Below are 914,487 nucleotides of genomic sequence, written 5' to 3'. Positions count from 1 at the left end.
CCTGTTGATCTGGTCGAGCGCGAGCGAGAACTGCTGGCCCGAGCCGATGCCGTATTTACTGGCGGCTACAGTCTTTACGAAGCCAAGCGTGATCTGCATCCCAATGTCCATCCCTTTCCTAGCAGCGTCGACATCGCCCACTTTGCTCAGGCCCGGCGCGACCTGCCCGAGCCGCAAGACCAGGCCAACATACCTCATCCACGCCTTGGGTTTTACGGTGTGCTGGATGAGCGGCTGGACATCGTGCTGCTTGAGCAACTGGCCGATTTGCGGCCAGACTGGCACCTGGTGCTGGTGGGGCCGGTTGTCAAGATCGACCCCGAAGCTTTGCCGCGCAGGCCCAATATTCATTACCTCGGCGCGAAGCAATACGACGAGTTGCCGGCCTACCTGGCTGGCTGGGATGTGGCCCTGATGCCGTTCGCCTTGAACGAATCAACGCGCTTCATCAGCCCCACCAAGACACCCGAGTACCTGGCGGGCGGACGCGCAGTGGTGTCGTCAGCCATCACCGATGTGCTGCGACGCTATGGCGAATGCGGCATGGTATCCATTTGCGAAACGCCACAGCAGTTCGTGCAAGCCATTGCCGCCGAGCTCGAACGAATTCACGATAGACCCGCTCTTTATGAGCGCGCGGATGAAATCCTGGCGGGCATGTCGTGGGACGGGACCAGTGACCGCATGATGGCCATCATGGCCGACGGACGGCGGCGGCCGGCGCCCAAGCTTGTATCGGCCTTGACCTTTGGGCATGACAGGCCCGTGCCTATCGCCAACGGCGGCGCCCACTACGACTATCTGGTCGTGGGTGCGGGTTTTGCGGGCAGCGTATTGGCAGAGCGTTTGGCCTCGGAATTGGACAAGAAGGTGCTGGTGATCGATCGTCGTCCGCATATTGCCGGCAACGCCTATGACTACTATGACGCAGCCGGTATTCTTGTCCATAAATACGGTCCGCACATCTTCCATACCAATTCCCAGAAAGTGGTGGATTACCTGTCCCGATTTACCGCATGGCGGCCTTACGAGCACCGCGTGCTGGCGCAGGTGGATGGCAAGCTGGTGCCAATGCCGATCAACCTCACTACACTTGCCAAGCTGTATGGGCGGGCCTTTACGTCCGAGCAGGCGAGCGAGTTCCTTGCCGCCCGCGCCGAGCCGGTCAACCCGGTCAGGACATCTGAAGATGTGGTGGTCAGCAAGGTGGGACGCGAGCTGTACGAGAAATTCTTTCGGGGCTATACCCGCAAGCAATGGGGGCTTGATCCCAGCGAACTGGATAAAGCCGTGGCGGCGCGCATACCCGTACGGACCTCGACCGACGACCGCTACTTCACCGATACCTTCCAGTGCATGCCGCTACATGGCTACACCCGCATGTTCGAGAAAATGCTGGATCATCCCAACATTACGGTCAAGACGGGGACATCGTACGACGACGTTCGCGATGCCATCCATTACGATCACTTGATCTACTGCGGCCCTATCGACGAATTTTTCGATCATCGTTACGGCAGGCTGCCTTATCGCTCTTTGCAATTTCGGCAGGCTACGCTGGACCAGACCACCTTCCAGCCGGCTGCAGTGGTCAACTATCCCGCCGAAGACATCCCCTACACACGCATTACCGAATACAAGTATTTGACCGGGCAAGAGCATGAGAAGACGAGCATTACCTACGAAATACCCAGCGCGGTAGGCGAACCGTATTATCCGGTGCCCCGTCCGGAGAATGACAGGCTGTTCCGCAAGTATCAGGATCTTGCCGACCGGACGCCGGGCGTTACTTTCGTTGGGCGTCTCGCTACGTATCGGTACTACAACATGGATCAAGTCATCGCCCAGGCACTTAGCGTCTTCGAGCGGCTTGCCGAGCCCGAACCCACGCAGCAGGGCAGCCCGGCGGCGCAGTCTGTGGCCTAGATCCAGGAAAGCCATGTCGGCCTTGTTTCAGAGCTACTTCATGGGCGGCTTCGAGTGTTCGACTCAACGCCGCCCCGATGGTGTCCGGCTGGATTTGCTGCGCGCGACCGGACACGATTGCTATGCCGAGGAGGACTATCGCGCTTTGCTGGCGCAAGACATCGCCACCGCACGTGATGGATTGCGTTGGCACCTGATCGAGCAGCATCCGGGGCAATATGACTGGAGCAGCTTTCTTCCCATGCTGCATGCGGCAAGCCGGACCGGCGTTCAAGTCTTATGGGACTTGTGCCACTACGGCTGGCCCGAACACATAGACATCTGGTCCAGCGACTTCCCGGATCGCTATAGCCGATACGCCGCAGCCGTTGCCAGGTTGGTACGCGACGAAACAGCCGATGTTCCGTTTTACTGTCCCATCAACGAGATCTCGTTCTGGGCGTGGGCGGCGGGAGACATGCGCTTATTTGCGCCGCGCGCGACGCGCCGGGGCATGGAGCTGAAGTGTCAGTTGTTGCGGGCGGCGATAGCGGGCACCCGCGCCATACTCGAGGTCGATCCACGCGCCCGTTTCGTCGCTGTCGACCCGGTCATCCATGTAGTGCCCCGCACGCCAGCCATGCGGCGCGCAGCAGCGCATGCCCGTGCGGCACAGTTTGAAGCCTGGGACATACTGGCAGGCAAGCTGCATCCCGAGTTGGGCGGAGGACCGGATTGTCTCGATATTATCGGCGTCAACTATTACTCGAATAATCAGTGGTTCTTGCGTGGCCGCACCATCGAGGTCGGCGATCCGCTGTATCGCCCGTTTCGGGAGATTCTGGCCGAGACCCATCAGCGCTATGGCCGTCCTCTGTTCGTTGCGGAGACCGGTGCCGAGGGCGACTTGCGCCAGCCGTGGTTGCGCTACGTTTGCGATGAGGTTCTGGCGGCCATCGAACTCGGTGTGCCGGTCGACGGCATCTGCCTGTATCCGGTTACCAACTACCCCGGCTGGGCCGATGAACGACATTGCGACTGCGGCCTGCTGGGTCCGCCGCAGCAAGACGGAAGCAGGGCGCTACATGAGCCACTTGCAGCCGAGCTGGCCCGCCAGCAGGAGCGGTTCCGTTATGTCCGCGAGGAGGACCGCGGCATTGCAGTAGAGGCAATGGCAACTGCCAGAGGGGGGTGGCCGTGAGCTCCCGCAGCGTGCCTAACCGGCCGTGGCCATTTCTTCTGAAGTACCTCAAATTGCGGCGCTGGCAATTTGGCACGCTGGCTGTGCTGGTGGTGTCAGCGGGTACTTGCGCCGTGGCGGTTCAGTACGGCATGAAGCTGGTCGTCGATGCCATGGTTACGACAGACCGGGTGGCGGCGCAAGTCTGGCCGCCCTTGCTGATGTTTCTTGGATTGATTGCCCTGGAGAACATACTATGGCGCTGCAGCGGCTGGCTGGGTTGCCGTGCCATCGTTGCCACGGGCGCCGACGTCCGGGTGGACCTGTTCCAGCACATGATCGGCCACCCCATGCGCTACTTTGCCAAGCACTTGTCCGGATCGCTAAGCAGTCGCATCACGGCGACCGCCGGCTCGACCGGGGCGATACTTAGCCGGTTGATTTGGAACATTACGCCCCCCGCCGTCGACTTTATTGGCGCGGTCGTGGTGCTGACGCTGGTGGATTACCGGATGTCGCTGGCACTGGTTGCGTTTGTGGCGATCGTTGCTTCCATCATCATCGCTTTCGGCATACGGGGACGGGCGTTGCACCGCGCCTACGGCCAGGAGGCAGCAGTCGTGGGCGGCGAACTGGTGGACACCGTCACCAACGTATGGGCGGTGAAGGCGTTTTCGGCCAGGGAGCGCGAGCGTCAACGCCTGGCCAGTGCTATAGGCATAGAAGCCCGCGCGCAGCGCAAAAGCTGGATGTACCTGGAGAAAGCTCGGGTCATACACGACGTCTGCCTATGGATCATGGCCGGCACGATGCTGATCTGGGCGTTACGTGCCTGGCAGTCCGGCTCGGTCAGCGCCGGCGATGTCGTCCTGGTCAGCGCCTTGACGTTTCGCATCTTGCATGGCTCGCGCGATCTGGCGCTGGCCTTGGTAGAGATGTCGCAGGAATTCGGCATAGTGGCCGAGATGCTGGAGGTCATAGGCGAACGCCATGCCATATCTGACGCGCCGGGTGCTCTGCCAGTACAACCCACGCAGGGCCGTATTGAGTTTCGCAACGTCACGTTTCGCTATCCCGACAGCAAGAAACCTGTATTCCAGCACCTTGATCTCGTGATACCACCGGGGCAGAAGCTGGGTTTGGCGGGCCCTTCGGGCGGCGGCAAGTCCACGCTATTGGCACTGATCCAGCGTCTGGACGATGTGCAGCATGGAGAGATACTGATCGACGGCGTGCCCGTAAGCGCCATGAGCCAGGACTCATTACGGGCGGGTATTGCCGTGGTGCCGCAGGATATCAGCCTTTTCCGCCGTTCCGTGATGGAGAACATACGCTACAGCCGTCCCGATGCCAGTGACGAAGACGTTTATGCCGCGGCGCGCCATGCTCAGTGCGACGCCTTTATCCGTCGGCTGCGCCATGGCTACGACACTATCATAGGCGAGCGCGGCGCCACGCTGTCTGGCGGGCAGCGCCAGCGTTTGGGCATAGCACGCGCCTTCTTGAAGGACGCGCCGGTTCTGATATTGGACGAGGCCACTGCCGCTTTGGATACAAAGTCCGAGCGGGCGGTGCAGCGGGCGCTGCAAAACCTGATCAGTGGCCGTACCGTGATTGCCGTTGCGCACAGGTTGTCTACGCTAAGCCAATTCGACCGCATCGTCATGTTGAGCGAAGGCAAGATCATGGAGGACGGCAGCCCTGAAGAGCTGCTGGCGCGTGACGGCTTGTTCAGCTCGCTGTGGAACGCGCAGTCGGGTATGGGGCGCGTCAGCGCATGAACGGTGATGGCTCCGCCTGTGACCTTGCTACGCAACGCGGCTGAGATGTTCAGCGGGTATCCTGGCGCTGCGCCCCGCCAGCCATTCGAATTCCACGATATCGTGGCCGCAGAATACCTCGACCGAGGCGGCATGTGCTTGCTTGAGCTCGCGCAGCCGTTCCTGGTTATGACGTCGCTGGGGCCGATCCTTATCCATCATCCATTGATAGAACCGCAGGCCGGGTGTGCAATGTGGGGATGTCGCGTCCAGCTCGTGCCGATAAAAGTAGGCGTCACCTGCCTGCAGCAGCCATTTATCCCCCCGGTTGACGGCGACGCCTGCGTGCCCGTAGGTATGCCCGATCAAGGGAATCATGGCGATGTCGTCATCCAGGCCTTCCAGGCTGCGGACGCTGTCAAAGCCAAACCAGGCATCACCTTTGTGCATGGAATACATCTTCCACTTATCCCGGGTGGACCATTGCTGTGGTCGGAAACGCTGCCTGTCCAGCCAGGTCTTTTGCAGCAGTGCGTAGTCCGACTCCGCAGCCAGCATGTGAACGACGGCATGAGGGAAGTCGTCCAGACCGCCCGCGTGGTCGAAATCCAGATGAGTCAGGACAATGTGACGGACATCCTCCGGTCTGAACCCCAGATGCCGCAATTGGCCGACGGCAGTCATTTCCTCACGCCATTCGGGGCGCAGCATGGCAAGGAAGAAGCCGCTCAGGCGGCCCCTGGGGTCTGCGACATCGCGCATCCCCAGGCCGGTGTCGATCAACACCAGTCCCGACCGGCTTTCGACCAGCAGGCAGTGGCAGGCCAGATGGCCGCGCTGAACAATGGATGGCGTCCTGCCATCCATCAGCTTACCGCCCAAGGGACAGGTCGAGATGCAGTTCAGATGATGAATTCGCACACTGCTATTTTTCCTGCTTCTCGTTCAAGGCCCGTGCCATTTCCAGGTGTTCCTTCAGTTTTGGCAAGGCCTTGGTGGCCAGGGCCTTCACGTCGGGATCCTGCGCGCCCTTGCTGGCCTTGTCGAACATGTTCACTGTGGCCTCATGCGATGCCACGCCGATCCGATTGACATACATGGCGTCGAACGCACCGCCCGAAAGCGCTTTCAAGGCCGTAATTTCGGTGACCTGCATAGCCGAGGGTCCGTCGGGCGGGGTCATGCCTTTTTCCTGTGCCAGGCTGGATGCTTCCTTAGCCATCATTTGATGGTCCTTGATCATCATCTGGGCGAAATCCTTGACGTCCTGGCTGGATGTTTTCTCCAAAGCCAGTTGGCTGCCTTCAACTTCGGCATGGCTGCCCTGTATGGCATTTTCGAGAAAGTTGGCGTCCTCCTGGGTCAGTTGCGACTGCCCTTGAGGATTTGCCGCGGGCTGTGCCGCTTGCGTGCTCGTTCCCGGCTGAGTCGCCTGTGTGCCTGCGGCCGGTTGCGCGCCTTGAGTGGTCTGAGCCTGGACGGAAAGGCCCCCCAATGCCGTACTGAATGCAAAGGCCATGGCGGTTAGTCGCGTGTTCATAAGCGCTCCTTGTAGGGTTGGTAAGTTGCTTGATCCCGTAGCTCTGCAAGGCGCATACCTAACCGACTTCCACGCCTGAGAAAGATAAAAGTATTTAAGGCACGGCCCTAAACTATCGGCCATATCTGCCGTTGACAAAGCTTCCGCAAATCGCGGACCTCAGCTTCCGTAGGCACTTAACAACTGGCTTTTATGAACAATTTAAAGATAGGCACACGCCTGGCCGTGGGCTTCACATTCATGCTGCTGCTCGTAGCGATTCTGGCAGGCATCGGGCTTTGGCGCATGCAGGCGTCAGACGCGATGACCGATGAGATTCTGGAAATCAGACTCAAGAACGAACGGTTGATTACCGAATGGCGGACGCAGATCTCGCTGAACGCGGTACGGACGGTTGCGGTGGCTCGAACCACCAACCCGGGAGCAATCAGGTACTTTGAAGAGCAGATGGCTGAAGCCTCGGCGCGCGTCGATACCCTGCGTGAAGCACTGCGGGCCAATCTCACTGACGCGGAAGCGATCGAAAAGTACAACGCGGTGGCCCAGAAGCGCGCCGTATACAGGGATGCCCGTGAGGCCGCCTTGGGTTCAGGTGACTTTCTGACAAGACAAATGTTCGTAGAGAATGAACTGGATGGATTGTTGGCTGGCTATACGGGCAGTATTGATGAGCTGTTGCAGCATCAACAAGCACTGATTGACTCCAGCGCCAGCAGTTTAAGTGATAGTAATCACTTCGGAGTCGCCCTCTTGCTGGGCTTTGCGGCACTTGCTCTCGTGGCCGGGCTGGCGTTTGCGGTGTCAATCACCCGCTCCATTACGCGGCCCCTACGCCGGTCAGTCCAGCTTGCCCAGACCGTATCCAGCAGAGATCTGCGCAGCGTCATAGAGGTAGAGGGCACAGACGAAACCAGCACGCTGCTTCGCGCCCTGCAGCAAATGAATGAGAATCTCACCGACGTGGTGCTCGATGTGCGCAATGGCGCCAATGCCATCGCTACGGCCTCCATGCAGATCTCGGCGGGCAACGTGGATCTGTCATCACGGACCGAAGAGCAGGCCAGCTCGCTTGCTGAGACCGCGGCCACCATGGAGCAACTGACCACCACCGTCAAGCAAAATGCCGATAATGCCGCCCAGGCTGGCGTGCTGGCTCAGGCCGCCGCACAGGTCGCTGCCAAAAGTGGCCAAGTCGTGTCCCAGGTTGTTACGACGATGGGCCAGATCAACGATTCATCCAGGAAGGTAGCCGAGATCATCAGCGTCATCGACACGATCGCCTTCCAGACCAATATCCTTGCCCTGAATGCTGCGGTGGAAGCGGCGAGGGCAGGGGAGCAAGGGCGGGGCTTTGCTGTCGTGGCAACCGAGGTTCGCGCACTGGCGCAGCGCAGCGCTACAGCCGCCAAAGAGATCAAGGAGTTGATCGATTCATCTGTCGAAACCACGGCAACAGGTAATAGGCTGGTGGCTGAAGCCGGAGCCACCATGGACGAAACCGTGACCAGCATCAAGCGCCTTACTGACATCATGGGCGAGATCACTTCGGCCAGCCAGGAGCAGAGCGTTGGCATTGAGCAGGTGAACCAGGCTGTTTCGCAAATGGACCAAGTCACTCAGCAAAACGCGGCGCTGGTGGAAGAGGCCGCAGCCGCATCGGGCAGCCTGCGCGAGCAGGCCTCCGGGCTCGCCAGGTTGGTGGCCACGTTCAAGCTGGCTGAGCAGAGCACTGTGTTGCCAGTGACGACGGAACGACCGCTTGCACTGACGTAAGAATCTCTGTAGAACTGGGTCAAGGGCACGCTGCGCTTGCGTGCCCGACTCCTTCGTTCAATCTTTATACGGCGCAGTGCATGCCCATACCGTACCGTCGTAATCAAGATGTGGTGATTGTGGGTGGCGGCCAGTCTGCTCTGTCGGTCGCCTACTTTTTAAGGCGCACGTCTTTAAGCGTCGTAATACTGGACAGCGGCCACGAGCCGGGCGGGGCATGGGTTCATGGTTGGGATTCATTGCGCCTGTTTTCACCCGGCCAGTGGAGTTCCCTACCCGGTTGGGGTATGCCGCCTGTAGAAGGCTACCCAACCCGTGATGATATTGTCAGCTACCTCGCCCAGTACGAAAATCGATACGGATTTTCGATAGAGCGGCCGGTGTCCGTGGCGAAGCTTACCCGTAGCGACGATGGCTTTGTCGTGCATACGGATGGCGGCATATGGCATGCACGCGCGGTCGTCAGTGCGACCGGTACCTGGAGCCAGCCCTATATTCCAGCCTATCCCAACCATTCGGTTTATGCCGGGGTGCAAGTACATTCTGCTCACTACCGCAACGCAGCGCCATTTGCCGGCAAGAGGGTACTTGTCGTGGGCGGCGGAAATTCGGGCGCTCAGATCCTGGCAGAGGTCTCGCGCGTAGCTGACACGACCTGGGTAACGCCGACGGATCCGGTGTTCCTGCCCGACGATGTGGATGGCCGTGTGCTGTTCGAGCGGGCAACCGCCAAATGGAAGGCGCAGCAGGAAGGCCGCATATTGCCAGACCCGCCTGGTGGCTTGGGCGACGTGGTCATGGTGGAGTCAGTCAAAGCTGCGCGCGACCGTGGTGCTCTCAACGCCGTACGCCCGTTCCGTCAGTTCACGGACCGGGGTGTCATCTGGCAAGATGGGTCGCACACTGATTTCGACGCGGTCATTTGGTGCACCGGGTTTCGGCCAGCGTTGGGCCACCTGAAACCGTTGGGTATTCTTGACGTTGATGGAAGGGTTGCTCTTTCGGGGACGCAGTCGGTCGACGTTCCCGGCTTATGGCTGGTGGGCTATGGCGAATGGACGGGTTTTGCTTCGGCAACACTGGTGGGTGGCATGCGCTATGCCAGGGCCACGGCTCTTGAAGTAGCCCAGGCGCTAGAAGGTCAGCAACCACCCCGCAGTACCGGTGCCGACCACCACCAGCCACGCAGGCAGCCTCCAGAACATTAAGGCGACCAATGCCACAAGCGCCAGGCCAAAGTCTTGGGGTGCATGAATCGCGCTCGTCCATACAGGCCGATAAAGAGCGGCCAGAAGCAGGCCAACTACGGCGGCGTTGACGCCTGAGAGCGCAGCTTGCGTACGGCTATTACGGCGCAATGACTCCCAGAATGGCAATACCCCAACAACCAGCAGGAAGGACGGTGCGAAGATCGCCAGCAGGCAAAGCAGGCCGCCTAGCCAGCCCGAAGGCGCACCGCCCATTGATGCGCCCAGGAAGGCTGCGAAGGTAAATAGCGGGCCAGGAACGGCCTGCGCAGCACCGTAGCCGGCCAGAAACGATTCATTGCTGACCCAGCCCGTGGGCACGACCTCGGCTTGCAGCAGAGGCAGCACCACGTGCCCCCCACCAAACACCAGGGATCCGGCACGGTAGAAAGCATCCACCATGGACAGCGCTTGATTCGGGAATAGCACCGACAGTAAGGGCAAACCGATCAGCAAGCCAAAGAATAGAGCCAGGCAAAACAGGCCAGCCGACCGCGTGATCACAATCGGCAAAGGGTCGTGTGCTGTGCCTGTTTGCGGTCTGAACCATAGCAGTCCGATGGCGGCCGCAATGACGATGGCTATCACCTGGCCCCAGGCAGACGGCACGACAAGAACCATGCAAGTGGTTGCCGCCATAATGACGATGCGCGGCGCATCCGTACAAAGATTGCGAGCCATTCCCCATACTGCTTGCGCCACCACGGCAACGGCCACGACCTTCAAGCCGTGCAGCACACCGGATGGCATCGCATCGCCGTAACTCGAGATGCCCAGGGCAAACAAGATGAGGGCAATCGCGGACGGCAAAGTGAAACCCGTCCATGCAGCCAACGCTCCGGCATAGCCGGACCGGGACAGCCCCAATGCGATCCCAACCTGACTGCTGGCTGGACCAGGCAGGAACTGGCAGAGCGCGACCAGGTCAGCGTAGCTGCGCTCGCTTAACCATCGTCGCCGCGTAACGAACTCGTCCCGGAAGTAGCCCAAATGGGCGATCGGGCCGCCAAAAGAGGTAAGGCCCAGCCGAAGAAAAATCAGGAAGACAGCCCAAGGGCTGCGGTCGGTTTTACAGGCCACCCAAGCGCACGGCAAGCGCCGCCAAAGTAATCAGCAATACCGGCAAAGTCAGCACAATACCCACTTTAAAGTAGTACCCCCAAGTGATGGTCATGCCCTTGCGCGCCAACACGTGCAGCCATAATAGCGTGGCCAGGCTGCCAATAGGCGTGATTTTGGGGCCCAGGTCGCTACCAATGACGTTCGCATAAATCATGGCTTCCTTCACAACGCCAGTTGCCTGGCTGGCGTCGATCGACAGTGCGCCAATCAGCACGGTGGGCAAATTGTTCATCATGGATGAGAGCAGGGCGGTCAGTACCCCGGTGCCTATAGTCGCCATCCACAGACCGTGGCCGGCGAAGTAATCCAGCAAGCCGGCGATCATCTCGGTCAGCCCGGCGTTGCGCAGGCCGTAAACGACCAGGTACATTCCCAACGAAAAAATAACGATGGCCCAGGGCGCTTCCCTGACGACCTTGCGTGTACTGATTTTATGTCCGCGTCCGGCAACGACAAGCAGGGCCAGAGCGCCCAGCGCCGCAATGGCGCTGACGGGAATGCCAAAGCCCTCCAGGGTAAAGAAACTGATCAGCAGCAGCCCCAACACAATCCAGCCGGCCCGGAAAGTCGCCAGGTCGCGTATCGCCGTTTTCGGTTCTTTAAGTTGGCTGGCATCGTAGCGCAGGGGGATGCTGCGGCGAAAATACAGCAGTAAAACCAGAAGGGTAGCGGCGACGGAAACGAAGTTGACGGGCACCATGACGGCTGCGTAGCGCGCAAAGCTGATATCGAAAAAATCGGCTGAAACGATATTGACCAGGTTGGACACAATAAAAGGCAAGCTGGCCGTGTCGGAAATAAAGCCGGCGGCCATGACAAAAGCCAGGGTAGCCGCCGGGCTGAACCCCAACGCCAGCAACATCGCCATAACAATAGGCGTAAGTATCAAGGCAGCGCCATCGTTGGCAAAGAATGCCGACACCGCAGCGCCCAGCAGCACAATCAACGCGAATAACAGGCGGCCCCGCCCGCGACCCCATCTGGCAACGTGCAGCGACGTCCATTCAAAGAAGCCGGCCTCATCCAGCACAAGGCTGATGATAATGATGGCCACGAACGCACCGGTCGCATTCCAGACTATCTGCCAGACAACGGGTATGTCGCTTGGGCTGACAACGCCAAAGGCCAACGCCAGCGCCGCGCCGATAGCCGCGCTCCAACCAATGTTCAAGCCGCGCGGCTGCCAGATAACCAAGACGATGGTAACAATGAAAATCAAGAGTGCAGCAATCACATCAGGCTGCCGATGCGGTCGAGTTCCGCCTTTAAGCGAGTTGGGTTGCCTTTAAGCTCTGTGAGTGGCAACGCCAGGAACGCTTTGATACGAGCACGCAAAATGCGATAGGCATGCTCGAACGCCGCGTCAATCTCTTCATCGGTGCCTGTGGCATGGGCTGGATCTTCAACCCCCCAATGGGTACGAATCACCGGGCCGAGGTAGGCAGGGCAGGTTTCACCTGCAGCACTGGCGCAAACGGTGACGACCATGTCGGGCGTCAGCGGCAAGTTATCCCACGATTTGCTGGAATAGCCGGTCGTTGAAATACCTTCTCGTGCGAGGAGTGCCAAAGAGCGCGGGTGCACCTGTCCGGTTGGATGGCTTCCGGCGCTCATCGCCGTCCACCCTGCTGGCGCAACATGATTAAACGTGGCTTCAGCGAGAATCGACCGGCAAGAGTTGCCGGTGCAGAGAAAAAGAATATTCATATAAGGGGTAGAAACAAGACGAGTTTATTTTTCGGTGACGAGGCTGGGCTGAGCTGTTTGATCTGCCAATGCATGGAATTCACATTTGATCGCCACGCGGTCCAAAGTCGCCAATGGCAAGCTACTTAAAATCTTTATCCGGTTCGCGATTTGGCGAAAAACTTTATCGAAGTGCTGTCGCTGTTCTTCAGAGTTCCCCGTACAAGCTGCCGGGTCTTCGAAGCCCCAGTGAGCCGTAATGGGTTGGCCAGGCCACACAGGACATTCTTCCCCGGCTGCGCTATCGCAAAGGGTAATCACAAAATCCATTTGCGGGGCGTCTGGACGCGCAAACTCGTCCCAGCTCTTGCTGCGCAAACCGTCGACCGGTAGACGACTTGAATTCAGAATTTGAAGCGTAAGCGGATTGACGTGAGGCCCCGGCCGGCTGCCAGCACTAAATGCCCTAAACCGGCCATGACCAAAAGAATTCAGCAGCACCTCTGCCATGATGCTGCGCGCTGAGTTCTCCGTACAGAGAAACAGAGTGTTATAGACTTTATCCGACATGGGGACCCCGCAGTTTAATGTCGCCGGCTCAGCGGCCAGCACACGAGTTAGTGTGATTAGCTGTGATTCTTTGGAACAGCGACACAGGCATCGACCTTTACAGGCGAGCAGGGGTTTCCGCCGCAGCAATTGTCTGTGAGGTAGGCCAGAAGGGAATTCATGACTGCATATTCGGCCGAATAAAAAACGAAGCGCCCTTCTTGACGGGATGACAAAAGTCCTGCGTTTACCAGTTCCTTCAGATGGAAGGAAAGCGAGGAGGGCGCAATCCCCAGCATCTCTGATAGCTGCCCGGCTGGCAACCCGGCAGGGCCCGCCTGCACCAGGTAGCGGTAGGCCTCCAGGCGGGACTCATGGGCAATGGCGGCGAGCGCACGGACTATACTTTTCGTTTCCATTATTCGATAATACTCGAAATAACGAAATTTAGTAATCTCTCTTGGTCTAGTCTTTTAACTCGCTGAATACATCCCGTTTTTGTTTGAGGTATTGATGCCCACCGGTTTGCCCCTCCATGATCTCTCGCTGCCATTGATTGACCAGTCGCTGTTGGAACAGCCAACGCTAGCCCAGCTTTCGTTGTGCAGCGGCGCGGCCCATCCGCCTCGTATTCTTTTGCTTTACGGCTCGCTGCGAGAGCGTTCGTACAGCCGGTTGCTGGTAGAGGAGGCCGCGCGCATTTTGACCGGCCTGGGTGCAGAAGCCAGAATCTTCGATCCGCATGGCTTGCCCATGCCCGACAGTGTTGCCGCTGACCATCCCAAAGTCGCCGAACTACGGGACTTATCGCTTTGGTCGGAGGGCCAAGTGTGGTGCAGCCCTGAACGTCATGGCAACTTAACGGGGGTGTTCAAGAGCCAAATCGATTGGCTGCCTCTAGAAACAGGAAGCGTGCGCCCGACGCAAGGACGCACACTGGCCGTCATGCAAGTCAGTGGCGGCTCTCAATCGTTTAACGCAGTCAATGCGCTGCGAGTGCTTGGCCGTTGGATGCGCATGGTGACCATCCCGAATCAATCATCGGTGGCCAAGGCTTACCAAGAGTTCGCCGAGAACGGACGGATGAAGCCGTCGGCCTACTACGATCGAGTAGTCGACGTGATGGAGGAACTAGTTAAATTCACCTTGCTGGTCCGGGATCGAAGCGATTACCTCACAGACCGCTATAGTGAGCGTAAGGGTGTGGCCGCCGAGGCCGCCCGCTTGGCGGAGCGCGCCATGGAACAAGAAGCCCAAACCACCGAGAGCTGATCGGAAGCAGTCCTGCCAGATACGATCGTTCGATGTCGGTCGAGGTGATGCCTGTACGGCATCGAAGTTGCTGCGCAAGGGGGCGGTGCGCCCCTCAACCCCCTTGGAGACCGATATGCCTCACCAAAAATTTCAATCGTGCATAGATGCTTGTTATGCATGCGCTGCCGAGTGCGACCACTGCGCCGTCTCATGCCTGGCGGAACAGGACGTTAAAAGCATGGCCCGTTGCATAAAGATGGACATGGATTGCGCCCAAATTTGCCGCTCGGCGGCCAGTTATATGGCCAGAGGAAGTGAGTTTTCCCAGGCGCTTTGCCGCCTGTGTGCGGAGGTTTGCCAAGCTTGCGCAGATGAATGCGCCAAACACCAAATGGATCACTGTCAGCGCTGTGCGGAGGCGTGCCGCACTTGTGCTGAAGAGTGCAGACGGATGGCCCAGATGGCCTGAATGGCCAATAGCAGCGTCATGCCATGACGAGTCACTGCAGGGCAAGCGAATTGGCGCGAACGCATGAGTACGGCCGACTTTTCCAGTTAGCCATTTCGCGCTCCTAAAGCTATAGAGTTAATACGCATAATGTGTATTATGTAAAGTCTATAATATGAGTGTACAGGCATTGGCCGCCACCTTACTGCTCTTGGTGGCGGCCTTTTCAACGCTTATTCCGTGGTGGTGCCGTCGAAGTGCTCTTCTTTCTCGTCGGCCTTGGTCGGGTGCAGCGTTCCTTCCCGGTGCTCGGGCGGCCCGTACAAGGTATACAGGCGCAACGGCTCGGTTCCTGTGTTGACTACGTTATGGCGGGCGCCAGCCGGCACGATGATGGCGTCGTCATCCTGTATGTCGTAAGTATTGTCGTCGATGGTGACGCGCCCCTTGCCTGCTTCGATGCGGAAGAACTGGTCATGGCCTTCGTGCACCTCGGCACCGATTTCCTCGCCAGCCTGCAAGGTCATCAAAACCAGCTGCATGTGCTTGCCGGTATACAGCACCTTGCGGAAGTTGTCGTTCTCGACGGTGACCTTCTCGATGTTATCTACATAGCCTTTCATGCCATCACTCCTCTAAAAAAGCATACTGTCGATCTTAACATTGGCAGGTTATTGCGATTGGGTATGGCGCCTCAGCCGTCCTTATGGCCAATATACAAACCGCGAGACCCACTCTAGCGTTGAACCCGTCCCCCTTCCTTTCACAGGAGAACACCATGCTTGTACGCATCGCGGTGCATATGGATAGCGACCTGCGCTGTGCCAGCCGCCTGGAGATCGCGGCGCAGTTGGCGGCCCAGCACAAGGCTGAACTCGTTGGCGTATACGTACGCTACCTCCCTTTTCGCTTTTACAAGCAAACTGGGCAGTCCGACGAGATCTACTCTCCAATACGTACAAAACTATCCCAAGAGGAAGAGAAGGCGCGTACGCTTTTCGAAGAGGCTGCGGCGGCAAATGGCGTGCTTGCGCGCTGGAAGTCGCCCCAAGGAGAGCTCGGCCCGGCCTTGGCGCTGCAGGCGCGCTATTGCGATCTCATCGTCATGAGCCAATTCAATCCCAACGAAACCAGCGCGCCGCAGTATGCGAATCTTGCCGAGGAAGTCATCATGGGGGCCGGCCGTCCCGTTCTGGTGCTTCCCTATGCGGGAAAAATCGCTACACCGATCGGGCATAGCGTGCTGTTCTGTTGGGATCTTGGACGCGAAGCCGCCCGGGCCTTTGCCGACGCACGCCCTATCCTGCACGAAGCCGCAGAACTGATCGTCTTGACCGTTGATGAAGAGGCAGAACGCATGCGGCCCAACGATCTTGATCCTCAAGATATTTCTATTTACAGCAAGTTGCGGAAATACCCTGAACCGAGAATTGTCAGTCGGCCCAGCCGCGATATTGGTGTCGGTTGCACGATTTTGAACGCCGCCACCGATTACGGCAGCGACCTGATCGTGATGGGCGCCTACGGGCATAGCCGCTTGAGAGAATGGGTGCTGGGCGGAGCCTCCCGCACGCTGATCCAGACCATGACCGTGCCCGTTCTGTTTTCTCATTAAGGCGCTACTGTTGCGGCGTGTGCCGCGAGGCCGCCGGCGCAGGTGAATCGGCATCGTTCAATGGGTACGCGTCTGCGACATAGGCCGGCCCCTTCATCACCAGGACAATGAACGCCCCTATTGTCACGGCAACCACAAGATTGCAATACAAGAGGAATCCGGCTGTCGCATAGATGTCCACTTTGGATATGAGGTCGTCCAGCCGCAGTGCATGCATGTCCCAGTTGCCTTGCCGCAGGAGCAGCGAGGGCATCATCAGCAGGGTCGCGCCGATGCAAAATATCATCGGCATCCGGGCCAACACGACCCGCTCCAGCCCTGGTTCGCTAGAGACGTAGCCCGGCAGTCTATTGAACAAGTTCATGGGTGGCTCCTTTGAAGTGCAGGAGAGCCCAAGTCCAGCACCTCACGTGCCTATAAGTGGGGTGACATGCTTCGTTACTCGCGTCGATTGTCATCTGCGAGCCATGCTTTCACAATGGAAACATGACTACAGGTGCACCTACGCGATTGCCGCGACATGTGGGATTCATCCCGGATGGCAATCGCCGCTGGGCGGTCCAGAATGGAATGCAGAAACAGGAAGGCTATGCGCATGGCATAGAACCGGGGCTCGCCTTGATGGATACTTGCCGTAAGTTGGGCATTGAAGAAGTGTCGATTTACGGCTTCACTCAAGACAATGTTCATCGACCCGCGGTGCAGAAAGAGAGCAAGCGGCGCGCTACGCTCGCATGATGTCAGTCGCATCGACCTTATTGTGCGCTGGGGAGGCGGCAGGCGCCTTAGCGGCTTTTTGCCCGTGCAATCGGTTTATGCCGATATGTATTTCGTTGACGACTATTGGCCAGACTTTCATCCCGACCATATGCAGCAGGCGCTGGCATGGTATGCATGCCAGGACCGGACGCTTGGCGGATAGTCCCGTCGAGCCGGGTATGGAATTTGGCAGGACACTCTCATGAACCCACACACTCCCGAAGCCTGGCAAGGCAGCCTTTTCGATGAGCCCGCCGAGACGCGGCCGCAGGGCTTGCGTTACGAGAACGGTTTCCTGTCTGTCGATGAAGAGGCCAGTCTCATATCAGCGATCACCGCCCTGCCGCTGCGCGAGATGCGTTACAAGGCCTATACCGCGCGGCGGCGGGTTGTTAGTTACGGGGCCAGCTACGACTTTGATGAAGGCATGCTGCGCCCTTCCGGCCCGCCGCCCGCCTTCCTTAAGGCGCTGGGCGCCAAGGCCGCCGCGTGGGCTGGCCTGCCGGCCGAAGACTTCACTCAGATACTGGTGGCCGAATACCAGCCGGGCACCCCGCTGGGCTGGCACCGCGACGTACCGGATTTTGAAGACATCGTTGGCGTGTCGCTTGCCAGCGCCGCCCTGCTGCGCTTTCGTCCATACCCGCCAGTCCAGCCGTCGCGCGCCGATCTGATCAAACTACGGGCCGAGCCGCGGTCCATCTATCTGCTGCGCGGCCCTGCCAGATGGGAATGGCAGCACAGTGTTGCGCCTACCACTGCCCTGCGCTACTCGATTACCTTTCGCACGCCTGCTCGCCGTAAGCCAGTTCGCTAGTGAAAGTCTGTGACTTTATTACGCAAGCGCTTGACCTCGCCATGCAAGGTCTTGCGCTGGACGCGGCGCCGTTGCGATGCCCGTGTGGGCCGCGTCGGCTTGCGTTCGGCGCGTTCCTGCAGTGCCATTCGTATTAGTTCCAGCAATCGCTCGATGGCGTCCGCCCGGTTCTTGTCCTGGCTGCGAAAAGACTGCGCCTTGATCACAATGACGCCCTCTTTCGATATACGACGGTCATTCAGGCTGCGCAGCGCCTCCTGGCTTTCAGGCGGCAGGCCGGATTTGCCGATGTCAAAGCGCAAGTGCACGGCACTGGACACCTTGTTGACGTTCTGGCCGCCCGCCCCTTGGGCTCGTATCATGCTGAACTCGATGTCACGTTCGTCCAGCCAAACGTTGTCGGAAATATGAAACAAGGCCATCAGGGGTGGGTCTGCGAATGATTGATAGTGTCCAGCGCTAATGTCGAGTGCGCATACGCGCCACCCGCTCGCATTTCGGCCGCGACCCAGATAGCCTCCATGATCTCTGCCTGCGTTGCGCCCTGTTTAAGCGCGGCTTCGGTGTGGCCCTTGATGCAGTACGGGCACTGCGTCACGTGAGCGACCGCTACAGCAATAAGCTGTTTGGTTTTCTTGGGCAGCGCGCCTTCAGCGAATACAGCCGCACTGAACGCCTTGAAGGCAGCCAGGGCCTCGGGCGCCGCTTCAGCACGTTGTTGGGCGATGGCCTTGGTCACGGGTGGGTACATCGTTGGTTCCATTGTTATTCTCCAATTAGATGACGGGATGGCTTCCAGCCTTTCATCATAGTCTTGGCCGTTGGGATGCGCACGCGCTCATCCCGGCATGCCGTTTGCTGCTCCATCAGAAAACCCGACTTTTCTGGAGCGACGCACCGGCTTATGGTCTCCTTCGACTGGCAGCGCCTATGGCTGGATGAATTGCCCCTGAGTTTTCTGGCAGAGGTCGCCTTTCGTGCCCTCTTCGCTTACGTCGTTGTCTTTCTCTTCCTGAAGGTTTCCGGGCGTCGCGGCATACGACAACTGTCGGTCTTCGAACTGGTTGTCATCCTGACGCTGGGCTCGGCGGCGGGCGACGTGATCTTCTATGAAGACGTGCCCATACTACCCGTGCTCATGACCTTCGTGGTATTGCTGTTGCTGTATCGGGCCACTACCTTCCTGATGGGCCGATCACCCCGGTTCGCCAGTTGGATGGAAGGCGATCCGGTTACCTTGATCGTGGACGGACAATATGAACTGGATAGTCTTGCACGCCTGAATATTTCTGAAGATGAATTCTTCATGGAGTTGCGTCAGCAAGGTATCGAGCATCTTGGTCAGCTGCGACTGGGCATACTGGAGGTTGACGGCGACGTAAGCTTATATTTTTACGATAACGACGCCGTACGGCCCGGCCTGTCCGTCTTGCCCCCAGAGCATCGCAAGGTCTACACTGAAGTACCGGACAGCGGTCTCTACGCCTGCGCGTGCTGCGGCGCGACGCAGACCATAGACAGCCAGCAAGGTCTAAGCTGCCCACGCTGCGAGCACACATCCTGGTCACCGGCCCTGCGCACTTTGCGCCCGCGCTGACCCGTATCAGTCCGTACCTACAGGAGAGAAAACATGAGCCAATACCAGATCGCCGTGGTGATAGGTAGCCTAAGGCAAGAGTCTTTCAATCGACAACTGGCCAAGGCGTTGATCAAGCTTGGGCCGCCCGAGTTCACCTTCAAGAAACTGGAGATCGGCGATCTACCCCTGTATAACCAGGACGACGATGCCAACCAGGCAGACAGCGTCAAACGTCTGAAAGCGGAAATCTCCGCTTCACAGGGCTTGCTGTTCGTTACGCCCGAGTACAACCGATCAATGCCCGGCGTGCTTAAAAACGCTATCGATCACGCCTCGCGTCCTTACGGACAGAACGCCTGGGCCGGCAAGCCCGCTGGCGTACTTGGCATATCAATTGGTGCGATTGGAACTGCGCTGGCCCAACAGCATCTGCGCAATGTGTTGGCCTACCTGGACGTGCCCACCTTGGGCCAGCCGGAAGCCTTTATTCAGACCAAGGACGGATTGTTTGACGAGGCCGGTAATATCGGGGCGGGGAGCCGCGAGTTCCTGCAGACCTGGATGGACAGCTACGTGGCCTGGGTGCGCAAGCACGCCTAAATTTGTTCGTATCGGTCGAAGTCGCGGTCGGTAAGCTCTTCACGGTGAGTCACCTCGGCCACTCGCGCAGCGGGCGGGCCGTGGTGCAGCCATGACAGCATGCGATCAACCTGGTCATGTGGACCCTGGATCAGGGTCTCGACCGACCCGTCATCCAGGTTTCTTACCCAGCCCGTCACTTTCAGCATATGAGCGTGGCGGACCGCTGCCGCGCGAAAGCCCACACCCTGGACACGTCCAGTGATGCGGGCAATGATGGTTTCCACATTGGCGGCCGGATGCAGTTTCTTCATGCGTAAAAATAAACAGCGATTACTGCGGCGCTCCGGCAAGTATCCACTCGACCACGAGCTTGATGTCGGCATCCGAAATATTTGGATTTGGCGGCATGGGTATTGGGCCCCACACACCACTGCTGCCTTCTTTTATGTGCTTGGCAAGCAGCTGAGCGGCATTGGCATCGTCCTTGTGCTTGGCCGCAACGTCTTTGTAGGCCGGACCGACAAGCTTCTTGTCGATCGCATGACAGGCCAGACAGGCGTTCTTGCTTAGTATGTCTTGTACTTTGGCGGCATCCGGGGCGGCTTGCGCCATGCTGCCCATGGCCAACAAGGCCACGCCCAACGCTACATTACGAACTTTCATTTCAACACCTCCTGTGAACATGCCGCAATTATGTCACGAACCGCAGGCGCCGGACAGCAAGGCCCTGCGCCATTGTCAGGCATGAGCCCGCTCTTGGGCGGGGGTCTGTACCCGATGCAGATTCAATGCCGTATTGATGATGCCCACATGACTGAAAGCCTGCGGAAAATTGCCCAGCATGCGTCGAAGATGCGGGTCGTATTGCTCTGCCAGCAGACCCACGTCGTTGCATAGCCCTGCCAGGCGTTCGAACAGTTCGCGCGCGTCGTCGTCGCGCCCCTGCAGGACATAGACATCGGCGAGCCAGAACGAGCAGACCAGGAAAGTGCCCTCGCCCGGTGGCAGGCCGTCCACGCCATGTTCGGTTTCGTAGCGCAACAGCAGCCCGTCGCGCATCAGGCGGTCTTCGATAGCGGCAACCGTACCCAGCACGCGGGGGTCGTCCGGCGGCAGGAAGCCCGTGAGCGCAATTTGCAGCAGGCTGGCATCCAGCAGCTTGGAGCCGTAAAACTGCACAAAACTATTCAGTTCCGGGTCATAGCCCTCGCGGCAGACTTCAGCGTGTATCTCATCGGCTATCTTGCGGCAATTGTCGGCGAACTCTTGCCCATTCTTCATGTCGCCGGCAACCATCGCGATGCGATCAAAGGCCACCCAGGCCATGACTTTCGAGTGCGTGAAGTGTTGCCGCTCGGCTCGTATCTCCCAGATGCCCTCGTCGGGTTCGCGCCAGGCCTGTTCCAGAAAAGGCACGATGACTTCGGCAATGGCTTCAATGCGCGGGTGCGCAGGCAGCCTGCCCTTGATGGCTTGCTCCATGGCGTCGGCGACTTCGCCATAGACGTCCAACTGCCTTTGGGTAGCGGCGGCGTTGCCCACGCGCACCGGCTGTGAATCTTCATAGCCAGTCAGCCAGGGCAGCTCGTATTCGGGCAGATGGCGCTCACCACCCAAGCCATACATGATCTGCATTTGACCCGGATTGCCGGCGATCGATCGCGCCAGCCAGTCGCGCCAGGCGCGGGCTTCCTCGAAGTAACCCAGGCTCATGAATGCCAATAGGGTCATGGTGGCATCGCGCAGCCAGCAATAGCGGTAGTCCCAGTTGCGCTTGCCGCCGAGCTGCTCGGGCAAGGACGTGGTGGGCGCGGCCACGATGCCCCCGTCGGAAGGTAGGTAAGGGCCTTGAGCGTAATCAGCGAACGCTTCACCAGGGCCGACCATGGACCAACATCGGGGCAACGGCTGGAGAATTCATGCCAGAAGTATTCGGTTTTGGCCAAAGCCGCTTCGGCATCAAAAGCGTCGGCTACCGGCTCGTGGGATGGCTGGTGCGACAGGGTAAATACTTTGCGCTCACCCTGCGCAACAGTGAAGCGCGCGTTGGTGTGCTTGGCGCGCGCCTTGAGGGGAACGTCTGTGCGCAGCACCAGCATGTCGGGCCCGGCGACTGCGGTCAGCGTACGCGGATCGTGTTTTTCCACCCAGGGTACGGTACGGCCGTAGTCGAAGCGGATGACCAGGTCCATGTCGAAAGTGACCCTGCCCTGGACACCCACGACAATGCGTGCAACGCTTGAATGCGTAAAGGTGGACGGCATGAAATCAATCAGGGTGGCCACGCCCTCGTCGGTGACAAAGGTGGTTTCCAGGATCATGGTTCCATCGTGGTAATGGCGCTTGATGTTGCGTATGGGGCTGGTGGGCGAGATCTGCCATCGGCCGTTCTCTGGCGTGCCCAGCATGGCGGCGAAACACGCCGCAGCGTCAAACCGTGGAAAGCAGAGCCAGTCGATGGACCCCAATTTGGACACAAGTGCCGCTGTACGGCAGTTTCCGAGCAAGGCGTAATCTTCTATTCGGGGTGCCATAAACCTCCATAGTGAATTTGCAGTCCGCGCAGGAAAAAAAAATAGGACGGCTTACGACGCTAGTTGATTTAAATCATGACGCGGGCCATCCTGTCTCTTAATATAAAGCACCCATACTGCTTATGCCAGCCGCAACGATGTCCAGTTGTACGGCTAATTTTTCTAAAAGAGGACTTATGACCACCATACTTATACCTGTGGACGGATCCGATGCATCGCTACGCGCCGTAAAAGCGGCAATCAAGGCTAGCGGCAAACTGGGCAACACCACCTTGCATCTGTTAACCGTGCAGGCGCCCATTGTGTCAGGAAACGTTACTCGCTTCTTTTCGGCGGAAGCAATCAACGACTACTACCAAGACGAAGGCAAGAACGCCCTCAGTCCAGCCAAGGCGCTGCTTGATGAAACCGGTGTTGCGTACAAGGAGAAAACCGCTGTTGGACCTGTGGCTCAAACCATTGCCAAGTATGCAAGCGAGCAAGATTGCGATTTGATCATGATGGGCACACGTGGGCTGGGAGCCGTGGGCGGCTTCGTTCTGGGTTCGGTGGCCACCAAAGTGCTTAACCTGACCGATGTGCCGGTTACGCTGATCAAGTAGCCCTTCTAGCGCAGCCCCAGTCTTAACAATTTGCCGTCCGCCTCGTCCGTCAAGACGTAGACCTCGCCGTCGGGGCCGACGCGCACATCCCGTATTCGTTCATTGCGTTCGCCCAGCAGCCGCTCTTCGGCAGTGATCGTGTTGCCGTCCAGCGTCAGGCGGATCAGGCTCTGATCTTTCAGGGCGCCGATAAACAAAGAGCGATCCCAGGCCGGATAGCGGGCAGCGTCATAGAAGGCCATGCCCGAGATGGCAGGCGAGACCTCCCAATAATAGAGCGGCGGCTCAGTGCCCTGGGCAGTGGTGCCCAGCGCTTCGGGTATTGCTCCGCCCGAATAGTTGATGCCGTGGGTCGCCAGGGGCCAGCCGTAATTCTTGCCTGCCTTCGGGATATTGATTTCGTCGCCGCCGCGCGGGCCATGCTCATGGGTCCACACATCGCCCGTCCAGGGGTTCAGCGCCCCTCCCTGCTGATTCCGGTGGCCGTAAGACCAGATTTCCGGGCGCGCGCCCTGTATTCCGACAAAGGGGTTGTCGTCGGGCACGCGCCCGTCCGGATGCAGCCTCACCAGCTTGCCTTGCAGCTTGTCCAGGTCTTGTGAGGTCGCGCGTTGGTTGTTTTCGCCCAGGGCGATGAACAGATAGCCTTGCCTATCGAATATCAGGCGTGAGCCGAAGTGGACGCCCGTCGAGAGTTTGGGCATTTGGCGAAATATCACCTTGAAGTCGTCCAACCGACTCTGGTCGGGCGACAGCATGCCGTAACCGACCGTGGTGCCCGCCCGACCGTTGTCGCCCGCTTCGGCATACGACAAATAGACCCGGCGGCTCTTGGCGAAGTCCGGCGCCAGCGCAATGTCCAGCAAGCCGCCCTGCGAGCGGGTATACACCTCAGGCACCCCCGTTATGGGAGGCGACAGCCCCGCATCTTCCTGCCACAGCCGCAGCGTGCCGGGTTTCTCGGTGATCAGTATGCCCTTGTCATCCGGCAAGAAAGCCATCGCCCAGGGGCGCTCCAGGCCGGTGGCAAGCTCGGTGACGACTACCTTGCCCTTCTCGCTGGCGTACTCATGCATGGTTGCCGCCCGCTCAGTGCTTGCAGCAAAACTGGCCGGCGCCCATGCCAGCAGTGCCAGTGCGCAGCGGCGCAGCAAGGCAAGCTGCGGCCGTCTGAGGTGGTGTCCGATCTGCATGGTTTCCTCCGTTGGATCGCATAGTGGCTACAGTGTGTCGGTTGGCCCGATCGGTGCATGCTTGGTGGGCGATGGATTGTGCCATCCGCCGTAGTCGGCCACCAGCGCGTCAGCCTGCCGAGGCCCCCAGCTGCCCGGCGCATAGGGCACCACCTTGTGATGATGTTCAAGCACGGGCGCGAGCGCCGCCCATGAGGCCTCGATGGCTTTCTCGCTGGTAAACAAGGCCCTGTCGCCGGCCAAGGCATCGGCCAGCAAACGTTCGTATGGCGCCTCTTCCAGCGGGTCGACATCCAGCAGGAACAGCTCACGCTGATCGCCAACAAACTGCTTGCCCGAGCGTTTCACGCGGGCCGCCAAGGCGACAGCCGAGCGCGGGGCGATGCGAAAGCGCAAATAGTTGGCTCGTCCTTCGCGCGGATGCGAGTCGTCGAACAAGGCTTGCGGCGGCGGCTTCAGTTGCACCAGCACCTCGGCAACGTCTTCGGCCAGGCACTTGCCGGAACGCAAGAACCAGGGCACACCGGCCCACCGCCACGAGTCGATGAACAACCGTACGGCGCAATAGGTTTCGACGTCGGATCGCTTGTCGACATGCGGCTCGCGTCTATACCCTTTGTACTGGCCGCGCACGAGATCGTCGGGCTGGACTGGGCGCAAGGCCTGGAACACTTTGGCTTTCTCGGTGTGTACGGCGGCATAGCCCTGGTAGGCAGGCGGCTCCATCGCCAGCAATGCCATGATCTGGAAAAGATGGTTTTGGATGACGTCGCGCAGGCAACCCGCGCTTTCATAGAAACCGCCACGATCCTCCACGCCAAAGGTCTCGGATAAGGTGATCTGCACACTCTGGATGTGGTCGCGGTTCCAGATGGGTTCAGTGAAGCTGTTGGCAAAGCGAAAGTACAGGATATTCATGATCGCTTCCTTACCCAGGAAGTGATCAATGCGGAAGATGGCGTTTTCGGGGAACACCGACATGGCCAGCCGGTTAAGTTCGCGTGCCGACGCCAGATCCCGGCCAAAGGGCTTCTCGACAATAACCCGTCCGCCCTGCGCAAGACCGGAGGCGTCCAGGCCCTGGATGACAGTGGCAAACAGCGATGGGGGGATGGCAAGATAGTGAACGGGGTGCGCGGCTCCGTCCAGCGCGGCCTTCAGGCGATCGAAGGTGTCCGGGCTGTTGTAGTCGCCGCTAACATATTGCACAAGCGACACCAGGCGTTCAAATGCAGGCTTGTCGTCGATCTTGCCTTGAGCGCGCAGGCTGCGGCTAATGCGAGTGCGCAGCGCCGCCTTGGTCAGCCGGGAAGATGCCACGCCCACCACCGGCACTTTCAGCGTACCGCGCTTGCACATGGCATATAGCGCGGGGAAGATCTTCTTGTTCGCCAGATCGCCTGTCATGCCGAACAGCACCAGTGCATCGCCTACTGGCAAGGCATGGTCGGTGGGCGTCATCCGGCCTCTCCTTTGGGTTTCTCGACATGCCCTCCAAATTGCTTGCGCATGGCCGACAGCACACGGTTCGCGTAGTCGGCATGGCCGCGCGATTCGAAGCGCGAGAACAAGGCAGCGCTTAACACCGGCACCGGCACGCCTTCATCAATAGCGGCAGACAGCGCCCAGCGGCCCTCGCCAGAATCGGAGACGTGGCCGGTGTAGCCGGCAAGTTCGGGGTCGCTTTGCAGCGCCTGCGCGGTAAGGTCCAGCAACCACGACGTAACCACACTGCCCCGCCGCCACAGCTCAGTGATCTCGGGTATGTTCATGTCGTACTGATAATGCTCGGGGTGACGCAAAGGCGTTGTTTCGGCGTCCACGTCATGCGACTGTTTGCCGATATTCGCGGCTTGCAGAATATTCAGGCCTTCTGCGTAGGCGGCCATCATGCCGTACTCGATACCGTTGTGCACCATCTTGACGAAGTGTCCGGCGCCATACGGACCGCAGTGCAAATAGCCCTTGTCCGCGGTACCTTGTGTGCGGCGTCCGGGCGTCGCGGCTACGCTGTCCTGACCAGGTGCCAGCGCGGCGAATACGGGCTCCAGGCGTGCGAAAGCGGCGGGCTCTCCGCCCACCATCAGGCAATAGCCCCGCTCGAGGCCAGCCACCCCGCCGCTGGTGCCCACGTCCATGTAATGGATGCCGGTCGCAGCCAGCGTCTGCCCGCGTCGGATGTCATCGTGATAAGCCGAGTTGCCGCCATCGATGACCACATCGTCTTCGTCCAGCATAGGCACCAGGGTGTCCAGCACGGTGTCGACCACGGCCGCCGGTACCATCAGCCAGATGGCGCGCGGTCGGGCCAGTGCAGACACGAGCTCTTGCAGCGTGGCGCAATTGACGGCGCCTTGGCCGGCCAAGTGCTGTCCGGCCTCGGGGTGGCTGTCGTATACCGCGCAGTCGTGGCCCTTTTGCAGCAGACGCTGCACCATGTTGCTGCCCATGCGCCCAAGGCCAACCATCCCAATCTGCATGCTGTTCTCTCCAAAAAAGGTGCAACCCTAGCATAGAAGGGTCTAGACTACCCTTGAATGGCGGGTGCTGTGAAGCAAACCCCATGCCCCAGCAACCATCGCCCGCCCCTACTTTGTGAGGAATCCGTATGAATGCCCCGGCATACGAGCGTGCGCCTGACTGGACACTGGACCAGTGGGTCAATACAAAAGACGATATCACGCTGGACAGCCTGCGCGGCAAGGTCGTCGTGCTGCATGCCTTCCAGATGCTGTGCCCCGGTTGCGTCTCGCATGGCATACCGCAAGCCAAGGCCATTCATAACGCCTTTCCGCCCGACAAACTCAGAGTCATTGGCCTGCATACCGTCTTCGAGCACCACGAAGCCATGGCGCTGGTGTCCTTGAAGGCCTTCATCCACGAATATCGCATCCACTTCCCGGTGGCGATCGACCAGCCTGCCGCCGATGGGCCGATACCCGTCACCATGCAAGCCTACCGCCTGCAAGGCACGCCCAGCCTGATCCTGATCGACAAGGTGGGCAACATCAGGCTGCATCATTTCGGGCAACTGGACGACTTGCGGGCGGGCGCCGCCATCGGCCAGTTGTTATCCGAAGATGTCGGCTAACCGGGTTTCTTGGTACCCATCAGGGACGACAGCAGGTCCACCGGAATTGGAAACACCAAGGTCGAGCTTTTATCGCCCGCTACCTGGGTAAGCGTCTGCAAGTAGCGCAACTGCATGGCCGAGGGCTGCGTGGCCAGGATCTCGGCCGCTTCCATCAGCGCCTGCGCGGCCTGTTTCTCGCCTTCGGCATGGATGACTTTGGCACGCCGTTCGCGTTCGGCCTCGGCTTGCCGGGCGATGGCGCGCACCATGTTTTCGTTAAGGTCGATGTGCTTGATCTCGACGTTGGTAACCTTGATACCCCACGAGTCCGTCTGGGCATCGAGTATCTTCTGCACGTCAATATTCAGCTTCTCGCGCTCGGATAACATGTCGTCCAGCTCGTGCTTGCCCAGCACCGCGCGCAAGGTGGTCTGCGCCAGTTGGCTGGTTGCCTCGAGATAGCGCTCAACCTGAATAATCGCCTTCTCTGGCGCCATCACGCGAAAATAAAGCACGGCGTTGACCTTGACCGATACGTTATCGCGAGAGATGACATCCTGGCTGGGGACGTCCATGGTGACGACGCGCAAATCGACCTTGACCACTTGCTGCAATATGGGAATGACAAAGATCAGCCCGGGGCCTTTTACGCCCGTAAACCGGCCCAGTGTGAAGATCACGCCGCGCTGGTATTCGCGCAAGATCTTGATGGCATTGAAAACAAGCAACAGCAAGAAGACAACGACGACGGTAAGGCCAATATTGAACGTGTTGATAAACATGGTTCCCCCTTGGTTTAATGAGCGTCAGCCGAATTGGGCCGGTCGCGCACGACATCCAGCGTCAACCCGTGCATGGCAACAACCCGAATAGCATCCCCCGCCACCAGGGCGTCGTTGCTCTGCACTTTCCAGCTTTCGCCGCGAACTTCGGCATATACCGTGCCGCCCGAAACCGATGTGACAACGCCCGGCAGCCCGGGCATATCTTCACGGCCGCTGACCACCGCATGCTTGTAGGCGCGTGCGGCCAGCGTGGCCGTCAAGAACATGATCAGGGCTGCCACAATACCGAACCCAACCAGGAACGGCACGGACAGGTCGTAGCCCGGAATGCCGGTGTCCGACAAGAACAGGCCACCGAGCACGAAGGCGATTACCCCGCCTATGCCCAATACCCCGAAGCTGGGTAAGAAGGCTTCGGCTATCATCATCGCCGCCCCGGCGGCGGCCAGGGCCACCCCTGCCCAGTTGACCGGCAACATATGGAAGGCGTACAGGCCCAGTACCAGGCAGATAAGCCCCGCCACGCCCGGCAACGCGATGCCCGGGCTGGTCAGTTCGAAAAACAGTCCGTAGATGCCTATCATCATGAGGATCAAGGCGACTTGCGGGTTAGCGATCAAGCCCAGCAGTTGTGTGCGCCAGTCCGGCTCCACCGTCTCCACGACGGCTTGCGAAGTCGACAACGTCAGCGTCTGGCCGTTGTCCAGTTTCACCTCGCGGCCATCCAGCTTGCTGACCAGATCGGGCGTGCTGGCGGCAAGCAAGTCAATGACGCCAGCCTTCAGTGCTTCCGGCGCCGACATGCTGCGCGCTTCCAATACCGCTTGCTCGGCGAAGTCGGCATTGCGTCCGCGCAACTGGGCAAGGCTGCGGATATAGGCAGCGGCATCATTGGTGGCCTTGCGACTGCTGGTGTCCTGCGTGGGCTTACCGGAAGCTGATCCGGAGTCATCCTTGCCGGGCTGGGGCGCCGCCCCTATGGAGATTGGCGACGCTGCCCCCAGATTGCTCGCCGGTGTCATCGCGGCGATATGGCTGGCGTAAAGAATGAAGGTGCCTGCGCTTGCGGCGCGTGCGCCGCTGGGGCCGACGAAGGTCGCAACCGGTATGGGCGATGCCAGGATATGGCGGATGATGGTTCGCATCGAGGTATCCAGCCCACCCGGCGTGTCCAGTTCAATCACCACCAAAGACGCCTTGGCCTCTGCAGCTTCTTTCAGGCCTCGCGTTATGAAGTCAGAGGTGGCCGGGCTGATGATGCCATCAACCTGCAAGACCCGTACCGTTGCAGTATCGGGAGTATCGGCAGCCACAACCTGGGCGAGACCAACCGTCATCATGGAACAGATCAAGCTTGCCGTTGCCAGCCACCGCCATCGCATCGTGTCCATCCGGCCCTCCTGTCGTCGGTCCTCGCGGCCGTCCTTGCTGTTTGGCCGCAGTCTCAGTATAGGCGCTTCAATTCCGCAGCCAGTATCAAGGCGTGATTGTGCTCGGTGTCTTTGGCGCCATACACCAGCGTTATCTTGCCGCCCTGCGCGGCCTGTATGAGCTCGCGCAGGCGCGCCTGCTGGTCGGCCTCGCGCAGTTCGGCCTGGTAGCTTTCCTGGAATTGATCCCAGTGCTCGACCTTGTGGTCAAACCATTTGCGCAGCGCCGGGCTGGGCGCGAGATCTTTGTTCCAGTCATCGATGGCCAGGTCTTGCTTGGCAATGCCACGCGGCCACAGCCTGTCGATCAATACGCGATAGCCGTCACCCGCCGATGCGGGTTCGTACGCGCGTTTGATTTTTACAGGATGCTTCATGACGGCCGCGTCATCTCGATGGGTTTGATCCAGGCGTCGTACTGCTCGTCCGAAACAAAGCCGGATGCCACGGCGGCTGTCCGCAGACTGGTCTTTTCCTTGTGCGCCCGTTTGGCGATAGCGGCCGCCTTGTCGTAGCCGATATGGCGATTCAGGGCCGTGACCAGCATAAGGTTTTTGTCCAGGTTCTCGGCTATGCGCTCGTGATTCGGCTCGATGCCTATAGCGCAGTGGTCGTTGAAGGCCACGCAGGCGTCGGCCAGCAGCTCTATGCTTTCCAGCACGTTATGAACCATGACCGGCTTGTACACATTCAGTTGGAAATTACCCTGGCTACCCGCGAAAGCCGTGGCGGCGTCATTGCCGAATACCTGTACACAAACCATGGTCAAGGCCTCGCACTGCGTCGGGTTGACCTTGCCCGGCATGATGGACGATCCCGGCTCGTTGTCCGGGATGGTAAGTTCGCCTATGCCGCAGCGCGGCCCGCTGGCCAGCCAGCGCACGTCGTTCGCCATCTTCATCAGTCCGCCTGCCAGCGTGCGCAGTGCTGCTGATAAATTGACCAGGGCATCGTGCGCAGATAGCGCAAAGAACTTGTTGTCGGCGCTGCGAAACGGCAAGCCGGTAATGTCGGCAATGCGCGCTGCCGCGAGCTCGCCAAAGCGGCGATGCGCATTCAGGCCGGTGCCCACAGCCGTGCCGCCGATCGCAAGGTCATAGATGCCTGGCAGCGCGGACTGTACCGCATCCAGCGCGAAGTCTATCTGCGCCACCCAGCCGCCGATCTCCTGGCCCAATGTTATAGGCGTGGCATCCTGCAAATGGGTGCGGCCTGTCTTGACGATGTCTTGATAGGCGTCGGCTTTCTGTGCCAGGGTGTCGCGCAACTTACCTACAGAAGGAAACAGCCGGCGGGCGAGTTCTTGCGCCACGGCAATATGCATGGCGGTCGGAAAGGTGTCGTTGGACGACTGGCCGCGATTGACGTGATCGTTGGGGTGTACCGGTGTCTTGCTGCCTCGTGTGCCACCTGCCATTTCGATGGCCCGATTAGAGATGACCTCGTTGGCGTTCATGTTCGACTGCGTGCCCGAGCCGGTTTGAAACACCACCAAGGGGAATTCGTCGTCCAGCGTGCCGGCAATAACTTCGTCGGCGGCCCGCACGATCAGGGCGGCGATATCGGCGGGCAGTTCGCCCAGTTCGGCATTGGCCTGGGCGGCGGCTTTTTTCAGGATGCCCAAGGCGGAGATCATGGACGGCTGCCAAGTAAAGCGGTCCACACCTATCGGAAAGTTCAGTATGGATCGCTGCGTCTGCGCGCCCCAATAGCGGTCGGCTGGTACCGCGATGTCTCCCATGGAGTCCGATTCGATGCGCGTTGCTGCCATGATGCCTCCTGTTGTGTCTCGTCGTTAACTATACGCCCTTGATGCGGCTTGGTCAGGCATCTCCACCTCGCGAAAGCGGTCGGCCCAGGCCTGGGCGACATCCAGCATGCGGTTGGCGAAACCCCACTCGTTATCGAACCAGACGAACAGATTGGCAAAGCCATCGCCATTGGTGCGCGTTTGGCTGCCATCTATGATGGCCGAGTGCGGATTGTGGTTGAAATCGACCGACGCATGAGGATGATTGGAATAGGCCAGCAAGCCCTGATAGCGAGTCGTGGCTTCCATCATCAAGGCATTCAATTGCTGCTCGGTGACATCGCGCCGCAAGGTAAGCATCAGGTCGATGGCCGACACGTTTAGGATGGGAACCCTTATGGCCTTGGCCTGCACCTTGCCGGCCAACTGGGGCAACAGGCGCTCTACCCCTTGAGCCAGTCCGGTGGATACCGGGATAATGGACTGCATGGCCGAGCGCGTGCGGCGCAGGTCGGCATGATGGTAGCCGTCGATCATGGGCTGGTCGTTCATCACCGAGTGCAGGGTTGTAAGGAAGGCGTGCTCGACGCCAAACGCGGCGTCCAACTCCGACAGCACCGGAATAATGGCATTGGTTGTGCACGAGGCGTTGGACACCAGGCGCTCGTGTCCGGTCAGGCCGTCCTGATTGATGCCGTGGACGACGGTGTAGTCGACATCCTGGGCGCTGTTGCCCGGCTGCGATAGCAGCACGCGCGGGCAGCCGGCATCCAGGAAAGGCTGCAATTGTTCGCGCGACCCGTAACGGCCGGAACACTCCAGCAAAATGTCGATATCCAGGGTCCGCCAGTCTACGGCGTCGGGTTCATGCTCGTGGCTGACCTGTACGAGCCTGCCATTGACCAGCAGGCCGTCGCCCGCCTGCTCTATGGTCCCAGGAAACACGCCGTGGGTAGAGTCGAACTGCGACAAATAGGCCATGGTTGCCAGGTCGGCCGGTTCGTTGATGGCGACGATCTGACACCCGCTATTGTGCGGCGACTCGTAAAGGGCGCGCAGGACACAGCGGCCGATGCGGCCATAACCATTGATTGCCAGGCGTAAGGGGCGGCTCATTCATTTCTCGGTGACGATGGGGAATGTCCTTACTGTACTACGTTGGTGGCGGCAATCGCTGCCAGCGATCGCCGCCGCGCGAGGCGTGTGAGGCCTCGCAGAACTGAAGGTTTACATCGTTGGCATCACGAACTCGTTGCCCTTGGTGATGTTTTCCGGCCAGCGCTGCATGATGGACTTCTGCTTGGTGTAGAAACGGACGCCTTCTTCACCATATGAATGCTGGTCGCCAAACAGGCTGCGCTTCCAGCCGCCAAAACCATGCCAGGCCATGGGCACGGGGATGGGTACGTTGACCCCCACCATGCCGACCTGAATACGCCGCGCGAACTCGCGGGCGCTATGGCCGTCGCTGGTAAAGCATGACACGCCATTGCCGAATTCGTGGCGGTTGACCAGGTCGACCGCTGCACCGAGATCCGGCACATGCACGCAAGCCAGTACGGGGCCGAAGATTTCTTCCTTGTAGATGCGCATCTCGGGCGTTACCTTGTCGAACAGCGTACCGCCAACGTAGAAGCCCTGATCGTGGCCCGGCACTTTGTGGCCGCGGCCATCCACCAGCAGTTCGGCGCCCTCTTCCACACCGATGGCGATGTAGTTCTCGATGCGTTCCAGTGCTTCCTTGGTAATGACCGGGCCCATTTCGGCATCCAGATGCATGCCGTCCTTGATCTTCAGCGTGCGGGCACGCTCTTGCAAGGCGGGCAGTATTTTCTTGCCTACATCGCCCACCAGCACGGCAACCGAGATGGCCATGCAGCGCTCGCCGGCTGAGCCGTAGGCGGCTCCGGTCAGTGCATCCACGGTGCGTTCGATGTCGGCGTCCGGCATGATGATCATGTGGTTCTTGGCGCCGCCCAGCGCCTGCACGCGCTTGCCGAAATGGGCGCCGCGCTCGTATATGTACTGAGCAATCGGCGTGGAACCCACAAAGCTGATGGCGGACACATCTTCATGTTCGAGCAAGGCATCGACCACGACCTTGTCGCCCTGCACCACGTTGAACACGCCGTCGGGCAGTCCGGCTTGCTTGAACAATTGCGCCATGAATATCGAAACGCTGGGATCGCGCTCGCTGGGCTTCAGTATGAAAGTATTGCCGGTGGCGATGGCCATGGGAAACATCCAGCACGGCACCATGCATGGGAAGTTGAACGGCGTGATGCCGGCAACGACGCCCAGCGGCTGGCGCATGGTCCAGTTATCGATGCCGTTGGCAACCTGCTCGGTGTAATCGCCCTTCAGCAACTGCGGGATGCCGCAGGCGAATTCAATAACATCAATGCCACGGGCGACTTCACCTTGCGCATCGGTGAAGACCTTGCCGTGTTCGGCCGTAATCATGGCTGCCATGGTGTCGATGTTGTCGTTCATCAAACCAAGGAATCGATTGATGATGCGCGCGCGGCGTACTGGCGGCGTGTCGGCCCACGCGGGCGCAGCAGCTTTGGCTGCGGCCACAGCGGTCTGGACGTCTTCTACCGTCGACAACACCACCTGGCGCGCGACGCTGCCCGTGGACGGGTTGTATACCGCCTGCTTGCGATCGCCCGTGCTGGCCACGACGGAGCCATTAATGAAATTAGCGACATCGGCGTTGTCGGTATAGGCCGACGGCGTGGCGACGGACGAGTGTTGATCCTTCATGGCATATCCTTGATGATCGGTTGGAATGAGACGAGTATAGGTAGCATACCGGCACGCAACAAGCCTCTATTGCTGGATTCATTGTTTAATATATTAGACAATGGCCGCTTGCGAGGAGCATGGAATGAAACAGGACAAACCCGAGCTATTGTGGTCCCACATCTACTGGCTCGCCATACTGGGCACGACGGGCAGTTATACCGCCGCGGCCCGTCGGCTGGGTGTCAGCAAAGGGGCGGTCAGTCAGCGCATTGCCGAGCTCGAACGGGTTTCCGGGGTGGCGCTGGTGCAGCGCAGTACCCGCAGCGTCCGCCTTACCGAAGCTGGCCGCGCGCTGACCGAAGGCACGCGCCTGGCCTTTGCCACCATAGAACAAGGCTTTGACAGTATTCGCGACCTGGCCGAAACGCCGCGAGGCGTGGTGCGCGTGACGATGCCCGTAGCGCTGGGCCGCCAGATCATCATGCCTTTGATCGGTCCGTTTCTGCAAAGCTGCCCCGACGTGCGCCTGGAGGTCGAACTGATTGACCACCTTAGTTCCCTGGCCAAAGAAGGCTTCGACCTGGCTATCCGCCACACCAGCAACGTACCGGAGACGCATGTCGCCTGGCTTTTGCGGCCGTCGACCACTTTACTGGTCGCAGCCCCAGGCTATCTGGAGAAGCATGGTCACCCGCGCGCGCCCAGCGACCTGGCCCAGCATAACTGCCTGTACTATCTGCGCTCTGCCGCGGCCCCCGCCTGGAGTTTCGTCCACACGCGTCGTCCCGACGAACGGCACAGCGTCGCCATCAGCGGCAGCTTCTGCGCCAACAACAGCGAGGCACTCAGGGAACTGGTGCTGGCCGGGCAAGGCCTGGCTTTACTGCCGGACTTCAGCGCGCAGCAAGACGTGAATGAAGGCCGCCTGGTGCACTTGCTGCCGGCCTGGAAACCGGCAGGTGTCTTTGGCGACGCCATTTATGCAATAAGGCCGTACAGCGCGTACGTGCCCCGGGCAGTACGCGCTTTCGTGGAGCATCTCAGGCAGACTTTGCAGCCTGCCGGCCCGCCAGCCAAACCCGCAGACAGTCCCCGGCGCGCTGTCGCAGATAGCCCGCGGCGTCGTCACACGCCTGCGCCAAAGTAAGCGGCCCGGGCGTCAGGCTGAATGCCGCCGTTATGCCAGCCTCGTACAAGGCTTCGTAGCCCTCCCCCAAGGAACCGACGATGGCTATAACCGGTATGCCCTGGGCACGCGCGTAGCGGGCGACCCCGGCCGGGGTCTTGCCCAGCAAGGTCTGGGCGTCCATGCGCCCTTCCCCGGTAAAAACCAAATCGGCCCCCTGCAATGCCGCCGGCAGGCCGGAAAGTTCGGCAAGCAGTTCCACGCCGGGCCTGAAAGAGGCGTTGAAACAGGTCTTTACCGCAAAGCCCAGTCCGCCCGCGGCACCCATGCCGGGAAGATTGCGCTCGTCCTTATTGAAGTGCGCAGCGCAAATATCGGCGAAATGCGCCAGGGCGGCATCCAGCTCGGCCACGTCTTGCGGGCTGGCGCCTTTTTGCGGGCCGAATATCGCTGAGGCGCCGCGCGGGCCGCATAAGGGATTGTCGACGTCGACAGCGATTTCGAAATTGACCTCATGCAAGGCGGGATCCACGCTTTCCATTGACAGCCGCGCCAGCCGCGATAAGGCTGCGCCGCCAGCCGGCAACTCCTGACCCTGCTCGTCCAGCAGCTTTACGCCCAGCGCCTGCAGCAAGCCGGCGCCGGCATCGTTGCTGGCGCTGCCGCCCAGGCCCAGCACGATATGGCGGGCGCCGGCGGCCACGGCCTCGGCGATCAACTGGCCGACGCCATAGCTGGTGGCCTGCAAGGGCTGGCGTGCCTGAGGTGGTATCTGCTCGAGCCCGGCCGCCGCGGCCATTTCGATGAAAGCCTTGCCCTCCCCCAGCCAGCCCCAGTCGGCTGTTGTGGGCTGGCTATTGGCATTCATTACCTGTGCGCTGCGCCGCTTGCCATCCGTAGCGGCCAGAACCGCGTCCAGCGAGCCTTCGCCACCATCTGCCATGGGCACGCAGACAACGAAGGCTGTGGGCAGCGCATCTTTGATGCCCAGTGCAATGGCACTGGCGACGTCCGCAGCAGACAGGCATTCCTTGAACGAATCGGGTGCAATCACGACACGCATGATCATGCCACCACGTTACGCGGCTGGCCGCGCTGGAATGCTTCGATGTTGTCTATCAGTTGATCGGCCAAGCCTTGTATGGCCTCGGCGCTGGCCCAGGCGACGTGCGGCGTCAGGATGAAATTAGGCAGTTCCAGCAACTGGACCAGCGGATGGTTGTTCTCTGGCGGCTCGGGCACCGCCACGTCGAAACCGGCGCCGCCTATCTTGCCGGCGCGCAAGGCTTCAGCCAGGGCAAGCTCGTTGACCAAGCCACCGCGCGCGGTGTTGATCAGCAAGGCATCGCGCTTCATCAGCTCGAGCTCGGGCGCGGCGATAAGGTCGCGCGTCTGATCGTTTAGCGGGCAATGCAGTGTGATGACATCGCTTTGGGCCAGCATGGTCTCGAAGGGCGTGTACAGGCTGCCCTGGCCAGAGCCGCCTTTACGCGCCGCGAACAGCACATTCATACCCAATGCCCGTCCAATGGCCGCAACCGACTGGCCCAATGCGCCCTCGCCGATGATGCCCAAGGTCGACCCGGACAGATCCTTGATGGGATAGTCGAAATAACAGAATTGCTGCGCATCGTACCAACGGCCGGCCTTGACGGAATCGCGATAGGCCACGATGCTGCGCCGCAGGGCAAACATAAGCGCGAAAGTATGTTCGGGCACGCTATGCACCGCGTAGCCCCGAATGTTCGACACCACAATGCCCCTGGCCTTGCAGGCCTGCAAGTCCACGTTGTCGGTGCCGGTTGCCGCCAGCGCGATCATCTTCAAATTGGGCGCCTGTTCGATCGCCTCTTGGCGGACCGGCACCTTGTTGGTGATGACGATATCGGCATCGGCAATGCGCTCTGCGACCTGGTCGCGAGTGGTTCTGCCGTGGATAATCAGTTCGTGATCGAAGCCGGCTGCACGCAGCCTTGTATCGGGCGAAATCGTGTCGCGGTCCAGAAACACTAGCCGCAAGGGTCGGTCAAGCATGAAATATCCTTCTCGTTCAAGTGCACAGCACGCACATGGTAATCCGATATAGTAAGCATATCTATGACTGCCCTACAGGATGCCTGCTACATGCTCCCAGAACAATATGCTGTACAAGACTTCTTCCGCAATCCCGAGCGGGGCTTCTTTCGCCTATCGGAAGACGGTGCGACCCTGGCCTTCATGCAGCCGCACAGCGTCGATGGCGCGCCTGCCCGCATGAACATCTTTGTGCAGGACTTGCGCGGCAGCACGCCCGTGGGGCCAGTGCGCCGCCTGACCTCGGAAACCGAAAGAGACATCGCACAATACTTCTGGAAGGGATCGCATACCATCATCTTCGAAAAAGACTTCAATGGCGATGAGAACTTCCATGTTCTGGCCGTCGACATACGCAGCGGCCAGCTTGCCGACTTGACGCCTTTTACCGGCGTACGCGCCAGCATTGAGGACGACCTGCAAGACGATCCGGACCATATCCTGATCAGCCATAACGGCAGCAACCCCGAAGTCTTCGACGTGTATCGCGCCCATATACGCGACGGCGCCCTGGCCATGGTTGCACAGAACCCGGGAAACATCGTCGGCTGGCAAACCGATCATCAGGGCCGAGTACGCGTTGCCATGGCCAGTGACGGCCTGGATACCACCTTGCTGTATCGCGATTCGGAAGACCTGCCCTTCAGCCCCTTGTTGACCACGGATTTTCGTACTGTCGTCAGCCCCGAGTTTTTCGATTTCGATAATCGCCGCCTATATGCGCTAAGCAATCGCGGCCGCGATTGTCTTGCCCTGGTCAAGATAGATCCGGCCGAGCCAGACACGGAGCAACTTGTGTTCAGCGCCGATGGCTACGATCTGGACGCCGCCGGCTACTCGCGGCTGCGCAAGGTACTGACCGTAGCGGCTTACCAGACACACAAGCCGGTGTATCACTTTTTCGATGAAATCAGTGCCGCTCGTCAGGCGCGCCTGGAAGCGAAGCTGCCCGGTTATGAAGTGGCGCTGCAAAGTGGCACAAAGGACGAAACCAAATTCATTGTGGCCGCCTACAACGACCGCACGCCCGGCGCCCGCTACCTTTACGACGCGGTCAACGACACCCTGGACAAGCTGGCCGACATCAACCCCGCCCTGCCTGAAGCCAACATGGCGCCGGTGCATCCCATACAGTACCAATCGCGCGATGGCCTGATTATTAACGGTTACCTGACTCTGCCCGTAGGTCGCGACCCCCGCAAGCTGCCCTGCATCGTGAACCCGCATGGTGGGCCCTGGGTGCGTGACGGCTGGGGTTTCAATCCCGAGGCCCAATTTTTGGCCAACCGCGGCTATTGCGTGCTGCAGATGAACTATCGCGGATCGACCGGCTACGGACGGGAATTCTGGGAAGCCAGTTTCGGCCAGTGGGGCTTGCGCATGCAGGACGACATCACCGACGGCGTCCAATGGCTGATTGATCAAGGCATAGCCGATCCTGCCCGCATCGCCATTTATGGAGGCAGCTACGGCGGTTACGCCACGCTGGCCGGCATCACCTACACGCCAGACCTCTATGCGGCCGCTGTAGACTATGTGGGCGTCTCCAACCTGCTGACCTTCATGAACACCATACCGCCTTACTGGAAGCCCATGCTGACCAAAATGCATGCCATGGTAGGCAACCCCGATACAGATCGCGAGCGGCTCGAGGCCACCTCGCCGGCGTTAAATGCAGACCGTATCCGTACGCCGCTATTCATTGCGCAAGGCGCACACGATCCGCGCGTCAACAAGGCCGAAAGCGACCAGATGGTTGCGGCGCTACGGGCGCGTGGCGTGGAGGTCGAATACATGGTCAAAGACAACGAAGGCCACGGCTTTCACAATGACGAAAACAAGTTCGAATTTTACGAGCGCATGGAAGCTTTCCTGGCGCAGCACTTGCAACCTGAGGAACATCAATAATGAAGCTTTACTACCTGCCCGGCGCCTGCCCGCTGGCCGCACATATTGCCTTGGAATGGATAGGCCAGCCCTACCAGATTGAAGAAGTCCCTCGCGACCAGCTCAAGCAGCCCGCCTTCCTGGCCAAGAACCCGCTGGGCTCGGTTCCTGTATTAGAGGACGGCGACCTTACGCTGACCCAAAGCAGCGCCATACTGGAGTATCTGGCAGAACGCCACCCCGAAGCCGGCTTGATGCCTGACACGATAGCCGGCCGCGCCGAAGTCAGGCGTTGGCTGGGCATCTGCAACGCCGACATCCATCGCAGCTTCGGCAATATCTTTGCCGCGCCATCATTTGTCAGCGCCCCTGAAACGCAGCAGGAACTCATCAGCAAGACCAGCGACAAGCTGAAGGCTTATTTCGGCGCCATAGACCGCCACATGCAAGGTCGGCAATGGCTGGCGGCAACGCGATCCATCGCTGACCCTTACCTGTATACCGTGATGCGCTGGGCCAAGCTCAAACAAGTCGATCTTTCCAACATGAAGAACTTGCAGGCCTTTTTTGGACGCATGGAAGCCGAGCCGGCCGTACAGGCCGCGCTGAAGGCTCAGGGGCTTTCGTAGCTAGGTGTGGCGGGCGCCCGCCCGGGCGCACCGCCGTCAGCCTGGGCTAGGCACCCAGGTAAGCTTTGCGGACCTCGTCGTTTGCCAGCAAATTCATGCCGGTGTCCGCCAGTACGACCTTGCCGGTTTCGAGCACATAGCCGCGGTCGGCAACTTGCAGCGCCTTGTTGGCGTTTTGCTCGACCAGAAATACCGTCACGCCCTCTTCCCGTATGGTGCGGATGATGTCAAAGATTTGGGCGATGATCAGCGGAGCCAGGCCCAGCGTCGGCTCATCCAGCAATAGCAAGGTAGGTTTGGTCATTAATGCCCGGCCGATGGCCAGCATTTGTTGTTCGCCGCCCGACATGGTGCCGGCGCGCTGGTTGGCGCGCTCTTTCAGACGTGGAAACAGCTCGTAGACGTGGTCCAGGCCTTCGTCGATCTCGCGCGCCTTCAGGAAGAAGCCGCCCATCTTCAGGTTCTCGGCCACGGTCAGGTCGGGAAAGACCCGGCGCCCTTCCGGAGAGATGGCGATGCCGCGCCGCATGATGGTGTGCGTATCGCACTGGGTAATGTCCTCGTCCAGGAAGGTCACGCTGCCGCTGGCGGCACGCGGAGATCCGCAGACCGTCATCAGCAGCGTGGTCTTGCCGGCGCCATTGGCGCCGATCAAGGTGACGATCTCGCCTTTATTGACCTCGACGGAAACTCCATTAAGCGCCTGAATTGCACCATAGTATGTGTGGACGTCTTGCAGCTTCAGCACTTATTCTTCCCCCAGATAGGCTTTGATGACACGGGGGTCGACGCGGACATCGGCGGGCAATCCCGTGGTAATGGGCTTGCCATGTTCCATGACCAGAATGCGGTCCGACACGCCCATGACCAGGCTCATGTCGTGTTCGATCAGCAATACGGCGACGCCGAACTCGCGACGCAGTTGGTCGATCAGTTGCTGCAGATCGCGCTTCTCTTGTGGGTTCAGGCCTGCAGCCGGTTCGTCCAGCATCAGCAGACGCGGCTTGGTGATCATGCAGCGCGCGATCTCGAGGCGGCGCTGGTGCCCATAGGCCAGGTTGCCGGCCTCGCGATTGGCAAACTGCCGGATGCCCATGAAGTCCAGCCAGTCGGCGGCGTTCTGCAATGCCTCGCGCTCGGACTTGCGAAACGACGGCGTCTTGAACAGGCCTGGCAGCAGGCGCGACTCGATATGCGTATGCTGGGCCACCATCAGGTTTTCCAGTACCGTCAGGTTCTTGAATAGGCGCACGTTCTGGAAGGTGCGCACCAACCCTTGCTGGGCTACCTTGTGGCTGGGCAGGCCGTTGATCTTCTTGCCATCCATGGTGATGTCGCCGGCGCTGGGCTTGTAGAAACCCCCGACGCAATTGAAGACCGTCGTTTTGCCCGCCCCGTTGGGGCCGATGATGGCGAAGACTTCGTCTCGCTTGACCTCGAAAGCAACCTGATCCACCGCCAACAAGCCGCCGAACCGCATGGTCAGGCCTGAGACCTCCAACAAAACGTCGCTCATGCCTTCAACTCCACTTGCGGACGTTTGACCGGCAGCAAGCCCTGCGGACGCCACATCATCATCAACACCATTACCAAACCAAAAATCAACATCCGGTACTCGGCGAACTCGCGCGCGATCTCGGGAACGACCGTCAGCACGATGGCGGCCAGTATGACCCCCACCTGGGAGCCCATCCCGCCCAGCACCACGATGGCCAGAATCAAGGCTGATTCCATGAAAGTGAAGGACTCGGGGTTGACCAGGCCCTGGCGGGCAGCAAAGAAAGCGCCGCCAAAGCCGGCAAACATGGCGCCCATCGTGAAGGCCGACAGCTTGATGCGGGTGGGATTCAAGCCCAACGACCGGCAGGCGATCTCGTCTTCGCGCAGTGCCTCCCAGGCCCGGCCGATAGGCATGCGTATGACCCGGTTGGATACGAAAAGCGTGATTAGCGCCAGGCACAGCGCCATCAGATACAGATAAATAATCACGTCCTGGTTATCGAAGTTCCATCCGACCAGCTCGTGGAAGGTTGTTACGCCCTCGGGCGGCCGGCGCATCATGGGATAGCCAAAGACCGTGGGCTTGGGTATGCCGGATATGCCGTCCGGCCCGCCGGTCAGCGAATACAGGTTGATCAGCAACAGGCGGATGATCTCGCCAAAGCCCAGCGTGACGATGGCCAGGTAGTCGCCTCGTAATCGCAACACCGGAAACCCCAGCAGAAAGCCAAACAGGGCCGCCATGCCGCCGGCAAAAGGCAGCGCTTCCCAGAAGCCCCACCCCGCCCAGTGATACAGCAAGGCGTAGGTATACGCGCCCACTGCGTAAAAGCCCACGAAGCCCAGATCGAGCAGGCCGGCGAAACCGACCACGATGTTCAGGCCCAGGCCCAGCATGATGTAGATCAGCACCAGCGTGGCGATGTCTACCTGGGCGCGTCCTGTAAAGAAGGGCCAGACCAGCGCGATGGCCACCAGCAGGAAAATCAGCCCGCGGCGCGCCGGATCGGTCAGCACGGGCAAGGACCGCTTTTTACCGCCCAGCTTTAACAGCCGCGCCAAAAAGGGCCGCAACATCTGGAACACAAACACGATGGCCATGCCCCACAAGACCATGTCCCATTCTGGTTGCAGGTGGGTCTGCATGCCCGTGCGTACGATTTGCAGACCGAAGATAGGCGCGATGATTACCCCGGCCATAAAGGCCGCGATCAGCGAATTCTTGATGTTGCCCATTACACTTTTTCCACTTCGGGTTTGCCAAGAAGGCCTGTAGGCCTGAATAGCAGAATGAAGACCAGCAGCCCGAAGGCGACGATATCCTTGTATTGAGACGAGATATAGGCGGCAGCGAAGGTTTCGGCCAGCCCAAGCAGCACCCCGCCCAGCATCGCGCCGGGTATGCTGCCGATGCCGCCCAGCACGGCGGCCGTGAACGCCTTGATGCCGGCGATGAAGCCTATGAAGGGGTTCAGCTTGCCGATAGCCAGTGCAATCAGTACCCCGCCCACCGCAGCCAGCATGGCGCCAATGATGAAGGTAAACGAGATGATGCGGTTGGTGTCTATGCCCAGCAGGTTGGCCATGCGCAAGTCTTGCGAACATGCCCTGGACGCGCGCCCGATGCGCGAATACTTGATGAACAGCGACAGCGCGATCATGAGGACTACCGTGACGACAATGATCATGATGCGCGAATAAGGCGCGGTGATCACGAAATCAGAGCCCAACTGGAACTGCACCGAACCGGTGATGAGGGCCGGGACGGCCATGTCGCGCGCCCCTTGGCCAATAGCCACCCAGTTCTGAAGAAAAATCGACATGCCGATGGCCGAAATCAGCGGCACCAGTCGTGGCCCGCCACGCAAAGGTGCATACGCGACTTTTTCGATTGCGTAGCCGTACACGCCGGTAATCACGACGGCCACCATCAGCATGATAAGAATAATGACAGGCAGAGGCAGGCCGCTATTGACCCCTATGGCCGATAAGGTAACCAGACCCACATAGGCACCGATCATGTAGATCTCGCCATGTGCGAAGTTGATCATGCCGATAATGCCGTACACCATGGTGTACCCAATGGCGATGAGCGCGTAAATGGCGCCGAGCGACAAGCCGTTAAACAGCTGTTGCGTCAGTTGGGGAATAAGCTCAGACATAAAACCGGAGATCCAACAGAGTCGGCCTGGCTGTACTACGCCTGGACCGACCGGGAAGAAAAGAAAATGCTCCAGCCCTGTCGGGCTGGAGCAGCAACATGCAGATTACAGCTTCAGTTGTTCGAGTTCGCCTGCTTTGTCCCACTTGAAGACTGCAAATTCAAACTCTTTCAGGTCGCCCTTGGCGTCGTACTCGACCTTGCCGATAGCGGTGTTGAAGGTATTGGTGTGCATGTAGTCGGCCACCTTGGCGGGGTCTTCACCGACGGCATTGATGCTGTCCACAAGAATTTGGACGGCGGCATAGGCGGTAAGCGTGAAGGCACCGTCTGGGCTGCGTTTGTATTTCTTGAAGTTTTCCAGCACTTTCTCGTTGCCTGGCAGCTTGGTGAAGTCGGCTGGCAGCGTAACCAGCAGGCCTTCCACGGCTGGGCCGGCGATGGCGACGAGATCTTTGTTGGCAACGCCCTCTGGGCCCATGAACTGGGTAGCCAGGCCTTGCTCGCGCGCCTGGCGCAGCAGCAGGCCCAGCTCGGCGTGATAGCCACCGAAGTAGATCAGGTCGGGGTTGAGGGATTTAAGCTTGGTGATGACCGCCGAGTAGTCGCTGTCGCCAACGTTGATGCCTTCGAACAAGGCGACTTCAGCACCGCCCTTGGTGAGGTTGTCGCGAACTTGCGTGGCGACGCCCGAGCCATAGGTTTGCTTGTCGTGCAAAATGGCGACGGTCTTGGGCTTGAGGTGCTGGATGATGTAGTTGGCGGCAAACGGACCTTGCTGATCGTCGCGGCCTATGGTGCGGAAGAAGTAATGCGGCTTGATGGTGTCGGTTACCAGCGGCGACGTGGCCCCCGGGGTAATGGCGACGATGCCTTCTTGCTCGTACACGTTCACGGCGGGCACCGTGGTGCCGGAGCAGGCGTGGGCAACGGCGAACTTGGCGCCGGAATTGATGACGCGGTTGGCGGCAGGTACGGCCTGCTTGGGTTCGCAGCCGTCATCAATAAGCAGTGGCTCGAGCTTCTTGCCCTTGACGCCGCCCGCATCGTTGATGGCTTCGATGGCTGTCAGCGCACCGGCCTGGATCTGGTCACCGTATTGGGTGGCCGGGCCCGTCATGGGCTGCGGGATGCCGATTTTGATGGTGTCTGCAGCGTACGCGCTGCTTGCGATGGCCAGGGCGCCGATCGCCAGGGCTAATGGCGAAACTCGTTTAAAAAACTTCATGCCTGCGTATCTCCGGGTATGAGCTTGTCGCAAATGTGGTTTCATGTTACGAAATCACGAACCTTTTTTACGGCAAGCCATGTTATTAGCTTCCGCCTGAATGGCTACGGTATTCTGACGATTCGTATCCGGCCTGTCACTACGGATAAGCCCTTACCTGATTTGCGCCGGTCGGGCCAGATTCCACATCAGCGCCCGGAAAGGCGCCAACATAAATGCGTTGACCACAAGCTTGACGATCAGGTCACCCACAAGCAAGGCAACCCAGTTGATCCCGGTGCCGGCAAATGCCAGGCTGAAGAAAACAAAGGTGTCCAGCGTGGCGCCAACTACCCCGCCCAACAAGGGCGCGCGCCACCAGCGTTGTTCGCGCAGGCGATGAAAGACCTGGATATCGGCCAACTGGGCGCACAGGAAGGCCAACCCGGAGGCCAGCGCGATACGGGGCGTCGCCACCCACATGGATACGACCAATGCCAGCATGAAGCCGATATAGGCCACCTTGCGAGCCGCCTGGGGCCCGAAGCGGCGGTTAAGCAGGTCGGCGACCAGGAAGGCGACCGGATACGAGATGGCTCCCCAGGTAAGCCACTGGTTGATGGGGTACTGAACCAGGACGTTGGACCCGACCACCACCACGCCCATGGCCAGCACGGCCAGAACGAACTGCGTACGCGTCATGGAAACAAAGTTAGGCGTGGACTTCAATTTGCGGACTCTTCAGATAGTTGCGCCGCCCGCTCACGAGCCGCCTGCATGGCCTGGCGCACAATGGCCGGAAACCCTTCGCGCTGCAATACATCCAGCGCCGCGGCGGTAGTGCCGCCCGGTGAGGTCACACGCTCGCGCAGCGTGGCCAGGCTTTCGTGAGACAGCGCCGCCAATTGGGTCGCACCCGTTAGCGTAGCCAAAGCCAGCGTCTTGGCCTGCTCTTCGGTCAGCCCCTGCTGAACCCCAGCGGCGATCATGGATTCCAGGAACAGAAAAACATAGGCCGGGCCGCTGCCCGATAGCGCCGTGACAGCGTCGATACCGGCGTCGTCCTGCACCCATACAACCTCGCCCACCGCGCGCAACAACTGCTGGGCAATCGCCTTGTCGTCTTCCGTTGCGCCGTCCAGCGCCATCAGGCCACTGGCACCCGCTGCGATCAATGCCGGCGTATTGGGCATGCAGCGTATCACCCGTGTGAACGGCTGGGCTGGGCTACCCAGCCAGTCCGCAATTGTGCCGGCCGACACGCCGGCGGCAATGCTGATGACCAGCGTATCTTCCTGAAGGAAAGGTCGGCAATCCTGGACGACCTGGCGCATGGCTTGCGGCTTGACCGCAAAGATCCAGACGCGACGACACGCAAGGGTTTCGTCGGGTCCGGTCGCAACCGACACGCCCTGCTTCACCCAGCGATCCAGCACAGGTTGGTTGGGGTCAATGATATGGACATCATGGGCGCCGCAACGCTTGCCAATGAGTCCGGCTGCAAGCGCGCTGGCCATATTGCCGCCGCCGATAAATGCAATGGTGAGTTCTTTATTCATAAGCGCGTTATTGTACGATTTTCGAGCAGCCGGGATCGGGCGCATCCGAATTGACCGCCCACCCTGAATGTCGTTACAGTCACGCTCATGTCATAAACCCGTCATACACTGCGGACCGCACAACCTATCAATGAGTCCGTCAAACGTCCTGTTTGACAGCGCTACAGGAGAACACCCGATGCGAGCCAAATTACTAGCCCTTACCCTAGCCAGCGCGTTCGCCGGCATGGGCGCCGCCCATGCAGCCACCGACATTAATTTCTGGCATTCGATGCAGGGCGCGCTCGGCGAGCGTGTCAACGCGCTGGTGGAGGATTTCAACAAAAGCCAGTCCGACTATGTCGTGCACGCGGTCTACAAAGGCACCTACGGCGAGTCCATGAACGCCGGCATTGCGGCTTTCCGCGGCGGCAATGCGCCCGACATCCTGCAGGTCTTCGAGGTCGGTACGGCCACCATGATGTATGCCAAAGGCGCCGTCCAGCCCGTACAGGAAATGTCCGAGCAGGTAGGCGACCCCATCAATCCCGACGATTTCCTGGGTGCGGTGGCCAGCTACTACTCTTCGCCGGAAGGCAAACTGGTGTCCATGCCGTTCAATAGCTCGACTCCGGTGTTCTATTACAACAAGGACGCCTTCAAGAAAGCCGGCCTGGATGCCGACAACCCACCCAAGACCTGGGAAGAAGTCGCCGAGGCAGGCAAGAAGCTGCGCGCGGCAGGCCTGGAATGCGGTTACACCACATCGTGGCCCTCGTGGATTCAGCTGGAAACCTTCGGCGCCTGGCATAACACCCCCTACGCCTCGCAAGACAACGGCTTTGGCGGCCTGGATGCGCGTCTGCAAATCGACAAACCCTTGTTTGTGCGCCACCTGACCTTCCTGTCCGACATGGCCAAGGAAGGCACATTTACCTATGGCGGTCGCGGCGACGCGTCCAACGCCTTGTTCACCGGCGGCAAATGCGGCATGTTTACCGGCTCCAGCGGTAATCGCGCCAACATCATCAAGACCGGCGACTTCGAGTTCGGCACATCCAGCCTGCCCTATCATGCAGACGTTGCCGGAGCTCCACAGAACTCCATTATCGGCGGCGCATCGCTGTGGGTGTTTGCCAAGAAAACGCCCGAAGTCTACAAGGGCGTAACGCGTTTCTTCAAGTTCATATCCAGCCCCGAGCAAGCGGCCTCATGGCACCAGGCCACCGGTTACGTGCCGGTGACCAAGGCCGGATTCGAAGTCACCCAAAAATCGGGCTTCTATGACAAGAACCCCGGCTCTGACGTTGCCGTCAAGCAGCTGGACGCCACGACCACCGAGAACTCCCGCGGCATACGCCTGGGATACCTGCCCCAGATTCGCGATATTGAAGACGGCGAAATGGAGCAGATATTCGCCGGCAAGGTCACACCCGAGGAAGGTCTGAACAACATGGTCAAGCGTGGCAACGAGTTGCTTGTGCGCTTCGAGCGTAGCGTAAAGTAAGACGTAACACTGCCACATGGAAAAACGCGTCGTATTCAGCCATAAAGCCTTGCCGTATCTGCTGTTGGCACCGCAGTTGGCGATTACGGTGATCTTTTTCTTCCTGCCCGCCGGGCAGGCTCTGTGGCAGTCCTTCAGGCTGGAAGATCCTTTCGGCCTGTCTTCCCAGTTTGTTGGATTGGCGAACTTTGCCGAACTGTTCGCCAACTCCGACTACATCAATTCCTTCAAGGTCACGGCGGTTTTCTCCATATTGGTAGCTGTCCTGGGCCTGGGCATTTCTTTATTGCTGGCCGTCATGGCCGACCGCGTCGTCAAGGCGGCTGCGGTGTACAAGACACTACTTATCTGGCCCTACGCCGTTGCAACTGCCGTTGCCGGCGTGCTGTGGCTGTTTCTGTTTTCGCCTTCCGTAGGCATCCTGGCTGTGGCGCTGATCGAGCTGGGCATAGCCTGGAACCCCCGCCTGGACGCCGACGACGCCATGACGCTGGTCGTGATCGCCTCGGTCTGGAAACAGATTTCGTACAACTTCTTGTTCTTCCTGGCCGGCTTGCAGTCCATACCGCGCTCGCTGATCGAGGCAGCCGCCATCGACGGCGCCAGCCCCGCCAGGCGCTTCTGGACGATTACCTTTCCCTTGCTGTCGCCCACCACCTTCTTTTTGCTGGTGATCAACGTCATCTATGCGTTCTTTGATACCTTCGCGATCATCGACATCATGACGCAAGGCGGGCCGGGAACCAGCACGTCCATCCTGGTCTACAAGGTGTATAACGCCGGCTTCAAGGGCCTGGACCTGGGTTCATCTGCCGCGCAGTCCGTCATCCTGATGTTCATCGTCATCATGCTTACTGTTGTGCAGTTCCGCTATATCGATCGCAAGGTCAACTACTGATGCAAAACTGCGAGCCATGATAGAGCGCCGTCCCATACTGGATATCATCACCCACCTTGTGCTGCTTGCCGGGGTGGCCGTCATCGCCTTTCCGTTGTACGTGACCTTTGTGGCGTCCACGCAGACCGCACAGGAAGTCGCCCAGGCACCCATGTCGCTGCTGCCGGGCAGCCACTTCCTGGAGAACTACTACACGGTGTTGGTAGGCGGCGCGGCCAACACGCCGCCGGTCGCTCGCATGATGTGGATCAGCACCGTCATGGCGCTGGTGATTGCCGTGGGCAAGATAACGATCTCCATGCTGTCCGCGTTTGCCGTGGTGTATTTCCGCTTCCGCTTCCGGATGTTCTTCTTCTGGATGATATTTGTGACGCTGATGCTGCCTGTAGAAGTGCGCATTGCGCCTACCTACCAGGTCGTGGCCGACCTGGGCATGCTCAACAGCTATGCCGGCCTGACCTTGCCCTTGATCGCTTCGGCAACAGCCACCTTTCTATTCCGCCAGTTTTTCCTGACAGTGCCCGACGAATTGATCGAGGCCGCACGCATAGACGGTGCCGGCCCCATGCGCTTCTTCAAGGATGTGCTGTTGCCACTGTCGCGCACCAGCATCGCCGCCCTCTTCGTCATTCAGTTCATCTACGGCTGGAACCAATACCTGTGGCCATTGATCATCACCACGCAGGAAGACATGTACCCGGTGGTCATCGGCATCAAGCGCATGATTGCCGGTGGCGACGCCGTAACCGAATGGAACCTGGTCATGGCCACCGCCCTGCTTGCCATGATCCCGCCCGTGGCGGTGGTGGTCTTCATGCAGAAATGGTTCGTCAAGGGCCTGGTAGACGCAGAGAAATAATGAAGATAGCCGCGGCTAGCGCGCAGCATATCGGCTATCGAAACTGGAACAACACATGGCAACCCTGAGCTTTGAAGGCGTAAGCAAAGTCTACCCCGGCGACATCGCCGTCATACACGGCATCGACATGGTGGTGGAAGATGGCGAATTCATCGTCATCGTCGGCCCATCGGGTTGCGGCAAATCGACCTTGATGCGCATGGTGGCCGGGCTGGAAAGCATCACCAGCGGCCAAATCAGCATCGACGGCAAAGTCGTCAACAAGCTGGAGCCCGCCGAGCGCGATATTGCGATGGTGTTTCAGAACTACGCGCTCTACCCTCACATGTCGGTCTTCGAGAACATGGCCTACGGCCTGAAGATCCGCAAGCTCAGCAAGGCCGACATCCAGAAGCGCGTAGAAAACGCCGCGCAAATCCTGGAGCTTTCTCTGCTGCTGGATCGCCGACCCCGCCAACTATCCGGAGGTCAACGACAACGCGTAGCCATGGGCCGAGCCATCGTGCGCGACCCGAAGGTGTTTCTGTTTGACGAACCCTTGTCCAACCTGGACGCCAAGCTGCGCGTGCAGATGCGGTTGGAAATCCAGAAACTGCATCGTCGTTTGCGCACCACCAGCCTGTATGTGACGCACGATCAGGTTGAGGCCATGACACTGGCCGAACGCATGGTGGTAATGAATGCCGGGATTGCCGAGCAGATAGGTACGCCGATCGAAGTCTTCGAAAAGCCGGCATCTATCTTTGTGGCCAGCTTTATCGGATCGCCACCGATGAATTTGATTCCGGTGATGATCGATGAGTTGGGCCAGGTGTTGGACGAAGACGGCGCTTTACTGGACTTTGATACGGCGTCGGTACCAGCCTCCGTGCGCAACCGTAAAGTGATTATGGGAATGCGGCCGGAGCACATGAGGCTACATGCCAGCGGGATAGAGATGGAAGTAGAGATGGTGGAGATTTTGGGGTCAGAGCAACTGATCCATGGCCGCCACGGCATTACACCTATTGTGCTGCGTTGCCCGGTGGGGCTGACGAAGGATTTTCCGCTGCAGATCGGCGAGGCAGTACAAGTGGGCGCGGATGGCGTGCATCCGCTGCATTGGTTTGAAGTGGAGAGTGGGAAACGGATTGAGGGTTGATGGCTTTCGAACTATCGGCTTTTTAGTTCGCACCGGTCATTGCTGCTCAAGCGCGAGCGGCAAAAGCGGGGGGCCTCGAAACCTGACTTCTAACGATTTTTCATAACAGTCTGTTACTCTCATGCGCTGCCCAGCTTGTAGATTAGCCCAGGCATAGGCTCGGATATTCTGATGCATGTGGCCCAGTCGGCCCGCTGGCTGCGGCCTAGCTCCAACAGTACAGAGATTCTGCTTCCCCCTTCGACGTTCATATTATGGTCGCATCCACTCTTGTCGGCATGCTGTGCGCACACTTGTTGTGCTTTTCGGGCATGTTTTTACTTATCAGTCGACGCCTGCCTGGCAACAGGATGGGTATGGATTTTTTTGCCGCTGGTAACCTTCTGCTGGCGTCGGCTTATATCCTTCAACTGATTGAAGGTGGTCCGGCCTGGAGCCTGATGAGCGTAGCCAACCATATCCTCACGCTTGCTGCACCAATCGCCTATTGCCTTGGCGCCATGCGTTTCTTTGGGCGTCCGGTTCGGCTGTGGCGTTGGTTGATTTTATTTGCCATCGTCTATGGCATTGCACAGTGCTTGGTGCAGTGGGGCGCTGGGCCCGCCGCACGTTATGCAATGCTTGCTGCCACGGCCACCATGCTTTTCTTTGCAATGGTAATCGCCGTCATCTATGGTGTGCGCACTTTTGCAAAAGACCTGCGTGGAGAGATGATTTTCTTCGCGTTTTTGATTGGAGGCATTTGCGTTCTGAACGCGTTGAAGTTCTTGAAAATTGTAGATGGCGGCCTGGACGCGCTGCACATGGACAACCGCTTTCAAATGAGTTTCTACATCTACATGTCTACCCTGGCCACCATCGTGCCGCCCTCTATCGTCTGGCTGGTACTGCGGCGTCTGACAGACAACCTGCGCAACATGGCCGCACGCGACCCCCTGACAGACCTGCTCAATCGCAGAGGGATTCAAGAGGCGGTGGAACGCTACTTCGATGCCCGGAATGCCGCGCCTGCTTACCTAATGCTGGTGGATGTCGACCACTTTAAAGGAATCAACGATACGCATGGTCACCAAGCCGGCGACGAAGTCATATGCCACATTGCAACTTTACTTCGCGCCACAGTACGTCGGGGCGACCTGACAGCCCGCATTGGTGGAGAAGAGTTCGTGGTCATCTGCCTGGAAACCGACGCCGAGGGTGGCATGCTTCTGGCTGAGCGTCTGCGGGCCAACGTTGAAAGCCAAGCGGCCAGAATTGCTGGTTCGGGTCATCTGGTGTCCTGCACCGTCACCATTGGGATCTCACCTCATTTCTATGGCGCACAAGGCATGGGGGACGCGCTTCGACAAGCCGATGCGGCTCTCTATAGAGGAAAAGCGGCAGGGCGCAATCGGATCGAATGGGCCAATATTGCCGACAATAATTCAGCAGGGTGTAGTTCAGCTGGAAATACTACGGTGGCTACTGCTAAAGGCCACCCCGCTTAAACGGGCGCGTTCGCTGGACAGTGCTTTGACACGAGCCAGCAAAATCACAATTTCTATTCCGTGTTGTACAAGATAGACGCGATAGCTCGGCCCATGGTGAATCCGCATTTCTGACACGCCTTTGCCAACATGTTCAGAGCAAGCCCCCCACTCATCATCGACCCGCGTCGCGCGCCATACCTGGAGCCGCTCATAAGAACGCAAAACCAAAAAGCCCACCGAATCACTCCAGTGGGCTTCTACCATCTAGCAGAATAACGACCGTTTACTGATAAACAGTCTTGCTGCCATCCTTGTGCCAAGTGAACACGTCAAACTTGAAATCATTCAGGTCGCCCTGCTTGTTCCAGGAGATCTTGCCTATCGGCGTGGCAATCGTATTGGCATGCAAATACTTGGCTACCTTGACTGGATCATCCTCGCCCACACCCTTGATCGCCTCAGCAATCGCCGTCGTAGCCGAATAAGCCGTCAACTGAAACGCACCGCTAGGATCGCGCTTCTTGTCAGTAAACGCCTTAACAATCGCCGCGTTCGAAGGATCCTTAGTGAAGTCTGCCGGCAAAGTCACCAGCATCCCTTCCACTGAACCACCTGCAATCGCATTAATGTCCGGATTGCCTACGCCCTCAGGCCCCATGAACTTCGCCTGCACGCCCTGCTCTGCACCCTGGCGCAGCAACAGACCCATTTCGGGATGGTAGCCACCGTAGTAAACGAAGTCTGCTCCCGAGCTCTTCAGCTTCGTGATCACGGCAGAGTAATCGCTGTCGCCGGCGTTGATGCCTTCAAACATCGCAACCTTGACGCCTGCCTTTTCCAGTTCGCTCTTGACCGAGCTGGCAATGCCTTGGCCATACGACTGCTTGTCGTGCAGCACGGCGACTAACTGAGGCTTGATCTTCTCGATAATGAACTTGGCGGCCGCTGGGCCTTGCTGATCGTCGCGCCCGATGGTGCGGAAGATCATGTCGTAGTTCTTGCCATCGGTGACCGCTGGCGAGGTGGCCGACGGGGTGACCATGACGACGCCTTCGTTGTTATAGACGTTGGTGGCGGCGATGGTGGCGCCCGAGCACACGTGCCCGACTACATAGTTGATCTCGTCATTGACGACGCGGTTGGCAACGACTGGGCCTTGCTTGGGTTCGCAGCCATCGTCGATGGTGACGGCTTCAAGTTGCTTGCCCAGCACGCCGCCGGCGGCGTTGATCTGTTCGATGGCGGTGTCGACGCCCTCTTTCACCATGGTGCCGTATTGCGTCAGTGCCCCGGTGAAGGGCCCTGCGATGGCGATCTTGATGGTGTCGGCGGCCAGCGCGCCTGTGGAAAACAGCATGCCGGCAGCCAGGCCGATGGCGGCTGCAACGGGAGTAAATCGAATCTTCATATAGCCTCCTGAAAGTACGCAGCCAAGCATAACACCGAAAGAATGGGCCATGACACCGGCCGTTTTCAGGGTTTTCGCTAGGCGTCTTCAGGAGGCTGGGGGCTTATTGCAGCAGGCTGCGCAACATCCAGGCGTTCTTCTCGTGGATGTCCAGGCGTTGCGTCAATAGATCGACTGTGGGCTCGTCGCTGACCGAGTCGGCTTTCTTCAGCGCGGCGCGTGCCGTCCTGCACACTGCCTCGTTGCCCTTGACCAGCATCTCTATCATTTCCTCGGCGGTGGGCACTGAAGTTGGCTCGGCGATGGAGGAAAGACGCGCGTACTCGGCATAGGTGCCGGGCGCATAATTGCCCAGCGCGCGTATGCGCTCGGCGATGCTGTCCAGTGCCTGCCACGACTCTGTGTACTGGTCCATGAACATCTGGTGCAAGGTATTGAATAGCGGGCCAGTGACGTTCCAATGGAAGTTGTGCGTCATCAGGTACAAGGTGTACGAATCGGCCAGCATCTTCGATAGTTCAGCAGTGACCGTGGCGCGCTCTTTTTCTGAAAGTCCTATGTCGATAGGCAACCCTTTTGCGACTGACTTCAGGGTTTTGTCCAGCTTGCTTGCTTTTGCCATGTAGACCTCCGAGGTAATGTAGGAATCCGTTTATCCAGAATACCATGCGTCGGCGCTGCAACGCCGCGAGTTCAGGCCGGCGCCGCGACGCTTTCGGGGCTGTAGTCCAGGTAATTGACGCCAGGCAAGGCGCAGGCCCGTATCGCTTCGATCAGTGCCTCGATGGCGGTCGGTCGCGGAAAGCTTTTGCGCCATACCAACACGACGCGGCGGTCGGGCACCGGCTTATTGAAGGGGATGTAGCTCAGCAGGTTGTTTTCCAGGCCGGGCATGGACAAGGCGCTGGTCGGCAGTACGGTAACCCCGATACCCGCGGCCACCATATGCCTGATGGTTTCCAGCGACGAGCCCTCGAAGGTGCGCTGTATGCCCTCGCTGGAGGCCGAGAATCGCGATAGCTCGGGGCATACTTCCAGCACCTGATCACGGAAACAATGGCCACTGCCCAGCAGCAGCATGGTCTCGTCCTTAAGCTGCGAGGCATTGATTTCTTTCTTGCCGGCCCAGGCATGATGCGTGGGCACCGCCACGAGGAAGGGCTCGTCGTATAGCTCTTGCATCATCAGGCCCGACTCGGGCAGTGGCAGCGCCACGATGGCGCAGTCGATCTCGCCCTGCCGCAACAGCTCCAGCAATCGGGCCGTAAAGTTCTCCTGCAGCAACAAAGGCATCTGCGGTGTGTGCTCGATCTGCGTGGGTACCAGGCGCGGCAGCAGATACGGGCCTATGGTGTGAATCACGCCCACGCGCAGCGGCCCCGCCAGGGGATCATGGCCTTGCCGCGCGATCTCGCGCAAGTTGGCGCTTTCCTCCAGCACGCGCTGTGCTTGCGCGACCACACGCAAGCCGATGGGTGTAATGCCGACTTCCGTGCCGCCGCGTTCGAACAGCACCACGCCCAGCTCTTCTTCCAGCTTGCGTATGGCCACGGACAAGGTCGGCTGGCTGACGAAGCAGGCTTCCGCCGCCCGGCCAAAATGCCGTTCGCGGGCAACGGCTACGATGTACTTGAGTTCTGTGAGGGTCATTTCGGTATCTCGGCTATGGTCTTGCGCGGGCTTAGCTGCGCAGGTAGTCCTGTCGGTTGCGCATCCAGCGTTGCAAATGCGCTTTGGCATGATCGGGATAGCGCTTGCGCAATTCCTGCAAGGCTTCTTGCGCCTGTTCCACAATCAAGGCATCGGTTTCCAGGTCCGCGAAGCGCAAAAGCGCCTGGCCGGACTGCCGCACGCCCAGGAACTCACCTGGCCCGCGCAAGGCCAGGTCGCGCCTGGCAATATCGAAACCGTCGGATGTTTCGTACATGGCCCGCAACCGCTGGCGTGCAATGGCCGATAGCGGCGCCTGGTACATCAGCACGCAGATGGATTGCTGGCTGCCCCGCCCTACCCGACCGCGCAATTGGTGCAATTGCGCCAGCCCGAAACGTTCGGCGTGCTCGATGATCATGAGCGAGGCGTTGGGCACGTCCACCCCGACTTCAATCACCGTGGTGGCTACCAGCAAATCTGTCTGGCCATCTCGAAAGGCCTGCATGACCTCTTGCTTCTGGGCCGGAGCCAGCTTGCCATGTATCAGCCCCACCCGCAGATCCGGTAAGGCGGCAGCCAGGCGCGCATGCGTGTCCACTGCGGTTTGCAGTTGCAAGGCTTCGCTTTCCTCTACCAAGGGGCACACCCAATATGCCTGGCGGCCCAACCGCACTTCCGTGACCACGCTGCCCAGCACATCGTCGCGCCGCGTATCGGAGATCAGTTTGGTCAGTACCGGGCTGCGTCCCGGTGGCAGCTCGTCGATGACCGATACATCCAGATCCGCGAAAAACGTCATGGCCAGCGTGCGGGGGATGGGTGTGGCACTCATGTTCAGCTGGTGGGGAATAAGCCCGCCTGTATTCGCTTCGTGCTCGCCCTTTCGGCTTAGCTGCAGGCGCTGTCCCACACCGAAGCGATGCTGCTCGTCCAGAATGGCCAGGCCCAGATCGGCAAACTGCACCTTGTCTTGTATTAGCGCCTGCGTGCCAACGACCAGTTGCGCATGGCCCGATGCTATGGCTTCGGCCGCCAGCCGCCGCGCCTTGGGCGTCAGGCTGCCGGTAAGCCATGCTACCTGCACCCCCAGGGGCTCCAGCCAGCCGACCAGTTTCTGGAAATGCTGCTCGGCAAGGATCTCGGTCGGCGCCATGATGGCCACCTGGCAACCGCTGGATATCGCCTGGGCGGCTGCGAAAGCCGCAACAATGGTCTTGCCGCTGCCCACATCCCCCTGTAGCAAGCGATGCATGGGAAAGCTGCGCCCCAGGTCGCTGGCAATTTCGTCGATGCAGCGCTGCTGCGCAGCGGTCAGCGCAAACGGCAAGCTGTTACGCAGCCCCTGTACCAGATCGCCCTGTGCAACGGCAAGCGGCTTGGCGCGCTGCCGCCGCCGGGCCGCGCGGGCAGCAGCCAGGGACAACTGCTGGGCCAGCAGTTCGTCGAACTTGATGCGCGACCATGCCGGATGCCCTCTTTCTATGAGGTCCGCATAAGAGACGGTGGCAGGTGGATGGTGCAACATGCGTATGGCCTGGCCGAACGGCATCAAGCCATAACGGCTGCATATGTCGTCGGGCAGCGTATCCGAAAGATCAGCCGTCTGCAGCGCCTGATCGATGGCCTTGCGCAAGGAGGCCTGCGTCAAGCCATCGGTGGTGGGATACACCGGCGTCAGCGCTTCTGGCAGCGGCAAGCCAGCGACCGAAACGCGCGGGTGCACCATCTCGGCCCCATGAAAGCCATGGCGGACCTCGCCTCGCACCCGCAGGCGTCGACCAGGCTCCATCTGCTTTTGCTGGCTGGGATAGAAGTTAAGCCAGCGCAAGGCAAGCTCGCCGCTGTCGTCCCGCAGGGTCGCATGCAGTTGCCGGCGCGGACGAAACTGCACCTCGCTATGCATGACCTCGCCTTCGACCTGAGCGTGCACGCCGGCATACAACGAGGCGATCGGCACAATCCGCGTCTCGTCCTCGTACCGCAAGGGCAGATGCACCACGAAATCGCCCGGCTCGCGCAAACCCAAAGCCTGCAGCTTGCGCTCGACAAGCGAGGTCGCTTTATCGCCCGTAGCGGCCGGGTGGCGCACTTTCCTGGCAGTCGCCATGCAATTTACCTGTGCTGCCCCGGCTAGATTACGATGATGGCTTCCACCTCGAACTGCGCACCCTTGGGCAAGCTCGAAACGCCGATGGTCGAGCGTGCCGGAAAGGGCTGGGGGATGATGTCGGCCATGATGGCGTTTGCGCTGGCGAACTTGGAAAGGTCGGTCAGGAACAGTGTGAGCTTCACGATACTTTCCAAGGTGCCGCCTGCGGCTTCAATAACGGCCTGCATATTGGCGAACGACTGGCGGACCTGTCCTTCGAAGTTCTCGGACACGAGTTCTCCGGTGGCTGGCTCCAGCCCAATCTGACCAGACAGATAAACGGTTTTGCCGGCGCCGGCCGCTACAGCCTGCGAATACGGGCCTACTGCGGCGGGTGCTGCGTCGGTATGAATGATTTGCTTGGACATGATGCTCTCTGTTTAGTCATAAAAACAACTATCAGAGTGTAATCATCTATAGCCATAATTAAAAGGGGTGCCGCGATGGACGGCGCCCCGGTCGGCTATTTACTTGTCGACGAAGGCCCGCTCGATGACGTAGTCGCCCGGCTGGCCTACGCCCGCCGATACGACAAAGCCCCTGCTTTCCAGCATGGCGCTGGTGTCGGCCAACATGTGGGGGCTGCCGCAAAGCATGGCACGGTCGACAGCAGGATCCAGCGGCGGCAGGCCGATATCCTTGAACAATTGTCCAGATTCGACCACATGGGTGATGCGGCCCTGGTGCTTGAACGGTTCGCGCGTGACGGTGGGATAGTAAATGAGCTTCTCGCGCACGACCTCGCCGAAATACTCATTGTTGGGCAATTCGTTCTGGATGAAGTCGGCATAAGCCAGCTCGCTCTTGAAGCGCACGCCGTGCACCAGGACGACTTTTTCGAACCGTTCGTAGACGTCGGGGTCTTTGATGATGCTCATGAATGGCGCCAACCCGGTGCCTGTAGCGAACAGGTAAAGATGCTTGCCCGGCTTCAGGTCATCGGCCACCAGCGTACCCACCGGCTTCTTGCTGATCAGCACCGTGTCGCCTTCCTGCAGATGCTGCAGGCGCGAAGTCAGGGGACCGTCCTGCACCTTGATGCTGAGAAACTCCAGGTTTTCCTCGTAATTGGCGCTGGCGATGCTGTAGGCGCGCATCAAGGGCTTGCCGTTGACCTCCAGGCCCAGCATCACGAAGTGCCCATTATGGAACCGCAGCGCCGGGTCGCGCGTGGTCTTGAATGAAAAGAGGGAATCGTTCCAGTGATGAACGCTAAGGACTTGTTCGGTATTGAAAGCTGCCATGAGTCTCTAAAGTTGAGCGTAAGCCGTTAAGTGATTCTAAACGAGCCGTCGAAGTGTCGATTCGTGTTGAATAGTTGTCCGGAGTCTGCTATCTTTCGGTTATCGAGATGATAATCATTTCCATTCAGGCATTTTACATGCCTGGCTCTATTTTAGCCCTTCCCTGGAGATACCAGATGCGCGCACAACAGTTGCGGCCTTTGCTTCGTTCAATGCTGTTCGTCGGCTTCGCTGCCGTCTCTACCCTTTCGTCTGCTGCATGGTCAGCGGACGTCAGTCTGTACACCACGCGCGAGCCCAAGCTTATCCAGCCATTGCTGGAAGAATTCACGAAAGACACCGGTGTTAACGTCAACACGGTGTTCGTCAAGGACGGTCTTATCGAGCGCGTCAAGGCCGAGGGCGATAAATCTCCCGCCGACGTCCTCATGACGGTCGATATCGGCAACCTGCTCGACCTGGTCGAAGCCGGCATCACGCAACCGGTAGACTCAAAAGTACTCAAAGAGACCATTCCCGCCAACTTGCGCGGCCAGGACGATCAATGGTTCACCTTGTCGCTGCGCGACCGCGTGGCCTATGTGGCCAAGGATCTGGACGTCAGCGCCATTACCTACGAAGCCTTTGCCGATCCCAAATGGAAAGGCAAGGTTTGCATACGCTCTGGTCAGCACCCCTACAATACCGCGCTGATCGCGGCCATGATCGCGCATAACGGCGTCGAGGCAACCGAAGACTGGCTGCGCAACGTCAAGAACAATCTGGGCCGTAAGGCAGCAGGCGGCGACCGCGATGTGGCGCGCGACATTCTGGGCGGCATTTGCGATATTGGCATTGCCAACGCCTATTATGTGGGCCGCATGAAGAACGCCGAGCCCGGCACCGACGCGCGCAAATGGGGTGACGCCATCAAGGTCGTACGCCCTACTTTCGCTGCCGAGAAAAGCCGCGGCACGCACGTGAACATCTCCGGCGCTGCAGTGGCCAAGCACGCGCCTAACAAAGACAATGCGGTCAAACTGCTCGAGTACCTGGTGTCGGACAAGGCGCAAGCCATGTATGCCAACGCCAACTACGAGTATCCGATCAAAGAAGGCATACAGTTGGATCCCGTCGTGGCAAGCTTCGGTCCTCTGGTGGTAGATCCCTTGCCGCTTACGGAAATCGCCCGGCATCGCAAGCAGGCCAGCGAACTGGTCGATAAAGTTGGATTCAACAACTAGTAATCCTGGCTGGCGGGTTGCTGCATTTCTGATTGCCTTGTGCGTGATGGCTCCGGTCATCACGCTTTCTTGGCTTGCAATGCAAGGCTCGCTGGACCATTGGTCGCATCTGCTGGACTACGTCCTTCCGACGGCATTTCGCAACACGGCATTGCTGTTGTTAGGCGTAGGTGTTTTGGTGACGTGTCTGGGGGTGGGTGCCGCCTGGCTGATCACGGCGTTCGACTTCCCGACACGTAATACCTTGTCGTGGGCCTTACTGTTGCCGCTAGCCGTGCCTACCTATATCGTCGCCTTCGCTTATCTGGACATCCTGCACCCCATCGGGCCGGTGCAGGGTCTTATCCGCGACCTGCTTGGCTACGATAGCCCTCGCGACTTCCGGCTGCCCGACCTGCGCTCCTTGCCCGGCGCCATATTTTTGCTGGGCTTCGTCTTATACCCCTATGTTTATCTCAGCACCCGGGTCATGTTCGGCACCCAGGCCGCCAGTCTGCTGGAAGCTGCCCGCGTGCTGGGCGAATCGCCGCGTAGCGTGTTTTTCCGGGTCGCGCTTCCGCTGGCGCGTCCGGCCATTGCGGTCGGGGTCAGCCTGGCTTTGCTGGAAACCCTGAACGACATAGGCGCGTCCGAGTTCCTCGGTGTGCAGACGCTAACGGTTTCGGTCTACACCACCTGGATAACGCGTAACGATTTGGCCGCGGCGTCGCAAATTGCGCTGGCCATGCTGGCGCTGGTTGTCGCACTGATCATGCTGGAACGATATGGCCGACGTCGCCAACGCTACGCAAGCACGCAGCGGGTCCGTTCCATGCGAGCCCAACGCTTGACGGGACGCCACGCCCTGGTGGCGATGGGTCTGGGCTGGGCCCCGATTATTATCGGCTTCGTTGCGCCCGGCCTGTATCTGCTGAACGAAACCTTCAAGCATTTCCATACCGTGGGCGGCGTATCGGACAGTCTGCTCATGAGCGGCTACAACACAGTGCGTGTCGCACTGATTGCCACGGTGGTCACCCTGGCCTGCGGCCTGTTAGTCGCCTGGACCGCCCGTAGTGTGCGCAACGGTGCTTCCATGACCTTGTCGCGCGTGTATGCCAGGATAGCCACCTCGGGCTACGCCATTCCGGGCACGGTGCTGGCCATAGGGCTGCTGATGCCCATCATGCTGGTCGATCGCTTCGCGTCTGCTGTCTGGCAAGCGCTGGGCAATCCCGACCCGGGCCTGCTGCTGATGGGAACGACAACGGCGCTGGTGTGTGCCTACGTGATCCGGTTTCTTGCCATCTCCATAGGCGGCATCGAGGCTGGCCTGGCCCGCATTCCGCCGTCCATAGAACAGGCTTCCCGCCTCCTGGGAGAAACCCACTCCGGCACCTTGCGGCGCATACACCTGCCCTTGTTAAGGCCTGCACTGGGGGCTGCCGCCTTGCTGGTCTTCGTCGACACGATGAAAGAGCTGCCCGCCACGCTGATGCTGCGGCCAGTCAACTTCGACACCTTGGCCACCTGGCTATATGCCGAGGCCGCACGCGGCACTTACGAGGAAGGCGCTGTGGCTGCGCTGGCCATTGTCCTGGCCGGCCTGCTGCCCGTTATTCTCCTGGCTCGTACCCAATTCAAGACCAACTATTGATATGTCCGATCAACTGACTCTCGACAATATTTCCCTGGCTTATGACACGCCGGACGGCGTGGTGCCGGTCATCCAGCAACTGTCGCTATGCCTGGAGCAAGGCAGCATAGGATGCCTGCTTGGCGCGTCTGGATGCGGCAAAACGACGGTACTGCGAGCGATCGCGGGCTTCGAGCCCTTGCGCGCTGGCACCATTTGCCTGGGTGACACAGTGCTGTCCACGGTGGGGCAACAAGTGCGGCCCGAACACCGCCATGTCGGAATGATGTTCCAGGACTACGCGTTGTTCCCGCACCTGAACGTCGAGAAGAACATCGCCTTTGGACTGCGACGCTGGGACAAACCCCGGCGTAGCCGGCGCGTACAAGAGCTGCTTGCTCTAACCGGGCTGGAAGGCTCAGAGCGCCGCTATCCCCACGAATTGTCGGGCGGGCAGCAGCAACGGGTCGCGCTGGCACGCGCCCTCGCCCCCGAGCCGGAATTGCTATTGCTGGACGAGCCCTTTTCCAACCTGGATGTCGATACGCGCGAGCGCCTGGCGTTCGAGGTACGCGACATTCTTAAAAAGACCGGCCACACCGCCGTACTGGTTACGCACAATCAGGCCGAAGCCTTCGCCATCGCAGACCGTATCGGCGTGATGCAGAAAGGCGAGATCGTACAGTGGGATACGCCTTACGGCTTGCATACCCGGCCGGCCACCACTTTCGTGTCCGACTTCATCAAACGCGAAGCCTTGATGGCGCAGCGCGCCCAGGCTTACTTGCGCGGCGAAGCCCACCCGACCGCGATAGCGGTCGGCGCATAAGCGGTTCGCCTAGAACTGATAGGTATAAGTCAGCTGCAATACATCCAGGCCATCGTTGGGCTTTTTGATGCCGGCATTGGAAAAATGCGAGTACCGCAAGCCGATACGGTGGGCATCTGCGATTAGCGCGCCTACGCCAATATGGTTGCCGAACTGGAATGCAGAACCCAGTCCTTTGTCGGCAAAGCTGGTGCGACTAAAGGCGTTGACGCCCACGCCGATTTCGGTATAGAAAAATTCATTAGGCCACCAGCGCAACATCGGTGTAGCGCTCACTTGCCACAGGGAATCGGGATGCCCGTGCTGCGCATCCCAATAAGCGACGCCCAGTTCGGCCGTCAGCGTGACACGACCCCATTCACCACTGGACTGATGGCTCCACAACGGAGCGGTCTCATAGACCAGGCCCAGTCGACGGTAGTCGTCGTGATAGCCCAGTCTTGCACCCCAGCCTTCGCCCTGCCCCGCCTGCCAAAAGTTTGGCTCGCCGGAACCAGTGCTCGTCTGGGCGACCGCCATGCTTCCGGTGCCAAGGGCCAATGCAAGTATGCCAACATGAACCCACTGAGCGGGCTTGATGGAACGGGGCGTAGTCATGATGCTTCCTCTGCTTGATGAGACAACGCCTAGAAGCAAGCTTTATGCCCGTAAGGATTCAGGATCGATCAACGCCGTCTATGCCCAGGTCGGCGCATTTGCGCGTCAGGGTATTGCGCCCCATGCCCAGGCGCTGTGCCGCTTCCACACGTCGGCCGCGGCTGTAGCTCAACGCGGTCTCAAGCAACACCCGCTCAAAGTCGCGCGTCAGCGTGGCCATGATGGCCGGCTCATTGCGCGACAGCCTGCCTTGCGTTTCGTGGGCCAGGGCTTGCATCCAGTTGGCCGGCGCTGTGGCAGACCTGCGTTGCGGCTCACCGTCATCGACGACATCATCCTCGGCGCGCAGCTCGGGCGGCAAGTCCTTGATGTCGATGGTCTGGCTGGGTGACATCACCGTCAGCCATTGGCAGAAGTTTTCGAGCTGGCGGATATTACCCGGGTAATCGAAGGCGCAAAGCACCTCCAGGGCTGCGGCCGAGACGCGGCGTACCGGCACCCCCAGTGCGGCGGCGCTATCGTGCATAAAACGTTCCACCAGCCCGGCGATGTCCTGGCGCCGCTCGCGCAAGGGGGTAGTCGCAAGCGGATGACGTTTAAACGATGGAACAGATCTTCGCGGAATCGGCCCTCGGCCACGCGCTGCTCCAAAGGCTGGTGCGTGGCGGCCACGATGCGGGCATCGGCCTGAATGGCTTGTGATCCACCCACACGATAGAAGCTGCCTTCGGCCAGCACCCGGAGCAGGCGGGTTTGCAGGTCGAAAGGCATGTCGCCGATCTCATCAAGAAACAGGGTGCCGCCGCGTGCTTCTTCGAAGCGGCCCCGCCTTTGTTGCGTTGCCCCGGTAAAGGCACCGCGCTCGTGGCCAAACAGCTCGGCCTCCAGCAGGTCCTTCGGTATGGCCGCCGCGTTGAGGGCCACAAAAGGACCTTTGGCCCGTTCACTGTGTTCGTGCAGGGCCCGGGCAACCAGCTCTTTGCCAGTGCCTGATTCGCCCGTGATCAATACCGTGACAGAGGACGCCGCCAACCTGCCGATGGCGCGAAACACCTCTTGCATGGCGGGCGACGAAGACTGGATCATTGTGCGACCCGGGTTTGTCGCGCCGGTCGCTGTCGTGCCGGCATCCTGGTCAGCATCATGGCTTGCGGTCATGGCCGCCGCACGCTCGACCAGCGCTACCGCATCATTCACGTCAAAGGGCTTGGGCAGGTACTCGAAAGCCCCTTTCTGAAACGCGGCTACGGTGCTGTTCAGGTCGGTAAAGGCCGTCATGACGATGACAGCCATGTGGGGGTGCGCCTGCTTGACCTGGTGCAACAGTGCCAGGCCATCTTGCCCGGGCATGCGCACATCCGTCATCAGCACGCTGGGCGTTTCCGAATTCAGGGCATCGATGACATCGGCCGCGTTCGAAAAGCTGCGCACCGGTAAATTGGCCCTGTCCAGTGCTTTCTCGAGTACCCATCGTATGCTTTGGTCGTCATCGACTATCCATACCGGCTTCATAATTGCTCCAATGGCAGCACCATGCGGAATTCCGTGCGGCCCATTTGCGTATCGAACTCGACCACGCCGCCGTGCTGTTGCACGAGTTCCTGCGCCAGGCTCAGCCCCAGCCCCGTGCCGTTGGCCCGGCCCGTGACCAGCGGATGAAACAGCTTGTCCTGCAAGACGCCGGGTACGCCCGGACCGTTATCGATCACGGAAATCACCACGCCCAACTTGATCTGCTGCGTGGCCACCAGCAGCTGGCGACCAATCCGGGTGCGCAGGCATAGCTGTGGGACTTCCTGCATGGCAGACTCGGTAAGCGCCTGCGCTGCGTTGCGGGTCAGGTTCAACAAGGCCTGAAACAATCGGTCGAAGTCGGCGTCCAGCTCGGGCACCGACGCGTCGTAATCCCGCTCGATCGCTACGCTGGGAAACTCGGCGCCCACCAGCTTGCGGACTCGCTCGCATACCTCGTGTATGTTCAGACGAGTCCGTTCCAGGCTGCCGCCCTGTGGCGTGATCAGCCTGTCGATCAAGCCCGCCAGGCGATCCACCTCGGCAACAATGACGCGGGTGTATTCCTGTAGCGACTCAGACCCCAGTTCGGCCTGCAGCAATTGCGCCGCGCCACGTATGCCGCCCAGGGGGTTCTTGATCTCATGCGCCAGATTGCGCAGCGACTCGCGTTGCGCCGCAAGTTCTTTACTTAACTGCTGATGCTTGTCCAGCAGGACGTGATGTTCGATCTGCCTGACTTCCAGCAAGCCCGCCCAGGGCAGGCCCTGCAGCGGAACAATCACCAGGCTTACCGACAGCCGTCCACCTGGGTGCTCAATGATGCAGTCCTGACGCAGTATGCCGAACCGGCCCGCCAACGCTTCAGGCAGCCGGTCCGCCAATCCGGCCTCCGGATCGAACAGCCTGTCTGCCGCCTGCCCCACAAGCCGGCGGCGCGACATGCTGAACAACTCTTCTGCGGCCGTGTTGGCCCGCAGCACGAGACCGGACTCATCCAGCAGCAGGACAGCCGTGGAGAGCAGGTCGTAACTGGCGACGTCCATGTCGAATCCAAAAGGCCATGGGCGCCGGCCTGGCCGCCCGACCTGGCTAGAGGCTGTAGTACATGTCGAACTCGACGGGGTGTGGCGTCATGCGCAAGCGCGTGATCTCGGCTTGCTTCAGTTCGATGTAGGCATCGATCATGTCGTTGCTGAATACCCCGCCGCGCGTCAGGAACTCGCGGTCGGCATCCAGGGCCTCGATGGCCTCTTCGAGCGTCACGCACACCGTTGGGATCTTTGCGTCTTCTTCCGGCGGCAAATCGTACAGATTCTTGTCGGCGGGATCGCCCGGATGGATCTTGTTCTGGACGCCGTCCAGACCGGCCATCATCAGCGCCGAAAACGCCAGATAGGGGTTGGCCAGCGGATCGGGGAAACGCGCCTCCACGCGGCGGCCCTTGGGGCTGCCCACATAGGGAATACGGATCGAGGCCGACCGGTTACGCGCCGAGTAGGCCAGCTTCACGGGTGCTTCGTAATGGGGCACCAGCCGCTTGTACGAGTTGGTTCCCGGATTGGTCAGGGCATTCAGGGCCCTGGCGTGGCGGATGATGCCGCCTATGTAGAACAGGGCGAACTCGGACAGACCCGCATAGCCGTTACCGGCGAACAGGTTTTGTCCGTCTTTCCAGATGGACTGGTGCACGTGCATGCCCGAGCCGTTGTCGCCAACGATGGGCTTGGGCATGAAGGTAGCCGTTTTGCCGTAGACGTGCGCAACATTGTGTACGGTGTACTTCAGGATTTGGTTCCAGTCGGCGCGCTCGACCAGCGTGCTGAATTGTGTGCCGATTTCCAACTGCCCCGCTCCGGCCACTTCGTGGTGATGCACCTCGACCGGGACACCTTGCTGTTCCAGCAGCAAGCACATTTCAGAACGCATGTCGTGGAAGGAGTCTACCGGGGGCACCGGCACATAGCCGCCCTTGACGCGTGGGCGGTGCCCCTGGTTGCCGCCTTCCATATCCATAGAGCGCGACCACGGTGCCTCTTCGGATTTGATCTTGACGAAACTGCCCGACATGTCGTCGTTCCAGGTAATGCCGTCAAACACGAAAAACTCGGGCTCCGGGCCGAAGTAAGCCGTGTCGCCCAGGCCGCTGGACTTCAGATAGGCTTCCGCACGTTTTGCAAGGGAGCGCGGATCGCGATCGTAGCCTTTCAGGTCGGAAGGCTCGACCACATCGCAAGTCAGGTTTAGCGTGGGCTCTTCGCGGAAAGGATCCATGCGTGCAGAGCCGGCATCCGGTATCAACACCATGTCCGATGCTTCAATACCCTTCCATCCTGCAATGGAGGAGCCATCGAACGCTACGCCAACTTCCAGGCGCTCTTCATCGACCAGACCGGCCGGTACCGTCAAGTGGTGCTCCTTGCCCAGCGTGTCGGTGAATCGGAAATCCACAAAGGCAACTTCTTTATCGGCGATCAACTTGATGACTTCTTCGGGCGTGGGCATATAGGCTCCTGAACCTGGATTGAATGGTGACACACTGCTTTACGCAAAGTCCGTGCCAGCTTTTTCGGCGTCGACGTGAGCCTGGGAAGTGCGTAGAGTAGACAGAAAGCCCCAAACTGGGGCTCGATGCACCGATATGGTGCAGATTGTAGTGCGCCAGCCGTTTACTGCGCAACGTTAATCGAGAAATTCTGCCTGCAAGTCGTTCAAGAACCGCCAACCCAATTCGGTGGCACGCAATCGTTCTTTGTCCGGTTCCAGCAAGCCCTTGCTTATCGCGCTGTCTATCGCCGGCGCAATCGCCAATATGGACTGACCGGTGCGCTCGATGAAACTGCTGCGCGGTACGCCCTCCTTCAGGCGCAAGGCATTAAGCATGAACTCGAAACCCAGTTCCTTCCACTGCACGGCACGATCTTCGGCAAGGTGGCTGCCGTCCCGCCGTACCGCCTTCTGCATCCAGGAAGTCGGGTTCTTGATCTTGGCCTGCCTGATGATGCGATCGTGAAAGGAAAGCTTGCCATGGGCGCCAGGGCCTATACCCAGATAGTCGCCGAACTCCCAATAATTGAGGTTATGGCGACTGCGTTGGCCCGGCTGGGCATAGGCCGACACCTCGTAGCGTTCCCAACCGCGCGCCGCCGTGGTGTCGGTAATGAAGTCTTGCATGGCGGCGCTTAGATCGTCGTCCGGCACCACCGGCGGATACTTCGCAAACACGGTGTTCGGCTCGAGCGTCAGGTGATACAGAGACAGATGGCCCGTCTGATAGTCCATGGCCTGCAGCAAATCGCTGCGACAGCCCTCCAGCGTCTGACCGGGCAAGGCGTACATGATGTCCAAGTTGACGCGGTCGACCGCCGCCTGCGCCGCCTCGATGGCCGAGCGTGCCTGGGCACCGTCGTGTATGCGTCCCAGTGCCTTCAGCGCCCGGTCATCGAAGCTCTGTATGCCCAGCGATATCCGATTGACACCGCTGGCGGCGTAATCCAGAAAGCGTCCGGCCTCGACTGTCCCCGGGTTGGCTTCCATGGTGATTTCCGCATCCGGCAAAAGGTTCAGGCAGGCGCGCAGCATTGCCAGCATATCGTCCACAGCGCGGGCCGAAAGCAGGCTGGGGGTGCCGCCGCCGATGAACACCGAAATCACCTGCCGTCCCCAGATCAGCGGCAAGGCTTGCTCGAGATCGGCCTGGAGCGCCGCCAGATACTCTTGCTCGGGCACCTCGGTGTTGAGCTCATGAGAATTGAAATCGCAGTAAGGGCACTTGCGTACGCACCATGGCACATGCACATACAAGGACAGCGGGGGCAAGCTGGAAAGAATACTGCGGCCGCCGGGGCCGGGGACGACCGTGGGCTTCTTCATGAAAGGCGCCCTCGCAAGGCCTGTAGCAGCGTCTGCAGTGCCTGCGCGCGATGGCTTAGTCGGTTCTTTTCCTCCGGCACAAGCTCGGCAACCGTCTTGCCCAGCGCGGGAAGAAAGAAGTGGGGGTCATAGCCAAAGCCATGGCTGCCCCGGGGGGTGTCCACGATTTCTCCTTCCCAGGTGCCTTCCACGACGATGGGCCGCGGATCGTCGGCTGACTGCAGCCATACCAATACCGCTACATAAGAGGCGCTACGGTCGGTGGATGAAGCAAGCTCCTGCACCAGCCGCCTGTTGTTGGCGGCATCCGACTTGGCGCCGCCCTCGTGCATGGCCGCATAGCGCGCCGAATGCACCCCCGGCGCACCGCTCAGGGCCTTGACGCAAAGGCCCGAGTCATCAGCCAGCGCGGGCATACCGGTAAGCCGGCTGGCGTGGCGGGCCTTGGCCAGGGCATTTTCCAGGAAGGTCGAGTAAGGCTCATCTGCTTCAGGGACTTGCAAGTCGCCTTGAGGACGCATAAGTATGCCGGCCTTGCCAAGAATGGCGGAGAACTCTATTACCTTGCCGGCATTGTTCGATGCCAGTACGACTTCAATCATGTTGACGACCTTCCGCGGCATCCTTGACCAGCAAAGACACCAACTCTTTAGCGAATACGGGGAGTTTATCGAACTGCTTCACGCAGATATGCAGACGCCGCAGTGCCCAGGCATCCGCCAGCTGAATGATTTTAAGCGGCAAATCCTTCACGTAGCGGCCGGCTGCGGATTCCGGAATGACGCCTATGCCGACATGGGCGGCGATCATCCTGCAAGCGGCTTCGAAATTGCTGACCTCTACCCGAAAGCGCAACATGCGTCCCAGGTCGTCGGCCGCCTGCAGCAGGAAGGCGTGGATCGCACTGGTTTCCGAAAGGCCAACGTAGTCATAGGCCAATGTTTCATCGAAGTTGACAACGGCGCTACCCGCCAGGGGGTGATCCACGTGCGTGACCAGCACCAGTCTGTCGGTACGGTAGGGAAGAAACTCGATGTTTTCCCCGCCGCCAACCTGGGCCGTGATCCCGATGTCTGCCGAACCGTCCACGACTGCCTTGATGACCTGAAAGCTCAGGCGCTCGCGCAGTTCGACCGTGACGTCGCGGTGCTCGCCAAGGTAGTTTGCCAGGATGGCAGGCATGAATTCGTTCATAGCGGTCGTATTGGCGTACACCCGCACGCGGCCTTTCACGCCACTGGCGTACTCCTGGATATCGCCCCGCAAGTGCTCCAGTTGACGCAAAACCACACGAGCGTGCTTGACGAAGGCCTCGCCGGACGGCGTAAGGGTTACGCCCTGGCTGCTGCGGTACAGCAAAGCGGTGCCCAGATGACTTTCGAGGTTTTTAACGCGGTTGCTGGCCGCCGGCAGCGAAAGAAAGGATCTTTCCGCCCCTTTTGTCATGCTGTGAGCGCTCGCGACGTTCACCATAAGCTGCATGTCAGTCAGGTCGAAGTGCATGGCCATGTGGCGTTCTCTTCAAAATTGGTAAACCTATGCTTAAGCAAGCGCAAATTGGCAAGCTGTACGCATTCAGGCAAAGTGATAGACATTGTAATTAAACCCGGGTATTGACTTCATGACGCAAGACAACGCTTTTCAGGACATACGCGACGCAATCCGCGACCTTTGTGCGCAATTCCCACCGGAGTATTTCCGCAAGATCGATGAAGAGCGCGGTTACCCGGACGAGTTCGTCAAAACCTTGACCGAGGCCGGATGGCTGGCTGCCCTGATACCCGAGGAATACGGCGGCTCGGGGCTGAGCCTGACGGCGGCATCGGTGATCATGGAAGAGATCAACCGCAATGGCGGCAATTCTGGCGTCTGCCACGGGCAAATGTATAACATGGGCACTTTACTGCGCCATGGCTCGGACGAGCAAAAGCAGCGATACCTGCCCCGCATCGCCAGTGGCGAACTGCGTTTGCAGTCCATGGGCGTTACCGAACCCACCACAGGCACCGATACGACCAAGATCAAGACCACGGCCGTGCGCAAGGGCGATCGCTACGTCATCAACGGCCAGAAGGTCTGGATTTCGCGCATACAGCACTCGGACCTGATGATACTGCTGGCACGCACGACACCACTGGATCAGGTAAAGAAAAAATCCGAAGGCATGTCGATCTTCCTGGTCGATCTGCATGATGCCGTCAAGCACGGGATGACGGTGCGCCCCATCCCCAATATGGTCAATCACGAGACCAATGAACTGTTCTTTGACAATCTTGAGATCCCTGCCGAGAACCTCATCGGCGAGGAAGGCAAAGGTTTCAGGTACATCCTGGACGGCCTCAATGCCGAGCGCGCCCTGATCGCCGCCGAGTGCATAGGCGACGGGCACTGGTTTATCGACAAGGTGTCGGCATACGTCAAGGAGCGCATTGTATTCAACCGCCCCATCGGACAGAATCAAGGCGTGCAGTTTCCCATCGCGCGCGCTCATATCAATATAGAGGCTGCCAGCTTGATGCGCTTTGAGGCTTGCCGACTGTACGACGCCCACCAGCCTTGTGGCGCGCAAGCCAATATGGCTAAGCTGCTGGCGGCCGATGCCTCCTGGGAAGCCGCCAACGCCTGCCTGCAGTTCCATGGGGGCTTTGGTTTCGCTAACGAATACGACATAGAACGCAAATTCCGCGAAACGCGGCTCTACCAGGTTGCTCCCATTTCGACCAACCTGATCCTGTCTTACGTCGCCGAGCATGTCCTCGGACTGCCCCGCTCCTTTTAACTGCAGCTTCACTTCAAGATTGCCATGCCCGACACGACCAGCCACCCAAGCGCCGAGCTCGCCGAGTTCACCGCGCAACTTGCCTACGAAGACATCCCGCCCGAAGTTCTGCGCCGCACTGAAGACCTGATGCTCGATTGCGTGGCATCGATACTGGCCGGGTCCAGCGCCCGCTCGGTACAGGCAATAGCGCATCTGGCCGACATCATGGGCCCGACCAGCGGTCCGTCCGAAAACATGGTCACACGCAAGACGACCAGCCCCTTGTTCGCCGCCATGGTCAATGCGGCCTCGGCACACATGGTCGAACAGGACGACGTCCATAATGGCTCGGTGTTCCATCCGGCAGCCGTGGTTTTTCCGCCGGCCATAGCAGTGGCCCAGGCGCTGGGCCGCTCTGGGCCTGACTTGTTGACGGCCTGCGTGGCCGGCTACGAAGCCGGCATACGCATCGGCGAATTCCTGGGCCGCTCGCATTACAAGGTGTTCCATACCACCGGCACGGCGGGCGCACTGGCCTCGGCCGTGGCCGTAGGGCGCCTGCTGGGTTTGGACAAGAAGCAGATGCTGAACGCGCTGGGCTCGGCCGGAACGCAAGCGGCCGGCTTGTGGGAGTTCTTGCGCGATGGCGCTGATTCCAAGCAATTGCATACCGCCAAGGCAGCCAGCAACGGGGTCAGTGCTGCCTACCTGGCTCTGGATGGATTCACGGGCGCACAACGCATACTTGAAGGCTCGCAAGGGATGGCTGCCGGCATGTCCACCGACGCCGACCCGTCCCGCCTTACCGACGGGCTGGGCAGCCGCTGGACCGTACTTGAAACCTCCTTCAAGTTTCATGCCTCGTGCCGCCATACACACCCGGCCGCCGATGCCTTGCAAGCGCTGATGCACACGCACGGCCTGGGCGCCGACCAGATCGCTTCAGTGGTTGCACAGGTGCATCAGGGCGCTATCGACGTGCTTGGCCCGGTAACGCATCCGGTCACGGTGCATCAATCCAAATTCTCGATGGGCACGGTGCTGGGCCTGATCGCCACGCATGGCCGTGCCGGCTTGCCCGAGTTTGACGCCGCCCTCCACGACGCCGGCATCGCGGATTTTCGTTCGCGGGTCACGATGGAGCTGGATCCTGAAGTCGATGCGGCTTACCCGCGCCAGTGGCTGGGCAAGGTAAGAGTGCAAACCACGGACGGCCGCAGCCTGGCAGCACGTGTCGACGAACCCAAGGGCGATCCGGGCAATACGCTGTCGCGCCCCGAACTGGAAGACAAGGCCTTGAGGCTGGGAACCTACCGCAATGCCGCTACGCCAGCGGAAGTCCAGGCACTGATCGGCCGTATCTGGGGCCTGGCCGACACCAGCATGGTGGGCCGGCTACTGGCCTAGCGCCTGCTTCTGCAGAGCCAGCAACTGTGTAATGCCGCCCTCGGCCAGTTGCAGCAGCGTGTTCAGTTGGGCGCGGTCGAAGGTCTGCCCTTCGGCCGTGCCCTGCACTTCTACGAATTGACCCGCGCCTGTCATGACAATGTTCATGTCGGCGCCGCAACCGGCGTCTTCTTCGTAGTCCAGGTCCAGCACCGCAGTACCGTTGACCAAGCCTACCGATACGGCGGCGACCTGATCCAGAATGGGATTGCTGCTTAATACCCCGCGTTCCATCAGACCCTGCACCGCAATGGCTGCCGCCACCCAGGCGCCAGTGATGCTCGCGCAACGCGTGCCGCCATCAGCCTGCAATACATCGCAATCCAGTTGCAGGCTGCGTTCGCCCAAGGCGGATAGATCGAATACCGCACGCAAGCTGCGCCCGATCAAGCGCTGTATTTCCTGGGTGCGGCCGCTTTGCTTGCCGCGCGCGGCTTCCCGGTCAGAACGGGTATGGGTAGAGCGCGGCAGCATTCCGTACTCGGCGGTCACCCAGCCTTGCCCCTTGCCCTTCAGAAATGGCGGCACTTTTTCCAGAATGCTGGCGTTGCACAATACATGGGTGTCGCCGGCACGTATCAGGACAGACCCTTCGGCATGGCGCGTGTAGCCGACCTCCATGGTCAGCGGGCGTAGTGCATGGACTGCTCGTCCCGCTGGACGCATGGCGGTGGACGATAGTGGCAGTTGGCTGTCGGACAAACGAAACTCCTGATTAAGATGATAAGGGTCGGCGAATGATTGTCGCATGAGACCGGCTTACAATAAGCGGCAACAATAGCGCAAAGGTAAACCCGATGATACGCAGCATGACCGCTTTTGGCAGCGGACGAACCGAATCCCCGCAAGGCACAGTCAGTGTAGAGTGCCGAACCGTCAACAGCCGTTATCTGGATATCAATTTTCGCCTGCCCGACGACCTGCGCATGGCCGAAGGCGCGTTGCGCGACGAGCTGGGCAAGGTACTGAAGCGTGGCAAGATAGACCTGCGCGTCAACTATACCCGAGCCGACACAGGCGGTCGGCCGGTACTTGATGTCGATTATGCGCGCGAGATGGCAGCGCAACTTGCGCAAGCCCGCAAGATAATCCCCGACCTTCCGGCACCGCGTTTGGCGGAACTGATGGTGTCGGGCACCGAATCCGAAGGCTTTGATCCCGACATCTGGACGGCCATGTGCCGCGAGGCAGCCGCCCAGGCCATCGGCCAGTTGCAGGAGGCACGCGAACGCGAAGGCCAACGGCTGGCCGACATGATGCTTGACTGTGCCGCGCAGGTAAGCGCCATCGTTGACGAAGTCGAGAAAGATCTGCCCGCCATGCTGGCCGAGCATCAGGCCAAGCTGGGCAACAAGCTGCGAGACGCGCTGACCTCTGCCAGCCCCGAGGGGTATATGCACATCACGGGGCCGGAGCTCTCGGCCCGAATCGCACAGGAAGCGTCCTTGTTCTCTTTGCGTATTGACGTCGCCGAAGAATTGTCCAGAATGCGTTCCCACATCGCCGAATTGCAGCATCTGCTCGGCAGTGATACCCAGGTCAAAACTGCAGCATCGGCCAAAAGCGGCGGTAGCGCCGGCAAGCGCCTTGATTTCCTGTTCCAGGAAATGAACCGCGAAGCCAATACCTTGGGCTCGAAAGCCAGCGCCCTGAGCGTCACCCGCGCCGCCATCAACCTGAAACTACTGATCGAACAAATGCGCGAACAAGCGCAAAATATCGAATAAGCGGCAGTCCTATTCGGGCGGCGTAACGGGAACCCGCAAGCCTGCAGCGGTGCCAGCCGGCGTATGGGGTGGCACCAGCGCCTCGGGCGGCAATACAATCGGCTCCAGCGTGTGATCGTCCTCGTGTATCCACTCGCGCCAGATTGCCACCAGCAATGCCATCAGCACCGGCCCGATAAACAGCCCGACCAGACCCATGGTCTTGACCCCACCGACCAAGCCAAAAAACGTAGGCAAAAATGGCAGCTTGACCGGTCCGCCGACCAGATGCGGACGCAGTGTCTTGTCCACAATGAACAGTTCTATAGCGCCCCAGGCGAACAAACCCAGGCCGGCCATGGCATTGCCCGAACCCACCAAATAAAGCGAAACCAGCGAAAAAGCCAGCGGCGCACCGCCGGGGATCAATGCCATGAAACCGGTGATCACGCCCAGTAGTACGGGCGAAGGCACACCGGCAACCCAGTAAGCCGTACCCAGCACCACGCCCTCTCCGAGTGCGATCAAGCCCATGCCGGTGACGGTGGAATTGATGGTGGCGGGAACCACGCGGGAAAAGCGCTGCCAGCGCCCGGGCAGGATGCGTTCTCCGACGATATCGAGCTGACCGAGAATACGCATGCCATCCTTGTAGATGAAAAACAGCGTAATCAGCATGAACACCACAGTCAGCAGCAAACGGAAGATGTCGCCGGTGGCCGACAGCAGCATCCGGTAGATGTTGCCCAGATGCTCGCCGCTGACCAGCTCGACCACTTCGCCCAACGCATGCGGCTCGCCCAGATAGGTGGCCCAGTACTCGGCCAGTCGCTCGCCGACCAGCGGCAGGGCTGGTATCCAGGCGGGCGTCGGCATGCCGTGCCGGTTGGCTGCCAGCGTCCAGCCAATAAAGCTGTTGGCTTCCTGTATGGCATAGCTCAAGGCCAGCGACAGCGGAATAATCAACACCAGAATGACGATGATGAGCGCCAGGCTGGCGGCCACCGCGTTGCGTCCGTTGCATGCCTGCTCCAGCCGACGATACAGGCGCCAACTGGCAAGGCTGATGATCAGCGCGGCCAGGACCGGAACCAGGAAGCCGCTGAGGAAGTACAGCCCCACCAGTACGACCAGCACAAGTAGCCAGCGAGCGATCAGATAAGCGGGCAAGACAGGTTGCATGTTGACGTAAGTAATGACGACGGAAGGTTTCGACAATATCACGAATCGGCTTGCCGCTGCCTCGCGTGGATCGCGGGGCCACGATACGCAAGCCTAGCCGCGCAATTTGGCGATGCCCTGGACAATGCCAAGCGCGACGGCCCCCGCGGCGATGCCTATCACCGCATTGAATAGCATGGGGCCGATCGCCGCCGTGATTGCCTCGCCCCAGCCCTGGATGTCGTTGTCGATATGCAGAATGTGGTGGATGGTGATCTCGGCCCCGGGTATGCCATGCACCAGGATGCCACCACCCACAAGAAACATGGCGGCGGTTCCGGCGATGGACAAGCCCTTCATAAGATAAGGCGCGAAAGCCAGTATGCCTGTACCCAGCCTGCGCAATGCGCCATCGTAAGCGCCCTGCCCTTGTCGCTGTTGAAGGTGGAGGCCTGCGTCGTCCAGCTTCACAACGCCCGCCACGAAGCCATAGACGCCTACGGTCATCGCAATCGCGACGATGCTCACCACCGTGGCCTGGACGGAAAACGAAGCCTGCGCCACCGTACCCAGGGTAATGGCGACGATCTCAGCCGAAAGGATGAAATCCGTGCGGATGGCGCCTTTGATTTTTGTCTCTTCCGGGGTGGGTCCGTCGTCGGGCGGGTTCAGGTTCAGCGCGCTGGCGGTACGGTCCGCAGGTCCGTGGGAGGAGTCGATGATTTCCGGGTGATCCTCTTGCTTGGGATGGAAAAGCGAATGGAGCACCTTCTCGACGCCTTCATAGCAAAGGTAGACACCGCCTATCATCAGCAAGGGGACAATGGCAATCGGCAGGAACACGCTGATGGCGAGCGCCAAGGGTACGAGTATGAGCTTATTGAGGAACGAACCCTTGGCCACCGCCCATACCACCGGCAACTCGCGATGGGCGACGCTGCCAGAGACCTGCTGCGCATTCAGGGCAATGTCATCGCCCAGGACGCCGGCGGTTTTTTTGCCCGCCATCTTGGTTAGCAAGGCAACGTCGTCCAGGACCGTCGTAATATCGTCCAGCAAAGCCAACAAGCTGCCTGCAGCCATCGCCACCCCCGTCATGATTATCGTTAAAGGGATGGTACAGGTTGCTTGAACTTGCGACGAGTGCCGTTACAAGCAGAAAAGCTAGTTCCAGGCCCGCAGGAAAGCCAGCACAACCCTGGCGGAGTTGTCGGCGGCGATATTCATGAAAGTGTGCATCTCATTGGCGCCCTTGCCACCGCCAGCCAAGTCGCTTAGCGACCGGAACGCAATGAAGGGAACATCATTGCTGTAAGCAACCAAGGCGCAGGCGGCGCTTTCCATGTCCAGCACGTTTGCCTGGAAAGTGTCGAACACATATTCGCGCAGGGCCGCGTTATCGACAAAAGCCGGTCCCGATACGCCATTCCCGCCCACGACGACTTGCGGCGGACGATCCAGACAGCGGTCTTGGGCGTCGCAGGCAAGCAGGCCGGCATCGCCCATGTTGCGTGCAACGGCCAGCATCTGCGGGTCGACATCAAACCAAAACTTGCGATGCACCTGCGGCAGCTTAGCCGAGCGGGCCTTGATGGTACGGGGATGCATCATGCCGAAGTTCTGGAACGGCATGGCCTCGCCGTCTCGTGGCGTGTACACGCCCTGCCCGGTTTCGCGCGCCATCAGCACTTCCAGGTATTGTCCCCAGCGCTCGACAACGGTGACGTCGCCGATGTGCAGGTCGGGATTCACGCCGCCGGCAATCCCGCTGAACACGATATGCGACACACGGAAGCGATCCAGTGCCAGTTGGGTGTTCATGGCGGCGTTCACCATGCTGATACCACTCAGGAACATGACCACCGGCTTGCCTTCAAGCGTACCCGTCGTGAAGGTAAGGCCATTGGCCTCATAGCTGGCAGGTTCTGTGAGCTCGTCAAGCAGCAGCGCCAGCTCGGGCTCGAATGCCGAAATCACTGCAATGCGCGGGGTGGCATCGAACCATTGCTGGGCCCAGACGCGCGGCGGGCCAAGAACAACAACAAACAAAAACAAAGTGCTAAAGCAAAAACGGAAGAAACGAGCCATGTCCTTAACCGGATGATTGTGACAAAGCGTTAAGTGTAGTCGGCTTTTCCCAACCGCCGCCTATGGCGCGGACCAGATTGACGGCTTCGCGCGCCCGCAAGCCGTCCAGTTGCACAGACGTCCGTTTCTGTTGCAGCACCACGCGATCTGCATCGATCACATCCAGATAACTGACCGAGCCCTCGCGATACTGGATCTGCGACAGCTCGGCGGCACGGCCGGCCGCCTGCACCGCCTTGTCTTGCACGGCCGTCTGTTCGCCCAGGATACGCAGCGCGGACAAACCATCCTCTACTTCGCGGAAAGCCTGCAACACGGTTTGGCGATAGCGCGCCACGTCTTCTTCGTAGGCGGCGCGGGCCCTATCTACGTCGGCTTGCCGGCGCCCACCATCGAATATAGGCAAGGACAACACCGTCCCCACGAGCGGCCCGAGCAGGAATGTGCGGCTGGACCACTCGAACAGATCGCCCAGATCGGTCGACTCGTAACCATAGGCCCCCGTCAGGTTCAGCCGAGGGAAGAATGCGGCACGGGCAGCGCCCACCCGCGCGTTGGCAGCCGCCATGCGGCGTTCTGCGGCGGCGATGTCGGGTCGGCGCTCCAGTAATGACGATGGCAAGCCCGCCGGTATGCTGACCTGGACTCTTTGCAGCTCACCCGGCGCGATGTCGAAATAGGCTGGCGGCTTGCCCAGCAGGATGGACAAAGCATGCTCGGCGGCCGCACGTTGTCGGGTAACCGCCAAGGCTTCGGACCTGGCCGCAGCCAGTTCGGTTTCCGAACGCGCCAGGTCCAGCTCGCTGATATCGCCCTCTGTGTACCGGCGTTGCACCAATCCATATGTCTTCTCGCGCAGATCAACGGTTTGGCGATACAAGGCTTGCTCTGCATCCAGTTGCCGGATCAGAAAATAGGTTTGCGCAACATCGGCTTGCAAGGCCAGTTGAACCGAGTGATACAGGGCGGCCGCCTGCTGAGCGTCAGCATCGGCGGCATCGACGGTCGCCGCAACGCGGCCAAACAGATCGACTTCATAGGCCAGACCCACCTCTGCCCGCCACAAGGTCGCCGCGCCGTTCGGCGCATCCGCCCCCAGGCCCTGCGAGGCGTTGGAGGCGCGTTGACGCATGGGCCCGACGCCGGCATCCATTTGCGGATAGCGCTCCGCGCCCGCGCGTTCATGCACGGCACGCGCCGCCTTGACTCTAGCGGCCGCCGCCTTCAGGTCCTGGTTAGCCGCCAACGCCTGCGCTTGCAAGGAATCAAGTACCGGGTCAGCAAATATCGCCCACCAGCGGCCGCGCGCAAGGTCATCGGCGGGTTGTGCCGCTTTCCAACGGCCGGCCTCTGCGGGGCTGAGTGATGCTTCCTTGAACTTAGCCGGCATATCCACCGTCGGGCGCTCGTAGGTGGGAGTTGCCGTGCAGCCTGCCAGCACGAGGGCCAGGGTCAGGACCAGCAACTTGCTTCGTGAAATGCTCTTCAAAATGCTCTCCGTTATTGATCAGGATTCGTGGGCGACGGTGGCAGGCGCATGGCTGGTGCCTGCCGTACGCAAGCGCTTCGAGCCCATCGAACGCAACAGGACATAGAAGACCGGGGTCAGGAACAGGCCAAAAAGCGTGACACCCAACATCCCGAAGAACACGGCAATGCCCATGGCGTGGCGCATCTCGGCACCGGCTCCGCTGGACAGAACCAGTGGCACGACACCCATGATGAAAGCGATCGACGTCATCAATATGGGTCGCAAGCGCAAGCGACTGGCTTCGATGGCCGCCTTGCGGGTCGGCATGCCTTGCAGCTCGAGCTCGCGCGCGAACTCCACGATCAATATGGCGTTCTTGCAAGCCAAGCCCACCAACACCATCAGGCCGATCTGCGTAAAGATGTTGTTGTCGCCGCCGGTAAGCCAGACGCCGGTTAATGCAGCCAGGATGCTCATGGGCACGATCAGGATGACCGCCAGCGGCAGGGTCAGGCTTTCGTACAGGGCCGCCAACACCAGGAACACCAGCAATACGCTGATCGGAAACACCCAGACACCGGCATTGCCTGCCAAAATCTGTTGGTAAGTCAGATCGGTCCATTCGAACCGGATGCCGCGCGGCAGGGTTTCCGCCGCGATCCGCTCAGCCGCCGCCTGGGCTTCGTCCGACGAATAGCCCGGTGCCGGACCGCCATTGATGTCGGCGGCGGTATAGCCGTTGTAGCGGACCACCATTTCGGGTCCGTATGATGGCGTGACGGACACCAGCGACGACAAGGGCACCATGTCGCCTTGCGCATTGCGCGTCTTCAACTGCATGATGTCTTCCGGCCGCGAGCGAAACGGCGCATCGGCCTGCGCCCTGACCTGATAAACACGACCGAAACGATTGAAGTCGTTTACATAGAGCGATCCCAGATAGATCTGCATGGTCTCGAAGACGTCCGTCACGGGCACGCCCAACTGCTTGGCCTTGACGCGATCAAGCTGGACATCCAATTGAGGCACGTTGATCTGATAGTTGGTGAATGCGCCGCCCAGCTCCGGCGCTTCGCGAGCAGCCGCGAGAAACCGCTGCGCGGCGGCGTCCAGCTCGGCATAGCCCAGTGAACCCCGGTCTTCCAGTTGCAGTTTGAAGCCACCCATGGTCCCCAACCCCATCACCGGGGGCGGGGGAAAGACAGCGATGAATGCTTCCGGCACGCCCGCGAACTGCTGGTTCAGGGACGCGGCGATGGCATCGGCGGACAAATCGTCGGTGCTGCGCTTGTCGAAAGCGTCCAGCATGACGAACACAATGCCCGCACTGGAGCTGTTGGTAAATCCATTGATGGACAAGCCCGGAAACGCAATCGCGCCTTCCACACCTGCATGCTTCAAGGAGATATCGGTCATTTCTTTAATGACGGCTTCGGTACGGTCCAGGGAGGCACCGCTGGGCAGCTGCGCGAAGCCGATCAAATACTGCTTGTCTTGCGCCGGGACAAAACCGCCAGGCACCGTATACGAAATACCGACCGTCAAGGCAAGCAGCACGCCGTACACCAGCATGCTTGCGCCCTTGTGACGGATGACGCCGCCTACCCCGCCGGCATAGCGGTCCGAGCCACGCTGAAATACCCTATTGAATCGACTGAAGAACCCGCCCAGCAGACGGTTCATCACACGAGTCAGTCTGTCGGGCTTTTCATCGTGTCCCTTCAGCAGCAGGGCCGCCAGGGCGGGCGACAAGGTCAAGGAGTTGAACGCCGAGATGACCGTCGAGATCGCGATGGTCATCGCAAACTGCTTGAAGAATTCACCCGTAAGGCCGGTCATGAAGGCCAGCGGCACGAACACGGCAACCAGGGTAAGCGCAATGGCGATGATGGGTCCGCTGACTTCCCGCATGGCCTGGTAGGTGGCATCGCGCGCCGACAAGCCCTGGCTGATATTGCGCTCCACGTTTTCGACCACCACAATGGCGTCGTCCACAACAATGCCGATGGCCAACACCAGCCCAAACAAGGACAGGGCATTGATGGTGTAGCCAAATGCCAGCATCAACGAGAAGGTGCCCACAATAGAGACGGGCACCGCCAGCAAGGGGATGATGGACGCACGCCAGGTCTGCAGGAACACAATAACCACCAATACGACCAGCGCTATCGCTTCCAGCAAGGTGATGATGACGGCGTTGATGCTTGAGCGCACGAACTGCGTGGGATCGTAGGCGATTTGGCTTTCCACTGATGGCGGAAAGTCCACAGACAATTCCTGCATGACCGCCCTGACCTCGTCAGAAACAGCCAAGGCATTGGCTCCCGGTGATTGCATTATGCCTATGCCCACCGCAGGCTTGTTATCGAGCAGCGCCCGCAAGCCGTATTCAGCCGCGCCCAGTTCAATGCGGGCCACATCGTCCAGGCGGGTCACGCCGCCATCAGCAGACGTCTTGACTATGATGTCGCCGAATTCCTCCACCGTGTGCAGGCGCCCTTGCGCGTTGACCGACAACTGCATGGGTACTTCGGCCGAGGTCGGCGAAGCGCCGATCACGCCGGCTGCCACCTGCACATTCTGTTCCCTGATGGCCGCCACCACATCATTGGCAGTCAGCCCGCGCTGAGCGACCTTGCCGGGATCCAGCCAGACACGCATGGAGTAATTGCCGGCGCCCCATACCTGCACTTCGCCCACGCCGGGAACACGCGCCAGGCGGTCCTTGATATTAAGGATGGCGTAGTTGCGCAGGTAAGTGACGTCGTAGCGCTGGTCCGGCGATACCAGGTGCACCACCATAGTCAGCGTCGGCGAAGTCTTGACGGTGGTCACGCCTAGCCGCTGCACGTCTTCCGGCAAGCGCGGCAAGGCCTGCGACACCCTGTTTTGCACCAGTTGCTGGGCGTTGTCGGCATCCATGCCCAGGTTGAAGTGCACCGTGACCGTCAAGTTGCCGTCGCTGTTTGCCTGCGACTGCATGTAGAGCATGTTTTCCACGCCGTTGATCGCTTCTTCCAAGGGTGCAGCAACGGTCTCCGCGATGACCTTGGGATTCGCGCCAGGAAACTGCGCGCGAACCACGACCGAAGGCGGAACAACTTCCGGGTACTCGGCAATGGGCAGTTGAAAGACAGCCAGGCTCCCCGCCAGCAGGATCAGGATCGAGAGCACGCCGGCAAAGATCGGCCGGTCGATGAAGAATTTCGAAATGTTCATGGGATTTCCGCGGCACTACGCCGTCTATGAGTTCTCGTCTGCCGAAGCCTGGCGCGCCGCGACGTTGGTTGCGTCGCTACCCGCGCTTGCAAGTGCTGGCAGCGGCCGGACCGGATCGCCGGGGCGTATGCGTTGCAGGCCATTGACGACGATGCGCTCGCCAGCCCGCAAGCCGGCTTCGACTACGCGCTGACCTTCTTGGGTGGCCCCCAGATGGACTTCCCGATATGCCGTCTTGTTGTGCTCATCGACCACAACGACGAAACGCTTGTTCTGATCGGTGCCTATGGCTTTCTCGTCGATCAGGATGGCGGGGCGGGCCGCGCTCGAGCCCAACTTTATTCGCGCAAACAAGCCGGGCACCAGGCTGCCGTCCGGATTATCGAAGACGGCGCGTACCCTTATGGTGCCGGAGGCCGGATCCAGTACGTTGTCGACCGAAGCCAATTCGCCCGAGCGTGGGTAGCCCGCCTCGCCGGTCAGCCCCAGCAACACGGGCACCCTCGCCTGACCCATTCTTGCCTGGCTGACTGAAGCCAGAAAGGTGGGTTCATCGAGCTCGAAAGAGGCATACATGCGCGCCACGGAAACCAGCGTCGCAAGCGGCGCCGCAGCCGGCCCGGCGGCAACCACGTTGCCCTCTGTCACTTCAGCGCGCGACATCCTGCCCGAGATGGGGGCGGTTATCCGTGTGTGCTCCAGATCCAGTTGCGCGGATTCCAGGCGTGCCTGAGCGGCCTGCAAGTCGGCAGCGGCGACGCGAGCGGCATTGCGCTTTTCGTCGACATCGCGTTTTGCCGTGGCATTATTGGCGAGCAGTCGTTTGGCGCGTGCAACATCGGACGCCGTATAAGCCACAAGCGCCTGGGCGGCGGTCAGCGCGGCCTTGGCCTGATCGACAGCGGCCTCATAAGGCCTCGGATCGATGGTGAACAACAAATCGCCCGCCTCTACCAAAGCGCCATCGGCAAAGTGCACCCCCACCAAAGTTCCCGACACCAGGGGCCGCAAGGCAACCCGGTCCACCGCTTCAAGCCGTCCGGCGTACTCGCGCCAGTCGACCATGTCGCGTGCGGCAACGGTAGCGACCTCCACCGCCGCGACTGGCGAGGAGGAAGGCAAAGAAGACGGCTCGGCGTCGGCATAAACTTTAAAGGCAGTGGCCGCGCCCGCCAGCAGCGCCACCGCCACACCCACGGCGACGTATCGCTTATGTACTGATGACATGCTTTATCCTTGCAGTGCGTGTTCGGCGCAATCGGGATGGCGCTAGGCGTTGTCCAGGATCGGGACGAACACGATATGAATTTCGATGAAGTGGATGTATTATTGATTCTTCTCGAATTCCGATAAATAGCCATATTTCGGAAACACTATTCTCTTTTATCGAACAATCAATCTGGAGCTGCGATGGATCGCTTCCAAGCCATGCAGGTGTTCACACGGGTGGTAGACGCCAATAGCTTTACGATGGCAGCCGAAACCCTGGGTCTGCCACGCGCTACCGTCACTACCACTATTCAGAATCTGGAACGCTTCCTCAAAACGCGATTGCTGAACCGCACGACGCGCCGGCTGAGCCTGACACCGGATGGGGCCGCCTATTACGAGCGTTGCGTCCAGATATTGGGAGAAGTCGAAGAGGCGGAGGCAGCCTTTCACGACGTCGCACGTGGCCCGCGCGGCCGCTTGCGCATCGATACGCCGCCGTCCTTGGGCCGCCTTATCCTGATCCCGGCACTATGCGATTTTCATCAACGCTATCCCGACATCGAACTGGCTATCGGGCTTAGCGACAGACCGGTCGACATGGTGCAAGAAGCGGTGGACTGCGTCATACGAGTGGGTGAACTGCAAGACTCCACCATGGTGGCCAAGCGTATCGGCAACTTCGAAGGCATCACCTGCGTCTCGCCGGCTTACGTCGAACGCCACGGCATGCCGACAAGTCTGGAAGACCTGCACAAGCACCACGCGGTGCAGTATTTTTCCGCGCGCACCGGACGCAACGTCAACTGGACCTTCACGGTGGACGGCAAGCCCACCGAGGTCGTCATGAAAGGCTCCGTATCGGTCAACGACGCAGAGGCTTATGTCATGTGCGGTCTGAAGGGCTTTGGCATGATCCAACCGCCCCGGTATATGGTCGCGTCCTTGCTGGCTTCGGGTCAGTTAAAAGAAGTGCTTACGCCCTGGACTCCTCCGCCCATGCCGATATCCGTGGTCTATCTGCAAAACCGTCATCTGTCGGCAAAGGTGCGTGTTTTTGTGGATTGGATCAGCGAACTCTTCCAGTCTTGCCCGCTCATGGACCACTCCAAGGTTTGTCAGCCGTATACCCGCGACTGCGTGTTCGGCGCCAAGCCTCCCGCGGGCAATACCTTGCGCGACCTCATCGAAGAAAGCAACCGCGAAGAAAGCATGGCATAAGCTGCTGTTTGCTGACTGCTGACTGCTGACGCGGCACGGGCATGGGGTTTGCTCGCTCCAGGCAGGCAGGGCCGTCCGACGCTTTTTCCGACTCTGCTCGCATGAGGAGAGTCCATAATGAAGTTGGCAATAGTCGGTACAGGCTATGTGGGCCTGGTAACTGCGGCTTGCCTGGCCAAGGCCGGCAATGAGGTCACTTGCATTGATAACAACGTGTCCAAACTGGCACGCATCGCTGCGGGTCAGTTGCCTTTTCACGAACCGCAGTTACCGTGCCTGGTCAATGAGGGTCGCGCGGCGGGCCGCCTGCGCTTTACCGGCAGCCTGCGCGATGGTGTGCAAGACGCCTCGATAATATTCCTGTCTATCGGTACGCCATCGGCAGCTGACGGCTGTGCCGATACCAGCAGCTTGCTGGCTTGCGTCTCGAGCCTTGCCGAAATGCTCGACCATGATTGCCTGGTGGTCGTGAAATCGACCGCGCCAGTGGGCACTTGCGATACATTGCAGGAGATTTTCCGATCAAAGCTGCGGGCGCGTGGGACCGGCTTGCACATCGAGGTGGCATGCAACCCCGAGTTTCTTGCCGAGGGCAGCGCCGTGCACGACTTCCTGGAGCCTGCACGCATTGTGATAGGCACCGCCAGCGCGCAGGCCCGTGCGATGTTGCGGCAACTTTATACTCCATTCGACGCAGACGGCAAACGCACGCTTGCCATGGAGTTGCGCAGCGCCGAGTTCGCCAAGTACGCCTGCAACGCCATGCTGGCAGCGCGCGTTTCCATGGTCAATGAGCTGGCCGCCATCGCCGCGCAGATGGGCGCTGACATGGATGCCGTGTCCAGCGTCTTGCGCACGGATCCGCGCATAGGCGGACGATATCTACAGCCAGGCGTTGGCTATGGCGGATCTTGCCTGCCCAAGGATTTGCGGGCCTTGATCCGTATGGCGCAAGATAGACAAGAGCCAGCCACCCTTTTGCGCAGTGTCGAGCTGGTGAATCAGCGTCAGGTGCGCTTGTTGTTCGATGCCATTCGCCAGTACGTCGGTGACGATCTTGGGCATTGCCGCATCGCCGTGTGGGGGCTCGCCTTCAAACCCGACACCGACGACATACGCGAAGCACCGTCCCTGATACTGATCCGCATGCTGCTTGATGCCGGTGCGCAGGTCAGCGCCTACGATCCGGTTGCCAACAAGCCGGTCCGCCGTGTGATTCATGATGCGGCGCTCAACTTGAGTGACGATGCGTATGCGGCCTGCGATGGCAGCGACGCGCTGGTCGTCATCACCGAATGGGATGAGTTCCGCTCGCCCGACTTTTCGCGCTTGACCAGGTGCCTGGCCTCGCCCGCCGTTTTCGATGCGCGCAACCTGTATCGGCGCGAACAGCTGGCGGCGTTTGGCTTACGGCATTACCGCATCGGGCAGGCCGGCAAGGCGCCTAGGCAAGCCGTTCCAACACCATACGCCGCGTCGCCCGAGCCTAGCGAATTACGACATAACGGAGGCTACTGATGGAAGTGGACTGGTTGGGCCTATTTCAATTTCAGATGTCCCCTCTGGAGCTGTTCGTCCGCGGCACCCTGATATTCTGGTTCATCTTCGTGCTGCTGCGCATCGCCGGACGGCGTGAATTCGGTTCTGTCGGAACCGCCAACGTCCTGTTGCTGGTGATGATCGCAGATGGTGCACAGAATGGCATGGCCGGACAGTACGAGACCGTGGCTGAAGGCATGGTGCTGATCGCCACGCTGATCTTCTGGAGTGTCTTCATCGACCGGCTATGTTTTTTTGTACCGGCGGTGCGCGTTGTGCTCGAGCCCAACCGCATCTGCCTGATCAAGGACGGAGAGATGCAGCGGCGCGGCATGCGCAAGGAATACATCACGGAAGAAGAGTTGATGGCCCAGCTACGGGCCCATGGCATCGACGATGTGGCGCGCGTACGACGCGCCTACATTGAGGAAGCGGGCCAGGTTACTGTTTTGCCTTATCGCGATTAAGACGGGGGCCGGCAACGGCAAGGATCGTGGCGACCAGTTCGCGTGGATCCACGGGCTTGCCGACGTGCACCTGGAACCCAGCCAACAGGGCCCGCAAGCGGTCTTCGCTGCCCGAATATCCCGATAAGGCAATGGCGGGCAGGCGTTGGGCCAGAGAAGAGCTGCGTTCCGCTTCCATCTGTCGTATGGCCGCAATGACTTCATAGCCATCGGGCTCGCCCAGCGAAATATCGCAAATCAGCACATCCGGCCACTCGGATGCCGGCGTGGTCCGCAGGGCAAGTAACAGAGAGTCCCCGCTTTCGTAGGTTGCCGTTCTAGCGCCGCGGTCGTCCAGCACAGCGGCCAACAGCTCACGTGCCTCGGCCTGATCGTCTGCGACGGCGGCCCGCAGCCCTTCCAGCAGTTTGTCCGCTTTGGTTTCGTCCTGCGCGCTCGGCGCGGCCAGGCTGGCCACTGCGCGCAAGGGCATGCGTAGCGTAAACGTCATGCCGGTCTCGTCCCTGGAGGGCCGCGCTTCGAAACGACCTCCCATCTGCTGCATGATGGCATCCATGCTGACCGGATCCAGTAAGCGCTGCTCCGGCGCGATGACCGTCATGTCATCCTCGTCGTGTTGCTCAGGAACCATCAAACGGCTGTCGGTGATCGACACCGTTGCGTCCCCGCCATCGCGCTCCAGGCGCAGTTCAATCCGGCCCGAGACGGGTGTGAACGCAATAGCGCTTTCGCATACATCAAAGATCAGTTGCTGAAGAGCGCTGGGATCGCCGGTTACCCGTGTCGTCTCTTGACCAATCAAGGTATAAAAGGCGATGCCCTTGTCGTCGATGGCGGGCCTTAGCGCATCCAGCACACCGGCAATCAATACCACCAGGTTGACCGGTTGGGCGCTAAGCTTGGTTCCCGACGCATCGAGCTCGATCTGTTGCCGCTGCAGATCCCACATCTGTGCGTACAGGCCTTGCGACTTGAGCAACTGCGCATGCGTGCCTCGTTCTACGATGCGCCCGTGATCCATTACCAGGATAAGGTCGGCGTCCACTACAGTCGATAAACGATGCGCAATGATGAGCGTGCTGCGCCCTTGAGCCAGTTGATCCAGCTCTGCCTGTATCGCCTTTTCGGTGCGCGTATCCAGCGCCGAAGTGGCTTCGTCAAAAATCAGCAAGGGCGGATTCTTGAGCACGGCCCTCGCGATCGCGATCCGTTGACGCTCGCCGCCCGACAGCTTGACTCCGCGTTCGCCCACCATCGTTTCGTACTTTGCCGGCAAGCTTTCTATAAGCTCATGGATGCGCGCTGCCTTTGCCGCCTCGCTGACTTCGGCCGCAGTTGCGCCATGCTTTCCGTACGCAATGTTGAATCCGATCGTGTTGTTGAACAACAGCGCATCCTGAGGAACCACACCGATGGCCGCACGCAGACTGGCCTGGGTAACGCTGCGTACGTCCTGCCCATCCACCACGATGCTGCCCGAGTCGGCATCATAGAACCTCAATAGCAGCCTTGCCAGAGTCGACTTGCCCGACCCGCTGCCGCCCACCACCGCCACCGTGCCGCCTGGCGGTATGGCGAAATCAATGTCGTGCAAGATCTGCCTTCCGGGTTCGTACGAGAAATCCACACCTCTGAACTCGACGGCTCCGCCTTGCAGGACCAGTTCCGCAGCGGGCTGGCCGGCCACTTCGGGTTCGTAGCGCAACAACTCGGACATTCGCTCTGCGTTGATCAGCGCTTCGCGCGACTGGCGGAAGATCATGCCCAGCGCGCTTAAGGGCAGGCATATCTGAATGACGTAGGCATTGACCAGAATCAAATCACCTACTGCCATGCGTCCGCTTACGACCTCTTGTCCGGCAAGCAGCATGACTGCGGCTACCCCCACGCCAATAATCCCGCTTTGACCCAAGTTCAATACGGACAAGGCCCTTTGATTCGCCAGGCCGACGTCTATCCAACGATCCATGATGCTTTGCAGACGCTGCGATTCGAAACGCTGGCTGGTGTAAAACTTGACGGTTTCGTAGTTCAGCAGGCTGTCGACCAGATGCCCGCCTGCGGCTGAATCAAGCTCGTTGACCTGCCGCTGAAAGATCGTACGACGCTCGGTGAAAATAACGGTATAAACAGCATAGGCAGCGAAGGTCAGCGCCACGATCCCGGCAAACCCTGGCCGGTAAGCGGCCAGCAATATGCCCAGGACAGTCACTATCTCGACCAGCGTGGGCAGAATCGTAAATAGCGCTGTACCCAACAGGAACCCCACGCCTGCCGTGCCGCGCTGCACGTCGCGCGAGAACACGCCTGTTTGCTGGCTGCCATGAAAACGCACGCCCTGGCTATGCAGATGGTCGAACATCCTTACGGTAAAGTCAGCCACCGCCGTCTGCGTAACCCGCACGAAAACAAGATCCCGCAGCTCGGTGAACAGGCCGGCGAGGAAGCGCAACAGCGCATAGCCCAGGAGCAGGAAGACAGGCAAGGTCAACGCAACCGACGTGGGTTCCAGGCTGTCGACAATACCTTTCAGGGCAACCGGCACCAGGATGGCGAACAGTTTGGCGATCAGCAGCAGCCCCAGGGCGGCCGCTGACCGCTTGCGAAATCGCCATAGCACCTGACCTACTGTCCGGAATATTTCCCGGCGGGCAAACGCCGAGTTCGATAGGCCTGCGTGGGCGGCCGGCCGACTGGCCGCATTTGCCTTGCCTGGCATCGCTACACCTTTTGTTCGGGTACGGTCGGATCGGGCGGCAACTCGCATGCCCGCAAGAATTGCAAGAAGCGCCATTCGTCGGCGCGCAGTCCCGCCGGCGACTTCACCGCTAGACGCTGCGGCAGCTTACCTTCCAGATAAGTGCTGATGACCGCGGGATGTACATAACAGTCTCGACATACCTTCGGCGTATTGCCCAGGCGTGCTGCAGTTTCCTTCAAGACCTCGTTGACGGTCTTGTTCAGCGGGCGCTCTTGCGCGGCACTGCGCCGTTGAAGCTGGCTGAACGCGTACACGCTGGCGGCCCAGGTCCGATAGTGCTTGGCCGTGAAGTCGCCACCGCCCGCCTCTTTCAAATAGGCATTGACCAGGCCGGACTCCACCCGGCGGACGGTGCCCGTTTCATCGATGTACTGGAACAGTTCCTGGCCGGGAATTTCCATACAGCGCTTTACCAGCCGGGCGATGCGTCTATCCCTGACTGTCACATCGTGCTCGATGCCGCTTTTGCCGCGGAACTTGAAACGCACCGTCGATCCCGCAACCCGGGCGTGACGCCTGCGCATAGTCGTCAGGCCAAACGACTTGTTGGCAACCGCGTAGCGTGGTGTTCCGACGCGAATCAAAGTCAGTTCGAGCAAGCGCACGACAATGGCAATCACGCGCTCGGGCGTCATTGCCGGGCCTGCAAGGTCGCGCGCCACCTTGCGGCGGATACGTGCCAGGGCAGTGCCGAATGCCTCAAGCTGCTGGTACTTGTCGGCATCCCGTATACGTTTCCATACCTCGTGATACCGGTATTGCTTGCGTCCCCTGGCATCGCGTCCGGTGGCCTGTATATGACCGCGGGGGTCCGCACAGATCCAGACCTGTTCGTATGCCGGGGGAATGGCCAAGGCGCGGATACGGGCGAGCGTTTGGGCATCGGTGATGCGCCGTCCGGCCGCATCCACATACCGAAAACCTTTGCCTACCCTGTGGCGCGTGATACCGGGGGCGTCTTCCCCAATGTAGACCAGCTCGTCGGTCATTGATCCGGAGCAGACTTGGAGCGCGAACCATGCTCGTTCGCATAAATCCAGGTGAACTCGGCACCCAACAGAAAAATCTGCGCCGCGTAATACACCCACACCAGCACAACGACCAGTGAGCCGGCAGCCGTGAGCGAGGAGATCATCGCGCTCTTGCCCACGTACAGGCCGATAAGAAACTTGCCGACCTCAAATAGGACGGCGGTAACCAGGGCGCCTACCCAGACATCCCGCCACGCAATGTGTACTTGCGGCATGAACTTGTAGATGGCGGCAAAGAGCACGGTCGCGATGCCAACGGACACGACCGTATTGAGTGCCTGCATCAGCAGCTCCCATCCGGGAAGCAAGCCGCCTGTCCACTGGCCCATGACTGCAAGCAGGGTACTGATGATCATCGACACCAGAAGCAGAAATGCCAGGCCCAGCACCAACCCGAACGAAAGCAGTCGGGCACGGAGCAAGCTCCAGATCCCCGAAATTGTCTCGCGGGCGGGCGCCTTCCATATCTTGTCCAGGGCATTCTGCAGTTCCGCGAACACCGTGGTGGCGCCGACTATCAGGATGCCCACGCTGATGATGGTGGCCGTCAGGCCCTGCGCTGGCTTGTCGGCGCTGCGCAACAAGCTTTGCACGCCGGAGGCGCCTTCCTGGCCGACCAACCCGCCCAGTTGGCGGATGATCTCGCCGCGAACCGCGTCTTCTCCCCAAACAAAGCCGGCTATGGCGATCACAATGATCAGCAGAGGCGCGATGGAAAAAGCCGTATAGAAAGCGATGGACGCGCCGAGGCTGGACGCATCATCATCCTTCCAGGCAATGATCGATTTCTTTGCTAAGTTAAAGAACCCCTTCAGGTGCATGGCGACCTCGCGCGAGTATGGCTTTAGGGGATGGCGCGATCGGCAGCAAGAACAGGGGTTTCTGGTGTCGCAAGCGCCCTTTCCTTGGCCAGCGCCTTCAGGCAGCAGGCGATGCTGCCTGCAAAGGCTTCGTCATACCAGGGGTTCGCGCCGGCGACGCCAACGACGATGCCATCTAGGCAAACACCGCCCCATATCCCAGGGTCGGCACGGCCCAGCAGATGCGGAGAAACGTGGCGCACGTGATGACCGTCGCGCCCCGTCAGCCAGCAGACCCGGGCCTTGTCGCGCGCGAAGGCGGCATAGTCGGCATCCCAGGCCGAACGATCGCCCACGGCTTGTTCGTAAAGTATGGCGTGCTGGAAGTCACACTGTTGCGGACCCAGCGCAGGATCCATCACGACGATATATAGGAAGCCGCTTTCACCGACCTGGCCGCTGCGCATGCCGTGCTCTATCATAGGCATCGCTAAATTCACGGCTTCGCGGGCTGCGCGCTGATCGGCGAAATAGCTTCCTTCGGCGAGGATCTCTTCCTGCATCGTGAACGTCCTGTGTGGCTTGCGACGCCCTGCCTCAGCAAGCTGCGTGCCGCTGGGATGAAAACCCCTCAGCGGTGCCGCGAGACCAGTCGGCGGATGAGATCGCCGTGCTGCGGATACTGCGCGTGCATGGCGTCTTCGACACCCAGTTCGAACTCGGCAAACTCGAATCCCGGCGCCACCGTACAGCCCACAAAAGCGTAATGCTGCGGATCGACAAGTTCGGCGGAAAACCAGGCGTGGGCCGGCACCAGCACCTGAAACTGGGCATCATCAGACAGTAAAGGGTTGCCTAGGCGGTGGGTTGTAAGCTCGCCGTCCGCCGCAATAACATGCACCAGCAAGGGATGGCCGCAATAGAAGTGCCACATCTCGTCAGAAGCTATACGGTGCCATGCGGAGTAGGCGCCGGCGTTAAGCAAGTAGTAAATTGCCGTGGAAGCGCTGCGCTCAAGCCCCCGCGGATGGCGGATAATATTCTCGGCGCTGCGGTATGTTTCGACGTAATGACCGCCTTCAGGATGGGGGATCAAATCGAATTGGCGTATCAAACGCTGGACATCGTCGGGCGTGCTCATGCCGTAGTCTAAACCACCTGCACAAGCTTGCCGATATGGTGTTCAATAGCGCTCATGAAAACCGATACACCCGTCGCAGAAAACTCCGAATCGCCCTATGCATGGCTTAGGCTGGTCGTCTCTTTAATGTTGATGACGATAGGCGGTTCGGGCATGTACGCCATTACCGTCGTGCTGCCGCAAATCCAGGCAGAGTTCGACGTCAGCCGCTCTGATGCCTCCCTACCCTACACCTTGACGATGATAGGTTTTGGGCTGGGCGGCATCCTGATGGGTCGGCTATCGGACCGCTTTGGTATCGTCACACCCATCGTGCTCGGCACGCTGGGCATCAGCTCGGGCTTTATCTGGGCCGGGGTCAGCGGCGACCTGTGGCAATTCAATCTTGCGCAAGGCCTGCTGATCGGCTTGTTTGGCACGGCGGCCACCTTTGCGCCGCTGGTGGCGGACACCTCGCAATGGTTTACCCGACATCGCGGCATTGCGCTGGCGATATGCATGAGCGGCAACTATCTGGCCGGAGCCGTGTGGCCGCCCATCATGCAGCACTTCATCGACACCGAAGGCTGGCGAACCACCTATATCGGACTGGGCGTCTTTTGCCTGGTGTCCATGCTGCCGCTGGCTTTGGTGTACCGACGCCGTCCGCCGTCCGTGTCCGTGACAGCTACCGTTACCCACGCACGGCCTACGGCCCGCTTTGCGCTGGAAGCGGCCCGTTCGAATCCCGCCAGGCCCCTGGGCTTTTCGCCGGCCACCTTGCAGTTGCTGCTGTGCGTAGCCGGCGTAGCCTGTTGCGTTGCGATGGCCATGCCGCAGGTCCACATAGTTGCCTATTGCGGCGACCTGGGTTTCGGGGCGGCGCGCGGTGCCGAGATGTTGTCGCTGATGCTGGGCCTGGGCATCGTCAGCCGGCTTCTGTCGGGCTGGATATCCGATCACATTGGCGGCCTGCGCACCTTGATGTTGGGTTCCATCTTGCAAGGCCTGGCCCTGCTGATGTTCCTGTCCAGCAATGGCTTGGTGTCGCTCTACTTGATATCAGGCATGTTCGGCCTGTTCCAGGGTGGCATCGTGCCGGCCTATGCCCTGATCGTGCGTGAGTATTTTTCGCCGCAAGAGGCTGGAACGCGCGTGGGCACTGTCTTGATGGCCACGCTGTTCGGCATGGCACTGGGAGGATGGATGTCGGGCGCCATTTTTGACCTGTCTGGCTCCTATCATGCGGCCTTCCTGAACGGCATTGCCTGGAACCTTCTGAACATCAGCATCATCGGTTTCTTGATCTACCGGGCCCGCGGAGGCTTCGGGCCTAGGGGTATACCCGCAGCGACTTAAACCAATGTATAAGAAAATGTTGTAACTGCCTAATATCAAGGCGTTTCTTCTGATACCATACACCGAATCTAGTTCAGCTCAAGACTCGGCCATGCCTTCCTGGAATCAAGCTCTGCGTCGTTTTTCCCTTTCGGCCCTTGCTCCGGCCTGCCTGTTGCTTACGTCGGGCACTGTGTTCTACACGCAGACCCAGGCACGCAGCCACACGCCAGTGGCCGAAGCCGCGCATACAACGCGTGTAGTCGAGCGCCAGAACCTGAGGCCGGTTAATCGACAGCAATCACAGCTACGTGTCGGTCTGCGCAAGGCATCTTTGTCTGGGGCCGATGACATCGTAGTGCAACGCCAGGCTGCCCCGACTCGCCTCGAGCAAGCCGGCCCGAAAGCCGCACTCCATTCAGAAGCCGCCCTGGTGCTGGATCTGGACAGCGCCAACGTACTTTACGACAAGAATAGCGATGAGGTTCGACCCATCGCATCGATCTCCAAACTCATGACTGCATTGGTGGTTGCCGAAGCGGGACAATCGATGGACGAGATGCTGCAGATCTCCGATGCCGATGTCGACCGGCTACGCCATTCGCGCTCGCGGCTGGCGGTCGGTACCGAGCTTAGCCGCGCCCACATGTTACACCTGGCCTTGATGTCTTCCGAGAACCGCGCCGCCAACGCCCTGGGCCGCCATTACCCTGGCGGCTTGCCTGCCTTTGTACGCGCCATGAACGACAAGGCCCGTGCACTGGGCATGCGCCATACCAATTTTGTCGAGCCCACCGGACTGTCCAGCGACAATGTGTCCTCACCGCGCGACCTTGTCAAATTGCTTGCAGCGGTCAACAAGCATCCGGTGATCCATCGCTATTCCACCGACGACAAAGAAGAAGTAACCATAGGCCGCGGCCGCCAACTGGTGTTCAGCAATACCAATCGACTCGTGCGCAACCCGGGCTGGGACATCCAGATATCCAAGACTGGCTTCATCAATGAAGCCGGTAAATGCCTGGTCATGCTGACCCGCATCGACGACCGCGATGTCGCCATCGTCTTGCTTAACTCCAGCGGCAGCTCGCGCATAGGCGATGCCGTTCGCCTACGGCAATGGGTCGAAAGCGAAAGCCATCTGGCGATGCTTTAGTCGCGCGGACTACACCATGTGCATTGCCTATCTTGCTATCGGGGCGCATAAGGACTGGCCGGTATTCATCGCGGCCAATCGTGATGAGTTCCATCAGCGTCCCTGCCAGCCTGCGGCGCCCTGGCCCAACCGACCCGACATCATCGCCGGCATCGATGTGCAAGGCGGAGGCACGTGGCTGGGCGTGACCACGGCGGGCCGTTATGCCCTGATCACCAACTACCGTGACCCCGGCAAGGTGCTTGCGGATGCCCCGACGCGAGGAGATCTTGTCCGCCGCTTTCTTGAAGGCGACACGCCGCCCAGCGAGTATGCCAGGTCCTTGAGCGCAACCGCCGGCGACTACAACGGCTTCAATCTTATTGTGGGCGATTTGTCGGAAGCCGTTTACCTGGGCAACCGCAGCCCTGACTCAGCAGTTGTCAGCCTGGAGCCAGGCACTTATATTTTGTCGAACCACCTGCTCGATACGCCCTGGCCCAAAGCCGAGCGGCTCAAGCAAGCGCTCGATGCCTACCCCATCGAGCATCTGTCGGAAAGCTTGACGGATGTGTTCCACATCCTGAAGGACGGCACCGTGGCGGACGATGCGGCCCTGCCCAGTACCGGCCTGACACTGGAGCGCGAGCGTCTGCTTAGTAGTCCATTCATAGTCAGCCCCGACTACGGTACCCGCTGCTCGACGATCGTCGCCCTGCGTGCTGACGGGCATTCGATATTTAGCGAAGTAAGCTTTGACACGCTGGGCAAGGCCATCGAACGCCACGATTGGCCCTTTTGCCTATCGGCCGGTATCGCGATGGACGCGTGAATGGGCGCACCGTCAATGCATCAATGCAGGGTCGGCCCACCCTGCCCAGCTTGCTTCTCACGCAGCTGATCTTCCTGTAGCGTAGACATGGCGTCCTCCCAACTGCGTAGCGGTACACAAGTCTGCAGCCGCACAATGGCTTGACGAATCAATGCCTCATGCAGTTCATGGCCTATGCGCGAGGCGACGTCCAGGGTGGCATCACCCTGAAGGCTCGCCAGTTGCGATAAGGTCGATTCCACTTCCTGTACCGACACTTGCTGATCGTTGGCACCATGAAAGAAATGCAGCAAAGTAGCAGGCGGCACCACGGCGGGCATGGTGGCGTACAGCCCCGAGAAAGCCAATACGCGGCCTGCCAAGCCATGATCAGCGTGGCTGGCCTCCAGCGCCATTGAGGCCCCTTGGGAAAACCCGGCCAGTGCAGTTTGCTGGCCTGACAAGCCGAACTTTTCCTGTAGGGTCCGGATCAGCTCGATCAGCGGGTTCACCGAAGCCGCTACGCGAGCACGGTAATTCTCATCCTCTGGATTGCCCGGGTCTATCCAGTGGTAACCGCCAGGTTGTTCGTCTTGCCACGACGGCTGGTGGAAGCCATAAGGCAACACGACAATGGCCATAGGAAAGGCAAGCTTGATGGCGTCGGCCAATGGCGCTACTTGCTGCGGATCGGCGGATTCGCCGTGCAGCAGAACGAAAAGCAGTTGGGGCTTGCCTTGACGAGGCACGAAGATCAGGGGGTCCGGAACAGGCGGCTGTTTGGCCATAACCATAAAACACTCCTGGGCGCAGCCCAGTCCATTCAGTCAGTATGAAAATTGTACGCCACCGGGCGGAAGCGTTCAGCGCGCTGACAGAAGTCTATTAAAATGTGTGACTTTGGCCAGGACATCGACATGAACAATACGCTGCGAGAACAACTAAGCGAAGCCGTCAAAACAGCCATGCGCGCGAAGGACGCTGCGCGCCTGGGTACGCTGCGCTTCCTTCAGGCCGCGATCAAGCAAAAGGAAGTCGACGAGCGCCGCGAACTGGACGACGCCGCCATCACCGCCATTATCGAAAAGCAAGTCAAGCAGCGCCGCGAATCCATCGCCGCCTTTGAACAGGCCGGCCGAACTGAAACAGCCGAAAAAGAAAAGGCCGAAATCACTGTCCTTCAAGAGTTTTTGCCGCAAGCCGCCACAGCACAAGAGGTAGAAGCCGCCATCGATGCCGCCGTGGCGCAAGTATCTGCCGATGGCGTGACCGGCGGACCCGCCATGGGCAAAATCATGGCGCTGGTCAAGATCAGCCTGGCGGGTCGCGCCGACATGTCGGAGGTCTCGGCGCTGGTCAAGAAACGTCTGGCTTAGAGCGGCACTGCGGCGCGGGGCGTCTTACTTGTAGACCACGCAAACGGACATATCCATCAAGACCGAATGCCGCATGGCCGCCAAGGCGCGCTCGTCCCAAGGGCTGGGACCCCACACAGTATGGGTGACACGCGTGTGCTTCGAGTCGATGGCTTCGATGTCGCTGCGGGCGACTTCAACACCACCTATGGGTGCGCGCACCGCCACTGTACCGGTCTGCATGGCCGGATCTACCGTGGCATGGACGTCGTATTGTTTTTTGCCACGCAGACACTCGTCCGCCTGGTTCTGAACGCGCAGGTAAACCGTTTGGTAGCTACGCGGAACGGTGTAGGAAACCGTGGGAAAATCGCCGCCGGGCTGTATGCCCATCGTGCAGGCTGACAACAGCACCGCAGTGCCCATACCGATAAGTAGCGCCTTCACCTTGCTCTCCTGTTACGCCGTTCGACCGCATCGTAGAGCTAAAGTTAGCACGCCGGGCATTCAACTGCATACTTCGGTGGCAGTTGGCGCAAGCAGTGCCGGATAATCCACGTAACCCTGCGGGCCGTCCGTATAGAAGGTGGAGGGGTCCCAGTCGTTCAATGCGGCACCGCTTTGCAGGCGGGCCACCAGGTCGGGGTTGGCAATGTAGGCCTTGCCAAATGCAACCGCATCAGCATGGCCATTGGCCACGGCTTTGGTAGCGCTGTCCGGATCGTATTTCTCATTGACGATGATGGGCCCGCCAAACAACTGTCGCATGCGCCCGGTAAGGCTATCGTCGCCCAGCGCTTCCCGCGTAAAGATAAAGCCCACTTTCCGTCGGCCCAGCGCTTCAGCCACATAAGAGAACAAGGCGCCGGGATCGGAATCCGACATCGAATGGGCACCGCCACGTGGCGAGAGGTGTACGCCGACACGACCCGCGCCCCAGACCCCTGTGCAAGCATCCACAATTTCCAGCAGCAAGCGGGCACGATTTTCTATCGGTCCGCCGTACTCGTCGCCCCGGTGGTTCGAACCGTCCTGAAGAAATTGGTCGATCAGGTACCCGTTGGCGGCATGAACTTCGACGCCATCGAAACCCGCCTCGCGGGCGTTACGCGCCGCCACGGCGAAATCCTGCACTATGGCGGGGAGTTCTTCAGTATGCAGGGCGCGCGGCACGACATAGGGGCGCTTGGGCCGCAACAGGCTGACAGTGCCCTCACATGCGATGGCGCTGGGCGCTACCGGGATCTCGCCGTTCAGGAATTCAGGATCTGAAACCCGCCCGACATGCCACAGTTGCATGAAGATCTTGCCACCCTTGCCGTGTACCGCCTGGGTAACGCGCCGCCAGCCTTCCACTTGCGCAGTGCTCCAGATGCCCGGCGTATGGGGGTAGCCCACACCTTGCGGGGAAACGGAGGTGGCTTCCGACAGAATCAGGCCCGCCGTCGCACGCTGGCAATAATAGCGGCGCATCATATCGTTGGGCACGCGCCCTTCCGATGCTCGGTTGCGGGTCAACGGCGCCATCACGACGCGGTTCTTCAAGGTTACGGCGCCAAGCTGAAGTGGCTCGAACAAGCTGGTCATAATCAAGCTGTTGTCCTACTTAATACGGTAAAAAAGTCCATAAGGGTTTTTACCAGAATTTTACAGTCTTCACCAATGCACTAAGGTAGTACCACTGCAACCTCGAGGACTATGAAGATCACCATGGGACAATTCGCCGTCATCGGCCTGGGTCGATTTGGTTCGGCAGCCGCGCTTGAACTGATGAAAATGGGCCACTCGGTACTGGCTGTAGATACCGATGGCAAAGTCGTAGACGCCTTGGCTGACCAGGTTACCCACGCTGTCATCGCTGATGTTACCGACCGCAGCGCCCTGGAGGAATTGGGCCTGGAGAACTACGACGTAGTACTGGTAGCCATCGGCGAAGGAATACAGGCCAGCCTGGTATGCGTGGTGCATCTGAAGTCCTTGGGTATAGGCCCGATCTGGGTCAAGGCCAGTTCGCACGCGCAGCACCTCATACTGAACAAACTGGGTGTAGACCGCATTGTTCATCCCGAAGAAGAAATGGGCATGCGCGTGGCCCAGACACTGAGCTACCCCATGGTCAACGACTACATTTCGTTGGGCAATGGCGAGTTCGTGGTCGAGATCGGCGTCAGCGAGCGCCTGAAGGGCGTATCTTTAAGCGAGGTATTTGACGGCATGCCTGAAACTCTTCATGTATTGCTGGTCAAACGAAAAACCCAGGTCACCGTACATCCGCCTGACGACTTCGCCCTGCAGCCCAACGATGTGCTGGTCATGCTCGGACAGTTGTCGGCCCTCAAGCACATCGCACCCAAACTGGTCTAGCATGCGCAACTGGCTGCCGGCATACGGCTACGGATCCTACACGCGCTTCCGGCGCACGGGGCTGTTGCGAGCAAGCCCGCCTATTGTGTTGGCAGCGGGGTTTGTCGTGCTGATCCTGATAGGCACGCTGTTGCTTGCCCTACCAGTCTCCGGTACCCGGCCTATAGGCTTGATGGCCGCATTTTTCATGGCCACCTCGGCGGTCACGGTAACGGGCCTGGCCGTAATCGACCCCGCCGTCTCCTTGAGCCCTTTCGGTCAGATTGTCCTTATTTCGCTGGTACAACTGGGCGGCCTGGGCTTTGTGACCTTTGCGGTAATCGCGGCTATTACACTCGGAAAAAAGCTGAGTCTGGGACAACAGGCCCTGGCTTTAGAGGCGTTCAACCAGACCAGCGTGTCGCGCATACGTCGTACGGCGATATCGGTCTTGCGGATCTCGCTTACGGTCGAGGCCCTTGCCGCCCTGGTATTGGCGCTGTGGTGGTGGCGCGATTATCCCTTCTTGACAGCCGTGTATCGGGCCACCTTCCATGCCATAGGCGCCTTCAACAACGCCGGTTTTTCATTATTTCCCGGCAGCATTGCGCAGTTCGTGGGCGACCCGGTAACCATACTGGTGCTGTCCACCTGCATTATTTTGGGCGGCATCGGGTTTTCCGTGCTTAGCGACGTAGGCCAGAAGAAACGTTGGGCGCCATTACTGACCTATACCAAGGTTATTCTGGCCGGCACCATTATCTTGAACTTGGGCGGCTTTGCAGCGATATGGGCGCTGGAATACCGCAATCCCGATACCCTGGGCGAGCTTCCTGTCCATGCTCAGGCACTGGCCGCCTGGATGCAAAGCGTAACCAGCCGCACGGCCGGCTATGTCAGCATCGACGTCAGCGAGCTGCGCGACAGCTCCACCCTGGTGACGATGTTGCTGATGTTCATAGGCGGCGGCTCCTTGAGCACGGCCAGCGGCATCAAGGTCGGGACTTTCATCATCCTCGTGGCAGCCGTCTATTCCTATCTTTTCCATCGTAAAGAGGTCGTGCTGTTCAAACGTTCGGTGTCGCCCGACACCGTGCAAAAGGCCTTGGCACTGCTACTGGTGACCGCGGCACTGGTGTTTGCCGGCACCCTGATACTGACTGTGCTGGAGGACGCCCCGCTAGTCGACATCGCATTTGAGGTGGTCTCGGCCGTCAGCACCACCGGCATGTCGCGCGGACTGACGCCCCAGTTGTCCACTCCCAGCCAATTGCTGGTGATCGTACTGATGTTCGTGGGGAGGCTCGGGCCGCTTACCCTGGCCTACAGCCTGGCTACCCAGAAACGCAGCCGCGTACGCTATCCGGAAACAGAATTTCAGGTGGGTTGATGGGCTCTGGGCCTGCCCTTGCCCATCGGCATCCGGGCGGCGATTGTTTGTGCTAGAATCTCGTCTTTCGCTGATCTTGATTTGGTCGATCAGCGAAGTGACTAAAGGCTGAAAAGGCCGATAGTTTCGGGGCGTAGCGCAGCCTGGTAGCGCACTTGCATGGGGTGCAAGGGGTCGCGAGTTCGAATCCCGCCGTCCCGACCAACATAAGATAGCGGCTTGGCATGATTGCCAAGCCGCTTTTCTTTTTGCCCTTCCTTCCCTCCTCCAAACATCCCCCTGGCGTACAGCTGACGTAAGCCGTATGTCGCATTCTGCTGCGCACGATTCCTCTCTAAGATTTCCTCCATAAGTCTGTATCCAGAAATAAAAAAACGTAGCTGGCAGGCGAAGCACAAAGCTTCGCAACAGTAGCCCGCTATGCCAAGGATAAAAATAGAGGGAGCTTGAATCATGTGCCTGTCCAGTCAAATAAGAACGCCGACAACGACGCGAACTGGACAACCATGAACAAGCGCTCTTCATACAAGGGCGTGCTGCTTGTAGCCCTGGGCATGCTGTGCGGCCCCGGCGTGGCCGCAGTCCCCGGACCTGCCTATGACGCCTTGATCCTTCAGGCCCGCGAGGGCAATCATGAGCCGGCTTTGGTTATGCTCCGGCAGCATGCGCTTGAGCATCCCATGGACCTGCGCGCCGCCTACGACCATATCCTGATTGCGTCATGGGCGGGCAAGCCCGACGAAGCGATCGCCGCGTATGAGGCGCTGGACCCGGCACCCAACCACCCTCCAGCGGATGTGCTTGACGCCCTGGCGCGCGCCTATCGCGACACCCAGGCATGGGACCAGGCCCTGCTTCACTTCCGGCAGGGTCGCCAGCTATACCCCAATCGTGACAGCTTTGCCGCTGGCGAGGTCATGACGCTGGCTGACGCGGGACGATCCCGGGAGAGCATCGCCTTGGGCAAGGCCCTGGTACAGGAAGAGCCCGATAGCGCCGATCGGCGTCTGGCGCTGGGTTACGCATATAAGGGGATAGAGTCGCCCTATCCCGTACTGGAAGAAGCTGACCGCGCGCATCGGCTTGCCCCGGAAACCGGCTACGTCACACGCGAGTACATCGCTGCTCTGCATGACTCTGAACTGGCACATGCCGCCCTGGAGGCGGCTCGTGCCAAGCTGGGATTGGTCTCGCCCGAGAAAATGCGCGACCTGGAAGCCGATTACATCGCCGAACTGGTGCGTCTGGCCGCGATGCCAGCTCGCCAGGAACATGAACGCTACGCCATCGCAGACCGGGCGTTGGCAGAGTATGACCGCTTGATCCCCGAGTGGTCGGCACTTGGGCCGGAAGCCCAGGCCGATGTGCTGCGTCTGCGTACGGACAGGATTCAGGGCCTGCACGCCAGAAACCGGATGCGCGATGTGGTTATGGCGTATGAAGCTCTGGTCGCTGAGGGCCATGAAGTGCCGCGTTACGTGTTGAATGATGTGGCATCCGCCTACCTGACGCTCAGGCAACCCGAAATGGCCCAAACGCTGTTCAGCCGGGCTCTCCAGGAGGAGCGCGTTGGTCAGGTCAGCGCGGGCGAACGTCTGAACAACCAAACGGGCTTGTACTACGCCCTGATTGAAGGGGAGGATTTTGAGGCGGCACAGAGTCTGATAGAGCAATCCCGTGCAGACTATCCCACCTGGCGCCGCATCAGGGGAGTGAAGCAAAAGATCCCCAACGACTTGCACCTCTATGCCGAGCAGACCGCAGCATTGGGGCTGTTTTATGTAGACGACACCGTGGCCGCGCAGGAACGCCTGGAAGGCCTGGTTGCGCGGGCGCCTCGTAATGTCGGACTAAAAGTCGCCCTCGCCAATGTCTATCGCGGCCGAGGTTGGCCGCGCCGCGCCGAGAAGGAGCTGAAGATGGCCGAGGCGCTGGAACCCTTGTCCGTGGAAGTCGAGGCGGGTCAAGGCCTGACCGCCCTGGATCTGCGCGAGTATGAGCAAGCAAGAGTTCTGACAGAGGACCTGGATGCGCGGTTTCCCGAGCACCTTTCCAGCGCAAATCTGCGGCGCGAATGGCGGGTCCACAATATGGCCGAATTGCGCGTGCAAGGAGACTACGGCATCGCCTCAGACAGCCCTGTGACCGGCAGCAATGACTTGAGGCTGGAAACAGTCCTGTACTCCGCACCACTGAATGACCACTGGCGAGCCTTCGCCGGCGCAGGTTATGCGAGCGGCGACTTCGAGGAAGGCAGCGGCACTTACCGCTGGGCGCGAGCGGGCGCGGAGTGGCGCGCACGAGGCCTGACTGCAGAAATTGAAGCCTCCAGTCATAACTATGGGCATGGCACGAAGCCGGGTGCACGGGTGTCTGTTGACTACGACATCGACGACCAATGGACGGTAGGCGGGTCGGCGGCGCTACGTTCGCAGGAAACCCCTTTGCGCGCCTTACGCAGCGACATCACTTCCAACGCCGCTGCGGCATATATCCAGTGGCAGCACAGCGATCAACGAGAGTGGCGCTTCTCGTTTTCACCCAGTCGATTCAGCGACGGCAATACGCGTTTGTTCGCCCTGCTTTCGGGGCGCGAACGGGTCTATACCGCCCCACACTTGAAGGCCGACTTGAACCTGGCCGTGGCGGCATCGCGTAATTCTCTGGAAGACGTCCCGTATTTCAACCCCAAGTCCGACCTTGAAATCCTGCCTTCGGTAACGCTTACCCATTTGTTGTACCGCCACTATGAAACCGAATGGGAGCAAAGATTCATCCTCGGTGCCGGTACGTACACGCAGGAGGGCTACGGCACCGGCGCCATCGCCGCGGTGGGCTATGGGATGAACTATCGCTACAACAAAGTCTTTGACATAGGCGCGACCGTAACCGGGGTTAGCCGGCCCTACGACGGCGTACGCGAACGCGAGTTGCGCGTTGTTTTCGAAATGATATTCCGCTTCTAAAGAGACGCCATGATCGTCACCGCAACGCTAGCACCACGAGCTTTCAGCACCATGCTTCTTGCCTTCGCCTTGTTGGCCGGATGCGCCAGAGACATCCCGGCATTCGTGCCGCCCGACGAACGTTCGCGGCATAGTTTTCAGGAGCCCTGGCCTGCCAACCAATTCCTGGCTTTGGCCTATCACGATGTGGAAGACACCGAGCCGGATCAGACCTTTGTCAGTGTCAGCACGGACCATCTTATCGAACAGCTAAGTTGGCTGCGCGCGAGCGGCTACCAGCCGATCACGGTGGATCAGATACTGGCCGCCAATCAGGGCGGTCCACCATTGCCCGAGAAGGCGTTGTTGCTGACCTTTGACGACGGATATCGCAGCTTCTATACCCGGGTTTTTCCTATATTGAAGGCGTACAACTGGCCGGCAGTGTTGGCTCCGGTAGGAAAATGGGTTGACACTCCGCCTAACCAAAAAGTGGACTTTGGCGGGACACTGATTGAGCGCGAACGCTTCCTGACCTGGGATCAGATCACCGAGATGTCACGCTCGGGCCTGGTGGAGGTGGCTTCCCATACAGACAATTTGCACTACGGTGCGCTTGCGAACCCGCAAGGCAATCTGGAACCCGCAGCGGCGGTACGCCTCTATGACCCCGAGTCGGGCACCTACGAATCGGACGAAGCCTATCACAAGCGAATCTCGACCGATGTCGACCGCATTACCGCCAAGATAATCAAGGCAACCGGCAAGCGGCCCCGCGTCTGGGTGTGGCCTTACGGCGCGGCAAACGGCGAAGCGATGGAGATCGTCAAGGACAAGGGCTACTCATTGGTCCTCACGCTGGACAACGGCCTGGGCAAGGTCGACGACCTGACCAACATCCCTCGCGTCCTGGTGTCGAATGACCCGCAACTGACGAACTTCGCCTCGACCACCATGGTCATGGAGAACTACACCGTGATGCGGGTAGCCCATGTGGATCTGGACTATGTGTACGACCCTGATCCTGTCCAGATGGAAGCCAACCTGGGCGACCTGGTGCAGCGTATTGCGGACATGCAGATTACCACCGTATTCCTGCAAGCCTTCGCCGATCCCACGGGGGATGGACTGGCTCGCGAGGTTTACTTCCCAAATCGCCACTTGCCAGTGCGCGCCGACCTGTTCAATCGGGCATCCTGGCAACTGAAGAGCCGTGCCTTCGTCGACGTCTATGCCTGGATGCCGGTACTGAGCTTCGACCTGGACTCGTCCATACCTCGTGTGGCGGCCCGCGATATCGAGACGCAGACGACGGCAGTCAACCCGAACAACTACCAACGCCTGTCGCCTTTCGACCCGCAGGCGCGTCAGAAGATCATCGAGCTGTACGAAGACTTGTCCAAGCACGCCATGTTCAACGGCATTCTGTTCCATGACGACGCCTTGCTGACGGACTTCGAAGACGCCAGTCCGGCAGCACTGCAGGCTTACCAAGCAGCGGGCCTGCCTGGAACCATCGAAGCATTACGCGCCGATCCGGCAATCATGGAACGCTGGACCCGCTACAAAAGCCGCTACCTGATTGATTTCACCAAGACCCTGGCCCAGCACGTAAGCGCCATACGAGGGCCGCAGATCAAGACCGCGCGCAATATCTTCGCCGAACCCATCCTGAACCCCGAAAGTGAAGCCTGGTACGCGCAAAACCTGGACGATTTCCTGGAGACCTACGACTGGACGGCACCCATGGCGATGCCATGGATGGAGCAGGTTCCCGAAGGGGAAGCCGACGCCTGGCTGGATAGGCTGGTGGAAGCGGTGGCCTCGCGTCCCGGCGCCCTGAACAAGACGGTGTTCGAGATACAGGGCCGCGATTGGCGGACCACCAACGGCGAGGGCGAAAAAGGCCCCATTGATTCCGAACTGATGGCGCACTGGCTTCAACGGCTGCAACTGAGCGGTGCGCGAAGCTTCGGCTACTACCCCGACGACTTTACGAAGAACCACCCTCGGCTGGATGTCATACGGCCGGCCATCTCCAACGCCTGGTATCCATTCTGATGATAGACCGACTGATTGCCTTCCTCGTCCTGTGCATCGTACTTGGTGCGCCTTTTGGCCTGACCCTGGTCCTGACCAGCGACGTTCTATTGAATTTCGTGTTCTTTTACCCCTTGTTCATGTCGGGTATCTGGATGGCCGGCGGGCTGTACTTCTGGCTGCACTGGGAACGGAAGTGGAACTGGCGGCCTTACCGCCCGCCCCAACTGGAAGGCAATCCGCTCATCACCATACTGGTGCCCTGCTTCAATGAGGCAGCCCATGGCGAAGACACCCTGCTTGCCGCGCTGAACCAGGAATATCCCAATATCGAAGTCATAGCCATCAACGACGGCTCTACCGATAACACGGCGACCATGTTCGACCGACTGACCGCCGAGTATCCGCAATTGCGGGTCATTCATCTGGCCCGCAACCAGGGCAAGGCGATGGCGCTGCGTATGGGCGCGATGGCCGCGCGCAGCGAGTATCTGGTGTGCATCGATGGCGATGCCTTGCTTGCACCCGACGCTGTCAGCTATTTGGTGGCGCCGCTGATCAATCATTCGCATGTCGCGGCGGTAACGGGCAACCCCAGGGTGCGCACCCGTTCTACCCTGATCGGCCGTATCCAGGTGGGCGAGTTCTCCTCCATCATCGGGCTGATCAAGCGTACGCAGCGCGTTTACGGCCGGGTGTTCACGGTATCGGGGGTATGCACTGCATTCCGGCGCAAGGCCTTGGATGACGTGGGCTACTGGAGCCTGGACATGGTGACCGAAGACATCGACATCACCTGGAAGCTGCAGCGCGCCCACTGGACCATCTTCTATGAGCCGCGTGCGCTGTGCTGGATACTCATGCCCGAGACTTTGCGTGGCCTGTGGAAGCAGCGCATGCGCTGGGCGCAGGGTGGCGCCGAAGTCTTCATCAAGAACCTGACGACGATCTGGTCCTGGGAGCATCGCAGGCTTTGGGTACTGATGCTGGAGTTCTGCCTGTCCACCGGCTGGGCCTTCGCCTTCGGACTGTCGGTCGCGCTATGGCTGTTGGGACGAGTCACGATCTTGCCGGCTGATATCGCGGTCACCATGCTGATGCCACCTGCCTTTACCGGCATGGTGCTGGCCATGGTGTGCCTGTTGCAGTTCCTGGTCAGCGTACTGATAGATCGACGTTACGAGCCCACACTGGCGCGGTCCTTGTATTGGATCGTCTGGTACCCCTTCGCCTACTGGCTGATCAATCTTTTAACAACACTTTGCAGTTTTCCGAAAGTCATGCTTCGGATCCGGCGGCAGCGAGCGCGCTGGGTCAGCCCGGATCGTGGCATCAAGGAGCTCACATGATCATACAGACACAACGCACGCCCGGCGTGTTCGCGCTTGATGTGGTACTGACAGCGTTTGGGTGGGCCGGCTTTTTCTACCTGTTTACTCGCGGCGTTCTTTCTCTACTTCACACCCTGCCCTTTCGACCGCAGGTTCCTTTGCTGGAGGTGTTCCTGCCCACACTGAGCACGCTGGCGCTCTATCTGCTGGTCGCCGCATTCAATGCCCTGCTTGTGGTGCTGTGGGCGCGATACAACCGCATTGCCTCCACCAGCGACCGCGCCCAAGCCCTGCCGCACACTGAGGCCGACGACGACGTCCTGGCTGCGCATTTCCATGTGTCATGCAACCAGCTGCATGAAATCCAGGATAGCCGGGTGACTGTCATCTATCACTCGGAAGACGGTGACATCGCGCATCTGGAAACCGATCAATTGCGGATGCAACCGGCAGGAAACAGCCCGGTTTTCGAGACGGCGCGCGTGGCTTGACGCCACGGCGCGGTTTACGCCGTTCGGCCCCCACCGCCCAACATCGCATCCGCCATCAGAACTAAGAGACGTAAGCCATCTTCCGCATGTTTAGTGCGTTGACGATCTCTATCATTAATTCCAGGCCGTTTCGAAACGTTAAAAAAAGCAGCAAACATTCCGTTCGAATGAGGGGCAAGTAAGTGAATCAGCCAAATAACTACAAAAAACGCATCGCCGCTCAAGTGGTGCTATGGCTTACGGCTGTTATCTGCAGTTGCTCCTTTGCCCAGAGTCTCCCGGCCACAACCGACCCTTTACCTAAAACCAAGATCGATGAAGCCGCTGCGGCCGCCCCGAAGAGCGCAAGTGTCCTGGACGATCCCTTAACCGGCATCGTGGTCAATCGCACCGTGACCGTGTTGGGTCACGACTTCTATCGGGAATTCAGCGGCTTTTGGCGGCAGAAAGACATCAGCAGCCGGTTCACCATCTCGATACACGAACGGCCGTCTGCCCGCTTCGGCAGCGAAGTGTGGGTCGAGTATCGGCAGAACCGCGTTTTCCATGCCTTCCTGCCGCCCGCTCGGGCGCAGACCGAGAGGATCAGCGCGGCGGCGGTAGAGATCGTTTACCAAAACATCGCAGACAGTGAAGTGGCACGCGCCATGTTCCGTAGTCCAGACCTGGCTCCGGAAGAACTCTAGAACAACACCAAGGAGGAATCATGCATAAGCAAAACAAGGCACTCATCGGCGGCGCGTTGCTCGCCATGGCGTGCGCCACATCAACGCCGGCCGCCGCGACTGAGCTGGTCTACTACCCCTTCAATCCATCGTTCGGCGGTAACCCGCTGAACGGCTCGGTGCTGCTTAATTCGGCTTTGGCCACCAACCGCCACAAGGATCCGGATATTGGCAACGACGACTTCGGCATCGAGCAGAAGACGCCCTTGCAGCAATTCAACGAAACGCTGGAACGATCGATCTTAAGCCGCCTTGCTTCCGCGGCAAGCTCGCAGATCGTCGGTCCGGACGGCAGGTTCGTGCCCGGCACACTGGAAACCGACAGCTTCACCATCAACGTCGTTGATGTTGGAAACGGCGTCCTGACCATCACCACGATCGACAAGTTCACGGGTGCCACGACAACCTTCCAGGTGAGCCAATAAAAATGAATAACAACAATCCAGCACACAGCACAATGCGGCCGGCCGCAAAATTCGTGATGATGGCCGCGCTGTGCGGCTCCCTTGCAGCCTGCGCCGTCCCGCACAAGCCCGCGGAGGTGGCCACACCGGCGCATCTCACGCCCGCCACCCCATCCACACGCGACCTATTGAAGCTGCCCGAACCCAAGGGCAAGGTGGTTGTCGCGGTCTACGGTTTTCGTGATCAGACAGGCCAATACAAGCCCGCGCCGGACAGCTCATTCTCGACCTCTGTGACTCAAGGGGCCGCGTCCATGCTGGTCAAAGCCTTGCAGGATTCGGGCTGGTTTACGCCGGTAGAGCGCGAAAGCCTGCAAGAACTGTTGACCGAGAGACGCATCGTGCGCGCGCTGGACGGATCGCAGGGCGAGAACGCTCCAGCCATCCACATCCCTGCACTCGTGCCCGCGTCGATACTGATAGACGGCGGCATCGTGGCCTACGAAAGCAATGTGCGCACCGGGGGCCTGGGTGCGCGCTTCCTGGGTGTGGGTTTATCCACCCAATATCGGATGGACCAGGTAACCGTGGGACTGCGCAGCGTCGACATCCGTACCGGACGGGTATTGCAGACAGTATCGACCACCAAGACCATCTTCTCGTACGAGGTGCGACCCAGCGTCTACAAGTTTGTGAACTTCAAGGACTTGCTCGAGATCGAGGCCGGGGTAACTAGCAACGAGCCCACCCAGTTATGCGTCAAGGAAGCCATTGAGGCCGCTGTCATACATCTGACGGTGGAAGGACTGAAGGATGGTAACTGGCGGCTGAAGAACGAAGAGGATTGGTACTCGCCCCTCGTCCAAACCTACCTGAAAGAAAGCAACAGCTGGGCCGTCACCACCTTGGACGCGCAAGCACTGGACCAGGCAACAGTTGCCGCACCGAGCGGCCAGGATACCGGTGCGGGCACCATCGTGCCGACGCCGACGGTCGACGGTGTACAGGGCGGGCCGGCCAATAGCAATCCATAACATCGCGTTTTTGTCGGGCCGGTATGAAGACCGCCGGCGCGGCAGATGTACTCAGGTCTTTATTTAGAGGAGAACTGCAATGAGCATCAAACTTTCCGCACTCGCGTTGGGCCTCACCCTGGCCTACGGTGCAACAGCAGCCCTGGCTGCCGACGTTGCCACCGTTGACCAGAACGGCAACTTCAACAACGCAGTCATTGAGCAATGGTCCAACAATACGGCGCATGCAACGATTACGTCGTACGGCGACTTCAATGAAGGCTACATCGAGCAAAATGACAACACGTCGGCCGTGGCCACCATCACTACGTTCGGTGATTTCAATGACGCGGTAATCACACAAGAAGATGTCCGGACTTCCAATGCCACGATCTATCAAGCGGCAAACGCCGGTAGTGCAACCATAGATCAAAGCGGCGGGGGCTGGGGCGGCTGGTGGGGCAGCAGTGACGGCAACAACCAGAATGCGGTCATCAACCAGACTGCCGGCTGGGGTAATAACGCATGGGTCACGCAGACGGGCGACAATCTTGATGCCATCATCAACCAGGCTGGCTATCGCAACCAGGCCGGCATCGTGCAGGACGGCGATGGCGGACAGTACAACATGGCACGCATCAATCAGTCTGGCTCCTTCAACGATGGCTACATTTCGCAAAATGGCAAAAATCTTGTAGCTACCGTCAGCCAGTACGGCTCGCACAACGATGCAGTAGTACTGCAACAGGGTGCCAACTACACCGCAACCGTCACGCAGGTGGGCTACGGCAACGACGCTTATGTAAATCAGCGTTAAACCAGGCCTGGTTTCTGCGCGGGCAGTTAAATTCCTGTCCGCGCAGGCCCGCTGGCTGCTAGCGCAAACATGGAAGCCGCAGGAATCAATGGACGCAATATGATGAATGCAGATAGTGATATTCAAGTCTGGCTGGAGCGTTTGGGCCAAGCCCAACCCGCCGTCATCGTGCCCTACGTGCGTAGCGCGTCGGCACACCAGTTGCGATACAAGCTCAAGGCCACAAAAGCAGGCCCAAACGGGCGTTCCGTCATAGGACAAGGTGGCAATTTGCAAGTCGTAGCCGGCCAGTCCGCCCCGCTGGGGAAAATGACGATCACCTACGGCCCTGAAGATGATTGTCAGGTAGATGTAATTTTGTACGAAACTGGACAAGAGTATGCGCGGTTCGAGTTCGAATGCCCGCCAAATGGATCCTGATGAAGAAGAGTTTACGTTACGTAGCAATAACTTACTAGGGATTACTCAAGTAAACATATACTTGCACGCAGAACTGTGAGCAAATACCATAGTAATAAAAAGTGATCAATACCGATCACGATATGTTTCGCCACACGCGAATAATTCAGTGGAAAAATCTGCGATCTGATCGAAAGTGTAGTCTGTTGCATCGCTTCTCAGGCTTGGGCTCGATTTATACGCAGTACTTCTCCACAGAATGCGGTTCGCGTACAAGGCGAACGCCAACATGGGAAGAACGAGCATGGCTATCATTACCGTCATCGAGCCGCACCCCTTACTACGGCTCGGTATCCTTCAGTTGTTGACCGACGTTTCACCAGTAACTGAAACCCGCGGGAAAGATTACAGTTGTCTTGAACAAGACACTCCCGAACCCGGCAACTGCGATCTGGTCATGCTTTCCGTGTCATCGTTCGAACAATTGCATCATTTGGCATCCCAGGCCGAAAGGGTGTTTGGCCCCAAAGCCATGCTGCTGCTGTCCGAAGCAGACGACATGCCCCACACCGCGCAGGGCTTGCCGCCCAGTGTGCGAGGCTATGTGGCCAAGGATGCAAGCCCGGAAGTTCTGCAAGCCTCTGTCCGGCTGGTGCTGGCGGGCGGAACCTGCTTTCCGATGCGATCCGGGACACCAGCCAACCAGCCATTGCTGTCCCGGTTCCAGCCCGTGAAATGGCCGCCCGTTCCCGAAAAACCCAAGGTCGCAGCAAACTCCGCCAGCACCGAGTACGAGATGCTGGGCATCACGCCACGACAATACGAGGTCCTGGTGCTGCTGGCGCGCGGCTACCCCATGAAGACGGTGGGCCGTTGCTTGAATATTTCGGTGGCCACCGCCAAGGCACATACTGAAACGCTATACCAGCGCCTGGATGTGCACAATCGAAACGCGGCTGTCTACGAGGCGGTGTCTCGCGGGGCCACGCTGGGCTGGCCAACCATTACAGGCGTGGGCGACGATCAGAAGGCGGAGGCCTAGGGGGATGGGCCGGCAGTGTGCCGGCCGCAAGGATTAAAGCAGGCCCATCTGCAGCCGAGCCGGCTCGCTGATCATTTCGCGGCTCCAGGGTGGATCCCAGACCAGGTCGACAGTGACCTCATCTACGCCGTGTATGGACAGCAGTTTGTTGCGCGCTTCGTCGGCGATCATGGTTCCCATGCCGCAACCCGGTGCAGTCAAGGTCATTTGCACCTCGATGCGGAACTGCCCTTCGGCAGCCGGGCTGACCTTGCATGAATAAACCAGACCCAGGTTGACGATGTCCACAGGAATTTCGGGATCAAAGCAAGTTGCCAGCAGGCTCCAGGCAGCGTCCTCGACGGCTTGCGCGGTGACGGGACCATCGTGCATATGCAAGGTGGCCTCGTCAACCTCAAACCCCAGAGCGTCGCCGTCGGCGCCTTCGATCCGATACAGGTTGCCTTCGACCATGACGGTGTAGCTGCCGCCCAATTGCTGGGTAATCGTAGCTTCGCAGCCCTTCTCGATGGTGACTGGCGACCCATACGGCACCGCCACTGCCGGGCAGTCGCGCAGGACGATGACATCGTTTCGTGTGTAGCTCATAATGTGCCTCTTATTCGGTACGCGCCGTATCCCTGGCCTGCGTAATAGCGTTGTGCAAGGTGTGCCAGGCCAGTGTGGCGCACTTCACCCGCGCGGGGAACTCACGCACCCCGGACAACACTTCCAACTTGCCAAAGTCGCGGCTCTCGGGCTGCGATTCGGTCAGCATGGCGTGCATGTCGCGAAACAGTGCCTCGACTTCTTCTATGGGTTTACCTTGCACGGCTTCGGTCATCAACGACGCTGAGGCCGTGGAAATGGCGCAGCCATGTCCTACGAAACTTGCCTGGCGGACGATACCGTCTTCAACAATGGCGTAAACCGTTAATTGGTCGCCGCACAAAGGGTTATGGCCGACCGCCGTATGGCTGGCGTCGGACATGGCATGAAAATTACGGGGGTGGCGGTTGTGATCGAAGATCACTTCCTGGTAGAGCTCTCGTAAATCGCTGTGCTGCTCGTTCATCCGCGAGGTCCTGTTCCAAACATTTTCTGGGCTATCTTCAAAGCCGCCACCAAGGCAGTAACGTCGTCCGCGGTGTTGTAAAGGGCGAACGCTGCGCGTGCCGTGCCAGGTATGCCAAAGCGTGTCATGAGCGGCATCGCGCAATGGTGCCCCGCCCGTATGGCAACACCTTCGGTATCAAGGATGGTGCCCAGATCGTGCGGATGTATGCCTTCGACCACGAATGACAAAATGGCGGCCTTGTGTGCCGACGTGCCAATAAGACGCATGCCCGGCAGCTCGGCAAGCTGCGCCGTTGCCAGATCCAGCAGGAACTGCTCGTGGGCCGCGATGCGCTCCAGGCCTAGCTGCTGCACGTATTGAATGGCGGCGTCCATACCGACCACGCCCGCAATATTTGGCGTACCGGCTTCAAAGCGCTGGGGTACATCCGCATACGTGCTGCCTTCGAAACTGACGGTATAGATCATGTCGCCACCGCCTTGCCAGGGTGGCATGTCTTTCAGTATGTCGTAGCGCGCATACAAGGCGCCTATGCCGGTAGGCCCATATAGCTTATGGGCGCTAAAAGCGTAGAAGTCGCAATCAATTGCTTGCACATCGACTACCTGATGCGCGACAGCCTGGGCCCCATCGATCAGAACCTTGGCGCCCACGGCATGCGCCAGTTGTGTGATCTCTGCTACCGGATTGACCGTGCCCAGCGCATTGGAGACATGGGCCACCGCTACCAGCCTGGTGCGCTCGTTGAGCATGCTGCGAAACTGATCGAGCTCGACTTCGCCGCTATCGGTAACGGGCACAACCTTCAGCAGTGCGCCGGTCTGCTCGCACAACATTTGCCACGGCACGATGTTGGAATGGTGCTCCATGCCGGTGATCAGGATTTCGTCTCCGGTCTTCAAGGCGGAACGGCCCCAACTGCTGGCCACCAGATTGATGGCTTCTGTGGTGCCGCGGGTAAAGACGATTTCTTCGCTGCGTGCGGCGTTAAGCAATTGACGCACACGTTCGCGGCCCTGCTCGTAGAGATCGGTGGCGTGCTGCGACAACCAGTGCACGCCCCGATGAATGTTGGCGTTGGACTGCTCGTAGTAGCGGGTTTCTGCCTCGATGACGGACGATGGCTTTTGCGTCGTGGCACCGTTATCCAGATACACCAGGCGCTTGCCCTTGACTGGCCGCGCAAGGATGGGGAAATCGGCAACGCAATCCAACGTTGCTACGGCACTCGCAGCAAAGGCTGGCGCATTCATGCGTATTCTCCGAGTTCGGCCCCGCCCGGCACCAGCGACCGTATGGCGTCGATGACGCGCCGGCGCAGGATATCGGGCTGAATACGCCCCACGGCCTCGGCAGCAAAGGCATAGGTCAACACATGGCGGGCATGGGCTTCGTCCAGCCCGCGCGAACGCAAATAGAACAGGCTGTTATCGTCCAACTGCCCTACCGTGGCACCATGCGCGCACTTGACGTCGTCGGCATAGATTTCGAGCTCGGGGCGTGCGTCGGCCTTGGCCATGCGTGACAGCAGCAGGCTGTCGGACCGTTGCACCGCATCGGTCTTGTCGGCACCAACGCCAACAAGAATACGGCCGCTGAACACACCGCGCGCGGTGTCGTTCAAGATGCCGCGATAAAATTCGCGACTGCTGCCATGCGGCTGTGCGTGATCGATCAAGGTGTGATGATCGACGTGGCGCTTGCCATCGACGTAGTACAGCCCGTTAAGCAGGGTTTCGCAATGGTCGCCGTCAAAGCGGGTGGAAATATCGTGACGGGCCAGGCGCGCTCCGAAAGACATCGAGTGCGAGTTGAATGCCGAACCCTTTTGCTGCAGCACATCGGTAACGCCCAGATGAAATGCCTGGTGATCTTCCTGCTGCAACTTAAGCTGCGTAATGTTGGCGTCTTGTGCCAGGCTAAGCCGCGTGACCGTATTGGTTAAGCTGGCGCCACTGTCGTGCCCCACATAATGCTCGACAATAGTGGCCACAGCGCCGGCCTCGGCCGCTATCAGGTTGCGCGGGAAGTTTGCGATCCCCGGGGTGGCGGCTACGAACACCAAATGCACCGGCGCTTCCAGGGCCACGCCCCGCGCCAGATTGATATAGGCACCATCGTGCGCAAAGGCGACATTCAGCGTAGCAGTGGAAGAGCCATCGGTCTCGATGCCGAACAACTCCTGCACCCGGTCGGGCGCGTCGTCAAAGGCCTGGGCCAGCGTCGTGATGGTTGCGCCCGCAGGTAGGCTGCCCACGTCAGACAGGCCCGCTGCATAACGGCCATCGATAAACACCAGCCAGTGACCGGGCTCGTCGCGCCGCAGTTGCTGGACGAGGTCGGCAACGCCTTGCTCGGCTGCCGTCGAGTCGGAAGCAAATTGTTGGCTACCCAGCGCGGCCAGCGAGGTATGGCGCCACGCTTCTTGTCGCGTGGTGGGCCAGCCTTCGTCGGCGAAACGCTGTATGGCGCGCTTGCGCATGGCAGCCAACCACGGCATGCCGGCACCGGCAAGTGCCTGTTCGCGGGCCGAGAAATCGTTGACCCAGGATTGCAAAACGGTCATGCCGCAGCCCCTGTCTGTTGCGTGGCAAGCTCGTCTATCCAGCCGTAGCCACGCTCTTCGAGTTCGAGTGCCAGCTCGCGACCGCCCGAGCGGACGATGCGCCCGTGCGACAGCACATGGACGAAGTCGGGGACGATGTAATCGAGCAGCCGCTGATAGTGGGTGATGACGATCAGGGCGCGGTCCGGGGCGCGCAGGCGGTTGACCCCATCAGCCACGACCTTCATGGCGTCGATGTCCAGCCCCGAGTCGGTCTCGTCAAGAATCGCAAGCTTGGGCTCGAGCAAGGCCATCTGCAGCACTTCGTTGCGCTTTTTCTCGCCGCCCGAAAAACCTTCGTTGACGGAGCGATAAAGGAACTCTTCGCGCATGCCGACGGCTTTCATTTCGGCCTTCACGCGTTTGAGGAAGTCCATGGCGTCCAGTTCTGGCAAGCCGCGATGGCGGCGGCCGGCATTGACCGCCGCACGCAGAAAGTAAGCGTTGGATACGCCAGGTATTTCGATGGGGTACTGAAACGCCAAGAACAGGCCCGAACGGGCGCGGTCTTCGATGGACATGGCAAGCAGATCTTGCCCGAGATACTCGACTGTGCCCTTCTCGACGGTGTAGTCCTCGCGACCAGCCAACACTTGTGACAAGGTGCTCTTGCCCGACCCGTTGGGACCCATGATGGCGTGCACTTCGCCGTCCTTTACGTCCAGGCTCAGGCCCCGTAGTATCGACTTGTTCTCTACCGATGCGTGTAAATCTTTGATGCTCAACATTTGCTGCTTCTCCTTAGCCTACGCTGCCTTCAAGACTTACGCCGAGCAGGTTTTGAGCCTCGACTGCAAATTCCATGGGCAATTCCTTGAAAACTTCTTTACAGAATCCGTTCACGATCATGGACACGGCGTCTTCGGCCGACAGGCCCCGCTGCATCGCATAAAACAGTTGATCTTCCCCTATGCGCGAGGCAGTGGCCTCGTGCTCGACGCTGGCGCTGGGGTTTTGCACCTCCATCGTCGGAAAGGTATGTGCCGCGCAGCGCTTGCCGATCAGCAGCGAATCGCACTGCGTGTAGTTGCGCGCGTTCTCGGCCTTGGGCGTGATACGCACCAGGCCACGATATGTGTTGCTGCCATAACCCGCCGAAATGCCCTTGGAAATAATGGTGCTGCGGGTATTGCGGCCGATATGGATCATTTTGGTGCCCGTGTCGGCCTGCTGGCGATGGTTGCTGAGCGCAACGGAATAGAATTCGCCGACAGAGTCGTCGCCACGCAGGATGACGCTGGGGTACTTCCAGGTGATGGACGAGCCGGTTTCCACCTGCGTCCAGGATATGCGCGAGCGCGCACCCCGGCAGTCTCCGCGCTTGGTCACAAAGTTGTAGATACCGCCCTTGCCGTCCTTGTCGCCGGGATACCAGTTCTGTACCGTGGAATACTTGATCTTGGCATCGTCCAGCGCCACGAGCTCGACCACGGCGGCGTGCAACTGGTTCTCGTCCCGCATGGGGGCCGTACAGCCTTCGAGGTAACTGACTGAGGCGCCCTCTTCGGCAATGATGAGTGTGCGCTCGAACTGACCGGTATCCCGGGCATTGATGCGGAAATACGTGGAAAGCTCCATCGGACAGCGCACGCCCTTCGGAATAAACACGAAAGAACCATCCGAGAACACGGCGGAATTCAGGGCCGCATAGTAGTTGTCGCCGGGAGGCACGACAGTACCCAGATACTTACGTACCAGGTCGGGATACTCTTTCACGGCCTCGGAGAACGAACAGAAGATCACGCCGACTTCAGACAGCTGCTTGCGAAATGTGGTGGCAACCGAGACGGAGTCGAACACGGCGTCGACGGCAACGCCGGCCAGGCGGGCACGTTCGTGCAGCGGTACGCCAAGTTTCTCGTAGGTGCGCAGAAGCTCGGGGTCGACTTCGTCCAGGCTTTTTGGGCCGTCCGCCTTGCTTTTCGGGGCCGAGTAATAGCTGATGTCCTGGAAGTCGATCCGCGGAAAACTGACCTTGGCCCATTCAGGCAGGTCCATGGTAAGCCAGTGGCGATAAGCAGCCAGCCGCCACTCGAGCATGAACTCGGGCTCGCCCTTTTTCTTGGAGAGCAGGCGTATGGTGTCTTCGGATAGGCCTTTAGGGATGGTGACCGACTCGATGTCGGTGACGAATCCCGCCGAATATTCGCGATCGAGAAAAGACTCGATGGGGTCGTCGGCTGCGATCACTGCAGGTTCTGTCAGGGAATTCATTTACGAACACTCCAAGTCGTGGGGCTTACTGCCGTGCTGCCCGCGCTGGGCAGGAGTGGCTGTGCATTCAAAGGATATTCAATAGGGGTGGGACGCAGCATATCGGCTACGCTCACGTCTTCGAGCGTGCGCCGGACGATGGCGTTGATGCGTTGCCAGTTTGTACGAATATGGCAACCGGCCTCGACCGTGCAAGCGCCGGGCAGCGCCGTGCATTCGGTAATACCGAAGGGTTGATCGTCCAGGGCATCAATGATTTGCGCTATACTTATTGACTTTGCCGGGCGGCCCAACATGTAGCCGCCACGCGCGCCGCGACTGCTTTTTACGAGCTCGTGCTGGCCCAGCAGCTTAAGTATTTTGCTGACCGTGGGCTGGCCCAAACCCAGCGTATTGGCAAGGTCAGACGCGCTGAACACCCGCTCCGGGTGTCCTGCCATATGGGTCAGCACCAGCGTGCCGTAGTCGATAATTTTGCTGATCCGCAACAACCGCGTCTCCAACGTTCTGACGGTTTAAAGAGTCCATATAGTACTACTTTGGTACTATATGCGTCAAGCGAAAATGCTGTCGCCCGCCATCCCTACACCGCCTCTTGTCGCGCTTGCTGCATGGCCCACATTTGCGCATAGCGTCCCTGCCGGGCCAGTAGATCCCGATGGGTGCCGCGCTCTTGCACGCGGCCCTGATCCAAGACCATGATTTCATCCGCATCCACGATGGTGGACAGCCTATGAGCAATGATCAAGGTTGTGCGGTTGCGGGCGATTTGGCTCAGTTCTTCCTGGATGGCCCTTTCTGTCTTGGTATCCAGGGCGCTCGTCGCCTCGTCCAGGATCAATACGGGCGGATTCTTCAAAAGCGTGCGGGCGATCGCCACGCGCTGTTTCTCGCCGCCCGACAGCTTCAGCCCGCGCTCGCCAACCTGGGTTTGATAGCCATCAGGCAAACCCATCACAAAATCGTGGATGCTGGAAGACTTCGCTGCCTGTACGATTTCTTCCTGGGTCGCCAGCGGATTGCCGTAAGCGATGTTATAGAGGATGGTGTCGTTGAACAGCACAGTGTCTTGCGGGACGATGCCGATATGGTGGCGCAAGCTGGCTTGCGTCAGGTCGCGGATATCGATGTCGTTGATTTTGATAGCACCGGCATTCACGTCGTAGAACCGGAATAGCAGGCGCGACAAGGTCGATTTGCCGGCGCCCGAGGCACCAACGACGGCAAGCGTATGACCGGCCGGTATCGTAAAGTCGACGCCGAACAGTATCTGGCGGTTGGCCTCGTAGCCGAAGTCCACATTTTCGAAAGTCACCGACGCCTGGCTGGTACGCAGTTTTTTGGCGCCGGGCCGGTCAGCCACCTCTTCCCCCAGTTCCATCAAGCCGAACATGCGTTCCATATCGGCCAATGCATGCTTGATCTCGCGATAGACGAAGCCCAGGAAATTCAACGGGGCGTACAGTTGCGTCAGGTAGGCCGACACCAGGACAACATCGCCCACCGTCATGGTCTGGTTGACGACCCCGCTGGCAGACAGCCACAGCAGCAAAGTGACGCCAACGGTAATGATTGCGGCCTGCCCCATATTGAGAAAATTCAGCGACACCTGGTTCTTGACCGCGGAATCGACCCACTTGCCCAGATTGCGGTCATAGCGATCCAGCTCGTAGCCTTCGTTGCCGAAGTACTTCACGGTTTCGTAGTTGATCAGCGCATCGATGGCTTTGGTATTGGCCTTGCTGTCCAGATCGTTCATGCTGCGTCGATAGACCATGCGCTTTTCGGTCACGAACAAGGTAAACGCTATATAAGACCCTATGGTCCCCAGCGTTGCCACGGCGAAGGGCCATTCGTAGCGCCACAGCAATATGGCAGCCACCATGCTGATCTCGAGCAAAGTAGGCAAGATATTGAACACCATGAAGTTCAATAAGAAACCTATGCCTTTGGTGCCGCGCTCGATATCGCGGCTCAGGCCACCGGTCTGTCGCTGCATATGAAAACGTAGCGACAGGGCGAACAGATGCTGGAACAACTGAGCGGCAATACGCCGTATGGAACCTTGTGTAACGCGGGCAAACAAGGCATCGCGCAGTTCACCAAAGACGCTGCTGGCCAGCCTGGCGAAACCGTAACCCACCAGCGCGGCGACCGGCAATGCAAGCAAGGTTGCCGGCACGCTCAGCTTGTCGACGATGTCCTTGAGGAATAATGGCAGTATGACGCTGGCCACCTTCGCTGCCACCAGGCAAATGATCGCGGCAATCACCCGCCACTTGAATTGCCATACATAGGGCAAAAGCGATTTTATGGTTTGGATGTCGTTGCGGCGTTGAGGGGCGGGCCCTCGGCTGGTGAATCTCATGCAGGCGAATAAAAGTAGGCAGCGCTGTATTGTACTTGCTGCCCTTCGGTGGCCCGACGGGTCAGCGTACCGCCAGCCACAACCACTACAATATCGAACCCGAGAGCTTTAAACCGGAGTACCCATGGCTGTATCCCTGCGCGACAGCAAGACCGACCTGATGGCCTGCGCAAAAGGCGAGCAAAAAGCTTTTCAGAACTTGTATCTGCGCGAAGCGCCCCATATGCTGGCCCTCTGCCTGAAACTGCTTCCGCAACGGGCGCAAGCCGAGGACCTGCTGCGCGAGACCTTTGTGCTGATCTGGAAGAATGCCGACAGTTTTGATCCGGCCCTGAGCAGCGCGCGCGCCTGGATGTACAGCATCTTGCGCTATCGGGCACTGGCCCGCCTTCGTCAGCCGGGACGCAACCGCCCCAGCGATGAGCCGTCCTGGCCCGAGGCCATACCCGATCAGGCAGATCCTACAATGCTGGCACTGGCGCAACTGGATGAAACGCCGCGCAAAGCCCTTTTCATGGCCTATTACGGCGGCTACAACTATGAGCAGATCGCCGCGGAGCTGAAGCAGCCTGCAGGCACCATCAAACGAGCCGTCTGCGAAGGCTTGCAACGTATCTCGGAGCACTCACCGGCATGAGTTCCGCAACACAGAACGCGCAGCACATTTTCATGGGTGAGTACACGCTGGGCCTGTTGGGCCCCCAGGAAATCGCTCGCGCCCACGCCCTTTTGGGTGAGGACGAGAGCGCTGTAATAAGCGCCTTGCTCTGGGAAGATCGTTTCCTTGTGCTGACCGACATCCTGCCTCCCATCGATCCGTCGCCGCAATTGCTGCACGATATCCAGACCGCGCTGGGGCATGACACAACGCCGGCCTTGTCCAGCCTTTATCGGCAGCCGGCGGCGCGCAAACCAGCCGGCACTGCGGTGGCAGCGCCGGCGCCTGTCGTCCCAGCAGCGACACCCACTCCGCCACCGCCGTCCACAGAGCGCAAGCATCCCGCCGCCGACACACAGGTCGCCAAACCGCCGCTCAACCAGCCGCCGGCCACTACCACGCAAGTGGCCAACGCCAGCTCTCCCGAAGAACATGCTCCCAAGGGGCGCAGCGCGAAGGCGCAAGGCAATATCTGGTTATGGCGCGTTACCAGCATCCTGCTTGCCGTTATCGCGTTGTTCCTGGGATTAATGCCTACCCAGCCCATTGCCCCGCCCGTCACCATAGTGGAAGTGGCCCCTACCCTGGCCGCGATCTTGCAAGCGCCAGGACAAAGCTCCACGCCAGGCTGGATAGTGACCGTCGATCCTCAAGGCAATGTGCTGATGAATCCGCAAGTGCGCAGCGACACGCCGGCCGATACCTCGGTACAACTGTGGACGCACGGCCCAACCATGCCGCAACCGCGGTCTCTGGGTTTGGTCGATCCGAACCAACCCATCACTGTCCCGGCCAATATCATGGGCGACATCAGCGCGGGACAGATTGTAGAGATGACCCTCGAACCCAAGGGTGGCTCGCCGGTGGCCAGCCCCAGCGGCCCGGTATTGTTCATAGGGCGGCTGGTGAAATTTGGCGAGACGCCGGCGCCCCGCTAGCAAACGACGACGTTTACCGCCAGGCCGCCACGAGAGGTCTCTTTGTACTTGCTGCGCATGTCGGCACCGGTCTGGCGCATCGTCTCGATGACGGCGTCCAGCGAGACATGGTGTTGGCCGTCTCCGAGCAAGGCCAGCCGGGCAGCGTTGATAGCCTTGACGGCACCCATGGCGTTGCGCTCGATGCAGGGTATCTGCACCAGGCCGCCAATGGGGTCGCAAGTAAGCCCCAGGTTGTGTTCCATGCCGATTTCGGCGGCGTTCTCGACCTGGGCGGGCGTACCGCCCAGTACAGCGGCCAGTCCGGCCGCAGCCATCGAACACGCTACCCCGACTTCTCCTTGGCAGCCTACCTCGGCGCCTGAAATCGACGCGTTCTTCTTGTACAGGAAGCCCACCGCCGCAGCCGTCAATAGAAAGTCGACCACGCCCTCTTCGCTGTATTCCGGAATGAACGTCTGGTAGTAACGCAGCACGGCTGGCAGAAGACCAGCGGCGCCGTTTGTCGGCGCCGTGACCACCTGACCGCTGGCCGCATTTTCTTCGTTGACCGCCATGGCAAACAAATTGACCCAGTCCATGGCAAACAGCACATCATGATTGCCGGCACTGCGCTGCAACTCGCGGTATAGCGCTGGGGCGCGGCGCCTGACGCGCAAGCCGCCAGGCAGTAACTGGTCGGCCTGCTGATTGTTCAGGCCACAGCCGTGGTCTATGCAGGCATTCATGATGGCAGCGATACGGGCCAATCCTTGCCGTACTTCGGCGGCAGGTCTGATGATGGACTCATTGGCCATCATCAGTTGCGCCACGGACAAACCTGTTTGCTCGCAAAGCGCCAGCAGTTCGTTGCCGGTGGAGAAAGGATAAGGCACCGGCTCGTGCAGGGGTACGGATTCGTCCGAATCGGGAGAGTCCAGCGCGCGTATGAAGCCGCCGCCTATGGACACATAGCGTCCGGTGCTGACGATGCCCTGGACGGCATCAAGGGCCTCGAAGCGCATGCCGTTGGGATGCTCCACCATGGGCCGGATACGATAGGAAAATGCCTGTTCCGAATCAAACGATATCGCGTGTTCGCCCCATAAGCGCAAGGTGCCGTTGCGGGCTACTTCATCCAACAGCCGGGGAATATCGGACGGCACGACGGTATCGGGCGCCAGGCCCATAAGGCCCAGCATAATGCCCATGTCGGTGCCGTGCCCGCGACCGGTTTCGGCCAGAGAGCCAAACAGCTCTATCTTGATCCCCGATACCGCGTTCAGGGAGCCGCGCTGGTGTAGATCACGCGCGAAATGACGCGCGGCACGCATCGGGCCAACGGTATGCGAGCTGGAAGGACCTATGCCGATCTTGAAGATGTCAAATACGGAAAGTGCCACGGCGCCGCCTCGCAAGCTATCAGTGCCCTATTCTAGCGCGCCGGATCCTCGCTTGTTAAACGCCGTCGCGCTCCGGCGCCCATTGCAAGGCGCCTTCTATCGAAGTCAGGGCTTCCAGAGGTGACTGCTTGCGGAAGGCCGAAGGCGGCATGCCAACTTGCTGGCGAAACGCATGAGAAAAGTTGGCGACGCTGGAAAACCCGACCTCCCGCGCGATCACCGCCACGGGCAGAGATGTCTGTGTCAGCAAACGCTGGGCGCGTCGCATGCGCTCTTCGCGCAGGTACTGGGGTAGTGTCATGCCTGTGCCCAGACGAAGCGCGCGAGATAGGCGCTTCTTGCTGGTTTGCAACTTGTCGGCAAGCTCGCCCAGTTGGGGCGGGTTGGAAAGGTCGGTCACCAGCATCTGTTTCATCATACGAACCAGATACTGATCTACGGGTTCCCCGGGCTGGGGCTGAGCGGACACGGATTGCAACATAAGGCGGCAACAGGCGGGAACCTGATGGCCCCTTATATAACGTCAACTTACAACGTTAAAGGGCCGGCCGATATTTGTCCACGCAAGGCGTCGAAAATTGACGAAGCTTGACGATGTGCCCAAAGGTTCAAGACAGACGGAAGTCGCCACCTGACTCGGGGCCGGTCGCCGTCTGCGCCAGCGCTTCCGCGAGCATGTTGCGCACATTGTCCAGATCGTTGCGCAGGGCCTGGAGCTCGGCGCCGGAAAGGCGCACAGCGGCGTCCTGGTCGTGCGGCACGTCGTTCAGGTCGCCCAGGCGATTGCGGGCACCCGCAATGGTGAAGCCTTGCTCGTAAAGAAGATCGCGTATGCGGCGTATCAGCAAGACCTCGTGATGCTGATAGTAGCGGCGGTTGCCGCGACGCTTGACCGGCTTGAGCTGGGTGAACTCTTGCTCCCAGTAGCGCAGCACATGCGGCTTCACCCCGCAAAGGTCGCTGACTTCGCCGATGGTGAAATAACGCTTGGCGGGAATGGGGGGCAGATTGACGGGGGTTTCGGTAGTGCTCATGTGCATGCTTACTTCGTTTCAGCTGCGGGCTTGCCCGCGAGTTCGACGACGCTTTTTAGCTTTTGACTGGCGTGGAAAGTAACCACCCGACGAGCGGCGATGGGAATAACTTCACCCGTTTTGGGGTTGCGGCCCGGACGCGGCGGTTTGTTGCGAACCTGAAAATTGCCGAAACCCGAAAGCTTGACCTCTACGCCACGCGCCAGCGAATCGCGGATCTCTTCGAAAAACGTGTCGACGATATCTTTGGCTTCGCGCTTGTTCAGCCCTACGCGCTCGAACAGCATCTCGGCAAGCTCGGCCTTGGTAAGGGTACGGTCGGCATTCATCAGTAGTTTGCTCCTTAAGCTCTCTGGCGCACACGGTGGGCACTGACCAACGCTTCGAGTAGCCGCGCAAGGCACTGCTCGACCGTGGCATCATCCAGTGTCGCGTCGCGGTCTTGCAGCCAGAATCGGAAAGCCATGCTGGTCTCGGCGGCGCTGGACGACTTGTCGCGCCATACATCGAACAGTTTAATGTCTCTGACGATGCCAAGGGTAGCATTAGAACGAACCGTTTGCGTAAGTGTATCCAACAAATCCTGATACGAAACGTCCCGATCCGCCAATACAGCGAGGTCGCGTATGACGATGGGTTGCCTTGATACCTCTGCCGGTGTCGGCAGGGGCACTGTGGAAATCGCGTCCACATCGACTTCGAACACCACCGGGGCTTGCGCCAGGTCGGCCTGCTGCGCCCAGCGCGGATGGATTTCGCCGAGCCAACCTATGGGTTGTCCGTCTAGCAGCAGGCGCGCCGAGCGTCCGGGGTGCAGCGCCGGATGGGTATCGGGCACGCACACCAAGCCTTGGGCACGCACGCCCAGCAGCGCTTCCACGTCTTTCTTCATGTCATAGAAGTCGACCGGACGGGCTGGTACGGCCCACTGCTCTTCCAGCGCCGGCCCCCAGGCAGCGCCAGCCAGGCGCTGCGGCTGGCTTACACCTGCCACCGAGAGGTCGCCATCGGCGCTTTGCGCATCGCGCATGAAGACTCGCCCCAGTTCAAACACCCGCACCCGGCTTTGCTTGCGATTGGCATTATGAACAATATTGGCTAGCAAGCCGCCAATCAAACTGGAGCGCATCACAGCCAGTTGACTGGCGATGGGGTTGAGCAAGCCGATAGGGTGGGCGTTGCCAGCCAGATCACGTTCCCAGGCTTCCTCGACGAACGAAAAATTGATGACTTCCTGATAGTCCAGGCCGGCCATGCGAGCGCGCAACAGGTGGGGCCCGCGCTGCACCTCGGGCACGGCCAGCATCCGGGCCGGCGCCACTGGCGGCAGATCGGGGATGCGTTCGAAGCCATAGATGCGGGCAACTTCTTCGATGAGGTCTTCTTCAATGAAAAGATCAAAGCGGTATGTGGGCGGCGTCACCACAAAAACGTCGCCCTCCTCCACCTCGTGGACCAAGCCCAGGCTGGAGAAAATGCGTTCGACTTCGGCGCGATCCACCGGCACGCCCAGCACGCGGCGACATCTTTCCAGGCGCATGCGTACCGGCTCGCGGGCGGGCAGCTTGATGACCTGGTCGTCCAGCGGACCGACCTGCCCGCCGCAAATGTCCACCAGCAAGCGCGTCATGCGCTCGAGATGCTCGGTGACGGATGCGAAGTCGACCCCGCGCTCGAAGCGATGACTGGCTTCAGAGCTGAACTTGTAGCGACGCGCCTTGCCCATGATGGCCTCGGGCCACCAGAACGCCCCTTCCAGATAAATATCGGTGGTGTCCAGCGTGACAGCAGTAGCTTCGCCGCCCATGATGCCAGCCATGCTTTCCACGACGTCGCCGGCCGCAATAATGCCCACGTCGGGTGTGAGGTTCACCGTCTGGCCATTGAGCAGCTCCAGCGTCTCGCCTTCACGCGCCCAGCGCACCGTCAAACCGCCCTGGATGCGGCTCAGGTCGAACACATGGGTGGGTCGGCCCAGCTCCAGCATGATGTAGTTGGAGATGTCGACCAGCGCCGATATAGAGCGCTGACCCGCGCGCTCCAGGCGCGCCTTCATCCAGTCGGGCGTGGCTGCCCGCGCGTTGACACCGCGGATGACGCGACCGGCAAAGCGGCCGCAAAGGTCGGGCGCTTGCACCGTAACCGGCAAGCGATCATCCAGCGTTACGGGGACGGGCTCGAACCGGGGTACGCTGAGCGGCGCGCCGGTAAGCGCCGCCACTTCGCGGGCCACACCCAGCATGGACAGGCAATCCGCCCGGTTAGGTGTCAGCTTGAGCGTAAAAACGGTTTCGTCCAGATCGAGCGCATCGCGCAGCGACTGGCCAACCTTGGCGTTCTCGTCCAGTACCAGCAAGCCCGCATGATCTTGCGACAAACCCAGCTCGCGGGCCGAGCACAGCATGCCGGCGGAGGCCACGCCCCGCATCTTTGCCGTCCCGATCTTCATGCCACCGGGGAGCTCGGCGCCCACGCGTGCCAGGGGCACTTTGATGCCGGCGGCCGCGTTAGGCGCGCCGCATACGATCTGCAAAGGTTCGCCCGAGCCGTCGTCGACCTGGCAAACCCGCAGCTTGTCGGCATCGGGATGCGCGGCGATTTCGGTGATTTGTGCCACCACCACCCCGGAAAACGGCGGCGCTGCCGTGGCGGTCTCTTCGACCTCCAGCCCGGCCATGGTGAGCCGGTGCGACAAGGCATCGGTATCCAGGTCGGGATTTACAAAAGCGCGTAGCCAGGACTCAGGTAATTGCATAGTGATCTCGTCAGATGAAGGCGTTAACTGGTTTCAGCGATTGAACTGGCGCAGAAAGCGCAAGTCGCCTTCAAAGAACTGTCTTAAGTCGTTGACGCCGTAGCGCAGCATGGTAAGGCGCTCGAGGCCCGAACCGAACGCAAAGCCAATGTAGCGCTCGGGATCGAGGCCGAAGTTGCGAACCACTTGCGGATGAACCTGGCCCGAACCGGAGATCTCCAGCCAGCGCCCCTGATTGGGGCCGGAGGTGAACATCATGTCGATCTCGGCGGAGGGTTCGGTGAACGGAAAGAACGACGGGCGGAAACGCACCGACAGATTGTCCGTCTCGAAGAAGGCGCGCAGAAAATCTGTGTAGACGCCCTTCAGGTCAGCAAACGAGATGTCTTCGGCGATCCACAAGCCTTCGACCTGGTGAAACATGGGTGAATGGGTAGCGTCGCTGTCCACCCGATAGGTGCGCCCCGGCGCGATCACCTTGATCGGCGGCTTGTGCATGCGGGCATAGCGCACCTGCATCGGACTGGTGTGAGTGCGCAGCAACAGGGGCAGGCCCTGGCTGTCTTGCATGTCGACGTAGAACGTATCCTGCATGGAACGGGCCGGATGGTTCTCCGGGTTGTTCAGCGCCGTGAAGTTGGTCCAGTCGTTCTCGATCTCGGGGCCGTCGGCCACGTCGAAACCTATGGAGCGGAAAATCGCCTCGACCCGTTGCCAGGACTGAATGACAGGATGGATGCCGCCCATGGCCCTGCCCCGTCCCGGCAGCGTGACATCAATGGTCTCTGCGGCAAGCCGCTTGTCCAGTTCGGCCTGCGCAAGCTCGGCGCGGCGGGCAGTCAATGCGCCTTCGATTTGCTGCTTGAGCTGATTGATGCGCGCGCCCTCGGCTTTCTTCTGCTCAGGGTCCAGAGCAGCCAGGCCCTTGAGCAGCGTGGTCAGAGCCCCCTGCTTGCCAAGAAACTTGGCTTTGGCGTTTTCGAGCGCAGCGGCGTCGGGCGCCTGCGCAAATTGTTCTTGAGCCTGGACGAGCAGGTTATCGGCCGTAAGAGTCATGATGTCGCTTTTCCAAATGCAAACGGAGCCCCACAGAGCCCCGTTTGCAGCAAAACAGAATCGAAATCGATCAAGCAGCCAATGCGGACTTGGCTTGAGCTACCACGGCTGCGAAGCCGGCTTTATCGTTAACGGCCATGTCGGCCAGTACTTTGCGATCCAGTTCAATCGAGGCCTTTTTGGTGCCGGCGATAAACACGCTGTACGACACACCCAATTCGCGGCAGGCCGCATTGATACGGGTGATCCACAGGGCGCGGAAAGTACGCTTCTTGTTGCGACGATCGCGGTAGGCATATTGCCCCGCTTTCATGACCGCCTGTTTGGCGATCCGGAATACATTACCGCGGCGACCGCGATAACCTTTAGCTGCTTTAATTACTTTTTTGTGACGGGCACGGGCAGTAACGCCGCGTTTTACGCGAGGCATAGTAGTTCTCCGTTAATCAAGCGAAAGGCAGCATTGCCTTGACCGAGGCGACGTCTGCGTCGTGCACCGCGGTTGAACCGCGCAGTTGGCGCTTGTTCTTGGTTGTCTTCTTGGTGAGGATGTGGCGTTTGAACGCGTGACCTCGCTTGATGGAACCACTACCACGAACCTTAAAGCGCTTGGCAGCGCCTTTTTTGGTTTTCATCTTAGGCATGAGTAACTCTGTAATTTATGAACGCAGGTGGCCCCCAAACAAACTGGCAGCGCTTGCATAACCCGACTATTCACTTATTGGTTTCGCGGATTTAAGCCGGTTTAACTGTTCCGCCCCTTTAAACCGCGAAGGCTAGTCTCTTTGGCGTAGCGCCAACGAGAAAGCCATTGATTATACGACGATAGTTAAAGCCTTGTCTAACGACTTTTGCATGGGCGGTCAGCCCCAAGGCTGGCGGTATTGTATCGCTTCGGCAATATGCACGCCGCGTATCTGGCGCTGGGCGCATAAATCTGCCAGGGTGCGTGCCACCCGCAAAACCCGGTGCCCCACCCGTGCCGACCAGTGCCAGCGCAGCATTGCCTGACGCAGCAAGGCAGCGGCGTCCCGATCCAGCACGCAGTGCCGTTCGATGTCATCTATGCGCAACATGGCATTGCAACAGCCCTGACGGCGTAATTGTCGTTCACGACACTGGGCCACCCGGCTGCGCACCACCCCCGAGCTCTCTCCAGCTGCCTCGTCCATCCAATCCACTTGCGTGGTTGGCAGCGCAATCTGCAGATCGATGCGATCCAGCAAGGGGCCGGAAAGCCTGTTGCGGTATTTATCTACCTGGTCCGGCAAACAGCGGCAGCGCATGCTGGCATGGCCGAGCCAGCCGCAAGCGCAGGGATTCATCGCGGCAACCAGTTGGAAGCGTGCAGGAAAAGTCAGCGTGCGCGACGCCCGGGCGATGGACACGCTGCCGGTCTCTAGCGGCTCGCGCAGCGATTCCAGAACGTTGCGTTGAAAATGAGGCAGTTCATCCAGGAAAAGCACACCACGGTGCGCCAGGCTTATTTCGCCAGGCCGGGGACGGGCGCCACCCCCCACCAGCGCCGGCAGCGAAGCCGAATGGTGCGGCGCGCGAAAAGGGGGCAGGTCGCTATAGCCTTGATCCGTGCCGTTCAAACTGGCAAGAGCAGCCACCTCGAGCGCATGGTCGACGGTAAGCCTGGGAAGTAAGCCCGGCAGCCGATGCGCCAGCATGCTTTTGCCGGTACCCGGCGAGCCCGACATCAGCAGGCTATGGGCACCGGCAGCTGCGATCTCCAGAGCACGCCGCGCCAGCGGCTGACCCCGCACATCGGCCAGACACAACAAGGGGGTGGGACTGGGCCCGGCACAGTGCCGCCCCTGCGCTTGCTGCAAGACCGAACTGCCACAGAAGTGCTCTACGGTTTCAACCAGGGTGGCAGCCGCCAGTACAGTCAGCCCAGGCACATTTGCCGCCGTATCCGCACAGCCCGGCGGCAGAACCAGGATGGCGTCCGGATCGCTGCGCGCCACGGCCAGCGCAATGGCCAGCGGCGCGCCCACGGCGACGATGGCTCCGGTAAGAGAGAGTTCGCCGGCAAACACATAGCGGCGTAGGTCGGGCGCAGCACCAGCGGAGTCGGCGGCAGGCACCTGGCCCGAGGCCAGCAGTACGCCTAAGGCTATCGGTAGATCGAATCGACCGGACTCTTTGGGCAGGTCTGCCGGCGCCAGATTGACCGTGATGCGCCCCGCCGGGAAGTCAAAACCACTGCTGATGATCGCGGAGCGCACGCGTTCGCGGCTTTCGCGCACGCCGGTATCGGGCAAGCCGACCACATGGAAGGCCGGCAGGCCCGGTCCCACGTGGACTTCCACCCGAACAGCGAAAGCCTGTAGGCCGCAGAGCGCCCGGCTGGCCAATACGGCTAACGACATCACATACTCCCGGCATATGCTGGTTGCAGCGGAACCAGACCAGAACGAGTATGCGTGGAAGCGATCCTTGCCGGACCGCTTATGCCGTATTTTGTCGCTGCGCAGTACTACTTAAGGAACCGGGTCGATGGATGGGCCGGCTTCCAACGGCGTATCGGGCCGCCCTTCCAGGGCCTGCACTCGAGATTCAAGGGCCGTGATGCGGGCTAGCGCGCGCTCCAGCAATTGCGCCTGTACATCGAACTCTTCCCGCGTGACCAGATCAAGCCGTGAAAACGTTTGAGCCATCATGGCCTTGACGTTGCGTTCTATGTCGGCGGCCGGCGTCTTGGCTATAAGCTCCGACATATTTCTTTGAAAGTCTTCGAACCAATCGTTTCGGGTGACCATCGCACTCTCCGTGTAAGCAAGGCCTTAGTGTAAAGAAAAAACGGGGCCCGCAGGCCCCGTTCTGTGTGGCGTCGTCACGACGCTGCCATGATCGGGCGATCAGGACTTGACTGTCGTGCTCGGTGGCGTGGTGCCTTCAGTACGGCCCTCTGCCAGCGAATCCTGGATCGCCTTGTCGGCCTTGGCGGCCCCTTCCTTGATCGAGTCGCCCATCTCGCCAGCCTTCTGCGCCGCGCTGTCCTTCAAGGCGACGGCTTTCTCGGAGATGGTGTTGGCGGCCTGCTTGGCAGACTCGCTGAACTCCGAGCTGCTCGACGACGATGGCGCGGGCGTTGTGTCGGGTGCGGGCGTTCCGTCAGGCGCCGCATCAGGCGTCATGGACGAGTCTGGCGTAGGCGACGTGTCGGGTGCAGCACCAGGCGTAGGCGCCGATTCAGGTGCCGTGTCCGGAGACGGCGACGGTGCCGGCATCGGCGCGGGTGTGGTGGCTGGAGCATCAGCCCCCGGCGCTGTGGTGGGCGGGGCGTTGGTGTCTTCGCTGTCGGAGCATGCAGCCAGCAGGCCCATAGAGGCCACCATAGCAATAACGGCTAAATGTGTACGAGTCTTTTTCATGGAATTCCTCTCTTGTCCAAAGTCGCGAGATGTTGCTTGCTGACCCCGATGCGACTAGCGGTTCAGCAGCGAGCCGGTTACAACTTGCCTGGTAACAATTCTAGCCAGCGCGCCAGCCTTCTCCCCTGCCCTCGTGTAAATCCTGATTTCAGCGATTCCTGGTTTTTGCTCCGCATTTGGCCGGACGACGTGCAGGCGTAAGGGTTTACGCCGAAACGCCCAATTGACAGCAGCAAACACAAGGATACAAAAGCGGCGCCACACGGTCGTCTTGTTACAGTTTTGTGCACGTCAGGCGCGAGATGCGGGCATGTGGTGCACACTTGCGAGCGATGCACCAACAATGTGCACGACCCTCCCCTCTCCGTCAGAGCGCTCCCACGCAGTGGGCGCCGCCGCAACTTGGCATAGCTATTGCGTAAACCAGGGCATCACTGTCAAGAGGAGTCGCAATGAAGCTGATCACAGCCATCATCAAGCCGTTCAAGCTGGACGAGGTACGCGAGGCGCTGTCTGCAATGGGCATACAGGGCATGACCGTTACCGAGGTCAAGGGATTTGGACGTCAAAAGGGCCACACGGAGCTATATCGGGGGGCTGAATATACCGTGGACTTTCTGCCCAAGCTCCGGGTGGAAATGGCCGTGGCCGAAGACCAAGTGGACCTTGCCATCGAGAACCTGTGTGCGGCCGCCCACACCGGAAAGATCGGGGACGGGAAGGTGTTTGTCACGCCAATAGAGCGGGCGATCCGGATTCGCACTGGAGAACAAGGGGCAAGCGCCCTGTAAGGCTGCGCCACGCCGCAGCCCAATCGATCAACCGTCGCGCCGCACCGAACCGTTCTGAAGCGTAGGGGCCGGATGCGATCACAGGAGTAAAAATAATGGATAAAGCCGATCTGGCATGGGTCAGTGTCTCGACCTTGTTGGTCTTACTGATGGTCCTACCGGGCCTCGCCCTATTCTATGGCGGCCTGGTCCGTTCCAAAAACGTGTTGTCAGTTCTTATGCAGGTCGCATCGACCTTCGCCCTGGCCGTGGTTATATGGTTTTTATATGGCTACTCGCTGGCGTTCACCGAAGGCAATGCCCTGGTGGGCGGCTTCTCACGGGTGTTGTTCAGTGGCATGCTGGACGCAGGCGCCGGAAAATTTGAACTGTCCGGAACCATCCCCGAGCTGAGTTTCGCGGCATTCCAGGCCACGTTCGCCGGCATCACCTGCGCACTGATTGTTGGCGGCTTTGCCGAGCGCGCGAGGTTTTCAGCTGTACTGGTCTTTACCGTGATCTGGCTAAGCTTCGCCTATATACCCATTGCACACATGGTTTGGGCGCCGGGGGGCTGGCTGTTCGAGAGAGGCGCGCTGGACTTCGCCGGCGGCACCGTCGTGCACATCAACTCGGGTGTGGCCGCCTTGGTTGGCGCCTACGTAATAGGCAAACGCATTGGTTATGGCAAGGAGTCCATGCAGCCTCACAATCTACCCATGGCAATGATAGGCGCTTCCCTGCTGTGGGTGGGCTGGTTCGGGTTTAACGCCGGCTCGGCGCTCAGTGCCAATGAAACTGCCGCCCTGGCCTTCTTCAACACGCTGATTGCCACCGCCGGCGGCATCCTGGCCTGGCTCTTTGCAGAATGGCGCCACAAGGGCAAGCCATCTTTGCTGGGGGCTATCTCCGGCGCGGTGGCCGGGCTCGTGGGCATCACCCCGGGCGCCGGGCTGGTTGGCCCGGGTGGCGCACTGATCATAGGCATATTGACCGGACTGGTATGCCTTTGGGGAGTAAACGGCCTGAAGCGCATGCTGCGCGCCGACGACACGCTGGACGTATTCGGCATTCACGCCGTGGGCGGCATGATGGGGGCTTTGCTGACTGGCGTCTTCAATGCGCAGGCTTTGGGCGGACCAGGGCTGGCCGCCATGTCGGACATACCGGGACAACTCTGGCTGCAACTGGAAGGCATACTGATAACGCTGGCCTGGTCGGGCGTGGTTGCGTGGATCGCCTACTTCGTTGTTGACCGCCTATGCGGGCTGCGAGTCAGCCCCGAGGCGGAGCGCGAGGGCCTGGATGTCACCACCCACGGCGAGAGCGCCTACAACCGTTAGGCAGACAAGGAGGCAAGGTCTATGCGCTCGGCCCGGTTCAGGGCCGACGCAACCTTGACCCGCAGGGCATTGGAGTGCGCTTGGCGCACTTCTTTTTTTACGTCCAGCAATTGCGCCGGATGCATGGAGAATTCAGTTAGTCCCAAGCCCAGCAGCATGCGAGTCACCCGCGCATCGCCGGCCATCTCGCCGCAAACGGCTACGGGCTTGCCGGCGCGTTCACCGGCATTGATGGTGTGGGAGATAAGCCGCAATACCGCAGGGTGCATGGGATCGTAAAGATCGGCGACATCGCTGTCGCCCCTGTCGATAGCCAGTGTGTACTGTATGAGGTCGTTGGTGCCGATGGACAGGAAGTCCAGGCTCTCGACGAAGGGTTCGATCGCAATGGCGATCGCCGGTATTTCGACCATGGCGCCCAACGATATATTGCGGGCGTAAGGTACACCCCGTGCTTCCAGCTCGGTGCAGGCGGCATCGATGGCCTGGCGCGTGGCATGCACCTCGTGCATGTGCGAGATCATGGGGATCAGGATACGTACATGGCCGTGCAGGGAAGCACGCAACAAGGCTCGCAATTGCGTGGCGAAAATCTCGGGGTTGGCCAGGCAATATCGTATGGCCCGCAAGCCCAAGGCCGGATTGGACGCCACGGTAACATCGCCATCCAGATTTTTGTCCGCGCCCAGGTCGAGTGTTCGTATGGTTACCGGCCGGCCGGCCATCGTTTTCACGACCGAGGCGTATGCCTGGTATTGCTCTTGTTCCGTGGGTAAATCGCGCCGTCCCATGAAGAGGAACTCGCTGCGGAACAAGCCGATGCCGTCGGCACCGGCCAGCATGGCTGCCTGGGCCTCTTCGGGCAATTCGATATTGGCTTCCAGCTTGATGGCGATGCCATCGAGCGTGACGGCGGGTGCATCGCGCAGCAGCGCTAACTGTGCGCGCTCGCGCGCGTAATCGGCCTGGCGTTGGCGATATTCCTGCAGCACCTGAGCGGACGGATTAACCAGCACCACGCCGGTAAAGCCGTCGGCGATAAGCGTGTCGCCATCGCGTACCAGGGCTCGCAGATGGCCCAGGCCGACCACTGCAGGCACGTTCATGCTGCGCGCCACGATAGCCGTGTGCGAAGTAGGCCCTCCCAAGTCAGTCAAAAAGGCCGCGAACCGACCGCCACGCAGCCGCAGCATGTCGGCAGGAGAGATGTCGCGGGCCACCACAATAAGAGGCTCGGGTGAGTCCGCAGCTTCGAGCTCGGCCAGCAAGGACGAAGACCCGGACAATACTCGTAGCACCCGCTCGATGACTTGGCGGATGTCCGCCCCGCGCTCACGCAGGTAGTCGTCTTCCATCAGCGCGAATTGCTCGGCAAGCGTCTGGCCCTGACTGGTGAGGGCCCATTCGGCGTTGTAATGGCGTTCGGTGATCAGCGCGCAGGTTTGCTGGAACAACATGGGGTCGTCCAGCAGCATGCTGTGGACAGTAAGCAGCGGGCCCAGTTCGCGCGGTGCGTCTTCGGGTAGCGTGCCGGCCATGGCCTGGAGCTCGTCGCGCGCCTGCGCCAGGGCCCGTCTAAGCCTTTCGCATTCACTCTCGACTTCGTGCGAGGCAACGCGATAGTGGACGACTTCCAGCGCAGCGGCGCTCATGACGGCCGCACGTCCGATGGCGTATCCCTTGACCACCCCCTGCCCCTGCATGCAGACCATGGCACAAAGGCCAGGTAGCTCGTAGGCAGAAAGGGTAGTCATGGTGGTATTGGATCTAGTTGGGCGGCTATTCGTGCTCGCCGAACTTGCTCTCGAACAACGCCCGAATTTCCGTCAGCGCCTGCTCGGCATCGTCGCCGACGGCATCTACCTTGACGGTTACGCCCAGCCCGGCGGCCAGCATCATAACGCCCATGATGCTTTTGGCGTTGACACGTTGTGGTCCGCGGGCGATGAAGATCTCGCTGCTGAACTTGCCGGCCAACTGCGTGAGCTTGGCGGCCGCGCGGGCATGCAGGCCCAGCTTGTTTTGAATGACAATGTCGATGGAAGGCATAGGATTCTTAAGTTCAACAGGACTGGTCGGCATTGACAATACCCCTTAGCGCACCGATACGGACGCTCTCGCTGAGTTGCTCCGGATTCTCTTGTTGATCGGTCAGGGCCTTGAGCACCATGCACAGGTTGGTCCCGGTGATCAAGTGGGCGGTCAGGCCGCGATCGGCGGCCAGCCGGATCGCCCGTTTGGCAATATTGAATGGTGTGGCCCCAAAGATATCACACAGGACCAGCGTGGCCTCAGTAGGCGTTTGCAGGAGGCGGCCTGCCAGGCGCGTGACTTCGGCCTCGGGGTCGGCGTCAGGCGCGACATCGAAGACGATCAATTCGGGTTTGTTCCCGAGCACGTGCGCCGCACAATCGGCAAATGCAGCAGCCAGGGGTTGGTGCATGACCAGGACTATGCGGGCCATTTAGTGTCCTGCTGCCTTCTCGAGTGCCACAGCGAAATGCTCGGCGACGTCGAAGTCGGTCTGTTCGGTGATTTCAACAAAACATGTAGGGCTGGTTACGTTGACTTCGGTGATGTAGTCGCCGATGACGTCCAAGCCCACCAGCAACAGGCCGCGCGCAGCCAGGGTAGGCGCAATGGCCTCGGCGATCTGGATATCGCGGGGTGTCAGGGGCTGCGCGACGCCACGCCCGCCAGCCGCCAGGTTCCCGCGGGTTTCGCCGGCCAGGGGGATACGCGCCAAGGCGTAAGGCACGGCCTGCCCACCTATCAATAAAATGCGCTTGTCGCCTTTCGTGATTTCGGGAATATAGCGCTGAGCCATGATGGTGCGCTTGCCGTTGTCGGTAAGCGTCTCGAGGATGACCCCCAGGTTGGGGTCGGCCGGCTGCAAGCGGAAAATGCCTGTGCCGCCCATGCCGTCCAGCGGCTTGACGATGACATCGTTGTACTGCGCATGGAAAGCGCGCAGGCGCGCCATGTCGCTGGTGACCAAGGTAGGCGTCGTGAATGCCGAAAACTCGGTGATGGCCAGTTTTTCGGGGTGATTGCGTATTGCTGCACCCGAGTTGAACACCTTGGCGCCCTGGTTCTCGGCATATTCGAGCAGATGCGTGGCGTAGACGTACTCCATATCGAAGGGAGGATCCTTGCGCATCAACACCGCATCGAAAGCGGACAAGGGCGTATCGGCCCAGGCCTTGCGTTCGGTCCACCAGTCGTGCCCGTGCAGATCCGCCTGCTGCGCAAGCTCGATGCCCAGGGCTGCAGCCTTGACGACGCCCTCGTCTATATACAAACCGCCCTGGTAGGCAACGCTAAGCTGGTGCCCGCGTGCTGCCAAGGCTTGCATCATCGCCACGGATGAGTCTTTGTAGGCCTTCAGGGTGGGCAGAGGATCGATAACGAACAATACGTGCATAAGGCACCTGCGAACGACCCCGCTGCCGGCGCAAACCAGCTAGCGGGGATTTTGAGTGTGTTGGCTTAGGCGGATTCGCCCGTCTTGCCAGGAGTCGCTTTTTTGCGTGGCGCCAGCACCATGACCATTTGCCGGCCTTCGAGCTTGGGCATGGCTTCCACCTGGCAAAGCTCGGTGAGATCGTCGCGCACGCGTTCGAGTACCCGCATGCCCAGTTCCTGGTGAGCCATCTCGCGACCGCGAAACCGCAGTGTAACCTTGGCCTTGTCGCCTTCTTCGATGAAGCGGCGCAGATTGCGCAGCTTTACCTGGTAATCGCCCTCGTCGGTGCCGGGCCGGAATTTGACTTCCTTTACCTGGATGATCTTTTGTTTGGCGCGAGCTTCCTGTTGACGCTTTTGCTCTTGGTATTTGAACTTGCCATAATCCATCAGGCGGCAGACGGGAGGCACTGCATTGGGTGCGATCTCGACCAGGTCTACTTCGTTTTGTTCTGCCAGAAGCAAGGCGTCAGAGGTTTTCACGACCCCTAGCTGGTCGCCCTCTACTCCAATAAGGCGCACCTCAGGGACGCGGATCTCACCATTGATGCGATGTGGTTTTTCGGTTGCGATGTCTAAAACTCCTAGAATGATAAAAAAATCAGCTTTGCGCGGCTGCACCGCCGTCCTGGCGGGTGTCGATCTCTTTTTGCAGGCGTGCAATGAAGTCGTTTAGCGGCATGGCGCCAAGCTCCAGGCCGCCACGACCGCGCACCGCCACCTGGCCGGTTTCGCGTTCTTTTTCGCCCACCACCAGAATGTACGGTATTTTCTGCATGCTGTGTTCACGGATTTTACGGGTGATTTTTTCACCACGCAAATCGGCGCTGACCCTAAACCCTTGTTTTTTCAGGCTTAGGGCGACTTCGTTGGCATAAGCGGCAGAAGATTCCGAAATACAGCACACCACAGCATGCTCGGGCGCAAGCCAGGCCGGCATCGCGCCCGCGTGGTTTTCGATAAGCATGCCGATAAAGCGCTCGAAGGACCCGAGTATGGCCCTATGCAGCATGACCGGCGTTTTGCGTTGATCGGCTGCGTCGACGTACTCGGCGCCCAGGCGCTCGGGCATCGAAAAATCGACCTGTATTGTGCCGCACTGCCAATGCCGTCCGATGGCATCCTTGAGCGTGTATTCGATCTTGGGGCCATAGAAGGCGCCTTCGCCAGGCGAGACTTCGTACTGGCAGCCGGTATGGTCCAGGCTGTCCATAAGCGCCTGCTCTGCTTTGTCCCAGACCTCGTCCGCACCAATGCGCTTGTCGGGCCGCGTGGCAACTTTGTACAAAATCTCGTTAAAGCCGAAATCGGCATAGACCTTTTGCAGCAGCGCCGTAAATGCCGCGCATTCTTCCTGCAACTGGTCCTCGGTACAAAAGATATGGCCGTCGTCCTGCGTAAAGCCGCGCACGCGCATCATGCCGTGCAACGAGCCAGAAGGCTCATTGCGATGACACTGTCCGAACTCGCCATAGCGAATGGGAAGCTCGCGGTAGGAATGCAGCCCCGCATTAAAGATCTGTACGTGACCAGGACAGTTCATGGGTTTGAGCCCGTAAGTACGACTTTCGGATTCAGTCGTGAACATGTTTTCGGCGTAGTTGTCCCAATGGCCGGTCTTTTTCCAAAGGGATAAGTCCAGAATCTGCGGCGCCTTGACTTCCTGGTAGCCATTGTCGCGATACACCGCGCGCATGTACTGCTCTACCTGCTGCCAAAGCACCCAGCCCTTGGGATGCCAGAAAATCAGGCCTGGGGCCTCGTCCTGGAAATGAAAGAGGTCCAGCTCGCGGCCCAGCTTGCGGTGGTCGCGTTTCTCGGCTTCCTCGAGCATGGTCAGATACGCGCTTTGCTCTTCTTTGGAGGCCCAGGCCGTTCCGTAGATACGTTGCAGCATCTCGTTGTTGCTGTCGCCGCGCCAATAGGCACCGGCGACCTTCATCAGCTTGAAGACCTTCAGCTTGCCGGTCGAGGGCACGTGAGGTCCACGGCACAAGTCGATGAAGTCGCCCTCGCGATACAGGCTGATGGGCTCGTTGGACGGGATGGAGGCGATGATTTCCGCCTTGTAGGTCTCGCCGATACTGTTGAAATAAGCCACCGCATCATCGCGCAGCCATTCTTCGCGGGTAACTGGTTCGTCCTTGCGGGCGAGTTCTGCCATCTTTTTCTCGATGGCTTCCAGGTCTTCCGGCGTAAAGGGACGCTTATACGAGAAGTCGTAATAAAAGCCGTTGTCGATGACCGGCCCGATGGTTACCTGGGCTTCGGGAAACAGCGACTTGACAGCGTAGGCCAGCAAGTGCGCGGTCGAGTGACGTATAACGTCAACGCCATCGGCGTCCTTGGCGGTGATGATGGCCAGGTGGCTGTCTTGCTCGATAACGTGGCTGGTGTCGACCAGGCGCGGCTCCGCGCCTGCCACTGTTACCCGACCGGCAAGTGCTGCGCGTCCCAGCCCCGTGCCTATGGAGTGGGCAACGTCGCTGACACTGACTGGTCCGGGGAACTCGCGCTGCGAGCCGTCGGGTAAAGTGATCTGAACCATAAAAGGTGTCCTGAAAATGCAAAAACGCGGCACTAGCCGCGTTGGGGGTATGTTGATTTTGCTGGTAAGCGAATGAACAACACGCGGCGACTACGATAAAAGCCAGGTTGTAGTTCGCGTAGCGTTCATGCTGATAGAGTCGTCGGTAATGGGCTAAAGTATTGTGCCCTAGTGTAACACCTGCTGCGCGTTTTGACACGGCGCAACATGGTAGGCAAACCAGCTTTTGACAAGCCTCTTTCGGTACGCTAGAATCTCGTTCTTTCTAGGCGGTTAGCTCAGTTGGTTAGAGCGCTACGTTGACATCGTAGAGGTCGCTGGTTCGAATCCAGTACTGCCTACCATTTCTCTGTCTTAAAACGCCTCGCGCGTTCCCTCATCGGCTTACTTCACGGCCAAACTCTCTGAATAAACTATAGCCCGCTGGCTCAGTACGGCCTACGCTTTGGCGCTCTTGAGTGACCAGGACGAACAGGCTACCATGCGCCTTGTAACGATTGTTAACCGGAAATTCTGGAGGACGGGCGCGTGGGAAAGACATCAAGCCTTCTATTGGTGCTGACTTCCTTTTTGGCGGCAGAAACTGGGTTCGCGGCAGACGCATCCAGTGAGCAAGGCGCGTACATCGGTTTGTTCGGCGGCTTCGGCTCGGCCTCTTCGGCAAGCCTGCAACAGAGAGGTGCCGTCCACCTCCCTGCCGAATTCAGGTATCTACCGATCAATGCCCGGGGATACACAGGTAGCGGTACCCGCGTTACGGTGGGTGGAGCCCATGTGGGTTATGAATGGAATCGCTGGAATCTCGGAACATCCAAATGGAGCTTGAAGCCAGGTGCCGAGCTTGAGGGCATCTATCTTGGAAAGCATACGCCAATTGGCGAGATGCCGGTTACCCCTAGATTCTTGGGCACCCAGTATGTGACCATCCCCATGACGGCCACCGTTTTGCTTGCGAACGCGACCCTTACGCTTCAAACGCCGTACTCGGGGAAGATTCTGCCGTACATTGGACTGGGAGCGGGAGCGGCCTTTACGTCGATCAAAAGGTCAGACTCGGCGAACCCTTCTGAGCCCGGTATCAATCACTTCAACTCAGATCCGGACGCGTCGGACTCTGCGTTTGCCTTGCAATTTAAAGCAGGGATCAAAGGGGAGATATACGAAAACCTATCTCTGTTTGCCGAATATCGGCATCTTTCCATCGACGCAACGAGCTATACCTTCGGATCGACCAATTACCCCGGGGAGCACTTCCCAACTACGACATGGCACGTGAACCAGGGGCGCCAGAAATACAATTTATTCGTCGCGGGCCTTCAGTATAAATTCTGAGTCGACCCTCAGGCCGCACTGCCTACCAGACTGTCTACCACAGTGCCGACATCACTGGCACTGTCTTCCCAAAACTTAAGCTCGTCGTTTTGTATACCCAGCACCAGCCGGGATGTACTGCCCAACCCTTCGCGTATCTTGGCTCGCAACAAGGCGATGGCATCAGAGCGATGATGATCGATAACGGTCGCTTGGACGAAGATGCGTTCCCCGGATTTTTTCAAATAGATGATGCAGCCATCATGCATGGGTTTGCTGTCGTAAGCGGTGATTTGCCCTTCGATGCCTTTTTTCAGTTCACCAATAAACGTGCCGTAGCTCATGGAACATGCCTCGCGAACAGAGATGCAAATACTCCAATCTTATTACAAAAGCATGAAAGCGGTGCACTGCCTTATACGGCGACGGCAGGTCTACGGAAGGCAAGTCAGGTGACTGCCTCGGGTTGCACCTGGGCGTCATAGGCGGACTCGTCCAGGATGCGCTTCAGGGCCAGGACGGCATCCCATACATCAACGTAGCGCAGATACAACGGCGTAAACCCGAAGCGCATGATGCCAGGATCGCGATAGTCGCCGATAACGCCCTGCTCTATCAGTGCTCGCATGACGGCGTAACCATGAGGGTGGCTGAAGCTGACCTGGCTGCCCCGCTGCTCATGACAGCGCGGGGTAACCAACTGCAGTCCATGGCCCACGCACATGGTTTCAACCAGCGAGATAAACAAATCGGTCAGGGCCAGCGACTTGCGGCGCAGTGCTGCCATATCGGTTTGTGCGAAGATATCCAGCCCGCATTCCACCAGCGCCATCGACACCATGGGTTGGGTACCGCAAAGCGCGGCGCGGATGCCCGAATGGCGCTGATATTCGGGCAGCATGGCGAAAGGCTGCGCATGGCTCCACCAGCCCGACAAGGGATGGCGGAAGGCAGGCAAGTGCCGCGGAGCCACCCAGATAAATGCGGGCGCCCCGGGGCCGCCATTCAGGTATTTATAGGTGCAGCCCACGGCGTAATCGGCGTTGGCCGCCGTTAAATCGACCGGGACGGCACCCGCCGAATGGGCCAGGTCCCAGACCACCAGGGCCTGGTTCGCGTGAGCCAGCTCGGTCAGCCCAGCCATATCCAACATGTGCCCCGTGCGATAGTTCACGTGAGTCAACATCACCACCGCCACGTCATCATCGATGGCTGCCGCCAACTCGTCAGGTGTATTCACCAGGCGCAACTGATAGCCTCGGTCCAGCCAGGTGCTCAAGCCCTGCGCAATATAGACATCAGTCGGGAAATTGCTGGCTTCGGTCACGATGATGCGACGTGGGCTCGTCGCCTGGCGGGTGGCTTGGCTATGCACTGCGGCGGCCAATGCCTTGAATAGATTGATGGAGGTGGAGTCGCTGATCACGACCTCGCCCGCTCCGGCCCCAATCAGCGGAGCAAGTTTGTCGCCCAGGCGTAGCGGCAGGTCGAACCAACCCGCCGTATTCCAGCTACGTATCAGGCCCTCGCCCCACTCTTGCGCCACCACCTCTTGTGCGCGCGTGGCCGCTGTGCGGGGCTGGGCACCCAAGGAATTGCCGTCCAGATAGATGAGACCGGAGGGAATCGAAAATTCGTTGCGCAAGGTCGCCAGAGGGTCGTTCTGGTCCAACTGCAAACAATCGTCACGGTTGAGCGTGCCCACGCTGTCTCCCTATGCCGCCGCTACGCTTTGAAGGAAGGCAGCAATTTTTTCGGATGACTTGATGCCAGGCGCGCTTTCAACACCGCTGCTTACGTCCACTGCATAAGGCCTTACGGCGCGGATGGAGTCCGCTACGGTCGCTACAGTCAAGCCACCGGCAAGTATGACCGGCCTGCTGTCGGTCGCGCTGGACACCTTGGACAGCAGCTGCGCATCGAAGGCATGGCCGCTACCGCCGTAACCCGCGCTATAGCTGTCGAACAACCAAGCGGTAGCCGACGCATAACGCCGGCACTCGTCCAGCAAGGATGCCGGGGTGTCCAGGCCGGGCGCACCCACGCGGAAGGCACGGATATAACGCTTGCCGAAGCCCTCGCAGTAGTCAGGTTGTTCGTCGCCGTGAAATTGAAGTACATCGGGAGCGACCTGGTCGATGACGGCCTGCACCTGGTCGACTGCGGCGTTGACGAACAGCGCCGTGACGCTGACAAAGGGGGGCACGGCGTTGCGCAACCGGCTGGCCTGCGACAGACTTACCGCACGCTTGCTGGAAGGATAAAAAACCAGGCCGATCGCATCCACCCCCGCCTGCACGGCGGCTTCCACGTCTTCAGGCCGGGTCAGGCCGCAGACCTTGACGCGGGTTCGTTGTGCAGTTGTCATCGCTGCCATGTCCTACTGAAAAGCGGAGCCAGGATCTTCAGCCCCGCCACCACCATATTGTCCCGCACCGTACATGCCTTCATTCCCGAACGTAATTGTGGACGGATCTACCACCACCGCGTCGCTCTTATAGTGGGTAACCATACCCGGGAAAATCATGACGGCGGCTACCATCGCGACCTGTATGCAGATAAATGGTACCGAGCCCCAATAAATCTGCCCAGTGGTGACCTTGGGTATCACCTTGCCGGTGATCCGGTCGTGATAGTCGTCCTTGGGCGCCACCGATCGCAAATAAAACAAGGCGAAGCCAAACGGCGGATGCATGAACGAGGTTTGCATATTGACTGCCAGCAAGATCCCAAACCAGATCAGGTCTATGCCCATCTTGTCGGCGACGGGTCCGAGTAGCGGAATAATAATGAATGCGAGTTCGAAAAAATCCAGAAAGAACGCCAGGAAGAAGGTCAGCAGGCTGACCACGATCAGGAAGCCCCACTCTCCTCCCGGCAGACCGATCAGCAGGTGTTCGACCCACATATCCCCATTGATGCCTCGGAAGCTCAGGCTGAATACCGTGGAGCCCACCAAAATGAACACGACAAAGCAGGACAGCTTGGTGGTGGTGTCCATGGCTTGCTTGAGCAATGCCCAGGAGAAACGGCCTCGGGATACCGCCATGGCCAAGGCACCGACGGCACCCATGGCCCCGCCTTCGGTAGGCGTCGCAACGCCAATGAAGATAGTACCCAGCACCAGGAAAATAAGGAACAACGGCGGGATCATCACGAACGTGACCCGTTCAGCAATGGGGGACAGCAGACCCAGCCTTAGCACCTTGTTGGCCAGGGCGATGATCAGCGCCGTAATGCCCCAGGCCACCAGACTGATCACGACGCGCTCATCGACCGGCACCTGCGTGTGCTCGCTGAAGTAATGCTGCGTGGCGAAGTAAGAGACGGTCGAGGCAATGACCGTAAGCACGACTAATGAGCGCAGCCCGCGCGTGCCATCGGGCCTGTCGTAGATGCGTGCCTCTTGCGGTAGGGCGGGCGCACTGGTCGGCTTGAGAAAAGACATGAGCACGACGTAGGCAATATAGCTACCCGCCAGGAGCAGGCCCGGTACCATAGCGCCCCGGTACATATCGCCGATGGAGCGACCCAGCTGGTCGGCCAGGATGATCAGCACCAGCGAAGGTGGAATGATCTGCGACAAGGTGCCGGAGGCCGCTATGACGCCGGTTGCCAACCGCCTGTCGTAACCATAGCGCAACATGATGGGTAAAGAAATAAGCCCCATCGAGATCACCGACGCCGACACCACGCCGGTCGTGGCGGCCAGCATGGCCCCGACCACCACCACTGCAATCGCCAGCCCGCCCCGCACGGGGCCAAACAATTGCCCGACGGTTTCGAGCAAATCTTCAGCCATGCCGGAGCGTTCCAGTATGAGCCCCATGAGGGTGAAGAAGGGAACCGCCAGCAGTGTGTCGTTGGCCACAATACCGAATACCCGCTGCGGCAAGGCCTGGAACAGCGCCGGCTGCATCAGGCCCAGGTCGATAGCCACCAAGCCATATAAGATACCGTTGGCGGCCAGCGAAAAAGCCACCGGGAAGCCCAGCAACAAGAAGACGATCAGGTTGATGAACATGATCGGAGCCAGATTATCGATGAAGAACTCCATGATCAGAGGCCCCTGCCAGTAGTGGTGTGTGTAGTGGCATCAGCCGCGTCTTGTTCTGCCTGGCGGCGGATTTCATCCGCCAGTGCCTCTTCGGCGCTTTTACCATCCGGCAGAGCCATCGGATCAGGGCAGACGCCCTTCAGGAAGCCCACACACTTGATCAATTGCGATACGCCAGCAAGGATAAGCAGGAAAAAGCCTACCGGGATCAGCAACTTGACCGGCCAGCGTATCAGCCCGCCGGTATTGGATGAGAGCTCATGAAGAACCAGCGACTCGTAGAAGAACGGCAAGGAAAGCCAGAAAATCAACGCGCACGCGGGGAACAGAAAAAATACGATGCCGAATATCTCGATGTAGATTTGCGTACGGCGAGAAAGCCGTTGAGACAGCACATCCACGCGCACGTGCTCGTTGCGCAGGAAGGTGTAGCCGGCCGCAAGCAGGAAGATCGCGCCAAACAAATACCATTGCAGCTCAAGCCAGGCATTGGAGCTGACATTGAAGACCTTGCGGACGACGGCATTGGTGGCGCTGACCAGCACGACGACAAGCGTCAACCAGATAACGGCCTGGCCGATGCGCGTGTTGATCGCGTCAATGGCTCTGGAGATAGACAGGAAGAAATTCATGGGGACCACTTAGGGGTAGGAAGAGTCCGGTTGTTCGTGCACGCCGATAAGCGTGAGCTTGGTAAAACCTGACGAGTATAGACGAGTGTGTCAGATCGAAACGGATGGATTCTATCCGATCTGCTCTGCTTTGCCTGTTGGTGTATGCCCCAGCCTACCCCGATGGCATCTGTATGCCCAGATGCGAGAGTACAGCTGCGCTGGCGGGCGTATCGGGCAATGAAAACTCTGCCGGATAGGCGGCATGAGCCAGATATAGCCCGGCTGCTGAAAACGTTGGCGCGGAGCGCTTGCGATCGCGCTGGCTCAATAAGTCAAGGATCCATTCCGGCTCTTGCTTGGCTTGTCCGATGTAGATGATGGCGCCCATCAGGTTGCGTATCATGTGGTGCAGGAACGCATTGGCCTTGAAGGTGAACATGAAGTAATCGCCGAACTGCCGTACGTCGGCCTGCAACAGATCGCGCACCGGACTGGCCGCCTGACACTGCGACGAGCGAAAGCTGCTGAAGTCATGGCGGCCCAGCAAGTGCACCATGGCCTGCTGCATGCGCAGCAGATCCAGAGGGTGGTATACCCAGCCAGCGCGCCCATGCATCAGCGGTGATCGCAGCCGCGTATTGCGTACCAGATACACGTAACTGCGCGATGTCGCCGAATAGCGGGCATGGAAAGTTTCTGGCACTTCGCATGCCCACTGGACGGCTATGCTGGAAGGCAGCAAGGCATTCAAGCCGCGCACCCAGGATTCCATGCGCCGCGTTGCGGTGGTGTCCAGATGAACCACCTGCCCCAGGGCGTGGACGCCCGTATCGGTACGCCCCGCGCAGAAGGTATTTACCGGCAGTGCCAGGAACCTGGCCAAGGCACCCTCGAGGGTATCCTGCACGGTGCCGCCGCCCTTCTGGGTTTGCCAGCCCAGCCAGTCAGAACCATCATAAGCAATACCCAGTGCCACTCGTGGCATGGCGGCTTACTCTTTTCGGCGAGCGGCGTCGTCTGAAGACTGCTGCTCAAAGTCCAGATTGATCTGGTCGAGCTTCTCGCGAACCATGGCTTCAGTAATCAGGCCGCCGTTGCCTTCGTCGCGGGCGGCGTTCGCCCGGCGCAACAGCCAGGCAATGATCAATACGATGAACGCCAACACGCCGGTAATGACGCCCAGCATATGCTCTTGTAACCACGACACGGTGCTTCCTGCCTCTGTTGCATTGTTTGAATCGGCGGCGCCGCTGGAGCCGGCGGCCGCGCCATTTGAACTGCCTGGAGCGCTGCCTGAGCCGGTAGCGGAACTGCCTGCACCTGCGGCGGCACTGCCGGTGCCGGTAGCGGCATTGTTGGAACCCGAGGCGGCATTGCCTGAGCCGGAAGCGCCATTACTGGAACCCGAGGCAGTATTGCTTGAGCCCGCGTCGGCGTTGCTTGAACCGGCTGCCGCGTTGCCGCTATTGCCGGCGGCGCCTGCAGCGGCACTCGAGCCGGCTGCCGCATCACCAGTGCCCGGCGCCGCGCCACCCGTTGCGGCCGCGCCGCCCGTTGCAGCCGCGCCGCCCATGCTACCCGCTGTAGCGGCGTCGTTCGCCGCCTGCCCGTTGCCGGCAGTTGCGCCCGCATTTCCCTGGCTGGCATCCCCGGACGACTGATCCGGGGCGCCGCCTGCAGCCGCGCCCGTGGACCCGGCCGGACTCACGGACGTACCCGCGGCCGTACCGTTGGCGCTGCCAGCAGCCTGGCCGGAAGCATCCGCGCCGTTCGTAGCGCTGCGGTCGCCACCCGCCACTGGCGATGCAGTCGACGACCCGCCACCAGGCTGACCCGCTGCGCCGGCCGTATTGCCTGCCGCGCCGGGCGAACCGGCACGATCGGCTGATGACGGTGCGGCACCACCGGCTGCTTGCTGGCCATTCGAGGCGGCCTTATCGTCGGAGAATGTCTGCGTCAGGCTCTTTGCGCCTTCGACAACCAGACCGGATGCCGCTGCACCTTGCGCTTGCAAGGCCTGGTTAAGATGCTTAACGTTATCTTCAAGCGTCGACACACGGTCTTGGGCCTCTTGCAGATTCTTGCGCGCAGCGACGCTGTCATCGGCCTGGACATCGGCGCCTTGCGCCCCACCGGCACCCGTAGCGCCCTGCTGGCCGCCCGCTGCAGTGGTATCTGTGCCGGCTGTCTGTCGGCCGCTGGCGGAGCCTGCATTACTGGCCGCACCGGACAGTCGCAATTGATCGCGCGGCGTGCCGGCGGGCTCTTGGGCCGTCGCCGCGCCTTGTGTGGACACCACGCCCGAAGCGGCCGCATCCTGGCTTACTGTGGCGGCACCACCCGCTGCACGTTGGCGATACAACGCGAACTCGTGGGCCTGCTTCATGAACAGGCGCCGCGCTTCGCGATCGGAGATTGCCGTCAATGCGGCCATGTCGGGCATCTGCAGCGTGGCGCCGGCTTTGACCAGATTGATGTTTTCGTGAATGAAGGCCTGCGGATTGGCCTTTTGCAGAGCAATCATCATTTGATAGACGGTAACGCCCTGAACGGCGTGACGTCGTGCGATGGCGAACATGGTGTCGCCCCGCTTGACGCTTATGGCGCGCTGCGCAGCCAATGCACTGGCTGAGGCCGCGCTACCGGCACCGCGCAGTTCGGCGCTACGCTGGGCCGCTGCCACACCTGTGCCGCCTTGCGTCAACAGGCTGACCTGATAGCGCTGCTGGCCCGAGGCAGTACGTACGTCCAGCAAGACATCAGCCACAGCCTTGTCGAAGGGCTGGCTGGACCGAAGCTCTACAACTTTTGTACCCGGCGCGTAACCGTCGGCCAGTCGCAGTTGCAGTGTGTTCAGATCGACCGGAGGGGTCAGCCCCGCCTGCGCCCATGCCGGTGCCGGTGCTGGCGACACCGCCAGCGTGCGCAGGTCGCCAGCACTCAGTTCGATAATGGGAACATTGATATGTAGCGGCTGGCCCAGTGCCGAAACAACGCGCGAATGGCCCAGGCTTGCGGCCTGGGCGGTCGAGCACATGAACAATGCCGCCGCTAGTGCCCCGATCAAAGGTTTAGTATCTGAAACTAACGCTAAAGACGAAGACACACAGCGGGACAAATTCATTTTTATAGTTCACCCAAAGTTATACGCAACATGCGGCGTAGCGGCTCGGCAGCGCCCCATAATAGCTGATCTCCTACCGTGAAGGCGCTGAGGTACTCGTCGCCCATCGACATCTTGCGCAAGCGGCCTACGGGAATATCCATCGTACCGGTAACGGCAACTGGCGTCAGTTGCTGCATGGTGGCTTCGCGCTCGTTAGGCACGACCTTGGCCCAGTCCGAGCCTTGAGCCAGGATGTCGGCGACTTCATCCAGGGGAACATTGCGCTTGAGCTTGATCGTGAGGGCCTGGCTATGGCAACGCATGGCGCCAATACGCACGCACAAGCCGTCGATCGGCGTGGCGGGCGTACCGAAAGCTGGTCCGCGCCCAAGAATTTTGTTGGTCTCGGCTTCGGCCTTCCATTCTTCGCGCGACACGCCATTGCCCAGATCCTTGTCTATCCAGGGGATCAGGCTGCCACCCAGCGGTACGCCAAAATGCTCGCGGGCCAGGTCTGCATCCTGCTGGGCCGTCAGCACGCCCCGATCGATCTCGAGTATTGCAGCCGCGGGGTCGTCCAACAGCGGCCTGACCGCGGCATTCAGGGTGCCAAACTGCGTGAGCAGTTCGCGCATGTGTTGAGCACCACCGCCAGAAGCGGCCTGGTAAGTCATGCTGCTCATCCAATCGATGAGGTCTTCATTGAACAAGCCGGCCATGCCCATCAGCATGCAACTGACGGTACAGTTGCCACCAATGAAGTTCTTGACGCCGCGCTTCAAGGCGGCATCGATGACGGGCCGGTTGACGGGATCCAGCACGATGATGGCATCGTCGGCCATGCGCAGCGAGCTGGCCGCGTCGATCCAGACCCCATCCCACCCTGCAGCGCGCAGCTTGGGATAGACCGCATTGGTATAGTCGCCGCCCTGAGCGGTAAGAATGACGGGAAGTTTTTTCAGTGTGTCGATGTCGTAAGCATCTTGCAGCGCACCTGCGCCATCCGCCCACGAAGGTGCCGCTCCGCCAGCATTGCTGGTCGAGAAAAACACCGGTTGAAACAAGGAAAAATCATTCTCGTCGCGCATGCGCTGCATCAGGACCGAGCCCACCATGCCGCGCCAACCGACTAAACCTACTGCTTGGCTCATGTTGCTGTCACTTTAAAAAAGAATAAAAAATACGTCTGTAGCATTATTTTAATGCTTTCAGCACGGCATCACCCATTTGGCTGGTTGTAACCTTGTCTGTGCCGGCCTCGTAGATGTCAGCCGTGCGCAACCCTTGCTCCAGAACAGCCTGCACGGCGGCTTCGATACGGTCTGCCTGCGCGCCTTGGTTCAAGGAGTAGCGCAGCAGCATCGCTGCCGACAGGATGGTCGCCAGGGGATTGGCCATGTTCTGGCCGGCGATATCAGGCGCGGAGCCATGGCTGGGTTCGTAAAGGCCTTGGTTGGAGGCGTTCAGGGACGCAGACGGCAGCATGCCGATAGACCCGGTCAGCATGGCGGCTTCGTCAGAGAGAATGTCGCCAAACAAATTGCCGGTAACCACGACGTCGAACGCCTTGGGCTCGCGCACCAGCTGCATGGCCGCGTTGTCGACGTACATGTGCGAGAGAGTGACGTCGGGATATTCGGGCGCGACCGCTATCATGATGTCGCGCCAAAACTGGGAAGTCTCGAGCACGTTGGCCTTGTCCACGCTGCACAGGCGTTTGTTGCGCTTTTGCGCGGCGCGAAACGCCACATGGGCAATGCGTCGCACTTCGGATTCGGCGTAATGCATGGTGTCGTAGCCCTGGCGCTCGCCCTTGAAGGGGCCATCGGCAACTTCGCGCACACCGCGAGGCTGGCCAAAATAGATGTCGCCAGTCAGTTCGCGCACGATCAGGATGTCCAGGCCGGCCACGATCTCGGGCTTAAGCGACGAAGCATTGGCCAGTTGCGGGTACAGGATGGCGGGTCGCAGGTTGGCAAACAGACCCAGCGCCTTGCGCAAGCCCAAAATGGCCTGCTCGGGGCGTAACTCGCGGGCCAACTGGTCGTACTTCCAGTCGCCCACGGCACCGAACAGAATCGCTGCGGAATCAAGCGCGAGATTCAGCGTAGCGGCGGGCAAGGGGTGCCCCTCGGCCTCATAAGCGGCGCCACCCACGGGAGCGGTCTGCAGGTCAAGGTCCAGACCCAGCGCCGTCAATACCCTGACGGCCTGTTCGGTAATTTCGGGGCCGATACCATCGCCCGGCAGCACGGCTATTTTATGTGTCATGGTGTTCCTGAAGTTGAATGCGGAAAAAGGGCGGCGTTGCCGCAGCCCTTCGTTTACGTAGTTGGTTGGCCGACCTTGGCCAAGGGGGCTCAGGCTATTGGTCGCGACTCGAGCCAAGGATGCTTGGCCAGCCTTTCGGCTTCGAAGCTGCGTATCAGGTCGGACTTTTGCAGAGTCAGGCCGATTTCATCAAGACCGTTAATCAGGCAATGCTTGCGGAATGGCTCGACATCGAATGCCAGTTCGCGATCGTCAGGTGTAATGACCACCTGGCGTTCGAGGTCGATACGCAATTTGTAGCCAACAAAGGCCTTCGCTTCATCGAACAGCCGCGCCACCTGCAACTCGGGCAGGACGATAGGCAGCAAACCATTCTTATAGCTGTTGTTGAAGAAAATGTCGGCGTAGCTGGGCGCAATGATGGCGCGAAAGCCATATTGCGTCAGTGCCCAGGGTGCGTGCTCGCGGCTGGAACCGCAACCGAAGTTCTTGCGCGCCAACAAGATGGATGCCCCCTGATAGCGCGGCTGGTTCAGCACAAAGTCTGGGTTCAGCGGCCGCTTGGAATTGTCCATGCCCGGCTCGCCGTGGTCCAGATAACGCAATTCATCGAACAAGTTGGGGCCAAAACCCGTACGCTTGATGGACTTCAGAAACTGCTTGGGAATGATCAGGTCGGTATCGACGTTCTCGCGATCCAGCGGCGCCACCAATCCGTGATGTGTAGTAAATGCTTGCATGATGGCTTCCTATCGTTGCGTCCGTACATCAACAAAATGACCGGCGATGGCCGCTGCCGCTGCCATTGCGGGGCTGACCAGATGGGTGCGCCCGCCCTGCCCTTGCCGACCTTCGAAGTTCCGGTTGGACGTGGAGGCACAGCGCTCGCCAGGCTCGAGGCGATCGGCATTCATGGCCAGGCACATCGAGCAGCCCGGCTCGCGCCATTCAAACCCGGCGTCCAGGAAGACCTTGTCCAGCCCTTCCTTTTCGGCTTGCAGCTTGACCAGGCCGGAACCTGGAACCACCATGGCCTGCTTGATGGAGCTTGCCACCCGCTTGCCGCGCGCCACACTGGCCGCCGCACGCAGGTCTTCGATACGGGCATTCGTGCACGAGCCGATGAAGATGCGGTCCAGCTTGATATCGACCAGCGGCGTGTTGGGCTTCAGGCCCATATACTGCAGCGCCCTTTCCATGCCGCTGCGCTTGACGTCGTCTTTTTCCTTGTCGGGATCCGGCACACGGGCATCTACGGGCAACACCATTTCGGGCGATGTGCCCCATGACACCTGCGGTGTTATCTGACGTGCATCGATCTCGACCACACGATCGAAGCTTGCGCCTTCGTCCGTGTGCAGGGTGCGCCAGTACTCGACCGCCTGATCCCACAGCGCACCGGTAGGTGCGTAAGGCCGGCCGCGGAAGTAGTCTATGGTTTTCTGGTCGACCGCCACCATGCCGGATCGGGCGCCGGCTTCGATGGCCATATTACAGACCGTCATGCGTCCTTCCACTGACAAGGCGCGCATGGTGCTGCCACCGAACTCGATGGCGTAGCCAGTGCCGCCGGCCGTGCCGATCTTGCCGATGACATACAGGACCAGGTCCTTGGCGGTGCAGCCAAAGGGCAGCTCGCCCTCGATGCGCACCAGCATGTTCTTGTTCTTTTTCATTAACAAGGTTTGGGTGGCCAGCACGTGCTCGACTTCCGAGGTGCCTATGCCGAAGGCCAGGGCGCCCACGGCACCATGTGTACTGGTATGGGAATCGCCACAGACGATGGTCATGCCAGGCAAGGTGGCGCCCTGCTCGGGGCCGATGATGTGGACTATGCCCTGGCGCACGTCGTTCATGCGGAACTGAGTGATGCCGTACTTCTCGCAGTTGTCGTCCAGGGTGTCTACCTGCAGGCGCGAAATCGGGTCAGAAATACCTTGAGCGCGGCCGCTGGTCGGCACGTTATGGTCGGCCACAGCCAGGTTGGCGCCCAGGCGCCACGGCTTGCGCCCAGCGATGCTCAGGCCTTCGAAAGCTTGCGGGCTGGTGACTTCATGCACCAGGTGTCGGTCGATGTACAGCAGACAGGTGCCGTCCGACTCTTGGTGCACGACATGCGCGTCCCAGAGTTTGTCGTATAGGGTCAGGGCCATGGATATGCTCTTGAAATGGATAGGGAAAAAGGCGGATAGGCTTATTATGCCATTGCCTCAACCTGGTACAAGGCAAGTGCTTATACTGGTACTAGCAGTGCTACGCTGACTCGGATACAGGCGTCGCTGCGGAGGACCACCAGCATGATGGCCTCCGCCGCAAGCTAGCGCTATTTGCCGCCTACTTGCCGCCGGCCTGCTGATATAGCGGCATGACTTTGTTGGCCGCCTCGGTAAGGTCGGTGCTACGGCTGGCCGCCGATGGGTGGGTAGACAGGAATTCAGGTGGCGCATTGCCGGCGCTCAGCGCCCCCATCTTTTGCCACAGCGTCACGGCAGCGCGCGGATCATAGCCGGCACGCGCCGCAAGCTCGACACCGATGCGATCGGCTTCTGCCTCGGCGGTACGGCTATTGGGCAAGGTGAACATCACTTCGCTCAGCGCCCCGCCCAGGTCGGCAGTGGCACCCATGCCGGTCACTGCCGATAGGACCGACAAGCCCATATTGGTGACCATCTGCTGCGATACCTGTTCGCGAGCGTGTTCGCGCAGCGCATGCGCCATCTCGTGGCCAATGACGGCTGCCAGCTCGGCATCGGTGGGCTTGATCTTGTTGATCAGGCCGGTATAGACGGCGATCTTGCCACCCGGCATGCACCAGGCGTTGACTTCGTCCAGGCTAAGCACATGGACATCCCATTTCCAGTTGGCGGCGTCAGGGCGAAAAACACTGACCTGGGCAATCAGCTTGCGCGCTATGGCCTGGACCCGTTGCGTCTGGGCTGCATCGCGATCCAGCGCTCCCTTGGCCTTCGCCTCGGACAGCAGGCTGCTGTACTGTTGCGCCGCTTCCTGCTGCAACGCCTGCTCGGATACCATGCCCGACATGTATTGCTTGCGATCCACGCCCACCGTGCCGGAATCTGTGGTCTGCACGGCCGCACATCCGCCCAGGGCAGTGGCGGCTGCCAACACAGCGCCCGAAACGAAGCGTCGGCTCAAGAGATAAGTAGTATTCATATAGCGGGTACTCCTAGGGATTTGTGGTTTCGGTGCCGCACTGAGCACGATGACGCAGTGCGTGATCCATCAACACAATGGCAAGCAGGGCTTCAACAATAGGGGTGGCGCGGATGCCGACGCAAGGATCATGGCGGCCCAAGGTCTGCACCTGTACAGGCTCTCCGGCGCGATTGATGGACTGCCGCTCGATGCGGATACTGGAAGTCGGCTTGATGGCAAGCGATACGGTAATGGGCTGACCGGATGAAATCCCGCCCAGCACACCGCCCGCATGATTGCTGAGGAATCCATCGGGGGTGAGTTCGTCGCCGTGCTCTGACCCGCGTTGCGACACGCAATCGAAACCGGCCCCGATGGACACCCCCTTGACGGCATTCAGCCCCATCATTGCATGCGCAATATCGGCATCCAGGCGGTCGTATAGCGGCTCGCCCCATCCAGGCGGCGGGTTCTCGGCGACCACTTCGATGCGCGCGCCCACCGAATCGCCATCGCGCCGCAGTTGATCCATATATTGTTCCAGCTCGGGGACAATCTGCGCATTGGGTGCGTAAAACGGGTTGTTAGCCACATGCTCCCAGGATTCGAACGGAATCGGGATCGGCCCTAATTGGCTCATGTAGCCGCGCACGGTCACGCCATAGGTCTGTGTCAGCCATTTTTTGGCAATGGCGCCTGCGGCCACCGTCGGTGCCGTCAAGCGGGCCGAGGAGCGCCCGCCACCGCGCGGATCGCGCTCGCCGTACTTACGCCAATAGGTGTAGTCGGCGTGCCCGGGACGGAAGGTGTCGGTGATGTTGCTGTAGTCTTTGCTGCGCGCATCCACATTACGTATCAGCAGCCCTATTGGCGTGCCTGTGGTCATCCCCTGATAAACACCGGACAGAATCTCTACCTGATCGGCCTCCTGACGCTGGGTGACATGACGTGAGGTACCGGGACGGCGGCGATCAAGCTCGAACTGGATGTCAGCCTCGTCCAGAGGCAAGCCTGGGGGGCAGCCATCGACTACTGCGCCGATGGCCGGGCCATGAGATTCCCCGAAATTCGAGACACAGAATAATTTACCTAGGGTATTGCCGGACATAGTTCTTTTTTTATGGTTGAAGAGAAAGAATACGCACTTGGCGCGCTTACGAGGAACAACTGACTTCGAGCTGGCTGGCCCATTCGGGCGGCGCGGCTGCGTACGCCTCGAAGCCTGGCCTTTCAGTATAGGGGTCGCGCAATAAATCGAGCAGTGTGTCGATCTCGCCGGCATCACCCTTTGCGGCTGCGCGGATGGCGTTCTCGGCCAAGTGATTGCGAAGCACATATAGCGGATTGGCACGATCCATCTGCGCGACGCGCTCGGCCTCGGGCCGATCTTCGCTTGCCAGCCGCTGCTTGTAGCGCTCCAGCCATGCAAGGGCCGCGGCGCGATCTTCGAAATGTGCAAGAAAGGCATCCTGGTTACTGCCCACCCTGGCCAGCGTGCGAAAGCTCAATGTGAAATCCGCCCGCTGATTGTGCAGCAGGCGCCACCAGTCATCCAGCAATTCGTCATCGTTCGCGCCCCATTGCAGCAGGCCGAGCTTGCGTGTCAGGTTGCCACGGTAAGCCTCTAAAAATACGGCTTCGTACTGTTGCAGCACTTCTTTCAGTGCATCCGCTTCGACGCCCAGGCCCAGCAGTGCACTGGCCAGGCGATAGAGATTCCAGTTGGCCACCGATGGCTGGGCGTTCCAGGCATAACGACCCTGCGTATCGCTGTGGTTGCAGATATGGTCGACGCGAAACGCGTCCATGAAACCATAGGGGCCGTAATCGATCGTCAACCCCAGGATGGACATATTGTCGGTGTTCATTACGCCATGGCAAAAGCCGGCTGTCTGCCAGTCTGCAACCATGCGGGCGGTGCGAACCAGGACGGCCTCCAGGAAGCGCAGCACCGTCGCAGCCTCGTCTTCTTTGTTGCCCGCTTGCCCTACGCGGCATTCCGGGTAGTAGCGAGCTACGACGTAATCAAGCAAGGCCCGCAAATTATCGGGGTTGCCGGACCAGTGCTCGAACGAACCGAAGCGCACGAAGCTGGGCGCCACACGGGTCACGATAGCTGTAGTTTCGACCGTCTCGCGATAGACGGGGTCGTCGGACACGACCAGCGCCAGAGCGCGCGTGGTCGGTATGCCCAACCCCACCATGGCTTCGCCAGCCAGGTACTCGCGCACAGATGAGCGCAACACCGCCCTGCCGTCGCCCATGCGCGAATACGGGGTCCGGCCCGAACCCTTCAGTTGCAGCTCCCAGTTGCCGTTGGGCGTCACGACCTCGCCCAGCAGGTGTGCACGGCCATCGCCCAATTGCCCGGCCCAGATGCCGAACTGATGCCCGCTATATGCGGCAGCCAGCGTGTCGCCGCCAGGCAAAGCTTGTTGACCGGAAAATACTTCCAGGAACTCGGGTTCACGCAAGGCATCGGGCGACAAGCCCAGCAGCGCGGCAACATCCGGGTTGGCATGCAACAACCGCGGCGCATTGGGCGGTTGCGGCTTAAGCCGGGTGTAAAAGGCGGACGGCAATCCGGCGTATGAGTTGACGACTTCCAATTGCTTTACAGAATGGATCATGCGCTTGCCTTAATAAACTGCCCCGCCGCTTACGAGCGTGCCGGCTTCTGCCGCGCGGACCGCTTGGCAGGGCGTAAATAAAAAATGGCGCACAGATAGAACACCAGCGAAAAGGCGATTTCCAGCCCAGCCATCATGGCCGACATGCCGGACGGGTCGGACCACGCCCGAACAACCCCTTCCATAAAGTAAAGCAGAACCAGCATGGCTGCCCATTGCAAAGTGTAAAGATGCCCTTTAAGCACGCCGCGCAAAGGCAGCAGCAAGGGCACTACCTTCAGTGCCAGCAGCGAGCCACCAGGCTTGAGCGGCGCGATAAGCAGTTCCCACAACAGGCAGAGGATAATCAGCGCAATCAGCGATATGGACGCGCCGTAGCGCAAAACAGGGTTAAGTTGCGTAGTCATGCTGGTATTATCACTCGAAAGAGGCGGGCCTGGCCCAGGCCCAACCTCCCGATGAACGCTTTTCGCAAGACATCATGGCAACAAGCACCTCGAATGCAAAGATCAGGGAGCAAGCCGCCGGCGATCCGGACACCGACGAGCCGGCCGTGATCGAAGAGCCGCGCCTGGAACCGGCAGCCAGCCCGGTCACCGGCCTGGCCAACGCCCTGAAGATCGCGCGCTTCGCCTTGCAGCGCGCCGGCGAGAAGAAGTTGATGCAGGTGGCTGCCAGCCTGACATTCACCACCGTACTGGCCATCGTGCCCCTGCTTGCGGTGGTGTTGGCGCTGTTCACCGCCTTTCCGCTGTTCGCGGACTTTCGCATGGCGCTGGAAGGCTTCCTGACCAGCAATCTGATGCCGCCGGCGGTTTCCGACAATGTCATGCTGTATCTGAACCAGTTCGCCGCCAAGGCTTCAGGGCTGACGGCCATAGGCAGCTTGTTCCTGATCGTCACGTCCATCATGCTGTTCATGACCATAGACGAGGCGTTCAACGATATCTGGCAGGTAGAGCGCCAGCGACCCTTGCGTCAGCGCATGCTGGTTTATTGGGCAATTATTTCGCTGGGCCCGATCTTGACTGGCGCCAGCCTGTGGGCGACGTCAGTGTTGGCCAGCGAGTCTATTGGCCGCGTCTCGGAACTGCCGGCGGCGCTTTCCTTTGCGCTGTCTTTCGTCCCGCTGGTCATTACTGCCCTGGCCTTTACCGCCTTGTTCGTGGGCGTGCCCAATCGACGCGTCCTGTGGAAGGACGCCCTGGCCGGCGGTGTAGGCACGGCCGTGGTGATCGAGGTCATGCGTATAGGCTTTGCTTATTACCTGACCCGCTTCCCTTCCTATACCGTCATCTACGGCGCCTTCGCGACCCTGCCCATCTTCCTGTTGTGGATTTATCTGTCATGGCTGGCGATCTTGCTGGGTGCCACCGTGGCGGCCATTTTGCCCGCCCTGCGTCAGCGGCGCTGGGCCTGGGTGCACTATACCGGTGGCAGCTTCGTCGACGCGATCAGGGTGTTGCGCATGTTGTGGGACGCGCAGTCGGGGCAAACGCCTGGCCGCAGCCTGCGCTTCCTGTGCGCGCACCTGCAACTGCACCAGGATGAACTTGAGCACGTATTGGCCTCACTGAAGCGCCTGGGCTATGTCGTCAATACAGACAGTGGCGAAGCCGACCAATGGGTGCTATGTGTGGACCAGCGCGAAGCCACGCTCGGGCCCCTTATTGATGAATTATTGCTCGATCGCCGGCAACCCGGCTTGCAAGAACCGGAAAACCGGCAGTTGCTGCAAGCCATACAGGCTACGCTGCAACAACCCGATGTGCGGCTGGCCGACTTGTTCGACCCGCCGAACGCACTACCCGAAAGCCGGTAGTTGGGGCAAAATAGCCTTACTGTGTCGCATGAAGGCACCCAGGAGAACCACGATGTTGAAAGTCAGTGAAATCTTACGCGTGAAAGGCCACACGCTGTACACGGCCTCGCCCGATATGCCCATCTTGCGGGCGCTCGAAACCATGAGCGAGCAAGACATCGGTTCACTGGTCGTCATGGAGCACGGCGAACTGGTCGGCATGCTGACATTTCGTGAAATCATCCGGCATTTGCACGATAACCACGGCATCACCGGCACCAACACGGTGCGCAGCATCATGGACGACGCGCCGGTCAGCGTATCGCCCAATACCGACGCCGACGAAGTGCAGCGCCTTATGCTGGACAAGCACGCCCGATACATGCCGGTCATGGACGGCCCCACCCTGATGGGCGTCATCTCTTTTTACGATATGGCGCAAGCTATCGTGGCGGCGCAGCAGTTCGAGAACAACATGCTGAAAGCTTATATTCGCGACTGGCCGTCCGACTCGGAAGCCGCCAGTTCGTAAGCATCCTCTTGGTTGTTACTGCGCAGCATCAGGTCGGACCAGGCCTGCGCAATCAGCTGCGCATCGTTGCGGTCGAGCAAGGCAGGGTCGGACAAGGTTCGGCGCCACTGGCGGGCTCCTGCCCGGCCGTTCATCCAGCCCAGCAGTGGGCGCACAATAATGCGCAAGGGCACGCCATCTTTTACCTGGCCCGCGGCGTAGCGCTGCATGGCTTGCACGACCTGGTCGGGCTCAAGATGCACTAGATGCGGATGCTGCCTGCGCGAGATGTCGTTAAGGATGCCAGGGTTATGCCAGGCGGCACGGCCCAGCATCACGCCATCAAACTGATTCATTAAATCGATGGACTGCTCGACTTCGGCGATGCCTCCGTTAAGCACAAAGCGGCAATCCGGAAAGTCCGCCTTCAGCCGCGCCGCCGCATCGTAACGCAGCGGCGGCTTTTCGCGGTTCTGCTTGGGCGACAAGCCTTTTAGCACCGCGTTGCGCGCATGCACAATAAAAACGCGGCAGCCGGTATCGCGTATGGCGCCGACAAAATCGCGCACGAAAGCATAGCTGTCGTCGTAATCCAGACCCAGGCGGTGCTTGACGGTTACCGGAACGGATACCGCGTCCTGCATGGCTTTCATGCAATCGGCCACCAGCTGTGGCTCAGCCATCAGGCAGGCGCCAAAGGCGCCACGTTGCACGCGCTCTGACGGGCACCCGCAGTTGAGGTTGATTTCGTCGTAGCCCCATTGCTCGCCCAGGCGTGCTGCGGCGGCCAGGGCGGCGGGCTCGCTGCCGCCCAGTTGCAGCGCCACGGGCTGCTCGGCCGGCGAGAATGCAAGGTGGCGTGCAACGTTGCCATGCACCAACGCGCCTGTGGTGATCATTTCGGTATAAAGCCTGGCACGGGGCGCCAACAGCCGATGAAAATACCGGCAATGCCGGTCGGTAACATCGATCATGGGGGCAACGCTAAGGCGCCAGTCATCGGGGCCGTTGGGCAGGTGCTTGTGGGTGTCCGCTATACTCATCTCGCCGGTCTCTCTGGGCAGCCTGCCATTGTAGCCCGGCTTAAACCATTTCCTTCAGTTTGCCTACCCCAGAGTTCTTCTCCTATGGCCGTCTTTACCCCCGTCAGCGATGCTGACGCGCGCGAGCTTTTAAAACGTTACACGCTGGGCGAGCTGGTCACCCTGCGCGGCATCACGGCCGGTATCGAGAACACCAACTATTTCCTGACGACGACGCAGGGCGAGTTCGTCCTGACGCTGTTCGAAGTACTTACCTTTGAGCAGCTCCCGTTCTATATTGAGCTGATGCATCACCTGGCCCAGCGCGGCATTCCGGTACCGCAGCCGCAAACGCTGCTTGACGGCACCCGCCTGACCATGCTGCACGACAAGCCGACGGCCATCGTGTCGCGGCTTTCGGGCGGCTACGAACCGGCACCCAGCCCGGCTCACTGCGCGCTTGCAGGCAAAACGCTGGCCCGTGCACATCTGGCCGCCCAGGATTTCACCATACAGCAGCCCAATCTGCGGGGTCTGGCCTGGTGGCAGGCTACGGTGCCCAAGGTGCTGCCGTTTCTGGACGACGATCAGCGCGCACTGATCGAGGACACACTGAACGAGCAAACCGCCTTTGCCGCCACCGACACTTATGGCGCCTTGCCATCGGGGCCGGCGCACTGCGACCTGTTCCGCGATAACGTGTTGTTCGACGGCACCTTCGAGATGCCGCGCATGGGCGGGTTCATCGACTTCTATTTTGCCGGCTGCGACACCTGGCTGTTCGATGTGGCGGTAAGCGTCAACGATTGGTGCATCGAGCGCCATACCGGCGTGCTCGATCCCGAACGCCTGCGAGCCTGGCTGGACGCCTATGCGCAAGTTCGCCCCTTCACGCTCGAAGAGCACGCCGCATGGCCCGTGCTGCTGCAGGCGGCCGCCTTGCGCTTCTGGGTCTCGCGTCTTTATGATTTCCATTTACCCAGGCCGGCGCAAACGCTGAAGCCCCACGACCCTCGCCACTTCGAGCGCATACTGCGCCAACGCCGCGGGCCCGCCACACCTACACTCCAGGATTACTGAATCGCATGCAAGCAGCCATATTGCCCATCACAGCCGGATGGAACTGGATATTGGATGGATTCAGGCTCTTCAAGCGCCAACCCATGGCGATGTTCTTCTGGAGCCTGCTTACCGGCTTCCTGATTACCGTCAGCTATCTGGTGCCCCTGTTTGGCCAGATCGCATTGATCATCAGTACGCCTCTGCTGACTTTCGTCACGCTTAGCGCCTGTCGCCACATTGCGGCGGGCCGACCCATGCTGTTGTCGATGTGGGCCGAGCCTTTGCGTGATCGACAAACGCGTCGGCGCCTGTTGGGCCTGGGGCTGGCCTACATGGGCTTTTGCCTGGCCGCCGGCTTTATTGCCACGCTGCCTTTCATGGATACGCTGATGACGGCCATCGACGCGGACGGCGAGATCAATCCGAACGCACTGTTTTCAGCCATGCAGGGCCCGCTTATTACCTTCGGGCTGCTGTACGTGCTGATATCAGCGCTGTTCTGGCATGCGCCCGCCTTGATCGGGTGGCACGGCATCAAGATGTCGCAAGCCTTGTTCTTTTCGATGGTGGCTTGCTGGCGCAACAAATGGGCCTTCCTGGCCTACGGCACAAGCTGGGCTGCCATCTTCTTTGCCGTCCAGATGATAGGCACCTTCATCGCCGGACTGGGCGTGTCGCCCAGCTTCGTACAAATTATGCTGACACCGGTCAACATCATTGTGGCCGCCGTGTTGTATTGCAGTTTTTATCCTGCGTACATCAGCGTTTTTGGTGCCAACTACCCATCGCCGGAAGTGCCGCCTGCAACATCTGGTCGATAAACGCTTCCGCGCCTAGCCGGCCGTCGGGCCGGTACCAGCGGACGGTGGCATTCATGCCGCCCAGCAGGTGCTTGCGTATGATGGCCGCGTCGCCCTGCAGCAAGCCACTGGCCACAGCCAGGTCTATGGCCTCGTGCCACAACTGCTCGTAAGCCTTGCTTAGCTGCTCGATGGGCTCGCGCGCCTCGCGCGACAGGCTGCGCCAATCGTAGATCATGGCGTGCATGGCATCGCCCCCCACCCCGCTGATGATGCTATGCATATGCAGGCGAAACAAACCCTCCAGCCGTCCGGCCGGATCGGCATGCTGCTGCACCAGTTGGCGGCCTTCGTCAATGACTGACTGTATGCCGTTGGCCATGACGGCCACGAGTATCTCTTCCTTGCTCTTGAAATGGTGAAACAGGCTGCCTGAACGCAGGCCCACCGCCTCGGCCAGTTCGCGCACGGTGGTGCGCTCGTAGCCGTTCTCGCGAAACAACCGGGCCGCAGTCAGTATCACGACGGTACGGCGGTCTTCTTCGCCCTGTACCGGCGGGCGGGTAGCGAGATGGTTCACGAATACAAGGCCTCGATCTGCTGGGCATAGGCAGTGTAGATGCTGCCGCGCTTGACCTTCATGGTGGCGGTGACCTCGCCGTCGTCGTGGTCCAGCTCTTTGGTCAGCAGGTGAAACCGCTTGATCTGCGACACGGCTGCCAACTGCTTGTTGGCCTGGTCTATCTGTTGCTGCATCAGCTCGCGCACGGCCGGGTTCTCGGCCAACGAACGGAAGTGCGTAAAGGCAATGCCTTGCGATTCGGCCCACTTGGACACGGTATCGAACTCAATCTGCACCAGCGCCGACACATACTTGCGGCCATCCGCGATGACGATGCACTCCTTCACATAGGGGCTGGCCTTGACTGTGTTTTCGATTTCGGAAGGCGTCAGGTTCTTGCCGCCGGCGGTGATCATGATGTCTTTCAGCCTGTCGACAATACGCAGCATGCCGCCCTCTTCGGCGATCACATCGCCGGTTTTCAGCCAGCCATCCTGGATGACGCTCTCGGTTTGCTCGCGGCTTTTGTAGTAGCCGGCGAACACCATCTCGCCACGCACAAGCAGCTCGTCGTCTTCGCCTTTGCGGTAGTCCAGCCCGAGGATGGGCTCGCCCACCGTACCCAGCGCAATGCGATCCGGGTGCTGGCCCAAAATCATGCCGGTGCTTTCTGTCAGGCCGTATACCTCGACCAAAGGCAGACCGAGGGTACGAAAATAGCGCACGATGGCCGGCGGTATGGGCGCAGCGCCTGTCAGCGCCACGTGCGCGCGCCGCAAGCCAATAAAGTTCAACAAAGCCCGCAGCACCAGCCAATACCAGAACGCATAAGTCAGGCGCTGCGCAATCGTGCGCTGGCTGGCGGATTTGGCGGCGAACGGTTCGCAGGCATGCATGGCGCGCTCGTATAGAGCACGCGTCCAGGGCCGGGCCTCCTGCATCTTGATGGTGATGGCCGCGTGCAATTTCTCCCAGATACGCGGCACACCCAAAAACAGCGTGGGGGCGACCTCGCGCAGATCCTGCTGCACCGTGCGTATGGACTCGCCGAAGTTGACTTGCGCGCCGGAGTATATCGGCACGAAAGTTGTCAGCATCTGCTCAGCAACATGGCAAAGCGGCAGGTAGGAAAGATGGCTGTCGTCCGGCCCCAGGCCCAGCCGGTCGATGATGCCGGGCGCGACGCCACGCATGTTGCGATAGGAAATCATCGCGCCCTTGGGCTTGCCTGTAGAGCCGGAGGTATAAATCATCAGGCCAATGTCATCCAGTTGCTGTCCGCTTAGGGCCTGTTCAATCAGTTCGGGTTCGGCGGCGTCGCGCTCGGCGCCCATGGCTTCCAGTTCGGCGAACGTGCAAACCAGCTCGCGCTCTTCGTCGGTATAGCTGCGCAGTCCCTTGGTTTCTATGACCACGATGCGACGCAGTCGAGGCAAGGCGGCGCGCGATTGCAGCACCTTTTCGGTTTGCTCCTGGTCTTCGCACACGACCAGCTCGATATCGGCGTGGGCCAGCACATAGCTGATTTCAGCAGCGGGGCTGGTGGGGTATAAGCCCACGGTTACGGCCCGCACTGCCCCGGCACCCAGTTGGGTCAGCACCCACTCGATGCGGTTTTCGGACAGTACGCCTATGTGGCCGCCCTCTGGCACGCCCAAGCTGCGCAAGCCCAGGCCCACGTGCCGCGCCCGCCGCCAGTAATCGGCCCAGGTGCATGGCTTCCAGATGCCGAAGTCCTTTTGGCGGATGGCGATGCGCCGGGGCATGCGCTGCGCCTGCTCGCGCAGCATCTGCGGCAGTGTCAGGGGCGGCAGATCCATCAGTGAGGGCATGGTGGGCTCTCCTTAAGACAACCAGCGCTTGCGGCGCTTGTAATGCTTGATGCTTTTGAAGCTGCGCGCCTCGCCGGCGCCGCCCACGCCCAGGTAGAACTCGCGCACATCGGGGTCGTTGGCCAGTTTCTCGGCGCTGCCGTCTATCATGATCTTGCCGGTTTCCATGATGTAGCCGTAATGCGCAATGGCCAGCGCCACCGACGCATTTTGCTCGACCAGCAGCATGGCGGTGCCTTGCTCGGCATTGATGCGCGCAATAATGGTGAAAATGCTTTCTACCAGCATGGGCGACAGGCCCAGCGACGGCTCGTCCAGCAACATCAGGCGCGGGCGCGCCAGCAGTGCTCGCCCGATGGCCAGCATTTGCTGCTCGCCGCCCGACAGATAGCCGGCCAGGCCGCGGCGCCGCTCGTGCAGCCGTGGAAAATACTCGTAGACCAGATCGAAGTCCGCACGATTGGCCCGCCGACCGGCCAGTGCATAGGTAGCCGCCACCAGGTTCTCCTCGACGGTCAGGTCTTCAAAGACGCGCCGACCTTCCATGACGTGGCTCATACCGCTGTGTACCAGGTGCTGCGGCGCTACGCGGGCGATGTCCTGCCCGTTGAAGTGGATTTGACCCTTGACGAGTTCGCCATCTTCCAGCTCCAACAGCCTGGAAATGGCCTTAAGCGTGGTGGACTTGCCAGCGCCATTGCTGCCCAGCAAAGCCACCACCTGACCCACCGGCACGGACAGGGACAGGCCGCGCAATACCTGCACGACCTTGTTGTAGACCACCTCGATATTGGCGATCTCCAGCACCGGCAAGCCGGCCGGGTCCTGTACGGGCGGGTTCAGCCTGGCCATCCGCCTAGTCCAGAATGATCCAGTCGGATGCCGGCACCATCTTCTTCTGGCTGTAGTCGGCCCGATAAATGCGGCCTACCGGCAAAGAGTTGCCCTTGACGCTGACCGGTACGCCTATGATGCCGCCCGTGTCGAAATCCTTGATGGACTGCAAGGACGACTTCATGTTGGCGGCTGTCAGGTCCTTGCCATCGGCCAGCGTGCGCTTGACGGATTCCGTCATCAACATGGCGGCCAGGAAGCCCTGCATATAGGCAGTGCTTTGGTATTCCGGACGCATCTCGCGTATCTTTTTCATCATGGGCGAATTGCCTTCCTCGTCGTAGTAGTAACGGAAAGGCATCACGCCCATGAAGCCATCGGCGTTCTCGCCCATCTGCATGATGGTGGAGTTGTCCATCGTCCAGAATGTGCCCATATAGCGCGTTTTCAGGCCCATCTGCTTACCCTGGGATACGAACTCGGGTATGGGCGCCAGCACATAGCCATGGAAAATGGTGTAGTCGGGATTGGCGCGGCGCAGCTTCAGCACCTCGGTTGAAACATCCACACTGCCCGGTGGGGTCATGATCTCGGCCGCCACCGTCAGGCCCAGTTGCTCGGCCACGGCATGCGACGACTTGATCGGGTCGCGACCGAACTCGGTGTCGGAATACACAAACGCCACTTTTGCGCCCGGCTTTTCCTTGGCGATGTAGCGCAGCAAGATGCCGAACATTTCGGTGTAGTCGGGGCCTACAAGAAACTGTGCCGGAAACTTGGCCGGATCGTTGATTTCAGTCGCAAACGAGGCGCCCGTCATCATGATGGTGCCCATGCGGTCGAGCTCGGGGTTGATGGTCTTGGAAAAGCCGGTAGAGTCGCCGTAGTACAAGTTGACCTTGTTCTGGCTGGTGATCTTCTTGAAGGCCGCCACCGACACGTCTACCTTGTAGCCCGTGTCTTCCGGCACATAGCGAACCATGCGCCCGTCTATGCCGCCCGACTCGTTCAGCATCTTGACGTAATCGCCGATGCCGGCATGGATGCCCACGCCCGCAAAAGCGAACACGCCGCTCATGGGAATAGAACCGCCAATAACGATGTCTTCCTTGTCTTGCGCGATGGCGCCGCCTGTCAGGCCCAGGCCAGCGGCAAGCGTAAGCGGTAAAAGCAAGCGCCGGACCAGGCCGGCCAGGTGGAGTTTAGGGGTCATGCTTGTCTCCTGGTGTGGTAATGGCCGCCACACTGCTCAGGTGCGGAAGGGCCACAAGTGAAAGAAACGCCGCACTCGCCGCCACATTTCTGCCAGCCCTTGCGGTTCGAAAATCAAAAACACGACGATCAACACGCCAAACACGATAGTGCGTACCGGCGATACATACTGCAGCGTATCGCCCTCTATGGGCAGCCAGGCCACCGCTATGCGCAACACTTCGGGCACCATGGTCATGAAGACCGCACCAAGAATCGCCCCAAGTATGGAACCCATGCCGCCCACGATAATGGCGGCAAGGAAAAAAATGGAATAGATCAGCGGAAAGCTTTCCGGCGTGACCACACGAAAAAAGTAAGCCCACAGGCCGCCTGCCACGCCCGCATAAAAGGACGACAGCCCGAAGGACAGCAACTTGTAGCGCAACAGCGGTATGCCCAGCACCTCAGCCGAAATATCGCGATCGCGTATGGCGATAAAGGCGCGTCCTACCCGTGTGCGAAACAGGTTGGCAGCACCCAGCACCATCAATACGGTTACGGGCACGATCAACCAATAGATGCGAAAGGAGGTGTCCAGCGCCGCGCCCAGCATGGTGGGCGGCGGCACCGTCATGCCGCCCGACCCGCCGGTAAACGACAAATTGCCGAACACGAAATGAACAATAAACGAGGCGGCTATTGTTACGATGGCCAGGTACAGGCCCTTGACCCGCAACGACGGTATACCCACCAGAATGCCGCCCAGCATCGCCACCACACCGGCCATTACCAGGTTGAACAGAAAGGGCGTGCTGTAGCGCTGCTCGAGCACAGCCACCGTGTAGGCGCCCAGGCCCATGAAAGCCGCCTGCCCCAGGCTGACAAGGCCGGTATAGCCGGTAAGTATGTTCAAGCCAGTGGCGCTGGCAGCATGAATGGCCACCAGGCAGGCCAGGTAAAGCCAATAGTCGTTGGCGAAAAACGGATACAGCACCAGCGCCAGCAGAAACAAGCCCATCCACACACGCTGGGTGGAAGTGTCGAACAAGGCTTCGTCTGCCATGTAGTCTTGCCGGGCGGTTCCTATGCGCATTCGTCAGAGCCTTTCTATTTCGCGGGTGCCGAACAAGCCATAAGGCCGGGCCATCAACACCACCACCAACACCATGAAGGTGACCAGCAGCTTGTATTCGCCGCCCAGGTAGGCGCCCGCCCAAGCTTCCAGTATGCCTATCAGCAAGCCGGCCAGCATGGCACCTATGACGCTGTCCAGCCCGCCAACGATCACCACCACCAGCACCGACAAGCCAAAGATGCCCATGGAGGACGACAAGCCGCCTATCGCACCCACGGCGATGCCGGCCACCGCCGCCAGCGCCGCGCTGGCCACCCACGCCAAAGAAAACACCCGGGGCACGTTGATGCCCATGGCGTAGGCCGCCCCCTGATCCGAAGCCGTGGCACGCAAGGCCACCCCGCCCCGCCAATAGCGGAACACCGCCACCACCATGGCGACCAGGGCCAGGGCCACCAGGAAGCTATAAAACACCTTGGACGACACAAAGGCTTCGCCAATGAAGATGGGCTCTGAGGGGATGAACTCGGGCAGGCGCCGCTGGTCGGCCGACCAGATAAGCTCGACCAGGCCCACCATGATGGAGCCCAGGCCCACCGTAACCATGAACACCGAAATGGGCGATTCGCCCAGCATGGGGCGGATGGCCAGGCGCTCTATAACGCCGCCCATGACACCGCCGGCAACAATGGCAAGCAAGGCGGCCAGCCACAGCGGCCACTGCAATTGCGCGGCAAAGCCAAAGAAAAAATAAGCGCCCATCATCAGCATCTCGCCGATTGCGAGATTAACGACGCGCGTGGCCTTGTAGACGATGACGAAAGCCAGCCCCGCCAGCGCATACAGCCCGCCGCTACCGATGCCGGCCAGTGTTACCTCGAAGAGGAATAGCCAGTCGATCATAGGCTGGCCCCGGCTGCTGCCCCGCGCAGGCGTTGGCGGAGGTCGCTGACGTCGCCCGCGCCCAGATACGCGCGCACCACTTCCGGGTCGGCCTGCACCTGGGCCGGCGTACCATCGGCAATGACATGGCCAAAGTTAAGCACCACCACATGGTCGGACAAGTCCATAACCAGGCCCATGTCGTGCTCCACCATCAGCACCGTAACGCCCCACTCTGCCCTTACGTCCAGGATGAAGCGCGCCATGTCTTCGGTTTCTTCGCGATTCATGCCCGCCACCGGCTCGTCCAGCATCAAGACCTGCGGCTGCATGGCCAGTGCACGCGCCATTTCGACACGCTTCTGCAAGCCATAGGGCAAGGCCGACACGGGCGCATGGCGTATGTGATCGATCTCCAGGAAGTCGATAATGCGCTCTTCGATATCGGCGCGCAGCGCGGTTTCCTCGCGCCGGGCGGCACCCAGGTAGAACAGGCCCTGGAAGATATTGGTCTTCAGGTGACAGTGCCGACCCAGCTTGATGTTGTCCAGCACAGACATGCCGCGAAACAAGGCAATGTTCTGAAAGCTGCGGGCCAGGCCCAAACGGGCCCGTTGCGGAGACGGCAAGCGCGTGATGTCTTGCCCACGAAACTGCACCGTACCCTGGCTGGGCCGATAAAAGCCCGAGATAGTATTGAACAGAGACGTCTTGCCCGCGCCGTTCGGGCCGATAACCGTAGTGATCGTGCCGGGTGCCACATCGAAGCTGACTGCGTCCAGTGCCTTGACGCCACCGAACGCCAGTGTCAGCCCCTGGATCCGCAGAACAGGGTCGACAGCCGCCACAACCGGTCTCCGTTATGTGCTTTTGTAGCTTGCCCGATTGGTGATGCTGAACCGAGCAAGCGCTTGGTTGAACAATGCATCAGGCGGGGCGGGAAGGCAATATCGGGCTTTCCCCTAGGGGCGAAGCGCCAGGCGAATGCGTACTGCAAAGTCGGGGTGGGCCTGACAGTAACCGGCCGGCAGTTCAACGACAGAGCGAGCGCGGGCGCAAATCGCAATACGCCAAGGCGGCAAGCTGCACACCACCCGTACCGGCAAGCAGTGTCTGTCCAGAAACACGAGATCTATCGCATCGGGCAGCCCGAAGGTGTGAACCGCGCGGCAAGGATCCAGATGCAAGCCGCCGTTTTCCCCATCCAGCCTTCGTGCATGCAAGCCCAGCAAGCGCGCCATGAAGGTTTGGGCCGAATGGATATATAGACTCATAAGGATGCCAGTAATTTGATCGCAATCGGAAAGCCAATGATGAGGAAAGTGCAGGGAAAAATACAGAAAACCATGGGAAAGAGCATCTTGACAGGCGCCTGAAGCGCCAGCTTTTCAGCGCGCAGGAAGCGCTCACTGCGCCGCTGTTCCGATTGCGCACGCAGCAAGGGTCCAAGACTCATGCCTAGTTGGTCTGCCTGGGCCAGCGTCAATACAAGACTGCGGATGGACGCCAGATCGGTACGCCTGGCCAGCTCTTCCAGCGCTTGCGGGCGCGGCATGCCCGCCCGGATGTCCATCAGGGTACGCCGAAGCTCCATGCGCAGCGGACCCGGCGGGCCATGCTGTGCCGCTTGCTGCAAAGCGCCTTGCAGGTTCAGCCCGGCCTCGACGCATAGTGTTGTCATGTCGAGCAAGAACGGAAGTTCGCGCAGCATGCGGGTTTGACGGCTGCGCCTCAGGCTGCGCAGCCAGTAAGGCGGCCATGCTGCGGCGATTGCCCCAAGCACAAGACCGGCCAGCACGGCCTTCGCAATGGCGACCTCACTCGACATGGTCATCATCCATCCACTGAAACAGCCAACAATGCATAGCAACATCAGTTGCATTGCGACAATATGCTCGGGCAGCCACTGTCTATCCAGGCCAGCCACTTGTAGGCGATTGTGCAGCCGGTGTCGTATGGACCAGGTGATAAAGGGCCGGCATACATTGGAGAACGCCACGATCCATGGCCAGAGCAACCTGAACATGCCGTGATCAGACGCCGCAGGCGCGCCCGCGTGCGATACGGCTGGACGCGTGATCACCCATACGAGCAGGCACAGCGACAAGCCGGCCGCCAGGCAACTAAGCCAGAAGAACATTGGTAGCTCCTAGACCTGGATGTTGACGATACGCAGTATGAGTACGATGCCCACGGTTTCCAGCAACGCAATCAGCGCAATGACGGCCCAGCCTGCCGGGGTGCTCCATAAGCTCTGCATCGATTCAGGGTCCAGACGCTGAAGCACCACGGCCAGCAACAACGGCAAGCAAGCCATCACCCACGCCTGTAGGCGCCCCTGTGATGTCAAGGCGTGGACACGTCCCAGCAGGTGTAGCCGCGCGCGCAGCGTTGCGGCGATTCGTTCCAGCGCTTCAGCCAAGCCCCCGCCACTATGAGCCGCGATAGTCAGCGACGACACCACCAGGCTGGTGCCTTCGCTGGGCATGCGTCCATACAGGTCGGCCAGCGCCTGATCGAATGCAACACCCATCCGTTGCTGGCGCAGCATGAAACCGAACTCTTGTGCCAAAGGCGCCGGCGACTGGGCAACAATATGACGCAGCGCAGATTGCAAACCGGAACCGGCCCGCAGGGCACTGGCCAGAGCCATCAGCAAGTCGGGAAGTTGCTCATCGAAACGCTGGCCTCTTCGGCGACGCACGCTGCGCAATACGTACTGTGGCGCCAACAACGCTGCGATCGCTGTTGCGGCCGTCAACAGAATGGCTTCAGTCAGCACGTAGCTGGCAAGTGCAAGCACCATGCATGCCACCAGATTGGCCACCCACAACTGTGCCGGATCCAGAAAAACAAAAAAGTCATTCAGGCGATCAACTGCCTGCGATGTGAGGACCTGCCGATAATGTCGATACCCCTGTCCCGCGTGGCGCAGGACAAACCAGACGATAATCGTTCCAGTCACGGCGGCGAAGGATAAGGCGATCAGGTCCATGGGTGCTTGCGGGCCCGCTGGCTAAGTCTCATTCCGGGTCAATGCCGGATCACAGACCTGGCTTTGCCACTGCCCCTGACCGGGCACGATCTCAGTGCGTTGATCGAACATCGCCAACGGCAGTGTCGCCTGGCCGGTTTCATCCACAAAGCAATCCGGTATGACACCGCAGCCTTCGAAAGCAGTCGTGGGTTTGGCCACATAACGGAAGATCTGCTGGGTCTGAATGCGCCCGCTTTCCATCCCGCTGACCTCCACAATTGACGTAATGACACGACGCCCGCCCTGCAGCCTGGCTTGCTGCACGATGATGTCGATGCTGGCGGCAATATGTTCGCGAACAGCGCTTAATGGAAGATCCATGCCCGCCATCAGTATCATCGTTTCCAGGCGCGATAGCGCATCCCGCGGACTGTTGGCGTGCAGGGTGGTAAGCGAACCTTCGTGGCCGGTGTTCATGGCGGCCAGCATATCGAAAGCCTCGCTCCCGCGGCACTCGCCGATGACAATCCGGTCGGGCCGCATGCGCAGCGCGTTACGCACCAGATCGCGTATCTCGATACGACCCCGCCCCTCCAGATTGGCGGGTCTGGATTCCAGTGCCACCAAATGTTGATGGTCCAGGCGCAGCTCTGCCGCGTCTTCTATGGTGATGATGCGTTCGCCCTCCGGAATACAATTCGAGAGGATATTGAGCAAACTGGTTTTGCCGGACCCGGTGCCGCCTGAAATAATCATGTTCTTGCGATCGCCCACACAAGCAGCAAGAAAATCGCGCATCGCGGTATCCAGTGTACAGACACGCAGCAGATCGTCCATACCGGGACGCCGGCTCGGGAACTTCCGGATGGTAAGGCTTGCGCCGCGCAGCGCCACGGGCGCGATCACCGCGTTCACCCGCGAGCCATCACGCAGGCGGGCATCGACCATCGGAGAGCTTTCATCAATGCGACGTCCCAGGGGAGAAACAATGCGTTCAATTACCCCCACGACCGCCTGATCGCTGCTGAACACGGTCGGATGCCGTCGCAGCAAGCCTTGGGTTTCGACGAAGATTTCGTCGTGCCGGTTGACCATGATCTCGGTCACGGCTTCGTCAGCGAGCAGAGGCTCCAAGGGCCCCAGGCCTACCGCCTCATTCACGACTTCAAGCAGAAGGGACTGGCGGTCTGCAGTTGGGGGCAATTCGTTATCGGCTTCGATGATCAGACCGAGAGCGCGAATGGCCTCCGCTCGCAACGCTTCGTCGCTCATGTTGGCGACATCGCGCCGACGCAAGTCCAACGCCTGCAACAATTCGGCGTGTAGCCGCCGGCGATGCCGCAGCAAGGTGTCGCTTGCGAGCGCATGAGACAACTGCGCATCGGGCTGGCTCTGGATAGTCTCGATGTCGACGAGCGGCATAGGCAGGGGTTGATGTGGTTTTGCATTAGCTGCCGGTGGTGCCGGCACAGCGGCCTCTTCGACCACAGGCTCGGCAGACGGCAAACGCTCCACCAACAGCAGACACGGACCTATGACGATCTGGTCCCCCGTTCGCAAAGGTCCATACTGCGCGATTCGGTGCCCATTGATAAGCGTTCCAGCCAGGCCACCATAGTCTTCGACAAATACACCTCCCGGCCGTTGTTCAATGCGAGCGTGGCGCCGAGCAACCCGCCATGATTTAAGGCAGAGTCCATTCTCGGCGCCGCGACCGATGTCCAGCGGCAAGGCAAAGCAACGGGCGTGGGTCATACCATTCTCGTGGCGAAGTTCGATCTCTAGCATCGCTCAGTCCGTATAGTCATGTTGATTAGTCCCGACGCGAATGTCCGGGAAGGTGGAAGCCTGTGTCGTGTCTGCCTGTACTTGCCACTGAGAGCCGGGACCGTCCCATGGATCCCAGGACTGCCCGGCCACCGGCAGTGCCATGGGCAAGTCGGTATCAGGACGCACCGGCACATTTATGGCCGATTGCCCGGGAAACTGGCGGTTCACGATGCTATCGCCACGCCGTACACGCTCTTGCAGATCAGGATGGTCGGCCGACACCAAAACCGGCGTAACGAAGATGGCAAGTTCGGTTTCGTTGCGCTGAAAGCGACTGGAGCGAAATAGCTGGCCGAGTATCGGGATGTCTCCCAGCCCCGGGACTTTCTCGACATTACGAGTGTCTTCGCGCGACAAGAACCCCGCCAGCACCAGAGTCTGTCCGGAATGCACGTTGAACTCGGTGGCGGCGCGTCGCGTCTTCAATGAGGGCCCGTTGGGTACCGACAAGGAGCTGTCGACCGAACTGACCTCGACCTCGATACGCGAACGTACCGCGCCATTGCGTTCGACCTGCGGAGTAATACGTAAGGAAACGCCATAGGGCTTAAACGCAGTATTGGTGTTTCCATTGGCGTCGACCGTCGAGTATGGGACTTCGCCTCCCGCAAGGAACTCTGCTGTGGCTCCGCTACGCGCCAACAATTGGGGTTGCGCCAGGACGACTGCCGTTCCGCTCTGGGCCATGGCATTAATGCGGGCCGACAGCAAGGCGTTCACACCGAAATACCCGGCAGCCACGGTCGCAGGAAAAGGCAGAGGCACAACCGTCTCGCCGGGTCGATCAGACCAGCGCTTGCTACCGCCATCCCAGCCAATACCCGCGTTGATGCCGCCGCTGGTGCTGGTGCCCCACCGTAAGCCGAGCTCTTGCAACTGCGCGCGAGGCACTTCGATCACCTGGACGTCCAGCAGGACCATTCGGTCCCAACCCACTTGCCCGGTGAAATCGAGCAACTGCGGATATCGCTTGGCCAACTCGGATATCCGTTCCCGATCGCCGTCGGACAGCTCGTCGCCTTCTATGACCAGCTTGTCGCCCGCGATAGATACCCTGGCGTGTGGGATGCGCTCGAGCACGCTACGCAGTTCTTGTTGCGTTTGCCTGGCGCCCTCGGGTGCCACCTGAATCTGGTAATGGCGCCTGCGTCCGTTCTCGGACCATATCTGCAAGGTGGTGGAGCCTTCGTTGCGGGCAAAGACAATGACCTCCTTGTCTTCGGTGGTAACCGCATTCACTACGTGACCATCACCGACTGCCACACGCGCTACATTGGGCACTGCAAGTACCTTGACTTCACCAACCTGCAGATCCAACAGACTATCTGGGCGGGCGACCAGGGAACCGGGCACTGCCAGAGCCGCCAGAAGCAGGAGTCCATGAACTGTGCGCGGCGTCATCATCGTTCTAATGAGAGGAGTGCCCGTCGGTCGGCTCAGGCAACAGAGTGTTGTCACCGGCCAAGGCCTCGGCCTGCGCGCCCGCATATAGCCAGGCGCTGACCAACTCCTGGACATTGGGGAGATCGAAAACACCACTGCGTTGCGATGTTCCAGGAGCTTGCGCGCCGATACGTGCTACCCGCCGCACTGTCTTGTTACCGTAAAGAACCTGCGCACTATCATTGCGAGGCGGCGGCGGCCGGTTAACGCCCAGCAGACTGGCCAGGTCGCCCCGCACAGCTTTCTGTGTCGCCGCGCCGTCATGAGGGGGACGCAGCACAGCGGTGATTGTTCCGCCTTGGCGCGCCGCAACCAGCTTGACGGCATCCTCCGGCGCCGCGTCGAGCGTGACGGCGGCATACGAATGTCGCTCGCCCTCCGCAAGCGAGCCCGCGAACTGAGTATTGGCGCCTGTGGCAAGCACCAGTACACCTTGCAGCAATGGCGCGGTGATGCGCCGACGCTGATATTCGAACGACACGTAAAGATCGATAAGGTCGCCCGGCTGGAGCAAGCCGGATACTGAGTTGATGGCGTCCACCGGCATCGTAATCGCCCTGCGCCCGGACGCCAGATGGCTGGAAAAGGCGGCTTGCTTCTGCGTGGCCATATGCACCGGAAGAACAACATCGCCAGCGCGCAAAGGGGCTCGAAGCACGGCGCCGGTAAGCTCGGTGTATCGCTCGGGCGGCAAACTGTCGCTGGAGACGACGGTACTGGGGAAGGAACGAAGCATGAGATGCTCGTCAGTCAGCCTGGTACCTGCGGGCAGGTCGTGAGCAGCGACAATGCGCTGGCTGGTGGGCACACGAGCCTGGGCCTCCAATAATTGAACCTTGCCATTGATGTGCTGGCGCGCCGCCCAAGCCGCCAGCAGACCGGCAACTATGGCAAGCAGCAACATCACTATCGATCTATTCGGTACGGCAACTCGCATGGCAGGCCCTATTGCTGTTGATAAACATAAAGCATGCTGGCCTCGCCATGGGTCGCCGCCCCAAGTACCAGTTGCTTTCCGCGCCGATGCCAGGCGTTGTGGCCTGAGGCACTGGCCAGCAATGGATCGATAACCCAGCCGTCCGTTCGCAAGCGCTCGCTTACGTACGCGCTGACTGCGTCGGCCGGCATAGGTATGCTGAAGATATGCTGCAACACATTGCCGGCCACATCGGCGTCGTGGTAGCTGAAACGGGTGGCAGCGCCAGATGGCAACCATTCATAGGGCACGGTAGGGGCGTGGCCATGGGCCGACTTTGCATCCCGGCCCAGCGGTAAGGCGGATACCCGTCCTGTGGTGCCCGCAGCATGGGCGTGAATCTCGGCCAGCCAATGCTGCCCTGCTCCCAGGCCTGAGAGAATAATCGCGCCGCGCGTAGTCAACACACGCTGAAAAACTGTCGCATGATCGCTTAATGCACGCACCACCGTCAGAGGCGACTCGGACGAGCTGAACTGTGCATACTGCAGGCGCACGCCTGAAAGCCGGATAGTCTGCACCGCCTGCCACGATGCGCCCGGAACAGCAAAGCGGCCTATCTGTTGTTGCAGGCTTTCCTGAAGGGCCGCATTAGCCGGGGTAGGCCACAGAGCCCACATCAGGAAAATTTGTGCAGTTGCGTATATCGCCTGACGCCTGCGCAACCATCCGGGATTTCTAATCATCACTTCCCCCCGCTCTTGACAGATGACGTCCGGGAACCCGGCCCGCCCAAGGCAGCAGCCAGTCGAAATCGGGCGTGGGCCGATCCCAGCCATCGTCCACGTCATTCATGATGCCGGCCACCATGCGTCCGGCTGATTTCGAAGCATTAGCCGCACCACTCCAAGCCAACCCAGACTGGCGCAAGATGCGCTGGACGCTAGTGTCGGCAGGGGCGTGACCGGCTCCGATCAATATGCTGGTATGGCGCGCCAGAACGGGAAGGCTTATGTCGAGGATGCGCAGCCCCAGAATGCCGTCGGGACGATTGTGGCTAAGGGCCGATGTTGGCCGGCTAACGACGCGCGCTGTGATCAGGCCGGTGTCGTGCAACGCCCAGTCGCTGCGCAACTGTGTTGCGACCGATCCGGACCCGCCAGGTTGCGCCAGCAAGGATAGGACTGGGCCACGATCGAGACTGATCAGGACATCGTCCGGCGTGGCGGCAAGCAAGCGGCTACCCGCGCGATCAGCCCATTGATGAGCCGGACGATCAAAGAAGCCCTCCCGGAGTCGGTCTGGAAGGCCCGCAGTATCCTGGCGAGCTGCCGCAAATGCAGCCCGGCCACTGGCATGCTGCGTGGTGAGGGCGATGTCTTGCAGTCGGCCCAACCAGGCGACGCCTGCCCATATAGAACCAAGCACCAGCAACGCCACCATGCCTTCAAGCAGGGACTGTCCGTCCTGCGTGCGCACATATGATGGGCGCCTCATGGCCGCACCTGAGCATCGATAGCCTGGCTGGCGTGCGTCGCAAGGCGCGATTGCCAGTAGGGATGAAACAGATTTGGCGCTTCATGGAGGTGGTCATCGCGCTTCGTCGGACGGGAAAAGAAGGTTTCCGCGGCGCTTTGTGTGGTGACAGTAAGTCCTTGCGGACCCGGATGGCGCAAAGTGAGGCCGAAGCCGACAGCAGCAGCTGCGTTGCTGGCAACGTCGAAGTAGGCGGGCAACCCACCGCCCTGCCAGCGCTGTCGCGATGCGGACGCGCGGGAGTTTGCCAAGGGGTTGGCGTCGCCCGTGGCAATGTCCCAGTCCGTTGCCTCTTGTACCCAGCGCCAGAAATCCTGTGCAGAGAAATCGTCGGGCGGATCATCAACATGGGGTGCGCCTATGGTTTGTGATGTTGCGCTTGGGATCCACCCCCAACCCATGGCGTATTCACGGTAATAGCACCCTATCCAGCGATTGGATCGCAGCGCATGAAACGACAGGGTGTCGGTGGATTGCCAGCGCCCTTGCCCATCCAGTTGCGTGTCGCCACGGCGGCGCAACTGGTGCCGCAGACCGGGGCAACGGGCATCGACCACCCAGGGGTTGCGTTCTGTAGCGTTGCGCTCCGCCAGGAAGCCATACAAACCGGCGACCTCTTGAACCACGCCTCGCAAGTGGCCATGCCCGGAATAAGACCGCAGGTAGCCAGGCCACGAATCGTAATCGACAGCCAGGTCAAACCCTGCCGGGCCGGTAGTGCTTTGGAAATTAGCGGATAGTACGGCGTGGATGGCTGCCTGTCGCGCGGCCGGCACGCTGTTAACGATATCGTTCTGGACCACGCTTAGCACATCGCGCAACACGCTATCGTGCGCGGCGTAGGCCTGCGCGAGTTGGCCGTGGGAGGCGGCCGACATTGTCTCCAGGCCCGCTGCCCTGCTGGCTGCCAGATACGCTGCGCCGTGCTCCGGGCCGAAGAACATGCCAATGAGGTGCGCCGGCGGATTGGCCGAGCCCAATTGGCGCGCCTGCGTGCCGCCCAATGCTGCCCACGAACCGAGAGTGACCAGATGAGCCATGGCCAACTGGTGGCCCACATGGGCACGGTTGACGTACGCCAGCATGTTAAGCGCACGGGCCTGGATCAATGCACCGCTGTAGGCCGCCGCGTCCAATGCGTGCAAGTGCTTCGCCTTGGCACCAACCACCTGACCGACCCCAAAGTAGCGTAAGAAGACGATCAGCGCTGCACCCGCCAGCACCATGCCCAGCACAAGTGCCTGGCCTTGCTGACCAGCGTGGCCACCGGCTGGAAGTGCCAAGCCAGTCATTGCCCGCCGCCCGCGTTGCCGGTAAAGGACTTCAGGGTCTTGGCGGCAGTCTGGGCGGCAGCGGCCTCAGCCGCAGTTTGCGCCATGCGCGATTCTTCAGAGCCATCTTCTCCGGCCAGTTCCTTGGCCATGGCGGCCGTTTGCGAGCGCACCACCTGCCCGAACATTTGGTACACGGCGATGGCCGATACCGCCACCAGGGCCACGACAATGATGTACTCGGTCATGCCCTGGCCGCGTTGCGTGGGGCGTCGCTTTTGCACGGTGCTCTCCTGGCTGGTGATCAGGAGTCCAGTGTGCCGGCGCACGGCGTGACTGCCAATCCGAATATACCGACTTGGGCAAAGACAGCTATCCCCCACGCGGCTCGCCGAATCCGGCATGACGCATGCTGACAACGCCAAACCACATTCCCCCCACTACATCGCGATCAAGGAGGCGTTATGGACACCGCGGCGCACGGCTTGGCCAAGGAAGACGTAAGAAAATACCTGCAACGTATCTGCGAAGAAGCAGGCGACATGATGCGCGCCTACGATCCGCAATTGCTATTGGAATGGACGGATACCAATCTGGCTGCCGGGGCGGCCTTTCAAGTGGACTTGCGCATCCAGAAGGACGGCGTGCATACCGGCAGTGTAGCCATGACGCTGGAGAAGGAAGACATCCTGCAACTGGGCGGCATATTCGGCACGCTAGCCGGCAAGGGCACCATTGCGGATTACTCGTTGGATGTAACGATCAAGGACGTCGTCTCGCATGGCAGCGAGGCGACGACGGTGAAGGTGACTTGGCACGAGCACATTGTGTATCAGGCACCTAGCGCGCCCGAAGACGATGCAGCGAACCACATCGTCGCCGACATCGAGGCCGATTGCTGCCACTTGCTGTTGCGCGAAGATGGCCGCCTGGCCATCGGCCTGACGCTATGTTCAGGTGATGCGCGGCTGTCGATGGCCGGTTAAGCCATCAGCCGCCGCGCATCCTGCGCCTTTAGGCCTCGCCCATGCCGGCGGCAGGTTCGACCGCCTGACCAGCGCGTACCTTTTCTTCGATGCGGCGGCCGACATCCGCATCGATGCTCTTCCAGTAATCGAAGGCACGTTCCAGCACCGGGCTGCGCACACCGCCCAGCAAGCTGCCAGCCACCTGCTCGATCAGGGCGTCTCTTTGGCTGTCGTTGAAAACCTCCCGCACCAGGGTGCCGGGCTGGCTGAAGTCGTCGTCGTCCGCACGGAGGGTGTAGGCATCGCGCACCATGTCGCCGTCCATTTCCCAGCCGTCCTCGGCCTTGCCAGTGGTGTCTGCCCACGACCTTCCAGCGCTGTTGGGCGCATAAACCGGCGCATTCCCACTATGTTGATACGCCATCTGACCATCGAACATATAGGTGTTGACAGGCACCTTGGGCTGATTGACCGGCAGTTGATGGAAGTTGGTGCCAATGCGATTGCGCTGCGCATCGTTGTAGGCGAAGGCACGGCCCAGCAGCATTTTGTCTGGTGACAACCCGATGCCCGGCACGGTGTTGCCCGGCGAGAACGCCGCCTGCTCGATCTGGGCAAAGAAGTTCTCGGGGTTGCGGTTCAGCGTCATCGTGCCGACCTGAATCAGTGGGTAGTCCTTGTGGGGCCAGACTTTAGTGAGGTCGAAAGGATTGATGCGGTAATTGGCCGCCTCGGCATAGGGCATGACCTGTACGGACAGTATCCAGCGCGGGTGTTCGCCGCGTGCAATCGCATTGAACAGGTCGCGGCGATGGAAATCGGCGTCGGCCCCGGCCATGCCGGCCGCTTCCTGGTTGGTGAAGAACTCCATGCCCTGCTGGGTATGGAAGTGATACTTGACCCAGAACTTCTCGCCCGCGGCATTCGCCCACATATAGGTGTGTGATCCATAGCCGTTCATGTGGCGCCAGGTGCGTGGCAGGCCGCGCTCCCCCATCAGGTAAGCGACCTGGTGGGCGGATTCGGGGTTGTTGGTCCAGAAATCCCATTGCATGTGGTTGTCGCGCAGGCCCGAGTCCGGCAGGCGCTTCTGGCTGCGGATGAAATGGGGGAACTTCATGGGGTCGCGCACAAAGAAAATGGGCGTGTTGTTGCCGACCAGGTCGTAGTTGCCTTCGTCGGTATAAAACTTCAGTGAGAAACCGCGCACGTCGCGCCAGGTGTCCGGGCTGCCGGCTTCGCCAGCCACGGTAGAAAACCGCGCCAGCATCTCGGTTTGCGCACCCTTCTGAAACAGCGCGGCCTTGGTATAGGCGGACACATCTTCGGTGGTTTCAAAAACGCCAAAGGCGCCAGCCCCCTTGGCATGCGGTTGACGCTCGGGGACTTTTTCGCGGTTGAAGTGCGCCATCTGCTCCAGAAAGTGCACATCGTGAAGAAGAATCGGGCCATTGGCGCCTATGGTTAGCGAGTTGCGGTCGCTCGGAGCGGGAGCGCCGGCGCCGGTGGTGGAATCTGTGGTCGGCTTCTTGCCTGTGTCATTCATAAATTAGCTCCTGTGTTGTGCCTTGACCCTCCCACTATAAGCCAAATGGATGACTCTTAAGGTATCGTTGAAAACATGCTTTACTTGGCGCTCGCTCACCTGGTGTTGTTGATACACGCCGCTTTTGTGACCTTTGTCGCCTTTGGGGGCTTGCTGGCCCTGTGGCGGCCACGAATGGCGTACTTGCACCTGCCCGCCCTGGCCTGGGGTGCGACTGTGGTCGCAATGGGCTGGATATGCCCTCTTACTCCGTTGGAAAACTGGCTGCGGATGATGGCCGGCAAGGAACAGTACGAGGGAGGCTTTATCGAGCACTATTTAACAATGCTTGTGTATCCGCCCGGCCTGACCCGAGATACCCAAATACTCTTGGCGATACTGCTGGTCGTGGCCAATGTCGCCATCTACGCAGTCTGGTATGGCCGTCGGCGGCGCGCCAAAGGCCAAACTTCATGAAGGCGCGCCCACTGCTGCAACACGATACTGAAGTCAAAGCGACTGTATATGCTGCGCCATGCGTTCGCGCATGGCGGCATCGGGCAATTCGCCAAAGGCTGCGCCCATGTTGTCGATCACATTCTTGACACGACTGGTGGCAGGGGTTGCACAGGTGACGGCCGGGTGGGACACCACAAACTTCAGAAAGAATTGCCCCCACGAACGGATGCCCAGCTCCGTCGCCCAGGCTGGGACTTCATGCCCTTTAACCAGCGACCATAAGCGGGTGCGGCCAAATGGCACGTAGGCCAGCACAGCGATCCCGCGGTCGATTGCCAAGGGGAATATGCGCTCTTCCATGACACGGTTATCAATGGCGTAGTCCACGCCGATGAAATCCAGCCGCTCTGTGCGCATGACTTGTTCGAGTTGCTCGTACTGGCGCGGAAAGGTCGTCGTAACGCCCATATAACGAATGCGCTTCTCGTCGCGCAAGGCTTTCAGTAGCGGTAGCTGGGTGGGGAGGTCGCCCAGGTTGTGTACCTGGATCAGGTCAATAACGGGCTTATCAACGGCCTTGAACGACGCCTCGATCTGGGCCCGGGCCTGCTCGACGTCGGCTTTACCGCCACCGTAGCCGGCAACGTTCAGCTTAGTCGCCCAGAACACCTTGTCGCTGATGCCCAATTCGCGCACGATTCTTCCGGCAACCACTTCCGAGGCGCCATAACTGGGCGCCGTGTCGAAGACGGCTCCGCCCTCTTGCACAAAAGCCTGAAGCACCTGCTTCAAGGCGTCGACGTCATGCGCGCTGGCGGCGCTGGAGAACGTGGCGGCGCTGCCCAGGCCTATGACGGGAAGCCGCTCACCGGAAGATGGGATGGGACGGGTGATGAGACCCTGCTTCTTCTCATTTGCCCACAGATGGTTGGGGGCAAGTACGGAACCGGCACCGACTGCCATGCAAAGCGCCAAGTAGTCTCGACGGGAGATCATGGGCGACGTCCTTTATCGAAGTGTGCAGACTTCCAGACTACCGTAACTCGCTCGTCCTGAAAAGAAGCAAAAAAATCCCGGAGGCGGTGGAACCGCCCCCGGGGATGGTGTGGGTCGTTGCTTATGAACGCAGTGGAATGCGCTTGACCCGGGACTGCGCAGACGGGTCCTTGGGCAGAACGATGTCCAGCACGCCGTTCTTGAAGTCGGCTTCGACCTTGTCCTGGTCGATGTCGTAACCCAAGCGAATACGACGCTCGAACCGGCCGTAGAAACGCTCTGAAAACTGCTTGGCCGTGTCTTGTTTCTCGGCACGCTTCTCGCCGCGCAGGGTCAGGACATCGTCCTCCAGCAAGAGTTCGATGTCGTTCTCTTGCAGGCCCGGAAGCTCAGCCGTAACGCGTACCGCATGCTCTTCGTCGGATACTTCCACGCTAGGCCAGCCGCTACTGAAGGCGCTGCTCGTGGCTCCGTTGGAAAAGCCCATATCGAAGCCCTTGAACATGTCGTCAAATAGCCGGTCTACGTCGCGCCGCAACGAGAAAAACGGATGCTCGATGCCGCTTGACGAAGCGGGGGCCGCACTGCGTCGACCCATGGGGATGAGATCACGAATACTCATGAAAACCTCCTAGTCAACAGATTTGAACAATATGCGCCAGCGCTGAAGCCTTGCCGGCGCCTATTGTTCATCTGGGGTCGATATCCTGAGATTTCAAGGGCTTAGCGGCCAGCGCTTGACCTTCCGCTACCGTAGCGCCGACAGCGCCACGGGTGTCACGTGCGAAACGGCCAAACACTTGGCACGACAGTTGGGAGTCGACGAAACCCAGGCAATCCACATGGCGCTACACGCTCTCGCTGTCAAAGTTCTTCCCCAATACGAGGCCAACAACGGCCCGCTAACTGATACCCAATTAAGGCAGATCAAAGAACGTGTGCCACAAGGACGCAAGCGCTCAGTACAGTCCAGCCTGCTAGGCGCAAACCCCGCATGATGTCGGCGCAAACCAAGCTTCAACGGTCAGCCGCCGAGTTGCGCTTCCTTGTGGCGACCTAAGGCCGTTAGTATCTTAAACGCCGCCGCCACGCGCTCCGCTACCGGGTAATTCTTGTTGGCAAGAATGACGACGCCTATCTGTTCCGCTGGCACAAACGCCACATACCCACCGAAGCCGTTGGTCGAGCCACTTTTGTTGATCAGAACATTCGTCCGTGGCGGCGCCGGCGGGGTCAGCTTCCTTGCCTTGTTGGGCTCGAGGACAACTTTGGCGGAATTACCTTCCAGCACCGACCCTAGATCGGTTGGATAAGCATAGGTTTCCCATCCAAGCGCCTGCACCATGTCCCCGACTTGATAGTAGCCAGTGTGCGTGGCGCTGATGGCACGGCTTAAGGTTGGATCCAGCCCCGAGCCGTCCATGTTCAATTCAACAAACCTCAGCAAATCGGCGGCCGACGTTTTTACGCCATAAGCTTCGGCATCCCAGACGCCCGGATTCACCCGCAGGGGCTGCCCATCCTCGGCATAACCGTAGGCGTAGTCGTTCATCCGCTCCGACGGCACGTGAATATAAGTATTGCGCAGCCCCATCATGGGAAGCAGCTTCTTCTCCATCAACACATCGAAGCTTGCGTGCATGCTTAGTGCTGCCAGATGGCCAAACAGCCCTATGCTGGGATTTGAGTACTGTCGGTGGGTGCCGGGGGCATACTGGGGACGCCAACCCTTGTAATAGTCCAGTACAGTGTCTGCGGTGATCTCATCGGGAACCTGCAAGGGCAAGCCGCCCGCGGTATAGGTGCCCAGATCCAGCAGGCTGATGCGATCGAAGCTGCTGCCTTCAAGGGCAGGCAGGTATTTGCTGGCATTGTCGGCCAGGGTGAGCGCACCGATCTCCTGCGCATACGAAGCCAATGTGGCGGTAAAGGTCTTGCTGATCGACCCGATCTCGAAAAGAGTGCGCTCGGTAAGCTCGCGATTATCTTCGCGGGACGCAAGCCCATAGTTGAAGAAGTACTGGTCCCCACGAACCGTCACTGCGATGGCCATGCCGAGGATGCCGTGTGCAGCCATCATGGGGCGGACCGTCTCGTCGACCACCTGATGCAAGCTGGCAGGTGCATCCGTGGGTCCGGATTGAGCCCCGGCCTGGGCTACGCACAAGGCGGCTGCCAACGCCGCACATTTACAGATAAGCGTGCTTTTCATTCTTACTGAACCAGTTGGTTGATCTCAATGATAGGCATCATGACCGCCAGCACAATCACCAGCACAATGCCGCCCATGATCAAGGTCATCAAGGGCTCGAGTATGGCGGTCATGGTCATGGCACGCCTTTCCAGCTCCATCGAGAGCACCTTGGCGGCGCGGTCCAGCATGGCGGGCAACTCGCCAGTGCGCTCACCGCTATCCACCAAATGGGTCAATAGCGGTGGGAAAACCTTCTGCGCTTGCAGGGCCTGGGCCAAGGGGCTGCCCTCTCGTACACGACCGGTGGCCTCGTCCACAGCTGCTTGCAGCTTGTGGTTCTTCAGTGTGCGCCGCGCAGCATGCAGTGCAGTCAGCAAGGGCACATTGCTACCCGTCAAAATGGCCAGTGTGGCAGAAAAGCGCGCCACATCCACACCCATCGCGTAACGGCCCAGCACGGGCAGGCGCAACACACGGGCATGCCAGGCCAGACGGGCCGATGGATTACGCAAGTACAAGCGCCACAATCCGAACAGTACTGCCAGGCCGGTGACCGAGACCAGACCCCAGTTGCGGGCGAAGTGGCTGGCTGACAGCATCATGCGCGTCAGCAAGGGCAAGGTTTGCTGCGCCTGAGAAAATGCGCCGACCACCTGAGGCACCACGTAAGTAAGCAGAAAGATGACGATGGCGATGGAAACCACGGTGACAATAGCGGGGTAGATAAAGGCGGTCAGCACCTTGTTGCGCAGCGCTCCGCGCGTCTCGATGTAGTCGGCCAGCCGCTCCAGTACTTGGGCGAGGTTGCCCGACTGCTCTCCGGCATCGACCAGCGCCTGATAAATCGCGGGGAAGTCCTTGGGATGGGCTGCCAGTGCATCGCCGAGCCGATGGCCGGCCCGCACGTCATCACGGACTGCGGCCAAGGTTCGAGCAACGTGCCGCCGTTCGGCTTGTTCCAGCGTGGCGCGCAGGGCCGCCTCGAGCGGCAGCCTGGCAGCCAACAAGCTGGCCAACTGGCGGGTCAGCCACCCCAGGTCGGCATCGCTGATCTTCGCCGCAGCCGACCAGCCCTTCCCTGCCCGCTTGCGCGTCTCGCGCAGCGCCAATGGCAGCAGCCCGCGGGCGCGCAGTGTGTGGCGGGCACTGCGTTCGCTATCGGCATCTATCGTGCCCCGGTCGGTTCTACCTGAGGCATCAACGGCTTCGTACTGGTATGAGGGCATGGTGTCGCTCCGTAGGCCTTAGACGTCGCGGGTGACGCGCGCGATTTCTTCGCGCGAGGTAACGCCCTGCTGGATCCAGCGTTCAGCGTCCTGTCGCAGGCTGCGCATGCCGCCCTGCTGGGCCGCAAGACGCAAGGCGTGCTCGGCTTGGTCGGCGTGGATCATGGCGCGCAGGGTGTCATCCAGCACGAATAGTTCATGCACACCCGTGCGTCCGCTATAGCCCGTATGGCTACAGGCCTGGCACCCATTTCGGTTCCAGCCCGCAGTGCCGTCGGACTGAGGCAGCTTGCACTGGGCGCACAGCTTGCGCACCAGGCGCTGTGCCAGTACACCTTGCAAGGTCGAAGCCAACAGGAAGGGCTCCACACCCATATCGACCAGGCGAGCCACAGCCGATACGGCATCATTGGTGTGCAGCGTGGCCAGCACCAGGTGGCCGGTCAACGACGCCTGGACGGCGATCTGCGCCGTTTCCAGGTCGCGGATCTCGCCTATCATGATGATGTCTGGATCCTGCCGCAAGATCGCGCGCAAGGCCGAGGCAAACGTCAGGTTGATGCGGGCGTTGACCTGAGTCTGGCCGATGCCCGGCAGGTCGTATTCGATCGGATCTTCCACTGTAAGGATGTTGGTGGTGGCCGAATCGAGTCGACCCAGGGCCGCATAAAGGGTGGTGCTCTTGCCACTGCCGGTCGGGCCGGTTACCAGGAAGATGCCGTGTGGCCGACGGATCAGCGCGTCCAGGCCGTCCAGTACATCAGCGGCCATACCCAAACGCTCCAGCTCCAGGCGCCCGGCCTCTTTGTCCAGCAGGCGTAGAACGGCGCGTTCTCCGTGGCCCGTAGGCAAGGTCGAAACCCGCACGTCAATGGCGCGGCCACCCACCCGCAAGGCAATGCGGCCGTCCTGGGGCAAGCGCTTCTCGGCGATGTCCAGGCTGGCCATGATCTTGATTCTTGATACCAGGGCGTTATGCAGCGCGCGACGCGGGCTGACAATGTCGCGCAGGGTTCCATCCACCCGGTAGCGCACCACGGAGTGCGTCTCGAAAGGTTCGATGTGTATGTCGCTGGCACCGTCGCGCGCTGCCTGGGTGAACAGCGCATTGATCATGCGTATGATGGGCGCATCGTCGCGGTTCTCAAGCAGATCTTCGACTTCGGGGATGTCCTGCATCAGCCGATCAAGATCGATCTCGTTGGCGGCGGCATCCACGATTTCCGCAGCATCGCCCGTTTGCGCATAGGCCGCAGCCAACAGCGTATCTAGCTCTTCGTCACTGACTTCCTTGACCGGCAAGGGGCCGTGCTGGCGTCGTATTTCGGCCAGGGCCCACGCGGGTGTGCTTGCCGAAACAGTCAGCGTGACGCCGCTGGCACCGGTATGCATCAGCGCGCGATGGGCTCGCGCCCAGGTATACGGTAAGCGGCCTGTCATAGATTGTCGGGCGGCACGGGCTGAGCCGGAATGGGCATAAGCTGCACAGGACTTCCCGGAAGATCGGTTGCAGGATCATTGGCTTGCATGCCGCGTAAATCCAGCAGGCCCGTATCGGCATCACGCTGAATGGCGGGCAAGGTATTCGTGTTGGCATCGGGCACCAACCACGACGCTGCCCGCACCGGCAGGCCTGCCTGCGCAGCGCGCATGTAGTTGTAGCGGTCCAGCGTCAGCCCCGCACTGTCTTGCGCGTTGCGCACAATGTGTGGCCTCAGGAATACCATCAGGTTGGTCTTGCTGCGACCGCGCTTCTGGTACTTGAACAGGTTGCCCAACACCGGGATGTCTCCCAATAGGGGCACTGAGGTGATGCTGTCATCGACCACCTCTTCCAGCAGTCCGCCCAGCACGATGATTTGCCCGTCATCGACCAGCACATTGGTCTCCAACGCCCGCTTGCGCGTAATGATCGACCCGCCCGAGGTCGCGCTCGGAAGGGTCGATGATGGGTCTATGCTGCTGACCTCCTGGTACAAGGACAGCTTGACTGTGCCCCCTTCGGATATCTGCGGTCGGATACGCAGTGTCAGCCCTACGTCTTCACGCTGCACCGTCTGGAAGGGATTGCTGGCACCGTCGCCTGTGGTCGTATAGGTGCCAGTGACGAACGGTACGGTCCTGCCCACCACAATACTGGCCTGCTCGTTGTCCAGCGTCATGAGGTTGGGCGTGGAAAGAATGTTGACGCCGCCCTGCTTTTGCATGGCACGCGCCAGCACGTTCAGGTTAAGCAATTGGGTTCCCAGCACGTCCACGGTGCCTCTGACCAGGCCCAGACTCATGCCCGACCCAAGTGCATCTATGGTGGTGGCGCCGCTGGACAGATTGCCGCTCAGGCCGCTGCCGCCCAAGTTGGCCCCGCCAAAGAATGAGCTGCCGCCATTGTTGGCGTTATTGGCGCCGGCGGCCCATTGGATGCCGAACTCTGCGGCGTCTTCCGCGTTGACTTCGACGATCAGGCTTTCGATCAGTACCTGCGCACGCCGCTGGTCCAGCAAATCGATGATCTCGCGCAGGCTGCGATACAGCGGCTCCGGTGCCGAGATAATCAGGGTATTGGTCGTGGGATCAGCCTGCACGGTTGCACCGCCGGCGGAGAATGCAACCATCGGCCGACCGGCCGTCGCCATATCGAACAGAGAGGATCCGGAACTTGAGGCGTCCATCGCCGCGCTGCTGACGTGGGTCCCAAACCCGCCGCCTGTCGTTGCCGGCGAGTCACTCTCGCCCTCGAAAGCGCCACCCGACAGGGGCGCATCGGGTTCCGTCGTCTGGCCAGAGCCGCCCTGCCCCGCCAGTACACCCTGAAGCACTTCGGCCAGATGGGTGGCCTGTGCATTACGCAGGTAAACCACGTGCAGATTGCCCGCACGTGACTCCGGGCTGTCGATACGCAGGATCAGGTCGCGCGCCTGCTTCAGGCGCTCTGGCGTGCCGGCGCGCACCAGCACCGAATTGCTGCGCGAATCAGCAACGATGTTCACTTGCCTGCTTTGGTCGGCACCACTGCTATGCAAAAGCTGCTGCGCCAATGCTGCCACGTCCAGCGCAACCCCATACTCGATGGGGATTACGTCCGTGCTGATGGATGTGGGTGTGTCGATGCGGGCAATGACATCCGCCACCCGATCCAGGTTGTCGGCGTAGTCGGTAATGAGCAGGGTATTGTTACCGGCGTGCGCGGCAATGGTGTTGTTGGGCGCTACCATGGGCCGCAAGATGGGTACCAGCGCGGTGGCGCTTTCATAACGCAGCGGAAACACGCGGGTGACCAGTTCACCGCCGCGCGCACGCTGGTTGCTGGAAACGACAGGGCCGCCCTGCAGCTTGGCGTCAGCTTCAGGCACCACGCGGCTGACCCCGTCCACGTCAACGACGGCAAAGCCCTGCATGCGCAGGGCACTCAAGAGCATGGAGTACGCCGTATCAGCATCGACAGGGGTTTCGGATATCAGCGTCAACTGTCCCCTTACGCGCGGATCGACGACGAAATTGCGCCCTGTGAACTGGGCCAGCGCGCGCAGCACGCCGTGTAGTTCTGCACCATTGAAGTTCAGTGTGGTCTGCTGTCCGGCCTGCTGGGCGCTTGGCCGGTCTTGCACAGCTTCGTCCCGGAGACTGGGGCGTTCACGTATGGGAGACAAGTTTCGCGACCTGGTCTGCGAAGAGTCGACTGGGGCCGTATAAGGCTGCGCCCGATGGGGTTGGCCGGAACCCACTGTCGTGTAGGCTACCAGCGGTGGTGGCATCGCTTTCTGGTCAGGCTCCTGGACGGCGCAGCCGCTCAGTGCGACGGTAAACGCCAGCATGGGCATACGCAAGCGCCATTGGGTAGGTTGCATGAAGAGGCATTCCGGTAGAAGTTTTGAGGTAATCATGGCGGGCGCATTAGCGTAGTTTCAATAAGGTGTGGCCGTCCGGGCCTGACCGGGGAGCCATGGCGTCCAGAACGCCCTGTAGGGCATCGCGGGTGTCGGCACCGGCCGATTCGTCAACCCATGTGTTTCCGTCGAATTGCAAGCGGCCCGACAGCGTTAGCGTGCCAGTACCTTCCATCATCCATGGTCCCTGTTTGGTAGCAAGCGCCAACGCAAGCTTATCGTCGCCACCCTCGGTGACCAGCAAGGTGTATTCACCCATGGGGCGTATACGAGTCAGCGAAGAGGCAGCGTTGCGCCATTGCGCAGACAGCAGCCCCTTACTACCGTTGGAGGAAATGCTGCGGCTACCCAGAGTAAGTTCAGGCCAGCTTAGAAGGACCTCGCCCTCCGGATCCAGAGTGTTGAAGATGCCGTGCAGGGTGGTCAGCACGGACGCAGGCATATGCAGCGATTGAGCCGACATGCGCAACCCTCGCCACGAAGGCCTCAGCTTCAAGGACCCGCGCAGCCAGGGGTGGGTCACCACCAACTGCGGCCCCCCATCGAAGGCCAGGCGCCACGCCACTGGATCGGGCAAGCTGCGGCGCAAGCCATCCACACCGACTGCCATCGTGGCCTTGGCATGCCATAGGGTGCCAGTGGCGTCCGTGATGATGACCGGAGAAGATGCCGGTATCCAGGCCATCGCCCAGCGGGCCGGCAGCACCCATAGTGCTGCTGTGAGCCCGACTGCGAGCAGCAACACCAGCCATGCCGCGCGGCGTGCGCGGCTCATGAAGCCTTTGCCTGCTGGATGGCCAGCACGACAACCCCACTAAGCTGCCCCGGCCGATCCCGGCCGTCCACATTGCTACGCGCAAGGTCAACGAGCTGTGTTTGCGTTTGCACCATAAACGGCAAATTGGCCAACCACTCCATGACCCGCCCTGCCGGCGCATTGGCGAGTTCTACCCGCCATTGCATTTGCGCCGGGTCCACATTGGTCGGCCTGCCCAATACGCTAACGGTATCCAACCCGGCAGTACGCAGACTGTTTAGCAGTGCTTGCTCGGTATCGCCGGCCGGCATAACGCCCCTGCGGCTGTCGCCCAGCGCCTTTGCCTCGAAGATTACGGCGGCCAGTTGCGCTGCTTGTGCCTGCAGAACCGGTAAGCGCTGCTGCGCGCTCTGTATGGTTTGCACTGCAGGGCGCAACGCTAGCACCCAAAGCAGCACCGCAATCAGCAGCAGGGCTCCAGCCAGCAGAAAACCTCGCTCCCGAGGGCTTCTTAGTTTCCAGAAAGCAAGGGCCTGTCCTGCAATGGGCGTCAAGCGCGCCTGCCATGCGTAAGCCGATTCTTTCAGTTTGGCAGTAAACATCATGGCCGCCCCGCGTGGTTCTGAACCGGTGCGGGCCGACGCACATGCCAGACATGGGGCTGCGTCTGATCTTTTTGCAGCAGCAGTTGCTGCGCCGATGCGGACTGTGCCAGGGCCGCTTCATTGGCAGGCGGAACATAGCCTTCAGCCAACGTCAAACTCAGCAGGCCCTTTTCGTAACGCATGCTGTGCACGTGGCTCTGTGCAAAGACCAGCACCTGCGCTGCGGCCAGCGCCAAGGGCATGAAGTCGTCGTCCGCCGCCGCGCCGCCCGCCAGCCGCAAGGCATCCCGCTGGGTCTGCGCTTGCCTTAAGGGATCAATGACAACAGGTATTTTCGGGAAGGCCGTTAACACCGAGGCTTGCATGTCTTGCTGCAAGGTCTCGACCTGGTTGGCCAGCTGTGCCGCATGCCAGCTCAGGCCTATTACCCAAACTGCCGCAGCGGCGGCGGACCAGTATATTGCCCGGCGCCAACGTCCGCTTGCCGACGCCGGACGCAAATCGTCGCGCGCCAGCGACCATCCCGGCAAAGGCGCCAGCCAGCGAGGACCCGCAGGCAGCGCCAGCGGCTCGCTGGGCCGTGAGTCGCCGGATGGCAAAGTTAAAGCCTGAGGAATAAACGCCGCAATATTCAAGCCGGCCTGGGCCAGCAAGGCCCAGGCTGCTTCCAGTGGCTTGCGTGCCGTCCATGCGACAGTTACGGCGCCGTCGGCAGCACGGGAGCTGTGGGCAATGCACAGCTCATTGATTTCGGACAGGCTCATGGGCTCGATGCTGGCGGCGACCGCCGCGTCAAGTCGTTGTTTGGACACGGGTGGGACCTTGATGCCGGCGACGATGGCATCATCGGGATGCAAAATGGCGTAGACGCTGACAGAGCCTGCTTGTGCTCCGAATTCAGCCACGGACATTTGACCCGCGCGCGCGGCAGACCCTTCCCGGTCCACCTGGACGAAGGTAATGCTCGTATCGAGCGTTAAGGCAGAGAGGGGCGGCAGCGCCAGTCGCAGATGTTGTCTCATATTATTAGTAGGTGACCCAGCGGACCGAAGATAGTCCGTGGTCGTTTCGATGCAGCAACACCCGTAGGCCAGCCATCGTATCACCAACTGTCACTTCACCGGTCACACGAAACCAGTTACTGCTGACGCTGATGAGTTTGCCGGCGTCCGGTTGCCGGCCCCGCAGGCGGCTGACGAAGTCCGCTTGATTGACAAACCATAGTCCCTGGTCTCGGTCAATAACCAGTTGCCGAGCGCCCGCCAGGCCCAGTTCTTCGACGACGGCGCCAAGAACCTCGGCGGAAGCAGTATTCGCGTTGACGGGAGTGGCTGCTGGCAACACAGTGACATAAGGCTGCAGGGCGTTGACGACTTGCGGGGTAAAGCCTGGCAGCGCACTAAGGTCCTCGATGCTGCGTAGGCCGACGGCCAAAGGACCGCCCTCTTGGCCAGGCTGTGCGTCGGCTACCCTCTGCGCCATGGTTGCGCCCAATGTCGGCGCCATGCCCAGCCATTCCAGCAAGCGCTCCAGAACAAGGACCTGCCGCGGATTGATTATCCCGTGCTCAGCCAGATTGCGCAGATTGTATTTACCTTGTTCATCTTCAATACCGCCAGACAACAAGGCGCTTTCGGGATCTCCGGCCGGGCCGACCGGCAACTCGATGATGGACCGCGCCCAAATGCCGTCCAGCCGGGTGGTGGGGCCGTTGCCAGCATCCATTTGCAGCACTACGCGCGACAAGTCCAGACCGCCCTGCAGCGCCCAGGCGGCTTGGCTGCGATCGCTCTCGGTAATGAGAATATTGGCCAGGATGCCTTGTCGCTCGATGATGGATGTGGTCAGTGCCGCTGCAGCGACCACGACCAGCAAGGCCGCAATAACGGCCATGCCGCGTTGGCGAAGCGCGATCTGGGCGCTCATGGCAGCAGCACCACTTTGCGGTAGGGTTGGTCGCTGGCCGGCCCTGCGCGATAGACGGCGACCTCCAGGCCGGTAAGGTCTGGCGCGCCCGGCCGCAGCAGCGGTCGTGCCGATACCTTCTGCGACGGGTCAGCCCACCCTTGCGTCGAATGCCACACTTTGACGCTCAGTGCGCGAACGCCCTCCAGTACCACCACAGTGGTATCCGGCGGCGGCAAAGGCAATAGATAAGAAGGTGATCCCGTTGCGCGGAGCAGCCGGCCATCATTCAGGTACCAGCGCAGTTGCTGCCAGCGGCCGTCGCCCGCCGACCGCACCAGGCTCAAGCCTGTATCGGCGCTCCAGATGATGCCAGGTGGCATCTGGACCCCTGTCTGTGTGGAGCGCGGCGCCGGCGTCGGCGCAGCCAGGCCTGGCAGAATATCCGGCCCGGCATGCAGCAGGATGTCACGCTCGATCTGGCTTAGCGCGCGTAGTAGCGACAGGGTCTCTTCGGCGCGCTCGTCCAGGCGTTCGCCTGTGTGCTGCACGGTTTCCAGGCCGCGCCAGGATATCAGGCTGATCAGAGCCATCAGCGTAAGCGCAACCAGTACTTCGATCAGGGTGAAGCCCTGCTGTGCGTCAGTGGCATTCATCATCGCACCCCCGACATCAGGCCATCCAACTGAGCCAGTACCGGTCCCTTGCTCAGGCTGACACGCACCGTAACGCGCCGGAAAGCGGGGTTCGGTGTGGCCAGGACGACCTGTTCGCAACGCAGGGCCAGCGTACCCTGGGGACAAGCCTGAGTACGACGGCCCAGGGCAGGCAACATGGCCTGGAGGCGCATTTCAGCCAAAAAGTTCTGTGCCGCTTGTTGCGCGAGGCTGCGTTCCTGCATGTTGCGCACGCCGTGGGTGCCCACCCCTAAGGCCCGCACGCAGGCGGCCAGCGCAACGCCAACGATCGCGAGGGCGACCAGCACCTCGATCAGCGTGAACCCTCGCTGATGCTTGCTGATCGTCATGGGCTCACCACGTAACGGCCGTTGCCCAGACGCGATAGCCGGACGACATTGCCATCTGCCTCGAGTTCCATCTGGAGCGGACCGGGTATCCAGTCGGCGCCAAATACGAGGCGTGCATCAGGCTTCATACGCACCGACACCGTGCCGGAAGACATCCACTCGCGCGGTCGCAAGGGCGTTGCGCCAGTGATGGCAGTGTCGGTGACCGGGCGCGTTCGCGCCGCCATCCGTGCCGGCAGCACCAGGCGGTTGGGCAGGCGAGAAAACCGATACCCATCCCCATCGTGTGCCCAGACAATAGGCTGGCCACTGGTTCGCGCCTCGGCTTGCGCGGCGGTAAACAAATGCGCCAACCTTAAGGCATCCTGGCGCAGCGCGCGGGCGCTGTTGTCCCCAAAGGCCGAGACGCTGGCCAGGGTTGTCGCGATGCCGATGATGAGCAAAACAACCATCATCTCCAGCAGCGTAAAGCCGGCTTGGCGGCTAGCGGGCCCAGGAACCGATGTCGGCATCATTGCCTTCGCCCCCGGGTTTTCCGTCAGCGCCCAACGAAAACACGTCGATCTCGTCGTGCACACCGGGATTAAGGTATTGATAGGGGGTATTCCAGGGGTCCGTGGGAACGCGATCCATATATCGCGAGCCCTTGTCTGGCCCCGGTACAAGGACCTCGAGACCCGCGTCGGACGACGGATAGCGGCCATGGTCCAGCCTGTAGAGCTTCAGCGCCTGCATGATGGCACCGATGTCCTGCTTGGCGGCGATCACACGCGCCTGATCTGGACGATCCATAACATTGGGCACCACCAGCGCCGCCAGTACGCCCATAATGACGACGACCACCATGATCTCTATAAGAGAAAAGCCTCGTTGAGGCTCGGTCGAGTGGCGGCGGCGAAATTTCAATACGGAGATATAGCCTGTCATTGTTATCTAGTGGCCGCGGTATAGAATAACGTCGCGAATCGACGTAGTTGCACTCAAATGGATACAGTCCGCAGGCCAACGGATGGTACCCGGCCTGAAACAAGGGCGTCAATGGCCCGTTACAAAGCTATGTGCGTTCGATAAATTTCAGGCATGATGCAATCCTTGAGCATTTTTTGGCACGGATTATGTTTTTGCGCCCTACTCGACTGGTGGCACGACGAAACCGCGCTCCGCTTATTGCCCAGGCGGTAGCAATGCTGGCCATGGCAGCAGGCATAGGCTTGTGGGGCGCGCTACTGCTTGCTCCGCAGCCAAGGGCGGCTCCCGCGCTGGCCCTTGGCCCGGCGTCGAGCCAAAATATCTCGCCCGTAATCAATTGGTTCGGCGGCGATAGCGCGCGTCTGCGCGTAGCTGTGCTCGGCTTGATATCTTCCGGACAACATGGAACCGCCCTGCTTTCGATAAATGGCGGGCCTGTCCAAGCCTATAGCGCCGGTCAGAACCTGGCCAACGGGGTTACGCTAGCAGCGGTTTTGCCGCACGGTGTTTCGATAGAGCAGGACGGCATCACCGAAGACATCGAAGTGACGGGACGCACTTTGCCGCCAAATGGCTTCGTGCCAACCACCCCGACTATTGGTACGTCACAGCCGTAACAGTGTAGCCATGCCAGCCAGGGCCAGATACGGGCCAAAGCTGAATGACGCGCCCGCCTCCATCCGGCCCGCCAGGCGTCGCAATAAAGCTACAGTCAATGCCAGTAATGACGAGACCAGCAATATCGACGGCAGTGGCGCCCAGCCCAACCATGCGCCCAACGCAGCCAGCAGCTTGAAGTCTCCGTTGCCCATGCCCCGCCGACCGGTAGCCAGCTGGAAGCAGCCGCAGATCAGCCACAGCGACAGGTAACCCGCTGCGGCGCCCATGACAGCGTCGGGCAACAGGGAAAAAGTGCTGCCTACATTCACCAGCAGGCCCATCCATAATAAGGGGATGGTCAGCACATCGGGTAGAAAGCCCGTTTCGGCATCAATCCACGCCAAGGTAAGCAGCATGAGCACGAAGACAGTGGCCGCGACCGTGGCCGGTGTCGCGCCGAAACGCCACGTACACAACAATGCCAGCATAGGCGCAGCCATCCAAAACACGGCGCGATAGCGCCTGTGTGATCGTGAAGCTTGCGCCGGAATTTGAGCGTTAAGGACGCGAGGCAGTTGGTAGGCGGCATGGCTAAGGGGTACTGACAGGATCAAGGCGATAGCCGCCACGGCAACTGCGGCGACTCCCGGCTCGACATGCCATGCGGTCCACATCCACATCGTCCTGTCCTTCGGCAAAGCCGTTAGGGGATATCGGTAGCGCGTGTGACTACCTTGACCGCAGGCGCAGGCGCATCCTTCACCAGGCGGAACCCCACATGCGACATCGGACTGTACGGGTCGGAGCCACGCCGTGCGCTGGGGCGGTACGAGAGGCAATAGCTTTCGTTGCACAAGAACGAACCACCTCGTATGACCCGCTTGGGCGCATCGACAGGCACGCCGGGCTCCCATGGGTCGTAGGCCTGGGCAGGGCCTTGCGGGTCGGCTATGGGCGTTTTGGCAGCGGCCTGCTTGCCGAAGTAATCGGCTCCATACCAATCGGCCACCCATTGCCAGGCATTGCCCGTCATATCGTAAAGACCGTAGCCGTTGGGCGGAAAGGTTCTGGCTGGCAATGTACCCTCGGCCCCTCCCGCCTTCGGGCTCACTACGGGAAACGTACCTTGCTTGCTGTCCCAGTAGTTGGCCATGGGCTTGCCGTCGGGCATAAGCTCGTCGCCCCAGACATAGGTGGCCTGCTCCAATCCTCCGCGAGCGGCGTACTCCCACTCCGCCTCGGTAGGCAGGCGCTTGCCCCGCCATGCCGCGTAAGCCATCGCATCTTCATAGCTGACCTGTACGACCGGGTGGTCGCCCTTCCCTTCAATGGAACTGCCCGGCCCTTGCGGGTGCCGCCAATTTGCACCGGGTACATAGCGCCACCACTGCGAATAATCATTCAAATCCACCGGCCCGTTGGTGCCGACAAAGACCATGGCGCCAGGTACCAGTACATCGTCGGGCGGTGCTGGAATGCCAGGCGGCAGCTGTACGCGTATGGTTTCCCAGTCGGGCTTCTTCTCGGCGGTGGTGACATAGCCCGTCTGCTCGACAAATTGCGTGAATTCATCGTTGGTGACATGGGCGACGTCTATCCAGAAGCCATTAAGCTTTACCGCGTGAGCCGGGCGCTCGTTAGCCTGTGCGAGCTTGCTGTCGCTGCCCATCTGGAAAATGCCGGGCGGCACCCATGCCATGTCATCCGGTGTGGAAACCCCATCTCCGATGATAAGCACCGGTTCAGCAGGCGCTTCTGACGAGGGGCTGTACCAAGTTAGGGCAAGGCCCGCCGCCAGGAGAGCACACAGTGCCACCCCAGCAGTCCACAGCAGTTGGCGCCTCCGCTTAATAGACGCCATACGTGCTCGCGCAAGTCCTTCCTAAATTAGCCTGGATGATGGCCTCGTCGGCGTTGTTTGTGAAGCCATCCCGAAACTGTCCAGTGACAAAATCATAGACGCTTGATAGGCCCCAGTCATTTGCGATTCTTGACCAATTGCTCAGGTCCTGGCCGTTGACGACGCCGTCCATGTTGCCGTCGCCCGGGCAGTCCGGGTTGGAGGCCAGGATGCGCTCGAGCTTGGCGGTGAGCTCGTTATAAATCGCAACCGTTTCGGGATCGGCGCTTGGCCATAGATTGCGGACTGCAGTATCCAAGAGTGGCGTAGGCACGGACTGATCGATCTCGAACAATTCGTTTACGGTCTCTCGCTTGATGCTGTCCGAGATCGGATCGTAGTCTTCGCTTGAATTGCGTACCAGCTTATATCGGACATTACGGATTGCCACTGAAGATTCCGGCACGAGGTTCAGCATATCTGCCGGGTCGTTATTCTGCTTGTACAGTGCCTCATTTATTGCGGCGCATGTCAGGTAGCCACCAGTTGGATCAGGATTGCTGGGATTGGGCAACACCCCCGCTTGGGTATGCGTGTGTCCTGGCCCCCACCAATCCCCCTTGTTATCCTCGCAAACGCTTTTTGATGTCGGGATAACAGTGCAAGAACCACTGATCACGCAGGGTCCGTTCCGGGCACCGTTGGCTTGCTCGTTCATGCCGCCCATGGTGAAGTTGATGGTTCGCAAGCTACCTTGGGCGGGGTCGGTCAAATACGGGAGGATACCTACTGAGTCGACCGTGCGCGGCACTTCCTTATGCACATCAAGGCCGGCCAGCTCGCCAAAAAACTGAAACAGATCAACGGTGTTGACCATATGGTCGACTTCTCGGCCTGGCTGCGTGACTTGTGGTCCAGCGATGATTAGGGGGTCCCATACTCCAGTCTGGAAAGCAGTGCCCTTGGCCCGACTAAAATCAAAGGGGTCTTTCACGGCAGCCGCCAAGGATCCGTTGTCGCCCACAATCGCGATGACCGTGTTCGAAGCCTTGGGATCATATTTCAGGCTGCCATCGGGATTACGTTTCGCTAGACCTGTCTCGACTAAAAGTCGGCCGAATTCAGTATCCAGGGCTTCCGTCATACGGTCCTGGATAACGCGTGCATCAAGTGGATCGGTGCAGGTCAGGCCGTCCAACGGGCCGACCAGTCCGTTCAGAAGTTCCTTGGGGGGCTGTTGCCAGGGCGTATGTGCTGCGCTATAGCTTACTGTAGCCATCCAGGCTTTATTCGTTGGACGTGACTTGATCCACTCGATGGCGGCATCGGTTTCGATACGTGTGCGATAGCCCCTGGCCCGCGGGTCCGTCACTGGCACTTCTTCCACATTGCCATTATTGATGATCACGAGCGGTGACACGTAATAGCCGTTCAGTCCCGTGAAATTAAGAGTTGCCGGAGGCACGCCGCAGGTGGCAGCCGGCACCAGGATGCCGCCCGAATCCAGGCACTGTAGACCCGGAGCATCTTCGAGGAGGGGCCTAGTGCGCGTAATCACCGAGCAAGTGTTGTCGGGTTGATAGCAGGCGCCGGTTTCAGCGCCGCCCCTGGCTACGCCGGGAACGAAGCCGCACATATATGTACCGGCGGTCGTAACTGTGTCTCCCGCCGAAGTATCAATCGAACCAGGCAGTCCCCCTACCCAGCCGTAGAAATAGTCCCATCCCAGGGTGGCAGGTGTGCCGTTTTTCGCCTCATTGTTCTCGGGTCCTGCAAGGTGGAACTTGCCGAACATGGCGCTTTCGTAGTTGGCTCGCTTGAGCAACTTTGGCGTGGTGATGTCATAAGGCGATAGATGCGAGGTGGCCAGATCTTGGGGACCTATAGCCTGATTAATGCCCGTGCGTAGTGGATAGCGACCCACAAAGAACGCGGCACGGCCCGGGGAGCACTCGGGCATGGACCAAGTATTGCGAAAGCGAATGCCCGCGTGGGCGACGGCATCTATATTCGGTAGATCAGGCCCAACGGCCCCGCCGTAGCCGAAAACTTTCATCTGGTCGATGCCGACGTCATCCATAATGACGAAAAGAATATTTGGACCCTGCACGGCGCTGGTCTCAGTGCCACCATTGTGGCACCCACTAACAGTAAGCGCGGCCAGGCCGGCCGCCAGTAGGGCTGGAAATGTCTTCTTCATGTTTTTGTCTCCACTGCAGTAGCAGCCTTGCGGCACACCCCCGCGATTTTTCATTCGCATGGCGACAGAGCGTAACAGATTATTTTTTTTCCGCAACACCTTTTAGGCGTCGAATTACCCAATTACCGCCATCAACCGAGCATGCGCGCGGTTCAAATGCCGATACATCGCGGCCTGTGCCTGCAGCGGATCGCGATCGGCAACGGCATCATAAATGTCTTGATGCTCCTGAATGGCTTCCCCCCAGACCAGGTGGTTGTCGAACAGGCGATGCATGGATCCGCCGATGGGGGTGTAACGCTGGTCGAATAGCTCTTCTAGGGTTTGCGTGAGCAGGCGATTGCCGCAAACGGATGACAACACGACGTGAAATTGGCGATCGGCATCGGCCAGCGGTTGGTCGCTACTGCGATCCTTCGCGTCCAGCGCCTTGCGCATTGCAGAGATAGTGGCGCCCAGTTCCTTGAGCTGCTCACGACTGATGAAGCGCGCCGCATGCGCCGCAACACCGCCTTCCAGGAAATACCGCAACTGGCTGACGTCCTTGGGGCTATGTCCCATCACGCTGGCATCCAGGCCAGCGTCCAGCGCACCCGGTGCACTTTGAGCGGTATCGTCCAGCGCGGCAGCGCGCTTTAAATAAATGCCGGAACCTACGCGGATTTCTATCTCGCCCTGCAGTTCCAATACGATCAGCGCCTCCCGCAGGCTGGGCCGGGAGACCTTCAGGATCTGCGTCAGCTCGCGCTCGGACGGCAGCCGGCCTCCGATAGGCACGTTCATCTTGTGAATTTCCTCGCGGAGCGCTTCTGCGATATGCATGTACCCGCGGGCGCGGTCCGGTGCGCGAATCAAAGAGGCGTTTTCCATCGATACGGTCCCGTGGACATAGAAGGGGTTAATTCTATATTGGCCAGACCGGTAACGCAAAACTCTAGGGATATCCATAACTGGTATTACCGGTAAGTCCATTTAGACTATCTGACTGCGAAGGTCACACCGAGCCCAAACATGCTCGCGAGAACGGGAAACATGAATTACGAATTTGATTTCGGCGCGGTATTGCAATACTGGCCCATGCTGCTGGAAGGCGCCACAACGACTTTAGTGATGTCGTTTTGGTCGACCCTGGCCGGGCTCGTCATGGGCGTGGCTTGCGCTATTGCGCGCAGTTCAGGCGGCCCTATGCTTAAGCGGGTAGTCGGCGCCTATGTCGAGTTCATACGCAATACCCCGCTGATCATCCAAAGTTATTTCCTGATATTTGGCTTGTCCAGCATAGGCTTCACGATGTCCATCATTGCCGGCGCCATACTGGCGCTGGTCATCAACATTACTGCTTACACCTGCGAGATCGTGCGCGCCGGTATCGAAGCCGTTCCCCGCAGTCAGAAGGAAGCCGGCGAGTGCCTGGGTCTTTCTCCTTTGCAGGTGTACTGGCACATCATCCTGGTGCCGGCCCTGGAGCGCGTCTATCCGGCCTTGACCAGCCAGTTCGTACTGCTGATGCTGGTGACCAGTGTGCTTTCAGCAGTGGGCACCGAAGAGCTATTCGGCATTTCCGGAAACATCCAGGCTTTGACCTTCCGCAATTTTGAAGTGTTCATCGTGTTGTGGGTGGTTTACCTGATCATGTCTGTCCTGGTGCGAGCTGCATTCACCTTGGCCAGCAAGTTCATGTTTGTGCGCAAGCGCAAGCTGGGCACCTTGCTCTAGGAGGCGGCATGAATTACGAGCAAGTGCTTTATTTGTTGGCCGGTGCCTGGGGCACTGTGCTGCTTTCCGCCCTGACCTTTGTGTTCTCGGCGATGCTGGGCCTGGCTATCGCCCTGCTGCGGGTTTCCGACAACCGCATCGTGCGCGGCGGCGCCTTTGGCTACATCAACATCATCCAGGGCACGCCCTTGCTGGTGATCATGGGCGTCTGCTTCTACGGACCGTCGGTGCTGGGTTTCACCGCCACTACCCCGCTCTTTGCCGCCGTGCTTGCGCTGACTGTGCACGCAGCCGCCTTCCTGGGCGAGATCTGGCGCGGCTGTATCGAGTCGGTACCCAAGAACCAATGGGAAGCCGCCGAGTGCCTGGGCCTGAATCGCATCCAGCGCATGTTCAAGGTGATCCTGCCTCAGGCACTGCGCATTGCAACTCCGCCCACTGTCGGCTTCATGGTGCAGATCGTCAAGAACACGTCTTTTGCCTCGCTGGTCATCGGCTTTGCCGAGCTGTCTTACAACGCGAAGATCTTGAACAACTCTACGTTCAAGCCCTTTCTGTACTTCGGCGTCGCGGCCGTGCTCTATTTCATCATCTGCTACCCGCTGTCATGGATCAGTCTCAAGCTAGAGCGCAAACTGACCCTGGCGCGTACTTAGGGTCCGCAAGCCGGACTGAGGACCACTTCATGGAAGAAATCGTACGCCTTTGCAACGTGCACAAATGGTTTGGAGACAATCACGTCCTCAAAGGGGTCGACCTGAGCGTCCATAAGGGCGAGATCGTGGCCATCATCGGTCAAAGCGGCTCGGGGAAAAGCACGGCATTGCGCTGTATGGACCACTTGGAAATTATCCAGGAAGGCCAGATCACCGTATGTGGCCATACCTTCGGCGCGGGGATCTCGGGCAAGAACCTCAAAAGCCTGCGCATGGACGTCGGCATTGTCTTTCAAAGCTATAACCTGTTTCCTCATTTGACCGTCGAGCAAAACATCACGCTGGCGCCACGCTCGGTCCGCAAAGTGAAAAGCGCCGATGCAAAAGAAATCGCAGCCAAGGTGCTCGCTGAAGTGGGCCTCAGCGACAAGATCCATTTTTATCCGGAACAGCTATCTGGGGGGCAGCAACAGCGTGTCGCCATCGCGCGTTCCCTGGCGATGGGTCCCAAGCTCATGCTGTTTGACGAGATCACTTCGGCGCTCGATCCGCAACTGACGGGCGAGGTGCTGAGGGTTATTGAGAAATTGGCGGCGGCCGGCATGACCATGGTGCTGGTCACCCACGAAATGGCTTTTGCCATGAAGCTGGCTCACCGCATCATCTTCATGCACGAAGGCAAGATCCATGAACAAGGCGGGCCTGAGATCCTGCGCAACCCGAGCACCCCAGAACTGCAGCAATTCGTCAGCAACGGGCTTTGACCCACCATCCACCAAGGAGACAACAATGACTTCATCATTTCTGACCCGCAGCACGGCCATCCTGGCCGTCACCGCCACTACGCTTTTTGCCGCCATCGCACCCACACACGCAAGTTCGCTCGAAGACGTCATGAAGCAGCAGACCTTGCGGGTCGCGATCGACCTGAACGCGCCGCCCTATGGCATGAAAGACGCCGGCCTGAAAGAAGTTGGCTCTGACGTCGAAACAGCCAAACTGCTGGCCGAGAGCCTGGGTGTAAAGCTTGAAATCGTACCGACGACGCAAGCCAACCGCATTCCGTTCCTGTTGACCAACAAGGCGGATGTCGTCATCTCGAGCCTGACCATTACCCCGAACGCCAGAAGGTTGTGGATTTCACCATTCCCTATGCTGCCATCCAGTCTGTCATTGCAGCACCAGAGGATGAAAACATCAAAACCATAGAGGATCTGGCCGGCAAGACCGTGGTTACCGCAAGAGGCACGACCAACGATGCCAACGTGACCAAGCTGGCGCCATCGGGTACAGACATTGTGCGCTTCGAGAATGACGCGACCGCCATGACTGCTGTCACCAGCGGCCGCGCGCATATTTACTCGGGCGCCCCGGCAATTATCGCCTCCCTTAACAAGCAGTTGGAGGAAGCCGGCAAGAAGCCTTTGGTCACCAAAGTCGTGATGGCCACCTCCATGTTGGGTATTGGCGTCGCCAAGAACAATCCCGAGTTGCTCGAAAAGATGAACGAACTCATCCGCAAGCACCTGAAGGATGGCGGACTGAACACAGCCTACCGCAACTATCATGGCGCCGACCTACCGGAAACCGTTCTGGCCGAAGGCAAGTAACGCGACAAAATCGCGAGTGTTGTGCGTGTGCCGGATATTCTCGGCCACGCACAACGCATAGGTAAAACCAAACAGGCTCAAAAGATGACCATCATCCAATCCATCGAGGTGTTCGACCTGCGTTTTCCCACGTCCACGAATCTGGACGGCTCGGACGCCATGAATCCGGACCCGGACTACTCAGCCGCTTATGCCGTTTTGCACACAGATAGCCCCGGGCTGCAAGGCCACGGGCTTACCTTTACCATCGGGCGCGGCAACGAGATCTGCTGCGCCGCCATTCGTGCCATGGAGCATCTGCTGATAGGCAAGGACTTGGCCTGGATCACCGAAGACATGGGCCGGTTCTGGCGCCATATGACATCGGACAGCCAGCTACGCTGGATCGGTCCGGACAAGGGCGCCATCCACCTGGCAAGCGCCGCACTGATCAATGCAGTGTGGGACCTGTGGGCCAAGGCGGAAGGCAAACCGGTCTGGCGCCTGGTTGCCGACATGACGCCCGAAGAAATCGTCAAGCTCATCGACTTTCGCTATATCACCGACTGCATTACCCCGGACGAGGCATTGCAGCTGTTGACTGAACGCGCCGTCGGAAAAAAGGATCGTCTGGCCGAGTTGGAACGCAATGGCTACCCTTGCTACACCACGTCTGCCGGGTGGCTGGGGTACGGCGACGAGAAACTGCGCCGCCTGACCGCCGAGGCCGTCGAGGCCGGTTTTTCGCATGTCAAGCTGAAGGTCGGGCGAGATCTGCAAGACGACATCCGCCGCCTACGCATCGCACGCGAAGTGCTGGGACCGGACCGGCATCTGATGATAGACGCCAACCAGGTCTGGGAGGTCGATCAGGCGGTGGCGTGGCTCGATCAACTGGCCTTCGCCCGGCCCTGGTTTATTGAAGAGCCCACCAGCCCGGACGATATCGCAGGGCACCGAAAAATTCGGGAAGCCATGCAGGGCCGCATGCAGGTGGCCACCGGCGAGATGTGCCAAAATCGCATTATGTTCAAGCAGTTAATTATGGAATCTGCCATCGACATCGTTCAAATCGATGCTTGCCGCCTTGGTGGCGTCAATGAAGTCTTGGCAGTGATGCTGATGGCTGCCAAGTACAAGCTGAAGGTGTGTCCCCATGCCGGCGGCGTCGGCCTATGCGAATACGTACAGCACTTGTCCATGATCGACTACCTGTGCTTTGCCGCCACCAAGGAAGGCCGCGTCATCGAATATGTTGACCATCTGCATGAGCATTTCGTGGACCCCTGCGAGATTCGGGACGCGGCCTATATGCCGCCCACGCAGCCGGGTTACTCCATCGAAATGAAACGCGACTCCCTGGAGCGCTATCAGTTCCGGGGCCTCTAGCACAAGCATGGAGAACTGCCATGGGCAAGAAAGGCGGGGGCATCATTCGGATAGGCATCGGCGGCTGGAACTACGAACCCTGGCAAGACAGCTTCTACCCTGAAGGCCATCCCAAAACCCGTCAGCTCGAATACGCCAGCCGGCAGCTTACGTCGATCGAGATCAACAGCACTTACTACGGCGCCCAGAAGCCGGCGACATTTGCCAAGTGGTACGAGCAAACGCCTGACGACTTCGTGTTCTCGGTCAAGGCGCCGCGCTATGCCACCCAGCGCAAAATCTTGGCCGACGCCGGCGCAACGATAGAGCGCTTTCTTGCTGGCGGCCTGACCGAACTGAAACACAAACTCGGCCCGATCAATTGGCAGTTCTTGCCCAGCAAGAAGTTCGATGCCGCTGATTTCGAGGCATTCCTCAAGTTGCTTCCGAACGAAGCGAACGGCCTCGCCCTGCGGCACGCGATCGAAGTGCGTCATGACAGCTTCCAGACGCCCGAGTTCGTCGCCCTCGCCCGCAAGTATGCCGTTGCTATCGTCATGGGGGCCGATTCGGAATATCCCTTGATCGCAGACATCACCGCAGCTTTTGTCTATGTACGCTTGATGGGGACACAAGCGGGCGAAGTGCTTGGTTATCCTGAAGCTGATCTCGACCTTTGGACGCAGCGGGCACAAACCTGGGCCGAAGGCGGCACACCTGACGGCTTATCCAAGCTTGGTTCAGCGGCGGCTAGAACCAAGAAGCGCGACGTCTATATGTACGTGATCAGCGGACACAAGGTTGTCAACCCCGCCGCGGCGATGTCATTGATCGAGCGCGCCGGTTAGAAGCCAAGGTAAGACCTTAATTTTCTGTTGGTTTACCCGACCATTTCGTGATTGGCTTGTCGGCCGGTTCCCCCATCCGATCAGCGAACACCTTGATCGCCTCAATAATAGGTGTCAGCGAGGCCCAAAGCTTGTCGTCCCTCAGCATTTTGTACGCACCGGTGACGCCCGGCGCATCGCCGCTGTCTTTCGGCGGAGTGTGCCGGTCCAGTTCGACAAAGGCATCCTTTAATCCGAACACCAATTTATAGAAGTCCTCTGGCGGAATGCGGGCGAGTGCCATGCCGAGGATCGACAAGTTCTGGATGGCGTTCAGCGTACTTTCCTTGCCAAGTCCGTCAACGAGCACTTGGGCAAGCTCAGTTTGTGAACGTACGAGATCGTTGGCAAAGCGCAGGACTCCCTGCTCGTGCAGGCCCTGCAACAAGCGCTCAAGTTCTTGGTGAGCGTCCGGACCGATCGGCGTAGGCTTGACCTCGTAGTCGATGCGTTCTGCCATTACAATTTCTCCGGATTAAGTTGCTCGGCGGGCGGAAGGACATATTCTGGTTGCGCCCATTTAACCTCCACTGACACGCCTTCGTTGGGCGTACGGCGCCCGTAGCGAAAGTTGTGTTGCGGCAAGGGAGATCCTTCGCCCGGCCTGGCCAGCACTTCCAGCTTGACCGCAGTCTCTTTGAACGCCGGCGTGTTGACGATGGGATCGTGATGCTCGCCGGTCAGCAGGTTCAGTCCTGGCTTGCCTTGGTGAATAGGCATGAACAAGACCTTGCCGTGTACGCGATCCGTGACCAGCGCGGGCACCTCGACCGAGCCGCGGCGCGAAGTTATCCGTACCCAGGTACCGTCCCCAATGGCATGTTCTCTCGCCAGTTCGGGGCTGATCTCAACAAACCAATTTGGCAGTTGCTCGTCAATACCCGGCGAGCGCCCAGTCTGGTTGGTTCCCTGGAAATGTTCGAGCATTCGACCGTTATCCAGCATCAGGTCGTACTCATCGTCGGCCGCTTCATCCGGCTCGGTCCACGCCACCGGGTAAAGAATCGCCTTGCCATCGTCCGTCTTGAAGCCATCGGTGTATAGCAAGGGGGTGTCGGTGCCGTCTTCGTGTACCGGCCAGCATTGCGACTTCCAGCCTTCCAATCGCGCGTAGCTGACGCCTTTAAAGATCTCTGCAATGCCCGCTACTTCGTCCATGATCTGCGACGGATGCTCGTAGCCCCAGTCGTAGCCCATGCGCTTGGCCAACTCCGTCAGTATCCGCCAGTCCGGCCGGCTATTGCCTAAAGGCGGCATCACTTCGTAGAAGCGCTGGATACGCCTTTCGGTATTGACAAACGTGCCCTCCTTCTCGACACTCGGACAACCTGGCAGCACGACATCCGCGAACTGCGCGGTGCGGCTGAGAAAGAGGTCTTGCACAACCAGGAACTCGAGCTTCTCAAAGCCAGTGTGTACGTCCTGGCTATGTGAGTCGGAGAACGCCGTTTCTTCACCGATGATATACATGGCGCGGATCTTCTCGGTATCGGCATCCTGCACCATGGTGAAGTTGCCGGAACCTATTTCGGCGGACAGGCTTTCCTTGTCGACACCCCAGGCCTTGGCCCACTTCTCGCGAGCCGCCTCGTCTGTTACCTTCTCATATCCTGGATACATGTTCTTCAAGCACCCAAAGTCACTGGCACCTTGCACGTTATTGTGGCCGCGCATCGGGTAGCCCCCGGTGCCCGGGCGCCCATAGTTGCCGGTCACCAGCAAAAGATTTGATAATGCCGTACTGGTATCCGCGCCATGGCTGTGCTGTGTAATACCCATGGCCCACAGCAAGCACACAGATTCTGCTTGACCGATCATCTCGGCGGCATCCGTAAGCACATGCAAAGGGATGTCTGTCATCCGCGAGGCGTGCTCCATAGTGAACGGCTCGAGCGACCGACGGAACTCGTCAACTTGATTGACCTTGTCACCAAGAAAATCCAGGTCGGCGTAGCCGTGTTCAAACATGTAGCGAGAGAAAGCCGACGCCCAGATGGTGTCAGTGCTGACTTTGGGGCGCATGAAGATGTCAGCACGCTCGGCCATCTCGTGCTTGCGCGGATCGACGACGATCAATTTCTGTCCGCGCAACTTCTTCGCGGCCTTGATCCTCGAAGCAAACACCGGATGATTCTCGGCCAGGTTGCTGCCCACAAGCACCACGAGGTCGGCTTTCTCGATATCCGCCAGCGTGCCGGCGTCCCCGCCATAGCCTACTGTTCTGAACAATCCTTTGGTGGCAGGGTTCTGGCAATAGCGCGACGAGTTGTCGACGTTGTTCGTGCCGATGATCAGCCGAGCTATCTTCTGCGTCAAGTAAGCCTCTTCGTTACTGGCTTTGCTTGACCCGATGAAGCCGATGGCGTTTGGCCCATAGCGGGCCCGGTCTTTCATTAGTCGGCTGGCAACCAAGTCCAGTGCCTCATCCCAACTGGCTTCCCGGAATTTGCCGCCTTCGCGAATCAGGGGCGTCGTCAGACGCTTGTCGCTGTTGACGAAATCCCAGGCAAACTTTCCTTTGATGCATGTGGAGATGCCGTTCACCGGCGCCTCAACCACTGGTTGTACCTTGAGAATATGGCGATCCCGCGTCCACATCTCGAAGGAGCACCCCACGCCGCAGTAGGTACAGACCGTCTTGGTTCGCTTGATTTCCGGTTGCCGCCACGCCATATCCATGTTCGAAACGGCAGTGATCGGCTGCGCACCGATTGTGTTCTCCAGCTTCTTGACAATATCTATCATGGGCCGCTTGAGGGACTGCGGCAAGGCGGTGAAGGGGCCAGCATCGGGCTGCATGCTCTTCTCGAGCAAAGCGTTACAAGGACAGACGGTGACGCAATGACCACAGCTTACGCAACTGGAGCCTGCTATGGTGTGGCCTCCGTCCCAAAGCACCCTGGGGTTCTCCATCGAATAGTCAATACTTAAGGTCTCGTTCACCTCAACATTCTGGCAAGCCTCTACGCAGCGTCCACATAAGATGCATTGGTCGGCATCATAGGTATAGAAGGGGTTGCTCTCGTCCTTCTCATACGGCTTGCGGATGAACTCGTAGCGCTGTATGGGAATGCTCATGTCCGCCACGGTGTTGTGCAGTGTGCAATCGCCGGTGTTGTTCTCACAGACAGTGCAGTACAACTCGTGTTTGCCCAGAAGCCGGTCCATCCCCTCGTGCCTGGCGGCAGCCGCGCCTTCAGCCTTGCTTGAAACGCTCAAACCATCATGGGAGCGAATCGCACAGCCGCGCTGCAGTTCGCCATCCACTTCAACCCAGCAGACATCGCAAGTTTGCAGCGGGCCCAACGCGCGGTGGTAACAGACGTGGGGCAGGTCAATGTCGTGCTCAGCCAAAAAGTCCACCAGCGGCTCATCGCTCTTGCCCCTTAGCGCTTCGCCATCAAAGAATATTGTGCACTCTGCCACATTTTCCATCGGAGCTCCTTATTTTGAGGGGTCCCTGTCAGCGGCGACTCCGACGAGCGACCCTTGCCTTGCGTGCGAACCCGGCGCGCAGCAAAAAGCATTCCCTCAAGCTGGAGCTTTACAGTTTGATGGCAGGCCTGCTTCGCCTTTCCGATCGATGCCGCGCAAAGGTATGCGCCGCCGTCACGCATAAGGCAAGCCACGCTATGCCTTCCGCAAAGCCGCCAAGCACGTCAGTCAGAAAATGCGCACCCAGGTAAAGCCGGCTGAAGGCCACCAACGCGATGAGACCCAGGGCGCACCAGCACACCAGCGCACGCCATTGCCACGAAGGCATGCGTGGCACGAGAAAGGCGGCCAACACCCCGTAGAACAGCGTGCTCGCACACGTATGGCCGCTAGGAAAACTATAGTCGGTCACTGTCATGAACGACGAGGCGAACGACGGTCGCGCGCGTTCGAAAACGGTTTTCATCAAAGCATTCAACGCGGCACCGGAGGGCACGGTAAACAGCAGGATCACCATCCAGGTCCAGTACCGTTTCCATGCCAGGAGCAAAGCTGCGATCAGGACAAGCGCAGTCATCCCTTGCATGCCATGCAAAGAACTGACCTTGAGCATGATGTCGGTAAGCCAGGGCGTCTGCAGACTGTTTAACCAGTACGACAGCTGCATGTCTACAGCCACGAGCTCTTCCCGCTCGAGCACTTCTTCGGCAATGCTTCCAAATGCCCAACTGGCACCGATCAGGAGTAGCGCGCCCAGGCTCAGTTGCAGTCCGAGGTAGCTGGCCGGATCCAAACGTGCACGGATAAATCTCAGCAAACGTCCTCCCCGGGTCATTTATTCACGCGTCTCATTGTAGTGGCGGCAGGCAAAAAAAATGCCTGGCGGATCGTCGCCATATGGTAATCTGCGCGACAAGCGCCGCATCCAACAGGTGCAATAACTACGGGGCAACGCAACATGAAGATCAATCGTAGAGATTTCGTCAAGAGCTGTGCAGCGGCCGGAGTGCTATTGGTTCCAGGCATCGTCAGCGTTGCGGCGGCCCAAGACAAGATGGTAAGTTCAGATACCGCCCTTGGAATCGAAAAATCAATCAAAGCGAGCTTTGGCGGTGGCTTTTCGCTACGGACTCATGTCCAGGCCCACGGACTGACCTACGCTGATATAGCACATTGTGGCAACCGTTACACGGTTTCCTCTGCCGACCTGCTCGACTGGGACATCTTGGGTCAGCACTAAGTCCATCCCGGCTACGCATCCTTTCTGCAGCATCGTCGATTTCTATGGAATGCATGGAAATTCCGGGCTACTGCATCCGTCCAAAATTGAATCAAGAACCACCAACTGTATAGGAATGAGCCGTGTCCAATAACATCAAGAGCATACGCATCCATCCGGGCATCGGCATCGCGCGCCTGGGAGACAGTGATGAGTTCTTCATCGGACCCGAAGCACCCGGAGTGGTCGTAGATCCTGGCGGCAGCGGCGGTCCGGGACCCAACGGGGGAAGCTACCGCGACAGCGGTGCCCGACTCAAGCGTCAGGCGCAACGGTACCGTGTGTATGCCTACGACGCCAACGACAAGGTGATTGCAGAGCTGACCTCGGACTCCGGCTTGGTCGAATCCCTGCACTGGAGAGTCCATGTCCGGAACATGAAGGCCGCCAATTATGCCTTCCAGGGTCCTTATCTGTTCGATCCGGACGCACTGCGCAACCCATCCATCCAGCCTGGCAAGAAGCCGATCGAACGCGATCAATTGATTATCGATCCGGGTGTGCATACGATCACCTCCGGACAAGCCGGAGCCGTCGTTATGAAGGGCGACGTGTTCACTGGCATCGAAAAAGGCACCTTGCCCGGCGAGCTGCGTTTTGAAGGCTACACACCGAAGGACCCGTCCAAGGAAGTCGAGGTCACTTATCAGGCCGCCAAAGATATCGAACTAGGCCAGCTTCGCCTTGATGACCAGGATCGCTTGCTGTTCGTACCGGCGCCTGGCGGTGGTGAATGTGTCACTACACCGAAGGTGGCCTTGTCGAACCCCAGCGAAACAGTCAACCCGCCGAATGGTCCCGAGAACGGCAAGAACCCGCTGACGAATCAGTTTGCTTATTTCAACGTTCCAGGCTGGTGGGACGATACCTGTGGCGGCGAGATCGACGTCACGGTCACGCTTAAAGACGGCACCGTCTTGAGCACACGCGACAATGTGAAATCGGCCAAGGACGAAGGAACCAGAAACCCGCGCGCGGGCGCCTGGATTGTTACCGCGCCACCGAAGTTCGCGCCTCACATGTACCACGTGGTGTCCATTCTGGATCGTGTCTACGAGGCATTTCCAGAGGCTTATCCCTACGCCAAGCAAAAAACCAATTTCTACCGCGATATCTATCCGCTGTTCATCAAAGCGGTGAATTACGGTTGGGTAAGCGCCGAAGCCGCCGGCGTCACGCCCGAGACTAAAGGCGCGGCCCATGGCCCAAGCCAGCCGGGCAACCTGCTAAGCGCACCTTACATGGCGGCTTTCACCGACCCATCGGACAAAGGCAAGCCGGTTAGGCAAATGATCTATGGTCTGATGCGGCATGCACCGGGGCAACACGGACGGCTGGTCGATTCGATGTTGCCCGCCCCGCCCCAGCGGCCAACCAGTTGGAAGAACCCGGAATTCCAACGCGCCGAGCAGGACTTCAAGATGCCCAAGCTATGGGGATCAGGAGGCAAGCCGGCACAGAACAAACAATTGGGCATCAACCTTCCCGAACAGTTCTTAAGCTTGACTACCTTGCAGTTGCAACACCTGAAGGAATGGGCAGACGGAGACTTTGAAGTCGGCACCTTGCAAGAGCCTCCTACCCTGGAACAACTACCATTGGCGGAGCAGCCGCATGCCCTGGACGCCTCGGCGCTGGAGCCCACCATTGGCGGGGGCTTCCACCCGGGTATCGAATTCCCCTACCTGGTTCTTTATCGGGAAAACTTCGCAGATGCCTTCCGCGTAAATAAAGACATCGAAGCCGGCGCGCTTGCCGCATACATGTCCAGCCCGTGGCAAGGCGACTTCTGGTCGTGTAACGTTGCATGGTGGCCCACGCAACGGCCAGACATTGTCTTCGAGTACGACAAGGCCACCCAGACTCGAACCTATAAAGAGTGGTTCCGTGGCTACGACGCTGACGGCGAACCACTATCAGCCACCGACGGGTACGATCAGATGCTTTATGCCTGGCCCAAGTTGGGCATGGTGTTGCCGGTCAAGAACGAAGATGGCAGTTTCCTGAAGGACAACGGTGCGGTCGTCTATGTCGAACACGAGCGCGACCCTGCCCTGAACCGGCCACCCACCAAAGCCAGCTAACGCGTGTCGTCCATCCGCGCAGACCCGGCCGACCCGACATGGGACGTTATCGTCGTCGGCGCCGGGCCGGCCGGCGCCGCAACGGCCCTCACACTGGCCAAATTGGGCCAGCGGGTGCTGTTGGCGGAGGAGCGCGTATCCACCAGTTTCAAGCTGGGCGAGTCGCTGCCGCCCAGCGCCATTGGCCTGGTCAAACACTTCCTGGACGACTCTGAACAGCCCGGACGAGACCTTCCAGGCGTCTTCAGGACGGCCGGAAACATTTCGCTATGGGCAACCGAGCAAGCTGATGTCGCGGACTTCTTCTTCACTTCGACCGGCTTCGGCCTGTGTGTGGAAAGATTGGCTTTCGACGAAGCGCTGCGCTTGAAAGCTGTGGAAGCTGGCACAAGCTTGCTCAAGGGCGTCCGCTTCCAATCGTGCGAGCGTATTGCAGACGGCGCCTTCAACTGGCACGTCAGCCTGACAGGCGAAGCGCAAATGCTGAAGCACCGCGCCCGTTATCTGGTGGACTGCTCGGGACGCCGCGCAGTCGTGGCCAGGGCGCTAGGCGTACCGACGGTCGACACTGACGACCAGCTGTTCGCCTACGCACAATGGTTCTCCGTGGCTGGCGACGATGATGATCGCTATACCCGGATCGAGGCCGGGCCACACGGGTGGTGGTATAGCAACCGCCTGCCTGGCACTGACGGAGATGAAACCCGAAGGCTGGTGGTTTTCCATTCGGACAAGGACCTGCCTGCGGCAAAAATGGCCGCGCGCCCACAAGGCTACGACCAGTTGTTGGACGAGTCGTCGCACCTGGCCCCTTTGCTCAAAACCGGCGGCTACCAGCCTTGTGGGACCATCCGCGGTGCACCGGCCCACAGCCAGCGTCTGCAAGACTTTTGCGGTGATGCCTGGATGGCGGTGGGCGATGCCGCGCAAGCCTATGATCCGCTATCGTCCCAAGGCATAGATAAGGCACTGCGAACGGCCAGCCATGCCGGGCACATGATTCATTACGCGTTGGCGGACTGTTCGCAGGGGCGGGAAGGACTAAGCAGCAGCAATACCTACATCGGCCAATATAACGAGCAACAGCGCAAGCTGTGGCAAACCTATTTGTCGCAACGCGACTACTACTATGGGATCCAGAGGCGTTGGTCTGATCGACCGTTCTGGCAGCGTCGTCGTAACAATGCCTGAATGGGTAGTTGTTAAGATAGCCATACTACTACGGCCCGTTGATGGCCTTTCCTTTATGTGGTGAGTATCTATATGTCGCTTAAGCTTCAAGTCATTATCTGCAGTACCCGTCCGGGACGAGTCGGACCGTCGGTTGCCAAATGGTTTGCCGACTTTTCGGCCAAACACGAAGGGTTCGATACGACTTTGGTCGACCTGGCCGATTTCAACCTTCCCGTCTACGACGAGCCCCAGCACCCCAGGCTGCAGAACTATCAGCACGAACACACTAAACGCTGGAGCGCCAGCGTGGCGGCCGCCGATGCTTATGTGTTTGTCACGCCCGAATACAACTACTGCCCTCCTCCGTCGCTGATCAACGCACTGAACTACGTCTACAGCGAATGGAACTACAAGCCTTGCAGTTTCGTCAGCTACGGCGGCGTGTCGGGCGGCATGCGTTCCGTCCAGATCGCCAAGCAGCTCGTGACCACACTGAAGATGATGCCCATGGTCGAGGGCGTTGCTGTGCCGATGGTTGCAACGCTACTGGATGACGCCAAAGTGTTTACCTCGAACCCGCTCATCGACGACTCTGCCAACACCATGTTGGCTGAGCTACATAAATGGGCGGTCGCACTCAAGCCGTTGCGGTAAACCCATCGTGACAGACCTCATTTGAGGTAATTACGCCGGTACACCTCTTCGCCCATCGCGTCGATCTGCTGCTCAATCAGCACACTGAACGGCTTTAGAAGAGCTTGAAAATCCTGGTGAGGTTCCAGTATGGTGAGCGCACGCGCAATGGCCTCTATGGTGGAAACCGCGCCGGGATGAGGCGCCTTGCGCACGCGGTAGGCAGAAGGTTCGCCTAGCGCAAGACTGAGGCGCGGCAATGCAATCAAGGCCGGATTCATTCGAACGATCTTGCGCGCCTTACGCCAGGTACCATCAGGCACTACCAGAAGCGATGAAACTGCCTCGGCCCGGGCGAGCAATGGAGTACAAGCCTCTGGGTTCTCGGCGGGAAAGAGCAACAATGCCTGCTCCACCGATTCAATGCGGACGTCCAATTGCGGAAAATATTCGCCGATCCACAGGTCGGCGTTCTTCAGCCCCAACGCCGCCAAGCCTGCAGTATTCAGGGGATGTTTTGCTTCGTCCGGATGCTGTAGTATCAGTACGGATGTGGCATTGGCCAGCGCCGGGATATGGGCGCAGAGACAATAAGACATGACACGCAGGCAGCGTTCGCAGCGCGATCGGCGCGGCTTGTTCGGTTTCAGCATAGGTACAGTTTACGAAATTCAGAAACACGGACCTCACTCGCGGTTCAAGCACGATTAAATCCCAGATAATGGCGCACCGCTGGTGCTTGTTGTCCTTGGTGGAAGCGCAGTACCTCTTGTTGAATATCCGCATCTGCCTTCGATACGCGTTTGTGCTGGCGCAGGTGCTCAGCCCAGGACTCAACCTGGAACCACTCGAGCATCACAGCGGGATCTGCAGAATCTTCGGCAACACCCCAAACATAGGCGCCATCCCTTCGGCGTTCGGATGACAGCCGGGCTAGCACCTTCAAAAATTCGGCGCGATTTTCCGCAGCAACGCGGTATTCGATCTGAATAAGCACAGGCCCGCGATCGATCTGCACGGGTGCAGCTGTTAGTGGCTCGGGCCAATGATTGGACGGGACCAGATCATCATCACCGGTGGGCAGCTTGACTCGATGCGCGATAAGCCCGATTAGCACGAGGCCACCCGCACTGCTCAGCAAGGTCAGCGGTACGCCGATGCCAGCAGCAATGGCGCCCCAGCTTAAGCTGCCCGCCGTCATGGCACCGTTGAATACGGTTAAGTAAACGGCCAGGGAACGTCCCCGCACCCAATTCGGCAAAATGGCTTGCGCGACGCCATTGAGCGTGGTCAAGGCGGTTATCCAGGCCGCGCCCAATACCAGCAAGGCACTCACTGCCGCCCACTTTGGTGGCGCGAAAGCCAGGAAGCCCATGACCGCTGCTGTCACTAACGCAGCCATCAGCAACAGGCCGTCGGGGCTTAAGTGATTGCGTAACCTGGGCATGATGACTGCCCCGCCTATTGCCCCCAGGCCCACCGCACCCAACAAGATGCCATAGAAGCCGGCGTCTCCGTTTAGCAGTTCGCGGGCCACCAGCGGCAATAGCGCCCAGACGGCACTGGCCATTGCAAAAAACAGGAAGGCGCGCAGCAGCACAACGTGCAGTTCGCGGCTGGCACGGGCATACCGCAAGCCGGCACGAAAGGCCCCTGGGAAGCGTTCGGTCAATGCATCAGGCTGCGCCTTGGGCCGGCGCCACCATAGCAGTGCGGCAATGACGAACATATAGCTGATGACGTCTACGCCATAGGTGAGCGCTGCGCCCAGGCTGGCCAACAGCAAGCCGCCCAGGGCAGGGCCTACTGCACGGGCGATATTGACGCCTAGCGAGTTCAGCGCCACAGCGTCCTTCAGCTCTTTTCTTTCGACAAGCTCGGGCACAATAGCTTGCCATGTTGGCCCCATCAATGCCGCCCCGATCCCACCAACAAAGGTCAGCGCCACCAGGGACGCCACCGTGTGCATGTCGGCCAGCGATAGCAACACCAGGCAGGCACTGACGCTTGCCAACAGCAATTGGATGCCGATCAGCAGCTTGCGCCGGTCCAGGATGTCGGCCAGCACTCCTGCGGGAATAGCCAGCAGGAAAACCGGTAGCGTGGCGGCGGCCTGCACCATAGCGACCGCCACGGGCGATGAGGACAAGTCCGTCATCAGCCAGGCACTGGCCACATCGCGAATGAAGCTTCCCGTATTGCCGACAATGGTGGCGACCCAGATTACTGCGAACAAGGTCTGCCGCAGCGGGGCAAAAGCGCTACGCTGGTCATTCATGCTCGTTTCTCCTTAAGATCAAGCCAGGCAACGAGCAGGAAGCCTCCGACCAGTCCCAGATGCTCAAAGAACGCGTTGGTAGCCATAAAGCGTTCCTGCCCTGCTGGAAGCTCCCAATAACGCAGGGCAATCGCTGTTGCGAGCAAGGTAAAAGCCGCCAGCCCCAGCGCTCCAAGCCAACGCATCCGACCGGTCAGAATCATCAGGGACGCGCCCAGCTCCAATGCAATGACCAGCACGGCAAACATGGGCGCTGGCGAGAGCCCAAAGTGATTCATCTCTGCGATGACTCCGGGAAAATCCATCAACTTCGTCAAGCCGCCCTGCAGATAGGCCGCGCATAGCCCAAGATACGCGACGAATCGGACAGCGCGACTACCAAAGACCGGTGACATGGCGGCTGCTAGCCTGGTACCAATGGTGTTATAGGTTGACATGCGACGGTATCCTTTAAACAGCCCAACATGAGCAACCCAAGGCGCCGAAGAAGCCTTGCAGGTCAGAAGTGGGCGCCTTGGAAGCCCACGCGCGCGCATGATCGTGACCATGCAAACCGCAAGCACTGGCGCAGCCGCAGGAAGCAATCGCCTGATATCGATAGGCTTGCAAGGAGTTCTTGCCCGCCGCTTCCGGTTCGCCCCACGCGCCATAACCTTTGAACAGCCGCGTCGGCGACCAATCCGGCATCGCCGGCGGCAGGGGGTTGTTATCCAGGGGTGCGAACTGATCGTCAGCGTAGACAACACGACCACCCACTACGGTCAGGTGCGAGGTAAGAAACGAAATATCATCTTCAGGGACAGCAAAGAAATCTTTGCTGGGAACGATAAAGTCAGCGTAGTGGCCTTCCTGGATACGGCCGCGCTTGCCTTCCTCGTTGGAGAACCAGGCGACATTCTCGGTCCACATGCGTAGCGCGGTTTCGCGGTCCAGCAAATTATGCTGGGGATATAGGCGTAGGCCCCCTACTGTCTTGCCTGTGATCATCCACGAAAGCGATACCCAGGGGTTATAGGAGGCAACACGGGTGGCATCGGTTCCGGCAGAAACCTTGACGCCTCTGTCCAGTATCTTGGCAATCGGTGGGGTCGCTTCTGCTGCCTTCGCTCCGTAACGCTCGACAAAGTACTCGCCTTGATAAGCCATGCGATGCTGCACAGCGATGCCGCCGCCCAGCTCGGCGATGCGATCGATGGACTTGTCGGAGATGGTCTCGGCGTGATCAAAGAACCAGTTAATGCCTCGCAGCGGGATGTCTTCATTGACCTTTTCAAACGCATCCAGCGCACGGGATATCGTTTCGTCATAGGTGGCGTGCAGGCGCCAGGGCCAATCGTTTTGCGCCAGAACGCGCACGACCTCTTCCAGTTCGCCTTCCATCTCCGGAGCGAGCTCCGGGCGAGGCTGACGAAAATCCTCGAAGTCGGCGGCTGAGAACACCAACATTTCTCCGGCGCCATTGTGACGAAAGTAGTCATTGCCCTGCTTGTATTTCACACTGCCGGTCCACTTCAGGAAGTCTTCCTTTTCTTCCTTGGGTTTCTGGGTGAACAGGTTGTAGGCCAGACGGATGGTCATCTGGTTTTCGTCGGCCAATTTCTGAACAACCGCGTAATCATCTGGGTAGTTCTGGAAGCCGCCGCCAGCGTCTATGACACCCGTGATGCCGAGGCGATTAAGTTCGCGCATGAAGTGTCGGGTGGAGTTGACCTGGTAGTCCAATGGCAGCTTGGGCCCCTTGGCTAGCGTGGCATAGAGAATCATGGCGTTGGGCCTGGCCACCAGCAGACCGGTGGGGTTGCCCTTGGCATCGCGGATGATCTCACCGCCCGGGGGCGCAGGGGTCTCTTTGTTGTAGCCCACGGCGCGTAGCGCGGCCCCATTCAGTAATGCACGGTCGTACAGGTGCAGCAGAAAGACTGGGGTATCGGGCGCCACCGCGTTGATCTCCGCTATGGTCGGCAAACGCTTTTCAACAAATTGGTGCTCAGTGAAGCCGCCGATCACGCGCACCCACTGCGGCGCCGGCGTAATCGCCACTTGCCGACGCAGCATGTCCATCGCATCGGCCAGCGATCTCACCCCATCCCAGCGTAGCTCCAGGTTGTAGTTCAGCCCGCCTCGAACCACATGGGTATGATTGTCGAATAGACCCGGCAACACTTGCCTGCCGTGCAGGTCAACCACCTGGGTTGTGGCGTCGGCCAACGGCAGGACCTCGCTGTCCGAGCCAACTGCCACAAACCTTCCGTCTTTAACAGCGACCGCTGAAGCCAGTGGTTTGCCGCGATCGAGCGTCGTGATTCGGCCATTGTGATAAACGATGTCTGGAGTGGAATGAGCCACGCGGGTCTCTCCTTTAACAATGGTCTGTGCGACGCCTTTGCGTCCTAAAAGACCGTTGAATGCGACGGTTGACGCAAGCGTCGTTGCCGCCCCGAGAACGCTTCGACGGTTAGTCATACGGTGTCCTTCATTTGATTTCTTCCGGGCAGCTGTCCAAGCACATGTTCGGTGGCCTGCGTTGTAGCGCAAGCTGAAGTGAAGGCAGTACCGTCCAACAATTGCTTGCCTACCGGTATCACCTGCTCACCGATCAGCATGCCCAGCAGGCCTAATAACGCGACTAGCGGCGGCGCCGGCGAACGTACGCTAAGCATGCAATAGATAACGCCCACCAGCACGCCGGCACCCAGCGAGAAGATATAAAGCTTCATGGTTTCCCTCCATACGAAATCCGGCGTGCGCCGCCTGCCGCTATACGGACGCCGCTACGGGTGCGAGAGTTGGTCCGTGTGCCGCCCGCTGAGGCGCCTTGTGGACCATGGTGTAGGCATAATCGACCCCCATGCCATAGGCACCAGAGTGCTCCTTCACCAGTTCCATGACGGCGTCGTAAGTTGCCTTGTTCTTCCAGTCGCGTTGCCATTCAAGCAGGACCTGCTGCCAGGTCACCGGCACGACGCCCGCCTGTATCATGCGCTGCATGGAGTAGTCGTGAGCCTCCTTGCTGGTTCCGCCAGACGCGTCGGCCACCATGTAGATCTCGTAGTCGCCCTCCAGCATGGCCGACAGGGCGAAGGTGTTGTTGCAAACTTCCGTCCACAAACCCGACACGACTACCTTCTTGCGGTCATTTTTCTTAAGCGCGTCGCGCACTTTCTGGTCGTCCCAGGAGTTCATCGAAGTACGCTCTAGAAGAGGCGCCTCCGGAAATACAGACAAGAGTTCTGGGTAGCTAAACCCAGAGAAGCTTTCGCTCTCGACGGTGGTGATGATGGTAGGAATGGAGAAGATCTTCGCAGCCTTGGCCAGGCCGACTGTATTGTTCTTCAGAACCTGTCGGTCGATGCTTTGAACGCCAAACGCCATCTGCGGCTGCTGGTCGATGAAGATTACCTGGCAGTTTGTCGGCGTCAGTAGTTCGAGTTTCGGATTGGTCATGTTAAGTCACCTATAGAGCATTCATGTGTCGGTAACGATGGGCGCCCTGGCCTTCATCGCGCTAGTGCCATAATGGCGCTACCACTATCTCGCGAACGGCCCGCCACTAATTGGACTAGCTTGCAGTAATGGAAGATTTCTGCGAAAACAGTTTCCGTATGCCGGGAAAGCGCAAGCGCTGGTCTCTGGCGAAGGGCGCGTGCCTGCTGGCCGCAGCTCTGCTGTGCATCAGCACGGCACCACTGGCATCAGAGCACCGGCTCGACAGGCTTGAGCATCGGCGCTGGACCGGCGCGGATGCTGCGCCCAGCCAGATCGGTGCATTGGCACAGACGAACGACGGATATCTCTGGCTGAGCACCAACGAAACGCTTTACCGCTTTGACGGCCAGCGATTCATACCTTATGCCGCGCCCAAGGGCGACCCCATCGGTATCGTTTCTGCCCTCAAAGCCGAAGACGAAGGTCTATGGATCGGCTTGCGCACGGGGGGCGTGAGTCTCATTACGGAAACAGGCATAACGCGTTATCCGGTTGGCGCGGGCTTGCCCCGTGGCGTGGTCTACAGCATCACGAAGGATCGCAGTGGCGCCGTCTGGCTAGCCGTCAACGATGGCTTGGCGCGTTTCGATGGTGAAGCCTGGCAGCGTATAGGCACTGAATGGAACTTTCCTGGGCAACACGCGCATGCCGTGTTCGTCGATAGCACCGGCACCCTATGGGCTGCAAATGAAGAAAGACTGTTCTATCTACCGTCTGGCGCCCGCAGGTTCATCGACACGGGCGTATCGGTCGATCGGGTTAGCCAGATCACGCAGGCGCCCGACGGCGCGATCTGGTTGGCCGAACGATATGGCGGGACGCTACGCCGCATCATTCAGCAAGACGATATGGTGGCCACTTCAGTGACCGCAATCGATGGCGCCAACGGGCTACTGTTCGATAGCAGGGGCGCGTTGTGGGTGGGCTCAGGCGGCACAGGCTTGCACTATGTATCGCCTTTGGCGAACGATTCGCTGCCAGTACAACAAGCGCTGGGCATGGGCGAGTCGTTCACCGCCAAGGACGGGCTAAGCGCCGACGTTGTCCGTGCCATGCTCGAGGACGCCGACGGAAATGTTTGGATAGGCACCACTGCTGGGCTTGATCGTTTCCGGCCCCGGGCCATGGTCCTGGCCGATTTCCCCAAGCAAGCACTGAACTTTGCCCTGGCCGCCGGGGCCAAAGGCAGCGTGTTGGCGGGGACGAGTAATTTGCCCGCAATGCGCCTGAGCCGAACAGGACTCACCCACCTGGACGTGCCGGCGCCCATCCACAGCGCCGTCAGTGATCAGCGAGGCAATGTCTGGCTGGCCGGCAGTAACGGAATTTGGAAGGTACGGGATGACAAGGTCGATCGCTTGGCCGCCTTACCTACCGCAAATGACCCCGACTCGGCCGTCCGTGCGATGACCCTGGACCAAGCTGGCAACTTATGGGTGTCGATCAATCGAGCCGGTCTCTTCGTGCTTCGTGATGGAAGTTGGTCAGAAATTGCCTCGCCCAATGCCGACCCGAGCCAACGGATGCCCGTCGTAGCCAGCACGGCACCCCACGGCCGGCTCTGGTTCGGCTACCGGAATAATCTGATTGTCACTTACGACAATGAGCAGGAAAGACACTGGGGAGCAAGCGACGGCCTGGAAGTCGGCCATGTCACGGCGCTGATGCATCAAGACGATCACACATGGGTTGGCGGCCAGCGTGGCGTGGCCCTTTTTGATGGAAAGCGCTTCCATAGCCTGCAACTGCCCGACAACGGCCTGTTCGACAATATCTATGCCATTCTCGCTACGCCCAGCAACGCGCACGCGGACGATGGCAGCTATGACCTTTGGCTACATAGCAAAGGCGGTATCTTCCAGGTTACCCAGAACGAGCTGAAACAAGCCATGGCCGATCCGGGTCACTACATCAGTTATCGCAGCTATGAGGTGATGGGTGGACTGGCCAACGATCCGCATCAGGTACTGCCATTACCCACCGCCGTGCGTAGCACTGACGGACGCTTGTGGTTCAGCACCAGCAATGGTGTGATGTGGATGGATCCCGCCAGGCAGGTTCAAGAACATGCGGCTCCCGAGCCGGTCATCGACTCATTCACAGTGGACGGCAGGGAGCTCCCGACTAAACAAGCGCCCTCACTTGAACCGCAACCCAGGCGTATTGAAATCACTTACTCTGCCCTTAACCTCTCGGGTCATTCAGGCCTGCACTTCCGGCATCGCTTGGAGGGATACGACACGGACTGGCAGCAGGTAGGCGCCACCCGCAAAGCTGTCTATGCCGGACTGGGCCCCGGAAACTATCAATTTCATCTCCAGGCGACCAATCCGGACGGCATGCTAAGCGCCGAGGAGACCTCGCTGCGCTTCAGCATTCGACCCGTTTTCTATCGCAACCCCCTGTTTATTCTGTTCTGCGGCATGACCCTGGCTGGCATCCTATGGCTGCTGCATCGATTCAGGATGCGACGCACCGCCGAGCAGTTGCGCGCCCGTCTCGAAGAGCGACACGCAGAGCGCGAACGAATCGCCCGCGAGCTGCATGACACCCTCTTGCAAGGTGTACACGGACTGATGTTGAGCTTCCAGGCCGCCACGGAGTCGCTTCCCGACACCCACCCCGCGCGAGACAAAATGCTGGATGCGCTAGATCGGGCAGATCTAGTATTGGTGGAAGCACGTGATCGGGTAAGTGAATTACGCGATGCGAACGATCCTTCCTTGAACCTGATTACCGCGCTCACCGCCCTCATCAACGAGTTGCAACCCAGAAGCACCACGACCTTCACATTAAGCAGTCAGGGCACACCGCGGACGCTCCACCCTATCGCCGGCGAAGAGAGCTATCGCATCGGCAGCGAAGCCATCCTGAACGCTTGCCGACACGCGAACGCCAGGAATGTAAAGATCTCGATCATCTATACACGGCAGGCCTTGCAACTAATCGTCGCCGACGATGGTATGGGCATCGACGACAAGTACTTGCCTCCTAATGTACGCCCCGGACACTGGGGGCTATCCGGAATGCTTGAGCGCGCCAGGAAAGCTGGCGGAACATTGTCGATACGGCGTGGCGACCCCAGCGGCACCAGCATTGACCTGACAGTACCGGCGTCAGCCGCCTATCGAGACGGTCAGCACCGCCGGAGCCCTTGGTTGCGGACACTATTCCGTTTAGGACACTGACCATGCAGTCGCCAAAAGAAGCAATTCGAGTCCTGGTCGTCGATGATCATCCGCTACTGCGGGACGGGATTGCAGCCACGCTCGCTGCGCAACCGGATATCACGATCGTCGGAGAAGCTGCTGATGGCCGGGAAGCGGTGCAGCTGTTCCGCTCGCTGCAGCCGGATGTCACCCTGATGGACCTGCAAATGCCCAAAGTCGACGGGGTCGAGGCGATCGTGGCCATACGTGAAGAGTTTCCGTCAGCGCGCATCGCCATCCTGACAACCTATCGACGAGACATCCGCGCCCTGCATGCCATCAAAGCAGGCGCCTACGGCTATCTGCTGAAAAGCACCCTACGCAAGGAACTGCTGGATGCGATCCGCGCCATTGCCGCAGGCAGACGCTATATTCCTGCGGAAATCGCTGCCGAACTGGCTGACAGATTGAGTCAGGAGTCGCTGACTCCTCGCGAAGTCCAGGTCTTGCAGTGTGTGGCCATGGGCAAACCCAACAAACAGATCGCCGCGGAACTGATGATTTCCGAAGACACCATCAAGGGGCACCTGCGCAGCATCATGGAAAAAATGGGTGCCAGCAATCGCACGCATGCAGTCACCATGGGCATTCAACGCGGCATCATCACGGTGTGACCCCCACTTATGGGGGGGCCATGCCCCACCCATTGTTGTCTTATCCACAACGGGCCGTGCGCCTTAGCATTCAGGCATGCAACGATGAATCGCGTCATTGGTCCCAATGGCGCAGTGGAGAAAAGCCATGCATGCCGTTATTTCAACACGCGTCCACGGCGGTCGCGACCAGTACTGTGTTCCTAACGATGCCTACCACAGCGTCGGCCTGTTGCTGAGCCATGCCCAGACCTCTTTGAGCGGGGATCCGGACTCCACTCGTTTACTTCTGAGTCGCGCACTGACTATCCTGCAGCAAGACGAAGCTTCGTCGAAGGGTAAGCGGGCCTCTCTGGCCAAGTGGCAGATCCAGCGTTTGGACAACTATATCGACACTCACCTAGGCAGCCGGATTCGTACGGAGCACTTGGCTGCTGTACTGAAACTTAGCGCCAGGCATTTTTCGCATAGCTTCAAGGAGACTCTTGGCTTAACGCCGCTGCACTATGTGGCGAATCGCCGCATAGAGTCCGCTTGCCGGACCATGCTTACGACGGATTTCTCGCTCACCGACATCGCCTACAGCTACGGCTTCTGCGATCAGTCTCATTTCATCCGTATCTTCCGACGCCAGATCGGCATAACCCCTCACGCCTGGAGACGTCTAGGCTCATTAAATCCGCAACACTCAACCACCACGGAGCATTTATCATGCAAAACAATCTGAACAAGAAGCTGGGATATCTCGGTACCCCCTGGGAGGAAGCCTATGGCTACGCACAGGCCGTGCAGGTAGGCAATATGCTGTACGTTTCTGGCCAACTAAGCCACGACAGTTCCGGAAATTTAGTCGGACCAGCTCCTCTTGATGCGGCGGGCAAGGTAACCGACACCAGTAACATGGATGTGCAAATGCGTACCACCTATGCAAACGCCGCCAAGCTCCTCGCCCAGTTCGGAGCCACTTTGGACCAAGTTGTCGAAGAGGTGGTCTACGTTACTGATATGGATGCAGCCTTTGCCGTTGCAGGTACAGTACGAAAAGTCGCCTACGGGACAGCCAAGCCCGCATGTGCAAGCAGCATACTGGAAACGCCTCGACTGGCTTTTCGTGAGCAACTGGTTGAAATCAGCTTTACTGTGGTTCTGCAGGAATAACACTCATCCAAGCCTGGCATGGGTTGAAAGTCCTGTCCGTCGCACCTACCAGTATTGCATGGCACCCCTCGAGTAATTGCGCCGGTAAACCTCTTCACCCATGGCCTGCATTTGCTGCTCGACAAGCAACTGATGAAAGGCAAGCATTTTTGGTGGGAAACAGCAGCGATGCCTGCTCCACCGAATCAATTACGCTGTCCAGTTCGGGAAAATACTCACCTATCCATAGCTCGGCGTTCTGCAATCCCAATGCCGCCTAGTGCGCTCTACCCGCTCCACCGCCAGCTTTCACCCCGCGTGCGCGTGTTCATAGACTGGGCTGCCGACTTGTATGCTGAACGATTCCCCCGCCGCGTGTAGTGACGGTCGAAAGAAAACCAGCGGCTTTTCTCTTCGATGTCACTCTCGATTGCGCGCAGACGCAGGATGGCAAGATCGCTTTTCGCCAGGATGCTGTTATCTACGCGTAGTGCGTCCACATTCGCAGAACACGTACAACACGTTCCTGAATGAACACCTCATAGACCAATCGATGCTGGATGTTGATGCGGCGGGAATAGGCCCCCGAAAGATCGCCGACCAATTTTTCGTAAGGCGGTGGATTCTGGAACGGGTCAAGCTCCAGGATCTTAATCAACGCCTGGACTTTGGATTTGAAGCCAGCCGCAGCTACGTTTTTCGCATCCTTGAGCGCGGCATTGGCGAAGACCATCTGCCAAGTCACCAATCGAGCTCCTTGGCACTTTTTTCCAGCGGTTCTTTCATGCCCTCTTTGATCGATTCGCGCATGCCGGGCACAGAGGTCAGATACAGAGTCTCTTGGATCGCGTCCCAATCGGCTTCCGAGATCAGCACGGCACTTGCCCGCTTACCGGCAATCCGGATGGGTTGATGAGACTCGGCGGCTTGGTCAATGAGACGGTAAAGGTTCGCTCGTGCCTCGGACGCAGTCATGGATGTAGACATGGTATATCTCCAAATAACATCCGAATCGTACGGCTTCACGTACGTCAGGTCAAGGCGCCGCTTACTCCACCCCCACCGAGAAGGAGGGTTTGGCTTTAGTCGTCTTCACAGTCCACGAGCCGGACTGCCGGAACGAGCTGGAAGAGGCATAGGTATCTTCCATGAACTGGAAATAAGTCATCTTTCCATCACGGACCTTGGCAAGGATGGCAAATGGTGATGTGAAGACATCGCCCACTGCTACGGACCGGTAAGTAAACTTGCCAAAAATGGCGACGTCTTCGCCGGCGGCGATTTTATCGGTGATGGTGAAGTCTTCGATTTTCCAGTAACTTCCCACCTGCATGAATACGCTGCTGTAGGCCTTGGGACCCTTGTTCGTGCCGGTCCAGGGAAGGATTTTCTTCAGTTCCGGATTGTCGAAGTTAAGCGAAACGTAGGTTGCGTCCGGCGCGACCAATCTTTCCGCGGCAGCTTCAACTTTGTCTGGCCCGGTATTCGACAGGAATTCCATGACAACCGATAGTGAAGCAGCAGCCTGCGCTTCGCTAGTCGACTGTGCTTGGGCGGGGGTAACAGTTGAAATTGAGGCAAGGGACATACCGGCGGCGAGCGCTACAGCTGCGCCGAACGATCTAGTTTGAGCAATCATCATCATGAATTTTCTCCGTTTAGGGACCCGCGGCCCCGGAGATGAAACAGTAATAGCAGGCACAGAACGGGAATAGGACGATACTGCTCTCCTCGCACAATACTGCTATCCTCGCAGAAAACCGAAGCCCCACTACCGAAGACTTGCGGGGGGCATTACGGAGCCCGTAGCGTGGAAAACACTCATTTGCACCCCAGACCCGGCATAGCCGCGGGTGACGAGATTGTCGAGTTTGGCCCGTTTCGTCTACACATGGCGGGCCGGCTGCTGCAACGAAACGGGGTGGCGGTCAAAGTGGGCAGCCGCTCGCTCGATATACTGATTGCGTTGGTCGAGCGGGCTGGGGACGTCCTTTCGCGGCGGGAGTTGATCGCGCGCGCTTGGGCAGGGTTGGTAGTCGACGAGACGAACCTGCGCGTCAATATCGCCAGCCTGCGCAAGTGTCTGGGTGATGGCGAAGGCGGCGCGCGCTACGTCGTCAACCTTCCAGGCCGCGGGTATTGCTTCGTCGCTCCCGTAACCCGAGTGCCTTCCCAGTCTCCGTCCCGGGAACTGGGGGCCACGCGACCGCCGGTTTCCGCCGCAGAGCACTCCTTGCCCGAGCGACTCGGACGGCTCATTGGACGCGACGTTTCGGTGCAGGTGCTCGTCGAGTTGCTCGCAAAGCATCGATTCGTGAGCATCATTGGTCCAGGTGGAATGGGGAAAACGACTGTCGCGATCTCCGTGGCGCATACCTTGATCGATGCCTTTGGTGGCGCGGTGTATTACGTCGATCTGGCCTCGGTCACTGACGCGTCGGTCGTTCCAACCGCGATTGCTTCCGTGCTTGGCCTGAAGGTGCAAGTGCAAGATCCTAAACCGAGTATCCTGGCATTTCTTGGTGCCCGCAGGGCGTTGCTTGTCCTGGACAATTGCGAGCACCTCATCGACGAGACTGCGGCCCTGGGGGAATGGCTTTACAAATCCACGCCTCAAACCCACTTGCTTGCGACCAGCCGTGAGTTGCTGCGTGTCGAGGGCGAGCACGTCCACATCCTTCCACCGCTCGATGTTCCGCCTATCGGGGATGGGATGACAGCGTCGGCTGCGTTGCAGTTTCCCGCCGTCCAGCTTTTCATGGATCGTGTGACGGCAAGCGGCGTGCAGGAGCTACTGACGGACGAGACTGCCCCGCTGGCCGTCGAGATCTGCCGAAAGATGGATGGCATTGCCTTGGCTATCGAATGGGCAGCCGGTCGGGTGCGCTCGCATGGCTTGCTCGGAACCGCAGAGCTGATCGACAGCCGCTTCAATCTCCTGTGGCAGGGAAGACGTAGCGCACCACCCCGGCATCAGACGCTACAGGCGATGCTTGATTGGAGTTATAACCTGCTGTCCGAGCGCGAACGCAGCGTGCTATATCGGTCGTCAGTGTTCGTCGGTCCGTTTCCCCTGGCTGCGGCACAAAGAATCGCAGCGGACGCGGCCCTCACGGAAGTCGAAGCGGCAACGGCAATCACAAGCCTCATCGACAAGTCGCTGCTGTCGCCATCAACGTTCAACGGCTCGAGCTATCTGCGCCTCCTGGATACGACCCGTACGTACGCGTCGGTAAAACTCGCGGACTCAGGAGAGCTCGACACCGTCTCTCGGAAACTTGCCAATTACCTCATTGAGCAACTCGATCAAAGCAGTGGTCGCGAGATCGACCGTCGGGCCGCGGACCGTGATGTGATGCTGGTGGGCAACATCCGCACTGCACTTGTATGGGCATTCTCCGACGCAGGTGACGGCGAGCTGGGGGTTCGTCTGGCGGTACTCGCTGCTCCGCTTTTTCTGGACTTGTCGCTGCTGGATGAGTGCCATCGCTGGTGCCAGGCCGCGCTATTCCAACTGGACCCAAACGACAGTTCCGAGGCACACCTCATCTTGCAGGAAGCGCTGGCGATCTCCGCACTATTGACTAGGGGCAGCAGAGATGAAGTCCGCAATTCTATTGAGCGCGCGCTATGCCTCGCGCGGACCTTGAACGATCACGAACGCGAACTCGGCCTGCTCGCCGGCATGCATATCTTTATGATCGAAGTCAGTAACTCTCGTGCGGCGGTAGAGGTGAGCTTGCGCAGTATCGAGCTGGCCCGCAAGGTGGATTCTCCCGCAGGCATCGTCATGTCCGAGTGGATGCTGGGGTGTGCTTATCTTCTGGCCGGAGATCAACCGGGCGCCATACGCCACATCGAAGAAGGCTTCAAGCATGCCGCAGCGCGTGGCGTGACGAAAATCGATATGTATGGTTATGGGCACCGAACCCGTGCACTCATCGTCCTGGCACGCGCGCTGTGGTTGAGCGGTGCCAGCGACCGCGCCGCTCAAGTTGCACATCAGGCGGTCAAGGAGGCTGGGCAGAACGAGCAGCCGGTTAACGTGTCGGTAGCCGAACTGCTATACGCTTCGACGGTTTTTCTTTGGCGGGGAGACGTAAAGGAATCGGAGACACTGCTGAACCGTCTTATCCAATACGTCAGTCGCTACTCCTTCGGTCCATACGTGGCATGGGGTATGACGCTCGCCGGCGAAGTGGCCCTCATCCGCAGAGAGTTCCAGACGGCGGTAAACAAGTTTCGTGAAGCGCTGGGTATCTTGCATGGGGAGGGACGTATCTTGCTGACGGCGATGCTCAGCCGATCCATGTCCGAGGCACTGCTCGAATGCGGTGAGATCCTGGAGGCTGAAGCGATGATCTCGGCGGCGCTGGAACGAGCCGAGGCGGGACATGAATCCTACGACAGGCCTGAGCTGTTGCGTACGCGCGCGCAAATCGGGCTCGCCTCCGGTCGGTTGGATGCACGCGCGGCGCAGGCGATGTTGCGGCATTCGATTGCGCTTGCAAACAATCAAGGCGCGCTCAGTCTGGAGTTGCGCTCGGCCATGGCTTTAGGTGCGATGCTTACAAGCGAAGGGAAGACTGACGAAGCCTACGCGATCGTGTCGCAGGTATACGACCGCTTTACGGAAGGATACGAAACCCGCGATCTCAAGAACGCCAGGCAGTTGATCGAAGCCTGGCGCCCGGCCGCAAGGGCTGATCATGCCTCGGATTGATCTCGCGGTTTGCACGGCTTTACACCACTTCACGAGCGCTCCAGCCAAGTTTCATACACCGGATAATCTGTATAGCCCACATGATCTCCGCCGTAGAAGGTGCTGGGATCGGGAATGGTCACTGGCCAATCATTTTTTAGCCGTTCGACCAGGTCAGGATTAGAAATAAAGGGGCGACCGAACGCGACCAGATCCGTGAGGCCTTCACGGACGTCCCTCTGAGCCGCTTCCTTCGTGTACAAACCAGCCAAGATCAACGTCCCGGCATACGCTACTCTGAATCGCCTCAAAAATACGCTCCCCTCTTGGTTTGCAGTCAGCGCATCGCGATTGCTTATATGTACGTATGCCAGACTCCGCTTGGATAGTTCATGCGCAAGTGCGATCCATGTCTCTCCCTCACCTTCGAAAGCAGGCATGTCGAAAGTACGATTGAACGGTGAAATGCGAAGCCCCACCCTCCCAGCACCTACCTGAGCAACCACCGCCTCTACTACTTCCAGAGCAAAACGCAGCCGCCCTCCAATCGTGCCTCCTCCGTATTGGTCATCCCGGTCGTTGATACCTGCATTGATAAACTGCTCAATCAAATAGCCATTGGCACCGTGGACTTCGACCCCATCAAAACCAGCCTCCATGGCTTTCTCCGCCGCATTAGCAAAGTCCTGGACAGTACTTTTTATCTCGCTGGTCAATAGCGGTCGCGGTCGGCTGACTTGCACAGAGCCAGGGTTACCGTTTTCATCATAAGCGAATGACGTCGTATTCTCTGCCATCTTGGACGTAGGGCCGACAGGTGATACTCCGTTTTCATGCAAGGAAGCATGAGAGATGCGGCCAACGTGCCAAAGCTGGCTAAAAATCTTCCCGCCTTGCTCATGCACAGCACGCGTCACCTTTTTCCAGCCTGCTGCCTGCTCCTTCATGTAGATGCCTGGAGTAAACAAATAGCCAACACCTTGGCGAGAAACCTGAGCGCCTTCGGTGACGATCAGACCAGCGCCCGCGCGTTGTGCGTAGTACCGCGCCGTTTCCTCATCAGGAACAGTGTCTGCAGTCCGTGATCGGGTCATGGGAGCCATGACTATACGATTCGTTAGCTGCAGCCCCGAAAGGTCATAGTCGGTAAAGAGAGTTTTCATAAATCAATACAGCCCCTTAAGGCGTCACTTCAAGAAGCAATTTGCCGAAATTCCGCCCCGAATAGAGATCTTGCAGCGATGACAGTGCGTTCGCGAGCCCCTGCCGTATGTCTTGCCGTGTCGTGAGATCGCCGCTCTGCATCCAGGCCGCCATGTTTTCCATTGCTTCTGGGAAACGGGTCCGATAATCATCGAATATAAATCCACGGACAGTCAGGCGTCGCATCATGATGGTCCACCAAAAACTGGGCTGTGTATCGGCGTCTGTCGCGTTGTATTCGGAAATAATTCCGCAAAGCGACACGCGACCGAACATCTTCATGCGTTCCATGACGGCGTTTCGGATCGGGCCACCCACCTGCTCGAAATAGATATCTACGCCTTCAGGTGCCAGCTGATCCAGCGCTTCGCCGACATCCACAGATTTGTAATCGATGCAGGCATCGAAACCCAGTTGCTCGGTGACGAACGCACATTTTTCCGGCCCCCCCGCAATGCCGATCACCCGGCAGCCTTTCAGTTTGCCGATCTGCCCGACGATCTGGCCCACGCCACCGGCTGCCGCTGAAACGACCAAGGTTTCCCCTGACTGGGGATTGGCGATATCGAGAAGACCGAAGTAAGCGGTGGGCCCTACGAGACTGAATGTCCCGAACGTCTCCGCCAGACTCAGTCCCGGGAAAGCGGCGAGCTCTGTAAGACCGGTGCCGTCGCTGACTATATAGTCAGCCCATTCGCCGACACCGCTTAGTATTGTGCCTTCCGCAATACCTTCCTTTTTACTTCTTTCCACGATCCCGACCACCAGGCCGCGCATCGGAGCCCCAAGCTCGACAGGTGGCAAGAACTGCTCCTGATCGCTGATGAAAACTCGCTGTGCCGGATCTAATGACAAGTAGCGGACGCGAAGCAGGAACTGCCCGTCGCTCAGTTCAGGGATAGACTCGGATCCGAATCGAAAATCGTCTGCAACGATTGAACCAGCTGGACGGCGTGCCAGGCGCCAGGCATGACGTGTCGACATGATGAATACCTCGGTAACTTGACGTAATGATTTCTTTGTTGGGGTTGAAGATCGTTGTGATCTTTCTACGGCAGCTTGGCGATTATCTTGATTTCAAAATCAAATCCAGACAGCCAGGTGGCCCCCACTGCGGTCAAGGTCGGATATGGTGCTTCGCCCCAGTACTCGGGCACCACCTGCCAAATTTCCTCAAACGTCGATTGCGGGTCGATCATAAAAACCGTGACATCGACCACGTCGTCGAAGCTGCATCCGGCGGCCACCAGAATGGCGTTCAGGTTTTCAAAAGCCACTCGTACCTGCTCTTTCAATCCTTGTTGGGGCGAGCCGTCTTCGAGGCTGCCAACCTGGCCAGAAACGAACACAAACCCATTAGCCTGAATTGCAGGCGAGTAGCGATGCCGTTCATAAAGGGCCTGGCGTCCAGGTGGAAAAATAACGTTGCGTGCTGTCATGGAACTGATTCCTTCTTTTATTGGGCCAATGCCCGCCGTGTGTGTGTGTGAATGTGAGAATGTTAATGACAGGAACTGAACTGATAAACTGGCAAACACACATAACACTGTTTGTGAATCCCAAACAATGCCAGAGTGGGGGAGCATAGATGGACCGTTTCGATGCCATGCAGGCCTTTGCCCGGGTCGTGGAAACAGGCAGTTTCACCAAGGCGGCGGAAACTCTGCACCTGAGCAAGACGACCGTGACGCAGCTGGTGCAGCAACTGGAGGCGCGCCTGCGCGTCACGTTACTGAATCGCACGACACGCAAAGTCAACGTAACCCCTGACGGCGCGGCTTATTACGAACGTGTGTTACGCCTGTTGGCCGACATGGACGATGCGGAAACCAGTCTATCCGGCGCCCTGGCGTCGCCCCGTGGCAGACTGCGGGTCGACGTCCCTAGTCCCTTTGCCAGCATGATTCTGGTGCCGGCATTGCCAGCCTTTCACGCCAAGCATCCTGACATTCACCTGCATCTTGGTGTCACTGATCGTGTGGTGGACTTAATTGACGAGAACGTGGATTGCGTCGTACGCGGGGGGAGATTACCAATCTGTCCCTGGTCGCGCGACACGCGGCGGACTTACCGCTGGCGGTGTATGCTGCGCCGTGTTATCTCGCCCGCGAGGGCCACCCCGATCACCCCAGAGAGTTGGAACTGCCGCAGCACCGTATCGTGGGCTTGTCATGGTCGGGCACCCGGCGCGTGTTCCCGAGCACCATACGTCGTGACGGCGAAAGCATTGACGTGCAGGCGCGACCCGCTCTGGTGGTTAACGATGGCAATGCCTATCTAGCGGCAGGCCTGGCGGGGCTCGGCGCCCTCTGGCTGCCGTCCTACATGTCCCAGGCGCACGTGGCGCGGGGAGAGCTGATCCCGTTGTTTACGGATTGGCAGATTGATCCGATGCCAATGTACGTCGCCTTTCCCCAGAACCGACACGTCAGTGCAAAACTACGTGTGTTTATCGACTGGCTCGTCGAGTTGATGGCCCAGCACGCGCCTGTCGTATCCAGACCTCCATTACGCGTCGGTGCAGACTCCTAGAGTCAGCACCGCTCAGGCCACAGTATGGTCTCGGCATCCTTAACCAATCCATCAGCAGCCCGAAGATCGGGGCGCCTGCGGTCTGACCGATAGAACTAGTGTCCCGAGCCGTGGCGTCGTCCCTGGAGAGAGCCATGGATGGATGTGTCAAGTAGCTCCATCACATAACGTATACCTCTGCCCCAGCTCATCTCACGACCCTTCTATAACAGCAGGCCAGTCCAATAAACGAATGGCGGCTTGCGAGATAGTGACCACGACGTAATCGCGCCCGACATACGAGCTCGGAGAGACAACGTAGCCGGCGGTGTCGACACAAACAGAGGATAAAGAAATGACTCAAGAACTTGATACCGAATTGACGAGAACACGCTACGGATTTCGAGATGTTGGTGGCGTCGAAGTTTTCTACCGTGAAGCAGGGCCCAGGAATGCGCCGGTGATCCTGCTCTTGCACGGTTTTCCCAGTGCCAGCCATATGTTCCGCGACTTGATTCCTCTGCTGGCTGACCGATTCCGGCTCATCGCACCTGATTTACCGGGATTCGGACAAACCAAGGCGCCCCCGCGCGGAACGTTTGACTACACCTTCGACAGCATGACCGATGTTATCGAAGGTTTTACCGCTGCCATGTTGCTCGACCGATACGCGATTTATATTTTCGACTATGGTGCCCCGGTAGGGCTGCGCCTTGCGATGCGCAATCCCGAGCGAGTGTTGGCCATCATTTCACAGAACGGCAACGCCTACGTCGAGGGTTTCAGTGACGAATGGGGGCCATGGGAAGCCTATTGGCGCGACCCAACCGCGAGCAACCGGGAAGCCTGCCGACCGTCGCTCGCACCGGACACGATCCGCAACTGGCAGTATGGCACCGGAGCGGATCAGCAGCACTTGTCGCCCGATGGCTACGAACTTGACATCGCCTACATGGCGCGCCCAGGCGCGGAGGACATCCAGCTTGATCTGATCCTCGACTACCGCAACAACGTTGCGCTGTATCCGGCTTTCCAGGCTTACTTTCGCGAGCACCTCCCGCCGCTCCTGGCCGTTTGGGGTCGTCATGATCCCGCATTCCTGCCTGCAGGCGCTGACGCTTACAGGCGGGATCTGCCGAATGCGCAAATTCACCTCCTCGACGCAGGACATTTTGCTTTAGAGACGCATGCGCAAGAAGTGGCTACCTTGATGCGCGAATTTCTCGAGCCGATAGTCCGTCCATCAATACGGCCCTAATCTTCAAATTTCGGACGATCGTCCAATAATAAGCGCCGTGGTCTTGAGCGGCCTCCGCCTACTCACACAGTGCTTAGCCCGACTTTGCTTGCGCTTCGAAAATATCACTCGAACGAGGATAGAAATGATGATTAAAAGATTATTGATCGCATTAATGGCAGTTCTTTGCGCTTCTGCCATCCAGGCACAGTCCGGGCAGGAGCCTCCGGGCGCAGACTTGATCGTGTTCAATGCAAGGATTTTCACAGGCAATCCCGCCCAGCCCGAAGCGTCTGCCTTGGCAGTGAAGCATGGCCGCATTTACTCAGTCGGCGCCGACGCCGAAATTCTTGATCTGCAAAGCTCCAGCACCAAGATCATCGACGCTGGCGGTCGCAGAATGATCCCGGGTATCAGCGATGCCCACACCCACGTGCTCAATGAGAGCAGCTTCACTTACAACGTACGTTGGGACGGCGTGCCCACGCTTCGGCGGGCATTGACCATGCTAAGCGAGCAGGCAAGGCGAACGCCGGCGGGTCACTGGGTCAAGGTGATCGGAGGCTGGTCGCCCTACCAGTTCGAGGAGAATCGATTCCCCACTATGAAAGAACTGCGTAAGGCGGTGCCGAACCGCCCTCTTATCGTGCAGTACGCCTATAACCGCGCCTTCTTGAACGAGCAAGCGATGGAGGCATTCGGCGTGGGCACTGATCGTTTTCCTGAATTGCCCGGCACTGAGTTCGAGAAGGACGACCAGGGAAACTACACGGGTGTAGTCCATGGCTACACCTTCACGTTTATCGCCATGGAGACTATGGTCCCGCAACCTTCTTTCGATGAACAGGTGAGCGCGCTGATCCATGCCATCCACGGTCTCAATCGTTTCGGGGTTACCTCGGTCATTGATGCTGGCAACAGGGGCTACCCTAACGCCCAGGCCACCGTAGATGTGCTTGCCCGCGACGACCGCCTTAACGTGCGCATGCCCTTCGTGGACATGCAGTTCGGTGACGGCACCCCAATGAACATGGTTGACGCACAAATTGAAGCGATCACCAAAACTGCGCCCGTCAGCCCCGGGCATAATCTGCACCCAACATTGGCGCATGGCCAGGTGTATCGAGGTGCAGGAGAAGTGCTGGCTTTACACGTGCACGATCACGAGAATTTCGACCGCCCGGCGGTCATCATTGATCCCAAAGTCATGCGGCAACACGTCGAACAGGACGTGAGAAAGCTGGTTCAGCGGCGAATTCCTTTTCGGATGCACATCAGCTACGACGAAAACATTTCTCCCTTCCTTGATGCAGTGGAGGAGATGAACGAAACGTCTCCCCTAGCCGCCCTGAAGTGGAGCATTGAGCACGCTGAAACTATTAGCCCGGAGAACATCGCCAGGGTCAAAGCGCTCGGCGGCGGAATTGCCTTGGATACCAAGATGGCGCTGCACGGAGATGGTTTTATCGAAACCCACGGCCGCGAAATGGCTTTGAAAACTCCGCGCCTGCGCCAGCTCGTCGACAGTGGCGTCCCTCTGGCCATGAGCACCGATGCTTATCGGGCCTCCACCTTTAACCCGTGGGTCGGCATCAGCTGGATGGTGTCCGGGCGGTCGGTTTCCGGATCCGAAGTGCTTGCCGCGAACAACCGCCTCTCTCGCGCCGAGGCGCTGAAACTATTCACCAGTGGTCCAGCGTGGTTCATGAACGCAGAAGCCGAAATGGGCATGATTGCACCGGGCAATCTGGCAGATTTCGCTCTCTTGGACAGAGACTACTTCACAGTGCCCGAGGATCAGATCAAGTATGTATCGTCGGTTTTGACCGTCATGGATGGCAGGGTGGTGTTCGGTGCGCAAGACTACAGCACCCTTACACCGTCCCTGCCGGACATACTTCCCGCCTGGTCGCCCATTAAATATCTTGGGAACCACTACGAGCCCAGATGAGCCGGCCCAGTGATTGCGCTTTCAAACAATCAAGGCGCGCCCTCGCGGTTTACACGGCTTTACACCACTTCACGAGCGCTCCGGTCTGCGACCTCGGAGAATAAAAGGACGTCATTCAGGGGCCGTACGCCCTGCGAGGGGTGTTTGCATGGCTCGTCAGTCTAGCGGTTTGATTCTTCCCAAAATAGTCGCACAGTTCATAGAGGCAACCAATGCGGGGGACCTATCCCGTGTCCTTGACGTCTTCGCGGCGGATTCCATCGTCAACGATCAGTTACAGCAATGGCGCGGGTTGGCCGAACTGTGCAGCTGGGCCCAGCGTGACGTTATCGGGGAGCAACTGACGCTACACCCCATTCATTGCCTTCAACATTACGGTCACTGCGTTGTTGCCGCTCATGCCGACGGAACATTCGATAAGCGTGGGCTGCCGGATCCGCTGGAAGTCCTGCTCTACTTCACTCTGGCCGACGACAAGATCGTGCAGTTGATCGTTCTGCGCGATCTCTCCGGCACCTCCCCTTTTGATGGATCGTTACGCAGTTCAGCGTAGAACGACGAAGTCCGCGAGACACCTGCTTTACGGGATTTCTCAACACTTTACTTAGCATTTGGGCAGTTCTGCCCGATCATCTTCCTTACGTGGATCGAGATCCCTAAACGATCACAAGCGGAGAAAATGCCATGACAAATTATGCAGAGTTAGCCACCGGGGCTCATGAACAGAGCAGCCACGGTGGGGTTATTCTGACAGCGACTTTGCTCGAGTTGCTCACCGCAGCCCAATCCAAAGTTGAGCTCGATCGAGATGCTGCACAAGCCTGCTTGTCCCGCGCGACGGCCTTGCTTAGTGCCAGCCTGGAGCGCGAACGCGGACCCAAGAGCGAAAGCGCATTCCGCGGCGGACTGCCGGCCTGGCAGGCCAAACGCTTGACAGCTTTCATCGAGGAGAATTTGGAACAGCCTATCAGGAGTCCTGATCTGGTTGCGCTCACCGGATTAAGTCCCGGGCACTTCTTTCGAACTTTCAAGGAAACGTTCGGCCAGACCCCATTCGCCTATATCGCAAGATTGCGCATCGAGCGCGCTCAGCAAATGATGCTGACGAGCAGCCATTCCCTTTGTGAGATTGCCCTGGATTGCGGGATGTGCGATCAGTCCCATCTCACGCGCATGTTTAGGCAACGGGTGGGGATGACGCCGGGTGAATGGCGGCGCGTACATTGTCTTCGGACGAATTAATGTGCAGCACATTCCCCGGGCGTTAGGCCATGACGTGGCAATTCGCCAAGTCTGCCAAGGTACCCACGCTTGCGACACCATCACGCCGGGCTTACGTTTTTTTGTGATCTTCCCAAGGGTCGATTACTTTCACGCCGGCCGCTTCATAGGGCGAAGTGTCACGCGATGCCACGATGAAGCCCCGGGAGGCCGCAACGGCTGCGATGTAGCCGTCTGGCGTGGGCAAACCACGCCCACCGCTCCGGGCCGTAAAGGCCAGGTCGGCGTAGTGGCGCGCTGCATCCGTATCAAACGGCAGGACACGATCCTTAAACACCTACCCGGGCATGAAGGGTTTTTCGCGCACCAGTCTTTTCGCCATGCGTCAGTTATATGCTTTTTTCAGCCCACAGTTTGAATTTGTCCCACAGCCTGTGGGACAAATGCCATGGGGGCATGTGCGCACCCTGCTGGCCAAAATCAAGTCGGTGAACACCGCCATTTTGTATGCGCAAGCCTATGTCGAGAATGGCTGGAGCCGCACAGTACTTCGGGTACGCCGCTAGGATGGTTGTGCGACATGATGATTGCAGCAGCATCCAGGCGTAGCGCGGTTTTAACGATTTCGCGCGGGTATACGCTGGCCTGCGTCAGCGTTCCATGGCTCATTTCCATGTAACGAATCACCTTAAACTGGCTGTTCAGATACAGCACAGCGGCGACTTCGTGCCCCATTCCCGACAGTTTCGATTGAAAATACCGTTTGACGGTGTCCGGGTTTCCCATTGCTGCCCGATCACTAATTAGGCTTTCAGCGGCGATCCTCGCGGCGGCCAGTACGTGCGAATCGGTCGCGGCATGATACCGGCCCGATGGGCTGCGCACATAGAGCGTCTGCCCTGCGTTCATGTTGTCATAGCCCAAAGCTGCATTGTGGTTAACGTGTTCCATAGTTCTATCCTTCAAAAGCCGGTTGGTTTTCCTGCTGACCGGGGCCGAAGATTCCGAGCCTGGTCGTAGGTTTTCGGCGTTCGCAGTAATACGGTTCCTGCGGGGTTGCCGCCGTTGCCGTGAGTTCGTCGCCTTGCCGTGCTGAATCACGTAGCGACGAACGGAAAGGGACCGTGGAATAAATGGAAGGGACCCGCGCTGCGGGGAGACGGCCGTTTATGCCGCGAAAGCGCTTGAAGTGTGGGAGTGCAGTGATACAGTTGGCGTTCTAGGCGGCGAGCTCATTGCAGCGGGGATCACGACCATGTATTGGTTCACTGTAGATACCGGCCGCGCGGCGAGCGCCACCATCGCCCGATGGGCGATCTAACTACACGCGGGTTTATGTCTAGCGTCGGCTAGCACGCAGCACGAAAGCTAAATTCGCATTCCTGAGCGAAGGCCCAAAGTTACTGGTGTACGCTTTTAAAAATCTACCTCCAGGTCGGGCGGATTCATGCGGTCAGTGCAAGGCGTCGTCAAATACTTGCATACTTGCGTCGGGCTTTAAATCCTAATGTTTGCCGTGGCCTTCTATTTAGTTTTGCGGCACCTTCATCTAGTTGATTTTGGGTGTACATTGCATGCCAGTTCATTACCTGCCTGGACCAGCGCGATCCCAGCTCAACCGCGTCAGGGTTCTTAAGCCGCTAAGTAAGCCTATAGGGGTTCTGTCGCGGTGGAGTCTCATGAATAAATATGGGAAGAGATACCGAAAGATTCACAGTATGCAAAGTATTTGACTTCGGCAAGTTGACTGTTATGCCAAGAGCCGAAATCGGTGGCGCGCGATCGTTTGTTGCTCTGTAGGAAATTCCATGACAGAAATGTAATGCGCTAAACCCTCGATGAGCGACTGAACGCACGTGGGTATCTGGCATCATGTAACCTACCCCCTTAATCGTCCCTGTACGCTCAGAGTTCTTGCCGTACATGGACTGGACTTGCACCTACTGTTGGAAGGGCTTTTATCGTCATGACGCAGAACAAATCTGAACAACTTCACCAGCACAAGGTGACACAATTAGACTCTGGTTCCCAACTCACCGATCCGGTGTGCGGTATGCGTGTAACGGAAGGCTCGCCACACCATGTTGAGCGCGGCGGTCGGCCCTTTTATTTTTGCAGCGCGAAATGCCTGGACACGTTCAACAGCGACCCGGAGAAGTTCCTCACACAAAAAAACAAAGGGGAAATCGCGCTCGAGCAAGTCCCTTCGGGCACCATCTATACCTGCCCGATGCATCCCGAAATCCGACAGGATCACCCGGGGAGCTGTCCGAAGTGCGGTATGGCGCTCGAGCCGCTTATGCCCAGCCTCGATGACGATAATCCTGAGCTGAAAGACTTCTCGCGCAGATTCTGGTGGACGCTGCCCTTTACCGTTGTCGTCACTGTGCTGGCCATGTTCGGTCCTCGGCTCGGCTGGTTTAACATAACGACGCAAACGTGGATCGAGCTCGTGCTCTCGATTCCTGTGGTGTTATGGTCGGGGCAGCCATTTTTCGTGCGTGGCTGGCAATCGATTATCAACCGCAGCCCTAACATGTGGACGCTCATTGGGCTGGGCACAGGTGCGGCATTTGTCTACAGCACCGTTGCGACGGTCGCCCCGGGCGTATTTCCTGAAACGTTCATGTCGATGGGGCGCGTTGACGTTTACTTTGAAGCCGCAGTGGTCATTATTTCCTTGACACTATTCGGCCAGGTTCTCGAGCTGCGGGCGCGATCGCAAACTTCGGCCGCCATCAAGTCTTTACTTGGCCTGGCCCCCAAGACGGCCCGCCGCATCAACGCGGACGGAACCGAAGAGGACGTACCGCTTTCGAACGTCCATGAAGGCGATCGTTTGCGTGTGCGCCCAGGCGAAAAGGTACCGGTGGATGGCCTTGTCGAAGACGGCACGAGTTCCTTGGATGAGTCGATGCTAACCGGAGAATCTCTGCCGGTGAGCAAGCGGCCAGGCGACAGGGTCATCGGGGCAACCATGAATACGTCTGGTGCGCTGGTGATCCGTGCCGAGAAGGTCGGCTCGGCCACGGTGCTCTCGCAAATCGTCCAGCTCGTCGCCCAGGCGCAGCGCTCCCGCGCACCGATGCAACGCATGGCTGACCTTGTGGCCGGTTATTTCGTCATGGCCGTGGTCGCCATCGCCATCGCCACGCTGTTTGTCTGGGGCATTTTCGGTCCACAGCCAAGCTGGGTTTATGGCTTGATCAACGCCGTAGCGGTGTTGATCATTGCCTGCCCTTGTGCATTGGGGCTCGCCACACCCATGTCCGTCATGGTGGCGACGGGCCGAGGCGCCACGCAAGGCGTGCTCTTTCGCGATGCAGCCGCGATCGAAAACCTGCGCAAAGTCGATACGCTCATTGTCGATAAAACCGGCACCTTGACCGAAGGCCGGCCTGCGTTCGAGCAAGCCATCCCCGCCGGCGACATGGAAGCCGACGAGGTGCTGCGCCTTGCAGCAAGCCTGGATCAAGGCAGCGAACATCCCTTGGCAGACGCCATCGTCGACGCCGCTCGCGAACGAGGCTTAAGCTTGAGTCCTGTTAACGATTTTGAATCAGGCAGCGGCATTGGCGTTCGCGGCCAGGTCGACGGCAAAATGCTGGCATTGGGAAATACCGCGCTCATGCAGCAAGAAAGCGTGAATGTCCAGGAGTTGACGACCACCGCTGAATCCTTCCGGACCACGGGCGCCAGCGTCATGTATCTGGCAGTTGATGGCCGGTTGGCGGGCTTGCTGGCCGTCTCCGACCCTATAAAGGGCAGTACGCCTGAAGCGATGCGCACGCTGAAGGCGGCGGGAATCCGCGTCATCATGGCCACCGGCGACGGCGTCTCGACCGCGAAAGCCGTTGCGCAACGCCTGGGCATCGAAGAGGTCCATGGCGAGGTTAAACCCGCCGACAAGCTGGACTTAGTTAACAAGCTCCAATCGGAGGGGCGCATTGTCGCCATGGCGGGCGACGGCATTAACGATGCGCCGGCTCTTGCCAAAGCAAACGTCGGCATTGCTATGGGAACGGGCACCGACGTGGCCATGAATAGTGCGCAAATTACGCTGGTCAAAGGGGATCTGCGCGGTATCTCCACGGCTCAACACCTATCGAACATGACGGTGGCCAATATGAAGCAAAACCTCGGCTTCGCATTCATTTACAACGCACTGGGCGTGCCGCTGGCAGCGGGTGTCTTATATCCGTTTACTGGACTCTTGCTCTCGCCGTTGATCGCTGCATTGGCCATGAGCTTAAGCTCGGCGTCAGTCGTATTTAACGCACTACGACTGCGAAAATCCGTCTAAGGCCGAGTTTTCCTTGCGTACGCGCGACATCCAATAATAGTAGACATAGACCACGGTCATTACAGCTTTGTAATGACCGCGACATCTCTGTGACAGATCATGGCAAGTATAGTCAAGACAGTAGCCAACCTCTTGACTACAAATTGCCTGCCAGGAGCTCACCATGAAAAAAGTTCGTTTAGTTGTTTCTTCTATTATTTTAGGTTCGGCTAGCGCCCTAGCCGCAGCTCAGACCACAGCCGAGCACAACGTCCACCATCCTGAGGTAACTGCGACGGGTGGGCCGTCGGCATCTGCTCAAACAGATGTGAATCCCGCTTTGTTAGAAAAGCAAATGGATACGCACATGCAGACGATGCTCGCATTTCATGAAAAATTTCAGAAAGCTAGCCCGGCTGAACGGCAAGCACTGATGTCCGAGCACCATGAGCTAATGCAGAAAGGCATGAAAATGATGGGAATGGCTTCTGCCAGAATGCAAGGTATGGGAATGAAGGACAGTATGTCTCCCCAAACAGCCGGAAATACTTCCACGGAATCATCAGCGGCAGACCACACAATGATGCTAAAGCGCATGGACATGATGCAGTCGATGATGCAAATGATGATGGATCGCATGCCTGCGCCTACTACTCCAGCCCAATAGTTTAGCTACTTAAGGGCCATGAGTTGCCAACCGATGGGTAAACCGACATGACCACCGAAAAATCGTATAGACCGCAGAAAACAGTCCGCCCTGATGCAGCAGAAGAAGGCAGTACAGCTGGCCCATCAGGAAATACTCTGGGGCTTTTTTCAGCTGCTGGACTGCCGTCGGTCGACGCGATGAGGGAGTACACAGTCGATACCTGGCAACGAAGCATTCTCTATGCGGACGTGATGCGCCAGCGCGGCAACCAGTACCAGGCCCACCTTAGCGAAGAAGTTCCGAATGTTCTGGACTTCCCTTCTGAAGTGGTTCTGTCCGGCCGGGACTTGCCTCGTCCCGTGAACTATTGGCTGGTACGGATCATACCGCCTGAGGATAAGCCCACGGACCACATGAAGCGGCCTTTCGTGGTGATCGATCCACGCGCGGGCCACGGCCCCGGCATTGGCGGCTTTAAAGTCGACAGCGAGATCGGTGTGGTGATCGGCGCCGGCCATCCATGCTATTTCATTGGCTTCTTGCCCGACCCAGTACCGGGGCAGACGATCGAGGACGTGATGCACGCCGAAGCGGCTTTTCTGGAAAAAGTGATTGCATCGCACCCATGCCGCGAGGGCAAACCGGCCGTCATCGGCAATTGCCAAGCGGGCTGGCAGATCCTGATGACCGCAGCGATGCGCCCCGAATTGTTCGGCCCAATCATTGTCGCCGGCGCACCGCTGTCGTATTGGGCTGGCTGGCGCGGGCGTAACCCCATGCGCTATGCCGCAGGCCTGCTTGGTGGCAGTTGGCTCACTGCAATGACCAGCGACCTTGGCGCTGGACGCTTTGATGGCGCCTGGTTGGTGCAAAACTTCGAAAACCTGAATCCAGCCAACACGCTATGGAGCAAACAACACCACCTATACACCAACATCGACACCGAGGCCTCACGCTACTTGGGCTTTGAAAAATATTGGGGAGGATACGTCTACCTCAACGATGTGGAGATGCAGTACATCGTTGATGATCTGTTCATTGGCAACCGTCTTGCCACGGCCGAACTGCTCACCTCGGACGGCGTGCGTATCGACTTGCGCAACATTCGCTCGCCGATCGTGGTGTTCTGCTCCTATGGCGACAACATTACACCGCCACCGCAGGCGCTAGGCTGGATCACGGACCTGTACGACGATGACAAGGATGTGCTCACGCACGATCAAACCATTATCTACGCCACTCACGAAAGCGTCGGCCATTTGGGCATCTTCGTTTCCGGGGCGGTAAGTCGCAAAGAGCATCATAAGTTCGCCACCAACATTGACTTGATCGACGTCTTGCCCGCCGGCATTTACCGTGCAACGATTGCGGAAAATTCACAAAAAGATGCAGCGCTTTCCACCGAGCGCTATGAGCTGTCGATCGAACGTGAAGGCATCGCCAGCGTGCGTGAAATCGTTCAGCCAGACCCGGAGAGCGACCGGCGTTTCGCCGCTGTGGCGCAAGTATCGAAGATCAACCTCGGTTTGTACCGTCAGTTTGTCCAGCCCTGGGTGCGCCAGGCAGTGACGCCGCAGACGGCGCACTGGGTACAGACCATGCACCCGTTGCGGCTTTCTTACGAATGGTGGTCTGATCGCAATCCATTAGCACCGGTCATAGCTGATACGGCAAAAAAAGTCCGCGAGCAACGCACACCCATTGCCGGCGACAATCCTTTTCTGCAAATCCAGGGAGCTTGGTCGGACGCTATCGTAAAGACGTTGAATCTCTGGCGAGACGTTCGCGACGACGCCTACGAAAAGGCTTTTGAATGGATATACAGCTCATCTTGGGTACAAGCACTCGCCGGACAAGCGGCCGATGACGATCCCTCGCGCAAGCGACCCAGCGTTTCGCCCGAACACCGGGCCTTTATGGCGCAAGAAATCGCTGGGCTTCGCAACTCGGTAGCTGAAGGCGGCGCCGTCGAGGCAGGTATTCGAGCCGTATTCTATATTCACCGCTTCTGCAGTTCAATCGACGAACGACGTGCCAACCTGACGCTTGAGCTGCATCAACCCGACTGCGATCGTGGCTTTGACATGGACTCTTTCCGAGAGATCGTACGTCGACAAGCCAACATCATCCGTATTGATGCCGACGCAGCAATCGCCGCGTTGCCCCAATTACTCGCGCGTGAGGAACCGGCACGAATTCGCGAAGTCGCGCGAACATTGGGGCGTCTACGCAGCCTTGGGCCGCTATCGACGATTGAAGAATCGAGCTTGACGCACATGCTAGATGTCTTCAATGTTGCAGCGGCAAGTCAGGAGGCTGTACTGTCCTAAAGGCGACGAAGACCTATCTACCGAACGTGTGTATGTCAAAAGACAAAATAACCGCATTATCTGAAACCGTGCCAATCGTTCTAACGGTGCGGGTAATGCGGCGCCGTTCTGAGGCCTAGAACCGACGAGTGCTCAGTTGCGACGAAAGCGACACCCTTGCTTATAGCGCGCGGGCTCGGGCGCAATGATGCAGGTCACTTCGCGCCCTCCCCATCTCTGTTTGGCGCCTAATCTCGAGAAAACGCCTTGCCCGTGAAGTCCACAGTAAGCAGATTGCCGTCAAGCTGGCCCATGCCAGGCGCGTTTAAAGGCATGCCAGGCGCCGATACCCCCTTTACTGACGCGTCGGCGATCAACTTTTTGACGGCGTTAGCCGGCACATGCCCCTCGATAACTTGGCCGGTGGCCTCGATCACACCCGTGTGACATGAGCCAAGCTGCGACGGCACCCCGAGTTTTTGCTTCACCGAAGCCATGTCGGTCGTCTTAATCGCCGTAACGTCAAAGCCGGACTCGCGCATGTGCTCGACCCAGCCCGAGCAGCAGCCACAATTGGGGTCTTGGTATACGGTAACGGCCGTACCGGCAGCATGTGCAAAGGATGATGCGGTAGCTAAGGCAGCCGCTGCTAGCCATAATTTCATAAAAACTTGCTCCAGGGAAAACGTAAAACTTAAACTTCTGACAATACAAATAAGACTGCACTCAGTTGCATCAGTTCTGTCGTTGCAAAGTAACTTCCTTTTGCGCCGCTAAAACTTTGGGCGGCCAGCTGCTTTTGATATAAGACAGTACCGCACTGATCTCTTGGTCGCTAAGGACGTGGCGGTACGCCGGCATGTCGCTCACATACCCCGGAGGCGCCGTCCGCCCTGGTACCAAACCGTTCTTGACCATATCCACCAGCATTGCATCGGGATGGTGCCAAGTGTGCCCGGTCTTGTCGTGGGGCGGTGCAGGAAGCCTGCCATTAGGCATGCGCTCACGCCAGTTCGGCTGACCTTGTAGTGATTCACCGTGGCACGCCGCGCAATTATTGGCGTAAATCGCCTTGCCCTGCATCACCAGCGCCTGGTCCGCAGGATCGATGAACGTCGGGCCAGATTGCCGCGTCGTGCTGTAAAGCATGGCGGCGGCAGCAATGATGGCGACGCCGACCCACCCAAAGACCAATTTTTTGCGTGACATATCTTTGTAATAACTCAGCTGACCTTTACCTTGCCAACCATCCCGGCCTCCATATGGCCCGGAATCAGGCAGGCGAAATCGACGGTGCCAGCCTGGTCGAACTGCCACACCAAGCCGCCAATCTTGCCTGGTGCCAAGGTGATCATATTCGGTTCCGCATGCTGCATCCCTGGCATTTTTTGCATTTCTGCAGCATGGGCCTTCAAATCGGCAATCGATCCGATCACCATTTCGTGAGGGATTTTCCCCTTATTCTTGATAAAGAAGCGCACGGTCTCGCCGGCACGAACCTGGATCTCGCTCGGCGTAAATCGCATGATGTCGTCCATCGTGAGTTCTATCGTGCGTGTCACTTTAGCGGGGTCGCCAGGCGTACCAGTTGGCAGCGACGCGCTAGACATCGTCGACATGTCATGGCCCGCCATACCATGCGCCGAGCCATGGCCACCCGCATGGTTTCCTGCAGCCAATGCGAGAGCCGGCAACACGGCCAAAGCCAGAACAGAAAGGGTCTTTTTCACGTGAGTAATCTCTTAAAAATTGTTCAGGTAGACAGTCGTTTCACGCTGCCATTAGAAAAAGGGAAAAGGCACAACAGAACCGAAAACTCAAACTGGCCATAAAACGGTTTTTCTGCTTGAATTCACTCGCTACCTGTTCGTAATCTGCGATTCTTCCAACTTTAGCGGACCACTGGATTCCTATGTAAGCAATAACTGATGTGCGACTTTCTAGAGCCAGACCAGCGCCGATTCGGCCAGTTCGCGCTCCTCGTCAACGGCTACGCTCCATATGCCCGGCCCTGTACGAGCGTCGATGCGGGTCGCCCCGGCATTGTTCAGGTCAGTATCCAGGGCGAGACCCAACCACTCTAGACGCGCGACGATCTGCGCCCGCACAAGCGCCGCGCGATGGCCTATGCCGCCGGAAAACACGAGATGGTTGAGTCCGTTAATCCCGGTCGCCATGGCGGCAATCGACTGCGCGATGCGTACTGTGAACAACTCCACAGCAAGCTGTGCTGACGGTTCGGAGTCGGGAAGTAGCACGCGCATGTCCCCATGTCCTGCAATCCCCGCCAAGCCTCCAGCGTGGAACAGCCGCCGCTCTGTTGCGTTTACATCCCCTCCATTCTGGCGGAGCATATACAGTAAGACGCCGGGATCGAGATCTCCCGAGCGCGTTGGACCTGGCACACCGCCCAATGGCGTAAGGGACATCGTGGTGTCACGACTTACGCCGTCCTTTACGGCACAGACGCTGCACCCGCCACCCAGGTGTGCGAATACAGCAGGACCGTGCAGGATGGTAGCATCCTGGGCGACCACCTCCCGTAAGGCGGACGCGAAGGCAAGACCGTGGAAGCCGTAGCGGCGCACACCGAGCGCGTCCCAATCTGTGGGAATCGGCAGACGTCGGCTCCACGGGGCAAGTGAAGCGTGGAAGCTTGTATCAAACGCCACGCCATGCCGAGACTGCGGCCAGCGCCGGCCCGCGGCACGAGCAACGGTAAGCGCTGCGGGCTGGTGCAACGGCGCCAGTGGCGCCAACGCCTCGAGCTCGGCCGAGATAGCTGCGTCCAGTTCGTGGCCGCCACATAGGTTACCTCCATGTACGATTCGGTGCACCACCACGTCTGGGCGTTGAGCTGGCTCGGGCAACGCCTCGAGGAGCAATGTTAGAAGTTCCTGTGGCTCGGCACCAGCTTGGATTTCAGCACGGGAGCACTCAAGTAGTCGTGGCTGTGCGTTCAAGTCAGAGTATTCAAGCGCATACGTTGCGCCTTTCAACGTGGTGGAGCCCACATTTAAAGCGAGTAAATTAAGGCCAGTCACAGAACCCTCGATTGATCGGTGAGTGTGAGTGCTGTGGGCGCACGGGCCCGCGAAAGCACGCGATCAAAGCGCTGACACTGGTATGGGTTGCAGGAGTGTTGCAGGCTCGCCCGTGCCACTAACGGCCGCAAGCTCGTCTTCAGTCAGTAGACTCGCTCGCTCCATGCCCAACACACGCGCGGCCGCCTCCACGACGTGCGCCCAGGTGCTTCGATTCGCAAAGAGGAGCCCCGGCACGTCCAACGTTCCGCCACGGTTGATAAAGCCTAGCGCCACAGTGGTCGCCGGGCCCGTGTCCACCCTTCGTAACGCGCCCAAAAACGGCTCCGGACGCGTATGGGTCAGGAACACTCGCGGCCGTTCTGTCGGAAAGAGGGTTCGCACCTGCGTCTCGGCGTGCGTGTATCGCGCCTCGTCTGAATCTCGGGGCTCTCGGAAGCGACCCGGCTCGGCTAAATAGACGACAGCTGCTGACAAATCCCGCTCGGTCAGGCGGGCGTGCGCACGGAGGACTTCCTGTAGCTGGTAGGCACCTGTAGCGACAAGTAAGATGGCCGCCGTCGTTGGATCGCCCGTTAGGCACACGGCACCGATCCCCGCAAGCTCTTGCGCTTGGTCCGGCGTCAGCATATGGGGTACTGGGCGCTTAGGCACGACGAGTGCAGTGATAGTGCCGCGCTGCATATAGGCGCGGGCCAAGGCAGCTGCAGCTCCGTTGGCGTCCGGAGGGAACACCACCCGCGCAGTGTCGACCATTTCACCAAGCATCGCCTCGACCATGGTCGGATCCTGATGTGATTGCTCGTTCTTGGCATTCTCCCAGGTGTGAGAGGTCAGGACCAGAGGGATGCCCAGCCACCCGGGCGGGCGTCCGGCGTGCGCTTGGTGCCGCGCAAAGATCAGCTCTTGGCGCACCGCGCCGAGCATCTTCGGCGCAAAGGCCTCGTAGGTGACTACCAAGTTCAAGCCGCCCTTGTTACCGAGCGCCGCACATACGACGGCCTCCTCATTGAGCGCGGTGATGACCGCGCCGGTTGTGGATTCTGCAACGCCGGGCTCAGGAATCTGCACCCGATGCTTTAGCACATCCAGCGTGCGGTCAAGCTTATTGCTGCGCAACTCATCGGGATTGCCGACTCGCACGCGTAAATCGGGATTCGCTTGAGTGATCGCCACAAACAGCTCGTCCAGAGCAGCCATCGGCGAACTCGTTCCCCCAACTGCGCGATCTGCTATCACCGGCACACGGGGCCGCTCCACCTGCCGATCCGCGAGCGCGTGATCCCGCTCACGTGACCGCTGATGGGTGTGGTGATTGTTTAGTGCCGAGATCGCTCGGTCCAATTCCGGTGCTGAAACGAACAGTGCAGCGACGCCTTCGTTGAATAGCGCGCGCGCCCCGCCATCGTGAGCCGGATTGCCGGCCAGCGGCAGATTGTGCGAGGCGTTGGTCCCTGCCCCTGGAAATCCGTAGCCCTTGATGGTTTCCGCGATGCCATAGGGCAGGCGCACCTCACCGCTGGACGAATCACCGTGAGCTTGCAGCCTTGCCTCCATGATATGGATGCCCCACGCGATACTGGCCGGATCGCGCCCATCGAGAGCAACCGGATCGAACCCATTCAGGCGTAAGTAATGGTTGAGCCAGCGCTCACCACCTTGTTGAACGATCTGGGTGCGTTGTTCGATCCGCCTTCCATTGAGGATGATGATTGGACTGACTAAGCCGCTGTCCTCAGCGCGCCACCAGCGCGGCGCCCAGTCACTTCCCCGTTGCTCTTCAAAGGCCCCATCGCTAAGAAACGCGACCAGACGTTCGCCTTTGAGTGGTGCATGCACGTATTGCAGCTCGGCGAAACCGAGATAGCCACCTTCCATCACACCCCCCGCAGTGTGCGCATTGACATGCGAACCGAGCGGCGAGGCGGGCGTCCCATCGGGGTTAAGCGTGTAGGCGTAGAAGTCGCTGACGAAGCGACTCAAGCCCGCGTCGGAACGGTCGTAGCGTGCCGCATGGGCTTCAGTCATGTTGCCGACCAGCACGTTGAGTGCATCGATCGCGGCAACGCAGTGCCCTTGTCCCATCATCCAGGCGCGGGTCACCCCGTCCAGCGCGTCCATCAGGAGGTACCCCGTGTACGCGGGCACCATGTTGAGTGAGCCGCCGGTATGACCTTCTGGTGTGGGTTTGAATTCGGCCGCGTCGAGCGCCGCGCCGTCGGTACGCACGCGGCGACCGTACGTCATGTGCGCGACCAGCCACATGCCGGCGCTCGTAAGACGGTCGGCCGCGGCGAGCTGCCGCCAGGCAGTGGCTGCATCCGGCGTGCGGCTACGGGCGACAAGCTCGTCCACCATCTGGCGCACCCGTATCTGAGTAAGCGGATCGTGGCGAATTACGCCATAGCCGGCAGCCCAGTGCGCAAACTCGGGGTCGGCCCGTCTATGAGCAGCTGCCAGTTCTACGATGCGCTGGCGTTCGGAGGCTGCCAGTTGATCGGAGGTACAACAGGTGAGATGCTGGTTCATGTATCCTCCCAGGAAACCGATGAAGAAGTCATTAGCGCCGAGGCGGCCGCCGCAAGGTCGGATCCAACCGAGATCGCGTTGGATGGATGGGCGATAGTGTCGGTGCTGGCAGTGTGTTTAAGTCCGGCGTCCTGCAGACGTTCATAGGCGTTGCCGGCAAAGACGGGATGGATAGTGACTAGCACCGCTTCGCGTAACGCAAGGCGCTGTAAGTGCGTCACCGTCTCCAGAATCGTGTGACCCGATGAGACGATATCGTCAACCAGTACGGGGATGCGCCCTGCTACTGCTGAAGGATCCGGCAGGCTGACGCGAACGTCGTAATCACCATGCCGCTCCTTGTTTAGCACTTGATAGGGCAACTGCGCCTCTTGGGCAATGCGTGATACCCATTGCTCACTTTCACTATCAGGACCAATCAGTATAGCCTCGGGGATCGCCTGAGCGATCCAGCGCGACACGGCTGGCGTCGCCGAAACGTGAGCGACGGGAATACGATACAACGACTGCAGTTGCCGGATCCGGTGCAGGTGAGGATCCACGGTCACCAACCAATCAAAGGCCTCTTCCAGAAATCGAGCAAAGAGCGGCACACTGACCGCTTCGCCGCCGTGAAAGCGGGTGTCCTGGCGCATATAGGCCAGGTACGGCGCAATCAATCCGACCGAGCGTGCGCCAAACTCACGGGCAGTGTGGGCCGCAAACAGCAACGGCAAAGCCAGTGGATCTGGGTTGCGCAGCGTGGCCAAAATCGCCACATCCGCCCCTTCGAGGTCATCGTCTAACGTGACGAGCGACTCACCGTCGGGAAAGTGCCGCCAAGCTATTGGCGCCACGCGCGCTTGGAGATGTGTAGCGATGGTAGCAGCCAAGGTAGCGTCAGCGGGAAAAGGCATCAAAACTCGGGTCATGCGCCCTCCGTAGAAATTGAGAATGGCTGATTGATCCTAGCGTACTCCAGAGCATAGGCAAGCTCACCGCGCGATTGCGCGTGCACGGTAAAAAGGGGCTGGCCGTGCTGCACCGTATTGCCGACCCGCAACGCCGTTTCCAAACCGGCGGCGGGCGAAGTCGGCGCCCCGGCCAGCTTCGCAATACGTGCAAGGCGTCGATTGTCGATCGCTGTAATGCGCCCCTCCAAGGGGGCGGCGACATCGGCGGTTAATGCCGCCTGTGGAGGCTCTCGAAATCCACCTTGAGCCTCGCAGATGGCAAGGAACTTTGCCAGCGCTTGCCGGGAGTGCAATACCGCGCGCGCACGTTGGATCCCGGTGCCTGAGGCGCTTCCAGGGGCCAACTCGAGTAAGGCACCCGCCAAGGCAATCGCTCGCTCTTTGAGGTCGGCCGGCGCGTCGGCGTCATTGTTTAGGACTTTGAGAACATCCCGTGCCTCAAGAGCTGGCCCGATTCCCACACCCACCGGCTGTGTACCATCGGAGCGATAGATGCCCAACTGCAGGCCGACCGCCTCAGCCGTGTGGCGCAGGCGTGCAGCTAGGCTGTCCGCTGAACTGTCGCTGCGGACCTTGGCGGTGGGCCCGACCGGCATGTCGATCAGCACATGCGTGGATCCGGCGGCGACCTTCTTGGACAGCACACTGGCGACCAATTGCCCGTCACTGTCGAAATCCAGCGGCCGTTGAATACGAATGAGAACATCGTCCGCAGGACTTAGGCGAACGTTCCCGCCCCAGACGATGCAACCTCCCTCGCGCTCGACCACGCGGCGCATCGCCGGTATGTCCAGCGAGACCGGCGCCATGACTTCCATCGTATCGGCCGTACCCGCCGGGGAGGTGATCGCCCGAGAGGACGTTTTAGGGATGAGATAGCCCAGCGCTGCAATAATAGCCACCACAATCGGTGTCGTGCGATTGCCGGGCAGCCCACCGACGCAGTGCTTGTCCAACACAGTGCCCTCCCCCCAGTCTAATCGCTGCCCGACGGAGATCATTGCGCGGGTTAGCCCGGTGGTTTCTCCATGGTCGAGGCGTTCACCGGCACTAGCTGAGACGAAGGCCGCCAACTCTAGATCAGAGAGACGACTTTCTACCACATCCTCTACCAGCGTGAGGTATTGTGCATCGTCCAGACGCGCCCCGAAGACCTTGGCACGCAACGCTCCAGCCGAAGCGGCAGGCGCAGGGTGTCGAACGGTTGCCCGCGCGTCGACGTCCGGCTCTAGGATGTTCCAAGCAGCCTCAGACAATGCCACTTCATCAAGGGCAATCTGCTCGTTCACCACCACATTTAATGTTGCGGTCAAGAACCGGTCGCCCACCTGTATCCGAACTCGGGTCATGGCAACAAAGCCTTCAGAGCGGCACACTTCGCAATCGCGGTGCATATACGCGATCGGCTGTTGATAGGTATCAATACCGGCACGGGTAACTCGCAAGGATGTATGGCTTGACGCAGATACAGTCATCGCGCTGCCTCCAGCTCCACGCGTTCCAGGTGTTCCGGCACACGCGCTTGCCAGCCTAGTTCTCGCTGAATGCTGATCCGCAGCGTGTCGGCAGCATCCGGTTCGCCATGGGTGACGTACACCATGTGCGGTGCCGAAGGCGCAGTCCGCATCCAGTCCAGCAGTTCGGTGGCGTCGGCATGGCCAGAAAATCCCTGCAGCTGCACCACTTCGGCGCGAATAGGAACGTCGCGACCGAACATACGCAGTGTGCGGACGCCCGCGGCAAGTGCGGCGCCTCGCGTGCCGCCTGCCTGATAACCCGACAGCAGGATCGCGTTTCGGTAATCAGATCCGAAGGCCTCGATATGGTGCAGCACGCGACCACCGGTGGCCATGCCGCTGGCCGAGATAATAATCATCGGCACACGGCGTCGGTCAAGCGCTTTCGATTCGTCGACGCTGTTGACGAAAGTCGCCAGCTCGTACATGCGCTGGCAGTCCTCGTCGGATACGTGGTGTTCGGCGTGATGCGCGTGGTAGTGTCGGGTCGCATTCACTGCCATTGGGCTGTCAAGGTAGACCGGCAACGATGGGATCTCGCCCCGCTGCCGCAGCCGCGCCAAGTGAAGCATCAGCGCCTGCGCGCGACCCACAGCAAAGGCAGGTATGACAATTACCCCCCGCGGGCAGCCACTCGACGCACGATAGGCCCAAGCTCCGCTTCCTGATCCACGTTTACATGTGCTCGATTGCCATACGTGGATTCGCAGACCAATACGTCACAGCCGGGAAGCGGTGAGGGGGGATTCATGAGCGATTCGTGTTGCCGCCCTAAGTCACCGCTAAAGTGCAGGCGTCGGCCTTGCACATCCAGGCTGATATGGGCGGCGCCCAGAATGTGGCCAGCTGGGTGGAATCGGGCCTGGATGCCGGGTGCGACCTCGATATCGAGCTCGTAGGCGTGTCCTTGCAGCTGGCGCAGGCTTTGCCTCGCGTCGCGCTCGGTATAGAGCGGGAGGGGCTCCTTGTGCTTGGAAAAGCCTTTGCGCGCCGCGTATTGCGCCGCCTCTTCGAGCAAGTGCCCGCTGTCCGGGAGTAATAGACCGCACAGGGCTACAGTCGCATTGGTGCAGTGGATACGGCCACGAAAACCTTGTTTAACCAGTGCAGGCACGTATCCCGAATGGTCCAAGTGAGCATGGGTAAGTACTAGGGCGTCGATTGATGTGGGGTCGACGGGAAACGGTGCCCAGTTGCGATCACGCAACTGCTTGTAGCCTTGGAACAGACCACAGTCCACGAGCACGCGGCGCCCATTGGCTTCCACAAGATACCGGGAACCAGTCACAGTACCTGCTGCGCCTAGAAACTGCAGAGTAGGTCCAATATTGTTATTCATGAGTGCTCCGATCAGGGGCGAGCGGCGAGCCCGCAGCGTTGAGAGATGAGGAAGAGGATGTTGCGGCGGCACTACGCGGAGCCAGCCGGACCCGCCGTAGCAGCAGCGCGTTGAGAGCCACGATGACTGAACTACCCGACATCGAAAGAGCAGCAACCTCGGGTGACAGCGTAAAGGGGTACAGCACGCCGGCTGCCAACGGAAAGGCGAACACGTTGTAGCCGACCGCCCAGGCCAGGTTCTGGTGCATCTTACGCAGCGTCGCTCGGGCTACGGTAATCGCTCGGACAACGTCGTGCGGATCGCTGCGCATCAGGACGATGTCCGCGCTGTCGATAGCCACGTCCGTACCGGCGCCGATTGCAAAGCCGACGTCGGCCTGCGTAAGTGCCGGGGCGTCGTTGATGCCGTCGCCGACCATGCCGACCTTGAGACCCTGCGCTTGCAGCTTTTTGACTTCGTCGGCCTTGCCCCCAGGCAACACATCAGCCAGCACGATATCGATCCCGAGATCTCGAGCCACGCGCTCGGCGGTCGGCCGGTTGTCGCCAGTGATCATGGCGACCTTTATGCTGCGCCGGTGCAGCTCATCGATTGCCGCGCGCGAGGTCTCACGGATCGCGTCAGCAATTGCAATAAGGCCTACGAGCTGACCACCGACAGCGGTAAAGATTACCGTGCGACCTGCGCCGGTTAGACGCTGCGCGTCGACTTCCAAGACGCGAAGGTCGATACCATGTTCCACCATGAGCAGGCGGTTGCCAAGCAACACCTGCACCTCGTCGACCATGCCCATGGCGCCTTGCCCATCGATGTTGGTGAAGGCCACAGCACGTTCTGATATCGGACCGGCACGCTTGAGGATGGCCTGTGCCAGGGGATGCTCGGAGTGCGCTTCCACAGCAGCGGCGACCGCAAGCAGCCGTTCCTGCGTCCAATCCGCCGCGATGGCCATCTCGACGACTTCCGGCGCGCCCACGGTCAAAGTGCCGGTCTTGTCGAAAATCACGACGTCCAGCCGGGCGCTCTTTTCGATGGATTCCGCATGCTTAAAAAGGATGCCGTGGCGGGCACCTAACCCCGTCCCAATCATAATCGCCATGGGTGTCGCCAATCCAAGAGCGTCCGGACAAGCAATTACAAAAACCGTAATCGTGAGCGTGAGAGCAAAGAGCAACGGCTGGCCCAACCACCAGAACCACACGGCGAACGTCCCCAAGCCGATCACGATGGCTGCAAGCACGAGCCATTGCGAGGCGCGGTCGGCGAGCAACTGGGCGGGCGCCTTGGAATTCTGTGCGTCCTGCACAAGTTTGATGATCTGTGCGAGCGCGGTGTCACTGCCGATTTTGGTGGCGCTGTAGGTAAACGCGCCACTCTTGTTGATCGACCCAGCGACCACGAGTGCGCCTGGATCCTTGCGCACAGGCATGGATTCTCCGGTCAGCATCGACTCATCGACCTGGGAGCTGCCTTCCGTCACAACCCCGTCAACAGGGACTTTTGCACCCGGGCGCACGACCACTAGGTCACCGATCAACACCTCCGCGGTCGCCATCTCAATCTCTTGACCGCTGCGTCGCACGACGGCGCGCGGCGGTGAGAGCTTCAGCAGGGCCTTCATCGCATCCGAAGCACCGGCGCGGGCCCGCATCTCGAGCCAGTGACCTAGCAGGACAAAAGTGAGCAGGACGGCGGACGCCTCGAAAAAGTTGGGACCGTCGAAGAGAAACGTTGAAGCTATACTAAACCCGTAGCCGGTGCCGACGCTCAGTAGCACCAGCACCGCCATATCGAGAACGCCGCGCCGCAGCGAGCGAACCGCGGCGGCGAAGAATGGCCACCCGGGATACAGCACCGCGCCGGTCGCCAGCAGGAATAGCCAGACATTCTCTCGCAGACCGAAAGGAACGGGCGGCGGTTCCGTCATGCCCATCGGCGACCATAGGAATACCGGGATCGCAAAGGCGAGCGCGACCAGAAAGCGGCGGCGCATATCGCGGGCTGCGGCATGCAAATCGTTTCCATGGTGCATGCCGGCGTGCGCGTCATGGGCCTCCGCATGCGCGCTGTGCGGCTGCTTACGCCCAACTTCTGGCGTCGGCTCGGCATCTTGCCCCACCGCCTCACAATCGAATCCGCATTTCCTGATCGCGGCGGCGACCGCCCCGGTCGAGAGACTAGTAGGATCGAAGGACACTTGCAGGCTCGCATTGGCGTAGTTGGCGGATACTGCGGTGACGCCTGGTACGGCCGCGATTACTTTCTCTAGGGTGCGCGCGCATCCGGCGCTCACCATGCCGCCAATAGGCCAAGTGCGCGTCCTCGCAGCTGTTTTATGGACAGGCATCAAAGTTCCCCTTCGTGTGAATCATGAGCTCGCCGGCGTCGAGGCAGGAATGCGGGCACCTCGCGCATGTAGCGGGCGTAATCGTCGCCAAAACGAGCCAAACTGTCGCGCTCCTCACGCCGAGCCAACCGCGCATAGGCCCACAGCAGCACGGGGTAGAAGATAATCGTGATCAACGTCGGCCACTGTAGTAAGAATCCAGTCAGCACTAGGGCAAATGCCACGTATTGCGGATGGCGGATGCGTGCGTAGATGCCCTCCCGCGCGACCCGACCCTCGCGCTGTGCCTGGTACAAGATCGGCCAGGCAGACGCCAGCAGCCAGAACCCACCGCCCATCAGCACGAAACTCGCCAAATGAAACGGCCCAAAATGCGGGTTGGCGCGCCATCCGAACCACATTTCAAGCAAGTGCCCTGCGTCATGGCTGAGCCAGTCTACTTGTGGATAGGTCGCGCTCAGCCAGCCGGACAGCAGGTAAAGCGTGAGCGGAAACCCGTACATCTCAGCAAACAACGCCACGACAAACGCCGAGAACATCCCAAACCCCCGCCAATCCCATCGGGTCAACGGCTTATAAAAGCTCCAAGCGAAGAAGATAAAGAATGCTGCGTTAATGGCGGCAAGGAGCCATAGGCCATATTCGCCTTGAGATTCATGCATGTCAGTGCCTTCCTGAAGATGTATCGGAGCTGTCCTTCGATGAAGCGCTATCGCGCATACTGGCATGTCCGCCATCGGGCGGGCGATCCGCTTTGTTCTCGTCATCATCACGACCGTGGTCACCATGACCGCCGTGCATGAACTTATGCATTAAGGGACACAGCAGTAGAAGGCCCAACGGCAACCAGCGCAGCGATCCCGCGAGATGAGCACGGTGCTCCGCAATTAGGTAAAACGCTGCCAGCGCTAGGAAGACCCAGAGAGTCCAGCGCCGGCGCTTAGGCGAGGTGTGGTTGATAGACATGGAAGTGCCCTCTGCGAATGGCGCCGGGATGGCGAGCAGTTTTGGAAGGAGTCGATATCGACGTAAGGCTTACATTTGTAGCAATTTCATTGCGTTTAGCCCGGATGCGCCTCGGGTCTTCATCGCCTAGACTGGCGGTTCGTGCGCGCACACTGGGTTCGCACGGTCGAAACCGGCTTGAGCCATGTGGGTCATACTTCCCCGCTCCCTCGTGCGATCCGAAGTAACGGCGGCTCAAGTACGTACCGCTTTTCTTAATCTTTCTCGAGATGCCCGACGTTGAAACGACCCACTCGGTTAGTCGTTTCATGCGCACATCTCCTAATTAGTTCGAAGTTGAAATCCGGTAAGCCCGGCGCGGTATGGACTGAATTGCACTGAACAACGGTTTCAATATATCTAAGCGCCCCTTTCAATCCGATGACTCCACAATTACATTTTTGTAATCACAGCAAACAGAACCACTCGTTTGGGGTGGACTTCCACGAACAGCTCAAGCATCAAAGCGCTTATTCACGGCTTGGTGAAGCCCGTTTGTCCTCGTTTTAACCGTGCTGAATCGGCCTACGGGCTATAGTCACTGGTGATTCTCTACTCTGCGACCTCCGCTTTCGGTTTTTTCAAACCGACCACCGGGCGAGACTGGCGAACATTCAAGGCGTTTACGGCATTCGTTGTAGCTTTGTTCGTGGAAATGTATGGCTTCCCACTGACGCTTTACCTGTTCTCAGGATGGCTTCAGAAGCGCCTCCCAACCGACGAGCCACTGTCGCACGACGGTTGGCCACTCGTGGTCGACGCTGTTCGAGTCGAAAGTAGATCTGCACTTCGGTGAGTTGCACACGACTAGCTAGTTTTTCCTGGAATATGGTTTCTATCTGCTGTCCGGCTTGGAGCGCGCCGAAATCGATCGCTATCCGGAACCGGGATAGAATCGGTAGCGATATTGCTTGACCTTGTCACGATGGGAAGGTTTATCTTGTTATTGGCAGAACGCAATGTGGGACTGCCGGGTAGAGGAAACCGAGGCGACCTACCGGCTCACCCTACCCTTCGGATCGAATTGACACCTAAGGAGTAACGTATGGAACAAATCGAATTTAAGGTAGCAGGAATGACTTGCGGCGCCTGCGTCGCCCGAGTGACCCGGACACTTCTCAGCATACCTGGGGTGCGTAACGCGGAGGTGGACCTTGCGCGGGGCATGGCGCGCGCCCAAGTGGACGACATCGCTGCGGTACAACCTGCCTTGCTACAGGCTCTCGCGGCGGCGGGCTACCCTTCTGAGCCGCTGACCGGCAGCGCAGTCAGTGTGGAAGGCACTCAAGGAGCCGCCCCGGGGGGCTCTAGCAGCGACCCTCGAGCAAACCGCGGGGGATGCTGCTGCGGGCACTGAGCCTGGCGAAGTAGTTGGTCGATATTTCGCCGAACACGCTGATGGCCTCCCGTATCCTAGAAAGACTAGACTCAGCCATCCCAATTGGAGATCCTACACATGAACCATCATCCGTCCGACCCCGAGCACCTGCGGCCATCTACCTCGTTTTGGGCGCGTCCGGGGGCCAAGGCTTGGATTTCCCTCGTCCTAGTGACGGGTTTTTACCTACTGCGGGAGCATTGGGGGCATATCGCCGGTTGGTGGCCTTATTTACTCCTTGCAGCCTGTCCGCTGATACATCTGATGCATGGGCACGGCGGACACCAACATGGCAATTCGAGCGAACCAGATTTGACGCAGCGCGACGAAACAACCGAAGGTAAATAAGATCGCTGCTGCTGGCAACGGTGACTATCCGCCCGAGGAGGCGGCGATAACGTCGCCGCTAAAGCGCCCAGTGCGTAGTTACCTTTCAGAACCGCCAGTCGATCTACTTACTTAATAGTTAACTGTTGTAAGTCGCGCGATCTCGATCCCGAGGAAGTTTGATCTCAAAAACTATTTGCCCATCCTCATTTTTTGCAGTAATGGTGCCGCCATGTGTGTCAATAATCGATTTGACAATGGCTAGGCCTAAACCGGCTCCGTCGCCCTTACGTTGGCGTGAAGGATCCGCGCGGTAAAATCGGTCAAACAATCTGGGAAGATGTTCGGAATTAATCATTAGTCCCGGGTTTTTTACACAAATAATCACCATATCGTTGCTGTTCACTGCTAATGAAACTGTGACTGCGCGCCCCTCAGGGGTATAGCGTATGGCATTAGATAAAAGATTGGTCAGGGCGCGGCGTATCATCAAGCTATCGCCCTGAATACGTAAGACTGGTCCTTCGCGTATCAATGAAACAGAGCGTTCTTCAGCCCATGCCTCGAAGTAATCAAATAGACCTTGCACTTCCGCAGCCAGATTCACACTGACCAGCTCAGGTTTGAGCTGGTTATTATCGGCTTGCGCCAAAAACAGCATATCTGCGACCATTTTGGCCATACGTTCGTACTCTTCCAGATTCGAATACAGAATTTCGCGATACTGCTCAATGCTACGTGCTTGGGATAGGGCAACTTCCGTTTGTGTCTTCAAATTGGTGATCGGGGTACGCAGTTCATGGGCGATATCAGCCGAAAAATTGGAGAGCCGTCGAAAGACCCCTTCAATTCGCTCGAGCATGTCGTTAAACGACATCGCTAACTCGGTCAATTCGACTGGTACTGTCTCAGGGGCGAGTCGGATATGCAATTGATCTGATCTAATGCGTCCGATTTCCTGGCTAATGCGTCGAATTGGCGCATGGCCTTGATAAACAGCAAACCATGTCGCCAAAATCGCAACCAAGCACGCCGCCACCGTAATAATTCTCAAGTAGCTACGGAAGCTTTCAAGATAGTGCAAATGGAAATTGATCTCGGTGGCAACCGCTATGGTTAAGGGCTTTCCGTCTGGAAAGCCCTTTTGCATGAGCTGCACAACAGCACCTCTGTAGGTTTGTCGCTTATCTCGCCAGATTTTTACCGAGTCAAGATCTATCGTGTCCGTAATGGGAGCCAATCGTGCAAAACCATCAAGATTCGAATTAGGCGTAGCGTAAATCACATTTCCGGTAAGGTCCGAAATGCGAAACTGCGCATTATGGTGACCTGATATCGCCGCGGCCAACTGTTGCCTCAGCGCATTTGGTTCTTGACTGGCTGGCGGTCCGGAAAGTGACTTCGCCAGAGATTGAACAACAGCATTAAGTTCATCAACATCCTGCTGAACAAAGTGGCTATTAATGGATCGTTCGACCATCCATCCAAACGTAAGAAGCACCACCGTTATGACTGCTCCGATGGATATCGTCAGGCGCAGGGCCAGGGACACGGGACGACGTGCCATCATTCAGCTCGGGCTGCTGACATCAAGCATGTAACCCATGCCGCGAACGGTATGGATTAGCTTGGGTTCAAAGGCGTCGTCGATTTTAGCGCGCAGGCGCCGAATCGCCACGTCAATGACATTGGTATCACTGTCAAAATTCATGTCCCACACTTGGGAGGCTATCAGGGACCGTGGCAATACCTCGCCTTGGCGGCGCACCAATAGTTCGAGCAACGCGAACTCTTTGTTGGTTAGATTAATGCGTACCTCTTGCCGCGTTGCCCGCCGACGAGGGATGTCCAGCACGAGGTCGGCCACTTGCAATTGATCATGAAAGATTGACGTGGTTCCTCGGCGCAGTAAGGTACGCACTCGCGCGAGCAGTTCCGAGAAAGCAAAAGGCTTAATCAAATAATCGTCGGCACCCAGCTCCAGGCCCTTGACCCGGTCTTCCACGCTATCGCGCGCCGTCAAGAACAATACTGGTGTAGTCGATTTCGCTTCGCGCAAGGCTTGAAGAATACGCCAACCGTCAACATCCGGCAGCATGACATCCAGGATGATCAAATCATAGTCTTCAGTCAGCGCAAGGTGATGCCCGTCCAGGCCCGTACGAGCCAGATCGACCACAAATCCAGACTCCATCAAGCCTTGGCGCACATACTCGCCGGTTTTTATCTCATCTTCAACGACGAGTAGTTTCATGGGTCACTCCTGCAAATTCCTTCTGTTTTGCGCCTGAATCAAAGGCGGCGCTCTGACCTGGCATCGTCAGAATTCATAGCAAGACTCTACCCGCGCGAAGCTGACAGCACGATGACTGGAGAATTACAAAATTGTAATCTGCCGATTGCAGACAAGTTTCTCTTGAACAGCGGAGCGGCGGTGAATTTGCTCAAACGTTGTGCAGGAATGTGCGAGCATCTGCGAAGCATGCGTTCAAGAATGTAGTCAGCATCAGATGAAGCATTATCAGCATCGCGCCGAAGCGTGTCGAAAATGCGTAGAAGTGTTTGAGTAAATGGCTCACTGAGCGCTGATTGAAGACGACCTACCCCCTAACCGAAAAGGTCGAAGTGAACTGGGAAAATCAGGGCCAGCCCGTTTAATGTATCTGACCCATTAAGCCTTGAGCACCGGCGTATACCCAACTTCTCGAATGGCGCGTTCGATGACATCCAGATTGGATGACCCCTCCACACGGACCAAATGTTGGGAAAGATCAATGTGAACGGATGCCGTCGGGACGGTTTCCTTAACGGCACGAGCGATCGTATCCACGCAATGGCCACACGTCATATCCTTCACTTCAAACTCAATCATTGCACTCTCCTAAAGTAAAAGACACCTTAAACCTTCCTACGGTAGCAATGTCAAGCCAGCCCTTAGCTATATTTACCCGTATTACTAAATTATTGTCCGAGTTTCCCCAGGCAATCAAGAGGACACCATCTCTACTTCTGTGACAGTAACGAAAAATTTCATCATCACGATCACGCAGTGAGCAAACATGACAAATATGTAATGAGAGCGTAATCGGACTGACAGCCTGGGTTCGCTACAGTGCATTGGGTACTACCCCTTTATCACTGTCGGGTAGATCTGAAGCAACCTGCCTATTTGAAGGAAACGATGATGAAATGTGATGTAAAAACCATGCTGAAGGCGGCTCTTGGCCTAGCTGTCGCCATTGCCGTGGCGTACGCGACTTTTCCCGCCGCCCGTGAATGGCTTACCGCCAGCGCCCCATTTTTGTTCTTTCTAATTTGTCCCTTGATGATGTTTTTCATGATGAAAGGTATGCACTCCTGCGACAAGGACCAAAGGGCGGGAAAAACCCAAGCCGACCAAGCTCCCTCCACACCATCGGTCGGACACTCGCCGCTCAAAGACTAGCCGGCTCGCAGCCGTCCTACCCTACCCATAGCGGACTCCTGATGGGGTAGCACTTAGATTTACGGATATCACGTGATGAGTTCTAAAACGATTTTTACCAGCCTGGCGGCAACAAGCGTTGGCACGCTATTGATGTTCGGCGGAATCGGCGTAGCAACCGCAAGTACCGATCCATCCGTAGCCGATGTACAAGCCATAATGACTTTGGCACAGGCTGCGCCGATTGAACTCACGCACGTGCACGGGCTTGCCTATAGCACAGACGGTAAACAGTTGCTGATCCCGAGCCATCATGGCATCGCGGCGTATTCGAATGGTCAATGGACAAAGATGGCCGGCCCCGAGCATGATTACATGGGATTCGCCACCACCCGCGGGGCGTTTTACAGCAGCGGGCATCCCGCAACAGGCTCGAAGCTAATTAATCCGTTCGGCCTCATCAAGAGTACGGATGCGGGAAAAACTTGGCGACAGTTGGGGCTGGAAGGAGAGTCCGATTTTCATACCTTGGCCACAAGCTATGAAACCGATGCGGTGTACGTCCTGAATTATGGGCCTAATACCCGGATGCCCCAAGCTGGGCTGTATATGACTCAAACAGACGGCCTGGCATGGACGCGGGCAGCCGCTAACGGCCTAAGGGCCAAAATTAATAGCTTGGCGGTGCACCCGCGCGATGTCAACGTCGTTGCCGTGGGCGCTGCCGACGGGTTGTACTTGTCTCGTGACGCGGGCAACCATTTTGAGCCATTGGTCCAGAGCGCGCAGGTACTTGCGCAGTGGTTCGATCTGGATGGCGAGCACCTCTGGGTTAGCAGTTATGCAAATGTCCCCGTGCTAAGTCGCATGGACCTGAAGGACGGCGGAGTTATAGAAAAAATCGAGCTTCCCGCACTAGATGAAGACGCGGTGGCCTTTATTGCTCAAAACCCTACCCGCCACGAAGAACTTGCGATCGCGACCTTCAAGCGTAGCGTCTATATCAGTCAAGATCGTGGTGCGACCTGGCTACAGATTGCTAAAGGTGGCACGACGCTCGATAAGTAATCTCCTGACATCGTATCGTTTGGCATTCACATAGCGTAAAGCAATTTGAGTAGTTTCATGAGTAATAAACTGATAAAAATCATTGTGATCGCACTGGCGGCGATTGGACTCATAGCCGTTTTTGCTTTTGTCGGCATGGGAGCCATGATGTTTTGGATGATGGGCACTTAACGCGAGCGTTACACGCTTAAGTGCCTCCCTGCTGCCAGTATCGAAAATGCAACCACACAGCCCAACCTGAAGAATACCTATGCATTACAAAAATGTAATGCCGGCGTCATTGGGCCGACATGCACATTTCGTTAAAGTGCTAGTCATCAATTTAATTTGAGGCTTTGATCATCGAAGGATGATTGATGTCTGCCTCTTTCGACTTTGGGATACGCTCACGTGAAACACCTGCTACCGTCCTCGCTTGCACTACCTATACTGCCCCGTCGCCGATTCGTTCAGGGCCTAGCGGCCGGCGGCGTATTGTTGGGTTTATCGCCCTTTGCCCGAGCTGCTGGGAGTCCGTCCGCCAAGACGAGCACCGGCTCAGCCGCTGTGCTGACGGGGACCGAGTTCAACTTGGAGATCGGTGAATCGCCCGTCAACTTCACCGGCAATCCACGCATGGCGACAACAGTCAATGGCTCGCTTCCTGCGCCTACCTTACGCTGGCGCGAAGGCGATACGATCACTATTCGCGTCAAGAACCGCCTCAAGGAAGCCACCTCCATTCATTGGCACGGTATCATCCTGCCCTTCCAAATGGATGGCGTGCCAGGTATCAGTTTTGCGGGCATCGCCCCAGGGGAAACGTTTACCTACCGATTTAAAGTCGAACAAAGCGGCACGTACTGGTATCACTCGCACTCAGGGATGCAGGAGGCGACCGGCGTTTATGGGGCGATCATTATCGACCCGGCACAAACCGACCCCATACGCGCGGATCGGGAGTACGTCGTTCAGCTCTCTGACTGGACCGACGAGGACCCGATGCGAGTCCTGTCCAAACTCAAGATGCAAGGCGACTACTACAACTACAACCAACCCACCGCCATTGATTTCTTCCAGGATGCCTCGCGAGATGGCCTAAAAGCGGCTATCGATAAGCGCAAGATGTGGAACGAGATGCGCATGAGTCCGACCGATTTGGCTGACCTGTCCGCGAACGTGCTGACCTACCTGATGAACGGTACAACACCAGCGGGCAACTGGACGGGGCTGTTTCGTGCCGGAGAACGGGTCCGCCTGCGCTTTATCAACGGTGCGGCCAATACCTTTTACGATATACGCATTCCCGGCCTTCAGTTGACCGTGGTCCAGGCTGACGGCGTGAACGTAGAGCCTGTAACGGTCGATGAGTTCCGGTTTGGGCCTGGGGAGACCTATGACGTGCTGGTACAGCCTAAAGACGACGTTTACACCGTATATGCGCAAGCCATGGACCGCACCGGATATGCCCGCGGCACGCTGGCTACGCGTGCCGGTCTCGAAGCGCCAGTGCCGGCGCTTGACCCTGCAGAATGGCTCACCATGGCGGACATGATGGGTGCTATGGGTGGGGGCATGGCGGGAATGAACCATGGCGCGCCTGGCCAATCGTCCATGGGCGGTATGGACCACGGCAATATGGCAGGGATGAACCATGGCAGCATGCAGGGAATGAATCACGCAGGCATGGCTGGCATGGATCATGGCGCAATGGCAGCGGCTGGCGCGAGCACCCAAGTGCGCCACGCCAAGACCGAGTATGGCCCAAGTATCGATATGCGGGTCGACATGCCGCGCACCAACCTGGACGATCCCGGCATTGGGCTGCGCAACAACGGCCGCCGAGTATTGACGCTATCGGACTTGCACACCGTGGGTGGCGCGATGGATCCGCGCGGTGCAGAGCGTGAAATCGAGCTGCACCTCACCGGCAATATGGAGCGCTATACCTGGTCGTTCGACGGCGTTGAATATGGAAAATCGACGCCAGTCCATTTCCGCTACGGCGAGCGGGTCAGAGTCATATTGCACAACGACACCATGATGACGCACCCGATGCACTTGCACGGTATGTGGAGTGAGCTGGAGGCCCCCGACGGCAGCTTCCAAGCTCGCCGTCACACAATTCCCGTGCAGCCGGCGCAACGCATCAGCTTTCTCGTAACCGCCGATGCACTGGGTCGCTGGGCTTGGCACTGCCATCTGATGCTGCATATGGATGCGGGGATGTTTCGCGAAGTGGTGGTGGCATGAGCTCAATAAACGAGAAGAAGGGAATCTTGACCGTGAATACCCATATAAGAAAACGCATTCTTGGAGTCGCCATCGCAACGCTCGGTGCAACTCCGCTTTTTGCCTACGCCCAAGCGCATGATCCCCATAGCGGCCATACCGCCATGCCGGCCAGCTCGGCGCCTGCCGATGCAGCAAGCATGCCTGGCATGGATCACAGCAAGATGAATATGCCTGGCATGGACCATGGCACGATGAAAATGAAGCCGACCACCGCGCCTAAGCCAGCAGAGTCCATGCCGGGTATGAACCATGGCCAAGCCAACACAGGTGCGACGGCCCCTGCTCACGATATGGGAGCAATGGATATGGGCGGTGGCGAAATGGACCACGGCGATATGCAGATGCAAGGCGGATCGGCGCCACCCGATGCCCGCGATCCGGATGCCTACTCCGATGGCTACGTGCGTAACGCGGGCAAGTATGCGTTGCCACCCTCAGATGCGCTGATCATGTCGGACATGCACAACTTCGGTTCCGTGAACTTCGACCGATTGGAGTACGTCAGGGCGCGTGGCGAGGAGTGGGCGGCCTACGAAGGGGAGGCCTGGTACGGCAGCACCTATAACCGCGCCGTCATCAAAGCGGAAGGCGAAGTAGCGAGCGGAAAATTACAGGAATCCGAGACGCAGTTGCTGTGGCGTCATGCGGTTTCAACGTTCTGGGATACGGAACTGGGCGTGCGATTCGACCATGCTCAGGGCGCGCCCAACCGGGAATGGCTGGCATTCGGCTTTAAAGGACTTGCGCCTTACTGGTTCGAGGTGGATGCCACCGCCTATGTCGGCTCCAGCGGACGAACCGCTCTGGGGCTGAAGGCGGAGTATGACATTTTGCTTACCCAGAAGCTCTACCTTCAACCAAGCGTGGAAGTAAATTTCCACGGCAAGGACGATGAACGCTGGGGCATTGGCAGCGGCCTGACAGACGGTACTGCGGGCTTGCGTCTCAAATACGAAGTCACGCGTCAGTTTGTTCCTTACGTTGGCGTGGAATGGTCCAGCAAATTCGGAAAAACGGCGGATTACGCGCGCGCGGCGGGCGACTCCAAGCAGGAAACCCGTTTCGTGGCCGGTTTGAGTTTTCGCTTTTAACTGTTGTACCAGGGAACATCAAGCCTGATGCTCTTATTTTTCCCTTATCCAAAAGTGATTTTGATGAAAAAGACACTATCTATACTGATATTAAGCACATTACCCGCCCTGGCATTAGCCGCCGGAAGCCATGGTGGAGGTCATGAGATGAAAGACGGCACCATGATGCAAGGTCATGATATGTCCAGCATGAACAAAGGTGACTCGGCTGTGGGACAACCTGGCGACCCAGCCAAGGTAACACGTACGATCGAGCTTGTCATGGACGATACCATGCGTTTTTCTCCAAGCGAGTTCAACGTGGAGCCCGGCGAGACGGTCCGTTTTTTCATGAAGAACAACGGCAAGATTCCTCATGAAATGGTGATCGGCTCCGTTGCAGAACTCAAAGAGCATGCCGCCATGATGCAAAAAATGCCGGGAATGAAACATGCCGAGCCCAACATGATCACGGTCAATCCTGGCCAAAAAGGTGGTCTCGTCTGGCAGTTTCCTCAGGCCGGAACCGTTGACTTTGCCTGCCTTCTTCCTGGGCACATGGAAGCGGGCATGATCGGTAAGGTAAAGGTCGGATAAGACGACCTAAAGGCAGCGCTTAATGGCCTGATTACTCATCCACTTCGTGATGGATTTCCAGGTAGGGCAGCTATGATGCGTTCCTCAGAGCGGCAGCACTGCGTATGCAGTGCTGCCGATGCTTATTTCTCCCACACGAATCACAGTCGATCCAGCCACAAAAGGCGAACCGCGCTCTAGCATTATCCAAATATTTTCTATATGACATGCATACGATATTAAAAAGCCTGCTTCTCGTCTTCGGCTACCTTATGAATACCGCCGTGGCATCGGAGGTCAGACAGACTTCTATCATCGAAGGCCCCGTTCACACGCTCGGCAAACACGCACATAAAGCAACTCCTCGGCTCGAGAACTTGCGCAAGATGTTTCTTAACACGCCACTGAGCGAACGCGCGCGTATCAATTCAGCCTTTGGCTACCGACTGCATCCCGTATCGGGCAAGTGGGCAGGCCATCAAGGTCTTGACTACCCTGCCCCAAAAGGAACCCCCATCCGCGCAACGGCTCAGGGAAAAATCTCTTTCATTGGCGTCCAAAATGGATATGGCAAAGTGATTTTCATAGAGCATGATGATGAGTATTCCACTGTCTATGCGCATCAAAGCCGTTTTAAGAAAGGCCTAAGAAAAGGTGTCAGCATAGAAAAGGGACAAATCATTGGCTATGTCGGTTCAACCGGAACATCCAGTGGCCCTCATTTGCATTATGAGCTGCGCGTCAACAATCAACCGGTAGACCCCATCCAAGAAAAACGGCAACTTGCCTCCTATGTCCAAAGATGAAGTTACCTTGTGCGGCCGGCGTAGCCTTGATCGTGCAACAAAGTGAGTGGGATAGTTCCAATGGCAATAACTGTGAAAAAAGCGGGCGTGATTACCGGAGTGCTTGGTTTACTGGCCCTCGGTGCCGGCTTGTTCATGAATGAACCCTTGATGAGCTCAAGATCGGCATTTATTGACCCTTCCGATCGAGAGCACGTGGCCATCGGCAAAAAAATCTACGCCAATAATTGCGCATCGTGCCATGGCGCAAAGTTGGAGGGCCAGCCTGACTGGCGTATCCGTCAAGCCAATGGTCGTTTGCCTGCGCCGCCGCATGATGAGACCGGGCACACTTGGCATCATCCCGATGCCGTTTTAATTGACATTACTAAAAATGGCCTGGTCCCTGGCGTGACAGCCCCATCCGAGTATGTGAGCGATATGCCCGCCTATGGCAAGTTGCTGACCGATCACGACATCCGGGCTGTGCTCGCTTATATCAAAAGCTCCTGGCCAAAGCAGGCGTTAGCGGCCCAAAAAGAAATCACGCAACAACGGCCACAGTAACTCATTGGGCGCGCTAGCCGTTTATTTTGCTTTACGCAACCGCAAGGCGTTCGTAGCCGCTGCGGCCATTGGCTTGGCGTCGTTCGTAATGGTGACGCTCGGTGTCATGGTCGGCCGGTTGATCGGCAATGTGGCCGGCAAGTGGGCGGAGATTCTTGGCGGGTTGGCATTAATGGGCGTTGGTACGGTCATTCTGTATGAACACCTCACCATGTAAGAAGCAAATGAACTTGGGCGACGCTAAAGAGGGATACCCCAGCAGATTGCAGCGATCCGCGGCACGATACATGGCCTAATGATTAAGGTGCTGGAAGGCCAAATTCGGGAGCACATCGCTGCGGCGGGTTTGTCAGCGGCAGAACGCGAACAGGGGGTCAACCAGCTGGCTAAGGTGCTGCGATCCTACCTAAAGTAAAGCTCCAGGGTGACTTAACTGAGCGTCTGGCCCTCGACCTCACTGACCCGGCATGACCGAGTCTAAAGAGCGCAAGAACTTCTGGGGCGCCTGAAACCCGATAACCTGAAAGTCGATCTCCGCCCCTTGTCTGTCGAAAAAGATAATGCCTGGCGGGCCAAAGAGTCCAAAACGTTTGAGCAGTGCCTGATCGTCGGCATTGTTCGCGGTCACATCGGCTTTAAGCAACACGACGTCTTTGAGGCGTTTTCTTACCTGGGCATCTGTAAACGTGAAACGCTCCATCTCCTTGCAGGATATGCACCAGTCAGCCCAGAAATCGAGCATGACGTAGCGACCTTCGGCTGCCTGCAATTGGGACTCAAGGTTGGCTAGGCTCGTGGTTTTCTTAAACTGCAGCTCAGGCGAGCTGATATTCTGTGCGGCCCCAGCATCTGCACCTCTTAAACCGCTCAGGGGCTGCAGCACATCGCGGCCTCCTGACAGCACGCCGATGAGCAGTGCCAAACCCGAAATTAGTGCAATGACCCCAACCCCTTTGCCAAAGCGCACGAAACCAGGCGAGCCGTCGGGCAACGGGTCCAACGCCTTCAGGTACATCGCAGAAATAATGAGCAAGACGGCCCATAAGCTCATATGGACGACGGAAGGTACGACCGGGGAAATTAGGTAGATGGCCACCGCCAGCATCGTGACGCCAAAAAAATGCTGCACGGATTTCATCCATCGGCCAGCCTTAGGCAAAAGTGCGCCTGCTGTGGTGCCAAAAATCAGAAGCGGGACACCCATCCCTATGGCGAGTGAGAAAAGCGCCAAGCCACCCAGCACGACATCTCCTGTCTGACCAATGTAAAGCAGAGCTCCGGCCAGAGGTGCCGCTACGCACGGCCCGACAATGACGGCGGACAACACGCCCATGACGAACACGCTCAAGACCTTGCCACCAGCCGACCGGTTTGCGGCGCCCGCTAGGCGACTTTGTATGGAAGCGGGTATCTGAAGCTGATAAAAGCCGAACATAGAAAGTGCAAGCAGTACAAATACGATCGCAAAACTGCCCAACACCCACGGGTTTTGCAGGTATGCCGAGAGCATTGTGCCTGCCAACCCCGCGGCCACACCGGCGAGCGCGTAAGTTACGGCCATGGCCATCACATAAACAAAAGAAAGGCCAAAGGCATGGCGGCGGCTTAACGATCGCCCTTGTCCAATAATCATTCCCGACAGAATCGGAATCATGGGCAACATGCAGGGCGTAAACGCCAGAACCAAGCCAAAACCAAAGAAGGCGGCAATAAGCGCCCACGCTTTGTCCTGGGCGAACAGATCTCGTACAAGGCTTGTTTCCGAGACTCGGACCTTGGCAGTGCTTCGCAGGATGCCGCTACTCGCTTGAGCTTGCGCGACGTTAGCACCCGCTGCGGCGGCGCTGGTCTGAGCTGCCTCGACAAGAACCACGGACAGCGTTGTATTTATTGGTGGATAGCAGACACCGGTCGGGTCGTTACAACCCTGATAGGAGGCTTGTAGAATCAGCGGCTCGGAAATAGATCCAGACAGCCGATTTATCGTAATTGGGATCTGGACAGATCCGTAATACACCTCGACATGCCCAAAAGTGGGGTCATCCTTAAGCTTACCTTGGGGTAGCGCGACGTTCTTGATCGCCGCGTTGGATGACTGCTGAAGATCAAATGCAATCCTATCGCGATAAAGATAATAGCCGTCTGCTGCAGTGAGCGTAGCGACTAGCGTATCGGCGTCGCGTGCCCTCACCGAGATTTTGAACGCTTCGTTTAGTGGCAACAGCTCTTGATCAGAATTCTCGCCGCCAAACCAACTTCGCATGGAGCCCAGAATCCCACTGTTCGAGGAAGCAGAAGCCAACACTGTAGTACCGGTGGACTCGGCTGGCATTTCAGAAAATTGCGCGGAGCTAATACCAGGTAACCACGCCAGTGCCAACACCAGCATGGCTATCAGAAAACGCATAGAGTTCACTTCAATTACTCATCATCCAGAACATCATGATGCCCATGAAAACGAAGGCGAAAAATAGCGATCAACCCAATTACAGCTAGCATTAGGAGAGCTATTCGTGTGAGTTTGGTTCCCATGACCTGCTCAGGTATCAAGGTGCTCTATTGTGGTTTAGTGAACGTCGGCGGTCCCCAGCATTAGCCCCTTCCGTCATTGGCACTTGTGTGGGTTCACCCTTCTTTGATTCGTTATCGCTGTGGCCCGATTGCATGCATTTCGTCATGAAAAACATCATCAACGGACAGATTAAGAAGAATAAGAAAGGACCGACCGCAGTAATCCACTCACGAACGGCCGGTAACGCTGCATAGGCCACAGCAATCAACACGGCTAGCCCAAGACCGCCTTTCATCACCGTCTTCATATCGCAGTTCATTGTTGGCTCCTTACTTGCGTCGCGGATACCTTATGCGGAAATCTAGCGACGAGCCTACTGTAATGCTCCGTTGCTGTCAGGCAGATTGCGCGGACATTACATCTTTGTCATCTTTGAGAAGTAGTTCGAGGAAGCAAAAGATTTGTTGCTATATGTACAAAGCGCTCGCGTTGCTTCAATGGCACTGGTGAACAGGGGGCAAAGCGTTCCATATTTACAACGGGCGGCAAATACTGCCGGTTGACATTATCACTGTGGGAACGTTTACGCTGCTGATAAACGTGATGAAGACCAAGTGAGGCAGACAGCGCTCCCCGGAACACTGCAATCCTACCTGAGGAACTAGTAATGCTATGGAGAAATACTACACAAGTTTGGGCGATGACATCCTGGCTGTTTTCAAGCGCGCGTGTAACGAAGGAGATCTTCACGTAGCCGAGCATTTATTGCGTGCGCTCGAGACAATGGCTGATCGGGCAGGAGGCGATGAACGAATGGAACGCGCTTACCTTCAGGTGGCTCGTTCGCTGGTAGACACTAAACATCGCCGATAGCCGTCTAACGTCAATGGACGCAATGGTTTGCTCGCGAGGAGATTGCCCCTTGTTATTGCTCCTTCGCTGATCGGAATTTTAGAAAAGGCTGTAGCAAAAGGCCGGCTTTCCTGCAGCCATTGAAGAATAAACTGGAATTGAATGTGACACCGTCTACAGACAAAGCATTGCAGAATAAGCCGACAGTGAAATGGCTGGCCTGGTTGCTTGGCAGCTATACGATGCCGGACCCGTTTTCCATTTCGACGTACCTGCCTTTTTTTTCCGATGCTGATGGTGAGCCTCGGAGAAACGCAGCTCGAACTTCAACAGACGCTTAGCGCTTACCTCGCTGCCTTTGAGGTCATGATGCTTCTGCACGGACCACTCAGACGCATTCGAACGCCGTCCGGTCATCCTGGCCGGACTAGCCGTTTACTTCGCAGCGTCCATTGGCGGGGCATTGGCCAGTTCTCTTGGTCTGTTAATCTTTTTCCGTACATTCCAGGGGTTCTCAGTGGGTCCGGGCAGCGTCGTAGGGCGTGTAGTCATTCGAGATCGACTCGAGGGACCTGCAGCTCAAAAACTGCTCGCGCAGGTGACCTCGAACGCGTACACCCGTCCTTATCAAAAATGCCGCCATAGCACGTAACCTAGTTGTGCACCTCGCTTCGCCAATCGATTGTTGGACACTTGAATTAATAGCCGAGCGTGCAGGCCTGGCCGTACGCCAGGCGCTGACCAATAAGCACATCGTATCCGCAACATGCATCATGCAGCAGTTGTACTATGCGGGCACTAGCCGTCTATGCCATCCGCCTGCACTCTTCGGCACACTTACGGCAAGCCTCGGCGCAGCGCTGGCAGTGATCCATTTGATGCTTGGCACATTCATCTGCGCACGCTTGGCAAACATCTGCGCACAGGCGACAAAGGGCTTGGGCAAACTCACTGTCCCTGGCCATATAACTGGCCGCTAGGCGGCAAATTTGCGCGCAGTCCATGTCTAGCTTTATGCAGCGTGCCATCGCTTTGACGTCTTGTTCCCCCAGGCATGAAACAGCGCAGTGGTCGCATTCGGTAGCGCAAGCATAACAAGCGTCGATGCATGATTGAAACTTTTCATGAGGCATATTAATCTCCAAAGAATTTAAGCTGTGATTAGGAAGCGGCTTCGCTACGCGATGCCACTTGCCTTATCCAGCAAGTTGAATGCCTTGAGCGCCGTACTTTGTTCTAAAATCTCGTTATCTTCACGCGATCTGTGCTCTACATGCGCCTCGTATTACAATTTTTTAATGCTTGCGTTATGTTGGCGTCAGCGCCATAACACTGCAGTTCAATAAGATAATCAATACTCTCTTGTTGGAGCACGTGGAAGCATTGCGCGCGCCGAATTATCGTCACGCCTTTCTTGAGCACGATTATGTGCACACACTGCTGATGAGAAATATGGAATGAGTGCTGTTGTCCTAAAGTCCACGCTAACCTGCCCCCGATGTGGGAATGTCAAAACGGAAACCATGCCGACCGATGCCTGCCTATGGTTCTACGAGTGCAAGCAATGCCGGGCTATTCTGAAACCACAACCCGGCGACTGCTGTGTTTATTGTTCATACGGGTCCGAGCCATGCCCACCAGTTCAAGAAAACGGCAAACAGCACGGCTGTTGTGGCTGACCGGATATCAAGAAGCAAAACACGGAAGACCACGCAACTACCCAATCGCCCCAAGCGCCGGAAACGTCCTCAGTAACCAAATAGCAAAACGCACCAACTGTCCACTTGCCACCGCAATGCCCATCAGTACCAGAATCGCACCGGTGATTATCTGAAGATAACGACCCGTTCGGCGCAATGAACCTATTCGACGCATAAACGGCGTCATGAAGTACGCGGAAAGCAAGAACGGCACACCTAAACCCAGTGCGTAAATACCCAAAAGCAATACTCCCTGCCCAAGGCTCTCAGACGTGGCCCCGAGTATCAAAATACCGCCAAGTACGGGGCCAATACACGGCGTCCAACCGAAACCGAACGCCATGCCAAGCACGGTCGCCGACCAAGGCTTACCGCTACCGCTACGCGGCTCGAAGCGGTAGTAACGCTGCATCCATAGCGGGGCACGTATGACGCCCATAATCATCAGGCCGGCGATGACAATAACGCCTCCCGCGGCAATATTCAGTTCATAGCGATACGATAGAAACAAACGCCCAATTGCGGTGATGCTGGCCCCTAAAATCAGAAACACCATGGAGAAGCCAGCAACGAAACACGCACTAAGGCCCAATGCTCGCCAGCGAGCCACACGTGCTTCAGTATGAGAGGTACTGGACTGAACCGAATCGCCCGCAATATAGGAGAGGTAACCTGGCACGAGCGGTAAAACACAGGGCGATAGGAAGGAAGCAATACCGGCGAAAAACGCCGTTAATAGCCCAATGACAGTTAATTCAAGCATCGCATCATCCCCAGTTGGTAGTCTGCTTTATTCTTATCTCGCATCACTTTGAGTCCCGAATAGAGGCGTGCAGCAGTGCGCCATCAATTAATGCTTCAACTTGCGGGCCATCCCAGGCAGCGGGCCCCATCGCCCTGCCGATTTCGCGCCCTTCTCGATCAATCAATAGCGTTGTTGGCACGCCCGGCGCACGCAGCGTGTCTGAAACCCTTGTCGTCGGGTCAACGTAATGCTTTAACGTTCGAATACCAAAATCCTGATAGAACGGTTTGATCAAATCAGGATCCCGATCAATCGACAGGGCAACGACTTCAAAGTCTGGACCGCCACGCTTGGCATTTAACCGGTCCAACGATGGCATCTCCTCCCGACACGGGGGGCACCAGGTCGCCCAGACATTAAGCAATATGACACGGCCTTCAAAATCGGCCAAAGTCACGGTCTTGCCCGTCGGATCCTGGAAGGAGAGCAAAGGCAGTTCACGTGGCGTATGCCAGCGCATGAATCGCTGCCCCCCTATGTCCACCGCAACATTAAGTACTCCACCTAGGAGATTTTTCGAGGCATTGTTACGTTGGTACAAAAACAAAACGGTCGCGATGGCGATCACGCTGATTAACGCCACTGCTGCCCAAGCAATTATCTTAAAAGAGTTCTTCATTGTTAACGTTCAGCATCCATCAGTTCTTGGGGGTTACCGTTTCGGCTTGTGCTCGACGAGCTCGCTCTATGCTGTCTGCGACAGCCCGCGCGGCGTCCGAGTCAGGCGGAAGCAGGTCGAATAACTGTTGCCAATAGTCAATCGCTGCCGGATAGTCTTGGCGCTCAAGCGCTGCGGCGCCCGCCAAAGTCAGGGCGAATGGTTCCCGGGGATTGAGCGATAGTGCGCGCTCCAGCAATTGCGTCGGCTCCCCTTTAAAGCCAGCTTGATTGCTTCTGGCGAGTGTTTCGGCAAATTCGGACAACGCCAAAGGATCCGACTGGATGACGGTCGCCGCTTTGGCAAAGGCGGCAGCCGCGTCTTCATATTTTTCAAAATAGCGATATGAGCGCGCCAGCATGAGCCAACCAGGCGCGTCATCAGGATTGCGCGCCAGCCTCGCAGCGAGCGAGTCCACCATCGCCTGCACATCGGCTTGTGTCATAGCGGGAGCACTTTGCGCCGGCGGTGGCGTAATCGCAGCGGGGTTCCCTATCGCCAGATAGGTAAGCGTTGCTGCCACGGGTAAGACGATGGCCAGCGCTATCGCGGCTGACTTGCTGCTCTGGCGCCGTTGCCCGGTATCCTGAGCGGGTGTTGCCTCATCAAGCACACGTCGTTGCAGTTCTTGTTGGGCCGCAGCGTGATCGGGCACAGACAATATACCGTTGGCGCGATCCTGCTCCAGTTCAACCAGTTGGTCGCGCAGTACCGCCGCATTGACGGCGTGATGCTCGACACTGCTGTCCAGCTTGGGGCCACGCCACAGAACAAACACCAGCCACCAGGTGACGCCAGCAGCAAGTAAAGCGGCAATTAGGGTAAAAATCAAATTCATGGTGATGTTCCGGTGTCCGTGGTTTGCGCGAGCAGCGCCTGCGCTCTTTTACACTCATCGTCGCTTAACAAGGCGTCAGCCACACTGCTTTTGCGGCGTCGCAATGTTGTCGCTAGAACGAGCAGTCCAAAGACCAGCAGCAACATGGGGCCAAACCATAGCAATAGCGTGGTGGCTTTTAATGGCGTGCGATAGAGTACGAAATCACCATAACGATCAACCATATAGGTTCTAATCTCGGCATCGCTTTTGCCCGCTTGTATCTGCTCGCGTATCTGCTGACGCAAATCCACGGCCAAGTCAGCGCGCGAGGCCGCGATTGATTCGTTCTGGCACACCAGGCAGCGCAGCTCGCCAGCAATATCCAACATGCGCTTTTCCGCCGCGCCGTTATCCGCCCACGATGGCAAGGCGATGACCAAGCACAATAATGTCAGCCACCAACGTTTCATTGCTCAAGCTCCCGTATCAGCGGTAGTATCGTGTCGCGTACCGCACTATCGGTTACAGCTCCGATGTGCTTGTAACGAATGAAGCCGTCCTTATCGATAACAAAGGTCTCGGGCACGCCATAAACGCCATAGTCGATGCCCACGCGCCCTTGCGTATCGGATACGGACAACACATATCCATTGCCATGGCGTTCCAACCACGAAATGGCTTCCTTACGGACGTCCTTATAATTGAGACCAACAATGGGCACGCCATGCGTTTTAGCTAAATCCGTTATCACAGGGTGCTCTTCAAGGCAGGCATAACACCAAGAGGCCCACACATTAAGCAGCCACACTTTGCCTTTCATGGCTTCCGGCGAAAACGTCTCGTCGGGTGACGCCAACTGGGGCAAGGTGAAGCTTGGTGCCTGTTTGTTAATAAAAGGCGAAGGGACTTCGCTGGGCTTAAGCGTCAAACCAAAAGCCAGGAAGCCCACCAGCACGACAAAACCGACCAACGGCCATACAAAGCGACTCATGATGTGGCCCCTCCTGCAACCAAGGCAGCCTTTCGTTCGCGACGCTTAAGTCGATAACGGCGATCACTGATGGCTAATAGCCCACCCAGCGCCATCAAGATGCAACCAATCCAGATCCAGTCCACGAAGGGTTTGTAGTAAACCCGTACGCTCCAGGCACCGTCGGTGAGCGGCTCACCCAGGGCGACGTACACGTGACGCAACCCGTTGGCGTCAATGGCCGCTTCGGTCATGGGCATTTCCGAGGAGATGTAGCTGCGTTTTTCAGGGTGAAGCAGACGTAAGATTCGACCATCGCGTGACAGCTCGATATCACCGATTTCTGCGACATAGTTAGGTCCCTGTGCTTTATTGACGCCTAGAAACTTCAAGTCATAGCCCCCTGCGCTTACCGTGCTGCCAGGCGTCATACGCACGTCCTGTTCAGTTTCATAGCCCATGACGAGCGTCACGCCCGCTACGAACACGGCAATGCCTAAATGGGCCAGATGCATGCCTAGCCAGCTAAGCGGTTGGGCTCGCAGCCCAGTGCGCGTAGCACGCATACGGTCAACGATGCCCTTAACCACCGCCGTGGCAATCCACGTGGCCAGCGCGAGGCCTAAAGCCACCAGCGCCGACCAACGCCCCAGCATGAACGGTGCGCCAACACCGACCATAAGCGCCACCACAGCCGGAACATGCAGGTGTTTCATCAGAGCGCTTATCTTGGCCGACTTCCAGTTAGCAACCGGGCCTACCGCCATAAGAAGCAGCGCGGGCACCATCAGCGGTATGAAAACGGCATTAAAGTATGGCGGCCCCACGGAAAGTTTGCCTAACCCGAGCGCATCAATGAAAAGCGGATATAACGTTCCGAGGATTACGGCACCCGCTGCTACGGCCAACAATACGTTGTTCACCAGCAAGAGAGATTCACGCGATATCAGTTCAAACCGTCCGCCCATGCCCACCTTGGGCGCACGCAGCGCAAATAAAAACAAGGACGAGCCCACCACCACGGCGAATAGCATCAAAATGAACACGCCTCGGCGGGGATCGGTGGCGAAGGTGTGTACTGACGTTAATACGCCTGACCGTACGAGAAAGGCCCCCAGCAATGAAAGAGAGAACGTACTGATGGCAAGCAGCACCGTCCAGTTTTTAAAACTGGCACGCTTTTCGGTTACCGCCAGGGAGTGGATCAATGCCGTACCTACCAGCCACGGAATAAACGAAGAGTTCTCTACCGGGTCCCAGAACCACCAACCGCCCCAACCCAGTTCGTAATAGGCCCACCAACTTCCCAAGGCGATACCCAAGGTCAGGAACAGCCACGCTGCCGTCGCCCAGGGCCGGGACCAACGGGCCCACGTCGAGTCGAGCTGCCCCGCCAGCAGTGCGGCAATGGCAAATGCGAACGCTACCGAAAATCCGACATACCCCATGTACAGCAGTGGCGGATGAAATATCAGTCCAATATCTTGCAGTAGCGGATTCAGGTCCATACCCTCTATGGGTGCGGGTACCAGACGCTCGAACGGGTTAGAGGTAAGCAGCACAAAGAGCAGGAATCCAGCGGTGACCAGGCCCAGCACCCCCAATACGCGTGCAACCATGACATCGGGCAGTTGTTTTGAGAACACACTTACGGCGTACGCCCAGCCTGTTTGCATCAGCAGCCACAGCAAGAGCGATCCTTCGTGGCCGCCCCAGACGGCGGCGATACGGTAAAGCAAGGGCAATTGCGAGTTGGAGTTCTGGGCGACGTAAGCCACCGAAAAATCCTTAACGATAAAGGACCAACCAAGCGTCGCGAAGCTAACAATAATTAAAAGAAACTGTGCGCGCGCGGCAGGTCGAGCAAAGGCGATCCAGACAGCATTGCCACGCGCCGCACCCGCGAGGGCTAAACAGCCCTGGGCTAACGCTACGAATAGCGTCAGAATCAGTGAGAAATGGCCGATTTCAGGAATCATGAGCGTTATGGCCTCGTAGCAATCGTGTTCTTGGCGGCCTCATCCAACGCATGCTGCGCTTCAGAGGGCATATAGTTCTCATCGTGTTTGGCAAGCACCTCTTCTGCCCGGAACAACCCATCGGCCCCGAGCTTGCCTTGAGCCACCACGCCTTTGCCTTCACTAAACAGGTCCGGCAATATTCCCGTATAACTGACCGGTATCATTTTGGCGGTATCGGTCACAACGAATTTCACCGTGAGCCCATCACTTTGGCGTTGCACACTGCCGGTTTGCACCATGCCTCCGACGCGAAACGTCCGCTCCTGAGGAGCTTCACCGGCACTCACCTGCGTAGGCGTGAAGAAAAACACAAGGTTGCTCTGAAAAGCATTGAGCACTAACGCTGTGGCAATGCCGAACGCGGCCACGCCACCAGCAATGAGCGCGAGGCGCTTATGGCGATTTTTCATCGAGATTCCTCTTCCCTTAGGATTGACTGGCGCTTTACTTGCGATAAAGCCGCTAGTCGGCGCTGGCGCAGCAGAAGCCATTCGGCGCACAAAACGACAATGGCGACACCGAATGAACCCCATACGTATTGTCCATAACCGCCCATGGCAAAAAACTCAGCAGAACTCGACCAATTCATTGCTTTACCTCCTTCAGTTCGTCTAACCATCCAGCATGCTGTTCGCGTTCTAAAATGATGCAGCGCACGCGCATCAGCGCGATCGCCACCGTATACATCCATGACGCCAACGCCATAAGCAGCATGCCAATAAGCATGAGCGCCGCCATGGAAGGGGCTTGTGTCAGCGAAACAGATGCGCCTTGGTGCAAGGTGTTCCACCATTGCACCGAGAAATAAATAATTGGGATATTGACCACGCCGACAAGGGCAAGGACGGCACCCGCCTTATCCGCGCGCCGTGGCTCATCCACCGCTGACTGAAGCGCTATAAAACCGATGTACAAAAAGAGAAGAATCAGTTCGGAGGTCAGGCGCGCATCCCAGACCCACCAGGTTCCCCACATGGGTTTGCCCCACAAGGCGCCCGTCCAAAGTGAAAGAAACGTGAACATGGCGCCGGTGGGGGCCAAGGCCGAGGCCATCATGGCTGCTAAACGATTGTTAAATGCCAGCCCTATTGCGGCCCAGAACGCCATGACCAAATATATGAACATCGACATCCAGGAGACCGGCACATGCAGGAAGATGATGCGATAGCCCTCACCTTGCTGGGCGTCGGTGGGCGCCATGAAGAAACCCACGTACATCCCTATTATCGTCAGAATCGCGGCGGCGGCTGCAAACCATGGAATCAGCTTGCCGGCAAGGGGGTAAAACATTTTGGGCGATGAATACTTAAACCAATTAATCATTCACTTACTCATTATTCCAACGCAATCCGTAATGCCACGGTTGTGGCCCACGGTGCAAAAAAAACAGTTAAAACCAGCACGGCGCCCAGCAACGATAGATGCGCCGTAGCACCCAAGCCGGCTGCGGCGGCGTCTACGGAACCCGCGCCAAAGATCAGCACCGGCACATAAAGTGGAAGCACAAGCAAGGCGACCAGGACACTGCCGCCTCGCAGGCCGAGGGTCAAACTCGCTCCGATCGCGCCAATAAAGCTCAGTACAGGCGTACCAATGGCCAGCGATGCGGCCAGTACCAGTAACGAAGGGGTTGGTAAATCGAATTGCAATGCCAGCAGCGGAGCCAGCAACGTCAAGGGGAGACCCGTCAACAGCCAATACGCGACCACCTTGCCGAGCACCAGGATTCCCAACGGGGCGGGTGAAAGGGCCATTTGCTCCAGGGTGCCGTCGGCGTAATCTTGTTCAAACAGCCGATTAAGCGACAACATAGTCGCCAGCAGTGCCGCCACCCAAAGAATGCCTGGGGCGATCTGCCGCAAGGTGTCGCGTTCAGCACCTATGCCTAAAGGAAACAGACTGACCACGATGACAAAGAAAAAAAGCGGTGTCAGCGCATCGGACTTGCGCCGCATGGCAAGCCTTAAGTCTCGTTGAATAACGCCGCGAAGCATGGTCAGGCCAAATGTGTCGCTCATGCGCCTACTCGTATAAGCTGTGTTTTGCCTGCTAACACTATGTCTTGATGGGTCGTCAATACAGCGATCCCGCCATGGCTAAGATGTCTGTCGATTTCACCCATTACCCACTGACTTGCCTGGGTATCCAATGCCGTCAGGGGTTCATCCAGCACCCACAAGGCACGTTTTTGCAGCAGGATCTTGGCCAGATTTACACGACGCTTTTGCCCCTGCGACAAGGCTCGCACCGATAGATGCTCCCTACCCTGCAATCCAGCCTGACGTAAGGCCTCGCGCACAGCGTCCTGGGTAACGGACTCCTCAGCCAGCGCCATGCCGGAAATTAGGTTTTCTGCGGCGGTTAGATCGTCCTTCAGGCCCAACGGGTGACCGCAATACAGTAGCTCGCGGCGGTACTCATCACCCAGTTTCTTAATCGGACTACCCTGCCAATGAACGGCGCCGTCTGCCGGCGCCGTTAGCCCTACCAGCATGCGCAAAAGACTGGTTTTGCCGCTACCGTTCTCGCCGCGCACCAACAGGCACTCGCCTGTCTTTAGGCGAAAGCATAAATTATGAAATAGGCGGCGCTCACCGCGCACGCAGTCCAGATTGATGGCTTCAAGCACCGTCGACCTTTGCTCGCAAAAACGTTAATCACCAGGTGATATCGGTATTCTGGCTATGCGCCGATAGGCAACGGACCATCCGTTACATGCGGCACTAAGCGCTACCGTCGCAAGTAGCTGGACGCACGTCCAAAGTCAATTGAACGCGACGACGCTGAGGACGTAGGTGTGGAGCAGGAAGGAAGTCGAATCAGCGGCGTGCCAGCTTAGGCAACGAAAAGCCACTGGGGCCGCTCGGGCCGCTCGGAATAGGTCGGCAAGCTTAGCGGCGCCTCTTGAAACTGAAGGGCCAAGCTAGAAGATAAAGAAGGAATGGTTTGATTTGAAGATGAAATAATCGACGCCGCTGGTGCTTGGCACGAATGTTCGTATTGGCTCAGAAATCCCGAGGGTGAAGCAGTTTGCTCGGACTCGTCGCTCAAATAGACATGCGCCTCTTGAGCTTCGCTATAACAAAGCTCGATACAAATCTCCCTTTCTGGCTGGCAATACATACTCACGACGCCCCAGGAGGCCTGGAGCGGCAGCATGACCAGCATAAAAATAAGGAGAAATTTCTTCATCGCGCTGACGATTGTAGCAAGTGAAAAGCGTGTCTTACAAATGAGGGGATGAAAGTAGAGGCCGAGGTCGGCTATTTTGCAAGCGCGATGTTGGTTCCCATAGAAAACGCAAGAAAATCCCCATCCCGAAAGCCTTGCACGATGGCGTGCGTCTCCGCCGTTACTTTGTCGACAAGAGCGAGGCGCTCTGCGGCATCTATAGATGCAAACGCTGGCACTGACGTGGCTGCACCCAGTATCGAAAGCTGAACAAACCTTTCCGGCTCAGGCAGGCGAATAGACAGCGACCGTGGAGTGATTTCGATAGATTGAAAGCCTGCTTCGCTGAGCAATGTGTATAGCTCGTCGGGGTTTGATAATGAAAAGGCAACATCGACGTCCGTGATGGGCACATCAAGAAGGCGTGCGGTTGCCGTAAACAACGCCTCATACACGGGATGTTGGCTCAGGGACTGCCACACACTGATGACTGCGCTACCGCCAACGCGTAGCACGCGACGCATTTCGCGACCTGAAAGCACTCGGTCGGGAAAGAACTGAAGTCCTTGTTGACACAACACAAGATCAAACGAGTCACCGGGAAGTTCGAGGCGAGTTGCATTACCCTCTTGCCAGAGTATCGAAGCACCAGCCGGTGCCGGTTGTGCACGACCTACTTCCAGCATTTCCGCATTGATATCCAAAGCAAGGACCTGACCGCTTACCCCAACCATGGGAGCGACCTGCCGTGCGACACTGCCCGTACCGCAGGCAAGATCCAGAACTCGCTCGCCGGGTTGGGGTGACGCCAATTCAAGCAGCACACGCGTCCAAGGATCTGCAATCGCACGGCTAAGGTAGCGCTCATATACTTCTGCCGGGCTAAGGTTTGGTTGTTGGCTCACTGGGTTCTCCTGATCACAATTACGCGCCTTCTAATGTCGCGACAAGCCCAATTCAGATCACGAATCGAGCTTGTCATCGAATGACACCAGCATACCGGAGCCACACCGAAGGGGGTTGGCCTTAGGGAATGCTGCGATATGTGATCCCATTGGGATTGGGGCCAACTGAATAGGTAGCGACCACATCTTGAGTGCTCGTGTCGATGGCACTGACGGTGTTGTCTTTGGTGTTGGTGATGAATACGAAACCGCCATCGCTGCTCGCGACCACGCCATGTGCACCTTTGCCGGTGACCACTGTGTCTATTACAGTTTGAGTTTTGGTGTCGATTACGGAGACTGTGTTATCTGGATTATTATCGCTTCCCTGGTTAGCTACGTACATTTTGCTGCCGCCGGCTGCGGCATAGAGTTGAATGGGGTTACGTCCGACGCTCAAGTTCTTTACGGCTTTCCTGCTGGAAGTGTCGATGATTGCCACGCTATCTTCATCTCGTAGCGACACATAGACGTGTTTGCCGTCGGGAGTAAACGCCACTTGTACGGGTGCCTTGCCCAAGGAAATCCTCGCTGCCTCCTTGAGGCTTTCGGTGTCGATGACGGACACAGAGTTATCACTGACGTTTGCTACGTAAAGCTCCCGTCCGTCCGGGCTTAACCGCAAGCCGTGCGGATAACCTCCAGTAGCAACTTCAGCGATGATTTTCTTCCCTTGGATGTCGACTACCGACACGCGATCTGTATCGGCGTTCGTGATATAGGCGTAGCGCCCGTCCGAACTGGTGACAATGTGCGAAGGGTGGCTCCCTGCAGGCAGGGTTTCGGGTACCTGATCAAGCTGGCCGGCATTCAGAATTAGTAACCCGGCGTCAATGCCAGAGTGAGAATCGGCGGTGCCATTATCCGAAGTCTTGCCTTCGCCGCCATGCGTCCCATGACCACCCGCCTTTACGACTGATGTACCGACAGCAAGCAGTGTCTTGCCATCAGGGGAAATTTGAACATTATGGGGTAGGACAGCTATTTGAGCTGTACGCACATCACCTGTAGTTAGATTAATTTCGCTAATAGAGCCATCTCCCTCATTGGCGCTATACACGACGCCATTTGGCAAGCCTGCAGCGTGGACTGCGCTTGCGGACAGAGCAAAGGCAACGGCAACAAGTACGGGACGCATTCTAAACATCGTGACATCTCCAATATAGTAAGGTGAGTTGACTTCAAAAGAGGCGAGGGCCGCTTGATGACCAACTATATCGGCCGCCCGCTGACCGGACGATGACGGCACCATTACTCTTTCGTAATTCGGCAACACTTGCCCCACTAAGCTTGCAGCCTTGCACTCACAATGGCGATCGGTGAGCGTGACAATATGAGGCAATGGCGCACTTCGCATAATTACCGCAGGACATGGTTTTTTACGCTTGACCTTCCAACGATAGGAACCTATATCTTTCTCTTAATCTATTTGAACTGAACGAGAAGGAGGTGGGATTTGAATACCCTGACCATACAGGAAAGCGCCTTGACAACCGCGATCAGTCTGCCGATCGAAGGCATGACCTGTGCATCGTGCGTTGGCCGCGTGGAAAAAGCCCTCAGCAAGGTCGAAGGCGTTGATTCGGTCACCGTCAACCTGGCGACCGAGCGGGCCAACATCAAGGCGAGCGGTCCCGTTGACCGCCAGGTGCTGATCAACACCGTCGAGGCCGCCGGTTACAGCGTACCCGCCGCGACCATCGACCTTGCGGTCGAGGGCATGACCTGCGCATCCTGTGTGGGCCGGGTCGAGCGCGCGCTCAAAGCCATCCCCGGTGTTGTCGAGGCCACAGTGAACCTGGCCACCGAACGCGCCCAGGTACGCGGCAGCACCGATCCCAACACCCTGGTTGCGGCGATCGCGGCGGCAGGCTATGCCGCGCGAGCCATCGACGCGGGCGCATCCGCCGACGATGAGGCCGCCAACGAGCGTAAAGACGCTGAACGCGCGGCGCTCAAGCGCGACCTGACCCTCGCCGCCGTCCTCACACTGCCGGTCTTCGTACTAGAAATGGGTTCACATCTTATTCCCGGCGTGCATGAACTGATCCTGCGCACCATCGGCACGCAATGGAACTGGACCATCCAGTTCGCGCTGACGACGCTGGTGCTGGCCATGCCGGGCATTCGCTTTTTCCGTCAGGGTATTCCAGCACTTTTGCGTCTGGCGCCCGATATGAACTCGCTGGTCGCGGTGGGTACGTTTGCGGCCTACGCCTATTCCCTGGTCGCCACTTTCGCGCCATCATTGCTGCCAGCAGGCACCGTCAACGTCTATTACGAAGCGGCGGCTGTCATTGTCACGCTCATCCTGCTTGGCCGTTTTCTGGAGGCTCGCGCTAAGGGCCGCACGTCCGAGGCGATCAAGCGGCTGGTCGGTTTGCAGGCAAAAACCGCACGCGTCCAGCGTGACGGCACCGTACTGGAAATCCCAATCGCCGATGTGGTGGCCGGTGACATCATCGAGGTGCGCCCTGGAGAACGTATTCCCGTCGACGGTGAGGTCACGCAGGGACTAAGCTATGTCGATGAATCCATGATCACCGGCGAACCCATCCCGGTTAAAAAAACGATCGACAGCAAGCTGGTCGGAGGCACCGTCAATCAAAAAGGCGCGCTGTCCTTCCGCGCGACGGCCGTCGGTGGTGCAACCGTGCTCTCGCAGATCATTCGCATGGTGGAGCAGGCGCAAGGATCGAAGCTGCCCATCCAAGCGCTGGTGGACAAGGTAACCATGTGGTTTGTGCCAGCTGTCATGGCAGCCGCCGCCTTAACCTTCCTGGTCTGGCTGGTCTTCGGACCGGAGCCGGCGTTGACCTTTGCGCTGGTCAATGCCGTGGCCGTGCTGATCATCGCCTGCCCTTGCGCCATGGGCTTGGCGACGCCAACCTCGATCATGGTGGGCACCGGGCGCGGTGCGGAGCTGGGAGTGCTTTTCCGTAAAGGCGAGGCGCTGCAATTGCTCAAAGACGCTAAGGTCGTCGCCGTGGACAAGACCGGCACGCTGACCGAGGGCCGCCCGACACTGACCGATCTGGACATCGCCGCAGGCTTCGAGCGCCTGGATGTGCTGGGCAAAATCGCTGCTGTCGAAGCAAAGTCCGAGCACCCCATCGCCCGCGCCATCGTCGAGGCTGCCGGCAACGAAGGGATCGCCATTCCTCACATAACGGACTTTGAGTCAATCACCGGCTTCGGCGTAAAAGCACATGTCAACGGGGAATGGGTTGAAGTCGGGGCGGACCGCTACATGCGCCAACTGGGGCTGGATGTGGACGTGTTCGCGGCTAGCGCCGAGCGCCTGGGCAATGATGGCAAGACGCCGCTCTATGCGGCCATCGGTGGCCGCTTGGCTGCGATCGTCGCGGTCGCCGACCCCATCAAAGCAACAACACCGGCTGCCATCGCCGCGCTGCACGCGCTGGGCCTGAAGGTCGCGATGATCACGGGGGATAACCGCCGCACTGCCGATGCCATTGCGCGTCAGCTTGGCATCGACGAAGTGATCGCCGAAGTCCTTCCGGAAGGCAAGGTCGACGCGGTACGCGCGCTAAAGGCCGAACACGGACAGCTTGCATTCATCGGAGACGGTATCAACGACGCACCGGCGCTAGCCGAAGCGGATGTGGGCCTGGCCGTGGGTACCGGCACGGACATCGCCATCGAGGCGGCCGACGTGGTGTTGATGTCAGGGAACCTGATGGGTGTACCCACTGCCATCGCGCTGTCGCGCGCAACCATCGGCAACATCCGTCAGAACCTGTTCTGGGCCTTCGCCTACAATGCCGCCCTAATTCCGGTGGCAGCGGGTGTGCTTTATCCTGCCTGGAGCATCCTCTTGTCGCCGATCTTAGCGGCGGGAGCAATGGCGCTTTCGAGTATCTTCGTCCTAGGTAACGCGCTGCGTTTGCGTGGGTTTCGCCCACCGATAGAAGCCACCGAGTCCTCTCAACAGCCAACGGCCGCGTAATCGGAAAGGAGATATTGAAATGAATATTGGGGAAGCAGCGAAAGCCTCGGGCGTCTCAGCCAAGATGATCCGATACTATGAGCAGATCGGACTGATTCCCCCGGCAAATCGCAGAGAGTCGGGTTATCGCAGTTATTCCACGTCTGATGTCCATATGCTGCGGTTTATCCGTCGGGGGCGTGATCTTGGCTTCCCGGTGGCAGAGATTAATGAGCTTTTGGGCCTCTGGCGCGATAAATCGCGTCAGAGCGCTGAGGTGAAATGTATCGCTACGGCTCACATGTCTGAGCTGCGCAAGAAGATCGACAGCCTGGAACAAATTGCCAGCACGCTTGAGTCGCTAATCGAGTGTTGTTCTGGCGATCAACGTCCCGACTGTCCGATTTTAGAGGACCTCGAGAATAGAGCCGGTAGACAAGGAGCTTAGAAAAATTGCAGCACCTTTCTTTTTTCCTTTGGCGTCTTCTATGCCAGATCCGCTCAATCACTTCCCCGAAGCTCCGGCCATATCTGATGCCAATCATCCGGTCGCAACTGCTTCCGGGTGACAGCGCCACCCGTCAACTCTTCAATTTCCACGCAGCGAATTACAGGCACTGGGCGTTTACCAGCTGCCCAGTTATGGATGACTTGGGGCGGGAGGCCGAGACGCTTGGCAAGCGCCGTAACTCCTCCGGCGAAATCACAGGCGTCACGTACGGGCTGAAAATCTGACATAAATCGAATACCTGTTTATACAAAAATATTATAAGGACATTCAATAACACGGTGTTGTCGCCAGAGTTCGGTGCGCTCGTGCCTCCACATGCAACCGCCACATGAAAATCAATCCTAAACGCGTAAATAATAATTACAATACGTATCTAATTATAGCTGTAAATACCCCGTAGACCGTATTTCGTTACCTGTCTCGTACTAAGACAGGTCGAGCCAGCATAAGTGCAATCCCTGACATAAGAAAATACAAATTAATTTGGCAGTAGATGCGACCGCATAGTGATATGGGATAGGCTCTATAACGACTCAAAATTCAGAATTTTTCCATGAGCCAAAAGGGTGTTGACAGGCATCACCAAACTGATGATAATTAATTGGACCGCTGCCAACACAGTGAGGCTCTTTAACAAAACACGAACGATAAACACTGCGCCCTGCCCCACACACGGGTCACGCGATTGCGCAGCAACCTGTAACGCATTGGGGTTGGAGTAAAACCGATGAAAACCGTAGTGTGCCGTCAGCCCTCTGAGCGGGGCGCCGGATGATAGCACACGGCGGTGACTTCCCTTTCGGAAGCGCCTGGTGTACCTGCAAAGGTGCCCGAAATCGAGGATGGCGACGTAATCCAAGACGACAAGCGGAAAAGACCGCAACCCAGCCTACGCACCACAACGATCACACACGAAGAATAGTGTCTCCTGAAGTAGGCTGTATCAGAATACCCGACCTACCGGCGCGATGTGCCCGTGGGTCGGTTCCGTATTCGGGCATGCACATCGGCATGCTCTTAGAAAAAAGGTAATTTAATGAATGAGCAAAGCCGGTCGAGCAACGACCCTGTAATGAATCCACACTCCACAGCTAATGTAATAGCCATCAACCGGAAAGAGCTACTTAGCAAGATCCCTCTTTCCGATCGCACTATTTTCGATATGGAAAAACGCGGAGAATTCCCGCAGCGATTTTGCTTATCCAACCGAGTAGTAGCGTGGGACCTTGCCGAGGTGGATGCCTGGATCGAGGCGCGAAAGAACGCCCGTGAAAGTGAGCAGATGCGTGGACCCCAAGTTGGCGATCGACGCTACGCCAGGCAATAGTCGCAGCGCAGGCAATGTGACCAACCGCTTATGCGCTTGGTCTATCCTTTGTCCACCCATCTATCATGTTTGCCCAATCCTGCAGCATGTCTCGTCGCCCTTCCGCGTACTCAGCCCGGTTGTAGATGCCACGCACGCCCTTTTGTTCATGGGCAAGGCATTTTTCGACCCAATCCGAGTTGTAGCCTGCTTCATGCAACAGCGTACTGGCGGTCCGTCGGAAATCATGCGGTGAAAATTGCGGCAGGTGTTTCTTGTCAGCCTGCGCTGCAGTCCATATAAGCTTGGTCACTTGATTGAACGTCGCCTTGCTCATGCAGATTTCCGTGTCGTAGCGCCCTGGTAGAACCCACCGCGATCCCCCCGCACATACCTGTAATGCGGTGAAGATATCCAGAGCTTGGGTGCTTAAATACACGTTATGCGGATTGCGCCGTTTCATTCGTGCTGCGGGAATGCTCCACACCGCATCCGTGAAATTCACTTCATCCCAGGTCGCTTCGATCAGCTCGGACTTGCGTACCATCGTAAGCAGCAACAACCGCAGACCCAAGCGAATCACCGGGCTGGTGCCAATGCGATCCAAATAGGTGTAAAGCAATCCGATTTCGTCCGGACCCAGCGATCGATCACGTGCTTTGAATCGAGCAATCGAAGTGGGCGGTATGCCTTCTGCGGGATTTTCACCCTTGTAGCCGCGCGCCCCTGCCCACCGGTAGATCATCATCACGATTTCTCTGGCCATCACAGCGGTGGCTGGTGCCCCACGTTCAACGATGGTATCGGCACGCCCACGCACATCTTCTTCGGTAATCTCGTGCAGAAGCCGGTTATCGAAAAAAGGCTTGAGGTCTCGCATATACACGGATCGGCGCATATCGCGGGTAGACTCGGCCATCTCGTGGCCACGTAGATACTCTTGTGCCCAGACGCCGAATCTTTTTTCAGCCCGTAACTTGCCTTTGCTACGGGCTTTGTCCTGCGCGGGCGACTGTCCTGCAGCAATCTTTTTCTTGGCTTCCTGGAGCATGCTCCGCGCTTCGGCAAGCGTAATGCCATCAGCCCCATATCGCCCGAAGGTTAGTGTTTCACTGCGGTTGTTTAATCGGTAGTTATAGCGAAATGAAATCGTGCCCGTTACGCTGACAGCAACGTACAAACCCTCACGGTCGGCAAGCTTGTACTGTTTATCTCGCGGCTTGATGTTGCGAAGCATGGTATCGGTTAGCACGGCGTTCCTTTGTAAAATCAATAGCTTGCCGGTTTTAAAAACCACCTTGGATGGTATTGCGTTACGCCTTCAATACCATCTTTTCGTTTAGCTATTTATTTTCAAATATCTAATTAATATCAATAAGATAGGGTATTCCAATACCATCCGACACAAGATTATCAACGGATGGTATTGGGCTCGCCGCCATCATAGCGCACAGCCAATGCCATCATTAATACCATCCCGAATACCTGCTTGGCGCTGCTTAGTACTGCCCGACAACGCCAGAAGAAAAAACGGAGAACCGCATAAATGCTGGCTCTCCGTCGTTTTAATGCCTGTTACCGCCTTATGCTGCCAAGCAGCAAATCATTCCCACTCTATCGTTGCAGGCGGCTTGCTCGATACATCATACGTAACCCGGTTGATACCGCGCACTTCATTAATAATGCGCGACGACACCTTCTTGAGTAGCGCGTAAGGCAGCTCGGCCCAATCGGCGGTCATGAAGTCGGAGGTCTGCACAGCTCGCAAGGCCACCACATAGTCATACGTGCGGCCATCGCCCATCACACCCACCGACTTCACCGGCAAGAATACGGCGAACGCCTGGGAGGTCAGCTCGTACCAGCTTTTATTGCTGATGGGATCTATGGTCTTGCGCAGCTCTTCAATGAAGATTGCATCGGCACGGCGCAGCAGGTCGGCGTACTCTTTGCGGACTTCGCCCAGGATACGCACGCCCAGGCCGGGGCCCGGGAAAGGATGGCGGTACACCATGGCGGGCGGCAGGCCCAGCGCCACGCCCAGCTTGCGAACTTCGTCCTTGAACAGTTCGCGCAACGGCTCCAGCAGCTTAAGGTTAAGCGTATCGGGCAAGCCGCCGACGTTGTGGTGCGACTTGATGGCGACAGCCTTGCCGGTTTTAGAGCCGGCCGATTCAATGACGTCCGGGTAGATGGTGCCTTGCGCCAACCATCGCGCGTTTGGCAGCTTGCCGGCTTCGGCCTGGAATACTTCCACGAATTCGCGGCCTATGATCTTGCGCTTGGCCTCAGGGTCGGACACCCCTTCGAGCTCGCCCATGAAGACATCGGTGGCGTTTACGTGTATGACCTTGATGCCAAAGTGATCAGCAAAGGTGGCCATGACTTGTTCGGCTTCGTTAAGGCGCAGCAGACCATGATCGACGAACACGCAAGTAAGCTGATCGCCTATGGCCTTGTGCAGCAAGGCTGCGGCAACGGAAGAGTCTACACCGCCGGACAAGCCCAGAATGACTTCATCGGTGCCCACCTGTGCGCGTATGTTGGCTACGGCCTCTTCCACATAATCGGGCATGCTCCAGTCGCGATTGCAGCCGCAGATCTCCGTAACGAATCGGGCCAGTATGGCTTCGCCCTGCGTCGTATGCGTGACTTCCGGATGGAACTGCAGCGCGTAGAAGCTGCGATCTTCGTCGGCCATGCCGGCAATGGGACACGAAGGTGTGGAGGCCATGAGCTTGAAGCCAGGAGGCAAGGCAGTGACCTTGTCACCATGGCTCATCCATGCCTTGAGCATGCCGTGGCCTTCGGTGGTGATGAAATCCTGCAGGCCGTCCAGCAAGCGCGTGTGGCCATGAGCCCTGACTTCGGCGTAGCCAAATTCGCGATGGTCCGACCACTCTACCTTACCGCCCAGTTGCGAGGCCATGGACTGCATGCCGTAGCAGATGCCCAGTACCGGTACGCCCACGGTAAAGACGGCGGACGGCACTTTCATGGACTCTTCGGCGTAAGCGGAAGCATGGCTGCCTGACAGAATGATGCCTTTGAGGCCTTGCTGCGCCTGGATGAACGCATCATCGACATCGCCCGGATGGATCTCGCAGTAAACACCCGCATCGCGTACGCGCCGCGCAATCAATTGGGTGACTTGTGAGCCATAGTCGAGGATGAGAATACGCTGGTGCATGGTGGACGGGTCAGAAAAAGAAAATCAAGGCGTTAATGTACCGTATCGGACCCGGTTACGCTGGCGCAACACCACAACTGCCGCTACAGTTTGGGGTGAACAGGAGCATCCATGCAACAGAAGTCGTCGGCCACGCTATTGGCTTTTTCCGGATTTATCGCGCTTGCCGTCGCGATGGGTATAGGCCGCTTTGCCTTCACACCCTTGCTGCCCATGATGCAGCAGGACGTCGGGCTGGGCCTGGCGGAAGGCGGATGGCTAGCCAGCGCAAATTATCTGGGCTACCTGGTCGGGGCCTTGATCGCCATCGTCCTGCCCTCCTCGCCCGCTACCTTGCTGCGCACGGGCTTGATCCTGGTCGTGGCGACGACAGCCCTGATGGGTATCACCGACAACTGGCTGGGCTGGCTGACATGGCGCTTCATCGCCGGGGCCGCAAGCGCTTGGGTGCTGGTCAGTACCACTTCGCTATGCTTGACGCGGCTGGCCGCGCTGGGCCAACCGCAGAAGGCAGGGGTAGTCTTCGCGGGTGTGGGCAGCGGTATTGCACTGGCCGGACTGCTGTGCATGGGGATGGGGCTGGGCGACCTTAGTTCGTCGGCGGCATGGCTTGTTCTGGCCCTGTTTGCGCTCGCCGGGGCATGGAGCACGCGCAGCTTATGGGCCGACGCCGTACCGGCACCCACGGCGGCGGCTACGCCCCAAACCTCTGCGCCAGCTCCTGCCCGAAATGGCCACTGGCGCCTGATCCTGTGCTATGGAATTTTTGGGTTCGGCTACATCCTGCCAGGCACCTTTCTGCCGGCCCAGGCCCGCCTTCTGGTTGCCGACCCGGCAATATTCGGGCTGGCATGGCCGGCCTTCGGTCTGTCGGCGGCTATATCCACGTTGATGACAGGCCGCCTGGTGGCGCGCTACCCTCGCCGCCGCATCTGGGCGGCATGTCAGCTAATCATGGCCGCAGGTGTCTTGCTGCCCGTGTTGTGGCACACGCTTTCGGCTATTGTCATCGCGGCGCTGTGCGTGGGCGGCGCCTTCATGGTGATAACCATGGTGGGCCTGCAAGAAGCGCAAGCGGTGGGCAGCGGCAATGGCCGAAAACTGATTGCCGCCCTGACTGCGTCGTTTGCCGCAGGCCAATTGATAGGCCCCTTGTTTTTCAGCCTTACGCATAGCTGGTTCGGTGCGCAACTGGAGCACGCCTTGATTCTCGCTGCCGTGTTGCTGGTGTTGGGCAGCATCTGGCTGATCAGCCCCGAAGGCAAGGCCCATGGCGCACACGAACCGACGCTTCCCGGCCGGCCGCCCACGAATTAGCATGCAAGCTCACAGGACTTCCACCCATGACCGACTCAAAGACTGACTCGCACACTTTCGTACTGGTTCACGGCGCCTGGCACGGTGGCTGGTGCTGGTCCAGGGTGGCGGCCCGCCTGCGTAACAAGGGCCACGAGGTTTACACCCCAACCTTGACCGGGCTGGGCGAGCGCAGCCACCTGTTAGGCCCCGACATCACGCTGAACACCTTCGTGCAGGACATCACCAATGTGTTGCTGTGGGAAGATCTGCACAATGTGATTCTGGTGGGCCACAGCTTTGGTGGCCTGGTGATTGCCGGGGTGGCCGATCAACACGCCGGGCGCGTGCAGCAACTGGTCTTTCTGGACGCCTTCCTGCTGGAGAACGGCATGGCAACTTTCGATACGCTGCCCGCCGATGTAGTGCAAAAATTGCGCGACGCCGCGAGACAGCCAGATGGTTCCACGCCCACCCTGCGTCCGCCACGGCCCGCCAGCCTGGCCTTGACCGAGCCCGCCGACGCCCTGTTTGTGCAAGGGCGGTTGACGCCTCACCCGCTCAGCACCTACGAATCACCGCTTATGCTAAGTCATCCGCTGGGCAATGGCCTGCCCGCCACTTATCTCAGTTGCGTCAACCCAGCATTCCCGGCGGTCGACGATGCAAAAAAATGGGTGCGTGCCAATACGAGCTTCAGCTGGATGGAACTGGACGCGGGCCACGATGCGATGGTGTCTGCCGCCGGTGTGGTGGCAGACACCTTGCTACAGTTAGCGTCCAGTTAAGCGTCGTTTAGTCGGCGCGGTAGTTCGGCGCTTCTTTGGTGATCTGCACATCATGGACGTGCGACTCGCGCACGCCGGCCGCCGTGATCTCGACGAATTCGGCCTTGGTGCGCATTTCCTCGATGGACGCGCAACCGCAGTAGCCCATGGAAGCTCGTATACCGCCAACCAGCTGATAAATAATGGCGATGACGCTGCCCTTGTAGGGCACGCGGCCTTCGATGCCTTCAGGCACCAGCTTGTCGACATTGTTGGCGGGATCCTGGAAGTAGCGGTCGGCAGAACCTTCTGCCATCGCACCCAGGCTGCCCATGCCGCGATACGACTTGTACGAGCGGCCCTGAAACAACACGACCTCGCCCGGCGCTTCTTCCGTGCCGGCAAACATGCCGCCCATCATGCAGGCCGACGCGCCTGCCGCCAAGGCCTTGGACACATCGCCGGAATAGCGGATGCCGCCATCGGCAATCAGCGGTACCCCGGTGCCTTCCAGTGCCTTGGCAACGTCGGCAATCGCCGTGATCTGCGGAACGCCCACGCCGGCAACGATACGGGTGGTGCAAATAGAACCCGGCCCGATACCGACCTTGACGCAATCTGCGCCCGCTTCGACCAGCGCGCGCGCTGCGCCAGCAGTGGCGATGTTCCCGCCGATGACTTGAATCTTGGGATAATTCTTCTTGACCCAGCGCACGCGCTCGATCACGCCCGCCGAATGTCCGTGAGCCGTATCGACCACGATGACGTCGACACCCGCAGCGGCCAATCGTTCGACCCGCTCTTCCGTGCCCTCGCCCACCCCAACGGCGGCACCGACACGCAACTGGCCCTGGCTGTCCTTGGACGCGCTGGGATGCTCGGTGTTTTTGACGATGTCCTTGACCGTGGCCAGGCCGCGCAGCTCGAACTTGTCGTTGACGATCAGCACACGCTCCAGGCGGTGCTTGTGCATCAGGGACTGGGCCTCGTCAAGCGTGGCGCCTTCATTCATGGTGACCAGTCGGTCTTGCGGCGTCATGATGTCGCGCAGCGGGACATCCAGCCTATCTTCGAACCGCAAGTCGCGGTTGGTGACGATGCCTACCAGCTTGCCCGCTTCGATTACCGGCAGCCCCGAAAAACCGTGCTGGCGCTGTAAGGCGATGGCATCGCGCACCTTCATGGTCGGGGTCACGGTGACCGGGTCAATGACAATACCGAACTCGTGCCGTTTTACCCGCGCAACTTCGCGCGCCTGCTCTTGAGCAGTGAGATTTTTGTGGATGATGCCAATGCCGCCTTCCTGAGCCATGGCGATGGCCAGCCGCGATTCAGTCACGGTGTCCATGGCCGCTGATACCAGCGGAATGTTCAGCGTAATGTCGCGCGTGAAGCGAGTGGAAAGAGAGGTATCGCGAGGAAGGACTTCGGAATACGCCGGGACCAACAACACATCGTCAAAGGTCAGCGCTTTTTTAATCAGACGCATAAAGCAAGCTCCGTGCAAAGCAGGATTATAAGCGGAAGCTGGGGTTTTTACCTATCCGGCTACAGGATGTGTAGCCGGATAGGCGGGTATCCACCTAGCCAAGCCACACCCGGGCATTGCGAAACATGCGCAACCAGGGGCTGTAGCCGCCATGCGGGCTTTGTTCTCCGCCGGTGTCCAGGTCGCCCCAACGCTTAGGTGCCCATGACATCATTACATTGCGCGTGACCCGTTCAGGATGCGGCATCATGATGGTGTAGCGGCCGTCGGCGGTTGTGACACCAGTAAGTCCCTGCGGGCTGCCGTTGGGATTGTTGGGGTATTGTTCGGTGCGTGCGCCGCGGTTATCTACGTAATGCAATGCCGCCTGCACCTGGTCCAGGTCACCCTGCATGGAAAAGTCGGCATAACCTTCGCCATGCGCCACCGCCACGGGAACGCGCGTACCCGCCATGCCTTGCAGGAACAGCGAAGGCGAATCAGGAATCTCGACCAGGGACAAACGCGCTTCGTATTTTTCGGATTGATTGCGGGTGAACCTGGGCCAGTGTTCCGCGCCCGGTATCATGCTGGCCAAGGCAGCCATCATCTGGCAACCATTGCATACGCCCAAGGCGAAACTATCGGGCCGCGAAAAATATTGCGCGAATTGATCGGCCAATCGCTGATTGAACCGTATGGTGCGCGCCCAACCTTCGCCTGCCCCCAGCACGTCGCCATAACTGAAGCCGCCCACGGCCACCAGGCCCTGGACATCCGCCAGGCTTATGTGGCCCGCCAGCAGGTCCGTCATGTGCACGTCCACGGACTCGAAACCGGCCTTGTCAAAAGCCCAGGCCATTTCCACCTGGCTGTTGCAGCCTTGCTCACGCAGCACTGCCACGCGAGGCCGCTTGCAGCTGACAATATAGGGCGCCGCCACGTCTTCCTGGGGGTCAAAGCTGACCTGCGGTGTAAGGCCGGGATCACCTTGATCTTGCCAGCTGTCGAATTCTGCCTGCGCGCACGCCGGATTGTCACGCAACGCCATGATGCGGCGCGTGACCTCGGCCCACTGCTGTCCCAATACAGCCCGCGGCTTCTGATAGATACACTGGCCGTCGCGATAGATCTGTATCTCGTCCTTGGTGTTCAAGCTGCCCATGACGTGCGAATGAGCGGAGAGCCCCGTCCCCCTGAGCTGCTGCAAGACCTCATCGCGGCGCGCCAGCGGCACCTGTATGACCGCACCCGCTTCTTCGGCAAACAATGCCTTGAGCGTGAGCTCGTCACGCTGAATCGAAACTTGCTCGGACCGTATCTTGTAATCGCCCCAGTCGGCGGCATGCGGGTCGATGGTGAGCATGTCCAGATTGATGGACACACCCACATGGCCGGCAAAGGCCATTTCGCATACGGTAGCCAGCAGGCCGCCATCGGAGCGGTCGTGATAAGCCAACACCAGGCCCTGTGCCGCAAGATGACGCACAGTCTTGAAGAACGCACCCAGAGATACGGCGTCATCGATGTCGGGAACCGTATGGCCAACCTGCCCATAGGCCTGCGCCAGGACAGAGCCGCCCAAGCGCTGCTGGCCCATGCCCAGATCGATCAGGATGAGCGCGGTATCGCCAGCGTCGGTACGCAATTGCGGCGTGAGCGTTGCGCGCACATCGGCCACCGGCGCAAACGCTGTCACGACCAGCGAAACCGGTGCGATCACATCACGCTGCTCGCCTTCATGTTCCCACGACGTGCGCATGGACAAGGAATCTTTGCCGACGGGGATGGACAACCCCAGTTGCTGGCACCACTCACTGACCGCCGACACGGTGTCGTACAGCGCGGCATCCTGGCCTTCCACCCCGCAAGCCGCCATCCAATTGGCCGAAAGCTTGACGTCTTTAAGCGACTGCACATCGCTGGCCGCAAGGTTGGTAAGCGCTTCAGCCACCGCCATCCGGCCCGACGCCGGGGCATCGATCATGGCCAGCGGTGTGCGCTCGCCCATGGCCATGGCTTCACCGCGTACGCCTTCATAATCCGCAAGCGTGACTGCGCAGTCGGCCACCGGCACCTGCCAGGGACCCACCATCTGGTCGCGGCTGCTTAGGCCGCCCACCGTGCGGTCTCCGATGGTGATCAGGAAATTCTTGCTTGCCACCGTCGGATGACGCAGCACTCGATCTATGGCTTCGTCCAGCGCGATACCCACGACGTCCACGGCTTCGTGGGTAGTCGTAACCCGGCCGACGTCGCGCGTCATGCGCGGCGGCTTGCCCAGAATGACGTCGATGGGTACGTCCACTGGGCGAGGTTGATTGGCGCCGACTTGTTGATTGCGCTCGCTTTCAGCAATACCTGGCAAGCCTTCGCCGCAAGTCACACGCAATTGCCGCTCTTCGGTTGCTACACCGACCACGGCATAAGGGCAACGCTCGCGCCGCGCGATGACGTCGAACCGTGACAGGTCCGCCGGCAAAATCGCCAGTACATAACGTTCTTGCGACTCATTGCTCCAGATCTCTGCCGGCGACAAGCCGGATTCTTCCAGGTGGACCTGCGTCAATTCGAAGATGGCGCCGCGCCCGGCGTCGTTGACCAACTCTGGAAACGCGTTGGAAAGGCCGCCCGCACCGACGTCGTGTATGGCAATGATGGGGTTGGCGTCGCCTTGCTGCCAGCATCGGTCTATGACTTCTTGCGCCCGGCGCTCCATCTCGGGGTTGTCGCGCTGTACGGAATCGAAATCCAACTCGGCGCTATTGGCGCCGGCGCTAAGGCTGGAAGCCGCCCCGCCTCCCATGCCGATGCGCATGCCCGGTCCGCCCAACTGAATAAGCAAGGCGCCGGGTGGGATGGGGTCTTTATGAGTCAGCCTGTCGTCAATGGAGCCCAGCCCCCCGGCGATCATGATGGGCTTGTGATAGCCCCAACGTGTGCCCCCGGCGCTTTGCTCAAAGCTGCGGAAATAGCCCAGCAGGTTGGGCCTGCCAAACTCGTTGTTGAATGCAGCGCCACCGACGGGGCCTTCGATAATGATGTCCAGCGGGCTGGCAATGCGATCCGGCAGGCCGTGCTCGTCGGCCTCCCAGGGCTCAGGCGCATCCTTGAAGCGCAAGCTGGACACCGTAAAACCGGTCAGGCCGGCTTTGGGCTTGGAGCCGCGGCCTGTCGCGCCTTCATCCCGTATCTCGCCGCCCGCTCCGGTGGCTGCACCGGGAAACGGTGCAATCGCTGTCGGGTGGTTATGGGTTTCGACCTTCATCAAGGTGTGGACGGTGGCCGGATGATGACCATACACCTTATCGGTGTCGGAGGCCCCCGCATGAAACAGGGTGGCTGGCCCGCCCGCCATGATGGCCGCGTTATCCGAGTAAGCCACAACCGTGCCTTCCGGCTGGGCTGCGTGCGTGGCTCGTATCATGCCGAACAAGGTATTGGCTTGCTCCTGGCCATCGATAACCCACTGCGCGTTAAATATCTTGTGCCGGCAATGCTCGCTGTTGGCTTGAGCGAACATCATCAGTTCGACGTCAGTGGGGTTGCGCCCAAGCTGCTTGAAAGCGTCGACAAGGTATTCGATTTCGTCCTCGGACAAGGCCAGGCCCAGGCTGCGGTTTGCCTCTTCCAGCGCTTGCTGCCCGTGACCGATGATATCGATGGTCTCCAGCGGCTTGCCAGGCAACGAAGCAAACAAGGCCGCGCCGTCAAAGGAGGCATCCACCACCGTTTGCGTCATGCGATCATGCAGGCAGGCGGCGATACGCGCCAACTGGCTCTCGTCGATGGACTTCGATCCCAGCAATCCGCGCGCGGGCACGATCACATACCGTATGCCGCGTTCAATACGCCCCACTTCAGACAAGCCACAATTATGCGCAATGTCCGTCGCCTTGCTGGCCCAGGGCGATACCGTCCCAAAACGGGGAACGACGCGCAAAATCAATGCGTTCTTGTTCTCTTTGCTCGCCGGTTCGCCGTGGTTGCCATAATCGAGCAACTGCTCCAGCCGGCCCTGCGCTTCCGGACTTAAGGCGGCGTCGGTACGAACATAGTGCTCGTAATGGCCGCTGATATCGCCAACCGGCAGATCCAGTTCAGCAAATCGCTTCAAGAGACGTTCACGACGAAAAGCGGAAAGAACCAGGGAGCCAGAGAAGTACAAGATATTGGTCACAGATGGGGCGCGGGGGGCAGAGTGAGGGAAAGGGGCATTTTACCTTGTTGGAGGGAAGTGTTTCGAGAGGTCTTAGCCGTGGAGATCCAGGTTTGCGGGATTGGTGATGTATGGGGCTGCGTTTTGTTGACGTGGGCCGTGGGCTGGCCTGCTGTGCCGGGCCACGGTGCCGGTTCGGCGCCCTGCGCGCCGAACATCGCATCGCCTCGCTCGTTCGCCCGTTCGGGCTGCCTTCGCGTCCGGCTCGCTCGGCCCCAAAGGCCCGGCACAGCAGGCCAGCCCACAGCCCACTGCAGCATGTAAAGGCCACCATCGCTGGGACGGTCAATGTGCTTGGCATGCTTACGCCCCACCGTTCGCGTGAGAAGGAGGTTACACGCCGCCAAAATCGCGCCCCCTGCGGGCCCAATTTTGGCATTCGGGCTGATCTGTCGGGAGGTCGGTAAGGGCTGGCGGCTGGCATCTAGAACGGTAATCGGCGCCGTTTGCGAAAGCCAATCCACGTCACTACGCCGTCATCGGGTCGGGACAGCCTTTTAATCGCAATCCAGGTCAGATGCGACTTGGCCATCAAGGCAGTGTCTGTGACCCCACCAGCAAACCCCGCGCAATATCAGCTTCGATGCCCGCAGTGGCCCGGCAGGCGGGCCGCGTAGGGCGAGCGCAATACGCCTTCTCTACTCAAATGGACGGTGAGCAAGCATGCCAAGCACCCCACCAAGCCGTACGCGTCTATAGAAAATGAATCAACACCACAGCAACCCTTACGAGGCTGCCTCTGGATAAATCACCTCCAAAACATCCAACTCATTCTTCCCCGCCGGCGTCTTCAAAGTCACTGTGTCGCCTTCCCGAGCCTTCAATAAAGCCCGGGCCACCGGTGAAATCCAGCTGATACGCCCTTCCAGCGGTTCGGCCTCGTCCACGCCCACAATCGTCACGCGGAATTCCTCACCGGCCTGGTCGGAATACACCACGGTCGCGCCAAAGAAGACTTGATCGCGGTTCGGCTGCGTGGCCGGGTCGACGACTTCGGCCAATTCCAGCCGCTTCGTCAGGAAGCGCATGCGCCGGTCGATTTCCCGCAGGCGCTTCTTGCCGTATAGGTAGTCGCCGTTCTCGGAGCGGTCGCCGTTCGACGCCGCCCACGACACGACCTGCACTACTGACGGACGCTCTTCAGTCATCAGGTGTGCAAGCTCGGCCCGCAGCCGTTTATAGCCGTCGACGGTTATATAGTTCTTGGTGCCGGCGGGCAGTGATACCGCTTCCGGTGCCAGGTCGTCGTCATCGTCGTTGTCCGACTCTTTGACAAATGCCTTGTTCATAATGATAAAAACCAGAAATATCGGCCAGGCAGCCAATAGCGCCTAAGCTTCAAACCCAATCATGCCAGATCGGCGTCAGGTCGGCAGGCAGTGGAGGGATCTCGCCCAGATCCAGCTTGCCTTCGCGCGGACTGTGGAAGTCCGACCCGGCAGACGCCATGAAGCCGTACTGGCGGGCAACATTGGCATACTCGGCATATTGATCGGGATGATGGCTGCCGGTAACGACCTCGATCGCAGCGCCGCCCAAGCGCTTGAACTCGTCGAACAACGCACCGAACTGCACCGGCGTGTAGCTGTAGCGCCCAGGATGGGCAATGGAAGCCCGACCGCCCGCACCGTTGATCCAGCCCACGGCCTGTTCCAGCGTCGTCCAGTGCACCGGCACGTTGCCCGGCTTGCCGTCGCCCAGGTATTTGTCGAAGACGGCCTGCATGGTCTTGCAGTAGCCGCGCTCGACCAGAAAGCGCGCGAAATGCGTGCGGCTGACCAGGGCCGGATTGGCGGCAAACGACAAGGCGCCTTCGTAGCTGCCGGGTATGCCCAGAACGTCCAGTCGATCGGCCATTTCGCGAGCGCGGATCGAGCGCCCGTTACGAATGCCCAATAGACCGGCGTTTAGCGCTGCGTCGGTTTCGTCAACACCCAAGCCCAGCACATGCACCGTATGGCCGGCCCAGGTAACCGAGATCTCGACGCCAGTAATGTATGACATGCCCAAGGCCTGCGCGGTGGCGCGCGCCTCGGCCACCCCCGAAAGTTCGTCGTGATCGGTCAAGGCCCATAGGTTCACGCCGTTGGCATGCGCGCGCGTTGCCACCTCTGATGGCGTCAGAACGCCGTCAGAAATAATGGAATGGCAATGCAGATCAACTTTCACGTGGTTCCGTCAACATCATGGCTGCCGGTGTTCCGGCCCGCCGGTATAAAAAAATAGTTTACGCCTACCCGCGCAGCAAAAACGCTTCTACCGGATCGATTTGATCATCGCTGCGGAAAGTGGGCGCATGCCCAACACCGGGTACGTCCAGCAAGCTTGCGTGCGGATTGCGGCGCAGCATTTCTTGCGCCGCCTCGGCGGTCAACAAGTCGGATAGCTCGCCGCGCACCAGCAATATGGGGCTGGCGACGCTTTCGTATGCCGCCCACAATAGTGCCTCGGACTTGCGCACGGTCTGTTCGGACTGATCGGCAAAGGGCTCGGCGATGCGCAGGTCGTAATGCTTGACCCACTGATCGCCTTCCTGCGTGAACACATGACGGGTCAGCGCTTCCCAGCCTTCCTGGTCGTGCAGGCCAAAGCCGGCCGATATCGTACGAACGTAATCTACCGCCAGTTCGAAAGAGCCAAACCGCATGGGCTCGGCGACATACTGCGCAATACGCGACAGACCCGAAAAATTCAGCCTGGGCCCGATGTCGTTCAACACCATCTTACCTAATTTCAGCGTCTGCTCGGGCGCCAGGCCGGAAGCCCCGCGCGGCGGACGCATCATTGCCGACATGGCCAGCGTGCCCGCCAAGGCCAGGCCGATCAGTCCACCCATGGAGGTGCCTACCCAATCGAGCCGGCCGGGCTGCAGCCTGGCGATCAAGGTCAGCATGTCGGCGGCGTACTGCGGCACGACGTAGCCGGCGCCGTTCAGCAGCCAGTCGGACTTGCCGCGGCCCACGACATCGGGACAGACGACGCGGTAGTGGCGTGACAGCCGTGCCGCCATGCGATCGAAATCGCGGCCGGTGCGCGTGAGTCCGTGCACACACAATAGAACCTGATCGTTGTCAGGATCGCCCCACTCCCAGTAAGCCATCCGGTGGGTGCCGGCAGGGCTGGCGCACATGACGTAGTCAAGTCGGGGCTGGTCGGCAGTAAGTGTCGGCGCTTGAGCGGTCATGGCGGGGCTTTGCAAGAGATTGGGAGCCTTCGATTGTAGCGTCACGCACATTCAGCCTACTCAAACATGCAATGCATGTCCCAAGGCACGTAACGCCGCCTCTTGCACGGCTTCGCCCAGGGATGGGTGGGCGTGTATGGTACCGGCCACATCTTCCAGCGTGGCGCCCATCTCGAGCGACTGCGAGAATGCGGCGGCCAGTTCCGACACGCCACGCCCTACCGCCTGCCAGCCAACAATAAGGTGGTTATCCCGTCGCGCCACCACACGCACAAAGCCATCGGCGGACTCCAGCGTCATGGCGCGGCCATTGGCAGCGAAGGGAAACATGGCGTCCAGGCAATCCAGGCCGGCGGCTTGCGCTTCCTGTGGTGCCAAGCCGGCGGTGGCGATCTCGGGGTCAGTGAAGCAAACGGCAGGTACGGCGGCGGGCGCGTAGCGGCGGCGATGGCCGGCGATGATCTCTGCAACCATCTCGCCTTGCGCCATGGCGCGGTGAGCCAGCATGGGCTCGCCGGTCAGATCGCCAATCGCCCACACATTGCGCATGGAGGTCGCGCATTGATCGTCAATGCGCAACGCCGAGCCATTCATGTCAAGCATCAGGGACTCCAGGCCATAACCCACGGTGCGTGGCCGCCGACCTACCGCGACCAGAACCTGGTCGGCCGGCAGGTCGGTGACCTTGTCTTGCTTGTCCCGCACACGCAGCGCCTTGCCATCGTCCGACATGCCCTGCACCGCGGTCGATAAATACAGCCCCACACCCAAGCGCTTCAAGGAAGCCAGCACCGGGCGCGACAAGGCCGCATCGTAGGCGGGAAGTATGCGGTCTTGTGCTTCGATGATGTCGACCTCGACACCCAGCTTGCGATACGCCATGCCCAATTCAAGACCGATGTAGCCGGCACCCACTACAGCCAGCCGCCCGGGCAGCTTGCTGGGGGACAAGGCCTCGGTGGAAGAAATGACAGGACCGCCGAAGGGCATGAAGGGCAAGGCCACTGGCTCTGAACCGGTCGCAAGCAAGAGGTGTTCGCAGACAATACGCTGCGTCTTGCCGCCGGCCAGGGCAACATCCACCGTCTTGCCATCGACAATATGCGCCTGCCCCTGGACCAGTTGCACGCCATTCTTCTTGAGCAAAGCGGCCACGCCTCCGGTAAGTTTCTTGACGATGTCGTCCTTCCACCCCACCGTGGTGGCCAGGTTGATGGCTGGCGACTGCGCGCTGATGCCCAGCGGCGAACCAGCGGCATACTGCGCAAGCTTATGGAACTCGTCTGCCGCATGGATCAGGGCCTTGGACGGTATGCAGCCTATGTTCAGGCAGGTACCGCCCACATCGGCGGCCTCCACCAGCACCGTAGGTACCCCCAATTGCCCTGCCCGGATAGCTGCCACGTATCCGCCGGGACCGGCGCCAACAATAAGTAGTTTTGTTGTTTCCATGCCTACCCTATTCAACGAACAGCATGGCGGGGCATTCGAGCAAACCACGCACTTGCTGGATGAATTGCGCCGCGTGCATGCCGTCCACCACCCTGTGGTCAAACGACGAGGACAGGTTCATTACCTTGCGAGCCACGATTGCCCCGCCCACGATCATGGGACGTTCGACGATGCGATTCACGCCGACTATGGCGACCTCGGGGTGGTTGATCACGGGTGTCGAGACGATGCCACCCAGCGCGCCGAGGCTGGTCAAGGTAATGGTGGAACCCGTGAGCTCGTCGCGCGAGGCGCGACCGCTGCGAGCTGCAGTAGCCAGGCGGGTGATTTCGCTGGCGCATGCCCAAAGGTCGAGCGCCTCGGCATGGCGGATGACCGGCACCATCAGGCCGGACTCCGTCTGCGCCGCCATGCCCAGATGCACGGCGCCATAACGCGTGACGGCGCCGGCCTCATCGTCGTAACGGGCGTTGATCTGCGGAAAATCGCGCAGGGCCAGCACCATGGCGCGCGCCAGCAGGGGCAGGATGGTGAGCTTGCCGCGTTCGCCGCCCCAGCGCTCATTAAGGCGCAGGCGCAAGGCTTCAAGTTCGGTCACATCGATTTCCTCGACGTAGGTGAAGTGCGGAATGCGACGCTTGGACTCCTGCATCTTCTCGGCGATCTTGCGACGCAGGCCGATTACCGGGATTTCCTGTACGTCGTCCCGCGGCGCCAACCCGCCAGCCGGTCGCAACGATGTCGGCCCAGCGGGGCCGCGAGCCAGGTGCTCGTCCAGATCGGCATGGGTGATCCGCCCGGCCGCTCCGCTGCCCGCAACATACTGCAGCTCTATGCCCAGGTCCCACGCCCGTTTGCGCACCGCCGGAGAGGCCAGCGGTTTCTCGCCCGGCTTGCGCGCCGGCGCGCTTACAGCAGATACCGCCTGGGCAGCAGGCATGAAAATAACCCGCCCCGCGCCGCTGTCGCTTGATCCGGCGCTGGGCCCGCCGCCGGAGTCGGATCTCGCCTCCGAAGACGCTGTTGCCCTTGGCGTGGGCGCCGGTTCAGGCGCGCGTGTTCTCGAATCGCCGCCCTGCGTCTGTTCGCTCGACGATGCTGCATCAACCGCCTTGGCTGCGGGCGCATTGCCCTTGCCCTCCACCTGCAACCGTATCAGTTCGGCGCCGACAGCCATCACCTCGCCAACCTTGCCACCCAGCGCCAGCACTTTGCCATGCACGGGCGATGGCACTTGCACCGTGGCCTTGTCGGTCATGACGTCTGCCAAAATCTGGTCTTCGACGACCTCGTCGCCCGCTTGTACGTGCCACTCCACCAGTTCGACTTCGGCAATGCCTTCGCCGATATCGGGCATCTTGATTACATGCTGTCCCATGCTCAAGCCCCCCGCTTCACGGCTGCGGCTTCCCATGTGGCGCTATCGCCGGCACTCGCTTCCATACAGCCGCGAAATGCCGCGCCGACGCGTGCCGGCCCCGGAAAGTAAGCCCACTCGTGGGCATGCGGGTAAGGGGTGTCCCACCCGGCCACGCGCACTATCGGCGCCTCCAGATGATAGAAGCAATGCTCTTGCACCAAAGTCGCCAGCTCGGCCCCGAAGCCGCTGGTCTGGGTGGCTTCGTGTACCACCACGCAGCGCCCCGTCTTCTTGACCGAGGCCACGATGGTGTCTATATCCACTGGCCACAGGCTGCGCAAGTCGATGATCTCGGCATCAACACCCGATTCGCGAGCCGCGACTTCGGACACGAAGACCATGGTGCCATAGGTCAGTACGGTAAGATCCGACCCCTCGCGGAACACCGAGGCCGAATCCAGCGGAATGGAATAGTAATCGTCGGGCACCAGGCCGAGCGGATGCTTGGACCAGGGCGTTACGGGCTGGTCGTGGTGGCCATCAAAAGGCCCGTTGTACAGGCGTTTGGGCTCGAGGAAAATAACCGGATCGTCGCATTCGATGGCCGCGATCAACAACCCTTTGGCGTCATAGGGATTGGACGGCATGACGGTGCGCAAGCCGCTGACATGCGTGAACAATGCTTCGGGGCTTTGGCTATGCGTCTGGCCGCCGTAGATGCCGCCGCCGCTGGGCATGCGTATGGTCAGGGGTGCAATGAATTCGCCCGCCGACCGATAGCGCAGGCGGGCTGCCTCGGAAACAATCTGGTCCGTTGCCGGATAAAAGTAATCGGCAAACTGGATCTCTACCACCGGGCGCAGGCCATAGGCGCCCATGCCGACGGCGGCGCCCACAATACCGCCCTCGGATATCGGCGCGTCAAAAACCCGGCTGCGGCCATACTTGGCCTGCAGCCCCTCAGTACAGCGGAACACGCCGCCGAAATAGCCGACGTCCTGACCAAAAATCACCACGTTCTCGTCGCGGGCCAGCATGACGTCCATGGCCGAACGCAAGGCCTGGATCATGGTCATGGGGCGGGCGTTATCTGCATTCGTCTTTTTTTCCATGATCACACCCCCATTTGTTGACGCTGCCGGCGCAGGTGCCAAGGCATGTCTTTGTAAACGTCCTCGAACATGGTTGCGACGCTGGATGTTTCGCCGGTCGCCAGCGTGCCGTGGCTTTCGGCCTCTTTTTGCGCCTTAATGACTTCGCGCTCGTATTCTTTTTGGGTACTGGCGTGTTCCGCTTCGCTCCAGGCCCCTACACCAATCAGATGCTGCTTCAGGCGCTCGATAGGGTCGCCCAAGGGAAACCGCGCCCAGTCATCGGCCGGTCGGTATTTGGAAGGATCGTCCGAGGTGGAATGCGGGCCGGCACGGTAAGTGACCCATTCGATCAACGTGGGGCCCAAATTGCTGCGCGCCCGCTCTACCGCCCATCGCGACACCGCGTAAACCGCCAGGAAGTCATTGCCATCAACGCGCAAGGAGGCGATGCCCGTGCCTATGCCGCGCGCAGCAAAAGTGGTGCTCTCACCCCCCGCCAGAGCCTGGAAGGTGGAGATCGCCCATTGGTTATTGATCACGTTAAGGATGACCGGCGCCTGGTAGACATGCGCGAAAGTCAGGGCCGTCTGGAAGTCCGCAGCGGCCGTGGCGCCATCGCCTATCCATGCCGAAGCGATCTTGGTGTCGCCCTTGATGGCCGACGCCATGGCCCAACCCACGGCCTGCACGAACTGGGTTGCAAGATTGCCGGAAATCGAGAAAAAGCCCCGTTCGCGCATGGAATACATGACCGGCAGTTGCCGCCCTTTCAGGCGGTCTTTATCGTTGGAGAAAAGCTGGCACATCATCTCGACCAGGGGCACATCTTGCGCAATCAGCAGATTTTGCTGCCGGTACGAGGGAAAGCACATGTCGCCTGGTGACAGCGCCAGCATCTGGGCCGCCCCTACGGCTTCTTCGCCCAGGCTCTGCATGTAGAACGACATTTTCTTCTGGCGCTGGGCGATCAGCATGCGCGCGTCGTAGATGCGCGTCTTGATCATGGTCTGCAGGCCCTTGCGCAGCAACTGGACGTCGATGTCTTCGGCCCAGGGTCCTACCGCCTTGCCGTCGTCGTCCAGCACGCGCACCAGCGTATAAGCCAGATCGGCGGTGTCGGCAGCGGAAGTGTCTATGGCTGGCTTGCGTACGGCGCCGGCAGGGGCCAGCCGCAGATAGGAGAAATCAGTGGCGTGTCCGGGTCGGCCCGAGGGCTCGGGTACGTGCAGCCGTAGTGGAGTGCTAGTTGTCATGGTCGCTTTTGAAAATGTCTTGTGGAATTTTCGGGACTTCAGTGTGCTTGGCCGCCTTGTGGGCAGCTGAATCTATGATCGCCGATCAGGGTCGAATCTGCAAGTTGGGGCCTGCCCTGACTGCGGGCGCAAAGCTTGCATCAAGGCGTCTGCCAATAGCGCGGCGATGACTGCCGTGTCGCCTTGACCTTCAATGCGACAGCGTTTGAGGTGACCTGGACGGCGCCATCCAGGTCAGTACGCCACACCGTGGCACCGCTGTCGCGCCAGCGCTGTTCAATAAGGGGGCTAGGATGGCCGTAGCGATTCCAGCGGCCAGCCTGGACAATCACATGTTGCGCCCGCATGCTGTCGACGAAGCTTGGGGCGGAAGAGGTTTTGGAACCATGGTGGGCGGCCAAAACGATATCCACATCGGCCAAGCCCCGCTCCACCAATGCCGCTTCCTGGCGTGCGCCGATGTCGCCGGGCAACAAAGCTGCGTGGTAGCGGCCCTGTATATGCAGCACACAACCGCTGTCATTGCGCCGCGCGCGCTTGCGGCTGCGCGTAGCGGGCGCATCGTCCAATGGCCACAGAAACGCAAAAGAAACGCCATCTATGTTCCAGCGCATGCCGTATTGGCACCCGGACTGGGCCAGCGGCATAGGTGGCATTGATGCCTCGGCCAGCATGGCGGCTTCGCGCACCAGATAGGCGTGCAGGCCGAAGGCGCTATAAGACTGCGCCACCGGCACGGCTTCCAGCACACTACGCACACCGCCGGCGTGATCGATATCGGCGTGCGAGACCACCAGAGCATCCAGGCGGTGCACCCCCTGGGTACGCAGAAACGGCGCAATCACGCGTGCGCCGGTGTCAGAGGCGGGGCCGCTGCGCAAACCGGTGTCGAACAGAAAGGCATGACGCATCGTCTGGATGACGATGGCGCTGCCCTGCCCCACATCCAGCGCATGCAGCGTCCATTCGCCTTCACTTGGGCGTTTGGGCATCCAGAACAATGCCGGCGCCATCAATAGCCAGGCGATTCGTCTTCCCGGCAAGCCATAGGGCAAAGCGGCCGCGACAATGCCTGCCACTGCCAGTACGCCGAGAACCAACGGCGTTGCGGCCACCTTGAGCGTGGCCACCGGCAATTGCGCCAGCCATAGCGTAGGAACCATGATGGCAGCCAGCGCAGCGTGGCCCACCCAGGCTGCCAGCTCTGCCAGCGGCGCCAAACCCGGCACCATGGCCGCGGCAGCACTTAACAGGGCCAGCGGCGTCACAATCAGGCTGATGACCGGAATCGCATAGGCGTTGACCAAAGGCGATACCAGCGACACCTCGTGGAAAATAAACGCCAGGAAAGGCATCAGTGCCAGGCTGATGGCCAGTTGCAAGCCACTTGCCATCGCCGCGATAGCCAGCCAGCGCTGACGCCGGCTTTTCGGTAAGCCACCAGCCGCCTGGCCCCACCAAGTGCTGCTTGCCATCAATATATAGACCGCGCCGAAGGACAGCCAGAAACCGCTGGCCAGCAAGGCCCACGGATCGAGCAATACGACAGCAAAGGCCACTACAGACAGCAAGCGCGAGGCGCTGACCGGCAAGCGGACAACATAGGCGGCAGCGATCACCGCGAGCATCAGGAAGGTGCGACGGGCGGGCACGCCCCAGCCCGCCAGCAAGCAGTACAGCCATGCGACCACCAGGGCAGCCAAGGCGGCAGCCAATTGCGCCGGCATCTGCTCGGCCAGCGCCCGGCCGCCCATTCGGGCCCGCCGCCACAACCATAAAGTCAGCGCACCGCCCATGGCGGCAATCATGGTGATGTGCGAGCCGCTGATCGAAACCAGGTGGGTGATGCCTGTACGGTTGAAGACATCCCAGTCTTCCGGCAACACGCTGGCCTGGTCACCGATGGCCAGAGCCAGCAGCACGGCACCATAGCGCTTGCCATCAAGAAACCTGTGCATGGCGGCGCGCACCTCGTGCCGAGCGCGTTGCGCTACAACAGGCAGGCTGGCCCAGGGCTCATCATGCAGCAAGCGGGGCACGCCTCGTACGCTGCCGCTGGCCCGGATGCCATGCGCGAAGGCGTAGGCCTCGTAATCGAAAGCGTGGGGGTTACGCAGCCCGTAAGGCGGCTTCAGGGTCAACGCCATACGCCACACCTGACCGGGAACGATGTCCGGAAAGGCGTAGGGCTGCGTGTTAACCCTTCCATATGGGCCGGCCCATTGCGGCGCGCTCCACGAGACCATAATGCGGCTGGGCACGCCGTCCGGCAGGGACGACAACACCTGGGCCTCGAACTGCCGGGTATCCGGCCCCAGGCGCGGCAGCGCAGCCACGCGCAGCACCACCCGGGAAACTTGATTGATATTGCCGTCCTCAAGACGGTCAGCCAGCCGCAGATCGACGCGCGCAACCGTCGAGAAAAACCCAGCGGCGGCGCAGGTCATAACGACTGCAATGCGCCATCGCCAGCGCGCCGGAGACAAAAATCCAAGCACGGCAGCCACCAACGATCCGCCCAGCGCTATTGCCGCCATCGCAGGGTGGCCGGGCATGGCCGCCAGGCAATGCACCGCCCCGCTGGCGGTGACGAAAGCCAGCAAACTCATACGCCCGGTCATGGCGCCGCGCTCCGAAATCAGTCAGCGTAAGGTGGCAGCGCTTCGGGTGCGGCTGGCTGGGGCCAAATCCGCCCCATCGGAATCTACGGAGCTATCCCAGCAAATCGAGCAATCGGCGCAGTTCCTTCTTCTCGTCTTCCGACAAGCGAGTGCTGATGCGCTCGTCGTGTTGCTTGATGGCGCGACGGATGCTGCGCAGTGCCGCCGTGCCCGAAGCTGTCAAGGCCAGTGAATGCGCACGGCGATCCACGGCAGAATCCGTACGCTTCACATGGCCCAGCTTCTCCAGGGCGTGCACGACCTGCACGGCGCCGGATCGGGCGATGCCCATGGCGTTGGCCAGCTCGGTCAGCTTCATGCCGGCGTTGGCATCCAGCAATGTCATGGCGGAGAAGCGCGGAGGCGTGATCGACCACGCTGCCATGGTTTCCAGGAAGTCTTGATAAATTCGGATCTGCGCGCGGCGCAGCGCATAGCCGACCAACTCGTCCAGCACGCCGTAATCAACGCCGGCCACCTGGGCGTTAAGCCGCTGACTGGGCCCCGGCACTGTCGGGTCGCCCTCGCCCGTATTCATTCGCTTGCTCACAACCGTATTCACTTGGGAGAAAAACGAACGTTAACCGAGTTGCCGTCGGCCTCATAGGCTGGGGTAAATCCCGATAGGCGGGGGGATAGACCATATTGTTATGATGCATAACAAATAATCGACGCAGGGAGATGGCTGGTGAAAGTAACGATCGTGGGCGCCGGAATCGGTGGACTGACGCTAGCGCTGATGCTGCATCAGCGCGGCATCGACTGCGAGGTATTCGAAAGCGTGCGCGAGCTCAAGCCGCTGGGCGTCGGCATCAATCTGTTGCCGCATGCGGTGGCCGAGATGACAGCGATCGGCATGCTGGACACCCTGACCGCACACGCCATACACACCAGCGCCCTGCACTATTACAACGTGCATGGCCAGCCCATCTGGCAAGAGCCCCGCGGGCTGGCGGCCGGATACCCCGTGCCGCAGCTTTCGATACATCGCGGCGAACTGCAGTTGGCCCTGGCCGACGAGGTCGTTCGGCGCCTGGGCGCACAGTGTTTGCATACTGGCATGGCCTTCGAGTCGCTCCAGCAAGATGGCCAGGGCGTGACAGCACGCTTCCGTAATCGCCATAGCAGCAGCGTTGACGAGGTCAGGTCCGACCTGTTGATAGGCGCCGATGGCATCCATTCCGCCGTGCGACATTTCTTCTATCCCACCGCTGACGAATTGCGCTTCTCCGGACGCATGCTTTGGCGTGCCATCACCGACGCGGAGCCTTATCTGGATGGCAAGACCATGTTCATGGCTGGCCATCAAGACCAGAAATTCGTTTGCTACCCCATCTCTGAGCCGCTGCGCCGGGACGGCCGTTCGCGCATCAACTGGATAGCCGAGCTGCGTATTGACCAGTCCGATCGCCCGCCCATGGACTGGAACCGCCAGGTCAGCGCGTCGGTATTCGAAGACCGGTTCGCCACCTGGAAGTGGGACTGGATCGACATCCCGGCCATCATCCGGGGCGCCGAGGCCATTTACGAGTTCCCGCTGGTCGATAAAGACCCCTTGCCCCGATGGACGCATGAGCGGGTCAGCTTGCTGGGCGACGCCGCACACCCGATGTATCCCATAGGTTCCAACGGCTCGGCACAGGCCATCCTGGACGCCCGTTGTGTAGCTGACCGGCTAGTGGCGCTGGATGCCAGGCGCGGCGGCAGCACCGAATTGGCACTGAAAGAGTACGAGGCCGAACGTCTGCCCGTAACGGCAGGCATCGTACTGAAAAACCGTCTTAACGGACCCGAGCAAGTCATGCAAATCGCGCACGAGCGGGCTCCTGCCGGCTTTGCGCACATCCATGATGTCGTGCCGCAGCAAGAGCTGGAAGAGATCTCGCTGCAATACAAGCGGCTGGCAGGATTCGACCCCGCAGCCCTTAAGGCATCGCAGTCATCTGGCGGCAAGGCCGCGCCCGCAACCACCAACCAGGAAAAACAGTCATGACGGCTATCCATACACCACCTGCGGTGGAGCATCTGGCAACGCTTACCGTCGAGGTCGCGGCGCCACAGGAAGTGGGTGCGACCCCATTTGGAAACCGACGTGTCATACCGATTACCGGCGGCACGGTTTCGGGGCCGGTATTCAACGGACGTATTCTGCCGGGCGGCGCCGATTTCCAGTTGATCAGTTCGCCGACCTATACGGATATCCATGCACGCTATGTCATCGAAACCGATCAAGGCGAACAGATATATGTCGAGAACACCGGCATCCGGACCGGGTCGCAGGAAGACATCCGCTTGTTGGCCCAGGGCCTGCCCGTGGACCCGGCGCGCATCTACTTCAGAAGCATCCCGCGATTCGAGACGGCGGCACCCAGGCTCGCTTGGTTGAACACCCACTTATTTCTTGGAACCGGTGCGCGCTATCCCGATCGCGTTGAACTTAACTTTTTTGTCGTCCGCTAGTACTACCCACAATAAACCTGGAGACTTCCCACATGAAACTCAAGTCCATCAGCCGCGTGCTATTCGCCGCCGCCCTATCCTTCGCGGCCAGCACGGCCTTCGCCGCCTTTCCTGAACAGCCCATACGCCTGACTGTAGGGTTCCCGGCAGGTACTGGCCCGGACATCGTCGCCAGGACGGTGGGCGATCAGATGTCGCAGGAACTGGGTCAACCCGTAGTCGTGGAAAACAAGGCGGGGGCCGGTGGGCAGATCGCTGCGTATTCCGTTGCCCGCGGCACACCCAACGGCTACAACATACTTCTTGGCGAAGTCGGCTCCATCAGCATTTCGCCTGAAACTACGGCCAACCTTTCGTACAAACCGATAGAAGAATTTGAGCCCATCACCGAAGCGGTACGCACGAACTTCGTTCTGGTGACGCCGGCCGACTCTCCCTATAAAACCCTGGCCGAATTCGTAAAGGCTGCAAAAGAAAGCACGGACGAATTCAACATCGCCACCTTTGGCGCCGGCACGCCCGGCCACTTTGGGGCGGAGATGCTGGCCGAGGCTGGCGGCTTCAAGATCGTACCCATCCACTATCGCTCCACCGGCGATGCCGTCACCGCCATCATGAGCGGTCAGGTACAAGGGGCCTTCGTCACGACGTCCATGGCTGCACCGCAGTTGGCGGGCGGAAAAATGGGCGCGCTGGCAATCACGGGCGCAGAGCGGGCCAAGATGCTGTCCCAGGTTCCTACATTCAAAGAGCTGGGGATGCCCGACGTTGATTTCGGCGCCTGGTTCGCATTCTTTGCTCCCAAAGGAACTCCCGACGCGGCGCTAAACGTACTTAACGAAAAAACGATTGCAGCGTTGCAGGCCGAAAAAGTCCGGAAAGTGCTGGAGGACAGCGGCTTCGTGATCGTGGGATCTTCGCGCGAAGATCTGTCATCCCTGCTGGTGTCCGAACAACGCCGCTGGTCCGAAGTCGTAAAAAAGACGGGCTTCAAGATCAACTAAGCAGTTATAGCAGCAGCCAGGCGCGGCAGTACCCGCCTGGCGTTGGCAGCCGTTGCGCGGTCCACCTCTTGCCGAGAGATGCCGCGCAATTCGCCCAAGGCATCGGCAATGCGCGCCACCTCGCCAGGCTCGTTGCGCGGTACCGGTCCGCCAGGCCGGCCCAGCCAGGACGGGGGTATGTCCGGGGCATCGGTCTCTAGCACTATATGCGCCAGCTCTACCTGACTGGCCAGGCGCCGTATCTGCAGCGCCCGCGTATAAGTCATGGCGCCACCAAAGCCCAATGCGAAGCCCTGGTCGATGAATTGCTCGGCCTGCTGGAAGCTGCCATTGAAGGCGTGCGCTATCCCGCCTATGGGTGCCCGGCGGCGCAAATGCTTCAACAAAATATCTTGCGAGCGCCGCACATGCAGCAATAGCGGCAGTTGGTAGCGCAGGGCCAGATCAAGCTGGGCAGCATAAAAGACTTCCTGCTTCTCGCGCATGGCCGGCTCTTTGAGCGCCGGGATGAAATAATCCAAGCCGATCTCGCCGATGGCAACAAAGCGCGGATCGTCCAGCGCCTGCTCTATGCGAGCTTGCAGCGCGTCCAAGTCGGACAGCTGGGCTTGCGGTACGCAGATGGGATGGATGCCCAAGGCATAGGCGCCGCCCGGGAAGGAATGCGCCAAGTCGCAGACCGCATCGAAATTACTGCGCGCCACGGCCGGTATGATGATGGCCCCCACGCCCTGGTTCGCCGCCCGCCCAATCACAGCTGGCCTGTCGGCATCAAACTCGGCAGCGTCCAGATGGCAATGGGTGTCTATCAGCATAAGTCCTCGTGCTAGCGCCCCGTACAAGCGCAGCTTAAGTCTGCGGCAAAGGAGGTGTTTCCGCGTCGACCAGCAGGCCCTTGTCCATGTACAGGCGGCGATGCGCCAGCGCGGCCAGGGCCGGATCATGGGTGACGATAGCAAAAGCCGTACCGAAGTCGCGATTCACCTGCACCAGCAGGTCAAACATGCTCTCTGCGGTATAGCGGTCCAGATTTCCGGTGGGCTCGTCAGCCAGCACGCATGTGGGCCGGGTAACCAGGGCACGGGCCAGCGCCACACGCTGACGCTCGCCGCCCGACAACTGGCCGGGATAATGATCCATGCGCTGTGCCAACCCCACTTGCTCCAGCACTTCCTGGGCCCGTTCGCGAGCCCGATTGCGGTTCTCGCGCCGAACAATCAAAGGCATGGCGACGTTATCAAGCGCCGAAAACTCCGCCAGCAAATGATGGAACTGGTAGACGAAGCCCAGGCTGCGATTGCGCAACTGGCTGCGCTTGGATTCGGACAGGCCTTCGGAAGATACGCCGTCGACAAATACCGTCCCGGAGGTGGGCTGATCGAGCAAGCCCAGGGTGTGCAGCAAGGTACTCTTGCCCGACCCCGAAGCGCCAACAATGGCGACCATCTCGCCCTGGTCCACATGCAGGCTGACATCGCGCAGCACGCGGATTTCCTGCCCGCCTTCCTGATAGGTCTTGACCAGGTTACGCGCCGACAGCGCATGCTTTACTTGGGTATCAATCATGGCGCAGTACCTGTGCCGGTTGCAGACTGGACGCGCGCCAGCTGGGATACAAAGTCGCCAACAGCGACAGGATCAACGACGTGGCGGCAATGATGATGATGTCGTCCATCTGGGGGTTGGATGGCAGCTCGCTGATGAAATAAATTTGCTGGGGCAGGAACTGCACACCCATCAGCCGTTCAATGAAAGGAACAATGACATCAATGTTATAGGCGACCAGCATGCCCAGGCCCACGCCCACCAGGGTTCCCACGACGCCTATCAAGGAGCCCTGCACCAGGAAAATACGGGCGACTTCACGCGGGGTGGCACCCAGGGTGCGCAGTATGGCGATATCCGACCGCTTGTCCTTCACGGCCATCACCAGCGACGACAGCAAATTGAAAGCAGCCACAGCCACGATAAGCGCCAGAATCAGGAACATCATGCGTTTCTCGGTCTGGACGGCGGCAAACCAGGTGCGGTTATTCTCGGTCCAGTCGCGAGCCTGCACGACGGACGGTAAATCCTGCCGCAGTTCATGGGCGACCCGGGGCGCCTGCTGCATGTCCTGGATGCGCAGTCTGACGCCGCTGCTGCCGCTATCGCGGAACACCTTGGCGGCATCTTCAAAGTTGATGAAAGCCAGCGAGGCGTCGAACTCGTAGTAGCCAGAAGAAAAGATGCCGCTGACGGTGAACTGGCGCATGCGCGGCGCAAAACCGGCCGGTGAGATCGACCCCTGCGGCGCCAACACCATAACGGTGTCCCCGGTAGTCACGCCCAGCATGCCAGCCACCTGGTTGCCCAAAACGATGTCATAGCTGCCAGGCTTCAGCGCGTCGAGCTGCCCCGCTATCATCTGGCCGCTTACGTCGGACACGGCGTCCTCGCGACCTGGGTCGACACCGCGCACCTGCACACCGGTCAGCGCATCGCCCCGAACAATCATGCCTTGTGCTGCCACGAAAGGCGCGGCACCGCTAACCTGGGAATTCTCCTTGGCGATCGCGGCAATCTGCTCCCATTCGGCCAGCACCTGCTCTGGCGCCATGCCTTGCACATAAAGCTCGACATGCGGCAATACCGACAACATGCGGTCGCGCACCTGGGTCTGGAAACCATTCATCACGGACAGCACGATAATCAGCGCCGCCACACCCAGGGCGATGCCCGCCATGGAGCTGGCTGCAATGAAGGAAACGAAGCGGTCGCCCCCGCCCGTACGTCGCCGGGATCGCGCCAGGCCGGCGTATCGGGCCCCTATCCACAATTCATAAGACATCGTTCAAGCCACCGTTATCCGTTAACACTACAATTCGGAAATGCGAATCGTACTACCTGGCGCCTTGCCTGACCCGCGCGAGGCTGGCGAACTGACCTCTTATCTGCACGAGAACGCGCCTACCCTGGCGCGCTGGCTGGAACTGGGCCGCGCCCGCAGCACACCCGCCGACCCGGCGCAAACAGGCTGCACACCCTACGAAACCTGGCAACTGCGCGAGCAGGGCTTTCAGCCCGAACCTGGCCAGAATTTTGCCACAGGCCTGGGCCCTTTACGCTTGCACGATACCGCAGAGCGCGCCAACGTGCCGCCGGAACAAGCCGTGTGGATGGTCGAACTGGTGCATGTATCGCCATCGCGCGACGGCGCCGCACTGTTGCCGGCGGCCGACCTGGCCATCACGCCTGAGCAGAGTGTAGCCTTGTTCGAATCCGCCGAACCGCTGTTTGCGGAGGTGGGCTTCGGCTTGCATCGCAGCAGTTTGCAGCACTGGCGCATCGATCTTCCCGATGGTTACAGCCCCGTGGTGGCCAGCCCCGTCCTCGTCAGCCTGACATCGGTCAACGATTGGTGGCCTCAAGGCCTGGAAGACCGCCCCTGGCGCCGCCTGGTCAACGAGGTACAGATGCTATGGTTCGATCACCCGGCAAATCAGGCGCGATACGAACTGGGGCAGATGCCCGTGAATAGTCTCTGGCTGTTTGGCGGCGCACGTCCCGATCAGTTGACCCCCGCAGCCCCCGACCCTGATACGCAAGTGCATGCTCAACTGCTGGCTTACAGCACGACGCACGACTGGGGCGGATGGCTGGCTGCGCTAAAGGATCTGGAAGCACGCGTTTTCCGGCCGCTGTCCGGCCAGCCGATGCCGGAACTGATACTGACGGGAAGCGACCGCATCGTGCAATTGAGCAAGCCGGCACGATGGAGACAATGGCTGCCTGTCAGCCGCAACGCATGGAGCAACTGGTGGTCATCCCCAAACTAAGCACACGGCCGGCAAACTTCGAAGCCGCCCGTATTCTTGAGGCGGCCGGCATACACCCCTTGCTATCCCGCCTTTGGGCCGCGCGCGGGGTGTGCCACCCCAGCGAAACGAAATTGGTGTGGTCAGCCATGATCCCACCGGGCCAGCTAACCCACGTACAAGTCGCCGCCGCGCTGCTCGCCGACGCGATCCAGGCCGGCAAGCGCCTGTTGATCGTGGCCGATTACGACTGCGATGGCGCCACCGCCTGCGCGGTGGGTCTGCGCGCGCTGCGCAGCATGGGTGCGATCGTCGACTTTCTGGTGCCCAACCGCTTCGAGACCGGCTACGGCCTCTCGCCTGCGGTGGTCGATCTGGCCGTGCAGCACCATGCGGGCCGGCCCGACTTACTGATTACGGTGGACAACGGCATTGCCAGCGTGGATGGCGTAGAGGCCGCAAACGCGGCCGGCATCGACGTATTGATTACCGACCACCACTTGCCGGGCGAGGTGTTGCCCCGCGCCCTGGCCATCGTCAACCCCAACCAGGCAGGCTGTGGGTTTCCCTCCAAGAACCTGGCCGGCGTGGGCGTTATTTTTTACCTGATGCTGGCACTGCGGGCAGAGTTTCGCCAACGCGGCGTCTACCCCGCGGACGGCGGGCCGCGGCTGGATCAACTTGCCGATCTGGTCGCATTGGGCACCGTCGCCGATGTCGTCAAGCTGGACGCCAATAACCGTCTGCTGGTGACGCAAGGCTTGCAAAAGATGCGCAGCGGACGGATGCAGGCCGGGCTGCGCGCCCTCTTTGCCGTCGCCGGGCGCGAACCGCGACTGGCCAGTGGATTCGACCTGGGTTTTGCGCTGGGCCCCCGCATCAACGCTGCGGGGCGCTTGGCCGACATGAGCATAGGCATCAACTGCCTTACCACCGACGACGAGGCACTAGCTCTGCAATTGGCCCGCGAGCTGGACTCGATGAACCAACAACGCCGTGGGATCGAGGCCACCATGCGCGAGGAAGCGCTGGCGGCCATGGAGGCGGCCAGCCCCACTATCGGCGCAACCGTCTGCGTTTACCATCCCGAATGGCACCAGGGCGTGGTCGGTTTGGTGGCATCAAGGCTGAAGGAAACCTATTGGCGTCCCACGCTGGCCTTTGCCCGCTCGGATGCCGGCGAACTGCGGGGGTCGGGACGCTCGATTCCGGACGTACATCTGCGCGATGTGCTCGACCTGGTCTCCAAACGCCACCCCGGCATTATCCTGAAGTTTGGCGGGCACGCGATGGCGGCCGGGCTGACGCTGCGCGAAGACGCCTATGAGGTTTTCCTGGAAGGTTTCGACGCTGCGGTAAAAGAGTTATGCGGACGGGCCAGTTTCGATCCCATCATCGAGACCGACGGTTCGTTGGAAAGCGGTTATGCCAATGCCGACGTGGCCGGACTGCTGCAACAGCAAGTCTGGGGCGCTGGCTTCCCAGCCCCTATTTTCAGGGATACTTTCCGTGTTCGTCAGCAACGACTGCTGAAAGAAAAACACCTGAAGCTGAATCTGGAGCGCGGACACCAACGCTTCGACGCCATCTGGTTCAACCACGCGGACGCCCTGCCCGAGTACATCGATGCGGCTTATCGGCTGGACCAGAACGTCTGGAATGGCATGGTGACCGCGCAACTGATCATCGAGTACGCCTGCGCGCCCGAATAGCGTCTGACGTTTCGCCGCGCCGCCCGGCCGGAAGCGTGGCCAGCAGTAGCCCGGCCAGGGCGATGGCAAAAGCGACCAGTTGGGTGCCGGTCAACGACTCACCGAGCACCAGCACCCCCACCAGCGCAGCGCTGATGGGCAGCATCACGGTAAAGACGCCGGCACGCGACGCCGGTACCGACTTCAATCCCGTCATCCACAGCCACACGGTCCAGACGCTGGCCGCCAAGGCATAGAAGACCAGCAGCAGCCACATATCGGCCCCAACGCTCGAAAAATCGAAATCCAGGGCAATATACAAGCCAAACGGAGTCATCAACACAAAGCCCCAGAGATTGATGATGGCGCTGATGCGCTTGGGGCTAAGCACCCGTGTCAGCTTCTTGCCAATGACGGCATAGGCTCCCTCGCAAATAACCGCCCCGAACAGCAACAGATTACCCAGCCATGCGCGGGCTGATCCCCCTCGGTCGCCTCAAGGGCCGCCTGGCTGGCGCTGGGGTCCACCTGCGCCAGCGACAGCAAGCCTATGCCCAGTGCCCCGCAAGCCACGGCGGCCCAGACTCGCGGTCCTATCTCTTCCTTCAGGAAGATCCAGCTCATCAAGGCCACCATCGCGGGGATGAAAGACATGATCACCCCGGCCGACACGGCACTGGTCATGCTCACGCCGGTGATCATGCACAGCGTAAAGAGAAAGTTGCCTAAAAACGATTCCAGGAAAATCAGCACGCGGCTGCGCGCCGACAAGGGTTGTTCGCTTGCCGGCTTGCGCAGCCAACGCAGCATGGCGACGCCGCCTATGCCAAAACGCAGCCAGCCCAGCAGGAATACAGGCAGCACCACGGCCAGAGGTTTGGTCAGCGCCACATAGGCGCCGACCAGGGACATGCTGAGCGCCAGGCAGCCATAGGCGGCAAGGCGTTGAGAAGTACGAGTCATGCGCCATTATCGCTTAGCCGCAACCTACGGGCAGCCGCCCGGCTTTACTGTGCTTTCTGCTGATCCGTGCACCCGGGCTGATCCTGCATCATTTGCATGGCGCCTTCCTTGATTTGCTCCGGCGTCAGGTCGCGCACGTGCGTGGCGACCGACCAACGGTGGCCGTAAGGATCTTCCAGCACCCCATAGCGATCGCCCCAGAACATTTCCTGCACGGCCATGATCTCCCTCGCTCCGGCTTCTACGGCCTTCTTCATGGCCGCATCGGCATCCTGCACATACAAATGAACGGTAACCGGCGTGCCCTTGAGCGTTTTTGGGCTGAATGAACCCCACTGCGGAAACTCGTCCACCAGCATGATGGCCGCCCCGCCTATCCGTATGCTGGCGTGCGCCAGCTTGCCGTCAGGCATGTCCATCCTGCCCTCTTCCTGGGCACCGAAAGCCTTCTGGTAGAACGCGATGGCATCGCTTGCGCCGTCGCAAACCAGATGGGGCGTCACGGCACTCATGCCCAAAGGAATAGCGCGCGTCTTCTGCTGATTGTCGGGTGCTATGTCGAACAAGGCCTTGCCGGTCTGCATATCGAACGGCGCCGAGAAGTGTTCGTGCACGATCAGCCACTCGCCGCCGATCTGCCGATAAGTGGTGGTCATGCGCATCCAGGCGCCCTGGGTTTGGCCTGCATCGTCGGTACCGCCGCAATAGACCAAGGCGTGCACGACAGCTAAGTCCTGCACCGCATGCGTGGCGGCCTCCTTGACCTCGAACATGCCTGGCCCCTGGCACATCTGCATGCAGGCCTCCCAATGCTTGCGGTAGGCTTCCTTGCCCTTGAATTGCAGTTGCTGTATGGCGTCGTAGGCTACGACATCCGTTGCGTAGTGCGCCATGATGGCATCGGTATCCTTGGCCAGAAATGCGGCTATCCAGCTGTCGAGCCGCTGCCGTACAGCGGCCTCTTCGGTCTTGCTTGCTGCGTCCATAAGTGTCTCCTCGATGGTGGGTTGGAGAGTGGACTTTACCACCTCTTAGTCCTACAAAACAACCAACAAATATGGTTCTAGGACTAATATGTTAGACTGTAACCTATGGCAATAAAACGAAGCTACGAAGACGGCTGCGCGGCCGCCCATGCACTGGACCTGGTGGGCGAACGCTGGGCGCTGCTGATCGTTCGCGAACTCTTGCTGGGTCCCAAGCGCTTTACCGACATACGGGCGGGGCTGCCCACCATCAGCCCCAACGTGCTTTCGCAGCGACTTACCGAACTGGAAGCCAGCGGCATCCTGCAGCAGCGCAAACTGCCGCCACCCGCTTCCATCCAGGTCTACGAGCTGACGCCTTGGGGCGCAGAGTTGGAACCGCTGGTGTTGAATTTGGCCAGATGGGGGGTGCGGTCACCGACATTCCGACGCGGCGCGGCGTTGGGCACCGACGCGCTCATCCTGTCTTTCAAGGCGATGTTTGCGCCGGCCGCCGCCCTTAAGCAGCGTGTCACGATCGAACTGCGGGTGGCCGAAGCACCGTTTTTTGCCATTGTCGACCGCGGCAAGCTGGAAGTGGGCCGCGGCCCGGCAAGCGCGCCCGACGCTGTCCTTAGCGCCGACCCAGCCACGGTATTGTCACTGGCCTATGGCAAGGCCGATCTGGATCTCATGGCCGCGAGCGGCCAGGCCGAATACTTGGGCGACAAGACTGCCTTGCTGCGATTCTTCTCATGCTTCGCGTTGCCGGCACCGGCCGGCAGCGACTAAAGTCGCGAAGACAGCACGATTCCGCTTACGATTAGGGCAAAGGCCACGGCATGGTAAATATGCGGCGACTCACCCAGAAACGCGGCAGACATCAGTGCGGCAAACAGCGGCGTCAAGTTATTGAAGAAGCCTGCCGTTGTGGGCCCTACCCTTTGCACACCCATCCCCCAGCAGCGAAACGCCACGATGGCAGGCCCCACCGCCACATAAAGCAGTGCCGCGGCCAGCGGCCAGCCCCATTGGATGCTGGCATCAGTCCAGGCCCACTCGCCGGCGGCAAAGCCGCCGGACCAGACCACACCGAAAGAAACCTGGGCCAAAAGAAAGGCGGCCCAGTTGGCACGCAGATGGTCGCTGCGGCTGGGCTGAATCAAGAGCCAGCTATAAAAGGCCCAAATGATGGTGGCGACAATCATGAAAATATCGCCGGCCACAAAATGCAGCTGCAACAACTGGCGCCAATCGCCCTGGCCCAGCACCACCAGCACACCCGTGATCGACAGCCCGGCGCCCACGATTTGCAGCATGGCGATACGGACACGGAAGAACAACAGCCCCACCAGCAGCATCCATACCGGCATGCTGGCGCCCACCAGGGTCACATTGATGGGTGTGGATGTGTGCAGCGCCATGTACTGCAAGGTGTTGAACAGACCAACGCCCAATAGTCCCAGCAAGGCATAGCGCTTGCGATCGGCCCACAGGCCGCTGCCGCGGCGAAATACCGAATAGCCCAGCGGCAGCAGCAATAGCAGCGCGATGCCCCAGCGAAAAAAGTTGAGCGTGATGGGCGGAATCAGATCATTCACGACCCGGCCCACTACGGCGTTGCCCGCCCATAACAAAGGCGGAACCAGCAGCAGCAAGGCAGTCGAAGGAGTTATTTTTTGCGTCATGGTGGGGCAGAAATCGGACAGCGCAACGCGCGCCTGCCGCGGCCCGTATCGTAACGCATGGCACTCAGCCGGAGGTTTGATCTCCCGCGAAAGGCTCGAGCAACTGATGAGCCAGGTCTACATCAGCCTCGTCGACCATCAGCATCTGAGCATTCAGGCTATTGGTGATCGGCCCCGGGTACATCGAGCTGAAAGCGCCGCCGCGCATCAGGAAGCGAACCCCATAGGCCTGCATCAAGGACACGATCACGGCCGCTTCGGACTCTGATTTTGGAGCATAGATTGGTATCATGGCTAATTGTCCAATAATTGCGCTACAAGACCATATTAGCGGTAAGCCCGCCACTTGCGTCCGGCAGCGCCCCGATCCGGCTCGGAGCAGACCATCCCATGGCAGTGTTCGAAATCAATTCCATCGTCGATTCCCTGAAATCCGCACGCCAAGACTGGCGTGCCTCGCAACACCGCTCGCGTGAGCCAGGTGGCCGCGAGTTTCCTTCACCACAAGCCATCGCCGGCATTCTGGAGGACCTCAAAGGCGTGCTTTTCCCCATGCGCCTGGGGCCTCTGTGCCTGCGCCAGGAAAGCGAAGACTTCTATATCGGCCATACCTTGGATTCCGCCCTGCACGCCCTGTTGGGCCAGGTTCGGCTCGAGCTTCAGTACGAGCTACGAGAGCACAAGCTAAGCAGCAACGACATCGAACAAAAGGCCGTTGCCTGTGTGCAATCGTTCGCCAATGCCTTGCCCGAAATACGACGCATGCTGGACGCCGATGTGTTGGCGGCGTACCAAGGCGACCCTGCTGCGCGCAGCGTCGATGAAGTGCTGCTTTGCTATCCGGGTGTACTGGCAATGATCCATCATCGCATCGCCCATCAGTTCTACAACCAAGACCTGCATTTGCTGGCGCGCATGTCGTCCGAACTGGCGCACTCGCAAACGGGCATCGACATTCATCCGGGTGCACAGATCGGCCCCAGCTTCTTCATCGACCATGGCACCGGCGTCGTTATCGGCGAAACCGCCATCATCGGCAAGGGCGTGCGTATTTATCAGGCGGTCACGCTGGGGGCCAAGCGCTTTCCCACCGACGCCAACGGCAAGATCGAAAAAGGCCTGCCCCGCCACCCCATCGTTGAAGACGACGTGGTCATATACGCGGGTGCAACCATACTGGGTCGCGTCACGCTGGGGCGCGGCTGCACCATAGGCGGCAACGTATGGCTTATTAACGATGTGCCGGCCGGCGGCCATGTTACCCAGGCAGACTCGCAAGGCATGGGTACCTGCGACCCGGCCGCGGCAGTGGCAGGCGCCTGACCCAGTTTAAATAAGGTCCAGCCCCTGTAGCATGACCAGCAGAATAAGCACCGGCGAAACATAGCGCAGCAGCAGGAATAGCAGCGCTGAAAGCCTGCGGTTGGCCAAGCCGCCGCGGTTCGAAAGCTCGTCCTGCAGCTTGTCCCGGCCCCAGCTCCAGCCGACGAACAAAGCAATCATGATGCCGCCCACCGGCAGCAGCACCATGGACGAGACCCGGTCAAACAGGTCAAACATAGTCAAGCCCAATATACGGAAGTCAACCAGCACACTGCCCGACAATGCGCAGCTTGCACCGGCAATCAACAACAAAATCAGAGTGATGGCGGTCGCGCGGCGCCGCGACCACCCCAGGCGTTCGTGCAGGATGGCCACCGGCACCTCCATCAAGGACAGCATGGCCCCAATGGCGGCGATCGATGTCAGGATAAAGAAGACCACCATCAGGGCATGGCCCATGGGGATCTGCGAAAACACCGCTGGAATGGTAATGAATACCAGGGACGGCCCGACGGACGGCTCGAACCCGAAGGTGAACACGGCAGGAAAAATCGCAATACCGGCCAGCAAGGACACGGACAGGTCTGCCACCATGACGCGCAAGGCCGTTGCAGGGATGTTCTGATCGTCGCGGAAATAGCTGCCGTAGGTCATCATGGTACCCATGCCGATGGAAAGCTTGAAGAACGCCAAGCCCATGGCCGTCAGGATCACCGCCGCATCAATACGCGTAAAGTCGGGTTTGAATAAAAACGCCAGGCCCTCGGCCGCTTTATCCAACGACAAGCTGAAGCCGCACACCAGCAACAGCAGCAAAAATAGCAGCGGCATCAGCTTCTTGGTGATGGCCTCGATACCGCGCGTCACACCCAGCGTAAGAATGCCGCCGATCAGGACCAGGACTATCCACTGCCAGATCAGGGACTGCCACGGATCGCTGACCAGTGCGGCGAATGCCGCCTCGGTCACTCGCGGATCGCTACTAAGCAAACCACCCCTGCGGCTTTGACGACATACGCGAACACCCAAGCAACCACTTGGGAATAAAACGCCAGGATCAAAAACGCCGCCAGCATGCCCGATACGCCTATCAACCACCACGGCAAGCCTGGACGCGGGGCCAATTGCTGTAAAGCGGTAATGGGATTGGCCTTGGCGCGTCGGCCCAGCGTGATCTCAGCGATCATCACGGGCAAACCGACTAACAACGTGGCCAGCAAGTAGATCAGCAGGAAGCCGGCGCCGCCGTTCTCACCGGTCAGCGAAGGGAACTTCCAGATGTTGCCCAGGCCCACAGCCGAGCCCAGGGTGGCGGCAAGCACACCAAAACGCGAAGAGAAGCCTTCACGTGACGCGGGCGCTGCCTTGGTCATAATCGAGCCCCGCCACTGTCACTGTATAAGCTAGTGGCAGTCAGGCACGTTTTGGTCCAGATAGACTTCGAAGGCAATATCGCGCACCCTTTGCTGATTCAGCTTGGCCAGATAGCTATCGGCTTTCCAAGCGGCGGCCAAACGCTTCGTTGCTGCAACCGTAGCAGCATCGTCGGCCGGCACAGCGAACACCAACGGGCTGACCGATGAGGGTCGCAACTGAGCGGAAAACTTCTTCCATTCCGGAAAGGTCAGCAACTGCTCCAGCATCACATTATCGTGCACCGCTGCGTCACAACTGCCTATGCGCAGTGCCAGCAAGGAATCCGCCGGCGCGCGCTTGACCATTTCAATAGCCCCATACTGAGACGCCATCTTGCCAACATAGCGGCTGCCTTCCGACAGACATACTGTACGCCCTTTCAGTTGCTCCCACGAGGTGATGTCGGTGTCGGTGCGCATGATGGCCATCGCACCAGCCTTGTAGCCTGTAGGAATGGTCACCAGCGTAGCAGGCAGCGACTGCTGCGGCTCCAGGGCTATCAAGCTGGCCCTGGGCGCTGCCGGGTCAGCAGCTGTAGCGGCGACCTGCGTGGTCGAAACAGCCACCAGCCGGGCCCGCATGCCCTCAGCCAGTGCTTCAGCCAGCGCCGTATCGACGGCCTCGGGCGTACGCACCTTGGTGCCACCCACGAAAGGCGGCACCACATAATGCATGCCCACTATCATGGCTTGCTTGCCGGCAAGGGCATCCTGCGCCAACACCGCCCCGCCGCCAGCAAGCGCGAGCACTGTGGCGGCCAGCAAGCTCATGCATCCAAATGGCAGTTTCGCAGCCATGTTCACCACCTTCACACGTATTGGTAACGCAACAGGCGACGCTTGAGGTTCTCCAGGATTACCTGGTCGATCAGCGTAGCCAGAATGGCGATGGTAAGAATATTGGCCATCACCCCCACCATGTCGGCGGTCTCGCCCGCATAGGCCAGCGAGCGCCCCAGGCCTTGTCCGAAACCGATCAGCATCTCGGCCGAGATCAAGGCACGCCAGGCATTGCCGAAGGCCAGCTGCGCGCCTGTAATAAGCTCGGGCATGACAGCGGGAAGATACACCCGCTTGAGCATGTCCCAGCGGCTGGCACCCATGACTCGCGCCGCCGACACATGCACATTAAGCACGCTTTCGGTCGCGTTCATGACCGACAATGCCGCCGGAAAAAACGCCGCCAGCGCAATGACGACGATGATGGGCATATTGCCAAAGCCCATCAATATCAGGAACAAGGGCACCCAGGCAATCGATGGAATCGACTGCAGGATAATGATGGCGGACTTGAGCACTTCGCGAAAGAAGAACAGCACGCCGCCGATCAGGCCAAAGCCAACGCCAAAGGCCAGTGCAGCGCCATAGCCCAGGCCCAGCCGGAACAAACTGCCATAGAGCGCATCGCGGAACTCTCCGCTTTGAACGTCGTGCCACAAGCGAACCATGACGGTCCATACATCGGGCATCAGGAAGTCGGGCAAAGACCATGCTGCCGCCTGCCAGAACAGCAGGATGGACAGTACGGCAACAAGCATGGCTATTTTTTTTCTGAAGCCGGAAATTCGAATCTGGGTGCTCATGAGGGCTTGAAAATGCAAGATGGCCGGTATGTGCCGGCCATCTTAGTAAGAAGAAATACCGTCTGACGACAGGTACGCCGCGCTGCGGATTACCCGCAAGCGCGTCATTTTATAGCTTGCGCGCTTCCTGCCATTCCAGATCGATAATCGTGCTGACATCAAAAGGCTGGCCATCGCGAGTTTTCAAGGCGCCCTGCTCTTGCATGATGTCGGCGATTTCCTGCATACGGGCGCGCTCTTCCGGCGTCAGGATCGGGCTGAAGGTCTGGCTCTTGATCGCGTCGGTAATGACCTGTTCGCGAGGCAGTTCGCCGTGCTTCAGTGTCTTGAGCGTCGGCTCGGCGATGAAGTAGCTGGCGATCAGCTTGGCGGCCTCTTCAGGCTGGTTCTGCAACAGGTCGATGGCTTCGCGCTGGGCATCCAGCGATTTCCACACGTCTTCCTTGCGGTTCTTCAGCGTGTCGCCCGAGGTAATGACGACCATGCACGGGAAGGGCCAGACCTCGCCGATCTCATAAATCTGGGTGACGGGCGCGATCAATTGTGCAATCCGTGCCTGGGGTTCGAACAGGAAGGCAGCATCAACACGCTTGCCCACCAACGACTGCACCGCCACTTGCGGGCTTACACCCATGATGGACAAATCCTTGGGCGTCAGGCCGGCATCTTTCAATACGACGCCTCGCAGCACCGTGTCGGCCGTGCTGCCTTCCTTCTGCGATGCCAGCGTGTGACCCTTCAGGCCGGCCACATCGGTGATGCCGCTGTCGTCACGCACGACGATGGCGTGGAACCCGTGCTGCGCGCCGCCGACCACCTTAAGGTCGGCACCCTTGGACGACCACGATGCCGCGTTGGTGAATCCCAACACACCGGTATCCAACTGGCCGCCCACGATTGCCTTGATCAGGTCGGTACCCGATTTGAACTCAACCAGTTCGACGTCCAGGCCATGCTTCTTGTAGTAGTCGCCCTCGTAGGCCGCAATGACTTGCGCGTCGTCCATGACGCGCAAATAACCGACCTTGAATTTTTCGGCCGCAATGGCCGGGCTGGCAATGGCGAACGCCGCCAATACCGGCAACAACAAACGTGATAACTTCATGCTTCGACTTCCTCTAATATTGCTGCGGCTTCATCTTGTTCGGCGTGTATGCCTAGCAGACCTAAAATTTCGCGCCGCATCGGGGCAAACTCCGACAAATCGTGGGTTTTTTCGTGATGGGCAAGATTGAATTCTTTCAGCACGGTGGCTGGACGCTGGCTGAAGACCAGGATGCGGTCCGCCAGGAACAGCGCTTCGTCCACGTCGTGCGTGACCAGCAAGACGGTGGGGCTGGCCTCGCGGATAAGCTCGCGCAGGGCATCCTGCAGGGTCATGCGGGTCAAGGCGTCCAGCGCCCCGAAAGGCTCGTCCAGCAATAGCGCCTTGGGATGCGAGATAAACGCCCGGGCCAGGGCTGCGCGCTGGCGCATGCCGCCCGACACCTGATGCGGATAATAATTCTCAAAGCTTTGCAGGTTGACCTTGGCCAACCATTGATGCGCCTGTTTCAGCGCGTCTTGCTTGTCGACTTTCTGGAACTCCAGCGCCAGGGCCACGTTCTGTGCCAGCGTCAGCCAAGGGTACAGGGCGTTTTCCTGAAACATCAGCGTGCGTTCGGGGTGCGGGCCGTCCAGCGGCTTACCGTCGGCCAGCATCGCCCCCGTGGTGGGCTTTTCCAGGCCCGCAGCAATATGCAACAGCGTGGACTTGCCGCAGCCCGACGGCCCGACCAGGGCGACGAGCTCGCCGTCCTGGATCTCACGACTGAAGTTCTCGATGACTTTCAGGTCCGAGAACTTCTTTTCTATATTCTGGAATGACAGCTTCATTTGCGTTCGATTTACGAATTGGTTATATCGAACTTTACTTTTCGCAGTACGTCGCCACAAGAATTTTTATGATCTTTGTTTATACGATGAAGCTATATAGCCCTTTACTTGCGTGGCGGTGGCACGAAAGGTTCGGGGCGGGTGATAGCGTGGTATTCCGGGTTGGGAATCATGTCTATCCCTATGGCCATCCGATTGGACATATTAAAGAAGCCGACCGTATCGGCCAGATCGAAGATGTCGTCAGTGCTCAGGCCTGCAGCCCGCAACTGTTCGCGGTCGGACTCCACGACTTGTTCGGGGGTCTTGGTTAGCTTCCATGCGAAGTCCAGCATGGCCCGTTGCCGCGCGTCCAGCGGCGCGACCCGGTAATTCATGACCATCATTTCGCCTAACTGTGGGTCGCCCGATAAGCTGCGCACAGCCTGCCCGTGCGCCACCAGGCAGTAATAGCAATGATTGGCACTGGAAACAACCACCGCCACCATCTCGCGTTCAAGCTTGCTCAGCCCCGAAGGCGCCAGCATAAGCTCGTTATACATCGCCATAAAGTTGCGCAGCTTGTTGGGACGCAAGCTATAGGCCGCCAGAACATTGGGGATGAAGCCCAGCTTCTCGACGCACTTCTGGAAGACTTGCTGCAGATCATCATCGAGGGTCGCCGCATCAGACACGCCTAGCGCGGATATATAGTCGGGTTGCGGCATGGTGCCTCCTTTGTGGAATAATAAACCTGCGGCGACAGGCGCCGCAACGCCATACTACGGAGGCAGCGATGACCACCAGCTTTCCAGGGTTTTCCAGTCCCGGCGCCAGCACCGAGGCGCCGCTGGAGATGCTGGCCGCTTGCCATCAGCGCATCGTAAGCCAATGCTCTACCCTTAAGCGGCTGGCCGAACACTTGCCGGTACACGGCAGCGACGCCGATGCCCGCCGCGCAGCTACCAGCCTGAAACGCTACTTCAACACCGCTGCCATCCAGCATCATGCCGACGAAGAACAAGACCTCTTTCCGGCCCTGATAGAATCCATGGCCGGATCCGATGCCGTCTGCATACGCGGCCTGACCACAGCGCTGTCCGACGAACACCGGATGCTGGAGCGGCAGTGGCGCCGTCTGGAGGTCGTGCTTGATGCGGTCGAGCGCGGCGAGGCAGCCGCCCTGCCCGCCGATGCGGTGTCGGGCTTTATAAGCTTGTACCAACGCCATATCCAGCGAGAAGAAGACGAGCTGCTGCCCATGGCGGCGCGCTTGCTTGGTGACCACGATATCGAAAACATAGGCCGCGCCATGCGTCAGCGCCGAGGCATCGCCGACATCGACTAGCAGGCGATAGCCTCGTCACAAGGCTACGACGTTAAGCGTATCGCCAAACACCTCTTGCGCCAGATCGGTCAGGCGATCGTGGTGGCTCAGGAAGATCACCTGCATCTGGCCCGACAGTGCCTTAAGCGCCCGCAGTCCGGCCAGGGCCCGCGCGTCGTCAAAGTTGACGAAGAGATCATCCGCAATGAAGGGCAACACCTGCCCTTGGTCAGCATGCAGCTCCAGCGCCGCCAGCCTCAAGGCCAGGAACAATTGATCGCGCGTGCCGTCGCTCAGGCCGGTCACGCCGACGCAGTGACCGTCGGGCCGCTGCCCTTCCAGCACCATGGGCTGCGCATCGTAGTCCACCCGCAAGCGCTCGAACGAGCCCAGGGTCAAGTCGGAAAAAATGGTGCTGGCGCGCCCCAAGAGCGGCCCTTGCTTCTCTTCGCGATATCGGTCTATGGCCCATCGCAGCAAGCGTTCGGCGCTGCGCACCTTGATATAACGTTCGGCCGCCTCGGCCATGCTGGCCAAGGCCTCTTGACGGGCGGCCTCAGCGCGCGCGGCATCGTCAGAGCCGGCTATGGCGTGCAGCTCGCGCCGCGCCTGATCCAATTGCACCGCCAACTGACTTTGCTGATCCTCCCCCGCTTCGATATCGGCTTGCAAGGCATCAAGCTGAACCAGGGTGGCAGACGGATCGGTCGCATCCATTTCGGCCTGCACCTGCTCGCGACCATAACCATCGGCCGATTGCAGTACCTGAGTCAGGATGCCGGCGGCCTTGCCGGAAAGTTCGCGATAGCGGTCGGACCTGGCAATGGCGGTCGACAACTCGCCGACCTCGGATGCACCGCCCGCTTCCATCAAGGGTCGCAGCACCGCCTGGGACTCGGCAATGGCCTGTTCGGCCGCACGAGCCTCAGTTGTCTCTCGCAACAGCGCTTCGTTCAAGCGCTGCTTTTCTTGTTGCGCCTGGCGGGCCGCAGCCAGGCGACGGGCGAGATCCTGCGCCAATTCAAAAGCAGCCTCCACCGTCAAGGCTGGCGCGTTCTGGCTCAGCAGGCCGGTCGCCACACCGACATGGTGGGCCTGGCGGATATAGTCTTGCAACTGTGCCTGCATCGCGGCTATACGATCATGGCGCAACTGCCTTAACGCTTCCAGTTTCTCGGCCAGCTCAGCGGCCACCGACAAGGCGCCTTGCACAGCAGCCGGAGCCAGCCCAGGTTCCAGACCCGCTTGCTGCAAGGCTGACTGCCAGGCCTCTTGCCATGCTTCCCATCGGGCCTGCGCCGCCTCAAGCGCCTGCCGGGCTGCGCGCCGCAAAGGCTCGGCCTCGGCAGCCTGAGCCAACCACGTCTCGCGCCTGGCATGGGCGACGTCGGCTTGCGCCATGATGGTCTGCGCCTGCACGCGTAGCGCCGCCAAGGCGCGCGGCGCATCGTGGGCCCCGTCCACAGCTGGCGTGTGTCCCAGCGCCGAAAGAGCTTGCTCCAACGCGCCTCGGGCTTGTTCTTGTTTGAGGTGCAGCGCCTGCTGCTCCTGGCGGGCTCGCTGCCGTAACGAGGCGGCATCCAGCGCCTTGTCTTTCTGTACCAACCAGTCGGCAAGCTGGTCCAGAGCCATGCCGTCCAGCCCTAAAGCCTGGCAACGCTGCTGCCAGTGCTCGTCGAAAACTTCCAGTGCCCGCCGGCAATCACGTGCACGCTGTTGCGACTCCACCAATTTTTGCGCCTCTTGTCGCTGACGATGTTGCAACCCATGCAGTTCGGCCTCATTGCTGGCCGTGTCGTGGCGTTCGTCAGCCAGCCGATCCGCCCTTGCCACCCGATCTTCGTAATCGGCTGCGGCGTCCGCCAAGCTTGTATCGCCCGCCTTGATGGCCCCCCATGAAGCATTGCGCACGCCTCGGGCTTCTACAACATCTTCCAGCGTAATGGGATGATGGCGTTGGCTGAACTGCGCGACATCGGCCTCGCAGCGCGCCAGCGCCGCCGCCTGGTCCGTGCACATACGATCAGCAGCTCTGGCTTCCGCAAGCAGGGATAGACGCTCTGTCAGCGCCGCCGAGACGGTCTGCACCGAGGGATAAGAATGGGAACCCAGGGAATCAGGCGCCTGCCGCCATTTACCCAGGCGCCCCAGGGCCGACTCCAGGGTGGCTTCCGCCGCATCGAGCGCGTCTTGCGCTTTGCGGGCGACACCCGCCGGGTCGCCCAGGTCGGCCAGCCCTTGCATCAAAGCGCGTAGGATCGGGCTGATCTGCGGCACCGTTGACGCTCCCAGCTTGGCCTCCAAGGCCTGGGCTTCGGTGTCGCGGGTGCTCGAAGCGGCGCGGGTTGAGGCGAGATTCTGCTGGGCGGCGGCATGCTCTTGCAACAACTGCTCAAGATGCTTGCGAGCCGGCAAGCCAGGCAAACGTGCGCGCAAGGCGTTGACGGTGTCCTCGGTGGGGTGGTCTGTCCCCGCTTGACTGGCAGCCCGCCAGCCCAACTCCTGGCTTAGTCGCAGGATCTCGCGCCATAGCAGGGCCACCTCGGCCTGACAGCGCAGGATGGCAGCGGGCTGCGCACTGCACTGATGACGCAAAGCGTCCAGCGATTCAATTGCCTGGCCCTGACTCAGCAAACGCTCATCGACTTGAATCGCGGCATGCAGGCCGGTCAACCTGTGCATCTCGCGTCCACGCATATGCAGCATTTGCTCGGCCAGCGCCTGTGCGCGCTCGGCCTCGTGCAGAACCGCCGCGGCGTCCGCAGGCAAGTGTCGCACCTCGCCCAGGGCTGCCAGCTCGCGCTCAGCTTCAAGCAGCTCGAGCATGAAGGGCCGTAGCCGCCGTATGCGCTCCAGGCGGTTCTTCTCGGCATGACGGTGCAATTGGGCATCGCGCAAAGCCAGCAGCTCGGCTTCCAGCGTTGCGACGCGCTCCTGAAGCTGGGCCCACTGCTTGGTATGCACGGTGGTGGCCTTCAAGGCTGCACTGGCCTCGTCAAGCTTGTCCCGGGCCACGTAATAAGCGCGCTTGCTGGATCGCGTGGGCGCCCACAAGGCATCGGCCTCTTGCTGGAGGGCCAACCGTACCCGCCCCAGGCTGGCCAGCCCGGCCGCCGCCTGGAACAACATCTGGCCCACGTCGTCCTGTGCACTCAGGATGCTGTTGCCGCCTTCCACCAGCCGCGGCTGATCAAGGCCGAACATCTTGTCGAAGAAGGCTTGCGTGGCGGACCCCAGAAAAGGATCCAGCGCGTGGTCGGGCAAAGGCGTGCCATCAGGCGAGCGCAAGGTGTTCTTATTGCCCTTCAGGCGGATGAATTCGAGCTTTGCCTCATCGTTCTCGATAAGCGCGCCCACCCGTAGTTCGTTCTTGGCATGCAGGAAGTCCAACGGTGTACGCGGATGAAAGCCGTAAAGCAGATCGCCCACCGCCTTGCGCAAGGTCGACTTGCCGGCCTCGTTGGCGCCGACGATCAGGTGGAAGTCGCTGGCCGACCGGGGAAACTCCAATATGCGATCAGTAAACTTGCCATAGCGCAGTAAATCGAAACGTTGAAAGCGCATGCCCTTAATCCGCCTTGTCCAACTGTGCCATCAAGGCGGGCCGGACCTCCTGCAGCAATGCATCCAGCTCGCCCGTCCGGATGTCGGAAAACCAGGGTATGGAGTCATGCAGGGCCGCAGGCGCCTTGCCCACCAAGGCAAGAAGGTCGGCTTGCAGACCGGCCCGAAAATCCGGATCGGTCTGCGCAGCCTTCAAGTATTCAGCCAGGTCGTCCAAAGCTTCGACATGTTCCGAGCGGGACGATGCCTGCGCGGGTGGCTGCGTTGCCAACTGTACTTTTTCCAGCCATAGTCGTTCGTTGCCGATCGCGGCAACCTGGGCCAGCACCTCGGCACGCAACTGATGCTCTAGCCCGAAAAGCTCTCCGTGCACAACGCTGGTTCCGCACACCACAACCCGCAACGCCAGGGGCCTGTCCGCACCCTTGTCGAGCGCCACGGCGTCCAGCGCCGCGCCGATAGCGCGTACGGCGTCATTGAATGTAAGGCACGCCGAAACGTCGACCTGCACGGTTTCCCAACGCAGTACATCAACAAATATGCGGTGCACGTCAACGTGCCCAAGAGCATCGCAAGACACCATGACGGCGCCCCGGGGCCCCGACTCGCGAATATGCCGGCCCTGTAAATTGCCGGGAAAGACCACGACGGCGTCGCCACGCCAGATCGCGTACTCGTGCACATGGCCCAGCGCCCAATACTGGTACCCGCGCGCTTGCAGCTCGTCCAGCGAACAGGGTGCATAAGTGGCGTGCTGCGCATTGCCTTCGAGCGCCGTATGCAGCACGCCGATATTGAACATGCCGTCTATGGGAGCGGGGTACTGCACCGCCAGGTTGTCCGTGGTGGCAGCTACTTTGAAGCTGTGTCCGTGCAGCGCCACCTTCAGTTCGTCCAGCACAAAGGTGGAGGCGCGTTCGGTGCCAAATACAAAGACGTTCTCGGGCATGAGCAGGCCGCGCGTCATGTCGTTGGCTGCATCATGATTGCCGTGAAGCAGGTAAACCGGAATGCGGGCACGATTAAGCCTGCCCATCTGCGCCACAAAATACAGGCCGGTGTTGTGGTCCTTCCAGTTGCCGTCGTACAGGTCGCCGGCAATGATCATGAAGTCGACTTGCTCGTTGATGGCCAGGTCGACCAGCGCCGTGAACGCATCCCGCGTGGCCGTCCGCAAGGCCTGCGCCGGCGCATCGGCATAAGCGCCCAACCCGGTTAGCGGGCTGTCCAGATGTATGTCGGCCGCATGGATGAATCTCACGAGTGCTGTCCTATAAACGGGGGAAACCCTTGGTCTCAATCTTAGCGTCTAATGCTATTCTAAATTTGCTTCGCGCAGGCCAGCGGCATGGCAACAGCCTGGCCGGCCACACACAAGAATCAACAGGACCGTCGATGGAAGCACCGCAACAGGACCGATTTCTCCAATTCAGCAACGTCAAGAAAACCTACGATCAGAAGACCCTGGTCGTCAAAGATTTCAACCTTGATGTCAAGCAAGGCGAATTCGTCACCCTGCTGGGGCCTTCCGGCTCGGGCAAGACCACCGTCCTGATGATGCTGGCCGGGTTCGAAAACGTCACCAGCGGCAGCATTACGGTCAACGGCCACCCCATCACAAAAACCGCTCCGTACAAACGCAACATCGGCATGGTGTTCCAGAACTACGCCTTATTTCCGCACATGACGGTCGCCGAGAACCTGGCCTACCCGCTTACCGTGCGCAAAATGCCCAAGGCGCAAATCAAGGAGCGCGTCGATCAATACCTGAAGCTTATCGAGCTAAGCGATTTCGGCAGCCGGCACCCGGGCCAATTGTCTGGCGGCCAACGTCAGCGCGTCGCCTTGGCGCGCGCCCTGATCTTCGAGCCCACGCTGGTTCTTATGGACGAACCCCTGGGCGCCCTGGACAAGAAACTGCGCGAGCAAATGCAGTTTGAGATCACGCGTCTGCACAAGAAGCTGGGGTTCACCGTCATTTATGTCACGCACGACCAGGTCGAGGCACTGACCATGTCCAGCCGTATCGCGGTATTCAATGAAGGCGTGGTGCAGCAATATGCATCGCCCGACGACCTCTACGAGCGACCCGCCAACGCCTTTGTGGCCAACTTTATTGGCGAGAACAACCTGATCCCGGCCCAGGCCATTACCTTGACTGGCGGCAGCATGGCGGCTCGCATGGCTTGCGGCACAGAGGTCATGGCCAATAATGGCAACTGCGAGGCAGACGACCAGCACTGCATCGTGTCCATACGCCCCGAGAAGCTCAGCATCATCACGGATGGGCAGCCCGATGGCAACCGGGTGGCGGCGCATTTCGTGGCGCGTCATTACGTGGGCGACTTCATTCGTTACTACTTCAAGCTTTCCGATGGCAGCCATGTCACCATCAAAACGCTGAACGACACCAAAGCCCCCGAGTTCACAGAGGGGCAATCCGCAACCCTGGGCTGGACCGCCGGGGACTGCTACGCATTCAAAAGTCACACACACCCAGTCCGAGGAGAATAGCAATGAAAACATTCACGAAGCTGTTGGGCCCATCATTAGTGCTGGGCCTGGCCTTGGGCGCCCCTGCCCAGGCGCAGCAAACGCTTACCGTCGTGTCGTTTGGCGGTGCTTACGGCGCCGCTCAGCAGGTGCACCAGATCGATCCCTACATGGCTGAAACCGGCACCAAGATACTGTTCGAAAACTATACCGGCGGCGTGGCCGAAATCAAGGCCCAGGTCGAGGCCGGACAGATTCAATGGGATGTCGTCGATATCGAGACCATCGATCTGGAGCGCGCCTGCGCCGAAGGGCTGCTTGAAGTCATACCGCGCGACATCCTGTTGGACGGCGCCGATGGCACACCGGCTGAAGAAGATTTCATTCCGGCCGCGCTGCAAAATGAATGCGGTGTGGGCGAAATCGTCTGGAGCACGGTCTACGCCTATAACAACAAAACCATAGGCGACAAGGCACCCTCCACCATCGAAGACCTCTTCGATCTGAAGAAGTTTCCGGGCAAGCGTGCCCTGCGCAAACGTGCTCAAGTGAACCTGGAATGGGCGCTACTGGCTGACGGCGTACCCGAGGCTGACGTCTACAAAGTGCTGGCAACACCAGAAGGCCAGGCGCGCGCTTTCGCCAAACTGGACACCATCAAGAACGATATCGTCTGGTTCGACAGCTGGTCGCAAGCACCACAACTGCTCAATGACGGCGGCGCCATCATGGTGCAATCGGCCAATGGGCGCTTCTTTGACGCCATCAAGCGCGAGGGCAAGCCATTTACCATCGTCTGGGACGGCAACTTGTTCGACCTGGATGCCTGGGGCATCGTCAAGGGCACACCCAAGCTTGAAGAAGCCCTGAAGTTCGTCGCCTACACCACCAGCACCAAGGCGCTGGCCGGATTCCAGGATGTGGCCTACGGCCCTCCGCGCAAGTCTTCCATGGCTTTGGTCGACAAGGCGGTCATCGACCATCTGCCCAGCACACACGTGGACAAGGGCATCAAGGCCGATGGCATCTTCTGGGCCGATTACGGTGAAACCCTGGGCGAGAAGTTCAACGAGTGGCTCCTTAAGTAAAGATGACGGCCGGCCAGGACTCGCTCCACCACAGCAGCGCACTGCACGCCGACAACGCCCCGTCGGCGGGCGAGGTGCAGGCGGAACGGCGCGAACTGCGTCGCCGCCGGCGCATCAGCCTGCTGCTGGTGGTGCCCTTGCTGGCCTTCATTTTCTTTGCTTTTGTGGCACCTATCGCCACCATGCTTTACCGCAGCGTCTACAACCCGACCGTCGTCGAGCTCATACCCAAGACGGTCGAGGCGCTGTCCGACTGGACAACCACCGAGCTACCGGACCCGGAGGCGTTCAGCGCCATGGCCGGTGAGCTCAAGCAGCTTGCGACCAACCGGCAGGCCGGGGTTTTGGCGGCAGCGGTCAACCGCGCCCATCCCGGCGCTTCCAGCCTGATCAACTCCACCGCGCGCAAGATGCGCAACGCACAGGGCGAGCAACTGGCGTCCGGCAGCGTGCAGCTATTGCGCGATGCCGATCCGCGCTGGGGTCAGCCGCAAATATGGCACGCCATCAAGACAGTAGGCCGCGCCTACACCGACACGCACTACCTGACGGCGCTCGATCTGGACCGCAGCCCCCAGGGCGAGATCCACGTTCGGGAATCCGCCCGCATCTATCTGCAGCTTTACAGCAAGACACTGGGCATTGCGCTGGCCATTACGGTGCTATGCATCTTGCTGGGCTATCCCCTGGCGTATTACCTGGCGCATGCGCCACGCCGCGTGGCGGGCATGCTGATGGTACTGGTGCTGCTGCCCTTCTGGACGTCTTTGCTGGTGCGCACGACAGCGTGGATCGCCCTGCTGCAGACCAACGGCGTAGTCAATTCCGTATTCCAGGCCGTAGGCCTGACCAGCGCTCCACTGGAAATCCTGTATACCCGCGACGCCACCATCATCTCCATGACGCACATCTTGCTGCCCTTCATGATCCTGCCGCTGTACAGCGTCATGCGCGGCATCGACCCCACCTATGTGCGCGCAGCGTTGTCGCTGGGTAGTCGCCCCTGGTCGGCTTTCCTGCGCGTCTTCATGCCGCTGACGCTGCCCGGCCTGAGCGCCGGCTCGCTGCTGGTGTTCATTATTTCGGTGGGCTACTACATCACCCCGGCATTGGTAGGCGGGACGGACGGGCAGATGATTTCCAACATCATCGCCTTCCACATGCAGCGGTCCAACAACTGGGGCCTGGCGGCGGCGCTGGGCACACTGCTGCTGGTGCTTATCTTGATCCTGTACTGGATTTACGACCGCCTGATCGGCGCGCGCAACATCAAATTGGGATGACAGGCATGGAGGCATATCCGGCGTACTACACCTGGCGGCATAAGCTGGGCGCCTATGGGCTCAAACTGACCGCCTGGGCGGTGTTGTTCTTCCTGATATTGCCCATACTGGTGATTATTCCGCTGTCTTTCAACGCCGAACCGTTTTTCAGCTTCACCGAGGGCATGCTGCGTCTGGACCCTGACGCCTATTCGCTCAAGTGGTATGCCGCCATTTTCCACAGCCAGAACTGGCTCATGGCGATACGCAACAGCTTTTTCATCGGCATTTTCGCCACCCTGATCGCCACCACGCTCGGTACGCTTGCGGCGGTCGGCCTGGCCAGCGAACACATGCCTTACAGGCGTTTGATCACTGCCCTGCTGCTCTCGCCCATGATCGTCCCGCTCATCATCGTGGCCGCGGGCATGTTCTTCTTTTACACCCGCTTCAATCTGGTCGGCAGCTTCGCCGGCATCATCATCGCCCACGCGGCGCTCGGTGTGCCGTTTGTCATCATCACCGTCACCGCTACGCTGGCGGGCTTTGACCGAACGCTGTATCAAGCGGGGCTCAGCATGGGCGCCTCGCCCCTGAAGGTGTTTCGCGACGTGGTGATTCCCCTGATACGGCCAGGCGTGATTTCGGGCGCGCTGTTCGCCTTCGTGACATCTTTCGATGAAATCGTGCTGGTGCTGTTCCTGGCAGGCCCGGAGCAAGGCACGATACCCCGCCAAATGTTTGCCGGGCTGCGCGAACAGATCAACCCCACCATCCTGGCCGTCGCCACCCTGCTTATCGTCGTCTCCATATTGTTCCTGGCCACCCTCGAGTTCCTACGCCGCCGCTCTGAAAGAATAAGGGCAGGAGCCCTGTCATAAGCACGTAATGTTGCGTTGCAATAATCCCGCCGGTAGTCCCTGCCGCCGGGCCAGATCACAGACCCGGACACAACAAACAATAACGGGCAATGTCTGGCATGAAACACTGGTTTACCTTGAAGAACAGCTTTGTCTTGTTCCTGGCTGTACTGGCCATGCTTTGCGCGCTGGTCATCGGCGCCCTGTATGGCTTGACCGCCAGCACCGAGCGACTGAAAGCCACGGAACAACAGCGATCAGCCGCCACAGCGCTCGCCACCGGCTATAAGAATATGGTGCAGGCCATGAGCCGCGATGTCATGGCTTTTGTCGCGAGCGAGCAGCCGGAGTTCCAAGAAAGCTACGAGCACTTGCGCGCGGTCCTGGAAGGACGCGCGCCGGATGAGCACGGTGTTCAGCAAGCAATATTGGAACGGCTCAGAATGGCAGGCTACACCCAGGCCGAGATGGACGTGCTGGAAGCAGCGCATGCCGGCATTCTCGAGCTAGCCGCCACACAGCGCGAGGCTATCAGTACGGCCAGCGGACAATTCGATGACGGAAAAGGCGGCATCAAGGTGGCCTTGCCCAATGCGCTCATGGCCAAGGTCATGATCTTTGGTCAACAGTACGCTGATGCCTTTGCCGCCATCATGAGGGACATCGACCGGTTCAACGCCATGCAAACCGCCCGCCACGATGCCGATGTGCAGATGGCCAGTGCGGCCAGTCGCAGCGCGCTCTGGACCGCGGTCTGCGCAATGGCCATTTTGCTGGTTGGCAGCGCCGTGGCGCTGTGGGCGCTGTACCGGTCCGTCAAGCGACCGCTGGACGTAGGCGTGAGCCTGGCCGAGCGGCTGGCCGACGGGCAACTGACCGCCCGGATAGCCGTGCGGCGCCGCGACGAACTGGGCAAACTGTTAAGCGCGCTGAACGGCATCGGTGCCGGCCTGCACCTGGCCGTCCACGACGTACGAGACAGCGCCCAGCAGATCGCGACCACATCCGAGCACATCAGTCGTGGCAATGAAGATCTGTCGCAACGCAGCACCGAGCAGGCGGCCAACTTGCAGCAAACTGCGGGCGCGATGGAAGAACTGGCCGTGACGGTGCGACAGAACGCCGACCACGCGGAGCGTTCCAGCGAACTGGTCGCCCACACCGATGCCCTGGCGGAGCAGTGCAGCCAAGACATCCATGAAGCCGCAGCGACCATGCAGGCGGTACGGACCGATGCCCGCAAGGTTGCGGATATCTCGGGACTGATCAGCGGCATCGCCTTCCAGAGCAATATCCTGGCGCTTAATGCGGCAGTAGAGGCGGCGCGTGCGGGTCAGCACGGGCGAGGCTTTGCCGTGGTTGCCACCGAAGTGCGCGCCCTGGCGCGCCGATCAGACGAAGCGGCGCGAGACATCGAGCGCATCCTGACCCATTCGGTTCAGCAACTGGATGGCGGCACCGCGCTGGTGGAAGCTGCCGAGCGCAGTGTGGAGCAGATGGCGGCGTCGATGGCGCAGGTGCGGGGCATGACGCTGGAGATCGCCCAGGCCTCGCGCGAACAAGCCAATGGTATCGAGGAGGTCAATGTCGCGCTGGGCCATCTGGAGACCATCACCCAACACAACGTCGCCATGGTGCAAAAAGCCAGCGGCGCGACACGCCACCAGCACGGTCAGGCAAATAGCCTGATGCAGGCGCTTTCCCACTTTGCCCTGGGTGAAGATCACGCTTTAACAGCATCGTCCACCCTATGAAAAACCCTAAACGATAAGCTTTGACATGGATGTTTCAGATCAGTACAGTGTACGGGCATCGTTCACACTTAAAAGATTGGAGACACCATATGAAGCTCACACCATCACGGATGCTCACTGTCCTGGGCGCCAGTATTGCGCTGTCGTTCTCGGCATCCGCATTGGCACAAAACCCTATCGTCATCAAATTCAGCCACGTCGTGGCCGACGCCACGCCCAAGGGTCAGGGCGCCATGAAATTCAAAGAGGTCGCCGAGAAGCTGCTGCCGGGCAAAGTAACGGTACAGGTGTTCCCGAACTCGCAATTGTTTGGTGATGCCAAGGAAATGGAGGCGGTGCTGTTGGGCGACGTTCAGTTCATCGCGCCATCGCTGTCCAAGTTTGACCGCTATACCAAGCAAGTGCAGTTGTTCGACCTGCCTTTCCTGTTTGACGACATGGAAGCCGTCGACCGCTTCCAGGGCAGCGCCGAAGGCAAGGCCTTGCTTAACTCCATGACCAATCGCGGCCTGAAGGGCATGGCCTACTGGCACAATGGCATGAAGCAGCTGTCCACCAACAAAGACAAGCTTACCCGCCCCGAAGATATCAAAGGCCTGAAGTTCCGCATCCAGGCCTCGGACGTACTCGAAGCCCAGTTCCGCCAGCTTGGCGCCAACCCGCAGAAGCTGGCTTTCGCCGAGGTCTACCAAGCCCTGCAAACCGGCGTGGTCGATGGTCAGGAAAACACCTGGTCCAACATTTACTCGCAAAAATTCCACGAGGTACAAAAAACCATCGCCAACACCAACCATGGTGTGATCGACTACATGGTCGTCACCAATGCCAAGTGGTGGGATGGCCTGCCTGAAGATATACGCGCCGGTCTGGAAAAGGCCATGGAAGAGGCCACCGTCTTTGCCAATAACAAGGCGGCTGAGCTTAACGAACGCGACCGCAAGCGCATCCTCGAGGCCAATCAGGCCAAGGTACAAGAGCTTAGCAAGGAAGACGTTGCCGCTTGGCGCAAAGCCATGGAGCCCGTCTGGAAGAAGTTCGAAGCCGATATCGGCGCCGACCTGATCCAGTCCGCACTGAAGTCCAACCAGTAATCGTTAACGCGCGCCGCGTCCTGCGGCGCGCACAGTACATCCCCGCATCTGGAGCACCACCATGAAATTCGTCTGGCTTGAACGGCTGGAGGAAGGCCTCATTGCCCTGCTGTTGGCAGCCATGACCCTCGTCACCTTCGGTCAGGTCGTCGCCCGCTATATATTCAATTACAGCTTTGTATGGGCACTTGAACTTAGCACCTTCCTGTTTGGCGGCCTGATCTTTCTCGGAATTTCTTATGGTGTGCGGGTCGGCGCGCATATTGGAGTCGACGCGCTCGTCAAGATTCTTCCGCGTAATGTCGCGCACAAGGTTGGCATCGTGGCCACCTTGCTTTGCGTCATCTACGCGATCATCGTTTTTATAGGCGGCTGGGTGTATGTCAGCAAAATGTATGACATCGGCATCCTCGCACAAGACATCCCCATCTATCAGTGGATACCACGGCTTGTCATGCCGGTTGGCTTCGCGCTGCTTTTTTTCCGCTTCACCAAAATACTGATCGACATGCTACGCGGCAAAGACACACATCTTCTGGGTGATGAAGTCGAAGACGCCCTCAAGTACCGCAGTGACGACACCGCCACACCCGGCCAGGAGCAACCATGACCACCGGCGCGCTATTCATCATGCTGTTCCTCTTCATGTTCATGGGCGTACCCGTGGCCGTGTCGCTGGGCCTGTCTTCAATACTGACCATACTGCTGTTCGGCCACGACTCACTGGCCTCCTTATCCTTGAAGATGTTCGAAACCTCCGAACACTTCACGCTCATGGCTATCCCCTTCTTCGTGCTGGCAGGTGCCTTCATGACCACCGGCGGCGTGGCAAAACGCATGATCCGCTTTGCGATTGCAACGGTCGGTCATCTGCATGGCGGCCTGGCCATCGCGTCCGTACTGGCGTGTTGCCTGTTCGCTGCCGTGTCGGGCTCTTCACCCGCCACCGTGGTGGCGGTTGGGTCCATCGTGATCGCCGGGATGGTGCGCGCCGGATATCCCAAGCCCTTCGCCGCAGGCGTGGTCTGCAACGCAGGCACTCTGGGTATTCTTATTCCGCCTTCCATCGTCCTGGTGGTCTACGGCGCAGCCACCGAAACCTCAGTCGGCAAGCTTTTCATGGCAGGGGTCGTACCGGGTTTGCTGCTGGGCTTGCTGCTGATGGTGGCAATTTATATCGTGGCCCGCATCAAGAACTACCCGCGCCAGCCACGAGCATCAATGAAGGAAGTAGTGACCGCGGGTCGCGATTCCTTCTGGGGTTTGATGCTGATCTTTATCATCCTTGGCGGTATTTATGGCGGCATCTTCACGCCGACCGAGGCGGCTGCGGTTGCGGCAGTCTATGCCTTCTTCGTGGCCGTATTCATCTACCGCGACATAGGCATGCGGCAAGTTCCGGAAGTATTGATGGACGCCTCCAAGGTGACCATCATGCTGATGTTCATCGTCGTGAACGCCCTGCTTTTCGCCCATGTGCTTACCACCGAGCGCATTCCCCAAGCTATTGCGGAGCAGATCGTGGCATGGGACATGGCGGCCTGGCAATTCCTGATCGTGGTCAACGTCTTGCTATTGATCGCCGGCATGTTCATGGAGCCGACAGGCATTATCCTTATCCTGGCGCCCATCCTGTTCCCGATTGCGATGGAGCTGGGCATAGACCCCGTGCACCTGGGTATTATCATCGTGGTCAACCTGGAAATCGGCATGGTTACGCCACCCATAGGCTTGAACCTGTTCGTAACAGCCGGAATCACCAGGATGTCTATCGGACAGGTGGTTCGGGCGGCTTCGCCCTGGCTGCTGATACTGCTTAGTTTCCTGGTGCTAATCACCTACGTGCCGGCAATTTCGTTGTGGCTGCCTAACATCGGTAATTTCTAAACCGCAGTACACCTTGAAGTTTTCAAAACGCCGTCGCTATATCGACGGCGTTTTGGTTTTCAGCAGCCCCCTTGCAACGCGCGCCACCAGGCCCGCGAAGGTCAGGCTCCAGGCCGCCAAGGCCAAATAGAAGAAAACAATAGGCAGCCATGCCAGCACGGTAAACTGCATGACGGCATCAAGCTGGTAGGTACAGGCCGCATACATGCCCAAAGGAAACACAGCGCCCCAATAGAGGGGGTCGTACCGTAGCGGAAACCGCATATAGACGTAGCGCCATAGCCCGAGCAGCAGCAACATGGGTATCCACCACGTACCCGCTGCCCAGTAAAACACCGTGAAACCCTTCAGGAAAGGCAACATCGAGGCCAGGAAAGGCACTTGCGCCGCGTTGGCGATCAGCAAGGAGCCGGCCAGCGTCGAGATCGCCATCGCGCCCATATTGATCCAGTAAGGCGGCGTCAGATCGTCCGGCGACAAGCGAAAGAATGTGTACCTGTAAAAGATCAGAGCCATCAGCCAGATGTACAGCATGCCGCCCCACAGCCACATCGACAGGGCAAGGAAGTTCAGTTCCAGCTGATAGGCGGGCTGACTGACCGCAAGCAAGGCGCTGGACACCGAAATCGATTGGGTTGCCACTACCGCAAGCAACCAGCCGCCATTGATTCCTTTATCGAGCGTGGGCTTGACGCGCTTGACGGTGAAGATGGCAAAGATGGCGTATGTCAGCACCAGCCACAGCAGCAATGCCAGCAACCACAAAACGGCGCCCGAGCCGGCGTCAGCGGCAAGCAGCATATACTGCGAGCCCAATACGCCCGTGGCGGCCACCGTGGTGAAAAAACCAGGCCCGCGCAGATGGTCCGCCATATCGCCAAAGAATCGGCGCGGGTAGCGGCTGACACGCAACACCGTCAAGATCCACAGCACCCCATACAGCAGAATGTTCAGCGTGAACAAGCCGCGAGCCACAGACGGGTGCCCCAGTAAATGAGCTGCGATCGACACAATCCCGGTCGCCATGACCATCCCGAAATTGGCCGGCGACATCGCCGCCAACCCTTGGGAGTACGGTTGCGGCACCGCGGCTACGGGGATGTCGGCCAGGGGAGCATTCTGTGATTCGGGCGGGAGCATCATGGAGGCCAGGCCAGTACAGGTTAAAATGCGAGATTAGCAGATACCAATATCACGCAGATAATCAGGAATACACATGGAAGCCGAACGCCAAAACCAACTTGCCGCCCGCCTGGAAGACTACGCGGAGCGCGAGCAGGCACTTCGGAGGTACCTTTGACTACGATGCCAAAGCCGAACGCCTGCACGTAGTAAACGCCGAACTGGAAAGCGCTGAAGTCTGGAACGACCCCAAGCACGCCCAGGAGCTGGGCCGAGAAAAAAAGAGCCTGGAAAAAGTTGTCCAGACTTTATCCACGATAAGCAACGGCCTGCACGATGCCCAAGAGCTGTTCGAGCTGGCCGCCGACGATGACGATGACGCCACGCTGGCGGCCATCGAGCACGACACCGACGCCATAGGCCTGCTGCTGGAAGACCTGGAGTTCCGCCGGATGTTCAACAACCCGGCCGACCCGCTCAACTGCTTCATGGACATCCAGGCCGGGGCCGGCGGCACTGAAGCTCAAGACTGGGCATCCATCCTGTTGCGGCAGTACCTGCGCTATTGCGAGCGCAAGGATTTCAAGGCCGAAGTTCTGGAAGAATCCGACGGCGATGTTGCCGGCATCAAATCGGCCACCATCAAGATCGAAGGCGATTACGCGTTCGGCTTCCTGCGCACCGAAACCGGCGTGCATCGCCTGGTACGCAAAAGCCCATTCGACTCCGCCAACGGACGGCACACCTCATTTGCCAGCGTATTCGTCTACCCTGAGGTCGACGATTCGATCGAAATCGAGATCAACCCTGCCGATCTGCGTGTTGACACCTACCGTGCCAGCGGTGCGGGCGGGCAGCACATCAACAAGACTGACTCAGCCGTGCGCATTACGCACGAGCCCACCGGCATCGTCGTGCAGTGCCAGAACGACCGCTCCCAACACCGCAACCGCGCCGAAGCCATGCAAATGCTCCGGTCGCGCCTGTACGAGCTCGAAATACGCACCCGCATGGCGCAGCAGCAAAAGATGGAAGACGCCAAGACCGATGTCGGTTGGGGGCACCAGATTCGTTCTTATGTTTTGGACCAAAGCCGCATCAAGGATCTACGCACCAACGTCGAGATATCCAACACCCAGAAAGTGCTGGACGGCGACCTGGATCCCTTCATACAAGCCAGCCTGAAGCAAGGAGTCTAAATGCAAGCAAGCACTGTCGCCATCGTTACCGGGGCGTCCCGAGGGTTGGGCGAAGCACTGGCGCTGGGCCTGATGCAGCAGGGCTCGCTGGTGCTTACCATTGCCCGTCGCCAGAACGACGCGCTTGCCGCGCGGGCTGCCGCCACCGGTTGCGCGCTAAAGCAGATTCAAGCCGACCTGGCAGACCCGGCCGCCGCCGAACGTGTGGCGCAGGACTTGGCGGCGGCCCTGCCGCCCGATGCCCAACGTTATATCCTGATCAACAATGCCGGCACCGTCGAGCCCATAGGCCAGGCCAGCAACTTGACCAATGCCGCTGCCATCACGGCAGCCTTCAGCCTTAACGTCAGCAGCGTCATGCTGTTGACCGCGGCATTCCTTAAAGCCGTCCAGCCCTTGCAAGCCGACAGCCGCATCCTGAACATTTCCTCCGGCGCGGGCCGCAACCCCATGCCGGGCTGGGGCGTTTATTGCGCCACCAAAGCAGCGCTGGATCACTACACCAGCGTGCTGCACGCCGAGAACCATGGCGTGCGCGTCGCATCGCTTGCACCGGGCGTGATCGACACCGGCATGCAAGAACAAATACGCGGCAGCGCAGCCGCCGATTTTCCCAATGTGCAGCGCTTTGCCGACATGCACGCGCAAGGACAGCTATCTGCGCCCGCAGACGTAGCCGCCCGCATCCTGCGCTACCTGGACCACAACGACTTCGGCACAACCGTGCTCGACGACATTAGAAATCACGCCTAAGCACGAAAAACATCTCCCAACATGACAGAAACCACGCCCACCAGCCCTGCCATTGACGAAAACCACCTGATCGCCGAACGCCGTGGCAAGCTGGCTAAATTGCGCGCCGAAGGCGTGGCCTACCCCAACGATTTCCGGCCCGACGCACGAGCGGCCGACTTGCACGCCTCCTACGGCGAACAAGACAAGGAAGCCTTGGCCGAACTTGCCACCCCTGTAAAAATTGCCGGTCGCATGATGCTTAAGCGCGTCATGGGCAAGGCCAGCTTCGCCACCTTGCAGGACAGCACGGGTCGCATCCAGGTTTTTCTGGACAAGGCCAAGCTGGGCGAAGACCTTTACGCACAGTTCAAGACCTGGGACAGCGGCGACATCCTGGGCGTGGAAGGCACGGTATTCAAGACCAACAAAGGCGAGCTATCGGTACACGCCAGCACCATCAAGCTGCTGACCAAGTCGCTGCGCCCGCTGCCCGACAAATTCCACGGCGTTGCTGATCAAGAACTACGCTATCGCCAGCGCTATGTCGACCTCATCATGACGGAAGACACCCGCCGCACCTTCATCGCGCGCAGCAAGGCTATCGGCAGCCTCAGGCAGTTCATGCTGAACGCCGGCTTCCTGGAAGTCGAAACGCCCATGCTGCATCCCATCCCTGGCGGTGCGGCAGCCAAGCCTTTCGTTACCCATCACAATGCGCTCGATATGGAGATGTTCTTGCGCATTGCGCCCGAGCTCTACCTGAAACGCCTGGTGGTGGGCGGCTTTGATCGTGTTTTCGAGGTTAACCGCAACTTTCGCAACGAAGGTGTCAGCCCGCGGCACAACCCCGAATTCACCATGATGGAGTTCTATGCCGCCTATACCGATTATCGGTGGCTGATGGACTTTACCGAGTCGCTTATCCGCGAAGCGGCCATAGCAGCTACCGGAAGCGCCGTGCTGACCTACCAGGAGCAGCCGCTGGACCTCAGCCAGCCCTTCGATCGCCTGACCATCGCACAAGCCATCCTGAAGTACGCGCCCTCTTACACTGCCACGCAGTTGGAGGACGAAGACTATCTGCGCACCGAGCTCAAGCGCCTGGGTGCGGACGTCAATGGCCCTGTGCTGGCGCGAGCCGGGCTGGGCGCATTGCAACTGGCTCTGTTCGAAGAAACCGCCGAAGCAAAATTGTGGAAGCCTACCTACATCATCGACTACCCGGTCGAGGTATCGCCACTGGCCCGCGCTTCCGACACCCAAGCCGGCATTACCGAGCGCTTCGAGTTGTTTATTACGGGTCGTGAAATCGCCAATGGCTTCTCGGAGCTTAACGATCCGGAAGACCAGGCCGCTCGCTTCAAGGCCCAGGTAGAGGCCAAGGACGCCGGCGACGAAGAAGCCATGTTCTATGACGCGGACTACATACGTGCGCTAGAGTATGGCTTGCCCCCCACAGGTGGTTGCGGCATAGGCATAGACCGACTGATCATGCTTTTGACCGACAGCCCCAGTATCCGCGACGTCATCCTCTTTCCGCACTTGCGGCCGGAAGACTGAAGCAAGACGGCGGCCTGCGGGCCGCCTTTTTTATCGCCGCTTTACGGCCTCTGCCCACTTGTCGGCAACAGCAGGCGAGGCGATGCAGCAAGCCTTGTCGGTAACCACCCGTACCGCCCGTTCCAACAATTGGATATCGGCCTCGTGCTGACGCGCAACATGAGGGTCTTCAAAAAAGATCACGCGCTGGCAGCGCTCTTCCAGCACCAGCTCGGCAATCTGGGCGTCACCACCCAGCGGTCCGCTTAAGTAAGGGCGCACCCAGGGCTGATCTTTCGGCCATCCGCGCGACCAGGCCAGCTCATTAAGGCGCCCGCTGGTTGTTCCCGTTCCGACCCTGGCCTCAAAGCGCGACAGCAGGTCGAAATGCTTGGCCGCGTAAGCCACCATTTGGTCTTTCAGGGCGTCGTGGGCGATCAGGGCAAGGGTCTGGCTGCTGAAATCAAATATGGGATCCAGGGCGCGATCGGTTGCCAAACCCTGGCTTAGGCGTTCGACCTCTACCCATTCGATGGCACCCATCAAGGTCGACACAAACGGCCGCCCGTGTGTGATGCACTGGCGCTTCAAGGCCAACGCTTCCGGGAAGATCGACGAAGGGTCTACTGGATCGATCAGGTAAATCGCGCCATCGAAGGGCCGAACACCGTCGCGACCCTCGGTAACACGCGCCACCAGCTTCATCAAGCCGCCGGCCCGCCCGAAGGGGTAGCGGATCAGACCGGCGTGGCCGGCCAGCAGACCCGAACGGTCGATCGCATCGTAGGTGCGACCCACGGTGTACAGCTCGATGCCCAGCTCGCGTATACCGGCCGCCGACTGCTCCAGCCATTTGAACAAAGCTGCACCATAGGTCTCATGGTGCAGCCGGTTGGCCGCCAGGCCGAAACGTAAGGTGGGAGAGGCATCTTTCATAGCGTTCAACAATAGCATGCCAACACTGCTTTGTTGTGACTACCCACTATACGCAAGAAGGCCGGCGTAAGCCGGCCTTCTTTCAAGTGCTGCCCAAGTCGCGTGCAACTAAACGGCTTAGAACTTGACCTTCAAGTACAAGGAACCCGTGCTGTCGGTATTACCATTACCGAATTGACCCGAATAGCCCAGCCCCATGGCGGCGTTCTTGCCCACCGCCATCTCGGCGCCCAGGTCCACAACAGCGGCGTTCTTGGCGATCGGCGCACCGGCCACCTTGAAGCCCACGCTATTGCCTTGAACGAAGTTCATGCGACGCTCGGCTTCCACATCACCCGATGCATGGCGCCAACCCAAACCGGCATACAAGGACGCCTGGTTGGCACCGACATCAACCGCCGTCTTGCCACGCAGGCCCAGCGTAAAGGTAGTGACGTCGTCCTTCTGGCTGTCGCCATGGAGAGCGGCCGAACCACCGGTCTCTGTGAAGCTCTTGGCCTTCTGGCTTAACCATGCAACGCCCAAATAGGGCTCCACTTCGCTGGCCTGCCCCACCGGTATGGCATAACCCAACTCTGTGAACAACTGCGTGGTATTGACGTCGTAGTCGGCCTTCAGCGTTTGATTGCCACCCACTGTAACGCTGCGGCGGCTGTCGACCTCGTGACGGGTGTACGCGGCGCCGGCCAGGAAGTTAACCTTGCCGCTCTCGGCTGCCCAGCTGTTGCCGCCGTAAAGCGCTGCGGTATAGCTGGTGACATCCGACTTGGAAGAGCGATCATTAACCTCGATCTTGCCATCGGTAAAGCCCAGCGCACCGCCCACACGCCAACCGTTACCAACCGCCGTATCGCCACCGATGAAGAGGCCGGCCACGTTGGACTTGACCTCGGCTGCGTTGCCATTGTCATCCAACGTACTCCAGCTGCCCACCACCTCAGCCCAGAGCGGATGTGCCGTGGAAGTCGGCATGGAGCCAGCCACTGCGCCTGTCGACTGCGCTGTCGGCGCACCGGCCTGCATGCCGGCACCCAGATTGCCCCGCATGCGGTTGGTCAGCGTGCGAGTGATGAGGCTGCTGTTGTTAAGCAGTGCGGACTGCGTGCTGGCGTGGACTTCGCCGGAAAGCTGATTTAATGCGTCTTTGCGCACGTCGGGCTGCATGGTAGCAACAGTGTAGTCCAGAGGATTGCCCCCAAGTCCACTCATTACAGCGCTTTGGTTGCGGGACCAGGTTGCACGTTCAGCAGCAAGCGCGTCGGCATTCTTGGAGAGGCTGATCCTGACATAGTTGGCACCGTAGTTGACAGGGTTCAGCTCGACCAGAGTGCCAACAAAACTACCGTCCAACGCAGCACTTTGGAACTTGTTGTCTAAAACGTTGCTGATGCCATCGGCCTTGACCGTTTCAAGAATGGTGTACTCATGACCGAACATATAGCCACCATTGCCATTCTCTTGGCGTACTTCGAGCGCTATACCTTTGAGATCGGCGTCCCCGCCAGAGATGCGAACAAAATCAGACTGACCTGCCGCATTGATTTCCGCAACGTACCGGCCCCCAAATCCTGCTACCGAACCATACGTTTGAGACCCAATGGAATTACCCGGGGCAAGTGTTCCGCCAGAACCGGAAAGCGCGCCGCCTACATTAAGGTTGCCCCCCAGCACAGACCCTTCAGAGACATCAACGTCGCCGCCGATCTCAATGGGTGCATCCACCGTGCCCCCGCCTAACGTCGAGCCTCCGCCTAGTGCCACACTTCCGCCTATCTGCGTGGGACCGTTAAACTGGAAATTGCTGCCTACCCCAGTGACACCGCCCGTAATCGTGGCGGGACCACTGAAGGACATAGTGGACCCGGACTGGCCCAACGCATTGCCTCCAATGGTCGTGGCTCCGTTGAACGAAATATTGGAATTGGCTCCCGATGCGACCGTCGAGTTGAACGTGTTGCCGTTAAAGGCAACATTCGATCCAGAAGACACCGCTACATCTCCGGTGATGGTCTCACCATCGTTGACGTTGGACTCATCCTTGGTATTTGCGTCTAACACCAAGCCAGCCCAGTGGGCACCCGTTCTCACCTCAAAGAAAGTTCGATCCGTACCAACCGTAACGCGCTCGCCTGCAGCATTGAGGTTCTCAATATTGCCCGATGCGTATGCACCCGCCTCGAGGATGAGGGAGACCTTGCCTGCATCACCCGCAGTTTCCCGTTTGACGAGCAGCAGAGTTCCATTGTTTTTACTTAGTGTAGAACCCGATCCCACTGTAATAGTCTGCGTGCCAGCAGTACTGAACTGAGACCTTAGGCTTTCTTTCTTGGCCTCGACCGCGGTTCCGTCGAGCGTCAACTTGGCATTGTTCACAAGAGCTATGCCCTCGTCCTGCTCTGAAGACAGGTGACTATTGGTAGCGATGAGATGGCTGTTGTTTTCAATGAGTGCAATGCGACGCTGCGATCCTGAAGCGATCACTTCGCTATTGGTCAGCGACATCTCGGCCTGCGAGTTGAGTGCGGTACCGAAATCAGCGCCAACTCTTAACGCAGAGCTGGTGTAGGTGGGGGGAGCATTAAGAAGAGCCGCCGAGTTTATGAGTGTGACGTTCTGGGCGGTAAGTTTAGAATTCGCTGCGCTTCCACCTACAACAAACCCTGCTGCCGTATCCCAACCTACAGTTGCGGTGGTGCCTACCACATCAAAAACCCCCCTGGTCAGAACGACCTCGGCACCATTGAACGCACCAGCAGCATAGCCGGTCGTTTTCACATCGACGTCTGTCGCGGTTATTACTGATCCCGTCTGGAATGCGTCCATGGCGTGTGAGTTCATACCGCCGCTGGTTTCGATCGTGCCACCCACGATCGAGGCCGTGCCACCATTTTCCGCCACTACGCCTTTGGCTCGCGACGATCCTGTGCTGCGTATCGTAAGGTTGGTGGCGTTGAGGGCTGATCCTGGCCCATCTACGAATACTCCCGTCGCATCGCCCGACGCTGTGCTGGACATGAACGTTGCGTTGTCAATCGTCAGCACACCGCCGGCAAGTGCTCGCGCGGCGATGGCGTTCGTTCCACTGACGCTGACATCAGCATTCCTGAAGACGATGTCGCCTGTGCTTGCGGGTGCGGTGCCGTCTTTATCTCCCGCCATCAAGCCAATGGCTGCTGCCCCGGTAACGCTAACACCAGTGCCAACAAGTTTGATAAGTCCTTTGTCACTTTTGCCGTTACCGGTATAGGCCCGTGCTCCACCAGCGTTTTTGCCTTTCACCTCAATGGAGCCGCCTTCGAGGTCGACGCTGCCGCCGTTATTCGCCTCGACCCCGAAGGTATGGGAGTTTCCGCCATCAGCGGTAATGGTGACGCCACGACCCATAACGAATCCGCCAGCACCTGCCTGTATGCCATTGCTGTACTCGCCCGTTGTACTGATTGAGCCGCCGTTCATGTTAAGCGTGCTGCCGGCTTCATCTGCCTGGACGCCATGGCTGCCCCAGTTCGTACCGCCACCTGTGAGTGTAGTAACCGTCACGCCGTCCAGTATGACCTTGGACCCGGCCGTTGAACCAACACCGCGGGTTTTATGCCCGGTGCCTTTGACCGAACCACCGGTTAACGTTAAGTCGGAGTTCTCGGCCTTGACGATCCAGTCGTAGTACGTAGGCGTAGTGGACACACCTTCGAAAGCGGTGCCGGGAGCAGGCGCACAAATGCTGTTTTTGCAAAGCAAGGTACTGGATACAGGATCTGCCGCCGCTACTCCATAAACCCCTAAAAGTGCCACCGCCATCGCGCTGATTCGAAACCCTGAGTGAGCCGTTTTGTATGCCATCCCTAATCCCTTTGTACTAGTTCTGCCGTTACATTCCACTACCTTCGGTAGCGCCGTTAACAGATTAGAGCATATTGGAATCGTTCGAATAGGCCTTGAAACACGCTTTACACTCAGGGTTTACGATAAATATGCGTTTAATATCAATAGCATCGTCCTTCCAGTACAAATCTGCATATAGCCGGCGATGTAACAGGTCCCCGTCGCTGCGGGGCTGTCTCCCACAAAAAAACGCGCCTCATATGAGGCGCGTCGGGGTGATCCGGCCTAGACCGTTCGGCGGGTCATGCGTACAGCAAACTACACGGTAAACGACTCTCCGCAACCGCAGCTTGCTTTCTCGTTGGGGTTGGAAAATTTGAAACCCTCGTTTAAGCCGTCACGCGAGTAATCAACGCGGGTCCCGTCCAGGAACGGCAAGCTCTTCGGGTCAATAAACACCTTGACGCCCAGTTGTTCGTAAACCTGATCGTCAGAATTGGGTTGATCGACATACTCCAGCTTATAAGCCATGCCCGAGCAGCCTGTAAGGCGCACGCCCAGGCGTAACCCCAGGCCGGAGCCTCGTTTTTCGATATGGCGGTTGATATGGTCAGCCGCTTGTGGTGTCAGCGTAATTCCCATGATTTAATCCTGTTGCTTTGCCTGGTAATCCTGAATGGCCGCCCGGATGGCGTCTTCGACCAGGATGGAACAATGAATCTTTACTGGCGGTAGGGCCAGTTCGTGTGCGATCTGCGTATGGCGGATCTGCAAGGCCTGATCCAGCGTCTTGCCCTTCACCCACTCTGTAGCCAACGAGGTGGAAGCAATTGCCGAGCCGCAGCCATAGGTCTTGAAGCGCACATCTTCGATGATACCCGATCGGTCAACCCGTATCTGCAGTTTGATGACATCGCCTTCGTGGGGGGCGCCCACCATACCGGTGCCCACTTGCCTGTCCGTCGCGTCAAGCGCGCCGACATTTCGTGGATTACGGAAGTGATCCAGTACCTGATCGCTGTAAGCCATCGTGTTCGCGTCCTTTACTTCTGTATCTAATGTGCGGCCCATTGCACCGAATTCAAGTCCACGCCTTGTTGCGCCATCTCCCATAGCGGCGACAAGTCGCGCAGCTTGGCAAGGCGCTGGGTCAATAATTGCACCGCAAAATCGATATCCTGCAGCGTTGTATAGCGGCCCAATGACAACCTTAAGGAGCTATGGGCAACTTCGTCGCTGCGCCCTATGGCCTTCAGGACGTAGGAAGGCTCTAGACTGGCGGACGTGCAGGCAGACCCGCTGGAAACGGCAAGCTCGGGCAAGGACATCATCAGGGATTCGCCTTCGATATAGTCGAAGCTGACATTAAGATTATGCGGAACCCGCTGCTCAAGATCGCCGTTAAGATAGATGCCCGGCAGGTGCCGCAAGCCATCCCATAGTCGATCTCGCAAAGTCTTGAGGCGTTCGTTCTCGGCCGCCATCTCGAGCCCGGCAAGGCGAAAGGCCTCGCCCATCCCGACGATTTGGTGCGTGGGCAAGGTACCGGACCGGAAGCCGCGCTCGTGCCCGCCGCCGTGTATTTGCGCCTGCAATCGGATACGCGGTTTGCGGCGCACATAGAGCGCACCGACGCCCTTGGGTCCGTAAGTTTTATGAGCGCACAATGACATCAGATCGACGTTCCATGCCTGCAGATCGATCACGACCTTGCCAGTTGCCTGGGCTGCATCCACATGAAAAATTATGCCCTGCTCGCCACATGCTGCACCCATGGCGGGTATGTCTTGTATGACGCCGATTTCATTATTGACCAGCATGACTGACGCCAGGATGGTATCGGGCCGCAGCGCTGCCTTGAAGGTCGCCACGTCGAGCAAGCCGCTTTCCGGTACGTCCAGATAGGTGACTTCGAAGCCCTCGCGTTCGAGCTCGCGGCAAACATCCAGTACCGCCTTGTGCTCGGTCTTGACGGTAACAATGTGCCGCCCCTTGGTGGCATAGGCGTGTGCCGCGCCTTTAAGTGCCAGGTTGTTGGACTCTGTTGCACCTGAGGTCCAGACAATTTCCCGTGCATCGGCGTTGATCAACTGTGCCACCTGGGTTCTTGCCTGCTCGACTGCCTCTTCAGCGTCCCAACCATAGGCATGGCTGCGCGACGCAGGATTGCCAAACTGCTCGGCAAGCCACGGCAGCATGGCGTCCACCACCCGGGTATCGACCGGCGTGGTGGAAGAGTAATCAAGATAAACAGGGCGGGATTGCATATAGGTGGGATTCCGTAGCGGCGCTTATGCGGTTACTGGCCGACTGGTGGCTATCAAGACATCGGGTGAACGGTTTTGGCGAACGGCGATCTGGGCCTGGGTCGCCTCATGCAACTGGCGCATACGCTCTTGGTCGACCAGATCTTGCAGGGAAACCGAATCCAGGTAATCCACCATTTTTCGATTAAGCGTAGACCACAGCTCGTGGGTCATGCATTTACCCATACTGCCATTGCGCCCAATATTGCAGTTTTCCTTGCCGCCGCAGCTGGTCGCGTCCAATGGCTCGTCCACGGCAAAGATGATGTCGGCGACCGTAATATTACGCGCAAGTCTGGCCAAGGTATAGCCGCCACCCGGCCCGCGTATGCTATCCACCAGTTCATGACGTCGCAGCTTGCCGAATAACTGCTCAAGATAAGACAACGAAATATTTTGGCGCTCGCTGATGGTGGCCAACGTTACAGGCCCGCTTTGTTGCCGCAACGCCAGATCGATCATGGCGGTCACGGCAAAACGTCCCTTGGTGGTTAATCGCATGGTGAAAGTCCTTGCCAATGTCTGATGCACGAAGGTTTGCAAGCCGGTCTCTATTCCCGACTAACGTAGTCAAGTATAGCAAATCTCCGACAGTTTTTCTCAAGTATTAGCCAAAAAAAACCGCGCTGAAGTAGCGCGGTATGTCGGTGAGGCGTTGTGATGGATCGAGCTAGGCAGCCTGATACTGAAGCGCACGTTTGCGCACCATTTCCATAACGCCCTGACAGGCGTCTTCCAGATAGTCGAGCACTTTGCCGAAGCCTTCGGGGCCGCCGTAATAGGGGTCAGGCACCGTTGCCTCTTCGAATTCGTTGGCGAAGCGCATAAGCAGCATGAGCTTGTGCTGATATACTTTGGGACATTGCTGCTGCAGGGCCGAGAGGTTTTCCCAGTCCATCGCCAAAATAAGATCAAACTCGCGGAAGTCGTCGGGGGTGATCTGGCGAGCCACACAATGCGCCAGTTCGTAGCCGCGTTTACGCGCAGCTGCCTGGGCCCGTGCGTCGGGGGCCTCGCCAATATGAAAGCTGTGGGTGCCAGCCGAATCTACGCCGACCACGTCAGAAAGCCCTGCTTCGTCGACGATGCGGCGAAACACGCCCTCTGCGCTGGGTGAGCGGCAGATATTACCCATGCAAACGAAAAGTACCTTAGTCATCATAGCCAGCAGTGTGAGGGAAAACCCGTTATAAGGCAAGGCTTTTTGCAAGCCCACATTTACTTCGCAGCAACTATTGACAAGCCTAAAAACTTAAGCACATTAAGGTGTTACAAGCCGTCTGCGATGTAATTCGATGTTGGAAATGCCTTGGATTAATAGCGAGATAGCTAATAATCGTGCAGCGCAACAATTCAGGCCGCGAGCGCTCCCAACACGAAAGTATAATGGTAAACCCTAGGTACTCTGAAAGCAATACCCGGCTGCAGTTAAACGCAGACAGGTGTGTCCGCATCATGAAAATGTAAGACGTTGTTGGTCTTTACCAACGTTTTTCCGTCAAGACATCAAGGCCTTGTGTTTCAGCCGATTCAGCGCATCGCGGGCGTTGGCCGCCTGTTCGAATTCCAGATTCTTCGCATGGTCCATCATCAGTTTTTCAAGACGCCGGATTTCCTTGGCCAACGCCTTATCGTCGCGCAGCACCTCCGGAGAGATATCGTCCAGCACCGACGGCTCCGCAGGCACCATGACACCATCAATCATCTCGCGCACGGCCTTGCTGACGCCGCGCGCTGTAATGCCGTGGACTTCGTTGAACTCCAGTTGCTTCAGACGGCGCCTCTCGGTTTCACCCATGGCGCGTCGCATCGAGTCGGTAATGCGGTCGGCATAAAGAATGGCGCGTCCATTGATGTTGCGTGCGGCCCGCCCCATGGTTTGAATCAGGCTGCGCTCCGAACGCAGAAAACCTTCCTTGTCGGCATCAAGAATCGCCACCAGTGACACCTCCGGGATGTCCAGGCCTTCGCGCAGCAGGTTGATGCCCACCAGCACATCAAACACCCCCAAGCGCAAATCGCGGATGATCTCCACGCGCTCTACGGTGTCGATGTCGGAATGCAGATAACGCACCTTGGTGCCGTGCTCGGCCAGATAATCGGTAAGGTCTTCCGACATGCGCTTGGTCAGCGTAGTAACCAGCACCCTCTCCTGTACCGCTACACGCTTCTTGATCTCGCCAAGCAGATCGTCGACCTGGGTCAGCGCCGGACGCACTTCCACCAAGGGGTCGACCAGGCCGGTGGGCCGCACCACTTGCTCGACCACGTTGTCGGTATGCTCGTTCTCGTAGTTGGCCGGCGTGGCCGAAACAAATACGCATTGCCGCATGCGCTGCTCGAACTCTTCCAGCTGCAAGGGCCGATTGTCCATCGCGGACGGCAAACGAAACCCAAATTGCACCAGCGTCGACTTGCGCGAACGATCGCCCCGATACATGGCACTTAGCTGCCCCATGGTCACGTGGCTTTCGTCGATGAACATCAAGGCGTCACGCGGCAGGTAGTCGATGAGCGTGGGTGGCGGATCGCCCGGCGCGGCGCCGGACAGGTGCCGGGAATAGTTCTCGATGCCCTTGCAAAAGCCGAGTTCCTGCAGCATTTCCAGGTCGAAACGCGTGCGCTGCTCCAGTCGCTGTGCCTCGACCAGCTTGCCGTCTGCAATCAGCACCGCCAGCCGTTCGCGCAGTTCCACCTTGATGGTTTCGATAGCGCGCAGTACGGTCTCGCGCGGGGTGACGTAATGCGAGCTGGGGAAGACGGTAAAACGGGGAATGCTGCGGTTGATCTTCCCGGTAAGCGGATCGAACATTTGCAAGGACTCGATCTCGTCATCAAACAGGGTAATGCGCAAGGCGAGTTCAGCGTGCTCCGCCGGGAAGACATCGATGATCTCGCCGCGGGCCCGAAACACGCCTCGCACGAACTCCACATCGTTGCGCTCGTACTGCATCGCCACTAACCGGCCCAGGAGCTCTTGACGCGCGATGCGGTCGCCGGTGCGCAGGGTAAGCACCATGGCGTGGTAGTCGCCCGGATTGCCTATGCCATAGATGCAAGACACTGTGCCGACAATGATGGTGTCGCGGCGCTCCAGCAAGCTTTTAGTGGCCGACAAGCGCATCTGCTCGATGTGCTCGTTAATGGACGAGTCCTTCTCGATGAACAGATCGCGCGCCGCAACATAGGCTTCGGGCTGGTAATAGTCGTAGTACGACACGAAGTACTCGACGGCGTTGTTCGGAAAGAATTCACGCATCTCGGCATACAGCTGCGCCGCCAGTGTCTTGTTGGGCGCCAGCACAATGGCCGGGCGGCCGGTGCGCGCAATGACGTTGGCCATGGTGTAGGTCTTGCCGGAGCCGGTCACGCCCAATAGCGTTTGGTACATCAGACCGTCATTGATGCCTTCGACCAGCGCATCGATGGCCGTGGGCTGGTCGCCGGCCGGCGGATAAGGCCTGTACAACTGAAAGGGGCTGTTCGGATAATTGATGAAACCTGGTGCTGGGGCGTTCATACTGGACACTTTCAGGGTAAACCCCTTATTATCACACTATTGTCTTCCGTTTCACTACCCATCTAAATTCCCTTACATGACATCTCTTTTCGAAAGCGTCGAACTGGCTCCGCGCGACCCCATCCTTGGCCTGAACGAACAATATAACGCCGATGCCCGCACAGGCAAGGTCAACCTTGGTGTAGGCGTGTATTACGACGACCAAGGTCGTCTGCCGCTGCTCGAGTCCGTCAGCAAGGCGGAGACCGCAAGAATCGAGGCTCATGCCGCGCGCGGCTATTTGCCCATGGAAGGCATCGCTGGCTACAACAAGGGCGCGCAAACCCTCTTGTTCGGCGCAGACTCCCCCATTATTAGTTCGGGCCGCGCCCTGACCGCGCAGGCCCTGGGCGGCACCGGCGCCCTGAAGATCGGCGCCGACTTCCTGAAGGCCTTGCTGCCCAATGCCAAGGTTGTCATCAGCAACCCCAGTTGGGAAAATCACCGCGCGCTATTCGAGCGCGCCGGCTTCCCGGTAGAAACCTACGCCTACTACGACGCAGCCACTCACGGCCTGGATTTCCCCGGCATGCTGGCCTCTTTGCGTGCCCTGCCCGCCCAGACCATTGTCATCCTGCATGCTTGCTGTCACAACCCCACCGGCGTCGACCCCACATTTGAACAGTGGCAGGAAATCGTCCAGATCGTCAAAGAGAATAAGCTGGTCCCGTTCCTGGACATCGCTTATCAAGGTTTCGGGGACGGCCTGGAAGAAGACGCCTCGGTAGTACGATTGTTCGCGCAGCAAGATCTCACCATGCTGGTCAGCTCGTCTTTCTCGAAGTCTTTCTCGCTGTACGGCGAACGCGTCGGCGCCCTCACCCTGGTTACGTCCAGCAAGGACGAATCCGTACGCGTGCTTAGCCAGCTAAAGCGCATTATCCGCACCAACTACTCCAACCCGCCCACACATGGCGGGACAGTCGTGTCCACCGTGCTGAACACACCCGAGCTTTACACGCTATGGACCACCGAACTGGCCGGCATGCGCGAACGCATACGTACCATGCGCGTCCAACTGGTAGAAAAGCTTAAAGCCCACGGCGTTACGCAAAACTTCGACTTCGTTCTGGACCAACGCGGCATGTTCTCGTACTCGGGCCTGACGTCCCAGCAAGTCGACCGCCTGCGCGACGAACACGCCATTTACGCTGTCAGCAGCGGACGCATCTGCGTGGCTGCCCTTAACAGCCGCAACATCGACTACGTTGCCAAGGCTATCGCCAGCGTCCTGACTGCTTGATCTTTATGTGAAAATGCTGCAAAATCCATAACTGTATAAAAACACAGTCTGGATTGCAATGGCCGTTAAGCTAACAGAGCGTCAGCAGCAAATTCTTGAACTCATACGCAGCGAGATCGCGCGCAGCGGCTTTCCGCCGACGCGCGCCGAAATCGCGCGCGCCTTGGGTTTCAAATCGGCCAACGCCGCCGAAGACCACTTGAAGGCACTGGCCAAAAAAGGCGCCATCGAACTGACGGCGGGTGCCTCTCGCGGCATTCGCCTCACCGATACACAAGCCGGCAACGGCGCGCTGCACCATGCCAACAGCGCGCTGGCACAACTGCTGGTTCCCCTGGTGGGGCGTGTGGCTGCCGGCAATCCTATTTTGGCGGCCGAGCATGTCGAACGAGAAATCGGCATCGAGCCTTCTCTTTTTAGCCAAACGCCCGACTACCTGCTGCGGGTGCGCGGCCTTAGCATGCGCGATGCCGGCATCCTGGATGGCGACCTGCTGGCGGTAAAAAAGTCCCCCGAAGCCCGTAACGGGCAAATCGTCGTTGCTCGCTTGGGCGACGAGGTCACCGTCAAGCGCTTCTCCAAAACCGGCCGCCAAATAGAGCTGTTGCCGGAAAACCCCGACTTCTCCCCCATCGTGGTCTCCGCCGACGACGACTTCTCGCTTGAAGGCATCGCCGTGGGCCTCATCCGCAACACGCCGCTACACTGATCCTATTTGTTCTGGCCCTGTTACCTAGACGATGCCCAAAAGGTCCTTCAGCTGTGCGACCTTCGCGCGACTAACCGGAATCAGCGATTGTTCATGGCCTGTCATTCTCAAGCTGACGGAATCTTTGTTGCGCACCAGCTCGATAATGTCCCGGATACTGACAATATGGCTGCGGTGCACCCTTACATAAACTTCCGGATCCAGCCTTTTCTCCAGGTCCGTCAGCGAAAGATTGGATAGATAGCGATCATCTCTGGTTGCAATAGTGGTGTAGTGGCCATCGCCCTCAAAGCGCAGGACTTCGCTTAGCTCGATAAGAACAACGCGATTCTTGCGATACACCGGGATCTTATACAGGCGCCTGGGCGGCAGAACCTGCGCTGTAGCAGGCGCCGCCGGCATGGTCGTGGCATCAGTCAGGTCGTAAAACACCATGCAGGTGCCGACTATACCGCCAGCCCCGATCATTTTCGAGACCTTTACCATCAACACCTTGTCGGGAATGTTGATCATCATGGCGACCGGAGGGGGCGACTGGATGGGACAGCCCACAGGCGCCTGAGAATCAAGGATGAAGCTAAGTTTGCTGCGGCTGCGTTCGGGGTGCAACTGCAATACGTTCAGCCCCAGCAAGCCGCTTTTCTCGACTCCCAATGACTGCTCTGCCGCGGGACCAAGAATCTGCATGGCCACGTCGTTCAAGGCCGTCACCCGATTGGACGGGTCCAGCCACACCATGCCCGGATTGAACTGTTCGAGCCGATGCTGAAAGGTTTCAGATTGTTGGGTTTTCCGCAACGTACTCCCCCAGTTTGTGTTTGACTCCACCGATGCCGATGCCACCTTGGTGACAAGACATTCGCCGGCTTTTCAAGACACTTGGTGTAGATAAAACCGCCATTGGTGCAATCGCATTGAAGGGCGTTGGCGGTTGATGTCATGCTCTTGGCAGATAAAAGCAAATATACCAGACATCCTGTCACAAAAGGAGACAACTGTGATACCTCGTCCATTCGAGTACCACGCGCCGCAAAGCCTGCCCGAAGCAATAAACCTGCTGACAGAGTACGGCGACGAAGCCAAGCTGCTGGCTGGCGGCCACAGCTTGCTGCCCATGATGAAATTACGTTTCGCACAGCCGGGCCACCTGATCGACCTGGGCAAGATCCCCGGCCTCAAGGGCATAACAGAGGTCGGCAATGAGATCCGCATCGGTTCAATGACGACCGAGAACGAACTGATCTGGTCGGAGGTGCTGCAGCGCAAATGCCCGTTGCTCGTCGAAGGCGCGCGCCTGATCTCCGATCCCCAGGTACGCTATATGGGCACCATAGGCGGAGACATCGCCCATGGCGACCCCGGCAATGATCACCCTGCCCTCATGCTGGCTCTGGACGCAAGCTTCGTCCTTCAAGGCCCCTCGGGCGAACGCGTCGTAGCGGCCGCCGACTTCTTCCTCGGCACTTACTACACGGCACTGGTACCGAACGAGATCCTTACCGAGATCCGCATCCCCACACCCGATGCGCGCACCGGGCAGTGCTACAGCAAGCTCAAGCGGAAAGTTGGCGACTTCGCCACAGCCGCCAGCGCCGTGTTGCTGCGCATGGACGGAACCTCGGTAGATTATGTTTCCATTGCGCTGACCAATCTCGGTCCTGTGGCATTCAAAGCCTCCGAGGCGGAATCCTTCCTGCTGGGAAAAGAACTCAACGAGCAAACCATTCAGCAAGCCTGCCAGTTGACCATGTCGGCCTGCGATCCCGTGGCCGACCTGCGCGGCGACATCAAATACAAGATAGCCATGGCCGGTGTCATGACGGATCGCGCCTTGCGTACCGCCCACTCGCGCGCCACACGCTGAACGGAGAACAACATGAGCAAGAAAACCCTGGTGTCATTTGTGTTGAACGGCAAGCCTGCGGACGTAGCCGTCGAACCACGAGAACTACTCATACACACCCTGCGCGAGAAGTGTCAGCACACCGGCCCTCACATCGGTTGTGAAACCTCGCACTGCGGAGCCTGTACCGTCGATATCGATGGCCTGTCGGTGAAGTCGTGCACGATGCTCACCGTACAGGCCGAAGGGCGCGAGATCCTGACGGTCGAGGGGCTCGCTCAAGATGGCGAGCTGCACGCCATACAGGAAGCCTTCATGCAAGAGCACGGCCTCCAGTGCGGGTTCTGTACGCCCGGCATGATCGTGCGCACCTACCGGCTGCTGCACGAAATACCCGATCCGAGCGAAGAGGAAATCCGCTACTGGATCGCTGGCAACCTTTGCCGCTGTACGGGCTATCAAAATATCGTCAAGGCGGTCCAGCATGCAGCCAAGAAACTACGCGGCATAGCCGTCGAATCCTCGCATCCCCTAATGACGGATGTTGCCAACTAAGATTGCCGGAGACCCAAATGGACACTCTCAACATCGATCGACTGAGCAAGCTTGAAGGCATTGGCTGCTCGCGCAAACGTCGCGAAGACCCCCGCTTCATTCAGGGCAAGGGAAACTATGTAGACGACATCAAGATGCCCGGCATGCTGTTTGGCGCCATGGTGCGCAGCCCCTATGCCCACGCACGCATCCTGAAAATAGACAAGTCGCGCGCCCTGGCATTGCCAGGCGTACACGCGGTGCTCACAGCCGAAGACCTCAAGCCACTTAACCTGCACTGGATGCCCACCTTGGCCGGGGATGTCCAGGCCGTCCTGGCCGACGAAAAAGTGTCATTTCAGAATCAGGAAGTTGCCTTCGTCGTTGCCGATGATCGCTACATAGCAGCGGATGCCGCCGAACTGGTGGAAGTCGAATATGAAGAACTGCCGGCCGTGGTCGATCCTTTCAAGGCCCTCGAACCTGACGCACCGGTCGTACGTGACGACCTGCATGGCAAGGACAGCGGAGCGCACGGCGCACGCCGCCATCATAATCACATTTTTACCTGGGAGGCCGGCGACAAGGACCGCACTGCCCGTGTCTTCGACACCGCGCAGGTCACGGTAAAGGAATCGATGCTGTATCCGCGCGTTCATCCCTGTCCGTTGGAAACCTGCGGCTGCGTCGCATCGTTCGATAAGGTACGCGGCGACTTGACGGTGTACATCACGTCGCAGGCGCCACACGTGGTGCGTACGGTAGTCGGCCTGCTGTCATCGATTCCAGAGTCAAAGATACGCATTGTTTCTCCGGACATCGGCGGCGGATTTGGCAACAAGGTCGGAGTGTATCCGGGCTATGTAACCTCTATCGTGGCGTCCATCGTGCTCGGCAAGCCTGTAAAGTGGATAGAATCGCGCACCGAGAACCTCAGCGCCACCGCCTTTGCCCGCGACTACCACATGACCGGCGAACTGGCTGCTGACACGGACGGCCGCATCAAGGCCTTGCGCGTCCACGTTACTGCCGATCACGGTGCCTTCGACGCCTGTGCCGACCCGACCAAGTTTCCGGCGGGCATGTTCCATGTCTGTACCGGCTCGTACGATATTCCCAACGCCTTCGTCTCGGTTGACGGCGTCTACACCAATAAATTTCCGGGCGGGGTCGCATATCGCTGCTCGTTCCGGGTTACCGAAGCCGTCTACATCATCGAGCGCATGGTCGACATCCTGGCCCAGAAGCTGGGCATGGACAAGGCCGAGATACGCCTCAAGAACTTCATTCCAAAAGAAAAATTTCCCTACCATAGCGCTATGGGGCTGGAGTACGACTCGGGCGACTACGAGACGGCACTGCGCAAGGCAATGGACGCTGTGGACTATCGGGCGCTGCGTGCCGAGCAGGCCCAACGGCGTAATGATCCGGCTGCCGAGTGGCTGATGGGCATAGGTATTTGTACCTTTACGGAGGTGGTGGGCGCGGGGCCTTCCAAGATGTGCGACATCCTGGGCATGGGCATGTTCGATTCCTGCGAAATTCGGGTGCATCCTGATGGCTCCGCAATTGCCCGCATGGGCACCATTACGCAGGGGCAAGGGCACCAGACCACCTACGCCCAAATCATAGCCACTGAAGCGGGCATTCCCGCATCGGTCATCGAGGTTGAAGAGGGCGACACCTCCACGGCGCCTTACGGCCTGGGCACTTACGGCTCGCGCTCCACTCCGGTCGCGGGCGCAGCGATTGCCAGAGCGGCACGCAAGATTCGTGAGAAGGCAAGACTGATTGCGGCGCATCTGCTGGAAGTCAGTCCCGACGATGTCGAGTTCGATCTGGATCGCTTTGTCGTGAAAGGCTCGCCCGACCAAACCAAAACCCTGAAGGAAGTCGCCCTGGCGGCCTACAGCAATGTGCCCGAAGGCATGGAAATGGGGCTGGAAGCGGTCGACTACTACGATCCGCCCAACTTCACTTTTCCGTTTGGTGCTTACCTGTGTGTCCTGGACATCAACAGATACTCCGGCGAAACCAAAGTCAGGCAATTCTATGCCCTGGATGATTGCGGCACACGCATCAACCCCATGATTATCGAGGGACAAGTGCATGGAGGACTGACGGAAGGCTTTGCCGTAGCCATGGCGCAAGAAATGCCTTACGACGAAGCTGGCAACCTGCTGGGCGCAACCTTAATGGATTACTTCGTGCCAACGGCTGTCGAGACGCCAAAGTGGCAAACCGACTTCACTGTTACGCCGTCGCCGCACCATCCGCTGGGTGCCAAAGGTGTGGCCGAATCGCCCCACGTCGGTTCCATTCCCTGCTTCACATCCGCCGTCGTAGACGCCTTTTCGCACCTGGGTGTGACTCACATGAACATGCCGCACAACGCCTACCGGGTATGGCAACAAAGCCATGCCCTCGGCCTGGATAAACGCTGAATCGAGACACTATGCAAGTCACACTAGACAAGACCTACCCCATGCCCTGCTCTGCCAGCACCGCATGGGAGTTCCTGCAAGATATAAAAGGCGTTGCACAATGCATGCCAGGCGCAAGCATCACTGAACGCATCGACGACAAAAACTACAAGGGCACAGTGTCGGTACGTGTCGGCCCGGCCACGATGTCCTTCAGGGGCCACATCGCCGTGTTGGACATCGATGCCGACACGCAAACGCTGCACCTGTCCGGAAAAGGCACCGACACGACGGGAACATCTGGCGCGTCGATGGACCTGGTCGCCACTGTGCAATCGACCGGCGATACCTGCGAACTGATCGGGCGGAGCACTATCACCATGAACGGCAAGGCGGCGACCTTTGGCGGACGCATGATGGACACCGTGTCCGAACACATACTCAAGCAGTTCATCGCCAACTTCTCCGACCGCGTGCAGGCCCTGCAAGAGGCGCGGGCCGATGGCAGCCCTAACGCAAGCAGCGCATCCGTCCAGAATGCACCACCCACGCAGAAAGCAAGTGAACTAAACGGCCTGTCGCTGCTGTGGGCAGTAATTGCCGACTGGTTCCGCCGCGTATTTTCAAGAAACTCAGCGTAAGTGTCAGGAGCCGCCTATGCCTTCCGAACAGCCAAGCCGCATCTCTGACCTGAAGAATCAGCTTGGGCAGCACGGGTATGTCGCCGACTCGAGCCTCACGGCGACCCTGGTGCTGGGAAAAGCCTTGCAGCGCCCTGTCTTGCTGGAAGGCGAAGCGGGTGTGGGCAAGACCGATGTCGCCAAGTCGCTGGCTTTGGCACGAAACACGCGTCTGATACGCCTGCAATGCTATGAAGGGCTGGACGCCCATTCGACGCTGTACGAATGGAACTACCAGCGCCAGTTGCTGGCAATCAAGCTGCTGGAGCATGACGATCGCAGCACTGCCGAAAAGGAAAAAGACATTTTTTCCGAGCAATACCTGCTCAAGCGCCCGCTACTGGAAGCCATCACGACGTCGCCGCCACCAGTGCTGCTGATCGACGAAATCGACCGGGCGGACGAAGCCTTCGAGGCATACCTGCTTGAGGTCCTGTCCGATTACCAGGTCTCCATACCAGAATTCGGCACGATACGCGCAAGCAGCCGACCTGATGTCATACTGACCTCCAACGGCACGCGCGAGCTTTCCGATGCGCTGCGCCGTCGCTGCCTTTATCACTATGTCGACTATCCCGACTTCAATAAGGAAGTGAAGATCATCCAGGCTCGCGTACCCGATGCGCCCCTGGCACTGGCACGGCAGGTGGTAGAGTTCGTGCAGTCACTACGCGGACTGGATCTCAAGAAGAAACCTGGCATCGCCGAAACGCTGGACTGGATCAGCGCGCTGCTGCAACTGGACCTGCGCACACTGGATGAAAATGGCACCGAGCGCATCCTGGATTCGCTGTCCGCCCTCGTGAAAACCCACGAAGACCGGGCACGGCTGACTCGTCCCGTCATACAGAAGATGGTTGCGGCATGCTGACAGCCATCCAGCAAGACACGCTGCGCATCACGCCGCTAGCCAGCCAACTCCAGGGCCGCTACCTCGGTTTCGCGGGATTCTTGCGCGCCAATGGCTATAAACATGCAGATGCTCCGGCAGCAGTACAGGCGCTAGCCTACGCTGGCCAGTTGGACCGCAACATCGCACGTTGGACGCTACGCAGCATACTGTGCAAGTGCCAGCAAGAGTGGCGGCAGTTCGACGACCTGTTCGACATCTGGTTCTTGCCGGATCCTCCACCCCGGCGCACCGAAATCCGAACCTCTGGCGGCCCCAGCGTGGATACCAGCCTAGCAAGCGCTCTGCCGGATCATACTGAGGGCGTGCCTCTGGACGACGGTTCCGGTTCCGGATACGGGGAAGACGCCCCCGGCGGGGCAAGATCAGAAGGCGCCAGTTCACAAGAAGCGCTTAAACGTACTGATTTTCGTCATATGCAGGATCCCGACTCCGTACGCGCCCTCGATGCCTTGCTGCAGAGCTTCGCGAAACGGTTAAGGCAGATCGAGCTGAGACGAGACCAGGCATCTGCACGCGGCCGCCGCCTTGATCTGGCCCGCTGCCTGCGGCGCAGCGTCTCGCACGGGGGCCTGCCCCTGGAGCTGGCTTGGCGCAAGCGCCAGAAACAACGTCCCCGGCTGATACTCCTGCTGGATGTCAGCCGCTCCATGAGTTTGTACAGCTTCTTCTATTTACGACTGGCGCGTATCCTCACATCCCTGCTCACCGACGTACATTGCTTCATTTTCCACACCCAATTGGTCGGCATAGCGCAAGCGCTACGCGACCCCGATCCCGTCCGAGCCCAGGAAAGCCTACATTTACTATCCAGTGGCTGGGCGGGCGGCACGCGTATTGGGGCCTCCCTCGAACAGTTCAACCGCGACCACGCCCGCAGACTGTTGCACGCTCGAAGCTGTGTACTGATCGCAAGCGACGGCTACGACACCGACCCGGCCGATTCGATAACCACCGCGCTGACCGCCATTCGCCGACAGACACGTCGGATTCTGTGGTTGAACCCCCTGGCAAGCCGTCCCGGTTACACGCCGACATCCGCATGCATGCAAGCGGCACTGCCGTTTATCGACGGGCTGCTCCCGGCCGGCAATCTGGCAAGCCTGGAAAAGGCCTTGCCCGACATCTTGAGGATCTGCAGATGAATCCGCCTTCCTTCGATACTGGCCTCCTGTCTGAGGCGCTCGATCTCTCTGGACAGAACCTGCCCTACGCCTGGGCGACAGTCGTGCGCGCCATATCGCCCACCTCCGCGTATGTCGGGGCCCAGGCCATCATCACGGCCGACGGACGCATGCGCGGATGGGTAGGAGGGGGCTGTGCACAGGAAGTCGTGGTGCAGGTAGCCCTTGATGCGCTACAAAGCGGAAGATCCAGGTTGATCCGCATCAGCAACGACGGCGGTATCAGCGATCCAGACACCGAGCATCACGCCATGCCATGCGCCAGCAATGGCGCGCTTGATCTATTCATACAAGCCGTCAACCCGCCGCCCACCCTCTACATCGCCGGGTCGACGCCCGCCGGGACAGCAGCCGCTAAACTGGCCGCCATCCTGGGCTGGCATATATCCTTGGATAACTTGCAAACCGCGACACCGGGCCCTGATTACGTTCTGGTCGCCACGCAAGGCAATGACGACGCAAGAAATCTGGAAGACGCACTCCGAAGCGCCGCCAGAAAAGTGCTGCTTATTGCAAGCAGCCGCAAAGCCCAAGCCCTGATAGCTGCCATGCGATCCGTGGGCATTAGCGAGCAACGGCTGGCTGACCTGGAAAGCCCTGCCGGGCCGGATATTCTGGCTCGCACGCCAGCCGAAATCGCGCTGGCTGCCGTAGCTGGACTGGTGCGCGAACATCGCAAGGCAGCCGGCGCTGTACAGAGCGCCGCCGCCCCTATGGACCCGCAGCCAGTTGGATCGTATGTGAATCCGGTATGTCTGCGCGCCATCGACCCGGCGACCGCCCTGCACACGGTTACTGTGGCCGGCGGCACGCATTACTTCTGCTGCAATGGCTGCAAGACGAAGTTCGATCATGACCCCGAAAAATATCTGGAAATTGCCCAACGAATGTCCAGTTCATCGCCAGCATGAAGTTCTCTGCCATCATCCTTGCCGCAGGAGAGTCCCTCCGGATGCAGGGCCGCCACAAAATGCTGCTGCCAGCCCCTGTTGAGCCTGTTGTGCGCAGAAGCACCCAAGCCATCGCGGCATCTGGGGCGCATGAAGTCCTTGTCGTTACCGGCCACAACCACGGTCCGGTTACCGACGCCCTGAAGGGGCTAAGTGTACGCATCATCCATAACCCCAATTACGCACAGGGCCAAATGACTTCAGTCAACGCGGGCCTGGCCGCATTGACGCCAGGCTGCGATGCCGTCATGGTGTGTCTCGCCGACCAAATCCTGCTCTCGTCCGACGACTACGCTGAACTTGCACTCGCCTATCAACACAGACCTTACGGCTCGATACTCGTGCCCTCTTTCCAGGGACAACGCGGCAATCCCGTGATGTTCCACAGCCAGCACATTCCGGAGATCCTCCAGGGCTTGCGCAAGCTCGGTTGCCGCAAGCTCATACAAGACAATCCGGACGCCGTCTATCTGCATGAAGTCACGCACGACGGATACGTATCGGACCTGGACACTCCCCAAGACTATGCCCGGATTCTGAAGTGTCTGGCTGAACCGGGGGGGTTCACACCATGAGGCGCAACACCTTCAGATCCCTTGCCAACCGTGGCATGCTGCTGGCCTGCCTGGGTATGCTCGGCGGCATGGCTGTGGATGCCAGCCAGGGTGGCATCTCGCTGCTTACCAGCCTGTGCGCAGGCTCCGACACATTGAGCCTGGGCCAGATAACCCGCTTGCATTGGATCTGCCTCCCCTTCATGCATCTGGGCACGCTTGCCGGCAGCCTTGCGCCCGCGCTCGTCACGAGACGACCGAGCAATTTGCTGTCCGGCCTGGCGTGCGCCGCCTGGATGGTCATGGGCATGAACTTGGGCAGCTACCTCTTGCCACACGCTGTCCTCGCCGCCGAAGGAATCTACAACACCACCGCCCTGCTTGCCGGCATGATGGGCGGCATGGGCGGCTCCATGATGTCCTGGGCTTTCCTGGACCGCCGGGCCGCTACTAGTGCAAGGCAAGCGCGTGCACCGCAACAGTCACATAAGAAGGCATTCTCCGTTACATGAATAGCACCGATTTATCCGTACTGACGCGTTCCATTGAATGGCTGGAGGCCGGCCGGCGCGTAGCATTGGTCACCGTAGTGCAAACCTGGGGCTCGGCGCCCCGGCCTGAAGGCGCATGGCTGGCAATACGCGATGACGGCCAGATCTATGGTTCGGTGTCGGGCGGTTGCATTGAGGACGATCTCATCCGGCAGGTGCGACATGGCGGTCTGCTCGACTATGCCACGCCACAGATCACAGTCTACGGCGTCGCTCAAGGCGACGCGAACCGATTCGGGCTTCCCTGCGGCGGCACCTTGAAGCTCGTCATCGAACCCCGTCCCGATTTGGCGATGCTCCAAGAGTTGCTGCGCCGGATCCGGGCAAAACAGATCACTGTGCGCGACCTGGATATTCCCAGTGGGGCCTGTGAACTGCACAATGCAGATCGAACTGCAACGCTGTCATTCGATGGCAGGCGGATGCGTTCGGTCTATGGCCCTCGATGGCGGCTGGTGTTGATTGGTGCCGGGGAGCTATCGCAATGTGTGGCACAGATCGCCATGGGCGCCGACTACGATGTGGTCATCATCGACCCTCGCGAAGAATTCCTGGACGGGCTGTCGCTTGCCGGTGTTGATCTTAGGCGAGGCATGCCCGATGACACCATACTTGAGCTTGACATCGATCCGCACACCGCAATCGTCGCCCTTACCCATGATCCCAAGCTGGATGATATGGCGCTATTCGAAGCACTAAAGTCAGCGGCGTTCTATGTAGGAGCACTAGGTAGCCGGCGCAATACCAGGATCCGCAAGGAACGCCTGCTGGAATTCGACCTGACCCCGACCGACATAGCACGTCTGCACGGCCCTACCGGACTATACCTGGGCGCCCGCACGCCGGCGGAGATCGCGGTGGCCATACTTGCTGAACTGACCTGCGCCAAATATCACGTGCCCATTGTGCAAAAGCGCGACCCATAAAAAAGGTCCGGCCCTGCAATCATGCATGATTGCAGGGCCGGACCCCTGGCACCCAAGCAAACCAGCTTAGTGCTTCATCACTCCGCCTGCCGATTCGCCGGCCGGCTTTGCCGCAGCGACCGCTTCAGCCGCCAGCTTGGCGACTTCTTCGTCCGACAATGGCGTAGGCATATTCTGCAAGGCCACCTCAAGAACGCGGTCTATCCAACGCACCGGTATGATTTCCAGGTGATTTTTCACGTTGTCTGGAATCTCGGCCAAGTCCTTGACGTTCTCTTCCGGGATCATCACGGTCTTGATGCCGCCACGATGAGCAGCCAGCAGTTTTTCCTTCAGGCCGCCAATACCCAAGACCTCGCCTCGCAGCGTGATCTCGCCCGTCATGGCGACGTCTGCGCGCACCGGAATACCGGTAAGCGCCGACACCATCGCGGTCGTAATGGCAATGCCTGCCGAAGGCCCGTCCTTGGGGGTTGCGCCTTCCGGGAAGTGCACGTGTAGGTCGCGCTTCTCGAAAGCCGTATTGGGGATGCCCCATTTCTGGGCGCGCGCCCGAACCACCGTGCGCGCCGCTTCAACGGATTCCTTCATGACATCGCCCAGCGAGCCGGTACGCAGCACGACACCCTTGCCTGGCATGTCGGCGACCTCGATGGTGAGCAAGTCGCCGCCCACTTCGGTCCATGCCAGACCGGTTGCCTGACCGACCTTGTTTTCTGTTTCGGCCATGCCGAAATTGAAACGTCGTACACCCAGGAAATCGCTGAGATTCTCGGATGTGACCGTAACGCGCTCGAGCTCGGGTGCCGGTCGTGCCTTGCCGCCGCGAACCTTCGTCGTGGGGTTCTTGGCCAACAGCGTTTTGACGACTTTGCGACAGATCTTGGAGATCTCGCGTTCGAGCGCCCGCACCCCGGCTTCGCGGGTGTAGTAACGCACGATGTCGCGTATGGCGCCTTCCTCGATCGTAAGCTCGCCCTCTTGTACGCCGTTGTTCTTCATGAGCTTGGGCAGCAGGTGATCGAAGGCAATATGCACCTTCTCGTCTTCGGTATAACCCGACAGACGTATGACCTCCATGCGGTCCAGCAATGCCGGCGGAATGTTAAGCGTATTGCTTGTCGCAACAAACATCACATCCGACAAGTCGAAGTCGACCTCGATATAGTGGTCCTGGAAAGTATGGTTCTGTTCGGGATCAAGAACCTCCAGCAGGGCTGACGAAGGATCGCCGCGGAAATCCGCGCCCATCTTGTCGATCTCGTCGAGCAGGAACAAGGGATTGCGTACGCCGACCTTATTCATGTTCTGGAGAATCTTGCCGGGCATCGAACCGATGTAAGTGCGACGGTGGCCGCGGATCTCGGCCTCATCGCGCACACCGCCCAGTGCCATACGCACGAACTTGCGATTCGTGGCTCGGGCAATGGATTGCCCCAGCGAGGTCTTGCCGACCCCGGGAGGTCCAACCAGGCAAAGTATGGGGGCTTTCAGCTTGTCGACGCGCTGCTGGACCGCAAGGTATTCCACGATGCGTTCCTTGACCTTCTCGAGACCGTAGTGGTCGGCATCAAGGACGTTTTCGGCGTTCGAGATGGAGCTGTTGATGCGGCTTTTCTTTTTCCAGGGCAAGCCAATAAGCGTGTCGATGTAGTTGCGCACCACCGTGGCTTCAGCAGACATCGGCGACATCAACTTGAGCTTTTTAAGCTCGGAATCAGCCTTCTTCTGCGCTTCCTTCGGCAACTGAGCCGCAGCGATTTTCTTTTCGAGCTCTTCGATATCGGCGCCGTCTTCGCCTTCGCCCAGTTCCTTCTGGATGGCCTTGACCTGCTCATTCAGATAGTAATCGCGCTGGCTCTTTTCCATCTGCTTCTTCACGCGGCCACGTATGCGCTTTTCCACCTGCAGAATGTCGATCTCGGATTCGAGTTGCGACAGCAGGCTTTCCAGGCGCCCGGACGTGCCGGTGATCTCCAGCATTTTTTGCTTCTGCTCGAGCTTCAAGGGCAAATGGGCCGAAATGGTGTCCGCCAGGCGACCGGCGTCATCGATTCCGGCCAGCGAGGTCAGGATCTCTTGGGGTATTTTTTTGTTGAGCTTGACGTATTGCTCGAATTGGGCCACGACGGCGCGGCGCAAGGCTTCGGATTCAGCGCCCTCGCCTTCTTCGGGCGCAATCGGTACGACCACGGCCATGAAATGCGTTTCGGCGTCGCTGACTTCCTGGATGCGGGCGCGTTGCAGGCCTTCTACCAATACTTTGACGGTGCCATCGGGCAGCTTGAGCATCTGCAAGATGCTGGCGGCGCAGCCGATTTCGTATAAATCGTCGGGGGTGGGATCGTCTTTGCCGGCGGACTTCTGTGCCACCAGCATAATGTTGTTGCCCGCTTCCATGGCCAGTTCAAGAGCCTTGATGGAGCGCGGCCGACCAACAAACAGAGGAATCACCATGTGCGGAAATACCACCACGTCGCGCAATGGCAACAGCGGCAAGTCCGTGGGTTCTGAAGAAAGAATCTGGCTCGCAGACATAGTAATTTCCTTAAAAAGGTCCTCTAGATGCAAAAGGGAAGCCAGGGCCTCCCTTTTTAGTACTACCTATAGTGTATGTAGTGACGATAGCCAGGTTTTCAAGTCAAAAAAAGCTCACTGCGCTTCAGGCGGCCGCATCCTTCAGTTTTTTGGCCGGCTCGCGACGGCCTTCGGGTTCGCCCTTGAGCTCGTCAGCGTAAATCAATAGCGGTGTGCCAGTGCCCAGAACGGCGTTTTCGTCCAGTACCACACGTTTGACGTCCTTCTGGGAAGGAAGTTCATACATGGTACCCAGCAACGCCTGTTCGACAATAGAGCGCAAGCCGCGTGCACCGGTACGGCGCTTGATGGCCCGCTTGGCGATCGCAGCAAGCGCGTCGGGCTGAACCTCGAGCTCGACTTCTTCCATTTCGAACAACTTCTGGAACTGCTTGATCAGGGAGTTGCGCGGCTCGGTAAGAATGCGGATGAGCGTGTCTTCCTGAAGCTCTTCCAGCGTGGCGACCACAGGCAAGCGGCCCACCAGCTCGGGGATAAGGCCGAATTTGATCAGGTCTTCGGGTTCGACCTCGGCGAAAAGTTCGCCGACGCCGCGTTCCGTCTTGGCCCTTACGCTGGCCGAGAAACCAATGCCGGAGCGTTCGCTGCGGTCGCGGATGATTTTGTCCAGACCATCGAAAGCACCGCCCACAATGAACAGGATGCTGGTGGTGTCCACCTGCACGAAGTCCTGATTGGGGTGCTTGCGCCCGCCTTGCGGCGGCACAGAGGCCACGGTGCCTTCAATAAGCTTAAGCAGGGCTTGCTGCACCCCTTCACCCGACACATCGCGGGTGATCGAGGGGTTGTCCGCCTTGCGGGAGATCTTGTCGATCTCGTCGATGTAGATAATGGCACGCTGCGCCTTATCGACATCGTAGTTGCAGTTCTGGAGCAACTTCTGGATGATGTTCTCGACGTCTTCACCCACGTAACCGGCTTCGGTCAGGGTGGTGGCATCGGCCATTACAAAAGGCACGTCCAGCATGCGCGCAAGGGTCTGCGCCAATAGCGTCTTGCCCGACCCAGTGGGTCCGATCAGCAAGATATTGCTTTTGGACAGCTCGACGTCGTCGCCCTTGACTTCACCATAGCGTATGCGCTTGTAGTGGTTATAAACCGCCACAGCCAGATTGCGCTTAGGTATATCTTGCCCGATGACGTAGCCATCGAGAAAGCTTTTGATTTCGTGCGGCGTGGGAAGCTCGTTGCGAATGGCATCGCGCGCCGCTTCCTGGCTTTCTTCGACAATGATGTCGTTGCAAAGATCGATGCATTCGTCGCAAATGAACACCGATGGTCCGGCGATTAGCTTGCGGACTTCGTGCTGGCTCTTATTACAAAACGAGCAATGCAGCACCTTATCGTCCGCCGATCCTTTTTTTTCGGGCATAAAACTCTTCGTTCAGTTCAATCGACAGGGCAAGATGCCGGCCTGTCGAGCAATAACCGGCAGGAGCCGTGTGGCGCCTGCCGACCGGCTGGCCTTAAGCCTCGTCTGTACGAGAGACCAGTACTTTGTCTACTAAGCCATACGATACCGCATCTTCCGCCGACATGAAATTATCACGCTCGGTGTCTTCCGCAATGCGTTCTACGGACTGCCCGGTGTTGCGGGCCAGGATTTCGTTCAGGCGCTCGCGCAAGCTGAGGATTTCCTTGGCCTGGATCTGGATATCGGACGCCTGACCCTGCGCACCGCCAGAAGGCTGATGGATCATGATGCGCGAATTGGGCAAGGTGTAACGCTTGCCCTTGGCGCCTGCCGCAAGCAGGAAAGCACCCATGCTGGCGGCAATGCCGGTGCACAGGGTGGATACCTCGGGCTTGACGAACTGCATGGTGTCGTAAATTGCCATGCCCGCATACACCGAGCCACCGGGCGAATTGATATACAGAGAAATGTCTTTGTCGGGATTCTCGGATTCGAGAAACAGCAATTGCGCCACGACCAGATTGGCCGAATGGTCGTTGACCGGACCGACAAAGAAAATAACCCGTTCGCGCAACAAGCGCGAGTAAATATCGTAGGACCGCTCGCCGCGGCCGGACTGCTCTATCACGATGGGCACGTAGCCCAGCCCCGTTGGGGTCACCGAGTCACCACCATACATTGAGGCGTAAAAATCGGTAAAACGTGACATTAGTTGGTCCCCATGAGTTCGTCGAATGCTACATCTTCGTCGGTTACTTGTGCCTTGGCCAATACGTGATCGACGACATTGTCTTCGAGCACAATGGCTTCGATCTCGGCACGGCGCTGGCGATCGGAAAGGTAATACGCCACGACCTGTGCGGGCTGCTCGTAGTTCTGAGCGAACTCTTCGATGCGCGTGCGCACCTGTTCGGGCTTGGCTTGAAGATCGGCAGTTTGCACCAGTTCGGATACCAGCAGGCCCAGGCGTACGCGGCGCTCTGCTTCCTCGGTGAAGGCTTCAGCCGGAATAGGCATGGCCTCGGCGTTGGGAACGCCACGCTGCTTGAGTTCTTCGCGGGCAGCCGTTACACGGGCTTGCGCTTCGTTCTCGACCAGCGCCTTGGGCACGTCGAAAGTGCATGCTGCAGTCAGCGCATCCATGATGCTGCTTTTGGTGCGAGCCTGGGCACGCGCCTTGACCTCGCGCTCGATGTTGCTGCGAACATCGGCCAATAGTTTGTCGACATCGCCCTCGGCCTGGCCCAGCGACTTGGCGAACTCGGCGTCCACGACCGGCAGTACAGGCTCGGCCACTTCTGTCACGGTGATCTTGAACTCGGCGGTTTTGCCAGCGACTTCCTTGCTGCCATAGTCTTCAGGGAAGCTAAGCGGGAAGGTTTTGGATTCGCCGGCCTTCATGCCGCGCACCGCTGTCTCGAACTCGGGCAGCATGCGGCCCTGACCCAAAACGAAGGGGAATTTCTCGGCCGTGCCACCATCGAAAGCGACACCGTCTATCGTGCCGACAAAATCCAGCGTGACGCGATCGTCGTCCTGGGCTTCGCGGCCTTCGCGCGCTTCGTACTCGGCCCGTTGCTTGCGCAAAATGTCGATGGTGCGCTGAACTTCAGCGTCGCCGACCTGGACATTGGCACGGGTGACTTTAAGGCTGGCCAGATCAGGGACCTGAACCTCTGGATAGACCTCGAATGTGGCGGTAAAGGCCAGGAAGCCTTCCTCAACCCCTTCGACCTTGGGCTCGAGCGTGGGCGTACCAGCAACGCGCAGCTTGGTCTCACCAATGGCTTCGTCCAGTGACCGCCCCACTTCGGAATTTATGACGTCATAACGGATACCTTGGCCGTGGCTACGCTCGATCAGGGAAAGCGGCGCTTTACCCGGGCGAAAACCCTGAACCTTGGCAGTGCGAGCAACGCGTTTGAGTTGCGCCTGGACTTCTTTTTCTACGTCGGCGATCGAAACGACCAGATCAACTCGGCGCTCCAGGCCGGACAAAATTTCAACCTCGGGCTGCATTAGGTACCTATATATAAATGGGATTGAACAAATGAACAGGGCATTTTACCGGAAAGTCGGCAAGCCCATGCCACGCCGGTAATACGGTGGCAAAGCAATCCTTGAGCGAGGCGCCGCCTCGAAGACAGGAAAAAGCAAAAGTCACGGAATGTAACGTGCTAGCATAGTTGATTGACTTGTCCCCGACGGGGTGCTCTTTGGGCACCCTCACTCATGAAAAACCGCACACAAACTACTTTAACATCAGGCCTGCTACGCGCGCTTGCTGCCTTGCCTTATGGCCTGGTCGCGCGCCTGGGCGAGCAATTGGGATCACTGCTTTATCTTATACCGGGCAAACGCAAACACATCCTGCAAACCAACCTTAGGCTGTGCTTTCCGGAACAGTCTGACGCCGAACGCGAAAAACTGGCGCGCTCGACCTTCCGTCACGTAATACGCAGCTACCTGGAACGCGGCACCCAATGGTATGGCAGCGCCAAGACCTTGCAGGGCCTGATGCAAATAGATAGTGCCATCCCCCTGCAAGACAGCTACGAACAACCGACCATCTTCCTGGGCTTTCATTTTGCCGCCATCGAAGCCACTTGTATGGTGTATTCGATTTTACATCCGGTGGCGTCGCTTTATACACCCATGTCGGACGACGTGACCGAAACCATTTCCAAAGAACAGCGCTCACGTTTCGGCACGGTGATGATTCCTCGTAACGGCAGTGCGCGGGATATCCTGCGGGTGCTGAAATCAGGCAAGCCCATCATGCTGGCAGCCGATATGGACTTTGGGCTGCGCGATTCGGTGTTCGTGCCCTTCTTCGGCATACAGGCATGCACGCTGACAGCGGTGTCGCGCCTGGCGCAAATAAGTGGTGCGCGTGTCGTTCCCTTTGTCTCGGAAGTCCTGCCTGACTATCAAGGTTATAAGCTTCATATCTTGCCGGCGATGGAAAATTTTCCTAGCGGCGACGTCCGCGCCGACGCGCTGGCCATGAATCAGTTTCTTGAGGCCCGCATTCGCGAAAGGCCTGATCAGTATTACTGGGTACACAGAAGGTTCAAGAGACGCCCTGAGGGCGAAGCGTCCGTTTACTGACTGACGGCGTGACCGGCCTGTGCGAACGCCTAAAAAATGACGTAGATCAGCTTCGCCGTAAGGGCTGAAGCATCGGGAAAAGGGGCCGACAGTATTTCTTTTCGGGATAGCCGGAGCGTGGAAGTATCCAGCTCTCCATCAACCAGCAAGTCGCCGTCTGCCCCGAGGGCTTCCCAACGATCATCGCCCATGTTGATGAGATGCGACTGGTACGGAGTAGCGCCAGGCTGGCAGGTAACCGTGGCCGCGCCCCTGGCCCGCGGCCCGAACAAGGGTTGCTGGGCACTACATTGAGACCGTATGGAAATACGGACATCGAACAAGGCCTGCGCATTGGCCGACGCTGCAAGCACGAGGCCACTTAAGAATGAAGCGACGAGCGACGTCACGCGAAACAATAACATTGAAGGGTCCTGCTAATAGCTAAGGGTAATGATGATCGTATCCGAATAGCGGGCGGCGCCCGGCGGCGACTGCGGTGGCACGCGTCCGTAGACGGTCAACGATTGAGGAAGACCAGTCCCGACTCCCGTCACCGCGTCGTTCCAGTCGGTTCCCCACCGACTACTGCGTTGTGGATCACGATAAAGCTCGTAACGAATGAAACCGGGCGTGCCTCGCATGCGGCGTTGGTTCCCCGTAGCATAGAGGCCGTTACCAAGGTACACCCGGTAGCCATTGCCAGACTGACCACCATTGCAAGTAATAGTTATAGTGGCGACGCTGTCGACATTTGCGTTCAGTTCCATGAACACTGTGCCGAAGTCCATCGTTGTTGTCGAGTCGATTCGACAATCGCTTCGCACGATCGCCTCGATGTAGAAGCTGGATTCTTTCGGTCGCTTTATGGTCGCCGTGGAGCAATCGGCAGTTTCGTTCGTCGCTAGTGTCTTATAGCTGATGGAAAGCGGGCCACCCCCGAAAGTATTGGTGTTGTAATAGCCCGCGGGCAGACCCGCTTGGCCCGCCGAATTTATCCGACCGTATAGCGCGGTGGACCCTGTTTGATGGTACTCGCCTGCACCAAAGCTCATGATTATCGGTACGGGCTCGTAGCCGCCGCCTGCCATCAAGCTGCCCCATATAATTGATCGAGCGGCGTCCGAGTACACATTGAACTCCATATGAACATCGGGTCTATTGGTTTGCGTTATGGTGCGAGGGCTGAACACGCCGGAGCGCGGGTCTTGCTCCATGCCAATACATAGCAATACACGCGTTCCCGGGTCGGCGTTGCACCAATAATTTATGGTTGAGCTACTGTCAGTGACACCGCCAGCCAGCAGATTAATGGTGCCAAAGATCAAATTGTCGGCGTGAGCACCGCAATTCTTCACTGCCGCAGAAGCAGGCCCCGCGGCCGCCAATAGCAGGAAAGCGAACAGGCCTGCACGCAAGAAGAAAGCTGGGGTTTTTTTCATTAGACGCACACCAGTGGGCCGATTTCCGGCAAGGTATCGAGCTCGGCCCGATACGAGAATTGAACCGTACACTTCGTGTCGGCGTCATGCACGGCGAGACGATTCTCGATATCGAGATCCTCTAAATAAACGCGGCCGTCGTAGCCGACCCAGCCCGCCGGTTCAGTACTGTCGTTTAAATAGACCTGGGCTCCCATGGGGACGGCCTGGTCGTCCGACGTGCGCAATATTAGTGAGGCCGCACGCACGCGGTCGATCGCGAACTTGACGCTGACGCCCGAGGCATTACGCGGCACCACATCCAAATTAACGGCTTTTATGCGCATGTCCACGGGCAGGCTGGTCGGATCGATTGAAATTTTGTTGTGTTGATATGGTTGCAAGGACGGTACGAGCAACTGCCCACGGCTATTGGTATTGCCTATCAACTGGTTCTGGCTCTTGACCGGCACTGCAGGAATACCGCTGGTCGAAACGACGGCAAAGCCATCGTAGACTTTTCGAGACGCAAATACGCCACCGTCCATCGCCACAATAGACCCTGAAGCCCCGGCGTAAACGTTCTGATCTGTCCCGGCGCTATTGGCGCCAGCATTGAAGTCCAGGTACTGAAACCGCCTGCTGGCTTGCCCGCTGGCGCTGGCGGGTTGAGCTTCCGAACTTTGTGCCTGGACGTTCCAGTTCCATTCATCTTGATTGCGAGCGGAGCGATTGGCACCAGCCGAATAGGTCCGTGAACCTTTGGATTGCACGGCTGAGCTATAAGCCGATACACCCTTGTCCCAATTGAAAACCAGATTCAGGTAGACGGAGCGATCACTACGTTCATCCAGATTTTGATTTGCGCTGATATTCAAAGTGAGTCCTCGGTCAAAACTGCGCGACCACGATACGCCGCCAAAGCGATAACGCGGCTGATCGGCCTGCTGAAGATGGGCGTAATTTACGCTAATGCTGCCAAAACCACCGGTGTCCAAGCCCAGATAAGCACTATCGCTGCGTACCACAGGCACACCGCCATACCCGCTTGCTACATCTCGATACTGGCGACTGCCTCGCTGAACATTGGCGCCCAGGCCAAAGGGACCGCGCTGTAGCTCATACCCGACTGTAAACTGCTTACCCTTCTGCCCTTGTGCGAGGCTTTGCGCCCATGAACCCGAAACAGTCCCTATAGTTCCAATATTGAAGATAGCACCGACCCCGCCCGCGACCACGCCTTTTATGCCCTCCACATGGCTCTCTGCCGTGAAGTAATTACTAAAGCCGTGGCGGATAGTGGCCGAAGCCATAGGGTCGTGGCTATAGTCAAACGACTGATACCCGTAATTGGCGCGAACGTAGCCAGTCTCGAACGACCAATCCGTTAAGCCTTCACGCAGCAACCTGTTGGAGCTGTAGAAGGGGAAGTCGACCGAGGTTCGTCGCCCCAGCGCATCAGTTAGCACCACTTGAGCTTGCCCGGCGCCATTGATGGTGGGTAAGGCACTCAACTGGAAAGGGCCAGCGGGAACCTGCCCTGTGTATTGCTGGATACCATCGATGTAAAGCTCGACGGCCGAGGGGAGTGCCGCCGTACCAAAATAGGCGGGCAGCGGCGCGGTCGTTTGATAGGGCTGCAAGGCAAAGTTGCGCGAGACTTGAAATCCGCCAATGCGGGTCCTGCGGCTCCAGGGCAAACCGTTGGTCAGCGTGTCGCCCAGTCGAAACGTAAGCTGCTCGTCTTGTAACGAATGCTCAAGCACGGTGTCCATGCGCACCGTCGTACGTTCCCATCGGCGCGCATTACCTGCGCGTGTGCCCTGAAACAGATGCGAGCTGCTAACTAAGCCGAAGTTGTTGAAAGCCCTTAATTCGGTGAAGCCGCTGAGGCCGATATCGTCTTGGCTGGTGTAAGAGGAGTACAAATCGTAGTTGAGCAGCAAGCCCGGCGAGGCCGATGCGACCGCGCGTACGCTACTGCGTCCTCCGACCGCTGTTGTGCTTAAACTCAAAATGGAAAATGGTGCGCTAATACTGATCCTTTGCAAGCTGCGATCATAGTCGTAGCCTACCTCGGGATAGTCGCTTAGCGGTGTGGCTTCGGACAGCCCTTGTAGATACTCGCGGCTGAATTGCAGTTGCAAGGCGCTTTCCCGTGGCAGGTATAACTGCCCATCACGCTCGACGAACAGAATCAAGTCTTCATCAACGTTGCCATTAACACTGGTGGATAGAAACACCGGGGCGTTTGAGCCCTCACTTGGCAGCGCCGAACTGCCGCCGATGTCAGCAGATGAAGAGTGGGCTGGTTGGGTAGAACTCATTAGCGTACCACCTGTGAGCAACCCAAGGATAACGCCGTGACTAAGGAGACTTGATAATTGGCGCAACGCGCGTTTCGGCTTGGACGGCATTAATAAGACTGGAGAAAACGCCGCCTTTTGTAAACAGGCTGGCCGGCAAGCCAAGTGGAAGACTGCGGTATTGACCTGCAAGCACGTAGCCAGCCAGCCCATTCATGGCCATTACCGTCTGCCCGCCATGCGGCGTATATTCGATATTGGCTAACTGTGCGCGGCTGGTTCCGGAGTTCGCCACGCGTAGCCAAGCCTGCCCGTCTGCTTCTTGAACGGACCAATCCAGTTGCGGCTGGGCCGGCGCCGTCCCGGCAATGAAAACCGGCACCGAATAGCGGAAGACAAAGTCCAACCCTGCCTTGGCAGCGGTTCGCTGGATGGGCAATTCGTCGATAAGGACTCGGTAGGTGCGCTCGTTGACGGCCGGTCCGCTTAAGGGTCCTACGCGCACCAGCCGAACAAGTTGCTGCTGCCCGGGCTGAAGCTGCACCATCGGAGGGCTTGCAACCATATGCTGATCGGGAACGAGAACATCTTCGCCCTCGGCTTGCGACCAGTGATACACGCGCACTTGAGCATGAACCACTTCAGTACTGGTGTTGCGCAGCCAAACCTCGTCGGCCCGTTTGTCGGTCGGTATGGTGATGCTGATCGGCGATATTTGCAAACCGGCGGCCAGGGCAACGCCCTGGACCGTGGTTAGCATCGCTAGAACAATACCCGCTGCCCATTTGGAAACGTTTGCTGTCAGCATGATACTGTCCTTAACAATCGGAGGCCTAATAGTAAACGTTAATGGCTACTGTGTCTGTGTAAGTGGCGGCTGGCACGTTCAGTGTCGTGGTGGTCTTACCGTAGACCGCAAAAGCCTGGGTAGCGCCTGTTCCAGTTGAAGATACGACATTCAGTGTGCCGCTTGTAGCATTGCCCCAAGCCATTGTATGCGCGGTATCTTGATAAAGCTGGTAGCCAATGGTCTGTGAGACACCAGGCGCCGTACTGCTCATGACGCCCGTGCCGCCAGTGCCGGCGCCGGAAGAGTTTGACTGGAGGCCTATTTTGTATGGAGTGAGGTTGGTACATGTAACAGAGAAACCGCCGGTATTCGACGCATCGGCTGTCGTGGATGCCTGGCTACCGAAATCCAGGGTAGTGCTCGTGCCTGTGACGGCACAATTGGCAGTAATGGCAATCTTCACTTCCATAGAGCCAGTCGCTGTGCTCTGCGCCAGAACGGGAACAGTCACCGACAGGCCGGCAATAGCCGCGCAGCACATCGCTAAGCATTTGATTTTCATGATTTTGCATCTCCAGATTTAACGCTTGCGTTAAAAAACGACGACGAAGCTAGAACAGGCACGCGTGTCCGTCTGGGCAGGACGCGCCGGCTACGACTTCAGTTAGGAGGTGATATCAACATGGCAGGTTGAATGTGCTGGCCAACGAAGACGCTGACACCGACGTTCAAACATTAAGCTCGACGCTCCGACGAACTTAAAGGCGCCCTTTGCAGGCGACGACCACATCTGGCTGGGCGATAAAAAACCCAAGGCTGTAAGTTAACACAACGAAGCAGATTTACAACAAAATACTTCATTTGTTAGCGTTACTGAGCCTAAGGGTGTTGCAAACTGGATACATCTGGTCCGTACACGAGGCCGATTGCGTCCGATCCGAAAAAAGATATAATAGCCGGCTTGCTTACGCGCGAACGTGGCGGAATTGGTAGACGCACCAGATTTAGGTTCTGGCGCCGAGAGGTGTGAGAGTTCGAGTCTCTCCGTTCGCACCAGCATTATATTTTGTGCAAATCTTGCACAAATACCGGCCCCTGCCCAAAAATGAATCCCCGACCTGATGCCACGCGCCCTTGTCCTTCCATAATGGTTGGGGTGCGGCGCAGCCGTGCGGGCACACTATCCTGCCTATGACAACAACACTGCAAGCCACCATAGAAAGCGCATGGGAGATGCGCGCCGACCTGACACCTGAATCGGCTCACGACGACATACGTGAGGCCGTTGCCGGCACGCTACGCGCGCTGGATCGCGGCAAGATCCGCGTGGCAGAGAAGGTTGACGGCGCCTGGGTGGTGCATCAGTGGATCAAGAAGGCGGTTTTGCTGTCGTTCCGGCTGCAGGACAACCGCGTGTCGGGACAGGCCCCGCTCCAGTTCTACGACAAGGTCGACACCAAGTTTTCCGACTACGATGCCGACGCGTTCTCCGAAGGCGGGTTTCGCGTGGTGCCACCCGCCGTCGCGCGTAAGGGTGCATTTATCGGCCGCAATGTTGTGCTGATGCCTTCTTATGTGAACGTGGGCGCCTATGTCGACGAGAACAGCATGATAGACACCTGGGCCACCGTAGGGTCCTGCGCACAAATCGGCAAGAACGTGCATCTGTCGGGCGGTGTAGGCATAGGCGGCGTACTGGAGCCCTTACAGGCCAATCCCACCATTATCGAAGACAACTGCTTTATCGGCGCGCGCTCGGAGGTCGTCGAGGGCGTCATCGTGGAAGAAAATTCGGTACTCGCCATGGGTGTGTTCCTGTCGCAAAGCACAAAGATCTACGACCGCGCCAGCGGCCAGATCAGCTATGGCCGTGTGCCGTCGGGCTCCGTTGTGGTGCCCGGCTCCTTGCCGTCGGCCGACGGCACGCACAGCCTGGCTTGCGCCGTGATTGTGAAGCGCGTCGATGCACAAACCCGGGCTAAAACCAGCATCAACGAGCTGTTGAGGGCCTGATGGCAGCGGGCGACGTACTGCAACTGACGCGTGACCTGATCGCGCGACCGTCCGTTACGCCCCTCGATGAGGGCTGCCAGCAGTTGCTGGCCCAGCGACTCGAGGCGGCAGGATTCATCTGCGAAACGCTGGTCTACGGCGATGTCACTAATCTTTGGGCGCGGCGCGGCACCGCTACGCCGCTACTTGTGTTTGCCGGCCATACCGATGTGGTGCCGACTGGCCCGCTGGAGCGCTGGGGCAGCGACCCCTTCATTCCAACGGAGCGGGACGGCAAGCTTTATGGACGCGGCGCCGCCGACATGAAGACGTCGATCGCGGCCTTTGTAGTCGCTGCCGAGGAATTCATCGCCAACCGGCCCAACCATGATGGGTCTATCGGACTGCTTATTACCTCGGACGAGGAAGGGCCATCAGTCAACGGTACCGTCAAGGTATGCCAGGAACTGCAGCAACGCGATGTGGCAATGGACTACTGCATCGTGGGCGAGCCGACGTCTGTGGAACACCTGGGTGACACCTTGAAGAACGGCCGACGCGGATCCTTGTCTGGCCGCCTGACGGTAAAGGGCAAGCAAGGCCATGTGGCCTACCCTCAGTTGGCACGCAACCCCATCCATTTGCTGGCGCCCGCCCTGGTCGAGTTGACCACGCAGCATTGGGATGATGGCAACGAGTACTTCCCGCCCACCACCTTCCAGGTGTCCAATTTGCATGCAGGCACCGGGGCCAGCAATGTGGTCCCTGGCACCGCGGTGCTGGACTTCAACTTCCGATTCTCCACCGCCAGCACGCCCGGCAACTTGCAAGAACGCGTCGACACCATCCTGAACACGCACGGGCTGGACTATGATGTCGAGTGGATTCTGGGCGGAGAACCCTTCCTGACACCCAAGGGCGAACTGAGCACGGCGATGACCGCAGCGATCGCTGCCGAAACCGGCGTTGCGGCGCAGTTGTCTACCACCGGAGGCACCTCCGATGGGCGATTCATCGCCAGGATTTGCCCGCAGGTGGTCGAGTTCGGCCCCATTAACGCCAGTATCCACCAGATCAACGAACACGTACGGCTCGACACCCTCGAGCCCCTCAAGAACATTTATCGCCGTACGCTGGAGCTATTGCTGCCGCTGCGGACCTGACCGGAGCCACTATGCAAGACAGCGCTTACCACGAGCTACATACATTGCGCGATTTATTGCGTTATGCGGTAAGCCAGTTCCATGCGTCGCGCCTGTCCTTTGGTCACGGTAGCGACAATGCCTGGGACGAGGCCGTCTACCTGTTACTGCATACGCTGGATCTGCCGCTGGACACCCTGGAGCCCTTTCTTGATGCACGGGTGTTGCCCGAAGAGAGCGCGCGCTTCCTGAAACTGCTGGACCGCCGCGTCAGCGAAAGAGTACCTGTGGCCTACCTGACAGGCGAAGCCTGGCTACAGGGCCACCGCTTTGTGGTGGACCAGCGCGTCATCGTGCCCCGCTCGCCGATCTCAGAGTTGCTGGCCGACGGCCTGAGCCCCTGGGTCAGCGATGCCGACGACGTCGACCTCGTCCTGGACTTGTGCACGGGTTCGGGGTGCCTCGCAGTATTGGCCGCTCTGGCCTTTCCGTCCGCCCAGGTCGATGCAGTCGATCTATCCGAAGAAGCGCTTGAGGTCGCCGACCAGAACATCGAGCTATCGGGGCTGGACGGACGCATCACCACCCACCGCAGCGACCTATTTGATCAGTTACCGCGCTGCGAGTATCAGGTCATATTGTGCAACCCACCGTATGTGAACAGCGATTCCATGGACCGGTTGCCGCCAGAGTATCGGCATGAGCCGGCGCTGGCCCTGGCTGGCGGCAGCGATGGCATGGATCTGGTGCGCAGGCTGATGCGCGACGCCCCAGCCTACATGGCGCCGGACGGCATACTGGTGCTCGAGATCGGTAATGAGTACGACAACTTCATTGCCGCCTTCCCCCACCTGGAACCCGTCTGGTTGACCACTGCCAACGCGGAAGACCAGATCCTGATGCTCACACGCGAGCAACTGGCCTCGTGATACGCGCTACTGGTTTAACGCTGCGTCGCGGCACCAAAGTGCTGCTTGAAGATACCGACTTCGTCATCAACCCCGGCGAACGGGTCGGCGTCGTGGGCAAGAATGGCGCGGGCAAGTCCACCCTGTTCTCCTTGCTGCAAGGCAAGCTGGATGCGGACGCCGGTACGGTGCAATGGCCGTCAAGCTGGAGAATCGCCAGCGTCGAGCAGGAAATCAGCCACAATGAGATGCCGGCACGCGAGTTTGTCATCGACGGCGACACCCACCTGCGAGCACTACAAGCCGAACGCGCAGGCACGCCCGATAGCGACGGCCAGCGCATCGCTGAGCTTGAGTCTGCGCTGGTCGAGGCGGATGCCTGGAGTGCGGCCTCGCGCGCCGAGCAACTGTTGGCCGGCCTGGGTTTCGCACCCGACCAGTGGATGAGCCCCGTCACGAGTTTTTCAGGCGGCTGGCAGATGCGTCTGGCCCTGGCGCGCGCCCTGATGGCGCCTTCCGAACTCTTGTTGCTGGACGAGCCGACCAACCATCTGGACCTGGACGCCATGCTATGGCTGGAACGCTGGCTTGGGGCCTATGAAGGTACCGTCCTGCTGATTTCCCACGACACCGAGTTCCTGGACGCTGTTGCGAAAATTATTTTGCACTTTGACCAGACCAAGCTGGTCAGATACCGCGGCGGCTACGAAGATTTCCTGACTCAGCGCGCTGAGCGCCTGCGGCAGACGCAAATCGCATGGGATCGCCAGACCCGCGAAGCGGCGCGCCTGCAAGGCTTCATCGACCGGTTCAAGGCCAAGGCCACCAAAGCCAAGCAGGCGCAAAGCCGTGTGAAAGCCTTGGCTCGTATGGAAACCTTGGCGCCGCTACAGGCCGAATCGGGTATCGACATCCGCATTCCCGAACCGACCAGCATGCCTGACCCATTGCTGGTGCTGGACAAGGTCAGCACCGGCTACCCGCGAGAAGATGGCGAAGCACGCACTGTGTTGCGCGATGTGACGCTCATGGTGCGCGGCGGCGGCCGTATAGGCGTACTGGGCGTCAACGGCGCCGGCAAGAGCACGTTGATCAAGACCTTGGCCGACGAACTGCCTGTGCTGGCGGGCGAGCGGCGCGCGTCCAAGGGCCTGGAGATCGGCTACTTCGCACAGCACCAGCTGGACATGCTGGATCCCGAATCCACGCCGCTACAACACCTGCAGCGACTCTCTCCGCAGACGCGCGAGCAGGAGTTGCGCAACTATCTGGGCGGCTTCGGGTTCAGCGGAGACACCGTGAATAGCCGTATCGCACCCATGTCGGGCGGCGAAAAAGCAAGGTTGGCCTTATCTTTGATCGTATGGCAGAAGCCCAATTTGCTGCTGCTTGATGAACCCAGCAATCACCTGGACGTTGACACGCGCGAGGCGCTTGCGACCGCCCTTGCCGAGTTCTCTGGCAGCGTGCTGCTGGTGTCCCACGATCGCCACTTGTTGCGAACCACCGTGGACAGCTTCTGGATTGTTGCGGACGGGCACGTACATGAGTTTGACGGCGACCTGGAAGACTACCGCGACTGGCTCAACGCACGCAGCGCCCAGGCCCGTTCAGAAGCCCGCAGCGATGCCCAGGCCACCAGCCCGGAGGTGGTGGATCGCAAGGCACAGCGCCGCCAGGAAGCTGAAGCGAGACAACGCATGGCGACCCTGCGCAAGCCGCTGGAAACGCGACTGGCCAACGTAGAGACCAAAATGGAACAGGCAGGCGAGCGCCTGAAGGCGCTGGACGCGCTGATAGCCGACCCTGATTTCTATTCCGACAGCCGCCGCGATGAGCGCCTGAAAGTGCTGGAGGAACACGGCTTTCTGACCAAGCAGCACGGCGAGCTTGAAGAACAGTGGTTGGCGCTACAAGAGGAACTGGAAGCCCTCATCGCGGATTGAATCCCAGCTTAAACGGTGCGCCCGCCATCCACCGGTAGTTCAATACCGGTAATGAACCGGGCTGCATCGCTGGCCAGGTACAAGGCCGCGCCCGCCACGTCCTCGGGGGTGGAGAATCGCCCCAGCGGTATCGTGGACACGAACTTGGCCCGGTTCTCGGGGGTATCCGGCAGACCCATGAACAATTCGAACATGCCGGTCACACCCATGACCGGGCAAATGGCGTTGACGCGGATGTTCTCCGGCCCGAGTTCGACCGCCATGGATTTGGACAGTATATTGACGGCCCCCTTGGTGGCGTTGTACCAGGACAGCCCGGGCCGCGGCCGCATTCCGGCGGTCGACCCGATATTGATGATGACGCCCTGCCCCTGCTCGCGCATGATGGGTATCACGGCTTGCGCCATGTGATAAATGGACTTCACATTGACCTGAAAGAGGCGGTCGAACATGTCTTCGTCCACATCCAGCATAGGTTGATTTTTATGCGTAATGGCGGCGTTGTTGACAACGATATCGACGGCGCCATAGCTGTCCTTGCACGCTTGCACCAGGGCCCGGACATCCTGAGCATTGCCCACATCGGCTTTCATGGCAGTGGCACCCGGGCCGATGTCGGCGGCCACCCGCTTGCCGGCTGCTTCGTTGATATCAGCGATCAGGACGCGGGCCCCTTCTTTCACATACAGCCTGGCTATGCCTTCGCCAAAGCCGCTGCCGGCTCCGGTCACGATCGCGGTCTTGCCTTGTAATTGCCCCATCGCGAGCTCCTAACCTTGGTAGCTGATGATGACGACGTCAGCAGCCTGCTTGCGTAGCGGCACGATGGCCTGGTAGGCAGCGGACTGATGCCAGGCGTCTACGGCCGCGCTATCGGGAAACCGTATGACTACCGTGTCGGTGTAATGGTGATCGCCGTCCAGCACCTTGGCGTGCTCGCCCCTGAAGACCAGGCTGGCGCCCCAGGGCGCAACGGTGTCGGGTACGCGCCGGCAGTACTCGGCCCATTTGTCAGGATCCTTGACCGAAATATGTCCAATCAGATAAGCGGCTGGTGTTTGCATGATGTCTGTCTCGTTCTGGTCGTGCCGGCTGTGGCCGCCGGTCTGGACATCATCGTAACGCCACTGGGCGCATTGCGGTAGTCTGGCGTCAGCCTGCGGTAATTTCCAGCTTGGCTATGCCCAGTGCCAAGGTCTTGGTGCCCGCCTCGCGAAACTGTATCTGCGCCTGAGCATCCAGCCCCAGCCCACTTAAGCCAATAATGGTGCCTTCCCCGAATTTGGCATGGCGCACGCCAGTGCCTATGCGAAATTGCTGGTCGCCCACCGTGACCCCGGAGCTCAGGCTGCGTGGCGCCATCGGGGCAAGACTGGCATTGCCACCGCCAAAGCCACGACCGCGACGAAACGCGCCGCTCCAGCTGTCTTCGCGCACGGCCACCCGCCCTTCTTTGGGCGTCAGCCACTTCAGGTGTTGTTCGGGGATTTCATCGAGGAAACGCGAACGCATGGCATAGCGCGTCTGGCCATGCAGCATGCGGCTCTGCGCCAGTGTCAGGTACAGCCGCTCGCGTGCACGCGTGATTGCCACATACATCAGACGGCGCTCTTCCTCCAGGCCTGCCGCTTCCAGCAGGCTGTTTTCATGCGGAAAAAGCCCTTCTTCGACGCCTGTGATGAATACGGAATCGAACTCCAGCCCTTTGGCCGCGTGTACGGTCATCAGTTGCACGGCGTCCTGCCCTGCCTGTGCCTGATTGTCGCCGGCCTCCAGAGAGGCGTGCGTCAAAAAGGCCCCCAGTGGCGACATGGGTGCAACAGGCGCCACAGCATCGTCGCCCGTCGACGGCGCAGCGGCAGGGCTGCCGCCGTCAGGCAAGCGGCCGGCGGGCAAGCCGTCAAAGTTCTCTTCCGCCACAAAGGCGGCGGCTGCGTTGACCAGCTCTTGCAAGTTCTCGAGGCGATCGGCGCCCTCGCGATCGTTCTGGTAGTGCGCCAGCAAGCCGCTGTGATGCACGACATGCTCGACCAACTCGGGCAGCGTCAATATCTGGGCCTCGTGTGCCATTTGCTGGATCAGCTCGGCAAAGCGCGTGAGATTGTTGCCGCCTTTGCCTGACATCAGCGGCACGGCGCGAAACAGGCTGGTGTTCTGCTCGCGCGCCGTATCGGCCAACTGCTCCAGCGTGCGCGCACCGATGCCGCGCGTTGGAAAATTAACGACACGCAGCCACGAGGTATCGTCGTGAGGGTTGTCCATGAGGCGCAGATAGGCCAAGGCATGCTTGACTTCCTGGCGCTCGAAAAACCGCAGGCCGCCATACACCTTGTAGGGAATGGCGGCTGAAAACAAAGCATGTTCGATAATGCGCGACTGAGCATTGCTGCGGTATAAAACGGCGATCTCGCTGCGCATGCGCCCGTCATTGATCAGGGCCTTGATCTCGTCGACAATCCACTGCGCTTCCAGCAGATCTGATGCTTGCTCGACCACCCGCACCGGTTCGCCTTCGCCCTGTTCGGTCCACAGGTTCTTGCCCAGGCGTTGTGCATTATGAGCAATCAAGGCATTGGCTGAATCCAGAATGTGGCCGTAAGAGCGGTAGTTCTGCTCCAGGCGAATTACATTGCCATGCGCATAGTCGCGCTCGAACTCGGCCATGTTGCCCACGTTGGCGCCGCGAAAGGCATAGATGGACTGGTCGTCGTCTCCGACCGCGAAAATCGACGCGCCCTCGCCTGCCAGCAGCTTCAGCCAGCGATATTGCAGTGTATTGGTGTCCTGGAACTCGTCGACCAGAATATGCTTGAAGCGGCGCTGGTAATGCTCGCGCACCGGCGCATTGCGCTGCAGTAGCTCGTAGGCGCGCAGCAGCAGTTCGGCAAAATCAACCACGCCCTCGCGCTCGCACTGATCCTGATACAACTGATAGATTTCTGCCAGCCTGCGCCGGTAGGCATCCCAGACCTCGACATCGGCGGGCCGCTGCCCTTCTTCCTTGGCGCCGTTGATAAAGCGCTGGACATCCCGGGGGGGAATTTCTCGTCGTCAATGCCGGCACCCTTGATCAGGCGCTTGATGGCGGCCAGCTGATCGGCGCTGTCGAGTATCTGAAAGGTCTGAATCAGCCCGGCATCGCGGTGATGCGCGCGCAACAGCCGGTTGCACAAGCCATGAAAAGTGCCCACCCACATGCCGCGCGTGTTGATCGGCAACAAGGCCGTCAGCCGTGTAAGCATTTCACGCGCGGATTTATTTGTGAAGGTAACCGCCAGCAGCCCAAAAGGGCTGGCCTGACTGGTTTGAATCAGCCAGGCCATGCGGGTAGTCAGGACTCTGGTTTTCCCGCTACCCGCGCCGGCCAGGACCAGCGCGTGTGAGGGGGGTAAGGTAACAGCGGCTTGTTGTTGTGGATTAAGGGTTTCGATCATGCCGCGTAGCGGCGCAACCGGTAAGCAAACTGCTCTAGACCATCAATACCGCTTTGTTGAGCGCGCTGGCACCATGCCTGCAAATCGGCCAGTAGCTGTTCGCTGCTGGCGCTGGAGCTTTCCCACAGACGTGCGAGATCGCGGCGCATGTGTACCAAGGTGGACAAGGATTGGTTCTGGGCCAGGATAGTGTCCACCTGAGCGCGCTGGGCGGGTTCGAGTGTGTCGTCGCTGCGCGTGATCCAGTCCTTGCAGCGGCTAAGCACCGTCCAGTTGCAATCAGGGTTGTCCGTCTGACGCGTGGCCTTAAGCTTGGCGATCTCTTCGGTGGCCGCTTTTTTGACCAGCTCGGAGTAACGGGCAAGGATCTCGTAGCGGTGGGTAATAACACCTTGCAAGGTGCGAGCATCGACGGAGGCCGTCGCGGGCTCGAGCTTGAGCTTGGGCGCCAGCTTCTTGACCTTGGCCAAGCCAAAGAAGCGCAATACCTGGATGTAGCACCAGCCCAGATCGAACTCGTACCACTTGGTGGAAAACTTGGCCGAGGTACCGTAGGCGTGGTGGTTGTTGTGCAGCTCTTCGCCGCCGATGATGATGCCCCAGGGCGACACGTTGGTGCTGGTGTCGGGACTGGCGTAGTTGCGATAACCCCAAGCATGACCCACGCCGTTGACGACGCCGGCTGCCCAGAAGGGTATCCATGCCATCTGGATGGCCCAGACGGTAAGGCCAAGCACGCCAAACAACGACAGGTTGATGGCCAGCATGATGAGGATGCCCATGAGGCTGTGGCGCGTATACACGTTGCGCTCCATCCAGTCGTCGGGCGTGCCGTGCCCAAAGCGCTTGAGCGTTTCGGGGTTGCCCGCTTCTTCGCGATAGAGTTCAGCACCACGGAAGAACACCTTGCCCAGGCCAAAGACCACGGGAGAGTGGGGATCGCCTTCGCGTTCGACCTTGGCGTGGTGCTTGCGGTGAATGGCTACCCATTCTTTGGTGACCATGCCGGTGGTCAGCCACAACCAGAAGCGGAAGAAGTGCATGACGGCGGGGTGTAGATCCAGCCCTCGGTGCGCTTGGCTACGGTGCAGGAAGACCGTAACGCCGACAATTGTGATGTGGGTGAGCACCAGGGTAACCAGCACTACCTGCCACCATGAAAACTGTAGCAAGCCGCCAGATAAGAATTTCAGTATGTAGTCCATAAACCTGTTTAAGGCCTCGTGTGATAACAAAGAAAAGTGTAGCGCAGTTGCCACGCTTAGGACAGGATAATTTCAAATTAGCTTTTGAGGTAAATCAAGGACAGCAAAGGCAAATTTCCGGTTACGCTGGGTTTCACAGGGGCTTATCCCGCTGTAAAACAGCTGCAAAGAAGCCGTCGGTGCCATGTCGGTCAGGGCGCATACTTAAATAAGGCCCTTCCAGTGTTAGATTTTCACAACGATCCTGCACGATTTTGCTGGCATCAAGAAGCGTAAAGTCGGGATTTTCCGCTAAAAACGCTTCAACTTGCTGCTCGTTCTCTTCCGGAAGGATGCTGCAAGTGGCATAAACCAGGCGCCCGCCCGGCGCAACACAACGCGAGGCTTGCCGCAAGATTTGTGCCTGCGTTTCGCACAACGACTGCAAGGACTCGGGGTGTTGGCGCCATTTGAGGTCGGGATTGCGCCGCAGGGTACCCAAGCCGCTACATGGTGCGTCAACCAGCACCCGGTGGGCCTTGCCCCGCAGGCGCTTCACACGCTGGTCGTTATCGGCCGCAATCACGACGGGCACGATGTTGGACAGGCCGCTGCGCGCGAAGCGCGGCTTGGCCCGCGCCAGACGCGCTGCCGATACGTCGAAGGCATAGAGCCGTCCGGTTGAACGCATCAAGGCGCCCAGCAACAGCGTCTTGCCGCCCGCGCCGGCGCAGTAGTCGATTATCATTTCCCCACGGCGAGGCGCCATCAGCGCCACCAGTATCTGGCTGCCCTCATCCTGAACTTCAAGCTCGCCTTTCTCGAACATCGGCCAGCGATTGACGGGTGGACGTCCCTGCAGGCGTATACCCCAAGGCGAATACGGTGTGGGCTGCGGATCGTAGCGCAAGGCCGGCCCGCTGCGCAGCAAGGCCAGCATGGGCTCGCGTTCGGTTTTCAGTGGATTGACGCGCAAATCCAGGGGCGCACTGCTATTCAAGGCCCGGACCAGCGCGTCTGCGTCATCCAGTACGGCAATACGTTCGTCCAGCCAGTCGGGCAAGCTGTCGCGCACGGCTCGCGAGAGGCTGTTGATGTCTATTTTCTTGACGTGGTCCAGCCACTGCTGCTCGGGCTCACCTAGGCCGGCGTCCAGGACTGATCGATCGAAGACCGACGCCAGCCCCAGTATTGCCAGCCGCCGTGCAGCAGGGCCAAAGCCGCTCTCGGCAAATTGCCGGTAACGGCGCAAATGGCGCAGCACGTCGAACACGGCTTCGGCGACCTCGCTGCGGTCGCGCATGCCCAACTTGGGATGCAAACGCATCCAGCGCGACAGCACGGCATCTGCGGGGTACTCCCACTGGAGCACCTCTCCCAGCACGTCGCGTACTTGCTCAATGCGCACGGCGGCCATGACATACGGCCGGCCGGCGGGCGCTGAGGGAGCGGCCCGCCTTGAAGGCACGGCATCGCGTCGGCGCGGCGACCGCTCGTTATCTGCGTCCCGGGGACGGCGGGCGTCCGACGGACGACGCGCTGGCGATGCGGCGGACCGCCCTGGCGCGCTGCGACGGGGCTTGTCTGTGGTGTTCATGAAGACCTTTCTGATAGTGCGGAGGTGGCGACGCCCTGCGACGTCAGCACGAAGGCGCGGCTATCCACGCCGCGCACGAGTACGCGTTGCATGGAATCGAGCGTAACGCGGCCCTCGGCAAGCCAGCGTACCACGTCCGCATAAATGCGGTGCTCGACCTGCAGCAGCCTGGCCGCCAGATCGTCCGGTGTATCGCCCGCCAGCACCGGCACCATGCCTTGGGCAATGATGGGTCCGTGATCGAGGACGGGCGTCACGAAATGGACCGTGCAGCCGTGCCATTGCACGCCTGTGGCCAGCGCCTGTTGGTGCGTATGCAGACCCGGGAAGGCCGGCAAGAGCGATGGATGGATGTTGATCAGGCGCCCATTGAAGCGTTCCACGAAACCGGGCGTCAGTACCCGCATGAAGCCAGCCAGCAGTACATACTGCGGTGCATGAGCTTCCACGGCCTCGGCCAGCGCCGCGTCGAAGTCGTCACGCGTCGCGTAATCGCGGTGCGCGACGACTTGCGTCGCTATGCCGTTGTTGTGCGCCCACTGCAGCCCGGCGGCGTCGGCTTTGTTGGCGATGACAGCGCATACCCGTGCAGACAACCCCGCCTCACGTACTGTGTTGACGATAGTTTGCATGTTGGAACCCCGGCCCGAGATCAGTACCACGATACGGCAGGGAGAGGCGTTTGTAGGGTCCAAGACGAAAATTCCGGAGTTAAGCGATGCAAAATTGTAAACTCTGCTCTGTGAAATCCGCTCCTACCCTATATCGCAGTCTTCCCCGTTACGACAATCAACGGCCCAGCGCCGTCACGATCGGCAACTTCGACGGCGTGCATCGCGGCCATCAGGCCATTCTTTCTCGTGTGCATCAGCTTGCCCAAGAGCGAGCACTGGCGGGCACCGTCATGACTTTCGAACCCCACCCGCGTACCTATTTTGCACGCCGTGGCCAACGTCCCGAACTGATACCGACCCAGATCAGCAGTTTGCGCGACAAGGTCACCGCCCTGGCGGATCAGCGCATGGACCAAGTGGTGCTGCAGCGCTTCGATCAGAGCCTGGCGGACATGTCGGCCGACGCCTTTATCGAACAACTATTGGTGCAAGGCCTGAACACCCGCTGGCTGCTGGTCGGCGAAGATTTTCGCTATGGGCACAAGCGCAGCGGCGACATCGAACTACTGCGTCGCGCTGGACTCCGGTTCGGGTTTGATGTTGAAACCATTGCCGATGTAGTCGATGAGCATGGGCACCGGATCTCCAGTTCAGAATTGCGCACGGCACTGGCTGTGGGCAATTTATCGCGCGCAGAGCACCTGCTGGGCCGGCGCTATCGGCTTAGCGGGCATGTGGTGCACGGGCAGAAGCTGGGCCGGACCATAGGCTACCCCACGCTTAACATTTGCGTGCCGGCCCAGTGCGCGCTGCGCTCGGGCGTCTATGTCGTTCGGGTGGCGGGCCTGGCAGCGAACCCGATCAGCGGCGTAGCCAGCCTGGGGGTGCGTCCCACCATTTCGCACGGCGGGCGGCTGATGCTGGAAGTCCATCTGCTGGAAGGGCCGGTAGACGCTTACGGTAAACTCGCATGTGTTGATTTCCTTGAATACCTGCGGGACGAAGAAAAATTTCCCGACCTTCCCACTATGATCGCTGCCATCGACAACGATGCGCAAAGCGCTCGCGACTATTTCGCCACCCATGGACTATAGAAACACCTTAAATCTGCCCGACACACCATTTCCCATGCGCGGCGACCTTGCACGGCGTGAGCCGGGCTGGGTAGCCGAGTGGGAAGAGAACAAGGTCTACGCGGCCATCCGGGCGGCGAGCAAGGGGCGGCCGAAGTTCATTCTGCATGACGGGCCTCCTTATGCCAACGGCGATATTCATATCGGTCACGCCGTCAACAAGGTACTGAAGGACATCATCGTCAAGAGCCGCGCCATGGCGGGCTACGACGCGGTGTACGTGCCAGGCTGGGACTGCCACGGCATGCCCATCGAGATCCAGATCGAGAAAAAGTACGGCAAGCACTTGCCCGTGGCGGAGGTGCAGTCCAAAGCGCGAGCCTACGCACTGGAACAAATCGACCGGCAGCGCGAAGACTTCAAGCGACTGGGCGTGCTGGGCGACTGGGATCGCCCCTACCTGACCATGAACTTCAGTAATGAAGCCGACGAGTTGCGCGCACTGGGCCGCATCCTGGAAAAGGGTTATGTCTTTCGGGGCCTGAAGCCGGTGAACTGGTGCTTTGACTGCGGCTCGGCCCTGGCTGAAGCCGAGGTCGAGTACGCCGATCGCAAGGATCCATCCATACACGTGGCCTTTCCCTTTGCCGACAAGGACAAGGTCGCGCATGCCTTCGGGCTGCCCTCGGTCGATGATGGCGCCATCGTGATCTGGACCACTACGCCGTGGACCATACCGGCCAACCAGGCGCTCAATGTGCATCCCGAGTTCGACTACGCCCTGGTCCGCTTGCACGAGCCGCGCGCGACGGGATCCATCTTGTTGCTGGCCCAGGATCGTGTCCAGGCATGCCTCGAAGAATGGCAGCTAAGCGGTGAGATCATCGCGACGGCCAAGGGCGACGCCCTGACCAACCTGGAATTCAAACATCCCCTATACGACGCCCATGAGGGCTATCAGCGCGTGGCCCCGGTGTACCTGGGCGATTACGTGACGCTCGATAGCGGCACGGGCGTGGTGCATTCGGCCCCCGCCTACGGTATCGAAGACTTCGTATCGTGCAAGGCTCACGGCTTGCCCGATGACCAGATCATCAACCCCGTCATGGGCGACGGCCATTACGCCGAGAGCCTGCCCCTGTTCGGCGGGCAAATGATCTGGAAGGCCAATCCCCTTATCGTCGAGGCTCTTAAACTGGCGGGCACCTTGCTTTACACGGCGCCGCTGGAGCATAGCTACATGCATTGCTGGCGGCACAAGACGCCCGTGATCTACCGCGCTACCAGCCAATGGTTTGCCGGTATGGATCGCCAGCCGAAGGAAGGCCGCACGCTGCGCGAGACAGCGCTCGAAGGCATCGAGAACACACAGTTCTTTCCGGCATGGGGTCGCGCGCGGCTGCACGCCATGATCGCCAATCGGCCCGACTGGACGCTGTCCCGGCAACGCCAATGGGGTGTGCCGATGGCCTTCTTCGTACATAAAGAAACCGGCGAGCTGCATCCACGCACGGTTGAGCTTATCGAGCTGGTCGCACAGCGCATCGAACAACACGGCATCGAAGCCTGGCAAACGCTAGAGCCCGCCGATTTGCTGGGCGATGAGGCCGGCCAATATGAAAAGAACCGCGACACGCTGGATGTCTGGTTTGACTCCGGCACCACACACGCCACTGTGCTTGGCGGGCGGGACAACAACGTCAAAGGGTCCCACGCGGAAGACCTGGCATGGCCGGCCGACCTTTATCTTGAAGGTTCTGACCAGCATCGCGGCTGGTTCCACTCGTCTTTGCTGACTGGCTGCATGCTCTATGGCCGGCCGCCGTACAAAGCCCTGCTGACGCACGGTTTCGTGGTCGATGGCAAGGGTCGCAAGATGAGTAAATCTGTGGGCAATGTGATTGCACCGCAGAAGGTGTCCGATACCCTGGGCGCGGAGATTCTACGTCTCTGGACTGCCTCGACCGACTATTCCGGCGAACTGTCCATTTCGGACGAGATCCTGAAGCGCGTGGTGGAAGGCTATCGACGCATCCGCAACACGCTGAAGTTCCTGCTGGGCAACCTGCAGGACTTCGACGCAGCCGTCGACGCGGTGCCGCTGGAACAGATGTTCGAGATCGATCGCTACGCACTTGCCATGACGGCATCCATGCAGGCGGAAGTGATCGCCTCGTTTCAGCAATACGAGTTTCACCCCGCCGTGTCCCGCCTGCAGATCTTCTGTTCGGAAGACCTGGGCGCCTTCTATCTGGACGTGCTGAAAGACCGCCTGTATACAGCCGGTAAAACCAGTGTGGCCCGGCGCTCGGCGCAAACCGCCATCCATCACATCACGCATGCGCTGCTAAAGCTGATGGCCCCGATCCTGTCCTTCACGGCCGAGGAAGCCTGGCGCGCCTTGCATACGGACGGCAAGCAGCCGGCCACCATCTTTACCGAATTGTTCCATGCCCTGCCCGACCAGGTCGACGCGCCACTGCTGAATGACAAATGGACCCGGCTGCGCGAGATTCGGGCCGAAGCCATGCGCCGCATTGAAGACGTACGCACGCGCGGCGAGATCGGATCATCGCTGGCAGCCGAGCTGGACATCCAGGCGGCGGGCGCCGATTACGAACTGCTGAGCAGCCTGGAGGACGACCTTCGCTTTGTCTTGATCGTGTCGCGCGCTTCGGTGCATGCCACGGACGGCGAGCTCGACATCAAAGTGAGCCCAACCGCCCATGCCAAGTGTGATCGATGCTGGCACCATCGGGCCGATGTCGGCAAGGACCCCGAACACCCCGCCATTTGCGGCCGGTGCGCGGAAAACCTGTTTGGCCTGGGCGAGTTGCGCAAGCATGCCTGACGTGCAAGCTACCGCGGGCCGGCGTAGCAAGGCAGGCCGCTTCTGGCTCTGGATGTCGGCCGCGCTGCTGATTGTGCTGGTGGACCAACTGACCAAGATTTATTTCGACGGCAATCTGCAGTATGGCGAGCGCTGGCCGATACTGCCTTTCTTTGACTTCACGCTGCTGTACAACCCCGGCGCGGCCTTCAGCTTCCTGGCGGGCGGCGCAGGCTGGCAGCGCTGGCTGTTTACCGCCATTGCCTTGGGTGCGGCGGGCTTGATCATCCATCTGCTGCGCCGCTACCCGGGTCAGCGCCTGTTCTGTTCGTCATTGACCTGTATTCTTGGCGGAGCCGTCGGCAACCTGATAGACCGTCTGCAACATGGTCACGTCATTGATTTCTTGCTGTTTTATTGGAATAGTTGGTATTTTCCGGCGTTCAACGTGGCGGACATTGCCATTACGGTGGGCGCCATATTGCTGCTGCTTGATGAGATCCTGCGCATGCGCCGCGAAAAGCGCAAGCGCAGCCCATCGGCCTGACTCTGTCGAGAACCTGTCCTATGCCCGATCTTGCCAACAAACGTATTGTCCTGGGCCTAACCGGCGGCATCGCCTGCTACAAAATGGCGGAATTCGTGCGGCGCGCGCAGGACCTGGGCGCGGTGATCGATGTAGTCATGACCGAAGCCGCCACGCGCTTCATCACACCGGTCACCATGCAGGCGCTGTCGGGGCGGCCGGTGTTTCTGGACACCTGGGATGCTCGCGTCGCCAACAACATGGCGCACATCAATCTCACCCGCGGCGCCGACGCCATCCTTATCGCCCCGGCAAGCACAGACTTCATGGCCAAGCTGGCGCATGGCCTGGCGGACGACCTGCTCTCCACCTTGTGCGTGGCGCGCGGCAATTGCCCGCTGTTGGTCGCACCCGCCATGAATCGCGAGATGTGGCTGCATCCCGCCACCCAGCGCAACGCCGCTCAGCTGCAAGCTGACGGCGCCTTGTTGCTGGGGCCGGCCGAGGGCGACCAGGCCTGTGGCGAGGTTGGCAGCGGCCGCATGCTCGAGCCCAACGAACTGTTAAGCGAGCTGGTGGGCTTCTTCCAGCCCAAAGGTCTTAAGGGCCGGCGTGTTGTGATTACGGCGGGTCCGACGTCCGAGCCCATAGACCCCGTACGCGTCCTGACGAACCGGTCCTCCGGAAAGATGGGCTATGCACTGGCACAGGCTGCGCACGAAGCAGGGGCGCAAGTGGTGCTGGTGTCGGGGCCGACCGCATTGCCCTGCCCTTATGGGGTCTTGCGCATACCAGTCGAAAGCGCTGCCCAGATGCACGCGGCTGTCATGGCGGAGACGCCTGCGGCCGATGTCTTCATCGCGGTGGCAGCGGTGGCGGACTGGCATGTGGTCAACGCCAGCAGCAGCAAAATCAAAAAGACCCCCGAGGGCACGCCCCCTGCCCTTCAGTTCGCGACCAACCCCGACATCCTGGCCGAGGTGGCCCGTTTGCCCGACGGCCCCTATTGCGTGGGCTTTGCCGCCGAAACCGAAAACCTGCTTGGCCACGCCGAAGACAAGCGGCAACGCAAGGGCGTGCCCTTGCTGGTCGGCAACCTGGCCCAGCGCGCCATGAATGCCGACGACACCGAACTGATACTGTTTGACGACCAGGGCCACAGGGCCTTGCCGGCCATGCCCAAACTGCAGGCAGCTCGCAAACTGATACTTGAAATTTCTGGCCGCCTGGGCCGATAAGGACGTCATGCAAAAGATTGCCCTGAAAATCCTGGACCCCCGGATGAACGACTTCCTGCCTGCTTACGCAACCCGAGGTTCGGCCGGCCTGGACTTGCGAGCTTGCATAGACGCTACGATCACCTTGCGGCCCGGCCAGACAGAACTTATCCCCACGGGTCTGGCCATCCATATTGCAGATCCGGCCTACGCAGCGATGATACTTCCGCGTTCAGGCCTGGGTCACAAGCATGGCATTGTCCTGGGCAACCTGGTCGGCTTGATCGATTCCGACTATCAGGGTCCGCTGATGGTGTCCGTGTGGAACCGCGGCCAACAAGATTTTGAGCTCAACCCCATGGAGCGCCTGGCCCAACTGGTGGTGGTACCCGTGCAGCAAATCGAGTTCGACATCGTCGACGAGTTCGCAGACAGCGCTCGCGGCGCCGGCGGTTTCGGCAGCACCGGCCGCGCGTAGTTCACCGGCGCCCCTTCAAGTCACCAGCCAGCCGGGTACCTACGCGGCATCTTCCTCTTCGCCCAGATAGGCAGCGCGCACCTTGGGATCGTCCAGCAACTGGCCGGATAAGCCCTCCAGTATGATCTGACCGGACTCCATGACATAGCCGCGACGGCTGGTCTCCAGCGCCAGCTTGGCGTTCTGTTCGATCAGCAAAATCGTGACGCCTTCGGCCGCGATGGTGCGCACCATCTCGAAGATCTTCTCGACCATCAGCGGGGCCAGCCCCATGGACGGCTCGTCCAGCAACAGCAGGCGCGGGCGCGAGATCATGGCGCGACCCATGGCCAGCATTTGCTGTTCACCGCCCGACAAGGTGCCCGCCGACTGTCGACGACGCTCTGCCAATCGCGGGAACAGTTCAAAAACATGTTCGGTGTCTTTGCGTACACCTTCCGCATCGTTGCGGCTGTAGCCACCCATGGCCAGGTTCTCTTCTATCGTCAGTTGCCCGAATATGCCGCGCCCCTCGGGCACCATGACCAGGCCCTGGCGCACCAGCATATAAGAGGGCGCACCCGCGATGGATTTGCCGTCGTACAGGATGTCGCCCCCGGACAGCGGCACCAGCCCGCATACGGCACGCAGCGTGGTGCTCTTGCCGGCTCCGTTGGCGCCTATCAGACTGACCAGCTCACCGCGCCCGACATGCAGGTCGATTCCGCGTACCGCCCGGATGCCGCCGTAGGCGACTTCCAGTTGACGAATTTCCAGAAGATGGTCAGCAGTACTCATGAGATGTCCTTGCTGACATCGCCAGCGGAAAGATCCTGGGCGGGAACACTGACGGGCGTGTGGTCGGCCGCCCCTGCGCCCAGATAGGCTTCGATGACTTTGGGGTTGCGCTGCACTTCGGCCGGCTTGCCTTCGGCCAGCACCTTGCCGTATTCCAGCACCAAGACGCGGTTGCACAGACCCATGACCAGCTTCATGTCATGTTCGATCAGCAACACGGTAATGCCATCGTCGCGTATCTTTTCGATCAGGCGGCGCAGCACCATGGTTTCCGACGCGTTCATGCCCGCGGCTGGTTCGTCCAGCGCCAGCAACGATGGGTCGGTCGCCAGTGCCCGCGCGATCTCCAGGCGTCGTTGGTCGCCATAAGGCAAGGAGCTGGCCACGTCGTTGGCGCGATGGTCTATGCCCACGTACTCGAGCAGCTCGTGCGCGCGTTGCTCGATGGCAGCTTCTTCGGCGCGTGTCGCCTTGTTACGCGTAATCGCACCATACACACCGGCTCGGGTACGTATATGGCGACCTATCATCACGTTCTCGATTGCACTGAGCGCGCCGAACAGGCGGATATTCTGAAAGGTGCGGGCCAGGCCGACAATGGCGATCTCGTGAGGCTTCAACCGGGTAAGCTGGTGACCCATGAAATTACACGTACCGGACTCGGGCACATAAAGACTGGTCAGCACATTGAACAGCGTGGTCTTGCCCGCGCCATTGGGGCCTATCAGCCCATAGATGTCGCCTTTGCAGATCGAAAAGCTGACATCGGACAAGGCCTGCAGGCCGCCGAAGCGTTTACTGAGCTTGTTGGCCACCAGCAGCAGCTCGGGCATGGAACGGGAATCGGGATTGATGGCTGCAGATCTCATGCCTGCTGCTCCTTGCCACGCGTAAGCTCGCGGCGTCTGACGGCCGAGGGCCACAGCCCTGCCGGGCGGAAGATCATGACCAGGACCAGGGCAAAGCCAAAGAGCAGCATCCGTATGCCTTCAGGATCAAGAATGACTTCGCCGAACAGTGTTTGCTGCAAGGGAATGACGGCCGAGCGCAATAGCTCGGGAAACACCGACAGGATCAAGGCACCCAGGATCACTCCAGGTATATGACCCATGCCTCCCAGAACCACCATGCATAAGACCATGATGGATTCGGTCAGGCTGAAGCTCTCGGGGCTGACAAAGCCCTGCATGGACGCAAACATGGCGCCTGCCACACCGCCAAAGCTGGCGCCCATGGAAAAGGCCAGCAGCTTGATGTTGCGCGTGTTGATGCCCATGGCCTTGGCGGCGACCTCGTCTTCACGCACCGCCTCCCAGGCGCGGCCTATGCGCGAGTTCTGCAGGCGCACGCACATGATCACGATGATGATGGTCAGGAACAGCAGCAGGTAATAGTATTTCTCGGGTCCGGTGACGCGAAAGCCGAACATCTCCTGAGATCGACCGAAGGCGAACTCGCCTATGCTGAAGCTGTCGATGCGATTGATACCCTGCGGTCCGTTGGTGATATTGATGGGCGCATCCAGGTTGTTCATGAAGATGCGCACGATCTCGCCAAAGCCCAGCGTAACGATGGCCAGATAGTCTCCGCGCAGTTTCAAGGTGGGAGCCCCGAGCAGCGCACCGAACACCGCCGCCATCAAGACGCCAAACGGCAGCACCACCCAGAACGGCAAGTGCAAGCCAAAATGCGGCGAGGCCAGCAATGCCCAGACATAGGCGCCCACGGCATAGAAAGCGATATAGCCCAGGTCCAGCAAGCCGGCAAAGCCCACCACAATATTCAGACCGAGCGCCAACATCACATACAGCAAGGCGAAGTTCAGGGTGCGCACCCAGCTTTGGCCCACCGTTCCGAGCACAAAGGGCAACACGGCAAGCACCAGGCCAAACAGCGCTATGCCCAGCCATACCTTCAGCGACACGGTTGCGCCGCGCGACGTAGCGGGCGCGTTCATGCTCGGTCTCCTACCCGCTCACCCAGCAGGCCGGATGGTCGGAAAACCAACACAAGTATGAGCACGATAAAAGAGAAGACATCCTGGTAATTGCTGCCGAAGACGCCGTTGGTCAGGTCGCCGATATAGCCGGCGCCCAGCGACTCGATGATGCCCAGCAGCAAGCCGCCCAGCATGGCACCGCCCAGGTTGCCGATGCCGCCCAGCACGGCTGCCGTAAATGCCTTCAGGCCTAACAGGAAGCCCATGGTGTATTGCGCTACACCGTAGTAGGTGGCCACCATGACACCGGCCACCGCAGCCAGCGCGGAGCCAATCAGGAAGGCTGCCGAGATCACGGTATTGATATTGACGCCCATCAGCCCGGCCACTTCGCGATTCTGCGCCGTGGCTCGCATGGCTGTGCCCAGCCGGGTGCGATGCACCACCAGCAGCAAGCCGGCCATGATGGCGGTCGCCGAGACGATAATGATGATTTGCAGCAGGCTGATGCGTGCCTCGCCCACGTGATAGATGGACGGTTCAATAATGTGGGGAAAACTAAGGTAGTTGCGGCCCCAGACCATCATGGCCACGTTCTGGATGATGATGGATACGCCAATGGCGGTGATCAGGGCTGCCAACCGCGGCGCTCGACGCAAGGGCCGGTAAGCGTAACGCTCGGCGATGCCGCCCAGGGCCATGCAGACCGGTATGGCCAGCAGCAAGGCGCTGCCCACGGCAAACCATGCCGAGGTGCCGCCAGGATCGCCGCCGATTATCGTCACGACCAGTGTGGTCGCCACCATGGCGCCTATCATCACCACATCGCCATGGGCGAAATTGATCAGGCCTATGATGCCATAAACCATGGTGTAGCCAAGGGCAACCAGGGCATACACGCTGCCCACGGTGATGCCGTTGATCAGTTGTTGTATCAGGATATCCATGCCTAGGAACTCGCAGGTTAGGCCGGCCGAAGCCGGCCTGGGTGCAGCAATGAAAAATTAGTTGGCTTTGCTGACCATGGTCTTGACCATTTCCCACTTGCCATCCTTGACTTCATAGATGGTGACCGAAATTTCTTTCAGGTCGCCCTTCTCGTCATAGGCGATGTCACTGCTGGTGGCACCGGTGCGCTGCAGCTTGGCCAGCTTGGGCAGGTAGGCCTTGGGCTCAGCCGAACCGGCTTCCTTCATGGCGGTGATCATGTTCCAGGCGCCGTCGTAGGCGTATGGGGCGTAAACGCCGGGTTCGGTTTTAAAGCGCGCCTGGTAGTCGGCGTGGAATTTCTCGCCAGCCGCCATTTGCTTGAGCGGCACGCCTGCCAGCGACGCGTAAGTACCGTTGGCGGCGTCCCCGGCCAGCTTCAGGAAAGTTTCGCTACGGGTCATCTCGCCGGAAACCAGTGGTGCCTTGATGCCCAGGGTGACCATCTGCCGGCGCATGGGGCCAGACTGCGCATCCAGGCCACCAAAGAAGATGGCGTCGGGCTGGTCGTCTTTGATGTTGGTCAGGATGGCAGTGAAGTCGTTGGCCTTGTCGGTGGTGTACTCGCGTGCTATCACCTTGCCACCGTTGGCTTCAACGGCCTTGGCGACCTGATCGGCCAGGCCTTGTCCGTAAGCCGTGCGATCGTCAATCAGGGCCACCTTCTTGGCATCCAGGTCTTTCACGATGAATTCACCTGCGGCTGCGCCTTGCTGGGTATCGCTGGTCATCATGCGAAAGGTGGTGTCGTAATTCTGCTGCGTGTATTCGGGCGAGGTCGCCATGGCAATCTGCGGCAGGCCGGCGTCATTGTAGACACTGGAGGCCGGTATGGTGGTTCCCGAATTGAAGTGTCCCAGTATGCCCTTCACGTCTTCATCGACGATCTGCTGTGCAACCTGCACGGCCGTGCGCGGGTCGGCCTGGTCATCGCGGGCAACAAGCTCGAACTTGGCCGGCTTGCCGTCCAGCTGGATGTTCTGCTGATTGGCTTCTTCCAGGGCCAGTGTCAGACCGTTTTTCATGTCTTCACCGTAATGCGATTGCGGGCCGGTAAGCGGCGCGGCGAAACCAAGCTTGACGACGGTGTTGTCAGCAGCCTGGGCCGATGCGAAAGCAAAGCCGGCCATGATGGCAGCGGTCGCTGCAAGGCGGGTAAATCCTTTGGTGGACTGCATGTTTTATCTCCGATAGATTTAAAGATACGGCTTGTTCCGGCCTGGGGGTGGTGCCGGCATCAAACCAAAAGGTACAACTTGCGGTTTCTACAACCTTGGTCCGCCAGCCTTCAGCCGACCATCATCAAACTTGCATTGCCGCCCGCGGCAGCCGTGTTTACGCTGACCGCCACCTCGCGCAGCAGGCGCTCGAGTCGGTACGAGGCGCCACTTGCGATTTCGTCGCTGCGCAAGCCTTGCACCGAAATAATGGGTCCAGCCCGGGCCGCCACGCTGCGGTTCAGCTCGCGCAGGGCATCGCTGTCGCCTTCAAACAGCACCGCATCGTAGAGCCCTTGTTGCATATGGCCCGGTGCGAGCACCTGCAGCTGTTCTGGCCTGCCGCCCCCGCCCTCTGCCATAAAAGTCTTTGCGGCATCGGTATCAAGCAGCAGCATGGTGTTGCCGGTACGCCGGCACGCCTCCCATTGCGCTTGCGCACCCTGAACGGTGGCCGCCACGCACAACACCGTCCCGCAGGGCTTGAGCTCATAGGTGTTGCTCTCGCCCGTGGGGCCAGGCAAGGCTTTGCTTGCACGACCCGAGAAGTCGGTCGGGCACCACGCCGGCAGGCCGCCGGGATGCTGTGCCAGCAAGCGCAGCAAATAAAGCGGGCCTCCTGCTTTCGGTCCGGTACCCGACAGGCCCTCGCCGCCGAATGGCTGTACGCCTACGACTGCGCCAACGATGTTGCGGTTGACATAGATATTGCCGGCCCTGATACGGCCGGACACCCGCGCCACGGTTTCGTCTATGCGTGTGTGCACACCGAAAGTCAGGCCGTAACCGGTGGCATTGATATCGTCGATCAAGGCGTCCAGATCTTGCCGCCGATAACGCAATACATGCAGTACAGGACCAAACACTTCTTTCGTCAGCCTTGCCACCTTGTCCACTTCGATGATGGTGGGCGGCACGAAGCAACCATTGCCGCACTCAGGCCCCAGCGCGAGCTGATCCACCCGGTGTCCGGCATCGCGCATCGCCGTAACGTAGGCCTGGATCTGGGCTTGCGCTGTAAGGTCGATGACAGGTCCGACATCGACATCCAACGTGTCCGGATTGCCTATGCTCAACTGGTGCATGGCACCGCGCAACATGGTCAGGATGCGATCCGCGCAGTCTTCCTGGACGCACAGCAGGCGCAAGGCGGAACAACGCTGGCCGGCCGAATCGAAGGCTGAAGCCAGCACGTCGAAAACAACCTGTTCGGCCAGCGCCGAAGAGTCGACCACCATGGCGTTTTGGCCACCGGTCTCGGCAATGAGCGGCACAGGATGGCCTTCGTCATCAAGGCGATCGGCCAGCACACGGGAGATCAGCATGGCGACCTCTGTGGACCCGGTAAACATGACGCCACGTACGGCGGGGCTGGCGACCAGGGCCGCGCCCACGCTCTCGCCACGCCCCGGCAGCAGTTGCACCGCGCCCGCGGGTACACCAGCGCGATGCAAGATGGACACCGCCGCCGCCGCGATCAAGCTGGTTTGCTCGGCGGGCTTGGCCAGCACCGTATTGCCGGCGGCCAATGCCGCGGCCAATTGCCCGACGAAAATCGCCAGTGGGAAATTCCAGGGGCTGATACACACCACTGGACCGAGCGGCCGGTGAGTGTCATTGGAAAACCCGGCTTCGATCTGCCCCGCGTAATAGCGTAAAAAGTCGACAGCCTCGCGTACTTCCGACACGGCGCTCGGCAGCGACTTACCGGCTTCGCGCACGATCAAGCCCATCAGTGGCTGCATCTCGTCTTCCAACATGCGGGCTGCGCGTATCAGGCATTGGGCTCGCTCTTGCACCGGCGTCGCCGCCCAGATCGGCGCGGTATGTTGGGCACCCAGCAAGGCCTGTTGCACCTGGGCTTCGGCCGCCTCGATGACATGGCCGACGATGTCCCGGTGATCGGCCGGATTGCGCACCCGTAGCGAGCGCGCAGCGTCCCAATCGGGCTTGCCTTCTGCAAGCAAGGGCGCGGCACGCCATTCCTGGTCGACGCTATTGAGCAGTGCCGCTGAAAGCGATGCCAGCCTTTGTTCGTTGGACAGGTCGATACCACTGGCATTAAGCCTGCCGTCCACGTGGCGATACAGTTCGCGCGGCAGAGGAATCTTCTCGTGGGGTGCACCCAGGGGGTGTATGCGCTGAGCCGCCTGCACCGGATCTTCCATCAGCACGTCTATCGGCACGGCTTCATCACCGATCTGGTTCACGAACGAGGTATTGGCGCCGTTCTCAAGCAGGCGACGCACAAGATAAGCCAGCAAGGTCTCGTGCGTGCCAACCGGTGCATAGATGCGGCACGGCCGATCAAGCTTGCCTTGCGCAACGGCACCGGTGACCAGTTCGTACAGCGGTTCGCCCATGCCATGCAGGCACTGGAACTCGTACTGGCCCGAATAATAGTTTTGCCCCGCCATGTAATAAATGGCCGCCAATGTTTGGGCGTTATGGGTGGCAAATTGCGGATACACCGCTTGCGGCGCTGCCAGCAGCTTGCGGGCGCACGCCAGGTAGGAAATATCGGTATGCAGCTTGCGGGTATAGACTGGGTAACCTTCCAGGCCATCGACCTGGGCACGCTTGATTTCGGTGTCCCAATAAGCCCCCTTGACCAGCCTCACCATCAGTCGGTGCTCGCTGCGTTGCGCCAGATCGATGAGGTAATCAATGACCAGTGGCGCGCGCTTCTGGTAAGACTGAATCACAAAACCTATGCCATCCCACCCGGCCAGCGACTCGTCAAAACATAAGGCCTCCAGCACATCCAGCGAAACATCCAACCGATCCGCCTCTTCCGCGTCGATGTTCAGGCCAATATCGTAGCGATGGGCAAGGCGGGCCAGCTCCAGCGTGCGGGGCAGCAGCTCGTTCATGATCCGGTCACGCTGTGAGCGTGAATAGCGCGGATGCAAGGCAGACAGCTTGATGGAGATACCCGGACCCTCGTAAATCCCCCTGCCCTGTGCAGACTTGCCTATGGCATGAATCGCCTGGACATACGCTGTGTAGTAGCTATCGGCGTCGGCGGCAGTAGTGGCCGCCTCGCCCAGCATGTCGTACGAATAGCGAAAGCCTTTGTCTTCCATCGCTCGACCGTTGGCGATCGCGGCCGATATGCTCTGGCCCGCCACGAATTGCTCGCCCATCATGCGCATGGCCATATTGACGCCCTTGCGTATCAGCGGCTCGCCGCCCTTGCCTATCAGGCGGGTGAGCGCCTTGGACAGGCTTTGTTCGCTGTTGACGCTAACCAGCTTGCCGGTAAGCATCAGGCCCCAGGTGGCCGCATTGACGAACAGGGACGGAGATTCGCCCATGTGGGAGCGCCAGTCGCCATGGCTGATCTTGTCGCGTATCAGTGCATCGCGAGTGGCTCGATCGGGAATGCGCAGCAGGGCTTCGGCCAGGCACATCAGGGCAATGCCTTCCTGGCTGGACAGCGAGAACTCGTGAATCAGGTTCTCGACGCCGCCCCCACGGCGTTTGCTGCGCAAGGACTCCACCAACCGCCGGGCCAAGGCATGAACTTCTGTCGGGCGCTGGGAGCGCGCCAGATCCATCAACACCGGGATGCATTCGGTTTCAGGGCGGCGGTAGGCGGCGGTGATGGCGGCACGCAATACGGACTGCGGCTGCACGTCCTGGGCGAACTCGTAAAACGGCGTCAGGCGGTCAGAGGCTGGAAAGTCGACGTCATCCGGGTCGGACTCGGCCGTGCCGAACTGAGAGACTTCGGCGGGAAGGCGACCACGTTCGATGGCATCCACATACGAGGTCAGCGCCTGCTTATGCAGCCAGTGGGGTGTGCAACCGAGTCGGGCAGCAACAAGCTTCAAGCGCTCGCGCAGCGCTTCGTCTACCTTGACGCCCAATGTCGTAGTTGCCATGCCGGGTTCCTGTCTGGCGATCTGCTAGGCCGCCCGGCACGGGGTAACGCCGCCGTTCGACTCTAGATGAATGAGTCGAATACTAAAGAGGTTGTACCTTTTTGTGTACTGCGGTTAACCCTGAAGCATTTAGGTACAACCTTGCAGTGTCATGCCTGCAAGGCGCGCGTTTACCGTTCCGCTGCGGATCTGCTCCGCAATGGCTTCAGACAGCCTATGCAGGGCAAGCTGATGGCCGGCCACCAGGGCCGACATCCCCTGCTCCACAGGCACCTGGAAAGCCGCGCGGCAAATCGCAGCGCGCTTGCCGGGCATATTGGACGGTACAAGTTGCCAGACGACATCAAGCAAGGCGCGATCGTCGTAGAACGACTGGAACCGCTGTACCAGCAATGAAACCGTCCACACTGGCAGCCCATCCGCCACCGCGACCTGGGAAACATCGAGTACGCCCAAGCGGCGCGACAAATCATCGGACAGGGCTCGCCTGATTTCGTCGGCCAAAGGGGATGCCCAAAGAAAGCCATTCAGCGGCGTAACCTGTGTTGAGGCCGCGTCTGTAATGACTATTTGCTGCTTATCGACTTGCGCCGGCAACTGCACCGTCTGCACGCTGATCGCATAGGCCGGGCTGGCTGGCCCGGAGGCGTCCGATGCGGCGGCGACCTGCGGGGCAGCTGGCATTAGCGAGTAATAATGGCTATCCGATACCGAGGCGCAGGCGCCAAGCAGCATGGTGGCCAGGACGACAAATGGACGTACGAACGAACTCATGAGCACTCCTAAGGAAGGATCTGCGCAGGATCGGCGCTACGACCCCGAATCGCCGCTGAGGGATGGGCCTGCAAATAATCCGCCAACGCTCGCAGCGACCGTGCTGCGTTGCTGATCTCTTGCATGCTGCGTTCCAGGTTACCGGTCAGGGGCGAACCTTTGGCCAGCAGTTGATCCACGCTCTTGAGCGATTTGCTGGCGGCACGCAACATCGCGGTGGCCTGGGGCGCGACCTCGCCCTCCAATTGATCCAGCAGCTTGGTTACGGACTGCAAGGTGGCGCGCAAGTCGCTGCTGATTTCCTCATACGGAATGGCATCCAGCTTGGTGACGATGCTGCCCACCTGTTGCTGCAGTCTGTCGAAGCTGCCGGCAATGGTGGGTACCACAACGGGTTCCTTGCGCGCATCGAAAGCAACGGGTTCGGCGTCCGTGAAAAAATCCAGCGCCACGTACTGCTGTCCAGTCAGAAGATTGGACGGTCGAATTTGGCCTCGTAGCCCGTGCTTGATCAAGGGAGCCAGAAGCAGCGATCCCGGATTGCTGGCCTCCTGATCTACACGCATCAACCTTTCATAGACGGCGCCAAAACGCAGCGGATAAAGCTCGGCTTTTACAAGCGCGAAAAAACGTTGCCGTTCGCTATCGAACTCCAGGTCGATATCGACCACGTTGCCAAGCTCCAGACCACGAAAATCGATGGGCGCGCCGACTTTCAGGCCACGTACGGACTGCTGGAAATGGAACTCGACCGCGAAGGGAAGTCCATCCGGATCGGCCATTGCATCCAGGCGTGTGCCCGCCAATTCGAAGGAGTGATCGGCCTTGGCAGGCTCGGTAATGAACTGGTTGGGCGATGCAAAGGCGATACCGCCGGCCACCAGCGAAACCAGCGACTCGGTCTGCACATTGAACCCGTCGGCATCCAGCGAGAGGTTGATGCCACTGGCATTCCAGAATCGGGTGTCGGTCGTAACAAACTTGTCGTTCGGGGCATCGATAAAAATCTGAATGTCGACCGACTTGCCGCTTTCGGCCAGGTCGTAGCCAATAACCCGTCCGACCTGTATGCGCCGATAGTACACCGGTGACCCGATATCCAGCGAACCCAGATCGGGCGCCCTGAGGGCATAGCGCGTTCCTGGCCTGCCGCTGGTTATCTCGGGCGGTTTTTCCAGCCCGGTAAATTCGTATACGGGATCATCGCCATTCTGTGCCTCGGCCGCATCCACACTGATATAAGCGCCAGATACCAAAGTGCCCAGGCCCGATACGCCGCCGATACCCAGGCGCGGACGAACCACCCAGAAGCGGCTTCCCTCCTGGGTGATGTACTCGGATCCCTCGCGGTTCAGCTCGGCGCTGACCAGCACCTTGCTGCGATCAGCCGACACTTTCAGGTCGGTCACCACGCCGATGACTACATCCTTGTAGCGCACCTTGGTCTGTCCGACTTCCAGCCCTTCTGCAGATTCAAAGCTGATGGTGATTGTGGGGCCGGTGCGCAGCCAGCCCTGCACCAGCAGGGATGCGCCAACCAACATTGCAATCAGCGGCACCAGCCAGATCCATGACCAGCGACGGTCGCTGGCGGCCCGGACATTCGGACGATGCACACGCGGTGTACCGCCTTCAGAGGGGGATCCAGATGTGGGCTCTGTCATACCTGCCTTTTATAGGATGCTTCAGAATAGGTGTCTATCGCAGCCGCAGCCGTAGCGTCGGATTGTATCGTGTTGCTACGAGCGCCTGGTCGTCGATCCCAGCCGCGACGCGGGTCATAGCTCATGGTAGCCAGCATGGTCAGGATAACCACCATGCCGAAACTGGCCGCGCCGGGCCCCGCGATGACCTGCGAAATGCCCGGGAAATTCGCTATGGCAGTCAGCAATATGACAACGAAGACGTCCAGCATCGACCACTGGCCGATGAATTCGATCAGTTCGTACAGACGCGTGCGCTGGCGCTGTACGAGAGCCCCGCGCCAGCGCCCCCCCAGCATCAAGATAGCCAGGGCCAGCAGCTTGGTCAGCGGCACCACCACGCTGGCAACAAACACAATGACCGCCAGATCCCAGGAACCCAGCCGCCAAAGCTCGATAACGCCGCCCAATATGGTGTGCATGGTGTCGCTCGTAAGGGTACGAACCCGCATGACGGGCAACAGATTGGCGGGCACATACAGTATGCTGGCCGCGATCACCAGCGCCCAGACGCGTGAAGTGGGGTTGGGCTTGCGCAGATGCAGCCGAGCACCGCAGCGATAGCACGATTGCGCGATCCCGTCCTGCGACACGCCTTGCACCAGCGAGCAGGCCTCGCACGAGGCCACGAACGTGCCTTCGTGCGCGATGGTTTCCGGTGTAGCGGTCGCCACCAACCCGGCATCTTCGGCATATTGCCATAAGCGATGAGCGGTCAGGCGGCTTAGCCCCGTCAGCAAGAAAGTCAGTACGGCGAAGGCCCACATAGCCGGTTCCAGACTGACCCTGGCCAAGCCCGCGAACTTCACCATGGCAACCATGATGGCAAGCATCAGCACAGGCACCATGCTCCAGGGCAAGGTGTGATGCAGCAGCCTCATGCCATAACGAAAGTCAGCCGGCAGGCGTCTCGAGCGGATGGCCAGCAAGGCCCACAACGTTACCAGTAGTTGAGTAAGCGGTAGCCAAAAGGCGAACATACCCGTCATGATGGACAGCAGCCTGTGGTCCTGTTGCCAGGTAAGCCACAGGGCATTTGGCAGTGACGCCCTGACCGTCATGCCGGCAATGTCGAGCTCGATAATGGGAAAGATGTTGGCGATGGCAAAGACCGCCAGCGCCGTCAGAACCAGAGCGATCCATCCGTCCAGCGGCAGCGTGCTTTGCCTATATAGCGGGTAGCCACAGCGCCGGCACGTAGCCATGGCGCCGGGCTCGAGGGGCGTTCGCGCATGCAGCGTGGCGCAGTGCTGACACGCGACTAGCCACCCGCCTGCCATCTAGTCGACGAGCTCGGGTTCCGGATGCGATGGCGACGACTGACTGGAATTACCGGCCTTGTCGGTAAACGCCAACTGCACCTTCCCGTTAGCGTCGAGATCGACTTCCACATGACCGCCATCAACCAGCCGCCCGAAGAGCAGCTCGTCCGCCAGCGCACGCCGTATGGTGTCCTGGATAAGACGCTGCATGGGCCGTGCACCCATGGTGGGATCGAAGCCTTCCTTGGCCAGATGCTCGCGCAGCGCCGTCGAAAACACGACATCGACACGCTTCTCGTGCAACTGGTCTTCCAGCTGCATCAGGAACTTGTCGACCACGCGCATGATGACTTCGCGAGACAGCGGTGTGAAGCCAATGATGGCGTCCAGACGATTGCGGAACTCGGGCGTGAACATGCGCTTGATGTCGGCCATCTCGTCGCCCACCGTGGAGGACGACGCAAAGCCGATCGTGCTGCGGTTAAGCGCAGCCGCACCCGCGTTGGTGGTCATGACGATGATGACATTGCGGAAGTCTGCCTTGCGTCCGTTGTTGTCGGTAAGCGTGCCGTGGTCCATGACCTGCAGCAGGATATTAAACACATCGGGATGCGCTTTCTCGATTTCGTCGAGCAAGAGCACGCAATGCGGCTGTTTGCTGATGGCCTCGGTAAGGAGGCCGCCCTGGTCAAAACCCACATACCCCGGAGGCGCGCCGATAAGGCGCGACACGGTATGGCGTTCCATGTACTCGGACATATCGAACCGCAATAGCTCGATGCCAAGCACAAATGCCAGCTGGCGCGCCACTTCGGTCTTGCCCACGCCGGTAGGCCCGGAGAACAGGAAGGATCCTATGGGCTTGTCGGGCCGGCCCAGACCAGACCTTGCCATCTTGATGGCAGCCGCCAAAGCTTCGATGGCCGGATCTTGTCCGAAAACGACGGTCTTCAGATCGCGGTCCAGCGTGGCGAGTTTGTTGCGGTCGTCGTTGGACACGCTTTGTGGCGGGATGCGGGCGATCTTGGCCACCGTGGCTTGGACCTCGGCCTTGCCGATGATTTTCTTTTGGCGTGACCGCGGCAACAGGCGTTGGGCCGCACCGGCTTCGTCGATGACGTCGATGGCCTTGTCGGGCAGGAAGCGGTCATTGATATGACGTGCGGCCAGCTCGGCGGCAGCCGTAATGGCCGCTGCGGAGTAGCGTACGCCATGATGCGCTTCGAAATGGCCCTTCAGGCCACGCAGAATCTGGATGGTTTGCGCAACGGTGGGCTCGGCCACGTCGATCTTCTGGAAGCGGCGCGACAGGGCGTGGTCTTTCTCGAAAATGCCCCGGTACTCGTTATAAGTGGTTGCGCCCAGGCATTTAAGCTGGCCGGACGACAGCGCCGGCTTGAGCAGATTGGAAGCGTCCAGCGTACCGCCCGACGCCGAGCCAGCCCCGATAAGGGTGTGGATTTCGTCGATGAACAGGATGGCGTTGCGGTTGTCTTTCAGCGCCTTCAGGACACCCTTGAGGCGTTGTTCGAAGTCGCCACGATACTTGGTGCCGGCCAGCAAGGCGCCCATATCGAGCGCATAGACTTCGGCATCAGCTAGGATTTCGGGCACTTCAGCCTTGGTGATGCGCCATGCCAGACCTTCGGCGATGGCCGTCTTGCCCACGCCGGCTTCACCGACCAGCAAGGGATTGTTCTTGCGGCGCCGGCACAATACTTGAATGACGCGTTCGACTTCGTGCTCGCGGCCGATCAGGGGATCGATACGGCCTTGACGGGCTTCGGCATTGAGGTCGGTGGCGTAGAGCTCGAGCGGTGACTTCTGCTGATCGGACTTGGGCTCGGACTCGGGGGCGGCAGCCTTGGTGGGCTCGACCGGCGGCTCGTCGTGGGCCTTGGTGATGCCGTGCGACAAATAGTTGACCACGTCCAGCCGGGTGATGCCTTGCTGCTGCAAAAAATACACCGCGTGGGAATCTTTCTCGCCATACATCGCCACCAGCACATTGGCGCCAGTGACGGAGTTGCGATTGGAATTGCCTGACGACACATGCATGATGGCACGTTGAATCACACGCTGGAAGCCCAGCGTGGGTTGTGTGTCGACCTCTTCCTCGCCGGGGAAGACAGGGGTGTTTTCGTTGATGAATTTGCGCAGTTCCTGGCGCAGTGCTTCGATGTTGGCCGAGCAGGCGCGCAAGACCTCAGCGGCCGCCGCGTTGTCTAGCAGCGACAGCAACAAATGTTCTACGGTAATAAATTCGTGTCGGGCACTGCGGGCCTCGACAAAGGCCATGTGCAGGCTGACTTCAAGTTCTTCGGAGATCACGCTTCCTCCATTACATATCGGAGCGGACAAACAATTCGATAAAACCTATTCTATGACTAAATCGACCTTGCGTATCAACATTAACAAAAGAGTCATCCTGGTGTTACCAGATCGCATCAAAGCGTTGACAACCCTACTATACCCGTACTTTTTTCATGCTGCCCCAACGTTGGTAAACAGCCACTTGCAGGCCCTTGGACATCAGGCATCGGGCGCCGGTTCCATCAGGCATTGCAGCGGATGTTGCCTGGCCTGCGCCATCTGCCGCACCATCTCGACCCGAGTGGCAGCGATATCGCGCGGATAGACCCCACAAACAGCTCGACCCTCGTGGTGCACTTTCAGCATGATGCGTGCCGCTTCGTCTTCGCTTTTACCGAATATGCGCTGCAACACTACGACGACGAACTCCATGGGGGTGTAATCGTCATTTAGCAAAATGACCTGGTACATCGGCGGAGGGGCGAGTTTGGCGGGTTGACGATCAAGAACCGTGTCACGCTGGTTGTCGATTTGGGTAGCCATGGCAAATACTAGTGGTTTCCATAGTTGACTATGTAAGGGTAAATTAAGCATTATCCAGGTATTCTGAGGTGCTTGGTTGTACTTGCATGCCAGAATCCGAAGGCTAAAGGTCACCCTTGTAGTCCAGTTTCAATCTAACACTATAGTCGAGAGGCAGTCCGCATGTCTGATTCAACCGCAAGCTCCGAGCCTGGGGATACCCAAAAACTAACAGGTACCGTGAAGTGGTTCAACGATGCCAAGGGTTTCGGGTTTATTACTCCCGACAACGGGGGCGAAGACCTTTTCGCGCACTTTTCGTCCATCCAGATGAACGGCTTCAAAACCCTCAAGGAAGGACAAAAGGTTGCCTTCGAGATCGCTCAGGGCCCCAAAGGCAAGCAAGCACTCAACATTACGGCCGCCTGATCAACCGCATCAGGTGGTGTTTTTCAGTCTTAATAACAATGCATAAATTTTACCGCGCTGCAGGGCTTTCAAGCCCTGCTTTTTTTTGGGCCGGCCTGTTGTTAGTGGCGGCCACTGGCTGGGCGCGGCCGGTCCTGGCGCAAGCGATGTTGTTGCCCACTACACAACTGACCATCGGCCCGCACAAGGTTTGGGTGGAAATCGCGGCCACGGAAGCCAGCCGCTCATATGGACTGATGAATCGGGCTTCCCTGCCGCCCAACCACGGGATGCTGTTTGTGTTCGACACCGATCAGGACAGTTGCTTCTGGATGAAGAACACGCCCCTGCCCCTGACTATCGCCTTCATCAACGCGCAAGGCGACATCCTGAACATGGCTGACATGCAGCCTCACACCACCGATACGCACTGCCCCGCCGCGCCGGTGCGCTATGCGCTCGAGATGGCCCAAGGATGGTTCGCCACCCACGGCATCCGGCCCCGAACGACTGTCTACGGCCTGCCAGGTGCACAATAAAAAAGTCCCGGGTTGACCGGGACTTTTGTTCTTGGAGTCGCTTGGTACTTACACGCGTTCGAGAATCACCGCAATGCCCTGGCCTACCCCTATGCACATGGTGCACAGCGCGTAGCGCCCACCAGTGCGATGCAGTTGATTGACCGCAGTAAGCGCCAGCCGCGCCCCGCTGGCGCCCAAAGGATGACCCAGGGAGATGGCGCCGCCGTAAGGATTTACACGCGGATCGTTATCATCAACCCCCAACATGCGCAGCACGGCAAGGCCCTGCGCAGCAAATGCTTCATTCAGCTCGATAACGTCCATCTGGTCGATAGTAAGACCAGCCAGCGCCAGCGCCTTCTGCGAAGCCGGCGCGGGACCCACGCCCATAATGCGCGGCTCAACACCCGCCGAAGCCATCGCCACCACGCGAGCGCGCGGCGTCAGCCCTTGCTCGCGCGCCATCGCTTCTGAGGCAACCAGCAAGGCGCAGGCGCCATCGTTCACGCCCGATGCATTACCCGCTGTAATGGTGCCATCGGGACGCACAATAGGCTTGAGCTTGGTAAGCGCCTCAAGGGTGGTCTGACGTGGATGTTCGTCGGTGTCGACGACGACCGGATCGCCCTTGCGCTGAGGAATGGACACCGGCGTGATCTCGGACTGCAGATGCCCCGCTTGCTGGGCCGCCGCGGTCTTGGTCTGGCTGGCCAGGGCGAACGCGTCTTGATCGGCGCGGCTGACCTTGAACTGGTCGGCCACGTTCTCGGCGGTTTCAGGCATGGAATCTATGCCGTACTGGGCCTTGAGCTGCTTGTTGACGAAGCGCCAACCTATGGTTGTGTCGTAGATGGCCGCATTACGCGAAAAAGCGGTCTCGGCTTTGCCCATGACAAACGGAGCGCGGCTCATGCTTTCAACGCCGCCCGCCAGCATCAAGGCAGCGTCGCCTGCACGGATGGCCCGTGCAGCGGAACCGACGGCATCCAGACCAGAGCCGCACAGCCGATTGATGGTCGAGGCGGGAATGTCAACCGGCAGCCCTGCCAGCAAGACCGCCATGCGCCCCACGTTGCGATTGTCTTCACCGGCCTGATTCGCACAACCAAACAAGGCATCGTCAACCCGCGACCAATCCACATCAGGATTACGCTGCATCAGCGCCCGTAGTGGAATAGCCGCCAGATCGTCGGCGCGAACAGGCGCCAGTGCGCCGCCATAGCGGCCGAAAGGGGTGCGAATGGCATCGCAAATAAATGCTTGAGTCGTCATGGTGAAGGACCGTAGAACAGAGAGAATGAACTGACAAAAAGCCCCCGGAATCCGAGGGCTTCGAGGCAAAGAAACGATGCCGGCGGGTGACCCCTGAACAGCTTAGCCCAGGTTGGCGGCCGCGAATTCCCAGTTGGCAAGCTTCCAGAAGCTTTCCAGATACTTGGGACGGGCATTGCGGTAGTCAATATAGTAGGCGTGTTCCCAGACATCACAGGTCAGCAGCGGTACGTCGGAAGTCGTAAGCGGCGTGGCGGCATTGCTGGTATTGACGATATCCAGACTGCCGTCGGACTTCTTGACCAGCCAGGTCCAACCCGAACCAAAGTTGCCGGCAGCCGATTTGTTGAAGGCTTCCTTGAAGGCGTCAACGCTGCCCCATTTGGCATTGATGCCTTCGAGCAGCTTGCCGGTGGGCTCGCCGCCGCCGTTGGGCGACAGGCTGCTCCAGTAGAAGGTGTGATTCCAGACCTGCGCCGCGTTGTTGAATACGCCGCCCGAAGACTTCTTGATAATGTCTTCCAGGGCAGCGGATTCGAACTCGGTGCCGGCGATGAGGTTATTCAGGTTAGTGACGTAAGCCTGGTGGTGCTTGCCGTAATGGAACTCCAGCGTCTCTTTGGAGATCGTGGGAGCCAGAGCGTCCATTGCATAAGGTAGCGGGGGGAGTGTAAAAGCCATATTCGGATTCCTTCATAAACAAGTAGTCAAAGCAAGCCGTGTACTTGCAAAACACCAACCTGCAGCCTGCCGCGAGCCAGTTCAATACTTAGCTGTTCGCCAACGCTTAAGTCTAACGCATTTTCGATAACGTCCCCCTGCTCGTTACGTACGATAGCGTAACCGCGGTCCAGAATATGGCGGGGACTGAGCGCCTGCAGGGTCTGCATTGCGGCGGCCAGCCTTTGCGCTCGCCTGTGCAGGTCGCGCTGTGCGGCAGACACCAAATACTGCGCCTGCCGCGCCGTTTCTGTGCGCCTTGCCGTGGTGGCAGGCGCGGCATAGGCCAGGCGGGACTTCAGCATGGCGTAGCGTCCAGCCTGGCGCTCGTGGACGCGGCTTCCGGCTCGCGCCATCCGGTCGGTCAGGGCCAGCAGGCGCTCGCGCTGCTGAGCCAGGCGCTGCTCGGGCGACACCAGCATGGCAACAGTACGGTCCAGACGCAATGCCGCAAGTTCCAGTCGGCGCAGCTGAGCGGCAGCCAGCGCTGCCGTGGCGGCCTGGAGCAAGCCCAGGCAAGTGGCACGGCTACGGCAGGATAGCTCGGCAGCCGCGGTAGGGGTCGGCGCGCGCAGATCGGCAACAAAGTCGGCGATCGTGAAATCTGTTTCGTGGCCCACACCGCTAATGACGGGTATGGGGCTGGCAGCGATGCATCGGGCCAGGGTTTCGTCGTTGAAGCTCCAAAGATCCTCCAGGCTGCCCCCGCCTCTTACGAGCAGCAGGGTGTCGACCTCTTTACGGCTGATGGCCTGGCCCAGCGCATGCACCAGCCGCCCGGCGGCGTCCAGCCCCTGCACCGGCGCCGGGTAGACGATGACCCGGACGTGCGGCGCCCGGCGCGCGAGCGCCGTCAATACATCGTGTAGCGCTGCCGCCCCAAGGGATGTGACCACACCGACCGCTCGCGGCATCTGCGCAATGGGGCGCTTGCGCGCCGGGTCGAACAAGCCCTCGGCCTCGAGCTTGTCCTTCAACGCCAGAAAGGCCGCATGCAAGTCGCCACGCCCTGCCCGGCGCATGCTCTCGACCTGCAACTGGTAATCGCCCCGAGGCTCGTAGAGCGTGACATTGACACGAAACTCGAACTTCTCACCCGGCTTGGGCACAAACCCGACCGCCTGAGCCCGGCCACGAAACATTACTGCCTTGACCGCCGCGCTTTCGTCCTTGACGGAGAAATACCAGTGTCCGGAGGCCGCCTGTGTGAAGTTGGAGACTTCGCCGCGCACCCAGATCCGCGAAAAACTGCCTTGCAGCAACTCAGCCACGCGGCGATTGAGTTGTGCCACCGTCCAAACCGTATCGGTGGCGGATTGGGAGGTCGGCCAGCCTTCATTCATGGTGTTTTTTCACTTCTTTCCACAGAGGAAATCAAATTGTCAAATCAATGAAATATCAAGCCAATCAGAGGGCATGATCAATAAGCGCTTTAAATTGAACGCCTAAGCGTTTGATATTTAACAAGATTAAAATAAGTTCCGAATTGAGCGCTAATTGCCCACTGAACCTCAAGAGCCGGTAAATAGCGCCTGTCCGGCAAGTTGTACACAGAATTATCCACAGTTTCTGTGGATACCCTCCGCTAAGCGCCATTCCACGCCACTTCCGGCATCTAATCCGCCATTTGGCGGGTGGTTTGAGCGGCCAGGCGTTCAGAAGCCGCGTCATATCGTTCGATGGATTGTAGAATGCATCCTGGTTGAAATACATTCCCTTGTGGGAGAGAACTTTGCTCGACATGATACAGGCGGCCGGCTGGCCGATATGGTTGCTTATTGCAACGTCCGTTCTGGGGCTGGCCCTGGTCATCGAACGCTTCATGACCTTGCGCTCTGGTCGGGTACTGCCAGACCGCCTGCCAGGCCAGATCCTGGAGCTGCTAAGGCAAAGAAACGCCGAACCCGACACCATCATCCGGGTTGCCGGGCACTCGCCGTTGGGACGCATATTGGGCGAAGTGCTGCTCAACCGTGACGAATCCAACGCCTACCGGGTAGCGGCCATTGAAGACGTCGGCAAAGACGTGGCGCATCGGCTGAACCGGTATTTGCCCGCCTTGGCGACCATAGCGGTGGTCTCCCCCTTGATGGGCCTGTTTGGCACCGTGGTCGGCATGATAGAAATCTTTGCGTCGTATACCCCGGCGGGCGGCGATCCTGCACAATTGGCCCGGGGCATTTCCATTGCGCTCTACAACACGGGCTTCGGGATCATCATCGCCATCCCGGCGCTCATCTTTCACCGCTACTTTCGCGCCCGCGTCGATCACTTCCTGCATCAAATGGAACGTGAAGCCAACGCGCTGAACCGCATTATCAATCGCGGGGCGGCGCAATGAACTTCCGGCGCCGGCAAGCGGACGACGAGCTCGAGATCAATCTCATCCCCTTGATTGATGTGCTGCTGGTCATCCTCATTTTCCTGGCGGCCACCACGTCGTTCACCCGCCTGAACCAAATGAAGCTGTCGCTCCCGCAGGCCCAGGCCGATGCGCTCGACACCAACGCCCTGGACATCGCGGTAAGCCAGGAAGGCATCTACGCGCTGAACGGACAACTGCTATCAGGCAACACGGCGGCCGATATCGCGCAGGCGCTGCGGCGGGCGGCGTCCGACCGTCCTGAAGCGGTTCTAGTCATTAATGCTGATGCGCAGGCTACCCATGCCTCTGTGCTGCGGGTCATGGAGGCCGCGCGGCTGGCAGGTGTAGAGCGGGTCAACTTCGCCACCCAGGATCCCAATTGAAGATCCCGGTCTCCTTCCAGAGCGCCATGCACCGTGCCTGGCGCCGCAAGGGCTTGGTCAGCACACTGCTATGGCCGGTCTCCTGGCTGGTACGCCTTGCGATTGCCCGCAAGCACCAGCGTTTTCAGAAGCAGCCCGGTCTCATCCAGCATAGTCCGCTACCGGTGGTGGTCGTCGGCAACATATATGTGGGCGGCACCGGCAAGACGCCTGTCGTGATCGCCTTGGCAAACGCATTGCGCGCACGCGGCTGGTCGCCGGGCGTGATCAGCCGCGGCTATGGCGTCGACGTTGGCGAACGCGCCCGTAGCGGCCGCGGCGATCTCGATGCCGCCCAGTTCGGCGACGAACCTGCCTTGATCGCGCGTGCCACCGGCTTGCCTGTTGCCGTCCATCGGTCAAGGCCGCTGGCCATGAAAGCGCTGCGCCGGCATTATCCCGACGTCGATCTGGTGATCAGCGACGATGGACTGCAGCATCTTGCCCTGGGCCGGGACATCGAAATTATCGTGCAGGACGGCAGAGGCACGGGCAATGGCCGCGTATTGCCGGCAGGCCCGCTGCGCGAGCCGGCCAGCCGACTGCAGTATGTGGACTTCGTGATAAGCAACCTGGCACAGAATGAGACTGCCCCCGAGCCCGTTGTAACGCCGGCGCGCCAGGTCAGCATGCGGCTGGGGCCCGTCTCGGTCACGCAGTTGTCTAGCGGAACTTGCCTGGACTGGACTGTGTGGTTGGCCCAATATGGCGGCGTCCAGGTCGCTGCCGTTGCCGCGATTGGGCAGCCCGAACGTTTCTTCTCGATGCTGCAGGCCAGCGGCGTGCAGCTTGCCCAGCGCATTGCCTTGCCCGATCACGACGACTACGCCCAGCCGCCCTTTGCGCAACTTGCTGCGCCCGTCATACTGATTACGGCCAAAGACGCCGTCAAGTGCCGGCACATCAACGACGAACGACTCTGGGTCGTCCATGTCGAGCCTAAATTTTCCGATCCGCAGTGGCTGGACCATGCCAACGACATGCTGCGCATCATCGCCCGGCAAAAACAGGCATTAAACTCCGTACATTGACAACTTGAACGCTATTGGAGCCGCGCATGGAATCCCGCCTGCTTGAAATCCTGGTCTGTCCATTATGCAAGGGGCCCCTGCACCACGACCGTGACCGGCAAGAGCTCATCTGCCGCCCCGATCACTTGGCCTACCCCATCCGTGACGGTATTCCCGTAATGCTGGAAGACGAGGCTCGCGACCTTAGCGCCACCGACACCGGCGCCCAATGAGCTTTATCGTCATTATTCCGGCACGCGCTGCTTCCACCCGGCTACCGGGCAAGCCGCTGCTGGATATTGCCGGCCTTCCCATGGTGGTTCGGACGGCAGCCAGCGCGGCCAGGTCCGCAGCTGCGCGGGTCATTGTCGCCACCGACGACGAAGGCATACGCACCGCCGTCAGCCAGCATGGTTACGAAGCCATGCTGACGCGCGCCGATCACGCCACCGGCACCGATAGGCTGGCCGAAGTCGCTGCCAATCTGCACTTGCCCGCCGATGCCATTGTCGTCAACGTACAGGGCGACGAACCCTTGATCGATCCCGCCCAGATCGATCAGGTCGCCGCTCTGCTCATCAACGACCCGGGTGCGGCGATTGCCACCTGCGCCAGCCGCATCCAGAACCACGAAGTCCTGTTCAATCCCAATGCCGTCAAAGTGGTTTGCAATGCCCAACAGCGCGCCCTTTATTTCTCGCGGGCGCCCATACCGTGGGCCCGGGACGCCCTGGCCGATGGCCAGCAGCGCCTGGCGCACGGCCTGCCAGCCCTGCACCACATAGGCCTGTACGCTTATCGCGCGAGCTTCCTGGCAAGCTTTGCCAGCCTGCCTGTGGGGCCCCTGGAAACCTATGAGTCCTTGGAACAACTGCGCGCTCTCGAAAACGGTTATGCCATCGCGGTCCATGTTACGGAGGGGCACCCGGCTCCTGGCGTGGACACTGCCCAAGACCTGGATCGTGTACGTGAATTGTTCGCAAATGGGTTATAAAACGGCCTAACTATCCAATTCTGCCGTCGCGCGTGCACTGATTGCTGCATTGCGGCATAATCGCAAAAGCTAAAAAAAGACAAACTTCAGGAGGAATTCATGCGACTCATTCTGCTCGGACCACCCGGCGCCGGAAAGGGAACTCAAGCGGCTTTCATTACCGAGAAATTCGGCATACCCCAGATTTCCACGGGCGATATGCTCCGAGCGGCCGTCAAGGCACAGACCCCGCTGGGCCTGGAAGCCAAGAAGATCATGGACACGGGCGGGCTGGTGTCGGACGACATCATCATCGGCCTGGTGCGAGATCGCCTGCAGCAGCCCGACTGCAAGAACGGCTACTTGTTCGACGGTTTCCCGCGCACCATCCCGCAAGCGGACGCCTTGAAGAACGCGCGGGTCGCCCTGGACTACGTTGTTGAGATCGTCGTGCCCGAAGAAAACATCATCGAGCGCATGAGCGGCCGGCGTGTACACCCGGCCAGTGGCCGCAGCTATCATGTCACGTTCAATCCGCCCAAGACGGCCGATACGGATGACGTCACGGGCGAAGCCCTGGTCCAGCGGGACGACGACCGCGAAGAAACCGTCAGACACCGCCTGTCGGTGTATCGCGAACAAACTCGTCCCCTGGTTGATTATTACTCCAGCTGGGCAGACACCGGATCCACCGATGCGCCGGCGTATCGCCAGATTTCCGGCCTGGGTTCGGTAGACGAGATCAGGCAGCGGGTTTTCGAGGCGCTGGGCGCCTGAGCACTACACTGGGCAATACCTATCGGCGGGCGCATCGCCCGCCGAGTTTTTTCAAGAGACACCTATGGACATCAAAAATAAGGTTTTCATTGTTACTGGCGGCGCATCGGGGTTGGGCGCCGGCACCGCCCGCATGCTGGTCGCTGAAGGCGCCTCGGTCATCATTGCCGACGTGCAGGACGAAGCCGGCCGCCAGTTGGCGACTGAACTCGGTCAAACTTATGTGCATTGCGATGTCACGCAAGAGGCTGACGGCCAGGCCGCCGTCGACGCTGCCACGCAGGCCGGCACCCTGTTCGGTCTGATCAATTGCGCCGGAGTCGCCCCGGCATCGCGCATCGTCGGCAGAAACGGCCCGCACGCCCTGGATCTATTCCAGAAAGTGGTCATGATCAACCTGGTCGGCACCTTCAATATGTCGCGTCTGGCGGCCGCCGCCATGAGCAACAACACGCCCGAGCCTACGGGCGAACGCGGCGTGTTGATCAACACCGCCTCGGTAGCGGCTTACGATGGCCAGATAGGCCAGGCTGCCTACGCGGCATCGAAAGCCGGCGTCGTGGGCATGACCCTGCCTGTGGCCCGCGACCTGTCCAAGGTCGGCATCCGTTGTGTAACGATTGCCCCCGGCATATTCGGCACGCCCATGATCTTCGGCATGCCCCAGGAAGTACAGGATTCGCTCGCGGCCAGCATCCCCTTCCCTGCCCGCCTGGGTCGGCCGGAAGACTATGCCAAGTTGGTAAATAGCATTATCACCAACGAAATGATCAATGGCGAAACCATCCGACTGGACGGCGCAATACGCATGGGCATGAAGTAAACACGCCCATGGGCCTGCTCCGATCAGCCGCCACAGTCAGCAGCTTCACGCTGTTTTCCCGGATAACCGGGCTGATACGCGATATTTTCATCGCCAGCGCATTCGGGGCGGGCCCCCTGACAGACGCCTTCTGGGTTGCCTTCCGCATCCCCAACTTATTGCGACGCCTGTTCGCAGAAGGCGCTTTCTCGCAGGCATTCGTGCCCATACTCGGGCAGGTGCGCAGCACCGAACCGCCCGAGGCCGTACGCGTATTACTGGATCGCGTCGCCCTGCTGCTGACCGTAGCGCTGGTGCTGGTTACCGTAGCCGGCATCATCGCAGCGCCCTGGGTGGTCAGCGCGATGGCCAGCGGCATGCGCACTGCTGCCCGGCAAACCGAGTTCCATGCCGCCGTCTGGATGACACGGCTGATGTTCCCCTACATTGTCTGCATGTCCCTGGTGGCTTTCGCCTCGGGCATACTCAACACCTGGAGTCGCTACGCGGTCCCGGCCTTCACGCCGGTCCTGCTTAACCTGTCCATGATAGGGGCCAGCGTGTTCCTGGTCGCCCGGTTCGACACGCCGATTTACGCCCTGGCCGCCGGGGTCATGATAGGAGGTGTCTTGCAATTGGCGGTGCAGTGGGCCGCCATTGCAAGGCTGGGTTTGCTGCCCCGATACTCCATGCGCGTGCGCGAAGCCTGGGCTGACCCCACCGTGAAGCGCATCTCGCGCCAAATGCTGCCGGCCATACTGGGCGTATCGGTGGCGCAGTTGTCGCTGCTGATCAACACCAATATCGCCACCTGGTTGCAGGCCGGCAGCGTGACCTGGCTGTCATTTGCCGATCGGCTCATGGAGTTTCCCACCGCCCTGCTGGGCGTGGCCCTGGGCACTGTCCTGCTGCCTAGCCTGTCCAAGGCGCACGCCAAACACGACCACGCAGGCTACAGCGCTCTGCTGGACTGGGGCCTGCGCCTGGTGCTCTTGCTGGGCCTGCCGGCCGCAGTGGGGCTGGCAATGCTGTCCGACGGGCTGGTTGCCACGCTATTCAACTATGGCGCCTTCAGCGGCCAGGACGTGGGGCAAACCCAGTTGGCCGTCATGGCCTACTCGGTGGGCCTGATCGGCCTGCTGGCCATCAAAATCCTGGCGCCGGGCTTCTATGCCAAGCAAGACATCCGAACCCCCGTCAAGATCGCGCTTTTCGTGTTGGTGCTTACCCAGGCATTTAACCTTGTCTTCGTGCCGCTGTTCGCGCACGCGGGCCTGGCTCTGTCGATTGCCCTTGGCGCGACGGTAAACGCCTTGTTCCTGGTGGTTCTGCTGAGACGCCACAAGCTATACCAGCCGAGCCCCGGTTGGCGCAGCTTTATATTGCGCCTGCTGCCGGCGCTTGTGGCCCTGGCCGCCGTATTGTGGCTGGCCAGTCAGCGGCTGGATTGGATTGCCCTGGGCGCTCAACCGGGCATGCGGGTACTATGGCTGATCGGCGTGCTGGCAGCCAGCGTGGCAAGCTACTTTGGGATGCTATTGCTGTGCGGCTTTAGGCCCGCAGACTTTACACGTAGGGGCAAGTAATATAGAATAGCTGTCTTTGCCAAATAACCTTACAGATACACGGATACGCAACAATGGCCAATTCCGCCCAAGCCCGCAAACGCGCTCGCCAATCGGTTACGCGCAACAAACATAATTCCAGCCTGCGCTCCATGCTGCGCACGGCCATCAAACGCGTTCGCCAGGCCATCGATGCCGGCGATAAAGCCGCTGCTGCTGAAGTGTTCCAAAAAACCACCAGCATCATCGATCGCGTTGCCGACAAGAACATCATTCACAAAAACAAGGCTGCTCGTCATAAAAGCCGTCTTGCTGCTGCGGTAAAGTCTTTAGCCTGATAGCTGTAACGGTTTAACGGCAAAAATAGAAAGGGACGCGTAAGCGTCCCTTTTTGTGTTTGCGCTGACCGTCATGATGTTTACGGTATAGTTTCGAGGTTTGACATTGCACCTACACCGAGACATTCATGACAACAACAAGACCCGCAGTGCTGCAGTTGCTCCCCTTCCCTTTTCCTGATGCCGCCGAGCGGTTGGCAAAACACTACGAGCTGATCGAACTGTGGAAGGCGGCCGATGCCGATGCCACGATCGCCGCACGCCAGGACGATATCGCGGTACTGGTAACCAGCGCGACAACGCCTACGCCGGCCCAGCTTATCGACAGGCTGCCCAAACTACAAGCCATTTGCAGCATGGGCGTGGGCTACGACGCCATCGACGTCCGGCATGCACAACAGCGCGGCATACAGGTCAGCAACACGCCCGATGTACTGAACGACTGCGTGGCCGACCTGGCCTTTGGACTGCTATTGGCCACCGCACGCAAGCTGGGCCATGCCGAACGCTATGTGCGGGCCAACCAGTGGGGCTCCGAGGCGGTTTTCCCCCTGGGCGTCAAGGTAAGCCACAAGAAAATGGGCATCGTTGGATTGGGCCGCATCGGCATGGCCATTGCGCGACGCGCCAGCGGTTTCGATATGGAAGTCCGCTATCACAACAGGCGCGCCCGCACAGACGTAGACCTGGGCTATGAAGCATCGCTGACCGACCTGGCCTCGTGGGCGGACTTTCTGGTGGTGGCAACGGTAGGCGGCGACTCGACGCGCAACCTGGTCAACCGCGAAGTGCTGCAGGCCTTGGGCGCCAAGGGCATCATTATCAATATCGCCCGCGGGTCGGTCATCGATGAAGAAGCTTTGGTCAGTACGCTGGTGTCCGGCGAACTGGGCGGCGCGGGGCTGGATGTCTATGTGGACGAACCGAACGTCCCTGACGCCCTTAAAACACTGGACAACGTGGTTATCCTTCCCCATATAGCCAGCGCCACCACCGAAACACGCAAGGCCATGGCCGACCTCGTGTTCGATAACGTGGATGCCTACGCCACGACGGGCAAGGTCATCACGCCCATACCCGCTATTGCATAAAAAAGCCGCCTTTATGGGCGGCGGCGATTAACGATCTGGACCTCTTTCTCGGAGGTCTGCAGCTTATTGTCTGTTGCAAAGTCGCAGATGAACTTCCATGCCAGCGGCTCGAGTTCACGCAGACGCTGGTCGACCACCACGCAGCGCACTCCATCCAGCACAACCGGAACCACATAAGGCGAATAGGTAAGATGCCCGCCAACAGAACCTGACGGTCGAAACTGCGACATTACACCGGCGAGGCGCTCGGCCCAATCACTGGGACGAAACCGCTGACCTTCGAGTGTAAGGCCATGAATAACCAATTGCTGCACAAGATGTGTCATAGACTTCCGCGGACAAATCGTCGCCATTTCAGGCCGACCAAACTTTCCCTGCGCCGCGAATTGTATCTGATCGCCACCATCCCGGCTTTTCTGCGTCCGACGCGGCGCAACACCAGGACGACAACTTCGACGCCTGCGCGTCGGGTTTGAGCTTTTGCCGATGGCCCTTTTGCAAGGTAAGATGGCTCTTTTACAGAAGGCGTATTTATGTCTGCTACACCCCAAACCGGCCCGCTACGGCACTTCCTGCAGTTTCGTGATCTTTCGAAAAATGAGATCGACTACGTGCTGGATCGCGCCCGAATAATCAAGAACAAATTCAAGCGCTACGAGCCGCACCACACCTTGCACGATCGCAACCTTGCGATGGTCTTCGAGAAGGCCAGTACACGTACGCGGGTGTCGTTTGAAGCAGGCATGTATCAGCTGGGCGGATCAGTCATCCATCTTACCACTGGCGACTCGCAACTTGGGCGCTCCGAGCCCATCGAAGACACCGCGCGCGTGATCTCGCGCATGGTCGATCTGATCATGATCCGAACCTTCGAACAAACCCGCATAGAGCGCTTTGCGGCGCACTCGCGCGTACCCGTCATCAATGGGTTGACCAACGAATTCCACCCCTGCCAGATCCTGGCCGATATCTTCACCTTCATCGAGCACCTCGGGCCCATCAAAGGCAAGACCGTGGCCTGGATAGGCGACGGCAACAACATGGCCTATACCTGGCTGCAAGCCGCCGAAATCCTCGAATTCAAGTTGCATGTATCCGCCCCCCAGGGCTACCAGCTCGAGCCGCAACGTATCGGCAAACCGGCAAGCAACATCCTGCAGGAGTTCTCCGATCCCCTGGACGCCTGCCGGGGCGCGCATCTGGTCACCACCGATGTCTGGACCAGCATGGGCTATGAAGCCGAGAACGAAGAGCGCCGCAAGGCTTTCGCCGACTGGTGCGTCGATGCCGAAATGATGGCCGTCGCCGACCCTGCGGCAGTGTTCATGCACTGCCTGCCAGCGCATCGCGGCGAGGAAGTCACAGGCGAAGTCATGGACGGACCACAAAGCGTCGTGTGGGACGAAGCCGAGAACCGCTTGCATGTGCAGAAGGCCTTGATGGAGTTCTTGCTCTTGGGCCGCCAGGAAGGCTGAGACGCCGGCTGCGGGCAAAAGTAGACAGGCCCGACCATCGATGGCCAAAACAAAACCGGGCGCACTCAGGCGCCCGGTTTCATTACATGAGGGTACTGTTTACTTGTCGGATGCATCCTTCAACTGCGGCAAGGCGGAGCCGCCGGCGGGCGCCAGCAAGCCAGCCTGTACGTAGGTAAACAATTTTTCGCGCGTGTCGACGATATCAAGATTGCGCATCGTCAGTTGACCAATACGATCACGCGGCGAGAACGAAGACTCGCCCCGCTCCATCGTGAGACGCTCGGGTTTGTAAGTTAGATTGGCCGACTCGGTATTCAGAATCGAATAATCGTTGCCCCGGCGCAATTCCAGCGCGACTTCGCCGGTTATGGCGCGCGCTACCCAACGCTGTGCCGTCTCGCGCAACATGATGGATTGCGGATCGAACCAGCGTCCCTGATACAGCAGCCGGCCCAGCTTCAGGCCGTTCATGCGGTATTGCTCGATGGTGTCTTCGTTATGGATGCCGGTAAGCAGGCGCTCGTAGGCGATGTGCAATAAAGCCAGCCCAGGCGCCTCGTAGATGCCGCGGCTTTTCGCCTCGATAATGCGGTTTTCGATCTGATCGCTCATGCCCAGGCCGTGGCGGCCGCCTATACGATTGGCTTCCATCAGCAGCTCGACCGGGTCGGCGAACTCTACGCCGTTCAGGGCAACCGGCTGGCCTTCCTCGAAGCGCACACGCACCTCTTCGGCCTTGACGGAGACATCGTCGCGCCAAAAGGCCACGCCCATAATGGGTTGAACAATCTTGATGCCGGAATTGAGGTGCTCGAGATCTTTGGCTTCGTGTGTGGCCCCCAGCATGTTCGAGTCGGTGGAATAAGCCTTCTCGGCCGACATCTTGTAGTCGAAACCGGCTGCCTGCATGTATTGCGACATCTCCGAGCGACCACCCAGCTCGTCAATAAACACCTGGTCCAGCCAGGGCTTGTAGATTTTGAGATCGGGGTTGGTCAGCAAGCCGTAGCGATAGAAGCGCTCGATGTCGTTGCCCTTGTAGGTACTGCCATCGCCCCAAATGTTGACGTCGTCTTCCTTCATGGCGGCAACCAGCATGGTGCCGGTGACAGCGCGCCCAATAGGCGTCGTATTGAAGTACGTGACCCCTGCAGTGGAAATATGGAAGGCGCCACATTGCAAGGCCGCGATCCCTTCGGCAACCAACTGCGGCCGGCAATCGATCAGACGTGCTTCCTGTGCGCCGTACTGTTTGGCCGCCCGCGGGATGGCCTCGTAATCGGTCTCATCCGGCTGGCCCAGGTTGGCGGTATACGCGTAAGGGATGGCCCCCTTGTTGCGCATCCACAGCAAAGCGGCGCTGGTATCCAGCCCCCCGGAAAAAGCAATGCCGACCTTCTGGCCAACAGGTACGTCTTCAAGAATGGTTGTCATGGGGAATCTAAGGCCTTGGAGATTAAAACAGGTAACCGGCCATTATATCGCGGGGGCCGGATGCGTTTCTTGAACGGGAAAGCAAGCCATTCTGGAGCTGTTTTGATAAAATATTGGCTTGTGGGGGAGTAGCTCAGCTGGGAGAGCGCTGCGTTCGCAATGCAGAGGTCGGGAGTTCGATCCTCCTCTTCTCCACCAAAATTCAAATCCTGACCGATTTCGGTTGGGATTTTTTTTGGCTCGAGCGCCTGTGCGGGCACCGTCACCGGGACCGCCTGGTTCAATGCTTATTGGCCAGTGGCAATCGCCGTTTCTTTGCGAAATACATGGCTTTGTCGGCGTGATTCAGAAGCTGCTGTTCGCCGTCGCCGTGCTCTGGATAGAGTGCGATCCCAATGCTCGGTATGATGCTCACACTGTGGCCGTCTATGGCGAACGGATGGCTCAGGATGTTGTGGATTTTTTCTGCCACCAACTCTGCTTGCTCAGGCAATGAAATACATTGGAGCAGCACCACAAACTCATCGCCGCCGATGCGAGCGACTGTGTCCGAGTCACGTACACATTGCTTCAAGCGCTCGGCAACATCTTGCAGCAACCGGTCTCCGACGCTATGGCCCAGGCCATCGTTAACCTGTTTGAATCTGTCCAGGTCTATGTAAAGCACGGACAATCGCCCTCGCTCCAGCCGTGCTGTTGACAACGCGACCTTCAGGCGATCGTACAGAAGCCCGCGGTTCGGCAGAACGGTCAGCTGATCATACTGCGCCATGTGCTGCAATCGAACTTGCATTTGTTGACGCTCGATGGCGGTAGTGATCTGCGTCGAGACGAACTGCAGCAGTTCCTGGTCTTTTTGGGTATAGCACACCCCGCCCGGGTAGCTTTTGACTACCAGCACACCGATCGTGCTGTTGTGCGATTTAAGCGGAACCCCCAGCCAGCAGAGCGGTTTTGTATCGACGGAGGCTCCCAGCTCTTTTAAGCGAGCAGTCATCGTCTCGGGAGTCAGCATTAGCGGCTGCCTGCTGCGGATAATCTCTGCGCAAAGCGTTCCGGCGGCCGGTCTGGATGGTTTGGACGTTGGCTCGTGCTCGTCCACGTGATATGGAAAGCTTAGTTGATCTGTTTTCTCGTCGTATAGCGTCACGGAAAAATTATCTGCTTGCAGTAGCGTACCGACGATTTGATGAAGGCGTTTAAACAGCGCGAGCATATCCCCAACGGCGTGCGCGGCTTCGGAAATGGAATAGAGCGCAGCCTGCATCGACTCGGCTCGTTTGCGTTCGGTGATGTCACGCGCAACCCCGATCCGCAATTGCTCGGCCGGCGACCAGCGCGCCGACCACATGATGTGGACGACTTGACCATCCTTGCGGATATAACGATTCTCAAAAGACAGTTGAGGGTTGCCGGACATGACTTCCCCCACCGATTCCCGGGTTAGTTCGCGATCTTCTGGCGCCATCATGTCGAACATGTTCTTGCCGATCATTTCTTGTGGCGTGTACCCGAAAATGCGCTCACACGAAGCACTGGCGAAAACGACATATGCGTCGGCATCAACCGCGAAGACAGCATCAATCAAGAGGTCGATGAAGCTGGCCGGCGGCGTGTAGGTTTTCGTTTCCATGAACAGTTTATAAAGGGGTGGGTCAGCCGAGTTGAGAAATATACTCGCTTTTTTATTAAACCGATTCGAATGTGTAGTCGCGACTTGGTCTGACGATCTTGCCAAAGTTTGCCAAACATACTAGCCTAGGCGTTATGAGCACAATGAACATATCCCTACCCGATACGCTAAAGTCCTTCGTCGATGAGCAGGTCGCTCAAGGCAGCTATAGTACGAGCAGCGAGTATGTGCGTGAGTTGATCCGCAAGGACCAGGATCGCCTACAACTGCGCGGACTCTTGCTCGCGGGTGCGGCATCTGCACCGGCAGCCCCAGCCGATCCAGCCTACTTCAAGGGACTGCGTGATCGGGTGCGCAAGGTGGCCAAAGTGGGCGCTCGCGGGTGACGGCCAAGCCCGTCGTTCCCCGCGAACTGGCCAACCGGGACATCGACAACGCGATTGCCTACTATCTCAGTGAAGGTACTGAACAAGCTGCGCTCGGCTTCATTGACGCCTTGGAGCAGGCTTATACGCACATCGCTCACCATCCGGCTACTGGGTCTCCCCGCTACGCCCATGAGTTGAACCTGCCCGGCTTGCGTTTCTGGCCGCTTGTGCGCTATCCCCATCTCGTGTTCTACGTCGAGTGTCCGCAGCACATTGATATCTGGCGCGTGCTGCACGGCCAACGCGATGTCCCGGCGCGGATGCTGGAGCCAGAGATCATCTGAGTCAGCCTCAGTACCCCACTCCACCACAAATATGTTGGCGGCGCTCGGAGATTTTTTCTCGCGAGCGCGGCTACGGCCTTAGACTGGGCTCAAGGCGCAGCTGCGCCCCAGATTTGCCTCGATCAAGGCGCGGTCGATCCCATCAGTCTTTCCATCGTGGTTAAGATCGTACCAACTGGACTGCGCCACGCCGTTGTTCAGATTCAGTTGACTGAGTTCCGCCCAGAGATCCAAGTCTTGCTGATCCACCGCACCGTCCCGGTTACCGTCGCCCGGGCAGTGGACCTTGTCGTACTGGTTATTAAACGCAGCGACTTGATCGCGCCAGTCCATTTCGGCCTTCAGCGTGCCATAGGGCTGCTGAGCCTCGGGTGGCAACGGGTCGGTGATAGTGGGCGAACCGACGGCGATCGCCGTATTAAGTTTGTCCAGCTTGGGGTTCGGCACGGCCATGTCGATCTCGTATAGTTCATCCGTGTTTTGGTTCTGGATATATTGCGAGTCCATCGGATTCGGGGTAATGGTGTACGTCTTGCGGTTCAGACGCACTAGTTTGTAGTCGCCGTCGCTGACTGCCTTCTGTGAGTCGGGTAGAACGTCGACCTTATCAGCCGGGTCCAGGGTCTTCCGATAAGACATCACCTGTCCGCATTGGCTGAATCCTTCGACAGGCACGCCCGCCAGCCCGGAACCGGCACCGTACCAGATACCGCCCTGGTCGTTGCACAGCGCCTTCTGGGGAAAGATGGTGAAACACACACTCGCCGCCTCCACCACGCAGGGCTGCGGCGTGACGGCCATGGACGGATTGGAGAAGTTGGTTCCCATTTCGGAAAAGTTCAGACTGCGAATGGCCGCCTGATCAGGAGAGGTCAGGTAGGCCAGCATCGGCTGGGCATCCAAGGGGCGGTTGGCAGGAACATTGGCATTCACATCAGCGCCTGCGATTTCAGCGAACAGGCGGTACATGTCGGGCGAGCTGACCTGGTGGGTGATTTCACGCCCGGGCTCCTGGACCATGGGGCCAGCTATCAATAGCGGCACGGCCACCCCGGTCTGATAAGGGAATGCTTTGGCACGTGTGGGGTCGAATTGACCGGGGGCCGTGAATTTCACACTGTTGACATAGGTTCCGTTGTCGGCCATGACGACCACCATCGTGTTGGTCTTTTCTGGCTGGTAATTCAGCGTACCATTCTGGTTCCAGGTGGCCAGCCCGAGTTCGACCAGCAGGCGACCGATTTCGGTATCCATGGCCTCGACCATCAAGTTGGTGACGAGGTGATCATTGACCACGGTTTTGAGCGATTTGATCGCGCTGGGCACGTCTCCCCGATCGCTGGCCGGCGAGCAGACCAGATTATCATTCCGGCCTACTGTGGTGTCGGAGACCAGGGCCACAGGCGGCATCTGTAGCGGTGTGTGAATGGCGGAATAGCCCACGGACATCATCCAGGGAGTTCCTTTGCTCTGCTGGCGTACCCAGGCTACGGCGCGGTCGGTTTCCATGGTGCTGCGGTAGCCGCGCGCTGCCGGGTCCTCAGCCCCAACTTTCCGTGTAGTACCGTCGGGCCAGCTCTGGACGAATTCGCCAGTGTAGTAGCCATTCTGCGCGGTGAAGTCCAGGTAGGCAGGCGGACTGACTTGGCAGGACTGGTCTGGATCGAAGATGCCACCGCGTTCCATGCAACTGCGGCCCGGCGTGCTGATACCGAGACCGCGCACAATAGATTCGCAGCCACCGGCCACATAGTAGCAAGCACCGGCATCCGCGCCATTGGCGGGATCGATGGTTTTATTTGCGATGAAACCGCACTGATGGGTCTCTTCGGCCACGTTGGTACGCCCGGCCCGCGTATCAATCGGAAAGGGAGCGCCATCCAGGTAACCGTCGAAGTAGTCCCAGCCCAGCTTCCACATGGTCTGATGACCATAGGGCAGGTTCGGTGCCGTGCCTAAGTCGGTGCCGGTCAAATGCATCTTGCCGATCAGTGCACTGATATACCCTTGTGTACGCAACAGTTTGGGAAGCGTGACCTCGTAGGGCGAGATCTCGGAGTTCGCCAGGTCGGTCGACACCACGGCGTTTAGAACATTCGTGGCAGAGGGGTAACGCCCGGTAAAGAAAGTGGCGCGCGTGGGCGTGCAGGTCGGCATAGCCCATGCGGAGCGGAACTGCAGCCCTGCCTGAGCTATCGCCGTCAGGTTAGGTGTCTTGGGCGGGACCGCACCGCCGTAGCCGTAGGATGTCATCTGATCCACCCCGAAGTCGTCGATGACGACGAAAAGGATGTTGGGTTTTTGCGCGTCCGACTGGGCCGTTGCCACGCTGTCATCGCCACTGCAGCCGGCCAGAATTAGCATCGAAACCATCAATAAGACAAGGCTGCCTCGTCTGCCTAGCCGCAAAGCTTTCATTATTATTCTCCTCGGACTTAAGTCTGAGCTTTACGCTCCTCCGGAGGCAGTATTACACCAACTACCCCCCGGCGCCAGAGAGGGACATGCCCCCCTGCATGCCGGCCGTCTGGACGACAGTCAGGCCCGCGCTGCCTTCCAGGCCGACGCGGACCCCAAGCAAAACTAGCCCGGCAAGGTATCTGCAGTGTTGTAATTCACGACCGAGGGAACGGCCAACCTGGCACCGGCACGTTCTACCACCTCCATGATGCGTAGGTAAATGTCTTCTCGAATCGCCACAAACTCGGATTCGTTGTCCGACATGATGTATGCCAAAACATCGACATCAAGAGAGTGTGCGCCGAAACCGGCGAACCGCACCCGCAGCGGGTCGTCCGCGACTTTGGGATGATCGATCAACAATTGGCGAAACTCCTCCAGAAGTTTGCGTAACTGGTCGGGGGACGTTTCATATCGCAATTTCAACGTAGGGTTTAAAAGCATACGATCGCGCTGGGCGTAGTTCTCGATCTGCAAGTTTGAAAACTCGCTGTTTGGTACTGTCAGCAAGGTGCGCGCAGCAGTACGGATACGTGTCGAGCGCATGCCGATAAACTCTACCGTGCCCGACTTGTCACCGAACTTGCAGTAGTCGCCAACCGCAATGGGCTTGTCGAAGTACAAGGTAATGCCAGAGATGAAATTCTGCAGTGTCGACTGGGCTGCCAGTGCGACGGCCAGGCCCCCCAAGCCCAGACCGGCAAGCACGCTTTGATACGGAACTTGCAGCACATCTGCCAACAACAAAATAGCGAACACCACAACGACCACGCGCACAATGCCTGCGACGAACGACACAGGCGTCATGTGATTGCTATGGATGGCATTAGTTTCTTTGATGTGACCGACCACCACTCCCACGCCCAGCAGAATCAACATCATGGAAGAAAGAATAGTGCAGGTCCAACTTACGGCAACAACGACGACTTGCACCAGATCAGGAAAGCTCAATACGCGATCGGCAACCCGCAGCGCAACGCCGACGACCAGAAAACGGAAGGACCAAAGAAACAACCAACGGACAAGGCCTTGCTGCTCTGAAGCAGGCACAAAGCGCCTAAGCACCAGGGCGTAGAAGATTGCATTTACCACCCTGCCCAAAGCATAAGCGCCACCAAGAACCAGCAACAAGCCCAGCCATTGCCAAAGCTCCATGGGTCCAAGCTGCCTGACAAAGCCCATAGATATGTTGCTGACTACGCCGCGGACCTGAAAGTACAGGCTTTCTGTTTGACGTTGTGAATAAAAGATTTCGTTGGCAGGGAAGTTGTCCAGCGCGGCATAAACAGCGCGTATCGTCTGTAATGTTTCCGGCGTGAACTGCCATATCACGCCCTCGTCGGTCACCACCCGCCCGAGCGCAATGCTTCCCATGGGGTGCTCAAAGTGCACGTAGTCGGTAGAGCGGTCCGGATCGTCAGGTACTTCCTGCCATGTCAAAGAGCCTATGCGCTGCAAAGACCGGTTAATGTAACGAGCCAGTTTCGGCGCCTCATACTCTTTTGCCAGGGCCGACAGCTCTGACATGTCCAAGGTTGCCATGGCTGCCTCCAACGCCCCCCCGGCGTCCGAGAACGAATGGATCAAGGTGCGCAAGGTGTCTCGTGGAGACTGCAAGCCTTGAAGGCCCGCATCGACACGCTGCGGGCGCGCCGTTTCCAGCGCATGCAGCGCAGACTTCAATACCTGCATGGGCGGGGGCGATATAAACCACTCATCCCCTCGTTTGACAAAATGCAGGTTGAACGAGACGTCAGTTCCTGCCTGCCCCAATGTTACCGAAACCTCAGAATCGTCCGGCTGGGGGTGGGCGGTCCATACACGGAAAGTCAGCCGATCCAGTACGGCAAACAAAGTTTGCGTGTAATCCAGCTCACTGACGGGCGTCTGCGCGAAATCGATGAATTGCGAGGCCTCGCTTTGCAACTCCATCCTGCCAGGCCCGACGGCATTCATGATGGACAAGAAGTGATACAAGGTCATGGCGGGGACGGACCGGTCCACTTGATGCCCCAGGAACTCGTTATCGTCGACCACCCGAATGCCGGTCATCCAATCGCCAGAACCAAAACGAGCGGTAAAGGTCCTTTCGTCTGCAGACATGATCGCGACAAAATTGCCTTCACGGCCTGCTTCTTTCCAGACTCCTCGAAACTCGCGGCCATCGGCGGTGCCTTCGACCGTGCCGCCATAAAGTTTGTAGCTTCCTTTTATATGATCACCGGTCTGTACGAGCGATACTCGAGCGCCTCGATGATGCCAGGTGCTGTCCCACTCGCCCGTCCAGTCGAACTGGGTCGCTTGGGCCAAAGGCAACAGGAACCAAATAAAGACGGCCAGGATAGAAAGACGGAATAGCCTGCGGAAATTAGTGTTTGACATCGTTCTGTCGCTCAAGCCCGGCAAGCATCGCGGCCATCAGCAACTCTGGCCCATGAGCGTGACCGTTGGCTCCCCGCTCTTCATTACTGTGCTGCCAATGGGTCAACATACGTCCGAAGACGTCACCGACAGCAGCGGCGGAAGCTCGCGCCGCCGTGCCGCCTTCGTCGCTTTGGCGATAAATAGTCTTGCCGTTTTTGACGGTCTCGGTCACTTGCACTTGGTGTAAGGTTTCTGGATCTATTGCCGTGGGATCCTTGGAAAGAATAACGAAATCAGCCAGCTTGCCCGGTTCCAGCGAGCCTTTACGGTTTTCTTCGAAATGCTGATAGGCCGGCCAGATGGTCATCGCCTTTAGCGCGGTCATTACATCAACCCGCTGATCAGGCCCTAGAACATCACCGGAACGAGTGCGGCGCGTGACGGTCGCTGAAAGCACCCGCATGGAGTCGGGAAACGCAACAGGGGCATCGTGATGAGTGGAGAACATCATGCCGCGCTCGCGGACCCATCCCGTTGGCGAAATATTGTCGGCGTTGACCGGGCCAACGGTACGGTCACGATGCCAATCGCCCCAATAAAAGGTATGCATGGGGAACAGCGAAGGAAATATATCGAGCTTATCCAGGCTGGCCACTTGATCTTTGCGCAAAAATTGACCATGAATAAGCACAGCACGGCGGTCTTTGGCCGGATGCTTCGCTTTCGCTGTGCTAACCGCAGCCAGCAGGATATCGGAAGCGGCTTCGCCATTTGCATGCGTAATAATCTGCACATCATTGGCAAACGCCCAGTCGATGGCATCGAAGGTTTGATCTGACGTCACGGCCGAATACCCGCGATAATCGGCACGATAGTCCTCAGGCGGCTTGTAGTACGGGCGATCCCGAAAAGCAGTGAATCCCTGAGGAGAACCGTCGATGGTCAACTTCGCTCCACCAACCCTGAAGCCATTGGTATAGGTTTGGCTAACGTTCTTGGCAATAAAGTCCCGGTTCTCCATTACGTCCACGTACGCGACTACGTCAATAGCGATACGCCCCGATGCGGCGGCGCTCTGCATGAAAGGCACAATCGTGGAGGTTGCTCGCCCCTCTTGTCCGGTGGTGTATCCATACTGACTAAGCAATGTTGTGCCCTGCTCAAACAAGGTCTGAGCCTGATCGGCGGTCATCTTGCTGAACTGTTTTCCCAGAGCGCCAAAGAAAGCCGCCTCTTCCAGTATGCCGCTGGGTTCCTGCGTGGCGGCGTCGCGGCGAATGACTCCGCCTTCCGGGTTTGCCGTGTCGGCAGTGATCCCCGCCAGTTCCAAGGCTTTGCTGTTCATGACACCAATGTGACCGGACTGGTGAATGATCAGCACGGGGACGTCTACGGATACGGCGTCCAAATCCTTGCGGGTGGGATGTTTTTGCTCAGCCAGTTGAGCATCGTCGTAACCGAAGCCTAGAACCATGCCAATACTATTTTGAACCTCGGCGTGTTCGCTGGACCACTTGGTCAAGGTGTTCTGCAAGCTCTTGATGTCTGTGACCTTACCGTCGGGTGCAGCCAACAGGTTGGCTGAAATTGCCTGAAGACCGATCATGAAGGCATGGCCATGCGCATCGACAAAGCCCGGTAGCAGGGTTCGCCCTGCCAGGTCCTGCATCCGCGTTTCTGTTCCCTGGAATTGAGCGACCTCTTTGAGGGATCCCAAAGCAATGATCTTTCCGGCCTTGACGGCAATGGCGTCGGCGTGCGGCTGACTATCGTTCATGGTCAAGATAGGACCGCCAGACCATATTTCATCAGCAACCGTCTTTCCAAAAGCCGGTTGCATCATTAGCAGGCCGCCCAGCAAAGGCAGTATTCGAAATGCTGAACTAATAGTCGTCATCAGCGTCCCCCTTTTCTTTCTCTCATTTTGGACGCAAATAGTAACAGCTGGGAAACCGTTCGCTATACGGTGATTTCAGGATTAATAATGAAGAGCGCAGCCGACGAGAGACGCGGCAGTATCCGTCACCACATCAAATCATCCGGAACCTGGAAAGCCGCATACGGATCATCCTCGTCGATCTCCGTGCTGGTCTTATTCACCCGAACAACAATCGAAGGATCACGCTCGGCGATTTTATCTGCGACTATCCTTGGCACCAGCTCCGTCGCATCGCCCAAGCGGATGATCACAAGACGCCCAGCTATTAGGTGCCCCTGGACTTCCGCCGACACGTACAGCCGTTCGATCGTCTTGCCGTGCGTGAAGTTATAGGCGATGTCGCCACGCCCCTTGCTCTGGCGACTCTGCTGCACCATCTGCGAAATTTGCGCCGCAATCGCCTTCTGTTTGGCGGCTTCTACGCGTTGCGCATTGAGCTCGCGCGTTCGCTCCAGATTCTTCTGTTGGGTTTCCAGCGCTGCCACCTTCGCCTCGTCCACGCTTTGCGTGCCGGTTCGGCGCTCGACCTTCTTCTGCTTGCTCTTATCCTGGTTGGCCCGTTTGGCTTTGTTTTTATCGACCAGGCCCGCTTTCAAAAGCTGCTCTTGCAGCGTAACCATATATGTTGCTCCTGTTTAGCACTAGAAGATAAGTGGCGATGATGATGCCCGCTCAGATTGTATAGGGGGCAGCACCAGTGGACCATTACCATTTTGAAGCATATGCTTACTGCCTACCACCCGCGATGTTGATCCAGTCCACGTGCCAGCAAGGAGCCAGAACATGTGCAATTTATGTGCAAGAAGGGCTGAACCAAGCAACTCGCCAAGCTCGCCGTCCAGGCGCGCTGCCATCAGCATGGTGGGAGCGATCTCTTTACTGGGCATGTCTGCCACTGCCCGGGCTGCTCAATCGCGGCCACCGCCCAAACCGGATAACGCGCTAACACCTGATCAAGCCGTAGAGCGCTTGATGGAAGGAAACGGGCGATACACCTCTGGAACCACCTACGATCGAGACTTTTCCTCCGAGCGCGCGGCGTTGGCCGGAGGGCAAAACCCCTACGCGTGCATCTTAAGCTGCGCCGATTCCCGCGTTAGCCCGGAGCTATGTTTTGACGAAGAAAGAGGCGATCTTTTCGTAACCCGCGTGGCGGGCAACTATGTAACCAACGATCTTCTGGCCAGCCTGGAGTACGGCGTTGCAGTGCTACACGCACCCCTCATTATGGTGCTGGGGCACACCCGATGCGGCGCCTTGAGTGCAACGGTCAGTGCACTGGAAAAGCAAACCGAATTTCCGGGCCATATACAGACGCTGGTTACGGCGCTGATGCCGGCCGTGCGCGCAGTCCAGGCGCAGGCCCATGCCGACACTTTGGTTCAGGCGGCGACCATTGAAAACATCAAACAGAACGTGCAGCGCCTGAAACAAGCCACACCCATACTTAGCAATGCTTTCCAGAACAGCAGGATCCGGGTTATCGGCGGCCTCTACGATCTGGAGACCGGAAAAGTCGACCTCGTCGCATAAGCACCAGGACATCACCACTATGAGACCTCACTTTGATTTTTATGCACTTACGCTCGCGATAACGCTAGCTCTGATGGCGCCTGCCCATGCGTACGAACCGACGGTGAAAGCGGGTGCCGAGCCCGCGTTGGACGCTATTGCACTGGCCGATCACGGCTTGACCACGGCGCTTGCGGCTCTGCCGGAATTGGTCAACAACACTCTCGAACGCAGTGGAGTGCCCGGCGCGGCGGTAGCGGTTGTACACGAAGGCAAGACCATTTTTGCTCAAGGATTTGGTGTGCGACAGATGGGCCGGCACGAACCGGTTGATCCTTCCACCGTGTTTCAAATCGCATCGATATCCAAATCGCTGACCGCTACAGTGATTGCCATGGCGGTGACCAAGGATGTAGTGTCCTGGGACGACCCGGTGCTGCGCTATCTTCCGAAGTTCAAGCTAAGCGATCCCTACGTCACCGCGCACGCGACTATTGGGGACTTCATGGCACACCGCAGCGGCCTGCCATTGGCCGCGGGTGACGAGCTGGAAGACTTGGGCTATGGTCGCGAGCAAGTGATCGAGCGCTTGAGTCAGCTGCCCCTTGATGCGTTTCGCAACTCATACCATTACGCCAATTTTGGTACGACCATTGCCGCTGTAGCGGTGGCCGCGGCCGCCAACAAGCCGTGGGAAAAGTTGGCGGCAGAGACGCTATTCGAGCCGTTGGGGATGCAGTCCACCAGCACACTGCATGCTGATTACGTGGCCCGCGAAAATCGGGCGGTACTACATGCCTATGAAGGAGGCACGTTTCAGCCGCTATACGATCGCGATCCTGATGCTCAGGCGCCGGCTGGCGGCGTGTCGTCAAATGTACTGGACCTCGCCAAGTGGATGAAGTTCCTACTTGCTGACGGAAAACATCAGGGCAAGCCCTTGGCTACGCCCGCGTCTCTTCTGGCCGCGTTAAGCCCGCGCTCGCTCAGTGGCCCGCCCCGCACGCCGCTCGCGCGTTCCCAGTTTTATGGCTACGGCTTCAATGTTGGGACCACTGCCGGTGGACACACCACCTTTGGCCACTCTGGCGCTTTCCTGCTTGGCGCCGGCACGGCATTCCAGATTCTTCCGGCGGCGGGCGTGGGCATTGTCGTCTTGACGAACGGCTCACCAGTGGGCGTGCCCGAGAGCATTAACGCGAGTTTCATGGATATGGTTCAGTTCGGCAAACCGCTACGCGATTGGTATGGCGCCTACCATGCCAACATGATGGATTTCTATGATCCAGAAGGCGACTTGGCCGGCAAGACGAGGCCTGAAGACCCGCTACCTGCACAACCCCTGCAGGCCTACACCGGCTATTACGAGAATGCATACTTTGGCACCGCCCGTATCGTCCTTGAAGACGATACTCTGGCATTGATTATCGGCCCCGGCAAGCAACGCTTGACCATGAGTCATTGGAACGCCGACACTTTCGCGGTGACGCCCCAGACCGAAAACGCACCGCCTGGCTCGCAATCGTCAGTAAGTTTCTTAATGGACGACAACAAGATCAATGCGTTCGCCGTCAATTACCTGGACCAGAACGGGCTGGCGACCTGGCATAGAAGATCCACACCATAAACCCGCCCCCGGCAAGCCATCCCGACACGCGCAAAGCGTGAACCGGATCGCTGACGCGCTTGCCCATATGGGCTTGTGGTTGGCCGGCGGCCTGGTCATGCTGATAGGTGCCATGTGCTACGCGGAACTTGGCAGCACCTATCCCGATTCGGGGGGCGAATCTAACTTTCTGGTCAGGGCTTGGGGTGCACCGGTCGGCCTGACGGTCTCGGGCTCCACCGCTGCGGTGTCCCCTGTAGCGGCATGGCAGGGTCGGTGCTGGTGACGGTGGTGTATCTGCTGGTCAACTATGTTTACTTGCGCATCTTCGGACTGCAAGGGCTCAGGGCCACCCACGCGGTGGGCGCCGACTTGATGCACTGGTGGTGCTGCGGCGGCGGGACAAGAACCGTCCAAGACCGTTTCGTGTGCCGCTATATCCGCTGACGCCCATTTTGTTTGCGCTAAGCTGCCTGGCCTTATGCTGGTCCAGCATTCTGTATGCTGGTACCGGGGCATTATTGGGCTTGGTCGTATTGCTTGCGGGCCTGCCTTTACTGTGGCTGGAAAGACGGGCCACGGCCACCTGAACCTGAATCGCCCCTTCAGGCCTGGTCGTTCTGCAGCAGTTCAATATAACGCCTTGCCGAACGCTGAACCACTTGGTTGCCGTCCTGTAGAGTCTCCCTGCCTGGGAAAGCGCCGTAGATGCGCTCAAACTTCCATGATTCCAAAGTTAGCGCAATGCGAGCTACGGTGTTGCCCGACAAGGGCATCATGTTGGGATAGCTCCAAAGAAATGACACGCGTGCAGTGTCTGCCGCAACACCGACGATATCTCCGCTAAGTAAGGCTCCGCCGTGATTTGCGCCACTGGGCCAATGAAGCACGGTACCGCCCGGAAAGTGCCCGCCCAGCCGGATCAAGGTCAGGCCGCCGGCCAACCCGTGGGTCTCGCCTTCCCAAAAGCGGATGTGCGGGTCGGGCCGCATGACCCACTCTTGGTCGGCCGCATGCAGATAGATGGGGCAATCGAACGCCTGGGCCCAGTCCTGCATGCAGGTGTAGTAATGCGGATGTGAAATCGCAATGGCGCTCAGCCCACCCAGCGCCTCGATGATGGCGGTGGTGGCCTCGTCCAGCAGCGTCAGGCAATCCCACAGCACGTTACCTGCGGGTGTACGCACAAGCAGCGCGCGCTGGCCGATGGCAAAGCCCGGCTGGGTATGAATGGAAAACAGGCCGGGCTCGAGCAGGCGCCAAGAGTTGGCGTGTCCACTTGCCAGGGCATCGGGCTCGGTCCAGGATTGCCCGCTGGCGGGTACGTACTGACGTTCTTCTTCGCAAATAACACAATGCTTGGGCGGCTGCGGGGTATCGGGGTAGGAAGTTCCGCAAGTACTGCAAATAGCGATCGGCATCGGCGTCTCCGTCTTAACCCGCCCGGCTTGATTTTCCAGCACCAATGAACTGTCGTGCCTCGGGCGTTTGGGGGCTGGCAAAGAATGCTTCTGAAGGTGCTGCCTCCCATATTTTACCTTCGTGCATGAACACCGTGATGTCGGCCATGTTGCGCGCGAATTCCATCTCGTGAGTGACCAGCAGCATGGTCATGCCGGCTCGCGCGAGCTCTTCCATGACAACCAGCACTTCCTGCGTCAGCTCGGGATCCAGGGCGGAGGTGACTTCGTCAAACAGCATGACCTGTGGCTCCATGGCGAGCGATCTGGCAATAGCCACGCGCTGCTGCTGGCCCCCCGACAGCTGTTCGGGATAAGCGTCTCGTCGGTGATCCAGGCCCACCTGGGTCAGCACCTTGATGGCGGTTTCGCGGGCCTTTTCAGTGGGAACCTTCTTGACGATGCGCGGCGAAAGCATGACGTTTTCTTCAACCGTCAAGTGAGGAAACAGGTTATAGCTTTGGAACACCATGCCGACGTCCTTGCGCAGTTCTATCAGACCAGAACCGTTGGCCGTAAGCGTATGGCCGGCCACCTTGATGCTGCCGCTATTGATCATCTCCAGGCCATTGATACAACGCAACATGGTGCTCTTGCCAGAGCCGCTGCGCCCTATGATGGCAATGACCTGTCCGCGTTCCACCGACAAGGAAATCCCGTTCAGCACCTGGACGTCGCCAAATTTCTTGGTGATGTTATCTATCTCAACGATGGGCATGCAGTTTCCTTTCCAAGAAAAAACCAAAACGCGACAACGGGTAGCACATCACAAAATAAAGTGCCGCAACAACCGGGAAAACAATGAAGGGCTGGAAAGTCGCATTGCTGACCAGCTTGCCTGCCAGGGTCAGTTCCACCAGGCCAATAATGGAGGCTATGGAGGTGTTCTTGATAAGCTGCACCAGGAAGCCCACGGTGGGGGGCAGCGAAATGCGGACGGCTTGGGGCAGGATCACGTAGCGCAATTGCTGCCAGCGGTTCATTGCCAGCGCTGTCGAGGCCTCCCATTGCGGCACGGCCACGGCTTCAATCGAGCCCCGCCAGATGTCGCCCAAATAGGCTGCCGAATAAATCGTCATCGCGACAGTTGCCGCCACCATCGGTGGCATCTCGTAGCCGAAAATTGCCAGCCCATAGAACGCCAGGAACAAGATGATCAGTACTGGGGTGCCCTGGATGATTTGAATATAGATTGCCGCCACGAAGCGCAGCGCCCGCGTATTGGAGGTGCGCAAAAGTGCCACGACAAAACCGGCCAGCCCACCAAACACAAATGCCAGCGCCGATAGCAGCAAGGTCCAGCGACCTGCCTCTACAATAAACTGAAACTGGTCCCAGGAAAATTCTGCGATCATGCCGTACCCCCTGCCCTTGCCACGCCCAAGCGACGCCGGCGTTTGAACACAAGCAGGCCTATGCCCCAGAAGCTGAAGCGGAACAACAGCGCCAACCCGATATACAAGCCCATCACGACCAAATAGATCTCGAAACTGCGAAAGGTCTGGGCGTCCAGCAAGCTGGCAGCCGACGTAAGATCTTCCGCGGAAATGGTCGACACCAGGCTGGACGCGAGCATCATGAGGGTGAATTGACTTGCCAGAGCCGGATACACTTTCTCTACGGCAGGCGTCAACACAACATGGCGGATCACCTGCCACTTCGTCATCGCCAAAGCTTGTGCAGCTTCGATCTGCGAAGGATGGATGGCCATCATGCCGGCGCGCACGATCTCGGTGGAGTATGCGCCCAGATTAAGCGTCATCGCCAGCAGCGCAGCCCAGTTCGCATTGATCTGGACGCCGGCCGCGGGCAAGCCAAAAAATATGATGAATAGCTGAACCAGAAACGGTGTACTTCTTACGGTTTCCACATACGAGGTGACCGCAAGGCGTGCCAGGCGCGAGCCATGGATGCTGATGATGGCACCCATAATGCCGACCGCCAGGCCGCAGACCATGGACAAGGCACTTAGCCGTATGGTGAGCAGGGCTCCCCACAGCAGCTTGTCCATGTGCTCGAAAATAAACGCGAATTGAAATTCGTAAGGCATCTACTGCTCCTTGCACGGCCGCCTACACAGGCGGCCGCATGACCGGAACGTAACGACCGTAAACGGGCATCAGAGCGCAAGGGTAAGGAAGCGCTATTTAGAACACGGGCAAATTGGGCAAGGGCGTGCCGGCCCACTTTTGCGAAATCGCGTCCAGCTCGCCGTTCAGCTTCACGTAGTAGATGAAGTTGTTAAGCCAGCGCTGAAGATCGAAAGCCCCTTTGCGCACCGTCATGGAGTTCGGTTGCACAGAGAATGGGAACTTCATCTCTATTTTGCCTTCACCGCGCGTCTTGGCAATTTCGATGGCCAAAACGCTGGGAATGGCGATCGCGTCGATCTGGTTGCTTAACAAGGCTTGCGTTACGGTAGCGTCGTCTTCGAAGCGAACCAGTTCGGTCGACTTGGATGCCACGCGACTCAAGGCGCTGTCTTGCGTTGTACCGCGCGCGACGCCCACCCGCTTGTTGTCCAGATCAGCCAGCGTCTTGTATTCGGAACCTGTGGGTCCGACGATAGCCAGCTCGAAGCCGTTATAAGGCATGGTGAACATGACAGCCTTGGCTCGTTCGGGCGTCGGCGCCAGCGTAGCAACCAGGAAGTCAACCTTGCCTGACTCCAGTGCCGGGATACGGGCTGGCGGCGTCAAGGGTACGATTTCGACCGGCAAGCCCATGTACTTGCCAACCAGGTTGGCAACGTCGATGTCATAGCCTACCGGCGCTCCTTTGGCGTCGATACTGCCAAACGGAGGCAGGCCGCTGATCACTCCGATTTTTATCTTGCCCTTGTCGATCAGCTCGTTGACCGTTTGAGCCTGAACCGTGACGGAGCTTGCCATAAGCGCACAGGCGGCAACGAAGCCCAAAGGAATAATCTTGCGGCTAATAAATCTTTTAATGCTCATTTTCATTGTCTCCAGAGTGTTATTGCATGCCGCTAATGGTTATGTCGCGGTAGCGTTTTTGCGATTTGCTTGAACTCGATGGCATCCTCCAATACCGCACCGTCGGATAACTGTCCGACTGTTGCCCGATAAATCTTTTGCCAGGGAGTGGCATCAGGTCGGACAACGGGAACATACTTGGCCCGGCGTGCAGCCAGCTCTTCATCAGACAGCATGACATTGCATGTGCCCTTGCCGATATCGACACGGATACGGTCACCGGTGTGCAACAGCCCCAGGCCGCCGCCCACCGCGCTTTCGGGTGAGGCATGCAAGATGGAAGGGCTGTCGGCAGTGCCCGATTGTCGGCCGTCGCCTATGGTGGGCAAACTGTTGATGCCCCGTTTTAGCAAGGCATCGGGCGGCTGCATATTGACGACCTCGGCCGACCCTGGCCAGCCCACGGGGCCTGCCCCGCGGATGACCAGTATTGAGTCCTCGTCGATTTCGAGTTCCGGATCGTTAATGCGGGCGTGGTAGTCTTCCGAGCCTTCGAACACCACTGCTCTGCCCTCGAAGGCATTCTCGTCGCCCAGGCGCGACAAATAACGGGCCTTGAACGCGTCCGAGATAACGCTGGTTTTCATGATGGCAAAGTCAAACAAATTACCGCTAAGCACCATGAAGCCCGCTTCTGTCTTCATCGGCTGGGCGAAAGGCTTGATGACCTCGCGATCATGGCTTTCTCGGCCTGCCAGGTTTTCCGCCATGGTTCGACCGGTTACCGTCAGGCAATCGCCGTCCAGCTTGCCGGCCTGCAAAAGCTCCCACATGATTGCCGGCACGCCCCCGGCGCGATGAAAGCGCTCGCTCAGGTAGGCCCCGGCCGGCTGTACGTTGGCCAGCAACGGAATGTCGTGTCCATGATCCTGCCAATCGTTCGACAGCAACTCGACGCCTACGTGTCGGGCAATGGCGGTCAAATGCGGCTGCACGTTGGTCGATCCACCCAGCGCCGCATTGACCTTAATGGCATTCAGGAAGGCGCTGCGCGTCATGATCTTGGAGGGCCGCAAATCTTCATAGGCCATCACGACAATGCGCTTGCCCGTCTGGAAGGCAGATTGAGGACGTTCGCGATAAGGCGCGGGTATCATGGCGCTGCCTGTCAGCGACATGCCGAGGGCCTCGGCCATGGAATTCATGGACGATGCCGTTCCCATGGTGTTGCAGTGCCCTACCGATGGTGCCGACGCCAGCGCTGCTTCCAGGAACTCTTCCTCGTCGATCTCGCCGGCAGCAAGCTTGCGCCGCGATTGCCAGATAACCGTGCCCGATCCGACCAGCTTGCCATCGTGCCAGCCGTCCAGCATGGGCCCCCCAGACAACACGATGGCCGGGATGTCGACCGTGGCGGCAGCCATCAGGGCAGCGGGCGTGGTTTTATCGCAGCCGGTGGTCAGGACCACGGCATCTATGGGATAGCCATACAGCACTTCGACCAGACTCAGGTAAGTGAGGTTGCGATCGAGGGCTGCCGTGGGGCGCTTGCAATTCTCAAAAATGGGATGGGTAGGAAACTCCATCGGGATGCCGCCAGCGTCGCGGATGCCGTCACGCACTCGTCTGACCAGATCCAGATGAACACGATTGCAGGGGGAGAGATCGCTGCCGGTTTGGGCGATGCCGATAATAGGCTTGCCAGAGCGCAGTTCTTCTGGGGTGGTGCCGTAGTTCATGAAGCGCTCAAGATAAAGCGCGGTCATGTCGAGGTGATCTGGGTTGTCGAACCAGTCGCGGGACCGAAAGCGCATGGGCTTTGATGTGTTGCTGTCCATAGTGTCCTCAAGCACGGTTTACTCTTATGCCCAGGGAATTCATGGGTAAAAAGTAATTTCATTGATTCAGTAAATACTATAGGTTGCCACTCGGCTGCGTCAATCAATAAACCGATGACCTAGTACATTCCCTTAACGAAGTCCTCGTTGCGATCGTTGTAGCGCCTCCTTCCGCCCGTTATTCTTTTGCAGGTAAAAAAAGGATTCTTATATGAAAATAGCTCGCTAACCTAAAGATGCCCCTGGCGCACCGGGGGCGACAGGGGCATCAGGCGGCCAGTAATTCGCGCCCCGCATGACTATCTGGTTGGGCGCAGCAAATCCAGTGCTATGTCATAGCTCGGGTCGGGCTTCTTGAACAAGTACTCGCCGTTGCGTATGGACGCCAGCACATCGGCTCGCTGGCGCACCGCCTCGAACGGGCTGTCCGCGTCCAGCACCAGGAAGTTGGCTGGCTTGCCCACTTCCAGGCCGTATTGCTCTTCGATGTTCAAGGTTTTGGCGCCGTTGTAGGTGATTAAATCGATGCAAGTGTCCAGTTGCTGGAACGACATGGTCTGAGCCAGATGGATGCCGTTATCGAGAATATTCATAAGGTTGCCATTGCCCGCCGGGTACCAGGGATCGTTAATCGAATCCTGGCCGAAGCATACGTTCACACCGCTCTCCCACAGTTCCTTTACGCGAGTCAGACCGCGGCGCTTCGGATAGCTGTCCTGTCGGCCTTGCAGGTAAGCGTTCTCGGTGGGCAATGAAATGAAGTTCAGGCCCGATTTTTGAAACAAGCCCATCATGCGGAAAGCATAGGCATTATCGGCTGAGCCGAAGGAGCAAGTATGGCTGGCAGCGGTGCGGGAGCCTATCCCTTCAGACATGGCCAGCGCGTTCAGCAGCTCGACAAAACGGCTCATGACATCATCGGTTTCGTCGCAATGCACATCAATGAGCTTGTCGTACTTGATGGCCAGCTCCACAGTTTTGTGGATGGATTTTTCGCCGATCTCGCGAGCCCACTCGAAATGCGGGATACTGCCCACGCAGTCGGCACCCATCTTCAATGCCTCTTCCACCATCTCGTCACCGCCCTTATAGGCGTACATGCCTTCCTGTGGGAAAGCAACGATCTGGATGGTGACCTTGTCCTTCAGCTGCTCGCGCAACTCCAGCATGGCCTTCAGACCTGTAAGCTTCGGATCGTCCACGTCGATGTGGGTGCGTATGAATTGGACCCCCTTGGAAACCTCTTCTTCGATCCCCTTTAACGCGCGCGCTTTGGCATCTTCGAAAGTTTGGTGCTTCTTCACATCGTGCCAACGGGCGATCCCCTCGAACAAGGTGCCGGTGTCGTTCTCCGCCCCTTCATTACGACCGGTGTAGACATAGTCCAGATGAAGGTGGGCATCCACATAGGGCGGCACTACCAGGCGTCCCTTCAAGTCGATTTCCTCGTCCGCCTTGGGCAGGCCTCGACCTATTGCACGAATGGCCCCGTTCTCAACAAGGATCTCACTTGCCTCGGTATTCCGATAGATGTTCGCATTGATAAATTTTTTCATATTCATATCCTTGTAAAGTGGCCCGTCACGAGGCCAGGGTGCGCCTTGCCAGGAAGGCGATAATCATGGCGGGCACGAAGCAGATAATGGACAGATAGACGATCCCGCTGACGCCAACTTGCGGCAGGTGAACCAGGATCAAGCCACCTATCCAGGTCGCCATCATGATGGACAGGTTAAAGACACTGGATTGCACGGAAGTTGCCACGGCTTTGGCATGCGCAACCTGTTTGCTCACGGCGGTTTGATACATCGTGACGAGCGGACCAAAGGCCAGGCCCCACAAGAAAAACGCCAGATGAGAGACGCCGTTGGCTCCGCCGAAAAAGACAAACAGCAGCATGGCGACGGCACCGCAGGTCAGCATGCTGACGATCAAGCCGCGCAAATACGTATCGATGATTCTGGCGGACAACAATACTGAAATGACAGAACCAATACCGAAGATGAGTAGTGCCACACTGATGCCGCCGAAAAAGTCGAGGCTTTGGACCAGCAAGGTGATGTAGGTATAGGTCCCGTAGTGTGCCATCACGGAAAGAAAAGTCAGCAGCAAGACGATCAGGACCGCCGGGATCTTCAGCACCGCAAAGGGCGAATTGCTTCCAGTGAGTTTTTCTCCCTTTACTGAGGGGAGATACTTGGCCGACAGTAGAGCAATGACCGCAACGATGACGCCAAGGGAAACGAATTCCGTCCGCCATCCAAGCTCCGTCCCGATGAAGGTCATGAACGGCAAACCCAGGCTGATCCCGAAAGTATTACCGGCCATGATGATGGTGATCGCTTTGCCTTGCATGTCCTCGGGAACCAGCGCCGTGCCGTAGGCGGCGATCATGGGCCACATGATGCCGGCGCAAATGCCACCAACAATGCGCATAGCGACGATGACGGAATAAGAAGAGGCCAGGCCCACAACGATGTTGGAAATTGCAAAGCCAATCAGCAAAACCAGCAATAGCGTTTTCCGGTTGACTGCCAGGGTCAGGCTGATTAGCGGAATAGCGCAAACCGCCGAGGCCAGTGCATAGACGCCCACCAAAAATCCCACTTGGCTTTCTTCGATGCCAAGGCCGGTGGCCATTTGCGGCAGGACTCCGGAAGGGACTAGTTCAGACAGGATGCCAACGAAGGTCACACTGGCCATAAGACCAAAGATGAACCAGGATGTGTATTCGCGCCCCACGGGGCTAATTTTGGAAAGACTGGACACGACGCCCCCAATTGATGTCAGCAATACACTCTATCAGGGTATTCCCTGGTAATTATTAATTTGAACGCTTCCTTGATCTAGATCAACAATGACTAAGGCCCGGCTGAGCCGGGCCTTTACATGGCTTTAAGCTAGAACTGCCAACACGCTGCCTGTTACCCCACCGCGCACAAGGGCGACTCGCTTTCGCCGCGAATCAGGAAGTCACGATTCATGCGTGCGCCTGGCTTCAGGGCGCAGCGCTCATAAGCCAGGGCCCGTGCGAAGTACCGGTCGCCACCTCGCAACGCGGCCTCGATCAGAGTCAGGTCTATGATGTCGCGCTGGGCATGACTGCCGCCAAATGCGTTGGCAATCAAGCGGGCGCCGCGCAGCCGCTGCACCGCGGTCGCGTAATCCTTGCGCCAGAATGCAACAAAGCCTTCAGACAGCGGCAGGCCATAGCGCCGCGTCCATTCCTGAGGCTCGCCGCTACCACCCGCGCCGGCCTGACGCAACAAATGCAAGATTCGATCGACCTCGTCTCCGCGCCCGGCGCCCAGATTCGCCATGATCGCGTGCCAGTCATTGAAAGGGTAAGAGCGGCCATCCGCATGCGCTTGCCACCGATCTGCCACCGAGGCCCACCGATCCTGAACGTCGATACCGGCCAGCGTAAGCCGCCAAAGCATGGCTGATGCATCGACCAGATCCAGCGCGACCATGCTGTTGTTCGCGGCGATACGCTCATCGTAAAGCCGCAGGGCCTGGGCACCGTCTTCCATCTCTATCAAGTACACGGCGTAATGCCACCAGTTGTGCCCCTGAAAGAAATTGTCGCTGCCGGACCAGTTGGCCTCGTTCTGCTGCATCCACGCTATGCCTTCCTGCGCACGCCCTTGCATCTCCAGCACGTGGGCAACAGCATGATGAGCCCAGCAATCCAGGGGCTGCAGCGCCACGGCATGGCGGCCGATATCTTCGGCGCGCGCATAGTCGCCCGCCTCTTCGAGGCCAAACGCGTACATGCCCAGTACGATCGAATACCCCGGTACGTCGGTTGACCACTGTGGCAGCACCCGCGCCGGGCGGTCGCGCAAGTCGCGCGCGCTGGCGCGATAGAAATCAATGATGTGGCCCGACTGCAAGGCCAGGATATCCAACGGATATCGACTGTTATGCAGGTCCAGCGCTTGAGCCGCAGCGGTCCATTGCCCTGCCAGCAACAGATCCAGCGCATGGGCATGCGATGCCTCGCGCTCGGAAAGGCGCAGGGCTTTTACCTGGCGCAGGATACCCGCAGCGGCCGCCGTCAGGTCGGGCTCGGTGGCCAAAGCGAACAGATGCGCTTTCAGCATATGCGCCATCGGGAAATCAGGCGCGGCATGAATGGCCTTGTCTATCTCGGCAACCGGGTCGCCACGATAAATATTGAACGATGCAACAGCGTTATCGAAGTAATCAGCCGCCTCTCTCGTCGCACCGGAAAGGGTATTGCCCTGCTTGTCATGAATCATGGATCTTCATCCTTAAAAACATACATTGGAGGTGTGATGCCGCTTGCGCACCAAGCTGCCGTAAGCTATGCAGTGGTGCGAAATGAGTGTAAAACTGGAGGATGGCGTGGCCTATGCGCAAGACGCCGGAACTCTTGATCGAAGCGCCGTCAATATCGCGAGTGTTTCCCCATGGATACAATTTCCGATGTCTTGCAGAGCATGCGCCTGACGGGCGCAGTCTTTCTTGAGGCCCACTTCACAGCCCCCTGGTCTATCAAAGCCCATGTCTCGCCTGACGATTGCACGCCTTTCATGCCCATGCCCAGGCAAATCATTGCCTATCACCTGATCACAGCCGGACGCTGCATGCTCCTGCTGGACAGTGGCACGAGCACCGATTTGAAGCACGGCGATCTGGTCATCCTGCCGCGCAATAACCCCCATATACTGGCCAGCGCCGCTACCATCCCGCCTGTTTCGGCAGAAGGCCTTATCCGTCAGGATGGCGACAGCAGCATGGCACATATCACCTATGGTGGTGGCGGAGCAAGCACTCAAATGATTTGCGGTTTCCTGGGCAGCGCCACGGAAAACCTGGCCCTGACTGGCATGCTGCCGGAGATCCTCAAGCTGGGCGCAGACGACTGGACTGCAGCCAGTTGGGTGGAAAGCACATTCCGGTTTGCCATACAAGAGTCGAACAACCGCCACGCCGACTCAAGCGCGGCGCTGAGCAGGATGGCCGAACTGCTGTTCTTTGAGGCCGTGCGCCGCTATTTCGCCTTGCACCCGGAGTCGCGCACGGCCGCCGTGGCCGGCATGCATGACCTGCTGATTGGGCGGGCGCTGGTGCTGATGCATAAGCGCATGTACGAGCACTGGACGACGGAATCGCTGGCGCGACAAATAGGCCTGTGCCGATCTTCATTTGCCGAGCGGTTTACGCGTGCGCTGGGCGAGCCGCCCATGCGCTATCTTGCGCACCGGCGGCTGGAACAGGCGTCTTTACGATTGCTGCAGTCGTCCGTCGCGATTGCGCGTGTTGCCTACGAGTCTGGCTATGAATCCGAGGCGGCGTTCAATCGGGCGTTCAGGCGTATGTACGGCGCCCCGCCTGCGGCATGGCGCCGCAGCAAGGCCAGCGGCGATCAACATTGAGACCTAATGAAGCAAGACCATGCCGGCATGCCGAGCCGCACTAACGTCGAAAGTCATGGTTTGTGCACAACCCGCCGCCGCTGCGGATCTTTCGATCAGGCAATCTGCGAAATCAACTTTTCCCGCTTCGAATATGCGCAAAGCCCGGAACACTTGATCGGCCTGCTCGACGACTAACTGCCTGCTGCGAAGAAGAACCTCGAGTGCCTGCGCTGCCTGCTTGGCCGAGAGATCAAAGCACGCAGTCAACACCCAATACACCTCGACGACAGACACCAAGGCAACAAACCCGGGGCTGTCAGTATCCAGGGATTCAATCAAGACGCTTGCCTTGCTGGACTGCTTGGGGTCGTCCTGCATGATGTAGCGAACCAGAACATTGGTATCGAGGCCTATCATCGGGCAGCAGCGCCCCGTTGCGCAATAGCTTTGTTCATGTCTTCAATCGTTACAGACTTCCCGGGTTTGCCGAACATGCCTTTAAGCTCCGTGACACTACGTGTGAGCGCAACGAATTCGTAGCGCCCAGGCGCTATCTGAAGGAATTCGACGCGGTCGCCGGCACCGACCTTAAGGTCATGCCGAACTTGCGCCGGGACAGTGATTTGCCCTTTTGATGTAAGTGTTGCTGTAGTCATAAGCCCTCCATTCCTTACCTTAAGGTAAGGCGCGGAGGCATGTCAAGTTCCGACTGCTACGATGCACGGTTCTCAGTTGGCGGTATCATCGCCGTTTCTAGAAAGCCGTTGACTACATGAATCGCAAACTTTTCCTGCTGGCGCTCTGCCAGGGTCTGTTCCTGACCAACAACGTCACCTTCATTGCCATCAATGGTCTGGTGGGGCTGGCGCTTGCGCCGCTAAGCTGGCTCGCGACGCTGCCGGTAACGGCCTATGTAGTCGGTGCCGCCCTATCCACCGGCCCAGTGGCCCGGTCGCAACGACAACTGGGGCGCAAGCGCTCTTTCCAGATCGGATTGGTGGTGGCAGCCGTATCGGCGGGGATCTGCGCCTGGGCGGCGGCGACTGGCCAGTTCTGGCTGCTCGTGACGGCGACATTCATCGCCGGCTACTACAGCGCCAACGCCTCGCTGTATCGCTTCGCCGCACCGGAACTGGCTGCGCCTAGCTACAAGGAAAAGGCGATTTCCCTGGTGCTGGCAGGCGGCATCGTGGGCGCTGTGGTCGGACCCAATTTGGCCAACATCACGCGCAGTCTGTTGCCCACACCTTTTGTGGGCGCCTACCTGGCCCTGATAGTAGTGGCCTTGCTGTCATTGTTGATCATGACGTGTATTGATTTTCCGCGCCACATCGCTCCAGCGCCGGGCACATCGACGGGGCGGTCCCTGCGGAACATCGCCCGGCAACCGGTGTTTCTGGTGGCTGTAGCGGGGGCATCGCTGGGCTACGCTGTGATGAACCTGCTGATGGCAGCCACGCCGCTGGCCATGCAAATGCACGCCCACCCCTTCGGCAATATTGCCATCGTGCTCGAGCTGCATGTGCTGGGCATGTTTCTTCCCAGTTTCTTTACTGGGCATCTGATCAAGCGGTTCGGTGTGCTGCCCATCATGGGCACCGGTGTTGCCCTGATGTTTATTTGCGTGGCCATCGCCTTGTCCGGGATCAGCCTGATGCAGTTCACCATCGCGCTGCTGACCCTGGGCGTGGGCTGGAACTTCCTATATATAGGTGGCAGCACCCTGCTGACGGAGGCCTATCATCCCGATGAAAAGAACAAGGCTCAGGGCGCCATGGACTTCTGCGTATTCACTTGCGTTGCCGTCAGCTCGTTCGCGTCAGGCGTACTGATTACCACCCAAGGCTGGATGTGGATCAATCTGGGCTCCCTGGTACCTTTGCTCGTCATCTCGATGGCGCTATGGTGGATGGCGCGGCAACGCCTGACCGCTGTGGCACAACGATAGACGTCGGCCCAGGGTGATCCTGGGCCGCCACAATACTTAGAGCAGTGCTGGCCACTATCACCTGGCTTGTTCTTGTATCTTCTCTCCTCCGCGCTCGATGTCTTCTCCTGCGCCTTGCATCGTGTTGCAACCCGCCAAGCCTGCGGCAAGGGCCAATACAAACGCGAACCATGCACTCGTCTTCATTTTCGTCTCCTAGATAAAAGTAGCCTTGAGGCAGTAGCAAGTTCCAGACCCGCATCGAGCGCTACTCCCGCGGCGCACCGATACAAGGCAAAGCCCTTCAATAACTGAGAACCGTGCACCATCGTGACGCACGGGCGCGTCGTCGCGCCGTGCGGGCGCTGGGCGTGGGCCTCGCCTTGCCGTATCAAAACCGCTCCTTAAAAGTTGGCACAGCTATTGCGTAAACCTTCGTGTGCTGTCCCTCTCTTCTCTTCTACGGAGCAATACATGAAACGCAGACTGGTTCTCAAGCAGTTGACCGCCGCAAGCTTATTTGCCATGACGGGCTGGATCCCCGCGACGCAGGCGGCCGATACCATCAAGGTTGGCATCCTGCATTCCTTGTCCGGAACCATGGCCATTTCGGAAACGTCCTTGAAGGACGTTGCCTTGATGACTATCCAGGAGATCAACGCCAATGGCGGCGTGATGGGCAAGCAACTGGAAGCCGTGGTGGTTGACCCCGCGTCGAACTGGCCGCTGTTTGCCGAGAAGGCTCGCCAACTGCTGGCCCAGGATCAGGTGTCGGTCGTGTTTGGGGCCTGGACCTCGGTGTCGCGCAAATCGGTGCTGCCGGTCTTCAAGGAGCTTAACGGCCTGCTCTTCTATCCCGTGCAGTACGAGGGCGAAGAGCTGGAACGCAACGTCTTCTACACCGGCGCGGCGCCCAACCAGCAAGCCATACCGGCTGTCGAGTACCTCATGAGCGAGGATGGCGGCGGCGCCAAGCGTTTCGTGCTGTTGGGAACAGACTACGTCTATCCGCGCACCACCAATAAGATATTGCGCAGCTTCCTGCACTCGAAGGGCGTCAAGGACAGCGACATCGATGAGGTCTACACGCCCTTCGGCCATGCCGACTATCAGACCATCGTTGCCAACATCAAGAAGTTTTCCACCGGTGGGAAAACGGCAGTCATCTCGACCATCAACGGCGACTCGAATGTGCCCTTCTACAAGGAGCTGGGCAATGCCGGCCTGAAGGCGACCGATGTGCCTGTAATTGCCTTCTCGGTGGGAGAGGAAGAGCTGCGGGGCGTGGACGCCACGCCATTGGTCGGGCATCTGGCCGCCTGGAACTACTTTCAATCCATCAAGAACCCGGTCAACAGCGACTTCATCCAGAAGTGGCAGGCATACGCCGCCGCCAACAACTTGCCCAACGCCTCGACGGCCGTCACCAATGACCCCATGGAGGCGACCTACATCGGCATCAATATGTGGAAGCAGGCCGTCGAGCAGGCGCAGTCCACAGATGTGGACAAGGTCATAGCCGCCATGGGGGGCCAGAGCTTCACGGCGCCCAACGGATTCACCATCCAGATGGACAAAACCAATCACCATTTGCACAAGCCCGTTTACATCGGCGAGATCCGGGCAGACGGTCAGTTCGATGTGGTTTGGAAAACGGATGGCCCCCTACGCGCCCAACCCTGGAGCCCTTACATCGCGGGCAATGAAAGCAAGCAGGGTCTTTGATTCTTGAATGGGTACGCGATGAGTTATCAAGCCTGCCAGGCCTTCTGGCGCCAACTCGCTCTGTCACTGCTGTTGCTTATGCCTGGGCATGTCGCCTGGGCAGACGGGCCTGCAAGACTGGATGCAGCAATGCTGGCTCCGTTGGTGCAAGGAGACACCAGCGCCAAGCTGCAAGTCATTGCGCAGCTTGGGCAGATGTCCGATGCTGCCTCGATACGGATCTTGAAAGCGTTGGGCAGCGCAAGGCTCTTCGCGACACCCCAGGGGAGCATCCTGGTCCAGACCGAGAACGATCGAAGCTGGGATCCCTTGACCGGTAAGGAGTCTGCGCTGCCAGATGATGTTGACGCCATCATCATCAACAACCGCTTGCGTGGCGCCATCAACGGCGCACTGGCCGCCTCGGATCTGTTTTCGGACGATCCGCAGGCGCGCCTGGCGGCGGCGCGACGCCTGCAGCGAGGCGCTGACCCGTTGACCGTCCCACTACTGAACAAGGCAAGTGCGCAAGAGACCCATGGCGATGTCAGGCGCGCCCTCGGTATTGCCTTGGCAACCCTGGCGCTTAAAAGCAGTGATGCCGACACACGCCGTATGGCGGTCCAGGTGCTGGGCAAATCGGGTGATGGCGCTTTCCGTAGCGCGCTGGCAGACCTGGCCGAGGCCGATACCGATCCGCAAGTACGTGTGGCGGCTGCCGGCGCCTTGAAGCAAATCGACAGTCATCTGTGGAAGATCGAATGGGCCGGCAATCTATTTTACGGCATCAGCCTGGGTAGCGTCCTGCTGCTGGCGGCGCTGGGCCTGGCCATCACCTTCGGCCTGATGGGCGTCATCAACATGGCGCATGGCGAACTGCTGATGATAGGCGCTTACGCCAGCTATTTGATGCAACTGCTGTTCAAGAACTACATGCCTGCCTGGATCGACTGGTATGTGATCGCAGCGTTGCCGGTCGCCTTCCTGGTCACTGCGGCCGTGGGCATGGTCATGGAGCGCACGGTAATCCGCTGGCTGTACGCTCGCCCGCTGGAGTCCCTGCTTGCCACGTGGGGGATCAGCCTGATCCTGATGCAGGCCGTACGTACCTTGTTCGGCGCGCAGAATGTTGAAGTAGGCAACCCCTCGTGGATGTCCGGTGGCGTGACGCTGCTGGGCGGGCTTGTGCTTAGCTACAACCGCCTGGCCATTATTGTCTTCTCGCTGCTGGTCGTCTTCTTTGTCTGGCTGCTGCTCAATCACACTCGGCTGGGCTTGTTCGTACGCGCCATCACGCAGAATCGCCGCATGGCGGACTGCGTCGGCGTGCCAACCGGACGGATCGACATGCTGGCATTCGGCCTGGGCTCGGGCATCGCCGGGCTGGGCGGTGTGGCGTTGTCACAGTTGGGCAACGTGGGGCCGGACCTGGGCCGCGCCTATCTGGTGGACTCCTTCATGGTGGTGGTGCTGGGCGGGGTTGGGCAACTGGCCGGAACCGTGGTCGCCGCGCTGGGCCTGGGCACCATCAACAAGTTTCTGGAACCCTGGGCAGGCGCTGTCATGGCAAAGATCACCATACTGGTGCTTATCGTGTTGTTCGTTCAAAAGCGTCCGCAAGGGCTGTTCGCGCCGCGCGGCAGGAGCGTGGAATGACGCAGGCGTACACGCATAATCTGGCCAGCCAGTTCGTGTCGGACAAGCGGCTGTTCTCGTTGACGGCATGGGCTAGCCTGGTGGCCGCAGTGGCATTGCTGGCTACGCTGCCGCTGCTCAATCTGGTCGTATCACCGGACCATCCGCTATACGTCACACCCTATGCGGTGGCGCTATTGGGCAAGTTCATGTGCTATGCGCTGGCGGCACTCGCGCTGGACCTGGTGTGGGGGTATGCAGGCATCTTGTCCTTGGGGCATGGCTTGTTCTTTGCCCTGGGCGGCTATGCCCACGGCATGTATCTGATGCGCTCCATTGCCCCGATGCTGCGGGTACAGCCGCCCTGCCTGATTTCATGGTGTTCCTGGATTGGCAGGCCTACCCCTGGTTCTGGGCGTTCACCGACCATTTCGCCTATGCAATGTTGCTCGTCGTGCTGGTGCCCGGGGCGCTGGCTTTTCTCTTCGGCTACTTTGCGTTCCGCTCGCGCATCAAGGGCGTGTACTTCTCCATCATCACACAAGCCATGACCTTCGCCGCCATGCTGCTTTTCTTTCGCAATGAAACAGGCTTTGGCGGCAACAATGGCTTTACGGGGTTCCAGCGAATTCTGGGATACGACATCACTGCTTCCAGCACCCGGGCGACGCTTTACTGGATCACCCTGAGCATGTTGGTCGGCGCCTTGGTCCTCGCACGCGCCATCACGCAATCCAAGCTCGGGCGGGTTCTGACGGCGGTGCGGGACTCGGAGAGCCGCCTGCGATTCATCGGTTACGACCCGCTGGGATTCAAGTTGTTTGTCTGGTGTACGTCGGCGGTCATGTGCGGCATCGCGGGCGCCCTCTACGTGCCCCAAGTGGGCATCATCAACCCCAGCGAGATGTCTACCGAGAACTCCATAGAGATGGTGATCTGGGTGGCCACCGGCGGACGTGGAACCCTCATCGGTCCCATCATCGGCGCCGGCGCGGTCAATGGTTTGAAAACCTGGTTCACCAGTGTGCTGCCTGAGTTCTGGCTATATGCCCTGGGCCTCATATTTGTGCTGACCACTTTGTTCCTGCCGCAGGGCATAGTGGGACTGGCGCGCAAACTGGCGGTCCGCCACCAAAGAAAGGAAGCAACATGAAGCGCGCGCACGCCAGGCAACTGGAGGTCATGAGAGCGGCCATCGAACGCGACGCCGGCAATGATGCCTCATATGGGCATGTCGCCAGCCGCGACGTCGACACCCGCCATGGCGTCATACTGTATCTGGACGGGATCACGGTAAGTTTCGACGGATTCAAGGCACTGAATAATCTGACTCTGGATATCGGCGTTGGCGAACTGCGCTGCATCATCGGGCCCAACGGAGCAGGCAAGACCACCATGATGGACGTCATCACGGGCAAGACGGCTCCGAGTTCCGGCACCGCCTACTTTGGTCAAAACATTGACCTCACGACGCTGTCCGAAACCCAGATCGCGCATGCCGGCATAGGCCGCAAGTTTCAGCGTCCCACCGTTTTCGAAAACCACAGCGTTATCGAGAATCTGGAGCTGGCCATGAAGACCGACAAGCGAGTGCGGCCTACCTTGTTCTCTCGCCTTACCGGTGCCCAAGCCGATGCCATAGGCCAGACCCTGGCCCTGATACGACTCACACCGGAAGCGTGGCGGCCGGCCGGTCTGCTGTCGCATGGACAAAAGCAATGGCTGGAGATCGGGATGCTGCTGATGCAGGAGCCCAAACTGCTGCTGCTGGACGAGCCCGTAGCCGGGATGACCGACGCCGAAACAGAGCGCACCGGCGAACTGCTTAACGAATTAAAGGGCCGTCACTCGCTGATGGTGGTGGAACACGACATGGACTTCGTGGCCAGCATTGCGGGCCAGGGCAAGGTGACGGTGCTGCATGAGGGCGCGGTACTGGCCGAGGGCACCATGGCAGCCGTGCAGGCCGACCAACGCGTAATCGAAGTGTATTTGGGGCGCTGATATGCTGGATGTGCAGGCTATCGATCAATACTACGGCGGCAGCCATACGCTGCGTGGCGTCTCACTAGCTGTGGAACAAGGCAAGTGCCTTGCGCTCCTGGGCCGCAACGGTGTAGGCAAGACGACCTTATTGAAGTGCCTGATGGGCGTGTTGCCTGTGGCGTCGGGCAGCGTACAGTTCAATGGCAAGGACATCACCCGCTTGTCACCGCATCAGCACGCCGCGCTGGGCATCGCCTATGTTCCCCAGGGGCGGGAGATCTTCGCGCGACTGACTGTCCAAGAGAACATACTGATGGGCATGGCTACCAAGCCGGCGTCGGCGGCCCGGCGCATCAAGGGCGAAATATTCGAGCTTTTTCCTGTCTTGAACAGCATGCGGGCACGCCGCGGCGGCGATCTCTCGGGTGGTCAGCAGCAGCAATTAGCGATTGCCAGGGCCTTGGTGGCTGAGCCCTCGCTGATCATTCTGGACGAGCCCACTGAAGGCATACAACCCTCCATCATCAAGGATATTGCCAAGGTCATCGAGCTGCTGCGGGCTCGCGGAGACATCGGCATTTTGCTTTGCGAACAGTACTTCGACTTTGCACGGCAACTGGCGGATGATTTCCTGGTCCTGTCTCGCGGCCAGGTCGTCGCGGCGGGCGATCGATCGCAGATCGACGGCGACGATGTCCGTCGCCATTTATCGGTATAGCGCATCATGACCATGCCACATGGAGCCCCAGCATGAGCGCCCTGCCCGATACCTGGCCGGCGCATCTGGCCCTGTCGTTCGCTGGCCAGGGAGCAGGCAGGTCGGTGCTCTCCAGCCGTCGCCATGCCGGGCCACTACTCGTGCAAAAGGCCTTGTATCCGGAAGGGCCGGCAGTATGCCATGTGACGATATTGCATCCGCCCTCCGGCATCGCCGGCGGCGATGAGCTGACGATAGACGTGCGCGTAGAGGGCGGCGCCCATGCGTTGCTAACAACCCCCGGCGCGACCCGTTGGTACAAGGCCAACGGCAGGAAGGCAGTCCAGCACACCCATCTGCGTGTGATGGCCGGAGCTCGGCTGGACTGGCTGCCACAAGAGAATATTTTCTTTGAGCAGACCGATGCCTCGTTGCAGAACCATATTGATCTGCATAGCGGCAGTGCGGCCATCGGCTGGGAGATCAATCAGTTGGGCCGCATACAAGCCGCCACCCATTGGGATGAGGGCCGCGTCCACCTTGCTTCCACCCTTTATCTGGACGATGCCCCGGTATGGCTGGAATGCGGCGAGCTTACCGCAGCTGGCCCGGCACGCCATTGCGACCCGGGGCTGGCGGGCTATCCCGTCGTCGCCACGCTGTGGGCATTCGGAACCGAACTGAGCGGCGAATATACGGACGAACTGGCGCAGCAGCTGCCCTGGACCGCCACGCTGCGGGCCGGACTGACTCATATCCGGCAACCAGATCAGCAGGGGCTGACCCTGGTGCGCGTGCTGGGCCGGCATACCCAGGACGTAAGAGGGTTGTTGACCGACCTATGGATGCAATTGCGGCCACGCTTACTGGAAACGCCAGGCGCGCTGCCTCGGCTATGGAATACCTGAAACCTGAACGGACCACCATGGAACTGACACCTCGGGAAAAAGACAAGCTGTTGATTTTTACCGCAGCACTGCTCGCTGAACGCCGCAAGGCGCGGGGGCTGAAGTTGAACTACCCGGAATCGATTGCGCTTATCACGGCGGCCTTGATGGAAGGCGCGCGGGACGGTCGCAGCGTAGCCGACTTGATGCATCACGGCACCACCATATTGGCCCGCGACGACGTCATGGAAGGGGTTCCGGAAATGATCGCCGATATACAGGTCGAGGCTACGTTCCCGGACGGCACCAAGCTGGTCACCGTCCATCACCCCATTATCTGAACCTGCAGCTGCAATGCCAGCACCGCATACTTAGGGATGTAATTATGAAGCTCTTACCCCGCTCTACCGCCATGATCGCCTTGACGCTTATAGGCGAGGTCGCCCTTGCACATCCTGGGCACACGGCCGCCGACTCCGGCGATATGCTGGCAGCCGGTCTGCTGCATCCCTTGACCGGTACTGATCACTTGCTGGCCATGCTGGCCGTAGGCTTATGGGCGGCCACCAGTCGGGCCAATCACAACGCCATAACGATCTTGGTCAGTTTCCTCGCGCTGCTCCTGGTGGGCGCCGTGGCAGGAATGGCCGTAGCCGGCGTTGCTGCGATCGAACCCATGATCATCGCATCGCTGCTGGTGCTGGGCCTGTTGCTGGCCAGTCGCGTCAGCGTCCCGCTCTGGGCCGGGCCTGCATTGGCAGGCGCTTTCGCCTTGTTTCATGGCATGGCGCATGGCGCAGAGATGCTGGCCGGCGGCAGTGTCGCTGCTTACATTGTCGGCTTCATGTTCAGCACGCTGGCCCTGCTTTTGACCGGACTTGCAGCAGGATGGATGGTATCGGGCCGGGCATTGTGGTTGAGCCGCTTGGCGGGTGCCGGCATCGCCGCCTACGGCCTGGCGCTGTGGTCCGGGGCCGCATGATGATACCCGGCGAAATCCTTGCCGAATCAGGCAGCATGGAACTTAACGCGGGGCGTGCCACCTGGACGATAGACGTTGTCAACCACGGCGATCGACCGGTGCAGGTTGGCTCGCACTACCACTTCGCCGAAGTCAACAGCGCCTTGTCATTCGACCGCGGCCTCGCCCGGGGTTGCCGGCTGAACATCGCGGCCGGAACCGCCGTGCGTTTCGAGCCGGGTCAAAAGCGTACCGTAGAAATCATAGCGCTGGCAGGAGACCGCCGGGTGTTCGGCTTTCGGGGCGACATCATGGGAGCGCTGTAATGGTGATGATTTCCAGGCAGGCCTACACCGAAATGTTTGGCCCTACCGTAGTCCATGGCGTGGGCGACCGCATACGTCTTGCCGATACCAGCTTGCTCGCCGAAGTCGAAGAAGACCGGTGCATATTCGGGGAAGAGGTCAAGTTCGGCGGAGGAAAAGTCATCCGCGACGGCATGGGACAAAGCCAGCGCTCCAGCGCAGATTGTGCCGACACGGTCATCACCAATGCGCTAATCGTCGATGCCATCACGGGCATCATCAAGGCCGATATCGGCATCAAGAACGGCCTGATCTCCGGCCTGGGCAAGGCTGGCAATCCGGATATACAACCCGGGGTCACCATCGTCATTGGCCCGGCCACCGAAATCATCGCTGGTGAGGGCATGATTGTTACGGCGGGCGCCATCGACTCGCACATACACTTTATTTGCCCCCAGCAAATCGACGAAGCGCTGGCCAGCGGCGTAAGCACCATGATAGGGGGCGGCACGGGTCCGGCCACCGGAACCCTTGCCACCACTTGCACGCCGGGGCCCTGGCATATCCAACACATGCTGATGGCACTGGATGCCTTTCCCATGAATATCGGCCTGCTGGGCAAAGGCAATGCCAGCCAGCAGGAACCGCTGTTGGAACAAGTCCGCGCCGGCGCCATCGGGCTTAAGCTGCACGAGGACTGGGGCACCACGCCAGCCGCCATCGATACCTGCCTCACCGTTGCCGACGCTACCGATGTGCAAGTGGCCATCCACAGCGACACCTTGAATGAATCGGGCTTTGTGGAAGATACCTTCAAGGCGTTCAAGGGCCGCTGCATTCATTCTTTTCATACCGAGGGTGCGGGCGGCGGCCACGCTCCGGACATCATCCGGGCGGCCGGCATGCCCAATGTGTTGCCGGCGTCGACCAATCCGACCATGCCCTTCACCACCAACACCATCGACGAACACCTGGACATGTTGATGGTTTGCCACCATCTGGATGCGTCCATCGCCGAAGACGTCGCTTTCGCCGAAAGCCGCATACGGCGTGAGACCATCGCAGCGGAAGACATTCTGCACGATCTGGGCGCCTTCTCGATCATGAGTTCCGACTCGCAAGCCATGGGGCGCGTCGGCGAGGTTGTACTGCGCACCTGGCAAACTGCCGACAAGATGAAGGCGCAGCGCGGCGCGCTGGAGGGCGACAGCGCCCGCGCCGACAATCATCGCATCAAGCGCTACATCGCCAAGTACACCATCAACCCGGCCATCGCACACGGAATTGCGCATAAAGTCGGCTCTATCGAAACGGGCAAGCTGGCCGATATCGTGCTTTGGCGCCCCGCCTTCTTCGGCGTAAAGGCAAGCATGGTGATCAAAGGCGGCATGATCGCCGCGGCCAGCATGGGCGATCCGGGTGCTTCCATCGCCACACCGCAGCCTGTGTGCTTTCGGCCCATGTTCGGCAGCTTCGGCAAAGCCATCAAGACCTCCATCAGCTTTGTGTCGCAAGCCGGGCTCGACAACCCAGAGCTGCATGCCCTGGGGCTGACCAAGGCGCTAGAGGCCGTGCATGGCTGCCGCAGCATCGGCAAGGCTGACATGGTCCATAACAACTGGCTGCCTGACATCACCGTCGACCCTCAAACCTACCAGGTCATGGCCGACGGCCAGCTTCTGGTTTGCCAGCCCGCCGGCAAGTTGCCCATGACGCAACGCTACTTCTTGTTTTGATCATGCGAACCATCAATAAACGCCTGGCGGGAACCGCCATCGCCCCCACCCTGATTCGCCACGCGCCCAAAGTGGTACTGACTTTTGAGTACCGCCGCCGCAGCCGGCAAAAACTACGTCTGGACAACCGCGAAGAGCTAGCCATGGTTTTGAATCGAGGAACCGTCTTGCAGCATGGCGATGTGTTGGTTGCTGACGACGGGAAGCTCATCGTCGTCCATGCGGCCATCGAGCCAGTCTTGCGCGTAACGGCGGACACGCCAATGGCCCTGACGCGCGCTGCCTACCACCTGGGCAATCGGCACGTGCTGGTAGAGGTGGGGGCAGACTACCTCAAACTGGAATATGACCCCGTGCTGGCCGACATGCTGGGTCGTCTGGGCGGACTAGTGGTTCATCGGGCGTACCAGCAATTTCAACCTGGCGCCGGGGCTTATGGCGGCGGACACCGCCATGGGCACGATGAAACCTTCGCCGAAGACCAGGCGCTGGCTCATGCGGCCTATGCCGCACATACTCATCCGCATCCGTAGGCGGCAATCATGCAGGACAGTCAGATCGTCGCCTTGTTGCAGCTTTCATCGCCCGCCTTACCCATAGGCGGCTATAGCTATTCGCAGGGCCTCGAAGCGGCGATCGATACGCAGTTGATTACCGATGAAGCCAGCGCTCATCGCTGGATTGCACAACAACTGGAATGGGTGCTCACCCCCTGCGAAGCCCCCGTATGGCTATTGCTATTTGATAGCTGGAACACCTGCAACTGGGAACGCCTGGCCCACTGGAACGCCTGGTTCCTGGCATCGCGCGAAACCCGCGAGCTGCGCCAGGAAACCGAGCAGATGGCATGGTCCTTGGTGAAACTGGCCGACGAGCTGGCGTGGGGCAGTGCCGAGGCACGCGATCGTTTGCTTGGTCTGCAGGCCGTCGTGCTGCCCACCGCCCATGCCTACGCCTGTTGGGCGCTGGGCATACCCCGGCGCGCCGGCCTGGCCGCCTATTTGTTTTCGTGGCTCGAGAATCAGACGATGGCAGCGCTAAAAACCGTGCCCCTGGGCCAGGTCGCCGGCCAGCGCATCCTGGATCAACTGCGTCTGTGCATACCGCAGGCATGCACGGACGCCAGCCGAAGAGCTGCAAGCGATCCGCCCTGCCTGCACACCTTGGCTCCGCAGCTTGCCATCTTGTCGTCCCGTCACGAAACACAGTACTCCCGTTTATTCCGATCCTGAGGGCCTACCCTATGACGACCGATCTACAAACCAACAAGCCTTTGCCGGGACGCCGACAATCATTGCCCGTGCTGCGCGTGGGCGTCGGCGGTCCGGTGGGCTCAGGAAAAACGACTTTGCTGGAAATGCTGTGCAAGGAAATGTCCAAGCGATACGACTTGATCGCCATCACCAATGACATCTACACCAAGGAAGACCAGCGGCTATTGACCGTGTCCGGAGCACTGCCGGCGGAACGCATCATGGGAGTGGAAACGGGAGGATGCCCGCATACCGCCATCCGCGAGGACGCCTCCATCAACCTGGAAGCCATAGATCGCATGATGAACAAGTTTCCGGATGCCGATATCGTCTTTGTAGAGTCGGGCGGCGACAACCTTGCGGCCACCTTCAGCCCCGAACTTTCAGATCTGACTCTATATGTGATTGACGTTGCAGGCGGCGAAAAAATACCACGCAAGGGTGGGCCGGGCATCACCAAGTCGGACCTGCTCATCATCAACAAAACTGACCTGGCCCCTTATGTGGGTGCTTCGCTTCAGGTGATGGAGGAAGACACCAAACGCATGCGCGGCAATCGGCCATTTATCATGGGTTCGATCAAGACGGGCGACGGCATTGACGCCATCATCGCTTTCATAGAACGCGAAGGCCTGTTGGCCGGGGTCGGGGTATAGCAATACCGCCCGGAGGCACGATAAGACATCTGGGCGGTATGTAGTCAACGATTGACGGCGGGCTAAGACTACGCCCCGCTTTCCGGGGCGACCGGGTTGCCGGCCAGCACCTTCTCGGCGCATAAATCTGCTGCGCCCTCTACAGGGTGCTCCATATTGGCAAAGGTTACCCAGCCACCTTCTTCGATAAAGCTGTCTTGCTTCCAGGAATCGACTTCCTGAAGCTGGGTTAGCTGATACTGCGCGTCAGGTGCTGCGAGAAAACGATTGGCGCAGATGCTTGCAGCAAGCTGCGCTACGGCTGCTTCGGTGGAGGTTTCGGCCTGCTGTGCCGCGGTGCCGCCAGTCACCCAGCCGCCGGCGGTAAAACCCACGACCATCGTCAAGGCCGCCGCCCCTGCGCAGGACCAGAGCCAGATGGTTTTTGTGGGTCGGTATTGATCACTTGTTCATTGTTTCGTTGGACATGTTTGTTCTCCTCGTGGTGGTAGACACCCTTAGGGCTGAACTTAAAAGGGGCAAAATTTATTTTACAGACCTGGTCACCAATGAGAAGGCTTACTTACAAATTCGCATCCCTAGGATTTCCCTAGGTGCCCGTGAAGCTTGACCGATGCGCCGGTGGCGCGCAAACTCGCGCGCATGGCAACTGACTCCAAAAGTATAAATACTCGCTGTTGCATCGTCGGCGGCGGCCCGGCAGGCATGATGCTCGGACTCTTGCTGGCGCGTGCCGGCATCGCCACCGTCGTCCTGGAAAAGCATGGCGATTTTCTGCGGGACTTTCGTGGCGACACGGTTCATCCGTCCACACTCGAGATACTGGCCGAGCTGGGCCTGAAGGATAAGTTCGACGCCCTGCCGCAAACCCGAGTCCAGCAACTGGATGCCATGTTCGCCGATGGCATTCATGCCGTGGGCGACTTCCGCAGCTTGCGGCCGTTCCCTTACATGGCTTTGGTTCCGCAATGGGATCTTCTTGATCTGCTTGCCACCGAGGCGCAGGGCCACGATGACTTCAAGCTGTGCATGCGGCACGAAGCGACGGCACTGCTTCACGATGCCAATGGGGTAGTCATTGGCGTCTTGGCCAAGTCACCCGACGGAGAGATACAGGTCAATGCCGACCTGGTCGTGGGGTGCGACGGCCGGCACTCTTTGCTGCGGGCGGCGGCCGGATTGCAGCCCACAGATTTGGGCGCGCCCATGGACGTGCTGTGGTTCCGGCTTGCGCGACTTCCGAGCGACCCCGACGGCACCTACGGTGTACCGGGTTATGGCAACTTTTTTGTCATGCTTAATCGAGGCGAGTATTGGCAGATCGCCAGCGTGATCGCCAAAGGCGAAGTCGAGCAATGGCGCCGGCAACCAATAGAAGACTTCCGCTCTCGTATTGTCCGGAAAGTTGCCTTCCTGGCTGATCGGGTCGATGGCATAGGTTCATGGGACGACGTGAAGTTGCTGCAAGTGCGGGTGGACCGCTTGCAACAATGGCATCAGCCCGGACTGCTCCTGATCGGCGACGCGGCGCACGCCATGTCGCCCATAGGCGGTGTCGGCATCAACCTGGCCATACAAGACGCGGTGGCGGCAGGCAATATCCTGGCGCAAGCCATGCGGGCCCCGGGCCGGCCGGGCGAATCAGTGCTGGCGTCCATACAACAACGGCGTCTCTTGCCCACAAGGATCATCCAGGCCTTGCAGGTGTTTATCCAGCGCCGGGTGATCGCTCCCGCGCTGGCAAGCCAGGTCAGCGACAAGCCGGTGGCGCTGCCTCGTGTCGCGCGATTGCTGCTAGGGTTTTCATTTATACGCTCGCTTCCAGCTCGTATCATCGGGCAAGGGTTTCGGCGTGAACATGTACGGTCGCCACACCGTTGAACGGAGAAAAACTTATGGATGCATTCATGCAAGCGGCGCTAGAAGAAGCGCGACTGGGCAGTCAGGAAGGCGGCATTCCCATCGGTTCGGTAATTGTGCACCAGGGACGCATACTGGGCCGCGGCCATAACCGGCGCGTACAGCAAGGCAGCGCGATACTGCACGGCGAGATGGATGCCTTCGAGAATGCTGGTCGGCTAAGCGCGCAGATCTATCGTGAATGCGTCCTGTACACCACGCTGTCGCCCTGCTCCATGTGCAGCGGCGCCATACTGCTGTATGGCATTCCGCGCATCATCGTGGGCGAAAACCAGACATTCATGGGTGAGGAAGACTGGCTGCGCTCGCGCGGCGTTCATGTCGAAGTTCTGCAAGACCCGGATTGCATCGCGCTGATGCACGACTTCATCGCAAGCAAGCCCAGCCTCTGGAACGAAGATATCGGCGAGCCGGATGCCTGAAGTCGCTTAAGGCTGCCGCGGCGGTCGCTGCAGCCCCAGGTGACCCCGCAAGGTAGTTGCTTCATACGCTTTACGAAACAGGCCGAGGTCTTGCAATTCAGGGATCACATATTCGATGAAGTCTTCTATCCCGCCGGGTAAGGAAGGCGGCATCAGATTAAAGCCGTCGGCACCCTCATTGCGGAACCAGCGCTCCATCTCATCCGCTATGGTCCTGGGCGTGCCCACCATGGTGCAATGCCCGCCCCCCGCAGCCAAACGGCCCAACAAGCCACGCAAGGTGGGCTGCTCGGTTTCGATAATGCGCAGTACGGTCGCGTAACGCCCCTTGGGGCCTGTGAACGCTTCAAGTGGCGGCAGCGGCGGCACCGGTGCGTCCAGCTCCCAATCCTGGCAATCCTGCCCTATATACATGCCCAGTTGCCGCAGCGCATCCTGCGAGGGCAACAGTTCGTCCAGCTCGCGCTGCTTGGCGCGCGCTTCAGACTCTGTCGAGGCCACATAGGTGACCAGGCCGGGCATGATGGGCACCGGCTCGCTGCGCCCGGCCTCGCGGACCCGACGCTTGATGTCGCGGTAATACGCTTGCGCGGCACCCAAGTCGTAGGCCACGGCATAGATGGCTTCGGCACGCCTGGCGGCCAAATCCCTGCCCTGGTCCGACGCGCCCGCCTGAAACAGCACCGGATGGCCCTGCGGCGGACGCGGCACCGTCAGAGGCCCATCCACCAGGAAGTGCTCGCCCTGATGCTTGATGGAGCGCACGGCCTCCGGCGCAACATAGACGCCTTGGCGATCGCAGCGCAGCGCGTCGTCGCCCCAGGAGTCCCACAGCGCCAACACCGTGGTGATGAATTCCTCGGCGCGCGCGTAGCGCCAGTCATGGTCGGGCATCGAGGGATAGCCATGATTGCGCGCTTCAGAGTCAAACATCGACGTGACCACATTCCATCCCATGCGGCCGCCTGAAATATGGTCCAGTGACGCAACCATGCGCGCGGCATGAAAAGGCGTGTAGAAAGTACTGGAGACGGTGCTGATCAGGCCGATGTGCTGGGTAGCACGGCTCATGGCCGCCAGTGCGGTCAGCGGCTCCAGAAACCAGCGCGGCCCATCGGAAAGATTTTCGGCGGAATGCCCGTCGGCGAAGAATACGGCGTCCAATTTGCCCTGCTCTGCGATCTGCGCCAGCGATTCAAAATAGCTAATGTCGCCCATGCGCTCCACGGCCGATGCAGGATGTCGCCAGGCCGCCCGATGGTGGCCGCAGCCGAATATGAACAAGTTGATATGCATCACGGGGCTGTCCTTAGTTCTTGACCAAACCGCCATCCACCACCAGGTTCTGCCCGGTCACCGAGCGCGACCAGGGCGAGGCGAAGAACAGCGCCGCGTCCGCAAACTCGGCCGGGGTCGTTACCTTGCGCAAGGGCGTGCTGGCAGCGATCAGATCGAACACCGCCTCAGGCGTGGCCGAGGATGCATCCGTCGTGCGCAATAGACCGCCCGACACCATGTTCACCGTGATGCCCTGCGGACCGAGATCTTGCGACAAGGTGCGCGTCAGGGACAGCAGCGCAGCCTTGGCCGCCGTGTAGTCATGGTAGGGAACGACGGGATTCTGAAACAGATTGGTGCCCACATTGATGATCCGTCCAAAACCTATTTCGCGCATGCCGGGCAGCGCGGCCTGAGTCGTATTCAGCGCGCCGCGAACAATGCCTTCCATTTGCTGATGGATGTCTTCCCACGATAGCGTGTCGGCTTGGGGCCTGGCATCACCATTGAAGGAAAATGACGGTAGCGCATTATTGACGACAGTGGTAATCGGCAGCCCGAAGTAATCGCGAGCGGCGCTTACCGCTTCCGCAACGGCGTGCGCATGACAGACATCGGCCTGAAGTGCGATGGTCCGTTGCGGTGCCAGGGCGGCCAGTTGTTCCGCCGCCTGAGCGCTATGCAGATAATTGATCACGACGCGTGCACCCTCGCCCAGGAAGGCGCGCACCAGATGTTCGCCCAGGCCCCTGGCGCCGCCGGAAATGAAAACGACTTGCTGATCAAGAGGAAGTGACGCTGCGCTGTTGTTCATGGCATACCTTTGCGTAGGTGGCGAAGGTATGCGGACGGCGCGATGGCCGCTAGCCCGTATATGGCTGACATCCCTTCGCCAGTATTAACTGGGGCAGGTTCGACGGGTGTGGATCTCAGCCGGCCCAAACCCCGGCACCCCGTGTCGTAATGCAACACCATAGCATGGGGATGACGCATTGACACCCCGAGCACGCTGACATATGCTTCGGACTTGTTCCTGGGGGAGCCCGATGTGGGCTGAGACTCTGCATAGCATTGCAGTAACCCTTAGAACCTGATCCGGATCATGCCGGCGAAGGGAAGGAAACGCATCATTCCAGTTGGCTTCCCCCTTTGTGACTTCGCGCCGCGTCATCCAAGCGGCGCTTTCGCTTATGCGCCGGCATCGACCGGCAGAAGGGACGCCATGTTTGCAAGCTCTACAACGATATTCTGGCTGCTGCTTTTTTCCACCGCATTCACTGTTAGCGGGATGCTGTACGCCAGGCGAGATCGCGGCAGCCTTGAAGACTATGTCGTTGCGCGCAACAGTCAGACCGCAACAGCCACCATGCTGACTCTGGTGGCAAGCAGTCTGGGCGCCTGGATACTGTTTTCACCGGCCCAGGCTGCGACCTGGGGCGGCATGGGCGCGGTCATCGGCTACGCCATCGGCGCCATGTCGCCCCGACTATTGATGATCCCGCTAGGCAAGCGGATGCGCGACTTAATTCCGCAAGGACACAGCTTGACCGAGTTTGTGATCTTGCGCTATGGCAAAACCATGCATGCGCTGGCCTTGCTGATCATGTTGTTCTACATGTTCATTACCCTAGCGGCCGAACTCACAGCAATCGCCAAACTGGTCACGCTGCTGGCGCCCGTCCCGCTGTGGGTCACTGCCGTGATCGTGATGGTTTCTACCTTGCTTTACACCTCCTACGGCGGCTTGCGGGCATCCATACTCACCGACAAGATACAGATGGCGGTCATCGTGCCCCTGCTGTTGATCCTGGTGATCGTAGGCTGGCGCGCCGTTGGCGGCGTCGAGCCTGTGCTGACTGGTCTGCAGGCCCACGCACCCAGCCTGATTGATCTGACGGACCCCATAGGCGTCAAGGCCGGCCTTACTTTCTTCGTGGCCATCCTGCTTACCGGACTCTTTCATCAGGGGAACTGGCAACGCGTCTATGCAGCGCGCGACACGCCCACCATGCGGCGCGGATTTCTGCTCGGCGGCCTGGTGGCGGCACCCGTGATCTTCGTGATGGGGCTATTTGGCTTGGCCTTCGTTGGCCTGGGCCACACCGGTGACGGCTCGGTGGCCCTGTTCAGCGTCATCATGCCCCGTATACCGGCTTGGCTGGCAATCGCTTTGATACCGCTGGGCCTGGCGCTGGTCATGAGCACGGCCGACACCACCATCAGTGCGCTGTCCAGTCTTATCGCCGTAGATGGTCGTCGGCTGGCGCCTGGCATGACTAGAGCTACCTTGATGAAGCTGTCGCGCTGGTTGATATTTCTACTGGCCATCCCGGTGATACTTGTTGCTGCCCAAGGCTATAGCGTTCTCTATCTGTTCTTGTTGGCCGACTTGTTCTGCGCAGCTGCCGCCTTCCCGGTATTTTTCGGCTTGTTCAGCCGGCGGCATGGGGGAGGTAGCGCCGTGGCCAGCACTGTTTGCGGCCTGCTAGCCGGCTTGATGTTGTTTCCTGCTCCCGGCGAGAAGCCCGTCTACCTGCTGGAATCGTTTCTGGTCGCCGCTCTGCTACCCGTGCTGATCACGGCGCTTATACTTAAATTGCGGCCATCCCTGCCCAACTACGACTTTGCCGACTTGAAGCTCGGGGTTCACAACCTGGACGATTGAAGAGCCACGCTGTGTCTGCGCGTTGCGGTAAGAAGCTGCATGTAGGGGTGCTATTGTTCTATACTTAGCGGCTTTTACCATGCCACACCCGTGCTTGCGCGCGGTCGCTTGTGGCCATTCAGTTGGCTGTGCCTTGGCGCAGAAGCTTATTCCAAGGAGCATACTCCCATGCAAGGACTGCATCTGACGGCAGATCTTTACAACTGCGCTTGCGACTCGAAGTTATTGATCGACGCCACCCAATTGGCTGACCTTTGCCGTAGCCGCACCGTAGACGCCGGTCTCACGCTGGTCGCCGAGAAATGGCATACCTTTCCTGATTACGAAGGCCAGCCCGGCGGCGTAACCGGCATGCTTTTGCTGGCAGAATCGCATCTGGCCATCCACACCTGGCCCGAACGCGCGGGTGTGACGCTGGATGTCTATGTATGTAATTTCATGGACGACAATTCCGCAAAGGCCGAGCGCCTGATGCGCGAACTGCTGGGCAGCTTCCAGGCGAAAAACGAACAGATCGAACGCCTGCAACGTGGCGATGAAACCGGCCCGGGAGCCCAGGGCGAACTGCTGCTCGAGTCCCTGGACGCCACCAGCGTGTATGGCTTTCGGTTCAACCGACGTATCCTGGAGCGCCAAACCCCTTACCAGCGCCTGGAGCTGCTTGAGTCGCCCGAACTAGGACGCAGTTTGCGGCTGGATGGCCACTTCATGACTTCCGAGGCAGACGAGTTCTTCTATCACGAGGCACTGGTCCATCCCGCCGCCATCGCCCACCCGGATCCCAAGCGCGCACTGATCGTGGGCGGCGGAGACGGTGGCGCCGCCGAAGAGTTGCTCAAGCATCCCAGCATCGAAGCCCTTACGTTGGTGGAGCTGGACGAGCAGGTGGTTGAGGTGGCGCGCTCCCACTTGCAAGCCATCAACAAAGGCGCTCTGGACGACCCCAGGGTTACGATGCGCATCCAGGACGGCGCCGAGTTTCTCGCTGCTGCAGAACCTGGTTTTGACCTCATCCTGCTGGACCTGACCGACCCCGAAACCCCTGCCGGCCCCTTGTACACGGAAGACTTCTTCCGCCAATGCCAGCGCGTATTGGCCCCGGGCGGCGCCCTGGTTTTGCATCTGGGATCGCCATTCCACGAGCGTGACCAGGTTCGCGGCATGGCACAGACCCTGCGGGCGGTGTTTTCGCAGGTTCATGGCTACGGCGTACATATACCGCTATACGGCGCCTACTGGGCACTGGCTGTGGTGTCGGATCAATTGAACCCGCTGTCACTAGACCCTGCCCAAGTGCAGGCTCGTATTGATGCACGAGGCATAGGCGATCTTCAGTACTACAACGCCGAAGTACATGGAGGTTTATTCGCTCTTCCGAACTATTATCGGGCGCTGCTGGAGCCGGCTTGACGTTGCCTGCTCACAACGATCCTGAGTAAATTTGCGCGTTTTCTTACGCGCTGCTGAATATTTAGTCGAGAATGGTTATCATTCGTGCTTTCGTTAATAACCAAGAAAGCACGAGGTCAACCGATGTTCCGTCAGAACGATATTCACCCTCCTCAGCGGTATAGCTTGCTGCACCTGGCTATTGTGGCCGCCCTGGCAACGCCGGGCATGGCAGCGGCCCAGACAGATGTGTCCGAGTTGGCGCCGGTACGCGTACAGGGTTCGGTACCGGCATTCAAACCCGAGGCAGTGCAATCGGTCAAATTCCAGGCGCCTTTGCTGGACACGCCACAGACCATCAACATCGTTCCGTCGGAAGTATTGAAGCAACAAGGCGCCCAGAGCCTGCAAGATGTGCTGAGCAACGTGCCCGGCATCACTTTTTCTGCCGGTGAAGGCAACGCCGGCTGGGGCGACATGTTCACCATACGCGGCTTCTCTGCCGAGCAAAGCATCACCATCGACGGTGTGCGGGACAGTGCGCTTTCCAGCCGCAACGACATCTACAACATGGAACAGGCCGAGGTCTATAAAGGCACGGGCTCTATCGAGTCGGGCGTTGCGTCGCTGGGCGGTTCGGTCAACCTCGTTACCAAGACACCCAAGCTGGATGATTTTTACGACTTCAATGTCGGAATGGGCACCGACAGCTATCGCCGGACCACCGCCGACCTGAACCATCAGTTGGGCGACACCACCGCCTTCCGCCTTAACCTGATGTATCACGAGAACGACATCGCCGGGCGAGGCCATAGCGATTTCGAGCGTTGGGGCGTCGCGCCTTCGCTGTCCTGGGGGCTGGGTACTGATACTCGGGTGACCGCCGCCTATTCGTACCAGAAGGACGAGAACACCCCCGACTGGGGTGTGCCGCTGGGTCGCGATGGCAAGCGCATGAGGGGTATCGGGCGTGACTACTGGGGCCAACTCGACAACGTCGATACGGAAGAGACGGAAACCAACACGGCCATGCTGCGCCTGGAGCACGACTTCAACGACAAGGTGTCTGTGCGCAATCAAACCCGCTGGTCGGAGACCAAGCGCTTTACGCTGATGACGACCGGGGGGCGCTTGCTGAACGCGCCGGGCGGGACCACGCAAGGGCAGATTATTGCCAGGAAGGGCAACAGCGATTATTGGGGCTATGACGCCAGCGGCAATGAAACCTACCCCACCGGCTACCTTGCGGTCCCCCGCCTTCAGAATTCCGCCAACGGCTACAAGGGCGAAATTATCGCCAATCAAACCGATTTGAACCTGGATTTCAATACCGGCAGCGTTCGCCATCAGATGGTCACGGGTGTTGAATTCTACGAGGAAAGCTATCGGAAAGATCCGTTTAGTCGCCTGGTGCCGGACATTAATGGCCAATACGCCGGCGCAAGTGGTCGCCGCGTCATCGACGTACGGGATCCCAGCACGCATTACTCTGGGGACTGGACAAGATTGAACAGCACCGACGAGAGCGGCGCCAAAGTCACCAACTGGGCGCTCTACGCCTACGATCAGATCAGCCTGAGCAAACAATGGGAAATTGCCGCCGGCTTGCGCTACGACAAGTACAAGGTCAAGTGGTATGACGAAGCGGGTCGTATACAACCGTTCGAGCAAAGCGACGGTTTATGGAGCGGTCGCTTGGGCCTTGTCTATAAGCCCGTGGAGTTCGGCAGCATCTATGTGTCGTACAGCCAGGCCGCACAGCCGTCAGCCGCGGCGGCGGCATCCCGAACCGGCGGTGGCGACCAAGATGGTGATGTCAGCAGCTACTCTCCAGGTAAGGCCTCCACCTGGGAGCTCGGAACAAAATGGGATTTGTTGGATGAGAAGCTATCGCTTACCGGCGCCATCTTCCAGGTGGAGCGCAGCAATCCGACTGATACAGACCCGGACAACCCCAACAGAACGACCCAACACAGCGGCAAGGAACGTGTGCGCGGCTTCGAGCTTGGCCTGGCCGGCAACATCACTCCAAAATGGTCAGCCTATGGCGGTTTCACGGTCTTGCGCAGCAAGGTCCTGGAAAATTCAGAACAGCCCTGGCAAGAAGGCGGCAAGATGAAAAACGTGCCGGACATGACCTTCAACCTGTGGAGCAACTATGCCTTCGACCACCAGTGGGATGCCGGCTTGGGTGCGCAGTACGTGGGCAAGCGCCGCTTCGTGGCCGGAAATTACACCGGCGACAGAGCACCCGGCGGGCGACAGTCAGCCGACGTATACGTGCCCAGCTACTGGCTGTTCAACGCCGCAGTCGGGTACAAGGTCAACAAGAACCTGGCCTTGCGCCTGAACGTCAACAACATCTTCGACACCTTCTACCTGCAACGGGGCACGGCCAGCTCGGACGGCTTCCAACTGTTCGGCATCCCGGGCGGTGGACGCACGCTGATGCTGAACGCCGAGGCCACGTTCTAAGCAACGCCTTGCATCTTTGCTAAAGTAGCCCTGCGCCATCATGCGTTTCGATGGCTCAGGGCTTTGTCGCTATGGCGGCCACAGGAAGACAACTTATGATGCTTACCATCCCCGACGTCCTTAGCGCGGCTCAAGTGCAGCAATGCCGTCAAATCCTGGCGCAAGCCAACTGGACTGATGGACGCAGCACCGCCGGCCATGTTGCCGTACACGCCAAGGACAACCTGCAGTTGAGCCTGGACGACCCCATCGCGCAAAAGCTGGGCGGCTTGATTCTGGACGCATTAAGCAAGAACCAGCGCTTCATTTCCGCCACCCTGCCCTTGCGCGTACTGCCACCACGGTTCAATCGCTACAGCGGTGGTGGGCATTACGGCAACCATATCGACAACGCTATTTTCGGCATACCGGGCACGCCGCAGCGCGTGCGCAGCGACATTTCGGCCACCCTGTTTTTCAACGATCCCGATGATTACGACGGCGGTGAACTGACCATCGAAGACAGTTATGGCGCGCATACTGTGAAGCTGCCGGCCGGACACCTGGTCGTTTACCCGGGGGCCAGCCTGCATCGCGTCACGCCGGTCACGCGCGGCGAACGCCTGGCGGCTTTTTTCTGGATTCAAAGCCTGGTCCGCGAGGACAACCGCCGCTCCATTCTGTGGGAACTGGACACCGCCATACAGCGGATCGGGCAGGATCGGGCGGATAGTCCCGCCCTGCCTCAACTGACCGGGGTTTATCACAACCTCATACGCGAATGGTCCGATACATGATGGCGACAGCCCCCTTCCAGCCGGCCCGTCCGCTCAAGGCCGACCATGGTTGACGAAGCTTTACCGCCCTTGGCGCAGATTCCGGCCAACATCGCGTCCGTCAACGACTACATCCCCTATGCCCGCGAGCGCATGTCGGCCGCAGCCTGGGCCTACGTCAGCGGCGGCGCAGCCGACGAACTGACCATGGCCGACAACGAGGCCGCGTTTCAACGCCTGCGCATACAGCCACGCGTGCTGGCTTGCCTGGCAGGCGCCAGCACCGAACTTGAACTCTTCGGCAGCCGCTTGCCTTATCCAATTTTGCTGGCACCCGTTGCCTACCAGCGTCTGGCGCATCATGATGGCGAGCTGGCCTCTGTCCTGGGTGCCTCGGCGCTGCGAGCGACCATGGTCGTCAGTACTCAGGCCAGCGTGACCCTGGAAGATCTGTCGGCGAGCGCGCAAAGCCCTTTGTGGTTTCAGCTATATATACAGCCGGACCGCGATTTCACGATAGCCTTGATAAGGCGCGCCGAGCAGGCCGGCTACCAGGCCCTGGTATTGACGGCCGATGCACCGGTCAATGGTGTGCGCAACCGCGAACAGCGCGCCGGCTTCAGCTTGCCCGAGCACATACAGGCCGCAAACCTGCGCGGCATGCGTCCCCCGCCCGCACAGCATGCGGCAGCTGGGGGCAGTGGCCTGTTTGGTGGTCCGCTGCCTGCTTTGGCCCCCACTTGGGAAGATCTTCGTTGGCTGGTCCAGCAGACCCGTCTGCCGGTGGTGCTCAAGGGCATCAACACCGCGCATGACGCGCAACAGGCGCTGGATAATGGCGCGGCAGGCCTGGTGGTTTCCAACCATGGCGGACGCACACTGGACACCCTGCCTGCTGCCATAGACGCCTTGCCCTCGGTTGTTCAGGCAGTGGCCGGTCGGGTGCCGGTGCTGCTGGATGGTGGCATCCGCCGTGGCACGGATGTCTTCAAGGCGCTGGCGCTGGGCGCCACGGCCACCTTGATCGGACGTCCTTATATATACGGGCTGGCTGCGGCCGGCGCACCCGGGGTGGCCCATGTGCTGCACATGTTGCGTACCGAACTGGAAGTCACCATGGCACTGGCTGGTCGGCCACGCTTGCACGACATCGACGCGTCGGCGGTAATGCGCTAAGGCCCATACCAGACGATAACCGTGCCCTTGACGAACACCGGCGCGGGCAACGCTCCCTTGCCGAGCACGCTATGCACCAGGTACATGGAACGGCCGGGATCCAGGCCGTTGAATGCTGCTGTCGTGACGCGACCACGCTCCAGCGGTACACAAGGACCGGTATCGCCCCAGCATAGACGGCTGTTTACCTGGGCCGAGCCGGCAGCCTCGACACGTGCATGCACGCTATGTATAACGACGGGGCTCGAGGCCGCCTGCAGCGCCGGGGGCGCAAATGCTACCCGCATCTCGGTCTGTGCATAGTTGATCGCCGGACTGACGACATCCTGGCTCCATGAAAATTGGCCGGCCGACGCAGGCGTGAATAGCGAAACCAACGCCAAGCCCAACAGACCTTGCAGCGCCCTTGCGCAGGACCTGCGCGCGATCATCATCGTCATAAAAAACCGTAGCCTGCCAGGCGGTCGTCGACCGCAACGGGCCCAGCATACACAAAAAAAGGCCCGCAAGCCTTGTAGCTTGCGGGCCCAACAACCTGACAAAAAGTCAGGCAGCACTGGCCTTATCGTCGTCGGAACAGACCGCTAAGCAGCGCCAACACGGCGAGGACGAGAAAAATAAAGAACAGAATCTGCGCGATGGACGCAGCACCTGCTGCAATACCGCCAAAGCCTAGAAAGGCTGCGATGATGGCGATAACAAAAAAAACTACGGCGTAATAAAGCATGTTCATTCCCCTTCTTAGTTATTTTCAGTGCTTGTATTGCTTACTGCCATAGGCCGAACGGCCTGCAACCGACTAGCGGTTCCTGTCGAAGAAATCCTTTACTTCGCGCTCTGCCTCTTCACGGGTACGACCATACTTCTCCTGAACCAGGCCGGTAAGTTGTTCGGCATTTCCATTGATCTTTGCCAGTTCGTCGTCGGTCAGGTCGCCCCAAACCACTTTGGCTTTACCCGCCAATTGCTTCCATTGACCTTCCAGTGTGTCTTTGTTCATACTGATCTCCTGGGTTGATTCATCTCTACCGTAGACGTGGCAAGAATAGCGGTCAACAGCAAAACCCGGCTAAATGTAACCATGCCCCCCATATCGCTGACACAGCAACAACTGCTAAACATTTTGGCAACGCGGTAACAATGACTAGCGTGCGGGCAAGCTGATAAACTGTGTATCCAACCAGTACTCCACAAACAGCATGCGGTACAGCGACCCTCTGAACAACCCCTGGTACTACCTGGACAACTTCGAAATTGTTCTGGACTGGGTGCGCCAGCGCTATCATGATTTACTGCTGCCCGAAGAAGCCGACTTCATCCGGAAATTCAGGCAAACGCCACGGCCTGCGCGAGCTCTGCTCGTGCGCATGATCATGCGCAAAGGTGACGTCTTTCGCGCCGACAAACTTCGGTATCCCGAAATTGGCTGCCCACTAGCGGCACTCGCCGCTCTGGCTGACACCGCTTGGGTCGATGCCAACCCTGCCCTGACCGTGGACGAGCTGTTTGGTTTGCTGCTGCGGTCCGAGCTTGGACAACTGCTGGCCCCGCTGCTTGCCAATACCGGCGTAGCGGGCGCAACCAAGGCTGCCCAGCGCCAGGCCCTGCTTGCACTGAACCTGGAGCCCAGGAGGCTCTTGCAGTGGGCCGAAAGCGCTGGCAAGCAGCCCGTTGTCGACCCGATCTACCGCCTGAATATCCGCGCCTTGTGCGACCGCCTACGCCTGATGTTTTTTGGCAATCTGCACCAGGACTGGACGGAATTCGTACTCGCCGACCTGGGCACCCACACCTACGAAGCGGTAAGCCTGGATGCTTCATCGCGTGCATTTCAGCAGCGCGAACAAATTGACGCCTACCTGCACCTGCATCAATGCCGGCAGGAACTGGACGAGGCCACAGACGCCGACGCCCTAAACATCTTGCTTGCACGCATACCGACAGAGCCCTACCCGAACGACTGGCTCGAAGAGCGGCGCAGCAAACTGCTGTTTCGCCTGGGCCGACATGCCGAGCGGCAACAACAGTGGAGTGTCGCGGAAAGCTGTTATCAGCGCAGCGCCTATCGCGAAGCCCGGACGCGCCGCATACGGGTGCTCGAGCGGAACCAGCAATACACCGCCGCACATGAATTGGCACAGCTGGCCCTGACCGACACAACAAACGACGCGGAACAACAGGCGGTTTTACGAATGATGCCCCGCCTGCAAAGACTTTGCGGCTACGCAAGCAAGAAAACCGCAAGCTGCCCAGGCATTGTGCGTATCGATGTGACGCTGCCGGCGCCGGCACAGACCACGCGTATAGAAGAAGAAGTACGCCAGCATCTGGCTGAGGATGCGGCGCCGGCCTTTTACGTTGAGAACGCACTGTTCAACTCCTTGTTTGGCCTGCTTTGCTGGGACACGCTCTTTGCCAGTGTGCCGGGAGCCTTCTTTCATCCCTTCCAGCACGGCCCTGCCGATTTGCTGCATGCGGACTTTCGCAAGCGGCGTCAGTCGCTCTTCGCTGAGCATTTCGACCAATTGCATACTGGTCAGTATCAGGAGACCATACGCTGCAATTTCGAGCGCAAGGCCGGTGTGCTGTCGCCCTTTGTTTATTGGGGCGCGCTGCCGGAGCAACTGCTGGATCTTGCGCTGGATTGCATTCCCGCCGCGCATTTGAAGGCGGCATTTGAACGTTTGCTGAACGACATACGAGGCAACCGGTCGGGCCTGCCCGACCTGATACAGTTCTGGCCGGAACAGCGCCGCTATCGCTTGATAGAAGTCAAAGGGCCCGGCGACCGCCTGCAGGACAATCAACTGCGTTGGCTGGACCACTTCAACCGGCACGGGGTTCCGGTCAGTGTGTGCTACGTGCAGCGCCCGGTTTCGTCATGAACTACACCGTGGCGGTAAGAAGTTTGTGCGAATTCACGGCGCGACGCGGCGATCTGGATCTGCGTTTCACGCCGGGACCATCCGCGTTGGAAGGCATGGAGGGGCACGCCGCGGTGCGTAGCAAACGGCCACCAACCTATCGGGCAGAAATTTCGCTAGCCGCTGATTATCGCAACTTGCATGTTCGCGGTCGGGCCGATGGCTATGATCCCGACCTGAACCGGCTTGAAGAGATCAAGACTTATCGCGGCAAGCTCGAGGCCATGCCGGCCAACCATCGGGCTCTGCATTGGGCGCAAGCCAAGATCTATGCCTATTTGTTATGCCGGCAGTTGCAGTTGAACCGCATCGCTGTCGCCCTGGTGTATTTTGATATCGGCGAACGCACGGAAACCCTCATCGTCGAAGACCATGAGGCGGCGTCGCTGGAGCAGCACTTCCAGCAGCACTGCGATTGCTTCATCGACTGGGCCGACCAGGAAATGCGCCACCGCCTGGCTCGCGACGCCGGCCTGGATGCCATGTCGTTTCCCTTTCCGGCCTTCCGGCCCGGCCAGCGCGACCTTTCCGTATCGGTGTACAAGTCCGCAAGGCAAGGCCGCCATCTGCTGGCCCAGGCGCCAACCGGCATTGGCAAGACCGCAGGCACCCTGTTTCCCGTACTCAAGGCCTGCCCGCGGGAAGGCATAGACAAGCTGTTCTATCTGACGGCCAAGACGTCCGGCCGCCAACTGGCGTTGGACGCCTTGGCACGGCTATCTGCCAAACCGCAAAACAGTGCAAACACCGGCATCCGCGTACTGGAGCTTACTGCTCGCGACAAGGCTTGCGAACATCCGGACAAGCAGTGCAACGGCGCATCGTGCCCGTTGGCGCAAGGGTTCTATGACAAACTGCCGGCAGCGCGCCAGGAAGCCGTGGACCTGGCCTTCCTGGACAAGACGGCCCTGCGGGCAGTGGGGCAGCGGCATCAGTTGTGCCCGTACTGGCTGACGCAAGAGCTCGCAAAATGGAGCGACGTCGTCGTGGGAGACTACAACTATTACTTCGACACCACGGCCATGCTCTACAGCCAGACGGTCAACAACGCATGGCGAGTCACTGTGCTGGCCGACGAGGCGCACAACCTGATCGAACGCGCGCGCAAAATGTACAGCGCCGAGCTGGACGAAGCGTGCCTGATCGCTGCGCAGCACAGCGCCCCGCCGTCGCTCAAAGCAGCCTTGACCTCACTGCTCAAGGCATGGCGTAAATCGTATCGCGATCAGGAGTCGCTCTATCAGGTCTACGACGGCATTCCCAAGGCGCTGCACAATGCGCTGCTACGCGCCAGCGGCATTGTCGGGGACTACCTGGCAGACCACCAGAGCGCTACCGACACGGCCCTGCAAACGCTTTACTTCGACATGCTGCACTTCCTGCGCCTGGCCGAGGTCTTTGCTTCGCATTCGATATTCGACATCACCTTGCTGCCGCGCACCGGTAGACGGCCATCGGGCGCGCGCCTGTGTTTGCGCAATATGGTGCCGGCACCCTTTCTCGAGCCGCGCTTTGCGGCCGCACATCATGCAGTGCTGTTTTCGGCCACACTCAGCCCCTGCACGTTTTATCGCGATACCCTGGGGATGCCCGAGGATGCCGCCTGGGTAGATGTAGACACGCCCTTCCGTGCGGAACAATTGCGTGTCATCGTCCAGCGCCAGATATCGACCCGCTATCAGCATCGCTCGCAATCCATTGCACCCATTACCGCGCTGATGGCCCGGCAGTATCGACACCATCCGGGCAACTATCTAAGCTATTTCAGCAGTTTCGACTACCTGAGCCAGGTGATGGACGAGTTCGCGCGCAGCTACCCGGAAATCCCGATCTGGGATCAGTCGCGCGCCATGCAGGAGACCGACAAGGACGCCTTCCTGCAGCGCTTTCAGGAAGACAGCTGCGGCATAGGCTTTGCCGTGCTGGGGGGCGCCTTTGCCGAAGGCATAGACTTGCCCGGCCGGAAACTGATAGGGGCATTCGTTTCCACCCTGGGCCTGCCCCAGATGAACCCGGTGAATGAAGCGCTAAAAGACAGCATGGGCAGCATCTTTGGCAGCCGGCATGCCTATGACTACGCCTACCTGTATCCCGGTTTGCAGAAAGTGGTGCAGGCTGCGGGGCGAGTCATACGGACCGATACCGACGTAGGCGTCGTCCACCTGATCGATGACCGCTATGCGCAAGCGCGTGTACGCCGCCTTTTTCCGCGCTGGTGGCGGGTAGAATACGCCGATCAGACTATGGACGAAGGTGTATTGATTTCATGAAAGCGGCAATCAGACCGTGGGCTCTTTCCGGCGGTGCTGCCGTGGCGGTCGGCTTTGCGCGGTTCGCGTATGCGCTGATCCTGCCTGCCATGAAGACCGATCTGCAGCTTAACTATGCACAGGCAGGCTGGCTTAATACCGCCAATGCGCTGGGCTACTTGCTGGGGGCGCTGATCACCATCGCCGTCGTCGCCCGTGTGGGAAATCGACGCCTGTTCGTGGGCGGCCTGGCGCTTACCACCCTGGCCCTGATCGCCAATGGCTGGACGCACAACTTCGAACTGCTGACCTTGTTTCGCTTTCTGGCTGGCTTCGGCGCTGCCGGCGCCTTCATTTGTGGCGGCGTCTTGTCCGGTGTCCTGGGCACGCGTGCCATCGTTATTTTCTTTAGTGGCGGCGGCATCGGCATGCTGGTTACCGGCGCGCTGCTGCCGTGGCTGTTCGAATATGCCGGCCCCGGCTCCTGGCCGTGGGCATGGATGGCGATGGGCGCCATTTGCGTTCCGCTGTCGCTGGCCGCGATCGCCGCCATGCGAGACATCGCAGAACCCTCGCAAGCTGGCTCTTACGCCAAATGGCCATGGCGACCCTGCGTGCCGGAATTCACGGCCTATTTTCTGTTCGGGCTGGGCTACATCGCGTATGTGACTTTCATTGTGGCATGGGTGGGCGCCAATCCCGTTGGCAGCCTGTCGCAGGCCGCCATCACTTCCGTCATGTGGAGCTTGCTGGGCTTCATGACCCTGATGGCACCGATGCTATGGCGCCGCGTGTTCAATGGTCGCCATGATGGTGTACCCATGGCGGCGTCCATGATGGTGCTGGCGGTGGGTGCGGCGCTGCCGCTGATGGTGCCCAGCATCGCCGGTGTGTGGCTGTCGGCCGCGCTGGTGGGTTCCAGCGTATTCATGGTGCCTTCCGCAGCAACGGGTTTTGTCAAAACCAACTTGCCGCCGCCGGCCTGGGGCGGTGCGCTGGCCGTTGCCACCAGCTTGTTCGCCATCGGCCAGACTATCGGTCCCGTCGCAGCCGGCTGGGTCAGTGACCTTTCCGGCTCCCTGTCCATGGGTCTGAGCGTCTCGGCAGGTGTCCTGGTGGTCGGCGCGCTGATCGCATTGCTGCAGAAACCGGTACAAACGCCAGCAGCCCAAGTGGCAGCGTCCTAGTATCCTTGCAGGATGATCAAAGCGCTGTACAACATCGCCGGGACCATCGCCTTGATACTGGCTATCGCCGGGATCTTCCTGCCTCTGCTGCCCACCACGCCCTTTTTGTTGCTGGCATCGGCCTGTTACCTGCGCGGCTCCGAACGCTTGCATCGATGGCTGCTTACCCACCACATGATCGGCCCATACCTGGCCAACATTCAGTCCGGGCGGGGCATCCCCATGCGCGCGAAAATCCTGGCGCTGGTATTTCTGTGGGTATCCCTGGCCGTGTCGGCCTGGCTTATTCCGATCTTGTGGGTGCGACTGCTATTATTAGTGCCCGGCATAGGCACCAGTGTGTATTTATTGCGCATGAAGACCTCCATGCCGGATAGCGCTTCGTAATCGCGGACGATCACCGCCGTTCGCGCAGAAGCGAGCGCAACATATCGTATTATTGAGGCTGTATCACAACAACCTATTCTCCCCCGCCCTAGATGTCATTAGTTTTTATTCTTGCCTTGCCATTCGCAGGCAGTATCCTTGCTGCCCTGCTACCCGCGAATGCCCGCAAGCTGGAAGCATGGTTGGCGGGCGGTATTGCCATCGCCTGTGCCGTGATGGTGTTCACCCAGTTGCCCAGCGTGGTCGACGCACGTGTCATCAAGACCACGGTGGCGTGGATTCCGCAACTCGGTGTGGACCTGACCCTGAGGCTGGACGGATACTCGTGGTTGTTCGCGATGATCATCACGACGATGGGCGCGCTCATCGTGCTTTACGCCCGATACTATCTGTCGCCCCAAGATCCTGTCCCCCGGTTTTTCTCATTTTTCCTGGCGTTCATGGGTTCGATGCTGGGCATCGTGATGTCGGGCAACCTGATACAACTGGTGGTGTTCTGGGAACTGACCAGCCTGTCATCGTTCATGCTGATCGCCTATTGGCATCACCGGCTTGATGCGCGCCGCGGCGCCCGCATGTCGCTGATCATTACGGGCGCAGGCGGCCTTTGCCTATTGGCCGGCATGTTGATGCTGGGCCAGGTGGTAGGCAGCTATGACCTGGACGAGGTACTGGCATCGGGCGACCTGGTCCGCACCCATCCGTGGTACTTGGCCATACTGATACTGGTCGCACTGGGCGCCTTGTCCAAAAGCGCTCAATTTCCCTTCCACGTCTGGCTGCCCAACGCGATGGCGGCGCCCACACCGGTGTCCGCCTACCTGCATTCGGCCACTATGGTCAAGGCAGGGGTGTTCCTGCTTGCACGACTGTGGCCGGTATTGGCCGGAACAGACGAATGGATGTGGATTATCGGCACCGCCGGACTGGTATCGCTGGTGCTGGGTGCCTATGCGGCGACTTTCCAGATGGACATGAAAGGCGTACTGGCCTATTCCACCATCAGCCACCTCGGTCTGATCACCCTGCTGCTGGGCCTGCAAACCAAACTGGCCCTGATTGCTGCCGTGTTCCATATGGTCAACCACGCCACCTTCAAGGCTTCCTTATTCATGGCTGCCGGCATCGTCGACCACGAGACCGGCACCCGAGATCTGAGCCGGCTGTCGGGGCTATACCGAAGCATGCCTATCACTGCCACGCTGGCTGTGGTCGCGGCCGCATCGATGGCCGGTGTGCCGCTGCTTAATGGTTTTCTTTCGAAGGAAATGTTCTTCACTGAAACCGTGTTCATGACGGGCAACTGGTTCAATCGCTACGGATTGCCGGCCGCTGCGCTGGTCTTTGGCATCTTCAGCGTGGCCTATTCCTTGCGTTTCATTATGCAGGTGTTTTTCGGTCCCGCGCCACGCGATCTGCCGCGCGATCCCCATGAGCCGCCGCTACTCATGCTGATACCCAGCGGCATTTTGGTCTTGATCTGCCTGGTAGTGGGCATGTTACCCGCCATTACGCTCGGACCCTTCCTGCACAATGCCACTCAGGCCTTGCTGGGCTCGGCCACGCCCCATTACGACCTGCGCATCTGGCATGGCTTCAATTTGCCCCTGATGATGAGCTTGCTTGCCCTGATAGGCGGCATCGCGCTGCTGCGACTGCTGCGTCACCGCGATCGCACGCGGCCCGGCAAGACACCACTGATCTATATTTTTGATGGTCGTCGCAGCTTCGAAGCGCTACTTGAACTAGTCGATACCGCTTCAGTCATCGTCCTTGGCTGGACACGCTCGCCACGACTGCAATTGCAATTGCTGATCGTCGTACTGCTGACCTTCCTGGTTGCCATGCTGCCCCTGCTGGGCAGCGAATGGCTGCAACCGGTTATCTCGACACCCGCGCACCCGATGTTCGCACTGATGTGGATAGCCGGTGGCGCCTGCGCTATCGCCGCAGCACGTAAGGCGAAGTATCACCGTGCCATGTCGCTGCTGCTGACCGGCGGCGCAGGGCTGGTTACTGCCTTGACCTTTGCTTGGCTGTCCGCTCCGGACTTGGCCCTCACCCAGTTGGCCGTTGAAGTCGTCACCCTGGTCCTTATCTTGCTGGGGCTGCGCTGGCTGCCGCCGCGCGTGGCCGCCGACGATGGCCCTCCGCCGCTACAGAGCGCTTTGCGGGCGTTTGTGCGGCGCTTTCGCGACCTCATCATCGCCATCATCAGTGGTGCGGGGCTGGCGGCCATTGCCTATGCGGTATTCACCCGTCCGCATCCTGGGGGAATTTCATCATTCTTTGTCGAGCAGGCCATACCTTTCGGCGGTGGCGCGAACGTCGTCAACGTCATCCTGGTGGACTTCCGAGGCTTTGACACCTTCGGTGAAATCACCGTGCTCGGCATCGTCGCATTGACCGTATACGCGCTGCTGCGCCGTTTCCGTCCGCCACCCGAGAGCATGACCCTGCCCCGGGCGCGCCGGCGCATATTGGATACCAGCCGGCTGGTTGATCGATTTGCAGAGCCGGATCCGAAGGCGCTCGTGCCCGACGGCGTCATGAAGATACCGGCTGTGCTGGTCCGATTGCTGTTGCCGCTGGCTGTGCTGATTTCCCTCTACTTCCTGATACGCGGCCATAACTTGCCGGGCGGCGGTTTCGTTGGCGGGCTCATCATGGCCACGGCCATCATCCTGCAGTACATGGTGGGTGGCGTGATCTGGGTCGAAGCACGTCCGCGCATCCATCCTCAATATTGGTTGGCGGTGGGCCTCTTGGCAGCCGGTGGCGCGGCGATGTCAGCCTGGTGGGCGGCGCGTCCGTTGCTGGCAGCCATCAGCCGGGACTTCCACGTACCGCTGATCGGGCACGTGCATCTGTCCACCGTGCTGTTATTCGACATTGGTGTGTATATGCTGGTTGTGGGGGCAACGGTGCTGATGCTGGTTGCGCTGGCCCACCAATCGCTGCGGCTATACCGCAAGCCCGCGGCTGCCCCGGCGGTTCAAGCACTACCCGAAGCAGGAGAGGCCTGATGGAAATAATATTGGCCATGGCCATAGGGGTGCTGGCCGGATCCGGCATCTGGCTGCTGCTGCGCCCACGAACCTTCCAGGTCATCATGGGCCTGTCCTTGATCTCGTATGCCGTCAATCTTTTCATCTTCGGCATGGGACGTGTGAAGCTGGGCTCACCGCCCGTCATCAATACCGACTGGGCGGCCGACGCCACGCAATATGCTGACCCCTTGCCGCAAGCCCTGGTATTGACGGCCATTGTCATCGGCTTTGCCACCACGGCGTTGTTCCTGGTCGTGCTGCTGGCTTCGCGCGGGCTTTCCGACACCGACCACGTCGATGGACAGGAGCCGCCGCAATGAGCGAATGGCTGAAGCACCTGCCCATACTTCCGGTTATCCTGCCCTTGGTAGCCGGTGCCGGCATGCTGTTGCTGAACGACGCCCATCGTCGTGGCCGCCTGGTCCTGGGCTTTGCCTCCATCGTTGCCCAGCTGTATTGCGCCGTCATGCTGCTCAGCATGGCTTACGGCCATACGCCCAGCAACTGGCCCGACGGCGTGGGCGTGTATCTGCTGGGCGACTGGCGCGCGCCTTTTGGCATCGTGGCCGTGGTCGACAAGCTGTCGACCCTGATGTTGCTGCTTACCGCCGTGATGGGATTGACGACGTGGGTCTATGCCACGGCCCGCTGGGACAGGGCCGGCGTGCACTTTCACCCCCTCTTTCAGTTCCTGATGATGGGCTTGAACGGCGCCTTCCTTACTGGCGACCTGTTCAACCTGTTCGTCTTCTTCGAGGTGCTGCTGGCAGCCTCGTATGGCTTGCTGTTGCACGGCTCGGGCAAGCAGCGCGTTGCCGCCGGCTTGCACTACATAGTCGTCAACCTGCTTGCCGCCTTCCTGCTTTTGATCGCCATGGCGCTGATCTACGGCGTAACCGGCACACTTAACATGGCCGATCTGGCCGGCCGCGCCGGACAGTTGGCTGGTTCTGAACGCAGCCTATTCGAAGCGGGTGCCGCCATATTGGGGGTGGCCTTCCTGATCAAGGCCGCTGCCTGGCCGCTGAACTTCTGGCTGCCGGCGGCCTACGCCAACGCCAGCGCACCGGTGGCCGCCTTCTTCGCCATCATGACCAAGGTCGGCATCTATGCCTTGCTGCGCATAGGCTCGCTGTTGATACCTACCGGTGCGCCCGCCGCCTTCGGGGGCGAGTGGATGTTTCCATTGGGCATGGCGACCCTGGCCTTTGGCACCATAGGTGTGCTTGCCGCTCCCCAAACTGAACGCCAGGCCGGCTACTGCGTGATCATTTCTTCGGGCATATTGCTCGCGGCACTTGGCATGCCGGGCGTCACCATGACCGGGCCTGCCCTGTTTTATCTGATCACTTCCGTGCTGGCGCTGGGCGCCCTGTTCATGCTGCTGGAGATGATCGCAAGGACGCAATCCTTTGGTGCCGACCTGCTCGCTATTTCGCTCGAAGCGTTCGACCTGGAGGACCCCGAGTCTCCTAATCGATCCGACGATGTCGTGGGGGTCGCCATTCCCGCCGCGATGGCCTTCCTGGGCATGGCCTTTATCGCTTGCGCACTGCTCATTGCCGGCTTGCCGCCGCTATCGGGCTTTGTTGCCAAGTTCGCCTTGCTCTCGGCAGCTCTGGAAACGCCCATCGGCGACACACCGTCGATGGCCGCCTGGTCACTGGTGATAGGCATGCTGGTGTCTGGTCTGGCTTGTATCATCGCGCTAAGCCGCAGCGGCATACGTCTGTTCTGGACCCCTGAAGACACCGTCATCCCGCGCCTGCGCATAAGCGAAGCGGCCCCCGTCGCGGCCCTGATACTGGCCTGCGTCGGCCTCGCCTTCTGGGCCGGCCCCGCCATGAACTACCTGGGCCAGACTGCCAGCTACCTCGATAGGCCGGCGTCCTACGTTAACGCGGTGCTCAATCAGAATACCAGTCGGGCTATCGAACCGGAGGCAGGGTCATGAAGCGCCATCTGCACCGGCTTACTTTGCCCTTGGCGCTTCTTGCCTTGTGGTTGCTGTTGAACGACAGCGTATCGCCGGGCCAAATTGCGCTGGGCGGCGGCATCGCCATCGCGCTGACGCTGGCGCTAAGCGCTTCGAAGCTGCGCCCATTGCGGGCCCGGCCCAAGCATGTGTGGACCATGCTTTGTCTGATCTGGCACGTGGCGGTAGATATAGCCCGGTCAAACATCGCGGTGGCCCGCATCATTTTAATGGGCGAGCAAGCCCAGGCGACGTCAGGGTTTCTTAAGATTCCCTTGCGCATGCGCGACGCTCATGGCCTGGCCGCCTTAGCCTGCATCGTGACCTATACGCCGGGAACAGTATGGTCGGATTACTCCGACGTCGAGAATGTGCTGACCTTGCACGTGCTGGACCTGAAGGACGAAAGCGAGTGGCTGCACACCATACAGGAACGCTATGAACGTCCATTGATGGAGATCTTTGAATGAGTACGCTTGTTTACTGGGCGGCCACCTTCGCCCTGGGCTGCTACGTGATCGCGGTTGTCTTGTCCGTACTGCGCATGTTGCGCGGCCCATCATCACCTGACCGGGTATTGGCCCTGGACACCATGTATATCAATGGCATGTTGATCCTGCTGGTACTGGGCTTGCAGTTCAATTCGGGACTGTATTTCGACATCGCACTTCTGATCAGCATGTTCGGTTTTGTTGGGTCGGTTGCCTTGGCTAAATTCCTGCTGCGCGGCGAGGTCATCGAACCATGATTCCAGCATTGCCTTTCTGGATTGCCATCCCGGTGGCGCTATTGCTGGTCATCAGCGGCCTGATTACTGTGATCGGTTCGCTGGGCTTGCTGCGACTACCCGGCTTCTACCAGCGCATCCATGCCCCTACGCTGGGCAACACCCTGGGCGTATTCTGTGTCCTGCTTGCCTCCATCCTGGCGTCCTCCTACATAGAGCAGCGCGTTGTCGTGCACCAGATACTCATCACCGTTTTCCTGGTCATTACCTCGCCCGTCACTGCCATGCTGCTCATGCGTGCAGCGATCAAGCGTAAAGAGCGCGACACCGCTTCCGGAGGCGACGCCATGCCGGCGGCATCCCGGGGGGTTCGACACAAGTAGACGGCACCAACCGCGGAAACGTTCACTTACACTGGCCCGCGTAAGCACTAATATACTGGTTGCAGGCTCTTCGCTTAGAAGAACTTCAACCATAAGGAGTACGTATATGATGCTTACTCAAACCAGGCGACAACCCCGGCTTAGCCTAGCCATGATCGCGCTTAGCGCCCTGCTGTGCGCGCCTGCCGCCTTCGCGGCCAGCAGCAGCCCCGGCACCGAGGCCGACATCGAGGCACGCTACCGCCTTGACGTGGAGCGCTGCAATACCGGGCAGACTCATCAGGACAAGGCCACCTGCCTGCGCGAGGCCGGTGCGGCCCGCGAAGAGGCGCAGCGCAATCGATTGACTCACGGCAATGAAGCTTATGCGCAGAATCAGCGTGAGCGCTGCAATGCCCTGCCGATCAACGAGCGCGAGGACTGCCTGCTGCAAATGTCCGGGGCCAGCACTCAGACCCAAGGCAGCGTTGAGGGCGGCGGTGTCCTGCGTCAAACCACGATTACCGTTCCAGCGGCTCCGGCTACGTCAACGGGTGCAGCGCAAGGCACCATGCCGGGTGCGACGGCGCCAGGCATCACCACGACGCCGGCGAATCCGCCCAGTCTGCCCGCACCGGCCTTAGCGCCCAATCCGCCACCAGTGGTTCCCGCGCCTTCTCTGGCACCCACCTCGCAACCCAGCCCCGCAGTGGTGCCGGGAACCGGGCTGGCCAAATAGTCTTCAGAGCGCGGCACACCGCATAGCAAAATCGGCCCCCACATGATTTCTGTGGGGGCCGACTTTTTTACAGTTCCATCTGCATGCCCATTTCAACCACACGATTGGGTGGAATGCGATAAAAACGCGTGGTGCCGCTGGCATTGCGGGCCATGACGGCAAAAAGCCGTCGACGCCAGGCGCGATGCAGCGGCTGCCGTCGCACTACGATGGCGGTCCGGGACAGAAAATATGAAGTCTGCATCGGATCAAGATTAAGCTGCGGATGCGCCGCCCAAATCTGCTCCAGCAGTTGCGGCACATTGGGTTCCTGCTTGAACCCCCAGCGTCCGACAGCCTGCCAGCTGCTGGCGCTTTGCTGTTCCAGCGTGTAGCGCTCCGACTCAAAAATGTAGGGCACGTCAGCGCTTTGCACCGTCAGAAACAGCACTTGTTCGTGCAGCACCTTGTTGTGCTTCAAATTATGCAGCAAGGCCGGGGGCACCGTGTTGGCTATCATGCTCATGAACACCGCTGTGCCCGGCACACGAGTAGGCGGGTACGCCTCCAGCGACTCCATGAAAGACTTCAGTGGCTGGTGGTCGCCGGACAAGGTCTCGTGGATGCGCTCGCGGCCCTGCTTCCAGGTGATCATCAAGGTCAGCAGCGCGGCGCCTATCATCAAGGGCAGCCAACCTCCCTCGAAAAACTTCAAGGCATTAGCCGACAGCAGCAGCGCGTCGACCAGCAGAAACACACTAAGCAATGTTAGCCACAGCCAACGGCGATACCCGCGGGTGCCACGCGGCAACACGAAAAAAGCCAGCAGCGACGTCATGAGCATGGTGCCCGTCACCGCGAAGCCATAGGCACTTGCCAGCTCGCCGGACGATCCAAAACTTACCACCAGTACCAGTACGGCAATAAAAAGTAGTGCATTCACCCGTGGAAGATACACCTGACCCTCTTCGCGGGCCGAGGTATGAAGAATGATCATGCGCGGCCAGAATCCCAGCTGCACTGCCTGCCGTGTCGCCGAGAAGGCACCTGAAATCACCGACTGCGAGGCGATGATGGCGGCGATCGTCGCCAGACACACCAGAGGTGCCAGCGCCCACGCGGGGGCCAACATGAAGAACGGATCTGTCATCGCCGCAGGCTGGGCCAGGACCAAGGCACCCTGCCCAAAATAACAAAGCACCAAGCCCGGAAGCACCATGCCGAACCAGGCGCGGCGGACCGTGGACCGACCGAAATGGCCCATGTCGGCATAGAGCGTCTCGGCGCCGGTGACCGCCAGCACGATAGCGCCGAACAGAGCATAGACTTCCCATGGTGCCCGAGCCATAAAGCTGTAGGCCCACCACGGATTGAGCGCCAGCAGAATTTCCGGGCTTTGCGCAATGCGCCACGCGCCCAATACCCCCAGAACCAGGAACCACACCAGCATGATGGGACCAAACAATTTACCCATGGCCCCGGTGCCGCGAGACTGTATGGCAAACAGGCCAGCCAGGACGGCCACGGCCATCGGCACAACCCAGGACGCCATGCCGGGCGACAGCAAGCTGATGCCTTCGATGGCGGAAAGCACGGAGATGGCTGGGGTGATGACGCTATCGCCATAAAAAAGCCCGGCACCAATCAGCCCCAGGATAATCAGCCGCCAGCGTCTGGCGCCGCTGGCGCCACGCAAGGCAAGTTCCAGCAAGGCCATGGTACCGCCCTCGCCCTTGTTGTCTGCGCGCAAGATAACAGTGACGTACTTGATGGACACCACGAACATCAGCGTCCAGAAGAACAGCGACAGCAAACCAAGGATATCGGCGCGGGCATGGCTGCTCATCAGCAGCAGGGACGCCTTGATGGCATAAAGGGGGCTGGTGCCGATGTCGCCATACACGACGCCCAGCGCGCCCATGATAAGCAGCGCGCGTGGCGACGCGTCCGGTCGGGTAGTGGCGTGCTGCACAGTCGTCATCGATGCCTGCTCTATTCTTGTCTTTTCAATTTTGCGCCTATGCGCGGCCCTGGGAATACGACAGTGACGCGCGTCCCCGGGAAGTCGGGCTGGCTGTTCAGGCTCCACCACGCTCCGTGGGCCCTGGCGATCTCGCGCACAATAGCCAAGCCCAGGCCCGACCCTTCCACGCCTACTCGCGAAGAACGATAGAAGGCCTCAAAGACGCGGGCGGCATCATCTTGCGCAATGCCGGGTCCATTATCTTCGACAGAGAGCGAAGGCGGATTGGCCCCGACCTTCAGGTTGATTTCCGTGGCTCCCGTGCCATAGCGCAAGGCGTTGTCGATAAGGTTGCTAAGCAGCTCTTCCAGCAGGATGGAGTCAACATCGACCCAGACCGGCGTCTCGGGCGCGAATAGATTGACTTCGATCTGCTTGCGGCGTGCCAAGGGTATCCATTCAGCAGCGCTGACTCGCACCCACTCGCATAGGTCAGTGCGCACGAAGCTGTCTTGCGGGCGGGTAGAGGAGTCTGCCCGCGCCAGAACCAGCAGTTGCTGGCCCAGCCGTATCATTCTGTCGGTAACCAGCTTGATGCGCTCGGCACGCTCGCGCACGTCGTCCGGCAGATTGCGCGTCAGCATCAGTTCAAGCTCCAGCTTCAGCCCAGTCAGCGGCGTGCGCAACTGGTGTGCCGCGTGGCCGATAAAGCGACGCTGCGCCTGCATGGAATCATCCAGACGCAGCAACAAGTCGTTGAAATGCGCCACCATCGGAGCGACCTCGCTGGGCAGGCCCCCTGCATCCAGCGGCTGGAGGTCTTCGATGGAACGTTGATTGATTTCCTGGGAAAGTCGGTTGATGGAAGCCAGCCCCGAGCGCACACCCGAGATCAGCACCCAGGCAAACACGGAAACCAGCGCCACTTGGCTGATGACCATGGTCCAGAAAATGTCTTGCAGCAGCCAGGCCTCCAGGCTCATCTTGCGCGTCATCACCCAGGTGGCGGAGATATCCAGCAGCACCAGGACAACCACGGCGGGGAACAGGCGAAGAACCAGGCGGCGGGCGAGCGATCCCGGCGGCATCCAGGCCTTTCTTAATTTATCCAGCACTTTCGGTATCAAGCAGATAGCCGAAGCCGCGTATCGTCTGTATACCGGCGCCCGTGCCTTCCAGCCGCTTGCGCAAGCGATACACATAGACTTCGACGGCGTTCTCGCTGAAGTCAGCATCCCAGGCCGATAGCGAATTGACGATCTGTCGCTTGGTGACTACACGGCCAGCGCGCGCCATGAGCATCTCGAGTACCGACAGTTCGCGCACCGACAAGGCCAGACGATTGCCGTTGGCCCGCACTTCCCGTCCGACGGAATCGAATACCAGGCAACCGGCTTCGATCAACGGGCGGGCCTGCCCGGCGCGACGCCGTCCGAACGCGCGTACGCGAGCTGCCAATTCGGCAAGCTCGAACGGCTTGGTGACGTAATCGTCGGCGCCCGCATCCAGCCCCGCCACGCGGTCCTCCACGCCATCACGCGCGGTAAGTATCAGTACAGGCACTTGTTCGTTGTTGGCGCGCAATTGGCGCAAAACCTCCAGGCCACTTAGACCCGGAAGGTTCAGATCGAGCAGCAGCAGGTCGTAGCTTTGTCCGGCCACGGCGCCGGCAACCTGTTCACCGGCGGTAAGCCAGTCGACTGCATAACCTTGTTCGACCAGGAACTCTTGCAAGGCATGGCCCAAGGTCGTGTCGTCTTCGATTACTAGAACTCGCATGCTGTGATTCTAGCTCGAAGACTGACCCGCCGGTATAAATGCCCGCACACCCACGCCGGCGTTACAAGCCTGACGCGGCATTGTCGGCGGGTCGGGTAATGAAGCCCAACTTCTTCAAGCCGGCAGCCTTGGCGCTGCTCATCACCTGTGCGAGCACCTCGTAACGGGTGTTCAGGTCGGCACGGATGCGAAGTTCGGGTTGCGGTTCCAGAGCAGCCTGGCCGGCGAATTTGCTGGTCAACTGGTCGATGCTCACGGCCTCTTCGTTCCAGAACAACTGGCCCTGGGCGTCCACTGCCAGGTCGATCACCACCGGCTCCTGTTGAACCGGCTGGGCGCTGGCCTGGGGCACATTGATCTTGATCGAATGGCTAAGCAGCGGTGCGGTAATGATGAAGATCACCAGCAGCACCAGCATCACGTCGATCAGCGGCACCATGTTGATCTCGGCCATGGTATGGGTGGTGCCCTTGCTGTTGTCGAAGCTTCCAAATGCCATGGCTTACTCGCTTTTGGACGCGGCCAGCGTCACATGTCGCACCTTGCCGGACGATTCAAACGCCTGTTGCCCGGTGGATAGGAAAGTAAACAAATCATGCGCGAAGGCATCCAGCCTGGCCAGATATACGCGATTGCCGCGGACAAAGCCGTTATAGGCCAGCACGGCGGGAATCGCCACTGCCAACCCCAATCCGGTCATGATCAGGGCCTCGCCCACCGGCGTGGCGATGCGGTTTACCGTCACGCCATCGGCCAGGCCGATGCCGATCAGTGCGTGATAGACGCCCCACACCGTGCCGAACAGGCCAACGAACGGAGCCGTCGACCCTATTGAGGCCAGCACCGTCAGTCCGTTCTCAAGCTTGGCAGTTTCTTCATCGATGACCTTGCGTATGGTGCGGGTCACGAACGCGCCAGTGGACCCCTTCTCTTCCAGCTTCATCGCGCCATACTTGGCATGATGGTTGCGCGCATGAATGGCGTGGCTGGCCACATGAGCGAAGGGTTCGGAAGCGCCGTGCGTGGTGATCTCGTTCTCGACCTGCTCCAGCGAGCTGGCTGCCCAGAACTCTCGCAGGAACTTATTCGATCTGCTTCGTATGCGCGCATTCAGATAAGACTTGACGAAAATGAGGTACCAGCTCGTCAGCGACATAAGCACCAAAATGGCGAACAAAGATTTGCCCACCACATCGCTTTCCGAAATGAAATGCAGCATGCCGCCCTGCGCCACGTCGGCGGCAGTCGTACCCATTTGGGCGACGGGCGGCACGGCGGCTGCACTGGCGGCGGCCAGGTCCGTCGCAGCGGCCGCCGCCGACTGTGCAGCCGGTGCCGTGTCGGCAAGCTGGCCTAGCACCTGCAGCGCACTGTTAAGCAAATCCAGCATAGCTTGTGTCCTATAAAACGAAATCAAAAGGGATGTCGGCCATCGCGCGATAGGCAACGCCGTTTTCGGTATATGGCTTGAAACGCGCCTTGCTCGCCGCTGTCACGGCCGCTTCGTCCAGGCGCTCATGGCCGGACGACTTGCGTACGGTAACGTCCAGCACGGAACCTTGGGGCGAGATCAACACCCGCACAACAACACGGCCCTGCTCGCCACGACGCTCTGAGGCCCGCGGATAAACAGGTGCAGGTCGGCGCCCCAGGTAATCCACCTTGCCGATCATGCGTGGTCGGTCCGGATCCACCGGCTTCTCGGGTGCCTTGGGAACGGCTGGCGCAACAGTTCTGGCGACCGGTTGCGCAGGTGGCCGGCTAACCGGCTTGGGCGCCGGCTTCACCACGGGCTTGGGGCGCGGCTTGGGCTCAGGCTTGGGTTTGGGTTTGGGCTCCGGCTTGGGCGGAGGCGGCGGCTCGGGCGTGATGGCTTCAGGCTCGGGCTCTTCGATGACCGGCTCGGGTTCGGGTTCGGGTTCGGGTTCGGGTTCGGGTTTAGGCTCGATGACGGGCTCGGGCTCAATAATAGGCTCTGGCTCGACGACCGGCTCCGGTTCGATGATGGGGTCGGGTTCGATGATGGGCTCGGGCTCTGGAATCTCGGGCAAGGCTTCCGGCGCTGCGTCGACCACCTCGTCGTCGATCTCTACAAATCGCACCTCAACCGCCTCGGGTAGTTCGATCTCTGGCTTGCTGGGCGGCGAGACGAGAATGGCGCCCAGCACCGCCAAATGCAAGCCGGCCGCCACGACGGCGCCCACAGCCTTCACAATGAAGGCACGGTGGCTCGGTTGAACACGAAAACGCGACATGAATCCCGAATTGAAAAAGTGGCACAGCGTCAGTATCGTGCACAAACAGCTGCTGCTTGAAAGAGGCACAGATATTAACAGTAATGCGAACTATTCGCAATATTATCGAGCCCGCTTTTAGAAGGTTCTTAGTCGGGCCGGGTTCCGCATTCACGCAACAAAAAAGGCACCTAAGTTTCCTTAAGTGCCTTCTTGCTGATATCTATACGCTTGCAATGCCTGGTGGGTGCTGACGGGTTCGAACCGCCGACCTACGCCTTGTAAGGGCGCCGCTCTACCAACTGAGCTAAGCACCCAATTCGGGTGTGCATTAACCGCCTGCACTTATCCTATTGGGGCCACCTTTATGGGGCTGACTGCATTTGGCTTAACCTCTGGCTTAACCGCAATAAATGCTAGCGCCACCAAACGCTGTAAAGTCAAAAATTATACTTCATCAGCTTTGGCATTGCAAACCAAGCGTCTTAGTTTACAGCGTCTTTCAGTGCCTTACCCGGACGGAACTTGGGTACCTTGGCCTTCTTGATTTTGATGGCTTCGCCAGTACGTGGGTTGCGGCCAGTACGAGCTGCGCGCTCTGACACCGCGAAGGTTCCGAACCCCACCAGCGTTACCGAGCCCTTCTTTTTTAGTGTGGTTTTGACGGCGCCGATAAAAGCTTCAAGGGCGCGGCCGGCATCGGCTTTCGACAGATCGGCTTTGGTGGATATGTGTTCGATAAGCTCTGTTTTGTTCATTAAGGATTACCCCTAAAAATTATTGTAGTCAGGTGGGGACCGAAGGGCCGGCCTGACGCTTGGTGAAAAAAATACGAGGTACATCAGTGCCTTTCGTATAACCCGCAGTGGATCATGCGGATGCAACCGGGTGGCGCGCTGATGCATATTGTCACTCGGCTGGCTATCGCGTATTAAGCCTTTGAAAGACAGGGCTGTCAAGCGGAAAAGCCCCCAAAACCCGCATCGTTACTGACATTTTTGTATTTCCACACCAAGTCGCAAAGTTTTTGCAAAGATTGTGATGTCAATGCTCTAGCAAGGCCCTGCTTATGGTAAAAGCGGTCGCGATATTCTCGGCCTAGCGCAGCGCCTGTTCGAAATCGGCCAGCAAATCGGCGATGTCTTCAATGCCGATAGACACGCGCAAGAAGTTATCCGAGATACCCATCTCGGCGCGCCGCTGCGGACCCATCTCGTAGTAGATCGTATGGGCCATGGGCAACACCAATGTCCGGTTGTCGCCCAAGTGCGTCGCAAGCACCAGGACCTTGAGTCGATTCAGAAAATCAAACACGTCGATCTCATCGACCAGTTCGATACCCATCAGGGCGCCATAGCGTCCGCCAAAAAGCTGTGTGGCCCGCTGATGTTGGGGATGGTTGGCCAAGCCCGGATAATGGATCTTGGCAACCTTGGGATGCTGGCTCAGCGCTTGGGCCAGCGCCAGTGCATTGCTGCAAGCCTTTTCCATGCGCAGCGACAAGGTCTCGGCACCCGTGGCGATGCGATGTGCCGCCTCGGAAGACAAGGTACCACCCATATCGCGCAGCCCTTTCTTCTTGATTTGAGTCAGGCCCCAGGAGGTCGGACTACCCTTGCGATAAGGCTCGGCAATATTCTCGTAGGACGACCAGTCGTACAGGCCCGTATCGGTTACTGCGCCGCCCAGCGCATTGCCATGGCCGCCTATGTGTTTGGACAGCGAGTTCACGACCAGCGAGGCGCCAACCGATTTACCACGCAGCAGTAATGGCGTGACCAGGGTGTTGTCCAGCACGTACACCAGATTTTTTTCGCGGCACCAGTTGCCTATGGCTTCCATATCTGGAATCTGCGTACCAGGGTTGGCCAACGCTTCTGCAAAGACCATGCGCGTTTGCGGACGCCAGGCCGCCTGGACTGCCGCCACATCGGCCGTATCGACGAAGCTGATCTGGACACCCAGACCGGCCAGCGTGCCGAACAAGCTATTGGTGTTGCCGAAAATATGTTGACCGCTGATTAAATGGTCGCCCGCCTTCAATAGCGTGAAAAAGGTCGCAGCCAGCGCAGCCATACCCGTAGCGAAGCTGACCGTACCCGCGCCCTCTTCCATCTGCGTGATCTTCTGTTCCAGCGCTGCGGTGGTGGGCGTGCCCTGACGCGCATAGGTAAAGCCGGCCTTGCCCTGGAACACCGCAGCAAGCTCACGAGCATCGGCAAAGGCGTATTCCGCCGAGGGGTGCATAGGCTTATGAATAGCGCCATGCTCGACGGAAGCGCGCCGATCAGAGTGAAGAATGGTGGTGGTAAAGCCGTTATTAGCCATGATGAGATGTCAGCAATTGGAGGGATCGGGGTGGAATAAGTGCGCCGCCGTCAGCGGACGGGCGCCGGGTACGCCATTAGGTCTGGCGCTGACGCACGGATTCGTACAAGCAGACCGCACTGGCCACACTGACGTTAAGGCTTTCAACCGAACCCAGCATGGGTATGGTCACGAGTTCGTCGCAGGTTTCTCGGGTAAGCCGGCGCATGCCTTCGCCTTCCGCGCCCATGACCCACGCCATGGCACGACGCGCATCGACCTGATGCATGCTGGCGCTGGCCTCGTCATCGGTGCCTACCAGCCAGACATCACGCGCCTTCAGTTGCCGCATGGTCCGTGCAAGATTGGTGACCATAATATAAGGGACGGTCTCGGCGGCGCCGGACGCCACGCGCTGAACCGTGCTGTTCAAGCCTACCGCGCGATCGCGCGGTGCAATCACGGCATGGACACCGGCCGCATCCGCAGTGCGCAAGCAGGCACCCAGATTATGAGGATCTGTCACCCCGTCAAGAATCAGGAACAATGCCGGCTCGGCCCTGTCTTCCAAGAGATCAAGCACTTCGTCGACATCGAGCGCCAGTGTCCGCGCTTCCGCGAGGGCCACTACGCCTTGATGTCGGGTGCCTCGCGCCAGGCCATCGAGCCGATCGGTAGCCACCGGGCGCACCTTGATGTTGGCCGCCTGGGCTTGCTCAATAAAGCCCTGCATGCGCTTGTCGCGGCGCGACGCCTCTACATAGAGTTCTTTGATGGAGTCCGGCGCGTGGCGCAAGCGCGCAACGACCGCGTGGAAGCCGGTCAGGACCTGGTGAGACGACATGGTGTTCCTTGTAGAGTGATGACGCCGCCGCCCAGCCGGGCCTACGGCGCTCACATTTTAACGCCAGCCGTCAGTGTCGGCTTTTTCCTGCCTTTTTGGGGGCGGCGGTTTTGGTGCTGCGCTTGGCCGCGGCCCGGCGTTGGCGCGACGTAGTGCCCTTCAGCGCATCCGGTTTGCTGGAGGCTGCGCGTTTAACACGTCGTTCGGCTGGCGCTTCGGTTTCGATGGAAGCCTTCAGCTCTTTGAAGCCAGTGCCCTTGACCAGGCGGAATTCGATGCGGCGTGCTTCCAGGTCGACACGAGCCACCTGCACCTGTACGGCATCCGTCAGGCGGTAACGTATGCCTGTGCGCTCGCCGCGCAACTCGTGCATGGCTTCGTTGTACTGGAAATAATCGGAGCCCAGTTCGGACACATGCACCATGCCCTCTACAAAGAGGGTATCCAGCGTAATGAAAATACCGAATGTCGCCACGCCCGTGACGCGTCCGCTGAACACTTCGCCAACATGTTCCTTCACGAACCAGCACTTCAGCCAGGCTTCAACATCGCGCGAGGCATCGTCGGCGCGGCGTTCGCGGGCCGACAACAGCAAGCCCAGCTTCTCCCAAATGGCGTGCTCGCGCTCGGTGCGCGGCAAGGCCGCCACGCTGCTGATGTCGTCCACTTGAGGGACATAGCGCTTCCCGCGCAACACGCCCTTGATGACCCGGTGGGTCAGCAGATCGGGGTATCGACGTATGGGCGACGTAAAGTGTGCGTAATGCTCGTAAGACAAGCCGAAGTGTCCGACTTGCTCGGGGCTGTAGATGGCTTGCTGCAAAGAACGCAGGCACATGGTTTGAATAATTTCGAAGTCCGGGCGGTTGCGTGCGGCCTTGATCAGACGGGCATAGTCGTCGGTGGACGGGTCGTCTCCGCCATCCAGCGTCAGCCCCAGATTGCGCAGATAGTCGCGCAGCGCCTGCAGTTTCTCGGGCGTGGGGCCTTCGTGTACGCGATACAGGCCCAGACGCTTGTTGCGCGTCATGAACTCGGCCGCGCAAGTATTGGCAGCCAGCATGCATTCTTCGATCAGCTTATGGGCGTCGTTGCGTGTATAGGCTTCGATGCGTTCGATCTTGCCCAGCGGATTACACACGATGCGCGTTTCGACCGTGTCGAAATCGATGGCGCCACGCTTTTTCCGCGCCTCCGCAAACAACTGATAAAGCTCGTAAAGGTTCTGCAGATGCGGCAACACGGCTTTCATGGACGTGGCCGCCGGCCCCGTGGGCTGTTGCAGCGCTTCCCATACGTCCGTGTAGGTGGTGCGAGCGTGGGAATGGATAACGGCGTCGTAGAACTGGTAGGCACTGATGCTGCCCGCCTTGGTTCCCGTAGCCGCAATCACCATATCGCACACTAGTACCAGGCGATCAACATCGGGGTTCAGCGAGCAGATGCCGTTGGACAGGGCCTCGGGCAGCATCGGTATGACGCGACGCGGAAAGTAAACACTGGTGCCGCGTTCGACGGCATTTTCGTCAATGGCGTCGCCCGGCTTCACATAGTGGGTAACGTCGGCGATGGCTACCAGCAGACGCCAGCCAGGCCGTTTACGCTTTTCGGTGCCGAGCTCCACCGGTGTGCAAAACACCGCGTCGTCGAAGTCGCGGGCGTCTTCGCCGTCTATCGTTACGAAGGGCACATCGCGCAAATCGACCCGGCCCTTCATATCGACCGGCCGGACCGTGCTGGGTAGCGCCGCAGCCTGCTTCAAGGCCGTTTCGGAAAACTCGTGCGGCACATCGAATTTGCGGACAGCAATTTCGATCTCCATGCCGGGGTCGTCGATTTCGCCCAACACTTCCACGACCCGGCCCAGTGGCTGGGTATGGCGGGTGGGCTGCTCGACGATCTGTATGGATACCACCTGGCCATGCTCGGCCCCACCGGTGTCGGAGGCGGGCACCAGAATGTCGCGCTTGATGCGTTGATCTTCGGGCACCACAATGAAAGCACCGCGCTCTTTAAGAAAGCGCCCTACCAGTTTATCGGTGCGCCTTTCCACGACCTCAACGATGGTGGCTTCAGGCTTGCCGCGGTACTCGCCATCGGGCTTGGCCAAGACACGGTCGCCGTGCATGACCTTGAGCATTTCGCGAGGAGAAAGGAATAGATCGGGGCCACCGTCTTCGCGTATCAGGAAGCCAAAGCCATCTCGATGACCCTGTACTTTTCCGGCGATGAATTCAGATTTGCTGTTCAACTGCAACCGACCTTGTGCATCGGACACCACCTGGCTGTCGCGTTCCATGGCTTTGAGCCGACGTTCCAGGCCAATAGACATGGGCAGTTCGGAACCCAGCACCTGTGCCAGATCTTCTGGGCTGACAGGCTTTTTATGCGACCGCAACTGCTGCAGGATGACTTCTCGGCTGGGTACCTCGGGATCGAAATCCGGGGGTAGGTCCTGCTTCCCAGACGATGCTTCTTTGTTATTTGTGTCTTTTTTAGATCGTTTGATCAAAGGTGGTTTCCATTCATTAAAAAAATCCGTTATACTTTGCGCCTCTTAAAGATGTAGTCGCGAAACGCAAACGCAGTAATCGGTAAAGCGATAGCATACACTTTATGCCCAGGTGGCGGAATTGGTAGACGCGCATGGTTCAGGTCCATGTGCCGCAAGGTGTGGAGGTTCGAGTCCTCTCCTGGGCACCATAGTTGTAAACGAGAAACCTCGTAATCTTTATCGATTACGAGGTTTTTTGTTTTGGGCGCAAGCGCGGTGTCTCGGGCATGAAGCAGCAAGCAACTTGCCTGCCCAGTACGCAGCTAAGCAGTCAGTGCGTGACGCATTGTCACGTGCTGAATGCCGGCATCAAGATAGACCTCGCCTTCGGCCACAAAACCGTGACGTGCGTAGAAGTCCAGGGCGTGCAGCTGCGCCGACAAGACCACTTCCAGGTAATGGCGACGGCGCGCCTCGTTGACCAGCGCGTTAAGCAGACGGGAGCCCACGCCGTCGCGTCGATGCGCCGCCAAAACGGCCATCCGTCCGATATGGGCATTGGGAAGCAACCGCCCTGTTCCGACGGGCGTGTTGCGGTCATCGTAGGCCACGGCGTGCACGCAGTGTTCGTCCTGGTCGTCCATTTCAAGTTCGGCTGGAACGTGCTGCTCTTGCACGAATACGACATGGCGCACCGCCATGGCGTCAGTACGACAGGTATTCCAATCACCCACAACAATTCTAATCTTCCGGCTCACGTCAGGCTCCGTATGGCATCAGGTGGCAAGCTTCAGACCGATGATGCCAGCGATAATAAGACCCACGCTGACCAGACGAAAAACACTGGCCGACTCGCCCAATAACAGTATCCCCAATATAACCGTTCCAACGGCGCCAACACCTACCCAGACAGCGTAAGCCGAGCCCACAGGCAGTTGTTTCAAGGCAATGCCCAGCAGCACAACACTGACCACCATGGACACCACCGTGCCGATGGTGGGCCACAAGCGTGTAAAGCCTTCGGTGTACTTCAAGCCAATCGCCCAGCCTATTTCAAACAGGCCCGCAACAAGCAAGATCAGCCACGACATGGATGCAGACATCGGTGAACTCCTACGGGGCCGTCCCCGGCATAGGCGCGCTGATCATCCCACGACAAAAGCGCGGCAAGGTCGTCCTTGCAGTTTGAAAGACAAGCATTCTACTATCGGGCAAGCAATACTAACCACAGGAATCCTATGAACCGGCTGCTGACCCGCTATACCGCCTTTTATTTTATTGCCTTGGCCGGCCTGGTGTTCCTGGGCCTGGGCCTCTGGAACAACGCCCTGTGGTTCGCCCCCGCAGCCGTCTGTGCGGGATTGGTCGGGCTGGGTTTTCGGGACCTCAACCAGACACGGCACGCCATACGTCGTAATTATCCCGTCATCGGCAACCTGCGCTTTTTCTTCGAGTCGATACGTCCGGAACTACGACAATACTTCTTTGAAGATGACACCACTTCGCTGCCCTTCTCACGCGCAGACAGGTCGCTGGTGTACCAACGAGCCAAGCAGGAAGTCGACAAGCGCCCTTTTGGCACCCAACAGAATGTCTACCAAAGCGGTTACGAATGGATCAATCATTCCATGGAACCGTCCCGCCCGACCGACAGCGATTTCCGTATTACTGTAGGCGGCCCGGATTGCACCCAGCCGTACTCGCTGTCTGTACTGAATATTTCGGCCATGAGTTTCGGCGCCCTGTCGGCCAACGCCGTGCTGGCCCTGAACAAGGGTGCCAATTTGGGCAAGTTCGCGCACGATACTGGTGAAGGCGGCGTCAGTCGCTATCATCTAGAGCACCAGGGCGACCTGATCTGGAACATCGGTTCGGGCTATTTCGGCTGCGGCGATGCCAAAGGCAGTTTCTCTGAAGAAGCCTTCGCCGAACGCGCCCGCCAGGACAGCATCAAGATGATAGAAATCAAGCTGTCGCAAGGCGCCAAGCCGGGCCACGGCGGCATCCTGCCCGGCGCCAAAGTCACCCTGGAAATCGCCGAGGCGCGCGGGGTGCCGCCCTGGCAGGACTGCAACTCGCCCGCCCGGCACAACGCTTTCACCACCCCTATCGAGCTCCTGCACTTCGTGGCGCGCCTGCGCGAATTATCAGGCGGCAAGCCTGTGGGCTTCAAGATGTGTATCGGCCACCCATGGGAATGGTTCGCGATTGCCAAGGCCATGCTGAAAACTGGCATCACGCCGGACTTTATCGTGGTGGACGGCGCCGAAGGCGGCACTGGGGCTGCCCCCATCGAATTCGTCGACCATGTCGGCACACCACTGCGCGAGGCGCTTCGGCTGGTGCACAACACCCTGGTCGGCATAGGATTGCGCGATCGCATCAAGCTGGGGGCATCAGGCAAGATCATCAGCGCTTTCGACATGGCAAGGGTGATGGCGCTGGGCGCTGACTGGTGCAACAGCGCACGCGGCTTCATGTTCGCCATAGGCTGTATACAGGCGCAGACTTGCCACACCGGTAAGTGCCCCACCGGGGTGACAACGCAAGACCCCAAACGCCAGGCGGCGCTGGTGGTCGGCGACAAGTCGCAACGGGTGGCCGGGTTCCACGCAAATACCCTTAAGGCGCTGGCCGAACTACTGGCAGCTGCCGGTCTGCAGCACCCCGGCGAACTCCGCCCCCACCATATTGCGCGCCGCATAGCGAACGGCGAAGTCCGGGTGCTATCTGCCCTGTTTCCAGACCTGGAAGAAGGCGAACTGCTGGAAGGCAAGTTTCGCCAGAACATCTTCCGCACCGCATGGCCGATGGCGCAAGCCGAATCCTTTGCTCCGCTATATAGCCTAAGCGCGGCCCTATCGGGCAACGTCAACAGCCCCATGCCCGACGAGGCCAGCGAAGCCAACAAGGCCCGCAATTCGCCGCTACTGGAGACCTAGTATTTTCCCTGATATTCCGCCGTTCAGATCAGGATTAATGTGTAGTTGCTGCCAAACGGCGGCGTCCAGCAGCCCTCATAGGCCGCTACTTTTACACTGCCCCTCCAAGGCAAGTGTCCACTGCCATTCCGGCAGTAAGGCCCCGCCAAAAGGCGGGGCCTTTTGATTAAAAATATGCTATAGTGCTCGACTTTGGCGCATTAGCTCAGCCGGTTAGAGCGACGGAATCATAATCCGCAGGTCCCCTGTTCGAATCAGGGATGCGCCACCAAGGATACAAACTGCCCCGACACCGCAAGGTTCGGGGCAGTTTTTTTGTCCTTTAAAACAATAAGCAATTGATTTATTGAATAATGTTTACTTAGAGACGTGGCATTTGACCTCGGGGAACACCAGTCGGTAGTTTCGTAGGTCTTCTTCAAAGGCATTGCACCTCTTGAGCACCCCATAGAGGTCGGGCCGGGGTTGGGTGTAATCAAAGGCCACCGTCCAGGCATGGATGCGAGTCATAGCTCGGATGTAGGGTGTGGCGTCGGCATGATTCGACAGGCTCTTCAACGGCAACAAATAGTCCTCCCGATAGACCGTCGGCACAATGATGCGCGAAAGTCCGGCGGCGCTTAGTACGCTGTTCATGGCCAGTCGCGCTGTTCTGCCGTTGCCATCTTTGAAGGGGTGAACCTCGGAGACAACGAACATAGTCATCAGCGCGCGGGCAAGGGGATCCTCCAGCGCCTGAATCCGCTCGAAGCCTTCCCGCAGCGTGCCTTGTACAAGTTCATGGGCCACGAATAGCGTCGCCCCGGCCTGGTTGTTCTGGTTCTTCCACTCGCCTGGGCTCTTGTCCAACCTGGACTGCATCACCAGCGCGTTGACGCTTTTGAGCCAATGCAGGAAGTCGTCCGCCGAGCTTGCCGGTTGGTCGCGCCAAGGGGCTTGCATCGCGGCCTGGAAGGTACCCAGAATGTCGTGAGAGTCCTCCGTCCGGTTCGGTATGAGCTTGCCTTCAAACACGATTTCCTCGGCCTCGCTGACCAAGAATGTGGTGCCTTCGATATAGTTCGAGAAGTAGGACTCAAAAAAAGCGAAGTTCTCGCGTGCGACTCCTGTTTCCGCTGTGGCGGTCACCTCCGGCAAGGCCTGGGCCCGTAGGCCGCTGAACAGGGTGTCGAACAGCACTAGACGGTCGGGGTCATAGGGACGGCCCGCGGCGCGTGCGAGCGCCTGCTTGCCGTGTAACTTTTTGCTCTCGTGGGTACCCAGCAAGGCGCCCATGATGCCATCCAGACGCTTGAACTCCTTTTCCCGGCCCATCTTGTGCGCTAACCTGCGGCAGGCATCCCTGAGTTGGGTGAACCGATGCTCCCCCCGAATCGAAAGAATTTTATCGAGCTCGACCTCGAGCGTCTCCTGGGGAAGCACTCTTTCACTTACACCACGGCCAGTCGCCATGTTCTCCAACAACCAGCGGGATTGGCTGGCCAGGAAAAGGTTCTTGTAGGGCATGTCGCCATCGACCGCGCCGGGTCCCGGAATAACCTTGATGGTGAGTCCGGGCAGCTCAAGCGTTCGTGGTCGATTTCCGCGTGTTACATAGAGGCGCCCTTCAACGGGCTTTGCGTCATACCCACTTCGATAGCCGAGGACACCACCAGGCAGCAGATGACTAACGATGGTCAACCAATGGCGCAGCACAACCATTTCCGGGGGGCTGGCCAGGTTGCTGGTATAGACTCCCTGGTAGAGTTTGCGTAACTGCCCCGCGCTAGCTAACCGGAGAATTTTGCGGTCTGCTGCAGCATCACCCCTACCAGTAAAGAGAGTCTCTGGCAATGAAAGGTCGGTTTTCTGTCTGATTCCCATGTCACACCCAGCATACTGTCTGAAAACCATCTTATTGTCTCACTATTTGTCGAAAAAATGTATTAATCAACAGATATAAGGTTTGTCGGCTTCGAGGGTGATTCAGCACAAACCGCTAGCCAGATTGTCTTAAAAACGTATGATTCAAGCACTTTTTGTCGGTTTTATGTCTTATTCTTCTTAAGAATGTTCATTTCGACTATTCTTTAGCACCCGTCCACACGCTGGTACAACTTTCAACTTGGCATACACGTTGCCCCAAGCATGGCATGCCGCTTGCTCTGCCCCTGCACTGCAGGCTGGATCCCCCAGCCGCTTATAGGGAGCTCCAAGCATGAACAAATCACAAATACCTGCCGCCCAAAAGGAAGTACTAAGCCTCCTTCTTGACGATCACAAGAAAGCAAAGAAGCTATTCAAGGAATTCGAGGCCGAAAAGGACGACGCGGCGAAGGAGAAAATAGCTCAGGAGGTCTGTACGGAGCTTACGGTCCACGCAGCGATCGAAGAAGAGATCTTCTACCCCTTCCTTCGGGATCAAAAGCCCGAGCTCTTCGGAGACCTGCTGAATGAAGCGCTGGTTGAGCACGCCAGTGCGAAGGATCTGATCGCACAAATTCAAGCGGCGAGTATGGAAGATGAGTTGTACGAGGCCAAAGTAACGGTGCTGGGCGAATACATCGCGCATCACGTCACCGAAGAAGAGGACGAGCTGTTTCCCAAGGTGATCTCGCAAAAGATCGACCTGCGCGAAATAGCGGCCGCTATGGCCGAGCGCAAGGAAGAAATGCTTCAGTCGGCGCTACCGGCCTGATTGCGCACGCCGGCCGGGGGAAGTCCCGTCGCGGGCCTCCGCCGGCCCTTTTCACATCTCGGAGGCAAGAACCGCCATGACAACACCAACATCCGCGCAACTGCCGACACCGCCATCCCCTGACCGCCCCCGCCACGGACTGAACGAGGCCGCCGCATGGGGTGGCTGATGGCCGCGCACATTGCAACGCTGACGATCTGGAGTGCCGGGCTGCTGTACTTGCCCGTTTTGTATATGGTGAACCGCAAGGAGCACAACGCAGAGACGCTACGCCGCTTGCGCGTCATCAGTCGCGTTGCCTATACCCGCATCGCATCGCCGGCCGCCGTGCTGGCCATCCTGACGGGCACGGCCCTGGTTTACGTGGCCGACGCGTCGGGCGCCTGGCTGGCTGCCAAGCTGGCGGTCGTGACACTGATGGGCGTGTTTCATGCTTACTGCGGCCACATGCTGGCATTGCTGGGTCACGAAGGGCAGCATAAGGCGCAACGCCACACCATCGCAGGTTGGCAGTTAATCGTTCCGCTATTGCTTATACCCACTGTGTTGTGGCTGGTGCTTGCCAAACCGGCCTTCTTTGCCAACATGGAGGGCGGGCCATGGTAGCGCCCGCAGGGGCGCAACGGCCTTACTCTCCGTGGACGCCCACTTGGTCTTCGAAGACCAGCTTCCCGCCCAGCCATCCCGCCAGCCCCACCAATAGCGCACCCAGGAAGGACAGAAAAATCCCCAAAGGGAACACGGCGCCGGCTGGGTCGGGTAAGCGCCAGAACCAGTTGACGAACGCGACAGACAGCAGCATCACCGCCATCACGAAGTGGCTCCAGGCCGCCGCGCGGTTCCGTATGCCGGCCACTGCCAACAGTTCGACCGTACCTGTCGCGCCTGCGACGCTGCCCATCAATGTGCCAACGCCCAATAGCCACAGCGACATGCGTGCCCAGAAGTCGTCCTCCAGCAGCACGAAGGCCACATCACTGCCCGACGCGCAAACCAGCAAGGCAATCGGGAAGGTAACCAATGCGGGATGCAAGGGGTGGCGGCTGATGGCGACGACGGTGCCAGTGCCTGTGGCTAGTGGCTGCTCTAATTTACTCATGGGGCGTGTTCAGCAAAAAGCATACCGTGGGGCGGCAGCGATGGTCGCCACGCCAACGCTAGCCCTACTGGCGGGTTGCGCGGACGGCCGGCTGTCTGCCTTGGCACCAGCCGGCCCGGCGGCAGCTTCCATTGCCACCATCTGGCACGTCATGGCCTGGTCTGCTGCAGCTATCCTGGTGTTGATGATCGCGTTGGCGGCAAGGGCGTGCTTGCGTCGCCCCCGCAGCGAGGATCGCTCCTCTGCGCGCCTGCTTCTGGTAGGAGGCGGCTTGGTGTTCCCGGGCGCGGTACTGCTCGCGCTGCTGGTATACGGCCTTCGGGCTAGCGATATTCAGGCGCCACTATCAAACGGCCAAGAGGTATACCGCGTGCATGTGCAGGCGCATCAATGGTGGTGGGAAGTTACCCACCTGGACGCACCGGATGGCCCACGCCATGCAGTCAATCGGATACACGTACCTGCCGGCGTCCCCTTCCATATCATTCTCACATCCAATGACGTCATACACAGCTTCTGGATACCGCGCCTGGGCGGCAAGATCGACGCCATCCCGGGGCGACGCAACTCCATACGCCTGCAGGCCGACGAGCCTGGCGTCTACGACGGCGTATGTGCGGAATTTTGCGGTGCCGACCATGCCAACATGCCGCTGCAATTGACTGCGCATGAAGAAGCCGATCTGGTGGGCGCCTTGCAGCAGTTGTCTTTAACGAGGGTGACGCCATGACGCAAGAAATATCTGCGGTCGCGCGCCATCATGCCCTTGATGCAGACTGGGGTACGCCGCCTGGCTGGCGCAGCCTATCCGCCGTCAACCATACGACCGTCGGACGCCGGTTTATCGTGGCAGCGCTGTTCTTCTTCCTGGTGGGCGGTGTGCTGGCCATGCTGATCCGTGCGCAAATTGCCACTTCGGGCAATGCGTTTCTGGACAGCAATGCCTACAACCAGGTCTTTACCATGCATGGCACGGTAATGATGTTTCTGTTTGCCATCCCCATGCTCGAGGGTTTCTCGTTTTATCTACTGCCCAAGATGCTGGGTGCGCGCGACATGGCCTATCCGCGCTTGGGCGCATACGCATGGTGGTGTTACTTGTTTGGCGGCTTGATCCTCATGGGAGGCATGGCATGGGGGGTCGCGCCGGACAGCGGTTGGTTCATGTACACGCCGCTATCCAGCGCTACCTACCAGCCCGGCATCAATAGCGACATCTGGTTAATTGGCATCACTTTCGCCGAGATCTCCGCGGTGTGCGCTGCCATCGAGCTGATCACGACCATACTGAAGTTCCGCGCGCCGGGGATGTCGCTGACGCGCATGCCGATTTTTGCGTGGTACATGCTGATCACCGCGGGGATGATATTGGTGGGCTTTCCACCATTGATCCTGGGCAGCATACTGCTCGAACTCGAGCGCGCTTTCGGCATGCCTTTCTTCGAGGTCGCCAACGGCGGCGATCCACTGCTGTGGCAACACTTGTTCTGGATCTTCGGCCACCCCGAGGTCTATATCATCTTCCTGCCCGCCGCAGGCATGGTCTCCACCATGATTCCCACTTTTGCGCAGCGCCCGCTGGAGGGATACGTATGGGTCGTCGTCGCGGTGGTGGCAATGGGCTTTCTTAGCTTCGGCCTATGGGTGCACCACATGTTTGCGGTCGGCATACCGCAGATGGCGGTCGGCTTTTTCTCGGCGGCCAGTATGCTGGTGGCGATACCGACCGCTGTGCAGTTCTTTGCCTGGCTGGGCACCCTGTGGTCAGGAAACGTCAGGTTTGGACTGCCCATGCTTTACCTGGGCGGCTTCCTGGTCATCTTCGTGATCGGCGGCCTGACGGGCGTGATGCTGGCGCTGGTGCCCTTTAACTGGCAGGCGCACGACACGCACTTCGTGGTCGCCCACCTGCACTATGTGCTGATAGGTGGGATGATCTTTCCGGTGCTGGCCGCGACCTGCTATTGGATGCCGCACTTTACCGGACGCCTTTCCTCGCAGCGTGCCGGCACCTGTGCATTCTGGCTGATATTCCTGGGCTTCAACCTGACCTTCCTGCCCATGCATCTGACCGGCTTGTTGGGCATGCCGCGACGTGTCTATGCCTACCCTGCCGACGCCGGCTGGGACACATTGAATCTGGTGTCTTCCATGGGAAGCTTCATCCAGGCCATCGGCTTTGCTGTTTTCCTGCTGGATATGCTGCTGCATGTGCGGCTGGGCCGCCCCGCTGCGCGCAATCCGTGGCAGGCCGGTACCATGGAATGGGCCATGCCCACGCCGCCCACCAACTACAACTTCGCCACCATACCCGAGGTACAGGGCCGCTATCCCTTGTGGGACGATGCGCAATTGGGCGTCGATGCGGCCTCGGGCAAGCATTGGTTGGCCGCGCCCGCGCCGGGCCACCGCCAGACCCTCAGCGTAGACGTCATCACCGGATCACCGCAAAGCGTCGTGGAGCTTCCCGGTCCTACCTGGCTGCCGCTATATGCCGGCCTGGCAACTGGCTTGTTCTTTATCTGCTTGTTGTTCAAGGCCTATGGCATTGCCATGGTCGGCGCCGCATTGGCTTTGCTGCTGTTCTTGCGCTGGGCATGGCAGGGGGGCTTACGCGATGACCCCGCTCCCGTGCACGCGGGCCCGGGCGTATGGCTGCCGGTGCATCTGGCGGCGTCCGGCGCACCCGGCTGGTGGGGCATGTGCTGCGCCCTGGTCGGCAATGCCGCGCTATATGGCTCGCTACTGTTCGGGGCCCTCTTCCTGCAAACTATGGCGCCGAACTGGCCACCCGCTACCTGGCTGGACTTGCCCGCATGGCTGGGAATCCTGGTGTTGGCCGCCCCGGTTTTCGCAGTCGCAGCAGCACATTGGGCTTGCCGTGCCAATCAGCGTGGCCTAGCGTCGCAACGTGATCTCGGCCTTGTGGCTGCTGCGATCGCAAGCGCCATCGGCGTCGTAGCGTTCGGCTGCGTCCTTGCAGCACTGCCACCCGCAAGCCGTCATGCCTATGCAGCCGTAACGACTGTTCTGGCCTGCTATGCCGCCCTGCATTGCGGCGTCGGCTGCGTTATGGCCCTACATGTGGCGCTACGCGGTCGTGCCGGTTTTGTTTCGGTCGCGCGCCGACTGGAACCAGACGTCTTGCGTTTGTGGCTGGCCTATACAGCGCTGGTTGCAATCACCGCCGCTGCAACCTTGTACGCCATGCCCAGGATCATGCCATGACCGATGATCGCCCGGCACAACGACGACCGACACTATGGCGCGCCTTGGCGGGATACTCGTTATGGGCAGTGTGCCTGACCATCTTGTATGCCGCCCACGCACTCGGCTGTCGTTACGCCGAGGCGGCGGGCAGTGTCGCCATGCTGCATGCACCCGCCATGGGCGGGCTCATCTCCTGGGCCCTGGCCGTCGTGTGGCTTGTTTTTATTGCAGGAAATGTATGGCTTGCAATGCAAAGCTGGAAGCGGTGGCATGGAGCAGGCAATCAACAAGACCCCACGACCGTCGCCACCAGTCGCCTGGCGCGGGTTACCGTCGCGCTTGACGTCAGCGCGGTGGCAGCCACGCTGGTCACAGGACTGCCGATTCTGCTTGTCCCCGCCTGCATCGCTTAGCCTATTTGGGTACTTTGGGTTAGGATGCCTGCGGACCCTTACCATGGTGGCAAGCATGTACGAATCCAAGAACGAAAATATCCTTTCCACGCGACATTTCACGTTGCGCATGCTGTGGCACTTTGCCATGGCTGTTGCCATTATTGTGGTGGCCTTGGCCATGGGTGTACTGGGCATGATGTGGATCGAGTCCATACATTGGCATGATGCCGTCTTGAACACATCGCTGATCATTGCAGGCATAGGCCCTTACATACTGCCGGCCACCACCGCCGGAAAGTTGTTCTTTTCCTTTTATGGAATGATGGTTGGGCTGGTTTTTGTCGCTACCCTGGGGTTGGTGCTGGCACCACTGGCGCATCGCCTAATCCATAAATTCCATCTTGACGACGACTGATGCCGACCACTGGCCTCGGATCCGATTCCTCGACCCCCGTTATACGCCAGGGGTGCTATGCCGCTTGGCCCAACTGATGCACCCTTATTTCGGCGCGCCCGAACTCCAGTCCCCGCTGCTCCAGTTCGCGCATAATGCCCAGGTTGATCGCCTGCTGTATATCCATGTAGCGGTTGTAATCAGCGCTAAGCACGTAATAGACCACCTCGTACTCAAGCCCGCGTTCGCTGAACTGCAGCAAATGTGCGCGATCAAAACGCGTGCCTTCGGTGCCTTCAATCAGCGCCTTCACTGAGTTGGCAATGTCTTGCGCCTGCGATGCGCCTGCTCCATAAGCAACGGTAAACTTAAAGGCGATGCGCCGCAGGTCCATGCGCTTGTAGTTCTGTATGGTTTGCTTGAGCAGTTCGGTATTGCTGCACACGATCTGTTCACCGCCCAGGCTGCGTATACGGGTAGTCTTCAAGCCCACATGCTCTATGCTGCCAGCGATGGCGCCCACCACAATGAAGTCGCCGGGCTCGAATGGCTTGTCCAGCCCGATGGATACGGAGGCAAACAAATCGCTAAGCACTACCTGTGCCGCCAGCGCCACTGCAATACCGCCTATGCCCAGGCTCGCGACAAAGGCGGTGATGTTCACGCCCATATTGTCCAGCACAGCCAGCACGGCGACCGCCCACAATACCGAGCGGGCAGAGATCCCCAGTATGGTGATGGTTACCGGATTCAAATCCGGGCGACGTGCCAGGTATCGATCCAGCCCGTAGGTAATGGCACCGCTTAGCCACAGGGCGACTTGCAGCACGACGGCCACGAACCACAATTGGGAGATGCCGGCCTGCCATGAAAAAGGCAGCTCCAGCAGCTTGACGCCCAACAAAATGGACAGCGCCAGCAAGGCAAAATAGCTGGTGCTGGCGACGGCGCGCAGCAGCACGCGAATAAGGAAACCGCCCGGTGCTTCAGGGTGATCGACCACTCGCCCGCGTATAAAGCGCCGCAGTGTCGTCAGGATAAAAAAGATGATTACTGTCGCGGTGATGGCCAGGAGCCAATTCCATACAGGGACCGACATCACCGTGGTTTGCAGCCACCAATCGCGCATCATGCTTGCTCCGCTCGAGTTCGAAGCACGATGCGCGGCAAGTGGCGTGCCGCCCTACATTACAGCAATTTGTCTATTAGCTTGCCGCCGAAGGCGCCGGCTATGCCGGCGACCGCACAAACGATGCCAACGACAGCCACCAGTCCGAGCAGTGCGCCAGTAGTCAGGACAAGCCCACCGGTGACACCTTCAAGCTGCTCGTCGGATAGTTCTGCATTGCTTGAATACTGGTCGAAAGCAACATCCAGGCCTTTGCCCAGGGCGGCCTCATCGACCACAATCCCTTTGGCCAGCGCTGCTGTGGCAAGCTTGTTGGTGAACTCTTGCCGGGACGAAACATTACGCAGTTCTTCACATAGTGCGGGATTGGTGCTGACCAACTCTTTGATGGCTTCCACATTCGTTACGGTAAGGGTCATGAGGCTTCTCCTATTTACGCAATCAAGCAACAACGCTTGACTTGACCGAAGTGTAGGCAGTGCATGGCGGTGGGCCAATAGCTCTAAAGAGCTATACAAAACAAAGCCTGCTAACCCTCTGGCGTGTCGTCCCCTATCCATCGGCCGCGTGTCTGCTCGAAATCCTGCACGGGGTCGTAACTGGCTACAGGAAGATCCAGGCCCTCGGCCGTCAAGCGGCCCTGGACGGCCAGAAGCTGCAGATGCGATATGGCCGCGCGGCTGCGCGCCTCAACGAAGGAAACCTCCGACGAAAACAGCTCCTGCCTCGCGTTCAGAACCTCCAGCAGCGTCAGTTCGCCCAGGACCGCGTGTTGTTCCCTGACACCTTCGTAGGCCTCTTTATTGGCCGCTATCGCGATCCTGAAAGCGTCGATCTCTGCTTGCGCCGCCGCCAGGCCGAACCATGCCTCCGATGCGTCGTAGCGTGCCTTCAGGCGTGAGTTGCTTAACTGCATTTGCTGCTGCAGCTCGCGTTGCCGGTTGCCGCGCACTGAAGACCAGTCCGAGCCGCCCTGATAGAACGGAATCCGCAAGGTCAGCTTGATCGTCGCCTCATGCTGGCTGGGCGTTACGTAATTGGGATGCCTGTGCCGCGACGTACTGGCATCCAGCGTGACTGTAGGCTTCAAGCCTCCCCGGGCCGCTTCGACATCTGCCCGGGCCGCCAGCACGCCATAGAATGCGCTGCGCACTGACGGCATGGCATATACGGCATTGGCAACGATGGCCTCCATGTCGTCGGGCAAAGGCGGCAAGCCCTCGGGCAGCTGCATCTGCTTGCCCGGCGGCAGGCCGGTCATGCGGCGAAAAGCGCCCACAGCGGTGGCCAATTGCATTCTGACGCGCTCCAGTTGCGCCTTGGCAGCCGCATGGCGAGCCTGCGCCTGCGCCAGCTCGGTGCCGGTGCCCAACTGACGCTTGAAGTACTCGCGGCGGTAATCAATCTGCTGCAGCAATCCCTGCTCGTTGATTTCATGCAGACGCAGCAGTTCGCGGTTGCGCACCACGTCCACATAAGCCTGGGCAGCCGCCAACAAAACCGACTGCTCGGTCGTGACCAACTCTGCTCGGCCTTGCATCACTCTGGCCTCGGCGGCCTCCACCTTGGGCTGGGTCGTCCAATTGATCAGGGGCTGCGAGGCAGTAAGGGTCACATCCGATGGCGTATGGTGCATGACAGTCGGAGAGCCATAGGGCTGCGTTGCGGTGTTCAGATTGCGGCCCACGCCGGCCGACGCCGACACGGTGGGGCGCCAGCCGCTCAGGGCGGTATTCACATCTTCGTTCAAGGCACGCAAGTTGGCCCGCTGGGCGGCCAGCTCCGGGTGAGTCAGGTAAGTGCGCGTCAAGGCTTCCGTGAAGGTCTGTGCGGCAAGCGGAGCGCAGGCAATGCAAGCCAGCAAGGTCAACATCAGTATGCCAATAGCGCGAAGGGAATAGAAGAAGGAAGTAGTCATACGCATTTCATTCAAACAAGCTGGGCTGCGCTCAGGCGGACGAAGTGTCCGTTCTTGCGCATCAGCTCGTCATAGTTGCCAACCTCCACGACGCAACCGGCGTCCATCACATAAATGCGGTTAGCCCGCGTGACCGTGCTTAGTCGATGCGCGACCACGATGCGCGTAACCGATAAGCGATCCAGGCTCTCGGTAACGACCGACTGCGTGCGGTTGTCCAGGGCACTGGTGGCTTCGTCCAGCACGAGGATACGGGGGTCGCCGACGATGGCCCGTGCAATCATCAATCTTTGCATCTGCCCGCCCGACAAAGAACCCGCGCCTTCGGTCACCATGGTGTGCATGCCCATGGGCATGGCCTCGATGTCTTCAGCCAGCCCCACTTTACGCGCCGCCTGCCAGGCCTCTTCCTGTGTACCGTTGGTGATGCCAACGATATTTTCCAGAATGGATCCGGGCATGGGACTGCTGTTCTGCAGCACCACACCCATCTGCCGACGCACCGCCTGTACATCCAGGTCGTTCATGCCTTTGCCGTCCAACATGATGGCGCCCGACTCTTGGGCTTCAAAACCCAGCAGCAAACGTATCAGGGTGGATTTCCCGCTGCCCGAGCCGCCGACAATGGCAATGAATTCGCCCGATCGCGCGGCAATGCTGACGTCGTCCACTACCCATGGGCCATCAGGGTGGTAGCGGAACGACACATGGGAAAACTCGACCGCACCCGACAGCAGGCCGGGGTCTGCCTTGTCGTCGGAGACCTCAGGCATGGCTTGAAGAATGGGCATGGCGCGCGACAATAAAGGCGGTACAGCCAGCAACGAGCCCAGTGTCTGCGTCAGTTGCGTGATGCTGCCCCTGAAGTTATTGAAGGCCGCCAGAAACGCCGCGAAGGCACCCACGCCCAACATGCTGACCTCGTCCGTTTCGCGGAACTTGCCCAACAGCATGAAAAACAAAAATAGTGCCGCCAGCCCAAAGAAGGCATTCAGCGCAATCTGAATATTTTGATAGCTAGACGCGGATGCACGTATCCGCTCGGCCGACGAGAAGCGCCTGGCCCAGCGGGTAAAGGCGCGGTCTTCGGATGCCGATTGACGCAGCTTGGCAATACCGCTGATGAATTGCAGCATCATGCTTTGCAGCTCGCCGCTGCGTTGGGCCAACTGCCGTTCAAACGACAACTGCAGCACGATCAGCACCACTGTGGCGCCAGCGTAGATCAAGGTGGCCAGGCCCGCCCACAGGCCCATGCGCCAGTCGTACCAAAGCATCAAGGTGAAACTGAAGACGGCAAACATGGCGCCCATGATGGCGCTTGCCGCAGTGCCGGTAAGCAAGCGCATCACATGGGTGATTGCGCTGGCGCGCAAGGCCAGGTCGCCCGCCGTGAAGTCGCGGAAGAAGCCCGCCGGCAGCCGCAACAGGCGATCGATGATGGCCGCCTGCAAGGCAGACCCCGCCTTGCCCTCGAAGCGATTAAAAGCAATGACGCCCACGTAGCTCATCACGAAACCACTCACGCCCAACACCGCCACGATGATGCCGACTTGCACCAGATGATTGCGATCATGGCCGGGGATCACGGTGTCGATCAGGTAGCCCGACGCCACCGGGACCGCCATGCCCAACAGCCCGCCGCATAGGGTGGACAGCAGCAGAACCAGCAAATCGCGCCATCCCCGCGACAAGGTGAATCGGCCCAAGCTACGCCAATCAATACTGTGCGGCGGCAAGGGCGCGGTAAATGACACGGCCTCGATGTCCAGCATCGCCAGGGCATCGCGCCCCGTAACCGTGATGCCGCTTGCAGGGTCGTAGACAACTGGCGGCTTTCCACTTTGGGGCAATATGGCCAATGGACGGCCATCATCCAGGGCGTAGCCCAGCATCGCGTGCGTGTCCACCTTGTGCCAGTCAGGCCGCAGCAATACGCGCCGTTGACGCAATTTGCTGGACCGCACAATGGCCGACAAGGACGGCGGGGCATTGTCGTCGCCGGCCTGTCTGCCAGACGACGGTACACTTACCATAAAGCCCTCGCGCTCGCCGATCACTTCCAGCACCTGGACCAGCGCCTGGTTGCGGCTGGCGACCCCGCGCGATGCGCCATCGCCTTTATCCAATACAGCCCGAAGCTGCCCCATGCCTTGCTGCCATTCGCGTTCGGCCGACGCTGCACGGCTACGCAGGCGATTGTGTTCGTCCACGTTGGCCAGGCGCACATTCATGCCGGCCAGCGGTGGCATCAACTGATGCAAGACATTCAGGCCCCGCCAGATATCACCCTGCGTTATCAACTGCGCGGTACTTAGCGGCTGCACTTCCAAAGCTTCGCCGATCAATACCCAGCTTGCCGGCGTAAGAGGCAGCCAACACTGGGCCTCATGTCGGGGCAGCTCTTGCGTATCAAAGTACAAGGCGCTAGCGCCGGGCAGCCCCACCCACTGAACACCCGTCGCGCTACTGGCGCGTCGGTGCGCATCCACCAGCGCCACTTCCCCCAAGCGCAGGGACTGATGAACCACCGGCCCTGCCCCTATCCAGCCCACCAGGCCCTGCGAAATCAAGGCGATCCATTCATCTATCGGCGCCGCCAGGTCCAGGCCGGCCTCGCCGCTGGCCGCGAGCCCGTGCACCGCCCCCATCGACAACCCGACCACTTCAGTATTCACATGGGGAACAGCCAGCAGTCCCATGTTCTCGTACTCGGGTGCGGACGCATCCAGGCCGAACAACAGCGTACCAGGCTCGACCGAAGCAAAGTAGCGGCGGGCACCGCCGGCCTCGCCCTCGCGTATGTCGACCAGAAACAGTTCAATGCGGCCCTGCTGGAGCCACCAGACAGTAGCCGTATCGTTCAGTAGAAAAGGCGTGTTGCCGGCCACCGTAAGCCGCCGCCCTTCTGCCTGTACAAGAGCGTGTAGCGCCGGGCCTGCCAGCGGATCAGTGCTGGATAAGCCCACGGTATACCCCTTCCAGTTGCATCAATTGATCGTGCGTACCGCGCTCGATCACTCGTCCTCTGCCCAGCACGATAATTTCGTCGCAATCGCGTATCGTGCTCAGGCGGTGCGCAATGATGATGCAGGTGCAGCCGCGCCGCCGCAGATTCGTCATGATGGCTTGCTCGGTTACGGTGTCCAGCGCACTGGTGGCTTCATCCAGAATAAGCAGCGTCGGGTCGCCGGCGAGCGCCCGCGCAATTTCCAGCCGCTGCCGCTGTCCGCCGCTGAAGTTGCGCCCGTCTTCCTGCACGAGGCTGTCGTAGCCGCCGCGCCGGGTCATGATCAAATCGTGGATCATGGCGTCTTTGGCGGCCTGCACCAGTTGTGCCTGCGGGATGGTGTCATCCCACAAGGTCAGGTTGTCGCGCACCGAGCCTTCAAACAAGACAATGTCCTGGTTGACCACCGCCAGCGAGTGACGCAGCAGCAAACGCGGCAGCCGGTGGGCGGGATGATCATCAAACAGTATCTCGCCCGACCACGGGTCCAGCATGCCGGATATCAGCCGGCCTATCGTTGTTTTGCCGCTGCCCGAACCGCCCACCAATGCCACCCGGCTGCCCGGCTTCAGATCCAGGCTTAAATCATCAATCAGCGGCGGCTCTAGCTTCGAATAGCCTGTGGCCACGCCGTCCAGGCAAACGCTGCCCGACAGACGCAGGGACGTCGGCTGTACAAGATCGGTAGCGACGAACTCCCGGGCCAGCGGGTGGCGCAGCGTGTCGTCCACTTGCGCCAGCGGGCCCTGCGCGTTGCGCAAGGCACCAGCAAGCTCCATCAGCTCTTGTACCGGCGCCGAGAACGAGCTGGCAATCAAGGTGAAGGCGACCAGCATGCCCACACTCAGTTCGTGCTCGATCACATAGTAGCCACCCAGGGCCAGCACCAAGGCGCCTGTCAGCGCTGCGGTAAGCGTGGGCAGCGAATCCACCAATGTTTGCAAGGGCACCACGCGCTGGTGCGCGTTGATGAACAGCGTCTGCAAGCCGGCCCACTTCTCGAAGAACACATCATCGGCGCCAGTGGCCTTGATGGTTTCCATCATCTGCAGGCCTTGCATGACCTTGCCTTCCATCTTGACTGCCTGCAAGGCAACGTTCTCGGACGACTCGCCCAGGCGCCGGCGCAAGTAAGCGAACACCAAGGCATTGGTACTGGCCAGCAACACGCAGGCCACCGTCAACATAAAGTGATACTGCAGCATCAAGGCAGTGAAGAACACCAGCATGGTCAGGCTGGTGCCCAGTTGCGCCAATTGTTGCGAGGCCATTTGAGCAATCTGCTCGGCGTAGGGAATACGCGCGCTGATCATGCCGCTAAAGCGCTGCGCAAAGAAGCTGGGCGGCAAGCGCAGCACGTGCCAGGTCATGCGTCCGGTCAGCACCAGGCCCAGCTTGATGTGCAAGCGGGTAATCAGAATCTCGCGCAGCCAGGTAATCAATGTAAGCGTCAGGCCGGCGGCCGCAATGGCGATCAGCAGCGGCGTCAGCCAATCCTTCAGCCCCTCTATCATCACGTAGTCGATGAACACCCGGCTGAATGCCGGAGTGATGATGCCGATGGCCGCCACCAGCAAGCCCGCGCAGAAGATCACGATCAGTGCCGGCAGGGACGCCCTGGTCAGTTCGAACAAGGCCGGCAGCATGCGGCGCGGTGCGCCGGCGGTTTGGAAGTCGGAAGTTTTCTCAAAGACCAGTGCAATGCCGCTGAACATGCCATCGAAGTCTTCGGCGCTGACCTTGCGCTTGCCCGTGGCCGGGTCATTGATATAGAAGAAGCCGCCTGCTACGCCTTCCAGGACCACAAAATGGTTCATGTCGACAAACAGAATGGCGGGCATGGCCAGCGCAGCAAGGCCCGCGGGCTCGACGCGCATGCCGCGTGCATCCATGCCCAGGCTGCGTGCCGCCTTCAGGATATTGACGGCTTTGCTGCCATCGCGCGATACGCCGCACAGTAGGCGTAGCTCTTCAAGCGGCACCCATCGACCATGGTAGGCCAGCACCATGGCAAGGGCCGCCGCCCCGCATTCCAGCGCCTCCATCTGCAAAACAGTGGGCGTTCTAACCCGACCCGCGCCCTGCCCTGCAAACCACCGCATCAGTATGCCTCCAGCCAGCGGAAGATATGATCAAACACCGGCAGGGCCAGACTGATCACACGCCGCTTGCCCACCACCACATCCGCGCTTGCCATCGTGCCAACGTCGATGCTGATGTCCGGCCCGCGTCCAGACGACCAAAGATAGCCGCTGGGGGAAGCCGGGTCGGTCTCCAGGCCTATCTCCACCTCGAAAGGCGCGCCGCTTTTCAGCAGCGTATCGACCAGCGCGGCGTTTTGCAGGCGGCGCATGATCCCTTCGCGTGAAGACGGAATCTGCGCAACCTCCAGCACGGTGCCGCGTATGAAACCATCTTTCTCGGGCTTGGTGGTCGAAGGCATGATGTTCGCGGACATGCCCGGCTTGATCTTCTTACCATCCGTGTTCGACACAAAAATGATGGCTTCCAGGCGACCATGGGCGCCGGCATCTGCAGCAAGCAATCGCACGATGGCTTGCCCCATGCTGACCAAGGCGCCCTCGTTCACGCTGAACTCCACTGCCGTGCCAGTCACTGGCGCGCGTACGTAGCGATTGCGCTCGTACTCGCGCTGAAGATTCTCGCGTTGTTGCTCCAGCGAGTAAACGCGCACGGCAATGTCCTGGATCTCTTTCTGCTTTTGCGCTTCATCCACCAGTCTGGCCACCTGCAGTTCCCTGCGGTCGTTCTGCGCGGTGGCAATACGGCTTTCCAAATCGGCCAGCAAGGTATCGGTTTCGTTGACCTTGATGGCGGTCAGGTAGCCTTTGTTCAGCAGCTCGTTTTCGTTGCGCCGCCGGGCGGTCAATAGCGCATGCTGCGTGGCCAGCTTGTCCAGGCGTTCGGTCAGGGCTCTTTGCTTGGTCAGCAAGAGATCGTTCTGGTTCTTCTGGTTGACATCATGGGCGGCCTGGACCGCGTGCAGCACGTTGCGCGCGTCGCGCAGCTCGGCCTCTTTGGCGGTGATCTCGTCCAGCGCCGAAGGCCGGCTGATAATGGCAATGACTTGGCCCGCCTGCACCGCATCGCCGGGTTCTATGGTGATGTCTTCCACGCGACCATCTTTAGGCGCGGTAGCCAGCGACACACCTTCCGCCGACAGCAGTATGCCTTGCCCCAGCACCTTCAGCGGAGCGGTAGAAAAAATGCTCCACACGAAGCCGCCGATCACAATGAATGCCACCACTGCAACGCCCAGGGTATGCAGCGGCCGCACCACCTGTAAAGTGCGGTCCAGCTGATCGGGGTTGGCGATTTTATTTAGAGCGGCTGCACGAAACAGACCACTCATGAGACGCGACGTTTGATGGCGCTAAGGAAACGTTGAATGTCTTCGGCATTGTCGCTGGCCGACCTTACGCCCCCTGCCACGCCCATCAGTTCAGCATCGCTAAGCGAGCGCTCGGTCTGGGCTGGCGCACCGTCGAGCGTCATTTGGACAGCCATCGCCGCATCGCGGGCATAGCGAACCTGTACCCCGCTGGGTACGGAGATGCCAGCGGCTTGCAGTGCCGCTTGGGTGTCATTCTCGAGCAGCGTTCGGAAGCTGCTATCGCGACGGAGACGATCAGTAAGCGCGCAAGCGCCCCCTTCCCGTTTGGTGGTGTTCAACAAAATTGTCCCCCTTGCCCGCCCTGTGTCTTGCGTGGGCGCTTGTCATATTTATATACGATTGTAGTCAAAAGACGCGTTTATTGTTATCTTTTGCAGTCTTCTTGCAGCTTTGGGCGGTAACCGCTATTACTCAACCACTGCAAGACCCATCATATTGAGAGACATGGCTGCGCCAACTAAAAAGCTGATCATCATCGCCGACGACCACCCCTGCATACGCGAGGCACTCGAACGCATCGTCAAGGAACTGCATGGCGGGACGACCGTCTATACGGCCACAAACTCTGCCGAACTTTGGCCGCTTGCAGAGAAACGGCTAAGCGAAGCCAGCGAGCTGTTATTGGCCGATGTCAGCTTCCCCGCAGAGGCAGCTGCTGCAAGTGAGTCCAACGCCGGCAACGTGCCCTTGGTGGTCGTATCTACCGAACAGCACGGCATTACCGCCAACTGGTTCGTCGCCCTCGAAGGCGACACGCCCGAGCAAACAGGCAGTGCAGGCATCGAAGTGGCCTTGAGTCAGCATGAAGCCGTGTTGGAACTGATACGAACCCTGAACGACACCGCCAATAACGGCCAGAAGGCGCTGCCTGAACCCATCAAGGAAGTACCCGCCGCCGAGGAACTGATGCGTTTGGGCCTTACCCTGCGGCAGGCCGAAGTCTTGCAACTGATGGCAGAAGGCCTGACCAACAAAGAAATCGCCAGGCGACTGGCCGTGTCTGAATGGACCGTCCGCCACCATGTCAGCTCTATATTAGAGCGACTGGAAGTCAGCAATCGCGGTCGGGCGGCCACTTTTGCGCATCAGTTCACGGGCGGTATGCGTTAACGTCCATAAAAAAACAGGTATGAGGCTTGCTGTCAGGGCACACAACCATCCACTATGGATAAGGAGCCCCTCATGACCAAGCAACCCTCACCCCAAACCGACAAGCCTCAAGACGACGACCAGCCGCGCGAACAGCAGCGCAGCCACGGCGACCAACAGAACCGCAGCAAGAAAGACGGCCACACCGATCAGATCGGTACGGGCCAGGATCAGACCAGCGGCAGGCAACGCGGAGGGGCGGCCCGGCGCCCCGGTTAAGCCCGCCAGTGTTGCGTGCGTCCATCGCAGGCGCTTGGCCTGGCAGTTAATCCCTCCGTGATAACCCTGCAACGGCTAGCCTGCCATTTTCTTCAAGTCTAAAATTTCTCTATTAGTACCTCATGAAGAGCCGCATGGATAAAGGATCTTCAGGCGTCTACCTAGCAACAACCCGAAGAAGTTTCCTGCTTTTACCCCTCCTTGGATATTGTTGACTCGACCCATCGGATAGCCTATAAAAGCACCGGCAGTTGAGAATTTGTACCTTGTTGCAACAACGATACGTACTTTATAAAGCCAGGAGACAACACATGAAAAGCAGTGCAAAAACAGCCACCGACGTAGCGCAGGTCCAGTCGTCCCGCCGCAAGTTTCTAGGCGGTGCCGCAGCCGGCACCGCAGCGGCAGTCGGCATGGGCTTCCCTGCCATCGTCAGCGCGCAGACACCCACGAGTCTACGCTTCCAAAGCACATGGCCGACCGTTGACATTTTCCACGAGTTCGCCCTGGACTTCGCCAAGAAGATCAACGACATGACCGGCGGTGAGCTCAAGATCGAGGTCTTGCCCGCAGGCGCTGTGGTGCCCGCTTTCGCGCTGCTAGATGCAGTCTCCAAAGGCACACTGGACGGTGGCCACGGCGTGCTGGGCTACAACTACGGCAAGCAGAACGCCCTGGCTCTGTACTCGTCGGGCCCTGCTTTCGGCATGGACGCCAACATGGTCCTCGCCTGGCACAAGTACGGCGGCGGCCAGGAAATGCTCGAAGAGCTTTATAAGGATATCGGTGGCAACGTCGTGTCCTTCCTGTATGGCCCCATGCCTACGCAACCTTTCGGCTGGTTCAAGAAACCGGTCACCAAGGCCGAAGACCTGAAAGGACTGAAGTTCCGCACCAACGGCCTGGCGATTGACTTGTTCACGGCCATGGGCGCCGCGGTTAACGCACTGCCCGGTGGCGAAATCGTTCCGGCCCTGGACCGCGGCCTGCTGGATGGCGCTGAGTTCAACAACGCCACTTCCGACCGCCTGTTGGGCTTCCCCGACGTTTCCAAGGTCTGCATGCTGCAAAGCTTCCACCAGTCGTCCGAAACCTTCGAAATCATCTTCAACAAGGACAAGTACGCTGCCTTGCCGGACAAGATGAAAGCCATCATCGCCAATGGTGTCGAAGCTGCTTCGGCCGACATGTCCTGGAAGGCAGTCGATCGCTACTCGCAAGACTACATCAAGCTGCAGAAGGAAGACGGCGTCAAGTTCTACAAGACACCCGATGCCATCCTTCAACAGCAACTGGTCGTGTGGGACGAGATCGTCACCAAGAAGGGCGAAACCAACCCCATGTTCAAGAAGATCGAACAGTCGCAACGCGAGTTCGCCTCGCGCGCGCTGTCGTGGGACATGGACACCAACAACAACCGTCGCATGGCTTACAACCACTACTTCGGTAGAAACGCCAAGAAGGCCTAAAACCTCAGCTTGCTGAAAAAAATACCACCCAGCAGTACGGGTGGTATTTTTAAGACAGCTCTCCAGGCGCGGCTTGCTACCAGGTATAGACCCGCCCCTGCCTTCCCCAAAGCTAGGTGAATCAACCATGCATAATGTTTTGCACACTATAGACCGGGTCAACACCTGGATCGGGCAGCTTTTTGGCTGGTTCGTGATGGCCTTGACCCTATTCGTCACGTACGAAGTATTTTCCCGCTATGCGTTGGGCTCGCCCCACGCCTGGTCCTTCGACGCCATGAACATGATGTACGGCGCCCTGTTCATGATGGCCGGCGCCTACACCCTCAGCAAGAACGGTCACGTACGAGGCGATGTGCTCTATGGCTTCTTCCCGCCGCGATTGCAGGCCGGGCTGGACCTGACGCTATACGTCGTATTTTTCATACCCGGCGTCGTGGCGCTGGCCTGGGCCGGGTACAACTACGCGGCCGAATCGTTCATGATCAACGAGCACTCCACCATTACTGCCGACGGTCCTCCCATCTACCCATTCAAGGCCATCATTCCCATTGCCGGCGTCACCCTGTTGTTTCAGGGATTCGTCGAGATGGTGTATTGCGTGGACTGCCTGCGTAACGGCCGATGGGCCAAACGCGACAAAGACGTGGAAGAGGTGGACGTAGACAAGCTCAAGGACATGGTTCATGCAGAACCGGAGTACCTGAAGAATACTGACACTCGCGACAGCGACACAAAAGGAAGCCAACCATGAGGAAAGAAGTCTGGTTCGGCCTATCCATACTGGCCGCAATAGTCATTGCCCTGTTCGTACTGATGCCGGCGCCCGCCGACATCACCGACGGGCACCTTGGCCTGCTGATGTTGGCGCTTATTGTCGTCACCATCATGCTGGGCTTTCCCACCGCCTTTACCTTGATGGGTATGGGGGTGATGTTCACCTACTTCGCCTACCGGCGCATGGGACCGCAGATCGCGATTGAACAAACCTTGGACTTGATGGTGCTGCGCACCTATGCGGTCATGACCAACGATGTGCTGATCGCCGTGCCGCTGTTCATTTTCATGGGCTACCTGGTCGAGCGTGCCAACCTGATCGAACGGCTGTTCAAGAGCTTGCACCTGGCCATGGCCCGCGTGCCAGGTTCGCTGGCCGTTGCTACCGTTATTACCTGCGCGGTGTTCGCCACTGCAACCGGTATTGTCGGGGCTGTCGTCACACTGATGGGCTTGCTGGCCCTGCCCGCCATGCTCAAGGCCGGCTATAGCGTCCGCTTATCTGCTGGCGCCATTACCGCCGGCGGTTGCCTGGGCATCATGATCCCGCCGTCAGTGCTGCTGATCGTGTATGGCGCGGTGGCCGGAGTATCAGTCGTCAAGCTATACGCGGGCGCCTTTTTCCCGGGCATCATGCTGGCCTTGCTGTACGTGATCTACATCATGATCGTGGCCAAGATCAGCCCCAAGTCGGCACCCCCGCTGTCCGCTGAAGAGCGACGGGTAACCTTGCCCGAGTTCGCGCAAACGATCAAGGATACGGTCACCAACCGCGCCCTGCCCGGCATCGTTAGCGCCATGAAGGGCCGCAACAATGCGCATGTTCCGATGCGCACGCTGTTCTTCAACTTGGGTGTGGTGCTGCTGCCGGCGCTGGTTTTCGTAGCCGCCATGGCGCTCAGCTACAACATGGTTACCGCACCCCCGCCGCAACAGGAAAGCGGGCTGGTCGCAATGGGCTTTGCCGGCCAGGACGAGAGCAGCTACGGCGGCGGCGGCCTGGCAGAGCCTCCGGGCACTGAAAGCATGGTCCAGGCCGAAGCCGAGCCAGAGGCCGCTGCCGAAGAGGAAGCCGACGCAGACGAAGCCGGCGCTGTGGATGCACCGATGGCGTTCTGGATTACGCTCGCGGTCGGCACCTTCATCATGATCATCTTCTACGCGATGTTTACCTTCGCACGGGTAGAGATCTTCAAGATGCTGCTCACGTCCTTCTTCCCCTTGGCCATCATGATATTGGCCGTACTGGGAAGTATCGTGTTCGGCTTGGCTACGCCTTCCGAGGCGGCGGCCATGGGGTCCTTCGGCGGCTTGCTGCTGGCCCTCGCCTATCGACGACTGAACATGGACATGCTGAAAGAGTCCGTGTACCTGGCTGCCAAAACCAGCGCCATGGTGTGCTGGCTGTTCGTTGGGTCCAGCATCTTCTCGGCAGCGTTCGCGCTATTGGGCGGGCAGGCCATCATTAACGATTGGGTGCTCGGCATGGACCTTACCCCGGTCCAGTTCCTGATCATGGCCCAGATCGTTATCTTCTTGCTGGGCTGGCCGCTGGAATGGACTGAGATCATCGTGATCTTCATGCCCATCTTCCTGCCATTGCTGGCGCACTACCAGATAGACCCGCTGTTCTTTGGGTTGCTGGTGGCGCTTAACCTGCAAACCGCCTTCCTGTCACCACCGGTTGCCATGTCGGCCTTCTACCTGAAAGGTGTCGCGCCACCACATGTCACCCTGAACCAGATCTTTGCCGGAATGCTGCCCTTCATGGGCATACAGATCATCGCCATCGTGATGCTGTACCTGTTCCCTGCCATCGGTCTGTGGCTGCCAGAGGTACTGTATTAATTAGCTGCAAAGGACCAAGGGGTCGCAAGAACCCCCGTTGTAAGAAGGGCCGGTTCCGTAAGGAGCCGGCCCTTTGTGTTGCTGGCAGGACTGCTTTAATCAGTCGGGTGTAAATACCCGGATGCGAGAACGGATCTTGGCTTCCAAATTACGATAGGCCACGCGCACGTCGTATTCTGTCTGAAGATTGAGCCAATAGCGCACTTCCATATTAAAGAACATGCCCAAGCGTAATGCCGTATCGGCCGTGATGGGCCGCTTCCCACGGAGGATTTCGCTGATGCGGCTAGGCGGCACATCAATGTCGGCCGCGAGACGCTGAGCAGTGATGCCCAGCGGCCTCATAAATTCTTCCCGTAGAATTTCGCCCGGATGGATCTCGTCGAGCAATTTATCCATACCAATACCTGTTAGTGATAATCGACGATCTCAACATCATATGCGCCGCCGGTCGTCCATTTAAAACACACTCGCCACTGCTTGTTAATGCGCATGCTGTCTTGGCCAGCGCGCCTACCTCTTAAAGCCTCCAGCCGATTGCCTGGAGGAATCCGCAAGCTGTCCAATGATTCTGCGGCGTGCAACTGTAAAAGCTTTCGCCTTGCGGCCCGCTCTATATTCGCTAGTCGAAGCACCGGACGGCTGTTAAACAACATCTCCGTATCTGAGCAGGCAAATGAGTTGATCATTTAAAACTCACGTACCGCATGGCAGAATCTGTTATACAGAACATTATAGAGAACTCCTACTCGATTTCAAGCGGCCTGGCTTTATCTGAGCTCGCCAAATTTACTCAGTCACCATAAGCCGCCTGTGATTCTTGAAGCAACGCTCCAGCCAATATTGGTCCACCTCGTAAGACCCATCAGCGCGACTGAAGTGTGTTTCCGTTGCATTCATGTAGGTAAATAACCACATTGATGGTGTGGCTTTGCCATACACAAGGCCCGAATAATGCACTTAAGCTCGAAACATGATGTAAATCAATTGCACGCGTTCGCAAGCCGCTTAAGATTAGGCGTTTCATGCTGGCCCACTACGCCCTGCCCGGCGGCCCACCACCTTACCGACAAGCACCCTTCGATGCGCAAAAATTTTCCCGTTACCCAAGTTGAAACCAAAGTCCGTGCGGACCAATACCTGATCTCCAAGACCGACAAGAAAGGCAAGATCACCTATGTCAACCCGGCTTTCATCGAAATCAGCGGCTACACCCGCGACGAGCTGGTCGGCCAACCGCACAACCTGATCCGCCACCCCGACATGCCGCCCGAAGCCTTCCAGGATTTGTGGGATACCCTGCAGGCCGGCAAGCCCTGGCTGGGCCTGGTAAAAAACCGCCGCAAGGACGGCGGCTTCTACTGGGTGCTGGCCAACGCCGCACCCGTCTACGAGCATGGCGAAATCACCGGCTACGCCTCGGTGCGACTTAAACCCACTGAAGACCAGATCGCCGCTGCGCAAGACTTCTACGAAAGCATCAACGCCGGCAACAGCCGTGGCTACACCGTGAAGGCCGGCCAGCGCGTGCGTACCGGCTGGCGTCGCGGGCTGGATGTCGTCGCCATGCCTTTTGCTCCCACCCTTAAGGCAGGCATGTTCCGCATGGCCGCCCTGTCCACCGCCACCATCTTCGGCGCGACCTGGTTTGCCGCCACAGGCGGCGTACCGGCAGACTATCGCGCCTGGGTACTGGCCGCCATCGCCGCCGGCACCGCAGCCAGCTTGGCCTATGGCTGGCGCATCGCGCAAGGCATCGTCAAGCCGCTGGCCGGCGCCGCCCGCATCGCACGCCAGATTGCTGCCGGCAACCTGCGCATAGACATCGACACCGAACAACCAGGCGAAGTCGGCAACCTGTACTTCTATATGGACATGATGCGCAAGAGCTTATTGGGCATCGCCACCGACGTCCATGCCGGTGCCCAGGCCACCGCCCAAACCGCCCACGTGCTCGAAGCCAACAACACCAACCTGTCTGCACGCACCGAAGACCAGGCCGCTTCCCTGCAGGAAACCGCAGCCAGCATGGAAGAGCTGACCGTTACCGTGCGGCAAAATGCCGACAACGCCAACCTGGCTAGCCAGCTTGCCGACGCCAGCATGCAAACCGCCCAACGCGGCGGCACCGTGGTGCAAGACGTCGTCGACACCATGCAAGGCATACACCAAAGCTCGCGCAAGATAGGCGACATCGTCAGCCTGATTGAAGAAATCGCCTTCCAGACCAATATCCTCGCCCTTAACGCCGCCGTCGAATCCGCACGCGCCGGCGAAGCCGGCCGCGGCTTTGCGGTTGTGGCCGCCGAAGTGCGCAGCCTGGCACAGAAGAGCTCGGTGGCCGCCAAGGAAATTAAAGTGCTGATCGACGAATCCGTTAACCGCATGGCGACAGGATCCGAACAAGCCGCCCGCGCCGGCGCGACCATGGAAGAGATTGTTGAGTCCGTAAAGCGCGTTACCGACATCATGGGTGAGATTTCCACGGCCTCGGTCGAGCAGTCAACGGGACTGGAACAGATCAACCAGGCGATCTCGCAGATCGATGGCGTGACCCACCAGAACGCTGCGTTGGTGCAGGAACTGGGCAATACCGTTAGGGCGTTGGCCGGTGAGGCGGGGAATCTGAGGTTGTCGATTGAGGTGTTGAATACGGGGCGTGGAGAGTCGAGCGTTGTGCAGGCGCAGCCAGTGTTACGGGCACCTTCGCGAGCCTTGGCGCTGTCGGAGATGTAAACCTGAGCGGCGGCCCTAAAGTTCCCCCACGGCCCGCCGTTAATGACGGTGAACAGGAAGAAACCGGCTTAGCTTTACTGCTGTCAAGCAGCACGCGGCACAAAACGGGCTTTTTTCTTCTTGGCAACCAGGCGGAGCCAGATTCGCCGTATTTACCTCTCAGGAGTTATCCATGTCAGTAATTAACACCAACGCGCTTTCCCTGATTGCCCAAGGCAACCTTCATAAATCGCAATCGGCTCTGGGCAGCGCCATCGAGCGCCTGTCTTCGGGCATGCGGATCAACAGTGCCAAAGATGACGCTGCTGGTCAGGCTATTGCCAACCGCTTTACCGCCAACATCAAAGGTTTGACGCAAGCTACGCGCAACGCCAACGACGGTATCTCCATCGCTCAGACCACTGAAGGTTCACTGAACGAAATCAACAACAACTTGCAACGTGTTCGTGAACTGACCGTTCAGGCTGCTAACGGCTCGAACTCGGCCTCCGATCTGGAATCGATTCAGGCTGAAATCGGTCTACGCATGGCTGAAATCGACCGTGTTTCTGAGCAAACCCAGTTTAACGGTGTCAAGGTTTTGGCTTCGAATCAGACGCTGTCTGTTCAAGTCGGCGCCAATGATTCGGAAACTATTTCCGTCAATCTAAGCCGTATCACCTCACAAGACCTGGGCTTGAGCACCTTGGACATGTCCTCGATGGCAAAAACGATCAAGGAAGGTGACAATGTTTCAATGGCTGGCACCGCATACGCGACTGTAACGTTTACTCAGACGGGTCTGCCAGTAGCAAATACTACTGTAACAAATACATTGTTTGACGCGGGTGACGGTAGCTTCTATGCAGAAAGTGTGAATAGCAGTACCTCAGCCACCACCTATTACCAAGTAACTGCGCCTACCTTCGCTGGAGCCACAGCCACTTTCGTCGCGACTGGTACTACAATTGCTACCGACCCCGGTGGTACTGCTGTTGGGACTTCATACACGAGCCCTGACACTGAAGGCCAGGCGGCTATCGTCCTTGGGGGTGCACCTGCGGGGAACGCAAACAGCCTGATCAAGATAGGCGACGACCACTACATCCGTAGCACGGATGCCTCAGGCAGCAACAGCTATTACGCTGCCAATGCTACGTCAGCTACTGTTGACGGCAAGACCACAATCACGTTTACTGGCGAAGCGACTGCAACTACTAACCCGGTTGATGAAGCTTTAGCAGCCCCGCTAGACGCAATTGATGCTGCCTTGCAACAAGTTGATGCACTGCGCGGTGAACTGGGTGCTGTTCAAAACCGTTTCGAATCGACAATCGCCAATCTGAACAATACCGTCACCAATCTGTCTTCAGCGCGTTCACGCATTGAAGACGCCGACTACGCTGTTGAAGTGTCCAACATGACACGTGCGCAGATTCTCCAACAGGCCGGCACATCGGTATTGGCTCAAGCTAATCAAGTACCGCAGACTGTACTGTCGTTGCTGCGTTAATTTCCAACGCGCTGTATCGTATAGGCAACGTTAAGACCTGCAAGAAGCCAAGCGCTACGGCGCTTGGCTTTTTTAATGAGTAAACGTCTGATAGCGCCGCAAAAACTAAGTTGTTCCGCTTATTACCGGCCTACGGCCACGTTAAGCTGTACTACCGTCACCGTAGATAGACTTTATTCATCATGAGCACGCCTGCACCCAAAAAACTTTCTCATCTCGATATAGGCAAAATCTACAATGAAGCCTTGTCACTTTTTAAAACCTGCAACTTTAATGCCGCGGCCACCTTACTCGAATCGGTCTTGGTACAGTTTCCTGGCCATCAAGAAAGTTTGCTGCTGTTGCTAAAGACACTGCTTAAGACGGATCAAACGCTAAAGGCGGAGTCATACCTGTCAAATCTTGCCACTGATCGTGCTGAGCCAATATTACTGGCAGTAGATATTTATAAAAAAAACAAATCTTATGACGATGCGGAACGTGTACTTCGAGACAAAATCGATCATAAAGCACTAAAGCATATTGCCCTGTCGTCACTGGCAACGGTACGTACATTACAAGGTTATCCGCAGGAAGGATTGCAGCTACTGCACAAAGCGCATGAAGCCGATCGCAGCAACCCTACTATCCTAGCCACTATAATCGCCGATGAGCACTTCAACCCCGAGCTTGATCTATTACAGATACGGTCGCTGCAAAACCGGTGGGAAAAGCTTTACGCTCCTGCTATTTCTCCAAGCACTCAAACTCGAAAAATCAAGAATAAAGCCTTGCGTCTCGGCATACTCTCCGATGGCTTCAATAATCATCCCGTTGCTCGTATGACTATAGGCGGTCTACATGCTTTACCAAAACATGAGTTTCAGCTTTATGCCTATAGCAGTAGTAACCGTGACGACTCCGTAAAAGCAGAATTTAAAGCTGGGTGCGACCAGTGGCGTGAAATCGCGCACCTTAGTGATGACGCCTTAAGTGATCGCATAAAGCGAGACCATATCGATATTCTGATTGATCTAAGTGGCTACCATATCGGTTCACGGTTACGCATGCTGGCATCGCGTCCATGTCCATTGCTACTTAAATGGGTAGGTGGCCTAAACGACTCCATGGGTTTGAGCTACATTGACTATTTAATTACTGATCGATTTGAAAGCCCTCTGGGTAGCGATCATGAGTACACAGAAAAGTTGATCCGCATGCCTAATGGTTACATCAGCTACACTCCACCTCGGTACATGCCCGATGTGGGTCCATTGCCTGCGGTTAAGAACGAATTTATTACCTTTGGCTGCTTTAATAATGCCAATAAGCTGAACAGCACCATCAATAGCGTGTGGGCCAGAATACTTAACCGTGTCCCGAACTCACGCTTGCTGCTAAAAGGTTCGATGTACGAAGGAGACAACTTCAAAAAGGAGATTCTAAAATCCTTTAATGACTTTGGCATTGGAACCGAACAAATTATTTTTGAGGGACAAGCGGATCATATCGCACTTTTAAACAGCTACAACAAAGTAGATATTACATTAGATCCATGGCCATTCTCCGGTGGCCTAACCACCCTGGAATCAATGATGATGGGCGTGCCCGTGGTTACATACCCCGGAGCCACCTTTGCTAGTCGACACTCTACCAGTCACGTAAGCAATGCTGGATACTCGGATTTGGTTGCTGACTCGTGGGAGGAATATATCGAAATTGCGTGTGCTTTGGCACAAAATATTGACGTACTACAAGGCCTTCGTGCCGAAATACGCGGAGTTTTCCTCGCAGCACCGATTAGCAATCATGCGCACTTTAGTCTGGCCTTACGCCAAGCTTTGCTGGCTATTTGGCACAGACACTGCGAAGAAAAACCCGTCGCAGCAGTCGAGGTATTTGATGATCATAGTCATCGGTTTGAGGATGAGAGCGAAAGTTCCCTGATCGACGCCAAGGAAAAACCTGAACAGAACGATGGGGTAAATTTTAATCTTTCCAGTCCGGTACTAATTGTTGACCACGGGGCCAGGTTAATTCAAGACAAAAAATTTACAGGCCTGTATAACAGCAACGCCGTACATTTAGTCTGCTTCGACCCAGCAGGCTTAAGTAAGCAACGACAGTTACCACTGAAGAGGGAACGACTGCAAGTTATTTCAGACACTTTATTGGGCGATGGCAACCCACAAGAGTTTTATGCCCATCTGGATAATTCCATTAGTGGTTCTTTATGCGATATAGATTCAGATGCGCCTTTAGTTACTCTGACCCTACCCTCTATACGTTTGAATGACCTCCCCTCTGATCAACCCATAGATTGGCTGATGCTATCCCAACAGTATCAAAACACTCTATTACTTGAAAACAGCGGTAAAGCACTGGTCGATATTTTAGTGCTGTCTGCCATTATTGAGTTTTCTCCTAATAGCACTAACTCCATGTCATTCGATGCATGCCGGCGTATCGCAGGGCGCCATGGCCTGGAGTTTTATAGTTTCACTTATTTCAATTTTAATAACACGGCAACTACCGAAGCATTAAAAAAAGGATACCGTGGCAGCCAAACGAAATCAGCAATTGCTGTTTTCATTCCTAAGAATTTTGGAAAACTAACTCCGCAACGCTTAGAAAAGCTCGTTTTTATACTGCATAGCTATTTCGATATGCCCGACATTGCGGACCATATACTTCAGCATACTCAGCATCCTCAGGCACGGAACTACGCTGACTACCTGGCAAGTCACTTTGCGCCGCCAACTGTTATACCCAACAGACCAGCAATGAGCGAGCCTGAAATTGAGCTATTAGAGGCCTATCTGGCAAAAGCTAATAATTACTATGAATTTGGTAGTGGCGGCTCTACCAAGCTTGCGGCTAGCATGGGTTTGTCAGTCCACGGTGCGGAAAGCGATAAGCAGTGGTTGCGGCAGTTAAAAAATGACATCGGTGACTTATGCCAGGTGCAGCATATAGACATCGGCTCGACAGGCGAATGGGGCTACCCCATTGATCTAAGCGAGAGCATTAAGTTTCCCGATTACAGCCACTCAATTCACACTCACAACAGAAAGTACGACCTGATTCTTGTAGATGGACGATTTAGAGTAGCTTGCGTACTCGAAAGCATTCTGCATGCCATTCATAACAATTATCAGGATCAAGTCAGAATTTTTATACATGACTTCTGGAATCGTGAGCATTACAGCCCTGTGCTTCGTTTCTTAGAATGTATTAAGTCCGTCGATACAGCAGGGGTTTTTAAAATAAAAGACAAATTAGATAAAAATAGTCTGAAAAAGACGAAAGAGCTTTTTACGGATGACTATCGTTGATGAACGCGCAGCGCATCGAAGATGCCTTCGCCTAACCACCAATTCCTGCCGTTAACTGTCAGATTTTAATAACAGAAGTGGCTCCGCAAAATAGGACAGCCGGCTAAGTGAATTTTCTGCTTCAATAGGCGATGAGAATCGCCTGCTTAGGAGAGCAGAAGCCATGAGAAGACCCCGCCGTAACCACACAGCCGCCTTCAAGGCTAAGGTCGCCATTACTGTAATGACCCACTGAAATCCTGCTCACAGGGGGGATGCGGACGTTTTCTTGGACGGTTTAAATGGGCATCAACCTGAGCGCCTGACGATACTCGATGGGACTGCGATGGCCAAGGGACTGTTTAATGCGGCGTTCGTTGTACCAGCGAATATAACCGTCGATTCGCCGCATGAAGTCTTCCAGCGTAACCTCACGCCAGTCTCTCGGGTAGATCAGCTCAGTTTTCAGGCGTCCGAAGAATCCCTCGCAAGCTGCATTGTCTGGCGAGCAACCTTTCTTGGACATTGAGCGCACCAGTTTGGCATCGTCAGTACGACGAATCCACTCAGGCCATCGGTAATGCGCACCTCTGTCCGAATGAATGACTGGATGCTCATCTGGTTGTAGTGTCTGCACGGCGTGATCCAGCATGGTGTTGACGAGATTCGCATCCGGGCGGGTGCCGATGTTCCAGGCCACCACCAACCCATCGAAGCAGTCGACGATGGGCGAGACGTAAACTTTCCCGGCAGGAATGCGGACCTCCGTCAGGTCGGTCAACCATTTCGTATTTGGTGCGGCGGCATGGAAGTTACGGTTCAACAGATTCGGAACCGCAGGTGTCGGGTCGCCTGCATATGCCGAGAAACGCCGGCGCCGCGGCGTTTTGACCGTCAGTGACTCTTCGGCCATAAGACGGCGCACGACTTTCTCCGACAAGCGCACACCTTGACGTCGTAAGACTCCGTCAATGCGCCGGTAACCATAACAGCAGTAGTTCTCATCGAAAATATTTCGGATATCCGCGCGCACCTGCGCATACTTATCCGGCAGCGTCTGTCGCAGCCGTTGATAGAAGTACGTGCTGCGCGCGAGCCTCAAACCTTCAAGGAGTTCAGTAAGGGTATAAAGATCTTTGAGGGCATCAACCACCATCGTTTTTTCCCGGCTTCTCAGCCCGAGGGGGTTGATGCCCATGTCTTTTTTTATGAGTTCACTCGCCTTCTCCAGAATGTCGTGCTCCAGGCGAAGTTTGCGAACTCGGGCTTCCAGATCAGTTAACTCCTTGAGTAGATCATCGCGTTGCTGTCCTAGCGGAGCCGTATCCGTTTTCTTTGACATGGGTTTCAAAGGGGCATGGCCAAGTAGCTGATGATGCCAACTATATAACGTTTCTCGGGTCACACCGGTGGCATCAGCCACCTCCTTTGCTGAGCCGGAGCGTGTATTCAACGCGATAATGGCCTGCTGCTTCGTGGCACGAGGCCGAAGCAGATTGTGCGGGGTACTAATACCCGTGATTGTCTTCCTGAACTCCGGGCGCAATTCACCGATCCACGCACGTAGTGTCTCCCTGCTCGGATAGCCTAAACATCGGATCGTGTGAATTAGGCTGTGACCTTGTTCAACGTAGTGGTCCACTGCCCGGTGCTTCTGTTCATCGTTGTACCGGCGCTTTACCCGTTGATAGCCTCTGCGAAGATCCCGATTCTGTTCAAATTCCGCACACCAGGCCTTGAGTGAATTCTTGTTGGAATACCCCAGTTGGCGCAACGTGGCACTGATCCGACGGCCGAGCTTCAAATACAGCTTTACGGCGCGCAGACGATCCTCGTATGAATACATGAACTACTCCTAAGTAGTCCAAGATTTTGTCCGCACCCCCAGGTGATAATTTAGGAAATCACGATGAGTATGAAGATGGAAGACGAGATCAAACGCTGGACAGCCAAGCGGAAAAGCGCGCTGGTGCTGGACATCATCCGGGGCAAAGCAACCGTTGCCGAGGCCAGTCGTACCTACGACTTAGCCCCTTCAGAGATCGAGAACTGGATGGATGATGCCAAACGGGGCATGGAGAACGCGCTGCGTGCCAAGCCAGAGGACATCCGAGAGCAGTACGAACGCCAGCTCAAGGATCTTCAAGAGGCGTACGGCGAAGCGATGTTGGAGCTACGTGCCAGAAAAAAATTGCAGTCCCTGTTGGGCGAGGACGAGAAATGATCGAGACGATCCGCCAGGGACTTAAAGCCGACGGGTACACCGTCTCGATCGCCAAGCTATGCCAATGGTTCGGTATTCCCCGACGCACGGTGTACTACAAGCCGGTTAAGGCTGCGCCCGAGATAAACCCGCAGTTTGCCGAACCGATCAAGGCCATGATCGAAGAGTCACCATCCATCGGTTACCGGACAGTGGCGAATCTGCTGGGTTTTAACAAGAACACCGTGCAGCGCATCTTCCAGCTCAAAGGCTGGCAGGTAAAGAAGCGAGCCATTGGTTTCAGGCCTCGCATCCAGGCCTTGCCGTCGGTAGCGAGCGCGCCTAATGAGCGTTGGTCCAACCGTTGGGCGGTCCAGATACTGGACGCGCAACGCATCGAAGACGTCTTCGCCTGAAGAAGTGCAGATCTACGCCGCCTCGATCGCCGGGTAAAACTCGGTGTTTTCCCTTTGCATTCTTGAATGCAGCACTTTCAAAACCGAATTCGCCTCGGCCCGAAATTCTTCCGCCTTCTCGGCCACCGTCTTCGCAACGCTCCATTTCCGCGAGAAGGCAATAAATTCGTTGGCGATCCCCTTCATATCTTCCTCATACGCCCTACCCATTTCAGCCAGCTTAAGGTCGGCGCCCTTTTGCAAACTGGGATACAAAATGCGGTCTTCCACAGCCAGATGCAGCGTAACCACTGACCCCAGCGCCTTGACTTGGCGCGCGATCTCTGTTGCGTTCTCTTGGATCCCTGCCTGGGAGAATTTGCGCAGCGCGGCGATGCCTTGCAGTATGTCGACGTGTTGTTGTTTAAAGCGGTCTATTTCCATGGCCGTTCCTGTTCTGGACACTCAATGCAACGATTGCATTTTTAAGATACATTCTATATATATCTTTAACGAGAAACAAGCCAGTTATCCGCTAACGAATTAACGACCACTACAACAAGGCCTGATACTCGGCTTCGCCCGGGTTTTCATGCCAGTCGCTCTGCGCCAGAGTGGCGCGTATGCGTGCCACAGCTTGTGACCGCAGTTGCGACACCCGCCCTTCTGTCACGCCCATCACCGCGCCGATTTCTTTTTGGTTCAGATCTTGCTCGAACTGAAGGGACAGCAATAGCTGCTCTCGCTCGGGCAGGCCTTTTATGGCTTCCACCAAGGCGTGTCGCAAACCTTGCGCCATCAATTGATTCAAGGGGTTGGACCAGTGTGCCGAGGGGCTCGCGCCACCGCCGGACGCGCTGCGGTCCAGGGCAAAGTCCGCATCGTCGCCCTGCCGCGTCAGGTCTTCGTAATGGATAATCTGCACGCCGCGCGCCTCTTCCAGCAGTTGTTGGTACTGAGGCAACGGCATGTCCATTTCTTCGGCAATTTCCGTCTCGGTGGGGGCGCGCAGCAGTCGGTGGGTCAGCGCGTGTATGGCCTGCTCTATCGTCCGGGTCTTGCTGCGCACGCTGCGCGGCAACCAGTCCTGGCTGCGCAGTTCGTCCAGCATGGCGCCCCGTATGCGGGTGACGGCGTAGGTTTCAAACTGGGCATCAGCGGTTTGCTGGTAGCGCCGTACGGCGTCCAGCAGGCCCATCATGCCGGCTTGCATCAGGTCGTCGACCTCTACGCTGGCCGGCAGCTTGGCAACAAGCTGCAGGGCCAGGCGGCGCACCAAGGGGGCGTACTGCCCGACAAGTCGGTCTTCGGTGCTAGACATGCGGAAAAATTAGGCTGACGGTCACTAGGCTATTGTGGCCCGCCGCGTCTGCCAACGTAGGCCGGATCAGGCCCGCAATTTATCGGCTGTTCGCCAAATTAAAGAATCCCGAATACCTGCCGTTAAGACGCCTGTAAGGCGTTCCCGCCGGTCCAACCCGTACCCCAGGAGCCATAGAATGGTCAACCCAATTGCCACAGGCCTCGCTGCATCACCGTACTTAACAGCGGCGGAATCCGATCGACCTATATCTGTGCCCGAGCCGGCTGTGAAGGTAACTGCCGCAGACGAATCACTAAGCAGTGGCAGCGCCACGACGGGCCAGCGGCAGCAAGACCTGCCTGCAGGCATGGATCCGCTGGGCGAAGCGCTGGAAGCCCTGAATGGCAGCATGAAAGCCTGGGCCACCGGCATGCGTTTCGATGTAGACCCCGAAGCGCAGCGCGTGGTGGTGTCGATTATAGACAGTGAAACGGGCGACGTACTGCGCACGGTACCGACGGATGCGGTGATCCGGGTGGCAAAAATGATCGTGCAGTTGCAGGGGCGCAGCATAGACACAACGGCCTAAGGCCGGCCGCGAGGCATAAAGACCAAACTACCAATACTAATACCCGCTTACGTCAGTATTGGTTCCGAACACTTTGCAGGACAATACCCTTACTGGGAGTTTTACATGGCTATTTCATCTATCGGCGTCGGTGCAGGGTTACCCCTTGACGAATTGCTGGACCAACTACGTAGCGCCGAGAACAAGCCGCTGGAACTGCTTAAGTCCAGGGCAGCCTCCGTGCAAAGCCGCCTTTCCGGTTACGGGACAATCAAGAGCTCCATCGAAGCCTTGAAGACCGCTGCCGAGGCGCTGGGCAAGGCGGACACATTCGGCGCGCTGAAAACCAGCGTGGCTGGTGAGGCCTTTACCGCCACGGCGTCGACCAAGGCAATTGCGGGCAACTACAACATCAAGGTCAATACGCTGGCCTCCGGGCAAAGCCTGACCAGCGATCCGCAGGCAGACCGCAACGTCAAACTGGCCACCGGCAAGGTCGACGTTACTGTGACGCTAGCCGACGGCACCGAAACCACGCTGAGCCTGGATGCGGCCGACACCAGCATGGAAGGCATCGTAAAAGCCATTAACGAAAAATCCGGCCTGGGCGTAAGCGCTACGCTGGTCAACGACGGCAAGGAAACCCCGCAGCACTATATGTTGCTGACTGCCAAGGGTACGGGCACGGAAGCCGCCATCGCCAGCATCACGGTCGCTGCCAACGAGGCAAACCCCGCTCTTGATGTCAGCCAAGTCAACAACCTGATGGCTTATGACAAGGTTGCAGCAACCGGCGCCTTCACTGAAACTGAAGCGGCCAATGCCTCCATAAGCATCAACGGCATCGACATCGAAAGCCAGACCAACACCATAGCGGACGCCATTGAAGGCGTTACGCTGACACTGCTGAAGACGACGGAAGCCGACAAGCCGCAGGCGCTTTCCATAACGCGCGACGATGCCGTCACGTCCAAGGCCATTAATAGCTTCGTCAGCGCCTACAACAACCTGCAGGGCATTATCAAGACGCTTACGTCCTACGATGTAGCTAGCCAGAACAGCAGTGCGCTGACTGGCGACAGCTTGGCGCGCAACGTGCAAAGCCAGATCCGCGATGCCCTGAACGCGGCGAACTCATCAGGCGCCATGGGCAGCCTGTCGCAAATGGGTATCACCACCGACCCCAAGACCGGCACGCTGAAAGTGGACAACGACAAGCTTGATGCAGCGCTGAAAGACAATATGCCTGATGTGCAGAAGTTCTTTGCCAGCGAAACAGGTTTGTCCAAGCGGATAGGTGCAGTGGCAGACAACTTCGTCAAGACTGGTGGGCTTATCGGCACAGCCACGACCAGCATGACAAACTCGCTGAAGAACCTGGAAGACCAGTACGACACAGCGCTGGGCCGCATCGACGCCAAGATGGAAGCCTACCGCAAGCAGTTCACGCAACTGGATGTCATGATGGCGCAGATGAATTCCGTCAGCAGTTATCTGACACAGCAGCTTTCCATGCTGGGCAATATAGGTAAGGAAAAATGAGCTATCCCCCCTCTCGCGGCCTAAGACGCCAGCATTCTGTCCAGGCTTATGCCAACATTGGCCTGGAAACAGAAGTGCTTAGCGCCAGCCCTGAACACCTGATCACCCTGCTGTTCGACGGCGCTCGCGCCGCGATCATGAAGGCGCGCCTGCATATGCAGAACGACAACATCGAAGGTCGCGGCATGGCCTTGTCGAAGGCTATCGACATCGTGGACTCGGGCCTGAAAGCCAGTGTGGACCAGGAAACGGGCGGCGAGCTGGCAAAAAACCTGATCGCCACTTACGAATTGATCATCCGTAATCTGTTGTTGGCTAACCTTGAAGCCGATATGCAGAAGCTGGACTTGGCGGAACGCTTGCTGGTGGATATTGCCACCGCCTGGCGCGAAGCTGTGGATCCACTGCCGCTGGAGGCAGCCATAGGCTAAACGGCCCATGGCACTTGCAGCTGCAAACCTGTAGTTTTATTCCCTTTACTTACATATACTTGCGAGATGGCAGGCAGCATCTTCTTTTGCCACCATCCGCAACCGCCGCACAGCGAAGTGACTTTACCATGAGCAAACCGTCGACCATCTTGCGCCAATACGAAGTCATCGCAGCGATCACCAGTCGTATGCTTAAAGAGGCGCGCGCCGACCACTGGGACGAAGTCATTGTCCTGGGCGCGCAATACCAGGAAGCGGTCGAAACACTGCGCGGTATTAACATCCTTAGCGATGAAGATCGAGCGGCGCGGCGCCAGTTGCTGGCCCGCATTCTGGATGACGACGCCCATATCCGGCTACTGGCCGCACCCGAGCTTAGCCGCCTGGGCCGCCTGCTGGGCGACATCAAGCGGCAACACACGGTATTACAGGCTTACTGCGCGCCGTCGCTTAAGCAATGAGCGTGGGCGGGCCGTCGCCGCTGGGCACGCTGCTGGTGCAGCGCCTTGACGCGGTGCTGGGCACTACGCTTTCAGCGCAAGCCAACATCGTATCGGGCGCCAGGCCCGATGCCGTCGCGCAGCCGGGCAGCGCCGAACGCGCCGAAGCCGCAAAGAACGAAACCGTCCGCCACCCACGCGAAGCGGTGGAACGCGCCACGGCGCATACCGAACAAAACGCCCGCAATGCCATCGACAAGGCCAGACTGGAAGCGCGCAATGCCGCCCTACTGCTGGCTCGCGGCGGACCCAACACCGCCACGACGCCATCAGCGCCGACCACGCTGGGCCATGCCGCCAAAACCATCCTCGCGTTGTTGGCCAACTATCCGGATCTGACGGCGTCTGTCCAGGGGCGCCAACCCTTGCTCGATCGTGGTACGCAGCAAGGCACCGCTGGCCGAGGCGCTGGCTCTACCGCCGGCAATGCATCCACCGGTGCACCTGCTGGCTCGAGCAGCCCAGCAGCCGGTGCCAGTCGGGGTGCTGGCGCCGAGGCAGCTCAAAGCGGATCAAATACAGCCGGCGCTACAGCGGGTCGCGCAGGTAGTGCCGCTGCCGCGGCTGTCAGCGGTGGCGTACTGCCCCAAGGCAGCGGCCTGGTCGTGGCTCAGCTGGCTGCCGCCCTGTCACGTGCGGTACAGACTAGCGGCATGTTTTACGAATCGCATCTGGCAAACCTGGCTTTCGGCAAGCAAAGTGTGGCGCAGTTACTGCAAGAGCCGCAAGCACAGATAGGTCGGCCGGCCGGTCAGGCTGGCAATCCAGGCACTGCAAGCGGTAATCCAGGAAGCGCGACCAGCCAAGCCGGTACCGCAGCTGCTACCAGCGGCCAGGCGGCACCGGCTTCAGCAGAAGCAGCGTCCGCCGCCAGCACTTCGGGGCGTGGCGCTGAAGCCCTGGGCTCGCAAACCGGCAACGCGGCCGCCCCGGCTTCGCCGGGCGCTAACCCCAACACCGTCATACCGGGGCTAGACCCGCAAGCCCATGTGCTGGTACGCCAGCAGCTGGAAGTACTGGCCAATCAGACTTTCGGATGGCGCGGCGAGGCCTGGCCCGGTGCACCGATAGAATGGGAAGTCGGCCGCCGTGAACCGCAAGACGGCGAGGCAGCCGACGCCACCGACCATTGGGCCACCCGTCTTACCCTTAACCTGCCCGGCTTGGGCCAGGTACAAGCCAGGTTGAATCTGGCCGGCAAGCAATTGGTCATGCATTTGGTGTCGCCACAATCGGCGGACTTGCTGGACACTCATGCCGAGGCACTGCGCAGCCGCTATAGCGCGCAAGGCCTGCAATTAAGCCAGTTGTCCATTGTTTCCGAAGAAGACCGCGATACCAGCGAACCCATCCCGGAAGCGCCGGCAACATGACCAGCAAACGCCACGCCCTGAACGATGGAAGACCCACCGCCGTCGCCATCACCTACGACAAGAAGGATGCCGCGCCACGGGTGGTGGCCAAAGGCTATGGAACGCTGGCCGAGAACATCATACGCACGGCGAAAGAGCACGGACTGCACGTGCATGAATCGCCGGAGCTTGTGGGTTTGTTGATGCAAGTCGACCTGGATGCGCACATCCCGCCTGAACTTTATTTGGCCATCGCAGAATTGCTGGCCTGGTTATACGCCCTGGAAGGCGAGACGCTGGACGCGCCCGCTTAAACCGGCATGCTGGCTATTTCCTGATACGCGGCAACCAGGCGGTTGCGCACCTGCACCGTTGCCTGGAAGGCAATGCTGGCTTTCTGCATGTCTATCATCACGTCGTTAAGCGACGCATCGCCCACACCCATCTGAAATGCGCGGCCTTGCGCGGCGGCATCATTCTGCAGTGTAGATACGCGCTCCAGCGAACGAGCCAGCTCGGCGGCAAAGCCCCCGGTATTGGCGCTCGCGCCCTTGGTGGGGGCCGGCGAGGACGACGCTGCCTGGGCAACGGCGCGCATCTGCGACAGCATGTTTTCGATTGCAGACAAGTTTTGTATGGCCATATCAGTGTGTACACAAGTCATCACCGGAGATAGTTCCGGGTAGCCTAATGTACCCAACACGGCATGACAACAAGCGCCTCATCAAGCGCCAATTCACCCGGCTTTTCAGGCAATACCGCCACAGCATGCGAAGGCTATAGTCGCAGTGCCGCTACTTGCCTCGTGACAGCCCATATAAGCTAAATGAAGCCCAAAAGCAGCGTTTTTCGAGGCTTGCCCGTTTCGCCATCCGAGCAATAATTCATGCTCTCTTACCTTTGTCCTGTCGCATGTACACCTTGCCTACTAACGGCCTGACGTCTTTCATGACGGTTTCCGATAGCAACACCAGAGGCCGTCGATGACCGCAGCGGCGCAGTTGTTGACCCGATACCCCATGCTGGCCAAGGCGAACGCCTTGCCCAAGCCCGTACAACTGGGCGCGGCAGCCGCGATCGTGGCCGTGCTGGTCGTGCTGCTGATGTGGGCGCGTACCCCAGACTACCGCGTGCTGTTTTCCAATCTGGCCGACCGCGACGGTGGCGCCATCGTGGCGGCACTGGCACAGGCCAACGTGCCTTACCGCTTGTCGGATAACGGCAATGCCATCCTGGTGCCGAGCGACAAGGTGCATGAGGTACGGTTGCAATTGGCGCAGCAAGGTTTGCCGCGCAGCGGTGAGACCGGCTTTGAACTGATGGACCAAACGCGCTTTGGCGCCAGTCAGTTCACCGAGCAGATCAATTACCAGCGCGCGCTGGAAGGCGAGCTGGTCAGTTCCATACAGGCCATGCATGCCGTGCAGGACGCCCGCGTCCACCTGGCGATTCCGCGTGAATCGCTGTTTGTGCGTGATCGCCAACCGCCTACGGCTTCCGTATTGCTGACCTTGTATCCGGGTCGCAGCCTGAGCGACGCTCAGGTTTCGGCAATCACCTGGCTGGTATCTTCCAGCGTGCCACACCTGACGGCCGACAAGGTGTCCGTGGTGGACCAGAACGGCCGTCTGCTGACAGCGATTTCCGGCGAAGCCGGGGCCGACGGCACGCGTCGCAACCTGGTCAACGACATCGAGCAACGCACGGTCCAGCGCATACTTACGCTGATCACCCCGCTGGTGGGGGCAGGCAACGTGCGCGCCCAGGTCAGCGCTGACGTGGACTTTTCGCAGCGTGAGCAAACGTCCGAGGTGTATCGACCCAATCAGAAGCCGGGCGAAGCGACGGTGCGCAGCGAGCAGACCAGCGCATCGGTACAGAACAATGTGTTGCCGCCCGAAGGCATCCCTGGTGCGCTGACGAATCAGCCGCCACTGAATCCCGTGGCGCCTATCGTTGCCCCGCCGGCACCGGGCGCAAACCCGGCAGCGCCTAACCCCAATGCCGCCAACCCGCCCAACGCCAACGAAGGCGCAAACCCCATAGGCAATGTCCTGGCCGGCGGCTCAGGCTTGCAGCAAGGCACCGGCAGCAGCCGCAGCGATGCCACCATCAACTACGAGGTCGATCGCACCATCAGTCACATCAAGGATCCGCTGGGCACCTTGCGCCGCTTGTCCGTGGCCGTGGTCGTCAACTATCGCGATCTTGATGGCGAACTTGCACCGCTGCCGGAAGAAGAACTGGCCAAGCTTAACGATCTGGTAAAGCAGGCCATGGGGTATTCGGCCGACCGGGGCGACACACTAAGCGTGGTCAACAGCCAGTTCAGCGATGCCGGGCCGCAGTCCGTACCGGTCTGGGAAAACCCCGTATACCTGGACTACGCCATGCAATTGCTTAAGTACCTGTTGATTGGGATTGGCCTGCTGTTTGTCTGGCGCGTAATCATCAAGCCGCTGCTGGCGGACAACGAAGAAAACAAGCTCAAGCGTCAGGCGGAAGCCGAGCTGGAAGAACTCAATCGTGAAGCCGCCCTGGCAGCTCAGCGTCGCGCCTCTGAAATGAGCCGCTACGAAGAAAACCTGAATACCGCTCGCACCATGGCAGAGAAAGACCCACGTGCGGTCGCCATGGTCTTGCGCTCGTGGATGGAAAAGAAAGATGGCAATCGCTGATTCCGACCTGGACCGTTGCGCTGTCCTGGTGATGTCGCTGGGCGAAGACGCCGCCGGCGAAGTATTCAAATATCTGTCTTCTCGCGAAGTGCAGCAGATAGGCGGCGCCATGGCCAATCTGAAACAGGTCACACGCGGCGACGTTGACGAGGTGCTGGAAGACTTCCGTCAGGAGGCCGATCAGTTCCTGGCAGTTACCCTGGGCTCGGATGACTACATCCGGTCAGTCCTGACCAAGGCACTGGGCACCGACAGGGCCGCCGGCCTGATCGAAGATATTCTTGAAGCCGGCGACGGCGGCAACGGCATCGATGCGCTGAACTGGCTGGACGCCAACAGCGTGGCCGAGCTGATCGCCCAAGAGCACCCGCAGATCATCGCAACGATATTGGTGCATCTGGAGCGCGATCGCTCGTCGGCCGTGCTGGCTTTGTTGAATGAACGCCTGCGCAACGATGTCATGCTGCGCATAGCCACCTTCGGTGGCGTGCAGCCTGCCGCCCTTAGCGAACTGACCGATGTCCTGAATGACATGCTGTCCGGCCAGGGCGCCAAGCGCAGCAAGATGGGTGGGGTACGCACGGCGGCCGAGATACTGAACTTCATGAGTTCGAACGAAGAGGATGCCGTGGTGGCCAGCCTGCGCGAACTCGATGCCGATCTGGCGCAGCGCATTGTGGACGAAATGTTCGTCTTCGAGAACCTGGCCGAAACCGAAGACACCGCCATCCAGTACATCCTGAAGGAAATCGACACCACGGCGCTCACCATTGCCCTGAAGGGCGCGCCGGAAGAGCTGCGCGAGAAGTTCTTCAAGAATATGTCCAACCGAGCGGCCGAGATGCTGCGCGACGACCTGGACGCCCAAGGACCTGTACGTATGTCCAAGGTCGAGGAAGAACAAAAGAACATCCTGCAGGTAGCGCGCAAGCTCGCCGAGGCCGGCCAGATTACGCTGGGCCGCCCCGGAAACGACGAGTATGTCTAACAAGTCCAACGCTGAATCCCGGGCTGCCGAATCCTGGCAGCGGTGGGAGATGTCGGCCTTCGACAAACCTGTCAAGGTCAAGGCGGCGGCCGTCCCGGCCACGCCGGCGCCCGACCCCGCTGTCTTGCTCCAGGAAGTGCAGCGTCTGCGCGACGCCGCAAAGAAGCGCGGCCATGCCGAGGGCTACGCCGACGGCCATGCACAAGGGCTGGAAGCGGGCACCCTGGAGGGAAACAAGCAGGGCCGCCAGGAAGGATACGAAGCAGGGTTCAGTGCCGGCCACAGCGAGGGACGCGAGCAGTCCAGCAAGGAAGCCGCGGCACTTCACGCCTTGGCAACCTCGGCCGCAGCGTCTATCGGCACCCTGGAAGCCGATATGGGCCAGGCACTGATCGCGCTGGCCATCCGCATTGCAGAGCAAGTGCTGCGCAGCACCCTGGACGCCCATCCGGAAAAAATCCAGGACCTGGTGCGCGACATCCTGCAGATGGAAGCGGGCAAGGAAGCCGTGCTGCATCTGCGCGTCAACCCTGCCGACGCCGAACTTGTGCAGCAGTGCCTGGACGAAGACCCCGGCGCCAGCAAATGGCGCTTGATCACCGATACTTCCATTAACCGGGGCGGCTGCATCGCGCAGACGGCGCTCGGCAATATCGACGCCACGCTGCAAACGCGTTGGCAACGGGTCACCTCGTCGCTCGGTCATGGCGAGCCGTCGGAGCACGACTGATGAACGCCGCCACCGAACTGCTGTTGTCGCCTGCAGCCCGCTGGCAAGCGCAGTTGGAGGCGGCCGAGCGCCGCGTTGCCGGCACCGAATCATGGCACGCCAGCGGCCGCATTACCCGCGCAACGGGCCTGGTGCTGGAAGCCACGGGCCTGCGCCTGGCAGTGGGTGCCGCCTGCAAAATAGAGATAGCACCGGGTCGCAACCATTGGGCCGACGCCGAGGTGGTCGGCTTTCATGGCGACACGCTCTATCTAATGCCGCAAAGCGACATCTCGGGCTTGCCGCCCGGCGCGCGTGTCGTGCCGGTGGAGCCATCGATACAGCGGCGTGTGCCGCTGCCCCGCCACGTCAGCGACGATCATCGCGCGCCAGCCGTGCTATCGCGCCACCTGCCTGTGGGCGACGGCTTGCTGGGCCGCGTACTGGACGGTGCCGGCCGGCCGCTGGACGGTCTGGGGGCGCTGGAGAACGTGCGCCCTGCTCCCTTGGGCGCAGCGCCCATCAACCCGCTGGAACGCGCGCCCATAGACACCGTTCTGGATGTGGGCGTACGGGCGATCAATGGTTTGTTGACCGTGGGACGCGGCCAGCGCATGGGACTGTTTGCAGGTTCGGGGGTCGGTAAAAGCGTACTGCTGGGCATGATGGCCCGGTATACCCAGGCCGATGTCATTGTGGTGGGGCTAATCGGCGAGCGCGGTCGCGAGGTGAAGGAATTCATCGAGCATAACCTGGGGCCGGAAGGATTGAAGCGCTCGGTGGTGGTAGCGGCGCCTGCCGATGTTTCGCCATTGCTGCGGCTGCAAGGCGCTGTATACGCGACCCGCCTGGCCGAATATTTTCGCGATGATGGCAAGCATGTATTGCTGATCATGGATTCGCTCACCCGTTATGCCATGGCCCAGCGCGAGATCGCGCTGGCCATCGGCGAGCCGCCGGCCACCAAGGGTTACCCGCCTTCGGTCTTTGCCAAGTTGCCGTCGCTGGTCGAGCGTGCCGGCAATGGCGCGCAAGTCGACGACCGCCCCGCCGGCTCCATTACCGCTTTCTACACCGTCTTGACCGAAGGCGACGATCAACAGGATCCCATTGCCGATTCGGCGCGTGCCATTCTGGACGGTCACGTGGTGCTGTCACGCAGCCTGGCTGAATCGGGCCACTACCCCGCCATCGATATCGAGGCGTCAATATCGCGCGTGATGTCCGCGATTATTCCCGCCGACCAATTCACGCTGGTACACCGCTTCAAGCAGATGTTGTCGCGCTACCAGCGTAATCACGATTTGATCGCCGTAGGCGCTTATACGCCGGGCAACGACCCGAAGATCGACGAAGCGATTGAAAAATACCCCTGGCTGGAAGCGTATCTGCAGCAGGGTATCGAGACTCGTGTCGACTATCCGGCAGCCGCCGGCGAGTTGAACATGCTGCTGGGCGGCGGCGCGGCGCCGACGCAGGCGGATCATCAACTGCATCTGAACCATGGCTAAGCACACCTCCTTACCTATGCTGCTGGACCTGGCACGCGACGGCGCGGCACAGGCTGGCAAGCAATTGCAGACGCTGACTACCGAGCGGGTCAACGCCGACCAGCAGTTGTCCATGCTGCTGGTTTACCGCCAGGATTATGCCGAGCGCCTGCAAAAAGCCACTGAAATCGGCCTCTCAGCATCGAACTACCACAATTTTAGGCAGTTTATCGCCACTTTGGATGACGCGATCTCGCAGCAAAATAGGGTCGTCGCGCAAATTGACGCCAGAATCGAGCAAGGTAGGCAGCACTGGTATGCCGAAAAACGACGCGTCAATTCGTTCGAAGCCCTGCAGTCCAGGGAAAGACGCCTGCTTCAGTTGCGTGAAAACCGCGCTGAACAACTTGCCAGCGACGAGATATCGGCAAATCTGTATCGCCGCGCACGCCAGCAACACTGATCGAGATCCATAATGAATACTCCTGCGATAGCCGCAGTTCTGCCTTCCGCCCCCGTAAAAACCGGCAACGCGCCGGGTGCCGGACGCAGCGACGCCGAGCCTGATGCAGGACCATCCAGCTTTTCCAATGTATTGGCCGGCCAACACGGGGCCCCAGCCGGTGGCCAGGCAGCGCCCGGCAAAAGCGCCAGGGCCGAAGGCGAACACGGTAAAGCGGAAGAGCGCAATGTAGACCTGCCGGCTGCGGACCAGGCACTTGCCAAGAACGTCGCCGAACAAGGACTGACGCTGCCACAGTTGGCGCTGCACATCGCCGCCGAAGTGGCTGCCGTTCGTCATGCGGCGGGTGCCGGCCCGGCGGTTCCGGGCAAACAAGCCCTGGCCGAAGGAAGTGACGGCGGCCGTGGACGCAGCATGGAAGCGGGCTTGATCGCCGGCGCCTTGCGTACAGGAGCCTCGGACAAGATGGCGAGCGAACTCATACAGGTAACACCACAAGCCGGCGCCGCTGTGCCCCATCCGGCCGGCGCTGCTGGCCAGGAAACCATGGCAAGCTTGCTGGGTGCAGCGACCAACGGCCGCCAACAGACCACGGCGGCCAACGTACAGACTGCCGGCCGCGCAGCCAGTGTGGCGGGCGCAAAGCAGGCCGTGCTTACCATGCAAGCGCGTGTACGCGCCGGCGAAGCCAGCTCCGACAGCATCATCCCTGCTGATTTTCTTGCCGCCAAGGCACAAGTGACACAAGCACTGGACGCTGCAGCGGGCCTGGCGCAAACCAATCTCACTAACGCGCAAGCCGCTGCCAGCCATGGCGTGGCAGCCTCCGGCGCTATCACCGGCACTGGCGGCGCAAGCGCGTCCTTTGCTGCACTGACGGCGGCGGGATCTGGCAATCTGCCCACTGTCGCAACGCCCTTGAATCACCCCGCCTGGGGCGCCGACTTCAGTCGTCAGTTCGTCTCTATTGCGCAGGGCGCGCCCAATATGCCGCACACGGCCGAGCTGCGCCTGGATCCCCCTGAGCTCGGTCCGATCCGGATCACCATCAATATTTCGGACAACGTAGCCAACGCCGTCTTCGTGTCGCCGCATGCTGCCGTGCGCCAAACGGTAGAGAACGCCCTGCCCCAGTTGCAACAGCTACTGGCCCAGGCTGGCATCTCGCTCGGTGAAGCCAGTGTCAACGATCAGGGGCAGTCGGACCAGGCCTTCCATGAAGCGTCTTCTTCCGGCACCCGCAGTACGGGTAACGGCGGCAACGCCGGGACGGTAGCCGGCGCCAGCGACGGCGGCCTGGCTTCGGCGCTGGCGCGCAGCCCGGCGCCCAACGCTCTGGTCGACACCTTTGCGTAAGCAAGCTCTGCGGGCCGCGGCGCCATGCCAAAGGCGTGGACCAAATCCCGGAGCTAGCGAACTTTTGGCGGCTTATTCGACTGGATCACGCGCCGGCGTTTCCGGCACAATGTAATACCTGAACAAATCTGTCTTGCTGCACGCCAGCATGCAACATCACGATGGCTGCCTCCCCCAACCGCTACTCTCGCACACCAGCTATGGCCCAAAACGACGCAGGCAAGCTCGCCAAATTTGTCAAATCCATGCTGGCGATCATTCTTATCGTTGCCGCCAGCGTAGGCGCTACTCTCTTTTACACGTCCAACGCCGGGCAGGTTGCCGATATTTTCGTGCCAGCCGAACCGCAGGCTCAGCCGGTGGTCATCGCCAAGCCCATCTTCACGCCGCTGGAGCCCTTCACGGTTACGCTGCGCACAGATCGCGGCACACGCATTTTGTACGTGGCAGTCACGCTGCGCGTTGAGGACGAAACCTCGCGGCGCCTGCTGGTGGACTTCATGCCGGAGGTACGCGATCGCATCCTGCGTATTTTGTCCGAGCAAAAAGCAGATTACATCCAGACCACCGAAGGCCGCGCGGATCTGGTCAGGGTGCTTAATCGGGCGCTCGAGCGGCCGTACCACCCCGACCCGTCCGCTCCCAGCATCAGCAGTGTGCTGTTCACCGCATTTGTGATTCAGTAAATGGCATACCAAAGCCTGCTTTCGCAAGATGAAGTCGATGCGTTGCTGGCCGGTGTCACCGGCGAAAGCGACGAGAAGGTCCGTGTTGCCGACGACCTGACGGGTGTCCGGCCGTACGATCTAAGCTCGCCCGATCGGGTGGTGCGCCACCGCATGCAAACCCTGGAGCTCATCAACGAGCGATTCGCCAGGCGCCTGCGTGCGGTACTGCTGTCCTTCATGCGCCGCAACGCCGACATCACGGTAGGCACCATACGCATCCAGAAGTATTCCGACTTCGAACGGAATCTGCCGGTACCCAGCAACCTGAACATGGTGACGATGAAGCCCTTGCGTGGCGCCGCACTGTTCACGTTTGATCCCAACCTGGTGTTCCTGGTTATTGACAGCATGTTTGGCGGTCATGGCCGCTATAGCACGCGTGTGGAAGGCCGCGATTTCACCACGACCGAGCAGCGCATCATCAAGCGCCTGCTGAACCTGACGCTGGAAAGCTATGCGGGCGGCTGGGAGCAAGTGTATCCGGTCGAGTTCGAGTACATACGCTCGGAAATGCACACCAAGTTCGCCAGCATTACCAGCGGCAATGAAATCGTGGTGGTGACCTCGTTCAATATCGAACTGGGCGCCAGTGGCGGCAATCTGAACATCTGCCTGCCCTACTCCATGATAGAGCCCGTGCGCGATCTACTGACGCGCCCACTGCAAGAGGCCGGGGCAGGCGCCATCGATCAACGCTGGACGAATCAGTTGTCGCGCCAGGTACGTAGCGCCGACGTCGAACTGATTGCCGAGTTCGCAAGAATCGACAGCACCGTCGGCGAGCTGATGCGCCTGGAAGTCAACGATGTCTTGCCGCTGGAAATTTCGCCCACCATCAGAGCCCACGTTGGCGGCGTTCCCGTGATGGAATGCGGCTACGGAACGTTCAACGGCCGGTACGCCCTGCGCGTCAAGAAAATACTGGCGACCTCTGAAACCGATATTACCTGAGCATATTCTCATGACCGACCCCAAGCCCGACAACGCCAAAGAGAACGACAAGCCCGAAACCGAGGCGACCGACAGCCCTGATATCGATTGGGGCGCCGCCTTGGCTGAACAGGCCGGCGCAAGCCGCCAGCCCACCCAGGCAGACGGCCTCGCACAGGGCGCCGACGACTGGGCCAGCGCGCTGGCCGAGCAAACCGCCTCTGCTGCGGTCGCACCCAGCAGCGCGGCGGCCTCCGGCGTGCCGGCTGCGGGCGCCAACGCGGCCGCGCAAGTCTTCCAGCCCCTGGTCAGCGACTCCATCGAGGGCAACAGCGACATCGACATGATCATGGACATCCCCGTGCAACTGTCGGTGGAGCTGGGCCGCACGCGGCTGACCATCAAGAACATTCTGCAACTGGGTCAGGGCTCGGTCGTCGAGCTGGACGGCCTGGCCGGCGAACCCATGGACATTTTTGTTAACGGCTACCTGATCGCCCAGGGCGAGGTCGTCGTCGTCGAAGACAAGTACGGCATTCGCGTTACCGACATCATTACGCCATCAGACCGCATCAGCCGCCTTAACGGCCGCCGCTAGACCGCAGCATGTCCGAAGCCGCCGTCCTGCGACTGGTCATCAGCCTGGTCTTTATCGTTGCGTTGATCCTGGCTTGCGCCTGGATCATGCGGCGGTCCGGCTGGCTGCGCAGCGGGGCCGCCACGGGCTTGCGCGTGATAGGTTCGCATCGGCTGGGCGCACGCAATTATTTGGCGGTGATCGAAGTGGAAGACGCCCGCCTGGTTGTGGGCGTTACCGCCAACCAGATTTCCCTGCTGCATACCCTGCCCCCTGCCGATCCCGCCACCGCCGGCTTGTCGCCCAGCGGCGTGCTGGCGCAGGAAGAACCCCGGCCCGGCTTTGCGGCAGCGCTGGGCAAAGCCCTGAAAGGCCGATAAATGCGCGGGTTCTCGGTGGCTTTTCCGGGCTTGCGCCTGCTGATCCTTTTGGCCCTGTTGTTGGGCCTTGCCCTACCGGCCACGGGCCTGGCACAGACAGCACTGCCCGCCCTGACGTCCGGCATTAATCCGGATGGGAGCCAGACCTGGTCTTTAAGCATACAGACTCTGGTCTTGCTGACCATGATGTCTTTCCTGCCGGCCATGCTGATGATGATGACCGGCTTTACCCGCATCATCATCGTGCTGGGGCTGCTGCGCAACGCCATGGGCACGGGGGCGTCGCCGCCCAATTCCGTCTTGATCGGGCTGGCATTGTTCCTGACCTTCTTTGCCATGTCGCCGGTGTTCGATCAGATCTATGCCGATGCCTATCTGCCCTTGAGCAACGGCGTCATTGCCTTCGAAGAGGCGCTGCAACTGGGCATCAAGCCGTTGCATACCTTCATGCTGCACCAGACACGAGAAGCGGACCTGACCATGTTTGCCAACATGGCCAATTTGCCCGAGTTGCAAACCACCGAGGAAGTGCCCTTGCGCGTGTTGGTGCCCGCTTTTGTGGCGAGCGAATTGAAGACGGCCTTCCAGATCGGGTTCACGATTTTCATACCCTTTCTTATTATTGACCTGGTTGTCGCCAGTACACTGATGGCGCTGGGCATGATGATGGTCCCGCCAGTGACGATCTCACTGCCCTTCAAGCTTATGCTGTTCGTGCTGGCCGATGGCTGGCACTTGCTGCTTGGGTCGCTGGCCCGCAGCTTTTACCAGTAGGAGGCGCGCATGAATTCCGAAACCGTAATGTCCATGACCTACCTGGCGATGAAGGTGGCCTTGTCCATGGCCGGCCCCATCTTGCTGGTGACTTTGCTGGTGGGTTTGGTGATCAGTATTTTCCAGGCCGCCACCCAGATCAACGAGATGACGCTGTCCTTCATCCCGAAGCTGTTGGCCGTCGGCCTCGCGCTCGTATTGCTGGGCCCCTGGCTGATCGCCACCATGGTCGACTATATGCGCACGCTATTCACGCAGATTCCCGGACTGGTTTCCTGAGCGCCCGGTGTAGGGGCGCGCACACATGATTTCCGTAGATATCGATCAGCTGTACATGTGGATGAACAGCTTCCTGTGGCCGTTTTTCCGCATACTTGCACTGATGGGCACCGCGCCCGTGCTGGGCGACTCCACCATACCGGTACGCGCCAAGGTGGGCTTTGCCGCGCTGGTCGCCATCGCGATCGCCCCGTCCCTGGGTCCCATGCCGCAAGTGCCTACGGCGTCGTTTGCCGGACTATGGATCAGCCTGCAACAAGTCCTGATCGGCATGGCAATGGGACTGGTCATGCGTATCGTTTTTGCCGCGGTACAAACGGCGGGCGAGTTCATCGGCCTGCAGATGGGTCTGGCCTTCGCCTCCTTTTTCGACCCCGCCACCGGCGCCAACACCGCTGTGCTGTCGCGCATCATGAACTTGGTGGCGACGCTGCTGTTTCTTGCCCTTAACGGTCACTTGATGATGCTGGCCGGCATCATGCGCAGCTTCGATGTCTTGCCCATACGGGTGGGCGGCCTGGATCCCAACGGATGGGGCGTGTTGTTTGAGTGGAGTTCGGAAGTGATGGTGTCCGGCATGCTACTGGCGCTGCCGCTGATTATTGTTTTGCTGACCATCAACCTGTCGCTAGGCATCCTGAACCGCACGGCACAACAACTTTCGGTGTTTGCCGTGGGTTTTCCGATCAGCTTGATGACGGGCTTGCTGCTGCTTGCGGTGGTGCTGCCACAAACCGCCCCCTTTCTTACCCGCTTCTTCGATGAGGGCTACAGCACCATGGCGCGATTGGCCCAGGCCCTGGCGGGGTCTTAGACCCCGCCTGTTCCTTTCCTTAATAGGCGGCTTCCAGCGCGTTGCCGCCCGCTCTTCCCGATACTTCCAGCGGCTTGGCCTGCATGTCGATGACTTCAGTGGCATTGATCTTGAACACGGCCACCGCATCGGTCAGGCGCGCAGCCTGTTCCTGTAACGAGCCGGCTGCGGCGGCTGCTTCTTCAACCAGTGCCGCGTTCTGCTGCGTCACGCTGTCCATCTGCGTGACCGCCTGGTTCACCTGCTCGATGCCGTCGGACTGTTCGTGCGATGCCGAGGCGATTTCGCCCATGATGGTGGTAACGCCTTGCACCGAACCCACCACTTCGCGCATGATGTCGCCCGCCTGGCCTGCCTGCTTGGCGCCCGCGGCAACCTTTTGCTGCGCCTCTTCGATCAGTACCTTGATCTCCTTGGCCGCCTGGGCACTACGCTGGGCCAGCGAGCGCACTTCGCCCGCCACCACCGCAAAGCCCTTGCCCTGCTCGCCGGCACGCGCCGCCTCAACCGCGGCGTTCAGCGCCAGGATGTTGGTCTGGAAGGCAATGCCATCGATCACACCCACGATCTCGACCATCTTGCCCGAGCTGGTGGAGATCTCGTTCATGGTGCCGACCACGGCCGAGACCGCGTCGCCGCCACGCTGCGCCACGTCGGACGCGCCCTTGGCCAGCGTGTCGGCCTGCAAGGCGTTATCGGTGTTCTGGCGCACGGTCGCCGCCAATTGTTCCATGCTGGCAGCCGTTTCCTGCAGCGAAGCGGCTTGCTGTTCGGTGCGGCTGCTTAAATCGGTGTTACCCATGAAGATCTCGCGCGAACCCAGCGTGATCTCTTCCACACCTTCGCGCACGGTGCTGACCGTGCGGGTCAGGCTTTCTTGCATGCGGCGCAGCGCCTCGTACAGCAGGCCGATTTCGTTGCGCGACCGAACGTCCACACGCTGAGTCAGGTCGCCGCTGGCGATGCGGTCAAAATGCGTGCCGGCATCGATCAGCGGCCTGACCACCAGGCGACCAAAGACAATCCGGGTAATGATGATCAGGATAAAGCCCAGGAATACGGCCACGCCTATGGCGATCACGGCTTGCCTGAAGCTTTGTTGCGCTTCAGCGAAGTATTGTTCCTGTACGCGGCTGACGTGAGTGGCGAAGGCCTGGACCGCTTCGTCAAACGCCACGCTGCGCGCCACGCCGAACTCGCTGTTGACGAAATAAAAGGTCGTGTAGTCTCTGCTTTCCAGTGCCTGGACCATGGGGTCGATACCGTCGTCCATATAGGGCCGATAAGAGCTTACGATGCGAGTCGCCAAGCGGCGCCCCGCTGCGGTTTGCGGAGTCAGTTTGCGAAACTCCTCATAAGCGGTCTTGACGTCGTCCAGCTTGCCGTTCGCGGCGATCAGCATGCTTTCTGCCTCGTCCCGCATCTCGGCGCTCTCCAGCGCCACTGCCTCTTGCTGATAACGGGCCGCCATCAGCAAGGAAACGCGTGCGCTCATCATGTCGACGCCAAGCTCGTGGACGACATTGGAAATTCGGTTCTGCTGATCCATGTCTCGCGACTGCTGCACACTTTGCGACAGGAACCAGGCGCCAATGCCGCCCACGGCCAGGATCAAAATCATGAAGGAGGCCAGCACCAGCATCAGTATGGCGCTGACCTTGGCGTCCGCCAGACGGAAGCGGCCACGCTTGGCGCGCGTTCGGCCTTTTTTATCAGTGAAGGACGACTGCAGGGAAGTAGACATGACGGAACCTGAAAAAACGAGAAAAGCTGACGAAACCGTTGGACGGCGTTAATGCACCGTGGTGTTCTGGCGGTAGCCAAATTCGTGGGCCCGGGGAATGTTGACGCTTTTGACAATGCGTACATACCGGCCATAAGAATCAAACGCCAGCCAGAGCTCCTGGTTGAAATAGACGGCATCGGTGGCGAGCGTTGCCTTGTGCGCCCAGCGGGCGGTGGCTTCACCATTAAGTTGGCGATAAACATCGACCGGGTCGGCTTGCATCAGCGCACTGGCTTGCTCCATGGTTGTGACACCAGGCACCAACAGCGACAGCGCTGACGAATCAAAGGAGTTTCCGGTGGTGCTGCAGGCGGCCAGCGTAATCAGGACGCCAGCCATCATCGCCTTGGCCAGCCTGCGGCAAAGGCGGGACAGCAGCGCCATCAGAATTCCACCCAGTCGTCGTCGCTGACCGGCTCTTGCTTGCTGCTGCCTGCCGGTTTCATGACATAGGATGGTGCCGCAGCCCCGGCAGTCGCAGCGGCCGCCGGTCGGCTGGGCGCAGGGACGGCCTTGCCACCATTGCCACCATTGCCGGCTGTCGGACGAGGCGCTTGGCCTGCTGTAGCGCTGGCAGGCTTGCTGGCCGGCGGCACGCGAATCTGATCGGCCGAACCGGCTTTATGACCCAATGCTGCAGGCGGCTTGTCGCGACTTGTGGTGCCGGAGGGCTCGCTACTGCGTCGGTGCGCCACCGCCGGCCGCGCGCTACTGGCTACTTGGCGCGCTGCAACGTCGATGACTTCCGCGCCACTGGTCTTGAAGCTCGAGACGGCACCAGAGACGTTGGCTACCTGTTCTCGCAAGCCGGCTGCGGACGAGGCTGCCTCCTGGACGAGCACAGCATTTTGCTGCGTAACGAGGTCCATTTGCGACACGGCGTGATTGATCTGGTCGATGCCGGATGACTGCTCTGTGGTGGCGGCCGAGATCTCGCCCATGATGTCGGTAACACGCGCTACGGAGGTTACGATCTCTTCCATGGTGGAGCCGGCGCGCTCTACCTGAGCCGAACCTTCGGTGACCTTCTTGACGGAATCTTCGATCAAGCCTTTGATTTCCTTGGCCGCCTGGGCACTGCGCTGTGCCAGCGCCCGTACCTCGGAGGCCACGACCGCAAAACCCTTGCCTTGCTCGCCGGCCCTTGCAGCTTCCACAGCGGCGTTCAGGGCCAGGATATTGGTCTGGAAGGCGATGCTGTCAATAACACCCACGATGTCGGAGATCTTGCGCGAGCTGGCCGAAATACCTTGCATGGTGGCCACCACTTCGCCGACCGCCTGGCCGCCGCGTTGCGCCACCTCGGACGCCGTTGCGGCCAACTGATTGGCCTGGCGCGCATTGTCCGCGTTTTGCTTGACCGTGCTGGCCAGCTCTTCCATGCTGGCCGCAGTTTGCTGCAAGGCAGCTGCCTGCTGCTCTGTACGGCTGCTTAAGTTGGTGTTGCCGGCAACGATTTGCTGCGAGCCCAGGTTGATTTCTTCCATGCCATGGCGCACCGAACCGACGATGCGCCCCAGGCTTTCCTGCATGCGTTTCAGCGCTGCGTACAACATGCCCATTTCGTTATGCGACGGCACGTCGATGCGTTGCGTAAGATCGCCTGCGGCAATGTGTGCGAAGTAGTCGCCGACCCGCTTCAGTGGCCGAATCACGGTGCGCGACACGGCGACGCAAGCCACGATGGCCAATAGCAAAGACAACACCACCAGACCCGCGGATACATATCGCGCCTGCAGGGTACTGGCGTAGGCGGCCTTCACTTCGGCGCTGCCACCGCCGCTTTGCGCCATCATGACGTCCAGAGCCGCCAAGGTCTGTTGCTGGTTGTACCAGCCCATCGCGACCGCTATCAGGGTCAGAAGTGACAACAGCGCAACAATAATAAACAGGCTGGTTTTAAGCTGGAGTTGCCGGAACATTAATTCGATCCCATATTGAACAGCGAGGTGCCTTGTATCTTGCGGAATGCAAGCGCCGCGGCTTCGAGTGCCGATGTACGCAATTGTAACTGAGCGGTCGCACTGTAGTAATCAAGGTCTTCCATCTTGGACAAAAGGCTGCTGTAACCCAGCCCGCGCAGGCTGCCATTGGCATCGATTGCATCAATTTCATTCATGCGAGCGCCGACCGAGGCGCGCACCGTCAGGACGTTGTTGTAGTTCACGTCGATGCGCTGAATGGCGCTGGCGAGCGTATTCTGGAAGGCCGCGCTGTTGATGGCATCGCCCTGGATGGGATTTTCCAGCGAGGCGATGATGCGGTCCAGGGTGTCGAAGATATTCAGGTTGGTATTGGCGGTGGCGGGGGTAGGCTTTACGATGACCGTGTCCATAGCCGTGACAGCGCCAGTCATCTGTAGCGACATGCCATCGGGAAGCGTAATCGTGTTGAGATCACCGGGAACATAAGGCGCGGGTGGAGGGACCAGCGTCCCCGCTGTTATGTTAGTCGGATCGTTTGGATTCATCCTGTAAACAGAATATTGACCTGCGCCGTCAAACTGGATGCCAAATATCGAGTTCTCGTTCACCAACGCTGAGTCGGATACGCGTGGCGTGCCGATAATGGCACCGGCCATAGTCGTCTGCGGAACAGCGGTAAACGGCGAAGCACTGATCGGCTCGACCACGAATTTGTCACCGCCTACCGGTGTGCCAGAAATCGCGACTTGTACGCCGCCCTCGAGATTCAAGGTCTCCGTGCTGCCCGGCACATAGTCCGTACGGTCATAGCTGTAGATCGGATTGTCATCCGCATCGGTCACGCTGACGGTGTATTCGGATTCTGACGTGAATTCGATATTGTAGGTATGACCAACACCAGAACCATGCGCATCGGTGATGGCCGGACGGCTGACCACTACCGTGCCACCGTTACCGATATCGGCGCCGCTGATATAGCCGGTGGTACCCGGCGCTGCGCGATTGAATACGTCGGTACCGACATCGCTACCCGCTATCCGGCGGGTCTGGTCTGCCTGGATCAGGCGCTGAAACTGGTCGCCCTTGTATTCGATACTGCCGTTGTCGTCCTGAAACGGCGGAATGTCCCCACGGGCACCTGAAAATAGGTACTGACCGCTGCCGTCGGTGGCATTGGCCAGGCCGAGCAGGTTAGTGCGGGCGCTGCTTAATACGTTGCCGAGCGTTGCCCGATCGGCGTCCGACATGGTGCCGTTACCCGCTTCGATCAAGCGCGTCTTGATGTCTTGCAACAGCGTGGTCACGGAAAACAGCGTGTTCTCTTCGATGCCGAGGTTTTGCTTGAGCACGCCGCGGTTCTCGCCGAATCGCACGTTCAAGGACTGTGATTGCCTGATATTGATGGCCTGAGCGGCAGACAGTGGATCGTCGGCTGGGGTGACCATGCGGCGCCCGCTGCCCACCTGCTGATACAGGTGCATCAGGTCGGACTGTTGGGCATTGATGGAATTGAGTCCCGTCTGGAAAAACAAAGTGGAACTAATACGCATGGTGAACTTCCTGAAAATTAAACCGATAAGCCAACTGCCGGACCGCTACTCGCGAGCCCGGTTTAGTTGCGCAGACCCAGCAAGGTGTCGAACAAGGTGGAACTGACATCGATCAGCCGCGAAGCAGCACGAAACTGCTCTTGATACTGATCCAGACGCACATACTCTTCGTTAAGGTTGACGCCAGACACCGCCTGCTGTGCCGCGTAATTCTGCTGAATCAAGGTGGCTTGCGCCTTGGCCGAGGTAGCGTTCTGCTGCGTCAACACACCGACCTTGTTCACAATCTGCGAGAACGCCTCATTCAGGCTCATCGATCCGCCACCCAGAACCTTGGTAGTTTGCAGTTGGGCCAATTCCAGGCCCACGTCGCCATTGGACTTGCCGCTGCCCGGTGTTGCCACGGCGATACGCGCCGGGTCATTGATGGCCATGGACAGGTTGGCCGCTGCCGCGCGCGTAGGCTGTACCAGCCACGAATCGCCGGTTGCGCCGGTGCTGGAAAAGTCGAACCGCACACCATCGAGTTCAACGACATCGCCATCGGCAAAGCTGGTGACCGTGCCATTGGGCACGCTGGTAACGTTGTAGCCGCTGGCGGTACGCTGTATGCGGTAGTCTTGCCCGGTAAGCTGCCCAACGTCAGTAAACTGGGCCGTGAGCACGGCGCCGCCTGAATTATGCTGCCCCGGCATGGCAGTAATGGTGCCCAGGCTGAAGAAGTCGCCGCCGGCAATACCGTTCAGGTCTTCGCCGGTTCTGTGAATGGCGTTTACCGCAGTGGCCAGGCCAGCCGCCAGGCGGCCCAGGTTGTTCTGCACGCTGTCCAGCGCTTCGCGGCGGTAGGCCAGCAAGCCACCCAGGCTACCGCCCTTAAGGCTTTCATCCGCCAGCTCTACCTTCACCGTCCCGCCACTGATGGGCGCGGTATAGGCCACCGAGATACGGGCCGGGTCGTCAGCCGAAGGCTGCGTGTGCAAGGGGAAGACCACGTCGCCGCCCAGCAAGACCTGGCCGTTACCCACGGTAAGGTTGAACTTGCCGTCCTGCTCGAGCACCTTGACGCCCACCAATTGGCTGATTTCGGTGACCAGCTGGTCGCGCTGATCCAGCAAATCGTTAGGCTCGTGTTGCGATGCCGTGGCGCGCGCAGTGGTAATTTGCGTGTTCAGGTCGCGGATGCGTTCGGCGTAACTGTTGATCTGGGTAACGACCGTGGTCAGCTGCGTGTTGATATTCTCGCGCTGGCTATCCAAAAAGGCGTTGCTGTCATTAATTTGACCCACCAGGCTGGACGCGCGACCCAACAGTTCCTGGCGGGCAGCGCTATCGGCTGGCGCCGATGCCACGGCCTGTATGCCGTCGAAGAACTTTTGCAGTGCGGGCGTAATGCCAACGGTAGGATCAGCAAACAAGTTGTTGATCTGGGCAATTTCGTTGCCATACGCCACCAGCGAAGCACCCGTGGTCTGGGCGCCAGTCAGTTGGCGGAACAAAAAGGCGTCGTACGAACGCTGCACCGTAACCGCTTGCACGCCGCGCCCGATATAACCGGCGCTGGTGGCGTTGGCGCCCGCAGTGGCTACATGCACGCTTTGGCGGTTATAGCCGGCGGTGTCTGCATTATTGATGTTATGGCCAGCCGTTTGCAGGCGGTTTTGCGCCGCATTGATACCCGTAAGACCCAGATTGGCTAAGTTCATGAAGATTCCGCTATGCGTCGGGTGGCGACACGCCGCCCGTGATTAAAGACTACCTACTGCGTTAACGGCTTTGCACCGGAAACCTTTAGCCCGCCCAGCTTTATCCGGCGCGCCCGCGTGGTCCGCTATCGAAGTAGCCCATGATGGAGATAAGCTTGTCGGCGTAAGACGGGTCGGTGGCATAGCCGGCAGCCTGAATGCGGTGTGCCGCCTCTTCCGCCGATGCTGCGCCCACCACGTCGCGGTAGCGGTCATTTTGGCTGATCAGCCTGGCATAGTCGGCGAACGACTCGGCATACGAATCGTAGGCACGGAAGGGTTGTTGCACCTTCTTGGCGACACCGTTTTCGTATTCCGTTGTCATGATGTTTACGACCTTGCCCTTCCAGCCGGATGTCGCCTTGATGCCAAACAAGTTGTAGCTGGTACTGCCGTCTTCAGCCTTGATCTCGCGGCGGCCCCAACCGGACTCCAGCGCGGCTTGGCTAAGTATCAGTTTCTCAGGCACCCCACTTTCCGCAGCGGCCACCTTCGCTGCCTCGGACATGCGACTGACAAAATTCTGGATATGTTCGGGCGCGCCCTTGATGGCGGAATAGATCTTCCCGGTAATTGGGTTGCGTGCCAGCATGTCGATCAAGGCCGAGATCGACGAAGCATCTTCGCGCCGGTTGTCACCCACGCGCGACTGCAGCGTCGGCAAACGCGAGGCGGCCAGTTCCGGCGGCGTGGGTTCGCTGCCCAGCTTATGCGCAGGCCCGCCCTGGTTCGCCTGCATCTGATCCAGCAGCGCCTGCGCCAGGCCCAGACCAGGGTTGGACAACTGCAAGGCCATCTGCTCGTCGCTCATGCTTTGCGCCAGGCGGGTCTGATCGCTATCGAACAGGGATGGCTGCGTAGACACCTGTCGTGCCTGCTTGAGCATTTGCTGAATGAACAAGGCCTCGAACTGTTGGGCGACCTGGCGTTGCGCTTGCGCGGGCGCCTCGGCGCCCACACTGGCGCCCTGCTTCAGGCTGTTAAGCCCGCTGAAGTCCAGGGACGAAACTGAATCGGCTGTCGGTCGCGGAATATACTGAACAAAGGCCATGACGCTACCTATATGATTTCAAGATCGGCGCGCAGCGCGCCCGCACTCTTGAGATTCTGCAAGATGGACAGCAGGTCCTGAGGGGTGGCACCCAAGGCATTCAGGGCATTGACCACATCGGCCAGATTGGCGCTGGTGGTTACGCGCTGCAGGCTGCCGGCGTCGGACCGCATTTCTATTTGGGTGTTTTCCGTAACGACCGTCTGCCCGCCGCCAAACGGCGTGTCGGGCTGGTTGACCTGCGATTCCTGGCTGATCACCACCGACAGGTTGCCGTAGGCGATGGCTGCCTCGTCTATCGTTACCGTGCGGTTCATTACGACCGATCCGGTACGAGCGTTGATAACGACCTTGGCGCGAGCTGGCGCGACCCTGACCTGCAGGTTCTCAACTTGCGACAGGAAAGCGGCCTGGGCGTCGGGGGCAGCAGGTCCGCGAACCTGGATCACCCGCCCGTCCAGCGCCGTAGCAATACCGCTGCCAAACTGCTGATTCAGCGCGGCAACCATGTTTTGCGCGGTGCCAAAGTCGGTGGTGTTGAGCTCCAGGTTGATGATGCCGTCCTGGGCGTAAATAGTGGGTACGCTGCGTTCGATGATGGCGCCGTTGGAAATGATGCCGCCATTAAGCTGGTTGACCTGCACGCTGGAGCCGCCGGCTTGAGCGCCCGCACCGCCTACCAGCAGGTTGCCCTGCGCCATCGCATAGACCTGGCCGTTGGCCCCCTTAAGAGGCGTCATCAACAAGGTACCGCCGCGCAAGCTCTTGGCATTACCCATGGACGACACGACCACGTCCACCGTCTGACCGGGTCGCGCAAAGGCCGGCAAGCGCGCCGTTACCATGACTGCGGCCACGTTCTTGACCTGCATATTCGTGCCCTGCGGCACGGTGATGCCCAGTTGCGAAAGCATATTGGTCAAGCTTTGCTGTGTGAAAGGCGTCTGGCGGACCTGATCGCCACTGCCATCCAGCCCCACAACCAGGCCGTAGCCAATCAATTGGTTGGCGCGCACGCCCTGGATCGAGGCAAGGTCTTTTACCCGCTCGGCTTGCAAGGCTAGCGGCGCCATCATCAGGACGGCACCCAGGCCAAGTACAAGCAGCCGGCCGGCGCTGGAGCGTAATCGACGGGTAAGTAGGGAAATCAAAGCCGGCACCATGCTAGAACGGAGAAATATTCAGGAAGAAACGTTGGAGCCAACCCATGGTCTGTACTTCGTCCATGGTGCCCTTGCTGCGAAATTCGATGCGCGCATCCGCGACTTGTGTGGACGAGACGGTGTTGGATCCGGTAATGGAACGCGGATCGACCACGCCCGAGAAGCGGATGTGCTCGCTGCCTCGATTGATCGCTATCTGTTTGTCGCCGGCAATTTGCAGGTTGCCGTTGGGCAGCACGCCTATGACGGTCGTGGTCAGCGTGCCCGAGAATGTGTTGTCGGCACGGGTCGACCCCTTGCCTTCCGAGGCATTGCTGCCCGTGATGTCGAAGTTTTGCTTGGCGCCCAGGTCGGTCGGCAGGATGGCCGGTGCCAGGCCCACGCCAAAGCCGGCGCTGCCGCTGCGATCCGTGGTGGTCTGCACGTTCTTGGCCGCGTTGGTTTTTTCCTGGATCACCACCGTGACAATGTCGCCCACGTTACGGGGCCGACGATCTTCAAATAGAGGATAGTTGCCATAGGCTGTGGGCTGGAAGATAGCCCCATTGGCCTGGGCAATAGGAGGCGGCGGCATGGGCGGCGGAGCCGTCAGCGGCCCAGTTACCACCGGCTCGGGTGGCACCAGGGCGCAGCCCGACACCACGGCCATCGCGCAACACAACAACAAGCGGATAAAACGTTTAGGCATTATTTACAGTTGCGTCAGGCGCGCCAGCATTTGGTCGGAGGTCTGGATGGCCTTGCTGTTCATCTCGTAGGCGCGCTGGGTAGTGATCATATTGACCAGTTCCTCGGCCACGTTGACGTTGGAGGTCTCGGTGTACTGCTGCAGCACCAGGCCCGCGCCGTCCAGACCCGGTTGGGCAAAGTTGGCAGGACCCGAAGCATCGGTTTCAACATACAAGTTCTCGCCCGCGCTTTGCAAACCGGTCGGATTGATGAAGGTGCTCAGTTGCAATTGGCCGATCTGCACGTTGGTGCCGGTTGCGCCGGGCTGGGTAACCGACACCGTGCCATCGCGGGCTATCGTCAGCGTCAGGGCGTTGTCCGGAATATTGATGGGTGGCTGCACCGGGTAACCGCCAGCCGTTACCAACTGGCCGTTCTGATCCACTTGCAAGCTGCCGTCGCGGGTGTAGGCAAAAGTGCCGTCAGGCATTTCGACTTGCAGAAAGCCCTTGCCCTGGATGGCGATATCCATGCTGTTGCCGGTGTCCTTCAGGTTGCCCTGGGTATGGATGCGCTCGGTCGCTACCGTGCGTACGCCGGTGCCGACCTGCAAGCCCGAAGGCAACTGGTTGGCAGCGCCAACCTGGGCGCCTGGCTGGCGAACCGTCTGGTACATCAAGTCTTCGAAAATGGCCCGGCTGCGCTTGAAGCCGGTGGTGTTGACGTTGGCCAGGTTATTGGAAATCACATCCATATTGGTCTGCTGCGATTCCAGGCCTGTCTTGGCAATCCAGAGCGAACGTATCATGATCTATATCCTTGTGGTGGCGCTGGCTGCGCGCCGGTACCGGTACAAAATTAATTGGTGGAAAGTATGGAGTTGGCACGCTCGGCGTTGGCGCTGGCATCTTGTATGACTTTCATCTGCATCTCGAAGCGGCGGGCATTGGCGATCATGCCCACCATGGCTTCAGCCGGATTGACGTTGCTTTTTTCCACGAAGCCCGCAATCATGCGTACCTCTGGATCGGCCGGCACGGGCTGGCCATTGCCCATGCGGAACAGGCCATCGTCGCCGCGCAGCATGGCGCCCGGCTGCGGGTTGACCAGCTTCAACTGGCCGATAAGCTGAATGTCGTTGGGGTTGTCACCCGCGCCCAGGGCAGAGATCTGCCCATCGCCCGAGAAGGTAACCGCGCCGCGATCGGGAATCTCCACCGGCACGCCATCGGCCGACAACACGGGATAGCCTTGCTGGTTCACCAGCAGGCCCTGTTGGTTAACGGCGAACTCGCCCGCTCGGCTATAGGCTTCGCCTTGCGGCGTTTGCACACTGAACCAGCCCTCGCCGGTAATGGCCGCATCCAGGGCGTGTCCGGTTTCCACCATGACGCCCTGCTCCAGGCTGCTGGACGGCGTGGACGTTACCGTGGATACGCGGGTAGGCAGCGTGGGCGCAGCACCGACCACCGGCACGGAACGGTATATCGCCAACTGCTCGCGAAAGCCCGCCGTGTTGACGTTGGCCATGTTGTTGCTGATGACGGCCTGCTGCTCCAGCACGCGGGCGGCGCCACCCGCCGCCGTGTAGATGATGCGGTCCATATAGCCCTACTTAACGCATCTGGATCAGAGTCTGAAGAATCTGATCCTGCGTCTTGATGGTTTGCGCATTGGCCTGATAGGTGCGCTGCGCAATAATCATGTTGACCAGCTCCTGGCTCATGTCCACGTTGGACTCTTCCACCGCCTGGCCCTTGATGCGAGCCATGCTGTTGCTGCCGGGACGGCCCAGAATAGGCTGGCCCGAATTCGATGTTTCGGCCCAGGCGTTTCCGCCTACGGGCTGCAGGCCTTGTACGTTGGCAAAATCCACCAGCACCAGCGCGCCCATCGATTGGGTCTCGCCATTGGTGTAGCTGGCGACGATGGAACCATCGGCCGCAATTGCCATGCTGGCGTATTCGCCGGTGGCGAAGCCGTCCTGACCGAAGGTGTAGGTGAAGTCGCCGCCGAACTGTGTGGAGTTGGCGTAGTCGATGGTGAAGTCCAGAGCGTCGGCAGGCGTGGAACCTGGCACGGTAACCTTCAAGAACCCCTCCGGCGCTGTGGGGGTCACGAGACGCCCGCCTTGGTCGAAAGTCAATTGCGTTGCACCATCAGCCGGGTCGTCCACCGGCTGGCCTCCGAGGCGATAGTAGACGTCCCAGACGCTTTGTGTGGGATCAGCCGAAGGACGCTTAGCGAAGTACTGCATTAACTGATGAGAGTTACCGAGGGAGTCGTGGACGTTAATCGGTAGCGAGTGGGTGTAGGTGCCGGCGACGGCGGGGTCGAACGCTGTGGCTGGAACTGCCGTGACTGGAGCAACATAGGCAGTATTATTGGGACCCACACCAAAATTCGTGGTGCTGGGTGTGGCTGTAGCGTCAATTACTACTGGCGAGCCGGCACTTCCCGTCGTATATGGGCCAGCAGCGGGTAAGCCCGGATCCCCCGGGGGCAGCGGAACGCCGGCTGCAGTCGTCCACTGAAATGCTCCACCGCTCATAGTGTAATTGTAGGTGCCGCCACCTGCACCGACCAGCTCCACCTGACCGAACACCTCCGTCACACCGACAACCTCACCACCCGCCAACGGCGCATTCGCATCCAGATTCAGCTTGGTCGTCACGATGTCTGTCTCCGACGGGGCAATATTCCCGGTGGGCACGCGCACGGCTACCAGATTGGTGCCCCCTTCCGCGTAACCCGTCAGCCGATAGCCCTGCGCATTGATCAAATAACCATCCTTGTCTGGCGAGAACTGCCCGTTACGGGTATACAAGACGCTGCCGCTCTGATCCATTACTCGGAACATGCCCTTGGATCCGTCGATCGCCATGTCGAACTGATTGCCGGTGTTGGACACCGTACCGATCGTGAAGCGCTGGTTGATGGCGGCCACTTGCGTACCCAGGCCGACACGCGAGCTGGCGTAGACGTCGGCAAAAGATGCCGTGCCGGCCTTGAAGCCCACCGTGCCGGAGTTGGCGATGTTGTTGCCGATGACGTCCAGATTCTGCGCAGCGGCATTCAAACCGCTAAGACCTTGTCCGAAACCCATGATTAACCTCGTTGACTTTTAACTGTGTTTTAAGAAAGCGGCGCGCATCCGCGACACCGCAGCAATGCTGCCGCCACTACATAATTTTTCGAATGTCCAGCAAGGAGAACTGACCGGCCAGGCCCAGATCCAGCTGCAAACCATTGGAGGAATACGCCACGCTGGACACCTTGCCGTACATCAGGGCGCCCGCCGACACGGGCTTGCCGTCTCCATCGAAGGCGGCCACTTGCACGGTGTAGGCGCCATCAGGCATTTCGGCTCCGCCGTCGGCCTTGCCGTCCCACTCCATGGACAAGACACCGGCAGGCTGCGGGTCGAGTTCGATCTGGCGTATGGCCTTGCCGGAGCCATCAAGGATGGACACCGTAACCTTGGTGGCGGGCGAAATGAAGTCAACGCCGAAAGGCGTCGACACCTTCGCGCCGGCTTCGCCGCCCAAAGATATCTTGCTGCCGGGCACCAGCACATCCTTACCGATCAGGCTGGCGGCCTGCATGGATTGCGAAACATCCATCTGGCCCGATAGCGCCAGCAGGGTATTGTTCAATTGATTGATGCCGTTAACCGTGGAAAGTTGCGCGATCTGCGATGTGACCTGCGCGTTGTCCATCGGGTTGAGGGGATCCTGGTTCTGCAATTGTGTAACCAGCAGGGTCAGGAAGCGGTCCTGGGTATCACCCATCAGGCTATTGGTACTGGCCTGGCCATAAGCCATGGGATTGGGGCTGGAACTGCCGACCGGGTTGGGACTTGTAGCCACGCTGTGCTCCGAATAAAAAGGTCTGAACTGTCAGCGCGGCCTACTGGCCGATCGACAAGGTACGCATCATCAGGTTCTTTGCCGTGTTGATCACCTCAACATTGGCCTGATACGAGCGCGAGGCGGAAATCATGTTGACCGTTTCAGCCACGACATCAACGTTGGGCATGGCCACATAACCGTCGGCATTGGCCAGGGGGTTCTTGGGGTCGTACTGCAGGCGCGGCGGAGCGGCGCTTTCGACCACAGCGGCCACCCGCACGCCGCCGACCGAGCCTGTATACGACTGCCCGGCCACCGGTGTCATCTGGAACACCACCTGACGCGCCTGGTAAGGCTGGCCATCGGGGCCTGCAACGCTGTCGGCGTTGGCCAGATTACTGGCCGTGACGTTCATGCGCTGCGACTGCGCTGTCAGGGCGGATCCGGCGATCTGAAATATGCTGGTCGTCGACATAAATAATCCTGTGAAATCCGGGGGCTATGGCGGCTACTGCTGCAGCGCCGCCATGATGCCCTTGATCCGAGCTGAAATAATCTGCAGATCGGTCTGGTATTTGGCTGTGTTGTCGGCAAAGGCTACGCGCTCGACATCCATGTCGACCGTATTGCCGTCCATGCTGGGCTGCAGCGGCTGGCGATACAGCAGCGTGGCCGGATCCGGCGCAACCGCCTTGGCCGGAATGTGGCGCGTGGATGTCAGCGTCAAGTGGGTATCAGGCAAATGCATGCTGCCGCCGGCCATGGCATCGCGCAGCGCCGATGTAAAATCGAAATCGCGTGCTTTATAGTTGGGCGTGTCGGCATTGGCAATATTGGCGGCCAGGACTTCCATGCGCTTCTGGCGCAAGCCCACCGCTTCTTGGTAAAAACCCAAATCGCCGCTGATACGATCGATCATATGTCACCTGCTGCGTGAAGATACAGTGCATAGTAAAGGCGGGGTTCGAAGAACAAAGTATGAAATAAGGCGCCATTTGTCGGCCAGTTCCCGCGTTGCGCCTAATAGGGCTTCTATAAAATGACCTCATGCAAAAGCTCTGGCTCGTTTTAGCCCTGTCCCTGATGCCCGCCCTGTCGAGCACACATGCCGCCCAGTCCGCCGTCCGATCGGTGCCCATCCAGGATCCCGCCATCGTGGCGGCCGAGGTGGAAGACTTTCTGCGCAGCCAAGCCAGCACCTACCCCGGATCGGTCGAAGTCACCGTGGAAGCGCCCCGCATACAGCGCCAACAGGCTTGCGACCAACTGCAGGCGCATTTGCCCACGGGGCAAAGGTTGCGTTCGCGGATGACCATAAGCGTGCGCTGCGTCTCGCCGGTGGTCTGGACCACCTACGTACAGGCGACTTTAAGCATTCAGGGCTATTACTATGTCGCCAACCGCAATATCGAGTCGGGCGACGTGATTTCGCTGGACGACCTGGGCGCGCGCGAAGGCGACATCTTGCGCTTGGCCAACAACATCGTCTTTGATCCCAGCCAAGCGGTGGGGTACATTGCCAGCCAGCGCATAGCCGCCGGTGGGCCGATAAAGTCCAGCGCCTTGCGCAATCCGGACTCTATCCAACGTGGGCAAATGGTGCGTACTGAAGCGCGCGGCCGCGGCTTTGTCGCCACGGGCGAAGGCCAGGCCCTGCAAAGCGGCGCGCCCGGTACGCAAATACAGGTCAGGGCCAGTTCGGGCCAGATCGTCAGCGGCATGGTGGTCAACGCCAATACCGTGCGGATACTGATGTAGCAAAACCCGGCACTAACCCTAAAGTTCTCGACTGATCTGCCGTAAAAGTTCTGAGCAGACACAGTACACTACCTGAAGTAGCCCGGAGAATACGCTTGAAAATCACCTCACCCCCTTGAAAAACCCGACCACCGGCCCAGTGGCTGGCGCGCGGACAGACGGCGTGAGCAGTGCTGGCGTGTCGTCAACCGGCGCAGCCGCCAGCGGCCGCGCTTCCGTGGACCTTAGCGCGGCGGCCCGGCACCTTTCCAGCCTGGAAAGCACCGACAACGACGTCAATGTGGCCCGCGTACAAGAAATCCGCGACGCCCTGGCATCCGGCCAGTTAAAAATAGACCCCAGCCGCATTGCCGACGGTCTGTTGGCCAGTGTGCGCGACCTGCTTAAATAAACCATCCGCAACATGAATAGCAACATTGCGCAATTGCTGGCTTGCCTTGAAACCGAGACGTCTCTGGTAAACGAATTTATCGTCTTGCTGGAGTCCGAAGCGCAAATTCTGGCCGAGGGCGGCGACGCCGAGGCACTGGCCGACAGTACGGCGCGGAAAAATATCTATGCCGACCAGCTCACCCGGGCGAATGAAACACGCCTGGCGCTACTGACGGCGCTAGGTTACAGCGCCGACCGCAATGGCCTGGATGCCGCCGCGCACGACCACCCCAGCCTGCAGTCTGCCAGCCAGCATCTGCTGGAACGGACCCGCATCGCCGGCGAGCTGAACACCTCCAACGGCACCATCATCGACAGTTTTCTGGCGCATAACCAGCAGGCGCTGGACACACTGCGTGTGCTGGCCGGCCAAGGCGATCTTTACGACGCCAGCGGCCACACTCGCCCGGGCGGCAAAGCCCAGAGCAAGAAGATCAAGGTCGGTTAGGCCTGGCGGGCCTTCAGGGCCCGGTCATTTCCTTTAGCGCAAATAACTTCAATAGTGCCGGCGGCGACAGCGATGAGGTCCATGCCTGCTTGCCCACCAAGCTTGCTGCAACCTTACGCGCTAGCTGTGCGTTGGCGTCCTGCGTCAATTGCCATGCCGCCAAGCCGCACTGCACTGCCACCAGCGCCTGATCCTGTGCCGACCTGCCCGGACGGTTTTGCGCAAGCAAGCGCCATAACTGCGCAGCATGTCGCAATGCCACCTTGGCTTGCACGCGTATCAGCAAACAGGTGGCCAGCCATTGCGGCGAGGCGCCTTCCTTGAAGTGGCTCAGCCCGTGCAAGGTTTTCACCAAAGTGCCGTCCTGTCGATGCACCAAGCGCAAGGACACACTTTGCAGGGCCAGTGCCGGTTGCTGACGGGCATGCAGGTATACGGTGGCGCTGGCAAACCATACTACGAGGTCGTCCGCGGGTATGCCGGCCACCTTATCCAGCCCAGCCAACACGGCGGTGGCGGGCAGGGGTTGATGATCTTGTGTCTTGGCCAGGGCGCCCATGGTGGTCGCGCAATCGTCGACCATCACACGCGTCGTCGCGCCGACCTGCGCAAGCCAGTTGGTTCCGGATGCGCTCAGTTGCCGCCACAAGCCCTGGCTGCCGCCATCGAACAAATGAACGGCGGCCGTTTGCGCCGCCAGGGCCGAGATCTGCTGTTGCAAGGCTTCAACTGCAGTAGGCGCCACTTGCGCGGCGGCGCCGGTCGAGGACGACCAGCCATCGGGAAAGCCAAGCTGCTGTAGCGTCGTGGTCAGCGCCCTGCCCTCATGCGTTGCCAATAGCGTGGCACGCAAGCGGCCGCGCTGCCCGGTGGGCAAGGCAATTCCGACTTGATCATGCACAGCCAACAAGGCAGCACCCGCAACCGACGCCACATCGTTGCCAGCCACGCGCTGCAGATGGCGCAGCGTACCGGCTGGCAGGCTGCCGTCCACCGTTGCATGGGCACGCCACAGATCGTAGGCCTCGGAAGTAGCCGTGTCTTCGTCCACATAAGCGGCAGCCGCGTGCAGATCGTCCATGGACAGACCACCGTCGCCGTTGTTGACCATGGAAAGCAGGCCGGGCAGCAGTTGCTTGCGGCGCCGTTCTGCGATGGCGCTTCCGCTTTTATCTTCCGCCGGCTTGCTCAGCGACATCAGCGCGGCAAAGTCCGCCTCGGTCGGCGCATAAAGCGCGCTGGCCGTACCACTATGAGACAAGGCCTGATCGACCAGCTCGATGGGGTTGGCTGTGCTGAGGTCTTCGGGCACCTTCTGGCCGGTAGACACAAAATGAATGGGCAATTGATAACGCAAGGCGGTATCCAGCGACGCACCCAGCCGGCTGGCCTCGTCGACTTTGGTAATGATGCAGCCGGCCAAGGGCGAGCCGCCGTCATTGACATAACTGCGGGCCACTTCGTCCAGTGTGTCGCCATGGCTGGAAGCGTTCAGCACCAGCAAGCGACTTACCGGCCGGCCAGCGCCAGCCAGCATTGCGGCTTGCTCTGCTATATAGCGGTCGCGCTGGCTGATGCCGACGTTATCGATAATCAGCGTCTGGTCCGGGCGGATGCCCTGCACGACTTGCTGCAGTTCCTGCGTGTCCTGCACCACATGCACGGGCACGCGCATCATCTGGCCGTAGATGGTCAGTTGCTCGTGCGCGCCTATCCGGTAGGTATCGGTGGTAATCAGTACCAGTCCATCGGGCCCGTTGCGGCGCACGCAGCGAGCCGCCAGCTTGGCAACGGTAGTGGTTTTGCCCACACCGGTGGGGCCGACCAGCGCCAGCGCGCGACCCTGCGTCCACAAGGCGTCCTCGCTTTCAAGCACCGGCAGATGGGTGATCAGCTCGTTGCGCACCCACTGGATGGCGGCCTTGCCCGATAACGCTTCAGGCAGCCGCTTGAGCATGGCTCGTAGCAAGGCCGTGCTGAAACCAAAACCCAGCATGGTTTGAAACAGCACGGCAGCTTGGGGAACCCGACGCAGTTGATTGCCCCACATCAGCTCGTCCATGCGGGTTTCCAGCACACCGCGCATCTCGCCGATGGCGCTCATGACTTCGACACGGGTCTCGACGGGTCGCGGCGCGGGCTGTTGTACCGCTGCCGGCGCGTGACCGCCCTGCTGGGCGGCTGCAGCGGCGGCCGATGTTGCGTCAGTCGCCAGGATTTCCACCCCGCCGTTGACACGCTTGTTGGATACGATCAGAGCATCGGGTCCCAGGGCAAGGCGGACCTGCCGCATGGCCTCTCGGGTGGTACTGCCAACAAAACGGCTTATGTTCATGTTGCTTGACTCCCGCCTATCTGGGCGGTGACTTTAAGTATGCGTTCGTCGGGTATCTCGGCATTGGACAATACCCCAAGTTGCGGGAAGTGGTGGCGCAGGAACCTCGAGAGCGAGGGCCGCAACACCGGCGGGACGACCAATACAGTAGCATCGCCACTGGCCTCCTGGGCTTGCACCGCGCGTTCTGCATCGGACAGCACACTTTCCGCCAGGCCCGGCTCCAGAGCCCCACTGGTGGTCAGGGCTTGCGTCAGCACGCGTTCCAGGCGTGGATCCAGGCCGATGACACGCAGCTCGGTCTCTCCGGGGAACCACTGCTGAACAATGGCCCGTCCCAGCCCCACGCGTGTCAGGGCCAACAGCTCGCCGGCATCGGGACCGGATCCGGCAGGATTAAGCGCTGCCAGGCGCGGCGCATGTTCCGACAGCGCTTCGATAATGCTGCGCATGTCGCGAATAGGCACTTCTTCTTCCAGCAAGCCGCGCAACAGCTTCTGCAGCAGCGTGAGGGTGACGGTTTTGGGCACCAGGTCTTCGACCAGTTTGGGCGACTCGCGACCGATATGATCCAGCAGTTGCTGGACTTCCTGACGGCCAAGCAGCTCGGCCCCGTAACGGTGCATCAGGTGATTCAGGTGCGTGGCGATCACCGTGCCGGCATCCACCACGGTGTAACCCGCGATCTGCGCCTGTTCGCGCAGCGCCACATCGATCCAGACGGCGGGCAGGCCAAAAGCCGGATCGGTGGTCGCCGTGCCCGGCAGCGTCATGGTGACACCGCCCGGATCGATCGCCAGCCATTGACCTGGTGTCGCCGTGCCGTGGCCGATCTCCACCCCGGACAACAAGATACGGTAATCGTTGGGCTTGAGTTCCAGGTTGTCGCGTATGTGCACCACCGGCGGCAAAAAGCCGACATCCTGGGCGAACTTCTTGCGCAGACTGCGGATGCGATGCAGCAGCTCGCCGTTCTGAGCGTGATCGACCAGGGAGATCAATCGGTAGCCCACTTCCAGTCCCAGGGGGTCCAGCAAAGCCACATCGTCCCAGCTTGCCTCGGCGGCCGCTGCCTCGACGGCAGCCTGTGCCTTCATGGGTTCTTCCGCAAGCACGTCTCTTTCGGCCTTCTGGCGCTTATACATCAGCCAGCCGCCGCCGGCCATCGCGGCAGCCAACAGCAGAAAGGCAATGTGCGGCATACCGGGGATCGAACCCATAATGGCCATGATGGCAGCGGTAATGAACAACACATTGGGGTTGGCGAACAACTGACTGACCATTTGCTGGCCCACGTCCTGGTCGGTCGCGACGCGCGACACCACGACGCCTGCTGCAGTGGATATGACCAACGCAGGTATTTGTGCGACCAGGCCATCACCGATGGTCAGCAAGGTATATACGCGTCCTGCTTCACTGAAAGCCAGGTCGTGTTGGCCCACGCCGATGATCAGCCCACCCACAATATTGATGACCATGATCAACAGGCCGGCGACGGCATCGCCCCGCACGAACTTGCTGGCGCCGTCCATGGAGCCGTAGAACTCAGCCTCCTGACCCACCTCGGCGCGGCGGCGGCGTGCCTCGTCTTCGCCGACCAGGCCGGCGTTCAGATCGGCATCTATCGCCATCTGCTTGCCCGGCATGGCATCCAGCGTAAAGCGCGCGCCTACCTCGGCAATACGGCCGGCGCCCTTGGTGATCACCACAAAGTTGATGATGACCAGAATCACGAACACGACAATACCGACGGCGAAGTTGCCGCCGACCAGGAAGTGGCCAAAGGCCTCGATCACCTGGCCGGCCGCGTCCGGACCCTTGTGGCCATGCATCAGCACGACGCGCGTGGAGGCCACGTTCAGCGCCAGCCGCAGCAGCGTGGCAAACAGCAGGACCGCCGGGAAGGCCGCGAAATCCAGCGGCTTCTTGGTGAACATGGCGACCAGCAATATCATCACCGCCAGCGAGATATTGAAGGTAAACAGCAGGTCGAGAATAAAAGGCGGCAAGGGCAGAATCATCATGGCCAGGACCATGAGGATCAGCACCGGGCCGGCCATCAGGCGGGCATGAGCGGAGCCGCTGTCTTTAAGTATTGCCAGGAAACTATTCATGATGCGTGGGCCGCGACCCCATTATTCTCCAGGGGATCGAATCCCGTCGGGATGGGCAGGCTGGTGGGCACTTGAGGCTCGGCGCCCGTGCCGCTGTTCCAGCTGCGCAATTGAAAGACCCATGCCAGAACCTCGGCGACTGCAGCGTACAGTTCGCCGGGAATCTCCTGACCGAGTTCGACATGATGATGCAAGGCCCGCGCCAGCGGGGGTGCACTGAGCTGCGGTACCTTGTGTTCGTCCGCGACTTCGCGGATGCGGGCCGCCACCAGGCCGGAGCCTTTGGCCACGACTCGCGGCGCGCCGGCTCCGCCTTCCTTGTAGACCAGCGCCACGGCGTAGTGCGTCGGGTTGGTGACGATGACATCGGCGCTTGGCACTTCCGACATCATGCGCCGCCGGGCCATGGCACGCTGCTGCTGGCGTATGCGGCCCTTGACGTGTGGATCGCCATCGCTTTCCTTGTGCTCTTGCTTGACGTCCTGCAAGGACATGCGCATCTTTTTATGGTGGCTGTAGATTTGCCAGGGCGCATCGATCAGCACAATCAGTATCAGGCCCGCCACGATCAGAGCGCAACACAAGGCAACCAGGCCTATACCGGTAGTCAGCGCCGCGGTTGGTGTGGCATGCATCAGCGAAATCATCTGATCGCGGTAATGCGAGATCACCATAAAGGCGACGATGCCTATGACGGCGGCCTTGGTCAGGGTCTTGAGCAACTCGACCATGGTTTGCGCCGAAAACATGCGCGCCACGCCCTTGATGGGGTTCATCCGTTCAAACTTGGGCTCGAGCGCCTTGGCCGAGATCAGGAATCCCCCAAAGAGACCGATGCAAAAATCGCCACCACGACCAATATGCCGAACAGCGGCAAGAGAGTGAAGATGGCTTCCATGGCGGAAGTTGCCGCTACAGTAAGCATCACATTGGTGTCATGACCGACCCGCAGGTCAAACCACAGGCCCGAGCGCAGGATGTCGGTCAGGCTCTCGTACATCCGGCCGCCGGTAAACCACAAGGTCGCGACACCCGCTGCCAGCAACATGAAGGTATTAAGCTCTCGCGAGCGCGCAACCTGCCCTTCCTCGCGCGCCTTTTCCAGGCGCCGGGGAGAGGCGGGTTCCGTTTTCTCGAGGTCGCTGTCCTCTGCCATTCAGTGCCAGATACGTAGATGGATGATTCCACGCAAATTCTAGTCGAACCACCGCCTGGCGAAGGCTTGAGCAAACGACATAAAGTCGCTTAATTCGGCTGGTGGCCCTGGGTGACGATCTCTTCGAAGCGCGGGTAGTCCACGCCCATGCGCACCGCACCCCAGCGGCTGCCATCGATATCCAGGGGAATCGACAGATCGGTGACAATCTCGCCGGTATCGCGCATATAGGTCTGGCAAAGCACCCCGGACTCGTTCTTGGCGGCTCCGAGGCTGACGGGATCGTCGAAGATGCGCTTGTTGCGCACATGACGCGTGTCGTGGTCCAGGTCGCCCGTGGGCTTACGCGAGTAAATCGTGTTGTGCGTGGGGCAGTAGCCGTTCTTGTCGATAAGAAGCGTATAGAACCCGCCGGGCAATTGCTCGAGCACATAGTCGAGGATTTGCGTCAGCTGCTGATCGATGGAGCTGTCGTAAACCGTGTTGTAACGCGCCGGATTACTGTTGGGTATGCGCCGGTACTGCTGATCGAGGATATCCACGCCTTCGTTGCGGGCCTTGAGCAGCAGCTTGACGCAGGCATGCTGCAACGAATGCAGGATGTTGACCAGCGAGTCGAAGGGCGTGTTGCCCGTGCGCAGCGCGGCAAGCATCTCTTGCAGGTTCTCGGATTTTCCGGCCACCGCGCCGACTTGTTCGGTCATGGTGACCATGCGGCTTTGCACCTGCGCGCTAAGCGATGCCATGCGCTCGATCGACTGGTTCATTTCGGTGTTGGTGACAGCCACTTGCGAGACGGTGTGCACCACTTCCGTCATTTGCAAGTCCATGTGCTCGAAGTCCTTGACGAACTGATCGAAATTCGACGTGAACTCGGTAACCACCTTGTCGGATGAACTCATGTCCAGGTGGATCTGGTCGGTTTTGTCGCGCGTGTCGGCAACGAGCTCGAGAATTTCGCTGGTATGTTGGACGATTTCGCCAGTAGCCGAGTTGACCCGCTCGGCCAGCTTGCCGACCTCGCTGGCCACCACGGCAAAGCCCTTGCCGGCCTCGCCGGCCCGGGCGGCCTCTACGCCGGCATTCAGCGCCAGCAGATGCGTTTGCAGAGCAATGTCTTTAATGAGACGACTGGTGTCTTCCACGGATTGTGCGCGTTGGCTCAGTTGCGTGACCACACCGGAAAAGACCTCCATCTGGGTGGACACCCGGGTCACCCGCTGGTGCAGGTCGTTCAGTTGCGCCAGGGTTTTGCGCGCCACATCCATCTGCGTATGAAAGGTCGAGGCGATTTCCGTTACCGAGGCGGATGTCTCTTCGGACATCGCGGCAATTTGGGCACCCCGGCTGGCCAGGCCTTCGGACTCGGCCGCCTGATCTTGCGCCATGGCGTGGCAGGCCTTGGTCTGGGCCTGCAGGCGTGCCGTGTTCAGGGAGATATCAATACTGGCCTGGCGCATGGTCACGAATCGTGCACGCAGGTTGCTAAGGAATCGCGAAAGCGGCCATGCCAGCGGGCTGAGAGTCCAGGCCCGGTCGGACAGCGTGGCATGCCCACGGCTAAGCTGGCCCAGCAGACGCGACACACCCATGGTGCGCTTGGTTTTATGTTTCATTATTGTCTCCCCTTACTGCAGTGATCGTGTAGCCGCTATCTCGTCACGATTAAAACCCCAAATTGGCCAGCAGGTCGTCGACCTGATCCTGGCTCGTTACCACATCGACCTTGCCTTGCGGACTGACTTCAGGCCCGTTCAGCAGCGAATTTGCTTCCTCGCGTTTTTCTTGCGGAACGTTGTCGATCAAGACTTGCACCAGCTCGGTTTCGATGGCCGTCACCACGCCCAGCATCTTCATGATGACCTGGCCGGTCAGATCCTGAAAGTCCTGTGCCATGATGATTTCAAGCAACTTGCTTTGCGAATCTTGCGTCTTCTCTGGAATGTTTTTCAAGAGCGCGCGGGTATCATCTACCAGCTCACGTGCCTGGTCAAGTTCGACGGGATGGTCAAACCACGCCTGCCAGCGCGCGTCCAGTGCGACAGCCTCGCGCTGCATGGATTCCTGCAGCGGCTGGACATGTTCGGCAGCGTTAAGCACGCGGTTCGCCGCCTGCTCGGTCATGCGGGCAACGTAATGCAGGCGATCGCGAGCATCCGGGATGGCATGGGCGGCATCCTTGATGGCTTGGTCCAGGCCCAGTTCGCGCATGCTTTCGCGCAGCATGCGTGTCAGCGACGCGATCCGATGAATCAGGTCGGTTGAAGGATCGGCGGGCGGCTGGCCCCAGGAATTGTCAGCGGTGTCCATGGTTGCTCCTTAAGATCCCAGCTTCTCGAAGATTTTGTTCAACTTCTCTTCGAGGGTTGCTGCGGTAAAGGGTTTGACCACATACCCGTTGGCCCCTGCCTGTGCAGCGGCAATGATGTTTTCCTTTTTTGCCTCGGCCGTAACCATCAGGACGGGCAGTTTGGCCAGTGCCGGATCGGCACGGATTTGCTGCAGCATCACCAGGCCGTCCATATTGGGCATGTTCCAGTCCGAGACGACGAAGTCGAAGTTGCCATTGCGCAGCTTCTCCAGACCCATGGCCCCGTCTTCGGCTTCGTCGACATTCTCGAACCCCAGGTCTTTCAACAGGTTTTTGATAATGCGACGCATGGTCGGGAAATCATCGACCACCAGAATCTTCATGGATTTCTGTACCACTGATTACTCTCCAAAGTAATGAACCACCAGGGGGCGCGTGGCCTACACCCGGTGACCATAGGAGCCAGCGCTTGCCAATATGCGCTCGCTCATTTCTGACAACGGCACCGCGATGTCGGCTGCACCAATGTGCAGGGCCTCTCGCGGCATCCCAAATACTACGCAACTTGCTTCGTCCTGCGCGAAGGTCAACGCGCCGGCCTGTTTCATTGCCAACAGTCCTTGCGCGCCATCCTTGCCCATGCCGGTCAGAATTACGCCGACGGCATTTTTTCCGGCAACGGCGGCGGCCGAATTGAACAACACATCCACGGAGGGGCGATGCCGGTTGACCGGATCGCTGTATTCCAGCTTGACGACATAGTTGGCACCCGAGCGGGCCAGCTTCATGTGCGCCACGCCGCCCGGTGCCAAATAGACATGGCCGGGCAATACGCGCTGCCCGTCTTCGGCCTCGTGCACCTGAACGGCGCAAAGGTTGTCCAGCCTTTGCACAAAAGACTTGGTAAACCCTGCCGGCATATGCTGGGTGATCATAATGGCCGGGCTATTGGCCGGCAAGGGTTCGAGCACCTGGCGTATGGCTTCCGTGCCGCCCGTCGACGAACCAATCAGCACCAGCTTCTCGGTGGTCGAATAAACATGGGTCAGGCGACGGGGCGCCGCCGTTCCAGCGGCCGGTGCCTGACGTGGCTTCGAGTGAGCGGCAGCGCGGATCTTGTCCGCAATGAGCGTGCTGTACTCGAGCAACCCATCGCGCAGGCCCAGCTTGGGCTTGGTGACGAAATCGACAGCGCCCAGTTCCAGCGCGCGCAGCGTAACCTCGGAGTTCCGTTCGGTAAGCGACGACACCATGACTACAGGCATGGGTCGCAAGCGCATCAAGCGTTCCAGAAAGTCCAGGCCATCCATGCGCGGCATTTCCACATCCAGCGTCAACACGTCCGGATTGTGCTGCTTGATAAGCTCGCGCGCGATCAAGGGATCGGGCGCGGACGCCACCACCTCCATGTCGGCCTGACTATTGATGATTTCCGTCATCAAGCCCCGTACCAGCGCTGAGTCGTCCACACACAGGACACGTATTTTTTTCATGTTTCCATCATCATGTAAGCGCAGCGGCGCGCTAGCAAGCCACGTATACCGTCTGCCCCTGCAACTGAAACGCCTTGGTCAGATACGTAAAATTCTCGGAATGGCCCACGAACAGCAGACCCCCAGGTTTCATCACGGTTGCAAAGCGCTCCAGTATTTTGGTCTGGGTCGCCTTGTCGAAATAGATCATGGTGTTGCGGCAAAAAATCGCATCGAACTTCTGGTTCACCGGCCAGTCCGAAGCCAGCAAGTTCAGGACGTCGAACTGAATCATGTCGCGCAGCAGTGGCTTGACGCGCACCATGCCTGCGCGACGGCCCGTGCCGCGCTGAAAATACTTGCGCAGATACTCTTCGGGCACCGGTTTGGCCCGCTCCAGCGAATACATGCCTTCCTTGGCTGCCGCAATGGCGCGCGTATCGATATCGGTGGCCAGTACCGTCACGCCGGCGTCAGGCGCGGGGCAGCTCTCGCGCAGCGTCATGGCGATGGAGTATGGCTCTTCACCCGTGGAGCTGGCGCAGGACCACACGGCAAACGGCTTCTTGCGTGAGCGCGCAAACTTGGCCAGCACCCCAAAATGGTGATGTTCGCGAAAGAAGGCGGTATGGTTGATCGTAAAAGCGTTGACGAAGGTTTCCCAGTGCTCGGAATGCGGATTCATCTCGAGGTGGTCCAGGTATTGCTGCACTTGGTCCAGATGCATGCTGCGCGCACGCATGGCCAGCGTGCGTTCAGCCATCTCGCGCTTATGGTCGCCCAACACAATGCCGGCACGCTTATGCAACATGCGTGCCGCCCGCTCAAAATCGTTATGCCCGACTTCTGGCAAGACGGGCATGGTGAAGATAGACTGCGCTAAAGAAGACATAAGCTAGGAGCGGGCAAGCGCTCCAAAAGTGGATGTCAGGCCCAGGCGTTCTGCCGCCGATTTATCGCCTGAATCCGAATGTTGAAGGCGCGCGGCTGCTACGTCGATGACCTCACTGGTATTGATCTTGAACACGGCGACCGCATCGGTCAGGCGCGCAGCCTGTTCCTGTAGCGAGCCGGCTGCGGCGGCTGCTTCTTCAACCAGTGCCGCGTTCTGCTGCGTCACGCTGTCCATCTGCGTGACCGCCTGGTTCACCTGCTCGATGCCATCAGACTGTTCGTGCGATGCCGAGGCGATTTCGCCCATGATGGTGGTAACGCCTTGCACCGAACCCACCACTTCGCGCATGATGTCGCCCGCCTGGCCTGCCTGCTTGGCGCCTGCCGCAACTTTCTGCTGCGCCTCTTCGATCAGTACCTTGATCTCCTTGGCCGCCTGGGCACTACGCTGGGCCAGCGAGCGCACTTCGCCCGCCACCACCGCAAAGCCCTTGCCCTGCTCGCCGGCACGCGCCGCCTCGACCGCGGCGTTCAGCGCCAGGATGTTGGTCTGGAAGGCGATGCCATCGATCACGCCCACGATCTCGACCATCTTGCTCGAACTGGTGGTGATCTCGCTCATGGTGCCTACCACGGCAGAGACCGCGTCGCCGCCGCGCTGCGCTACGTCCGATGCACCCTTGGCCAGCGTGTCCGCCTGCAAGGCGTTGTCGGTGTTCTGGCGCACGGTGGCAGCCAATTGTTCCATGCTGGCAGCGGTTTCCTGCAGCGAAGCGGCTTGCTGTTCTGTGCGGCTGCTTAAGTCGGTATTGCCCATGAAGATCTCGCGCGAACCCAGCGTGATCTCTTCCACCCCTTCGCGCACGGTGCTGACCGTGCGGGTCAGGCTTTCCTGCATGCGGCGCAGCGACTCGTACAGCAGGCCGATTTCGTTGCGCGACCGAACGTCCACACGCTGGGTCAGGTCGCCACTGGCGATGCGATCAAAGTGCGTGCCAGCTTCGCGCAAGGGACGCAGCACCATGCGGCCTAAAAAGGCGTAGGCCAGCAAAGCGATCAAGACGCACAACACCATGGCACCGCCCACCAGCTTCAGAACGATGGCGTAGTGCTCGCCCTCTTCACGGTAGGCGCGGTCGATGATGCGCTGCTGATAGGCTTCCAGGCTGCCCAGGGAACTGTAGAGGTCTTCTTCCAGAAACAGCGTAGTACTGCCCAGGAAGGCATGATATTTGGCCACTTCGCCGGCGGTCAGCATCTCGAGCAGGGGCAGTACGCCCCCTTCCATCAAGCTCGCATAGGCATCTATAACGCGCGCATAGCGGCTTTCCGGATCGTGCGCCTTGGCCGCGAGCTCGCGGTAGCCGGCAAAGCGGACCAGCGATTGATCGTATTCCTTGCGCGCCTCGTCGATCAGGGCACGCGATTCGTCGCTGAGCGCCGAGGTGGCGCTGGCGTCGGTCGTGCCGCCCCATTCGCTGGCGATGGCGTAGCTTTGTTGGTCGCTGTTGACCATATAGCTGGTCACGGCGCGACCCAATATGGTCTGTACGTTCTTGTAGTTGTCGATAACAGAATACAGGGTGGCGCCCAGCCTCTGATTCGCCACGATGTTGTCCAGTGCACGATTATTGGCCCGCAACGACAGAACACCCAGCGCCGCCCCGGCAACAAGCATGATCAAAAAGAAAACCAAGACCAGGATCAGGCTGGTTCGAATCTTCATCCGGGTGAAAAGTTTACTTATTGACATGGTTGCTCTACATCGGCGTTGGAAGAAACTTGCTTAAACGACAGCGCTTTCGACGAGGGCCATTTCCTCGCTGGTCATGAGTTTTTCGATATCGACCAGGATAAGCATGCGCTCGCCCAGCGTACCGATACCCATCAGATACTCCGTAGAAAAGGCGGTGCCGAACTGCGGCGCGGCACTGATGTGCGCCTGTTGCAGCATCAGCACATCGGACACGCCATCAACCACCACGCCGACCACGCGCGAGTTAAGGTTCAGTATGACGACGACCGTCTGGTGGTCGTATTCGACGCTCTCGAGATTGAACTTGATGCGCATGTCGACGATGGGCACGATGATGCCGCGCAGGTTGGTCACGCCCTTCACGAACGAAGGAACATTGGCAATACGGGTAACGGTTTGCGCGTCATAGCCGCGGATTTCCTGAACTTTCAGGATATCGATGCCGTATTCCTGTGCGGCCAGCGTGAAGACCAGGAACTCGCGCCCGGTGGAATCGACTTGCTCGGTGTTGGACTCGAACTTGGTGAACATTGCTTTCTCCGAAACTTTAATATGGCGTTATATCGTGGCTCGTTCGCGTGTCACGCGCATCAGCGCAAAGACATCGACAATCAGCGCAACGCTGCCATCGCCCAGGATGGTGGCAGCGGAGACCCCAGGAATTTTCCTGTAATTGGATTCAAGGTTTTTGACAACGACCTGATGCTGGCCAATAAGATGGTCAACCAGCAAGGCAAAGCGAACGTCCTCGGCCTGCAGGATGACGGCAATGGACCGGGTGATGTCGGTTTCGGCCTCATCGACCGAGAAGACGCTGTGCAAGGCCACCAACGGCAAGTACTCGCCACGCACATGGAGCACATGCTCGGTCTCGGAGATGCTGCGTATCTGGTCGCGAGACGGCTGCATGGACTCCGTAACGTGGCTAAGCGGCAGGATGAAGGTTTCGGCCCCTACCCTGACCGACATACCATCCAGTATGGCCAGCGTAAGCGGCAGGATGATCCGGGTTGTGGTGCCCTGGCCCGTGCGCGACGAAAGCTGTATATGCCCGCCCATGGCCTGGATATTTCGCCGCACGACGTCCATGCCCACGCCGCGACCTGAAATGTCGGTGACTTTTTCGGCGGTCGAGAAGCCGGGCGCGAAAATCAGTTGCCAGAGTTCTTCGTCCGGCGTGTTCTCGGTAACGGCCATGCCTTGCGCCAAGGCCTTCTTGAGAATGCGATCGCGATTCAGACCGGCGCCGTCATCCGACACTTCAATAACGATCTGGCCGCCATGATGTTGTGCCGACAGCACCATATTGCCTTCCGGATTCTTGCCGGCGGCAATGCGGGCCTCGGGCGTTTCGATGCCGTGGTCGATACTGTTGCGAACCAGGTGGGTCAGCGGATCGATAATGCGTTCGATCAGGCTCTTGTCCAGTTCGGTGGCCTGGCCATGGGTGGTGAGCTTGATGCTCTTGCCCATCTTGCTGGCGTTCTCGCGCACAACACGGGGGAAACGGCTGAACACATAATCCATGGGCATCATGCGGATGGACATGACCGCTTCCTGCAGGTCGCGGGCATTGCGTTCCAGTTGCTCGATGCCGTTCAGCAAACGATCATGCAGGACCGGATCCAGGCTGGACGAGCGCTGCACCAGCATGGCTTGGGTAATAACCAATTCGCCAACCAGGTTAATAATCTGGTCGACCTTTTCCACGCCCACGCGGATGGTGCTGTTGGACGCTGAGGCGGCGCCCTTCGATTCTGTCTTCGCCGCGGCAGCGGCCTTTGCCGGAGCGGGGGTTGGTTCCGGTGCGGCGGCAACAGGTGCTGGCGCTGCCGGCACTTCTGCCGCGGGAGCCTGGACGGGCTCAGCGGGCTGAACCGGCTGTGAACTGGCCGGGGCCGATGCCGTCGCGGGCACCGGCTCGTGGGTAATTTGTACTTGGTCCTCGCTGACAATGAAGCAGCAAACGGCTTGCAGATCATCGGCGGTGGCGGTGGTGTCCAGCCAGATGCTCAGGCTGTCGGCACCGGGCTCTTGATGCAGCACCTGACCCAGCAATGCCATTTCAGCCGCCAACGCCTCAGCGTCCTTGGCATTCAGGCGTTTCAAGCGTACGCATAAGGGTCCGGTGGCTGCCGGGGCCGCGACTGGGGCCGGGTCGACGGCGGCCACGGGCGGCTCGGGCTGAGCCGGCGCGGGGGCGGTGACGGGCTGGGCAACTTGCGGCTCGGCGGGGGCATCGCCCGACTGCTCGAGCGCCAGTTCGCGCAATTGCGCGCAAATGCGCTCGTAGGCATCTACATCAGGGTCCTGCGAATTGCGGTAAGCGGCGACTTGCTCTGTTAACACATCTTTGGTTTCCAAGAAGAGATCTATCATGTCTTTGCGCAGGGGCATCTCGCCGCGTCTGATGGCATCCAGCAGGTTTTCAAGCAAATGGGTGGTGTCGGCCAGATGGCCAAAACAGCCGAAGGTTCCGGCGCCGCCCTTGATGGAGTGCGCGGCACGGAAGATGGCGTTCAGTTGATCGATATCCGGCTGATCGATGTCCAGTTCCAGCAAGGATTGCTCCATGTCAGACAGCAGTTCATCCGCCTCATCGAAGAAGGTTTCAAAAAACTGACTGAGGTCGACGCCCGCACTCATGCTTACTTCCTTTGCTGTAAAGCTGTCTGTATGGCCCGCGGTGCCCGGCGGCGCGACTCGAACTACCAGTTGGAGACAGGCAGCTCGGGAAGGCCGGGCAAATACAGGTCTTGCCCGGAAATTGGAGCCAGGAGTTCCTGCACGTTGGTAGCCGAATCGCCAGATGCATTTTGTGCATCAATGCGTCGTTCAGCACGCTGGTTTAATACAACAATGCTGATACGCCGGTTTACGGCAGCGGCCGGATTATCTTTAATCAGGCTGACGGAGGACGAAAGGCCGAGAATGCGTTTGATCTTTGCCTCTTCCATCCCCCCTGCCACGAGTTCCTTGCGTGCAGCATTGGCCCGATCTGCGGAAAGTTCCCAATTGCTGTATTCCCGCTCGCCGGACGCATATTGTAACGAATCCGTATGTCCAGCAATACTTATTGTATTTTCAAGCCGATTGAACACCGGACCGAGCTGACGCAGGATGTCGCGCATATACGATTGAACCTGTGCGCTGCCCGTGGCAAACATCGGCCGATTCTGCTTGTCGATGATCTGAATACGCAAGCCGTCGGGCGTCATGTCCAGCAATAGCTGGGGACGGAACTGGCGCAGTATGGGATCAGTTTCGATCAGGGTTTCCAGCTCGGCTTTCAGGTTCTCCAGGCGCTCGGTGTCGCGCAGATCGCCTTCGGTGCGCTCATCGCCGCGCGACTGGATGGGGCTGGGATTGGGAATGACGCTGGAATCTCCAGCCGGGATCACGCTGCTGCCGGTCTCGTTCCGGCTGCCGCCCTTTACCGCAGTCATCAGCGGCATGCGGAAGTACTCGGCGATTTCCTGTAGATCTTTTTGCGGCACCAGCGACACCAGCCACATCACCAGGAAGAAAGCCATCATGGCCGTCACGAAGTCGGCGTAGGCGATCTTCCAGCTGTCGTTATGCTTGACTTCGACTTGTGGTCGCCTGCGCCGGACGACGATACGCGGCTCGTTCTTCTTCATGAACGTTGCCTATGCCTTCTTGCCGGTCGCGCGGGTTTGCCGAACGTGATCTTCCAGTTCCATGAATGAGGGCCGCACGTGTGAATACAGCACCTTGCGCCCGAACTCGACAGCCAGTTGCGGCGGATAGCCGTTCATGCTGGCCAGCAGGGTGACCTTGATGCATTCCAGCACTTTCATGGACGCGACGGAGCGCCGTTCGACCGAAGCGGCCAGCGGCGCCACGAAACCATAAGCCAGCAAAACGCCCAGAAAGGTACCGACCATGGCCTTGGAGATCAGATCGGCCAGCACGGCCGGCGGTTGATCGACCGACGCCAGCGCCTTGATGACGCCCAGGACGGCCGCCACAATACCAAACGCCGGCAAGGCGTCGGCCACGGCGCGCAGAGAGTGCGTAGGCACGTTACGCTCCTGGAAGTGGGCCTCGATCTCCTGATCCATCAGGGTTTCGATCTCGTAAGAGCTCATGTTGCCGCTGACCATCAGGCGCATGTAGTCGGTAATGAACTCCATCAGGTTTTCATCACGCAAAATGCGCGGATACTCGGTAAAGATGGGGCTGGTTTCGGGCTCTTCGATATCCGACTCGATGGACATCAGGCCGTCGCGCCGCGCTTTATTCAGCAGGACATAGAGCAATGCCATCAGCTCCATATACAGCTCTTTGCTGTAGGGGCTCTTGCGCACGATCAGCGGCATAGAAGCGATCAGCAGCTTTACCGATTTGCCACTGCTCGAGGCGATGTAGGCGCCCAGGGCGGCGCCGGCGATCAGCACGAACTCGAAGGGTTGGTACAGGGCACCCAGGTGCCCGCCCAGCATGACATAACTGCCAAAGACCGATACGAAAACGATCGCAAACCCTACGATAATAAACACGGAGACGCCTTCAATTTACACATGGGGTATATGATCGCTTCTTTCGGCCGGCACAAAAGCGCCTGTCTAAGGGGCTTTTCCGGCCTAAATCCGCGCTCTGACGGGACCTAGCCGGCGACCGAGCCGGCCTGGCCTGCCGCCTTGCGGGCGCTGCGCAATACTTGCACAGGACCGGACGCCAATTGCTTGGCGCGTGCACGGGTTTTCCCGGCGCGGGGAGGCGGACGGCAAATAGCGCATACGAAATCATTTTGCGGGTCGTGCGCATGAGCCACAAAGCCGCCCTTGCAACGTCCGCAATACGACAACTGGACCATATTGCTATCGAAGAAGCGAACCAGCATCCAGGCCCGTGTGAAGCTAAGCACCGGCTCGTCCGTAGAGTCTGGCGCCCTGCCTGCAGACGACTGCTCTAGATAAAGCCGGTAGGCTTCGACCAGCGCTTGGGATTTGGTCGCTGCGGTGTGCTGCTCCATGAACTGGTACACACTGAAGAACATGCTGGAATGGATATTGGGCAGCCAGGTCATGAACCAGTCCACCGAGAACGGCAGCATACCTTTAGGGGGCGAGCAGCCCCTGACTTCGCGATACAGCCTGGCCAGGCGATCGTAGCTGAGGCTGGTTTCGGCTTGCAGAACCTGCAGGCGTGCGCCCAGGCGGATCATGTCGGTGGCCAGGAGGATTTCTTCCGCTTCCCGGGCGACGCTTTTTGTTGCCATAATGTTATTCGCGTCTATGCAGGCTGATTGGCAGCTTGCTGCGACAGCAGGATGGTCGAGTGCGCTTGTTGCAGCACCCCGCCCAGCACGTTCTGCGTCAGTGAAGAAAGCAGGTCGTAGTCGTTAAGCCTGAACTTGCACACCAGCGCGTTCGAGGCCGATAGCTTTACAAGTTGAGCCGGCGACAGGCGCATGACGATTTCGGCAACGTCCGAATCGAAACCCAGCCGGTACATGCCTGCTGCGAAATTCTCGCGCAGCAAACGCTGGGCGAGCATCAGGTAAGACAAATTGACTTCTTGAATATCGTTAAGTAACGAGTTGTCTGTAACGGGCATTGTGCCCTCCTGTAAATCCGATCAATCCGGCAAGTTGCCTATTCAGCGATGCGCGGTAAAGCACGACGCACCCTTTCGTACCCTCAAGCTTCACCGAGCGGCGATTTGTTACATGCTGAATAACAAAAAGTGAGGAAGAGCTCGGTTTCCATGCACATTACGTATACATGGCAAGTGGATGGTATCAAAGATTCATATAAATTTACATGGGGTGACCATGAAGTTACATATTATTGGCATATTTGTTGACAAATGTTCACAAGGCTGGGAAGGAAAACACCGTATTCCCTCCTTGTTTCGCGGTTTGGCGGGCATGGTGCTGTGCATGATGCTCGCGGCGTGTGCGGGCACAGGCGGCGACCGCGCGCGCCACGCTGCGCCCGCCACCATCAGTCTGGACCCTGCACAACGCACGGAGGTAGTGATGACCGCACTAGGCCTCCTGGACGCCCAATACCGCTATGGCGGGGCAGTTCGGACTACAGGATTCGACTGCAGCGGTCTGGTCGCTTATGTGTTTGCCGCCGCCGCAAAACAGTCGCTTCCACACAACACTGCCATGATCGCGGAGCTTTCCCGGCCCATTTCTCGAAATCGCCTGCAGTCGGGGGATTTTGTGTTTTTCAACACTTTGGGTAGCCCCAACTCGCATATGGGCATTTATTTGGGGGACGGACGTTTCGTCAATGCGCCATCCAGCGGAGGACGTGTGCGTATTGACAGCCTACACAGTCCGTATTACAGAGACCGGTTCGAGTCGGCCAGAACGCTTTTCAAGTCTTGAGTCAGCCGGGCACCGCCTGATAGTGGTCAGCCAGGGCCAGAAATTCGGACAACCGGGGGTCCATGCCCGTTTCCTCCAGCAAAACGGCCGCAACCGCCGGCGCCAACCGGGCCGCCAGCCCGGCATCCAGGAACAGCAAGCGCGAGCGCCGCGCCAGCACGTCTTCGACGCAACGGGCATATTCGTAACGCGCGGCAAATCGCAGCATGCCGACCGTCAAACCGGGCGTAAGCTCGGTATCGTTTCCAGGCATGGCCCTTACGATATCGGCCTCGGTGCCATAGGCGTCCAGGCCGGGCTGTGCCGTGATGGAGGCTCGCACGGAGGTTTCCGAGGCGCCGACCAGCATGAAGTCAGCCGTTTCGGCGGGTGGCAGGCGGTCCAGCAAACCGCCGGCAACACACTTTTCCAGGACATCTTCGGCCATCGCCCGGTAAGTGGTCCATTTTCCACCGGTAACCGTCACTAAACCGCTAGGACTTACCAACACCGTATGTTCACGGCTGATCTGCTGAGTCTTGTCGCCTTCGTTGCGCGGCGGCCGGACCAACGGTCGCAAGCCGACCCAAATGCTGCGCACGTCGTTGCGGGTAGGTGCCCGCTGCAAATACTTCGCCGCCTCACCCAGTATGAAGTTAACTTCTTCAGCGAAAGCTTCCGGTTCGAGGGACAAGTCGTGGCGCGGCGTGTCGGTGGTACCAAGTATTACCTTGCCCAACCAGGGCACGGCAAACAGGACACGGCCATCCTGCGTCTTGGGAACCAGCATGGCGTGGTCACCCGGAAAGAAATCGCTGTCAACCACCAGGTGCACCCCTTGGCTGGGCGCCACCATGGGCTGGGTCTTGCGGCCGGTGGCCGTACCGTCTTTCTCGCGTATGCCGTCTACCCAGACGCCGGTGGCATTGACCACGCAGCGCGCCTGCACGGTGTACTGGGCGCCGGTTTCGGTATCGCTACAGCGCAAGCCGGCCACCTTGCCGTCTTCATGAATCAAATCCGTAACCGGGCAATAGTTGAGCAGCAAGGCGCCCTGCTCCGCTGCCGTGCGCGCCAGCGCCATGGCCAGCCGCGCATCGTCAAACTGGCCATCCCAATACTTGACGCCGCCTTTAAGGCCGGCGGTCTTGACGCCGGGTATGCATCGTTGCGCCTGGCGGCTGCCCAGGAACTCGGTAGGGCCCAGGCCGGCCTTACCGGCCAGGGCATCATAGGCTTTCAGGCCGATGCCGTAGAACGGCGTTTCCCAGCATTTGTAGCTGGGCATCACAAAAGGCAGGGGTCGCGCCAAGTGCGGCGCGTTATGCAATAGGTTGGAGCGTTCGTGCAGCGCTTCGCGCACCAGCGCGATGTTTCCCTGAGCCAGGTAGCGCACACCGCCATGAACCAGCTTGGTGGCCCGGGACGAGGTGCCCTTGGCGAAATCATGGGATTCGAGCAACACCACCGATAGCCCGCGCGTCGCGGCATCCAGGGCTACGCCCAGGCCAGTGGCGCCGCCACCGATGATGGCCACATCGACCTTGCCCAGGCCGCCGAGCGCGGCCAATAACTTCGACCGATCGGACGGCTGTGGAGATGCAGGAGTAGTCATGGATATAGTGGCCAGAAATGAAAGCCGATAAGTGTAGTTCACCAGCAATAGGAGAGCTAAAAGGTCGTGTGCCGGTGTGCGGCACACGACCTGGCAAGCGTCTTGTGGCCTGATGGGCTTTAGCGCACTTTGCCTTCCTTCCACGCGTTCAATAGCGCGTCATACGCCACGGTTTCCCCCTTGGGGCTTTCGTTGGCCAGTTTTTTCCAGGGAGCATGCTCGTCGCTCAGCCATTTGGAAGGATCGCTTTCCGGGTTGAGCTTGGGCGCGCATCGGGTCATGCCAGCACGCTCCAGCCGTGCCATGATGGCGTCCATCTCTTTGGCGAGGTTGTCCATGGCCTGTTGCGGTGTGGTTTCGCCCGTAATGGCTGTGGCAACGTTTTTCCACCATAGTTGTGCCAGCTTGGGGTAGTCGGGCACGTTGGTGCCTGTAGGCGTCCATGCCACCCGCGCCGGGCTGCGATAGAACTCGACCAGGCCACCGTATTTGTCGGCATTCTTGGTGAAGTAGTCGCTATGGATGTCGCTATCGCGTATGAAGGTCAGCCCCACAATGGATTTCTTCAAGGACGTGGTCTTGGCCGTTACGAATTGCGCATACAGCCACGCCGCCGCGACCTTCTTGGGGTCGTGGTCCTTGAAGAAGCTCCAGGAGCCCACGTCCTGATAGCCATTTTGCATGCCGTCCTTCCAGTAAGGGCCATGTGGCGCCGGCGCCATGCGCCATTTTGGTGTGCCGTCCTCGTTAACCACCGGCAAGCCCTGCTTGGTCATGTCAGCCGTGAAAGCCGTGTACCAGAAGATCTGCTGGGCGATGTGGCCCTGAGCTGGCACGGGCCCGGACTCGCTGAAGGTCATGCCCTGCGCTTCCCGGGGCGCGTACTGCTTCATCCAGTCGATGTACTTGGTCAGGGCGTATACGGCCGCTGGCGAATTGGTGGCCCCGCCGCGCGACACCGAGGCCCCCACAGGCGTGCATTTGTCGTCGGCAACCCGTATACCCCATTCGTCGACCGGCATGCCATTGGGCGTGCCCTTGTCGGCCGTGCCTGCCATGGACAACCAGGCATCGGTGAAGCGCCATCCCAAAGAGGGGTCTTTCTTACCGTAGTCCATATGCCCGTAGATGGGCTTGCCGTCCAGCGTCTTGACGTCGTTGGTGAAGAAGTTGGCGATGTCCTCGTACGCGGTCCAGTTGACCGGCACACCCAGATCGTAGCCGTACTTGGCCTTGAACTGCTCTTTCAGGTCGTCGCGGTTGAACAGGTCGGCACGGAACCAGTACAGGTTGGCGAACTGCTGGTCGGGCAACTGATACAGCTTGCCGTCCGGCGCCGTCGTAAACGAGGTGCCGATGAAGTCCTTGACGTCCAGCGTGGGGCTGGTCCACTGCTTGCCCTCGCCGTTCATGTAGTCGGTCAACGACAGCATGACGCCATAGCGGTAATGGGTACCGATCAGGTCGGAGTCCGAAATCCAGCCGTCGTAGATCGAGCGGCCCGACTGCATGGAAGTTTGCAGCTTCTCGACCACGTCGCCTTCCTGGATCAGGTCGTGATGCACCGTAATCCCGGTAATTTCTGCGAAGGCCTTGGCCAGAGTCTTGGCTTCGTACTCATGCGTGGTGATGGTTTCGGAAACCACCGAGATCTCGTTGACGCCCTGCTCTTTGAGCTGCTTGGCGGCCTCGATAAACCACTTCATTTCCTCCAGTTGCTGGTCCTTGGTCAGGGTGGACGGCTGGAACTCGTTATCTATCCATTTCTGCGCTTCTTCCACGCCGGCGAAAGCCGGCGCCGACAGCGCACATGTGATGGCAAATGCCAATGCAGTACGACGAAATAACATTGCAGTCTCCTAGGTCGAACATGTCCCCGTTTTCTCGTCCGGCCGCGCCGACCCGGGGGATGGTCGGGTCGCGCGGCAACAGCCAGTCAGCCCTTGCGCATGATCAGCACGAGGACCACCATAGACACGACAAAACTGAACCAGATACTGGGTTCTTGCTGCAAGCCCAGGCGCTCGGCGATGACGCCAGCCAGCCCGAGAAAGCCAAGATTGATATAGGCGGCGACCAGCAGGCCGATAAACAGACGGTCGCCGCGCGTGGTTGCCATGGGCAGGAAACCCTTGCGCAAGGTGGTTGGCGATTTCAGTTCCCAGATCGTCATCCCGGCCAGCATCAGGGCGATGCAGATGAAGAAGATTGCGGTCGGCGGCGTCCATACCATCCAGCTAAACATAGTGCCTCCTTAGACGCGGCCCATTGCAAATCCCTTTGCAATGTAGTGCCGCACGAACCAGATGACGATGGCGCCGGGGATGATGGTGAGCGTACCGGCTGCCGCCAGGGTTGCCCAATCCATTCCTGACGCGGATACCGTGCGGGTCATGGTTGCCACGATGGGCTTGGCGTTCACGCTGGTCAGGGTGCGGGCCAGCAGCAGCTCGACCCAACTGAACATGAAGCAGAAAAACGCTGCGACGCCGACGCCGGATTTAATCAAGGGCAGAAAGATGGTCAGGAAGAAACGCGGAAAGCTATAGCCGTCGATATAGGCGGTTTCGTCGATCTCGCGCGGGACGCCGCTCATGAAGCCTTCCAGTATCCACACGGCCAGTGGCACATTGAAGACCAGGTGCGCCAGGGCCACGGCCCAATAGGTGTCCATCAAGCCCATCGTGGAATACAACTGGAAGAAGGGCAGCAGGAAAACCGCCGGCGGCGTCATGCGGTTGGTCAGCAGCCAAAAGAAAATGTGCTTGTCGCCCAGGAAGCGGTAGCGCGAGAACGCGTAGGCTGCCGGCAGCGCCACGGTAAGCGACATCACCGTGTTGAGCGCAACATAGATCAGACTGTTGATATAGCCGCTATACCAGGATCGGTCAGTGAAGATCGTTACGTAGTTGGCCAGCGTGAAGTGCTCGGGCAACAAGGAAAAGCTGGACAAAATGCCGGCATTGGTCTTGAAGCTCATGTTGACCATCCAGTAGATGGGCAGCATGGCAAACAGCAGGTACAGGACGAGGAAGATGCTGCGCAGGCGGAACCGCTTCTTGTTATTCATGCTCCACCCCCTTGTCTTGCGTGCCCACCCGCAGCATCCAGCTGTAAAGAATGAAGCAGAACACCAGGATGATCAGGAAATAAATCAGCGAGAAAGCCGCTGCGGGGCCCAGATCAAACTGGCCCACCGCCTTTTGCGTCAGGTACTGGCTAAGGAAAGTCGTTGCATCACCCGGGCCGCCCCCTGTCAGCACGAAGGGCTCGGTATAAATCATGAAGCTGTCCATGAAGCGCAGCAAGACGGCGATCATCAATACGCCGCGCATCTTGGGCAGCTGTATGTACCGGAACACCGCCAGCCGGCTCGCGCCATCAATGCTGGCAGCCTGGTAATAGGCATCAGGTATGGAACGCAGGCCGGCATAGGCCAGCAAGGCCACCAGGGGCGTCCAGTGCCAGACATCCATCAGCAGCACGGTCAGCCAGGCCTGAGTGGGGTTGCTGGCGTAGCTATAGTCTATGTCCAGCATGGTCAGCGCCCGCCCGAACAGGCCGATGTCGGTGCGGCCGAAAATCTGCCAGATTGTGCCAACCACGTTCCAGGGAATAAGCAGGGACAAGGCCACCATGACAAGCACGGCCGAGGCGCGCCAGCCCGCAGCCGGCATGGACAGCGCCAACAGCACTCCCAGCGGAATCTCGATGGCCAGCACGGACAGCGAAAAGCCCAGCTGTCGCAGCAAGGCAGCATGCAGGGCCTCGTCGCGCATCACGTTGGTGAACCATTCTGTTCCCACGAAGACGGCGCGTGTCGGCGAGAAGACGTCCTGCACGGAATAGTTCACGACCGTCATCAGCGGGATGATGGCCGAGAACGCCACACACAGACACACTGGCAATATCAACCACCAGGCCTTCTGATTGACCGGCTTCACGTATTGACTCATGCGATGAGCTCCTCGTTTTTATAGAAGCAGGAATGCGGCCCCAGCACGGCGAAACCTGCCACCGTTCCCGGCGCGGGAGGATTCTGCTCCAGCGGCAAGCGGGCTCGCAACAGGTGCTGCCCGACGCTGGCGGTGAGCAAATGGCAGGTTCCGATGTTCTGCACCTTTTCGACCGTGGCCTTGACGACGCCAGCAGTACCGATATCGGCCATGCGCAGGTATTCGGGGCGTATGCCCAATGTGAGCTTGCCCTGCGGCACAGCGGTGCCTGCGGGCGCGCCAACGTCCTGCCCCGCAATGTTCACGCCGCCCGCTACGGTGTCCATGGGCAGGAGGTTCATGCCCGGTGATCCTATGAAGTGGCCAACGAAGGTGTGCGCGGGGCGCTCGAACAGCGCCTCGGGCGTACCGACCTGCACCACCCTGCCCTGCGACATCACGATGATCTGCTCGGCAAAGGTCAAGGCCTCGATCTGATCGTGCGTGACATAAATAAGCGTGAGCTTCAGTTCGCGGTGAATCTGCTTGAGCTTGCGACGCAATTGCCACTTCAGGTGAGGATCGATAACGGTTAGCGGTTCGTCAAACAGCACGGCCGACACGTCGTCGCGCACCAGGCCGCGACCCAGCGAAATCTTTTGCTTGGCGTCGGCCGACAATCCGGCGGCCCGTTGTCCAAGCTGATGGCTCATCTCGAGCATCTCGGCAATCTGCCCCACCCGCTCTTTGATGCGTGCTGCCGGCACTTTCCGATTGCGTAGCGGAAAGGCCAGGTTCTCGCCCACTGTCATGGTGTCGTAGATGACCGGAAACTGAAATACCTGCGCGATGTTGCGCTGTTGCGGCGTGGCGTCCGTCTTGTCCACACCGTCGAAATGAACAGTCCCTTGCGACGGGCTGATCAGGCCGGAGATGATGTTGAGCATCGTTGTCTTGCCGCAACCGGAAGGGCCCAGCAAGGCGTAGGCACCGCCATCGTTGAAGCTCATCTTGAGCGGCAGCAAGGCGTAGTCGTCATCGCTTTGCGGCCGGGGCTTGTAGGAGTGCGAAATATCGAGCTCGATACGGGCCATGTCAGTCGCTCCTTGCCTGGGTGGGCGCAAGCAGCAGCTCACCGTCAATGTCAAAGACGTAGGCGGCCGATGGCGCAAAATGCAAGGTGGCATTTGCGCCGATCTCGAAATGATGGACGCCGGCTACCTGAGCGACCAGATCGCCGATGTCGCTGCCCACGTGCACAAAGGTGTCGGACCCTGAAATTTCGGCCAGAAGAACTTTACCGTGGACGGAGAGATCGCCCTCACGAAACTGCAAGCGCAAGGCGCTGGCGCGTAAACCGACCGTCAAGTCCTTGTTTTGTGCATTGGCACCGCTGGGCAAGGCCAGGGGCAGCAGCACTGAGCGCGGCAATTGCACGCCGCCCGGCACGGGAAACGCCTGGAAAAAATTCATGGGCGGATCGCTGAAGGCTCGTGCAACCCGGACCGACTTGGGTAAATGAAAGACCTCGGCCGTGGGACCGTATTGAAGCAGCTCACCCTTATCGAGCACGGCGGTGTAGCCGCCCAAGAGCAAGGCTTCGCCTGGCTCGGTCGTGGCATAGATGACGGTCGCTTCGCCGCTGCTGAAAAACTGGCCCAGCTCTTCGCGCAACTCTTCGCGCAACTTGTAGTCCAGATTGACCAGCGGCTCGTCGAGCAACATCAGGGGCGCCCTCTTGGCCAATGCCCGGGCCAGCGCCACGCGCTGCTGTTGCCCGCCCGACAGTTCGGCGGGCAAGCGCTGCAGGAAGGGAGCGATATGAAGTTTGTCGGCCAGCGCACGGACCTGCGCTTCTATGTTCTTTTCGCCGCGCAGCTTTAGCGGCGAACCGATGTTTTGCGCCACGGTAAGCGAGGGATAGTTGATGAACTGTTGGTACACCATGGCCACATTGCGCTTGCGGACCGACTGGCCGGTGACATCTACACCATCGACAGTTACCTTGCCGGTACTGGGGCCGTCCAGGCCGGCCATGATGCGCATCAGCGTGGTTTTGCCAGACTGCGTGGCGCCAAGCAGAACCGTCACGGCGCTGGCCTGCGGATGCAGGCTCATCTCGTAGAGCCACTGCTCGCTGCCGACTGCCTTGCTGATTGCCTCCAGGCCCAACTGCATGATCGTGTCTCGCTTTGTGTTCTATTCTGCGCATTATTGTTCGTTTCGTATAACTATTCCCTTGCTGAAAACCCTAAGATATGTTCCTTTGCTTTCGATGTAAATTCCTTTTGTCTCCAAACGAACTTTCAAGATGAACCCGAACCCTCGTCAGCTCAAGCTCCTGCAGCACGTCCACGAACGTCATTCCAGTACCGTGGACGAACTGGCCAGCCGCTTGGGGGTGACAGTTCAAACGGTAAGACGCGACGTGCAGCGCCTGTCGGAATCCGGCTTATTGGCGCGCTTCCATGGCGGCGTGCGACTGCTGAATTCCACGATAGAAAACATCGCTCACCATCAGCGCGAGAACCTGCATGCCGAGGGCAAGCGGCGCATCGCCCAGTCTGTGGCACGCGCCGTCCCCAATGATTGTTCGCTACTGATTAATATCGGCACCACCACCGAGGCCATCGCCAAGGCTTTGATGCATCACACAGGCTTGCGGGTGATCACCAACAACATCAATGTGGCGGCCATCCTGAGCCGCAATCAGAACTGCGAAGTGATCGTGGCTGGCGGCGTCGTCAGGCCGCGCGATCACGGCATAGTGGGCGAAGCCACGGTAGATTTCATCCGCCAGTTCAAGGTGGACATTGCGCTGATTGGTATTTCGGGCGTCGAAGCGGATGGCTCGCTGCGCGACTACGATTACCGCGAAGTGAAGGTGTCGCAGGCGATTATTTCGCATGCTCGCGAGGTATGGCTGGCCGCCGACGTCAGCAAGTTCAATCGGCCAGCCATGGTACGGGTGGCACATCTGGGTGATGTCGATCGGCTGTTTACCGATGACGCCCCGCCCGCACCGTTTCCCGACTTGCTTGCCCACGCCCAAGTGCACTGCAGCGTGGCGGCCGACCCTGCCTTGTAGGCTCACCCGGCAGCCCGTACACTTTCGCTTCTATCATTCCTTACCCCGCCATGACCTACCTACTTGCACTTGACCAAGGGACGTCCAGCTCCCGCAGTATCGTCTTCGACAAAGAAGGCAGCATCGTCGCGCTGGCCCAAAGGGAGATCACGCAGATTTATCCGGAGCCGGGCTGGGTGGAACACGACCCGATGGAGATCTGGCAAACGCAGCTGGCCACGGCACGCGAAGCGATAGCCAAGGCCGGCTTGCAAGCCTCGGACATTCATGCAATAGGCATTACCAACCAACGCGAGACCACGCTGGTCTGGAACCGCAAGACCGGCCAGCCCATCTACAACGCCATCGTCTGGCAGGACAGACGCGCCGAGCCGACCTGCGCCGAGCTGCGCGCCCAAGGCCTGGACAGCGTGATTCAACAGAAAACCGGTTTGCGCATCGACGCGTATTTCTCGGGCACCAAGCTTAAATGGATACTGGACCACGTGCCCGACGCGCGCACACTGGCCATCAAGGGTGAGCTTGCCTTCGGTACGGTGGACAGCTGGCTGATCTGGCAATTGACCAAGGGGCAGATCCACACCACCGACGTCAGCAATGCGTCGCGCACCATGCTGTTCAATGTCCACGATAACGAATGGGATGCCGAACTGATGCAGTTGCTGGACGTGAACCCCGCCATGATGCCGCGGGTATTGCCGTCCAGCGCCGAGTTCGGCGCCGTCCAGGCAGACCTGCTGGGTCACGCCATACCAATATGTGGCGTGGCCGGCGACCAGCAAAGCGCGCTGTTCGGCCAGGCCTGCTTCACTGAAGGCATGGCAAAGAATACGTATGGAACCGGATGCTTCATGCTGATGCACACCGGCACCAAGTTCGAAATTTCAAATAACGGCCTGGTAACCACCAGCGCGGCACAAACCAGCGGGCAGACCGAGTACGCCATGGAAGGCAGCGTGTTCGTGGCGGGCGCGGTTGTGCAATGGCTGCGGGACGGCTTGAACGCCATCGAGAAAAGCAGCCAGATCGAAGCGCTGGCGCTAAGTGTGCCCGATGCGGGCGGCGTCATGGTGGTGCCGGCCTTTACCGGATTGGGCGCCCCTTATTGGAAGCCGGATGCGCGAGGCACCATCACTGGCCTGACACGCGGCAGCACCATGGCGCATATCGCCCGCGCCGCGCTGGACAGCATTGCGTATCAAAGCGCGGCCCTGCTCAAGGCCATGAGCCGCGATGCGGTTGCTGCAGGCGCAGCGCCGCTGACCGAGCTGCGCGTCGATGGCGGCGCTTGCGTCAATGATTTACTGATGCAGTTCCAGGCCGACCTGCTGGGCATACCGGTAGTGCGTCCCACCATGGTCGAGACCACCGCCTTGGGTGCCGCATATCTGGCCGGATTGACCAGCGGTGTCTACGCAGACAAGCAGGCGCTGTCCGCCCTCTGGCAGGTAGAACGCCGCTTTACCCCGCAATTGCCCGCGGACGAAGCCGACGCCCTGATGGCGCGCTGGGAGCATGCCGTACGTCAGGCGTGTACCGATTGAACACCATGCAGCTTGAATGGATAGAAGATGGCGTCAGCCGCCAGGCAAAATGGCCCACTGAATTACTGGGCGCTGCACCCAAGCGCCTGGTGGTCGGTGACGACACGCTAAGCGCCGACGCCGCCTACCGCCTGGCCACACAAGGCAGCGCCATCGTATGGCGCGGCGACTTTCACAACGCCCGTCAATTGCTGCAAGGCCTGGCCCGGCGAGTGGACAAGCCTCGCAAGCCACCACGACCGGGCAAGGCCAAGGCCGAAGAGCCGTCAGACACACCGCTGGACCGCTTCAACCGCCATCGACTACGGCAATCGCAGCGTACCGATTTGTTGAACCGCCTGCTGATACCGATACAGGCAGATGGCCACATACCCCTGCGCCGCGCCCCCGATGTTGCAGATGCATGCCGCGAAGCGCTAGGCCCGATTCGGGAAGATCACCTGCTTCCATTACGCGCGCTGCAAGGCATCATCGGCGCGCACGAGTGGCGCAAGAAAGGCGTAGCCGTGCCGACCTTGCCGCTGCCCATACATGTGCACTACGGCGTGTTCTCTCCCGTGCGGGGCGAATACCTGGAGCTGGTGGCCACCGCCCCCTTGCCGTCGACTGAACTGGCTTTCGATGTAGGTACCGGCAGCGGCGTGCTCGCCGCCCTGCTGGCGCAGCGGGGCGTGCGCCGGGTGGTCGCCACGGACCAGGATCCGCGCGCGCTGGCGTGTGCCAGCGATAACCTACGGGCCATGGGCCTGGAAAAAGTCGTCACGCTGCAGCAGACCGACATGTTTCCCGCAGGCAGCAGCCCGCTGATCGTGTGTAACCCCCCGTGGATACCGGCCCGTCCGACCACATCGCTAGAACATGCCATCTATGATCCGGACAGTCGCATGCTGCTGGCTTTCCTGAACGGCCTGTCGGCGCACCTGACGCCGCAAGGCGAAGGCTGGCTGATCATGTCGGACCTGGCTGAACATTTAGGCTTGCGTAGCGCTGAGTTTTTGACTGACGCCATTGCCGCAGCGGGCCTGCGGGTGGTGGACAGATTGCAGGCCCGCCCAAAACACCCCAAGGCTGCGGATGAGTCCGATCCGCTGCATGCGGCGCGTCGGCTGGAAGTGACCTCATTGTGGCGCCTGACTCGGCGCAATACTGGGTAAACTAAACCTTTACCGCGCCAAGAGGTCCCACCCCCACCATGCTGCAAAAAATCATACTGGCCCTGGCCGTATTCATCATTATTCTTGTTGCACTGACCTTTGGCGAAGCGATCGCCTATCAGGCCTTTGCCTGGATCTCGCATATCACCGGACTGGTGATCCACAACTTCTCGGACATCTATTACGCCATCAAGGGCTATATCAACATCCATGTCGGCAAGGTGGTCGTGGCCTTGCTGCTGACGGTGCCCATCAGTTGGTGGATCATCAAGAGCAAGGGCGACGAACTGCAGAAGCTTACCAACCGCCGCAAGATGGCAATCGTGCTGGCCATCTTCCTGGGGTGGCTGGGAGCACACCGCTTCTACCTGGGCCAGATCGGCTGGGGCATTGTGTTCCTGATCTTGCTTTATTTCTTTGCTCCGCTGGCTATCGTCGCCGGATTCATCGACGCCATCCGCTATCTCTTCATGAGCGACGAAGAATTCCTTCCGCTGCGCGTTTGAACCCGGCCCGGACAACCGCATGTTCTTCAAGCTTGTTTCCCCCGGTGGTGGGCCGGCTGACGCTCGCCACGACGAACGCTTGATCGCGCTGGCGGCTGAAGAGGGACCGACAGCCATGGTATGGCAGGCGCAGCAAGGGCTGGTGGTACCACGCAACTACCAGCGCTACGCAACGTTCGGCCCAACCAATGAGGCCTTCGCGCGCGGGGGGTGGCCGGTCACCGTCCGGCAGTCGGGCGGCGGCATCGTGCCGCAAGGCCCGGGCATCATTAATTTCAGTCTGGCTTACGCGGTAGACGGCAAGCCGCTGGATCACAGTGATCAAGCCTACCAACTTATTTGCGACCTCATCAGCGACACGCTGGCGCAAGCGGGCGTGGCGTGCCGGCCGCAAGCCGTGGAGGGATCGTTCTGCGATGGGCGGTATAACCTGGCCGTCGACAGCGACAGCGGGCCAAGGAAAATTGCAGGTACTGCACAATTATGGCGCCGTCATACCTTGGCCGATGGGTCGGGGTTTCGTCAGGTCGTGCTGGTCCATGCCTTGATCATTGCACAGGCCGACATCCAGACCATGAACGACATGGCCAACCGCTACGAAGCCGCTTTGGGCAGTGACAAGCGCTATCAGCTCGGCCGCTTGGCCCAGGTTGCCGATTACGGCAATTGGCCAACGCGTACCGAGGCGGGAATTACTGGCTGGCTTATGGAAACACTGGCGGTAAAAACCGCCACTATTCGTCCTCAATGAAGTAAGGGCACCGTGCTACCATCCGTTACAACTGTAGCGATTGCACCGGACTCCCCACCCATGATCATGATGTTGCCTTTCCTTACCGGCCTGCTCGCGGCCTTTTGCGGCGTGCGCGGGCAGCGGCGCCTATGCATTTCGTTGTGGTTGTTGACCGTGCTGATTTTCGCGGCATGGTGCGATTTCCACATGACTGATCCGCTCGGCTTTTCACTGTAGATCATGGCTAGCAATTATTTTCGCGACGATTCCTCGACCCTGTCTCACGCGCTGAATGCGCTGGCGCTGGCCGGAGTATGCGCCATATTACTGATGGCGTTTATATGGCAACTGGCTTTCAATGAATTGCCCTGCCCCTTATGCCTGCTGCAGCGCGCCGCCTTTGTAATGATAGGCATAGGCCTGATTCTGAACCTGCGTTTCGGTCCTTCGCCCCTGCATTACGCCATGGTGATTACCTCCGCAATGGCGGGCGCCTTCGCCTCGGGCCGACAGGTGCTGCTGCACATTGCACCAGGCGATACCGGCTATGGTTCACCGTTTCTGGGCTTGCATTTTTACACCTGGGCCTTCATCGCGTGCATCGCATTCGTGCTTTACAGCTGCATGATGCTGGCCCTGGATCGACGTAGTGCCGATCAATCCATACCACGCCGTACCCGCGGCCTGGTCAGTGCCGTCATGTGGCTGTTTGTTTTTCTTGTCGCAGCCAATGTCGTGTCTACCTTGCTGGAGTGCGGGTTTGGGGCCTGCCCGGATGACCCGGTCAGTTATCTATGGATACGCTGAAGCAATGGCAGCCGTGCATTACAATACGGTTAACATTGCCTGCAATTTGAACCGTCATGGAAAGCAAAACCGCAAGACTCACCGTCCTGATCGACCCCAGCAACAAGAAAGCCTTTGAGCGTCTTTGTGCCAGCCAGGACATCACGCCGTCTCAAGTGGTGCGTCAGTTGATTCGCGACTACCTCGCCCAGCATGATGTCGCCTACGGCAAGGCCGCCGCAGTGCGCAACCCACAGGTTAAAAACCCCACTGAATAAGCGGCCCGGTGCCGGCCGTAGTGCTACGCCGCGTTCGCGGCGTCGCCAGTCTCGTCCTGTTCGGCACGGGCCCAGGCCTGACCGATGTGCTGAGTCATGCACCCGCTGCCCAGCTTGTCGGTCAACCCCATGCGCTTCAACTTCTTTTGCACCTTCTCGTTGGCCTCGGTCAAGATCACGCGCACGCCGCGCTGATGAAGCTCTTGTATGGCTTCGTCCAATGCCTTCAAGCCGGTCGCATCCATGAACGGAACGTGGGCCAGGCGAATGATCACCACCCGCGGATCGGTATGCGTATCGGCCAGTACGCGCTCGAAGGTGTCGACCGCAGCAAAGAAGAATGGACCTTCCACGGCATAGACGAGAATATCCGCCGGCAGCTTGTGGGAGCCATCCAGGCCGAGTTCGCGTTGCAGGCTGCCGCCGTCCTGCTGGCGTACGACCACGCTTTCGGCCATGCGCCGCAAGAAATGCAACATGGCCAATACCACGCCAATATTTACCGCTACGACCAGGTCGGCAAAGACGGTCAAGCCAAAGGTCACCAGCAAGATAACGACATCCGCGCGCGGTGCGCGTTTGATCAGGCGTACCACGTGACGCAGCTCGCTCATGTTCCAGGCCACCATGAACAAGATGGCAGCCAGCGTAGCCAAAGGGATGCCCGCAGCCAAGGGGGCCAGCAAGATCAAAACCAGAACCAGTGTCAGCGCATGGACGATGCCCGCAATGGGGCTGTTGCCACCATTGCGTATGTTGGTGGCCGTCCGGGCGATGGCGCCCGTGGCGGCGATACCGCCGAACATGGGCGCAAGCACATTGGCCAAGCCTTGGCCTATGAGCTCTTGATTGGAGTTGTGCCGGGTACCGGCCATGCCATCGGCAACCACGGCCGATAACAGCGATTCGATGGCACCCAGCATGGCGATCGCGAAGGCCGGACCGATAAGCTCCACCAGACGAACCAGCGTGATCTCGGGCAACTTGAACGCGGGCAGACCGCTGGGTATTTCGCCGAAGGTGCTGCCTATGGTCGCCACGCTTTCAAAGCCGAAAACAGCCTGTATAAGCGTTACCACAACGAGCGCGACGAGGGGCCCCGGCACGCGGGACAGTGTGGGGATGCGGGGCAGGAAAATAAGCAGCGCCAGCGACAGCAGGGCAAGACCGGTGGTGGCCGGGTCCATTTGCGGCAGCACCTGCAGCAAGTTCCACAGCTTCTGGTGGAAGTGCAAGCCCTCCACCGCTGGCAGGCCGAAGAAGTCTTTCCACTGGCCTACCCAGATGATCACGCCTATGCCGGCGGTAAAGCCCGCAATGACGGGCACGGGTATGAACTTGATGATGGCGCCCATGCGCGCCACACCGAAAAGCAGCAAAATCACGCCCGCCATCAGGGTGGCGATTTGCAAGCCTTCCACGCCATGCGTGGCGACAATACCCGAAAGAATAACGATGAAGGCACCGGTGGGGCCGGCAATCTGCACACGGCTGCCGCCAAAAAGGGAGACGGCAATGCCTGCCACGATGGCGGTGTAGATGCCTTGTTCGGGCTTGACGCCGGATGCGATGGCAAATGCCATGGCAAGCGGCAATGCCACGACGCCGACGATCAGGCCCGCAATAATGTTGGACGCCCAGTGACGGCGCCCCAGGAGCCCGGCCCGTTTGGCGTCGACGATAGCTAGCATGGAAGACGAGATACGATCATACAATGATTATTATATTGTAATGCTATGGAAACCTATTTCTGTAGCAACCGCAAGCTATTCAGTATGACCAAAACACTGGCCCCCACATCGGCAAACACCGCCATCCACATGGTACCCAAGCCCACAATGGTCAAGGCCAGGAAAGCCAGCTTGATGCCCAGTGCCAGGGTGATATTTTGCACCAATATGGCATGCGTGCTGCGCGACAACCGTATGTACCGAGAAAGCTTGCGCAGGTCGTCATCCATCAGGGCGACGTCGGCGGTTTCGATGGCGGTGTCGGTGCCCAGCACGCCCATGGCGAAGCCGACGTCGGCTTGCGCCAAGGCCGGAGCATCGTTGATGCCGTCGCCCACCATCCCGACCTTGCCCTCTGCCATGTAGCGCTTGATGGCGTCCAGCTTCTGGTCAGGAAGCAGACCGGCGTGCACGGCATCCAGCCCCAGCTTCTGTCCGATACTGGACGCCGCGGCCTGGTTGTCGCCCGATAGCATGGCGGTGCGCACCCCCAGTTGCCGCAGTTGGGCAATGGCCTCTTGGGTTTCCGGCTTGAGGGTATCAGCCACCGCAAACAGTGCCAGCACGCCCTCGCGGCTGGCAAGCACCGTAACAGTATTGCCTTGGGCCTCCAGCCTTTGAATGTGCATCGCTTCGGCAGGGAGCCCCGAGCTCGTGCCCGTAGACTGGTCAAGCTCGCCGCGAACCCAGGCGTAGTTGCCCAGATAGTAGGTGCTGCCGCCTATCTCGCCCTGCACGCCACCGCCTTGTATGGCTCGGAAGGCGTGCACCTCGTCGCCGGAGCCTGCAAACGGCAGCGCAGCAATGGCATGCGATACCGGATGATCGGAACGCTGCGCCAGCAGCACGGCCAGGCGCTGACAAGCCTGCGCATCGACCGCGTCATCGATCACAAGCATGTCGGTAAGCTGCGGCTTTCCTTGCGTTAGGGTGCCCGTCTTGTCCAACGCCACCCAGACCAGCTTGCGCCCCTGCTCGAGATAGGCGCCGCCCTTGATCAGGATGCCATGGCGGGCCGCGGCGGCGAGTCCGCTGACAATCGCGACAGGGGTGGAGATCACCAGCGCGCACGGGCAGGCTATGACCAGCAAGACCAAGGCCTTGTATAGCCATTCCGACCACGACGCCTGCAACAACAAGGGCGGCGCCACCGCGATCACCAGCGCCAATGCGCAAACAATCGGGGTATAGATGCGGGCGAAGCGATCCACGAAGCGCTGTATGGGCGCCTTGCTGGCCTGTGCCTGTTGTACAGAATGGATAATGCGTGCCAGTTGGCTGTTCTCGTAGGCGGACTCGCTGCGATAGTGCAGCTCGGCCATGCCGTTGATGGATCCGGCAAAAATCGGATCGCCAGGCTGTTTATCAACGGGAATGCTTTCACCGGTGATGGGGGCTTGGTTGACGGCTGATGCGCCCGTCTCGACCCGACCATCCAGGCCGATGCGTTCGCCGGGCTGCACGCGAAGCAGGGTCCCGGGTTGTACGTCGACCGCCAGGGCGCGGGCCCATTCACCTTGCGCGTTTTGTGCCCAGACGCTTTCGGGCGCGACCTCCATCAAACGCTCGATGGCGTGGCGGGCATGATCCAAAGAACGATCTTCGATGGCTTCGGCAACGGCGAACAGCACCATGACCATCGCGGCCTCCGGCCATTCTCCCAGCATCAACGCCCCGGTAACCGCAATGGTCATCAAGGCAGTGATATTCAGGTCGGCCCGAAGTATGGATCGCAGACCCTGCCGGTAGGTGCCCAGGCCGCTTAGTCCGACGGCCAGCAGAGCCAGGGCCGCTACGGTCCAGCCTGGTGCGCCCGCCCACCAGCCGAGTGCCTCGGCAGATACGGCAGCGACCCCGGCAATGGCCAAGCGCCACCACCCCGGCCCATCTGCATGATGATGGTGGCTGTGGCTGGATTCAGCGTCGGAAGCGCCATTGGCCTGCGTCTGCTCGTGCGCGTGGGTGTGGCTTGAGGTGGCGGGCTCGTCCGCCGAGCAACACCCGAACTTCAGGGGCTGCGGGGTGCCGGGGTGCGCGACATGCGGTGTGGATTTGGTTTGCATGTTGACAGTAGACACCTTAAAGTAGCTATAAGGTCAAGCATCAGGAGCAAACCATGAAAATCGGCGAACTTGCAAGGGTCGCAAATTGCGGCACCGAAACAATTCGGTTCTACGAAAAGGAAGGGCTGCTGCCCTCCCCGGCCCGTACCGAAGGCAACTACCGCAGCTACCGGCAGGAACACCTGGAGCGCCTGCGTTTCATCCGCAACTGCCGCACACTGGACATGACCCACGACGAAATCCGCACCCTGCTGGCTTTCGTGGATCGCCGCCATGGCGACTGTGCGCCGGTCAACTCCTTGCTGGATGAGCATATTGGGCATGTCGACACGCGGCTGGCCGAACTGCAGCGACTGCGCAAGCAATTGATCGGCCTACGGGAGCAATGCGCAGATGCCACGGCCATCGAAGACTGCGGCATCATTCACGGACTGACGTCCATGGCAACCGAAGAGAAACGCCCGTCGGGATCGCATCTGGGCTGAGGACCTGGACTATCCGGCGAATCCGCCCTCTTCCAGGAACTGAAGTTCTTCCGCAGTGCAGTCACGAGCCAGTATGCGGTTGCGATGCGGAAAGCGTCCGAAACGGGCGATGATCTCGCAATGCTCTATGGCGTGGCGGATGTTGTCGGGACTATAGCGCTGGTACAACTGCACGCCGTAACGCTGATCGGCGATGTCTTCAGAGTGAATGAAGGGCACACAAAGGAACAAGGCCAATGGCTGGCCGATCTGCGTCACGAAGTTGGCATCGATGGCGAGCTTGGCCGCCCTGCGCGCCAGGCCATCGGTGGCGAACATATGCGGCGTATCGCGAAATGCATTGCGCGGAAACTGGTCCAGCAACAAGATCAGCGCCAGGCTGCCTTGCGCATTTTCAGACCAATGATCAAGCTCGCGGCGCGCCGCCGCGAAATGCAGATCCATGAACTGGTCGCGAAAGCGCGCATCGAACTCGTCGTCCTTGGCAAACCATGCCGATGGCCCGGCAGACTGCCAGAAATCAATGACGGCAAGCGCAAGCGGGTCCGGGACCGACTTCATGTACTTAGCGGGCCAGGGCCTGGGCACTGACGCCGCCCGCCATGCCCATGTTGGTTTTCGGAAAGTCGATCAGCCGAACCCGCACTTCGCTTTCGGGAAGGCCAGTGGTTTCGAAGCCTACGCGGCTTAGCGCCGCGATCAGCGCATCTTTTTGCTGCTCAGTGCGGCCCTCGATGAACTCAACCTGGAACATCACAGCCTGTGTGCCGAACTTGCCGGCATTCAAGTAATGGCCATCAGCCAGCTCGTGCAACATCACACGGACACTGGGCAGCGGCGCCCCGATGCTTTCAACGACGGCGTCGCTGGCGCGCTCCATCAATTGCTTTTTCTGTTCAGTGGAGTAGCCGGCGCTGGCGGAGATGGTGATATAGGGCATAAGGCCTCGAGGCAGATGATAATCAAGGCCTTGATTATCGCTGCATGACACCTGGCGCACAAGGGCGGGCGTCCCTTGTTAATATCGGCCTGCGCGCAACGATTACTGTCAGTACGGAGACACTATGCCAGCACCGCAGGTCCAGTCTTTTTTCGATGAGCAGACGGCTACATTCTCGTACGTGGTATTCCAGCCCGGCCAAGCTGAATGCGCCGTCATTGACCCGGTGTTGGACTACGACCCCAAAGCCGGCCGTACAAGCACGGCCGGGGCAGATGCCATCATCGCTTTCATTCGCGAGCATGGCCTGACAGTGGACTGGCTGCTGGAAACGCATGCCCATGCCGACCATCTGTCAGCGGCCGCCTATATCAAGAACACACTGGGGGGACGGCTGGCCATAGGCCAGCACATCGGAACGGTACAAGAAGTATTCAAGGGCATCTTCAATCTGGAAAAGGATTTCCGGACAGACGGGTCGCAGTTCGATCACCTGTTCTCGGATGGCGAGACCTTCCGGATCGGCAACATGAAGGCCACCGCCCTGCATGTGCCCGGCCATACGCCGGCCGATATGGCTTATTGCATAGAGGGGCTGGGCGTTTTTGTTGGAGACACGCTCTTCATGCCCGACGTCGGCACGGCCCGATGCGATTTTCCGGGCGGCGATGCGGCACGGCTTTATGCCGGCATCAAACGCCTGCTTGCCATGCCGGACGACACGCGGCTTTATCTATGTCACGACTATCCCCCAAGGGTCGGGACAAACAGTGCTGCACCACGGTGGCCGCCCAGCGCGCCGGCAATATCCACGTGCGCGACGGCATCAGCGAAGCCGACTTTGTCGCCATGCGCACCAAGCGGGACCAGTCACTGGAAATGCCGGTGCTTATTCTGCCGGCCGTCCAGTTCAACATCCGCGGCTGCCAACCCATGCCGGCCGAAGACAATGGAGTGCGCTACTTCAAGATTCCGCTTGACCAACTGTAGGCAGCCCGCATGAACTGGAACGAGGCATTGGTCGATAGCGGCATCTGGTTGGTGCAAGCGTATGTCGTAACCCTGGCGGTGTCGGCCGCCACCATCTGGGCATTGGCACGGTTTACGGTATGGGGACGGCAGTTCTGGAACTTGGCGTCGGGGTATTTTTCGCCGCGCCACAGTTGGCGGCCCCTGCTGACATTGTTGCTGATTCTGTTCCTGACCCTGTGTGGCGTGCGCCTGGAAGTTCTGTTTTCGGCTTGGTACAACACCATGTATACCGCGCTGCAAGCGCTGGACGCGCCCGGCTTCTGGATGGCGATGGTGCTGTTCGCAATCCTGGCCAGCGTCCATGTCCTGCGCTCGCTACTCGATTTTTATATCCAGCAGGCCTTTGTCATTCGTTGGCGCGTGTGGCTGAATGAAAAGTTGCTGAAGCAATGGCTGGACAAGCAAGCTTACTACCGCAGCCAGCATCTGGCGAAGGGGATCGACAACCCCGACCAGCGTATCCAGCAAGACGTAGCCGTCTTCGCCGAAATGTCGATGACGCTGTCCATGGGTGTGATCAACGCCCTGGTCTCCACCTTTGCCTTCACCATTATCTTGTGGAATTTATCCGGCCCACTAGCCCTGGGCAGCGTGGAGATTCCGCGCGGCATGGTCTTCCTGGTGTTCGTCTACGTGATTGTGGCTACGGTGTTTGCCATAAAGATAGGCCGGCCATTGATCCTGCTGAACTTCCTGAACGAGCGCTTCAATGCCGATTACCGGTATGCCCTGGTGCGGCTGCGCGAATACTCGGAAAGCATCGCTTTTTATGCCGGCGAGAAAGTGGAAGGCGCCTTGCTACGCGGTCGGTTCGCGCACGTCATCGACAACGCCTGGGCAATCGTGTACCGCTCGCTGAAATTTTTGGGATTCAACTTCTCGGTCACGCAAGCAGCAGTGGTGTTCCCCTTCATTATCCAGGCGCAGCGCTTCTTTTCTCAGCAGATCACGCTGGGCGACCTGATGCAAACCTCGCAGGCGTTCGGCCGCTTGCAAGACAATCTTTCGTTCTTTCGCAACGCCTACGATAACTTTGCCACCTACCGCGCCACGCTGGACCGCCTTACCGGCTTCACCAAGGCCGTGGCCGATGCGGCCGCTCTGCCCACACCTGACGTGCAAACGGCGCCCGGGCGACTGGCATTGGAAGGCCTGTCGGTCAGCACGCCATCGGGGATACCGCTGCTTAAGGATGTGGGACTGGAGGTGCGACCGGGCCATGCGCTGTTGATTCGAGGACCATCAGGATCAGGCAAGACAACCTTGCTGCGCGCCATCGCCGGTCTGTGGCCTTACTGTACGGGCACCATCGTACGGCCCGAAGACGATGTGCTGTTCCTGTCGCAAAAGCCTTATTTGCCCTTGGGCAGTCTGCGCGATGCACTGCTGTATCCGAAGCAATCCTTGCCCGGTGACACCGCCACTGTCGACCACGACCGCCGGGTTGAACTGACTTTGGACCAAGTCCAACTGGGCCACCTTGCCAGCAGACTGGACGAGGTCGCCGACTGGAGCCGTATTCTGTCGCTGGGCGAGCAGCAGCGGCTGGCCTTTGGCCGGCTGCTGCTGGCCCGTCCCGACGTGGCTTTTTTGGATGAAGCCACCTCGGCCATGGACGAGGGCCTGGAAGACGCCATGTACCGCCTGGTGCGTGAGCACTTGCCCGACACCATATTGCTCAGCGTGGGTCATCGCAGCACCTTGCTGCGCCACCATACCCGTCAGCTGGTGCTCAAGGGAGACCAGACCGGTGCCTGGGAGACCCTGGCGACTGCCTGAGGGCGACCTGCTACCATAACGCCGCTGGCCGAACATCGGGCCAGTCGACCTTCGCACGCCGCCCGGGCGGCGGACATCTTGTGAGCCTCGAATGAATTATTTTGCGATCAAACATCTCCACATCACTGCCGCCGTACTAAGCATCTTGCTGTTCGCGATACGCGCGTACTGGTCGGTCACGGGCTCGAGCAAACTGCAATTGCGCCTGTTCAGGATTTTGCCGCATGTGGTCGATACCGTCTTGCTGGTTGCCGGTGTCATGCTGGCCATGATGATAGGCCCGGAGCAACCGTGGATACTGGCCAAGATCGTGGCGGTAATCTTGTACATCGGCGTAGGCATGGTGGCCATCAAGCGTGGCAAGACACCCGCCGCGCGCGGCGTTGCAGCCCTGATCGCCATCGCCATTTTCTTTTACATCGTGGGCGTGGCGCTCCAGCACAACCCCATGTCGTGGTTAAGTTAATTAAGGTGGTTACCAGGCGCCCATGAAGCGCTGCACTGCAAGGCTGCTGCCCGCCACCGCTACCCATACGCCCAGTCCCAGCAGTATGGGGCGCACACCGGCTAATGCCATGCGACGCAGGTCAGACGACAGCCCTATGGCGGTCAGCGCCACCACAATCAGAAACTGAGCCAGCAAGTTCAGGCTGACGGTGACGGCTTCGGGGATAAGACCCGTCGATCGCATCGCCGAGGCCACCAGGAACCACAAAATAAACCACGGAAAGATGCGCAAGAGGCTGAAGCCGGAATCGCCCTGCTTCTTCTCGCGCCACGCGACCAGCATCGCCAGCACCACACAAATGGGAATAATAAGCGTGGCGCGTGTCAGTTTGACGATGGTGGCGTGATCGCCCGCTGCGGCACTATAGCTATAGCCGGCCGCAACGACAGACGAGGTGTCATTGATGGCCGTACCGGCCCATAGACCAAACCCGGCATCAGACATGTTCAGCCAGTGGCCCAGCAAGGGAAACGCCAGCACAGCCACGATATTGAACAAAAATATGGTGGATATCGCGTAGGCCGTCTCGTGATCTTCGGGCTTGATGATGGGTGTCACCGCCGCGATGGCCGAACCGCCGCAAATGGCGGTGCCCACGCCGATCAGGATTTTAAGCTTCGAGGCAATGCCCAGCCACTTGCCCAGCAACCCCGCGGAACCGAAAGCCACCGCAATGGTAATCAGTGTGACCCACAGCGATTCCAGCCCTGTCTGCGCGACCTGCTGAATGCTCAGGCCAAACCCCAGTGCAATAATGGACCACTGCAGTATCTGTTTGGATGCGAACTGCAGGCCCGGCCTGAACACCGGACCGACACCGACCGTGTTGCGGATGGCAAGCCCCAGCAGTATGCCGAACACCGGGCCGCCTATGATAGGCACCCAGCGTCCCAGTATCATGGCAAAGATGCCCACGACCACCGCCAGGACCAGCCCGTACAGTGCGGAAGGCGGGCGCGAGGCCGCATCGCTGCGCCCGCGCAGCCACTGGCCGCCCCACGTTCGGCTGGGAATGGAAGACGACATGAGAGGGGGCGCTTCGGGCATGATCCAACATATAAAGTAATAACCTGCAGTTATTTTAGAAGCCCGCTCTATATAAATAAATTCATAAATTCTTAATAAGGGTATAAACTTTACTGATGTTATCAATCAGCATACGTCAGCTTGAAGTGTTTGTGGCCATTGCCTCGGCCGGCACCGTCCGGGCAGCTGCAGAGCGACTGTTCGTTACGCAGCCTGCGGTCAGCATGGCTTTGGCAGAACTGGAACGCCAGCTTAACGGCCAGTTGTTCGATCGCGAGCGTGGCCGGCTGCATTTAAGCCCGCGCGGCAAGGAAGTGCTGCCCATGGCCCAGGAAGTTATCGAACGGGTACATGAGATGTTGCGCCAAAGCGGCGACCAGGAACTTGAGCTGACCGGCGAGCTTCGCGTGGGCGCGAGCAACACCATCGGCAACTACCTTGTCGGAGATCTGCTGGGCGTATTTGTGGAGCGCCACCCTCAAGTATCGCTGCAGGTCAGCGTCGAGAACACCCACACTATTACAGCGGGGCTACTGGCTCACCGCATCGATGTGGGCTGCGTGGAAGGCCCGGTCAACCACGCGCAACTGGAAGTGCTGCCTTGGCGCGACGATGAGCTGGTCGTTTGCGCTGCGCCCCTGCATGCCCTGGCGCAGCAGCAGGATCTCAAGGCGCGGCATTTCAAGGACGCCAAATGGATACTGCGCGAGCCCGGTTCGGCCATGCGGGTGCAGACAGAACATGTGCTGGCCTCCTTGCCACCCGGCCGCATATTGCTGGAACTGGGCCAGGTCGAAGCCATCAAGCAGGCCGTCATTGCGGGGCTGGGTATCGCGTGCCTGCCCCAGTCGGCCACAGGCGATGCCGTCACGGCGGGCCGCCTGAAGGTCTTGCCCACCCCCTTCGTGAACCTGCAGCGTCGCTTGTCGCTGGTACTGCATAAATCCCGCTATCGCGGCGCATTGATCGATGCCTTTGTCAACAGCCTGGCCATCCCCGAACCCATACAGAAATCACTATGACCGTTACCTTGCCACCCTATGAAACCACCGCCCTGGTCCTCCAGGGCGGCGGCGCCTTGGGCGCCTACCAGGCAGGCGTATACCAGGGCCTGCACGAGGCAGGCATCGCCTTGACCTGCCTGTCGGGGATATCGATCGGCGCGCTGAACACCGCCATCATCGCCGGCAATGCGCCCGACAGGGCTGTCGCCAAGCTGACCGAGTTCTGGGAAACCATCTGCAAGCCCAATTCAATGTGGGGTTTGAACTCTGCCATCGAGCAATCCCTGTTCGACATCAACGACACCATGCGTGGCGCGCTTAGCGCCTTTCATGCGGGCAACGCCCTGCTGGGCGGGCAAAAGGGATTCTTCCAGCCTCGGTTCCCGCCCCCGTCGGACTACCTGCGCGGCAGCCCCGACACCGCCAGCTATTACGACACCAGCGCCCTGAAATCCACCCTGGAGCGTCTTTGCGACTTCGATCGCATCAATAGCGGCGCACAGCAAGTATCAGTCGGCGCAGTCAATGTGCGCACGGGCAACCTGGTCTACTTCGATAACGCCCGCACGACTTTGCGCGCCGAGCACTTCATGGCATCGGGGGCGCTGCCGCCGGCCTTTGCGGCGGTTGAAATCGATGGTGAATATTACTGGGATGGCGGACTGGTTTCCAACACCCCGCTTACCCAGGTGCTGGACTCTCGGCCCCTGCGCGATACGCTGGTGTTCCAGGTGGACTTATGGAGCGCACGCGGTCAGGCGCCCACCAACATGAGCGAAGTGTCGGATCGCATCAAAGACATCCGCTACTCCAGCCGTACCCGCATGGTCACGGACGAACTGCGCTGGTCTCAGTACTTGCGCCACATCCTGGAACGCATGCTGGAGCATATTCCGGAAGACATCAGGGCCAGTGATTCATACTGCCGCATGGCACAAGAGCTGGCCAGCGCAAAGCGCTTCAATGTCATCCACCTGATCTATCGCAACAAGCCCTACGAACAACACTATAAGGATTTTCAGTTTGGCATGGCCACCATGCGCGAGCACTGGCACGGCGGGCTGGAGGACATACGCCTGACGCTGGCTGATCCCGATCGCCTTGCCATGCCGGAGAATGCCTCCGGCTTTGTAACGCACGACGTCCATCGCGAAGATATAGAGCGGCTGATAAAGGCTGCAGCACAAAAGGGCAGCGGCGTAAGCTGACCGCCGCAGGAGCCTGGCGCCCTAGCCTTGCGGCTTGCGGCGACCCAGCACGACAGCCCCTGCCAGCGCGAAAGCTGTGCCCACCAGTTGCAAGCCAGTGATCGGCTCGTCCAGCAGCCACGCCGCCAGAAACAGCACCGACACCGGACCCAGCAGGCCCAACTGGGAAGTCATGGGCGCGCCTATGCGGGCGACCGACCACATGATCATGAATGTTGGGGCGACCGTATTGAATACTGCGTGGATGAGCGACAACTGATAAACAGGCAGCGGCTGTTCCAGGCCGGCCAAACCGTGCACCGCAAAGAAGTGCAGCAGCGTGAAGACCGCCGATACGCTCATGGCATAGGCCACCAGGCGCGTTGCGCCCACCCGTTTGATCAGCTCTCCGGATCCGATCAGGTATATGGAATACGTCAGGGCCGAACCCAGCACGAAAAGCGACCCAACCATGACGTCGCTGCCACTGAAGGAGAGGTCCTGCAGAAACACGAACATCACGCCCAGATAGGACAAACCCAGTGCCAGCCACTGCCCTCTTGCGATCGGACGCTTCAGATAGAAAGCGGAGATCAGCAACACAAAAGTGGGAGACAGGAAAAGAATAAGCCGCTCCAGCCCCGCGGAAATGGTTTGCAGGCCCACAAAGTCCAGAAAACTGGACAGGTAATAGCCAATGAATCCCAGAAACACCAGTTGCAGGCTTTCGCGCACACTGAGCTTGGGTATCTGCCCCCGACGCGCCCTCCGGGCCTGGTAGAAGCCGACCAGGGCAAAGAACGGCAGCGACAGCATCATGCGGTAGCCAATGATGGTCAGGGGATCGACGCCGTAGCGATACGTGAGCTTGACCACGATGGCCTTGGCGGAGAAAAGCACGGCGCCCAGCCCCGCAAGCAAGAAGCCCATCCAGAACTCGTGGACTCTGGGGATCTGGGTAACACCGGGCAATGGTTTCATGGTGGGAAAATATCAAGACAGCAGCAATCCGCCATTTTGCCCGAACTTCCTTGCCCAGGCACGGAAGTTGCAAGCTCGTCCGTTTGACCCCATCAACACAACAAGGACGAATTATGGATCTGAAACAATCTGGGCGAGACACTACGCAGGGACCCATCGACGTCGCAGCCATCCGCCAGGCCGCCCGCAACCTGGAGGACGGCGCCGTGTCCTCGGGCTATCAGGGCAATCGAGAAGAGATCATCGAGATGCTTAACGCCGCCTTGGCCACCGAACTGGTCTGTGCCATGCGCTACAAGCGGCATTACTACACAGCCACCGGCCTGGTGAACGAGCCGATCAAGGCGGAATTCCTGACCCACGCTCAAGAGGAAGAAGAGCATGCCGGCCGTATTGCTGAACGCATCGTGCAGCTAAACGGCGAGCCCGACTTCAACCCCGCCACCATTTCACAGCGCAGCCATGCAGAATATGATGAATGCACCGATATCAAGGGCATGATCAGGGCCAACCTCGTCGCAGAGCGTATTGCCATCGAATCCTACCGACAAATGATAGAGCGCATCGGCGACACGGACCCCACAACCAAACACCTGTTGATCGACATCATGGCGGTCGAAGAAGAGCACGCCGACGACATGCGGGACTTGCTGGATTAAGCCCACTTCTGTGAACCACTGAGGCCCTCCACGGTTTGCGGCAAGAGCGAAATTCATGCTATAGTTTCGCTTCTTTAATTCCCCGATAGCTCAGTCGGTAGAGCGACGGACTGTTAATCCGCAGGTCACTGGTTCGAACCCAGTTCGGGGAGCCAATAAATTCAAGCATCTAGGCCAATTCTTCGGAGTTGGCCTTTTTGCGTTCTGCGGTTTTGTCATCAATGTGGACGCAAATTCGCAAGATGCGCTGCCATCTTGCCGAGCCAGTGAAGTCGAGACTGAGTAACCAATCCGCGGTACTGTTGTTTCAACAAGGGGTCACCAAATAAAAAGCCCGCAGTTCAAATGCTGGGCGGAAATGTTTGCAGGGACGTATCCAATCGGATACTATAGGTTTTCATGAATTCGATTAACCGAACCGCCAAATTTAATGAATGGCTAGCCGACCTCAAGGACTTGAAAGCAAGGGCGAAAGTAATTATTCGCATGCGGCAAGCAGCCCAAGGCAACTTCGGCGACATAAAGACCATCAGTGATGGTGTTTCCGAGATGCGTATTCACTTCGGCCCCGGCTATCGTATTTACTATGCCCGTGATGGCCGAGCCGTATACCTCTTGTTGATTGGCGGCAACAAGTCTACGCAGAAGCGGGACATCAAGACCGCCATATCCATGTGGAAACAGATACAAGAGGAACAGCCATGACCACCATCAAAATAGCGCCCTTTGACGCAGCCGAATATCTTGACAGCGAAGAAGCAATTGCCGAGTACCTATCTGCAGCGTTAGAGGAAGACGACCCCGCCCTCTTCCTTGCGGCGCTATCAGATGTTGCCAAAGCCAGGGGCATGACCAAAATGGCCAAGGATGCGGGTCTTGGTCGCGAAAGCCTGTACAAGGCATTGGCTCCCGGAGCTAAGCCACGCTATGACACCGTGCTAAAGCTAGCTCGTGCCGCTGGCGTGAAGCTCACAGTAGAGCCTGCTCACGCTTAAATAATAGCGGCACTAGGCCGTGCTACCTCATTCCAACTCCAGGTGCTGTAGGGAATAGTATCTATTTACAACAAACTGGTCCATACTGGATAGGCCGCGACCTGTCGTAATCAGTCTAGGATCTCCTACCAGTTCGCGGTCGTCCTCAGCAACCCCAGCAAAAGCGCATGCGCCACGCATGCTACCCGTTGCGCATCCAGCGTCTTCGACGCGCGAGATTAGCCAACGGGGAGATCGTCCTGGCATTTTATTGTGGTCAGGACCCGCGGGAGAGTCTCTTATGACCAACTATGTAGAAGAAGCAACGCATGTGGAAGCAAGCACGCCTGAGCTGCGTGAACGCACAGCGGCCGATACGGATCGGGCAGTGCGCCCTTCCAACCTCATGGCCAACTTACCGTCGACCAAATATTCGCCGCTCAGCCCCAAGATGGAGGCAACTGAACGGCACTTCGCGCGGCCTGAATTTCTTAGCTCGGAAGTGGTGTCCGACCCGGGGGCTCAAACGGTCGAACAGCAATTGATCGAATATATGCGGCAGGCTTATCCACGCCGCGGTGCCTGGTAGGCAGGGCCTACAGGTCCGGGCCGCTATCCACCGCAACATCTTCATCAATGGGCGCGATACGCATCCATTCTCCGACAATACTTCCATCGTCGCCTTGTACGGCTCGCCACGCGGAACCGTCGCTACAAACCGCAAATAAGTACACGCCAGCATAGTCGTGGATCTTGAGGGGAGTCAGTTGAACAATCTTTCGGGGCATATTGCACTCCAATGTTTGTATGCTCGTAGTATGCCCTGCCGCGCTCACTTGGGCCACTTCGTCACCCTCAGGGCGCGCCGGCAGCCGACAAGGACAGCTGCAAGCCCGTGCGCCTCACGAATTCCGCATAGCTGATCGGCGGCCCCACCTTGGCGTCCGGACTATTCGCCTGCCAGTGCACCCATGATCGCCCTGTCGTGACGTCGTATACCAACTTGAACATCCCGCCAGGCACGGCCACCTTGCCTGGCCCTATGGTCTGCGGCCGCCTGTCGTAAACCGGGCCGGTCAAGACATAAACATCACCTTGGGCGCGCATGACGTATTTACGAGTGTCGCTTTCCACTTTGCTCCAGGCGCCGGCGTTATGCCGTTGGTCTTGCGGCACCATATTGGCCAGGCTGAAGCTCTGGGCCATGGCTTCAAGGGTATGCATGTCGCCGGCGGGCGCCATGTGGCCGCGCGAATAACCCGAGCCACGATAATCGTCCAATTGAGCACGCTGGGCGGTGGGCAATCGCGCTTCTGAATAGAACCGGTCTGTGCGCTTGATTCCTTGCGCCTGGTTAAGCATCTTCCGATTCAGGCGCTGTGCGACGAACACAGGCGTTTTGGTCTGGCCGCTATGCAATATGGCAAAGGACGAGAAGCACAGTTCGTGCAATGCAGGCCCCGCGGGAACGATAGGCGCTTGCCCGCCCGGAAAGAATTGCGGGCAGTCAGAGAAGCGTGTTTGAAGCTGGGCGCCGGTGGGAGCCGCTGGTACCGCTATGTCTTCCTGGCCCGTCAGGCTGGGCAAGTGATCCCGTAGTTGCGGGTTCAGCGCGCAACTGGTGATGCTGAAGGCAACAATGGCCGAAGTGGTAAACGCCCTTAGAAATCGACTGAGGCGGCCGGCGCGCTTCCTGGCCCTGGGCTTGGCCCTGCGTTTTGTCGAGCTGGATCTTTTTGTCATGCCGCGCCATTGTAGGCGCGTCGCGACTCGCGGTGCTGTATAACGGATATTGGACAATGTCCAGGTGGACCACCATGGAGATACTCGTAAACATTGACGTGCCCAAGCTCGCTCCCGCGATCGACTTCTATACTGCGGCTTTGCCACTGAGCCTTGGCCGCATCATCGATGGCGACGTTGCCGAACTGACGGGCGCCGCTGCCACCTTGTACCTGTTACGCAAGCCGGCCGGCTCGCGTCCAGTGAAAAGCCTGGGCGATGGGCGCCAGTACACCAGGCACTGGACACCGGTACACCTGGATTTCGTCGTCGACAATGTAGAGGAAGCCGCCAAGCGTGCCATCGGTGCCGGCGCAGTGCAGGAGAGCGAATGCGTCCAGTGGAAGGGATCAAAATGCATAAGCTTCTCCGATCCCTTCGGTCACGGCTTCTGCCTCATAGAATTTGCCGGTGACAGCTATAGTGACTAACCCGTGGATGCCCGTTGATCCACAACGGCTTGCCTCTTGCTTCGCTAAACCGTAGTATTTACAGCCAGCCTACGCGAGGCTGGGCAGAAAGTTAACCCACGCCAGAGGCCACCATGGATGCTACGCAGAACAAGCCGGGTGCAACAGGCTCCGACACAGACCCGCCCGCTCCGACCGTGGTACCGGCGGACGGCGTCCACCAGAAAGCGCCGGTCATCGATGTGGTCCCAGAGCCCAGCTCCCATGTAGCGGCCAGCGGCTTGGCGCTTACCATTCTGGCGACCATCGCCTTCGTCTTTGCCTTGCAGTGGGCCAAGGACTTCTTCATACCTCTGGTGTTGGGCATATTGGTGTCCTACACACTGAACCCCGTCGTGGTCTGGCTAGAACGCATGAAAGTACCTCGCGTCCTGGGCACCAGTCTGGTCATGATTGGCCTGATTGGCGGCTCGGGCGCCATTGCTACATCGGTCTACGTAGAAGCGCAGACGATGATGGATGAGGTCCCGTTCGCGGCCTATAAGCTAAGCAGCGCGTACAAGCGCCTGGACAATGGCGAGCTAAGTACGCTGGACAAGCTGCGTAGTGCCGCCGACACGCTGACCCGGGTCACAAAACCGGAAGCCGAAACCCCAGTAGACCCGGCTCAGCCCGCGCCGCCGGCGGTCGTGGTGGCACCGCCCGACTTCAACCTGAACGACTGGCTATGGGCCGGCTCGGTCAGCGCGGCCGCATTCATGGGCCAGATGACTATGGTGTTATTCATGGTGTTTTTCGCCTTGCTGTCGGGCAACACCTTCAAGCGGAAACTGGTACGGCTTACCGGCCCCTCGTTATCCAACAAAAAGATTACTGTCCAAATATTGGACGACATCAACACGTCCATCCAGAAATACATGTTGATGCTGCTGGTCACTAACACCTTGTTGGGGATATTTACCTGGCTCGCGCTGTGGGCCATCGGCATGGACAATCCGGCCTCGTGGGGCGTGGTGGCCGGCCTGCTGCACATCATCCCCTACTTCGGCCCGCTGATCGCCGCAGTCGTGATCGGCGTGGCCGCCTTCCTGCAGTTTGATTCACTTTCGATGATGCTGTTGGCAGCGGCTATTACGCTCGGCGTTGCCAGCATCGTGGGCATGCTGGTAACCACATGGATGACCGGCCGCATTGCAAAAATGAACGCCACCGCCGTATTTGTGGCCTTGCTGTTTGGCGCCTGGCTGTGGGGCGTTTGGGGCATGTTGCTGTGCGTACCCACCATTATGGTCGTCAAGGTGATTTCGCAGCACATCGAAGAGATGGAAACCATTGCCGAGTTGCTGGGCGAGTAGGCCGGCTTCGCATAGAATTGCGCTAATGAATAACTCCAACCTTTACTTTCGCTCGTTCCTGCTGCTGCTGACCATCGTCACGGTGGCCTTCATCTGGGTGTTGCTGCCGTATTACGGCGCCATCTTCTGGGGCGCCATCCTGGCCATCATCTTTCAGCCGCTCCACAGGCGACTGCTGCAACGGCTGCGTGGCCGTCCCAACATTGCTGCGCTGACGACCTTGATGATCATTATCCTGATGGTGATCATCCCCATGATTCTGATCTCGGCTTCCCTGGTACAGGAAGGCGCCCACATATATAAGCAGCTAAGCACCGGCGAGCTGAATCTGGGCAACTATTTCGAGCAGATCATGAACGCCCTGCCCGACTCCGTGCACGAAGTGCTGCTGCGCTTTGGTGTCGGAGACGTCTTCAGCCTGCGCGAGAAGCTATCGGCTGGGGCCCTGCAAGGCAGCAAATTCCTGGCAACCCAGGCCGTGAACGTGGGCCAGAACACCTTCCAGTTCATCGTGGGCATGTTTGTCATGCTGTATTTGCTGTTCTTCCTGCTGCGCGACGGCGCCAACCTGGCTCGACAGAGCAAGCAACTGATCCCGCTTAGCGACGACCATCAACAGCATCTATTTCGCAAATTCGCGACCGTCGTGCGGGCAACAGTCAAGGGCAACATAGTCGTGGCCGCCACGCAAGGGGCGCTGGGCGGGCTGATGTTCTGGTTGCTGGGAATCCAGGGCGCCCTGCTATGGGGCGTGTTGATGGCTTTCCTTTCATTGCTGCCGGCGGTGGGAGCCGCCATCATCTGGGTGCCGGTCGCGGTTTACTTTCTTGTCACGGGCGCTACGTGGCAGGGCATCTTGCTGATCCTTTTTGGCGTGCTGGTGATCGGGCTGGTAGACAACATCCTGCGGCCTTTGCTGGTTGGCAAAGACACCAAGATTCCGGACTATGTCATCCTGATCTCCACGCTGGGCGGCCTGGCGGTATTCGGCCTGAATGGCTTCGTCATCGGCCCCTTGTTTGCCGCCTTGTTCATCGCGTGCTGGGACTTGTTCCCCTCCGCCATCCGGATGAACCACGACGACAAGTAAACGGTGGGGCGGCGCGCGCCGCCTGTCGCCCCGGTTTACATGGCAAGGAACAGAATCGCAATATTGATGATGAAAGCCAGGGCCCACACGGCGGATCGTATAGCGCCGTAGCCGGCCACGTAGACGCCGATATAGATCATTCGTACGCCTACCCAGGCCGACATCAGCATCAGCAGCCAGCCTTCGCTGACTTGTGCATACAGCGCGAGCAATACAGCGGCATAAAAGAACGGCAAGCTCTCGAAAAGGTTCTTCTGCGCAGCGTTGGCGCGCGCCCTCCAACCCTCTTGCCGCGCCAGCCAGGACCGCGGTTCGTTGTTGTCGAAAGCGCTACCGCCCGCCTTGGCCGCTATAGCCGCAGCGTACGGCAGCAAAGCGGCCGCCAACATAAGCCACACGATGGAATCCATACATCCTCCAGTCATTGCTGCGCTTGGGCAGCGTAGGAAATATGTATAATAATGGGCTTGGCAGAAAGCGGGCAAAGATTTACCGCTATTAGCTGAACGCCGATGTAGCTCAGTTGGTAGAGCAGCTCATTCGTAATGAGAAGGTCGGGGGTTCGACTCCTCTCATCGGCACCAACAAGACTAAATAGATATATAGGCCAGCTCTTCAGAGTTGGCCTTTTTATTTGCTGTAAAATCCCGTCCCTGCTTTCCCAAAGTCGGTCTACACATCTCATAAGGAGATGCTTCATGACGGTGGTTCGCCCGCTCCTTGCCTATCCTGTGTCGTTCGCCTCGGCTCGGCAACAAGCCAGCAACGATGTTGCCGGTTTCAACCCTTGCCTCTCCTGCGGGGCATGCTGCGCACATTTCAGAGTATCGTTTTACTGCGGCGAAATAGCCGGAGAAAGCGGCGGTACGGTTCCCCCAGAACTTGTCACACAGGTAAGCGCCCTGCGCGGCTGTATGAAGGGGACCGAGCATGGTGGCAAACCGTGCGTGGCGCTACGCGGCGAGGTGGGGCAAGATGGGGTCCACTGCGGCATCTACGAGCAACGGCCTTCGCCGTGTCGAGAGTTTCCGACGTGGCTGGCCGATGGAAGCCCGAATCCCGACTGCCAACGTTTGCGCAAGGCAATTGGCCTGCCGCAACTGCCGCAGCGGCCCGGTGACGACGACATGCATCCCGGGAATACGCCACCGCGTCGCGGAGACGTAGCTGCCTGATGGCGGCCTGAGCTAGGCCCCCGCTACGGGTTGGTGGAACTTCCCGGCCTGGAAGTCCGCCACCGCTTGCACAAGCTCTTCGTGGGTGTTCATTACGAATGGACCGTGCTGTGCGATAGGCTCGTTCAGCGGTTTGCCGGCCACCAGCAGCACGCGTGCCGGCCCTTGGCTCTGCAGCACCACGCCGTCAGCCTGCTTGTCATTGCCCAGGACCGCCATGCGGTGGGCTGGCACGGTATATCCTTGAACTTGCACTTCGCCGCGATAGACATAAATAAAGGCGTTCATGTCCCGCGCGAGCGACTGAGAAAATTCGGCGGCTGACTCGAAGTGCAGGTCCAGATACAGGGGTTCGGTGGTGTCGCGCTGCATGGCGCCGGCTACCCCGTGGCTGCCACCAGCGATGACGCGCACAAGCACGCCCGATGGCAAGCGCACTTCGGGGATGGCCTCGCTTTGGATATCGCGATAGCCAGGCGTGGTCATTTTGTCGCGTGCGGGCAGGTTGAGCCATAACTGAAACCCTTCCATGCGACCTTCCTCCTGCTCTGGCAACTCCGAGTGCACCAGGCCCCTGCCGGCCGTCATCCACTGCACGCCGCCATTTTGCAGCAGGCCCTCGTTGCCGGCGCTATCGCGATGGCGCATGCGCCCTTCTATCATGTAGGTTACGGTCTCGAAACCGCGGTGCGGATGGTCGGGGAAGCCACCGATGTAGTCGCCGGGATTATCCGTGCCGAAATGATCCAGCATCAGAAATGGATCCAGCCGCTTTTGCAGGTTGGGCGTCAGCACTCGGGTAAGCTTGACTCCGGCGCCGTCAGAGGTCGCCACACCCGGCACCACGCGTTCGACCTTGCGCGGGTGCAGCACCGTTTCCGCATTGAAATTCTTGGTGGTGTTGGCTGTTGTCATGATGGCTACCTATGAGAGGGTGGGGTTAGCTTGATTATAAATAGCACCATCAGCGTTGATAACCCAGCAATCTGGCAACGGATTGTCCTATTGGCGCTACGATCTCCATCAAGCGTACAATTTCGCCTCGCGGCGCACTCCCCTTTTCAAGTCACGCGCCGCCGATACAACACAGGAAGCAGCGCACTTGAGTACCAAGCGAAGTAAACGTTGGAACGGCAACCTGGACAGCCTGGCGCCGGAGTTTTTAAAAGAGGTAATGGAGAAAATGGAGGCATACGGTGACCGCGTCCAGTTTCAGTCTCCCGGCAGGCCCGCCAAGCCGAGCTACCAGGTCATCAACCCCACAGAACGCAAAATGGGTTTCGACGAGAGGCATTTGTTGCTGCGTCTGAACGAGGACGGCAACATCAGCGATGAGCTCACGCCGATTTACGCCATGGAGGCCGTCCGGGCCGCAATGCTGCGCAGCGGTCGCCCGGCCACCCGAGCCACCCCTGCACGCCGACCGGCGTCCAGCAAAAGCCCGGCCGCAGCGCCGGTGATAGACACGGTCGAGCAGGACAAGTACGCCTACTTCAAGGAACACCGCGAGACGCTACCCGAAGGGATAGCGGCGTATTCGCAGGAAATAAGCCGGTTGATGAAAGCCGGGCTATCGGCCGAGGCCGCCTTCCAGCAGATCATCGACCAGCACTTTTGATACTGGCGCCCTAAGGCGCCAGTGGCTTCACTTCTTTTTGCCGCCCGCAGGCTGAGCACTGCCTTTTGGAACGATGGCGCCAAATGGCGTGTCTGCCGTCGCGGGTTTCTTGGGCTGCTTGGGTTTTTTAGCCTCTTTGTTACCGCGTAATTGCCCTTTTGCCATGATGTGCTCCTTGTATGACAACAGCTGGATGCCGGTAGGCCGATACAGCATACGCGGTTCCGCGACGAATAGGAACCACGGGGACATAAGAAGCCTGTTGGGCATTGCGAAAGGTAAGAGTTCTACCCAATGGCGACCGTAGCGGCCCCATGGGCGCGCTACCGTAACGCTGCGTAGCGCTTGGACAAGTCTGACGACACCCTGGCCTTGAAGTCTCGTCAGTTGTTGGCATGATGAACCTTCATCCTCAACAATCAGGAGATTGCATGCAGAAACCGATACTCACCGCCGTAGCAGCAGGTTTATTGACATTGGGACTGGCCGCAGGCAGCGCGTCGGCACAGCAAGCCCCCGCACAGGCTCAGCCCGCAGCGCCCATGAACGTCCCGACACCGGACTATTCGAACGCGCAGCTGGAGCGATTCGTCAGCGCCTCGAAGAAGGTCGCCATGATCTCCCAGGAGTACACGCCCAAGCTGGAGGCCTCAACCGACGACGCCACCAAGAACAAGGTCTTCCAGGAAGCCGACGCAAAGATGGTGAAGGCGGTACATGAAGAAGGCATGACCGTGGATCAGTTCAATGGCATCAATATGGCTTTGCAGCGTGATCCCGAGTTGATCAAGCGTGTGCAGGAAGTCGCCAAATAATCAGTAACCACTGATAGTGCGGGGTCTGGTCTTGCAATGCCGTATGCGACCGCATACGGCATTGCAAGACCAGACCCCGCTTGATTTCAGCTGGAGGCCAACTGCAAGTTGACGTTCATGGCCTGATCGTCTTCATCAGGCCGCGAGGCGGAACCCAGGCGTTGCGCTCGGGAATCCTGCATATCAAGAACCACATTGGCATTCGCGGAGATCTTGAACACGGCGACGGCTTCTGCCAACTGCCGGGCCTGTTCCTGAAGCGATGCGGCAGCCGCGGCAGCCTGCTCGACCAAGGCCGCATTTTGCTGCGTGACCTCGTCCATTTGCGATACGGCGACATTGACTTGATCGATGCCGCTGGATTGCTCTTCGGAAGCCGAGGAGATTTCTTTCACGATCTCGGTGACCCGCTGAACTGATGTGAGCAGCTCTTTCATGGTGTCGCCCGCGCCGGCTACCTGACGCGATCCGGCGTCCACTTCGGTTATGGACGACTCGATCAGTTTCTTGATCTCTTTGGCCGCTTCCGCGCTGCGTTGCGCAAGCGAACGCACTTCGGAGGCCACCACGGCAAAGCCCTTGCCTTGCTCTCCTGCTCGGGCCGCTTCCACCGCTGCGTTCAGTGCCAGAATATTGGTCTGAAACGCAATGCTGTCTATGACGGTGACGATCTCGCCTATCTTGCCCGAACTGCCCGAAATACGCTGCATGGTATTTACCACTTCGGAAACGACTTCTTCGCCGCGATGCGCCACGCTGGATGCCGCCGAGGCCAGCGTATTGGCTTGGCGTGCATGATCCGTGTTTTGTTTGACGGTTGCTGCCAGTTGTTCCATGCTGGCCGCGGTTTCCTGCAATGAGGCGGCTTGTTCTTCGGTCCGGCTTGAGAGGTCGCTGTTGCCAGCGGCAATTTCGGTAGAGCCGATATTGATTTCCTCTACGCTGGCGCGCACCGCCGCTATGGTACGTGAGAGGTTTTGTTGCGTACGGCGCAGATTGCCAAGCAAGGTATGGATCTCATTCTTGCTGGCGGAAGGTACGTCTGCAATGCGGGCGGTCAGGTCGCCCTGGCCCAGGCGCTCCATGCCATCGATGACTTGCCGCACAGGTCGCAGCGTTTTCGCCGCCAACCAGCCCACCAGCAAGGAAATCAACAGCGTCCCAATGAGCATCAACCCCAGTTGATAAGCCAGTTGCTTATAACTTTCCATCAGGAACGCATGCTGATCGCCCACCCCGTACATCAACCAGTCCCAGCCGGCCACGGTATCCCAGGCGATAAACTGCGCAGTGGCGTCATCGCCCTGGCCCAGAGTGACTTGCGCGAAGCCTTTGGGCTGGGCGTAGAGCGCCTGCAATGCGGCCAAGTCGCTGGCGGACACCTCGGCCGTCAGGTTGGCGCCTCGCTTGCCTTGTGACCCGGCGATCCGTATCCAGTCCTTGCCGTCCGGGGCACGCTGCAGCACGCCCAAGGTACCGAACTCGGCTACGGTGGCCGTGTCTATCCATGTAAGCAACTGCTGAATCTGCTGATCGACATCAACCCGAACAGACAGGCCACCGTATACCGTGCCGGTTTCGTCCTTCAGGGGATCGATGCTCATGGCGTACCACTTGCCGTTGCGCTGCACGACTCCGCTGAAGGGCTCGCCGCGATCAAGCGTACGCGCCAGTATGTCGTGGGCTTCGATGGTGCTGCCCAGCCTGAGGGCGCCTTCCGCATTGCGCAGCAAGGTGGCGGCGCGCACCCATTTGTCGCCCGATCGCACGATAATGGCCGGATCCGCCCCGGTGCTTTCGTTGATGCGCATCAGGGTATCGGTATCGCCGTTAATGATGCGGTCATCGACGATCAGCAGGGGGATCTCGCCCCCTTCGTCGGTATCCATCATGCTGCCATCCAGCACCGGCACACCGCCCAGCTCGCGCCGAACGACGGGAATGAGCTCTTGCCCACGCTGGCTTGCGCTATTGAAAACCAGTTGCAAGGACTGGTCCACCCCCTGCAGGGCGGCCGACATTTCGCGGTCTATCGCTACGACCGCATTTGCCCGGATCTGCCAGGCCATGACCCCGGCGATGATGACCATGACGACGATGGTGACCGTCGACGTGGCCAGGAACAGCTTGACGGACAAAGACTGCCTGGCCAGCCAGCCGCTATCGGTGGGTGTACGCGATGCGCCCGTCTGATTGCTTGTCTCCATGATGGCCCCTTTTTAAGGCTATTCGTTGTAAGAGGTTTAACGGCGGAATACCCCCATGCTTTATACCTCAAGCACTAGGGATTCCCCCTACATCACGACACTTAACGCTCTCTGCATGAATTCAGCCACCGGCATCGCTTGTCCATTGACAGTAACCACCTGGTCCTCGTAGTGCAAGTCCAAAATGGCCGTGCCATCGCGCTGCTGCACCAACCCAGCCTGCTCCAAGCGCCCCATATACTGGTCGTAAACCATGGCGCCCATCATCTCCATCCGGGCACGCTCGTCTGCGCTGCCCTGGGATTGCCCAAATGCCTGGATCAGCATGGGCCGGGATATCGCCAGATCGAGCTTGAGTTGACGCAGCATTTGGGCAAGCATGAGGTCGACGCTTTGCTTGCCGTCGGCCGCTGGCTGGGCAAGACTGGCCTGAAGGCTGCCACGGGTCTCACCCTGGTCGTTCTTCCAGACGAAGGGCTCGATCGAAAATACCGGACTGGACGCCAATACTGCCTGCAGCCTTTCCTGCAGACGCGCCTCTTGCTCGTTGCTCAGTACGACGGCGCTTTCATCGTCGTTGTCGCCCAGGCTGGCCTGGATGGCGTCGTATTCCATGGCCAATAGCCTTAAGGCCTCCATGTCCAGTTGCAGCACCTTGCCGCCTATCGAGACGCTGCCCAGTGCGAACTCGCCCACCGCCACTTGACCGAAGTCGTAGCGCAAGGTGCCGTCCAGCAGCTTGCCCGTCTGGACACTATCGAAATGGATGGCCATGTCGTTGATCACGACCGGGCTATCGTCGCCCTCGTCCAGGGTGAAGGCCGCCACCGTGGCCTGGCTTTGCACCGTTACCGTATCGTTATTGCTGGACTGGGTGGAACTTTTGACCTGCAGATCTTTAAGCTCGAGCCTTTCGGCCATCTCTTCATTGGTCAGAAGCAGCGAAGCAAATTGCCCAGTGGCCTGGTTGCTTTTGAAGTCATCGGTAAAGTCGACCAGCAATTGGCCGCCGCTAAAGCGCAGGGCATCGCCCTCATCCATCATGTCGACCGGCGCAAACGTCCAGGTGGAGTGTCCGGATCCGCCAAAGCCAACTTGGGTTTCTATCGTTAATGGCGAACCGCCCTGCTGGCTGTCGACCCAAGCCTGTGTTGCAGGCGTGGCGACGACGTGGGCCTTGCTGTGGGCCAGCATGGGTGCAAACTTGCCCGATTGCACTGCTGACCACGGAAATGGACCGTGATGCAAGTGGTCCTGCATGGTCAGCGCCCTGGCTGCGCCGTCGGCGTCCTTCATGTGCAAGGTATAGACCACCTGGGACGAGAACCAGCCGCGATCGTAGCTGACAATCTCCAAGCTTGTCCCACTGGCTGGAACCGACACCTCGGTAAGGCGCTCGTTGGCCTGGGCCACGACATCTTCTATGGTTTGCTGGGCTCGTGTACCCACATACCAGGTGGCGCCCACCCAGGCGATCGCCACAATCGCCACAACACCGACCAGCCCTGTACTTTTTCGCATTCTTTGCCTCAAGGTAAACGCCAAGGAGTGATTTAAACACGGACGCCTTGCGGCATTGTCCGGGTCATTGCCTAAAGTTGAAAATATTCCTACCATACAGCGCAGTCCCAAGAACCTACAGAACAAGGCATACCAGCATGACAGCGCCCATCGAGTTTTACTTCGAATTTTCTTCGCCCTATGGGTATTTTGCGAGCACCCAGGTAGAAAAACTGGCGGCCGAGTTCGGACGCTCGGTCAACTGGCACCCGATATTGCTGGGCCCCATGTTCAAGGCCATGGGCTCCCAGCCACTTACCGACATCCCCTTAAAGGGCGATTACGCGCGACGCGACTTCGCCCGTACCGCGGCCTTGTTCGATATACCGTACGACCACCCGGACCCCTTCCCCATTGCCACGGTCAGCGCGGCTCGCGCGGTGCTGTATGTGCGACAACACGACCAGCAAAAGTCGGTGGAATTGACCAAGCGCCTATACGCAGCGTATTTCTCCGAACAGCAAAATATCTCTGGTACTGATGTGGTTCTGGCCATTGCTGACTCGATCGGACTGAACGTACAGGATCTTGCCGAAGGCATAGGCCAGGACAGCACCAAGGCCATGCTTAGAGACGAGGTCGACACTGCCATGCAGCGCGGCGTGTTCGGCTCACCCTTCCTGATTGTGGATGGCGAACCGTTCTGGGGTTTTGACCGGTTCGACCACATTCGCAGATGGCTTGCGCGCTAGGCTTCGCTGTCTGGCTGCGCCGCCGGCGCCGCCTGCTGGAAGGCTGTCAGTTCGGCACAGGCAGCGTCGATGCGCACTATGGTCGGAAAGCCGCTTTCGTCGCAGCCGAAGCGACGCGCATTGAATAGCTGCGGCACCAGACACAAGTCAGCCAGGCCGGGTTGGTCTCCGTGGCAGTAGCGCCCGGTTTGATCGCTGTCAGCCAGCAGTGCCTCGACAGCCGTCAGGCCCTCCTGTATCCAGTGTCGATACCATGTGTTCTTGGCTTCTTCGTCGACGCCCATCTGGTGCTTCAGGTACTTGAGCACGCGCAGATTGTTCAGAGGATGAATGTCGCAAGCGATGGTCTGGGCAATGGCGCGCACGCGGGCACGGCCTTTGGCATCGCCGGGCAACAGCGGCGGCTGGGGATGGGTTTCTTCGAGGTATTCCAGGATCGCCATCGACTGGCCCACGGCAAGGTCATCATCGACCAGTGTGGGAACCAGCGCCGTGGGATTCAAGGACCGATAGTCGGCCATCAGTTGCTGCCCGCCGTCTTTCATCAAATGAACCGGCACGGTCTCGTAAGCGATGCCCTTCAGATTCAGCGCGATACGCACGCGGTAGGCTGCCGAACTGCGGAAATAACTATAAAGCTTCATGGTGCTTCCTTGATCTTGCGTGAGAGCTCCTTGGGTAGCGGGAATGACACGTTTTCTGGTGTGCCGTCCAGGGTGCGTACCGAGGCGGCACCCAGCTCTTTCAAGCGCGCAATAACTTGCTCTACAAGGACTTCAGGCGCCGAGGCCCCCGCCGTGACGCCGACTCTTTTTGTCTTGGCCAGCCACTGCGGATCGATCATGTCGGGGGTGTCGATAAGATAGGCGGCAGCGCCCTTGCGTTCGGCCACCTCGCGCAAGCGATTGGAGTTCGAGCTGTTGGGGCTGCCAACGACCAATACCAGATCGCACTGCGGGGCCATGATCTTGACTGCATCCTGCCGGTTCTGTGTGGCGTAGCAGATATCGCTTTTCTTGGGCTCGACAATGCTGGGAAAACGGGTACGCAAGGCCTGGGCCACCACCGCCGCATCGTCCACTGACAAGGTGGTCTGGGTCACGAAGGCCAGGTTTTCGGGGTCTGTCACCTGCAAGGCCGCCACATCGTCGGGCGTTTCGACCAGGTACATGCCGCCGTCGGCCTGACCCAGCGTACCCTCAACCTCCGGGTGGCCTTTGTGCCCGATCATGACGATTTCGCGCCCTGCTGCGCGCATCCGCGCGACCTCGATATGGACTTTGGTAACCAGGGGACACGTGGCATCGAAGACTTTCAGCCCCATGCTGGCGGCCTCTTCGCGCACCGTCCGGGCCACGCCGTGCGCCGAAAACACCACAATGGCACCGGCAGGCGCCTGGTGCAGTTCGTCAATAAAGATGGCGCCCTTCTGGCGCAGATCCTCCACGACATAGCGATTGTGGACGATTTCGTGGCGGACATAGATGGGCGCCCCATGCAGTTCAAGAGCGCGCTCGACAATATCGATGGCGCGGTCGACACCGGCACAAAAACCCCTGGGCTCAGCGAGCACGACTTCCAGGGTATCGGGCAAGTTCTGGCCTGACATCACAAGACTCCCAACAAGGAAACATCGATATGCAGGTCTGCGCCTGCAAGCGGGTGATTGAAATCGAACATGGCGGCGTCATCGCGCCATTGCTTGAGCACACCCGAGTAACGGCCACCATTGGGTGCCGAGAACTCGACCATGTCGCCCGGCGCGAAGGACGAGTCGGGTGCAGCGTGCTGGTCCAGCATGCTGCGACTGACCCATTGCAAGAGATCGGGATTCCGCTCGCCATAAGCCTGGACAGCCGGCAGGTCGATTGAAAACTGTGCGCCCTCTTCCCGACCGATCAAGGCCCCTTCCATGCCTGGCGCCCACTGCCCTGCTCCCATTTGCAAGGTAGCGGGCCGGCCGTCAAAGGTATTGGCAAAGGTAGACCCTGCGGCGGGACCGGTAAGCAGGTCGATGCGGTAATGCAGGGTCAGGTAAGAGTCGGGGCGAACGACCGCAGCGGCGGTTTCGGAGGAAGAGGTCAAATCTGGCACCGTAGGAAAGCATTGCTATTGCCCTATTTTAGCCTCTTGCGCAATGATTACTCGCTGCGGCATAACACGCACGGACAAAGTGCTGCATGAGATGGCCGACAGCAAGGCAAACCCTGTCAAGGTAGAGGGTGCTTAATCAACCTCGCATGACTGCCATGACCATCCACAGCATCCAGACCCCAGAACGTCCGCGCGAACGTCTGCTGGCCCACGGGGTACAAGTGTTGACCTCGCCGGAACTCCTCGCCATTGTTTTGCGCACGGGCGCCCCGGGCTGCGACGCCGTAACGCTGGCACGGCAATTAATCACGCAGTTCAACGGCCTGCGCGGGCTGCTTTCGGCCGATGCACAGACGCTCCTGGGGATCAAGGGCCTGGGCGCAGCCAAAACCTGCGAACTAATCGCCATCAACGAACTGAACCGCCGCGCCCTTGAAGAAGACTTGAAAACCGGCCATGCGCTGGACCAACCCCAGCGGGTCAAGCATTACTGCACGGCAAAACTGGGCCATTTGTCCGTAGAGCACTGCATAGCCTTGTACCTGGACAGCCAGTTTCGCTTGATCACCAGCGAAGAAATCTCCAGGGGCACGCTCACCCAGGCGTCGGTCTACCCCCGTGAGGTCATCAAGGCCGGCCTGCGCCACCATGCTGCGGCACTGATCCTGGCGCACAACCATCCTTCCGGCGTGGCTGAACCCAGCGAAGCCGACTTGGCACTTACCCGGCACCTGAAACACGCACTGGCATTGGTGGACATTCGCTTGCTCGATCACCTTATCGTCACGGGGGCTGGGGCGATATCCTTGGCGGAACGCGGACAGATATAAAGCCGGCGCAGCGTTCAGATGGAAAAAATCGCTGACATTCACGGGCCAATTAATATAAGCTTCAATTAATTAAACCAGCCCTGAGCAGATTCGATCATGCAACAGTTGTGGGATATTTCTCCGCAGGTTACGGCACAATCGCCCGTCTTTCCCGGCGACACACCCTACCAGCAAAGCTGGAGCGCCGAACTGGGGCCGGACTGCCCGGTGAATGTCAGCCGCATCACCTTATCGCCCCACGTGGGCGCGCATGCCGATGCACCACTGCACTACTGCGCCGACGGTGCAGCCGTTGGTCAACTGGCGCTCGAGCCCTTCCTGGGGCCGTGCCGAGTGCTGCATGTACTGAATTGCGGCCCCCTGATCCGTGTCGCAGATATCCAGGCACGCATGGGCGGCGCACCGGATCGTCTGCTGGTACGTACCCGCCAACGCGCCAGCGTGGATGCCTGGACGGACGATTTTGCAGCCTTCGACCCCACCACCATTGCCTACTGCGCGAGCATTGGGGTAAGGCTTGTGGGTTTGGACACACCCAGCATAGACCCTGCCACCAGCAAGTCATTGGACAGCCATCAGGCCATACTGCAATACGATATGCGCGTGCTCGAGAACCTGGTGCTCGACGACGTACCCGAAGGCGATTACGAGCTTATCGCGCTGCCACTGGCCCTTGCACAGGCCGATGCCAGCCCTGTCAGGGCAGTGCTGCGCAGTTTGCCCCATTTTGACTACTCGACGACATCATGACTTCATCCACCACCCCAGCCGGCGCCACCATCGTCGACCAAGAGAAAGCACAACTGGATTTCTCCAGCGACATGAGCTATGGCGACTATCTGCATCTGGACGAACTGTTGGGCGCCCAGCATCCCTTGTCGCCAGAACACAACGAAATGCTGTTCATCGTGCAGCACCAAACCAGTGAGCTTTGGATGAAGCTGATGCTGCACGAGCTGGCCGGCGCCATGCAGAACCTGGCTGCCGACCGTTTGCAGCCATGCTTCAAGATGCTGGCACGCGTCAGCAAGATCATGGAGCAACTGGTGCATGCCTGGGATGTCCTGGCCACGATGACGCCGCCGGAATACTCGGCACTGCGCCCCTACCTGGCCAAGTCCAGCGGTTTTCAAAGTTTCCAGTACCGGCAGATCGAGTTTGCTCTGGGCAACAAGAACGCGGCCATGCTCAAGCCGCATGCCCATAGACCCGAGCTGCTCGCGCAAGTCCAACGCATGTACGAGTCCCCCTCGTTGTACGACGAAGCCCTTAAGACGCTGGCGCGCCACGGCCTGCCGGTCCCGGTCAACTATCTGCAACGAGACTGGACACTAGCCTACGTTGCCAGCGCCGAAGTGGAGCAGGCCTGGCTGACGGTTTATCGCCAGCCCGAGCAGTACTGGGATCTCTATCAACTCGGCGAGAAACTTACCGACCTGGAAGATGCCTTCCGCCTATGGCGCTTTCGCCATGTGACCACGGTGGAACGCATAATCGGCTTCAAGCGCGGCACCGGCGGTACGTCGGGCGTGTCTTACTTGCGCAAGATGCTCGATGTTGTGCTGTTTCCTGAATTATGGAAGTTGCGTACTGATCTGTAGTGCGCTAAAATCTTTGGCTACCTTGGATACGTTGTCATGTGCGATAAACATATGGCTGGCGACCCGTTTATACGAACACAGGAACCGATCATGAAAGAAGGCATCCACCCCGAATACCGCGAAGTGGTGTTTCTGGATCAGCAAACAGGCACGAAATTTGTCTCGCGCTCTACACTTAACAGCCGCGAGACGGTCGAACTTGACGGTAAAACCTACCCCTTGTTCAAGTGCGAAGTAACGTCTGAATCGCATCCGTTTTACACCGGGGCGCAAACGCGCATCGTTGAAACCGGCCGCGTTGAAAAATTCCGCGCCCGTTTCGCCCGCACCACCGGCACTACGCGCAAGGCATCATAAGCCTCGCGGCCTTCACGGCCGCCGCGTAATGATAGGCAGCCTTCGGGCTGCCTTTTTAATTTAAGATACGCCCATCCTTCTAATAGAGTGCGCAACTTGTGTCGTCCAGTGATTCCGTATCCACCCCTGCCCGCCTGACTGCCACGGCTACCGTAAAGCTGCCCAGGATGGCCCTGTTGGTGGTCGGCGTCATCTATATCCTGGCCGGCCTGTTTTTCCGCGATCCGTGGAAAACCGACGATGTGGTCGGCCTGGCCACCATGATGACAGCGCTGAACGACGGCGGGCATGCCTGGCTGTTGCCCCAGATCGGCGTGCTGGCTCATGCTCAGGACGGTCCGCTGATTACTTGGGTAGGGGCGCTGTGCATCTGGGCGTTTGCGCCGTTTTTCGAGCTCTTCGCCACGCCACTGGACGCCGCGATCATCGCCTCGCGCCTGCCCAACTTCCTGTGGTTTGGCCTGATGACGGCTTCTGTCTGGTACGGCACTTACCTGCTGGGCCGCCGGCCCGAGCCGCAACCGATGGCCCTGCCCTTCGGCGGCGAGCCCACCGTCCAGGATTATGGCCGCATGATCGCCGATGCCGCGCTCTTGTTGATCGTGGCTACCGTGGGCATCGTATGGCGCATGCACGAAACCTCGGAAGTGCCGGCCCTGATCGCCTTCCAGGCGCTGGCCTTCTATTCCGTCGCGCGCATGCTGGACCATCCTGCGTCCGGGTCCATCACCTTGGGCTTCGCGCTGGCTGCGGCATTTTTGACCCGTGGCTGGATAGGTGCCGTGCCCATCATGCTGGCGGCGACCTTTGTCTTCATGCCTCGCAGCGCCTTATGGGCTCAAAAGAAATGGCTGATGCTTACGGCCGTTATCAGCATCAGCCTCATCCTGCTGTGGTGGATACCTGCCAGCCAGGTCGGCGAGTACTGGATACGCAACTGGGTGCTGTGGAACAGCAGCTCGTTCGGCTGGCCGAATTTTCAGGAAGTGCTCAGCACGCTGCGCGACCTGCCCTGGTTCCTGTGGCCGACCTGGCCGTTTGCGATCCTTGCAATTTGGCGCTGGCGCGCCTGGCTGGCCTCTCCGCACATGCTGATCCCCATCATGTTCGCGCTTTGGCCACTGCTGACCATGTTGTTCCTGGTCGACGCCTTCGAGCCGGAATACAGCCTGATGGCCGTGCCCGCCGCAGTCCTGGCAGCCTTCGCACTGCCTACCCTGCGGCGCGGCGTCGTCAACTCGCTGGACTGGTTCGCCGTCATGTGCTTTTCGCTGTCGACCGCAACGGTATGGCTGGGCTGGATCGCCTTGCAGACCGGTTGGCCTCGCCAGATCGCTCATAACATTGCGCGCCAGACGCGCGGCTATGACGTCACGATCTCTTGGCCCGCCGTGCTGGCGGCGGTGCTCGGCACCCTGGCCTGGATAGCCCTGGTGCGCTGGCGCCTGCATACCAAACCGGCCGGCCTTTGGCGCGGCACCGTTCTGTCGGCGGGCGGGCTCATCGTCACCTGGCTGCTGCTGGTCACGCTGTGGCTGCCGGCGCTGGATTATGTGCGCAGCTACCGGACGGTCTCTGGCCAACTGGCCACGGCACTCCAGACCCATCGCCAGCCTGGCGAGTGCGTGCGCGCACTGGGCCTGGGCGTCGGTCAGCGCGCTTCGTTCCTGGTGTTCAACGACATCGATTTCACCTATGAATCGAGCTGCGGCCTGGTGCTTCAGCAGACTTCCCCGGACAGCGTCGCCGATGGCACGGTCGCCTATGCCGACTCGGCCCAGGTGTTGTGGGTGGGCAAGCGGGGCGCTGACCGCAACGAGATCTTCCGGCTATTGCGTGTCCGTACTCCTTGAGCCCGGCCCATACTGAAACAACCAGCCTGAGCGCCCATGTACGGGCGATCCTGCAGCAAGCCTGGCCCGTACTGATCAGTTCATGGGCCAGCATCGCCTTTGGCGTCATTGATACCGCCATGGCGGGGCACGCCAGCGCGGCCGACCTGCAAATCATGGCCTTGGGCGCCTCCATCTACATTACGGTATTCGTGGGCATGATGGGTGTCGTCCATGCCCTGATACCCATCATCGGCCAGCTGTTTGGCGGCGCACGGTATGAGGATGTCGGTCATGCCTGGGGACAGGGCGTATGGCTGGCGCTGGGCCTGTCAGTCGTGGGGGCGGCGGCCATGCTGTTTCCCGATATCTGGCTATCGCTGTCGGGCGAGGTCGATCCCGCCGTGCGTCATGGCATCACCTGGTATCTGCGCGCGCTGGTGCTGGCCTTGCCAGCCATGCTGGTGTTTCGCACCATCTACGCCCTGGGCACGGCAGTGTCTCGCCCCAAGACCGTCATGGTGATCAATCTGGCCAGCGTGATGTTCAAGGTGCTGTTTAACTGGGTATTCATGTTCGGCAAATTAGGCGTGCCGGCCATGGGTGCCGTGGGCGCCGGTGTATCGACGGCAATAGTGGGCTGGCTGATGTTGGCCGCCGGGCTGTGGGCCATCAATCATGACGCCTACTACCTGCGTTTTCGGCCCCGCCTGGGCTGGCCAAACTGGACCAGCCAGAAAGAATTGCTGCGGCTGGGCTTGCCTATGGGTGGATCCTATCTCATCGAAATTGCCGCTTTCAGCGTGATGGCGTTGCTGGTTGCACGAGAAGGCATGTATGCCAGCGGGGGGCATCAGATCATGGCGAATCTGGCCGCGCTTTGCTACATGATGCCCATGGCGGTTGGCATTGCGTCCGCGTCTTTGACCGCGCAGGCCATCGGCGCCCGCGACCTGGCACGAGCGCGTCGGATGGGGCGCGCCGGGATCCTGATTGTCGCCGCAGGAGCCTCGCTGACCGCCGCCCTGCTGATTGCCGGCCGAGACCCCATCCTGCAGTGGTACACGGATGATCTGGCCGTGGCAGCAGTGGCGGCTGCCCTGCTGCAATTGCTGCCGTGGTTCCATCTGTGCGATGCCATGCAATGCATAGGCTCGTATCTGCTGCGCGCCTACAAGGTTGCCGTCGTACCGCTGATCCTGCAGGTCGCTGCCTTGACCGGCCTGGGCCTGATCGGCGGCTGGTGGCTGGGCTTTGGCCCGGCGGCCGGCGCGCTGCGGCCCTTGCTGCACAACATCGCGCCCGGCGCGCCCCTGGGTGCGGGCACCATGTGGCTGATGGCGATGCTGGGCTTGTGCCTGTCGGCCGTCCTGCTGTTTTTCTGGTACGCCCACGTGGTTGCCGTGCACGCCCGAACTGGGCGGCCGGCAACGCCACGCTAAGCAGCCGTACGCGCCGTCGTTCCGTCGGTCGAGGCCGCGCTGTCGCTGTCGACACCGTCCGCTGTAGCCGATTCCAGCGCCGGCGTGACCAGTTCAACGACCTTGCTGCGCGACAACATCCCCAGGAACTCGTCGTTTTCGCCGGTTACCGCCATGGGGTCGGTGCTGCGCAGCATGCGGCCCAGCACTTCGTCCAGCCCCGCCGTGGCGGGTACAGTGGCCATATCTTCCACATAGCGTGCAACATCGCGAGCGCCATCACGCACCGCCTGCTCGACGGTGGCCCGCGTCAGGATGCCCGCCAGGCGTTTGCCATCGAGCACCACTGTGTAGTCGAAGTTCCGTTCCGCCATCCGCTCGATGGCATGGGCTGGACGCGAGCGCATGGTAAGTGTCAGCGATGGCTCGTTGCAGGCATGCACCGCATTAAGCACCTTGCCGCGATTCACGTCTTGCAGGAAAGATTGCACGTAGTCGTCGGCCGGCGCAAGCAGGATGTCTTCCGGGGTGCCCTCTTGAACCAGCTCACCGCCCTTCAAGATGGCGATGCGGTTACCCAGCCGCAAGGCCTCGTCCAGATCGTGCGTAATGAAGACAATGGTCTTGTTCAATTGCGATTGCAGCTGCAGCAGTTGGTCCTGCATCTCGCGCCGAATAAGGGGATCCAGCGCAGAGAATGCTTCGTCCATCAGGAGGATCTCGGCGTCGGTGGCCAGCGCCCGGGCGAGGCCCACGCGTTGCTGCATGCCGCCTGAAAGCTGGTGCGGGTACTGGTTGCCAAAGCCGGTCAGCCCCACCTGTTCCAGCCAGTGCTGGGCGCGCTCGTGGCGTTCGCGCTTGCCCATACCCTGCACTTGCAGGCCGTAAGCCACGTTCTGGATAACGGTGCGATGGGGAAACAAGCCGAACCGTTGAAACACCATGCTCATCTTCTGCTGGCGGAATTTTTCCAGCTCGGTCTTGCCCAGGGTGACGACATCCACGTCATCGACCAGAATTTGACCGGCGCTGGGTTCGATCAGCCGGTTGAAGTGGCGAATGAGCGTAGATTTGCCCGAGCCCGACAAACCCATGATCACATAGATACTGCCTTCTTCGATCGACAGGCTGATGTCGCGCAGGCCCAGCGTGTGCCCACTTTCCGCAAGCAATTCCTGCTTGCCGATCCCTTGGCGCGCAGCCTCGAGCCAGCGCTCCGGGCGCGGACCGAAAATCTTGTAGATGTTGCGTACTTCGATTTTGCTCATGTCAGGCCCCTTTCTGCTGCCGTCGCCCAAATTCCTGGGTGATGCGATCGAAGATAATGGCAATGATGACTATGCCCAGTCCGGCCAGTACGCCGCGCCCCACTTGCAAGCGGTTGATGCCTTGCAGCACCTCGTAGCCTAGGCCACGCACCCCTATCATCGAGGCAATGACGACCATGGCCAGCGCCATCATGGTGGTCTGATTGATGCCAGCCATGATATTGGGCATGGCCAGCGGTAATTGCACTCCAAACAGTTGCTTGACGCGATTGGCGCCAAAGGCGCGCGATGCTTCCAGTACCTCGGTGTCGACCAGGCGTATGCCCAGATCTGTCAGGCGGATGACGGGCGGCACGGCATAAATGACGGTGGCAATAATGGCGGCAACCTTGCCCAGATTGAACAACATCACCACGGGAATCAGGTAGACGAAGCTGGGCATGGTCTGCATGACGTCCAGCACAGGCAGCATGATGGTGCGCAGCCATTTGAAGCTCGCCATGAGAATGCCCATGGGAATGCCTATGGCCACAGACAGTATGACAGCGACGATCATCAGCGATAGCGTCTGCATGGCGGCGTCCCACAAGCCTATCAGGCCTATCAGGCACAGCATGGCCCCCATGATCATGGCAAAGCCAACACGGCGGCTGGCCAGCCACGCCAAGCCCATGATGGCCAGGGTGACCGCCCACCAGGGCGAATAGCGCACGATCTGATCCATCCAGATCAGTACGTCCAGCAAGGGCTGGGTCAGGGCGCGCAACAGATCGGCATAGTTGGCAACGATGTCGCCAACAAAATCATCAATAGGCGCACGCAGGTCGCGCGGCGCTATGAATTCGGGAAACATAAAATCAGCTCCGTAAAACTCGTCAGCACACGGACCGGGTGGCCCGTGTGATTGAACGAGTACTAAAGAGCGGCTTTTACGCGGTCGGCGACATCAGCTGGGAGCCACGCGGTCCAGATGTCTTGCTGGTTCTTCAAGAACCACTGGGCCACATCTACCGGTTCGGCTTCGTTTTCTTCCATATAGGCCATGGCCTGGTCCATCATGGGCAGCGGCACGGCGACCTTGGACAGAAACTCGGTGAGCTTGGGCGCTTCCTGGGTAAACGAGGTCGTCACGGCAGTGAAGACGGGGTTATCAGGGTAGGCGCTTGCTTGCGGGTTCGCGCAGTCAGGGTCAGTCAGGCAAGCGTGCTTCTCTTGATCGTAAGCGGGCAGCTCGAGCTTGACCAGATCCATGGAGCCCACCAGCGGCGTCGGATACCAATAGTAGAAAACAATGTTTTCCTTGCGCTTGTAGGCCGCAGTGAGGGCTGCCTTTTGCGTGGCACCCGTGCCGGGCGAGAACAAGGTGAAGGTATCGTCCAGCTTCAGCGCATTGAACAAGTTGCCGCTAACAACTTCGCAACCCCATCCCGCCGGGCAACCGTAGAAGCGGCCCTTGGTAGGCTCTTCCGGATCCTTGAAAGCATCCTTGAATTGCGGCAAGTCGGCGGCTTTGGTCAGCTCGGGCAGGCGCTCGGCGGTATAACGGGGAATGAACCAGGACTCGCCCCCCATGTAGATGTCGCCTATGCGCTTGACCTTACCGGTGGCTTCTGCCTTGGCCCAGGGCTCGGCAACACTGTTCAACCAGATTTCAGTATTGATGTCCAGGTCTCCGCGCTCCAGCGCAGCCAATGCCGGTAAGGTTCCGGTGGGCAGCACTTCGGATTTGCATCCGTAGCCCTTGTCGGCGATAAAGCGTTCGACTTCGACAAGAACCAGATTGGATTCCCAGTTCATGCCACCAAAACGAACCGGACGGTCGATTTCGCAGGTGGGCGCATCGGCCGCTTGCGCCGTGTTGGCTGTGCCTGACAGGCCGAACAGGGCGGCCGCTATGCCAAGACCCAGGGCCAGGCGCTTGAACGCGGTGGAATGGAACGCGGGGCGTGATTGATACACGTTGAAAGACATGGCTGTTTGCCTCCTTAAGGGACGTGGACGCACCAGAACAAACGCGATGCGCCAGAGCTAAGGGGGTGTGCGGAAGACGGAAGGCCGCCGATACATACCGACACTAGCGTGAAGAGTACGTGGTACTCGTTGACAGGTTATGGGGCCAGAGACCCACCATACGCCAGGATTGACTGAACTTGAAAAGTTTGCAGCAGTTTACGAGAAATTACGAGAACATCCAACCGTAGTAACCCGACGCTAGCGGCAAGCGCCCCGCCAGCGGACTGCAGGCGGGACGGTGCAGGCTTATATGTACGATTACGCGCGCTTAAGAATAAATGTAGTCGCGGCGCCACGGATAGGCCTGGTCAGCCGGGTGATCAAGCTCGTCCGAACGACCATTGCTGCGAGGCTGTGCCAAAACCTGATGCAAGGCGATCCAGCCATGCTCGAACCCCATGGCGCAACCGGCCAGATACATGCGATAAGCGCGCAAGGAGCGCTCGCCTTCGTCGCCCGGCAAGGTCTTGCGTGCTTCCGGCAGGCAGGCTTCCAGCGCGTCGCTCCAGGCCCACAGGGTGCGGGCATAGTGCGGGCGCAGGTTCTCGACATCCAGGTCTTCCAGCCCGCCTTCAGTCATGCTTTTGAGCACTTGGCTGATATGGGTGAGTTCGCCGCCCGGAAAGATGTATTTCTCGATGAACTCGCCCATACCGGCGCCCAGTTCTGCGTTGTCGACCCCACCGGCCGTAATGCCGTGGTTCATGATGAGGCCGCCCGGGCGCAGCAAGCGGCGCAGTTTCGAAAAATAGCCCTCCAGCTGCGCCCTGCCCACATGCTCGAACATGCCTACTGACGCGATTTTGTCGTACGGCTGGGCTTCATCCAGCTTCCGGTAATCCAGAAGCTCCATACGGACCCGCCCCTGCAAGCCCTTCTCTTGTATCAGCTGATTGACATGGGCATGCTGATTCTTGGACAGGGTGATGCCGGTGGCATCGACCCCATAGTGCTCGGCAGCCCATAACAGCAAACCGCCCCAGCCGGCGCCCACATCCAGGAAGCGCTCGCCCTGTTGCAGTCGCAGTTTGCGGCAAATGTGGTCAAGCTTGGCTTCTTGCGCCTGGGCCACCGACATATCGGGCGTCTTGAAATAGGCGCAGGAATATACCCGGCGCGGGTCCAGCCACAGCGCGTAAAAATCGTCGGACAGGTCGTAATGAAACTGAATCTGGCGGGCGTCGCGATCGATCGAATGGCGCCAGACCGACACCAGACGGCGTATGAGCTCGGTCAGGCGGCCAACACGTGCCGCCTCGATCGGAGAACCCGGCAATATCGCGACAGCCAGGCGCATCAGGTCGCGCATGGAACCGCTGATGTCGAATTTGCCTTCGACGTAGTCTTCGCCCAGTACGCCCACCTGACCGGTCGCCAAGTGTGCCAGCGTGGCGCGATCCTTGATGGTCAGCCGGATCTGCGCATCGGCGGAACCGACTTTCTGGCCATCAGGCATGATTAATTCAACGGGCAAAGGCAATGCTGCCAACTTCGTTTCAACAACGGACAAGACCGAACTCAAGGCCGACTCCCTATAGTGAAATTCTGCTCAGGAACAAGCACACTGCCCACCGATAAGGGGGCATCCAGTACTGATAATGCCATGTTAAGATGGCAGCCCATACCGTATATACCTGAATACGTCGGCTCCGTGCAACACGGGCGCAACGTCTTGCTACATGCCCCCCTCGCCCAGCCCTCTTACCACCATCCCGCGCTGGTTGATCCTGATGGGCCTGCTGACGGCCCTCGGGCCGCTGGCCATAGACATGTATTTGCCGGCTTTCCCGGCAATTGTGCAGGGGCTGGATACCAGCCAGGGCCAAGTCGAGCGCACGCTGGCAAGCTATTTGTTCGGACTTGCGATCGCCCAGTTGTTCTACGGCCCATTTGCGGATCGCTACGGACGCAAGAAGCCGCTGATACTGGGCCTGGTGATATTCATCGTAGCCTCCGTGGCCTGCGCCTATACCAACGACATCGAACACCTGACGTTCTGGCGTATTGCCCAAGCCTTTGGCGGTGCGTCGGGCATGGTGATTCCGCGCGCCGTCATACGTGACAACTTCGACACGCGGGACGCGTCCAAGGCGCTTTCGCTGCTGATCCTGGTGATGGGCGTAACGCCCATTCTGGCGCCCATCCTGGGTGCACAGGTGCTGATATTTGGAAGCTGGCGCGGGATTTTCGCCATCATGGCCGCTTGTGGCGGCGCCTTGCTGATCGGCGTGGTGTGGACCATGCGCGAAACGCTGGACCCCAGCCGCGTCATCCCGCTGGGCATGAAGACCATAGCGCGCAACTATGCCGGCTTGCTGTGCCACAAGCGCTTCATGTGCTATACGCTGGCAGGCGGTTTCGGCTCGGCCGGCATGTTTGCCTACATCGCCGGATCGCCGCGCGTGTTCATCGACGTCTATGGCATAGACCCACGTTACTTTGGCCTGCTGTTCGGGCTGAACGCTGCTGCGCTTATCCTTGCATCGCAGATCAGCGCCCGGATGCTCAACCGGCACAGCCCCGAGGCCTTGCTGAAGATCGCTCAGCGGACACTGGCCATCATGACGCTGGTGGCACTGGCACTGACCGTGACGGGCACCATAAGCCTGCTACTATTGATGCTGTGCCTGATAGGCTTCATGGCCAGCCAGGGCTTCGTCAACCCCAATGCCGCCGCCTTGGCCCTACGCGAGCAAGGCAACCGACTTGGCGTGGCATCGGCACTGATGGGCACCTTACAGATGCTCTGCGGAGCAACCTCGGGCCTGGCGGTCAGCGCCTGGCAGTCGGACACCCCGCTGCCCCTCACTGGCATGCTGGCCATTTGCGCTTGTCTATCGTGGTTATTTGGTCGCATTGCGCTTAGGGCAACTTGATCAACTAGCTGATTTCGTATTAGAATGCTAGGCTTTACAGATACAAGGCAACCCATAAGGGGCCTTCGTAAACTAGCCAAATTCTCAAGGGGTATGACCATGGCACGCGTATGCCAAGTTACCGGAAAAGGCCCAATGGTGGGCAACAATGTTTCGCACGCAAACAATAAAACCAAGCGTCGCTTTCTACCTAACTTGCAATCGCGCCGTTTCTGGGTTGAAAGCGAGAACCGCTGGGTTCGCCTGCGCCTTTCGACCAATGCGATCCGCACCATCGACAAGAACGGCATCGACGCTGTTCTGGCCGAGATGCGCGCCCGTGGCCAAGTGGCTTAAGCAGCCAGCGATCTAACTTCAGGAGCTCAACATGGCAACAAAAGGTACCCGCGAGAAGATCAAGCTCGAGTCCACCGCCGGCACTGGTCACTTCTACACGACCACCAAGAACAAGCGCAACATGCCCGAGAAAATGCTGATCAAGAAATTTGATCCCGTTGCCCGCAAGCACGTTGACTACAAGGAAACCAAGCTCCGCTAAGAGCCTGGTCGCACACCCGCCCCGGCCGATCCGCCCCGATCCCAGCCGCTGCGGCCTCCGTGCCCGTATCCTTGCAAGACCCTGCCTCGGCGGGGTCTTTGTATTTCTACCATCGGTTGCATTTCCCGGTGCCCTCTATAATGCTTCGTTTGCATCAACTACATACCCCGGATCCCATGCAGGAACGCTACAGCCCCAACGACGTCGAACAAGCCTCTCATAAAAACTGGCAGGAGCGCGACGCCTACCGTGTCACCGAATATGCCTTGGCTGCCGACGGGTCGCCCAAGCCAAAATTCTATGCATGTTCGATGTTGCCCTACCCCAGCGGCAAACTGCACATGGGTCACGTGCGCAATTACACGATCAACGACATGATGGCCCGGCAGTTGCGCATGCGCGGCTATAACGTACTGATGCCCATGGGCTGGGACGCCTTTGGCATGCCGGCCGAAAACGCCGCCATCAAGTCGAAGGTGCCGCCCGCCAAATGGACCTACGACAATATTGCCTACATGAAGAAGCAAATGCAGGCGATGGGGCTGGCCATAGATTGGTCGCGCGAGATGTGCGCCTGCGATCCCAAGTATTACAAGTGGAATCAGTGGCTGTTTCTGAAGATGCTGGACAAGGGCATCGCTTACCGGAAGACTCAGGTCGTCAATTGGGATCCCGTCGATCAGACAGTGCTCGCTAACGAACAAGTCATAGACGGGCGCGGCTGGCGCTCGGGTGCGCCGGTCGAGAAGCGCGAAATCCCCGGGTACTACCTGCGCATCACCGACTACGCGGACGAACTCCTGGGCCAGGTCCAGGACGGCCTGCCGGGCTGGCCCGAGCGTGTGCGCCTGATGCAGGAAAACTGGATCGGCAAGAGCGAAGGTGTACGCCTGGCTTTTACACACGACATCCGCGACAGCAAGGGCGACCTGATACAGGACGGTCGGATGTACGTCTTCACGACACGCGCCGACACCATTATGGGGGTTACCTTCTGCGCGGTGGCGCCCGAGCACCCTCTGGCCACCCATGCGGCCAGCAGCAACCCCCAGCTTTCGGCCTTTATCGAGGCCTGCAAGCTGGGCGGTACCACCGAGGCTGAAGTTGCCACCCGCGAGAAAGAAGGGATGGCCACGGGCCTTTCGGTTGCTCACCCACTAACCGGCGAGCCAGTCGAAATATGGGTCGGCAATTATGTGTTGATGAGCTATGGCGATGGCGCCGTCATGGGCGTACCGGGCCACGATGAGCGCGACTTTGCTTTTGCCACCAAGTACGGCTTGCCCATACGCCAGGTCATTGCCCTGGACGGCAAAACTTACTCTACCGAACAATGGCAAGACTGGTATGGCGACAAGCACGGCTATTGCGTCAATTCCGGCAAACTGGATGGCTTGAACCTGCAGCAAGCCGTCGATGCCGTTGCCGCAGAGCTTGCCGCCAAGGGCCTGGGCGAGAAACAAACCACCTGGCGGCTGCGCGACTGGGGCATATCGCGTCAGCGCTACTGGGGCACGCCCATACCCATTATTCATTGCCCAGACTGCGGCCCCGTACCGGTGCCCGAGAAGGACCTGCCGGTGGTCTTGCCGGATGACCTCATCCCGGATGGCAGCGGCAACCCCCTGAACAAGCATGAGGGCTTTCTGTCGTGCACTTGTCCCAAGTGCGGGGCAGCCGGACGTCGCGAAACCGACACCATGGACACCTTCGTGGATTCGTCATGGTATTTCATGCGCTACACCTCGCCCGACAACGACCAGGCCATGGTGGACGAGCGCAACGACTACTGGATGCCGATGGATCAGTACATCGGCGGCATCGAGCATGCGGTCCTGCATCTGCTTTACGCCCGCTTCTGGACGCGCGTCATGCGCGACATGGGCTTGCTCAAGTTCGACGAGCCCTTCACCAAGCTACTGTGCCAGGGCATGGTGCTTAACCATATTTATTCGCGCAAGAATGCGCAGGGCGGCATCGAATATTTCTGGCCGGAGGAGGTCCGTAACCTTTACGATGCCAAAGGCAGCATCATCGGCGCCGAACGGATTTCGGATGGCTCGCCCGTGCAGTATGGGGGCATCGGCACGATGTCCAAGTCCAAGAACAACGGGGTGGACCCGCAGTCGCTGATCGATTCCATGGGTGCCGATACTGCCAGGCTGTTCGTCATGTTTGCCAGCCCGCCAGAACAGACGCTGGAATGGTCCGACTCGGGCGTAGAAGGCGCCAACCGCTATCTGCGCAGGCTGTGGGCGTACTGCCATAGTCACCAAAAAGCAGTGCAAGGCTCGCATGCAGGCGCTGCAGACTGGGACGGCGCCGATGAGGCGGCCAAGACCTTGCGTCGCGAAATTCACGGGCTGCTGAAGCTGGCCGACTACGACTACCAGCGCATCCAGTACAACACGGTAGTGTCTACCTGCATGAAGATGCTCAATGCGCTCGAGTCGGCGCAACTGCCCGATACGGCGGTTGCCCATCGCGCCATCGCCGAGACACTGTCCATACTGCTGCGCGTGCTGTATCCGGTCGTGCCGCACATAACCTGGCAACTTTGGCGCGACCTGGGCTACGATCAGTCGTTTGGCGACTTGCTGGATGCACCCTGGCCCGCCGTTGACGAGGCGGCATTGGTCGCCGACGAAGTCGAACTCATGCTGCAGATCAATGGCAAGTTGCGTGGCAGCATACGCGTGCCCAACGGGGCAGCCCGGGACGAAATCGAACGCAGCGCAACCGGCCACGACGCAACGGTCAAATTCCTGGAAGGCCGGGACCCCAAGCGCGTGATTGTTGTTCCCGGAAAACTTGTCAACGTCGTGGGATAAAATCAGGCATGCACCGCACTACGCTCGCACTCTTGTCGTCCGTTCGCACCCCGCAGCAGTTTGCGCGGGGCTTGGCTTGTGCAGCGCTGTGCCTGCTTCTGGCGGCCTGCGGCTTTCATCTCAAGGGCGCAACGCCGCTGCCATTCACGACCATCTATACCAACATCGCCGAAAACTCCGAGTTCGGCGCTGCCCTGCGCCGCGCCATCGTGGCCAGCTCGCCCGACACACGCTTTGTCGCCGAACCGGCACAAGCCGAAGCCCGCCTCACGCAGTTGGCCAATTCCCAGTCGCTGCGCGAACTGTCCCTGGATGCCCAGGGGCGCGTGGAAGAGTACGAACTGAACCTGGAGTTCATTTTCCAGTTAACGGACGCGCAGGGGCATATCGTGCTGCCCCCCACCACCCTGCATTCGACACGCGAAATCCCTTACGACGACTCGGTGGTGCAAGCCAAGCAGGGTGAAATCGGACTGGTCTTCAAAGAAATGCAGCAATCGCTGGTCGATCGCATCGTACGCATGCTGGCATCGCCCGACGTTACCTCTGCGTACAGGCAGGCAGCCACCCTGCCCATAGACGAATCTGCCATTCCCGCAGCGGAAAGCCGCAATACGCCGGCGCCCGCACCGCAGGCACCGGCGCCATGGGGCGCGCCGCGCGTCATACCGGACGCCGGATCGCACTAGGTCGCCATGGGACGCCGCCTGGACGCCGACACGCTCTTAGCTCAGCTTAAAACAACGCCCGCACACCTGGACCCTCTATACATGGTGTCGGGCGACGAGCCTTTACTGGTCATCGAAACCTGCGACGCGCTGCGCGCTGCAGCCGTGCAGGCAGGCTATGCCGAGCGTGTCAGCCTGATCCTGGATGCACGCAGCGACTGGTCCGCAGTCATCGGGGCTACCCAAAGCGTTTCCCTGTTCGGTGATCGGCGGCTGATCGATGTGGCCATACCCAGCGGCAAGCCGGGCAAAACCGGATCCGACACCCTGTTGCGGCTGGCCGCCATGGTGGATGGCGGCAAGCTGCAAGACACCATCGTTCTGGTCAGCTTGCCCCGATTGGATCGTACGACTCGCAACGCCAAATGGGCGCAGGGCCTGACCGCTAGTGCAACGGCTGTCGAAATCGGCAATATCGAGCGTGGCGCCCTGCCCCGCTGGATCGGCCAACGCCTGGCCCGGCAGCAACAACAATTGGACCCTGCAACGCTGGAGTGGATGGCCGACAAGGTCGAAGGCAACCTGCTGGCCGCCTTCCAGGAGGTCCAGAAGCTCGGCCTGCTTTATCCCGAGGGCAGGATCAGCCCGCAGGATGTGGAACGGGCCGTGCTGAACGTGGCACGCTACGATGTCTTTGGCTTGCGCGACGCCATGCTGGCCGGCAATGCCACGCGCGCCGTCACCATGCTGACCGGCTTGCGCGCCGAGGGCGAGGCATTGCCCTTGGTGCTGTGGGCAGTAGGTGAGGAAGTTCGTGTGCTGGCACGGCTGTCAGCCGCCCAAGCTGCGGGTGAAGACCTTTCGTCGGCAATGCGCCGCTACCGTATTTTTGGCCCGCGCGAGAACCTCATTCGCCAGACCTTGTCACGCCTGCCGGCCAATGCCTGGCCGGCGGCTGTTCAACACGCGCACGACATCGACCGCATCATCAAGGGCCTGAAGGTTGCGGGCCGGCTCGATGACCCATGGGAAGAACTTGCGCGCCTGACCTTGCGTATCGCCGTCAGTCGCAAGCCGCCGCCCCGTGCACGTTGAAGCCGCATACACCGATGGCGGCATTTACTGGGATAATCCCATCATGACCGCTACACCCGCATTGAAAGAAAGCACTTAACATGACACTGAACACCGCAAGCAACCGTCCCGCCAACGACACCCCAGACGCGGTCGACATTACCGACCTGGGCCGCAGGGCTCGCCAGGCATCGCGCGCCATGCGCAATGCCTCGGGACAAGACAAGTCGTTTGCCTTGCTCGCCATGGCCAGACGCCTGCAAGCTCAGCAAGCCGCGCTGCAGGCAGAAAACGCCCGCGACCTTGTCGCAGCCGAGAAAAACGGACTGGACCCGGCCATGTTGGAAAGGCTGCAACTGTCCGACAAAGCCATCGCCACCATGGCCGCCGGGCTGGAACAGATCGCCGCCATGCCGGACCCCATCGGCAGCCTTAGCGCCACGCAGATCAGGCCCAACGGCATGCGCGTAGCGCAGATGCGGGTGCCCTTGGGCGTCATCGGCATCATCTACGAATCGCGTCCCAACGTTACGATAGACGCCGCCGCTTTGTGCCTGAAGTCGGGCAATGCCACGATACTGCGCGGCGGCAGCGAAGCCCTGCATTCCAATATTGCATTGGGCGCCATCATCAGCCAGGGGCTCGCCGATGCGGGCTTGCCGGCCGATGCGGTACAGGTGGTCACCACGCCCGATCGCGCCGCAGTGGGCCAATTGGTCACCATGACCGAATACGTGGATGTCATTGTGCCTCGTGGCGGCAAGGGCCTGATCACCCGGCTTGCAGCCGAAGCGCGCGTGCCGCTGATCAAGCACCTGGACGGCAATTGCCACGTTTATATCGATGCCGCAGCAGATTTGCAGAAGGCCCACGACATCGCGGTGAACGCCAAAACTTATCGCTATGGCATCTGCGGCGCGATGGAAACCCTGCTGGTGCACACCGACATTGCCGAGCAGATACTTCCACGCCTGGCCGCTACCCTGATAGCCAAAGGCGTAGAGCTGCGTGGCTGCGAGCGCAGCCGAGCCATCATCCCGCAAATGTTGACAGCCACCCCCGAGGACTGGGAAACAGAGTTCCTGGCGCCCATACTGGCCGTGCGCATCGTCGATACGCTGGACCAGGCCATCGACCACATCGCCCGCTACGGCTCCGAGCACACTGACGCCATCGTTACCGAAAACCTGCAGGCCGCCGCCCGGTTCCAACGCGAAGTCGACTCCAGCTCCGTCTATGTCAACCTGCCTACCTGCTTCGCGGACGGCTACGAATACGGGCTGGGTGCCGAAATCGGCATCTCGACCAATCGCCTGCATGCACGCGGCCCGGTAGGACTGGAAGGCCTGACCACCATGAAGTGGGTGCTGGCCGGCGAAGGGCAACTGCGCGGCTAGACCGCCATTCTTTATGCTCTGGATCAAGACCCTGCACATTCTGTTTGTCACGTCCTGGTTTGCCGGCCTGTTTTACCTGCCCCGCATCTACGTCAACCTGGCTCAGACAGACGATGCGGGCGCAACGGCCTGCCTGTTGGGCATGGCGCGACGCCTATACCGCTTCATGACGCCATTGGCAGTACTGGCCACGGCCTTTGGCCTATGGTTGTTCGTGGGCTATGGTATTGGCCAGGGCCAAGGCTGGATGCATGCGAAGCTGGCGGGCGTCATCGCTCTGGTGGCCTACCACCTGTACTGCGGTCGCCTGCTCAAGACCTTCGAGCAGGGCGCCAACACGCGTAGCCATCGATACTATCGCTGGTTCAACGAAATCCCGGTTATTTTGCTGCTCATTGTCATCACACTGGTAGTAGTACGACCTTTTTAAAGCCTGAACACCATGTCTGACACCAAACCCGGCAAGACGCTGACTCTGAAGAAGAAACCCGCAGCCGCCGCCCCCGATGCCGAACAGAAGCGCCCCAAGCGCGCCGGCGCTCGCGCCCGGCAGGTCGCGCAACTGGAACGCGAACGCGAGAAAAAGCAGCCGACCCCGGCAGCCCTGCCCGTAGCGGCGCCAGCGCCAGCGCGCGAGGCGGATGAACGTGTGCGCGAGGCTCCGCCACGGCGTAATCGCGAGCGCTCACCGCGCGCGCCGGCCCGCGCTGAAATCTTCCGCGTCTTTGCTCCTTGTCCGCACGGCCTGGAAGATGCCTTGGCCGCCGAGATGCAGGCGCTGGGCTTTGACGACGCTACCCCGGACCGGGCGGGATGCCAGTTTCACGCTGACTGGACCGGCATTTTACGGGCCAATCTTTATTCCCGGCTGGCAACGCGCATACTGGTCGAAGTCAACCATGGGCCTGTGCACCACGAGGACGACATTCTGGACCTTGCCATGGATACGCCATGGGAAAGATGGTTCGGCGCCGAACAGACCTTGCGGGTAGACACCTCTGCCATACGCAGCCCCATGCAAAGCCTGCAATACTGCAATCTGCGGGCCAAGGATGGCATTTGTGACCGGCTGCGCGACCGAGAGGGCGAGCGCCCCGACATCGACACCGTCCGACCGGACGCCCGCGTACATTTGTTCCTTACCGAAGACACCGGCACGCTGTACCTGGACACCTCGGGCGAGTCGCTGTTCAAACGCGGCTGGCGCCTCGAGAAGGGCGAAGCGCCCCTGCGCGAGAATTTGGCCGCCGGCTTGCTGGCACTGGCCGGATGGGACCCCTCTCAAGCCCTGATGGATCCCTTCTGCGGTAGCGGTACCATCCTGATCGAAGCAGCGTGGATTGCGCTGGGTGTACCGGCCGGCATTTGGCGACCCTTTGGCTTCGAGCGTCTGCGAAATCACGATGCGCGTCACTGGCGCGACATCAAGGACGACGCCCGCAGCCATATTGCCACACAACTGGAAAGCCCTATTGTTGGCTACGACCTGGACGGGCACGCCATAGACGCAGCCCGTGCCAACCTGGAGCGCGCCTGGCTGACGACAGACGCCATCCGTTTCGAGGTAGGCGATGCCAGGCATGTGCGACCGCCCGCCGATACCGGCTGGCTTGTTACCAATCCGCCCTATGGCGAACGGCTGGAGCAGGAAGACGACGCACTATGGGCCGACTGGGCGCAAAACCTGAAGCAGCACTACAGCGGGTGGCAGGTCAGCATCATTTCGAGCGATCTGGATTTGCCCCGCCGCATGCGCCTCAAGCCCTTGCGCCGCTACCCGCTGCACAATGGCTCGCTGGATTGCCGCCTGTTCAACTTCGAGATGGTGACTGCCAGCTACCGGAAACCCAAATAGTCGTACTTCTGCAACGCTTTAGTGCAGCGCAGCAAACAACCTTGCTTTTCTCTAGGGTTTACCCCTATAATAGGGTTAACCCTGAACGAAACGTTCATTTCTGAGAGAGGCCAAAGCCATGATCAACGTAAATGCAGACACCCGCTTAACCGACGAACTCGAGCGCCAATTGATGGCACAAGCCATTGAAGATCAGTTCCGCTTTAAGCCTGTTGTGTCACTCAAAAAATTGTTTGCTCGCCTTACTGGCGCTATGGACAGCGTAAAAGCTACCAACACCGGCAACCCGGTGCAGTCAGCCAGCTAATCTTGCGCTGTGCAAGCCGGCGCGGTCAATACCGCGCCCCGAAAGCCGCTATCAGCGGCTTTTTTCTTGTCTGGACCGATTTGTTGGATAATACGGCCTGACCTCCTAACTCCGAATTGCAATGCAACAAAATAGCGCCGCCCCTCCCCTTCGTCTGGCCAGTCGCCGCCGGCGATTTGCCTGCATGATGTATGAAGGCGTGCTGTTGTTCGCGGTGGTGTTTCTGGCAAGCTATTTGTTTGACACCCTGACGCAAAGCCGCAACGGCCTGATGTTGCGGCATGGACGGCAGGCGGCGCTTTTCATTGCTATCGGCATTTACTTTCTTGTTTGCTGGCGCATGCGCGGGCAGACCCTGCCCATGAAGACCTGGCACATACGGCTGTCGGGTGCAGACGGCACCCCGTCCACCCTGCCGCGCCTGATGGCGCGTTACGTACTGGCCTGGGTACTGCCCCTGCTGGCTGCGCTGGGAGTGTTGGGGGCTTCCCGCATCACGGGCTACAGTTCGACGGATCTGCTTATCGTTTTTGCCCCCTTCAGCATCTTCGTCTGGAGCTGGTTCGACCCTGAAAGCCAGTTCCTCCATGACCGCTTGCTGGGCACTCGTCTGCTGGATGTTCAGAAAGTCTAAAGCCTGCCCCGTATAAACCCTAGGGTAATTCGCTTTATCCAACGTAGGGATTGCACAGAATCTTCTTGTCGTTCATGCTTCAGGCTGCAGCAGTTTGCACGCTGCCGTGCCTCCGTTGAATTCAAAGACAATGAACGACCAATATTCGGCGCTGTACTCGTCTTACCACTGGCTAGTCCCTACTCAATTCAACATCGCTGACGCGTGCGCGCATCGGTGGGCCGAAAACCCGCTCGAAGGCAGGCGCATTGCCCTTTTCCACGAAACAGAAACCGGCCGACGCGAAGTCTGGACCTATTCGCGCCTGTCCGACACGGCAAATCAATTGGCGAACGGCTTGGTCCGCATGGGAGTACAGCCGGGCGATCGCGTGGCGGTCGTCATGGCCAAACGCCCCGAGGCGGTCGCGGCCTGCATGGCAGTTTTCAGCGTCGGGGGCATCAGCGTACCGCTGGGCGCCGATGCTAGCGGTGATTTCCTGGCAGCCTGCCTGCACAATGCCGATGCGCGTGTTGCCGTTATTGACGCCATCGCGGGCCCCGGGGTGCTCCAAGCCCAGGCCAAGTGCCCCGGCCTGACGCAAATCGTCGGGGTGGATCTGCAGCATGAGGCCGTCATACCGTGGCGCAGCCTGCTGGCACGCCAGCCTACTGCCTTCCGCAGCGTGGCGACCAGTGCGCACAGCCCTGCACTGCTGCTGTATTCGCCCGGCCTGCTCAGTGTGCCGCAGGGTGTGCTGCTGCCTCACCGCGCCCTGATAGGCGCCATGCCCGGCTTCGTGGCTTCCCAGAACTGGTTTCCCAAGAAAGGCGATGTATTTTGGAGCCCAGCCGCCTGGACAACAGCCGCCGGCTTGCTCGGCACCTTGCTGCCTACGCTGTACTTTGGCCATGCTGTCGTGGGCGCCCCCGGCAGCTTCGACGCCGCCCTGGCACTGGACATCATGGAGCGCTACCGGATTACCAATACACTGCTCACCGCCGAGCAGTTGCAAGCCATGATGGATGCTTATCCCCTGCCACGCGAACGCTTCCACCTCAGTTTGCGTGGTCTGGCCGTGGCCGGCCCAGCCATAGAGCCGATGCTTTTCGAATGGTGCCAGGATGCCCTGGACACCACCGCCAACGCTGCGTTTGGCATGCCAGAAGCGGTCTACCTGATGGGCCAGAGTTTCCGCAAGTGGCCGGCAAAGGCCGGTAGCATGGGCAGGCCTTATCCCGGTCATCAGCTTGCCGTGCTCGACGACCAGGGACAGCCTTGCCGGACCGACGCCGTCGGCGAGCTCGCCGTCCACCGCAACGATATGCATGGCCATCCCGATCCCGCCCTGTTTCTCGGCTACTGGCGCAACCCGGCCGCAACGGAAAACCGATATCTCAACGACTGGTATTTGACTAGCCATCTGGCGCGTATCGATGCCGATGGCGACTACTGGCATGCCGGGCGCAAGCACGCTGCTGCCACGGGGCGCGAGGTACGGATGGGCTAAAATTAGCCCATGACTGACGAATTTAAAAAGTATCTCCTGCCCGACCACAGTACCCGGGTCCAGGCCGTAAGGCTGACCGAATCCTGGCGCACCGGGCTGTCACATCAGCACTACCCCGTGCTGATACAGCAACTGCTGGGCGAACTGGTCTCCGCGGCGGTTCTGCTGGCCTCCAACATCAAGTTCGACGGCTCGCTGGTATTGCAATTGCAAGGCGATGGGCCAGTCGCTCTGCTAGTGGTGGAGTGCACCGCAGACCTTTCCATACGCGCCACGGCCACCCTGCGCGAAGGCCACGAGATCCCTACTGAGGGCGGTCTGCAGAACCTGTTGAACACACAGGGCAATGGCCGCTTTATCGTGGTGCTGGACCCCAATCGCGAAACCACCGACCTGAAACCGTATCAGGGCGTCGTTCCTCTGGAAGGCGACACCGTGGCAGAGGTGCTGCAAGACTATATGCGCGACTCCGAACAACTGGACACCCGGCTGTGGCTGGCCTCCAGCAGCGACCACACCGCAGGGCTGCTGTTGCAGCGCTTGCCCGACCATGGTGGTTTGCAATCCGAAGGCGTGGATGCGCGACAGGAAACCTGGGAGCGCATCAACCATCTGGCAACAACGGTGAAGACGCAAGAGCTGCTCGATCTGGATACCGACACGCTGGTTCACCGCTTGTTCTGGCAGGAAGACTTGATTGCCTTCGATCCTCAGCCGGTACGCTGGCACTGTCCGTGCACCCGAGAGCGGGTCGCCAATATGCTGCGCGCCCTGGGCCGCGAAGAGGTCGAAGACATCCTCAGCGAACGCGAGAAAATTGACGTCGTATGCAATTTCTGCGGCAAGCCCTACGAATTCGATGCGGTAGATTGCGTCAGCCTGTTCGTCGACAACCTGGGGCCGACCCAGGGCGAGGATGGCTCGGTGCATTAAGGGACCTGTTCGGAGCTTCCTTAAGCACTATCCACAATCGACCTCGTCCACAAACGCCAGCACACTGGCGCCATGAGAACGCAACGGGGCACCAGCATGATCGAGTTCACGATCGCAGCGGTGCCGGTATTGTTTCTGGGTTTGGGCAGCATCGAGCTTGCCCGCTGGATGCTGGCGCGCCAGGCTATCAGCCTTGCCTTGCTGCAAGGCGCCCGGGCAGCCAGTACCGGACACGGCCGTCCGCGAGCACTGGAGCAAGCCTTCGAAGACGCCCTGCTACCGCTCTTTGCCGGCGGCAACCGGGCCAGCCGCAAGCTGGCTCAGCAATCGGCCTTTGCCGGCCGCAGCCAACGCAGCGGACTGCCGCCATGGCAGGTCCAGGTGCTTTCACCCTCGCCGCTAGCCTTCCACGACCATGCCGACCCCGCACTACGCATAGCCGGCGCGGCCGGCCGGGCAGCCATCAATAACAACTATCAGTTCGAGCAAGATCAGGGTAAGCGCGCGCGGGGCTGGGTGGAAGGCCGCGGACCAGCCTCGGGCCAGTCGGTCTTTGAGGCCAACACGCTGGTGCTGCGTTTGCAATATTTGCACGAGCCCATCGTACCTGGCTTCAAGGGCTTGCTGTCGGCACTGGGCAATAAAAACGGCGCTTACGGCCAGCGCGCCCTGGCGTCCGGCTACCTGCCCATCATGCACGAAATTGCCCTGGGCATGCAGTCGCATCCCGTCAATTGGGCCTTGCCGGCCAGCGGCAAAATCGTTCAGGGGCTACCCATGCTGCGGGCACCAGATGGCTCGCCCGGCACGCCCGGCCCCACCACCCCGCAGCCGGGCAATCCCTCTACCTTGCTGCCGCCCGGGCCCGCCGATTTACCGGTGCCCGGCGAAGGGCTTGTGCCCGATCCGGGCGATCCCGCTTGCGGACTGACGCTATGCTGCCTGTAAGGCTGGCGGCAGCCGACGTTTAATTACCCTTGCGTTCCGGAATGTCTGGCGTGATCACGGCAGGGCCGTGTTCGTGGGGCGCGAGTATCTGGACGAAGACCTCGCCTTCCCTGATCATGCCTTGTTCCGTACGAGCTCGCTCTTCGATGGCTGCGGTACCCGACTGCAGGTCTTGTACCTCGGCCTGCAGCGCATTGTTACGGGCTACCAGCGCCTCGTTGGTTTCCTGCTGGCTGGCGACCTTGGCGTGCAGTTCCTGTACGCGCAGCCAGCCGCCCTTGCCCAGCCACAAAGGATACTGGGTAATGAGAGTAAGCACGGCCAGGACAAGAAAAAGCAGTCGCATGTTCAAGACAAACAACCCGACCGAAGCCGGGTTGGAGCCTAGCGCAGGTTGTAGAAGGCGTCACGGCCGGGATAGGAGGCCACTTCGGCAAGCTCTTCTTCGATACGCAAGAGCTGGTTGTACTTGGCCATGCGGTCGGAACGCGACAGCGAGCCGGTCTTGATTTGCATGGCATTGGTCGCCACCGCGATATCGGCGATGGTGGAATCTTCGGTTTCGCCCGAGCGATGGGATATGACAGCGGTATAGCCCGCGCGTTTTGCCATCTCGATGGCGGCGAAGGTTTCGGTAAGCGTGCCGATCTGGTTGATCTTGATCAGGATGGAATTGGCGATGCCCTGATCGATGCCTTGCTTGAGGATCTTGGTGTTGGTAACAAATAAGTCGTCGCCCACCAGTTGCACCTGTTTGCCCAACTGGTCGGACAGCAGCTTCCAGCCTTCCCAATCGTCTTCGGCCATGCCGTCCTCGATGGAGATGATGGGGTATTTGTCGCACCAGCTTGCCAGCAGATTGGTGAAGTCCTGCGAGGTAAGCGCCACACCGCCCTCGCCGGCCAGGTGATATTTGCCGTCGCGGTAGAACTCGGTACTGGCGCAGTCCAGGCCCAGCGCGATCTGCGAACCGGCTTCGTAGCCGGCCTCGGAGATGGCCTGCAAGATAAGCTGGATGGCGGCCTCGTGGTTGGACACGTTGGGAGCGAAGCCGCCCTCGTCGCCAACGGCGGTGGACATGCCCTGCTTGTTGATGAGTTTTTTAAGGGCGTGGAAGACTTCCGCACCCATACGCAGCGATTCGCGGAAACTGGAGGCGCCTATCGGCAAGATCATGAATTCCTGCAGATCGAGCGTATTGTTGGCATGCGCGCCACCGTTGATGACATTCATCATGGGTACCGGCATCTGCATGGGGCCGCTGCCGCCAAAATAGCGATACAAGGACAAACCGGAATCGTCAGCCGCGGCACGCGCCACAGCCATGCTGGCAGCCAGGATGGCATTGGCGCCCAGGCGGCCCTTGCTCTCGGTGCCGTCAAGGTCAATCAGGGTGCGATCAACAAAGGTTTGCTCTTGCGCGTCCAGGCCCATCAGGGCCTCGGAGATCTCGGTGTTGAGGTTTTCGACGGCCAGCAACACGCCCTTGCCCAAATAACGTTTGTCGTCGCCGTCGCGCAGCTCGACGGCTTCCCGGGAGCCGGTCGATGCGCCGGACGGTACAGCCGCTCGACCCATTGCACCCGATTCGAGCAGTACGTCGCACTCGACTGTGGGATTACCGCGTGAATCCAATATTTCGCGTCCAATGATATCTACGATTGCACTCATGATTGATGCCTTGCCTGAATGTAAGTTACGCCGGAAAGAAGGTTTGCGTGCCTGGCGTCAGCCGCGATTGACGCGTGCAAGAACAGCCGCAAACGCCCGATTGTACCCGGGCGAACTACGGTGATGTCCAGATAGTCGGGAAAAGTCGTGAAATTTTATGGCATCCGCTTCAGCCGCTGATCGACCGTGTGCAGCATGGCCTCCAACGCCTTGATCTCGGCGGCGGATAGATCGACAAAGGCGTTCTTGATGAAGGCGGTGCGCCGCGGCATGCATTGAGTGACCAGATCCTGACCGGCCGGTGTAAGCGCCACATTGGTCAAGCGATTGTCGTCCGCGTCGCTGCGCCGCGTGATCCAACCCTGCGTTTCGATAGTCTTGATCTGGCGCGTCAGGGCCGCCGGATCCATGAACAGCGTTCGTGCCAGTTGCTTTTGCGAGAGCTCGCCAGACTGATGCAAGGTCAGCAAAATACGCCAGCGCGCCATGGAGTGGCCCAGCTCGGCCTCGAAAGCCGACATCAGGCTGCGGTAGGTCCGGCCCAACTGCTGTATGGCCTGCAGTTCGAGAAAATCACTCAAGCGGCTTCTCCGTTCTGGGCTGCACAGCGCTGCCTGCACTGCGGCTCAGGGTGACCCGCGGCAGTCGGTACACCCACACCAGAGCCACGATGGCCACCAACATCGCAAGGAACAGTCCCGAGTGGATCGCCGATACCAAGGCCAGCCTGGCAAGCTCGATGAAGGATTCACCATTGAGCCCCTGGCGAAACAGCGCCCCCATGAAATCGCTTTGTATGGCATGGTTAACCAGCACCTGAGGGTCTTCCAGTTGGGCGATCCAGGTGGTGCCTTCCCCTTGCGGAACCGCCTTGCGCACACTTTCCACATAATAATGACTGACCACTGTGCCCACGATGGCGGTGCCCAACATCCCGCCTATCATGCGCATGGACTGCAGCATGGCGGTGGAAATCCCCAGTAATGAGCGCCCCGCAGTCTCCTGAGCGAACACCGTCAGGTTAGGCATCACAAAACCCAACCCGAGGCCGGCCATAACCATATATGCAATCAACAGGGGCACCGGCGTGGTGTGCTGCGCGGACGATAGCGTGGCGCAGGCCACCACCAGCAAGGCAAAGCCGGCGTACAGCATGTGATTGGGGCGTGAAAGCCGGACAATGATGCGCGCATTCAGGACGCTGCCTATGGTGATGCACACCACCAGGGGCGTAATCAGCAATCCGACCTGCTGCGGGTTCGCCCCGAACCCGCCTTGCATCAATAGTGGAAGATAGAACAGCAGGGCAAACATGATGAAGCCGACAAACACCGACATCGAAAAAAGTGCGGCCAGGCTTTTGTTCTTGAACATGTCCAAGGGGATCAAGGGTTGCGGGCATCGCTTTTCCCAGTAGACGAGCGCGGCGAACACCAGCAAGGTGCCCAGCCCCAACAGCACCATGGGCAGGTTGGCGCCCTGCTGAGGCAGGAACTGCACGAACATCTGCAAGCCGCCCAAACCCAGGGCGACGAGTATCGCGCCCTGCCAGTCCAGGTGGATAGCGCCAGTTTGAACTTGCCGGATGTGGGGCAGAAAACGCCATATAAAGAACAGGCTCGCTATGCCGATCGGGACGTTGACATAGAAAACGGATCGCCAGCCGGCGTTCTGGGTCAGCAGGCCCCCCAGCGAGGGACCAAACGCATTGGCAATGCCAAAAGCCGAGCTGAGCAATATCTGCCAGCGCAGGCGTACATGCGAATCGGGAAAAAGGTCGGGAACGCAGGCGAAGGCGGTACCTATCAGCATACCGCCGCCCACCCCTTGCAACCCTCGGGCCAACACCAGTTGCAGCATGGTGTTCGACATGCCGCACAGAATGGAGGCAATCGTAAAGACCACAATGGAGGCGACCACAAACGGCTTGCGGCCATAGTAATCGCCTAATCGACCGAAGATCGGTATGGTAATGACCGACGCCAGCAGATAAGAGCTGGCTACCCAGGCGTAGAGCTTGAAGCCATTCAGCTCGGCAACGATAGTTGGCAGGGCCGTACCAACGACGGTCTGGTCAACGGCTACCATCATCGTGACAAAGCACAGCCCCAGCATGGCGAGCAGCGATTGGCGGACCGACAGCATGCGACCGGACTCGGGGGCGTTGAGAGGTTCGATGGACGGCATTGGTGGACTTATCAACGATTGACTAGTCAATCATTTTAATCCCATATCGCATGCCTCGACAAGACGACTGCGTTGTGCCAAGGCCGGTAAGCTACACGCCTTCGACGATATACATATGCATGATGGCCGCACGTTCGCGGGCATTGCGCGCGCGGCGGTACTGCGCGGAGCTATAAAACGCCCGCGCTGCGGCCATGCTGGTAAATTGCAGTACCACAGTGCGCCCCGGGTCGCGCCCTTCGAGGACCTCGGTCTTGCCCCCGCGCACCAGCACTTTTACATCATGGGCGCGCATCGCCAGCGTGGAGAACCGACGATACTCTTCGTATTTTTCCGGGTTGCTGACGAATACGTTGGCAATGATATACGCAGTGGACATAAGGACTCGTCAGGAAAGTACGCCGCTGGACTTGACGCAGCGGTCTATGTTTTGCAGCGATTCCAGCAAGGCCGCCATCTCGTGCAGCGGCACGGCGTTGGGGCCATCGGACAGCGCCTGATCCGGGTTGGGATGCGTTTCCATGAACAGGCCCGCGATACCGACCGCCACCGCTGCGCGCGCCAATACCGGTACGAATTCGCGCTGACCGCCCGAGGTCGTGCCCTGCCCGCCCGGCAATTGCACGGAGTGGGTGGCGTCGAAGACGACAGGCGCCTGTGTCTCGCGCATGATGGCCAGCGAGCGCATGTCAGACACCAGGTTGTTGTAGCCGAAAGACGCACCGCGCTCGCAAACCATGATGTTATGGCCGTCGCCGCCCGCCTCGATCGCCGCCGCGCGCGCCTTGGCCACCACCTGCGCCATATCGTGCGGCGCCAGAAACTGGCCCTTCTTGATATTGACCGGTTTAAGCGTTGCCGCGCAGGCGTGGATGAAGTCGGTTTGTCGGCACAGGAATGCGGGCGTCTGCAGCACATCGACCACGGCCGCCACAGCCGCGACCTGCTCGGTGGTGTGCACATCGGTCAGCACCGGCACGCCCAACTGGGCGCGCACGTCGGCCAATATCTGCAAACCTTCATCCTGGCCCGGACCGCGGTAGGACTTTCCGGAACTGCGGTTGGCCTTGTCGAAAGAGCTTTTATAGATGAAGGGTATGCCCAGCTTGCCGGTTAACTCGACCAAGGCGCCGGCGGTATCAAAGGCCATCTGGCGCGATTCGATCACGCAAGGACCGGCAATCAAGAAAAAGGGCTGGTCGAGCCCGGCTTCAAATCCGCATAACTTCATGACTGTTCCTTGCGCCGCTCCTGATAGTCGATTGCAGCACGGATATAACTGGAGAACAAGGGATGCCCGTCGCGCGGCGTGGAGGTGAACTCCGGGTGGAACTGCACGCCCATGAACCAGGGGTGATCCGGCAGTTCCATGATTTCGGGCAGGTTCTCGGTGGGTGTGCGCGCACTGATCACCATACCGGCCTCTTCCAGTCGCGACACATACACATTGTTGACTTCGTAGCGGTGACGATGGCGCTCGTTGACTTCATTGCCGTAGATCTCGTTGGCACGCGTGCCCGGCTTGACCGGGCAACGCTGCGCGCCCTTGCGCATGGTGCCGCCCAGGTCGGAGGTTTGATCACGCTTCTCGATCTTGCCTTCGCGATCCTGCCACTCGGTGATCAATGCCACTACAGGGTGCGGCGCTGACGGATCGAACTCGGTGCTGTTGGCGCCGCCCAGCCCCACCACGTGACGGGCGAATTCCACCACGCCCAACTGCATGCCCAGGCAGATGCCCAGGTAAGGCACGCCGTTTTCTCGGGCGTAGCGTATGGCCTTGATCTTGCCTTCGGTGCCGCGCTTGCCAAAGCCCCCCGGCACGAGAATCGCGTCCAGGCCTTCCAGGCAGGCTACGCCGTCGGTCTCGATTTGCTCGGAGTCCAGGTACTCGATCGCCACGCGCGAACGGGTATGAATGCCGGCATGCACGAGCGCCTCGCTAAGCGACTTGTACGATTCGGTCAGGTCGACATACTTGCCCACCATACCGATGCGAACCTCGTGCTCGGGGTTTTCCCAGGCGTCGACCAAGCGGTCCCACATGGTGAGGTCCGCAGGCGGAGGCGTCAGCGCCAGCGCATCGCACACCAGATTGTCCAGCCCTTGCTTGTGCAACATGGACGGAATCTTGTAGATGGAATCGGCATCCCATACGGAAATGACGGCGTCCAGCGGCACGTTGGAGAACAGCGAAATCTTGGCGCGCTCTTCTTCCGGGATGGGACGATCCGCGCGGCACAGCAAGGCGTTGGGATAGATGCCGATTTCGCGCAACTGCTTTACCGAGTGCTGCGTGGGTTTGGTCTTGAGTTCGCCGGCCGAGGCAACAAAAGGCACCAGCGTCAGATGGACAAAGGCGGCATTGTTGCGACCGAGGCGCAAGCTCATTTGCCTTGCGGCTTCAAGGAAAGGCAGCGATTCGATGTCGCCTACCGTACCGCCGATCTCGACAATGGCGACATCGGTCGCGCCATCCCAGGCTGACTTTGCGCCGCGTGCGACGAAGTCTTGAATTTCGTTGGTAATGTGGGGGATGACCTGCACGGTCTTGCCCAGGTAATCGCCCCGCCGCTCTTTGCGCAGGACCGATTCGTAGATCTGCCCCGTCGTGAAGTTGTTCACCTTGCGCATGCGCGTGGAGATGAAGCGTTCGTAGTGGCCCAGATCCAGATCCGTCTCGGCGCCATCTTCAGTAACGAAGACTTCGCCGTGCTGGAAGGGGCTCATGGTGCCCGGATCGACGTTGATGTAGGGATCCAGCTTCAGGAGGGTGACGCGCAGTCCCCGCGATTCGAGGATGGCAGCCAGAGAAGCAGCAGCAATGCCCTTACCCAGAGAGGATACGACTCCTCCCGTGACAAATACGTATTTAGTCATTATGTGCATGCCCGGGCGACCGGGCAGGAGCGGGAAATTTGGATTATAGCCGGGAGCCGGCCGCTTATTTTCCGTACCGCTTGAAATTTCTGGTTTCAAGCGGGCGACGGCGCCTGCGAACGTGCGTGATCAAAGGGCAGCCGTGCGCTCTGTCAGCCACGCCAAGGCGTCTCCGTGCAGCAGTGGCGACAGGCGGCGACGCACCTCGTCGTGGTAAGCATTGAGCCACTCGCGTTCCGCTGTGGTCAGCATCGCCACCTTGATGCATCGGGTGTCGATGGGACACAGCGTCAGCGTTTCGAATTTCAGGAACTCACCGAACTCCGTTTCGACCGCCGGGACGGCCACCACCAGGTTTTCGATCCGTATGCCCCATCGCCCGGGCCTATACAGACCCGGTTCGTTAGACGTGATCATGCCTGGCTCCATCGCCATATGCGGTGTCACCGTGGCACGATAGGCAATAGACTGCGGCCCCTCGTGGACATTCATGAAATAGCCGACGCCATGGCCGGTGCCATGGCCGTAGTCCGCGCCGGTCTGCCAGATCGGCATGCGGGCAATCGCATCCAATAGCGGTGACGCAGTTCCGCGGGGAAACACCGCCTGCGACAAGGCAATCATGCCCTTGAGCACGGCGGTGTAGTCGCGTTTCTCGTCATCGCCCAGCTGCCCCACCGGCACCACACGTGTGATGTCGGTGGTGCCCCCAAGATACTGTCCGCCCGAGTCGATCAGCAACAGGCCATCGCCTTCGATGACCGCGTGCGCGCCTTCGGTGGCGCGGTAGTGCGGCATGGCCCCATTGGGGCCAAAAGCCGCAATGGTGTCGAAACTGGTCGTGACGAAATTCGGACGCCGCGCACGAGCTGCGGTTATTTGCTCGTCAACGGTTAATTCCGTAATGCGCTCGCGCCCCAGTGTCGACTCGAACCAGGCGAAAAACTCGCATAGTGCGGCCCCGTCCTGCTCCATGGTGCGACGTACATGCTCGATCTCTGCCGCGTTCTTGCGTGACTTGAGCAATTGCGAGGGGTTGATGGCTTCCGCCTTGCCGACGAATGCGGCAGCTTGCAGGCTGGCAAGCGTGCTGCGCGCCGGGTCGACAAGCAGGGTCTGGTCTTCAGGCAGGCAGGCCAGCACGGAGGCCGCCTGCTCGTAGGGCAAGGTCTGCACGCCGTCGTGTTCCAGACGCTGCATGAGCGCGGCATCCACTTTTCCGCAAGCAATGAACAACTGCGCGCTGTCCGGCCCTATCAACAAATAAGACAGAAACACAGGATTATGCGGTACATCCGCACCGCGCAGATTCAGCAGCCATGCAATATCATCAAGCGTGGACAGCAGATGCCACTGCGCTCCGTGTTCCGCCATCGCGGCTCGCACGGCCTTGAGGTTGCCGGCGCGCTCGCGGCACGCGTAAGGCGGCAAATGCTCGTAAACCGGCGCATGCGGGGCAGAGGGCCTTGAAGCCCAGATATCGTCCAGCACATCTACGCTGCAGTCCAGCGCGATGCCTGCATCGGTCAGCGTCTTTTGCCACTGGCGATGGGCCTGCACGGCCAGCACCTTGCCATCGATGTTGACCCGGCTGCCGGCGGGTAGCGTGTCAGCCAGCCACCCGGCCGGCGGCGGCACGTCGGGTGCGCCGGCGCGCATCACTTCGATACCGGTGCCCGCCAGCGCATTGCCTGCCTGCTCCCAATAGCGGCTGTCCGTCCACAGACCGGAAAAGTCAGCCGTCACCAGCAGCGTACCCGCCGAGCCATCGAAGCCGCTGAGCCATTGCCTGCCTTGCCAACGCTCGGGCAGGTACTCGGACAGATGCGGATCCGATGACAAGATCACGCAGGCGTCGATGGCGCGTATCGCCATGGCGCTGCGCAATGCCTGGATACGCTGGGAAAAAATGGACGGATGCACGTCGTTCCTTGATGATGAATGACAAGGCGCCTGTCCCGGATGGGCAGGCGCCGTTATTTCCAGACCTGAAAAAATCAGGAAACGCTGGAAACGTCCAGCTTGGCGGCCGTCTTGGCCTTGATTTCGTCCACGGTAACCCCGGGGGCGATTTCAATAAGCTTCAGGCCATCTTCGCCGACTTCCATGACGCCAAGGTCGGTAATGATCAGGTCGACCACCCCTACCCCGGTCAGCGGCAGGGTGCACTCGGGCAACAGTTTGATGTCTTCCGTACCGTCCTTCTTGCGGGCGACGTGATCCATCAGTACAACGACCTTGCCCACACCCGCGACCAAGTCCATGGCGCCGCCCATGCCCTTGATCATCTTGCCCGGAATCATCCAGTTGGCCAGATCGCCTTTCTCGGAAACCTGCATGGCCCCCAGGATGGCCAGATTGATCTTGCCGCCCCGGATCATGGCAAACGAGTCGGCCGAGGCGAAGATCGAAGAGCCTGGCAAGGTTGTGATGGTTTGCTTGCCGGCGTTGATCAGATCCGCGTCGATTTCGTCTTCGGTTGGAAACGGCCCGATGCCGAGCAATCCATTCTCGGACTGCAACCAGACTTCCACGCCCTTGGGCACATGGTTGGCGACCAGTGTCGGCATGCCGATACCCAGGTTCACATAGAATCCATCTTCCAGTTCACGGGCAGCGCGCGCTGCCATTTCATCGCGATTCCAGGCCATTGTTAAGCTCCTTGCGTGTTACGGACGGTGCGCTGTTCGATGCGCTTCTCGGGGTTGGCGTTGAGCACGATGCGGTGCACGTAGATACCCGGCAGATGAACCTCATCCGGATCAAAGGCGCCTGTTTCGACGATCTCTTCGACCTCGACGATGGTGATCTTGCCGGCCATGGCTACGTTCGGGTTGAAGTTGCGGGCCGTCTTGCGAAATACCAGGTTGCCGCTGCGGTCGGCCTTATAGGCCTTGACCAGCGAGACGTCCGTAACAATGGACCGTTCCATGACGTACTGTTCGCCGTCGAACTCGCGAATTTCCTTGCCATCCGCCACCATGGTGCCCACACCCGTGCGTGTGAAGAAGGCCGGAATACCCGCGCCACCGGCACGCAGTTTCTCGGCCAGGGTGCCTTGCGGCGTAAATTCAAGTTCGAGTTCGCCCGCCAGGAACTGGCGTTCGAACTCTTTGTTCTCGCCCACGTACGAGGCGATCATCTTCTTGATCTGGCGGGTGCTCAGCAATTGGCCCAGGCCGAAGCCATCAACGCCCGCGTTGTTGCTCACGCATGTAAGATTTTGAACGCCCGAATCGCGCAGTGCCGCGATCAGCGCTTCGGGGATGCCGCAAAGCCCGAAGCCCCCAACGCCTATGGTCTGGCCGTCGGCAACGACGTCTTTCAGCGCATCCTGGGCGCTTGCGTAGACTTTATCCATTAGTCCTATCCTTAATTAACATTGAAAATATTCAGTAGGTAAGAGCGCTGGCCAACTGGGCAAGCTCCTGGGGGTCCCAGGCTGCCGATTTGCCGCTGGCTGCGTCCACACAAACCAGCACATAATTGCCTCTGGCGTAGATTACACCCGGTTCATCCTCGCGCTCGAGGGAGACCTGCATATCAAGGCTGGATCGCCCCACCCGCTTGAGCGTCTGGGTGACCACCGCCACGGCCGGATACATCAGGGGTTTCAGAAAATCGCAGGACACGTGGGCCAACACCCCCACCTTGTCCGACGGCATCACGATGCCGGCTCGTGCCAGCAGTCGCACGCGCGCCTCTTCGAAGAAACGCAGATATACCGTGTTATTGACGTGGTTGAGGGCGTCGAGATCGCCCCACCGCACCGGCATGGCCGTATGAAATACGCCGCCCAGCGGCGGTAGTGAAGAGGAAACGCTTGCTGGCATGTGCTAACACCCTACGCGGTCATCAGTGCAACAATCAGTATAACTGCGCTGATCAGGCGCCGTTGGCCCGACGATTCGATACGCAGCAAACTCTGCAATACAATTGACGCCCAAACAGCAGCGCCTGGCGCAGCCATATTGCCATAGACATCGTTACGGGGGATCTCATCAATGGCTGAACGTGAATCAATGGAATACGACGTCGTCGTCGTGGGCGCTGGCCCGGCCGGCTTGGCCGCAGCCATCAGACTGAAACAACTGGCCGCCCAGCGCGAGCAGGAAATCAGCGTCTGTGTGCTCGAGAAAGGCTCTGAAGTGGGGGCCCATATTCTTTCGGGCGCCGTCATGGACACCAAGGCACTCAGCGAGCTGATACCCGACTGGAAAGAAAAGGGTGCGCCGATACAAACCGAGGTCACCGAAGACAGATTTTTATTTCTCTCCAGCAAGGGCGCCCGCGCGACACCCGGCTGGCTATTGCCGGACTGCTTCAAGAACCACGGCAGCTACATCGTCCGCCTGGGCCATGTCGTGCGCTGGATGGGCGAGCAGGCCGAAGCGCTGGGCGTCGATCTGTTTCCCGGCTTCGCCGCAACCGAGATCCTTTACACCGAAAGCGGGGCCGTGAAAGGGGTCGCAACGGGCGACATGGGCGTGGCCCGCGATGGTACGCCCACCGCCCACTACCAGCCCGGCATGGAACTGCATGCGCGCTATACCGTCTTTGCCGAAGGGTCCCGCGGTCAATTGGGCCGCCAACTGATAGACCGCTACAAGCTGGATGCAGGACGCGATCCGCAAAGCTACGGTATAGGCATCAAGGAAATGTGGGAAGTCGACCCATCGCAATCGCAGCCCGGTCTGGTGGTTCATACCGCCGGCTGGCCGCTGGATGCCGACACCTATGGCGGATCGTTCCTGTACCACTTGTCGGACAACATCGTAGTGGTCGGACTGGTCGTGGGACTGGATTACGCCAACCCGTGGCTCTCTCCTTTCGAAGAGTTCCAGCGCTACAAGACACATCCGGCCATCCGCCCCACCTTTGAAGGCGGCAAGCGCATTGCATATGGCGCGCGCTCGCTCACCGCCGGCGGCCTGCTGTCGCTGCCCAAACTTTGTTTTCCCGGCGGCGTGATGGTGGGCTGCGAGGCCGGCGTACTGAATGCCTCGCGCATCAAGGGCAGCCACTCGGCCATCAAGACAGGCGCCCTGGCCGCCGAGGCCGCCTTTGCGGCCATCCTGGCCGACAGGCGCCACGACGAACTGGTCGATTACCCTGTCGCCTTCGAGCAATCGTGGCTGCATGCTGAACTGAACAAGGCGCGCAACTTCAAGCAGTGGTTCAAGAAGGGCCGTACCATCGCCACGCTGATGACCGGCGTGGAGCAATGGCTGCTGAAGGGCAAAATGCCCTGGACCTTGCACCATAGCAAGCCGGATCACGCCTGTTTGCAGCCGGCATCTGAATGCGTGCAGATTGATTATCCGAAACCGGACGGCAAGCTCACCTTCGACAAACTCAGCTCGGTGTTTATCTCAAACACCAACCACGAAGAGAACGAACCCGTACACCTGACACTGAAAGACGCTTCCATACCTGTGTCGGTCAACCTGGCCAAGTATGCAGGTCCCGAAGCCCGCTACTGTCCCGCCGGCGTGTATGAGTTCGTCAAGACAGATGCCGGCGAAGATCGCTTGCAGATCAACGCGCAGAACTGCGTGCACTGTAAAACCTGCGACATCAAGGACCCTACCCAGAATATTGTGTGGGTGGCGCCGCAAGGCGGCGAAGGCCCCGTCTACAACGGCATGTAGGCGCTATCGGCGGGCGGCGCCGGGCAAACGGCGCCGCATGCCGGCCGAGGTCACGATGACCAGCCCCGCCAAAATCAAGACGATACCGCCCACCTCGGCCGCAGAAGGCCGCTCGTCCAGCAGCAGCCAGGCCAGGATGACCGTCAGCACCGGCACACCCAGGCTTGATATACCCGCCACCGAAGCACTCACGCGGCGCACCACCGACATCCACAACCACCACCCCAATGCGGATGCGCCCACGGCCATGTAAGCCAGGCCCAGGCTTAACTCCCATCCCCACACAATGGGGCGCTGCGGAATAATCAAGGTAAACGGCCAGGTCAGGACGGCCCCCAGCAGCATCTGCCACATCGTAACGGTCAGCACGTTAAGGGTATGGCGCTGGAACATTTTCTTGGCCAGGACGGCGCCCAACCCCCAGCACACGCCCCCGGCCAAGGCAATGAAAGAGGCGGTCAGCGACCCCAGGCCCTGCCAGGGCGCAATGATGCCCGTCAGCCCGACTCCGGCCAGCACAAAGCCGACTACGTGACGTTTCGTGGGCTTCTCGCCCAGGAGCCCCCAGGCGAACAGAGCCATCCAAAATGGCATGGTGTAGGCCAGCATGACCACATGACCGGCACCGCCCGTAACCAGGGCCAGTTGAGAAAGGCACTGAAAGGCCATGGTCTGGAAGACCGCCGTACCCAAGGTGAGCCATAGCGGCGGAAAGGCCAGCGTCTGACGGGTGGCCAGCAGCATGATCAGCAACACCGGGAACGCAATAAGGTAACGCCACATCACCAGATCGAATGGGCCGATCAAGGGCACCATGGTCTTCATCACGATCCAGCTGAAGCCCCACAGGCCAACGGTAAGAGCCATCAACCCCAACGCGCCGCGATCCGGTTGGCCAGCTTTCAAGATAATCTCCGCGATACGATGAAAAGAAAAATCAGGCCGTAGCCTGATTATTAGGGGCAAGTAATGATGCGCACAATATATCACCCCATCCCGCCCGAGCAAGCAGCCGCAGCGACTGCTGCGGCCTACACGCTTAGTGAGCCTGTGACAGCTGATCCAGGATGGCCGGATTCTCGAGTGTGGAGACGTCTTGCGTAACGGTCTCTCCTTTAGCCACAACCCGCAGCAGGCGGCGCATGATCTTCCCCGAACGTGTCTTGGGCAGATTCTCGCCGAAACGGATATCTTTGGGCTTGGCAATAGGGCCGATTTCTTTGGCCACCCAGTCGCGCAGCATTTTGGCAATGCGATCAGCGTCTTCGCCGGCCGGCAGCGTTTGCTTAAGCACCACAAACGCAACGATGGCTTCGCCGGTGGTCGCGTCGGGTCGGCTGACTACAGCTGCTTCGGCCACGGTTTCGTGAGCAACCAGGGCAGACTCGACCTCCATGGTGCCCAAGCGGTGGCCCGACACATTGATCACATCGTCGATACGGCCCATTATCCAGAAATAGCCATCGGTGTCGCGCTGGGCGCCGTCACCTGCCAGGTAATACCCTTTTAGCTCCGGCGGAAAATAGCTTTTCTTGAAGCGTTCGGGATCGTTCCAGATGGTGCGTATCATCCCTGGCCAGGGGCGTTTGATGGCCAGGAAGCCACCCTTGCCGCGCCCCACCTCGGCACCGGACTCGTCCACCACAGCAGCCTCGATGCCGGGCAGCGGCAAGGTGCACGAGCCAGGCTTGAGCGGCGTGGCGCCCGGCAAGGGGGTGATCATGTGCCCGCCGGTTTCGGTCTGCCACCATGTGTCCAACACCGGGCAACGCTCGCGCCCGACATTGGTGTAGTACCACATCCAGGCCTCGGGATTGATGGGCTCGCCCACCGACCCGATAATGCGCAAGCTGCCCAAATCGTATTCGCGCGGATGATATTCGGGCGCCGACTCGGCCGCCTTGGTCAATGACCGGATCGCCGTAGGCGCCGTATAAAACACGGTGACCTTGTGACGTTGGATCATTTCCCAGAAACGACCCACATTCGGATAGGTCGGTATGCCTTCAAACACCACTTGGGTAAGCCCGGCGGCCAGCGGCCCATAAGTGATATAGGTATGGCCGGTTACCCAGCCGACGTCGGCCGTGCACCAGAAGACATCGCTGTCCTTGGAGTCGAAGGTCCATTTCACCGTCAACAGCGCCCACAGCAGGAAGCCGGCGGCGGCGTGCTGCACACCCTTGGGCTTGCCGGTGGAACCGGACGTATACAGAATAAATAGGGGGTGTTCGGCGTCAAGCGCCACCGGCTCGCATTCTGCCGGCTGGTTGGCGCTGGCATCGTGCATCCAGACGTCGCGGCCTTCCTGCCACTGCACGGCCCCACCGGTACGCTTGTACACAACCACGTGCCGCACTGCTTCGCAGCCGCCCATGGCCAGCGCCTCGTCGACCGCCGCCTTCAGGGGGATGGCCTTGCCGCCGCGCACCTGTTCATCGGCGGTAATGACGAGCGTGGCGCCAACGTCTACCGCACGTTCCTGCAAGCTTTTCGATGAAAAGCCGCCAAAAACCACCGAATGGATGATGCCCAGCCGCGCGCAGGCTTGCATGGCCACCACTGCCTCGATGGACATGGGCATATAAATAATGGCGCGCTCGCCCGTCTTGTGCCCCAGGGCCTTCAAGCCGTTGGCGAACTCGCACACCCGAGCATGCAGCGCTTTATAGGTCACCGTCATGACCTTGCCATCGTCCGATTCGAAAATAAGCGCCGTTTTATTGGCGGTTGGGGTGTTCAGGTGTTTGTCCAGGCAGTTTGCCGAGACATTCAGTTGACCATCACCAAACCAACGATAGAACGGCGCTTCGGACTCATCCAGCACCTTGGTGTAAGGCTTTTGCCAGACCAGGTTTTCGCGTGCCAGGCGGTCCCAGAAGGCATCGGGCGATTTGCGCGCCTCGTCGCATAGTGCCTCATACGCTTGCATGCCCGATATGGCCGCGCCTTCGACCAGGTTTTGAAACGGCTGAAAAACCCGATTCTCTATTAGTACGGATTCTATTTCGGTTGACATCTGATGGCTCCTTTTTAAAGTATGTTGTCGGTTTTTTGATCCACCGTAGCGCGCCAGGCTTACATCATGCTGACAAGGCTCGGAAAAACCGGACAATTTTTGTCACAGGGCGGCAGCTTGGGGTTTACCCATAGTATCGCGCACGCGGGCGCCACGATCAAAATCCAGCCTTGTCAATACGGCTAATCCCACCAGGAAGAACAGACCCGTAAACAGCAAGGCCAGGCGATGATTGCCACCGGTTGTCCAGGTCACGATGCCATAGCACAAGGGCCCGACCACCGCCGCGAGCTGGGTGGCGAAGGTCCACAGTGCATAGAACTCTGCCAGACGCTGCCCAGGGGCCAGCGCACCGACCATTGCACGCCCCGCACTTTGGCTGGTGCCCATGCACAAGCCCGCCACGGTCGCCGCGAGCCAGAATACCCAGGGCTGCACGGCCACATAAGCCAGCCCTATCATTACCATCCAGCCGATCAGGGTGACGGCCAGCGCCGGCTTGTGTCCGACGCGGTCCTGCACATAGCCGAACAGGAAGGCACCTGCGGCAGCGGCAATATTGACCGTGAAGACCAGCATCATGGTCTGGGCCATCGTGAAGCCCATCGCCTCCGTGGCATAGACGGCTGACAGCGTAATGACGACAGAAATGCCGGCATGATAGAAAGCGCCGCACACAAGCAATGTGCGAAAGTCAGTATAGGAGTGGCCGGTTTCCTTCCAGGCTGCATGCAACCGGGCGAACATGCCCTGCGCCGGTGCCCGGCTGGCCGGCGTGCGCTCGCGCAGAAAAAGGAATGAGGGAATGGCAGCCACGGCAAACAGGACAGCCGTCAACACCATCACATTAGGCACGTACTGGCTTGCTGTTTGGCCGGCGTCGCTGGCCCACGATACCAGCGCCAGCGACAAGCCCAGGGTCAGCATGCCGCCAAAATATCCGAAGCTCCAGCCCCAGCCCGACACACGACCCAGCGCGGTGGGCTTGGCGATCTCGGGTAAAAATGCCGCAATAATGGATTCGCCAACGCAGTAGCAATAATTGGACAAGGCCAGCGCAAACAGACCCCAGGCGATGTCTCCCGGCCCAGTGAAGGCCAGCAGCAGGGTGGCGAGCACACATCCCACCGTGCTGGTGAACAGCAAGCGGCGTTTACCCGCCCTGGCATCCGCGCGGGCGCCCAGCGTGGGCATCGTCAACATCACAAGTAAATAAGACAGCGACAAGGCCCCGGTAAAGGCCAGGGTGCCCCAATCTTTGCCGGCCGCCACCACCCCGACGAAGTAGGCGCTGAATACCGTGGTGAGGACGACCGTGGTGTAGCCCGAATTGGCAAAGTCGTACATGGCCCATGCCCAGACCTCACGACGGGTAACCCCCGAGTTGAGCGCGGAGCGCAAAACGCGCCCTTCTGGGGCGCGTTCATCCTGCGGGGCGTCCGATGCTTGGGTCGGACGGTGGTTCATGCTTGCAGCGCGGCAATTCCGGCGCGGGCGATGTCGACGTCTTCATTGGACTTCACCCCGGATACGCCCACGGCGCCCACGACCTGACCCTCCACAATAATGGGTACGCCGCCTTCCAGCATGCCATCCAGGCCGGGCGCAGACAAAAATGCCGTGCGGCCCTGATTGATGATGTCTTCATAGGATTTGGTTTCGCGCTGCCCCAAGGCTGCGGACCTTGCCTTGGCCGGAGAAATCTGCGCCGAAATCGGTGCAGCGCCATCCAGCCGCGTCAGCCCAAGCAGATGTCCACCGTCATCGACCACCGAAATGGTCACGGCCCATTGATGCGTGACAGCATGCTGCGCAGCGGCAGCCAGGATGGCTTGCACGTCGGTAAGGCTTAATACGGGTTTGCTTTTCATGTCTTCCCTGTGGATTTAATTATGGCATTGCGAACGGCCGTAAGGCCTTGCGCCCTATAGACTAGCCCGTACACCCTATTGCCGTAAAGTCGGAATTTTGGCAAAACGGCTTTACGTACCTGGTTCGATTCGTTAAACTTGCCCGCATTCTTCATGTTCCGCCTATCCTAATGCCGCCGCACCGACTATCCCCGTACTTGACCACTGACCTCTTACTTCGCGGCGTAAAAACCCTTCTTGTCGCCTCGGCGCTGGTGCTTGCCGGTTGCGCCGCCAATGACAATCAGCAGCAATACGCGCAAAGCAGTGCAGAAAGACTGGAGCGCGACCGCTACCTGGCGCAAACCCAAGCCGACCCTCTGGGCGCTTACCTAAACAATCGCGAACGCCAGTACGCCACTTCCGAGCCACAGCAAACGGCCAAGACATTCGCCAGCACGGCGCTCACCATGCTGGGTATCAAATATCGCTATGGCGGCGAAACGCCCAACACCGGGTTCGATTGCAGCGGACTGGTGGCCTATGCCGCCGAGAAATCGCTGGGCTTGAAATTGCCGCGTCAGTCATCCCAAATGGCGCGTGAAGGCATTTCGGTCAAATCCAGCGAGCTGCGCAAGGGCGACCTGGTGTTCTTCAACACGCGCGGCCATCGCAATTCGCATGTGGGCATTTATCTGGGCGACAGCAAATTCGTCCATGCGCCCCGCAAGGGCGCGGTCGTCCGAATCGAAAGCATGGATGTCGCCTACTGGAAGAAGCGCTATAACGGCGCTCGCCGCTTGGCCGCTACCACCTCGCGCTCATTGGCCGCCAACGGGCAAGCTTCACAGTAACCACACTGGTTCAAAGCCTGTTTCATGCTGCACACCGAGCGGCGGCATGCCAGAACCCGTATGCCGGCGCGTTGCGCAGCGGCACGAAAAGTCTTCATCACGTTGTGGCCCAGAAAATCCGTAAGCAGGATCAATAGCTCGGTGCCCGAAGGTAGCTGCAAGGTCTTCTTTTGATGCGAGGGATCGCGACCACTGATGTGGTGGCGGATGGCAATATTGTGCCCTTTTAGCAAGTCCGGAATATTACCCAGGCGATCCGCCCCGACGACTACTGCGCTGACTACGTGAGACATGTTGAATGCTCCGAAATGACGATGTCCGGTAACGATAATCATTCTTATTAGCATTGTCAATAAAAATGGGAATCGTTGCCTGTCACAGCCGGAGCATTACCGATCAGCCCGCCTTGGGTGTCTTGTCGATGGCCTCTTGCACCACTTCGCGAGTCAGCTCGGGCGCCATCATTTCCAGCAGCACGTAGACGTAGTCCCGCAGGAACACGCCCGACTTCACTGCAACGCGGGTGGTATGCGTGCCGAACAGGTGGCCTGCGGGCAAACCGACGAGCCCTTTATCGCGGCGCGGGTCAAAGGCCATGCCGGCGATAATGCCGATGCCCAGGCCCACGTCCACATAGGTCTTGATAACGTCGGCGTCGATGGCCTCAAGGACGATGTCCGGCGTGATGTCGGCAGCGGCGAACACCTCGTCTATGCTGCGCCGGCCCGAAAAGGCCCTGTCGTAGGTAACGATGGGATACTCGGCCAGCTGTTTGAGCGATATGTCGCGGGCCTCGCTCGAGCGCAGTTCGGCCAATGGGTGATCAGGCCGCACCACGATGGTGTGCTCCCATGAATACAAGGGCAAGGCGGCAAGGCCGGGCGTCTGAGCCAGGGTCTCAGTGGCAATCGCCACATCGGCCTGTTCGTGCAGCAGCATGCGGGCCAGGTGCGGCGGGTTGCCTTCAGCCAGCGACAGCCTTACCTTGGGAAAGCGCTCGCGAAAAGCCGGAATGACCTTGGGAAGAATATAACGAGCCTGAGCGTGGGTGCACCCTATGGTCAGGCCACCCTCATCGCGGCGGGCGAACTCGTCGCTGACCTTCTTCAGGTTGTCCACTTCCCGCATGATGCGGTCGATGACCTCAGCAACGACCAGTCCTGGCTTGGTCAAGCCTTTGATCCGCTTGCCGTGACGCTCGAAGATTTTCACCCCCAACTCGTCTTCAAACTCGATAATGGCCTTTGACACGCCCGGTTGAGAGGTGAACAGGGTGCGAGCCGCTTCGGTCAGGTTGAAGTTGCGCCGTATCGTTTCGCGAACGAAACGGAATTGCTGGAGGTTCATAAAAAAATAGCCCTATAGGAAGGGCTATTATATGTAATAAGAAACCTGAAATATATTGTTATTGGTTATAAGCTTACTTCATCGATATGGTCGTATTGACGCCCGATGCGTGAGCCACCCACCTTGCCGTAACGGTTTTGGTCTGAGTCCAGAAGTGCACCGCCTGCTTGCCATTTGGACCCAGGTCGCCCAGCTTGGATCCGCGCGAACCGGTAAAGCTGAACCATGCAACCGGAACCGGGATGGGTATGTTGATACCGATCTGCCCCACGTCGATATGATTCTGGAAGTACCGCGCCGCGCCGCCATCTTGTGTAAAGACCGCCACGCCGTTGCCGTTGGGATTATTGTTGATGAACTGCACGGCCTCTTCCAGCGTGTCGACACCGACCACGCAAAGCACTGGCCCGAATATTTCTTCCTGGTAGATTGCCATGTCGGCTTTCACGCCGTTGAATATCGTAGGACCCACGAAATTGCCCTTTTCGTAGCCTGGCACATTCAGCTTTCGTCCATCAAGCACCAGTTCGGCGCCTTCCTTGGTGCCCTGTTCGATCAGACCTTCCACCCGCTTCTTGGCATTGGGCGATACCAGCGGCCCCAGGTCCGCGTCGCGGTCCGAGCCGATGCTGACCTTGAGCTTCTTGGCGCGCTCGACGAAGTCCGGCAGCCAGTCGCGAGCTTCGCCAACCAGCACGGCCACAGAAGTGGCCATGCAGCGCTGGCCCGCCGCGCCAAAAGCGGCCCCCACTAATTGATTAAGCGCCACCTCGCGATCAGCATCGGGCAAGATCACGCAATGGTTCTTGGCACCCATCATGGCCTGGCAGCGCTTGCCGGCGTTCGAGGCGCGCCGATAGATCTCGGTGCCCACGTGCGTGGAGCCGATAAAGGAGACAGCCTTGATATCGGGATGGTCGCACAAGCCGTTGGCGGTGTCCGGCCCGCCATGCACGACGTTGAGCACGCCTGGCGGCAAGCCCGCCTCCAGGGCCAGCTTTGCCAGCATCAGTGAAGAGCTGGGGTCTTGCTCGGAAGGCTTAAGGATGAAGGTATTGCCTGCCGTGATGGCCATGGGGAACATGAAGCAGGGCAACATGATGGGGAAGTTGAACGCCGTAATGCCGGCGCATACGCCCAGCGGCTGAATCAGTGTGTATACGTCGATACCTGTGGCGGCATTCTCGGCGTATTCGCCCAATTGCAACGAGGCCATCGCGCAAGCATGCTCGATGACCTCCAGGCCGCGATGCACTTCGCCTTCGGCGTCGGGCAAGGTCTTGCCATGTTCCAGCGAGATCGATTTCGCCAAGGCCTCGACATTGTCGCGCACCAGTTTTTGCAAGTTAAGCATCACGCGGGTGCGCGTCGCCTGGCTGGTATTGCGCCAGGTCTGGAAAGCTTCCTTGGAATTGGCGACCGCCTGTTCCAGCTCTTGTTGGGTCGCAAAAGGAACTTGCGCGACCACCTCCTGGGTGGCGGGATTCACGACATCGCGCCATTCGGTGGTTTTGGACTGCACAAGCTCGCCGCCGATCAGCAGCGGGATACGGGGAACTGCACTCATTAAGGTCTCCTTGGCGCATTCATGATGCGTAATGAATCAACTTTTCTTCACCAGCGGGCAGCTTGACTTGGCCAGCGGCTGAAAGGCTTCCTGGGCGGGTATGGTCGCCACCAGCTTGGACAGGTCCCATTCGCTGGACGACTCGGCCGGCGTTTTCACTTCATATAAATACATGTCGTGTATGACACGTCCGTCCGGCCGGATCGACGCGTTGCGCATGACGGCATCGTCGATGGGGATTTCGCGCATCTTTGCCGCAACCACATCGCCTTCGGTAGACTGCGTTGCCGCGACTGCCTTGAGATAATGCAAGACACTGGAATACACGCCGGCGTGGGTCATGGTCGGTTTCAAGCCATCGAAGGCCTGGGCATAACGATCCGACCAGGCGCGTGTGTCGTCATCGAAATCCCAATAGAAGCCATCGACGTAAGTCAGGCCCTGCGCATTCTCCAGGCCCAGCGCGCGCAAGTCGGACAGGAATATCAGCAAGGACGCCAGACGCTGTCCGCCTTCAACGATGCCGAATTCCCTCGCCTGCTTGATGGCGTTCACGACGTCGGCGCCGCTGTTGGCAAAGGCCACGACGTCGGCCTTCGAACTTTGTGCCTGCAACAGGTAGGAAGCGAAGTCAGGCACGTTAAGCGGATGCAGTACCGAGCCCACCACCGTGCCGCCCAGCGCCTTGACCATGTCTTCCGAGCCCTTCTGCAGCGAATGGCCGAAAGCGTAGTCAACGGTGATGAAGAACCATGACTTGCCGCCCTTATCGATCATGGCTTTGACGCCACCCACCGATTGGGAATACACATCGAACATCCAGTGGAACCCCACAGGCGAGCAGGCATCGTTGGTCAAGCCCGTGGTTGCCGGGCCCGAGAACATGACCACTTTGTTTTTCTCTTTGGCGATGCCTTGCACCGCCAGGGCCACGGCAGAATTGGTCAAGTCGGCAATAGCGGTCACGCCGTCACGGTCAAACCATTCGCGCGCCTTGGCGGCACCCACATCGGCCTTGTTCTGGTTGTCGGCCGACACCACTTGGATATCCATGCCCTTGCATTCAGCTGCCAGGCAGTCTTCTATGGCAAGCTTGGCGGCGGCCACGGATCCGGCCCCCCCCATGGACGCATAGGTGCCGGACATGTCGGTCAGTATGCCGATCTTCACCGGCGGCGCTTCGGCATATGCAGATCCGGCAAGCGCACAACACAAGCCCGCCGCCAGGAACGTCGCAAATTTTTTCATGCTGGTCTCCGTTGTCTTATGGTTTTGGGTGCGGCGAGGCACGTCTTCGGTGTGCTTCGGGGCACTGAAGGGCGGCTTGTGTCAGCCGCTTTCCCGAGTGTAGTTGTGTAAAAAACTTATTTCCACGAGAATATTTGCACATTCAATGCTAATTAATGCACAACGGATTTCATGCTCGATTGGGACGGACTGCGCTATTTTCTGGAAGTGGCCCGCACGCAGCGTGTCAGCGCGGCGGCGCAGCGCCTGGGCGTGCAGCACACCACCGTATCGCGCCGCATCCGTGCGCTCGAGCGCGACCTGGACACTGTGCTGTTCGACAAATCCAAGTCCACCGGCTTTACGCTAACCGAGGAAGGCGTGCGTTTCTTTACGTATGCCGAGCAGATGGAAGGCACATTGATCACGGCGCAAGAGGCGGTGTCGGGCCAATCGCGGACGCTATCCGGCCACTTGCGGGTGGGTTGCACGGAAGGCTTCGGTAATTACGTGCTGGCGCCACTGATGACAGACTTCCAGCGGCGCTACCCCGCCATCACGCTGGACATCATGCCGGTGCCCCGGTTCATCAGTCTGTCCAAACGCGAAGCCGACATTGCCATTTCACTGGAACGCCCGCAGCGCGGGCCCTATCTGTGTACCAAGCTGCACGACTACGCATTGAAGCTGTACGGCAGCAAGGCCTATCTGGATGCCGCGCCCGCCATCAAAACGCCGGAAGACCTGGCCGCGCATAGTTTCATTGGTTACGTGGAGGAACTGCTGTTCAGCGATAGGCTGCGCTATCTGGAAGATATCGTGGCAACCCAGCGCGTGATCTTCAAAAGCACCAGCGTCATTGCGCAATATCATGCCGCACTGCAAGGGCAATCGCTGGCCATCCTGCCCTGCTTCATCGCTGCCCAGGATCCGCGCCTGCAAGTGGTGCTGGACGATCATGTCGAAGTGACGCGCAGCTTCTGGATGTATTGCCATGAAGACCTGCGCTATTCCAATCGTGTGATGGCGCTATGGGACTTCCTGAAGAAATCGGTGCAGCTGAACCAGCCGCTGCTGTACGGGCAGGCCGGCACGCTGCAATACCTGCCCCGCGACAGCGGCTAGGGACCAGTCGCGGTGGCGACGTTCTGCGCAGATCGTCGCGGCGCCTTGACCCGTAACTTGCGCCACATCATATAGACCATCAGCGCGGTAAATGCGGCATGGACCAGCCAGATCCCTATGCCGAAACTGAGCTGGCCGTTGCCTATCCAGCCGCGCGACAGGTTGATCAAGTTCATGTACAGCAGGCCCACCAAGCCAGCGATCAGGAAGTCGCCAGAGCGACCCAGCCGTGGGTTGACGGCTCCCAGGGGGATGGCAAGCAAGGCCAGGTTGAGCGCAGCCAGAGGCAGCGCCAGACGCCACATGATCTGCGAGCGGGCGGTATCGTTGTCGTCCAGAAGCAGCTGCGCGGTGGGCCTGGCCTTGATTTCGCTCTCGGCCAGTGCCCGGACGGCGTCTATCGAGCCCGCTTCCGCCTTGCTTTCGAGTCGAAAGCCATAGCGCTCGAAATCAATCAGGCGAAAATCAGCCTTGCCCGGCTGCAGATCGTAGCGGTGCCCTTCACTGAGCACCAGGAAGCGATCACCGTTCTCTTCGGTCTGGATGCGCGCGCTTTGCGCGGTAATGACGCTAAGCCATTCTTCATCGATGACCCGAGCGATCACATTACCCATTTCTTCGCCGGGCCGGGTAGGCTCCTCGGCAAAAAACACACGGTCGCCGCCTTCAGTCTCGATAAACTGGCCGGCTGTCACCTTGGACAAATCGGAGCGCTGCTCATAGCGTTGCCGATACTCGCTGATCTGGCGATAGGCCCAGGGGGATGCCAGCAGCGTCAGCACGGCAATGATCAGGGCCACGGGCACGGCGCAGCGCAACACCGGGCCGACCCAATCCTTCAAGGACAGGCCGCTGGCGAACCACACGACCATCTCGGATTCCCTGAAGTTTCGCGTGATGGTGGTAAGCACCGCAATAAAGAGTGATACCGACAAAATGACGGGCAAGGCCGTGATGCTGGAAAAGGTCGCCAGACCAAAGACGACGTCCGCGCCTATCGAACCGTTCGCCGCTTCTCCGAGCAGTCGCACCAGCAGCACACTGAGCCAAACAACAAGCAGGGTGGAGAACACCACGCCAGCATGGCTCAGGATTTCGGATACGACGGAACGCTTGAATAGTGACATGAGAGAATATGCGGGATAATCATAAGCATCTTTTGGACACTCTTGGGAACTCGAATGGAATTTAGCACACAGACCACTGCTTCCTTGCACCAGATCAAGACCGCCGCCCTGGCCGTTGGTGTTTTCACGGACGGCGTGCTCAGCCCCGCCGCCGACGTCATCGACCGCGCTGGAGCGGGCGCCTTGCGCGCCGTCACCAAGACGGAGTTCAAAGGCAAGAGCAATACCCACGCCGTGCTGCGCGATATTCCGGGTGTGTCTGCTGCAAGAATCGTATTGGTGGGACTGGGCAAGCAAGAAAACTACAACGCCACGGCACATGGCAGCGCCGAACTGGTCTTCGCCCAATACTGCGCCGCTGCCGGCCTGACCGAAGGCGTTTCCACGCTGGCATCCATCGAATGCCCCGATACTACCCTACGCACACGCGCCCGTGCAGCCGCATCGGCCGGCACCCGTGCCGGCTACCATTACGATGCCACCTTGGGCAAGAGCCGTGAAGCCGGCCCACGCCTGCGCAAGATCGCCATCTGGACCGCCCGCGGGCAGGCCGCCGAAGCCCAGCAAGGTCTGTCCGAAGGCCAGGCTCTGGGCGAAGGGATCAACCTGGCCCGCATGCTGGGCGACCTTCCCCCCAATGTCTGCACACCCAGCTATCTGGGCAAAACCGCCAAGCAACTGGCCAAGCAATTCACGACCCTGAAGGCCGAAGTCCTAGAGCGCAAGCAACTCGAGGCGCTCAATATGGGCTCCTTTCTGTCAGTTGCACGCGGCTCCTACGAGCCCCCCGCCTTCATCGTCCTGAAGCACACCCCAGCCGGCCGCCGGCCGGCAGCCAAGGATCGCAAGGCGCCTATCGTGCTGGTGGGCAAAGGCATCACCTTCGATTCGGGCGGCATTTCGATCAAGCCGGCCGCCAATATGGACGAGATGAAGTACGACATGTGCGGTGCCGCCAGTGTACTGGGCACCTTGCGCGCGGTCGCCCAACTGGAACTTAACCGCGAAGTCATCGGCATTATCCCCGCTTGCGAAAATCTGCCCAGCGGCCGGGCCAACAAGCCCGGCGACGTCGTCACCAGTATGTCGGGCCTCACGATCGAGATCCTGAATACCGACGCCGAAGGCCGCCTGGTGCTGTGCGACGCGCTCACCTATGCCGAGCGCTTCAAGCCCGCAGCGGTCATCGACATCGCCACCCTGACGGGTGCCTGCGTGGTGGCGCTGGGCAATGTCAATTCGGGCTTATTCAGCAAAGACGACGACTTGGCCGACAGCCTGCTGCGTGCCGGCCGGGCGGCTGCCGATCCTGCATGGCGCCTGCCCCTGGACGACGCCTATCAAGAGCAACTGCGGTCCAACTTCGCCGACATCGCCAATATAGGCGGCCCGCCTGCCGGCGCCGTTACGGCGGCGTGCTTCCTGTCGCGCTTCACCAGCAGCTATCCATGGGCCCACCTGGATATCGCCGGAACAGCGTGGCGCGGCGGCAAAGAGAAAGGCGCATCGGGCCGACCGGTCCCGCTCCTGGTCCATTACCTGATCGAGCAGGCAAACTAAGCCAGCCGCATGGTACGCATCGACTTTGCCTTCGGCGCGCCAGACCGCTTGCGGATGGCCTGCCAAGTAGTGCGCAAGCACTACCTGGCAGGCCGCCCACTGGTCGTCTATACGCAAGATGCGCAAGAGCTTGCCCGCTTTGATCGCCTGTTATGGAGTTTCGAGCCCACAGCCTTCATCCCGCATGTCCTTGCCGGCGACCCGCTGGCAGCAGAAAGCGCCGTAACGCTTACCAGCAGCCTGCCAACGGAACTGCCGGGCGGTGGTGCTACCGGCCTGCCTCCATGGCTAATCAATCTCGATGCCGGTTGCCCTCCCACTGCTGAAGGCTATGAACGCATTCTCGAAATCGTCTCGGACCGCGATGACGACAAACAAGCCGCCCGAGAGCGCTGGCGCCAGTATCAATCGGCCGGCCACACGCTTAATGCCCACGATGTTTCCGGACGCGCCGCCGGTTCTGCCGATTCGGCCCGCCCTTCCCGGTAAATGCCGGCACTATGCGTGGTAATACTTGCGCATTCAGCAATTTGTCAGTTAATCTTTAGCGCTACAAGGAACTCAGGGCTACACTGAGGGTCGTAGTACAGCATACTGATAAATCATTAAAGGAACTCACCATGAACGATTTTCGCGAACAGGTAGCCACTCGCGGCTACACCGGCAGTACGTCCGAAATCGTACGCAACCGTGTCACGCGCAACACCTACTGGCTGCTGGCGCTCTCACTGATACCGACGGTGTTCGGTGCGATGGTGGGCCTTAGCTCCGGCGTCAACCAGTTCATGGCGGCCAGCCCCGGTACCAGCGTCATTGTTTTCCTGGTCGGCGCTTTTGGCCTCATGTATCTTATTGAGCGCAACAAGAACAACTCCATGGGCGTCGCCCTGCTGCTTGCCTTCACCTTCTTCATGGGTGTCATGCTGTCGCGGCTGCTGGGCCACGTGCTGGGCATGGGTAATGGCGCGCAACTGATCATGCTGGCCTTTGGTGGCACGGCCGTGGTGTTTGGCACCATGGCTACGGTGGCTTCCACCAGCAAGCGCGACTTCTCGGGCATGCAGAAGTTCCTGTTCATTGGCGTCATCATGCTGATCGTGGCGTCGGTGGCCAACATCTTCCTGCAATTGTCGGCCCTGGTCCTGACAGTATCAGTGCTGGCCATCGGCATCTTCTCGGCGCTGCTGCTGGTCGATCTGCAACGGGTGATCCGCGGCGGCGAAACCAACTACATCAGCGCCACGCTGGCCATCTACCTGGATGTCTACAACATCTTTGCCAACCTGCTGATGCTGCTGGGCATATTCGGCGGTAGTCGCGAATAACCACCAGCCGGGCAGCCGCTCCCTCGCGGTTGACACTGGCGGGCACAAAAAAACCGGCAAGACGTCCAGTCTTGCCGGTTTTTTTATACGGCATACCCGCTAAGCCGATTCAGCCTGAACAGGCGCTCACGACGCAAGATCACGTCTACCGGGTCCGGCACGCCGCCCGGCGCCACCACATCGTCCGGCAGGCTGCGTAGCAGGGTGGACATTTCGTCGGGAAATTGCTGTTGACAGTGCAGGAAGAATTGGTCCGGATCCAGCAACTGCAGATTCAGGCCGCGCAACTCACTGCGGTTGAAATCCCGGATATTACGGGTCAGTACGGCGACACTGTCCTGCGCGCAGCGAGCCTTCAGCACGCGTGCCGCAGCAATCACATGCCAGTCTTTTGGGTCGCTACGCTGCAAGCCGTTCTTGAAGGCCGTGACATCCCCGCAATCGGCCGCCGGAAACGCCTGCTGAAGCTCGCGCCACTGCGCCCGGATGTCGTCGTCGGACACCTTCCATAAACGCGCGGCATTCCGGCACCACTCATCGCCAATGACCGAACTCCAGGCCACCCGGAAGCAGCCCTCGGTGGCAAGGCGCAACAGCATGCGGCGCAACACATTGGAGATCAGGACACAGGTGTCCAGAACGACGACGTCGGGAAGAGAATTCAATAGCGTTGCAGCTCCATCAGCACCTTACGCGTCTGCAAGGGGCGGCCCAGCAAGGCGTTCAGACGCTCTCGCAAGGACTGGCGCAAGGCCGGCTCTCCCTGGGGATCATCGAAATCAGGCATGTCATCCCCCAGGCCATAGCCGGTCTCGTTCAGCAGTATCCACTCGAAGCGCCGCAAGGCACTGGCGGCAGATTGCTGGAATGCCAGTTGTTGCAGCGCTGCGTCATAGGCGTCGTACAGGACCGGGTGAGGATCTTCGCGGGCCAGCAGCCGCAGCAACAGTTCATTCATGTACCACGCCGACATCAGCGCCCGACCGCCCAAAGGCCGGATGCCGGCGCATTCGGCTCGCGTCAGGGTGCGTACTTCGTTGGCCCCGCTCCAGGACAGGCTAAGCGGCTGAAAGGCGGACAATACGGGGCGCAAGACCGAGTACGGCCTTTTGGCGCCCTTGGCGACCAGCGCCACATTGCCGTGATGGCGCGTAAAGACCTGGATGATCAGCGAGGTTTCCCGCCATGGAGCCGAATGCAGCAGGTAGCCGGCCGCATCCTGGACGCGTTGCGTCCGTCTACTCATATCCCAATTCGCGCAGAGCGCTTTCGCGATCCGACCAGCCCTTGCGCACCTTGATGTACACCTCCAGGTGCACGGGCTTCTCGAGCAACTTGATCATGTCCTGGCGGGCCTCGGAAGCGATGCGTTTCATGTGCCCGCCGCCGGCGCCCAGCAAAATGGGCCGGTGCGTATCGCGTTCGACCACCACGCAGGCCGCGACGCGTGCGCCGGTATCGTCCTCTTCCCATTCCTCGATGACGACGGTGCAGCCGTAAGGCAGTTCGTCCCCCACCAGGCGAAAGATTTTCTCGCGTATCAGTTCGGCCACGATAAAACGCATGGGCCGGTCGGTGAGTGTGTCGGCTTCGAACATCGGTTCGCCTTCGGGCAGGCGCGTGGCGATCTCCTGCAACAGGTTCTCCAGCTGGACGCCGCGCAAAGCGCTGACCGGCACCACGGCAGAGTACGGATGGAGCGCCATGATCTTGCTGACATAGGCAAACATGTCGTTCTTGCTTTTCACCGCGTCGACCTTGTTGACCACCAATATGGTCTTGCCGTCTGCGGGCAACAGAGGCAGCAGTTGCGCGTCGCCGGCCGACCACTTGCCCGCCTCGACCACATGCACGACGACATCGACTTGCGCGAGCGCCTGGGTGACGACGCGATTCATCATGCGGTTCATGGCGCCGCCATGACGCGTCTGGAATCCGGGCGTATCGACAAAAACGAATTGTTCATGTTCGCGCGTCAGGACACCGTGTATCCGGTGGCGGGTCGTTTGTGCCTTGCGTGAAACGATGGAGATCTTGCTGCCGATCAGGGCATTGGCAAGCGTGGACTTGCCGACGTTGGGTCGGCCCACAATGGCGACGAAGCCACAACGAAAGGGATTGCTCATTTGGTCTCCTGGGACACGGCCACCGGCAAGGACAACTGCGCCGACTTGCGTGCGCGCGAACGACCTGAGCCTTTGGCTGGTGTCAGGGCATCGATGGCGGCAATCGCCAACTGCGCAGCCGACTGTTCGGCTGCGCGTCGGCTGGAGCCGCCGGCAGACACCTTGATGTCGAGCTTGGGTATCTGGCACTCCACCTCGAACATCTGATTATGCGCCGCGCCATGGGTGGCGACAACGGTGTAGAGCGGAAGATCCAGTTTGCGGGCTTGCAGGAGTTCCTGCAGCAGCGTCTTGGGATCTTTGCCCAGCGTTTTGGGGTCAACATTGACCAGTATCGATTCGTATTGCCGGGCGATGACCTTGCGGGCCGCGTCGAACCCGCCATCAAGGAAGACGGCGGCGAACAAAGCCTCGAGCGCATCGGCCAGAATGGACGGTCGACGGAAGCCGCCGCTTTTCAGCTCGCCCTCGCCCAGTCGCAAATACTGCGACAAGGACAAGCGCGTGGCGATATCGGCAAGCGAAGCCTGCTTGACCAGGCTGGCGCGCAAACGCGACAGGTCGCCTTCGTCTATCTTGGTAAAGCGCTCGAACAACAGCGAGGCGACCACGAAATTAAGCACCGAGTCGCCCAGAAACTCCAGGCGCTCGTTATGCTTGGCGCTATGGCTGCGATGAGTCAGCGCCTGTTCAAGCAAAGAGGCGTCGCTGAACTCGTGGCCCAGCGCAGCCTGTAAGGACGCCAGTCCGGCCATTAGCGGAAACCACCTATGCGGCTGGGTTCCCGGAAGTTCATCCAGATGAAGAACGCCCGTCCGACGATGTACTCATCCGGAACAAAACCCCAATAGCGGCTGTCGAGGCTGTTGTCGCGGTTATCGCCCATCATGAAATAATGCCCGGGCGGAACCGTGCAGCGCACGCCGTTGCTCAGGTATTCGCAATTCTCGCGATAGGGGAAATCGGTAATAGGCATGTAGCCTTGCGGTGCTTGCTTGTTGAGCAGTATGCGGTGTTCGACCTTGCCCAGTTTTTCAGTGTACCGGCCCACATAGGCGGAACGGTCAGGCTCGAAAAAGTCGCCATCGCGTGCCGTGGGGACCGGCTGGTCGTTTATCGTAAGCGACTTGTTGCGGTATTGCACGACATCGCCCGGTAGACCCACCACGCGCTTGATATAGTCGACATCCGGATCTACCGGATAGCGAAACACCATGACGTCGCCACGACGTGGCGATCCTATCTCGACGATCTTCTTGTCGAGCACCGGCAGCCTGATGCCATACTGAAATTTATTGACCAGGATCAGGTCGCCGTTTTGCAAGGTGGGCAGCATGGATCCCGAGGGAATCCGAAACGGCTCGACAATGAAAGAGCGCAGCGCAAAAACAAACAAGATGACCGGAAAAAAGCTGACGCAATACTCTATCCACCACGGCGCCTTATTGGCCTTGTCGTAAGCTTGCTGGCGCAGGCGCTGAGCCTCGGGCGGCGCCATCCCGACGGTGATGTGCTCGGTAGCCGCCATCGCGGTGACGCCAGCGGCGCGACGGCGGGCACGCAGATGGAAAAAATCCAGAAACCACACTATGCCAGTCAACAACAGCAGCAAAAATAGAATCAGAGCGAAATCCCAGCTCATACCCGGCACACCTTCTTGTTTTTCAAGTTATTTGTCCTCGACCTGCAGAATCGCCAGGAAAGCTTCCTGAGGAATCTCTACGTTGCCGACCTGCTTCATTCGTTTCTTGCCGGCCTTCTGCTTCTCCAGCAATTTCTTCTTGCGCGAAATATCACCACCATAGCACTTGGCCAGTACGTTCTTGCGCAGGGCCTTCACGTTCTCGCGGGCGACCACTTCGGCGCCTATGGCGGCCTGGATGGCAATATCGAACATCTGCCGGGGAATCAGACTACGCATCTTGGAGACCACTTCGCGGCCCCGATAGCGGGCGTTACTGCGGTGCACCATCATGGATAACGCATCGACACGATCTCCATTGATGACCAGGTCCACACGCACCACGTCGGCAGCGGCGTACTCCTTGAAGTCGTAATCCATGGAAGCATAGCCGCGTGAGACCGACTTGAGCTTGTCGAAAAAGTCGAGCACGATCTCGGCCAAAGGCATCTCGTACATAAGATGCACCTGGCGACCATGGTACGTCATGTTCAGTTGCACGCCGCGCTTGGCCATGCATAGCGACATCACCGGCCCGACGTATTCTTGGGGCATGAACAGGGTAATTGTCACGATGGGTTCGCGGATTTCGGCGATGTCACCGACTTCGGGCATGCGCGACGGGCTTTCTATCATGGCCACGGTGCCGTCGCGGTGTTGTACTTCGTACACCACGGACGGCGCCGTGGTGATGATGTCCATATCGAATTCGCGTTCGAGGCGTTCCTGCACGATTTCCATGTGCAGCAAGCCCAGAAAGCCGCAGCGAAAGCCAAAACCCAAAGCCTGGGAGACCTCGGGTTCGAACATCAACGATGAATCGTTAAGCTTGAGTTTTTCCAGCGAGTCGCGCAATTGGTCGTATTCGCTGCTTTCGACCGGGTAAAGCCCAGCGAATACCTGCGGCTTGACCTCTTTGAAGCCCGGCAAGGCGGCCGAGGCCGGCTTGCCGGCCAAAGTGACGGTGTCACCGACCTTGGCGTGTTCCAGTTCCTTGATGCCGGCAATCACAAAGCCGACTTCGCCGGCAGACAAATGGCTGCGGTTGACGGATTTTGGCGTAAATACCCCCACCTGTTCGCACAGGTGGGTAAAGCCGGAGGCCATCAATTGGATTTTTTCTTTGGGCTTGAGCACCCCGTTGACGATACGCACCAGCATGACGACGCCGACGTAGTTATCGAACCACGAGTCGATGATGAGCGCCTGCAGCGGTTTGGTGGGATCGCCTACGGGTGCGGGCACCTTGGCCACGATGTCTTCGAGGATATCGTCAATGCCCATACCGGTCTTGGCACTGCATAAGATCGCTTCGGAAGCGTCGATACCGATAACGTCCTCGACCTCCTGGCGAGCGCCTTCGGGGTCGGCAGACGGCAGATCCATCTTGTTCAGCACGGGGATGACTTCCACACCGAGCTCGATCGCCGTATAACAGTTTGCGACGGTCTGGGCTTCGACGCCTTGCGTGGCGTCCACGACCAACAAGGCTCCTTCACAAGCCGACAATGACCGGCTGACCTCGTAAGAGAAGTCCACGTGGCCGGGGGTGTCGATAAGGTTCAGTGCATAAACCTTGCCGTCCCGGGCCTTGTACTCCAAAGCGGCTGTCTGTGCCTTGATGGTAATGCCGCGCTCACGCTCGATATCCATGGAATCAAGAACTTGCATGGACATTTCACGGTCTGCCAAGCCACCGCAGCGATGAATCAGGCGGTCAGCCAGCGTGGATTTGCCATGGTCGATATGAGCAATGATGGAGAAGTTGCGGATGTGATCCATAAACCTGCAGGGTAAAGCCCGATCGGGGATGATGAGCGGGTAATTATAGAGAGGCCGACTAAACAGCCACAAAAAAGGGGACGCCAGAGGGCGCCCCCTTTTGCTTTACCGCATTTTAGCCGTTTCTGGGATTATTTTTCCGGTGTAACCGTTATCCACTGGGACTGATTGCCACGCATCACCAGAAGCGCCGCCGCCCGCGAAGTGCTCAGGCCGGAAACAACCTTGGCGTACTGCTCGGGGCTGGTGATGTCGACATCGTTGATGGTAACGATGATGTCGCCCTCGGCCAACCCTGCCGTAGCGGCCGGACCTTCGGCTTGTGTGACCTGTACGCCGCCACGGATATTCAGCTTGTCGCGCTGGGCGCTGCTGACTTCGGTAACCTTGAGGCCCAAAGCATCGACCGGCGTGGCAGCGGGTGGCTCGGCGGTCGGACTTGCCGTTTCGCTGTCCGGCGACGGCATTTCGCCCACCGTAACTTTCAGCGTAACCGCCTTGCCCTTGCGCCACACCTGCATGTCCACCTTGCCGCCCGGCTTGGTTGCGCCAACGATGCGGGGCAGATCGGTCATGTGCGAGATGTCTTTGCCATCAAACTTGATGATGACGTCGCCGGACCGGATGCCCGCGTCGTCGGCAGGACCGCCCTCTTCTACGTTGCTGACCATGGCGCCCTTGGCCTCTTCCAGGCCGATAGCTTTGGCGACATCTTCCGAGACCGGTGCAATCTGCACGCCGATACGACCGCGCGTAACCTTGCCGTGCGCCTTGAGCTGCTCGACGACCCGCATGACTTCATCGATGGGGATGGCCAGGGAAATACCCATGAAGCCGCCGCTTTGCGAAATGATTTGCGAGTTGACGCCGACGACTTGACCGGCCAGGTTAATAAGCGGCCCGCCCGAGTTGCCGGGGTTCACTGCCACGTCGGTCTGGATGAAGGGCAGGTAGTCGCCCGTATCGCGATTAATGGCGCTGACGATGCCCGATGTGACGGTGGAATCCAGTCCAAACGGCGAACCGATAGCCAATACCCACTGGCCCTTCTTGAGGGTCGTGGAGTCGCCTATAGGCAGGGGCTTGAGGCCATCGGCATCGATCTTGAGCAAGGCCACGTCAGTGCGCGGATCGGTGCCCACGATAGTGGCCTTGTATTCCTTGCCCGAGGTCATGGTCACGAAGATGCCATTGGACTTGGCAACGACGTGGTTGTTGGTCAGTATGTAGCCGTCTTCCGAGATAATAAAACCCGAGCCCACCCCACGTGGCACCGTGCGCTCTTGGGGCGCGGCGTCAGGGGTGTTGCGTTGGCGCGGACCGGGCATGCCCGGCGGCATGAAATCCGGTCCGAAGAACCAGCGGAACATCTCGTAGGGATCGTTGCTGTTGGGTCCCATGGCCGGATTGCGTACCGGCACCGCCTCGGTAGTGCGGATATTGACTACCGAACCTTCGGTGTCGGCGACCACTTGTGTGAAGTCGGGCACGGCCAGCACTGGCACTGGCGTTGATGTCGGCTGCGCGCTGGTCACGGCGCCTATCGTGGTACAAGCCACGAGCAGCGTAGCAGAAGCGCATGCAAGCAGTCGTTTGATTTTTCCGTTGCTGGTGTAAGCAGAAAGCATCATGAAACTCCTGGTTTGAAAATTGAATTATTAGTGGCTGGCCAATGGCACGTATTCGGTGCTCTCGGCGATGTCGCGCAAAGTGCCTGCCGGCACCTCGCCCAGGGTAGTGAGCCAGAATTCTCCGACTCGGGTGCGATAGATATTCATGGCGCCCTTGCTGGCCGCCACGCCGGTGCCTGCGGGCGGGCCGGCAGGGTCGTGCGGCTCGATAAAGATCGAGATGGCGGCCAGGCCGTCGGTGATTACCATCTGGCTGACCGGCCGCCCGGCTTTCATGGGCCGGGACACCTGAGTTACCGGAGCGAAGCCCGGTGGGAAGGGAATGCGCCAGCCTTTTGCTGCAAGATCTATCGGTGTCATGGCGGTTTCGAGTACCCGCCAGTCCTTAAAGTTCCAATTCGAGGCCAACTGGCCAGGCACCACCTTGTCGCCCAGTTGCAAGCTGGTGAAGGAAATTTGATCCACTACCCCCTGATCCAGACTGACGGTCTGGGCCTTCAGCAGCAAATTGGTTTCGGTATCTGCGCACAGGCGATAGCCGTAGCGATGTTCGTCTCGGGGTAGCAACTGTATGACCGTGCACTCGCGGCCAGCGATGCGCCGTTGCGTGGGCTGGATACTTATTTCGTAATGCTCGCCAACGGCGGCGCCATCGCCCAACAGCAACGCCGGGAAGCGATCCATGCGTCGACGCTCGACAACGACCAGCTTCTTTTCCGGTACCAGGAATTGCGTGATGTCGTTATGGCGCAAAAACTCGCGCTGTGGCCCGTCCAGCATCTCGATGCGTTCGCGCTCGCCCGTGCCGTCAACCACATGGGTCACGCGGGATGACACCATGGTGGAGCCGTGTTGGTAGGTATAGACGCCGGCGTAATCCAGTTGACGGGCGGCGGCGTGCATCTTTTTAAGCAAGGCTACGGCAGGCACTGTGCTGTCGTCGGGCGCGTCTGCCGCATAACCTGGCGTGGCGACCGCACAGGCAGTCACCAGCGCCAGAGCGTAATACCATCGACGGTGAGCAAGCAGCTTGCGGGCAGCCCTGCGCATTAGCGAGCGACCTCGAACGATGCCTGGCGCACGGGGTTCATGCCGGCGATTTCGCGATGAGCGTCCAGGTAGTCGTTGAAGCCGGGATCGTCGGCCGCGCTGGCGAGCACTTGGGTGTCTTGCGCCGCAGGAGTTCCGGGAGCCGAAAAGTAAGGCAAGGCGACCCACACTACCGTGGCCACTGCAGCCGCTACAGCCAAGCCGGAAAGGCCGGCGCGCAAGGGCCCGCGGCGGCGCGCAAGGCGCGGCGCGACGATGTGCGGCTCGGCGTCGATAGCCTTGGAGACGCGGGCGTAGAAAAGATCGCTGGGTTTAATGGCCAGATCCTCATTGCGCATGACGTCGCCGATAAGGTGATAGGTGTCCCACACCTGGCGGCCGTAGGGCGAATCAAGCTCTTCCGGCCGCGGTTCGCCCTCTCCGTCTATCCAGGTGGATACGGATGCTTCCCAGGAAGTTTCTTCTTCCTGTTCGACTCTGGCTTGATGGACCGCTTGCATTCCTGGCTCCTTACCAACGACGCTCGGTATCGCTTTCGAGCACAGGCCGCAGTTGGGCGGCGATGGCTTCCCGGGCGCGGAAGATGCGAGAGCGCACCGTACCGATCGGGCAGCCCATGCTCTGGGCGATGTCTTCGTAACTCATACCTTCGATTTCACGCAGCACAATTGCCGTGCGCAGGTCATCGGGCAAACTGTTGATGGCCTTGTTGACGGTTTCGACCACCTGGCGGCTGGCCAGCGTGGATTCGGGGGTGCTGTTGTCAGTTAGGTTATCGATCTGGCTAAAAGTTTCACCGTCTTCGGTTTCTATTGCATTTAGCGTAATGGGACGCCGCCCGCTGGCGGCCTGCCAGTTACGGGCGGTATTGATGGCGATCCGATACAACCATGTATAAAAGGCGCTGTCGCCGCGAAATTGCGGCAAGGCTCGATAGGCCTTGATGAAGGCCTCCTGGGCCACGTCCTCGACCTCGGCCGGGTCACGTATCATTCGCGACAGCAGGCGCATGATTTTGCGCTGATACTTCAGAACCAATAAATCGAACGCGCGCTTGTCGCCACGCTGAACTCGTGCAACCAGTTCGGCATCGACATCGCGTTCGCTCATGAGGCTTCCTTGATATGGGCCCGTCGTGGCAGCGCAAGCTGCCGGGCCACGGCCAGACACAACTGGCGCCACGCCGCCTTCGGGACGGCGGCTTTCCAAATAGTGACCTGTACCGACGACGCCGCTACAGGCGGGTCGTCGCCCAGTCTGAGGGTAAGCCACGCCCATGCTTGCCAGGCATGGGCCAGGTGCAGCACCCGGTCTTGACCGTGGCTGGTGATCATCCAGCACCCGTCAGTGCGCAGTATCAGTGTACCTTGGCCGGGTAAGGGCCGGCCCAGCACGGCGCCCGCCAGATCCGTCCAGTGCGTGCGACGGATGGGCCACTGCCCGGTGGCAGCCACGGGGGGCCTCAGCCTAGAGCCTCCGCACGATCATGGAACCGTTGGTGCCGCCAAATCCGAAGGAGTTGGACAGCGCCACGTCTATCTTCATGTTGCGCGCTTCGTTGGCGCAGTAGTCCAGGTCGCACTCTGGGTCCTGGTTGAAGATGTTGATCGTGGGCGGCGATATTTGGTGGTAGACAGCCAGCGTAGTGAAAACCGCTTCGATGCCGCCGGCCGCCCCCAGCAGATGACCGGTCATCGACTTGGTGGAATTGACGACCAGCTTCTTGGCATGGTCGCCAAACGCCAGCTTGAGCGCTTCAGTTTCGTTTTTGTCTCCCAATGGCGTGGAGGTGCCGTGCGCGTTGACGTAGTCGACTTCGTCGCCATTGACCTGGCCATTGCGCAAGGCATGCGCCACGCCACGGCGCGGGCCGTCGCGGTCGGGCGAGGTGATGTGATAGGCATCGGAGCTCATGCCGTAGCCGCCAAATTCACCATAAATGCGCGCCCCACGCTTGCGGGCATGTTCGTACTCTTCCAGCACCAGGACGCCGGCACCCTCGCCGAGCACAAAGCCATCGCGATCGCGATCCCAGGGGCGCGAAGCCGTCGTGGGGTCGTCGTTACGGGTGGAAAGCGCCCGCATGGCGGCAAAGCCGCCTATGCCCAAGGGCGACACAGTGGATTCGGCCCCGCCGGCCACCATGACATCGGCATCGCCGTATTCGATCAGGCGCGCTGCATCGCCTATGGAGTGCAAGCCGGTGGTGCAGGCCGAAACCACTGCATAGCTGGGGCCTTTAAGGCCCAGCATGATGGACAACTGACCGGAGATCAGGTTGATGAGCGAGGCCGGTACAAAAAACGGCGATATGCGCCGCGGACCGCGCTGCAGATATTCGATTTGAGTTTCTTCTATCCGGGGCAGGCCGCCGATGCCGGATCCGATAATCGTGCCGATGCGATCGGCGTTTTCGTCGGTGATCTCCAGGCCGGCATCACGCCATGCCTGTACACCTGCAGCCACGCCGTAATGGATGAAGGTATCCATTTGCTTGGACTCTTTGGCCGACATGTACTGCGTAATGTCGAAATCTTTGACTTCACCCGCAATCTGGGCATTGAATGCGGACGGATCAAAACGCGTAATACGTCCGACACCTGAACGCCCATTCACGATATTGTCCCATGCGCTGTCAATATCGTTGCCGACTGGCGAAACAATACCCAGACCGGTAATGACGACACGTCGTTTCACGGATGACTCCTAAAAATAAAAAAGCGGCTTAATGCGAATAGACGCAATGCGACGCCAAACTCCGATGAGAATTTGGCCAAGCAGCGTGCCTATACCAATAAACCGCTTTGGGGTGTGGCAGCGTAACCGGAGCGCCGCACCCACACATTGAAATTACTGCTTGCTGTGCGACGTGATGTAATCAACAGCTTGCTGAACCGTCGTGATTTTCTCGGCTTCTTCGTCCGGAATCTCGGTTTCGAATTCGTCTTCGAGTGCCATCACGAGCTCGACCATATCGAGCGAATCGGCACCGAGGTCGTCAAGGAAGGAAGATTCGTTCTTGATCTCGGCTTCATTAACGCCAAGTTGTTCAGCGACGATCTTCTTGACGCGCTGTTCGATGCTTTCCATGCAGATCTCCAAGTGGGGAAAATTCCCGCGAATTATAGCCAAACGAAATTGGTAATGGTGCTGGCTATGATAAAAAAAACAGTAATACCGCCATTGGGCGAAAACAAAAGATTTTACCCCAACGCAGGGGTATGTCCGGCAGTTACATGTACATCCCGCCGTTCACGTGCAGGGTAGTCCCTGTGATGTAGCCGGCCTGCGGACCGGCCAAAAAGCTTACGGCGCATGCCACGTCGGTAGCCGAACCCATGCGCCCTAAAGGGATCTGGGTAAGAATAGCCGCCGTCTGGGTTTCGTTAAGAGCGCGGGTCATGTCGGTTTCGATGAACCCCGGAGCCACGCAATTGACTGTGATATTGCGGCTACCCAGTTCACGCGCAAGAGCACGCCCCATGCCCGCCACGCCGGCCTTGGCGGCGGCATAATTGGCTTGGCCCGGATTGCCCGTGGAGCCAATCACAGAAGTTATATTGATGATGCGCCCCCAGCGGGCCTTCATCATGGGCTTGATGGCCGCTCGCGACAGCCGAAAGACCGCCGATAGATTGGTTTCCACCACTGCGTCCCAGTCGTCGTCTTTCATGCGCATGGCCAGGTTGTCGCGGGTAATGCCGGCATTGTTCACCAGGATTTGCGGGCCGCCGTTGCCTTGCGCCAGCTCGTGGATAAGGGCCTCGCAAGCGTCCACGTCATTGACGTCCAGCACCACACCGCGTCCGCCCAAGTCGGCCAGCATATCGCTGATCGACACCGCACCGGCCTCGGATGTTGCTGTGCCGACCACCGTGGCGCCCTGGGTAGCCAGTTCTAGTGCGATGGCCTTGCCGATACCGCGCGTAGCGCCCGTAACCAGGGCAAGCTTGCCCTCCAGCGGTTTGTTGTCCATAACCCTATCCTTGTAAAGTGTCCAACGCTGACTGCAGCGTAGCCGTATCCGTAATGGCCAGTCCGACCAGATCCCGGTCTATGCGTTTGGTCAAGCCTGCGAGCACCTTGCCCGGACCGCACTCGACGACATGAGTCACACCCTGCGCCTTCATGGCTTGTATGGTCTCGACCCAGCGCACGGGATGCCACGCCTGGCGGACCAGGGCATCGCGTATGGCGTCGCTGTCCGACGTCGTGGCGACATCCACGTTATTGATCAGCGGAATCGCCGGCGACTTGATGTCTATGGCCGCCAGCGCCTGTTTCAGCACCTGCGCGGCGGGCTGAAGCAGGCTGGAATGGAAAGGCGCGGAGACCTGCAGCATCAGGGCGCGCTTGGCGCCTTGGGACTTTGCCAGCTCGCATGCACGCTCCACCGCCTGCTTATGACCCGCGATCACGACTTGAGCCGGGGCATTGAAGTTGACCGCTTCGACGACCTGTCCCTGGGCAGCCTGCGCACAGATATCGCGCACGACATCGTCGTCCAGCCCCAGTATGGCCGCCATGCCGCCGGTGCCCACAGGCACGGCGGCCTGCATGGCATCGGCCCGTATACGCACTACTCGAACAGCATCCTGCAAACTGATTGCCCCCGCAGCGGCCAGCGCCGAATACTCACCCAGGCTATGGCCGGCGACCAGTGCAGGCGGCAAGCCCCCCGCGTCCAGCCAGGCGCGGTACATGGCCACTGCGGCCGTCAGCATGACGGGCTGCGTATTGGTGGTGAGATTCAGTTCTTCGGCGGGCCCGCCGGAGATCAAGGCGCCTAGATCCTGCCCCAAGGCATCGGAGGCCTCCACAAGCACGCGGTCAACCGCGGCATTGCCCGCCCAGGCATCGAGCATGCCGACCGACTGCGATCCCTGGCCGGGAAAGACAAATGCAATTTTCATAGTTTCAAGGTCCGTGATGACTTACATACGCGCCAGCACCGAGCCCCACGTGAATCCACCGCCCACACCTTGCATCAGGACAGTGTCGCCCTTCTTGATGCGGCCATCGCGCAGCGCGACATCCAGGGCTAGCGGCACACTGGCGGCCGACGTATTGGCATGCTTATCGACTGTCACAATGACTTTGTCGTCGGGAACGCTCAGGCGACGCCCGAGGAAATTGATGATGCGCACATTGGCCTGATGAGGAACCAGCCAGTCGACATCGGCGACTTCCATGCCGGCCTGTTCACAGACGTCTTGCGCTGATTTGGTCAACGAGGTGACCGCGAGCTTGAATACCGCCTGCCCATCCATGCGCAGGAAGGGGTCGCCCACGACCTCGCCATGAGCGACGTTGCCCGCCGCACACAGAATCTTCATTTGGCTGCCATCGGCATTCAACTGAGCGGCAAGGATGCCCGGCTCGTCGGATGCTTGCAGCACAACGGCACCCGCGCCATCACCAAAGAGCACGCAAGTGCTGCGATCGTTCCAATCCAGAATACTGGAGAAGACCTCGGCGCCGATAACCAGGGCGGTTTTGGCCCTGCCGGCCTGAATAAATGCGTCGGCGGTGGTCAATGCATAAACAAAACCGCTACACACGGCCTGGACGTCAAAGGCCGCCCCACCCTTGGCGCCCAATTGCGCCTGCACCAGGCAGGCTGTGCTTGGAAACACGAAATCAGGTGTGGAAGTGGCGACGATAATCAGATCGATGTCGTCGGCCGTCACGCCCGCCATATCCATCGCCGCCCTGGCGGCATGGGTGGCAAGCTGACTGGTCGTCACGCCCGGATCAGCAAGGTGGCGTTGGTGGATGCCGGTACGCTCTACGATCCAAGAATGCGAAGTCTGGATCTGCCGCGTCGCGAGATCGGCGGCGAGATCGTCGTTGGACACGACTCGGGGCGGTAAATACCCACCCGACCCTATTATCTTGGCATAAGGCATAGTAGCTTCCAGATACCTGGCTATGGCGCAGGATCAGATGTTTGGTTGGTGAGCTTCGCCGATTGCGCGGCCGCAGCCAGCAGGCTTTGGCGAAGACGATCAATGGCGCTTGTTGTACCATCAAGCAGCCCATTCTGCACGGCCTCTCGGGCGCGTGCCAGCGCATAGCCGTAAGCATAGGCATCGGCAGAGCCATGGCTCTTGATGACGATGCCGCGCAGCCCCAGCAGGGCGGCGCCATTATAACGACGGTTATCGACGCGGTCTCGCAGACGGTTCAACACCGGCGTGGCCAACAGGCCGGCAGTCAGGGACAAGGCATCGCGCTTGAACTCGGCACGCATCATGGTGGCGACCATCTTGGCAACCCCCTCGATGGACTTGAGCACGACATTGCCCACAAAACCATCGCAAACGATGACGTCGACAGTACCCTTGCAAATATCGTCGCCCTCGACGTTGCCATAAAAGTTCAAACCGCTGTTGCGCAGCAGTTCGGCCGCCTGCTTGACGACTTCATTACCCTTGATGACTTCTTCGCCGATGTTGAGCAAGCCTATGGTGGGCTGCTTATGACGATCAACGCGCGATGCCAGTGCCGAACCCATGATGGCAAACTGCAGCAAATGCTCGGCAGAGCAATCGACGTTGGCGCCCAGGTCGAGCATGGTGGTGGCACCACCCTTCTGATTGGGAATGGACGTGGCAATAGCCGGGCGGTCGATGCCATCCAGCGTCTTGAGCAAATAGCGCGATATCGCCATCCATGCACCGGTGTTGCCCGCCGAAATACAGGCGTCTGCCCGGCCGTCCTTGACAGCCTGGACTGCCACCCGCATGGATGAGTCTTTCTTGCGCCGCAAGGCGACTTCTACAGAATCGGCCATGGTGACGACCTCGGTCGCCGGCAGTATCTCGTACCAGTCGCGATCGGGTCCGCCCAGCTTTGCCAGTGCCGACTCGATATCCGCAGCATGTCCCGCCAACAGGAATCGCGTATCGGGGTGTTGCCGGGCAAATTGATGAGCGGCCGGCACCGTCACAGGCAGGCCAAAATCGCCGCCCATGCAATCAACGGCGATACGGATTTCGGGTGTCGACATCAAGTGCGCAATCTATAGCGTTTTATGGCGAGATCGCAACAGTAGACGATTACTCGTCGTTTTTGGTTTTGAGCACTTTACGGCCGCGGTAGATACCGTTGGGGCTGATGTGGTGACGCAGGTGCAGTTCGCCCGTTGTCGGTTCGATTGCCGTCGGGGGCGTCGTGATGAAATCGTGCGAACGATGCATACCACGCTTGGACGGGCTCTTTTTGTTTTGCTGTACGGCCATGATGACTCCTGATAACGGGTCGCTATTGTACGCGATAGTCCCGCAAGTTAAGTTCGTAAAAATTCAATCTTTCTTAAGCTGGTTCAACACCGCAAACGGCGAGGGTTCGGCCTCGTCCGGCTCGGGCTCTTGCGTTGCAAGGGCCTCGGGCAACGACGGACAGACATCGTGCTTGGGCACATAAGGCAGCCCCAGGATGATCTCGTCCTCGACCAATTCCAGCACATCCAGTCGTGGCGAACCTACGATACGCTCGACCATGTCTTCGGCCTCGGTGTCCTGGCTGCCTTCGTCGTCCAGATCGGCTTCGGACTTGACAATGCGAAGGCGGTTTTCTGCGTCGACCGGCCAGGGTAGCGGCTGCAGGCAACGCTGGCATTCCAGCACCGGCACCGCCTGCACGGACAATCGAAGAAAATGCCTGCCGTGCGGGTCGATCTCACCCTTCACCGACCACGATACCTGACTGGCGGGCTGCTCGGGTAAATCTTCAATCAAACGCTCAAAGCTGGAAATCGGCGTCTGGCCACTTACCTCGTGGCCAGTTCTAGTAAGCACATAGGTATCTACGTAGCTTACATCCCTGCTCGGGTTTTCATTCGGGGTTTCAGCCCTACCCAAGGGTTCCATATCGGCTTCCATGTCTTTTCACTTACAGCCAGTGCTTGTCAAATACTAGACTAGCTTTCGGGCATAAAGAAAACATTAGATAATACCGTGTTCCGCCATTTACAGTCAAACCCAACTACTCAACGTTACCTATGCGTCTCATCTTAGCCTCAAGTTCTTCCTACCGCCGCAGCATGCTCGAACGTTTCGGCCTGCCCTTTAGCTGCGTGTCGCCCGATATCGACGAGACACCCCTGGCTGACGAAACACCCGGCCAGCTGGCTTTGCGCCTGTCGATGGCCAAGGCCCTGGCTGTGTCGGACGCCCATCCTGGCGCCATCGTTATCGGCGCAGACCAAGTGGCCAACTTCGACGGCAGGCCTATCGGCAAACCGGGCGGCTTCGAGGCGGCAAGAAGCCAGCTTGGACAGCTTAGCGGCCGGACAGTAGAATTTCACAGCGGCCTGTGCGTAACAAACGGCCAGCGCACCGAAGTCGACAACATACTGACCTTGTGTCGCTTTCGCCAGCTTACCGAGGTCGAGATCGTCAACTACCTGCAGCGCGAGCAACCCTACGACACCGCAGGCAGCGCCAAGGCCGAGGGTATAGGCATTACGCTGATGGAAAGCATGCAGTCCGACGACCCTACCGCCATTATTGGCCTACCCTTGATCGCGTTGGCGCGCATGCTGCGCGGCTTCGGAGTCAACCCTTTACTGGAGCAGTCGTGAAATCAGCAGGAGTCTTGCATCTGATACCCGTGGGCATGGGCGATTCTCCTCCGGAACGATGGCTGCCGCCGGAAGTGCAGGCCCTGGCCGGGCGGCTGAACACTTATATCGCCGAGAACGCCAAGACCGCGCGTGCCTTCCTGAAGGCAGTCGGAACGCAGGGCCCGCTGCAGGAGATCACCATCCACACCCTGACAGACAAGGTCGACGCCGCCCAGATCAAAGCCTGGATCAAGCCGCTGCTGGACGGTGGCGAAATCGGCCTGGTATCCGAGGCAGGTTGCCCCGCAGTGGCCGACCCGGGCGCCAAGGTCGTCGCGCAGGCGCACACCATGGGCATACGGGTGGCGCCCTGGGTGGGGCCGTCATCCATACTGTTAAGCCTGATGGGCAGCGGGCTGGACGGCCAGCGCTTTACCTTTCATGGCTACGCGCCAGTGGACGCCGCGGACCGTGCCAAGCGATTGAAGGCATGGGAGACCGCCTCGCAAAAGTTGCTGCAGACGCAAATCCTGATTGAAACCCCCTATCGCAACGAGGCGATGTTCGAAGCGCTTAAACTGACTCTGCGCCCAGACACCCGACTTTGCGTTGCCCGTTCCCTGACGACGCCGGATGAATGGCTGCGGACGCACACCATTGCGCAATGGAGGTCGCTGCCGGCGCCCGACCTGGCCAAGAAGCCCGCCATCTTCCTGTTTCTGGCGGGGCGCTAGGCATATGCTGCAAAAACTGCTTGCCTGCGCCCTACTTGCTACGCTGACCGCCTGCGCGAGCTATTCTCCGGACAAGCTCGATATCGACCGCAGCATTCAGGCGACCAGCCAGAACAGCCGCGTCGAATACGTGGTTCTGCACTACACATCTGCCGGCAACGAAGCTTCCTTGAAGACATTGTCCGAGCGCAATGTCAGCAGCCACTACTTGGTCACTGACGAACCCAGGCCACATGTGTATCTGTTGGTCGATGAAAGCCGACGCGCCTGGCACGCGGGCGTCAGCGCCTGGTATGGACGCACAGATTTGAACAGCGCGTCCATCGGTATCGAGATCGTCAACCCGGGCTACGAAAACAATACCTGGGCACCCTACAACCCGACACAGATGCGCACCGTGGCGGCGCTACTGAAAGACATCATCAAAAGACACCAGATCAAAGCCTTCAATGTGGTGGGTCACAGCGACATTGCACCGCAACGCAAAATCGACCCAGGCCCGCTATTTCCATGGGAAGCCCTGGCGCGTCAGGGCATAGGACGCTGGTACGACCCAGAACTGGCGCGCCACCACGAGCTGGAGTTTTCGCGCACAGGGTTGCCCGATATAGCCTGGATACAGCGCGAATTGCAACGGGTGGGCTATACCGTGCCTGCCAGCAACAAGCTGGACAAGGCCACACGCAATGTCATCGCCGCTTTCCAGATGCACTACCGGCCTGAGTCTTACACCGGCCAACCCGACGCACAAACGCTGGGGATACTGAAAGCGCTGCCCTGACCGCCATCCTTAGCGGGGCCGACGCCAGTAGAAATAAACGCGTGCCAGCAACAAGATGGCCAGGGCCGCGCCATACATATAGGGGTCGAAGAAGTCGTTCTTGCCAGCGCGGACCAGCCAAAAATGCCACACCGACAAGGCGGCGATGGCATACACGCTGCGGTGCAATGTAGTCCAACGGCGGCCCAGCCGGCGTATCCAGCCGCGCGTCGATGTGAACGCCAGCGCCACCATGGGCACGAAGGCGACCATGCCTATCGTAATAAAAGTGCGCTGGACGACGTCGTCCCACATCGAGGCCAGGGACCACCCGCGTTCCCAGTAGGCCCAGCCCAACAGATGAAGCACGGTGTAGAAGAAGGCAAATAGCCCCAGCATGCGGCGCAACCTGACCAGGGCCGGCTGATCCAGTGCACGGCGTACCGGGGTAATGGCCAGGGTCGCGCCCAAAGCCACCAGTGCCCAAATGCCGGAAGAGCGTATCAGGAACTCCGCCGGATTGGCACTTAGCCCGTCCGAGAAGCCCAGCCAGAACCAACGCAGCAAGGGATACAGGCACAGCAAAAAAACCAGCGGCTTGTAGCGACCCACCTGGGCGGCCGTCCAGTGCGAGGCCATCTAGTAGTAACGAGCCAGGTCCATACCGGTATACAGGGACGCCACTTGCTCGGCATAGCCGTTAAACATACGCGTTTCGACCCGGGGCGCGAAGAAGCCATCGCCAATGCGTCTTTCGGTAGCCTGGCTCCAGCGCGGATGCGCGACGGTGGGATTGACGTTGGCATAAAAGCCGTACTCGTTGGGCGCGATGGCGGCCCAGCTGGTTTCGGGCATATGGTCAAGCACACGAATCTTTACCAGCGATTTGCCTGACTTGAAACCGTATTTCCATGGCACGGCCAGTCGAACCGGCGCGCCATTCTGATTCGGAAGAAGCTTGCCGTAGACGCCCAGCACCAGCATCGTCAGGGGGTGCATGGCTTCGTCCATGCGCAAGCCCTCGAGATACGGCCAGTCGATGATGCGCGAACGTAGGCCCGGCATGTTTTCGGGTTGGGTGGCCGTGACGAACTGGACAAATTTGGCGTTGCCGGTGGGTTCGGCGCGTTTCAGCAAATGGGAAAGCGCATAACCGTTCCAGGGAATGACCATGGACCAGGCTTCCACGCAGCGCAAGCGGTAAATGCGCTCCTCTATGGTGGCAAGCTTCAGGAGGTCGTCCAGGTCGATAGTGAAGGGTTTGGCCACTTCTCCTTCGATGGAGAGGGTCCAGGGCCTGGTCTGCATGCGGGCCGCATGGCTCAAGGGGTCAGTCTTGCCCGTGCCGAACTCGTAAAAGTTGTTGTACGAGGTAATGTCTTTTTCGGATGTTGGCTTGTCCGGCAAGCTATAAGCCGGGTTAAGCGTGGCAGGAAGCGCGCCCTCGACCTGCTCTGCCCGCAAGCCTTCATGCCACAGCGCACCACCTGCCATCGCCACGGCCCCCAGGCCCGCTTGCTGCAGCCACCGGCGCCGGGAACGCCACACGGTCTCGTCTGTAATCTGCGATGAGGGGATGGACGGCAGCTTTAGTCGCGACATAGTGGTTCCTTGGCGCCCACGGCGCAATATGCCTATAGGAGCGTGCGCAAGCGATAAAAGTTCCTTGCGATGCACGGCATACTGGTTTATACGCCTTTATACGCGCTCAAGCAGCCATCTTTGCATCTCGGGCACGCTGGAAACCATGACAGTGGGCTCGGCCTCGCGCAGCGTCGGCTGGTCATGAGCGCCGTAAGTGACGGCCATGCTGTCCACGCCCGCCGCTGTCGCCATCTGAATGTCATGAGAGGTATCGCCCACCATCAACACTTGTTCCGGCGCAAGGGTCAGCGCCTCCATGATCTCGAACAGCATGGCCGGGTGGGGCTTGCTGAAGGATTCGTCGGCGCAGCGGGTAATATGGAAATGCTCTTGCAACTGCATGGTTCCCAGCACCCGATCCAGCCCCACCCGGCTTTTACCGGTGGCCACGCCCAACGCAACATTGCGCTGCTTCAGGTCAACCAGTAAGGCCGGAATGCCATCAAACAGGCGGATTTCTGGATCGCGCAACATGAAATGGTGGCGGTACCGTTCGAGAAACTCTGGCATCTGGCCGGCAGTGAGATCCGGCACGCAGCGATACAAGGCCGTCTCGAGCGACAAGCCTATCACCCAACTAGCTTCATGGTCCGGCGGTATGGGCAAGCCGATGTCGGCACAGGCGCCCTGGATGGCAGTGACGATGGATCCCGTCGAGTCCATGACAGTGCCGTCCCAATCGAAAATGACGGCTGAATAACGTTTCAAGGATGTTGCTCCATATAGTCAAGTAGCTGCCGGCAGGCCGGCGGCAACGGTGCTGTGAAAACCAGCGCTGCGCCGGTCAGCGGATGCGGGATTTCAAGCCGGCAGGCATGCAGGAACATGCGCCGGAACCCCAGCCGCGCGAAACGATCCCGTATTTCGTCCGGACCGTATTTGTCGTCACCCACGATCGGATAGCCGCTGGAAGCCAGGTGCACCCGTATCTGGTGGGTACGGCCTGTGCGTAGCTCGGCGCCCAGCAAACTGTAACGGCCGTAGCGTTTTTCCAAAGTAATGATGGTGTGGGCAGCCTTGCCCTCGGCGTCAACCTTCACCCGGCGCTCGCCGGAAGCCGTCAGCCATTTCAGCAGGGGCTTGCGTATATGCTGTTTGTCGTTGACCCAGTCGCCCACCACCAGGGCTTGGTAGTGCTTGCGCCCGCCCCCCTCGCGCATCATGTCGTGCAAGCCCAGCAAGGCCTTGCGCCTCTTGGCAATCAGCAGCAAGCCGGAGGTCTCGCGATCCAGCCGATGGGCAAGTTCGAGCATGGGTGCGTCCGGCCGGGCCGCGCGCAACTGCTCGATAACCCCGAACGACACACCGCTGCCGCCATGCACAGCCACCCCCGCCGGCTTATCGACCACCAGGAGGGCGTCATCTTCGAAGACGATGGGGAATACCGCGGGCGGCACCGGTGGCGCCTGGTCGGGCCGCGGCAGGCGTAGTGGGGGAACCCGCAGCATGTCGCCTTCTTCCAGCCGGTATTCCGCACCTATGCGGCCCTTGTTTACCCGGACCTCGCCGCTGCGTATGGCCTTGTACAAATGACTTTTGGGTACCCCTTTGCACAGCCGCAGCAGGAAATTATCGATGCGCTGGCCCGCCTGTTCGGCACCAATCTCGACAAAACGCACGCTGGGAACAGGGTCTTTATTAATAAGAGGTTTGCGCATGGGGAAAAGCGGCATATAATCGCGTCAGCCTATAGAAGCTGAAAAACCGCCGAACGTAGAGATGCAATGGTGCGTCTCCGTTGGACGAACAAAGGCCATATTGTACTGCCTGGGTTTCAGCTTCTGGGTCATTAGGTCGCCGGGGCAAGCCCGATCTGGAAAATAGTTGTGTGGCGAACAGCCCGCTATTCACATATCACCTGCCAACCGCGTGCGACGCTGAATCTTTTGCAAAGTCTGTCTCGTTTAATGCACCAGTCGCGCTCTTACACTCGCGCCTGCCGTTCCCAGCAATTTTTTGTCAACCACTATAGTGAACCTGACCTCCCTGCTGACTGAACCACGCACCTACAGGTGCGAAGTGCCTCGCCGACACAAGGTGGGCACTGCCTGACTTCGTCAGCCGCGCGCCCACCAAGACCACTAAGATTTAGCGCCACACACCAATGACCCGCGGTCGTGCGCCGATTTACGGTGCGCCATGACTACGGAGAAACCCCTCATGAAACGGATGTTGTTCAATGCAACGCACCAAGAAGAACTGCGCGTTGCCATTGTCGACGGTCAAAAGCTTATCGACCTCGACATCGAAACCGCCGGGCGCGAACAGCGCAAAGGCAATATCTACAAAGGCGTAATTACCCGAATCGAACCTGGCCTGGAAGCATGCTTCGTCAGCTACGGCGAAGATCGCCACGGCTTTCTGCCCTTCAAGGAAGTGGCCCGAACTTACTTCAAGGAAGGCGTTGATGTTCGTGCGGCACGTATCCAGGACGCCCTGACCGAAGGCCAGGAACTGATCATTCAGGTGGAAAAGGAAGAGCGCGGCAATAAAGGCGCTGCCCTGACCACCTTTATTTCATTGGCCGGCCGCTATCTGGTCCTGATGCCCAATAACCCACGGGGCGGCGGTGTATCGCGCCGCGTCGAAGGTGAGGATCGCCAGGAACTGCGCGACACCATGGACCAGTTGGATATCCCGGCAGGCATGAGCATTATTGCCCGCACCGCGGGTATTGGCCGCAACGTCGAAGAGCTGCAGTGGGATCTTTCCTACTTGATGCAGCTTTGGAATGCGATTGACGGCGCTGCCCGCGAGAACCCGGCTCCCATCCTGATCTATCTGGAATCCAGCCTCGTAATCCGCGCAATCCGCGATTATTACTCGCCCGAAATCGGCGAAATCCTGATCGACACGGACGAAATCTACGAACAGGCCACCGCTTTCATGAGCGTGGTCATGCCGGACAACGTCCAGCGCGTCAAAATGTACCGCGACGACGTCCCGCTGTTTTCGCGCTTTCAAATCGAACACCAGATCGAGACCGCCTATTCCCGCACGGTGCAACTGCCGTCGGGCGGGTCTGTGGTCATTGACCACACCGAGGCCCTGGTCGCCATCGATGTGAACTCTGCGCGCTCGACACGAGGCGCCGACATCGAAGAAACCGCTATGCGGACCAACCTTGAAGCCGCAGACGAAGTTGCCCGTCAGTTGCGCCTGCGCGACTTGGGTGGCCTGATCGTCATCGATTTCATCGACATGGAAGAGGCCAAGAACCAGCGCGCCGTCGAACAGCGCCTGCGCGATGCTCTGCATTTCGACCGGGCTCGTGTCCAAATGGGCAAGATCTCGCGCTTCGGCCTCATGGAGCTGTCCCGTCAGCGCCTGCGCCCCGCCCTGAACGAAGGCTCGCACATCACCTGCCCGCGCTGTAACGGTACAGGCGTAGTCCGCGATGCCGAATCCAGCGCCTTGCAGGTGCTGCGACTGCTTCAGGAAGAAGCCATGAAGGAAGGCACCGCCTCCTTGCATGCCCAGGTCCCTGTGGACGTGGCGACCTTCCTGCTGAACGAGAAGCGCGGCGACATCGCCAAGATCGAGTCGCGCCTGAAGGTAAACCTTATTCTTATCCCCAACAAGAATCTGGAAACCCCGCACCACCACATCGAGCGCCTGCGCCACGACGATCCTCGCCTGGAAGAAATCAAAACCAGCTTCGAGCTCGTCACGCAACCCGAGTCGCAACTGACCTGGTCGCCCAACAAAGCACAGGACGCCGCCAAGAGCCGCCCCGAAGCGCTGGTCAAAAGCATTACGCCATCGCAGCCGGCGCCCGTGTCGTCCGTGCCCGCCGCCCGAGCCATTGCTGCCGCCACGGCGCAAGGCCCGGGCCTGTTCAAGCGCCTGCTCAACTGGCTAACTGGCGGCGATGCAGCCCCCGTGGCTGTCGAGCCCGCTAAAGAAACCGCCGGCCGTTCCTCGTCAGGTAACCGCTCCAAGGGCGGTCGCAGCGGCGACCGTCGCGAGCGCGGCCATGGCGACCGCAACAACCGCAATCGCCGTGGCGACCGCCGCCACGACACTGCCGAAGGCACAGCGGAAGACGCGACGCAAACTGCCGCAGCCCGAGGACGTCGCCCTGCCGGCACCCATGCCGCAGCCGAACCTGCGAACGCCACCCGAACGGCACACCCCCGCCACGCCGATGCCACCGCCGAGACCGACGAAGCCACCCCATCGAGCCGGGGCGGACGCAGCCGCCGCGGCCGTGGACGCAATCGTCGCGAGGAAGGGCAGACCGATACGGTTGAAGTCGATAGCAGCGTCGCCGTTGCAGCCGCCGTCGTCGCTACGGAAACCCTTGCAGCCGCCGATACCACGCAGGCCGACGCCAACGTGGCAGACAGCGATCTGATCACCGAGACCGGTGCAGAAGGAGATCAGCAGGATCCCGAGCGCAAACGGCGCCGTCGCCGTAGCCGTCGTGGCCGTCGCAGCGCGGAAGGCAGCACCGAAAACAGCACGGAAGAAAGCAGCAGCGATTCGGACGATAACGAAGCATTCGTGTCGCACGAAACTCCGGCTTTCAACCCGGGCGTACTGCCCACCATCGCCAGCGGCCAGGGTCAATTCCAGGAATCCCTCTCGGAAGCCGGCGAAGTCCGTGATACGCAAGCTGTGCAGGAAGGCAGACAAGAGGCACCAGCCCAGGTTGCTGCTGCGCCTATCGCCGAGCCAGTCGACCAGGTAGTCGAGTCAACCGCCGCTGAGCCGGTCGCGGTCGAAGCAGCCGGTACAGAACTGGTAGCGGTCGAAGAGCCTGTCGACGAAGCCGTGACCAGCCAAGCTGCCCCGGCCCAGCCGCCAGCCGATGAGCCGGCAGTCCTTGCACCAGCGTCTGTCGAACCGTCCGTGACTCCTGACACTGCGATCACAGCAAGCCCAGAGTCGGAAGTTCCGGCACAAGAGCCCGCTGCGGTGGAAGAAGTGGCAGCCGAGCAAGCACCCGTTGCAGCGTCGTCAGCAACCAACGGCAGCACCGCGCCGCTGGAAAGCGTCCTGGCCGCCGCCGGCATGGAACTTGTCGAAACGCGGTTCCCGGCTGCACCGGCTTCGAGCACCCCGCCAGTGAAACTCGGGCGTGGCCGCAAGCCGGCTCCCGTCGTCGCTGAAGAACCCTTACAGCAGGTAGAAACGCAGTAAGAAAATGGGGTCAGGTCTTGCAATCACGCATGCGTGATTGCAAGACCCCATAGAGAACCCAGCAGTCCAGAAAGCCCGAGCACTTCAGTGGTCGGGCTTTTTTATTGCCTGGAGCAAATTCCGTCGGGAAAATACGAGTTGTGACGACATGTAGCAAATGCTATATATGCGTGGCCTGACACGACACCGTCTGCCCTATGGTTCCTACCGTATCCCAGCGCCACTTACCGTTGTGCCTCAGCCTCCTGGTCTGCTCGGGGTGTCTGCGTATGGGCTACCGGCATTTGCTCAAACGTCTCCTTCTTGTGGGGCGACCTCTGGTGCGTATGTCAAGGCAGATCCCGACCCTTGCTCTCTGGACGACGGCAGCGACTTCGACAGCGTCATTGTTCAGGAAGGCGCGGTACAAGTGGCGCCGAGCACATCCGTCGGCAGTGGATCTTTCACCGTATCTGATGTCGGCGCTGTAGGCGCGGGAATGGTCTCGGTCGACGGCAATGGCGCAATCCTGGACATCAGAAATGAACTCGTAATCGGCTCCCACCAGGACGGCGTTCTCAGCATCGATGCTGGTGCTCTGCTCCGCAGCGGCTCTGCAGTAGTCGGCAAAGGTGCTGTCAGTGCCGCAGTGGCCGCAATCAACGGGGCTGAGTCGCGCTGGCTTAACCGCGGCACCCTGGAAGTTGGACAGTATGGCGTAGGTACGGTCAACATTATGGAAGGGCAGCTCTTCACTGGATCGCTGTCTATCGGTGCGACCGGAACGGTCATTGTGGGTAAGGGCGGCGGGCTCGACTCCACCCGGGGAATTCACGTTGGCGCAGATGGCCAACTTAATATCGGAGGCCTCCTGGGGGCCTCACTACCGGCGGGCACTGTTAGCGCTCCTTATATCCAACTCGATGGAGACGCCCAGCTTTGGTTCAACCATACCGACATCCAGTACGTGTTCGGTGTCCCGATACAAGGTGACGGCGTTGTTACCTTGACTAGCGGCACAACCATTTTCACCGCTGACAGCCATTTCGCAGGCACCACGATTGTGGCGTCCGGAGCGACGCTGCAGCTTGGAAACGGCGGGAATGCCGGATGGATTTCAGGAGAAGTCGCAAGTGACGGTACGGTAGTATTTGATCGGTCGGATGACATCACGTTAACGAATCCTAACTTTATTAGCACAACCGTTATCAAAAATGGTCGAGGGGCCGTCAGGATTCCGGAATCGTCGCTGGTGATCATGCTTGATACACAAATCAACGAAGGCCGCATGATCGTCAACGGTGAGCTCCTTGGAGACGCCACAGTCAACAGCGGCGGCACACTTTCTGGAATAGGCACTGTAACCTCCGCGCGTATCAATGCGGGCGGGACCCTTGCTCCAGGCGACCCGATAGGTACGATCAATATTTGCTGCACCATCGACTTCGAGCCGGGGGCTTTCCTGGATATCGATGTTGATACAAGGTCCGGGCTTGCCGATCAGGTTACAGTCGTCGGTCCAGCGAATCTGAACGGTACGGTTAGACTTCTTCTACATGGCAACGGCAACCTTTACATGGGCCATCATGTAATCCTCCTCTCTGAGGATGACGTCATCAGCGGGCAATTCCAGGCTTTGGATTCACCCTATATCTTCCTGAACACGAGCCTGGACTACACCAGCCAAGAAGTCTTCCTGAACATTGCCCGCAATGCCCGCCCGTTTTCCGCCGTAGCCCGCACGCCCAACCAGCGCAGTGTCGCCGGCGCGCTGGCCAGCTTGCCGGACAGCAGCCCCCTTTACCAATCCATGCTACGGCTAACCGACGAACAACTAGCACCCCAGCTCTTGAACTCACTATCCGGCGAAGTGCATGCCAGCAGCCAGTCTGCTCTATTCGCGTCGTCCCAGTACGCCAGCACCCTGCCGCTGCGTCACTTGCGCAGCAACCTGAACGCCGGCTGGATGCCGGGCGGGCTTTTGGCATCGGCTGGACCGCACATGCCGGCAGGCGCCATGCCGCAACACGCTTCCTTGCCCTTATGGGCCGACGTAGTCGCCAACCGTCAAACGCGCCATGGCAACGACAACGTCGGTTCAACAGTGCAAACTACAAGCGGCGTCTTTGTCGGAGGCGATGTGCCAGTGGGCGCCAACTGGCGGCTCGGTGGTGCCGTAGGCTACACCCATAGCCGCAGCCACGTCGACGACCGTGGCAATGCCAGCGCCACCAGCGACGCCGCCAGCGTGGCGCTATATGCAGGCCGCAACTTCAAATCCGCTGCGGGAACGCTGCAAACCCTACTGGGCGCAGCCTATACCACTGCCCAGGTCAGCACCACCCGCCATGCAAGCGTCCACGGCGATACACAGCGTCTTAGGGCTGACTATCGGGCAAGCGCCATGCAGACGTTCGGAGAACTCGGCTTCGCGATGCCCGCGGGCAGCGGCACCCTGGCGCCCTTTGCCGGACTATCCGCCACCTGGCTGCGCACACCGGCATTCAGTGAAAGTGGCGGCACGGCTGCCTTGCACAGTTCCGGCTCGCGCAGCAGCATCGTCAGCACCACCCTGGGCCTGCGCGGCGCCCTGCCCTTGCGCCTCAACCAGACAGAAGCCCAACTGCACGGCAGCGTGGCCTGGAGGCATTCGACGGGCGACCTCACGCCGACGACAAGCCTCGCCTTCAGTCAGGGGGATTCGTTTGCGGTACGAGGAATTCCCGTCGCCCGCAACGCGGCGCTGGTCAGCGCAGGGCTAAGTATGCGTCTCAGCCGCCACGCTGCACTGAACCTGGCCTACGAGGGCGACCTGGCAAGCGGCGCCGCCGAACACGGCGGCCGCGTGAGCCTTAGCTGGCGGTTCTAAGTGGAAAGCTGGATGACCTAAGGACCTAAGCTTTGACGGGCAGGTCGGCGCCGGCAGCAGCCACCACGTCCATGGGCTGGCGCGTCAGCAAAGCCAAAAGATGGGCCAGTTCGACGCGCATTTCGCGGCGGTCTATGACCATATCGATGGCGCCTTTCTCTTGCAGGAACTCCGAACGCTGAAAGCCTTCCGGAAGCTTTTCGCGCACGGTTTGCTCGATGACGCGAGGGCCCGCAAAGCCGATCAAGGCCCTGGGTTCGGCAATCACCACGTCGCCCATAAAGGCGAAGCTGGCTGATACGCCACCCATGGTCGGATCGGTCAGGATGCTGATAAACGGCAAGCCGGCAGCCGACAGGCGAGTAAGCATGGCATTGGTCTTGGCCATTTGCATCAGCGACAGCAAGCTTTCCTGCATGCGTGCGCCACCCGAGGCTGCCACGCAAATAAAGGGGGTGCGGTTGGTGATGGCATCTTGCACGCCACGCGCAAAACGCTCGCCCACCACCGAGCCCATCGATCCGCCCATGAACTCAAATTCGAAACAGGCCAGCACCACGGGTACCGCAAGGATGCGTCCGCTCATTACCACCATGGCTTCACTTTCGCCGGTCTGCTTGGTGGCTTCAGCCACCCGCTCGGGATAGCGACGGCTATCCTTGAACTTCAGCGGATCCATGGGGCGCGTATGCTGCCCGATCTCGACACGCCCTTCGGGGTCGAGCAAGGCTTCAATGCGCGCCCGTGCGCCTATGCGCATATGGTGGCTGCACTTGGGACAAACGTTAAGCGTCGCCTTCAAATCCTCTTTGTACAGCACCGATTCGCACGATGGGCACTTGACCCACACCCCTTCGGGAACGCGACGTGCGCCATCATTGCTGCGGTTGATGCGCGGAGGCAGTATTTTTTCGATCCAGCTCATTATTTGTTCCTGATCATTGCCCGATCAGCCGTCGGGCCTGTTCTGATTTCTGTACTGCGCGTTGCCGCGCGGAAGTTTCCGGGGCTGTTTGTCAGGCCTCGTCCAGTGCGGCGCGGATACCGCCCAGCCAGCTTGCGGCGGCCTCGATGGCGGCGGCGTCCGTCGCTGCGGCATCCAGGCCTTTTTGCTGCGCATCGGCCACGGCCTCTTCCATGGTTTCTATCAATTTGCTGCCAATAACCACGGCGTCGGCACATTCGGCCAAACGTTTCGCGCTGGCGGCGTCGCGTATGCCAAAGCCTACACCCACCGGCACCGCAACATGGCGCCGTATCTCGGCAAGGCGTCGGGCTACGTCCGCGGTATCGATGTTGCCGGCACCTGTCACGCCCTTGAGCGAAACATAATACACATATCCTCGGGCCACCTGGGCCACTTTTCGTATGCGCTCTTCAGTGGAGGTGGGAGCCAACAAGAAAATGGGATCGATGGATTGTTCGCCCAACTGAGCTGCGAAATCGACGATTTCTTCGGGCGTGTAGTCCACGACCAGGATGCCGTCCACGCCGGCCCTGCCGGCCCGTTCGGCGAACTGGCGCTGACCCATACGCTCCACCGGATTGGCGTATCCCATGAGAACGACGGGTGTCGTGTCGTTCTGTCGACGGAATTCGGCAACCATATCCAGCACCACACTGAGGCTGACGCCACGCGCAATGGCCCGATCGCCGGCGCGCTGGATGACCGGACCGTCCGCCATAGGGTCGGAAAACGGTACGCCCAGCTCGATGACATCGGCGCCTGCCTTGACCAGCTCGTGCATCAACTTGGGCGTAGCGGCAACGGACGGGTCACCCGAAGTAATGTAAGGAATAAGCGCCGTGCGACCGGCGCAGCGGGCAAAAGCGGCGGTAAGCCGCGGGTTGGAAACCGTCATTTGTTCACCTTGTTCTTACAGACTGATGCCGCTGAAGTCCGCGACGGTGTGCATATCCTTATCGCCCCGTCCCGATAGATTGACCAGAATGATCTTGTCTTTGGCCAGTGTGGGGGCAAGCTTGGCGGCGTGCGCAATCGCGTGGGACGACTCGAGCGCGGGCATGATGCCTTCGGTACGGCAGCACTCATGGAAGGCGGCCAGCGCCTCTTGATCGGTAATGCAGGCGTATTCGGCCCGGCCAATATCTTTAAGCCAGGCATGCTCGGGACCCACGCCCGGGTAATCCAGGCCGGCGGAGATCGAATGTGTTTCGATGACTTGGCCGTTCTCGTCCTGCATCACATAAGTGCGATTGCCATGAAGCACCCCTACTGCGCCGACATTCAGTGAGGCGGCATGCCGGCCCGTTTCCAGACCATCGCCTGCGGCCTCGACCCCGACCAGCCTCACGTTCTCGTTGTCGATATAGGGATGAAATATACCCATGGCGTTCGAGCCGCCACCGACCGACGCCACGATGTAATCGGGCTGCCGTCCCGCGTCGACGGGCATCTGCTCCTTGCATTCCTTGCCGATCACCGATTGGAAGTCGCGCACCAGCGAGGGATAGGGGTGAGGGCCGGCTACCGTTCCAATAATATAGAAGGTGTTTTCAACGTTGGTGACCCAATCGCGCATGGCCTCGTTAAGGGCGTCCTTAAGCGTGCGCGAGCCGGAGTTGACCGGGACGACCGTAGCGCCCAGCAGCTTCATGCGGTACACATTGGATGCCTGACGGCGGACGTCCTCGCTGCCCATGTAGACCACGCATTCCAGCCCATAGCGCGCGGCAACAGTGGCCGTGGCTACGCCATGCTGGCCGGCGCCCGTCTCGGCAATGATGCGGGGCTTGCCCATGCGGCGGGCCAGCAGAATCTGCCCTATGCAGTTGTTGATCTTGTGCGCGCCCGTATGGTTGAGGTCTTCGCGCTTGAACCAGATTTGCGCGCCGCCCAACTTTTCAGACCACCGCCGGGCATGATAGACCGGACTGGGCCGACCCACGAAGTGCTTGAGCTCGTAGTGGAATTCAGCCAGGAAGTCGGGATCAGCGCGGTATTTTTCGTAGGCGGCTTTCAGTTCATCCAGGGCGTGTACCAGGGTTTCGGCAACGAAGGAACCGCCGTATTGGCCGAAGTGCCCCTGCGGGTCGGGCATGTTGTAGGGTATCAAAGCATTACTCTCTGGTTAGGCAAGCCTATGCGACGCGGCCGGTGACAGCCACGTCTGCGTCTGCCGACATTTTAACAGCGTGGCGGGCCAGGGCGTTTGGCATCAATGGCGGCTGGCGCTGACGCCCGCCAGCTCGTTCAGGGCTGCCAGCGCTCGCGCGATCTGGTCCCCACTCTTGACTTCGATGGTCACGACCAGATGCGCCAACGAGCGCCGACTATGGGTATTGATGGAAACGACATTCAGCCGCTGCTTGGCGAAGATCTCCGACAAGTCGCGCAAGAGCGTCGGACTTTGCTGGGCATGAATACTGATATCAACCGGGTAGAGCGCTTCGCCGGTATCACCCCAGTCCACGGGAATAAGCCGCTCGGGATGGCGCCGCGCCAGGGCGGCATACGAGGGGCAGTCGCTGCGATGTATCGACACACCTCGGCCTCGGGTAACGAAGCCGGAAATCACGTCGGGCGGCGCCGGCCTGCAGCAACGGGCCAACTGCGTCAGCAGTGCATCAACGCCCACCACCAGCACGCCGCTCTTGCCGGTACGCCCGACGTTACTGACACCACTGGCATAGACACGACCCTCGATTTCGGCCCCGACCTGCTCCGGCTCAGTGGCCTTGGGCTTGGCGCCGGCCAACACGTAATCGATCTGGCGCAGGCTGAACTCTTCCTTGGCAACGGCAACGTACAGGTCTTCGGCCTTGGCAAAGTTCAGTTGCTGCGCCAGCCACTCCAGGTTGACGGCCGTCTTGCCCAGGCGCTGCAGCTCTTTCTCGACCAGAGCCTGGCCCTGCGATATACGTTGCTGCAGCTCAATAGCGTTGAACCATGCCCTTACCTTCGCGCGTGAACGCGGGCTGGCCAAATAGCCCAGCTGAGGGTTCAACCAGTCGCGCGAGGGCCCCCCCGACTTGGCGGCAATGATCTCCACCGTCTGGCCCGTAGTCAGGCGGGTAAGCAAGGGGACCATCTGCCCGTCCACCCGCGCCCCCCGGCAGCGGTGCCCCAGGTCAGTGTGCAGGTAATAGGCGAAATCCACAGGGGTAGCGCCCGCTGGCAACTCGATGACACGCGCCTGAGGCGTCATGACATAAATACGCTCGCTGGCGGTATCTCGGGGGCCAACCGCCGGTCCACTTTCTGGTATGCCGGCTGGCGCGGGCTCGGCCTTGCCGGAGGCGCCCGACGTGCCGTCGCGCTCCCAGGCCAGCAACTGCCGCATCCAGGCGATCTTCTGATCGTAGCCGCTGGCGGCGGCCACCTGACCACCCCGGGCCCCGGCCTCTTTATAGCGCCAGTGCGCCGCCATACCGTATTCGGCAAACTGATGCATCTCGTCCGTGCGGACCTGCAACTCGAATGTGCGGCCCTGCTCGTCCGTAACCACGGTATGCAAGGAGCGATAGCCATTGGGCTTGGGCCGCGAAATATAGTCGTCGAACTCTTCGGGCAGCGGGGTCCATAAGGAATGTGCCAGGGCCAATACCGCATAGCAGGCCCGTTCGTCCTTCACAATTACGCGCAAGGCGCGCAAATCGTAGAGCTCGCTGAAATCAATATCCTTGATCCGCATCTTGTTCCAGATGCTGTATATGTGCTTGGGTCGCCCCGTCACCTCGGCGCTGATGCCGGCATCCGCCAGGGCAGTCTGCAAGGTATCGACCGTCGAGCGGATAAAGGCTTCGCGCTCCACGCGCTTTTCCTCCAACTGCCGCGCAATTGCCTTGTAGGTATCCGGATGCAGGAAGCGAAAGGCCAGGTCTTCCATTTCCCATTTCAGTTGCCAGATGCCCAGACGGTTGGCCAAGGGCGTATAAAGCTGCATGGTTTCGCGGGCAAAATCCGGGGGGCAGGAAATTTTGGAACCGGCATACCAGCGCAAGGATTGCAGACGCGACGCCAGCCGCATCACCACGATGCGCAAATCGGCGGCCATGGCCAGCAGCATCTTGCGCTGCATTTCCTTCTGGTCCGTACCGCCCGTCGTCGTCTCCGTGGCCTGACCGGCAAGCTTGCCCAGCCGCAATAGCGCACGCGTGCCCTGCACCAAGGTAAGAACGTCCTGCCCGAACTCCTTGCGCAGGCGCTCTGTTTGCGCTGCCCCGGGCGCCGAGGCATCCGTGGGCAATACGGCCAGCAGCGCGCTGGCCCGGGTTTCAGCGTCGGTACCCAACTCTGCAAGTGTGCAAGCGACAGCTGCGCAATGCGCATCCAGCGGTTCACCTGTCGAGGCGACCAGTCCGCTCAGTGCCGGCTGCACCCATACGGCAGCGCGGCGCAGGATGTCCTGCCCCGTTGCGTCCAGGTCTTTGCCGGCCCGGGCGAACCAGGCGGCATCAAATTGGGCCGTGTCGGATTGCGGTGAGTCTTTGGTGGGCATGACAACTCTATACTACCGTGTCTGGCAGCACCATGGTCGCAAAGCACGATGACTTCCACGCAAAAAACAATACTGATCGTATGGCACTCGCGCACTGGCGCCGCGCGGCAACTGGCGCAAGCAGCCGAGGACGGCGCCCGCCGCATTGCAGCCGAGCTCCATACCCTCGAAGCGCTGCGTCTCATCGTCAAGAAAGCGGATGCGGTCGCGCCGGAGGATCTATTGGCGGCGGATGGCTATTTGTTTTGTGCGCCGGAAAACCTCGCAGCCTTGAGCGGCGCGATGAAAGAGTTCTTCGATAGCAACTATTACGCCGTGCTCGACCAGCTTAATGGACGGCCCTACGGCTTGTTGATCAGCGCAGGATCCGATGGCACCGCGGCTGCACGGCAGGCGGAGCGCATCTGTACAGGCTGGCGCCTCGTGCCCATTGCGCCCACGCTGATCGCCAACGTTGCCGCCCAAACGACCGAAGCGATCCTGGCGCCGAAGCAGATTTCCAACGAGCATCGCAAGGCAGCCGACACCATGGGCAGCACCTTGGCCGCGCTGCTGCTGTAGCCTCAAGACGCGCCAGATTCAGGCAGGGGGCAGCTCGAAGACCTGGCGCAGGTAGGCCAGATAAGCGGGATCGTCGCACATGGTTTTCTCGGGCGCATCAGACACCTTGGCCACCGGTTGCCCATTGCACCGAACCATCTTCATGACAATCTGCAAGGGCTCGTGGCCCAGGTCATTGGTGAGATTGGTGCCTATCCCGAACGACACCTTGCATCGGCCCGCAAAGCGCTTGGCCAGCTCTATGGCCCGGGGAAACGTCAGCGCGTCTGAAAAAACCAGCGTCTTGGTACGCGGATCGGCGCGATTGGCCGCATAGTGCGCCAGCAGACGTTCGCCCCAGACGAAAGGGTCGCCGGAGTCGTGTCGGGCGCCGTCAAATAGCTTGCAGAAATACATGTCGAAGTCACGCAAGAAAGCATCCATGCCGTAGACATCAGACAAGGCTATGCCCAGGTCACCGCGGTACTCTTTGGCCCAAACTTCCAGGGCATAGACTTGGGAATCCCGCAAGCGCGGCCCCAGTGCCTGGCAAGCTTGCAGATACTCATGGCCCATGGTGCCCAAGGGCGTCACGTTGTGCTTCATCGCCAGCTTGACGTTGCTGGTGCCGGCAAAATGAGCGCCCATTTGCGCCTTCATGGTTACGACCACTTCTTCGTGCCATATCTTGGAGAAGCGGCGCCGCGTACCATACTCAGCCACCCGAAAATCGGCCAGCGCGGGGTCGTCAACGACCAATCGCATCTTCTTTTGCAGGCGCTTGCGCCCTTCTTCCCAGCCCGGCTCGGTGCAGACATTACGGAAATAGACTTCGTTAACGATGGCAAGGACGGGGATCTCGAACAGAATGGTGTGCAGCCACGGCCCGCGCACGGTGATGTCGATTTCGCCTGGCACGGCAGACTCAGTAACTTTGATGCACTTCTCGGGCATATGAAACAGCCCAAGAAAGTCGACGAAATCGCTCTTCATGAAGCGCAGTCCGCGCAAATACTGAAGTTCGGATTCGGAGAAACGAAGCTGGCACAGTTCGTGGATTTCGGCGCGTATTTCGTCCAGGAAGCGCGCCAGATTGATATTAGGCGTACGGCACTTGTATCGGTATTCGACCTGCGCGGCAGGGAAATGATGCAGTACGACTTGCATCATGGTGAACTTGTACAGATCGGTATCGAGTAACGAGGTGATTATCATCGCAGTGCATCAGGAATTTTCCTTACCATAGCACACGGCGGAGCACTTTCATTGGTCCTTGAAAGCCGCAATGGATAACCAGCTTCGGCGACAGGTCAATTGGGGCTTACCTGCGTTTAATGGTTAAAATCAGGCCAATTGATGTTGGAGTCTTGTAATGACACACGTGGTCACCGAAAACTGTATCAAATGCAAATTCACGGATTGCGTCGATGTATGCCCCGTGGATTGCTTCCGCGAGGGAGCCAACTTCCTGGTCATCGACCCGGACGAATGCATAGACTGCGCAGTTTGCGTGCCCGAATGCCCCGCGAATGCCATCTTCGCGGAAGAGGACGTCCCCCAGGATCAGGTGCAGTTTATTGCCCTTAACGCCGAACTCTCCCCCGAGTTCGGCATGATTAATCGATCCAAGAAACCGCTGCCCGACGCGGACGACTGGAACGGCATCCCCGACAAGCTGCCGCATTTGCAGCGCTAGCGGCATTTGCACAACAGTCCAATCTCGGCTCTCCCTAGGTAAGCCGCCCGGCCCGCTGCGGCGGGCCGCCAAATTGCTGGCATTTCCCGCGAATCTGTGATTAGCTTATGCGATGCACGAGTGTAAACGCTTTGTTACATGGCGTTGCGCTGGTGTTCGGAGCTTGGGCGTTTTGCCTCGTCCCGAACAAGAAATACACAAAGGGAATACCTACATGTTGTACGACCTGCACGAGCTTCAAAGGTCTTTCCTGACACCTTTGGCCGCATTCACCGACACGGGATCGCAGCTATTCTCGCACCCGTTCAGCCCATTGGCCTACACGCCGATGTCACGCCAGATTGCCGCCAGCTACGAACTTATCCATAGGCTGGGCAAAGAGTACGAAAAGCCTGAATGGGGGCTGGACGACACCGACATCGACGGCACCCGCGTAGCGGTTGGCAGCCAGGTCGAGCTGGCGCGCCCCTTCTGTAATTTGCTGCATTTCCAACGCGATGCCCAAGCTGCGGCCATCAAGGACGATCCGCGCGTGCTGCTGGTAGCGCCCCTATCGGGCCACCACGCCACGCTGCTGCGAGATACCGTTCGCGCCTTGCTGCCTCATCATGACGTCTACGTCACCGACTGGCTGGACGCCCGCATGGTTCCTGCGAAAGAAGGGGCTTTCCATCTGAATGATTACGTGCGTTATGTGCAAGAGTTCGTTCGCCACCTTGGGCCGGACGTGCATGTGATCTCGGTCTGCCAGCCTACCGTGCCCGTGTTGGCCGCACTGGCCTTGATGGCCGCCAATAAAGAGCGCTGTCTGCCGCGAAGCATGACCATGATGGGCGGCCCAATCGATACGCGCAAGTCGCCCACCCAGGTCAATCGGCTGGCAACCACCAAGCCTTATGCCTGGTTCGCCGACAACCTCATACATCCGGTCCCCGCGCGTTACCCAGGCGCTGGCCGCAAGGTCTATCCGGGTTTTCTTCAGCATGCGGGCTTTGTCACCATGAACCCCGATCGCCACCTGCAGTCGCACTACGACTTCTATCGCGACCTCCTGAAAGGCGACAACGACGACGCCGCCGCGCATCGCCGCTTCTACGACGAATACAACGCGGTGCTGGACATGCCCGCCGAGTTCTATCTGGACACCATCAAGATGGTGTTTCAGGAACATCAGTTACCGCTCGGACTGTGGCAAGTGGACGGGCAAACCGTCGATCCGAGTGCCATCAAGAGCATAGCGTTGTTGACCATAGAGGGCGAGCTGGACGACATTTCGGGCCAAGGGCAGACACGCGCGGCTCACGATTTGTGCAGCGGCATCCCGCCGGCGCGCAAAAGGCATTACACGGCCCCGAACTGCGGCCACTATGGCATATTCTCGGGCCGGCGCTGGCGCGAAACGATATGTCCTAAAATAGCCGGATTCATACGCGAGGCCGCGTAAGGCGCCCGCCTGTTGCACTGTGCCGGGCGCCCTTGCGGCGCCTGGTTTTTTTATGCCGCTGACTTCTCTTGTTGATCGCATCGACGCGATCCTTCCCCAGACGCAATGCACCCAATGCGGCTACGACGGCTGTCGTCCGTATGCCCGGGCGATTGCCAACGAGCATGAAGCCATCAACCGCTGTCCGCCGGGCGGCCCGGACGGCATACGCCTGTTGGCAGAGCTGCTGGAGGTCCCTCAACTGCCACTGGACGAAAGCTGTGGCAGCCATCAGGCGTTGAATGTGGCTGTGATCGACGAGGCCCATTGCATAGGTTGCACCCTGTGCATACAGGCCTGTCCGGTCGATGCCATTGTCGGCGCCAACAAGCTCATGCACACGGTAATTGCCGATCGATGTACCGGCTGCGACCTGTGTGTGGCGCCATGCCCGGTCGACTGCATTGCCATGGTGCCGGCAAACCGCCTGTGGACGGCCAATGACGCGGCGTCGGCGCGGCGCCATCATCAACAAAGACAAGCACGACTGGCAGCCTTGCACGACGAATCGTCCGGCCTGGCCGCCCGCACACTGGCCAACAAGGCGCCCGTATCGCGCGCGGCCGACGACGACGCGGCGACCCGCAAGCAGGTCATTGCCGATGCGCTTGCCCGGGCGCGAGCGCGCCGCCAGCATTCATGAACCGCGCCAAACGCAGCGAAATCTTCGCCCGCTTTCAAGCCGCCAACCCATCGCCCACGACTGAGCTCGAATACGAGACCACCTTCCAATTGCTGATCGCGGTTCTGCTGTCTGCCCAGGCCACCGATCGCTCCGTCAACCTGGCGACCCGCAAGTTTTTCCCGCAGCACGGTACCCCGCCCGGCTTGCTGGCCCTTGGTGAAGACGGCGTGGCCGATTACATCAAGACGATAGGCCTGTACAAGACCAAAGCCAGGAATGTGATCAAGACTTGCCAGATCCTGCTGGAGCAGTACGACGGTGAAGTGCCGGATGATCGTGAAGCGCTGGAATCCCTGCCGGGCGTCGGGCGCAAGACGGCCAATGTTGTACTGAACACGGCATTCGGCCATGCGACCATCGCAGTCGACACACACATCTTCAGGGTGTCGAACCGGACCGGCATCGCGCCGGGCAAGACGGTGCTTGATGTCGAGCGCAAACTCGAGAAAGTCGTACCCGCGCCCTATATACAAGATGCCCATCATTGGCTCATTTTGCATGGCCGCTACATTTGTGTGGCGCGCAAACCGAAATGCCCCCAATGCGGTATTGCCGACTTGTGCGAGTATCGGCACAAGACGCTCCCGACGTAGAAATAAGCAGAGCACTTCACGTGCTCCCGCCCAGCGTTTAAGGGTTTTCCAGACCCTATGAGAAACCCGCATGGAGTTTTGAAAGGCTTGGTTTCATACTTGCTTGAACCTTCAATAGTACGGCACCTAATCGGCGTGGCATGAGCGACTACATTCTAGAAACCAAAAACCTGACCAAAGAATTTCGCGGCTTCGTAGCCGTCAGCGACGTCAACCTGCAAGTCAAGCGGGGCAATATTCATGCACTGATCGGGCCTAACGGCGCGGGCAAGACCACGTGCTTCAACCTGTTGACCAAGTTCCTGACACCCACATCGGGCCGCATTTTTTTTTCGGGCCACGAAATCACACACGAAAAGCCCGCCCAGATAGCGCGCCGCGGTATTATCCGCTCGTTTCAGATTTCCGCTGTCTTCCCGCAACTGACCGTGCTCGAGAACGTGCGCATCGGTCTGCAGCGTGCTACCGGCCAGTCGTATCACTTCTGGCGCAGCGACAGCGTCTTGAAGCACCTGAACGACTCAGCTTACGAAATCCTTAAAGAAGTCGATCTGGCCGATTTTGCCCAAGAGCAAACCGTCAACCTTCCTTATGGTCGCAAGCGGGCCCTCGAAATCGCCACAACACTGGCCATGGAGCCCGAGCTCATGCTGCTGGACGAACCCACCCAGGGCATGGGCCATGAAGACGTCAGCCGCGTCACCCAACTAATTAAAAAGGTCAGCGTGGGCCGCACCATACTGATGGTCGAACACAACATGAACGTAGTCGCCGAAATCGCCGACACCATCACAGTACTGGCGCGCGGTGCGGTATTGGCCGAAGGAAACTACCAAGAAGTCTCACGCAACGCCGACGTCATGGAAGCCTACATGGGCACAACCACCGGCGAACTTGAAGGGGCTCACCAATGACTACACTCGCACTCCAGATCTCCGACTTACACGCCTGGTATGGTGAATCGCATGTGCTGCATGGGGTTAATCTGGAAGTCGGCACTGGCGAAGTCGTTACCTTGCTGGGCCGAAATGGCTCGGGCCGCACCAGTACGCTACGCGCCATCCTTGGCTTGACCGGCACTCGCAAGGGCTCGGTACGTATTCAGGGCACCGAATCCATCCAGTTGCCAACCTACCGCATTGCGCACCTGGGCATAGGCTATTGCCCCGAAGAGCGCGGCATCTTTGCCGGCCTGACTTGCGAAGAAAACCTGTTGTTGCCGCCCATCGTCGGCGATACGCTGGGCGGCGGCATGTCGCTGGCCGAAATCTACGACATGTTCCCCAACCTCGAAGAACGCAAGCACTCACCCGGCACCCGACTGTCGGGTGGCGAGCAGCAAATGCTCGCTGTGGCGCGCATTTTGCGCACCGGTGCCAATTTGCTGCTGCTGGACGAAATATCCGAAGGCTTGGCGCCCGTCATCGTCCAGGCCCTGGCCCGCATGATCACCACACTGAAAAGCAAGGGCTACACCATCGTGATGGTCGAGCAAAATTTCCGCTTTGCTGCCCCCCTGGCCGACCGTTTTTATGTCATGGAGCACGGTCAGATCGTCGAGGCATTTGCCGCCGGCGAACTCAATGCCAAGCAGGAAACCCTGAACACGCTGCTCGGCGTGTAAACGCATAAAAAAAGTTAAACACCGTGATCGGTACAACAACCAGGAGATCTACCACATGAAACTGCGCACCCTAACCGCGGCGTTCGCGCTCGCCGGTCTTGGCTTCACCCTACCCGGCCAAGCTGCCGGCGTTTCCGACGATGTCATCCGCATCGGCATGATCACCGATATGTCCAGCGTCTATTCCGATATCGATGGCGCCGGCGGCGGCGAAGCCGTGCGCATGGCCATTGAAGACGCGGGTGGCGAAATCAACGGCAAGAAGATCGAGTTCATGATCGCCGACCACCAGAACAAGGCCGACATCGCCTCGGCACGGGCACGCGAATGGTTCGACGAGCAAAACCTCGATATGCTCATAGGCGGCACCAACTCGGCCACCGCGCTGGCCATGGCAGCCGTTGCCGAAGAAAAGAAAAAGCCATTCATCGCCATCGGACCGGGCTCGTCCAACCTGACCAATTCGCATTGCACCCCCTACACCATCCACTACGCCTATGACACCATTGCGCTTGCGCGCGGTACAGGCTCTGCCATCGTGGAAGAAGGCGGAAAGTCGTGGTTCTTCCTGACTGCCGACTACGCTTTCGGTCACTCGCTCGAGCGTGACACCAGCAATGTAGTCAAGGCTGCAGGCGGCGACGTCGTGGGCGCCGTGCGGGTTCCACTGGGTACATCCGACTTCTCTTCCTTCCTTGTGCAGGCACAGTCGTCCGGCGCCAAGATCCTCGGCCTGGCAAACGCCGGCGGAGACTTCATCGCCTCGGTCAAGTCGGCCAAAGAGTTCGGCGTAACAGAAACCATGAAGCTGGCCGGTTTGCTGGTGTTCATCAACGATGTCCACGCATTGGGTCTGGATGCCACGCAAGGCTTGAACCTCACGTCCGCCTGGTACTGGAACCAGGACGACGCTTCACGCGAATGGGCACAGCGTTTCTTCAAGAAGCTCAATCGCATGCCGTCCTTCCTGCAGGCAGGTGACTACTCCGCCGCATCCTACTACCTGAAGGCTGTCAAGGCCACCGGCACCGACGATGCCGACACCATCATGAAGTGGATGAAATCCAACAAGGTCAACGACTTCTTTGCAAAGGACGCCACCGTCCGCGAAGATGGCCGCGTGGTCAACGACATGTTCCTCATGGAAGTCAAGAAACCATCCGAGTCCGAAGGTCCGTGGGACTACTACAAGGTTGTCAAGAAGTTGCCCGGCAGCCAAGTCTATGCATCCCTGGAAGAGTCCACCTGCAAGCTTATTAAAAAATAGCTCTTTACTTAAGAGGCCCCCCTCGAGATCCGGGAGGGGCCTCTTGTTTCATCCCGGGGTCGCAGGCGGCCCCGTCACGGACTTCATATCGTTATGACTGCACTATTCGGCATACCTATCCAGGCCCTGCTGGGGCAACTGTTGTTAGGCCTGGTCAACGGCTCGTTTTATGCTGTGCTTTCACTAGGCCTGGCTGTAATTTTTGGCCTGCTCAACATCATCAACTTCGCCCATGGCGCCCTGTACATGCTGGGCGCCTTTGTCGCCTGGATGGGCTTGCAGTACCTGGGGCTGAACTACTGGCTCATGCTGATCATCGCGCCAATAGTCGTGGGCGTGGTAGGCATCGTGCTCGAACGCACGCTTATCCGGCACCTGTACAAGCTGGACCACTTATATGGGTTACTGCTGACCTTCGGCCTGACCCTGCTCATTGAAGGCATATTCCGCAGTATGTACGGCGTTTCCGGCCAGCCCTACCCCACGCCCGACCTGCTCAAAGGCGGTGTGAACCTGGGCTTCATGTATTTGCCCATCTATCGCGGCTGGGTCGTCGTGGCGTCCATAGTGGTGTGCCTGGCAACCTGGTTCGTTATCGAGAAAACCCGTTTGGGCGCCCTACTGCGCGCCGGCACGGAAAACCCCAAACTGGTCGAAGCGTTTGGCGTCAACGTCCCGCTTATCGTTACGCTTACCTATGGCTTCGGCGTGGCCCTGGCCGGCTTCGCAGGGGTGCTTGCCGCACCCATCATGCAGGTCTCGCCGCTGATGGGCTCCAACCTCATCATCGTCGTGTTTGCGGTTGTTGTCATCGGTGGCATGGGCTCCATCATGGGCTCCATCCTGACGGGACTGGGGCTGGGTGTAATCGAGGGCTTCACCAAGGTGTTCTGGCCTGAAGCATCCAACACCGTTGTCTTCATCATCATGGTTATTGTCTTGTTGTTGCGTCCAGCCGGTCTATTCGGGAAAGAAAAATGAATCGTCAATTACTTAGCTACATACTGGTTGCGATCATCGTTGCCCTGTTGCCGGCCATAGGCGCCTACCCGATCTTTGTCATGAAGGTCATGTGTTATGCCCTCTTTGCCTGCGCCTTCAACCTGCTGCTCGGTTATACCGGCCTGCTGTCCTTTGGCCATGCCGCCTTTCTGGGCGGTGCCGCCTACGCCAGCGGCCATGCCATGGCTGTTTGGGGCTTTCCCACCTTTCTCGGCCTGCTGTTCGGCACCGGCGTGGCCGCCCTGATGGGTCTGGTCATGGGATTGGTCGCGATCCGGCGTAGCGGCATCTACTTTGCCATGATCACGCTGGCCATGGCCCAGATGGTGTTCTTCTTCTTCCTGCAGGCACCCTTTACGCACGGCGAGGATGGCTTGCAAGGCATACCGCGCGGCGATCTCTTCGGCCTGGATCTGTCCAACGACCTGAACCTGTATTACGTGGTCATGGCCATTTTCTTTATCGGCTACGCCATCTGCTGGCGCACCATCAATTCGCCCTTCGGGCAGGTGCTCAAGGCCATACGCGAAAATGAGCCACGCGCCGTATCCCTGGGCTATAACGTCGACAATTTCAAGTTGCTGTGCTTTGTACTGTCGGCTGCGCTCGCGGGCCTGGCAGGTTCGACCAAGGCCCTGGTATTCGTGTCGGCAACGCTGTCTGATGCCACCTGGCAGATGTCGGGCATGGTCATCCTCATGACCCTGATCGGCGGCCTGGGTACCTTCACCGGCCCGGTGTTGGGTGCCTTCATTGTGGTCATGCTCGAGAACAAAGTTGGTGAACTCGGCCGCTTCCTGAGCCGCTCAACCGGGGTGGAATGGTTCCAGATCCTGGGCGAGTCGGTCACCATCGTGATCGGCCTGATCTTCATCATTTGCGTCATGGCCTTCCGCCGCGGCATCGTGGGCGAAATCGTCCATCGCCGCAAACGCTCATCGTAGATACGGAGATGGGGTCAGGTCTTGCAATCACGCATGCGTGATTGCAACGCCTGACCCCACTTTCAAAAAAAAGGGACGGCCAATGACCGTCCCCTTTTTTTCTTTCGATGAGATTTAGACTTGCTCGGCCACCTTCTTGGCGTTGCCCAGGCCCAGATAGCTTTCGATCACCCGCGGGTTACCGCTAAGCTCTTTGGCCTTGCCTTCCAGGATGACTTCGCCGGTTTCCAGCACATAGCCATAGTCGGCCACCTGCAAGGCGGCGCGTGCGTTCTGCTCGACCAGCAAGATAGCCACGCCGGTGCTGCGCAAGCGCGAGATGATCTGGAAGATCTCGCGAACAATCCGCGGCGCCAGCCCCAAGCTGGGCTCGTCCAGCATCAGCAGTTGCGGCTGGGCCATCAACGCGCGCCCCACCGCGAGCATCTGCCGTTCGCCGCCCGACAACGTACCCGCTTCTTGCAGACGCCGCTCACGCAGGCGGGGAAACAGCTCGTAGACCTCGTCCATGGTGTTGCGCCAGCCGTGCTTGCCGGCGCGGTACAGCCGGAAGCCGCCCAACAGCAGGTTGTCTTCCACCGACATGCTGCCAAACAGCTCGCGACGTTCAGGTACCAGCGACATGCCGTCCGATACCCGACGCTCGACCTGCCAGGAACCGACCTCGGCACCCAGGTACTGTATGGAACCGGAACTGCTGCCTGTGGCAGGCAAGGCCCCCATGATGGAGTTAAGCAAGGTGGACTTGCCTGCGCCGTTGCCACCGATGACCGTCACAATACTGCCACGCGTCACAACGATGTTGGCTCCGACGACAGCATTGACTTTGCCGTAACGGGCCGACAGGTCGGTGACCTGAAGAATGGGGTGTTTAGGCTTGTTCGTGCTCATGCGATTCCTCCGGTCGCTGCGGGTGCGCCTGGTACAGCGCCTTCTTGCCCGGCAGGTGGCTGATCGAAATCGAAGTCGTCATCGATCCCGCCCAGATAAGCGGCCAGCACGGCGGGGTTTTCCTGTACCGCCGCAGGGGTGCCTTCAGCGATCTTGGTACCGAAGTCCATCACGACCAGGTGGTCGGTAAGGTTCATGACAAAATCCATATCGTGCTCGACCAGGAGAATGCTCATGCCTTCCTGGCGTAACTGATCCAGCACATGAGCGAGCTCTTGCTTCTCTTTGTAGCGCAACCCCGCTGCAGGCTCGTCCAGCAGCAGCAGTATGGGGTCCGCCGCCAGCGCCCGTGCGATTTCCAGTATGCGCTGCTGGCCCAGCGCCAGATTGCCGGCTTGCTCGTACAAATAGTCGCCCAAGCCGACACGCTGCAACTGCCGGGCCGCTTCATGCAGCAGCTCGGCCTCGTCGCGACGTTCCAGATGCAGCGCCGCCGACAACACACTGACCTTGCGACGCAAGTGGGCACCCAGGGCTACGTTCTCGAGTACGGTCATGGTGGGCAGCAGTTGCACGTGCTGGAAAGTGCGTCCGACGCCCAGCTTCGCGATCTCTCGGGAAGGCAGGGTATCGAGGCGCTCGCCCAGGAAGCCAACCTTGCCCCGCGTTGCCGGCAACACGCCGGTAATGAGGTTGAAGGTGGTGCTCTTGCCTGCACCGTTGGGTCCGATCAGGCCCATGATCTCGCCGGCCTTCAGCTTGAAGCTGATGTCATTGACCGCGACCAGGCCGCCGAACTCTTTGCGTATACCGTCCACTTCCAGCACCAGTGACCCTTTTTCGGGTCGTCGACGCTGGGTCAACGCAGCGGCTTCGGGTGGAGCGCCACGGCGGCGGCGATCGCTGGAGCCGGTAAGCACGGCCCACCAGTTATGCAGTATCGGCCATACGCCATCGCGCGCATACTGAAGCACGAGGATCATCAGTATGCCGAATACGATCAGTTCGAAATTAGAGGTCGTATCCAGGATTTTGGGCAGGACGTTTTGCAACTGGTCTTTAAGCGTGAGGATCAGGCCGGAACCCAGCACCGCGCCCCATACGCTGCCCGCGCCGCCCACCACCGCCATGAACAGGTACTCGATGCCGTAGTTCAAGCCAAACGGGCTGGGGCTGACGGCTCGCTGCATATGGGCATACAGCCAGCCGGACAGACAAGCCAGCAAGGCGGCATACACAAAGATAATGACCTTGTAATTCGCCATGTTGATGCCGAAAGACTCGGCCATGCCGCCGCCACTTCTCAGCGCCCGGATGGCTCGACCCGGACGAGAGTCCAGCAGGTTGCGGGTAGCCCACATCGACAGCAGTACAGCGATCCAGATCAGGTAGTAGATGTCGCGGCCCTGCCCCAGCGAGTACCCGAAGATCTGGATGGGCTGTATGCCCGCAATACCGTCGTACTGACCCAGAAAGCCAAGGTTGCCAAACAGGTAGTACAGCGACAGGCTCCAGGCGATGGTCCCCAGCGGCAGATAATGGCCGGACAGGCGCAAGGTGATTGCGCCCAACACATAGGCCACCACAAAGGTCACGGCCAGCCCGATGCCCAGCGCCACCCAGGGCGACCACCCTATGGATGTGGTAAGCCAGGCAGTGGTATAGGCGCCTATACCGACGAATGCCGCCTGTCCGAACGACGTAAGGCCGCCTATGCCGGTCAGTAGCACCAAGCCCAGGACGACCAGGCTGGCTAATCCGATGTAATTAAGGTGAGTGATCCAGAACTCGGGGGTGCCCGACAGTAGCGGCAAAACACCCAGTGCCGCGACGACAACGATAAGCAATATGCGATTCATGTGCTTACTCCTCGTCGTCAATATGATGCGAGCGGAACGAGCGCCACATCAGTACAGGGATAATCAGCGTAAACACAATAACCTCTTTGTACGCGCTAGCCCAAAATGATGAAAAGGCTTCCAGGATGCCAACGAACAGAGCCCCGCCAGCAGCAATCGGGTAACTGATCAGTCCGCCGAAGATGGCGGCAACAAAGCCTTTGAGGCCTATCAGGAAGCCCGTGTCGTAATACACGGTGGTGACCGGCGCGATCAACATGCCGGACAGCGCGCCAATGGCAGCCGCCAGCGTAAACGTCAGGCTGCCGGACATATTCGTGCTGATGCCGACCAGGCGGGCACCACGGCGGTTGACGGCGGTAGCGCGCAGCGCACGACCATACAGCGTCTTGCCGAAGAACACCCACAGCGCCAGTATCAGCAAGCCGCAAGTACCCAGCACAAAGAAAGTCTGAGCCGACCAGGTGACCGCACCCATTTGCACTTCGCCTTCCATGAAAGGCGGCGTACGCCAACCTTCAGCGCCGAAAAACACCAGCGCCAAACCGGTCAGGGCAAAGTGCACCGCCACGGAAATGATCAACAGTACAAGCACGCTGGCTTCAGCCACCGGTTGATAAACCAGGCGATACAGCATGGGCCCCATAGGAACCACAAGCGCCATGGAAAACAGCACGTTGACCCACAAGGAGGTCTCGGTACTGACCACGTATGGCGCCAACAGGTAGAGCACAATCGGCAGCACTAGCGCCCAGGACAGCGTTTTGGGGATGCCATTCCAGTTGCTGCTGCGTATTGCGGCAATGATCTCGACGGCCGACACCAGCACGCCGATGATAAGAAGCAAGGTGACCGTGCCCGGCATGCGACCGTTGACCATAAAGGCCAGCGTCAAGGCGCCAAAGGCAACGAACTCGCCTTGGGGAATGAAGATAACGCGGGTAACGACAAATACCAATACCAGCGCCAGCCCCAATAATGCGTAGATGGCGCCATTCATGACGCCATCCTGCAGCAATATCAGTACGATTGTTGAATCCATTTCGGATAAGCCATGAAATCGGGGCGCAAAAAACGCCTTGCGCCCCTAATGCTACAAAAACCCTGCAATACGCTTGCTCCGGCAGCCACGAAGTGACCCGCTGGAGCAATAAGGCCGGCGCTTACAGGTCTGGCTGATACGTCCACTTGCCGTCGACAACCTTGACGATGACGCGTGCGCGCTCATCGAAACCGGCGTGGTCGGTGGGGCTCATGTTGAACACACCCTGCGAAGCAGGAAGGTCCTTGATCTGCTCGATGGCATCACGCATCGCCTGGCGGAACTCGGGCGTGCCGGGCTTGGCGCCGGTCTTCAGGGCGTTGGGGATGGCCGTGGTAACCAACAGGCCGGCGTCCCACATGTGACCACCGAAGGTGTTGATGGTGCCTTCGCCGTACTTGGCTTCGTACGCGGTCTTGTACTCGAGCGCGCTCTTCTTGACCGGGTTGCTGTCGGGAAGCTGATCGGCGACCAGCAGCGGACCGGCGGGCAGGATCATGTCGTTGCAATCTTTGGCACATACACGCAGCACGTCATTATTGGCGGCTCCGTGGGTCTGGTACATGATGCCCTTGTAGCCACGGCTTTTGAGTTCGCGCTGTGGCAAGGCAACCGGCGTACCCGAGCCAGCCACGAGGATGGCGTCAGGCTTGGCGCCAACCAGCTTCAGGGCCTGGCCCGTAACGCTGGTGTCGGTGCGGCCGTAACGCTCGGTGGCGACCATCTTGATGCCCTTGGCCTTCGCGGCTTCGGTCATGACGTTCAGCCAGCCTTCGCCGTAAGCGTCGTTATATCCGATGAAACCAAGCGTCTTGACGCCCTGCTTCTCCATGGCGTCGGCCAGGGCACCGGCCATCAACTGGTCGTTCTGCGGGGTCTTGAAGACCCATACGCGTGCGCCTTCGACGGGCTCGACGATCTTGGCGTTGGCAGCAACACTGATCATGGGTGTTTTGGTTTCGCCAGCGACGTCGACCATGGCCAGCGAGCCAGGGGTGACGGAGGTGCCAATGACCACGTCGACCTTGTCGTCCGTGATGAGCTTGCGCATGTTCTTGACTGCCACCGTGGTGTCAGTGCCATCGTCCAGAACGATGTATTCGATCTTCTGGCCAGCCACCTCGGTTGGCAACAGTGCAACCGTATTGCGCTCCGGAATACCCAAGGACGCTGCAGGACCGGTGCTGGCCACGGTGATGCCTACCTTGATCTGGGCCGATGCCATCATCGGCAAAGTCAAGGCTATTGCCCCCGCCAACACCGAAAGTCGAACTGTTTGTTTAAGATTCATTTTTGTCTCCATGGTAGACATGACGCCCTCTTCTCGGAGGAAGTTACGAGGCTGACGTTATACAAAATTTGGATCGTTACTGACTTTAACGTATCACTTTAAATCGGCAAAATGCAATTGCGGTGCCCTTGGATAGTTTAAGCCTCTAGCGATTTTAGCGGGTGACTCGGAATTATCGACAAAAACAGATACAAAGTCTTTTAGGGGATTCCCTGCATAGACATCGTGTAAAAAAAGTAAGATGAACACGGAACCAATGGTCTGCAGCCAAAGTCGATTAACATTGCACCTGAGCATTAGTGAAGTTCTGAACAAGGCTTATAGGCACACAAGTGAACAAGATATCTAAACCCGACGCGCAGTGGCGCGCCGAACTGACCCCGGAAGAATACGCTGTTGCGCGCCTCAAAGGCACCGAGCGTCCCTTTACCGGCCGCTATTGGGACACCACCGAACCCGGAATCTACCGCTGCGTGGGTTGCGGAACGCCGTTGTTCGCCTCAGACACCAAGTTCGATGCCGGCTGCGGCTGGCCCAGCTACTTCGAAGCACTTGACCCGGCGAACGTGCGCGAAGAGACCGACACCACCCATGGCATGGTGCGCACGGAGGTTCTGTGCAATGTATGTGACTCTCACCTGGGGCATGTCTTCCCTGATGGCCCACCCCCTACGGGACGCCGCTATTGCATTAACTCGCTGTCAATGAAGTTTGAGCCTAAATGAAGAAATTCCTGTTTGACCTTTTCCCGCTCATCCTTTTTTTCATTGCGTTCAAGTTCTCCGACATCTATACCGCAACGGCTGTCGCGATTGCAGCCGGCATTGGGCAATTTGCCTGGTTGAAGATCATGGGCAAGGCCATCGAGGCCACCCACTGGATCAACCTAAGCGTCATCATCGTATTCGGCGGCGCCACGCTATTTTTTCAGAACGATGCTTTCATCAAATGGAAGCCCACCGTGTTGTATTGGCTTTTTGCGGCGATCTTGCTGGGCGGCAAGCTCTTTTTTGGTCGCAACCTAATTGAAAAGCTGATGGGTCCCAAGGTGTCCATGCCCAGGGCTATCTGGGACAAGCTCAACTACAGCTGGGCGGCTTTCTTCATCGGCTCTGGTGCGCTGAATCTTTATGTGGCGTTTTCCGGCGTGTTTACCGAAGCCCAATGGGTCAACTTCAAGGTCTTCGGATTGATGGCGCTGCTTCTGCTGTTTGTCATCCTGCAGTCACTGTGGCTGGGCAAGCACATCAAGGAAGAAGCACCACAGGTAGAAGCCCTGGCACCGGGCGGGGAACCAAAGGAGCGTTCGTAATGTCTACAGAACGAATGAAACTGCTCGAATCCCGCCTGCAGCCACTGGCCGCCACCTACCTCGAGATCATCGACGAATCCCACCTGCATGCCGGGCACGAAGGAGCGCGCGGCGGCGCCAGCCATTTCCGCCTGCATATCTGGACCGATCAGTTCGACAGCCTGTCTACCATTGCCCGTCATCGCCTGGTCTATGACCGCGTCAGCGACTTAATGCCTTTCCCCATTCATGCCTTGGCCATCGTAGCCAAACCCAAACCCTAAAAGGAACTTCATGAAACGACTCGCTGTATTTGCTGCAGCATGCGCCATCGCCATCCCGGCCTTCGCGCAACCGGCAGCCACCGTCAATGGCCAGGAAATCTCGCAAGCTACGCTGGATCAGTTTGTCGCCTTATTGATCGCCCAAGGTGCACAAGACTCACCAGAGCTACGCACCCAAGTAAAGCAAGAGATGGTTAACCGCCTGGTCGCGGTACAGGCCGCAGAAAAAGCCGGTATCGACAAGAAACCGGAAGTGAAGCTCGAGATCGAACTGGCTCGCCAAGGCATCCTGGTTCGCGCGCTGACCGCAGACTATCTGGAAAAGAATCCGGTTACCGAAGCCAAGGTAAAAGCCGAGTACGAAGAGATCAAGAAGGCCCAGGCCGGCAAGCAGGAATACAAGCTGCGTCATATCCTGGTGGAAGACCAGAAGGCCGCTGAAGACCTGACTGCAGCCATCAAGGCCAAGAAGACCACATTCGCCGCCGCAGCCGAGAAAGACTCCCTCGACCCGGGCAGCGGCAAGAATGGCGGCGACCTCGGCTGGGGCCCCGCCAGCAACTACGTCCCCGAATTCGCCGATGCCGTGCAAAAGCTGAAAAAAGGCCAGATGACCGACAAACCCGTCAAGACCCAGTTCGGATGGCACATCATCCAGGTCGAAGACGCCCGCGACGTCGAATTCCCAGCCTTCGAAGAAGTGAAGCCGCAACTCGAAGAGATGATGCGCCAACAGCAAGTCGTCGAGTTCCAGCAAGACCTCATCAAGAACGCGACAATCAAATAAGCAGCAAGCTAAACAAAAGGCCCGGCTGAGTCTAAACAATGACTCAGCCGGGCCTTTTTACTGTGTGCATTTGCGCCAGTGGCCCAGCCGCATCCAAGCTTTCAAAAACCCGCCCACGCCACGTCAACCGAATGTAAAAAGTCGATCCGCAGGGGATCGACTTTTTACGGCCCTGCAACCTCCTCCTCCACCAGCCGGTGGTGGAGAAACACGCCAAGCACTCAGCCCGTCCCAGCGACCTGCCATTCGAACACACCGCAGCGTGGCGGGCGCTGTGGCCGGTTTGCGGGACTTTGGGGCCGAGCGAGCCGCTCGCGAAGGCAGCCCGAACGGGCGAACGAGCAAGGCGATGTGGTGTTCGGCGCGCAGGGCGCCGAACCGGCACCGTGTCCCGCAAACCGGCCACAGCGCCCGCCACGCGTGTTAAAGACAGCGCATCAACGCGATAAACCGCTCACGCGACGCCGAGCAACGCCTTCAACCCCTCCTCATCCACCACCGCCACCCCCAACTCCTTAGCCTTTGTCAGCTTGCTGCCCGCCTCTTCCCCGGCGACAACGTAGGCTGTCTTCCTGGACACAGAACCACTTACCTTGCCGCCCGCGGCCAAAATATGGCGAGTCGCCTCGTCGCGTGTCCAGTTAGGCATCGAGCCGGTCAGCACAAAGGTCTTGCCGGCCAGCAGTTGTGATGCCCCGCTACGGGCGACTTCTGCCCGGGCATGCACACCGGCCGCGGCCAATGCAGCCACCACCTCACGGTTATGCGGCTCGGCAAAAAAGTGCTGGATGGATGCGGCCACGACAGGCCCGACCTCGTTTACCGTCAGCAAGGCCTCTTCGTCGGCATTCATCACGGCTTCCACCGAGCCAAAATGGCGTGCCAGGTCGCGCGCCGTGGTCTCGCCCACGTGACGAATGCCCAGCGCATATAACAAGCGACCCAATTCAGGTTGGCGGGCACGATCCAGTGCCGCCACGAGATTCGTCGCGGACTTCTCGCCCATGCGCTCATAGGCGGCCAGTTCTTCCGCGGTCAGGGTAAACAGATCGGCCAGCGACTTCACCCGGCCGCTTTCGACCAGCTGGTCCACCAGCTTTTCGCCCAGACCTTCGATATCCAGCGCCTTGCGGCCTGCGGCATGGCTAATGCTTTGCTTGCGCTGTGCGGCGCAGAACAAGCCGCCAGTGCAGCGCGATATCGCCTCGTCCTCCAGGCGCTCTACTGCCGAACCACATACCGGACAATGTGTCGGCATCTGGAACAAAGCCGCATCGGCAGGCCGCAACTCCAGGACCGGCCCCACCACCTCGGGAATCACATCGCCCGCACGGCGCACCACCACGGTGTCGCCAATGCGCACATCTTTCCGGCGGATCTCATCCTCATTATGCAAAGTGGCATTGGTAACGGTGACCCCTCCGACAAAGACGGGTTTCAAGCGGGCAACCGGCGTAATGGCGCCGGTGCGACCCACCTGGACTTCTATGTCCAGCAAGGTCGTGGTTTCTTCTTGTGCGGGAAATTTATGGGCCGTGGCGAAGCGCGGCGCTCGGGCAACGTAACCCAGGACATCCTGCGCCGCCAGCGAATTCACCTTGTAGACGACACCATCGATGTCGAAAGGCAAGTCCACACGCGCTATTCCGGTCCGCTCGTAAAAAGCCAGCAAGCCGTCAACCCCTTTGACCACTTCTCGAAACGTATTGACCGGCAGGCTCAACTCGCCCAGCCAATCCAGCATGGCCGCATGATGGCTGCGCGGCATGTCGGTGATCTCTCCCCAACCATAGGCAAAGAAACGCAAGGGTCGCCTGGCGGTGATGCGGGGGTCCAGTTGACGCAAGCTGCCCGCGGCGGCGTTACGTGGATTGACGAAGATCTTCTCGCCGCGCTGTTGTTGTGCTTCATTCAAGCGCTCAAAGTCACGCCGGTTCATCAAGACCTCGCCGCGCACCTCCAGCACCTGGGGATAGTCGCCCGACAAACGCAGGGGTACCGAGCGCAAGGTGCGGATATTGGCGGTGATGTCTTCGCCGGTCTGCCCATCGCCGCGCGTCGCCGCTTGCACGTAGCGACCATTTTCATACCGGATACTTACGGCCAGGCCGTCAAACTTCAGCTCGGCAACATACTCGACCTGGCCATCGGCATCGGCCAGTCCCGCGCCCGCCAAGGTATCGGCAACCCGCTTGTCAAAGGCCCGGACTTCTTCGGGATCAAAGGCGTTCGCCAAGGATCGCATCGGCACAGCATGGCGCACGCTGTTGAAAGCGGCAAGCGGCTGGGCACCGACGCGCTGCGTAGGCGAGTCCGGCGTAATAAAGTCCGGGTTGGCAGCCTCGATCGCCTGCAGCTCGGTCATCAAGCGGTCGTACTCCGCGTCCGAAATAAGCGGCGCATCAAGCACGTAGTAGCGGTGATTATGTCGGGCAATCTCGGCCCGCAGTTCGTCCAGCCTCTGGGCGGCCGACTTACCGCCTTCTTCCTCAGAGCTCACGAAAACACCCGGGTGGTGCGCTCGTCGCCCGCTTCGAAGCCTGCGTCGCCCAGACGGGTATATAGGTCGAGCAGTTGTTCGTCGATGGCGTGGTCGGCGGCATCGGGCAGTGGCCTGCCTTGATCGTCAAGCAGTTCGGCCGACAGGCGCCCGGCAAGGTCGCGTCCCACACTGGCCATGCGGCTGAATGCCTGTTCGTCGGCAGGGCTATTGGGCAAATCCAGCAATAGATCGATGCGGTCAACGCCCGCCGATTGTGCGCCCAGCGCATGCACGCCGTCGTACAGGGCGGTAAAGCGCGGCATCCCGGCATCCGACATCCAGGCAAGTTGTTCGCCATAAGGCAGGAAGCCGGCCTCTTTCAGCACGCGCGTGACTTCCCCAACGGGCATCGTGCCGGGCAGGCGCAATGCCAGCCCCACCTGGGCGTCCAGTCCGGCACAGACGCTGTCCAGCCCCTGCGCGCGTCGCAAGACCTCGTCCTGCTCAGGGGCCTCGATGGCGCCGTCGAAGCGCTCTGCCAGGCTTTGGGCCACCGTCCATAGCTGCGACCATTCAATATCGGTCAAGGGGCCGCTGCGATTGGCCAGCAACACAGCCAGTTGCATGGACACATAGGTTTCGTCGGGCCGCAATTTGGCGCGATGACCACCGCCCTCGCGCTCGGCAAAGATACGCACCGGTTTATTGCCGACCCGTCGCAGGCCATGTATGGCCTCATGCAGGCTGGCCGTGGTCACAGGCTGCGCAAAGCTGATGTCGATGACCACTTCCGTGGTTGGGTCGACCTCTTCCTCGTCGTCGGCTTGCGGCTCGGAGACGGGCGGGCGCAGGCCGAAGCCGGGCTCGCGCCGGCCGGACGGGGAAGCTTGCCCACCCATCAGGGGATCATGTTCGCGCTCGGGAAAATGCTCTTGCATCTTCTGGCGTACGCGCCTGTCTTGCCACCAATTAAATACGACGACAACAAGAATCAGCACCACGCCCAGAAGAATCAAACCGATTTGCAAGTCACTCATTGTCAGCCTCGCCGTATCACCAAACGTTTACCCATACCCACCTTCAGACTTCGGCCAATTGCAGGGCGGAATCAATGTCGACCGCGACGATCCGCGAAACACCCTGTTCCTGCATGGTAACGCCAACAAGTTGCTTGGCCATCTGCATGGCAATTTTATTGTGCGAAATGAAAAGAAACTGCGTTTGCTCGCTCATGCTGCTGACCAGATTTGCATATCTTTCCGTGTTGGCGTCATCCAATGGCGCGTCGACCTCGTCGAGCAAGCAGAATGGCGCGGGGTTAAGTTTGAACAACGCAAATACCAGCGCGGTGGCGGTCAGCGCCTTCTCGCCGCCGGATAACAAGTGGATAGTGCTGTTGCGCTTGCCGGGCGGTTGCGCCATGACTTGTACGCCCGCATCCAGGATCTCGTCGCCGGTGACAACAAGCTTGGCCTCCCCGCCCCCAAAAAGCTGGGGGAACAACTCGCCAAAATGATGGTTGACCGTATTGAAGGTAGCTTGCAGCAACTCGCGCGTCTCGCGATCGATCTTGCGTATGGCATCTTCCAGGGTTTCGATGGCGGTCGTCAGGTCCAGATGCTGGGCATCAAGGAAACCCTTGCGCTCGCGGGCGGCGTTCAATTCGTCCAGCGCCGCCAGGTTGACCGGACCCAGGCTATCGATCAAGCGCGAAATGCGCTGTACTTCCGACTGCAGCCAGTTGCTGCGCCGCCACTCGTCTGGCTGCTGGGCCAGAAGCTCGCGCAGTTGGTCGCGATTGACCTCATTCGTGTCTAATTGCTCGGCAAACTGCTCCACCGCCAGTCGCGCTGCCTGTTCTTGCAACTGCAACTGGGTAATGCGAGCGCGGCGGGGCTCGAGTGTAAGTTCCAGGCTGGCACGCTCTTCGTCCGCACTGCGCAAGGTAGCGGCCAGATTATCAAGCTCGATGCGCGCCCTGCCCAATGCTTCCTCGCGCTCTGCACGCAGCTCCAGGGCATCTTGCAAACCTGCCTGCGTAGCCGAGGCATCCAGTTCAAACAGTTCGCCCTGCAGGCTCTCAAGCTCGGACGTGGCGCGCTGCGCCTGGTCAGCGGCAAGTTGCAGATTCCGCTTCAGATCGGCGATCCGGGTCTGCAGAGCCCGCTCCGCGTATTCAGACTCGGACACTGCGCGCTCGAGGTCCCTGAGGTGTTGCCGTGCTTTCTCGGCTTGCAACTGCAGGTCTTCGCCTGACATCTCGGCATCGGCGTATAGCGTTTGGTGTTCGCCCAGTTGCACATCCAGGACCTCGAACCTTGCCTCAGCTTCTTCCTTGCTGGCAGCCAGCTCTTCCCGCTGGATCCGGATTTCAGTGAGGTCTTCCTGTATGCGCGCGGCGCGCTCGCCCGATTGCTCGGCCTGTTGCTTCAGTCGTGAGTACTCCAATTGCACATCGTGCAGTCTGCGCGTCAGTTCGGCAACCCGCTGGCGCGCTGGAGCTACAGACTGCGACACCTGTTGCCAGGCGCTCTCGGCCTGCGCAACGGCGCTCAGCGCCTGATCCGCAATCAGTTGGCTGGCCTTCAAGTCACGCTGCAGGTTCTCGATCTCTTGCTGGCGGGCCAGCATGCCTGCTTGCTCGGAATCAGGCGCATAAAAACGCACGCTATGGCGGTCAACCAGATGGCCTTCGCGAACGACGTAGACACCGCCAGAAGGTAAGTCGCCGCGCTGCTCCAGCGCCTTGGCAACATCAGTGCAAACATAAGCCCCTTGCAACCAGTCGTTCAGCAAGGTGCGCAGATCCGCATCGCTGATGCGCAACAGGCTGCTCAGGGGAATCATGCCGGCAACCGCCACAGGCGCGACGGCGGCGACCGGCACCTGGTAAAACGCCAGGCGCGCGGGCGGCGCGTCGGCGGCGAAAGCTCGGGCATGCTCCAGTTGCCTAAGCTCGACGCCAGTCATGCGTTCACGCAGCACGGACTCCAGTGCGGTTTCCCATCCCGGCTCGATGTGCAGCTTCTGCCACAGACGGGCCAAGCTGTTCAGTTCATGGTGCGCCAGCCAGGGTTCCAGGGCGCCCTTTTTTTGCACGTCTTCCTGCAGCTTGGCCAGTGCGGACAGGCGGGCCTCCAGACGGCCCGCAGCTTGCAACTCTTGCTGGGCGGCGGCATGGGCCGCACGTCGCTCTTCGTCCCGCTGAGGCAGGCGGTCTTCCAGCTCCATGAGCTGGGCTTGCGCTTCCTCGAGCTGTGCTTGCATCGCCGTACTGTCGCCCGCCAACCTTTCCAGATTGGCCGGGTCCGGCGCGTTCAAGGCGCGCAGTTCGAGCTCCAGTCGTTCCTGGCGCAATTCCAGCGCCTGCAATTGCCGGTCGGCATCGCGCTGCGTCTGTGCGACCAGCGCCAACTCTTGTTCCACCCGAGCCAATACACCGCGCATATCGTTGCGCGCCGCTGCGGCGTTGCGCACCCGGGTTTCGATATCGGGCAGTGCCGACTCGGCTTGCTCGGCCTGATTGCGTGCTTCTTCCGTGCGCGCTTGCGCCGTTTCCAGGTCAAGCTCGGCCTGAGCTATCTGCTCGGTGCAATGCGTTTGCTGATCCGCCCATTCCTGCAACTGGCCTTCCAGCTGGGTACGCCGCGCCTGCACGCGATTGCGCGAGTCGACCACGTGCCGGATCTCTGCCTCCAGGCGACTGACCTGAGCGCCGGCTTCGAACAACAGCCCTTGCGCCGCATGGACAGCGTCGCTGGCAGCGTAATGCGCCTGGCGGCGGGACTCCAGCGCGGATTCTCCGGCCCGCAGTCCGGCCACGGCCGCTTCCAATTCGGTCTGCGCTTGCTCGATCGCCAGAAACTTGGCTTGCTGATCTTCGCGCGCCTGGCTCTCTTTCAGTAGCCAGAGCGCATGCTGCTTGCGCTCGCCATCTTCCTGCAAGCCGCGATACTGCTGTGCCACCTGCGCCTGCGCTTCCAGCTTCTCGAGCTGATTGTTCAGCTCGCGCAGTATGTCTTCGACACGCGTCAGATTTTCGCGAGTGTCGCTCAGGCGATTCTCGGTCTCGCGCCGTCGCTCTTTGTAGCGGGACACGCCAGCGGCCTCTTCCAGGAATACGCGCAGTTCTTCGGGCCTTGCCTCGATAAGGCGATTGATCATGCCCTGACCGATGATCGCGTAGCCCCGTGATCCCAGGCCGGTGCCCAGGAAAATGTCATGTATGTCGCGACGCCGGACCTGTTGATTATTGACCAGATAGCTGCTGGTGCCATCGCGGGTAAGCACCCGGCGCACCGCAATCTCGGCATATGTGCTCCACTGTCCGGCTGCCCTGCCTTCGGAGTTGTCAAACACCAGTTCCACCGAGGCCCGGGCCGCCGGCTTGCGGTTGCTGGAGCCATTGAAGATGACGTCCTGCATGGATTCACCACGCAACTCGGAAGCCTTCGATTCCCCCAACACCCAGCGTACCGCATCGATAATGTTGGACTTGCCGCAACCATTGGGACCGACCACCCCCACCAATTGACTAGGCGTGGGAATGACTGTCGGTTCGACAAAGGATTTGAAGCCGGCGAGTTTTATCTGGGTCAGACGCACAATAAGCGGGCAATATAAAAATGACGACAGAAAACGGTTTCGAAGGAGGGGCTTAACCGGCTCGTATGATAACGCACCCATAGGAGCCAACCTAGGCTTGCGGCAAACTACGCTATTATTTTCCGTTGTGCCGCTATACTCGTTTACATTTTTTTGCTGTTGTCCGTACGGCTGCAAACAACCTCAAAGCAGAGATCCGCATTGAAAAAAGGCTTTTATCTGGTCATGCTGGCCCAGGCGCTTTCGTCCCTGGCGGACAATGCGCTCCTGATAGCCGCCATCGCCTTGATCGCCGATCTGCACGGCCCGGACTGGATGGCCCCCATGATGAAATGGTGGTTCGCGCTGGCCTATGTGGTGCTCGCCGCCTTTGTTGGCGCTTTCGCCGACTCGCTGCCCAAGGGGCGCGTCATGTTCATCACAAATGCCATCAAGATATGCGGCTGTCTGTTGATGTTCAGTTACCAGGCCTATGGGTTCGGAAATCAACACCAGTTGCTGTTGATATTTGGCGCCTACACGCTGGTCGGGATAGGGGCCGCCGCCTATTCGCCGGCCAAATACGGCATCGTCACCGAGATGCTGCCGCCGCACCTGCTGGTCAAGGGCAACAGCTGGATAGAAGGCCTGACGGTGCTGTCCATCATCGTGGGCACGGTGGTCGGCGGCATATTGGTCAGCCCCACGGTGTCCAGCGCCTTGTTGACAGACTCCTGGATCAGCGACCATGTGCACACGCGAGCCGAAGCGGCCATCCTTATTATTGTCTTCATCTATCTGCTGGCCGCGCTGACGAATTTGCTGATCCCGCAAACCCATGTGGTCTACCCCCGGCAGCAAACCAATCCCATCAAATTGATAGGTGCTTTCAACAGCTATGTGCGGGTGCTGTGGCATGACAAGCTGGGTCAGATTTCCCTGGCAGTCACCACCCTGTTCTGGGGCGCGGGGGCAACCTTGCAATTCATTGTGATCGAATGGGGCGCGCGACATTTAGGCTATCGCCTGGATCAGGCGTCGGTGCTGATGGGCATCGCCGCCCTCGGTACGGTTGGGGGCTCCATCCTGGCCGGCCGTGTGCCGCTCAAGCGCGCCCTGGCTGTCCTGCCGGTGGGCGTGGTGATGGGCTTTGCGGTGATGCTGATGCCGCTGGTCCACGACCGGTGGGCCGTCTACAGCGTGTTGCTGTTGATTGGCGCGCTATCGGGCTTCTTCGTGGTTCCCATGAACGCTCTGCTGCAGCACCGCGGCCATGTGCTGCTGTCAGCTGGGCACTCGATTGCGGTGCAAAACTTCAATGAGCAACTGAATATCTTGCTGATGCTGGCCATCTACAGCCTGATGCTGTGGCTGAACTTGCCGATCAACGCCATTATCGTCATTTTCGGGTTACTGGTTGCCGCGCTCATGCTCGTGTTCATCCACTGGAACCGACTGAATCACAAGGCCAACCCGGGCCTGGAAAACACCATCGGGCAACATGGCCACGGCCAGGCGCTGCAACAGCATCGTTAAGCGGCAGTAAGCGAACGGGCCAGCAGAAGATCACGCCAGGCGTCGGCCTTGTGTTGGGGCCGCATCAGCAGCGCGGCGGGATGATAGGTCGCAATCATCGGGGTGCTGGAGCCGTCATCGCCGGTCAAATGGTGCACACGGCCTCGCAAAGCTTCAAGTTCTTCGTCGACTCCCAACAGCGCTTGCGCCGCCAGACGCCCCAACGCAATGACCCGCAGCGGCTTGATCACTGCTATCTGCCGCAGCAGATACGGCCGGCAGGCGGCGATCTCTTCCGCACGTGGCGGTCGGTTGCCCAGCGGCCGACACTTGACGATGTTGGTGTAGTAGATGGCGGCTGGCTCTTGTACCGGCACACCGATAGATGCCAGCATCGCATGCAAAAGCACCCCTGCCTTACCCTGGAACGGCAAGCCGGCCTTGTCGTCCTGGTCTCCTGGCGCCTCTCCGATCAGCATCCAGTCGGGCATCTCGGTTGCACCGTGGCCGAATACCGCCTGGCTTCTACCGGTATGCAAGTCGCAAGCGACACAGGCCGCTACGTGCGACAGCAAATCGTCCCAACCGTCAGGCAACGAGGCAGCGGGAGCGGCCTTCGGCGTGACGGCTGTTGGGGCGGCCGGCATCGCTGGCCGCGCACGTTGAAAGGACGAGGGCTCCGGCCGGGAAGCACGTGCGGCGGCAGGGGCAGGTGCAGCGGCTTGCGTCGCGGGCGGGGTGGGCTTGACGGCGTCGCTCTGCGCCCACGCGGCGAGCGCGCGCCGATCCAGACCGAGTTCTTGCAGCCAGGCTTGCTGCAGGACACTTAGCACGGGAGCCTTCATGGAGTTTCCTTGGCGACTGGCTGCAGTGTCTTATGCATCACGCAGGCGTCTTCACGTTTACCGTGCGCGGCCGGATAGTAATCTTTACGCACTGTCAGCAGTTCAAAACCCTGATGGCGATAAAACCGCAGCGCGTTCTCGTTGGAGGGGCGCACCTCGAGCACCATAGACGTCAAACCATGAGACATGGCAACCTGCTCGCATTGTCGCAGCAACAAGGCGCCTATGCCCTGCTTCTGGCTGTCGGGCGCCACGGCAATGACCAACACGTGTGCGACATCCGGCGCAAACATGGCCATGCAAAAGGCAACGGTACGCCCGGCTTGGCGCACCACCCAGGATCCATAGCCAGCTTCCAGGCCATCGGCAAAGTTGCCGCGCGTCCATGGAAAAGCCTGCACGCTTTGTTCGATGGCTGCGACCTCGTCAAGGTGCTCTTCCGACATAGGTATCAGCGCAAGCTCGAACTCGCCGGCCCGTGGGTTACCACCGGCTCCTTGGGCACGCTCGCGTACCGTATAAGCCACTTTATCGCGCACATACAAGGGGGCAGCATGGTCGGGCAAAATGGCCTTGCCTTGCTGCCAGGCCGTCAGTGCCAGGCGAGCGACGGTTTCGGCGTCGGGCCGCAAGCTCGGGCCCTGGATAACACCAAGGTCTGACAAGGACGCTGCGATTTCAGGATAAGCGGTGGCCGCGTCACCCGCCAAAAAGACCTGAGGCGCCGTAGCACCTGCTGCGGCGTAATCCGCAAGCCAGGCGCCCACGCTATCCACGCCCAGCAAAATCGGCGCTTGCACCTCGTGCAATGCACCCTCCGGGTTGCCTGAGTCGGCCATATAGGCGGCCAGGTAGACCTCTCGCATTCGCGCATCCTGCACCACCAGATGCAAGACTCCCGGGGTGCACTGTGATCGCGCCCGTGTCGCAACCGCCAGCAATGAACTGATGGGCAACACCGGGATATCGAGCGCAAAAGCCATCCCCTGTGCTACGCCGCAGGCGACACGCAGCCCGGTAAAGCCGCCAGGCCCTTGCCCGAACGCGACGGCATCAAGCTCGTCCCGGGCAGTACCCGCATCCCGCAGCAACTGGTCCACCATGGGTAGCAAACGTTCCGCATGCTCCGCAGTGGCATCATGCTGGAGCACGCGCACGTCTATTTGCTGGCCGCTGGCGCGCAATAAGGCCACGCCGCAGACGTTGGTAGATGTTTCCAGGGCGAGAAGTTGGGTAGTCATAGGCGAGCATTTTAAACGCTGCCGCCTAACTGGGCCGAGCATCGGTCTTTTACCCGGGCACCGGCATCCGGCCTACTGCTTAAAAAGTTCCATGCCGCGCTTGTAACCGTTAAAATAAATGCTTCTGCGTTGTAACTGCAATTTGTACCGAAAGCTTAAAATGTAATTTGTTGCTACGGACCCTGTACGGGCTAACTCTCCCCTGTTACATTTTCCTCATGAACACACAAAATCAATCCCTATCCCGCAAAATCCTCGTCGTCGACGACGATCCCCGTTTGCGTGATTTACTGCGCCGATACCTCTCGGAACAGGGCTTCAACGTCTTCGTCGCCGAAGACGCCAAGGAAATGGGCAAGCTATGGCAACGCGAGCACTTCGACTTGCTGGTGCTCGACCTGATGCTGCCAGGCGAAGACGGCCTGTCGATCTGCCGGCGCTTGCGCGGCGGGCACGACAACACACCCATCATTATCCTGACAGCCAAGGCCGAAGAAATCGACCGCATTGTTGGGCTGGAAATGGGCGCCGACGACTATCTGTCCAAACCCTTCAACCCGCGCGAGCTTCTCGCACGCGTCAACGCCATTCTGCGCCGCCGAGGCACTGAAGAGCACCCAGGCGCTCCCAGCCAGGAAAACGAATCCATTGAATTCGGCCCTTATGTGCTGAATCTTTCCACTCGCACGCTTACGCGCAACAACGAGCAAGTGCCGATCACCACCGGCGAATTTTCCGTGCTGAAGGTTTTTGCCCGCCACCCCAAGATCCCGCTATCTCGCGACAAACTCATGGAGCTTGCCCGCGGCCGAGAATACGAAGCCTTCGACCGTAGCCTGGACGTACAGATTTCGCGTCTGCGCAAATTGGTCGAGCCCAATCCGTCCAAACCGGTATTCATCCAGACCGTCTGGGGCCTGGGCTACGTGTTCGTGCCCGACGGTGGCCACTAGCCTACCCATGATGACCTAGCCGGCCATCATGGCACCTCCGCAGAAACAATGGGCCATGGGCACATCACGGTTCCGCCTGGGGCTGTTCAGCCGCTCATTCTTGCTGCTGGCGGGCCTGATGCTGGTCAGCCTGGGCGCGTGGCTACAGGTATTTTTCAGTATGGAAGAAGGCCCGCGTGCCGCACAGATGGCGCAGCGGGTCACCACGGCGGTCAGTATTACGCGCTCGGCGCTGGTCTATGCGCCGACCAGCGTGCGCCCCGCCCTGCTGCTTGACCTGGCCACCAAGGAAAGTTTGCGGGTGCAACCCCGGGAAGAATCCGACGTGCTCGATCCCCTGCCCAACTCCAACTACTGGAACCACGTGGCGACCGAGATCAAGGAGCGTCTGGGTCCGGACACCCAGGTCATGTGGATGGTGAACCAGACACCAGGCATCTGGGTCAGTTTCGAGATCAACACTGACCAGTACTGGTTGGTATTCGACCGCGAGCAATTGGGTCTGACGGCGGGCGTGGAGTGGTTTGGATGGGGCGCAACCGCCTTGTTGCTGGCCCTGCTGGGCGCCGCAGTCAGCGCACGCTTTGTCAACCGGCCGCTGGCGCAACTGGCCAAGGTCGCCCAGCAATTGGCACGAGGCGAAATGCCCTCGCCGCTGCCCGAGAAAGGCCCCGCCGAGATTCGCGACATGAACATCGCCTTCAACCGCATGGCGCGCGACATCCGCCAAACCGAGGCAGATCGAGAGATCATGCTGGCCGGCATCTCACATGACCTGCGCACGCCCTTGGCCCGCATGCGGCTCGAGATCGAGATGAGCCAGGTCACCGAGGAAGCACGACAAGCCATCGATGAAGACCTGGGTCAGATCGACCACAGTATCGGCCAACTGATGGAATATGCCCGGCCGGCAGGCGCAGTGCCCGAGCAAGGCATAGACGTGTCAGCAGCCCTTCGAGAGTTGTACGAGCGCGAGCGCTCGCATACCGAGGCGCAGGATGGCGAGCTGACAGCTGATATCGAGCCCAATCTGTACGCCAAGATCAGCGCTCACGACTTGAAGCGCGTAGTCGGCAATCTGATCGAGAACGCAAGGCGCTATGGTCGTACGCCAGGCGACGGACGTGCCCGCATCAGACTGAGTGCCAGGCAGCAAGGCAATATCCTGGCCATCGAAGTACGCGACCAAGGCACAGGAATTGCCCCTACGGATGTACAGCGCTTGCTGCGCCCCTTCTCGCGAGGCGAATCCGCCCGCACCGGTGTCAGCGGCGCCGGCCTGGGTCTGGCCATTGTGGAGCGATTGCTCGGCCATGTCGGCGGCCAGCTCGAATTGATATCCGAGCCACCCGGCGGCCTGATTGCCCGTATAGAAATCCCCAAGGTTAGAATCAGGAACCATCAATTGGACACGCAAGTTTAAAGCGTGGAATTTCATGTCTGGACGTCAAGTCCACCAGCTTGTATAGAACGACTTCAGGAGCTTAGTTCATGAAAACCGTAGGCGATAAACTCGAAGCCTTTAAAGTGGCCGGCGTCAAACCTGGCTTCAATCACCACGAAGAAAATGGCGTTTCTGCTTTCGAAGACATTACCGAAAGCTCGTTTCCAGGCAAATGGAAAATTATTTATTTTTATCCCAAAGACTTCACCTTCGTCTGCCCGACCGAGATCGTCGGCTTCAATAACCTGGTGCAGGACTTCGAAGACCGCGACGCGATCCTGATGGCCGGCTCGGTGGACAACGAGTTCGTCAAACTGGCATGGCGACGCGAAAACCCAGAGTTGAACAAGCTGGCCCATTATCAGTTTGGCGACACCACGGGCGCCTTGGTCGACCAACTGGGCATACGGGAAAAATCCGAGGGCGTGGCACTACGCGCGACTTTTATCGTTGACCCGGACAATGTCATCCAACATGTGTCGGTCAACAACTTGAACGTAGGGCGCAACCCCGAAGAGATCCTGCGTGTACTGGACGGCTTGCAGACCGATGAGCTTTGCCCTTGCAACCGCTCTGTCGGTGGCGACACGCTGTAAGGCTCGGGCATGGAGTTTCTATCGGCCATCAAGGCCTTGATACCCGATTGGGCCAAAGACATCCGCCTTAACCTGGACGGCACCATCGCGCGTTCGTCCTTGAAGGCGGAAGACGCGGTGGGGGTCGCGCTGGCGGCCGCCTACGCGGCGCGCAGCCCCACGCTGATCCAGGCCTTTCGTTCGGGCTTGTCGGAAACCGATGCCGCCGGTGTACTGACGGCGGCATCGCTCATGGGCATGAACAACACGTACTACCCGTATCTGGACATGGCGGGCGATGCACAGTTGAAGACCCTGCCGGCGCAATTGCGCATGAATGCCTATGCCACTCATGGCGGCATCGAAGCAAACCGGTTCGAACTCTTTGCCCTGGCGGCCTCTATCGTCGGCAAATGCCCACACTGCGTGCATTCGCACTACGACAACCTGAAAAAGGCAGGCTACACATCAGAACAATTGCGCGACACCGGACGCATTGCGTCGGTGGTCAATGCCGCTTCACAGGTGCTGGTCGCCGAGGGCAAGTAGCGCCACCACCGTGGCCGCTATGCCTTCCTTGCGGCCCACATAGCCCAATCCCTCGCTGGTCTTGGCCTTGATGTTGATGCGATCGGGCGCCATGCCCAGGTCAGCAGCGATATTGGTCACCATGGCTGGCGCGTGGGGACCTATCTTGGGCGCCTGGGCATGCACGGTGGCGTCAATGTTCACGACCACCCAGCCCGCATCGGCGACCTTCTGCATGGCAGCACGTAACAACACGCGGCTGTCTGCACCTTTATAGGCCGGGTCGGTATCGGGAAAATGCCTGCCGATATCGCCCAGCCCGGCGGCACCCAACAGCGCGTCCGTGACAGCGTGCAGCAGCACATCGGCATCGGAATGGCCGAGCAGCCCATGAGTATGGGGCAGCGTGACCCCGCCGATGATCAAGGGCCGGCCTTCCACCAGCGCGTGTACATCAAAGCCCTGTCCGATTCGAAAGGGAAAATTCATCTTTGCTCCACGATTCATGTAATGGGCGCGCTGCGCCTGCCCGGCTATAACCACCTGTCCATCAGATCGAAATCTTCGGGCCAGGTTACCTTGAAATTTCTCGCTGAGCCGGCGACCAGATGCGGCGCATGGCCGGCCAGCTCCATGGCCGATGCCTCGTCGGTGATGTCGGCGGCTATTCCGGCGGCCGCCTCCAGCGCCTGCAGGAGTGCGCCGGCCGGAAACATCTGCGGCGTCTGGGCAAGCCAGAGCTGGCTGCGCGATACCGAGCACGCCACGGTATCATCGCCGGCCGAGCGCTTGACCGTGTCGGCCACCGGCTGTGCCAGCAAGCCACCGGCGGATTTCTCCAGGCACAGGTCGATCAGGCGCGCCAATGCAGAAGCCGGCAAACCGGGACGCGCGGCATCGTGCACCAGCACCCAGTCGTCGGCGTCCAGCCCGGCGTCGCGCAGCGCGGCCGCAACCGTATCGGCTCGCGTGGGGCCACCACAGGGCCGCCAGAAGGTTCGCGGCAGGCCGGCAAGGGCCTGGGCGGCCCAAGGGTCGTCGGGCGCCACGGCGACGCGCACCTCGTCGATGCGGCTGTCGGCCAGCAAGGCCTGAACGGCCCAGCGCAGCATGGGCTGACCCTTCAGCAAGCGGTATTGCTTGGGCAGGATCGCGCTGCTCGGGTCGTCCTGGGCGCGGGCGCCGACGCCGGCTGCCGGGACAATTGCAATCAGTTTCTTGTGCATAAGAAAGCCATTTTATAATGACGCCCTACATGGCCACAGAAACAACCCTCCCTTCGTCCCTTCCCTCCACTGAAAATGTGCTAAATGCGCTGAAGCCGGGGCAGCGGCATGCACAACCCAGGCCGCCCGGCTCGGGCGATGCATGGTGGCTGGCCGACTTGGCGCGCACATCGGGCCGACCCTTGGTCGCGCTGTGTGCGGACCCCCTTACCGCGCAGCGCCTGGCAGAAGAGGTATTGCTGTTCGCGCCAGATTTACGCGTCAGGCAACTGCCTGATTGGGAGACTCTGCCCTATGACAGCTTCTCGCCGCACCAGGACCTCATTTCGGAACGCCTGCGCAGCTTGCACGCCTTGATGCAGGAAGGCGTTGACATCCTCACCGTGCCGGTAACGACCGCCCTGTACCGCCTGGCACCGCCGGCCTTCCTGGCGGCTTATACCTTCTCGTTCAAGCAGGGTGACGCGCTGGACGAGGAAGGCCTGCGCAGGCAGCTCACGCTCGCCAACTACACGCACGTCACCCAGGTGACGGCCCCCGGGGAGTTCTGCATACGTGGTGGCTTGATAGACCTTTTCCCCATGGGCTCGGTACTGCCCTATCGCCTGGACCTGTTCGACAACGAGATCGAGTCCATACGCAGTTTCGACATCGACACCCAGCGCAGCCTCTATCCGGTCAAGGAAGTACAGCTACTGCCAGGCCGCGAGTTCCCCATGGACGAGGAGGCGCGCACGCAATTCAGGGCGCGCTTCCGTGAGATCTTCGAGGGGGATCCTTCGCGCGCCCTGCCCTACAAGGACATAGGCAACGGCATTGCCTTTGCGGGGGTGGAGTATTACCTGCCGCTGTTCTTCGAGCAGACCGCCACCTTGTTCGACTATCTGCCCAAGCAGTCCGCCATGGTCACCCTGGGCGACGTCAGTCAGGCCATACAGGGATTTGCGCAAGATACTCACAGCCGCTATCAGTTCCTGAAAAGCGATCGCGAACGGCCGGTCTTGCCGCCTTCCCAACTGTTTCTGGATGAGCAAGCATTATTCGCGGGGCTAAAGGGTTTCGCAAGGCTGTCGCTGACCGAGGGCGAGGTTCACCCGGACTTCGAGCCCGCGCCCAATGTGGCCGTCGCGCGACGCGCCGACGACCCGCTGGCCAACCTGCGGGCGCTGCTGATGCGTCCTGAAGGCAGAATCGCCCTATGCGCGGACTCGGCCGGCCGGCGCGAAACCCTGGTGCAGATGCTGGCGGAGTTCCAGATCGCACCAGACAGCGGTTGTGAAACCTTGCAAGACTTCTTGCTGTCCGACAGTCGATTTGCGCTGGTCGTGGCACCCCTGTCCAACGGCTTTGCCGTCGTATCCCAAGACCTCACACTGTTAACAGAAAACGACCTGTACCCTAGCCAGGCTCGGACAGTACGTCGCGGACGGCGTGGCCAGGAAGCCATCAGCGACGTGGCCGCCATGGTGCGGGATTTGTCCGAGCTGCGGGCAGGCGATCCCGTCGTCCACGCGCAGCACGGCATAGGCCGGTACTGCGGATTGGTCGAGATGGACCTGGGCGAAGGGCTGATGGAATTCCTGCACCTGGAGTACGCCAACGCCAGTACCTTATACGTACCCGTATCCCAGTTGCACGTGATTGCCCGCTACAGCGGCGCCGATCCCGAAAGCGCCCCGCTGCACCAGCTCGGTTCCGGCCAATGGGACAAGGCGCGCCGCAAGGCGGCGCGGCAGGTACGCGACGCTGCGGCCGAACTGCTTGCCCTTTACGCACAGCGGGCCGCCCGTGAGGGCCACCGATTCAAACTGCCGGTCAATGATTACCAGGCGTTCGCCGAAGGCTTTGGCTTCGAAGAAACGCCCGACCAGGCGGCCGCCATTGAAGCCGTCATCGACGATATGACCTCCGGACGGCCGATGGACCGCCTCGTGTGCGGCGACGTAGGTTTCGGGAAGACCGAAGTCGCCTTGCGCGCCGCCTTCCTGGCAGTGATGAATGGCAAGCAGGTTGCCCTGCTTTGCCCCACCACGCTGCTGGCCGAGCAGCATGCGCAGACGTTTTCAGATCGCTTCGCGGACTGGCCAGTGCGCATCGTAGAGCTATCACGCTTCCGTTCCGGCAAGGAAGTGACTGCCGCGGTCGAAGGCCTGAACCAGGGCACCGTGGACATTGTCATTGGCACCCACAAGATCCTGTCCAAGGACGTGAAATTCAAACGCCTGGGTCTGGTCATCATCGACGAAGAACATCGTTTCGGCGTACGTCAGAAAGAGGCCCTGAAAGCGCTGCGTGCCGAGGTGGACGTGTTGACCCTGACGGCCACGCCCATACCCCGTACGCTGGGCATGTCGCTGGAAGGCATCCGGGACTTCTCGGTGATCGCCACTGCGCCTCAAAAACGGCTGGCCATCAAGACCTTTGTGCGGCGTGAAGATGGCAGCACCATCCGCGAGGCATTGCTGCGCGAGCTCAAGCGTGGCGGCCAAGTGTACTTCCTGCATAACGAAGTGGACACCATACAGAATCGGCGTGCGCGACTGGAAGAACTGGTTCCCGAGGCGCGCATTGCGGTAGCGCATGGCCAAATGCCCGAACGCCAATTGGAAGAAGTCATGAAGGGCTTCTACCAGCAGCGCTATAACGTGCTGTTGTGCACCACCATCATTGAGACCGGCATCGACGTGCCGACGGCCAACACTATTGTGATCCACCGGGCCGATAGGCTGGGACTGGCGCAGTTGCATCAATTGCGCGGCCGTGTGGGTCGCTCGCATCACCAGGCCTATGCCTATCTGCTGACCCCGGGCGAGGATGCCATGACGTCCAACGCCAAGAAGCGCCTGGAAGCCATCCAGGCCATGGAGGAGTTGGGCGCCGGGTTCTTCCTGGCCATGCACGACCTGGAGATACGCGGCACTGGCGAGGTTCTGGGAGAATCGCAGTCCGGGAATATCCACGAGATCGGTTTCTCGATGTATTCGGAGATGCTCAACGAGGCGGTGCGCGCGCTGAAGTCAGGTGAAGAGCCCGATCTGGATTCACCTTTCTCGGCCTTGTGCGAAGTCAATCTGCACGCGTCCGCGCTGCTGCCCTCAGATTATTGTCCGGACGTTCATGCCCGCCTGGGCCTGTACAAGAAACTGTCTCATGCCAAAAATGAAGACGACCTGATCATGATCCAGGAAGAGCTGATAGACCGCTACGGAAAGCTGCCGGAAGCCGCTCAGACTTTACTGGCCACGCACCGCCTGCGCCTGAGCGCCGAGCCGCTGGGGATAGTAAAGATCGACGCCAACGAGTCGCAGGCGTCCATCCATTTCTCTGCCAAGCCCAATGTAGAGCCCATGAGAATCATCGAGCTTATCCAGAAACGGCGCGACGTGCGCTTGTTCGGGCAAGACAAGCTGAAAGTGGAGATCAAGCAAGGTCAGCAAGTAGCCGCCCGTATCGACGCCGTAAAGGACGTGCTGCGCGCTCTGGTCTAGTCGTCCGACCAGCTTAATGACTAAGCCGGAACCAGTTCAAAATGGCGTCCAATGGGCTGACGTTAAGCGCAAAGCGCGCCTGCTGCTGCACGACAGGCTTGGCCCGATAGGCAACCGAGAAATGCGCCAGGGCCATCATCTTGAGGTCATTGGCACCGTCGCCTACCGCGATGATCTGTTCGGGCGCTGCGCCCAGTTCGGTGGCCAGTTCCTTCAAGCGTGCGGCCTTCCCGTCGGCGTCCAGAATGTCGCCCAGCACCCTGCCTGTCAATTTGCCATCGACCACCTCCAGGTCGTTGGCGTGGCAGGCGTCCAACCCCAGGCGCTCTTTGAGCTTACCCGTAAAGAAGGTAAAGCCGCCCGAGACCAGCAAGGTCTTGACGCCATGCAGCTTGGCCGTGGAGATCAACTTCTGGGCGCCTGGGTTCAATTGCAGCCTGGTCCCATAAACATCGTCCAGCGCCGAGGCGGGTACGCCCTCAAGCAAGGCCACGCGCCGGGTCAGGCTTTCCGCAAAGTCGGTGATCTCTCCGCGCATGGCGGCTTCAGTGATGGCGGCCACTTCAGCCTTGCGGCCCGCCATGTCGGCGATCTCGTCGATGCACTCGATATTAATGAGGGTTGAATCCATGTCCATGGCCAGTATGCGGCAATCGCGCAGTCGCGTAATGTGGTCCAGAAAGGCATAGTCCATACCGAGAGCTTCACAGCAGGCGCTCACCTCCGCGCGGGTGCCGTCATCCACCTCCAAAAGCCGAACAGCGGTCGGACCCAACTCCTGAACGCCGTCGGCGCAGGCTATCGCCGCCAACTTCTCGATATTGGATGAAACAAGATTGGGGGCTTGAACAATAAGATGAGTCATGAAGTAAACGCAGTGACCAATGTTGAGAACCAGCCGCAATTCTACCTAATCGCATCGCCGGCGTTTATGATGTTCGTTTGGCTTCCTGTCCGTACTCACGGTTTTCATGCCGACCCACTCCTCCCATTTTTTTTCCACACTATCGATCGCGGTACGGTGCCTGTTACTGACGCTACTGCTTGCCCTGGCCAGCGTGACAACCACCGCGTATGCGCAGGACAAGGCGCTGGCGGACGTAGACAAATCGCTGGATGCCGCCCGCGCCCAGATCGATGATGTCCAGAAGGATCTCAAGGCTGCTCCCGACAAACCGCTGATTGATGCCGACCTTGTGGCCTTGCGCGAGACGGCTTTGGAGGCGCAGGAAGAAGCGCAGGCCATCGCCAAAGCGCTGGAGCCGCAGTTGGTCAGCGTCCAAGAGCGCGTGGCACAGTTGGGACAACCCGTGGAGGGTGCCAAGGAGGCACCGGACATTGCGCTGCAACGTGCGGAACTGAACAAAGCCAGCACAAAACTGGACGCCCAGATCAAGCTTGCCCGGCTGATCTCCCTGGAGGCGGGCCAGGCCAGCGATCAGATACTGAAATTGCGGCGCTCGCTGTTCCAGGCGGAATTGGGTGTGCGCACCACTTCCATACTGGACGATCACTTCTGGAGCGATCTGCGTTCGCAGTTGCCTGAAGATTTGCGTAGCGCCAGACCTCTGCACGAAGAGCTTTCCAGGGCGGCCGCCGCAGCCGGCAGCGCAGCGTGGACCGGCGCTCTGCTGGCCATCCTGGCCGTCCTCGTCTTGCGGGTAGTGGCCGGCCGGCTGCTGCTCCAACTGACCACGACGCGGGTGGCCCCGGGCAGGCTGCGACGCTCGCTGTACGCCTGCGCCCAACTGGTATTGGCTACCTTGGCGCCCGGCCTGATAGCGGAAGTGCTGCGGCAAACGCTGGGCTGGAAGGTGGAATTGTCCGCGAATATGGTGGAACTTCTGTCGCAGAGCGTAGGCGCTGTGTATTTTGGCGGATTCGTGGCCGGGCTGGGCAGGGCCCTGCTGTCGTGGAACCGGCCTACTTGGCGACTGCTACCGCTAACGGACAGCGTTGCCAGAGGGCTAAGATGGTTTCCCACAGTGCTGGCCATCATTCTGGTCACAGGCTGGGTTACGCAGCGACTGGCCGCCATACTTAACGCCAGTTTATTTGCCACTGTCGCGCAGAATTGTGCGGTGGCGCTGGCCTTGAGCCTCACACTGGCACTGGCAACTTACCGCGTGCAAGGCCTGCGACGCGAGGCCTTGGCGGACACCTCGGGGGAAGCCGCCCCAGCGGGTGTCACTTATGGCTTCTTCCGAATCTCGATCTGGATCGCCATTTTTGCCAGTGTCGCTTGTTTGCTGATCGGCTATATCGCCCTGGGCAGCTTCATCATCAAACAAGCCGCATGGGTGGGCATTGTGATTGCGGTGGCCTACCTGCTGAACGGACTGATAGACGACGCATGCCACGTCATCCTCGCCGCCATACGCCGCAGCGCCGATGATGACAACTACACGCGGACGATGACGCGGGTGCGGGGCCAGGCGACAGTCGTGCTGTCCGGGCTGGCCAGGGCAGTCATCATGTTGCTGGCCATAGTGTTGCTTGCCGCGCCTTTCGGTGATGGTCCAGCGGCCTGGGTGCAGCGCCTGGATGCGCTGTATCAGGGTATCGCCATCGGCGAACTCAATATACGCCCGACCGCAGTAGGCTTGGCCACCGTCGTGCTGCTGCTCGGTCTGGGTCTGGTCAAAGTCATCAAGACCTGGCTGGCCCGTCAGTTCCTGCCCGTTACCAGCCTCGATCCGGGTATGCGGCTGTCTGCCGCCACCCTGTTCGGCTACGCCGGTTACGTCCTGGTTATCGCCCTGTCATTGTCGGCAGTCGGCATCGGGCTGGAACGGGTCGCCTGGATCGCCAGCGCCCTGTCGGTCGGCATAGGCTTTGGTTTGCAAGCAGTCGTACAGAACTTCGTCTCGGGTTTGATCTTGCTGGCGGAAAGACCCGTGCGCGTTGGCGACTGGGTCTCGCTGGGCACCGTCGAAGGCGACATACGCCGCATCAATGTCCGGGCAACCGAGATCCAAATGGGAGACCGATCCACGGTCATCGTGCCCAACTCCGAATTCATCACCAAGATAGTACGCAATGTCACGCACGCCGGACCGCTGGGTCGGGTGCAGATCAGGTTGACGCTGCCCGTGACCGTGCTGCCAGAGCAGATACATGACCTGATGCTGACTGCCTTCGAGGCAAATGAAGAGGTGCTCAAAGAACCCGCCGCCGACGTCATGCTGGATGGCGTGGACCCGAACGGCCTGATCTTTGTCGCGACGGGCTATGTGAGTTCGCCCCGTGCCGCCTACCGCGTACGCAGCGCCCTGCTGTTCGTGATACTGAAAGCTCTGCGCGAGCGGAATGTGCCGCTGGTCAGCCCCGCGCTGATGGTGATGCAGCCGCCCGAGGCTTCCGGTGGCGCATCAAGTACCGATACACGAAGCCCGGATAGCCCAACACCACGAACAGGCTTAGCGTAACGGCGTAGAACTCCCAGGTGTGGCTGAACGTGTTGCCCACATTGGCTTCCAGGGCAAAACCCAGGGTGCCCACCAGACCGTAAAAGGCCAGTAGCTCCAGCAGTCGATCCAGGAATGTTTTACTGATGACGCGGCCACGGTTGCGCCAGCCCGGATAGGCCAGCAGCAAGGCTGCTGCGCCCATGACAAACAGCACTTTGCCCAGAAACAACGCCACCGACGCCGGATCAGACGCTACGAAGAACCCCTGGCCAATCAACACCCATGCCAAATAACCGGCGCCGGCAAGCAGAGCGAAGAACAGAGCCGACATGGGCCATTGCAACCAGAAAGGCTGGGGCGCTTCTCCGGCCTGGGTCCACGGCAATACCAGGAAGGGCCGTTGAACCACGAAGGGCAAATTGGCCGTCACCAACGACAGGCCAATTACCACCCACACTGCAAAAGTCTGATTCATCGATCAGAACTTCAAGGAGTCTTCGATCACCCGTATGCAGAGCGCCATCAGGCCGCCAGGCAAAATACCCAGCACGATGATCAGCAGACCATTCACCGACATCAGGCCATGCGTGACGGCGCCATTGTTGATCGGGAAAACCTCGCCTTCCGGCTCGTCGAAGTATGCCATCTTGACGATACGCAGATAGTAGAAAGCACCGATCAGGGAAAACAGCACGGCAACGACAGCAATGGCCACGTAACCGGCACCTATCAGTGCCTGCAGCACGGCCAGCTTTGCGTAAAAACCGGCCATGGGCGGTATGCCGGTGAGCGAGAACATGGAAAGCAGCAGCATGCCCGCCAGGATGGGGCTGCGGCGATTCAGCCCCTTCAGGTCGGAGATCTCTTCGCATTCGAACCCGGCCCGGCTAAGCAGCAGAATCAAGCCGAAGGTGACCAGGGTGGTCAGCACATAGATGATCATGTAGAACAAAGCCGAACCATAAGCAGAGCCGGCCAAAGTCTGCTCCTGGACGACGCCAGACAGCAGACCCAGGAATACGAAGCCCATGTGCGAAATGGTCGAGTATGCCAACATGCGCTTGAAATTGGTTTGCGCGATGGCGGCAATATTACCGATGGCCAACGACAAGACCGCCAGGATCAGGAGCATGGGCTGCCAGTCGATCGCAATACCGTGCAAGCCTTCGATAAGCAGGCGCAGGGTAATAACGAAGGCAGCCAGCTTGGGCGCTGCGGCGACAATCAAGGTAACGGCAGTGGGCGAGCCTTCGTACACATCGGGCGTCCACATGTGGAAAGGCGCCGCGGCCAGCTTGAAAGCCAGTCCAGCCACAATGAAGACCACCCCAAACACCAGAGGCAGGCGCTCGGCGTTGCCGCTGCCGATGACCTGGGCGATGAGGCGCAGATCCAACTGACCGGTAGCGCCGTAGATCATGGACATGCCGTACAGCAACACAGCGGAAGCCAGCGAACCGAGCAGGAAGTACTTCATGGCGGCTTCGGTGGACTTGACCTCGTCGCGTCGCAAGGCTACCAGCGCGTACAAGGCGAAGGACATGAGTTCCAGGCCAAGATAAACCGTAAGCATGCTGCCTGCGGAAATCATCACGTACTGGCCGAGCAAGGCAAACAGCGAAAGCGAATAAAACTCGCCGCCATTTTTCATCATGTCGCGCGCTTCCGCGTAGCCACGGCCATAGACCAGGGTGACCGCAACGGTAAGAGAAGCCAGTGCCTTCAGGAAGTGAGAGAGCGGATCGACGACGTACAGGCCACCGAACGAGTTGCCCTGCATGCCCGCGCCCCATTGCCAGAGCGACACGACCGTCAATATCAGCAAGCTGCCCAGGCTCAGCGAAAAAGTCAGATGGCGCGATTCAGACTTGCTGAAGGCGTCGGTCAGGAGCACTGCCGCGGCAAGTATCAGCAGCAGGATCTCGGGCGTAGCCAGGGCGAAATTAAATGGAGTTTGCATAATGTTTCGGGTCTACAGTTTCGAGATAGAGACGTGCTGCAGCAAGGCTTCCACCGACACATGCATGACATCTGTAAACGGTTTTGGATAGATGCCCATGTAGAGCACAGCTATCGCCAAAAGGCCCAGTATGAAGAACTCGCGCCCGCCAAGATCCGACATGCCACGCACCTGGTCGTTGGCAATCTCGCCTAAAGCAACACGCTTGAACATCCACAAGGAGTACGAGGCGCCCAGGATCAATGCCGTAGCGGTCAGCATTCCTATCCAGAAGTTGTACTCGACGGCGCCCATAATGACCGTGAACTCGCCAACGAAACCACTGGTTGCCGGCAAGCCCGCGTTGGCCATCGAGAACAATAGAAACAGCGTGACGAACCGGGGCATCACATTGATGACGCCGCCGTAGTCGGCAATGCGCCGCGTGTGCATGCGGTCGTACAACACGCCTATACACAGGAACATGGCGCCTGAAACGAAGCCGTGGGAGATCATCTGGATGATCGCGCCTTCCAGGCCTGCCGTGTTGAACAGGAAGAAGCCAAGGGTAACGAAACCCATGTGCGCAACGGATGAATACGCCACCAGCTTTTTCATGTCGTCCTGAACGATAGCGACTAGGCCGATATAAATGACAGCGATGAGCGACAGCGCGATCATCATGCCGGCCAGGCTGTGCGAGGCATCGGGCACGATAGGCAGCGAGAAGCGCAGGAAGCCGTAGGCGCCCAGCTTCAGCATGATGGCCGCCAGCACGACCGACCCGCCCGTGGGCGCTTCAACGTGGGCATCGGGCAACCACGTATGCACCGGCCACATCGGCACCTTGACCGCGAAGGCCGCCAGCAAGGCTAGGAAAATCAGGATCTGCGGCGTGTAGTCCAGCTTCAGCTGATGCCAGGTCAGGATGTCGAACGAACCGTCGGCAACGTGCCACAGGTAGATGAACGCAATAAGCGTCAGCAGCGAACCCATCAGGGTATACAAAAAGAACTTGAACGCTGCGTACACCCGGTTCGGACCGCCCCAGACACCGATGATGAGATACATCGGAATCAGCGTGGCCTCGAAGAACACATAAAACAACATGCCGTCCAGCGAGGCAAATACACCCACCATCAATCCGGACAGGATCAGGAAGGAGGCCATGTACTGCGACACACGGCTGGTGATGACTTCCCAGCCAGCCAGCACGACAATAATCGTGATGAAGGCGGTCAGCAAGACAAACCAGATCGAGATCCCGTCGATACCCAGGTGGTAGTTGACGGCGAATGATTCTATCCAGGGGGCCAGCTCGACAAACTGCATGTCGGCGGTCGTGGGGTCAAAGCCCGTATACAAGGGCAAGGTCACCAGAAACCCGACCACAGCGCCCACCAGCGAAATCATGCGGGTGAGTCCTGGACGATCGTCGCGGCCAACCAGCAGCACGATGAGTCCGGCAACGATCGGAACGAAAATCGCAAGCGTTAACCAGGGAAGAGTAGAAGACGCCATATCGCTAGCCATCAGTGAGCCATCACTACAAAAAAGGTTAATAAAGCCATGATCCCGACGATCATCGCGAAGGCGTAGTGATAGATGTAGCCGGATTGCAGATGCCGGCTAAGGGCCGCAACCATGCCCACGACCTTGGCGCTGCCGTTGACGACCAGGCCGTCGATCAGGGCACGATCACCTGCCTTCCAGAAGCCGTGGCCCAGCGCGCGTGCGCCGCGCGCCACGACCTGCTCATTGAACCAATCGGCGTAATACTTGTTGTCCAGTATGCGGTTGATGCCCGACAAGCTGCTGTGTATGGCGGCAGGCACACGCGGGTTGATCAAGTAGCAGTACCAGGCGACCACAAAGCCAGCCACCACCAGCCAGAATGGCAAGGTGACAAAGCCATGCAATGCGTAGGCGACCCAGTCATGCCAGTGCCCAGCCAGCTCGGCCATGGCCGGGTGCGCGGGCAGCACGGCGATCACCCCATCGAAGAAGCCGTCAAACAGCAAGGGATCAACGAACCACGCGCCGGCGATGACCGATGGAATGGCCAGCAATACCAATGGCAAGGTGACCACCCAGGGAGATTCCTTGGGCACGCCGCCATGATGGCCGTGATCATCATCATGCCCGTGGCCTGTATGGGCCTCGGTGCTGAAGCGTGGTTTTCCGTGGAAAACCAGGAAATACACGCGGAAGGAGTACAGCGAGGTCACGAACACGCCGATCAAGGTGGCGTAATAGGCGAAGCTGGCACCCCACACGTTGGCGGCGCCGGCCGCCTCGATGATGTGTTCCTTGGAGTAGTAACCGGCGAAGAACGGCGTGCCGACCAATGCCAGGGTACCCAGCAGGAAAGTGATCCAGGTAATCGGCATGTACTTGCGCAAGCCACCCATGTTGCGGATGTCCTGGTCGTGATGCATGCCGATAATGACCGAACCGGCGCCCAGGAACAGCAAGGCCTTGAAGAAAGCGTGCGTCATCAGGTGGAAGATAGCGACCGAGTAGGCAGAGGCGCCCAGCGCAACCGTCATATAGCCCAACTGCGATAGCGTAGAGTAGGCAATGACACGCTTGATGTCGGTCTGGACTATGCCCAGGATGCCAAGGAACAGCGCGCCGATAGCCCCGATCACGATCATGATCGACAGTACTGTGGTCGACTGCTCAAACACCGGAGAAAAGCGCGCGACCATGAAAATACCCGCAGTCACCATGGTGGCCGCGTGGATCAGGGCCGAAATAGGTGTGGGGCCTTCCATGGAGTCGGGCAACCAGGTATGCAGCGGCACCTGCGCCGACTTGCCGGCCGCACCAACGAAAAGCGCAATACATGCCACCGTCAGCAATTGCCAGTCGGTGCCGGGGAAGATCATGCCGGCCAGTTCGTCAGCCTGCGAAAATATTTCGGCGTAGTGCATGCTGCCGGTATAGGCGAACAACAAGCCGATACCGAGCAGGAAGCCAAAATCGCCCACCCGGTTGACCAGGAACGCCTTGAGGTTGGCGAATATGGCGGTAGGCCGCTGATACCAGAAACCGATCAGCAGATAAGACACCAGTCCCACTGCTTCCCAGCCGAAGAACAGCTGAAGCATGTTGTTGGACATGACCAACATCAGCATCGAGAAGGTGAACAGCGATATATACGAGAAGAAGCGCTGGTAGCCAGGGTCGTCGGCCATGTAGCCTATGGTGTAGATGTGCACCATCAAAGACACCGAGGTCACCACAACCATCATCAGTGCGGACAGGGAATCGATCAGGAAACCGAGTTCGATCTTGGTGGTGCCGATGATGCTCCAGGTATAAAGCGCGCCATCGTAGGTTTGGCCGTTCAGCACCTGCATCAGCACGACGACCGAACCAATGAAGGAAATCAGCACGCCTGCGATGGTGATCAGGTGCGAGGCGCGTCGCCCCACAAACCGTCCCAGGAAGCCGGTGCCGAACAGGCCGGCAACCAGGGCTGCAACCAGGGGTGCCAGTGCGATCAGTAGATAAAGACTTGTTGAATTCATAGTGTGTGCAGTCCCATCAACCTTTTAACTGGTCAAGATCGTCGACGTTGATCGTATTCAGGTTGCGGAACAGCAACACCAGAATGGCCAAGCCTATGGCGGCCTCAGCCGCCGCCACCGTCAGAATGAAAAAGACGAATACCTGTCCGGCGGTATCTCCGAACCAGCTCGAAAACGCCACGAAATTCATGTTGGCGGACAGCAGCATGAGTTCGATGGACATCAGCAAGATGATGAGATTGCGACGGTTCAGGAAGAATCCGAATATCCCGATGGCGAACAGGATCGCGCCAAGAATCAAATAGTGGGCAAGAGTTAATGTCATTATTTTTCCTCTTGGGCCGAGCCGGTCGAGGCAGGCCCCGCGGGTGCCTCCGTTTGCGAAGGAATGCTGACCAGGCGCATGCGGTCTCTCGCACGGACCCGGATCTGATCGGAAGAGTTGGTACGCTTGACGTCGCTGCGCTTGCGCAAGGTCAGTGCGATGGCGGCGATCATGCCAACCAGCAAGACCACCCCGCCCACCTGAACAGCGAACACGTAATCGGTGTACATCGCCTCGCCCAATGCTCGGGTGTTGTCGAAGTCGTCAGCGACCGGCGCCGCAGGACCGGCACCCAGCCATGTGGAGGCCAGGACAAATGCCATTTCCAGCACCATGACCAGGCCTATCAGCAGGCCCAGCGGAAGATAGGTCTTCAGCCCGCCCTTCAAGGCCTCGAGCCGGACATCCAGCATCATGACGACGAACAGGAAAAGCACCATCACGGCACCAACATAAACCAGCACCAACAGCAGCGACAGGAACTCAGCCCCCAGCAGCATCCAGATCATGGACGCCGTGAAAAAGGAAAGGATGAGGTGCAGCACGCCGGTGACCGGGCTGGTCGCCGTAATGACACGGAAGGCCGCGACCACCAGCACCAGCGACAGCACATAAAACAGGACAGTAGAGAAAATCATAGGTGTCGGGTCCGGCATCAACGATAAGGGGCGTCTTCGGCACGACGTCGTGCGATCTCTGGCTCGTAGCGGTCGCCCACTGCCAGCAGCATGTCTTTGGTGAAGTACAGGTCGCCGCGCTTCTCGCCGTGGTACTCGAGGATATGCGTTTCGACGATGGAGTCCACCGGGCAGCTTTCTTCACAGAAGCCACAGAAAATGCATTTGGTCAGGTCGATGTCGTAGCGTGTCGTGCGGCGCGTGCCGTCGTCGCGCTCTTCCGAGTCGATCGTAATGGCCAGCGCCGGACACACCGCTTCGCACAGCTTGCAGGCAATACATCGCTCTTCGCCGTTGGGATAGCGACGCAAGGCATGCAGGCCCCGGAAACGCGCCGAGGTCGGCGTTTTTTCCTGGGGGTAGCGCAAAGTGACTTTGCGTTTGAAGAAGTACTTGCCCGTCAGGCGCATGCCCTTCAACATTTCGGTCAGCATCAAGCTGCCGAAGAAATCTTTAATAGCTTCCATAATCTAGCCCCTGTGTCCTATTGCCATATATTCCAGGGCGTTTGCATCCAGATCGCGACCACCAGCAGCCATACCCCAGTGAGCGGAATGAACACCTTCCACCCCAGGCGCATGATCTGGTCGTACCGATAACGCGGGAATGTCGCACGGAACCACACAAACGTCGAAACTACAAAAAAGGTCTTGAGCCCCAACCATATCCAGCCGGGTATCCAGGTCAGTGGCGCGATATCCAGGGGCGGCGTCCAGCCACCCAGGAACATGATGGCGGCCAGGGCCGATAACAGAATCATGTTGGCGTACTCGCCCAGGAAAAACAGCGCAAAGCCCATGCCGGAATACTCGACCATATGGCCGGCCACGATCTCGGATTCGCCCTCGACCACGTCAAACGGGTGGCGGTTGGTTTCCGCCACGGCCGATACCACGTAGATGACGAAAAGCGGCAACAGCGGCAGCCAGTTCCAGGACATGAAATTGATGCCGCGGTCGGCAAACCAGCCGGCATCCTGCCCGTTGACGATCCCACTGAGATTAAGCGTGCCCGATACCAGCAATACCGTGACCAGCACAAAACCGATAGCCAGCTCGTACGACACCATCTGCGCGGCCGCGCGCAAGGCGCCCAGCAACGCATACTTGGAGTTGGACGCCCAACCCGCAATGATGACCCCATAAACGCCGATGGACGTGATGGCCATGATGAACAACAAGCCGGCGTTGATGTCAGCCAACACGACTTCCGGCCCAAAAGGAATCACCGCCCAGGCGGCAAGCGCCGGCATCAAAGTCACGACAGGCGCAAGGATGTAGAGCACCTTGTTCGCCTTGGCCGGCACGATGACTTCTTTGGTCAGCAGTTTGAACACGTCCGCAAACGGCTGCAGCAAACCGCGGTAGCCGACGCGGGTCGGCCCCAGCCGCGCGTGCATGGCGCCTATCATCTTGCGTTCCCAGTACGTCAGGTAGGCAACACACAGAATGATGGGCACCGCGATCACAACGATCTTGATCAGCGTCCAGACCACCAGCCAGGGTGTAGGCCCGATCAGTTCGGTACCGTAATTTTCGAGAACTGTAAGCCACTCCATCAGGAACGCTCCACCGTCAATTGGCCAAAGCCGCTACCCAATGCCCGTGTCTCGTCGAATGCGGTCGCAATCCGTACGCAGCCGGGCGCCACGGTGTCGTCTTGCATCGACGGCAAGTCGACTTGCCCCTGCCCGCTGCGAATACGCAAGGCGTCGCCGGCCACAAGGCCCAGGTCAGCCAGCGTACGCGCATGGACGTGCGCCTTGGGCGGCTGGGATGCCGCCGTCTCTTGCAAGGGCTCAGAGCGCCGCACCAGCGCATCACTGCGATAAATCGGCACGTCGGCCACGCGTTCCAGGCCATCGACCTTGACCGATAGGCCGGGCTCGGCGCTGACAGTGTTGCTCAGGCGCGCATCCACGCCGTCGACCATGATGGTGTCACGCACGGACTCGGAGGTTTCGTAGTCGAAGCCCTGCAACTCGAACAAGTTGCCCAACACGCGCAGTACCTTCCAGGCGGGACGTGTGTCGGCGTAAGGCGCCGCCACACCCTTGAAGCTTTGTGCCCTTCCCTCGGCATTGACGAAAGTGCCCGAGGTTTCGGTAAAGGGCGAAATCGGGAGCATGACATCGGCCCACTCTTCGGCGCCGGAGCGGTATGAGGTAAGCGCCACGGTGAAGCCCGCCGACTTCAGCACCTGAACGGCACGCTCGCCGTTGTCGCTGTCCATGGCCGGCTCGGCGTGCATGACCAAGTAAGCCTTGAGCGGCTGCTGCAGCATCTGCTCTGCCGTCAAGCCGCCGCGACCGGGTGTTGCGCCGGCCAGATAGCCGCCCACTGTGTTTGCGCCAGGAGTCAAAAAACCGAAGCTGGCCTGAGCGGCCGTTGCCAGGGCAGCCGCGTTGGCAGCAATCAAGGATGCCTTGTCGGAGGCCACCGCCATATTGCCCATCAACACGGCAACGCGCTCGCCGGACAACAGGCTGGCGGCAATCTCGCGTGCCGCCGCGCTGGCTTCGATGCCTGCAAAAGCAGCCGGCACCGCAATGGCTGGGTCAGTTGCCGCCATGGCAACCAGCACCTCGGCCAAGGCATTGGGCAGCACGCTGGGTGCCACGGTCATGCGCGACGTAACCGGGAACAGCGGGTCGTCTGCCGCCGAATCAATAAAGGAAATTTGTGTACCGCGCTTGGCTGCCTGGCGCAGACGCTGCGCCATCAGAGGATGGTCCTTGCGCAGGAAGGACCCGACCACCAGTACGCGATCGACCTCGTTGAGGTCGGCCACGCGCATACCCAGCCAAGGCACGCCCTTGATGGCTTCATCGAAGCCCGGATCGATCTGGCGCAGACGGAAGTCGACGTTCTCGGATCCCAGGGCACGCATCAGGCTGGCCAGCAAGGCCAATTCTTCTGTGGTGGAGGTGTGGGTGCCGATGCCGCCAATCTGCTCCGCGCCGAATTCTTCGCGGACATTGTTGAAGCCGCGTACCACGACCTGCAGCGCGTCGGTCCAGGAGGCTTCGCGCCACTGGCCGTCTTCGCCCTTGATCATGGGATGAGCCAGGCGGTCTTGCACCAGCAGCCCTTCATACGAGAAGCGATCGCGATCGCTGAGCCAGCATTCGTTGAGCTCTTCGTTTTCGTAAGGCACAACGCGCATCACGCGATCCAGCTTGGTCTGGACGATAAGGTTGGCGCCCAGGCTGTCGTGCGGGCTGATCGTACGGCGGCGGGACATTTCCCAGGTACGCGCCGTGAACTTGAACGGCTTGGACAACAAGGCACCCACCGGGCACACGTCTATCATGTTGCCGGAAAGCTCGGAGTCGACCGCCTTGCCCACGAAAGTCGTGATTTCGGCGTGTTCGCCACGACCGACCATGCCCACTTCCATGATGCCGCCGATTTCCTGGCCCACGCGTATGCAGCGTGTGCAATGTATGCAGCGCTGCATGCCGTCAGCAGAAATCAGGGGGCCCATTTCCTTGGGTACAACCACGCGCTTTTCTTCCTTGTAGCGCGATGCCGACGTGCCGTACCCCACGGCCAGATCCTGCAACTGGCACTCGCCGCCCTGGTCGCAGACCGGGCAATCCAGCGGGTGATTGATCAGCAGAAATTCCATGACGCTTTTCTGGGCGGCAATGGCTTTGTCGGAGCGCGTGTGCACCACCATGCCGTTGGTTACCGGCGTGGCACAGGCAGGCAGCGCCTTGGGCGCTTTCTCGACATCGACCAGACACATGCGGCAGTTGGCTGCGATGGTCAGTTTCTTGTGATAGCAGAAATGCGGCACGTAAACGCCCAGCTTGTGCGCAGCCTGGATAACCATGCTGCCTTCGGGGGCTTCTACTTTGATGCCGTCTATGGTGAGCTCAACCATTAGCTTGTCCTGACCCTACAGATATTTGGGCACCACACAGCTTTTATGCTCGATGTGGTGTGCGAACTCGTCGCGAAAGTGCTTGATGAAGCTGCGTACCGGCATGGCGGCTGCGTCGCCCAGCGCGCAAATGGTGCGGCCCATGATGTTGTGCGCCACGGAATCCAGGACGTCCAGGTCCTCGGAGCGGCCCTGGCCGTTCTCGATGCGCTCCAGCATCCGATACAGCCAGCCCGTGCCTTCGCGGCAAGGCGTGCATTGGCCGCAGCTTTCTTCATAGTAAAAATAAGACAGACGCAGCAGCGACTTGACCATGCAGCGGGTCTCGTCCATGACGATGACCGCACCTGAACCCAGCATTGAGCCGGCTTTGGCGATGGCATCGTAGTCCATATTGGTCTGCATCATGATGTCGGCGGGGACCACCGGCGCACTGGAGCCGCCGGGAATGACCGCCTTCAGCTTGCGCCCGCCACGCATGCCGCCGGCCAACTCCAGCAGCTTGCTGAAAGGCGTGCCTAGCGGTACCTCGTAGTTGCCGGGAAGCTCGACGTCGCCCGATACCGAGAACAGCTTGGTGCCCCCGGCGTTCGGCACGCCGATCTCCAGGTACTCTTGCCCGCTGTTGCGGAAGATCCACGGAACGGCGGCAAAGGTCTCGGTGTTGTTGATGGTGGTGGGCTTGCCATACAGGCCAAAGCTGGCGGGGAAAGGCGGCTTGAAGCGTGGCTGGCCTTTCTTGCCTTCCAGCGATTCGAGCAGCGCGGTTTCTTCGCCGCAGATGTAGGCGCCATAGCCGTGGAAGGCATGCAGCTGGAAGCTGAATGCCGACCCCAGGATGTTGTCGCCCAGGAAGCCGGCAGCACGCGCCTGATCCAGCGCTTCTTCAAAGCGATCGTAGATCTCGAAGACCTCGCCGTGTATGTAGTTGTAGCCCACCGTGATACCCATGGCATAGGCAGCGATCGCCATGCCTTCAATCACGATATGCGGATTGAAGCGCAGGATGTCGCGGTCCTTGAAGGTGCCGGGCTCGCCTTCGTCCGAGTTGCACACCAGATACTTCTGGCCGGGCAAGGCACGCGGCATGAAGCTCCACTTCAGGCCGGTGGGAAAACCCGCGCCTCCACGACCACGCAAGCTGGATGCCTTGACCTCGTTGATGACGTCTTCAGGCGTCATGCCCGTGGTCAGGATCTTGCGCAAGGCTTCATAGCCGCCGCGCTTGACGTAGTCTTCCAGGCCCCAGTTGCTGCCATCGAGTCCGGCAATAATCTGCGGGTTGATGTGGCGATCATGGAAGATCATGCTGGTGGCTAGATCGCGGGTTGGGAGGGGCTCGAGGCCCTGCGAAAACTGTTGCAATACCGCCGCCACGCTCATGCCGATTCTCCGTGCTGCTTAAGTTCGTCCAGCATGGCGTCGATGCGCTCGGGCTGCATGTGCACGCACATGTGCCGGTTGTTAAGCAGCATGACGGGCGAGTCGCCGCAGGCGCCCATGCACTCGCCTTCTTTCAGTGTGAACATGCCGTCCGGCGTGGTTTCGTTAAAACCGATGTTGAGCTTCTGCTTCAGGTACTCGGCCGCCTTGACGCCGTCGGTCAGGGCACAGGGCAGGTTTGTGCACACCGTGATCTTGAAACGACCCACGGGATGCAGGTTGTACATGTTGTAGAAGGTCGCGACTTCCTGGACCGCAATAGGCGGCACATGCAGGTAGGCGGCCACGTCGTTCACGACTTCTGTGGATACCCACCCTTTTTCTTCCTGGGCGATGGTCAGCGCCGCCATGATGGCGGACTGTTGCTGGTCGCCGGGGAACTTGGTCAGTTCCCGGTCGATCTTCTGATAGGCTTGTTCGGAAAGCAGCATAATTTGAATCCGGTTTGTACCTTGGCTAACGCCGGTTAACGGTCGATTTCGCCAAACACAATGTCTTGCGTTCCAATAATGGTCACGGCGTCGGCAATCATGTGGCCGCGCGACATTTCATCGAGGGACTGCAGATGGGCAAAGCCCGGTGCGCGTATCTTCATTCGGTAAGGCTTGTTGGCGCCATCGGAGATCATGTAGATGCCGAACTCGCCCTTGGGGTGCTCGACCGCGGCATAGGTTTCGCCGGCCGGTACGTGCATGCCTTCGGAGAACAGCTTGAAGTGATGGATAAGATCTTCCATGCCGAACTTCATGCGTTCGCGGCTGGGCGGCGCCACCTTGTGGTTCTCGACAATGACGGGGCCGGGGTTGTTGCGTAGCCATTCGACGCACTGACGGATGATGCGATTGCTTTCACGCATCTCGGCAATACGCACCAGGTAGCGGTCGTAGCAGTCGCCATTGACGCCCACGGGAATGTCGAATTCCATGCGGTCGTATACCTCGTAGGGCTGCATGCGGCGCAAGTCCCACTCGACACCCGAACCGCGCAACATGGGGCCGGTAAAGCCCAGCGCCTTGGCACGTTCTGGACTGACCACACCCACATCCACCAGACGCTGCTTCCAGATACGGTTATCCGTGAGCAAGGTTTCGTACTCGTCCACGCAGGTGGGAAAGCGATTGGTGAAGTCTTCAATGAAATCCAGCAGAGAACCCGAACGGGCCTCGTTCATGGCACGGAGTTCTTTCTCGCCACGGTATTTGCTGCTCTGGCCGTACTGCGGCATGGTATCGGGCAAATCGCGATACACGCCGCCAGGACGGTAGTAGGCGGCATGCATGCGCGCGCCCGAGACGGCCTCGTAGGTATCCATGAGGTCTTCTCGTTCGCGGAAGGCGTAAAGGAAGACCGCCATCGCGCCGACGTCGAGCGCGTGCGAACCGAGCGACATCAAGTGGTTCAGTACCCGGGTGATTTCGTCGAACATCACGCGGATGTACTGTGCACGCAGCGGTACCTCGATGCCCAGCAGGTTTTCCACCGCCATGACATAGGCGTGCTCGTTGCACATCATGGACACGTAGTCCAGACGATCCATGTAGGGCAGCGCCTGCAAGTAGGTCTTGTGCTCGGCCAGCTTTTCGGTGGCACGGTGCAACAAGCCGATATGCGGATCAGCGCGTTGGATGACTTCGCCGTCCAGCTCGAGCACCAGGCGCAGTACGCCGTGAGCGGCCGGGTGTTGCGGTCCGAAGTTCAGTGTGTAGTTTTTAATTTCAGCCATGTTCAGCGCCCTGCTCCGTAGCCTTCTTCACGCACAACACGCGGGGTAAGTTCGCGCGGCTCTATCGTTACCGGCTGATAGATCACCCGCTGCTGTTCCGTGTCGTAGCGCATTTCTACGTTGCCGGACAAGGGGAAATCCTTGCGGAAAGGATGGCCGATGAAACCGTAATCGGTCAGAATGCGGCGTAGGTCGGGGTGTCCTTCGAAAACGATGCCGTACAGGTCGAAGGCTTCGCGCTCGAACCAGTTGACGGCGGGCCAGACATCGACCAGCGTGGGGATGACCGGGAACTCGTCGCTCGCGACGAACACCCGCACCCGCAAGCGCCAGTTGTGCTGCACGGACAACAGATGCAGCACCACCGCAAAGCGCTGGGGATGCAAGCCAGGCTCCACCACAAAAGTGGGAGCGCCCCAACCGGAATAGTCGACGCCGCACAAGTCAACACAGGTATCAAAGCCCAGCGTTGCGTCGTCGCGCAGAACCGTACAGGTATCCACCCAGTTCTTGGCCGGCACCTCGAGCGTGAGCTCGCCCAGTGCCAGTGTCAGTGCGATGTTATCGCCCAACACAGCCAGCAAATTAGTTTGTAGCGTTTCTAGCCGAGTCATAGTTCAAGCAGTTCAACGTTAAAAGTGGACAGCCAGAGCCGCCTAGCGCGCAATGGTATTGGTCAAGCGGATTTTGTTCTGCATTTGCAGCAGGCCGTACACCAGCGCCTCAGCGGTAGGCGGGCAACCCGGTACGTAAACATCCACAGGAACGATGCGATCGCAGCCGCGCACCACAGAGTATGAATAGTGGTAATAGCCGCCGCCATTGGCGCAAGAGCCCATGGAAACCACCCAGCGCGGCTCGGGCATCTGGTCGTAAACCTTGCGCAGCGCCGGGGCCATCTTGTTGCACAGCGTGCCGGCTACGATCATCAGGTCGGACTGGCGTGGGCTGGGCCGGAAAATAATGCCGAATTGGTCCAGGTCGTAACGCGCCGCACCCGCATGCATCATCTCGACCGCGCAACAGGCCAGGCCGAATGTCATGGGCCACAAGGAACCCGTTTTGGCCCAGTTCAGAAACTTGTCTGCGCTGGTGGTGATAAAACCTTCTTTCATAATGCCGTCGATAGCCATAATTTCGCCTTTAGCGTTATTCCCAGTCCAGTGCGCCTTTCTTCCACTCGTAGATAAAGCCTACGGTCAGAATGGCCAGGAACACGAGTACCGTCCAGAAACCCACCATGCCGATGGTGCCGTTGGCAATGGCCCAGGGGAAGAGGAAGGCGATTTCCAGGTCGAACATAATGAACAGGATGGCGACCAGGTAATAGCGCACATCGAACTTCATGCGCGAATCGCTGAAAGCTTCGAAGCCACACTCGTACTGCGACAGTTTTTCGTCGTAGGGGCGGTGCGGACCCAGCAAGCGCCCTGCCGAAAGCAAAGCGAAGCCGATCACGGTGGCCACCACGATAAACAGCAGAACGGGGAAGTACTGTTGCAGATTCATGTGAGGTGCATCCAATCACAATAAGTAAACTCTTGGATTGTAGCATTTTGAGGCGGGCTTTCTGTGCAAGACCCTCACTCGGAAACATGTTCGTCGCGCGCGGCAACGTGGAAGCTGAAAGTCACGGCCTGATTGGGGGAACTGCCTCATACAAGCCGATAGTTTAACGCGAGAAAGCGCAAAAAGAGCCACTCCGAAGAGTGGCTCTTTAACAAGCAAACTGCACTTGCCTTAAGTTCTATCAGCAACCCGGCAAGCCGGGCTACCTGTATGCATAGACGTGCTATGCAGACTGATTAGAACTTGTGGACGACGCCCACACCGACCAGAGTCGATTTTGCATCAGGCAAGAACTGAACGTGCTTGGCGTAGGAGCCAATTGCGTACAGGCTCGTGCGCTTGGAGATGCCGTAGGTGTAGCCCAGGCTGTAAGTTTGCTGCTTGTCCATGTCCTCGCCAGCACCGAAGCTGTCAGGATTGCTGCGTGGATCAGCCATCATCCAACCAGCCATCAAGGTACCATTACCCAGAGGAGCCGACACACCTGCACTGTAGGAGTTGAACTTCAGGCCTTTAGCTGCGCCAAAAGCGCCAGTGGCATTGCTGAAGGACGACGATGCGCCGCTACCGTAACCTTGCAACTGGAAGAAACCGTCGCGGGTTTGGCCAAAGCCAGCGTGCAGCTTAACGATTTCAAAGTCGTAGCTTCCGGCAAGAGCCCAGGCCTTAACTGTTGTGTCGTCAGTGACAGGAGCGACATCAGAACCGCGAGCCTTGAAAGCGTCGTACGTCAAAGCGACAGCGATGGGGCCGTTGCCATAACGCAGGCCGGTCGTGATGGCATGTTGGTTACTGTTACGGGTGCCGTCAACTTTCCAGCTTTCGCCACCGCTGACGTTGAAGGAGTAGCCAGCGCCGAACTGGAAGCCCGAAAAGTTGGGCGTTTGGTACATGACCATGTTGTCGTAACGGGCGGTATTAGCTTGGGTGAACACCGCGCCCGAGTTGGCTTGGCCGAAGCTGGCACCAAACGGCGTAGCTACACCAGCCAAGTACTTGGAGGCAATGTTGGTTTGACGACCAAGGTCAAGTTGACCCCAAGCGTCGCTAGCCAAACCGATCGTGGCTTGACGACCGAACAAACGGTCGCTGTTGGAAGACGAGGTAGACTGGGCCTGCTGACCAGTACCCAGGTCAAAGCCGCTTTCCAGTTGGAACACAGCGCGCAAGCCATTACCCAGATCTTCAGCGCCCTTCAGGCCCCAACGGTTGCCGTACTCGATGCCGTTGATCATGCCGGTTTTCTTGGCTTTGAGGCTGGGTTCTCCAGTGCGGTCAGTAGCGTAGCTGTTAACGCCCTTAATTTGTTGGTAACCAATACCACCATCCAGAATACCGTAGAGGGTGACCGATGTTTCTGCCTGAGCGACGCCGAAAAAGCCGACGGTTAGAGCAGCAGCGAGCAGAGTCTTTTTCATGTAAGAAATCTCCGTAGATTTGAGTAACTTAGAGCAGCGACTACCAAAACTGTGCTGCTGCTCTTTCTAACTCCGCGATGGGAAGTTGCTGCTATTGCATCAAAATTCGGGGCTGCTGGCTATTGTCGTGTGGCCTTAAGTGGTGTTTTTCGCGCAGCGTGTCGGTATAAAACAACGAATTGTCCGATTTGGCCTCTTTTGTTACGGGATTACCCGTAGTTTCTGCGTGGCGGCTGCGCCACAGTTTTGCATCAGCTTTTTTTATTAAGGTGCTCTTTAAGTAGTTGCCGCAGAGCCTTGTTTTTACAGCAAGTTTGGGAACTTATATTAACGTTGATTTTTTAGTCATTTTTCAATGATTTACGTTCCTGTATGCGTCAGCCAGCCTGCCGAAGGTGGTTATCCCAGGCAAGATCCGGTGCGCCAGCACGCAACGCCAGGTGGCTTCCGTCCGCGCTACGCTGTTCGACCGTCCCGCGGCCACTCGTCACGAGAAAGCCGTTTCCTGAGGCCGGGGCAATGCCGCAGCCATCAAAAATTGGCGCTGCATTCAGACAGCGCCCACTGTCAGTTGCCCAGAACAGTACCTGGCCGCCGACCGGGCTGGACGTAGCAACTACTGTGCCTGCCTCGTTACAAGCGAGGGAGCCGACGTAGTTCTTCATGCTGCGCAGGGCGTCATGGCTGCCGGTGAACAACTCTGCTTGTCCGCCACGCCGGTGCCTGCCCACGAGCGGTGGGCGCTCATGTGCCGGACCGGTATGTTGGCAACCAAACCAGACAGCACCCTGGCCATCGACCACCAGATGGCGGATCGACAAGCGATACCACTGGGCCGGCAAGAGAACTTGCTCCAACAATTCGCCGCTGACTATATCTATATAGGCGAGAGACGGCTGCATGGTGTCTGCGTTCAGTTGCAGCTTGCCATAATCTGGATGAGTGAGGATGCCGCCGTTGGCCACACACAGTGTGCGGCCGTCTGGCATGAGCACGACCTCGTGGGGCCCGACACCATGCGTGAGGAATTCGCCTACACGCTGGTAGTTGCCGCCAGGGCTGGCGTCGTACAGGCCCAGCACGCCGTGGCCGGCCTCATAATCGTTTTCTGTTGCGACCATGAGCTTGCCGTCGGGTGAGAAAACTCCGTGACCGAAAAAATGGCGATAGGCGGCGGGCTGCAGCGTGTGGGTGGCTTGCTTTCCCTTGATATCAAAGGCAAGGGCAAAGAAGCCCGGCTGCCTGCCAAAAGCCACGGCACGGCCGCGCGGTGCATCAATGGCAAAGCTATGGCCGCGGTCGGGCAAGGGAATGACCAGTTGGTCTTGGCCGGCCTCGTCGATGACTGTCGCTTCGAACTTGCCCGCGTTCTTACGGGCCGCCAGATATAAAGGCGCGTCCCGCGCCGCCTCAGCTACGGCGGATGGCACATCGGAAGCCCCGGTACCCCAGGCATTCAAGGGCGCAGCGAGCCCTGCACCGCCATACGCGGCCATCATGGTCAGGAAGCGCCGCCGATCAATCTCCGTCAAGCGCATTAAAGCCCAGCCTCACGCCAAACGCCGGCGCCATACGTTGATCCACGATGCTTTTGGCATTTTCCAGCAGCAGCGCAGCCAGCGTGAGCCGCCGATAGCTGTCTTCGCCCTCGGTCAACTGCTGCATGGGCTGGCGCAGACTCTTGAAGTTGTCCACGCCGCGCTTAAGCTCATCGCGCAAATTTTGATCTATCCACGTTTCATCGTCGCTATAGATATAGCCGCCTGCCTGATAGAACTGCAGCATGCCTTCAACGCTCGCCGCCATCGCCTCGGTCGACAAGCCGCTACGCCAGAAAGGCGCACGCGTCGCTTTCGCTTGTTTGAAGCCCTTGCCCAATACTGGCATCAGCTTGATGTCGTGGGCAAACTGCAAGCCTGTGGACAAGGCCTTGATGGCCTCGGCGGCTACCTCTTGCGGACTGCGATAAAGGGGACTGTCCGGAGTGGGGTTGGAAAACTGCTTGCCGTAAGGGCCTTCTTCGCTCCAGGCCTGGACCAGTTCGGCACCGACCGATGCGAGGTTGCCCGAGACGGAGGTGGCATAGGCGCAGGCGCCATCAAAGTCCGCTGACAATGTCGAGGACTCCTGGTCGGGCGTAGCTTGTGCCCCGATGGCCAGTATGCCGCCCTGTCGGTACAAGACATACTCCAGGGCCGGCAGGCCCTGCACGGCCACACTATGGGAGGCTAGCGCTTCAGCGTTGGGGATGGGTTCGGCACCGGCCAACAAGCCCTGAACCTGACGCAAGGTGATGCCGCGCGGATCGGGCCAGAAATAGATCCGCTCGAAGCGCGTGGCGGCCACCAATGGACCGAAGCGCAAGAACTCGATGCGTGACCACGCCCTTACCACTTCAGCAAAGGCGTCGTGAATCGTCTCGGCACCTGCTGCCGACGGCTTTGGGCACCATGCCTGAAGGCGCTGGTTCAGCTGGTGAGCCGTTTCCTGGAAGTGCTGCATGGACGGCTGAATATAGCCCTGGACCAGATTGCTGCCCAGAGTCGGCGGCAGTGTCCCGGCGATGGAAGCCGGTGTCAACAAGGTTAAGGACAGGGTGGCGATAGACGCACACCACGAATGACGAATGATGTCTTGCAAAGATCGCGTCATCAGAGAGATTCCAAAAATCGGATGAGGTCGGCACGTTCGGCAGGTGTCATCGCGACCACGCGATCGCGGGCCGCCTGCGCCTCGCCCCCGTGCCACAGTATGGCCTCGAGCAGGCTGCGCGCCCGCCCATCGTGCAGCCAGGTGGCGTTGGGGTTGACGGTTTTGGTCAGGCCTATGCCCCATAGCGGTGGGGTGCGCCACTCGCGGCCGCTGGCATCGCCCTCGGCATGATCGCTTGCAAGACCTGACCCCATGTCATGCAGCAGCAGGTCGGTGTAAGGCCATATCAGTTGGAAGCGATGCTCCGGGCGTTCGGCATCGCGGCGGGTGACGTATTTGGGTACGTGGCAGGCAATGCAGTTGGATTCATAGAACAGCTTCTTGCCGGCCAGCACACGGGCGTCGCTAACCTCCCGGCGCTGCGGCAGCGCGAGGTTCTCCGAATAGGTCGTCACGAAGTCCATCAGGCGCGCGGGCACTTCGTGTTCACCCAGATGGGCTTGTGCGCCATGCGGCATGTCGTGACAAAGCTTTTGGCTGGGCGTGCAATCGCCGGAATGGCGGGGGAACATAGGCGTAGACAAGCCCATGTCGCCCGAGAAGGCATTGGCCGACTGATGCGCCACCGTGGGCTGACCCGCTTTCCAGTTGAAACGGCCCAGCACCTGCTGACCGGTTTGCGGATCTCGGATCCAGTTAGCGCGACCGGAAACACCATCGCCATGGTCACGCGCCGCATTGGCCAGGATATCGTCCTGATGTATGGCCTCGAGCAAGCCCAGCCCCAGCATGGGCGGCGCCAGGCGCGGAGAGAGCCGGGTCTGCGGATGCAGCGGGCCGTATCCCAGGTTTTCGATGCGATAGGACGGGTTCATGAGGGTGGACGTTTCTCCGCCACTTAAGCGAACGGGGATCTCTTCATAGTCGATCTTGATCTGCCCTTCGGCAGGCAGGCCGGCGACGGCGAAGGGCTGGAGTTGATGGCCGTAGACAGGATCCGGCAAGGATGCGACCTCGCCTTGGTCTATGCGTTGCCGGGCTTCCTCAGCGCTGGCAGGCAAGGACAGGCGGACCAATAAGGCGACCGCATCGTTTTGCTCCAGGGGATCAAAGCCGGGCACGGTGCCACGACCGTCCTTAACATGGCAGCCCTGGCACGAGCGTGCATTGAATAAAGGTCCAAGTCCGTCGGAAGCCTGGGTCGATGAGGGGGAAGAGACCCAATCCTTGCGGAACAGGCCGTTGCCGACCATGAACTCCTGGCGCCCTTCAAAGTCGAGATTGGCCGCCGGATGGGAGTAGATGTCGGCGTTGACGATCTTGTTGACGGTACCCGCGCCGCCCTGCATGACTTCGAAGGGCTCGGCCTTGCTGAAGTCAGTCGTAGCTGCCGTAATGGCAGCCACCCGCTGGCGATCTTCGGCAGTGAGATCGCTGCGGTGCTCAAACACGCCGGCCGAGGCGGCCAGCGTGATGCCTAAAACAGTCAAGCCAACTAAGAATTTCACATTCGGACTATTGAAATACAGCGTTCGGGTTATCCAGGCTTTCAGAGCCTTCAATCGCTACGGCTCCCAGGTCCAGAGCCACGATTACTCGCTCTATGCTGCGCGTTTGCTCAACCAGGGCATCGATCACGGCCTGCACCACGGCATTGCCTTCCTGGTTGCCCTGCCCGATCATCTGGTCGTAGGTTTCCACTTGTTCGGCACGGGACTTCATGGCCTGCATGGCTTTGAACGTGGCTTGCAGCTTGTCACGCATCTCTGCATCGAGCGCCCCATCCTTGGCCTTGACGAGGTCGGACAGGCTGGCGCCTTTCACGGTGGAGCCATCCACCCGCTGATACTCGCCCAGGTAGACATTCATCATGCCGACCTGATTGTAGAAGTGCGAATTATGCGTGTTGTCGGAAAAGCAGTCGTGCTCTTCCTCGGGGTCGTGCAGCATCAGACCCAGTTTGATGCGTTCGCCAGCCAATTCGCCATAAGACAAGCTACCCAGTCCGGTCAGCATGGCGACCAGGCCGGCTCGCGGCTCCTGCTGCACAGCCTGGCGGGCGGCGCCATCCGATTGCCATTGTTCGACCATGTCTTGCAGGTCGGCGACCAGCATGTCGGTCACGACCTTCAGGTATTGCCCGCGGCGCTCGCAGTTGCCCCCAGTGCAATTGGCAGGATCGAAATCGGTATAAGGCCTGCTGCCGGCGTGTCTTTCCTGAGGCGAGCCGGTACGATCAGTTGGCGCCGGACCGCTGCCGTTTAAATCCTGCCCCCACAACATGAACTCCACGGCGTGATAGCCCGTCGCGACATTGGCCTCATTGCCATCGGCCTCGTGCAGCACATTGCGCAAAAGCTCGGGCGTGATCTCGATGGCATCCACAGATTTTCCGCCCACATTCAGCGTGTTGTTGGCAACCACGTTCACCACGTAATAGGCGTTGGTGTCCGAGTCGGTTCCGTAAGACGCATCAACATAATCGATCATGCCCTCGTCCAGGGGCCAGGCGTTTACGCTGCCCTCCCAGGCGTCGACAATAGGGTTGCCAAATCGATAGGCTTCAGTTTGCTGATAAGGCACCCGGGCCTGCAACCAAGCGTTCCTGGCATCTTCCAGTGCGGCGGCGCTGGGCTTTTCCAGTAAGGCATGCACAGACTTCTGCAAAACCTTGGCAGTCGCCAGCGCATCTTCATACTCGGCCTGAGCAATATCCGCATACGTTTTCGTAACCGCAGCCGGCTCTGTAGCGGCATAAACATTCGCGGCCATGAACGCGGCAACACCCGCTCCCAACAACAATCGGCGCATTCTTTCCCCTTGGGTACGACGGCAAGAACCGCAGCGGGCCCGCCCTTTTTTAGCAAGATGCGATTGTAAACGATTTTCATTACGACTCACAGTCCCTGTCGGATCAAGAAGCCTGTGCAGATGAGCATAGCCAGGCACGCATCTTGCTCCGCCCCCTCTGGCATAAAAGGAGAACCACAGCCATGGCCACTACCAGCAAGCGCGCCCTCTGGAAAGGCGCGATCTCGTTCGGATTGGTCCACATACCAGTCGCCCTGCACTCTGCCACCACCCAACAGGGTCTGGACTTCGACTGGCTGGACAAGCGCAGCATGGACCCCGTCGGCTACAAGCGCATCAATAAAGCGACCGGCAAAGAAATAGACAAAGACAACATCGTCAAAGGCATCGAATACGAAGACGGTCAGTACGTCGTGCTGTCGCCGGAAGAAATCGCCGCCGCCTACCCCAAGACAACACAGACCGTAGAAATCGAAGCCTTTGTATCCCTGAAGGACATTCCCTTCGTTTATCTGGAACGCCCCTATTACATGTCGCCCATCAACAAAGGCGCCAAAGTGTATGCCCTGTTGCGGGAGGTGCTGCGGAAAACCAATAAGGTCGGTATTGCGAAAGTCGTCATCCAGACCAAGCAGCATCTGGCCGTGCTGCTGCCCTGCGGACCTGCGCTGATACTGAACCTGTTGCGGTGGGAGGACGAAATCCGCTCGTGGGACGAACTTAACCTGCCGGCCGAAGGCACGAAGTCCACAGGATTGACGGAGAAGGAAATGGCCATGGGAGAACAACTGGTCAAAGACATGAGCGGCAAGTGGAAGCCGGAGATCTTTACCGATTCGTTCAAGGAGCAGATCCTGCAACTGGTGAAGGAAAAAGTGGAAGCGGGTGAAACCGAGACGGTCAGCGAGCCAGAAACGCAAGAGGCTGAAACCGGCAGCGCCAAGATACTGGACCTGACCGAAATGCTCCGGCGCAGCCTGAACAAGGACGGCGGCGAACAGAACGACAGCGCTTCGGGCAAAACGGTCAGCAAGACTACCAAAACCAGCAAGGCCGCCGACAAGAGCACAACAAGCAAGAAAACCGCTGTCAGTAAAGCCGCCAGCAAGAAACCAGCAGCCAAGAAAGCGCCCGCCAAAAAAGCAGCAGCCAAGAAGACCTCCGCCAAATCGAGCCGCAAGGCGGCTTGATCAGCTACCAGCGCAAGGCCCTCCATGACCAAAGCCGATCCGCTGAAGCGCTATAAGTCCAAACGGAACTTCAGCGTTACTTCCGAACCCGCCGAGGGCGGTCAGGCGAACGAGTCCGCCCCCGCTTTTGTCGTACAGAAACACTGGGCCAGCCGCCTGCACTACGACTTCCGGCTGGAGCTGGATGGCACCATGAAGAGCTGGGCGGTGCCCAAGGGGCCTAGCTACGACCCCGCCGACAAACGCATGGCGGTACATGTAGAGGACCACCCCCTCTCGTACAACAGCTTCGAAGGCGAGATACCGCCCAAACAATATGGTGCCGGAAAAGTCATTATCTGGGACAAGGGCAGCTGGTTGCCGCTGGGCGAAGCACGCAAGGACTATGAAGCAGGCAAACTTAAGTTTGAACTGCGCGGCCACAAACTAAGGGGCCGGTGGACGCTGGTACGCATGAAGGGTAAGTCGGAAAAGCAGGATCCCTGGCTGCTGATCAAAGAAAAGGATGAATTTGTCAGGCCGTCAGTCGAATTCAGCGTCGTGGACGAAATGCCTGACAGCGTGGCGGGCCTGGCGGAGCCAGAGCCGGCAGGCGATAAGCCAGTGGCCAGGCCATCTATCGAGAGCGCGGGCATCAAGGCCGCATTGCCGGCGACGCTTAAACCTCAGTTGGCCACCCTGGTCGACGAGCCACCGGCCCATCCCGAAGATTGGCTTTATGAGATTAAGTTCGACGGCTATCGGCTGCTGGCGCGCATAGACGCCAAGTCCATACAGTTGTTCACCCGCAACGGCAATGACTGGACCTCGCGCCTGCCGCATCTGGCCAAAGAACTGAAGCGGCGAAAGCTGCCCGCCGGCTGGTATGACGGAGAGATCGTCATGTTGAACGACAACGGCATGCCCAGCTTTCAAGCGCTGCAAGGCGCCTTCGACACCGCCAGAACCAGTCGCATCGTTTACTACTTGTTCGACATGCCTTACTGCAAGGGCCGCGACCTACGTAGCCTTCCCTTGATCGACAGACGCGACATGCTGGAGTCATTGCTCGAAGACGCCAGCGACGGCACGGTGAGATTCAGCGCTACTTTCGATGTCGCGGCCCGCGACATTGTGGCTTCGGCCTGCAAGCTGGGCCTGGAAGGCGTCATTGGCAAACGCAAGACATCGCACTATCGATCCAGCCGGTCCAGCGATTGGATCAAGCTTAAGTGCAGCCTGCGGCAAGAGTTCGTGATCGGCGGATACACCGACCCGCAAGGATCGCGCGAGGGCATAGGGTCGCTGCTGCTGGGCGTGCATGACGACAAGGGCAAGCTGCGCTACGCCGGCAATGTCGGCACCGGCTTCAATGCGCGCTCGCTGAAAGATATTCGAACGAAACTGGACGCGCTGCATTCCGACACGCGTCCATTCGAAACCTCCACCGGCATGGACGGGCGGGCGCACTGGGTGAAGCCCGAGTTGCTGGCCGAGGTCTCGTTTGGCCAGTGGACCAATACCGGCCGCATACGGCACTCTGTTTTTCATGGCCTGCGCAGCGACAAGCCGGCCACCGCCATCATCCGGGAGACCAGTATGCCGACCGCTACCAACGGTAAAGCCCGCCGCGCTAAAGCCACGCAAAGCCCCCCACTGCCCGAACCCTCGCCGCTGGGCGGCGTGAAGGTCACCAATCCCGAACGCATCATCGACAAATCAACGGGGCTGCGCAAAATAGACCTGCTGCGTTATTACGCGCTGGTGGGCGATCTGATGCTGCCCCATTTGAAGGGTCGCCCGGTATCGCTCGTGCGCGCCCCCGAAGGGGTGGATGGGCAGATGTTCTTTCAGAAGCATATGGACAAACCCACGATCACCGGCGTGCGCTTGCTGTCGCCCGAGCTCGATCCGGACCATGAGCCGCTGATGGAAGTGGCTGCAGCACAGGGACTGGTTTCTGCGGCTCAAATGAACGTCATGGAATTCCATACCTGGAATGGCGTGAAGACACTGATAGGCAAGCCGGATCGCATGACCTTCGACCTGGATCCCGGCAAGGGCGTCGAATGGCCCGCCATGCAAGAGGCCGCCATGGTAGTGCGGGCCTTCCTCGAAGAACTGGAGTTGCCTTCATTCGCCAAAACCAGTGGCGGCAAGGGTCTGCATGTGGTCGTTCCGCTGAAGCGCCGCCACGACTGGGATACCGTCAAGGATTTCTCGCAGGCCATCGTGCAGCATCTGGCCAAAACCTTTCCCAGGCGCTTCTCGGCCAAGAGCGGTCCGCGTAACCGAGTCGGGAAAATTTTCATCGACTATCTGCGCAACGGCTTTGGCGCGACCACGGTTTGCGCCTGGTCCGCTCGGGCGCGTCCCGGCATGGGTGTGTCGGTACCCGTCACCTGGGACGAGATCCCCCAATTGAAGAGTTCTGCGCAATGGCATGTGAGGAATATTCACGAGCGCCTGGACGTCGGCAACGCGCCATGGGAGTCGTACGAAGACGAAGCCCGAACCCTGACGCGCGCCATGAGGATCCTGGGATTCAACTCGTCGTCTTGATCTGGGTCCCACACGGGCCAGACAGGGCAGGCCCGAAACTTGCCGCAGAAACTCCGTCAGAAACCGCCACACCCGCTCGCAGGCTGTACTGCCTAAGGAGGTTCACTTGAAAATCTCACTACGACCACTGGATAAACAGGTCATCGTCATTACTGGCGCCAGCAGCGGCATCGGCTTGGCCACAGCACGCGAGGCCGCCCGCCGTGGCGCGCGCCTGGTGCTTGCAAGCCGCAACCGCAAGGCCCTCGATGCGCTCGTCGACGAGCTGGAGTCCCGCGGCAGCCGGGCCGTAGCCGTTACCGCAGACGTGGGGGTGCAGGAAGATCATCAGAAAATTATGGATACCGCCAAGACCGCTTTCGGCGGCTTCGACACCTGGGTGAATAATGCCGGTGTCTCCATATTCGGCAAACTGGAGGATGTGGCCATCGAAGACCAGCGACAGCTGTTCGAGACCAACTTCTGGGGAGTCGTGTATGGGTCGCTGACGGCCGTGGCCCATATGCGAGACACTGGTGGCGCACTGATCAATGTGGGCAGCGAGGTATCCGACCGGGCCATTCCGCTGCAGGGTGCGTACTCGGCCTCGAAACACGCCGTAAAGGGTTATACCGACTCGCTGCGCATGGAACTCGAAGCGGAAGGGGTGCCGATCTCGGTTACCTTGATCAAGCCCGCTTCGGTCAACAGTCGCTTTGTCGAGCATGCCAAGAACTACATGGACGTCGAACCGCAACTGCCTCCGCCGGTATACAGCCCGCGCGCAGTGGCCGAAGCGATACTTTATGCGGCAGAGCATCCCATACGTGACGTCTTCGTAGGTAGCGCATCGAAGTTGATTTCCGCACTGGGTCAAAAGTTGCCGGCCGTCTCGGACCGCCTGTTCGGGCGAACCATGATGCAGGCTCAGCGCAGCACGCGCGCCGCCCAATCCAGCCGCGATGCACTGTGGGACGCCGGCGACGGAGACGTCGAACACGGCAACAGCCCCTATCGGGTGCACCGCCGCAGCCTGTACACAGACATGAACACGCGCTGGCGTGCACTAACATGGACCGCTGCGGGGATTGCGACCGCCGTTGCCGTAGTGCACTGCCTGCCCAAGACCAAAGGACGGGACTAGCCCCTGGGCTAGTCCAAGCACAAGCAATATGCAGACTGTTTCCGACTTCATCCTGCAACGTCTTTCTGCCTGGGGCATCACACGTGTTTTCGGTTATCCCGGCGACGGGATCAACGGCTTGATTGGTGCCTTCGGCCGCACGCAGGAAGATCTGGAATTCGTCCAGGCACGTCATGAAGAGACTGCCGCCTTCATGGCCTGCGCGCACGCCAAATTCACCGGCCAGGTTGGCGTATGCCTGGCTACGTCCGGCCCCGGCGCCATCCATCTGCTTAACGGCCTGTACGACGCCAAGATGGATCATCAGCCCGTGGTGGCCATAGTCGGCCAACAGGCCCGGTCGGCCTTGGGCGGCGACTACCAGCAAGAGGTGGACTTACTCAATCTTTTCAAGGATGTGGCGAAAGACTTTGTCCATATGGCGTCCAGTCCCGTGCAGGTCAGGCACTTGGTGGACCGTGCGATGCGGATAGCGATGGAAAGACGCAGCGTTACCTGCATCATCTTGCCGAACGATGTGCAGGATCTACCTGCTGTGCCTACCCCTGCGCGTGCGCACGGCACAGTACACACCGGCATAGGCTATACCGCCCATGCGCATGTGCCCCAAGCCGCCGGTCTGCAGAACGCCGCCGAAGTCCTGAACAGCGGCGACCGGGTGGCCATACTGGTAGGGGCTGGCGCCTTGCATGCCACCGAGGAAATAATGCAGGTAGCGGAGTTGCTCGGTGCCGGGGTGGCCAAGGCCTTGCTGGGCAAGGCCGCGATTTCAGACCATTTACCTTATGTAACGGGCTCGATCGGCTTGCTGGGCACACAGCCCAGTTGGGACTTGATGCAGCACTGCGACCGCCTGCTATTGGTGGGGACGTCTTTCCCTTATTCGGAGTTTCTGCCCGAAGAGGGCCAGGCGCGAGCCGTGCAGATCGACCTGGACGGGCGCAATCTCAGCCTGCGTTATCCGGTGGAATCGGGACTGGTCGGGGACAGCAAGGCAACGCTGCAGGCGCTCATCCCTCTGCTGAAACGCCAGGAAAACCGGGTATGGCGCCAGCGCGTGGAGCGCAACGTGGCCAAGTGGTGGACAACAATGCAGGCACGCGCCATGGTGGATGGCAAGCCCCTGAACCCCCAACGGGTGTTCTGGGAGCTGTCATCGCGACTGCCCGAGCGCAGCATCATCGCCTGCGACTCTGGCTCGGCCGCCAACTGGTATGCGCGCGATGTAAAGCTGCGAGACGGCATGATGGGGTCCGTGTCTGGCGGCCTGGCTTCCATGGGTTGCGGGGTGCCCTATGCCGTGGCTGCCAAGCTGGCCTATCCCGACCGACCTGTGATCGCCCTGGTGGGCGACGGCGCCATGCAAATGAACGGCATTAACGAACTGATCACCATTGCCGGTCGCTGGAAGAACTGGTCGACGCCTACCTTGATCGTCATGGTGCTGAACAACGGCGACCTTAACCAGGTGACGTGGGAGCAGCGGGCGATGGGCGGCGACCCGAGGTTTACGGGCTCGCAGCTCCTGCCGCCCTGCCCCTACGCAGAGTTTGCGCGCTTGCTGGGCCTGGATGGAATGCGGGTCGACGACCCGGCCAACATCGGTGATGCCTGGGACCGGGCGCTGTCTGCCGATCGACCGATCGTGCTGGAGATGGTCACTGACCCGGAAATCCCGCCGATTCCTCCTCACATCGAGGCCAAGCAGGCCCAAGCCTACGCCCAGGCTTTATTGAAAGAAAATGAGTCCGGATCCGCAGCGCTACGGGCCACCATCAAGCAGTGGTGGGCGTGATGGTGCAATTATCTTGACAGCATGCGCGCGAGTGCTACCATGAAATCAGCCCCTTTTATCAACCGTAAGGAGGACCTTACTATGCAATGGACCAAGCCAGAATTTATCGACTTACGCTTTGGCTTCGAAATTACCATGTACATCGCCAACCGATAAGTTGATCTGCTGTTCCGCAGAAGCGCGGCGTTAGTGCAAGCTACCGCCGCGCTGTTTTTTGGAGGACGGGGATGCAAGTGTTAGTTTTGGGTTCAGCGGCTGGCGGGGGCTATCCGCAATGGAATTGCAACTGCCCCAATTGCGACGGCTTGCGGGCAGGCACCATACGCGCGCAAGCGCGTACCCAGTCATCCATCGCCGTGTCGGCTAATGGCCGCGACTGGGTCCTGGTAAACGCTTCGCCGGACATCCTGTTTCAGCTCCGGGCAACGCCCGCGCTGCAACCCGCGCCGGGCAGGCGAAACACGCCGATAGCCGCCGTCATGTTGATGGACGCCCAGATTGACCACGTGACCGGCTTGCTGATGCTGCGTGAGGGCGACCCCCTGAGGCTGTATTGCACTGCTGCCGTATGGGGCGACTTGAATACCGGGCTGCCCCTGGGGAAGGTCCTTTCCCACTATTGCGGCCTGAACTGGAACGAACTGCCGATTTCCTCCGATGCGCCAGAGGCGATCGAGGTTGCGGGGATAGACGGAATACGCTTTACCCCTATACCGTTATCCAGCAAGGCGCCGCCTTATTCGCCGCACAGAAACGCAGCAGAGCCAGGCGACAACATCGGCTTGCTGATCGAGAACACGGCAACCGGCAAACGGCTGTTCTATGCCCCAGGGTTGGGCAAGCCCGAGCCGCATGTCGTGCATGCCATGAAGCAGGCCGACTGCGTCCTGGTCGATGGCTCTTTCTGGTCGGACGACGAAATGATACGGCTGGGCTTGGCGAACAAGACAGCGCTAAGCATGGGCCATCTGCCTCAGTCGGGCCCGGACGGAATGATAGCCTTGCTTGAAACCCTGGGCGAGCGCCGCAAGGTGCTTATCCACATCAACAACAGCAATCCCATACTGAATGAAGACTCGGACGAAGCTACCGAGCTTGCCCGGCATGGCATCGAGACCGCCTACGACGGCATGGAGATCGTACTTTGAACGACGCACACACTTCGCTGCCTACAGAGCAGCCATGGACACGCGAGGAGTTTGAAGCGCAGTTGCGCGCCAAGGGTAGCGGCTACCATATCCACCACCCTTTCCACGTGAAGATGAACCAGGGACAGTTGCGCCCTGACCAGATCCGTACCTGGGTGGCCAACCGTTTCTACTACCAAATTCGCATCCCGCAAAAGGATGCGGCCGTCATGGCCAACTGCCCTGATCGGGAAATACGCCGTCGTTGGATACACCGCATGCTGGATCACGACGGCTACGGCGAAAATGAAGGCGGCATCGAAGCATGGGCAGAGCTGGGGGTGGCAGTCGGGATTCCGCGCGAGGACCTGTGGTCTTTGAAGCAACTTGCCCCGGGCGTGCGCTTTGCGGTGGATGCCTACGTGAACTTTGCCAGGCAGGCGCCATGGCAAGAGGCGGTATGCTCGTCCTTGACCGAAATGTTCGCTCCGCGCATCCATAAGGATCGCCTGGCGAACTGGCCACAGCACTATCCCTGGATAGAGGCTGAAGGCTTCAATTACTTCCGTAGCCGGATCTCGCTTGCCGAGCGCGATGTGGAGCACGGACTGCAGGTGACGCTGGATCACTTCACGACCAAGGCCGCCCAGTTACGTGCCTTGGAGATATTGCAGTTCAAACTGGACGTGTTGTGGTCCATGCTGGACGCTATCGAAAAGGCCAACCCATGAATGCACAAGCCTCTGCTGACAGCCTGCCGGCGCGGCCCCGCCTGTCGAAGCTATACCGCCTGCAATGGGAAGAAGTGCAAGACAGCTATGTACTGCTGTACCCCGAGGGCATGGTCAAGCTGAACACCAGTGCCGCCGAAATTCTTAAGCGCTGTGATGGCGAACGCGACATCGACGCCATCGTGACCGATCTGGAAACTGCGTTCTCGGCAACCGAACTGCGGGCAGATGTCGAAGACTTCCTGCGGGCGGCGCTGGAGCGCGGCTGGATCTCTTAGAGCTGCATCATGGCTGCCATCACTCCCCCCCTATGGCTCTTGGCAGAGCTTACCTACCAATGCCCCTTGCATTGCGTGTTTTGCTACAACCCCGTGGACTACGCGGCAAACCGGCAAGAGCTGTCTACGGAGCAATGGATGGACGTCATGCAACAGGCGCGCAAGCTGGGCGCCGCGCAACTGGGGTTTTCAGGTGGCGAACCGCTACAACGCAAGGATCTTGAAGCGCTGATTGCCGAAGGGCACCGGCTGGGCTATTACACCAACCTGATCACCTCGGGCGTCGGTCTGACGGAAGAGCGACTTGTCCACATGAAAGAAGCTGGGCTGGATCATATACAGCTATCGTTTCAGGACTCCACCCGAGAGATGAACGATTTCCTGTCCAGCACCAAGACCTTTGACCTGAAGATGCGCGTCGCCAAAATGATCAAGCGCCTTGATTACCCCATGGTGCTGAATGTAGTGCTGCATCGGCACAACCTGGATCACGTCGGCCGCATCATAGAAATGGCCGCCGAGATGCAAGTGGAGTTCCTGGAACTCGCCAACACCCAGTATTATGGCTGGGGGCTGCTTAATCGTGCGCAATTGCTGCCCACGCGCGAGCAGCTGCAACGCGCAGAGGAAACCGTCAATGCTTATCGCCAGCAGTTTGGCCACGCCATGCGCATTCTTTTTGTGGTGCCCGACTACTTTGAAGACAGACCCAAGGCCTGCATGAATGGTTGGGGCTCGGTGTTCCTGGGCATCGCCCCGGATGGCACCGCCCTACCCTGCCACGCCGCGCGCACGCTGCCGGGGATTGAATTTCCCAATGTCACCGAGCAATCATTGCATGACATCTGGCATCACAGCGATGCCTTCAGCCGTTATCGTGGTGATGACTGGATGGCCGAGCCCTGCCGTAGCTGCCCGGAAAAGCATAAGGATTTTGGAGGTTGCCGGTGCCAGGCTTACGCGCTGACTGGTGACGCGACCAATGCGGACCCGGTGTGCGGCAAGTCGCCCCACCACGACGTGGTGCAAAAAATTGTGCAGCAAGCCCAGAGACCCCGGGTACGGGCAGACATTAAACAAGAGCTGGTGTACCGAAGTGACGCGAACTCCCGCGCCCTGCGTGCCAGCGTCGATATAAGCTCCACAGCAAGCGACTAGGCCTTAACCGTTTACGCTACCGCGCCCTCAGCAACAAAGACATCGATGTCAGCATCGGCATAGCCTACCTCGCGCAGCAGCTCACGGGTATGTTGCCCCAAGACGGGTGCAGGTCGAAGCACCTGAGTCGGTGTCCTGGAGAAATGAATCGGACTTCCCAGAGCCTTGGTCGGCCCCGCCTGCGGGTGATCGAGGTCGACCACCATGTCGCGCGCCAGCGTCTGGGGGTGTGAGAGTGCCTGACCGATAGTGTGTATCGGCCCCGCCGGTACACCCGCTGCGTCAAATGCCTCAATCCAGTACGCAGTATCTTGTTCTCGTAGAACCGCGTCCATCAGCGCAACAAGCGCCTCCAGATTGGCCATCCGTTCAGTATTGGTGAGAAAGCGGGCGTCCTCCAGCCATTCGGGATGGCCCAGGACGTCGGCGATGCGTTCCCAGTTTGCCTGATTTGCACCCCCAATGTTGATCCAGCTGTCACGCGTGCGGAATGCCTGATAGGGGGCCGTCAGCAAATGGGCCGAGCCCGTAGGCCCCCCGGACTTGCCGGTGGCAAAGTAAGAGGCCGCATGCCAGTAGGTCTGTTGAATCGCAGCCTCCATCAACGAGGTGTCAACCATCTGACCCTCCCCTGTCTTGAGCTTATGGATATAGGCAGCCAGAATGCCCGCCGCCGCGAGGATTCCGGCATTAATGTCGGCGATCGAGTTACCCGTCTTCACCGGAGGACGTCCCGGTTCTCCGGTAATCGACATGAGGCCAGAGAAACCCTGGGCGATGAGGTCAAAACCTGCTTTGTCGCCATAGGGACCGTCGCGCCCATAGCCCGATACCGCGCAATAGATGAGGCCGGGGTTCACCTTGGACAAAACATCGTAGCCCAGCCCTAGCTTTTCAAGCGTCCCGCGCCGATAGTTCTCGGTCAGCACGTCGGCATCACGCACCATGCGTAACAGGATGTCCCGACCTTGAGGCAGCTTGAGGTTCAGCGCCATACCCCGCTTGTTGCGGTTCAAAATCATGAAGGGCGCAGACACCCCGTTGACCCGCGGCTCGCTATAAGAACGTGAGTCGTCGCCGCCAGGGAGCTTCTCGACCTTGACAACGTCGGCACCCATATCGGCCAGCATCATTCCGCAAGTAGGTCCGGCCATGATCTGGGCCAGCTCCAGTACCCGCACCCCAGCCAGCGGCCCGCTGTGTCCCCGTGTATCAGTCATGACGCCCCCTGGTCTACTTGCCGCGAAACGCGGGCGCTTGTTTGGCGAGGAACGCGGCATAACCGATGCGAAAGTCCTCGGTATCGAAACAATCAAAGCACTCGTCGTACTCGGCGTCGGAGATCGGCGCGATGTCACCTAGACGACGGGCAAACTTCTTGTGCCAGCGCGCCACCAATGGCGCCCCCTCTGCTATGCGCCGGGCCGATTCCTGCACCTGCTCGGCAACCTGCTTGTCAGGGACGACGCGTGTCACCAGGCCTTTTTCCTTAGCCTCCGTTGCGCCGAAAATCCTGCCCTCAAGCAGTATCTCCAGTGCAACAGCTGGCCCCGTCAACCGCACAATGGACTCAAGCTCTTGGTAAGCCATCACCAGCCCAAGGTTCTTGATCGGCGCGCCGAACCGGCTGGACTCTCCACAAATACGAATATCGCAAAGGGCGGCGATCTCCAGGCCGCCACCCACGCAGATCCCGTGGATCTGTGCCACCAAGGGATGCCTGCATTGCGTCAGGGCTTGAACAGTACTGTGCATCAGGCGTCCATATTCAATGGCTTGCGTCTTGTTGGACCGCACTGTTTCGAACTCGGAAATGTCATTGCCGGGCGAGAATGATTTTTCACCCGCGCCTCGCAAGATAATGCATCGCACCGCGTCATCAGTAGATAACTGCTCTATCGCCTCTCCCAACTGTTGCCACATGGGGCGTGTCATGGCATTGAGCTTGTCGGGACGGTTCAGCGCGACAGTGGCGATCGGGCCGTCGTGTTGCACCAGTATTAAGTCGGACATGTGGACTCCTTTACCGTCGCATCAGCGATAGAACATCTCTACCAAGACCAAGCCGGTCATCGGGACATACGTCACCAGCAGCAGCACGGCGAGTAGTATGCCGATGAACCAGACGTTCACCCGAGTGACTTCCCATACCGAGGCCTTGGCGATCGAACACGCCACCATCAATACGCTGGCAACTGGCGGAGTCTGCTGGCCGATGCCGAGGTTGATCGCGACCACGAGTCCGAAATGGATGGGGTCTATGCCCACCAGGTTGACCAGCGGCATCACCACGGGAATGACTAAGATAATGGCCGCGGCCGAATGCAGGAACATGCCCAGAAACAAAAACAACACATTGAGGAGCGCCAGCACCACCCATTTGTTGGAGGTGAAATCACTGACCGCCTGCGCAAGCGCCTGCGGCGCCTGGACCTCGGACAGATACGTGCCCAGCAAGGCGCTGGTGGCGACCAGCAACATGACGATGGCGGTCTGTATGCCCCCTTCGAGTATGGCCTTCTTCAGCTCCTTGAGGTTGAGCTCACGATAGATGAACAGCCCGACAACCAGGGCCGCCACCACCGCCAGCGCCGCGCCTTCGGTAGCGGTTACCATACCGCCAAAGATGCCTCCCAGAATGATGATGGGCAGCAGAAACGCCCACAAGGCCTGGCGCGCGGTGTGCGCCACGCGCCGCATCGAGAACGCCTCGTCGCGCGGCAAATTGTAGCGACGAGCAAGGAATGATGCGACGCCCATCAGCCCTGCCGCGCCCAGTATTCCCGGCACAATACCGGCCACGAACATCTGCACCACCGAGGTTTCCGCCATCACCGCATACAGAATCATGGGAATGGAGGGCGGGATGATAATGGCCAGGGTCGAAGCCGAGGACATGACGGCCGCCGCCATCGGCGCCGGATAGCCCTTTTCCTTCATGCCCGGGATAAGGATGGACCCCAGGGCTGCCACGTCGGCCACTGCCGAGCCGGAGATCTCGGCAAAGAACAATGACGAGCCGATGGACACATGCGCCAATCCGCCCCGTATCCAGCCAAAGAGCGAGGATGCGAACGCAATGAGCCTGTGCGAGATCCCCGAGGCGTTCATGATGGCGCCAGCCAGGATGAAAAGCGGGATTGCGAGCAGCGGGAAATTGGTCGCGCCATTAAAAGTCACCAGCGCGACATTGGGCAAAATATCCATGCCCTGGCTGGACACCATGGCAACGATTGCGACTATGCCCAGCGACACGGCGATCGGCACATTCATAAGAACCAACAACAGCACGGCACCGAACAGGGCTAGCATGATCATGGGGTTCTCCAGTCAGACCAGGCCATCGGACAGGGCCGACGCCGTATTTGCATCATCCGGCGTCCGGATCAAATCGATAAGGTGCATCACCTCGGCGATCAAGATCAGCACCGCCGAAATTGGAATGGCCGAATGCACAAAATTGACAGGCACCCACGGCAGGCTCACCAAGAAGTCCCCCGCGAGGATGGGCATGATTACCAGGCCCATCCACCCCAGCAGAGCAAAAAAGGCAATGACAAGCAGTTGCGCGACGATATTAAAGCTGCGTCGGCCGCGTGGCCCCAAAGAGTCCACCACCTCGGGACAGCCAATATGGGCCCGACGCACCGAAGCGAGGGCGGAACCATAGAACGTCAGCCACGCCAACAACAGGGATGCCGTCTCGTCATACCAGACCAGTGAATTGCCGGTCCATCGAAAAACGACTCCGACCGTCACTTCGATAGCCAGTATGACCATCAACGCGCCCACTACCCACTCCAGCGCCTTGCCGTATCCATGGCGAAAGCGATGCATGGGATTGCGGTGTCGTACAGGTGTGGCTGCGTGCATAAGGGTCACCTCTCTATTGCTTGCCAAGTTCGATCGCGCGCGAGATAAGCTCTTGCGCGCCATCGACCTCTTCACCGAACTCTTCATAGATAGCCTTGCTGGCCGCGATAAAGGCATCCTTGTCGACCTCATTGACCTGCATGCCTGCGTCCTTGAGCTTGCCCAACAACTCTTCATCGGCCTTGGCGGCCTGCTCGTAGACGTAGGCCTGGTTCTCGCGAGCCGTATCCTCGAGTATCTTGCGCACGTCCGCCGGTAGCTTGGCGTAACGCTTGGTGCCTACGGTGACGTACGCTGGCGTGTATACGTGGGCGGACAGTGACAGGTATTTTTGTACCTCCTGCAGCTTGGCCGAATAAATCTGAGTCAGCGGGTTCTCTTGGCCGTCCATGACGCCCGTCTGCAAGGCGCTGAACAACTCTGAAAAGCTCATGGGGCTGGGGTTGGCGCCATATTCCTGGAACATCTTGATGCGCCATTTACCCTTGGGCGTGCGCAGCTTGACGCCGTGCAAGTCTGCTGGCTTGACGATGGGATTTTTGTTGTTGGTGATATGGCGATAGCCGTTTTCCCAGACTGCCAGTATCGTCAAGCCTTTTTCTTCAGCCGCAGGTGCGATCTTGGGCCAGAAAATCTCCTTTTCAATGCGCTTCATATGATCGCGATCCTTGACGATGTAAGGCATCTCGAAAAGACCGAACATATCGACCTCGGAAGACATCACCGTCGAGGGCACCACCATGTCTATGGTGCCGAGCTTGAGCTTTTGCAGCATTTCCTTGTCCCCGCCCAACTGGCTGGAGCCAAACACCACGATCTTGTATTTATCACCCAATTTTGCGTTGGCGCGTTTGGCGAACTCGTCGGCGCTTATCTGGAACAAAGAACCCGGATTACCAACGTGGCCAAGTTTCAGCTCAGTCTGCGCCTGGGAAGTACCTGGTGTCCCCAAGGATGTTGCCGCGCCCAGCGCGATGAGCGAGCCCAAGATACGTCGACGCAAGGTACCGGACTGAGGGAATGTAGCGGTAGATATCATCATTGTCTCCTGTGGTCCGGTTGTGAATTACGCCGCGCACCCGGACTGCGCACGACTTTGAATAGGGCTTAGTGCATGTTCAATCTGGCCATAAGGTGTGCAAAGGCGGCTTTCGAATGCGAGTCCGCTGCTCGAAGGCGTATCCCAGCCCAAGCAGCAAAGGTTCATCGAAAGGCCGAGCCAGCAAATCCATGCCCATGGGCACCCCCAGGGGCGCGTTGTCATCGGGCTTGGAAAAACCCATAGGCATATTCAGGGCGGGAAACCCGGTCAGGGCGGCCAATATGCCATTGCGCTCTGCTTGGCCACCGGCGCCTACGGGCACAACCAGACATTTCTGCAAGGGGTAGGCCAAGACATCAAGCGCGTGCTCGGCCATGAGTTCAAGCACGCGAACCCGCAGGCGATCATGCGCAGCAAGCCGACCCAGATATTCGGAATCGTGCTCGGGATCGTCAATATCGTTGGCTTGTACCAGGAACTCATGCAAGGTCTCCTTGTGGTAGCCACCGCAGGCCAGCACATCGCCCAAAGTCCGCACATCACTCTGTGGCAACGACCGCAGATAGGCCTCGAACGACTGCTTGAACTCCCATTTCTGTACGTCGCCCGTACGCAGTAAAGCCGCCGCGTCAATGCAGGGATCGTGGAGATCAAGCACCTGCGCGCCGGCATCGCGCATGACCTGCAGGGCCCCAGTCATGGCAGTGTTGACCGCTAGATGCCGAGGCTCGTCTCCTGACAGGCTGCGCAGGACACCCACACGTTTGCCTGCGAGGGCGTCGTAGTTCAGGGACGCGCAATAGGAGGCCGGGACCCGGCCCACCGAGCGCGCCGTGACTGGATCATCGGGGTCGTAACCCGCGATTACATCCAGGACACGCGCGAGATCGCTAACCGTTCGAGTGATCGGCCCCACCGTGTCCTGCGTTTCAGACACGGGCATGATTCCAGCGCGACTGATCAGACCTCGGGTGGGTCGCAGCCCAACCAGACAATTGGCCGATGCTGGCGACCGTATGGAGTTGACCGTGTCCGTACCGATGGCCACCGTCACGAAGCTCATGGTCGTCGCTACCCCCGAGCCGCCGCTGGAACCGCCAGGCGTGCGGGTGAGGTCGTAAGGATTAAGGGTCTGGCCTCCCAGCGAACTGACCGTGGTGCCGGACAGGGCGAACTCGTGCAAGTTTGTTTTAGCCAGCACGATCGCCCCGGCGTCGCTGAGTTTTCGCGACACGGCACTGTCGCTGGCGGGCACTGTGCCCTCCAATGAAAGCGATCCGCCGGTCGTTGGCATGTCGGTCGTGTTGCAATTGTCCTTGAGGGCCACGACGACGCCATGCAGTGGGCCTGAAAGCCGGCCCTCTGCAGCCAATGCGGCATCCCGATCGGCGGCAAGCTCGCGTGCGCCCGGGTTCAAGGCCAGCACGGCACGCAGCATGGGCCCCCTTTTATCCCAGCGGGCCATGCGCTCCAGATACGCATCGACCAGCGCTACACAGCTGAACTCGCGGGCCAGCAGCCCCCTTTGCAAGTGCTCTATGGTTGCTTCGTCGACGATATCGTCTGGTGCCGATCCATGCGCAGACATGGAGACTCCTAAAGTGAATAAACAGGCAAAGGCTGTCAGCCCAAGCCGGCAGGGCGGGATCGAACCTCGGCCTTTTGCGTCAGATAATCCATCGCAGCCTGCACGCCACCTTTCCGGTGGGGCACACCAGCCAACGCCAAGCCCATCTCGATGCCGGCAAGCGTCGCGCACAGAGACAGATCGTTGATGTCGCCCAGGTGCCCAATGCGAAAGATCTTGTCCTTGAGTTTTGTGAGGCCTTGGCCCAGCGACATATTGAAATGATCCAGAACGATCTTGCGAAACGCGTCGGCACTGTGCCCTTCGGGCATGATCACGGCAGTGAGCGCCGCACTGTATTCATTCGGGTCAGCGCAAAGGATCTCTAACCCCCAGCCATGCACCGCTAGTCGGGTCGCCTCGGCGTGGCGCTGGTGCCGGGCGAATACCGTGTCCAGCCCCTCGTTAAACAGCATCTCCAGGGCTTCATGCAAGCCGTAAAGCAAGTTAGTGGCCGGCGTATACGGAAAATAGCCAGTGGCATTACTGGCGATCATGGGGCGCCAATCCCAGTACGAACGCCTCAGCGAGGCGTGCTCAGCTGCCGCCAGAGCCTTGGCGCTGATTGCATTGAAGGACAAACCAGGAGGCAGCATCAGGCCTTTCTGGGAACCCGCCACTGTCACGTCCACGCCCCACTCATCGTGGCGGTAATCGACCGAGCCCAATGATGAAATGGTGTCCACCATCAGTAAGGCCGGATGTTCCATTCGGTCGATCACCGCGCGCACGCCCTTGACGTCGCTGGTAACCCCCGTGGCCGTTTCGTTGTGCACCATGCACACCGCCTTGATTTCGTGATCCGCGTCGGATTTCAGGCGCGCCTCGACTGCCGAAGCGTCAACGCCACGCCGCCAGTCGCCGGACAGGAACTCAACGCGCAGACCCAGCTCCATCGCCATTTTCTTCCACAAGGTGGCGAAATGCCCCGTCTCGGCCATGAGGACCAAATCGCCGGCCGACAAGGTGTTGACCAGAGCCGCCTCCCAGGCACCGGTACCCGACGCCGGATAGATGACAACGTGACCGTCGGTCTTGAATACCTTTTGCATGCCAGCGAGTACGGCCTTGCCCAGCTCGCCGAATTCCGGGCCGCGATGGTCGATCGTGACATTATCTATGGCGCGCAGCACGCGATCCGGCACATTGGTCGGACCCGGGATCTGGAGAAAGTGGCGACCGGAAGGGTGCGAACTGAGTCGAAGCATTTCTAAGCCTATCGTTGGTTGGTATACAAAATACGATACTGCATAGTACGCTGCCTTTTCCACTCGAACAAGAAGAATCTCCCAGACACTCCATTAAATCAATAGATAGCAAGGTCTTCAACAGGAAATATTCTATTTATTTCTCTATATTCTAAGTATCAATCGCTATAATATCGACTTTGGTATACAAAATCCGAGCTATGGCCAGCACTTCTGCCTCCACCCTTACGGACGACACGGTCGATCGGCGTACACTTCCGGCCGCCGCCGCCGAACGACTACGCGAACTCATCATCGAAGGAGAGCTGCCGGCTGGCACCCGCCTTAACGAACGCGCACTGTGCGATCGCCTCGGTGTCTCTCGCACACCTTTGCGCGAGGCGTTCCGCCTGCTAGCCTCCGAGGGCCTGGTCGAGATTCAACCTAATCGCGGCGCAAGGGTCGCTGCCCTTTCCGAGAAGGACATACTGGAAAGTTTCACGGTATTGGGCGGACTAGAAGCGCTCTCCGGAGAGTTGGCCTGTCAACATGCCACAGATGAAGAGGTTGCCGAAATCCGGGCATTAACGTTCGAGATGCAAGCCTGCCATGCCAGACAGGATCTGCCCTCTTACTATCGGGTCAACCGCGAGATTCACAGCCGCATCAACCGGGCGGCTCACAACCAACTGCTCTCGCAGGTCTACTCCACCCTGAACCAGCGCGTCCAGAATCTGCGGTTTCGTTCCAACCTGAACTCGGAGAAATGGAAGAGAGCCATGGGCGAGCACATCGCCATGGTAGATGCGCTCGCCCGTCGCGACGGGGTCGAACTTGGGCGTTTGATGCGCGAGCATTTACAACGCAAATGCGAGGCGGTGATTGAAGGCCTGGCAAGAGAACATAACCCGAGCGGCAACTCGCCCGTGGCCTCCATTCCTCCTCACTAAAAGCTGCCAAACCTCCATGAACGCGCCCTTACCCCAAAAAGTCATCCATCCCGGCCAGCAGCGCAACGAACTCTCCGAGCGGCTGGCGCGCGAGGTCCAGGGTGACGTTCTGTTTGGCTTGGGGGATCGCGGCCGCTACGCGACGGACGCCTCAATCTATCAGGTCGATCCGATCGGGGTGTTGATCCCAAAAACCTTTGATGACATACGCGCGGCGGCATCCATCTGTGCCGACTTGCATGCACCTTTCGTGGCGCGTGGCGGAGGAACCTCCCAATGCGGCCAGACCGTGGGGCCGGCGCTTGTCCTGGACAACAGCAAATACCTGAACCGCATCATCGATTTCGATCGTGAGTCCATGACCGTAACGGTAGAGCCGGGCATCGTGCTCGATCATCTCAATGCGTGGCTCAGGCCACACGGCGTCTGGTTCCCTGTGGACGTGAGCACCTCGGCCCAATGCACCTTGGGAGGCATGGCAGGCAATAATTCCTGTGGCTCGCGTTCCATCCAATACGGAAACATGGTGCACAACGTGCTTTCCATCGACGCCCTTCTGGCCGATGGCACAGAGGGCCGGTTCGGCCCCCTGTCGACCATGCCGACCGACGGCTCGCGCATGGCCGCCATCGTGCGCCGCCTGCAGGAAGTCGCCGCGCGCGAGCACGATGAGATCGCCCGAACCGTGCCCAAGGTTCTGCGCCGGGTTGGCGGCTACAACCTCGATATCTTCAATCCTCAAAGTGAACGCCCCTATACGCCGGACAATAGTCCGAACCTGGCGCACCTGCTCGTGGGCAGCGAGGGCACGCTTGCGATTACGCGCCAACTCACACTGCAGCTCGCACCGCTGCCCACGCATAGAATGCTGGGGGTGGTGAATTTCCCGACGTTCTACCAGGCCATGGACATGGCGCAGCACATCGTCAAGCTGGGTCCGGTAGCGGTCGAGCTGGTCGATCGCACCATGATCGACCTGGCGCGCAATAATCCGGCCTTTGGTCCTACCATCGAGCAGGCACTGGTCGGTGAGCCCCAGGCCATCCTGTTGGTCGAATTCGCCGGCGCAGCACAAGACCAACAAGCCACCAGGCTACGGCAACTAGTCGAACTGATGAGTGATCTAGGCCTGCCCAACAGCGTCGTGAAGATCCCCGAACCTGCTGCCCAACAAGCATTATGGTCAGTGCGCAAGGCAGGCCTGAATATCATGATGAGCATGCGTGGGGACGGCAAGCCGGTCTCATTCATCGAGGATTGCGCGGTACCGCTGGAACATCTGGCCGAATACACCAGCCGCCTGACCGAAGTTTTTCATAAGCACGGCACCAGCGGCACCTGGTACGCCCACGCCTCGGTGGGTACCTTGCACGTGCGTCCCATCCTGGACATGCGCACGGACGGCGCGACCAAAATGCGCGCCATCGCCGAGGAGGCCAGCGCCATGGTGCGCGAGTACAAGGGCGCGTTCTCCGGCGAGCATGGCGACGGCCTGGCGCGCAGCGAATGGGTCTCGTGGCAGTTCGGTCCGCGGCTGACAGAGGCCTTCGAAGACATCAAGGATCTGTTCGATCCGCAGGGTCTCATGAATCCCGGCAAGATCGTGCGCAGCCCGAAAATGGACGACACCTCCCTCTTTCGATTCAAACCCACTTACCGGGTCCTGCCTATCGAACCCGCACTGAACTGGTCTGCCTGGAATGTCACCGGCCATGCCGCTACACAAACCACCAGCGCACCAGGCACTGGCGATGATCCCGCCCATGGCTTTGCCAAAGCCATCGAGATGTGCAACAACAACGGCCATTGCCGCAAATTCGACGCTGGCACAATGTGCCCCAGCTACCGAGTCACGCAAGACGAGCAACACCTTACGCGGGGTCGCGCAAACACGCTGCGCCTCGCAATATCTGGGCAACTAGGCCCTGAGGCCTTTACTTCCGACGAGGTACGCCAAACCCTGGATCTCTGTGTCAGTTGCAAGGGGTGCAAGCGCGAGTGTCCCACAGGCGTGGACATGGCCAAAATGAAGATCGAGTTTCTATACCAATGGCAGAAGCAACACGGCCTGCGCTTCAAGGACAAGCTCATCGCCACCATGCCCCGCTGGGCGCCATGGGCGGCGCGTCTGCCGTGGCTATTCAATCTGCGCGACACCTTGCCGGGAGCCGCCTGGCTGTCGGAACGATGGTTGGGCCTGTCCGCTCGCCGCTCGCTGCCGCGGTGGCGAGGCGATACCTTCCTCGGTACGGTGCATTCTGACCATGCAGAGGACGCTGACGTCGTCCTGTTTGCCGATACCTTCAATAACTACCTGGAATCGGAAAACGCCCGCGCCGCGCTAAGCGTGCTGGAGGCCGCAGGCTACAAGGTCCACATTGCGCGCGCCGATTCCCAAGATTCACAGAAAGAACGGCCTCTATGTTGTGGGCGCACTTATTTGTCTGCAGGTCTGGTCGATGAGGCCAAGACAGAAGCCCGACGCGTGGTACAGGCCCTGCGCCCCTTCATCGCCCGGGGGGTTCCCATTGTCGGCCTGGAACCTTCTTGCCTGTTGTCGCTGCGTGATGAGTTCCTGGTCATGGGACTGGGAGAGGACGCGCGCAGTCTCGCGCGCCAGTCTTTCTTGTTCGAGGAATTTCTTGCGCGCGAGCACGTCGCGGGTACGCTGCACTTGTCGCTCAAACCTTTGCCCCAGAAGAAAGCGCTACTGCACGGCCATTGCCACCAAAAGGCCTTCGACGCGGTCAAGCCGGTGCAGACAGTGCTGCAACTTATCCCTGAACTGAATGTGAGTCTGATTGAATCCAGCTGTTGCGGCATGGCGGGCAGCTTTGGCTACGAGGCTTCACACTACGCCGTGTCCATGCAGATGGCCGAACTGTCGTTACTGCCGGCCGTGCGCAAGGCCGAAGCCGATACCTTGCTCGTAGCGGATGGCACCAGTTGTCGCCACCAGATCGCCGACGGAACCGGTCGACAGGCCGAGCACGTCGCCCGCGTGCTGGCGCGCGCGCTGGTCTAAGAATTTAAAGGGTACCAGGGGGGGCGCATTAACCGCTAAAACCCTAAGCCCCAATCCGTTGATGAAATTGAATGATTTTGATTATGTACATCCAACGGATATCAATACTATGGTGCCGACGGCGAGACTCGAACTCGCACAGCTTTCGCCACTACCCCCTCAAGATAGCGTGTCTACCAATTCCACCACGTCGGCTGGCAAAGAGCGGTATTCTAGCATGAAATACGCGCCATTCCGCGGTGCCGTCCCCGCTGTTAAAAACAGCGCGGACGGCACGGAAATCTACTGACTTTGAGCGGGCGTTTCCGGAACCGCAGGCACGGACGCATCGGGCGCCGCTGGAGCATCGGGCACCGTTGGCGTCGAAGGCACGGAGGCGTCGCCAGCGGGGGCCGGCGCGGAAGGCTCCTGGGGCACCGCTGGAACAGCCGGAACCGCAGCGCCAGGAACCGCCGGTACAGATGAGTCGGTAGCAGGCACTTCAAAGCCTTGCATCACACCGCTATCCAGCGCTGCCCTGTCCGCAGGGTGATGCGCCATGTAAGCCAGGCCACCTGTCGAAACAAAGAAGATAATGGCGGCCCACTTGGTGGTGCGCGACAAGAAGTTGGCCGCACCGGTAGCACCAAACAGGCTACCCGCCGAGCCACCCCCGAAAGACGAGCCCATGTCGGCGCCCTTGCCTTGCTGCAGCAGGACCAACACGATGATGCTCAACGACGATGTAACTTGAATCGCCAGAAGTACGGGTGACAACCATTCCATGAAAAAAACTCCGAGGCCTTAGGCGGCCGCTATACGTAAAAATTCTTCGGCCATGAGCGCCGCACCGCCCACCAGGGCGCCGTCGATGTCGGGCATGGTAAATAAACTGGCAGCATTGGCTGCTTTGACACTACCGCCGTACAAGATGCGGACCTTGGCAGCCACCGAGCCGTCCAGGCGCGCCCGGATGGCGGCGTGTACTTGCTGCGCCTGTTCGGGTGTAGCCGTGCGGCCGGTACCGATAGCCCATACGGGCTCGTAGGCGATCACGATCTTTTCGAGGGCGGCAGCGCCCAAAGCCAGAACGGGGGCCAACTGACGCGCAATGACCTCGTCGGTTGTACCGGCTTCGTTCTGCTCCAGCGTCTCGCCAACACATACGACGGGAGTCAGGCCCGCAGCCAACGCAGCTTGTGCCTTGTCAGCCACCAATTGATCAGATTCGCCATGGATGCTGCGTCGCTCGGAATGCCCGACCAACACCCACGAGCACGAGAAATCGGCCAGCATGGCGGCCGACACTTCGCCGGTATAGGCGCCCTGCTCGTGCTTGCTGACGTCTTGGGCGCCCCATGAAATGCCGCTGCCCTGCAAGCTTGCGCCGGCCTGCCCCAAATACGGGAAAGGCACGCAAACCGCCAGGTCGCAAGCCCGCACAGCAGGAAAGCCCGCGCACAAGCCATCCAGCAAGCTGGCATTGGCTGCCTGGTTGCCGTGCATCTTCCAATTACCTATGACTAGGCGTTTGCGAGGTTGTGCTGTATTCATGAGGCCCGTATGAAAAAAATTGGACAACCCGGCATTGTAGCGTGTCGGGGAAGAATCCGCAGCGTTATGTCACACCGTCAGGACGATCTTGCCGATTTGCTCGCCGGCATCCATCATGGCGTGCGCATCGCAAGCGCGAGCCAGCGGGAAGGTGGCATGCACAATAGGCCGGATCTTGCCCGACTCGAGCAAGGGCCATACATGCCGCTGCAACGACTGCGCAATATCCTTCTTGAATTCCACCGGGCGCGGCCGCAGGGTTGACCCAGTAAGCACCAGGCGCCGACGCAAGATCTGGCTGGCATCTATGGTGGCCTTGGCACCGCCCAAGACGGCAATGAGCACAATGCGACCATCGTCAGCCAGACAACTGATGTTGCGGTTGATGTATTCACCGGCCACCATATCCAGCACGACATCGACGCCCTTGCCGTCGGTGGCCTTCTTGACCTCTTCAACGTAATCTTGCGTACGGTAATTGATCCCCACAACGGCGCCCAGTTCTTCCACCGCCCGTGCTCGCTCGTCGCTGCCGGCAGTGGCAAAAACCTTGTGGCCCATCGCTGTAGCCAACTGAACAGCCGTCGTGCCGATGCCGCTAGCGCCACCGTGCACCAGCAAAGTGTCATTGCCGGACAGGCGGCCGCGGTCAAAGACGTTGGTCCAGACTGTAAAGTAGGTCTCGGGTAACCCGGCTGCCTCGATCTCGGACAGTCCCTTGGGTATGGGCAAGCACTGGACGGCCGGTGCCGTGCAGTATTCCGCGTAGCCGCCCCCGGCTACCAAGGCGCATACTTTGTCGCCCACTTTCAGGCCGGTGTCCCCAACATCGCCACCTACGATCTCGCCAGCGACCTCCAGGCCAGGCAGGTCGGAGGCCCCGGGTGGAGGCGGATAGCTGCCCTTGCGCTGAAATACATCGGGCCGGTTGATACCGGCGGCCGCCACCTTGATCAGGACCTCGCCGGCACGTGGCTCGGGCATCGGACGGTCAACCATGACCAGAACTTCGGGACCACCCGGTGTGGATATTTCTACGGCTTTCATAGGGACTCCTGTTGCTTCAACCAAAAGGGTCATTATGCCCTTTTGCGCTGTCATATTGAGACCGTGTCCCACTGGAGCGCCCACAAGAGGTGCCACATCGGCTAAACTTGCGTCCTTCTGCAAATGAGCAGAGTAGGAAGCGTGCCAGAGTGGTTGAATGGACCGGTCTTGAAAACCGGCGACGGGGCAACCCGTCCGTGAGTTCGAATCTCACCGCTTCCGCCACCCACTAGGCGCCAGTGGAAAAAGAGTAGGTCTCCGTGTTAGCACCCAAAGCCCGGGTGGCGGAATAGGTAGACGCAAGGGACTTAAACAATTTGAGCCTTCGGGGGGAAACGCCTGAAGTGACACCCGTCAAATTCGGCGAAAGCCCTGGATGCTTTGATATCCGAGCCAACGCCGAGCCAAGCCCAAACTTTATGAGGTTGGGAAGGTGTAGAGAGCAGACGGCGGGCACCTACGGCTGTAAAGCTATGGTGAAGGCGTGCTCCAGACCACGAACAGCACACGTGCTGGCGGCGAAAGCCGAAGTGGTAAGAAAATCCCTCGATCATAGATCGTACCGGTTCGATTCCGGTCCCGGGCACCAATTCAAAGGCCGCTTCTGTTTTAGCAGAAGCGGCCTTTTTTCCCTTCAGTACGCAATTATCCAATTACTAACTTTCTGCGTTTGAAACCTCTATCCTCTGCTACCGATGTGGAAGGCTGGCAATAGCCAGTCCCGTCAGGGATGAGCGGATAGCAAACTTGGAGCAGCGCGGTCTGCGACGCGGAATGCCTGTGTCTCCTTTATTAGGTATCAGATGATGGCTTGTAAGCCCTTGTCAGCGATGACATTGAGCAGCTTGAGGGCTGGCCCCGTGGGATGGGTATCGCCTTGCTCCCACTTGCGCACGGTCGAGGCCGACGTGTGCAAATGAAGAGCGAACACAGGTTGGCTGAACTTCAACGCTTCGCGCAGACGCTTGATGTCGGCAGCGCTGAACTCCCGCACCGGCGGCGGGCAGATCGCGTCGAACTCGCGCATCGTTACCTTGCTGATCGCTCCGGCTTTGTGGAGCGCGGCCAGGTCACCACGCAGGGATTCAATGATCTTGCTCACAATACACCTCCAATAACAAACCAGACTGCAACGCCTTCGACAAAGCCTCTGTGGACGGCTCCAAAAACACCTTGCCAGCGAATTGCAGCGCCTTCTTCTCGTCCTGGGTGATGTTTGCCCTGTCACTTTTGGGAAACCCATGCAGGAACACATAGCGGCTACCGATCCTGGCCGACAGCAGCGTGCGGTAGCCGCCGCTCTTGCTTTCCATCTCCCGAACCGCTTTGCACAACGCGGCATCAGGCACTTTTTCGCTCGCTTGCCAGCGCGCGAAGTCCTTTCTCTTGAGCACACGCGTCATCTTGACCTCCAAACTATACCCGAAAAGGGTATAGTTTTCCAGCCGTGAGTGTGCTGCACGAGCGTAGATGGCTGCCCAGTCAGTTGTCGTAACGGCGGTACAACAATTGGGGCGGAGGGGGCTAATCGCTGGTCACCGCTCATGTAGCTACCTTTTCCGGTTCTTGCCGCATGCTGACGACCGTCTTACGCCGACTCGCCTCCAACTTAGCCGCCTCGCGCACAGGGTCGTCTTCCGTGTGAACGTAGCGCATGAACAATTGCTACGGTCTTGTGCGTCGTTAGCGCCATACCGACTTTAACGGGAATCCCAGAGTTGGCGATATCAGTAGTTGAACGGTGGCGAATGCCGTGTGTGCCGACTTTTGGTACATCAGCAGCAGACGTAAGGTGAGTCGCCGTAGCGAGGCGCATTAGAGAGCAGGCGCCGAGCTTCCTCGCTCAAAGACTTGGACATATCTCCGGTCTTACTATCAGGCCACACAACACGGCTGTTCGGTAGATGCAGCCAATCCCACTCTAGCTGGACAATTTCCGAGTTGCGGGCGGCAAACTCAAATTGCAGACGTATAGCAAGTAGGTAGGTTGGGTGCTCCAGCTTTTCAGCCTCGGCCTTATCCAGATAGGCAAACAAGTTGACCATCTGGTCGTCAGTGATAAGGCGGGTCGAGCCTTTTTCGGGGTACTTGGGCACATGGCGGCAAGGGTTTGATCCGTCCCATCATCGGATATGCCGTCCTTGGCGCAGGCGATGCAGCCGATATTGTCAGCTAGGATGCCGTGGTGCAACTTGCAATAAGACTTCCAGCCAAGTGCGTCGTCCTCGCGTAACTCGCGGGCGATCTGCTCATACCATGCGTGAGCGATGTTGTTTTGCGGCACGCTGTCCCGCGGCTCGCACTGCAAGGTCTGGCGAGACGGTGACCATTGCTAGCTTGGCGGCAGTGATACTTGCGGGAGTTCTTATCGGAGCAACAGGCATAGGCGGCGTGCTCGTTGTACCCGCTCTGATAGGACTAGGAGATGTTGCGGCGCCGAAAGCAATTGCCGCGTCTTCGTTGGCCTTTGGTTTTCCTGGCGCCGCAGCCTTGTGGCTTCTCAGGCGTGAGCGCGAACACCTACACAGAGCATTAACCATTGTGCTCGGGGCAGTTCCCGGCGCCGCACTTGGCGCAGCGCTAATCCATAGCTTTGATGCTCGGATCGTTCTTGCGTTTGTCACCGCCACAATCTTCTTCGCAGGTTTGCGCACCCTGCTTGCCAAGCAGGCTTCCACATACAAACTTGCCTCACAGCCAGTTTCCACTACGCGGCTTGTCGGCATTGGCCTGCTGGTGGGCGTCGGCTCTGCGCTAACTGGCACGGGCGGGCCAGTCCTCTTGATTCCTCTGCTGACGCTTATCCATCAACCGCTACGCATGGCTATTGTCTTGGGACAGGCTGTCCAATTGCCTATTGCTCTAGCGGCATTCTCGACTCATTCGCTGGCTGGTGACTTAGATTGGACGCAGATCGCTACCTTAGGCTTAGTGCTGCTCGTTGCATCCCTAGTAGGCGAGCGGGCCGCGCGCCACGTCCCCATTGACCTTTTGCGGTCCGTGCTTGCTGTATTCCTGCTGCTTACCGGCACATGGTTTGCCTGCACTCTTTTTTGATCTGAGAGCAGAACACTATCCTGGATGCAGCGCGCATGGGACCAGTTTTTCAATCAAAAATCTCGTGCCAGAACGATTTCTTCTTGTAGCGCTTGTCGTAGCCTCGATGAACATTGTCGTAATGATCGCCGCCGTGTGGCTGACGCTGGCGGGGTGGAGTAGCAGGCGCCTGAGCAGCGACTTCCTCGGTGCTGCGCTCGATAAGCTTGTCGAGTTCGCCCCGATCAAGCCACACGCCGCGACACTGGGGACAGTAATCGATTTCGATATTCTGGCGCGATGACATCGTAAGGTCGACTTCTTTGCAAACTGGACATTTCATAGATGAGCTCTTCCGAAAATTGGCGGGAAGTATATCGACGCATGCCATTCGCGTAAGTTCCTTTCCTTTGTCGCACCCGACGCCCAACTAGAAACAATTGGTAAAACCAGTGGGTTTTATCAGAAAACCGGCAACTCAATTCGGGACGCCCAATAAAAAAAGCTCCACGTTTCCGCAGAGCCTCTTCCTTGTATCGCAACACCGGAGTCGCTTGCGCGACCCGGCTTACCTCTCTTTACTCTTCCGACGCAGCAGCGGGGGCTTGTGGGCCGCCCTGTGCTTCGATGCCGCCGATGGCTTTCATGGACAGACGCAGGCGTCCCTTGTCGTCGGCTTCGATAACCTTGATACGTACAGCCTGACCGACCTTGAGCACATCATTGATGTTCGCAATGCGGTAGTTGGCGATCTCGGAAATATGCAGCAGGCCGTCGCGGCCAGGCAGAACCTGAACGATGGCGCCGAAATCGAGCAGGCGAAGAACTGGGCCTTCGTATTCCTGACCCACTTCCACGTCGGCTGTCAGTTCCTTGATGCGGCGTTCAGCTTCGCGAGCCTTATCAAGGTCAGCGCTGGAGATGGTGATGAGGCCATCGTCGCCAATGTCGATCTGCGTGCCGGTTTCTTCGGTCAGCGCACGGATGGTGGCGCCGCCCTTGCCGATGACGTCGCGAATCTTCTCTGGGTTGATCTTGACGGTGATCATACGGGGAGCGAATTCCGACAGTTCGGTACGCGAGCCGTCGATAGCGGACTTCATTTCGCCCAGGATATGCAGGCGGCCTTCCTTGGCCTGAGCCAATGCGACCTGCATGATTTCACGGGTGATGCCCTGAATCTTGATGTCCATCTGCAGTGCGGTAATGCCTTGCGACGTACCTGCCACCTTGAAGTCCATGTCACCCAGGTGATCTTCGTCGCCCAGAATATCGGTAAGGACTGCAAACTTGGGGCCATCCTTGATCAGACCCATGGCAACACCGGCCACGTGATCCTTGATGGGCACACCAGCGTCCATCATGGCCAGCGAACCGCCGCAGACCGATGCCATGGAGGACGAACCGTTGGATTCGGTAACTTCCGACACAACACGGATGGTGTACTGGAAGTCTGCCGGCTCGGGTAGCATGGAGACCAAGGAACGCTTGGCCAGTCGGCCGTGGCCGATCTCGCGACGCTTCGTGAAACCCACGCGACCGGTTTCGCCAGTAGCGAACGGCGGGAAGTTGTAATGCAGCATGAAACGGTCGCGGTACTCGCCCATGATGGAGTCGATAATCTGCTCATCTTGCTTGGTACCCAGCGTGGCGACCACCAGTGCCTGCGTTTCGCCACGGGTGAACAGCGCGCTGCCGTGTGCGCGCGGCAAGATGCCCAGGCGCACACTGATGGGACGCACGGTGCGGGTATCGCGCCCGTCGATGCGAGGCTCACCGCCGAGGATCTGGCCGCGCACAATCTTGGCTTCCAGGTCGAACAACATGTTCTCGACCTCTACGCTGTCAGGAGCGCTTTCGCCCTTGGCGGCAGCGTGCTCGGCCAGCTTGGCCTTGACAGCCGCATAGACTTCGCGCAACTTGGCAGTGCGCGTTTGCTTCTCGCGAATCTGGTAGGCGGCTTCCAGGCCTTCCTGAGCGGCAGCCGACACAGCAATGGTCAGCGCTTCGTTCTTGGCAGGGGCCTGCCAGTCCCACTCGGGCTTGCCGGCTTCAGCAACCAGGTCATGAATGGCGTTGATGACGACTTGCAGTTGCTCGTGGCCGAACATCACGCCGCCCAGCATCACTTCTTCAGACAATTGCTTGGCTTCGGACTCGACCATCAGCACGGCGGCTTCGGTGCCGGCAACGACCAGGTTCATGCTGGACTCGGCCAACTGCGAGCTGGTGGGGTTGACGACATACTGATCGTTCACGTAGCCAACGCGGGCAGCGCCTATCGGACCGTTGAACGGGATGCCGGAAATTGCCAGGGCAGCCGAAGCGCCTATCATTGCAGCAATGTCGGGATCGACTTCAGGGTTCACCGATACGGTATGAATGATGACCTGCACATCGTTGTAGAAGCCTTCGGGAAACAGCGGGCGCAACGGACGATCGATCAGGCGCGACGTCAGGGTTTCTTTCTCGGAAGGCTTGCCTTCGCGTTTGAAGAAACCACCGGGAATGCGACCAGCCGCATAGGTTTTTTCGATGTAGTCGACAGTCAGCGGGAAAAAGTCCTGGCCAGGCTTGGCGGTTGTGTTTGCCACGACGGTAGCCAACACAACAGTATCGTCAATCGAGACCAGTACAGCGCCGGAGGCTTGGCGAGCAATCTCGCCAGTTTCCATCACCACCGTGTGCTGACCGTACTGAAACGATTTGCTCACTTTATTAAACATTAGGGATTATCCTTACAATAAAAAAAACCGTGTACACCGCGAGCCAAGTCGCAGTGTTCACGGTTGCATCGTGGGGAGCCAGCCCCGGGTATCACTTACGCAGACCGAGCTTTTCGATAAGCGAACGATAGGAATCCGGGTTGCGGCCCTTCAGGTAATCGAGCAGTTTGCGACGGCGGCTGACCATGCGCAGCAAACCACGACGCGAGTGGTGATCTTTCATGTGCGCTTTGAAGTGACCGGTAAGTTCGTTGATGCGAGCGGTAAGCAGCGCGACCTGAACTTCCGGAGAGCCGGTGTCGCCATCTGCACGTTGAAATTGTGCAACGATGTCGGATTTTTTGATGTCAGCAACAGACATTATTTAGCCTCATATAACATGCGACAGAGCCGAGGAGCCCTGACGTGAAGTGATTAAACAAATTACAATAAAAGCACAGCATTTCGCCCTGTTCGTGCTCCGCAACACACGGCCCACGCACAGGGAAGTCGGTATTATACCGGAAAGGATCATCATGGTTAGTCGCACAGTAAAACTGGCTGGCATTGCCCTTGCAGGCGTCCTGACAGCGGCTTGCACCAGCATGGCCGATCTGCCGGCAGGCGCTTCCTTGCAGGAGGTACAAGCCCAGTACGGGGCGCCCAACTTTTCGTGTCCCGGCGCCAATGGCGGCGAACGGCTCATCTGGAGCCAGCAGCCCTTCGGACAATATGCCTGGGGCACCAACGTCGATGGCAACGGCAACACCGACCGGGTCGTTTCTCTGCTGACGGATTCCAACTTCAGCCAATTGGCCTCGGGCACCTGGACGCCTGAGCAAGTGCGCTGCGAATTCGGGCCACCTGCCGAAGTCTCATCGGTAGGGCTGCCCTCTTCCACGAGTATCGTCTGGAGCTATCGCTATCGCCAGTCTAGCGCCTGGAACTCAATGATGCACGTGTACTTTGATCCGGCTACGGATACGGTCACACGCTTTCATGCCGGCCCCGATCCGATGTACGAACGCGACAGTTTTTGGTTTATGTAACTGGCATGCACCCGGACAGATGCGATCTGTCCGGATGGATCAGGAGCGGTCGGGTGGCGAAGGCGGCTGGCCTGAGCGGTCTGTCGTGGCGTCGGTGGGGTCGGTTCGGCCACCTAGCGCCGACGACTGAAAAGTGTGTCGCGGCGTAAAAGACGGCTCGGTGGGCTCGGCAGGCTCGGTGGGTGGCGCATCCATACCTTCGTGGCGCAGGCGAGACAATTGCCTTGCACGGCGCCAGCGCCACAACATAATGAACCAGCCCGACAGGCCGTACACGACAAAAAGGCCGAACAGCGCGATGGGTGGGTCGCTGGAGACAAAGACAAAGGCACCTACAAGCACCAGCATGACCCAGAATGGCACGCTGCGGCCCAAGGCGAACGATTTGCCACTATAGAACGGCGCGTTGGTCACCATGGCAATGCCGGCGTATACCGTAAAGACGAACGAGACCCATGCAATAGCGCGGGTGTCCAGCATAAGCCGGTTGTCCACGGCCAGCCACACAAAGCCGGCCACCAACGCTGCCGCTGCCGGGCTGGGCAAGCCCTGGAAGAAGCGTTTGTCGACCACCCCGATATTGGTGTTGAAGCGGGCCAGACGCAAAGCTGCGCCCACCACATAAATAAAGGCGGCCAACCAGCCCCAGCGTCCAAGATCCTGCAGGCTCCACTCGTACATGACCAGTGCAGGTGCAATACCAAAAGACGCCATGTCCGACAACGAATCGTACTGCTCGCCGAAAGCTGACTGGGTATTTGTCAGCCGCGCCACACGGCCGTCCATGCCGTCAAACACCATGGCCACGAAGATGGCGATGGCGGCGACCTCGAACTGGCCATTCATGGCCTGCACGACGGCATAGAAGCCCGCAAAAAGGTTGGCCGTCGTGAAAGCATTGGGCAGCAAGTAGATGCTGCGGCGGCGATGCGTTTCGTCTGGGGACAAATTAGGCATTTTCAGGCTCCGTTGAGCTGACAGGGATGTCGGGCAGCTCAGCAAGCACTGTGCTCGTGGCTTGTACCTTGTCGCCAATGGCCACGCGCGGGCGAGAGCCCGGAGGAAGGTAAACATCGACCCGGGAGCCGAAACGAATGAACCCGTAGCGCTGGCCCGCGTAGACATTGTCGCCGGGCTTGATATAGCAAAGAATGCGTTTGGCCACCAGGCCAGCAACCTGTACTGCCGTGACGGTATGCCCCTGCTCGGTCAATAGAACAGTGGCGTTGCGTTCGTTCTCAAGAGAGGCCTTATCGAGCGCCGCGTTAAAAAACTTGCCTGGAAAGTACGTGACGCTTTGGACGGCGCCCTTTACCGGGCATCGATTGGAATGGACGTTGAACACGTTCATGAAAACGCTGATCTTCAATGCATCGCGGTTGGCGTAGACGTCGCGAACCTCTTCGACGGCGACGATGCGGCCATCCGCTGGCGAAATGACGATAGACGAGCCATCAGGCGCAATGCGCGCCGGGTCTCTGAAAAACTGCAGGACAAAGAGCGAAAGCAGCCAGAACGGGATGGATGCCGCGCCTGACCAAAAAGTGACAAGGATGGATACCAGCACGAAACCAGCCAGGAACGGCCAGCCTTCGCGAGCAATAATGGGGTGGGGATAAGGAGGTCTATTCATCGTAGGGTGAAGAGTAACCGAAATATCGGTTTTCTAGCCAAAAACCACCAAGGGTTTTGCAGCCTGGCGGGGGTGCGCCATGACATGAACCTGGACCCCGTAGACCCGCTCCAGGTTTTCAGGCGTCAACGCCTTTACCGGCGTGTCGCACACAAACATTTTCCCTTCCGACAGCAGCGCAATGCGGTCGCTCCACAGGGCTGCCAGGTTGACATCGTGCAGCACCAGCAGCACGCCTATCCGGTCGGCCTGCGCGAGTTCCCTGACGGTTCTCAACAGCGTGTGTTGATGCAAGGGATCGAGACTCGCGGTGGGCTCGTCCAGCAGCATGTATCGGCCCTCGGGATCAGTTTGCCTTTCGGCCAGTATCTGCACGACGATGCGAGCAAACTGTACCCGTTGTTGCTCGCCGCCGGACAATTCCAGATAGCGGCGTCCCGCGAGGTGCACGATATCGGCATGCAGCAGCGCGGCGCTCGATAGCGCTTGCACCGCCTGGGTGGACAGTTCCTTGAAAGGGTAGGCTCCCATGGCCACGACTTCGGCCACCTCCAGGTCAAAACCCAGACCCGGCTTTTGAGGCAACACGGCGCGGGACAAGGCCTGCCTGGCAGCGCTCATGCCGGTTAGCGACATTCCGTTAAGGCTTACCGCGTCTTCCGGATGCTGGCCGGGCTCCAGGTAGAGCTCACCGGCCAGCACTGACAGCAGCGTTGACTTGCCCGCTCCGTTCGCACCCAGCAAGCTGACGACTTCGCCCGGGCGCAAACTGAAAGACACGCCGTCGAGGACGCTGCGGTGCCGTCGAGTCACTTTGACATCCGAAGCGCTGAACCTATCGTGCATCACGGCTCTCCGTGCCATCAAACCGGCGTGCTGCGCCCGCGCAGCAAAAGCCAGAAAAAGAAAGGCCCCCCGATCAGGCTGGTCACCAGGCCGATGGGAAGTTCGGCCGGGCTGGCGACAATACGCGACAGCCAGTCTGCCAAGGTCAGGATCAACCCTCCGGCCACAACGGACGCGGGCATCAGATAACGATGATGAGCCCCCAGCAGCATGCGGACCACATGCGGGACCACCAAGCCGATAAAACCGATGCCACCCGTAACAGCCACGAGCGGGCCGACGATCAAGGCTATGACGATGATCAGGCGCCGCCTGACGGCCGCAAGCGCAAAACCCAGGTGCGCGGCTTCGCGCTCGCCCAGCAGCAAGGCATTCAAGACCCGCCACTGGCTGCATAAGTAGACCAGCAACAGTGTGGTCCACGGCCCCAGCCAAGCCAGGGCATGCCAGTCGGCGCCGGCCAGACTGCCCAGGCTCCAAAAGGTCAGGTCGCGAAGCTGGACGTCGCTCGCCAAGTAAGTCAGCATGCCGATGCCGCTGGCCGCCATGGTGTTGATCGCAATGCCGGCCAGCAACAAACCGCCCGCACCCCGGTAACGACTGCCCACGACATAGGCCAGGAAAGTGGCGGCAAGGCTGCCGACGAACGCAGCCGCGCCGATGACGAAGAACCCCCCGTGGTCATCACGATGGCGAAGACGGCGCCCAAGGCAGCGCCCATGGTAATGCCGACCAAGCCAGGCTCAGCCAGCGGGTTGCGAAACAAAGCTTGCATCGCCACGCCCGCCACGGCCAGCGCTGCCCCCGCCACCGCGCTGAACAGGACTCGCGGCAGGCGGATGTCGATCAGCACGTTGCGCATCAGCAAGTCGTCAGGTGAAACATCACCCCATAGCAGACGCGGTAGGCTGTCCCACGGAATGAACACGGCGCCACTGGCACTGGCTGCCAGCGCGGCAAGCGCGAGGCAGCAAGTCAGAACGACCAGCACGGGCTGCGGCGCGAGTTTTCCAGAATCTGATACCAAACGCATGATGACCACGGCTATCTCGCCGCCACTTTCAGTTGCTGTATGGCCTGAGCAACGCGCGGCCCAACGCCCAGTATCAGCAAGTCGTCCATGGCCATAACACGGCCTGCGCGGGCAGCAGGCGTGATGGCGACGCCGGCACCGGCCATGAACTGGTCCATGCCGCCGCTGGCCTGTAGCGACGCTTTGGAGATGATGATCATGTCTGGCGCCAGGGCGGCCAGACCCTCGGCCGAGATGGGCTTGTAGCCCTCTTGAGCGTCCAGGGCGTTTTGCAGCCCCGCCAACGCGAGCACAGCGTTGGCCGCCGTGTCGCCGCCCGCCGCCATAAAAGGGCCGGCGCGATTAAGCAACACCACGGCGCGGCGTGAAGGACTGTCCAGCGCTTGCACGGATGCGACTTCCTCACGGACCTTCGCCATTAGCCTGGCGCCCTCTTGCGGCACCTGCAGTTCGGTTGCGATCTGCTCGATGCGCTTATACAGCGACTCGATGGAAGGGGAATCCGACACGACCTTCAGATTGACGCCAAGCTGGCGCAGCCGTGCGATGGTCTTCGGCGGGCCGGCGTTCTCGGAGGCCAGAACCAAGTCGGGGTGCATGGCGACCACGCCTTCGAGAGGCACACTGCGGTAGTAGCCTACGCGAGGCAGCTTCAGCGCCGCCTGAGGATAGATGCTGGAGTCATCGCCGGCCACCAGGCGCGAGCCCTGCCCCAGGTCGTAAACGATTTCCGTCACGCTACCGCCCAGCACCAGCACCCGTTCCGCGTGGACGGGGGCGACGCCCAGCATCAAACCCAGCGCCAGGCATAAGCCGGTAAGACTTGCTCGCATGCTATGCCGCCAATGGTAGCGGGCAGTACCCGACCAATAGCTCACGCCAACTGGCCAGCTCCGGTATGCCCGGCTTACGCGCCCCAAAGAATTGGACGATCATGTCGCCATTCTGGGCGAAGCACTCCAGGGAAGTCACCCATCCATCCTTAGATGGCTTGTTGACTATCCATGTGGAGGCGATGGCAGTGGTGTCCAGATGCAGATTGAAATGCGGCTCCAGCACATTGAACCAGGGCCCCATGCGCATCAGCTTCTTGACAGGGCCAGAATGGATTTGGATCATGCCGTCGTTTCCGACAAAGCACATGAAAGCAATATCGCGCTCGGCCACATCCTGCAGCACTTGTTCCGCCAGATCGTTGGACACCTCTTGTGCCAAGTCCGGGCCAGCCGCGCGCAGCGCCGATAAGCGCGACAGCTTGTGCTTGTTGAGCAAACCAAAGAAGTCGTGCGTGTCTTTCATGGCCAGCCAATCTGTGCGTAATGCGGGAGTGGGCTGAGACGAAGACAGGTCCTCCTTGGCAGGCGTTGGCGATGTCTGCGGCCATGACGGGCCGGGATGGGCGTATTTTTCAAGCAGACCGCGGTAGGCGGCCAGGTCGGATTCGTCAGTCATATAGACCTTATGGATGGCGTTTCCCGCTGTGTCGAAGAACTGAATACTTAGACGGCCACCGTCGTTCACGGCGTAGGTATGCTTCCAGTTGCCAAAGAACATGCGCAGGTCGATATCGGGGCCAAGAACAATGCCCATGGTTTTGCCGGCCCGTATTTCTTCATACTTGCCATGGCGTTCGTGCACGCACCATTCATTACGGGTCAGCGCCATCACGCGACCCAGACTGCCCAGATCCTTGAAAATATCTTGTGCCGGCTCCTTCAGCAAAGTGGCCTGGATCTCGCCGCAATTGGCGGCGACCAGTTCCATTTCGCTGACGCCGATCAAGGCTGCCAGGTTACGGATGCGGGACTTTGGGTTCTCTTCCTTCAACTGCTTATAACGCTCACGTAGAGCTAGTGCTTGCTGTTCGTATGCTGGGGTCATTGCGAAGCTTCCTTTGTTTTAGTAATTATAATGATATTGAGAGTGGTTTCTATTTAATATTGATACGTCAAAGTCAGGCGTACGCTGCGGCCGGGTTGAGTGTAGTAGTCGGTGAGGCGTGTATCTCTTTGCCCGGCCTGCACATCCAATGCGTTCCAGTACTTCTTGTCGAATAGGTTATACACGCCGGCTTGAAGGCGCAGCCCTTTGACGGCCTGCGGCTTCCACCACGTGCTTAAGTCCACCAAACCGTACCCGGGCGCTTTGAAATCCGTGTCCTGCTCAACTTCCGAACGCCGCTTTACCAAGGTGGTGAGTGCTTCCGCGCCCCACTGTTCGCTACGCCAGCCCACTGCCAGGGTGGCTTTCATCGGCGCGACCGAATTCAGATAGCGACCCGTATCCTGGTCCTTGCCACGCGTCCAGGCAACTGCACCCCAGGTGTACCAGTTGTTGGTCATGTCCCAGTGACCGCTGGCTTCCGCACCGTAAATGCGAACGCGCGAGCGGTTGACGTAACCGAACACACCCATGGGGTACAGGTCGGTCCAGGCCGGGTTCCAAGCTGGTGATGTCGGGTCTAGCGCCACTTCTTCATCAATGAAGTCCTTGTATCGATTCTCGAAGATGCTCAGGCGGCCTCCAAGGTCAGCATCGCCCGCATCCATGCCAAGTTCCCATCCGCGACTGATTTCAGCCTTCAGATTCGGATCTCCTGTTCGTAGATAGGTGCCCGGCGCGCCGTAGTTCATGTACAACTGCGTGGCGCTCGGAGCCTTATAGCCATAGCCGTACTTCGCATAGAAGGACAGGGCTTCCTGCGGAGCATAGCGGGCCAGCACGGAAGGCGAGACGCGGTTGCCGCTGTTCTCGCCCAACTGCGCCACGTTGGCGTTGGGGTTGCTGGCATATGCGTCGCTGGCTTCGGGCGTGTAGCGATAAGAGTCAAAACGCAGGGCTGGCGTCAAAGCGTACTTGCCGTCGAGCCAAGAGATTTCGTCCTGTGCCCACAAGGCCCACTGTCGCCCCTCAGCATTGGCGACGTCCGCCTGGTTGACGTGCAAGAACTCGCACGCTCTTGGGCCAAGCGGGCCTCCAGGGGTCAAGGTGGCCGGACAATTGTCATATCCGCCAGCATTCTGCTCTACGCGATTCCCATACCACTCACCCCCCGCCGCCCAATGATGTTGCACGGCGCCAGAGGTCAAGAAGCCGTCCCATTCAGACAGCAACCCATACCCAGTCTCTTCGACGGAATAATCACGCCCGTAAGGCCCATAAGGATAGGCATACTGATAGATAACCCCGACCGGATTGAAGGGACCAAAGCTGACAGCTCCGCGTGGATCTGGTTTACGAAAGGCGGTCTGCATGCTTTGCTGACTGCTGCGTTGCCAATAGATCTTGATATCGCCGCTGTTAACAGCGGCCTTGTCGTCCACTGAACGGAACTCGTATGCAAGGACTGCCCTCTTGCGCAGCGACGCTTCGTCCGTGCTGTTGTTGCCAGTAAAGAAGCTGCTGTCGTCTCCTTGATCATGCCGATTGTCGGTGGTGCTATCGCGCTTGAAATACTCACCGCTAGCTATCAGTCGATGCTCCAGGTTCAGATCATGTTGCAGCTTGAGCAGGACATTGCGCTGGGTGTAATCGGTGGGGTTGCGCTTTTCGCGGAGTTTTCCATAACCACCAACGCGCCCCTGGTTATCAAGCTCGTGCCCTTTGCGCTGGCCGGCTTGTACAAGCCAGCTTGTGTCGCCAGCGCCCAAGCGGCCCGCCAACGCAGCGTCGGCCCCCCAGCTATCGTCAGCGCTGTCGTAGCCGCTTTTGACCAGGGCGCCAAAGTCTTTGTTTGGCCACAGCAGGTCGTCGGGCGACAAGGTGCGCAGGTCCAGGTAGCCAACCAAGGATCCCGACTGCGGCGAACCGGCCGCTCTTACCAGATCAATGCTCGATAAGGTATTGAAGTTGATCGTGTTCAAGCCGCCCTTCTCGCCCCGCGCGCCATCGTTCAACCAAGGAATGCGGATGCCGTCCACCCGAGTGACCACGCGGTCTTGATCCATGCCCCGGATATTGATGCTTTTCGTGACCGCAGAGTAGTTGACGCCCGGTTCTCCGCGATTGCTGAAGTCCTCCCAGCTATTGATGGATCGCTCATCCAGTTGTTGGCGCGTGGTTATCGTTGACCCCTCGGGCAAGGTCTCTTCCAGCTTTTGGCCCTGTACCCGTAGTGGCGCCAATGACGGCACTGCTGCTTCCGTCGCAGTACTTGAGGCAGACACTTCCTGTGCACCCGCCTGCACCGCCACCAGCGCCGCAAACACCCCTCCCCACCAAACGATAGATTTGCCCATGATTTTTATTAGTCCAAGTAGTTGAAAACACCAGACGCGAATGATAACGATTTCTATTCCGAGAATCAATACTAACGGAATGGGGAATGGGGTCAGGTCTTGCAATGCCACATTTCCTTTGTTTGGCATCCAATTACGACATTTATGTCGCTAATTCCTTGCATCAGCTGGGACATGCCGATAACTTGCCGGCATGGCCAGACCTTTAAGAATCGAATTCCCCGGCGCGCTTTATCACGTCACGGCACGCGGCAACCGGCGCGAACGAATTTACGTGGACGATGCGGACCGCCTGGCTTGGCTGAATCTGTTCGGTAATGTCTGCGACCGCTATCGCTGGCTTTGCTATGCGTGGTGCTTGATGGAGAACCACTATCACATCGTTATTGAAACCAAGGAGGCAAATCTCGCCGCAGGGATGCGCCATCTGAATGGCGTTTACACTCAAAAGACGAACCATAGGCATGAGCGGGTTGGGCATGTATTCCAGGGGCGCTACAAAGGCATTCTTGTACAGAAGGAAAGCCACTTGCTTGAACTGAGCCGCTACGTGGTGCTGAATCCTGTCCGGGCAGGTCTGGTCAGCAGAGTGGAAGATTGGCCATGGACTTCATATCACGCGATGATTCGACCTCCAAAGAGTCCTCACTGGCTACACACCGACTTCCTACTGGCGCAATTCGGAACCCGACGCTCACAAGCCGTGCGCCAATATATCGACTTTGTACGGGCCGGGGCTCAGTTGCCGCCAATCTGGCAACACTTGCGCGGCCAGATTTATTTGGGTTCGGAACCATTCATGGAGGCGATGCGAGCTGTCGGGCCGGGAGCGTATGATGAAGACGACAGGCTGCGCGAGATACCGCGCCTCCAGCGAAAGATTACTTGCATACCTCTTGCGCAGTATTCAAAGCATTACACCAATCGCAAACACGCCATGGCAGCAGCATACAAGTCAGGCGATTTCACCATGCGGGAAATAGCGTCGGCATTCGGGGTTCACTACGCCACGGTAAGCCGGGCGTTTCGTGAAATGTATGATTGCAAGACCTGACCCCACAACCCCAAACGGTGGCTCGCAAACACAAAGAACCCGGCCGAAGCCGGGTTCTTTGATGCTGCAATCAGCGGACAACTACGCTAACTCAAGCAGGGTTGGGCGGCCTATGCGTGATTGCAAGACCTGACCCCACCTTATGACCCCACCTTAGTTCTTGGTTTGGTCGACCAGTTTGTTGGCGGCGATCCAGGGCATCATGGCGCGCAGCTTGCCGCCTACCTGTTCGATTTCCGACTCGGCATTGATGCGACGACGCGAGATCAGCGTGGGAGCGCCGGCAGCGTTCTCCAGGATGAAGTTCTTGGCGTATTCACCCGTCTGGATGTCGGCCAGGACTTCACGCATGGCTTTGCGCGTTTCGTCGTTGACGATGCGTGGGCCAGTCACGTACTCGCCATACTCCGCATTGTTGGAAATGGAGTAGTTCATGTTGGCAATGCCGCCTTCGTAGATCAGGTCAACGATAAGCTTGAGTTCGTGCAGGCACTCAAAGTAGGCCATTTCGGGCGCGTAGCCTGCCTCCACCAGGGTTTCGAAGCCCGCCTTGATCAGTTCGACAGCACCACCGCACAGGACGGCTTGCTCGCCGAACAGGTCGGTCTCGGTTTCTTCGCGGAAGTTGGTTTCAATGATGCCGGCACGGCCGCTGCCGATGGCGCAGGCGTATGACAAGGCTACATCGCGCGCTGCACCCGAGTTGTCCTGATGTACGGCGACCAAGGCCGGCACGCCGCCGCCCTGGCTATAGGTACCACGTACCGTATGGCCAGGCGCCTTGGGGGCAACCATGATGACGTCGATGTCGGCGCGCGGCTGAACCTGACCGTAATGCACGTTGAAGCCGTGGGCGAAAGCCAGGGCGGCACCCGGTTTGATGTTGGCGGCGACCTGATTGCGGTAGACCTCGGCGATGTTCTCGTCAGGCAACAGGATCATGACCAGATCGGCGCCCTTGACGGCGTCTGCGACTTCCTGGACTTTCAGGCCGGCGTTTTCGGCTTTGCTCCAGCTGGCGCCGTTCTTGCGCAGGCCAACAACGACATTGACGCCGGACTCGTGCAGGTTAAGGGCGTGTGCGTGGCCTTGTGAACCGTAGCCGATGATGGCAACCGTTTTGCCTTTGATCAGGGAAAGGTCGCAATCTTTATCGTAAAAAACTTTCATTAGGGTGCTCCAACGGGCGATTCAATATCTATGGTTGAGTTTGGCCGGCATACAGCAGCCTGGCCGGTGAATAATAAATTAAAGTTTCAGGACGCGTTCGCCGCGCCCGATACCGGATACCCCGGTACGTACGGTTTCGAGTATGGAGGTGCGATCAAGTGCGCCGATGAAGGCTTCGATTTTTTCCTGCACACCCGTGAGCTCGATGGTGTAGACCTTGTCCGTGACGTCGATGATGCGGCCACGAAAGATGTCGGCCATGCGTTTCATCTCGTCGCGTTCCTTGCCCACCGCCCTGACCTTGATCAGCATCAGCTCGCGCTCGATATGCGGACCTTCGGAAAGGTCGACCACCTTGACCACATCGACCAGGCGATTCAAGTGCTTGGTGATTTGTTCGACGATTTCGTCAGAGCCATTGGTGACGATGGTCATGCGCGACAAGGTCGGGTCTTCGGTAGGCGCCACCGTCAAGGTTTCGATGTTGTAGCCGCGGGCCGAAAAAAGGCCCACGACGCGCGACAAGGCACCGGGTTCGTTTTCCAGGAGGATAGAAATCACGTGTTTCATTTTTTTGTTCTCTCCTTACAGGTCTTCGGAACCGAGCAGCATTTCGGTCAGACCGCGGCCGGCTTTCACCATCGGCCAGACGTTTTCGGTCTGATCGGTGATGAAGTCCATGAAGACCAGACGGTCCTTGTATTTGGTGAATGCTTCGCGGATGGCGGGCTCGACATCCGCCGGCTTGTCGATCCGCATGCCGACGTGGCCATAGCTTTCGACCAGCTTGACGAAGTCAGGCAAAGCGTCGACATAAGACTCGGAATAACGTGAACCGTAATCGATCTGCTGCCACTGGCGCACCATGCCCAGATACCGATTATTCAGGCACAACACCTTGGGCGTCAGTCGATACTGGCTGCAGGTGGAGAGCTCTTGAATATTCATCTGAATGGAGGCCTCGCCCGTAATGACGGCGATGTCGCTGTCGGGATTGGCCATCTGCACGCCCATGGCGTAGGGCAGGCCCACGCCCATCGTCCCCAGACCGCCAGAGTTGATCCAGCGGCGCGGCTCGTTGAAGCCGTAATACTGGGCAGCCCACATTTGATGCTGTCCGACGTCGGACGTCACGAAGGCGTTGCCACCCGTGACCTCCCACAGCTTTTGGACCACATACTGCGGCTTGATCAGGGTGTCGGATGGTTCGTAAACCAGGCACTGCTTGCCGCGCCAGGTATTGATCTGCTCCCACCACTTGGCCAGCGGCGCCTTGTCGAGCGGCTTTTCGGCGATGGCTTGTGCATACAAGGCAATGAGTTCTTGCAGGACGTCCTTGACGTTGCCCACGATCGGTACATCGACCCGCACGCGCTTGGAGATCGACGACGGGTCGATATCGATATGCACGATTTTGCGTGGCGTTTGTGCAAAGTGCTTGGTGTTGCCGATGACGCGGTCATCAAAGCGTGCGCCCACGGCGATCAGGACGTCTGAGTTCTGCATCGCCATATTGGCTTCGTAGGTGCCATGCATACCCGGCATGCCCACGAATTTATCGTCGCTGGCGGGGAATGCGCCCAGGCCCATCAAGGTATTGGTGCAAGGCGCGCCGGTCAGTTGCACCAGCTTGCGCAGTTCTTCAGAAGCGTCGGACAACACCACACCGCCGCCCGAATAAATCATGGGGCGCTCTGCGGCCAGCAGCATCTGCACGGCTTTCTTGATTTGTCCCAAGTGACCCTTGACGACCGGCGCATAGGAGCGCATCTTGACTTCGCCGCGTGGCGGCGTGTATTTGCAAGTGGCGACCGTAATGTCTTTGGGGATGTCGACCAGCACCGGGCCTGGACGGCCTGTTTTGGCGATATAAAAAGCCCGCCGCATGGTTTCGGCGAGATCCTTCACATCGCGCACCAGGAAGTTGTGCTTGACGCAGGGCCGGGTAATACCGACCGTGTCGCATTCCTGGAAGGCGTCTTCGCCGATGGCGTGGCTGGGTACCTGCCCGCTGATGATGACCAGCGGTATGGAGTCCATATAGGCGGTGGCGATGCCGGTGACGGCATTGGTCAGCCCCGGTCCGCTGGTGACGAGTGCCACGCCGACCTTATCGGACGAACGCGAATAGGCATCGGCCGCGTGCACGGCAGCTTGCTCGTGACGCACCAATATGTGCTGAAAATTATCTTGCTTGTAGATTGCGTCGTAAATGTACAGTACCGCGCCGCCGGGATAACCAAACACGTGGTTAACACCCTCTTCGGCAAGGCAACGCACGACGATATCGGCGCCATTGAGTTCCATGTTTTATTCCTTTCGTAACCGGCACTGGTATCCCGACCGGGCCCTTCAGCCCAGAGCTTGACCGGTAACCGACAACATGACCTGACGCTTTATGGTTCACGGAACCATGCCACCCAGACACCTTGCCGATCCGACTGCACTCATCGAAACACAGCGCTAGCGTTCACATGAACGCGGGAGGTAGAAACGGAAGCTTTGACGACACGCTTGTGGCGCGGCCAAATGCAAATTTGACTACAGGCGCAAAAAACCGGGCGGATAGCCCGGCGGACAGAGCCTTGCATGACCCATTCGGGATACTGGATGAATCAACCTGATAATGTAGCGCGATAATGCGACGCAGGCAAATCAGCGGATAAATAGCAGTCCAGCACCTGCCCGATAAACTCGGCGTATTCAGTGGCGCTGACGCACTGGTTGCTATATTTGCGGCGCTTCAAATACCAATCCTGCATCATGGCCTTGCACAGCGACGCGAGCAAACGGGCGTTGATCCTGCGGAACACACCGGCGCCCATCCCGGCCTCGATAATGGCGCAAAGCATGTTCTCGACTTCAAGCTCGATGGCAATCGCTTCCTTCTTGTGCTTGTCGGGCAGCGCCTTGGTTTCCATGAACGAAAAATAGAACCAGGGCTGCATAAGCTCGCTAAGGTATACATGCGCCTTGACAGCGGCCAGCAGTTTGTCGCGAGAGTCGGCAATGCCTTCCGTATACGCCAGCATGGTGCGCCGGGTAAGCAGGAAGCCGTGGCTTTGTATCAGGTACAGCAAGTCGTCCTTGCTGCGGATGTAAGCATAAAGCCCGCCTATGCTAAAGCCCGTGTCGGCGCACAGGTCGCGCAGCGACATCGCGTGGAAACCCCGCGTGGCCGCCAGCCGCAGGGTCGAGTCGATGATGCGCACCAGGTTCCTTACCGCAACCTGCTCGTTCTTGATGCGTATTAGCTGCCGGTTCTGGGTATAGAGTTCGCGGCAAATTTCCAGCTTCGACAAACTCAGGTCGACCTTGAACGATTCAAAGTCCGCGATCATTTAAGCCTCCGGCTGGTTCGTGTCGCGGCAAGTGTACGGGATAGTTAGACCGACAAGTAGCGATGCTGGGTTTCAGTATCGTTGATGAGCTCTTCACTGCTCGCCTCATGAACAACCATGCCCTTTTCCAGTATGTAGGCCCGGCGTGCATGCTTCAAGGCAAAGTGCACGCTTTGATCGGTAAAGAGGATGGTTGTTGTTTTGGCCAGCGCATCGATCAAAGACCCGATCTGCTTGACGATGACTGGCGCCAGGCCCTCGTTCGGTTCGTCCAGCAACAACAATAGCGGTTCACTCATCAGCGATCGGGCTACCGCCAGCACTTGCTGCTGCCCGCCCGATAATGTGGCACCGTCCTGATCCGCCAGCTCGGCCAGCATGGGGTACTCGTCGAAAATGCGCGCCACCGTCCACTGGCGTGAACTGCCGGGGCGTTGATACTGGGCGACCTCCAGGTTTTCGCGCACGCTCAGGCCCGGAAATATGCGCCTGTCTTCGGGCACCAGCCCCACGCCTTGCCGGGCAATGCGATAGGCAGGCGCCCCCGTGACATCTTGGCCCCGAAACACGACACGACCCGAACGAGGTGCAGACAGGCCTATGATGCTGCGCAAAGTGGTGCTTTTACCCGCGCCGTTGCGGCCCAGCAGGCAAACGGTTTCGCCTTCATGCAGCTTCAGCGATACGCCTTGCAAGGCATGGCTCTCGCCATAGTAGGTATGGATGTTATCGACTTCCAGGATCACGATGCGATCTCCTCTTCGGTGTCGCCCAGGTAGGCCCGGCGTACCTCCGGGTGCGCCCTGACTTCTTGCGGCTCGCCCAACACCAGGGTTTGCCCCCGATGCATGACCAGAATGCGGTCGGCCACATCGAACACGACGCTCATGTCATGTTCGGTGATCAGGAAGGTGTAGTCGCCTGTGGCCGCCAGCGATTTCACCAATGAAGTGACCCGATGCGTTTCATCGGGGGTCATGCCGGCGGTGGGCTCGTCCAGTAGTACAAGGTGCGGGCGTGTGGCCAGCACGACGGCGATCTCGACCAGCCGCTTGTCGCCATAGCTGATCACGCCGGCGCGCTTCTCGGACAGCGACGTCATGGCCAGCCTGTTGAGCAATTCGTCGGCCTCTTCCTGCACACCGCGGTTGCGCGATGCGACGTTGAGCCAACGCCGGCCCTCGTGCCGATAGGCCGTTACGGCGACCTCGACGTTCTCACGCACGGTCATCTCGTCGAAAATATTATTGATCTGAAACGAGCGCGAGACGCCCAGGCGGCTGATACGGTGCGGCGGCAAGCCGGTGATGTCGCGACCCTCGAACACGATGCTGCCTTCGGTGGGTATCATGCGTCCGGACAGCATGTTGTAGAACGTCGTCTTGCCCGCACCATTGGGACCAATAATGGCCAGCGTTTCTTTGGGGTACACATCCAGCGACACGCCGGACACGGCTGCTACACCGCCAAAGCGCTTGGTCAGATTGCTGACCTGCAATATGGGTTGTGTCATTTTCGCTCCAGCCACCAGTCAAGGAAAGTGCCCAGCAAACCGCGGCGGAAAAACATCACCATCAGCGCCAGGATAATGCCCAGCACCAGCATCCAGGCTTGCGTCACGCTGGTGATCCAGGTTTCCAGCAGCACAAACATGGCCGCGCCGAAGAAGGGCCCAAGAAAGTAGCCGGTGCCACCCAATATGGACATCAATATGGGTTCGGCCGACATGGACCAGTGCACAAGCTCGGGGCTGGCAATACGCAGGAATGGCGCCATCAAGCCACCCGCCAGGCCGGCAAAGGCGCCGGCTATGGTAAAGGCGGCCAGGCGGTAACTGCGCACGTTCAACCCGCAGAAGGCCACACGCTCTGGATTCTGGCGTATGGCACGCAAGATCAGTCCAAATGACGAGCGGCAGATCAGGTACAGCAGCGCTGTGGCGCCCAGCACCACGACCAGCACGACATGGTAGTAGACAGCGGGATTGCCCAGCGTGACATCAATGCCCAAGCCCAGGGACTTGACCGTAAAACCGGCGATGCCATCGCTGCCGTTGGTTACCGAGCGCCATTGATGGACGACGGCGTAGACCATCATGCCAAAGGCCAGCGTCAGCATCGAGAAATACACCTCATTGAGGCGCACGCTGAAAAAGCCGATGACCAGCGCAAGCACAGCACCAGCCACCACGGCAACCAGCAGGCAGGCCAGCAAAGGCCATTGCAGATCTTGCAGCAAGAGCGCCGTTGCATAGGCGCCTATGCCAAAGAAAGCCGCATGGCCAAAGCTGAGCATGCCCGTGTAGCCGAAGATCAAATTGAAGCTGGCAGCAAACAAGCCAAGAATGAGGATTTCGGTAGCGATGAAGATATAGAAGAAAGGCGCTATCCAGGGCAAGGCAATGAGCAGTGCAATGAGAACCGCCAGAATCAGGAGCGTAGCGTTGCGCTTCATAGAGACGCTCCTTTGCCCATCAGCCCATGAGGCTTGAGCAGCAATACGATGGCCATGCCGACAAACGGCAGCACCAGATTGATTTCAGGCAGGAAACGCCCGCCCACGCCGTAGATCAGGCCCAGAACCAACGCGCCCAGCAGCGCGCCAGGGAAGCTTCCCAGACCGCCAATCACCACAATAATGAAACTTTCGATAATCACCTTGTCGCCCATGCCGGGATCGATTGCACGCATGGGGGCGGCCACAACCCCGCCCACCGCGGCAAGCCAGGCGCCGAACGCAAACGCGCCAGTAATGACCAGCTTGGTATTGATGCACAGCACTTGCGCCATATCGCGGTCCAGCGCGGCGGCCCGCATGATCTTGCCCACGCGCGTGCGGTTGAACAGCAGCCACAGAGCACATACGATCACCAGGCCCACACCGACTACAAACAGGCTGTAGAGCGGATAGGTGATGCCGCCTGGCAGTTGCACCGTGCCTTTGAGCAGATCGGGGGGATCGACCACGTGTATGCCAGTGCCCCAGATCATGCGCACCGACTCGTTCAGGATCAGCAACAGCGCAAAGGTAAGCAGCAAACTGTCGGAGATTTCGCGCTGATAGATAAAGCGCAGCATGATCCGATCGATCAGCACGGCAATGGCCGCCACGATCAGGGGTGCGACGATCAGTGTCAGCCAGAATGGCAAACCCCAAAGGCTCATGCACGAGTACGCAAGATAAGCGCCCAGCATGTACAAGGCGCCGTGTGCGAAATTGATGACGTTAAGCACGCCGAAGATAATATTCAGCCCGACAGCAATAACGAATAACAACAGGCCGATATCCAGACTATTAAGCAAAGCCAGTGCCAAACTGCTCATGAAGCCCCCGTCTTTTTAAGGATTCCCCGGCCGCCCGGCCGGGGAACAACGCTAGCGGCGCTGCGCGCCCCGATCGGCTACAGCTTGCAGGCAGGGTCTACCGGCGGCGTGATTTCGGCCCCATCAAAGTTCTGCACGTCGGTCAGCGAGCGGATCTTGTCCTGGGTGTTCATGGGACCGGTGCGCCCCCAGGTAGGCCCGATAAGCGCCTGGTTGTCTCCTTTGCGGAAGGTCAGCGTGCCGGTGGGCGTCTCCAGGCTTAGCCCCGAGAGTGCTTGCGCGACGGCTTCACCATCGGTCTTGCCGGCCTTCTCGACAGCCGCCTTATAGGCATAGACAGCCACGTAGGCGCCCTCGGCGTTATAGCTGGGCGGCGTGCCGTAGTTCTTTTGATAGGACTGGACAAACTTCTTGTTCAAGTCATTATCGTGAGAACCGTACCAATACCGTGTGCCCAGCCATACCCCTTCGGGGATTTGTTCACCCAAGGCGGTCAGCACCTCGGTTGCCGCACCCACGGTCAACAAGACCTCGAAGCCTTGATCGAAGAAGCCGCGGTTATTGGCTTGCCGCACGAAGTTGACCAAGTCCCCACCCCAGAGCGAGATGAGAACACCGTCCGGCTTGCGCTCCATGACGCCATTGATGAAGGGCGTGAAGTCTTCAGCGCCGAAACGCGGGAACGAGGGTTCGGCCATGAGTTCGGCATCGGGCATTTTCTCTTTTAGATACTTGCCGAAGAACTCCCAGGATTGGTGGCCGAAGGCATAGTCGGGGCCTATGGTGGTCCACTTCTTGGCGCCCGTCTTGGCGGCGACGGCAGCCGCCCCGGACATATTTTGATGAACGTTGACGCTGACCCGATAGGTAAACGCATTGCACAGCTTGCCTGTTACATCGGGCGTGGCCGCATGCGTGATGATGAAGGGCTTGCCGAGCTCTGGCAGTACCGGCACCAGTCCCTGCGCAACGCCGGAACTATCCAGCCCCATCAGTACGTCGGCCTTGTCCTGGTAAACCAGCTTGCGCGCTGCCTGAATCGCGACAGCAGCCTTGCCCTGCCCGTCCTCGAATTGAGTCGTAAGCTGGCGCCCCAGCACGCCGCCGCCGGCATTGATTTCGTCTACGGCAAGCTGCATGCCCTGTTGGGCGAACTTGCCGTAGGTGGCGGCGCTGCCGGACATGATGTAGATGGCCCCGATCTTGATCGGGTCTTCAGCGGCCTGTGCGGGTGTCAGCGCGAATGCGCCGGTCAGCGCCAGGGCCAATAGCGGTCGTTTGGCAAAAAACTTGAACATGCAATGTCTCCTGAAGTAGTTATGCTGCGTTCTGGATATCGTTTGCTTCTACTACACCAGCATGGGCTTGCTGAATGAAACCATCACCTCCTTTTTCAGCGGCGTTCGATAGGACCTATAGAACCTCGTGCGATCGCAATTGGTCGCGCAGAAGGTTCTTGCGGATTTTTCCGGTGGATGTCTTGGGCAGCTCGCCAAATACGATGCGCCGTGGCACCTTGTAGGCGGCCATATTGGCTCGGCAGAATGCGATGAGCTCGGGCTCGGTAAGCCCTGCGCCATCGTCGCGCAGCGCAATAAAGGCACAAGGCGTCTCGCCCCATTTTTCGTCAGCCATGGCCACCACAGCGGCCTCAAGCACCTTGGGATGGCGGTAGAGGACCTCTTCGACCTCCTGGCTGGAGATGTTCTCGCCACCCGAGATAATGATGTCTTTGGCGCGGTCCTTGACCTCGGCATAGCCGTCTGGATGCATGACGGCCAGGTCGCCGGTATGAAACCAGCCGTCCCGGAAAGCCTCTTGCGTGGCGGCGGGGTTCTTCAGATAACCCTTCATGAGCGTATTGCCGCGCATCAATAACTCGCCCATGGCCTGGCCGTCGGGGGAAGCAAACTGCCATCATCCATGGACCCGACCGCCACCTCGTCGATGGCTAGCAAACCTACCCCTTGCCGTGCCATCTTGCGAGCGAGGTCGTCCCCGGACAGCGACTGCCACTCTGGTTGCCAGACACATAATGTAGAGGGACCGTAGGATTCGGTCAGGCCATACAGATGTGTAATGGCGAAGCCCACTTGTTGCGCCCGCGCGATGACCGGACTGGGTGGCGCTGCGCCGCCCAAGGCAAATTGCACAGGCGTGGACAAGGTATGGCCCTGGTTGTGAAAGTCGTTGAGCAGCATGTTGAGCACCACCGGTGCGCCGCACATGTGGGTAACACCGCAGTGCTGTATGCGTTCCAGAACAGCATTGGCCTGCACCTTGCGCAAGCACACATGAGTGCCACCTATGGCTGTGATGGCCCAGGTATACGCCCACCCATTGCAATGGAACATGGGTAGCGTCCACAAATACACCGTGTCGGCCGTCATGTTGAAGGCCATGGCGTTGCTAAGCGCGGCAAGGTAGGCGCCACGATGGTGATACACCACACCCTTGGGATTGCCGGTTGTGCCCGAGGTGTAATTCAGTGCGATGGCATCCCACTCGTCATCGACTTTGCGCCAGGTGTATGCCGGATCGCCTGCGGCCATCATGGCTTCGTAGGACAACGACGCCAGCCCTTGCGAGGCACCGGCCGTGCGCGCGATGGCCACCAGCAAAGGTGGGGCCTGCATCGAGGCGGTAGCCTGGCGCACCAAGGCTTCGAACTCTGTGTCGTACATCAGCACGCGGGCCTCGCCATGCTGCAGTATGAAGCGCAGCGTATCGACGTCAAGCCGCGTATTCAAGGCATTGAGCACGGCGCCTGTCATGGCGACGGAGTAATGGCTTTCAAGCAGCTCGTGCGTGTTGAAACACAATACCGATATGGTGTCGCCGGCCTTGATGCCCATCGTGTCCAGCGCAGAAGCCATGCGCCGGCAGCGTTCGTAAAGCTGGCTGTAGGTGAGCGACATATCGTCATCGACAACGGCAAGCTTGTCTGGAAAGACAAAGGCTGAACGCTGCAGAAAGCTTAGGGGCGTCAGGCTGGAATAATTGGCTGGATTCTTGTCCAGGCCCACTTGATACTGATTGACCATGACATCCCCCTAATGATCGAAGTACTTGGGATTGGAGACTTGCAGGCGCATGCGCGTGGTCTCAAGCAATAGCTGATGCAAGCGGCCTTGATGCGCCTGACTGATTTTCCGTTGGCGGATAAGCTGCGCGAGCCCGCTTTCGTCTGCCGCTGGAGGCTCAGCCAAGTCGATCTCTTGATAGAAAGCCTGGATGGCATCGGAAGCCCGATAACCCGGGTTGCAAGCGGATTGGAGCTCACGGCCCGCGATGGCCATGGCATTGGCGATCATGAGGGCGGTATAGGCATGGTTGGCAGGCAACGATGGCAACAGTGTGTCGAGCAAGGCGCGGCGGGCCACTGCCAGCAATTCAGCGCCCTCTGGTTGATCAATCATGCCGCCTCCATGTACTGGATTTGATCCAGGATGTCGAATTCGATCTCGGGCAGCAGGCGGCCAGTTAAGGCAAGCTCTAGCGAGGTTTCCTGGCCGGACAGGTGTCGCTGCGCCTGTTGCAGGGCAATGATCGCCCAACGGGTCATGCCCATGATTTCCCAGTAGAGCACTTTTTCCGGTGCTATCTTGCGGCCGGCGACGGCTTCGTATGCCTGGAAAAGGTCCTCCTTGCGCCCCACGCCGCCCACCGGATTGCGGCGCGCACCGAATCGCCAGCTGCGACTGCATAGCCAACCCAGATCTTCGTAAGGATCGCTCCAGCCGGAGAATTCCCAGTCCAGGATACCGCTGATCCGCCCTTCGTGGACCATGTAGTTACCCGTACGGTAATCGCCGTGGCACAGCACCACATCGTGGCTGGCCGGCGCCTGATCCTCCAGCCAGTTCAGGGACCATTCGAGCGTCGGATGAGCATCAGAGATGGCATCCAGTGCGGACCGATACTGCGCGACTCTGGCCAAGGCCGGCGAGACCGTCGGAGCGGCAAGAAAGGGCAGCTTGTCGTGAGGTGGGCGCACTTTATGCAGACAGGCCAGTTCTCGGCCCAGTTGCTGCGTTAGCGCTTGCGCTTGCTGCGGCTTCAAGGCACCGCGAACGAGCTCACGCCCCGATGCCGTGCCCGGCACACGCCGCATGACGCTGAACGCCTGGCCAATTAAGGACAGGTCGGCACAAAACCATAAGGGCTCGGGCACACTGACTCCGGCCGCATACGCCACCTGCATGACACGGAACTCGTGGTCGCGCGTAAGGCTGATCGCCACTTGAGAAGGTGAGTCGCTGCGGACCACCAACGCCAGGCGGCCGGGCAGACTGCCACCTACACACTGCACCGTAAGTGCGTAGTTGCTTTGGATGGCGCCGCCAGACAGGCGGGTAAACTCGAGCACCTGGACTTGCCCGGCGCCCGTTCGTTCTTGAACGTAGCGGCCCAGCACCCGGCTGATGTCGTCCGCTTGCACTGGCTTACCCCCACTTCCAGAACGAACCGCCTTCCTTCAGCAGGCTGCGGGACAGCACCATCTTGTGGACTTCCGATGCGCCGTCCACTAGCCGGGCCTGGCGCGCATAGCGGTATATCCATTCGAGCGGCGTGTCTTTGGAGTAACCCCGGGCTCCGCATAACTGGATGGCGGTGTCGACCGCCTGATGCAAGGTGTCGGCCACGGCGACCTTGGCCATGGAGACCTCTTTGCGGGCAAAGTCGCCCTGATCCAGACGATACGCGGCGTGCATGGTCAGCAAACGTCCGACCTGTATGCTCATGGCGGCCTCCCCCAACAGCCACTGAACGCCTTCGCGCTCGGCAAGCTTCAGGCCGAAAGATTCCCGCTCGGACACATAGGCCGAGGCGACCTCCAGCGAGCGCTTGGCCAGCCCCAGCCAGCGCATGCAATGGGTCAGCCGTGCCGGCCCCAGGCGAATCTGCGTAAGCTTCAGGCCATCACCCACTTCCATCAAGCGGTTTTCGTCGGGAATCACCATGTCGGTAAAGCGCAGTTCGCAGTGCCCGCCATGCTCTTCCGGCCCCATGATGGGTATGCGCCGGACGATTTCCCAACCGGGGTCGTCTTTATGAAACAGGAAAGCGCTAAGCCCCTTGCGAGCGTCGTCGGAAGTGCGCGCAATAAGAATAAAGTGCGATGCCGCGCCAGCACCGGTAATAAAGTGCTTGGTGCCGTTGACAACCCAATGGTCGCCGCGGCGCTCTGCGGTGGTTCGCATCATGGACGGATCGGACCCCGAACCGGGCGCGGGCTCAGTCATGGCAAACGATGAACGCACTTCGCCATCAATGATGGGCTGCAGCCAGCGCTGCTTTTGCTCGGGCGTTGCTACCTTGTTCAATACCATCATGTTGCCGTCGTCGGGCGCGGCCGAATTGAACACGACCGGCCCGAAAATGGAACGGTTCATTTCTTCGTAGCACGCCGCCATTTCCATCATGTTCAGGCCCTGCCCGCCGCGCTCTTGCGGCATCTGCAATGACCAGAGTCCTGAGGCTTTTGCCTTGGCGCGCATGGCATGCAAGCTGGCCTCGCTGATGTTTTCATGTTCGTCATAGGCATCTGGCAGACGCTCGAGCGGAATAAGCTCGGTATCGACGAAGGCCTGTATGCGACTGCGCAATGATTCTCCACGCGGCGACAAGGTGAAATCCATGTTGTGGCTATCCTTACAGAGAAGACTGCAAATGGCCGCCATCGATCACGATGGAACTGCCGGTGATGTAGCGCGAGGCGTCGGACGCCAGCAACAGAAGGGCTCCTTCGAGGTCTTCCGCCTGGCCCAGGCGGCGCTGCGGTATGCGGTTGATCAAAGCGCGCCCAGCGTCGGAGGCGAAGAAATCGCGATTCAGGTCGGTCTCGATATAACCGGGCGCCAGGGCGTTAACGCGTATGCCGTACCGTGCCCATTCAAGCGCCAGCGCTCGCGTCATGTGCTCGAGCCCTGCCTTGGCCGCGGCGTACGCCACAACGGCCCCGGCCACGCGGTGACCCAATATGGAAGTGACATTGATCAAGGAGCCCGGGCGCTGTGCCGCCGCCAGCCGCCGCGCAGCCTCGTTGCAAACCAGCCAGCCGCCTTTCAGATTCACGTCGACGACGGCGGACCAATCGTCGGCAGACATATCCAGGGATTTCTTGGTGCTTGCCACACCGGCATTGCTGACCACGATGTCTATCGTGTCGAAAGTGGCTTGCGCCTCGTCATAGGCTGCCTGAATGCCTTGGGGGTTGGTGACATCCATACTGATAGCGCAAGACGTCAGGCCGTCCTCGGCCAGCTCTGCGGCCAGCTCGCGCAGTGGCTCGATGCGGCGCCCGGCCAGGACAACGCGCGCCCCGGCGCTGGCCAGTGTGCGAGCGAAGTGGCGGCCCAACGCCCCAGCCGCGCCGGTCACCATAGCGGTTTTGCCATCCAGGCGAAATACCGTTGTCATCACCGTCCTCCTCTTGCAACTGAGCATAGAACGAGCGTTCGATGATGTCAATAAGATGGCGCTCGGTTTGCCTCTATACTTTTGCTCAACCCAGCTATCGGCCCCTGCATGAGCACACCCTTGCTACAGCGTTTCTTTTACAGCCATTATTTCCTGGGCGGGCTGCGCCAGGCGTTAGGCGTCCTGGTCCCGGCGCTGGTGCTGATCGGCCTTTTCGATCTGTACAGCGTTGGCATGATCGCCGCCATTGGCGCAGCTTGCGTTGCCATCATCGACCAACCTGGCGGGCCGCGTCGCTATGGCACCAACGGCATGCTTGCGGCTATATTGCTTGGCTCTGCCACCGCCGCAGTAACCGGCCTGGCCTCTTCCCACAGCTTGCTGATGCTGGTGGTGATTCCGGCGCTGTGCTTCCTGTTCTCCATGTTTACGGTGTTCGGCAAACAAGGCGGCCTGCTGGGTTTCGCCTGCCTGTTGATCATGACGCTGACCATGCGCGTACCGCTGAACCCCGACGAAGTCGCCCAGCACACCCTGTATTCTTTTCTGGGCGGGCTGTACTACTTTGCATACAGCTACCTTGTTCATCGCTTGCTTTGGCACAGGGAAGAACGTCAGATCTTGTCCGTTGCCTTGTTCGCAACAGCCGATTACATGGCGGCGCGCTCGCGCTTCTACGATGTGAACACGGATATCGAAGCCGACTACCGGCATTTGATACACGCCCAGGCTGCCATGACCGAGAAACACCAGGCGGCCCGCGACACGGTGCTGCGCGAACTGCCTAAAGGCAAGGGGCGCGCGGACCGACTGCGCATCGCCTCGCTGAACATTTTCATCGATATGGTCGGGCTGCTGGACAGTCTGGTGGCAACCCATACTGATTACGCAACTCTCCGACGCCGCTTGCCCGATAGCGATGTCTTGATATTTGCCCGCGATGCGCTCAAGAAGCTTTCCGACAACGTCTCGCGTATTGCTTTGAATATCGTGCGCAATCTTCACGTCAAGGAACGCAATAGTGTCAAAGCGGAACTGCGGGCTTTCGAGTACGAGTTGGAACAGTACCGCCAGCAAGGCCTGCAGACGAACGACCCGGAAGTCTATGCCTTGCTGGTTCAAGTGCTGCGGCGCTTGCGCAATGTCACCCGCCTGGTGGACCGCATGGCCGACCACATGACGGACACGACCAGCACAGCCTTAATCGATACGCGGCTGGAGCGGTCGCTGGATCGCTTCTTGTCACGCCAGACCTGGCGCCTGGGCATGCTGACCAGTAATTTGCGCATGGACTCCTCGCACTGCCGCTATGCCTTGCGGGTAGCCGCTGCGGCTGGCCTGGCCATGGCCATCACCATCGCGTTTTCCCGTGCCCCGGGGCTGGGCGAGTTTGCTCAAGGACTGGAGGCGCACGGCTATTGGATTGTGCTGACCATCATTATCGTGATGAAGCCCGGCTTTGCCCTGACCCGACAGCGCAATGGCTTGCGGCTGACGGGCACGCTTATCGGCTGCGGCCTGGCCTTGCTGCTGTTTAACGGCACACAGAATGTAGACGTCTTCGTCGCCGTGCTCGTGGTCAGTTGCGTGCTGGGGTACAGCCTGGTCCAGGTCAACTACATGGCTGCGGCAATCTTCAACACGCTGTTCGTGCTGTTGGTCTTTCACTTTCTGGCACCTACGACCAATACCGTCATTGGCGAGAGGCTGGTCGATACCGTTATCGGTTGCGGACTGGCTTTGCTTTGCAGCTATATCCTGCCTTGGTGGGAGCACTCATTCATGGCGTCCCTGGCCCAGGCCATGAAAAAGTCCAACCAGGAATTCCTGAGAACCGGGTTGGACTACGCCCGACTGGCCAGAGCCAGGTCGGATCTGTCAGTCGACACCGTGTCCGACGAGGCCTTGGCTACCGAAGCCCCCCTGCACGAAGCGGAACTGCGGTGGCGCGTCGCGCGCAAAAATATGCACATCGCTTTCGGTAATTTTGCGTCGGCCTTCTACCGCATGATGGATGAACCGGCCAAGCGCCAGAAAAATGTTCCAGAACTGAACAACTTGCTGATCCAGAATCATGTTCTGGCCTCGCAAATTACCTCGGCAGTTCCCATTCTTGCGAGCCTGGATACCGTTCCCGAAGGCATCCAGATGTCGCTGCAGGCCATCGAACAGTCCCTGGACGGCCAGGATGCCGAAGCGCCGGTGTCAATTGAAACGGAAGGTCAGCTGGCGGCCCTGGCTTACCCCATCCGGCAAATGGTGAAGGCGGCGCAACTGATTCGCCAGGAAATGCGCGGGCTGACGACTACCGCGCTTCCGGCCGCCTGAAGACCATCTTGTCGGCGCTGGACTGCGCTGGCGCATAGACATAGCCTTCCGATGCAAAGGACTGCAGTGATTCGGGTCGCGTAATGCGGTGCTGGATGACATGGCGCGCCATCAAACCCCGGGCGCGCTTGGCATGAAAGCTGATGATCTTCCAGGCGCCGTTTTTCTCGTCCTGAAACACGCACTGCACCACCCTGGCCTTCAGGCGCTTGAGGTCGACAGACTTGAAATACTCTTCCGAAGCCAGGTTCAACACCACAGGCTCTTTCTTGCTGCCTTGCGCCAGCTCGCCCAGGCGCTCATTAAGATAGTCTGCGATGGTCGTACCCCAGAATTCGTACAGATTCTTGCCCTTGGGTGTTTCCAGTCGCGTGCCCATCTCGAGACGATAAGGCCGCATCAAATCCAGTGGGCGCAGTACGCCATACAGCCCGCTTAGCAAGGCGATGTGCTCCTGTGCCCATTGCAACTGTGCGTCGGATAAGCCGGATGCATCCAGACCTTCGTAGACGTCGCCATTGAAAGCCAGGATGGCCTGACGGGAATTGGATTGATCAAACTTCGGCTTCCAGGCCGCGTATCGCTCTGCATTCAGTTCGGCCAGCGTATCGCTGATCTTCATCAGTCCGGCAATGTCGTCTGCGGATTTCTGCTTGAGCACCTTGATCAGCTTGGCCGCCTGTGCCCCGAACAGAGGCTGGGTATGCAAGGTGGTGCGCACAGGCGAATCGTAGTCCAGCTTCTTAGCCGGCGACAATAACAGCAACATCGTTGTTTTTCCTTATGGTCGAGCTGTTTGCCGCGCGCAGCGGCAAACAGTGGCGCTACCTGGCCGTCCAGCCGCCGTCCAGCGTCAGCGTCGTGCCGGTCATTTGGTCGGCTGCTTCTGAAGCCAGAAACACAGCCGCGCCCGCCAGTTGCTGGGGCGTGACGAACTGCAACGATGGCTGCTTTTCCGATAGCAGTTCGCGTGCGGCTGCTTCAATGTCGATACCCTGCTTTTCGGCCAATGCCTGAATTTGCTTCTCGACCAAGGCTGTGCGTACCCAACCGGGGCAGATGGCGTTGCAGGTGACACCGTTGCCGGCGTTTTCGAGCGCAGTGACCTTGGTCAGACCCACCACACCATGCTTGGCGGCAACGTAAGCCGACTTATTGGCGGAAGCCACCAGCCCATGGGCCGACGCAATATTAATAATGCGCCCCCATCCCTGCTTCTTCATATAAGGCAGGGCTGCCGCCGTGCCATGGAAAACCGCCGACAGGTTCAGGGCAATAATGGCGTCCCAGCGCTCGATGGGAAAGTCTTCGATCAGGTCTGTGTGCTGTATGCCGGCGTTATTGATCAGGATGTCTATACCACCCAGGGCCTCTGCCGCGGCATGGATGAAGTCGCGCGTGGCACCGGCCTGGCTGAGGTCGGCATTGATATAACGCGCCTTGACGTCGAACTCCAGTTCGATATTGACGCGTTCCTTCTCGATGGCCTGGGCGTCACCAAAGCCGTTAAGCACAACATTGGCGCCATTGGACGCCAGTTCGCGCGCCATGGCCAGGCCGATGCCGCTGGTCGAACCCGTAATGACCGCGTGTTTTCCATTCAGCATGTTATTCCTTATAAAGGTCAGTAAGCGTGGCAGACCAGGCTAGTTTAACGCTAGGCAGCGAAGTGCCGGACTCGCGCCCTCCTCGCGTTTCGTCATTATGCGTTTTTTCCATTTCTTGCTAGAATAGCGGACTTCTTTCGAAGGCTCCGATCATCGACCAGATTGCAGCCGGACCGCGAAAGAAACCAGGCATGACGCATAGCGCGTGCTTGCGAAGGCAGCAACAGGACAGGTGGCAGAGTGGTCGAATGCGCTGGACTCGAAATCCAGTGTACGTTTAGGCGTACCGTGAGTTCGAATCTCACCCTGTCCGCCAAGATAGCAAAAAACCCGCATGTCAAAAACATGCGGGTTTTTTTACGCTATGCCGAATACGGCATGTATTACTGCATCAACGCGAGGGCCGCTTCATGTCGCAGGTTGTCGGCAATTCTGCCTGGGCAGCAGGAATGACCTCGTCCGCACGCCAGCCGAAACCGGTTCCCTCTTGGTCAATTTGCACGTTGGTGTCGTTGGTCTTTGACCAGGTTGCCACGTACAGGGCCTGTTGCAGCTGGTGATCGCTGGCGCGCATCTTTGCCTTTCCGGACAGGCTGTCAACTTCCATGCCCTCCATGGCAAATGCCACGTCCACCGGATCAGTAGAGCCCGATTGCTTGATGGCGTTTGAAAGCAGTGCCACCGCGGGGTAGGCCTGCATCCAGGTCAGGTCGTCGTTGTACTTCTCCTTGAACCCTTCAACAAGGTCGCGACCCTTATAGCCTTCGTTATTGACGTTGCCCACACCCACGTACTTCACGCGGTCCAGTCCGCTTTCGCCCATGGCGGTCGGTGCACCCTTCAATACCGCATAGTAGGTATAGAAGTTGGCATCCAGGCCTGAGGCGCGCGCTGAACGGATCAAGAGAGCCAGGTCAGAGCCCCAGTTGCCGGTAATGATGGTGTCGGCTCCGGAGGCGATGATCTTCGCCACATAGGGAGAGAAATCCTTGACCTCGCCAATCGGGTGCAGATCGTCGCCTACGATCTGGACGTCGGGACGCTTTTCGGCCAGCATCTTCTTGGCCGCTGCACTGACGGAGCGCCCGAAAGCGTAGTTCTGCCCGATGATGTAGACCTTCTTGACGTCCTGGTTACTGGCCAGATGGTTCACGAGCGCCTGCATCTTCATGTCGACGTTGGAGTCGACGCTGAAATGCCAGAAGCTACACTTCTCGTTCGTCAGGTCGGGGTCGATGGCTCCGTGGTTGATGTACAGGACTTCCTTCCCGGGATTACGGTCGTTATGCTTGTTAATGGCATCGACCAGGGCGAATGCCACACCGGAACCGTTACCCTGAGCCACGTAACGATAACCTTGGTCAATGGCACGCTTAAGCTGGCTTAGACTGTCTTGAACACCGGCCTTGTTATCAAAGCCGACGACTTCAAGAGTATGCTCGCCCGCCCACTTTTCCTTGTTGGCCAGTTCGCTGAAGTACTGCCAGGTGCGAAGCTGGTTCTCGCCCAAAGCGGCAAATGATCCCGACAAGGGGTCAATAAGCGCAATCTTGATGGTATCGGCTTGCGCCATGCCTGAGGCCAGGCCCATCGTTAAAGCCAATGCGCCAAGTTTGAGATGCGTTACGTATTTCATTGTGTCTCCTATATTGATAAATATCCAACCTAAACTTCCAGCCAATCCTTGCGCACCTGATGCGCGTCGCGCAGATCACCTGGTGCTCCTTCAAAAACTATGGTTCCGTGGCCCATGACATAAACCCGCTGAGAAATATCGAGCGCGATGGCCAGCTTCTGCTCGACCAGCAGAACAGCAACGCCACGCTCACGAAGGATGTCCAGGTACCTGGCGACCTGCTCGACAATCTGGGGCGCCAAGCCTTCTGTCGGTTCATCGATCATGATGAGCCTGGGGTCGCCTATCAGTGAGCGACATAAGGTCAGCATCTGCTGCTCTCCACCCGACATCACCCCCGCAGCGGTATGCCGGCGCTCCTTCAAGCGCGGAAACATTTCATACATGTCGTCCATGGACCATTGGGATTGCTTTCCGCGCTGCTGGCCCAACAACAGATTCTGCTCCACCGTCAGGGCAGGAAATACGTCCCGGCTTTCCGGCACATAGCCCAGGCCTCGATGCACGATCTCATGGGTTTTCATCCCGATGAGTTCTTTGCCGTCAAACACGACTGATCCGGTCGAGTGAACCAGCCCCATTACCGCTTTCACCATGGTCGATCGGCCGACACCGTTACGCCCCAATAGGCTGACTATTTCACCGGGGTCAATACGCATGTCGACCCCTTGCAGCACATGGCTTTTTCCGTAGTAGGCATGAAGCCCGGAGATTTCAAGCAATGCCATCCACCACCCCTTTCTTCTGATCTTTCTTGACACCCAAATAGGCTTCTTGAACCTTGGCATTGGCGCGTATGTTCTCGGGCGTGTCGCAGGCGATAACCTGGCCATAGACCACCACGGCCACGCGGTCGGCCAGGCCGAACACAACCCCCATGTCATGCTCGACGATCAGTAGCGTCTTGCCTGTACTGACGGTTTTGATCAGCTCGATCGCAGCATCGCTTTCTCCGCGGCTCATGCCGGCAGTGGGCTCGTCCAGCAGAATGGTATGCCCGCCACCCGCCACAGCCATGCCGATTTCAAGCGCGCGTTGCTCGGCGTAAGTCAGCAGGTTCACGGAAACATTGCGGCGCGCGGCCAGCCCGATCAGCTCGAGCACTTCCTGTGCTCGGTCATGCAGAGGCTGGAGCTGGCTGATGCGCTTCCAGAAGGTATATCGATAACCTTGCGCCCACATCGCGGCCGAGAGGATGTTCTCGTACACGGTCTGACGACTGAACAGATTTGTGATCTGAAAGCTGCGACTCAACCCACGTTGGTAGATCTGCTGTGCGTTGCGGCCATTGATGCGATCACCGTCGAACCAGATTTCACCGGCGCTTACGGACAGCCGTCCCGAAATCAGGTGGAACAAGGTGGATTTTCCGGCGCCGTTCGGGCCGATAACTGCCAGCCTTTCGCCTTTTCTGACTTCAAGGTTCAAGCCCCGGATGATTTCGGTTTTGCCGAAGCGCTTCTGGACATCCTTCAGTTCAAGAATATTCTGTGTCATGGGAGCTCTCCTTCACGCTCTGCGGTATCTTCCGCAAGCTGCCCCAACAGCGCTCGTCCTGTCGGCTTGATGGTCAACAGGCCTGCAAGCAGAATCGCAATCGCAATGACCCACGCGATGATTCCTTGATGGTCCAGGCTGAGGCCCCAAAGTGACAAGACATCGGACGTCCCGGTAGCACGGTGGTAAAGCAGTTCGATCAGCACGATGGAGCCGACCAGCAAGGACGCGACGCTTGATAGCAGCCGCAAGAACAATGCGTATCGCTTATGCAAGACCGTTTTCCGAACCGTATCGACACCCGGTTTGAGCAAGCTGATAATGCCCCCTGGTGCATAAACCACCACGAGTATGAAGACGATGCCCAAATACATCTGCCAGCCGGCTGTGTAGTCGGGCAGGAGCTTGGTGAGCAGTACGCCGATCGCCGCGCCCAGCACCGGGCCGAAGAAGCTCGTGGTGCCCCCGATGAAGGTAAACAACAACACAGCCCCGGACTCGTGCAGGCTTAATACTTCATCTGTTGCAATCTCGAAGTTGATGGCCATCAGCGACCCGCCTATGCCTGCGAACAAGCCCGAGGCCATGAGTGCCATGTACCGCAGCATATGAGGATTGAACCCGATGAACGGGATGCGTTCCTCGTTGTCACGGACCCCATTCAAGAGGCGGCCAAAGGGAGTCCTGGTCAGGTAGAAGATTGCCATCATGCAGATGAGCAGCCAGAACGCGACAAGATAGTAGACCTGTATCTGCGGACCGAAGCTCCAGTTGAAAACGGCTTCTCCGTACACCCTGTTGGCAGACACACCGCCCTCTCCGCCGAAGAATCCCGGAAACATGAGGGCACTCGCATAAATCATTTGCCCGATTCCCAAGGTAATCATGGCAAAGGCGACACCGGAAATTCGCGTAATCACATAACCTATCAAGGCTGCAAAGGCCAGGCCGGTCAGCGCGCCAACCACCGGAATCAATGGCAGCGGCAGCCAGAACGCGCCTGCTCCGGCCAGATTCATCGCATGAACCGACATGAAGGCGCCCAGCCCCGAAAATGCGGCATGCCCGAAGGACAGCATGCCGCTTTGACCGAGCAGTATGTTGTACGACAAAGCCAGGACGATGCCTGTACCCATCTGGGTCAGGTGCGAATGGGCCAGCGATGAGGTAAACACATGAGGCGCAAGCAGCAGCACAGCTGCAAAGCCCAGCCACATCAGCAGTATCCGCGGGGTGGTCAACCCGTCGGTCTTGTGCGCAATCAATGAGTGTGTAGCCATGGCTTAGTTCTCCCGCTTACCCAACAGCCCGCGCGGGCGAAATATCAAAATCAGCACCAGTAGCGCATACGGCAGCATGGGCGCCACATCCGACAGGCTGACCGCCAAGACCGAATGCCCGAAGGCATCCGGGCCGATGCTCACCCCTGCGGCTGACAGCAGGTCCAGTGATGACACGTCAAAGGCAATGGAGAAAGTCTGAATGACGCCGATAAGCAGTGATGCCACAAGCGCGCCCATTAGCGAGCCCATGCCGCCCGCCACGACCACGACAAAAATGATGGTGCCCAATGTTTCGGCCATACCCGGCTCGGTTACCAGGGAATTGCCGCCGATCACGCCGGCAAGGCCCGCAAGCGCACACCCCCCGCCGAAGACCAGCATGAACACCCGCGGTACGTTATGCCCCAGAGATTCGACCATCTGCGGGTGAGTCAAAGAGGCTTGTATGATCAAGCCGATCCGCGTGCGGGTAAGCACCAGATACAAGGCCAGCAGCGTCAGTATTGCAATCAGCATCATGAACGCCTGGTACTTGGGGAATGTGGTGGTGTACAAGGTAAAAAGCGAGCCTTGCAGGACTTCAGGGATTCCGTAGGGCACGGCGGAACGCCCCCATATCAGCTGCACCCCTTCCAGTATGAGATACGACAGACCAAAGGTGTATAGCAGCTCGGCCACGTGGCCGTGCTTGTGCACGGCGCGCAAACCATAACGCTCTACGAGGATACCCGCGAAGCCTACCAACAATGGCGCGAGAATAAAGGCTGCCCAATACCCCGCCATGCCGCTGATGGTGTAGGCAAAGTAGGCGCCCATCATGTAGAAGCTCGCGTGAGCGAAGTTCAACACGCCCATCATGCTGAAAATAAGCGTCAGCCCCGAGGACAGCATGAATAACAGCAAGCCATAGCTCAAGCTATTCAACAAAGAGATTAGGAAGAACTCCATTCAGGTCTCCAACACATCGTTATTCATATTTGTCTGTACCGCTTAAAGCGTGATGTGGGCGCTGCCTTTAAGATCGAGCAAGGCACGGGCTTCGTCAGGTGTCGCCGTTGTCAGTGATAGCTCGTCAAGAATGCGCCTGATCTTCTGAACCTGGTCAGCACATGAGGCGGCAAGCTTGCCTGATTCCAGGTATAGGCTGTCTTCAAGCCCGACACGCACGTGACCGCCCATGATTGCGCCCATCGTGACCAGAGGCATCTGGTGGCGGCCCGCGCCAAGAACGGAAAACTGGTAGTTCTCGCGGCCGAACAGACGATCTGCGGTGGTGCGCATCAAGGTCAGGTTTTCGGGATCGGCACCCATCCCGCCCAGGATGCCGAAGATCATCTGGATAAACAGCGGTCCCTTGATCAGGCCGGCGTCGACGAAGTGGGCAAGGTTGTACAAATGTCCAAGGTCGTAGCACTCGAATTCGAAGCGGGTTCCGGCCTCTTCGCCAAGCACCTTCAGGATGTGTTTGATATCCTTGAACGTATTGCGAAATATGAGGTCTTCCATGCCTTCGATATAGGGCTTCTCCCAGGCGTACTTCCATTCCTTGATTTTTTGCGCCGCGGGATGAATCGAGAAGTTCATGGAGCCCATATTGAGCGAGCACATTTCCGGCCTGAGCTTAAGCGGATAGGCAAGCCTCTCTTCCAAAGTCATGCGGGTACTTCCACCGCTCGTAATGTTGAGAACCGCATCCGTCTGCTCGCGGATGCGCGGCACAATCATGTCGAACACAGCGGGATCGGCCGTAGGACGTCCATCGTTCGGATCTCGCGCATGCAGGTGCACGATAGCCGCGCCAGCATTGGCTGCGTCCACGGCATTCTGGACGATTTGGTCCGGCGTCAGGGGCAGGTATTCGGACATCGAAGGTGTGTGTACGGCGCCGGTAACGGCGCAGGTGATGATGACTTTGGATGAGGGTTTTGCAGCCATTGCATGATTCCTAGACGTGTTGAGCTTGACCGGCGCGCGAAGCGAGAAGATCGTCGAAACGGTTGATGTTTGAAAATGTGGGAATCTGACGTCGGCTCTGGGCCTCGACGACCAGTTCAATAACGCGATCGTTGAAGGGGGTAGGTATACCGAACTGCCGGCCGGTATCGCGGACGACGCCGTTGATGTAGTTGATCTCGGTATCTCGGCCTTTTTCCAGATCCTGGAGCATGCTGGCGCGCAGCTGTCGATGCTGGGTCCAGATCCGTTCAATCAATGGGGCCTTGGCGGCCACTTCGGCCGCCGACGTCAATAGAAACTGCTCGAAATCTTCTCCTTGCATCGAGGCCATGCGGTGTCCTGCGGCATGCGCGGCACGCACGGTTTCGTCGGCCAGGAACGCGATGCAACGCAGGGCACGCTGGTCGTCCAGCACCTCTCCGAAAGTGCAACCCAGGGCGGCGGACATGCCGCTGAACGTGGCGTTCATCAATACTTTGGACCATCGTATCCCCATCAAGTCGGGCAGAATTGCGGTGGAACCCACGCAAGAAAGGTAAGCCTGCACCTGCGCCAGACGCGGTCGTGTCACGCCATCGATCTCGCCGATTTCAAAGGCAAATTTCCTGACGGTTTCTTCCCGGGTAGTCAATTGCGACACCCCGGGTTCGATCCATGTCGCACCAAAGCCGACCGCCCCGCCTATCGTCCGCTGCGCCGAAACATACGAAGCGACCCGTGGTTCGGGGATGCCATTCTGCAAGGTGCAGACGATGCTGTCGCCATGCAGGAAGGGCAGCAGTTGCGGCAGCACAGCGTCGTTGGCAGTCTGCTTGTTCAGGAGAAAGACCAAGTCGTATTGCCCCGACATGTCGTTGGGCGTGAGTGCATGCACAGGAACGAGAAGATCCATTTCGCCGGTGATCCGCGCACCCACGCGGTTCATCACTGCGACGTGCTCTTCGTTAGTATCGACGAGGTCAATCTGGCGACCGCCGTGGGCCATCAATGCCCCGATGATGGTGCCCAAGGAACCGGCCCCGATGATTGCTGCTCTCACTCCATTCTCCTCTTCCGCCTGTTCGGCGGCCCACTGAAGCTTGAAAAACTCTCGCGCGATATTGTTTTTAGATTTTCGGCACGCTGAGTGATAAAATCGATCACAGGCTAATAATCGATTTTTTACAGCCCTTTGTCAAGCCTCGTATTGGATGCGGGCCGTGGTAGCCTTGCCGTCGAGGCGCGGACAGGGAGAGCGCAGTGGAGTGGGCAATTGACGAATACCGGTAAAAGTTTGACGGAAAGTGTGTATTTCTCGGTGCGGGACGACATACTGACTTACCGTCTGAAACCCGCGACGAAGCTGAATATCGCCTCCATGGCCAAAGCCAGGGGCGTCAGTCTCAGTGCGGTGCGCGAAGCCTTGGCCCGCCTGACTTCAGACGGGTTCGTGGTCAATGAACCGCAACGAGGCTTCCGTGTGGCATCGGTGTCGCTGGCCGACCTGCTCGACCTCACCGAACGGAGAGTCGCCATTGAGGGGCAGTGTCTCCTACGGTCCATCCAGAACGGCAGCTTAGCCTGGGAAGGGCGTGTACTGGCCAGCCTGCACGAGCTCAGCCGCACCCCCGTACACCTACAGAACGAATTCAATCCGGCATGGATCAATACGCACGTGCGCTTCCATGCCACGCTGGTCGAGGCATGCGACAGCCCGTGGCTGATGCGTATCCGTGAGCTGCTGTTTATCCATTCAGAACGCTATCGTGTGCTGTCCATCCACCTTGACCGCCCTCACCTGGATGCCGAGCACCACCACATCGCCGAAGCTGCCATTGCGCGCGACACCGAGCGTGCCGTTGCCCTGCTGGCGGAACACGTGAAATTGACGGCTCAAATAATCTTGCAGAGTGAGTCCGACGGGCGCGCATCGCCCTTTCTTGGCTAGCTTTATCAACCCTGCTTCTTGCGGCAATCCGTTCAGCGGCCTATAGTGATATCAAGCATCTGGTGTTGGTCGGGGCATTCATGCCCTCGGTTTCGGCCCGAACCTGCCAGGACGCTACACGGGCCGCCTTGTTAAAGGAGCCGCCATGAATATCGAGTCTCTGAAAATGGTCGTGGACATCAACCGCGACGGGTCCTACAGCTTGTGGGAACTTTGGGAGGCAGTCACATTCGTGTACCGCCTGCCCGGCAACCTCATGGTTGAAGGTCTGGGCAATATCCCGTATGTCGCCGATTTTCTCGGCATCCAGGCATCGTCCGCCACGGGTTATGCCAGTCTGAATAGCCTGTGGGCCATCGGCCTTTCCCTGCTTTTTTGGATGTTGGCGATCTTCACCGTCTTGACGCTTGGTTCGCCTGAAGCGCCAGAAGCCGAATCACCCGAACTGAATCCGGACGATGTCGCAAAGCCGGTAAAGCTTTCGCCCGCCTTGCCATCCCGACCGGTTGGTGCTGCTATGCAAACCCGCGCGCATTTGCCGGTCAGCCGGAGCAGCTATGCCATTAGCGGCCGCAAGCCGCGCAAACAGCGCCCGGCTCACCATTGGGTTCACAACCTGATCCGGCACGCCAAATAGCATCACACAGGTGAAGGAATGTAATGCGTCAGCCCCGCCCTTGCGGGGCTGTTGCTTTTTGAAGCCCTTTAGGCGCGACCGCTAACCGTTCTGAAACCCCCAAGCGGGACAATAGGTTGAACGGTTTAGGTTGCCAAGGGGGCTCGCATGAAACGACTACTGATTGCCGCCGGGGCGCTGGCGGTTCTGTTTGCGGCTAGCGCCTCGCTTGCCCGGGGGGGTGTGGACTTCTTTATCGGTACACCGGGCGCCAGTCACTACGAACGCAATTACTACCATCCGCCGGCCCGCTATCAAGAGCGGCCGCGTGTGCTGATACTGCCGGAACGCGCGTATCGACCGCCCATTTATAGTTACCGGCCGCCCTACTTCCGCGACGAATACCGCGGCTCGCAGCATTATCATCAGCAGAAGCATTTCCGTCAGTACGAGCCCCGGCACCATTACAAGCATCACCATCGCGACCACCGGGGTAGGGGCTGGCGGAACTAGCCAACCTGGAGGCGACGGGCGCTTAAAGTGGGTGGGGCTCCAGACGCTCCAGCCCACCCATATAGGGGCGTAAGGCCTCGGGTACCACGACGCTGCCGTCGGCTTGCTGATGGTTTTCCAGGACCGCCACCAGCGCGCGCCCTACGGCCAGGCCCGAGCCGTTAAGCGTGTGCAGGTAATCAGGCTTGCCTTTCTCGGGCCGGTATCGCGCCTGCATGCGTCGGGCCTGGAAGGCCTCGCAGTTGGAAACCGACGAAATCTCGCGCCAGGTATTCTGAGCAGGCAGCCATACTTCCAGGTCGTAGGTCTTGGCCGCGCCAAAACCCATGTCGCCAGCGCACAGCATCACCACGCGGTAGGCTACACCCAGCCGTTGCAACACCGCTTCCGCATGGCCCACCATCAGCTCCAGCGCATCGTAAGAGGTTTCTGGATGCACGATCTGCACCATCTCGACCTTGTCGAACTGGTGCTGGCGGATCATGCCACGCACATCGCGCCCGCCACTGCCGGCTTCGGAACGGAAGCAAGGCGTATGCGCGGTGAGCTTCAAGGGCAGGTCTTGCTGAGCGATGATGGTATCGCGCACTGAGCCGGCCAGCGTGATCTCCGAGGTCGAGATCAAATAAAGGTCTTCGCCATCTTCGTCAGCATCTTCTTCCTGGCCACCCTTGGTGACCCAGAACATGTCGTCCTTGAATTTGGGCAGTTGGCCGGTACCAAACAGTGTGGATCCATTGACGATATACGGGGTATAGCACTCTTGATAACCGTGCTCTGTCGTTTGCAGGTCCAGCATGAACTGGGCCAAGGCACGGTGCAAGCGGGCCATAGGCCCGCGCAGCATCATGAACCGTGCGCCGGATAGCTTGCGCGCCGTCTCGAAATCCAGGCCCAGAGGCTCGCCCAGTTCGACGTGATCTTTGGCTTCGAAGCTAAATGGCTGCGGGTTGCCTTGCTGGTCGGTGCCCATGCCCGGTGGCAGCCAGCGCCGCACTTCGATGTTGTCAGTCTCGTCCTTGCCGGCCGGCACACTGCCGTGCGGCAGATTGGGCACGGTCATGAGCCAGTCGTTCAGTTCGCCCTGGACCGCAGCCAGATCTTGCTCCAGCTCTTTCAGGCGTGCGGGTATCTCTTGCGATTCCGCCATAGCCTGGCTGGCGTCCTCGCCCTTGGACTTCAGTTGCCCGATAAGTTTGGAGACGGCGTTACGCCGCGCCTGCAGGTTTTCGGTCTCGACCTGCACCGACTTGCGGCGCGCCTCCAGCGTATTGAAGCGTTCGATATCGAACTGGACGCCGCGCAGGGCCAACGCCTCGACGACGGCGGACAAGTCTTTGCGCAACTGATTCGGGTCTAACATAATCAACCAATAAAGAATTAAGGGCGCCGCTGCGGCGGAGGTTCAATCTGAGCGGCTTTGTTTATCCAGCGACCGCAGGAATGCCAGCTTCTCGGAGATTTTACCTTCAAGCCCACGGTCGGTCGGTTTGTAGAATTTTGCACGCAGGCCATCGGGAAAATAGTTCTCGCCAGCGGCATAACCGTGGGGCTCGTCGTGTGCATAGCGGTAGGCCTTGCCGTGGCCCAGCTCTTTCATGAGCTTGGTGGGCGCATTGCGCAAGTGCAGCGGTACTGGCGCGCTGCCATGCTCCTCCGCATAGCGCCTGGCCTGCTTGTAAGCGTTGTAAACGGCGTTGGATTTGGCCGCGCAGGCCATGTAGACCACTGCCTGCGCCAGCGCGAGCTCGCCTTCGGGCGACCCCAACCTTTCGTAGATATCGGCGCCTTGCAGCGCCAGATCGGTCGCCCGCGGATCCGCCAAACCGATGTCTTCGATCGCCATCCGCACGATACGCCGCGCCAAATAGCGGGGATCGGCGCCACCGTCCAGCATCCGGGCGAACCAGTATAAAGAGGCATCGGGGTCCGACCCGCGTACGGCCTTGTGCAAGGCGCTGATCTGATCGTAGAACGCGTCGCCGCCTTTATCGAAACGCCGCAAATTCTCGGAAAGCGAGGTCTCGAGCCAGGCGCTGTCAACCACTGAGTGACCCGCATCGCGGGCCGATTCGGCCACGACCTCCATGGCGTTGATCAGGCGGCGGGCATCGCCATCCGCCCAGCGCGCCAGCTGTTCGCGCGCCACGGCGTCGAACTCCAGTGGTTCCGGTGGGGCTGCGTCGGCTTCCGGCCGGTTCAGGATCAGCAAGGCACGGTCAATGAGTGACTGCAACTCGTCCACGCTTAGCGACTGCAAAACATAGACGCGAGCCCGGGACAGCAGGGCCGAATTCACCTCGAAAGAGGGATTTTCAGTGGTAGCACCGATAAAGGTGAACAGCCCGCTTTCCACATAGGGCAGGAAAGCATCCTGCTGCGCCTTGTTGAAGCGATGCACCTCGTCGACGAACAGTATCGTACGCCTGCCCTGGCTCTGTGCCACCTGGGCAGAGACCACCGCCTCGCGTATGTCCTTGACGCCACCCAGTACGGCGGAAATCGCCAGGAACTGGGCGTCGAAACCGTCCGCCATCAGCCTGGCCAGTGTCGTCTTGCCGACACCCGGAGGGCCCCAGAAGATCATCGAATGCGGCCGGCCCGACTGGAAGGCCACCCGCAGCGGCTTGCCCGGTGCCAATAGGTCGGTCTGACCCACGACATCGTCCAGGCTGCGGGGTCGCATGCGCTCGGCCAACGGCGCGTGGCGCAAGTGACCGGACGGCGAAGAGAACAAATCGTTATTGCTTGCCATGCAGGCGACTATTGCATCTTGACGACATCAACCCCAGGCGGCGCGGTGAAGGCGAAGGCATCAGCGGGCAGGCCAGGATTGACCTGGATATCGGTGAGCTCGATGCGGGTCGTTTGCCCGAAAGCATCAAGAATCAGCAATCGGACAGGCATGTTGCTGCGCAGGCCAATGTCGACGTGGGTAAAGCCCGCATCCGCCGTCAGTGGTTCGGCGCGCAGCCAGCGTAGACCATCGGCATCGGGCAACGTCGATATCGAAAATGCCTCGTCGAGCGAACCTGAACCGAACAAAATAGCCGCAGGGGAAGCGCCGATAGATTGATCCACCGCACGCTGCGTAACCTGGGCAAGGTCGGGATCGTACTGGTAGACGGCCTTGCCATCGGAAACGATCAATTGTTCATAAGGCTCTTGCACCGCCCACTTGAACTGCCCGGGACGACGGAAGGAAAATTCGCCCGATTGAACAGGCTTGCCCTGGCCGCGATTGTCCGCGCGCTGCTGAGTGAAGCGCCCTGTTGCGGAAGGCACCGTGGCGATGAACTGACGCAACTGCGCCGGCGCGTCGGCCGCATTGGCCTGATCCGCAGCCGAGCCAGTAGTGGCGCCATCGGCCGGCACCGTAACGGCCGGCTGACCGGCAGCGGGCCAAGCCAGCGTCGCTGCCAGCAAGGCTGCCGCAGCAGCGCTAACGTTAATCTTCATTCGATGTGTTCCCTGCGGGCACCAGGATTTCCCGGTTGCCATTGGATTGCATGGCCGAGACCAGCCCTGCTTGCTCCATTTGCTCCAGCAAGCGCGCTGCCCGGTTGTAGCCGATGCGCAAGTAACGCTGCACCGACGATATGGAAGCGCGCCGGTTTTTCAGCACGATTTCCACTGCCTGATCGTACAGGGGATCGGACTCGGCGTCGGCAAAACCCGTTACGCTGCCGACTCCGTCGCCGGTTTCGCCCTCTAGCGCCCCCTCGAGCAATCCTTCGACGTAGTTGGGCTCGCCCTGTTCTTTCAGCGATTCGACGACCCGGTGCACTTCATCGTCGTGGACAAAGGCTCCGTGCACCCGTGCCGGCAGCCCGCTACCCGGAGGCAAATACAGCATGTCGCCCTGCCCCAGCAAGGTCTCCGCGCCCATTTGATCCAATATGGTGCGCGAATCGATCTTGGAAGACACCTGGAAGGCAATGCGGGTGGGAATATTGGCCTTGATCAAGCCTGTGATGACATCGACACTGGGGCGCTGGGTAGCCAAAATAAGGTGTATGCCGGCGGCACGGGCTTTTTGGGCCAGCCGGGCGATAAGTTCTTCGATCTTCTTGCCCACCACCATCATCAAATCGGCCAGCTCGTCGATCACCACGACAATTGCCGGTAAGGTCGACAGCGGCTCGGGCGCATCGGGCGTCAACGAAAACGGATTGGGTATGGGTTCTTCGCGCTTGATGGCGTCGCGGATCTTTGCGTTATAGCCGGCAAGGTTGCGCACCCCCATCTTGCTCATCAGCCGGTAGCGCTTTTCCATCTCGCCGACACACCAGTTAAGGGCATTGGCGGCATGGCGCATGTCGGTGACTACCGGGGCCAACAAATGCGGTATGCCCTCGTACATGCTCATTTCGAGCATCTTGGGGTCGATCAGTATGAGCCTGACCTGCGTGGCATCGGCCTTGTATAACAAGGACAGAATCATGGCGTTGATGCCGACTGACTTGCCCGAACCGGTGGTGCCGGCAACCAGCAAGTGGGGCATTTTGGCCAAGTCTGCAACTACTGGGTTGCCCGCGATGTCTTTGCCCAGCGCCATGGTCAGCATGGAACTGCTGGCGTGATAGGTTTGCGAGCCGATGATCTCGGACAGCTTGACCATCTGGCGCTTGGGGTTGGGCAGCTCGAGGCCCATGAGGTTCTTGCCCGGTATGGTTTCCACCACCCGTATGCTGACCAGGCTTAGGGCTCGGGCAAGGTCTTTGGCCAGATTCACGATCTGGCTGCCCTTGACGCCGGTGGCCGGCTCGATTTCGTAGCGGGTGATCACCGGGCCTGCCTGCGCGGCTACGACAGTGGCCTTCACACCGAAGTCCGACAGCTTTTTCTCGATGAGACGCGAGGTGTATTCAATGGTTTCGGGCGTGACGGTTTCGGCGGTTTCGGACGGCATGTCCAGCAAGCCGACTGCCGGCAGATCGCCAAAGCCGGCGCGGTCTTGCGGCGCCGTGAACAAGGCCTTCTGCTTTTCCTTCTCGACCCGGACGGATTTTGGCACCGACGTGATGGCCGGCTCGATACGGACCGGTTGCTCGTGAACGAGCTCTTCTTGCTTGGCTACTACGATCTCATCGCGCTCGGCCTTCTTGGTTTGGCCAACCTTGCGATCTTCGCGGGCCGCCTTGAGTTCGAGCAGGCGGCGGAAGGTCTTTTCGATGGTCAGCCCCACGCGCTCGGACACCGTCAACCAGGAAAACCCGAAGAACAGGCTGGCGCCCACCGCCACAAAGACCAGCAACAACAAGGTTGCACCGGTAAAACCCAGTAAAGAGGCCATGCCCTGGGCCAACAGCTGCCCCAGTTGACCGCCTGACCCGGCGGGCAGGTGTGTGCCGAGGCTGTTCATTTGCAGGGCCTCGGTACCCATGGCGCCGACAAACAGCAGGAAGAAGCCGATCGCAACCTCCCAGTGCACGCGCGGCAGCGGCTCTTGCTTGTCAGTCAGCAAGGTGTTGGTCAGCCGATAAAACCCCAAACCGACCCGCTGGGCGAGCAATACCACCCACAACCAGGCCGAGTACCCGAACAGGAAAAGCAGGAAGTCGGAAATGTAAGCGCCCAGGGTGCCGCCCCGATTCATCGTGGTGGTGGCATGCACCGAATGCGACCAGGCGGGGTCCTGAGAGCTCCAGGTTGCCAGCACCAGGGCCAGCCAGGCGGCCAGCGCCGCGAAGACGATCCAACGGGCTTCGCGGAGCAAACCGGACAGTCGGGACTGCAGGGGAGAAGGCCCGTTGCGCACATTGCGCGAGGAGCGTGGGGACGTCGCAGGTAATCTAGCCATGGACTCATTATAATTGGCTGTGCAATTTTTTCGGATTTTCTGTCATGACCACCCCAAAACACGCCAAAGTACTCATATTAGGGTCTGGACCGGCCGGTTACTCGGCAGCGGTTTACGCGGCGCGCGCCAATCTCAATCCCGTACTGATCACCGGCCTGGAACAGGGTGGCCAACTGATGACGACCACCGATGTGGACAACTGGCCGGCTGACGCCGAGGGTGTGCAAGGCCCCGACCTGATGCAGCGCTTTCAGGCGCACGCCGAGCGCTTCAACACCGAAATGATCTTTGACCAGATCGTTACCGTGGACCTGTCCAGGAAGCCTTTTACGCTTACCGGAGACACCGGCGCTCAGTACACCTGCGATGCCCTGATTATCGCGACCGGCGCGTCCGCCATGTATCTGGGTCTGCCGTCCGAACAGGAATTCATGGGCCGCGGCGTATCCGGGTGTGCAACCTGCGATGGCTTCTTTTATAAGAATCAGGATGTTATTGTCGTCGGCGGCGGTAACACCGCCGTCGAGGAAGCTTTGTATCTGTCGAATATCTGCCGCAGCGTTACGCTGGTGCATAGGCGCGACAAGTTCCGCTCCGAGCCCATCCTGACCGACAGATTGATGGACAAGGTGGCCAACGGCAACATGAAGCTCAAGCTCTTTTACACGCTGGACGAGGTGCTGGGCGACCAATCGGGCGTAACAGGCGTGCGCCTGCGCAGCACGAAAACGGACGAAACCGAAGATCTGGCCGTGACAGGAGCGTTCATCGCCATCGGGCACAAACCGAACACAGACATCTTCCAGGGCCAGCTTGCCATGAAGGACGGCTACATCATCACCCGCAGCGGCTTGGACGGCATGGCCACCATGACTTCCATACCCGGTGTGTTCGCAGCCGGCGACGTCCAGGACCACATCTACCGCCAGGCCATCACCAGCGCCGGCACAGGTTGCATGGCAGCCCTGGATGCACAACGCTGGCTGGAGAATGCCGGCGAGTAAACGCAGGCGCGGCGGCGAACCGGCAAAAAGCCTGGCGGACCTCAAGCACCTGCGCAAGCTGGCAGATCAGGCCGCCCGGCAAGCCGAGGCGGACCAAGCGGCGACTGACGCAAGGCGGGCCGCTTCGACTGGCCGCGACAGCAGCAGCAAGCAAACGCTACCCGTTGCGGCCCCCAATTGGGAGGCCACCTTAAGCCCGGAAGACGTGCAGCTCTTCCGGCGCAGCATGCGCACCGTTACACGGATCAAGGATCCCGGGCGCTTGGTGCTTCCTCCCGTATCTTCCGCCACGGCGGAACTTTTGCGTCAGCGGCGGGCGCGGGCATTGGGACAGCAGGCCGATCCCCTGCCGACGGTTTCCGATCTCTTCAGTCCGGGTTCCCTGGATACGGATGACACGCGCTTTCTGCGCAGCGGCCACGGACCGGACCTCATCAAGGGCCTGAAGCGCGGCAAGTGGCCGGTGGGCGCCACCTTGGATCTTCATGGCAATACCCTGGACGAAGCACGGGATCGCCTGGACGGCTTCTTGCAATCCTGCCTCACGCATCACATAAAGTGTGTGAGAATTGTGCACGGCAAAGGGTATGGTTCGCGAGACGGCCAGCCGGTGCTGAAACAAACCTTGCGTCGCTGGCTTACTCAATTTTCGTTTGTGGTCGCCTACATCGAGTCCGGCGAGCACGACGGCGGAGCCGGTGCGGTTGATGTCTTGCTGAAGTCAGCGGAGCGAAATCCATGAGCTGGATCTATCTTGCCGTCGCCATTGCGGCCGAAATCGTGGCCACAACCACGCTGAAAGCGTCTGACGGTTTTTCGCGGCTGTATCCGTCCATCATCACCGTTATCGGATACGGCTTGTCGTTCTATTGTCTGGCGGTGGCGCTGCGCGTCATACCGGTAGGCATCGCCTACGCGGTGTGGTCCGGCGCCGGTATTGTTGCGATTTCCCTGATCGGTTATGTGATCTTCAAGCAGGCTCTTGATACGGCGGCGCTGATAGGCATCGGCCTGATCGTCACGGGCGTGCTGGTATTGAATGTGTTTTCCGAGTCGGCCCGTCACTGAGGGGCCACTGAAAATGACAAAGGCCGACGTCTGACGTCGGCCTTTGTGCTTTTTATATTTTTTATGGGACCTGCAACTTTTTTATAGTACCGATTTATCGGCTTTGCCCATGCAGGGCTTTGTCTCCTCACCTGCATGGGATGCATTGTGCACGATAACGTCACGCGCAACACTTAGGGAATGCACTAGGTCGGTGCTTTCGCCAAGGGCGTCGTGGCAGGCCCGCACAATACCTGGCCGTCACAGGAAAACCGCGAACCGTGGCAAGGACAGTCCCAGCTACGGTCGGTCGCATTCCAGGCCACCAGGCAACCCATGTGCGTACACACGGCACTGACTCGGTGCACGGTTCCTGTCTCATCGTGATAGCAGGCCAGCGGTTCGCCATGAACCTTGACGACCATGCCCGCGCCTTGCTCGGGAACAGGAAGCTCGCTGCGCGGCGTCCGAAGCCTGTCGCCCACAAAATGCTGAGCGGCGTGTAAATTTTCCTTAAGGAAGTCCTTCCCACCCACGACAGGTTTGATGCGTGTCGCATCAAACAGCTTGGCGGCAGGATTTTCCCTGCCCAGTATCTGATCCGCAATAAGCAGGGCAGCCGACGTGCCGTTGGTGATTCCCCAGGCGTTGAAGCCTGTCGCCACATAGACATGTTGATCCGAACCGCTGGCGCGGCCCACAAACGGAAGTCCATCCATCGGCTGAAAATCCTCATTGATCCAGCGATATTCGGGCTGGTCGACACCGAACTCCCGGCCAACAAACTGCTCCAGCTCCAGAAGCAGGCGTTGTTCGTCCTCGGTCTCGCCCGTCTTATAGGTGCCTCCCACGGCTACCATATAGAGTTCCGAGCCAGAACCATGAACTCGAAAGGAATGGCTCGGTGAGGAAGTGCTGATATACATCCCGTCAGGTGCACGCGCTGGATCAATGCGGCCAGCCAGCATCGGATGACTGATTGGATAGGCGCGCGTGTAGAACAACCCGTCGGACACGATAGGCATCTGCGTAGCAACCACGACATCGCGGACCCGCAGGACCGGTCCGGCTTCAGTACAAACAATCTGCCGCCCGCCCTCTTTGCTTATCTTGACTACCCGACAGCCCTCATGGACGCCGGCGTGCCGTGCGACCTCGGCTGCCAGTCCGCGCAACATGTGTCATCCGACGATGAGCCTCGTCCCACCATGGATACGCCGCCGCCTGCCTCGAATGCGAAATCGACGGCCTTTGACCGCGGCACGGCCGCCGCCGATGAAGATGCGCGATCAGGGCAGTTGCCTGGTCGCGGCGACCACGCGGCGACTCAGGCCGAGGGAACAGCAGAGAGCCCGGAGGTCGAGAAAGACCGGCATCGACCGGCGGATGAGGACGTCCAACCGCGTGGCGACGACCCTGCTCGCAGCTAAACGGCCCGCATCTGCTCAGGCCGGATCGGGCTGGGCAGGTTCGTTCGTGTGCACCATATGCAAGTACTGGCGGTGGCGCTCGTATTGGTCCAGGATGTCGCCGATGACATCATCGCGGCTCCATCCCATTATGTCGTAGTCCTGCCCTCCCTCGCGAAGGAAGACCTCGGCGCGGAAATAGCGGCGTTCGTCTTCCGTGTCTTTCTGGTCGGAGGTCAGGGCCGGCCGGAACTGCTCCAGGGGCCAGACAGCGTACGAAAAATCCATGTACTCGCCGTGGTGTTCCACCGCAAGCTCTAGGTGGTCTTTTTCACCTTTCTCGTGCACGATTACCTCGTAGCCCTGCTTTTGCAGCTCGTTAGCCACGGCATGCATCGCCGGTAGCACCACCTTATGCATGAAGGCCAGCACGTCGGCTCGGTGCGGCATCAGCACAATGTTGCGCAATCGATGCTGCCAGGGCTGACCGCTGCTCATTGGCTGGAAGCGCGTGATCGTTTGATAGCGAATGCGGCGCTTGGTCGCATCCAGATTCAAGGCCTTGAACAGGCCCCATAAGGCCAGAAGCAAGATGATGGAAAATGGCAGAGCGCTTGCAATCGTGGCCGTCTGTAATGCCTCGAGCCCATCAGCAAGCAGCAGCGCAATCGCGACCACGCCCATCAAGGAGGCCCAGAAAATTCGCTGCCAAACCGGCGAATGCGTTGCGCCGCGCGAGGCTAAAAGGTCCACCACCAAAGCGCCTGAGTCGGCCGATGTGACAAAGAACACAACGACCATAATGATGGCGACGATGGAGGTGATACTGGCAAGCGGAAGATGCTCCAGGAAGGCGAACAACGCCAGTGAGCTGTCCTGGCTCACGACTTCCGCAAGCTGCGTCACTCCCTGCACTGCAATCATGTGAAGCGCGGTATCGCCGAAAACCGTCATCCAAAGAAAGGTAAAGCCGGCGGGCACCAGCAGCACGCCGCGAACGAACTCCCTTATCGTCCGGCCCCGTGAAATGCGCGCAATGAACAAACCCACAAACGGTGACCATGCAATCCACCAGCCCCAATAAAACAGTGTCCAGCCCCCTATCCAGTCTGTAGGCTGATAGGCATAGAGATTGAAGGTTTTGTTGACGAGCTCCGACAGATAAGACCCGGTATTTTGAACAAAGGTCTGTAGCAGAAAGACGGTAGGCCCCAGCACCAGGACAAAGAGCAGCAAGATAACTGCCAGTGCCAGATTGGTTTCGGACAGTATCCGGATGCCGCGATCCAGCCCGCTTGCCACTGATATCGTCGCCAGGCCCGAGGTGATGACGATAAGCACGATTTGTGTCGACACCCCCACTGGCACGCCAAACAAATGGTTAAGGCCGCTATTGATTTGAGCAACGCCAATTCCAAGCGATGTGGCAATGCCCAGCACTGTACCGATAATGGCGAAGATATCGACCGCGTCACCGATGGGACCGTGTATCCGGTTGCCTATCAGCGGATACAACGCCGAGCGCAACGTCAACGGCAAGCCATGGCGAAAGCTGAAAAACGCGAGAATCAATCCTACGATGGCATAAATTGCCCAGGCATGCAGACCCCAATGAAAAAAGGTTATCTTCATTGCCTCGCGTGCGGCCACTACCGTACCCGATTCGCCGACGGGCGGATCAACATAATGCATTACCGGCTCGGCCACCCCGAAGAACATCAGGCCTATCCCCATGCCGGCGGAGAACAGCATGGCGAACCAGGTGACGTTGCGGTAATCGGGCTGGCTATGATCTGGTCCCAGCTTGATGTCACCATAACGACTGAAGGCAAGGTACACGACAGCCAACAGAATAATGGCCACCGTCAGCACATAGAACCAGCTTAAGTTGGTCAGAATCCATGCCTGCGTTGCATCAAACGTAGCTTTTGCCGCCGACGGTGCCACGACGGCGAACAACACCAGGGCCAGGATGAGGCCGCCGGAAGTAAAGAATACAGGGGGATTGATGCTGGTCTTGGTCGATGCTTTCATCATGCGCTCCGCTTTATACCCCTTACCCAAAAGCAATGGGGTCAGGTCTTGCAATTTGCATGCTACCGCGAAAATGGCAATACCAGTTGCCCTCCGCGTGCATGATTGCAGACCTGACCCCACCCTTTACTAGCGGCGTACCGAGGACTGATTAGTCCAGCGTGATGCCCAGTTCCTTGATCAGCTTGTGCCAGCGCTCCGTCTCTGCTGCAAGCAGCGTCGCGTACTCTTCTGGCGTGTTGCCTACGGGTTGAATGCCGAAATCGACCAAGCGTTTGTTGATGGCGGGCTCTTTCAAGGTCGCGACCACCTCTTTGTTCAGCTCGTCAATAACGTCCTTGGGCGTACCTGCCGTTGTCACCAGACCAACTTGGGCGGCTGCCACAACGCTGGGGTAGCCAAGCTCGGCAAAAGTCGGTACGTCGGGCAGTTGCGCCAGCCGCTCGGGGTTGGCCACAGCCAAGGGCTTGACCTTGCCGCCGTTGATGAAGCCTGCTCCTGCGGCCAGGTCGACCATCATGACGGGCACTTGACCGCCAGCGACATCAGTCAGGGACGGCGCTGCACCGCGATAAGGAATGTGCACCATATCAAGCTTCAGTTCAGCCTTGAACAGTTCCATGGCCAGATGGTGAGGGCTGCCCGCCCCGGCTGATGCGTAGTTAAGTCCGCCTTTATCGGCCCGGGCCCGTTCGATAACATCCTTTACGCTGTTCAGGCCGGAATCCGGACTGGTCACAAGGATCATGGGGAAAGTGCCGAGCAGTACAACCGGCGCCAGTTCCTTGTTTGGATCGTAGCTGAGCTTTTTGTACAAGGCGGGATTGAACACCAGTGTTCCGTTGTCGGCCGACATGACGGTGTAGCCATCCGGGGCGGAACGGGCAACGTCGTTGGCGGCAATGGAAGTATTGCCGCCTGGCTTGTTCTCTATGACCACGGGTTGGTTAACGCGCTTGCCCAGTGCGTCGCCGATGCTGCGGGCAAGAAAGTCCGAGCCACCACCTGCAGGATAGGGAACGAGCCAGCGTATGGGCTTATCGGGATACTCGGCTGCGGAGGCCGACGCACCCATGGCGATGGGCAGGGACACCAGGGCTACCGCCATTATTTTTCTCAAAACGAACATATTTCCTCTCCGGATTTCTCGGACTTCGGTTTCGACGCGTAAACTATATACGCTTTGCGTAACGATGAGGAATCCAAGTAAACCCTAGGCACTGGGAATCTCACTCAAGCCTCGTGACCAAGCGCGGCACTGATGGCCGCGCCTTCCTTAAGCAAAGCCTGCGCCACAGCACTGTCGGGTGATGCATCGAACCCGCCGGTCGCCCCCAAGACCGTCAAGACGGCAACGACATGGTTGGAAAAATCGAAAATCGGCACCCCAATAGCACTGATACCCTGGAGATTGGTGTCGCGCACGATGGCCATCCCAGCCTTGCGGACCTCTTCTTTTAGTGCGGCCACCGGATCGGGCCCATCCAGCCCGCCCGCCTGCGCGCTTGTTGTCTGAGCCAGCTCTTCGCGCGCCAGCTTCTCGACCACGGTATCGTCGGTGAAGCCCAAAAAGACCCGCCCCGTGGCCGACCTGAGCAGAGAGAGGACCGACCCCACCCTTACGTTAAGAGTCACCGGCAGGCCGGGCTCTTCAAACCGCACGATAGTCGGCCCCTTGTTTCCCATGACGGCAATAAAGCAAGTCATCTCGAGCGATTCGCGCAAGCGTATGAGCGCCGGCTCGGCGACGCGTAGCGGATCGGCCAGGCGCATGGCGGCAAGCCCGATCTGGATGGCTCCGGCGCCCAGGTAATACTGCAACGACACGGGGTCCTGGGCAACCAGACCCTCGTCCATCATGCTGTTCAGGTATCGATGCACTTTGGCGGGGTTCTCGGAAACTTGTTTGGCCAGAACGGTCAAGCTGGCCCGCCCGCCCAGTTTCGTCAAACCTTTGAGCACCGCGATGCCGGTGGTGACCGCCTGAACGCGCTGCCGACGCCCAGGCACATTGCTTTCGATATCGTTGTTTGTCGTCGTCATGGATAGCCAGCCACTGTAAAAAGTGAAGTAAGTATATCTGCGCCATAAACCCTCAGAAAATTACGCAATGCGTGTTAGCATTACGCAACTGATCGCAGAGAGCTGTAAACGGGGCACTTAGCCCGCGGAGGACGACACCATGAATACACGTACCCAACAGTCACTGGCGGGCTGCCCCGTCGCCCATCATGCCACTCCCGATGCTGGGCGCTGTCCTGTGGACCATAAAGCGGCACAGTTTGACCCCTTCCAGGACGCCTACATGGAGAACCCGTCGGAGTTCGTCCGCTGGGCCCGTGAGCAAAAGCCAGTGTTCTATAGCCCCAAGCTGGATTACTGGGTGGTTACGCGCTACCAGGCCATCAAGGACATTTTCCGCGACCCCATTGCATTCAGCCCTTCCAATGTGCTGGAGCCCGTGGGGCAGCCCTCGCCAGAGGCTGCATCCATCCTGAAGCAATACGGTTATGCCATGAACCGCACGCTGGTCAATGAGGACGAGCCCGCCCACATGGCCCGTCGCCGCGTGTTGATGGAACCCTTTACGCCCGAGCATCTGCGCAAGCACGAGCCCATGGTGCGCCGGCTGGTAACCGAAGCCATCGACGGCTTCATCGACGATGGCCGCGTCGACCTGATGGAAAAACTCCTGTGGGACGTCCCTTTCTCGGTGGCGCTGGAGTTCCTGGGCATAGAAGACGACTCTGACCGCGCGACCATGCACAAGTTCTCGATCGCGCACACCATCAATGCATTTGGCCGCCCTACCCCGGAAGAAAGCGCCAACGTGGCCCACACGGTCGGACAGTTCTGGCAGTTCTCGGGCGAAGTGCTGGAGAAAATGAAACGCACGCCCGACGGCCCTGGCTGGATGCGCTACTCCATACGCCAGCAAAAAGAGTTTCCGGATGTGGTGACGGATTCCTATCTGCATTCGATGATGATGGCGATTATCGTCGCCGCGCACGAGTCCACATCGTTCGCTTCAGCCAACGCCATCAGACTGCTGCTGGAGCACCCTGAAAGCTGGGCTGACATCTGCAAGAACCCCCTGCTTATTTCGCCGGCGGTCGAAGAGTGCCTGCGCCACAATGGCTCGATAGGATCGTGGCGCCGCCGCGCCACCCGCGACGTCGAGATAGAAGGCGTCGCCATCCCGGCCGGGGCGCGCTTGCTGTTGGTGGTGTCCTCTGCCAACCACGATCCGCGCCAGTTCGGCGACCCGGACTTTTTCGACATCCGCCGCGACAACACGGTTGAACACCTGACCTTCGGCTTTGGCGCACATCAATGCCTGGGCAAGAATATCGGCCGCATGGAGATGCAGATCATCATCGGCGAGCTATCACGCCGCCTGCCGCACATGCGCCTGGCCGAGCAAACCTATAAGTATGTGCACAACCTGGCATTCCGCGGACCGCGCAACCTGGTGGTGGAGTGGGATCCAGCCCAAAACCCGGAGCGGAACGACGCTTCGGTGTTGGAGGCGACGCAAGAGATACGACTGGGTGCACCTTTGGCCAAACATGTGGTGCGCGATCTGCAGCTGGCCGAGGTGCGACAGGTCGCCGACGACATTGTGCTGCTGCGACTGGTAGCGCCCGATGGCAGACCCTTGCCGCAGTGGACGCCCGGCGCGCACGTGGACATCGAATGCGGCCACACCGGCCTGTCGCGGCAATATTCGCTTTGCGGCGATCTCGACGACCGTAACGCCTGGGAGGTCGCGGTCCTGCGTGACCCCGAAAGCCGCGGCGGATCATCATGGCTGCATCAGAACGCCACAGTAGGCGCAGAGCTGCGTGTACGCGGTCCGCGAAATCACTTCCGTATGGACGAGGCACCAACCGGCCGCATCTTGCTCGTTGCGGGCGGCATCGGCATCACGCCCATCATGGCGATGGCTCAGCGCGCGCGCGCATTGAACCTGGACTATGAAATCCACTTCAGTTGCCGCTCCCGCTGCACCCTGCCCTTTGCCAACGAGCTGGAACAAGCCCATGGCTCGCGCCTGCATGTGCATATCAGCGACGAAGGCAGTCGCAACGACTTCGATCGGCTGCTGGCGACTTTCGACGACAGCACCCAGGTTTATGCCTGCGGCCCGACCCGAATGCTGGCTGCGCTGGAAGAGGCCGTGTCGCGACGCGCGCTGCCGGACAGCGCCCTGCATATCGAGCACTTCGTGAATACGGTGACCATCCTGGATCCGGCCAAAGAGCAATCCTTTGAAGTTGAACTGAGGAATTCCGGCTTGACGCTGACTGTACCCAACGACGCCACCTTGCTCGAAGTCCTGCACGGCTCGAACATCGACGTACAAAGCGATTGCGAAGAAGGGCTTTGCGGCGCCTGCGAAGTGGGCGTGCTGGATGGCGAGGTCGAACATCGCGACAGCGTGCTGACAACAGCCGAGCGACGGGAAAACAACCGCCTGATGGCATGTTGCTCTCGCGCCAAGGGCAAGAAACTGGTTCTGGATCTTTAGAGCCTTATACCCGTGGGGTCAGTGCCTTGGCCAGCTCGTGCTTGGACTGATCCCAGCCATTTCGGGGCGTCAGTTGCAAGGTTTGATCTTGCACCTGGGCCAGCCGGCTACACAAGCTGACCGCCGGGTCGTGATCGTCGGGAAGGTATATGCCCTGTGTCATGGTGATGTGCGCACACGAAAAGCTGCCGCCTCCCGCCAGCAAGATCATGCCGGTAGGCGCCTGGTCTTGAACCAGCGCCAGCAAGCCCTTGCTGACACGCTCGGCGCTCAGCACTGTAGCGGCTTCTTCGTCCAACAGGCCTTCCGTCATGCCGGTGACGGCAGTAGGAGCCAGGCAATTGACCCGAATGTTGTACTTGCCGCCTTCTTCCTTCAAGGTTTGCATCAGGCCGACCAGCGCCATTTTCGCTGCGGCGTAGTTTGATTGCCCGAAGTTGCCATAAAGGCCCGACGACGATGTCGTCATGATGATGCGGCCGTACGCCTGGTCTTGCATATGGGGCCAGACAGCCCGGGTAGCATGCACGGCGCCCATGAGGTGCACGTCCAGCACCAGGCGCCAATCGTCCAAGGACATTTTGGCAAAACTGCGATCTCGCAGAACGCCCGCGTTGTTGACCAGGATGTCGATGCGCCCAAAGGCCTGTATAGCCTGTGCGGCCATCCTCTGCATATCTTCCGGGTGGCTCACGTCGCCCATGACGGCCAAGGCTTGCGCGCCGGCGGCGCGGGCTTGCGCAGCGACGTCGTCTGCACCGCTGCCCAGATCATTGACCACAACAGATGCGCCCAGGCGCGCCAGTTCCAGCACATGCGCACGCCCCAGGCCGCCGCCCGCCCCTGTCACTATCGCGACCTTACCCACTAGCGGTTTCTCAGTTGAATTCAACATCGCACGCTGCCTCGGTTTTAATGAGCCTGACGGCCGGGTATTGGAAGCTACCATCAAGATGCGCGGGTCCTGGCTGGTAAAGGCGCAGGGTCAGGTAGAAGCCGTCGTCCGCGGGAGCGGGCAACCAGTTTCTTCCAGGGCCCGGATCATCGGCTTGAATGGAAATGGTCAAGCCGCCATCCTCATCGGGCTTCAGCCCCGCCGTTCTATCCCCGATGGAATGACGACCAATGGGGTTATCGACCAATAAACAGTTGCTGCGACCATATAAAGTAATTGACCAGAAGGCGCCGACATCAGGCAGGGCGGTAGGCGGAAAGCGCAAGGCATACTGATGCCGCCCTCGTAAGGGCTGACCTTGCTCATCGACCTCAGCCATGATGTACATGGCTTCGTCTATGCCCAAGGTTCCGATCCAGTTACGTGCGACGCGAGCACGTGTGAGGAAATCTGCCCCGAAGCTCTCCCGCACATTGACGGCGGTCGTCCAGCCGCCGCCCAATTCCGAACTTTGCACGGCTTCGCGTAGCTCGGTATAGACGTGGTCCAAGGCGAGTTGCAGTGACGCTTCTGGCGGCGGCCACCCAGCAACGGGGAACTCCGACGGATTGCGCTTCAGCATGATGTCCAGAACACGAAGGTAGTCCTGCGCTGTTGGCGCACCCACCTTGTTCTTGGTAAACAAGGCGTCGATCCGGGTCAAAGCCGGCGTTCCGTCAAGTCGGGATATCTTGAAGCGATCTTGCAAGGCATGCACTTGGGCTAAATCGCCTGCCTCTGCGTCGGCTAGAATTCGGCCGATGATCCAGACATCCTGGCTGGGTGAACTAATGACATGCATACCCTCCGGTACTGCACCTGACCAGCCAGGGCCATGTACGAACAAGCGCTGCGCTGCGCCGCCCGTCGTCCTGCGGCCCGCGTAGGCCCATGGGTTGGTCCACGCATCAAGAAAACCCAACACCCAATAGCGCTGCCCCATTTCGGGGACATCAATCACCAATGGGCCTGCCGACAAATCCAGCCAGGCGTTGGTAAACAAGGTATCGTTATTCGGCGTGACGACCTCGGTGTCGGCCGGGCTGCGCAAGCGCCGGGTATGTGTGAACTGGTTGACCCAACGCATGCTGGAAGCTGGGCTGTCGCCCGCGTAGCCTTGCTCGGGGTGCTTGCGTTGCGTGTTGGCTGCCCGCATACGGGCAATTTCAAACAGGGGTAGTGTCTGCAACACCGATGCCGCTGGTTCTTTAGTCAGCAATACGGCATCCAGTGCCAGAGCACCCTGGCCTTCTGCAAATACGACCAGCGGATTCAGTTCAACCGAGTCCAGTGTGTCGCCCGCCGCCACGGCAAACTCGGAAAGCCGCACTATCGTCTGCGCCAGAGCATCGATGTCGGCCCTCGGCGAGCCCCTGAAACCATTCAACAGGGCAAGCGCTCGCAGCTCTGAAATCATTTCATGGGCTTGCGGGAGGTTTACCGGAGCGAGTCGCAAGACCACATCGCCCCATACCTCGACGTTGACTCCCCCGCTACCCAGCATGATTACAGTGCCCAAGTGGGGATCCTGGCGGGCACCTACTATTATTTCCACCCCACCGGCACGCATCGGCGCCAGCAACACACCTTCTGCTTGGCCCCACATGCCGGCCTTGCACAACGCATGCTTGATAGCATCGTAAGCCTCGCCTGCCTGCGTCTCGTTCTGGATGTTCAGTCGCACTCCACCTATATCGCTTTTATGGGCGATCTGGCTGGACAGCACTTTCATGACGGCCGGAAAGCCGATGTTTGTTGCCTTTGCCATGGCTTGCTGTCTGCTGTCAGCAACCTGCGTTTCGACCATGGGAAGACCGGCTTGCCCCAACAGCCGCATGGCTTGGGCCTCGTTGTAGGCCTGGTGTAACAGGGGTGGCTGATGGACGGGCAGAAGATCGCTGCAGCCGTGGTCCTGGGTGTGCTGTCGATGGAAGAAAGTGATCGCTGCCAGGACGCGGATAGCGCGGCCGGGGTCAGCAAAGCAGACACAGCCATGCTTAGCCAGTTCAGCCTGTTGCTCAACGTCGGCCAAAGTACTGAATATAATCAGGCGCCCGGGAAAATCCCGGCGCAGATCACGCGCCAGTTGCCGTTGCGCACCGCGTATTACGGGGTCCATGCCGAAAGCGGAAAGAAAGATCAAAAGGCTGCCGTAGCCTGCCTGTTCCAGCATCAGCCGAGACACGACATCCAGCAAAGCGGGATCTGCCGTTACCTGCCCTGTCAGATCTACCGGGTTATGGGTAGAGGCAAATGGGATGATCTTCTTGATCGACGCCTGGGCCGTGGCCGGCAATTCGGTTACAGCCAGGCCTGCTTCGGCCGCGTCATCTGCCATCATGACCCCTACGCCACCGGAGACAGTCAAGATTCCTACGCTGTCGTTGTCAGGGATGCCGGAGGTCGCCAGACAGTGGGCAATATCAAAAAACTCTTCTATGCTGCGCGCGCGCCAAGCGCCGTGCTGTTTGAACAAGGCATCGTAAACGGCGTCCTCGCCGGCCAGAGCCGCAGTATGGGACGATGCAGTCAGTGCGCCCAATTCCGTGCGGCCAACCTTGACCATGACTACCGGCTTTCCTGCCAAGCGGGCTTTATCCAGGGCGCGCCGCAACTTCAAGCCGTCGCGGCAGCCCTCGATGTAAGCCATGATCACTTTTGTTTCTGGATCGTCCGCCATCCAGGCGATGCAGTCAGAAACGCTGATGTCGCTTTCGTTGCCGGTGGTGATCCAGGTGGAAAGCCCCACCCCACGCTCGCGCGCCATGGCATATGCGTATGCACCAAAGGCACCGCTCTGGCATACCATGCCAATGTGACCCACCTGGGCAAGCCCCATGGCCACCACCGGCGAAAAGGTGGCATAGACGGACCGCGCCATGTTCATGAAGCCCAGGCAATTAGGGCCCAGTATCCGTATTCCCGCATGGCGTGCACGCTCAGCGATCTTCTGCTGCAATTGTTCGCCGCACGCTCCAGTTTCTGCGAAGCCGGCGGAAAACATAACGACGCTTTTGACTCCGGCTGAAATGGCGTCCTCGAGGGCTGCTTCGACCGAACCCGCAGGAAGGGCGAAGATCGCCAAATCGATGGGAGCACCGACAGCGCTCATACTTGGGTAGCTTGGCAAGCCGGCGATCTCGCGTGCGCCGGGGTTGATCGGATAGATCTTCCCCTTATATCCATGTTCTACGAGATATCGCACGGGAACGGCGCCGATTTTGTTCGGCTTGGAGGATGCGCCGACTATAGCAATGGCGTCGGGTGCGAGAAATGTGTCTAGGTTTGGCAAAATCGTCACGCAGGGAAAATATAGATTCGTCGGGGAAGCATACGTGCTGCTTCATTGCCGAGTACGAGCTGCTTGCAGCCGAGGCAATTCAATATACTGCCTCTGCCGTTGATCGGACAAACTGATATTTTCTATATATTTATCTGTCTAAATGATAAATGCCTGCGTTATACGGGCCTACATGGTTCAATGTTGCCGCGCTGCATGCCAGTCATGCCCCGAGCCCAAGGTGAAATCAAGAAAGCTTTCCACTGCAGGGGACAGGAGATCTCGGTTGCGAAAGAACATGGTGACCTGCCAGGTGACGGTCGGCTGAGTCACTGGGATAAAAGTCAGGCCGAACCCCTCTACCAGGTTGCGCGCCATCGAGGGGCAAATTACATAGCCCGGCCTTACGTGCAACATGGCCAAGGCCGTATTCACGCGGTGCACCGGCATAATGTCCCGGGCGTGCAGTTTGGATGGAATATGGCTCAGTACGTTTGCCTTCAAATTGGGCATATAGTTAATGAGCGTTTTGTCTTGCAACGCACTCCAGGTTGCCGACTCTTGCGTACCCAAAGGATCGTCCGGGCGCAAGGCTACCCACAGCGGGTCGGTGAACAGCCCTTGCACTTCTATACTGTCGTCGACTTCGACCCCGGCCGGGCCAAAGCCGATATCGGACTTGCCGCTGTATAAACCGCTGATCACTTCTTCTATCGGAACGTCCTCAAAGCGTACGTCCACACCGGGAAAGCGACTGCTGTAGTTGGCAATGAGCTGCGGCAACAAGGTGCACGAGAGCGTCTCGGGAGCCGCAACGCGAACCACTCCTCGCCGGAGCTCTCTTAAATTGACCACGCTTTCCAACGCACCGTCCAGGTTGGCCAACACCCGCCGCACCAGCGGCTCGAATACGGCTCCCACCACAGAAACAGAAACCTTACGCGTGCTTCTGTCGAGCAAGCGCACGCCCAGGCGACTTTCCAACTCTTTGATCAGGCCGCTAAGTGCGGCCTGCGACAAATGCATGCTGTCGGCGGCATCTGAAAAGCTGCCGCGTTCCAGTACAGCGATGAATGCCCGCAACTGTCTTAAGGTAACGTCCATCTTCATAGTTGCCCTCCCCGGTGCACCGATACTTATAAGTAAATCTGATAGATTAAGAATTAAATAAAGTTTGTTCGAATTTACTCTCGGTCGTAACCTATAGGCAAGAGAAATTAGAAACCACACTCAGGAGACAACATGAAGCTAGGGAAAAGACTACTGCTGCTTGCAGGCGCCACCGGGCTTGCAATTACGCTTACCAACGCTGCTGCACAAGAAAGCTGGCCCGAGCGACCCGTAAAGATCATTTCGCCGTACGGCGCGGGCGGGCCCAACGATATATCTGCACGCTTGTTGGGTGAGCGACTAAGCTCCCGGCTCGGACAGACTTTCGTCGTTGAAAACAAGACCGGAGCTGGCACCATAGTGGCCAACAATTTCGTCGCCAAGGCGGCCCCTGACGGCTATCACGTTCTTTACGCAGCCGCTCCTTATTCCACCCTGGAAGCCTTGCACGGCAGCTTAAGCTACGACCCCAAGAAAGACCTCAAGGCTGTTGCCATGGTCGCAACCGTTCCCTTGTTTCTTATCGTCAATGCCGACAGCCCCTACAAGACAGTGGACGACCTCATCAAACACGGAAAGTCGAACACCGATGGCCTGACGGTCGGCTCACCCGGACACGGCTCCTTGCCTCACTTGGCAGCCGAGCTTCTGTTGATTGATGCGGGTACCAAGGGTCTGGTCGTGCACTACAAAGGCGATGTCGCGGCATATACCGATTTGGTTGCGGGCCGTATCGATGCGACGTTAACGGCCATCACAGCCGCGCTTCCTCACATACAGGCCGGCAAGTTGCGCGTGCTCGGGGTCGCCTCCGAAACCGCCAGTGGCATCTACCCAGATGCCCGGCCTCTGAAGGACCAAGGCTTGTCCAGCGTCGTGGCTGCAGGTTGGTATGGCTTCATGGTTCCGTCCGGGACGCCACCAGAGATCGTGCAGCGCCTCGATGACGAAGTCGGGCTAGCGCTTAACGACGCATCCATAAAGAAACGCCTGCTCGACCTTGGCATGGAGACCCGCCCCGGCACAAGCGCCCAGTTCGCCCAGTTCATCCAGTCGGAAATGGATAAATGGGGCGGCGTCATCAAACACGCAAACCTGAAGGCGCAGTAGGCCTGCCCTGTGGCGCAAGGCGAAATCTTAATGGGCATATGGGTTGCTGCCGTCAGGCAAAGGAGCCCAACATGCCCATGAACGCTCAGTACACCGAAGACGAACCTGCCCGCGAGTCCATCGATCAGGCTGAAGGCCCCCTGGTCCTGGAGTTTGGCGCATCCTGGTGTGGTATCTGCCAGGCGGCACAGCCGCTGATTAACCAGGCCTTCACCGATTTCCAGGAAGTTGCGCACATCAAGGTGGCTGATGGCAGTGGCCGCCCCTTGGGGCGGTCATTCCGCATCAAGCTATGGCCTACCCTTATCTTCCTGCGAGACGGCAAAGAGGTAAGCCGGCTTGTGCGGCCCACGCAAGCGGGCGAGATCAGCAAGGCACTTCGCCAGATCACCGAAACCCAATAAAAAAACCCGCAAGGCCATCGGCATTGCGGGTTTTCGGACTACGGTCTACCGGAAGCAGACGTGCTTACATGTTTTGGATCATTACCTGGCCAAAGCCCGAGCAAGACACTTGGGTGGCGCCTTCAAGCAAGCGCGCGAAGTCGTAGGTGACCTTTTTCGACAGGATGGATTTTTCCATGCTGGTGATGATCAGGTCAGCGGCTTCGGTCCAGCCCATGTGGCGCAGCATCATTTCGGCAGACAGGATCTGCGATCCGGGGTTGACGTAGTCTTTGCCAGCGTACTTCGGAGCCGTGCCGTGCGTGGCTTCGAACATGGCCACCGAGTCGGACAAGTTGGCGCCCGGAGCAATGCCGATACCGCCCACTTGGGCAGCCAGCGCGTCGGAAACATAGTCGCCGTTAAGGTTCAATGTAGCGATGACGTCGTATTCGGCCGGACGCAACAGGATTTGCTGCAGGAAGGCGTCGGCAATGCTGTCCTTGACGGTGATCTCGCGACCGGTCTTGGGGTTCTTGAACTTGCACCATGGGCCGCCGTCTATCAATTGGGCGCCGAATTCTTGCTGGGCAAGCTCGTAACCCCAATCGCGGAAGCCGCCTTCGGTGAACTTCATGATGTTGCCCTTGTGCACCAGGGTAACGGACGACCTGTCGTTGTCGATGGCGTACTGGATGGCCTTGCGGACCAGACGCTGTGTACCTTCACGCGACACTGGCTTGACGCCGATGCCCGACGTGTCGGGGAAGCGAATTTTCGTTACGCCCAGCTCTTTCTGCAGGAACTCGATAAGCTTCTTGGCTTCGGCGCTTTCGGCTTCGAATTCAATACCAGCGTAGATGTCTTCGGAGTTCTCGCGGAAGATCACCATGTTGGTTTTCTCGGGCTCTTTTACCGGCGAAGGCACACCCTTGAAATATTGGATGGGGCGCAGGCAAACGTACAGGTCGAGTTGCTGACGCAGCGCGACGTTCAGCGAACGGATGCCGCCGCCCACTGGTGTGGTCAGCGGGCCCTTGATGGACACAACGTAGTCGCGCACAGCTTCGAGCGTTTCTTCCGGCAGCCAGACGTCGGGGCCATACACCTTGGTGGATTTCTCGCCGGCGTAGACTTCCATCCAGTGGATCTTGCGCTTGCCACCGTAAGCCTTGGCGACGGCCGCGTCTACAACCTTGAGCATGACTGGCGTGATATCCGCACCCGTGCCGTCACCTTCGATGTACGGAATAATGGGTTCGTCGGGGACGGTAAGCGAAAAATCGGTGTTAACCGTTATCTTTTGGCCCGCGGCGGGGATCTTGATGTGCTGATAGGACATGGATGCTCCAGTTATGCTCCATAAGGAGTAGGAATCGGTATAGAACAGAGGATAGGACGTGCCGGAACGCCGCTCACTCTTATATAAGAGTAGTTTAGCCTAAAATAGAGACTCTGTTGGTTAATGCTTATAGCGGGACTTGTCATGTTGTTCAACCCCACGCGCGATCAAGTGCGGCAATTTTTTACCGAGGCGTGGCACAAGCACAAGGCTGGCGGCGTGTTGACTTCTCTGGAAACCATGGCGGTGGATCTGATGCGCGAGCATCCCGAATACCATGCCGACCTGGAAGACCCGGAAATCGCCAATGCTGACTTCTCGGTGGAGCAGGGCCGGACCAATCCTTTTCTGCATCTGTCCATGCATCTGGCGATCAATGAGCAGCTTTCCATCGATCAGCCCCCGGGAATCAAGGCTGCCTACCAAAGTCTGCTTGCCACTCGCGATCATCATGAAGCGGCCCACATCATCATGGAGGCATTGGGCGAAGCCGTATGGGAATCCCAGCGCCTGGGCACCCCGCTGGATACCGAGAAATACCTGGACCTGATCCGCAGGCACGCCACCTCGCGCTAAATTTGGCAGACACAAAAAAGCCTGCAGCGATGCAGGCTTTTTTGTGGAAACAGGCAATTTACTTGCGTACTGCCAAAGGCGATGGCAGGCTGGCCAGCCAGGCCGAGATATTCTTGATGTCGGCTGGGGTAAGCTGGGCCACCATCGCGCCCATGATCGCATTCTTGCGGGTGTTGGCGCTAGCAGGTGCACCGGCTGCGCCACGCTTGTACGAACGCAGGGCGTGCTCGAGATAGTCTTGATGCTGGCCGGCCAATATGGGGTAGGCGGGCATGGTCGACGTCTTGGCGTCTGCGCCATGGCAGGAAGCACAAGTGTACTTGTCGAAGGCAGCCTTGCCAGCGGCAAGATCGTTGGCGTTGGCGCCGGAAGCCAGGATCATCAGTGCGGAGCCAGCCAAGGCTAGTGTTAGTTTTTTCATTCAGGCCCCCGATTATTTAAGGCTGGAGTAATAGGCGGCAAGATCGGCCATGTCTTGCGGCGTAAGGCTTTTCGCGATGGCTTCCATGCTGGGGAAGCTGCGCCCGCCGTTGGCATATTCTTGAAGCGCGGCGACGATGTACTCGGCGTTTTGTCCGGCAATCATGGGCACGCTATAGACCTCGGGGAAGCTGGACTTGTAGCCCTCGATGCCGTGGCAACCTATGCACATGGAGATTTTGGACTGAGCGGCCTTGGCGTCGCCCACAGGCGCCGCATCTGCCGCCAGGGCGTTGCCCGCGATTGCACAGGATGCCGTAACGGCCAGCGCAGATAAGGTGCGCGTCAGGGAGGTTCGCAACTTCATAATAGCTCTTGTTTGGCGGTGAAAGAAAATTGATCTACGTCAATAGACCAATGAAAAGACCAGATTGTACGATAATTGGAGCCAGCCATACACCAATGCCCCTGCCAGCGTGCAGGGCCGCATACTGATACGGACACCAATATGACTCTTGCTGCACCCGCTCTGCCTTCCGAACGCTTTACCGGAACCGAACGCTACGTCGCCACCGACGACCTGAAACTTGCCGTTAACGCGGCGCTCGCCCTGCAGCGCCCCCTGCTCATCAAGGGGGAGCCCGGCACCGGCAAAACCATGCTCGCCGAAGAGGTTGCCGCCGCCCTGGGCCGGCCGCTGCTGCAGTGGCATATCAAGTCCACCACCAAGGCTCACCAGGGCCTGTACGAGTACGATGCCGTATCGCGTCTGCGCGACTCGCAGTTGGGCGACGAAAAAGTCCGGGACATCGGCAACTACATCGTCAAGGGCGTGCTGTGGCGCGCCTTCGAGTCCGACGAGCCCGTGGTGGTGCTGATCGACGAAATCGACAAAGCCGACATCGAGTTCCCCAACGACTTGCTGCAGGAGCTGGATCGCATGGAGTTCCATGTGTACGAAACCCGCCAGACCATACAGGCCAAGCACCGCCCTCTTATCATCATCACCTCGAACAACGAGAAAGACCTGCCCGACGCCTTCCTGCGTCGCTGCTTCTTCCACTACATCAGTTTCCCCGAGCGCAGCACCATGCAGGAAATCGTTGCGGTGCACTACCCCAACATACGGGAAGACGTGCTTAGCGCTGCGTTGGATACCTTCTTCGCCCTGCGCGAGGCGCCTGGACTGAAGAAGAAGCCCTCCACATCAGAGTTCCTGGACTGGCTGCGACTGTTATTGAACGAGTCGCTCTCCGCCCAGGAGATCAGCGGTTCGGCAGGCGACTTGCCCCTGATGGCCGGCGCATTGCTCAAGAACGAACAAGACATCACCTTGCTGCAAAGGCTGGCGGCCATGACGCGCGCGGGTCAGCGGCGTTAAACAGGCATACCCCCATGAGCCCCGTGACCCCGTCATTTCGCCATATCCCCTCACCCGTCACGCTGACCGGCTACGGCGTGCAGCTGGCGCCCTTGCAACTGGCGCATGCCAATGGCCTGGAACAGGCCGCCGCCGATGGCGCGCTATGGCGCCTGCGTGTGACCTCGGTGCCCCAGCCCGGTGGCGCCGCCGCCTATATCCAGGAGGCGCTACGCGGCCAGGAGGCCGGCAGCATGCTGCCCTTTGCCGTATTCGATGCAGAATCGGGAGCCCTCATAGGGTCGACGCGATACCACGACATCGTTCCGACCATTGCCCGGCTGGAAATCGGCTACACCTGGTACGGCAAGGGCTGGCAGCGCAGCCATGTCAATACAGCCTGCAAGCTGCTACTGCTGCGTCATGCCTTCGATGTCCTGGGCGCCGGCGTTGTAGGCTGGCGCACGGACAACTTCAATTTTGCGTCGCAGCGGGCCATAGAACGACTGGGCGCCCATCGCGATGGCGTGCTGCGGCACCATGGGCTGCGGCGCGACGGCACCGTGCGCGACACTGTCATGTATAGCCTGCTGCGCGGCGAGTGGCCGGGCGTCCAGGCTCATCTGGAATACAAGTTGCAGAGCTCACATGCTGATTGATTTTTTCTACCACCTGCGGGCGCACAAGCTGCCGGTTTCCGTGCAAGAGTACCTGACATTGCTCGAAGCCTTGCAAGCACGCCTGATGCCGCCGACGGTGGATGATTTTTACCACTTGGCGCGCATGACACTGGTCAAGGACGAAACGCTGTTTGATCGCTACGATCAGGCCTTTGCCGAGTTCCATCGCACGCTTGAGGCCGCCCTGCCCGCCGATAAAGAAATCCCGCTGGACTGGCTGATCAAGGAATTCCAGAAACAACTGACGCCTGAACAGAAAGCCGCCATCGACAAACACGGCTGGAGCAAGTTGATGGAGCTGTTCAAAGAGCGCTTGAAAGAACAGAATGAACGTCACGCGGGCGGCAGCAAATGGATAGGCACCGGCGGCTCCTCGCCGTTCGGCCATGGCGGCTACCATCCGGAAGGCATACGCCTGGGCGGCCCTTCGGCCGGCAACCGTACCGCAGTCAAGGTCTGGGAGAAGCGCGAGTTCCGCGACTACGACGACCAGCAGGAATTGGGCACACGCAATTTCAAGATGGCCCTGCGGCGCTTGCGCCGCTTTGCCAGGGAAGGCGCTGCCCTTGAACTTGACCTGGACCACACCATCAGCAGCACCGCCCGCAACGCCGGCTTCCTGGACCTGCAGATGATCCCCGAGCGCCACAACACGGTGAAGGTGCTGATGCTGCTGGATGTGGGCGGCAGCATGGACGATCACATCGCCCGGGTAGAAGAACTGTTTTCTGCAGCGCGCAGCGAGTTCCGGCACCTGGAGGTCTATTACTTTCATAACTGTCCGTATGAATCGCTGTGGCAGCGCAACTCGCGCCGCAATGCCGAACGTTTCGATACCTGGGACATCCTGCGCAAATACAACGACGACTGGCGCCTGATCATCGTGGGCGATGCCACCATGAGCCCCTACGAGCTGTTGCAGCCCGGCGGGTCGGTCGAGCACTACAACAAGGAAACCGGCGCCGTCTGGCTGCAACGCCTGCTGGAGAACTGGCCCAAGGCTGTGTGGCTGAATCCGGAGCCCGCTGCTTATTGGGAGTATCGTCAGTCTATTGCGATAGTCCAGAACATCATGCATAAGCGCATGTACAGCGTGACGGTAAGCGGGCTTGAACAAGCCATGCGTCAGTTATCCAAATAACAGCGGCCGTCGACCGTGCCTGCCATGTTAAAAGAACAGCACACCTTGCAGCACCACTCATTACGGAAACCCCGCATGCCCAGCTTATTGTCGACCGCCCTGATCCGTACAAGCACCATGCTGTTGCTGGCCTTCTTCGTCCTGACGGTGCAGGCGGCAACGCTGCCCGCAGGCGTCACCCAGGGCCCATCGGTGGAAGGCGTGACGCAGTACACGCTGGACAACGGGCTGAAGGTACTGTTGGCGCCTGACGAGTCCAAGCCCACTACAACGGTCAATATGACCTACCTGGTCGGTGCGCGCCACGAGAACTATGGCGAAACCGGAATGGCGCACCTGCTTGAGCACATGCTGTTTCGCGGCACACCTACGCTGCGCAATGCGCTGGCTGAATTCTCAAAGCGCGGGCTGGCAGCCAACGGCTCGACCAATAGCGACCGCACTAATTACTACGCCAGCTTTGCGGCCGATGCCGACACCCTGGACTGGTATTTGCGCTGGCAAGCTGATGCCATGGTGAACTCATTGATCTTGCGCGAGGACCTGGACGCTGAAATGACCGTCGTGCGCAACGAGATGGAGCGCGGCGAGAACAGCCCCTTCCAGGTGTTGTTGCAGAAGATGCGCGCCGCAGCGTTTCAATGGCACAACTACGGCCAGGACACCATAGGTGCGCGCTCGGATGTCGAAAACGTGGACATCGCCCAACTCCGCGCCTTCTACGAAACCTATTATCAGCCTGACAATGCGGTACTGATCGTGGCAGGAAGGTTCGAGGTCGACGCCGTACTGCACACGATCTCGGATGCCTTCTCCAGTATTCCGCGCCCTGAGCGCCAACTGCCGCCCGAGTACACCATCGAGCCCGTCCAGGACGGCGAGCGCCAGGTTACCCTGCGCCGGCAGGGCGGCAGCCCGCTGATCGCCGCGCTCTTTCACACGCCGGCTTCAGGCGACCCCGACTTCACCGCCCTCGACCTGGGTGTGGCCATCCTGGCCGATACACCATCGGGCCGCCTTTACAAGGCACTGGTCAACAACCAGCTTAGTGCGGCTGTCTTCGGCTTTGCTGCCGGCATGTACCAACCCGGCTATGCCTTGTTCGGTGCTCAGCTTGAATCCGGCATGGATCAGGCAAAGGCTCTTGAGACCATGAACCGCACGCTGGACGATCTGACCGGGCAGCCCTTCACACAGGCCGAACTGGATCGCATGCGCAACAAGTGGCTGACAGACTGGGCACGGGTGTACGCCCAGCCTTCCAGCCTGGCCAGCGTCTTGTCGGAAAAAGTGGCGGAGGGTGACTGGCGCTTGTTTTTTCTGCAGCGTGATCAAGTGGAAGACATCGCTCTTGAAGACGTCCAGCGCGTAACTACCGCCTATCTGAAAGCCACCAACCGGACCAACGGACTGTATATCCCGACCGAGCAGCCCGAACGCGCGCCCGCACCCAAGCCTGTGGAGTTGGACGAGCTGCTGAAGGGATACGAAGGCAAGGAAACAAGCGCCAGCGTAACGGCCTTTGATCCCTCGCCGGAAAACATCGACGCCGCCACGCTACGCGACCCGTTGGTCTTGCCCAATGGCGAGGTCGAGCTGGCGCTGTTGTCCAAGCCCACTCGTGGAGATCGTGTCGAAGCCAGACTGTTGCTTCAATTTGGCGACGCCGACAGCCTGAAAGGCATGCGCGAGATCTCCAGCGCCACAGCGTCCTTGCTGGACCACGGCACCAGCAGCATGACTCGCCAAGAGATACAGGACCGCTTTGATGCCCTGCAGGCCAGCGTCGGCTTTGGCGGCGGCGCCGGCGTCGTAGCCGTCGACATGTCGACAACCGAAGAGCACTTGCCGGCACTGACCGAACTCGTGCTGCACATACTGCGTGAGGCCAACTTCCCGGCCAATGAGCTGGCCGAGTACCAGCGGCAGGCCTACACCGCCATCAGCAACGCCATGGCCGAGCCCAGTGCTCTGGCATCGCGCGCGCTGGCCCGCCACGACAACCCGTGGCCCAGAGACGACCTACGCTATACCCCTACATTCGAGGAGGCACGCAGCGACATCGAGGCGCTGACTGCTGAAAAACTGAAAGACTTCCATACGCGCTTCTACGGCGCGGGCACCATCAGGTTTTCAGCAGTCGGAGCATTCGACCCCGACGCCGTCAAGGCGGCCATCAGCAAGGGTGTGGAAGGATGGCGCGAGGCACCCGCCTATACGCGCGTGGCTGACCCCTATCATCCCGTGGCGCCCGAGACCTTCACCATAGATACTCCGGGGAAGGCCAATGCGTTCTACCTGACCACGCTGCCGCTGAAGCTGCAGGATACGGATCCCGACTACCCTGCTCTTTACCTGGCCAATTACCTGTTGGGCGGCTCCGAAACCTCGCGTCTGTGGAACCGTGTGCGCGTGCAGGATGGCTTGTCATACAACGTGCGCAGCAGTCTGGACGCCTCTTCGTTCGAACCCTCCGGCGAATGGACAATCTATGCCATTCATGCGCCGGACAGCAGTACCCGCCTGGTCCAGGCCGTCAAGGAAGAGCTAGGGCGCGTACTGAAAGACGGCTACACAGAGGAAGAAGTACGGGAAGGCGTGTCGGCGCTGCTTAATTACCGCAAACTGGCGCGCACGCGGGATGGCACCCTGGCATCAGCCTGGCTGAACTACCTGCAGCTGGATCGTACGTTTGAGTGGTCTGCGAAGATCGACCAGGCCCTGGCCGGTTTGACGGCCGAGACCGTCAACGCGGCCCTGCGCAAGCGGCTGAACCCGGAAGCATTCAGCGCTGCGCTGGCCGGCGATTTTTAGTCTATGAGAAGAAGTTCTTGACCCGGTCGGTCCAGGACTCGCTCTTTGGAGAATGTTTTTCTCCACCTTGAGCCAATGATGTTTCGAACTGGCGCAGGATCTTCTTTTGCTCGTCGGTCAGGCGCACAGGCGTCTCGACCGATATGTGGCAATAGAGGTCGCCAGGGTAGCTGGCGCGCAAGCCCCGTATGCCCTTGCCGCGCAAGCGGAAGGTCTTGCCGGTTTGCGTACCTTCCGGAATGGTGATGGCGCCGCGTCCGGCCAAGGTCGGTACTTCGAGTTCGCCCCCAAGCGCCGCCGTAGTGAACGGGATGGTCAGTTCGCAATGCAGGTCGTCGGCATCGCGCTGGAAAATACCATGCGGCTTCAGGTGGATCTCGACATAAAGATCCCCCGGAGGCCCGCCATTGACGCCGGGCTCGCCATTGCCGGACGAGCGTATCCGCATGCCGTCGTCTATGCCAGCCGGAATCTTCACCTGCAGGGTCTTGTTCTTGCGTATGCGGCCTACGCCGTCGCAAGAAACGCAAGGATCAGTGATCTCTTTACCCGTGCCATGGCAGGTCGGGCAGGTTTGCTGCACACTGAAAAAGCCTTGCTGCATGCGCACAGCCCCGTTCCCGTCACAGGTGTGGCAGGTACGAGGCTTGGTGCCCGGCTTGGCGCCGGAGCCATGGCAGACGTCGCAGGTTTCCCAGCTGGGCACGCGGATTTCGGTATCAAAACCGTTGGCCGCCTGCTCCAGGCTGATGTCCAGCGTGTACTTCAGATCGGCACCACGATATACCTGCGGGCCGCCGCGGCGACCGCCGCCACCGCCCGCTGCCCCGAAGATCTCGCCGAAGATATCGCCAAAGGCATCGGCAAAGCCGGCTCCGCCCATGCCGCCCCCGCCCACGCCGGCGTTGGGATCAACACCGGCATGGCCGAAGCGGTCGTACGCACCCCGCTTTTGTTCGTCGGACAGCATCTCGTAGGCCTCTTTGGCCTCTTTGAACCGCTCTTCCGCTTCCTTGCTGTCAGGGTTGCGGTCAGGGTGGTACTTCATCGCCAGCTTGCGGTAGGCTTTTTTGAGCTCTTCGTCGGTAGCGTTTTTCGCTACGCCCAGTATTTCGTAGTAATCGCGTTTTGCCATGTGAGTTGAATGCGTCTCTTTACCTGACCTTATTGATCGCGTTTGACTTCTTTGAAGTCGGCATCGACCACATCGTCGTCGGCGGGCTTGGCGGCTTCGTCAGCACCTTGCTGCGCTGCTGCCTGTGCCTGCATGTCGGCATACATTTTCTCACCCAGCTTCTGCGAGGCCGTCGCCAAGGCTTCAACCTTGGCGTCGATGGCCGCCTTGTCGCCGTCCTTGAGTGTGGTTTCAAGTTCGGTGATCGCCGACTCGATGGCTTCCTTCTCGGACGCTTCAAGCTTGTCGCCGTACTCTTCCAGCGACTTGCGGGTCGAGTGCACCAGCGCCTCGGCCTGATTGCGTGACAAGGCCAGTTCGGCAATGCGGTGATCTTCCTCGGCGTTGGCTTCGGCGTCTTTCACCATGCGTTCGATCTCGTCGTCGCTAAGACCCGAGTTGGCCTTGATGGTGATCTTGTTTTCCTTGCCCGTGCCCTTGTCCTTGGCCGAGACATGCAAGATGCCGTTGGCGTCTATGTCGAAAGTGACCTCGATTTGCGGCGTGCCACGCGTAGCGGGCGGTATGCCTTCAAGGTTGAACTCGCCAAGCGCCTTGTTGCCTGCAGCGATTTCACGCTCGCCCTGGAACACCTTGATGGTGACCGCGGGCTGGTTGTCGTCAGCCGTCGAGAACACCTGCGAGAACCGGGTGGGTATGGTGGTGTTCTTTTGGATCATCTTGGTCATGACACCGCCCAGGGTTTCGATACCCAGGGACAGCGGCGTGACGTCCAGCAGCAACACGTCGGTACGATCACCCGACAATACCGAGCCCTGGATGGCCGCACCGGCTGCAACAGCCTCGTCCGGGTTGACGTCCTTGCGAGGATCCTTGCCGAAGAATTCCTTGACCTTCTCCTGGACCTTGGGCATGCGCGTCATGCCACCCACCAGGATCACGTCGTCGATGTCTGACACTTTGACACCGGCGTCCTTGATGGCGATGCGGCATGGCTCTATGGTGCGGTCGATAAGCTCTTCAACCAGCGCTTCCAGCTTGGAGCGCGTCATCTTGAGATTAAGGTGCTTGGGACCGGAAGCGTCCGCCGTAATATAAGGCAGGTTGATCTCGGTTTGCTGCGCTGAAGACAGTTCGATCTTGGCTTTTTCCGCCGATTCTTTCAGGCGCTGCAAGGCCAGGACGTCCTTGGAGAGGTCCACTCCGCTTTCTTTCTTGAACTCGCCAATGATGTAGTCGATGATGCGCTGGTCGAAGTCTTCGCCGCCGAGGAAAGTATCGCCGTTGGTGGACAGTACCTCGAATTGCTTTTCGCCATCGACGTCAGCCAGCTCGATGATGGAAACGTCGAAGGTACCGCCGCCCAGGTCATAAACCGCAATTTTGCGATCGCCCTTTTCGGTCTTGTCCATACCGAAGGCCAAAGCCGCTGCAGTCGGTTCGTTGATGATGCGCTTGACGTCCAGGCCGGCAATGCGGCCGGCATCCTTGGTGGCTTGACGCTGACTGTCGTTGAAGTAGGCGGGCACGGTAATGACAGCCTCGGTGACTTCTTCACCCAGGTAGTCTTCGGCCGTTTTCTTCATTTTGCGCAGCACGTCCGCCGAGATTTGCGGAGGAGCAAGCTTTTTGCCTTGCGCTTCTACCCATGCATCGCCATTGTCGGCCTTGATGATGGTGTAAGGCATGAGCTCGATGTCTTTCTGCACGGCCTTCTCGTCGAACTTGCGACCGATAAGGCGCTTGACGGCGTATAGCGTGTTGTGGGGATTGGTGACCGCCTGGCGCTTGGCCGGCGCACCCACCAGGATTTCGCCGTCCGGCATGTAGGCGACGATGGAAGGCGTGGTACGCGTGCCTTCGGCGTTTTCGATGATTTTTACGCTGCTACCGTCCAGGACCGCGACACAACTGTTAGTCGTGCCCAAGTCAATACCGATAATCTTACCCATATTATTACCCTGCTAAAAATTTTGTTTTGTAAATAACTACCCGATGGGAGGTAGGTGGGGGTAAGCCACCAGTTTTCAAGGCTTACCCGCACTTTTTCTGCTTCAGGCCGGCGAACCGGCGCATGGCCACCTACCCGGGCTGGCCCGACGACACCATGACCAGCGCCGGCCGCAGCACGCGATCGGCAATGGTGTAGCCCTTTTGCAGCACCTGAACAATTTCTCCTTCAGCTCGCTCGGACGGTATGGACGAGATAGCCTGGTGCTGATGGGGATCGAATTTGTCGCCCTCTACTGGAGCAACTTCTTTAAGCAGATTGCGGTCGAAGGCGGCATTAAGCTGGCGCAGCGTGGCCTCGACGCCCTCTTTCCATGATTCGGCCGTCTGGTCGGTAAGGGCCAGCGCCGCCTCCAGGCTGTCCTTGACTGGGATCAGGCTTTCAGCGAACGACTCGGTACCGAATTTGCGCGCCTTGGCGACATCTTCCTGCGCCCGGCGACGTATGTTCTCGGCTTCGGCCTTGGCGCGCAGCAATTCCTCGTGATATTGAGCGACTTGTGCCTGCGATTCTGACAGCAAGGTTGCCCAGTCTTCCTCGGCATTGATTTGCTGCGCTTCGCTTGGGACTTCGGCCGACGTGGTTTGATCGTCGGGCTCGTTAGTCTCGAGTTTTTCGGACGTATCGATCGATGGATCCATTTGCTTGGGATCCAGGGGCTCGTTGGGTGCCGGCATAAAAAATCTCCACATCTAGGTATGCAATCCAATGAAATTGGGGCACACGCCCCCAATTCAAGACCACGCGAACCACGTTGTCCTGTCGTAATACTTAAAGTTTACTCTTGCTGCCGGGCAGCCAGCCTGCCAGATGGGTCTGGACCAGGTCCGCCAGGCTGAGTGCCCATTGCGGATCGTCGTTAAGACAGGGCACGTAGCGAAACTGAATACCGCCCTCCTCCAGGAAGGCATCCCGACATTGCATCTGGATTTCTTCGAGGGTCTCGAGACAATCGGCGACAAAGCCCGGGCACAAGACATCCACCGCCCGGACACCTTGCCGGGCCCAGTCGCGCAAGGTGGGCTCGGTATAGGGCTCCAGCCATTTTTCAGCACCGAAGCGGCTCTGAAAAGACACATGGATCAAGTGTCCATCCTGCCCCAGCCGGGTGCGCAACAAGGCCGCTGTCTCCATGCAATCCCGATAATAGGGATCGCCCTGCTCCACGGTGCGACGCGGCAAACCATGAAAACTCAGCAGCACGCGCTCTGGCTTGCCCTGGTCTTCCCAATGGCGGAGCAGGTGGGTCGCCAGCGCATCGATATAACCGGGCAGGTCGTGATAACGCTTGATGAAACGCAGCTCTGGCTGGTTGCGCATCCGTGCCGCGCAGGCGGTAACGCTATCCACGGCGGTGGCCGTGGTGCTGGCTGCGTATTGCGGATACATGGGCAGCACAACAATGCGGTCGCAACCCGCCGCGCGCAGGCGGGCCAAGGCGTCGGCGATAGAAGGATTGCCATAGCGCATGCCCAGTTCAACGCGTGCCTCTATGCCTTGCGAGGTCAGCGCCTCCTGGACACCCTGGCTCTGGGCCTGGCTCCAGACCAGTAGCGGCGACCCACCCTCCAGCCAGATCTCTTCGTAGCGAGGTGCCAGTGCACGAGGGCGACGCGTCAGAATAAAAGCGTGCAGTATCACTTGCCAGATCCATTGCGGGATCTCTATGACACGCGGGTCCGACAAGAACTCAGCCAGGTATTTGCGTATGGCGGGGGCCGTGGGTTGATCGGGGGTGCCAAGATTGATCATGAGCACGCCGATTGGGCCCGGATCGCGCGGCGGCGGATTTGTGCTGAAGGCCTGCGGATCTGCAGGTTCAGGCAAGTAGCGTGACGGTAAGGATATGGCCATGGAAGGATTTCGGCGTCAGGACTGATTGTGACTGAGAGCGTTGGAAAGCAGGCGGGCTGTAATGTCCACAATGGGGATGACCCGCTCGTAAGCCATGCGGGTAGGCCCGATAACGCCCAGCGTGCCCACGACCGTGCCGTCCACGCCATAAGGTGCGGTAATGACTGAAACGTCGTCCATCGGGACCAACCGCGAGTCGCCGCCGATATAAATCTGTACGCCTTGCGCGCGGCTGGACACATCCAGCAACTGCAGCAGATCGGTCTTTTTCTCGAACAGCGAGAACATGCGCCGCAAGCGATCCATGTCGGACGCAATCTCGGAGATATCCAGCAACTTGCTCTCGCCGGAGATCACCAGCGAGTCGTCCGTATCGGCAGTGGCGGTGCCCGCTTCGACAGCCGCCTGCATCAGCCGGGAGATATCAGCCTGCAGCGAAGACAACTCTTGCGTGATGGCCTGCCGCACTTCGTCGAAGGACATGCCGGCAAAATGCTGGTTGAAGAAGTTGCTGGCTTCGATGAGCTCTTGCTCGAGGTAATCGCGCGAAACAAACAAAATGCGGTTTTGCACGTCGCCATCGGGCGTCACAATAATAAGCAGTACCCGCTTATCGGACAGCCGGATGAATTCAATCTGGCGAAATACCTGCGCCCGTTTGGGTGCCAATACCACTCCTGCGAACTGCGACAGGTTGGACAGCAGGGCTGCGGCCGCCGTGATGGCACGGCCCGGCTCGGCCGCGGGCAGGATCTGCCTGATCTGGCTGGGCGGCAGAACTTCGAAACGCTGTACAGCCAACAGGCGATCGACAAACAGGCGATAACCCTTGGGCGTAGGAATACGGCCCGCCGATGTGTGCGGGCTATGGATGAGGCCGAGATCTTCGAGGTCGGCCATAACGTTGCGGATGGTGGCGGGCGACAGGTCGAACATTTTGGACAAGGTGCGCGAACCCACCGGTTGCCCATCGGCAATGTATCGTTCTATAAGCGCTTTCAGCAGCGCATTGGCTCGGTCGTCCATGGCTCTATTCTAGGCAATCCTGCCAACACGGGTTGTTATACCTACAGCCAACGAGGCGCAGGAACCATATAATCACTTAGTCTCTATTATTCCATCAATCACCCCGGTATTACTTTATGCACTTTAAAACCGTTGCGATCATCGGCCGTTACCAAGACACCGGCCTGGATGCACCGCTGCGTCAACTGGCCGACATGCTGCTGGCAACCGGCTGTAAAGTACTGATGGAAGCCGACACCGCCAGGAATACCGGCATTACCGAATACACCGCCGCCACATATGCCGAAATCGGCCAGCAGGCCGACCTGGCTGTCATCATGGGTGGCGATGGAACCATGCTGGGCGCCGCCCGCCTGCTGGCGCAAAGCGACGTCCCGCTTATCGGCATCAACCACGGCCGGCTGGGCTTCATTACCGATATCCCCCTGCACAGCGCCACCGACGCCCTGGCCAGCGTCATGCATGGCCATTACGACGCCGAAGAGCGTGTCATGCTGGAGGGCCGGGTGGTGCGTGGCAACGACACCCTATTTTCGGGCGTCGCACTTAACGATGTTGTGCTGAACCGCGCAGGGCGCGGCGGCATGATCGAAGTCAGCGTCGATTTCGACGGCGCGTTCATGTATAGCCAACGAGCCGACGGCCTGATCGTGGCCACGCCCACCGGGTCTACCGCCTATTCCCTTTCGGCCAACGGCCCTGTGGTGCATCCCAGCCTTAACGCCATACTGCTGGTGCCTGTTGCCCCGCAAACCTTGTCCAACCGCCCCATCGTGCTGCCTGACAGCGGTACGCTAAGCCTCACCATCTCGGCGCTGGGGCGCGTCGAATCCGGCGCCAGCGTCCACTTCGACATGCAGACCTGGTCCGATTGCCAGCCCGGCGACCGCATCGATATCCGTCGGGCCCAACATACCGTGCGATTTATCCATCCGCGCGGCTACAGCTTCTTCTCCACGCTGCGACGCAAGCTGTACTGGAACCACGTACCGCAACCTTCCGATACGGACGAATAAATCATGCTGCGTACCTTGCACATACGCGATTTCGTCATTGTCGATCAGGCAGACATCCATTTCGAGGCTGGCTTTACCGTGTTCTCCGGCGAGACCGGCGCCGGCAAGTCCATACTTATCGACGCCCTGTCACTGGCCCTGGGGGCCCGGGCCGACACCACTGTGCTGCGCGAAGGCGCTCAAAAAGCGGACATCACCGCCGTCTTCGACGCCCCCGACGCGCTACGACCCTGGCTGCTCGAGCAACAGCTGGACCCGGACGATGCGCTGGTATTGCGACGGGTAATCGACAACCAAAGCCGCAGCCGCGCCTTTATCAATGGGCTGCCCGTTACCCTGGGTCAATTGCGCGATCTGGCCGAACACTTGGTTGACATCCACGGGCAGCACGCACATCAAAGCTTGCTCAAGCCGGCCAACCAACGAGCCTTGCTTGATGCCCACGGCGGCCATCTGCCGCTGGCGGCGCAAGTGCAGCAAGCCTGGCAGGCCTGGCAAACCGCCCAAAAAGCCCTGGCCGCCGCCAGCCAAAACGAAGCCGCCCTGCAGGAAGAACGCGAGCGCCTCGAATGGCAATTGGCCGACCTGGACACCCTCGACCTGCGGCCGGGCGAATGGGACGCCATCACCAACGACCATAGCCGGCTGGCCCACGCTCAGGCACTGCTGGACGGCGCCACCCAAGCGCTGGCCGCTCTCGACGACGAACAAAACTCCGCGCAATCGGCGCTGGGGGTGGCGGCACATAGCCTGCAGCCCCTGCTGCGTCACGACAACCGTTTACAAAGCATTTACGACGCCATCGAGTCCGCGCGCATCGCGGCCAGTGAAGCCGTTTCCGACCTCAACAGCTATCTCGACAAGGTCGAGCTCGACCCCGCCCGTCTCGCCGCAGCGGAAGAACGCCTGGGCGTTATTTTCGACACCGCCCGCAAGTTCAAGATCGATCCGCCCGAGCTCCCCGCCCTGCAGCTATCCTTGCGCCAGCAACTCGAAGCCAGCCAGGCGGCCGCCAATATGCCATTGCTGATCGAACAAAATCGGGCTGCCGCCGCACACTACGACGAACTCGCAGCGCAATTGGCAAAAGCAAGGGCGGCAACCAGCAAACGCCTGGCAAAAAACGTTACCCAGGCTCTCCAGACACTGGCCATGCTAGGCGGACGCTTCCAGATCGAGCTTACCGCCTGCCCGCCGGGTCCTCATGGCACCTCCGCGGTCGAGTTCCTGGTTGCCGGCCACGCGGGCACCACGCCCAAGCCGCTGGCCAAGGTAGCCTCGGGCGGCGAGCTGGCCCGCATTTCGCTCGCGCTATCGGTCATCGCCAGTCAGGCCGCGCGGGTGCCCACCCTCATATTCGACGAAGTCGACACGGGCGTGGGCGGTGCGGTAGCCGAGGTCGTCGGACGGCTGCTGCGCGAGCTCGGGCAGCGTCACCAGGTTCTGTGCGTTACGCACCTGCCGCAGGTGGCGGCGCGCGGAACCCAGCATTACGAGGTCAGTAAATCCACGTCACAAGCCAGCACCCTATCCATGATCAGGATGCTGGACGACAAAGGTCGGGAAAATGAAGTGGCCCGCATGCTGGGGGGCCTGAAGATCACCGACACGACGCGCAAGCACGCGCGCGAAATGCTGGCGGGTTGAAGCTGGACTTATTTTGGCTTGGCGGCAGTACAGTCCGGGCAAATACCGTAAAGCAGCATGGTATGGCTCTCGAGCACGAAACCGTGGTCCTTGGCAACCTTGTGCTGGCGTTTTTCGATTTCCGGTTCGCTAAACTCTTCGACCTTGCCGCAATTGGTGCAAATCAGGTGATCGTGGTGGTCGCCGTCGTTAAGCTCGAACACGGCCTTGCCGCCGTCAAACTGGCTGCGCACCAGGATGCCGGCCTGCTCGAACTGCGTCAACACCCGGTAGACCGTGGCCAGGCCAATATCGACATCTTCAGCGATAAGCGCGCGGTAGACGTCTTCGGCGCTTTGATGGCGGTGATCGGCCCGTCTGAATATGTCGAGGATCTTCAGGCGCGGGAAGGTCGCCTTCAAGCCCATGCTTTTCAGTTCGTTCTGGTTAATCATAGCTAGAATGTCTCTGGTGAAATGGATGGTGTCCGGGCAGGATGAGGCTTGCAAAATACGCCCGGCGCCGACTAACGCTATTATGCGTTTATTCTTGAACCTTTATGATAACGGTTTTATTCGATCTGAATAACAGGGGCGCTTCGTGCTGACGACTGCAAAACCAATATTTTCAACGCTTCGCGCCGGTTTGACGGCAATTGCACTGACCGTAACACTGGGCGCCTGCGGCACCACCAACTGGGGTTTCCCGTATCGGCCTGATGTACAGCAGGGTAACTGGATCACGTCCGAGCAGGTGGCCCAACTGCAGCAAGGCATGACGCGCGAGCAGGTGCGTTTCATCCTGGGCACGCCCACCTTGCAAGACGTATTTCGCAGCAATCGCTGGGATTACCCCTACTACAACAAGCCCGGCTATGGCGAAGAGCAACAGCGCAAGTTCACCGTTTGGTTCGACGGTGACAGCCTGGTGCGCTGGGAAGGCGACGAACAGCCCGACCGGCAACCCTTCCAGAAGGCCGATACCGGCATGACCGGAGAAAGCGGCGCCAACGCTGCTGATGAAGACGCAGGCGACGGCATCCCAGCCGACACTGCCGGCGCAGACGCCGCACAGACCAGCCCGATTCCAGGTGTCACGCCTGCGCAACCCGCCGCCGACGGGACAGCGCCCGACCAGCAAAGCGAAGCCGACGCACAGGTAGAAACAGAACGCAGGCGCGCCATTCTCAACGCCCCCGATACACAGCGGACGCCTTCTGGCGCGCCGTCAGCCGGCAGGAACACCGCCGAACCGCTGCGCTAAGGAGCATGACAATGCGTATTGCCATCGCAGGCGCAGACGGACGCATGGGCCGGATGCTGATCGAAGCTGTACTACAAAGCCCCGACATGACCCTTACTGTCGCCTTGGACAGAGCCGGCTCGCCGGCCTTGGGACAGGACGCAGGCAGCTTTCTGGGCCAGGAAACCGGCGTCGCCATCACGGACGACCTGGGCGCCATTGCCAATGCGGATTGCCTGATCGACTTCACCCGGCCCGAGGGTACGCTGGCCCATTTGCAGGCCTGCGTCGAACACGGCACGCGCTGCGTGATCGGGACCACCGGCTTCACCGAAGAAGGTCGGCGCGCCATTCAGGCAGCCAGCCAGAAGATCGCCGTAGTCTTCGCACCCAACATGAGCGTCGGCGTCAACGCCACCCTCAAGCTGCTTGATATTGCGGCGCGCCTGCTGAACAGCGGTTACGACGTCGAGGTATTCGAAGCGCACCACCGCAACAAGGTCGATGCGCCCTCCGGTACGGCCTTGGCCATGGGCGAAGCCGTAGCGCATGCCTGGGGAAAAAACCTTGACGACATAGCCGACTGGGCCCGGCATGGCGAAACCGGCGCACGCGAAACCGGCCGCATCGGTTTTTCCGTCATGCGCGGCGGCGACATCGTGGGCGACCATACGGTGTTTTTCTGCGGCACAGGCGAACGGATAGAGATCAGTCATCGCTCCAGCAGTCGCACGACCTATGCCCAGGGCAGCTTGCGGGCCGCCCGCTATCTGGCGCGAAAAGAGTTCGGCTTGTTCGACATGCAAGACGTGCTGGCCTGAGGCCAGCGCCCGCCTAGGCGACCAGCACGGGCTCTTGCTCCAGGGCCACGCCAAACCGCAAGGCAATATCGTCCTTGATCGCTTGTGCCAGTTGCATGATATCGGCGGCGCTTGCGCCGCCGTAATTTACCAGCACCAGCGCTTGGCGATCGTGCACGCCCACTGGTCCGACGCGCCTACCCTTCCAGCCAGCTTGATCGATCAACCAGCCCGCTGCAAGCTTGTACTGACCGCCGGCCAGCGGGTAAGCCACGACCTGCGGATGGACCTTGCTGATGGCCTCGAAGTCCGCGCGATCCACCACCGGATTCTTGAAGAAACTTCCTGCATTGCCCAATACGGCCGGGTCCGGCAGCTTCGCGCGCCGCACCTCGCACACCGCATCAAAGATCTGGCGCGGCGTGATGTCCGCAGCAACAGCTTGCAATGCGGGATGACGCTGCAGGTCGGGGTAGCCCAGCACAGGGGTCCACCGCTTGGGCAGCCGGAACCTGACGGCCAGTATCAGCCATCGTCCAGGCTCGGACTGTTTGAACAGACTGTTGCGATACGAGAAATCGCAATCTTCAGGTCTCATTTCGACCTGACGCCCCGCGCGTAGATCCCAGGCGCTCAAACTATGAAAACGCTGGTCCAGCTCTACGCCGTATGCGCCTATATTTTGCACCGGGGCCGCACCGACCGTGCCCGGGATCAAGGCCAGGTTCTCCAAGCCGGCCCAGCCCTGGTCCAGGCAATGCGCAACGAAATCATGCCAGCACTCCCCTGCCTGGGCTTCCACCACCCACTCGGTGGGCGTCTGGTCACACAGGCGTATGCCGCGAGACTCCACTTTGACGACGAGGCTGGTCAGCGTTTCGGGCAGCACCACATTGCTGCCGCCGCCAAGGACAAACACGCTGTCGTGCTGACTGGCCATTTCGGAAAACAGCGGCAACTGCCCGGGCGACCGGTACGTAACCAGGGCCAAGGCGTGCGAGCGCAGGGTCAGTGTGTTGAAGGAAGTAAGATCGTACTTGGCAGTTTGCAGCAAGGCGGCCCTGTCACTAAAAAATTTATGCTAATATTCTGGTCTTCGCTAAATCTTAGTTGATTTTACGCAGGTAGTTTTGAAGGCGCCGGGCAACTTGCAAGGGACAAGAAATTACCCTACAATGCGAGGCTTCTTTGCAGCAGGAAAGCCCCGGCTGCAAAGCTTTACGCGGGAATAGCTCAGTTGGTAGAGCGCAACCTTGCCAAGGTTGAGGTCGCGAGTTCGAGACTCGTTTCCCGCTCCAAGATTAAACAAAAAGCCCAAACTTCGGTTTGGGCTTTTTGTTTAATGCGCCGGCGTTTTTTGCGCAGGCGATAGGGGAGTACACGCAGTGGAATTCACATTCGGCTTGTTGATGGTCTTCGTGGCATGGCAGCTGCTGCGCACACGATACCAGCGCTCTCATATCGCATTGTTGGGCCAGCATCTGGCCAATATGCAGCTTGAGCGCCACATGGAAACGCTGACGCAAGGCTACACCCGCGCCATCCACGAGAAAGACGAAGGGCGCCAGCTTCAGGTGCTGGAAACTTTTGCGCAAACTGAGAGCGCCGTGGCAGCACAGTTGCGCTCATTGGCGGAAGCCATGCAAAAGGAAAGCGAACCGGACACCAGCATGGTCGTGCTTCCCATGTGTCTGCCTTATGCCGAACGCTTTCTTCCCTCTGTTACTCGCGACTTCCGCAAGCTTCTGCATATCCATGCGGCGGGTTTGCGCCACGTTGTAGACAACGAAGGCGGCTGGGATCTGAAAACCCGCGCCTACCACTTGTCTGCCGAGCTGTATCTTTTCCAGCACAGCTGCCACTGGTACTGCAAATCGCGCGGGGTGGCCAATGCGCGCCTGATGCTGCGGCACCAGGTTCAGCATCAGAAGGCCCTGGAGTCGGTGTCAGCGGTGACCCGCACGGCGTATCAGCAATGGCTGGACGGCACTGCTGGGCGTTAAGCCTCTCGGCGCCGAACGGCAATGAAGCCGGTCGGTTAAGCGGGGTATCTGCGAATATCGTATACTAGCGGACTTCATTGAGGCGCAATGGCAGAGTGGTCATGCAGCGGATTGCAAATCCGTGTACCCCGGTTCGATTCCGAGTTGCGCCTCCAACAAACGAGCCATTCTCCAAGGCTCTTCCAACCGCATTGAGCCAAGACTCGCGTTTGCGTGTGAAAAAGTGCTCATCAATCCCAAGTACTTGCGGGCAACTGCGGCCTGAGAGCTCCAACACCCGCCGCTTCACAAAGGATTGATACCAGCGCTCGACCGTCACACTACCGATGCGGTGCGTGTGAGTCAGCTTGCGCTGGCTGACACCGCCCTCGTCGGCTTCAAAGACCTCCAGCCGGTACGTCTCGGTGGCACGTAGCCTGGGAAGAATCCCGGCAAAACGATGCCGGAAATAGCGGTTGCAGTCTACGCAGTGATACTTGGGCACGCGCAGGTGCAGCACCACCAGCTTATTTCCCTGGCGCGTATGCTTGAGCGTAAGCAGGTAAGTGGCCTTGACGCGCACCTGGTTGCCTGCGCAGTGCACGCAGGCCGGCCGCTTACGTGGCCCTGCCCACACATGAGTATCCTTCATTCGTCTTACGGCCTGGACCACCAGTCCAGGGATCCCTAGGATAGAATCGATTGGGGACATCGGCATTGTTTCCTTTAGACGAGTTCTTCGCAAAAACAAGTCTAATGAATGTCGATCGTCCCCCGATCATGATGAAGAGCCGCGCTTCGCGGCAAATACGACAACTACTCCCCTACTGTCATATCTCGGTGCAACGAGCGCGCTGATACCCGTCGACAACTGAACGTGCTCGACTCAAAAGTTCTCAAATAAGAACATTGACCACAGTGTATATTTATGAGAACATTTGATTGATTAATTAATCAGGAGACATAAATGCAACGCCGTTCCTTTATTAAAAACGCAGCGCTCGGAGCTACAGCCTCATTGGGAGCTATTGCTGCTCCGGCCTTGGCCCAGTCCACGCCGACGATCAACTGGCGCCTGGCGTCCAGTTTCCCAAAATCTTTGGACACGATCTTCGGCGGTTCCGAACGCATGTGCAAACGTATTTCGGAGCTAACAGGCGGCAAATTCAACATCCGCGCCTTTCCAGGCGGCGAGATCGTTCCGCCATTTGAGGTTATGGGTGCTGTCCAGAACGGTACCGTTGAAATGGCGCACACCGTGTCCCAGTATTTCTCGGGCGTGGACTCGGCGTTTACCTTTGACTCTGGCCTTCCTTTCGGTCTGAACTCGCGTCAGCAGACTGCCTGGTTCGAAAAAGGTGGCGGCAAGGAATTGCTGCGTGAGTTCTTCAAGGAATACGGCATCATCAATTTTATGGGCGGGAACACCGGCACCCAGATGGGAGGCTTTTTCCGCAAAGAGATCAACACCGTTGCCGATATCAACGGCCTGAAGTTCCGCATTGGTGGGATGGCGGGGCGCATCTTCGAAAAACTGGGTGCGGTACCGCAACAGATTCCAGCCGGTGACGTTTATTCAGCACTTGAGAAAGGCACCATAGATGCGGCCGAGTTCGTGGGCCCCTTTGATGATGAAAAATTGGGTTTCAACAAGGTAGCGCCGTACTACTATGCTCCAGGCTGGTGGGACGCCGGCCCGCAAGAGTCGTTCTACGTCGGCATCAAGGCGTGGGACCAACTACCCAAGGAGTACCAGGCGGCGTTGGAAACAGCTACTTATGAAACACACGTGCAAATTCAAGCCCAGTATGATGCTGCTAATCCAGCAGCGTTGGCACGAATCCTAAAGAACGGTGGCCAACTGCGCTGGTTCTCCAAGGAGATCATGGAAGAATGCTATAAGCTTTCGAACGAGCTGTTCCTTACCGAAGCTGAGAGAAACCCGCGCTTCAAGAAGATCTTGGATCCGTGGCTGCGGTTCCGCGACGACAGCAACCAGTGGTTCTCGGTTGCCGAGGGACCAATGCAGAACTTCCTGGCAAGCGTCAAGTAATATCAGTTGGGTGGGCTTGCAGCGTAGATGAAACACAACTACGCTGCTATCGGCATTGAGCGCCCCGTATTGCACAGCGCGACCATCACTCCGTAACCGATAGCCCTCCCCTTTTCCAATAACGAAAATATGCAAGCTAAGCCGACAGATGGACCCATAGAAACACAGGAACAGCCCAGACTGCGGTCACCAGCCCGTATCTTGAAGATTATCCAGATCCTCGCCAAGCATCAAGATACTGGACAAAATCTTTCCAAGATCAGCGCGATGCTAAGTGCGCCCAAAACGAGCACATTCTCCCTGCTCAGAGCGCTGTGCCAAGAAGGCTACGTGAGGTTGGCGGGTTCCCAATACCATCTCGGCAACTCTGCCTTTTCCTTGGCGGCGCTGATCAACAGTGCGCAGGCAAAGTCGGTCGATCTCACCGAATTACCCGACCTGGCGATGCCTTTCATACGTCAACTGGCCGACGACGTGGGTGAAACGGTGTTCATCTCAAGTCTCACGCCCGATCAGAATGAAGCCATCTATATAGCTCGCGCAGAGAGCAAGCACCCCATACGGTTCATGGCGTCAATCGGAGAAAGGCGGCCGCTGTATTCGTCGTCTGGTGGCCGGGCATTGCTGGCCTTCATGCCCAAAGAACAACGAGAAGCTTATTTGAAGAGCTTCAAGCCGACCACGACCGCAACGGGTACGGTAATCGACCGTCAAGCGCTACGCAGCATGATTGAGACCATTCAAGAAAGTGGCATTGCCACGACGTCAGACGATACCCACGTGGGGGTCTCGGCCTATGCCACCCCGATCCTTGTGAGCCCCGGCGTACCTGTCGCAGCGCTAATCGTAGCCGCTCCGACCGAACGATCCAAACCCAAACAGAGCTCAATTATTCGTTCACTCACCGCCTGCGCCAAAGAGTTATCGTTGGTCATGGGCTATAAGGCTCTGGACTAGCAGCCTTCAGTTTTTAAGGCGACATCTGCTAAAAGAGAGATGGTCTTAAACAACGCAGATGTCCGCCTCTCAAAATTAATCAAGGCTTAGGACGGCGCACGTATTGCGACGACCCGCCATTGAAGGTGGTGCCCCAGAAACCCCTCTGCACATCGCTGGTTTTGAAGAACCAGTCTGCCCAAGGCAAAGTAAAGTTCATATTGTGCGTCATCATTAGCGATGGATCATGATGAGCAAGATGATGGCGCCGCATTGTGCTGATCAGCGGTAGCCGAGTCGTCCAGTGCGTATCCGGAAGATGAGCACATAGATGGAAGGCCTCGAACAATAGATACATGACCACCGATGTGATCACAAACACCAGACCTGCATTAAGTGAAATCACCCACCACGCGACGGCCGCTGGCACTAAAGACAACACCGTGATGACCGGCAGAGCAAAGGCTGGAAAAAAAACAATCTTAAGATCCCGCGCATTCTCGAGTACGCCGTTCTGCTCGGTGAAGAATCGATGGTGGGTTAAGGTGTGGCGCGTGTAAAGCGCTTTGGAGAATGCACTTTTGCCGGGCCGGTGCAACCGCTTGTGCCCCCACCACTCGACTAGATTCCATCCCAGAACAACGAGAGGGATCATTGCGAGCTCGGTCCAGCTAAGTGGGGTCGACAAAAACCAAAGGCACAGGCAAATGGCTAGCATGCCGAATCCCAGTATGATCGCCGCATGGCGAATGCCGCTGTAGCTTTCCGGGATAGTTGTTCGAAACTCAGCGCGAAACGCCCCGTTGTTGCTATGTAGTGAACTCATAACGTTCCCCTAATCTCCTGCCCGCTCGGGCGTCTTGACTTCAACGACGCAAGTGTCGACATCCCTTGTACATGCGAAGTCGTCACGCGCCTCAGATCCCGGGGACAGCTCTCATCGTACGACTTGCCACGATGCAAGGTACGGCGGTTATCCCAAATAACCAGATCGCCGACGCGCCACTTATGTGAATACACGTATTGTGGCTGCGTGGCGTGATCGAGCAGGTCCCGCAATGTCATGCGGCCCTCCGGCAATGGCATGCCGATAAGGTGTGAGGCATGCGATCCTATATATAAGGACTTGCGGCCGTCAGTTGGCAATCGACGCACGACTGGGTGTTGCACAGGCGGCAACGCCGCGCGCTCGTCATCCGAAAAATCACTAAAGCCCAGTTGCTCGCGGGAATACAGTAGTGAATGCTCCGCCTTCATATCTTCAATGCGCTGCTTTTCGGGCTCGGACAGGTCCTGGTACGCCGTACAGGTATCGCTGAACTGTGTGTCTCCGCCTGCCAGGGGGACGCTGCGGGCCAGCAGCATCGAAAGCGCACCCGGCACGGCGCGAAACGAACTGTCAGTATGCCACAGACGATTTCCCAGCAGCAGCATGCGTAGCCTATCGTTTATGGGCCTGGGTCGGTTCTCCGTATCCAAGTTCGATACATCCACGATCTCGGTCTGCGAGATACGCTGCGGGGTATCTTTTCGATACCGCGTTACGGATGGTTCGATTGTTCCGAAATTTTCGGCAAAGGAGATCTGCTGCTCGTTGCTGATCTCCTGGTCGCGCAGTACAACCACGCCGTACTGGTCAATGGCATTTGCAATTTCTTCCAGCGCCGCGTCAGCCAGCCCCTCGCTGATCTTTGCGTTGGTGATTTCGGCCGCGAACGATTCATGTAGGCGATTGATGGTCAATACCATGGGGTTCCTCCTTCCTTATAGTCGTATGGGAATCACCTTGTCGGGATTCAACGTATTGAGCGGGTCGAGCGCCGCCTTGATGGCGCGCATAACATCCAGCTCGATGTCCGATTTGTAAACACCTAAAGCTTCGCGTTTGGTCAACCCGATGCCATGTTCGGCGCTGATGGACCCGCGATACTTTTCAACAATGTCAAAAACCACAGTATTGAAGACTGGCGTCCAGTTTCCAAAGCGCCCATCGTCATCCACGGGCGCAGCCAAGTTGAAATGAACATTACCGTCACCACAATGACCGAAAGCTAAAGGGCGAACGGACGGCAGAACTTCCAGGCAAGCCTGGGAGGCCTCTGGAATAAACTCGGGTATCGACATCACGGGAACGGAAACGTCGAACTTGATTGATGCGCCCTCGAACTTCTGGGCCTCGACCAGAGCTTCGCGAACGCGCCACATAGCGGCACGCTGGCTATCGTTACTGGCGACTGCGGCGTCGATGATAAGGCCGGCCTCAAGGGCATCCTCCAGTAAAGTCTCCAACATGATGTCCAGGTGACCGTCGTTTACCGAGCTGGACAGCTCCATCAACACATACCAATCCGCCTCTCCGGGCAAGGGATCGCGGATGTCGTGGATATTGCGGACCGCTATATCCACACCGAATCGCGGCATGAATTCGAACGCTGTCAATTGATCGCCCGTCTTCATGCGCGACAAACTCAACAAGGAAATTACAGACTGCAGCGTGGGCAATGAAACATAGGCCGTCGTGACCGAAACAGGTTTGGGAAACAGACGTAAGGTCGCCCCAGTGATCACCCCTAACGTTCCCTCCGCACCGATAAACAACTGTTTCAGGTCATAGCCTGTATTGTCCTTGCGCAGCGCGCGCAGGCAATCCAGCACGCGCCCATCAGCCAACACGACCTCCAGCCCCAGGGTGAGCTCTCGCATATTTCCGTAACGCAGCACCTGCATTCCACCCGCATTAGTGGATAAATTTCCGCCGATCTGGCAACTGCCTTCGGCTCCCAGGCTCAGTGGGAAAAGACGATCATGCTGGTCTGCCGCCTGTTGGACCTCAGCCAGTATGCAGCCCGCGTCCACGGTAATTGTGAAATTGCCAGGATCCACGGACCGTATGCTGCGCATGCGCGATAAACATAAAACAATATTGAGACCGTCCGCAGGAGGAACTGCCCCACCACACAGGCCAGTATTTCCACCTTGCGGAATTACTGGCACGTTGGCTCGGGAGCAGATGGTCATGACCTTTGACACTTGCTGCGTAGTCGTGGGTCGCACAACCAGACCAGTGCTCCCGCGATAAAGGCCCCGCTGCTCGCACAGATACGGAGCAATATCCGCATCAGCGGATAGCCATCCGCTGGGACCCACGACACTCTTGATCTCGTTGATAACGCTTTGCAGGGACTGCTCTGCTAAAGTGGCCTGCTCGATACCTGCCTCGGGTACATAACTCATTGCAACTCCTGGACCTACTCGAGGCCTGTGGCTACCCACAGGCCTCGCCTAGGCCGCATCCTTCTTCAAATATGAACACGTCGACTGCGACAAAGGCTGAAAGGCTTCCGCGGCTGGCACTGTGGCCCGGATATGGTAGTAATCCCAGGCCTTCTTCGATTCGGCCGGCGTCTTTACCTGCACCACATACAAATCCTTCAGCAGCCGGCCGTCTTCGCGAATCTTGCCGTTCGTCGCATAAATATCGTTGATCGGCGCCGACTTCATCTGCTCCATGACAGTTTGCGCGTCATCCGTACCGGCGGCCTCGACAGCTTTGAGATAGGTCAAAGCAGAAGAGTAGGTAGCCGCTTGGATAGCCGAAGGCATTTTGTTCATTCGATCAAAGAAACGCTGAGCGAATTTGCGAGTCTCCTCGTTTGAGTCCCAGTAGAAACCTTCTATCGTGTAGAGGTTCTGCGCCATGTCCAGGCCAAGTGCATGGACATCAGTCAACAGGAAGGCCATTGCCATGACGCTTTGCTTATCGGAAAGCGTCAGTCCGAACTCATTGGCGGCCTTGACAGAGTTGATCATGTCGCCGCCGGCGTTTGCCAAGGCAATCATTTGTGCCCCTGAGGACTGTGCCTGCAGCATGTAGGACGAGAAGTCGGTATTGTTGAACGGCGGGTAAACGCTGCCCACAACCTTGCCGCCGGCCGCCTCTATCATTGCCGTGGCGTCTTTCTCCATGGAGCGCCCAAAGGCATAGTCCGCCGTAACGAAATACCAGGATTTCGCGCCTCGCTCAGTCAACAGCCGCGGTGTATTTGCCAACGCCACCGTGTCAATTTGGTAATGCACGTTGTAAGGGCTGCAATCCTCATTGGTCAGACGCGACGAGTATCCGCCCGTCACCATAGTGATCTTCCGCTTTTGGCGACCCACATCCACCACCGCCAAGGAGGTAGGTGAGCTCACCAGATCAGTGATCATGTCGACACCTTCTGTATCCAACCATTTTCGCGCTGTGGCCGACGCGACGTCGGCCTTATTCAGATGGTCTGCGTAGATAACATCGATCTTTTTCCCGGCAACGCTGCCGCCCATGTCTTCGATCGCCAGCTTTACGGCCTCGACAGATCCCTTGCCGGCAAAATCTGAATTCAGACCGCTAAGGTCGGTCAACACGCCAAGCCTGACCACATCGTCAGAAACCGGTATTGCTTGTCCATGTGCAGACCCGAATGCGACTACTGCGGCGGCAGCCGCCATATAACTGCAAATACTGTTCTTGTTCATGCATTGTCTCCTTGCATTGAAACTGCCGGCATCCGCTCTCTTGCGGTTCCCAGCACCTCAGGATTGAGTATCGATGGCGGTTCGCCGGCGTTAGGGCCGTAGCCCAGCGCAGCAATCAAGTTATCCACAGCCAAGTTGGCTAAGGCGCGGCGCGTCTTTGTGGTAGCGCTTCCAATATGGGGCGACATAATCAGGTTTGGCGCTTCGAGCAACGCCGGATGTACCCGGGGCTCATCTTCGAATACGTCCAGGGCAGCAGCGGCTATGCTGCCATCCCCAAGGGCCGCGGCCAAGGCATCATCGTCCACGATGCCTCCCCTGGCTATATTCACCAGCGTAGCCGTCCGTTTCATGAGCCTGAGTTCAGCTGCACCTATCGTATGGTGGGCGGAGGCGCTATACGGCAACACAAGCACCACGTGATCGGCCTGCTCCAGCAGTATTTCCTTGGAAACATATCGTGCGCTGCACGCTTGCTCCAATGCGGGATCAAGGCGAGAGCGGTTATGATAGAGGACTGACATGTCGAAGCCGGCTGCGCGCCGAGCGATTGCCTGACCTATGCGGCCCATTCCAATAATGCCCAAGGTAGAGCCATGAAGGTCCACGCCCAGGAAAAGATCATAAGCAAATCCGCCCCACTCTCCGGAGCGAACGAACCGATCGCTGTCGGCGACGCGACGCGCTGCCGCTAGCATAAGCGCCCAGCCGAAATCAGCTACGCTCTCGTTCGACACCTCAGGAGTATTGCTTGCGATAATCCCCGCACGGGTGAGAGCCGGAAGATCAAAGTTGTTGTACCCGGCGGCGCAATTCGAAACGGCGCGCAGCTTGCCAGCGCCAGCAATAACAATCTCGTCGATCCGCTCACCACCCATCAGTATTGCGCCCACCTTGTCAGCAATGCGGCTTTGCAGCTCGTCACCCGACAAAGGGCTATCATCATGGTTTCGCTCGACCTCAAAGTGCTCTTCAAGGCGGGCAATGATGTCGGGGAAAGTCGCTCTAGCGACAAGAATTTTTTCTTTCAAGATTCAGCTCCAAAATGATCCATTGATCATGCTACGGCTGCAGAACGGTCCGTCCAACAACCCCTCCTTCACGCATCTGAGCGATCGCATCATTGATCTCCGATAAGGGTCTGGGGACTATCGGTATCTCTGGTATCCCCTTCCTTTTCACCAGCGCCATCAGCTCGCGCATCTGGGCAAGCGAGCCGACGTAGGAGCCTTCGAGCGATATCGCACGCAGAACCAAGGTAGGAATCGGTAAAGAGAGCTCGCCCCCATACATGCCTACCATGATCAAGCGGCCACCCTTCCTCAACATGGTCACACCTTGAGCAATGGATGCCGGCGACCCGACAAAGTCTAATACCGCGGCTGCGCCATCACCCAAGCCCGCGGTGGCTGAACCGTCCGCGACGGCTGCCGGATCGAACGCGCCGATGGCGCCCATCTGAAGTGCAACTTTTCTCTTGACGGGATCAGGTTCGATCAAGACCGCAGCGTTCCCGTCCATCAGCTTTAGGAGCGCAAGCGCCATCAGCCCTAAACCGCCGGCGCCTATGATGACGAGAGGCTCCTTAATGAGATCCACGCGGGCTTTCAAAAGAGCGCTATAAGCGGTCAGTCCTGAACATGCCAGCGGCGCGGCGGCCAGCTCAGACACCCCCCCAATGAAAAGAGGTACTTGGGATGCGACACCACAATATGACTGCCGAAACCCCCTGGACGAAACACCCCGGTAAAGCGCGGTGAATGGCAAAGGTGGCCTTGCTCACTCGTGCATAGTTCGCAGGCGTCACACCCCGCCCACGGATAGACCAGCATGCGATCCCCAATACTTAGGCCCGAAACATCCGGACCCATCGCCATGATCTCGCCAACGGTCTCGTGGCCCAGCGTATGGGGCAGGTTAATTCCACGCTCGATCAGAGAAATCCGGTTACCGCCGCCAAGGTTGAAGTAGCCATCAGACAAATGCAGGTCTGTATGGCATAGGCCGGCTGCGAGCACGCGCAGCAACACCTCGTTTCCGCGGGGGACGGCTGCAGCGTGACGCCTGCGCTCTAGCTGATTTCCGCAGGCCACAAGCTCATAGCGATAAGCATCGACTTCGGAGCCTTTGGGCTTACGCATGCTGCACGCTTTTTTTGAACGATCCAACCTTTGTCTCCTGCTAGCGGCAACTCGATGCCACTATTTCCATGCACGGGTGATCCTGTTATACGAAGAAATCTTAGCACGAAAAGACCTATAAATGAACACTAATTTATATGTCCTTATATAGGAACACTCCGGATGAAAAAATGCGCCGATGGAGCAATCGCTCTAAAATCTCGATTACATTCCGAGGGCGCGCAAAGTCAGCGTTTCACCGACAACGTTTGTGTATTGGTATAGGAGAGCAAGCCCTCAAGGCTGTTTTCCGACCCTAAACCGGATTGCTTGTGACCGGCCAAGGGCGCATGGGGTGTCAGCTTGTGAATTTCGTTGATCCAGATCATGCCGCACTGCAGCCGATCGGCCACAGATCTTGCCACTGCCGCATCACTACCCCACACCGAACCGCCCAGCCCGTACTCTCCCGCGTTCGCACGCTGCACCACCTCATCCAGCGTACGATACTTAAGGAAAGGCACAATGGGACCAAATGGTTCCTCGTTAACGATACGTGTATCGTCAGGCGGATTATCTACAATAGTGGGATTAAGGAAGTAACCGGGCCCCGCTGGAGAGTCACCACCCAGCAAAAACCTCATTCCTTGCGCCTTGCAATCGGCCAGCAGTTCCATTATGCGCTCATACTGCAAGCGGTTCTGCACCGGCCCCAGCTGCACGCTTTCGTCAGTGCCGTCACCCACTTTCACCGACTTGCCATATTCAACAATGGCGCTCGCAAGCCGGTCGTATATGCTTTCATGGATATAGAGCCGCTTTGTCGCCAAGCAATATTGTGAGCTGTTGGCAAAACAGGCCCAAAATAACTGCGGTGCGACTTCATCAATGTCTGCATCGGGCAAAACAATAGCGGGGTCATTGCCGCCTAGTTCCAGCGTGATACGCTTGAGTCTCCGCGATGCGCTTTCCATGACCCGCCGTCCTGTGGCAGTAGAACCGGTAAACGCGATCTTATCGATCCCCTCATGCTCGGACATCCACGGACCAACAGCATCGCCCCCTGATACAACGTTTAAAACGCCGGGCGGCAGCAAATCACACAGCAACTCGCCCAGCTTGAGCGCCGTTAGTGGCGTAAACGGCGATGGCTTTAAGACCATGGTATTGCCGGCAAGCAAGCCGGGTGCTACTTTCCAAAGCGCAAGCGTCATCGGGAAATTCCAGGGCACGATGGCGCCAACGACGCCTAGCGGCACGTGTCGGATAAGAACTGTCCGCTCCGGATCGCTGTCCAGAACGGTCTCGGGCAAGGAGAACCCCGCGATCTCTTTGCACCAATGGGCAGCGCGCCCTACTTCCATGCGCGCCGACTCCAACGGCTTGCCCTGCTCCTTCGTCAGCAGGCGGGCAAACTGCTCTTGGTGCTCGAGCAGCATGTCGCCGATTCGATACACCAACGCCTGTCTTTGCTCGTAGGGCGTGCTCGACCACCCCGGAAATGCGGCGCGCGCAGCTGACACAGCTGCATCCAACTGTTCTTTACTGGCGTCGGGAGCTTGCGCAAACTGCTCCTCGGTCGCAGGGTTGATGATCCCAAGCCAGGTCACGCTCTTCACCGCCCGGCCTGCAATCGTATGGGTGTAATCGGTGCCAAAATCAATCATAGTTCTTACCCCGTAAATTCTGTGTACTAACGCCCCAACTCGAATGCCGTCTTGCCGCCGATTCCGAAGTTGTCTTTACTCAACTCGCGAATAATGATTCTTACATTGGTCTCTGGCACGTCTAGGGTCTGGGCTACCGCCTGCGTTACCGCCGAGATCATCTCGCGCTTCTGCTGGCTCGTCCTTCCTTCGAACATGTTCACTTCAATAATGGGCATACCCTCTCTCCAGTACTAATCGACAAATCCATCAGAAAAGCTCGCCACGCTCGCGCAGAGCCGTAGCACACGCAATATGGGCAGGTCGGAAACGCCGTCATTGCTCGTACTCGGGCCGCGCGGGTGTAAAGACATCAAGATTGATTGCGGGCTGATCACCCACTACTTCAACGTAGTGCACTATGCCGGGCGGTATGACTGCTAGGCCTCCCGCTTTGACCCGGTGCACCTCATCGCCAATATGAAAATCCACCTCGCCTTCGAGGATATATACGACCTGTTCGTTGGGGTGAGAATGCGGCGAGATTTCATGACCAGGATATAGCTTATGCAAGGCAAGAGTAACCGCCTCGCTGCCGAATGCCTTGCGCTCTATCCCGTTTCGAACGAGCTTCCAGTCCTGATCATTCCAATTGATTTGCTTAATGTCCATGTTTGCTTGAACCCTTTATTAATTAGGTGATTGCGGGCGGCGATATCAGCCTGGCCCGTATGGATTACTAGGGGCTTCTATCTTTAGCTCGATCTTCTCGGTCATATCGACAGCGCCCTTGATGTTCACTATTCCCGGGAACATGATGACCAACGTCACCATGACTATTTGTATAAACAGGAAGGGAATGGCGCCAAGGTAGATGGAAGAACTCTTCACTTCCTTTGGTGCAACCGAGCGCAGATAGATCAGCGAGAAACCGAAGGGTGGATGCATGAACGATGTCTGGATGTTGATGCTAAGCAGCACCCCTAGCCAGATGAGGTCTATGCCCAGCTTGTCGGCAACTGGAGCAATCAGAGGAATCAAGATAAAAGCCAGTTCAAAGAAATCCAGGAAGAACGCCAGCACAAAGAACAGAATGTTTACACCAATCAGGAAACCCATGTTCCCGCCCGGTAGCGACGTCAAAAGGTGCTCCACCCAAAGATCACCATTGACAGCGCGGAAGGTTAAAGAGAAAAGACTAGCCCCTACAAGAATGAACAGAACAAATGAGGTCAGGCGGGTTGTGGAAGTCAAGGCATGCCGAAGTGACTTCCAACTAAGGCGGCGATTCGCCACGGCCAATATCAAGGCGCCTACGGCTCCCATACCTCCGCCTTCGGTGGGTGTCGCGATGCCCACGAAGATACTTCCCAGCACCAGAAAAATAAGCGTCAATGGCGGAACCATTACAAAGACGACTTTTTCGGCTATGCGTGAGAGCAAGCCAATGCTGAACAGGCGGTTGATGCAAGCGATGCCGAAAGCCAGCGCAATGCCGACAGACGCGCTATAAATCGCAACCTCATCGGCAGGCACCGACGGATCCGTGAAATATAATTTGGCGAAGCTATAGGAGGCGGCAACCGCCAATGCCAACAAGGCAGCCAATGATCCGACACCGCTACTGCCGTTCGGCTGGCGCAGGAGTCTCGCTTCTGGCGGTAAGGCGGGTACAGTATGGGGCTTGAAAATCGAAAGCAATAACACATACACGGCGTACATCAACGTAAGCAGCAAGCCAGGGATCAAAGCGCCACGATACATGTCGCCAACTGACCGGCCCAGTTGATCTGCCAAGACGATGAGTACCAAAGAGGGCGGCAAAAGCTGCGCCAAAGTTCCCGATGCTGCGATGACTCCGGCCGCCAGCTTCTGGTCGTAGCCGTAGCGCATCATTACCGGCAACGAAATAAGCCCCATGGAAATGACAGAAGCAGCCACGACACCCGTAGTCGAGGCAAGCAGCGCGCCAACAAAGATTACTGCATACGCCACGCCACCACGCACGCTGCCAAACAATTGGCCTATGGTATCGAGCAGGTCCTCTGCCATACCGGATCGCTCGAGAATAAGCCCCATAAACGTGAAAAATGGTACCGCAAGCAAGGTCTCATTGGACATGATGCCGTACAGCCTGTTAGGCAACGCTTGCAACAAGGTCGGTTCCAGAAGCCCCAGCTCGAAGCCTATAAACGCAAACAGCAAACCATTGGCTGCAAGCGAAAATGCAATAGGAAACCCCGATAGCAGCAAGAGCACCAACGTCATAAACATAATCGGCGCAATGTTGGCGATAAGGAAACTGCTCATTTAGCATCTCCTGGGCGGTTCGCCAGTGCTGCTTCGAGCTCGGCTTTGCTGACCTCTAGCTCATTACGACTTTGCTTGTCGAATTCGCTGGCATCAACCATGTGAAACAGGAAGCCTATGCGCTTGATGATCTCCGATACGCCCTGCGCAAAGAGCATGAGAAAGCTGATCGGAATCAACGCTTTGACCGGCCATACCAGCAAGCCTCCCGCATTCATCGAGATTTCGCCGCTGACGAAGGACTCGCGAACATATGGAATAGAGTATGTGATGATGATGAAGCACATAGGTAGTAGGAAGACAGTGAAACCAACAATATCTATCCCCACCTGGACCCGCTTAGGCAATCTACCGGCCAACAGGTCAATACGAACATGCTCGTTACGACGCAAGGTGTGCGACGCCGCCAAAAGAAAAATGGCAGCAAACAAATACCATTGAATTTCCAACCAAGCGTTCGAACCTATATGCAAGGAATACCGTACCAAGGCGTTTGCCGTGCATATGAGTACCGCAGCTAGAAGCGCCCAACTGACGCCTATGCCTATCCGGTCATTGAAAGCGTCGATCAATTTGGAGAAAGCTAGCAAGAGCCGCATGATAAGTACCGAATGTTGTGAAGGGCTGTATGTCGCGCCCTTAATTTTCAAGCGTAGGAGGAAGGCCGGCGCTCGTGTAAGGGTATATCCTCAGGGACGTGGTGAAACGGCTGTTTGTCAATGCCAAAGATGGCCACCGAGGGCCTGCCGAAGACAGCGGGATCATCCAAAGTGCCGACCTTGAGCAGAACTGCATTCGCAACCCTAGGCGACGTGGTCAGCAAGTGTGTACCGCAATCAGAACAGAAGTGCCTGGTGACTGGGGCGGGCAGATCGGTCCGACTGAAAAGCCGAGGATTGCCGAGAGTGTAGGAAAAGCCGTTCTCTGGCATTCCCATGACAATATTGGGACCTCCACCGGATATGTACTGACACTCCCTACAGTGGCACTGCAGCTTGAAGAGCGCCTCGCCCTCCGCCCTGTAGCGCACAGATCCGCAGTAGCAACCACCTTCTATGATCATGTCTCGCTCCTGTCTCTTGTTGCAAGGGCCAGTGCACGACCGGCCAAAGTTTCCCGAGAAGTTTAGCATTTATTTATATATGGGTATTATTTATTTATTGTTCCTATACAAGAATGCCCTACGATCGTGGACACTGATAGTGTCCTGCCTTATCACCCCCCGCTATATCCCTGTCCCCAGAAGTTCGTTGGGTTAGGCACGGCCGCCTCCTACAATTTCCAGCTTACATCTGGAGGTGGCGATGTCCGTGGCGATGGTCGACCTTTTCTTTGCGTCATTCGGCGAAACCCTGTTGATGGTTGGTGCCTCCAGCGTGCTTGCCGCCTTGCTGGGCCTGCCTCTTGGGCTGGTGCTGCATCTGACCGGACCGCGCGGCAACCCCGGGCGCCCTCGCCTGCATCGCGCACTTCAATTCACAGTAAGCGCCGTGCTATCGACCCCCTCTGTCGTCCTGCTCGCGGGCCTCATCGCATTGGCTCATGTGATGCTGGAGGTGCCTGCCAACCTGATCGCCAGCGTCGTGCCCTTGGCCCTGATCGTGATGCCGGGCATCGCGCGCAGCGCTGATGCCGCCTTTGGGCAGGTCGACAACAAGGTCGTGGATGCCGCAAAGGCGGCGGGAGCATCGACGTCGCAAATGGTTTATAAAGTCTTTTTTCCCAGCGCGGCAGGCGGCATTGCCGCAGGCCTTGGGATGGCAGTCGCCAGCCTGGTGGGTTATTCCACGCTGGCCGGCGCCATCAGTGGTCAAGGCTTGGGCGATTTGGGCTTGCGTTATGGCTTCCAGGAGTTCATGCCGGGACTGATGCTGCTGGTGGTACTGTCCTTGCTGGTGCTGGCTGAAGCCGCGCAGTTTCTTGGGCATGCGCTGGCTCATAGGCTGAACGCGCGCTAAACAGAACACGGGACAACAATGGATCAGAATGTGATCGCCGCCATGGCGAAATGGCCCGACGTGCCCGACGTGTTCGGATGGCTGTCCCTGACTGAACGCGGAGAATGGCGCTTGCATCCCACCGGCGACGCCCTTGCGCCTGTGGCTGACAATGCCGCGCCCGCGCGCGGCGAGTCCATCAGCAGCCCAGCCATACTTGATTTCATCGGCCGTAACTACGCTTGCGACCATCAGGGCCAATGGTATTTCCAGAATGGCCCGCAACGGGTCTATGTGCGGCTGGATGCTGCGCCTTTCATCGTGCACACCGGGCAATCGGAGGGCGCAGATATGCTGTTGCGCACCCATAACGGACTGCCGGTAAGCAAGATCGACGGCTGGTGGTTGACGGACGAAGGCAGGCTGTTTGCCGCAACCGAGCATGGCCCGGGCCTGGTGGCCGGCCGGGACCTGGCCACGGTGCTCCAAGGCATGCACAGCATTGAAGGTGAGTCCTTACTGGACTTGCTCGAGCGGGAAGCCGAGGCTTGTGGCATGCCAGTCACTTTCGCGGCTGCTTATGCCGGCACCTTGCCGATCAATTGCTGCCCCTCGGCTGCCGTCGAACAAGCCATGGGCTTT

The 914,487-nt window shown here is 59.3% G+C and carries 855 protein-coding genes, 15 tRNA genes, 19 pseudogenes and 2 riboswitches (2 of these 891 cut by a window edge); of the genes and pseudogenes, 366 read left to right on the top strand and 523 right to left on the bottom strand.

Annotated elements, in window-relative coordinates; translation table 11 throughout:
* The 3 genes in view from glf to CKA81_RS05790 are tightly spaced (at most 13 nt apart) and all read left to right on the top strand, a layout consistent with a single transcriptional unit that may run on beyond the window.
* On the top strand, positions 1-1,926 hold the 3' portion of the coding sequence (glf, locus tag CKA81_RS17465) for a UDP-galactopyranose mutase (protein WP_128354442.1). 318 nt of this gene lie to the left of the window's left edge; only the last 1,926 of its 2,244 coding nucleotides appear in the window; its start codon lies beyond the left edge, outside the window; its stop codon occupies positions 1,924-1,926.
* A 13-nt stretch (positions 1,927-1,939) separates the two neighbouring features.
* Positions 1,940-3,106: a glycoside hydrolase family 1 protein gene (locus CKA81_RS05795; protein WP_199287566.1), complete on the top strand. Its 1,167-nt coding sequence runs from the start codon at positions 1,940-1,942 to the stop codon at positions 3,104-3,106.
* Positions 3,103-4,866 carry an ABC transporter ATP-binding protein gene (locus CKA81_RS05790; protein ID WP_228255806.1) on the top strand — a complete coding sequence of 588 codons (1,764 nt, stop codon included), beginning with the start codon at positions 3,103-3,105 and terminating at the stop codon, positions 4,864-4,866. Before CKA81_RS05795 ends, CKA81_RS05790 begins: the two co-directional genes overlap by 4 nt.
* A 27-nt stretch (positions 4,867-4,893) precedes the next feature.
* Here CKA81_RS05790 and CKA81_RS05785 read toward each other — a convergent pair whose 3' ends face one another.
* Complete coding sequence (locus tag CKA81_RS05785) at positions 4,894-5,766, bottom strand: MBL fold metallo-hydrolase (protein ID WP_128354440.1); 873 nt, start codon at positions 5,764-5,766, stop codon at positions 4,894-4,896.
* 4 nt (positions 5,767-5,770) lie between these two features.
* Positions 5,771-6,385: a DUF4142 domain-containing protein gene (locus CKA81_RS05780; RefSeq protein WP_228255805.1), complete on the bottom strand. Its 615-nt coding sequence runs from the start codon at positions 6,383-6,385 to the stop codon at positions 5,771-5,773.
* Between the two features lie 192 nt (positions 6,386-6,577).
* Here CKA81_RS05780 and CKA81_RS17420 point away from each other — a divergent pair, with 192 nt between their 5' ends.
* Positions 6,578-8,158, top strand: a complete 1,581-nt coding sequence (locus CKA81_RS17420) for a methyl-accepting chemotaxis protein (protein ID WP_128354439.1) — start codon at positions 6,578-6,580, stop codon at positions 8,156-8,158.
* Positions 8,159-8,238: 80 nt separating this feature from the next.
* Positions 8,239-9,366, top strand: coding sequence for an ArsO family NAD(P)H-dependent flavin-containing monooxygenase (locus tag CKA81_RS05770; protein WP_128354438.1), 1,128 nt, complete (start codon positions 8,239-8,241; stop codon positions 9,364-9,366).
* Here CKA81_RS05770 and chrA read toward each other — a convergent pair.
* The 5 genes from chrA to CKA81_RS05745 are packed head-to-tail and all read right to left on the bottom strand — an operon-like array spanning position 9,292 to position 13,181.
* A complete protein-coding gene (chrA, locus tag CKA81_RS05765; protein WP_128354437.1) occupies positions 9,292-10,485 on the bottom strand; it encodes a chromate efflux transporter in 1,194 nt (397 codons plus the stop codon). The two genes, CKA81_RS05770 and chrA, sit on opposite strands and share 75 nt — an antisense overlap.
* Positions 10,475-11,761, bottom strand: a complete 1,287-nt coding sequence (locus CKA81_RS05760) for an arsenic transporter (protein ID WP_128354436.1) — start codon at positions 11,759-11,761, stop codon at positions 10,475-10,477. Before CKA81_RS05760 ends, chrA begins: the two co-directional genes overlap by 11 nt.
* Positions 11,758-12,234, bottom strand: coding sequence for an arsenate reductase ArsC (locus tag CKA81_RS05755; protein ID WP_128354435.1), 477 nt, complete (start codon positions 12,232-12,234; stop codon positions 11,758-11,760). The genes CKA81_RS05760 and CKA81_RS05755 overlap by 4 nt, the downstream gene beginning before the upstream one ends.
* A 24-nt stretch (positions 12,235-12,258) precedes the next feature.
* A complete protein-coding gene (locus tag CKA81_RS05750) occupies positions 12,259-12,783 on the bottom strand; it encodes an arsenate reductase ArsC (RefSeq protein WP_128354434.1) in 525 nt (174 codons plus the stop codon).
* Between the two features lie 56 nt (positions 12,784-12,839).
* Complete coding sequence (locus tag CKA81_RS05745) at positions 12,840-13,181, bottom strand: ArsR/SmtB family transcription factor (RefSeq protein WP_128354433.1); 342 nt, start codon at positions 13,179-13,181, stop codon at positions 12,840-12,842.
* 94 nt (positions 13,182-13,275) lie between these two features.
* Between CKA81_RS05745 and arsH the strand changes: the two genes are divergently transcribed.
* Both arsH and CKA81_RS05735 read left to right on the top strand, forming a co-directional pair.
* Positions 13,276-14,034 carry an arsenical resistance protein ArsH gene (gene arsH / locus CKA81_RS05740; RefSeq protein WP_128354432.1) on the top strand — a complete coding sequence of 253 codons (759 nt, stop codon included), beginning with the start codon at positions 13,276-13,278 and terminating at the stop codon, positions 14,032-14,034.
* A gap of 115 nt (positions 14,035-14,149) precedes the next feature.
* Complete coding sequence (locus tag CKA81_RS05735) at positions 14,150-14,485, top strand: four-helix bundle copper-binding protein (RefSeq protein WP_128356613.1); 336 nt, start codon at positions 14,150-14,152, stop codon at positions 14,483-14,485.
* Between the two features lie 212 nt (positions 14,486-14,697).
* On the opposite strand, the gene CKA81_RS05730 is transcribed toward CKA81_RS05735, so the two are convergent.
* On the bottom strand, positions 14,698-15,087 hold the full coding sequence (locus tag CKA81_RS05730) for a cupin domain-containing protein (protein ID WP_128354431.1): 390 nt from the start codon (positions 15,085-15,087) through the stop codon (positions 14,698-14,700).
* 155 nt (positions 15,088-15,242) lie between these two features.
* On the opposite strand from CKA81_RS05730, the gene CKA81_RS05725 reads away from it, so the two are divergent.
* Positions 15,243-16,079: a universal stress protein gene (locus tag CKA81_RS05725; RefSeq protein ID WP_164878351.1), complete on the top strand. Its 837-nt coding sequence runs from the start codon at positions 15,243-15,245 to the stop codon at positions 16,077-16,079.
* 4 nt (positions 16,080-16,083) lie between these two features.
* Here CKA81_RS05725 and CKA81_RS05720 read toward each other — a convergent pair whose 3' ends face one another.
* Entirely contained in the window at positions 16,084-16,443 is a 360-nt protein-coding gene (locus tag CKA81_RS05720; RefSeq protein WP_128354429.1) for a hypothetical protein, read from the bottom strand.
* Positions 16,444-16,565: 122 nt separating this feature from the next.
* Here CKA81_RS05720 and CKA81_RS17150 point away from each other — a divergent pair, with 122 nt between their 5' ends.
* The 3 genes from CKA81_RS17150 to CKA81_RS05710 are packed head-to-tail and all read left to right on the top strand — an operon-like array spanning position 16,566 to position 17,655.
* A complete protein-coding gene (locus CKA81_RS17150; protein ID WP_199287565.1) occupies positions 16,566-16,817 on the top strand; it encodes an undecaprenyl diphosphate synthase family protein in 252 nt (83 codons plus the stop codon).
* Positions 16,762-17,001, top strand: a complete 240-nt coding sequence (locus CKA81_RS17540; protein WP_394342533.1) for an undecaprenyl diphosphate synthase family protein — start codon at positions 16,762-16,764, stop codon at positions 16,999-17,001. Before CKA81_RS17150 ends, CKA81_RS17540 begins: the two co-directional genes overlap by 56 nt.
* 39 nt (positions 17,002-17,040) lie before the next feature.
* Positions 17,041-17,655 carry an alpha-ketoglutarate-dependent dioxygenase AlkB gene (locus tag CKA81_RS05710; protein ID WP_128354428.1) on the top strand — a complete coding sequence of 205 codons (615 nt, stop codon included), beginning with the start codon at positions 17,041-17,043 and terminating at the stop codon, positions 17,653-17,655.
* Here CKA81_RS05710 and arfB read toward each other — a convergent pair.
* Both arfB and CKA81_RS05700 read right to left on the bottom strand, forming a co-directional pair.
* Entirely contained in the window at positions 17,652-18,071 is a 420-nt protein-coding gene (arfB, locus tag CKA81_RS05705) for an alternative ribosome rescue aminoacyl-tRNA hydrolase ArfB (protein ID WP_128356610.1), read from the bottom strand. The two genes, CKA81_RS05710 and arfB, sit on opposite strands and share 4 nt — an antisense overlap.
* 5 nt (positions 18,072-18,076) lie before the next feature.
* Complete coding sequence (locus CKA81_RS05700) at positions 18,077-18,418, bottom strand: carboxymuconolactone decarboxylase family protein (RefSeq protein ID WP_128354427.1); 342 nt, start codon at positions 18,416-18,418, stop codon at positions 18,077-18,079.
* A gap of 141 nt (positions 18,419-18,559) precedes the next feature.
* Here CKA81_RS05700 and CKA81_RS05695 point away from each other — a divergent pair, with 141 nt between their 5' ends.
* Positions 18,560-19,252: a DUF421 domain-containing protein gene (locus CKA81_RS05695; protein ID WP_128354426.1), complete on the top strand. Its 693-nt coding sequence runs from the start codon at positions 18,560-18,562 to the stop codon at positions 19,250-19,252.
* Positions 19,253-19,285: 33 nt separating this feature from the next.
* Positions 19,286-19,834, top strand: a complete 549-nt coding sequence (locus CKA81_RS05690) for an NADPH-dependent FMN reductase (RefSeq protein ID WP_128354425.1) — start codon at positions 19,286-19,288, stop codon at positions 19,832-19,834.
* Here the strand turns inward: CKA81_RS05690 and CKA81_RS05685 are convergent.
* The 3 genes and pseudogenes from CKA81_RS05685 to CKA81_RS17590 form a co-directional block, all read right to left on the bottom strand.
* Positions 19,831-20,127, bottom strand: coding sequence for an acylphosphatase (locus tag CKA81_RS05685; RefSeq protein ID WP_128354424.1), 297 nt, complete (start codon positions 20,125-20,127; stop codon positions 19,831-19,833). The genes CKA81_RS05690 and CKA81_RS05685 overlap by 4 nt on opposite strands.
* Positions 20,128-20,146: 19 nt before the next feature.
* Positions 20,147-20,479 carry a c-type cytochrome gene (locus tag CKA81_RS05680; RefSeq protein ID WP_128354423.1) on the bottom strand — a complete coding sequence of 111 codons (333 nt, stop codon included), beginning with the start codon at positions 20,477-20,479 and terminating at the stop codon, positions 20,147-20,149.
* Between the two features lie 75 nt (positions 20,480-20,554).
* Positions 20,555-22,350 (bottom strand): annotated as a pseudogene (locus CKA81_RS17590) (glycoside hydrolase family 15 protein).
* Between the two features lie 176 nt (positions 22,351-22,526).
* Between CKA81_RS17590 and CKA81_RS05670 the strand changes: the two are divergent.
* Positions 22,527-22,952 (top strand): universal stress protein, encoded by a 426-nt coding sequence (locus CKA81_RS05670; protein ID WP_128354422.1) that lies wholly within the window; start codon positions 22,527-22,529, stop codon positions 22,950-22,952.
* Between the two features lie 5 nt (positions 22,953-22,957).
* Here the strand turns inward: CKA81_RS05670 and CKA81_RS05665 are convergent, their stop codons facing one another.
* From CKA81_RS05665 to gnd, 3 genes are read right to left on the bottom strand one after another with little or no spacing between them, the layout of a single operon-like run.
* Positions 22,958-24,145: a PQQ-dependent sugar dehydrogenase gene (locus CKA81_RS05665; RefSeq protein WP_128354421.1), complete on the bottom strand. Its 1,188-nt coding sequence runs from the start codon at positions 24,143-24,145 to the stop codon at positions 22,958-22,960.
* 27 nt (positions 24,146-24,172) lie between these two features.
* Complete coding sequence (zwf, locus tag CKA81_RS05660) at positions 24,173-25,606, bottom strand: glucose-6-phosphate dehydrogenase (protein WP_128354420.1); 1,434 nt, start codon at positions 25,604-25,606, stop codon at positions 24,173-24,175.
* Positions 25,603-26,625 (bottom strand): phosphogluconate dehydrogenase (NAD(+)-dependent, decarboxylating), encoded by a 1,023-nt coding sequence (gene gnd, locus CKA81_RS05655; protein WP_128354419.1) that lies wholly within the window; start codon positions 26,623-26,625, stop codon positions 25,603-25,605. Before gnd ends, zwf begins: the two co-directional genes overlap by 4 nt.
* Before the next feature lie 128 nt (positions 26,626-26,753).
* On the opposite strand from gnd, the gene CKA81_RS05650 reads away from it, so the two are divergent.
* The gene (locus CKA81_RS05650) at positions 26,754-27,236 is read left to right on the top strand and encodes a redoxin domain-containing protein (protein WP_128354418.1); all 483 of its coding nucleotides are present in this window, start codon (positions 26,754-26,756) and stop codon (positions 27,234-27,236) included.
* Here CKA81_RS05650 and CKA81_RS05645 read toward each other — a convergent pair.
* The 6 genes from CKA81_RS05645 to CKA81_RS05620 all read right to left on the bottom strand — a co-directional run bounded on the left by CKA81_RS05645 (position 27,233) and on the right by CKA81_RS05620 (position 33,949).
* The gene (locus CKA81_RS05645) at positions 27,233-28,000 is read right to left on the bottom strand and encodes a slipin family protein (protein ID WP_128354417.1); all 768 of its coding nucleotides are present in this window, start codon (positions 27,998-28,000) and stop codon (positions 27,233-27,235) included. The two genes, CKA81_RS05650 and CKA81_RS05645, sit on opposite strands and share 4 nt — an antisense overlap.
* Positions 28,001-28,014: 14 nt before the next feature.
* Entirely contained in the window at positions 28,015-29,394 is a 1,380-nt protein-coding gene (locus CKA81_RS05640; RefSeq protein ID WP_228255803.1) for an NfeD family protein, read from the bottom strand.
* 53 nt (positions 29,395-29,447) lie between these two features.
* Positions 29,448-29,810: a DUF488 domain-containing protein gene (locus CKA81_RS05635; RefSeq protein ID WP_128354416.1), complete on the bottom strand. Its 363-nt coding sequence runs from the start codon at positions 29,808-29,810 to the stop codon at positions 29,448-29,450.
* Positions 29,807-31,204, bottom strand: a complete 1,398-nt coding sequence (gene fumC, locus CKA81_RS05630; protein ID WP_128354415.1) for a class II fumarate hydratase — start codon at positions 31,202-31,204, stop codon at positions 29,807-29,809. Before fumC ends, CKA81_RS05635 begins: the two co-directional genes overlap by 4 nt.
* A 24-nt stretch (positions 31,205-31,228) precedes the next feature.
* On the bottom strand, positions 31,229-32,299 hold the full coding sequence (locus tag CKA81_RS05625; RefSeq protein WP_128354414.1) for a type I glyceraldehyde-3-phosphate dehydrogenase: 1,071 nt from the start codon (positions 32,297-32,299) through the stop codon (positions 31,229-31,231).
* A gap of 111 nt (positions 32,300-32,410) precedes the next feature.
* Positions 32,411-33,949 carry a CoA-acylating methylmalonate-semialdehyde dehydrogenase gene (locus CKA81_RS05620; protein ID WP_128354413.1) on the bottom strand — a complete coding sequence of 513 codons (1,539 nt, stop codon included), beginning with the start codon at positions 33,947-33,949 and terminating at the stop codon, positions 32,411-32,413.
* 124 nt (positions 33,950-34,073) lie between these two features.
* On the opposite strand from CKA81_RS05620, the gene CKA81_RS05615 reads away from it, so the two are divergent.
* Entirely contained in the window at positions 34,074-35,078 is a 1,005-nt protein-coding gene (locus CKA81_RS05615) for a LysR family transcriptional regulator (protein WP_128354412.1), read from the top strand.
* Here CKA81_RS05615 and CKA81_RS05610 read toward each other — a convergent pair.
* Together CKA81_RS05610 and CKA81_RS05605 are read right to left on the bottom strand one after the other, a co-directional pair.
* Positions 34,972-36,120 carry a glycerate kinase gene (locus tag CKA81_RS05610; RefSeq protein WP_128354411.1) on the bottom strand — a complete coding sequence of 383 codons (1,149 nt, stop codon included), beginning with the start codon at positions 36,118-36,120 and terminating at the stop codon, positions 34,972-34,974. The two genes, CKA81_RS05615 and CKA81_RS05610, sit on opposite strands and share 107 nt — an antisense overlap.
* Positions 36,121-36,122: 2 nt before the next feature.
* On the bottom strand, positions 36,123-37,091 hold the full coding sequence (locus CKA81_RS05605) for a D-2-hydroxyacid dehydrogenase (RefSeq protein ID WP_128354410.1): 969 nt from the start codon (positions 37,089-37,091) through the stop codon (positions 36,123-36,125).
* A gap of 90 nt (positions 37,092-37,181) precedes the next feature.
* Here CKA81_RS05605 and CKA81_RS05600 point away from each other — a divergent pair, with 90 nt between their 5' ends.
* Both CKA81_RS05600 and CKA81_RS05595 read left to right on the top strand, forming a co-directional pair.
* Entirely contained in the window at positions 37,182-39,038 is a 1,857-nt protein-coding gene (locus tag CKA81_RS05600) for an alpha/beta hydrolase family protein (RefSeq protein WP_128354409.1), read from the top strand.
* Positions 39,038-39,646 carry a glutathione S-transferase family protein gene (locus tag CKA81_RS05595; protein ID WP_128354408.1) on the top strand — a complete coding sequence of 203 codons (609 nt, stop codon included), beginning with the start codon at positions 39,038-39,040 and terminating at the stop codon, positions 39,644-39,646. Before CKA81_RS05600 ends, CKA81_RS05595 begins: the two co-directional genes overlap by 1 nt.
* Positions 39,647-39,692: 46 nt before the next feature.
* On the opposite strand, the gene CKA81_RS05590 is transcribed toward CKA81_RS05595, so the two are convergent.
* The 7 genes from CKA81_RS05590 to proC form a co-directional block, all read right to left on the bottom strand.
* A complete protein-coding gene (locus CKA81_RS05590) occupies positions 39,693-40,394 on the bottom strand; it encodes an ABC transporter ATP-binding protein (protein WP_128354407.1) in 702 nt (233 codons plus the stop codon).
* Positions 40,395-41,162, bottom strand: coding sequence for a high-affinity branched-chain amino acid ABC transporter ATP-binding protein LivG (gene livG / locus CKA81_RS05585; protein ID WP_128354406.1), 768 nt, complete (start codon positions 41,160-41,162; stop codon positions 40,395-40,397).
* Positions 41,159-42,382, bottom strand: a complete 1,224-nt coding sequence (locus CKA81_RS05580; RefSeq protein WP_128354405.1) for a high-affinity branched-chain amino acid ABC transporter permease LivM — start codon at positions 42,380-42,382, stop codon at positions 41,159-41,161. Before CKA81_RS05580 ends, livG begins: the two co-directional genes overlap by 4 nt.
* On the bottom strand, positions 42,382-43,308 hold the full coding sequence (gene livH, locus CKA81_RS05575; protein ID WP_128354404.1) for a high-affinity branched-chain amino acid ABC transporter permease LivH: 927 nt from the start codon (positions 43,306-43,308) through the stop codon (positions 42,382-42,384). Before livH ends, CKA81_RS05580 begins: the two co-directional genes overlap by 1 nt.
* 105 nt (positions 43,309-43,413) lie before the next feature.
* A complete protein-coding gene (locus CKA81_RS05570; RefSeq protein ID WP_128354403.1) occupies positions 43,414-44,535 on the bottom strand; it encodes a high-affinity branched-chain amino acid ABC transporter substrate-binding protein in 1,122 nt (373 codons plus the stop codon).
* Between the two features lie 153 nt (positions 44,536-44,688).
* Complete coding sequence (locus CKA81_RS05565) at positions 44,689-45,216, bottom strand: queuosine precursor transporter (protein ID WP_128356606.1); 528 nt, start codon at positions 45,214-45,216, stop codon at positions 44,689-44,691.
* A 23-nt stretch (positions 45,217-45,239) separates the two neighbouring features.
* Positions 45,240-46,073, bottom strand: coding sequence for a pyrroline-5-carboxylate reductase (proC, locus tag CKA81_RS05560; protein ID WP_128354402.1), 834 nt, complete (start codon positions 46,071-46,073; stop codon positions 45,240-45,242).
* Positions 46,074-46,251: 178 nt separating this feature from the next.
* Between proC and ugpB the strand changes: the two genes are divergently transcribed.
* The 5 genes from ugpB (at position 46,252) to CKA81_RS05535 (ending at position 51,944) form a co-directional block, all read left to right on the top strand.
* A complete protein-coding gene (gene ugpB, locus CKA81_RS05555) occupies positions 46,252-47,559 on the top strand; it encodes a sn-glycerol-3-phosphate ABC transporter substrate-binding protein UgpB (RefSeq protein ID WP_128354401.1) in 1,308 nt (435 codons plus the stop codon).
* Between the two features lie 16 nt (positions 47,560-47,575).
* A complete protein-coding gene (gene ugpA, locus CKA81_RS05550; RefSeq protein WP_128354400.1) occupies positions 47,576-48,457 on the top strand; it encodes a sn-glycerol-3-phosphate ABC transporter permease UgpA in 882 nt (293 codons plus the stop codon).
* A gap of 16 nt (positions 48,458-48,473) precedes the next feature.
* On the top strand, positions 48,474-49,316 hold the full coding sequence (gene ugpE, locus CKA81_RS05545; RefSeq protein WP_128354399.1) for a sn-glycerol-3-phosphate ABC transporter permease UgpE: 843 nt from the start codon (positions 48,474-48,476) through the stop codon (positions 49,314-49,316).
* Positions 49,317-49,371: 55 nt separating this feature from the next.
* On the top strand, positions 49,372-50,457 hold the full coding sequence (locus CKA81_RS05540) for a sn-glycerol-3-phosphate import ATP-binding protein UgpC (RefSeq protein ID WP_128354398.1): 1,086 nt from the start codon (positions 49,372-49,374) through the stop codon (positions 50,455-50,457).
* Positions 50,458-50,711: 254 nt separating this feature from the next.
* Positions 50,712-51,944 (top strand): GGDEF domain-containing protein, encoded by a 1,233-nt coding sequence (locus CKA81_RS05535; RefSeq protein WP_199287563.1) that lies wholly within the window; start codon positions 50,712-50,714, stop codon positions 51,942-51,944.
* A gap of 265 nt (positions 51,945-52,209) precedes the next feature.
* Here the strand turns inward: CKA81_RS05535 and CKA81_RS05525 are convergent, their stop codons facing one another.
* The 6 genes from CKA81_RS05525 to CKA81_RS05500 all read right to left on the bottom strand — a co-directional run bounded on the left by CKA81_RS05525 (position 52,210) and on the right by CKA81_RS05500 (position 58,380).
* A complete protein-coding gene (locus tag CKA81_RS05525) occupies positions 52,210-53,334 on the bottom strand; it encodes a branched-chain amino acid ABC transporter substrate-binding protein (RefSeq protein ID WP_128354397.1) in 1,125 nt (374 codons plus the stop codon).
* Between the two features lie 103 nt (positions 53,335-53,437).
* Positions 53,438-53,956 carry a Dps family protein gene (locus tag CKA81_RS05520; RefSeq protein ID WP_128354396.1) on the bottom strand — a complete coding sequence of 173 codons (519 nt, stop codon included), beginning with the start codon at positions 53,954-53,956 and terminating at the stop codon, positions 53,438-53,440.
* Positions 53,957-54,027: 71 nt separating this feature from the next.
* Positions 54,028-54,984 (bottom strand): LysR substrate-binding domain-containing protein, encoded by a 957-nt coding sequence (locus tag CKA81_RS05515; RefSeq protein WP_128354395.1) that lies wholly within the window; start codon positions 54,982-54,984, stop codon positions 54,028-54,030.
* Between the two features lie 31 nt (positions 54,985-55,015).
* On the bottom strand, positions 55,016-57,094 hold the full coding sequence (gene recG / locus CKA81_RS05510; protein ID WP_128354394.1) for an ATP-dependent DNA helicase RecG: 2,079 nt from the start codon (positions 57,092-57,094) through the stop codon (positions 55,016-55,018).
* A gap of 23 nt (positions 57,095-57,117) precedes the next feature.
* Positions 57,118-57,504: a Rid family detoxifying hydrolase gene (locus tag CKA81_RS05505; protein ID WP_128354393.1), complete on the bottom strand. Its 387-nt coding sequence runs from the start codon at positions 57,502-57,504 to the stop codon at positions 57,118-57,120.
* Positions 57,505-57,603: 99 nt separating this feature from the next.
* On the bottom strand, positions 57,604-58,380 hold the full coding sequence (locus CKA81_RS05500; RefSeq protein ID WP_128354392.1) for a ferredoxin--NADP reductase: 777 nt from the start codon (positions 58,378-58,380) through the stop codon (positions 57,604-57,606).
* Positions 58,381-58,556: 176 nt separating this feature from the next.
* Between CKA81_RS05500 and CKA81_RS05495 the strand changes: the two genes are divergently transcribed.
* From CKA81_RS05495 to CKA81_RS05485, 3 genes are read left to right on the top strand one after another with little or no spacing between them, the layout of a single operon-like run.
* On the top strand, positions 58,557-59,603 hold the full coding sequence (locus CKA81_RS05495) for a Fe(3+) ABC transporter substrate-binding protein (protein ID WP_128354391.1): 1,047 nt from the start codon (positions 58,557-58,559) through the stop codon (positions 59,601-59,603).
* Positions 59,581-61,239, top strand: a complete 1,659-nt coding sequence (locus CKA81_RS05490; protein ID WP_394342547.1) for an ABC transporter permease — start codon at positions 59,581-59,583, stop codon at positions 61,237-61,239. The genes CKA81_RS05495 and CKA81_RS05490 overlap by 23 nt, the downstream gene beginning before the upstream one ends.
* A 1-nt stretch (position 61,240) precedes the next feature.
* The gene (locus CKA81_RS05485) at positions 61,241-62,047 is read left to right on the top strand and encodes an ABC transporter ATP-binding protein (protein ID WP_128354390.1); all 807 of its coding nucleotides are present in this window, start codon (positions 61,241-61,243) and stop codon (positions 62,045-62,047) included.
* 9 nt (positions 62,048-62,056) lie between these two features.
* Here CKA81_RS05485 and CKA81_RS05480 read toward each other — a convergent pair whose 3' ends face one another.
* The 7 genes and pseudogenes from CKA81_RS05480 to CKA81_RS05450 all read right to left on the bottom strand — a co-directional run bounded on the left by CKA81_RS05480 (position 62,057) and on the right by CKA81_RS05450 (position 69,538).
* Positions 62,057-62,644: an acyloxyacyl hydrolase gene (locus CKA81_RS05480; protein ID WP_164878349.1), complete on the bottom strand. Its 588-nt coding sequence runs from the start codon at positions 62,642-62,644 to the stop codon at positions 62,057-62,059.
* A gap of 58 nt (positions 62,645-62,702) precedes the next feature.
* A pseudogene (gene ntrC, locus CKA81_RS05475) lies at positions 62,703-64,156 on the bottom strand (nitrogen regulation protein NR(I)).
* Positions 64,153-65,202: a nitrogen regulation protein NR(II) gene (glnL, locus tag CKA81_RS05470; RefSeq protein WP_128354389.1), complete on the bottom strand. Its 1,050-nt coding sequence runs from the start codon at positions 65,200-65,202 to the stop codon at positions 64,153-64,155. The pseudogene ntrC and the gene glnL overlap by 4 nt, the downstream one beginning before the upstream one ends.
* A gap of 46 nt (positions 65,203-65,248) precedes the next feature.
* Positions 65,249-66,661 carry a type I glutamate--ammonia ligase gene (gene glnA / locus CKA81_RS05465; protein ID WP_128354388.1) on the bottom strand — a complete coding sequence of 471 codons (1,413 nt, stop codon included), beginning with the start codon at positions 66,659-66,661 and terminating at the stop codon, positions 65,249-65,251.
* Between the two features lie 177 nt (positions 66,662-66,838).
* Entirely contained in the window at positions 66,839-68,029 is a 1,191-nt protein-coding gene (gene hemW / locus CKA81_RS05460) for a radical SAM family heme chaperone HemW (protein ID WP_128354387.1), read from the bottom strand.
* Complete coding sequence (rdgB, locus tag CKA81_RS05455) at positions 68,026-68,631, bottom strand: RdgB/HAM1 family non-canonical purine NTP pyrophosphatase (RefSeq protein WP_128354386.1); 606 nt, start codon at positions 68,629-68,631, stop codon at positions 68,026-68,028. The genes hemW and rdgB overlap by 4 nt, the downstream gene beginning before the upstream one ends.
* The gene (locus tag CKA81_RS05450; RefSeq protein WP_128354385.1) at positions 68,624-69,538 is read right to left on the bottom strand and encodes a LysR substrate-binding domain-containing protein; all 915 of its coding nucleotides are present in this window, start codon (positions 69,536-69,538) and stop codon (positions 68,624-68,626) included. The genes rdgB and CKA81_RS05450 overlap by 8 nt, the downstream gene beginning before the upstream one ends.
* A 112-nt stretch (positions 69,539-69,650) precedes the next feature.
* Between CKA81_RS05450 and CKA81_RS05445 the strand changes: the two genes are divergently transcribed.
* Entirely contained in the window at positions 69,651-70,808 is a 1,158-nt protein-coding gene (locus CKA81_RS05445) for an acyl-CoA dehydrogenase family protein (protein WP_128354384.1), read from the top strand.
* 24 nt (positions 70,809-70,832) lie between these two features.
* Positions 70,833-72,197 (top strand): MmgE/PrpD family protein, encoded by a 1,365-nt coding sequence (locus CKA81_RS05440; RefSeq protein ID WP_128354383.1) that lies wholly within the window; start codon positions 70,833-70,835, stop codon positions 72,195-72,197.
* Here the strand turns inward: CKA81_RS05440 and rph are convergent.
* Positions 72,186-72,902, bottom strand: coding sequence for a ribonuclease PH (rph, locus tag CKA81_RS05435; protein ID WP_128356598.1), 717 nt, complete (start codon positions 72,900-72,902; stop codon positions 72,186-72,188). The two genes, CKA81_RS05440 and rph, sit on opposite strands and share 12 nt — an antisense overlap.
* A gap of 131 nt (positions 72,903-73,033) precedes the next feature.
* Here rph and CKA81_RS05430 point away from each other — a divergent pair, with 131 nt between their 5' ends.
* Entirely contained in the window at positions 73,034-73,963 is a 930-nt protein-coding gene (locus CKA81_RS05430; protein ID WP_128354382.1) for a YicC/YloC family endoribonuclease, read from the top strand.
* A 9-nt stretch (positions 73,964-73,972) separates the two neighbouring features.
* On the opposite strand, the gene CKA81_RS05425 is transcribed toward CKA81_RS05430, so the two are convergent.
* The 6 genes from CKA81_RS05425 to CKA81_RS05400 form a co-directional block, all read right to left on the bottom strand.
* Positions 73,973-75,124, bottom strand: a complete 1,152-nt coding sequence (locus CKA81_RS05425; RefSeq protein WP_128356596.1) for an AI-2E family transporter — start codon at positions 75,122-75,124, stop codon at positions 73,973-73,975.
* Between the two features lie 93 nt (positions 75,125-75,217).
* Positions 75,218-76,186 carry a DUF808 domain-containing protein gene (locus tag CKA81_RS05420; protein WP_128354381.1) on the bottom strand — a complete coding sequence of 323 codons (969 nt, stop codon included), beginning with the start codon at positions 76,184-76,186 and terminating at the stop codon, positions 75,218-75,220.
* Positions 76,187-76,267: 81 nt separating this feature from the next.
* Complete coding sequence (locus CKA81_RS05415) at positions 76,268-77,191, bottom strand: 5'-methylthioadenosine/S-adenosylhomocysteine nucleosidase (protein ID WP_128354380.1); 924 nt, start codon at positions 77,189-77,191, stop codon at positions 76,268-76,270.
* 4 nt (positions 77,192-77,195) lie between these two features.
* A complete protein-coding gene (locus CKA81_RS05410; protein ID WP_394342532.1) occupies positions 77,196-78,680 on the bottom strand; it encodes an efflux transporter outer membrane subunit in 1,485 nt (494 codons plus the stop codon).
* Between the two features lie 18 nt (positions 78,681-78,698).
* On the bottom strand, positions 78,699-81,881 hold the full coding sequence (locus CKA81_RS05405; protein WP_128354378.1) for an efflux RND transporter permease subunit: 3,183 nt from the start codon (positions 81,879-81,881) through the stop codon (positions 78,699-78,701).
* A 24-nt stretch (positions 81,882-81,905) separates the two neighbouring features.
* Positions 81,906-83,108 carry an efflux RND transporter periplasmic adaptor subunit gene (locus CKA81_RS05400; RefSeq protein WP_128354377.1) on the bottom strand — a complete coding sequence of 401 codons (1,203 nt, stop codon included), beginning with the start codon at positions 83,106-83,108 and terminating at the stop codon, positions 81,906-81,908.
* A gap of 183 nt (positions 83,109-83,291) precedes the next feature.
* Here CKA81_RS05400 and CKA81_RS05395 point away from each other — a divergent pair, with 183 nt between their 5' ends.
* The 3 genes from CKA81_RS05395 to CKA81_RS05385 all read left to right on the top strand — a co-directional run bounded on the left by CKA81_RS05395 (position 83,292) and on the right by CKA81_RS05385 (position 86,317).
* Positions 83,292-84,311 (top strand): LysR family transcriptional regulator, encoded by a 1,020-nt coding sequence (locus CKA81_RS05395; protein ID WP_128354376.1) that lies wholly within the window; start codon positions 83,292-83,294, stop codon positions 84,309-84,311.
* A 117-nt stretch (positions 84,312-84,428) separates the two neighbouring features.
* Positions 84,429-85,829, top strand: coding sequence for a UDP-glucose dehydrogenase family protein (locus CKA81_RS05390; protein WP_128354375.1), 1,401 nt, complete (start codon positions 84,429-84,431; stop codon positions 85,827-85,829).
* Entirely contained in the window at positions 85,829-86,317 is a 489-nt protein-coding gene (locus CKA81_RS05385) for a DUF421 domain-containing protein (protein ID WP_128354374.1), read from the top strand. Before CKA81_RS05390 ends, CKA81_RS05385 begins: the two co-directional genes overlap by 1 nt.
* On the opposite strand, the gene CKA81_RS05380 is transcribed toward CKA81_RS05385, so the two are convergent.
* From CKA81_RS05380 to CKA81_RS05360, 5 genes are all read right to left on the bottom strand, one after another.
* Complete coding sequence (locus tag CKA81_RS05380; RefSeq protein ID WP_128354373.1) at positions 86,292-89,036, bottom strand: ATP-binding cassette domain-containing protein; 2,745 nt, start codon at positions 89,034-89,036, stop codon at positions 86,292-86,294. The two genes, CKA81_RS05385 and CKA81_RS05380, sit on opposite strands and share 26 nt — an antisense overlap.
* A gap of 2 nt (positions 89,037-89,038) precedes the next feature.
* On the bottom strand, positions 89,039-90,067 hold the full coding sequence (locus tag CKA81_RS05375) for a DNA topoisomerase IB (protein ID WP_128354372.1): 1,029 nt from the start codon (positions 90,065-90,067) through the stop codon (positions 89,039-89,041).
* Complete coding sequence (locus CKA81_RS05370; protein WP_128354371.1) at positions 90,064-90,930, bottom strand: YihY/virulence factor BrkB family protein; 867 nt, start codon at positions 90,928-90,930, stop codon at positions 90,064-90,066. The genes CKA81_RS05375 and CKA81_RS05370 overlap by 4 nt, the downstream gene beginning before the upstream one ends.
* Before the next feature lie 23 nt (positions 90,931-90,953).
* On the bottom strand, positions 90,954-91,472 hold the full coding sequence (locus tag CKA81_RS05365; RefSeq protein ID WP_128354370.1) for a hypothetical protein: 519 nt from the start codon (positions 91,470-91,472) through the stop codon (positions 90,954-90,956).
* Positions 91,473-91,540: 68 nt separating this feature from the next.
* Positions 91,541-92,050, bottom strand: coding sequence for a cupin domain-containing protein (locus CKA81_RS05360; protein WP_128354369.1), 510 nt, complete (start codon positions 92,048-92,050; stop codon positions 91,541-91,543).
* Positions 92,051-92,104: 54 nt separating this feature from the next.
* On the opposite strand from CKA81_RS05360, the gene CKA81_RS05355 reads away from it, so the two are divergent.
* The 3 genes from CKA81_RS05355 to CKA81_RS05345 all read left to right on the top strand — a co-directional run bounded on the left by CKA81_RS05355 (position 92,105) and on the right by CKA81_RS05345 (position 95,334).
* Positions 92,105-93,388: an MFS transporter gene (locus tag CKA81_RS05355; protein ID WP_128354368.1), complete on the top strand. Its 1,284-nt coding sequence runs from the start codon at positions 92,105-92,107 to the stop codon at positions 93,386-93,388.
* A gap of 91 nt (positions 93,389-93,479) precedes the next feature.
* Entirely contained in the window at positions 93,480-94,523 is a 1,044-nt protein-coding gene (pbpG, locus tag CKA81_RS05350) for a D-alanyl-D-alanine endopeptidase (protein ID WP_128354367.1), read from the top strand.
* A 16-nt stretch (positions 94,524-94,539) separates the two neighbouring features.
* Positions 94,540-95,334 (top strand): NRDE family protein, encoded by a 795-nt coding sequence (locus CKA81_RS05345; protein ID WP_128354366.1) that lies wholly within the window; start codon positions 94,540-94,542, stop codon positions 95,332-95,334.
* Positions 95,335-95,354: 20 nt separating this feature from the next.
* Here CKA81_RS05345 and ypfH read toward each other — a convergent pair whose 3' ends face one another.
* A complete protein-coding gene (gene ypfH, locus CKA81_RS05340; RefSeq protein WP_228255801.1) occupies positions 95,355-96,107 on the bottom strand; it encodes an esterase in 753 nt (250 codons plus the stop codon).
* Positions 96,108-96,230: 123 nt separating this feature from the next.
* On the opposite strand from ypfH, the gene CKA81_RS05335 reads away from it, so the two are divergent.
* The gene (locus CKA81_RS05335) at positions 96,231-96,689 is read left to right on the top strand and encodes a GatB/YqeY domain-containing protein (RefSeq protein WP_128354365.1); all 459 of its coding nucleotides are present in this window, start codon (positions 96,231-96,233) and stop codon (positions 96,687-96,689) included.
* A 24-nt stretch (positions 96,690-96,713) separates the two neighbouring features.
* Here the strand turns inward: CKA81_RS05335 and CKA81_RS05330 are convergent, their stop codons facing one another.
* Both CKA81_RS05330 and CKA81_RS05325 read right to left on the bottom strand, forming a co-directional pair.
* Positions 96,714-97,115 carry a BPTD_2524 family lipoprotein gene (locus CKA81_RS05330; protein WP_128354364.1) on the bottom strand — a complete coding sequence of 134 codons (402 nt, stop codon included), beginning with the start codon at positions 97,113-97,115 and terminating at the stop codon, positions 96,714-96,716.
* A 60-nt stretch (positions 97,116-97,175) separates the two neighbouring features.
* Entirely contained in the window at positions 97,176-98,255 is a 1,080-nt protein-coding gene (locus CKA81_RS05325; protein WP_128356592.1) for an alkene reductase, read from the bottom strand.
* 123 nt (positions 98,256-98,378) lie between these two features.
* Between CKA81_RS05325 and CKA81_RS05320 the strand changes: the two genes are divergently transcribed.
* The 13 genes from CKA81_RS05320 (at position 98,379) to CKA81_RS05260 (ending at position 111,608) form a co-directional block, all read left to right on the top strand.
* Entirely contained in the window at positions 98,379-99,032 is a 654-nt protein-coding gene (locus tag CKA81_RS05320; RefSeq protein WP_128354363.1) for a potassium channel family protein, read from the top strand.
* A gap of 1 nt (position 99,033) precedes the next feature.
* On the top strand, positions 99,034-100,401 hold the full coding sequence (locus CKA81_RS05315) for a TrkH family potassium uptake protein (protein WP_128354362.1): 1,368 nt from the start codon (positions 99,034-99,036) through the stop codon (positions 100,399-100,401).
* Between the two features lie 127 nt (positions 100,402-100,528).
* Positions 100,529-100,605: transfer RNA gene (locus CKA81_RS05310), tRNA-Pro, on the top strand.
* A gap of 302 nt (positions 100,606-100,907) precedes the next feature.
* Complete coding sequence (gene pgaA, locus CKA81_RS05305) at positions 100,908-103,367, top strand: poly-beta-1,6 N-acetyl-D-glucosamine export porin PgaA (RefSeq protein ID WP_228255800.1); 2,460 nt, start codon at positions 100,908-100,910, stop codon at positions 103,365-103,367.
* 9 nt (positions 103,368-103,376) lie between these two features.
* Entirely contained in the window at positions 103,377-105,407 is a 2,031-nt protein-coding gene (gene pgaB, locus CKA81_RS05300; RefSeq protein ID WP_128354361.1) for a poly-beta-1,6-N-acetyl-D-glucosamine N-deacetylase PgaB, read from the top strand.
* Complete coding sequence (gene pgaC, locus CKA81_RS05295) at positions 105,407-106,735, top strand: poly-beta-1,6-N-acetyl-D-glucosamine synthase (RefSeq protein ID WP_128354360.1); 1,329 nt, start codon at positions 105,407-105,409, stop codon at positions 106,733-106,735. Before pgaB ends, pgaC begins: the two co-directional genes overlap by 1 nt.
* A complete protein-coding gene (gene pgaD, locus CKA81_RS05290; RefSeq protein ID WP_128354359.1) occupies positions 106,732-107,208 on the top strand; it encodes a poly-beta-1,6-N-acetyl-D-glucosamine biosynthesis protein PgaD in 477 nt (158 codons plus the stop codon). The genes pgaC and pgaD overlap by 4 nt, the downstream gene beginning before the upstream one ends.
* 182 nt (positions 107,209-107,390) lie before the next feature.
* The gene (locus CKA81_RS05285; protein ID WP_228255799.1) at positions 107,391-107,894 is read left to right on the top strand and encodes a curli production assembly/transport protein CsgE; all 504 of its coding nucleotides are present in this window, start codon (positions 107,391-107,393) and stop codon (positions 107,892-107,894) included.
* Positions 107,895-107,914: 20 nt separating this feature from the next.
* Positions 107,915-108,358, top strand: coding sequence for a curli assembly protein CsgF (locus tag CKA81_RS05280; RefSeq protein ID WP_128354358.1), 444 nt, complete (start codon positions 107,915-107,917; stop codon positions 108,356-108,358).
* 2 nt (positions 108,359-108,360) lie between these two features.
* A complete protein-coding gene (locus tag CKA81_RS05275; protein WP_228255798.1) occupies positions 108,361-109,371 on the top strand; it encodes a CsgG/HfaB family protein in 1,011 nt (336 codons plus the stop codon).
* 79 nt (positions 109,372-109,450) lie between these two features.
* The gene (locus tag CKA81_RS05270; RefSeq protein ID WP_128354357.1) at positions 109,451-110,167 is read left to right on the top strand and encodes a hypothetical protein; all 717 of its coding nucleotides are present in this window, start codon (positions 109,451-109,453) and stop codon (positions 110,165-110,167) included.
* Between the two features lie 69 nt (positions 110,168-110,236).
* Positions 110,237-110,587 carry a curli-like amyloid fiber formation chaperone CsgH gene (csgH, locus tag CKA81_RS05265; protein WP_128354356.1) on the top strand — a complete coding sequence of 117 codons (351 nt, stop codon included), beginning with the start codon at positions 110,237-110,239 and terminating at the stop codon, positions 110,585-110,587.
* Between the two features lie 283 nt (positions 110,588-110,870).
* Complete coding sequence (locus CKA81_RS05260; protein ID WP_164878348.1) at positions 110,871-111,608, top strand: response regulator transcription factor; 738 nt, start codon at positions 110,871-110,873, stop codon at positions 111,606-111,608.
* Positions 111,609-111,641: 33 nt separating this feature from the next.
* Here CKA81_RS05260 and sufT read toward each other — a convergent pair whose 3' ends face one another.
* From sufT to CKA81_RS05220, 8 genes are all read right to left on the bottom strand, one after another.
* The gene (gene sufT, locus CKA81_RS05255) at positions 111,642-112,196 is read right to left on the bottom strand and encodes a putative Fe-S cluster assembly protein SufT (RefSeq protein ID WP_128354354.1); all 555 of its coding nucleotides are present in this window, start codon (positions 112,194-112,196) and stop codon (positions 111,642-111,644) included.
* A 10-nt stretch (positions 112,197-112,206) separates the two neighbouring features.
* Positions 112,207-112,662, bottom strand: a complete 456-nt coding sequence (gene sufU / locus CKA81_RS05250; protein ID WP_128354353.1) for a Fe-S cluster assembly sulfur transfer protein SufU — start codon at positions 112,660-112,662, stop codon at positions 112,207-112,209.
* Complete coding sequence (locus CKA81_RS05245) at positions 112,659-113,918, bottom strand: cysteine desulfurase (RefSeq protein WP_128354352.1); 1,260 nt, start codon at positions 113,916-113,918, stop codon at positions 112,659-112,661. Before CKA81_RS05245 ends, sufU begins: the two co-directional genes overlap by 4 nt.
* The gene (sufD, locus tag CKA81_RS05240; RefSeq protein WP_128354351.1) at positions 113,915-115,231 is read right to left on the bottom strand and encodes a Fe-S cluster assembly protein SufD; all 1,317 of its coding nucleotides are present in this window, start codon (positions 115,229-115,231) and stop codon (positions 113,915-113,917) included. The genes CKA81_RS05245 and sufD overlap by 4 nt, the downstream gene beginning before the upstream one ends.
* On the bottom strand, positions 115,228-115,998 hold the full coding sequence (gene sufC / locus CKA81_RS05235; RefSeq protein ID WP_128354350.1) for a Fe-S cluster assembly ATPase SufC: 771 nt from the start codon (positions 115,996-115,998) through the stop codon (positions 115,228-115,230). Before sufC ends, sufD begins: the two co-directional genes overlap by 4 nt.
* A gap of 13 nt (positions 115,999-116,011) precedes the next feature.
* Positions 116,012-117,484, bottom strand: coding sequence for a Fe-S cluster assembly protein SufB (gene sufB / locus CKA81_RS05230; RefSeq protein WP_128354349.1), 1,473 nt, complete (start codon positions 117,482-117,484; stop codon positions 116,012-116,014).
* Entirely contained in the window at positions 117,481-117,975 is a 495-nt protein-coding gene (locus CKA81_RS05225) for an SUF system Fe-S cluster assembly regulator (RefSeq protein WP_128354348.1), read from the bottom strand. The genes sufB and CKA81_RS05225 overlap by 4 nt, the downstream gene beginning before the upstream one ends.
* A gap of 92 nt (positions 117,976-118,067) precedes the next feature.
* A complete protein-coding gene (locus tag CKA81_RS05220; RefSeq protein WP_128354347.1) occupies positions 118,068-119,852 on the bottom strand; it encodes an ABCB family ABC transporter ATP-binding protein/permease in 1,785 nt (594 codons plus the stop codon).
* Between the two features lie 124 nt (positions 119,853-119,976).
* Between CKA81_RS05220 and CKA81_RS05215 the strand changes: the two genes are divergently transcribed.
* The gene (locus CKA81_RS05215; RefSeq protein WP_128354346.1) at positions 119,977-120,489 is read left to right on the top strand and encodes a sigma-70 family RNA polymerase sigma factor; all 513 of its coding nucleotides are present in this window, start codon (positions 119,977-119,979) and stop codon (positions 120,487-120,489) included.
* On the top strand, positions 120,486-121,448 hold the full coding sequence (locus CKA81_RS05210; RefSeq protein WP_128354345.1) for an anti-sigma factor: 963 nt from the start codon (positions 120,486-120,488) through the stop codon (positions 121,446-121,448). Before CKA81_RS05215 ends, CKA81_RS05210 begins: the two co-directional genes overlap by 4 nt.
* Here the strand turns inward: CKA81_RS05210 and CKA81_RS05205 are convergent.
* From CKA81_RS05205 to CKA81_RS05155, 11 genes are all read right to left on the bottom strand, one after another.
* Positions 121,445-122,830, bottom strand: a complete 1,386-nt coding sequence (locus CKA81_RS05205) for an L-serine ammonia-lyase (RefSeq protein ID WP_128354344.1) — start codon at positions 122,828-122,830, stop codon at positions 121,445-121,447. The genes CKA81_RS05210 and CKA81_RS05205 overlap by 4 nt on opposite strands.
* A gap of 55 nt (positions 122,831-122,885) precedes the next feature.
* Positions 122,886-123,248: a helix-turn-helix domain-containing protein gene (locus tag CKA81_RS05200; RefSeq protein WP_164878347.1), complete on the bottom strand. Its 363-nt coding sequence runs from the start codon at positions 123,246-123,248 to the stop codon at positions 122,886-122,888.
* A gap of 190 nt (positions 123,249-123,438) precedes the next feature.
* Positions 123,439-123,864: a MerR family transcriptional regulator gene (locus tag CKA81_RS05195; protein ID WP_128354342.1), complete on the bottom strand. Its 426-nt coding sequence runs from the start codon at positions 123,862-123,864 to the stop codon at positions 123,439-123,441.
* 8 nt (positions 123,865-123,872) lie between these two features.
* Positions 123,873-124,193: an integration host factor subunit alpha gene (locus CKA81_RS05190; protein WP_180015148.1), complete on the bottom strand. Its 321-nt coding sequence runs from the start codon at positions 124,191-124,193 to the stop codon at positions 123,873-123,875.
* Positions 124,194-124,207: 14 nt separating this feature from the next.
* Positions 124,208-126,619 carry a phenylalanine--tRNA ligase subunit beta gene (gene pheT / locus CKA81_RS05185; protein WP_128354341.1) on the bottom strand — a complete coding sequence of 804 codons (2,412 nt, stop codon included), beginning with the start codon at positions 126,617-126,619 and terminating at the stop codon, positions 124,208-124,210.
* A gap of 33 nt (positions 126,620-126,652) precedes the next feature.
* Entirely contained in the window at positions 126,653-127,675 is a 1,023-nt protein-coding gene (gene pheS, locus CKA81_RS05180) for a phenylalanine--tRNA ligase subunit alpha (protein WP_128354340.1), read from the bottom strand.
* Between the two features lie 70 nt (positions 127,676-127,745).
* Positions 127,746-128,105 (bottom strand): 50S ribosomal protein L20, encoded by a 360-nt coding sequence (rplT, locus tag CKA81_RS05175; protein ID WP_128354339.1) that lies wholly within the window; start codon positions 128,103-128,105, stop codon positions 127,746-127,748.
* A 16-nt stretch (positions 128,106-128,121) separates the two neighbouring features.
* Positions 128,122-128,319 (bottom strand): 50S ribosomal protein L35, encoded by a 198-nt coding sequence (rpmI, locus tag CKA81_RS05170; protein WP_128354338.1) that lies wholly within the window; start codon positions 128,317-128,319, stop codon positions 128,122-128,124.
* Between the two features lie 219 nt (positions 128,320-128,538).
* Positions 128,539-130,056 carry a YifB family Mg chelatase-like AAA ATPase gene (locus tag CKA81_RS05165; RefSeq protein WP_128354337.1) on the bottom strand — a complete coding sequence of 506 codons (1,518 nt, stop codon included), beginning with the start codon at positions 130,054-130,056 and terminating at the stop codon, positions 128,539-128,541.
* A gap of 111 nt (positions 130,057-130,167) precedes the next feature.
* Positions 130,168-130,446 (bottom strand): accessory factor UbiK family protein, encoded by a 279-nt coding sequence (locus CKA81_RS05160; protein WP_128354336.1) that lies wholly within the window; start codon positions 130,444-130,446, stop codon positions 130,168-130,170.
* A 99-nt stretch (positions 130,447-130,545) separates the two neighbouring features.
* Complete coding sequence (locus tag CKA81_RS05155) at positions 130,546-131,061, bottom strand: hypothetical protein (protein ID WP_128354335.1); 516 nt, start codon at positions 131,059-131,061, stop codon at positions 130,546-130,548.
* Between the two features lie 452 nt (positions 131,062-131,513).
* Between CKA81_RS05155 and CKA81_RS05150 the strand changes: the two genes are divergently transcribed.
* Positions 131,514-131,852, top strand: a complete 339-nt coding sequence (locus tag CKA81_RS05150; protein ID WP_128354334.1) for a P-II family nitrogen regulator — start codon at positions 131,514-131,516, stop codon at positions 131,850-131,852.
* A gap of 95 nt (positions 131,853-131,947) precedes the next feature.
* The gene (locus CKA81_RS05145; RefSeq protein ID WP_128354333.1) at positions 131,948-133,174 is read left to right on the top strand and encodes an ammonium transporter; all 1,227 of its coding nucleotides are present in this window, start codon (positions 131,948-131,950) and stop codon (positions 133,172-133,174) included.
* Here the strand turns inward: CKA81_RS05145 and ptsP are convergent.
* From ptsP to thrS, 6 genes are all read right to left on the bottom strand, one after another.
* Complete coding sequence (gene ptsP, locus CKA81_RS05140; protein WP_180015577.1) at positions 133,171-134,862, bottom strand: phosphoenolpyruvate--protein phosphotransferase; 1,692 nt, start codon at positions 134,860-134,862, stop codon at positions 133,171-133,173. The two genes, CKA81_RS05145 and ptsP, sit on opposite strands and share 4 nt — an antisense overlap.
* Positions 134,863-134,953: 91 nt before the next feature.
* A complete protein-coding gene (locus CKA81_RS05135; protein WP_128354331.1) occupies positions 134,954-135,223 on the bottom strand; it encodes an HPr family phosphocarrier protein in 270 nt (89 codons plus the stop codon).
* 13 nt (positions 135,224-135,236) lie between these two features.
* Positions 135,237-135,638 (bottom strand): PTS sugar transporter subunit IIA, encoded by a 402-nt coding sequence (locus CKA81_RS05130; RefSeq protein WP_128354330.1) that lies wholly within the window; start codon positions 135,636-135,638, stop codon positions 135,237-135,239.
* Positions 135,639-136,598 carry a glutathione synthase gene (gene gshB / locus CKA81_RS05125; RefSeq protein WP_128354329.1) on the bottom strand — a complete coding sequence of 320 codons (960 nt, stop codon included), beginning with the start codon at positions 136,596-136,598 and terminating at the stop codon, positions 135,639-135,641.
* A gap of 65 nt (positions 136,599-136,663) precedes the next feature.
* Positions 136,664-137,260: a translation initiation factor IF-3 gene (gene infC, locus CKA81_RS05120; RefSeq protein ID WP_394342529.1), complete on the bottom strand. Its 597-nt coding sequence runs from the start codon at positions 137,258-137,260 to the stop codon at positions 136,664-136,666.
* Complete coding sequence (thrS, locus tag CKA81_RS05115; RefSeq protein WP_128354328.1) at positions 137,241-139,187, bottom strand: threonine--tRNA ligase; 1,947 nt, start codon at positions 139,185-139,187, stop codon at positions 137,241-137,243. Before thrS ends, infC begins: the two co-directional genes overlap by 20 nt.
* Before the next feature lie 267 nt (positions 139,188-139,454).
* Between thrS and CKA81_RS05110 the strand changes: the two genes are divergently transcribed.
* A tRNA-Val gene (locus CKA81_RS05110) sits at positions 139,455-139,531 on the top strand.
* A 184-nt stretch (positions 139,532-139,715) separates the two neighbouring features.
* Positions 139,716-140,519, top strand: coding sequence for an outer membrane protein (locus CKA81_RS05105; protein ID WP_228255797.1), 804 nt, complete (start codon positions 139,716-139,718; stop codon positions 140,517-140,519).
* An 8-nt stretch (positions 140,520-140,527) separates the two neighbouring features.
* Here the strand turns inward: CKA81_RS05105 and CKA81_RS05100 are convergent, their stop codons facing one another.
* The 15 genes from CKA81_RS05100 to CKA81_RS05030 all read right to left on the bottom strand — a co-directional run bounded on the left by CKA81_RS05100 (position 140,528) and on the right by CKA81_RS05030 (position 156,739).
* Complete coding sequence (locus CKA81_RS05100) at positions 140,528-140,842, bottom strand: hypothetical protein (RefSeq protein WP_128354327.1); 315 nt, start codon at positions 140,840-140,842, stop codon at positions 140,528-140,530.
* 104 nt (positions 140,843-140,946) lie between these two features.
* Positions 140,947-142,203 carry a kynureninase gene (kynU, locus tag CKA81_RS05095; RefSeq protein ID WP_128354326.1) on the bottom strand — a complete coding sequence of 419 codons (1,257 nt, stop codon included), beginning with the start codon at positions 142,201-142,203 and terminating at the stop codon, positions 140,947-140,949.
* Positions 142,204-142,212: 9 nt separating this feature from the next.
* On the bottom strand, positions 142,213-142,866 hold the full coding sequence (locus CKA81_RS05090; protein WP_128354325.1) for a phosphoribosylanthranilate isomerase: 654 nt from the start codon (positions 142,864-142,866) through the stop codon (positions 142,213-142,215).
* 12 nt (positions 142,867-142,878) lie between these two features.
* The gene (locus CKA81_RS05085) at positions 142,879-144,555 is read right to left on the bottom strand and encodes a TRAP transporter large permease (protein ID WP_128354324.1); all 1,677 of its coding nucleotides are present in this window, start codon (positions 144,553-144,555) and stop codon (positions 142,879-142,881) included.
* A 2-nt stretch (positions 144,556-144,557) separates the two neighbouring features.
* On the bottom strand, positions 144,558-145,187 hold the full coding sequence (locus CKA81_RS05080; protein WP_128354323.1) for a TRAP transporter small permease subunit: 630 nt from the start codon (positions 145,185-145,187) through the stop codon (positions 144,558-144,560).
* 154 nt (positions 145,188-145,341) lie between these two features.
* Complete coding sequence (gene truA / locus CKA81_RS05075; RefSeq protein ID WP_128354322.1) at positions 145,342-146,154, bottom strand: tRNA pseudouridine(38-40) synthase TruA; 813 nt, start codon at positions 146,152-146,154, stop codon at positions 145,342-145,344.
* A 6-nt stretch (positions 146,155-146,160) separates the two neighbouring features.
* Positions 146,161-148,236, bottom strand: coding sequence for a type IV pilus assembly protein FimV (locus tag CKA81_RS05070; protein WP_164878346.1), 2,076 nt, complete (start codon positions 148,234-148,236; stop codon positions 146,161-146,163).
* Positions 148,237-148,295: 59 nt separating this feature from the next.
* Positions 148,296-149,426 (bottom strand): aspartate-semialdehyde dehydrogenase, encoded by a 1,131-nt coding sequence (gene asd / locus CKA81_RS05065; protein ID WP_128354320.1) that lies wholly within the window; start codon positions 149,424-149,426, stop codon positions 148,296-148,298.
* Between the two features lie 43 nt (positions 149,427-149,469).
* Positions 149,470-150,546: a 3-isopropylmalate dehydrogenase gene (gene leuB / locus CKA81_RS05060; RefSeq protein WP_128354319.1), complete on the bottom strand. Its 1,077-nt coding sequence runs from the start codon at positions 150,544-150,546 to the stop codon at positions 149,470-149,472.
* Positions 150,547-150,635: 89 nt separating this feature from the next.
* Complete coding sequence (gene leuD, locus CKA81_RS05055; protein ID WP_128354318.1) at positions 150,636-151,286, bottom strand: 3-isopropylmalate dehydratase small subunit; 651 nt, start codon at positions 151,284-151,286, stop codon at positions 150,636-150,638.
* A gap of 9 nt (positions 151,287-151,295) precedes the next feature.
* Positions 151,296-152,699: a 3-isopropylmalate dehydratase large subunit gene (gene leuC, locus CKA81_RS05050; RefSeq protein ID WP_128354317.1), complete on the bottom strand. Its 1,404-nt coding sequence runs from the start codon at positions 152,697-152,699 to the stop codon at positions 151,296-151,298.
* 181 nt (positions 152,700-152,880) lie between these two features.
* Positions 152,881-153,720 carry a M48 family metallopeptidase gene (locus CKA81_RS05045; protein ID WP_128354316.1) on the bottom strand — a complete coding sequence of 280 codons (840 nt, stop codon included), beginning with the start codon at positions 153,718-153,720 and terminating at the stop codon, positions 152,881-152,883.
* Between the two features lie 13 nt (positions 153,721-153,733).
* Entirely contained in the window at positions 153,734-154,810 is a 1,077-nt protein-coding gene (gene aroC / locus CKA81_RS05040) for a chorismate synthase (RefSeq protein WP_128354315.1), read from the bottom strand.
* 46 nt (positions 154,811-154,856) lie between these two features.
* Positions 154,857-156,332 carry a protein adenylyltransferase SelO gene (locus tag CKA81_RS05035; protein WP_128354314.1) on the bottom strand — a complete coding sequence of 492 codons (1,476 nt, stop codon included), beginning with the start codon at positions 156,330-156,332 and terminating at the stop codon, positions 154,857-154,859.
* Between the two features lie 29 nt (positions 156,333-156,361).
* On the bottom strand, positions 156,362-156,739 hold the full coding sequence (locus CKA81_RS05030; protein WP_128354313.1) for a DUF2069 domain-containing protein: 378 nt from the start codon (positions 156,737-156,739) through the stop codon (positions 156,362-156,364).
* Positions 156,740-156,813: 74 nt separating this feature from the next.
* Between CKA81_RS05030 and CKA81_RS05025 the strand changes: the two genes are divergently transcribed.
* Complete coding sequence (locus CKA81_RS05025) at positions 156,814-158,154, top strand: YihY family inner membrane protein (protein WP_128354312.1); 1,341 nt, start codon at positions 156,814-156,816, stop codon at positions 158,152-158,154.
* A gap of 52 nt (positions 158,155-158,206) precedes the next feature.
* On the top strand, positions 158,207-158,665 hold the full coding sequence (locus tag CKA81_RS05020; protein WP_128354311.1) for a CBS domain-containing protein: 459 nt from the start codon (positions 158,207-158,209) through the stop codon (positions 158,663-158,665).
* On the opposite strand, the gene dusA is transcribed toward CKA81_RS05020, so the two are convergent.
* Entirely contained in the window at positions 158,620-159,687 is a 1,068-nt protein-coding gene (dusA, locus tag CKA81_RS05015; RefSeq protein WP_128354310.1) for a tRNA dihydrouridine(20/20a) synthase DusA, read from the bottom strand. The two genes, CKA81_RS05020 and dusA, sit on opposite strands and share 46 nt — an antisense overlap.
* Positions 159,688-159,771: 84 nt before the next feature.
* Between dusA and CKA81_RS05010 the strand changes: the two genes are divergently transcribed.
* Both CKA81_RS05010 and CKA81_RS05005 read left to right on the top strand, forming a co-directional pair.
* Positions 159,772-160,746: a homoserine kinase gene (locus CKA81_RS05010; protein WP_128354309.1), complete on the top strand. Its 975-nt coding sequence runs from the start codon at positions 159,772-159,774 to the stop codon at positions 160,744-160,746.
* 5 nt (positions 160,747-160,751) lie between these two features.
* A complete protein-coding gene (locus CKA81_RS05005) occupies positions 160,752-161,549 on the top strand; it encodes a BPSS1780 family membrane protein (protein ID WP_128354308.1) in 798 nt (265 codons plus the stop codon).
* On the opposite strand, the gene CKA81_RS05000 is transcribed toward CKA81_RS05005, so the two are convergent.
* From CKA81_RS05000 to CKA81_RS04920, 17 genes are all read right to left on the bottom strand, one after another.
* On the bottom strand, positions 161,488-162,108 hold the full coding sequence (locus CKA81_RS05000; protein ID WP_128354307.1) for a TetR/AcrR family transcriptional regulator: 621 nt from the start codon (positions 162,106-162,108) through the stop codon (positions 161,488-161,490). The two genes, CKA81_RS05005 and CKA81_RS05000, sit on opposite strands and share 62 nt — an antisense overlap.
* On the bottom strand, positions 162,105-163,922 hold the full coding sequence (locus CKA81_RS04995; protein ID WP_228255796.1) for an AMP-dependent synthetase/ligase: 1,818 nt from the start codon (positions 163,920-163,922) through the stop codon (positions 162,105-162,107). Before CKA81_RS04995 ends, CKA81_RS05000 begins: the two co-directional genes overlap by 4 nt.
* A 12-nt stretch (positions 163,923-163,934) precedes the next feature.
* On the bottom strand, positions 163,935-164,774 hold the full coding sequence (locus CKA81_RS04990) for an ABC transporter ATP-binding protein (protein ID WP_128354306.1): 840 nt from the start codon (positions 164,772-164,774) through the stop codon (positions 163,935-163,937).
* Between the two features lie 4 nt (positions 164,775-164,778).
* Positions 164,779-165,969 (bottom strand): ABC transporter substrate-binding protein, encoded by a 1,191-nt coding sequence (locus CKA81_RS04985; protein ID WP_128354305.1) that lies wholly within the window; start codon positions 165,967-165,969, stop codon positions 164,779-164,781.
* Between the two features lie 36 nt (positions 165,970-166,005).
* Positions 166,006-167,043 carry a branched-chain amino acid ABC transporter permease gene (locus CKA81_RS04980; RefSeq protein WP_128354304.1) on the bottom strand — a complete coding sequence of 346 codons (1,038 nt, stop codon included), beginning with the start codon at positions 167,041-167,043 and terminating at the stop codon, positions 166,006-166,008.
* A 3-nt stretch (positions 167,044-167,046) separates the two neighbouring features.
* On the bottom strand, positions 167,047-167,925 hold the full coding sequence (locus tag CKA81_RS04975; protein ID WP_128356578.1) for a branched-chain amino acid ABC transporter permease: 879 nt from the start codon (positions 167,923-167,925) through the stop codon (positions 167,047-167,049).
* Positions 167,925-168,755, bottom strand: coding sequence for an ABC transporter ATP-binding protein (locus CKA81_RS04970; RefSeq protein WP_128354303.1), 831 nt, complete (start codon positions 168,753-168,755; stop codon positions 167,925-167,927). The genes CKA81_RS04975 and CKA81_RS04970 overlap by 1 nt, the downstream gene beginning before the upstream one ends.
* A 114-nt stretch (positions 168,756-168,869) precedes the next feature.
* Positions 168,870-169,181 (bottom strand): DUF192 domain-containing protein, encoded by a 312-nt coding sequence (locus CKA81_RS04965; protein ID WP_128354302.1) that lies wholly within the window; start codon positions 169,179-169,181, stop codon positions 168,870-168,872.
* Positions 169,178-170,047: a type II secretion system F family protein gene (locus tag CKA81_RS04960; RefSeq protein WP_128354301.1), complete on the bottom strand. Its 870-nt coding sequence runs from the start codon at positions 170,045-170,047 to the stop codon at positions 169,178-169,180. The genes CKA81_RS04965 and CKA81_RS04960 overlap by 4 nt, the downstream gene beginning before the upstream one ends.
* A gap of 9 nt (positions 170,048-170,056) precedes the next feature.
* Positions 170,057-170,902 (bottom strand): type II secretion system F family protein, encoded by an 846-nt coding sequence (locus CKA81_RS04955; RefSeq protein WP_128354300.1) that lies wholly within the window; start codon positions 170,900-170,902, stop codon positions 170,057-170,059.
* A gap of 21 nt (positions 170,903-170,923) precedes the next feature.
* On the bottom strand, positions 170,924-172,672 hold the full coding sequence (locus CKA81_RS04950; protein WP_128354299.1) for an ATPase, T2SS/T4P/T4SS family: 1,749 nt from the start codon (positions 172,670-172,672) through the stop codon (positions 170,924-170,926).
* 3 nt (positions 172,673-172,675) lie between these two features.
* Positions 172,676-174,067, bottom strand: a complete 1,392-nt coding sequence (locus CKA81_RS04945) for a type II and III secretion system protein family protein (protein ID WP_228255795.1) — start codon at positions 174,065-174,067, stop codon at positions 172,676-172,678.
* 55 nt (positions 174,068-174,122) lie between these two features.
* Positions 174,123-175,094: a Flp pilus assembly protein CpaB gene (gene cpaB, locus CKA81_RS04940; RefSeq protein ID WP_128354298.1), complete on the bottom strand. Its 972-nt coding sequence runs from the start codon at positions 175,092-175,094 to the stop codon at positions 174,123-174,125.
* Positions 175,095-175,102: 8 nt separating this feature from the next.
* The gene (locus tag CKA81_RS04935; protein ID WP_128354297.1) at positions 175,103-175,819 is read right to left on the bottom strand and encodes a hypothetical protein; all 717 of its coding nucleotides are present in this window, start codon (positions 175,817-175,819) and stop codon (positions 175,103-175,105) included.
* A complete protein-coding gene (locus CKA81_RS04930; protein WP_128354296.1) occupies positions 175,812-176,570 on the bottom strand; it encodes a hypothetical protein in 759 nt (252 codons plus the stop codon). Before CKA81_RS04930 ends, CKA81_RS04935 begins: the two co-directional genes overlap by 8 nt.
* The gene (locus CKA81_RS04925; protein WP_128354295.1) at positions 176,567-177,901 is read right to left on the bottom strand and encodes a hypothetical protein; all 1,335 of its coding nucleotides are present in this window, start codon (positions 177,899-177,901) and stop codon (positions 176,567-176,569) included. The genes CKA81_RS04930 and CKA81_RS04925 overlap by 4 nt, the downstream gene beginning before the upstream one ends.
* Positions 177,898-178,128 carry a hypothetical protein gene (locus tag CKA81_RS04920; protein ID WP_128356575.1) on the bottom strand — a complete coding sequence of 77 codons (231 nt, stop codon included), beginning with the start codon at positions 178,126-178,128 and terminating at the stop codon, positions 177,898-177,900. The genes CKA81_RS04925 and CKA81_RS04920 overlap by 4 nt, the downstream gene beginning before the upstream one ends.
* A gap of 216 nt (positions 178,129-178,344) precedes the next feature.
* Between CKA81_RS04920 and CKA81_RS04915 the strand changes: the two genes are divergently transcribed.
* Positions 178,345-178,866, top strand: coding sequence for a hypothetical protein (locus CKA81_RS04915; RefSeq protein WP_128354294.1), 522 nt, complete (start codon positions 178,345-178,347; stop codon positions 178,864-178,866).
* Between the two features lie 28 nt (positions 178,867-178,894).
* Here CKA81_RS04915 and CKA81_RS04910 read toward each other — a convergent pair whose 3' ends face one another.
* Positions 178,895-180,394 (bottom strand): catalase, encoded by a 1,500-nt coding sequence (locus CKA81_RS04910; RefSeq protein WP_128354293.1) that lies wholly within the window; start codon positions 180,392-180,394, stop codon positions 178,895-178,897.
* Positions 180,395-180,469: 75 nt separating this feature from the next.
* Here CKA81_RS04910 and CKA81_RS04905 point away from each other — a divergent pair, with 75 nt between their 5' ends.
* Positions 180,470-180,850 (top strand): DUF2784 domain-containing protein, encoded by a 381-nt coding sequence (locus CKA81_RS04905; protein WP_128354292.1) that lies wholly within the window; start codon positions 180,470-180,472, stop codon positions 180,848-180,850.
* 33 nt (positions 180,851-180,883) lie between these two features.
* Here the strand turns inward: CKA81_RS04905 and CKA81_RS04900 are convergent, their stop codons facing one another.
* The 14 genes from CKA81_RS04900 to gspG form a co-directional block, all read right to left on the bottom strand.
* Positions 180,884-181,828, bottom strand: a complete 945-nt coding sequence (locus CKA81_RS04900; protein WP_128354291.1) for an aldo/keto reductase — start codon at positions 181,826-181,828, stop codon at positions 180,884-180,886.
* A gap of 121 nt (positions 181,829-181,949) precedes the next feature.
* Positions 181,950-182,450 carry an Hsp20/alpha crystallin family protein gene (locus CKA81_RS04895; protein WP_128354290.1) on the bottom strand — a complete coding sequence of 167 codons (501 nt, stop codon included), beginning with the start codon at positions 182,448-182,450 and terminating at the stop codon, positions 181,950-181,952.
* A gap of 402 nt (positions 182,451-182,852) precedes the next feature.
* Positions 182,853-184,040 carry a class C beta-lactamase gene (gene ampC / locus CKA81_RS04885; protein ID WP_128354289.1) on the bottom strand — a complete coding sequence of 396 codons (1,188 nt, stop codon included), beginning with the start codon at positions 184,038-184,040 and terminating at the stop codon, positions 182,853-182,855.
* A gap of 2 nt (positions 184,041-184,042) precedes the next feature.
* Positions 184,043-185,248: a type II secretion system inner membrane protein GspF gene (gene gspF, locus CKA81_RS04880; protein ID WP_128354288.1), complete on the bottom strand. Its 1,206-nt coding sequence runs from the start codon at positions 185,246-185,248 to the stop codon at positions 184,043-184,045.
* Between the two features lie 18 nt (positions 185,249-185,266).
* A complete protein-coding gene (gspE, locus tag CKA81_RS04875) occupies positions 185,267-186,688 on the bottom strand; it encodes a type II secretion system ATPase GspE (RefSeq protein ID WP_128354287.1) in 1,422 nt (473 codons plus the stop codon).
* A complete protein-coding gene (gspD, locus tag CKA81_RS04870) occupies positions 186,685-189,093 on the bottom strand; it encodes a type II secretion system secretin GspD (protein ID WP_128354286.1) in 2,409 nt (802 codons plus the stop codon). Before gspD ends, gspE begins: the two co-directional genes overlap by 4 nt.
* Before the next feature lie 46 nt (positions 189,094-189,139).
* Positions 189,140-189,907: a type II secretion system protein N gene (gene gspN / locus CKA81_RS04865; protein WP_128354285.1), complete on the bottom strand. Its 768-nt coding sequence runs from the start codon at positions 189,905-189,907 to the stop codon at positions 189,140-189,142.
* Positions 189,904-190,494 (bottom strand): type II secretion system protein GspM, encoded by a 591-nt coding sequence (gspM, locus tag CKA81_RS04860; protein WP_128354284.1) that lies wholly within the window; start codon positions 190,492-190,494, stop codon positions 189,904-189,906. Before gspM ends, gspN begins: the two co-directional genes overlap by 4 nt.
* Positions 190,491-191,516 (bottom strand): type II secretion system protein GspL, encoded by a 1,026-nt coding sequence (locus CKA81_RS04855; RefSeq protein ID WP_128354283.1) that lies wholly within the window; start codon positions 191,514-191,516, stop codon positions 190,491-190,493. The genes gspM and CKA81_RS04855 overlap by 4 nt, the downstream gene beginning before the upstream one ends.
* A 4-nt stretch (positions 191,517-191,520) precedes the next feature.
* Complete coding sequence (gene gspK, locus CKA81_RS04850) at positions 191,521-192,420, bottom strand: type II secretion system minor pseudopilin GspK (RefSeq protein WP_228255794.1); 900 nt, start codon at positions 192,418-192,420, stop codon at positions 191,521-191,523.
* Entirely contained in the window at positions 192,417-193,058 is a 642-nt protein-coding gene (locus CKA81_RS04845; protein ID WP_128354282.1) for a PulJ/GspJ family protein, read from the bottom strand. Before CKA81_RS04845 ends, gspK begins: the two co-directional genes overlap by 4 nt.
* Positions 193,055-193,426: a type II secretion system minor pseudopilin GspI gene (gene gspI, locus CKA81_RS04840; protein ID WP_128354281.1), complete on the bottom strand. Its 372-nt coding sequence runs from the start codon at positions 193,424-193,426 to the stop codon at positions 193,055-193,057. Before gspI ends, CKA81_RS04845 begins: the two co-directional genes overlap by 4 nt.
* A complete protein-coding gene (gspH, locus tag CKA81_RS04835; RefSeq protein ID WP_128354280.1) occupies positions 193,423-193,941 on the bottom strand; it encodes a type II secretion system minor pseudopilin GspH in 519 nt (172 codons plus the stop codon). Before gspH ends, gspI begins: the two co-directional genes overlap by 4 nt.
* Positions 193,910-194,353, bottom strand: a complete 444-nt coding sequence (gene gspG / locus CKA81_RS04830) for a type II secretion system major pseudopilin GspG (protein ID WP_128354279.1) — start codon at positions 194,351-194,353, stop codon at positions 193,910-193,912. The genes gspH and gspG overlap by 32 nt, the downstream gene beginning before the upstream one ends.
* 194 nt (positions 194,354-194,547) lie before the next feature.
* On the opposite strand from gspG, the gene CKA81_RS04825 reads away from it, so the two are divergent.
* On the top strand, positions 194,548-195,012 hold the full coding sequence (locus CKA81_RS04825) for a hypothetical protein (protein WP_228255793.1): 465 nt from the start codon (positions 194,548-194,550) through the stop codon (positions 195,010-195,012).
* Here the strand turns inward: CKA81_RS04825 and CKA81_RS04820 are convergent.
* The 4 genes from CKA81_RS04820 to CKA81_RS04805 form a co-directional block, all read right to left on the bottom strand.
* On the bottom strand, positions 195,001-195,669 hold the full coding sequence (locus tag CKA81_RS04820) for a prepilin peptidase (protein ID WP_128354278.1): 669 nt from the start codon (positions 195,667-195,669) through the stop codon (positions 195,001-195,003). The two genes, CKA81_RS04825 and CKA81_RS04820, sit on opposite strands and share 12 nt — an antisense overlap.
* A gap of 29 nt (positions 195,670-195,698) precedes the next feature.
* The gene (locus CKA81_RS04815) at positions 195,699-196,856 is read right to left on the bottom strand and encodes a formylglycine-generating enzyme family protein (RefSeq protein ID WP_128354277.1); all 1,158 of its coding nucleotides are present in this window, start codon (positions 196,854-196,856) and stop codon (positions 195,699-195,701) included.
* Positions 196,843-199,035 (bottom strand): sulfatase-like hydrolase/transferase, encoded by a 2,193-nt coding sequence (locus CKA81_RS04810; RefSeq protein WP_128354276.1) that lies wholly within the window; start codon positions 199,033-199,035, stop codon positions 196,843-196,845. The genes CKA81_RS04815 and CKA81_RS04810 overlap by 14 nt, the downstream gene beginning before the upstream one ends.
* A gap of 114 nt (positions 199,036-199,149) precedes the next feature.
* On the bottom strand, positions 199,150-199,857 hold the full coding sequence (locus tag CKA81_RS04805; RefSeq protein WP_228255830.1) for a FadR/GntR family transcriptional regulator: 708 nt from the start codon (positions 199,855-199,857) through the stop codon (positions 199,150-199,152).
* A 210-nt stretch (positions 199,858-200,067) separates the two neighbouring features.
* Between CKA81_RS04805 and CKA81_RS04800 the strand changes: the two genes are divergently transcribed.
* The 6 genes and pseudogenes from CKA81_RS04800 to CKA81_RS04775 all read left to right on the top strand — a co-directional run bounded on the left by CKA81_RS04800 (position 200,068) and on the right by CKA81_RS04775 (position 205,212).
* On the top strand, positions 200,068-200,751 hold the full coding sequence (locus CKA81_RS04800; RefSeq protein WP_128354274.1) for an amino acid ABC transporter permease: 684 nt from the start codon (positions 200,068-200,070) through the stop codon (positions 200,749-200,751).
* 8 nt (positions 200,752-200,759) lie between these two features.
* Positions 200,760-201,407 (top strand): amino acid ABC transporter permease, encoded by a 648-nt coding sequence (locus CKA81_RS04795; RefSeq protein WP_128354273.1) that lies wholly within the window; start codon positions 200,760-200,762, stop codon positions 201,405-201,407.
* A gap of 29 nt (positions 201,408-201,436) precedes the next feature.
* Positions 201,437-202,171, top strand: coding sequence for an amino acid ABC transporter ATP-binding protein (locus CKA81_RS04790; protein WP_128354272.1), 735 nt, complete (start codon positions 201,437-201,439; stop codon positions 202,169-202,171).
* Positions 202,095-203,017: pseudogene (locus CKA81_RS17535) on the top strand (transporter substrate-binding domain-containing protein). Before CKA81_RS04790 ends, CKA81_RS17535 begins: the two are co-directional and overlap by 77 nt.
* Before the next feature lie 84 nt (positions 203,018-203,101).
* Entirely contained in the window at positions 203,102-204,385 is a 1,284-nt protein-coding gene (locus CKA81_RS04780) for an L-fuconate dehydratase (RefSeq protein ID WP_128354271.1), read from the top strand.
* A gap of 20 nt (positions 204,386-204,405) precedes the next feature.
* Positions 204,406-205,212, top strand: a complete 807-nt coding sequence (locus CKA81_RS04775) for a DUF72 domain-containing protein (protein ID WP_128354270.1) — start codon at positions 204,406-204,408, stop codon at positions 205,210-205,212.
* Between the two features lie 16 nt (positions 205,213-205,228).
* On the opposite strand, the gene CKA81_RS04770 is transcribed toward CKA81_RS04775, so the two are convergent.
* From CKA81_RS04770 to CKA81_RS04760, 3 genes are all read right to left on the bottom strand, one after another.
* Entirely contained in the window at positions 205,229-205,711 is a 483-nt protein-coding gene (locus CKA81_RS04770) for a DUF1641 domain-containing protein (protein WP_128354269.1), read from the bottom strand.
* Positions 205,711-208,686, bottom strand: coding sequence for a formate dehydrogenase subunit alpha (gene fdhF / locus CKA81_RS04765; RefSeq protein WP_128354268.1), 2,976 nt, complete (start codon positions 208,684-208,686; stop codon positions 205,711-205,713). The genes CKA81_RS04770 and fdhF overlap by 1 nt, the downstream gene beginning before the upstream one ends.
* A gap of 109 nt (positions 208,687-208,795) precedes the next feature.
* Positions 208,796-209,503, bottom strand: a complete 708-nt coding sequence (locus CKA81_RS04760) for a phosphatase PAP2 family protein (RefSeq protein ID WP_164878342.1) — start codon at positions 209,501-209,503, stop codon at positions 208,796-208,798.
* A gap of 141 nt (positions 209,504-209,644) precedes the next feature.
* Between CKA81_RS04760 and CKA81_RS04755 the strand changes: the two genes are divergently transcribed.
* From CKA81_RS04755 to CKA81_RS04740, 4 genes are all read left to right on the top strand, one after another.
* The gene (locus tag CKA81_RS04755) at positions 209,645-209,926 is read left to right on the top strand and encodes a twin-arginine translocation signal domain-containing protein (RefSeq protein WP_128354266.1); all 282 of its coding nucleotides are present in this window, start codon (positions 209,645-209,647) and stop codon (positions 209,924-209,926) included.
* A gap of 122 nt (positions 209,927-210,048) precedes the next feature.
* The gene (locus CKA81_RS04750) at positions 210,049-212,049 is read left to right on the top strand and encodes a LodA/GoxA family CTQ-dependent oxidase (RefSeq protein WP_128354265.1); all 2,001 of its coding nucleotides are present in this window, start codon (positions 210,049-210,051) and stop codon (positions 212,047-212,049) included.
* Positions 212,050-212,052: 3 nt separating this feature from the next.
* Positions 212,053-213,240: an NAD(P)/FAD-dependent oxidoreductase gene (locus CKA81_RS04745; protein WP_128354264.1), complete on the top strand. Its 1,188-nt coding sequence runs from the start codon at positions 212,053-212,055 to the stop codon at positions 213,238-213,240.
* A 72-nt stretch (positions 213,241-213,312) separates the two neighbouring features.
* Positions 213,313-213,876, top strand: a complete 564-nt coding sequence (locus tag CKA81_RS04740) for an NADPH-dependent FMN reductase (RefSeq protein WP_128354263.1) — start codon at positions 213,313-213,315, stop codon at positions 213,874-213,876.
* Positions 213,877-213,893: 17 nt separating this feature from the next.
* Here CKA81_RS04740 and CKA81_RS04735 read toward each other — a convergent pair whose 3' ends face one another.
* From CKA81_RS04735 to CKA81_RS04710, 6 genes are all read right to left on the bottom strand, one after another.
* Complete coding sequence (locus tag CKA81_RS04735; protein WP_128354262.1) at positions 213,894-214,508, bottom strand: tRNA-uridine aminocarboxypropyltransferase; 615 nt, start codon at positions 214,506-214,508, stop codon at positions 213,894-213,896.
* 44 nt (positions 214,509-214,552) lie between these two features.
* The gene (locus tag CKA81_RS04730) at positions 214,553-216,133 is read right to left on the bottom strand and encodes an MFS transporter (RefSeq protein ID WP_128354261.1); all 1,581 of its coding nucleotides are present in this window, start codon (positions 216,131-216,133) and stop codon (positions 214,553-214,555) included.
* The gene (locus CKA81_RS04725; protein WP_128354260.1) at positions 216,130-216,570 is read right to left on the bottom strand and encodes a DoxX family protein; all 441 of its coding nucleotides are present in this window, start codon (positions 216,568-216,570) and stop codon (positions 216,130-216,132) included. The genes CKA81_RS04730 and CKA81_RS04725 overlap by 4 nt, the downstream gene beginning before the upstream one ends.
* A gap of 13 nt (positions 216,571-216,583) precedes the next feature.
* Positions 216,584-218,479, bottom strand: coding sequence for an amidohydrolase (locus CKA81_RS04720; RefSeq protein ID WP_199287583.1), 1,896 nt, complete (start codon positions 218,477-218,479; stop codon positions 216,584-216,586).
* Between the two features lie 113 nt (positions 218,480-218,592).
* Positions 218,593-218,850 (bottom strand): XapX domain-containing protein, encoded by a 258-nt coding sequence (locus CKA81_RS04715; protein WP_128354258.1) that lies wholly within the window; start codon positions 218,848-218,850, stop codon positions 218,593-218,595.
* Between the two features lie 40 nt (positions 218,851-218,890).
* Positions 218,891-219,577: a hydrolase gene (locus CKA81_RS04710; RefSeq protein ID WP_128354257.1), complete on the bottom strand. Its 687-nt coding sequence runs from the start codon at positions 219,575-219,577 to the stop codon at positions 218,891-218,893.
* 128 nt (positions 219,578-219,705) lie between these two features.
* On the opposite strand from CKA81_RS04710, the gene CKA81_RS04705 reads away from it, so the two are divergent.
* From CKA81_RS04705 to CKA81_RS17530, 5 genes and pseudogenes are all read left to right on the top strand, one after another.
* Positions 219,706-222,807 (top strand): sensor histidine kinase, encoded by a 3,102-nt coding sequence (locus CKA81_RS04705; protein WP_128354256.1) that lies wholly within the window; start codon positions 219,706-219,708, stop codon positions 222,805-222,807.
* A 2-nt stretch (positions 222,808-222,809) separates the two neighbouring features.
* The gene (locus CKA81_RS04700; RefSeq protein ID WP_128354255.1) at positions 222,810-223,442 is read left to right on the top strand and encodes a response regulator; all 633 of its coding nucleotides are present in this window, start codon (positions 222,810-222,812) and stop codon (positions 223,440-223,442) included.
* Between the two features lie 127 nt (positions 223,443-223,569).
* Complete coding sequence (locus CKA81_RS04695; protein WP_164878341.1) at positions 223,570-224,148, top strand: helix-turn-helix domain-containing protein; 579 nt, start codon at positions 223,570-223,572, stop codon at positions 224,146-224,148.
* Positions 224,133-224,579: a RidA family protein gene (locus CKA81_RS04690; RefSeq protein WP_128354253.1), complete on the top strand. Its 447-nt coding sequence runs from the start codon at positions 224,133-224,135 to the stop codon at positions 224,577-224,579. Before CKA81_RS04695 ends, CKA81_RS04690 begins: the two co-directional genes overlap by 16 nt.
* 249 nt (positions 224,580-224,828) lie before the next feature.
* Positions 224,829-224,939, top strand: a pseudogene (locus CKA81_RS17530) (LysR family transcriptional regulator); the annotation flags it as partial.
* A 100-nt stretch (positions 224,940-225,039) separates the two neighbouring features.
* Here the strand turns inward: CKA81_RS17530 and CKA81_RS04680 are convergent.
* The 3 genes from CKA81_RS04680 to CKA81_RS04670 all read right to left on the bottom strand — a co-directional run bounded on the left by CKA81_RS04680 (position 225,040) and on the right by CKA81_RS04670 (position 226,203).
* Positions 225,040-225,303, bottom strand: coding sequence for a Txe/YoeB family addiction module toxin (locus tag CKA81_RS04680; protein WP_128356566.1), 264 nt, complete (start codon positions 225,301-225,303; stop codon positions 225,040-225,042).
* Positions 225,300-225,545: a type II toxin-antitoxin system Phd/YefM family antitoxin gene (locus CKA81_RS04675; RefSeq protein WP_128354252.1), complete on the bottom strand. Its 246-nt coding sequence runs from the start codon at positions 225,543-225,545 to the stop codon at positions 225,300-225,302. The genes CKA81_RS04680 and CKA81_RS04675 overlap by 4 nt, the downstream gene beginning before the upstream one ends.
* Positions 225,546-225,606: 61 nt before the next feature.
* Positions 225,607-226,203, bottom strand: a complete 597-nt coding sequence (locus CKA81_RS04670; protein WP_199287562.1) for a nuclear transport factor 2 family protein — start codon at positions 226,201-226,203, stop codon at positions 225,607-225,609.
* A gap of 165 nt (positions 226,204-226,368) precedes the next feature.
* Between CKA81_RS04670 and CKA81_RS04665 the strand changes: the two genes are divergently transcribed.
* On the top strand, positions 226,369-229,281 hold the full coding sequence (locus CKA81_RS04665) for an ATP-binding protein (RefSeq protein ID WP_228255792.1): 2,913 nt from the start codon (positions 226,369-226,371) through the stop codon (positions 229,279-229,281).
* Between the two features lie 29 nt (positions 229,282-229,310).
* On the opposite strand, the gene CKA81_RS04660 is transcribed toward CKA81_RS04665, so the two are convergent.
* From CKA81_RS04660 to CKA81_RS04650, 3 genes are all read right to left on the bottom strand, one after another.
* The gene (locus tag CKA81_RS04660) at positions 229,311-230,423 is read right to left on the bottom strand and encodes an alkene reductase (RefSeq protein WP_128354250.1); all 1,113 of its coding nucleotides are present in this window, start codon (positions 230,421-230,423) and stop codon (positions 229,311-229,313) included.
* Between the two features lie 16 nt (positions 230,424-230,439).
* Positions 230,440-231,447, bottom strand: a complete 1,008-nt coding sequence (locus CKA81_RS04655) for an NADP-dependent oxidoreductase (protein ID WP_128354249.1) — start codon at positions 231,445-231,447, stop codon at positions 230,440-230,442.
* A 65-nt stretch (positions 231,448-231,512) separates the two neighbouring features.
* A complete protein-coding gene (locus CKA81_RS04650; RefSeq protein WP_128354248.1) occupies positions 231,513-231,902 on the bottom strand; it encodes a RidA family protein in 390 nt (129 codons plus the stop codon).
* Positions 231,903-232,051: 149 nt separating this feature from the next.
* Between CKA81_RS04650 and CKA81_RS04645 the strand changes: the two are divergent.
* The 5 genes and pseudogenes from CKA81_RS04645 (at position 232,052) to CKA81_RS04625 (ending at position 237,404) form a co-directional block, all read left to right on the top strand.
* Positions 232,052-232,995: pseudogene (locus CKA81_RS04645) on the top strand (LysR substrate-binding domain-containing protein).
* Positions 232,996-233,329: 334 nt separating this feature from the next.
* The gene (locus CKA81_RS04640; protein WP_128354247.1) at positions 233,330-234,232 is read left to right on the top strand and encodes an alpha/beta fold hydrolase; all 903 of its coding nucleotides are present in this window, start codon (positions 233,330-233,332) and stop codon (positions 234,230-234,232) included.
* Positions 234,233-234,356: 124 nt separating this feature from the next.
* Complete coding sequence (locus CKA81_RS04635; RefSeq protein WP_228255791.1) at positions 234,357-236,162, top strand: amidohydrolase; 1,806 nt, start codon at positions 234,357-234,359, stop codon at positions 236,160-236,162.
* A gap of 148 nt (positions 236,163-236,310) precedes the next feature.
* The gene (locus CKA81_RS04630) at positions 236,311-236,715 is read left to right on the top strand and encodes a nuclear transport factor 2 family protein (RefSeq protein WP_128354246.1); all 405 of its coding nucleotides are present in this window, start codon (positions 236,311-236,313) and stop codon (positions 236,713-236,715) included.
* A 131-nt stretch (positions 236,716-236,846) separates the two neighbouring features.
* Positions 236,847-237,404 carry a helix-turn-helix domain-containing protein gene (locus tag CKA81_RS04625; RefSeq protein ID WP_128354245.1) on the top strand — a complete coding sequence of 186 codons (558 nt, stop codon included), beginning with the start codon at positions 236,847-236,849 and terminating at the stop codon, positions 237,402-237,404.
* A 91-nt stretch (positions 237,405-237,495) separates the two neighbouring features.
* On the opposite strand, the pseudogene CKA81_RS04620 reads toward CKA81_RS04625, so the two are convergent.
* Positions 237,496-237,720: pseudogene (locus CKA81_RS04620) on the bottom strand (VapC toxin family PIN domain ribonuclease); the annotation flags it as partial.
* 10 nt (positions 237,721-237,730) lie between these two features.
* Here CKA81_RS04620 and CKA81_RS17525 point away from each other — a divergent pair.
* A complete protein-coding gene (locus CKA81_RS17525; protein WP_128354244.1) occupies positions 237,731-237,949 on the top strand; it encodes a DUF1016 N-terminal domain-containing protein in 219 nt (72 codons plus the stop codon).
* Here the strand turns inward: CKA81_RS17525 and CKA81_RS04610 are convergent.
* On the bottom strand, positions 237,864-238,334 hold the full coding sequence (locus CKA81_RS04610; protein ID WP_228255790.1) for a JAB domain-containing protein: 471 nt from the start codon (positions 238,332-238,334) through the stop codon (positions 237,864-237,866). The two genes, CKA81_RS17525 and CKA81_RS04610, sit on opposite strands and share 86 nt — an antisense overlap.
* Before the next feature lie 1,015 nt (positions 238,335-239,349).
* Here CKA81_RS04610 and CKA81_RS04605 point away from each other — a divergent pair.
* The 3 genes from CKA81_RS04605 (at position 239,350) to CKA81_RS04595 (ending at position 244,644) form a co-directional block, all read left to right on the top strand.
* On the top strand, positions 239,350-241,686 hold the full coding sequence (locus CKA81_RS04605; RefSeq protein WP_128354243.1) for a heavy metal translocating P-type ATPase: 2,337 nt from the start codon (positions 239,350-239,352) through the stop codon (positions 241,684-241,686).
* Positions 241,687-241,849: 163 nt separating this feature from the next.
* Entirely contained in the window at positions 241,850-242,332 is a 483-nt protein-coding gene (locus CKA81_RS17245) for a hypothetical protein (protein WP_228255789.1), read from the top strand.
* 179 nt (positions 242,333-242,511) lie between these two features.
* Positions 242,512-244,644 carry a DUF3141 domain-containing protein gene (locus CKA81_RS04595; RefSeq protein WP_199287581.1) on the top strand — a complete coding sequence of 711 codons (2,133 nt, stop codon included), beginning with the start codon at positions 242,512-242,514 and terminating at the stop codon, positions 244,642-244,644.
* Between the two features lie 227 nt (positions 244,645-244,871).
* Here the strand turns inward: CKA81_RS04595 and CKA81_RS04590 are convergent, their stop codons facing one another.
* From CKA81_RS04590 to CKA81_RS04535, 11 genes and pseudogenes are all read right to left on the bottom strand, one after another.
* On the bottom strand, positions 244,872-245,288 hold the full coding sequence (locus CKA81_RS04590) for a DUF411 domain-containing protein (protein ID WP_102071075.1): 417 nt from the start codon (positions 245,286-245,288) through the stop codon (positions 244,872-244,874).
* Positions 245,289-245,358: 70 nt separating this feature from the next.
* Entirely contained in the window at positions 245,359-245,832 is a 474-nt protein-coding gene (locus tag CKA81_RS04585; RefSeq protein ID WP_128354241.1) for a c-type cytochrome, read from the bottom strand.
* A gap of 14 nt (positions 245,833-245,846) precedes the next feature.
* On the bottom strand, positions 245,847-246,353 hold the full coding sequence (locus tag CKA81_RS04580) for a cupredoxin domain-containing protein (RefSeq protein ID WP_102071073.1): 507 nt from the start codon (positions 246,351-246,353) through the stop codon (positions 245,847-245,849).
* Positions 246,354-246,563: 210 nt separating this feature from the next.
* A complete protein-coding gene (locus tag CKA81_RS04570; protein ID WP_237183405.1) occupies positions 246,564-247,460 on the bottom strand; it encodes a hypothetical protein in 897 nt (298 codons plus the stop codon).
* A 270-nt stretch (positions 247,461-247,730) separates the two neighbouring features.
* Positions 247,731-250,196 carry a phosphoketolase family protein gene (locus tag CKA81_RS04565; RefSeq protein ID WP_102071071.1) on the bottom strand — a complete coding sequence of 822 codons (2,466 nt, stop codon included), beginning with the start codon at positions 250,194-250,196 and terminating at the stop codon, positions 247,731-247,733.
* Complete coding sequence (locus CKA81_RS04560) at positions 250,193-251,107, bottom strand: ribose-phosphate diphosphokinase (protein WP_128354240.1); 915 nt, start codon at positions 251,105-251,107, stop codon at positions 250,193-250,195. The genes CKA81_RS04565 and CKA81_RS04560 overlap by 4 nt, the downstream gene beginning before the upstream one ends.
* On the bottom strand, positions 251,104-252,624 hold the full coding sequence (locus tag CKA81_RS04555) for a thymidine phosphorylase family protein (protein WP_102071069.1): 1,521 nt from the start codon (positions 252,622-252,624) through the stop codon (positions 251,104-251,106). The genes CKA81_RS04560 and CKA81_RS04555 overlap by 4 nt, the downstream gene beginning before the upstream one ends.
* A pseudogene (locus CKA81_RS04550) lies at positions 252,621-254,005 on the bottom strand (MBL fold metallo-hydrolase RNA specificity domain-containing protein). The gene CKA81_RS04555 and the pseudogene CKA81_RS04550 overlap by 4 nt, the downstream one beginning before the upstream one ends.
* Positions 253,998-256,355, bottom strand: a complete 2,358-nt coding sequence (locus CKA81_RS04545; RefSeq protein ID WP_128354239.1) for a heavy metal translocating P-type ATPase — start codon at positions 256,353-256,355, stop codon at positions 253,998-254,000. Before CKA81_RS04545 ends, CKA81_RS04550 begins: the two are co-directional and overlap by 8 nt.
* Complete coding sequence (locus tag CKA81_RS04540) at positions 256,355-257,017, bottom strand: methyltransferase family protein (protein WP_102071066.1); 663 nt, start codon at positions 257,015-257,017, stop codon at positions 256,355-256,357. Before CKA81_RS04540 ends, CKA81_RS04545 begins: the two co-directional genes overlap by 1 nt.
* 1 nt (position 257,018) lies before the next feature.
* On the bottom strand, positions 257,019-257,321 hold the full coding sequence (locus CKA81_RS04535; RefSeq protein ID WP_102071065.1) for a DUF2933 domain-containing protein: 303 nt from the start codon (positions 257,319-257,321) through the stop codon (positions 257,019-257,021).
* Between the two features lie 580 nt (positions 257,322-257,901).
* On the opposite strand from CKA81_RS04535, the pseudogene CKA81_RS17240 reads away from it, so the two are divergent.
* From CKA81_RS17240 to CKA81_RS04525, 3 genes and pseudogenes are all read left to right on the top strand, one after another.
* Positions 257,902-258,172, top strand: a pseudogene (locus CKA81_RS17240) (isoprenylcysteine carboxylmethyltransferase family protein); the annotation flags it as partial.
* A gap of 233 nt (positions 258,173-258,405) precedes the next feature.
* A complete protein-coding gene (locus tag CKA81_RS04530) occupies positions 258,406-258,717 on the top strand; it encodes a heavy-metal-associated domain-containing protein (RefSeq protein WP_102075705.1) in 312 nt (103 codons plus the stop codon).
* Positions 258,718-258,816: 99 nt separating this feature from the next.
* A complete protein-coding gene (locus CKA81_RS04525; RefSeq protein ID WP_102075706.1) occupies positions 258,817-259,086 on the top strand; it encodes a DUF2933 domain-containing protein in 270 nt (89 codons plus the stop codon).
* Positions 259,087-259,204: 118 nt separating this feature from the next.
* Here CKA81_RS04525 and CKA81_RS04520 read toward each other — a convergent pair whose 3' ends face one another.
* Together CKA81_RS04520 and CKA81_RS04515 are read right to left on the bottom strand one after the other, a co-directional pair.
* Positions 259,205-260,635, bottom strand: a complete 1,431-nt coding sequence (locus tag CKA81_RS04520; RefSeq protein ID WP_228255787.1) for a Cu(+)/Ag(+) sensor histidine kinase — start codon at positions 260,633-260,635, stop codon at positions 259,205-259,207.
* Entirely contained in the window at positions 260,636-261,319 is a 684-nt protein-coding gene (locus CKA81_RS04515) for a heavy metal response regulator transcription factor (protein ID WP_128354238.1), read from the bottom strand.
* A gap of 199 nt (positions 261,320-261,518) precedes the next feature.
* Between CKA81_RS04515 and CKA81_RS17520 the strand changes: the two genes are divergently transcribed.
* Complete coding sequence (locus CKA81_RS17520) at positions 261,519-261,635, top strand: four-helix bundle copper-binding protein (protein ID WP_158609129.1); 117 nt, start codon at positions 261,519-261,521, stop codon at positions 261,633-261,635.
* Positions 261,636-261,736: 101 nt separating this feature from the next.
* On the opposite strand, the gene CKA81_RS04505 is transcribed toward CKA81_RS17520, so the two are convergent.
* Positions 261,737-261,937, bottom strand: a complete 201-nt coding sequence (locus CKA81_RS04505; protein WP_123661200.1) for a heavy-metal-associated domain-containing protein — start codon at positions 261,935-261,937, stop codon at positions 261,737-261,739.
* 309 nt (positions 261,938-262,246) lie between these two features.
* On the opposite strand from CKA81_RS04505, the gene CKA81_RS17515 reads away from it, so the two are divergent.
* The 9 genes from CKA81_RS17515 (at position 262,247) to CKA81_RS17510 (ending at position 269,244) form a co-directional block, all read left to right on the top strand.
* Positions 262,247-262,510 (top strand): DUF2933 domain-containing protein, encoded by a 264-nt coding sequence (locus CKA81_RS17515; RefSeq protein ID WP_394342546.1) that lies wholly within the window; start codon positions 262,247-262,249, stop codon positions 262,508-262,510.
* Positions 262,511-262,585: 75 nt separating this feature from the next.
* On the top strand, positions 262,586-263,557 hold the full coding sequence (locus tag CKA81_RS04495; protein WP_128354237.1) for a F510_1955 family glycosylhydrolase: 972 nt from the start codon (positions 262,586-262,588) through the stop codon (positions 263,555-263,557).
* A gap of 390 nt (positions 263,558-263,947) precedes the next feature.
* Entirely contained in the window at positions 263,948-265,789 is a 1,842-nt protein-coding gene (locus tag CKA81_RS04490; protein ID WP_128354236.1) for a copper resistance system multicopper oxidase, read from the top strand.
* A gap of 5 nt (positions 265,790-265,794) precedes the next feature.
* On the top strand, positions 265,795-266,922 hold the full coding sequence (locus CKA81_RS04485; protein WP_128356551.1) for a copper resistance protein B: 1,128 nt from the start codon (positions 265,795-265,797) through the stop codon (positions 266,920-266,922).
* A gap of 63 nt (positions 266,923-266,985) precedes the next feature.
* Positions 266,986-267,498: a cupredoxin domain-containing protein gene (locus CKA81_RS04480; protein WP_164878338.1), complete on the top strand. Its 513-nt coding sequence runs from the start codon at positions 266,986-266,988 to the stop codon at positions 267,496-267,498.
* A 251-nt stretch (positions 267,499-267,749) separates the two neighbouring features.
* Positions 267,750-268,283 (top strand): M23 family metallopeptidase, encoded by a 534-nt coding sequence (locus tag CKA81_RS04475; RefSeq protein WP_164878337.1) that lies wholly within the window; start codon positions 267,750-267,752, stop codon positions 268,281-268,283.
* Between the two features lie 60 nt (positions 268,284-268,343).
* Positions 268,344-268,829 carry a c-type cytochrome gene (locus CKA81_RS04470; protein ID WP_128354233.1) on the top strand — a complete coding sequence of 162 codons (486 nt, stop codon included), beginning with the start codon at positions 268,344-268,346 and terminating at the stop codon, positions 268,827-268,829.
* Positions 268,830-268,833: 4 nt separating this feature from the next.
* On the top strand, positions 268,834-269,046 hold the full coding sequence (locus CKA81_RS04465; RefSeq protein ID WP_128354232.1) for a manganese efflux pump: 213 nt from the start codon (positions 268,834-268,836) through the stop codon (positions 269,044-269,046).
* A 78-nt stretch (positions 269,047-269,124) separates the two neighbouring features.
* Positions 269,125-269,244, top strand: a complete 120-nt coding sequence (locus CKA81_RS17510; RefSeq protein WP_148062194.1) for a metal-sensitive transcriptional regulator — start codon at positions 269,125-269,127, stop codon at positions 269,242-269,244.
* Between the two features lie 39 nt (positions 269,245-269,283).
* On the opposite strand, the gene dsbD is transcribed toward CKA81_RS17510, so the two are convergent.
* The 3 genes from dsbD to CKA81_RS04445 form a co-directional block, all read right to left on the bottom strand.
* A complete protein-coding gene (dsbD, locus tag CKA81_RS04455) occupies positions 269,284-271,236 on the bottom strand; it encodes a protein-disulfide reductase DsbD (protein ID WP_128354231.1) in 1,953 nt (650 codons plus the stop codon).
* 139 nt (positions 271,237-271,375) lie between these two features.
* Positions 271,376-271,636, bottom strand: a complete 261-nt coding sequence (locus CKA81_RS17505; protein ID WP_394342545.1) for a DUF2933 domain-containing protein — start codon at positions 271,634-271,636, stop codon at positions 271,376-271,378.
* A gap of 1,363 nt (positions 271,637-272,999) precedes the next feature.
* Positions 273,000-273,326, bottom strand: a complete 327-nt coding sequence (locus CKA81_RS04445; RefSeq protein WP_128354229.1) for a four-helix bundle copper-binding protein — start codon at positions 273,324-273,326, stop codon at positions 273,000-273,002.
* A gap of 324 nt (positions 273,327-273,650) precedes the next feature.
* On the opposite strand from CKA81_RS04445, the gene CKA81_RS17230 reads away from it, so the two are divergent.
* Positions 273,651-273,872: a GDCCVxC domain-containing (seleno)protein gene (locus CKA81_RS17230; RefSeq protein ID WP_118995027.1), complete on the top strand. Its 222-nt coding sequence runs from the start codon at positions 273,651-273,653 to the stop codon at positions 273,870-273,872.
* A gap of 37 nt (positions 273,873-273,909) precedes the next feature.
* Here the strand turns inward: CKA81_RS17230 and CKA81_RS04435 are convergent, their stop codons facing one another.
* The 14 genes from CKA81_RS04435 to CKA81_RS04370 form a co-directional block, all read right to left on the bottom strand.
* Entirely contained in the window at positions 273,910-274,656 is a 747-nt protein-coding gene (locus tag CKA81_RS04435; protein WP_118995028.1) for a cytochrome c biogenesis CcdA family protein, read from the bottom strand.
* 43 nt (positions 274,657-274,699) lie between these two features.
* Positions 274,700-275,317: a TlpA family protein disulfide reductase gene (locus CKA81_RS04430; protein WP_128354228.1), complete on the bottom strand. Its 618-nt coding sequence runs from the start codon at positions 275,315-275,317 to the stop codon at positions 274,700-274,702.
* 19 nt (positions 275,318-275,336) lie between these two features.
* The gene (ccmI, locus tag CKA81_RS04425) at positions 275,337-276,194 is read right to left on the bottom strand and encodes a c-type cytochrome biogenesis protein CcmI (RefSeq protein ID WP_128354227.1); all 858 of its coding nucleotides are present in this window, start codon (positions 276,192-276,194) and stop codon (positions 275,337-275,339) included.
* Positions 276,191-276,646: a cytochrome c-type biogenesis protein gene (locus CKA81_RS04420; RefSeq protein ID WP_128354226.1), complete on the bottom strand. Its 456-nt coding sequence runs from the start codon at positions 276,644-276,646 to the stop codon at positions 276,191-276,193. Before CKA81_RS04420 ends, ccmI begins: the two co-directional genes overlap by 4 nt.
* Positions 276,643-277,167 (bottom strand): DsbE family thiol:disulfide interchange protein, encoded by a 525-nt coding sequence (locus CKA81_RS04415; RefSeq protein WP_128354225.1) that lies wholly within the window; start codon positions 277,165-277,167, stop codon positions 276,643-276,645. Before CKA81_RS04415 ends, CKA81_RS04420 begins: the two co-directional genes overlap by 4 nt.
* Complete coding sequence (locus tag CKA81_RS04410) at positions 277,164-279,125, bottom strand: heme lyase CcmF/NrfE family subunit (RefSeq protein ID WP_128354224.1); 1,962 nt, start codon at positions 279,123-279,125, stop codon at positions 277,164-277,166. The genes CKA81_RS04415 and CKA81_RS04410 overlap by 4 nt, the downstream gene beginning before the upstream one ends.
* A 5-nt stretch (positions 279,126-279,130) precedes the next feature.
* Positions 279,131-279,577 carry a cytochrome c maturation protein CcmE gene (gene ccmE / locus CKA81_RS04405; protein WP_128354223.1) on the bottom strand — a complete coding sequence of 149 codons (447 nt, stop codon included), beginning with the start codon at positions 279,575-279,577 and terminating at the stop codon, positions 279,131-279,133.
* Positions 279,574-279,723, bottom strand: a complete 150-nt coding sequence (gene ccmD / locus CKA81_RS04400) for a heme exporter protein CcmD (protein ID WP_228255827.1) — start codon at positions 279,721-279,723, stop codon at positions 279,574-279,576. Before ccmD ends, ccmE begins: the two co-directional genes overlap by 4 nt.
* Positions 279,724-279,752: 29 nt before the next feature.
* Positions 279,753-280,490, bottom strand: a complete 738-nt coding sequence (ccmC, locus tag CKA81_RS04395) for a heme ABC transporter permease CcmC (RefSeq protein WP_128354221.1) — start codon at positions 280,488-280,490, stop codon at positions 279,753-279,755.
* 11 nt (positions 280,491-280,501) lie between these two features.
* A complete protein-coding gene (ccmB, locus tag CKA81_RS04390) occupies positions 280,502-281,122 on the bottom strand; it encodes a heme exporter protein CcmB (RefSeq protein ID WP_237183417.1) in 621 nt (206 codons plus the stop codon).
* A 59-nt stretch (positions 281,123-281,181) separates the two neighbouring features.
* Positions 281,182-281,796, bottom strand: coding sequence for a cytochrome c biogenesis heme-transporting ATPase CcmA (ccmA, locus tag CKA81_RS04385; RefSeq protein ID WP_128354220.1), 615 nt, complete (start codon positions 281,794-281,796; stop codon positions 281,182-281,184).
* 206 nt (positions 281,797-282,002) lie between these two features.
* A complete protein-coding gene (locus CKA81_RS04380; RefSeq protein ID WP_128354219.1) occupies positions 282,003-282,359 on the bottom strand; it encodes a hypothetical protein in 357 nt (118 codons plus the stop codon).
* A gap of 71 nt (positions 282,360-282,430) precedes the next feature.
* Positions 282,431-283,243 (bottom strand): class I SAM-dependent methyltransferase, encoded by an 813-nt coding sequence (locus tag CKA81_RS04375; protein WP_128354218.1) that lies wholly within the window; start codon positions 283,241-283,243, stop codon positions 282,431-282,433.
* Positions 283,244-283,364: 121 nt separating this feature from the next.
* Positions 283,365-284,534, bottom strand: a complete 1,170-nt coding sequence (locus tag CKA81_RS04370) for a YncE family protein (protein ID WP_228255784.1) — start codon at positions 284,532-284,534, stop codon at positions 283,365-283,367.
* A 267-nt stretch (positions 284,535-284,801) separates the two neighbouring features.
* Here CKA81_RS04370 and CKA81_RS04365 point away from each other — a divergent pair, with 267 nt between their 5' ends.
* Positions 284,802-287,252, top strand: coding sequence for a heavy metal translocating P-type ATPase (locus CKA81_RS04365; protein WP_237183416.1), 2,451 nt, complete (start codon positions 284,802-284,804; stop codon positions 287,250-287,252).
* A 19-nt stretch (positions 287,253-287,271) separates the two neighbouring features.
* Positions 287,272-287,679, top strand: coding sequence for a Cu(I)-responsive transcriptional regulator (gene cueR / locus CKA81_RS04360; protein ID WP_128354216.1), 408 nt, complete (start codon positions 287,272-287,274; stop codon positions 287,677-287,679).
* Between the two features lie 53 nt (positions 287,680-287,732).
* Here cueR and CKA81_RS04355 read toward each other — a convergent pair whose 3' ends face one another.
* On the bottom strand, positions 287,733-287,969 hold the full coding sequence (locus CKA81_RS04355; RefSeq protein ID WP_128354215.1) for a transcriptional regulator: 237 nt from the start codon (positions 287,967-287,969) through the stop codon (positions 287,733-287,735).
* A gap of 809 nt (positions 287,970-288,778) precedes the next feature.
* Between CKA81_RS04355 and CKA81_RS04350 the strand changes: the two genes are divergently transcribed.
* Complete coding sequence (locus CKA81_RS04350) at positions 288,779-289,069, top strand: helix-turn-helix transcriptional regulator (RefSeq protein WP_449421226.1); 291 nt, start codon at positions 288,779-288,781, stop codon at positions 289,067-289,069.
* Between the two features lie 28 nt (positions 289,070-289,097).
* Here CKA81_RS04350 and CKA81_RS04345 read toward each other — a convergent pair whose 3' ends face one another.
* Positions 289,098-290,300 (bottom strand): tyrosine-type recombinase/integrase, encoded by a 1,203-nt coding sequence (locus CKA81_RS04345; RefSeq protein ID WP_128354214.1) that lies wholly within the window; start codon positions 290,298-290,300, stop codon positions 289,098-289,100.
* A 351-nt stretch (positions 290,301-290,651) separates the two neighbouring features.
* Complete coding sequence (gene guaA / locus CKA81_RS04340; protein WP_128354213.1) at positions 290,652-292,238, bottom strand: glutamine-hydrolyzing GMP synthase; 1,587 nt, start codon at positions 292,236-292,238, stop codon at positions 290,652-290,654.
* A gap of 111 nt (positions 292,239-292,349) precedes the next feature.
* Here guaA and CKA81_RS04335 point away from each other — a divergent pair, with 111 nt between their 5' ends.
* Both CKA81_RS04335 and CKA81_RS04330 read left to right on the top strand, forming a co-directional pair.
* Positions 292,350-293,555 carry a YbfB/YjiJ family MFS transporter gene (locus CKA81_RS04335; RefSeq protein ID WP_128354212.1) on the top strand — a complete coding sequence of 402 codons (1,206 nt, stop codon included), beginning with the start codon at positions 292,350-292,352 and terminating at the stop codon, positions 293,553-293,555.
* A gap of 26 nt (positions 293,556-293,581) precedes the next feature.
* Positions 293,582-294,322 carry an alpha/beta fold hydrolase gene (locus CKA81_RS04330; RefSeq protein ID WP_128354211.1) on the top strand — a complete coding sequence of 247 codons (741 nt, stop codon included), beginning with the start codon at positions 293,582-293,584 and terminating at the stop codon, positions 294,320-294,322.
* A 7-nt stretch (positions 294,323-294,329) separates the two neighbouring features.
* Here CKA81_RS04330 and guaB read toward each other — a convergent pair whose 3' ends face one another.
* The 11 genes from guaB to CKA81_RS04275 all read right to left on the bottom strand — a co-directional run bounded on the left by guaB (position 294,330) and on the right by CKA81_RS04275 (position 311,541).
* Positions 294,330-295,790 (bottom strand): IMP dehydrogenase, encoded by a 1,461-nt coding sequence (guaB, locus tag CKA81_RS04325; RefSeq protein ID WP_128354210.1) that lies wholly within the window; start codon positions 295,788-295,790, stop codon positions 294,330-294,332.
* A 94-nt stretch (positions 295,791-295,884) separates the two neighbouring features.
* Positions 295,885-299,949, bottom strand: coding sequence for a phosphoribosylformylglycinamidine synthase (gene purL, locus CKA81_RS04320; protein ID WP_128354209.1), 4,065 nt, complete (start codon positions 299,947-299,949; stop codon positions 295,885-295,887).
* Between the two features lie 764 nt (positions 299,950-300,713).
* Positions 300,714-301,277 (bottom strand): transcription elongation factor GreB, encoded by a 564-nt coding sequence (gene greB / locus CKA81_RS04315; protein ID WP_128354208.1) that lies wholly within the window; start codon positions 301,275-301,277, stop codon positions 300,714-300,716.
* A 49-nt stretch (positions 301,278-301,326) separates the two neighbouring features.
* Positions 301,327-302,157: a 3',5'-nucleoside bisphosphate phosphatase gene (locus CKA81_RS04310; protein WP_128354207.1), complete on the bottom strand. Its 831-nt coding sequence runs from the start codon at positions 302,155-302,157 to the stop codon at positions 301,327-301,329.
* Positions 302,158-302,221: 64 nt separating this feature from the next.
* On the bottom strand, positions 302,222-303,118 hold the full coding sequence (locus CKA81_RS04305; RefSeq protein WP_128356541.1) for an alpha/beta fold hydrolase: 897 nt from the start codon (positions 303,116-303,118) through the stop codon (positions 302,222-302,224).
* Positions 303,119-303,232: 114 nt separating this feature from the next.
* Entirely contained in the window at positions 303,233-304,624 is a 1,392-nt protein-coding gene (gene lpdA / locus CKA81_RS04300) for a dihydrolipoyl dehydrogenase (protein WP_128354206.1), read from the bottom strand.
* 7 nt (positions 304,625-304,631) lie between these two features.
* On the bottom strand, positions 304,632-306,002 hold the full coding sequence (locus tag CKA81_RS04295; RefSeq protein ID WP_128354205.1) for a dihydrolipoamide acetyltransferase family protein: 1,371 nt from the start codon (positions 306,000-306,002) through the stop codon (positions 304,632-304,634).
* Positions 306,003-306,004: 2 nt separating this feature from the next.
* Positions 306,005-307,096, bottom strand: a complete 1,092-nt coding sequence (locus tag CKA81_RS04290) for an alpha-ketoacid dehydrogenase subunit beta (RefSeq protein ID WP_128354204.1) — start codon at positions 307,094-307,096, stop codon at positions 306,005-306,007.
* 2 nt (positions 307,097-307,098) lie between these two features.
* Positions 307,099-308,331 carry a 3-methyl-2-oxobutanoate dehydrogenase (2-methylpropanoyl-transferring) subunit alpha gene (locus tag CKA81_RS04285; protein ID WP_128354203.1) on the bottom strand — a complete coding sequence of 411 codons (1,233 nt, stop codon included), beginning with the start codon at positions 308,329-308,331 and terminating at the stop codon, positions 307,099-307,101.
* Positions 308,332-308,471: 140 nt separating this feature from the next.
* Positions 308,472-310,952: a DNA internalization-related competence protein ComEC/Rec2 gene (locus tag CKA81_RS04280; RefSeq protein ID WP_128354202.1), complete on the bottom strand. Its 2,481-nt coding sequence runs from the start codon at positions 310,950-310,952 to the stop codon at positions 308,472-308,474.
* Positions 310,953-311,043: 91 nt separating this feature from the next.
* Positions 311,044-311,541 carry a MarR family winged helix-turn-helix transcriptional regulator gene (locus CKA81_RS04275; protein ID WP_228255783.1) on the bottom strand — a complete coding sequence of 166 codons (498 nt, stop codon included), beginning with the start codon at positions 311,539-311,541 and terminating at the stop codon, positions 311,044-311,046.
* 138 nt (positions 311,542-311,679) lie between these two features.
* Here CKA81_RS04275 and CKA81_RS04270 point away from each other — a divergent pair, with 138 nt between their 5' ends.
* The 3 genes from CKA81_RS04270 to CKA81_RS04260 are packed head-to-tail and all read left to right on the top strand — an operon-like array spanning position 311,680 to position 314,455.
* Entirely contained in the window at positions 311,680-312,984 is a 1,305-nt protein-coding gene (locus CKA81_RS04270; RefSeq protein ID WP_128354200.1) for a flavin-dependent oxidoreductase, read from the top strand.
* On the top strand, positions 312,981-313,451 hold the full coding sequence (locus CKA81_RS04265) for a DUF3237 domain-containing protein (RefSeq protein WP_128354199.1): 471 nt from the start codon (positions 312,981-312,983) through the stop codon (positions 313,449-313,451). Before CKA81_RS04270 ends, CKA81_RS04265 begins: the two co-directional genes overlap by 4 nt.
* Before the next feature lie 32 nt (positions 313,452-313,483).
* Complete coding sequence (locus CKA81_RS04260; RefSeq protein WP_128354198.1) at positions 313,484-314,455, top strand: Bug family tripartite tricarboxylate transporter substrate binding protein; 972 nt, start codon at positions 313,484-313,486, stop codon at positions 314,453-314,455.
* On the opposite strand, the gene CKA81_RS04255 is transcribed toward CKA81_RS04260, so the two are convergent.
* The 3 genes from CKA81_RS04255 to CKA81_RS04245 are packed head-to-tail and all read right to left on the bottom strand — an operon-like array spanning position 314,452 to position 317,285.
* The gene (locus CKA81_RS04255) at positions 314,452-315,270 is read right to left on the bottom strand and encodes a TatD family hydrolase (protein WP_128354197.1); all 819 of its coding nucleotides are present in this window, start codon (positions 315,268-315,270) and stop codon (positions 314,452-314,454) included. The genes CKA81_RS04260 and CKA81_RS04255 overlap by 4 nt on opposite strands.
* A 34-nt stretch (positions 315,271-315,304) precedes the next feature.
* Entirely contained in the window at positions 315,305-316,021 is a 717-nt protein-coding gene (lolD, locus tag CKA81_RS04250) for a lipoprotein-releasing ABC transporter ATP-binding protein LolD (RefSeq protein WP_128354196.1), read from the bottom strand.
* Positions 316,014-317,285 (bottom strand): lipoprotein-releasing ABC transporter permease subunit, encoded by a 1,272-nt coding sequence (locus CKA81_RS04245; protein ID WP_128354195.1) that lies wholly within the window; start codon positions 317,283-317,285, stop codon positions 316,014-316,016. Before CKA81_RS04245 ends, lolD begins: the two co-directional genes overlap by 8 nt.
* A gap of 40 nt (positions 317,286-317,325) precedes the next feature.
* On the opposite strand from CKA81_RS04245, the gene CKA81_RS04240 reads away from it, so the two are divergent.
* Positions 317,326-318,273, top strand: a complete 948-nt coding sequence (locus CKA81_RS04240; RefSeq protein ID WP_128354194.1) for a hypothetical protein — start codon at positions 317,326-317,328, stop codon at positions 318,271-318,273.
* Positions 318,255-319,964: a single-stranded-DNA-specific exonuclease RecJ gene (gene recJ, locus CKA81_RS04235; RefSeq protein WP_128356539.1), complete on the top strand. Its 1,710-nt coding sequence runs from the start codon at positions 318,255-318,257 to the stop codon at positions 319,962-319,964. Before CKA81_RS04240 ends, recJ begins: the two co-directional genes overlap by 19 nt.
* On the opposite strand, the pseudogene CKA81_RS04230 reads toward recJ, so the two are convergent.
* Both CKA81_RS04230 and CKA81_RS17455 read right to left on the bottom strand, forming a co-directional pair.
* A pseudogene (locus tag CKA81_RS04230) lies at positions 319,936-320,906 on the bottom strand (DMT family transporter). The gene recJ and the pseudogene CKA81_RS04230 overlap by 29 nt on opposite strands.
* A gap of 44 nt (positions 320,907-320,950) precedes the next feature.
* A complete protein-coding gene (locus CKA81_RS17455; RefSeq protein ID WP_128354193.1) occupies positions 320,951-321,892 on the bottom strand; it encodes a nuclear transport factor 2 family protein in 942 nt (313 codons plus the stop codon).
* Positions 321,893-321,997: 105 nt separating this feature from the next.
* Here CKA81_RS17455 and CKA81_RS04220 point away from each other — a divergent pair, with 105 nt between their 5' ends.
* On the top strand, positions 321,998-322,663 hold the full coding sequence (locus CKA81_RS04220) for a winged helix-turn-helix transcriptional regulator (RefSeq protein ID WP_128354192.1): 666 nt from the start codon (positions 321,998-322,000) through the stop codon (positions 322,661-322,663).
* Here CKA81_RS04220 and CKA81_RS04215 read toward each other — a convergent pair.
* Positions 322,660-323,559, bottom strand: a complete 900-nt coding sequence (locus CKA81_RS04215) for a DMT family transporter (RefSeq protein ID WP_128354191.1) — start codon at positions 323,557-323,559, stop codon at positions 322,660-322,662. The genes CKA81_RS04220 and CKA81_RS04215 overlap by 4 nt on opposite strands.
* Before the next feature lie 64 nt (positions 323,560-323,623).
* Positions 323,624-323,851 carry a hypothetical protein gene (locus tag CKA81_RS04210; protein ID WP_128354190.1) on the bottom strand — a complete coding sequence of 76 codons (228 nt, stop codon included), beginning with the start codon at positions 323,849-323,851 and terminating at the stop codon, positions 323,624-323,626.
* 98 nt (positions 323,852-323,949) lie between these two features.
* Here CKA81_RS04210 and epsC point away from each other — a divergent pair, with 98 nt between their 5' ends.
* The gene (gene epsC, locus CKA81_RS04205) at positions 323,950-324,882 is read left to right on the top strand and encodes a serine O-acetyltransferase EpsC (RefSeq protein WP_128354189.1); all 933 of its coding nucleotides are present in this window, start codon (positions 323,950-323,952) and stop codon (positions 324,880-324,882) included.
* A 6-nt stretch (positions 324,883-324,888) separates the two neighbouring features.
* Here epsC and CKA81_RS04200 read toward each other — a convergent pair.
* The 6 genes and pseudogenes from CKA81_RS04200 to CKA81_RS04175 form a co-directional block, all read right to left on the bottom strand.
* A pseudogene (locus CKA81_RS04200) lies at positions 324,889-326,255 on the bottom strand (sodium-dependent transporter).
* Positions 326,256-326,285: 30 nt separating this feature from the next.
* Positions 326,286-327,095, bottom strand: a complete 810-nt coding sequence (locus tag CKA81_RS04195) for a type 2 periplasmic-binding domain-containing protein (RefSeq protein ID WP_228255782.1) — start codon at positions 327,093-327,095, stop codon at positions 326,286-326,288.
* A gap of 11 nt (positions 327,096-327,106) precedes the next feature.
* Complete coding sequence (locus tag CKA81_RS04190) at positions 327,107-327,880, bottom strand: ABC transporter permease (protein ID WP_128354188.1); 774 nt, start codon at positions 327,878-327,880, stop codon at positions 327,107-327,109.
* A gap of 109 nt (positions 327,881-327,989) precedes the next feature.
* Positions 327,990-328,985 carry an ABC transporter substrate-binding protein gene (locus tag CKA81_RS04185; protein ID WP_128354187.1) on the bottom strand — a complete coding sequence of 332 codons (996 nt, stop codon included), beginning with the start codon at positions 328,983-328,985 and terminating at the stop codon, positions 327,990-327,992.
* Positions 328,982-329,755 carry an ABC transporter ATP-binding protein gene (locus tag CKA81_RS04180; RefSeq protein WP_128354186.1) on the bottom strand — a complete coding sequence of 258 codons (774 nt, stop codon included), beginning with the start codon at positions 329,753-329,755 and terminating at the stop codon, positions 328,982-328,984. The genes CKA81_RS04185 and CKA81_RS04180 overlap by 4 nt, the downstream gene beginning before the upstream one ends.
* Positions 329,756-329,859: 104 nt before the next feature.
* Positions 329,860-330,462 (bottom strand): peroxidase-related enzyme, encoded by a 603-nt coding sequence (locus tag CKA81_RS04175; RefSeq protein ID WP_128354185.1) that lies wholly within the window; start codon positions 330,460-330,462, stop codon positions 329,860-329,862.
* A gap of 68 nt (positions 330,463-330,530) precedes the next feature.
* On the opposite strand from CKA81_RS04175, the gene CKA81_RS04170 reads away from it, so the two are divergent.
* The gene (locus CKA81_RS04170) at positions 330,531-331,082 is read left to right on the top strand and encodes a hemerythrin domain-containing protein (RefSeq protein WP_128354184.1); all 552 of its coding nucleotides are present in this window, start codon (positions 330,531-330,533) and stop codon (positions 331,080-331,082) included.
* A 15-nt stretch (positions 331,083-331,097) separates the two neighbouring features.
* Here the strand turns inward: CKA81_RS04170 and CKA81_RS04165 are convergent, their stop codons facing one another.
* Both CKA81_RS04165 and CKA81_RS04160 read right to left on the bottom strand, forming a co-directional pair.
* Positions 331,098-334,625 carry an ATP-binding protein gene (locus CKA81_RS04165; protein ID WP_128354183.1) on the bottom strand — a complete coding sequence of 1,176 codons (3,528 nt, stop codon included), beginning with the start codon at positions 334,623-334,625 and terminating at the stop codon, positions 331,098-331,100.
* Positions 334,626-334,629: 4 nt separating this feature from the next.
* Positions 334,630-335,886 carry a metallophosphoesterase family protein gene (locus CKA81_RS04160; protein ID WP_128354182.1) on the bottom strand — a complete coding sequence of 419 codons (1,257 nt, stop codon included), beginning with the start codon at positions 335,884-335,886 and terminating at the stop codon, positions 334,630-334,632.
* 134 nt (positions 335,887-336,020) lie between these two features.
* On the opposite strand from CKA81_RS04160, the gene CKA81_RS04155 reads away from it, so the two are divergent.
* From CKA81_RS04155 to CKA81_RS04120, 8 genes are all read left to right on the top strand, one after another.
* Entirely contained in the window at positions 336,021-337,139 is a 1,119-nt protein-coding gene (locus tag CKA81_RS04155; RefSeq protein ID WP_128354181.1) for an ABC transporter ATP-binding protein, read from the top strand.
* 2 nt (positions 337,140-337,141) lie between these two features.
* Complete coding sequence (locus tag CKA81_RS04150; protein WP_128354180.1) at positions 337,142-338,206, top strand: ABC transporter substrate-binding protein; 1,065 nt, start codon at positions 337,142-337,144, stop codon at positions 338,204-338,206.
* Between the two features lie 2 nt (positions 338,207-338,208).
* Positions 338,209-339,489 carry an ABC transporter permease gene (locus CKA81_RS04145; protein WP_128354179.1) on the top strand — a complete coding sequence of 427 codons (1,281 nt, stop codon included), beginning with the start codon at positions 338,209-338,211 and terminating at the stop codon, positions 339,487-339,489.
* A 5-nt stretch (positions 339,490-339,494) separates the two neighbouring features.
* Positions 339,495-340,349, top strand: coding sequence for an ABC transporter permease (locus tag CKA81_RS04140; RefSeq protein ID WP_128354178.1), 855 nt, complete (start codon positions 339,495-339,497; stop codon positions 340,347-340,349).
* A 98-nt stretch (positions 340,350-340,447) separates the two neighbouring features.
* On the top strand, positions 340,448-342,082 hold the full coding sequence (locus tag CKA81_RS04135; RefSeq protein ID WP_164878336.1) for a methyl-accepting chemotaxis protein: 1,635 nt from the start codon (positions 340,448-340,450) through the stop codon (positions 342,080-342,082).
* A gap of 89 nt (positions 342,083-342,171) precedes the next feature.
* On the top strand, positions 342,172-343,173 hold the full coding sequence (locus tag CKA81_RS04130; protein WP_128354176.1) for a TRAP transporter substrate-binding protein: 1,002 nt from the start codon (positions 342,172-342,174) through the stop codon (positions 343,171-343,173).
* 61 nt (positions 343,174-343,234) lie between these two features.
* Positions 343,235-343,783, top strand: coding sequence for a TRAP transporter small permease (locus tag CKA81_RS04125; protein ID WP_128354175.1), 549 nt, complete (start codon positions 343,235-343,237; stop codon positions 343,781-343,783).
* Entirely contained in the window at positions 343,780-345,060 is a 1,281-nt protein-coding gene (locus CKA81_RS04120; RefSeq protein WP_128354174.1) for a TRAP transporter large permease, read from the top strand. The genes CKA81_RS04125 and CKA81_RS04120 overlap by 4 nt, the downstream gene beginning before the upstream one ends.
* A gap of 36 nt (positions 345,061-345,096) precedes the next feature.
* On the opposite strand, the gene CKA81_RS04115 is transcribed toward CKA81_RS04120, so the two are convergent.
* Entirely contained in the window at positions 345,097-346,113 is a 1,017-nt protein-coding gene (locus CKA81_RS04115; protein WP_257791482.1) for a tellurite resistance/C4-dicarboxylate transporter family protein, read from the bottom strand.
* A gap of 163 nt (positions 346,114-346,276) precedes the next feature.
* On the opposite strand from CKA81_RS04115, the gene prfB reads away from it, so the two are divergent.
* The 3 genes from prfB to lysS all read left to right on the top strand — a co-directional run bounded on the left by prfB (position 346,277) and on the right by lysS (position 349,676).
* A protein-coding gene (gene prfB / locus CKA81_RS04110; protein ID WP_128354173.1) for a peptide chain release factor 2 occupies positions 346,277-347,381 on the top strand; the annotation gives its coding sequence in 2 pieces (ribosomal slippage) (positions 346,277-346,357 and positions 346,359-347,381; 1,104 coding nt in all).
* Positions 347,382-348,134, top strand: coding sequence for an SDR family oxidoreductase (locus CKA81_RS04105; protein WP_128354172.1), 753 nt, complete (start codon positions 347,382-347,384; stop codon positions 348,132-348,134).
* Between the two features lie 21 nt (positions 348,135-348,155).
* Positions 348,156-349,676, top strand: a complete 1,521-nt coding sequence (gene lysS / locus CKA81_RS04100; protein WP_128354171.1) for a lysine--tRNA ligase — start codon at positions 348,156-348,158, stop codon at positions 349,674-349,676.
* Positions 349,677-349,706: 30 nt separating this feature from the next.
* On the opposite strand, the gene CKA81_RS04095 is transcribed toward lysS, so the two are convergent.
* The 8 genes from CKA81_RS04095 to uvrB all read right to left on the bottom strand — a co-directional run bounded on the left by CKA81_RS04095 (position 349,707) and on the right by uvrB (position 360,239).
* Entirely contained in the window at positions 349,707-350,609 is a 903-nt protein-coding gene (locus tag CKA81_RS04095) for a methylglyoxal synthase (protein ID WP_394342528.1), read from the bottom strand.
* 99 nt (positions 350,610-350,708) lie between these two features.
* Complete coding sequence (locus tag CKA81_RS04090; RefSeq protein ID WP_206750837.1) at positions 350,709-354,275, bottom strand: autotransporter outer membrane beta-barrel domain-containing protein; 3,567 nt, start codon at positions 354,273-354,275, stop codon at positions 350,709-350,711.
* 456 nt (positions 354,276-354,731) lie between these two features.
* Entirely contained in the window at positions 354,732-355,055 is a 324-nt protein-coding gene (gene iscA, locus CKA81_RS04085; RefSeq protein ID WP_128354169.1) for an iron-sulfur cluster assembly protein IscA, read from the bottom strand.
* Between the two features lie 3 nt (positions 355,056-355,058).
* Positions 355,059-355,442, bottom strand: a complete 384-nt coding sequence (gene iscU / locus CKA81_RS04080; protein ID WP_128354168.1) for a Fe-S cluster assembly scaffold IscU — start codon at positions 355,440-355,442, stop codon at positions 355,059-355,061.
* Positions 355,443-355,468: 26 nt separating this feature from the next.
* Positions 355,469-356,680, bottom strand: a complete 1,212-nt coding sequence (locus CKA81_RS04075; RefSeq protein WP_128354167.1) for an IscS subfamily cysteine desulfurase — start codon at positions 356,678-356,680, stop codon at positions 355,469-355,471.
* A 24-nt stretch (positions 356,681-356,704) separates the two neighbouring features.
* Positions 356,705-357,220 (bottom strand): Fe-S cluster assembly transcriptional regulator IscR, encoded by a 516-nt coding sequence (iscR, locus tag CKA81_RS04070; protein ID WP_128354166.1) that lies wholly within the window; start codon positions 357,218-357,220, stop codon positions 356,705-356,707.
* Between the two features lie 169 nt (positions 357,221-357,389).
* Positions 357,390-357,881, bottom strand: a complete 492-nt coding sequence (locus CKA81_RS04065; protein WP_128354165.1) for a low molecular weight protein-tyrosine-phosphatase — start codon at positions 357,879-357,881, stop codon at positions 357,390-357,392.
* 336 nt (positions 357,882-358,217) lie between these two features.
* Positions 358,218-360,239: an excinuclease ABC subunit UvrB gene (gene uvrB, locus CKA81_RS04060; RefSeq protein WP_128354164.1), complete on the bottom strand. Its 2,022-nt coding sequence runs from the start codon at positions 360,237-360,239 to the stop codon at positions 358,218-358,220.
* 76 nt (positions 360,240-360,315) lie between these two features.
* On the opposite strand from uvrB, the gene CKA81_RS04055 reads away from it, so the two are divergent.
* Positions 360,316-361,521: an amino acid aminotransferase gene (locus CKA81_RS04055; RefSeq protein WP_128354163.1), complete on the top strand. Its 1,206-nt coding sequence runs from the start codon at positions 360,316-360,318 to the stop codon at positions 361,519-361,521.
* Between the two features lie 58 nt (positions 361,522-361,579).
* Positions 361,580-362,230 carry a transcriptional repressor LexA gene (gene lexA / locus CKA81_RS04050; RefSeq protein WP_128354162.1) on the top strand — a complete coding sequence of 217 codons (651 nt, stop codon included), beginning with the start codon at positions 361,580-361,582 and terminating at the stop codon, positions 362,228-362,230.
* A gap of 24 nt (positions 362,231-362,254) precedes the next feature.
* Here lexA and CKA81_RS04045 read toward each other — a convergent pair whose 3' ends face one another.
* Positions 362,255-363,028, bottom strand: coding sequence for a LytTR family DNA-binding domain-containing protein (locus CKA81_RS04045; protein WP_269467475.1), 774 nt, complete (start codon positions 363,026-363,028; stop codon positions 362,255-362,257).
* A gap of 199 nt (positions 363,029-363,227) precedes the next feature.
* Between CKA81_RS04045 and CKA81_RS04040 the strand changes: the two genes are divergently transcribed.
* Genes CKA81_RS04040 through CKA81_RS03995 form a run of 10 tightly spaced genes read left to right on the top strand, consistent with a single transcriptional unit; the run spans position 363,228 to position 372,785 of the window.
* A complete protein-coding gene (locus tag CKA81_RS04040) occupies positions 363,228-364,094 on the top strand; it encodes an FAD binding domain-containing protein (RefSeq protein WP_128354160.1) in 867 nt (288 codons plus the stop codon).
* A 12-nt stretch (positions 364,095-364,106) separates the two neighbouring features.
* Positions 364,107-364,628 carry a (2Fe-2S)-binding protein gene (locus CKA81_RS04035; RefSeq protein ID WP_128354159.1) on the top strand — a complete coding sequence of 174 codons (522 nt, stop codon included), beginning with the start codon at positions 364,107-364,109 and terminating at the stop codon, positions 364,626-364,628.
* A 17-nt stretch (positions 364,629-364,645) separates the two neighbouring features.
* Complete coding sequence (locus CKA81_RS04030) at positions 364,646-367,051, top strand: aerobic carbon-monoxide dehydrogenase large subunit (protein ID WP_128354158.1); 2,406 nt, start codon at positions 364,646-364,648, stop codon at positions 367,049-367,051.
* Positions 367,052-367,062: 11 nt separating this feature from the next.
* On the top strand, positions 367,063-367,671 hold the full coding sequence (locus CKA81_RS04025; RefSeq protein ID WP_128354157.1) for an SRPBCC family protein: 609 nt from the start codon (positions 367,063-367,065) through the stop codon (positions 367,669-367,671).
* A gap of 16 nt (positions 367,672-367,687) precedes the next feature.
* Entirely contained in the window at positions 367,688-368,581 is an 894-nt protein-coding gene (locus tag CKA81_RS04020) for an AAA family ATPase (protein WP_128354156.1), read from the top strand.
* The gene (locus CKA81_RS04015) at positions 368,575-369,765 is read left to right on the top strand and encodes a vWA domain-containing protein (RefSeq protein ID WP_128354155.1); all 1,191 of its coding nucleotides are present in this window, start codon (positions 368,575-368,577) and stop codon (positions 369,763-369,765) included. Before CKA81_RS04020 ends, CKA81_RS04015 begins: the two co-directional genes overlap by 7 nt.
* On the top strand, positions 369,762-370,715 hold the full coding sequence (locus tag CKA81_RS04010) for an XdhC family protein (RefSeq protein WP_128354154.1): 954 nt from the start codon (positions 369,762-369,764) through the stop codon (positions 370,713-370,715). Before CKA81_RS04015 ends, CKA81_RS04010 begins: the two co-directional genes overlap by 4 nt.
* Positions 370,712-371,329, top strand: coding sequence for a nucleotidyltransferase family protein (locus CKA81_RS04005; RefSeq protein WP_128354153.1), 618 nt, complete (start codon positions 370,712-370,714; stop codon positions 371,327-371,329). Before CKA81_RS04010 ends, CKA81_RS04005 begins: the two co-directional genes overlap by 4 nt.
* Positions 371,326-371,820: a hypothetical protein gene (locus CKA81_RS04000; RefSeq protein WP_128354152.1), complete on the top strand. Its 495-nt coding sequence runs from the start codon at positions 371,326-371,328 to the stop codon at positions 371,818-371,820. The genes CKA81_RS04005 and CKA81_RS04000 overlap by 4 nt, the downstream gene beginning before the upstream one ends.
* Positions 371,817-372,785 (top strand): XdhC family protein, encoded by a 969-nt coding sequence (locus CKA81_RS03995; RefSeq protein WP_128354151.1) that lies wholly within the window; start codon positions 371,817-371,819, stop codon positions 372,783-372,785. The genes CKA81_RS04000 and CKA81_RS03995 overlap by 4 nt, the downstream gene beginning before the upstream one ends.
* A 66-nt stretch (positions 372,786-372,851) precedes the next feature.
* On the opposite strand, the gene lon is transcribed toward CKA81_RS03995, so the two are convergent.
* From lon to tig, 4 genes are all read right to left on the bottom strand, one after another.
* Positions 372,852-375,323, bottom strand: coding sequence for an endopeptidase La (lon, locus tag CKA81_RS03990; protein ID WP_128354150.1), 2,472 nt, complete (start codon positions 375,321-375,323; stop codon positions 372,852-372,854).
* 124 nt (positions 375,324-375,447) lie between these two features.
* Positions 375,448-376,755, bottom strand: coding sequence for an ATP-dependent Clp protease ATP-binding subunit ClpX (gene clpX, locus CKA81_RS03985; protein ID WP_128354149.1), 1,308 nt, complete (start codon positions 376,753-376,755; stop codon positions 375,448-375,450).
* Between the two features lie 94 nt (positions 376,756-376,849).
* Positions 376,850-377,506, bottom strand: coding sequence for an ATP-dependent Clp endopeptidase proteolytic subunit ClpP (gene clpP / locus CKA81_RS03980; RefSeq protein WP_128354148.1), 657 nt, complete (start codon positions 377,504-377,506; stop codon positions 376,850-376,852).
* Entirely contained in the window at positions 377,506-378,816 is a 1,311-nt protein-coding gene (tig, locus tag CKA81_RS03975) for a trigger factor (RefSeq protein ID WP_128354147.1), read from the bottom strand. Before tig ends, clpP begins: the two co-directional genes overlap by 1 nt.
* A gap of 213 nt (positions 378,817-379,029) precedes the next feature.
* Here tig and CKA81_RS03970 point away from each other — a divergent pair, with 213 nt between their 5' ends.
* Complete coding sequence (locus CKA81_RS03970; protein WP_128354146.1) at positions 379,030-379,908, top strand: lipid A biosynthesis lauroyl acyltransferase; 879 nt, start codon at positions 379,030-379,032, stop codon at positions 379,906-379,908.
* Between the two features lie 29 nt (positions 379,909-379,937).
* Here CKA81_RS03970 and CKA81_RS03965 read toward each other — a convergent pair whose 3' ends face one another.
* From CKA81_RS03965 to CKA81_RS03945, 5 genes are read right to left on the bottom strand one after another with little or no spacing between them, the layout of a single operon-like run.
* Positions 379,938-380,312 (bottom strand): hypothetical protein, encoded by a 375-nt coding sequence (locus CKA81_RS03965; RefSeq protein ID WP_128354145.1) that lies wholly within the window; start codon positions 380,310-380,312, stop codon positions 379,938-379,940.
* A 12-nt stretch (positions 380,313-380,324) separates the two neighbouring features.
* Positions 380,325-381,329 (bottom strand): Csu type fimbrial protein, encoded by a 1,005-nt coding sequence (locus tag CKA81_RS03960; protein WP_128354144.1) that lies wholly within the window; start codon positions 381,327-381,329, stop codon positions 380,325-380,327.
* Positions 381,329-383,725 (bottom strand): fimbria/pilus outer membrane usher protein, encoded by a 2,397-nt coding sequence (locus CKA81_RS03955; RefSeq protein ID WP_164878335.1) that lies wholly within the window; start codon positions 383,723-383,725, stop codon positions 381,329-381,331. Before CKA81_RS03955 ends, CKA81_RS03960 begins: the two co-directional genes overlap by 1 nt.
* Positions 383,676-384,422, bottom strand: coding sequence for a fimbrial biogenesis chaperone (locus CKA81_RS03950; protein WP_128354142.1), 747 nt, complete (start codon positions 384,420-384,422; stop codon positions 383,676-383,678). The genes CKA81_RS03955 and CKA81_RS03950 overlap by 50 nt, the downstream gene beginning before the upstream one ends.
* Positions 384,423-384,447: 25 nt before the next feature.
* Positions 384,448-384,966 carry a Csu type fimbrial protein gene (locus CKA81_RS03945; protein ID WP_128354141.1) on the bottom strand — a complete coding sequence of 173 codons (519 nt, stop codon included), beginning with the start codon at positions 384,964-384,966 and terminating at the stop codon, positions 384,448-384,450.
* A gap of 409 nt (positions 384,967-385,375) precedes the next feature.
* Here CKA81_RS03945 and CKA81_RS03940 point away from each other — a divergent pair.
* The 5 genes from CKA81_RS03940 (at position 385,376) to CKA81_RS03920 (ending at position 390,392) form a co-directional block, all read left to right on the top strand.
* A tRNA-Leu gene (locus CKA81_RS03940) sits at positions 385,376-385,460 on the top strand.
* 135 nt (positions 385,461-385,595) lie between these two features.
* The gene (dapD, locus tag CKA81_RS03935) at positions 385,596-386,417 is read left to right on the top strand and encodes a 2,3,4,5-tetrahydropyridine-2,6-dicarboxylate N-succinyltransferase (RefSeq protein WP_128354140.1); all 822 of its coding nucleotides are present in this window, start codon (positions 385,596-385,598) and stop codon (positions 386,415-386,417) included.
* Entirely contained in the window at positions 386,417-387,559 is a 1,143-nt protein-coding gene (gene dapE / locus CKA81_RS03930) for a succinyl-diaminopimelate desuccinylase (RefSeq protein ID WP_128354139.1), read from the top strand. Before dapD ends, dapE begins: the two co-directional genes overlap by 1 nt.
* 11 nt (positions 387,560-387,570) lie before the next feature.
* Entirely contained in the window at positions 387,571-388,467 is an 897-nt protein-coding gene (gene prmB, locus CKA81_RS03925) for a 50S ribosomal protein L3 N(5)-glutamine methyltransferase (RefSeq protein WP_128354138.1), read from the top strand.
* Positions 388,464-390,392, top strand: coding sequence for an ABC-F family ATP-binding cassette domain-containing protein (locus CKA81_RS03920; protein ID WP_128354137.1), 1,929 nt, complete (start codon positions 388,464-388,466; stop codon positions 390,390-390,392). Before prmB ends, CKA81_RS03920 begins: the two co-directional genes overlap by 4 nt.
* A gap of 8 nt (positions 390,393-390,400) precedes the next feature.
* Here the strand turns inward: CKA81_RS03920 and CKA81_RS03915 are convergent, their stop codons facing one another.
* From CKA81_RS03915 to purN, 6 genes and pseudogenes are all read right to left on the bottom strand, one after another.
* The gene (locus CKA81_RS03915) at positions 390,401-391,153 is read right to left on the bottom strand and encodes an SDR family oxidoreductase (RefSeq protein WP_128354136.1); all 753 of its coding nucleotides are present in this window, start codon (positions 391,151-391,153) and stop codon (positions 390,401-390,403) included.
* 9 nt (positions 391,154-391,162) lie between these two features.
* Positions 391,163-391,456 (bottom strand): DUF1330 domain-containing protein, encoded by a 294-nt coding sequence (locus tag CKA81_RS03910; protein WP_128354135.1) that lies wholly within the window; start codon positions 391,454-391,456, stop codon positions 391,163-391,165.
* Between the two features lie 88 nt (positions 391,457-391,544).
* Positions 391,545-393,826 (bottom strand): annotated as a pseudogene (locus CKA81_RS03905) (UvrD-helicase domain-containing protein).
* Positions 393,823-395,031, bottom strand: a complete 1,209-nt coding sequence (locus CKA81_RS03900; RefSeq protein WP_128354134.1) for a DesA family fatty acid desaturase — start codon at positions 395,029-395,031, stop codon at positions 393,823-393,825. The pseudogene CKA81_RS03905 and the gene CKA81_RS03900 overlap by 4 nt, the downstream one beginning before the upstream one ends.
* Positions 395,032-395,164: 133 nt before the next feature.
* Entirely contained in the window at positions 395,165-396,394 is a 1,230-nt protein-coding gene (locus CKA81_RS03895) for an RsmB/NOP family class I SAM-dependent RNA methyltransferase (protein ID WP_128356531.1), read from the bottom strand.
* 209 nt (positions 396,395-396,603) lie between these two features.
* Positions 396,604-397,239: a phosphoribosylglycinamide formyltransferase gene (gene purN / locus CKA81_RS03890; RefSeq protein WP_394342544.1), complete on the bottom strand. Its 636-nt coding sequence runs from the start codon at positions 397,237-397,239 to the stop codon at positions 396,604-396,606.
* A 110-nt stretch (positions 397,240-397,349) separates the two neighbouring features.
* Here purN and CKA81_RS03885 point away from each other — a divergent pair, with 110 nt between their 5' ends.
* From CKA81_RS03885 to dut, 5 genes are read left to right on the top strand one after another with little or no spacing between them, the layout of a single operon-like run.
* Entirely contained in the window at positions 397,350-398,315 is a 966-nt protein-coding gene (locus CKA81_RS03885) for a bifunctional riboflavin kinase/FAD synthetase (RefSeq protein WP_228255780.1), read from the top strand.
* Positions 398,305-401,145: an isoleucine--tRNA ligase gene (ileS, locus tag CKA81_RS03880; protein ID WP_128354131.1), complete on the top strand. Its 2,841-nt coding sequence runs from the start codon at positions 398,305-398,307 to the stop codon at positions 401,143-401,145. The genes CKA81_RS03885 and ileS overlap by 11 nt, the downstream gene beginning before the upstream one ends.
* Positions 401,138-401,671: a signal peptidase II gene (lspA, locus tag CKA81_RS03875; RefSeq protein ID WP_128354130.1), complete on the top strand. Its 534-nt coding sequence runs from the start codon at positions 401,138-401,140 to the stop codon at positions 401,669-401,671. Before ileS ends, lspA begins: the two co-directional genes overlap by 8 nt.
* A gap of 20 nt (positions 401,672-401,691) precedes the next feature.
* Positions 401,692-402,888: a bifunctional phosphopantothenoylcysteine decarboxylase/phosphopantothenate--cysteine ligase CoaBC gene (gene coaBC / locus CKA81_RS03870; RefSeq protein ID WP_128354129.1), complete on the top strand. Its 1,197-nt coding sequence runs from the start codon at positions 401,692-401,694 to the stop codon at positions 402,886-402,888.
* 7 nt (positions 402,889-402,895) lie between these two features.
* Complete coding sequence (gene dut, locus CKA81_RS03865) at positions 402,896-403,345, top strand: dUTP diphosphatase (RefSeq protein ID WP_128354128.1); 450 nt, start codon at positions 402,896-402,898, stop codon at positions 403,343-403,345.
* Positions 403,346-403,384: 39 nt separating this feature from the next.
* Here the strand turns inward: dut and CKA81_RS03860 are convergent, their stop codons facing one another.
* The 11 genes from CKA81_RS03860 to clpS all read right to left on the bottom strand — a co-directional run bounded on the left by CKA81_RS03860 (position 403,385) and on the right by clpS (position 418,747).
* Complete coding sequence (locus CKA81_RS03860) at positions 403,385-404,122, bottom strand: ABC transporter ATP-binding protein (protein WP_128354127.1); 738 nt, start codon at positions 404,120-404,122, stop codon at positions 403,385-403,387.
* Positions 404,119-404,991: an ABC transporter ATP-binding protein gene (locus tag CKA81_RS03855; RefSeq protein WP_394342527.1), complete on the bottom strand. Its 873-nt coding sequence runs from the start codon at positions 404,989-404,991 to the stop codon at positions 404,119-404,121. Before CKA81_RS03855 ends, CKA81_RS03860 begins: the two co-directional genes overlap by 4 nt.
* Positions 404,988-406,079 (bottom strand): ABC transporter permease subunit, encoded by a 1,092-nt coding sequence (locus tag CKA81_RS03850; protein ID WP_128354126.1) that lies wholly within the window; start codon positions 406,077-406,079, stop codon positions 404,988-404,990. Before CKA81_RS03850 ends, CKA81_RS03855 begins: the two co-directional genes overlap by 4 nt.
* Positions 406,076-407,008, bottom strand: coding sequence for a branched-chain amino acid ABC transporter permease (locus tag CKA81_RS03845; RefSeq protein ID WP_128354125.1), 933 nt, complete (start codon positions 407,006-407,008; stop codon positions 406,076-406,078). Before CKA81_RS03845 ends, CKA81_RS03850 begins: the two co-directional genes overlap by 4 nt.
* Positions 407,009-407,065: 57 nt before the next feature.
* Positions 407,066-408,178: a branched-chain amino acid ABC transporter substrate-binding protein gene (locus CKA81_RS03840; protein WP_128356529.1), complete on the bottom strand. Its 1,113-nt coding sequence runs from the start codon at positions 408,176-408,178 to the stop codon at positions 407,066-407,068.
* A gap of 158 nt (positions 408,179-408,336) precedes the next feature.
* Positions 408,337-412,152 (bottom strand): trifunctional transcriptional regulator/proline dehydrogenase/L-glutamate gamma-semialdehyde dehydrogenase, encoded by a 3,816-nt coding sequence (gene putA, locus CKA81_RS03835; protein WP_128354124.1) that lies wholly within the window; start codon positions 412,150-412,152, stop codon positions 408,337-408,339.
* A gap of 129 nt (positions 412,153-412,281) precedes the next feature.
* On the bottom strand, positions 412,282-412,926 hold the full coding sequence (locus CKA81_RS03830; RefSeq protein WP_128354123.1) for a PqiC family protein: 645 nt from the start codon (positions 412,924-412,926) through the stop codon (positions 412,282-412,284).
* Positions 412,927-412,934: 8 nt separating this feature from the next.
* Positions 412,935-414,590, bottom strand: coding sequence for a PqiB family protein (locus CKA81_RS03825; RefSeq protein ID WP_128354122.1), 1,656 nt, complete (start codon positions 414,588-414,590; stop codon positions 412,935-412,937).
* Positions 414,587-415,834, bottom strand: a complete 1,248-nt coding sequence (locus tag CKA81_RS03820; RefSeq protein ID WP_228255779.1) for a paraquat-inducible protein A — start codon at positions 415,832-415,834, stop codon at positions 414,587-414,589. The genes CKA81_RS03825 and CKA81_RS03820 overlap by 4 nt, the downstream gene beginning before the upstream one ends.
* Positions 415,835-415,909: 75 nt before the next feature.
* A complete protein-coding gene (gene clpA / locus CKA81_RS03815; RefSeq protein ID WP_128354120.1) occupies positions 415,910-418,222 on the bottom strand; it encodes an ATP-dependent Clp protease ATP-binding subunit ClpA in 2,313 nt (770 codons plus the stop codon).
* A gap of 201 nt (positions 418,223-418,423) precedes the next feature.
* Positions 418,424-418,747 carry an ATP-dependent Clp protease adapter ClpS gene (gene clpS / locus CKA81_RS03810; protein ID WP_128354119.1) on the bottom strand — a complete coding sequence of 108 codons (324 nt, stop codon included), beginning with the start codon at positions 418,745-418,747 and terminating at the stop codon, positions 418,424-418,426.
* 162 nt (positions 418,748-418,909) lie between these two features.
* Here clpS and CKA81_RS03805 point away from each other — a divergent pair, with 162 nt between their 5' ends.
* On the top strand, positions 418,910-419,155 hold the full coding sequence (locus CKA81_RS03805; protein WP_128354118.1) for a cold-shock protein: 246 nt from the start codon (positions 418,910-418,912) through the stop codon (positions 419,153-419,155).
* 146 nt (positions 419,156-419,301) lie between these two features.
* Positions 419,302-419,673, top strand: coding sequence for a DUF192 domain-containing protein (locus CKA81_RS03800; protein WP_228255778.1), 372 nt, complete (start codon positions 419,302-419,304; stop codon positions 419,671-419,673).
* 48 nt (positions 419,674-419,721) lie between these two features.
* Here CKA81_RS03800 and pcaF read toward each other — a convergent pair whose 3' ends face one another.
* The 3 genes from pcaF to xseA form a co-directional block, all read right to left on the bottom strand.
* On the bottom strand, positions 419,722-420,927 hold the full coding sequence (gene pcaF / locus CKA81_RS03795) for a 3-oxoadipyl-CoA thiolase (RefSeq protein ID WP_128354116.1): 1,206 nt from the start codon (positions 420,925-420,927) through the stop codon (positions 419,722-419,724).
* Between the two features lie 102 nt (positions 420,928-421,029).
* Positions 421,030-421,608: a superoxide dismutase [Fe] gene (sodB, locus tag CKA81_RS03790; protein ID WP_128354115.1), complete on the bottom strand. Its 579-nt coding sequence runs from the start codon at positions 421,606-421,608 to the stop codon at positions 421,030-421,032.
* Between the two features lie 26 nt (positions 421,609-421,634).
* Positions 421,635-422,990 carry an exodeoxyribonuclease VII large subunit gene (xseA, locus tag CKA81_RS03785; RefSeq protein ID WP_128354114.1) on the bottom strand — a complete coding sequence of 452 codons (1,356 nt, stop codon included), beginning with the start codon at positions 422,988-422,990 and terminating at the stop codon, positions 421,635-421,637.
* Between the two features lie 389 nt (positions 422,991-423,379).
* Here xseA and CKA81_RS03780 point away from each other — a divergent pair, with 389 nt between their 5' ends.
* The 10 genes from CKA81_RS03780 (at position 423,380) to CKA81_RS03735 (ending at position 430,990) form a co-directional block, all read left to right on the top strand.
* On the top strand, positions 423,380-423,988 hold the full coding sequence (locus CKA81_RS03780) for a MotA/TolQ/ExbB proton channel family protein (protein ID WP_128354113.1): 609 nt from the start codon (positions 423,380-423,382) through the stop codon (positions 423,986-423,988).
* Complete coding sequence (locus CKA81_RS03775; protein ID WP_128354112.1) at positions 423,985-424,395, top strand: ExbD/TolR family protein; 411 nt, start codon at positions 423,985-423,987, stop codon at positions 424,393-424,395. Before CKA81_RS03780 ends, CKA81_RS03775 begins: the two co-directional genes overlap by 4 nt.
* Positions 424,392-425,465, top strand: coding sequence for a tetraacyldisaccharide 4'-kinase (gene lpxK / locus CKA81_RS03770; RefSeq protein ID WP_394342526.1), 1,074 nt, complete (start codon positions 424,392-424,394; stop codon positions 425,463-425,465). Before CKA81_RS03775 ends, lpxK begins: the two co-directional genes overlap by 4 nt.
* Positions 425,466-425,491: 26 nt before the next feature.
* On the top strand, positions 425,492-425,677 hold the full coding sequence (locus tag CKA81_RS03765; protein WP_128354111.1) for a Trm112 family protein: 186 nt from the start codon (positions 425,492-425,494) through the stop codon (positions 425,675-425,677).
* Positions 425,674-426,438, top strand: coding sequence for a 3-deoxy-manno-octulosonate cytidylyltransferase (kdsB, locus tag CKA81_RS03760; protein WP_128354110.1), 765 nt, complete (start codon positions 425,674-425,676; stop codon positions 426,436-426,438). Before CKA81_RS03765 ends, kdsB begins: the two co-directional genes overlap by 4 nt.
* A gap of 99 nt (positions 426,439-426,537) precedes the next feature.
* On the top strand, positions 426,538-427,194 hold the full coding sequence (adk, locus tag CKA81_RS03755) for an adenylate kinase (RefSeq protein WP_128354109.1): 657 nt from the start codon (positions 426,538-426,540) through the stop codon (positions 427,192-427,194).
* Positions 427,195-427,258: 64 nt separating this feature from the next.
* Complete coding sequence (locus CKA81_RS03750) at positions 427,259-428,017, top strand: 3-hydroxyacyl-CoA dehydrogenase (protein WP_128354108.1); 759 nt, start codon at positions 427,259-427,261, stop codon at positions 428,015-428,017.
* A gap of 8 nt (positions 428,018-428,025) precedes the next feature.
* Positions 428,026-429,582 (top strand): murein biosynthesis integral membrane protein MurJ, encoded by a 1,557-nt coding sequence (murJ, locus tag CKA81_RS03745; RefSeq protein ID WP_128354107.1) that lies wholly within the window; start codon positions 428,026-428,028, stop codon positions 429,580-429,582.
* A 53-nt stretch (positions 429,583-429,635) separates the two neighbouring features.
* Positions 429,636-429,899 carry a 30S ribosomal protein S20 gene (gene rpsT / locus CKA81_RS03740; RefSeq protein ID WP_128354106.1) on the top strand — a complete coding sequence of 88 codons (264 nt, stop codon included), beginning with the start codon at positions 429,636-429,638 and terminating at the stop codon, positions 429,897-429,899.
* Positions 429,900-430,027: 128 nt separating this feature from the next.
* Positions 430,028-430,990 (top strand): 2-hydroxyacid dehydrogenase, encoded by a 963-nt coding sequence (locus CKA81_RS03735; protein ID WP_128354105.1) that lies wholly within the window; start codon positions 430,028-430,030, stop codon positions 430,988-430,990.
* Positions 430,991-431,001: 11 nt separating this feature from the next.
* Here CKA81_RS03735 and CKA81_RS03730 read toward each other — a convergent pair whose 3' ends face one another.
* The gene (locus tag CKA81_RS03730; protein WP_128354104.1) at positions 431,002-431,316 is read right to left on the bottom strand and encodes a DUF3579 domain-containing protein; all 315 of its coding nucleotides are present in this window, start codon (positions 431,314-431,316) and stop codon (positions 431,002-431,004) included.
* 207 nt (positions 431,317-431,523) lie between these two features.
* Here CKA81_RS03730 and argF point away from each other — a divergent pair, with 207 nt between their 5' ends.
* Positions 431,524-432,465 (top strand): ornithine carbamoyltransferase, encoded by a 942-nt coding sequence (gene argF / locus CKA81_RS03725; RefSeq protein WP_128354103.1) that lies wholly within the window; start codon positions 431,524-431,526, stop codon positions 432,463-432,465.
* A gap of 99 nt (positions 432,466-432,564) precedes the next feature.
* Here the strand turns inward: argF and argG are convergent, their stop codons facing one another.
* Entirely contained in the window at positions 432,565-433,902 is a 1,338-nt protein-coding gene (gene argG / locus CKA81_RS03720) for an argininosuccinate synthase (RefSeq protein WP_128354102.1), read from the bottom strand.
* 122 nt (positions 433,903-434,024) lie between these two features.
* Here argG and CKA81_RS03715 point away from each other — a divergent pair.
* Positions 434,025-434,100, top strand: a tRNA-Ala gene (locus CKA81_RS03715).
* Between the two features lie 82 nt (positions 434,101-434,182).
* Here the strand turns inward: CKA81_RS03715 and CKA81_RS03710 are convergent.
* On the bottom strand, positions 434,183-435,535 hold the full coding sequence (locus CKA81_RS03710) for a sensor domain-containing protein (RefSeq protein ID WP_128354101.1): 1,353 nt from the start codon (positions 435,533-435,535) through the stop codon (positions 434,183-434,185).
* 134 nt (positions 435,536-435,669) lie between these two features.
* Here CKA81_RS03710 and CKA81_RS03705 point away from each other — a divergent pair, with 134 nt between their 5' ends.
* Together CKA81_RS03705 and CKA81_RS03700 are read left to right on the top strand one after the other, a co-directional pair.
* Positions 435,670-435,921, top strand: a complete 252-nt coding sequence (locus CKA81_RS03705; RefSeq protein ID WP_128354100.1) for a type II toxin-antitoxin system ParD family antitoxin — start codon at positions 435,670-435,672, stop codon at positions 435,919-435,921.
* Positions 435,918-436,247, top strand: coding sequence for a type II toxin-antitoxin system RelE/ParE family toxin (locus CKA81_RS03700; protein WP_128354099.1), 330 nt, complete (start codon positions 435,918-435,920; stop codon positions 436,245-436,247). The genes CKA81_RS03705 and CKA81_RS03700 overlap by 4 nt, the downstream gene beginning before the upstream one ends.
* Before the next feature lie 78 nt (positions 436,248-436,325).
* Here CKA81_RS03700 and CKA81_RS03695 read toward each other — a convergent pair whose 3' ends face one another.
* The 4 genes from CKA81_RS03695 to CKA81_RS03680 all read right to left on the bottom strand — a co-directional run bounded on the left by CKA81_RS03695 (position 436,326) and on the right by CKA81_RS03680 (position 443,630).
* Positions 436,326-438,665: a sulfatase-like hydrolase/transferase gene (locus CKA81_RS03695; protein ID WP_128354098.1), complete on the bottom strand. Its 2,340-nt coding sequence runs from the start codon at positions 438,663-438,665 to the stop codon at positions 436,326-436,328.
* Positions 438,666-438,830: 165 nt separating this feature from the next.
* Positions 438,831-441,089: a mechanosensitive ion channel family protein gene (locus CKA81_RS03690; RefSeq protein ID WP_128354097.1), complete on the bottom strand. Its 2,259-nt coding sequence runs from the start codon at positions 441,087-441,089 to the stop codon at positions 438,831-438,833.
* A complete protein-coding gene (locus CKA81_RS03685) occupies positions 441,076-442,914 on the bottom strand; it encodes an amidohydrolase (RefSeq protein ID WP_128354096.1) in 1,839 nt (612 codons plus the stop codon). The genes CKA81_RS03690 and CKA81_RS03685 overlap by 14 nt, the downstream gene beginning before the upstream one ends.
* A 179-nt stretch (positions 442,915-443,093) precedes the next feature.
* Positions 443,094-443,630: a DUF2058 domain-containing protein gene (locus CKA81_RS03680; RefSeq protein ID WP_128354095.1), complete on the bottom strand. Its 537-nt coding sequence runs from the start codon at positions 443,628-443,630 to the stop codon at positions 443,094-443,096.
* A gap of 163 nt (positions 443,631-443,793) precedes the next feature.
* Between CKA81_RS03680 and CKA81_RS03675 the strand changes: the two genes are divergently transcribed.
* From CKA81_RS03675 to CKA81_RS17220, 4 genes are read left to right on the top strand one after another with little or no spacing between them, the layout of a single operon-like run.
* Positions 443,794-444,543, top strand: a complete 750-nt coding sequence (locus tag CKA81_RS03675) for a carbonic anhydrase (protein WP_128354094.1) — start codon at positions 443,794-443,796, stop codon at positions 444,541-444,543.
* Between the two features lie 19 nt (positions 444,544-444,562).
* Complete coding sequence (locus tag CKA81_RS03670; protein ID WP_164878333.1) at positions 444,563-446,149, top strand: serine hydrolase; 1,587 nt, start codon at positions 444,563-444,565, stop codon at positions 446,147-446,149.
* Between the two features lie 37 nt (positions 446,150-446,186).
* Positions 446,187-446,414, top strand: coding sequence for an amino acid permease (locus CKA81_RS17225; protein ID WP_228255777.1), 228 nt, complete (start codon positions 446,187-446,189; stop codon positions 446,412-446,414).
* On the top strand, positions 446,393-446,575 hold the full coding sequence (locus CKA81_RS17220; protein ID WP_228255776.1) for a hypothetical protein: 183 nt from the start codon (positions 446,393-446,395) through the stop codon (positions 446,573-446,575). The genes CKA81_RS17225 and CKA81_RS17220 overlap by 22 nt, the downstream gene beginning before the upstream one ends.
* A gap of 158 nt (positions 446,576-446,733) precedes the next feature.
* Here the strand turns inward: CKA81_RS17220 and CKA81_RS03660 are convergent, their stop codons facing one another.
* The 9 genes from CKA81_RS03660 to CKA81_RS03620 all read right to left on the bottom strand — a co-directional run bounded on the left by CKA81_RS03660 (position 446,734) and on the right by CKA81_RS03620 (position 456,627).
* A complete protein-coding gene (locus tag CKA81_RS03660) occupies positions 446,734-447,549 on the bottom strand; it encodes an MBL fold metallo-hydrolase (protein WP_128354092.1) in 816 nt (271 codons plus the stop codon).
* 13 nt (positions 447,550-447,562) lie between these two features.
* Positions 447,563-448,306 carry an amino acid ABC transporter ATP-binding protein gene (locus CKA81_RS03655; protein ID WP_128354091.1) on the bottom strand — a complete coding sequence of 248 codons (744 nt, stop codon included), beginning with the start codon at positions 448,304-448,306 and terminating at the stop codon, positions 447,563-447,565.
* On the bottom strand, positions 448,293-448,943 hold the full coding sequence (locus CKA81_RS03650; protein WP_128354090.1) for an amino acid ABC transporter permease: 651 nt from the start codon (positions 448,941-448,943) through the stop codon (positions 448,293-448,295). The genes CKA81_RS03655 and CKA81_RS03650 overlap by 14 nt, the downstream gene beginning before the upstream one ends.
* Positions 448,940-449,638 (bottom strand): amino acid ABC transporter permease, encoded by a 699-nt coding sequence (locus CKA81_RS03645; protein ID WP_128354089.1) that lies wholly within the window; start codon positions 449,636-449,638, stop codon positions 448,940-448,942. The genes CKA81_RS03650 and CKA81_RS03645 overlap by 4 nt, the downstream gene beginning before the upstream one ends.
* Before the next feature lie 97 nt (positions 449,639-449,735).
* Positions 449,736-450,545: a transporter substrate-binding domain-containing protein gene (locus CKA81_RS03640; RefSeq protein ID WP_128354088.1), complete on the bottom strand. Its 810-nt coding sequence runs from the start codon at positions 450,543-450,545 to the stop codon at positions 449,736-449,738.
* A 32-nt stretch (positions 450,546-450,577) separates the two neighbouring features.
* Entirely contained in the window at positions 450,578-452,362 is a 1,785-nt protein-coding gene (locus CKA81_RS03635; protein ID WP_164878445.1) for an IlvD/Edd family dehydratase, read from the bottom strand.
* A 299-nt stretch (positions 452,363-452,661) separates the two neighbouring features.
* A complete protein-coding gene (locus CKA81_RS03630; RefSeq protein ID WP_128354087.1) occupies positions 452,662-453,918 on the bottom strand; it encodes an amidohydrolase family protein in 1,257 nt (418 codons plus the stop codon).
* A 25-nt stretch (positions 453,919-453,943) separates the two neighbouring features.
* On the bottom strand, positions 453,944-455,002 hold the full coding sequence (locus tag CKA81_RS03625) for an MFS transporter (RefSeq protein WP_237183404.1): 1,059 nt from the start codon (positions 455,000-455,002) through the stop codon (positions 453,944-453,946).
* A gap of 284 nt (positions 455,003-455,286) precedes the next feature.
* The gene (locus CKA81_RS03620) at positions 455,287-456,627 is read right to left on the bottom strand and encodes a tetratricopeptide repeat protein (RefSeq protein ID WP_128354086.1); all 1,341 of its coding nucleotides are present in this window, start codon (positions 456,625-456,627) and stop codon (positions 455,287-455,289) included.
* Positions 456,628-456,798: 171 nt separating this feature from the next.
* Here CKA81_RS03620 and CKA81_RS03615 point away from each other — a divergent pair, with 171 nt between their 5' ends.
* Positions 456,799-457,767, top strand: coding sequence for an AraC family transcriptional regulator (locus CKA81_RS03615; protein ID WP_128354085.1), 969 nt, complete (start codon positions 456,799-456,801; stop codon positions 457,765-457,767).
* Positions 457,768-457,770: 3 nt separating this feature from the next.
* On the opposite strand, the gene CKA81_RS03610 is transcribed toward CKA81_RS03615, so the two are convergent.
* Both CKA81_RS03610 and CKA81_RS03605 read right to left on the bottom strand, forming a co-directional pair.
* Complete coding sequence (locus CKA81_RS03610; RefSeq protein ID WP_128354084.1) at positions 457,771-458,166, bottom strand: PIN domain-containing protein; 396 nt, start codon at positions 458,164-458,166, stop codon at positions 457,771-457,773.
* Complete coding sequence (locus tag CKA81_RS03605; protein WP_128354083.1) at positions 458,163-458,405, bottom strand: AbrB/MazE/SpoVT family DNA-binding domain-containing protein; 243 nt, start codon at positions 458,403-458,405, stop codon at positions 458,163-458,165. Before CKA81_RS03605 ends, CKA81_RS03610 begins: the two co-directional genes overlap by 4 nt.
* A gap of 116 nt (positions 458,406-458,521) precedes the next feature.
* Between CKA81_RS03605 and CKA81_RS03600 the strand changes: the two genes are divergently transcribed.
* Positions 458,522-459,697, top strand: coding sequence for an MFS transporter (locus CKA81_RS03600; protein ID WP_128354082.1), 1,176 nt, complete (start codon positions 458,522-458,524; stop codon positions 459,695-459,697).
* A 57-nt stretch (positions 459,698-459,754) separates the two neighbouring features.
* On the opposite strand, the gene CKA81_RS03595 is transcribed toward CKA81_RS03600, so the two are convergent.
* Positions 459,755-459,883 carry an entericidin A/B family lipoprotein gene (locus tag CKA81_RS03595; protein WP_128354081.1) on the bottom strand — a complete coding sequence of 43 codons (129 nt, stop codon included), beginning with the start codon at positions 459,881-459,883 and terminating at the stop codon, positions 459,755-459,757.
* A 267-nt stretch (positions 459,884-460,150) separates the two neighbouring features.
* Here CKA81_RS03595 and urtA point away from each other — a divergent pair, with 267 nt between their 5' ends.
* From urtA to ureG, 13 genes and pseudogenes are all read left to right on the top strand, one after another.
* Entirely contained in the window at positions 460,151-461,401 is a 1,251-nt protein-coding gene (gene urtA, locus CKA81_RS03590; protein ID WP_128354080.1) for an urea ABC transporter substrate-binding protein, read from the top strand.
* A gap of 18 nt (positions 461,402-461,419) precedes the next feature.
* The gene (gene urtB / locus CKA81_RS03585; protein WP_128354079.1) at positions 461,420-463,036 is read left to right on the top strand and encodes an urea ABC transporter permease subunit UrtB; all 1,617 of its coding nucleotides are present in this window, start codon (positions 461,420-461,422) and stop codon (positions 463,034-463,036) included.
* Positions 463,033-464,168 (top strand): annotated as a pseudogene (gene urtC / locus CKA81_RS03580) (urea ABC transporter permease subunit UrtC). Before urtB ends, urtC begins: the two are co-directional and overlap by 4 nt.
* Positions 464,169-464,197: 29 nt before the next feature.
* A complete protein-coding gene (gene urtD, locus CKA81_RS03575) occupies positions 464,198-465,019 on the top strand; it encodes an urea ABC transporter ATP-binding protein UrtD (protein ID WP_128356521.1) in 822 nt (273 codons plus the stop codon).
* A gap of 1 nt (position 465,020) precedes the next feature.
* Positions 465,021-465,719, top strand: coding sequence for an urea ABC transporter ATP-binding subunit UrtE (gene urtE / locus CKA81_RS03570; RefSeq protein ID WP_128354078.1), 699 nt, complete (start codon positions 465,021-465,023; stop codon positions 465,717-465,719).
* A gap of 32 nt (positions 465,720-465,751) precedes the next feature.
* On the top strand, positions 465,752-466,606 hold the full coding sequence (locus CKA81_RS03565) for an urease accessory protein UreD (protein ID WP_128354077.1): 855 nt from the start codon (positions 465,752-465,754) through the stop codon (positions 466,604-466,606).
* 17 nt (positions 466,607-466,623) lie between these two features.
* Complete coding sequence (locus CKA81_RS03560; protein ID WP_128354076.1) at positions 466,624-466,926, top strand: urease subunit gamma; 303 nt, start codon at positions 466,624-466,626, stop codon at positions 466,924-466,926.
* A gap of 44 nt (positions 466,927-466,970) precedes the next feature.
* Positions 466,971-467,567 carry a HupE/UreJ family protein gene (locus tag CKA81_RS03555; RefSeq protein ID WP_128354075.1) on the top strand — a complete coding sequence of 199 codons (597 nt, stop codon included), beginning with the start codon at positions 466,971-466,973 and terminating at the stop codon, positions 467,565-467,567.
* Positions 467,567-467,872 carry an urease subunit beta gene (locus CKA81_RS03550; protein WP_128356519.1) on the top strand — a complete coding sequence of 102 codons (306 nt, stop codon included), beginning with the start codon at positions 467,567-467,569 and terminating at the stop codon, positions 467,870-467,872. The genes CKA81_RS03555 and CKA81_RS03550 overlap by 1 nt, the downstream gene beginning before the upstream one ends.
* Positions 467,872-469,587 (top strand): urease subunit alpha, encoded by a 1,716-nt coding sequence (gene ureC, locus CKA81_RS03545; protein WP_128354074.1) that lies wholly within the window; start codon positions 467,872-467,874, stop codon positions 469,585-469,587. Before CKA81_RS03550 ends, ureC begins: the two co-directional genes overlap by 1 nt.
* Positions 469,588-469,589: 2 nt before the next feature.
* A pseudogene (gene ureE / locus CKA81_RS03540) lies at positions 469,590-470,114 on the top strand (urease accessory protein UreE); the annotation flags it as partial.
* 15 nt (positions 470,115-470,129) lie between these two features.
* Positions 470,130-470,819, top strand: coding sequence for an urease accessory protein UreF (locus CKA81_RS03535; RefSeq protein ID WP_128354072.1), 690 nt, complete (start codon positions 470,130-470,132; stop codon positions 470,817-470,819).
* A gap of 11 nt (positions 470,820-470,830) precedes the next feature.
* Complete coding sequence (gene ureG / locus CKA81_RS03530; RefSeq protein WP_128354071.1) at positions 470,831-471,496, top strand: urease accessory protein UreG; 666 nt, start codon at positions 470,831-470,833, stop codon at positions 471,494-471,496.
* Between the two features lie 68 nt (positions 471,497-471,564).
* Here the strand turns inward: ureG and CKA81_RS03525 are convergent, their stop codons facing one another.
* Complete coding sequence (locus CKA81_RS03525) at positions 471,565-471,882, bottom strand: hypothetical protein (protein ID WP_228255775.1); 318 nt, start codon at positions 471,880-471,882, stop codon at positions 471,565-471,567.
* A 319-nt stretch (positions 471,883-472,201) separates the two neighbouring features.
* On the opposite strand from CKA81_RS03525, the gene CKA81_RS03520 reads away from it, so the two are divergent.
* Together CKA81_RS03520 and CKA81_RS03515 are read left to right on the top strand one after the other, a co-directional pair.
* Positions 472,202-473,377: an FAD-dependent oxidoreductase gene (locus CKA81_RS03520; RefSeq protein ID WP_237183403.1), complete on the top strand. Its 1,176-nt coding sequence runs from the start codon at positions 472,202-472,204 to the stop codon at positions 473,375-473,377.
* Positions 473,378-473,391: 14 nt separating this feature from the next.
* Positions 473,392-473,838, top strand: coding sequence for a nucleoside deaminase (locus CKA81_RS03515; RefSeq protein WP_128354068.1), 447 nt, complete (start codon positions 473,392-473,394; stop codon positions 473,836-473,838).
* A gap of 6 nt (positions 473,839-473,844) precedes the next feature.
* On the opposite strand, the gene CKA81_RS03510 is transcribed toward CKA81_RS03515, so the two are convergent.
* On the bottom strand, positions 473,845-475,137 hold the full coding sequence (locus CKA81_RS03510) for an LLM class flavin-dependent oxidoreductase (protein ID WP_199287560.1): 1,293 nt from the start codon (positions 475,135-475,137) through the stop codon (positions 473,845-473,847).
* Between the two features lie 10 nt (positions 475,138-475,147).
* Positions 475,148-475,930, bottom strand: coding sequence for a 3-oxoacyl-ACP reductase (locus CKA81_RS03505; protein WP_128354067.1), 783 nt, complete (start codon positions 475,928-475,930; stop codon positions 475,148-475,150).
* Between the two features lie 53 nt (positions 475,931-475,983).
* A riboswitch (TPP riboswitch) is annotated at positions 475,984-476,082 on the bottom strand.
* Positions 476,083-476,141: 59 nt separating this feature from the next.
* Positions 476,142-476,250: riboswitch (TPP riboswitch) on the top strand.
* A gap of 88 nt (positions 476,251-476,338) precedes the next feature.
* Here CKA81_RS03505 and CKA81_RS03500 point away from each other — a divergent pair.
* From CKA81_RS03500 to CKA81_RS03480, 5 genes are all read left to right on the top strand, one after another.
* Positions 476,339-477,781 (top strand): sodium:solute symporter family protein, encoded by a 1,443-nt coding sequence (locus tag CKA81_RS03500; protein WP_128354066.1) that lies wholly within the window; start codon positions 476,339-476,341, stop codon positions 477,779-477,781.
* Positions 477,782-477,949: 168 nt separating this feature from the next.
* On the top strand, positions 477,950-479,191 hold the full coding sequence (speE, locus tag CKA81_RS03495) for a polyamine aminopropyltransferase (protein ID WP_128354065.1): 1,242 nt from the start codon (positions 477,950-477,952) through the stop codon (positions 479,189-479,191).
* A gap of 123 nt (positions 479,192-479,314) precedes the next feature.
* Positions 479,315-481,645, top strand: a complete 2,331-nt coding sequence (locus tag CKA81_RS03490) for a TonB-dependent receptor (RefSeq protein ID WP_128354064.1) — start codon at positions 479,315-479,317, stop codon at positions 481,643-481,645.
* 95 nt (positions 481,646-481,740) lie between these two features.
* Complete coding sequence (locus tag CKA81_RS03485) at positions 481,741-482,421, top strand: Fe2+-dependent dioxygenase (RefSeq protein ID WP_128354063.1); 681 nt, start codon at positions 481,741-481,743, stop codon at positions 482,419-482,421.
* A 45-nt stretch (positions 482,422-482,466) separates the two neighbouring features.
* Positions 482,467-483,576 carry an alpha-hydroxy acid oxidase gene (locus tag CKA81_RS03480; RefSeq protein ID WP_128354062.1) on the top strand — a complete coding sequence of 370 codons (1,110 nt, stop codon included), beginning with the start codon at positions 482,467-482,469 and terminating at the stop codon, positions 483,574-483,576.
* Here the strand turns inward: CKA81_RS03480 and CKA81_RS03475 are convergent.
* The 3 genes from CKA81_RS03475 to CKA81_RS03465 form a co-directional block, all read right to left on the bottom strand.
* The gene (locus CKA81_RS03475) at positions 483,573-484,016 is read right to left on the bottom strand and encodes a flagellar protein FlhE (protein ID WP_128354061.1); all 444 of its coding nucleotides are present in this window, start codon (positions 484,014-484,016) and stop codon (positions 483,573-483,575) included. The genes CKA81_RS03480 and CKA81_RS03475 overlap by 4 nt on opposite strands.
* A gap of 122 nt (positions 484,017-484,138) precedes the next feature.
* Positions 484,139-484,303 (bottom strand): DUF1328 domain-containing protein, encoded by a 165-nt coding sequence (locus CKA81_RS03470; RefSeq protein ID WP_128354060.1) that lies wholly within the window; start codon positions 484,301-484,303, stop codon positions 484,139-484,141.
* Positions 484,304-484,375: 72 nt separating this feature from the next.
* Positions 484,376-484,576 (bottom strand): CsbD family protein, encoded by a 201-nt coding sequence (locus CKA81_RS03465; protein ID WP_128354059.1) that lies wholly within the window; start codon positions 484,574-484,576, stop codon positions 484,376-484,378.
* 199 nt (positions 484,577-484,775) lie between these two features.
* On the opposite strand from CKA81_RS03465, the gene CKA81_RS03460 reads away from it, so the two are divergent.
* The 11 genes from CKA81_RS03460 (at position 484,776) to CKA81_RS03410 (ending at position 497,176) form a co-directional block, all read left to right on the top strand.
* A complete protein-coding gene (locus CKA81_RS03460) occupies positions 484,776-486,461 on the top strand; it encodes a VRR-NUC domain-containing protein (RefSeq protein WP_128354058.1) in 1,686 nt (561 codons plus the stop codon).
* Entirely contained in the window at positions 486,458-488,770 is a 2,313-nt protein-coding gene (locus tag CKA81_RS03455) for an ATP-dependent DNA helicase (RefSeq protein ID WP_128354057.1), read from the top strand. Before CKA81_RS03460 ends, CKA81_RS03455 begins: the two co-directional genes overlap by 4 nt.
* A complete protein-coding gene (locus CKA81_RS03450) occupies positions 488,767-489,936 on the top strand; it encodes a YbfB/YjiJ family MFS transporter (protein ID WP_128354056.1) in 1,170 nt (389 codons plus the stop codon). Before CKA81_RS03455 ends, CKA81_RS03450 begins: the two co-directional genes overlap by 4 nt.
* A gap of 12 nt (positions 489,937-489,948) precedes the next feature.
* Positions 489,949-490,323 carry a YbaN family protein gene (locus CKA81_RS03445; protein ID WP_128354055.1) on the top strand — a complete coding sequence of 125 codons (375 nt, stop codon included), beginning with the start codon at positions 489,949-489,951 and terminating at the stop codon, positions 490,321-490,323.
* 92 nt (positions 490,324-490,415) lie between these two features.
* Complete coding sequence (locus CKA81_RS03440; RefSeq protein ID WP_128354054.1) at positions 490,416-493,349, top strand: monovalent cation/H+ antiporter subunit A; 2,934 nt, start codon at positions 490,416-490,418, stop codon at positions 493,347-493,349.
* Positions 493,349-493,693: a Na+/H+ antiporter subunit C gene (locus tag CKA81_RS03435; protein ID WP_128354053.1), complete on the top strand. Its 345-nt coding sequence runs from the start codon at positions 493,349-493,351 to the stop codon at positions 493,691-493,693. Before CKA81_RS03440 ends, CKA81_RS03435 begins: the two co-directional genes overlap by 1 nt.
* Positions 493,690-495,327: a monovalent cation/H+ antiporter subunit D gene (locus CKA81_RS03430; RefSeq protein ID WP_128354052.1), complete on the top strand. Its 1,638-nt coding sequence runs from the start codon at positions 493,690-493,692 to the stop codon at positions 495,325-495,327. Before CKA81_RS03435 ends, CKA81_RS03430 begins: the two co-directional genes overlap by 4 nt.
* A complete protein-coding gene (locus CKA81_RS03425; protein ID WP_128354051.1) occupies positions 495,324-495,818 on the top strand; it encodes a Na+/H+ antiporter subunit E in 495 nt (164 codons plus the stop codon). The genes CKA81_RS03430 and CKA81_RS03425 overlap by 4 nt, the downstream gene beginning before the upstream one ends.
* Positions 495,815-496,096, top strand: coding sequence for a K+/H+ antiporter subunit F (locus CKA81_RS03420; RefSeq protein WP_128354050.1), 282 nt, complete (start codon positions 495,815-495,817; stop codon positions 496,094-496,096). Before CKA81_RS03425 ends, CKA81_RS03420 begins: the two co-directional genes overlap by 4 nt.
* Positions 496,093-496,458 carry a monovalent cation/H(+) antiporter subunit G gene (gene mnhG, locus CKA81_RS03415; RefSeq protein ID WP_128354049.1) on the top strand — a complete coding sequence of 122 codons (366 nt, stop codon included), beginning with the start codon at positions 496,093-496,095 and terminating at the stop codon, positions 496,456-496,458. The genes CKA81_RS03420 and mnhG overlap by 4 nt, the downstream gene beginning before the upstream one ends.
* Before the next feature lie 106 nt (positions 496,459-496,564).
* Positions 496,565-497,176: a hypothetical protein gene (locus tag CKA81_RS03410; protein ID WP_128354048.1), complete on the top strand. Its 612-nt coding sequence runs from the start codon at positions 496,565-496,567 to the stop codon at positions 497,174-497,176.
* A 67-nt stretch (positions 497,177-497,243) separates the two neighbouring features.
* Here the strand turns inward: CKA81_RS03410 and CKA81_RS03405 are convergent, their stop codons facing one another.
* The 11 genes from CKA81_RS03405 to rnr form a co-directional block, all read right to left on the bottom strand.
* Entirely contained in the window at positions 497,244-499,136 is a 1,893-nt protein-coding gene (locus tag CKA81_RS03405; protein ID WP_128354047.1) for a potassium transporter Kup, read from the bottom strand.
* 11 nt (positions 499,137-499,147) lie between these two features.
* The gene (locus CKA81_RS03400; protein WP_128354046.1) at positions 499,148-500,206 is read right to left on the bottom strand and encodes a sensor histidine kinase; all 1,059 of its coding nucleotides are present in this window, start codon (positions 500,204-500,206) and stop codon (positions 499,148-499,150) included.
* A gap of 16 nt (positions 500,207-500,222) precedes the next feature.
* The gene (locus CKA81_RS03395) at positions 500,223-500,897 is read right to left on the bottom strand and encodes a response regulator transcription factor (RefSeq protein ID WP_128354045.1); all 675 of its coding nucleotides are present in this window, start codon (positions 500,895-500,897) and stop codon (positions 500,223-500,225) included.
* A gap of 61 nt (positions 500,898-500,958) precedes the next feature.
* Positions 500,959-501,396, bottom strand: a complete 438-nt coding sequence (locus CKA81_RS03390) for an ExbD/TolR family protein (RefSeq protein WP_128354044.1) — start codon at positions 501,394-501,396, stop codon at positions 500,959-500,961.
* Positions 501,397-501,399: 3 nt separating this feature from the next.
* Positions 501,400-502,287 carry a MotA/TolQ/ExbB proton channel family protein gene (locus CKA81_RS03385; protein ID WP_128354043.1) on the bottom strand — a complete coding sequence of 296 codons (888 nt, stop codon included), beginning with the start codon at positions 502,285-502,287 and terminating at the stop codon, positions 501,400-501,402.
* A gap of 10 nt (positions 502,288-502,297) precedes the next feature.
* A complete protein-coding gene (locus CKA81_RS03380) occupies positions 502,298-503,152 on the bottom strand; it encodes an energy transducer TonB (protein ID WP_128354042.1) in 855 nt (284 codons plus the stop codon).
* 220 nt (positions 503,153-503,372) lie between these two features.
* Positions 503,373-503,448 (bottom strand) — tRNA-Val (locus CKA81_RS03375).
* A 168-nt stretch (positions 503,449-503,616) separates the two neighbouring features.
* Positions 503,617-503,889, bottom strand: coding sequence for an HU family DNA-binding protein (locus tag CKA81_RS03370; protein ID WP_113931454.1), 273 nt, complete (start codon positions 503,887-503,889; stop codon positions 503,617-503,619).
* Positions 503,890-504,229: 340 nt separating this feature from the next.
* Positions 504,230-505,459: a cystathionine gamma-synthase family protein gene (locus tag CKA81_RS03365; protein WP_128354041.1), complete on the bottom strand. Its 1,230-nt coding sequence runs from the start codon at positions 505,457-505,459 to the stop codon at positions 504,230-504,232.
* A gap of 76 nt (positions 505,460-505,535) precedes the next feature.
* Positions 505,536-506,282: a 23S rRNA (guanosine(2251)-2'-O)-methyltransferase RlmB gene (rlmB, locus tag CKA81_RS03360; protein WP_128354040.1), complete on the bottom strand. Its 747-nt coding sequence runs from the start codon at positions 506,280-506,282 to the stop codon at positions 505,536-505,538.
* 70 nt (positions 506,283-506,352) lie between these two features.
* Positions 506,353-508,794, bottom strand: a complete 2,442-nt coding sequence (gene rnr / locus CKA81_RS03355; protein ID WP_128354039.1) for a ribonuclease R — start codon at positions 508,792-508,794, stop codon at positions 506,353-506,355.
* A 106-nt stretch (positions 508,795-508,900) separates the two neighbouring features.
* Here rnr and CKA81_RS03350 point away from each other — a divergent pair.
* Positions 508,901-508,985 (top strand) — tRNA-Leu (locus CKA81_RS03350).
* 114 nt (positions 508,986-509,099) lie between these two features.
* On the opposite strand, the gene CKA81_RS03345 is transcribed toward CKA81_RS03350, so the two are convergent.
* Positions 509,100-509,534, bottom strand: coding sequence for a GNAT family N-acetyltransferase (locus CKA81_RS03345; RefSeq protein WP_228255774.1), 435 nt, complete (start codon positions 509,532-509,534; stop codon positions 509,100-509,102).
* Between the two features lie 18 nt (positions 509,535-509,552).
* On the bottom strand, positions 509,553-509,867 hold the full coding sequence (sugE, locus tag CKA81_RS03340; RefSeq protein WP_128356513.1) for a quaternary ammonium compound efflux SMR transporter SugE: 315 nt from the start codon (positions 509,865-509,867) through the stop codon (positions 509,553-509,555).
* 147 nt (positions 509,868-510,014) lie between these two features.
* Between sugE and CKA81_RS03335 the strand changes: the two genes are divergently transcribed.
* Both CKA81_RS03335 and CKA81_RS03330 read left to right on the top strand, forming a co-directional pair.
* Positions 510,015-511,718, top strand: a complete 1,704-nt coding sequence (locus CKA81_RS03335) for an FMN-binding glutamate synthase family protein (protein ID WP_128354038.1) — start codon at positions 510,015-510,017, stop codon at positions 511,716-511,718.
* Positions 511,719-511,912: 194 nt separating this feature from the next.
* Positions 511,913-511,989: transfer RNA gene (locus CKA81_RS03330), tRNA-Met, on the top strand.
* 86 nt (positions 511,990-512,075) lie between these two features.
* Here CKA81_RS03330 and CKA81_RS03325 read toward each other — a convergent pair.
* Positions 512,076-513,581 carry a Fic family protein gene (locus CKA81_RS03325; RefSeq protein ID WP_128354037.1) on the bottom strand — a complete coding sequence of 502 codons (1,506 nt, stop codon included), beginning with the start codon at positions 513,579-513,581 and terminating at the stop codon, positions 512,076-512,078.
* Positions 513,582-513,915: 334 nt separating this feature from the next.
* On the opposite strand from CKA81_RS03325, the gene CKA81_RS03320 reads away from it, so the two are divergent.
* Positions 513,916-514,395, top strand: a complete 480-nt coding sequence (locus CKA81_RS03320; protein WP_128354036.1) for a hemerythrin domain-containing protein — start codon at positions 513,916-513,918, stop codon at positions 514,393-514,395.
* A 168-nt stretch (positions 514,396-514,563) separates the two neighbouring features.
* A complete protein-coding gene (locus tag CKA81_RS03315) occupies positions 514,564-515,001 on the top strand; it encodes a CopD family protein (RefSeq protein WP_164878332.1) in 438 nt (145 codons plus the stop codon).
* Positions 515,002-515,023: 22 nt separating this feature from the next.
* Here CKA81_RS03315 and CKA81_RS03310 read toward each other — a convergent pair whose 3' ends face one another.
* Positions 515,024-515,494 carry a DUF2231 domain-containing protein gene (locus CKA81_RS03310; protein WP_128354034.1) on the bottom strand — a complete coding sequence of 157 codons (471 nt, stop codon included), beginning with the start codon at positions 515,492-515,494 and terminating at the stop codon, positions 515,024-515,026.
* Positions 515,495-515,534: 40 nt separating this feature from the next.
* Here CKA81_RS03310 and coxB point away from each other — a divergent pair, with 40 nt between their 5' ends.
* The 4 genes from coxB to CKA81_RS03290 are packed head-to-tail and all read left to right on the top strand — an operon-like array spanning position 515,535 to position 519,514.
* The gene (coxB, locus tag CKA81_RS03305; protein ID WP_164878331.1) at positions 515,535-516,224 is read left to right on the top strand and encodes a cytochrome c oxidase subunit II; all 690 of its coding nucleotides are present in this window, start codon (positions 515,535-515,537) and stop codon (positions 516,222-516,224) included.
* Positions 516,221-518,722 carry a cytochrome c oxidase subunit I gene (ctaD, locus tag CKA81_RS03300; protein ID WP_128354032.1) on the top strand — a complete coding sequence of 834 codons (2,502 nt, stop codon included), beginning with the start codon at positions 516,221-516,223 and terminating at the stop codon, positions 518,720-518,722. Before coxB ends, ctaD begins: the two co-directional genes overlap by 4 nt.
* Positions 518,719-519,117: a hypothetical protein gene (locus tag CKA81_RS03295; protein WP_128354031.1), complete on the top strand. Its 399-nt coding sequence runs from the start codon at positions 518,719-518,721 to the stop codon at positions 519,115-519,117. The genes ctaD and CKA81_RS03295 overlap by 4 nt, the downstream gene beginning before the upstream one ends.
* Positions 519,118-519,160: 43 nt before the next feature.
* Entirely contained in the window at positions 519,161-519,514 is a 354-nt protein-coding gene (locus CKA81_RS03290) for a two pore domain potassium channel family protein (RefSeq protein ID WP_228255773.1), read from the top strand.
* Between the two features lie 55 nt (positions 519,515-519,569).
* Here the strand turns inward: CKA81_RS03290 and CKA81_RS03285 are convergent, their stop codons facing one another.
* The 7 genes from CKA81_RS03285 to CKA81_RS03255 all read right to left on the bottom strand — a co-directional run bounded on the left by CKA81_RS03285 (position 519,570) and on the right by CKA81_RS03255 (position 529,243).
* Positions 519,570-520,625 carry a mechanosensitive ion channel family protein gene (locus CKA81_RS03285; RefSeq protein ID WP_128354030.1) on the bottom strand — a complete coding sequence of 352 codons (1,056 nt, stop codon included), beginning with the start codon at positions 520,623-520,625 and terminating at the stop codon, positions 519,570-519,572.
* Positions 520,626-520,681: 56 nt separating this feature from the next.
* Complete coding sequence (locus tag CKA81_RS03280) at positions 520,682-521,041, bottom strand: hypothetical protein (protein WP_128354029.1); 360 nt, start codon at positions 521,039-521,041, stop codon at positions 520,682-520,684.
* Positions 521,042-521,151: 110 nt separating this feature from the next.
* A complete protein-coding gene (locus CKA81_RS03275) occupies positions 521,152-522,540 on the bottom strand; it encodes a TolC family outer membrane protein (protein ID WP_164878330.1) in 1,389 nt (462 codons plus the stop codon).
* Positions 522,541-522,551: 11 nt separating this feature from the next.
* Positions 522,552-525,509: an NHLP bacteriocin export ABC transporter permease/ATPase subunit gene (locus CKA81_RS03270; protein WP_128354027.1), complete on the bottom strand. Its 2,958-nt coding sequence runs from the start codon at positions 525,507-525,509 to the stop codon at positions 522,552-522,554.
* Positions 525,490-527,652: an NHLP family bacteriocin export ABC transporter peptidase/permease/ATPase subunit gene (locus CKA81_RS03265; protein ID WP_128354026.1), complete on the bottom strand. Its 2,163-nt coding sequence runs from the start codon at positions 527,650-527,652 to the stop codon at positions 525,490-525,492. The genes CKA81_RS03270 and CKA81_RS03265 overlap by 20 nt, the downstream gene beginning before the upstream one ends.
* Positions 527,652-528,923 (bottom strand): NHLP bacteriocin system secretion protein, encoded by a 1,272-nt coding sequence (locus CKA81_RS03260; RefSeq protein ID WP_128354025.1) that lies wholly within the window; start codon positions 528,921-528,923, stop codon positions 527,652-527,654. Before CKA81_RS03260 ends, CKA81_RS03265 begins: the two co-directional genes overlap by 1 nt.
* Positions 528,920-529,243: a hypothetical protein gene (locus CKA81_RS03255; protein WP_128354024.1), complete on the bottom strand. Its 324-nt coding sequence runs from the start codon at positions 529,241-529,243 to the stop codon at positions 528,920-528,922. Before CKA81_RS03255 ends, CKA81_RS03260 begins: the two co-directional genes overlap by 4 nt.
* A gap of 166 nt (positions 529,244-529,409) precedes the next feature.
* Here CKA81_RS03255 and CKA81_RS03250 point away from each other — a divergent pair, with 166 nt between their 5' ends.
* The 5 genes from CKA81_RS03250 to CKA81_RS03230 all read left to right on the top strand — a co-directional run bounded on the left by CKA81_RS03250 (position 529,410) and on the right by CKA81_RS03230 (position 534,427).
* Positions 529,410-530,075, top strand: a complete 666-nt coding sequence (locus CKA81_RS03250; RefSeq protein WP_128354023.1) for a response regulator transcription factor — start codon at positions 529,410-529,412, stop codon at positions 530,073-530,075.
* A gap of 72 nt (positions 530,076-530,147) precedes the next feature.
* Positions 530,148-530,333: a hypothetical protein gene (locus CKA81_RS03245; protein WP_128354022.1), complete on the top strand. Its 186-nt coding sequence runs from the start codon at positions 530,148-530,150 to the stop codon at positions 530,331-530,333.
* A 311-nt stretch (positions 530,334-530,644) separates the two neighbouring features.
* Positions 530,645-531,802 carry a TRAP transporter substrate-binding protein gene (locus CKA81_RS03240; RefSeq protein ID WP_128354021.1) on the top strand — a complete coding sequence of 386 codons (1,158 nt, stop codon included), beginning with the start codon at positions 530,645-530,647 and terminating at the stop codon, positions 531,800-531,802.
* 127 nt (positions 531,803-531,929) lie between these two features.
* On the top strand, positions 531,930-532,556 hold the full coding sequence (locus CKA81_RS03235; RefSeq protein ID WP_128354020.1) for a TRAP transporter small permease subunit: 627 nt from the start codon (positions 531,930-531,932) through the stop codon (positions 532,554-532,556).
* On the top strand, positions 532,553-534,427 hold the full coding sequence (locus tag CKA81_RS03230; RefSeq protein WP_128354019.1) for a TRAP transporter large permease: 1,875 nt from the start codon (positions 532,553-532,555) through the stop codon (positions 534,425-534,427). Before CKA81_RS03235 ends, CKA81_RS03230 begins: the two co-directional genes overlap by 4 nt.
* A 99-nt stretch (positions 534,428-534,526) precedes the next feature.
* Here the strand turns inward: CKA81_RS03230 and CKA81_RS03225 are convergent, their stop codons facing one another.
* Both CKA81_RS03225 and CKA81_RS03220 read right to left on the bottom strand, forming a co-directional pair.
* On the bottom strand, positions 534,527-534,826 hold the full coding sequence (locus tag CKA81_RS03225) for a HigA family addiction module antitoxin (RefSeq protein WP_128354018.1): 300 nt from the start codon (positions 534,824-534,826) through the stop codon (positions 534,527-534,529).
* Positions 534,827-534,837: 11 nt separating this feature from the next.
* Positions 534,838-535,116, bottom strand: coding sequence for a type II toxin-antitoxin system RelE/ParE family toxin (locus CKA81_RS03220; RefSeq protein WP_128354017.1), 279 nt, complete (start codon positions 535,114-535,116; stop codon positions 534,838-534,840).
* A 394-nt stretch (positions 535,117-535,510) separates the two neighbouring features.
* Between CKA81_RS03220 and CKA81_RS03215 the strand changes: the two genes are divergently transcribed.
* From CKA81_RS03215 to CKA81_RS03205, 3 genes are all read left to right on the top strand, one after another.
* On the top strand, positions 535,511-537,163 hold the full coding sequence (locus CKA81_RS03215) for a methyl-accepting chemotaxis protein (protein ID WP_128354016.1): 1,653 nt from the start codon (positions 535,511-535,513) through the stop codon (positions 537,161-537,163).
* A 172-nt stretch (positions 537,164-537,335) separates the two neighbouring features.
* Positions 537,336-538,655 (top strand): FliC/FljB family flagellin, encoded by a 1,320-nt coding sequence (locus CKA81_RS03210; protein WP_128354015.1) that lies wholly within the window; start codon positions 537,336-537,338, stop codon positions 538,653-538,655.
* Positions 538,656-538,837: 182 nt separating this feature from the next.
* Positions 538,838-541,969, top strand: coding sequence for an O-linked N-acetylglucosamine transferase, SPINDLY family protein (locus CKA81_RS03205; RefSeq protein WP_128354014.1), 3,132 nt, complete (start codon positions 538,838-538,840; stop codon positions 541,967-541,969).
* Between the two features lie 277 nt (positions 541,970-542,246).
* Here the strand turns inward: CKA81_RS03205 and CKA81_RS03200 are convergent, their stop codons facing one another.
* Positions 542,247-543,794, bottom strand: coding sequence for an IS3 family transposase (locus tag CKA81_RS03200; RefSeq protein WP_128354013.1), 1,548 nt, complete (start codon positions 543,792-543,794; stop codon positions 542,247-542,249).
* Between the two features lie 63 nt (positions 543,795-543,857).
* Between CKA81_RS03200 and CKA81_RS03195 the strand changes: the two genes are divergently transcribed.
* On the top strand, positions 543,858-544,172 hold the full coding sequence (locus tag CKA81_RS03195; protein ID WP_128354012.1) for a DUF1153 domain-containing protein: 315 nt from the start codon (positions 543,858-543,860) through the stop codon (positions 544,170-544,172).
* Positions 544,169-544,567 carry an integrase gene (locus CKA81_RS03190; RefSeq protein WP_128354011.1) on the top strand — a complete coding sequence of 133 codons (399 nt, stop codon included), beginning with the start codon at positions 544,169-544,171 and terminating at the stop codon, positions 544,565-544,567. Before CKA81_RS03195 ends, CKA81_RS03190 begins: the two co-directional genes overlap by 4 nt.
* Before the next feature lie 12 nt (positions 544,568-544,579).
* Here the strand turns inward: CKA81_RS03190 and CKA81_RS03185 are convergent, their stop codons facing one another.
* Both CKA81_RS03185 and CKA81_RS03180 read right to left on the bottom strand, forming a co-directional pair.
* Positions 544,580-544,990: a hemerythrin domain-containing protein gene (locus CKA81_RS03185; RefSeq protein ID WP_128354010.1), complete on the bottom strand. Its 411-nt coding sequence runs from the start codon at positions 544,988-544,990 to the stop codon at positions 544,580-544,582.
* 109 nt (positions 544,991-545,099) lie between these two features.
* Positions 545,100-545,867: an RNA polymerase sigma factor FliA gene (locus CKA81_RS03180; protein WP_128354009.1), complete on the bottom strand. Its 768-nt coding sequence runs from the start codon at positions 545,865-545,867 to the stop codon at positions 545,100-545,102.
* Positions 545,868-546,135: 268 nt separating this feature from the next.
* Here CKA81_RS03180 and CKA81_RS03175 point away from each other — a divergent pair, with 268 nt between their 5' ends.
* From CKA81_RS03175 to CKA81_RS03150, 6 genes are all read left to right on the top strand, one after another.
* Positions 546,136-546,438, top strand: a complete 303-nt coding sequence (locus CKA81_RS03175) for a flagellar protein FlaG (RefSeq protein ID WP_228255772.1) — start codon at positions 546,136-546,138, stop codon at positions 546,436-546,438.
* A gap of 105 nt (positions 546,439-546,543) precedes the next feature.
* The gene (gene fliD, locus CKA81_RS03170) at positions 546,544-547,959 is read left to right on the top strand and encodes a flagellar filament capping protein FliD (RefSeq protein ID WP_128354007.1); all 1,416 of its coding nucleotides are present in this window, start codon (positions 546,544-546,546) and stop codon (positions 547,957-547,959) included.
* The gene (gene fliS / locus CKA81_RS03165; protein WP_128354006.1) at positions 547,956-548,390 is read left to right on the top strand and encodes a flagellar export chaperone FliS; all 435 of its coding nucleotides are present in this window, start codon (positions 547,956-547,958) and stop codon (positions 548,388-548,390) included. Before fliD ends, fliS begins: the two co-directional genes overlap by 4 nt.
* A 128-nt stretch (positions 548,391-548,518) precedes the next feature.
* Entirely contained in the window at positions 548,519-548,851 is a 333-nt protein-coding gene (locus CKA81_RS03160) for a flagellar protein FliT (protein ID WP_128354005.1), read from the top strand.
* On the top strand, positions 548,848-550,263 hold the full coding sequence (fliK, locus tag CKA81_RS03155) for a flagellar hook-length control protein FliK (RefSeq protein WP_128354004.1): 1,416 nt from the start codon (positions 548,848-548,850) through the stop codon (positions 550,261-550,263). Before CKA81_RS03160 ends, fliK begins: the two co-directional genes overlap by 4 nt.
* Positions 550,260-550,556: an EscU/YscU/HrcU family type III secretion system export apparatus switch protein gene (locus CKA81_RS03150; RefSeq protein ID WP_128354003.1), complete on the top strand. Its 297-nt coding sequence runs from the start codon at positions 550,260-550,262 to the stop codon at positions 550,554-550,556. The genes fliK and CKA81_RS03150 overlap by 4 nt, the downstream gene beginning before the upstream one ends.
* Here the strand turns inward: CKA81_RS03150 and fliE are convergent.
* Positions 550,553-550,885, bottom strand: a complete 333-nt coding sequence (fliE, locus tag CKA81_RS03145) for a flagellar hook-basal body complex protein FliE (protein WP_128354002.1) — start codon at positions 550,883-550,885, stop codon at positions 550,553-550,555. The genes CKA81_RS03150 and fliE overlap by 4 nt on opposite strands.
* A gap of 340 nt (positions 550,886-551,225) precedes the next feature.
* Here fliE and fliF point away from each other — a divergent pair, with 340 nt between their 5' ends.
* The 13 genes from fliF to fliR all read left to right on the top strand — a co-directional run bounded on the left by fliF (position 551,226) and on the right by fliR (position 562,408).
* A complete protein-coding gene (gene fliF / locus CKA81_RS03140; RefSeq protein WP_128354001.1) occupies positions 551,226-552,920 on the top strand; it encodes a flagellar basal-body MS-ring/collar protein FliF in 1,695 nt (564 codons plus the stop codon).
* Entirely contained in the window at positions 552,907-553,908 is a 1,002-nt protein-coding gene (gene fliG, locus CKA81_RS03135; protein ID WP_128354000.1) for a flagellar motor switch protein FliG, read from the top strand. The genes fliF and fliG overlap by 14 nt, the downstream gene beginning before the upstream one ends.
* Positions 553,901-554,638 (top strand): flagellar assembly protein FliH, encoded by a 738-nt coding sequence (gene fliH, locus CKA81_RS03130; RefSeq protein ID WP_128353999.1) that lies wholly within the window; start codon positions 553,901-553,903, stop codon positions 554,636-554,638. Before fliG ends, fliH begins: the two co-directional genes overlap by 8 nt.
* Positions 554,638-556,128, top strand: coding sequence for a flagellar protein export ATPase FliI (gene fliI, locus CKA81_RS03125; protein WP_128353998.1), 1,491 nt, complete (start codon positions 554,638-554,640; stop codon positions 556,126-556,128). The genes fliH and fliI overlap by 1 nt, the downstream gene beginning before the upstream one ends.
* On the top strand, positions 556,121-556,570 hold the full coding sequence (gene fliJ / locus CKA81_RS03120) for a flagellar export protein FliJ (RefSeq protein WP_228255771.1): 450 nt from the start codon (positions 556,121-556,123) through the stop codon (positions 556,568-556,570). The genes fliI and fliJ overlap by 8 nt, the downstream gene beginning before the upstream one ends.
* A gap of 12 nt (positions 556,571-556,582) precedes the next feature.
* Positions 556,583-557,926 carry a flagellar hook-length control protein FliK gene (locus tag CKA81_RS03115; protein ID WP_228255770.1) on the top strand — a complete coding sequence of 448 codons (1,344 nt, stop codon included), beginning with the start codon at positions 556,583-556,585 and terminating at the stop codon, positions 557,924-557,926.
* 200 nt (positions 557,927-558,126) lie between these two features.
* The gene (locus CKA81_RS03110) at positions 558,127-558,612 is read left to right on the top strand and encodes a flagellar basal body-associated FliL family protein (protein WP_128353997.1); all 486 of its coding nucleotides are present in this window, start codon (positions 558,127-558,129) and stop codon (positions 558,610-558,612) included.
* The gene (fliM, locus tag CKA81_RS03105; RefSeq protein WP_128353996.1) at positions 558,613-559,605 is read left to right on the top strand and encodes a flagellar motor switch protein FliM; all 993 of its coding nucleotides are present in this window, start codon (positions 558,613-558,615) and stop codon (positions 559,603-559,605) included.
* 10 nt (positions 559,606-559,615) lie between these two features.
* Positions 559,616-560,182 carry a flagellar motor switch protein FliN gene (gene fliN, locus CKA81_RS03100; RefSeq protein WP_128353995.1) on the top strand — a complete coding sequence of 189 codons (567 nt, stop codon included), beginning with the start codon at positions 559,616-559,618 and terminating at the stop codon, positions 560,180-560,182.
* Between the two features lie 8 nt (positions 560,183-560,190).
* Positions 560,191-560,541 (top strand): flagellar biosynthetic protein FliO, encoded by a 351-nt coding sequence (gene fliO, locus CKA81_RS03095; protein WP_128353994.1) that lies wholly within the window; start codon positions 560,191-560,193, stop codon positions 560,539-560,541.
* Positions 560,542-561,315 carry a flagellar type III secretion system pore protein FliP gene (gene fliP / locus CKA81_RS03090; protein ID WP_128353993.1) on the top strand — a complete coding sequence of 258 codons (774 nt, stop codon included), beginning with the start codon at positions 560,542-560,544 and terminating at the stop codon, positions 561,313-561,315.
* Positions 561,316-561,324: 9 nt separating this feature from the next.
* Positions 561,325-561,594 (top strand): flagellar biosynthesis protein FliQ, encoded by a 270-nt coding sequence (gene fliQ, locus CKA81_RS03085; protein WP_128353992.1) that lies wholly within the window; start codon positions 561,325-561,327, stop codon positions 561,592-561,594.
* A 25-nt stretch (positions 561,595-561,619) separates the two neighbouring features.
* Complete coding sequence (gene fliR, locus CKA81_RS03080; RefSeq protein ID WP_128353991.1) at positions 561,620-562,408, top strand: flagellar biosynthetic protein FliR; 789 nt, start codon at positions 561,620-561,622, stop codon at positions 562,406-562,408.
* Positions 562,409-562,427: 19 nt separating this feature from the next.
* Here the strand turns inward: fliR and CKA81_RS03075 are convergent, their stop codons facing one another.
* The 14 genes from CKA81_RS03075 to flgB all read right to left on the bottom strand — a co-directional run bounded on the left by CKA81_RS03075 (position 562,428) and on the right by flgB (position 577,064).
* Positions 562,428-564,152 (bottom strand): methyl-accepting chemotaxis protein, encoded by a 1,725-nt coding sequence (locus CKA81_RS03075; RefSeq protein WP_128353990.1) that lies wholly within the window; start codon positions 564,150-564,152, stop codon positions 562,428-562,430.
* A 48-nt stretch (positions 564,153-564,200) separates the two neighbouring features.
* Positions 564,201-564,578 carry a hypothetical protein gene (locus CKA81_RS03070; protein WP_128353989.1) on the bottom strand — a complete coding sequence of 126 codons (378 nt, stop codon included), beginning with the start codon at positions 564,576-564,578 and terminating at the stop codon, positions 564,201-564,203.
* A complete protein-coding gene (locus tag CKA81_RS03065) occupies positions 564,578-566,116 on the bottom strand; it encodes a methyl-accepting chemotaxis protein (protein ID WP_128353988.1) in 1,539 nt (512 codons plus the stop codon). The genes CKA81_RS03070 and CKA81_RS03065 overlap by 1 nt, the downstream gene beginning before the upstream one ends.
* A complete protein-coding gene (gene flgL / locus CKA81_RS03060; RefSeq protein WP_128353987.1) occupies positions 566,116-567,669 on the bottom strand; it encodes a flagellar hook-associated protein FlgL in 1,554 nt (517 codons plus the stop codon). The genes CKA81_RS03065 and flgL overlap by 1 nt, the downstream gene beginning before the upstream one ends.
* A 62-nt stretch (positions 567,670-567,731) precedes the next feature.
* Positions 567,732-569,372, bottom strand: a complete 1,641-nt coding sequence (gene flgK, locus CKA81_RS03055) for a flagellar hook-associated protein FlgK (protein ID WP_128353986.1) — start codon at positions 569,370-569,372, stop codon at positions 567,732-567,734.
* 100 nt (positions 569,373-569,472) lie between these two features.
* The gene (gene flgJ / locus CKA81_RS03050) at positions 569,473-570,462 is read right to left on the bottom strand and encodes a flagellar assembly peptidoglycan hydrolase FlgJ (protein WP_128353985.1); all 990 of its coding nucleotides are present in this window, start codon (positions 570,460-570,462) and stop codon (positions 569,473-569,475) included.
* 8 nt (positions 570,463-570,470) lie between these two features.
* Positions 570,471-571,625 (bottom strand): flagellar basal body P-ring protein FlgI, encoded by a 1,155-nt coding sequence (locus CKA81_RS03045; protein ID WP_164878329.1) that lies wholly within the window; start codon positions 571,623-571,625, stop codon positions 570,471-570,473.
* Between the two features lies 1 nt (position 571,626).
* Positions 571,627-572,313, bottom strand: a complete 687-nt coding sequence (locus CKA81_RS03040) for a flagellar basal body L-ring protein FlgH (protein ID WP_128353984.1) — start codon at positions 572,311-572,313, stop codon at positions 571,627-571,629.
* A 3-nt stretch (positions 572,314-572,316) separates the two neighbouring features.
* Positions 572,317-573,102 (bottom strand): flagellar basal-body rod protein FlgG, encoded by a 786-nt coding sequence (gene flgG, locus CKA81_RS03035; RefSeq protein WP_128353983.1) that lies wholly within the window; start codon positions 573,100-573,102, stop codon positions 572,317-572,319.
* A gap of 50 nt (positions 573,103-573,152) precedes the next feature.
* A complete protein-coding gene (gene flgF, locus CKA81_RS03030) occupies positions 573,153-573,899 on the bottom strand; it encodes a flagellar basal-body rod protein FlgF (RefSeq protein WP_128353982.1) in 747 nt (248 codons plus the stop codon).
* A 10-nt stretch (positions 573,900-573,909) separates the two neighbouring features.
* Positions 573,910-575,400 carry a flagellar hook protein FlgE gene (locus CKA81_RS03025; RefSeq protein WP_128353981.1) on the bottom strand — a complete coding sequence of 497 codons (1,491 nt, stop codon included), beginning with the start codon at positions 575,398-575,400 and terminating at the stop codon, positions 573,910-573,912.
* A 76-nt stretch (positions 575,401-575,476) separates the two neighbouring features.
* Positions 575,477-576,118 (bottom strand): flagellar hook capping FlgD N-terminal domain-containing protein, encoded by a 642-nt coding sequence (locus tag CKA81_RS03020; RefSeq protein WP_128356505.1) that lies wholly within the window; start codon positions 576,116-576,118, stop codon positions 575,477-575,479.
* A gap of 85 nt (positions 576,119-576,203) precedes the next feature.
* Complete coding sequence (flgC, locus tag CKA81_RS03015) at positions 576,204-576,620, bottom strand: flagellar basal body rod protein FlgC (protein ID WP_128353980.1); 417 nt, start codon at positions 576,618-576,620, stop codon at positions 576,204-576,206.
* 33 nt (positions 576,621-576,653) lie between these two features.
* Positions 576,654-577,064, bottom strand: a complete 411-nt coding sequence (gene flgB / locus CKA81_RS03010; RefSeq protein ID WP_128353979.1) for a flagellar basal body rod protein FlgB — start codon at positions 577,062-577,064, stop codon at positions 576,654-576,656.
* A gap of 128 nt (positions 577,065-577,192) precedes the next feature.
* On the opposite strand from flgB, the gene flgA reads away from it, so the two are divergent.
* The 3 genes from flgA to CKA81_RS02995 all read left to right on the top strand — a co-directional run bounded on the left by flgA (position 577,193) and on the right by CKA81_RS02995 (position 578,783).
* Positions 577,193-577,903 carry a flagellar basal body P-ring formation chaperone FlgA gene (flgA, locus tag CKA81_RS03005; protein ID WP_128353978.1) on the top strand — a complete coding sequence of 237 codons (711 nt, stop codon included), beginning with the start codon at positions 577,193-577,195 and terminating at the stop codon, positions 577,901-577,903.
* A 163-nt stretch (positions 577,904-578,066) separates the two neighbouring features.
* Complete coding sequence (gene flgM / locus CKA81_RS03000) at positions 578,067-578,294, top strand: flagellar biosynthesis anti-sigma factor FlgM (RefSeq protein WP_237183402.1); 228 nt, start codon at positions 578,067-578,069, stop codon at positions 578,292-578,294.
* A gap of 12 nt (positions 578,295-578,306) precedes the next feature.
* Positions 578,307-578,783, top strand: a complete 477-nt coding sequence (locus CKA81_RS02995; protein ID WP_128353976.1) for a flagella synthesis protein FlgN — start codon at positions 578,307-578,309, stop codon at positions 578,781-578,783.
* 13 nt (positions 578,784-578,796) lie between these two features.
* On the opposite strand, the gene flhF is transcribed toward CKA81_RS02995, so the two are convergent.
* The 15 genes and pseudogenes from flhF to flhD form a co-directional block, all read right to left on the bottom strand.
* Complete coding sequence (gene flhF / locus CKA81_RS02990; RefSeq protein ID WP_128353975.1) at positions 578,797-581,118, bottom strand: flagellar biosynthesis protein FlhF; 2,322 nt, start codon at positions 581,116-581,118, stop codon at positions 578,797-578,799.
* Positions 581,115-583,232 (bottom strand): flagellar biosynthesis protein FlhA, encoded by a 2,118-nt coding sequence (flhA, locus tag CKA81_RS02985; RefSeq protein WP_128353974.1) that lies wholly within the window; start codon positions 583,230-583,232, stop codon positions 581,115-581,117. The genes flhF and flhA overlap by 4 nt, the downstream gene beginning before the upstream one ends.
* Positions 583,229-584,388, bottom strand: a pseudogene (gene flhB, locus CKA81_RS02980) (flagellar biosynthesis protein FlhB). Before flhB ends, flhA begins: the two are co-directional and overlap by 4 nt.
* Positions 584,389-584,477: 89 nt before the next feature.
* On the bottom strand, positions 584,478-586,004 hold the full coding sequence (locus CKA81_RS02975; RefSeq protein WP_128353973.1) for a methyl-accepting chemotaxis protein: 1,527 nt from the start codon (positions 586,002-586,004) through the stop codon (positions 584,478-584,480).
* 49 nt (positions 586,005-586,053) lie between these two features.
* Positions 586,054-586,698 (bottom strand): protein phosphatase CheZ, encoded by a 645-nt coding sequence (cheZ, locus tag CKA81_RS02970; protein WP_128353972.1) that lies wholly within the window; start codon positions 586,696-586,698, stop codon positions 586,054-586,056.
* A gap of 9 nt (positions 586,699-586,707) precedes the next feature.
* Positions 586,708-587,097, bottom strand: a complete 390-nt coding sequence (gene cheY, locus CKA81_RS02965) for a chemotaxis response regulator CheY (protein ID WP_128353971.1) — start codon at positions 587,095-587,097, stop codon at positions 586,708-586,710.
* 42 nt (positions 587,098-587,139) lie between these two features.
* On the bottom strand, positions 587,140-588,192 hold the full coding sequence (locus CKA81_RS02960; RefSeq protein WP_128353970.1) for a protein-glutamate methylesterase/protein-glutamine glutaminase: 1,053 nt from the start codon (positions 588,190-588,192) through the stop codon (positions 587,140-587,142).
* A 31-nt stretch (positions 588,193-588,223) separates the two neighbouring features.
* Positions 588,224-589,063, bottom strand: a complete 840-nt coding sequence (locus CKA81_RS02955; protein ID WP_128353969.1) for a CheR family methyltransferase — start codon at positions 589,061-589,063, stop codon at positions 588,224-588,226.
* A gap of 3 nt (positions 589,064-589,066) precedes the next feature.
* Positions 589,067-590,818, bottom strand: coding sequence for a methyl-accepting chemotaxis protein (locus CKA81_RS02950; protein ID WP_128353968.1), 1,752 nt, complete (start codon positions 590,816-590,818; stop codon positions 589,067-589,069).
* A 33-nt stretch (positions 590,819-590,851) separates the two neighbouring features.
* On the bottom strand, positions 590,852-591,352 hold the full coding sequence (locus tag CKA81_RS02945) for a chemotaxis protein CheW (RefSeq protein WP_128353967.1): 501 nt from the start codon (positions 591,350-591,352) through the stop codon (positions 590,852-590,854).
* 27 nt (positions 591,353-591,379) lie between these two features.
* Positions 591,380-593,467 carry a chemotaxis protein CheA gene (cheA, locus tag CKA81_RS02940; RefSeq protein WP_128353966.1) on the bottom strand — a complete coding sequence of 696 codons (2,088 nt, stop codon included), beginning with the start codon at positions 593,465-593,467 and terminating at the stop codon, positions 591,380-591,382.
* 62 nt (positions 593,468-593,529) lie between these two features.
* Positions 593,530-594,462, bottom strand: coding sequence for a flagellar motor protein MotB (gene motB, locus CKA81_RS02935; RefSeq protein ID WP_128353965.1), 933 nt, complete (start codon positions 594,460-594,462; stop codon positions 593,530-593,532).
* Positions 594,463-594,471: 9 nt separating this feature from the next.
* Positions 594,472-595,344 carry a flagellar motor stator protein MotA gene (gene motA, locus CKA81_RS02930; protein WP_128353964.1) on the bottom strand — a complete coding sequence of 291 codons (873 nt, stop codon included), beginning with the start codon at positions 595,342-595,344 and terminating at the stop codon, positions 594,472-594,474.
* A 107-nt stretch (positions 595,345-595,451) separates the two neighbouring features.
* Positions 595,452-596,066: a flagellar transcriptional regulator FlhC gene (gene flhC, locus CKA81_RS02925; protein WP_128353963.1), complete on the bottom strand. Its 615-nt coding sequence runs from the start codon at positions 596,064-596,066 to the stop codon at positions 595,452-595,454.
* Between the two features lie 14 nt (positions 596,067-596,080).
* Positions 596,081-596,404 carry a flagellar transcriptional regulator FlhD gene (flhD, locus tag CKA81_RS02920; protein WP_128353962.1) on the bottom strand — a complete coding sequence of 108 codons (324 nt, stop codon included), beginning with the start codon at positions 596,402-596,404 and terminating at the stop codon, positions 596,081-596,083.
* A 217-nt stretch (positions 596,405-596,621) separates the two neighbouring features.
* Here flhD and CKA81_RS02915 point away from each other — a divergent pair, with 217 nt between their 5' ends.
* Positions 596,622-597,188: a C40 family peptidase gene (locus CKA81_RS02915; protein WP_128356503.1), complete on the top strand. Its 567-nt coding sequence runs from the start codon at positions 596,622-596,624 to the stop codon at positions 597,186-597,188.
* 1 nt (position 597,189) lies between these two features.
* Here the strand turns inward: CKA81_RS02915 and CKA81_RS02910 are convergent, their stop codons facing one another.
* From CKA81_RS02910 to CKA81_RS02880, 7 genes are all read right to left on the bottom strand, one after another.
* Positions 597,190-598,782 carry a glycerol-3-phosphate dehydrogenase/oxidase gene (locus CKA81_RS02910; protein ID WP_128353961.1) on the bottom strand — a complete coding sequence of 531 codons (1,593 nt, stop codon included), beginning with the start codon at positions 598,780-598,782 and terminating at the stop codon, positions 597,190-597,192.
* Positions 598,783-598,901: 119 nt separating this feature from the next.
* Entirely contained in the window at positions 598,902-600,632 is a 1,731-nt protein-coding gene (locus CKA81_RS02905; RefSeq protein WP_128353960.1) for an ABC transporter substrate-binding protein, read from the bottom strand.
* A gap of 86 nt (positions 600,633-600,718) precedes the next feature.
* Positions 600,719-601,027, bottom strand: coding sequence for a DUF2160 domain-containing protein (locus CKA81_RS02900; RefSeq protein WP_128353959.1), 309 nt, complete (start codon positions 601,025-601,027; stop codon positions 600,719-600,721).
* A gap of 9 nt (positions 601,028-601,036) precedes the next feature.
* The gene (locus tag CKA81_RS02895; protein WP_128353958.1) at positions 601,037-601,852 is read right to left on the bottom strand and encodes a carbohydrate ABC transporter permease; all 816 of its coding nucleotides are present in this window, start codon (positions 601,850-601,852) and stop codon (positions 601,037-601,039) included.
* The gene (locus CKA81_RS02890; RefSeq protein ID WP_128353957.1) at positions 601,845-602,738 is read right to left on the bottom strand and encodes a carbohydrate ABC transporter permease; all 894 of its coding nucleotides are present in this window, start codon (positions 602,736-602,738) and stop codon (positions 601,845-601,847) included. The genes CKA81_RS02895 and CKA81_RS02890 overlap by 8 nt, the downstream gene beginning before the upstream one ends.
* Positions 602,735-603,811 carry an ABC transporter ATP-binding protein gene (locus tag CKA81_RS02885; RefSeq protein WP_128353956.1) on the bottom strand — a complete coding sequence of 359 codons (1,077 nt, stop codon included), beginning with the start codon at positions 603,809-603,811 and terminating at the stop codon, positions 602,735-602,737. Before CKA81_RS02885 ends, CKA81_RS02890 begins: the two co-directional genes overlap by 4 nt.
* A gap of 1 nt (position 603,812) precedes the next feature.
* Positions 603,813-604,895, bottom strand: a complete 1,083-nt coding sequence (locus CKA81_RS02880; RefSeq protein ID WP_128353955.1) for an ABC transporter ATP-binding protein — start codon at positions 604,893-604,895, stop codon at positions 603,813-603,815.
* Positions 604,896-605,028: 133 nt separating this feature from the next.
* Between CKA81_RS02880 and CKA81_RS02875 the strand changes: the two genes are divergently transcribed.
* The 8 genes from CKA81_RS02875 to CKA81_RS02845 are packed head-to-tail and all read left to right on the top strand — an operon-like array spanning position 605,029 to position 610,806.
* A complete protein-coding gene (locus tag CKA81_RS02875; protein WP_128353954.1) occupies positions 605,029-605,805 on the top strand; it encodes a DeoR/GlpR family DNA-binding transcription regulator in 777 nt (258 codons plus the stop codon).
* 50 nt (positions 605,806-605,855) lie between these two features.
* The gene (gene glpK / locus CKA81_RS02870) at positions 605,856-607,349 is read left to right on the top strand and encodes a glycerol kinase GlpK (protein ID WP_128353953.1); all 1,494 of its coding nucleotides are present in this window, start codon (positions 605,856-605,858) and stop codon (positions 607,347-607,349) included.
* 5 nt (positions 607,350-607,354) lie between these two features.
* The gene (locus tag CKA81_RS02865) at positions 607,355-608,503 is read left to right on the top strand and encodes a methyltransferase (protein WP_128356500.1); all 1,149 of its coding nucleotides are present in this window, start codon (positions 607,355-607,357) and stop codon (positions 608,501-608,503) included.
* A gap of 38 nt (positions 608,504-608,541) precedes the next feature.
* Complete coding sequence (locus tag CKA81_RS02860; protein WP_128353952.1) at positions 608,542-609,009, top strand: TM2 domain-containing protein; 468 nt, start codon at positions 608,542-608,544, stop codon at positions 609,007-609,009.
* A gap of 19 nt (positions 609,010-609,028) precedes the next feature.
* Positions 609,029-609,760, top strand: coding sequence for a lipoyl protein ligase domain-containing protein (locus tag CKA81_RS02855; protein WP_128353951.1), 732 nt, complete (start codon positions 609,029-609,031; stop codon positions 609,758-609,760).
* Positions 609,761-609,820: 60 nt separating this feature from the next.
* Complete coding sequence (locus CKA81_RS17040) at positions 609,821-609,979, top strand: DUF5993 family protein (protein ID WP_164878328.1); 159 nt, start codon at positions 609,821-609,823, stop codon at positions 609,977-609,979.
* Between the two features lie 3 nt (positions 609,980-609,982).
* Positions 609,983-610,549 (top strand): disulfide bond formation protein B, encoded by a 567-nt coding sequence (locus CKA81_RS02850; protein ID WP_128353950.1) that lies wholly within the window; start codon positions 609,983-609,985, stop codon positions 610,547-610,549.
* A 56-nt stretch (positions 610,550-610,605) separates the two neighbouring features.
* Positions 610,606-610,806, top strand: coding sequence for a ribbon-helix-helix protein, CopG family (locus CKA81_RS02845; protein ID WP_128353949.1), 201 nt, complete (start codon positions 610,606-610,608; stop codon positions 610,804-610,806).
* 23 nt (positions 610,807-610,829) lie between these two features.
* On the opposite strand, the gene CKA81_RS02840 is transcribed toward CKA81_RS02845, so the two are convergent.
* On the bottom strand, positions 610,830-612,497 hold the full coding sequence (locus tag CKA81_RS02840; RefSeq protein ID WP_128353948.1) for a SulP family inorganic anion transporter: 1,668 nt from the start codon (positions 612,495-612,497) through the stop codon (positions 610,830-610,832).
* A gap of 53 nt (positions 612,498-612,550) precedes the next feature.
* The gene (locus CKA81_RS02835) at positions 612,551-614,599 is read right to left on the bottom strand and encodes a heavy metal translocating P-type ATPase (RefSeq protein ID WP_128353947.1); all 2,049 of its coding nucleotides are present in this window, start codon (positions 614,597-614,599) and stop codon (positions 612,551-612,553) included.
* A 53-nt stretch (positions 614,600-614,652) separates the two neighbouring features.
* Here CKA81_RS02835 and cadR point away from each other — a divergent pair, with 53 nt between their 5' ends.
* Positions 614,653-615,084 (top strand): Cd(II)/Pb(II)-responsive transcriptional regulator, encoded by a 432-nt coding sequence (gene cadR, locus CKA81_RS02830; RefSeq protein WP_128353946.1) that lies wholly within the window; start codon positions 614,653-614,655, stop codon positions 615,082-615,084.
* A gap of 9 nt (positions 615,085-615,093) precedes the next feature.
* Here cadR and CKA81_RS02825 read toward each other — a convergent pair whose 3' ends face one another.
* Positions 615,094-615,645, bottom strand: coding sequence for a DUF924 family protein (locus CKA81_RS02825; protein ID WP_128353945.1), 552 nt, complete (start codon positions 615,643-615,645; stop codon positions 615,094-615,096).
* 4 nt (positions 615,646-615,649) lie between these two features.
* Positions 615,650-616,024, bottom strand: a complete 375-nt coding sequence (locus CKA81_RS02820; protein WP_128353944.1) for a tautomerase family protein — start codon at positions 616,022-616,024, stop codon at positions 615,650-615,652.
* 124 nt (positions 616,025-616,148) lie between these two features.
* Between CKA81_RS02820 and CKA81_RS02815 the strand changes: the two are divergent.
* From CKA81_RS02815 to CKA81_RS02805, 3 genes and pseudogenes are all read left to right on the top strand, one after another.
* Positions 616,149-617,014, top strand: a pseudogene (locus CKA81_RS02815) (MBL fold metallo-hydrolase).
* Positions 617,015-617,023: 9 nt separating this feature from the next.
* Complete coding sequence (locus tag CKA81_RS02810) at positions 617,024-618,835, top strand: ABC transporter ATP-binding protein/permease (RefSeq protein WP_128353943.1); 1,812 nt, start codon at positions 617,024-617,026, stop codon at positions 618,833-618,835.
* Positions 618,836-618,926: 91 nt separating this feature from the next.
* Positions 618,927-619,301 carry a SirB2 family protein gene (locus CKA81_RS02805; RefSeq protein WP_128353942.1) on the top strand — a complete coding sequence of 125 codons (375 nt, stop codon included), beginning with the start codon at positions 618,927-618,929 and terminating at the stop codon, positions 619,299-619,301.
* Positions 619,302-619,310: 9 nt separating this feature from the next.
* Here CKA81_RS02805 and CKA81_RS02800 read toward each other — a convergent pair whose 3' ends face one another.
* The gene (locus tag CKA81_RS02800; RefSeq protein WP_128353941.1) at positions 619,311-620,369 is read right to left on the bottom strand and encodes a YeiH family protein; all 1,059 of its coding nucleotides are present in this window, start codon (positions 620,367-620,369) and stop codon (positions 619,311-619,313) included.
* 116 nt (positions 620,370-620,485) lie between these two features.
* Here CKA81_RS02800 and CKA81_RS02795 point away from each other — a divergent pair, with 116 nt between their 5' ends.
* The gene (locus CKA81_RS02795) at positions 620,486-621,391 is read left to right on the top strand and encodes a LysR family transcriptional regulator (protein WP_128353940.1); all 906 of its coding nucleotides are present in this window, start codon (positions 620,486-620,488) and stop codon (positions 621,389-621,391) included.
* The gene (locus tag CKA81_RS02790; RefSeq protein ID WP_128353939.1) at positions 621,388-622,581 is read left to right on the top strand and encodes a DUF3734 domain-containing protein; all 1,194 of its coding nucleotides are present in this window, start codon (positions 621,388-621,390) and stop codon (positions 622,579-622,581) included. The genes CKA81_RS02795 and CKA81_RS02790 overlap by 4 nt, the downstream gene beginning before the upstream one ends.
* A 21-nt stretch (positions 622,582-622,602) precedes the next feature.
* Here CKA81_RS02790 and CKA81_RS02785 read toward each other — a convergent pair whose 3' ends face one another.
* On the bottom strand, positions 622,603-623,541 hold the full coding sequence (locus tag CKA81_RS02785) for a DMT family transporter (protein WP_164878327.1): 939 nt from the start codon (positions 623,539-623,541) through the stop codon (positions 622,603-622,605).
* Between the two features lie 113 nt (positions 623,542-623,654).
* Between CKA81_RS02785 and CKA81_RS02780 the strand changes: the two genes are divergently transcribed.
* From CKA81_RS02780 to CKA81_RS02760, 5 genes are all read left to right on the top strand, one after another.
* Positions 623,655-624,200 (top strand): ferritin-like domain-containing protein, encoded by a 546-nt coding sequence (locus tag CKA81_RS02780; protein ID WP_128353938.1) that lies wholly within the window; start codon positions 623,655-623,657, stop codon positions 624,198-624,200.
* A 79-nt stretch (positions 624,201-624,279) separates the two neighbouring features.
* Positions 624,280-624,355, top strand: a tRNA-Asn gene (locus CKA81_RS02775).
* Between the two features lie 244 nt (positions 624,356-624,599).
* Positions 624,600-624,905, top strand: a complete 306-nt coding sequence (locus CKA81_RS02770) for a type II toxin-antitoxin system RelE/ParE family toxin (RefSeq protein ID WP_128353937.1) — start codon at positions 624,600-624,602, stop codon at positions 624,903-624,905.
* Positions 624,902-625,195: an addiction module antidote protein gene (locus CKA81_RS02765; protein ID WP_128353936.1), complete on the top strand. Its 294-nt coding sequence runs from the start codon at positions 624,902-624,904 to the stop codon at positions 625,193-625,195. The genes CKA81_RS02770 and CKA81_RS02765 overlap by 4 nt, the downstream gene beginning before the upstream one ends.
* Positions 625,196-625,475: 280 nt before the next feature.
* Complete coding sequence (locus tag CKA81_RS02760) at positions 625,476-625,763, top strand: hypothetical protein (protein ID WP_128353935.1); 288 nt, start codon at positions 625,476-625,478, stop codon at positions 625,761-625,763.
* Between the two features lie 7 nt (positions 625,764-625,770).
* Here the strand turns inward: CKA81_RS02760 and CKA81_RS02755 are convergent, their stop codons facing one another.
* Entirely contained in the window at positions 625,771-625,962 is a 192-nt protein-coding gene (locus CKA81_RS02755; protein ID WP_128353934.1) for a hypothetical protein, read from the bottom strand.
* 67 nt (positions 625,963-626,029) lie between these two features.
* The gene (locus tag CKA81_RS02750; protein ID WP_128353933.1) at positions 626,030-626,917 is read right to left on the bottom strand and encodes a DNA/RNA non-specific endonuclease; all 888 of its coding nucleotides are present in this window, start codon (positions 626,915-626,917) and stop codon (positions 626,030-626,032) included.
* 74 nt (positions 626,918-626,991) lie between these two features.
* Here CKA81_RS02750 and CKA81_RS02745 point away from each other — a divergent pair, with 74 nt between their 5' ends.
* The 3 genes from CKA81_RS02745 (at position 626,992) to CKA81_RS02735 (ending at position 629,811) form a co-directional block, all read left to right on the top strand.
* Positions 626,992-627,387: a VOC family protein gene (locus tag CKA81_RS02745; protein WP_128353932.1), complete on the top strand. Its 396-nt coding sequence runs from the start codon at positions 626,992-626,994 to the stop codon at positions 627,385-627,387.
* A gap of 113 nt (positions 627,388-627,500) precedes the next feature.
* Entirely contained in the window at positions 627,501-628,721 is a 1,221-nt protein-coding gene (locus CKA81_RS02740; RefSeq protein ID WP_128353931.1) for an AI-2E family transporter, read from the top strand.
* Positions 628,722-628,746: 25 nt separating this feature from the next.
* Positions 628,747-629,811, top strand: a complete 1,065-nt coding sequence (locus CKA81_RS02735; RefSeq protein WP_128353930.1) for an AI-2E family transporter — start codon at positions 628,747-628,749, stop codon at positions 629,809-629,811.
* Between the two features lie 35 nt (positions 629,812-629,846).
* Here the strand turns inward: CKA81_RS02735 and CKA81_RS02730 are convergent, their stop codons facing one another.
* A complete protein-coding gene (locus tag CKA81_RS02730; RefSeq protein WP_128353929.1) occupies positions 629,847-630,221 on the bottom strand; it encodes an MAPEG family protein in 375 nt (124 codons plus the stop codon).
* 98 nt (positions 630,222-630,319) lie between these two features.
* Here CKA81_RS02730 and CKA81_RS02725 point away from each other — a divergent pair.
* Both CKA81_RS02725 and CKA81_RS02720 read left to right on the top strand, forming a co-directional pair.
* A tRNA-Thr gene (locus CKA81_RS02725) sits at positions 630,320-630,395 on the top strand.
* A gap of 114 nt (positions 630,396-630,509) precedes the next feature.
* Positions 630,510-630,986, top strand: coding sequence for a YkgJ family cysteine cluster protein (locus tag CKA81_RS02720; protein WP_128353928.1), 477 nt, complete (start codon positions 630,510-630,512; stop codon positions 630,984-630,986).
* 12 nt (positions 630,987-630,998) lie between these two features.
* Here the strand turns inward: CKA81_RS02720 and CKA81_RS02715 are convergent, their stop codons facing one another.
* Positions 630,999-631,901 (bottom strand): pirin family protein, encoded by a 903-nt coding sequence (locus CKA81_RS02715; protein WP_128353927.1) that lies wholly within the window; start codon positions 631,899-631,901, stop codon positions 630,999-631,001.
* A gap of 187 nt (positions 631,902-632,088) precedes the next feature.
* Between CKA81_RS02715 and CKA81_RS02710 the strand changes: the two genes are divergently transcribed.
* Positions 632,089-632,604, top strand: a complete 516-nt coding sequence (locus CKA81_RS02710) for a hypothetical protein (RefSeq protein ID WP_128353926.1) — start codon at positions 632,089-632,091, stop codon at positions 632,602-632,604.
* Between the two features lie 27 nt (positions 632,605-632,631).
* Here the strand turns inward: CKA81_RS02710 and CKA81_RS17035 are convergent, their stop codons facing one another.
* On the bottom strand, positions 632,632-632,769 hold the full coding sequence (locus tag CKA81_RS17035; RefSeq protein ID WP_164878326.1) for a hypothetical protein: 138 nt from the start codon (positions 632,767-632,769) through the stop codon (positions 632,632-632,634).
* A gap of 266 nt (positions 632,770-633,035) precedes the next feature.
* Between CKA81_RS17035 and CKA81_RS02705 the strand changes: the two genes are divergently transcribed.
* The gene (locus CKA81_RS02705; RefSeq protein ID WP_128353925.1) at positions 633,036-633,419 is read left to right on the top strand and encodes a DUF4168 domain-containing protein; all 384 of its coding nucleotides are present in this window, start codon (positions 633,036-633,038) and stop codon (positions 633,417-633,419) included.
* 86 nt (positions 633,420-633,505) lie between these two features.
* Here the strand turns inward: CKA81_RS02705 and CKA81_RS02700 are convergent, their stop codons facing one another.
* Together CKA81_RS02700 and CKA81_RS02695 are read right to left on the bottom strand one after the other, a co-directional pair.
* A complete protein-coding gene (locus tag CKA81_RS02700) occupies positions 633,506-635,626 on the bottom strand; it encodes a methyl-accepting chemotaxis protein (RefSeq protein WP_128353924.1) in 2,121 nt (706 codons plus the stop codon).
* 87 nt (positions 635,627-635,713) lie between these two features.
* The gene (locus tag CKA81_RS02695; protein WP_164878325.1) at positions 635,714-637,147 is read right to left on the bottom strand and encodes a YdgA family protein; all 1,434 of its coding nucleotides are present in this window, start codon (positions 637,145-637,147) and stop codon (positions 635,714-635,716) included.
* Between the two features lie 137 nt (positions 637,148-637,284).
* On the opposite strand from CKA81_RS02695, the gene CKA81_RS02690 reads away from it, so the two are divergent.
* Positions 637,285-637,878 carry a 2-hydroxychromene-2-carboxylate isomerase gene (locus CKA81_RS02690; protein ID WP_128353922.1) on the top strand — a complete coding sequence of 198 codons (594 nt, stop codon included), beginning with the start codon at positions 637,285-637,287 and terminating at the stop codon, positions 637,876-637,878.
* Here CKA81_RS02690 and maiA read toward each other — a convergent pair.
* The 3 genes from maiA to CKA81_RS02675 are packed head-to-tail and all read right to left on the bottom strand — an operon-like array spanning position 637,875 to position 639,963.
* Positions 637,875-638,522: a maleylacetoacetate isomerase gene (gene maiA / locus CKA81_RS02685; protein ID WP_128353921.1), complete on the bottom strand. Its 648-nt coding sequence runs from the start codon at positions 638,520-638,522 to the stop codon at positions 637,875-637,877. The genes CKA81_RS02690 and maiA overlap by 4 nt on opposite strands.
* The gene (gene ispH / locus CKA81_RS02680; RefSeq protein WP_128353920.1) at positions 638,519-639,487 is read right to left on the bottom strand and encodes a 4-hydroxy-3-methylbut-2-enyl diphosphate reductase; all 969 of its coding nucleotides are present in this window, start codon (positions 639,485-639,487) and stop codon (positions 638,519-638,521) included. The genes maiA and ispH overlap by 4 nt, the downstream gene beginning before the upstream one ends.
* On the bottom strand, positions 639,487-639,963 hold the full coding sequence (locus CKA81_RS02675; protein ID WP_128353919.1) for an FKBP-type peptidyl-prolyl cis-trans isomerase: 477 nt from the start codon (positions 639,961-639,963) through the stop codon (positions 639,487-639,489). The genes ispH and CKA81_RS02675 overlap by 1 nt, the downstream gene beginning before the upstream one ends.
* Before the next feature lie 155 nt (positions 639,964-640,118).
* Between CKA81_RS02675 and radC the strand changes: the two genes are divergently transcribed.
* The 6 genes from radC to CKA81_RS02645 all read left to right on the top strand — a co-directional run bounded on the left by radC (position 640,119) and on the right by CKA81_RS02645 (position 646,034).
* Positions 640,119-640,802 carry a RadC family protein gene (gene radC, locus CKA81_RS02670; protein WP_394342525.1) on the top strand — a complete coding sequence of 228 codons (684 nt, stop codon included), beginning with the start codon at positions 640,119-640,121 and terminating at the stop codon, positions 640,800-640,802.
* Positions 640,803-640,898: 96 nt separating this feature from the next.
* The gene (gene kynB, locus CKA81_RS02665; RefSeq protein WP_128353917.1) at positions 640,899-641,552 is read left to right on the top strand and encodes an arylformamidase; all 654 of its coding nucleotides are present in this window, start codon (positions 640,899-640,901) and stop codon (positions 641,550-641,552) included.
* Positions 641,549-642,403, top strand: coding sequence for a tryptophan 2,3-dioxygenase (gene kynA / locus CKA81_RS02660; protein ID WP_128353916.1), 855 nt, complete (start codon positions 641,549-641,551; stop codon positions 642,401-642,403). Before kynB ends, kynA begins: the two co-directional genes overlap by 4 nt.
* Positions 642,404-642,493: 90 nt before the next feature.
* Complete coding sequence (locus CKA81_RS02655) at positions 642,494-642,760, top strand: type B 50S ribosomal protein L31 (RefSeq protein ID WP_128353915.1); 267 nt, start codon at positions 642,494-642,496, stop codon at positions 642,758-642,760.
* Positions 642,761-642,927: 167 nt separating this feature from the next.
* A complete protein-coding gene (locus CKA81_RS02650; protein ID WP_228255824.1) occupies positions 642,928-644,613 on the top strand; it encodes an ArnT family glycosyltransferase in 1,686 nt (561 codons plus the stop codon).
* Positions 644,610-646,034 carry an MATE family efflux transporter gene (locus CKA81_RS02645; RefSeq protein WP_128353914.1) on the top strand — a complete coding sequence of 475 codons (1,425 nt, stop codon included), beginning with the start codon at positions 644,610-644,612 and terminating at the stop codon, positions 646,032-646,034. Before CKA81_RS02650 ends, CKA81_RS02645 begins: the two co-directional genes overlap by 4 nt.
* Here CKA81_RS02645 and CKA81_RS02640 read toward each other — a convergent pair.
* The 4 genes from CKA81_RS02640 to CKA81_RS02625 form a co-directional block, all read right to left on the bottom strand.
* Positions 646,031-647,281 (bottom strand): quaternary amine ABC transporter ATP-binding protein, encoded by a 1,251-nt coding sequence (locus CKA81_RS02640; protein ID WP_128353913.1) that lies wholly within the window; start codon positions 647,279-647,281, stop codon positions 646,031-646,033. The genes CKA81_RS02645 and CKA81_RS02640 overlap by 4 nt on opposite strands.
* 1 nt (position 647,282) lies before the next feature.
* Positions 647,283-648,134 (bottom strand): ABC transporter permease, encoded by an 852-nt coding sequence (locus CKA81_RS02635; protein WP_128353912.1) that lies wholly within the window; start codon positions 648,132-648,134, stop codon positions 647,283-647,285.
* Positions 648,135-648,196: 62 nt separating this feature from the next.
* Complete coding sequence (locus CKA81_RS02630) at positions 648,197-649,252, bottom strand: ABC transporter substrate-binding protein (protein WP_128353911.1); 1,056 nt, start codon at positions 649,250-649,252, stop codon at positions 648,197-648,199.
* A gap of 310 nt (positions 649,253-649,562) precedes the next feature.
* Positions 649,563-650,816: a class I SAM-dependent methyltransferase gene (locus tag CKA81_RS02625; protein WP_128353910.1), complete on the bottom strand. Its 1,254-nt coding sequence runs from the start codon at positions 650,814-650,816 to the stop codon at positions 649,563-649,565.
* Positions 650,817-650,973: 157 nt separating this feature from the next.
* Between CKA81_RS02625 and CKA81_RS02620 the strand changes: the two genes are divergently transcribed.
* The 14 genes from CKA81_RS02620 to CKA81_RS02555 all read left to right on the top strand — a co-directional run bounded on the left by CKA81_RS02620 (position 650,974) and on the right by CKA81_RS02555 (position 664,844).
* Entirely contained in the window at positions 650,974-652,170 is a 1,197-nt protein-coding gene (locus CKA81_RS02620; RefSeq protein ID WP_128353909.1) for a Bcr/CflA family multidrug efflux MFS transporter, read from the top strand.
* Between the two features lie 99 nt (positions 652,171-652,269).
* Positions 652,270-652,506 (top strand): 50S ribosomal protein L28, encoded by a 237-nt coding sequence (gene rpmB, locus CKA81_RS02615; protein WP_128353908.1) that lies wholly within the window; start codon positions 652,270-652,272, stop codon positions 652,504-652,506.
* 31 nt (positions 652,507-652,537) lie between these two features.
* Complete coding sequence (rpmG, locus tag CKA81_RS02610) at positions 652,538-652,708, top strand: 50S ribosomal protein L33 (RefSeq protein WP_128353907.1); 171 nt, start codon at positions 652,538-652,540, stop codon at positions 652,706-652,708.
* Between the two features lie 176 nt (positions 652,709-652,884).
* The gene (gene leuS / locus CKA81_RS02605) at positions 652,885-655,539 is read left to right on the top strand and encodes a leucine--tRNA ligase (RefSeq protein ID WP_128356494.1); all 2,655 of its coding nucleotides are present in this window, start codon (positions 652,885-652,887) and stop codon (positions 655,537-655,539) included.
* 8 nt (positions 655,540-655,547) lie between these two features.
* Positions 655,548-656,228, top strand: coding sequence for an LPS-assembly lipoprotein LptE (locus CKA81_RS02600; protein ID WP_128353906.1), 681 nt, complete (start codon positions 655,548-655,550; stop codon positions 656,226-656,228).
* A 6-nt stretch (positions 656,229-656,234) separates the two neighbouring features.
* Positions 656,235-657,302, top strand: a complete 1,068-nt coding sequence (holA, locus tag CKA81_RS02595; protein WP_128353905.1) for a DNA polymerase III subunit delta — start codon at positions 656,235-656,237, stop codon at positions 657,300-657,302.
* Positions 657,303-657,382: 80 nt separating this feature from the next.
* Positions 657,383-658,678: a glutamate-5-semialdehyde dehydrogenase gene (locus CKA81_RS02590; RefSeq protein WP_128353904.1), complete on the top strand. Its 1,296-nt coding sequence runs from the start codon at positions 657,383-657,385 to the stop codon at positions 658,676-658,678.
* A 13-nt stretch (positions 658,679-658,691) separates the two neighbouring features.
* Complete coding sequence (locus CKA81_RS02585) at positions 658,692-659,108, top strand: CopD family protein (RefSeq protein ID WP_128353903.1); 417 nt, start codon at positions 658,692-658,694, stop codon at positions 659,106-659,108.
* A 3-nt stretch (positions 659,109-659,111) separates the two neighbouring features.
* Positions 659,112-660,533, top strand: a complete 1,422-nt coding sequence (locus CKA81_RS02580) for a THUMP domain-containing class I SAM-dependent RNA methyltransferase (RefSeq protein WP_394342543.1) — start codon at positions 659,112-659,114, stop codon at positions 660,531-660,533.
* A gap of 118 nt (positions 660,534-660,651) precedes the next feature.
* Positions 660,652-660,840 (top strand): hypothetical protein, encoded by a 189-nt coding sequence (locus tag CKA81_RS02575; RefSeq protein ID WP_128353901.1) that lies wholly within the window; start codon positions 660,652-660,654, stop codon positions 660,838-660,840.
* 121 nt (positions 660,841-660,961) lie between these two features.
* Positions 660,962-661,474, top strand: a complete 513-nt coding sequence (locus CKA81_RS02570; protein WP_128353900.1) for an RDD family protein — start codon at positions 660,962-660,964, stop codon at positions 661,472-661,474.
* A gap of 130 nt (positions 661,475-661,604) precedes the next feature.
* Positions 661,605-662,963, top strand: a complete 1,359-nt coding sequence (locus tag CKA81_RS02565; RefSeq protein WP_128353899.1) for an AMP-binding protein — start codon at positions 661,605-661,607, stop codon at positions 662,961-662,963.
* A gap of 9 nt (positions 662,964-662,972) precedes the next feature.
* Positions 662,973-663,896 (top strand): Hsp33 family molecular chaperone HslO, encoded by a 924-nt coding sequence (gene hslO, locus CKA81_RS02560; RefSeq protein ID WP_128353898.1) that lies wholly within the window; start codon positions 662,973-662,975, stop codon positions 663,894-663,896.
* 72 nt (positions 663,897-663,968) lie between these two features.
* Positions 663,969-664,844: a TadE/TadG family type IV pilus assembly protein gene (locus CKA81_RS02555; RefSeq protein WP_128353897.1), complete on the top strand. Its 876-nt coding sequence runs from the start codon at positions 663,969-663,971 to the stop codon at positions 664,842-664,844.
* Between the two features lie 19 nt (positions 664,845-664,863).
* On the opposite strand, the gene ftsB is transcribed toward CKA81_RS02555, so the two are convergent.
* From ftsB to CKA81_RS02500, 11 genes are all read right to left on the bottom strand, one after another.
* Positions 664,864-665,190, bottom strand: a complete 327-nt coding sequence (ftsB, locus tag CKA81_RS02550) for a cell division protein FtsB (protein ID WP_128353896.1) — start codon at positions 665,188-665,190, stop codon at positions 664,864-664,866.
* Between the two features lie 38 nt (positions 665,191-665,228).
* Positions 665,229-666,515, bottom strand: coding sequence for a phosphopyruvate hydratase (gene eno / locus CKA81_RS02545; RefSeq protein WP_128353895.1), 1,287 nt, complete (start codon positions 666,513-666,515; stop codon positions 665,229-665,231).
* Positions 666,516-666,670: 155 nt separating this feature from the next.
* Entirely contained in the window at positions 666,671-667,096 is a 426-nt protein-coding gene (locus CKA81_RS02540) for a MarR family winged helix-turn-helix transcriptional regulator (protein WP_228255768.1), read from the bottom strand.
* Positions 667,089-668,702, bottom strand: a complete 1,614-nt coding sequence (locus CKA81_RS02535) for an MFS transporter (protein WP_228255767.1) — start codon at positions 668,700-668,702, stop codon at positions 667,089-667,091. The genes CKA81_RS02540 and CKA81_RS02535 overlap by 8 nt, the downstream gene beginning before the upstream one ends.
* A 91-nt stretch (positions 668,703-668,793) precedes the next feature.
* Entirely contained in the window at positions 668,794-669,081 is a 288-nt protein-coding gene (locus CKA81_RS02530; protein WP_128353894.1) for a DUF1330 domain-containing protein, read from the bottom strand.
* A 9-nt stretch (positions 669,082-669,090) separates the two neighbouring features.
* A complete protein-coding gene (gene kdsA / locus CKA81_RS02525) occupies positions 669,091-669,933 on the bottom strand; it encodes a 3-deoxy-8-phosphooctulonate synthase (RefSeq protein WP_128353893.1) in 843 nt (280 codons plus the stop codon).
* Positions 669,930-671,582 (bottom strand): CTP synthase, encoded by a 1,653-nt coding sequence (locus CKA81_RS02520; RefSeq protein WP_128353892.1) that lies wholly within the window; start codon positions 671,580-671,582, stop codon positions 669,930-669,932. The genes kdsA and CKA81_RS02520 overlap by 4 nt, the downstream gene beginning before the upstream one ends.
* A 129-nt stretch (positions 671,583-671,711) precedes the next feature.
* The gene (locus CKA81_RS02515) at positions 671,712-673,457 is read right to left on the bottom strand and encodes an aminopeptidase P family protein (RefSeq protein ID WP_237183413.1); all 1,746 of its coding nucleotides are present in this window, start codon (positions 673,455-673,457) and stop codon (positions 671,712-671,714) included.
* 122 nt (positions 673,458-673,579) lie between these two features.
* Entirely contained in the window at positions 673,580-674,233 is a 654-nt protein-coding gene (locus CKA81_RS02510) for a CoA transferase subunit B (protein ID WP_128353890.1), read from the bottom strand.
* A 2-nt stretch (positions 674,234-674,235) separates the two neighbouring features.
* Positions 674,236-674,943, bottom strand: a complete 708-nt coding sequence (locus CKA81_RS02505) for a CoA transferase subunit A (protein ID WP_128353889.1) — start codon at positions 674,941-674,943, stop codon at positions 674,236-674,238.
* A gap of 31 nt (positions 674,944-674,974) precedes the next feature.
* Positions 674,975-675,415 (bottom strand): acyl-CoA thioesterase, encoded by a 441-nt coding sequence (locus CKA81_RS02500; protein ID WP_128353888.1) that lies wholly within the window; start codon positions 675,413-675,415, stop codon positions 674,975-674,977.
* Positions 675,416-675,586: 171 nt separating this feature from the next.
* On the opposite strand from CKA81_RS02500, the gene CKA81_RS02495 reads away from it, so the two are divergent.
* Entirely contained in the window at positions 675,587-677,233 is a 1,647-nt protein-coding gene (locus CKA81_RS02495) for an electron transfer flavoprotein-ubiquinone oxidoreductase (RefSeq protein WP_164878323.1), read from the top strand.
* A gap of 3 nt (positions 677,234-677,236) precedes the next feature.
* On the opposite strand, the gene CKA81_RS02490 is transcribed toward CKA81_RS02495, so the two are convergent.
* The 4 genes from CKA81_RS02490 to CKA81_RS02475 form a co-directional block, all read right to left on the bottom strand.
* A complete protein-coding gene (locus CKA81_RS02490) occupies positions 677,237-678,100 on the bottom strand; it encodes a DMT family transporter (protein WP_128356484.1) in 864 nt (287 codons plus the stop codon).
* A gap of 172 nt (positions 678,101-678,272) precedes the next feature.
* A complete protein-coding gene (gene acs / locus CKA81_RS02485; RefSeq protein ID WP_128353887.1) occupies positions 678,273-680,252 on the bottom strand; it encodes an acetate--CoA ligase in 1,980 nt (659 codons plus the stop codon).
* A 102-nt stretch (positions 680,253-680,354) separates the two neighbouring features.
* Positions 680,355-681,719, bottom strand: a complete 1,365-nt coding sequence (locus CKA81_RS02480; protein WP_128353886.1) for an MFS transporter — start codon at positions 681,717-681,719, stop codon at positions 680,355-680,357.
* On the bottom strand, positions 681,716-682,123 hold the full coding sequence (locus CKA81_RS02475; RefSeq protein WP_128353885.1) for a heme-binding protein: 408 nt from the start codon (positions 682,121-682,123) through the stop codon (positions 681,716-681,718). The genes CKA81_RS02480 and CKA81_RS02475 overlap by 4 nt, the downstream gene beginning before the upstream one ends.
* Positions 682,124-682,293: 170 nt before the next feature.
* Here CKA81_RS02475 and CKA81_RS02470 point away from each other — a divergent pair, with 170 nt between their 5' ends.
* Entirely contained in the window at positions 682,294-682,956 is a 663-nt protein-coding gene (locus CKA81_RS02470) for a C40 family peptidase (RefSeq protein ID WP_128353884.1), read from the top strand.
* On the opposite strand, the gene CKA81_RS02465 is transcribed toward CKA81_RS02470, so the two are convergent.
* From CKA81_RS02465 to CKA81_RS02450, 4 genes are all read right to left on the bottom strand, one after another.
* On the bottom strand, positions 682,884-683,249 hold the full coding sequence (locus CKA81_RS02465) for a DUF2325 domain-containing protein (RefSeq protein WP_128353883.1): 366 nt from the start codon (positions 683,247-683,249) through the stop codon (positions 682,884-682,886). The two genes, CKA81_RS02470 and CKA81_RS02465, sit on opposite strands and share 73 nt — an antisense overlap.
* Before the next feature lie 103 nt (positions 683,250-683,352).
* The gene (locus CKA81_RS02460) at positions 683,353-684,303 is read right to left on the bottom strand and encodes a CysB family HTH-type transcriptional regulator (RefSeq protein WP_128353882.1); all 951 of its coding nucleotides are present in this window, start codon (positions 684,301-684,303) and stop codon (positions 683,353-683,355) included.
* Between the two features lie 73 nt (positions 684,304-684,376).
* The gene (locus tag CKA81_RS02455) at positions 684,377-685,870 is read right to left on the bottom strand and encodes a CoA-acylating methylmalonate-semialdehyde dehydrogenase (protein WP_128353881.1); all 1,494 of its coding nucleotides are present in this window, start codon (positions 685,868-685,870) and stop codon (positions 684,377-684,379) included.
* Positions 685,871-685,906: 36 nt separating this feature from the next.
* Entirely contained in the window at positions 685,907-687,118 is a 1,212-nt protein-coding gene (locus tag CKA81_RS02450) for an ABC transporter substrate-binding protein (RefSeq protein WP_128353880.1), read from the bottom strand.
* A gap of 171 nt (positions 687,119-687,289) precedes the next feature.
* Between CKA81_RS02450 and CKA81_RS02445 the strand changes: the two genes are divergently transcribed.
* Positions 687,290-688,222 carry a LysR family transcriptional regulator gene (locus CKA81_RS02445; RefSeq protein ID WP_128353879.1) on the top strand — a complete coding sequence of 311 codons (933 nt, stop codon included), beginning with the start codon at positions 687,290-687,292 and terminating at the stop codon, positions 688,220-688,222.
* On the opposite strand, the gene lptF is transcribed toward CKA81_RS02445, so the two are convergent.
* Entirely contained in the window at positions 688,219-689,349 is a 1,131-nt protein-coding gene (gene lptF, locus CKA81_RS02440; RefSeq protein ID WP_128353878.1) for an LPS export ABC transporter permease LptF, read from the bottom strand. The two genes, CKA81_RS02445 and lptF, sit on opposite strands and share 4 nt — an antisense overlap.
* 54 nt (positions 689,350-689,403) lie before the next feature.
* On the opposite strand from lptF, the gene CKA81_RS02435 reads away from it, so the two are divergent.
* The 3 genes from CKA81_RS02435 (at position 689,404) to CKA81_RS02425 (ending at position 692,234) form a co-directional block, all read left to right on the top strand.
* On the top strand, positions 689,404-690,909 hold the full coding sequence (locus tag CKA81_RS02435) for a leucyl aminopeptidase (RefSeq protein WP_128353877.1): 1,506 nt from the start codon (positions 689,404-689,406) through the stop codon (positions 690,907-690,909).
* Positions 690,910-690,918: 9 nt separating this feature from the next.
* Entirely contained in the window at positions 690,919-691,398 is a 480-nt protein-coding gene (locus CKA81_RS02430; protein ID WP_128353876.1) for a DNA polymerase III subunit chi, read from the top strand.
* 131 nt (positions 691,399-691,529) lie between these two features.
* Positions 691,530-692,234 (top strand): Bax inhibitor-1/YccA family protein, encoded by a 705-nt coding sequence (locus tag CKA81_RS02425; RefSeq protein WP_128353875.1) that lies wholly within the window; start codon positions 691,530-691,532, stop codon positions 692,232-692,234.
* A gap of 83 nt (positions 692,235-692,317) precedes the next feature.
* Here CKA81_RS02425 and CKA81_RS02420 read toward each other — a convergent pair whose 3' ends face one another.
* The 19 genes from CKA81_RS02420 to CKA81_RS02330 form a co-directional block, all read right to left on the bottom strand.
* On the bottom strand, positions 692,318-692,899 hold the full coding sequence (locus tag CKA81_RS02420; protein ID WP_128353874.1) for a PIN domain-containing protein: 582 nt from the start codon (positions 692,897-692,899) through the stop codon (positions 692,318-692,320).
* On the bottom strand, positions 692,896-693,480 hold the full coding sequence (gene recO / locus CKA81_RS02415; RefSeq protein WP_128353873.1) for a DNA repair protein RecO: 585 nt from the start codon (positions 693,478-693,480) through the stop codon (positions 692,896-692,898). The genes CKA81_RS02420 and recO overlap by 4 nt, the downstream gene beginning before the upstream one ends.
* On the bottom strand, positions 693,473-694,360 hold the full coding sequence (era, locus tag CKA81_RS02410; protein WP_128353872.1) for a GTPase Era: 888 nt from the start codon (positions 694,358-694,360) through the stop codon (positions 693,473-693,475). The genes recO and era overlap by 8 nt, the downstream gene beginning before the upstream one ends.
* Positions 694,357-695,115, bottom strand: coding sequence for a ribonuclease III (gene rnc, locus CKA81_RS02405; protein WP_128353871.1), 759 nt, complete (start codon positions 695,113-695,115; stop codon positions 694,357-694,359). The genes era and rnc overlap by 4 nt, the downstream gene beginning before the upstream one ends.
* On the bottom strand, positions 695,115-696,002 hold the full coding sequence (gene lepB, locus CKA81_RS02400; protein WP_128353870.1) for a signal peptidase I: 888 nt from the start codon (positions 696,000-696,002) through the stop codon (positions 695,115-695,117). The genes rnc and lepB overlap by 1 nt, the downstream gene beginning before the upstream one ends.
* A gap of 27 nt (positions 696,003-696,029) precedes the next feature.
* Positions 696,030-697,823 carry a translation elongation factor 4 gene (lepA, locus tag CKA81_RS02395; RefSeq protein ID WP_128353869.1) on the bottom strand — a complete coding sequence of 598 codons (1,794 nt, stop codon included), beginning with the start codon at positions 697,821-697,823 and terminating at the stop codon, positions 696,030-696,032.
* A 131-nt stretch (positions 697,824-697,954) separates the two neighbouring features.
* On the bottom strand, positions 697,955-699,451 hold the full coding sequence (locus tag CKA81_RS02390) for a DegQ family serine endoprotease (protein WP_128356482.1): 1,497 nt from the start codon (positions 699,449-699,451) through the stop codon (positions 697,955-697,957).
* Between the two features lie 30 nt (positions 699,452-699,481).
* The gene (locus CKA81_RS02385) at positions 699,482-700,504 is read right to left on the bottom strand and encodes a MucB/RseB C-terminal domain-containing protein (RefSeq protein ID WP_128353868.1); all 1,023 of its coding nucleotides are present in this window, start codon (positions 700,502-700,504) and stop codon (positions 699,482-699,484) included.
* Positions 700,504-701,004 carry a sigma-E factor negative regulatory protein gene (locus tag CKA81_RS02380; protein ID WP_128353867.1) on the bottom strand — a complete coding sequence of 167 codons (501 nt, stop codon included), beginning with the start codon at positions 701,002-701,004 and terminating at the stop codon, positions 700,504-700,506. Before CKA81_RS02380 ends, CKA81_RS02385 begins: the two co-directional genes overlap by 1 nt.
* 10 nt (positions 701,005-701,014) lie before the next feature.
* On the bottom strand, positions 701,015-701,614 hold the full coding sequence (gene rpoE / locus CKA81_RS02375) for an RNA polymerase sigma factor RpoE (protein WP_128353866.1): 600 nt from the start codon (positions 701,612-701,614) through the stop codon (positions 701,015-701,017).
* Positions 701,611-701,958 carry a hypothetical protein gene (locus CKA81_RS02370; protein WP_128353865.1) on the bottom strand — a complete coding sequence of 116 codons (348 nt, stop codon included), beginning with the start codon at positions 701,956-701,958 and terminating at the stop codon, positions 701,611-701,613. The genes rpoE and CKA81_RS02370 overlap by 4 nt, the downstream gene beginning before the upstream one ends.
* A gap of 13 nt (positions 701,959-701,971) precedes the next feature.
* A complete protein-coding gene (gene fabF, locus CKA81_RS02365; RefSeq protein ID WP_128353864.1) occupies positions 701,972-703,201 on the bottom strand; it encodes a beta-ketoacyl-ACP synthase II in 1,230 nt (409 codons plus the stop codon).
* A gap of 153 nt (positions 703,202-703,354) precedes the next feature.
* Positions 703,355-703,594 carry an acyl carrier protein gene (gene acpP, locus CKA81_RS02360; RefSeq protein WP_043680887.1) on the bottom strand — a complete coding sequence of 80 codons (240 nt, stop codon included), beginning with the start codon at positions 703,592-703,594 and terminating at the stop codon, positions 703,355-703,357.
* A 142-nt stretch (positions 703,595-703,736) separates the two neighbouring features.
* Positions 703,737-704,480: a 3-oxoacyl-ACP reductase FabG gene (gene fabG / locus CKA81_RS02355; RefSeq protein ID WP_128353863.1), complete on the bottom strand. Its 744-nt coding sequence runs from the start codon at positions 704,478-704,480 to the stop codon at positions 703,737-703,739.
* 4 nt (positions 704,481-704,484) lie between these two features.
* The gene (gene fabD, locus CKA81_RS02350) at positions 704,485-705,417 is read right to left on the bottom strand and encodes an ACP S-malonyltransferase (protein WP_128353862.1); all 933 of its coding nucleotides are present in this window, start codon (positions 705,415-705,417) and stop codon (positions 704,485-704,487) included.
* A gap of 21 nt (positions 705,418-705,438) precedes the next feature.
* Positions 705,439-706,413: a beta-ketoacyl-ACP synthase III gene (locus CKA81_RS02345; protein WP_128353861.1), complete on the bottom strand. Its 975-nt coding sequence runs from the start codon at positions 706,411-706,413 to the stop codon at positions 705,439-705,441.
* Between the two features lie 20 nt (positions 706,414-706,433).
* The gene (gene plsX / locus CKA81_RS02340; protein ID WP_128353860.1) at positions 706,434-707,516 is read right to left on the bottom strand and encodes a phosphate acyltransferase PlsX; all 1,083 of its coding nucleotides are present in this window, start codon (positions 707,514-707,516) and stop codon (positions 706,434-706,436) included.
* Between the two features lie 49 nt (positions 707,517-707,565).
* Positions 707,566-707,748: a 50S ribosomal protein L32 gene (rpmF, locus tag CKA81_RS02335; RefSeq protein WP_128353859.1), complete on the bottom strand. Its 183-nt coding sequence runs from the start codon at positions 707,746-707,748 to the stop codon at positions 707,566-707,568.
* Between the two features lie 63 nt (positions 707,749-707,811).
* Complete coding sequence (locus tag CKA81_RS02330; protein WP_206750836.1) at positions 707,812-708,390, bottom strand: YceD family protein; 579 nt, start codon at positions 708,388-708,390, stop codon at positions 707,812-707,814.
* A 161-nt stretch (positions 708,391-708,551) separates the two neighbouring features.
* Between CKA81_RS02330 and CKA81_RS02325 the strand changes: the two genes are divergently transcribed.
* Genes CKA81_RS02325 through CKA81_RS02315 form a run of 3 tightly spaced genes read left to right on the top strand, consistent with a single transcriptional unit; the run spans position 708,552 to position 710,588 of the window.
* On the top strand, positions 708,552-709,091 hold the full coding sequence (locus CKA81_RS02325) for a Maf family protein (RefSeq protein WP_237183401.1): 540 nt from the start codon (positions 708,552-708,554) through the stop codon (positions 709,089-709,091).
* A 35-nt stretch (positions 709,092-709,126) separates the two neighbouring features.
* Positions 709,127-709,807 carry an SAM-dependent methyltransferase gene (locus tag CKA81_RS02320; protein WP_128356478.1) on the top strand — a complete coding sequence of 227 codons (681 nt, stop codon included), beginning with the start codon at positions 709,127-709,129 and terminating at the stop codon, positions 709,805-709,807.
* Positions 709,808-709,811: 4 nt separating this feature from the next.
* Positions 709,812-710,588 (top strand): N-acetylmuramoyl-L-alanine amidase, encoded by a 777-nt coding sequence (locus CKA81_RS02315; RefSeq protein ID WP_128353857.1) that lies wholly within the window; start codon positions 709,812-709,814, stop codon positions 710,586-710,588.
* 9 nt (positions 710,589-710,597) lie between these two features.
* On the opposite strand, the gene CKA81_RS02310 is transcribed toward CKA81_RS02315, so the two are convergent.
* The 4 genes from CKA81_RS02310 to CKA81_RS02295 all read right to left on the bottom strand — a co-directional run bounded on the left by CKA81_RS02310 (position 710,598) and on the right by CKA81_RS02295 (position 713,884).
* Positions 710,598-711,206, bottom strand: coding sequence for a protein-methionine-sulfoxide reductase heme-binding subunit MsrQ (locus CKA81_RS02310; protein WP_128353856.1), 609 nt, complete (start codon positions 711,204-711,206; stop codon positions 710,598-710,600).
* A complete protein-coding gene (gene msrP, locus CKA81_RS02305) occupies positions 711,207-712,169 on the bottom strand; it encodes a protein-methionine-sulfoxide reductase catalytic subunit MsrP (protein ID WP_128353855.1) in 963 nt (320 codons plus the stop codon).
* A gap of 96 nt (positions 712,170-712,265) precedes the next feature.
* On the bottom strand, positions 712,266-712,919 hold the full coding sequence (locus CKA81_RS02300; protein ID WP_128353854.1) for an HAD-IA family hydrolase: 654 nt from the start codon (positions 712,917-712,919) through the stop codon (positions 712,266-712,268).
* Positions 712,916-713,884 carry an RluA family pseudouridine synthase gene (locus CKA81_RS02295; RefSeq protein WP_164878322.1) on the bottom strand — a complete coding sequence of 323 codons (969 nt, stop codon included), beginning with the start codon at positions 713,882-713,884 and terminating at the stop codon, positions 712,916-712,918. Before CKA81_RS02295 ends, CKA81_RS02300 begins: the two co-directional genes overlap by 4 nt.
* A 487-nt stretch (positions 713,885-714,371) precedes the next feature.
* Between CKA81_RS02295 and CKA81_RS02290 the strand changes: the two genes are divergently transcribed.
* Together CKA81_RS02290 and CKA81_RS02285 are read left to right on the top strand one after the other, a co-directional pair.
* Complete coding sequence (locus CKA81_RS02290) at positions 714,372-717,356, top strand: Rne/Rng family ribonuclease (protein WP_128353853.1); 2,985 nt, start codon at positions 714,372-714,374, stop codon at positions 717,354-717,356.
* Between the two features lie 157 nt (positions 717,357-717,513).
* Positions 717,514-720,204, top strand: coding sequence for an autotransporter outer membrane beta-barrel domain-containing protein (locus tag CKA81_RS02285; RefSeq protein WP_128353852.1), 2,691 nt, complete (start codon positions 717,514-717,516; stop codon positions 720,202-720,204).
* 25 nt (positions 720,205-720,229) lie between these two features.
* Here CKA81_RS02285 and accD read toward each other — a convergent pair whose 3' ends face one another.
* From accD to CKA81_RS02265, 4 genes are all read right to left on the bottom strand, one after another.
* On the bottom strand, positions 720,230-721,129 hold the full coding sequence (gene accD, locus CKA81_RS02280; protein ID WP_128353851.1) for an acetyl-CoA carboxylase, carboxyltransferase subunit beta: 900 nt from the start codon (positions 721,127-721,129) through the stop codon (positions 720,230-720,232).
* A gap of 91 nt (positions 721,130-721,220) precedes the next feature.
* Complete coding sequence (gene trpA, locus CKA81_RS02275; protein ID WP_128353850.1) at positions 721,221-722,066, bottom strand: tryptophan synthase subunit alpha; 846 nt, start codon at positions 722,064-722,066, stop codon at positions 721,221-721,223.
* A 15-nt stretch (positions 722,067-722,081) separates the two neighbouring features.
* Complete coding sequence (gene trpB / locus CKA81_RS02270) at positions 722,082-723,281, bottom strand: tryptophan synthase subunit beta (protein WP_128353849.1); 1,200 nt, start codon at positions 723,279-723,281, stop codon at positions 722,082-722,084.
* 102 nt (positions 723,282-723,383) lie between these two features.
* Positions 723,384-725,666, bottom strand: coding sequence for a RelA/SpoT family protein (locus CKA81_RS02265; protein ID WP_128353848.1), 2,283 nt, complete (start codon positions 725,664-725,666; stop codon positions 723,384-723,386).
* A 48-nt stretch (positions 725,667-725,714) separates the two neighbouring features.
* On the opposite strand from CKA81_RS02265, the gene CKA81_RS02260 reads away from it, so the two are divergent.
* A complete protein-coding gene (locus CKA81_RS02260; protein ID WP_128353847.1) occupies positions 725,715-726,227 on the top strand; it encodes a flavodoxin family protein in 513 nt (170 codons plus the stop codon).
* Between the two features lie 18 nt (positions 726,228-726,245).
* Here CKA81_RS02260 and pncB read toward each other — a convergent pair whose 3' ends face one another.
* Entirely contained in the window at positions 726,246-727,421 is a 1,176-nt protein-coding gene (gene pncB / locus CKA81_RS02255; protein WP_128353846.1) for a nicotinate phosphoribosyltransferase, read from the bottom strand.
* 157 nt (positions 727,422-727,578) lie between these two features.
* On the opposite strand from pncB, the gene fdxA reads away from it, so the two are divergent.
* The 9 genes from fdxA to CKA81_RS02210 all read left to right on the top strand — a co-directional run bounded on the left by fdxA (position 727,579) and on the right by CKA81_RS02210 (position 735,500).
* A complete protein-coding gene (fdxA, locus tag CKA81_RS02250; RefSeq protein ID WP_128353845.1) occupies positions 727,579-727,902 on the top strand; it encodes a ferredoxin FdxA in 324 nt (107 codons plus the stop codon).
* Between the two features lie 214 nt (positions 727,903-728,116).
* Entirely contained in the window at positions 728,117-729,346 is a 1,230-nt protein-coding gene (locus CKA81_RS02245) for a polyhydroxyalkanoate depolymerase (protein WP_128353844.1), read from the top strand.
* Positions 729,347-729,398: 52 nt separating this feature from the next.
* A complete protein-coding gene (rsxB, locus tag CKA81_RS02240) occupies positions 729,399-730,028 on the top strand; it encodes an electron transport complex subunit RsxB (protein WP_128353843.1) in 630 nt (209 codons plus the stop codon).
* A complete protein-coding gene (gene nth, locus CKA81_RS02235; RefSeq protein ID WP_128353842.1) occupies positions 730,025-730,663 on the top strand; it encodes an endonuclease III in 639 nt (212 codons plus the stop codon). The genes rsxB and nth overlap by 4 nt, the downstream gene beginning before the upstream one ends.
* Positions 730,664-730,803: 140 nt before the next feature.
* Positions 730,804-731,577, top strand: a complete 774-nt coding sequence (locus CKA81_RS02230) for an ABC transporter ATP-binding protein (RefSeq protein WP_128353841.1) — start codon at positions 730,804-730,806, stop codon at positions 731,575-731,577.
* The gene (locus tag CKA81_RS02225) at positions 731,574-732,287 is read left to right on the top strand and encodes an ABC transporter ATP-binding protein (protein WP_128353840.1); all 714 of its coding nucleotides are present in this window, start codon (positions 731,574-731,576) and stop codon (positions 732,285-732,287) included. The genes CKA81_RS02230 and CKA81_RS02225 overlap by 4 nt, the downstream gene beginning before the upstream one ends.
* 55 nt (positions 732,288-732,342) lie before the next feature.
* Entirely contained in the window at positions 732,343-733,554 is a 1,212-nt protein-coding gene (locus CKA81_RS02220; protein WP_128353839.1) for an ABC transporter substrate-binding protein, read from the top strand.
* Positions 733,555-733,647: 93 nt separating this feature from the next.
* Positions 733,648-734,535 (top strand): branched-chain amino acid ABC transporter permease, encoded by an 888-nt coding sequence (locus CKA81_RS02215; RefSeq protein ID WP_128353838.1) that lies wholly within the window; start codon positions 733,648-733,650, stop codon positions 734,533-734,535.
* Positions 734,532-735,500, top strand: coding sequence for a branched-chain amino acid ABC transporter permease (locus tag CKA81_RS02210; protein WP_128353837.1), 969 nt, complete (start codon positions 734,532-734,534; stop codon positions 735,498-735,500). Before CKA81_RS02215 ends, CKA81_RS02210 begins: the two co-directional genes overlap by 4 nt.
* A 114-nt stretch (positions 735,501-735,614) precedes the next feature.
* On the opposite strand, the gene CKA81_RS02205 is transcribed toward CKA81_RS02210, so the two are convergent.
* From CKA81_RS02205 to CKA81_RS02190, 4 genes are all read right to left on the bottom strand, one after another.
* The gene (locus CKA81_RS02205) at positions 735,615-736,391 is read right to left on the bottom strand and encodes an ABC transporter ATP-binding protein (protein WP_128353836.1); all 777 of its coding nucleotides are present in this window, start codon (positions 736,389-736,391) and stop codon (positions 735,615-735,617) included.
* Positions 736,388-738,250: a branched-chain amino acid ABC transporter ATP-binding protein/permease gene (locus CKA81_RS02200; protein WP_128353835.1), complete on the bottom strand. Its 1,863-nt coding sequence runs from the start codon at positions 738,248-738,250 to the stop codon at positions 736,388-736,390. The genes CKA81_RS02205 and CKA81_RS02200 overlap by 4 nt, the downstream gene beginning before the upstream one ends.
* A gap of 4 nt (positions 738,251-738,254) precedes the next feature.
* Positions 738,255-739,292 (bottom strand): branched-chain amino acid ABC transporter permease, encoded by a 1,038-nt coding sequence (locus tag CKA81_RS02195; protein WP_128353834.1) that lies wholly within the window; start codon positions 739,290-739,292, stop codon positions 738,255-738,257.
* A gap of 121 nt (positions 739,293-739,413) precedes the next feature.
* Positions 739,414-740,583: an ABC transporter substrate-binding protein gene (locus CKA81_RS02190; protein ID WP_128353833.1), complete on the bottom strand. Its 1,170-nt coding sequence runs from the start codon at positions 740,581-740,583 to the stop codon at positions 739,414-739,416.
* A gap of 332 nt (positions 740,584-740,915) precedes the next feature.
* On the opposite strand from CKA81_RS02190, the gene msrB reads away from it, so the two are divergent.
* The 4 genes from msrB to CKA81_RS02170 are packed head-to-tail and all read left to right on the top strand — an operon-like array spanning position 740,916 to position 742,945.
* Positions 740,916-741,308 (top strand): peptide-methionine (R)-S-oxide reductase MsrB, encoded by a 393-nt coding sequence (gene msrB / locus CKA81_RS02185; RefSeq protein WP_128353832.1) that lies wholly within the window; start codon positions 740,916-740,918, stop codon positions 741,306-741,308.
* On the top strand, positions 741,305-741,895 hold the full coding sequence (locus CKA81_RS02180; protein ID WP_128353831.1) for a septation protein A: 591 nt from the start codon (positions 741,305-741,307) through the stop codon (positions 741,893-741,895). The genes msrB and CKA81_RS02180 overlap by 4 nt, the downstream gene beginning before the upstream one ends.
* Entirely contained in the window at positions 741,895-742,158 is a 264-nt protein-coding gene (locus CKA81_RS02175) for a BolA family protein (protein WP_128353830.1), read from the top strand. Before CKA81_RS02180 ends, CKA81_RS02175 begins: the two co-directional genes overlap by 1 nt.
* Positions 742,159-742,168: 10 nt before the next feature.
* Positions 742,169-742,945 (top strand): peptidylprolyl isomerase, encoded by a 777-nt coding sequence (locus tag CKA81_RS02170; RefSeq protein ID WP_128353829.1) that lies wholly within the window; start codon positions 742,169-742,171, stop codon positions 742,943-742,945.
* A gap of 454 nt (positions 742,946-743,399) precedes the next feature.
* Here CKA81_RS02170 and ligA read toward each other — a convergent pair whose 3' ends face one another.
* Genes ligA through smc form a run of 3 tightly spaced genes read right to left on the bottom strand, consistent with a single transcriptional unit; the run spans position 743,400 to position 750,032 of the window.
* Positions 743,400-745,445 (bottom strand): NAD-dependent DNA ligase LigA, encoded by a 2,046-nt coding sequence (ligA, locus tag CKA81_RS02165; protein WP_164878321.1) that lies wholly within the window; start codon positions 745,443-745,445, stop codon positions 743,400-743,402.
* Positions 745,442-746,464, bottom strand: a complete 1,023-nt coding sequence (locus CKA81_RS02160; RefSeq protein ID WP_128353828.1) for a cell division protein ZipA C-terminal FtsZ-binding domain-containing protein — start codon at positions 746,462-746,464, stop codon at positions 745,442-745,444. The genes ligA and CKA81_RS02160 overlap by 4 nt, the downstream gene beginning before the upstream one ends.
* 43 nt (positions 746,465-746,507) lie before the next feature.
* Positions 746,508-750,032 carry a chromosome segregation protein SMC gene (gene smc / locus CKA81_RS02155; protein WP_164878320.1) on the bottom strand — a complete coding sequence of 1,175 codons (3,525 nt, stop codon included), beginning with the start codon at positions 750,030-750,032 and terminating at the stop codon, positions 746,508-746,510.
* A 201-nt stretch (positions 750,033-750,233) separates the two neighbouring features.
* Between smc and lplT the strand changes: the two genes are divergently transcribed.
* The gene (lplT, locus tag CKA81_RS02150) at positions 750,234-751,547 is read left to right on the top strand and encodes a lysophospholipid transporter LplT (RefSeq protein WP_128353826.1); all 1,314 of its coding nucleotides are present in this window, start codon (positions 750,234-750,236) and stop codon (positions 751,545-751,547) included.
* On the opposite strand, the gene CKA81_RS02145 is transcribed toward lplT, so the two are convergent.
* Together CKA81_RS02145 and tsaB are read right to left on the bottom strand one after the other, a co-directional pair.
* Positions 751,544-752,371, bottom strand: coding sequence for a uracil-DNA glycosylase (locus CKA81_RS02145; RefSeq protein ID WP_128353825.1), 828 nt, complete (start codon positions 752,369-752,371; stop codon positions 751,544-751,546). The genes lplT and CKA81_RS02145 overlap by 4 nt on opposite strands.
* Positions 752,368-753,612 (bottom strand): tRNA (adenosine(37)-N6)-threonylcarbamoyltransferase complex dimerization subunit type 1 TsaB, encoded by a 1,245-nt coding sequence (gene tsaB, locus CKA81_RS02140; protein ID WP_128353824.1) that lies wholly within the window; start codon positions 753,610-753,612, stop codon positions 752,368-752,370. The genes CKA81_RS02145 and tsaB overlap by 4 nt, the downstream gene beginning before the upstream one ends.
* 218 nt (positions 753,613-753,830) lie before the next feature.
* Between tsaB and ompR the strand changes: the two genes are divergently transcribed.
* The 4 genes from ompR (at position 753,831) to CKA81_RS02120 (ending at position 757,133) form a co-directional block, all read left to right on the top strand.
* Complete coding sequence (gene ompR, locus CKA81_RS02135) at positions 753,831-754,565, top strand: osmolarity response regulator transcription factor OmpR (protein WP_073106027.1); 735 nt, start codon at positions 753,831-753,833, stop codon at positions 754,563-754,565.
* Positions 754,566-754,593: 28 nt separating this feature from the next.
* On the top strand, positions 754,594-755,988 hold the full coding sequence (locus tag CKA81_RS02130; protein WP_164878319.1) for a sensor histidine kinase: 1,395 nt from the start codon (positions 754,594-754,596) through the stop codon (positions 755,986-755,988).
* Between the two features lie 68 nt (positions 755,989-756,056).
* A complete protein-coding gene (locus CKA81_RS02125; RefSeq protein WP_128353823.1) occupies positions 756,057-756,605 on the top strand; it encodes a peroxiredoxin in 549 nt (182 codons plus the stop codon).
* Positions 756,606-756,614: 9 nt separating this feature from the next.
* Positions 756,615-757,133 carry a carboxymuconolactone decarboxylase family protein gene (locus CKA81_RS02120; protein WP_128353822.1) on the top strand — a complete coding sequence of 173 codons (519 nt, stop codon included), beginning with the start codon at positions 756,615-756,617 and terminating at the stop codon, positions 757,131-757,133.
* On the opposite strand, the gene ispF is transcribed toward CKA81_RS02120, so the two are convergent.
* Both ispF and ispD read right to left on the bottom strand, forming a co-directional pair.
* Entirely contained in the window at positions 757,104-757,601 is a 498-nt protein-coding gene (gene ispF, locus CKA81_RS02115) for a 2-C-methyl-D-erythritol 2,4-cyclodiphosphate synthase (protein WP_128353821.1), read from the bottom strand. The genes CKA81_RS02120 and ispF overlap by 30 nt on opposite strands.
* 44 nt (positions 757,602-757,645) lie before the next feature.
* On the bottom strand, positions 757,646-758,338 hold the full coding sequence (gene ispD / locus CKA81_RS02110) for a 2-C-methyl-D-erythritol 4-phosphate cytidylyltransferase (protein WP_128353820.1): 693 nt from the start codon (positions 758,336-758,338) through the stop codon (positions 757,646-757,648).
* Positions 758,339-758,367: 29 nt separating this feature from the next.
* On the opposite strand from ispD, the gene mfd reads away from it, so the two are divergent.
* On the top strand, positions 758,368-761,826 hold the full coding sequence (mfd, locus tag CKA81_RS02105) for a transcription-repair coupling factor (protein ID WP_128353819.1): 3,459 nt from the start codon (positions 758,368-758,370) through the stop codon (positions 761,824-761,826).
* A 13-nt stretch (positions 761,827-761,839) separates the two neighbouring features.
* On the opposite strand, the gene serB is transcribed toward mfd, so the two are convergent.
* Complete coding sequence (gene serB / locus CKA81_RS02100) at positions 761,840-762,691, bottom strand: phosphoserine phosphatase SerB (RefSeq protein ID WP_128353818.1); 852 nt, start codon at positions 762,689-762,691, stop codon at positions 761,840-761,842.
* A gap of 106 nt (positions 762,692-762,797) precedes the next feature.
* Here serB and CKA81_RS02095 point away from each other — a divergent pair, with 106 nt between their 5' ends.
* Entirely contained in the window at positions 762,798-765,254 is a 2,457-nt protein-coding gene (locus tag CKA81_RS02095; protein ID WP_128353817.1) for a DUF3772 domain-containing protein, read from the top strand.
* On the opposite strand, the gene CKA81_RS17585 is transcribed toward CKA81_RS02095, so the two are convergent.
* From CKA81_RS17585 to CKA81_RS01990, 20 genes are all read right to left on the bottom strand, one after another.
* The gene (locus CKA81_RS17585) at positions 765,148-765,711 is read right to left on the bottom strand and encodes a DUF2818 family protein (RefSeq protein ID WP_228255765.1); all 564 of its coding nucleotides are present in this window, start codon (positions 765,709-765,711) and stop codon (positions 765,148-765,150) included. The genes CKA81_RS02095 and CKA81_RS17585 overlap by 107 nt on opposite strands.
* A gap of 3 nt (positions 765,712-765,714) precedes the next feature.
* Positions 765,715-767,196 (bottom strand): NADH-quinone oxidoreductase subunit NuoN, encoded by a 1,482-nt coding sequence (gene nuoN, locus CKA81_RS02080; protein WP_128353816.1) that lies wholly within the window; start codon positions 767,194-767,196, stop codon positions 765,715-765,717.
* Between the two features lie 12 nt (positions 767,197-767,208).
* Positions 767,209-768,711, bottom strand: a complete 1,503-nt coding sequence (locus tag CKA81_RS02075; protein WP_128353815.1) for an NADH-quinone oxidoreductase subunit M — start codon at positions 768,709-768,711, stop codon at positions 767,209-767,211.
* On the bottom strand, positions 768,708-770,711 hold the full coding sequence (gene nuoL / locus CKA81_RS02070) for an NADH-quinone oxidoreductase subunit L (protein ID WP_128353814.1): 2,004 nt from the start codon (positions 770,709-770,711) through the stop codon (positions 768,708-768,710). Before nuoL ends, CKA81_RS02075 begins: the two co-directional genes overlap by 4 nt.
* Before the next feature lie 16 nt (positions 770,712-770,727).
* Positions 770,728-771,036, bottom strand: coding sequence for an NADH-quinone oxidoreductase subunit NuoK (nuoK, locus tag CKA81_RS02065; protein WP_128353813.1), 309 nt, complete (start codon positions 771,034-771,036; stop codon positions 770,728-770,730).
* Positions 771,036-771,674 carry an NADH-quinone oxidoreductase subunit J gene (locus CKA81_RS02060; protein WP_128353812.1) on the bottom strand — a complete coding sequence of 213 codons (639 nt, stop codon included), beginning with the start codon at positions 771,672-771,674 and terminating at the stop codon, positions 771,036-771,038. The genes nuoK and CKA81_RS02060 overlap by 1 nt, the downstream gene beginning before the upstream one ends.
* A 17-nt stretch (positions 771,675-771,691) precedes the next feature.
* Positions 771,692-772,180 (bottom strand): NADH-quinone oxidoreductase subunit NuoI, encoded by a 489-nt coding sequence (gene nuoI, locus CKA81_RS02055; RefSeq protein WP_128353811.1) that lies wholly within the window; start codon positions 772,178-772,180, stop codon positions 771,692-771,694.
* 17 nt (positions 772,181-772,197) lie between these two features.
* On the bottom strand, positions 772,198-773,271 hold the full coding sequence (gene nuoH, locus CKA81_RS02050; protein ID WP_128353810.1) for an NADH-quinone oxidoreductase subunit NuoH: 1,074 nt from the start codon (positions 773,269-773,271) through the stop codon (positions 772,198-772,200).
* Positions 773,271-775,601 carry an NADH-quinone oxidoreductase subunit NuoG gene (gene nuoG / locus CKA81_RS02045; protein ID WP_128353809.1) on the bottom strand — a complete coding sequence of 777 codons (2,331 nt, stop codon included), beginning with the start codon at positions 775,599-775,601 and terminating at the stop codon, positions 773,271-773,273. The genes nuoH and nuoG overlap by 1 nt, the downstream gene beginning before the upstream one ends.
* 15 nt (positions 775,602-775,616) lie before the next feature.
* On the bottom strand, positions 775,617-776,984 hold the full coding sequence (nuoF, locus tag CKA81_RS02040; protein WP_128353808.1) for an NADH-quinone oxidoreductase subunit NuoF: 1,368 nt from the start codon (positions 776,982-776,984) through the stop codon (positions 775,617-775,619).
* Positions 776,981-777,475: an NADH-quinone oxidoreductase subunit NuoE gene (nuoE, locus tag CKA81_RS02035; RefSeq protein ID WP_128353807.1), complete on the bottom strand. Its 495-nt coding sequence runs from the start codon at positions 777,473-777,475 to the stop codon at positions 776,981-776,983. Before nuoE ends, nuoF begins: the two co-directional genes overlap by 4 nt.
* A 35-nt stretch (positions 777,476-777,510) precedes the next feature.
* Positions 777,511-778,767: an NADH-quinone oxidoreductase subunit D gene (locus tag CKA81_RS02030; protein ID WP_128353806.1), complete on the bottom strand. Its 1,257-nt coding sequence runs from the start codon at positions 778,765-778,767 to the stop codon at positions 777,511-777,513.
* Between the two features lie 2 nt (positions 778,768-778,769).
* Positions 778,770-779,381: an NADH-quinone oxidoreductase subunit C gene (locus tag CKA81_RS02025; RefSeq protein WP_128353805.1), complete on the bottom strand. Its 612-nt coding sequence runs from the start codon at positions 779,379-779,381 to the stop codon at positions 778,770-778,772.
* A gap of 42 nt (positions 779,382-779,423) precedes the next feature.
* Positions 779,424-779,900, bottom strand: a complete 477-nt coding sequence (locus tag CKA81_RS02020; protein WP_013742839.1) for a NuoB/complex I 20 kDa subunit family protein — start codon at positions 779,898-779,900, stop codon at positions 779,424-779,426.
* Between the two features lie 16 nt (positions 779,901-779,916).
* Entirely contained in the window at positions 779,917-780,276 is a 360-nt protein-coding gene (locus CKA81_RS02015) for an NADH-quinone oxidoreductase subunit A (protein WP_128353804.1), read from the bottom strand.
* Positions 780,277-780,572: 296 nt separating this feature from the next.
* The gene (locus CKA81_RS02010; RefSeq protein ID WP_128353803.1) at positions 780,573-781,754 is read right to left on the bottom strand and encodes a porin; all 1,182 of its coding nucleotides are present in this window, start codon (positions 781,752-781,754) and stop codon (positions 780,573-780,575) included.
* 377 nt (positions 781,755-782,131) lie between these two features.
* Positions 782,132-783,292 carry a DUF1513 domain-containing protein gene (locus CKA81_RS02005; RefSeq protein ID WP_128353802.1) on the bottom strand — a complete coding sequence of 387 codons (1,161 nt, stop codon included), beginning with the start codon at positions 783,290-783,292 and terminating at the stop codon, positions 782,132-782,134.
* Entirely contained in the window at positions 783,273-784,406 is a 1,134-nt protein-coding gene (locus tag CKA81_RS02000) for an imelysin family protein (RefSeq protein WP_228255764.1), read from the bottom strand. Before CKA81_RS02000 ends, CKA81_RS02005 begins: the two co-directional genes overlap by 20 nt.
* The gene (locus CKA81_RS01995) at positions 784,406-785,881 is read right to left on the bottom strand and encodes a di-heme oxidoreductase family protein (protein WP_394342542.1); all 1,476 of its coding nucleotides are present in this window, start codon (positions 785,879-785,881) and stop codon (positions 784,406-784,408) included. Before CKA81_RS01995 ends, CKA81_RS02000 begins: the two co-directional genes overlap by 1 nt.
* A gap of 40 nt (positions 785,882-785,921) precedes the next feature.
* Positions 785,922-787,217 (bottom strand): imelysin family protein, encoded by a 1,296-nt coding sequence (locus tag CKA81_RS01990; protein WP_128353801.1) that lies wholly within the window; start codon positions 787,215-787,217, stop codon positions 785,922-785,924.
* A gap of 182 nt (positions 787,218-787,399) precedes the next feature.
* Between CKA81_RS01990 and ku the strand changes: the two genes are divergently transcribed.
* The 9 genes from ku (at position 787,400) to pqqE (ending at position 797,160) form a co-directional block, all read left to right on the top strand.
* Positions 787,400-788,407 (top strand): non-homologous end joining protein Ku, encoded by a 1,008-nt coding sequence (gene ku / locus CKA81_RS01985; RefSeq protein WP_128353800.1) that lies wholly within the window; start codon positions 787,400-787,402, stop codon positions 788,405-788,407.
* A gap of 24 nt (positions 788,408-788,431) precedes the next feature.
* Positions 788,432-790,948 carry a DNA ligase D gene (gene ligD / locus CKA81_RS01980; RefSeq protein WP_128353799.1) on the top strand — a complete coding sequence of 839 codons (2,517 nt, stop codon included), beginning with the start codon at positions 788,432-788,434 and terminating at the stop codon, positions 790,946-790,948.
* 106 nt (positions 790,949-791,054) lie between these two features.
* Positions 791,055-792,071: an SDR family oxidoreductase gene (locus tag CKA81_RS01975; RefSeq protein ID WP_128353798.1), complete on the top strand. Its 1,017-nt coding sequence runs from the start codon at positions 791,055-791,057 to the stop codon at positions 792,069-792,071.
* 28 nt (positions 792,072-792,099) lie between these two features.
* Entirely contained in the window at positions 792,100-793,866 is a 1,767-nt protein-coding gene (locus CKA81_RS01970; protein WP_128353797.1) for a thiamine pyrophosphate-requiring protein, read from the top strand.
* 81 nt (positions 793,867-793,947) lie between these two features.
* A complete protein-coding gene (pqqA, locus tag CKA81_RS01965) occupies positions 793,948-794,022 on the top strand; it encodes a pyrroloquinoline quinone precursor peptide PqqA (RefSeq protein WP_128356463.1) in 75 nt (24 codons plus the stop codon).
* A gap of 71 nt (positions 794,023-794,093) precedes the next feature.
* Entirely contained in the window at positions 794,094-795,014 is a 921-nt protein-coding gene (gene pqqB / locus CKA81_RS01960; protein ID WP_128353796.1) for a pyrroloquinoline quinone biosynthesis protein PqqB, read from the top strand.
* Positions 795,011-795,724, top strand: a complete 714-nt coding sequence (gene pqqC / locus CKA81_RS01955; RefSeq protein WP_128353795.1) for a pyrroloquinoline-quinone synthase PqqC — start codon at positions 795,011-795,013, stop codon at positions 795,722-795,724. Before pqqB ends, pqqC begins: the two co-directional genes overlap by 4 nt.
* Positions 795,721-796,002: a pyrroloquinoline quinone biosynthesis peptide chaperone PqqD gene (pqqD, locus tag CKA81_RS01950; protein ID WP_128353794.1), complete on the top strand. Its 282-nt coding sequence runs from the start codon at positions 795,721-795,723 to the stop codon at positions 796,000-796,002. Before pqqC ends, pqqD begins: the two co-directional genes overlap by 4 nt.
* Positions 796,003-796,011: 9 nt before the next feature.
* Positions 796,012-797,160, top strand: a complete 1,149-nt coding sequence (gene pqqE / locus CKA81_RS01945; RefSeq protein WP_128353793.1) for a pyrroloquinoline quinone biosynthesis protein PqqE — start codon at positions 796,012-796,014, stop codon at positions 797,158-797,160.
* An 11-nt stretch (positions 797,161-797,171) separates the two neighbouring features.
* Here the strand turns inward: pqqE and CKA81_RS01940 are convergent, their stop codons facing one another.
* From CKA81_RS01940 to CKA81_RS01910, 7 genes are all read right to left on the bottom strand, one after another.
* On the bottom strand, positions 797,172-798,380 hold the full coding sequence (locus CKA81_RS01940; RefSeq protein WP_128353792.1) for a CaiB/BaiF CoA transferase family protein: 1,209 nt from the start codon (positions 798,378-798,380) through the stop codon (positions 797,172-797,174).
* Between the two features lie 13 nt (positions 798,381-798,393).
* Positions 798,394-799,173 (bottom strand): enoyl-CoA hydratase/isomerase family protein, encoded by a 780-nt coding sequence (locus CKA81_RS01935; RefSeq protein WP_128353791.1) that lies wholly within the window; start codon positions 799,171-799,173, stop codon positions 798,394-798,396.
* 21 nt (positions 799,174-799,194) lie between these two features.
* Positions 799,195-800,478 (bottom strand): TRAP transporter large permease, encoded by a 1,284-nt coding sequence (locus CKA81_RS01930; RefSeq protein ID WP_128353790.1) that lies wholly within the window; start codon positions 800,476-800,478, stop codon positions 799,195-799,197.
* 12 nt (positions 800,479-800,490) lie between these two features.
* A complete protein-coding gene (locus CKA81_RS01925) occupies positions 800,491-801,033 on the bottom strand; it encodes a TRAP transporter small permease (RefSeq protein ID WP_128353789.1) in 543 nt (180 codons plus the stop codon).
* A gap of 13 nt (positions 801,034-801,046) precedes the next feature.
* Positions 801,047-802,075: a TRAP transporter substrate-binding protein gene (locus CKA81_RS01920; RefSeq protein WP_228255763.1), complete on the bottom strand. Its 1,029-nt coding sequence runs from the start codon at positions 802,073-802,075 to the stop codon at positions 801,047-801,049.
* 76 nt (positions 802,076-802,151) lie between these two features.
* The gene (locus CKA81_RS01915) at positions 802,152-803,663 is read right to left on the bottom strand and encodes an amidase family protein (RefSeq protein ID WP_128353788.1); all 1,512 of its coding nucleotides are present in this window, start codon (positions 803,661-803,663) and stop codon (positions 802,152-802,154) included.
* 35 nt (positions 803,664-803,698) lie between these two features.
* On the bottom strand, positions 803,699-804,910 hold the full coding sequence (locus CKA81_RS01910) for a pyridoxal-phosphate-dependent aminotransferase family protein (protein ID WP_128353787.1): 1,212 nt from the start codon (positions 804,908-804,910) through the stop codon (positions 803,699-803,701).
* Positions 804,911-805,110: 200 nt separating this feature from the next.
* Here CKA81_RS01910 and CKA81_RS01905 point away from each other — a divergent pair, with 200 nt between their 5' ends.
* The gene (locus CKA81_RS01905; protein ID WP_128353786.1) at positions 805,111-805,839 is read left to right on the top strand and encodes a GntR family transcriptional regulator; all 729 of its coding nucleotides are present in this window, start codon (positions 805,111-805,113) and stop codon (positions 805,837-805,839) included.
* A 16-nt stretch (positions 805,840-805,855) separates the two neighbouring features.
* Positions 805,856-808,864 carry an FAD-binding and (Fe-S)-binding domain-containing protein gene (locus tag CKA81_RS01900; protein ID WP_128353785.1) on the top strand — a complete coding sequence of 1,003 codons (3,009 nt, stop codon included), beginning with the start codon at positions 805,856-805,858 and terminating at the stop codon, positions 808,862-808,864.
* A 110-nt stretch (positions 808,865-808,974) separates the two neighbouring features.
* Here CKA81_RS01900 and CKA81_RS01895 read toward each other — a convergent pair.
* The 4 genes from CKA81_RS01895 to CKA81_RS01880 all read right to left on the bottom strand — a co-directional run bounded on the left by CKA81_RS01895 (position 808,975) and on the right by CKA81_RS01880 (position 811,444).
* Positions 808,975-809,059 (bottom strand) — tRNA-Leu (locus tag CKA81_RS01895).
* Between the two features lie 87 nt (positions 809,060-809,146).
* On the bottom strand, positions 809,147-809,629 hold the full coding sequence (gene secG / locus CKA81_RS01890; protein ID WP_128353784.1) for a preprotein translocase subunit SecG: 483 nt from the start codon (positions 809,627-809,629) through the stop codon (positions 809,147-809,149).
* Positions 809,630-809,647: 18 nt separating this feature from the next.
* A complete protein-coding gene (tpiA, locus tag CKA81_RS01885) occupies positions 809,648-810,397 on the bottom strand; it encodes a triose-phosphate isomerase (RefSeq protein WP_128353783.1) in 750 nt (249 codons plus the stop codon).
* Positions 810,398-810,466: 69 nt separating this feature from the next.
* Positions 810,467-811,444 (bottom strand): NAD(P)H-quinone oxidoreductase, encoded by a 978-nt coding sequence (locus tag CKA81_RS01880; protein WP_128353782.1) that lies wholly within the window; start codon positions 811,442-811,444, stop codon positions 810,467-810,469.
* Between the two features lie 135 nt (positions 811,445-811,579).
* Here CKA81_RS01880 and CKA81_RS01875 point away from each other — a divergent pair.
* A tRNA-Ser gene (locus tag CKA81_RS01875) sits at positions 811,580-811,669 on the top strand.
* Between the two features lie 299 nt (positions 811,670-811,968).
* A tRNA-Ser gene (locus tag CKA81_RS17030) sits at positions 811,969-812,033 on the top strand.
* A gap of 210 nt (positions 812,034-812,243) precedes the next feature.
* Here CKA81_RS17030 and CKA81_RS01870 read toward each other — a convergent pair.
* The 3 genes and pseudogenes from CKA81_RS01870 to CKA81_RS17210 all read right to left on the bottom strand — a co-directional run.
* Positions 812,244-812,546: a helix-turn-helix domain-containing protein gene (locus tag CKA81_RS01870; RefSeq protein ID WP_128353781.1), complete on the bottom strand. Its 303-nt coding sequence runs from the start codon at positions 812,544-812,546 to the stop codon at positions 812,244-812,246.
* Positions 812,530-812,847 carry a type II toxin-antitoxin system RelE/ParE family toxin gene (locus CKA81_RS01865; protein WP_128353780.1) on the bottom strand — a complete coding sequence of 106 codons (318 nt, stop codon included), beginning with the start codon at positions 812,845-812,847 and terminating at the stop codon, positions 812,530-812,532. Before CKA81_RS01865 ends, CKA81_RS01870 begins: the two co-directional genes overlap by 17 nt.
* A gap of 139 nt (positions 812,848-812,986) precedes the next feature.
* Positions 812,987-813,564: pseudogene (locus tag CKA81_RS17210) on the bottom strand (integrase); the annotation flags it as partial.
* 202 nt (positions 813,565-813,766) lie between these two features.
* Here CKA81_RS17210 and CKA81_RS01855 point away from each other — a divergent pair.
* Complete coding sequence (locus CKA81_RS01855; protein ID WP_164878317.1) at positions 813,767-814,501, top strand: sulfite exporter TauE/SafE family protein; 735 nt, start codon at positions 813,767-813,769, stop codon at positions 814,499-814,501.
* Positions 814,502-814,550: 49 nt separating this feature from the next.
* Here CKA81_RS01855 and CKA81_RS01850 read toward each other — a convergent pair whose 3' ends face one another.
* The 3 genes from CKA81_RS01850 to rpsO form a co-directional block, all read right to left on the bottom strand.
* The gene (locus tag CKA81_RS01850) at positions 814,551-814,823 is read right to left on the bottom strand and encodes a TFIIB-type zinc ribbon-containing protein (RefSeq protein ID WP_128353778.1); all 273 of its coding nucleotides are present in this window, start codon (positions 814,821-814,823) and stop codon (positions 814,551-814,553) included.
* Positions 814,824-815,058: 235 nt separating this feature from the next.
* Entirely contained in the window at positions 815,059-817,206 is a 2,148-nt protein-coding gene (gene pnp, locus CKA81_RS01845) for a polyribonucleotide nucleotidyltransferase (RefSeq protein ID WP_128353777.1), read from the bottom strand.
* 91 nt (positions 817,207-817,297) lie between these two features.
* Positions 817,298-817,567 carry a 30S ribosomal protein S15 gene (rpsO, locus tag CKA81_RS01840; RefSeq protein WP_128353776.1) on the bottom strand — a complete coding sequence of 90 codons (270 nt, stop codon included), beginning with the start codon at positions 817,565-817,567 and terminating at the stop codon, positions 817,298-817,300.
* 154 nt (positions 817,568-817,721) lie between these two features.
* Here rpsO and CKA81_RS01835 point away from each other — a divergent pair, with 154 nt between their 5' ends.
* Positions 817,722-818,234, top strand: coding sequence for a hypothetical protein (locus tag CKA81_RS01835; protein WP_128353775.1), 513 nt, complete (start codon positions 817,722-817,724; stop codon positions 818,232-818,234).
* Positions 818,235-818,417: 183 nt separating this feature from the next.
* Here the strand turns inward: CKA81_RS01835 and pssA are convergent.
* From pssA to CKA81_RS01800, 7 genes and pseudogenes are all read right to left on the bottom strand, one after another.
* Positions 818,418-819,191 (bottom strand): annotated as a pseudogene (pssA, locus tag CKA81_RS01830) (CDP-diacylglycerol--serine O-phosphatidyltransferase); the annotation flags it as partial.
* Positions 819,184-819,867, bottom strand: a complete 684-nt coding sequence (locus CKA81_RS01825) for a phosphatidylserine decarboxylase (protein WP_128353773.1) — start codon at positions 819,865-819,867, stop codon at positions 819,184-819,186. The pseudogene pssA and the gene CKA81_RS01825, both read right to left, overlap by 8 nt.
* Before the next feature lie 33 nt (positions 819,868-819,900).
* Entirely contained in the window at positions 819,901-820,713 is an 813-nt protein-coding gene (locus CKA81_RS01820) for a heme ABC transporter ATP-binding protein (RefSeq protein ID WP_128353772.1), read from the bottom strand.
* Between the two features lie 17 nt (positions 820,714-820,730).
* Positions 820,731-821,746, bottom strand: a pseudogene (locus CKA81_RS01815) (FecCD family ABC transporter permease).
* A gap of 11 nt (positions 821,747-821,757) precedes the next feature.
* Positions 821,758-822,579: a heme/hemin ABC transporter substrate-binding protein gene (locus CKA81_RS01810; RefSeq protein ID WP_180013352.1), complete on the bottom strand. Its 822-nt coding sequence runs from the start codon at positions 822,577-822,579 to the stop codon at positions 821,758-821,760.
* Position 822,580: 1 nt separating this feature from the next.
* Positions 822,581-823,627 carry a hemin-degrading factor gene (locus CKA81_RS01805; protein WP_128353771.1) on the bottom strand — a complete coding sequence of 349 codons (1,047 nt, stop codon included), beginning with the start codon at positions 823,625-823,627 and terminating at the stop codon, positions 822,581-822,583.
* 53 nt (positions 823,628-823,680) lie between these two features.
* A complete protein-coding gene (locus CKA81_RS01800; protein ID WP_164878316.1) occupies positions 823,681-825,984 on the bottom strand; it encodes a TonB-dependent hemoglobin/transferrin/lactoferrin family receptor in 2,304 nt (767 codons plus the stop codon).
* Positions 825,985-826,177: 193 nt separating this feature from the next.
* Here CKA81_RS01800 and CKA81_RS01795 point away from each other — a divergent pair, with 193 nt between their 5' ends.
* Positions 826,178-827,038, top strand: a complete 861-nt coding sequence (locus CKA81_RS01795; protein WP_128353769.1) for an REP-associated tyrosine transposase — start codon at positions 826,178-826,180, stop codon at positions 827,036-827,038.
* A 153-nt stretch (positions 827,039-827,191) separates the two neighbouring features.
* On the opposite strand, the gene ilvC is transcribed toward CKA81_RS01795, so the two are convergent.
* The 14 genes and pseudogenes from ilvC to CKA81_RS01725 form a co-directional block, all read right to left on the bottom strand.
* On the bottom strand, positions 827,192-828,208 hold the full coding sequence (gene ilvC, locus CKA81_RS01790) for a ketol-acid reductoisomerase (protein ID WP_128353768.1): 1,017 nt from the start codon (positions 828,206-828,208) through the stop codon (positions 827,192-827,194).
* Between the two features lie 78 nt (positions 828,209-828,286).
* The gene (gene ilvN, locus CKA81_RS01785; protein WP_128353767.1) at positions 828,287-828,778 is read right to left on the bottom strand and encodes an acetolactate synthase small subunit; all 492 of its coding nucleotides are present in this window, start codon (positions 828,776-828,778) and stop codon (positions 828,287-828,289) included.
* 15 nt (positions 828,779-828,793) lie between these two features.
* Complete coding sequence (locus tag CKA81_RS01780; protein WP_128353766.1) at positions 828,794-830,515, bottom strand: acetolactate synthase 3 catalytic subunit; 1,722 nt, start codon at positions 830,513-830,515, stop codon at positions 828,794-828,796.
* A gap of 308 nt (positions 830,516-830,823) precedes the next feature.
* A complete protein-coding gene (locus CKA81_RS01775; protein WP_128353765.1) occupies positions 830,824-831,549 on the bottom strand; it encodes a TetR/AcrR family transcriptional regulator in 726 nt (241 codons plus the stop codon).
* 44 nt (positions 831,550-831,593) lie between these two features.
* Complete coding sequence (locus CKA81_RS01770; RefSeq protein WP_128353764.1) at positions 831,594-832,295, bottom strand: ABC transporter ATP-binding protein; 702 nt, start codon at positions 832,293-832,295, stop codon at positions 831,594-831,596.
* Positions 832,292-833,062: an ABC transporter ATP-binding protein gene (locus CKA81_RS01765; protein ID WP_128353763.1), complete on the bottom strand. Its 771-nt coding sequence runs from the start codon at positions 833,060-833,062 to the stop codon at positions 832,292-832,294. Before CKA81_RS01765 ends, CKA81_RS01770 begins: the two co-directional genes overlap by 4 nt.
* Entirely contained in the window at positions 833,059-834,003 is a 945-nt protein-coding gene (locus CKA81_RS01760) for a branched-chain amino acid ABC transporter permease (RefSeq protein WP_128353762.1), read from the bottom strand. The genes CKA81_RS01765 and CKA81_RS01760 overlap by 4 nt, the downstream gene beginning before the upstream one ends.
* Positions 834,000-834,872 carry a branched-chain amino acid ABC transporter permease gene (locus CKA81_RS01755; protein ID WP_128353761.1) on the bottom strand — a complete coding sequence of 291 codons (873 nt, stop codon included), beginning with the start codon at positions 834,870-834,872 and terminating at the stop codon, positions 834,000-834,002. The genes CKA81_RS01760 and CKA81_RS01755 overlap by 4 nt, the downstream gene beginning before the upstream one ends.
* 77 nt (positions 834,873-834,949) lie before the next feature.
* On the bottom strand, positions 834,950-836,170 hold the full coding sequence (locus CKA81_RS01750; RefSeq protein ID WP_128353760.1) for an ABC transporter substrate-binding protein: 1,221 nt from the start codon (positions 836,168-836,170) through the stop codon (positions 834,950-834,952).
* 115 nt (positions 836,171-836,285) lie between these two features.
* Positions 836,286-837,916, bottom strand: a pseudogene (locus tag CKA81_RS01745) (AMP-binding protein).
* Positions 837,917-837,925: 9 nt separating this feature from the next.
* A complete protein-coding gene (locus CKA81_RS01740) occupies positions 837,926-838,291 on the bottom strand; it encodes a DUF6285 domain-containing protein (protein ID WP_128353759.1) in 366 nt (121 codons plus the stop codon).
* The gene (locus CKA81_RS01735) at positions 838,288-839,313 is read right to left on the bottom strand and encodes a phosphotransferase family protein (protein WP_128353758.1); all 1,026 of its coding nucleotides are present in this window, start codon (positions 839,311-839,313) and stop codon (positions 838,288-838,290) included. The genes CKA81_RS01740 and CKA81_RS01735 overlap by 4 nt, the downstream gene beginning before the upstream one ends.
* Positions 839,314-839,317: 4 nt before the next feature.
* Positions 839,318-840,514, bottom strand: coding sequence for an acyl-CoA dehydrogenase family protein (locus CKA81_RS01730; protein ID WP_128353757.1), 1,197 nt, complete (start codon positions 840,512-840,514; stop codon positions 839,318-839,320).
* A 13-nt stretch (positions 840,515-840,527) separates the two neighbouring features.
* The gene (locus CKA81_RS01725; protein WP_128353756.1) at positions 840,528-841,295 is read right to left on the bottom strand and encodes an SDR family NAD(P)-dependent oxidoreductase; all 768 of its coding nucleotides are present in this window, start codon (positions 841,293-841,295) and stop codon (positions 840,528-840,530) included.
* Between the two features lie 108 nt (positions 841,296-841,403).
* On the opposite strand from CKA81_RS01725, the gene CKA81_RS01720 reads away from it, so the two are divergent.
* Positions 841,404-843,623, top strand: a complete 2,220-nt coding sequence (locus CKA81_RS01720; RefSeq protein WP_128353755.1) for an FUSC family protein — start codon at positions 841,404-841,406, stop codon at positions 843,621-843,623.
* On the opposite strand, the gene yaaA is transcribed toward CKA81_RS01720, so the two are convergent.
* Both yaaA and CKA81_RS01710 read right to left on the bottom strand, forming a co-directional pair.
* Complete coding sequence (gene yaaA, locus CKA81_RS01715) at positions 843,601-844,392, bottom strand: peroxide stress protein YaaA (protein WP_128353754.1); 792 nt, start codon at positions 844,390-844,392, stop codon at positions 843,601-843,603. The genes CKA81_RS01720 and yaaA overlap by 23 nt on opposite strands.
* A 55-nt stretch (positions 844,393-844,447) precedes the next feature.
* A complete protein-coding gene (locus tag CKA81_RS01710; protein WP_128353753.1) occupies positions 844,448-845,230 on the bottom strand; it encodes a 3-hydroxybutyrate dehydrogenase in 783 nt (260 codons plus the stop codon).
* Between the two features lie 226 nt (positions 845,231-845,456).
* On the opposite strand from CKA81_RS01710, the gene CKA81_RS01705 reads away from it, so the two are divergent.
* Positions 845,457-845,546 (top strand) — tRNA-Ser (locus CKA81_RS01705).
* A 75-nt stretch (positions 845,547-845,621) separates the two neighbouring features.
* Here CKA81_RS01705 and CKA81_RS01700 read toward each other — a convergent pair.
* From CKA81_RS01700 to CKA81_RS01670, 7 genes are read right to left on the bottom strand one after another with little or no spacing between them, the layout of a single operon-like run.
* A complete protein-coding gene (locus CKA81_RS01700) occupies positions 845,622-846,866 on the bottom strand; it encodes a branched-chain amino acid ABC transporter substrate-binding protein (protein WP_128353752.1) in 1,245 nt (414 codons plus the stop codon).
* A 29-nt stretch (positions 846,867-846,895) separates the two neighbouring features.
* Entirely contained in the window at positions 846,896-847,594 is a 699-nt protein-coding gene (locus tag CKA81_RS01695) for an ABC transporter ATP-binding protein (RefSeq protein WP_128353751.1), read from the bottom strand.
* Positions 847,581-848,363 carry an ABC transporter ATP-binding protein gene (locus tag CKA81_RS01690; RefSeq protein ID WP_128353750.1) on the bottom strand — a complete coding sequence of 261 codons (783 nt, stop codon included), beginning with the start codon at positions 848,361-848,363 and terminating at the stop codon, positions 847,581-847,583. The genes CKA81_RS01695 and CKA81_RS01690 overlap by 14 nt, the downstream gene beginning before the upstream one ends.
* Complete coding sequence (locus CKA81_RS01685) at positions 848,360-849,643, bottom strand: branched-chain amino acid ABC transporter permease (protein ID WP_128353749.1); 1,284 nt, start codon at positions 849,641-849,643, stop codon at positions 848,360-848,362. Before CKA81_RS01685 ends, CKA81_RS01690 begins: the two co-directional genes overlap by 4 nt.
* Before the next feature lie 3 nt (positions 849,644-849,646).
* Positions 849,647-850,594 carry a branched-chain amino acid ABC transporter permease gene (locus CKA81_RS01680; protein WP_128353748.1) on the bottom strand — a complete coding sequence of 316 codons (948 nt, stop codon included), beginning with the start codon at positions 850,592-850,594 and terminating at the stop codon, positions 849,647-849,649.
* A 42-nt stretch (positions 850,595-850,636) separates the two neighbouring features.
* On the bottom strand, positions 850,637-851,581 hold the full coding sequence (locus tag CKA81_RS01675) for a BKACE family enzyme (protein ID WP_128353747.1): 945 nt from the start codon (positions 851,579-851,581) through the stop codon (positions 850,637-850,639).
* A gap of 10 nt (positions 851,582-851,591) precedes the next feature.
* Positions 851,592-852,641 (bottom strand): ketopantoate reductase family protein, encoded by a 1,050-nt coding sequence (locus tag CKA81_RS01670; RefSeq protein WP_128353746.1) that lies wholly within the window; start codon positions 852,639-852,641, stop codon positions 851,592-851,594.
* Positions 852,642-852,854: 213 nt separating this feature from the next.
* On the opposite strand from CKA81_RS01670, the gene CKA81_RS01665 reads away from it, so the two are divergent.
* From CKA81_RS01665 to CKA81_RS01655, 3 genes are all read left to right on the top strand, one after another.
* Positions 852,855-853,529, top strand: a complete 675-nt coding sequence (locus CKA81_RS01665; protein ID WP_128353745.1) for a GntR family transcriptional regulator — start codon at positions 852,855-852,857, stop codon at positions 853,527-853,529.
* A 145-nt stretch (positions 853,530-853,674) separates the two neighbouring features.
* A complete protein-coding gene (locus CKA81_RS01660) occupies positions 853,675-854,166 on the top strand; it encodes a hypothetical protein (RefSeq protein WP_128353744.1) in 492 nt (163 codons plus the stop codon).
* 147 nt (positions 854,167-854,313) lie between these two features.
* Positions 854,314-854,658 carry a hypothetical protein gene (locus CKA81_RS01655; protein ID WP_128353743.1) on the top strand — a complete coding sequence of 115 codons (345 nt, stop codon included), beginning with the start codon at positions 854,314-854,316 and terminating at the stop codon, positions 854,656-854,658.
* Positions 854,659-854,680: 22 nt separating this feature from the next.
* On the opposite strand, the gene serS is transcribed toward CKA81_RS01655, so the two are convergent.
* Genes serS through CKA81_RS01635 form a run of 4 tightly spaced genes read right to left on the bottom strand, consistent with a single transcriptional unit; the run spans position 854,681 to position 860,461 of the window.
* Positions 854,681-856,021, bottom strand: coding sequence for a serine--tRNA ligase (gene serS / locus CKA81_RS01650; protein WP_128353742.1), 1,341 nt, complete (start codon positions 856,019-856,021; stop codon positions 854,681-854,683).
* Between the two features lie 42 nt (positions 856,022-856,063).
* Positions 856,064-857,413: a replication-associated recombination protein A gene (locus CKA81_RS01645; protein ID WP_128353741.1), complete on the bottom strand. Its 1,350-nt coding sequence runs from the start codon at positions 857,411-857,413 to the stop codon at positions 856,064-856,066.
* Between the two features lie 8 nt (positions 857,414-857,421).
* Complete coding sequence (lolA, locus tag CKA81_RS01640) at positions 857,422-858,117, bottom strand: outer membrane lipoprotein chaperone LolA (protein ID WP_128353740.1); 696 nt, start codon at positions 858,115-858,117, stop codon at positions 857,422-857,424.
* On the bottom strand, positions 858,107-860,461 hold the full coding sequence (locus CKA81_RS01635) for a DNA translocase FtsK (protein ID WP_128353739.1): 2,355 nt from the start codon (positions 860,459-860,461) through the stop codon (positions 858,107-858,109). Before CKA81_RS01635 ends, lolA begins: the two co-directional genes overlap by 11 nt.
* Positions 860,462-860,505: 44 nt before the next feature.
* Here CKA81_RS01635 and trxB point away from each other — a divergent pair, with 44 nt between their 5' ends.
* From trxB to CKA81_RS01620, 3 genes are read left to right on the top strand one after another with little or no spacing between them, the layout of a single operon-like run.
* On the top strand, positions 860,506-861,465 hold the full coding sequence (gene trxB, locus CKA81_RS01630; protein WP_128353738.1) for a thioredoxin-disulfide reductase: 960 nt from the start codon (positions 860,506-860,508) through the stop codon (positions 861,463-861,465).
* Complete coding sequence (locus CKA81_RS01625; RefSeq protein ID WP_164878315.1) at positions 861,452-862,207, top strand: Smr/MutS family protein; 756 nt, start codon at positions 861,452-861,454, stop codon at positions 862,205-862,207. Before trxB ends, CKA81_RS01625 begins: the two co-directional genes overlap by 14 nt.
* On the top strand, positions 862,204-862,533 hold the full coding sequence (locus tag CKA81_RS01620; protein WP_128353736.1) for a DMT family transporter: 330 nt from the start codon (positions 862,204-862,206) through the stop codon (positions 862,531-862,533). The genes CKA81_RS01625 and CKA81_RS01620 overlap by 4 nt, the downstream gene beginning before the upstream one ends.
* 185 nt (positions 862,534-862,718) lie before the next feature.
* Here CKA81_RS01620 and CKA81_RS01615 read toward each other — a convergent pair whose 3' ends face one another.
* A complete protein-coding gene (locus CKA81_RS01615; RefSeq protein WP_128353735.1) occupies positions 862,719-863,690 on the bottom strand; it encodes an FAD-dependent oxidoreductase in 972 nt (323 codons plus the stop codon).
* On the opposite strand from CKA81_RS01615, the gene CKA81_RS01610 reads away from it, so the two are divergent.
* Complete coding sequence (locus CKA81_RS01610; RefSeq protein ID WP_128353734.1) at positions 863,691-863,942, top strand: hypothetical protein; 252 nt, start codon at positions 863,691-863,693, stop codon at positions 863,940-863,942.
* Between the two features lie 15 nt (positions 863,943-863,957).
* On the opposite strand, the gene CKA81_RS01605 is transcribed toward CKA81_RS01610, so the two are convergent.
* From CKA81_RS01605 to CKA81_RS01595, 3 genes are all read right to left on the bottom strand, one after another.
* Positions 863,958-865,955 (bottom strand): BCCT family transporter, encoded by a 1,998-nt coding sequence (locus CKA81_RS01605; protein WP_128356456.1) that lies wholly within the window; start codon positions 865,953-865,955, stop codon positions 863,958-863,960.
* A gap of 151 nt (positions 865,956-866,106) precedes the next feature.
* A complete protein-coding gene (locus CKA81_RS01600) occupies positions 866,107-867,063 on the bottom strand; it encodes a Bug family tripartite tricarboxylate transporter substrate binding protein (RefSeq protein WP_394342541.1) in 957 nt (318 codons plus the stop codon).
* Between the two features lie 125 nt (positions 867,064-867,188).
* On the bottom strand, positions 867,189-867,998 hold the full coding sequence (locus CKA81_RS01595; protein ID WP_128353732.1) for an IclR family transcriptional regulator: 810 nt from the start codon (positions 867,996-867,998) through the stop codon (positions 867,189-867,191).
* A gap of 139 nt (positions 867,999-868,137) precedes the next feature.
* Between CKA81_RS01595 and CKA81_RS01590 the strand changes: the two genes are divergently transcribed.
* Positions 868,138-870,486, top strand: a complete 2,349-nt coding sequence (locus tag CKA81_RS01590) for a cytochrome P450/oxidoreductase (RefSeq protein WP_128353731.1) — start codon at positions 868,138-868,140, stop codon at positions 870,484-870,486.
* A gap of 4 nt (positions 870,487-870,490) precedes the next feature.
* On the opposite strand, the gene CKA81_RS01585 is transcribed toward CKA81_RS01590, so the two are convergent.
* The 3 genes from CKA81_RS01585 to CKA81_RS01575 form a co-directional block, all read right to left on the bottom strand.
* A complete protein-coding gene (locus CKA81_RS01585; protein ID WP_128353730.1) occupies positions 870,491-871,381 on the bottom strand; it encodes an SDR family NAD(P)-dependent oxidoreductase in 891 nt (296 codons plus the stop codon).
* Positions 871,365-874,625, bottom strand: a complete 3,261-nt coding sequence (locus tag CKA81_RS01580) for an acetate--CoA ligase family protein (RefSeq protein WP_237183400.1) — start codon at positions 874,623-874,625, stop codon at positions 871,365-871,367. The genes CKA81_RS01585 and CKA81_RS01580 overlap by 17 nt, the downstream gene beginning before the upstream one ends.
* A 273-nt stretch (positions 874,626-874,898) precedes the next feature.
* On the bottom strand, positions 874,899-875,810 hold the full coding sequence (locus CKA81_RS01575; protein WP_128353728.1) for a LysR family transcriptional regulator: 912 nt from the start codon (positions 875,808-875,810) through the stop codon (positions 874,899-874,901).
* 132 nt (positions 875,811-875,942) lie between these two features.
* On the opposite strand from CKA81_RS01575, the gene CKA81_RS01570 reads away from it, so the two are divergent.
* The gene (locus CKA81_RS01570) at positions 875,943-876,920 is read left to right on the top strand and encodes a Bug family tripartite tricarboxylate transporter substrate binding protein (protein WP_128353727.1); all 978 of its coding nucleotides are present in this window, start codon (positions 875,943-875,945) and stop codon (positions 876,918-876,920) included.
* Between the two features lie 71 nt (positions 876,921-876,991).
* Positions 876,992-877,324, top strand: a complete 333-nt coding sequence (locus tag CKA81_RS01565) for a thioredoxin family protein (protein WP_128353726.1) — start codon at positions 876,992-876,994, stop codon at positions 877,322-877,324.
* A gap of 64 nt (positions 877,325-877,388) precedes the next feature.
* On the opposite strand, the gene icd is transcribed toward CKA81_RS01565, so the two are convergent.
* Positions 877,389-878,645 carry an NADP-dependent isocitrate dehydrogenase gene (icd, locus tag CKA81_RS01560; RefSeq protein ID WP_128353725.1) on the bottom strand — a complete coding sequence of 419 codons (1,257 nt, stop codon included), beginning with the start codon at positions 878,643-878,645 and terminating at the stop codon, positions 877,389-877,391.
* 147 nt (positions 878,646-878,792) lie between these two features.
* On the opposite strand from icd, the gene CKA81_RS01555 reads away from it, so the two are divergent.
* Positions 878,793-879,221 (top strand): DUF1841 family protein, encoded by a 429-nt coding sequence (locus CKA81_RS01555; RefSeq protein ID WP_128356454.1) that lies wholly within the window; start codon positions 878,793-878,795, stop codon positions 879,219-879,221.
* A gap of 58 nt (positions 879,222-879,279) precedes the next feature.
* Here CKA81_RS01555 and CKA81_RS01550 read toward each other — a convergent pair whose 3' ends face one another.
* Both CKA81_RS01550 and CKA81_RS01545 read right to left on the bottom strand, forming a co-directional pair.
* Entirely contained in the window at positions 879,280-879,642 is a 363-nt protein-coding gene (locus CKA81_RS01550) for a c-type cytochrome (protein WP_128353724.1), read from the bottom strand.
* A gap of 12 nt (positions 879,643-879,654) precedes the next feature.
* Complete coding sequence (locus tag CKA81_RS01545; protein WP_128353723.1) at positions 879,655-880,008, bottom strand: c-type cytochrome; 354 nt, start codon at positions 880,006-880,008, stop codon at positions 879,655-879,657.
* A 141-nt stretch (positions 880,009-880,149) separates the two neighbouring features.
* Between CKA81_RS01545 and CKA81_RS01540 the strand changes: the two genes are divergently transcribed.
* From CKA81_RS01540 to CKA81_RS01525, 4 genes are all read left to right on the top strand, one after another.
* On the top strand, positions 880,150-881,022 hold the full coding sequence (locus tag CKA81_RS01540; RefSeq protein ID WP_128353722.1) for an AAA family ATPase: 873 nt from the start codon (positions 880,150-880,152) through the stop codon (positions 881,020-881,022).
* A gap of 14 nt (positions 881,023-881,036) precedes the next feature.
* Positions 881,037-881,660: a GNAT family N-acetyltransferase gene (locus CKA81_RS01535; RefSeq protein WP_128353721.1), complete on the top strand. Its 624-nt coding sequence runs from the start codon at positions 881,037-881,039 to the stop codon at positions 881,658-881,660.
* Positions 881,650-882,822: a vWA domain-containing protein gene (locus tag CKA81_RS01530; RefSeq protein WP_128353720.1), complete on the top strand. Its 1,173-nt coding sequence runs from the start codon at positions 881,650-881,652 to the stop codon at positions 882,820-882,822. Before CKA81_RS01535 ends, CKA81_RS01530 begins: the two co-directional genes overlap by 11 nt.
* Before the next feature lie 75 nt (positions 882,823-882,897).
* A complete protein-coding gene (locus tag CKA81_RS01525) occupies positions 882,898-885,636 on the top strand; it encodes a M16 family metallopeptidase (protein WP_128353719.1) in 2,739 nt (912 codons plus the stop codon).
* 1 nt (position 885,637) lies between these two features.
* Here the strand turns inward: CKA81_RS01525 and dnaJ are convergent, their stop codons facing one another.
* The 5 genes from dnaJ to hrcA all read right to left on the bottom strand — a co-directional run bounded on the left by dnaJ (position 885,638) and on the right by hrcA (position 891,662).
* Positions 885,638-886,771 carry a molecular chaperone DnaJ gene (gene dnaJ / locus CKA81_RS01520; protein ID WP_128353718.1) on the bottom strand — a complete coding sequence of 378 codons (1,134 nt, stop codon included), beginning with the start codon at positions 886,769-886,771 and terminating at the stop codon, positions 885,638-885,640.
* Between the two features lie 29 nt (positions 886,772-886,800).
* On the bottom strand, positions 886,801-888,723 hold the full coding sequence (gene dnaK, locus CKA81_RS01515) for a molecular chaperone DnaK (RefSeq protein WP_128353717.1): 1,923 nt from the start codon (positions 888,721-888,723) through the stop codon (positions 886,801-886,803).
* Positions 888,724-888,853: 130 nt separating this feature from the next.
* A complete protein-coding gene (gene grpE, locus CKA81_RS01510) occupies positions 888,854-889,459 on the bottom strand; it encodes a nucleotide exchange factor GrpE (protein ID WP_128353716.1) in 606 nt (201 codons plus the stop codon).
* A gap of 94 nt (positions 889,460-889,553) precedes the next feature.
* Positions 889,554-890,636: a ferrochelatase gene (gene hemH, locus CKA81_RS01505; RefSeq protein ID WP_128353715.1), complete on the bottom strand. Its 1,083-nt coding sequence runs from the start codon at positions 890,634-890,636 to the stop codon at positions 889,554-889,556.
* Between the two features lie 15 nt (positions 890,637-890,651).
* Positions 890,652-891,662 (bottom strand): heat-inducible transcriptional repressor HrcA, encoded by a 1,011-nt coding sequence (gene hrcA / locus CKA81_RS01500; protein WP_128353714.1) that lies wholly within the window; start codon positions 891,660-891,662, stop codon positions 890,652-890,654.
* Positions 891,663-891,778: 116 nt separating this feature from the next.
* On the opposite strand from hrcA, the gene CKA81_RS01495 reads away from it, so the two are divergent.
* On the top strand, positions 891,779-892,678 hold the full coding sequence (locus CKA81_RS01495; protein ID WP_128353713.1) for an NAD kinase: 900 nt from the start codon (positions 891,779-891,781) through the stop codon (positions 892,676-892,678).
* A 3-nt stretch (positions 892,679-892,681) separates the two neighbouring features.
* Entirely contained in the window at positions 892,682-894,325 is a 1,644-nt protein-coding gene (gene recN, locus CKA81_RS01490) for a DNA repair protein RecN (RefSeq protein ID WP_128353712.1), read from the top strand.
* Positions 894,326-894,333: 8 nt separating this feature from the next.
* On the opposite strand, the gene fur is transcribed toward recN, so the two are convergent.
* On the bottom strand, positions 894,334-894,759 hold the full coding sequence (gene fur, locus CKA81_RS01485) for a ferric iron uptake transcriptional regulator (RefSeq protein ID WP_128353711.1): 426 nt from the start codon (positions 894,757-894,759) through the stop codon (positions 894,334-894,336).
* Positions 894,760-894,904: 145 nt separating this feature from the next.
* On the opposite strand from fur, the gene CKA81_RS17205 reads away from it, so the two are divergent.
* Positions 894,905-895,567 carry an outer membrane protein assembly factor BamE gene (locus tag CKA81_RS17205; RefSeq protein ID WP_228255762.1) on the top strand — a complete coding sequence of 221 codons (663 nt, stop codon included), beginning with the start codon at positions 894,905-894,907 and terminating at the stop codon, positions 895,565-895,567.
* An 11-nt stretch (positions 895,568-895,578) separates the two neighbouring features.
* Positions 895,579-896,367, top strand: coding sequence for a 4-hydroxy-tetrahydrodipicolinate reductase (dapB, locus tag CKA81_RS01475; RefSeq protein WP_128353710.1), 789 nt, complete (start codon positions 895,579-895,581; stop codon positions 896,365-896,367).
* 13 nt (positions 896,368-896,380) lie between these two features.
* Here the strand turns inward: dapB and murB are convergent, their stop codons facing one another.
* On the bottom strand, positions 896,381-897,397 hold the full coding sequence (gene murB, locus CKA81_RS01470; protein WP_394342540.1) for a UDP-N-acetylmuramate dehydrogenase: 1,017 nt from the start codon (positions 897,395-897,397) through the stop codon (positions 896,381-896,383).
* Between the two features lie 171 nt (positions 897,398-897,568).
* Here murB and CKA81_RS01465 point away from each other — a divergent pair.
* From CKA81_RS01465 to CKA81_RS01445, 5 genes are all read left to right on the top strand, one after another.
* Positions 897,569-897,644: transfer RNA gene (locus CKA81_RS01465), tRNA-Gly, on the top strand.
* Positions 897,645-897,731: 87 nt separating this feature from the next.
* Positions 897,732-898,349 (top strand): hypothetical protein, encoded by a 618-nt coding sequence (locus CKA81_RS01460; protein ID WP_228255761.1) that lies wholly within the window; start codon positions 897,732-897,734, stop codon positions 898,347-898,349.
* A gap of 81 nt (positions 898,350-898,430) precedes the next feature.
* Positions 898,431-898,504: transfer RNA gene (locus CKA81_RS01455), tRNA-Cys, on the top strand.
* Between the two features lie 791 nt (positions 898,505-899,295).
* Positions 899,296-900,381: a TRAP transporter substrate-binding protein gene (locus CKA81_RS01450; RefSeq protein WP_128353708.1), complete on the top strand. Its 1,086-nt coding sequence runs from the start codon at positions 899,296-899,298 to the stop codon at positions 900,379-900,381.
* 201 nt (positions 900,382-900,582) lie between these two features.
* Positions 900,583-901,338, top strand: a complete 756-nt coding sequence (locus CKA81_RS01445) for an IclR family transcriptional regulator (RefSeq protein ID WP_164878314.1) — start codon at positions 900,583-900,585, stop codon at positions 901,336-901,338.
* 79 nt (positions 901,339-901,417) lie between these two features.
* Here the strand turns inward: CKA81_RS01445 and CKA81_RS01440 are convergent, their stop codons facing one another.
* The 13 genes from CKA81_RS01440 to CKA81_RS17500 form a co-directional block, all read right to left on the bottom strand.
* A complete protein-coding gene (locus tag CKA81_RS01440; protein WP_128353706.1) occupies positions 901,418-902,143 on the bottom strand; it encodes a sterol desaturase family protein in 726 nt (241 codons plus the stop codon).
* On the bottom strand, positions 902,140-903,066 hold the full coding sequence (locus tag CKA81_RS01435; protein ID WP_128353705.1) for a TauD/TfdA dioxygenase family protein: 927 nt from the start codon (positions 903,064-903,066) through the stop codon (positions 902,140-902,142). Before CKA81_RS01435 ends, CKA81_RS01440 begins: the two co-directional genes overlap by 4 nt.
* Positions 903,067-903,081: 15 nt before the next feature.
* On the bottom strand, positions 903,082-904,551 hold the full coding sequence (locus CKA81_RS01430; RefSeq protein ID WP_128353704.1) for an FAD-binding oxidoreductase: 1,470 nt from the start codon (positions 904,549-904,551) through the stop codon (positions 903,082-903,084).
* A 48-nt stretch (positions 904,552-904,599) separates the two neighbouring features.
* The gene (locus CKA81_RS01425) at positions 904,600-905,832 is read right to left on the bottom strand and encodes an ABC transporter substrate-binding protein (protein WP_128353703.1); all 1,233 of its coding nucleotides are present in this window, start codon (positions 905,830-905,832) and stop codon (positions 904,600-904,602) included.
* Positions 905,829-906,866 carry a 2-hydroxyacid dehydrogenase gene (locus CKA81_RS01420; protein WP_128353702.1) on the bottom strand — a complete coding sequence of 346 codons (1,038 nt, stop codon included), beginning with the start codon at positions 906,864-906,866 and terminating at the stop codon, positions 905,829-905,831. The genes CKA81_RS01425 and CKA81_RS01420 overlap by 4 nt, the downstream gene beginning before the upstream one ends.
* Positions 906,867-906,894: 28 nt before the next feature.
* Positions 906,895-907,431 (bottom strand): zinc-binding dehydrogenase, encoded by a 537-nt coding sequence (locus tag CKA81_RS01415; RefSeq protein WP_128353701.1) that lies wholly within the window; start codon positions 907,429-907,431, stop codon positions 906,895-906,897.
* A gap of 29 nt (positions 907,432-907,460) precedes the next feature.
* Positions 907,461-907,973, bottom strand: coding sequence for an alcohol dehydrogenase catalytic domain-containing protein (locus CKA81_RS01410; RefSeq protein ID WP_128353700.1), 513 nt, complete (start codon positions 907,971-907,973; stop codon positions 907,461-907,463).
* A 227-nt stretch (positions 907,974-908,200) separates the two neighbouring features.
* Positions 908,201-909,619: an aldehyde dehydrogenase family protein gene (locus CKA81_RS01405; protein WP_199287559.1), complete on the bottom strand. Its 1,419-nt coding sequence runs from the start codon at positions 909,617-909,619 to the stop codon at positions 908,201-908,203.
* Positions 909,620-909,645: 26 nt separating this feature from the next.
* Positions 909,646-909,837, bottom strand: a complete 192-nt coding sequence (locus tag CKA81_RS01400) for a 2-hydroxymuconate tautomerase (protein WP_128353699.1) — start codon at positions 909,835-909,837, stop codon at positions 909,646-909,648.
* 97 nt (positions 909,838-909,934) lie between these two features.
* On the bottom strand, positions 909,935-910,270 hold the full coding sequence (locus CKA81_RS01395) for a cupin domain-containing protein (protein ID WP_128353698.1): 336 nt from the start codon (positions 910,268-910,270) through the stop codon (positions 909,935-909,937).
* A gap of 45 nt (positions 910,271-910,315) precedes the next feature.
* Positions 910,316-911,908 (bottom strand): TRAP transporter large permease, encoded by a 1,593-nt coding sequence (locus CKA81_RS01390; protein WP_128353697.1) that lies wholly within the window; start codon positions 911,906-911,908, stop codon positions 910,316-910,318.
* Positions 911,905-912,507, bottom strand: a complete 603-nt coding sequence (locus CKA81_RS01385; RefSeq protein ID WP_128353696.1) for a TRAP transporter small permease subunit — start codon at positions 912,505-912,507, stop codon at positions 911,905-911,907. Before CKA81_RS01385 ends, CKA81_RS01390 begins: the two co-directional genes overlap by 4 nt.
* Before the next feature lie 47 nt (positions 912,508-912,554).
* Complete coding sequence (locus CKA81_RS17500; RefSeq protein ID WP_128353695.1) at positions 912,555-912,971, bottom strand: GFA family protein; 417 nt, start codon at positions 912,969-912,971, stop codon at positions 912,555-912,557.
* 241 nt (positions 912,972-913,212) lie between these two features.
* Here CKA81_RS17500 and CKA81_RS01375 point away from each other — a divergent pair, with 241 nt between their 5' ends.
* Positions 913,213-913,866 (top strand): ABC transporter permease subunit, encoded by a 654-nt coding sequence (locus CKA81_RS01375; protein ID WP_128353694.1) that lies wholly within the window; start codon positions 913,213-913,215, stop codon positions 913,864-913,866.
* A gap of 18 nt (positions 913,867-913,884) precedes the next feature.
* Positions 913,885-914,487, top strand: partial view of a DUF2946 family protein gene (locus tag CKA81_RS01370; RefSeq protein WP_128353693.1) — the 5' portion only. Its footprint extends 33 nt past the window's final position; 603 of the gene's 636 nt are visible here — the first part of the coding sequence; its start codon is at positions 913,885-913,887; the stop codon falls past the right edge of the window.

This window comes from Pollutimonas thiosulfatoxidans (assembly GCF_004022565.1).
Classification (GTDB): Bacteria; Pseudomonadota; Gammaproteobacteria; order Burkholderiales; family Burkholderiaceae_B; genus Pusillimonas_D; species Pusillimonas_D thiosulfatoxidans.
This window is presented reverse-complemented; position numbering and strand designations above follow the sequence as displayed.

Excerpts from the sequence above, each read along its gene's own strand:
- CKA81_RS05795 (WP_199287566.1), top strand. The coding sequence starts at position 1,940 with ATGTCGGCCTTGTTTCAGAGCTACTTCATGGGCGGCTTCGAGTGTTCG.
- CKA81_RS05780 (WP_228255805.1), bottom strand. The coding sequence starts at position 6,385 with ATGAACACGCGACTAACCGCCATGGCCTTTGCATTCAGTACGGCATTG.
- CKA81_RS17420 (WP_128354439.1), top strand. The coding sequence starts at position 6,578 with ATGAACAATTTAAAGATAGGCACACGCCTGGCCGTGGGCTTCACATTC.
- CKA81_RS05770 (WP_128354438.1), top strand. The coding sequence starts at position 8,239 with ATGCCCATACCGTACCGTCGTAATCAAGATGTGGTGATTGTGGGTGGC.
- CKA81_RS05755 (WP_128354435.1), bottom strand. The coding sequence starts at position 12,234 with ATGAATATTCTTTTTCTCTGCACCGGCAACTCTTGCCGGTCGATTCTC.
- CKA81_RS05750 (WP_128354434.1), bottom strand. The coding sequence starts at position 12,783 with ATGTCGGATAAAGTCTATAACACTCTGTTTCTCTGTACGGAGAACTCA.
- CKA81_RS05745 (WP_128354433.1), bottom strand. The coding sequence starts at position 13,181 with ATGGAAACGAAAAGTATAGTCCGTGCGCTCGCCGCCATTGCCCATGAG.
- arsH (WP_128354432.1), top strand. The coding sequence starts at position 13,276 with ATGCCCACCGGTTTGCCCCTCCATGATCTCTCGCTGCCATTGATTGAC.
- CKA81_RS05735 (WP_128356613.1), top strand. The coding sequence starts at position 14,150 with ATGCCTCACCAAAAATTTCAATCGTGCATAGATGCTTGTTATGCATGC.
- CKA81_RS05730 (WP_128354431.1), bottom strand. The coding sequence starts at position 15,087 with ATGAAAGGCTATGTAGATAACATCGAGAAGGTCACCGTCGAGAACGAC.
- CKA81_RS05725 (WP_164878351.1), top strand. The coding sequence starts at position 15,243 with ATGCTTGTACGCATCGCGGTGCATATGGATAGCGACCTGCGCTGTGCC.
- CKA81_RS05720 (WP_128354429.1), bottom strand. The coding sequence starts at position 16,443 with ATGAACTTGTTCAATAGACTGCCGGGCTACGTCTCTAGCGAACCAGGG.
- CKA81_RS17150 (WP_199287565.1), top strand. The coding sequence starts at position 16,566 with ATGACTACAGGTGCACCTACGCGATTGCCGCGACATGTGGGATTCATC.
- CKA81_RS17540 (WP_394342533.1), top strand. The coding sequence starts at position 16,762 with ATGTTCATCGACCCGCGGTGCAGAAAGAGAGCAAGCGGCGCGCTACGC.
- CKA81_RS05710 (WP_128354428.1), top strand. The coding sequence starts at position 17,041 with ATGAACCCACACACTCCCGAAGCCTGGCAAGGCAGCCTTTTCGATGAG.
- CKA81_RS05700 (WP_128354427.1), bottom strand. The coding sequence starts at position 18,418 with ATGGAACCAACGATGTACCCACCCGTGACCAAGGCCATCGCCCAACAA.
- CKA81_RS05695 (WP_128354426.1), top strand. The coding sequence starts at position 18,560 with ATGGTCTCCTTCGACTGGCAGCGCCTATGGCTGGATGAATTGCCCCTG.
- CKA81_RS05690 (WP_128354425.1), top strand. The coding sequence starts at position 19,286 with ATGAGCCAATACCAGATCGCCGTGGTGATAGGTAGCCTAAGGCAAGAG.
- CKA81_RS05685 (WP_128354424.1), bottom strand. The coding sequence starts at position 20,127 with ATGAAGAAACTGCATCCGGCCGCCAATGTGGAAACCATCATTGCCCGC.
- CKA81_RS05680 (WP_128354423.1), bottom strand. The coding sequence starts at position 20,479 with ATGAAAGTTCGTAATGTAGCGTTGGGCGTGGCCTTGTTGGCCATGGGC.
- CKA81_RS05670 (WP_128354422.1), top strand. The coding sequence starts at position 22,527 with ATGACCACCATACTTATACCTGTGGACGGATCCGATGCATCGCTACGC.
- CKA81_RS05665 (WP_128354421.1), bottom strand. The coding sequence starts at position 24,145 with ATGCAGATCGGACACCACCTCAGACGGCCGCAGCTTGCCTTGCTGCGC.
- zwf (WP_128354420.1), bottom strand. The coding sequence starts at position 25,606 with ATGACGCCCACCGACCATGCCTTGCCAGTAGGCGATGCACTGGTGCTG.
- gnd (WP_128354419.1), bottom strand. The coding sequence starts at position 26,625 with ATGCAGATTGGGATGGTTGGCCTTGGGCGCATGGGCAGCAACATGGTG.
- CKA81_RS05650 (WP_128354418.1), top strand. The coding sequence starts at position 26,754 with ATGAATGCCCCGGCATACGAGCGTGCGCCTGACTGGACACTGGACCAG.
- CKA81_RS05645 (WP_128354417.1), bottom strand. The coding sequence starts at position 28,000 with ATGTTTATCAACACGTTCAATATTGGCCTTACCGTCGTCGTTGTCTTC.
- CKA81_RS05640 (WP_228255803.1), bottom strand. The coding sequence starts at position 29,394 with ATGGACACGATGCGATGGCGGTGGCTGGCAACGGCAAGCTTGATCTGT.
- CKA81_RS05635 (WP_128354416.1), bottom strand. The coding sequence starts at position 29,810 with ATGAAGCATCCTGTAAAAATCAAACGCGCGTACGAACCCGCATCGGCG.
- fumC (WP_128354415.1), bottom strand. The coding sequence starts at position 31,204 with ATGGCAGCAACGCGCATCGAATCGGACTCCATGGGAGACATCGCGGTA.
- CKA81_RS05625 (WP_128354414.1), bottom strand. The coding sequence starts at position 32,299 with ATGAGCCGCCCCTTACGCCTGGCAATCAATGGTTATGGCCGCATCGGC.
- CKA81_RS05620 (WP_128354413.1), bottom strand. The coding sequence starts at position 33,949 with ATGAAGGATCAACACTCGTCCGTCGCCACGCCGTCGGCCTATACCGAC.
- CKA81_RS05615 (WP_128354412.1), top strand. The coding sequence starts at position 34,074 with ATGAAACAGGACAAACCCGAGCTATTGTGGTCCCACATCTACTGGCTC.
- CKA81_RS05610 (WP_128354411.1), bottom strand. The coding sequence starts at position 36,120 with ATGCGTGTCGTGATTGCACCCGATTCGTTCAAGGAATGCCTGTCTGCT.
- CKA81_RS05605 (WP_128354410.1), bottom strand. The coding sequence starts at position 37,091 with ATGCTTGACCGACCCTTGCGGCTAGTGTTTCTGGACCGCGACACGATT.
- CKA81_RS05600 (WP_128354409.1), top strand. The coding sequence starts at position 37,182 with ATGCTCCCAGAACAATATGCTGTACAAGACTTCTTCCGCAATCCCGAG.
- CKA81_RS05595 (WP_128354408.1), top strand. The coding sequence starts at position 39,038 with ATGAAGCTTTACTACCTGCCCGGCGCCTGCCCGCTGGCCGCACATATT.
- livG (WP_128354406.1), bottom strand. The coding sequence starts at position 41,162 with ATGAGCGACGTTTTGTTGGAGGTCTCAGGCCTGACCATGCGGTTCGGC.
- CKA81_RS05580 (WP_128354405.1), bottom strand. The coding sequence starts at position 42,382 with ATGGGCAACATCAAGAATTCGCTGATCGCGGCCTTTATGGCCGGGGTA.
- livH (WP_128354404.1), bottom strand. The coding sequence starts at position 43,308 with ATGTCTGAGCTTATTCCCCAACTGACGCAACAGCTGTTTAACGGCTTG.
- CKA81_RS05570 (WP_128354403.1), bottom strand. The coding sequence starts at position 44,535 with ATGAAGTTTTTTAAACGAGTTTCGCCATTAGCCCTGGCGATCGGCGCC.
- CKA81_RS05565 (WP_128356606.1), bottom strand. The coding sequence starts at position 45,216 with ATGACGCGTACGCAGTTCGTTCTGGCCGTGCTGGCCATGGGCGTGGTG.
- proC (WP_128354402.1), bottom strand. The coding sequence starts at position 46,073 with ATGAATAAAGAACTCACCATTGCATTTATCGGCGGCGGCAATATGGCC.
- ugpB (WP_128354401.1), top strand. The coding sequence starts at position 46,252 with ATGCGAGCCAAATTACTAGCCCTTACCCTAGCCAGCGCGTTCGCCGGC.
- ugpA (WP_128354400.1), top strand. The coding sequence starts at position 47,576 with ATGGAAAAACGCGTCGTATTCAGCCATAAAGCCTTGCCGTATCTGCTG.
- ugpE (WP_128354399.1), top strand. The coding sequence starts at position 48,474 with ATGATAGAGCGCCGTCCCATACTGGATATCATCACCCACCTTGTGCTG.
- CKA81_RS05540 (WP_128354398.1), top strand. The coding sequence starts at position 49,372 with ATGGCAACCCTGAGCTTTGAAGGCGTAAGCAAAGTCTACCCCGGCGAC.
- CKA81_RS05535 (WP_199287563.1), top strand. The coding sequence starts at position 50,712 with ATGGTCGCATCCACTCTTGTCGGCATGCTGTGCGCACACTTGTTGTGC.
- CKA81_RS05525 (WP_128354397.1), bottom strand. The coding sequence starts at position 53,334 with ATGAAGATTCGATTTACTCCCGTTGCAGCCGCCATCGGCCTGGCTGCC.
- CKA81_RS05520 (WP_128354396.1), bottom strand. The coding sequence starts at position 53,956 with ATGGCAAAAGCAAGCAAGCTGGACAAAACCCTGAAGTCAGTCGCAAAA.
- CKA81_RS05515 (WP_128354395.1), bottom strand. The coding sequence starts at position 54,984 with ATGACCCTCACAGAACTCAAGTACATCGTAGCCGTTGCCCGCGAACGG.
- recG (WP_128354394.1), bottom strand. The coding sequence starts at position 57,094 with ATGGCGACTGCCAGGAAAGTGCGCCACCCGGCCGCTACGGGCGATAAA.
- CKA81_RS05505 (WP_128354393.1), bottom strand. The coding sequence starts at position 57,504 with ATGTCCAAGCAAATCATTCATACCGACGCAGCACCCGCCGCAGTAGGC.
- CKA81_RS05500 (WP_128354392.1), bottom strand. The coding sequence starts at position 58,380 with ATGGCAGCTTTCAATACCGAACAAGTCCTTAGCGTTCATCACTGGAAC.
- CKA81_RS05495 (WP_128354391.1), top strand. The coding sequence starts at position 58,557 with ATGCGCGCACAACAGTTGCGGCCTTTGCTTCGTTCAATGCTGTTCGTC.
- CKA81_RS05485 (WP_128354390.1), top strand. The coding sequence starts at position 61,241 with ATGTCCGATCAACTGACTCTCGACAATATTTCCCTGGCTTATGACACG.
- CKA81_RS05480 (WP_164878349.1), bottom strand. The coding sequence starts at position 62,644 with ATGACTACGCCCCGTTCCATCAAGCCCGCTCAGTGGGTTCATGTTGGC.
- glnL (WP_128354389.1), bottom strand. The coding sequence starts at position 65,202 with ATGGACGTCGCCAGTTACGACCTGCTCTCCACGGCTGTCCTGCTGCTG.
- glnA (WP_128354388.1), bottom strand. The coding sequence starts at position 66,661 with ATGCCCACGCCCGAAGAAGTCATCAAGTTGATCGCCGATAAAGAAGTT.
- hemW (WP_128354387.1), bottom strand. The coding sequence starts at position 68,029 with ATGAAGAAGCCCACGGTCGTCCCCGGCCCCGGCGGCCGCAGTATTCTT.
- rdgB (WP_128354386.1), bottom strand. The coding sequence starts at position 68,631 with ATGATTGAAGTCGTACTGGCATCGAACAATGCCGGCAAGGTAATAGAG.
- CKA81_RS05450 (WP_128354385.1), bottom strand. The coding sequence starts at position 69,538 with ATGGCCATGCACTTCGACCTGACTGACATGCAGCTTATGGTGAACGTC.
- CKA81_RS05445 (WP_128354384.1), top strand. The coding sequence starts at position 69,651 with ATGACGCAAGACAACGCTTTTCAGGACATACGCGACGCAATCCGCGAC.
- CKA81_RS05440 (WP_128354383.1), top strand. The coding sequence starts at position 70,833 with ATGCCCGACACGACCAGCCACCCAAGCGCCGAGCTCGCCGAGTTCACC.
- rph (WP_128356598.1), bottom strand. The coding sequence starts at position 72,902 with ATGCGTCCAGCGGGACGAGCAGTCCATGCACTACGCCCGCTGACCATG.
- CKA81_RS05430 (WP_128354382.1), top strand. The coding sequence starts at position 73,034 with ATGATACGCAGCATGACCGCTTTTGGCAGCGGACGAACCGAATCCCCG.
- CKA81_RS05425 (WP_128356596.1), bottom strand. The coding sequence starts at position 75,124 with ATGCAACCTGTCTTGCCCGCTTATCTGATCGCTCGCTGGCTACTTGTG.
- CKA81_RS05420 (WP_128354381.1), bottom strand. The coding sequence starts at position 76,186 with ATGGCTGCAGGCAGCTTGTTGGCTTTGCTGGACGATATTACGACGGTC.
- CKA81_RS05415 (WP_128354380.1), bottom strand. The coding sequence starts at position 77,191 with ATGGCTCGTTTCTTCCGTTTTTGCTTTAGCACTTTGTTTTTGTTTGTT.
- CKA81_RS05405 (WP_128354378.1), bottom strand. The coding sequence starts at position 81,881 with ATGAACATTTCGAAATTCTTCATCGACCGGCCGATCTTTGCCGGCGTG.
- CKA81_RS05400 (WP_128354377.1), bottom strand. The coding sequence starts at position 83,108 with ATGTCATCAGTACATAAGCGATACGTCGCCGTGGGTGTGGCGGTGGCG.
- CKA81_RS05395 (WP_128354376.1), top strand. The coding sequence starts at position 83,292 with ATGGATCGCTTCCAAGCCATGCAGGTGTTCACACGGGTGGTAGACGCC.
- CKA81_RS05390 (WP_128354375.1), top strand. The coding sequence starts at position 84,429 with ATGAAGTTGGCAATAGTCGGTACAGGCTATGTGGGCCTGGTAACTGCG.
- CKA81_RS05385 (WP_128354374.1), top strand. The coding sequence starts at position 85,829 with ATGGAAGTGGACTGGTTGGGCCTATTTCAATTTCAGATGTCCCCTCTG.
- CKA81_RS05380 (WP_128354373.1), bottom strand. The coding sequence starts at position 89,036 with ATGCCAGGCAAGGCAAATGCGGCCAGTCGGCCGGCCGCCCACGCAGGC.
- CKA81_RS05375 (WP_128354372.1), bottom strand. The coding sequence starts at position 90,067 with ATGACCGACGAGCTGGTCTACATTGGGGAAGACGCCCCCGGTATCACG.
- CKA81_RS05370 (WP_128354371.1), bottom strand. The coding sequence starts at position 90,930 with ATGCACCTGAAGGGGTTCTTTAACTTAGCAAAGAAATCGATCATTGCC.
- CKA81_RS05365 (WP_128354370.1), bottom strand. The coding sequence starts at position 91,472 with ATGCAGGAAGAGATCCTCGCCGAAGGAAGCTATTTCGCCGATCAGCGC.
- CKA81_RS05360 (WP_128354369.1), bottom strand. The coding sequence starts at position 92,050 with ATGAGCACGCCCGACGATGTCCAGCGTTTGATACGCCAATTCGATTTG.
- CKA81_RS05355 (WP_128354368.1), top strand. The coding sequence starts at position 92,105 with ATGAAAACCGATACACCCGTCGCAGAAAACTCCGAATCGCCCTATGCA.
- pbpG (WP_128354367.1), top strand. The coding sequence starts at position 93,480 with ATGCCTTCCTGGAATCAAGCTCTGCGTCGTTTTTCCCTTTCGGCCCTT.
- CKA81_RS05345 (WP_128354366.1), top strand. The coding sequence starts at position 94,540 with ATGTGCATTGCCTATCTTGCTATCGGGGCGCATAAGGACTGGCCGGTA.
- ypfH (WP_228255801.1), bottom strand. The coding sequence starts at position 96,107 with ATGGTTATGGCCAAACAGCCGCCTGTTCCGGACCCCCTGATCTTCGTG.
- CKA81_RS05335 (WP_128354365.1), top strand. The coding sequence starts at position 96,231 with ATGAACAATACGCTGCGAGAACAACTAAGCGAAGCCGTCAAAACAGCC.
- CKA81_RS05325 (WP_128356592.1), bottom strand. The coding sequence starts at position 98,255 with ATGACCAGCTTGTTCGAGCCACTTCAGCTTGGCGCCGTAACCTTGAAG.
- CKA81_RS05320 (WP_128354363.1), top strand. The coding sequence starts at position 98,379 with ATGGGACAATTCGCCGTCATCGGCCTGGGTCGATTTGGTTCGGCAGCC.
- CKA81_RS05315 (WP_128354362.1), top strand. The coding sequence starts at position 99,034 with ATGCGCAACTGGCTGCCGGCATACGGCTACGGATCCTACACGCGCTTC.
- pgaA (WP_228255800.1), top strand. The coding sequence starts at position 100,908 with ATGAACAAGCGCTCTTCATACAAGGGCGTGCTGCTTGTAGCCCTGGGC.
- pgaB (WP_128354361.1), top strand. The coding sequence starts at position 103,377 with ATGATCGTCACCGCAACGCTAGCACCACGAGCTTTCAGCACCATGCTT.
- pgaC (WP_128354360.1), top strand. The coding sequence starts at position 105,407 with ATGATAGACCGACTGATTGCCTTCCTCGTCCTGTGCATCGTACTTGGT.
- pgaD (WP_128354359.1), top strand. The coding sequence starts at position 106,732 with ATGATCATACAGACACAACGCACGCCCGGCGTGTTCGCGCTTGATGTG.
- CKA81_RS05280 (WP_128354358.1), top strand. The coding sequence starts at position 107,915 with ATGCATAAGCAAAACAAGGCACTCATCGGCGGCGCGTTGCTCGCCATG.
- CKA81_RS05275 (WP_228255798.1), top strand. The coding sequence starts at position 108,361 with ATGAATAACAACAATCCAGCACACAGCACAATGCGGCCGGCCGCAAAA.
- CKA81_RS05270 (WP_128354357.1), top strand. The coding sequence starts at position 109,451 with ATGAGCATCAAACTTTCCGCACTCGCGTTGGGCCTCACCCTGGCCTAC.
- csgH (WP_128354356.1), top strand. The coding sequence starts at position 110,237 with ATGGAAGCCGCAGGAATCAATGGACGCAATATGATGAATGCAGATAGT.
- CKA81_RS05260 (WP_164878348.1), top strand. The coding sequence starts at position 110,871 with ATGGCTATCATTACCGTCATCGAGCCGCACCCCTTACTACGGCTCGGT.
- sufT (WP_128354354.1), bottom strand. The coding sequence starts at position 112,196 with ATGAGCTACACACGAAACGATGTCATCGTCCTGCGCGACTGCCCGGCA.
- sufU (WP_128354353.1), bottom strand. The coding sequence starts at position 112,662 with ATGAACGAGCAGCACAGCGATTTACGAGAGCTCTACCAGGAAGTGATC.
- CKA81_RS05245 (WP_128354352.1), bottom strand. The coding sequence starts at position 113,918 with ATGAATGCGCCAGCCTTTGCTGCGAGTGCCGTAGCAACGTTGGATTGC.
- sufD (WP_128354351.1), bottom strand. The coding sequence starts at position 115,231 with ATGACCGTTTTGCAATCCTGGGTCAACGATTTCTCGGCCCGCGAACAG.
- sufC (WP_128354350.1), bottom strand. The coding sequence starts at position 115,998 with ATGTTGAGCATCAAAGATTTACACGCATCGGTAGAGAACAAGTCGATA.
- sufB (WP_128354349.1), bottom strand. The coding sequence starts at position 117,484 with ATGAATTCCCTGACAGAACCTGCAGTGATCGCAGCCGACGACCCCATC.
- CKA81_RS05220 (WP_128354347.1), bottom strand. The coding sequence starts at position 119,852 with ATGAGATTCACCAGCCGAGGGCCCGCCCCTCAACGCCGCAACGACATC.
- CKA81_RS05215 (WP_128354346.1), top strand. The coding sequence starts at position 119,977 with ATGGCTGTATCCCTGCGCGACAGCAAGACCGACCTGATGGCCTGCGCA.
- CKA81_RS05210 (WP_128354345.1), top strand. The coding sequence starts at position 120,486 with ATGAGTTCCGCAACACAGAACGCGCAGCACATTTTCATGGGTGAGTAC.
- CKA81_RS05200 (WP_164878347.1), bottom strand. The coding sequence starts at position 123,248 with ATGATGAAACAGATGCTGGTGACCGACCTTTCCAACCCGCCCCAACTG.
- CKA81_RS05195 (WP_128354342.1), bottom strand. The coding sequence starts at position 123,864 with ATGAGCACTACCGAAACCCCCGTCAATCTGCCCCCCATTCCCGCCAAG.
- CKA81_RS05190 (WP_180015148.1), bottom strand. The coding sequence starts at position 124,193 with ATGAATGCCGACCGTACCCTTACCAAGGCCGAGCTTGCCGAGATGCTG.
- pheT (WP_128354341.1), bottom strand. The coding sequence starts at position 126,619 with ATGCAATTACCTGAGTCCTGGCTACGCGCTTTTGTAAATCCCGACCTG.
- pheS (WP_128354340.1), bottom strand. The coding sequence starts at position 127,675 with ATGACTCTTACGGCCGATAACCTGCTCGTCCAGGCTCAAGAACAATTT.
- rplT (WP_128354339.1), bottom strand. The coding sequence starts at position 128,105 with ATGCCTCGCGTAAAACGCGGCGTTACTGCCCGTGCCCGTCACAAAAAA.
- rpmI (WP_128354338.1), bottom strand. The coding sequence starts at position 128,319 with ATGCCTAAGATGAAAACCAAAAAAGGCGCTGCCAAGCGCTTTAAGGTT.
- CKA81_RS05165 (WP_128354337.1), bottom strand. The coding sequence starts at position 130,056 with ATGTCGTTAGCCGTATTGGCCAGCCGGGCGCTCTGCGGCCTACAGGCT.
- CKA81_RS05160 (WP_128354336.1), bottom strand. The coding sequence starts at position 130,446 with ATGGTCACCCGAAACGATTGGTTCGAAGACTTTCAAAGAAATATGTCG.
- CKA81_RS05155 (WP_128354335.1), bottom strand. The coding sequence starts at position 131,061 with ATGAAAAAGACTCGTACACATTTAGCCGTTATTGCTATGGTGGCCTCT.
- CKA81_RS05150 (WP_128354334.1), top strand. The coding sequence starts at position 131,514 with ATGAAGCTGATCACAGCCATCATCAAGCCGTTCAAGCTGGACGAGGTA.
- CKA81_RS05145 (WP_128354333.1), top strand. The coding sequence starts at position 131,948 with ATGGATAAAGCCGATCTGGCATGGGTCAGTGTCTCGACCTTGTTGGTC.
- CKA81_RS05135 (WP_128354331.1), bottom strand. The coding sequence starts at position 135,223 with ATGCCTTCCATCGACATTGTCATTCAAAACAAGCTGGGCCTGCATGCC.
- CKA81_RS05130 (WP_128354330.1), bottom strand. The coding sequence starts at position 135,638 with ATGGCCCGCATAGTCCTGGTCATGCACCAACCCCTGGCTGCTGCATTT.
- gshB (WP_128354329.1), bottom strand. The coding sequence starts at position 136,598 with ATGCACGTATTGTTCGTTATCGATCCTCTGCCCACCCTGAAGGCCTAC.
- thrS (WP_128354328.1), bottom strand. The coding sequence starts at position 139,187 with ATGGTTCAGATCACTTTACCCGACGGCTCGCAGCGCGAGTTCCCCGGA.
- CKA81_RS05100 (WP_128354327.1), bottom strand. The coding sequence starts at position 140,842 with ATGAGCTACGGCACGTTTATTGGTGAACTGAAAAAAGGCATCGAAGGG.
- CKA81_RS05090 (WP_128354325.1), bottom strand. The coding sequence starts at position 142,866 with ATGACAACTGCACAACGAACCCGCGTCAAGGTCTGCGGCCTGACCCGG.
- CKA81_RS05085 (WP_128354324.1), bottom strand. The coding sequence starts at position 144,555 with ATGGAGTTCTTCATCGATAATCTGGCTCCGATCATGTTCATCAACCTG.
- CKA81_RS05080 (WP_128354323.1), bottom strand. The coding sequence starts at position 145,187 with ATGAATTTCTTCCTGTCTATCTCCAGAGCCATTGACGCGATCAACACG.
- truA (WP_128354322.1), bottom strand. The coding sequence starts at position 146,154 with ATGCCACGAGTGGCACTGGGTATTGCTTATGATGGTTCTGACTGGCTG.
- asd (WP_128354320.1), bottom strand. The coding sequence starts at position 149,426 with ATGAGCCAAGCAGTAGGTTTAGTCGGTTGGCGCGGCATGGTGGGCTCG.
- leuB (WP_128354319.1), bottom strand. The coding sequence starts at position 150,546 with ATGACACATAAAATAGCCGTGCTGCCGGGCGATGGTATCGGCCCCGAA.
- leuD (WP_128354318.1), bottom strand. The coding sequence starts at position 151,286 with ATGCAAGCATTTACTACACATCACGGATTGGTGGCGCCGCTGGATCGC.
- leuC (WP_128354317.1), bottom strand. The coding sequence starts at position 152,699 with ATGGCCCTGACCCTATACGACAAACTCTGGGACGCGCATGTCGTGCAC.
- CKA81_RS05045 (WP_128354316.1), bottom strand. The coding sequence starts at position 153,720 with ATGAATACTACTTATCTCTTGAGCCGACGCTTCGTTTCGGGCGCTGTG.
- aroC (WP_128354315.1), bottom strand. The coding sequence starts at position 154,810 with ATGTCCGGCAATACCCTAGGTAAATTATTCTGTGTCTCGAATTTCGGG.
- CKA81_RS05035 (WP_128354314.1), bottom strand. The coding sequence starts at position 156,332 with ATGATCCATTCTGTAAAGCAATTGGAAGTCGTCAACTCATACGCCGGA.
- CKA81_RS05030 (WP_128354313.1), bottom strand. The coding sequence starts at position 156,739 with ATGACTACGCAACTTAACCCTGTTTTGCGCTACGGCGCGTCCATATCG.
- CKA81_RS05025 (WP_128354312.1), top strand. The coding sequence starts at position 156,814 with ATGGCAACAAGCACCTCGAATGCAAAGATCAGGGAGCAAGCCGCCGGC.
- CKA81_RS05020 (WP_128354311.1), top strand. The coding sequence starts at position 158,207 with ATGTTGAAAGTCAGTGAAATCTTACGCGTGAAAGGCCACACGCTGTAC.
- dusA (WP_128354310.1), bottom strand. The coding sequence starts at position 159,687 with ATGAGTATAGCGGACACCCACAAGCACCTGCCCAACGGCCCCGATGAC.
- CKA81_RS05010 (WP_128354309.1), top strand. The coding sequence starts at position 159,772 with ATGGCCGTCTTTACCCCCGTCAGCGATGCTGACGCGCGCGAGCTTTTA.
- CKA81_RS05005 (WP_128354308.1), top strand. The coding sequence starts at position 160,752 with ATGCAAGCAGCCATATTGCCCATCACAGCCGGATGGAACTGGATATTG.
- CKA81_RS04995 (WP_228255796.1), bottom strand. The coding sequence starts at position 163,922 with ATGCCCTCACTGATGGATCTGCCGCCCCTGACACTGCCGCAGATGCTG.
- CKA81_RS04990 (WP_128354306.1), bottom strand. The coding sequence starts at position 164,774 with ATGGCCAGGCTGAACCCGCCCGTACAGGACCCGGCCGGCTTGCCGGTG.
- CKA81_RS04985 (WP_128354305.1), bottom strand. The coding sequence starts at position 165,969 with ATGACCCCTAAACTCCACCTGGCCGGCCTGGTCCGGCGCTTGCTTTTA.
- CKA81_RS04980 (WP_128354304.1), bottom strand. The coding sequence starts at position 167,043 with ATGCGCATAGGAACCGCCCGGCAAGACTACATGGCAGACGAAGCCTTG.
- CKA81_RS04965 (WP_128354302.1), bottom strand. The coding sequence starts at position 169,181 with ATGAGTCTATATATCCATTCGGCCCAAACCTTCATGGCGCGCTTGCTG.
- CKA81_RS04960 (WP_128354301.1), bottom strand. The coding sequence starts at position 170,047 with ATGTTCTTCTGGCTTAGTTGCCTGGCGGCCGGCTTGTCGCTGTGCCTG.
- CKA81_RS04955 (WP_128354300.1), bottom strand. The coding sequence starts at position 170,902 with ATGGACCTGATCGCCTTATCCTTCGCCGCCGTGACTGGAACGATTATC.
- CKA81_RS04950 (WP_128354299.1), bottom strand. The coding sequence starts at position 172,672 with ATGCTAGAGATCGAACTTCGCCACGAGAATGGTATGACCCACGCCCGT.
- cpaB (WP_128354298.1), bottom strand. The coding sequence starts at position 175,094 with ATGCGAGTTGCCGTACCGAATAGATCGATAGTGATGTTGCTGCTTGCC.
- CKA81_RS04935 (WP_128354297.1), bottom strand. The coding sequence starts at position 175,819 with ATGATTAGAAATCCCGGATGGTTGCGCAGGCGTCAGGCGATATACGCA.
- CKA81_RS04930 (WP_128354296.1), bottom strand. The coding sequence starts at position 176,570 with ATGAGGCGCCCATCATATGTGCGCACGCAGGACGGACAGTCCCTGCTT.
- CKA81_RS04925 (WP_128354295.1), bottom strand. The coding sequence starts at position 177,901 with ATGACTGGCTTGGCACTTCCAGCCGGTGGCCACGCTGGTCAGCAAGGC.
- CKA81_RS04920 (WP_128356575.1), bottom strand. The coding sequence starts at position 178,128 with ATGACCGAGTACATCATTGTCGTGGCCCTGGTGGCGGTATCGGCCATC.
- CKA81_RS04915 (WP_128354294.1), top strand. The coding sequence starts at position 178,345 with ATGGACACCGCGGCGCACGGCTTGGCCAAGGAAGACGTAAGAAAATAC.
- CKA81_RS04910 (WP_128354293.1), bottom strand. The coding sequence starts at position 180,394 with ATGAATGACACAGGCAAGAAGCCGACCACAGATTCCACCACCGGCGCC.
- CKA81_RS04905 (WP_128354292.1), top strand. The coding sequence starts at position 180,470 with ATGCTTTACTTGGCGCTCGCTCACCTGGTGTTGTTGATACACGCCGCT.
- CKA81_RS04900 (WP_128354291.1), bottom strand. The coding sequence starts at position 181,828 with ATGATCTCCCGTCGAGACTACTTGGCGCTTTGCATGGCAGTCGGTGCC.
- CKA81_RS04895 (WP_128354290.1), bottom strand. The coding sequence starts at position 182,450 with ATGAGTATTCGTGATCTCATCCCCATGGGTCGACGCAGTGCGGCCCCC.
- ampC (WP_128354289.1), bottom strand. The coding sequence starts at position 184,040 with ATGAAAAGCACGCTTATCTGTAAATGTGCGGCGTTGGCAGCCGCCTTG.
- gspF (WP_128354288.1), bottom strand. The coding sequence starts at position 185,248 with ATGCCCTCATACCAGTACGAAGCCGTTGATGCCTCAGGTAGAACCGAC.
- gspE (WP_128354287.1), bottom strand. The coding sequence starts at position 186,688 with ATGACAGGCCGCTTACCGTATACCTGGGCGCGAGCCCATCGCGCGCTG.
- gspD (WP_128354286.1), bottom strand. The coding sequence starts at position 189,093 with ATGCAACCTACCCAATGGCGCTTGCGTATGCCCATGCTGGCGTTTACC.
- gspN (WP_128354285.1), bottom strand. The coding sequence starts at position 189,907 with ATGAGCCGCGCACGCCGCGCGGCATGGCTGGTGTTGCTGCTCGCAGTC.
- gspM (WP_128354284.1), bottom strand. The coding sequence starts at position 190,494 with ATGATGTTTACTGCCAAACTGAAAGAATCGGCTTACGCATGGCAGGCG.
- CKA81_RS04855 (WP_128354283.1), bottom strand. The coding sequence starts at position 191,516 with ATGAGACAACATCTGCGACTGGCGCTGCCGCCCCTCTCTGCCTTAACG.
- gspK (WP_228255794.1), bottom strand. The coding sequence starts at position 192,420 with ATGAGCGCCCAGATCGCGCTTCGCCAACGCGGCATGGCCGTTATTGCG.
- CKA81_RS04845 (WP_128354282.1), bottom strand. The coding sequence starts at position 193,058 with ATGATGAATGCCACTGACGCACAGCAGGGCTTCACCCTGATCGAAGTA.
- gspI (WP_128354281.1), bottom strand. The coding sequence starts at position 193,426 with ATGACGATCAGCAAGCATCAGCGAGGGTTCACGCTGATCGAGGTGCTG.
- gspH (WP_128354280.1), bottom strand. The coding sequence starts at position 193,941 with ATGATGCCGACATCGGTTCCTGGGCCCGCTAGCCGCCAAGCCGGCTTT.
- gspG (WP_128354279.1), bottom strand. The coding sequence starts at position 194,353 with ATGACAGGCTATATCTCCGTATTGAAATTTCGCCGCCGCCACTCGACC.
- CKA81_RS04820 (WP_128354278.1), bottom strand. The coding sequence starts at position 195,669 with ATGTGGACCGCATGGCATGTCGAGCCGGGAGTCGCCGCAGTTGCCGTG.
- CKA81_RS04815 (WP_128354277.1), bottom strand. The coding sequence starts at position 196,856 with ATGGCGTCTATTAAGCGGAGGCGCCAACTGCTGTGGACTGCTGGGGTG.
- CKA81_RS04810 (WP_128354276.1), bottom strand. The coding sequence starts at position 199,035 with ATGAAGAAGACATTTCCAGCCCTACTGGCGGCCGGCCTGGCCGCGCTT.
- CKA81_RS04805 (WP_228255830.1), bottom strand. The coding sequence starts at position 199,857 with ATGCATATCGCAGAAGCGCTCCGCGAGGAAATTCACAAGATGAACGTG.
- CKA81_RS04800 (WP_128354274.1), top strand. The coding sequence starts at position 200,068 with ATGAATTACGAATTTGATTTCGGCGCGGTATTGCAATACTGGCCCATG.
- CKA81_RS04795 (WP_128354273.1), top strand. The coding sequence starts at position 200,760 with ATGAATTACGAGCAAGTGCTTTATTTGTTGGCCGGTGCCTGGGGCACT.
- CKA81_RS04790 (WP_128354272.1), top strand. The coding sequence starts at position 201,437 with ATGGAAGAAATCGTACGCCTTTGCAACGTGCACAAATGGTTTGGAGAC.
- CKA81_RS04780 (WP_128354271.1), top strand. The coding sequence starts at position 203,102 with ATGACCATCATCCAATCCATCGAGGTGTTCGACCTGCGTTTTCCCACG.
- CKA81_RS04775 (WP_128354270.1), top strand. The coding sequence starts at position 204,406 with ATGGGCAAGAAAGGCGGGGGCATCATTCGGATAGGCATCGGCGGCTGG.
- CKA81_RS04770 (WP_128354269.1), bottom strand. The coding sequence starts at position 205,711 with ATGGCAGAACGCATCGACTACGAGGTCAAGCCTACGCCGATCGGTCCG.
- fdhF (WP_128354268.1), bottom strand. The coding sequence starts at position 208,686 with ATGGAAAATGTGGCAGAGTGCACAATATTCTTTGATGGCGAAGCGCTA.
- CKA81_RS04755 (WP_128354266.1), top strand. The coding sequence starts at position 209,645 with ATGAAGATCAATCGTAGAGATTTCGTCAAGAGCTGTGCAGCGGCCGGA.
- CKA81_RS04740 (WP_128354263.1), top strand. The coding sequence starts at position 213,313 with ATGTCGCTTAAGCTTCAAGTCATTATCTGCAGTACCCGTCCGGGACGA.
- CKA81_RS04735 (WP_128354262.1), bottom strand. The coding sequence starts at position 214,508 with ATGCTGAAACCGAACAAGCCGCGCCGATCGCGCTGCGAACGCTGCCTG.
- CKA81_RS04730 (WP_128354261.1), bottom strand. The coding sequence starts at position 216,133 with ATGAATGACCAGCGTAGCGCTTTTGCCCCGCTGCGGCAGACCTTGTTC.
- CKA81_RS04725 (WP_128354260.1), bottom strand. The coding sequence starts at position 216,570 with ATGTCAACCTATAACACCATTGGTACCAGGCTAGCAGCCGCCATGTCA.
- CKA81_RS04715 (WP_128354258.1), bottom strand. The coding sequence starts at position 218,850 with ATGAAGCTTTATATCTTCTCGCTGGGTGCCGGCGTGCTGGTGGGCGTT.
- CKA81_RS04710 (WP_128354257.1), bottom strand. The coding sequence starts at position 219,577 with ATGACCAATCCGAAACTCGAACTACTGACGCCGACAAACTGCCAGGTA.
- CKA81_RS04705 (WP_128354256.1), top strand. The coding sequence starts at position 219,706 with ATGGAAGATTTCTGCGAAAACAGTTTCCGTATGCCGGGAAAGCGCAAG.
- CKA81_RS04700 (WP_128354255.1), top strand. The coding sequence starts at position 222,810 with ATGCAGTCGCCAAAAGAAGCAATTCGAGTCCTGGTCGTCGATGATCAT.
- CKA81_RS04695 (WP_164878341.1), top strand. The coding sequence starts at position 223,570 with ATGCATGCCGTTATTTCAACACGCGTCCACGGCGGTCGCGACCAGTAC.
- CKA81_RS04690 (WP_128354253.1), top strand. The coding sequence starts at position 224,133 with ATGCAAAACAATCTGAACAAGAAGCTGGGATATCTCGGTACCCCCTGG.
- CKA81_RS04675 (WP_128354252.1), bottom strand. The coding sequence starts at position 225,545 with ATGTCTACATCCATGACTGCGTCCGAGGCACGAGCGAACCTTTACCGT.
- CKA81_RS04670 (WP_199287562.1), bottom strand. The coding sequence starts at position 226,203 with ATGATGATGATTGCTCAAACTAGATCGTTCGGCGCAGCTGTAGCGCTC.
- CKA81_RS04660 (WP_128354250.1), bottom strand. The coding sequence starts at position 230,423 with ATGAAAACTCTCTTTACCGACTATGACCTTTCGGGGCTGCAGCTAACG.
- CKA81_RS04655 (WP_128354249.1), bottom strand. The coding sequence starts at position 231,447 with ATGTCGACACGTCATGCCTGGCGCCTGGCACGCCGTCCAGCTGGTTCA.
- CKA81_RS04650 (WP_128354248.1), bottom strand. The coding sequence starts at position 231,902 with ATGACAGCACGCAACGTTATTTTTCCACCTGGACGCCAGGCCCTTTAT.
- CKA81_RS04640 (WP_128354247.1), top strand. The coding sequence starts at position 233,330 with ATGACTCAAGAACTTGATACCGAATTGACGAGAACACGCTACGGATTT.
- CKA81_RS04635 (WP_228255791.1), top strand. The coding sequence starts at position 234,357 with ATGATGATTAAAAGATTATTGATCGCATTAATGGCAGTTCTTTGCGCT.
- CKA81_RS04630 (WP_128354246.1), top strand. The coding sequence starts at position 236,311 with ATGGCTCGTCAGTCTAGCGGTTTGATTCTTCCCAAAATAGTCGCACAG.
- CKA81_RS04625 (WP_128354245.1), top strand. The coding sequence starts at position 236,847 with ATGACAAATTATGCAGAGTTAGCCACCGGGGCTCATGAACAGAGCAGC.
- CKA81_RS17525 (WP_128354244.1), top strand. The coding sequence starts at position 237,731 with ATGAAGGGTTTTTCGCGCACCAGTCTTTTCGCCATGCGTCAGTTATAT.
- CKA81_RS04610 (WP_228255790.1), bottom strand. The coding sequence starts at position 238,334 with ATGGAACACGTTAACCACAATGCAGCTTTGGGCTATGACAACATGAAC.
- CKA81_RS04605 (WP_128354243.1), top strand. The coding sequence starts at position 239,350 with ATGACGCAGAACAAATCTGAACAACTTCACCAGCACAAGGTGACACAA.
- CKA81_RS17245 (WP_228255789.1), top strand. The coding sequence starts at position 241,850 with ATGAAAAAAGTTCGTTTAGTTGTTTCTTCTATTATTTTAGGTTCGGCT.
- CKA81_RS04595 (WP_199287581.1), top strand. The coding sequence starts at position 242,512 with ATGAGGGAGTACACAGTCGATACCTGGCAACGAAGCATTCTCTATGCG.
- CKA81_RS04590 (WP_102071075.1), bottom strand. The coding sequence starts at position 245,288 with ATGAAATTATGGCTAGCAGCGGCTGCCTTAGCTACCGCATCATCCTTT.
- CKA81_RS04585 (WP_128354241.1), bottom strand. The coding sequence starts at position 245,832 with ATGTCACGCAAAAAATTGGTCTTTGGGTGGGTCGGCGTCGCCATCATT.
- CKA81_RS04565 (WP_102071071.1), bottom strand. The coding sequence starts at position 250,196 with ATGAACCAGCATCTCACCTGTTGTACCTCCGATCAACTGGCAGCCTCC.
- CKA81_RS04560 (WP_128354240.1), bottom strand. The coding sequence starts at position 251,107 with ATGACCCGAGTTTTGATGCCTTTTCCCGCTGACGCTACCTTGGCTGCT.
- CKA81_RS04555 (WP_102071069.1), bottom strand. The coding sequence starts at position 252,624 with ATGACTGTATCTGCGTCAAGCCATACATCCTTGCGAGTTACCCGTGCC.
- CKA81_RS04545 (WP_128354239.1), bottom strand. The coding sequence starts at position 256,355 with ATGCCTGTCCATAAAACAGCTGCGAGGACGCGCACTTGGCCTATTGGC.
- CKA81_RS04540 (WP_102071066.1), bottom strand. The coding sequence starts at position 257,017 with ATGCATGAATCTCAAGGCGAATATGGCCTATGGCTCCTTGCCGCCATT.
- CKA81_RS04535 (WP_102071065.1), bottom strand. The coding sequence starts at position 257,321 with ATGTCTATCAACCACACCTCGCCTAAGCGCCGGCGCTGGACTCTCTGG.
- CKA81_RS04530 (WP_102075705.1), top strand. The coding sequence starts at position 258,406 with ATGGAACAAATCGAATTTAAGGTAGCAGGAATGACTTGCGGCGCCTGC.
- CKA81_RS04525 (WP_102075706.1), top strand. The coding sequence starts at position 258,817 with ATGAACCATCATCCGTCCGACCCCGAGCACCTGCGGCCATCTACCTCG.
- CKA81_RS04520 (WP_228255787.1), bottom strand. The coding sequence starts at position 260,635 with ATGATGGCACGTCGTCCCGTGTCCCTGGCCCTGCGCCTGACGATATCC.
- CKA81_RS04515 (WP_128354238.1), bottom strand. The coding sequence starts at position 261,319 with ATGAAACTACTCGTCGTTGAAGATGAGATAAAAACCGGCGAGTATGTG.
- CKA81_RS04505 (WP_123661200.1), bottom strand. The coding sequence starts at position 261,937 with ATGATTGAGTTTGAAGTGAAGGATATGACGTGTGGCCATTGCGTGGAT.
- CKA81_RS17515 (WP_394342546.1), top strand. The coding sequence starts at position 262,247 with ATGATGAAATGTGATGTAAAAACCATGCTGAAGGCGGCTCTTGGCCTA.
- CKA81_RS04495 (WP_128354237.1), top strand. The coding sequence starts at position 262,586 with ATGAGTTCTAAAACGATTTTTACCAGCCTGGCGGCAACAAGCGTTGGC.
- CKA81_RS04480 (WP_164878338.1), top strand. The coding sequence starts at position 266,986 with ATGAAAAAGACACTATCTATACTGATATTAAGCACATTACCCGCCCTG.
- CKA81_RS04475 (WP_164878337.1), top strand. The coding sequence starts at position 267,750 with ATGAATACCGCCGTGGCATCGGAGGTCAGACAGACTTCTATCATCGAA.
- CKA81_RS04470 (WP_128354233.1), top strand. The coding sequence starts at position 268,344 with ATGGCAATAACTGTGAAAAAAGCGGGCGTGATTACCGGAGTGCTTGGT.
- CKA81_RS17510 (WP_148062194.1), top strand. The coding sequence starts at position 269,125 with ATGATTAAGGTGCTGGAAGGCCAAATTCGGGAGCACATCGCTGCGGCG.
- dsbD (WP_128354231.1), bottom strand. The coding sequence starts at position 271,236 with ATGCGTTTTCTGATAGCCATGCTGGTGTTGGCACTGGCGTGGTTACCT.
- CKA81_RS17505 (WP_394342545.1), bottom strand. The coding sequence starts at position 271,636 with ATGAAAGGCGGTCTTGGGCTAGCCGTGTTGATTGCTGTGGCCTATGCA.
- CKA81_RS04445 (WP_128354229.1), bottom strand. The coding sequence starts at position 273,326 with ATGCCTCATGAAAAGTTTCAATCATGCATCGACGCTTGTTATGCTTGC.
- CKA81_RS17230 (WP_118995027.1), top strand. The coding sequence starts at position 273,651 with ATGAGTGCTGTTGTCCTAAAGTCCACGCTAACCTGCCCCCGATGTGGG.
- CKA81_RS04435 (WP_118995028.1), bottom strand. The coding sequence starts at position 274,656 with ATGCTTGAATTAACTGTCATTGGGCTATTAACGGCGTTTTTCGCCGGT.
- CKA81_RS04430 (WP_128354228.1), bottom strand. The coding sequence starts at position 275,317 with ATGAAGAACTCTTTTAAGATAATTGCTTGGGCAGCAGTGGCGTTAATC.
- ccmI (WP_128354227.1), bottom strand. The coding sequence starts at position 276,194 with ATGAATTTGATTTTTACCCTAATTGCCGCTTTACTTGCTGCTGGCGTC.
- CKA81_RS04420 (WP_128354226.1), bottom strand. The coding sequence starts at position 276,646 with ATGAAACGTTGGTGGCTGACATTATTGTGCTTGGTCATCGCCTTGCCA.
- CKA81_RS04415 (WP_128354225.1), bottom strand. The coding sequence starts at position 277,167 with ATGAGTCGCTTTGTATGGCCGTTGGTCGGTTTTGTCGTGCTGGTGGGC.
- CKA81_RS04410 (WP_128354224.1), bottom strand. The coding sequence starts at position 279,125 with ATGATTCCTGAAATCGGCCATTTCTCACTGATTCTGACGCTATTCGTA.
- ccmE (WP_128354223.1), bottom strand. The coding sequence starts at position 279,577 with ATGAAAAATCGCCATAAGCGCCTCGCGCTCATTGCTGGTGGCGTGGCC.
- ccmD (WP_228255827.1), bottom strand. The coding sequence starts at position 279,723 with ATGGGCGGTTATGGACAATACGTATGGGGTTCATTCGGTGTCGCCATT.
- ccmC (WP_128354221.1), bottom strand. The coding sequence starts at position 280,490 with ATGATTAATTGGTTTAAGTATTCATCGCCCAAAATGTTTTACCCCCTT.
- ccmB (WP_237183417.1), bottom strand. The coding sequence starts at position 281,122 with ATGCGGCGCAAGTCCGATGCGCTGACACCGCTTTTTTTCTTTGTCATC.
- CKA81_RS04380 (WP_128354219.1), bottom strand. The coding sequence starts at position 282,359 with ATGAAGAAATTTCTCCTTATTTTTATGCTGGTCATGCTGCCGCTCCAG.
- CKA81_RS04370 (WP_228255784.1), bottom strand. The coding sequence starts at position 284,534 with ATGGTGCCGTCATCGTCCGGTCAGCGGGCGGCCGATATAGTTGGTCAT.
- CKA81_RS04365 (WP_237183416.1), top strand. The coding sequence starts at position 284,802 with ATGACCTGTGCATCGTGCGTTGGCCGCGTGGAAAAAGCCCTCAGCAAG.
- cueR (WP_128354216.1), top strand. The coding sequence starts at position 287,272 with ATGAATATTGGGGAAGCAGCGAAAGCCTCGGGCGTCTCAGCCAAGATG.
- CKA81_RS04355 (WP_128354215.1), bottom strand. The coding sequence starts at position 287,969 with ATGTCAGATTTTCAGCCCGTACGTGACGCCTGTGATTTCGCCGGAGGA.
- CKA81_RS04350 (WP_449421226.1), top strand. The coding sequence starts at position 288,779 with ATGAATGAGCAAAGCCGGTCGAGCAACGACCCTGTAATGAATCCACAC.
- guaA (WP_128354213.1), bottom strand. The coding sequence starts at position 292,238 with ATGCACCAGCGTATTCTCATCCTCGACTATGGCTCACAAGTCACCCAA.
- CKA81_RS04335 (WP_128354212.1), top strand. The coding sequence starts at position 292,350 with ATGCAACAGAAGTCGTCGGCCACGCTATTGGCTTTTTCCGGATTTATC.
- CKA81_RS04330 (WP_128354211.1), top strand. The coding sequence starts at position 293,582 with ATGACCGACTCAAAGACTGACTCGCACACTTTCGTACTGGTTCACGGC.
- guaB (WP_128354210.1), bottom strand. The coding sequence starts at position 295,790 with ATGCGTCTGATTAAAAAAGCGCTGACCTTTGACGATGTGTTGTTGGTC.
- greB (WP_128354208.1), bottom strand. The coding sequence starts at position 301,277 with ATGAACAAGGCATTTGTCAAAGAGTCGGACAACGACGATGACGACGAC.
- CKA81_RS04305 (WP_128356541.1), bottom strand. The coding sequence starts at position 303,118 with ATGTGCGCCAGCCCTGCCGGCACCCACCGGATGGCTTACTGGGAGTGG.
- lpdA (WP_128354206.1), bottom strand. The coding sequence starts at position 304,624 with ATGGAAACAACAAAACTACTTATTGTTGGCGCCGGTCCCGGCGGATAC.
- CKA81_RS04295 (WP_128354205.1), bottom strand. The coding sequence starts at position 306,002 with ATGGGACAGCATGTAATCAAGATGCCCGATATCGGCGAAGGCATTGCC.
- CKA81_RS04290 (WP_128354204.1), bottom strand. The coding sequence starts at position 307,096 with ATGGAAAAAAAGACGAATGCAGATAACGCCCGCCCCATGACCATGATC.
- CKA81_RS04285 (WP_128354203.1), bottom strand. The coding sequence starts at position 308,331 with ATGACAACTAGCACTCCACTACGGCTGCACGTACCCGAGCCCTCGGGC.
- CKA81_RS04280 (WP_128354202.1), bottom strand. The coding sequence starts at position 310,952 with ATGACCGGGCGTATGAGTTTGCTGGCTTTCGTCACCGCCAGCGGGGCG.
- CKA81_RS04265 (WP_128354199.1), top strand. The coding sequence starts at position 312,981 with ATGACGGCTATCCATACACCACCTGCGGTGGAGCATCTGGCAACGCTT.
- CKA81_RS04260 (WP_128354198.1), top strand. The coding sequence starts at position 313,484 with ATGAAACTCAAGTCCATCAGCCGCGTGCTATTCGCCGCCGCCCTATCC.
- CKA81_RS04255 (WP_128354197.1), bottom strand. The coding sequence starts at position 315,270 with ATGCTGATAGACACCCATTGCCATCTGGACGCTGCCGAGTTTGATGCC.
- lolD (WP_128354196.1), bottom strand. The coding sequence starts at position 316,021 with ATGATTGATACCCAAGTAAAGCATGCGCTGTCGGCGCGTAACCTGGTC.
- CKA81_RS04245 (WP_128354195.1), bottom strand. The coding sequence starts at position 317,285 with ATGTCTTATGAATTGTGGATAGGGGCCCGATACGCCGGCCTGGCGCGA.
- CKA81_RS04240 (WP_128354194.1), top strand. The coding sequence starts at position 317,326 with ATGCGAATCGTACTACCTGGCGCCTTGCCTGACCCGCGCGAGGCTGGC.
- CKA81_RS17455 (WP_128354193.1), bottom strand. The coding sequence starts at position 321,892 with ATGGACGCAGCAAGCAAGACCGAAGAGGCCGCTGTACGGCAGCGGCTC.
- CKA81_RS04220 (WP_128354192.1), top strand. The coding sequence starts at position 321,998 with ATGGCAATAAAACGAAGCTACGAAGACGGCTGCGCGGCCGCCCATGCA.
- CKA81_RS04215 (WP_128354191.1), bottom strand. The coding sequence starts at position 323,559 with ATGACGCAAAAAATAACTCCTTCGACTGCCTTGCTGCTGCTGGTTCCG.
- CKA81_RS04210 (WP_128354190.1), bottom strand. The coding sequence starts at position 323,851 with ATGATACCAATCTATGCTCCAAAATCAGAGTCCGAAGCGGCCGTGATC.
- epsC (WP_128354189.1), top strand. The coding sequence starts at position 323,950 with ATGGCAGTGTTCGAAATCAATTCCATCGTCGATTCCCTGAAATCCGCA.
- CKA81_RS04195 (WP_228255782.1), bottom strand. The coding sequence starts at position 327,095 with ATGGCTGCGAAACTGCCATTTGGATGCATGAGCTTGCTGGCCGCCACA.
- CKA81_RS04190 (WP_128354188.1), bottom strand. The coding sequence starts at position 327,880 with ATGAGCACCCAGATTCGAATTTCCGGCTTCAGAAAAAAAATAGCCATG.
- CKA81_RS04185 (WP_128354187.1), bottom strand. The coding sequence starts at position 328,985 with ATGAAGTTATCACGTTTGTTGTTGCCGGTATTGGCGGCGTTCGCCATT.
- CKA81_RS04180 (WP_128354186.1), bottom strand. The coding sequence starts at position 329,755 with ATGAAGCTGTCATTCCAGAATATAGAAAAGAAGTTCTCGGACCTGAAA.
- CKA81_RS04175 (WP_128354185.1), bottom strand. The coding sequence starts at position 330,462 with ATGCCGCAACCCGACTATATATCCGCGCTAGGCGTGTCTGATGCGGCG.
- CKA81_RS04170 (WP_128354184.1), top strand. The coding sequence starts at position 330,531 with ATGACCACCAGCTTTCCAGGGTTTTCCAGTCCCGGCGCCAGCACCGAG.
- CKA81_RS04165 (WP_128354183.1), bottom strand. The coding sequence starts at position 334,625 with ATGCGCTTTCAACGTTTCGATTTACTGCGCTATGGCAAGTTTACTGAT.
- CKA81_RS04155 (WP_128354181.1), top strand. The coding sequence starts at position 336,021 with ATGGAAGCACCGCAACAGGACCGATTTCTCCAATTCAGCAACGTCAAG.
- CKA81_RS04150 (WP_128354180.1), top strand. The coding sequence starts at position 337,142 with ATGAAAACATTCACGAAGCTGTTGGGCCCATCATTAGTGCTGGGCCTG.
- CKA81_RS04145 (WP_128354179.1), top strand. The coding sequence starts at position 338,209 with ATGACGGCCGGCCAGGACTCGCTCCACCACAGCAGCGCACTGCACGCC.
- CKA81_RS04140 (WP_128354178.1), top strand. The coding sequence starts at position 339,495 with ATGGAGGCATATCCGGCGTACTACACCTGGCGGCATAAGCTGGGCGCC.
- CKA81_RS04135 (WP_164878336.1), top strand. The coding sequence starts at position 340,448 with ATGAAACACTGGTTTACCTTGAAGAACAGCTTTGTCTTGTTCCTGGCT.
- CKA81_RS04130 (WP_128354176.1), top strand. The coding sequence starts at position 342,172 with ATGAAGCTCACACCATCACGGATGCTCACTGTCCTGGGCGCCAGTATT.
- CKA81_RS04125 (WP_128354175.1), top strand. The coding sequence starts at position 343,235 with ATGAAATTCGTCTGGCTTGAACGGCTGGAGGAAGGCCTCATTGCCCTG.
- CKA81_RS04120 (WP_128354174.1), top strand. The coding sequence starts at position 343,780 with ATGACCACCGGCGCGCTATTCATCATGCTGTTCCTCTTCATGTTCATG.
- CKA81_RS04115 (WP_257791482.1), bottom strand. The coding sequence starts at position 346,113 with ATGTCGCCGGCCAATTTCGGGATGGTCATGGCGACCGGGATTGTGTCG.
- CKA81_RS04105 (WP_128354172.1), top strand. The coding sequence starts at position 347,382 with ATGCAAGCAAGCACTGTCGCCATCGTTACCGGGGCGTCCCGAGGGTTG.
- lysS (WP_128354171.1), top strand. The coding sequence starts at position 348,156 with ATGACAGAAACCACGCCCACCAGCCCTGCCATTGACGAAAACCACCTG.
- CKA81_RS04095 (WP_394342528.1), bottom strand. The coding sequence starts at position 350,609 with ATGCTATTGTTGAACGCTATGAAAGATGCCTCTCCCACCTTACGTTTC.
- iscA (WP_128354169.1), bottom strand. The coding sequence starts at position 355,055 with ATGGGAATTACGCTGACACCACAAGCGGCTGACCATATCAACCGCCAT.
- iscU (WP_128354168.1), bottom strand. The coding sequence starts at position 355,442 with ATGGCTTACAGCGATCAGGTACTGGATCACTTCCGTAATCCACGAAAT.
- CKA81_RS04075 (WP_128354167.1), bottom strand. The coding sequence starts at position 356,680 with ATGCAATCCCGCCCTGTTTATCTTGATTACTCTTCCACCACGCCGGTC.
- iscR (WP_128354166.1), bottom strand. The coding sequence starts at position 357,220 with ATGCGATTAACCACCAAGGGACGTTTTGCCGTGACCGCCATGATCGAT.
- CKA81_RS04065 (WP_128354165.1), bottom strand. The coding sequence starts at position 357,881 with ATGATGACTAAGGTACTTTTCGTTTGCATGGGTAATATCTGCCGCTCA.
- uvrB (WP_128354164.1), bottom strand. The coding sequence starts at position 360,239 with ATGAACGCCCCAGCACCAGGTTTCATCAATTATCCGAACAGCCCCTTT.
- CKA81_RS04055 (WP_128354163.1), top strand. The coding sequence starts at position 360,316 with ATGACATCTCTTTTCGAAAGCGTCGAACTGGCTCCGCGCGACCCCATC.
- lexA (WP_128354162.1), top strand. The coding sequence starts at position 361,580 with ATGGCCGTTAAGCTAACAGAGCGTCAGCAGCAAATTCTTGAACTCATA.
- CKA81_RS04035 (WP_128354159.1), top strand. The coding sequence starts at position 364,107 with ATGAGCAAGAAAACCCTGGTGTCATTTGTGTTGAACGGCAAGCCTGCG.
- CKA81_RS04030 (WP_128354158.1), top strand. The coding sequence starts at position 364,646 with ATGGACACTCTCAACATCGATCGACTGAGCAAGCTTGAAGGCATTGGC.
- CKA81_RS04025 (WP_128354157.1), top strand. The coding sequence starts at position 367,063 with ATGCAAGTCACACTAGACAAGACCTACCCCATGCCCTGCTCTGCCAGC.
- CKA81_RS04020 (WP_128354156.1), top strand. The coding sequence starts at position 367,688 with ATGCCTTCCGAACAGCCAAGCCGCATCTCTGACCTGAAGAATCAGCTT.
- CKA81_RS04015 (WP_128354155.1), top strand. The coding sequence starts at position 368,575 with ATGCTGACAGCCATCCAGCAAGACACGCTGCGCATCACGCCGCTAGCC.
- CKA81_RS04010 (WP_128354154.1), top strand. The coding sequence starts at position 369,762 with ATGAATCCGCCTTCCTTCGATACTGGCCTCCTGTCTGAGGCGCTCGAT.
- CKA81_RS04005 (WP_128354153.1), top strand. The coding sequence starts at position 370,712 with ATGAAGTTCTCTGCCATCATCCTTGCCGCAGGAGAGTCCCTCCGGATG.
- CKA81_RS04000 (WP_128354152.1), top strand. The coding sequence starts at position 371,326 with ATGAGGCGCAACACCTTCAGATCCCTTGCCAACCGTGGCATGCTGCTG.
- CKA81_RS03995 (WP_128354151.1), top strand. The coding sequence starts at position 371,817 with ATGAATAGCACCGATTTATCCGTACTGACGCGTTCCATTGAATGGCTG.
- lon (WP_128354150.1), bottom strand. The coding sequence starts at position 375,323 with ATGTCTGCGAGCCAGATTCTTTCTTCAGAACCCACGGACTTGCCGCTG.
- clpX (WP_128354149.1), bottom strand. The coding sequence starts at position 376,755 with ATGCCCGAAAAAAAAGGATCGGCGGACGATAAGGTGCTGCATTGCTCG.
- clpP (WP_128354148.1), bottom strand. The coding sequence starts at position 377,506 with ATGTCACGTTTTACCGATTTTTACGCCTCAATGTATGGTGGTGACTCG.
- tig (WP_128354147.1), bottom strand. The coding sequence starts at position 378,816 with ATGCAGCCCGAGGTTGAAATTTTGTCCGGCCTGGAGCGCCGAGTTGAT.
- CKA81_RS03970 (WP_128354146.1), top strand. The coding sequence starts at position 379,030 with ATGAAAAACCGCACACAAACTACTTTAACATCAGGCCTGCTACGCGCG.
- CKA81_RS03965 (WP_128354145.1), bottom strand. The coding sequence starts at position 380,312 with ATGTTATTGTTTCGCGTGACGTCGCTCGTCGCTTCATTCTTAAGTGGC.
- CKA81_RS03960 (WP_128354144.1), bottom strand. The coding sequence starts at position 381,329 with ATGAAAAAAACCCCAGCTTTCTTCTTGCGTGCAGGCCTGTTCGCTTTC.
- CKA81_RS03955 (WP_164878335.1), bottom strand. The coding sequence starts at position 383,725 with ATGCCGTCCAAGCCGAAACGCGCGTTGCGCCAATTATCAAGTCTCCTT.
- CKA81_RS03950 (WP_128354142.1), bottom strand. The coding sequence starts at position 384,422 with ATGCTGACAGCAAACGTTTCCAAATGGGCAGCGGGTATTGTTCTAGCG.
- CKA81_RS03945 (WP_128354141.1), bottom strand. The coding sequence starts at position 384,966 with ATGAAAATCAAATGCTTAGCGATGTGCTGCGCGGCTATTGCCGGCCTG.
- dapD (WP_128354140.1), top strand. The coding sequence starts at position 385,596 with ATGACAACAACACTGCAAGCCACCATAGAAAGCGCATGGGAGATGCGC.
- dapE (WP_128354139.1), top strand. The coding sequence starts at position 386,417 with ATGGCAGCGGGCGACGTACTGCAACTGACGCGTGACCTGATCGCGCGA.
- prmB (WP_128354138.1), top strand. The coding sequence starts at position 387,571 with ATGCAAGACAGCGCTTACCACGAGCTACATACATTGCGCGATTTATTG.
- CKA81_RS03915 (WP_128354136.1), bottom strand. The coding sequence starts at position 391,153 with ATGGGGCAATTACAAGGCAAGACCGCGATCGTGACCGGAGCCGGCAGC.
- CKA81_RS03910 (WP_128354135.1), bottom strand. The coding sequence starts at position 391,456 with ATGCAAACACCAGCCGCTTATCTGATTGGACATATTTCGGTCAAGGAT.
- CKA81_RS03900 (WP_128354134.1), bottom strand. The coding sequence starts at position 395,031 with ATGGACTACATACTGAAATTCTTATCTGGCGGCTTGCTACAGTTTTCA.
- purN (WP_394342544.1), bottom strand. The coding sequence starts at position 397,239 with ATGCAAACTATCGTCAACACAGTACGTGAGGCGGGGTTGTCTGCACGG.
- ileS (WP_128354131.1), top strand. The coding sequence starts at position 398,305 with ATGGACTATAGAAACACCTTAAATCTGCCCGACACACCATTTCCCATG.
- lspA (WP_128354130.1), top strand. The coding sequence starts at position 401,138 with ATGCCTGACGTGCAAGCTACCGCGGGCCGGCGTAGCAAGGCAGGCCGC.
- coaBC (WP_128354129.1), top strand. The coding sequence starts at position 401,692 with ATGCCCGATCTTGCCAACAAACGTATTGTCCTGGGCCTAACCGGCGGC.
- dut (WP_128354128.1), top strand. The coding sequence starts at position 402,896 with ATGCAAAAGATTGCCCTGAAAATCCTGGACCCCCGGATGAACGACTTC.
- CKA81_RS03860 (WP_128354127.1), bottom strand. The coding sequence starts at position 404,122 with ATGAGTACTGCTGACCATCTTCTGGAAATTCGTCAACTGGAAGTCGCC.
- CKA81_RS03855 (WP_394342527.1), bottom strand. The coding sequence starts at position 404,991 with ATGAGATCTGCAGCCATCAATCCCGATTCCCGTTCCATGCCCGAGCTG.
- CKA81_RS03850 (WP_128354126.1), bottom strand. The coding sequence starts at position 406,079 with ATGAACGCGCCCGCTACGTCGCGCGGCGCAACCGTGTCGCTGAAGGTA.
- CKA81_RS03845 (WP_128354125.1), bottom strand. The coding sequence starts at position 407,008 with ATGGATATCCTGATACAACAACTGATCAACGGCATCACCGTGGGCAGC.
- CKA81_RS03840 (WP_128356529.1), bottom strand. The coding sequence starts at position 408,178 with ATGGCCGGCTTTGCTTTCGCATCGGCCCAGGCTGCTGACAACACCGTC.
- putA (WP_128354124.1), bottom strand. The coding sequence starts at position 412,152 with ATGGCAACTACGACATTGGGCGTCAAGGTAGACGAAGCGCTGCGCGAG.
- CKA81_RS03830 (WP_128354123.1), bottom strand. The coding sequence starts at position 412,926 with ATGAGTTCGTTCGTACGTCCATTTGTCGTCCTGGCCACCATGCTGCTT.
- CKA81_RS03825 (WP_128354122.1), bottom strand. The coding sequence starts at position 414,590 with ATGACAGAGCCCACATCTGGATCCCCCTCTGAAGGCGGTACACCGCGT.
- CKA81_RS03820 (WP_228255779.1), bottom strand. The coding sequence starts at position 415,834 with ATGGCTACGTGCCGGCGCTGTGGCTACCCGCTATATAGGCAAAGCACG.
- clpS (WP_128354119.1), bottom strand. The coding sequence starts at position 418,747 with ATGGCTACCCAAATCGACAACCAGCGTGACACGGTTCTTGATCGTCAA.
- CKA81_RS03805 (WP_128354118.1), top strand. The coding sequence starts at position 418,910 with ATGTCTGATTCAACCGCAAGCTCCGAGCCTGGGGATACCCAAAAACTA.
- CKA81_RS03800 (WP_228255778.1), top strand. The coding sequence starts at position 419,302 with ATGTTGTTGCCCACTACACAACTGACCATCGGCCCGCACAAGGTTTGG.
- pcaF (WP_128354116.1), bottom strand. The coding sequence starts at position 420,927 with ATGACGACTCAAGCATTTATTTGCGATGCCATTCGCACCCCTTTCGGC.
- sodB (WP_128354115.1), bottom strand. The coding sequence starts at position 421,608 with ATGGCTTTTACACTCCCCCCGCTACCTTATGCAATGGACGCTCTGGCT.
- xseA (WP_128354114.1), bottom strand. The coding sequence starts at position 422,990 with ATGAATGAAGGCTGGCCGACCTCCCAATCCGCCACCGATACGGTTTGG.
- CKA81_RS03775 (WP_128354112.1), top strand. The coding sequence starts at position 423,985 with ATGAACTTCCGGCGCCGGCAAGCGGACGACGAGCTCGAGATCAATCTC.
- CKA81_RS03765 (WP_128354111.1), top strand. The coding sequence starts at position 425,492 with ATGGAATCCCGCCTGCTTGAAATCCTGGTCTGTCCATTATGCAAGGGG.
- kdsB (WP_128354110.1), top strand. The coding sequence starts at position 425,674 with ATGAGCTTTATCGTCATTATTCCGGCACGCGCTGCTTCCACCCGGCTA.
- adk (WP_128354109.1), top strand. The coding sequence starts at position 426,538 with ATGCGACTCATTCTGCTCGGACCACCCGGCGCCGGAAAGGGAACTCAA.
- CKA81_RS03750 (WP_128354108.1), top strand. The coding sequence starts at position 427,259 with ATGGACATCAAAAATAAGGTTTTCATTGTTACTGGCGGCGCATCGGGG.
- murJ (WP_128354107.1), top strand. The coding sequence starts at position 428,026 with ATGGGCCTGCTCCGATCAGCCGCCACAGTCAGCAGCTTCACGCTGTTT.
- rpsT (WP_128354106.1), top strand. The coding sequence starts at position 429,636 with ATGGCCAATTCCGCCCAAGCCCGCAAACGCGCTCGCCAATCGGTTACG.
- CKA81_RS03735 (WP_128354105.1), top strand. The coding sequence starts at position 430,028 with ATGACAACAACAAGACCCGCAGTGCTGCAGTTGCTCCCCTTCCCTTTT.
- CKA81_RS03730 (WP_128354104.1), bottom strand. The coding sequence starts at position 431,316 with ATGACACATCTTGTGCAGCAATTGGTTATTCATGGCCTTACACTCGAA.
- argF (WP_128354103.1), top strand. The coding sequence starts at position 431,524 with ATGTCTGCTACACCCCAAACCGGCCCGCTACGGCACTTCCTGCAGTTT.
- argG (WP_128354102.1), bottom strand. The coding sequence starts at position 433,902 with ATGACAACCATTCTTGAAGACGTACCTGTTGGCCAGAAGGTCGGCATT.
- CKA81_RS03710 (WP_128354101.1), bottom strand. The coding sequence starts at position 435,535 with ATGGAAACGAAAACCTACACGCCGCCGGCCAGCTTCATCGACCTCTTG.
- CKA81_RS03705 (WP_128354100.1), top strand. The coding sequence starts at position 435,670 with ATGAGCACAATGAACATATCCCTACCCGATACGCTAAAGTCCTTCGTC.
- CKA81_RS03695 (WP_128354098.1), bottom strand. The coding sequence starts at position 438,665 with ATGAAAGCTTTGCGGCTAGGCAGACGAGGCAGCCTTGTCTTATTGATG.
- CKA81_RS03690 (WP_128354097.1), bottom strand. The coding sequence starts at position 441,089 with ATGTCAAACACTAATTTCCGCAGGCTATTCCGTCTTTCTATCCTGGCC.
- CKA81_RS03685 (WP_128354096.1), bottom strand. The coding sequence starts at position 442,914 with ATGATGCAACCGGCTTTTGGAAAGACGGTTGCTGATGAAATATGGTCT.
- CKA81_RS03680 (WP_128354095.1), bottom strand. The coding sequence starts at position 443,630 with ATGGTTACGCTGCAAGAGCAGCTTTTGAAAGCGGGCCTGGTCGATAAA.
- CKA81_RS03675 (WP_128354094.1), top strand. The coding sequence starts at position 443,794 with ATGTGCAATTTATGTGCAAGAAGGGCTGAACCAAGCAACTCGCCAAGC.
- CKA81_RS03670 (WP_164878333.1), top strand. The coding sequence starts at position 444,563 with ATGAGACCTCACTTTGATTTTTATGCACTTACGCTCGCGATAACGCTA.
- CKA81_RS17220 (WP_228255776.1), top strand. The coding sequence starts at position 446,393 with ATGGCAGGGTCGGTGCTGGTGACGGTGGTGTATCTGCTGGTCAACTAT.
- CKA81_RS03660 (WP_128354092.1), bottom strand. The coding sequence starts at position 447,549 with ATGCCGATCGCTATTTGCAGTACTTGCGGAACTTCCTACCCCGATACC.
- CKA81_RS03655 (WP_128354091.1), bottom strand. The coding sequence starts at position 448,306 with ATGCCCATCGTTGAGATAGATAACATCACCAAGAAATTTGGCGACGTC.
- CKA81_RS03650 (WP_128354090.1), bottom strand. The coding sequence starts at position 448,943 with ATGATCGCAGAATTTTCCTGGGACCAGTTTCAGTTTATTGTAGAGGCA.
- CKA81_RS03645 (WP_128354089.1), bottom strand. The coding sequence starts at position 449,638 with ATGCCTTACGAATTTCAATTCGCGTTTATTTTCGAGCACATGGACAAG.
- CKA81_RS03640 (WP_128354088.1), bottom strand. The coding sequence starts at position 450,545 with ATGAGCATTAAAAGATTTATTAGCCGCAAGATTATTCCTTTGGGCTTC.
- CKA81_RS03635 (WP_164878445.1), bottom strand. The coding sequence starts at position 452,362 with ATGGACAGCAACACATCAAAGCCCATGCGCTTTCGGTCCCGCGACTGG.
- CKA81_RS03630 (WP_128354087.1), bottom strand. The coding sequence starts at position 453,918 with ATGAAAAAATTTATCAATGCGAACATCTATCGGAATACCGAGGCAAGT.
- CKA81_RS03625 (WP_237183404.1), bottom strand. The coding sequence starts at position 455,002 with ATGGCCACCGGCCTTGGCATCGAAGAAAGCCAAGTGGGATTTTTGGTG.
- CKA81_RS03620 (WP_128354086.1), bottom strand. The coding sequence starts at position 456,627 with ATGATTCATGACAAGCAGGGCAATACCCTTTCCGGTGCGACGAGAGAG.
- CKA81_RS03615 (WP_128354085.1), top strand. The coding sequence starts at position 456,799 with ATGGATACAATTTCCGATGTCTTGCAGAGCATGCGCCTGACGGGCGCA.
- CKA81_RS03610 (WP_128354084.1), bottom strand. The coding sequence starts at position 458,166 with ATGATAGGCCTCGATACCAATGTTCTGGTTCGCTACATCATGCAGGAC.
- CKA81_RS03605 (WP_128354083.1), bottom strand. The coding sequence starts at position 458,405 with ATGACTACAGCAACACTTACATCAAAAGGGCAAATCACTGTCCCGGCG.
- CKA81_RS03600 (WP_128354082.1), top strand. The coding sequence starts at position 458,522 with ATGAATCGCAAACTTTTCCTGCTGGCGCTCTGCCAGGGTCTGTTCCTG.
- CKA81_RS03595 (WP_128354081.1), bottom strand. The coding sequence starts at position 459,883 with ATGAAGACGAGTGCATGGTTCGCGTTTGTATTGGCCCTTGCCGCAGGC.
- urtA (WP_128354080.1), top strand. The coding sequence starts at position 460,151 with ATGAAACGCAGACTGGTTCTCAAGCAGTTGACCGCCGCAAGCTTATTT.
- urtB (WP_128354079.1), top strand. The coding sequence starts at position 461,420 with ATGAGTTATCAAGCCTGCCAGGCCTTCTGGCGCCAACTCGCTCTGTCA.
- urtD (WP_128356521.1), top strand. The coding sequence starts at position 464,198 with ATGAGAGCGGCCATCGAACGCGACGCCGGCAATGATGCCTCATATGGG.
- urtE (WP_128354078.1), top strand. The coding sequence starts at position 465,021 with ATGCTGGATGTGCAGGCTATCGATCAATACTACGGCGGCAGCCATACG.
- CKA81_RS03565 (WP_128354077.1), top strand. The coding sequence starts at position 465,752 with ATGAGCGCCCTGCCCGATACCTGGCCGGCGCATCTGGCCCTGTCGTTC.
- CKA81_RS03560 (WP_128354076.1), top strand. The coding sequence starts at position 466,624 with ATGGAACTGACACCTCGGGAAAAAGACAAGCTGTTGATTTTTACCGCA.
- CKA81_RS03555 (WP_128354075.1), top strand. The coding sequence starts at position 466,971 with ATGAAGCTCTTACCCCGCTCTACCGCCATGATCGCCTTGACGCTTATA.
- CKA81_RS03550 (WP_128356519.1), top strand. The coding sequence starts at position 467,567 with ATGATACCCGGCGAAATCCTTGCCGAATCAGGCAGCATGGAACTTAAC.
- ureC (WP_128354074.1), top strand. The coding sequence starts at position 467,872 with ATGGTGATGATTTCCAGGCAGGCCTACACCGAAATGTTTGGCCCTACC.
- CKA81_RS03535 (WP_128354072.1), top strand. The coding sequence starts at position 470,130 with ATGCAGGACAGTCAGATCGTCGCCTTGTTGCAGCTTTCATCGCCCGCC.
- ureG (WP_128354071.1), top strand. The coding sequence starts at position 470,831 with ATGACGACCGATCTACAAACCAACAAGCCTTTGCCGGGACGCCGACAA.
- CKA81_RS03520 (WP_237183403.1), top strand. The coding sequence starts at position 472,202 with ATGATGCTCGGACTCTTGCTGGCGCGTGCCGGCATCGCCACCGTCGTC.
- CKA81_RS03515 (WP_128354068.1), top strand. The coding sequence starts at position 473,392 with ATGGATGCATTCATGCAAGCGGCGCTAGAAGAAGCGCGACTGGGCAGT.
- CKA81_RS03505 (WP_128354067.1), bottom strand. The coding sequence starts at position 475,930 with ATGAACAACAGCGCAGCGTCACTTCCTCTTGATCAGCAAGTCGTTTTC.
- CKA81_RS03500 (WP_128354066.1), top strand. The coding sequence starts at position 476,339 with ATGTTTGCAAGCTCTACAACGATATTCTGGCTGCTGCTTTTTTCCACC.
- speE (WP_128354065.1), top strand. The coding sequence starts at position 477,950 with ATGCAAGGACTGCATCTGACGGCAGATCTTTACAACTGCGCTTGCGAC.
- CKA81_RS03490 (WP_128354064.1), top strand. The coding sequence starts at position 479,315 with ATGTTCCGTCAGAACGATATTCACCCTCCTCAGCGGTATAGCTTGCTG.
- CKA81_RS03485 (WP_128354063.1), top strand. The coding sequence starts at position 481,741 with ATGATGCTTACCATCCCCGACGTCCTTAGCGCGGCTCAAGTGCAGCAA.
- CKA81_RS03480 (WP_128354062.1), top strand. The coding sequence starts at position 482,467 with ATGGTTGACGAAGCTTTACCGCCCTTGGCGCAGATTCCGGCCAACATC.
- CKA81_RS03475 (WP_128354061.1), bottom strand. The coding sequence starts at position 484,016 with ATGACGATGATGATCGCGCGCAGGTCCTGCGCAAGGGCGCTGCAAGGT.
- CKA81_RS03470 (WP_128354060.1), bottom strand. The coding sequence starts at position 484,303 with ATGCTTTATTACGCCGTAGTTTTTTTTGTTATCGCCATCATCGCAGCC.
- CKA81_RS03465 (WP_128354059.1), bottom strand. The coding sequence starts at position 484,576 with ATGAACAAAGACACACTGGAAGGTCAATGGAAGCAATTGGCGGGTAAA.
- CKA81_RS03460 (WP_128354058.1), top strand. The coding sequence starts at position 484,776 with ATGCGGTACAGCGACCCTCTGAACAACCCCTGGTACTACCTGGACAAC.
- CKA81_RS03455 (WP_128354057.1), top strand. The coding sequence starts at position 486,458 with ATGAACTACACCGTGGCGGTAAGAAGTTTGTGCGAATTCACGGCGCGA.
- CKA81_RS03450 (WP_128354056.1), top strand. The coding sequence starts at position 488,767 with ATGAAAGCGGCAATCAGACCGTGGGCTCTTTCCGGCGGTGCTGCCGTG.
- CKA81_RS03445 (WP_128354055.1), top strand. The coding sequence starts at position 489,949 with ATGATCAAAGCGCTGTACAACATCGCCGGGACCATCGCCTTGATACTG.
- CKA81_RS03440 (WP_128354054.1), top strand. The coding sequence starts at position 490,416 with ATGTCATTAGTTTTTATTCTTGCCTTGCCATTCGCAGGCAGTATCCTT.
- CKA81_RS03435 (WP_128354053.1), top strand. The coding sequence starts at position 493,349 with ATGGAAATAATATTGGCCATGGCCATAGGGGTGCTGGCCGGATCCGGC.
- CKA81_RS03430 (WP_128354052.1), top strand. The coding sequence starts at position 493,690 with ATGAGCGAATGGCTGAAGCACCTGCCCATACTTCCGGTTATCCTGCCC.
- CKA81_RS03425 (WP_128354051.1), top strand. The coding sequence starts at position 495,324 with ATGAAGCGCCATCTGCACCGGCTTACTTTGCCCTTGGCGCTTCTTGCC.
- CKA81_RS03420 (WP_128354050.1), top strand. The coding sequence starts at position 495,815 with ATGAGTACGCTTGTTTACTGGGCGGCCACCTTCGCCCTGGGCTGCTAC.
- mnhG (WP_128354049.1), top strand. The coding sequence starts at position 496,093 with ATGATTCCAGCATTGCCTTTCTGGATTGCCATCCCGGTGGCGCTATTG.
- CKA81_RS03410 (WP_128354048.1), top strand. The coding sequence starts at position 496,565 with ATGATGCTTACTCAAACCAGGCGACAACCCCGGCTTAGCCTAGCCATG.
- CKA81_RS03405 (WP_128354047.1), bottom strand. The coding sequence starts at position 499,136 with ATGACGACTGTGCAGCACGCCACTACCCGACCGGACGCGTCGCCACGC.
- CKA81_RS03400 (WP_128354046.1), bottom strand. The coding sequence starts at position 500,206 with ATGCCGCCGGGATCGCTCGCCCGCCGCCTGGTTCTTCGCCTGTTCCCC.
- CKA81_RS03395 (WP_128354045.1), bottom strand. The coding sequence starts at position 500,897 with ATGCGAGTTCTAGTAATCGAAGACGACACGACCTTGGGCCATGCCTTG.
- CKA81_RS03390 (WP_128354044.1), bottom strand. The coding sequence starts at position 501,396 with ATGGCATTTGGAAGCTTCGACAACAGCAAGGGCACCACCCATACCATG.
- CKA81_RS03385 (WP_128354043.1), bottom strand. The coding sequence starts at position 502,287 with ATGCTGGATTTGCTTAACAGTGCGCTGCAGGTGCTAGGCCAGCTTGCC.
- CKA81_RS03380 (WP_128354042.1), bottom strand. The coding sequence starts at position 503,152 with ATGTCGCGTTTTCGTGTTCAACCGAGCCACCGTGCCTTCATTGTGAAG.
- CKA81_RS03370 (WP_113931454.1), bottom strand. The coding sequence starts at position 503,889 with ATGAACAAAACAGAGCTTATCGAACACATATCCACCAAAGCCGATCTG.
- CKA81_RS03365 (WP_128354041.1), bottom strand. The coding sequence starts at position 505,459 with ATGGCTAATAACGGCTTTACCACCACCATTCTTCACTCTGATCGGCGC.
- rlmB (WP_128354040.1), bottom strand. The coding sequence starts at position 506,282 with ATGTCGTCTCACCAGGTCCTGACCGGCTTCCACGCGGTCGTTGCGCGC.
- sugE (WP_128356513.1), bottom strand. The coding sequence starts at position 509,867 with ATGTCGTGGCTGATCTTGCTTGTTGCGGGCCTGTTTGAAATAGGCTGG.
- CKA81_RS03335 (WP_128354038.1), top strand. The coding sequence starts at position 510,015 with ATGAACCGGCTGCTGACCCGCTATACCGCCTTTTATTTTATTGCCTTG.
- CKA81_RS03325 (WP_128354037.1), bottom strand. The coding sequence starts at position 513,581 with ATGGGAATCAGACAGAAAACCGACCTTTCATTGCCAGAGACTCTCTTT.
- CKA81_RS03320 (WP_128354036.1), top strand. The coding sequence starts at position 513,916 with ATGAACAAATCACAAATACCTGCCGCCCAAAAGGAAGTACTAAGCCTC.
- CKA81_RS03315 (WP_164878332.1), top strand. The coding sequence starts at position 514,564 with ATGGCCGCGCACATTGCAACGCTGACGATCTGGAGTGCCGGGCTGCTG.
- CKA81_RS03310 (WP_128354034.1), bottom strand. The coding sequence starts at position 515,494 with ATGAGTAAATTAGAGCAGCCACTAGCCACAGGCACTGGCACCGTCGTC.
- coxB (WP_164878331.1), top strand. The coding sequence starts at position 515,535 with ATGGTCGCCACGCCAACGCTAGCCCTACTGGCGGGTTGCGCGGACGGC.
- ctaD (WP_128354032.1), top strand. The coding sequence starts at position 516,221 with ATGACGCAAGAAATATCTGCGGTCGCGCGCCATCATGCCCTTGATGCA.
- CKA81_RS03295 (WP_128354031.1), top strand. The coding sequence starts at position 518,719 with ATGACCGATGATCGCCCGGCACAACGACGACCGACACTATGGCGCGCC.
- CKA81_RS03290 (WP_228255773.1), top strand. The coding sequence starts at position 519,161 with ATGGTGGCAAGCATGTACGAATCCAAGAACGAAAATATCCTTTCCACG.
- CKA81_RS03285 (WP_128354030.1), bottom strand. The coding sequence starts at position 520,625 with ATGATGCGCGATTGGTGGCTGCAAACCACGGTGATGTCGGTCCCTGTA.
- CKA81_RS03280 (WP_128354029.1), bottom strand. The coding sequence starts at position 521,041 with ATGACCCTTACCGTAACGAATGTGGAAGCCATCAAAGAGTTGGTCAGC.
- CKA81_RS03275 (WP_164878330.1), bottom strand. The coding sequence starts at position 522,540 with ATGACTACTTCCTTCTTCTATTCCCTTCGCGCTATTGGCATACTGATG.
- CKA81_RS03265 (WP_128354026.1), bottom strand. The coding sequence starts at position 527,652 with ATGCGGTGGTTTGCAGGGCAGGGCGCGGGTCGGGTTAGAACGCCCACT.
- CKA81_RS03260 (WP_128354025.1), bottom strand. The coding sequence starts at position 528,923 with ATGAGTGGTCTGTTTCGTGCAGCCGCTCTAAATAAAATCGCCAACCCC.
- CKA81_RS03250 (WP_128354023.1), top strand. The coding sequence starts at position 529,410 with ATGGCTGCGCCAACTAAAAAGCTGATCATCATCGCCGACGACCACCCC.
- CKA81_RS03245 (WP_128354022.1), top strand. The coding sequence starts at position 530,148 with ATGACCAAGCAACCCTCACCCCAAACCGACAAGCCTCAAGACGACGAC.
- CKA81_RS03240 (WP_128354021.1), top strand. The coding sequence starts at position 530,645 with ATGAAAAGCAGTGCAAAAACAGCCACCGACGTAGCGCAGGTCCAGTCG.
- CKA81_RS03235 (WP_128354020.1), top strand. The coding sequence starts at position 531,930 with ATGCATAATGTTTTGCACACTATAGACCGGGTCAACACCTGGATCGGG.
- CKA81_RS03230 (WP_128354019.1), top strand. The coding sequence starts at position 532,553 with ATGAGGAAAGAAGTCTGGTTCGGCCTATCCATACTGGCCGCAATAGTC.
- CKA81_RS03225 (WP_128354018.1), bottom strand. The coding sequence starts at position 534,826 with ATGGATAAATTGCTCGACGAGATCCATCCGGGCGAAATTCTACGGGAA.
- CKA81_RS03220 (WP_128354017.1), bottom strand. The coding sequence starts at position 535,116 with ATGATCAACTCATTTGCCTGCTCAGATACGGAGATGTTGTTTAACAGC.
- CKA81_RS03215 (WP_128354016.1), top strand. The coding sequence starts at position 535,511 with ATGCGCAAAAATTTTCCCGTTACCCAAGTTGAAACCAAAGTCCGTGCG.
- CKA81_RS03210 (WP_128354015.1), top strand. The coding sequence starts at position 537,336 with ATGTCAGTAATTAACACCAACGCGCTTTCCCTGATTGCCCAAGGCAAC.
- CKA81_RS03205 (WP_128354014.1), top strand. The coding sequence starts at position 538,838 with ATGAGCACGCCTGCACCCAAAAAACTTTCTCATCTCGATATAGGCAAA.
- CKA81_RS03200 (WP_128354013.1), bottom strand. The coding sequence starts at position 543,794 with ATGTATTCATACGAGGATCGTCTGCGCGCCGTAAAGCTGTATTTGAAG.
- CKA81_RS03195 (WP_128354012.1), top strand. The coding sequence starts at position 543,858 with ATGAGTATGAAGATGGAAGACGAGATCAAACGCTGGACAGCCAAGCGG.
- CKA81_RS03190 (WP_128354011.1), top strand. The coding sequence starts at position 544,169 with ATGATCGAGACGATCCGCCAGGGACTTAAAGCCGACGGGTACACCGTC.
- CKA81_RS03185 (WP_128354010.1), bottom strand. The coding sequence starts at position 544,990 with ATGGAAATAGACCGCTTTAAACAACAACACGTCGACATACTGCAAGGC.
- CKA81_RS03180 (WP_128354009.1), bottom strand. The coding sequence starts at position 545,867 with ATGTCTAGCACCGAAGACCGACTTGTCGGGCAGTACGCCCCCTTGGTG.
- fliD (WP_128354007.1), top strand. The coding sequence starts at position 546,544 with ATGGCTATTTCATCTATCGGCGTCGGTGCAGGGTTACCCCTTGACGAA.
- fliS (WP_128354006.1), top strand. The coding sequence starts at position 547,956 with ATGAGCTATCCCCCCTCTCGCGGCCTAAGACGCCAGCATTCTGTCCAG.
- CKA81_RS03160 (WP_128354005.1), top strand. The coding sequence starts at position 548,519 with ATGAGCAAACCGTCGACCATCTTGCGCCAATACGAAGTCATCGCAGCG.
- fliK (WP_128354004.1), top strand. The coding sequence starts at position 548,848 with ATGAGCGTGGGCGGGCCGTCGCCGCTGGGCACGCTGCTGGTGCAGCGC.
- CKA81_RS03150 (WP_128354003.1), top strand. The coding sequence starts at position 550,260 with ATGACCAGCAAACGCCACGCCCTGAACGATGGAAGACCCACCGCCGTC.
- fliE (WP_128354002.1), bottom strand. The coding sequence starts at position 550,885 with ATGGCCATACAAAACTTGTCTGCAATCGAAAACATGCTGTCGCAGATG.
- fliF (WP_128354001.1), top strand. The coding sequence starts at position 551,226 with ATGACCGCAGCGGCGCAGTTGTTGACCCGATACCCCATGCTGGCCAAG.
- fliG (WP_128354000.1), top strand. The coding sequence starts at position 552,907 with ATGGCAATCGCTGATTCCGACCTGGACCGTTGCGCTGTCCTGGTGATG.
- fliH (WP_128353999.1), top strand. The coding sequence starts at position 553,901 with ATGTCTAACAAGTCCAACGCTGAATCCCGGGCTGCCGAATCCTGGCAG.
- fliI (WP_128353998.1), top strand. The coding sequence starts at position 554,638 with ATGAACGCCGCCACCGAACTGCTGTTGTCGCCTGCAGCCCGCTGGCAA.
- fliJ (WP_228255771.1), top strand. The coding sequence starts at position 556,121 with ATGGCTAAGCACACCTCCTTACCTATGCTGCTGGACCTGGCACGCGAC.
- CKA81_RS03115 (WP_228255770.1), top strand. The coding sequence starts at position 556,583 with ATGAATACTCCTGCGATAGCCGCAGTTCTGCCTTCCGCCCCCGTAAAA.
- CKA81_RS03110 (WP_128353997.1), top strand. The coding sequence starts at position 558,127 with ATGGCCCAAAACGACGCAGGCAAGCTCGCCAAATTTGTCAAATCCATG.
- fliM (WP_128353996.1), top strand. The coding sequence starts at position 558,613 with ATGGCATACCAAAGCCTGCTTTCGCAAGATGAAGTCGATGCGTTGCTG.
- fliN (WP_128353995.1), top strand. The coding sequence starts at position 559,616 with ATGACCGACCCCAAGCCCGACAACGCCAAAGAGAACGACAAGCCCGAA.
- fliO (WP_128353994.1), top strand. The coding sequence starts at position 560,191 with ATGTCCGAAGCCGCCGTCCTGCGACTGGTCATCAGCCTGGTCTTTATC.
- fliP (WP_128353993.1), top strand. The coding sequence starts at position 560,542 with ATGCGCGGGTTCTCGGTGGCTTTTCCGGGCTTGCGCCTGCTGATCCTT.
- fliQ (WP_128353992.1), top strand. The coding sequence starts at position 561,325 with ATGAATTCCGAAACCGTAATGTCCATGACCTACCTGGCGATGAAGGTG.
- fliR (WP_128353991.1), top strand. The coding sequence starts at position 561,620 with ATGATTTCCGTAGATATCGATCAGCTGTACATGTGGATGAACAGCTTC.
- CKA81_RS03075 (WP_128353990.1), bottom strand. The coding sequence starts at position 564,152 with ATGTCTACTTCCCTGCAGTCGTCCTTCACTGATAAAAAAGGCCGAACG.
- CKA81_RS03070 (WP_128353989.1), bottom strand. The coding sequence starts at position 564,578 with ATGGCGCTGCTGTCCCGCCTTTGCCGCAGGCTGGCCAAGGCGATGATG.
- CKA81_RS03065 (WP_128353988.1), bottom strand. The coding sequence starts at position 566,116 with ATGTTCCGGCAACTCCAGCTTAAAACCAGCCTGTTTATTATTGTTGCG.
- flgL (WP_128353987.1), bottom strand. The coding sequence starts at position 567,669 with ATGCGTATTAGTTCCACTTTGTTTTTCCAGACGGGACTCAATTCCATC.
- flgK (WP_128353986.1), bottom strand. The coding sequence starts at position 569,372 with ATGAACTTAGCCAATCTGGGTCTTACGGGTATCAATGCGGCGCAAAAC.
- flgJ (WP_128353985.1), bottom strand. The coding sequence starts at position 570,462 with ATGGCCTTTGTTCAGTATATTCCGCGACCGACAGCCGATTCAGTTTCG.
- CKA81_RS03045 (WP_164878329.1), bottom strand. The coding sequence starts at position 571,625 with ATGGTGCCGGCTTTGATTTCCCTACTTACCCGTCGATTACGCTCCAGC.
- CKA81_RS03040 (WP_128353984.1), bottom strand. The coding sequence starts at position 572,313 with ATGCCTAAACGTTTTATCCGCTTGTTGTTGTGTTGCGCGATGGCCGTG.
- flgG (WP_128353983.1), bottom strand. The coding sequence starts at position 573,102 with ATGATACGTTCGCTCTGGATTGCCAAGACAGGCCTGGAATCGCAGCAG.
- flgF (WP_128353982.1), bottom strand. The coding sequence starts at position 573,899 with ATGGACCGCATCATCTACACGGCGGCGGGTGGCGCCGCCCGCGTGCTG.
- CKA81_RS03025 (WP_128353981.1), bottom strand. The coding sequence starts at position 575,400 with ATGGGTTTCGGACAAGGTCTTAGCGGTTTGAATGCCGCTGCGCAGAAT.
- CKA81_RS03020 (WP_128356505.1), bottom strand. The coding sequence starts at position 576,118 with ATGGCTTATGGCCAGGCCAGTACCAATAGCCTGATGGGTGATACCCAG.
- flgC (WP_128353980.1), bottom strand. The coding sequence starts at position 576,620 with ATGTCGACGACCAGCATATTTCAGATCGCCGGATCCGCCCTGACAGCG.
- flgB (WP_128353979.1), bottom strand. The coding sequence starts at position 577,064 with ATGATCGATCGTATCAGCGGCGATTTGGGTTTTTACCAAGAAGCGGTG.
- flgA (WP_128353978.1), top strand. The coding sequence starts at position 577,193 with ATGCAAAAGCTCTGGCTCGTTTTAGCCCTGTCCCTGATGCCCGCCCTG.
- CKA81_RS02995 (WP_128353976.1), top strand. The coding sequence starts at position 578,307 with ATGAATAGCAACATTGCGCAATTGCTGGCTTGCCTTGAAACCGAGACG.
- flhF (WP_128353975.1), bottom strand. The coding sequence starts at position 581,118 with ATGAACATAAGCCGTTTTGTTGGCAGTACCACCCGAGAGGCCATGCGG.
- flhA (WP_128353974.1), bottom strand. The coding sequence starts at position 583,232 with ATGAATAGTTTCCTGGCAATACTTAAAGACAGCGGCTCCGCTCATGCC.
- CKA81_RS02975 (WP_128353973.1), bottom strand. The coding sequence starts at position 586,004 with ATGAAACATAAAACCAAGCGCACCATGGGTGTGTCGCGTCTGCTGGGC.
- cheZ (WP_128353972.1), bottom strand. The coding sequence starts at position 586,698 with ATGGACACCGCTGACAATTCCTGGGGCCAGCCGCCCGCCGATCCTTCA.
- CKA81_RS02960 (WP_128353970.1), bottom strand. The coding sequence starts at position 588,192 with ATGAAAAAAATACGTGTCCTGTGTGTGGACGACTCAGCGCTGGTACGG.
- CKA81_RS02955 (WP_128353969.1), bottom strand. The coding sequence starts at position 589,063 with ATGTCTTCTTTAGCGCAGTCTATCTTCACCATGCCCGTCTTGCCAGAA.
- CKA81_RS02950 (WP_128353968.1), bottom strand. The coding sequence starts at position 590,818 with ATGTCAATAAGTAAACTTTTCACCCGGATGAAGATTCGAACCAGCCTG.
- CKA81_RS02945 (WP_128353967.1), bottom strand. The coding sequence starts at position 591,352 with ATGTTCACCAAGTTCGAGTCCAACACCGAGCAAGTCGATTCCACCGGG.
- cheA (WP_128353966.1), bottom strand. The coding sequence starts at position 593,467 with ATGAGTGCGGGCGTCGACCTCAGTCAGTTTTTTGAAACCTTCTTCGAT.
- motB (WP_128353965.1), bottom strand. The coding sequence starts at position 594,462 with ATGAAGAAGAACGAGCCGCGTATCGTCGTCCGGCGCAGGCGACCACAA.
- flhC (WP_128353963.1), bottom strand. The coding sequence starts at position 596,066 with ATGGCAACAAAAAGCGTCGCCCGGGAAGCGGAAGAAATCCTCCTGGCC.
- flhD (WP_128353962.1), bottom strand. The coding sequence starts at position 596,404 with ATGCCCGTTACAGACAACTCGTTACTTAACGATATTCAAGAAGTCAAT.
- CKA81_RS02915 (WP_128356503.1), top strand. The coding sequence starts at position 596,622 with ATGAAGTTACATATTATTGGCATATTTGTTGACAAATGTTCACAAGGC.
- CKA81_RS02910 (WP_128353961.1), bottom strand. The coding sequence starts at position 598,782 with ATGACTACTCCTGCATCTCCACAGCCGTCCGATCGGTCGAAGTTATTG.
- CKA81_RS02905 (WP_128353960.1), bottom strand. The coding sequence starts at position 600,632 with ATGTTATTTCGTCGTACTGCATTGGCATTTGCCATCACATGTGCGCTG.
- CKA81_RS02900 (WP_128353959.1), bottom strand. The coding sequence starts at position 601,027 with ATGTTTAGCTGGATGGTATGGACGCCGCCGACCGCAATCTTCTTCATC.
- CKA81_RS02895 (WP_128353958.1), bottom strand. The coding sequence starts at position 601,852 with ATGAATAACAAGAAGCGGTTCCGCCTGCGCAGCATCTTCCTCGTCCTG.
- CKA81_RS02890 (WP_128353957.1), bottom strand. The coding sequence starts at position 602,738 with ATGAGTCAATACGTGAAGCCGGTCAATCAGAAGGCCTGGTGGTTGATA.
- CKA81_RS02885 (WP_128353956.1), bottom strand. The coding sequence starts at position 603,811 with ATGGCCCGTATCGAGCTCGATATTTCGCACTCCTACAAGCCCCGGCCG.
- CKA81_RS02880 (WP_128353955.1), bottom strand. The coding sequence starts at position 604,895 with ATGCAGTTGGGCCTGGAGGCAATCAGCAAGGCAGTCGGCAGCGAGCAG.
- CKA81_RS02875 (WP_128353954.1), top strand. The coding sequence starts at position 605,029 with ATGAACCCGAACCCTCGTCAGCTCAAGCTCCTGCAGCACGTCCACGAA.
- glpK (WP_128353953.1), top strand. The coding sequence starts at position 605,856 with ATGACCTACCTACTTGCACTTGACCAAGGGACGTCCAGCTCCCGCAGT.
- CKA81_RS02865 (WP_128356500.1), top strand. The coding sequence starts at position 607,355 with ATGCAGCTTGAATGGATAGAAGATGGCGTCAGCCGCCAGGCAAAATGG.
- CKA81_RS02860 (WP_128353952.1), top strand. The coding sequence starts at position 608,542 with ATGCTGCAAAAAATCATACTGGCCCTGGCCGTATTCATCATTATTCTT.
- CKA81_RS02855 (WP_128353951.1), top strand. The coding sequence starts at position 609,029 with ATGTTCTTCAAGCTTGTTTCCCCCGGTGGTGGGCCGGCTGACGCTCGC.
- CKA81_RS17040 (WP_164878328.1), top strand. The coding sequence starts at position 609,821 with ATGATCATGATGTTGCCTTTCCTTACCGGCCTGCTCGCGGCCTTTTGC.
- CKA81_RS02850 (WP_128353950.1), top strand. The coding sequence starts at position 609,983 with ATGGCTAGCAATTATTTTCGCGACGATTCCTCGACCCTGTCTCACGCG.
- CKA81_RS02845 (WP_128353949.1), top strand. The coding sequence starts at position 610,606 with ATGGAAAGCAAAACCGCAAGACTCACCGTCCTGATCGACCCCAGCAAC.
- CKA81_RS02840 (WP_128353948.1), bottom strand. The coding sequence starts at position 612,497 with ATGCTAGCTATCGTCGACGCCAAACGGGCCGGGCTCCTGGGGCGCCGT.
- CKA81_RS02835 (WP_128353947.1), bottom strand. The coding sequence starts at position 614,599 with ATGCAAACCAAATCCACACCGCATGTCGCGCACCCCGGCACCCCGCAG.
- cadR (WP_128353946.1), top strand. The coding sequence starts at position 614,653 with ATGAAAATCGGCGAACTTGCAAGGGTCGCAAATTGCGGCACCGAAACA.
- CKA81_RS02825 (WP_128353945.1), bottom strand. The coding sequence starts at position 615,645 with ATGAAGTCGGTCCCGGACCCGCTTGCGCTTGCCGTCATTGATTTCTGG.
- CKA81_RS02820 (WP_128353944.1), bottom strand. The coding sequence starts at position 616,024 with ATGCCCTATATCACCATCTCCGCCAGCGCCGGCTACTCCACTGAACAG.
- CKA81_RS02810 (WP_128353943.1), top strand. The coding sequence starts at position 617,024 with ATGAACTGGAACGAGGCATTGGTCGATAGCGGCATCTGGTTGGTGCAA.
- CKA81_RS02805 (WP_128353942.1), top strand. The coding sequence starts at position 618,927 with ATGAATTATTTTGCGATCAAACATCTCCACATCACTGCCGCCGTACTA.
- CKA81_RS02800 (WP_128353941.1), bottom strand. The coding sequence starts at position 620,369 with ATGTCGTCTTCCATTCCCAGCCGAACGTGGGGCGGCCAGTGGCTGCGC.
- CKA81_RS02795 (WP_128353940.1), top strand. The coding sequence starts at position 620,486 with ATGTTATCAATCAGCATACGTCAGCTTGAAGTGTTTGTGGCCATTGCC.
- CKA81_RS02790 (WP_128353939.1), top strand. The coding sequence starts at position 621,388 with ATGACCGTTACCTTGCCACCCTATGAAACCACCGCCCTGGTCCTCCAG.
- CKA81_RS02785 (WP_164878327.1), bottom strand. The coding sequence starts at position 623,541 with ATGAAACCATTGCCCGGTGTTACCCAGATCCCCAGAGTCCACGAGTTC.
- CKA81_RS02780 (WP_128353938.1), top strand. The coding sequence starts at position 623,655 with ATGGATCTGAAACAATCTGGGCGAGACACTACGCAGGGACCCATCGAC.
- CKA81_RS02770 (WP_128353937.1), top strand. The coding sequence starts at position 624,600 with ATGAATTCGATTAACCGAACCGCCAAATTTAATGAATGGCTAGCCGAC.
- CKA81_RS02765 (WP_128353936.1), top strand. The coding sequence starts at position 624,902 with ATGACCACCATCAAAATAGCGCCCTTTGACGCAGCCGAATATCTTGAC.
- CKA81_RS02760 (WP_128353935.1), top strand. The coding sequence starts at position 625,476 with ATGACCAACTATGTAGAAGAAGCAACGCATGTGGAAGCAAGCACGCCT.
- CKA81_RS02755 (WP_128353934.1), bottom strand. The coding sequence starts at position 625,962 with ATGCCCCGAAAGATTGTTCAACTGACTCCCCTCAAGATCCACGACTAT.
- CKA81_RS02750 (WP_128353933.1), bottom strand. The coding sequence starts at position 626,917 with ATGACAAAAAGATCCAGCTCGACAAAACGCAGGGCCAAGCCCAGGGCC.
- CKA81_RS02745 (WP_128353932.1), top strand. The coding sequence starts at position 626,992 with ATGGAGATACTCGTAAACATTGACGTGCCCAAGCTCGCTCCCGCGATC.
- CKA81_RS02740 (WP_128353931.1), top strand. The coding sequence starts at position 627,501 with ATGGATGCTACGCAGAACAAGCCGGGTGCAACAGGCTCCGACACAGAC.
- CKA81_RS02735 (WP_128353930.1), top strand. The coding sequence starts at position 628,747 with ATGAATAACTCCAACCTTTACTTTCGCTCGTTCCTGCTGCTGCTGACC.
- CKA81_RS02730 (WP_128353929.1), bottom strand. The coding sequence starts at position 630,221 with ATGGATTCCATCGTGTGGCTTATGTTGGCGGCCGCTTTGCTGCCGTAC.
- CKA81_RS02720 (WP_128353928.1), top strand. The coding sequence starts at position 630,510 with ATGACGGTGGTTCGCCCGCTCCTTGCCTATCCTGTGTCGTTCGCCTCG.
- CKA81_RS02715 (WP_128353927.1), bottom strand. The coding sequence starts at position 631,901 with ATGACAACAGCCAACACCACCAAGAATTTCAATGCGGAAACGGTGCTG.
- CKA81_RS17035 (WP_164878326.1), bottom strand. The coding sequence starts at position 632,769 with ATGGCAAAAGGGCAATTACGCGGTAACAAAGAGGCTAAAAAACCCAAG.
- CKA81_RS02705 (WP_128353925.1), top strand. The coding sequence starts at position 633,036 with ATGCAGAAACCGATACTCACCGCCGTAGCAGCAGGTTTATTGACATTG.
- CKA81_RS02700 (WP_128353924.1), bottom strand. The coding sequence starts at position 635,626 with ATGGAGACAAGCAATCAGACGGGCGCATCGCGTACACCCACCGATAGC.
- CKA81_RS02695 (WP_164878325.1), bottom strand. The coding sequence starts at position 637,147 with ATGCGAAAAAGTACAGGGCTGGTCGGTGTTGTGGCGATTGTGGCGATC.
- CKA81_RS02690 (WP_128353922.1), top strand. The coding sequence starts at position 637,285 with ATGACAGCGCCCATCGAGTTTTACTTCGAATTTTCTTCGCCCTATGGG.
- maiA (WP_128353921.1), bottom strand. The coding sequence starts at position 638,522 with ATGAAGCTTTATAGTTATTTCCGCAGTTCGGCAGCCTACCGCGTGCGT.
- ispH (WP_128353920.1), bottom strand. The coding sequence starts at position 639,487 with ATGTCAGGCCAGAACTTGCCCGATACCCTGGAAGTCGTGCTCGCTGAG.
- radC (WP_394342525.1), top strand. The coding sequence starts at position 640,119 with ATGACTGCCATGACCATCCACAGCATCCAGACCCCAGAACGTCCGCGC.
- kynB (WP_128353917.1), top strand. The coding sequence starts at position 640,899 with ATGCAACAGTTGTGGGATATTTCTCCGCAGGTTACGGCACAATCGCCC.
- kynA (WP_128353916.1), top strand. The coding sequence starts at position 641,549 with ATGACTTCATCCACCACCCCAGCCGGCGCCACCATCGTCGACCAAGAG.
- CKA81_RS02655 (WP_128353915.1), top strand. The coding sequence starts at position 642,494 with ATGAAAGAAGGCATCCACCCCGAATACCGCGAAGTGGTGTTTCTGGAT.
- CKA81_RS02650 (WP_228255824.1), top strand. The coding sequence starts at position 642,928 with ATGGCCCTGTTGGTGGTCGGCGTCATCTATATCCTGGCCGGCCTGTTT.
- CKA81_RS02640 (WP_128353913.1), bottom strand. The coding sequence starts at position 647,281 with ATGAGCAAAATCGAAGTACGCAACATCTACAAGATTTTCGGTCCGCGC.
- CKA81_RS02635 (WP_128353912.1), bottom strand. The coding sequence starts at position 648,134 with ATGTTTCCCGAATTCATAGCGCCGCGCGACCTGCGTGCGCCTATTGAT.
- CKA81_RS02630 (WP_128353911.1), bottom strand. The coding sequence starts at position 649,252 with ATGTCTTTCAACGTGTATCAATCACGCCCCGCGTTCCATTCCACCGCG.
- CKA81_RS02620 (WP_128353909.1), top strand. The coding sequence starts at position 650,974 with ATGCCCCCCTCGCCCAGCCCTCTTACCACCATCCCGCGCTGGTTGATC.
- rpmB (WP_128353908.1), top strand. The coding sequence starts at position 652,270 with ATGGCACGCGTATGCCAAGTTACCGGAAAAGGCCCAATGGTGGGCAAC.
- rpmG (WP_128353907.1), top strand. The coding sequence starts at position 652,538 with ATGGCAACAAAAGGTACCCGCGAGAAGATCAAGCTCGAGTCCACCGCC.
- leuS (WP_128356494.1), top strand. The coding sequence starts at position 652,885 with ATGCAGGAACGCTACAGCCCCAACGACGTCGAACAAGCCTCTCATAAA.
- CKA81_RS02600 (WP_128353906.1), top strand. The coding sequence starts at position 655,548 with ATGCACCGCACTACGCTCGCACTCTTGTCGTCCGTTCGCACCCCGCAG.
- holA (WP_128353905.1), top strand. The coding sequence starts at position 656,235 with ATGGGACGCCGCCTGGACGCCGACACGCTCTTAGCTCAGCTTAAAACA.
- CKA81_RS02590 (WP_128353904.1), top strand. The coding sequence starts at position 657,383 with ATGACACTGAACACCGCAAGCAACCGTCCCGCCAACGACACCCCAGAC.
- CKA81_RS02585 (WP_128353903.1), top strand. The coding sequence starts at position 658,692 with ATGCTCTGGATCAAGACCCTGCACATTCTGTTTGTCACGTCCTGGTTT.
- CKA81_RS02575 (WP_128353901.1), top strand. The coding sequence starts at position 660,652 with ATGATCAACGTAAATGCAGACACCCGCTTAACCGACGAACTCGAGCGC.
- CKA81_RS02570 (WP_128353900.1), top strand. The coding sequence starts at position 660,962 with ATGCAACAAAATAGCGCCGCCCCTCCCCTTCGTCTGGCCAGTCGCCGC.
- CKA81_RS02565 (WP_128353899.1), top strand. The coding sequence starts at position 661,605 with ATGAACGACCAATATTCGGCGCTGTACTCGTCTTACCACTGGCTAGTC.
- hslO (WP_128353898.1), top strand. The coding sequence starts at position 662,973 with ATGACTGACGAATTTAAAAAGTATCTCCTGCCCGACCACAGTACCCGG.
- CKA81_RS02555 (WP_128353897.1), top strand. The coding sequence starts at position 663,969 with ATGAGAACGCAACGGGGCACCAGCATGATCGAGTTCACGATCGCAGCG.
- ftsB (WP_128353896.1), bottom strand. The coding sequence starts at position 665,190 with ATGCGACTGCTTTTTCTTGTCCTGGCCGTGCTTACTCTCATTACCCAG.
- eno (WP_128353895.1), bottom strand. The coding sequence starts at position 666,515 with ATGAGTGCAATCGTAGATATCATTGGACGCGAAATATTGGATTCACGC.
- CKA81_RS02535 (WP_228255767.1), bottom strand. The coding sequence starts at position 668,702 with ATGCCGTCCATCGAACCTCTCAACGCCCCCGAGTCCGGTCGCATGCTG.
- CKA81_RS02530 (WP_128353894.1), bottom strand. The coding sequence starts at position 669,081 with ATGTCCACTGCGTATATCATTGCCAACGTATTCGTCAGCAACCCGGAA.
- kdsA (WP_128353893.1), bottom strand. The coding sequence starts at position 669,933 with ATGAAGTTATGCGGATTTGAAGCCGGGCTCGACCAGCCCTTTTTCTTG.
- CKA81_RS02520 (WP_128353892.1), bottom strand. The coding sequence starts at position 671,582 with ATGACTAAATACGTATTTGTCACGGGAGGAGTCGTATCCTCTCTGGGT.
- CKA81_RS02515 (WP_237183413.1), bottom strand. The coding sequence starts at position 673,457 with ATGGCGATACGCGCCATCGACGCCTGCGTGATCTTGTCATCGGATCCG.
- CKA81_RS02510 (WP_128353890.1), bottom strand. The coding sequence starts at position 674,233 with ATGGCCTGGAATCGCGATGAAATGGCAGCGCGCGCTGCCCGTGAACTG.
- CKA81_RS02505 (WP_128353889.1), bottom strand. The coding sequence starts at position 674,943 with ATGGATAAAGTCTACGCAAGCGCCCAGGATGCGCTGAAAGACGTCGTT.
- CKA81_RS02500 (WP_128353888.1), bottom strand. The coding sequence starts at position 675,415 with ATGCCAGCAAGCGTTTCCTCTTCACTACCGCCGCTGGGCGGCGTATTT.
- CKA81_RS02495 (WP_164878323.1), top strand. The coding sequence starts at position 675,587 with ATGGCTGAACGTGAATCAATGGAATACGACGTCGTCGTCGTGGGCGCT.
- CKA81_RS02490 (WP_128356484.1), bottom strand. The coding sequence starts at position 678,100 with ATGGCTCTTACCGTTGGCCTGTGGGGCTTCAGCTGGATCGTGATGAAG.
- acs (WP_128353887.1), bottom strand. The coding sequence starts at position 680,252 with ATGTCAACCGAAATAGAATCCGTACTAATAGAGAATCGGGTTTTTCAG.
- CKA81_RS02480 (WP_128353886.1), bottom strand. The coding sequence starts at position 681,719 with ATGAACCACCGTCCGACCCAAGCATCGGACGCCCCGCAGGATGAACGC.
- CKA81_RS02475 (WP_128353885.1), bottom strand. The coding sequence starts at position 682,123 with ATGAAAAGCAAACCCGTATTAAGCCTTACCGACGTGCAAGCCATCCTG.
- CKA81_RS02470 (WP_128353884.1), top strand. The coding sequence starts at position 682,294 with ATGCCGCCGCACCGACTATCCCCGTACTTGACCACTGACCTCTTACTT.
- CKA81_RS02465 (WP_128353883.1), bottom strand. The coding sequence starts at position 683,249 with ATGTCTCACGTAGTCAGCGCAGTAGTCGTCGGGGCGGATCGCCTGGGT.
- CKA81_RS02460 (WP_128353882.1), bottom strand. The coding sequence starts at position 684,303 with ATGAACCTCCAGCAATTCCGTTTCGTTCGCGAAACGATACGGCGCAAC.
- CKA81_RS02455 (WP_128353881.1), bottom strand. The coding sequence starts at position 685,870 with ATGAGTGCAGTTCCCCGTATCCCGCTGCTGATCGGCGGCGAGCTTGTG.
- CKA81_RS02450 (WP_128353880.1), bottom strand. The coding sequence starts at position 687,118 with ATGAAAAAATTTGCGACGTTCCTGGCGGCGGGCTTGTGTTGTGCGCTT.
- CKA81_RS02445 (WP_128353879.1), top strand. The coding sequence starts at position 687,290 with ATGCTCGATTGGGACGGACTGCGCTATTTTCTGGAAGTGGCCCGCACG.
- lptF (WP_128353878.1), bottom strand. The coding sequence starts at position 689,349 with ATGTCACTATTCAAGCGTTCCGTCGTATCCGAAATCCTGAGCCATGCT.
- CKA81_RS02435 (WP_128353877.1), top strand. The coding sequence starts at position 689,404 with ATGGAATTTAGCACACAGACCACTGCTTCCTTGCACCAGATCAAGACC.
- CKA81_RS02430 (WP_128353876.1), top strand. The coding sequence starts at position 690,919 with ATGGTACGCATCGACTTTGCCTTCGGCGCGCCAGACCGCTTGCGGATG.
- CKA81_RS02425 (WP_128353875.1), top strand. The coding sequence starts at position 691,530 with ATGAACGATTTTCGCGAACAGGTAGCCACTCGCGGCTACACCGGCAGT.
- recO (WP_128353873.1), bottom strand. The coding sequence starts at position 693,480 with ATGAGTAGACGGACGCAACGCGTCCAGGATGCGGCCGGCTACCTGCTG.
- era (WP_128353872.1), bottom strand. The coding sequence starts at position 694,360 with ATGAGCAATCCCTTTCGTTGTGGCTTCGTCGCCATTGTGGGCCGACCC.
- rnc (WP_128353871.1), bottom strand. The coding sequence starts at position 695,115 with ATGGCCGGACTGGCGTCCTTACAGGCTGCGCTGGGCCACGAGTTCAGC.
- lepB (WP_128353870.1), bottom strand. The coding sequence starts at position 696,002 with ATGAGCTGGGATTTCGCTCTGATTCTATTTTTGCTGCTGTTGTTGACT.
- lepA (WP_128353869.1), bottom strand. The coding sequence starts at position 697,823 with ATGGATCACATCCGCAACTTCTCCATCATTGCTCATATCGACCATGGC.
- CKA81_RS02390 (WP_128356482.1), bottom strand. The coding sequence starts at position 699,451 with ATGCTTTCTGCTTACACCAGCAACGGAAAAATCAAACGACTGCTTGCA.
- CKA81_RS02385 (WP_128353868.1), bottom strand. The coding sequence starts at position 700,504 with ATGCGCAGGGCTGCCCGCAAGCTGCTTGCTCACCGTCGATGGTATTAC.
- CKA81_RS02380 (WP_128353867.1), bottom strand. The coding sequence starts at position 701,004 with ATGCAAGCGGTCCATCAAGCCAGAGTCGAACAGGAAGAAGAAACTTCC.
- rpoE (WP_128353866.1), bottom strand. The coding sequence starts at position 701,614 with ATGAGCGAACGCGATGTCGATGCCGAACTGGTTGCACGAGTTCAGCGT.
- acpP (WP_043680887.1), bottom strand. The coding sequence starts at position 703,594 with ATGGAAAGCATCGAACAGCGCGTCAAGAAGATCGTCGCTGAACAACTT.
- fabG (WP_128353863.1), bottom strand. The coding sequence starts at position 704,480 with ATGGACAACAAACCGCTGGAGGGCAAGCTTGCCCTGGTTACGGGCGCT.
- fabD (WP_128353862.1), bottom strand. The coding sequence starts at position 705,417 with ATGAAAATTGCATTTGTCTTTCCCGGCCAGGGATCGCAGTCGGTCGGC.
- CKA81_RS02345 (WP_128353861.1), bottom strand. The coding sequence starts at position 706,413 with ATGCCTTATGCCAAGATAATAGGGTCGGGTGGGTATTTACCGCCCCGA.
- plsX (WP_128353860.1), bottom strand. The coding sequence starts at position 707,516 with ATGTCGACACCCGAAATCCGTATCGCCGTTGATTGCATGGGCGGCGAT.
- rpmF (WP_128353859.1), bottom strand. The coding sequence starts at position 707,748 with ATGGCCGTACAGCAAAACAAAAAGAGCCCGTCCAAGCGTGGTATGCAT.
- CKA81_RS02330 (WP_206750836.1), bottom strand. The coding sequence starts at position 708,390 with ATGGAAGCCGATATGGAACCCTTGGGTAGGGCTGAAACCCCGAATGAA.
- CKA81_RS02325 (WP_237183401.1), top strand. The coding sequence starts at position 708,552 with ATGCTCGAACGTTTCGGCCTGCCCTTTAGCTGCGTGTCGCCCGATATC.
- CKA81_RS02320 (WP_128356478.1), top strand. The coding sequence starts at position 709,127 with ATGGGCGATTCTCCTCCGGAACGATGGCTGCCGCCGGAAGTGCAGGCC.
- CKA81_RS02315 (WP_128353857.1), top strand. The coding sequence starts at position 709,812 with ATGCTGCAAAAACTGCTTGCCTGCGCCCTACTTGCTACGCTGACCGCC.
- CKA81_RS02310 (WP_128353856.1), bottom strand. The coding sequence starts at position 711,206 with ATGGCCTCGCACTGGACGGCCGCCCAGGTGGGTCGCTACAAGCCGCTG.
- msrP (WP_128353855.1), bottom strand. The coding sequence starts at position 712,169 with ATGTCGCGACTAAAGCTGCCGTCCATCCCCTCATCGCAGATTACAGAC.
- CKA81_RS02295 (WP_164878322.1), bottom strand. The coding sequence starts at position 713,884 with ATGCCGCTTTTCCCCATGCGCAAACCTCTTATTAATAAAGACCCTGTT.
- CKA81_RS02290 (WP_128353853.1), top strand. The coding sequence starts at position 714,372 with ATGAAACGGATGTTGTTCAATGCAACGCACCAAGAAGAACTGCGCGTT.
- CKA81_RS02285 (WP_128353852.1), top strand. The coding sequence starts at position 717,514 with ATGCTATATATGCGTGGCCTGACACGACACCGTCTGCCCTATGGTTCC.
- accD (WP_128353851.1), bottom strand. The coding sequence starts at position 721,129 with ATGAGCTGGATCGAAAAAATACTGCCTCCGCGCATCAACCGCAGCAAT.
- trpA (WP_128353850.1), bottom strand. The coding sequence starts at position 722,066 with ATGACGGTTTCCAACCCGCGGCTTACCGCCGCTTTTGCCCGCTGCGCC.
- CKA81_RS02265 (WP_128353848.1), bottom strand. The coding sequence starts at position 725,666 with ATGCCCACCAAAGACTCACCGCAATCCGACACGGCCCAATTTGATGCC.
- CKA81_RS02260 (WP_128353847.1), top strand. The coding sequence starts at position 725,715 with ATGACTTCCACGCAAAAAACAATACTGATCGTATGGCACTCGCGCACT.
- pncB (WP_128353846.1), bottom strand. The coding sequence starts at position 727,421 with ATGATAATCACCTCGTTACTCGATACCGATCTGTACAAGTTCACCATG.
- fdxA (WP_128353845.1), top strand. The coding sequence starts at position 727,579 with ATGACACACGTGGTCACCGAAAACTGTATCAAATGCAAATTCACGGAT.
- CKA81_RS02245 (WP_128353844.1), top strand. The coding sequence starts at position 728,117 with ATGTTGTACGACCTGCACGAGCTTCAAAGGTCTTTCCTGACACCTTTG.
- rsxB (WP_128353843.1), top strand. The coding sequence starts at position 729,399 with ATGCCGCTGACTTCTCTTGTTGATCGCATCGACGCGATCCTTCCCCAG.
- nth (WP_128353842.1), top strand. The coding sequence starts at position 730,025 with ATGAACCGCGCCAAACGCAGCGAAATCTTCGCCCGCTTTCAAGCCGCC.
- CKA81_RS02230 (WP_128353841.1), top strand. The coding sequence starts at position 730,804 with ATGAGCGACTACATTCTAGAAACCAAAAACCTGACCAAAGAATTTCGC.
- CKA81_RS02225 (WP_128353840.1), top strand. The coding sequence starts at position 731,574 with ATGACTACACTCGCACTCCAGATCTCCGACTTACACGCCTGGTATGGT.
- CKA81_RS02220 (WP_128353839.1), top strand. The coding sequence starts at position 732,343 with ATGAAACTGCGCACCCTAACCGCGGCGTTCGCGCTCGCCGGTCTTGGC.
- CKA81_RS02215 (WP_128353838.1), top strand. The coding sequence starts at position 733,648 with ATGACTGCACTATTCGGCATACCTATCCAGGCCCTGCTGGGGCAACTG.
- CKA81_RS02210 (WP_128353837.1), top strand. The coding sequence starts at position 734,532 with ATGAATCGTCAATTACTTAGCTACATACTGGTTGCGATCATCGTTGCC.
- CKA81_RS02205 (WP_128353836.1), bottom strand. The coding sequence starts at position 736,391 with ATGAGCACGAACAAGCCTAAACACCCCATTCTTCAGGTCACCGACCTG.
- CKA81_RS02200 (WP_128353835.1), bottom strand. The coding sequence starts at position 738,250 with ATGAATCGCATATTGCTTATCGTTGTCGTCGCGGCACTGGGTGTTTTG.
- CKA81_RS02195 (WP_128353834.1), bottom strand. The coding sequence starts at position 739,292 with ATGGATTCAACAATCGTACTGATATTGCTGCAGGATGGCGTCATGAAT.
- CKA81_RS02190 (WP_128353833.1), bottom strand. The coding sequence starts at position 740,583 with ATGAATCTTAAACAAACAGTTCGACTTTCGGTGTTGGCGGGGGCAATA.
- CKA81_RS02180 (WP_128353831.1), top strand. The coding sequence starts at position 741,305 with ATGAAGAAATTCCTGTTTGACCTTTTCCCGCTCATCCTTTTTTTCATT.
- CKA81_RS02175 (WP_128353830.1), top strand. The coding sequence starts at position 741,895 with ATGTCTACAGAACGAATGAAACTGCTCGAATCCCGCCTGCAGCCACTG.
- CKA81_RS02170 (WP_128353829.1), top strand. The coding sequence starts at position 742,169 with ATGAAACGACTCGCTGTATTTGCTGCAGCATGCGCCATCGCCATCCCG.
- CKA81_RS02160 (WP_128353828.1), bottom strand. The coding sequence starts at position 746,464 with ATGAGTGACTTGCAAATCGGTTTGATTCTTCTGGGCGTGGTGCTGATT.
- CKA81_RS02145 (WP_128353825.1), bottom strand. The coding sequence starts at position 752,371 with ATGAAGGCTCCCGTGCTAAGTGTCCTGCAGCAAGCCTGGCTGCAAGAA.
- tsaB (WP_128353824.1), bottom strand. The coding sequence starts at position 753,612 with ATGACTACCCAACTTCTCGCCCTGGAAACATCTACCAACGTCTGCGGC.
- ompR (WP_073106027.1), top strand. The coding sequence starts at position 753,831 with ATGAACACACAAAATCAATCCCTATCCCGCAAAATCCTCGTCGTCGAC.
- CKA81_RS02130 (WP_164878319.1), top strand. The coding sequence starts at position 754,594 with ATGGCACCTCCGCAGAAACAATGGGCCATGGGCACATCACGGTTCCGC.
- CKA81_RS02125 (WP_128353823.1), top strand. The coding sequence starts at position 756,057 with ATGAAAACCGTAGGCGATAAACTCGAAGCCTTTAAAGTGGCCGGCGTC.
- CKA81_RS02120 (WP_128353822.1), top strand. The coding sequence starts at position 756,615 with ATGGAGTTTCTATCGGCCATCAAGGCCTTGATACCCGATTGGGCCAAA.
- ispF (WP_128353821.1), bottom strand. The coding sequence starts at position 757,601 with ATGAATTTTCCCTTTCGAATCGGACAGGGCTTTGATGTACACGCGCTG.
- ispD (WP_128353820.1), bottom strand. The coding sequence starts at position 758,338 with ATGCACAAGAAACTGATTGCAATTGTCCCGGCAGCCGGCGTCGGCGCC.
- mfd (WP_128353819.1), top strand. The coding sequence starts at position 758,368 with ATGGCCACAGAAACAACCCTCCCTTCGTCCCTTCCCTCCACTGAAAAT.
- serB (WP_128353818.1), bottom strand. The coding sequence starts at position 762,691 with ATGACTCATCTTATTGTTCAAGCCCCCAATCTTGTTTCATCCAATATC.
- CKA81_RS02095 (WP_128353817.1), top strand. The coding sequence starts at position 762,798 with ATGCCGACCCACTCCTCCCATTTTTTTTCCACACTATCGATCGCGGTA.
- CKA81_RS17585 (WP_228255765.1), bottom strand. The coding sequence starts at position 765,711 with ATGAATCAGACTTTTGCAGTGTGGGTGGTAATTGGCCTGTCGTTGGTG.
- nuoN (WP_128353816.1), bottom strand. The coding sequence starts at position 767,196 with ATGCAAACTCCATTTAATTTCGCCCTGGCTACGCCCGAGATCCTGCTG.
- nuoL (WP_128353814.1), bottom strand. The coding sequence starts at position 770,711 with ATGAATTCAACAAGTCTTTATCTACTGATCGCACTGGCACCCCTGGTT.
- nuoK (WP_128353813.1), bottom strand. The coding sequence starts at position 771,036 with ATGACATTAACTCTTGCCCACTATTTGATTCTTGGCGCGATCCTGTTC.
- CKA81_RS02060 (WP_128353812.1), bottom strand. The coding sequence starts at position 771,674 with ATGATTTTCTCTACTGTCCTGTTTTATGTGCTGTCGCTGGTGCTGGTG.
- nuoI (WP_128353811.1), bottom strand. The coding sequence starts at position 772,180 with ATGGAAGCTATTAAAGATTTCTTCGGCAGCTTGATGCTGACCGAAATG.
- nuoH (WP_128353810.1), bottom strand. The coding sequence starts at position 773,271 with ATGGAGTGGCTTACAGTTCTCGAAAATTACGGTACCGAACTGATCGGG.
- nuoG (WP_128353809.1), bottom strand. The coding sequence starts at position 775,601 with ATGGTTGAGCTCACCATAGACGGCATCAAAGTAGAAGCCCCCGAAGGC.
- nuoF (WP_128353808.1), bottom strand. The coding sequence starts at position 776,984 with ATGAGCGTGGCGGCGGTATTGCAACAGTTTTCGCAGGGCCTCGAGCCC.
- nuoE (WP_128353807.1), bottom strand. The coding sequence starts at position 777,475 with ATGCTGCTTTCCGAACAAGCCTATCAGAAGATCGACCGGGAACTGACC.
- CKA81_RS02030 (WP_128353806.1), bottom strand. The coding sequence starts at position 778,767 with ATGGCTGAAATTAAAAACTACACACTGAACTTCGGACCGCAACACCCG.
- CKA81_RS02025 (WP_128353805.1), bottom strand. The coding sequence starts at position 779,381 with ATGACTCGGCTAGAAACGCTACAAACTAATTTGCTGGCTGTGTTGGGC.
- CKA81_RS02020 (WP_013742839.1), bottom strand. The coding sequence starts at position 779,900 with ATGGCTATCGACGGCATTATGAAAGAAGGTTTTATCACCACCAGCGCA.
- CKA81_RS02015 (WP_128353804.1), bottom strand. The coding sequence starts at position 780,276 with ATGAATCTGCAACAGTACTTCCCCGTTCTGCTGTTTATCGTGGTGGCC.
- CKA81_RS02010 (WP_128353803.1), bottom strand. The coding sequence starts at position 781,754 with ATGAAAAAGACTCTGCTCGCTGCTGCTCTAACCGTCGGCTTTTTCGGC.
- CKA81_RS02005 (WP_128353802.1), bottom strand. The coding sequence starts at position 783,292 with ATGCGCTTGACGGAGATTGATCGGCGGCGCTTCCTGACCATGATGGCC.
- CKA81_RS02000 (WP_228255764.1), bottom strand. The coding sequence starts at position 784,406 with ATGACGCGATCTTTGCAAGACATCATTCGTCATTCGTGGTGTGCGTCT.
- CKA81_RS01990 (WP_128353801.1), bottom strand. The coding sequence starts at position 787,217 with ATGCGCCGATTGTTGTTGGGAGCGGGTGTTGCCGCGTTCATGGCCGCG.
- ku (WP_128353800.1), top strand. The coding sequence starts at position 787,400 with ATGGCCACTACCAGCAAGCGCGCCCTCTGGAAAGGCGCGATCTCGTTC.
- ligD (WP_128353799.1), top strand. The coding sequence starts at position 788,432 with ATGACCAAAGCCGATCCGCTGAAGCGCTATAAGTCCAAACGGAACTTC.
- CKA81_RS01970 (WP_128353797.1), top strand. The coding sequence starts at position 792,100 with ATGCAGACTGTTTCCGACTTCATCCTGCAACGTCTTTCTGCCTGGGGC.
- pqqB (WP_128353796.1), top strand. The coding sequence starts at position 794,094 with ATGCAAGTGTTAGTTTTGGGTTCAGCGGCTGGCGGGGGCTATCCGCAA.
- pqqD (WP_128353794.1), top strand. The coding sequence starts at position 795,721 with ATGAATGCACAAGCCTCTGCTGACAGCCTGCCGGCGCGGCCCCGCCTG.
- pqqE (WP_128353793.1), top strand. The coding sequence starts at position 796,012 with ATGGCTGCCATCACTCCCCCCCTATGGCTCTTGGCAGAGCTTACCTAC.
- CKA81_RS01940 (WP_128353792.1), bottom strand. The coding sequence starts at position 798,380 with ATGACTGATACACGGGGACACAGCGGGCCGCTGGCTGGGGTGCGGGTA.
- CKA81_RS01935 (WP_128353791.1), bottom strand. The coding sequence starts at position 799,173 with ATGTCCGACTTAATACTGGTGCAACACGACGGCCCGATCGCCACTGTC.
- CKA81_RS01930 (WP_128353790.1), bottom strand. The coding sequence starts at position 800,478 with ATGATCATGCTAGCCCTGTTCGGTGCCGTGCTGTTGTTGGTTCTTATG.
- CKA81_RS01925 (WP_128353789.1), bottom strand. The coding sequence starts at position 801,033 with ATGCACGCAGCCACACCTGTACGACACCGCAATCCCATGCATCGCTTT.
- CKA81_RS01920 (WP_228255763.1), bottom strand. The coding sequence starts at position 802,075 with ATGATGATATCTACCGCTACATTCCCTCAGTCCGGTACCTTGCGTCGA.
- CKA81_RS01915 (WP_128353788.1), bottom strand. The coding sequence starts at position 803,663 with ATGTCTGCGCATGGATCGGCACCAGACGATATCGTCGACGAAGCAACC.
- CKA81_RS01910 (WP_128353787.1), bottom strand. The coding sequence starts at position 804,910 with ATGCTTCGACTCAGTTCGCACCCTTCCGGTCGCCACTTTCTCCAGATC.
- CKA81_RS01905 (WP_128353786.1), top strand. The coding sequence starts at position 805,111 with ATGGCCAGCACTTCTGCCTCCACCCTTACGGACGACACGGTCGATCGG.
- CKA81_RS01900 (WP_128353785.1), top strand. The coding sequence starts at position 805,856 with ATGAACGCGCCCTTACCCCAAAAAGTCATCCATCCCGGCCAGCAGCGC.
- secG (WP_128353784.1), bottom strand. The coding sequence starts at position 809,629 with ATGGAATGGTTGTCACCCGTACTTCTGGCGATTCAAGTTACATCGTCG.
- tpiA (WP_128353783.1), bottom strand. The coding sequence starts at position 810,397 with ATGAATACAGCACAACCTCGCAAACGCCTAGTCATAGGTAATTGGAAG.
- CKA81_RS01880 (WP_128353782.1), bottom strand. The coding sequence starts at position 811,444 with ATGAAAGCCGTAGAAATATCCACACCGGGTGGTCCCGAAGTTCTGGTC.
- CKA81_RS01865 (WP_128353780.1), bottom strand. The coding sequence starts at position 812,847 with ATGACGCGTGTGCTCAAGAGAAAGGACTTCGCGCGCTGGCAAGCGAGC.
- CKA81_RS01850 (WP_128353778.1), bottom strand. The coding sequence starts at position 814,823 with ATGAAATGTCCAGTTTGCAAAGAAGTCGACCTTACGATGTCATCGCGC.
- pnp (WP_128353777.1), bottom strand. The coding sequence starts at position 817,206 with ATGTTTAATAAAGTGAGCAAATCGTTTCAGTACGGTCAGCACACGGTG.
- rpsO (WP_128353776.1), bottom strand. The coding sequence starts at position 817,567 with ATGTCTGTTGCTGACATCAAAAAATCCGACATCGTTGCACAATTTCAA.
- CKA81_RS01835 (WP_128353775.1), top strand. The coding sequence starts at position 817,722 with ATGGTTAGTCGCACAGTAAAACTGGCTGGCATTGCCCTTGCAGGCGTC.
- CKA81_RS01825 (WP_128353773.1), bottom strand. The coding sequence starts at position 819,867 with ATGAATAGACCTCCTTATCCCCACCCCATTATTGCTCGCGAAGGCTGG.
- CKA81_RS01820 (WP_128353772.1), bottom strand. The coding sequence starts at position 820,713 with ATGCACGATAGGTTCAGCGCTTCGGATGTCAAAGTGACTCGACGGCAC.
- CKA81_RS01810 (WP_180013352.1), bottom strand. The coding sequence starts at position 822,579 with ATGCGAGCAAGTCTTACCGGCTTATGCCTGGCGCTGGGTTTGATGCTG.
- CKA81_RS01805 (WP_128353771.1), bottom strand. The coding sequence starts at position 823,627 with ATGACCCCAGCATACGAACAGCAAGCACTAGCTCTACGTGAGCGTTAT.
- CKA81_RS01800 (WP_164878316.1), bottom strand. The coding sequence starts at position 825,984 with ATGGGCAAATCTATCGTTTGGTGGGGAGGGGTGTTTGCGGCGCTGGTG.
- CKA81_RS01795 (WP_128353769.1), top strand. The coding sequence starts at position 826,178 with ATGGCCAGACCTTTAAGAATCGAATTCCCCGGCGCGCTTTATCACGTC.
- ilvC (WP_128353768.1), bottom strand. The coding sequence starts at position 828,208 with ATGAAAGTTTTTTACGATAAAGATTGCGACCTTTCCCTGATCAAAGGC.
- ilvN (WP_128353767.1), bottom strand. The coding sequence starts at position 828,778 with ATGAAACACGTGATTTCTATCCTCCTGGAAAACGAACCCGGTGCCTTG.
- CKA81_RS01780 (WP_128353766.1), bottom strand. The coding sequence starts at position 830,515 with ATGGAACTCAATGGCGCCGATATCGTCGTGCGTTGCCTTGCCGAAGAG.
- CKA81_RS01775 (WP_128353765.1), bottom strand. The coding sequence starts at position 831,549 with ATGATCGCGGACTTTGAATCGTTCAAGGTCGACCTGAGTTTGTCGAAG.
- CKA81_RS01765 (WP_128353763.1), bottom strand. The coding sequence starts at position 833,062 with ATGACACAACCCATATTGCAGGTCAGCAATCTGACCAAGCGCTTTGGC.
- CKA81_RS01760 (WP_128353762.1), bottom strand. The coding sequence starts at position 834,003 with ATGAAGCGCAACGCTACGCTCCTGATTCTGGCGGTTCTCATTGCACTG.
- CKA81_RS01755 (WP_128353761.1), bottom strand. The coding sequence starts at position 834,872 with ATGAGCAGTTTGGCACTGGCTTTGCTTAATAGTCTGGATATCGGCCTG.
- CKA81_RS01750 (WP_128353760.1), bottom strand. The coding sequence starts at position 836,170 with ATGTTCAAGTTTTTTGCCAAACGACCGCTATTGGCCCTGGCGCTGACC.
- CKA81_RS01740 (WP_128353759.1), bottom strand. The coding sequence starts at position 838,291 with ATGATTGATCAACCAGAGGGCGCTGAATTGCTGGCAGTGGCCCGCCGC.
- CKA81_RS01730 (WP_128353757.1), bottom strand. The coding sequence starts at position 840,514 with ATGGATTTCACCTTGTCGCCGCGTGGAGAATCATTGCGCAGTCGCATA.
- CKA81_RS01725 (WP_128353756.1), bottom strand. The coding sequence starts at position 841,295 with ATGACAACGGTATTTCGCCTGGATGGCAAAACCGCTATGGTGACCGGC.
- CKA81_RS01720 (WP_128353755.1), top strand. The coding sequence starts at position 841,404 with ATGAGCACACCCTTGCTACAGCGTTTCTTTTACAGCCATTATTTCCTG.
- yaaA (WP_128353754.1), bottom strand. The coding sequence starts at position 844,392 with ATGTTGCTGTTATTGTCGCCGGCTAAGAAGCTGGACTACGATTCGCCT.
- CKA81_RS01710 (WP_128353753.1), bottom strand. The coding sequence starts at position 845,230 with ATGCTGAATGGAAAACACGCGGTCATTACGGGTTCGACCAGCGGCATC.
- CKA81_RS01700 (WP_128353752.1), bottom strand. The coding sequence starts at position 846,866 with ATGAAATACGTAACGCATCTCAAACTTGGCGCATTGGCTTTAACGATG.
- CKA81_RS01695 (WP_128353751.1), bottom strand. The coding sequence starts at position 847,594 with ATGGCATTGCTTGAAATCTCCGGGCTTCATGCCTACTACGGAAAAAGC.
- CKA81_RS01690 (WP_128353750.1), bottom strand. The coding sequence starts at position 848,363 with ATGACACAGAATATTCTTGAACTGAAGGATGTCCAGAAGCGCTTCGGC.
- CKA81_RS01685 (WP_128353749.1), bottom strand. The coding sequence starts at position 849,643 with ATGGCTACACACTCATTGATTGCGCACAAGACCGACGGGTTGACCACC.
- CKA81_RS01680 (WP_128353748.1), bottom strand. The coding sequence starts at position 850,594 with ATGGAGTTCTTCCTAATCTCTTTGTTGAATAGCTTGAGCTATGGCTTG.
- CKA81_RS01675 (WP_128353747.1), bottom strand. The coding sequence starts at position 851,581 with ATGGCTGCAAAACCCTCATCCAAAGTCATCATCACCTGCGCCGTTACC.
- CKA81_RS01660 (WP_128353744.1), top strand. The coding sequence starts at position 853,675 with ATGAATATCGAGTCTCTGAAAATGGTCGTGGACATCAACCGCGACGGG.
- CKA81_RS01655 (WP_128353743.1), top strand. The coding sequence starts at position 854,314 with ATGAAACGACTACTGATTGCCGCCGGGGCGCTGGCGGTTCTGTTTGCG.
- serS (WP_128353742.1), bottom strand. The coding sequence starts at position 856,021 with ATGTTAGACCCGAATCAGTTGCGCAAAGACTTGTCCGCCGTCGTCGAG.
- CKA81_RS01645 (WP_128353741.1), bottom strand. The coding sequence starts at position 857,413 with ATGGCAAGCAATAACGATTTGTTCTCTTCGCCGTCCGGTCACTTGCGC.
- lolA (WP_128353740.1), bottom strand. The coding sequence starts at position 858,117 with ATGAAGATTAACGTTAGCGCTGCTGCGGCAGCCTTGCTGGCAGCGACG.
- CKA81_RS01635 (WP_128353739.1), bottom strand. The coding sequence starts at position 860,461 with ATGGCTAGATTACCTGCGACGTCCCCACGCTCCTCGCGCAATGTGCGC.
- trxB (WP_128353738.1), top strand. The coding sequence starts at position 860,506 with ATGACCACCCCAAAACACGCCAAAGTACTCATATTAGGGTCTGGACCG.
- CKA81_RS01625 (WP_164878315.1), top strand. The coding sequence starts at position 861,452 with ATGCCGGCGAGTAAACGCAGGCGCGGCGGCGAACCGGCAAAAAGCCTG.
- CKA81_RS01620 (WP_128353736.1), top strand. The coding sequence starts at position 862,204 with ATGAGCTGGATCTATCTTGCCGTCGCCATTGCGGCCGAAATCGTGGCC.
- CKA81_RS01615 (WP_128353735.1), bottom strand. The coding sequence starts at position 863,690 with ATGTTGCGCGGACTGGCAGCCGAGGTCGCACGGCACGCCGGCGTCCAT.
- CKA81_RS01605 (WP_128356456.1), bottom strand. The coding sequence starts at position 865,955 with ATGAAAGCATCGACCAAGACCAGCATCAATCCCCCTGTATTCTTTACT.
- CKA81_RS01600 (WP_394342541.1), bottom strand. The coding sequence starts at position 867,063 with ATGGCGGTAGCCCTGGTGTCCCTGCCCATCGCCATGGGTGCGTCGGCC.
- CKA81_RS01595 (WP_128353732.1), bottom strand. The coding sequence starts at position 867,998 with ATGACGACGACAAACAACGATATCGAAAGCAATGTGCCTGGGCGTCGG.
- CKA81_RS01590 (WP_128353731.1), top strand. The coding sequence starts at position 868,138 with ATGAATACACGTACCCAACAGTCACTGGCGGGCTGCCCCGTCGCCCAT.
- CKA81_RS01585 (WP_128353730.1), bottom strand. The coding sequence starts at position 871,381 with ATGTTGAATTCAACTGAGAAACCGCTAGTGGGTAAGGTCGCGATAGTG.
- CKA81_RS01575 (WP_128353728.1), bottom strand. The coding sequence starts at position 875,810 with ATGAAGATGGACGTTACCTTAAGACAGTTGCGGGCATTCATCGCTGTA.
- CKA81_RS01570 (WP_128353727.1), top strand. The coding sequence starts at position 875,943 with ATGAAGCTAGGGAAAAGACTACTGCTGCTTGCAGGCGCCACCGGGCTT.
- CKA81_RS01565 (WP_128353726.1), top strand. The coding sequence starts at position 876,992 with ATGCCCATGAACGCTCAGTACACCGAAGACGAACCTGCCCGCGAGTCC.
- icd (WP_128353725.1), bottom strand. The coding sequence starts at position 878,645 with ATGTCCTATCAGCACATCAAGATCCCCGCCGCGGGCCAAAAGATAACG.
- CKA81_RS01550 (WP_128353724.1), bottom strand. The coding sequence starts at position 879,642 with ATGAAAAAACTAACACTAGCCTTGGCTGGCTCCGCACTGATGATCCTG.
- CKA81_RS01545 (WP_128353723.1), bottom strand. The coding sequence starts at position 880,008 with ATGAAGTTGCGAACCTCCCTGACGCGCACCTTATCTGCGCTGGCCGTT.
- CKA81_RS01540 (WP_128353722.1), top strand. The coding sequence starts at position 880,150 with ATGACTCTTGCTGCACCCGCTCTGCCTTCCGAACGCTTTACCGGAACC.
- CKA81_RS01535 (WP_128353721.1), top strand. The coding sequence starts at position 881,037 with ATGAGCCCCGTGACCCCGTCATTTCGCCATATCCCCTCACCCGTCACG.
- CKA81_RS01530 (WP_128353720.1), top strand. The coding sequence starts at position 881,650 with ATGCTGATTGATTTTTTCTACCACCTGCGGGCGCACAAGCTGCCGGTT.
- CKA81_RS01525 (WP_128353719.1), top strand. The coding sequence starts at position 882,898 with ATGCCCAGCTTATTGTCGACCGCCCTGATCCGTACAAGCACCATGCTG.
- dnaJ (WP_128353718.1), bottom strand. The coding sequence starts at position 886,771 with ATGGCAAAACGCGATTACTACGAAATACTGGGCGTAGCGAAAAACGCT.
- dnaK (WP_128353717.1), bottom strand. The coding sequence starts at position 888,723 with ATGGGTAAGATTATCGGTATTGACTTGGGCACGACTAACAGTTGTGTC.
- grpE (WP_128353716.1), bottom strand. The coding sequence starts at position 889,459 with ATGCCGGCACCCAACGAGCCCCTGGATCCCAAGCAAATGGATCCATCG.
- hemH (WP_128353715.1), bottom strand. The coding sequence starts at position 890,636 with ATGGCCATATCCTTACCGTCACGCTACTTGCCTGAACCTGCAGATCCG.
- hrcA (WP_128353714.1), bottom strand. The coding sequence starts at position 891,662 with ATGGACGACCGAGCCAATGCGCTGCTGAAAGCGCTTATAGAACGATAC.
- CKA81_RS01495 (WP_128353713.1), top strand. The coding sequence starts at position 891,779 with ATGCACTTTAAAACCGTTGCGATCATCGGCCGTTACCAAGACACCGGC.
- recN (WP_128353712.1), top strand. The coding sequence starts at position 892,682 with ATGCTGCGTACCTTGCACATACGCGATTTCGTCATTGTCGATCAGGCA.
- fur (WP_128353711.1), bottom strand. The coding sequence starts at position 894,759 with ATGATTAACCAGAACGAACTGAAAAGCATGGGCTTGAAGGCGACCTTC.
- dapB (WP_128353710.1), top strand. The coding sequence starts at position 895,579 with ATGCGTATTGCCATCGCAGGCGCAGACGGACGCATGGGCCGGATGCTG.
- CKA81_RS01450 (WP_128353708.1), top strand. The coding sequence starts at position 899,296 with ATGCAACGCCGTTCCTTTATTAAAAACGCAGCGCTCGGAGCTACAGCC.
- CKA81_RS01440 (WP_128353706.1), bottom strand. The coding sequence starts at position 902,143 with ATGAGTTCACTACATAGCAACAACGGGGCGTTTCGCGCTGAGTTTCGA.
- CKA81_RS01435 (WP_128353705.1), bottom strand. The coding sequence starts at position 903,066 with ATGGTATTGACCATCAATCGCCTACATGAATCGTTCGCGGCCGAAATC.
- CKA81_RS01430 (WP_128353704.1), bottom strand. The coding sequence starts at position 904,551 with ATGAGTTATGTACCCGAGGCAGGTATCGAGCAGGCCACTTTAGCAGAG.
- CKA81_RS01425 (WP_128353703.1), bottom strand. The coding sequence starts at position 905,832 with ATGAACAAGAACAGTATTTGCAGTTATATGGCGGCTGCCGCCGCAGTA.
- CKA81_RS01410 (WP_128353700.1), bottom strand. The coding sequence starts at position 907,973 with ATGCGTAAGCCCAAAGGCTCCGAAGTCGATGCTTATCGCTATGAGCTT.
- CKA81_RS01405 (WP_199287559.1), bottom strand. The coding sequence starts at position 909,619 with ATGATTGATTTTGGCACCGATTACACCCATACGATTGCAGGCCGGGCG.
- CKA81_RS01400 (WP_128353699.1), bottom strand. The coding sequence starts at position 909,837 with ATGCCCATTATTGAAGTGAACATGTTCGAAGGAAGGACGAGCCAGCAG.
- CKA81_RS01395 (WP_128353698.1), bottom strand. The coding sequence starts at position 910,270 with ATGGACATTAAGCAAATCAATTGGAATGATCAGGACTGGAAGCTCGTT.
- CKA81_RS01390 (WP_128353697.1), bottom strand. The coding sequence starts at position 911,908 with ATGAGCAGTTTCCTTATCGCCAACATTGCGCCGATTATGTTTATGACG.
- CKA81_RS01385 (WP_128353696.1), bottom strand. The coding sequence starts at position 912,507 with ATGCGGCTCTTGCTAGCTTTCTCCAAATTGATCGACGCTTTCAATGAC.
- CKA81_RS17500 (WP_128353695.1), bottom strand. The coding sequence starts at position 912,971 with ATGATCATAGAAGGTGGTTGCTACTGCGGATCTGTGCGCTACAGGGCG.
- CKA81_RS01375 (WP_128353694.1), top strand. The coding sequence starts at position 913,213 with ATGTCCGTGGCGATGGTCGACCTTTTCTTTGCGTCATTCGGCGAAACC.